This window comes from Pedobacter riviphilus, assembly GCF_014692875.1.
In the GTDB taxonomy this organism is placed as follows: Bacteria; Bacteroidota; Bacteroidia; order Sphingobacteriales; family Sphingobacteriaceae; genus Pedobacter; species Pedobacter riviphilus.
The window spans coordinates 1,728,491-2,651,236 of sequence record NZ_CP061171.1; the positions used below are offsets into that span (position 1 = coordinate 1,728,491).

Genomic DNA, 922,746 nt, shown 5'->3' on the forward strand with positions numbered 1-922,746 from the left:
TCTTTAAATGCAATTAATACACCAAGTGCGAGCAGTGCAGCTATAGAAGCACGGGCAACGGTTACAAAAATAGGGCTCATATCCATTACTGCCAATCTTGTGGCTGGCATAGAACCGCTAAATATAATTACGGCGATAAATCCGTTAAGCCAACCACTCGAAATATGACCTTTATTTGGGTTAATTACTGCTTCTTTCATGTTTTTTGATTTCTTAATTCAAAGGTGCAAAGGTAAAAGCGATAAATACAGTATCAGTTTTGTACATTTGTATGGGTACAGTTTTGGTGATTATGGAAAAGGTTTACAGGTATAATGAAATAGTAAGTGGAATTGCCACACAGATTAAAGACGGTATTCTAAGAGCTGGAGACAAACTCCCCTCTGTTAGAATGCTCTGCAAAGAATATGCAGTAGGCATGAATACGGCAAAAAGGGTATTTTTGGAACTCGAAGCCCAGTCGCTGGTTGAGGTCAAGCCACAATCGGGTTTTTTTGTAAGTAACCATAGGGTAGAGCGGCTTCCACTACCTGCAGTTAGTAAGCCGTCGCTAATTGCAAATCATCATGAACCGAGCGAGCTGAGTAGCCAGGTTTATTCTAGCATTGGTCGCAATGATTTAACCCTTTTTTCAATTGGTGTCCCATCGGGTAGCTTATTGCCATTGGCAAAACTCAAAAAAGAGATAATTTATGCCACACGGGCGCTTAAAGAAGGAGGGACAGAATATGAACCACTTCAGGGTAATGTTAAGTTACGTAGAATGGTTGCAGTACGGTCATTAGCTTGGGGAGGAAATCTTCATGAAGATGACTTGATTACTACTGCTGGAGGAATGAATGCACTAGCTTTTTGCTTGATGGCCTTAGGGAAGCGAGGTGATACAGTGGCCATAGAAAGCCCTTGTTATCCCGGCATTCTTCAACTGGTGATTAGTTTGGGTTTAAAAGTACTCGAATTGCCTACGCATCCGGTTACAGGCATTGAAATAGACGCGCTGAGGAAAGTGGTATCTAAAATTGATATTTGCCTTTTAATACCTAATTTTAATACGCCATTGGGTAGTTGTATGCCTGATGAACACAAAAAAGAAGTTGTTCAGCTTTTGGCTGCAAATGATATTCCGCTCATTGAGGATGATATTTATGGTGATCTTTATTTCGGTACACAACGGCCAAGATGCTGCAAATCATTTGATACAGCAGGTAATGTGTTGTGGTGCAGCGCGGTTTCGAAAACCTTGGCGCCAGGGTACCGCGTGGGTTGGGTAGCACCCGGAAAGTATAAAGAAAAACTACTTAAACTAAAACTGGTACATGCCATTGCCTCAACTTCTGTTATTCATGAGGCCGTTGGTAATTTCCTCAAGACTGGGCGGTACGATCGCCATTTGCACCAGCTCCGGCGTACCTTACAGCACAATTATCAGCATTTTATAGATGCGGTTACTGAATATTTTCCAGAAGGTACAAAAACAACCCGACCGCAAGGCGGACTAGCCATATGGATAGAATTTAATAAGGAAGTTGATACTGTAAAACTGTATGAATTGGCAATGAAACAAAAAATCAGTATTGCTCCAGGCCCTATGTTTACGCTGCAAAATCAATATCAGAACTGTATGCGCTTATGTATTGGCCTTCCATGGTCAGATGAGCTTAAATTTAAGCTGAAACAGTTGGGTAATCTGGTAAAAATGATGTGATCTAATACGATATTTGTATGCTTGATTAAGAATTTGCACTTTCTGGTTCAGGAGTGTTCGGTGTTTCGCCTAAGGGCGCTATGCCACAAGCTGCCCATATAAATTTAAAAATATTTAGAAATTCGCATTGAATATCCCTGTCAGATTGTATTTCGTTTTCCATGTTGTGCCGCTTTAATCTGATTATAAAACAAAGAAAGGCTAATTTTGTGTTAGCGAAGATAATCTCTTAATGTAAGTATACTGTTGCGTAAATGTTAAGGATTTAGTTGTTGGTTTAAGAGCATTAATGTTTAATTTTAAGGGATGTTTGTGCTTGAAGAGATAAGAATTATAACGAATAACAACGATCCGCTCCGGTTTTCTTTCTGCATTCTTCACAAGTAGTATAGGTTATACCTGTTTCGCTCCATCCACCGTCTTTTCTTTCGAAAACACAAAATTCTCCATCAATTTCTACACATCTTAATGTAGGTAAGAAAAATAATTTATCTCTCTTAGCCTTTTTTTTTCTCAATTTTTTCATCATTAATATACTAAGGTTTCAAAATAATGGTGTCTTCATATCTCATAATAAGCGATACCTTATCGCCTAATACATCGTCAACTGATATCACTAATGCCTTGTTGTCGCTTAGCTGATTGTCTTGGGGGAGTACAACTTTTTCAATCCGAAGGCTGTCTGATTTAAAGTTGGAGCCATATTGTTTATCCAGTAAAAAATATAGTTTGTTATTTTTCCTATTCGAGGGGGTATAAGTTGTGCCTGTAGTAGTGATAATAAAAGTTTCCTCCGCAACGAGATAGGGGCCAGATGCACGGTTGTCTAAAATTCCGTAATAAAAAGGGCTAAAACCTGTGGCAGTATCGGTGTCTAACCATGGTCGCTGTACTGTGAAAAATAAAAAACTATTCTTGTTTTCGCTTTTTGCATCAAATAAAATGAGGTAAACATCGTACTCGCTTTTGCCTCCACGATTATAAGAAGTAAACTCATTTTTCCGCTGTTTACTTAGAACCGCCCAGTCTACAAAATGATTCTGCTCCATCCATCCTTGAAGAAAACCTGCTTTATATACTCTGGCACTGGTGGCATTTTTTTCGGTGGCCAGTATAGATTTACTTTTGCTGATCACCTTTTGCAAAAACGTGTTATCAATATTTTTATTAAAGTTAAACGGATGTTTCCTGACTGTGCAAGAAGAAACCACGGCCGCCAATATAAAAATAATGAACCTGCTACTATTTAACTTTAACATAATTGATATTATTAAATGATCCACCAATAAAAACCCTGTTCACATCGTTATTTGGGTGCAAAGGCATTTTGCCAATTACGTGTATAAGATCTTGAAAAGAAAATATAGTTCCGTTTTCGCCTACCCTTAACGAACCCAAAACACCCGCATCAACACTAAAATGTTCGTTTAGTCCAATCCTAAGATGATATTGAGAACTGTTGTAATTCGAATCTTTTTTTCTCCTCGAATGGTCATCAGCAGACTGAGAATATGGGGGGACATCTATACCGATAATTTCAGAGAGTTCGAACAAAAACGGCTGGTAACCCGTAAACTGATCGAAACTTAACTCGCCATAGTTAAAACCTTTGCGGGAATGTACGAAGAACGAACCGCCACCTGTCCACCAACGATCAAAACCATCACCAATACCAAGCCATTTTACAGGCGCAGCACCATCATTATAATAATTAAAGCTAAGTCCTGGTCCCGAAAGGGTAATCGAACCCACAACCTGGTTACGCCGGTGGTTATTGAATACAATATTGGTTGAGAGCAGGCCGAAATAATTGTTGTTCAGGTTGATGTTGTAGAAAGCTGAATTCTGCATCGTTCGTATCAGTTTTTTATAACTCAGCGGATTGCCGCCATATCCGGCAGATATAGCGTTGGTAAAGTCGATTTCAATATTATCAATCAATGGATTCAGATTGGTACCTACAGTTCTTCTGTATATAGATATACTGCCACCATAATTGGCAATAAAGCTATTTTTGTACTCAGCACTCACTGCAAAACCGCCATAGAGGTTTACGCCAGGAAAAGTTTGCTTTTTTCCGTAATTAAGATTTAAATTAAGTCCGAAACTGAAATATGGTGCATAAACCCAATCTTTTTGAGCATAGGTATTACCATTAAAAAGGACTAAAAAGGCAAGCGTAATTAGGTATTTCATGGTAGAGCGGCTTAGATAATCAAGTTGTCAATATGGTAAGTTATCTTTACTTCCTTTAATCAGATCGTATCTGACTTAATTTAGGTTGTAACAGTAGTTTGTATCGGTTATGCAATTTAATCAATGTGGTACAGAATACAAATACCCAATGGTAGGTATTTAAGGTTTTTATGTATTTATAATTAGATTTTATACCCATTATTGGGTATTGGAATCTATCAGGGGATCCGTTATATTTACGTATTCGATAACAGTAAGCGCTGTAGGTTAAAGCGAACTGTTATTTTCGATTGAGTGCTGCATATTTTTCAATTGATTTAATATTACCAGTATATCCCCATGCGGATTTTGTGCTGTGCCTTAGGGTATTTCATCTAAAAACCTTTCAACTCATGAATATCTCTGTTGCAGATTTACATTGCCACCCTTCTATGAAGCCTTACGGGCGTAGTTTTCCTGACAGGGTACCTGGCACCGATCCATTAATGAAAGACTGCATTTATTTTTATGGTAATCCACCATTTGTAAAAAAGATTCTCAATAAAATTTTAGGTATTACCAGCTTTCCTCAGGCAGGTATTCAAGCGCTTGAAAAAGGAGGTGTTGGACTTATTTTCTGTTCACTTTATCCTTTCGAAAAAGGTTTTGTCAGAAAAAATGCTTTACCGGGTGATTTAGTTGCCGATAGTGTAAACCTTGTTACTGGCATCGGAAAAGAGCGTATACATTATATTCAGGATCCAAACAATGGGTATTTTACCGACCTGGAAAATGAATATGCTTTTTTAAGAGCTTTAGATGGAAAGGTATTCACTTTTGGATCGAAGAAAATCAGGTATGTATTGTTAATGGATTTTCAACATATGGCTCAAAGCCAAAATGATGAGGTATATACCGTATACATCGGATTGTCTTTTGAAGGGATGCATGCACTTTACAATCGCTTTGAAGATGTAGGGAGCGTTGATCCTTTGGTAAAACAAAGTTTAACGGATAACCTGGCTAAGGTAAAAGCCTGGCCACACTGCCCGTTGTTTATCACTTTTGCCCATCATTTTTATAATGGATTATGTGGACACGCCGCTAGCTTAACTGATTTTTCTGTGAAGCTGATCACCAATCAAAGTGTGATGCTTGGAAAAGGACTTAATGCATTGGGTAAGGATATGATCAGGGCATTGTTATCCAAAACAAATGGAAAGCGAATCCTTATCGATATCAAACACATGAGCATTGCAGCCAGAAAAGAATATTTCGAGCTTTTAGATCAGGAATACAGCAATGAGCATATACCAGTAATTGTTAGCCACGGCGCAATATGTGGCGATGAGTATGCTTACAACTGGTTTTTAAGTGCCGATATCAACTTTTCTGATCGGGAAATTGTACTTATTGGACAAAGCGAAGGGCTGTTTGGAATACAATTAGATGAAAGGCGTATTGCCAGTAGCCATGAAATTGCGCTATTTAGAAAGCACCTTGGGAGCGAGGCAATTTTACTCCATGCAGCACTATTTGTGTGGAGACAGATCCGTTATATTGCGGTGTTGCTTGATATCAATAGGCTTCCAGCCTGGGATATCCAATGTTTAGGAAGCGACAACGACGGTATTGTTAATCCGATTGATGGGATATGGACCTCTGCTGATTTTGGATTGCTAAAAGACAGACTTCTTATCCATGCGAATGCCTTTGTAGAAAATCCTGATTACAACATGTCAATGCCGGCCAATTTGATATCAGGAGAAGAAATTGTAGAGAAGTTTATGAGCAAAAATATGCTCAGTTTTATGGAGAAAAATTTCAGATAAGTCTAAAAGCACTATTAACCTAAAGAAAAATGATATGAACCACGATCGTGAAGCCATGGATCCGGTAATAAAAAAAGATCTTATCGATAAACTGCTCAATAATACAATTACAGTTAACGAGCTCATTAAACTCAGGCCAGAAATTAATGAGTTTGACCTTTCTGATATTATTCAGCACATCTACGATCTTAATCTGGAGCAAGTGCGAAAAATAGCAGCGTTAGCACCTGTTATGGCTAAAGTAGATGCATTAAAAAACAGCCAGCGTAATACCCGTTTTATAAAAAAGGTGAAAAATAATTTCCGTAAACACACGGCTAAACATAATGGCCTTAAAAATAGGGTAGTGGTAGTAGAAGGCGATTCGTGGTTCAATTATCCTATTCTTTTAAGCGATGTAATAGACTGGGTTGCTATGGAAGAGAATATGGCTGTTTATAGCCTGGCTTCGGGTGGTGATTGGCTGATGAACATGGTTAGTGCCAAAAAGTATGTAGAACAACTTTCTACGCTTCAACCCGATGTATTTATCATTAGCGGGGGAGGAAACGATTTGGTTGGAAACAGAAGGATAGCAGCCATGGTTACACATAAAGGAGATTCTAATGAATTTGAAAATAGTGCTTTTGCAAAATATCTCTATGAAAAGGCGGCTAAGGCACCCGATAAACCAGAAGATTTTAAGCGGGGCACCCAGTTTATATCCAAAGATTTTTATGCTTTGCTGGCCTTTTTTCAGCTCCAATATTACTTTATTATAAATGGGATTCTTACCGGAGGTAAAGGCAAAGGTGAAAACGGTAAATTTCCAGGAATACAGATTATTACACAAGGTTATGACTATGCCATTCCAAGCGATAAAAAAATAGCAGGATATAATCCACTCAAATGGTATCGGCTGTTTGCACGAACCTTTCTCGGACATGGAGGATGGCTAAAAACGCCCCTGCAGCTAAGGGTATTTACGATCCCGAAGATCAGCGCAAAATTGTTTATGCCATGATTTACCTCTTTAACGAAATGATGATTGATATTGGACGCATTTTTAGCGAAATGTTAGGTGAGAATCGGGTATTCCATATCGATTCGAGAGGATCAGTTGGTAAAAACGGCTGGACAGATGAATTACATCCATTACCCCAGCATTTCAAAAAAACAGCAGCAGCCTTTATCCACTGTATTAACAACCCTAATAAAAATGGAACTGCAGTTGTTGAAGTTCTACAACACCAGGAAGGAGGCAAAAAATGAAAAAGATATTAATTTTAGTATTTATCATCATTTGTGGGGTAATGTCTTTTCAAGGAAAGATACTTCAGCAATTCAGTGGAAAAGGAATCATCAACCTAGAGCTTGCCAAGAAAGATACAGGAGTGGAAATTATTGCGCTTTGGAGCGACACACTTTACGGAGACCAAACACTTTTAAATCTGGCACAAAAGAATACACACCTCGATTTTCTGTTTATTTTCGTATACGTACTGCTTATCATGACGCTGTCTAATGCACAAATGCAAAGAGAAAAAGCAAGTTGGTTAAATGAATTGTTACGGCTTAATTTATTTCTGGCATTCTTAATCGGCTCACTCGATGTTATTGAGAATATCAGGCTACTGCACAGTTTTTATCACCCTGGAGATATAGCCGAATTTTGGAGAACAGATTTTATTGCCTGGCCAAAATTTGTGATAGCAGGTTGGGTAATTTTAGTCTATGTTTTCTCGATAATTAAAGGGTATTTGAATAGGTGACTTTGTTTGTTATGAGTGCTAGGTGTTCTACTGATTATCTTATAAAAGCCCTTCTTCAGTTCGGAATGACGAAGTTAAGATTCAAAATTATCATTAAAGGATTATTAGGAGATAGCAGATATATCTTTTGACTCTATATAGAATGACCAATCAATAGTTAAAATTTATGTTAGTTTGTCGTCATAAATCAGATTTATACATCATCCTGAAAATAACTAACAAAAAGCGTATGAAGAAGCTTTTGTGTTAAAAATCGTAATTTCCTTATCAAATTCTAGTGGTCAAATGATAATCTGCTCAGAAAGCTGGGCTAAATGACCTGTTTATTGCAATAAATCATCTTCTTTTTGCCAAAACACAATTTCTCCAATCCAAATCTGAAGTTCAACTTCATTATAACTTCATAAATCTGTATTTATTTCGCTTTCGAATTAAATCATTGCGTAACCATAATTTATTGAAATCAATTAAGTATCTACAAATCTATTGTAGACTGCTTTTCATTATAAATTGGTTGCCAAGGGAAACTAATTAGAGAAAAAAATAAATCAGATTAAAACCACTCAACAAAAAAAAATGAAAAGAGTTGTCATGTGCTTAGGCTTGTGTACTTTGCTTTACGTAACGGGTTGTACCTCGAAGAAAGAAGAAAAAGAAGAAGTAGCCACTTATGCGGTAACCACACCGTTAAGAATGGATACTTCGTTTACCAAAGAATATGTTTCGCAGATTAAATCTGTTCGGAACATCGAAGTTAGAGCCCAAGAAAAGGGCTATCTCCAAAATATTTATGTAGATGAAGGTCAGCATGTAAAGGCAGGTCAGCTATTGTTTAAGATTATGCCAAAAGCGGCACAATCTGAACTGGCAAAAGCACAGGCCGAAGCCAAATCAGCAGAAATTGAGCTGGAAAACACCAAATTGCTGTCTGATAAAAATATTGTTTCTAAAAATGAACTGGCTATGGCTAAGGCGAAACTGCAATCAGCAAATGCCGAAACTTCATTGGCCAAATTCCATTTATCCAATACGGAAATCAGGGCACCTTTTGATGGGACCATTGATCGTATTCCTTTAAAGCTGGGTAGCTTGGTTGATGAAGGTGCTTTGTTAACCAGTCTTTCCGATAACAGCCAGGTTTTTGCTTACTTTAATGTTTCAGAACCGGAATACCTGAACTACCAGAGTGCTGCAAAAGTAAAAGGACAGCAAGAAGTGAGCTTATTATTGGCAAACGGCGAATTTCTCAAATCTAAAGGTAAAGTAGAAGTTATTGAAAGTGAATTTGATAATGAAACCGGGAATATTGCTTTCAGAGCAAGGTTTAATAATAGCGATAATCTGCTTAGGAATGGCGAAACTGGTAAAATCCAGATGGTTGTGCCTTTAAAAAATGCCATCATTATCCCTCAAAAGGCCACTTACGATATTCAGGACAAAACCTATGTTTTTGTGGTTGATAAAAATAATAAAGTACACTCAAGGGCGATTACCATTGCCGGAGATATTTCCGATTTATACATCGTAGGCGATGGCCTTACCGTTGAAGATAAGATTTTGCTTGAAGGTGTACAGAAGGTTAAAGATGATGATAAAATTGCCTTTAAATTCCAGCAACCTCAAGAAGTGTTGAAACAATTGAGATTGAAAACAGAATAATCTAAACCCTTCTATACTTAATTTATGTTTAGTAAATTCATACAAAGGCCTGTCCTTTCTATCGTAATATCACTTGTTATTGTGTTTTTGGGTGTGCTGGCCATTAGCTACCTGCCCGTTACACAGTTTCCTACTATATCCCCTCCCAAAGTAAATATAACTGCAGAATATCCGGGAGCGAATAACGAATTGTTGATTAAATCTGTAATTATTCCACTTGAGCGTGCACTTAACGGTGTACCGGGAATGAAATACATTGCATCTGATGCAGGTAATGATGGTGAGGCATCTATACAGGTGGTATTTAACCTGGGTACCGATCCCAATCAGGCCTCGCTTAACGTGCAGAACCGTGTAGCAGCCGTTACCAATAAACTTCCTCCTCTGGTAATTCGCGAGGGTGTAAAAATCACACGAGAAGAGTCTAACATGTTGATGTACATCAACTTGTATAGTAAAGATCCTAAAATGAACCAGAACTTTCTGTATAACTATGCCGATATCAACTTGCTTTCGGAGCTTAAAAGGGTTGATGGTGTGGGTTTTGCCGATATTTTGGGTGATAGGGATTATGCCATGCGTATCTGGTTAAAACCCGATCGTATGCAGGCTTATAAAATCTCCGTTGATGAAGTAATGAATGCCCTTGAAGGGCAAAGCTTAGAGGCCTCGCCTGGTAAAACAGGAGAGAGTTCGGGTAAACGCTCGCAGGCTTTTGAGTATGTATTAAAGTACTCAGGCCGTTTCAGTACTAAAGAGGGGTACGAAAATATCGTGGTCAGAGCTACACCTAATGGCCAATTGCTCCGCTTAAAAGATGTGGCAGATGTAGATTTTAGTGCTTCGGCTTACAATTTATATTCTACTTTAAATGGAAAAGCATCTGCGGCTATCGTGTTAAAACAATCGTATGGTAGTAATGCAAGTCAGGTTATTAAAGATGTGAAGGCTAAAATGGCCGAAATTAAATCTGCTTCATTTCCAAAAGGTTTAGATTACGAGATCAGTTACGACGTTTCCAAATTCCTGGATGCATCTATAGAAAAGGTAATCCATACTTTGGTAGAGGCCTTTATCCTAGTGGGTTTAGTGGTATTTCTGTTCCTTGGCGATTGGCGTTCAACCCTTATCCCAGCCATTGCTGTACCAGTATCGTTAATCGGAACATTTGTATTTATGCAGTTCTTTGGCATTACACTTAACTTAATTACCTTATTTGCATTGGTGCTTGCCATTGGGGTTGTAGTGGATGATGCAATTGTGGTAATCGAGGCGGTGCACGCTAAGATGGAGCACGATAGGCATCTATCGGTATTAAAAGCTACACAACAAGCCATGAAAGAGATTGGTGGTGCCATTATCGCCATTACCTTTCTAATGGCATCGGTATTTATTCCGGTAGCTTTTATGTCGGGCCCGGTAGGTATTTTCTACCGTCAGTTCTCTATTACCATGGCAACGGCGATTATCCTTTCAGGTATTGTAGCCTTAACACTTACACCTGCATTGTGTGCCATTATGTTGAAGAATAACCATGGATCGAAGAAAAGGAAAACTCCTATTGATCGCTTCTTAGACGGTTTTAATAATGGTTTTGCCAAACTTTCGGGTAAATATGAACTGGTGTTAACCAAAGTAGTAAGCCGTAGGATATTAACTTTTGGTATACTAGTGGCCTTTTGTTTAGGTATTTGGGGATTAAGTGGAAGTGTGCCTTCAGGTTTTATTCCGAACGAAGATCAGGGAATGGTTTATGCCATTATCCAAACTCCTCCAGGGTCTACTTTAGAACGTACCGATCAGATTGCTGAGAAACTGCAGAAAATGTGCGAAGACATTGATGGCGTAAAGTCGGTTTCATCTTTGGCAGGATACGAAATTCTAACAGAAGGTACAGGATCTAACTCGGGTACCTGCTTAATTAACCTTAAAGACTGGAGCGAACGTAAACACTCTGCGCAAGAAATTATTCAGGAACTGGAGGAAAAATCAAAATCTATACTAGGTGCAGCTATCGAATTTTTCCAACCACCAGCGGTTCCGGGTTATGGTGCTGCGGGCGGTTTCGAACTCCGTTTATTGGATAAAGCAGGTAGCGGCGATTACAAAAAAATGGAAACCGTTGCCAATGATTTTGTGCGCGAGCTGAACAAACGCAAAGAGTTATCATCTGTATTTACTTTCTACAGTGCCAGTTTCCCTCAATATATGTTGGATGTTGATAACGATATTGCCCAACAAAAGGGGGTAAGCATCGATAACGCGATGAATACCATGTCTACTTTTGTAGGTAGTGATTATGAAACCAGTTTTATTAAGTACGACCGTCAGTACAAGGTAATTGTACAGGCCTTACCTCAATACAGGGCTTTACCAGAAGATATTTTAAAACTTTCGGTTAAAAACAACCGCGATGAAATGGTGCCTTTCTCGGCCTTTATCAAAATGCGGCGGGTTTACGGTTTGTCGGAGATAACCAGACACAATATGTACAATGCTTCTGAGATCAGTGGACAAGCGGCTCCGGGTTATAGTTCTGGTGAAGCGATTAAAGCCATTACAGAAGTAGCACAGAAAACATTGCCAAGGGGATTTGGTATCGATTGGGCTGGTATCTCTAAAGATGAGGTATCGAGAGGTAACGAAGCCATTTACATCTTCCTGATCTGTTTGGGATTCGTTTACCTGGTGTTGGCAGCACAATACGAAAGTTTTATTTTACCTCTTTCGGTTATCCTTTCTTTACCAGCAGGTATTTTTGGGGCTTTCTTATTCTTAAAATTGTTAGGATTGGAAAATAACATTTATGCACAGGTAGCCATGGTAATGTTAATCGGTTTGCTGGGTAAAAATGCGGTGCTGATTGTGGAGTTTGCTACGCAGCGGCATGCCCAAGGCGCGTCTGTACTAAAAGCGGCAATGGAAGGCGCAAGCGTGCGTTTCCGACCAATTTTAATGACCTCTTTTGCTTTCATCGCAGGCTTGATCCCTTTGATGATCGCAACCGGACCAGGTAAGATCGGTAACCGCACCATTGGTTCGGCTGCTGCAGGGGGTATGCTTTTCGGTACCATTTTCGGGGTAATTGTAATCCCTGGCTTATATTATATATTCGGATCAATTGCAGCAAAACACAAGCTGATCAAAATTGAAGAAGAACATCCATTAACTGAAGAAATTGAGAATAATGTTTAAGAATAATCTTTATAAAGGCCTTGGACTGGCATTAATATGCGCTGCATATACCGCCTGTAAGTTACCTGAAGTAGCCCAACGCGCCGAAAATAAAAATGTACCTGCGAGCTTTAACGGCTCACAGGATACAGTAAGTACAGCCACTATCCAATGGCGTAAGTTTTTTACTGACCCCAATCTGGTAAATCTGATCGATACTGCATTGAAGAATAACCAGGAGCTGAATATTACCCTGCAGGATATCGAGATCGCGAAAAACGAAATCAAAGCTAAAAAAGGGGAACTTTTACCAAGTGTAACCTATGGTGTTGGTGCAGGCTTTGATAAAGTGGGCCGTTACACCAGTTCGGGTGCTGGCGATGCTTCTACAGAAATTACACCAGGCAAAGGGGTACCAGAGGTATTACCCGATTACCACTTTGGTTTACAGGCCAACTGGGAAGCCGATATCTGGCACAAATTGCGCAATGCCAAAAAAGGAGCCATCAGTCATTATTTAGCAACAGTAGAGGGCAAAAACTTCGTAGTAACCAATTTGATAGCTGAGATTGCAAATTCATATTATGAACTGTTGGCCGCTGATAATCAATTGGAAACGGTAAAAAAAACTATTGAGCTGCAAAGCAATGCATTGGAGTTGATGAAAATCCAGAAACAAGCCAGTAGGGTTAACGAACTTGCAGTGCGTAAATTTGAGGCTGAGGTATTAAGCTCTAAGAGTTTGGAATTTGATATTCAGCAGGATATTACCGAAACAGAGAATAAAATTAATTTTCTGTTAGGTCGTTTTCCTCAGCCCATTATTAGGGATAAATCTAGCTTTATTGATCTGGTGCCGGCAACTGTAAAGTCGGGTTTACCTTCGCAATTATTAGCTAACCGTCCTGATATTAAACAGGCTGAGTTAGAACTCGCTGCCGCTAAATTAGATGTTAAAGTAGCTAAGGCACAGTTTTATCCATCATTGGGTATTTCTGCAGCAATTGGTTATCAGGCTTTTAATCCTTCATATTTATTGAGAACGCCAGAATCGCTAATTTACTCTTTAGCAGGAGATCTGGCAGGACCGCTCATTAATCGCAATGCCATTAAGGCCGAGTATTTAACAGCGAATGCAAAACAGTTGCAGGCTGTTTACGATTATGAAAAAACAATCCTAAATGGTTATATCGAAGTGGCCAACCAGCTATCGAAAATCAGCAACCTGCAAAAAAGCTACGATCTCAAATCGAAACAGGTTACTGCACTTACCCAATCAATCGATATTTCTAACGATTTGTTTAAATCAGCCAGAGCAGATTATTTTGAGGTATTAATGACCCAACGTGATGCTTTGCAATCGAAGTTAGAATTGATCGAAACTAAAAAACAACAGTTAAATGCTGTAGTAGATATCTATCACGCCTTAGGTGGGGGATGGAATTAGGTAATAATTTAAGTTCATTACTGTAATAGTATAAATAAGAATAGTAATCAAACAATTCTTATTTGCACAGGCTGCTTCAATTTTTTGGAGCAGCCTTTTTGTTATGTTGAGCGGCATTAGAAATCTATTTTATTTCTGACCAAGGATACACAGAACGCACGGATTTGACTCCATGATATTAACTATTGTGCCAGATGTTACCGCTTGACACTATAAAAGCTATTCCATTTGTAAATAAGCCATGACCGGATCACTTTTATTACCAATATTCGCATTTAAGTATGATATTTAAACATGAAACAAATCTTCCTAACCACTGCTATTCTATTTTCTCTTATTTTTCAAAAAGCCATGGCGCAAAACAATACCCCAGCCGTTTTAAATCACATTGCGGTTTATGTAAGTGATTTAAAGCAATCGACCGTTTTTTATGAAAGCGTGTTCAACCTTAAAATCATTCCCGAACCTTTCAAAGATAATCGCCATACCTGGTTTACTTTAGGTTCAGCCGGACAGTTGCATTTAATCCAGGGTGCAAAAGGAAATGAAGTATTTGATAAAAATGGACATTTATGTTTCAGCGTTCCTTCTGTTGATGACTTTGTAAAAAAGCTAAACGCCCAAAATATCAGCTTCGAGGATTGGGCTGGGAAAGAAAAAGGAATTACCTTGCGGGTTGATGGCGTAAAGCAGATTTATTTTAAGGATCCGGATGGACATTGGCTGGAAGTAAACGACGCCAGGTAAATTTTTTGGTACGTCAGAACTTTGTTTTACCACATCGTTTATATTTATTTCTTATCCCATAAGCCTATGAAACTTAAATATTTTTATGCATTTTTTTTGATCGTTGGTTTAATCACCCAATCAAAAGCACAAAACGAAAAAGTTGAAGCGGATTTTAAGCAAATAATGGAGAAGTTTAGCGCAGTAGGGGCTGCAGTGGCTGTAGTTAAGGATGGCAAGATCATTTATACCCATGCTTTTGGCTTAAAGGATTTAGAAAATAAAAAACCTTTAACAGATCAGGATATTTTCAGGATTGCTTCGATTTCTAAATCTTTTTCCGCAACATCCATTATGCAACTTGTAGAAGCTGGTAAAATTTCTTTAGATGATGATTTTGGTGATCTGGTTGGTTTTAAAATCAGAAATCCAAAGTTTCCCGATCAGAAAATTACATTAAAAATGGCTTTGTCGCATACCTCCGGTTTAAACGATTCGCAAGGTTATTTAAATCTGGATGTGATCAATCCGGATAAAAATCCTAACTGGGCCAAATGTTATAACGATTATGCCCCAGGAAGCAAGTTTGATTATTGCAATCTTAATTTTAACCTGATTGGTGCAATCATCGAGAAGAAATCCGGAGAACGCTTTGATAATTATGTAAAAAAACATGTGTTGAAACCCTTAGGGCTCTATGCAGATTATTGTGTCGACTCTTTAGATAGTACCCGTTTTGTTCATTTATACGAATATCATGCCGATACAAAAACCTATACCCCTCACCAACAGCTTATGCGCCTCGGAGAACTGAAATTGCAAATTATATAATGGATTATAGTACACCTGTTTTTTCTCCAACAGGCGGGATGAAAATTTCGGCTACTGATTTGGCCAAATACATGATCATGCACATGAATTATGGCACATCAAATGGTGTTAAGATAATTAATAAAAAGAGTGCAAAAAAAATGCAGACTGCCTTAACCGATGATGAAGGATATGGTTTGGCCATCCGGACTGCGGACCACCTGATACCTGGGGTAAAGCTGAAAGGACACACCGGTTCAGCTTACGGTTTGTTTAGCACCATGTTTTTTAATCCGAAAGAAAAATTTGGCTTCGTAATTATTACTAACGGAATAAATGCAACCTATACGGATGGTTTTCCCGATTTCAGCCGTGCTGCTATTAATACTTTATACCAATCTTTTTTTAAATAGGTTAAAGCAGGTTAGACAAACCATTCTTATGAAAGAAAACAGTTAAAGTGCTAATGCCGGCTTTTGGATGGTTTAAATTATTTCCTTTTACTTTTTGGTCGAAAACACTTTTAACCGGTAGCAGATCAATTAAATGTGCAGAATCGGTAATAGGTTGGTCAACCGCTATCGCATTTTTGCATTCATTTTTATCATCCATATTGTTATTGTTGATTCACAAACCTTTGATAAGTACTTCCAGATTTAACTTTTTCCATCATAAAATGTTCCTTTAGTTTGGAAAATTCCATGCTATGCAGCGCTTTTACGGCTGATTTAAGTGTTTCAGTGCTTATGCCCAATCTGGCAGCCCAATAATTGCGGTCTTGTTCATCTGCAATGTCGATAAATTCTTTTCTTGCATTCATCGAATTAAGTTGATATTCCATTTTTATAAATTTTGGTTAGTAATATCTATAGAAACAGAATTTATCCCTTTTGGTTTTCGGGTTTTGTCAGCAAATTCTCAAAAAAATATATTATAAAATAATAATAAACTTAGGTTTAATCAAAAATTGGTTTTTAAACCTGTAAACTGCAGTTTAAAAGAGATTTAGGTGCTCAATTAAATCTCTTTAATATTCAGAAATTATCCCCAAAAAGAGTAGTATTTTCCTTACAAAATATTAGGAAATGTCAATTAGCATTTTTATTATTGTATTGTAATGTAATTTTTACAAATGCTGAATCGTTTTCAAACCAGAGCTACAGATCTGTCTCAACGCCCAAAATTTTATCAGGATAACCGTTTTGTCTTATTTCTTTGGGTATTGATTACGCTTATTTTTGTGATCGATTCCTGGGCAACACACCGGTATAATAACTACCTCATTTTTGAGAATACTTTCAGGAACCTTCTACACGAAAAATCTCTTTATGCACTATACCCTGCTTATCACGATGATGCCAATCACTATGGACCTGTTTTTAGTGTTTTAATTGCACCGTTTGCCTTAATGCATAACTGGATTGGCTTATTATTTTGGAACTTATTTAATTGTTTCCTGCTTTTTAAAGCCATTCAAACCTTGCCTTTAAGTGAAGATAATAAGGTCGTTATCGGTTATATCGCCATACCCTGTTTAATAGAATCGATGCTTAACCAGCAGTTTAATGCAGGTGCAGGTGCATTGATGATATTGAGTTATACGCTAATAAATAAAGATAAGGGGATATGGGCAACACTCTGTATTGTACTGGGTACATTTATTAAACTTTACGGTATTGTGGGGTTAGTATTTTTCTTTTTTACAAAGAACAAGCCAGGGTTTATTTTATGGTTGATTGTGTGGTCTGTGGTATTATTCTTACTGCCCATGCTTATTGCTTCTCCTGATTACGTGATACATTGTTACGTAGATTGGAAAAACTCTTTGGTAGGTAAAAATATGGTCAACGTGTTGGGTGGAGGGATCGATATTTCCATTATGGGTTTCTTTAGGGAACTGTTTGGTGAAAAGAAAATACCGAATTCTCTATTTCTGATCCTCGGTGCTATATTGTTTATGTTGCCATTTATAAATGTATCGCGTTTTAAAAAACGCAGATTCCAATTAATGATCCTGTCTTCGGTATTGATTTTTCCGATATTATTCAGCACAGGAGCAGAAGATTGTACATTTATTATTTCTATTGTGGGGGTAGGCGTATGGTATGTTAAAGAAAGTAACCAGGCTATGAAAAAGGTATTATTGCCTATTTTACTTGTTATTACATGTAATTTCCCACTATTATTATTTCCAGTCTTTGCCAAATCACACCCGCTATCTTTGGCTATCATCAGTTTGCCTTATTTCCTGGTATGGTTAAGGGTTATTTATATGGCTACCAATAATAGGTTCGCCTATGCCGAAGAAACAGAATCAGATATGGTTACTGCGCTAATAGATTAAGTTTTAAAATTTTATTTTTTAAAGGTTTTAACGCCCGTTTGAAAAAACGGATGTTAAAACCTTTTTTGTTATCGGGCTGTTTTATAACTACCTAATCAAAAATAGTTATGGATGATAAACAAAAAAAAGGTAATGCTGATCGGGCAAGGATCAACATTAACGAAGGTTATGAGCTAGATTATTGGTCTAACAAATTTGGTGTGAGTAAAGACAAACTAAAAGCCGTAGTAGAAACGGTAGGTACTTCAGCCGATGCTGTTGAAGATTATTTAAAAAAGTAAAATACTAATTATGAGTCTGAAAAAGTATGTTTCCAAACGCGATTTCTCAAAAACTACCGAACCAAAATCGGGTAAAAGCAGCGATCGCAATAAATTACATTTTGTAATCCAAAAACACGATGCTTCGAGGTTACACTACGATTTCAGACTCGAAATGGAAGGTGTTCTAAAAAGCTGGGCTGTACCGAAAGGACCGTCAACCGATCCTAAAACCAAACGCTTGGCTATGATGGTAGAAGATCATCCATACGATTACAAAGATTTTGAAGGCATTATCCCACAGGGCGAATATGGCGGCGGAACAGTAATTGTATGGGATGAAGGAACTTATGAGCCTATAGAAGAGATTAAAGGCAAAAAAGCGCAGGAAAAACATTTATTAAACCAATTAAAAGATGGTTCTTTAAAATTCAAGTTAAACGGAGAAAAGCTACATGGTGAGTTTGCACTTGTTAAAACACATGGTATGGGTGAAAATGGCTGGCTGTTAATCAAACATAAAGACAATTACGCGTCTACAAAAGACATTACCAAAGAAGATAAATCTGTGCTTTCTGGAAAAACTATTGAAAAGATGGAAAAAACATCCGATAAGGTTTGGAAAGCAGGAAAAGAGCAGGACTTAAAAACTGAAAAAAAAAGCCTGACGCAAAAAGTAAAGAAGGAAATCAAGCCTGGTGGCGATGAAGTAACCGTAGACATAAAAAATATATTAAAAAAAGCACCTAAAATTACTATTCCAAAGGGCATAAAACCGATGTTGGCCACGCTGGTCGACGAACCTTTCGACGATGCAAACTGGCAGTATGAAGTAAAATGGGATGGTTATCGGGCGCTGGCATTTATCAATAAAGGAAAGGTTGACTTGTTATCAAGAAATAATAAATCCTTTAACGAAAAATTCTATCCCATCTACGATCTGCTTTTGGGTTGGAAAATAAATGCGGTAATTGATGGTGAAATTTTGGTGTTAAATAACAAAGGTATATCTAGTTTTGGTTCACTGCAGAATTGGAGAAGCGAAGCAGATGGAGAACTCGTTTTTTATGTGTTCGATATCCTCTGGTACGAAGGTAAGAACCTAATGGAGCTTCCTCTTTATCAGCGCCAAGCCATATTAAATGAAGTTCTGCCAATTAATGATGACCAGGTACGCTTAGGGAAAGTTTTCAAAGCCAGTGGTGTCGATTTTTTTGATGCAGCAGAAAGGATGGGCCTGGAGGGGATTATTGCAAAAAAAATAGATAGCACCTATACCCCAAGTTATAGATCAAAAGAGTGGCTTAAAATTAAGGTGCAGAAACGGCAAGAAGTAGTTATTGCTGGTTTTACCAAAAATGCTGATACTACGAAACCTTTCAGCTCTTTGCTCTTGGGGGTGTACGAGAAGGAAAAATTACAATATGTAGGCAAAGTAGGTACAGGATTCTCAGATAAACTTCAAAAAACAATGATGGAGCAGTTTAAGCCTATTATTGTGGATAAAAGCCCCTTCGAAATTATACCCGATGTAAATAAACCTTCGCGCTTCAGGCCAAATCCACCAAAGGCAAAAGCAACCTGGTTAAAGCCAGAATTGGTATGCGAAGTTGCTTTTGCTGAAGTAACTAGTGATGGCGTTTTTCGTCACCCTTCTTTTCAGGGGATGCGTGAAGATAAAAGCGCTAAAGAAGTTGTTAGAGAAATGGAAATGCCAATAGAAAAAATTGTTGACGATGCTAAAGAGCAAAATCCACACGCACAGGCAATAAAAGCACCAGAAGGTAAAAAAACTAAAACTTTGCTGAACCCGAAAGATGAAACACAGGTGAGGAAAATAAAAGGCCACCAACTTAAATTTACCAACCTGAGTAAAGTATATTGGCCTGAAGATAAAGTAACCAAAAGGGATATGTTCAACTACTATTACCAGGTTGCTGAATATATTTTACCTTACCTGAAAGACCGTCCGCAATCGCTTAACCGTTTTCCTGGCGGAATACATGGCCCTAGTTTTTACCAAAAAGATGTAAAAGGAAAAGCACCAGATTGGGCCGAAACTTTTCCTTATGAAAATGGCGAAGGCGAAAAAAAAGAATACCTGGTTGGCACAGATGAAGCTTCCTTACTCTGGATGGCCAGTTTAGGTTGCATAGAAATGAATCCATGGTTTAGCCGGGTACAAAAGCCCGATTATCCCGATTACTGTGTAATTGATTTAGATCCTGATAAACATACCTTCGACCAGGTGGTTGAAGCTGCGCTGGAAACTAAAAAAGTATTAGATGCCATAAACGTTCCAAGTTATTGTAAAACATCAGGTTCAACCGGGATGCATATTTACATTCCCTTAAATGCCAAGTATAATTATGAGCAAAGCCAGATGTTTGCCAAAATAGTAGTTAACCTGGTGCACAATCAAATACCTGAATATACCTCACTTGAGCGTATGATAGCTGCGAGAAAAGGAAAGATGTACCTCGATTTTTTACAGAATAGGCCAGGGGCAACCATAGCCGGGCCTTATTCGTTACGGCCAAAAATTGGTGCAACCGTATCAATGCCCCTGCATTGGGATGAAGTTAAACCTGGCTTAAAAATGAAAGATTTCAATATTTTTAATACCATAGATCGCTTAAAAGTTGAAGGTGATCTGTTTAAAGAGGTATTGGGCAAGGGAATCGATTTAACAAAAGCGATCGATAAAGCTAAAAGTGTTTTTGGATAAAGCTCACGATCTTTTCTTAATTCATTATATTTGGAAAAAATTAAAAAATGATTGCGCACCACGTTTTATTTTGGCTAAAAGCCGACACCACCGATGAGCAGAAAGTTGCTTTCCGCAATAGCTTACAAACATTAGAAAACATTGAAGTTGTGAAAACTTTTCACATTGGCGTACCAGCACCGATTGAGCGTGCTGTTGTAGATACTACTTATACCTTTAGCCTTCTTTTATTTTTTGAAGATTTGGCCGCACACGATATTTATCAGGTACATCCTTTACACAAAGCTTTCTTAGATGAATTCAGGGTTTACTTCGAAAAAGTTATAATTTACGACGCAGAATAAAAGAAATACCTCCGGCAAAATCGGAGGTATTTTTTTTATGGCTTATTTTATAAATCAAATTAATGCGTATGGTACTTTTTATATGGTTATTAAAAGAATTGATTAAGATGGTTATTTAGAGAACAGTTGATAGAGGAGAAGGTTATTATTTTACCAGACCATGGTATATTTTTTTGCTGGAATAAATGAATTTTATTCATGAGTAGGATTTATGTAATTATGTTTCGCTAATTAACACTACAATTATGTATATTCGTTACTTATTTATATGTAATTTATAGTACTACAAAACAAAAATGTTTATTTTTACGTAAATACGCTAAACTGCAATCTTATGGAAAAAACAGCTACATTAATTAAAAGAGCATCGCTTAACGTAAATCAGTTAGATAATATTAAAATTGGTGATTTATTGTCTGATGAATACGGTAAATCGGGTAAAGTATGTGAAATCGAGAAAGTTAATCGTCATGGCGAATTTCACTATTACTTTAAATTATTTAAATCGGGCACAATCTTAATTATCCTTTAGTTCCTTTGTCGGTCTAAACAACTCTGCCATTATTCTTGTTAAGAAACAAAGAGTAGTGATGGACGATGTACAAGCGATTGTCTATTTTATAAAAAACAAAAAGCTCCAGATTTACCAATCTGGAGCTTTTTGTTTAAGCAATTCTTATAGTTAGAATTTATAAGATAATGTAGTTACAAACTGGCGTGGAGCAATAGGATTTACACTATAGTTTTCATGTACGAAATAGTTTAACTCATTAGTGATGTTTGAAACTTTGGCAAGAAGCGAGAATTTTTTCCAGTTGTATCCTGCAGAAAAATCAACGGTGGTGAATGCGCTTAACGGAATCAGCCTCAAAACTGGTGCATTTTTAGCATCGTTCCAGCCTCCGTTACGCTTGCCTGTATAAAATGCAGAGGCTCCCAATTTTAAACCTTTTACTGCACCTTCCTGGAAAGTGTAAAATAAAGTAGCATTTGCGGTATTTTTGGTAGTGCCTACTAAACGCACATCCTCAATCATTCCTATAATATCAGGAGTATTGGTGTAGCGCATAAAGTTGTAGCTATAACCAGCAGTAAGATTTAATCCTGGTAAAATAGAGCCCGTTAAATCAATTTCGACACCATCACTCGATGTAGTTCCATTTAATTGTTTTATGTTGGTATTTGAGTTAAGATTACCATTTTGATCAAACATTGCAGTTTGTGCAGTGTTGCTGTTCTTAATTTTATAATAAGTTAAATTAGCTGATAGCCTACCTCCAAAGAAATCATTTTTTATACCAGCCTCGTATTGGTCTACCAACGATGGTGGTAACGCGGCATAAAAAATGTCGGTACCGGTGTTGGTTATAAAGTTGTTAGCATAACTTATATACAGCGAAGTAGTTTTAAGAGGCTGATATATCAATCCCAACTTAGGAGAAAAAGCATCATCAAACTTTGTAGCACCTGGTGTTGTAACCCCAGTTTCTAAGTTTAACGCCCTCGAACTTGCATTTTTCTGATCTGTATAACGCAAGCCTGCCAATACTTTAAATTGTTCAGTTATTTCTATTAAATCCTGAACAAAAGCACCATATCTATAAGTTGGAGCAAGTGTACTTGTTATCCCAAATGCTTCAGGCATTATCCCGGAGCCATAATAGGTAGTTGGATCGAATACATTAACATTACCATAATTTAAGATAGTGATGTTAACCCCCTTAGCATCTTTACCATATGCAAAGGCATTGCTGGTTACCCTCGATTGATCTGCATCTACGCCAAACAAAACAGTATGTTTAATGCTTCCCGTACTAAAACTTCCATTAATATTAATCTGTTGGTTGTAAGTATATTCTTTACTTAGTGCCCTCGAAAGATTTCGGGTAGAAATACCTGCTGCATTCGCTTGGATACGTTCTGATCCATAATAATTTCGGTTATAGGCCTGGAAAGATCCAATTGCATTTAATTTCCAGTTTTCGTTAAATTTATGCGTTAAATTCGCTTGAGCAGTAGTGGTATTCGTTTTATTGTAAGCCCATGGTGTATTGATGAATTTATCGCGGCCGAAATCCACAATCTGATTATTCACGGATCCTACCCCAAAATCTGGAGTGAAATCACTTTTCAAATAGTCTCCTTGAACCAAAACCTCAGTCTGTTCACTTACCTTATATAATAGCGATGGGTTAATGTAAAAACGTTTTGATTTTACAAAGTCTCTAAAACTTCCAGCATTTTCGTAAGTACCAATTGCTCTAAAAGCAATTTTCTTTGATATTGGACCATAAAGATCAACTGTCGGTTTGTATTGATCATAACTACCGGTTCTCATGCTTACCTCACCGCCATTTTCAAATTTAGGTTTCTTAGTAACCATATTCACAACAGCTCCACCCGTTACACCACCATAAAGCAAAGCAGCACTTCCTTTTAAAACCTCTACTGATTCTAGTGTACTCGCCTCTGGACTACCACCAATAGTTGTTCTTGCACCATTTTTGAAAATGTTATTGCTACCTAGACTATAGCCCCTTGCGAAGAAGTTTTCACCAACAGCCCCGCGATTAGCACCTAAAGCTACTCCATTCACATTTTTCATTACGTCGCCTAAGCTATTTACCTGTTGGTCAGTAATTATCTGCTTGCCGATAATTTGTACCGCCTGCGGAAGATCCATAGGAGCAATCGCAATTTTACCTAAGTTGACCGGCTTTCTGTTGGGTGTTTTATAACCGTTAATGGCTACTTCATCTAATTGCGACAAAGACTCCGCAATAGTGAAATCAGCATTTACAGTCTCACCTGCAACCACTGTAACCGATTTTTCCTGAGCAGAAACACCAACAGCAGATGTTTTGATTGTATAAGTACCAGGAGTTATATTTTTAATCGTGAAATTACCTTTCTCGTCTGTTTGTGTTGTTTTACCAGTGTTTTTTAAACCAACACTTACATAACTGGCAGGATTACCATCACTCGTTTTAATCGATCCAGAAACAGACCCATTTTTACTTTGTGCCATAATATTCCCTGTTAAAAACAGAAAAAAAGCTATAAAATTTAAGAGGAAAGTAAAATTTTTATTCATCTTTATTTAGATTAATTCTTATTTGGCGCAAAGAAAGTGTTTTTGTGTCGCAATAGCAAAATAATTTTTATTTATTCTAAATAAGGTTTGTAAGTATGAAGGTGACCCTGTTCATTTTGTTGATGGAGCAGATGCAGGATATACACAAGCCATAAGAATCCTTAAACAGAAAATATGCGGTTGTACGATAAATTTAATAATTTAACAGCTTAAGCAAACATTTGCCAAGGCCAGGTTGTATGATACTTAGTATAATTAATTTTATCAAAAAGATCAGCATAATCGGTTTTTAACATTTAAATGCAAATGGGAAGTTATTCAAAGGTTTTAAGTCATAATCAACTTTTAGAGGTTCTTTCCTTATCAAAAGCTGCAACAGCAATATACACTTCAGAACAAATTGTAATCGAAATGGCCAACGATGCCATGATTGCTTTTTGGGGTAAAGACCGCTCCGTTATCGGCAAACCTTTAGAAGATGCTGTGCCCGAGTTAAAGGGGCAGCCTTTTATCAATATGCTGAAAAATGTGTTGTTAACAGGCATTACAGATAAAGGTGATGCCATTCCGGCTGAAACTATAAGGGATGGGAAGTTACAAACCGCTTATTATGCCTATGAATACCGGGCCATTAAAAATGAGTCTGGAATACCTTATTGTATTCTTCATACTGCTAGCGATGTTACCGATATGGTAAATGCGAAAAAAGCCATTCAAGAAACTGAACTACAAAGAGAAGCACTAGATCAGGAACAAATCTTAATCGCTGTAAAGGAAGAACAGCAAAAGAATGATTTTATCAGTATGGTAAGCCATGAGTTAAAAACACCTTTAACTTCTATTAGCGCTTACATTCAATTGATGCAGAATCGACATTTAAGCGATCCTTTTGTCGTAAGTACCTTAGATAAAGTTCAAAAACAGATCCGGAAAATGAGCTCAATGATTGACTCTTTTTTAAATGTATCACGTTTAGAATCCGGAAAAATACACTTGAACCTGTCTCATTTTGATCTCGATAAGCTCATTAGTGATGTTGTAGAAGATCTGAGATTGATTCACTCCACTAATCAAATTACTTTTGTAGAAGGGGAGTCTAAATTAATCCATGCAGATAAAGATAAAATTGGCTCTGTTATTTCAAATTTGATTAGCAACGCTGTAAAATATTCAGATTGGAGCAGTACTGTTTTGGTTCAATCGGTAACCAGAGGGAGTAAAGTGTGTGTTTCTGTAAGCGATCATGGCATTGGCATCCAAGCGCATGATATGGAAAAACTTTTTGATCGGTTTTATCGTGTAGAAAACCAGCAAACTAAAACCATTTCGGGTTTCGGGATAGGTTTATATCTCAGTGCAGAGATTATAAACTTGCACCACGGTAAAATTTGGGTAGAAAGTAATTATGGCGTTGGTTCTACCTTTCACTTTTCGCTTCCTATTAAGCCCTAATCACAAAATAAAAGCCTAATCCCGCCTGATTAACCGCTGTTGAGGTTTCGGCTAGTTTAAAAAAACAAATGATAGAGTGACAAATTACGATGAATCGTTATTTCGACAGGAGCAAAGCGAAAAGGAGAAATCTTTGAACTATGTTTATTGGATTGTTGAAAGATTTCTCCTCCGAAGGAGTTCTTTTGGAACACTCTGTCCAAATTGGGATTGATTTTAACTATTTAAAATTTCATCAATCAGTTTTATTTCAGTATCACTAAATTCTATATTATCTAAAGCTTTAATTGAATCAGTAATTTGCTCTGGTTTACTGGCTCCTATCAATACTGTGGTAATTCTATTGTCTTTCAATATCCATGATAAAGCCATATGCGCTAATTTTTGTCCGCGAGATTTAGCAACATCATTTAGTTTAGCAATTACAGCTAATTTATCTGGTGTAATATTGCTTTCTTTCAAAAAAATGCCACTTGTAGCTACTCTCGAATCGGAAGGAATGCCATGTAAATATTTATCAGTAAGTAAACCTTGGGCCAATGGCGAAAATGGAATACAACCCACACCATTTTGTGCCAAAACATCAAGTAAGCCATTTTCAACCCAACGTTCAAACATCGAATATTTAGGCTGATGGATTAAACATGGAGTACCGTTATCTTTAAGGATTTTGATCGCTTTTGCCGCTTCTTCTGCTTTATAATTCGAAATGCCAACATATAAAGCCTTTCCCTGTTGAACCAAGAGACTTAAAGCCCCCATAGTTTCCTCAAGTGGTGTTTCAGGATCTGGACGGTGGTGGTAAAAAATATCAACATAATCCAGTTTCATGCGTTTTAAGCTTTGGTCTAAACTAGAAACCAGGTATTTTTTCGAACCCCAATCGCCATAAGGACCATCCCACATCGTATATCCTGCTTTGCTTGAAATAATCATTTCATCACGATAGCCCTTAAAATTTTCATGAAGGATTTTTCCAAAAACTTCTTCAGCCGAACCAGGAGGCGGGCCATAATTGTTTGCCAAATCGAAATGAGTAATTCCGTTGTTAAAGGCGGTATAAATTAAGTTTTTGCTGTTTTCAAAAACGTTAACATACCCGAAATTATGCCATAAGCCCAACGATATAGCAGGCAGTTTTATGCCACTGTTTCCACAACGGCGATATAGCATTTTGTCGTAACGATCTGTTGAAATGATTTGATTCATATTTGGAATTTGATTGACGCAATAATAATCAGTTTTAGCGGATTTTAATCGATTATTGGTTAATATTATCTTCTTCAAATAAACAAAACGCTGAAAGTTTAATTAAGCGGTATAGCAATCCTCATGCTGAGATTGTTTCAATATGTAATATTTAGCTCGTCTCTTAAAAAGATCCTGAAATTTAGAAAGACGATTAAAATAAATCAAAGATTTTTAATCATTCTACGTTTTGTTATCATCACTTCTACAAATTGTATCATTGCTGATTTCTAAAGTAAATTATTGTTAATATATACTTCTACTAACTTCTAAATCGTTTTATTTGTAAAGATAAGTGATATACTTATATTTAAAATTATTATTAAAATCTAAACCAAGTATCCATTTTATGAAACTACAATCATTAACAAGCCTGGCTGTGCTAGCGGCTATTAGTATTGCATCTTGCCAATCCGGAACCAAAAAATCTTCATTTGCAGATAGTTTAAAAAGTGATTCAGTAGCAGTTGTAAAACTTGCTGCCGATTCTTTTAAAAAGGAAATTGATGGTAAACCGACAGCATTGTATACCTTAAAGAATAAGAATAGTGTGGAAGCCATTTTTACTAATTATGGTGGGCGCCTGGTGAGCTTACTGGTACCGAATAAAAATGGTAATTTGATTGATGTGGTAGTGGGTTTTAAGAGTGTTAATGATTACGAAAAATCAACCGAACCTTATTTCGGCGCAACTATTGGCCGATATGGCAACCGTATAGCAAAGGGCAAATTTACGCTTGAAGGTAAAACCTATTCGTTATTTACCAATAACGGACAGAATACGCTTCATGGCGGAAAAAAAGGTTATCAATATGTGGTTTGGGATGCCAGTCGGCCCAATGCCAATACTTTAGTGCTTCATTATTTATCAAAAGATGGGGATGAAAATTTCCCCGGTAATTTAGATGTTAAGGTAACTTACACATTAACAGATGATAATGAACTGAAAATGGATTATGAGGCTAAAACAGATAAAACTACAGTCGTAAATTTAACAAATCATGCATTTTTTAATTTAAATGGCGAAGGAAGCGGTGAGATTTTGAACCACGAGGTACAGATTTATGCAGATGAATACACACCTGTTGATACTACTTTGATTCCGACGGGAAAAATTGAAAAGGTTAAGGGAACCCCGTTCGATTTCACCACTGCAACTACTATTGGTGCTCGGATAAACGATAAAAACCAACAGTTAAGCTTCGGTAAAGGTTATGATCATAACTACGTGCTAAATAAAACCAAAGCGATGGGCATGTTTCACGCGGCTACTGTTAAAGGAGATAAATCGGGAATAGTGATGGATATTTATACACAGGAGCCAGGCCTGCAATTTTATAGCGGCAACTTTATGCAAAGCAAAAATACCTTTAAAACTGGTGCTAAAGATGATTTTAGAACAGCACTTGCATTAGAAACACAACATTTTCCAGATTCACCAAATCAACCCGCTTTTCCATCAACGGTTTTAAAACCCGGACAGGTGTATAAAACAAGCTCGATATATAAATTTACCAAATAATTGTTTTGGCGATTGCTACAATGATCAATAAATACGGTCTGCAGAAATGGAGGCCGTATTTACTTTAGAAAAATTCTTGTAAAACGGGATCTGTATAATCTTCTATAAAAGAAATGATGTTGTTGTAAGCTGCAAATTCTTCCTTAGTGTGCATAGTGGTGAGTACAACACATTTCATTCCGGCATTTTGAGCTGCTTCAACACCTTTTGGTGCATCTTCAAAAACTATACATTCACTGGCTGCAACGCCTAAAATTTCAGCTCCCTTACTAAAGGTTTCCGGATCTGGTTTACTATTTACCACATCTTCGGCGCTAACTATGGCTTTAAAAAAAGAACGGATATTTAAATTATCAAGTACAAAATTGATATTGAAGGGAATAGCTGCCGATCCAATAGCCATTTGAATGCCTGATTGTTTTGCCTTTTCCAAAAAATTGCCTAAGCCAGCTATTAATGTTAAATGTTTTTTATAAGCTGCTTGATATCTGTGTTCTTTTTCGATAGAAATTTGATCAATCTGTTCTTGAGAGAAATGACCAACACCAAAAACACGTTCTAACAGATCTTGGTTTTTTCCATACATCTGTTTTTTTACTGCATCGAAGCTAATGCTTGCTCCTAAATCTTTTGTAAGTATGTTATGCCAAGCCTGATTGTGAAAAGCCATATCATCAATCATGGTGCCATTAAGATCAAAAAGAAAGGCTTTGGGTTTATTGTTCGTCATGGCGGCAAAATTATCAGATTTTTTTTATGATTTAGTTAAAATATTGTGATCAAAACGAAAATTTAATGAATAACTTATTCCTTAAAGTGGTGCCAAAAACGGATGATGTGAAAAATAAATTTTATAAAACTGTAATTTTTGGGCTGGTACACTCGTTTTTATATTTAGAAATCCGATATTCAGGTAATAACTTATATAGTTTTAAAATAGGGGGATAAATATTATGACCGCTGTACATTATGACATTGATCCTCTTCTCAAATATTTAAATGAGCTACAGCCATTAAGAAAAGAAATAATTGAGCGGGTAAAGACCGAAACATTCAAAATTTCTGTGCGTAAGAATGAGCTTTTGTCTAACCTTAGCGATATTAGCGGCGATTGTTTGTTCTTTATTGTTAAAGGGGTAGTGCGGGCTTTTGTGCTGGATGAAGGAAAAGATATTACCGCCTGGTTAGCGGATGAAAATCACCTGATCGGGAGTATTCGAAATCCAGGGACGCTTATCCCGACTTATCAGGAGCAATATCAGGCGCTGGAAGACTCAGAACTACTTATACTCTCGTATCGTTTTATTGACGATATGTACACACAATTTCCTGAAACCAATATTTTAGCCAGAAAATTATTGGCTATAAATTACCATATGTCGCAAGAGCGATCTATCTTATCGCGAATCCCTTCAGCCGAAATGAGGTATAAACAGTTTAAAATCGGATATCCTAGTATAAAGTCTAGGGTTCCGCTAAAATTTTTGGCGAGCTATCTGGGGATGCGAATCGAAACTTTAAGCAGAATCAGAAAGAAAGAAAAACTAGGAGAAAAGAATTAGTTCGTTTTCTTTTTAAAGTAAAAATAGCAAAGGGGGAAAAGGCAGATTAAGCCTAACAAAAAACCACCAACTGTATCGGTAAACCAATGTGCACCCAGGTAAATTCTGGAAGGGGCAATGGTAATTATCAAAAACATCGATAAATAAGTTACTAGATTTCTGGTTAGCTTTGGCACATCTTTCAAAGTAGTCATCAAAATAATTAAGAACCCAAAAAAGAGTGTGTAAGAAAGAACATGCCCACTTGGATAACTTTGAAATCGGTTTACTTCCACCAGTCGTACGTAAAATGCAGTAGGGCGCGGACGGTTAATCACATTTTTTATGCCTAGAATAATTAATCCAGATAGTAAAACTGAAGAAATGAATAGTCCCTCGCGTTTATATTTTTGCTGATAAAATATGATTGCCACTACCACTACCGAAAGTAAAGAATAGGGGAGTTCGCCAAAAAAACTGATAGCCAACATTAACTTATCTAACCAATCTGCATGGTATCGTTGAATAAATAACGAGGTTTTAATGTCAAAATCAAGTATGGGATGCTGCGCAATAAAAAAACTTAGATAAGCAAAAGCAGCAACTAGTACAAAGAGTATAAAAATTAGCGTATTTCGTTTTAAAAGCATGTGTGTAGGTTGATGGAAGCCTAAAACTATGGATTTTATGCCAATAGAAATAAAAAAATCCAAGCTTTTTAAATTAGATGCGCTTAATAGCCGAAATTGTTAAAAAATATTATCTTTATGACTTTAACGAATCTCACATGGAGGAAAATCATTCCACAGCAGGTGCGCCACAAAGCCATTTTAACGAAAGCCTGTGCGCAAACTGTCAGGTAAACGTATACGAGCCTGGTTATACCATTAATTTATGTTCTGATTGCCGAAAAAGTTTAATTAAGTATCCCATACCCAAATGGATTAAATTTTTTGCACTTGGCATCTTAGCGGTTATGGTGATCAGTTTGGTGCGTACACAGCAATATATCTCTGCTGCAGTCCATTTAGGCAAAGCTGAGAATGCAATAGATCAAAAACATTTTGTAACAGCACAACGTGAGTTGAGTTTAGTGTTGAACAAGTTCCCGAAAGATTTCAATGCCAATGCTTATATGATGGTTGCAAGTGCCTATAATTTTGATTTTGAAGCATACCAGATCGCTTTTGACAAGGTAGCAGATATAAAAACAGAGGATCAAACTTTATTGAGCACGGTAAATGCAGCCTCTGAATATATTGCCCAATCGTTCCCTAAGGATACGTTGATGTATAAACGCATTGTTGCCGTTGCAAAGGATAAAGAAAAATTATTGGCACTTGTAGATAGTACCGACGAAATTGTATTAAAAACGCATATCGCTAATTTTTTATTCGAAACAAAAGATTATGATCGGGTTGATGGGATTGTAAACAAGGTCTTGGCGGTTAATCCTAATTTTTATCAAGCTTTGAGTTTGAAAACTGCTGTTAAAAGAAATACAGCCAAATATGATGAAGCTTTGGCCCTTTGCGATCGATTATTGGCATTTAATGCTGAAGATATTTATGTTTTATCGCAAAAGGCAAGGATTGAACTTAAACGAAAACATGATAGAGAGGCTGCCGTTTTTGCTTCAAAAGCCCTGACCCTCGATCCTGAGAATGATAGTGCTATTGAAGCTACGGCAATGGTAGACTATTTTGCCGGCAGGAAAAAGGAAAGTTTAGCGAGTTTGGCAAAAATAAAGGCCCACGAAACCCACTCGGGCGATAGTACTATATCGAAGCGTTTATCACCCATTATTTTGGGTTCAGAAATTTATAGGTAATTAGAAGATAAGATTATGTTTGTTCCAGGTATATTAATCAGTATCGTTACTTTTCCAGGTGTAATTGTGCACGAGCTTGCTCACCAGCTTTTTTGCAGGTTATTTAAGGTTCCAGTATTTGAAGTTTGCTATTTTAGACCCGAAAATCCAGTAGGTTATGTTTTACACGAGCCCGCAACAAAGGTTTATCAAACGGTATTTATTTCTGTGGGGCCTTTTATTATTAACACACTCCTGTGTTTTATTATTGGTTTTTCGGCTTCGCTGCAATTTAAATTCGATTCGGCCAATGTTTTAGATTATTTGCTGATGTATCTGGCCATTTCGATCGGTGCGCATGCATTTCCAAGTACAGGTGATGCAAACAGTTTATGGAATGCGGTTGTAAAATCGAAAACTACTTCCTGGTTATCTAAAATTGTGGTAACCCCTATAGTCGGTTTTATATACGCCGGTGCTTTGGGATCTTTCTTTTGGCTTGATATTATCTATGGAGGTGCCGTAGCTTTAGGCTTACCTTATCTAATCATTAAATTTTTAGTGTAAGAAAAACTACAAGACTAAAAATATTCATCAAGGAAATAAAACTATTCATCAAGGAAATACGCCTATCCGTATAATTCGTTATGATATATTAAAATGATTTTCAATCTTCGAGCTAGATAATAAGGATATCTATGCTTACGAGGTTGGCAGGATTAATTTCCTGCCAGCTGAAGGAGCACCCCATTCTACAATTTACTCATAAATTATACTTTTTGTATTAACGCTCCGGCCGAAGCTTACCTCCTTTAAATTAGGAGGTGCTTAGGTTGATAGGTATTGTGTGCCTCAGCCATCTTGTTTTTAAACAATTTACAGCCATAGATGGTTTTCTTAAGTATGGGGCCTAAGCCATATAAAGAAGAGGATATTAAAGTTCCCCGCTTTGAAGAAAGTGCTGGTTTTTACACCACTACGCAACGAAGTAAGAGCATGTCTAAAATTAGGGCAAAAAATAGCCTGCCTGAGTTGAAACTTCGTAAGGCGCTTTGGGCTAAACAAGTTAGGTTCAGAATCCATCCTAAAAATTTCCCTGGTAAACCAGATTTGGTTATCAATAAATACAGGCTCGCCATATTTGTAGATGGCGATTTTTGGCATGGATACAAATGGGATGAAAAGAAATCGACCTTAAAAACAAATGCTGGTTTTTGGATCCCAAAGATTGAACGAAATATACAACGCGACAAATATATTAACCAACAGTTAAGCGCTAATGGTTATACCGTAATGCGGTTTTGGGAACATGAGGTGAAAGAATGTTTAACTGCCTGCGTTAATCAGATTTTGCTTTATATAGAGGCAGCTAAAACGGCAATAATACCACAATCTGATGATTAAGATGTTTATTTTACAATAATCTGCTTCGGATCGGTAACTAAAATCTGTTTTTTACCTTTAAAATCTGATACGATGCCAGTAACACAAATTTTATTTCCCATAAACATACTTGAAGGTTCTGAAGGGAATTTATGCTCATCTTCTTTATTTATGACTACTGTAAGCAGTTCTTTTGGATAAGCACCACCTAAATTAATTAGCGTTAATTTATCTAAAGCCTTTGCACTATATACTGAATCGCAAATGGTTACATTTTTACCGATGTATTGTGCGGCATCTTTAGCTAATACCAGTGTTTGGCTCTTTGCATAAAATGCCATGGCCATTGGCAAAAGAAAGAGAAATAATTTTTTCATAGATGGGATGATTTTAAATGAAAATTTAACAACGCCAAAACCATTAGTTTAGCCTTTGCAAAGGTAAGCTGAATTTGATAGAATTAATAACTAAAAGCCTAACAAGCGCAAATATTACATGGAGTAGATTTTATGTTGAGCCGGAAATTTGCTAAATTGTAAGATAAATATTGCTAGCCAAATATTTTTTCTGTTTATATGAAAGTAGACTACATTGCATTATCTGTACCGATATTTTTTATTCTGATCGGAATAGAATTGGCCTATAATTTTTATAAAAAACTAAATTATTATCGGTTTAATGATAGTATTGCCAATTTAAGTCAGGGTATAGGGCAGCAACTCACCGGTATTTTTATGAAAACCGCATTGTTTTTTGGTTATAAATATATTTTTGAGCATTGGCGTTTATTTGAATTACCCAAGACAATATGGGTTTGGATCCTGTTATTTATTGGTGTCGATTTTTTCTATTATTGGTTTCACCGGATGAGCCATGAAATAAATGCTTTATGGGCTGCACACATTGTACATCACCAATCAGAAGAATACAACTTAACCGTAGCCCTACGGCAGAGCTGGTTTCAGGGCTGGTTTAGCTGGATATTTTACCTGCCATTGGCTTTCGTTGGTTTTGACTCTATCATGTTTTTAACATTGAGCGCTTTCAATACTTTGTATCAGTTTTGGATTCATACCAGGGCCATTAAAAGCATGGGCTTTTTGGAGTATGTTTTAAATACACCTTCACATCATCGGGTACACCACGGCTCTAATCCAAAATATATTGATAAAAACCATGCCGGTACACTAATTATCTGGGATCGCTTTTTTGGAACTTTTCAGAAGGAAGAAGAAGCGGTTTATTATGGTATCACCAAACCTTTAGCCAGTTGGAATCCCGTTTGGGCAAATCTTCATTATTGGAATGATTTGGTTAAAACAGCAAAGCAATCACCTAAATTTAGTGACAAGATTAAAGTTTTTCTTAAACCTCCGGGCTGGTTTCCATCGCACCTGGGTGGATACCAACCTGCACCTGAAATAAATATAGAAACCTATAAAAAATATAATCCAGGATATCAATCAAAGTTAACAGGTTATGTTTTATTCCAGTTTTTGATCGCTTTAGCTGCAGGCGCTACAATATTGTTTTCTTACCATGAAATGGAAATCATTCCTTTAGTTTCTGGAGCTGTTTTTACACTATTCACCTTAATTAGCTGTGGCGCGCTGTTAGAAGGAAAGGCATGGCAAATTAGGTTCGAATATTTTAGGCTGCTATTAGGTGTTCTGCTGATTTTGTTTTTGAAATTTCCGGTCGGATATCAAGTAATTTTTGTGGCTATCCAGTTAATATCCGTAATTTGGTTTTTTAATTTGCAAAAGGCAAATCCTGATTCTAATGAAGACTAAACTATTTTCATTTATATTTTTCCTCGTATTTGTAATTCAGCTATATGCAGAATATGCCAATAATATTGAGCTACGTAATTTCTCTAAACCACTAATTGTGGTGGTACTTTTGGTGTGGCTTTATCTCAGTACAAATTTGAAGGGGCGTTTTCACAAGAGAATTTTTGTCGGATTAATTTTTGCATGGATTGGCGATATTTTGCTGATGTTTCAAAGCGATAAATCAAGTTTTTTTATATACGGATTAATTGCCTTTGTAGCCTGCCATATTTTTTACATCAGGGCGTTTACACTCGATCATAGATCGAATCCTAACCACAAAACGCCTTACTTTTTGTGGGCAGTAGGCGTTTTTGCCATTTTTTGCTCTGGTCTGTTTTTCTACCTGCAGCCAAAACTAGGCGCAATGCAGTTCCCAGTTTTAATGTATGCTATTATTATCACAGTTATGGCTATTATGGCCGTTAACCGATATGGGAAAGTGAACATTTTCAGTTTTAAACTCATTTTATACGGTGCCTTGTTTTTCTTATTGTCAGATAGTGTGTTGGCTGTGAATAAATTTGCTCAGCCCATTCCGCAGAGCGGAGCTTTAATTATGGCAACCTATATGATTGCACAGTATCTAATTGTTTATGGAACAATTTCGCGGCAGCTAGTAGTTAAAAGAACTGAAGTATAATAAATTTACGTAAGCCATTTAAAGCGGTACCATCCTGCTCCGAAACTTCGGGATCAGGATCTTTCTTGCCATAAAAGATGCTGAAACAAGTTCAGCAAGACGTTGATATCCTTTGAGGTATACAATTTGTCGAGTATCATGTAAATCTGAGGTTTACATTTGCAGTTACTTCTTTTCTTTATCCAAAACTGTAAAAGTTTGCACCAGCCTTTCTCCGTTTTCATCAACGAGGGTTAAAGTATGTTTACCAGGGGGCGGACTAATAGCCAATTGATGGAAGTTAGTGGTAGTGCTTACATATTCATTATCAATATGCCAATATATTTTAGCACTTGGATTTCTATGTGCTGCATTAATCACAATTTTACCCCTTGTTCCATCTAGCTCTAAGGGAATGTAAACTATTGCATTGTTTTTCGGATAAATTACCTCCATTGCACTATTTCCACCAGAGAGATCACAGCTAGCCTTAAAAGGAGGGAGGGATTTATAATCACTATTTTTTATTTTGTAATAATATTCCATTGCTGGTGGTAAAATAAACCAACTTTTGTGTTGCATATGTGTTATACTTTCGCATTGGTCGGTAACCCTAAAAGTGCCTGTTCTATCTAAATGAACCAATTTGTGAAAAGGACAAACAGCAGTCTTTTCTCCTGAAACTGGTACAAGTTCTTGTGCTACTTCATTACAGTATTCTCCTGCTTTGTAACCACTTTTTTTACATATATTAAGCTTTTTGAGTTTAGTTGTGGGCGTTTCGAACCATTTTCCATTGGGTAATAACCTGAAAATATCAAAGAGTACTGGTGCAGCTGCTTCTATTCCAACAAGACCTGGTCTGCCTTCGCCATCGGCATTTCCCACCCAAACGCATACTACATAATTTGGGTTTAGACCTATAGCCCAGGCATCGCGGAAACCAAAACTTGTACCTGTTTTCCATGCTATCCTTTGCGATGAGGAAAATTGTTCCCACAAACCTTCATCACCCGGGCGCATCACTTCTTCCATGGCATTAAAGGTTGCCCATATTGCACCATGATCTAAAAATGAATTACGCTGATAGTCTTTTTCTTCTTTGGTTTTATTATTAAAGTAGCTTGCCTGTTTATAATCTTCAGGATTATAAAGGCCTTTATAGGTGTTATAATGGTTTAGTGTACGTACCATGCCCATGTAGGTGTTGGCCAGATCCCACATCGTAACTTCACTACCACCCAAAATTAGCGATAAACCATAATGATCTGCTGGCTGATTCAGTGTTCCTATCCCAAGTTTTTTTAATTTATCGTAAAAACGTTCGTATTTATATTGCTGCAACATTTTTACTGCAGGGATATTTAAGGAGCGGCTCAGCGCTTTATCAGCAGCAATGGCACCGTCATAACCCAGATCATAATTTTGTGGCGAATAGCCCGCTATTTGAGTCGGAATATCTGGAACCAGGGTGTGCGGCAATATAAAGCCATCATTTAGCATACTGGCATAAAGCAAAGGCTTTAGGGTACTGCCAGGACTTCGTGGTGCTTTAATCATATCCACATGGCTTTGCAGTTCGGTGTTTTCTGGCTGATAGATATTTCCTACATAACTTACTACATGACCTGTTCTGGTATCGAGCACCAAGGCAGAAATATTGTTGATGTCGTTTGCCCGATAGCGGTTATTGTACCGTTTTAATGTGGCATTAACTTTTAGTTGTATATTTTCATCCAATGTAGACGTAATTTTTGTAGATGAGATTTTAAGACTCGCACGTTCTACTTTAAAACGGTTCAATAGATGTGACGCATTTTGAGGTAAGGGCATAGGCTTGCCTGGAACGGGTTCTAACTTAGCTAAATTTGCAGTAGCCTGATCGATATATTTTAGTTTAGCCAGCTTATCTAATAAATCATTTCTTTTTTTAATTAATCTCGTCGAGTTTTTACCAGGATGAACCAACGACGGACTGTTAGGAAGAACGGCCAAAGTGGCCATCTCGCCCCATGAAAGTGTTTTAGCATCCCGACCATAATATCGCCAACTTGCTGCCTCCAAGCCCACCACGTTACTCCCAAAAGGAGCGTTGGCAGCGTATAGGCCAATAATTTCTTCTTTTGAATATTTTATTTCTAAGCGTAAGGCTAAAATCGCTTCCAATAATTTTTGCCAAATCGTTCGGTCTTGTTTTCGTGATAAACGGATAACCTGCATGGTTAATGTACTGCCGCCACTTACTACACTTTTTGCCTTCCAGTTTTGCCGCATGGCTCTGCTCATGGCCAATATATCTATGCCAAGGTGGCTATAAAAGCGTTTATCTTCAAAAGCAATAATACAATCCTTAAATTTTATCGGAACGCTATCAGCTACTGGGAAACGCCACTGTCCATCGCTGGCAATTGCGGCACTTAATAAATTACCATTGCTGGCCTCGATAACATAGGAGGTGGGCGTTTTGAAAAGTTTTGATGGTAATGAAAAAAGGAAAGCCAAAAGCAGTGCAAAGCAGGTGAAATCGGAAATAAGGAAAGCTTTTGGGATTTTATTCATTTAATTTTTTAAGAATAAGAAACCTTGCAGGTTTTTAAAACCTGCAAGGTTTACAACTAATTTTTTATTCTACTTCACCACCTGCACCCATTTACCAGCTTCAGTTGCCGAAATATCATTATTGTACATTGCTTCACATTGAACAGCCGATAAATAATATTTGCCGAGATAAGATGCGTTAAGCAATACCTTATAAACCAAGCTTTCGCCTTCCCTTACATTAAAATAAGTGAAAACGCGATCATCCCTAATATCCTGATAAGTAAAAGGTGATGAAGCTAAAATACTCTGGTTGTCATTTACACGGGTATTGATAATTTCCCAACCTGAAGGGAAAATCTGTGTTAGCGCCATTTGTTCGTAATAGCCCATTCTGCCAGGATTTTTTACAGTTACTTCTGCATAGAAATCTGTTCCTTGTTTTAAGGTGGTTGGATCCAGTACTTTACCGTTTAAACGTTTGTAAGTCACGCTCATATCCAATACCTCTGGTCGGTTTGGCAAAAAGTTATTCTGACCTGCAACTGGTTGTCCTTCTAAAACCAAACGAACAAACAGTACATTATTGCCATTGTTGGTAATTGAAGCCGTATTTCCTTTAAAGGTTACAGGTGTACTGTTAATGTGTTGATTTGAACTTACAGGTGCCGATTTTCCATCCAGTATATACTGATATTGCAGTTTATTTGCCGATTGATTTGAACCACAGAATTTAGCGATAGCCAACAAGCTATAAGCGGTTGTTTGTGTGCTGTACCAGGTATTTTCGCCTAATTTTGCAGCTAATGGCAGTAATAAACTTGCGGCTTTTGCTTTCTGACCAAGTAGGGTTAGGGTTTCTAAAATCATAGCTTCATCACGTACATCCGAGCCATAAGTTCCACCCAATTGCTTGTAAGCCTGAATGGATGTATCTAAACCTCTGATCATATTTTGGGCAACATCATTTTGTCCGGCCAGTTTATAAGCAGCTGCCAATCGCCATTTTGCAGCGATTGATAAGTATTCAAAAGCTTTTAAACGGTTCATTGCTGCCATTTCAGGTTTTTTAGCTAAGGCAAGCATATACAAACGATAGGCCTGGGATAAGTCTCCTCCATAAAAATTATTACTGTTTGGTGCCCAGTTTGCTGCTTTTGATTTTTGATAGCGCAATAGCTCATCTAAAAGACCAACAGGAAGGGTATAACCAGCATTTTGCGCTTCAACCAAGAAATGACCGGCATAATTGCTTCCCCATTCATCAGAAGTGCCTTCTCCAGGCCAGTAAGACAAACCACCATCTGTAGTCTGGAAGCCTTTAATTCGGTTTATTCCGGCTTTAATGTTTTTCTCTGTTGTGGCTTTTTGTTGTTCATTCAACGGACTTAATCTATCCAGGAATAATTGGGGGAATATACCCGAGGTAGTCTGCTCTATACAGCCATGCGGATATTGAATAAGATAACTCAATCTTTTGCCAAGGCTGATTGCAGGGATAGAAGAGACCTCTAGTGAACCAGAATTTGTTCCCGTCATACCGATTGGTAAATAGTTAACAGCCCATTTGGTGTGCGGTTGAACAGTTGCTGATACCACATTAGTTACGTAAGGATTTGGATTTCTGATATCCATTTCCACATCATAAACTGTTTTTTCAGCGCCACTTTGCGCAATCACTTTTACTTTGGCAATACCTACTGTGTTTGGTGCTTTAACTTCAAAATAGGTCATTTGTTCACCTGTTTGTTTGTAGTAAAGCTGCTGTTTGTTAGTGCCTTGAACAATTAAATTACTTGCCTGAAGTTGTACTGATACATTTTTTAGGTTATTCTCTGTGGCAAAAACGGTTACTGGTAAGGTGAAACTTTCTCCCGGACCGATAACCCTTGGCAAAGTAGCCAAAACCATTAACGGCTTTTTAACCTGAACCGACTTTTCGGTAAAACCATATGCGGCATCCTGTCCGGCAACTACCATAGCCCTTACCGCACCAATATATTGTGGTAATTTAAACTTGTGTGTTTTACTTTCGTCTTTGCCAATGGTAAATGGCCCCATAAATTTAACCACTGCTTTAAAACGGTTGGCTTTTGCTGGATTTAAGTTCTTGTTGATACTACCATCACCACCAATGCTTAAAATGCGTTCTAAATTCCCTCCCCATGCGCCTAAAACATAGTCGAATAAATCCCATGTTTTTACACCCAAACCTTCGCGGGCATAAAATGCACCATGTGGATCTGGTGTTTTAAAACGTGTTAAGTCTAATAAACCTTCATCTACGAGGGCAATGGTATAGGTCATTGCTTTGCCGTTCTGTTCACCAACTGTGATGGTGTTTTCGGTTTCAGGCTTGATTTTATCCAACATTTTTATGGTTGGTTTTAGGATGGTTTGCAGGTCTTCTACCGAAAGTGGAATAGCGCCGTACATCCTGATTGGTAAATCGTTTACCGTTTGTGCATGCGGCTGTAATAAAGTGATATTGGCAAAAACATTAGGTGCCATCTCTTTCTCCGCTTTGAACTTAAATTGCGTCTGTCCGGCTTTGGTATCTACCCAGAAGGTTTTTAATACCCGACTTCCATTTTCAATGGAGATTAACGCTCTTCCATTTTTGCCTGTTGGTATGGTTAAGGTAATATCTTCTCCAACCGTGAATTTTTCTTTATTAGCAGTGAAAGATAACATAGACGCCTCTGTTGGGTTGCTGCCCTGTTCGCGCTGTGCCCAGCCCGGCCAATCTATATAAACAGATTTTCCGGTGACATGTCCACCATTTACATCGCGTACTAAAATCAGATAACGGCCCCATTCTGGTTCGTCAACACGTAAGTTCCAGCTTCCCTTTCCGTTGAATAAGTTTACCTGATGACTTTCTACCAGTTTGTTATATTGGTTTTGGGTAAAGTTGGCATAAGTATACTGGTCATCTTGTTCCCACCACCAGCGCCATTGCGTTTTATATAATTCAACCTGAACGGTTTTGGTGCCGCTTAACAGTTTTCCATCGGTATTTACATTTACAATTTCAACTTTATGCTCTTTCCCAGTAACTAACATACCGCTTAAACGGTCGCCTTTTTCTGGCCGGATACCTAAATAACTGTTATACACATGATAAGGTATACTAAAATTATCGATACTGAAATTACCCCCTGGTTCGAAAACTTTGGTGGTAAAGTTTGCCCTTAATACACCAGGAGCGGTATTGTTTTCATTGAGGTTGGTGTTAATCTGAGCTGTACCGTTCTGGTTTAAGGTACCTTCGAAAATGGTTTTAACCTGCGATTGGAAGTTAACCGTAGGGTTATCAAAACTAAAACCTTCAAAGCCTTTAAATTTGGTTTCGGTAGTGTTTAAGTTTACATCAACCTTTGCTTTTAAGTTTTGTGCAACGGCACCGAATAACCATTTGGCAGATAGTGTAGCGGCTGATGTTCCAGCGCTTAAATATGTTCTATTACCAACGTTGAAATCAATTTTCAAGCGGTTTGGCATTACGGTTTCAATTTTTAAGGTTTTGGTAAAAGTAGCTCCACCTGCTTTAACTTTGGCCATCCAGTTGCCGGTTGGTGCAGTACTTTCTGTAGCGGTTTTAAAGGTATAGAATCCATTTAAAGGTTTGCCATTGATCAATCTTTTGTAAAGCTGACCTTTGGGATTATAGAACTCCATGGTTACAGGATAATTGGCCGGAAGTTTTTTTAGTTTATCTTCCAGAACGAAAGAAACAAATAAACTATCTCCTGGTCGCCAAACGCCGCGTTCTCCATAAATAAAACCTTTTAAGCCACTTTGAACTACATCGCCACCCACATCGAACCTGCTTAAAGGCAGTGAGCTTCCATCGTCTAATTTAAGATAGCCACGTTCTGAACCATTTTTTGCGATCAATAAGAAAGGCTGGCGTTTTAGGTCAAAACTTGCAAAACCATCACCATCAGTTTTTGTCGTAAAAATGATCTGTTTTTGGTAGTCCATCAATTCAAGGTTTACACCGCTTAATGGTTTTGCGGTTAATAAATCGGTTGCCACAATGAGCATGCTGTTATCGTTACCGCGTTTGGCTACCAAACCTATATTTGAAGCAATTAAGTTTCTGCTGGCCCAGCGCTGGTTGGTGTAAAACGATGGTGTACATGGATTATCTTTATCATTCCACCTGTAATTTGGTGGGTAATAATTATTGTAACGCTGCCAGAAATCATCGTCCTCATCAATTTTTTCACCATAACCTTCATAATCTCCATATTCAGCATCATCATCACTACCATTGGCTTTTTCTTCTCCGGTTTTACAATTGTAGGCATTGTATTCCTGCCTGAAAGCAATGGTAACCCTGTACATTGCACCAGGCTCTGTACGGATCATCTTGTCAAGATCGAGGGTGAAACGGTTCTTTTTATGGAGGTTAAGTGCCTTATCTTCATCTAATCGCACTGTTTTTTGCAGAATAGGTTTGGCTACCCTACGCAGTTCGTTACCATCTTTATAGCTATTGGTTTGGAAAAACTGCGGTATGTTGTTTTCGTAAATTTTAATTACCGTAACATCAACAGCCTTTAAATTAATCGCTTCGAAAGGTAAAACCAGCTTTCCGGAGTTGGGTAAAATCGTACCTGCACCAGCTATGGTAACCGATGGTAATTTATCTTCGAAAACAAGGTTGGCCATTTTGCCATTAGCCAGTTTTTGGGCATTGATATTCTCAACGCCCGCATTTACATTTAGCGCATAATTGCCCTTAAGTTCTTCTGCTGCATAAACTTTAACCTGACTGGCATCAATGGTGTATCTTAGATCGCTCAGATTGCCGAGTGTTATCATGCCCGTTAAATCCTGGCCAACGCCAATCGGTTCAGAAAACTGTACCAATGCGTAATCTTCTTCGCCCTGAATAGCCTTCATGTCCAGGATTTCGAATTTATTTATTGCCGGAACACGCACTTCTACAGTTCCTTTTTGTTCAGCATCAATAGCATCGCCGTCCCAATCTATTTTTAAAGTTTGATCGTTTCCGGTTTTTTTAATACTGTCGATAGTAAATTTCGAGGTGTTTTTTGCTGGATCATGCTGCCATTTGATTTTTAATTTTTGGTCAAAATCCAATGAAACTGCTTTCTCTATTTTGCTGGTTTCTTCCACATCGGCAGTGGCCACTTCGCCGGTTAATTTCATGTAGTCTAGCGCAGTATTATTCTGCGAGACCAATCCGTTTTGAGAAAGCATTAGGCCCGGGTAATTACTTTAAACTCAAAGTCGAAATCTTCAAGACCTTTTTCTGTGGCAGATACTTCCGAAAGTTTAAAGGTAGCCTCGTAGTTTTTGCCCGGCTTGAGGTTTTCATCAGGTCGAAATTCAACCGTTTGGGGGTCTATCCAATAGGTTTTGCCTGAGATAGAAGGAGAGAAGTCGAAAAGTTCGCGTGTATCTGCTTTGCCCAGATCCTGCATACCTGTTGCCGCATTGGCGAGGTGAACTCTAATAAAACTCTTTTTAGAAATGGTTCCAGAGGTATAGGCTTCAATGTATTTAGCATAGGCCTGATTTTCTTCATGATTTTTTTTCTTTCTATTGAAATAGATAAATACAATCGCCGCTATAGAAACAGCAAGTAATCCGATGAAGATAAATTTCTTTTTGGAGGATGACTGGTAGGTAGATGGTTGTTCCATGTTTGAAATTCGTTAATATAAATGGGAATAATGTTGCGGTAAAAGCAATAGATGTGCCGCAATTATCATTTGTAACTCCAAATGGTATATTCCATCCGAAAATTAACTAAAATTCACCTTAAAATAGATTATGTTGAAAATTAACGTTTATGGTTTGTTCCTTTGCATGGTTTTGGATAAGTTTACAGCGTCAACCCCAATACAACCAGATATGATAAAGAAACTTTTGATTTTTTCGGGCCTGTTAATTTCAACTAATTTTTGTTTTGCACAGAAAGCTGAAGTAGAAAATGCAGTTACGCTATTGACCAAACTGATGGTAAGCCCAGATAGTGCAGCTCTTGATAAGATTGTGCTTAATAATTTAAGCTACGGCCATTCGAGCGGAAAAATACAGACTAAACAGGAATTTATGCATTCGTTACTTTCTGGAGAATCTGATTTTGTAGATATCAATTTAACGGATCAATCTGTTATTATTCAGAATAAAACAGCCTTGGTCAGACATACCCTAAATGCTAAAACAAACGATAAAAATGTTCCCGGGAATGTGAAATTGTATATCCTTTTAATATGGAGTAAAGAAAAGGCAGGTTGGAAATTGCTTGGCAGACAGGCAGTTAAAGTGCCTTAGTTCAGATCCCAGTCTTGAGTCCTAAGTCGGTAATCAAAGACTAATGACTTAAGACTATTTAATCATTACCCCAGGTCGGTTTACCAATGGGATTTTGATCAGATTGGAATCGATGATGCTTTCGGGCAGGAATATAAATTTTTTGTCGTAAATGGTATTGCCCATGTAATAGCTTAGCCAATATTCGTTGGTTAGGCCAAAAACTTCAGGATCAATGGCTTCCACGCCTGCAAAAGAATGTGCTTCCATATCACCAACGAAGTGCCTTAACACAGAAGTTTTTACCTGCTTTCCATCTTTTTCGCCATAACCTTTAGAGCTGATTAAAACATTGGTTATGGGTTCGTTTTTTAAATTAACGAGATAAACCGTCCAGCTTTTTACTTCAGGTGTTTCGCCCATTAATACAACAGCCATTGCAATATCTTCAACTATATTTTCAGGTAAATCTGCTTTCATAATTACTATTTGTCGTCACGCTGAATTTATTTCAGCGTCTTGTATTAAAAGATGCTGAAACAAGTTCAGCATGTCGACTTTATTTTTATTTTTTCTTAGCTACAGCCTTTTTAACAGGCGCTTTTTTCTTTGCCGGTGCTTTTTTCTTCGTTTCAAAAGCATTAGGAACCTGCTCTACAATCATCTTTTTAACTACTTCCAAATCAATATCAGCCAATTCTTCTGGTGTATATTTTTGCTTGGTAGCCTCGTTATTCCCCAATTTGAGCATCAGTTTACCAAAGCGGATAAACGGTCCCCAACGGCCATTTTCAATAGATATTTTTTCGGTTTCCCAGGTTTTAATGTACCTGTTGGCCTCTTTCTCTATTTTTTTGCCAATTAATGTATTGATATCTTCCTGTGTTAAATTATCGAAATCGTATCCTTTTGCAGGAATATTGATAAATAGATCGTTCCATTTAATAAATGGACCAAAGCGTCCTTTACCTTTTGTAACGCCTAAACCTTCATAAAAGGCAATAGGCGCATCGGCATCCATTTTCTCTCTGATAATTTCAACTGCTCTTTCATAAGTTACCGATAAAGGCTCCTCATTTTTAGGAAGCGAGATAAAACTTTCGCCCCATTTCACATAAGGTCCGAAACGGCCAACACCGATCACTACTTCTTTACCTTCAAAATCAGGTAACTGGAAAGGAAGTTTAAACAGCTCCAGGGCATCATCTAAAGTAATGGTTGCAACAGACTGCGTACGCATTAAACTGGCATATCGAGGTTTTTCCTCTTCGTCAAGTTCGCCGATTTGTACCAATGGTCCAAATTTACCAACCTTGGTGTATACATTTTTACCTGTAGCAGGGTCAATACCCAATAAGCGTTCGCCAGTAGCGCGTTCAGCAGTTTCTAAGGTTGTTTCTACCTCACTGTGGAAAGGATTATAAAATGAGTGCAGCATTTTAGTCCATTCTTGTAAACCTTGGGCAATTTCATCAAATTCTTTCTCCACCTTTGCTGTGAAGTTAAAATCAACAATACCTTTGAAATGTTCTACCAAGAAGTCGTTTACTACCTCACCGATATCAGTAGGGAAGAGTTTTGATTTCTCCGCACCTGTAATTTCCGATTTGATTTCTTTTTTTACCTGTCCATCAGCCAAAGTGATAGCCGTAAAATTACGCTGTTTGCCATCTCTATCTTCTTTAACCACATAACCACGGTTTTGTACTGTAGAAATGGTTGGTGCATAAGTAGACGGACGGCCAATGCCCAGCTCTTCTAGTTTTTTAACCAAACTAGCCTCTGTATATCTTGCTGGCGGGCGCGAATAACGCTCTGTTGCCTGCATTTCTTTTAAAAATAGCTCTTGTCCTTTTGTTAAAGGAGGCAAAATTGCACCGCCTTCTTTTTCATCAGTTTCTTCATCATCAGTAGATTCCAGATAAACTTTTAAGAAACCGTCGAACTTTAATACTTCACCTTCGGCCACTAAGTGTTCTTTTCTGGTTGAAGCAGTAATCTGAGCAGTTGTTTTTTCAAATAAAGCCTCACTCATTTGCGATGCAATTGAACGTTTCCAGATTAAATCATATAAACGTTTTTCTGAAATGTCTCCATCTACGGTATGCCTGTCGAAATACGTCGGGCGGATGGCTTCGTGCGCTTCTTGTGCACCTGCTGATTTGGTTTTATATACCCTTGGCTGATGATATTTATCGCCGTAAGCAGATTTAATTTCGGCAGCAGCAGCATTAATCGCAGTTTCTGATAAGTTTACAGAGTCTGTCCTCATGTAAGTAATCTTACCCGCTTCGTACAGCCTTTGTGCAACCTGCATGGTTCTGGCCACCGAAAAACCTAATTTTCTCGAAGCTTCTTGTTGCAGGGTTGAGGTGGTAAATGGGGCTGCCGGATTACGTTTTGAAGGCCTTGTTTCTAAACTGGTAATATCGAATCTTGCATTTACACAGTCTTGAAGAAATTTTTCAGCATCAGCCTCATTTTCGAAACGTTGTGGCAGTTCTGCTTTTACAATTTCTCTTCCTTTGCCAGTGGAAAACTGAGCCGTGATTTTATAGGCTGCAGCTGCATTAAAGTTTAAAACTTCTCGCTCTCTATCAACAATTAAACGTACAGCAACTGATTGTACGCGGCCTGCAGATAATGATGGTTTAACTTTTTTCCATAAAACGGGAGAAAGTTCGAAACCCACCAAACGATCTAGTACACGGCGTGCCTGTTGGGCATTTACCAGATTATAATCAATTCCACGCGGATTATCTATTGCTTTTAAAATGGCTGGTTTGGTAATTTCGTGAAAAACGATACGTTTTGTTTTCTCCACTTTTAGGCCCAAAGTTTCGAATAAGTGCCACGATATTGCTTCCCCCTCGCGGTCCTCATCGGATGCTAGCCATACCATTTCGGCTTCTTTAGCTAGTTTTTTTAGTTCGGCGACAACATTTTTCTTGTCAGTAGGTACCTCGTAGGTCTGCGCAAAATTATTCTTGATATCAATCGCCATATCGCCCTTAACTAAATCACGGATATGGCCATAGCTAGATTTCACCAGGAAATCTTTGCCTAAATAGCCTTCTATAGTTTTAGCTTTTGCGGGTGACTCGACGATTAATAAATTTTTGGCCATGAAATACGTTTTTGTGCAAATAAAGCTATAATTAAAGCATAAATCCAAACCTGAAGAGAATTTAATACATTTTTTTTATTAGATGAAGGTTAAATATGTCTATTTATAAGAAGTTTTTAATTCGGTTTTAATTTTTTTGTTTTTGAAAACAACATCAATGCGATTGGGTTAGGGTTAATCCCGCTCTCGTTTCTGCCGGAGAAAATCGGTATCTCACTTCAGTCGGGTTTAAGCGGCCTGGCTGATGCTATTATTGAGGTTTTAATAGCTTTATGCTAAACTGAAGCTACGAAAGAGGAACAGGTGTTGTTAATTAAACCGGATAGAGCGGAATAGCCCACAGCGCAGCGAGGACTATAAGCGATAGCCGGGCTGTAACTGCCAAGAATTGCTGCGCTTGCATTTTCTGAAAAAAAAGAATTGATTATTTTGAATGCAGTTTGATCTAAATTTCATTAAAAAGATGGTGAACAGGATTTTTTGATGAAACCATTCGTTTTCTTACCGTTGCAAAACTTTAAACGCTTTAATTATTAATATCATATAATTTAATTTACAGGCACATTACATCAAGGCAACCGATTTGTGACTATATTCGTATATAAAAATAAAAAACGATGATCAGCACAATTTTAATCCTATTAAACTTATTGGTGTCGCCACCAAAAAATGTTTACGATTTCAGCTTTAAAACCATTGATGGTAAAGAAATTAAGCTATCGAAATTTAAAGGCAAAAAAATCTTAATTGTTAATACAGCTTCCAAATGTGGTTTTACCCCACAATACGAGGATTTAGAAAAACTGCAGAAAGAATACGGCAAAAAAGTGGTCTTGATTGGCTTTCCTGCTGGTAACTTTGGTGGACAGGAGTTTTCTACCAATGCTGAGATTAAAGAATTTTGTACCGGGAAGTATAATGTTTCATTTTTACTTGCCGAGAAAAGCAGCGTTAAAGGTGATGATATCAGTCCTTTGTTCAAGTATTTAACTTCTCAGACCAATACTGAAGAGCAGGGCGATATTAAATGGAATTTTGAGAAATTCTTAATCAACGAAAAAGGAGAGTTAGTACACCGTTTCCGTTCTAAAACAAAACCTACTGACGAAGCGATTGTTAAAAATTTATAAAGCTTAGTGTTTAGGGGTTAGCATTTAGATACTAACCTCTAAACCCTAAACTATTGCATCTTTTTATTTAACCTAGTTTTTCTCCAAAACGGTTTTCCAAACTAAAGCACTAAGTGCTGCACCAATAATCGGCGCTACTATAAAGAGCCAAACTTGGCTTAATGCTTGTCCGCCAACTAACAGGGCAGGGCCAATACTTCTGGCAGGGTTTACTGATACTCCGGTTACCGGGATACCCACAATGTGGATGAGTGTTAAACTTAAGCCAATTGCTAGTCCGGCAAAGCCTCCATTGATATTTTTAGTAGATGTTGAGCCAAAAATGACCAATAAGAAAATGAAGGTGAGTACAATTTCCGCAATAAAACCAGCGTGTAAACTGTAATGCTGTGGAGACAGTGCTTCAAAACCATTTTGGCCTAATCCATTTGCCGCTAAAGAATATTCTGGTTTTCCTGAGGCAATCTGTAACAAAATAAATGCGCCAGCAATACCACCGAGCACCTGCGCTACAATATAATAGGCAGCTTCGCTAATTTTCATACGGCCTGCTATTACCATTCCGATTGAAATGGCAGGATTAATGTGGCAGCCTGAAATATGTCCTATGGCATAGGCCATTGCTGTAACTGATAAGCCAAAGGCAAAAGATATGCCCAATAAGCCAACTCCGGTTGTGCCATTTGCGCCAGCTATAACCGCGCTACCGCAACCCATTAAAACCAGTACGAGTGTGCCTAGAAATTCGGCACTGAATTTAGAAAGTTTACTTGTCTCCATATAATTTATTATTTAAAGGTTTAAATATTATATCCGGATGATTGTCAATCGAATATAACTAAAAATTTAGAATATTAAATGGAATAAAGTGTTGGCGATTTTAGCCTTTTTAAAATTGAAAAAATAGTTAAGGGAAAGGGGCTTAAATCCATAAGCCCCAATAAACCAAACAAACTATTTATGAAGTTTATATAAAACGCCTGTTTAGATAAAAAGTTTTTGTAAAAATTAAATTATTTGCTATTAATTATCGCTTTCGCAAAGCTGGTAAGGGTTTATTGCTTAAAACAGGCTATTTTGTAGCCGAATTGATAAAGCGACAAGTTATTTTTGACTTTATTATGTTAAAACAAGTTGAGTTGTGCTGCTTGGTGTAAACTTGGGTCGAAACTGTAGACTTCAGATGTGTTTTGGGTATTGCTTACATAATATAGCGCTGTTTCCTCATACCTTGAGGCTACTTTAACAAAAGTATCGCCGGCAACATTTTTAAAAAGATTTTCAACCAGCTTTGGGTCGTTATTATCTTTTGATAAGTGGCTTAGTAATAAGTGACTCATATACGAGGCTTTATGGTTGACGAAAAGCTCCAGCGCCTGCGCATTACTTAGGTGGCCGTGGCCACTTGTAATCCTTCTCTTCAAAAAATAAGGGTACCCGCCATTTTCCAGCATCTCCGTATCATAATTTGCCTCTAGGAAAGCGGCATGGCAGTTTTTGAAATGCGTAATTAATCGGTCGCATACCTTTCCTATATCTGTAAAAACACCAACTCTTACTTCGTTACATTCAACAGTAAAACTATAAGGATCAGCAGCATCGTGAAATTTAGAAAAGGCAGCAATTTTTAGGCCGCCAATCTGAATGTGCTGCAGATGACTTAATGAAAAGGTATTGTCTGCATCCAAAACTAACCGACTGCTTTTTAGGGTTGCTGTGCTAATGTAGACTGGGAGTTTATATTTTTTAGCAAAAACCGCTAGCCCTTTAATGTGGTCGCTATGCTCGTGCGAGATAAAAATTGCCTTTACTTTACTTATCGGTAAACCCAAACGGTTCATCCGTGTTTCAATCTCTTTACAGGTTAGGCCAATATCAACCAAAACAGCTTCATTATCATTACCTATATAGTAACAATTGCCATTACTGCCCGAATTAATTGATGTAAAATATAGTGCCATTTTCAGCCTGCAAGATAAGGCTTATTTGGCGAAGGAAAAAAGAAAACTATACTCTCGTACCGTTGTGTTCTACCAAGCGGGAAAGAAGGGGGAGGAAAGCCTGTATGAGGTTAATTTCTTCCGAAGAAAAGATTTTTTCCATGGTTTGTGCCAGCCATTCTTCTTTTATTTTTCTACTGGCGATAATGTGTTTTTCGCCAAGTTTGGTTAAGCCAATAAATACCTTTCGTTTATCCTCTTCGCTGGGGAAACGTTCCACGCATTTGGCATCGAACAGGCGGTTGATGATCTGAGAAATAGCCTGTTTTGATACTCTTTCCATGTCTGCCAACTCTGTAGACAGCATTTTTCCGTGTTGTTCGAGTAACGACATTGTCAATAATTCAGCGTTACTAAAGTCTGAACTTACATTTTGCTTGCGTAACTGCCTGGTTAAGCGGGTAACGGTGCTTCTTAACTTTGCAGCAATTTCTTGTGTTTGAGTAGGCATCTTATTGGTAAATAAACTTTACAAATATATGTTTTTAATTTTGTAGATAAACTAATATTGGTTTTTGTTTTGTTTGAATTATGATTCTGAAGTGATAAAACTTTCTATTTTATGTTTTTTAGTTTGGTGTTGGTTTTGTATTTTTGTAAAGTTACTTTACTATTTTAAACATGAGTATTTTTCGTTCGCTAAGGCACTACAATTACAGGTTATTTTTTACAGGTCAGGCTATTTCATTAATTGGTACATGGATGCAGCGTGTAGCTGTTAGCTGGTTGGTTTACCGTTTAACGGAATCGGCTTTTTTATTAGGGTTGATTACCTTTTTGAGTTTAATTCCTTCGCTGGTGTTAGCGCCATACGCAGGTAGTTATGTAGATAGGCATAATAAGTATAAGATATTGATCATTACCCAGGTGATCCTGATGCTACAAGCTGGTGCCTTGGCCTTGATGATCTGGTTTAAAGTGTATGATATGTTCTGGATTGCAGCGCTTTCGCTGGTTCAGGGTTTGGTAAATGCTTTTGATGTTACCGCCCGTCAATCCTTAATGGTAAATTTAATTGATGATAAAGAAGATTTACCAAATGCAATTGCACTCAACTCTTCAATGTTTAATGCCGCCAGGTTAATCGGTCCGGCGTTAGCAGGAGTAATTTTGAGTACCTGGGGCGAGGATATCTGTTTCGTGATCAATTTTGTAAGCTTTATTGCTGTATTGGGTTGTTTGGTGATGATGAAACTAAAACTCACTGAGCATCAAAAATCGACAGAAAATATCTGGATCGACCTAAAAAAGGGTTATGATTACCTTAAATCATCTCCAGATTTGGCTTCTATGGTATTAATGATGGCTGCATCGAGTTTATTGGTAATCCCTTTTACTACGCTATTGCCTGTTTTTGCGAAAGATATTTTTAATGGAAATGCCACAACATTTGGTTGGTTTGAAAGCGCCGCAGGACTTGGAGCTTTCTTTGGAGCCATTTATATGGCTACCTTAAAGGTGGGGCAGAACCTACAGAAAATCGTAATGATGTCGGGCATTTTGCTGGCTATTTCGGTTGTGGCACTGGCTATATCGCCATCACTTATTCTGGCTTTAATTTGTACCAGTTTGGCTGCATTAGGCTTAATGGCTCAAACTTCATCTATTAATACCTATTTGCAAACCCACGCCGATGATATGATGAGGGGTAGAACGCTAAGTTACTATATTATGGCTTACCAAGGGGTATTGCCAATCGGTAGTTTGTTAATGGGGTACCTAGCACATCTTTTTGGTACCCAAACTGTAGTTGCTTTTGAAGGTGTTGCAGGCTTGTTGATTGTTGCAGCGTTTGTGTATAATGAAAATCATCGCAATCAATTGAAGGGTAGTGCAATGTCGTTAAATTAATATGTGCCTTAAATTTTCTTTAGTATTTCTATTAGGAATCGTCATGCTGAATTTATTTCAGCATCTTTCTTACATGATAGACCCTGAAATAAATTCAGGGTGACGATCGGCTGGATAAGACGTTGCACATACCACGCTAAACGCCTTCTGCTAAACACTTGTTAGTGCACAATCAGCTTACAATCGACCATTATTTTTTGGTAATTCTGAATATCGATTTCTTTATTAATTAATTGTATCAATAATTTAATCGCATTTTCACCTACCAATTCGGGGTTTTCTTCGATAGAAGCAATAGGGGGTGAATCGAGATAACTGATGAAAGAAGTGTTTCCAAATCCTATACATTCAATTTTGTTAAAGTTAGGGTAGTTTATCGATCTCAGGTACTTTATTGCATCGAATAGGATAAGCTCTTTAAAAGCCACGAGCGCAGTGGGCATGTTTTCTGGATTGGCAAATAAATTCTTAATTGCTGAGATGGTATTTTCTTTATCAAAATCGGTGTAGGCAACCAATTCTGAGGAAAAAGGCACTTGATTATCTTTTAATGCATTGATGTAGCCATTAAAACGATCGTGCGTAAAATTAATCATTTTCGGACCGCCTAAATAAGCAATCTTTTGATGTCCTCTGTCTATTAAAAATTTTGTGGCCTGGTAACAGCCCTGGAAGGTATTGCCCAATACTTTGTGGCAGCTTAGGTTAAAGCTCGGATTTCGGGTGTAATACACCACCGGAATGCCTATGTTTTCGAACTGGTCCAGATGTGCAAAATCTTGTGTGTGTTTCGAAATGGCCACAATTAAGCCATCCACCCGGCTCCGTAACAACATATTCGCAGATTGGATTTCTTTTTCCAGATCATCGTGAGATTGACTGATGATTACGTTGTATCCATTTTGTGTAGCAAACTGTTCTACACCATAAATACTTCTGGTAAAAAAGTGATCTAAAAGGTTGGGTAAGATAATGCCAATAATGCGCGACCTCCTTTCCTTTAAATTAATAGCTGATTTATTGGGTGTAAAATGTAAATCGCGGGCCATTTCCTGAACACGTTGTTTTGTGTACTCGTTAATGGTGGGGTAGTTGTTAAGGGCTTTTGATACTGTTGATACTGACATCTTTAACTTCTCAGCTAAGAATTTTAGTGTAACAGGTGTATTGTTCATCATCTTTTCCAATCTCAATGCATAGTTAAGAAAAAAAACACAATTATTTCAAACGTTTGAAATGAGTCTCAGTGGATTTTGTTGCGTTTTGACCTGTTTTAAAAAGGTTTAATTTTTTGAGCTTCTCTAAATTCGTAATCACTAGCGCAAACTATCCAAATAAACAGAATGAAATCATTACTTGCTGCCAGCAAATGTTGCCAAAAACCAGGCTTATGCTTTTGGGGCAAATCCATCGTTATTAATGAAAAACTTAATTTTGCTCAAATTTAGGTGGGTGGTACATCGTCAGCTAATTAATTGTTAGTTTTGAAACGATCAATTAATATTAAAACTTAAGTTATGCTAAAAACAATCTATAGCGTATTTTTAATCTGCTTTTCACTCTTTCCATCAGTCAATTACGGTCAGGTTACCGCTATACAGAACATTCAGGGACGGAAAATCGAGAGTCTTAATGGTAAATGGAATTATATTATCGATCCTTACGAAAACGGTTATTATGATTATCGTCACGATCCATTCGATCAGTCTAAAACCGGAACCGGGGGGTATTATGATGATAAAGTTCAGAAAGATAAGTCGGAGCTGATTGAGTATGATTTCGATCATTCGCCACAAATGAATGTTCCTGGTGATTGGAACTCGCAATCGGAAAAATTAGAGCTTTATGAAGGCAATGTTTGGCTCCGCAAAAAGTTTGATGCAAAACCCGAAAAAGGGAAAAAATATTTCGTGTATTTCGGTGCAGTAAATTATGAAGCACATGTTTACCTCAATGGTAAAAAACTAGGCGTACACAAAGGTGGTTTTACACCTTTCCAGTTCGATGTAACCAATAATTTAAAAGTTGGCGAAAACTCCCTTGTGCTTAAAGTTGATAATATCCGTAAACAGGATGAAATTCCAACTGTAAATACCGATTGGTGGAACTACGGAGGCATTACACGAGATGTTTACTTAGCCGAATTTCCTGAACATTTTATCAGCGATTACAAGCTTCAGCTCGTTAAAGGAAACAATAACCTGTTAAACTTTTCTGTAAAACTTGCTGATGCAACCGCTGGACAGGAAATTACACTTTCCATTCCAGAGCTAAAGCTGGAAAAGAAGTACAAAACAGATAGCGAAGGTAAAATTGTAGACGAATTTATCTGGAACAACTTAAGCTTATGGTCGCCAGAAACACCAAAATTATATGCGGTAAATATTAAAACCGATAAAGAAAATATTAACGATAAAATTGGTTTCAGAACTATCCAGGTTAATGGCGATAGCATTCTGTTAAACGGTAAATCTGTTTTTTTTAAGAGGAATCTCACTACATGACGAAAACCCGCTTTTAGCTGGCCGTTTACGTTCAGAAGGCGATATGCGCATGATGCTGCAATGGGCAAAAGATATGAACTGTAACTACGTTCGCCTGGCACATTACCCGCATAACGAAGAAATGATCCGTCTTGCTGATGAAATGGGGCTTTTGGTTTGGGCCGAAGTTCCTGTTTACTGGACAATTAGCTGGACCAATCCGGCAACCTATGCCAATGCAAAAAAACAATTAACTGATTTAATCATACGCGATAAAAATAGGGCAAGTGTAATTGTTTGGTCAATCGGGAATGAAACGCCACTTAGCGATGCCCGTTTGAGTTTTATGAGCAATTTGGCAGAAACGGCCCGTTCTTTGGACGATACCCGTTTGGTAGCTGCTGCGTTAGAGGTGCACCGCGAAGGAAATAATATTATTTTAAACGATCCTTTAGGCGAAAAAATCGATCTGGTTAGTTTTAACGAATATGCAGGCTGGTACTGGGGTGGTAACCCTTCTGAAATTACCAAATACAATTTCGATATCAAATATAAAAAACCTGTCGTAATTACTGAATTTGGTGGCGATGCTTTGGGTGGTTTCCACGCTGATGAAAATACCCGCTGGAGCGAAGAGTACCAGGAGGCATTGTACAAAAACCAGATTATTCTGTTGAGTAAAATCGGTGCTTTACGCGGAATGACTCCATGGATTTTAACCGATTTCAGGTCACCAAGAAGACAACATCCAATTTATCAGAATTTCTGGAACCGTAAAGGATTGATCAGTGAAACAGGCAAGAAAAAGAAAGCCTTTTTTGTGCTGAAAGATTTTTACGACCAGATGCAGGTAAAATATAAATAAACTAAAAAAGAACTAAATAAATGGTAAAAGAAGTAGAAGGCCTGTTTTCGCTAAGAAACAAGGTGGTAGTAGTTACTGGTGCTACAGGTGTTTTAGGCGAAGCTTTTATTAACGGTTTGTGCGCAGCGGGGGCTACAATCGTTGTAATTGGAAGAAACGAAGAAATAGCTAAACAAAGAGTTGCTGATGTGACTGAGGCTGGTGGTAAAGCAATTTATATAATTGCCGATGTGTTGAATGAACAGCAACTGATTGATGCAAATTCAACCATCATTAAAGCGTTTGGCCGGATTGATGCATTGGTAAATGCGGCTGGCGGAAATGTGGCTGAAGCGGTAATCCAACCGGGCAGCGATATTTTCGATCTTAATATTCCGGCATTAAAACAGGCTTTCGATTTAAACCTGTTCGGAACAATTATGCCAACACAGATTTTTGGTAAGGAAATAGCCAAGAATGGTGGCAGCATTGTAAATATCTCATCTGTTTCGGCAACCCAGGCGCTCACCCGCGTATTGGGCTATTCGCTGGCTAAAGCAGCTATTGATAGTTATACCAAATGGATGGCTGTTGAGCTAGCTAACCGCTACCAGGATAAAATTAGAATGAATGCCATTGTACCTGGCTTTTTTATCACGAACCAGAACAGGGCATTATTAACCAACGAGGATGGTTCTTTAACTGCGAGAGGGCAGGCCATTATTTCTAAAACACCATTTAAACGGTTTGGGGCCCCGGAGGAATTAATTGGCGCTTTAGTATATTTGTTAAGTGATGCCTCTAAATTTGTAAATGGCGAGAATATTAAAGTGGATGGTGGATTTACCGCATTTTCTGGTGTTTAAAATTAACTGCTATTCTGTATAATCATTAAAATCAAGGCAATCAAATATAATGAAATATAAAAAATTAGAACAAACCTGGCGTTGGTATGGCCCGAACGATCCGGTGAGCTTACAAGATGTTAAACAGGCTGGTGCCACCGGCATTGTAACGGCACTGCATCATATTCCACACGGCGAAGTTTGGCCATTGCACGATATCCAGGAAAGAAAAGCAATTGTAGAGGCTGCTGGTTTAACCTGGTCAGTAGTAGAAAGCGTTCCCGTACACGAAGCAATTAAAACCCGTAGGGCAGATGCCGCGCAGTATATAGAAAATTATAAAACCTCTTTGCGTAACCTGTCAGCCTGTGGAATTAAGATCGTATGTTATAATTTTATGCCGGTTTTAGACTGGACACGTACGCAACTGGATCTGGAAATGACCGATGGATCGAAAGCACTTTATTTTAATTGGATCGATCTGGCTATTTTTGATCTTTACATTTTGAAACGGGAAGGGGCAGAAGCAGATTATTCGAAATCTATTTTAGACAGAGCTGCAGCTAAATATGATACTTTAACAGAACAGGATTTAGTAGATCTTCGTATCAATGTATTAATGGGTATTCCTAACGAAAAAGAAATCGAGCTGGAGACCTTGCGTAACAGTATTAATGAATACAAAGCCATTGGAACACAGGGTTTAAAAGAAAATTTGAAATTTTTCTTGTCATCTATTGCCGAGGTTTGTACAGAAGAAGGTATTAAAATGACGATCCATCCTGACGATCCTCCCTATGCTATTTTAGGTTTGCCAAGGATAGCAAGCACACTCGAAGATTTTAATTATATCATTAAAGAAGTAGACCAGGCTTTTAACGGTGTTTGTTTCTGTACAGGCTCTTTGGGTGCCGGAATGGGAAATAATGCTTTAGAGATCTTCAATGCGGTTAAGGAACGTGTTTACTTTGCGCATTTGCGTAACGTTAAAAAAGATGAGGACGGTAGTTTTTACGAAGCAGATCATTTAGGTGGCGATGTGAATATGTACGAAATCATGAAAGCCTTATCAGAAGAAAATGCATTACGCGATAAGTCAATTCCTTTCCGTCCAGATCATGGCCACCAAATGTTGGATGATTTGGCCAAAGTAACCAATCCGGGTTATTCGGCCATAGGCAGATTAAGAGGGTTGGCCGAATTAAGAGGGTTGGAAATAGGAGTAACGGGCAATTACTAATTTAGATCGCAATTGTGAGGAGGAGCAACGAAGCAATCTCATTAATTGTCTTTCTTCGTTTTTGTCAATCCTGAGCTTGTTGAAAGATCTTTTTAACCACATATGCGCACAAATAAAAACTGATTTATTTGTGCGCATTTTTTGTAATGGCTAGGCTTGTATCCGCCTTTCGTCCAAACACCAAACACTTACATAAATACACATCAATTCCCGAAATTTTAACCCACCTTTGCTTGTGGCTTGAAATTTGAGTCTCTTAAAATTATGGAAAACAGCAACAACCCCAAGAAGAAGATCTTAACACCTTCTGTTGTACATGACGATTTACCTGAGGTTAAGAAACCTGAGCATTTACGGAAGGTACCGCTAAATCACGACAGTAGATTGCCAGAAAATCCTGAAAGAAATTATCATCATGAAGAATTAAAGAGTGTAACCGCCAGTCACGAGAAAATTCGGCATGCCGATGATGATATTTGGAACGGGGAAGACGCATAAATTAAATTTTTGATCATATTTTTTGTAACTTATTCTATGTTTTTAGCATAGAATGTGGATCTTAATATTGTTTTTTGTGCTCAGCAATCAAATTTTTTATCCAGAATTAAATTTTAATTGCTTCGTTCTTAAATACTTATTTGAAATAGAAAATTACCTTTTAAATAGTTTAAAATATATTTTTACATATTAAATAGAACTTCTATATTTGCAGCTCATTAAAAAATGAGCCTCGGTAGCTCAGTTGGATAGAGCAACGGTTTTCTAAACCGTGGGTCAGGGGTTCGAATCCCTTCCGGGGTACAACCGGACTTTGAACACTTCAAAGTCCGGTTTTTTTTTAATCGAGCTTCTAAACTATGCCGGTACGATCTTTTGCACCAAATCGATAATTACGATCCTTACTTTTGCAATGAATAACGGCTAAATAGCTTAATTAAGAAATGCATAATAGATTTTCTAACAGTAAACAGATTGTGGTTGTTTCCACTTTTTCTCATCTCTTAAATGCGAATTTTAAGGGAGATATAAACGCAGTTTGCTGGCAGAGAGACCTGGCTGGTGACTTTAATGAAATCGTGTCCAAACTTGAATTGAAAGCAGACCTGACAGAAGTTTCTATGGAAGATCTTCAGGCACTTAAGCTATCAGAAAAAGGTAGTACCGCAAGGGAGCTTATCTTGAGTGATTTCAAGCTGTTAACAGATATCGGGGCATCGCCCTCACTCAATTTGATTAAAAGTTATGACCGGGATGAGGAGTTCGATTTCATTTCAACAGATGTATATTCTTTTCATGTAGACCGTTCGCCCATTGGTACCGATACCTTTTTGTGTACCTATTATGGTGCAGCTAGTGAAATTTTAGCCAATAACGAGGCTGAACAAAAAGTCAGGGTACCGGAGATCAGGCAAAAGCTCAAAGAATTGCATAACGGTATAGAAGCGGAATTTGAAAGCTTTTTGACTGAACATTATTTTGATCTACATTACCAAGCTAAACCAGGTGCCATACCTGTAAATCTGGGAGTAGGCCATTTATGGAGACTGGCGGTAGATCATCCTGAAAAACAGTGTTTGCCTTGTGTTCACCGGGCACCTATTGAAAAAGATGGAGCGTATAGACTGTTGCTTATCTGCTAATTGGTCTGGTTAATTTTTTAAGAGGTATAAAGATAAACTTATCTGTTTTTTCATCAATATAATTCAAATATATTTGTGATATGTTCAATAGCGGCATCTTTTTGCCTGTCATCATCATTACTGGCATTGCTTATAGTATCCTGGCCAAAAAACTAACGGTTCTGGCTGCTCTTACGGGTGGCATATTAGCCTGTCTTATTTATATCGCTGCTGGTTATGCAGGTGTTGCAATGATGAGCATGTTTTTTATTCTGGGTTCTGCAGCTACCTCTTGGAAAAAGCATAAAAAACAGGCCTTTACCACAAGAGAGGAAACTAACAATGGCCGCAATGTGTTGCAAGTACTGGCTAATGCCGGTGCCGCTGGTATTGCGAGTGTAGTGATCCTATTTTATCCCCAGTTTGCCTATGTAATGTTTCCCGCAATGGCGGCAGCTTTTGCTTCAGCTACTGCAGATACCCTGTCATCCGAGCTTGGGATGGTTTATGGGAGGCGGTTTTTTAATATTATTTCTTTCAGGCCCGACTATTGTGGACTAGATGGGGTAATCAGTTTGGAAGGAACGTTGATCGGTATTGGGGGTAGCTGTATCATCGCGGTTATTTATGCACTGGGATATGGTTGGGATTTTAACTTTTACTTTATCGTTATTGCAGGGACGGTAGGAAACCTGACCGATTCTATACTGGGAGCCATACTCGAGCGCAAAGGGATAATTGGCAATGATATGGTCAATTTTTTAAACACGCTGACAGCAGTGCTGGTGGTGTTAATATTAGAAGGAATATTAGGTTAAAGGTATCTCAGTAACTTCCTTTAAGAGCCCGTCATTTTTGTATGATCAAAATTTATTTTTGGTTAATTGTAATAAGCTTTTTGCGATATTTATGCTATTGTTTATGCCTTATAAGATCATGAAAAAAATCATTTTTGTTTTACTGCTGGCAACTTGTGGGTTTTCAAGTTACGGGCAAACCTATCAAAATATTACCAGCAAGAATAAAACTTATCTGGAAACGTTGAGAGGAGTAAGTTATACTTATAAACAGGGCGTTATTACGCTGAAGAATAATGGTAACTATGCTTTGGGCACTGTGAGTATTGTGGCTTCGTCGAAAGTAGACAGTAGCCTATTTGGAATTGCTTTATTTGAGGATGGGCTTGAAAAAGGGGAGACTGCCAAAGCTGAAGTTTATTTTACTACAGGCCTGGGTAAAAATGTACATGAAGTACCTTTAAAGCAGGTTGACCAAAAGAACCTGGTGCTGTCTTTTGATAAGGCAACCAGGGCTGTAAAATAATCGTTTACTGATTGGCTATGAAAATATAAGCCTTACCATCCGTATTTATAATTATTCGGGGGGGTGCATTAGATAACACATGATGAATATTTAACACTGAATTAATAATCGGCCATTAGTTTTGCAGCATAAATATTTGGTTAGTATTTATAAGTTTAGGTTAGTTGATTATAAAAGCCCAGGTGGATATCTGGGCTTTTAATGTTTTAACCCAAGCGATAGAAGAACTCGTTAGCTATGATTTTCCCGTCTTTAACTTGATAAACGCAGATCTCACTCATGGCCATTCTTGCCATTGTAGTTATTTAGTTCTGCTTGGTTACCATAGCCAAGACTTCCATTAAATTGTCTATTACTGCATCAGGTTTAGCTTCTTCTAATTGTTTCTTTGTATGCGCGCCTGTGGTAATACCAATGCTTAGGCTGCAACCTGCATTTTTACCTTCTTCGATATCGATACTTGAATCACCAACTTTAACCACCGATTTACCGTCGGTAATGCCATGATGGCTCATTGCCAACAAAATCATATCAGGTTCTGGTCTGTTTTGGCCAACTTCTGATGCGGTAACAAGTGTATCGAAATCGGTACCGGCCTTCCAGCCAAGTTTGTTCAAGATAGACTCGGCAGTTCCCCTATCATAACCGGTGTTAAGTACTGAAATTATTCCTTCTTTTCGAAGTTTTTCAAAAAGCTCAATTGAACCAGGTTGAGGTAATATTTCTTCATTTTCATAGGCAAGCTTCAGTTTGCCAATAAATTCTTCGTATATATCGAATACCATTGCTTCATCAAAAGAGCCCTCGTAGGTCTTAAGTACCGATCTGATGGCTTCTTTCTTTTCCTTTCCGGCTGCAACAGCAAGAATCTGATCAAGCGTATAAGAAAAACCAGCGGTGTTTATAGCATTCATTAGCGTTTTGTAAACGAGGTTGTTTTCGTTCACTGTAGTGCCGGCCATGTCGAATACTACCATTTTAATTTCAGGGTACATTGCTTTCTTTTAAATTAGATAATTTGTTTTTTTTGAACTGTGTCGTCAAATATACAGGCAGTATTTTTTATAAACAAATGTTTAGCAATAGTTAACATTTAAATTAACATTTGTTTACTTAAGCTAAACATTTAAAATCTGGTCTTGCTTAATTTTTATTATTTAGAAAGGATTTCTTGAATGAAATAAGTGGCTGATTATTAATGTTTTTTTATACTTTATATGAAGTTATTTGCAATAATATATAAGTTAGAAAGCTAAATCAGATTCAATAAAATCGATTTGACAGATCTTAAGTCTACTAGGATGAAAACCAACAGGCAATTACCTTGCGAAATTGGAAGATATTAGATAAAATGATACAAGAATACAACATCACCAACATATGCTGGCTTAGGTTGATCTTTAATCACAAGTGTGGCTTGAATGGTGACTTTAGTTATTCCCCTTAAATTGCTGATGCAATTTAATTTTGCTTTTAACTGCACTTCGCTGTCCACTAAAATTGGCTGACCAAATTTAAAGCGTTCAATGCCATAATTAATTTCCATTTTAATATTACGTACGTCGGCAATCTGCTTCCATAAATAAGGAATTAAGGATAGGGTTAGGTAGCCATGTGCAATTGTTGCCTTAAACGGCCCTTCATTTTTAGCTTTTTCAGCATCGGTGTGTATCCATTGATGATCCAAGGTTGCATCGGCAAATTTATTGATCTGCTCTTGGTTTATAGTATGCCATTGCGAAACACCTAGTTCTTTACCAAGGTGCGATTCATATTCTTCAAAATTGTTGATCACCAACATATATTCTATTTAAAGGATTAGTACTGTTTTAACAACTCCTTTAGGTACAACAATCCTTCAGGTATTATAGTTTCATTAATGCTTCTGTACCCAATGATAATCATAATAACTTTGTGTTTAACCGTATACAGATTAATTATTTTAAAAAAAACTTCGTCCGATTTTACTTTAATTTTTTAGACCATTTATAATCAGCTAGATAAGAAACATCGCTGTTTATTCTAAATTGATTAAATTTTTAAAAGAAGAAGCAACTGGAAATGAAGGATGCTAACCTGAAAACATAGGATAGGAGATATAAATTGGATGATAGAATACCTTCAAGCTATTATTTGGGTTCGAAAAAAAATGCCTTTCACCTATCACTAAGTGTTTTTCTATTTTATTTAAATGATTTGATTTTAAGTGTGTTAAATATTATCTAAACATTTAATTTGATATATTTAAATTTAAATTTAGATTTGTCTAAAATTAAATTTAGATAAATCATTTTTATATTCATGAAATTCCTGCTGCTATATTGTTTCTGTTTTTGCATATCGTTAAATACCATCGCCCAAAAGGTTATGATTAAGGGATTGGTAACTTCTCAAAATCAACCTGTAGAAAATATTACCATTAAAATTTTAGGAACTAACAGATCAACAAAATCCAGCAGTTCAGGTATGTATCAATTAAGTGGAGTCCCTTCTGGAAATTGCGATCTCGTTTTTTCAGGTGTCGGTTATCAGTCAAAACGAATTAGGGTAATACTAAAGGGAGATACTGCCCTGGTTAATGCCGATTTATTAGGTTTAGCTTCAGACTTAAATGATGTGGTGATTACTGGCGTAAACCGGGCAACACAATTACGTAAAAGCCCTGTGCCTATTGCCGTACTTTCTAAAAAAACAATGGACCAAAACGTAAATACCAATTTAATAGAGGCTATTGTTAAAGGAGTACCAGGAATTACAGCCGTTACTACCGGCCCGAATGTTTCTAAACCTTTTATAAGGGGCTTAGGTTATAACCGAGTATTAACTTTATATGATGGTTTAAGGCAAGAGGGGCAACAATGGGGCGATGAACATGGAATTGAGGTGGATGAATATGCTATTACCAGGGCCGAAGTTGTAAAAGGCCCAGCCAGTTTAACCTATGGTTCAGATGCATTAGCCGGGGTAATTAATATGATTCCTTATACACCGGATTTTGAAGATGGAAAGTTTAAAGGCGATTTTACTGCTAATTACCAAAGTAATAATGGGATGATCGGTTCGTCGCTAGGATTGGCCTACATTAAAAATGATTGGAAATACACATTTAGGGCAACCGGGAAAACAGCACATAATTACCAAAACAAAATTGATGGACTGGTTTACGGAACAGCTTTTAGAGAATACAATGTATCTGCCAGCGCCAGGGTAGATAAAGCCTGGGGCTTTTCTAAAACTGCCATTACCTATTACGATAATTTAATGGAAATTCCCGATGGTAGCAGAGATTCTTTGTCAAGGCGATTTACCAGACAGGTGCTGGATGACGGAGACGATATTAAGAACAGGCCAATTGTACCTGAAAGTGATTTGAATACCTACTCCATTAACCCCTTACATCAACACATTCAACATTATAGGTTTTACAATACCAGTCAGTTTAAATTTGGAACAAGTGATTTAAATTTATTAATTGGTGGACAACAAAGTGTAAGGAGAGAATATAATCACCCAACATTGCCAAGTCAGGCAGGGCTTTATGTCGTGTTGAACACTTTTAATTATGATCTTAAATACAACCTGCCCGATTTTGCCGGTATAGAAAGTACCATCGGACTTAATGGTATGTATCAGGGAAACAGGAGCAAAGCTGCTACCGATTTTCCCATTCCCGATTATGATCTCTTTGATGTTGGAGCTTTTTACTTCGCGAAGAAATCGATGGGTAAAGTAGATGTTTCCGGAGGCATTAGGATCGACAGAAGAAATATACACTGGAGTGATTTTTATGTAGGTACCGATGCACAAACAGGTTTCGGTAAACAAGTGAGTCCAGCCGATGCCACTGGAAAACTGCAGTTCCCATCTTTTGATAAAAACTACTATGGCTTGTCAGGAAGTTTGGGCTTAACCTACAATATTTCTGAAAAGTTATTAATTAAGGCCAATGTTGCGAGAGGATATAGAGCCCCAAATATTACAGAAATCGGTTCTAACGGATTAGATCCTGGTGCACATATTGTATACTTGGGTAACAGAGCCTTTAAGCCTGAATTCAACCTTCAGGAAGATATTGGTATTATTGCCTATTTGAAAGATGCTGATATTAGTATGGAACTGTTTAATAACAACATTCAGAACTATATTTACCAATCACGTTTAACCGATGCCAACGGAAATCCGGTTGTTATTGTTCCTGGTAACTTAACCTATCAGTATCAGCAATCAAAAGCCAGATTGTATGGCGCTGAAATTTCGGTGAATCTACATCCTGCAGCTATGAAATGGTTAAGTTTCAACAATAGTCTGGCTTATGTGGTTGGGATAAACCAGAATCAGGAGTTATTGAATAAACATGGCCGAGAGGCTAAATATCTACCTTTCATTCCTCCACTACAGGTGAGAACAGAGGTTAAGGCAACTGCACAAAAACCATTCGGCATTTTTGATAAGCCGTACATTAAAATAGATGCTGCTTTTTTTGCTGATCAGGATAAATTTTACGCGCTGGATAATACCGAAACTTTTACACCGGGTTATACCTTAATTAATGGAGGGGTAGGATCGGCACTGAAAACTAAAAAAGGGAAAACTTTGTGTGATATTTTTCTCCAGGCCGATAATATCTTCAATATTGCCTATCAATCAAATTTAAACAGGTTAAAGTATTTCGAATACTATAGCGGCATACCTAATGGCCGATCAGGCATTTACAACATGGGCAGGAATTTAAGTTTTAAAGTTATAATCCCGATTTAAGAGCAGAAAATTATTGGTTGTTATAGCCTTTCTTTTTTCATCATTTCGAGGAGGAATGACAAAGCAATCTTTTAATTGAATTCAGGTTATTGGGAAATGAGCGGTTTGTGGTTCTTGGCAATTACAGCCCCGCTATCGCTTATAGTCCTCGCTGCGCTCCGGGCTATTCCGCTTGATCGGGTTTAGAAACAAGAGTTTGTGCACCCCGCAAACCCCACAATGAAATATTGCCTAAGCCAATTAGCCGCGGTTGCAGCGTTACCCTGCAGCAACGAGGTACGAGGAAGCGAAGCGTATAAGCGGAAAACGGGACGAAACTTTATGCTTAGTACAAGCCTTGCGCTCCAAATGTGAAAAATATTTTAGTGTTAACCCAAATAATAATCATTTCAGCTTATTAACCTTCCATTCTATAGACTGTTCCTCATTTTTCCTACTTTTACTTCCATCATCATACATTAAACATTTACATTAATGGAACCCTCTTTAAGCGAACAGCGTTTAACTTTTTTAAGGCAATCAATGGGCAAGGTAATTACCGCTTCGCCTTCTAATTTTATGAATTGGCTGGCCCCGGTTTTAATCAAAGCAGATTACGGTATATTGGTTTGCCAGTATACTATCCGTAAAGAAATGACCAACCCTTATCAGATTTTACATGGCGGCGTAACGGCTGGTATTATTGATGATTTAATTGGTGCAACTGTTTTTACGATGGGATTAAACGAACGGTACACCACTGTAAATAATTATATCGATTATTTTGCCCCAGCAAGCGAAGGCGACGAAGTTATTGCAGAAACAGCAATTGTAAAAAGAGGACGCACGATATTAAATCTGCAATGTGAGATATTTTTACCTTCAAAAAATCGTTTAATAGCTAAAGGCTACTCAAACATGTTAAACATAGGTTAAGCCTTTTCTGCTAGCTTAAGAATTAATTGTTAATTCCTTTAAATTAACGAAACATTCTCATTTATAATTTGTTGTAAATTAACCTAAAATATAATGAGCCATGTTAGAAAATTATTCCACCCTGCAATTCATCGTGAGAGGCAAAATTTTTAAGGGATTTTGCATGCGTATTCAAGATGATTTTCACGAAACTTACGCCGTTGTTTTAGATGGTTATCACTCTTTCTGTATCTGGTTAGATAACAAAACAGAAAAATGGTGCGCTTCCAAGAACGTAGCAATTGATCCTGATGCTATTGATGAAATCATTAACAGGATATCTATACCCAAGCGTCTTACTAATATTAAGTAATAAAAATGTTGCAGCATAAATTCTGTCACTAAGTTGCAGGATTTTGCTGTTTTATGCGGTATTTTCTCTTTTTTTATTTAACAACACCTCTAAAACGAAGTTCATAATGGGTTTTGGTGCGTTAAATTGTGTATTTTAACAACAACTTAACAAATCGGTTAACCTAAAACTTTCATTATGAACAAAAAATTACTAATACTATTAGGGATTTTAACTTGTTACGTGGTTTCGTATGCCCAAACGACAGTAAAAGGCAAAGTAACCGACGGAAACAACGTTGGTATTCCGGGCGTAAGTGTACTGATTAAGGGCAGTACAACTGGAGCCTCAACAGGTGGGGATGGCACTTACAGTATTGTCATTCCATCAAATAATGCTACGCTGATATTTAAATCAATAGGCTTTGTTACAAGAGAAGTGCTTGTTGGTGGACGTACGCAGGTGGATATTATTTTATCCAATGATGAAAATAAGCTTGATGAGGTAATGGTCGTAGCTTATGGTACTGCCAAACGTGGTAGCTATACAGGTTCTGCAGCTGTAATTGATCAAGATAAAATAAAAGATGCCCCCTCTACTTCTTTTCAAAATGCTTTAACTGGCAGGGCAGCTGGCGTGCAGGTTACCGCATCTTCTGGACAGGCTGGATCAACACCTAGCATACGTATAAGGGGCATTGGCTCTATAAATGCATCTAACGATCCATTATATGTTGTAGATGGTGTTCCGGTTGTTTCAGGAAATATTGGACAGGGGAGTGATTATACCCAGGCGACCAATAATATTATGAATACGATTAATCCGGCTGATATTGAGAGTATTACCATATTGAAAGATGCCGCTGCATCCTCCTTATATGGTTCGCGGGCGGCTAATGGGGTCGTGTTAATCAATACAAAACATGGAAAATTGGGTAAACCTAAAATTGAGTTCAGAACATCTTTGGGTTTAACACCAGCCTGGGCAACCGATAATTATGAAACAGCTGGCGTACAAGAACAGGTAAATATGTTATATCGTATTTTTCACGATGTACGTACTTCAGCAGGACAGAGTGAGGCTGCGGGAAATACCTATGCTTTATCTCAACTAAATAACAAGTTTAACAGACATGGTTATCGCTTTACTACTGATGGAACGGGTTTAAATGCTAATGTAAATATTCTGGGCATGACAGACGGGATAGAAAATCGAGAAGGGAAGTATTTTGATTGGGATGATGCGCTATTTAGAACGGCAAAATACCAAACTAATGATCTGGCAGTAAGTGGTGGCGATGAAAAAACAAAGTATTATTCTTCCTTTTCGTACACTAGAGACCAAAGCCGGATTAAAGTAAACGATTTTGATCGCTATTCTGGAAGGATTAACTTAAGTCAGAAAGTAGGCAGATATGTAGAAATTGGTTCTAATGTAAGTATTACCAGATCTGCACAGAGCGGTTATAATGATACCAGAAATACAGGTGCTAACAGCTACTTCCAAACGAGAAACTTGCTGTGGCCACTTTACTGGCCAACTGATTATAAAACGGGTCTGCCATTTACTGCCAGATATGGAAGTTTAGCACAGAATAATATCTATTATGATAATCAGTGGGATAATAAATCAGTTACAAAAAGATTTGTAGCCAATCCTTATGTTCAGCTGAATATATTACCAGAGTTAATTTTGAAGTCTGTATTTTCTTATGATAATTCTCAGGTTGGTGATCATATTTATTATAGTGCGCTTCATTTTAATGGCCTAACCAATAATGGAAGTGTAAATGAAATTACAACCAACTACAATAAAATGGTTTCTTCTAGCACAGTGAACTACAGTAAACAATTTGGATTACATTCTATCAGTTTATTGGCTGGTTTTGAAGCTGAAAAAAATGTGATCGATTTTCAAAGGGCTACTGGTGTTGATTTGGGTAGTAGTGAGTTACAAAGTGTTTCAACTGCCGGTACTACCTCATCTTCAGCGTATAATTGGGGTAATTCCATTGTTTCCGGCCTTTCGCGTTTGGAATATAATTTTAATCAAAAATACTTTATTACTACCTCTTTGCGAAGAGATGGATCATCAAGATTGGGTGATATTAATAGATGGGGCACATTTTGGTCGGTTGGTGCCTCATGGAAAATAAATAGTGAAGATTTTTTAAAAGAGGTATCATTTCTTGATAACTTAAGATTAAGGGGATCATACGGTACCAACGGTACTTTGCCTTCAAACAACTACGACTGGCGTGAGCTGACATCATTTTCTAATAAATACTTAGGCCAGCCTGCTGCATTGTATGCTTCGCTTTCTAATCCTTTGTTAACCTGGGAAAATAGTTATTCCACAAACGTAGCATTAGAGTTTGGTCTATTTAAAAGAATTACGGGTACAGTTGAGTTTTTTAACAGAGATACCAAAAATCTGTTATTGGGTGTTCCTGTATCAATGACCACAGGTTTTAGTTCAACGCTGAGAAATATCGGAGAAATTAATAACAGGGGTATTGAATTCGATCTGAACGCTAATTTGATTAATAAGAATGGATTTAAATGGGATTTAGGCCTTAATGGATCCTTTACAAGATCAAAAGTAACCAAATTGTATAAGCCCGAAGGAACAGCACGTGGAAATGATATTATATGGAACGACCCTACAGGTGGAGATGCACGGGCACAGTTTCTTTATAGTGAAGGTTTATCAATGCTTAGTTTTTATGGTTTTGAGTGGGCTGGTGTAAATCCCGCAAATGGTAAAAATGTTTGGTACTTAAATGGTAATACCCCTGCTACGGGCAGTTTTGATTTTAATGGCAGACCAGCGACTTATAATTATAATGATGCGAATAGGGTAGTGATTGGTGACGGTAATCCTGATGTTTTTGGTGGAATTAATACTGATGTAGAATATAAAGGATTTAGTTTAGGCTTAAATTTTATCTATAAATTGGGTGGACAAATTTATGATGGAGCTTATAAAGATGTTGCAGATGACGGTTACTATTGGGAGAGGATTAGGGCACAAAGCTATTATGATAATATGTGGACCCCTCAAAATACTTCAGGTACACAACCAAAACTTGATGGTAATGATCTTACTGATGCCATGCAATACAGTTCGCGTCAGTTACATAGCGCCAGTTTTTTACGCTTGAAAAACGTCTTATTTGCTTATCGCTTTCCAGAAAAGATAACATCTAAACTTGGCGCTTCAAATATCAGAGCATATTTTAATGGCTCAAACCTGCTTACATTTTCCAAATACAAAGAAGCAGATCCTGAGGTAGGAAATTACGGTACCAGAGGTTGGGAAACCCCATTCGGAAAGACCTACACTTTTGGTTTAGAAGTTAGTTTTTAATATAGGAGATTCAAAATATGAAAAGAATAAATATACTACTGATCAGTATCTTCATGTTAAGCATATTATCATGTAAAAAGTTTTTAGATATGACGCCGAGTAATTCGGCAGATTCGAATAAGGCCATTAAAACACCAAGAGACGCACAGATAGTAATTAATGGTATAATGAATCAGATGACAGATGCCTCTTATTATGGAAGAAATTTTTTCCTGTACGGCGATGTTAAAGGTGGGGATATGACTGTTTATTCCCAAGGTCGTGGTTTAGATGCTTTATATAATTATAATCAAAACGCCAATACTAATAGTTTTTCTGGCTATTGGTCGCAAATTTACTTTTGCGTATTACAAACCAATTACCTATTGGAAGAAATAGCGAAGCAAGAGGCTTTAGGAACAACTGGTTTCGGTTCGTACAAAGGGCAGGCTTTAACCGCTAGGGCATTAATGTATTTTGATTTGGTTAGGTTGTATGGAAAAGCTTATACGGATAACAAACAAGCTTTTGGAGTCCCTTTAATATTAACCAGACAGGGCTACGAGGCACAACCTTTGCGTTCAACAGTCGAACAGGTATACAGTCAGATTATTAAGGATTTAAATGATGCTGCACCGTTGTTGCCAAAAACAAAAACTAATGGTTACATTAACTATTATGCTAATAAAGCGATCCAAGCTAGAGTATACTTGTATATGAACGATATGCCGAATTCACTTTTAGCAGCAGAAGAAGTTATCGGAGCCTCTGCTTTATATACTTTGTATACTAATGCGAATTGGGTCGATTCATGGAAAAGTCAGTATGGATCGGAATCTATCTTTGAATTGGGTGTTAATCCACTGGAGAATGATCTTGGAGCAGCTTCATTAGGTGTTTACCAACGAAACAAAGGTGTGGGTACTACAGCAGCGTTAGGTTTTTTCTATTCCAGCACCGACTTTTTAACGCGTCTAAATCAAGGATCTAGTGATATACGTCGCGGAATAATGGGCAGGGATGAAAGTTCGGCTATAAGATTAGGTGCCTTGTATAAATACAGTGGTAGCACAACCCTTGCCGGCGATAAAAGCACAGCGAATAATACAGCGGTTAACATTAAACTAATCCGTTTATCTGAAGTTTATTTAATTGCAGCAGAGGCCGCCCTTTCTTCAAACACAACAAAGGCAGCTAATTATTTAAATGCAATACGTCAAAGAAATCCTTCTTCAGTACTGGCTACACCAGCTACAGTTACTCTTGATATGATTTTAGATGAAAAAAGCAAAGAGTTATATGGTGAAGGCCATCGTTTCTTTGATTTGATACGGACCAATAAATCAATTACGTACAATGATGAATTTGGTGGGTTAACGATTAGTACCCGCCCAAAAACAATTGACAGAACCTTTAATAAAACACTTCTTCCGATTCCACAAACAGAAATAAATGCGAATCCAGGAATAAAGGCGCAACAGAACCCTGGTTATTAATTATTAGGTTATTTAATGAGAAACCCTGTTAGATTAATTTCTGACAGGTTTTTTTATCTGCTCAACTCTTTCTTTTTGTCATGCTGGATGCAATGAAGAATCTTTAAAAGGAGAGGAGTGAGTGATTTGGAACCGAATCAGAATTCAATAAGCTGATACCCAATTGCTATCAAATAGATTGCTTCCTGGTATTCTCCTCTCGACAATGAAAGAAGCTTAATGCACTTATGATCAATAAATCAATGACTAATGAACCACTTTACGCAAAAAACATATAACTAAGCGCTATGGCTGTACAAACTCCAACTAAATCAGCCAATAACATCGAACCGATGGCATAACGTGTATTTTTTATTCCAACAGAACCAAAGTAAACCGCTACTACATAAAAAGTGGTATCGGAAGCACCCTGAAAAACACCCGATAATTTACTGGCAAATGAATCTGGTCCGCTGGAAATCATAGTGCTTACCATCATTCCGCGTGCAGCACCACCGCTTAAAGGCCTGATTAAAGCTGTGGGTAATGCATCAACAAATTTGGTGTCGGCTCCAAAAAAAACAAACACGTTTTTAATCCCGCTCATTATAACATCAAAAGTTCCGCTGGTTCTCAGCATGCTTACGGCAACTAAAATCCCAACCAGATAAGGAATAATTTTCAGCGCAGTTTCAAATCCACCTTTGGCTCCGTCAATAAACGCATCAAAAACATCTATTTTTTTATATAGTGCACCCAATACAATCAATAAAAAGATCAGCAAAATTATCCCGCCGCTTAATAATCCAGAAAACGATTTTATACTGTCTGCATTTAATTTGCTTACATACCAAACCAATAAACCCACTACAGCCGAAATACTGAGTACCCAGGTAATAATAACAGGTTGAAGTAAGTTTATCTTTTGTTTAAAGGATACAATAAACATGGCGGCCATGGTACCCACAAAGGTTACAATTAAACAAGGAATGAAAATATCGGTGGGGTCTTGCGCATTTTGAGTTGACCTGATGGCGATTACACTAACGGGAATTAAACATAAACCTGCGGCATGCAAACATAAAAACATAATCTGCGAATTGCTGGCAACATCCTTATTTGGATTTAGTTCTTGCAGGCTTTCCATTGCTTTTATACCAAAAGGAGTGGCTGCATTATCTAAACCTAATAAATTGGCAGAAAAATTCATAATCATGTGGCCCATAGATGGGTGTCCTTTAGGGATTTCCGGGAAAAGTTTCGAAAAAAAAGGGCCAATAATTCTGGACAATAAACGGATACCGCCCGCTTTTTCGGCGATGCTCATTAAGCCCATAAATAAAGCCAGTGTCCCGATTAATTTAATACATAGGTCAACCGCAATCCAGCAGGTTTCGATAATGCCATCTAATTTTAAAGGGTTCAATGGATCGGATGATTTCCCGATTACCATCCAGTTAAAAATATCACTATGTCCGAAAAAGAAACATTTAATACTGGCTACTACAATAGCTACGATAATAAATGCTGACCATATTCTGCTTAATGCCATTAGGGTTGTTTAGTTTTATTTTGAATGGGTTAAAATACCTTTTTTAGTCGAAAGTTCATAGAGGGGAGTCCGGAGTCAGCAGTCTTTAGTCCGATTAAGGTCTGTGAATATCAAATAATACATCTTTTCGGTTCATGGTTTATGGCCAAATAGTTGATAGGCTGATAGCTTATGGATTTTTGACCATGAGCAATTAACTATCAACCCAAAAAGTCCATGATCAACAGATATACTATCAACCATGGACTTCTGACTCCGGACTCCCGACTTCGGACTAACTAAGGTTTATCATCTGTTAGTTCAAAACCCCAGGTTTTTCCTTTTTCAGTTGCAGGTACTCCGCTTGTCATCCAGACTGGCGCCTTTGCACCTTTTAAATAATAATCAAAAAACTGTTGTTCGCGGATTTGAATATCCTTACGGTTCTGGCGTTGAACCAAGTTATGTGCTTCACCGTTATAGTTCAGCATCCAAACGGGTTTACCTAAACGACGCAGCGCGGTAAACATTTCAATACCCTGATACCAAGGCACAGCGCCGTCTGCGTCATTAGCCATCACCACAACAGGAGTATTTACTTTCGGGAACATAAATAATGGTGAGTTCTCGATATATAATTCCGGTTTTTCCCAAAGTGTTGCGCCGATACGGCTCTGTGTTTTTTCGTACTGGAATTGACGGTTCATACCAGTTTCCCAACGGATACCGCCATATGCAGAAGTCATGTTGGCTACAGGTGCGCCGGCCCAAGCGGCAGCATACATATTATTTTGTGTAATGAGGTATGCTACTTGATAACCACCCCAGCTTTGCCCCTGGATACCGATTTTGCTACCATCAACCCAACTATTTTTCTTAAGGCTTTCTACACCTGAATTTATAAATTCAACAGCAGACTTACCTGGGTGACCTATTTCGTAGCTAATATCTGGTGCAAAAACCAAATATCCGTTACTCACAAAATAAGAAATATTTAAGCGCGACGGAGTAGGAGCTGGCGCTTGATAGGTATATAAACCATCCGTTAGTTTTTCATAGAAATAAGCAATCATTGGATACTTCTTATTTGGATCGAAATTTTCTGGCTTGTACAAAATACCTTCGGCTTTGTAACCTTTTGGTGTAGTCCATTTTACCAACTCGGCCGTACCCCAATTGTAGTTTTTTTGCTGAGGGTTGGTATTGCTTAATTTAGTTTCAGTTTTAAAATCGGTAGTGATATAAACATTTGGCGATTCTACATAGTTGGCTTTATCGTAAATGTAAACATCAGCGTCTTTAGCTTTTACCAGGTTGGAGTATTTAACTTTAGCCATTACGACTAACTCAGGTGCCTTAGCCGAACCTACATTGGTGCGATAAAAACCATTTTCTTTAGTTAAATTGTTAAAACCATCTAACCAAACTGTTTCATTCGCTTTTACAAATTTGCTGTCCGCATTGCGCTCAAACCTGTTATCCTGTTGTACTCTTTCATAACGGAAAGTAATGTTGTTAGCTCTTCCAAAGCCAGCAGTAATATTTTTTGGTGCCGATTTCCCATCTGGTGAGAACGACCAGATATCATATCTATCGTTAATTAGAACGGCTTTATCCCCTTCGGTCCAGGTAGCTAAGCCATAAGCAGAAGGTAAGTCTGGAACATCATTCTCCTCGTCAACAAATTTTTCGCTTAAACCTGCTGTTAAAACGGTAACCTTTGCTGTAGCTATATGATAAGTGTTCCAACTGCCTGATTTTCGATCGAAATATAGAACATAATTTCCTGCCGGAGAAGCCATTGCATAACCATTCAGGTTGTCGATAATTTTCTTTTTCTGACCAGTCTTTGTATTAACCAAATAGTAATCTTTTGTGGTAGAACCGCTCCATTGCGATTCGATCCTACGACCATAATCAGTAGAAGCCAAAACCTGCTCTGCATCACCTTCGGCTATGATGTTTGCATCAGGTAGTTTTAAATCTGTTAGCGGAATTACTTTTGGATCACTGCTATAAACGTCAATAACCGATAAATAACTTTTCTTACTGTCTCTATCAGCATTTTTAAGCTGCATAGGTTGCAAGTAATCGTCTTTGTAATTCCAAACATCAACTTTAGCCACTTCAAAATCTACAATAGTGGTATCTTTTGGTTTTTTAATAGGAGAGATGCCAAAAAATAATTTTTTACCATCTTTACTAAAGGTTATTTTACCATCGCCGTTAACTGACCATTTTGCAGGTAGCCCTGGCATATCAAAATCAACCAATATCTGCGCCGTATCAAGCGTTAAAGAGTTGTAATAAATATTGTAATCTTTTATTTCTTGTTTCTCCGGACTTTGCTCACCCACAAAAGCCACATGTTCACTTTCCTCATCAAAAGTGAAGTTTTTAAAACTTCCCTTGCCTTTTATAAGGGTTTTTAGTGTGCCTTTTTCAGTGTTTAGTAAGAATACGCCTTGTGGAGCTGTTTTATCTTTTTTAGACCCGCTGCAAGCAAAAACCAACTGTTTGCCATCTTTACTGAAATAATAATCGGTAACGAATTTATAGGTTTTGTCTGTGCCTGTTAAAAGGTTTTTTACCACTAAATCGGTTCCTTCTTCAGTTTTACCTTTTCCGGCAGGTTCATCATCCGCAAAATCCATTTCACCATCCTTTTTCTCAGCCGGTTTTACTGTTTTCTTGGCTGTATCTGGCTTTTCAGTTAGATAGGCCATTACACCAGCACCTTCTTCAGGAAATTTGAAAGATTTTACCCTTGCCACTTTTGTAACGGCACTGGTAGTAAGGTTGGCAATGCCCAATGAATCCTTTGGCAATTCATCTGGCTTTTTCTTTTTAATTTTAGCCTGACGTAAATCTTTATTTAATGGACGGATATTAAAAGCTGCAAACTTAGAATCGTTACTAAACTGCGAGTTCATCCCTCTTGGGATATTAATCTTCGCATTTGTTTTAATATTGATAAGGTACAATTGTGTATCTCCTTCTTGCTGTAAGATGCTGTACATGGCCCATTGACCATTATTTGATAATTGCTTTGTTCCTATTGATTCCCAAGTATCATATACCGAATGATCCAAAGGTTTCTTTTGTGCATAAGCAAAGCTGACAATGAAAAACAGAATAATAGTTAGTCTTTTTTGCATTTTTAAATTGATTAATTTGTTGGTTGAGATTTAATCTTCTAAAATTGGATTTTTTTAGCTTATTAGGAAACTTGTATGCCAAATATTACAATTAAAAGGTGTTTTTATTATTTGCTAAATGGTTTTTGTACTTGATCAAATATTCATTAAGATAGTGCTGATTAAGCAACTTTCTTGTAAAGTCGAGTCCTTAATCCATCTCCGTGGTCTGTGTCCTCACAGATCACAAATAAGCAGTCATTTCAGTTAATTTCTGTCAAAACTAAAAACCCTCGGTCGCTTTAAGCAATCGAGGGTTTTTAGATCATTAAGGCTAAATTATTTTTTAGCTTGTTGTTGTTGACGCATATAATCGTCTAAACGCTGCTGGAATTTAGATTTTTTCTTTTTCTCATCAGCTGGTCTGGCTTTGTTTTGCTGGATTAGCGCATGGATTTTCTCATCATCAACCATTTTACGGATTAAGAACTGCTGTCCGAAAGTCATTAAGTTGGCTAAGAAATAATAATAGTTTAATCCGGCAGGATAGCTATTTAATACCCCTAAGAAGATAATCGGCATAATATAACCGATGTATTTCATCTGACCAGTTGCTCCAGAAACCTGGTTGTTGAAATAAGTCATAATCAAGGTAGAGATGGTCATCAATACACACATTAAACTTAAGTGGTCGCCAATGAATGGGATTTTTACGCCAAATTTGATAAACTCATCATAAGTAGACAAATCTTTCATCCATAAGAAACTCTCACCGCGCAACTCAAACAAGTTCGGGAAGAAAAAGAAGAAAGCCATTACCAAAGGCAGCTGTAATACCATTGGCAAACATCCACCCAGTGGGTTTACACCGGCTTTCTTATATAATTTTAAATATTCCTGTTGAACCAAGGTTGGATTATCTTCACCTACTTTAGCTTTAATTTCGTCCATTTCCGGTTTTAACACACGCATTTTAGCCATTGATAGGTATGACTTGTAGGTAAGCGGCGATAAAGCAACTTTTAGTAAAATGGTTAATACCAGAATAATTAAACCGTAGTTCCAGCCAAAGCTGTTTAAGAAATTAAATACAGGTAATACAATAAAACGGTTAATGTATTTTAATGGCCAGTAGCCCATATCAACCTGCTGTTCTAAATCATAACCCTGTGCTTTTAGGGTAGAGAATTTGTTGGTTCCAAAGTAGAATTCCATTTCATAAACCTGGTTCGCTGTATGCGCATATGGTAATTGCATATTGGCATCATAAAACTTCACCTGACCAGGAGCTGTTGGGATTTTAACTTCTAAACTTCCTTTTTCGAAAGCTTGTTTTGAGATTAAAGAAGCTGAGAAAAAGTGTTGTTTGAAAGAGAACCATTGAATTTTACCTTTCGATAAATCTTCTTTCTCATCTTTCGAAACACTTAAGTGGTTTACATCACCATCCAAATATTTATAGTATGGTGCAGAGTAACGGTGTTCGCTTTCAATCGATTTTTCTTGCTGTAATAAAGTAGTTTGCCAGTTTAAGCCAATGGTATTACCGGCAATTACTTGCTGTAACCCAACTAAATTGATGTTGAAAGCTACTTTGTTACTTAGTGCTTTTAAATCGTATACATATTCTACATATGCGTTAGCACCATAATTGGCACGCATGGTAACCGTATTCCCGGTTTTTGTTGGTGTAAAGTATAAATCGTTGGTATTAATTACTTTACCGGCAGCATTTAGGTTTAAGCCAAATTTATTCTCGTTACCATCAAATAAAATAAGTGGTTTACCGGTAAAAGTTTTCTGTCCTTTAACTTCAACTGATGTAATTTTACCGCCTTTATTACTTAAAGTGATTAATAACTTCTCGTTTTCCAGAACCGTATTAGCTTCTGTACCAGTTATAGCGGTACCAAAAGGACCTTTTAAGGCTAAAGAATCTACCGCTGGGTTAGCAACGGCAGCAGTTTTTGTTGTGTCTTTTTGATTTGGACTAACGCCAATCTTTTTTAGCGAATCGGCTCTTTTAGTAGAGTCGATTCTTACTTGTTCTCTTTTTACTTCAGCTTCATTTGGCTTCAAAAAGTAGAATGATCCTGCCAAAATGATCATGATCAGGAACAGTCCTGTGAAGGTATTTCTATCCATTATTTATGTTTATACTGCTTTTAATTCGTTTTCTTTTTCGCAAACTCCATTGCAGCGGCGACAAATTTAACAAAAAGTGGGTGAGGATTAGCAACTGTTGATTTTAATTCTGGGTGAAACTGTCCGCCAACGAAAAATGGATGATTTTTAAGCTCCACAATTTCAACTAAATTGGTTTGTGGATTCATACCCGACGCAATCATTCCTGCCTCTTCGTATTGCTTTAAATAAGCATTGTTAAATTCGTAACGGTGACGGTGGCGTTCATTAATATGCGATTTGCCATAAATAGAAAAGGCTTTTGTTCCTTTTTTAATATCGCAAGGATAAGAGCCCAAACGCATTGTTCCACCTTTGTTGGTTATTTTTTTCTGCTCTTCCATCATATTGATTACCGGATTTGCCGAATTTTCTTCAATTTCTGTAGTGTGTGCATCTTTTAAACCTAAAACGTTACGTCCGAATTCGATAACAGCACATTGCATACCCAGGCAGATTCCGAAGAAAGGAACATTGTTCTCGCGAACGTATTTTATGGCATCAATTTTACCTTCAATACCGCGGCTACCAAAACCTGGTGCAACTAAAACACCTTGTAAATGGCCTAGTTTCTCTTTTACGTTATCAGGGAAAATACCTTCAGAGTGGATATATTCTACCTTAACCTTACATTCATTTTTCGAACCTGCGTGTACAAAAGATTCGATAATTGATTTATAAGCATCTGGCAACTCTACATATTTACCAATCAAGCCAATTCTTACTTCTGCCGTAGGATTTTTTAAACGGCCTAAGAAATCTTTCCAGCTTTCCATATCCGGATCGTTTTTGGTAGGCAGTTTTAATTTCGATAAAACAGTTTTATCCAATTGTTCTTTTAACATCAACAATGGCACATCATAAATAGTAGATGCATCCATCGATTCGACTACCGCATTGATGTTAACGTTACAAAATAATGCAATTTTTTTTCTTAAGTCGGCGCTTAGGTGGTGTTCGGTACGGCAAACCAAAATATCTGGTTGTATTCCGTATTCCAATAAAGCTTTAACAGAGTGTTGTGTTGGTTTGGTTTTTAATTCACCTGCAGCGGCTAAATAAGGAACCAGGGTTAAATGGATTACAATAGCATTGGTGCTACCTTCTTCCCATTTAAACTGACGAACAGCTTCGATAAATGGTAAAGATTCAATATCGCCAACTGTTCCTCCAAGTTCGGTAATCACAATATCGTATTCACCACTATCACCTAAAATACGCATGTTGCGTTTAATCTCATCGGTAATATGTGGAACAACCTGTACTGTTTTACCTAAATATTCACCTTTACGTTCTTTGTTAATTACGTTTTGGTAAATACGGCCGGTAGTAATGTTATTTGCCTGCGAAGTTGGAACGTTAAGGAAACGCTCATAATGACCAAGATCCAAGTCGGTTTCAGCACCATCTTCAGTTACAAAACATTCGCCATGCTCGTATGGGTTTAAAGTTCCTGGATCGATATTAATGTACGGATCGAATTTTTGAATGGTTACACGGTAGCCACGTGCCTGTAAAAGTTTAGCTAAAGATGCGGAAATGATGCCCTTACCTAAAGAGGAAGTTACACCGCCCGTAACAAAAATATACTTTGTCATGATTGATAATTTGTGAAATTAACCAAGCTTTTTAGACCTGTTTAATTGTTTTTGTACGGGATACAAAGGTACAAAAAATTATCGCTCGTTTAGATACTTGCCAGAATATTTTTTAATTGTATTATATCTCTGATATTGAATATTTTAAGGAGAAATGTTGGTTTAAAGTATCAGCGTGTAAAGTTCTTTTTTAATATCTTCTATCTTTCTGGGATTCTTTTTATCATCGTAACGCGTATAAAGGTCGAGCATTTTCTTGAAATCTTTTTCCGTATCGGTTCTCTTTCCCTTTGCTGGTGGCGTGATGGCTAAGATCGGAACATTCTTCGCTTCAACCTTGGTTGCAAACCAGGTAGTGCTGTAGCGTGGTATAGCCAAACCCAATATCATTCCCGGTAAACCGGTAAATCCCTCCGGACCACCTTTTAATAAAATTTCATCGGTGTAAAAGGCCACTACAGTAACAGAATCGTTTATTACGGCTGTTGCTTTACGGCATTCGTAACCTGCAATTTGGCGCACATCATTCATAATTTTCCAATGGAGATAGGGGATAGTGTCTTTTAAAATAAAATCTTCACCCCTTATTGGTTTTCTGATTACCCTTGTTTTTTTGCTAAAGTCTGTATACAGTTCATTCGTATTCTCACCGGCAATAAAGAAGAAATTATTGTCGTTTAAGGTTTCCTTCGGTTTAATTTTGTAAATGGAGCTACTGTCGTTAAAACTATAATCCCAATTGGAAATCCTGTATTTGCTCATTTTATCCCTGGCATCGTCTGATATCCAGGTGTTAGATGCCAATTGCTGCTTTTGATTGATCTTTTTTTCGAAAGTTATTTTAGCACTTTTGATGAAAACAGTTTGCGCTTTAATCATTGTAACTGCAAATAACAGCATCATTGTTAATCCTAAATGTTTCATCTTCAGTTATTTTTTGTCTTGTTTAATGAAATTTCCGGTTAAATTATAGGTAAGCCCGATTAGAACATATCGTGGTATAAAGGTATTGGTGTATTCGCTAATATTATTGCCGCCAACATAACGGTTATAGCCATTTTTTTCGGCCAAAATATCAGAAATTGATACTTTCAGTTCTAATTCTTGCGCTTTAAGCATCTTTTTTGATAAATAAGCATTCCATATTGCAATGTTTACAGGCCTGCTAAAAGAAGCGTTGGCAGGCTGGTACGATAATGATATGGAGGTATTAAATTCGGTATTATAAGGGAGTTCTATATTGCCAGAAATATCATGGTTGTGATAAAAGTTTTTGCCATTATTAATAGAACCGATTGATGATTGACTATTTGAAAAAGTAATTGATGGATTATACTGTACCTGAACTTTATTGCCATAATAGCTAAATCGGGGTCGTATATTAATGCTATTGTTTACATTTTCATTCAGTTTATTGTTTAAAATAGAAACCGAGGTAGAATGATTAAAATTGGCATTTAAACCTGCATTAAAATGGACTTTGCTAAAACTTTTATTAAAACTCGCACCTGCGTAAAAACTGTTATTACCATTTAAATTGACATAACTACTAGTGGTTTTGTTTACCTCATCTACCGTTCTCACACTCACAACAGCATTTTTGGTAAAGCTATAACCTCCGTAAAGATAGGCGTACATCTGCGATTTTTGCTGATAGATGTTAAAATTAAAGCCAAAATTATTGTTGAACGATGGTTTTAAGTTTGGATTACCTTTTATTTCGTAAAGCGGATTGTTTATTTGCCTTATAGGCTGAAGTTGATCTAAGCTAGGCTGTCGGGTATTTCCGTTATAGTTTAACGATACGCTTGTACTTTTACCAAGTTTATAGTTAAAGTTGCTCTGCGGTGCCCAGTTTAAATAGTCTCTTTTGAATTTATTGTTACGGTCTAAATCATTAAGTTCGAAAATGGTTTGTGTGGCTTCTGCACCGCCAGATAAGGTGAATTTTTTTGCCCTATATTGTAATACCACCTTGCCAATATTCGAAAAATTGTTGAAATCGAAATTATTACTTAGCGAATCAACCCGTTTGTTGTTCAATGATTTATCGAATACTAATTTATGGCTATTTGAGCTTACCGTTTTAAAACTATAGGCGGTTTGTAATGAAAATTGTTTTCCCAGTGGTTCAGTATAGGCTATTCTTGTGCCAAGAGAACTTTCACTACCCGAATTATCGTTCAGAAAGTTCTGATTAACAGTTCTATTGATTGTGCCATTCCCATCATAATAATTGGTTACACTTAAGCTGGTGCCCAAGCTGGTGCTATTTTTCGTTTCAGGCTGTAAATCAATGGAAAGTGTTCTTCCTTTTTTTACGAATTTTTTGGAGTAATTAATATTGCCGTTAAATAGGTTATTGTCGCCATTGTTATCATTAGATTGATTACTATTATTTACAAATATCCCCTCACCATTTTTAGTTTCATTTGTACTTATATATTGGCTACTGTTTTTACGTTTACTGCCTGCAAATGAAATTTTCAAAGTTGAAAGTGAATCTAATTTAATATCAACACTTCCTTTTAAACTCTGTCCGGTATTCCGGGTTTCACTGTTTGAGTTACTTTCGCTAAAGAAATTTGTTCCGTTTGGCAGTAGCGACTGGTTTTTCGATGTTGTGCGGTCTAATATGTCTCTGTCACTGCCTTTATAATTAAGTTTTAAACCGATTTTATTTTCGTTCCACTTGTTAGAAAAATGTGCCCCATATCCAGTTACGTCAGGTAGCCCGCTCGATGGTGAAAAATCGTCCTCATCACGGCTGCCGCCATAACTGATCATCACGGTACTGCCATCATCGCCAACTTCAATTACATCATAATCATTGCCTTTTAGCTTGCTCATGGCAGCACTTGCCTTCGAATCCTGATTGGTGTTGGAATTGGATCCAAATACAGCGGTTTTTAATTTGTTCTTATAAATACCTGCCATGCCGCCAATGTTTTTATAGTGTTTAAGGTCGCTATTGGCATCCAGCGTGCTGAGGTAACCATTTTTGGCATTTTCCTTGAGCTTGATGTTCATAACCTTTTCCTTGGCTTCGCCCTCTTTAATGCCCGATAGTTCTTCTGTCTTTGTTTTTTTATCGTAAATCTGAACTTCGCTAACCGCATTGGCTTTCAGGTATTTTTGAGCTAGAAGCGGGTCGTCGCCAAAAAATTCCTCACCATCAACCAAAAGTGTATTTACATCTTTTCCTCCGGCTTTTATTGCACCATCTTTATCAACCTCAACTCCAGGCAAACGTCTTAGCAAATCCTGGAGGTTCGCATGTGGTTTAACGGCAAAGCTATCTGCCTGGTAGGTAATGGTATCGCCTTTTATACTAATGGCTTGTTTTTGGGCTTTAATTACAACTTCATTCAAAAGAGTGGCTTTACTGTCCATCGCAATATGACCGAGGTTAAATTTTGATGAATCAGATAGTTGGATATCTCTGATATAATCGGCCATTTTTGGAAAAGTAACCACTAGGGTGTAATTGCCCTTTTTTAAATTCGATAGCTCAAATGCACCATTAGCTTTTGCGCGGGTATCTTTTACTAAGATAGAATCTTTACTCCTAATGAGCAGGATAGTGCTGTTTTGTAATTTGGTTTTCTCAACGGTATCTACCACAACGCCTTTTATACTTGCGTTTTGCGCCAGGACAGGGAAAAATAGCAATGAAAAAATAAGAGCCGAGAAAAGTTGTTTGAGCATGTATGTTGTTGAAGAAGCGTTAATAAAATAATGTATTTGGTTAAGTGCCTGAAATTACAACTATTTATTTAGTTATTAAAAATAATTCAAAAATATTTTTTTCAAAAAGGACTATACTGCTGGATGTACAGAATATATCCTTAAAAAAGAAGAGGCGGGAGGAAGAAGTACAATGATGTGTTTAATGAAAGTATTTTAGATTGATGTGCCTTACATCGGTGGCAGCATTTATTTTGTTGCTGCTAAAATTAGTTTTTTAATCAGTACAATCTGTCCAAAATGGTAATAGCTATGTTCAATTACAGCTTCTATATTCCGCAGGTAAGTGCCATACTTTTCATTTACAAATACCTGATCAAATTTTTCATCTGGCATTTGTGCTACTTCATCGGCGAAAGCGGCCGAATTAGTCAAAAACTCTTCTAACAGTTTTTTCCAATCGGCTTCAGAATGTATAGGCGGAAGATCGAAACTATATTGATCTTTAATTTCCAGCAGACCGCCATTAAATACATTTAAAATCCCCGACAAATAGTAATTGATGTGGTAGGTTAATGCAGCAATCGTATTTAAATCTCCTATTTGATGAATGGCCTGTTCCCAACTAATGTTTTCCAGTTGGTCTTTATAGTTGGTGTTGGCAATCCAATGCCCATTTAGAAAAAGCTCTCTTAAGCGCTTTGCAATTAAATCTGATCTTTTCATCACTAACTTTTAATCATTTAGATTAGCAGCAATTATAGTAAATCTTCACTTTTTGTTCTTTTTCGCTCCAGGCAATGTAAATATTGTTTTCCTTTCCTAAACGATACTTAAAACCATTTAATCCTGATTTCTTTAATTCTTCGTAAAGGGCTTTATCGGGGGTGTAATTATCAGCCTTATCCTCTGGCATTACCGCAGGCTCTAGAAAATTATCATCACTAAAAAAATCGTCGGCAATGGTTTTTAAGAAAATAATCTGGTCTTTTTCTTGTGAAAGATCAACATTTGGATCGGTACTGCCCAATAATTCGGTTCCTTTAATTTTGGTATTGTAAATCTCTTTTCCATCAGCATTTTTGATTGTGAAATTCAATACCATTTCTTCGGGTTTTCGGCCGGTAAGTTCAATCTTAAAGGTGTCCAGACGTTTTAAATCTGAAAAAGATTTAGCGATGCGCTGGTTAACATTTTTAAACTCAATAGTATTGGCTTCCTTTTTGTCGTTAGAATTACAGGCGGCAAGCGCTAATAAACAGATAACAGCGAAGAGCGATATATTTCTCATATTCAAAACTACAAATTTTATGTTTTAGTTCATGTCCATATTTTATGATATCCTTTTAAATTTAAAAGGAATACCCAATGGATAACCATAGTTGAAACCTTGTGAGAAGGGTAATGGAAAAAACTTGATCGTAAGTTAGGCTTCTAAAAAGTGGCAGGCGAACCAACACCGTATACACAATGTAATATTCAGATGGGGAATTGGCGATTAAATAGGTTAGCGGTTAGGGTTTAGCGTTTAACTAAATGAACTAATTACTCCAATTTAAGTGCTTTAAGTAATTTATTCAGTTTTAATAAGTCTTCTGGTGTATCTATTGCAACTGTTTCTAAGTCAGTTACTTTTGTTTGGATGTAGAATCCATTTTCGATCCAGCGAAGCTGCTCTAAACTTTCTGCAATTTCTAAAGAAGATGGTGGTAATTTGGTAATGGCTTTTAAAGATTCTGTACGGTAACCATAAATTCCAATGTGCTTATAAAACTGGTGTTTTTCTGCCCATACGCCTGGTTCGCCATTTCTGATAAAAGGAATTGGGCTACGACTAAAATACATGGCCCGGCCATTTACATCAATCACTACTTTGGGACTATTTGGATTGTATATACTTTCTTGGCTTTGGATCGATTTGATTAATGTTGCCAATTGTACTTTTTCTTCGGTAAAGCAGCTTGCCAATAACTCAATCTGTGCAGGTTCGATAAAAGGTTCATCACCTTGGATGTTGATTACAATGTCGTACCCCGTTAAAGTTTCAATCACTTCAGCGCATCTGTCTGTCCCACTTTGATGATTAGAAGAGGTAAAGATAAATTCTCCACCAAACCTTTTTACTTCATCCGCTATCCGTACATCATCGGTGGCAATTACCACTTTTGATAAACTTTCGGCTTTCGATGCCTGTTCGTAAACCCTTTGGATCATACTTTTTCCTGCAATATCCACCAAAGGCTTTCCCGGAAAGCGGGTAGAGGCATAACGAGCAGGAATAATTCCGATAATTTTAGACATACTATTTATTTAAGGTTCTCAATAAGACAACCGCACCAATAATAAGTGCCATAACTATATAAGAAATTGGATGAGCAAAGTTAAATGTCCAACCCAAAATTTTATTGCGTTTCGGAACTAAAACCCTGGAATCTGATTTATTGAAATAAATAATTCCCCATTTCCAGTTTAAAGGGTTTTCGTGCTGAAAATCTTTGCCCATCTTATTCGTTCAAGTTAAAATAAACCGTTAATCTCTGCTTCTATAGATTGAATTACGGTACCTAAATCCTCGGGGTTGTTGGTGAAATCTAATTTATCTTTATCCAAAATCAATAATTTACCCAGGTTATATCCTTTAATCCAGGCTTCATATTTTTCGTTCAGTTTAGAGAGGTAATCGATACGGATACCCGCTTCATACTCACGGCCACGGCGCTGGATATTATTAACCAACGTAGGTACCGAAGCACGCAGGTAAACCAATAAATCGGGCGGTTTAATAAAAGAGGTGATATTATCAAAAATAGCCCTGTAATTATCATGATCGCGGGTGGTCATTAAAGCCATATCGTGCAGGTTTTCTGCAAAAATATGCGCATCCTCATAAATGGTCCTATCCTGGATCACGTTACGCTTATTTACTTCAATATCAGTAATTTGCTGAAAACGGCTGTTCAGGAAATAAATCTGAAGGTTAAAGCTCCAGCGTTTCATGTCGCTGTAAAAATCTTCAAGGTAGGGGTTATTGTCCACAGCCTCGTATAAAGCTTCCCATCCATAATTTTTGGCCAATAAACCTGTTAAGGTGGTTTTACCGGCACCTATATTTCCTACAATTGCTATGTGCATCTTCTTTAGCTATGAGATGTGAGATTGGAGATGTGAGATAGGAGATCGAGAAATCATCTCAAATCTATTGTCTCATATCTGGTTTCTCAAATCTATTAAAATTATTAAAAACTTTTAAATCCGATTAAACTGCGAACTTCTCTGATGGTTTTTTGCGCGCTTTCGCGTGCCTTTAGTGCACCATGTTTAGCTACTTGCCTTAAATAAGCATCATCTTTAGCGATATCCAAAATACGCTCGCGCATAGGTGCAGTTGTAATAATCATATCTTCTGCCAGTTGTTTTTTGAAATCGCCATAACGGATCTGCATTTTGCTATACAAATCTTCAAAATGTGCAAGTGTATCAGCACTTGATACGACTTTCATTAAATCGAAAAGATTCTGGATCGGTTCAGGCTTCGGTTGGTTTTCTTCCGTTGGGCCGCCGTCACTAACCGCTTTCATTACTTTTTTACGAATGGTTTCAGGATCATCAGACAGGTAAACAGCATTGGCTTCGCCTTCTGATTTGCCCATTTTACCTTTACCATCTAAACCAGGTACTTTAACCAATTTGTCTGAGTAGCTAAATGCGTATGGTTCTGGGAAATACTCTGTATTGTATAACCTGTTAAAACGGTTTCCGAAAGTACGGGCCATTTCTAAATGTTGCTCCTGATCTTTTCCAACAGGTACTTTGGTCGCTTTATGGATTAAAATATCGGCAGCCATTAATACTGGGTAGGTTAATAAACCTGCATTTACGTTATCAGGGTTGGCACGTACTTTATCTTTAAAAGAAGTACTACGTTCCAATTCACCCATGTAAGCATTCATATTTAGGTATAAATATAGCTCCGCAATTTCGGGAACGTCGCTTTGTATATAAATGGTGCTGTTTTCTGGATCAATTCCACTAGCCAGATATTCAACCAGAACATGTTTAATATTTCCATGTAAATCGGCTGGAGTAGGATGTGTAGTTAAGGAGTGTAAATCGGCGATAAAAAAGTAACAATTATAGTCGTTCTGCATTTGAACGAAATTTTTAACTGCACCATAATAATTACCCAAATGTAATTTTCCTGTTGAGCGAATGCCGCTCACCACTGTTTCTTTCATAATGCCACGAAATTAAAAATAAAATACAAGCAAATCATAAATCGCTTCAATTTTAATGGTAAGATTTTTTTTGTGACCATTGTCTTATCAGGAGTTGTATCCAGCGATCGTTTGCTTAACCGAAGCAAAGTGGAGTGATCTATTACAGTGACTCCCTTGGTGTCGGTTGTCTCACCGACCAATAAAAGCTTTAGACTGCGTAATCTTATGGCCCAATGCAATCAGTTGTTTGAAATATCAAACTATTTTATATTTTTGGTTATCTATGATTTATTTTCTAAGACAAGTACACCGGATATGGTTTCTATTCTGGATACTGTTTTTTTTCGCTCTATTCTATCCTTTATACTACGTTACTTCACGTAATGAGAAATATTATAACATCCTGAATTTTTTCAGGAAAGCCAATAGCTTTTTATGTAGTTTGCTTTCAGGTGTTTTTTTTCGTTATCAATATGAAGAAAAGCTCGATCATGACCAAACTTACATCTATTGTGCTAATCATACTTCTAACCTGGATATCATGATTTTCTGTATCATGGGGCATGGTAAATTCCACTTTATGGGAAAAGATGAGCTGCTGAGTAATCCGGTATTAGGCATTTTCTTTAAAACTATCGATATTGCTGTGAACCGCGACAGTAAGATTTCAGCTTTTAAAGCCTTTAAAAAGGCAGGCGAGAACCTTGAAAAGGGGATGAGCCTGATTATTTTTCCTGAAGGTAAAATTGATGACCATTATCCACCAAAGTTAGGCGAGTTTAAAAATGGCCCATTCCGTTTAGCTATCGATAAAAATATCCCTTTGGTGCCGGTTAGCATTACCGACGTTTGGAAAATTAATTGGGATGACGGCGCAAAATATGGAAGTAAGCCAGGAATTTGCGATATTTACGTCCACAAACCCATCAATACCTTAACTTTGGCCGATATTGATTCGGATGTATTAAAAGAAAAGGTTTACAGATTGATTGATAGTAAGTTAATATAGATATGAATTTAGACGCAAAAACCATCCATAAAATAGCAGATCTGGCCCGAATTCATATTGATGAAAAACAGGTAGACACTTTGATTCCTGAAATGAACAAAATTTTATCGTTCATGGAAAAGTTAAATGAATTGGATACTTCAGATGTAAAACCATTGGTTTACATGAACGAATCGGTAAATGTCTGGAGAGCGGATGTAGTTAAGCAGGAAATAACTACGGCTGATGGCTTGAAAAATGCTGCGAAGCATACCGACCAATTTTTTATAGTGCCAAAAATTATCGAAAAATAATGGCGTATCGTCATGCTGACCTGTAGTGCAGCGGAAAGCTATGCGGTAAATTTAATTCAGCATCTTTAAGATTTAACATTTGTGTTTAATTTTTAAACTACTTGTAACATCTTACCTGCTATGCTTGTCTAAAAAAGAAAAAACATGGAGAAACCACTCATCACTATAAAAGAAATTGGCCGTAAATATGTTATTGGATCTGAGGTGATTCACGCTTTAAAATCAGTTTCTTTAGATATTAATAAAGGCGAATTTGTAGCATTGATGGGCCCATCTGGTTCAGGTAAATCAACCCTAATGAATATTTTAGGTTGCTTGGATACACCTTCAAGTGGAACTTATATTTTAAATGGAACAAATGTGAGCCACATGAGTGATGATGCCTTGGCAGAAGTGCGCAACAAGGAAATCGGTTTCGTTTTTCAAACCTTTAATTTATTGCCGCGCTCAACATCTTTAGATAACGTTGCTTTGCCTTTAATTTATGCCGGTACAAGTAAAAAGGATAGAGACGCGAGAGCAGCCACAGCATTAGAAAATGTAGGTTTAGGTAATCGTATGGATCATAAACCCAACGAGCTTTCTGGTGGCCAACGTCAGCGTGTGGCTGTAGCCAGGGCTTTGATCAATAACCCTTCTATTATTTTAGCCGATGAGCCAACTGGTAATTTAGATACCAAAACATCAATTGAAATAATGGGTTTGCTGGAAGAAATTCATAGTAAAGGGAACACTATTATCCTGGTTACACATGAGGAAGATATTGCACAGCACGCCCACCGTATTGTACGTATGCGTGATGGTTTGATCGAAAACGATTATTTAAATACAGATATTAAAAATGTATCGCCACGTTTGCAAGCTTTGAAAGAAACTGGCAGCGATTGGGAGAAAATTAACTAACCCCTAAATCCTCTAAAGGGACTTTAGGATTAACCATATTATTCCCCTTAAGGGGGCAGTGGGTATGAAAATCTACACTAAAACCGGCGATAAAGGCCAAACATCACTCATTGGTGGTACCCGTGTACCTAAGTATCATTTACGCATCGAAACCTATGGAACTGTTGACGAGTTAAATTCGTACATCGGTTTAATCATGTGTCAGAATATTGATACGTACGATCAGAAACTGCTAAAAGAAATTCAGGATAGGTTATTTACCATTGGTTCATCACTTGCGGCCGACCCAGAGACCTCTAAAATGAAGATCCCTGATCTGCACGATGCTGATGTTACCTTGTTAGAAAATGAGATGGATCTGATGAACGAAAAGCTGCCGGCTTTAAAGCATTTTGTTTTACCTGGAGGAAACACTGTAGTTTCTTACTGCCATATTGCGCGATGCGTTTGCAGAAGAGCAGAGCGTTTGACAGTGGCGCTTGCAGAAAATAGCTTTGTAGATGAGCGTGTAACAGTTTATTTGAACCGTTTAAGTGATTATTTATTCGTTTTGGCACGAAAACTGACCGTGTATTTTAAGGCGGAAGAAAACATTTGGATTCCTAGGGTTTAATAGTGGAAAAATAAGTTTGTTTTGCTCAAAAATTTTAATATACTTTGCGCAATAATAAGAACAAGAATTTAATTGAATTGACGATATGTATTGGACATTAGAATTAGCATCGCACTTGGAAGACGCACCATGGCCTGCAACTAAAGACGAATTAATTGATTATGGTATCCGCTCTGGTGCCCCTGTTGAAGTAATTGAAAACTTGCAGGCATTAGAAGATGATGGCGAACCTTATGAAACGATTGAGGAAATTTGGCCTGATTATCCAACGAAAGAAGATTTCTTCTTTAACGAGGACGAATACTAAACATTAGAAACTACAAAAAAGAACCTTCCAACAAAATTGGGAGGTTTTTTTTATCTCCATATTATCCAGTGGTATAAATAAAATAATTACATTTTTTAAACAAAACCAAAAAGCCGAGTGTTAATACATCAATAATATAACATTGCTAAAAAATTAACACTATGGGAAATTTATTGTATTTAGTCGCAGTAGTATTAGTAATACTATGGGTGATCGGATTTATATTTCACGGCTTCGGCGACGTTGGCGGTATAATCCATGTTTTATTGGTAATCGCAGTTATTGCAATTCTGCTTAAAGTAATTGGCCGGGCTGCGTAAAAAAATATATCGCACCGATATTCACTGATTTAAAAGTTAGAAACACTTTGAAATTGATGAATTAAAAAAGGAGTTTCATTTTTGAAACTCCTTTTTAACTTTATAATCGATGTTGATTGATTTTTTGCTCTTTTAACCAGTACGATCGTTATGCTGAATTTATTTATAAATAGAAGTTGCATCTTCGATTGTCTTGTAGCTACAACATGGTTAGCATCTTTCCGGCTATTAAGCCCCTGAGCACGTAGTCGCTATTAGACCTTTATTTTAAAAACATAGAAACGACTAATAAATGAATTCAGGGTGACGACGCTATGTTTAAATCGCTCCAGATCTTTGTATAGTGTCTATTATTAGACGAAACTAAGCTTTTAATTCTTTAATAATAACTCTGCTAGCTCGAGGTCAATTGGATAAGTAATTTTAATATTTCCCCTTTCTCCTTCAATAATATTAATCTCATAACCGATAGATTCTACCACGCTTGCATCATCTGTAAAATGAGTATTGAACTCTTGGTTATAAGCTTCTTTAAGGATATGAAGGCTAAAAGTTTGCGGCGTTTGTACTAAATAAATTTCATCGCGTTTTAATGCCGTTGTTTTATCGTTTCTCAGCATGCGCACACTGTCGCTTGATTGTACCGCTGCAATAACGTTCCCTGTAACTCAGCTTCTTTAAAACAATTGTCGATAAGAGATTTTGAAACCAGCGGACGAACAGCATCGTGAATGGCAACATAACTTTCTTCTCCAATGGTATGGATTGCATTTTTTACCGAGTGAAAACGCTCTATACCGCCATCAATAACCTGATGTGGTATATGAAAATTAAATTCTTCACATAACCTAGCCCAGTAAGCCTGTTGATCTTTGTTTAGAACTAATAAAATTTTAGGTTGAGTATCGCTTTGTGCAAAAGCTTTTATGGTGTGCATTAAAACCGGAAGGTTTTTGAGCAGTAGAAATTGTTTTGGGGTTTCTGTTTGCATCCGATTTCCAGAACCGCCTGCTACAATTATAGCGTAGTATTTCATAGTTGAGCGTTTAGGGGTGTGGCATTTAGCGTTAAACCGCCAAATGCCAACCGCAAAACTTATATAATTAGCATGGCATCACCATAGCTGTAAAATTTATATTTTTCTTTTACTGCAACCTCATAAGCATTCATAACGTTCTCATAGCCACCAAATGCACTTACCATCATCAATAAAGTAGATTCTGGTGTGTGGAAATTGGTAATCATGGAGTTCGCAATACTGAAATCGTAAGGAGGAAAGATAAATTTACTGGTCCAGTCGTTAGCAGCTTTTAATGTTCTGTTAGCAGAAACAGCCGATTCGATAGCCCGCATTGAGGTAGTTCCTACCGCGCAAATTTTTCTTTTATTCTCTAAAGCTTTGTTTACAATGTTTGCATCTTTTTGCTCGATGATAAACTGCTCAGAATCCATTTTGTGTTTGGTTAAGTCTTCAACCTCAACAGTCCTGAAAGTTCCTAAACCCACGTGCAAAGTTACTTCTGCAAATTCTACACCTTTAAGTTCAAGACGTTTCATTAACTCGCGACTAAAGTGTAAGCCTGCAGTTGGAGCAGCTACTGCGCCTTCGTGTTTAGCGAAAATAGTTTGGTAACGTTCTTTATCCTCGGCGGTAGCTTTACGTTTAATGTACTTAGGAAGAGGGGTTTCACCTAGAATTTCAACGTTTTTTCTGAATTCTTCGTCGCTACCTTCAAATAAGAAACGGATGGTACGGCCACGCGATGTGGTGTTATCTACAACCTCAGCAACCAATAAATCGTCGTCGCCAAAGTATAATTTATTACCTACACGGATTTTACGTGCCGGATCTACCAAAACATCCCATAAACGTAATTCCTTGTTTAATTCACGTAGCAAGAAAACCTCGATGGTTGCACCAGTTTTTTCTTTGTTGCCATATAAACGAGCAGGAAAAACCTTAGTGTTGTTTAATATCATTACGTCTTTGTCATCGAAATAACTTAAAACGTCTTTGAAAATTTTATGTTCAATTTTACCGCTGTCTTTGTGTAAAACCATTAGACGAGCTTCGTCGCGTTGTTCTGCCGGATTGTTGGCTACTAATGATTCAGGTAAGTTGAATTTGAATTGTGATAATTTCATTCTTGATGAATTTTTTGAGGTGCAAAAATACGAATTTAATTTTTCTTTTTCGTATTTTATCAAACGCAATTTATGTATATTATGTTTTAATCATTTTAAATCAAATAATACAGCGCGATTAATGCATTGTAGACATAAAATTAATTAGTTTTGAAGATAAGCTGTAACCTTTTGGAAAGCTTTGCATCTAATCTTTAATTATGATAATCTTTAGGCTAATAGGCGAAAGTTTCCGTTTTGCATTTGATGCGTTGCGCCAGAATAAATTACGCACCATGTTATCGCTTCTGGCTATAACAATTGGTATTTTTACCATTATTGCTGTATTTTCTGCAGTTGATACCTTTCGCGGTAAATTGCAGGCCAGTGTAGATAAACTGGGCTCTAATACTATTTATATTCAAAAATGGCCCTGGAGTTTTGGCGATAATTACCCTTGGTGGAAATATATGAACCGCCCTCAGCCTTCATTGCGCGATTTTGAAGCGCTCCGGGAGAGAATCGAAAATGCACAAGGCGTGACATTCGAAATATCAACTAACGATAGAACGATAAAATATAGAAGTAGCTCGGTTGAAGGGATTTCGGTATGGGCAGCATCACACGATTTTAATAAGACCTGGAATTTTGAGCTTCAGGATGGCCGGTATTTTACTGAAACTGAAAGTAAAAATGGTTCGCCTGTTTGTATTCTAGGTTCTGATATTGCGGATGGACTTTTTGACGGCGATGCACCCGTTGGTAAACAGGTACAGATTTTAGGAAGAAGATTAACTGTTGTTGGCGTTTTCAAAAAAGAGGGAGAAGATATGTTAGGTACCTCTCTGGATAAAAACGTAAATATTCCAATTGCCTTTGCAAAAGGCGTGTTAGACATCCAAAGTGAGCGTTATGGTCCGCAAATTACTGTTCGCGGCAAGGATAATGTGAGCTTGGAAGAGGTAGAAAGCGAATTGAAGGGTTTAATGCGTTCGATCCATCGGATCAGACCAGGCCAGGAAGAAGATTTTGCGTTAAATAAAACCACCATTATTTCTAACCAATTAGATTCTATGTTTAAAATGGTCAATATTGCTGGTTGGGTAATTGGCGGATTTTCGATTTTGGTGGGCGGATTTAGTATTGCCAATATCATGTTCGTATCGGTAAAAGAACGTACCAATATCATCGGCATCCAAAAGTCGTTGGGCGCGAAAAACTATTTTATATTGCTTCAATTCATTTTCGAATCAATCTCACTTTGTATTTTAGGTGGTTTGCTGGGCTTATTACTGGTCTTTCTGCTCGCCTTGGTCATTGGTGCAGCCACAGATTTCCATATTATATTGGGCTTGAATAATATTGCCTTAGGAATCGGAATATCAATCATTATTGGCACCATCTCTGGTTTTTGGCCAGCATATTCTGCATCAAGGTTGGATCCGGTAGAGGCGATAAGGAGTTAGTTCCAGTTGGCAATTTTTAGTTAGCGATTTGCAGTTATCTGCACCTAACGTAGTGAATAAACCTTATTGCAGTGGATAGCCCACAGCGAGGTACGAGCGAGGACTAGTAACGGAAAGAAGGGCTGAGGCCTGCAATGAAATGCTGGCTTTCATTTCCAAATTGTTTTGTGGTCGGTGTGACACCAACTACTAGGGAAATGAACTACCTTCGGAGAGCACGCTAAGGCTCGGTTCAGGGTGATGGTTATAGAAGACGAAAAAAATAAAAATCCCTCGCTAAATTTAATTAACGAGGGATTTTTTATAAAGTTAACTGAAAACAGCCAACAGGAAACTGGTTAGGCTAATTTACCTAAAGCTTCTTTTATTCTTCTTAATGCTTCAACTAAACTTTCGTCAGAAGCTGCATAAGATAAACGGATGTAGTTGTTGTTACCAAACGAATCGCCACCTACAGTTGCCACGTGACCAACGTTTAATAAATACAAAGCCAAATCTGATGAATCTTTAATTACGTTTCCATCCGCATCTTTTTTACCGAAGAAAGAACTGATTTCAGGGAAAAAGTAAAATGCCCCATCAGGAAGATTTGTTTTAACACCCGGAATTTCATTTAACAAATTGTAAACCAATTCTCTACGGCGTAAAAATGCTTCTTTCATTTCTAAAACACTTGCTAAACCTTGCTCGTAAGCAACAATTCCAGCTCTTTGTGCGATAGAACAGGTTCCGGAAGTTGTTTGTCCTTGTAGTTTATCGTTGGCAGCTGCAATTTCTTTATTAGCGGCAATATAACCTAATCTCCAGCCCGTCATGGCGAAAGCCTTAGAGAAACCGTTAACAATGATTACACGGTCTTTAATGCTGTCGAATTGAGCAATAGATTCATGTTTATCAACAAAATTAATGTGCTCATAAATCTCATCAGATAAGATATAGATATTAGGGTATTTTTCAAAAACAGCAACAAGGGCTGCTAATTCTTCTTTGCTATAAACCGAACCTGTTGGGTTACATGGCGAAGAAAACATAAATAATTTCGATTTCGGCGTAATGGCTGCTTCCAACTGCGCAGGTGTGATTTTGAAATCACTTTCTATATCCGTATCTATAAAAACAGATTTTCCTTCAGCCAGGGTTACCATTTCTGAGTACGAAACCCAATAAGGTGTTGGGATGATTACCTCATCGCCCGGATCGATCAAAGTTAAAATAACGTTCGATAAAGATTGTTTTGCACCTGTTGAAACAACGATCTGGGAAATATCATAATCCAGGTTGTTTTCTGTTTTTAGCTTGTTTACAATCGCTTGGCGAAGGTCAGGATAGCCCGGTACCGGCGAATAGCGTGTATAGTTTTCATCTAATGCCTTTTTAGCGGCATTTTTTACGTGATCGGGTGTATTGAAATCGGGTTCACCAACGCTTAAACTAATGATGTTAATGCCCTTAGACGCTAATTCGCGGCCAAGTTTGGTCATTTTAAGGGTTGCAGATTCAGATAAACTGTTGATTCTTTTAGATAAGGTGCTCATGGTTAATTACTTTGAGCGCAAATATATAAACCAAATATTATTCTGCACTAAAAAAGACATAGTTTTTCTCATTTAATTTATTCGATAAGCGTATTTTTGAAAAAAAATAGCCTTGTGTCGGTAAAAAAGAAAGCAATAATAATTTCTCTGGTGGTGAGTGTGGTGCTGATGTTAGCTAAGTTTGTGGCGTATTTTATTACGGGTTCAAATGCAATCTTAACAGATGCGGCAGAAAGTATTGTAAACGTAATAGCAGGCAGTTTTGCTTTTTATAGCATTTATCTTAGTACGCAGCCCCGAGACGAAAATCATCCTTATGGACATGGAAAAGTTGAGTTTTTCTCGGCTTTTGTAGAAGGGATATTGATTTTGATAGCGGGAGTGGTTATTATTTTCAAATCATCGTACAACCTGATCTATCCTCATGTGGTGGGGGAGCTATTAACCGGAACATTAATTATTGGTATTACAGGTTTGATTAATCTGATTGTTGGTCTCTACCTTATAAATGTAGGTAAAGATGAACATTCAATTACGCTGCAAGCCGATGGCAGACATTTATTAACTGATACTTACACCAGTGGAGCGATTGTTATTGGTTTAATATTAATTCAGTTAACAAATATTATTTGGCTAGATAGCTTACTTTCTTTTTTAGTAGGCTTTTATATTGTTTATTCTGGTTATAAACTTACCCGTGGTTCGGTGGGCGGCTTAATGGATGAAAGCGATTTTACACTTGTTGAAGAAGTAGTTGAGGTGCTGCAAAAGAACAGGCACAAACCCTGGATCGATGTGCATAATCTGCGTACTCAGCAATATGGCCCCGAATTTCATATCGATTGCCATGTAACATTACCTTATTATTTTGATTTAAATAAGGTTCACCGCGAAATATCGCAGATTGATGAACTGATCAATAAAAATGGCGTTCGCAAAGCAGAACTCTTTATTCACGCAGACCCTTGTTTGCCCGAATGCTGTAATTATTGCCACATGAGTGAATGCCCTGTTAGAACAGAGGCTTTTAAAAAAGAAATTGTGTGGACACCTGAAATAGTAATCAAAAATAAAAAGCATTTCGAAAATGAGCTACTTTAATGTTAGGGTTTATGGATTGTTAATTAACCAGAATAACGAGGTTTTGGTAAGTGATGAAGAAGAATATGGTTTTCGCTTTAGTAAATTTCCGGGAGGTGGATTAGAGTTTGGTGAAGGCTTAATTGATGGATTGAAACGTGAGTTTGTGGAAGAGTGCGATGCGGAAATTGAAGTATTATCACATTTTTATACCACTGATTTTTTTGAAAAATCGTCATTTAACGATAGCCAGGTAATTAGTGTTTATTATATCGTTAAAGAAAAAGCCCCTTTGCAGTTAACCTTTAAAGATACCATTTACGATTTTGATGGGGAAGGTGAAATTCTTCAGGCTTTCAGATGGGTGAAAATTGAGGATTTAAGTATAGAAGATATCACCTTTAAAACAGATAAAACCGTAGGCCAGCTTTTAAAAAATCAATATTCAGTTAAGTTATAATCATGATGCCCGATTCGTCCAACCGCCATACTACAAGCTCCCAATTAAATTTAACTGAACGCGATAAAAAGGTAATCTGGCATCCTTATACCCAAATGAAAAATGCATTGCCACATATCCCGATTGTAAGGGGAGAGGGCGTGTACGTTTTTGATGAAAACGGTAAACGGTATATCGATGCGGTTTCATCCTGGTGGGTGAATATCCATGGTCATTCTCACCCTTATATTGCACAAAAAGTAGCAGAACAGCTCAATGTGCTGGAACACGTAATTTTTGCAGGCTTTACACACGAGCCTGCGGTATTGCTTGCAGAAAGGCTGTTGCCAATATTGCCTGGTAAACAGGATAAAGTTTTTTATACCGATAACGGATCAACAGCGGTAGAAGTAGCCTTAAAAATGTGTCTGCAATACTGGGATAATAGAGGTACAGCAAAAACGAAGATCTTAGCCTTTAAAAACGCTTATCATGGCGATACTTTTGGCGCCATGTCTGTTAGTGGTCGTAGTATTTTTACTGATGCTTTTAATAGTTTACTGTTTGATGTCGAGTTTATCGATCTGCCTGATGAAGGGAATATCTCAAATCTTACAGCTCATATCTTAAATCTTAAGGATACCGCTTGTTTCATTTTCGAGCCACTCATTTTAGGATCTGGTGGGATGCTTATGTATGAAGCTAAATATTTGGATCAACTTTTATCAGCTTGCAAAGAAGCAGAAATCTTAATTATTGCGGATGAGGTAATGACAGGTTTTGGTAGAACAGGAACTTACTTTGCCTGCGAGAAATTAACTAATAAGCCCGATATTATTTGTTTAAGTAAAGGTTTAACAGGCGGAACAATGCCGCTAGGGGTAACCACCTGTACCAATGAGATTTTTGAAGCTTTTTTAAGTGATAATAAATTAAAAACGCTTTACCATGGGCACTCTTTTACCGCGAACCCGATTGCTTGCGTGGCTTCTTTAGCAAGCTTAGATATTTTGTTAAAAAGCGAAACGCTTCAAAATATCAAACGGATAGAAGCCAAACATGCTGTTTTTCTGGAAGAGATTAAGACACATCCTAAAGTTAAAGCCATTAGGCAAACGGGAACAATTATTGCAGTGGAGTGGGAGACCGGGAATGAAACCTCTTATTTAAGTAATCTCCGTAATTCATTGTATGCCTACTTTTTAGAAAAAGGAATTATACTAAGGCCATTGGGCAATATTATCTATATACTCCCACCATATATAATCAGCAATGAAGATCTGGATTATATTTATGCAGCGATAAAAACGGCTTTAGAAGAAGTATAGGCACTTTTAGGTCGTAACGAGGCGCTACGACCAGTATTTGAATTTAAAAATCGGGCGTCATTTCGACTGAAAAATAGCGAAACGGAGAAATCTCTGAACTAACACTAAAAGATTTCTCCTCCTAAGAAGTTCCTTTGGAACTAGCAGTCGAAATAACGATTTATCTTAAACCGTAATTCAATTCTTTTCCAGATAATTCTTAAGCGCATCGTTAACAAAATAAGTCCAACCGCCGTTGAAACTTGTTTTGGCGAAGTCAGGTCCGTTTGATGCAAAGCTTTCTACGCCGCTATGTGTTAATTTCAACCTGGTTTGCTCACCTTGCTCAAATAACTCCCAGCTTACTACCGAATTGCCCGGATAGCCATCATATCGCCAGGTATAAGCGAGTTTTCTGCCTGCAACAATTTCTGTTATTTCGCAGAGATGTAAATATTGCGGCCCATCATCCGGCCCGCCAGAAAACTCAAATTTAAAACCTACCTCAGGTTTAAAGTCTTCTAATTGAAAATACCACTGTTTAATTTCATTATTATCGGTTAAAGCTTTCCAAACTTTTTCGATAGGGGCGTTATACACCCGTTCTACAATAACTGGTTCGTTTTCCATCTTTATTTTGATTTAGTATCTTTTGATAAATGTATTTCTAAAGCATCTAATTTACTTGTCCAAAAGGTACGGTATTGTTCTACCCATTTAGATACTTCTGCAAGTTTTTGAAATTGTATGTTACAGTAACGGTCACGGCCTTGTTGCGTAATTTCTACTAAACCGCATTCTGTTAAAAGTTTAATATGCTGTGAAATGGCAGGGCGGCTCATATCGAAATTTTCGGCTATGGCGTTTAGGTTTAAAGTGCGATGAGCAATCAGATTGATAATTTCTCTTCGGGTAGGATCGGCAATGGCCTGAAACACATCTCTTCTCATAAAATTAATTGCGTAAGTAATCGCTTACAAATATAAGCGTAAGCAATTACTTACGCAAATTTTTATTGCATTTTATATTAAGCTATTCGAGGTAAGTAACTGGGGGATAAATAAGATCAATCCCTCCTATATTTTGCTGCCAATTTTGACGGAGCCACGTTACAATAGGAAAGAGTAAGTGCATCGATAAGCATTTCATCAGCAAGATCTGTTATTTCAAAAATAGTCCAGCCTTGTTTACCCCAGGCCCCGGTAGCAGGCCATATTCTGCTTGGATCAAAATCACAGAAAACAGACTGATCAATTGCTGATAATTTGAATGTTGCATGTTTTTTCTCAAGATTTAGTGTGGCAAAGATCTTTTTATTTACCCGGAAAGAAGTTTTTTCGAAATGTGGTAATTCTACAGCTTCATCAAAAGACAGGCAATGTGCTATAAAAATTGATGAATCCATGGCGTGTAATTAATAATTACAATTTATACAATTTCTGCGGAAATTGTTCTGCATGGCTTAAAATAAGATTTAAGATGTAACTGTTTGATTGGTATGTAGACAAATCATTTTTAATTGATGCCATACCTTCAGCAAGATAATTCTTATCGGTAAAGTAGCCCATGCCATAAAATTTTCCGTTTTCAACAACCAGGCAGCTAAATTCTTCCTCTTTTCTGCCTTCATCTACCAAAGCAAAACTTGGCTGTTGGTTTCGAACGTCACTTAATGCCGCATTTAGCTTTTTGTTATAAACGGCTACAGTTTCTATTCCACTGCATGCACCGAAACATTGGCCATTTTCATGAGCATAACATTTGGTTGCTGTTTTTTGCAAATAACAGAGTTTTGCACAAAGCTGATACTTATCAACCAGTTGATTTAAAAAATTATAACCTTCTAATAGGCTATTAAAACTTTGCAGGGCGTTATTGTTCTTTTTATGCTTATCTATCGCTAAACGTAAATAACCATTTTGATCTTCAAAAACATATAAATCATATTTATGCTCATAGCGTTTCATTGCCCGGTTATTTTCTGGCCAAAGGCGTTTAATTTCATTGGCTTCTAAAATTAAGGCCATCAGTTCGGTACCGCAAATTACATGGTCTACATGATGAATAGTACGTAAAAAATCCTGCCGCTGCCGGTTGGGTGTATTACCGGTAAAGTGACTGGTTACACGTTTTTTAAGGTCTTTTGCTTTTCCAACATATATAATTTTACCCTTACTATCCTTAAAATAATATACGCCAGGTCGGTTGGGTAACCTTAAAATAGATGCTTTGTCTAAGTGAGGTGGTAAAACCTGTTCTTTTGATGTTTTCTTCAGCATTTCTGCTATGATGCCTCCCTGATCGTATTCTAGCAATAAATTGAATAGGATACTTGTTGCATCTGCATCTCCCGCTGCCCGGTGTCGGTTTTGAATCGGGATCTGCAAGGCTGTACAAAGTTTTCCTAAACTATATGAAGATTTGCCAGGAATTAGTTTTCTGCTCAACCTTACCGTACACAGCTTTTTACATTGCAGATCATATCCTGCAGCTGCCAAATGATGCTTCAAAAAGGAATAATCGAAGTTTACATTGTGCGCTACAAAAACCTTATCGTTTAGTAACTGATAAATCTGTAAAGCAACATCATCAAATGTCGGGGCATCCAACAACATGTTATCGTCAATACCTGTAAGCGCCGTAATGTAAGCGGGTATAGGCTGCTTCGGATTAATTAGGGTAGTGTAAGATTCAACTATTTCATTGCCATCATGGATGTTAATGGCAACCTCGGTAATACCATTTGCTGAGGCATGACCACCAGTGGTTTCGATATCTACAACTGCGTATAACATTAAATTAATTTGAAATACAAATTTATGCTAAAATAATTAGTATGAAAATAATTTTGATTATTTCTTTAGCATAAAAAAAGCGGTTATGTATTTAACGTAACCGCTCTGGTATTTTGTATGTAAATATTTAAAGTTTACTTAGTAGCTTGCTTAAATTAGGTTTGATGCCTATAGAAATCGGTACAGTGTTAAAAGCCCTGTTCTGGATTTTACTAAAGCCATACATGTAACTCGCCTCGACAAATAAATTGGCACCTCCAATATTATATTCAATACCGGCCCCACCTTCGGCAATCCCCAAACCATTTGATTTATTATTTTGGGTAACCTGCAGGGTTGTGGTATTAACGCTAGCCTGAGGCGTAAGAATAAAACCGCCACCAGCACCTGCAAAACCATAAAAAGCCCATTTGCTTACAATTTTACGGTATCCTAAAGCAACATTTAACAAGTAGGTGGTTGCCCTGCCTTTTTGTAAAGTATAGGTGTAGCCCGCATCTGGCGTTATCTGGTTAAAAGTAAAAGCATGTAAACTTGCTTTAGGGTATAAGAACAAACCACCATCACCCAAACCTAAATTTAAACCTAATGATGTTGAAAATTTTGGTTTAAAATAATCCGAAGTTTCGCCCATTGGGAATGCAAAGCCAATTCCACTCATCGAATAGAGTTTATCTGGTCTGCTTTGTGCTTTTACTTTGATTGATACCATTGTAAATAGCAATAAAAGAGGTATTAATAATTTTAATTTCATATCTGATTTTTTAATTTTCGATTAAAGCATCTACTTTTTGCAGTAAATCTGCCATGTTAAAAGGTTTTTCTAAATAATCGTTGGGATGATATTTCTGCGATGTGATATAATTTTCATCATACCTGGCCGATGCCATAATAATGGGTATTTGTGTTGTTTCAGGATTTAACCTTAACTCTTTAAACACAGCACGCCCATCCATTCCATTCAACATAATATCTAGAATAATCAGATCTGGATTAAAATCTTTTATCGTTTTAAAAATATATCTTGGCGATAGTAGCGGATAAACTTTATAATGTTTAGTTTCTAATACATCCTGGAAAACTTCTAATACATCTGGATCATCATCCACAATCAACACTCTTTTCAAAACAGATAAATCAATTAATTTAATAATAAATAGACTATCCTAAATACAAAGTTTTAGGTGTAATGTTTTGATTATGGGTTAAAATGGATTGGAAAAGCAGATGTTGAGCGATAAAAGACTACATGGCAGTACCTGGGTGTGGTTTTTCCTGCAGCAAATTGTTTTTAATAAAATTTGCGAAAAGTTCTATATATGTACCTGAAACTGTAAAGGATGTTTCACCAGAAAGCAGTATTTTATTACCAAGCACGCTCTTGATGTGCTGTTTTGCTATAAAAACAGTAGGGTTAACCTGAATAAATGCAGAATGTTCTTTTAGCATTTTCAAGGTCTTGATAAAATTAGATTTCGGGCTTAAAAAAGCATTTTTTGTGGTTTTAAACTGAATATCTTCTCCCATTTCTTCAACCGCAATCAACTCATTCAGATCTATTCTTACCAGGTCGCTATTTTCTCCTTGTAACGGGATGTAAAAGAAATGATCGTCGAAAATAGAAAAAGGATGTTGTGTTTTTTTTCCAGTTGGGTAAAGATTGTTTATCGCTTTTGCAAAATGTAAAATAGAGTAGGGCTTAAGCAAATAAGCATCCGCGTCAACCTTAAAGGCATCGATGGCATATCTTGGGTGTGCGGTAGTAAAAACCAGGTGTTTTGTTTTTTGCCGTAACAGGCTCGCCAGTTCAATGCCGGAAAGCGAAGGCATTTCGATATCCATAAAAATAATGTCGACAGGGTTAGATACCGATATTTCTGCTAGGGCTTGGAGCGGTTCAGTAAAAGTTTGGATAAGCTTTAAATCAGGCAGCTTGTCCATATACGCTATCAAGCTCTCTAGGGAATGAGGATCATCATCAATAACAATACAATTTATTGACATTTTTTATAGGTTTAGTTAATGCAAATTACAATTTCAACCAATAAAATGAAAAAAAAATACATTCGAAACGGATTTTTATGTATTCGGCAAGGAAATTCAGCTTTTTTTAGAGATTATTGTGTGATTTGAAGTTTTTGGCTAAAATTATTAAAATGGCTTTCTCATCTAATTTTAATAACTAGCGTTACTTTGAAGTACTGGTTTGAATCAGCAAAGTAATCAAATTTGGCATTTTTGCCATAGGTGTAGGCTAAACGCTTTTTTATGTTTTCCATGCCAGAACTTAAACCTGAGTTATCTTTAACTGCTTTTATTAAGTTTGAAGTTTCTATTATAAGTTGATTATTTTCGATTCTCAAACTCACTTCGGCAGGATGTGATGGTGTAAGCAGTTCGCCATGCTTAAACATGTTTTCTACCAAAGTGGTTAATACTAAAGGAATGATTTTAGTGCTGCGTATTTCGTCATCGTACCAAAAACGGAGCTGTATATGGTGATCTTTACGGAGTTGGTGTAAGTTAATGAGGTTTTCTACCTGATTAATTTCCTCGTCAAGCAAAATAAATTCTTTATCCTTATTGCTATCAACCGAATAGCGCATCATCTCTGCAAGAGAATGAATGGCCTCTGCTGCAACCGGAGAAGAATCTTTGGCATTTTGGTAAATAAAATCCAGGGTATTAAATAACAAATGAGGTTGTATCTGGGCTTTTAGAAAAGCATTCTCTGATTTTGCGATTTGAATGATGTTATTTAAACGTTGCTTTTCTAAATCTTCGATTTTTTTTCGCTCTTCCAGGAAATTAAGCAGAAAATAATAACTGGTAGAGAAACTCATAAAATAGATAGCACGATAAATTGGACCAGCAAAAAACGATGCTGTGAACTCAATCTTAAACGGGCCACTATAGGATGTGTAGTTGATAACGATATAATCTAAAATTACAATTAATATCAGGTACGCAACCAGCTCCAGTAAGATAAATAATGGCAATCTCCACCATCGGCCACTTAGCGTTTTTAATGCAGACGGCAATACAACGTGGGCATGAAAATAAAAGGTTGCCACGTTGAAACTATAAAAAATAATGTAATTACTGATTGGTTGAAATTTCCCTATAAAAATACCAATGATAACAGCCTCGTAAAATATAAATATGGTCCAACATAAAATGTGGAGTCTTTTATCTGATATCCAGCTTAGAATTTTGTGAAATTTATTTTTCCTATTTATTAAGTTCATCGAGCAAGTTAATTTGGGAGCGGCTACATAGGGTTAACAAAGAAACTTTGGTAGTTTGCTTCTTTTGATAACTAAAATACTAAAAAATTAGTTTAAGATCGGTTTGTTTTAATTGTTTTCTCCTTAATATAGTCGTGTATACTTTCACGATAACTATTTCCTACATTAATAGTTAGATTATTAATCATTTTTAAGGTATTGCCCTCTACCTTTTCAATATAATTCTTGGCTATGATAAATGAGCGATGTGCCTGGGCAAAATTCTGATAGTCTTTTAAAATGATTTTTATCTCTGATAGCGCAATGTATGATACAATCGTTTCGTTTAAGGTAAAAATGCGTACATAGTTTTGAAGACTTTCTACGGCTACAATATCGGTGTACCTTACTTTAATTAAGTTGTTTTTTTCGCTTTTATTCCTGACAAAAAAATAATCATCATCTTGCTTAACTGTTAGGTTTGGTACACTAGGGCTATGTGGGAATAATCTATTTATGGTTTCAGCAAAACGGGCAAAAGTGTATGGTTTTAATAAATAAGCACTAGCATACATTTCAAAAGCCTCGTAAGCGTATTTAGAGTGGGAGGTGGTAAATATTAATTTATCTGTTTTATGTCTAATTGCTTTTGATAATTCTAAGCCCGATATCATAGGCATATCAACATCTATAAAAACAATATCAACATGATCTCCAGCTGTAATTTCGTTTAATGCCTGTAAAGGATCTGTATAGGATTTTATTAAATGAATATTTGTGAGATTGTTGATGTATGATTTTATACCGTTGACGGCGTGAATCTCGTCATCAATTACGATACATGTTAATTTCATTAGACGTGTTTTAAGGTAATGCGAAATTATAGCATGCTTTTTATATATGGAAATTATTTTAGTCCTGTAACGATGTTTGGTCCGTTTTTGTAGTAAATATGATACGCATATGTTTTTTTTATGCAAGAAACATGACTGAGTAAAAATCTGGAATGTAGATTTTTATAAATAAACAAAACAAATTGATTTAATTGCTTGTATAACAATATATTGTATTTGGAAACGTAGTTATTAATAGATATATTTAATAAGCATAATAATTATCATTAATTATCTAAAACAATACCCCATGAAAAATAGAATCCGCACCACCAACAGATTAAACGTGTCTATTACAAAAAAGGTTATTGAGCTGCAAGAACAAGGTTACGACTGTGATTTTCTTCTGTTGGCTAACGGAAGTTTGCAGTGCATGCAAACTAACTTAAATTATCCGGTGAGTACGGTAGCTATTAAAGAGAGAGAACATGGCTACGACTTCTTCAGTCATTCGTACAAACATGTGCATACCATAGAAACTGGGAATGGAGAACGGGGAGTATTACTTACCGAAAAGATATTTTAACTAACCAACTTTATACTCTTCTAATTTAATCGTGTTCTACGGTTCAGGTTTACTGTATTTTAATAGGATCATTTATTTACATGGTCTAAATTAAACTATCAATATCGACGTTACATTTTGTTGATCTTGGCAAAAACTTTTCTTTCTTCTTTTTGTTTAGATTTTATTAGATATATTTAAACAAAAATAATGACTTACGCTATTTCAGATCTTGAACAGCTTTCTGGCATTCGTTCTCATACCATTAGGATCTGGGAGCAAAGGTACAATGCGCTGAGTCCGATGCGATCTCAAGGCAATACCCGTTTATATGATGATAAACAGCTTAGAAGACTATTAAACATTGTAAGTTTAAATAAAAGTGGTTTAAAAATTTCTAAACTTTGCCGTCTCTCAGATGAGGCGATTGATAAACTTCTTGATCAGCAGTTTTCTTATCCCGCTGATGATGAGCAGGCAGATTATTATGTTTCTCAACTGATTAGGCATGGTTTGGCTTTTGATGAGCGCTCTTTTAATCAGTTAATTGATCAGGGCATTGATCAGTTGGGCCTTTCTGACTGTTACCGGAAAATTATGTATCCATTGCTGGTCCGTTTGGGATTAATGTGGCGAAAAGACGATATTTGTCCGGCTCACGAGCATTTTTTATCAAATATTATCCGTCAAAAAATATTTACGCATATCGATAATCTTCCACCAACAAGGCATTCAGACAAAAGCTGGCTGCTTTTTTTACCAGAGGATGAGGATCATGATATTGGGCTGCTTTTTGCCAGTTATATGCTGAGGATGCATCATCATCAGGTTATTTTTTTAGGTAGCAAAGTTCCATTGGATTCAATTAAGCGCATATTTTCCACATTGAATGTAGGTCATGTTTTGCTTTTTATGATAAAATCGAGACTGGCGGCTGCAGCCCAAAAATATATCGATCAATTGTCTGAAATATGTTCATCCACTAAAATCCATCTTGCCGGAAATAGCCAGGTTATCGGTAAACTAAACAACATCGATCACATCAACTGGATTAAAACGCTTGATGAATTTGAAAAAATAATACATTACCCTGTTTTACATGAAAGAAATTTTTGATCAACTATCTGCCGATTGTAGCCGGCTTACCACTAAGTTGTATAGTACCAGCTTTTCTTATGGTATTTATTTTCTTGGAAAAGAACTACGCCAACCTATACACGCTATTTACGGGTTTGTACGTTTAGCGGACGAAATTGTGGATAGCTTTCATCATTATAACAAGAAATTTTTATTAGAGAAATTTAAGGAGGATACTTTCGAAGCTATTAAGTTGGGCATTAGTTTAAACCCTATTTTAAATTCATTTCAGAAAGTTGTAAATAAATATCGGATAGATCAGGAACTGATTGTTCTTTTTCTTCGCAGCATGGAAATGGATCTTTCAATACAAAAATATACTTCCGAACTTTACAACGAATATATTTTAGGCTCTGCAGAAGTAGTAGGATTGATGTGCTTAAGAGTTTTTACCCACGGTAACGATGCAGATTACGAGCAATTGAAGCCCTATGCCATGAAATTAGGCGCCGTATTTCAAAAGGTTAATTTTTTGAGAGATGTTAAGGCTGATCATCAAATACTTAGCCGAAACTATTTTCCGAATGTTAATTTGGCCTTGTTCTGCGATCGTCAAAAAAAAGAAATAGAAGCAGAAATCGAGGCAGAATTTGATATTGCTTTAGCCGGTATTAAGCTATTGCCTACAGCTTCCAGAAATGGCGTATATTTGTCCTATATCTATTATAAAAAATTATTCACAAAGATAAAGCGCTTAAGTGCTGAAAAAATTATGACTGAACGGATAAGAATTTCGAACACCCATAAAATTGGTTTAATGTTTGATTCGATTATCCGCAATAAGTTAAATGTAATTTAAATGGAAGAGCAAGTTATTCTGGTTGATCAGGAGGATGTGCCGAAAGGGCAGATGGATAAAATGGAAGCACACGAAAAGGGTATATTACACCGTGCTTTTTCTGTTTTCATTTTTAATTCCAAGCGAGAATTATTACTGCAACAAAGAGCAATAAGCAAATATCATTCGGGGGGCTTATGGACAAATACCTGCTGCAGCCATCCTCGGATTGGAGAAAGTAATATCCACGCAGCTAAAAGGAGGTTAATGGAAGAAATGGGGATGGAGTGCGAATTAAATTATCTCTTTAAATTTACCTATAAAGCAATATTTGAAGATGGCTTAACGGAACACGAGATAGACCATGTTTTTTTTGGTATGAGTGATAAATTACCTGTTATCAATCCTGATGAAGTAGAAACCTTTAAGTATATGGATTTGGAAACGTTGGCGCAGGATATTGCAGTTAATCCGGGTGCCTATACGCCGTGGTTAAGAATCTGTTTAGATAAGGTTGTTATGCATGCATCAACCGCTAGAACAAAAAACGGGCATACAGCCTAAGCCGTATACCCGTATCTAAATTAACGCTCTCGAGGACAAATATAGGACTTGTTTAGAAAATTCCTAAAAGTTTAACATTTCTTTTACTTTAAGATTATAGTTTGAACTTTGAGGTTATGTTGGTCTTTAAATTAAGATATTAGTATATAGGTATTTATGTGTTTTGACAGAAATAAACACCAAGAATATTTTTTTTCTCAATCATATCGTTTTATGATATTTGTTACAGTTTTATGTTTATCAAGTTGTTTTTCGATGGCAAAAGTTGATGGAGCGAGCTTATTTGTCTTCCTCTAGTTTCTGGAATTCAAATTTATCTTTAATGTATCGGTTAAAGTATCTTCCTTTCGATCCGGAAGCCTTTAACATCTTATACATCTTTTCAGGAACATTTTTGTACAGGTAAATCATATTGGTTACGAAAATGATTTTCAATACTTTAGCTGCTACATCATAACTGAAATATTTAATTACCGATGATGGCATAATCTTCAAGTTTGTGTCTTAAAAAAAAACACCTGCTGCCTAAAAATAGTTTTAATCATTTTTTAGTTCCGATTCTTCTCTGGCTACCTTAATCTTTTCTTTTTTAAGATCAATCCTGATGATATTGTACAAACTCATGTAAACATTAGCAATCCACACCACGGAAAAGAAAGAAATAATGTAACCACGCCAGTCTGGATAAATTAAAGTAAATTTGGTAATGAAAAGCAGCAGTGCGGTTACATAATGGCTGAAACAATATTCGCAAGTGAAAACATAGAAAAACTTACGTTTAACCAGCTTATTACAATTCTTCGAACGGTCAATACAGAATTCGCGCGCCTCTCTAAATATTTCCTCTTTTGTAACAGTCCATGCAATACAGGCTACTGGCAGTGCCATAATGAAGAGATAATAAATATGTACTTCCATTTTAATCAAATTCTGGTATAAGTACAACCTTAAAGCCTTGAAAATGTTTAAGTAAGCAATAAACATTTTGATTATATTTATGTTAGTTAAAGTATAGGTAATTATTTGTTTTATGGAAAGATCAGAAATCATATCTCTACTTGAGGTAATCAATCAACAGGTTAGTTCTTCGGTTTTAGGTGGGATGGAAGAAGAGTACGAAGAATTAGAAAGTATGGGCCTAATTAAAATTAACCGCGATTCGGTACAATGGTCATCATCTATGACTCCTGCCGGAAATGCTTATTTGGGGCACGATTAGTTGAGTTATCATTAGCAATAAAACACTATTGTTATTTGGAAAGCAGTTAGGGTAGTCCCGCCCGTTTCTGCCCGATGCATTTCACTATGGTCGGTACTATGTCAGTTTACTGTCCCATCGTACAATCCATTCTGTGTTTCCGTGGCAAGAAATGCTCCAACCAATTTGATTACATTTACCCTTAAGACTAAATTGGACCAATTTATTGTTGGAATTCTGCTAAATTTGCAGCAAGTTTGGAATTGTGCCTAAATAAAATAAACGGCCATTCCAGCTGCAGATATGAACGATTTACAACTTAGAACGGTAAATGTAACCAGATATGTTACGCCTTTGCGCGAAGGTGGCTCTATGCCCGCCATTGCAGAGGCTGATGATAACTTTTTATATGTACTGAAATTTAGAGGAGCAGGACAGGGCACCCGGGCTTTAATTGCCGAGCTAATCGGTGGTGAAATAGCCCGATATTTAGGTTTACGTGTACCCGAGTTGGTTTTTGCCAATTTGGATGAAGCTTTTGGGAGAACAGAGCCCGATGAAGAAATTCAAGATCTGCTAAAAGCCAGCGTAGGTTTAAATTTGGCACTACATTATTTATCAGGGGCGATAACATTCGATCCAACAGTAACTACTGTAGATGCTAAACTTGCGTCGCAGATTGTATGGCTTGATTGTTTTTTAACCAATATGGACCGTACCTGCAGAAATACCAATATGTTACTGTGGCATAAAGAACTTTGGTTAATAGATCATGGTGCTGCATTATATTTTCATCATTCCTGGCAAAATTGGGAAGAGCAGGCTGTTAAACCTTTCTTTTTGGTGAAAGACCATGTATTATTGCCATGGGCCTCTGAACTGGAAAGTGTAAATGAAGAATTCAGCAGATTACTCAGTCCCGAAAAGATAGCAGCGGTAATTAATTTAATTCCTGATGACTGGCTGGAAAGCGAAACAAACTTTGATAGCAAAACGGAGCACCGCAATGCCTATACACATTTCCTTACTACCAGGTTAACTCATTCAACTATATTTTTAAAAGAAGCGCAGCATGCAAGGGAAATTCTTATTTGAGTACGCTGTGATTCGCGTAATGCCCAGGGTAGAACGTGAGGAATTTATTAATGTGGGCATTATTTTGTTTTGCGCCAAGCAAAAGTTTTTAAAAAGTGTTTTTGCACTGGATGAGAAAAGAATAAAGGCTTTTTCTACTGAAGTAGATTTAGCTGAGTTAAAAGAAAACTTATGCGCTTTTGAAAGAATAAGTACGGCCGCAAAAGGATCTGGTCCCATTGGTCAATACGATCAGGCTTCTCGGTTTAGGTGGCTTACAGCAACAAGAAGTACTGTAGTGCAATGCTCAAAAGTACACCCTGGTTTTTGTGATGATGCCGAAGAGACTATGTTGAGGTTGCACCAAGAGCTCGTTTTGTAGCGCTATTTGCAGGCGCATAGCGTTTGATTTACTTTAAACACTCCATCAATTTAACAATCAAGCAATACAACAATTAACCACCTAACTTTGCCAAAAGAATATTTTAAAAAACTTCAAGATCTGCTCGATACCGAGCGCAACGAAGATTTACAATCGTACTTAAAACTTACTGAAAATACTTCAGCTGCCGATAGGAGGGCATTGGGTTTAACCTGGTACCCGATTGCCATCAGGAATACTGAAATAGGCCGTGGCGATTATTTAACGGTAGAGTTAGAAAGGACTACCCACCAGGATTTTTCTCATCAGTTCCGTTTTGGTTCTGCCGTGGTATTATTTTCCAATCACGATGCCAAAGAAGACCGCGTAGAGGGAATCATAAACCATCAAAGTGGTAGCAGGATGAAAATCAGCTTCCGTATTGATGAATTGCCCGATTGGACAAGAGACGGTAAACTCGGCGTAGATTTACTTTTTGATAATAACAGCTATGATGAGATGCAGAATGCGCTTAAGCAGGCCTCGTATTTAGCTGAAAATGAATCAGAAAATAAACTGATCCGTATTTTAACAAAAGGAGAAAAACCATCATTTCAAGGTGAAGAGAAATTTATCATTCCCAATACACTAAACGATTCACAGCAATTAGCAGTGAATAAAATTATAGCGGCTGATGACCTGGCTGTGGTTCATGGTCCTCCAGGCACCGGAAAAACAACAACGCTTGTGCACGCTATAAAATCGTTAGTTAAGCACAGCGATCAAAAAATCCTGGTGGTGGCACCGAGTAATACCGCTGTTGATTTACTTACGGAGAAGTTAGCTGCCGAAGGGCTAAAAGTAATCCGTGTGGGTAACCCAGCAAGGGTTTCTGAAAAGTTGCTTGCGGCGACTCTTGATCATCAAATGGCGGATCATCCGGAGATGAAAACGATTAAAGCTTTAAAAAAACAGGCCAGTGAATATAAAAATATGGCCCACAAATACAAGCGAAGTTTTGGTAAAGCAGAACGCGAGCAACGTAAGGCCTTGTTTGATGAAGCGCATAAAATTGGAAAGGAAGTAGAAAAAACGGAGCAGTACATTATGGATAATCTGTTTACCAAAGCACAGATTATTACCGCCACCTTAGTAGGAGCCAACCACTATACTGTTAGGAATTTAAAATATAATACCATTGTAATTGATGAGGCGGGCCAGGCTTTGGAACCAGCTTGCTGGATACCGATTTTAAAAGCGCAGAAAGTAATATTGGCTGGTGATCATTTTCAACTTTCGCCAACCATAAAATCAAATGAAGCAGCAAGAAATGGGTTAAGTAATACTTTACTGGAGAAAACGGTAAATCTTCATCCAGAGTCGGTTGTGTTGTTAAAAGAGCAATACAGAATGAATAAAGATATTATGGGTTACTCATCTCGGGTATTTTATAAAAATGAGCTGCAGGCCCATGATTCTGTTGCCGATCATTTATTGTTTACTAGCGATCAACCGATTCAATTTATCGATACGGCAGGCTGTAGTTTCGACGAAAAATTAGACGGGACCAGTACAACCAATCCTGATGAAGCTGCATTTTTGGTCAAACATTTAACGCATTTGGTTGCTTGTTTGGCAGATCAAACCTTAACAGAAAGCTTTCCATCTATTGCTATTGTTTCGCCATATAAACAGCAGGTTCAGATCTTAAATGCCCTAGTTCAGGAAAATGAAATTTTAACACCTTATCGCAATAAAATTGCAGTAAATACCATTGATAGCTTTCAAGGTCAGGAACGCGATGTGGTATATATTAGCCTCACCAGGAGTAATGGGGATGGAAGTATCGGGTTTTTATCGGATACGAGGAGAATGAATGTGGCCATGACTAGGGCAAGGAAAAAGCTGGTTGTTATTGGCGATAGCGCTACATTATCGAAATCTAATTTTTATGCTGAATTTATCCAGTATGCAGAACAATTGAATGCCTACCACAGCGCCTGGGAATTTATGGAGTTGTAACCACAAATGGTTGCTTTTTATATCTGCTTCACATTATATGACGCAAGTTGATGCTAAACTTTTTCCAGTTTCTTTTCTTCTTCAAGCTTACCCGATATACTTGCCCCTGCAATTAATAGTTCGTGCGTAATGGTTTTAGTATATTCTGTAATTTCGGATTTAAAATCTTTTACTGATGAACCCGAACGGATTTCTTCCAATCTTTTTTCCCACTGTCCGGTAAGTTCAGCCTGCGCAATCTGTTTATCCTTAACCACTTCGTAAACAGCCAAACCTTTATTGGTAGGTACAAGACTCCGCTTTTCTCTTGTAATATATTCCCTGGTAATTAAGGTTTCGATAATGGATGCACGTGTTGCTGGTGTACCTAAACCGCTATCTTTCATGGCATAACGTAATTCTTCGTCTTCAATCTCTTTACCACAGGTTTCGAGTGCTTTTAATAGCGAAGCCTCGTTGTACATTGGCTTAGGTTTAGTTTGTTTTTCTAAAAGAGATTTTTCTGTTATAGGTAATTGTTCTCCAACCGCAACCTTTGGTAGAGCTGCGTTGTCTTCATCTTTTTTATCGTCTTCAGGGTCGTTAAAAACAGCACGCCAGCCTGCAGAGCGGATTACCGTTCCATTGGCCACAAAAGTAACTCCCGATTGAATGGTTATTTTGGTTAACTCCTTAATACATTCTTGGTGAAATGCCTCAATCATTCGCCCAACAACCATATCATACACGGCTTGTTTATCCGGGCTCAATCCATAAGCCTGTTCGCCGGTAGGTAAAACCGCATGGTGATCGGTTACTTTTTTAGCGTTAACACTTCGCTTATTTAAAGTAATGGTTTGCAAAAACTGCGCTTGTTTTCCAAAATCAGCATGATCGGTAAATTTTGCAATCAAATCTGGAACGCCAGCAAAAATATCATCACCAATATAGCGCGATCCGGTACGGGGATAAGAAACCAATTTACTCTCGTATAGGTTCTGCAAGATGTTAAGTGTTTGATCGGCAGTGTACCCTTTTTTCTTATTGGCTTCTTGCTGCAAACTGCTTAAGTCATGCAATAACGGAGGCGGTTCTTTTCTTGGTTTAGCTTCTACAGCTGTGATGTTCCCGCCCGTTGGAAAGCCAGAAGCCACGTCCTCAACAAGTGCAAATAACTTTTCTACCTCTTCCTTTTCTTTATAATTAGCGGTTGATATAGCTTTAAAAACCTGTTCATCTTTAGAAAGTAAAATACTGATCTGATAATAGGTTTGAGGAACGAAATTTTTAATCTCCAAAAAACGGGCACAGATCATGGCCAGGGTAGGTGTTTGTACGCGACCTAACGAAAGAACTGTTCTGTTACCTGCCGAAATACTGAGAGCCTGTGTGGCGTTCATTCCCACCAGCCAATCTGATTCTGAACGGCAATGGGCCGAATTGAACAAAGTATCGTAATCTGTTCCGGGTTTTAAGTTTCTGAATCCATCTTTTATAGCTTCATCTGTTTGTGAGGAGATCCAGAGGCGTTTAAATGGTTTTTTGCATTTCAGGTAATAATAAATGTACCTGAAAATTAATTCACCCTCACGCCCCGCATCCGTTGCCACAATAATTTCGCTCGCCTCATCAAAAAGTTTTTTTATGGTGTCTAATTGTTTGCGCACAGCCGGATCTTCTACAAAACCATCTTTTGTTTTAATCTTTCTGACAGCAAGTTTAAACTTTTGCGGCAGCATGGGTAAATGTTGCTTCCTCCAGCCGATAAAGCCATAATCCTGAGGTGGAGCCAATTGTAATAAATGCCCGAATGCCCAGGTAAAAGAATATCCTTTACCTTCAATGTATCCATCTTTTCTGGTGGTTGCTCCGAAAACTTTAGCAAGTTCACGACCAACAGAGGGCTTTTCTGCAATTACAATCTTCATGAATGGGCTTATCTTTTCAACCCCAAAGATGATTAAAATATTGGCAACCGATTAAAAAAATTACTCACAATGCTACTTAACATTCGTTTTGGCAAACAATTATCAGATAACTTTGTCCATCATTTGTATCTGGAATTTTTATATCGGATTGATTAACAATTCGGTAATCTCTCTATCTAATGGCTACACCTGATTTTTAATGAATGGATAAAATTTATGAACTGGAAGGCAATAAAATTAAAGTAGGACTCGAACCGCAATTAATCCGCGTATATAGTAATGCCCAACTTTGGGCTTATCTTGATGGAAAAGCAGAGGCAAGGTTTGAGCTGATGGTAAATACAATTAAAGCCGATTATGAACAGCATTTTGGCAAAGAACTGGCTATTTCTAACGCTTCGCTTATGGTAGAAATTCTGGTACATGTGTACTGCGATTATCTGGGACTATCTTTCAATCGCATTGTACGGATAAAATGGATTCAGGCTTTGGTTAAAAAACTGCTTAAACGTGCCGAAGTTGTAGATTGCGGCGAAAAAGAGGTAGATAGTAACCGTTGGGTTTGGGATTTACTGGCCAGTAGCAAATCAATCTTTATCTGGATCTTACCTAAAAACCTAAACGCGAAAAATATTAAGCGCCATTAATCCATTTGTGCTGCCAAAATCTGTTCCTGATTTAATACGACACTTGCAGCCAGTGTTTCATTTAAAAATGATGAACTGTATTGCTGCTCTGAATTATTGATAAATAGCACCGTCCGATCTGAAATGGTATTGATCACTTGATCTGCCAACTTAGCTGGAACGGCAGGGCAACCCTGGCTTCTGCCCAGTCTACCCAATTCATCTATACTTTTCTGACTTACATAACTTGCTCCATGAACCACAATTGATCTTTCTCTGGCATTGCTGTTAAAACCTTGGTCCATGCCATCCAATTTAAGCGAACGACCATGTTTACCATTATAAATTTCGCCGGTTAAATAGAAGCCCAAACTGCTCTTGTTTGAGTTTATATTATTCGAGAATGATGAGGGTTTATCGCCACCACTGTTTTGTCCATGTGCTACCCAAGTATTTAAGAGTAGCTTTTTATTGGCTATATCGATTATATACAGCCGTTTTTTAGTGCTTTCCTGATCGAAATCTGCAATTGTTAAAATAGGCTTGGCATGTAATAAACCAGAATATTTCATGTTATAAAACCCAGTTAATGCCTTTTCGAAAACCCGTTCATTTAATCCTGCAGAATCTAAATGAACTTCGTGATATATATTTAAGATGTATTGATTGTATAGACTGTCTGCTGCTATGTTTTTAATCGTATCTTGTTGTGTTTGGGGGCGATCTATCGCTTTCCAACTTGTTCCGACAATGCTCATACCCACTAAAAAAATCGTAGCAATGTCCAGGATGTATTTCTTCATTCAGTATGGTTTGATTTGATATTGAGTTATTTATACGGTTGTTTAGCCCAGATGTTGCCCAAATCGTATTATTGACTTCGGATATGCTGTTGGTTTTACACTCCCGTGACTTAAAACAGAATAATATAGCCTTTGTGAATTAAAACAGGCAACTTAATTATTTTGCAATAGGTCTATGAATGCAACAAGCCTCTTAAATATAATCAGCCATATTGATTTTAATTTGTGATCACAAATTATCGATTTTTCTTTAAATCTATTTGTCTATTTTTGTCACAAAAATTAGATAAAATGCCAAACGACGAAAATGATTATTCTTTCTGGACCAAATATAAGAAATTTGCCTCAACAGAAATTTTGATGTACCTGATCATGATTATCGGCATTGGCCTCGGGATTATTTTTTTAAGCTAAGGGCTAATTTTAGATAATCTGCTGAGTTTACGTCGTTTATAAATTTAGAAAATTCGGAGTATTGTTCTGCTGGGAACGTACCGTCATTTAAAACAAATTTTCGGTGATAGGTTAATTTGTTCCCTTCTAAACTTGTTTTACAAGTGTACTCGCCAAATACACTTTTAAAAGTTTTATTTTGCCCGATAATTAATTCTGAATTTACATTATCTGGAAGGGTATAAATAATTGTATCTTCATCGGTATAACCACGGTTAATGTAAACTGGTAGTGTTCTGTTTTTTATTTCGGGGATTGATCGTTTTACGTTAAAAGCATTGAGCTGTAAAAACATCTTATTCCCGTTAACTGGTGCATAATTTCTGATGTTTACAGTTATATCTTCGATTAATTTAGGATTAATGTCTTTTTTTTGAGCGAAGGAAACCGCTTCAAAATTGATATTATCGATATTATATGTTTCTTTTAATAATTTATGCTGCTCGGTTATTGATTTACCAATCAAGGATTCCTGATTTTCATATTGTGAACCAGCATAAACGGTATTCATTTTTCCAGATACACTGCCGTCTAACTGAAGAGTTAAATTGGCCTTACGTATCTGCAGGTTCTCAGCAGTTGTTAGTTTTGGTGTATGTAATAGTTTTCCGCCATCGGCAGTGCAGGCCAGAACCAGTCTATCATCAGTAAAATCGCTTAAAAAACCAAATGGGATTTTTTGGCTGGTGCATTCTAACCAGGTTGTATCACCCTTTAACGGCATACACAGGATAATATGGTTGCCTTGCACCATACTGGCGTATTTTGGATCCATACTTTTCTTTTCAGAACCAGCTGATACTACACAGTAATAAGAATCTATATTTGCTGCACTGAGCAGGCTTTGCATATAGTTTACCAAGGCTTTACAGTCGCCATAGCCCAATCGGTCTACTTCGCTGGCTGCAATGGGCTGAAAACCACCAATACCGATCTGGACGCTAATATACCGTGTTTTATCCTGTAGGTACTGATAGATTTTTCTGGCTTTCTCCTTATCTGTTTTTTCATTTTTTACCAGATCTTTAACCATTTCAATAGTGCTGGTTGGCAAGGCTTTGCGTTCTGCTAACAAATCGTCGTATATCCATTTGCCCAATTCTTGCCAATTGGTATAATTACCTTTATGGTTGTAATAATAAAATTCCTGGGGAGCTATCTGGATGTTAGTGGCATAAGTTTGGTGTGCAGGGCTGTAAGGCTCAGTTCTAACCGCTAAAATATTGTCGACTTTCCATATGGTTTTTTTCTGCTTTTCATCAGTTAGTACTTCAGGAGCGCCCTTGTAATTCTGGCTTTTTATCCTCACCTGATCGGTAGGTTTACAAATAAAGGTATAAGTACTTTTTTCCACCGAGACATCATCTGCTGGTTTCGGGTTCCAATCGGGGATGATCAGGTTTTGTTTATTTCTGATTTCGTAATTATAAACCAAGGTGTAAGGATATTGGTTTACCGAGGGTAGATAATGTTTTACGCGGCTATCAACAAAAAGCGAAAATCCATCGGCAGCGCTCACATCGGCAAAATCATTTTGAGAGAATTTATTGATCAGTTTACCTACACTATTGTAAACTTCTCCCTTTATGCTTTTAATTGAAATGTTTTTATCGTAGTAGATTACCAAACGGGCCTCATCTTCTCCATTTTGATTAAAAACTGTAATGGCCTTTTTTACATTGAGCATCACATTGTCAGGGGAGCGCATATCAATGGTTGTTTCCTCATTACGGATACATGCATTGGCCCGGTTGCGCAGGTTAGCTGAAATTAAATCGACATCATAGTTATTTTGCGCAAAGGCAGAAACTGAAACTAAAAACCAAGAAACAACGGTGAATAAGCGTCTCATTTAATTCGCCTTTTTTAATAAAAATTCTGTCTTTTGGTTCTGGATGATCTTACTATAGAATTCCTTTAAATAAAGATATTCTTCTGGCGGATAAATAGCATTATTAAATTGTAAAATCTGACTCATTGAAATGGTATTTTCATTTAAACTAGTTTGCAACAGGTACTTTCCACCCGCATTAGGCAAAGCAATGGCCATATCTTTCGGTTTTTCCAGCAATTGGTATTTTTCGGGTAAAAGTACATTGATGATGATACGCTCGTCGGACGCTGCACCTAAATCAACAGGGTAGGTACGCTCGTTTAAATTAAATGGGTTTTTCGAAATGTTATTAATAAAAAACGGACTAAAATAAAACTGATCCTTATTGGTGCCATCGTTTATTGTAAACTCTACCTCGTATTTTTCTATTAAAGAATTTTCTATACTATCCAAATTTGAAATTTGATGATCCAATATCTTAATCCTGGTTAAGCGCTCATCGAGTTTCTCTACGTACTCATCCGGAGAATTGTATCGAAGAATTTCTTTGCGTTTACCGTATGCTGCATAACCCATGGTATTGGTAGTTAAAGTGCCGATAATTTTTCCATCAGTGGTCATTTTTCCGGTCAGGATATAACTGGTCGTATTTTTTTGGCTGGCTTTTAAATCGATCCAGTAAGATGGTTTTTTTAAATTGATTACCCTTCCTTGGTCGTTAATACAGCGTAACGGTAACAATCCGAAGGGTAGAAGTGGTTCTGTAGCATCCAATAAATAACTTTTATCGGCAATATTTACTTTGGCAACCAAGTAATTAAAATCACTCATTACCGGGTAGAGCTTATTTACAGTGCCATTATCGCGGGTAGAGAGTATAACAGCCTCTGCATCTAAACCAGCTGCAGAAAGCGCTGCAATTAAGCTTAGGTTAACATCGGCCACATTACCAGATCTATTTTCTAGTGCCTTTTTAATGTTGTCTTCTGAATATTTTCCGTAATAATTATTCCATTTGATCTGTTTTTTGATGTAATTATAAATAGATCTTGCTTTGTCTAAATCTGTTGTGCTTCCTTTTGTAATTTCCGGAATGAGGTCTTTAAAAACATCTTTCCTTTTCATCTGATCGCCCAATGTTTTATAAGACGACAGCTCATAATCAATATCTTTCCAGGTTTTGGTATAAGATGTTTTAGCACCATTTAAATTCTGAACATCAGAAAGTTCAAAATAGATGGCCGATTTGAAGTTACTCGGTGCAGTCATGTTATCTTCCTCAATAAATGCCGGAATATCTTTCATCATGTAGTTGATTTTGGAGCAATCGATAGCTACACCCGAAAGCCTTAAACATTCTTTACTCAGTTCTACTTTTTGGTCGGTAAGCTTTTGAAATCCACGTAACGAAACATTATAATTGTAAATGCCCGGAATATAAACTAAATACTCACTAATCACTTTTGGAATGTTGCTTTGAAATTCCCACGTTTTGAAATTAAATAAGTTGGGCGATTTTAACCTATAACTATATTCTATTACAGCGCCTTCTTTGAGATTTGGAAGCGTAAATTTGGTCAGTCTGGTATATTTTGACCGGTTTTCGGTGAAAATCGCTTTTTTATCCATAACTGTTTCTACAAAGTTATTGTTGATATAATTAAAAGTAGAAGCTTTTAAATCATCGATTGTTTCTTCCCGAGATTCGTCTTTATAGGTTGGAATAATAATATTCGCTTCCTTAAAGCCTTCTTTATTATAGATTTTGATTTTTACATGATGCTCAAAAATCAGTTCTAAACTACCTGTATTATCATCTCGTTGAATAGATGCTGTACCAAATTCTTTTAAAACAATAGCATTGGCATTACTGTCTAATTTTTTTCTGTCGAATTGGTAATCGTCATAGGTAATTGCGCCAAATTTAAAGTCTTGAGCATGAGTAGTTAATGATAAAAATAGGAGGGATAATATGGCTAACGTTTTATTCATTTGAGCGTATGTAAATTGTCGCAATTTAATCCTACAAACTAACATTTTAAAATAATTTGACAATTAAATTTATAAATTAATAAAGCTGTTTTACAGAACTAATGAAACCTTTTTAGCACTTTTGAAAAAAAGAATTTGACATTCCGATTCAAATCTAATGTCGCCAATCTCACATCATAAGAAATGAAATTAAATTTAAAGCGCCCTTTAGCATTTTTTGATTTAGAAGCTACTGGAGTTAATGTTGGAGCTGACAGGGTCGTTGAAATAGCGATTTTAAAGGCTATGCCAGATGGTTCTGAACTTGTTAAAACTTGGCGCGTAAATCCAGAAATGCCGATTCCTTTGCAAACCTCGTTAATACACGGTATTTACGACGAAGACATTGCTGATGCGCCAACCTTTAAAACTTTAGCAGCAGAAATTGCTGAATTTATTGGTGAAAGCGATCTGGCAGGATACAATTCAAACAAATTTGATATCCCAATGCTTTTGGAAGAATTTTTAAGGGCAGAAGTTGATTTCGACATGAACAACCGCAAATTTGTTGATGTACAGAATATATTCCACCAAATGGAACAACGTACCTTAAAAGCGGCGTATAAGTTCTATTGTCAGGAAGATTTAATTAATGCACACGCTGCAGAGGCAGATGTAATTGCTACTTACAAGGTTTTACTTGGTCAATTGGAAATGTACAAAGAAACCGAGTTTGAGAATAAACAGGGGGTAAAAAGCATTCCTGTTGTAAATGATGTGGATGCGCTGCATATCTTTACCAACATTAATAAACCTGTAGATTTTGCTGGTCGTTTGGTTTACAATGATAACGGTGAGGTATGTTTTAACTTTGGTAAACACAAAGGTAAAACCACGGATCAGGTATTTTCGGTAGAGCCTAGCTATTATGCCTGGATGAAAAATGGCGATTTCCCATTGTACACAAAGAAGAAGTTAGACGAGGAGTGGGCAAAGTTCAATGCTAAGAAAAATGAGAACAGGGCACCACGTCCTCAGCATAATACGCCAGCAAGTAAACCTCAACATCAACAGAAGCCTCAGCCGAAGCCAGAAAAGCCTGCACAGCCCATCAATACGGAGATGTTGGAGCAATTGAAAATGAAGTTTGGTAAGTAGGTGCAAGTTACCACAGATAAAAAGGATAAACACAGATAGTTAAGTAATTGGAAGAACTTAATTCTATATCTATAACTGAGAAGATTATTGGAGCTGTTTATACAGTTTCAAATACACTTGGTTGTGGTTTTTTGGAGAAAGGTTAAAAAAATACGTCATGAAATCTATAAAAATATTTTGCCTTTTATTGTGCGCTTCAATTTATGTAAACGCACAAACTACTTTGCCGTTAGAACCAGTATTTAAGAAAACCTATCAAAAGGAAACGAGAAATACAAATGGGAAACCCGGAAAGAATTATTGGCAAAATACTTCCAAATATGATTTGAATGTAGATTTTAATCCTACCAGCAGGCTGTTAAAAGGTAAGGTTCAGGTAACTTACACCAATAACAGTCCTGATACTTTGAAGGAAATATGGTTTAAACTTTATCCAAATCTGTATAAAAAGGGGACACCAAGAAAATCAAAATTGGCAGAGTCTGATCTTGGTGATGGAGTTGCAATAGAAAAAATGGTAGCAAATGGAAAATCAATCGCCGATTTTAAAATTGACGGAACAAATATGACCGTTAATGTCCCTGCAGTTGCGCCGGGCAAAACCATTAGTTTTTCTATCAATTATAGCTACACTTTAAATAAAGGATCGCATGTGCGTACTGGTCAGGTAGATGAAGGTTCGTATTTTGTGGCTTATTTTTTTCCGCGGATTGCGGTTTATGATGATGTGGATGGCTGGAATAAATATCCATACACTGGTGCTGAGGAGTTTTATAATGACTTTGATCAGTTTAATGTTTCGATTACGGTGCCAGGTGCTTATGGTGTTTGGGCAACGGGTGATCTGAAAAACGCTTCCGAAGTTTTCCAAAAAGATATTGTTTCCAGAATGTTATCTGCGGAAAAAAACGATGCTATAACTGATGTGATTACGGCTAAAGATTTGACTGATAAAAAAGTAACGCAACCTAACGCCTATAACACTTTTAAATTCGAAGCGAAAAATGTAACCGATTTTGTATTTGCGTTGAGTGATCATTATTTATGGAAATCGAGTAGTTTGGTGGTTGATCCTAAAACGAAAAGAAGAACCCGTGTGGATGCCGTTTTTAACCCAAAACATAAAGATTATTATGAAGTAATAGATTTTGCGCGTAAAACGGTAGAAGCCATGAGTTATACTTTTCCGAAATGGCCTTTCCCTTACAACCATGAAACGATATTTGACGGTTTAGACCAGATGGAATATCCGATGATGGTAAACGACAATCCTGTAGACAATAGGACTGATGCCATTACCTTAACGGATCATGAAATTTTCCATACGATGTTCCCATTTTACATGGGAATAAACGAAACCAAATATGGCTGGATGGACGAAGGTTGGGCAACTATTGGTGAGTGGCTAATATCGCCAATGATTGATTCTACCATTGTAGATGAATATGGTGTTCAGCCTACAGCTTCATCTTCCGGTGGGAAAGACGATACTCCTATTATGACTTTAACACCCGATTTAAAAGGTTCAGGCTCTTTTACTAACTCTTATCCTAAACCTGGTTTAGCTTATTTGTACGTAAAAGATTATTTGGGAGATGAATTGTTTACAAAAGCTCTACACACCTATATTCAAAACTGGAATGGTAAACACCCAATGCCCTACGATTTCTTCAATAGTATGAATGAGGGTAGTGGTAAAAATTTAAACTGGTTTTGGAAAGCCTGGTTTTTTGATGATGGTGTTACCGATATGGCCATAAAGGCTGTGGATAAAACTTCAGGAGGATACACAATTGTTATTGAGAATAAAAGTGTTAAAGCTATGCCAATTGATTTAACATTAACTTATGATGATGATTCTGTTGAAAAGAACCACAGTACAATCGGCATTTGGGAAAAAGGAGATAAGCAGGTTAAAATAAATGTAACAACTACTAAAAAGTTATCTAAAGTAGTGATGGGTAACCCACATACACCAGATAAGGTTAAAAGTGATAATAGCTTTTCGGTGAATTAGCCGAGTCTCAAGGAAGTCAAGTTTTTTTTCTTAAATAGGTGAATTTTATAGCAATCGTCATCCTGAACTTGTTTCAGGATCTATTTAACTTAATTCTTGATGATGGATGCTGAAATAAATTCAGCAAGACGCCCGTATTAATTCATGAGCCTATAAATACATTTATTCAGGCTTCAAAAAATCGATATTTCTTTTCAATCCCGTAAATTTAGTGCGCTTAACTGCCGAGCCCTTAAAAACCTTTTTAAAAACATCATCGGTAATTTCGGTCAAGTCTTTTGCATTCAAATCCAGCAATCCATTCTCTGGCTTAAAAGCTTCCTCATTGTGGGCTTTAGAGAAACGGTTCCAAGGGCAAACATCCTGGCAGATATCACAACCAAACATCCAATTGCTCATTTTATTTTTAAACTCATTTGGGATTTCATTTTTGAGCTCGATAGTGAGATAAGAAATACATTTGGTTCCATCTACTACCTGTGGTGCTATAATGGCATTAGTAGGACAGGCATCTAAACAGCGGGTGCAGCTACCGCAATAATCGGCCTGGTAAGGATGATCGTAATCCAGCTCCAGATCGACAATCAATTCTGCAAGAAAGAAAAAGGAGCCATCGGTTTTACTGATCAGGTTGGAATTTTTACCGATCCAGCCAATTCCTGATTTTTTCGCCCAGGCACGGTCTAAAACAGGGGCAGAATCTACAAATGCCCTTCCAGAAACTTCTCCGATGTTTTCTTCTATAAAATGAGTGAGTTCCTTTAGTTTCTCTTTAATTACGGTGTGATAATCCTGTCCGTAAGCGTACTTAGAAATTTTTGGCGCATTGGGGTCTGATTGTTTTTCTTCTGTATAATAATTTAGCGACAAAGAGATTACCGATTTAGCACCATCAACCAGTAATCTGGGATCAAGGCGTTTATCAAAATAATTTTCCATGTATTTCATTTCGCCATGACGGTTCTGGTTGAGCCAATTTTCCAGTCTTGGCGCTTCCTCTTCAAGAAATTCAGCTTTTGAAATACCACATGCCATGAAACCCAAACGCATGGCTTCACCTTTGATCAGCTGACTATATTTTGCTTCATTATTGTACACCGATTTGCAAAGATAAGGCTTAAGATTTAAAACATTTTCATTAATCACTTGTTCTAAATATAAAACTAAATTAATTAGGGTTCATCCTTTATTATTGAAGTAACACCAGAAGGGAGAGTATTAGCTATGGAAAATATAGATCCACAACATACGGAATCAGGAGCAGCTCCGAAACCGATTGAAAAAGATTACGAAAGTCATAAAGCAGATCCAGGACCGGCAAAACCAGCGGTAACAGAAAAAGACGAAAACGGAGGGGGGCAAGCTTTGAAATGGGTACTACCCCTAGCTATAATTATTGGCCTGATTATATGGTTTGTGATGAGAAAATAATTAGCTTTAGATTAAAATGAAATGCCGGTACATTAATACGACCGGCATTTTTTATAGATATTTATTTTAAAAGTTTAACCTGGTAAAGGTCTTTCCGCCTGTCTTTTAGCACCTTTACTGTTCCATAATGATGCAGCTCGTCTAATAAATGTAGATCAACATCTACCACTAAAACCATCTCCGTATTTGGCGTAGCCTCAGCTTTTATGGCATTGGTTGGGAATGCGAAGTCAGAAGGTGTAAAAACCGCCGATTGCGCAAACTGGATATCCATATTATTTACTTTAGGTAAATTGCCCACACAGCCTGCAATAGCCACATAACATTCGTTTTCTATGGCCCTAGCTTGTGCGCAATGACGAACGCGTGTATAACCGTTTTGCGTATCGGTTAGAAATGGTACAAATAAGATCTGCATACCCTGCTCAGCATAAATGCGGCTCAATTCAGGGAATTCTACATCATAACAAATCAAAATGCCTACTTTACCACAATCGGTATCGAAAACCTGCACTTTATCGCCACCAATCATGCCGTAATATTTTTGCTCATTTGGAGTAATGTGGATTTTCCTATACTCATCTATTTTGCCAGTACGGTGACAAAGGTAAGTGGCATTGTAAAGTTTACCATCTTCAATGAGTGGCATACTGCCGGTAATGATGTTTGTATTGTAGCTCAACGAATATTCGTGCATTTTTTGTACAATCTCTTGTGTTTTTTCAGCAAGCTTGCGCATAGCCTCAATTTCTGGCAAGTGATTGTATGGCTGCAATAGAGGCGTATTAAATAGTTCAGGGAACATCACGAAATCTGATTTGTAACCGCTCAAAGCATCTACAAAAAATTCTACCTGTTCGTAAAATGCATCCATATTTGGGAACAAACGCATTTCCCATTGCACTAAACCTAAACGGATGGTCATCGCTGAACGTGCAGAAGCATCAATACCCTGGTAATAAATATTATTCCACTCAATTAAGGTGGCATATTCTTTCGATTCTTTATCACCCGGTAAATAATTCTTTAATACTTTTCTGACGTGAAAATCATTCGAAATCTGAAAAGTAAGGGTAGGGTCGTAAATTTCTTTTGCTTTTACCTTGTCTATATACTGCCTCGGACTCAGTTGCTCTGCATATTCATGGTAACCAGGAATTCTGCCACCAGCAATAATACTTTTTAGGTTTAGGCTTTCGCAGAGTTCTTTCCTGGCTTCGTATAACCTTCTTCCTAAGCGTAAACCTCGGTAATCGGGGTGAACAAAAATTTCTATGCCGTATAGTGTATCGCCATTTGGGTCGTGTGTTGTAAAAGAATAATCTCCTGTGATCAATTTATAGGTATGCCGGTCTCCATACTCGTCGTAATCTACAATAATGGCTAACGAACAAGCCACAACTTTATCATCAACCGCGATACAGAGCTGTCCTTCTGGAAAAATATTCAATAGTTTTGCAATACTGGATTTTGGCCAGATGGAACCGCCCATACTATCGTATGCCTGTAGCATTGATTCTTTAAGATCTGCGTAATCTTCGAGCGTTAGTTTACGTAATTCAATATTCATACTGTTTGATTTGTATTTAATGAACACAGAAAGATCTTAAATGTTCAGATGGACTGTATATTTCTTTGAAGATCCCGAAACAAATTCAGGAGAATGCAACGTTTAATTTGATACAATAGTAACCCGAGTAATGCCAACCCTGACCTGTAGCGCAGCGGAAAGCTATACCGTAATTTATTTCAGGGTTTTAATGTGTGTGTAAAGATATTAAAACAACTTCCCAGTTTGCCCAGGATAATTTTTCTTTAAGTGTTTGTAAGCCGCTTCGGTAACTTCTCTACCCCTTGAAGTACGCATAATATAACCTTCCTGGATTAAAAACGGTTCATAAACTTCTTCAATAGTACCTTCATCTTCTCCAACAGCCGTGGCTATGGTTTTTAAACCCACCGGGCCGCCTTTAAATTTATCAATGATGGTAACCAGAATCCTGTTGTCCATTTCATCTAAGCCGTGTTCATCTACGTTGAGTGCATTTAAAGCATAGCGGGCTATTTCAGTATCGATATTTCCGTTTCCTTTAATCTGTGCGAAATCTCTTGTTCTGCGTAAAAGTGCATTGGCGATACGGGGCGTGCCACGACTACGGCGGGCAATTTCATAAGCACCTTCATCACTGATCGGTGTTTTTAGTATATCAGAGGAGCGTAGCACAATTGTAGTGAGCAATTTAGCATCGTAGTAAGCCAAACGGGCATTAATTCCGAAACGTGCTCTTAAAGGTGCTGTTAACAAACCGGAACGTGTAGTGGCGCCAACCAGCGTAAAAGGATTAAGCGATATCTGTACCGAACGGGCATTGGGGCCGGTTTCGAGCATAATATCGATTTTGAAATCCTCCATGGCAGAATATAAATATTCTTCTACAAGGGGCGATAAACGATGGATCTCATCAATAAAAAGAATATCGCCTTCATCCAAGCCAGTTAATAAGCCGGCCAAATCGCCAGGTTTATCTAATACCGGGCCAGAGGTTACTTTAATACCGGTGGCCATTTCATTGGCAATAATATGAGAAAGTGTGGTTTTACCTAATCCAGGAGGGCCATGTAAAAGAACATGATCTAAAGCCTCGCCACGGAGTTTTGCTGCCTGAACAAAAATCTTCAGGTTTTCCATCACTTTTTCCTGTCCTGTAAAATCTTCAAAAGCCTGTGGCCTTAAAACCCTTTCAATATCGCGATCGGTAGGATTTAGGTTACTTGCTTCAGGGTCCAGATGCTCATTCATACAGCAAATATAAAATTAAATGCTAAAAAAATTAGGATTTTTTAAATTTATCCGAAACGATGAGATCTTTTGATCCTGCAGTATATTTATAAAAACCTTCACCAGTTTTAGCACCTTTTTTTCCTGCTGCCACCATATTTACCAATAATGGACATGGGGAGTATTTAGGATTTCCAAAACCATCGTTCAATACTTTTAATATTGCCAAACAGACATCCAGGCCAATAAAATCGGCTAATTGCAAGGGACCCATCGGGTGTGCCATTCCAAGTTTCATTACCGTATCGATTTCGTGAACGCCTGCAACGCCTTCATACAGGGTATAAATGGCTTCATTAATCATTGGCATTAAAATGCGGTTAGCCACAAAACCCGGATAATCATTTACCTCAACGGGAACTTTCTCCAAACTTTGAGAGAGTAACATAATAGTATTGGTTGTTTCATCACTGGTAGCATAACCACGGATTACTTCAACGAGCTTCATTACCGGAACGGGGTTCATAAAGTGCATCCCGATTACCTTATCACCTCTCCCGGTTACGGCAGCAATCTGCGTAATCGAAATAGATGAGGTATTAGAAGCGAGAATAGCATGTGCAGGCGCATACTCATCTAAATCCTTAAAAATCTTCAATTTTAAGTCTAAATTTTCGGTAGCGGCTTCTACAATCAAATCGGAACTTTGAACACCATCCTTTATTGAAGTATATGTGGTAATGTTGTTAAGAGTGACCGCTTTCTGATCGGCTGTCAAGGTTCCTTTCGCAACCTGTCTGTCTAAATTTTTGGTAATGGTTTGTATGGCCCTATCTAATGCAGGTTGATTGATATCAATCAGATTAACGCTATAATTGAATTGTGCAAAGATATGGGCTATACCATTTCCCATTGTGCCAGATCCTATAACTGCAATTTGTTTCATTTTTAAGTTTAAGAAATTAAAAAAGAGAATTTACTAATAGATGATTAAGTTAAAAAAAGATCTTGCTTTATAGCTGATACTCTATTATTTGCATTAACACCTTATGGCGCCAGCCTGGTTTTGGTCCAGATTCCCTTAACTTTTTCGAAATTTATCCTGTCGTGCAATCGGCTACTTCTTCCTTGCCAAAATTCAATCCGCGTAGGTTTTACAATATATCCACCCCAGTGCGCAGGTTTAGCTATACCTTTATTGGCACTTTTGGCTTTTAATTCTTCAACTTTCTCTTCCAGAAATGCCCTGTTTGGAATAACCTGACTCTGTGGCGAGGCTACTGCGCCAATCTGACTGTCAACAGGTCTCGTATTAAAATATTCTTCCGAAGTTTCTTTGTCCAGTTTTTCTACCGTTCCTTCAATTCTCACTTGTCTTTCCAGTTCTGGCCAGAAAAATACTAACGCTGCATAAGGGTTTCGTTTCAGCTCTTTTCCCTTGGCACTTAAGTAATTCGTAAAGAACCTAAATCCATCTGTATCAACGCCTTTGAGTAAAACGATACGGGCATCGGGTCTGCCGGCTTTATCAGCTGTAGCCAAAGTCATTACATTGGGTTCATATATCTGCGCATCAATCGCATGTTGAAACCAGTTTTTAAATTGGATAATTGGATCTTGATCAACGTCAGATTCGTCTAGCGAAGCGCTTTTGTAATCTTGGCGCAGGTTTTGTAGAAATTCATTTGTAACTTGCATTTAACAAAAATAGACATCTTTTACGGTGTAACAAATGATTATCATCATGCTGAATAATATAAAACCAAAAACAGGCCGCTTGCTCATCTCGGAGCCTTTTATGGCCGATCCGAATTTTAAAAGATCTGTGGTGTTGTTAACAGAACATGGAGAAGATGGCACCGTGGGTTACATCCTTAACCAAGTGGGAAACCTGATCCTAAATGATGTGATCCAGGATTTGTGGGATGCAAAAAACTACATTTATTTTGGTGGACCGGTTGCAGCGGATACCTTACATTTCATTCATCGAAGTTATGATAAACTGCAGAGCGGTGAGCCAATCGGGAATGGATTGTACTGGGGTGGGAATTTCGAAACACTTAAAATCCTGTTAAATACAAATGCCATAAGCCAGGACGAAGTGAAATTTTTTATGGGTTACTCGGGTTGGGACCATGGACAGCTCGATCGCGAAATAGAGCAGAATGCATGGATGGTGAGCGATATCTTTAACCCTGATCTCATTTTTAGTAATGACGATGAAAAGCTTTGGCGGGACGTAATCGTAAACTTAGGTCCGAAGTATGCACATATTAGTAATTTTCCTGCGGATCCGAGTTTGAATTAGTTTGGAGTTGGGGGAGTTAATATTGGTGATGAAAAAAAAGAATTATCAAAGCTGTAAAGCCAATTACTATCAGAAATAGAACTGTTTCACTTTTAATATAAGTCCAGACTTTTTGATTATTAATTTTTCTTAATAAAGAGATTATAATTAAAGCTAGGATAGATATAAATGTTGTCCACATGGTATATACATCAATGAATACCAAATAAATATTGAGGTGAAATTATTGATGTTTAGCTCATTAATTTCACCATAAATTATTAAAAATAGCGTCGAGAATATTAAAGAAACAAGAGATATAATCAATGCTATCTTGATAATCGTCTTCAATATAATCATTGTTTATACTGCAAATTGAAAACTTACAACTGAGAACTCATTTCGGAAGCACTTTCTTCAACTTTCCTTCTCAATTCATCTTTGTAAGCCTGCATTTTAACAGTTAAAGACTCATCAGCTGTAGCTAAAATCTGAGTGGCTAATAAACCTGCATTTTTAGCAGCGTTTAAAGCTACTGTGGCAACCGGGATGCCATTCGGCATTTGTAAGATCGATAAAATACTATCCCAGCCATCAATGGAGTTTGATGATTTAACCGGAACACCAATAACAGGTAATGTAGTAATAGAAGCTACCATTCCTGGTAAATGGGCCGCACCACCGGCACCGGCAATAATTACCTTTAGGCCACGGCCTTGCGCTTCTTTAGCGTAATTGAACATACGTTCTGGTGTTCTGTGGGCAGAAACAACCGTAATTTCATAGTTTATTCCAAATTCTTTTAGTACATCAGCTGCATCTTGCATCACAGGCAGATCTGATTTGCTACCCATTATAATTCCAACTAATGCCGAATTTGAATTTCCTTGACTCATATTTATTTTATTTCTTAAAATTTTACATTTTTATCCTGCTTTTAGCGCCCATTTCGAGGGGCTTAAGCCTAAGCAATTACCTTTAATGTCTTTTGCACAAACCGTGCTTTTTCAATCGCTTTTTCCCTGTCGATATCAACGATAGTTACGTGGCCCATCTTGCGGAAAGGTTTAGTGTATTTTTTACCATATAAGTGAACATAAACACCATCGATAGCTAATATTTTTTCCAGGTTTTCATATTTAGCCACACCTTCAAAACCTTTTTCACCAAGTAAATTAATCATGATGGCATTGGTAATGCTACTAGTATCGCCAAGCGGCAAATTATAAATAGAACGTAAATGCTGTTCAAATTGAGAAACATAATTGCCCTCGATAGTTTGGTGGCCACTATTGTGTGGGCGAGGAGCAACCTCATTAACCAATAATTCTCCATCTTTACAAACAAACATCTCAACCGCTAAAATCCCCGTGATATTCATTGCCGAAGCAATATTTTTGGCAATGTTCTCTGCCTTTTGTTGCAAACTTTCAGCAAAAGTTGAAGGAGAAATTAAAAACTCAACTAAATTGGCTTCCGGATTAAATTCCATTTCTACCATTGGGAAGGTTTTCATATCGCCATTGGCATTGCGGGCAACAATTACCGCAACTTCTTTTTCAAAATCAACCAGTTTTTCGATAATACAAGGCGCATCAAAAGCTTTATCCAGATCGGCAGCACTGTTGATTTTCATCACACCTTTGCCATCATAACCGTCTTTTCGCAGTTTTAAAATATACGGAAAAGGGATATTACTGTTCTCCATATCTTCCTTCGTATTTACAATCTGGAAAGGAGAGGTTGGGATATCGTTTTCTTTAAAAAACTGTTTTTGTACACCTTTATCTTGGATTAAACGGATTACCCTCGATTGTGGGAATACCTTTTTACCTTCTTTTTCGAGCTGTTCAAGCGCATCGATATTTACTTTTTCAATTTCGATGGTAATGATGTCGGCTTTTTTTCCAAAGCTGTAAACGGTATCAAAATCGGTAATCGAGCCATTTTCGAAGTAATTTGAAATGTGTTTGCAGGGAGCATCTGGATCTGGATCTAAAACTAATGTAGTTACATTATAATTGATTGCTTGTTGAATGAGCATTCTGCCCAATTGTCCGCCCCCTAAAATACCTAATTTTAATTCGCTAATCTGTTTTGCCATGCGCTTGAAAATAATGCTACTTTTGTGCAAAAGTAACCATAATAAATTTTATTGATGAATGCTGATGCAATAATTATTGGGGCAGGTGCCTGCGGATTGATGTGTGCGGTGCAAGCAGGCTATCTGGGTAAGAAAGTAATTGTGCTCGAGAAAAACGAAAAACCCGGGGCCAAAATTTTAATTTCCGGAGGAGGGCGCTGCAATTACACGAACCAATTCGCATCAGCTGAGCAGTTTATATCTGCTAATCCACATTTTATAAAATCGGCTTTTACGCAGTGGACGGTTGATGATACCATTAGCTTTTTTGAAACATATGGCATAACTGGAAAAGAAAAAACTTTAGGTCAATTATTTCCTGATGATAAAAATGCAAAAGATGTTGTTGAGGTTTTTACATCCATCTGCGAAGATTTCGGACAGGAAATTAGGTGTAATGCCGATGTAAAGGATATTGAGATATTACCTGAAAGTTTTAAAGTAAATTATGAGAAAAACGGTAAAACCGTAGTTTTAACTGCAGAGAAGCTGGTAATTACTACTGGAGGTTTACCCATCCCAAAAATGGGCGCTACCGATTTTGCCTTACGCTTTGCGAGGAAGCAAAACTTAAAGATTATTGAAACTGCACCCGCCTTGGTTCCATTAACTATCACCGGAAAAGACGAAGAATGGTTTGCACAGCTTTCGGGCAATTCCGTTTTTTGCGAAGTAAGCAATGATGAAATTTCTTTCGAAGAAAATATTCTTTTTACCCACTGGGGATTGAGTGGGCCAGCTATTTTACAGATTTCTTCTTTTTGGAGGAGAGGAGAGATTGTTAACCTCAATCTGTTGCCACATCAGGATATTGTTTCGTTATTAGATATCGAAAGAAAGAATAACGGCAAAACTTTATTATCAACCTTGTTGAATCGTTTTTACACCAAAAAGTTTACAGATGCTTTAGGTAAGTTTTTACCTTTAAATAAACCTGTTGCAGCATTGACCAAAGCAGAAATTGATTTAATTGAACAAACGATCCACCATTTTAAAGTGAAGCCGGCAGGCGATAAAGGTTATGATAAGGCCGAGGTAATGCGGGGCGGAATTGACACCAACGAAATTTCCTCTAAAACGCTGGAATGTAAAAAAATCCCGAACCTGTTTTTTGGTGGCGAATGTTTGGATGTTACCGGTTGGCTGGGTGGTTATAATTTTCAATGGGCCTGGGCGAGTGGTTTTGTTATTGCGCAGAATATCTAATGAATAAACATCCTAAACAGGTTCTTTTTAAGGGGTTGGACATTTCGCAAAAGAACCACATGCCTAAATTAAATAAACTCTAAGCAAAGAGCATAGCCCGTCAGCTTTCGAAAATCTGATAGGTTTTGTTCGACTACAAATAAACATTTGGCATAATTTCCCAGGCCCAGGGCTTCTTAAAGGTTTTAAAAGTTCTCAACTGCGAAAAATAAAGAACTTCACTTGTTTTTCGGTTGGCAATATCCCTTCTGTGCAGATTACCAACAGTAGTAAATAATTCACGGGTTTTGAAATCGTACACCCTTTCGGTCATATCGCCGCTATTTTGGTTAAAATAAAGATTGATCGCACTCGTTAAAAACCAGTCTTTATTTTCGAATTTAAAAGTATAGCCCAGTTCCCAGCGCCACTCAGAGCCACCCTGAAAGCGGAGATAGAGTTGCTGATCTTTAATCGCAATCTGTTGTAAGGGATCACCCAATTTACCACCTTCTTCTGAACGCAGGATGAAATCATTGTTTTGGGTTGATAAGCTAAAAGCCCCAGTTGATTTATCTTTGAAAAATATAGCCAATATTCTTGGTTTCTGGGTTTCTTTAATGATATCTGTATTATTGTCTCCATAAACACGGGTTTCATCAATAGGCCTGTTAAACTCAAAAACTACTGCTAAATCATCTGAAGCATCATTGTTGAGGTCGCCATAAACCTGGTCTATAACCGTCCAGTTAGCGGGGGTAAATTGTTCAACAGAAGATCCTTGTGTTTTAATTTTTGGAAATATAAATGTTTTTTGCGCAGAGCTGATTTGCGCACAGAGCATCAGGATGTAAAAACAAAAAACTTTCATTCAGGTAGAAAAAGTGTTGATGTAGGGTTAAAACGTTTAGATTGGCGTTTTAGTTTAATTGAATTATATCTCACAACTTATTATGCCATCACAGATATTACATTGGGATTAGCATTTCTTCCGAAAAATAGACCCTGAAATAAATTCAGGGTGACGACTGTATAAAAATTCCCGTACTTTTGCAGAAAAAACAATTCCTTTTGAAAACCGAAATCTTCGCCATTACACCGCCATTTACCCAACTGAATACTCCATATCCAGCAACGGCGTATATAAAAGGTTTTCTGAATACCAAAAATATCAGCTCAACTCAAGCCGATTTGGGTATTGAAGTTATTTTAGAACTGTTTTCTAAAAAAGGATTGCAGGATTTATTCAGTTTAAGCATTGATGATCAAAATCCAAAAAGTGACAATGCTAAACGTATTTTCGCCTTACAAGACGAATATTTAAAAACCATCGATGCTGTAATTGCATTTTTACAGGGCAAGAATCCAACTTTGGCATTACAGATCTGTAGTGATGATTTTCTGCCCCAAGCTTCGCGTTTTTCACAGTTGGAAGAATTGGATTGGGCTTTTGGGGCAATGGGTACGCAGGATAAGGCAAAACATTTGGCTACACTTTATCTTGAAGATATATCTGATTACATAGTAGCGTGTGTTGATGAAAATTTTGGCTTTAGCCGTTATGCAGAACGTTTAGGCAGAAGCGCTAATTCCTTTGATGAACTGTACGATGCTTTGCATAAAAAACCAACCTACATTGATCAGATCCTGATTTCAGTTTTAAAAGAGAAAATTGAAACTGTTCAACCTAAACTGTTCCTGATTTCGGTTCCTTTTCCAGGGAACTTGTACAGTGCTTTTCGTTGTGCACAATGGATCAAGGCCAATCACCCTGAAATCAAAATTTCGATGGGCGGTGGTTTTCCAAATACCGAATTAAGATCTTTATCAGATACACGTGTTTTTGAATTCTTCGATTATATCACTTTGGATGATGGCGAGCTCCCGATCGAATTGTTATACCATAATATTACGCATCCCATTCCTACAGAAGCCCACTTTTATAAAAGGACTTTTCTGTTTGAAAATGGCAAAGTAGTTTACCGTAACGATGCCTTCAGAAATGATTATAAACAAGCCGATGTAGGCACACCAGATTATACAGGTTTGCTTTTAGATAAATATATTTCGGTAATCGAAATTGTTAACCCGATGCACCGCATGTGGAGCGATGGGCGTTGGAACAAACTCACCATGGCACATGGTTGCTATTGGGGAAAATGTACTTTTTGCGATATTTCACTGGATTATATTAAAGTTTACGAGCCCGTTGCTGCTAAATTGATTGTTGACCGCATTGAGGATTTATACGCTAAAACCGGACAGAATGGGTTCCATTTTGTAGATGAGGCAGCACCACCAGCGTTAATGCGCGAAGTGGCTCTTGAAATTATCAGAAGGAAATTAGCGGTTACCTGGTGGACAAATATCCGGTTTGAGAAAAGCTTTACACAAGATTTATGTTTGTTGTTAAAGGCGTCAGGTTGTATTGCCGTTTCAGGTGGACTTGAAGTAGCATCCGATCGTTTATTGAAGCTTATTGATAAAGGTGTAACGGTAGAACAAGTGGCAAAGGTTACCCGTAACTTTACCGAAGCAGGGATTATGGTACATGCTTATTTAATGTATGGTTATCCTACTCAAACGGTACAAGAAACGGTTGATAGTTTGGAGATGGTGCGTCAGCTGTTTGAAGTTGGGGTATTACAATCTGGCTTTTGGCATCAGTTTGCGATGACCGCACATAGCCCTGTAGGCATGTATCCAGAAAAATTTGGTGTGATAAAGGACACAGAAGTGATTGGAACTTTTGCCAATAACGATATCAATTATACCGATAAAACAGGGATTGATCATAATAAATTCAGCTATGGGTTGAAAAAATCTCTTTTCAATTTTATGCATGGTATCTGTTTTGATTACGAACTGCAGGATTGGTTCGATTTTAAGATCCCGCGAACTAAAATCCCCGCTGATTTTATTGAGAAGGCTTTAAATAATACGGATCATTTTAATACCAAACCAACAGCAAAAGTAGTTTGGATAGGAGGGAAACCATCAACCGATTATTTTACCAAATCGAAAAAAGGAATTACCTGGGAAATGGCTTCACTTACTTTCCATGATAAAAAAGAAACTGTTACCGTTCAAATGAACAAAAAAGAAGGTGAATGGTTAACAGCCATTTTGAATAAAATTTCGATCTCAAATGAAAAAGTATATACTTTTCAAGAGATTAAGTCCGATTTTGAGACGGAATTGGAGAACTTTGAACTTTTCTGGTATTCGAAACCTATCAATACGTTAAGAGCATACGGTTTGCTGGTTTTATAAGAGCTCATCACAATAATCGTCATTTCAACCGCAATGGAGAAATCTAACGAATATAGTCTCTGCCCAGCATATATGGGCAAACATTTCGCTACATTGCAATCTAGAAGATACACTTTATCTCACGGTCCGTCACCCTGAACTTGATTCAGGGTCTTTAATGCAAGGAGAAATTCATTAGCTATAAATAGCTCTCTCTATTTCGCTACGCTTCAATCAAGATGACGAATCCCTATTAAAAACGAACGTAAGTGCTACATTTTCATTTTAAAATGCGTCAGGAAATAAATGATGCAAATGAGTACAATTGAATTTAATATTAAAAGCAACCACGATATGATCGATTTCCGATCTTTCATAACCGCTATAAAAGCTGTAATGTAAGCCATTGCAATCAGCGCTAAGAATAGGTTTACAGTTTGGATACCCAAGATATAATATCCGCTGTATGAAAAAACTAGTGCACTGAGCACTAAGAATACAACAGAGGCAGTAGTATAGAGTTTATTCGGTTTCATGTTGATTTAATTTACCATGTAAAGAGGATCAATCGCGCCCTTTACATGGCTCAAATTTTACAGTTTAATCACAATGTGGAACAGTAAATGTCCAGGTTTCTGATTCTCCGTTTGGAATAATATAGCCATTTCCTTTAGCATTCTCGAACCACAATTTCCCGCGCAGTTTTTCTCTCGTTCCCACTTCGTTTAAGGTGGCACTATCATAAAGCCGTCCGTTGATCATCACATATTTGATTTTCTCCGAATTGCGGATATCATCCAAAGGATTGGCATCCATAATCACCATATCGGCCAGTTTGCCCACTTCAAGTGAGCCAATTTCTTTGTTCATGCCTAAATAACTTGCACCATTTAATGTTGCCGCCCTAATGGCCTGCAGCGGACTAAAACCACCCTGCACCAACATCCATAATTCCCAATGTGCTCCCAGGCCTTGAATCTGTCCATGCGCACCAAGGTTAACCTTCGTACCACCGTCAGCAATTTGTTTGGTTGCTTTGGCAATATCGATGTGGTTATAGTCACTATATTCTGAAGTTGTTCTACGTCTTGCTCGCGCGTCAACGATAGAGCGAGGGGTGTAAGTCATCAATTTTTCGTTTTCCCAAACATTAGTTCTATCATACCAATAATTTTCACCCCATTGGCCGCCATAAGCCACGATTAAAGTAGGGGTGTAGCCCACTTCGGTATTGTTCCACAGCGTGGTTACATCTTTATAAACTGGTAAAACAGGAATACTGTGCTCTATTCCGGTATGCCCATCTGCAACCATATTCATATTGGTGAAAAAAGTAGAGCCACCTTCAGGTACAACTTCCATATTTAACTGACGGGCTGCTTCTAAAATCTGTTGACGCTGTTCCCTGCGTGGTTGATTATAAGATTTAACTGAAAATGCACCAACGGCTTTTAACCTGCGCAGATTAGCTAGTGCATCATCCAAACTATTAATCACCACTTTAAAGTCGCCATCTGCACCATATAGAATCGACCCTGTAGAATAAACCCTCGGACCAACCATTCTACCAGCTTTAAGCATTTCACTCTGGCTAAAAACCATTTCGGTATTGCTAGATGGATCATGTGAAGTGGTAACACCAAAAGCCAGATTAGCCATATAACTCCAATCGTTCTGTGGTGTTATTCCATCAGGACTGGTACGCAAGTGAGCATGAACATCAACAATGCCAGGCATAATGGTTTTGCCATTAACATCTATTACTTTAGCATTGACTGGAATGCTTACTGCATCTGCTTTTCCTATTGCGGTAATTTTATTTCCATCGGTAATGATGGTTCCATTTTCAATTACTTCGTCGCCTTTCATAGAAATAATCCTGGCTCCTTTGAGTGCTACTATGCCAGTAGGCATGTCAGACTTTAATACCAGATTAATGTTTATAGCAGATGCTTCTGTTTTAGGTGTTGTTCCGTCAAAATTGAAGGCACTGTTTACATCAATGGTGAAATATTTTGGACCTAATGTCCAATGAAGACTTTTACTATCTGCACTCCATTGAATGTATGTTCCGCCATCGGTAGTCACTTTTGTAACTGGTATGGCCTTATTGCCTGCTGATGCATCTTGTGCTGCACCAATATTGATCATTGGTGTAATATAAACGTTAAATAATTCGTTAAATGCTACCCATTTATTATCTGGACTGATAACGAACTGATTAGCATATTGAGAAGTAAAATGTGTTCTTTCGTTGGCACCATTTAAATCGATACTTTTTAGCGCCTTTTTACCATCAGCATAACTTTGGAAATAAATGCGCGTATCGGTATTGTTAAACTGTGGACGGATTCCATTATCTAAAATCAAGGTTTTAGCGCCACCATTGGCTGGCATTATAAAAATACCTGTTCCGCGGCCATAGTTATAACCTAAAACATCGTTGCCACTTCCTTTTCTGAAAACGATTTTATCCCCTTTTGTTGAATATTGAGGAGAGTAATAAAAACCTTTCTCATCGCTGAGCATAATGGTTTTTCCCGATTTTACGTCCGTCCGTTTTATTGCTCCACGTAATTCATCACTCCAGGTGGTATAAACAACGTATTTTCCATCAGGGCTAAAGGCTGGTTCAAATTCGAAATCCAGTCCATTGGTTAACCTTTCTGGCGTTCCCGCTGGCAACTCCTGTTTGTATAAGTACCCTGCTGCATTAAAAACAATTATTTTTCCATCAGGAGAAGTGGTTAACTGTCTTAACATTTTGGCAGAAAATTCGTTATTGAAAACTTGCTGTTCAAAATGCAAGGCTTTTTGTACCGTTTGAATCGTATTCGCCTGAAAAGGAATGGTGCTGTTGATCAACGTACCGATTTCCGTTTTTCTAATTTTTCCTTTTGCATAAAAAACAATGCTTTTACTATCAGGAGTCCATGCAAAATTTGGATATACCCCGAAAATAGCCCAGGTTTCCTGCTGATCATGAGATAAATCTTCATTTACCGGCCATTCTTCGCCAGTCTTCAGGTTCTGCACATATAAGGTAGATTTTAATCTAACACGCTTTACAAAAGCTATTAAATTCCCATCTGGAGAAACTTGTGGCCTACAGGCACCGCCTTGCTCATTAATTAAGGTGTTTAACTTTCCTGTTGTCAAATCCAGTTGACGGATGGCATAAATGGTTCCGTTAGGATCTTTGCTGTACTCAAAATTAGGGCCTGGACTCACATCTTCACTAAAGTAAACATATCTGCCATCTGGCGAAACATTGGGCTCACCAGCATCTTGCTGATCGTTTTTGCGTTTAGTTAACTGTACACCATCACCGCCGTTTATGCTATACATCCACATTTCTCCGGCACCTAAAGAACGGCTTGCTGTAAAGTGTTTTCTTGCAACTATGTACTCGCTGTTTGGCATCCAGGTGGCATTATTCAATAACCTAAAGCTCTCTTTAGTAATCTGTTTTTTACCAGAACCATCACGGTTCATGATCCATATGTTATCTCCACCACTTTTATCGCTCGTGTAGGAAATATATTTTCCGTTAGGACTAAACCTGGGCTGAACATCCCATGCAGCACCTCCGCTAATCAGCTTTGCCACACCACCAGTAATTGGCATCACGTAGATATCGCCCAATAAATCAAAGGCAATTTCCTGTCCATCGGCACTTACATCAAGGTTCATCCAGGTACCTTCATCAGTATTTAAAGTGAAGCTTTTGGTTGTTCCGAGATATTTTTCAATGTCCCATTTCTTCTCTTGGGCATTTGAACTGAAAAATAATAAGGAAAGAGCGGATAGAAAATAGAGGTGTTTCATTATATTTTTGATGGTTATTTAAACAATTCGTGTATTTTTCTCTGGAGTAATTTTTTGTCAGGTAACTGGGTTTTATACTCAGCGACCAAAGTAGGAGAGAGGCTTCTGCTTAATGCATATTCTACTACTTCGTTGTCTTTATCCTTGCAAAGCAGAATGCCAATACTTGGATTTTCGTTTGATTTTTTAACATCCCTATCTAAAGCTTCTAAATAGAAGTTTAATTGGCCTAAATGTTCGGGTTTGAATTTATCTACTTTTAATTCAAATGCAACTAAACATTGTAAGCCACGGTGATAAAAAAGCAAATCGATATAAAAATCGCTGTTGCCAACCTGTATTTTATATTCTTCACTAATAAATAAAAAGTCTTTTCCGAGTTCAAGAATGAAATTTCTCATTTCCTTAATTAAGCTTTTTTGTAGCTCGCTTTCGTTGTGTGGTTCTGGAAGATTAAGAAATTCAAATACATAGCTATCCTTGAAAACAGTTTCAATATCATTTTGTAAAACTCTCACCAGTGGTGAGAGTTTTGTATTTCCCATTATAGATCTTTCATAGTGGCTAGCAGATATTTGCCTGTCAAGTTCTCGCTTGCTATATTTTTCTCTTTGACAAAGTTTTAAATAGAATTCTTTTTCCTCTATGGATTTTAACCTGGAAAGAATAATTAGATTATGAGTCCAGCTAATTTCTCTCAACAGTGTTGAGAGTTTTGGGTAATCTTTATAGCTTTCATAAAACTGCTTCATCCGCCAAAGATTTTTGTCCGAAAAACCCTTTAAATCGGGTTCGTTTTTTGATAAAAATTCCGCCAACTGCTTTACGACAGATTGTCCCCATTCGGCATTTTTGACCTTGTTGTGAATATACTCGCCGATATTCCAATACAGATTAATTAATGTAGAATTTACAGTCTTTAAGGCAGCCGTTCGGGCATTTTTAATTAAGCTTATAATATCTGCAAACTGCGTTTCTAACATGTAATTTTCTTAATGAGCAAAGTTAATAATCTTTTCTAAAGATGATTTTTTCAATTTCTAACAATAATAAGTAGCGATTTTAGATTAAATGTATAGTTTTGATACTGCCGATTTATGACAGCAATAGAGATTTTACAAAAATATTGGGGACACCAGTCTTTTAGACCTTTACAGGAAGATATTATTGCCTCCGTTTTAGAAGGGAAAGACAGTTTAGCATTGTTGCCTACCGGGGGTGGTAAATCAATTTGTTTTCAGGTTCCTGCTTTGGTTAAAGAGGGGATTTGTATAGTAGTTTCGCCACTAATTGCCCTGATGAAAGACCAGGTAGAAAATCTGAAATCGAAGGGGATTGAAGCCATTGCCATTTATGCCGGAATGGGTAAACGTGAAATCGATATCTTACTGGATAATTGTATTTACGGAAAAATTAAGTTTCTTTATTTATCCCCAGAGCGTTTATTGTCTGATTTGGTACGGGTTCGCATTTCTTACATGAACGTGAACCTGATTGCGGTTGATGAGGCGCATTGTATTTCTCAATGGGGTTACGATTTCAGGCCGCCATACCAACAGATTTCCAAACTCCGCGAAATTCTGCCGAATGTTCCTGTTTTAGCGCTAACCGCAACAGCTACCGAATTTGTTAGAAAAGATATTATAGAAAAACTGGAAATGAAAGACCCACAGGTTTTTGTTAAAAGTTTTGCAAGGGATAATCTAAGCTATGTGGTTTTTGGTAATGAAGATAAATATAAAAAGCTGATCGATATTTGTAATAATGTTAAGGGTACGGGTTTGGTATATGTTCGCAATCGCAGGGAAACCGCAGAAGTGGCCAATTTTATTAGCCGAAATGGAATTAAAGCCGATTTTTACCACGCTGGGTTGGAACGCGATATACGCTTTTTAAAGCAGGAGGCGTGGAAGAGCAACAAAACCCGGATCATGGTGGCTACTAATGCCTTTGGAATGGGGATAGATAAGGCAGACGTTCGTTTTGTGGTGCATTTAGACTTACCAGAAAGTTTGGAAGCCTATTACCAGGAAGCAGGCAGGGCAGGGCGCGACGAAAAGCGAAGTTACGCCGTTCTTTTAGCTCATCAGTCTGATATTTTGGGCCTGGAATCCAGATACCTGGATAGTTTTCCGTCTCCAGAAGAAATCAGAAAAACCTATCATCATCTAGGCAATTATTTTCAGCTGGCATTTGGTGCTGGCGAAGGTTTAACCTTTACCTTTGATATCGCTGATTTCAGTAAGCGATTTAATATTAGTGTTTTAAAAACAATTTCTGCGATGAAGTTTTTAGAACACGACGGTTATCTTACCTTATCTGAAAGTGTTTTCCTCCCATCAAGAATGATGTTTATTGCCAGCCATGAAGATATTTACCGTTTTCAGATCGAAAATAAAGCCTACGATGGGATTATAAAGACGATTTTGCGTTCGTACGGTGGAGCTTTTGACGGTTTTGTTAAGATTAACGAAGCCGATTTAGCAAAAAAAACAGGGTTGTCTTATAAAGAGATTCTTGCTTTATTGAATAAGTTACAGGCCATCGAATTGCTTACGTATATTCAACAGACGGATCAGCCACAGTTACAATATGTTAGGCCAAGGGTGGATATGGATCATTTTGACCTGGATGTAAAATACCTGGAACTGAGAAAAGAAATCTTACACAAACAGATCAACGCGGTGGTGGGGTATGCTTCATCTAATTTATGCAGAAGCATTCAGCTACTCAATTATTTTGACGAACACAACGCTACGAAATGTGGGGTTTGCGATGTTTGCTTAGCTGAAAAAAGAGCTGAAAATAACAGTCAAATGAGCGAAGAAATTGAATATGAAATTGTTTCTTTACTTCAACAACAGTCCTTAAGCCTTGACGATCTGGTGATCAGTATTAAAAATGGTGCAGAAGCAGAAAGAATTGATGCGATAAGAGAATTATTAGATGCAGGTAAGATTAAAACAGATGGAAAGAAGTATTATCTTTAGCGAGTATAAAATGGTTAACTGTTTAAACTGTAGAAATTAGTTAACTGCAATTTATCTCTTTAAACAATTTTGCCAACTAAACAATTAACTAGTTAACCAATTAAAACAGTTAACCTCCCAATAAACTAAATGATAACAAAAAACAATAAGAAAACCATCCGTTCGTGGGCATTCTTCGATTGGGCAAACTCTGCCTATAACTTAGTCATCACTTCTACCATTTTTCCGGCTTATTATACCATTATTACCACCACTAAAGAACATGGTGATAAAGTGCAGTTTTTTGGCAGGACTTATATCAATACCTCACTTTCTAATTATGCCTTATCATTTGCCTATCTGATTATGGCTTTTGCTTTGCCAATGCTTTCATCCATTGCCGATAGAAGGGGTAATAAAAAATCCTTTATGAAATTCTTCACCTATATGGGTGGAGCGGCCTGTATCGGTTTATATTTCTTTAAACTCGATACACTTGAAATGAGCATTATTCTATTTGCACTGGCCGCCATGGGATATATCGGTGGGGTATTGTTCAGCAACTCTTATCTGCCAGAAATTGCAACTGAAGAACATCAGGATCGTGTGAGTGCACAAGGTTTTTCATATGGGTATATTGGTTCGGTTTTACTTCAACTGATCTGTTTTCTATTTGTGCTAAAACCAGAATGGTTTGGTATTACCGATGCCTCATTCCCACCTAGGTTATCTTTTTTATTGGTTGGGGTTTGGTGGATAGGTTTCTCCCAGATTCCTTTTTCGGTACTTCCAAACGGAACACCTCAGCACGATAAAGTAAAAACGAATATCCTTAAAGATGGCTTTAGTGAGTTATCGAAAGTTTGGGCCCAGGTAAAACAAATGAAAGTTTTAAAAGGATTTTTAGTTTCGTTTTTTTTCTACTCTATGGGCGTGCAGACCATTATGCTTGCTGCTGCTGGTTTCGCTGAAAAAACATTAAAACTAGGAACCGCAAAACTTATTGCAGTGATATTGATTATTCAATTGGTCGCCATTCCTGGAGCAATGTTGATGTCGTTTCTCGCAAAAAAAATAGGCAATATAAACGTACTGATTATGGTCGTTTTAGTGTGGATAGGCTGTTGTGTTTATGGTTATTACATCACAAACGAATACCAGTTTTATTCATTGGCGGCAATTGTGGGTTTAATTATGGGCGGAATCCAATCTTTATCGCGTTCTACTTACTCTAAATATCTACCGGTTGATACAAAGGATAGCACTTCATTTTTCAGTTTTTATGATGTAACGGAGAAATTGGCAATTGTAATTGGCCTTTTCAGTTTTGCATACATTGAAGATTTAACTGGAAATATTCGCTACTCTATTATTGCTTTGGCATCATTTTTTATTGTTGGATTAGTTCTTTTAGTACTTCTAAGAAAAAACGAACAGAAAGAATCGCTAAAATTGTAAGTTTGCAGTCGTTAAGAATATGATGAAAGTAGAATTATTTGTGCCTTGTTTTGTAGATCAGCTCTATCCTGAAACCGCTTTTAATACTTTAAGGTTATTAGAAAAATCGGGATGTAATGTAACCTACAATTCAAAACAGACCTGTTGTGGGCAACCAGCATATAATGCGGGTTATTGGGATGAAGCTAAAGAAGTAGGCACGAAGTTTTTGAGCGATTTTACTGAAAATACTTATGTGGTAGCACCGTCGGCATCGTGTGTAGGCATGGTGAAAGGTGGATTTAATGATCTGTTTACCAATACCATTGTGCACAACAAATGCCGCAGTCTGCAATCGAATATATGGGAGCTTTCTGATTTTCTGGTAAACGTGGCCAAAAAGGATTATTTTGGTGCTGAACTGGAGGGAAAAGCCGTTTATCACGATTCTTGCAGTGCTTTACGCGAGTGTAAAATCAAAGATGAGCCCCGCCTCTTACTTTCTAAAGTACATGGCTTGGAAATGATTGAGATGGAAGATACAGATATGTGCTGTGGTTTCGGTGGAACATTTGCAGTTAAGTTCGATGCCATTTCATCAGCAATGGCCGAGCAGAAAGTTAATCATGCGTTGGCACAGCAGGCAGATTATATCATTTCGACCGATTTATCCTGTCTTTTACACCTTCAAGGTTATATTGATAAAAATAATCTGGCCATTAAAACCATGCACATTGCCGATGTACTTTGTAATGGTTGGCTAGAGAGTACAGAATATTAGGTTAAACCTCGCAGGTTTCAAAAATCTGCAGGGTTTTCTTTTGAAAGAACCACTGTTTTGTGTAAAATAAACCTGACCGCCAGCGTTATCCCGATTTAAAGATCAATTTTAAATTGGAGCGTACGTTCAATCGGGATTAAGCAGAGGGCAGGATTACCGCAACCAAAGAACCATTGCAATTGCTTTTCAAAAAACAAGCTCTATTGTAAAAAATAAATTACATCTGCCTTTAAACAGCTTGCTCAGTCAATCCAGCTGTTGATTTTAACACAATTTAACATGTTTTACGTTACAATCTACAATATCTTTGTTAAACCTTTTTAAGGCTTTCGTATCTAACAGACAAAACAAAATCGTAATGAAAAAAATAATCTTCGCTTTACTGGGCGTTTTATCAATGGCATCAATTGCAAATGCGCAGCAGAAAAAAACCTCGGGAGCAATACAATTCGAAAATACTATCGATCCGGCGGCAATGGCTTCGGCAAGTGGCATACAGTTAACGGATCAAATGAAAGCAAGGATGCCTTCTACAAGTAAAAGTAATTTCGAATTATTGTTTACAGCTACCAATGCCAGTTACATGCCGGTTGAAGAAACTGAAGATAGCAACGGTGCAGGCGGCGGTGGCGGTGGAATGGGCCGTATGATGATGCGTTTTGGTGGTGCAGGTGGCAACCGCGAGTACTATTATGTTTTTGCCGACAAAAGCTTAACAGAAGTTTTTGACCTAAACGACACTACTTATTATATGCCCAGTAAATTAACCCTGTCTACTTCTGGTCCAATCGGCTCATTCAGAATGGGAGGTGGTAATCCTAACGATACCACTAAGGCAAAGCCTGCCCCGGCACCAAAAATAGAAGTGGTGAAAACAGATTCTACTAAACAGATTTTAGGTTTTACCTGTCACCAGGCAATTGTAAGATCAACAAGGGCGATCAAAATTTTAGACATGGATAAAAACGTGGTAGAAGAAACTAAAATCTGGTACACAAAAGATTTGGGCTTCGATTTTTCTCCAAACCCAAATATGTGGACTGAAGGTGCGGTTTTAGCGATCGAAGGTAGAGGTAATAGCACAATTGCCAAAAGCATCGAATATAGAAATGTAAGTGCAAAAGATGTAACTGCACCTAAAAAAGCAAAACTGATCACTGCCGAAGAGTATAAAACTAAAATGGAGAACATGATGAAACGTTTTAGACAGAACAGACCTGGTGGTGGACAAGTAAGAGCATTTGGAATAAATTAATTAAGACCACCATAATTGTTTTATTTAGCCCTGAATTTCAAGCATTCAGGGCTTTTTTTGTATCATTTTTGAAAAGGTTGGCTTTAGTTTTTGCATATAAATTGAGAATAACTAATATTGGGGTTAATATAACCTAGCCAAAAGTGATTACAGCCGAGAACAAAACAAATTTATTAGCAACCAAACAACATTTCGAAATTTTAGATGGATTAAGGGGAGTAGCGGCTATTGTGGTGGTAATTTATCACTTTATGGAAATCGCGATTACTAATTATAATAAAAATTTCCTTTCGCATGGTTTCCTTGCTGTAGACTTTTTTTTCTGTTTGTCGGGTTTTGTAATTGCCTATGCTTATGATAGCCGTGCCCCACATATGGGGATTACACAGTTCTTTAAATTAAGGCTTATCCGTTTGCATCCGCTGGTACTTATCGGTTCCGTTTTAGGACTGATCACATTTCTGATCGATCCATACAGCGATCTTTATGAGGTTTATGGATTTGGGAAAACCTTTCTTTTGTTTTTATCCTCAGCTTTTTTAATCCCTTATCCGGCCATGCCCGAGCGGTATACCAATTTATTCTGTTTAAATGCACCGGCCTGGTCGTTATTTTGGGAATATATTGCCAATATCTTTTACATTTTTCTGCTTTATCGTTTAGGTAAAAAATCATTGATCGCGCTGGTTGTGGTAGGTGCAGTATGCCTCTGTTATGTTGCATTTCGTGCTACCAATGTAGGCGGAGGCTGGGGCGGACAGAACTTTTGGGATGGTGGGGCGCGCGTGCTGTATTCTTTTACGGCAGGTATGTTGGTTTACCGTTTCAATTGGATCATCAAAAATAAACTTGGCTTTTTTGGTATGATTTTGCTTTTGCTCGCCGCCTTTTTAGTTCCTTTTAATGATAAATACAATTGGATTACCGAACCGATACTTGTACTATTTTACTTTCCGCTTTTAGTAGCTTTGGGCGCAGGTACAGCATTAAATCCATCGTTTAAAAAACTTTGTAATCTATCGGGCGAAATATCATACCCGCTTTATATGGTACATTATCCATTTGTATGGATATTTTTAACCTATGTAGCCGAAGTTCAGCCACCAGCTTCCTCACTTTGGGTGGTTATCCCGGTTTCGGTGTTGACTTTAATTCTTTTCTCTTACCTGGTGATGAAGTTTGTAGATGTTCCTTTACGTAAATATCTGAAGACTAAATTCTTATAGGAGATATTTGCAAATATTTAAGTTTTACCGCCGTCGCCCTGAACCGAGCCTTAGCAAGCTCAGCGAAGGTAATTCATTTCAGGGGCCATTTCGTAAGTAAGATGACCGTGTTAATGTAGGTGCCTTTAAAAACTTTATCTTGTTTTTTAGCCGAAAATCCGTATCTTTGCACAAAATAGAATCACATTGTAAGTGATCTTTAAAGCTTTTTTATTTAAAATTTAAATCATAGTTGTAGATGATTAACATTACTTTACCTGACGGTTCTGTCCGTCAGTATGAAAAGGGCACTTCTGCCCACCAAATTGCATTGTCAATTTCTGAGGGCTTAGCCCGTAACGTATTAGCCGCTGAGGTTAATGGCGAAGTTTGGGATTCAACAAGACCAATCGAATCTGATGCATCAGTAAAATTATTGACCTGGAATGATACTGCCGGAAAATCAACTTTTTGGCATTCCTCAGCTCACTTAATGGCTGAAGCTTTAGAGGCACTTTATCCGGGTACAAAATTTGGTATCGGTCCGGCAATCGAAACTGGTTTTTATTATGATGTAGACTTTGGCGACCGGGAATTTTCGTCGGATGATTTCAAAGCCATTGAAACCAAAATGATCGAACTGGCTAAACAAAAGGAAACTTTTGTGCGCGAAAGTGTAAGCAAGGCAGATGCGGTAAAATATTTTACAGAAAAAGGCGATGAGTATAAATTGGATTTAATTGATGGCCTTGAGGATGGTAAAATTACTTTCTATACCCAAGGTTCATTTACCGATTTATGCCGTGGTCCACATATTCCGAATACTGGTTTTGTAAAAGCAGTAAAACTGATGAATGTGGCCGGTGCTTATTGGCGTGGCGATGAAACTAAAAAACAGTTAACCCGTATTTATGGTGTAACTTTCCCTAAGGCGAGCGAGCTTACTGAGTATCTTTTAATGATTGAGGAAGCAAAAAAACGCGATCACCGTAAATTAGGGAAAGAGTTAGAGCTATTTGCTTTCTCAGAAAAAGTAGGAATGGGTTTACCTTTATGGTTGCCTAAAGGAACTGCTTTGCGTGAGCGTTTAGTGAACTTTTTAACCAAAGCACAAGCGAAAGCTGGTTATGAACAAGTGGTAACACCACATATTGGCCATAAAAACTTATATGTAACTTCAGGCCACTGGGAGAAATATGGTAAAGATTCTTTCCAGCCGATTAAAACTCCGCAGGAGGGGAGGAGTTCTTCTTAAAGCCAATGAACTGCCCGCACCACTGTGAGATTTACAAAACAAAACCACGTTCTTACAAAGATCTTCCGGTTCGTTTTGCAGAGTTTGGTACGGTTTATCGTTACGAGCAAAGTGGCGAGCTGCATGGTTTAACCCGCGTACGTGGCTTTACTCAGGATGACGCGCACTTGTTCTGTATGCCAGAACAGGTGAAAGAAGAGTTTAAAAAAGTAATCGATTTAGTGCTTTACGTATTTAAATCGTTAGGTTTTGATAACTATACTGCCCAGGTATCACTAAGAGATCCGGAGAATAAGGCAAAATACATTGGTTCTGATGAAAATTGGAGGCTATCTGAAAATGCCATTATCGAAGCTGCTGCAGAAAAAGGCTTAAATACTGTTGTAGAATATGGCGAAGCCGCTTTCTATGGCCCTAAGCTCGATTTTATGGTGAAAGATGCTTTAGGTAGAAAATGGCAATTAGGTACTATCCAAGTTGATTATAATTTACCGGAGCGTTTCGAATTGGAATATACTGGTAGCGATAACCAAAAGCACAGACCAGTAATGATTCACCGTGCACCATTTGGTTCATTAGAAAGATTTATTGCCGTTTTAATCGAACATTGTGCCGGAAACTTCCCGTTATGGTTAAGCCCGGAGCAATTTATTGTTCTTCCTATTTCAGAAAAATATGAAGATTATGCAAAAAAAGTTTTAGATGAACTAAATAATTCCGATATTCGCGGGCTGATTGACTTTCGTGATGAGAAAATCGGTCGCAAAATACGCGATTCGGAAGTTAAAAAGATCCCATACATGCTCATTATCGGTGATAAAGAAATGGCAGAAGGAAAAGTTTCTGTCCGTAAACATGGTGAGGGAGATTTAGGCGAAATGACGTTGGAAGAGTTCAACAATTTATTAAGAAAAGAAATAACAGTTTAAATTAAATAGTACAAATTTGGCATTAGGAAGACCAGGATTTAACAGGGGACCACGTCCACCTTTTAAGAAAAAAGAAGCAGAGCATAACATTAATCAGTATATTAAATCGCCCGAAGTGCGTTTAGCTGGCGATAATGTTGAACCGGGGATTTATCCTTTGGCAAAAGCTTTGGCACTTGCTGATGAACTGGAATTGGATTTGGTAGAAATATCGCCAAATGCCGTACCGCCAGTTTGTAGAATTATTGATTACAGTAAATTTGTTTACGAGCAGAAGAAAAAGCAGAAAGAAATTAAAGCTAATGCGAAACAAACTGTAATTAAGGAAATCCGTTTTGGTCCTAACACCAACGATCACGATTTCCAGTTTAAACTGAAGCATGCAGTAAGCTTTTTAGAGAACGGAGAGAAAGTTAGAGCTTACGTGCATTTTAAAGGTAGAGCAATTGTTTACAAAGAGCAGGGAGAGATTTTGTTATTAAAGTTTGCCCAGGCTTTAGAAGATGTAGGAAAAGTAGAGTTGTTACCTAAGTTAGAAGGTAAACGTATGTTCCTTACAGTTGCACCTAAAGTAGCAAAAAAATAAAAACAATTTTATAAATTAAATAACAGGTTATGCCAAAAATGAAAACCAATTCCAGTGCTAAAAAGCGTTTTTCGCTTACTGGAACAGGTAAAATCAAAAGAAACAAAGCATACAAAAGTCACATCTTAACTAAGATGAGTACTAAACGTAAGCGTGCGCTTGGAAATGCAGGAATTGTAACAGATGCAGATTCAGGTAACGTAAAACGTATGCTTTGCATCGGAAAGTAATTCATTAATTTCACCAGGTATCAGGCATTAAAGTTCCTTAATTGGACGCCGCTTACCAAAAAACAACAACAACATGCCACGTTCGGTAAACGCAGTAGCTTCGAGAAGAAGAAGAAAAAAGATCCTTAATTTAGCCAAAGGTTATTGGGGAGCAAGAAGTAAGGTTTATACTGTTGCTAAAAACACAGTAGAAAAAGGTTTGCAATATGCATACCGTGACCGTAAAGTTAAGAAAAGAGAATTCCGCGGATTGTGGATCCAACGTATCAACGCTGGTGCACGTCAACACGGTATTTCTTACTCTCAATTGATCGGTAAATTAGCTTCTAAAGAAATCGGTTTAAACCGTAAAGTATTGGCTGATTTAGCAATGAATCACCCAGAAGCTTTCAAAGCTGTAATTGATGCAGTAAAATAGAAATTTTCGCTCAGGCGATAATCATATTTAAAAAAGGTTCCGATGTAAAATCGGAACCTTTTTTTATACAATTAACTTTGATCATCTGTTTCAGCATCCGGTGCGTTCTTCTTAACAGATTCTATTCCATTGTCTCTGGCCGAGGCACTTTCGTACATTTCGCTCGAACCTATAATTTGCCCGTTTGTAGCTTTTAGGTTAAAATATTGTTTGCCGTTGCTCGAGGTTTTTCTTTCAAATTTCGAGTCGTCCTGTGAATTCTTTTTAACAGATTCTATCCCGTTTTCACAGCTCGATTTTGCAGCATAACCTTCGCTGGCTAAAATAACCTGACCATTACCGGCTTTCAGATTAAACTGATACTCACCGTTAGTTCTTTTAGTAATCACAAATTTTCCCATAGTGCTGATTTTAATTATTTGGTTTTAAAATGATATATACTTAAAGTTATAAAAGTTTATAAGGAAAATCAATATGGGTAAGAGAATTAAAAATAAGTTAACCTTTTGGCAATAAAAGCAGCTGTATTGCAATTTGTATCTCCTTCGACAGGCTATCATTGACCGGCTCAATAGAAGATTCGTCATCTCGACTGAAGCGCAGCGAAATGGAGAGATCTTTGAATAGATTTCTCGACTACGTTGTACTTCGCTCGAAATGACGACTCCGAAGGCGGCTGCCACTAATATTGATTTTATCCAACAAATTAAGTCTAAGGATGAAAACAATCTTTGTGGTACAGCCACTGGTAATCTTGAATTAATACAATCCCAATTCTGCTAAACAGGCAAATTGCTGACCATCATGAGCAGATTTAGCGATAATTTTATAGTATAAGAATGTTTGAGGTGAAGTAAAGTCGAAATATTGTACACCACTAATGTTCTTCGCCACGTAATTACCCTGTGAGGTAAAATTCACGCCATCTGTACTGGTTAAAATTTCAAAATCTTTAACCGCTCTACTTAAGCTGCTGCGCTGTAATAAACTCACGCCACTGGCTGTTTTAGCAGTTGTACCTACTTTTATTACCACATTGTGCGGGTAAGAGGTAGCAGATGTTCTCCATCTCGAGTGCCAAACAGTTGCAGGATCATTATCAATTAAACTTGTGGCTTTACCATCCGAACTTTCTTCTGAGCTGAAAGAAGCAATAGTCCACCCCGTTTTGCTTAACTCGTTTTTGGTTGAAAAGGTCAACACCGGCAAACCACCCGAGAAGGTATAGGCGTAAATTTGTTCGGTTACTGTACCGTTATCATGTACCAGTTTCACTTTCAGCTCGTAAGGAATACCATCGGCTTTTTCCTGCAGATCGGCAATTGGCATAACTACCCTAAAGCTATCTGTACCAATTTTTTTCGACTCCCAGGTGATGGCATTGTAATCTTTGTTTACGCCTGTACCTTCGTTATTTACATTTGGATCGTTGTAATATAATATACTGGTTACATTACCGGTTGAGGTAAATTTTCCAGATACGACGATTGAAGCCAGGCCACTATCGTAACTGGCATAAATTTTCGGGATAGTGGTGGTAACGGAACCGTAGTAGGTATTAGAGTTGTTGTTAAAAACCTGGTTAGTGTTTAAAATAGCGGCATCGGCAGCAGTTAAAAATGTAGGACTTTTACCTAACGTACCATTACCTGCCCACATTAATGCCATACCCAGTGTAGAATTTTCCGAAACTTTTTGCCTGTTGTGTGGTAAATTTAAGCCATGGCCCAACTCATGCACCATACCCCCAAACCAAACACTGAAACGATTACCTACAGTTGTATTTAAACCAAGGTTGGCAATGTCCATTTCTTCATAATCAAGGGCATAACACCATCGGCCAGTACCGTAAAACGGACCACCACTTGGCGTGCCATTTGAGCCTATAGAGTATCTTGGTATAATAATTAGTGTATGATCGCTGGTTTTATCGGCCGGGTGTGCTGCAAAATAAGCATTTACTTCGCTGGCTACAGCACCAGAACCGCCTGAGTAAGGATAACTGCTTTTCGGTAAGTTTCCTCTAATAGTAAGAATTTTTACACCGCCCGAACCATCATCGGCCAAACCGAAAGTTTTGTTGCCATAACCATTTCGGTTCATTTCCTGTTTGTACCAGTCCTGGGTCCACAATAAAAGATCACTTAGTCTTTTACGATAACCAGCTAAGGTATCCAGGTCGTTAGGCACAAAATACACTACATTTACATTACGGGTTTGTGTAATAATGTTTACTGTAGCCATTTTATGACTTAGGGTAGGCGTTTTTTCCTCAGGTTGTAAGGTTTCGGCCTTTTTACAAGATAGCGCAAATAGACAGGCGGAGACAAGGCCTGCAAAAAGTAGACTGTTTTTTTTCATTAGATAATTTTTAGTTTAGGAATTGATAATATGAATTGGTTAATAATGTTTTGTTTAACGTGCTTAACTCAGCCACATGTACTGACCTTCATAAAATAGAAGGCTACATCATCAATATTTGCCAAACATGGCCGCTATCCCTCAATATTCAATTAAAAATGAAGCGTAATCAGTTAGTTCTCTTTGCTTTGTAATCCTTAAGTTACAAACAGTAATTATACTTTGTTAAAATAAATCAGCGCAAACGTTTGTGTTGTAATTGTCAGAAATACATTTATTAGCTTAACTTTAAAAACATAAACAGCGCGTTTCATGCCTCTTTTTTTTGGGATTGCAAGAAATGTAAAGATTACAACACGCAAACGTTTGATTATCTGAGAAATCATCCTGACAGGATCTTTTTCTTTACTATTATTCTCTGTATGTAGTATTTATCAGACTTATTGGCTAAATTTTATGAAATATAAATGACTGAGCCGGATTTGCAGAATTTTTACAACAAAAATTAGAAATAATGATACCGGAAATTGAATTAAGGAGGGAAGATGACAGACATAATCCTCAGTTAACTGATATGCCTGTTAGTGCAATGTATCGAAAAATAGCTACAATTAACCCAAAGTATTGGTAAACTTCATCCTAATTCCACTTTGAAAGTTCTGGATGATTTTGAAAATTTCGATCAGTGTTACCTTTTCAATTTTGGTTAAACTATCAATTTCGATAAAGTTATTAGGAGCAGCTTGATCATTGATAATGAGATTGGCCTGATGTTTTAGTCTTAAACCCATCAGGTAATAATACGATTGCGAAAGTTCGTTAAATTGCTCTTCGCTAAAAACACCTATTTCTCTTAAGGCCTTTAAACGTTCGCCGGTATTTTCTTTTTGAAAAATCCTGTTCTGTAATGCATAAACCCTTGCCAGATCCACAATAGGGGTCATGGCTGTTTTAATATCGAATACCTCTTTTTTATGGATTTTTTGCGTTCTAATATTCCTAAAATAAGTGAGCGGTGGCTCATAGAGTAGGGCATTTTTGGCTAGGTATACGTAGAATTTTTCAATTGGTTTTTGGAGTTCCTCATCAACAAAAGACCTTAAACTTTCCATAATAGCTAAATCGCCATAAATAGCCCGGCAATCGAAAAATGCGGCAAATTTTACAGCAGCTTCAGGTAAAGCTTCTTCTATCCAGTTTTTATAATTGTACTTCCAGTGAGATAGTGAATGTGTCCAGTTTGGATTGGTGGCCATATAATCACCATCACAGTATACAAAGCCCACAAAATTTAGTTTATCAGAAACTTGGGTAGCCAGATCGAGAAAATAAGAGCGTACAGCTGCTCTTTTATCCTCTCCGGTATCTTCGTAAATAATGGCATTATCCTGATCGGTTTTTAGGCTAAGCTCTTTTCTCCCTTCACTACCCAAAACCATAAATACAAATTTTGCAGGTGGTGGACCTAATTTGGCAATTACATCTTCAATAATTTTAAAAGAAATGGTATCGGCAATAGTAGTAATCACCTCGTTTACAATTTTCGAGTGTACACCTCTAGCCAGAAGCTGAGATACAATGCCTGGTACTTTCTGCCATTTTAGTTTTAAATCGCTGGTATTTACAGCCGATTTTACAGATTGGATAAAAACTAATGGAGATTCGGCCTGCTCGCTTAAAAGGCGGTTCCTGCTTAGAAAACCAACATAATTACCATTGTCGTTTACCAATAAATAACGCGATTTTTTACTGAACATCATCAATATTGCTTCATACACATAAGCATCTGGAGTTATGGTAACAATATGAGTATCCATAACTTCGTCAATCGGCAAATTCGAATTCAGCTGTTTGGCAATTACATTATCCCTTAAAGTAATATCGGTTACAAAGCCAAGATAAACATCCTGCTCATTTTTTATAAAGAGACAGCTGGTTTTCTGCTCCGACATTTTAATTGCAGCTTCAAAAATAGGCGTGCCTGGGCTGCAACTCACAATTTTTTTGAAAGTAATGTCTCCAATACGGGCAGTATAAATTTGATCTGCTAGTTTATCTTCCATTAAAAAGTCCCTGTAAAATTCTTTTAAACGAAAATTCTTTTGTCTCTTTCTTTTTCAAGTTAAAAGTATGCTCCTGGCGAAGAGCTGAAGTTAAGCTAATTTTGCCTGTTTTTAAAAGATGAAAGAAAATCTTTGCTGTATTTAAGGTGTCAGATAAAGCATTGTGCGTATTTTCGGGTACTTCATTAAATAAAATGGTGTAAAATTTATCCAGCTTTAAATGACTGATTACTGTATTGGTAATATATGGTGCGCTTGCCTTCATCGTACAGAAGAAAGCCAGATTTTTAAATATGTTTTCTCTTCCGATACGGTATAACTCCACATTCACCATGTGATAATCGAGCTCAATAAAATGGCCGATAACCAAAGGCTTGTATTTTTCTATATCATTAGAAAACTGCAACATTACTTTTTCTTTATTTTCGCCATGGATATGCAGATATTCAGGGGTGATTTTGTGAATTTTTAATGCAGCCTTATCAATGGTGAAATCGGTATTTTTAATGTAGTGATTCTCCCGCTTAATTTCCTGATAAGACTGATCATAAATAATCCAGGCAATCTGGACAATATAAGGCCAGTTCTTTTCTTTAGAATAAGGTGCTGTCCAATTTTTAGGTAGACCTGAAGTTTCGGTATCAACTACGAGGAAGTATTCTTGCAATTTTAAATGGTTAGCGTATAAGATTGTTCTACTTCAAAGATACTTATTTAAGAACATAAACTATAATTATTCATGTATCTGCTAGATAAAGACAATTTATAAATAAAGTGTTTTTTATTTGTTAAAGTGAAAGATTAACCCTTATTTGGTGACAAAATTTAATTAAAAATATGCGCTCTCTATTATTTAGCTCCTTAGCCTATATTTTGTGTCTTGGTTCTGCTGTTGCTCAGGAAAAGCCCGGAGAAAACATGCACTTTAAAAAACTTGATAACGGTTTGGAAGTGCTGGTTGTTGTAGATCGGACCGTGCCGCTGGTGACCATCGAAATGGCCTGTAGAAATGGTTCTTTTACTGAAACTGACGAATTTAATGGCCTAAGCCACCTTTACGAGCACTTGTTTTTTAAGGCTAATAAAGATTATCCCGATTTCGAACTTCTAAATTCGAGAATGAACGATCTGGATATCAGTTCGAATGCTACCACCAGAGAAGAAGTGGTAAATTATTTTTTTACACTTCCTGCCGCTAATTTAAAGCCTGGTTTAAATTTAATGAATTCCTCAATCCGTTATCCAAAATTCATAAAGGAAGATATGGCTTTGGAAAATGAAGTCGTAAATGCCGAGTTTACAAGGCATGAATCGAGTCCGATATTTGCTTTGATAGAGGCCAATTCGCGACATATGTGGGGGACAAATTATTCCCGTAAAAATGTAATCGGCAGCCACGAGGTAATTTTATCTGCTACTCCATCAAAAATGGATTCCATTAAAAATAAATACTATTGGCCAAATAATTCTGTTTTGGTAATAGCAGGCGATGTTAATGTTGATGAAGCTTTTGGTTATGTAAACTCCGTTTTTGGAAGCTGGAAACGTTCGCCTTTTGATCCTTTTGTAAAATGGCCCATTCCAGAGTTTAAGCCACTTCAAAAAAAGGATTATTATTTTGTAGAATCGAATAAGAGCCCTGTTCCATTTATGCTTTTTAGCTGGCATGGCCCCGATACCAGAAACGATATTCCAGCCACTTATGCTGCCGATGTTTTTTCTTTTATTGTGAATCAAAATGGCTCTAAGATGAAGCAGGCGCTTATTAATTCCGGATTGGCCCAACAGGCAGATGTAAATTATTATACGCAAAAATATACTGGTCCGATTAGTTTGATGGTAAGTCCTAATCCGGCAAAAATAAAAGAATGTTATCAGGAAGTGCTTAAGCAAATCTCGCTTTGGGCCAATGATGATTATTTGTCTGATCTACAGATTGAAAGAGCCAAAAGGCTATTGTCTATCGAACAAGTGGAAAGGAGAGAGGTTACTTCCGATTATGCACATTTACTTTCGTTTTGGTGGGCTTCAGCATCGATTGATTATTATACCCATTATGAAGAAAATGTAAATAAGGTAACAAGGAAGGATTTGCTAGATTATGTACGCAAGTATATTAAAGATAAACCTTATTGTGCTGGGTTGATGATGGATAAAGCAGGTATGAACGAAGTGAAGCCAGAAACATTTTTTAAATCACCAAACTAACTTTACGCTCCATGAAAAGATTCATATTTTTAATAAACTTAATCTTAGTTTTCCATATTGCCAGTGCGCAAACTAAAGCCATTTCATTTGATGTGAATGGTTTAAAGGTAATTTTAAAACCAACCCAGAAAGAAACGGTTAGTATGAGCATGTTTTTTAAAGGTGGTGTAATGAATTATAACGCTGAAAGGGCTGGAATTGAGAACCTGGCCTTGGCATCTGCAGCAACCTGCGGTACTAAAAATTACAGCGTTGTTGATTATCAGGAGTTAGCTGATGAGTACGGGATTGATATTTCTGGTTCATCAACAACTGACTATGGCACAATTAGCATGAATTGTATTTCTAAGTATCTTGATCAGGGCTGGAAACTTTTTTCAGATGCAGTAATTAATCCTGCCTTTGATAAAACCGAGTTCCAAACTACGAAAGAGCGTATGATTACAGGTATTTATCATAGTCAATCTGATCCTGAAACAAGGATTGAACAATTAACTATGGAAAGTATGTTTAAAGATTCGCCTTACAGCATTAATCCTTTAGGTACAAGTAAAACCGTAGGTGGCTTTACCGCCGAAATAGTTAGCAATTATTACCATAACGAATTGCTGAACAAGAATAAAATGTTTTTGGTAGTTGCTGCAAATATTACAAAAGAAGAACTGGAGAAGAAGATTCAAGCCTCTTTTAGTGCACTTAAAGGAAAAGACTATACACCGCCAATTTACGATCGGAAGATTTTAACAGGAGAGCATTTGGTAATAGAGCAAAGAGATATTGCAACCAATTACATGAGTTGCATTATGAATGCCCCCACTATGACGAATGCCGATTATTATGCTTTTGTGTTAACAATTAATGCCCTAAGTGGCAGCATGAATTATGAACTGAGAACTAAACTTGGCTTGTCATATGCGCCTGGTGCAACCGTTAAAGTGCAACAGATCCCATATACTTCTATGTTTGTAAGTACCACACAGCCTAAAAAAGCTTTTAAAGCAATGGTTTCAGTTTATAACAATATTAAAGAAGGGAAGTACAGTGAACGTTATCTTGAGGCATTAAAAAAAGATCATCGCGATAGGTATTACAGGCATCAGGAAAGTGCAAGTTCGATTGTGAAAGATTTAGGTGAAGCAGAAGTTCTTGGCGACTATAGTATAACTGAAAATATGGTTGCAAATTTTAACAAAGTAAGCTTACAGGACATGAAAGATTCTTTTGGAAAATATTTAAAAGGTGCCATTTGGATATACTTAGGTGATGAACAAGTAGGAAGAGCTGCTTTTCAGTAATGCTTTAGGGGCACCATCGCACACGAACGACTAAGCAATCTTATAAGATAAATTTAAAAGATTGCTTAGTCAACTGAAAAAGCTTTCTCGCAATGACGATAAAGGGATGTTTTCTATTTGCTAATCAACAAAAATGCAGCTGCAGCTAATACAGATCCGGCTATCGGACCAACAATTGGTACCCAGGCATAACCCCAGTCGCTACTTCCTTTTCCTTTCATCGGGATTAAAAAGTGAATAATCCGAGGGCCCAAATCTCTGGCCGGATTAATGGCATATCCGGTTGTTCCGCCCAAAGCCAAGCCAATTACCCATACTAAAAATGCTACCGGGATTGCGCCAATTGAGCCCAGGCCAATAGGGGTGGTAACTGTTTCTTTAGTGCCCATACTGGCATCGGTAAAATAAAAGATCACAAATATTAAAACGAAAGTGCCAATAATTTCTGACAATAAATTTGACGACATGTTTCTGATGGCTGGAGCAGTTGCAAAAGGTGCGGCCTTTAAACCCTGATCATCAGTAGCGTCGAAATGATCTTTGTAAATAAGCCAAACCAGAAAAGATCCTGTCATTGCGCCAGCCAGTTGTGCAATGATATAGTATGGAACCAAGGCCCAACTGAAGCCTTTTCCTATGGCAAGTGCGAGGGTTACAGCCGGATTTAAGTGTGCCCCACTATAGGGAGCAGCAACAACAACCCCTACAAATACAGCAAGTGCCCAAGCAGTTGTAATTACAATCCATCCACTATTATTCCCTTTAGTGCCTTTAAGCACTACGTTAGCTACTACGCCATTTCCTAAAAGAATCAATAGTGCTGTACCAATAAACTCTGCGAGATATACATTCATATAATTAAATTCTTATCCGATTAAAATTTGTCCAATTAGTCTTCTGCGTTTACACGAGCAGCTTTTATTGCTCTATTCCAGCCTTTTATTCTTTCCGTATTATCAATTCCTTCTTCAGCAACAAAAGTTCTGTTAATTTTCCATTGCGAACGAATCTGATCTATACTTTTCCAGAAACCGGTAGCTAATCCGGCCAGATATGCAGCGCCAATGGCGGTAACTTCTGTTACATCTGGTCTGATTACCTTACAATTTAACAGATCGGCCTGAAACTGCATCAGTAAATCGTTAGCTGTAGCACCACCATCTACCCTTAATTCGGTAATATTTACGCCTGCATCTGCTTCCATAGCTTTCAAAACATCCATGGTTTGGTAGGCAATGCTTTCTAAGGCTGCCCTGGCAATGTGCGATTTGTTTGTGCCACGGGTTAACCCTGTTATGGTGCCTCGCGCATGTTGATCCCAATGTGGAGCGCCTAAGCCTGCAAAAGCTGGAACAACATAAACGCCATCGGTATCTTTTACTTTTTTAGCTAAGGTTTCAACATCGGCCGATTTAGAAATGAGTCCCATTTCATCGCGAAGCCACTGTACAACAGCACCTCCAATAAAAATACTTCCTTCTAAAGCATAATTTACTTCGCCATTTATCTGCCAGGCGACAGTGGTTAATAAATTATTGGCAGAAATTTTTGGCTTTGAACCGATATTCATCAACATAAAACAGCCAGTACCGTAAGTGTTTTTTACCATCCCGATTTCGGTACACATTTGTCCGAATAAAGCCGACTGCTGATCGCCAGCTATACCAGCAATAGGAATTTTTGCTGCCAATATACGGCCAGCGGTTTCACCATAAACCTCACTTGATGATTTTACCTCTGGAAGCATTGCTTTCGGTATAGAAAAAAGTTTAAGCAATTCTTCATCCCAGCTTAAAGTGTGGATGTTGTAAAGCATCGTTCGCGATGCATTACTTACGTCGGTTACATGTTTTTCGCCAGCTGTTAATTTCCAGATTAACCAGGTGTCTATGGTTCCGAAGGCAAGTTTTCCTGCTTCAGCTTTTTCCCTGGCACCAGCAACATTTTCTAAGATCCATCTGGCCTTAGTAGCAGAGAAATAAGAATCTATAATCAATCCCGTTTTTTCCTGTATTTTATTGGCTAACCCTTGCGCTTTAATTTCATCGCAATAGGCAGAGGTACGCCTGTCTTGCCACACAATAGCATTATAAATGGGCTGCCCGGTTTCTTTATCCCAAACAACAGTGGTTTCGCGTTGATTGGTAATGCCGATAGAATCAATATCGCCCACGGTTAATCCTGCTTTAACAATCACTTCTGTTACAACAGCCAATTGTGTCGACCAGATTTCCATTGGATCGTGTTCTACCCAGCCGGCTTTAGGATAAATCTGTGTGAATTCTCGTTGTGCAATGGCAACAATTTCACCATTGTAATTAAAAATAATTGCTCTCGAACTTGTGGTTCCCTGATCGATAGACAAGATGTATTTACTCATAATTAGGTATTTGGTTATTGGCTAAAGAGCCGGTTCGGTTATTTTAGGTGTTGAATGATAAATATAACCATCGGCTAATTTATTAAATGTTTCGATTTGATTAGTTTCCCAGTTTTTATCAGCAGCTAATTCTTTAGCTAGGAGCGAAGCTACTCTAGGTGCCATATCCTTAGCAGCTTGTGCATTAATAAACAGTATCCTAAGTCGTCTGCTTAAAATGTCTTCTACTGTTTCGGCCATTTCGTTCCGCGCAGACCAAAGTACTTCGGCTTCTGTATAAGGGAATGCAGGATGTAATTTGTTGCCAAGACTTGGATCTTGCGCAATTAACGCTTCAATTTTACTGCGATCGGATCCATATATAGCTAAATGATCACCTATAATATTGGCAGAATTGCCATGTATGCTTAAATTTTGGGTTACGCATGCTTTCGATTCTAAATTTGCATGAGTAATGGCCAAATCAACAGTTTCTTCCGCCATTCGGCGGTAGGTGGTCCATTTACCACCTGTAATAGTAATTAACCCCTTTGCCGAAACAATCAATTTATGGTCTCTGCTAATTTCCTTCGTGCTATTTACATCGCCATTGGTAGGTGCAGCCAAAGGGCGTAAACCTGAGAATACGCTTAATATATCTTCTTCCCTAGGCTTGCGGTTAAAATAACTTGCGGCAGTACTCATAATAAAATCTACCTCTTCTTTTAGTGCTCTGGGTTCTAAACTATGTTCGTCTAAAGGCGTATCTGTTGTGCCTACCAATAAATGGTCGTGCCATGGAACAGCAAATAAAACACGGCCATCAGAGGTTTTGGGTATCATTAAAGCCGATTCGCTATTTAAAAAACTTTTATCAAGTACCACATGTACGCCCTGACTCGGACGTACCATTTTTTTTGAATTCGGGTTATTCATTTGCAGGATGTCATCTACAAACACTCCCGTTGCATTAATTACTATTTTGCCATTATATTTAGCCGTTAAGCCAGTTATAGTATCTTCTGTTTCTATACCAGTAATTGTATCACCACTTTTTAATAAACCAGTAACCTTTGTATAGTTCAATAATGACGCACCCTTTTCGATAGCGGTTTGTGCAATGTTTATTGCTAAACGGGCATCATCAAACTTTCCATCGTAATACCTGATGCTTCCTTTTAACCCCTTCGCTTTAATACCGGGCATCATATTTAAGGTTTCTTTTTTCGAGAAGAATTTAGATTTGCCGAAGCTATATCTGCCCGCTAGCCAATCGTACAGTGTAAGCCCGGTTAAATATTTTACAACAGAGAACCAATCGTAGCAGGGAATCAGAAATTCTTCTTTATTTACGAGGTGTTTTGCATTTTGTTGTAATAGACCGCGTTCTTTTAATGCATGTTTAACTAAACCGATATCTCCCTGTGCAAGATAACGGACGCCGCCATGTACTAATTTAGTACTCCGGCTGGATGTTCCTTTGGCAAAATCAGATTGTTCTACCAACAAAGTCTTAAAGCCCCTGCTCGCAGCATCTAATGCGGTGCCTAATCCGGTAGCACCCCCACCAATAATAATAAAGTCCCAGTTTATGTTTTCTGTTATATGATGTGGATGTAATCTTTCCATCTAGATTTATAAAAATAATAAAACGAAACAATACGCAATTATAAGAAATCATAATCGAAATAATATAATATGCGTGTTAAAAATTTATTAAATATTTGCCTAAAATATTTTAAAGAATGTTTTTATTATTAATTTGCAGGCACGCTAATTAAATATACTATGATGAATTTGGCTGAGAGGCACCAGTTTATTTTAAGTCGCCTGCAACGTGATCAATACATAAATGTAGTAGATTTATGTAAGGAATTGAAAGTGTCGTCTGTAACAATAAGAAAGGACTTAAAACTACTGGAAGATAAGAGTCTCCTGTTTAGAACACATGGAGGTGCAACTGTAAACAATCCATATACGGTAGATCGGCCAGTTAATGAGAAAGAGAAAATACAATCGACCGAAAAGAATAAAATAGGTATTGCTGCTGCTGCGCTGTTAAATGATAACGATTCAATTGTTATAGCATCGGGTACCACCGTATTATATTTTGCGAAGAACATTGTACCTGCAACAAATTTAACGGTGGTTACTTCTGCATTAAATGTAGCGCTTGAATTAATGCGAGAGCCTAGTATTGAAGTAATACAACTGGGTGGCTTACTTAGAAAAAGCTCTTCATCTGTAATGGGCGCTTATGCGGAACAGGTTTTGCAGGATTTTTATTTTAACAAACTGTTTTTAGGTGTTGATGGAATTGATCTTGATTTTGGATTAACCACTACAAACGCAATGGAGGCACATTTAAACCGCAAAATGATCGGTGCATCGCAAAAAACAATTGTATTGGCCGATTCTACAAAATTTGGAAAAAGAGGATTCGGAAAGATATGTGGATTAGAAGAAATTGATCATATTATTACCGACAAAGGAATTTCTGAACAAATTGTTAAACATTTAGAGAGTTTAGGTGTTACTGTTACTATTGTATAGCGAATTCCACGCAAGCAGTATATCCCAAACATTATAATTTGAACATGGAAAGAAAACGAATACACATTTTAGAGGATGATCAGGAGATCAGAAACGTTATTGAAATTCTATTAAAGGACGAGGGCTTTGAACTACAGCTTTCATCATCATTTGCTGAGTTAAAGAAAAATATCCAGGATGCCATGCCTGATCTTTTCTTGCTTGATGTAATGTTGCCGGATGGAAACGGAGCAGAAATCTGCGAAGATTTAAAAACCGATATTTTCACTAAACACATCCCGATTATTGTAATGTCTGCACAGAATAACAGCGAACAGAAAGCTATAGCTGCATTTGCTGATGATTATATCAGTAAACCTTTCGATCTTTACGATGTTTTAGACCGCATTAATGCACAGCTGAAAAGAAGTGCAGAAAACAGAGCAAAAGTTTAATTACAGTTAGGCTAAATAAAAAAGGGAAGTTAAAAATAGCTTCCCTTTTTATGTATAAAACATTTTCTAAGTTTGTTTAACTTGCTGAGCTTTGTTAAACATAACAAAACGCTTCGAGTCTCCTATACGTTGCGGTACTGAGCCGTTAGTAACAATAGCATAATCTTCAGTATTTTTGTTGATAAAAACACCTGCACCAATAATGTTATGACTGCCAATGGTAATATCTTCTTTAACGGCGGAGTTTATGCCTAAAAAAGAGTTATTTCCAATATTTACATTACCCGCTAATATATTACCAGATAGCAAAACATTGTTTCCTATGGTAGAGTGATGGCCAATTCTGGCGCCAATAAGCATACAATTATTACCTATGGTTACAAAAGGTTGTATATCGCAGCATTGATCGATAAAAGTATTGTGCCCAAACATTAATTCAGGCCATATATTTGCTTTAGAGGAAACGTAATTTGCAAAACTATAGCCCGCTTGGCTTACCCTATGGTATACACTTTCTCTCGCACTATTTCTACCAATGGCAATATGTATTTTATGGGATTCTGGCGAAAAATCTTTAATTACCTGTTCGAAGCTTAAGATGGGTAATCCTTGTAGCGTATTGCCCGCTGGGGGCGCATAAACATCATCAACACAAAAGGCAACAACATTATAATCACTGTCATTCATGAAAGAATAACAGATAAATTCAGCCATTTTTCCAATTCCGTAAATAATAACTTTCATATTTCATTTTTCTTTTAGGTTTTTTACGAATTTATGCATAAAACAAGCTTTTAATACCTTTGAAAGCATACTGTACATGTTTTGCTAATGCATGTTTACAGCTTTCACAGTTGTCAACTTTTTTAGTTTTTTGCACTACGTTAAAGAGATATGCCCCTTATATTAATCGTTTTACCTGGATCGATTGCAACGAACATATCGCAATTAAGGAAAGCTCAATCATGCAGATTAGAATGTAATTTTTAGGCAATTATAAATGTACTGTAAAACAACTTACACAGAAATATGCATATCGCGACTTATTCAGTGTCAGGCTAAGAAAAAGCAATGTATTAAATAGTAAATCTTAGCCTAGTAATTGGCAGTTTTTTGCTAAAATTTTATAAAAGTCATTTTATCCCCCTTATAAAATGTAGTATTAAATAGCTTTTTTAAATGTTAAAACATTTTCTGATGTTTTTTGAGCTTTACCGATTAAGATCTCACCCAAAAACAGGTTTGTTTGAGTAAAAATACAGCCCGAATATTATACAAGTTACGCGTTATAAAATTTACAAATGTTGTGCAATTTATGAGCACAGTATTTAAAATGCTGTGCATGCAGGCTATATTTTATACAATTTAAATACAACCCTGTTTTGCCTATAAAACATTGATACTTAATTGCATAGCTTAGTTCTCAATAAACTGAAACAAAAAAACTAAACATTACTTAAGCTATGAAGAAAGTAATATTATTTATCGCAATATATACAAGCATTATCAGCGGATGCGCTCCCAGAAGAGATCTTGTATACTTTAGTAACCTGGCTAAACAAACCAGCGAAGTTAAGCTTCAAGGGCAGGAAGTTAAAATTCAGCAAAACGACCTTTTAAGTGTAAGTATAAACAGTTTAAACCAAGAGTCGAATGTTTTATTTGCCGTTAATACACGAAACGCAAGTTCCGAAAACAATTATAAAGTAGATGGTTATCGGGTAAGTAAGGACGGGATGATTAATCTTCCTGTTGTAGGCAATGTTCGCTTGGAAGGTTTAACCATTGAGCAGGCACAGGCTACGATATCGAAAGAATTAGATAAATATGTTAAAAAACCGGTAGTTGATGTTCAGTTGGTCAATTTTAAGGTAACAGTAATTGGCGAGGTAAACAAACCATCAACCTTTACCGTGCAGGGCGATAATATTAATCTCCTAGAAGCACTAGGTATGGCAGGCGATATGACTGTTTATGGCAAAAGAGAGAATATTTTGGTGATCAGGCAACAAGATGGCCAACGAGTAATGAAAAGACTTAATCTAAACAATCAAGACGTGATGGATTCTCCGTTCTTTTATCTGAAACAAAACGATGTGGTGTATGTAGAACCAGATAAGTCTAAAGCGATTGAATACAGTCCGAATACGCGCATTATGCCAGTAGTAATTGCTTCAATATCTGCTGTAGCAGTATTGATTACAGCTGTTCTCCGTCGATAACGTTTCTTAAAACACTATATCATGCTTAAACAAAGTTCAATAGGCGGCGCAAATGATTTTGCAGAAACTATGACCAGATTTGCCAGAAACTGGCACTATTTCTTAATCAGTATCATTATTTCTATGGCTGCCGTATATGCATTTTTATATGTTACTCCACCAAAATATAAAGTGAGTAGCACACTACTAATCTCTGATGATAAAAATGGCGCAGCAATGTCTAACAGCACCGCTTTCAGCGATCTTAATATGTTTCAAACGGTTAAAACGGTTGATAATGAAATTGAGATCTTAAGGTCGAGAGACTTGATTTTTAAAGTATTGAAAAAATTAAACCTAGAAACGGCTTACTTTAAAAAAGAAGGAATTAGAGAGAAAGAACTTTATGGAAAAACTTCGCCACTTGTAGTTACAGCTATAAGTTTAAAAAATGGTGCTTACGGAAGAAAAATTAATGTTTCTTACCTGGATGAAATCTCTTATATCATTCAGGATAGCCTAAAGACAAATATAGTGAAGTATGGCGATACCATTAATACTAAAGACTATGCGATTAAGATAGATAAGGGACCAGCGTATAAAACCGAATTTGGCAAAATTAGACTTCAGTTTAAAAACTTATATAAAATGACAGAAGCTTATAATCTGACCTCATTAAAGATAGTTCCGGTTGTTAAAGATGCCAATACCATTACCATAAGTTTGAACGATGTGGTTCCACAGCGAGGAATTGATATTCTTAACGATCTGATTGAAACCTATAACATCAATAACGTTAATAATAAAAATACAATTGCAAGAAATACCATTAAATTTATTGATAACCGCTTAAAATACCTCGTTGCAGATCTTTCTGGTACTGAGGAGGATGTGGAGAGCTACAAGCAGCAAAACCGTGTTACCGATGTTAATATGGATGCGCAGATGAATGCTGCGCGCTCAGGAGAGTACAACCAGTTATTGGAAGCATCATCTGTGCAGTTGAGGTTATTGCAGTCTATCGAAAATTATTTCAAGAGTAAACAAAGTCAGTTTAATCTCGCTCCAAGTGCAATGGGCTTAAAAGATCCGATTTTGAATTCATTGATTTCAAAATTTAACGATCTGCAATTGGAAAGAAATAGAATGTTACGTACCGCTAATGCTGAAAACCCTTTGGTACTAAACCTTAACGAGCAAATAGCAACCCTAAAAACCAATATTTTAGAGAACTTATCTAGCATAAAACAGGGTTTTGTTATTGAAAGAAACAACCTGAGCGCCAACTACTCTCAATTCGACAATAAAATTAAATCTGTACCCACCATTGAGCGTGGCTTATTAGAAAGAAGCCGTGAACAAAGCGTAAAATCGGGTTTATATAAGTATTTACTACAAAAAAGAGAAGAAACTGCCTTATCGCTTTCTGCAACCGTTCCAACTTCGCAGGTGGTAGATAAACCGGCTTACAATACTACACCTGATAGCCCTAAGCAGCCACTTTTGTATCTGTGTGGATTTATTTTTGGATTTTTTGTACCTGCAGGAGTAATTTATGCCAAAGGATTTTTAAACAATAAAGTACAAGATGCCAGTACTATTGAGTTAACAGGTGCAAAAATGCTGGGCGAACTTTCTCATAACCAAGATAAAAGCACAATCGTTTTTCAAAAAGATAACCGGTCTACTATATCAGAGTTGTTCAGGTACATCAGAATGAATTTAGGCCTGATGTCTAACAATATCGAAAATAAAGTAATGCTGGTTACCTCTAGTATGAAAGGAGAGGGCAAAACATTCTTTAGTGTAAATCTGGCTACTACCTTAGGTATGCTTGATAAAAAAGTTGTTATACTGGAGTTCGATTTAAGAAAACCCGATCTTCTAAATAAAGTTGGTTTAAAACAAACTAGTGGTTTAACAAACTATTTAATTGGTGAATCTGTGTTTTTAGAAGATATTATTATGCCAACCAACGTTTCTGATAATATTTGGGTTATTGGATGTGGTCAGTCGCCTGAAAATCCAGCCGAAGTAATGATGAGTCCTAAAATGGATCTATTGTTTGATGAACTGAAAGAAAGATTCGATTACATCATCATTGATACTTCGCCGGTGGGGCAGGTGGCCGATGCCTTTAGCCTGGCCGAATATGCTGATGTAAGCATTTATCTGGTGCGCTATAACTACACCAACAAATACCAGTTGGCCATATTAAAAGACATTTGCGAAAACAATAAACTTAAAAATCCGATGGTCGTTTTTAACGATGCCAAAAGAGAAAAGAGCCAAAAATACAGCTATGGTGGTTATGGTTATGCCATGGCAAACTAAAGCCAACATGTTTTAAAAGAGAATACTTTGCCCTTTACCAAATAAACGTCCCCAAACGATTTAATTCTGTTTACAAACAATAAGGCCAAGGTGCTTAAACTGAGCATCATTTAAGGCATTAGCAGCTTGCAAACAACTCTTAATTAGATTGCCCATTTGCCCAAAAAGCAAAACAAGATTTGAATATAAAATTGTCATGTAAGTGATATAGCGAAGCTGTATCCAACAGACTGAATAAAGCCTTTTAACATACAGTGAAAAAGGAATAACCGATAGCTATCATGTAAGTGATATAGCGAAGCTGTATCAAATCGCCTAAAAAACCAAACTATAACCTCATCAAAAAATGGAATCTACATTTAACATTAAGCCCTCGTTCACAAAAAAATGGTTTGTGATCTATACCCGTCCCCGTTGGGAGAAAAAAGTTGACCGTTTGCTGCAAGAGCAAGGTTTCGAATCTTTTTGTCCAGTGCGTAATGTAGAAAATCAATGGGCCGATAGAAAGAAAATAGTTAGTCTTCCACTTTTTACCGGATATGTATTTGTGAAAATAGATGAACGGGAGGGTTACAAAATCAGGTATACACTCGGCGTTTTAAACTTTATTAATTACATGGGTAAACCTGCAGTAGTTCGGGATAGTGAGATTGAAAAGTTGAAACACATTATGGATGCCTACAATGATGTAGATGTGGTGAGTTTAACCGGTGTTTCCAAAGGAGACCGGGTTCGGATCAGTAATGGTCTTTTCCATAACCAGGAAGGAGAGGTGATCCAGATTCAAGGCAAGTATGTTTTAATGTCATTCGATCATTTAGACTGTGCCTTAGTTACCAGAGTGCCAATAAGCAACTTAACATTAACCGTAAATACGCAACAACATTATGTATAACGCTGAAGATAATCTGAAAATGACGGTAATCGGCCTTGGCTACGTTGGCTTACCGTTGGCAGTAGAATTTGCGAAAAAATACAAGGTATTTGGCTTTGATATTAACCAGAGCAGGATTGCAGAATTAAAAGCCGGATATGATAATACATTGGAAGTTAATGAATCTGAATTGAATGAGGTTTTAACATTCGAATGCACGACTTTAAAAGGCTTGTACTGTACCAATGAAATCGAAAAATTACGCAGCTCGTCGGTTTACATTGTTACAGTGCCAACGCCTGTTGATAAAAACAACAGACCGGACTTAACACCTTTAATTAAAGCGAGTGCAGTTGTGGCTAAGGTTTTAAAAAAAGGAGATATAGTAGTTTATGAATCAACCGTATATCCTGGTGTAACTGAAGATGAATGTGTACCTATTTTAGAAAAAGGATCAGGATTGGTTTTTAATAAAGATTTTTTTGCTGGTTATTCTCCAGAGCGTATTAATCCTGGAGATAAACAACATACCGTTGCCAATATCTTAAAAATCACATCAGGTTCTACCCCAGAAGCAGCCGAAAAAATAGACGAACTGTACCGCTCGGTAATTACCGCCGGAACTTATAAAGCTTCATCTATTAAAGTGGCCGAAGCCGCAAAAGTGATTGAAAATGCCCAGCGCGATATCAATATTGCTTTTGTAAACGAATTGGCCATGATTTTTAATCAGATCGGTATCGATACTGCTGAGGTTTTAGCCGCGGCGGGAACCAAATGGAATTTTCTAAACTTTAAACCAGGCTTAGTTGGTGGACATTGTATTGGTGTAGACCCGTATTATTTAGCTCAAAAGGCACAGGAAGCTGGTTATCATCCTGAAATTATTTTGGCAGGACGGCGTGTAAATGATGGAATGGGTAAATATGTGGCCGATCAGATTATCAAAAAAATGATCGCTAAAAACATCCATATTGTAGGGGCAGAAGTACTGGTGTTGGGCTTTACCTTTAAAGAAAACTGTCCTGATGTACGCAATACTAAGGTAATTGATATTGTAAGGCGGTTAGAAGAATACAAAGTTAAAGTAACCATTCACGATCCCTGGGCAAATGCTGATCAGGCTAATCATAACTATGGTATTATCTGCGAAAATGGCTCGTCAAAAACTAGAAAGTATGATGGGATCATACTGGCAGTAGCGCACGAGGCTTTCAATAGTTTAAATATCACGGCATTGCGTAAACCAGTATGTGTGGTATACGATATAAAAGCCGTACTACCACAGTCTATAGAAACGGTTCGATTGTAAGATCATGAATTTAACATATAAAGCGCGATCGGGCATTATATGGTCGATTGGACAGCAGTTTAGTGTTAAATTTATAAACCTGTTCGTTACCGTTATATTGGCCCGCTTATTAAGCCCTGCAGAATTTGGCTTAATAGCAATGCTCTCTATTTTTATTGCTGTTGGTAATTCGTTAATGGATAGCGGCTTAACATCGTCGCTAATCCGGACAAGGACGGCCGGACAAAAAGATTTTTCTACCATCTTTTTTTTTAATCTGGGTGGAAGCATCATAGTGTATGGTATTTTGTTCTTTGCAGCACCACTAATTGCCAGTTTTTACAGACAACCCCTGCTTACCGATATTGTTAGGGTTTACGGATTAACCTTTTTAATTAATGCCTTTTTTAGTATTCAGAGTACTTTATTAACTAAGGAAATGAAATTTAAACTGCAAACGGTAATTCAAATACCTGCAGTAATATTGGGTGGTTGTTTAGGTATTTACCTGGCAAAAAATGGTTACGGACCCTGGAGTTTGGTTTGGATGAGCTTGCTGAGTGCGAGTGTTTCTACCACATTGCATTGGTTTTACTCAGATTGGCGGCCGCGACTGATCTTTAATAAAAAAAGCTTCAGGAAGCACTTTCACTTTGGCTACAAGATGACGCTTTCTGGACTGTTGGATACCATTTATCAAAATTTATATACTGTTATTATCGGTCGCTTTTATGCGGCATCCCAATTGGGTTTTTATGCCAGGGCAGATAGTTTAAGTCAGTTGCCCATTGGGATTATTTCCACAGCCATTAGTAAAGTAACCTATCCCATGTTTTCGAACATCAGCAATGATGATGTAAAGCTCAAAATGGTTTACAGGAGGTTAATGCAACAAGTGTTATTCTGGAATGCACCCATCCTGATTTTTTTAGCACTTATTGCTCAACCTTTAATCTCCTTGCTTTTAACCGATAAATGGCTGCCTTCTGTGCCTTATTTTCAGATTTTATGTATTGCCGGTATTTTATATCCCTTGCACGCATACAACCTGAATATTTTAAAAGTTAAAGGTCATAGCGGTCAGTTTTTGAAATTAGAAATTTTAAAAAAGGTGCTGAGTGTAATCGGGATTATCTGTGCAATTCCATTTGGCATTATGGGGCTTTTATATTTTCAGCTCTTCTTTACAGTTTTCGCCTACTATATCAATTCAATATATAGCGGTAAATTAATCAATTACCCACTTAAAGAACAGCTTTATGATGTTGTACCTATTTTATTGTTATCTAGTATTTTAGGTGTTTCTTGTTATTACCTCGATACTTGGTATTTATCACATTATCACATCAATAATATTTTACACATAGTTGGTATAAGCATCATCTATGGCAGTTTTTACTTCGGCATAAGTAGCAGTATCAAACTGGCTGCACTCGTTGATTTTAAACAATTAATCCTCAAACAATGATACCTGTAACCAAACCCTTTTTGCCGAAACAGGCAGATTTTAAAAGCTACGTAAGTAGTATTTGGGCCAGACAGTGGCTCACCAATAATGGTCCCTTAGTAAATGAGCTGGAGCTAAAGTTACAGCAATATTTAGGGCTGCCACATTTGTTATACGTAACTAATGGCACTATTGCATTACAACTGGCTATACAAGCTTTAGAAGTAAAAGGTGAAGTTATTACCACACCGTTTTCTTTTGTGGCTACCACCAGCAGTATTGTTTGGCAAGGCTGTAAACCCGTTTTTGTTGATATTGACGAAAATACCCTTAACATAGATCCCAATAAAATTGAAGCAGCCATAACGCCTAATACCTCGGCCATTTTGGCTACACACGTTTTTGGAAACCCTTGTGATATTGAAGCGATAGACCGCATTGCAAAAAAGCACGGACTAAAAGTAATTTATGATGCTGCCCATTGTTTTGGTACAAAATATAAAGGTAAATCTATCTTCGCTTATGGAGATGTAAGCACAACAAGCTTCCATGCTACTAAACTCTTTCATACCATTGAAGGTGGTGCTGTTTTTACTCAAAATCCTGAAATTTTAAAGAGAATGGCGCTGATGCGTAATTTCGGTTATAGTGGGGTAGATACTTTTTCTGAGATCGGTACCAATGCTAAAAACTCAGAATTTCATGCCGCAATGGGCCTCTGTAATTTAAAACATATCGATCAGATTTTAAGTAAACGCAAAGAACTATCGCTGCATTACGAGATGCGACTGAATAAAATTGAAGCCCAGTTTCAGGTTATCCAGGCCGATACTGAATTTAATTATGCTTACTATCCTGTAATTTTTAAATCAGAAGAAGTTATGCTCGATTGTATGAAGCAGTTAGAACTAGTTCAGGTGTATTGCAGACGGTACTTTTATCCATCGTTATCTGCTTTACCTTACATCATTAAGGTAAATATGCCGATCTGCGATTCTATTTCTAAACGCATTATGTGTTTACCACTTTACCACACCTTAACCAGTGCTGATCAGGATTTAGTGGCCAGGATTATTTTGAGAACGCAGAATTACCGCAAAAAACAAGTGGTTAAACTTGCCGATTATGATACATTGGTTAATGGTAGAATAGGAATGGCAGTTAATGGCCATTAATAACTGCTTCTATTATGAAACAAGACGATACTGATATAATGGTTAGCATTTTTTGCATCACCTATAACCACCGTAAATTTATTGCGAAAGCGCTGGATGGATTTTTGATGCAGCAATGCAATTTTAATACAGAAATTATTATAGGCGACGATTGCTCTACCGATGGGACCACAGAGATTATTGATGAATACATCTCAAAACATCCTGGTAAAATTAAACGCTTAATAGCTCCTCAGAACATCGGTGCCGTTAAAAACGTTATTCGCGTGGCTTTAGAAACCAGAGGGAAATATGTAGCCACTTGCGATGGTGACGATTATTGGACTGACCCTAACAAGTTGCAAAAACAGGTTGATTTTTTGGAGAACAATCCTGATTATGTGATGTGCTGCCACTATACCCGTGAAATTAATTTTGATGATACTGAATTGATTTACATGGATTTTAACCCTATTCCGTTGCAGTATAGCTTTAACGATCTGATTGTGAATAAACAGGCAGAAACATGTACTGCAACTATTGTTTATCGCAATATAGATCCCATTAAGAATCTTTATAAAAACGACTGGCTTTTAAAATGTTATGCCTGCGATAAGTTATTGAAACTTTATAGCACTTGGATAACGGGTAAAAAAGTATACGTTTTGCCGGAAGTAATGAGCTGCTACAGACGTCATCCTGGCGGTATCTGGAGCCCTGTATCTTATGTTCCATTAAAGAAAATGCAACTGAGCGATTTCTATATCATTACTAAAATTTTCACTTATACGGGTTTGCAGAAAGCCAGGCTTTTGTACTTCTACCTTAGAAAATATTTCTTCTTTGAAGTGAAATATAAAACATTCAGAAACGCTTTCCAGACTATTAAAACGATTGTAAACTAATTCGAAATGGCTACTAAATTATGTTTCGTGATCAACAGTTTAGAAGGGGGCGGTGCTGAACGGGTAATCACTAATCTGGCTAATCACTTTAGCGATAAAGATTGTAGTGTTACCATGATTTGTCTCAACACAGCAGGAGTCAGGTATGAAATAAATAAAAAAGTTAAAATTATAAACCTGGTTAAACGAAATGACCATCAAAGTCTTTTCAACAGACTTAGGTATGCTTATTTAACTTTTTACCGGTTACTCGCGGTACTAAAGAAGGAAAAACCACTTTGTACCATCTGTTTTATGACATCTGCCAATGTTTGGGCGGGTTTATGCTGCTTAATTTTAGGTTTGCCCTATCTGGTTTCAGAAAGAACAGCACCAGCGTATACTTTACATCAATACAATAAACTGCTACAGTGGGTTGCGTTTCACATTTATAGAAAATCGAAAGCAATTGTACTACCTGCATTTGAGATGTTTAAAGGATTTAAAAGAATTAAACAGTTCGAAACACTGAATAATTTTAAAACAATACATAATCCAATCCATCACTTTTCTCATTCAAACGCAGGCACTGTTCACAGCAAACGATTTATACTCTCTGTTGGCAGATTATGTCACGAAAAAGGCTTCGACCATCTTATTGAAGCCTACAGGAACCTGAACTTGGCTGATGTGGATCTTTTAATCTCAGGAGAAGGACCTGAAAGGGCAAGTCTCGAACGACAGATTGCTGATTTAAATCTAAAAGATAAAGTTAAGTTGATTGGCTTTAAATCTAATCTCCAAGACTATTATACACAGGCTGAGGTTTTTGTGCTTTCTTCCAGAAGTGAAGGTTATCCAAATGTACTGGTAGAAGCCATGGGAATGGGTTGTGCCTGTGTTGCAATGGATTGTGAGTTTGGCCCTTCAGAGATTATTAAACACGGCGTTAATGGTCTTCTGGTTACTAAAGGAGATATAGTAGAACTTTCATTATCTATTGATAAAATACTTAATAACAAATATTTAAGAAGAAAATTTTCAGAAAAAGCAAAATCGATCAATGAAACAAATTCTATTGAACGTATTTCGGCCAACTGGGAACAACTCATCATGTCATGATTAAAAAAATAATGTTTCTCTTTTTGTTGTTTGCCTACGTTTACGTAACAACATTTAACATCTTCATAACAGGGGTTTTTAGGATTCCGGCACCAATGGTTTTCCTGGCACCGTTAATCTATTTCTATCGAACAGAAGAAACAGGCTTTCATTATGGCAAAGAATTATTTGTTTTCTTTATTGCTGCCCTGTTTTTTTATCTTATAGGCCAGTCAGATGTTACCGGTTTTTTTGCGCTATTAATTGTTGCGGGCTGTTTTGCCTTGTTATTCAATTACGTTATCGGTACCAATTTAAAGCGAATGAACATCGCAGTCGGATTTTTCTTTGGTGTATTGCTGCTTTCGGGAATCATCATGTTTATCGATCACCGGTACAATATGGCAGCCATCCGTTCGCTTTTGGTGCAGGAGGACGTATTGCAGGCACCAGCGGGAATATCGACCACCATTTTTACTTTCGGCTACCAAATGGCTGCTTTAACACCATTTCTAGTTATTAATGCGATACTGTTTAAAAGAAGCTGGCTAATTAATCTGCTCTTATTCGGCTTAGCGCTATGCCTTATTTTCTTTGGCATGCAACGGTCGGTTTTAGTAGCTTTTGCAGTTGTAACGGGGTTATTTTTCTTAAGTTATTACAAAGCCAAATCCATTTTAATATTTGGTGTGTTTTGCGCCATATTCTTTATCGCGCAAAGCTCAATTGAACAATTTTCAGAAGGTAAGAAGCAACAGAATATTTTAAATAAAAGCACCGAAAATGCGAAGGCTAAAGAAGAACGTGGCGATTTGATGGGAGAGAACATCCAAATTATAACCGATTATCCATTTGGGCTATTGTTTTATGGAAAAACCTGGAACGATGTAGTACAGCACAACTTTGTTTATAAAAAGGACCAGTTGTAATTACATCCCATAATGCCTATTTAATGTTTATTACTTATTTAGGGCCTTTGCTGGGTTTTATTTTACTCATTTTATTATATCGAAAAGTAGGGAAGATCATTTTTTATGCCTTTCTGCATATCAAAGATAAGAAGAATGCACTCCTTGTCTGTTTAAGCTGCTCTTTTCTGGCCATATCCATTAATTCATTTTTCCATAACGAGTGGCTTTTGGCCACCAGTGGTCCTACGTTGTTTCTCTATTTTGCCATTTTACAACTCTCCAAAATCAAAACAGAAGATCCTATTTTACTTCAATACAATTAACCGTTCGGGTTATTCTAACTATGCAGATTTTGAATTACCAAAATTAAATTAACGAATATGAACATTCCATTTTCACCTCCGTTTATCGATCAATCTGTGATCGATCAGGTATTAGATACCCTTAATAATAAATGGATTACAACCGGACCTAAAGTGAAAGCTCTTGAGCAAGAAATTAAAAGTATCACCGGAACGAAAGAAGTGATATGTGTTAACTCCTGGACATCTGGCGCTATTTTAATGTTAAAATGGTTTGGTGTTAAAGCCGGTGATGAAGTTATTATCCCAGCTTATACTTATAGTGCTACAGCTTTAGCCGTTCTTCATTGTGGGGCTATACCCGTTATGGTTGATATATTGGATGATTTTAACATCGATCCGGATAAAGTAAAAGCAGCCATTACTACTAAAACAAAAGCCATAATTGCAGTAGATATTGCAGGCTGGCCATGTGATTATACGACTTTAAAAGAGCTGATTACAAACCATAGAGTGCAGAAAAAATTTAGGTGTGAATCAGAAAAACAATCGCTGTTAAAAAGAATCCTGTTAATTTCAGATGCGGCCCATTCAATTGGTAGTTTATTTCATGATAAACCGGCCGCTCAAAAATGTGATGTAACTATATTTTCTTTTCATGCAGTTAAAAACATAACTACAGCAGAAGGTGGTGCAATATGCCTAAATCTTCCATATCCGTTTGATTCAGAGGCAGAATACCACTACTTAAAAATGTATACACTTAATGGACAAAATAAAGATGCACTTTCTAAATCGAGAGGCGGAGGTTGGCGTTACGATATTTTATTTCAGGGACTAAAGATCAATATGCCCGATATCTGTGCGGCCATTGGTCTTGCACAGATCAGAAAGTATAACCAAGAACTTTTGCCACAACGAAAAAAAATTGCCCAGCGTTATTGTGATGGTTTTCAGGATGAAGATTGGTTTATCGCTCCACCTTTGGTAAGTACACAAAGAGAATCATGCTACCATCTTTTTCCGATGCGCGTTAAAGGGCTTACAGAAGAACAAAGGGATCAGGTTATTGATGACCTTGCATCGTTGGGCATTGCCAGTAATGTTCACTTCATTCCAATGCCGATGCTCACCCTGTTTAAAAATCTGGGTTATAAAATTGAAGATTACCCAATGGCTTATCAGAACTATGCAAATGAAATTTCACTCCCTATTTACCCGCAATTAACGGTAACAGAGATCGAGTTCATTATCAATTCGGTTATCAGCTGTGTGAATATACAATTGAATAACCGCATTAAAACTTCTGAAGAAGCTTTTACCACACATAAACAAATGGCAATTGCATTATGAAAAGAATAAAAAAAGAGTATTCGATGTGGTATTCGCAAGCTTATTCCTAATCCTTTTTAGTCCGCTTTTAATCCTGATTGCAATTTTGATTAAGCTCGATTCCAAGGGCCCTATCATCTTTAAACAGATCAGGGTGGGGCGAAATATGAAAGATTTTCACGTGGTAAAATTTAGAACCATGCATATTGTACAGAGTAACCATAGTTTACTCACTATTGGGAACCACGATACCCGCATTACCAGACTGGGTTATTGGTTAAGAAAATATAAACTTGATGAATTGCCACAACTTTTAAATGTTTTAAAAGGGCAGATGAGTCTTGTTGGTCCGAGGCCAGAAGTTAGAAAATATGTAAACCTCTATAATGACGAACAGCGTTATGTTTTATCGGTTAAGCCTGGTATTACCGATTGGGCTTCAGTAGAGTTTTGCAACGAAAATGAACTGCTTAAGCATGCCGAAGACCCTGAAACTTATTATGTGGAACGCATTATTCCCGCAAAAATAAAACAGAACATGAGGTATATCAATCATAACGATATCCTAACCGATTTCAAAATTATTTTGTTAACGATTAATAGAATTGTCATCAACTAAAATAATATGTGCGCTCCTCAAAAAACTATTAACGAAGAAGTTAACCTGAAGAAGAAAGTTTTCTTTATACTCAGTTCGTTAACCTCAGGTGGATCAGAACGGGTGTTCTGGAACTTGGCCCAAGGATTTAACAAAGATAAGTTTGATGTAACCATTGTGATTTTAGATTCGACGGTGAATTGTTTTTCGATGGATTTAGATGATGTACGTTTTATTGATTTAAAAACCAAAAAAGCATCGAAGTCTTTTTTTGCGCTTTATAACCTGTTAAAAAAAGAAGAACCTTATGCGGTTTTTTCTACTACCGATCACATCAATATCTTGGTATCACTGGTTGGGCGGTTTTTAAAAATTCCGATGCTTATTGCAAGAGCTTCGAATATTCCGCACGAACAAAGATTGTTCGAGGGATTTAAGTCGAGGTTTTACGAACTTTTTGCCAGTGCAAGTTATCGCGGGTACAAACAGATCGTCTGCCAGTCTGAAGAAATGAAACAATCCTTGATCGATACTTATAATGTTAATCAAGAACTGATCAAGGTAATTGCCAATCCGGTATTGAAAACTAATAAGGTAAAGGAGGTGAAAACACCTGATAAAATCTATAAATTATTAGTTGTGGCTCGTTTTGCACTAGAAAAAGGCTTAGAGCGGCTGGTTGATATCATGGCGCATTTGCCCGAAAATTATCATCTCGATTTCGTTGGGACAGGAGTATTGAAAGAACAGATTAGCACCAAAATTAAGAACCTTCAGCTCGATCACAGACTTAAAATTTTAGGAGAGATTAAAAACATTCACGAAGTAATGGTTCAGCACGATTTAATGGTGTTAAGTTCTTATACAGAAGGTTTCCCGAATGTGGTTTTAGAAGCACTTACCGTAGGCTTGCCAGTGGTAACCTTTAAGGTGAGCGGAATCCCAGGGTTAATTATTGATGGCTTTAACGGTTTTGTTTTAGAACAGGATGATTTGGTAGGCTTTAGGCAGCGAATTATCCAGGCCTGCACCCAAGGCCAATGGAACCCAGTCGAGATTAGGCGAAATGTATATCAGAAATGCGCATTGGATAAAATCAGCGCACAATATGAAGAATTAATCAGTTAACAATCTAAAATATTATCGCTATGTGTGGAATATACGGCACAACCATACCTTATTCAAACGGTACTATCCGTGAAAAAATGGCAAGAATCAGTTTTCGGGGCCCAGATTATACTGGCATCCAACATTACGATCAAGTTATTTTTGCGCACAATAGACTGGCTATTATCGATCTTGATGCCCGCTCCAATCAACCCTTTTCGTATATGCACCTTCATATTGTTTTTAACGGAGAAATATACAATTACAAAGACATTAGAAAAGATCTGGAACGGAAAAACTACCAGTTTAACACCAGCTCTGATACCGAAGTAATATGCGCCGCTTATCTGGAGTATGGTACCGATTGCCTAACCCACTTTAACGGGATGTTTGCTTTTGTGATTTATGATAGCCATAAAAACGAACTGTTTGGTGCCAGAGACCGTTTTGGCAAAAAACCTTTTTATTATGCCCACGATCACCTATCGTTCGAATTTGCAAGCCAATCCTCACAAATTAATATAAATAGAAACCTAACTGTTAACGAAGAGGCCATTAATCAATATTTAATTTGGGGCTATCTACCAGAGCCTCAATCTATTTACACAGAGGTAAAGCAATTACCTGCGGCTAATTATTTTAAATATGACCTTAAATCTCATAAGCTTAAAATTACTGAATACTGGACTTTAGATTATGGCTGGAAGAACAAATTTGATGGAAGTTATGAAGAAGCTAAAGAAGCTTTAGCGCTTATTTTGGCCGATGCGGTTAAAATCAGGATGAATGCTGATGTGCCATTGGGTGTGTTTTTATCAGGTGGGATAGATTCATCTTTAATTGCAGCTTTAGCAACAAAAGAAATCGACCATGTTAAAACATTCTCTATAAAATTTAATGAAAAAGGTTTCGATGAAAGTGCTTATGCCAATCAGGTTGCTAAACATTTGGGTACTGATCATTATACTATTGAGTGTAATTACAATGATGGTATTAATTTAATTGAAAACTTTAACCGTTTTTATGATGAGCCTTTTGCCGATTCGAGTGCTATACCCACCATGTTGCTCAGTAAAAATACCAGGAAACATGTAACTGTTGCATTGAGCGGTGATGCTGGAGATGAGGCTTTTTTAGGATATCATCGTTATAAATGGATAAAACAGATAAACAGCCTGTTTTATGCGCCACACGGCATCAGAAAAGCATTGGCAGGCATAATTAACCAATCGCCAAGTTACCGCCATAAATTAATTGCCATGGGCATTTCTATGGAAGACGTAGAAAAATTATACGTAAAGATGTTTGGTAATATGGAAAATTCATGGGTAAAACAACCCGATCTGGCCAAGTATAATCCATTGATGCATATTTTAACCAATCCATCTAAACCTTTGTTAGAACGTATTTCTGATTTTGATATTAAAACCTATTTAAATGGAGATATTAATACGAAAGTAGACCGCGCATCAATGGCCTTTTCGCTAGAGTCTAGGTCCCCTTTAATGGATTATCGGGTAATCGAGTTTTCAAGAACTCTGCCCACAGCATTCAAATACACCAATGGAAACCAAAAACGGATATTAAAAGATTTATTGTTCGATCGTGTCCCTGCTCATATGTTCGATCGGCCAAAAGCTGGCTTTACTATGCCGTTCCAGCACTGGTTCAAAAATGAATTAAAAGATTATGTGATGGATAATTTATCAGCCGATAATTTGAAGAACATTCCTGGCATTCATTTGAAAAGGACGCAAGAAATTATCAATGAGCATATGGCAGGAAAATGGAACAGGTATCCACAGATATGGAAATTGCTTGTACTCTCTCAATGGTTAATTAAAAATAAATCAGGCGCTGATAAAGTTTCATTATTAGTATAACATAATATGATGAATGCAACAGTTAACCTCTTTAATAAAATATTCACTGCCGACAAATGGAATATTGGTTTTGTTTATCAAACGCCAGAAGAGCTGATCAGCACAAAAAAGCTTGGCACAGCAATAAACTGGTTACAGGAAGATAACATCGATTATGCTGCTGATCCTTTTGTGGTAAATATAAATAACACACCAAGAATCTATTACGAAGAACTGGATTTTTGGAAAGGAAAGGGCGAGATTATGATGATTGATGGATTCGACTTCAAAAACAAGAAGAAAGTACAGGGCATTAAGCCAGAGGCAATACATTTATCTTATCCTTATCTTATTGAAGAAAATGGATGCTTATACTGTATTCCGGAAACATCAGAAGCAAAAGAAATAGCACTCTATCAGGTTAATCTGGAGCATCCAAACCTGTTAACCAAAATAAAAGTGTTGATTAGCGGAAAAGCTTTTGTAGATAGTTCGATTATTTATCATGAAAATAAATATTGGCTTTTTACCAGTGTATCCGGAGATCAAAATCACTTGTACATTTATCATTCAAAAACTTTAAACGGTCAATACACTGGGCATTATCAAAATCCCATCCCTGTAGAAAAAGAACTTTGCAGGGCTGCTGGGAGTTTATTTAAAGTTGGTAAATCGCTATACCGACCCACACAAAACCCAATTAACCGTTACGGAGGTTCAATTATCATTAACGAAATTGAAGCACTGAGCGAAAAAACGTTTACAACCACCCATAAATTCGAAATATTACCCGATAAACTTTATAACAAAGGGCTTCACAATATCAGTTTCGCCAACAACATTATTGTAATAGACGGAAAACGGAAAGTATTAAGCTTGATAATGCCCTTCAAAAAAATTGTTCGGAATCTTAAAAAAAGATAAATCGCCATTCGAAATGACCACACGTGAAAAAAGAATGATTTTCATTTCGTTAACTGATGCACCCAACGGGGCAGAAAATGTGCTATTGACAATGGCTACCCAAGTTAACGGCGAAATGCACTTTTTAAAAAAACATGCTTTTACAGGGCTTAAAATTTCTGACGGGATTTTCAAAAGATACTTGTCTGAAAAGACAATTTTTTGGGGTTTTGTAAAAATGATACCACTGCTCCGAAAATATAAAAAGGACGATGTGATAATGAGCACACACCCGTATTTAAATGCTTTTTTGGGTTTTTTAAAACGTATAGGTTATTTCAGGTCGAAATTAATTGTACGCGAATGCACCTCTGTTTTTACCCGTTTCACCGGAATTAAAAAACGCATTTATCAGATCATTTATCGCATTGGTTATCCGGCTGTAGATTTAGTGGTTTGCCAGACCACATTAATGAAAATGCAGCTGCTTGATCACAATAAATTTTTATCGAAGCAAAATATATTGGTACAACCCAATCCCATCGATTTTAATAAGATCATTGCTAAATCTGAACTGCCTCTAATTAATGGCGATGCCAAACTCGAATTTATCTGCTCTGCAGGAAGGTTGATCCCGGAAAAAGGTTTTTCGATTTTGATCAAAGCTTTTAAATTAATTCAGCAGGAGCACCCTAAACTTAAATTGCTCGTACTGGGAGAGGGAAAAGAAAGAGCATCATTAATCAATATTATCCAGGAGAATAACTTAAGCGATTCGGTTTTTTTAAAGGGACAGATAGATAATCCGGCCCCTTATTTTAAACAGGCCAAACTTTGCGTGGTATCTTCCATCAAAGAGGGTTTTCCGAATGTGCTGTTAGAAATGATGTCGGTAAACAGCGCAGTAGTTTCTACACTTTGCGCAGGAGGCATCAGCGAAATTCCGGCTATTGCCAAAGTAGAAGTAAACAATGTAGAAGCCCTTGCCGAAGCAATGGGCAAAAAATTAAAGCAAAACCAACCTCAGAATACTGAAACTGCGATGCAGTATTTGTACGGCCGTAGACCAGAAATATTTGCTCAATCTATTTTAAACGCGCTGCAGCACCAAAACTAAGACCAAAACATTAACAAACCATTGCCGCATTTTCTGATGGGATGCTTTGCTGTATCCTAAAAACAAACAATCATGCCTTTTTCGAGGCCATTTTTAACTGTTTCTCAAACTTAAATTTTATGAAAATTTTAATTACCGGTACAGCCGGATTTATTGGTTTCCATTTAGCAAAACGCTTGTTGGAAAGAGGAGATGTTGTTGTAGGCATTGATAACATTAACGATTATTATGATGTAAACCTGAAACATGTCCGTTTAGCCCAAGCTGGTATTAACCACACCGATTTGGTTTATGGTGTTCCTCAGGTGAGTGATAGATATGAAAATTACACTTTCATAAAGTTGGATATCTGCGATAAAGAAAGTTTGGAAAATTGTTTTAAAAGCTATCAATTCGATGCGGTTTGTAATTTGGCGGCTCAGGCAGGTGTGCGATACAGCTTAACCAATCCAGATGCCTATATAGAAGCAAATATTAAAGGTTTTTTAAATATACTGGAATGTAGTCGCCATTTCAAAATTGGCCATTTATTGTATGCCAGCTCTTCCAGTGTTTATGGATTAAATAAAAAAATGCCATTTTCTGCGCACGATAATGTAGACCATCCGGTTTCATTATATGCGGCTTCGAAAAAAAGTAACGAATTAATGGCGCATGCATATAGCCATTTATTTAATTTACCAACCACTGGTTTACGTTTCTTTACAGTTTATGGTCCTTGGGGGCGCCCAGATATGGCCTTGTTCTTGTTTACAAAAGCAATTTTGGAAGGTAAGCCCATCGAAGTTTTTAATAATGGCGAAATGAAAAGAGATTTTACCTATGTGGATGATATTATTGAAGGCATTGTAAGAGTCTTTGATCAACCAGCACAGGCCAATCCAAACTGGAATAACCAAAACCCTGATCCAGCTACATCAGCAGCACCTTTTGCCGTATTTAATATTGGGAGAGGAGCACCAGTTAACCTGTTAGATTTTGTTGAAGAAATTGAAAAAGAAACCGGATTAACCGCGCAAAAAATATTTATGCCCATGCAAGATGGCGATGTGGCAGAAACATCAGCAGATATTGACGATTTAAAAAACCTATTAAATTATGAACCATCTGTTTCTGTGCAAAAAGGTGTAAAGAATTTTGTAAACTGGTTTACAGCGTTTTATCACCCAAATTTACAGTTGATTCCTAAAACAGCTATTGTTACAATTTAATTTGTCATATTTGTGTAAACTAAGTGTATAATAAATTTTATTAAACTGAATTATTAAACTGTCATTTTACAATCTGTAAGCAATTGGTTTACAGTATAAGTAATGCCAAATATTAAGCCTATTATTTAATTATCAGCGTTTTAACTGCATTTTATTAAACGTACTCATTTATCGCATATAGCGTTAAGTGGTAAATTTAAAAAAAATAAAAAATGCAGAGAATGACAAAATTGTTTAAAAAAGTGAGTTTAATTGGTTTAGTATTAACGACAATTATTTTCTTTAGTAATTGTAAAAAAAGTGTGAATGCCGATGATAAATTGGCCAACAGTACAGAATTGTTTTCAAGCGATTCTACATCAGTATTAGCAGCTACCAGTGGCAGCACAGGTAAATTAAGCCTTACAGGTGTAAAATCTGACGGAGGTTATGCATATAAAATTTCAGAATCAATTCCTGGTGGCGACAATTCTACTTCAAAAGAACAATCGATTTTAAGATTATTTGAAAACGGAGTAGAACTGGGTCCTGCCCATAGTGTACACGATGATATCAGAAATTTAGGTAAAGGCAGGTTTAGCCATTGGGGTACTACGGTAATATTTTCGGCATCAGACAATACCGATCCAAGAACTAATGGCCGTTCTTATACTTATGTAATGGGCGGCACAAGCGCTGTTTTACCACCAACAGAAACTGTAACCCCGCCTGCTAATACTACCATTAATTCTGCTTTAGTAGGTTATGCTTTGGTAAATGGTAAAACAACCGGCGGTCAGGGTGGTGTTGAAACTACGGTAACCACGCTCGATCAATTAAAAGCTGCTGTTGGCGATAACGTTACACGTACTATTTATGTGAGCGGTACCATTAAAGGTGCTGGTAAGGATATTGTTTATGTAAAATCAAACAAATCTATTATTGGCAAATCTGGAGCTGTTATAGAAGGGGTTAATCTATTTATTTACACAGTAAGTAACATTATAGTTCAGAATATTACTTTTAAAAACTACGTAGAACAGGCAGCTGTACAAATTAAAGAAGCTGCTCACCATGTTTGGGTAGATCATTGCGATTTCTCTACAGACCGTAGCCATGGCTGGGATTATTGGGGTAAAGATATTTGTATTACAAGAGAATCGGATTACGTAACTGTTTCCTGGAGTAAATTCCATGATACCAACTTATCAGTGCTAATTAGTGGTGGTATTGTGGGGCACGAAGCAGATAAAGGCAAACTGCACGTAACCATGCACCACAATATGTGGTATAATGTTACCGAAAGAGAACCATCAATGAACTATGGTAGTGTACATATGTTTAACAACTATCACCTTAACAACTCTGGTTACTCTATCGGTACAAGAGCGGGTGGTATAGTAAGAACAGATAATGAGTATTTCTCAAATTGTGTTAAACCATTAACGACAAAAGTGGCAAGCGATCCGGAAGGATATTTTAGCGGTATTACCACCAACATTTACGATAAATGTGGTCCAAACAATATAACGACGGCAGTTTCTACCTGGGTTCCAGAGTATGATTACAAATCATTCCTTAACGATGCAGCGAGTGTTCCTGCAATTGTTACGGCAAATGCTGGTGCCAAGTAGGTAAAGCAAAACCTTCATATTTTTTCTGCAATAAGCCACCTGGATAGGTGGCTTTGCAGTTTAAATTAAAATTTTGACATGATGAATATAACCAGGAAAAAGATTTTTATCGTCTGCGACTCATCCAGATCCCTGCTAGATTTTAGAGGGAAATTGATCGAAAAGATGCAGCAACATAACCAGGTTTATGTGTTTACGCCTAAAATTGAACAAGAATCGGTTCGAAGTAAACTGAAAGAACTCAATGTAATTACCTACGAGAGTAAATTAGACGGTAGTAACGTTTCCATCTTATCCGATTTAAGGTTTATCTTTTCGTTGTATAAACTCATCAGACAGATAAAGCCAGATATTTTTTTTCCTTACACCTTTAAACCTGTTATTTATGGCTCTTTCTTAGCTAAAATTTGCAAGGTTAAATTAATTGCTCCCATGCTTACCGGTTTAGGGTATAACTTTACCGATAATTCTTCCAGTAATAAACTAATTGTTAAAATAACGAGGTTATTACTAAAGTTGAGTCTGAAACCCAACCCACATTTAAGTATTATTTTTCAGAACAAGGACGATTCTCAACGTTTAATCGACCTAAAGATCCTGAATAAAAAACACCAGGTTTATGTGGTAAACGGCTCGGGAGTAGACTTAAGCCATTATCACTATTCCAAACCGAGCGCCTCGCCCGTAACATTTTTAATGGTATCGAGGCTCATCAATGCAAAAGGCATTAAAGAGTATTACGATGCCGCTAAATTAACCAAACAACGATTTCCACAAACCGTTTTTAAACTGATTGGACCATACGATCCTAATATAGATGCCATTGCACCTGAATTGTATCAAAAAATTATCAGTGGAGACACCATCCAATACATAGGACAGGTTGATGATGTGCGACCGGATATTGAGCGCTCATCGGTAATGGTGCTTCCTTCTTATTATGGTGAAGGTGTTCCACGCTGTATACTTGAAGGAATGGCTATAGGCAGGGCGGTAATTACCTGCGACTCTGTAGGCTGCCGAGAAACGGTTAATAATGATCCTGAACAGGCTAACGGATTTCTTATTCCTGTTAAAGATGCAGGTGCACTAGCTAGTAAAATGGAGTATTTTATTACAAACAGTGATGATATTATTGCCTTTGGAAACAAAGCGCATGAATTTGCAAAAACAAAATTTGATGTAAATATCGTTAATGCAGCGCTTTTTAAGATTATGCGTTTACAAGCTTAACTACCTTTTACGCATTGATAACTAACCAAATAAATAAACTAAACCTAAAATTGTGAACAATACATTTATTTATAAACGAGCAACTTTAGCCGACTTTAGGGAAGCTATTGATGAGTATGGATGGGTTGTGTATGAAAAGGCAATCAATCAGAAATTAATTTCAGAAATAACCACAGGTTTCGAAACTTCTTACCTGTTAAGAAGAGAGATACAGGTTTTAAATGGAATTGAGGAGAATATGGAAGGAACGTTACATCATTTGCTTGAGAAAGATAATTTCGCGATTGAGCTTTTGAGTAAGTTGTACTGCCACAGAGAAATCCGTGATTTTTTAGGCGGAAACTACATTCTTAACGGGATAAACGGAGTAATTAATACAAAAAAAAGCAAGTCCTATATCCAGAATATCCATCGCGATGTACGTACATTTTCGTCTGAATTTAAGTTTATGATCCAGATGATTATTGTACTCGATGATTTTACCATATTTAATGGTGCCACGCACTTTTTGTCGGGCTCTCATAAACTGGATATCAAACCAGAAGAAAAGCACTTTAAAGCTTTTGCTAAACAAGCTATCGCCAAAAAAGGAAGTATTATACTATTCGATTCCAATATCTGGCACGCAGGGGGCATTAATTTCACCCGCAAACAGCGAAGAGCCTTAACCTTAGGTTTCACTAAACCTTATATTAAACAACAATTCGATTATCCTAGATTTTTAGGATATGAGTTTGGCGAAAAAATAAATAGCGATTTAAGGCAGATTATCGGTTACAATGCAAGGGTGCCAGCTAGTTTACAGGAATATTATAGGCCTGTAGAAAACAGGATGTATAAAGCAGATCAAGGATAGAGGATAATACTATGGGAACAGAAATCCATTCACCCAAAACTATAGGTGGTTATATTCCACTCGAATTATCAAAAGGAGAGGGGTATTACCCTGATTTAATTGCACTTAATACAGGCAGAAATGCACTGGAGTATGTATTAAGGATAAGAAAATACTCCACCATATATCTTCCATACTATACCTGTGAAGTTTTGCTTGAACCACTCAAAAAATTAAATGTACAATATCACTTTTACCATATAGATGAAGATTTAGATCCAGTTATAGATTTTGAGATAGGCGAACGTTGCTGCTTGCTTTATACCAATTACTTCGGACTTAAAACGGAAACTGTTAAAAGGTTAACCAAAGAAATCAAGAACCTGATAATAGATAATGCGCAAGCTTTTTTTTGCAAACCGGTAAACGATTGCGACACTTTTTACTCATGCCGCAAGTTTTTCGGCGTACCGGATGGGGCCTATCTCAATATCTCGAGTACATTAGGTTTAAATTTAAAACAAGATCAATCAATAGATCGGTTTTCTCACCTGATTAAAAGCATCGATATCAACATTGAAGAGGGGTATGCAGATTACATAGAAAACAACAAGCAGTTGTGCAATAACGAAATCAAAAGGATGTCGGTTTTAACAGAAACCATTCTTTCAAGTATTGATTATGGTAAGTACGCCGAGATCAGAAGAAAGAACTTTGCCTACCTCAACGAACATTTGGGCAGGAAAATATCTTGAGACTAAACTTTTCAGGGGAAGATATTCCGATGGTTTACCCATTATTGTTAGAAAACCCATCCGTAAAACAGCAGCTCATTGATCAAAAAATATTTGTGGCCACCTATTGGCCTAACGTTTACGAATGGGCACATGTTGATAGTTATGAATACTTTTTAGCCAAACATCTTGTTTCGTTGCCAATTGATCACCGCTACAGCATAGCCGATATGAAAGTAATTGTTAAAACTTTAAAATCGCTCATATGAATACGCAAATATACTTAAGGCCACTAGAATTAAAAGATGCTGATGTGTCGTACAAATGGAGAAACGATCCTGAAGTATGGTCGTACACCAAATTTGTGCTAAAAGATCCCATTACGGCCGAGGTTGAAAAACAGTGGCTATTAAATAAACTAAATCTGGCTAATGAAAAACGCTTTGCCATCTGCGTAAAAAATACGAATGAATATATAGGCAACATTCAGCTGCTCGATATTGAAAACGAGACTGCAGTGTTTCACCTCTTTATTGGCGAAAAGAAATACTGGGGAAAAGGCATAGGTTATAACGCTTCTTTAATGCTGCTAAAATATGCCTTTTATAACCTTAATCTTAAACACATCTTTTTAGAAGTACACGCTGATAATCTGGCTGCTTATGCCATTTACAAAAAAGTAGGCTTTCAGCCTGTTTCACAACAGGAACATTTTATAAAAATGGTAATTAATTCTTCTGTTTTACTTGCCGCAAATTGATCTATTTACAATCTACCCAAATTTAATAGCTCAAAATGAGAAAGATTCTTACAATTGATGATAAACAAGAATGGTCTACATATGTAAAGCGCGCTTTGCATTACGATTTTTATCACACCTGGTATTACCACTCCTTAGATAAAAGTGGTTTTCCCATACTGTTTGTATATGAGGAAGGCGAAAATTACATTGCTTTTCCGCTTTTAAAGAGGAATATTCCCTGTTCCGATTTTTTCGATTTTACATCAGTTTATGGATACACTGGACCCATTTCAAACATGGATTTCAATGCGCTTGATGATGATTTTATGGAACGTTTTAAAAATACATTCATAGCGTTTCTTAAAACTGGCCAAAATGTAACTGTTTTTTCAAGATTACATCCGTTTTTTCATCAGGAAAGGTTAATGGAGAAGTTTTCAGGGGTATACGCCAATGGGAAAACAGTTGTGATTGATTTAACTACCACCATTGAAAGTCAGCGGGCAGGCTACAGAAAAAGTGTAAAAGAAAAAAATCCGACGCCTGCGAAAGCGGGATTATGAAGTCAGAATTTCTACCGATATTAATGATGCAAGCATATTTTCTGAAATATATACCGAAAATATGATTAGAATAGGCGCCAAAGATCATTATCTTTTTAATAATGCTTATTTCGTTGCACTACTTTCCTCCGACGAATTTGATAGCAAGCTTTTTTTGGTGTATAAGGATGGAATAGCCATATCAGGGGCCATTGTAGTTTGTACCAAAGAAATTATGCAAGTGCACCTTTTGGCTACCAGAACTATTTATCTGTTCGAATCTCCAGCTAAGTTATTAACTGATGAAATTACCGTAATTGGTAGGCAATTGGGCTATAAATATTTTAATCTGGGTGGTGGTGTTAATTTTAAAGAAGACACCCTATTCGGCTGGAAGATGGGTTTCTCTAATCTATGCTTCGAATTTAATAGTTGGCGGTATATTGCCAATAACGAATTATACAATACACTCCTCAGCGAGAGATCGCTTGATCCCTATTCGACTGTTGATTTTTTTCCACTCTACCGTAGTCCTGTAATTGCTTCATAATTAATTATTAAACTCTCTTAATAAATGGATATGCTAATTGAAAATAACGCTAGTGGCACTACTTTACAATTAACTTTAACACAAAAGGATGATTGGGTAAAGTATATTAGCTTGGCTGCCGATTATGATTTTTATCATACCTGGCACTACCATGCTATGGCAAGCAACGGAAGACCCATTTTATTTGTGTATTGCGAAGCTAATAATTTTATCGCCATACCTTTATTAGAACGCGCAATTCAAGACACACCATATTACGATTTACATTGCGTTTATGGTTATTCAGGTCCGATTTCCAACCTTAAATTTAGCGATACAAGTGAGCGCTTGAAAAGAAATTTTCTAAAAGCTTTTTCAGCATTTTTATATAAAGGTAGCTACGTTTCTGTTTTCTCCAGACTTCATCCTTTTTTTGATCAAAATATTCTGTTACAAGAAACGGATAGCATATATGAAAATGGAAAAACGGTTGTTATTAACTTACAACAAAGTATTGAAGAGCAACGGAAACAGTATAGGCAAACAACAAGAGATAGCATTAAGAAGTGTAGAAAGTTTGGTTATGTTTCTGTAGAGACTACCGCTCAGGAAGATATTGCTGCTTTCACAAAGCTCTATCAATCTAATATGAACCGTATCAGTGCTGCTGATTTTTATCTTTTTACTGAAGAATACTTTACGAAGCTTGTTCGGGCCAAAGAATTCGACTGTAAGTTAATCTTGGTTTATTCAAACGATGATTTAGTTTGCGGCAGTATCATTATGTGTACTAATGGTATTATACAGGGGCACTTAATTGCCACTAATGCGCATTATCTTAAAAATTCTCCGGCTAAATTTTTGGTTGATGAAATTAGTGAGTTAGGTCGTAAATGGAAGATGAAATACTACCATTTAGGTGGTGGGCTTGGTTATAAAGAAGATTCGCTCTTAGAATGGAAACTGGGCTTTTCGAATATGGTTTTAGATTATTACAGTTGGCGTTTTATTGCCAATAAAGCTGTTTATAACCAGTTAGTAGAAAAATCGGGTAACCAAATACATACAAATGCTGACTTTTTTCCCCTTTATAGAATGATACCTCAATAAATTTTAAACAAACATTTAATGATTCTCAATTATGAAAAAGTTCTTCTTTCCAGATAAAGCACACTCAAGGTGGTTAATTTTATTGATTGATCAGATGATCGTTGTATGGACATTGTTTATATCCATTGTATTAACGAATACATTAAACTATACCGAGGTTTTTAACTCAGGCAATGCTATTTATGTGGCCCTTTATTGTTCCATCGCGGCAGGTGTTTTTATTTCTTTAAGAATACACACCGGTATTATCCGTTATTCCAATACCGAAGATATTTTAAGGGTTTTCCTTGCAGTTTTTGTAACCAGCTTACTCTTTGTTGGTGTAAATAAAATACTTTCGCAACGCTTTCAGTTGCTTTGGCATCTAATGGATAAAGCATTGATATTGAATTTTTTTATCTCCTCATCGCTGCTGATTCTTATGCGTATTTTAGTAAAAGGAGTATTTTTCTTTTTTAAAGAACTCAAATCGGAAGCTAAAGAGAATATTCTGATCTACGGATCGGAAAAAAAAGCAATCTTGATCAAGAACGCAATAGAACAGAATGAAGATTCGAATCTGAATATTATCGGCTTTATTGACGATAACAGAGACCGCGTTGATAAATACCTCGAGCAGAAAAAAGTATACCATTCTTGTTCTGTTGAGCTATTAAAAGAGAAACACAATATAAAAAAGATACTTTTTGCGGAAGATGCGCTAAACACTTTAAACAAAAAGAAAATTATCGATATCTGTGTTAATAAGGGGATTAAGGTAATTATGGTGCCACCATCAGATAAATGGCTGTATGGTAAGTTAGATTCGCACCAATTACGCGATCTGAAAATTGAAGATCTGTTGGAACGTGAACCGATTAAGCTCAATAACAAGAATATCCTGAAAGATTTAAGTGGTAAATGTATTTTGGTTACAGGCGCTGCAGGTTCCATCGGATCGGAGATTGTTCGACAGGCCTTACAGTATAATCCTAAATCGGTAATCCTTTGCGATCAGGCAGAAACACCGCTTCACGATTTAAAACTCGAACTGGAAGATAACTTCCAGAACTTAAATGTAAAGATATTTATGGCCAATGTGCAGAATATAAACCGGATCAGAACGTTATTCGAACTTTATAAACCTGAAATTGTTTTCCATGCTGCGGCTTATAAACATGTTCCTATGATGGAGAATAATCCAGCTGAGGCTATTTTAACCAATGTACTGGGCACTAAAAACATGGCCGATATATCAGTAGAATTTGGCGTAGAAAAGTTTGTAATGATCTCTACCGATAAAGCTGTTAAGCCAACAAATGTAATGGGGGCATCCAAACGTTTGGCCGAAATTTATATTCAATCGCTAAACAGTCCGGAAGTTATTTCAACAGACGAAATTACCACCCAAGCTTCACGAACCCGCTTTGTAACTACCCGTTTTGGAAATGTTTTGGGTTCAAATGGCTCTGTAATCCCAAGATTTAAAAGCCAGATAGAAAAACGAGGACCTATTACAGTAACCGATCCGGAGATTACCCGCTACTTTATGACTATTCCAGAAGCAGTTCAGTTGGTAATGGAAGCTGGGGCAATGGGCAAAGGAGGAGAAATATATCTTTTCGATATGGGAAAACCAGTTAAGATTGTCGATTTGGCTGTAAATATGATCAGATTAGCAGGTTTAACACCTTATGTAGATATAGATATTGTATATACAGGTTTAAGGCCAGGGGAGAAGTTATATGAAGAACTTTTGCTTATAGATGAAGAAATTATACCTACCCATCATCCAAAAATTAAAATATCGAAGAAAGTAGCTTATAACTATTTGTACGTTAATCAGATTATTAAAGACTTGATTGTGTTGAATAACGATGGCAACGATCTGAATATGGTAAAGAAAATGAAAGAAATTATACCCGATTATGTTAGTAATAACTCAAGGTTTGAAGAATTAGATCTGTTGGTTGCCAATTAATTACCGTAAAAACACCCTATTAATATTATTATATTTTTTTTCTATAAATAATTATTAAATTGCATTAATAGTAATAGTCGTCCCTGATTGTTGATGGAATTTAAAGGTTTTATTTTAAATTAAATTAACTGCTATGAGTTTAAATATAGGCCAAGTTCTTGAGCGTGTTGTACGCAGAGACAGAATGGGAATAAGTGAATTATCCCGAAAATTAAATGTAAGTAGAAGAACTATTTACAATTGGTTTGATCAGAAAAGTCTAAATCCTGAAATTATTTGGAAAGTAGGTACTGTAATCGGTCACGATTTTTCTGTTGAGTTACCCGAAACTTTTTCTAAAAATAGTCATTACCTTCATGAGGCTTTTGATGCACATACGGAGGATCAAACCAAAGGTGATGCAAATTCTGTGTACTTTTGGATGAATAAATACATTAAACTGCTCGAAAAATACAACGAAATATTAAGCCATAATAACATAGAAAAAAATGTTTCAGAAACTGTAGCGCATCACACTATGCCAAGAAATAACAATCGGTCTATTTCTTAAGCTGCTGCAGGTATTTTAATTTATCTTAAACCAATATCTCCTTAAGGTTTACCATTCAGTAACCCCTTTTTTTTTATAGTACTTCTTTAAACAATCCGCCGTAAACATGTTTTATGGTGATGGATTTCTATTCACAAAATTTTGAAATCATGAAAACAATTAACGCATTAACTCTACTGTTGCCATTGTTTGCTTTTCAAAGCGCCAAAGCACAATCGCAGGTTTATAGTGGTACTGGTATCCGGTATTCTGTAGGTATCGAAACAGGTTTAGCCACTGGTTATTTGGCCAAAAAGTACGAGGCACCGCTTGGCGTTTCCGTTCAGGCAGAATTTCCTATTACCGAAAGCATTTTATATGCCTCGGTAAATACCGGATTCAACAATATTTTTGTAACGGGAAATTACTCCCATCTGGTAGATGATTTACAGCTAGTACCAGTTAAAGCAGGTTTAAAATATTTTTACAGAAGTAATCTTTACCTGCAGTCGGAAATAGGTTTTTCCTTCCTTTTAAATAAAACAAATTGTGTTGAGGGAAAAAAGGCTGCATTTGTATACGCACTGCAGGCAGGAATGATATTTTATCTGCACAACAATAATTACATCGATGCAGGGTTACGCTATGAAAGCAACGGCAAATTCTATCACTGCGACCATACGAACAACTTTGTTGGCTTCAGAATTGCCTGGGGCTTTAGTTTATAAAACGGGTATTCCTAAGTAGTCATCTTTAATAAGCTTCATAAATGAAAGCAAGTATACAATACAATACGATGAACGGATTGTGGATTCTCTTTATTGATTGTAAATATGAGGATTCTCCCAAATACATTAGGATGATTACGAAAATTATAATCAAAATGTTATCTGGAACAGTAATTTCCGGCAATCGGCGAAGGGTAAGATCTGGCAGGCATTACCTGATTCACGAGCATGTAGTAGAATTGCATACCGACGAATGGTTTCCACTGGTGCTGGCAAGCGAGAGAAAAGAACTTCTTGAAGGCATCAGATCTATTTTTATGGATATGAGCGGAAAAAAATAATCCGCTCACTTTATTTTATCAAAGATACGGGAAGGTTGCTCCGAAAGGAGTAGCCTTTTCTTGTTTCTGGCTTAGTGCAGGCCATTAAGGTTATAACATAACGTTAAAATCGTGCGTCATTTGATAATCCCTAATATTCAATTACAACCTTACCAATTGTTTTTCCACTTTCTAATAAGCGGTGCGCTTCTTTTAAGTTATTTACAGTAAATTCTTTCAATGTAGTATTCAAGGTAGTTTTAAGCGTACCATTATCAAAAAGCTCGGTAAGTTTATTTAAAATATGGTGTTGTTCGTCCATATCATCGGTTTGATACATCGAACGGGTGTACATCAATTCCCACGAAAAAGTAACACTTTTATTTTTTAACTTATTCAGCGCAATAGGAGCGGCAGAGCCAGTAATGGAAACAATATGTCCCTGAGGTTTAATCAGTTCTACTATGGCATCCCAATAACTGTTCAGGTCTACAAAATCGAGAATAAAATCCACTTCCTTAAAACCTGCCACACGTACTTCTTCAACCAGATTATTGTGGTTAACCACCACATCGGCGCCCATCGTTTTGCACCATTCTTTGGTTTCTGTACGCGAAGCCGTGGTAATTACCTTTAAGCCGCTTACTTTTTTGGCAATTTGTATCGCAATTGAACCCACACCACCAGCACCTCCAATAATGAGTATACTTTTGCCCTTATCTTTTTGCTCGTTAATGCGGATGCGGTCGTATAACGATTCCCATGCTGTAAGTGCGGTTAAAGGCATAGCGGCAGCTTCGGCATTGCTAAGTGTACTTGGCTTTAAGCCTACGATTCGTTCATCTATCAATTGATATTCTGCATTACTCCCGCTGCGGGTAAGGTCGCCAGCATAATAAACTGCATCACCAGGCTTAAAAAAAGTAACTGCCTCTCCAACTGCTTCTACTATTCCGGTCGCATCCCAGCCAATTATTTTCGGCGTTTCCAATACAGTATCTTTAGCACTGTTCTGGCGTACCTTATAATCTACCGGATTTACACTGATTGCGTTTATCTTAACCAATATATCGCGTCCGCTAGGTTGTGGAACAGCTGTTTCAAATTCGATAAAACTTTCATTTTCTATTATGGGCAGTGATGTTTTAAATCCAATTGCTTTCATGCTTTCTTTTTTATAAATGTACTATCCGTTTTTGTCGATCTACAATTTCAATTGACCAAATATAACCTGATTTTATCGCCTTTTTTGGAAAAAAAATGCAATTATAGAAAACGATATCTCTACAGGGTACGCTTTTTTTCCTCTTCACTTGCCGAGGTTCTTTTTCTAACGGCAGCTGGGTTACCACCCAATCGGTATGAGAAGCTTAAAGTAACACTGCGTGTGTCACTTTTTTCAGTAAAACCATTTTTTTGGTTCTGGTAATCAACGTCAATCCGATAGGCATTACCATAAAAAATGTCGTTTACAGCAAGCCTGAGGGTTCCCTGACCTTTTAATAATGTTTTACGTAGCCCTGCACTTACATCATACAGCCGGGCAATATGGTAAATACCTTGTATGGTTGGGGAAGAATACCATGCACTTATTTCGGCCTTCAGTCCTTGTGCCTTGTTAATGGTAAAGGCATGGTTAGAACTTAAATAGATACCCCAAACACGATAATCGTAACGGGCCTGTAAATATCCCGATTTTTCCAGACGATAAGAACCTTGAACATAATTGTTGATTTCCCACCAGGCAGCTGGCTTGTTGGGAAAGGAGGCTGAAAAACCTATTTCCTGACTCAGATCCAGGTTTCTCTGGGTATCGTAAAAGAATTTTGAGGTATTATCCTGAACTGTAATATTGCTAAAATAATCAGCCGTCCGCCTTAAATAGAATGAAATATTATATTCTTGTTTATAGGTATAACCCAGTTCGCTATTATAAATAAAGGCAGGTTGTAATGCCGGGTTACCCTCCAAATAAGAGTACGGGCTTGTATAGGATTTAAAAGGGTTAAGCCTCCAGTATTCGGGCCGACTGATCCTTGAATTATAATTGAAATTGATTTCATTGTCTTTATTCATTTTATAAACCACGAAAAGTGTTGGGAAAAGCTTAAAATAGTTATTCTGATTTTTGGTATTCAATACGATCGATCTGCCATTTGTACGTGTATATTCACCACGCAAACCACCTTCAACACTCCAATTGCCAAAATCTCCGGCAAGACTGGCGTAAATGGCCGATACATTTTCTGCATATTCAAACCGGTCGCTGCGATTCGGTATCAATTCGCGACCGCCAGCCGGATTGTTATAAAAATCAAAATTGTTGCGCGTACGGATACTGCTGTATTTCAGGCCCGATTCAAATGTCCATTTCTTCCAGAACTTATCGGTATAATCCAGTTTTCCGGAATAGATATCAATATTCTGATTGGAAGGTGTAAAGATATGATAACTATCGGGTAGCAAACTACCGCTACCTAATGTTCCATATGTGTCTACCTGTTGGCTATTTTTGTTCTGATAAGGTACATAATCAATATCTACATTAATATTCCTGCCATTCGTATCCAATTTAATTTTATAGTTGATATTAAAGCTATACTGATATGCTTTTCCGTTAGAAAAGTTCTGGGTATGTAAGATAGAATCAGGCATAACTGCATGATTATTAATAACAGTAGTTAATATATTGTTCGGCCTGCTGTTGCTGCCGTTGTAACCATTTATCAAAATACCGATCACCTGTTTATCGGTAAGGTTGTAATCGGCGCCAATTTTATAACTATTAGCATTTCCCTGGCGCAAGCCTGATTTTTCATTCCTCCAATCAGAATAACTACCCGGAGCATTATAAATGATGTATTCACTTTCGGTATGGTCTTTTTTACGTCGGTTATACCCATAACTGCCATAAACATTCAATTTGTTTTTGCGGTAGTTGAATACCATACTCGGGCTATAGCTACCATACGTTGATTGTGTGTAAGCACCTGAAAGTACGATGTTAAACCCGTCGCCTTTTGGTTTTTTGGAAATAATATTGATTACTGCACCACCCTGAGCATCATACCGGGCGGTGGGGTTAGCAATAATTTCTATTTTTGCAATATTATCCGAAGGTAAGCTACGAAGATAAGCAGCCAGATCTTCGCCAGATAATCTGATTGGCTTATCGTCCATATAAATTACTACGTTTTTATTATTTGCCGTTACTCCGCCATCAAAACGTGTTTGTACGCCAGGTGCTTTACTAAGCGCATCCCATACTGTTGCTCCACTTGCCACGATGCTATTTTCGACATTAAATATTACCCTGTCTATTTTTCTTACAATAAGCGGTTTTGAAGCCGATACCGTTACCTGATCCAGGGTCTTATCGTCACTGATCATCATGAGGGTGACTGAATCCATCGGTAAATTTATCAGTTTGCTTATATCCTTATATCCAACGGCTTTCAACATTAAAATATAATCGCCTTTTAAAGACTGCTGGAAACTAAACAAACCATTTTTTGAAATTTGGACCGCTAACGTCGAGTCTGCACGACGCAGGTTAATGCTTACCCCATCAATCGGTTCGCCGTTTTTATCGGTTACCAAACCTTTACGTAATTGCGCCAAAGTAATAAGGGGGAAAAGGGAAAGAAGGACAAGGATTAACTTTTTCATGTTTCAAAACTAAACGTCCAGCATGTAAAGCAAGGTTAATCTCAGTTAAATATGGTTAAATTTTGCGCTCATTCTTCCATTGATAAAATGATTTGTTCAATTTAGAGGGATGAAATGGCTTACGTCCAGATATGTTCTTCCTTTGGCGGTAATTACACTGATCATTAGTCTTTGCCTCCAATGTGCATGGATACGGCAACTGTATATGGCGCAAAAGAAATCCGTTGCCACGGTACTCGAATCCATCGTTAGTGATGCTTCGAGGCGGATAACCTATCAGAGTATTGCCAAAGGGCACGAGAAAAGCATCCGTTTTCAGCAGTTTTTCCTTTCGCCGGAGTGGCTAGCGCTCAGGCAGGCTTTTGATGACCTAAAGGTGGATAACCTGCGTAGCCAGTTCCATTATGGAATTACCAATGATAGCTCTGTGGTGGAAATGAAAATGTCGTTCCTGAACGATCTCAAAAAGAAAATGGGCCATCGCTCTACCGCTGTTACCAATGGCAAATCACAGCGGGAAGTTTTGTTGCAAGATCAGCGCGACCTGAAAGTGATGGACAGTTTGGTGAACCATCGCCTGGATTTATTGGGGGTTCATATCGATAGAAGTTATGCACTTTACGATTATTCTGTCGGGAAATTGGTAAAAGGCAAGGCGATTTCTAATGCTTCATCTGCTTTCGTTAGTGGGAAATATACTTATAATCTTAAGTTTCAGAACAGGTACCAGCTAGTGGTTCCAACCATAATCTGGTTGGTCATTTATCAGATGAAGTATTACCTTATTTCGTCGTTTATGATGCTGGTGCTTACGGCAGCAGCCTTTTACCTGCTGATCAGGCTGATGAAAAACCAGCAGCTTTATGCGCAGGCGAAAATGAGTTTTACCAGTAACATGACGCACGAGCTCCAAACCCCGATCTCAACGATTGCTGTTGCACTTGAATCGATCAGCAAATATCATTTAATTGATGAACCCGGAAAGCTGGAGAATTACATCAATATAAGCCGTCACGAATTGCAGCGCTTACAGGCCATGATCGAAAAGGTGCTTAAACAGGAGCAGATGGATATAGGAAGAACAAAACTGCAATTCAGTCTGATCGATATTCAATCTTTACTTAAACAGGTAATGCTTTCTATGGATATCCAGGTGCGTGAGAAAAATATGGAGCTTATACTTGTTCCTGCTGATGAACCCTATTTTATTAAAGGTGATGCTATGCATATTGCTAATGTATGTTATAACCTGATCGATAATGCATTGAAATATTCACCTGCACAATCCAGAATTGAGGTGTCTTGCAGTGTTGCTGATCATGAATTAACCATTAGCTTTAAAGATAATGGTCCGGGGATTAAAGAAATTTATCATCAGCAGGTTTTTGAACGCTTTTTCAGGATTTTTAACCAGGATAATATACATAATGTGAAGGGTTCCGGCCTGGGGCTTCACTATGTAAAACAGGTGGTATCGCTCCACGGCGGACGTGTTGCATTGCAGAGTAAGATAGCAAAAGGAAGTAATTTTATGATCATTTTACCATTGTATGAAGAAAATTAAGGTTTTATACGCTGAAGATGAGCCTTTTTTGGCGCGGATAGTACTCGATGGTTTAACCAGCAGTGGTTACGAGGTAAAACTTGCTGCCGATGGAGCACTTGCCTGGAAACAATTTTTAGCAGAAAAACCTGATATCTGTGTGTTCGATATTATGATGCCTCAAAAGGATGGTTATACACTGGCAGCTGAAATCAGAAAGTCAGATCCCAATGTTCCAATTATATTTTTGAGTGCCAAAGCCCTTACCGAAGATGTGGTAATGGGGTTTAAAAACGGAGGTAACGACTACCTTAAAAAACCCTTTAGTATTGATGAACTGCTGGTGCGGATGGAATCGCTTTTAAAGAGATTTGGCCCCGTGAATAAGGATGAAAACGACGCGAATAAAAAATACCAGTTCAGAAACTGTGAACTCGATCCCATCGCCCAAAAATTAAAAACATCTGTAGACGAATATTCACTTTCTTATAAAGAAACAGTTCTGCTCGAATTACTATTGAAAAACCGCAATAACATTTTGGAACGGGAGGATGCTTTGATCAAAATATGGGGCGAAGATAGTTTTTACAACGGTCGCAGTATGGATGTTTTTATGGCACACCTGCGGAAGCTGCTGAAAAGTGAGCCAGAAATCCAGATCATCAGTTTAAGGGGAGTGGGCTATAAGCTTATCTGTTGATTGTACAAAATATGTTTGAGGCATAAATGTTCTTAATGTTATGTTCCATACATTAGGTATTTATCTTCGTCCTAAAATTTTCTTTCTGATTACGTCAGAAGATTGGATTAGGCCTTTGAGGAGTTCACTTGTGAGTTGAATACAACTGGTGGTTGCTTAAAAGTAACAATAAGTAGCGTAATTACAACTAAAATGAGCGGGTGATTTATTGAATCCGACTATTTGACCAACTACCTTTGTCATGTCGAAAGATAAAAAAAGACAGTATCTATGGATTCAAAAATGATAGGCAATAAAATTGCCGGAGCAAGAAAAAAAATAAATATGTCTCAAGCAGCATTGGCTGGACATGTATTTGTAAGCCCGCAGGCCGTTGGAAAATGGGAGCGGGGAGAGTCAATGCCAGATATTATTACACTGAACCAACTCACTAAGATTCTGAATGTTGATCTTAACTATTTTTCAGAAAACCTCTCATCTCCAAATGCCATCATTACGGTTGAAGAGACAATACCAGAGGTAAACGGTTTAACAGGTTCACATCAACCTCAGCTGCTGACCAATTTTAGCGGGAACGATCTGGCCAAAACCGATTTTGCTGGTGTTATTGCGCATAAGTTGAAATTTAACGGGAGTAATTTACGTGGCTCAGATTTTACCGGTGCTGACCTGACTGGCAGTTCGTTTCTAGGTAGTGATGCACGTGAAACTAGTTTTCAAGCTGCAAACCTTACTGATTGTAGCCTGTCGGCTACTGATCTTACAGCCGCTAATTTTGATCAGGCCATTTTGGTGCGTACAAAATTCTATGCTTTAGAACTGGCTGGGGCAAAAATAAGCAATGCCAAACTTACCAATGTAAAACTAAGCAAGACCGATTTGAGGAAAACAATTTTTGAAAATTGCGTGTTTGACGGGGTAGATTTTGACTATTCCGATCTGCGCGGACTTAGCTTAGATGGTCAGACTTTTACGGGGGTATTGTTCCACAACGCAGCACTTAATGAAGCTACATTTAAAGGTGCAACACTTAAAAACGTATCTTTCCGCTCAACCTTCGCCCTTACCAACAAATATTACAAAGCCATCAAAACGATTTGCTTTGAAGGCGCAATAATGGATAAGCTAACTTATGCTTCACTCAAAGGTTTAGGGGCAAACCTTTCAAAGGTTAATCTTTTATAATAAGATCAAAAGAAAGACAAAAGTTGCTCCAGTACTTAAGGTATTTAAAATAGAATGACTGTTCGGTTTAATGCACGAACCGCTAATATACTATTATCAGAATAGGTGCGTTGAACATTTTTGCTAAGTTTGAACCATGGCATTCTATTGAGTAGCAGTTTATAAACTCTAGGCCTGAATGCAATATCCAAAACATTATACCGCCTCGCATAAAATGGAAATCAGAGCACAAAAATTAAAGGCCATCATTGAGTGGTCTGAAAAAAACGAAGATGTAAGAGCACTCTTATTAACAAGTTCACTAGTAAATCCATCAGCTCCTGTTGACGAATTCAGTGATTTAGATATTGAATTTATTTTTAAGAGTAATGTAAGCTACGTTTCAAATAAAAATTGGACACTTGATTTCGGAAATCCAATAGCGATGGTTGAAGAAGATGAAAGTTGTTTCGACAATAAACACGCCATGAAAATGGTCTTGTATGATGATGGTGTTAAAGTAGATTTTAAACTATACAGTATATCAAAATTTGTAGAAGAAACCCAGCAAAAAGAACTACCTGAAGATTGGGATATCGGCTATAAAATTCTTCTTGATAAAGATGGTGTTACAAAGAAAATGTTAAAACCAACTTATCGGGTTTCCATTATAAACAGACCATCTGAAAAAGAGTTTAAGGTTATTCTTAACGATTTTTGGTGGGATACAACCTATGTAGCTAAATGTCTTGCAAGAGAGGACATATTTTATGCGAAATTTATGTCGGAGACCATTATACGTACAGAATATCTGATTCCTTTAATCGAATGGTATATTTCGAGTGAGCATAATTGGAATATCACAACTAATAAATACGGAAGACTCTTTAAAAAGTATCTAACCTCAGAAATATGGGCAAAAATAGAAGAAACATTTTCAGGAAGCAATTTAGGCGATAATTGGAAGGCTTTATTGGCAATGGCAGACCTCGTATCTCAAATTGGAACTGATTTATCAAAAAAACTAGGTTATCCATACCCCGATAAATTGGAAAAAGATATTCGAAAATATTTAGCTGGAATAAAAACTAAATGTCAACTTTAAAGAGTAATGATATTTCTTTTGCCAGACAAATATGATTTTTTTGCTAGGCTTGAATAGGAAAATGATGCTAACTATTTAGTAATAAAAATTGAACTAGAAAGTGGTTCCTGTTCTAAAAAATCAAATATGAATTTGTTGTATTCTTCCCGCATCGGCAATTCGAGATCAGTGTACAGAACTCTTTTATCAGCGAATACATATTCATTGGTTTTAGGATTAAATCCTTCTTTTTTTATATTTTTCCAATAAAACCCTATTCCTCTTTTTTGCCAAGCAGGCAGGTTGTTGAAATTGATACCATATTGAAATAATAATTCGTTTTTGGCAGCAATACTCATGCCTTTAATTTTAGAAGAAGCTTGATTTCTGCTATGATTATCTTTTCTCAATTGCCAATAGCAATATGCATTCAAAGCATTTCTGTGCGCATCTTCGCTACGCCACCTGAAATAATCCTCAACTAATCTTTTGTTTGGCAGTTCAGAAATACGACAGTCAAACGCACCTACGTCCCCAAAAATGGAAGAAAATTTAGCACTTGCTTCACCAGCCAGTACTGAAATATATTTTCTTGTCTTTCGCCCAAAAAGATTTTCATTAGGATGAAAAAGTAACGATATTTCATCACTTTGTGTATAACCGTAAATGATATTGAAACCGCAATTCATCAGGTGTTTTACAGTTTCAATCATCAGATTCCGAAATTTTTCATCAAAAGGCTTTTCAAACTGATGTACTTCCTTGGTAAGCCTGGTAAAACCCCGACCATCAATTCTGGCAATCATATACATCTCCGGTAAAACACAATAATCCTGAGCGGTTTCATAAACCCTCATCTTCGCATCCAAACTATTAAATTTCATCTGACCATGGTTTTATAGTAAATTCGTTATTCTCGGTTATTACATAATACAATTCGTCGAAGCCCTCGCTAAACGAAGGTAAATCTAGTTTTTTAAAAGTTCCTCTTATACCTATTTCAGGGATTTTATCCTTTCCGGAACGTTGATTATTCCGTTCAATAGCATCAGATAATTTCGATTGAAAATAATATCCGGTTACTTTAAATTTATTTTCTTTTGCAATGGTTATGTATTTTGCTCTTTCTTTTAGCGAAGGATTAGTATTATCTACCACAAAAGGCTGGGAGGTAAGGATGCAGGTTTCAATAAACCTAAGTTCTTTATTTCGGGTATTCAATAAATCCATGGAAATGTGAACATGCGTTTTAAAAAACTTCTCCTTAAAAAAAGTAGTTTTTCCCGTTGCCTGAATGCCGCAAAATATGACTGCTTCCATAAGCTCAAAGATGCAATTTTATGGATATAAAAAAAGGAAGAACTATTTTAATTAAGCAAATATTCGTGAGCAGGAATGACCATTCCATTTTTTGAACTACTTTTTTTGTGAAATAGCGTAAAGTTATTTCTTCTATATAAATCATTCAGAATGGTCAGGTCAAATGATACGGACTTAATTAATTATCAGATGGGCTTATTAGCGAAACAATTATTCTTTTTTTGTTAAATTCAATAGCCAACTCAGCAGATATTTTTACCTCTATCTTCTGTCCATCTTGTTCTCCCGGAATCCACAGGGGTGCGTTTAAAATAGCGTCAATAATAGCCTTATTTACTTCAGAGTCTAAATCTGCATCCGTAATGTTTCTTGTTATTACACTTGGTTTAATAATTCGCCCTGTTGTATCTACGTTAAAAGTATAAACCGACCTTTTTGTGCCAGATTGGCTGATACCTTTTTTCGAAAGCTGGACGTTTAAGTAACGAATAAAGTCATACTTGGGGCGGGGGTCAGTTACCTTATAGTTATTCTTTTTTTCGTTAATAGTGGGGATTGTTTTTATCAGTTTATTTTTCTTGTAAATATCAGTTTGCATGGTATCGCCTTTTCCTGATAATATATACCATCCGCCTTCTCTCATATCATCAACATAATTTCCGCTTATTGATATTTTCCCGCCACTATAGCTTTCGTATAAACCATTCAATTTACCATGTTCAAACGTTTGAGTGATTATTTTTTCATTGGAATTATTAAAAGTAGTCCAAATACCTGTTTTTTCTCCATCAACGAAGTATCCAACCATCTTTAGAGAATTTTTTGCCGGTACGATTACAGTGTCCGCTTTATGGGTAGTATAATTATAAGTAATTAGTAAATGTGGTGGATTATACTCATAATATTTGAACCTCCCTGATGGTATAGTTAATTTTTCATCCTTAAATGTTCCTATAGTTATTATACTATCTTGTGTATCATATTCATGAACTATCCAGGCAGAATTAGAGGCTAACTTTTCAACTACAAAACGGCTGTTATTACGTATAGAATCCAGAGTATCACCAAAGGGAGGTAGTAGTACAATACGTGATTGAGCCATTAATAACGCAGGAAAAAACAAAAATAATAAGAGAAAGCGATTTGACATGCTTAAATATATAGAAATTAGTAAAGAAAAAAGCTATAAAAAAAAACAGCACCGTGCCTGCATAATTTTTATTAAAGGTCATAGTCACGAGTGCATAGGTATTAGATTTCCCATTTTAGGATGGAATCTTTAAGAAAAGACTTGAAAACAAAAAACCCGACTATCGTCGGGCTCTATATTTTTGGCGGAAAGCGAGGGATTCGAACCCCCGGACCTGTTACAGTCAACAGTTTTCAAGACTGCCGCATTCGACCACTCTGCCAGCTTTCCGGAGGCAAAAGTACGAACTCCGGTTAAATCTGCAAACTATGAATGCTTTTTTTTTATATAAACTTGATAATTCCTTAACACAGAGGGAGAAAAAATTATTTCTTCTGTATATTTTCTTCAATTGGCTCCGATTTTTTGAACAAATTAAAGGTAGGACGGATGATCTTCACACTTCTTTTACTCACATCAACACTTGCATTGAGCTCAAAACCGATCAATAAAATCAAAGAATTGAGGTAAAGCCAGATCATCACCACAATTAATGTTCCAATAGAACCATATACTTTGTTATACGACGCAAAATGGTTGATATAGAAAGAAAAGCCCCAGATGGTAAGGAAGGCCAGTATAGTAGCCAGCCATGAGCCTGCACTGAACAAGCGCCATTTTTTGGTATGCGATGGCCCGTAGCGGTACAGAATTGAAATGGTAATGAAATATAAGATCGCTAGTAATGCCCAACGCGTAAATTTGATCGTATAAATCAAAAAACTATCTTTTAGATGTAGTTCGTCGTTGATTTTGTTCAGCAGAACCTCTCCCAAAGCCATCGCACTGATGCAGATGATGATCGAAAAGCAGATAATGATGGTTAGTATAAGCGCTATTAAACGTTGTTTTATCCAGCCTCTGGTTTCGATAATCAACGATGATTTATTAAAAGCCTTCATTAGGTTTTTAACTCCATTAGTAGCAAAAAACAATGCCGAAAAAAAACCGAAAGACAACAAGCCAGTATTCTGCTTTTTGATAATGTCTTTCAATGTCGTTTCAAAGGCATCAAAAGCATTGTGTGGCAATACCAGCTGGATTAAATTTAAAAGCTGATCCTGGAACCCCTTAATCGGTATAAAAGGAATCAAAGTAAACAAGAATATGATCCCAGGAAAAATGGCCAGCATGAAACTGTACGCTAAAGATGATGACTTGTTTACCAAAGCATCTTTTCCGATTTCGCGAAAGAAAAATGTAGCTACAGTATACAAGGGGAGTGGGCTAAAACCAGGCAAAATACATCCTTTCGTCCATTCTATAAATCTAGAATAGAGTTTAAGATGTAATAATTGCCGATGTAACCATTCCATTGTATTTGTTAATTAAAAAAACACCGATAGTTTTTCCATAAAGTTTTCGGGCGGATTTGTAGGTTTGTTTTTCTTCATGTCAACAAAAACCAGTGTGGTTGCCCCAATGTTTATGAGTTCTTCTTTTTCATTGTATAGCTCATACTCAAAAAAGATCCTGATGCCTGGCAAGGTTTTGATGATCGTTTTTACGGTAATTTCCTGGTCGTAAAGGGCAGGTTTAATGTATTTGCACTTTAATTCTAAAACAGGCATCATAATCCCGTCAGCTTCCATCGAGCTATAGCTCATACCCAAACTGCGCAACATTTCTACCCGGCCTACTTCGTAGTACTGCGCATAATTGCCATAATACATATAGCCCATTTGGTCGGTTTCACCGTACCGAACCCTGATTTTTGTACTGTGGCTATACATTACTTAAATATATTTCTTTTATTTAAAGCCTCACGGTATTTCTTGGCATTTATTTCGTGTTCTGCCTTGGTTTCGGCAAAGTTATGGTAGCCAGAAAAATCTTCTTTGGCACACATGTAAATATAATTGTTGTTGTCGCGGTTTAGTACAGCATCAATGGCATTAATACTGGGCATCATAATTGGTCCGGGAGGTAAACCCGCATATTTATAAGTGTTATAAAGCGACTGTACCTGTAGTAATTTCCCGGTTACCCTTTTAACCGTAAAATCGTTGTTTGCAAAAATTACTGTTGGATCGGCCTGCAGCAATATGCCTTTATTTAAGCGGTTTAAGTACAAACCTGCAATAATGGGCATTTCTTTGTCGTAAAGCGCCTCTGCATCAACAATAGAAGCCAAAGTGTATACTTGTGCCGGTGTAAGGTTTAAACTTGCTGCTTTTTGCTTGCGGTCTGCTGTCCAGAATTTATCGTACTCCTTGTGCATACGCTCAAAGAAGTCAACAGGAGAAATATTCCAGTACATTTCATAAGTATTCGGGATAAACATGGCATACACATTATCCTGGTTAAAACCATATTTGCTAATCAGCGCTGTAGAATCTAACACCTTGATAAAGCTTAACGAATCGGCTTCCAGATTGCTGGCCAGATATGCGGCAAAGTTTTCTTTCTTACGGATGTTATGGAATTTCAATTTAACCGGATCTTGATTCCCAGCTTTAATTAAGTTAATCAGCGTACGATTGGTCATTCCTTTGGTTAAGCGGTAGCGACCCGGTTTAACACTTGTAGCTAAATTCATTTTTCCGGCAGCTGCAGTAAAAGAAGAGATGTTTTTTACCAGATCTTTCTTTTTAATTTCTGCAATCAAATCATCGTAGCTGCTTCCGGTTTTGATATATAAATATTTTTGATTTTCGGTAACGTTAGGGGCAAAGTAAAGCCTGTAAATATTTAACGCAAAGTAACCGGCAATTAAAATAACCACAAGCGCAATAACTATTGCCGCTTTTTTGCCTGTACTCATGTTCTTTTTTTCTACTTCATTCATCTGTAATATGATACTTGTTTATTGTTGTTTATTAGATAGGGTAATGTTAATCTTGGTACCTATAGCCACTTTGGTTAACGAATCAACCAGCATAGGATCTTGTTTGACAATAATAGCGGCAGCACTATCGGTAATAGGGCCATCGTAAGTGATGTTACCTAAACTCAGATTTGAGCCTCTTAAGCTAAATTTAGCTTCATCCATGGTTAAGCCCATTAACTGTGGAATATCTACTTCTTCGTTTCCACGTCCATCGCCTAAAACCAGGTTAATCCTCGAGCCAACAGGCACAATCTGCCCAGCCGCAATCGGCTGACCGCCAAAAGATGCTTCTAAAACCACATCGCGACTTACATCAGGTTTATAGGTCGTATCTCCAAGTTTTAATCTCGAGCTCTCTATAATTGCCTGCGCTTCTCTTAAGGTCTTAAACGCTATATCTGGGAATTTTGTATTTGGTGTTTTACCTGCATTAATGGTTAAGTAAATGGTGCGGTTATCTTTTACAAAGGTATTAGGATCTGGATCCTGATCAATTACAATTCCCGCAGGTTGATCCATTATAAAAACAGAATCTACCTCATATTTTAGTCCGGCATCCTCAAGTTTCTTAACTGCCTGTTCAAATGGTAAACCTTTTACCATAGGCACATTTAGGCCTTGCCCGTGTTTGGTGTAATATCTTAAACTAAAAAAAGCGACCAGTAGAAGCACAATAACAGTTACTATTGCAGCTAAAATGTTGTTTCTAAACGATTTGGTTTTTAAATAATCTATAAATTTAGACATGAATCTTAATTTGGGTTATGCGTACAAGCTCAAATGTAACTATTTTAATGATTGATTGAATTATTGAATACTTTTCCCCGTTCAATACTTCATTAAACCATTCAATAAATTCTCTCCTTCAATATTACTAAAGCACAAAGATATTTATATTTTTGAGGATATATTTATATTCAATTTCTATTTATAAAAGGATTTTTAACATGAAGAAAACTATAGCATTGTTAACAGGCGGTACCACAGGCGAATGGGTTGTTTCGGTGAAAAGCGCGGCCACTATTGCTCAAAATATCGACCCCGATTTATACGATGTGTATAAGATTATGCTGAACGAAAAGGGCTGGTTTTATGAGCCTGCTGATTCTGTTAAAATTGAAATTGATAAAAATGATTTTTCCTTAATGCTTGAAGGAAGAAAAATTAAGTTCGACGGCGTTTTTATTGCCATACACGGCTCTCCTGGCGAGGATGGAAAATTGCAGGGTTATTTTGATATGTTAGGCATTCCATATACCGCATGCGATGCATTAACTTCGTCAATTACGATGAATAAGGGTTATACTAAGGCTGTTGTAGCAGGTATTGATAACCTGTATACCGCAAAATCCGTTCAGATATTTAAAGGTGGAAACTATAGCTTAAACCAAATTAAACAAGATTTAAGATTACCTTATTTTGTTAAGCCGAATAGCGGGGGCAGTAGCATCGGCATGAGTAAGGTAAAACACGCCGACGACCTGGAAGAAGCCATTGAAAAAGCATTTAAAGAAGATACTCAGATTTTAATCGAAGAGTTTGTAAGCGGCAGGGAGTTTTCGATCGGTGTTTTTGGCGCTGAAGGCAAAATCATTGTTTTACCTGCAACAGAAGTGATTCCGCAAAATGAGTTTTTCGATTTTGAAGCGAAGTATACACCTGGAGCAACAGAAGAAATCACTCCTGGTAGAATGAATGCTGAAGAAGTGGGGCGTGTGCAACAAGTGGTAAAAGATGTATATAAGAAACTAAATTGCAGGGGAGTGGTACGCATTGATTACTTTCTTGAAGAAGGAACCGGTAAGTTTTATTTTATCGAAATCAATACCATTCCCGGACAAACGGCAACCAGTTTTATTCCACAGCAGGTAGCGGCAATGGGTATTACATTGAAAGAGTTTTATACCCGTTTAATGAAAGAAACATTAGGATAGTTTTCATAAATCTTGTCATTACCCTTATTCTCAGTTCAATATCTATCTAATTGATAATGAAGGTATGTAATAAACTTTAAGATTCTCGCCTGCGCGGGAATGATGACTGTTTGAGCGGATTAAATTACTATAAGCAAGGAGATGAACATCCAAAAACTGATTGATAAAGGCTTAAAACTTAAAAGCTATCCAAAAGATTCGGTTATTTATGAGCCAGATATGCAGCCGAGGCATGTGTATTTTATCAAATCAGGCGAGGTACGAATGGTTACTGTGAGCGATGAAGGAAAGGAGTTTATTCAAGGCGTTTTTAAAATGGGACAGTATTTTGGTGAACCTGCTTTATTAATCAACAGGCCATATTTAGCATTTACCATTGCCAATAAAGATTCGCAGATTATTGCTGTAAATAAAGAAGATTTCTTTGAACTGATAAAAAATGAGCCCGATTTTAGTATGGATCTGATCCGTACTTTAAGTAACCGCTTATTTTATAAATCGATGATGTTGGAAGAACTTGCGAGCGAAAAGGCTGATCATCGCTTGTTAACGATTATCAATTACCTCCTTAACGATATTGCTGTAGGTGAACATTTAAAGGTGACGCGACAAGAATTAGCCGATATGACTGGTTTAAGGGTAGAAACAGTTATCCGCGGAACTAAAATACTAGCAGAAAAAGGTCTGATTAGAACTGTTAAAGGGAAAATTGTGAAGATTTAAGATTATTAAGAGAATAAATAATAAACAATAACCAACCGGTGAACCAATAGACTAATCCCTCAAACATGATGTAGATCATAAATTAGTTTTTAATTTTAAGTTTACCTTTGTGCTATTAAATTATAAGATTATGGCTGAGTTATCTAAATTCCAGGCTTTTATGCAGTGTAAATGTCCGCGCTGCCGCAAAGGTGATATTTTTACAGGAAGTGCTTATTCTTTCAAACTCCAAAAAACAAATGTTAGCTGCCCACATTGCAACTTAAAATTTGAGCGTGAACCAGGGTTTTTCTATGTAGCGATGTTTGTGAGTTACGCCATGAATGTTGCAGAAATTATAACTATCGGAGTAGCATCATATGTTTTGGGCTTACCTTTAATTTATGAGAACCTGTGGTACTATGTAGCTTTAATCTTAGCTGGAGTTTTATTATTATCACCAATCAATTACCGCTATTCTAGAGTTATTTTGCTTCATTACCTTACGCCAGGCCTGCATTATGTTCCTGGAAGCGGAGATTAATAAAAACTAATTTCTCTTTAGGTTTTTATTAGAAAATGAGCGTTCAGTAATGCTTCGGAAACAGCAGTCCCGTTATTCGCTATAGCTCCGATAAAAGGATCGGAGGCTGCCGCTTTTACCGGGTTTGTGGAACAGAGACCTGTATAAAAAGTCACGAATCCTTTTCTAAGAAGCTAATCGTCATCATTTGCAAAGAGGATGGAAGAGAAGGACAATTTTATTGCCATCAAACTGTTCTTTTCGCATTACAAATGCAGACCTAGATAGCCCTCGTTGCAAACGAGGACTATTTTAAAGTTATTTGGCAAACCTAATTAACAGCCTTATTTATACAATCAACCAAAGCCTTAACTTTTATTGCTGAGGTGAGTTCGTACCGATATTCGTCTTCAATACTGCCCATTTTGGTTTCCGTATTTCTGAATTCCATTTTACTTGGTACAAATTCTTTGGCAGAGGCATGGAATTGCGTGGCACCAGTTTGATCAATAAGACTTTCGATGTTGTTTTCATTTATCCCTGCACCAGGCATGATGGTAATCCGGCCAGCGGCCTTTTTTACAAGCTGCGATAATTTTTCTGCCCCTAGAATTGCAGAAGAAGCGCCTCCTGATGTAAGTACTCTTTTTATTTTAAGAGCGATTAAATCTTCCAGCGCCTGATCCATATCGTTGCTCATATCGAATGCCCTATGGAAAGCTACTCCCATAGGTTTGGCCAGCTCAATAAGTTCAGTACACCTTTCTTTATCGATGGTGCCATCTGCTTTAAGTATTCCTATAACTACTCCATCACAATTTAATGATTTGCAGATTTTTATATCTTCTTTCATTAATTCAAACTCGATCTCAGAGTATAAGAAATCTCCTCCACGAGGACGGATAATCGGCCAAATTTCGATAGATAAATTTTTCTTAGCAAAAGCAATTTGAGCATAACTTGGTGTAGTACCACCTTCTGCCAGGTTATCGCAAAACTCCACTCTTTTCGCCCCACCATTTTGCGCGGCCAATGCCGATTGGTAAGAATTAGCGCATACTTCTAAGCAACCAATTGCCACTTCACTCATTATATTAGATTTAGTTAATTTATTATTATTCCTGTGGTCCTGCCGGCCCTAAAACCACCCATCCTTTTGGTGATTTGTAGGTATTAAGCAACTGTACTGATTTTCCACCATCCGGATACCAGCATACTTCTGTAATTACCCAATGCGTTTCGTCAACTTTTTTACGCTCAGGAAAAGCATTTTGGACAGTAGAAAAATCAGGAAAACCATGCTCTTCTATATTATTGATGAAAGATAATTTGAGCACTTCGGCCGTTTCGTTGATAATATCCTGATTAATTTCCATTTTCATCACCGAAAGTAAAGATTTAGCTTCTTCAAAAAAATCCTTACAGGCTATGGCAGCATCAATATCTTTATTGTTGTAGGCTTTTTCGATCGCCAGAATCGCACCTTCTGGTGTTTCGAGATTGTCTTTGAAATGATCAACGCCTTCATCAATATATAAACCTATACTGTTATCAAATGCTGCTTTCTCTTTTTCCGGAATGCCATCCCTAATGGCCCGTATGGTATAACCGCCAATTAACCTTCCGTTTTCAATAATCATCCAATCTGAGATCAAATCGCGTTTTATGCCAATTTTTTGATTAAATTTTACAGAGCGAATATTTACCGGTTCGTTTCCAACGGTGCCAAATAAATTTCCTTCATCGTCAAAATGCGGTTCCGTTAACCAAATATGCTCGCCTTCGTCGCCATCGGTAATGAGTACTTTAATCGAAAAATAGTTTTGGTAAGCTTGTTGGTTTTTTAAACTTTCTTCGAAATACCAAAGGGTTAAATTGGCTTTTTCGATGGCCCAGTTCATGCGCTCGTCTTTGCTGGGTACATAAACCATACCTGGTTCGCCCTCGCGTTCGGCCACATTTTTCTTTCCAAAAATTTTCGACAATAATCCCATTTATTGTTTCATTATGTTTACCGTTTGGGAAAATTCAGCATATTAATAATAACTTTTGCCTTTAATTAAAAGATCTTGTTTTTCTGCATTGCACACAGCGTAACTAAAACCTTGTTGAATGGCATAGGCACCATATTCTCCCTTTTTGTTGATGGCTAAAAATCCTACCTGTATGTTTTTGGCCGTTTCAGGCTTCTTTTTAATAATACGCATTACTGCCTCTTTGCAGGCCGCTTCAGGCGTATAACCCTGACGCATTAATTCTACTACCAAAAAAGAACCAACATTCCGTACCACCTCTTCACCTACACCGGTAGAGGTTGCGCCACCAATCTCATTATCTACATATAGGCCAGCCCCAATAATCGGGCTATCGCCAATGCGCCCATGTAATTTATAAGCCATACCGCTGGTTGTACAAGCGCCAGAAATGTTTCCTTTAACATCAATGGCAAGCATACCAATAGTATCGTGATTATATTGGTTTCCAGGAAGTTTTTGCGGAGCAGCTTTCTGGTAGAGCTTATTTTCGATATTCATTACAGGTGCATATTTCGCCGTTTTTAACCATTCTTTCCAGGCTTTTTCGCTGGCCGGAGTAAGTAAGTTTTCTTTTTTAAAGCCCTGCTCTAACGCAAACTGCAATGCACCATCGCCAGCAAGCATCACATGCGGTGTTTTTTCCATTACTTTACGTGCAACAGATATGGGATGTTTAATATGTTCTAGTGCTAAAACAGCACCACAGTTACCAAGTTCGTCCATAATACAAGCATCGAGCGTAACGTGGCCATCACGATCCGGTAAGCCGCCATATCCGACAGATTGGTTGTGCTCGTCAGCTTCGGGTACCCAAACGCCTTGTTCTACGGCATCTAAGGCACGGCCCCCGGTTGATAATACCTTCCATGCATCAGCATTAGCCGCAATTCCAAAGTCCCATGTAGAAATTACAATCGGGAAATTTTCTGTTTTTGTCTCTTCACGCGGAATTACATTAGCGATACTACTTTTATCAATGGCCAGCAATCCTGCCGATAGGGCTGATGCTTTTATAAATTTACGGCGGTTAAACATGTGTGTGGTTAAGTGGTTAATCGTTTAATTAATCGATCGCTAGTTTGAAAATTGCGATTTGAATATTGTTATTATCTACGGTATAGTGAATCTATCTGCATCCTTTAAAAAAGGAAACTGCCTTCTTACTTTAACCAGTTCTTCGTAATTGATACTGAATGTATATAAATCTTCGTCTTCCGGTTTATAATAAACGGTATTACCGTAAGGATCTAAACACATGGATAATCCGCTGTGGTAAATCTGGTTTCCATCATGTCCAACGCGGTTTACGGCAATCACATAACTTTGGTTTTCTATTGCCCTGGCCGGAATTAATGCCTTCCAATGTGCCGATCGTTTATCTGGCCAGTTGGCTACTAAGAGTAGGATATCATATTCCTGATCTACATTGCGCAACCAAACCGGAAAGCGTAAATCGTAACAAATGGCCAATCTTATTTTCCATCCTTTAAGTTCTACAATAAGTTTTTCTTTACCAGGGCTAAAGTGTTGATCTTCGTCGCCCATGCCAAACAGATGGCGTTTATCGTAATGCTGGTTTTTACCATCTGGTTCCATCCAGATCAAACGGTTAAAATATTGATTGTTTTCTTTTATAATAATGCTCCCTGTAACCACACAATTGTATTGATACGCCATTTTTTGCATCCATTGCATCGTTACTCCGCCCATTTCTTCAGCTAAGGCTTCCGAATTCATGCTAAAACCTGTGTTAAACATTTCGGGTAAAATAATAATATCGGTTTTCTCCCTTACACCCATCGATAATCTAAGTGCCAGATTCAAGAGGTTTTTCTCAATGTTTTCCCAAAAAAGATAGGCCTGAAAAACGGTTACTTTCAGATTTTCTATTTGAGTGTAAACAGGTGCTTCCATTGTATACTAGGTTTAGTATGGTTAAACGTTTTTTAATTTCTCGGCCGCTAAGGCTAGTGTAGCGTTTTCTTTAGCAAAGCAGAACCTGATAATTTTATGATCAGTTGCTTTTTGGTAAAATGCAGAAACCGGAATACTAGCTACTCCAAATTCCTTGATCAACCGCATGCTAAAATCGGTGTCTTTTTCATCGCTAATACCACTATAGCTTACACATTGAAAATACGAACCATTGCAGGGCAAAAGCTTAAAACGGCTATCGGCCAGGAGACTTCTAAAATAATCTCTTTTCTGCTGAAAAAAACGGCCTATTTCAGTGTAGTTTTTTGGTTCTTTAATGTAATCGGCAATAGCTTGCTGCATGGGACTATTAACGCTGAAAACATTAAATTGGTGTACCTTCCTAAATTCTTTGGTTAATTTCTCTGGTGCCAAACAGTAGCCCAGTTTCCAACCCGTAGCATGCAAAAGCTTGCCGAATGAGGCTACAATGAAACTTCTTTGCTTTAATTCTGGATAGAGCATTACACTCTGGTGCTTTTGTTCATCGTAAATTAAATGTTCATAAACTTCATCGCTCAAGATTAAAATATCGGTACCGGCAACGAGTTTAATAAGCGATTTCATGTCATCTGATGATAAAATACTACCTGTTGGATTTTGTGGTGTATTTAAGATGATCATTCTGGTTTTTACCGTAAATAACTTCTTAACCATATCCCAGTCAATGGCATAGGTAGGCGGAGCAAGTTCATAGGTTTTAACCAGGCCGCCTAAAAGTTTAATAGTAGGGGCATAACTATCATAAGCTGGTTCGAAAATAATCACTTCATCACCTGCATTAATTATGGCCGCCAATGCAGTAAAGATAGCTTGCGTTCCGCCTGCAGTAACGGTAATTTCAGTTTCAGGATTATATTTTATGTTATATAGTTTTTCAACTTTCTCTGCAATTGTTTCTTTTAAAAAAGTAGAACCAGGCATTGGTGCATATTGATTAAAACCATCTTGCATGGCTTTATTTACCAATTGAACTAGCTTTGGATCGCAGGCATAGTCAGGAAATCCCTGAGAAAGATTAATAGCATTGTGCTCTGCTGCAAGTTTACTCATCACCGAAAAAATGGTGGTACTTACGCCAGGTAGTTTAGATTGTATATTAAGCATCTTATAAGCGAAAATAGGAAAAAAAAGCTTAAAGCGTAAAACCCTATACCAAAAGCCCCGTTACTTAATCGAACAATTGCAATCGTATATAGAGAAAAATTTTTCAGCATCAGTTAAACCCTCACGCTAAATCAACGTCAATAACCACATTAAATGGGGAGCCACGGGCTGATTTTAAACTCATGAATTTTGTATTATTTCAAATATATTTCTCCTTATTTAAAATTATTCCAGATAAACCCTTTTCTTTGCATTTTAAAATCTCAATTATCCATTAATATGAAGTTTAAACACTTAAGTGCTGCTTTTTTACTCGTAATAACTGCATCAGCATTTGTTAACCCGAAAAAAGCTTTAAGAACATTTGTTTCCAATTACGAAAATGTATTGGGCACATCATTAGAATTAAAATTTAAAAGCAGCAGCCAGGCCGACGCAGATTTAGCCGAAGCACGTGCATTAAATGAAATAGACAGGCTTGATGATATTTTAAGTGCTTATAAAACGAACAGCGAGTTTAATAAATGGATGAGCAATGGTAAACAAACTACCAAAGTTTCGTCAGAATTATTTGAGGTTTTAAAGCAGTTTGAAAACTATAAAACCTTAACTAATGGCGCGCTCGATGCCTCAGCTAAAGTAATAGGCGATGTCTGGAAAAAAAGCAGCTGCCGAAAACCATTTACCATCAACTGAAGCATTAAAGCATGCAGTTACTTTGGTTAAACAAAGACATTATATACTGAATGAACAGGATAAAACGGTTACACGTTTGGATGATGCGCCATTGGCATTAAATTCCTTTGCAAAAAGTTATATCATTAATAAAGCTGCCGAGAAAGCAGCTCAAAGTCCTGGAATTGAAAATGTAGTGGTGAATATTGGTGGCGATATGGTAATTAAAGGAAATCAGCCAGAAGCTGTTGAAATAGCAAACCCTAAAGCTGATGCCGAAAATGATGCTGCGCTAACCACAATTAAAGTATCTAATATGGCTGTGGCAACCAGTGGTAATTACCGCAGAGGTTTTAACGTAAATGGAAAATGGTATTCGCATATTGTTGATCCACGCACTGGAAAGCCTGCTTCAGAAATAATTAGTGCAACGGTTATTGGTCCTGACGCTAGTGAAGCAGGTGCTTTAGCTACTTCTTTTAATGTACTTTCAATTGCCGAGATTGAAGCATTAACTGCAACTAGAAATGATATTGCCTACCTATTAATCACTAAAGATGGCAAAGAAATTAGAAGTAAAGAATGGGCTAATTACGAGGTAGCTTTAAATAAGCCAGCTGCCGTTTTAGAAAAAGCAAGCAAAGCTGATAAACTTTGGAATACAAAATATGAGTTAGTGGTAAACTTAGAAATTGCCAATATAGAATCTACAGATGGTAAACGCGTTCGTCGTCCGTTTGTGGCAGTATGGATTGAAGATGCAGCTAAAACACCTGTACGTAATCTGGCTATTTGGTATAATAAACCACGTTGGCTACCAGATTTAAAATCATGGAACCGTGCCAATGGCGATGAGTTTAAAAAAGGAGCAGAAGGAAAACTAAGCTCAACGAGTTCTGCAACACGTGGCCCAGGTAAATATAGCTTATCATGGGATGGAAAAGACGATAGTGGGAAATTGGTAAAAGCAGGTATTTACACTGTTTTTATCGAAGTTGCCCGCGAGCATGGAACTTATCAGGTGATTGCTAAAGAAATGAAATTTACAGGCTCGGCACAAAAAGTAGAATTAACGCCAAATACAGAACTAACATCAGCATCTCTTGACTACAGAAAAATCGGAACCTCAAAAAAATAACATAACGCCTGCACCTAGTGGCCTGGGAAAAAAGCAGGTTAAAAAAGATAGCGGAAAAGGTAAGGGTAAAAAGCGTTTAGCTGGTTTATCGCGCTGGCTGCATATTTATTTATCAATGGTGAGTTTTACGATCCTGCTATTCTTCGCCGTATCGGGCTTAACGTTAAATCATGCAGATTGGTTTACTTCTGGGAAGGAAGTGGTTACTAAAGATTCTGGCTCAGTGAACTTAAAATGGGTAAATCAACCTGATACCAATAAGATCAATAAGTTACAAATTGTTGAGTTTTTTAGGAGTAAACACAGGGTTAAAGGTGCATTAAGCGATTTTAGGATGGATGACAGAGAACTGAGTTTAACCTTTAACGGACCTGGTTACCTAGCCGATTCTTTTATAGACCGTGAAACCGGTAAATACGAATTAACCATAACCCGGTTTGGCGCGGTAGCCGTTATTAATGATTTACACAAGGGCAGAGATTCTGGTAAGGCTTGGTCGTGGATTATTGATATTTCGGCAGTATTAATGACTTTGGTATCTATCTCCGGAATTATCTTAATCTGTTTTATTAAAAAGAAGCGATTGAGTGGCTTTATCATTGCAGCTGTGGGTACAATTGTTTGCTATTTGATTTATAAGTTATTCGTTCCATAACTTAACCACTAAGGCACTAAAGGGAATTGAGATTACCTATTATGCTTAGTGTCTTAGTGGTATAAATATTAATGCGCTATAACTGTCGAATCAGACGATGCCTCAACTTCAGTGGTGATAAATTTCCTGCCGATTAACAAACAACATAAAGCAATAAACGCTGCTACCGTCATTACCAGGGGCATGGGTACAACCGAATGTTCGCTAAATAAGCTTACCATTACCGAAGCCAGAGCGCCTAGTCCCATTTGCAAGGCACCCATTAAGGCCGATGCACTACCGGCATTTTTAGAAAATGGTGCAAGCGATAAGGCAGCAGCATTAGGATTAATTAAGCCTAAGCAAGACAGGAACAATGCAATAAAACCTATTGTAGAATATAAATTTAACCAGTTATTTAAAGCAAAAATCAAAAATATTAAGCTGAAAATACATTGCGCAATAAGTGCATAGGTTACAATATTTTTGCTGGTAAACCATTTTAATATCAGGCTATTTACCTGACTCGAGCCAATAAAAGATACCGATAAAAGCGCGAAAATCCAGCCATACCCAGTCTTGCTTACTTCGTAGATTTTCATAAATACTGTAGGTGATGAAGATACATAAGCAAATAAACCTGAAAAGGTAATGGAGCTGATCAACGCATAAGTATAAAATTGAGGCTCTTTTAAAACGGTAAAGAAATTGGTTAAAATAGGCTTTGGTTTTAAAGAGTAATTCGGATCTGGTTTATAACTTTCCGGGAGTTTGAAAATTGAAGCCAGGAGCATTAAAACGGCCATCAATCCTAAAAACACAAAAACATATTTCCAGCCCAGGGCCGAAATTAAATAGCCACCTGCAGTTGGGGCCAGCATAGGAGACACCGCAATGACCAGCATTAAGGAAGCAAATACTTTCGGGCTTTCTTCTACCGAAAACAGATCCCTCACCATAGCAACCGAAGCTACCGCAGTGGCACAGCTTCCAATGGCTTGTACAAAACGTAAAACAATGAGTTGGTTAACATCCGTTACGGCCAAACACAAAAATGACGAAAGGATATAGAGTGCTAAACCAAAGTATAGCGGTTTCTTTCTTCCAAATTTATCCAAGAGTGGGCCATACAATAACTGACCGGCAGAAATTCCGATAAAAAAGCTTGATAGTGATAATGCTACAGTTGATTCATTACTTCTTAAATCCTTTGCAATATCAACAAAACCAGGCAGGTACATGTCGATAGAGAAGGGGCCAAGCGCTGCCAATGAACCTAAAATGAGTATGAGATAGAAGTGTTGTTTTTTAGCCATGAAGATTACCAGATTTTGATGCCGCAAAGATTGGGAGATTAAATTTGTTAACCTATTTTTACAGTCGAACGATTGTAAAAATCATATTTTTAGTTAAAAACTAATTATACAATAGGATGGATGCGTAATCTTTGTGTTATCTCTGTTAAAAATATGATGATTGCTATACTAAATCTGCTATTTATTTCTAGATTTATAGTCTATGACTTTTAAGACAAAAGAAAGCCGTTTACTACTCATTCTGGGTAGCTTTTTTGTAGCAAACGCTATATTATCAGAGTTTATTGGAGTTAAATTGTTCAGTGTTGAAGAAACACTGGGCTTTAAAAAGTTCGATATAAACTTATTGGGTGTTCCGCATCTATCGTTTGTAATGTCGGCAGGGGTATTAACCTGGCCAATCATTTTCATTATGACGGATATTATTAATGAATATTTTGGTGTTAAACAGGTCCGATTCTTATCCATTCTTACCGCTATATTAATTGCATTTGCCTTTCTTGTGGTTTGGGGGTCGATGCATTTAACCGCCGCCGATTTCTGGGTACATCAAAATATAAATGGAGAAGACCTCAATATGAATAATGCATTTGCAGGAATATTCGGGCAAGGGATGTGGATCATTGTAGGATCAATTACCGCCTTTATAATCGGACAAATGGTTGATGTAATGATATTCCACAGAATAAAAAAAATAACAGGAGAGCGGGCACTTTGGTTACGCGCAACGGGTTCTACTTTGATCTCTCAGTTTATCGACAGTTTTGTGGTGATTTTTATTGCATTTTATATAAATCCTCAATATCATTACAGTTGGCAGCAGGTTTTTGCAATCGGCCTGGTAGGGTATACATATAAATTTATTGTGGCCATATTAATGACGCCGATCTTATATATTGTACACGCCATAATTGATGGTTACTTAGGAAAAGATCTCGCACATAAACTAATTAAAATGGCTGGTAGGGGATAAATATTTAAATAACCAAATAATCCGATTTATGAGAAACATCCTAATGCTATTGGCAGTACTTTCATTATTTTCTTGTGCGAATAAAGATGGAAACAAAAAAGATCTACATCTTGATATTCAGGGTACATGGCAATTATTATCGGCTACAACCATCGAAAATGGAGCCAGCCAAACAACCGATTATTCAGGCAAGCTAAAAATGATCAAGATGTTTAACAACACGCATTTTGCCTTTTTAAAACATAGTCTTAACCCTAAGGATACCAGCAGTTTTGATGCAGGAGGGGGAACTTTCGTTTTAAAAGAGGATGATTATACTGAACACCTTGAATATTATAAAAACAAAGATTGGGAAGGTAAAACTTTTAAGTTTAAACTCACCATCCATAAAGATACTTTGATTCAGAAAGGTGTTGAGAAGGTAGAAAAAGCAGGGGTAGACCGGGTGATAATCGAAAAATACATTAAGGTAAAATAATTAACGCAAAAGGTCGGACTCGCTCCGACCTTTGTACTTAACAACAAAACAAATAAAAAAATTAACCTTAAAAATAAATTATAGGCTTGCCAATTCTGCGGCAAAAACATTTTCACTCAATTGCTCTTGTTTGTAAATCTGCCTGCCTGTGTAAGCCACAAAAACAGATTCATCCAAAAGCAAGTCGCGGTTTTTAATTAAGCTTCCTAGCTTAACGGTACCAACCACATATTTATAACTGCTTGCAGCGTAGCGCTCGCTGATGTTATCAAATTCCAATAGGGTAATCAGATCTTCATCAGCATAACGCAGATAGATTTCTAACAGAATATCTTCAGTATGTTTTACACCGTTTTCTGAATGGTATTTTTTGTACTCATAACGGTAATCGTAACGCAAGGCCGCAATATCTGAAAGTACAGCGGCACCAGTAGGATGACCACCCGCGCCCTTGCCGTAAAAAAACTGCTTATCAGCAAAAGCTGCTTGAACCGCAACTGCATTATACTCGTTTTCTACGTTGTATAGAAAATCATCTTTAGCTACCAACTTCGGTAATACATAAGTCACTATGTCTTTTGTATTCACTTTACGTGCTGTAGGAACCAACTTAATTTTAAAGTTTTTCTCTCGCGCATATTTAATGTCGTGGTTAGAAAGATTCTGTATACCAATGTTTAAAATGGCATCAGGATTTACGAATAAACCATAAGCATGTGCGGTAGCAATAGCCAGTTTATATTTTGGATCGTAACCTCCCACGTCTAAAATCGGATCGGTTTCTGCAAAACCTAAATCCTGTGCTTCTTTTAATGCCGAATCGTAACCTTGATTTTCGTTAAATATTTTTGATAAAATATAATTAGATGAGCCATTAAAAATTCCACTCAAAGCATGGAATAATTCATTATCATAATATTCTTCTAAATTGCGGATAATTGGGATACTGCCACAAACGGCTCCTTCATACAATAAAGAAGTGCCATACTCCTGTTGTAAATCTACCAGCTCTTTTAAGTGTGTGGCGATCATTTTTTTATTGGCCGATACTACGTTTTTACCATTTTTTAATGCCGTAGTAACAATTTCGTAAGCGGCATCCGCATCATTAATCAATTCTACAATCGTATTGATCTCTGTATTGTTCAGTATTTCGTTGCGATCAGTAGTAAACAGATCTTTATTAAGGGTACGCTTCTTTCTTGGGTCTTTTATTGCAATTTTAATGATCTCCAGGTTCAGGTTCTGGCTTTGGATAATATCCAATAAACCTTGTCCTACAACACCGAAACCAAATAAACCGATTTTTAAATTCTTACTCATTATTTTAGACTTGATTACACAGATAAACAGATTACTGATTAACTGCATTTATTTTATATTATTTTTTGTTGAATTTGATAGTACAGGTATTAGCTATTCACTTTATCCCTAAACCATAACCTTCTACCTCCTATGCAGTGTGCTGCAGTTTAATTATCTTTTTATTCCGGCTTTCCTTAATAAAGTTTCCGATTATGTTAGTCAAAGCATCTGTTTCGATTAAAAATCCATCATGGCCATAATCTGAGTGCAAAGCACTAAATTCTGCTCCCGGGATATGATCGGCCAGATATTTTTGTTCCGATAAAGGAAATAAAACGTCATTTTCTATCCCGATTACCAAGGTATTTGCCGTAATTAGTTTTAGTGCATCGGCAATGCTTTTGCGGTTACGGCCTACATTGTGGCTGTCCATTGCTTTGGTTAAATAATAATAACTGTAAGCGTTAAAGCGGTTGATCAGTTTTTCTCCCTGATAGTTCTGATAAGAAGACGATCTGAAATTGTCGGTCTTATCGTTTACACTTTCTACCTGCGTACTGCCGTAAGCACTGTAGGTTCTATAACTTAATAGCGCAATGCTACGGGCTGTTTTTAAACCTTTGCTGCCACCGTTTGGTTGGTTGGCATAAAAAGTTCTATCGGTAGTAATGGCCAAACGCTGACTTTCGTTAAAAGCAATTCCCCAAGGAGAATGTGCTGCATTGGTGGCAATCAAGATCAGGTTTTCGATTTTATTCGGTTCCGAAATACTCCATTCAACAGCTTGTTGCCCGCCTAAAGAACCTCCGATTAATAATTTAATATAATTAATACCTAAATGCGCAGCCAATAACTGGTGTGCCGATACTAAATCGCGGATGGTAAACTGCGGAAAAGAAAGGTAATAAGGTAAGCCCGTTACCGGATTAGTACTTAATGGGTTTGTACTACCATAATGCGAGCCTAAAACATTAGCACAAACAACATAATGCTCTTCCGGATTGAATAAAGCATTTTCACCGAACAAACCTTCCCACCATTCAAAAACATCAGCATTGGCAGTAAGTGCATGGCAAACCCAAATCACATTATCTTTATTTGCATTTAATTTGCCATAAGTTTGATATGCAATTTGCAGGTTACGGATTTTTTTTCCGCTTTCTAATTTAAACTGTTTGTTATAATGATATGTTGATGCTGTACTCATTGTTTTGTTGTATTCGGAATATTAACGGTTAGGCTTGTAAACTCTCTGTTGGAACTGAAGCATTAATTGTTGCAAATGCCTGTTCGAAATCGGCTTTAATATCATCAATATGCTCAATGCCTACTGATACCCTTAAAGCATTCGGTTTTACACCTGCAGCTAATTGTTCCGTTTCGCTTAATTGTTGGTGTGTTGTGGCCGAAGGTTGAATGATCAGCGTTTTTGCATCACCCACATTGGCCAGGTGAGATACCAGTTTTAAGCTATCAATTACCTGTGTTGCATTTTCTTTGCTTCCGGCTAACTCGAAAGATAAAACTGCGCCAAAACCATTGCTTAAATATTTTTTAGCCAGGTTATTGTATTTACTGCTGGCTAAGCCAGGGTACTGAACTTCTTTAACTAATGGATGGTTTTCTAACCAGGTGGCCAATTCTAATGCATTATCTACATGACGTTGTACGCGGAGCGATAATGTTTCTAATCCTTGTAATAAAAGAAAAGAATTGAAAGGCGATAGGGCAGGCCCAAGATCTCTTAATCCCTCTACACGGGCACGGATGATAAACTGGATGTTTCCAAATGGTCCACCGATACCAAAAACATCACTAAAAACCAAACCATGATAGCCTTCAGAAGGCTCAGAGAACTGAGGAAATTTGCCATTGCCCCAGTTGTAATTTCCACCGTCAACTATTACTCCGCCAATGCTTGTTCCATGGCCACCGATCCATTTCGTTGCAGATTCTACAACAATATTGGCACCATGTTCCAATGGTTTAAACAAATAACCTCCTGCACCAAAAGTATTGTCGACTATTAAAGGGAGATCGTATTTTTTTGCAATGGCGGCAATTTTTTCGAAATCTGGAACGCTAAACGCCGGATTTCCGATGGTTTCGAGATAAATGGCTTTAGTTTTATCGGTAATTTTAGCTTCAAATTCTTCAGGTACATCTGGATTTGCAAAATCGACATGTATACCCAAACGTTTAAAAGCTACTTTAAATTGGTTGTAAGTTCCACCGTAAATGTGAGATGAAGAAACAATGCTATCACCAGCTTCCAATATGTTATTTAACGCTATAAATTGAGCAGCTTGCCCCGATGCAACAGCCAAAGCAGCTACACCACCTTCTAAGGCTGCTATACGTTTTTCGAAAACATCGTTGGTAGGATTCATAATCCTGGTGTAGATATTGCCAAATTCTTTTAAGGCAAATAAATTTGCGCCATGCTCAGCGTTTTTAAAACCATAAGAAGTGGTTTGGTAAATGGGAACAGCCCTTGAACCTGTTGTTGGATCTATTTCCTGGCCAGCGTGTAATTGTAAAGTTTCAAATTTATATGATGTTGACATAGTATCTATTTTTTTAATTGTTGAGTGGGTAAATGCATTAAGATTTTGGGCAATCGTAAAATGTAACAAGGCGTATCCCGATTTTTCGGGACCTTCCAGTTTGAAAGAAACAAAAAAGGAAGATTTTTAAATTACAGTATGCAACAGCACATACAAGCAATCGCGCGCATATCACAACAAGTAATAGAAATAGAAGCTCGTTCTAACTTCTTAAGGTTTGATTTGGGTTCGCCCAGCGATTGAAGATTTAATGTTTTCATCAGTTCTAATTTATATCTCCAAATAACACCATGTTATCCGGTCAGGAATTGGCACCTTCTCTTTCTGAGGGTTGCCAGTGGGTCATCGAGCCAGTCTCTCGCCACTTCTTTATAAATCAACCTGTGAAGATTGACTTTTATTTAGCTTTCCGCCAAATAATATTCCAAATGTCTGAATTAAATTTTAATCGACAAAATAAAATTTCGAATTTACACTAAGACATTGAAAATGAGTGATGTATTTTTATAGCGATATACCAAACTAAAACTTTTAATATAAAATTAACGCTTAAAATTCTAAGTTTGTGTTACCTATCTAAATTTAATCATGATGAAAAATATAAAAGCTTTAGGTTTAGGCCTGCTACTAACTGCAATGTGTTTAAGTAATGCAAACGCCCAGTTTGGTGGTTTGAAGGACAAATTACTAAAAGTTGGCACGGCCCAGGGTGCTAAAGCATTAGGCGTAGACAAGTTTTTAAAGCAACCTGCTGCCATTACCACTAATTTTGAAGATGTAAATAGAGAAGGCGAAAAACAGCCTGATTTTATTAATTCATTAAATTTAAAAGCCCAGCCCTTGTATTTACTGCCTAAAAATCCAGAAGGCGGTTTCGTGCTTTGCGAGGGGCTTTACGAAATGACCAATAAAAGCTACTGCCTAAAAGCCGGAACTTTTGCGCCATCAAAAGGAGATGGATATATGTTTGCCCCAGTTTTAGGGCCGAAAGAAGAAATTGTGGTTTCTATACTTAAAAGTGCAGAAAAACATCCTGATGTTGAACAACATGATATCCAGACGTTGTTATGGACCATTATCGCCAGAACGAAATTTGCCGATTTCAATGGACAGGTTAAACTTACTGCGATAAAATTATTAACACCGAAACAACTTACGCAATTAGAAGGAGGTGCTTTAGGTGTTTTGCCTTTTGATGTAATGGAAAAAGCTAAAGATCAGTTACCATCAGGCGTGAGGGCCGTTTTTGAAGCAGAAAATAATATTCGCCAACTAGTAGCTTCTGGAAATTATACTTATGCCGACATGGAAAAGTACGCCATTATAGCAGGTATGGCTCCTCCAAGAAGCGATGTGCCAAGTGGTATCTGGACTAAACACCCTGACGGTTATTATGTGCGTTATTTTCCTTCTGGTTATTCGATTACCAAAGTGCAGGTATATGTACCAAAAGAATTATTGGCAAATGGAGCTAGGCTGGTTTATGATGCAGCAGGAGATATTGCCTGTCCAGCCAATACTGGATCGCAACGTTTAGCGCAGACTAATGAGCCCTTGGAGGCAAATTATTCCTTGAAATTAACCACGATTTGTAATCCTAAATAAGTTTTGGAAATTAGGGTTCTGTAATCCTTAGGGTATTGCAGTCCCGCTTTACGCTTTATCTTTTTGGCTATCCTTCGACTTCGCTCAGGATGACAGCCAAAAAGGATATCGCTGCAATCGGGTTTAGAAACAAAGGTTCGTAATAACTAGAAACCTATAAGGTCTTTAAGTCCATATAGGTTTTATATTTTACCCCAGCGCCTGTGCTAAATCGGCAATAATATCATCAACATGCTCTAAGCCTACAGAAATACGGAGTAAGTTTTTTGGCGTTTTGCTATCGGGGCCTTCCACCGAATAGCGGTGCTCAATTAAACTCTCTACACCTCCTAAACTCGTCGCTTGCGCAAATAACTTTACCTTATTCACCACCTGATGTGCAGCTTCAACATCTCCTTTAACTAAGAACGACATCATCCCACCAAAATCTTTCATTTGTTTCTTTGCAATTGCGTGTTGTGGGTGATTTTCCAATCCAGGATAAAAAACAGCTTCAACATTCGGGTGTCCGTTTAAATAGTCAGCGATAAGCTTTCCATTTTCACAGTGGCCTTTCATACGATAAGCCAGCGTTTTAATACTTCTGGTTAAGAGAAAACAATCGAAAGGGGAAGGGACCGCACCACCAGTTTGCTGAATGTTTTTGATTTTCTCCCATAACTCATCTTTTTTAGCGGTTACTAAAATACCGCCGAGCACATCACTATGACCGCCAAGATATTTAGTACTGCTATGCATTACAATATCAGCACCTAATAAAACCGGATTTTGTAAAATAGGCGAGGCGAAGGTACTATCGCAGGCTAAAGTGATGTTTTTAGCTTTGGCTATTTTGGCAATCTCTTGTATATCTGTAACCTTTAATAACGGATTGGATGGGGTTTCGATCCAGATCAGTTTGGTATTAGGTTTAATGCTCGATTGTATCAGATTTAAATCAGTCTGATCAATAAAATCAAACTCCAAACTATCGTTAAAAATAGTAAGTAATTGCTTTTTAATACCCCAATACATATCATCAGGTGCAATAATGTGGCTACCAGGTTTTAAGGCCTGGAATAAAACCATACCACAGGTATTTCCCGAAGAAAAAGCAGCCGCATCTTCGCCATATTCTAATTTGGCTACAGTGTTTTCTAAAGCAGACCGGTTTGGATTGCTTACCCTGCTATACATGTGCCCTCCGGGATAACCCCCATCCTCAGCGCGAAAAAAAGTTGTTGATAGATTAATAGGCAGGGTAACATCGCCTGTAGTGCTTTTTACAAGATTAGAAGCGTGAATAGCAAGGGTTTCGGGTTTCATGATAATTAATTTTGATCGAGGTGATATGGGAATGCAATTTAATAATTTGGTGCTAATTTAAGGTTCGTAATGGTTTTGGCAAGATTTATGTAACAAGTTTGACGAAATTTAAATTAAACAAAAAATGAAAAGATTATTTATAGCTATCGCAATAGCATGTTCTACTTTAGTAATGTTACAAAGTTGTAACACGGCAAAAAGAGTAACTGCAGGTGTAACAGGTAGCAGAGGTACAGTTGTTCGCGACTGGGTAGTAAGTAATGTAGTTTTAGAAGGTTTACCTGATGGTGCTGTGCAAGGCCTATTTGGCGAAAAATCTTACAAATGTTTCCAGGGAAGTACATGGCACTTAACTAACAGCGGTAATGGTTCTTACACTTTACCAGCATCAAGCACTTGTGGTTCGATAATGCAAACTATTTTCTGGTCGGCAGCACCTAAAGACCAAACTTTCCAATTCAAAAAAATCTTTGAAGGCGATAAAGCTAAAAATGTAACAGAAGGCTATCGTTTGATATTAACTGATCTTTCTAGCACACAAATGATCTTGAAATCGCCAATCGAATTTGGTGGTAAAACCGCAAACATCGTTTTAACGTTTACGCCTGCTGCAAGATAATTAGATTTACCTGTGAAAAACATATTAAGAGCACTTCTGAAAAGAGGTGCTTTTTTTTTGTTACTCCTTCGCATTATCATTATTAGACCTGATTTATTTTATAAAAAAGTTTAGGTTACGAGACGTCGTCATTCCCAGCTGCGCGGGAAAGACAATTACTTAAATAAAAACATTTGTAGATTATAGCAAAATCTAAAGACTTTTATGAGATATTGATTTTAGGAAGTTCCTTTTTGTGGTTCGGTGCCTTGTATTGCTTTAGTTAAGTGCCTTAGAGTATGGTTAACAATCAAAATCTATCTCATCCTGGGTTATTATTATGAATTAAAGCAGTTCTAAATCGCGGTTTGTTACAAGAAAATGATTTTCAAATCGCCTCATTATTGTATTTTTGTTCAAAATAAATCAGGAATGAATACAACTGAGCAAGTTGAAAAAATATTAGCTGATACCAATTTATCAACTGAATTACAAAACATAGCACACAAAGTCCTTCACGGAGAACGGATTACCTTTGATGAAGGTGTTTACCTGTATGAACATGCAGAATTAGGTTACCTTGGTATCCTGGCGAATTTTATCCGCGAACAGAAACACGGTGATAAAACTTATTTCAACCGGAATTTCCATTTAGAACCAACCAATCTTTGCGTTTACGACTGCAAATTTTGCTCGTACTCCCGTTTAATTAAACAAAAAGAAGAAGGTTGGGCCTTAACGATGGAGCAAATGCTTGATATTGTTAAAAAATACGATGGCGAACCTGTAACTGAAGTGCATATTGTGGGGGCGTGCTTCCACAATACGATGTAGCATTTTATTCTGCATTGTTTACGGCCATTAAACAACATCGTCCAGATCTGCATGTAAAAGCATTAACGCCTGTAGAGTACCATTATATTTTCAAAAAAGCTAAAATTGATTACGCAACAGGTATGCGTTTAATGAAAGAAGCCGGATTGGAATCGATACCAGGTGGAGGGGCAGAGATTTTTCATCCTGAAATTAGAGAACAGATTGCAAAAGATAAATGCACCGGTCAGCAATGGTTAGATATACATGAAGAATGGCATAAGTTAGGGATGCGCAGTAATGCCACCATGCTTTACGGTCATATCGAAAAATATTGGCACCGGGTAGATCATATGGAAAAACTCCGCGAACTGCAGGATCGTACTGGTGGTTTCCAAACTTTTATTCCGCTAAAGTTCAGAAATCAACATAATCAGATGAGTAATGTGCCAGAATCTTCAGTGATTGAAGATTTAAGAAACTATGCCATTGCCCGTATTTATATGGATAACTTCGATCACATTAAAGCCTATTGGGCAATGATCAGTCGCGAAACAGCTCAGCTATCGTTAAATTATGGTGTTGATGATATCGATGGAACTTTAGATGACACTACGAAAATTTACTCTATGGCCGGTGCCGAAGAGCAAACACCTGCAATGAGCACGAAGGAGTTGGTGAATCTGATTAAACAAGTGGGCAGAAAAGCAATAGAACGCGATACTTTATATAACGTGGTGACCGATTTTGAAAATGTAGTTTTCGAAGAGGAAAAAAAACCTCAATATTATAAGCTGCCGGTTGTGAATTAATAATCGAATGAAAGAATGAGAGATTGAGTGGATGTGACAGGCAACTCGGTATTCGATCATTCAAAACTCAATAATTAAACAATCAATAACTCAATCATTCAAAATTCAATCATTATTGATGCGGGAAATATACATCATACGCCACGGCGAAACGGAACTTAATAAACAAGGCATAGTACAGGGCAGAGGTATAAATTCTGACTTAAATGATTTAGGTAGGGCACAGGCAGAAGCGTTTTACCAAACCTATAAAAATGTCCCTTTTGATAAAATTTATACTTCGGATTTAAAACGTACCTGGCAAACTGTCCAGAAGTTTATTGATTCGGGATTACCCTGGGAAAAACTTTCGGGTTTAGATGAATTGGCCTGGGGCGTTTGGGAAGGGAAACCGAATACAGAAGATGCTCGTGATGCTTTCCGTGATATGTTGCAGAGTTGGCAGGATGGAGATTATACAGCACATTTCGAGGGTGGCGAGAGCGTTCAGGACGTTTACGAACGTTTAAAACAGCCTATGGAAATTTTGATGAGCAGACCTGAGGAAAAAACAGTTTTACTTTGCATGCATGGTAGAGCGATGCGTGTTTTCTTGTGTTTACTGTTAGGCAAACCGCTGAGCGAAATGACTGAGTTTCCACATCAAAATACGGTGCTTTACAAGATGGGCTTTGAGGATGGAAAATTCTCAGTTCTTGAATTTAATAGTACCGTTCATTTAGACGGTTTAGTAATTGGATAATCGCAAGATAATTCGTCATCATTAACTTGTTTCAGGATAGATGCTGAAATAAATTCAGCATGACGACAATAATAAAAATAACATAACACCTTGAATAAGATTAAAATATCGGCTGTTGCCTATACCAATACCAAAGCTTTTATATACGGATTAGAACATTCGGACATTATAAATAAAATTGATTTAAGTTTAGATATTCCTTCAGATTGCGCAGCTAAAGTAATTAACGGTCAGGTTGATATCGGATTAATGCCTGTAGCTGCCATTCCTTTGGTTCCCAATGCCAATATTGTGGCCGATTATTGTATCGGAAGTGATGGAGGTGTAAATTCTGTATTCATTTTTAGTGAAGTTCCTGCCCAGGAAATTAAAACCGTAAGATTGGATACGCACTCACGTACGTCAAACAATTTAGCCAAAGTATTGCTTAAGTTCCATTGGAAAAAGGAAGTGGAGTTTACTACAGACCCTACTGCAAAAACAGATGCATTTGTTTTAATCGGCGATAGAACCTTTGGCAAAAAAGAAGACTTCGCTTACGCTTACGACATGGGTGAAGAGTGGAAAAACTTTACCGGATTACCCTTTATGTACGCGGCCTGGGTGGCCAACAAAGAAATTTCACAAGAATTTAAAAATGAATTTAATGCCGCCTTAAAATTCGGTCTGGAGCACAGAAAAGAAGTTTTGCAGGAGCTGCCAGCATCGCCTAATTTCGATCTGGAAGATTACCTGTACCACAAACTTCAATTTGAGGTTACTGATGATAGAAAGAAAGCTTTAAAGCTGTTTTTAGGATATATTGAAGAACTGGAAAAAGTTAGTTTATAAATAAAATCGTCATTCCCAACTTGATTGGGAATCTTAATGCATTGCTATGACTGCTTTAAGATTCCCGCCTACGCGGGAATGACGGCCGCGTCAAAGAAATTTAATGTGCTTTCATTTTTCCAGCCACCTTTTCAAGCGTACTTTTTAATTTCGTTAATGCACCCGTTATAGCCAAATCGTAGGTATTGCCCATATTGGTAACGGCTATAGGCTCTTTTCCGGTTATTCTGGCCTCTAATAAACATCTTTTATCGTCTAAGCCATCTTTACTGCCGTTCTCATCAGATAGATGAACTTCAAAGCGTGTAATTAAATCGCTATATCTGCTCAAACCCTCATTTAACTGTGTCTGGATTTTTTCGTCGTATTCCTGGTGTATAGTTAAATTTTTGTCGGTATTCAGTTGGATCGTCATAATTAAAAATATTAGGTATAAATTTATATTAATGTAACACACAACTACGAGAAACGTTTTAAGAATAAGGGTTAATTGTTTAAGAAAGAAAACTATTATGCAACTGGGTTAAAACAGGCCATTGTTTCTAAACCTGGTAGGAGCGAGCACGAGTGCAACGAAGTAAAGCGGATAACAGGGCTACACCAACCGAAAAGCACAGAACCTTCATTTCCAAAAGATGGCTAACTGTTAAAGAAAAAAACTATAATGGAATCGGGTTAAAACAGACCATTGTACCTAAACCTGGTAGGAGCGAGCACGAGTGTAACGAAGTAAAGCGGATAACAGGGCTACATTGACCGAAAAGCACAGAACCCTTCATTTTCAAAAAAATGGTTAACTGGTTAACTGGGGATAACGGGTCAATTGTTTAGATTGCCTGACTGTGATATCTACGATTGACCGATTAACCTTTCGATTTTAAACAATCTTTCAACTTTTCAACAAAACAGCCGTAGAATGCTTATTCATGTTATCTTTATGGCTTTTGTAAATTAATTTCAGTTTTGGCTAAAGACACGAATAAAGAAACCCCGTTAATGCAGCAATACAACGCGATTAAAGCGAAGTATCCGGGCGCACTTTTACTATTTAGGGTTGGCGATTTTTATGAAACCTTTGGCGAAGATGCCATTAAAACGGCACAGATTTTAGGCATAGTATTAACCAGAAGAGGTACTGGGCCTAATGGCGGCGCCTTAGAACTGGCTGGTTTTCCACATCACTCGTTAGATAACTATTTATCCAAATTAGTTAGGGCAGGACAACGCGTTGCCATTTGCGATCAACTCGAAGACCCTAAAACCACAAAAACCATTGTTAAACGTGGTGTAACAGAATTGGTTACCCCCGGCGTAGCTTATGGTGATAATATTGTAAACCAAAAATCGAACAATTTCCTGGCCTGTGTTTTCTTTGATAAAACACAATTAGGTGTCTCATTCTTAGATATATCGACAGGTGAATTTTTAATTGCGCAGGGCAACAGTGATTATATTGACAAACTTTTACAAGGCTTTAAGCCAACAGAGGTTATTTTTCAGAAATCGAAACGACAGGCGTTTACCGAGAACTTTGGCGATCGTTTTTACACTTTCGGTTTAGATGAATGGCCTTTTACAACTGATTTTGGGAATGAAACCTTGATGAAACACTTTGAAGTTTCTTCGTTAAAAGGTTTTGGTATAGAGCGTTTGCAGAGTGGAATTGTTGCTGCTGGTGTTATTTTACACTACCTGGGCGAAACCGAGCACCGCAATTTACAACACATCAGTTCGATTGGCCGTATTGAGGAAGACCGCTACATGTGGTTAGACCGTTTTACCATCCGTAACCTCGAATTAGTGAATTCGCCAAACGACAATGCGGTAACCTTGTTCGATATCCTCGATCATACCTGTACCCCAATGGGTGCGCGTTTGTTGCAGAAGTGGATCATTATGCCGTTAAAAGAATTAAAGCCAATCCAGGAACGACTTGGTATGGTGGAGTATTTTGTAAAGCATGAAGAATTACAGGGCGAATTTTTAAATAACATTAAACAGATCGGCGATTTAGAACGGCTGATCTCAAAAGTAGGTCTGCAGCGGGTTGGTCCGAGAGAACTGGTGGCCTTAAAGCGCGCATTGTATCACATCGAAGCGGTTAAAAAATTAGCTGCCGATTCTAAAAACCCGTTCCTGATCAAAATAGCCGATCAATTAAACCCCTGTTTGGCAATAAGGGAAAGGATTGAAAGGGAATTACAACCAGAGCCACCTGCTTTGCTGATTAAAGGGAATGTAATTGCCGACGGAATTGACGAAGATTTAGACCGTTTGCGTAAAATTGCTTTTGGTGGTAAAGATTATCTGGTTCAGATACAAAAACGTGAAGCAGAAGCAACGGGTATTCCATCGTTAAAAATTGCCTTCAATAATGTTTTTGGGTATTATTTAGAAGTTACCCATACCCATAAAGATAAAGTACCCGAAGGATGGATCCGTAAACAAACGCTGGTAAATGCCGAACGTTATATTACGCCTGAACTTAAAGAATATGAAGACCAGATTTTAGGTGCGGAAGAGAAGATACAGGCTATTGAAATCCGCTTGTACAACGAACTGATGTACGAAACTGCCAGTTACATTAAACCGATCCAACTCGATTCGTTTTTAATTGCGCAGCTTGATTGTTTATTATGCTTCGCACAGTTAGCGGCTAAAAACCATTACAACAAACCTAAAGTTACCGAAAATAAGGTGCTCGATATTAAAGGTGGCCGTCACCCGGTAATTGAGAAACAATTGCCAGTTGGCACAGAATACATTACCAATGATGTATATCTAGATACAGAAAGCCAGCAGATTATTATGATTACCGGTCCCAACATGGCGGGTAAGTCGGCCATTTTAAGGCAAACCGCGCTGATTGTATTAATGGCTCAAATGGGCTCTTTTGTTCCGGCAAAAGATGCAGAGGTGGGTATTGTAGATAAGATTTTTACGCGAGTAGGGGCATCTGATAATATTTCTTCAGGAGAAAGTACATTTATGGTCGAAATGAATGAAACGGCCAGTATCCTGAACAACATTTCTGACGATAGTTTGATCTTACTCGATGAGATTGGTCGCGGAACGAGTACTTACGATGGTATTTCAATCGCCTGGGCCATTGCCGAGTTTTTGCATCAGCACCCAACTGCTCGACCAAAAACCTTATTCGCTACACACTACCATGAGTTAAATGAACTGGCCAATACTATGCCGCGCATTAAAAACTTTAATGTATCGGTAAAAGAAATGACCAATAAGGTAATCTTTTTACGCAAGCTTGTACCAGGAGGTAGTGAGCATAGCTTTGGTATACACGTTGCGAAAATGGCAGGTATGCCAACAAAATTAATTGGCCGTGCTAACGAGATATTGAAAAAACTGGAAATAGACCGTACAGAGGGGCAAAGCATAAAAGATAGCATTAAAAAAGTGCAGAACCAGGCTTATCAGTTGCAGATGTTCGCTATTGATGATCCTGTTCTGGTGAAAATCCGTGATACACTGAATAATTTAGATGTAAATGCATTAACACCCGTAGAAGCCTTGTTAAAACTGGATGAAATACAACGATTGATTAAGAATTAAGAGCAGTTGTAAGGTGTGAGATATAAGGCATAAGGTTTTAAATCTCATAGCCTGCAACTAATATACTATTATACTATTATACTATACGATGGAAAGAACCTTAAAGCTTATACCTTTTACCTTTCACCTCAAAAGGAATATATTCTTTTTAATTGCAATCATATTTTTCCTTTCGTCATGTGGTACACGAAAGTATACGGTTAAAAATGATACAAAAGCTTCTAAAGCGGCAGATGCAATGGCAAATTTACAAAGCAAATCGCTCTATCGTTTCATTACCGACTGGACAGGTGTAAAATATCGTTTTGGAGGTTTAGATAAAGGCGGTATTGATTGTTCTGGTTTTGCTTTTTTATTGGAGAAAGAAATTTATGGGATTACTCTTCCGCGTATTTCGCGCGAGCAAGCCAATGTGGTGAAGCGTAAAAATATCGATAATTTGAAAGAAGGAGATTTGGTGTTTTTTTCTTTTGGCGGAAATGACGTAGATCATGTAGGAGTATACCTCAATAATGGCTTTTTCGTACATGCCAGCACTACAAGGGGCGTAATTGTTGATGATTTAACACTTCCTGCCTATCAACGTGTATTCGTTAAATCCGGATCTGTGAATTAGTTAACCCAATATCTATCGTCATGCTGAACTTGTTTCAGCATCTTATTATTGAAGAAAAATTCAGTTTAGCATGGTCCTCTCACAGCCCCTGAAACAAGTTCAGGGTGACGATCCCATCGATAAAACAAATCTTTTCATTTTTCGTTATTCATTTATGCGTATATTTTTCATAATCTGCTTATCTTTAATTACTTGCTACGCGACAGCGCAGGTAAAATTGCTCAAATTGGATGAGTTGGATAAACGAATTGCCAATGGAAAAGATACTACTTATGTAATCAATTTCTGGGCTACCTGGTGTTCTCCATGTGTTGCTGAGTTGCCGAATTTCGAGAAATTACGTTTAGCCAATTTAAAAAAGCCTGTTAAGGTGCTTTTAGTGAGTTTAGATTTTAAGTCAAAATTGCAAAAGGAAGTGATTCCATTTGTGTTGAACAATAAAATTAATGCCGAAGTATTTCTTTTAAACGAACCCGATCAGCAACAGTATATCGAACGGATAGACAAAAAGTGGTCGGGTGCTATTCCTGCTACCTTGTTTGTAAACGAGAAAACCAGGCATTTTTACGAGAAAGAATTTACCGAAAAGGAACTGAACAATACTTTGTTAAACTTAAAATAGATCGCAATGAAAAGATTGATTTTAATGGCTTTTATGCTGATCTCAGGATTTGCTTTTGCACAGACTGATGGTTATAAAGTGGGCGATGTAGTAAAAGATTTCTCACTTAAAAACGTAGATAACAAAATGATATCCCTGGCCGATTATAAGGATGCAAAGGGTTATATTATTGTTTTTACCTGTAATACTTGCCCCGTGGCTAAAGCTTATCAAGCGCGTATCTCTGCTTTAAACGCCACTTATGCAGCAAAAGGTTATCCTGTAGTGGCCATTAATCCAAACGATGCAGGTGTCGTTCCAGATGAAAGTTTTCAAAAAATGCAAGCTCTGGCCTCAGAAAAGAAATTCAATTTCCCTTATTTATTAGATCCTGATCATGTGGTAACCAAACAATTTGGTGCAACCAGAACACCACACGTTTTTGTGCTGAACAAAACCGATAATGGAAATGTGGTTGAGTACATTGGTGCTATAGATAACGATCCGGAAGAAACAAACAGTACAAAAGTGGAGTATGTTAAAAATGCAGTTAACGAATTATCCATCGGTAAAAAGCCTGCAATTGCATCAACTAAAGCTGTTGGCTGTAGTATAAAATGGAAAAAAGGCTAAACATACCTTAACCACCATTGTCGGTGTGTTTCCTTATATCGTTTAAACCACCTGCAAGGAAGATACAAAGCGGCTACAGCACAAAGCCATATTAAATACACTATTGGTAAACTAAAACCAAAGGCGGCTGGTCTAAATAAAAATGGTACCTGTACAATTTCTTTAGTGTTATGTCCTGTGGCGAAAAATACCACAATCAAGAAGGTGTGCAACAGATAAAAGTGTATAACATAATAGAAGAAAGGTACAGCGCCATATACAGAAGTTACCCTGGTAAACCAGTTACTCAGGTTTTCAGTAAAAGCTAAAAACAGCATGGCTGGACCTAATGTCATAGCGATATACTGTAAAGACGGTGGGTATTTGTTTACATTAAAAAAGGATAATAGATTCTTAAAAAAATCGTGATATTCTTTTCTTGGGATGGGATCGCCATATATATTGATCAACCTTAGAGAGATAAACACAAATATAGTGAGCAAGCCTATAATTAATAAATTTTGCTGTCTACGTTGGGCATTATAACCTTTTTTATACCAGGCACCAATTCCATAGCCCACAAACATTACACCTGTCCATGGGAGGATGGCGTAAAATACGCCAACAAAATGATTGCTTGAAAGCGGGACAACAGTTCCTGATGCCGTAAAAAATATTTTTAAGATCAAACCACCGTTGGAGTCTGTTGGAGCAGGGAATAAATTAAAGAGATTATGTCCGAAAACCAATATCAAGCCAGTTATGAGCACAGCCTTATACGAAATGCGACTGGCCAATGCCAAAAATATCATACTGCTGCCAATAGCCCAGATCACCTGAAGAATAATAAAATTGTACGATGGATTAAAGGTTAACCCGAATGTGATCACGATAATCTCTACCAATATTAACCATAAACCCCGCTTTAGCAAAAAAGAACCCGCCTGTGCTGGTGTTTTGTGCTGCGCTGATAAATAGGCAGATAATCCTGATAAGAAAACAAAGGTTGGTGCACAGAAATGCGTAATCCAACGGGTAAAAAATAACATTCCTGTAGTGGTATCTGGATTTAGCGGATCGCCAGTCATAGCACCAATATGAAAGAAATCTCTCGTATGATCCAGCGCCATAATGATCATCACTAATCCGCGGAGTATATCAATAGATAAGATACGTTTAGATAGGGTAGTGTTATGAGCATTCATAAGGGTAGGTTTGGTTATTTAAATATACTCATTCAAAAATTATTTTTACTGACATACTTTATTACCTTTAGGATCATCAAAAATGTTATCAGAATCTATTCCACATGATGTAGAAGAAAATCGATTTAGGAATAGTTTAATTGACTATAATGATTTTGATGTTCGAAAAATTATCATAATATTTGTTAAGCGCTAACCGAATAATATCTTACCACTACTATTTATCATAATCGATAGATTTCGTTTAGTAAAAATTAAATCAAAATATCATACATCATAATGAAGAGAAGAACATTTATACAGAACACAGGCTTGTTAGGGGCAGGAGTTGTTGCATCGAAATTTTCTTTTGCTGCTAATCTTGCACCAGAATTTCCTGTGGTACGTGTAGCTGCTGCAAAACGACATTTTCAAAGTAAAGCTGTAGACGCTGCAATTAAAACTTTCCAGGCAAATGTTAAAAATCCCGAATTAGCCTGGCTGTTCGAAAACTGTTTCCCAAATACTTTAGATACTACGGTTTATCATTCGGAAAAAGATGGCAGGCCAGATACTTATGTGATAACCGGTGATATTGATGCGATGTGGCTACGCGATAGTTCTGCTCAGGTTTGGCCATATCTTCAGTTTGTAAATGAAGATGAACCACTTAAAAAATTAATAGCTGGCGTAATTATCCATCAAACTAAGTGCGTTTTAAAAGATCCTTATGCCAATGCTTTTTATGGCGATGCGACTAAGGTAGGCGAGTGGAAAACCGATAAAACAGCTATGCAACCTGGTGTGCACGAGCGTAAATGGGAAATAGATTCGTTATGTTATCCGATCCGCCTGGCTTACCACTATTGGAAAAAAACCGGAGATAAAACACCTTTTGATTCTAATTGGAAAAAGGGGATCGAAGCTACTTTAAAAACCTTTAAAGAACAACAACGAAAAACGGATAAAGGACCATACCATTTTCAGCGGGAAACTACCCAACCTACCGATTCATTACCAATGGCGGGTTATGGTTTTCCGGTAAATCCGGTCGGATTAATCTGTTCTGCATTCCGCCCAAGCGATGATGCCACCATTTTCCCGTTCCTGGTTCCTTCTAACTTTTTTGCAGTATCGAGTTTAAAGCAGGCAGCAGAAATGATTAAAGCTTTACAACACGACCAGGCTTTGGAAAGCAGTTTGCTAAACCTGGCCGATGAAGTGAGTGCGGCGCTACAGAAACACGCTATTGTTAATCATCCTAAATATGGTAAAATTTACGCCTTTGAGGTAGATGGTTTTGGAAGTTCGTATCTGATGGATGATTCTAATGTACCAAGTTTACTAGGCTTACCTTATTTGGGTGCAATGAAAATTGAGGATCCGATTTATCAAAATACGAGGAAATTTGCACTTTCTAAAGATAACCCATATTTCTTTAAAGGTACAGCTGCTGAAGGTATTGGGGGACCACACGCTGGTCAGGATATGATCTGGCCAATGAGTATCACCATGCGTGCCTTAACCTCAAAAGATGATGCAGAGATTAAAGCCTGTATCGATATGTTACGTAAAACACATGCTGGTAAAGGTTTTATGCACGAGTCTTTCAATAAAGATAATCCTGCAAACTTTACAAGGGCTTGGTTCGCCTGGTCTAACACCTTGTTTGGCGAGTTACTTTGGAGAACTTACCATGAAAAACCAGCTTTATTGAAGGCTTAATGTAGTTGACCGTATTTATTAGCTGTTATTATTTAGCCTGATGGCGAATAAATACGGTCAAATTCCTTTTCTTTGTTATACGGGTAAAGATTGGGGCTGTAAAATTATTCATTGCAACAGAAATTGCCCGTGCATAGTCAGAATACCTGCGTTTTACAGCTCAACAATATTGGTTACCTTAAATTTACCATTTAAAATGATCACCATCAACGATAAATTACCTACTTCTACACTTTTAGATCTGAAAGTAGGAGATGAGATTACAAACGGAAATGATCAATCCGGTAAGATAAAAAACATTGAGATCAGCGAAACAGATGAGTTTTTATTGTTTCTTTTTCAACTCGAAAATAACAAGATCATTATTAGAAAACTCAAGCAGGTTTGTTAACTATAAAATTGGTCTGGGGTCAAATATCACCTGGAACGATTTAATCTTCTCATCTTCTAAATGGTACCAACCGCAGGCAAATATGGTGTTTTTGCCCATGTTTATGTCGTACCACAAACAAACATCCTCAAAATCTAAAAATACTTTTTTTACATCGTATTTGAATTTCATTTTCTTCATGTCTTCGATGTAAATATCTGCGCCATTTCTTTCACCCATAACGCCTTTAAAAGTCATATCATCATGAAGTTGCCGTCTGGCCAGATCAAAGTTTTCGGTGTTTAAGCCATTGATAAAATCAAGTACAACAACTTTAGCATTATGCTCGGTGAGTAATTTATTGGATGTATCCATGCTTAAATCTATTTACTTTTAAACGAAAATCTAATAGGAAATGTTTTACAAAGTGAGTGATTGAATTATTAATATCTAAGCTTATCTTTATTGCTGCTTGTTTTATTAATTGTTGATTAAATCATCGTTATTTACTCCTCTTTTTTTCGACAGGTTTTCTTTTAACTTCCCAAAATTATAAGTGAAACCAACATAAGTTACCCTAAATGGGGAGGTAGTTGTTGATTGAATCTTAAAATTGGCATCCTCAGTAAACGACCTGTTTGTTCTCCACTTGTTAAAAAACTTGTTAAAATTGATTGTTGCACTTAGTTTTTCGTTGAAGAATTTATACCCGAAGTTGATCTGATAAAAAGGAAAAGTATTAAAGGTATTGATCAGGCTATATGCTGGTTTATCAATACCACCATTACCACTGATAGAGAACGATTTTACCACTTTATAATTGAAATACAAGGCAATTTGCCAGCTAAAACCCTGTTCCTGTTGGCTTGAAATAATGGTATTTTCAATTTTATTATAACGGAGTGTTGAATTTATACCTCCACTAATTTTTCTTAAAGAGGTAGATAGCGTGAGTAGGGCACTTGCTTCCCTATTTTTTCCAACGTTACCATATTGTGTTGTACTTACTCCGTTAAGCTCATTGAAAGTAGTATATTGTATAATCATATTTCCTGAATAAGATGTGCTTAAACCGAATGTGATAAAATTAGCCCCTTTAAGTAGACGGTTTTGGAATGATAGTGTATGGATAGTCTGCGCACTTAAATCAGGGTTGCCATAAGAAATATTCAAGGGGTCATTATTGTTTACAAAAGGATTTAAGGTATTGATATAAGGGCGCTGCAAACGTTTCGTATAGCTTAATACAACTGTGTAATTTTTGCCCAATTTGGTATTTGCTGAAAAATCAGGGATCAATGCAGTGTAATTTTGCCTTACCTCGGTATCTGAACTAAAGAAATTGCCATTTACGCTGGTATTTTCTAAACGTATGCCTGTACGGAAATTTAACTTTTTGAGTGTAAATGACAAAGAACCATAACCACTGTACACTTGTTGTTTATAAGCAAAGTTGTCTGAGTTAAAATAGTCAGGTTCAAACGGTAGATTTTCATCTGTTTTGCTTAAGCTTAAATAGTTGGCTTTTGCATTTCGAAAAACAAATTTAACTCCGGTTTCCAGTTTCATTGATTTGGTAAATGGTTGGATGAAATCGGTTTGGACAGTGTATTCTCTATTTTTTGAATTGCTTTCATTCTGCCTGAACAGGTCAGAACTAGCGGTATTCATCAAACTATTGTTTAAGCCATCATTTTTACTAAACTGACCATTAAACCTAAAACTTAGCTCTTTATCCAGACTTCCTTTAAATTTTTTAATAAAATCGCTTCCAATACCAAAAGAAGGAAAGTTATTCCTGATATTTTGATCAAATAAGTCATACTGTATAGCTGTACTTGCAAACGTAGTGGTAATATTTTGGTCGAGTCTACTTTTATTATTTCCTCCGCCAATGTTTGCATAGGCTACTATAGTTTGCAAACTATCTATACTGTAACTTGTTTCTAAAAGGCCGTTATTTGAAAAACGGTTGGTAATGCGCGCTCCCTCTAAAAATCTTTTTTGGTAAGCAGTTGGTTGTAATGGCGTGGTTTCACTTGTTATCTGCGACTTATTATTGTAATTTCCACTTAAGAAATAGGTTCCTGTCATGGCAAATTTGCCAGATTGGACACTAAAATTGCTACTGCTTTGGTAGTTGATATTTGAATAATAAGCACTTAAATAGCCATTATAACCTAAAACAGCTTTTTTTGTAATAATATTGATTAAACCTCCAATACCTTCAGCATCATATTTGGCTGAGGGTGCGGTAATAACCTCAATTTTTGAAACTACAGCTCCTGGAAAGCCTCGGAGTGCATCTTTGACGTTAAGCGCAAACATGGCTGTTTCGCGTCCGTTGAGTAATACTTTATAATTAGCCTGGCCATTCAACTGTATATTACCTTCACCATCTACACTCAACATTGGGATCTTTCTGAAAATATCGGTTAAGTTTTCACTTTTAGCAGATGGATCTTGATCTACATTATAAACAAGTTTGTCTTTATCCTGGCTAATTAAAGCTTTTTGACCTGTAATATTAATTTGTTCAAGCTGGTTAATGGAAGGCTTCATCAGAAATAACTTTGTATCTGCAGGCATACCATGATAAAGCTTACAGTTATTGGTTAGTGATGTATAACCAAAAAAAACAATCGAAAGTATATAGGTACCTGTATCAGCATTGATAGTAAACCGCCCATTATCATCTGAGTGAGAACTAAATACAATAGATTTAGCCACATCATTTTTAAGTAAATTAACGGTAGCATAGGGGATGGGTTTCTGAGTAGCCATATCTTTTACCATACCATTAAATTTCACCTTCACTTGTGCTTTTACGCTTAAAAAAGGCAATATGAATAACATCAAAAAAAGTACGAATAATTTCGTACATTGATTGACAAACAAGAGGTAACAGTTAATTCCAGATTTCATTTTTACTTGAATTTTATTGGTTTTTAAGTAGACGCTCCATAAATAAAATGGTTGCATCCCATTTTAAAATGAGAATATTTTTTGATCAATTCAAAAAGCAGTCTAATTTAAATCAAGTAGTTAACATTAACAATGACCAGAAACAGCTATTTTTAGCCAAGAGTCAAAGAGCGATTACCACTCCATTTTGCTTAAACTTACGGTTCCACTCATGTTAACATTTGTTAAACGGGTATAAGAGCAGTCTAAGGATTTAAGTTTCCTTAAGCCATACACATCAATAGCTACAAGCGGATTATCCCTAAGCGATAATTCTTCGAGCTCTGAAAATTTTCTAAAATCTAATTTCAACAATTGATTTTCATCTAACCTGATCAGCTTCACGGCAGGGCATCCTGTCACGTTAAATTCGGTCAACATATTTTTCTGAAATTCAATATGTTCAAGCTTTGGGAGATTCGAAATATTGATTTTATTAAGTGCGTTATTATGCATTTTTATCTCTTCAAGTTTTTGTAAACCCGTTAAATCTAAAGCACTGATTTTGTTTTGATGAACATGTAAAGTTCTGAGATTTGTCATGCCCTTCAGGTTAATGCTCTGAATCTGATTGTTGTATCCAAAAATCTCTTCCAAATTTTTCATTCCCTCTAGATCCAGTACTTTTACCTGGTTATTCCAAAAACTCAACTCTTTTAGGTTTGTGAAATTCTTAATACCAATTAACGAACTTATGCCTGCCTGATCTACACTTAATTTGGTCGGTTTTTGTGCTTCAGAAAGTTGAATTTCTCCATCTCCGTTAAGGTCTATACCCTGAATAATCAGTTGCTTTTTAAAATTAGGATCTGGTATTTTTATGGACTGAGCAAAAGCACCAAACGATACGGTCATCTGAATGATGATGTACAGATAGAAATATCTTTTCTTCATTGTTTTCTGATTTTAATTACTCACCACTACATTCACTACTGCACCAGCTTCCTTAACATCAACAAATCCGCTGATTTCGTTTTCAATAAATACGTCATAATGGTAATCTTCGTAAATTGGCGATGAACCTAAAGCATATCCATAAACATTATAAGAGGTGCTTGTTCCAGTCTGAACAGCAACCGTTTTCTGCCTACCAAATGCAATCCAGCTAATTACATAATACTTTCCAGCTTTTAAGTTGGTAAATTCAAAGGTTCCCTTATCATCCAGAAATCTACCTTCTACCCGGTAACTAAAAGCCAAAGGGCTCATCGTTGCCTGTTTTTTTCGGCTATTGAATTTTTTCTTCAGTTCCAGGAATTCAGTAAGATAAGGCGTTACTGGAAACAATAAAATCTGGCTTCCTTTAACACCAAAGTTATCTTTTCCCTTTTTTTTCAGTGTAGCTGTTCCTTGTATGGTAGCTGTTCCTTTTTCCATCAATTTGGCCGTTTCCAATTCGTTAAAAGGAGTACTTGGAAGAACCCATTCGGGGGCTTTCTGTGCATAAACTACATGTGCATACAATACAAGTAACAATTTAACCGATAATACCCTTAGTATCCCTTTGTTCATGATTTTTTTTTCTTCAAGTTTTACATTGTTTAACGTGTTGATAAAATCTGGTACAACAAACCTTTTGTATAGTGTCTGCTGTGTAATTATTGGATATTCTGATATTTAAAGCTATCTATTTTTGAACTAAAATCCAAAGGAAAATGCTACAGATCTAATGATTGTAGGATTGAGCTTTTAGTTGAGAGTAATTTAATATTTATTTTTAGTTCTACTCAGTAAGTTATTTATTCAAGCCTTCAAAATAATATATTTTCCCTATTTGTGTCTTAAAACTGTATTTAAAATCATTTTCGGCTTTGTCATTTGTAACTCCATTTAAATTTGCTTTTAGTGCATTTGGACTTCTTATGATGCAGTTTTCGCCAGATAAGGATTTAATGGAGAGCTTTACAATTTTACCATCCTTCCATTGCAGATCTGTAATTTCGAAATTACCACGAGCTCTTAAACCTTGAATACTTCCCGTCGCCCACTTATCGGGTATGGCCGGCAGGAGTTGTAACTCACCTGTTTGGCTTTGTAACAACATTTCCGATACACCTGCAGTATAACCAAAGTTACCATCGATTTGAAAGGGTGGGTGTGCGCAGAACAGATTGGTATAAATTCCACCGCCTTTGTTATAATCGGTACCTGAGCCACCAACAGGAGTGATGAAATTCTGTAATATTTTATAAGCATGATTGCCATCTTGCAATCTCGCCCAAAAATTAATTTTCCAGGCCATAGACCACCCAGTCGATACATCACCACGTGCTGTTAAAGTTATCTTTGCAGCTTTTGCGAGTTCTGGCGTTTTAATGGTACTGATCTCTCTTCCGGGATGCAAACCAAAGAGATGTGAAATGTGCCTGTGTTGGTCGGTGGGATCATCGCGATCGGTTTCCCATTCCTGCAGCTGGCCCCACTTTCCGATTTTAGGCTTCAGTAAGTGCGCTTTAAGATCTGTAATATGTTTTTTGTAATCAGCATCGATACCTAAAACTTCAGCAGCTTCAATATAGTTGGTAAACAGATCAAACACAATTTGTTGATCGTATGTTACCCCATCTTCAGTTGGTCCGTGTTCTGGCGACCAGCCCAACGGCGATACCAATGTTCCATCAGGTCTTCTTTTTAAATGATCGTCCCAAAATTCAGCGATTTCTTTAATAATCGGGTAAGCGAAATTCTTTAGATAATTTTTGTCTTTTGTAAAGGCATAATGCTCCCAGAGCGCCTGTGCATACCAGGCACTTCCAGGGGTATTCCATAGAAAGCTCATGCCGCCAAAAATATTGTTTTCTGTTTTTACCGTCCAACCTCTTGTATTGGGATATTGCTTGCGGGTGGCTATAGCACTCACTTCTCTCATGCTATTAATATAATCCAGGTACGGAATCTGACACTCAGAAAGATTGGTCGGCTCGGCCAGCCAATAATTCATCTGGATATTGATGTTGGAGTGGTAATCGCTACCCCAGGGTGGGGTATTACTTTCATTCCAAAGGCCTTGTAAATTGGCAGGTAAACCACCTGCCCTTGATGAGCTGATTAACAGATATCTGCCATATTGAAAAATTAAAGCTTCGAGTGCCGGATCGGCCAGCTTTTTATAATTGATTAACCTTTGATGGGTAGGCAGATTCTGGTTATTCGCATCGCTGGTGCCCAGGTTTAAGCTTAAGCGGTTAAACAGCTGTTTATAATCGCTAATGTGTGCATTTAACAGTTTATCGTAACTTTTGGCCTTAACCGCATTTAAAATGCGTTCAATTTTAGGTGCAGGTTCTTCGCCCTTCCAGTTTTGCTCACGTTTATTAACGTAATTGGTAGCCGCAGTAAAAATAAGGGTAACCGCATCTGCATTGGTTATTTTTAATTTTTCCTTGTCACCATCTTTAACTGCCTCAAGCTTCCCATTTTCTACTTTAATGATAGCAGTAGCCTGATAAGTCATGCCATTTGATAGTTTACCAGTAAGCTGTATGGTATTTCCGCTCGCTATTATTGTACCCTGATGTGCATCTTTTAAACTAATACTGGCAGAATAAGCTTTTTTATGGTTAGCGGTAAAACGAAGCACCATCACTTTATCCGGAAAACTGCAAAAATACTTACGTTTAAACTGGGTATCGTTTTGTGTGTAATTAATGGTATGCACCGCACTGGTAATATCCAATTTGCGGCTGTAGTTGATAAATTGCTGATCTTTATTGTTGAAATCGATAAAGAGATCGCCAAAAGCCTGATACATGCCACGATCATTTTCATCGCCGGTCCACAAAGTGTTATCATTAAACTGAATGTGTTCCTGATCAACACCGCCAAAAATCATCCCGCCAATGCGGCCATTGCCAATAGGATATGCCTCGGTCATCCATTTTTGCGCAGGTTTATTATCCCACATTGTGAAAGCATGATTTTCTTTGTTTTGGGCTAAAAGGTGGTTTGCGAAGCAGAGGAGGAGTAAACACGATAATACGGTGCAAACAATATTTTGCCTGTAATTTGGAAGCATGTTGGTTATTTGATTAGTGTGTAAACCAAAGATATATAAAATAGAATAGGAGGCATGAAAAGCCAGGCAATAAAGTATCCCGATATTTGGCAAATTATTCAACTATTTAAGCATTGGATTTTCTATCATATTTACAGATCCCAGCATTTTGAGTTTCAATTTTCTTCGTAATAGCTGGCATGGTTAATAGTCGATTTTTAAGCCATTTGAAAGACTTCATGAAGTCGTCATTGCAATAACGACTTTTATGGTGGAATATGTGAATAGTAACTATTCTGATATTTTATAGATGAACTTGATAGATTTTATATATTTGGTATGACGTACTAAAACGTTTTATGTTAAATGAAGCCGCTAACCAAATCCTTAACCATTTTCTTACTTCTGGGCGTCGTGAGTCTGTACCAAACTCAGGCGCAAACCAAATTAACCCAATATGTAAATACTTTTATCGGTACTGCGCCTTTAACTGATCCTAAAATTTTGGGATATGAATTACCGCAGGGTTGGCGATCTTGGGCAGGTTTAACTTTTCCAGGCAGCTCATTACCTAATGCTATGGTGCAATTAAGTCCGATTACGGAATTTGGCTCTGGCGCTGGCTACGAGTATGAAGACGATACCATTTATGGTTTTGCACACACCAATAAAGGGCATTGGAACCTGTGTAATATACCTATTTTACCGTTATCAAACCCAAATGGTAAATTTGGATCAAAGTTTTCGCACAAAAAAGAAAGTGCGGCACCTGGATTTTATCAGGTTTATCTGGATGATTATCAGGTAAATGTTAGGTTAACCTCGACCTTAAGATGTGGTTTTCATGAATATACATACAAAAGCAATACCGACAGGCAAATCCTGTTTAGTATGGGGAAAGCCAACAGTGGCGTTAACACCTGGAATATCGAACAAGTTGGTACTTCGGCCATACAAGGTTTTCAAGGAGGGGAGAATATTTACTTCTATGCAACTGTAAATGGCAAGATCGAAAGGCTTGATCAGACTGATGTAGGTAAACGCTCGGGTTATGCCATTGTTCACCTTGCCAATGGAAGCAACGGACCTGTAGAACTTAAGATCGGCTTATCTTTTGTAAGTGTAGCCAATGCTAAAGAAAATCTGGCAAAAGAAATCGGCAATAAAACTTTTATGCAGGTTCGGCATGAGGCTACTGAAAAATGGGAGGCGCTTTTGTCTAACATTCAGGTTAAGGGAGGAACTGAGAAACAAAAACAGATGTTGTATTCTTGCTTGTACAGATCTTTTTTATGGCCAGTGCTAAGGAGTGATATTAATGGTGAATTTAAAGATGCAAAGCGCAATGTGGTAAAAGGAAATTTCAATTATTATACTGAACCATCACTTTGGGATACCTATCGCAATAAAGATGTACTATTAGGGCTGATTACGCCTAAAGTAACCCTTGATGTAATTAAATCAATGAAAGATGTTGGCGATAAAACGGGTTTTATTCCTACGTTTTTTCATGGCGACCATGGCGCATCATCAATTGCGGGCGCTTATTTGAGGGGAATAGATGATTTCGATATCAAAGGTACTTACCAGATTTTGTTGCGTAATGCCAATGTGGATGGTGGTGCCCGTCCATTTGTGAAAGAGTACATCGAGAAGGGCTATATTTCAGATCCTGATGTTAAAAACCCTCATGTAGAAACCAAGGCCAAGGCAGGTGTTTCTAAAACGCTGGAGTATGCCTATGATGATTATTCGCTGGCTCAAATTGCTAAAAAACTAGGCGATAGCAGTAATTATCACATCCTGATGGCCCGATCAAAAAATTATAAAAACATGTTTGACCCGGGCACACGGTTTATGAGGGGCAGGTTAGAAAATGGCGACTGGATCAAACCTTTTAATCCACAATATCCTTACTACGAATACATGTACAGAGAAGCCAATGCATGGCAGGTATCGTTTTATGTTCCTCATGATATGAAAGGTTTAATCGAACTATATGGCGGTGCAAAAGGGTTCGAATCCAAGCTAGATTCTTTGTTTACTTTACCCTGGAATCCGAAATATATTGCAAGGAATGTAGAAACCATGATTGGTCAATACTGCCAGGGTAACCAGCCAGATCACGAAGCACCTTTCTCTTATACTTTTATTGGGAAACCAGAAAAATCGCAAAAAATAATCGATAAAATCTTAAACGAACTGTATGGTATAGGGAGCGATGGCCTGGCACTTTCGGGAATGGATGATGCCGGCGAGATGTCTGCCTGGTATGTATTCAGTTCTTTAGGCCTGTATCCATTCTCTGCAACTGATCCGGAATATTTGATTACCGCTCCACTTTTTGATGAAATTAAGTGGAAAACCAGTACGGGCAAATTGTTAACGATAACCAAACCTGGTAGGGGAGAGCCATTAGCAACATTAAAGTTAATGGGAAAGCAAATAGCGGGTACTTCATCTCCCACGACCTGTTTAAAAATGGCGGTAAGGTAGAAATTGGCACCAAATAGGATTAACAATGACCAAATATTAAGCAATGTTAATCCCGCAATGGTGAAATAGTGAGCGTGGTAATCAGTTATTCATAAAAAAAACCTGAATATATCTTAAATGAATATTCAGGTTTAGACACAGGTGATTGAGCAGCGATTAACTTTACAACGGTACTTATTTATCGTTTATTAAGCACCTACTAAAATTTTGATCAAACAATAACTGAGTATGAATTAATAAAGCAATTCGATTTTACTTTTAGTTAAATCTACTGTTTTGCCTACAGAGTAATCGACTGCTAACTTTGCAGAGAATGTTTTACCAGCCTGAACATCGGCTACATAACTATTTTCATCATAACTAGATCCATCAGTTGCTACTACGGTCAGTTTGAGTTTAACAGGATTAAGTGCATATTTTTCAACTGTATAATCAGTACCCGAAATGTTCTTAACGTCAAAGTCAATTAAAACTGCCGATTGCGAAGGAAGATTTTCCTGTTGGGTAATTTTAGCAGTGAAATTTGTCAGGGGGAACTTGCCATTTGACGGTGCATCATCCTTTTTTTTGCAAGAAGCCAATAAAGTAACAACAAATAAGAATGTAAACGCACTTGTTAACTGGGTTTTAAATAATTTTTTCATTGAGTAAATAAATTTTTATAGGTGAAATATTAATTACTCAAAGCTACAGGCGCAAAAGGGCAGCAGCAATGACTGAAAAAAGTCAATTTCCAACTAGCTGTTTTCAGCTATTTTTTATATTTATTTTTATATGTAAGATTTTATCTTAAATATTGCGGCAATCCGGTTGGTCATTCAGTATGAAAATAAAAATATGCATCGTTTGTTTTTTGTTCTTTTTTTCTAAGGTTTATGCACAAAGCTCTTCAAATAAGCAAAATTATGCAGACAGTATTACCCAGGTATTAAAAAAGCAGTTACCCCCAAGCAGCAAGCGCTTCTCCGATAGTTTAGTGAATCTTGCAAAACATACAAAATCTGATAGTTTGAGGGCTCGTGTTTTCTTTAAACTAGGTTTCTATTGGCGCGACATAAACCGTACAGTTGCTAAAAAGTATTTAGTTACAGGTTTTAAGTACGGAGCTAAATATCCCTATGTAAAAGCCGTTTATTACCATTATCTGGGCGCTTATTATTATCCTGTCGATGCAACAAAAAGTGAACTTAATTATATTGAAGCTGATAAACAGTTATCGAAATTTAATACTGACGAAGCATATTTTTTAAGAGCAAAAGGCTGGGGGAATTACGCTAATTTACAGCAACAAAAAGGCGATGAGCTTCTTATGGCAGAAATCCTGTTAAATAAATGCATCCCCTTAATAAAAAAAGCAGGAGTAAACGAATTTTTAGCCAAGTACTATGAAGATCTGGCATCTGTATTCATGAATCAAAAACAGTATGATAAGGCAGAAAAATATTTTCTATTGGCTATTGCTACTTTCGAAAAAATAGAGCTGTGGGATGTTGTTCACTTATATGATGCTTACATCGGAACAACAGAAAACTATTTGTATAACAACAAAATAACGGAAGCCAAAAGAACTTTAGAAAAAGCTAAAAATTTAATGCCGAAATGTAATGATAGTTTAAGTCATACTGAATATTATCTGGCTGAATGCATATTTTATAGAGAAAATAAAGCCTATGATAAATCACTCCAAAGCGCAAATACCGGGCTTAAAATTGCGGTTAAAATAAACGACGAGTACCAAATAGAAGTCCTGAATATACAAAAATACAAAACACTCATCGCGTATGGCCGTTATCAGCAAGCTGCTGCGCTGATTGAGGATATCGTTCGGAAAAACAGTTCAAAATCACCAACAAATATCTTAGCCTGTTTTTATGATCTCTCAGAAGTATATGATAAAATGGGGGACCGCAATACTGCTTATGTGTGGCTTAAAAAGTATAGTGTTTTAAATGATAGTTTAAATAAACAAGAGGTTTTGCGAAAGATCAACGCCCTTGAAATAAAATTCAAGACAGCTGAAAACGAAAAAACCATCATGAACCTCAACGCTGAAAACGAAAAGACAAAGCTCATCACAAGAAACAGTAGATTAGCAAACTGGCTCTTGGCTTTAATCAGTCTGTTTTTGTTAATTCTGGCTATTGTAGGTTGGTTCTTTTTTCGCAACAGTAAAAAACTGGCCATACAGAAAGACTTAAACCATCAACAAGATTTAAAAGATATTTATAGCCAGCAGCATATTCAATTGGTAGAAGTAATGTTAAATGCTAAAGAAGATGAACAAAATAGAGTAGCCAGAGATTTGCATGATGGGGTTGGAGGTATGCTTGCGGTTTCAAAAATGAATCTGGCACATTATATTAATGAAAGTAACAATAACGATTCAGACCTTCAAAATGTTGTTGTTCACCTGGAAAACACGATGAAGGAGCTTAGGCGTGTAGCGCATAACATGATGCCCGAAATGTTGATTAGATTGGGACTAGAAGCATCGTTAAGAGATTTATGCGAATCAATAGCTTCAGATAAATTAAAGGTAGAATTTCAGTGCCTCGGTATAGGTAATAATTTAAAATCACGCGAACAAATCAATATTTATCGGATTGTGCAGGAAGCAATGGCCAATGCTGCAAAACATTCCAATGCTAAGAACCTATTGCTGCAATGTTCTCAAAACAAAAACATATTTTTTATAACCATTGAAGATGATGGGAAAGGTTTTGATACAAGTCATATCGATATCGTTAAGGGGATAGGCGTTCGAAATATAAAAAGCCGTGTAGAATACTTAAAAGGAAAAATTGAAATTTTGTCGCAAGAAAATAAATCTGGTACCTCCATTAATATAGAATTGTATGTTACAGCCTAAAACCACCGTAGCCATAGTAGACGATCACCCAATCATAATAGAAGGCTTGATTAAATTGCTGCATAAAACATCCACTTTCGAAATTGTTGGTGGTTTTACGAGTGGGCAGGAGTTTATTTCCGCTTTAAAGCTAAGGCCTGTAAAAATTGTTTTATTGGATATTATACTCCCTGATATTAGCGGAATAGATATATGCAAAGAAATAAAAACCATCGCGCCTGATACCGTGGTTTTGGCCTTTAGCAACCATCAGGAAAGAAGTGCTATAATGAAAATGTTAGCCAACGGCGCCAATGGATATATCCTTAAAGACGCACCTATTGATGAAATTGTAAACTGCATCAACATGGCATTAAACGGACATATTGCCTTTAGCAAGGCGATAAGTGAAATTATTTCCAAACCGCTTTCAGATGATAATCAAGGCATTGCTAATTTAACAGTACGTGAAAAAGAAATTCTAAAACTAATTGCTACTGGTTTAAACACAAATGGTATAGCAGAACTATTGTTTCTGAGCAAGTTTACTGTAGAAAACCACAGGAAAAATCTATTACAAAAAATGAAAGCCAAAAATGTTGCCGACTTAATGCGGATTGCTACCCAGGAAGGCTTACTTTAAAATATCCAATCGTGACTTTTCCCAGAAACCTTTTTCATCAAAAATTTTTAGATAGGAGCTAAATGGTTTGTTAGCATGATAAAGTTGGTACAGCTTATCGGTTAGCGCCGTGAGGAAGTTGAAGAAAATTAAAAACTCTTCTTTTGAGTTATAAAGCCCGCCCATTCGTTCAATATCCATTTTAACTTTTTTCCATCACAAGTGGTGATCGAAAATTCTAGGTAGGGAGTATCCACATCTGTTTTATTGTAATAGTCGAGCGGTAGCCCTCCCAACAACCCTATTTCTCTTACAGGAACCCAAATGCAGTTGATTTCAGAAAATAACACAGAACCGAAACAAGAACTGGAAAAGCCCTCGTTACTTAATGAAATAATTTCCGCCGACCTTCTTCGGGGTGCCAATTTAAACAGATTGTAAATCGCCATTAACGTTAATGGTAATAAGATCAGCAATAGCCAGGCTGGGAAAAGCGGGTGCGAATCTGGTAGTAAAACGATTGTTATGCCTGCTAATGGAATGGTTAGTAATGTTGTAAAAAACCAAAACAATAATATTGAGGTTTTTTTACTGTTATTAAAACGGAAGCGATAAATATGCATAAAATGACTACTCTATCGGTTAAATTTATTTTAGATGAGTCTGTTAAAGATAAGCTAAATAAAATTGTTATATCTTAAAATTGGGTGAACAGGTTATTGCCTATCGATCAAATAAGTATTAGTTATGAATTTAAACAGCTGTAATGACTACTACGTAATCGGCATTTCTGATATCCTTGCCGATTTCCGAAGCTTTTTTCCGTTGTTTTAATATCATTTTAGTATATTGGGATAATCAAAAAAAGGACGATACCCCAAATCCATCCATCTTGATTAAAAGTTCCAAAATAAATAATCCAAAATCCACCTTTACGCCGCATTTACTCCACGTTTAAGCCACCTTCCGGCCAGGTCTGCTTATGGCTTGCTATATACATGCTTCACACCTGCATTAATAGAGTTAGGGTATCGTTGCAGATCAGGTTAGTTAAAGATTTGCTTCGCTTTAACTCTAGCGGTTAACAATAGCTAAAAAAAGGTAAAGAGAAAGTTATCTTCTGGTAAGGTTGGTGTACAGCTGTGTCAGAGCAGCCTGGATAAAGTGACAGCAAACGGCAGTTCTGGATTTTAGCGCAGTGAATCTCCTTTTAGACAAAAAAACTCACAAAAATGTGAGGTTTCTTGTGATCCCGCCGGTATCTGCACCTAATGCCAAAAGAGAAGAATTATTTTAATCTGTACTATTTTTATTAATACCAACTCAGGTCATTTAGTTTTACCGTGCCACTTAAGTTGAGCGTTTTGATATTCGAATCATAGCACCTGCAGGTTTCAAGATTGGCAAGGCCCCGGATATCCAGCGCAGGGATGGGATTGGAATAAGCTCTGAAGAATTTCAGCCTGGGCATTGCTCTAAGGTCGATAGGATGTGCTATTTGATTCCTAGACATCCAGATATCGAGCATTTCAGGGCAATTGTTGAATTTTATTTCCTGGAGTGAATTATCATTCACCTCCAATTGCAGTAGTGAGGTATGATTACTTACATCCAACCGGGTAAGCAGATTCCACCCCAGGCTTAAAATGACTAATTTTTTCAGGTGAGAAACATCGATACTCCTGAGCTTGTTCTTGTGGCAACTGATATTCACCAGGCTATCGCAGCCTTTTGTCAGAATGGTTTCCAACTGGTTGTCAAAACCATATATAAATTTGAGTTTTTTCATACCCGAAACGTCTACCGTTTTCACTTTGTTTTCGTGAAAGCCAAAATCCACCAGGTTGATAAAGCTTTTGATGCCTTCCAGTGAAACTATATCGGATTTGGTAGTATACAATACAGTCACCTTTCTGGCTTCTTCTACCTGGATTTCTCCGTCTCCATTGGTATCAACACCTTGCTCAATAATACTTCTTTTGAAATTCGCGTCAGGTATACGTACAATCTGTGCGATGGTTCTTATCGATAAAGCCATGAATAAGGCACAGCCTGCCATTATTTTTGTGGTCATGTCTGGTAATTTTAGAGTGTAAGATTAATAACCTGCCCATTGGTACCGATCTCTACAATTTTCGCAAGGTTCTCGTCGGTCTGGTACAGGTAGCGGGTTTTTTCCATGATGGCCCGACTGCCTTGTCCCACCTGTATCCCAAGACCATTGTAGGTGGTCGTAGTTTCAGTACCTACTTGCTTTTCACCATTACCTACCTTGGTTTGTACGACCCTTGTTTGCAGATAATACTTGCCCGGATTCAGCCCTTTGAATTCAAAGCTGCCATCTGCACCGATCATAGTCAATATCCGGTAGCTAAAGGCTTCGTCTGAGAGGTATATCGCTTTCTTACCCTTTTTGTCTTTCTTTTTGAGTTCGAGAAATTCGAGGAAATAATCAGTGCAGGGATATAGCTCTACCAGGTTGACCATGTAGTTACTTTTTTTAGATACAAAGCCCTTAATGGTGCAGGTACCGTCTTTGCCGATCATGGCTTCAGCTTCTACTTTGTTAAAGGGGGTGTTCGGGCTAGTTACTTTAGGTGTCTTTTGCGCCTGTAGCTGGAAAACTAGCGGGATCAATATGGTTACCAAACCTATAGATCGTGTATTCATATTTTAGGGATTATATATTAGATAGTTGCAATATGTAAATGTGCTGTTATGCAGGTATTTAAAAATATAAGCCGCTAGGGGTTCCTGAAGCTACTCTGCACTTATATTCAATACTTATAGTTTTTGGATAAACCTTAGTGAGGACCTCTGCCTTATCTTTTTTGCGGGATACGAAGGTCAATATCATTGTAGAGATTAGCGCGGAAAATAAAAAAAGTCTTGTTTTCATGATTATCGATCTAAAATTTCAGAGTTTTAATAGCAAAGGTGGAACACTTAGAAATGATAATCGCCCCACGAGGCTTCGTGGCACCTCTTATTGGTTTGTAATAATGAGTTAGTTAAAGTGGATTTGTATTTTAACTAACTGATAATAAATGAAATAAATCGATTTTACAAGTGTGTACATATAGTTTTGATTTTTTCCATCAGCAATTATTTTTACACATTCATCTATCCTAAGCGAATTGATATAGTCGTAAAAACTCTTCTTAAATTTAGAATTGATGACTTGCGTGGGGATTTCAGGGATCAGTTATCAAATTCTTTTTCTGCAGTTTTGCGGAAAAATATATCTGATTCTTTCAAAATCCACTCTGCACGAGCAATCTTTCAAAAATTCGGGAACCTATTTAAACAAATTTACATTGCCTGCATAGGTTCCCGAAAGGGTTGACATGATATGACCAGAAATAGGATGAAAATTTGCCGAAACTGGCTGTTTTGCTATGATAAAAACAAAAAAACCTCACATTTCTGTGAGGTTTCTTGTGATCCCGCTGGGATTCGAACCCAGGACCACTACATTAAAAGTGTAATGCTCTACCAGCTGAGCTACGGAATCATTTCCTTTTGTTTAAGGAGGTGCAAATATAGGGATTTATCCTTTCCTTGCAAACATTTTTTAAAAATGTTTTTGATGTTTTTTTCTGAGGTTAAAAATAGCCACTCTAACTACTTGATTTTAAATTTTCTACAATCAAAATTAACCTTAAAATTTATTTTATCCCATCAACAATCCACATTACTTACTGGCTTTAGGGATAAAGTTTAAAAATGATTGGAATTGTGCTTTGTGCTTATTTTTATCCAGTTTAAAATAAAAAGCACCACGACGCGAGCTTGATTTATCCTTATCAGCCTGTTTGATTAATAATCCACTGGCTGTAATCTTACGGATAAAATTTCGGTTATCAATTGGCGAATCGTAAACCTGTTCGTACAAGGCCTGAAGTTGTGGTATGGTAAACCGCTTGGGCAATAGCTCAAACAAAATAGGATGTAAGGCAGCCTGATAGCGAATTTTATCCATCGCTGCCTTAACCATCACATCGTGGTCGAAAATTAGTTCTGGAACTTCTTTAAGTTTGAACCACTCAGCATGATATTGGTCGTTTATCTGTTTATGGTATTTATTGATGTCTATCAGTGCAAAATAAACTACTGAAACTGTTCGTTCAATAGGGTCGCGATCTGGGTGGCCATATGCATGCAACTGTTCCAGATATACATCGTGTAAACCGGTTAATTCCAGTAAAATCCTTTTAGCGGCACCGTCAAGATCTTCTTGCTCACCAATAAAACCACCCATCAAACTCCATTGATCTTTTACCGGTTCTATTGCTCTTTTTATCACCAAAAGTTTTAGCTGGTCGCCGTCATAACCAAAAATAATGCAGTCTATTGCAACAAGAACAGGTTTTTGATTTAAATATTTTCCCATATTAAAATAGCGTATTTAGTTTAGCATCGTTATAATCTGTAATATAACCTAAGATATTCGGATAACCTTCAAACTCTTCGATTGTATGTGTGGTGGTTAATACTATACAGGGCATACCTGCATTTAAGGCAGATTCTACACCTTTCGGCGCATCTTCGAAAACCAGGCATTCTGCTGGTGTAATATTCAATGCTTTCGCTGCCTTTAAAAAAGTTTCTGGATCTGGTTTGCTTGTTTTTACATCATCTGCACTAATTATGGCATCCAGATAATGACGGATATTCAAGCCATCTATTACAAAATCTATATTAAAAGGTATTGCTGCAGATCCGATCGCCATTGGGATGTTGGCCTCTTTCGTACGTTCTAAAAATCGGTCTAATCCATCAATCAAAGCCAGGTGCGGCATATAACCTTGTTGATAACGCTTTTCTTTATCGATAGAAAGGCGTTCTATTTCTTCAGCATTAAATTTACCTTTCCCGAAAACACGTTCTAAAACTTCGTGGTTCTTTCCATACATTTCTTTTTTTACGCTTTCGTAATCGAGTCTGGCACCTAAGTCTTCCGTCATAATACTATACCAGGCCAAAGTATGGTATTCCATATCATTAATCATAGTGCCGTTCAAATCGAAAAGAAAAGCTTTAGGCTTAAAATTCAAATCATACATATAGCTGCTAAATTATGTGATTTTTTTTACTGTTGGGAATCCTCTTCTATATTATGAAAAATAATAAGTATAATCGTTACTTTAACGTTAATAAATTTTTCCTACTTTAGCCTTAACCAAAAATAAATTAATATGGAGCCGAGTCTAATTTTGTGCGCAATTGTAGATCCGCTTTCACAAATTTTTAATCCATGAAAAAAATATTCTTTAAGGCTTTGCCCTTCGCTACACTATGTTTAGCCATTTCTTTTACTTCATGTAATCCTAAATCTGATAAGGAAACACAGGCAAACGTAAAAACCGATTCGTTAAAATACAGCAGCACCATTGATGGTAAAGCCGTTAAACTTTACACGTTGAAAAACAAACAAGGTGCTTCGGTATCGATTAGCAATTACGGCGGTAGGGTGGTTTCGCTACTGGTTCCCGATAAAGACAATAAATTAACAGATGTGGTATTGGGTTACGATAGCGTGGGTGCTTACCGTAAAAAAGGCGAGCCGTTTTTTGGGGCCTTAATTGGCCGCTACGGAAACCGTATTGGCAAAGGTAAATTTACTTTAGACGGAAAAGAATACCAGTTACAGCTTAACGATGGGGTAAACACCTTACACGGCGGTACCGATGGCTTTTTCGGCAAAGTGTGGAATGCGAAACAACTGGATAGTACTAAGCTTGAATTGAGCTACGTTTCTAAAGATGGCGAAGCGGGTTATCCGGGTAAACTGGATGTGAAGGTAACTTATACTTTAACCGACGACAATGCGCTGCAAATTGATTACGTAGCAACTACTGATAAAAGCACCATTGTAAACTTAACCAACCACGCTTATTTTAACCTAAACGGCGAAGGTGATAGCACCATTTTAGACCACGAGCTAACCATTGATGCGAATGCTTATACACCAGTTGATTCGACCCTGATTCCGACAGGTAAATTGCAACCTGTTGCAGGTACTGCTTTCGATTTTAACAAAGCCAAATTAATAGGCAAACAAATTGGCGATAACGATGAGCAACTGAAATTTGGTAAAGGTTACGACCATAATTTTGCCTTAACCCATCACGATGGTAAAACACCGGTGGCTGTGGTAAAAAGTGCTAAAACGGGTATTATCTTATCGGTTATTACCACCGAGCCTGGCTTGCAGTTTTATAGCGGTAATTTCTTAACGGGTGTTGATAAAGATGGTAAAGGGGGTAAATCGTATCCACACCGTTCGGCTTTCTGTTTAGAAACGCAACACTTCCCTGATGCACCAAACCACCCGAATTTTGCTTCAACCGTACTTAAACCGGGCGAAACTTATAAAACGAGTACAACTTATAAGTTCTCAAAATAAGTTAATTGGTTAACCGTAAGTGTATGAAAGACCTCGCAGATTTTAGAAACCTGCGAGGTCTTTTTTTTACCTATTGGTCGGTGTGACACCGACCGAAGCACTTATCCTGTGAGTAGGGCTAATGTACATCATGTTATATAATGGTATTCAGATAGCTAATATAGGTAATAGAAGCTGGTTGGTGCGACACCAACCAGTAGATAAAGGTCCTTCGACAGGCTCAGGATGACAATTCTATATTAATAACACAACCTCTTTTTTGATTTTTAAGCACACCAGCTTAACTTATAATTACAATAACCTTTCAGGGAATTGCGAAATTTTTTCGATGGTGAGCTGTTGCATAATCTGATATAAATGCGCTTTAAACATATTAATGGTATGATCTCCGCCTTCATTACCCAATGCACCAACGCCATACATAAACGGGCGGCCCATAAAGTTGAATTCAGAGCCTACCGCATGTGCCCTGGCTAAATCAACGCCCGAACGGATCCCTCCATCTAACATGATTTTAAGTTTAGATTTATAGGCTTCATTTCCGGCAAGTTTAATTAAAGAGTTGATCGATGATTCACCCGCATCGATTTGTCGTCCGCCATGATTCGAAACAATAACCCCATCAACACCGATCTTTATAGCTGCCTGCATATCTTCATCTGTAGCAATGCCCTTTAATACCAATGGTCCTTTCCAGATTTCGCGGATGGCTGAAACCTTTTCTATGTCAACTTTCCCTGTAAACGTTCTATTCATAAACTGCCCCAGCTGCGACATATCCATTCCTTTTTCCATATATGGCTTTAACGTAGCAAAAGAAGGGATGCCATGCTGAAGTGTTTTAATGCCCCATAATGGCCTTGCAAACGCCTGTAAAATATTGTTTACCGACATTTTGGGTGGTATAGAAAGGCCACTTTTAATTTCTTTATATCTTAACCCGAAGGCAGGAACATCTACCAGCACAACCAAAACCGGGCACTCAACCGCTTTTAATCGCGATAAAATATCATCCCTCAGTTTATTTTCAGTAGGGTGATAAAGCTGAAACCAGGCTTTTCCTTCAGAAACTTCTGCAATGCGCTCGATACTGCTGGTAGATACCGTACTCAGCGTATAGGGAATATCGTGTTTGGCTGCAGCCCTGGCCAGAATCTCAGGTGCATTGGGCCACATTAAACCCTGTAAACCAATAGGGGATACGCCAAAAGGCGCACTGTATTTACGGCCAAAAAGCTCAACCGACATATCAATATCTCCACCTACACGTAAATAATTTGGTTTTAAGTATATATCATCGAAATCTGTTTCGTTACGGGCAAGGTTAAGCCCTTCGTTACAGCCACCTTCTAAATAATCGAATGCAAATTTCGGTATCCTGTTTTTTGCTTTACGTCTAAGGTCAGCTACTGAAGGATATTGAGGGTGATAAGGAAACGTAATTTTTTTGCTCATTATTTAATTATTGTCTTAGCTGAAGGCATGTTAAAAATCGAAAACTAACACAATATGTTGTAATCTCCGTCCTGCACTATCGGCTATATTTCATTTTTTGGAGAATTTAGGCACCAGGTATTAGCTCTGGTAGCGTAAAAAGCAATCTTTAAAGGCTGTAAAATCTATTCGCATTATCAGAAAAGATCATTTTTCTTTCTGCAACCGTAAACCGTTCTGTATACTTATTTACCAAATTAAACCAATCCTGGTAAGGCCTGCTGATTAACATCACCGGCCAATCGCTACCATACATTACCCGTTCAGGGCCAAACTGTTCAAATATGACATCGAAGCAGTTAAACAACTCTTTTTCGGTCCAGTTTTTCCAGTCAGCCTCGGCTAACAGGCCCGATACTTTACACAATACATTTGGGTTGGCAGCCAAAGTTTTAATATTTTCTGCCCACACTTTCAAATCCTGACTTTTTACATCCGGCTTGCCGCAATGATCCAATACAAATGGCTGATCGGGAATTTGATCAACCATTTGTATAATGGCTTCCAACTGATTGTGGTAACACAACAAATCGTAAGTATAATTGTACTTTTTTAACCGCTTAATACCTGTAATAAAAGCCGGATTAAGGATAAAATCGCGGTTCTCGGCCTGCAGGACATGTCGCCAGCCTTTAATGGTTTTATGATTTTGCCAAAAGCTTAAACGTTCATCCAGATTGGGGTTAAGCAAATCAACCCAACCCACAATACCTTTTATAATTTCGCTCTGCGCTGCCAATTTCAAGAGAAAATGGTTTTCCTCTTCAGACTGACTGGCCTGCACAGCAATACATCCGGTAATATGCAGGTTGTTGTAAGGCTCCACCAGGTTTTCAGGAGAAAAATCTTTTCGGATGATTTGCATATCGTCGTTAATCCAGTTATCTCTAACCGGGTCAAAATTCCAAAAATGTACATGGGTATCAATCATATTAAAAAAAGCACTAAAGTTTAAATATCTGGTCCATTAAGATCCATTTTTCGCCCGGTTTGGCTCCAGGCAAAGCCTGTTGGAATTTCCACATGAGGGTTTCCCATTCCTGCACTTTAGGATTGGCTAAATCAGCAGCGCTTTTCGCTTCAAAAGAAAAGCTTTCATTCACTTCCATAATCATAAACAGCCTGTTACCAGTGTGGTATATATCCAGATTTTCGATGCCAGATGAGCTGATGCTTTCTTTAATTTCAGGCCAAACTGATTGATGGTATTGCTTATATTCTTCAATAAGCTTTGCATCATCAACCAGATCGAGTGCCAGGCAATATCTTTTCATATTAATTTTCGCTGTAAGCTTTAACAGTTTGCTTGCTGGTACCTAAACCATCAATACCCAATTCCACTACATCGCCAGGTTTTAAATACCAGGGCTCAGGTTTTTGGCCTAAACCAACACCCGCAGGCGTACCCGTTGTAATTACATCGCCCGGTAAAAGGGTCATAAACTGACTGATGTATGAAATCATAAATGGGACATTAAAAATCAGGTTTGAAGTGTTACCATCCTGCAATGTTTTACCGTTAACAGTTAACCAAAGGCGTAAGTTATGCACGTCGGCAATTTCATCCTGTGTAGCAATAAATGGCCCGATCGGCGCAAAAGTATCGCAGCTTTTTCCTTTTACCCATTGGCCGTTTCTTTCAATCTGAAACTCACGTTCGCTATAATCGTTGTGCAATACATAACCTGCAATATGATCCAAAGCATTTTCTTCGGAAACATAACTCGCTTTTTTACCCACAACAATGCCCAATTCTACCTCCCAGTCGGTTTTTTTACTGTTTTTAGGAATAATTAAGTCATCATTTGGGCCAACTATGGCAGAAGTAGCTTTAAAGAATAAAATCGGCTCTGAGGGGATTGGCGCATTGGTTTCTGCAGCATGGTCTTTGTAATTTAGGCCTACACAGATAATTTTAGAAGGGCGTGCCAAAGCCGGACCAAGGCGTACACCTTTATCAACCTGAGGCAAATCAGCAGATTCGATGTCTTTTTTAAGTTTTTCTAAGCCATCGCCACTAAAAAATGCTTCGTTATAATCGCTAACCAATGCAGATACATCAAAATAATTATCGCCGATAATTACACCAGGTTTTTCTGCTCCTGCTTCGCCAAATCTTATTAATTTCATTATAAAACGCTTTATCGTATTTAAAAATATTTATTAATTGTTTAATGTTGTAAATCCGCCGTCAATTGGGTAGTCGCAACCGGTAATAAATGCGGCTTCGTCGCTACATAAATATAAGGCTAACGCACCAATTTCCTCAGGTTTAGCCATACGGCCGATAGGTTGTGTTTTAGATAACTTCTCAAACATTTCAGAAATGTTATCCGGGTAGTTTTTCTGTAAAAAGCCATCTACAAATGGTGTATGCACCCTTGCCGGTGAAATAGAATTACACCTGATATTTTCACCGATGTAATCTTTGGCCACGCTCATGGTCATGGCTTTTACAGCGCCTTTTGCTGTGCTGTAGGCAAAACGATCTGGTAAGCCAACTAATGCGGCAATAGAAGCCATATTGATGATTACACCACCACCCGCTAAACGGATTTGCGGAATAGCGGCATACAAGCAGTTGTAAACACCTTTAACATTTACACGCATTATCCGGTCGAAATCGCTTTCTTCGGTTGTATCGGCCTTGCCAATGTGTGCAATACCCGCATTATTTACTAAAATATTGATGCTTCCAATTTGCTCAAAAACGGCTTTAACCGCCTGGTGATCTGAAACATCGCAGGCATAACTGTAAGCTTCACCGCCATTTGTTTTAATTTCACCTAAGGTATCCTGGGCCTGTTCGGTTCCCAATTCGATGATATGAACCTCAGCACCCTGTTTGGCTAAAATAGTTGCAATAGCTCTTCCTATGCCGCTTCCCCCGCCTGTAACTACGGCTTTTTTGTTTTTTAGTGAAAACATGTATATGATTGGTTATAAATTATAATTGATTAGGATACAAATAAAATAAATATTCTTGATTAAAAATTTTATCTTCTTGCCTAAATATTAACAGATATTGTCATACGTCATTCTGGATATTCCAATAGCCTTACCTTGCATAAATTTTACAAAGCCAGTCAGTATTATTACTTATATTTGAATATTATATTTATATTTAAAAATAAATATCAACCAAATATTACATATAAACCTAGCAAATGGGTTTTGTTATTAGAGCCAATTTGAATGAGAAGTTTTCTGATTTTTATTTCCTGTTATTTTCTATCGATATCATTTTCTAATGCCAGTGTTCGGGCGCCGAAAACAATTGTAATTTCTACGGAAAATCATGTTCGCGTGCGTTTTGGCGCAGAAAAGCTATCAAAAGCTTTAGTGAAATTGAATTATTCAACCAAAATCGAACAAAAGGATAAACTTGCTGCAAATAACAATGTTATTGCAATTGGGGTGTTTTCAGATAAACTTTTTGTCAATAATCTTCCAGCAGAGATTAAAAATAAGATTTCAACGGCAAAAAAAGAAGGCTTTCATATCTATACAGGGAAAAACGGAATGCTTTATGTAATTGGGAATGATGCATCGGGTGCGCTGTACGGATGTATAGAACTGGCTGATCAGATCAATAGCACAGGTAAATTACCTACGAAGCTGGCATTTTCCGACCAGCCAGAAATGGTATTGAGAGGTACTTGTATCGGTCTACAGAAACCAGATTACCTGCCCGGACATGATGTTTATGAATATCCCTATACACCAGAAACTTTCCCATGGCTTTACGATAAAGCTTTGTGGATTAAGTATCTGGATATGATGGTCGAGAACCGCTATAATTCACTTTATTTATGGAATGGACATCCTTTTTCTTCGTTGCTGCGCTTAAAAGATTATCCCTATGCAGTAGAGGTTGATGATGCTACTTTAAAAAAGAATGAAGAAATCTTCCAGTTTTTAACTAAGGAGGCCGATAAACGAGGTATATGGGTGATTCAGATGTTTTACAATATTATTATTCCAAAACCCTTTGCCGATAAACATGGCTTAAAAACACAAGATCGAAACCGTCCGATTATTCCTTTAATTGCCGATTATACCCGTAAATCGATCGCCTCATTTGTCGAGAAATATCCGAATGTAGGCTTAATGGTGGCTTTAGGCGAAGCAATGGAAGGCGTGGGGCAGGATGATATAGATTGGTTTACCAAAACAATTATCCCAGGGGTTAAAGATGGATTAATAGCAGCTGGCATTAAGGAAGAACCTCCGATTGTACTTCGTGCACATGATACTGACGCACCAAGTGTGATGAAAGCTGCTTTACCTTTATATAAAAATTTATATACCGAAAATAAGTTTAATGGTGAGGCTTTAACTACTTACACACCGCGTGGAGCATGGGCTGATTTAAACAGGAAATTAGCTGCGATTGGCACTATCAACATTTCAAACGTCCATATTTTAGCTAATCTAGAGCCGTTTCGTTATGGTTCGGCAGACTTTATTCAGAAATCAGTTCAGGCAATGAACAAGATTTATGGTGCAAAAGGTTTGCATTTGTATCCTCAAGCCAGTTATTGGGACTGGCCATATGCTGCAGATGATGTAAAAGGAAGGTTATTGGAAGTAGACCGCGATTGGATCTGGTACAAGGAATGGGCAAGATATTCGTGGAATTCGCAAAGAGAACGTAGTGAAGAAATTAACTATTGGGCAAATGAGCTGGCTAATAAATATGGTGTTAATTTAACTGGGGTAAAGCTATTCTGAATGCCTATGAAGAATCGGGTGAAATATCACCCAAACTTTTGCGTAGGTACGGCATTACCGATGGCAACCGACAAACGTTAACCCTAGGTATGTTGATGACTCAGCTCATTAATCCGTTCCGTTACGGGTTGTTTACCTTAATGTACGAATCGGAAGCCCCAGAAGGCGAAATGATTATCGAATACGCCGAAAGAGAGTGGAAGAAACAAGGCCATATTGGAGAAACGCCAGTTCAGGTGGCACGCGAAGTGGTTGAACATGGCAAAAAAGCCATTCAATCTATTAATGAGGCCGCACCCAGCATAACAAAAGATACTGCAGAGTTTAAGCGACTTAGAAATGATATCTACTGTTATGATGAAATGGCTAATTTTTATGCAGAAAAAGTTAGGGCAGCCTTATGGATACTGCGGTATAAAAATTCGAACCAGGTATCCGATTTAGAACAGGCATTGCCTTTTCTTCAAAAAAGCGTAGATCATTATGCTAAACTGGTTAAATTAACTGAACACAGTTACCTGTACGCCAATAGCATGCAAACCAAACAACGGAAAATCCCGATGCGTGGTGTAGATAAAACTTTTATCCATTGGAAAGAGATGTTACCGGTTTTTAATAAAGAACTTGATCATTTTAAACATAGCATTGATTCTCTAAAGTCAACAAAACAGGGAACAGTTGCTGCAATTATACCTTATAAAACTGCTGATATTAAAGTCTTAAACGAAACAGAAAGTTATGTGGTAGCCAAAGATGCACAGCTTTTTACAGATACTGCAATTAAGATTAAAGAAGTTGCAGCGCAGTTACTAGGTTTAAAGGGAATTAAACTTACAAAGGAAAAGCAAATTAAAATTGGAACGGAAATTAAATTCAGCACCAAAGCACCTGTAAAACTGCTAATAGGCTTTTTTAATCAGAAAAACCCTCAATATCTTGCTCCTCCACAGTTGGAAACAGATGCGAGTGCCAATAACTATGGACAATCTGAAATCAAGATATCTAATGCGTTGGTGCTTTATGGCTTTCCACCGGTAAATGTTCATGCTTATTCTTTCCCTGCAGGTACACATACTTTAAATTTAGGTAAAGGGACCTGCCTGGTTTTAGGGTTTATTGATGACAAACAGGAACTGCGGATTTTTAATGCAGGTTTAGATGGTAGAGGAAAAGATATCGATTGGTTATTTGAATAATGATGAATACAAGAAATTTAATTGCAACAGCAGTATTGTTTGTATTGACAATCACGGGCTTTGCACAGCAGAAATCAATCCTGGGTACTGAAAAGCTGAAGAAATACGTAACATATTTCAATTATATAGACACCGAGGCGGTTAAAAACTTTGTGCCCAATGCTGAAGCCTTTACATGGTTAGCTGAGCAGATACCTTTGTTCGAATGCCCCGATTCGGTATTGGAGCAAAACTATTACTACCGCTGGTGGACTTACCGCAAACACCTGGTTAAGACTCCTGAAGGATTCATTTTTACTGAGTTTATCGAACCGGTTAAACATGCAGGGAAATACAATTCCATCAGCTGCGCATTAGGTCATCATATTTACGAAGGCAGGTGGTTAAAGGACAATGCTTATTTAAAAGATTACATTAAATTTTGGCTCTACTATGCTGATGTTGGCCAAACGAAACAACGTTTCCATCAATTTAGCAGCTGGGTAGATGATGCTGTCTATCAGAATTATCTGGTGCAGCCTGATCAGGGATTTTTGAAGGAAATTTTGCCTGCCTTGGATAAAGATTATAGCAAATGGGAATCTGAAAGGCAGCTTAAAAACGGCCTGTTCTGGCAAAATGATGTGAAAGATGGCATGGAAGAATCGATCAGTGGTTCACGTAGAGACCAGAACCAACGGCCAACCATAAACAGTTATATGTACGGCAATGCCATGGCTTTGGATAAAATTGCAGTTCTTTTAGGCGATAAAACCTTAGCTGACAAATACAAAAACAAAGCAACTGTACTCAAAAAGCTGGTTCAGGATAGTTTGTGGAATGCTGCTTCCTCGTTTTTTGAAACAAGAAAAGCCAAAGGAGGTTCATCGGATGTTAGAGAAGCCATCGGTTTTACACCATGGGAATTTAACTTACCCGATGATCAGTCAAAGTATGCAAAAGCCTGGGATCAGTTATTGGATACTGCCGGATTTAAAGCGCCCTGGGGCTTAACTACGGCTGAAAGAAGAAACCCAACATTCAGAACAAGGGGAACAGGGCACAGTTGCGAATGGGATGGAGCGCTTTGGCCTTTTGCCAGCTCACAAACGTTAAAAGGATTGGCCAATCTGTTAACCAATTATAAAAAACATGGTAAAATGACTGCTGAAGTCTTTTACCAGGAACTGTACCAGTATGCTGCTTCTCATGTTAAAAACGGAAAACCTTACATAGGTGAGTATCAGGATGAAAAAACCGGAGAATGGTTAAAAGGTGATAATCCAAGGAGCAGTTTTTACAATCATTCTACTTTTAATGATCTAATCATCAATGACCTGATCGGAATAAAACCACGTCAGGATAATGTGCTTGAGATATCTCCCTTAATCCCTAAAAACCAGTGGGATTGGTTCATGTTAGATCAAGTTTCGTATCACCATAAAACGTTGACTATTTTGTGGGATAAAACCGGAAAAAAATATAATAAGGGCAAAGGATTGTTGGTGTTTGTGGATGGTAAAGAGATTTATAAAGGAAAGGATTTAAAGCCTTTAAAAGTTCAAATGGACTAAATAGATCGTCATTGCGAGGCACGAAGCAATCCTAAAGCGTTAGTTATTATGCCGAGCGATAGTAGTAAGATTGCTTCGTGCCTCGCAATGACGAAAAAACAATAAAATATAACCAAATGAAACATTCCATTAACATCATTAAAGCTTTAATTTTCATCCTTGCTTTTGGTATCGGCTTAACTGCAAAATCCCAGTCTTATTACAACGTAGTTAAATACGGCGCTAAAAACGACAGCAGTAAACTGGCGACGACAGCAATTAAAAATGCAATAGAAGCGGCCTCAAAAGCTGGCGGCGGAACCGTTTATTTTCCTGCCGGAAAATACCTAACTGGTGCTATACATTTAAAAAGCAACATTACCATATTGATTGATGCAGGTGCCGAATTGCATTTCAGCGATAATTTTGATGATTATTTACCCATGGTAAAAAGCCGTTACGAAGGTATTGATGTAACTAGTTTTTCGCCCTTGTTTTATGCCTATAAAGTAGAAAATATCTCGATTATTGGTCGTGGGATAATTGATGGACATGGTAAAAAGTGGTGGGATTTTGTAGAAGGGTATAAAGAGGGGCAAGCACGTTCTAAATGGCAAATTATTTTTGAGGGCTTAAATAAAGATATTATTTTGCCAGATGATCCTAAACAAATGAAACGTGGCTTTCTTCGTCCGCCGTTTATACAACCCATGTTCTGTAAAAATGTGCTGATCGATGGGATAACCATCCGCAATTCGCCTTTTTGGACCTTAAATCCCGAGTTCTGCGAAAATGTTAAGGTTCATGCCGTTACCATTAACAATCCCCATTCGCCGAATACAGACGGGATAAATCCTGAGTCTTGTAAAAATGTGCACATTTCAGATTGCCACATCAGTGTAGGAGATGATTGTATCACGATCAAGTCGGGCAAAGATGCACCAGGACGAAAAATGGCCATTCCGGCAGAAAATTATGTGATTACAAATTGTACCATGCTGTCTGGTCATGGAGGCGTGGTTATTGGCAGTGAAATGTCGGGTGATGTACGTAAAATAGCCATCTCGAACTGTGTCTTCGACGGAACAGATAGGGGGATCCGCATTAAAACAGCCCGTGGAAGAGGCGGTGTTGTTGAAGAGATCAGAGTGAGTAATGTTATCATGAAAAACATTAAAGATCAGGCTATTGTGTTGGATATGCAGTATGCAAAAACAAATATAGAAGCTGTTTCTGATCGAACGCCTATCTTTAGAAATATCCATTTCAGCAATATCACCGGTCAGGTTAACCAGGCAGGTTATTTAAATGGTTTAGAAGAAATGCCTATCGATAATATTACCTTCAATGATATTAATATGGATGCCAAAACTGGTTTTTCTATTAATAATGCCAGTAATATTGAGTTTCATAACGTAACGGTGAATACCGAATTAGGTGCATCGATAAAGGCATTAAAGGTGAATAATTTAATTGTTGATGGTTTAAAAAGTAATAAACCTCATGTCAATGCGGCTGTAATTGATATCACTAATGTATCTGATCTGTTCCTGTACAATGCTTTCCCAACGAAAGAAACCGTTACTTATTTGAAATTAAGCGGGGCCGAGACTAAAAATATATACTTAGGAAATAATAATTTTAGACGAGTGAAAGAGGCCGTTAAAAAGGAGAAGGAAGTAAACAGTAACATCGAAATTATTTCAGGCGATAAAGGACAATAATATGAGGTTTAAACTTTTATTAAGTACATCATTTTTAATATTGACTGCTCATTTTAGCAGCTTTGCACAAGAAAACAATCATACGTTATGGTATAATAAGGCTGCAGAAAAGTGGACGGATGCTTTACCAATAGGTAATGGCAGATTGGGCGCCATGATTTTCGCCGGAACGGCTGTTGATCATATCCAGTTTAACGAAGAAACCGTTTGGACGGGCAAACCCAGAGATTATAACCGAAAAGGCGCCTATCAATACCTGCCAGAGATCAGAAAATTACTTTTTGAAGGGAAACAGGCAGCAGCTGAAGCTTTAGCACAAGAACATTTTATGGGCTTGCAAAGTAGCTCGGGCGACAGGAAAGTCTGGGTAAATGAAATGAAAGCCGGCAAAGGCATTCAGGGCAATCCTGCGCTTACAAATTTTGACGATAAACTTTGGAAAACCATAAAAGTACCTGCCTATGAAGGTTGGGAAACGGTAGGCTTAGCCAATTTAGACGGTGCCGTTTGGTTCAGGACCACTTTTGATGTGCCTGAAAATTGGATTGGAAAAGATCTTATACTCGATCTTAACCGCATCCGCGATCAGGATTTTACTTATATAAACGGTCAATTGGTCGGTAATACCGATAATACGGAGCCCAGAAAATACACCATTCCAGCAAAGCTGATTAAAAAAGGCAGAAATGTGATTGCCATCCAGGTGCTTAATTATTTCGACAAAGGCGGATTGGCTGGTTATAAAGACAGTACAAAAAAGATTGGTATTTATCCTGTTGGCGAAAGTATGGAGCAGGGCATTTCGTTAGTTAAAGATTGGAAATATAAAATCCAGGACGAAAGCCCGCCTTCCGTTCCACAATACCAGGGAAGTTATCAGCCTTTTGGAGATTTGAACCTATATTTCAAGCAGACCAAATCTATTGTTACTAATTACAAACGGTCTTTGGACATCAGCACAGCCGTTGCACAAACAACTTATACTATAAATGGTGTAAATTATCAGCGTGAGTATTTTGCAAGTCAGCCAAACCAAGCCATTGTAATCCATTTAACGGCCGATAAAAAAGCATCCATCAGTTTCGATGCTGAACTTTCCAGTGCGCACCGAAAATCATCCGTAAAAGCTTTAGGAAATAATGTAATTGCTTTATCTGTTCAGGTTAAGGATGGCGCGATTAAGGGAGAAAGCCGATTAACAGCTTTAATCAAAAATGGATCTGTTAAGATGATTAATGGCAAAATTAGCATCAATCAGGCAGATGAAGTGACACTTTATTTAACAGCTGGAACGAATTTTATCAATGCACAAGATGTATCTGGAAACCCCGCAACGGCCAATATTAAAGCACTGAATAGTTTAAAAGGTAAAGCGTACGCCGAAATCAAACAGCGCCACATTAAAGAATACCAAAGCTATTATAACACCTTTAGTGTCGATTTTGGCCGATCAGATAATGAAAACCTTCCCACAGACGAAAGATTAACAAAATTTGCAACGGCTAACGATCCTGCTTTCGCAGCACTGTACATGCAGTATGGAAGATATTTGTTGATTTCCAGTTCGAGACCCGGTACTCAGCCAGCCAATCTCCAGGGGATTTGGAACGATTTGCTTACACCACCATGGGGAAGCAAGTACACCACCAATATTAACCTCGAAATGAATTACTGGCCAACTGAAATCCTTAATTTGTCGGCACTAAACGCGCCGCTTTTCAGCAAAATCAAAGGACTGGCTATAACCGGAGCCGAAACAGCAAAAGAATATTACAATGCCCGTGGTTGGGTTTTACATCACAATACTGATTTGTGGAACGGTACCGCACCGATTAATGCATCCAATCATGGTATTTGGGTAAGTGGAAGTGGTTGGTTAAGTGAGCATTTATGGGAGCATTATCAATTTAGTAAAGATCGTAAGTTTCTGGAAAGTGAAGCCTATCCTTTAATGAAACAAGCTGCTTTGTTTTATGAAGATTTTTTAGTGAAAGATCCTAAAACCGGCTGGTTGATCAGTACGCCATCTAATTCGCCTGAAAATGGTGGTTTAGTGGCTGGCCCAACAATGGACCACCAGATTATCAGATCGCTTTTCAGAAATTGCATAGTAGCAGCCGAAATGCTTAATGTAGATGCGGAATTTAGAAAATCGTTAGCTGAAAAAGTTAAACAGCTGGCACCAAATCAGATAGGCAAATACGGACAGTTACAAGAATGGTTAACCGATGTAGACGATACCGCAAGTAAACACCGCCATGTTTCTCATTTATGGGGTGTGTATCCTGGAAATGATATTAACTGGGATAGTAACGAAAAGATGATGCAAGCAGCAAAACAATCTTTATTGTATCGGGGAGATGATGCTACAGGCTGGAGTCTTGCCTGGAAGATCAATTTCTGGGCCAGGTTTAAAGATGGTGATCATGCCATGAAATTGGTAAAAATGTTAATGAAACCTGCTAATAATGGCGCAGGTTCTTATGTGAATCTTTTTGATGCGCATCCGCCTTTCCAAATAGATGGAAACTTTGGTGGTGCAGCCGGAATCGCTGAAATGATTGTGCAAAGCCATCAGGGTTATCTGGATATTTTACCGGCTTTACCAACAGCCATGCCGCATGGCGAAATTAAAGGGCTCTGTGCCAGAGGTGGCTTTGAGCTGGATTTAACCTGGGATAAGGGCATGCTTACTTCACTTAAAGTAAAATCTAAAACAGGTGGGAATTGTCAGCTACGTTATAAAAATTCAGCTGTTCTACTTAGAACTAAAGCTGGTGAAAGTTATAAACTGAACGGAGATTTGAAATTGCTATAAAATATGGATAATAAAATCGTCATTGCGAGGAGGAACGACGAAGCAATCTCCTTTACAAAAGACTTATTTAAAGTTAATTTTTCAAATATTTTTTGCCGCATACACCTTGGTTCGTGTCACCACGAACCAAAAAGAATTCAATTTAAACAGTTGTTTTTATTGCTGTTATTCTTCATCATATATGGGGCCAATCCCCTTTATGCACAAAGGCAAACCAGAAAAGATATTTTATTAAACGCCAATTGGCTCAGCATTGCCGATGAGAAAAACAAAAATGCTTTTGATGGCTTTCAGCTGGTTAGCTACAAAACCTTAAACTGGAAAAAAGTAAATGTTCCACATAACTGGGATCAATACGAAGGCTATCAACGCAAACTTCATGGCAATAAACATGGTTATGCCTGGTACCGAAAAACATTTCAAACCCACGAAATTAAGGTTGGAAAACGGTTTTTTCTGTATTTCGAAGGCGTAGGTTCGTATGCAACAGTTTGGTTAAACGGTAAAAAAGTGGGCTACCACGCTGGCGGGCGAACAACTTTTACTTTGGATGTTACTGCCGCAATTAAATTGAATAATCAGGAAAATATCTTGGCAGTTCGGGCTGATCAGCCCGCAAATATCCAAGATTTACCCTGGGTTGATGGCGGCTGCTCTACCGAACGCGGTTTTTCAGAAGGTTCGCAGCCCATGGGGATTTTCCGTCCGGTTCACTTAATTGTGACTAATGATATCCGCGTTGAACCATTTGGTATCCACATTTGGAACGATAATCAAATCTCAGAAAAGGCGGCCATTCTGAATCTGAGTACTACGGTTAAAAATTATAGTTTAAAGCCTAAAAATATAAGCGTTGTAAACAGATTGCTAGATCTGAATGGAAAACAGATTAAAGAACTGACAAAATCTCTTGTTGTTCCTGCCGGGAAAGAAATTCAGATCGACCAGCAGACTGACAAGATCATCAGTCCGAAACTTTGGTCGTTGGAAAATCCATATCTCTATACTTTTCAAACCGCCATTATAGAGAATGGAAAGCTTGTAGATGAACTGAAAACGCCCTATGGCATCCGGTGGATCAGCTGGCCTATTGGCAAACAAGTGAACCAGAAACAGTTTCTGTTAAATGGTAAACCTGTTTTTATTAATGGAATTGCTGAGTATGAGCATTTAATTGGTCAGAGCCATGCTTTTAGTAACGAACAGATCAGTTCGAGAGTTAGGCAAATTAAAGCTGCAGGTTTTAATGCTTTCCGTGATGCACATCAACCACATAACTTATTGTATTCTGATTATTGGGATAAAGAAGGGATTTTATGCTGGACACAAATGGCCGCTCACATCTGGTACGATACACCAGAATTCAGGAAAAATTTTAAAACGCTTTTAACGGATTGGGTAAAAGAGCGCAGGAACAGTCCTGCAGTGGTGTTATGGGGATTGGAAAACGAAAGCACCCTGCCCGAAGATTTCGCAAAAGAATGCACAGAACTGATTAGAAAATTAGATCCGACAGCTTCATCACAAAGAAAAGTAACTACTTGTAATGGCGGTAAAGGAACCGATTGGGATGTTCCCCAAAACTGGACCGGCACCTATGGTGGTAATCCGTTAACTTATGGAGAAGATCTTCAAAGACAGGTTTTGGTTGGCGAATACGGTGCCTGGAGAACGATTGATCTTCATGATACAGATGACAATGGTAAAGGTTATACCGAAAATAAAATGACTGATCTGATGGAAACAAAAGTTCGCCTGGCCGAATCGGTAAAAGATAAAACCGCTGGTCATTTTTTCTGGCTGTATAGCTCGCATGATAACCCTGGAAGGGTGCAAGGTGGCGAGGGATTAAGAGATTTAGATCGGGTAGGCCCGATAAATTACAAGGGCATGTTTACACCTTGGGAGGAGCCTACGGATGTATTCTACATGTTCAGGGCAAATTATGCCCCAAAGCAAACTGAGCCTATGGTGTATATTGTTTCGCATACCTGGCCAAACCGTTGGAACAAACCAGGTATAAAGGATAGTGTTGTGGTTTATTCTAACTGCGATGAAGTGGAACTGTTTAATGATGTAAACGGCAAATCTTTAGGCAGAAGAAAACGTGCTGCAATAGGTACACATTTCCAATGGAACAAGCCTGATATCCAGTTTAATGTATTATATGCAGTAGGTTACGTGAACGGAAAAGCTGTAGCTAAAGATCAAATGGTATTGCAAAATCTGCCTAAAAGTCCAAATTTCGACACTTTAATCAAGGATAAAAAATTAACAGTACCATCTCAGGGATATAATTATGTGTACCGCGTAAACTGCGGTGGTGGAGATTATACAGATGCCAACGGGAATAAATGGTCTGCAGATAGGAATTTAAGCGCTCCTGATAACTTTGGCTCTACCTCATGGACTGCTAATTTCTCGGGTATACCTGATTTTTTCGCCAGTCAACGCCGTACTTTTCAACTCATCAATGGCACCAAAGATTGGAAGATTTTTCAGACTTTCAGATATGGCAGAAATCAGTTGAAATATCATTTTCCGCTACCTGACAGCGAATATCTGGTTGAGCTTTATTTTATAGAACCTTGGCTGGGTATTGGCGGAGGTTTTGATGCCAAAGCCATGCGCTTATTTGATGTGGCATTTAATGGCAAAACCGTTATTAAAGATTTAGATATCTGGAAAGAAGCGGGTAGTAACACTTTATTGAAAAAAACAATTAAAGCTTCAATCAAAGGTGGCTTTTTGGATATTAACTTCCCTGAGGTGAAAGTGGGTCAGGCAGTTATTTCGGGCATTGCCATAGCTAGTTTAAATCAAAATATTAAACCTGCATCAGCAAGTAATTCGCTTTTAACAAAAATAAAAAATGCTGAATTAAACAGCTGGCTCGATATTGGAGAAGAGCAGTTTAAAGGGGAGAAATCATCATTTACCCATTTACCTTCAAATTTATATGGTGCAGAATGGTTAAAAGCTTCACGAAGACAGGAAAGTATCGAATTTACGGCTACCGATAGTGTTGACACTTTTATTGCGCTGAATAAAAAAAGTAGTATTCCGCAAGGATTTGAAAATACTAAAACCACTTTGAGCAACAGCAATGATGAAACGTTTGATCTTTATCGCAAAAGACTTATTCCCAACGAAAGTATCATTTTTAATAGTAGAGTGGCAACCGTTTTTGTATTGCCCATTAGCCATTTACAACCCGCTTATGATTTAAAAACCACCACAACCTACAAAGCTACTGACGCTATTTTAGAAGGTAAAGATGTTGTGAAAGCAATTTTAATGGATAAACAGCGTGTAATTTTTAATGCGACGAGCCAAGGGAGCTTAACCTGGCAGTTATCAGTTGGTGTTGCCGATACCTATTCCTTAACCATTAAGTACCATAATCCGTCCGATCAGCCCTTGAAAGCCAAACTGGAATTTTTATCGGCAGATGGAATATCAATGAAAACAGAAATGGTTGAATTTGCACCAACTAAAACCGGAAAATGGAATTACCTCAGTACCAATACCGGCAGCATGATTAATGCCGGGACTTATAAACTCAAATTAATTGCTACAGAAACCAAAGGACTGGCAGTTGATGCTTTAGATGTTCAATAAGATAAGATGGTACAATATGTGGCCAAAATCTTATATTAATGTTGATATTTAGTCATGCATATTTGTTTTAACCAAATTAATAAACGAGCCAACAAATAATGAAAGGACTTCCTGTAGTCGATCTTGCAATCATCTTCATTTATCTTGTTGGAATGATATTAGTTGGGTTTATTTTTCGAGGAAAAATAAAAACTCCGAGCAATTTACAAAAGCTTCGGGCCTGATCCCCGGATGGGCGATAGGTTTATCTATTTATGCAACATTTTTAAGCAGCAATACTTTTTTAGGGGTGCCCGGTAAGGCTTTCGGGAGCAACTGGAATGCATTTGTATTCAGCATTTCGATGCCGCTAGCAGCATGGATCGCTTCAAAATACTTTGTTCCATTTTATAGGAATACTGGCGAAATATCGGCCTATACCCATTTAGAAAAACGTTTTGGTGCATGGGCAAGGGTATATGCAGTTATTTGTTTCCTATTAACGCAGCTGGCCAGAATGGGATCGATATTTTTCGGTATTGCCCTGAGCTTACAGGCACTTACAGGTTATTCCATGCAGATGATTATGATTGTAATGGGCATTTGTATCATTGTTTATACCGTTCTAGGAGGAATTGAAGCGGTAATATGGACAGAAGTGGTACAGGCGGTAGTGAAAACATTTGGTGCCTTACTCATTCTGTATTTAATCATTTCGAATATGCCGGGAGGAGTTTCGAAGGTTGTAGAAATCGGGAAATCTGCTGATAAATTTAGCCTTGGCAGTTTTAAGCTCGATTTTGTAGGATCATCGTTTTGGGTGGTGTTACTTTATGGTTTTTTTATCAATCTGAATAACTTCGGAATGGACCAAAACTACATCCAGCGTTACCATACCGCATCATCAAGTAAAGCAGCTTCGAAATCGATCTGGTTGTGCGTGTGGCTATATATCCCGGCATCATTGCTCTTTTTTATTATAGGATCTTGCTTGTACGCCTATTACGAAATCAATCCAGAATTAGTGCAGTCGATAAAACACCAGGTGGCGATAGAACGTTTGCCCTTACATGCTTCGGCAGCAGAGGTGTTGAAGGTACAGCATACATTACTGCCATCAGATTATGGCGACAAAATTATGCCACATTTTATGGTGACTAAAATCCCTGTAGGTTTGGTTGGTTTAATTGTATCAGCCATCTTATCTGCGGCAATGAGTACCATAAGCTCTGGAATGAACGCTTCAGCAACAGTGTTTTCGGTTGATATTTATAAAAGATATTTTAAGCCTGATGTAACCGAAAAGCAGAATTTATCACTGTTACATTTGGCCACTATTGGCTTTGGTTTGTTGGGTATGATTGCTGGTATTGCGATGATTGGCGTAAAAAGCATTTTAGACATTTGGTGGGAATTATCAGGTATTTTTGCGGCAGGAATGCTGGGGCTATTCCTTTTGGGTATTATCAGTAGGCAAACTAAAAACCATGAAGCCATAACAGCAACAACAATCGGCATTGCCGTAATTATATGGATGACATTTTCTTCACTTCTTCCTCCAGAATATGAAGTTTTTAGAAATCCTTTACATAAAAACATGATTATCGTGATCGGCACTTTAACCATTTTTTTAGCAGGACTTTTCCTGACGAAAATTAAAAACGAAAAAACTAAAACAGCCCATTAAAAACCATTCTGGTTTTATCAGGCAATTAAATAGAACAATTTACCATATCAGAATATAATGGAAAACTCACAAAAAGGGTTCATCCCGGTAATGCTCATGCCTTTTTTAAGCAACGGGAACATCGATTACCCGGCACTTACACAGCTTACAGAGATTTATTTACAGGCTGGATCATCGGGTTTATTTGCCAATTGTCTGTCGAGCGAAATGTTTGAATTGACTGGTAAAGAACGAATTCAGGTCATAAAACATGTGATAAAAGTAGTAGATGGGGCAGTACCCGTAATAGCTACCGGGACCTTCGGGGGGAAATCAGCAAACAGGCCGATTTTGTGAAAGAAGTAAGCGATGCAGGGGTAGAAGCGGTGATTGCAATTAGCAGTTTACTTGCCGAAGAAAATGAAACTGACGAGGTTTTTAACGAAAGGGTATTCGATCTTTTACACCAGACAGATAAAATTCCATTAGGATTTTACGAATGCCCTGTGCCTTATAAAAGAGTATTAAAACCACAACAATTAGCCGATTTTGTTTCTACCGATCGAGTGATTTACCATAAAGACACCTGCCTGGACCTTGTACAGATTAAAGAAAAACTCAAACTGACAGAAGGTAAGACTTTTGGATTATACGATGCATATATCGTACATGCGGTAGAATCGCTAAAAGCCGGAGCTTCAGGTTTATCTTGTATCCAGGGGAATTACTTTCCAGAATTGATTGTATGGCTTTGCGACCATTACAATGATGAAGCTTTTAAAGATGAAGTACAGGTGGTACAACAGTTTTTAATCGATAACATGGACGTAATGCATAACGTTTATCCAGTAGTATCGAAATATTTCCTGCAAAAGAGAGGGCTTAATATTTCGACTTTTACCCGTAGAAATGTAGGCTCGTTTACGCCAAGCATAGTAAAAGGAGTAGAAACATTGTTTGATGATTATACCTTGTTACGCAATAACTTGAATATTAAGATTTTTATATAGTGGTACAGTCGTCATCCTGAACTTGTTTCAGGATCTATTTTGCTGGACCTTATAGGTCTTAAAAACCTATAAGGTCTGAATAAATACTTAATTCAAATACTTCCTCTTATAGTCTAAAGGCGTCATCCCCGTTACCTTTTTAAAATGCCGGTAGAAGTTAGATACATTATTAAAACCACAATCAAAACAGATCATTTCGGTTGGTAGCTTGTTTTCAATCAGGAAACGGCAGGCGTGGCTCACCCTAATTTCGATCAGGAAATCATAAAAGGTCTTCTTCGTCATCAGTTTAAAATACCTGCAGAAAGAAGTTACGCTTAAATTACTCAATGAAGCCACTTCTTCCAATGTAATATCCTTTTTATAATTACTCAGGGTATAATTACAGATTTTATTGATTCGGAGTGTTTCAGACTCATTGCTTTGATAGAATGTATTTTTGCTCGTTACAATCGTCGAAAATTCATCCGTTTCTGCCAATGTTTTTAAGATAGATAAAAGGATAATGATCCGGTCCAAATTGGTCGCATCAACAGCAGCCCGCATTAAATCAACCAGTTTATCTTTAGCTTTCCCTTTAATTACCATTCCGCTTTTGGCTTTTTCGAATAATTTAGGGATCAGGTAAGCTTCAGGTAAAGTAAGCATGTATTTACCCAAACAATCGGGTAAGAAATGGATCACCATGGCTTCGGTTGTAAGATCGGGGTTATTTTGGAAATATTCATCTTTACAACGCCAGGTATGAGGCAGGTTTTCACCTAAAAGCACCATCTCATCTGGCACAAAATTACTGATGTTGTCGCCAATAAAACGAAGGCCTTCTCCTTTGATTACATAATGCAATTCCAGTTCAGGATGGTAGTGCCAGATATTTCCAAAGTCAGGTTTGATATCGTGACGGATGCTAAATGAACTTTGTAAGGTAATTGGAACTTTATGAAAATGAGGTTTCATGTAAAAATAAATATTTGGTTAGGACTGTATTACAATATTCTACAAATTGTGCCACAGTGGTCTAAAGTTAGCGAGTTTAATGATAACATCCTATATTAATTTGATAAAAACTATCAGGAAATAGTGTTTTTCATTGTTGAGTTTTGTATATAGCCGTAAAGGCATAACCCAAATATAAACTGACAAATTATTTTTATATAAATTATTTGTTCATTAATAAATCATGAGACAAGGCAAACAAGGCGAAATTCTACTGGTTTCTAGCGGAGATTTACGGCTTTCGGCAAATCAAAACTGCTGGGCTGCTCAAGTCGAAATGGAACGGAAATTAACTTTGGCCATCGAACAATTTGGCTGGAAAGTTAAACGCGCCCATTCATACAATTCAACAAAAAAACATGGCTTTATCGATTCGCAAAGAATGGGTATGGATATCTTTAGAAATATTGATCCCAACCAGCCTTTAATTGTAGCAGAAAGCGTTTGGCAATACTCTCATCACGTATTAGCCGGACTTACCACACATCGTGGACCAATATTAACCGTAGCCAACTGGAGCGGCCAATGGCCTGGTTTAGTGGGCATGTTAAACCTAAATGGTTGTTTAACCAAGGCAGCTATACCTTATAGTACTTTATGGAGTGAAGATTTTACCGATGATTTTTTTACTGAAGGACTACAGGAATGGCTCTCGACTGGTAAAATTAGCTACGATCAGAGTCATGTGAAAGGTTTTGCACTCAGTAAAATCCCAGCAGGTGATGACAAGATAGGAAGAACCTTTGCCCGGAATTTAAAAGCGCGTAAAGTAATTATGGGCGTGTTTGATGAGGGCTGCATGGGTATGTACAATGCTATCATTCCCGATGAATTACTCCATAAGACTGGTTTTTTTAAAGAACGTTTAAGTCAATCGGCGCTGTACGCGGCTATGTTACAGGTAACGGATGCCGAAGCAGAAGCTGTTTTAGACTGGCTTTTGCAAAAAGGAATGACCTTTAACTGGGGTACTGAAGAAGAAACACAGTTAACCAAAAGACAAACGCTAGAACAGTGTAAAATGTATATTGCAGCTGTAAGAATAGCGGATGATTTTAGCTGCGATACCATTGGGATACAATACCAGCAAGGCCTAAAAGATTTAACCGTTGCGAGTGATCTGGTAGAAGGTTTATTAAATAACGAAGACCGGCCGCCAGTATTTTCTGTAGATGGTAAAGAACTTTACCCAAAACGTGCTTTACCGCATTTTAACGAGGTAGATGAATGTGCAGGTTTAGATGCCCTGATAACCTACAATCTTTGGAAAGAATTAGGAATGACCGGAGAAAACACCCTTCACGATATCCGTTGGGGCGAATATTACAAAAATGATGATGTAAATGGTTTTGTTTGGTTGTTTTTAATCTCCGGAGCAGCACCACCTGCACATTTTATTGATGGTTATGCCGGAGCAAGCAGCGATAGGCAGCCAGCTATGTATTTCCGTTTAGGCGGTGGATCGTTAAAAGGTGTTAGTAAACCGGGGTTCATTGTTTGGAGCCGTGTTTATATAATGGATAATGAATTACATTGCGATTTAGGCGTTGGGGAAGTAGTAGCTTTGCCTGAGGAAGAAACCAAAAGACGTTGGAGCGGAACAACACCCGAATGGCCCATTATGCATGCCATTTTAAAAGGTATAAGCCGCGATCAGCTAATGGCCAGACATAAAGCCAATCACATTCAGGTGGTTTATACCAATTATGAAGCCGGGGCACACGAAGCTTGCCGCATTAAAGCCGCTGCAATGGATGAACTTGGCTTAAAAGTGCATTTTTGTGGGGATGTGAATCTAAAAAAAATAAATACAATTTAAATATAAAGACATGAAATCATCAATTTTAGCCTTATTGTTAACTTTCTCGAGCATGACCACCATTTTTGCTCAGCGCAGCGCAGTTGCAGATAAGGAAGCTTATACCAAAATGATTACCGAGCGTTCGGCTAAAATTGTTGCCAATCTTGGGATTACCAATGCGAAGAAAAGCGAAAAAGTGACGGTAATCATCAGAGATCAGTATAGCAATTTAAATGATATTTATTCCGCACGCGATGCCCGCGTAAAAGCAATTAAAGAAAAAAACAAAGACAATAAAGTGGAACGCGATTCGGCACTGGCAAAAGATGGCCGTGTGGTAGAAGCATCATTGGCTAAACTCCATAAAAAATACATCAGTAAACTTTCTGCGCAACTAACTAATGAGCAGGTGGAACTGGTTAAAAATGGTATGACCTATAATGTGTTGCCCATCACTTACAAAGCTTATCAGGAAGAAATTTTAACGCTGACCGCAGATCAGAAAAAACAGATCCTGATCTGGTTAACTGAGGCGAGGGAGCATGCCATGGATGCAGAATCATCAGATAAAAAACATGCCTGGTTTGGTAAATACAAAGGACGCATTAACAATTACTTATCAGCTGCCGGGTACGATCTGAAGAAAGAAGGAGTAGAGTGGGAGAAAAGGAGAAAAGCCAAGGCTGAAGCCAATTAAAATCAGACAAAAAAACAAACTAACCAAATAAACTATTATGATCTTTAAAACTTTACGAAAAACCCCATGGGTTTTAATGCTACTGCTTTGTGCCTTTACGAGCGTTTTTGCCCAACAAAAACAGATAAAAGGCAAGGTGGTGGATAAAAAAGACGGGCAGCCCATACCCGGAGTCAGCGTTGGTATCCGTGGAAAAACCAACAATGTAAGTACCAATGATAAAGGCGAATTTGCCTTAGTTGCCGATCCGGCAAGTGATGTACTCGTTTTTTCTTATGTGGGTTATGTTAGGCAGGTGGTTGCCCTGGCTGGCAAATCAACTTTAGAAATCAACCTGGTTGAAGACAGTCAAAGTTTAGATAATGATGCAGTAGTGGTAATCGGTTACGGCGTCAAAAAGCGTTCAGAGATTTTGGGTTCTGTGGCCAATATTAAAGCGGAAGAAATCCAGGATCTTCCTGTACCTAATATCGCAGCCGCTTTGCGTAACAAAATACAAGGCGTTGGCGTTAACACGGTTTCAGGTAAACCAGGTTCTTCTATCACTTTAAACATCCGTAATTCAACTGCTTCCGATCAATCGAAACTCTACGGCGTTACCTCCGAACCGCTTTACGTTATTGATGGAATTACCGTAACCCGCGATGAATTCGACAATATCGATATCTCTATGGTAGAAGATATTTCCTTTTTGAAAGATGCTTCGGCAGCAATTTATGGCGCCTCAGGCGCAAAAGGTGTGGTTTTAGTCACCACAAAAAGGGGAAAAGCAGGTAAACCTAAAATTAGCTATACCGGTTATGTAGGTTATCAGGATAATACCAGTGATGTGAAAATGCTCAGCGCTTATGATCATGCTACTTTACTGAATGATGCCAACAAAATCAAAAATGCCCCAACTTCAGCCTTATTTTCGGATGCAGACCTGGAGGTTTTAAAAAATAACCCCAACAGAAGCTGGTTCGATGAACTTTGGAAGGTAGCCTCAACCAACCGTCATAACATCAACATTTCAGGTGGCTCGGAAACAATAACCTTTTTTGCTGGGGGTAATTATTATAATGAAACTGGTAACTACGGCGGCATTACCTATAATAAATACGCTTTCCGTTCGGGCATGAATGCCAAGATTTTTCCCGGTTTAACTGCCGACGTAACCTTAAATACCGATTTTAATAAGAAAAACAGCGATACCTATAAAAACGGCGGGGAGAACGATCAGGCCTTTTTCCAGCAGCTGATTACCACACCAATGTGGGTACCCATACAGATTGATGGTAAACCTGTAAATTACAATGGAAACACGAATCCATTGGCTGTTATCAATTCTGGAAATAATATTTACAGCAAATCGCAGGGTTTAAATATCAATGCGGCCTTAAATTATAGCCCTTCTTTTATTAAAGGCTTAACGGCCAGCGTACGTTTCGGTAAAAACAACAGGAGCGGTAGCGGTGGCCAGTATATTCCGCCATACACGGTGTACAATTTCAAAATGACCGGTCAAAACGGATTGTTATATACCAACGAATCTACTGCAGCTATTACAGCGGTTGGTTTGGCCAACACCTTATTATTAAAAGGTAACGATATGGCTTCAAGCTATCAGGCCATCGGCTCGTTGAGTTACAACCGCCAGATCGGCAAACACTCCATCACCGCTTTAGCTGCTTTCGATCAATCGGAAAATAACAGCGAATCGCTTTCGGTGTACTGGAGAAACCAAGTATTGCCCAATGTGAACCAATATTGGGGCTTTGACCAATCTACCTTCACCATGCAGGAAAACACCTTTGGCGAAGCTGTACAGCGTTCATTCATTACCCGTTTCAGCTACGATTTTGACAAGAAATACTTATTGGAAGCCATTGGCCGCTGGGATGCCTCCTCAAATTTCGCTCCCGGTAACCGTTGGGGCTTATTCCCAAGTTTAGGTTTGGGCTGGGTAATCAGCCAGGAAAATTTCTTTAAAGAAAACGTAAAATTTGTAAGCAATTTAAAAGTCCGTGCCAACTATGGTATGGTAGGCGAAAGCCGCGTGGATGCCCGTTTATGGCAATCGCGTTATAAAGTAGATCCGAACGGCTATTCGTACAACGAATCGATGTATGGTGGACTGAACCCATCAATTTTACCAAACCCTGATATTACCTGGGAGAAAGCCCGCACAATGAACTTAGGTTTAGATGCAGCCTTATTTAACAATAAGCTAAACATTACCTACGAATTTTACCACCGCTATTCTTATGATATGTTTGATAAAGGCAACAACGAAAACTTCCCGATGTATGCCGGCTTCGAAGCACCAATTATAAATTATCAACAGAGAACAGCTTGGGGACACGAAATTACATTAGGTTACCGCACCAAGCTGGGTAAAGATTTCGGCATATCAACAGATGTCATGTTCGGTTTTGGTAACAGCCGTATCGACAGGATGTTTTATAACCAGTTTCAATTGTGGGATACTACTTATCCCGATCTTAAATACCAGTTTGGTACCAATCCAAATGTATACAATACCTCAAACTATGGACTGATTTCGAAAGGAATGTTGAGGACACAGGCCGATGTTGATGCTTTATTGAACAAATACCCTACCTATACCATTAACGGATCGGTACCACAAGTAGGCTGGTTATACTATGAAGATGTTAACGGCGATGGAAAAATCACTGAAAAAGACCAGGCGCTAATGTTCAAAAGCCTTAATTCATTTGGGGTTGGTTTTAACGTTGGCCTTACTTATAAAGCCTTTAGTTTGAATACCAATTTTGTAACCCGTTTTGGGGGAAAAGCATTTTTTGATACCAAATCTAAAGCTCCAGCAAGCACAACGATAAATGTTCCGGCTTATTGGAAAGACCATTGGACACCTGAAAATACCAATGCAGCGTTTCCACGTTTTGATGATCCTTCTATAGCTGCCGGATGGAATTCGACATTTTGGGCAAGAAGCGGCACCATGATCAGGATCAACAACATGACGTTAACTTATAAAATGCCAAGGGATTTTATGAATAAACTGGGCATTGCCGATTCGCGATTTGTATTAACGGGTAATAACCTGTGGACAATTATCAATCCTTTAGATTACAAAGATCCTTATTCATCAACCATTTATGATTACCCTACACTCAGAACCATCTCCGTAGGATTAAATATAAGCCTGTAATGCTGTACCACTCAAACCAAGCTAAAATGATTTTAAAAAATAAAACCACATTGCTGATCGGAATGATGGCGATGCTTATCTTATTCTCTTCTTCCTGCAAAAAGGATTTCTTCGATCTCGAAGATAGAAATGGAATGGACTCACGGATTTGGGACAACGAAGGTTCTATCCAGTTTCTTTTAAACGATACTTACGATGTGACTATGCCCGATTTTCCTTATGAAATAACGGCCGATAATGTAATTTACGCCAGTGATGAAGATAAATTTTCTTCTTCAGAATCGATTATGCGTAAGGCCATTGGTGTAAATGGAGTTTTAACCGCTAACGATGTAAAATTTATTGCGACCAAATATCAGGGCAATAAAGGTGATAACCGCTATTTCGATATTGCACGCTGCAATGTTGCTCTAAAAGAAATACCAAAAGGAACCTTATCTCAAAGTTCGAAAAACAAGCTGCGCGGTCAGTTTTTTGCTTTAAGGGCCATTACCTATTTCCAGTTGGTAAGGCTTTATGGTGGAGTGCCTTTAGTGCTTGAACCACAGGATCCGGATAATTTAACGCTTACAGGACGTTCAAAAGCATCAGCATGTTTCCAGGTCATCGTAAACGATCTGGATTCGGCTATAAACTTGTTAAATGGTGTAACCTGGGTAGATGCTACCGAGAGGGGTAAATTTACCCGTCAGGCTGCAGCCGCGTTAAAAGCCAGGGTTTTATTGTATTGGGCCAGTCCACAGTTTAACCCAACCAATAATCCAGCGCACCCATTCGATCAAAGCAGATGGCAAAAAGCTTATGAGGTCAATAAAGAAGCTTACGATATCTGCAAAGCTGCAGGAGCGTCGTTAATGCCAAATTATGCCGATATTTTTCTTAAAGAAGGAACGGCCAATCCTGAAGCCATCATCGTTCGTTCATATTCGGCCAAACTTTCTAAAAGAGGACAAAATGTAGAACAAAAAAGCAGGCCAACAGAAGAGGGCGGCAATGCATCGGCTTTTACACCAACCTTACAATTGGTAAATGCCTATACCATGAAAGATGGTGTTCCGGTAGGGCAGGCCAGTTCTTTCACTTATGATCCGGTTGTATTTTGGGTAAACCGCGATCCCCGTTTAGACGCAACAATTGCTTATAATGGAAGTCAATGGAAATTAAGCGGTCTAGCTACCCGTAAACAATGGTGTTATAACGGTGGAATTACTGAAGCATCACCACAGGGGTTTTATTTAAAGAAATTCTGCGATCCTGATCTGGCCAAAGGCTCGGTAATTAATGCCAACGATTTTGGAGGAAACGGTTTAGACTGGGTAGAACTCCGTTTTGCTGAAGTTATTATGAATTATGCCGAATGTGCTAACGAGATTGGCAATCTGCAGGAAGCCAAAGACCTGATTAAACAGATCAGAATCAGGGCTGGCATACAAGCCGGAACTAAAAACTATGGCTTAGACCTGGCTACTTCCAAAGAATTGATGCGCGACCTGATCATGAATGAACGGATGGTCGAGTTTTCTTTCGAGGGCAAACGCTCATTCGATCTAAGACGAACCCGCCGTTACCATTTATTGAGCGGCCAGATGCAGACCATCCAATGGACAGTTAAAACCGCTGCATTGAAAACCGAATTAGAAGCTGTGGGTACCAATGGTATCCGTTTTAGGGAAAATATTAACGTAAACGACCGGACTACGTTTGATAAATATTTTACAGCAACTAACGTAAATCAAGGACCTAATGGTTTTGGAATATTGGATACCTACTATTTCTTTGCCTTACCTTCAACATTTATGAATTCAAGTCCATTGTTAGATCAAACCATAGGATGGGATGGTGGAACATTCGATCCGTTGTAAATCAATATTCATCAGTAAATAAAATTTAAAATGAAAAGAAATTTAAATGTTGTTGGCCTGATCGTAATGGCAACACTTCTTTTTACAGCCTGTAAAAAAGAAACCACCAATATATTTAATATGTTTGAGGATGTTACGGTAACCTATTCGGCCAAAAGCCCTTATGCCGTAACCAGTTATAAAGATGTAAATGTAGGTGATAGTGTGTACTTAGAATACACCATCGAATCGCCGAAAACAGATATGTACGTGGCCTGTATTTTCGAAACTTCGTCGGCCATTCCCACAAAAATTGCACTGGACGATACGCAGCGCAAAAAAGCTACAGGCATCGTTAAACTAAAAATGGACACAAGGGTGGGGCTAATCTCTTACCGGATTTGGGCGTTGGATAAAGGCGGCATTTACCTGGGGGATGGATACAAAACCATTACTTTAAATGTATTGCCTGATTATAAATACTGGACATCAAGGGAGATTTTTATTCCAGATACCGTTACCAAGGTAGCCAATTCTTATATTTCCTTAACCACTGGACAACTATACAGCTACTCGAACGGTAAAGAAAATACTGATAAAATCGATCTTGGTATTTATCGTACGCCAGTAACTGCAAATGGTGTAAACGGTTATTTGTATAATGCTTATGCTTTAGATGCGAATCCGATGCCATTTACGGCCTATGATATGAGCACATGGACAAATAAACGCGCAACTTTACTTGGTGCACCAAAAACCGGACAAGCTTCAGCCTTTTTAAACTTAAGAACCGGTGCGCAGATTCTTACGGCAGGTAAAAGCGCTAAACCCACACTCAAATCTATTACCACGGATTAATACCAGGTAGTTTATTTTATTTCTTAACGCCCGAGGGTAAGTATGGCGCTTTCTATGTTAATTCCATCTCCAGCAACAATTCATCGCGCGGAGTTTTCTTAAACGTTGATGTGAAAATACAGAATTAAAATACGAAGTTTTAGATAGACAATAATTCTGTTTTTTGTTAGAATCGAGACAATTTAATTGTCTCGATTTTTTTATTTAAGAATATTTCATTTATATATGAATTAATTATATCTTGTATCGCCAAATTAAAATACTGAATGTTGTTTGTATATTTTACTTATATGTTTGATAAAATCGTATAATAAATAGCGAACATACTCGCTAAAACAGCCAGTTTTTGATTGCAACTTTGAATTACAATACTTTCTAACCAAAATATTTATCTAGATCCAAATAAAAAAAATGAGCCAAATCACATTGTGTTTTTCATCACTTTAATTTTTATAAGCATTAATTGAACTTTTTATTTTATCGATCCTAATAAAAAATACTTATAAACTGATTGATAAGGATAATTAAATACCTCAGTTACAAAAAAAATAATAAAATACAAACATTAAACTCAGGCTTATAACCAGCCGACATTATAATATTAACTAACCAAATAATAAGATGAACTTAAAATTTTTACGCAAAATTTCTTTGTCCTTGCTTTTTATTCTACTGGCAAGCACAATCCTCTTTGCCCAAGACCGAAAGGTAACGGGAAAGGTTGTCGATCAGGCAGATGGACAGGGGATCCCGGGGGTAAATGTGAGCATCAAAGGTGTACCCAGTAATGTGAGTACCAATGCGGATGGTATTTATACTATTCAGGTAAAAAGCAATGCCGATGTGCTTGTATTTTCTTACATCGGCTACATCAGGCAGCAAACTCTAGTTGGTACCCAATCTACAATCAATATCAAACTGGTATCCGACAATAAAGATCTGGATGATGTGGTAATTGTGGGTTACGGTACACAAAAAAAGACCTCGCTCACCGGTTCGGTATCTACACCGAATTTGAAAAGTGTTGAAGATATACCTGCCTTAAACTTAACGGCGGCCTTAAAAGGCACAGCGCCTGGTTTAAGTGTATCTGGCGGCGCACAAAGGCCAGGGCAAGGAACAACCGTAACCATTCGTAATCCGGTGGTTTTTGCAAAAGATGGCGGTCAGGGTACCAATCCTTTATTTGTTATCGACGATATTATCAGAACACAGGCCGATTTTGATAACCTGGATATTAACGAAATAGACAACGTATCTGTTTTAAAAGATGCTGAAGCCGCAATTTTCGGGGTTCAGGGTGCAAACGGTGTTATTCTGATCAGAACAAAGAAGGGCAAGATCGGTGCGCCAAAATTTAATATCAGCAATTCACTTGGTGTATCTACGGCTACCATCATGCCCAAAATGATGAATTCATTACAATTGGGAACTTTCTCTAATGATTATACCCAGGCATCAGCCTATATACAAACTACTCCTGGAGTTCCTGTTGATAAATTTTATGATGCCGATGGATATTTGATAACAGCTGGGGTTAAAGGACCGACCAGGCTTGCCGCTTGGTACACACCAGATGAGCTGGATTATTTTTCAACACACAGTCACAATTATTTTGATGATGCTTTTGGACCTGCTTATGTTTGGCGCACAGCAGCAAACATCAGTGGCGGAAATGATAAAGTAACCTATTTTATCGGTGGCGATTTTGTAAACCAGAACAGCAATTTTAAAGGTATTAACTCTTATAAATATGGATTAAGGGCAACTGTTGAAGCAAAGCCGGCCAAAGGACTGGTTACCTCTTTATCATTAAACACCAATGTGGGTTATAACAGAAGTTATTGGTATAAATTAACCAGTACATCCGAAAGTTTGGATAACGATGCTGCATCATTACAAAATGTTCAGCCTTGGCAGGAATATTTCATCAATGGTAATCCAGTGGTAATGGGGGAAGTAATACGGGTGGTAATGATAACATCAATTTCTTCGCCATCCAAAATTCAAACAACTATACTGGAGGCACCAATACCTCGACTAATATTTTAGCTAAAGTTACCTACGAAATCCCGGGTATAAAAGGATTGATGGCTACGGCAACATTCAACAAAAACTTAAATGCGGCCAATAACAAGCAGTTCGGTACATCATTTGTTTACTATAAATATGCTGGGTTAGGAGCCAACAATCATATTCCAGGAGGAGCATTAGTAGGTACATTTAGTGTTTTAAACGGCGATAAAGTACGTTTAACCCCAAATTTTGCAGATTCTTATCAGTTAAACGCAGGTTTAACTTATAGCCGCTCGTTTGGCAAGCACAATATTTCGGCATTGGCTTTGGTAGAACAGCGCGAGCAAAATAGTGAAGGAGTAAATGCAGAAGCAACCGGGATGGTAGCCGGGGCTTTAGATTATCAATCATTTGCGGTGGGTGCTTCAAGTTCAAATCAATCCTCAACCGTAAGTCAATTTGGTTTCCAGGCCTTGATTACCCGTGTAAATTACGATTACGATCAAAAATACCTATTACAATTGATTTACAGGGCCGATGGTAGTTCAAGGTTTGCACCAGGAAATAACTGGGGACATTTCCCCGCTGCATCAGTAGGTTGGGTAGCTAATAAAGAATCTTTCCTGGCTAACGCAAAATGGCTCGATTTGTTAAAATTCAGGGCTTCGGTAGGTTTATCGGGCGTTGATAATACTAAAGCTTATCAATATTTAGCCAATTATAATCTGGGCACAGGAAGTTCTGGTGGTGCTGTTTTTAATGGTAACGATTCAAGAACGATTGCGATTAAACCCAATCTGGCCATTCCAAATGTGGATGTAACCTGGAACAAAGAGCTTAAAACTTCGTACGGTGTAGATATGGCTTTCTTAAAAAACCGCCTTTCTTTTACAACTGAATACTATTGGAACCACGGTACTGATATCTTAACTTCTTTAAGCTCATCCGTGCCAACAACAATCGGTGCCACCACGCCAACTGAAAATTATACTAATGCCAATACATTTGGTTGGGAGTTCTCATTAGGCTGGAGGGATAAGATCGGTAAAGATTTTACTTATGGTATTAGTCCATTCTATACCTGGATGGATAACAAAATGTTGAAAGTTGATCAGGCAGCTTCGATTATCGGTACGGTAGAAGATGTTACCGGAAGATCATCTGATTTAGGAGTTTTTGGTTATAAATCTTTGGGCATTATCAGAACACAGGCCGAGGCAGATGCAATTATCGCAGAACGTGCCACTGCAGCCGGTGGTGCAGCCAATGTTAAAATATTTGGACAGCCTTTACAGCCTGGTATGATCAATTATGAGGATATAAACGGGGATGGGGTGATTAGTACCGATAAAAAAGATCAGTCTTTTATAAAAAGCAGGCAGAATAACCATAATGCATTAGGTTTAAACTGGAATGTGGGTTATAAAGGAATTGTACTGAACGTAATTATGGGCATGTCGTGGGGCGGATGGACCACAATAGATGGTTTAAAACCAGCCAACCAGTCGAGCTCATCAACAGGTGCATCAATTTATGATAACAGGGCAGTATACTGGGTAGATCACTGGACACCAACCAATACCAACGCGGCATACCCTAATCCTTTCTTCCGAACAAATTTTGAAGTAACATCCGATTTTTGGTTGGTTAAAGCAACCAGCTTCAGCATCAGTAGTATCAATTTAAGCTATAATGTTCCAACCAATATCGCGAATAAAGTAGGAATGTCAAGCTTGAGGCTATATGCCGTTGCTACCAATCCGGTTCAATTTATCAACCCTTTTCCAGGCAAATACAGAGATTTACAAACAGCTTTATATTCCTATCCAACGTTAAAAACTTGGTCATTCGGATTAAATGTTGGTTTTTAAAATATAGAAAAATGAAAAAGATATTCATCATAACTGCATTAAGCTTAGCCGTATTTTCGCTAACGAATTGCAAAAAGGTTTTAGAAAAACAAGATGTTGGTAATTTTACTGCCGATCAGATTTTTAACGACTCAACCACTGTAAAATTAAATGCTGACTACCTATACAGTCAAAATCAACCTGGTTGGTTTGGCACTACAGGTGGTTCTGTTCACTCTGCAGGTACTTATAACCTAACGGAAGAAAGCCAGGGAAGCAACAATTTTGTTTTAGGTACATTAACCATCGAAAGTGTAACCGATATAGGTACATCGGCAAGTGCAAATCCTGCTTATACCAAAATCAGGGTAATCAATACTTTCTTGCGAGATGTTAATGCCGGTACACTCGATCTGGCTGTAAAACGCAGATTTGCCGCCCAAGCTTATTTCTGGAGGGCTTTCAGGTATTTTGAACTGGTAAAATTATATGGTGGCGTGCCTTTAATTTTGGTTCCACTTGGTGCCGTTGGCGATGAGGCAAAACAAGAAGCATTGGTTCCCCGCGCCAAAACAAGTGCAGTTTTCGCACAGATTAAAAGCGATCTTGATTCTTGCATTAAATATCTTCCGGCAAAATGGCCTAAAACAGCCGATTATGGAAGGATTACTTCTGGAGCAGCTGCAGCATTTCTTGGCCGTGTATTGTTAACTTATGCCAGTCCACAGTTTAATCCTAATAACGATATTGCCCGTTGGCAGGCTGCTTACGATGCAAACAAAAATGCAGTAAACATATTATCTGCAAATGGTTTTGCACTTTACCCTAAAATAGATTACACCATGTGGACTACAGAAGGTGCAGCAAATACAGAAGCTGTATTAGTTACAGGTTACAATAACTCATCAGTAGATGCAAATGCCAATAATAACACCTTCGATAATGGTGCAAGGCCCAAATCAGTTTCTGGTGGTGGCTCGTTTACGCCTACTTACGAAATGAGTTTAGCTTTCCCAATGGCTGATGGTAAACCTGCCAATACTTCATCAAAATATCCATATTCAATGGCTACCTTTTATAAAAACAGAGACCCAAGATTTTATACCACGCTTGCCTATAATGGCGGTACCTGGGGTTCAGTTTTAGGAGGTAACCGTTTGTGGACATATTATTACTACACTGCTACCTCGGGTAATGCCAATAAAACTACAGAGGCCGTAGCGGCTAGCAATACGGGCTTCTACCTGCGTAAAGGGGTTGATGAAACGAAAACTTCTCCAACCACCTTTATGGGTACAGATTGGATCGAAATACGTTATGCCGAAGTATTACTGAATTTAGCTGAATCTGCCGCTGAGCTTAATAAACTAGCTGTTACTGACGAAGCCTATGCAAATTTGATTGCCATCAGAAAAAGAGCTGGTATTGAGGTAGGTACAGATGGTTTATATGGCTTAACAGCCGGAATGGGAAGAACCGATCTTGTTGCCGCTGTTATGAGGGAGAGACAGATTGAACTGGCTTTTGAAGGTAAAAGATTTTGGGATCTGAGAAGAAGAAAATTGCTGGAATCTACTTTAAATGGTACAAAACGTAATGCTTTGATTATTCAGCTGAACAGGAGCGGTACACAAACTACTGATTATATTGCACTAACCAGAGAAGCCTCTGCGGCAAATTCTTTAGATGCATTATATGCTTCTAGCTTTACATTATCTTTAAAAGCATTAGATAACCAAAATATCAATTTCCAGGCGGGAAACTATTTTTATGGCATACCAACACTATCCATAAACAATAATATCAATTTACAACAGAATAATACCTGGGGTGGTCCATTCGATCCGCTTCAATAGATATTTCAATATCTTCGGGGTGGTTTGCTCACCACCCCATTTTTTTTATTTGGTTTGGAAAAAGGGGACATTAATTTGTTTCCTTTTTTTTTATTTAAGAATGTTACATTTATATATGAATTTTATTCCTATCTTGTAACATGGCTGCGAGAATGAATTTAATTTGTTACAGACATTTTTACCAATTGATAAGATGATACAATAGATAGCCAAAATTATACATTAAACAGCTGCTTTTTGCATGCAAATTTGAAAGATAATATACTTTCTAACCAAAATTACTTACAAGGATAGACAAAGAAATGAGCCACGATTTTCAATATCAGCGATTAGATTTTTTCTGCTAGTTAAAAATATTTCGTAACTTCTTTCTCTTCCCAACGAACAACACAAATGAAAAAGAACATTTTAAATCTGTTGCTAACAACAGCATTAATACTCTCCGCAAATTATACTTTTGCCCAATATCCAAACATTCCTGCCGATATTAAAAAATCATCTGATTCGATGATGAAAGAAGCCTATCACCAATCTGATATTGCCTGGGAGAAAGCAAAGCCTATTATTGCAAAAGAGGCAGCTCAGGGCAAGCCATATATTCCTTGGGCGGGCAGACCAAACGATTTACCACAATCAGATTTATTGGCTTTTCCAGGTGCAGAAGGTGGTGGTGCCTATAGTTTTGGTGGTCATGGTGGTAGGGTAGTCGTAGTAAAAAATTTAAACGATAGTGGTCCAGGTTCATTGCGTGATGCCTGCGAACAAGGCGGCGCAAGGATTGTAGTTTTCAACGTTGCCGGGATCATCAGGTTAAAAACACCACTTATTATCCGTGCACCTTATATCACTATTGCTGGTCAAACCGCACCTGGCGATGGGGTTTGCGTAGCCGGCGAGTCGGTTTGGCTAAATACTCATGATGTTATTGTTCGCTTTATGCGTTTTAGAAGGGGAGAAACCTTTGTTGGCCGCAGAGATGATGCCATTGGTGGTAATCCGGTAGGTAACATTATGATCGATCACGTTTCTGCAAGCTGGGGATTAGACGAAAACATGTCGATGTACCGCCACATGTACAATGATAGTACAGGTAAAACCGAAGAAAAATTGGGTACGGTTAACATCACAATACAAAACTCTATTTTCTCAGAGGCGCTAGATTATTGGAACCATGCTTTTGGTAGCACTTTAGGCGGAGAAAATTGCGCCTTTGTCCGTAATCTTTGGGCAGATAATGGCGCCCGTAACCCATCAATTGGTTGGAACGGAATTTTTAATTTCGCTAACAATGTGGTTTTTAACTGGAACAACCGCTCTACTGATGGCGGCGATTATACTGCTCAATACAATATCATTAACAACTATTACAAACCAGGTCCGGTTACCGAACTAAAAGATCCGATCAGTTACCGCATTTTAAAACCAGAATCTGGACGTAGTAAATTACCATATGTTGTTTTTGGCAGGGCTTATGTTGCTGGAAATATCATTGATGGCAACGAAAAAGTAACCAAAAATAACTGGGATGGAGGTGTTCAATTGGAAGATAAAAAAGGAAATTTAATGTCTTTCGAAGAAGCAAGTAAATATTTCGCAGCGATGAAAGCTAAAAACCCGTTTCCAATGCCTAAAATCAGCATTATCCCTACTTTACAAGCTAAAGAATATGTTTTGGCAAATGCTGGTGCCACTTTACCGAAAAGAGATCCGGTTGATACCCGAGTAATTAAACAGGTTGCCACGGGAAAAATTGAAGTTCACCCTAATGCGAAACCATCTGAATTTCAATTCGAACACCGCAGATTACCTGGCGATTCATACAAGCAAGGTATCATTACAGAAGTTTCTCAGGTTGGAGGTTACCCGGAATATAAAGGCACGCCATATAAAGACAGTGATGATGATGGCATGCCTGATGTTTACGAGCTTAAAAATGGTTTAAACCCTAAGGACGCATCTGATGCTACTAAAATTACAAAAAGTGGTTATGCGAACATCGAAGTATACTTAAATAGTGTGGTTCCAGTTTCAATTGTAAAGCCCAACTAATATGCGTACCTGGAATTCAATTTTTAGCATAATAACGCTTTATGCTATTGGAAATGTAGCTTTTGCGCAATATCCGGTAATCCCAGAAGCTATGGAAAAGAAAGCCGATTCGCTTTTAAAAAGCATCGAAGAAAAATCTGAACTGCAATTTTTAAAAGTAAAACACATTGTAGACGAAGATGCAAGACATGATAAACCTTATATTCCATGGGCAGCAAAACCAGGCGATTTGCCGCAAGCTAAAACAGTGGCTTTTCCGGGCGCTGAAGGTGGTGGTGCTTATTCTTTTGGCGGCCGCGGCGGAAAAGTTTACGTGGTAACAAGTCTCGAAGATTCCGGCAGTGGAACTTTACGCGAGGCCTGCGAGCAAGGCGGTGCAAGAATTATTGTTTTTAATGTTTCGGGGATTATCAAATTAAAAACGCCGCTGATTATCCGTGCACCATATATTACCATTGCTGGTCAAAGTGCGCCTGGCGATGGGATCTGTGTGGCTGGCGAATCAGTTTGGATTAACACCCATGATGTGGTGATCCGTTATATGCGTTTCCGTCGTGGTGCAACCGATGTTACCCGCCGAGATGATGCCATTGGCGGGAATCCTGTCGGAAATATTATTATCGATCACGTTTCGGCCAGTTGGGGATTAGATGAAAATATGTCGATTTACCGCCATGTTTACGATCCAAAAGACGGTTCTAAACCTGTAAAATTGCCTACGGTAAACGTTACCATCCAGAATTCAATCTTTTCTGAGGCCCTGGATACCTATAATCATGCCTTCGGAAGTACAATTGGTGGCTTGAACAGTACTTTTATGCGTAACCTTTGGGCGTCGAATATCAGCCGGAATCCATCTGTTGGCATGTATGGCGATTTTGGTTTTGCCAATAATGTGATCTTTAACTGGTGGAACAGGAGTGCCGATGGTGGCGATAATGCCTCATTTTATAGTTTCATCAACAATTATTATAAACCAGGCCCCATTACACCTGCCGGAGAACCGATTTCTTATCGTATCTTAAAACCTGAATCGGGGAGAGATAAAAAGTTTGCCAACGAATTTGGCAAAGCTTATATAACCGGAAATATTATAGAAGGAAACGAAAAGGTAACCAAAAATAATTGGGATGGTGGTGTTCAGCCTGAAAGCAAAAGAGATAGGCAAAAACTATTAGATTCGATGAAAGTGGATAAACCGTTGCCAATGGCAAAAATTTCTATTATCGATACCAAAAAAGCTTACGATTATGTTCTGGCCAATGCTGGTGCATCTTTACCTGTTCGCGATGCGGTAGACCAACGTATTACTAAACAGGTTACAACAGGAAAGATTGAGCATGTTGAAGACGGGAAATTGCCTGCTCAACAAAGTTATGTAAAACGCCGTTTACCTGCCGATTCTTATAAAAAAGGAATTATTTCAGATATCGCACAAGTAGGCGGTTATCCTGAATATAAAGGAAAACCTTATGTAGATACCGATCATGATGGAATTCCTGATAGTTGGGAAACAAAAAATGGTTTAAACCCAAAAGACGCAAAGGATGCCTCAAGAATTTCGAAATCAGGTTATGCCAATATCGAAGTTTATTTGAATAGCTTGGTAGATACTAATAAAGTGAGACCGTAAAAAGGAGAAAGACCAAAGTTGAAAGCGGAAAGGCTTGGCAGTCGTATAGCAATTTTGCTTTTTGGCTGTCGTCATGCTGAATTTATTTCAGCATCTATCTTGTAATAAAGACCCTGACCTGTAGCGAAGCGGAAAGCTACGCAGTAAAATAAATTCAGGGTGACGCGTGTTTGTAGAAAGTTGATTAAAAAACATTAATGCCAAAAACTAACCACATATTAAAAGCCATGCAACTAAAAACCTTACCGATTTTGGTAATGGCGCTTTTGGCAACTAATTTTTCTTTTGCACAAAAGACCAAACCTGTTGAGCCACCAAAGCCGATCTTCAAAGGGAAAGATGGTAAAATGGCTTATACACCGGATGCAGATGGAAACCGGATCCCCGATTTTTCCTATGCTGGTTACATGGCGGGAGAAAAAGCCATTCCTAATGCAACAATAAAGGTAATAGTTCCGGTTTCAAATGGCGATGCCACCTTAAGGATTCAGTCAGCAATTAATTATGTTTCGAAATTACCTCTTGGGAAAGATGGATTACGTGGCGCCGTTTTATTAGAAAAAGGAACTTACGAAGTTGCAGGAACATTAAGGTTGTCAGCTTCTGGCGTAGTACTCCGAGGAAGTGGAATGGGCGAAAACGGTACGAAGATCTTTGCAACTGGTTTAGACCGGATTGGTGTAATCAGGATTTTAGGTCAAAAAAACAGGATAGAAGAACAGGCAATTGCGGTTACTGATACTTATGTACCCGTTAATGCAAATAAAATTACACTGGTTAATGCCAATGGATTTAAAGTAGGTGATCAGATCATCATTAACAGGCCATCCACTAAAGAATGGATCGAAACCCTCAAAACGGTTGAATTTGGTGGTGGAGAAAGTGCTTTGGGATGGAAACCAGGGACAAGAGATATTCATTGGGATAGAAAAATTATAGCCATAAATGGCAATACAATAACTTTCGATGTGCCAATTACAACAGCTTTAGATGCTAAATATGGTGGCGCAACTGTTTCGAAATATAAATGGGATGGAAGAATTGCGCAAACAGGTATTGAAAACCTGAAAATTGAATCAGATTATCATAAAGAAAATATTAAAGACGAATATCACCGTTGGACAGCTATCTGTTTAGAAAATGTACAAGATGCCTGGATTCGTCAGGTGGTTTTTGAGCATTTTGCAGGCTCTGCAGTAAATGTTTTGGAAACGTCAAAAAGGATTACTGTTGAAGATTGTAAATCGTTAGCTCCAATTTCCGAAATCGGTGGTGAGCGCCGTTTTACCTTTTTGACTACTGGTCAGCAAACGCTTTTCCAAAGATTATACTCAGAATATGGTTACCATGATTTTGCTGTTGGCTTTTGCGCTCCCGGCCCCAATGTTTTTGTACAGTGTCAGTCTTATTTGCCTTTCAGTTTTAGTGGCGCAATAGATAGCTGGGCATCAGGCGTTTTATTCGATATCGTAAACATCGACGGACAAGCTTTAAGTTATTTAAACCGCGGACAAGATGGACAAGGTGCTGGTTGGAGTGCTGCAAATAGTGTTTTTTGGCAATGTAGTGCTGCAAGGGTTGATAATTTTCAGCCACCAACAGCTCAGAACTGGGCTTTTGGAACCTGGTCTCAGTTCGCCGGAAACGGGTACTGGGATATGTCGAACGAACAGATCCAGCCGCGAAGTTTATATTATGCCCAACTAAAGGATAGATTGGGAAGTGAAGCAGATAGCAGGAATTTTGTGCTACCTGTTGAAACAGAAGCATCAAGCAGTCCGCCTGTAGATGTGGCATTAAAACTAACCAAATTGGCCTACAAACCTGCTTTAACTGTTTCAGAATATATTGATGCAGCATCTGACAGGAACAAAATCCCAACAGATGCCGGTTCGGCAAAGAGCATTGATAAGATCGGCTTAGATCAAGTTGTTCAACCTGCTCTTGCAGGTGCGATGGGCATCAAAAATGGTTGGTTGGTTCGTGGCAGCGAAATCGTTCTCGGCGAGCGTCAGGATGTGTCCTGGTGGAACGGAAGCGCCCGTCCGTATGGATTAAAAAACACCAAGTTTCATATTACGCGTTTCGTACCCGGACGTTCAGGTAATGGTTTAACAGATGATTTAGATTCGATCACAGATGCGATGAAAAACGGTCAGGTTAAAGTGCTCGATCATAATTACGGCCTTTGGTACGATAGAAGAAGAGATGACCACGAGCGCATCCGCCGTATGGATGGCGAGGTTTGGGCACCTTTTTACGAATTGCCTTTTGCCCGTAGCGGACAGGATAAAGCCTGGGATGGTTTGAGCAAATATGATATTACAAAATATAACCTCTGGTACTGGGATAGGTTAAAGCAATTCGCTAATCTGGCTGATCAGAAAGGCCTGGTTTTAATCCATGAGAACTATTTTCAACATAACATTATTGAAGCTGGGGCGCATTATGCCGATTTCCCTTGGCGTACCGCAAACAATATCAATAACACGGGGTTCCCCGAACCTGTGCCTTATGCTGGCGACAAACGCATTTTTATGGCCGAGCAGTTTTACGATGTCAGTAACGAGCACCGCAAGGCAATCCATAAAGCTTATATCAGAAAATGTTTAGAGAATTTTGATGGAAACACAGGCGTTATCCAATTAATCGGTGCCGAATTTACTGGTCCATTACACTTTGTTCAGTTCTGGATCGATACCATTAACGAATGGGAAAAAGAAACAGGCAAGCACCCAATTATCGGTTTAAGTGTAACCAAAGATGTGCAGGATGCCATTTTGGCTGATCCAAAGCGCGCCGGAGTGGTTGACCTGATCGACATCCGTTATTGGTATTACCAAGCCGATGGAAGCGCCTATGCACCGCAAGGTGGTTTAAGTTTAGCACCCCGTCAGCATGCACGTTTGTTAAAACCTAAAAAAACCTCTTTCGAAGAAGTTTATCATGCCGTTTCAGAATATAAAAATAAATTCCCTGAAAAAGCGGTAATTTATTCAGGAGATAGCTTTGACAGTTTCGGTTGGGCCATTCTAATTGCTGGAGGGTCGCTTTCCAATGTCGATGGAATTGATGCTTCAATTTTAACTGCGACATCTGCGATGAAACCCTTTTTACCCACAGATAAATCTGCAAAACAATATGGTTTAGAAAACCCGGGCAAAGCTTATATTTTGTATAACGCTTCTGCAAATGCCATCAATCTCGATTTGAGCAAAGTATCTGGAAAATTTAACGTAAAAGTGCTCAACTCGAAAACAGGGAAATTGCTTAAAGAAGAGAAAATTAATTCTGGCGCTATTATTAAGTTAGAGAAGGTTGGGTCAGGAGACGAAGTGCTCATCATCAATAAGATTTAACATGAACATTAAAACTAAAATATTTCTGCTTGTTGTGGTTTCTTGCTTAGCCTTTGGCTGTAAGAAAAAACCGCATTTTGGTGATAAAAGTCTCCTGGTTTCAGAGAATGGAAGATATTTAACCACCGGTGATGGTAAACCATTTTTCTGGCTCGGCGATACAGGCTGGTTGTTATTTGGTAGACTGACCAGAGAAGAGGCAAATACTTACCTCGAAGACCGTAAACAGAAAGGCTTTAATGTAATCCAGGTGATGCTGTTACATGATGTTCCATCGAGAAATGTATACCTCGATTCCTCAGTTGTACATGCAGATGTATCAAAGCCGATGCTTACACCTGGCAATAACCCAAAAGATTCTTTGGCTTATGATTATTGGGACCATGTAGATTACATTATCGATAAAGCCGCCGAAAAAGGTCTCTATATGGCATTAGTACCTGTTTGGGGTACTAATATTAAAGCTGGAAAAGTTAAAAAGGAGCAAGCAAAAGCTTATTCTGAGTTTTTGGCGAAACGTTATACAGAGAAATGGAATATAATCTGGCTCAATGGTGGTGATATTAAAGGCAGCGATAAAAAAGAAGTTTGGAATACCATTGGCGAAACCTTAAGGGCTAATGATCCCAATCATCTTATTACTTTCCACCCAAGAGGAAGAACAGCTTCATCGCAATGGTTCCAAAAAGCCAAATGGTGCGATTTTGATATGGTTCAATCTGGTCATCGCCGTTATGATCAGGATACTTCTAAAAATGAAAAACTGCATTATGGCGAGGATAACTGGAAATATATCGAAGCTGATTATAAATTAAGACCTACCAAACCAACCATTGATGGGGAACCATCTTATGAAGATATTCCACAAGGTCTGCATGATACTACTCAACCACGCTGGACAGACAGTGATGTGAGGAGATATGGTTACTGGTCGGTTTTTGCAGGTGCTTTTGGCTACACCTATGGTCATAATTCGGTGATGCAGATGTATAAAAAAACAGATTTAAAACCTGCTTATGGTCCGAAAGACCAGTGGATCACTGCAATTAATGCCCCAGGCGCTAAACAGATGCAATATTTAAAAGATTTAATGCTTTCTCATTCTTATTTCAATCGTGTACCCGACCAAACTTTGGTTGTAGGTAAAAACGGCGAAAAGTATGATCGGATTCTTGCAACACGGGGTGAAGACTTTGCGCTGCTTTACACTTATACAGGACGTAATTTCAGTGTGCAGCTAGGTAAAATAGATGGTGATGAAATAAAAGCATCATGGTTTGATCCAAGAACGGGAAAAGTTACCCCAATTGGAGAATTTGAAAATAAAGGAATAAAAGAGTTTAACCCACCAGGCGAGCCTGCAAATGGTAATGATTGGGTGTTGGTATTGGAAGAGATATAAATAGGTAAATCGTCATTCCCAACTTGATTGGGAATCGTAATGCTTTGGCTATTGTTTGTGTATTAAGATTCCCGCCTGTGCGGGAATGACGACTGTGAGAAACGTCATTTCGACTGAAGCGCAGCGAAATGGAGAAATCTATCGCGATCGTCATCCTGAATTTATTTCAGGATCTTATTTAGAAAATAATTAAAGAAAAACAGTGTTTAAACCCAATTCTATATCAGTATTTCGCTTAGCTATTATTGGCCTGCTTTTGTGCGGATTAAGTTCCTGTTCAAAACAAGCCTATTTGTTTACCTCCTTCCATGAGCCGGCTAACGAAGGTTTGAGACTTTTGTACAGTTATGATGCTTATCACTGGACAGATTTGAATAAAACTTTTTTAAAACCAGCAGTTGGAACACAGAAAGTTTTACGCGATCCATCAATTGTTCAAGGTCCGGATGGAACCTTTCATTTAGTATGGACCTGCAGTTGGAAGGGGATAGAGGTTTCGGTTACGCAAGTTCTAAAGACCTGATCAACTGGAGTGAGCAAAAGTTCCTTCCGGTAATGGAAAGTGAGCCAAAAACGGTAAATGTGTGGGCACCTGAAATCTTTTATGATAACGAGAAAAAAGAATATGTAATCATCTGGGCTTCAACCATACCGTTCCGCTTTGCTAAAGGAGTAGAGGAAGAAGAAAATAATCACCGGATGTATAGTATTACAACCAAAGATTTTGAGACTTTCTCGAAGCCTAAGCTATTTCTCGATCCTGGTTTTAGTGTAATCGATGCAGTTATTGTGAAACGGGCAAACAAAGATTATGTGCTGGTTTTAAAAGATAATACCCGCCCGAATAGGAATTTAAAAGTTGCTTTTGCAAAGGATGCTTTAGGTCCTTATGAAAATGTTTCGGAGACTTTTAGTCCGAAATTAACGGAGGGACCAACTGTGGTAAAAGTAAAAAATGACTGGCTGATTTATTTCGATGCCTACGGCCAAAAGATTTATTCAGCCTACAAAACAGCCGATTTTAAGACTTTTAAGGATGTAACTGCTAAGGTCTCCATCCCTGAAGGGCATAAACACGGAACAACTATAAAAGTGAAAAGAAGAGTGATTGAGAATTTATTGAAATAATAAATGAGTCGTCATTGAGAACTGAAGCAAGGGAACAAGCGAGAGCGTTCCGATCAAGAATCGGAAACGCGCAATGACGTACTGAATTGAATAACATGAAAACATTTAAAATACTTTGTTTAAGCCTAACTCTAGCACTTGCAGCACAAAGCTCGCAAGCGCAGGATACGGTGCGTTATATAGGTAAAACCTTGGTTAACGCAGATTATCATCATGGCCAACTTTCGCCAGTGATGGGCGTACACAGTATTCAAACTTTCCGTGCCAACAGAGAACATCCTGAACTGGCCGAAAACTTCGGCTGGACTTACAACCATGCGCCAATGTTGGCTTATTGGAACAATAAATTTTATATCGAATATTTAAGCGATAAAATTGGTGAAAGTATCCCGCCAGGGCAAACTTTGGTACAATCTTCGAAAGATGGTTACACCTGGACCAAACCAGAAGTGGTATTTCCAATCTACCGGATTCCTGATGGAACCACAAAAGAGGGTAGAATCGATGTTGCCAAAGATTTAGATGCGGTGATGCACCAACGCATGGGCTTTTATGTTTCCACTAATAATGTATTCCTGGTTTTGGGTTTTTATGCCATCAGTTTTGACGCGAAAGACGACCCGAACGATGGTCACGGAATTGGCAGGGCAGTTAGAGAAATTCAGCAAGATGGAAAATACGGCCCAATTTATTTCATCCATTACAATCCAGGTTACTCGGAGAAAAACACCAAATATCCGTTATACACCAGAAGCAAAAGTAAAGCTTTTATTGAAGCCTGTAATGAATTGTTGTCAAATAAGTTGATGACGCAACAATGGAATGAAGAGGCAGATAGAAAAGATCCTTTAATTACTTTGCAAAAACAGTATAAAGCATTCAGTTATTATCACTTGCCTGATGGAAGAGTGGTGGGTTTATGGAAAAATGCCTTAACAGCAATTAGCAATGATAATGGTAAAAGTTGGCCTGAAAACGCGTCGCGTGCACCGGGCTTTGTAAACAGCAATGCCAAAATATGGGGTCAAAAAACTGCTGATGGTAACTACGCGACGGTTTATAATCCTTCAGAGTATAGGTGGCCTTTAGCCATTTCAACAAGTAAAAACGGACTAGATTATACCAACCTTTTACTTGTAAATGGTGAAATTACGCCAATGCGTTACGGAGGCAATTACAAATCTTACGGTCCGCAGTATGTTCGTGGTATTGAAGAAGGAAACGGAAAACCTGCCGATGGGAAGTTATGGGTAACGTACAGCATGAATAAAGAAGATATCTGGGTTTCTTCGGTTCCGGTACCCGTTAATGATAAAGCAACCCAACATGTGAATGATGATTTTGGCAAAATGCCGACTGATAAGGCGCTCGAAATGTGGAATATCTATAGTCCGCTTTGGGCACCTGTAAAGGTTGATAACGGTACTTTGGTTTTAAAAGATAAAGATCCGTTCGACTATGCAAAAGCCGAAAGACTGTTTCCTGCATCCAGAAAAATTGTTGCTTCGTTTTCGGTTATGCCAAAGCAAAATGATTTTGGTTTGTTGGAAATCGAATTGCAGGATACGAAAGGAATGGCAACTGTACGCCTGACTTTTGATACTGCAGGAACTTTAAGCGCAAAAGCTGGTGCACGGTATAAAAACTTCATGAAATATGAAGCAGGGAAAAGTTATGATATCAAACTAAAATTAGATGCATTTACCCGATTTTACACCATCACTGTCAATGGAAAAGATGCATTAACAAGTTTGGCTTTTCAACCAGTTGCCGATGTTTCCAGAATTGTTTTCCGCACCGGCGATGTTCGTCGTTTTCCTGATGTAGATACACCTGCCGATCAAACCTATGATTTAAAAAATGCTGGAGAATCAGAGAAAAAGGAAGCTGTTTATTCGATTAAATACTTAAAAACGGAGGGATTTTGATACAGTTGGCAGTTTTCAGTTTGAAGTTTTCAGTTTTTTCCTCGTTACGTTCTAAAGCGTTCGTCATTCCGACCGCCTCATCGTCATTGCGAGTGCCTGCTCCGATTTCTCGGAGAGGCACGACGTGGCAATCTTTCTTACTCGTAGCCATTCTTACTTTATTCTCCTTCTCCGCCAACGCAAAAATCCTTTTGCCTCAGATCTTATCGAGCAATATGGTTTTACAACGTGATAAACCCATTAATATCTGGGGTTTTGCAACTCCGGATGAAAAAGTCGAAGTCACTTTTGCTGGACAAAAAAAACAGACGATAACCGATAAAAATGGAAACTGGCTTATTGTTTTAGCTCCACTCAAAACATCTTCGAAATCTCAAACAATGACTATCAGCGGTTCAAATAAGATCGAACTTACCAATATCCTGGTAGGCGAGGTTTGGGTGTGTTCAGGTCAATCCAATATGGAATATGCGATGCGCAAACTGGCTAAAATCCCCAAGCCGAAAAATGAGCACTTTGGTTTTCCATCTGATGAAGTAGCCAAAGCACACAATAATCAGATCAGGATTTTCCTGGTTAACCGTAAAACATTAAACAAACCCGATTCGATCCACAAAAGCTGGTCGGTAGCCCAAGATTCGGCATTACGTGCTTTTTCTGCTGTTGGTTATTTCTTTGCGAAAGAAATTCAGGAAAAATTAGGTATTCCTGTAGGCATGATCTCTTCGGCGATTCCAGGCAGCGCCATTGAACCGTGGATTTCAGAAAATGCATTTGCGCAGGAAGATTACTTCAAAAACCAAAAAGTAAATAATGATCCGGGTAAATTTTATCCGACCATGATCGAACCTTTAACACCATTTAAAATCCGCGGATTTCTTTGGTATCAAGGTGAAACCAATTGTTTTCTGAACGAGAAAATCAGCTATGCCTATAAAATGAAAGTATTGATCAATAGTTGGAGAAAAGCCTGGAAAGAAAAAGATCTGCCGTTTTATTATGTTCAGATTGCGCCTTTCAATTATTCTAAAACCAAAGGCAAAGTGCCTGTTGATGAAAATACCGAACCCGAATTTTGGGAAGCACAAACACTGTTGCTGCGCTTGCAAAACACAGGAATGATCTCTACAAACGATTTAACCGATTCGAACGAAGATCTGCATCCAACATACAAGTGGGAAGTAGGTAGAAGATTATCGCTTTTGGCGCTAGCAAAAACATACAACAAAGATATACCTTTTTCTGGGCCGATTTACCAGTCTGTATCCTTTAAAAACGGAAAAGCATTGCTGCATTTTACATACCTGGAATTAAACAATAAACCTATTTTAGGATTTGCAATCGCGGGGAAAGACGGTAAATTCGTAAATGCTGAAGCTATCGTAAAAGACGATAAAGTGGTGGTTTCTTCAAAAGAAATTGTCGAACCAACTGCGGTTCGTTATAACTGGACAGAAAATCCAATAGGAAATTTTAACTGTTACGGTTTGCCAGCATTGCCTTTCAGAACAGACAATCCATTAATTAAATTATTTAAAACCAATTAATGAAACGCAGATTTATACTTTTCTTGTGTTTAACAACCATTTTTTGCTCCCTAAAAGCACAACAAACGGAGAAATTATACCTGTCGGGAACTGGAAACGACAATACCGTTAACTGGGATTTCTTCTGTACCTCTGGAGCAAATTCGGGCAAATGGACCACCATTCCAGTGCCATCAAATTGGGAATTACAAGGTTTTGGAAAATATAATTACGGTTTCAACAAAGAGGAAAACAAAGGCAAAGAACAAGGGCTTTATAAGTATACATTTAAGGTTCCTACAGATTGGAAAAACCGAAAAATCAATATTGTTTTCGAGGGATCGATGACAGATACCGAGGTTAAAATCAATGGTAAATCTGCCGGAGAAACACATCAAGGTTCGTTTTATGTGTTTAGATACAATATTTCTAAATTGGTAAAACTTGGTAGCGATAATTTACTTGAGGTAAAAGTATCCAAACATTCAGCTAATCAATCCGTTAACGAGGCTGAACGGAAGGCCGATTTCTGGATTTTTGGCGGCATTTTCAGACCAGTTTATCTTGAATCATTGCCTTTAATACATATCGATAGAATTCAGATCGATGCCAAAGCTAACGGAAATTTCGATGCCAAACTTGCTTACACAGGCGATGCCGATAAAGTTGAAGTAGAAGTTTTTACGAAAGACGGAAAGCGCTTTGGAGATCGATTTACCACTTCAATAAAGAAAGGAACACAAAGTATAACGCTTAGCCATCAGTTTTCTAATCCGGAATTGTGGTCGTCAGAATTTCCAAATCTTTACACTGCAACATTCACTTTAGTTAAAAATGGCAAAGAAATCCATCAGCTTTCTAAAAAGATAGGTTTCAGAACGGTAGAAGTACGCGAGCGTGACGGGGTTTATGTTAACGGGGTGAAAATGAAGTTCAAAGGTGTAAACCGTCACTCTTTTTATCCATCCTCAGGCAGAACAACGAGTAAAAAAATCAGTATTGCTGATGTGCTGTTAATGAAAGAAATGAACATGAATGCCGTTCGGATGTCGCATTATCCACCAGATGGACACTTCTTAGACGTTTGTGATTCGCTCGGCTTATTTGTAATGGACGAACTGGCCGGCTGGCATGGTACTTATGATACGCCTACGGGAACAAAATTGATGAAAGAAATGATGTTGAATGATGAAAATCATCCATCGATTATATTTTGGGCAAATGGCAATGAAGGCGGACATAACCGCGAACTTGATCATCTTTTTGCTGAAGAAGATATACAAAAAAGGCCTTTAATCCACCCTTGGGAAGTTTTTGGAGGTTTCGAAACCACTCATTACCGCGAATTTAACTACGGGATTGGCAATTACGATCATGGTCATAATATCTTAATGCCTACTGAATTTTTGCATGGCATGTGGGATGGCGGTCATGGCGCAGGTATTGAAGATTATTGGAATGCCATGTGGAACAATCCACTTTCTGCTGGTGGTTTCTTATGGGATTTTGCCGATCAGGCTGTGGTGCGTACCGATAAAAATGGCGAATTAGATACCGATGGAAATCATGGCCCTGATGGAATTGTTGGACCTTACCACGAAAAAGAAGGTAGTTTTTTTACCATTAAAGAAGTTTGGAGTCCTGTTTTTGTAGAGAAAAGAGAAATGACTGCCGGTTTTGATGGTTCGTTTGCATTAGAAAATCGTTATGCGTTTACCAATCTCAATCAATGTACTTTCAACTGGAAATTGAAGAAATTAAAAACAGGAACAGATACAGCATTCAAATCGGGTAAAGCAGACGCTACAAACATTAAACCCTTTGAAAAGGGAAAATTAAAGATCAATCTTCCAGGCGACTGGAGGAGCTTTGATGCACTTTACCTCACTGCTAATGCACCCGATGGCAAGGAATTGTTTACCTGGAGTTTCCCGATAACACTGCCTAAAGATGATGCAGAGAAAATTGTTGTACAAAAAGGTTCTTCAAAGGTAAATATTAAAGAGGATGCGAAAGTTTATCAGGTGTCTGCTAATGGCATAAATTTAACTTTCGATAAAACATCAGGTTTGTTGCAGCAGGCAAAAAATACCAAAGGTATCATTCCGTTTTCGAATGGTCCGATTTTGCAAGAGGGTGTAAATAACTTTAAAGGTTTTACTCAAAAAATGGATGGTGAAAATTTAGTGATTTCATCCAAATATGACAAAAAAGAAAGTTGGAATACTTTACAATGGACAATTTACCCTTCAGGCTGGCTAAAAATGGAAGTGAAATATTTTCCATCTGATTACTTTACCACGTTCGTAGGATTGAACTTTTCTTATCCTGAATCAGAAATTAAAGCAGTTGAATATAAGGGAAACGGACTATACCGCGTTTGGAAAAACCGAATAAAAGGCACCCAATTTGGCATTTGGAAAAAGGATTATAACAATTCTGCAACTGGTGAAACACCTTGGCAATACCCTGAATTTAAAGGTTATTATTCAAACTTGTATTGGTGTGAGTTTATTGGCAAACAACAATCTTTTAAGGTAGTTACAGATCGAGAAGATGTGTTTTTAAGACTATTTACACCGAAAAAATCGAAAGATACAGAATATGATAATATAAGTCCGACATTTCCAAATGGTGATATTTCATTTATGAACGCAATTTCGGCAATTGGCACAAAAACACAAAAACCAGAAACAACCGGACCAATGGGAATGAAGAATATTTATTATGATTTTGATAAAGATCCAAGCAGGGCATTGAATATGACCTTGTATTTTGATTTTTCAGGTAGATAAGTTTAACCGCAAAGAACGCTAAGTTTTTCGCAAAACAAAGAAGAAAGAGTAATTATAGAAGTAGAAAATCAGTGAAATCAATTAATCTGTGTAATCAACCGCGGAGTATAATGAACATTAAAATCTACATAGCGATCATCAGCATTTGGTTCCTATCCTTTTCAAAAGTGATAGCACAGGTCTCGTTGCAAAACACCACCTGCGAAATGCTCGAGAATCCTTTAGGTATTGATGTTTTGAAACCTCGATTGGCATGGCATATCATCTCAAATGAAAGAAATGTAATGCAAACGGCTTACCAGATTTTGGTGTCTTCTTCGCCTGAGAATTTAAATGCTAATGAGGGCGATTTATGGGATTCAGGAAAGATTAGCTCACCAGAATCTATTCATATAGCTTATAATGGAAAAGGGCTTCAAAGCCGAATGAAAGTGTACTGGAAAGTCAAAGTGTGGACTAATGTTGGTCAAAGCGAATGGTCTGCTAACAACTATTTTTCGATGGGTTTGTTGTACTACAAAGATTGGCCGAAAGGCTGGATAGGTTTCGACCGAGCTTTCCCATGGGATAACATTAAAACCGATTCGCGTTTATCAGCCAGGTATTTCAGAAAGGAGTTTCAGAGTACGAAAGAAATCAAGTCTGCCACGGCATCAATCGTTGGTTTAGGTTTGTACGAACTGTTTATCAACGGGAAAAAAGTTGGAAACGATGTTTTATCTCCATCGCCTACAGATTATACCAAAAACGTAAAATATAACACTTACGATGTAAGCAGTTACCTTCAGAACGGTAAAAATGCAGTTGGTACGATACTCGGAAATGGCCGTTTCTTCGCTATGCGCCAAAATGAAAAACCTTATAAAATTAAAACATTTGGTTTTCCGAAAATGCTGATGAACATCAACATTGTTTACACCGATGGAACAACAGCAAATATTGATACTGACGATAGCTGGAAGGGCACAACGGATGGACCTATCAGAACCAATAACGAATATGATGGGGAAGAATACGACGCTACAAAAGAAGCTCCAGGCTGGAATAAGGTAGGTTTTGACGATAGCAAGTGGGCAAAAGCAGAATTTGTACAAGAACCAACAGGAACCATTGAAGCCCAGATGAATGAAAACATGAAAGTGATGAATGTAGTTAAACCCGTTTCAATTACTAAACTTTCTGGTGGCCGGTATATTTTAGATATGGGTCAAAACATGGTGGGTTGGCTGCAGATCAAGGTAAAAGGCGTAAAAGGCAAACAAATCAAAATGCGTTTTGCAGAATCACTTCAAAATAATGGCGAACTTTTTACGGCTAATCTTCGAAATGCGAAATGTACCGATTTATACACTTTAAAAGGAGGAGAATTAGAAATCTGGGAGCCTACTTTTGCTTACCGCGGATTTAGATACGTAGAGCTTTCAGGATATAGTTACCAACCATCGGTGAATGATTTTCTTGGCAAAATGATTTATGATAACATTAAAACGGTTGGAACTTTCGAAACTTCAGATGCTTTAACCAATCAGATCTTCAAAAATGCCTGGTGGGGCATTGCGGGAAGTTATAAGGGGATTCCGGTTGATTGCCCTCAACGCAACGAGCGGATGCCTTGGCTTGGCGATAGGGGCGCTGTGGCTTACGGAGAAAGTTTTCTTTTTGATAACGGCAGATTTTATGCGAAATGGTTACAGGACATCAGAAATTCGCAGAAAGAGGATGGCGCCATTCCTGATGTGGCACCTGCTTTCTGGAGGTATTACAGCGATAACATGACCTGGCCAGGAGCAATGCTTTTGGTGACCGAAATGCTTTACAAACAAACCGGCGATGTTTCTGCCGTTCGCGATAATTATCCGGCAATGAAAAAGTGGTTAGCTTATATGCAAGACCGCTACATGCAAGATTATATTTTAACTAAAGATAGTTACGGCGATTGGTGTATGCCCCCATTACCATCGAATTTGGCCGGGGTAAAAGTGCAGACAAAAAGTATCCTTCTGAATTAATCTCAACGGCATATTATTATCACTTTACACAGTTGATGATACCATTCGCTAAGGTAAGCGGCAACGATGAAGATGTAAAAGCATATGAACTTTTGGGGAATAAAATCAAAGATGCTTTTAATCAGAAATATTATAACGATAAAGGTTATTATGCTTCTAATGCCCTAACGGATAACATCATTCCACTTTACTTTGGAATGGTTCCGCAGAACAAAATAGATCAGGTTTTTAAGAATATTACATATACTGTTGAAGTGACAAATAAAGGCCATTTAAGTAATGGTTTAGTGGGTATTCAGTGGTTAATGCGCTGCTTAAACGATTATGGCCGACCAGATTTAGCTTATACTGTGGCTACGCAAAAATCTTATCCTAGCTGGGGCTATATGGTCGATAATGGTGCAACAACGATATGGGAATTATGGAATGGCAATACGGCTGATCCGAAAATGAATTCACAGAACCACGTGATGATGCTAGGCGATTTGCTGATCTGGTATTACGAAAATCTGGCTGGTATAAAATCGGAGGAGGCTGCTTTTAAAAAAATCACCATGAAACCTGAAATGATTAATGGTTTAAACTCGGTAAATGCAAGTTACAATTCGATTTATGGGTTAATCAAAAGCAGTTATAGCAAAACGGCTAATCAGTTTAACTGGAACATTACCATCTCAGCAAATACAACGGCATTGGTTTATATTCCTGCAAATAATAAAAATGAAGTTTCAGAAAAAAATAAGTCAATAAAGGATCTAAAATTTGTAAAAATGGAGCATAACAGCGCTGTTTATGAACTAGGTTCTGGCGATTATGCTTTTGTAGTGGAGAAAAAGTAATGATTCGTGAGGACACAAACCATGGAGTGCCATCGTCATTGCTGTTAGGGTTTAGTAATTCGGTAACAGAATTAGCTTTGTATTAGCTAATGACGGAAACTAAAAAATGAAATTGAGTATATAACAATATTAAATTATGAGAAAATTTTTAAACCCATTGATGTTGCTAACATTACTGCTAACCACAGTAAATGCATTCAGTCAAACCAAAGATATTGTTGTACCAGAAGAAATCCTGACAAAGGCAAAAGAATGGACTTCTGCATTAAATTTAAGCGACGCAACAAAAAAATCTGCTGTCGAAAATGTAATTGCAGTTCATTTAACAACCATTAGAGATTGGCATAACGACCACCCATCATCAACCGTTCCTGACGGAATAAACCCTGTTACAGGCAATAAACTAAGTGATTTAGATAAACAGATCATCGCTGATTCTGCTATGCCGTCAACCGTTCATCAATTGCTTATGGACGGATTGAAAAAGAATTTAACACCAGAGCAGGTTGAAACCATTTTAGATAAATACACCATTGGAAAGGTTGATTTTACGATGAAAGGTTACAAAGCAATTGTTCCTGATTTAACTGCAGACGAGGAAGCAAAGATTTTAGTTTTTTTGAAACAAGCCAGAGAACAAGCTGTCGATTATAAAAACATGAAACAGATTTCAGCCATTTTCGAGATTTACAAAACGAAATCTGAGCAGATGCTCAATAACAATGGTCGCAGTTGGAGAGCACTTTACAGTGCGTATACAAAAAAAATAAAAGAGGAGAAAGCATTTAAGCAGTAGACAGTTAGCAGTTGTGAGTTTTCAGTTGCAGGTGCATAAAATAAATCTGTGAAATCAATTAATCTGTGTAATCAACCTCAAAGAAAAAAAACATGAAGTTTAAAAAAATATACATCACACTAAGCCTTGTTTTCGCAACCACCATTTGTGCCAATGCTCAGTTAGAAAAATGGCAATCGGGAATCGTAAAGCAAGAATTCCTATACGACAAAGCACCATTCCCATCGTGCCACTCTGCAACAATTGCAGAAACACCAACAGGTTTGGTGGCCTCGTTTTTTGGTGGCACAAAAGAACGGAATCCCGATGTAGAAATCTACATCAGTCGTTTTGTGGATGGAAAATGGCTGGCACCGGTTTCGGCTGCTAATGGTATCCAGCCTGACGGTAAAAGATTACCCACCTGGAATCCGGTTTTATATCAGGTGCCTGACGGAGATTTACTATTGTTTTACAAAATCGGTCCAAAACCCTCAGAATGGTGGGGCATGATGAGAACCTCAAAAGATGGCGGTAAAACCTGGTCGGATGCTACAAAATTACCAGATGGTTATATCGGCCCTGTAAAAAATAAACCTGTTTTGTTAAGCAATGGAAACCTTTTTGCACCATCAAGTAAAGAAGGCGATGGTTGGAAAATTCACTTCGAGGTAACCAAGGATAATGGTAAGACATGGAGAACCGTAGGCCCATTACCCGAAAATGGAATCAAAGCCATTCAACCGAGCATTTTACAACATGGCAATGGAAAATTGCAGATTTTGGCCAGAACAGCAAATCGAGCTATTGTAGAATCCTGGTCTAAAGATAACGGCGAAACCTGGTCGGCCTTAACCAAAACATCATTACCAAATAACAACTCCGGTACAGATGCAGTAACCATGAAAGATGGCCGCCAAGTATTGGTTTACAACCATGTTTTGCCTCCAGGTGATTTAGCCAAAGGACCACGTACCCCATTAAATGTTTCGGTTTCAAAAGACGGAAAAGAATGGTCAGCCGCATTAATTTTGGAAGATTCACCCATCAGCCAATATTCTTATCCCGCAGTAATTCAAACAGCTGACGGTATGTTACACTTCATTTATACCTGGAGAAGAGAGAAAATTAAACATGTTGTGGTTGATCCTTCAAAGCTAAAATTAAAGAAAATTGTAAATGGTGTTTGGCCAAAACTGAAAGGTTATACTGCACCGGTTATTACTGAAACTAAAAATGAGGAGGGTTAAGATGATAGATTTAACTAGATACGTCATTTCGAGATTTTGGCGATCGTCATTGCGAGAAGGCACGACGCGGCAATCTATCCTGTCAAGAAAGATTGCTTCGGCTGATGAAAAATCAGCACTCGCAATGACGGGTAGGGTGCTTAGATATTTTGCTATATTATTTATTGCCTATATATCGGCTGTAAATAATCTCTCCGCCCAAACCCAAAATACAGATAACCTCTATAAAAAACCTCTAGCCGAAGTACTTAAAGAGATCCAAACACGCTTCAAGGTGCAAATCAAATACTCCGAACCACAGGTAAAAGACAAATTTGTGAACTATGCAGAATGGCGCTTTCGTGCAAACGTTGATGAAACAATATCGAATGTGCTTGCCCCTTTGGATATGAAAGTAAACAAAGAAAGGCCTGGTGTTTACAAATTAAAAGAATACGAATATTACCGTTGGGAAGTTCAGGATGGCTGGGCCTATCTGGATAGTTTAGCAACGAAATACCACGACCAGACCAGTTGGGAAAAACGTAAGGCACAAATAAAGCCCGAATTATACCAAGCCTTATTGTTATCGCCATTGCCTGCCAAACCAAATTCAAAACCCATTATCACAGCGAAAAGAATTTTTGACGGGTATTCTGTAGAAAACATTGCACTAGAGATTTTACCTGGGGTTTGGATTAATGGCTCACTATATAAACCGTTAAATTTTAAAGGAAAAATCCCATTGGTTTTAAGTCCTGACGGACACTGGGAAAAACAACGATTTAGACCCGATTGCCAGCTCCGCTGTGCAATGATTGCCAGAATGGGCGCTATGGCCTTTAGCTACGACTTATTTGCCTGGGGCGAATCGATGCTCCAATTTAAATATGAAGATCACCGTAAAAGCTTGGCGCAAACCGTTCAGACTTTGGGAGGAATTAGGATTTTAGACTACTTCAGCGCGCTAAAAGAAACCGATACAGCCAGAATTGGCATCAGTGGAGGTTCTGGTGCAGGAAGTCATTCCATTTTAATGACCGCTATGGATGATAGGATTAAGCTAAGTGCTCCCGTAGTGGCGATGTCATCTTACTTTTATGGTGGTTGTCCTTGCGAAAGCGGAATGCCAATCCATCAATGTGGTGGCGGAACTGATAATGTAGAACTGGCTGCAATGGCAGCACCTAGGCCCCAGTTATTGGTGTCAGATGGTAGCGACTGGACGGCACACACACCCGAACACGATTTTCCTTACCTCCAAAAAATGTACAGTTATTATGGTGTGAAAGATAAGGTCGAGAATGTTCACCTTCCAGATGAAAAACATGATTTCGGCATTAATAAGCGCATTGCACTTTACGATTTCCTGATCAAAAACTTCAAACTAAATGGTACTGCAGTTAAAGATAAAACCGGCAAATACGATGAAAGTAAAGTAACCATCGAAAAGGAAAATGCCCTTTATGTTTTTGGCGATAAAGGCGAAAGACTACCTAAAAATGCAGTGATGGGATTTGAAAATCTGGAAAAATTATTCCCGTTAAGCACAAGCAAATAATAGATATGGAGCATCAAAACAGAAGGTCTTTTATTGGTCATGTGGCATTGCTAACAGGCGCTTTAATGATGCCCGATCAATTGCTTTTGGCAATAGAGAAAAACAGCAATTATAAAGTTGCTGTGATTGATTTAATGATTTTAAAGCGTCAGAAAATCAGTGCTTTGTCGCTTGCTAAAGAAATCGGTGCAGACGGATTAGAAATCGACATGGGTGGTCTGGGCGATCGGGAAACCTTTGACAATAAACTGGCAGACCCAAAAATCAGGCAGGAGTATATGGATAAGGCAAAAGAATTAAATCTTGAAATCTGCTCCTTAGCGATGACTGGATTTTATGCGCAATCATTTGCCAAGCGACCAACTTATCAGAAAATGGTCCAGGATTGTTTGGATACGGCCAAAGCAATGCATATTAAAGTTGTATTTCTGCCATTGGGTATTCAAGGCGATTTGGTTAAAAACCCCGAACTCCGCGAACCTATTGTAAAAAGGTTAAAAGTTGCCGGAAAAATGGCCGCCAAAGCGGGGATTACAATTGGAATTGAAAGTGCTTTAGATGCAAGAGGTGAATTACAGTTATTAAAAGATATTGATTGCAAGCATGTTAAAAGTTATTTCAATTTCTCTAATGCCATTAAGAATGGAAGAGATTTATACCAAGAGCTGAGAATTTTAGGCAAAAAGAACATCGTTCAGATCCATGCCACAAATGAAGATGGTGTTTGGTTACAGAACGATCCCAAAATTGATTTGAATAAAGTTAAAGGAACCTTAGATGATATGGGCTGGAGTGGTTGGCTGGTTGTAGAAAGAAGCCGGGATGCCAAACAGCCCATCAATGTAAAATATAATTTCAGTGCCAATACCAGCTATCTGAAATCGGTTTTTCAAAGTAAGGATTCGTCATTGCGAGGAACGAAGCAATCTCAATAGCGATTATAAAAATGAGTTTAACTACAATACTACAAACAATACAGCTGCCTTGGTTCGTGTCTCCACGAACCAAACAATTTAAATCATTTTTAATTCTCTCTCCTTGGTCTGTGTCATCACAGACCAATCCAGCGGAATGTTTTCCATCAAATTACTTGAATTTAAAAAGGTGTTCGATAATCTTACTAATACTAAGTTTGTTGCACCTAAAAACAAGCGCAGCAGATATTTACGTATCCTTAAATGGCAATGATGCTAATTTAGGAACCAAGGAAAAGCCTTTGGCCACACTTCATTCTGCCATCAGAAAAGCCCGCGAGTTGAGACGCTTAAACGATAGTTCGGTTAACAACGGAATCAAGATTATTATCGGCAAAGGTTTTTATCAATTGCACGAACCCGTAGTTCTTCGACCTGAAGATTCTGGCACAAAAGATAGTCCGACAGAAATTATTTCAGCACCTAACGAAAAAGTTATTTTGAGTGGAGGTATTCAAATAAAAAACTGGAAAAAGTTAAATCGCACCATTGCTGGTCTGCCAAAAGAATCTGTCGGAAAAGTTTGGGTTGCTGATATTCCAAATTTCGATGGCAGCGATCTACAGTTCAGACAGCTATGGGTAAATGGCAATAAGGCCGTTCGTGCAAAAAACTATTATGGAGAAGAAATGGGAAGGATTTTATCATGGGATAGCGAAAAGCAAACCTGTAAAATTCCACTTCAAAAAAACATCAGTTTAGCCAATACCAAAGGAATGGAAATGCTCATCCATCAATGGTGGGCCATTGCAAATCTTCGTGTAAAGTCTGTTAAAATTATAGGTAATGCTGCAAAACTTTCTTTTATGCAGCCCGAAAGCAGAATCCAATCTGAGCATCCATGGCCAGCACCATGGATTTCGGACAAAACAGGGAATTCTGCTTTTTACCTTACAAATGCCATTCAATTCTTGAACGAACCTGGAGAATGGTTTGAAGATTTACAGCACCACAAGCTTTATTATTGGCCTAAAGCATCAGAAAATATGCTAAATGCTGAAGTGATTGCTCCGGCTTTAGAAAACCTGGTTAAAATCGAAGGAACGATTGATCAACCTGTTTCCTATGTGAGTTTCAAGGGTATTTCATTTGAGCATTCAACATGGTTAAGGCCTTCAAAACAAGGTCATGTTCCTCATCAGGCCGGCATGTACATGCTTGATGCCTATAAACTTGAAAAAGTAGGGACACCAGACAAACCTACACTGGAAAATCAGGCCTGGGTTGGTCGTCCGGCTGCTGCAATTGAAGTAAGTTATGCCTATCACACTACTTTCGAATCTTGCCAGTTCGAGCACCTGGCGTCAACAGGTTTGGATTATAAAAAAGGAACTGCTGAGAACGAAATCAAAGGAAATTTATTCAAAGATATTGGTGGTTCAGCTATTCTTATCGGAACTTTTTCTGATGAAGCGACCGAAGTGCATTTGCCTTACAATCCCACAGATCAAAGAGAAATTTCAACGAACAATAAAATCGAGAATAACCTAATTACCAATGTAACCAACGAAGATTGGGGGGCAGTGGGCATAGGTGCAGGGTATGTTCGGGGGATTAAAATTTTGCATAACGAAATTAGTGATGTGTCTTATTCTGGAATCAGTATGGGCTGGGGATGGACAAAAACGAAGAACGCGATGGAAAACAATACCATCAGCGGCAATAAGATTCATCACTACGGAAAACACATGTACGATGTAGCCGGAATTTATACACTATCTGCTCAGCCCAGATCATTCATTACCGAAAATGTAGTAGATAGCATTTACAAAGCGCCATATTCGCACCTGCCTGACCATTGGTTTTATCTTTATACCGACGAAGGTTCTTCGTATTTTACCATCAAAAATAACTGGACACCAACTGAAAAGTATCTTCAAAATGCCAACGGGCCAGACAATTTATGGGAAAGCAACGGGCCAAAAGTTGCCGATCATATCAAGCAAAGTGCAGGCTTAGAAAAGCCTTTTCAGTATTTATTAAAAGAGAAAGCCAATTACTCAAAAAGAGGCACCAATCAGGCCGTAGATCAATCTGTTGTATTCGAATTGGTCTTCAAATCTGATAATCTGCCAAGTAACAGCACCTTAAAAACTTTTGCTAAAGAAAATAACCTCCTGCCAGGTTCAATTTATAAATGGGGAAATCGATTGGTAATTTATACTTCAAGTTTAAAGGTGGAGAGTTTGCAGCAAACTTTAAAACGCTTAAGTGCGGCAGAAATTGAATTGTATGATAATCTTTTTTACGAATTCAACAGAGAAAAGAATTGTGGCGATAAACCCGTAGCAGAATGGGATAATATCATTTTATCAGCCAATTTGGTGAAGGATGAAAAACTCCAGAAAGAATACCTGGCTTACCATAAAACGCAGTTCGAAAAATGGCCAGAAATTTCAAAAGGATTCTGTAAAGCCGAGTTTCAGCGGTTGGCCATCTTTAAAAATGATAGACAATTAATGTTGATTATTAGTATTCCTAAAGGAAAAAGTTTAAATGAATTGAATCCTAAAACCACTGAGAACAATCCAAAAGTAAACGAATGGAATGCAATAATGAAAAAATACCAGGAAGGAATTGAAGGAACAAAACCAGAAGAGGTTTGGGTTTTCTTTAAACCGATAGAATAGAAAACTTATTGTCCCCCTTTGGAGGGGGCAGGGGAGGAAAACAATAACGCTTAGAAAAATAATATCATGTTAAGATTAGGGATTTTAGGTTTAGGAGAGGGCAGAAGCACAATTTCTGCATCATTATCAAGTAGAAAATTTAAGCTCATCCAGATTTGCGATGCCAATAAAAAGCTTTGCGAAGAACGTGCTTTGGAATTCGATTTTAGAAACTGGACAACCAATTACGAGGATATGTTAACTAGTGATAAAATCGATATGATTGCGATTTACACACCAGATCACCTGCATTTTGAGCACATTAAACTGGCGCTTGAACATGGGAAGCATGTGGTGTGTACCAAACCATTTATCGATGATTTAGCTCAGGCCAATGAGCTGTTGGAGTTAGCAAAGAAATCAAGAAAAAAGATTTTCGTAGGGCAAAGCTCTCGTTTTTTTGAACCCGCCATGCGCCAGAAGAAAGATTTTGATAAGGGTCTAATCGGCGAATTGATCACTATCGAAAGTCATTACCATGCCGATCATCGCTGGTTTTTGGAAAAAGGTTGGTCGCTAAAACAATCATTTAAATGGCTGTATGGCGGTTTAAGTCACCCTGTTGATTTTATCAGATGGTACATGCCCGATATCGAAGAAGTTATGGGTTATGGCATGTTGAGTAGCAACGGTTTAAAAGCCGGGCTGAAAAATCAGGATACTATGCACTTTATTTTTAAAGCAAAAGATGGCAGAATTGCGCGGGTTAGCGGTGCTTACACTGGTCCAACACAGCCTGCAAGTCGCGATAGTGGCATGAGCTGTATCCTGCGAGGAACGGAAGGCGCAAGCCAGGCCGATTACCATGAATTGCGTTATTCGGTAACCACTAAAACAGGGGAGGAAAAGATAATTACCTGGGGTGATTCGATCTTAAAACACTATTTCCGTTTCGAGGGACAAAGCCATCACGCCGGAGAATACCAGAATTATTTAGAATATTTTGCTGATAGCATCAACAATAACTTTACCGCATACCCTGATTTAAAAGAAGGCATCGGAACCGTTGCATTATTACAGGCTATGGATCAATCTTTAGAAACGGGTTTACCTGTAAAAGTTGATGAAATTTTGAAAGCAAATCATATTACAAGGGAATCGATAGGCTTGTAATTGTTTGCCACGGAGACACAGAGAACACGGAACATAATGCGCCATGGTTCGTGTCTCCACGAACCACTAGTGACAAAATCATAGAAATCCGTATTTATCTGTGTACATCTGTGGTTAAAAAACTATTAATATAACAAGCAAACTAACCAAAATACACCTAATGGGAAACATTGTAGAACGATTAACCAGTTTAGATTACTTTATCGTAATTGCTTACCTCATTATCCTGATCATCATTGGTTATCGAGCCAGTTTTTCTAAAAAGAAGAACGATGATGAAACCCTATTCCTGGCCAATAAATCATTAAACTGGAGCAGCATAGGCTTCAACATGTGGGGTACCAATGTTGGTCCGTCGATGTTATTGGCTTTTGCCAGTATTGGCTATAGTACTGGTATCGTAGCAGTTAATTTCGATTGGTATGCTTTTATCTTTTTATTCTTACTGGCCATTGTTTTTGCCCCAAAATATCTTGCCGCCAAAGTGAGTACCATGCCCGAGTTTATGGGCAACCGTTATGGCGATTCTACACAAAATATCCTCGCCTGGTATGCGCTGGTTAAGATTTTAATCTCGTGGTTATCACTCGGTTTGTTTGCTGGAGGTTTTTTGGTCCGTCAGATTTTGGGTATACCCATGTGGCAATCGGTTACCGTATTGGTCGCTTTTGCAGGACTGTTTACCTTTTTCGGCGGTTTAAAAGCCATTGCTAAAGTCAATGTTTTCCAAATGATATTACTCATTGCCGTTTCACTTTCTTTAATGCTTTTAGGCTTGAACAAAGTTGGTGGCATTTCTGCGTTGTATGCAAAAACGCCACATCATTTCTGGAATTTAATTCAGCCGGTAAGCGATCCAAAATATCCATGGTATGCCATTTTATTGGGCTATCCGGTTGCAGCTGTAGCCTTTTTCTGTACCGATCAATCGATGGTTCAATCGGTTCTGGGTGCTAAAAACTTAAAACAAGGGCAATTGGGCGTGAGTTTTATTGGCTGGTTAAAAATCCTTTCCCTACCGTTATTTATTGGAACAGGAATACTTTGTTATGTGCTTTTTCCTGGCTTAAAAGATCCGAACGAAGCGTATATGACCATGGTAACCAATTTATTCCCGCCTGGTATGAATGGCTTGGTAATCGTTGTACTGATTGCGGTTTTAGTGGGTACCATAGGATCTTCTTTAAACTCATTAAGTACCGTTTTTACGATGGATATTTATGTGAAGAAAATCAACCCACAGGCGAGTAATAAACAAATTATCCGCATTGGCCGATGGGCAGTTGTTGCAGGATGTATTTTCGCGGTTATAGTGGTTTTGGCCATCGATAATATCAAAGGATTGAATTTATTCGATGTTTTTCAATCGGTTTTGGGCTTTATTGCGCCGCCGCTATCAGTCGTGTTTTTACTCACCGTTTTCTGGAAAAGAACCACAAGAAAAGCGGTGAATTTTACACTTTCAATCGGCTCAATTTTAAGCTTGGGCGTTGGGGTTACTTATCTCTGGATTTTGCCATCGGATAAATACACTTTCTGGCCCCATTACCTGATGCTTTCGTTTTTCATTTTCGCAGGATTAATGATCATCGCGATTTTGATTTCTTTACTGGATAGATCGCCAAGTATTTACACGGTTAATGAAGAACACCAGGCCAATATCGAAAAGCCAGCCAAATCGGTCTGGATTTCGTGGATAGCGCTTGCAATCATAATGGTTACACTTTACATTTTCTTTAATGGGCATTAAAAAATAGAAGAATCGTCATTTCGACCTTAGTGGAGAAATCTATAGGAATTATACTCCATAGATTTCTCCATTCCACTACGCTTCAGTCGAAATGACGATAAATATAAAACTAAGCAATATGAAAAACTTAAAAAAACTTATCCTCCTCACCATTTTCACCTGCTCGGCAGCACAACTTTTCGCGCAGAAAGCTTCATGGATCTGGTATCCGGGCGATTTCGATATTTACATGAGCAATGTGATGCAGAACCGCAGAACTGAAAGAGGATCTTTTTTTCCTGTCTTCTGGAAAATGGACAGTCATTATGTGTTGGTCGATTTTCACAAAGAATTTAATCTTGCTCAATCTGAAGAGGTTAAGTTGTTTGTAGAAGGCACTTACAACGTTAAAATCGATGGTCAGGCCATTGCCGGCTTTCCAAAAAGCATTCAAATTCCTACAGGAAAGCACAAATTGAGTTTAAAAGTTTATAACCAGGCACATGTTCCGGCAATTTTTGTTCAGGGTAAAACGATAGTTTCTGATGAAACCTGGCTTACTACTTTCGAAGATAAAGAATGGATTGATGCGAGTGGAAAAACCTCCGATAAATCGGGAACCACTTTTGTTTCAGCAGGCTCATGGAATTTAACTGATCCAACTCAATTGCCATCACAGTTTAAATTGCCTGTTAAAGGTATTGCCGCGGTAAGTAGAAAAAAGAATGAGGGGGGAGAAGTATTAGATTTTGGAAAAGAAACTTTTGGCTTCATTAAGGTTCATGGTTTAAAAGGTAAAGGCAGATTGAGTTTATTTTATGGTGAATCTGCTGAAGAAGCTTATTCTGAAGATAAATGTGAGACTTTAGATTATGTGGATATTGATTTGGCTGTGAAAAAGGATTCCATTATGCCACTTTCGAAAGCATTTAGATATGTGAACCGTCAAACAACTGGAAATGTAACAGTCGATTCTATTTCCATGCTATATGAGTATTCACCAGTAACAGAACGCGGAAGTTTTAAATCTTCGGATGAGGAGCTCAACAAAATCTACGATGTGGCCAAATATACCTTCCATTTAAATACCCGCGAGTTCTTTATCGATGGGATAAAACGCGATCGCTGGGTGTGGAGTGGCGATGCTTATCAAAGTTATTTGATGAACTATTACTCGTTTTTTGATGCACCAACTGTAAAACGGACTTTATTGGCTCAGCGTGGAAAAGATCCCGTAACGGCGCACATCAATACCATTATGGATTACTCTTTTTATTGGTTTTTAGGGATTTATGATTACTATAAATTTACCGGCGACAAGAAGTTTGTACAAGATATTTACCCGCGGATGCAGTCGCTAATGACTTACATCGATGGAAGAAAGAATAAAAATGGCCTGTTAGAATGGATGCCTGGTGACTGGATTTTTATCGATTGGGCAGATAAACTGAGTAAAGATGGTGAAGTAAGTTTCGAACAGTTATTATACGCCAGGAGTTTAGAAACCATGGCTTTATGTGCCAAGTTAGCCAATGATACAGAAGGTATTACGAAATATGAGAAACAAGCAAAAGAACTGAAAAGCAAAATTTTCGAACTTTACTGGAACCAAAACAAAAGTGCTTTGGTGCACAGTCGTATTGATGATAAACAAACCGATAATGTAACCCGTTATGCCAATATGTTTGGGATCTTCTTTGATTATTTTACGCCTGAACAAAAACTGGCCGTTAAAAAGAATGTGTTACTTAACGATCAGATTGCAAAAATTACCACCCCATACATGCGTTTTTACGAGCTAGAGGCATTGTGTGCAATGGGCGAACAACCTTATGTATTAAAGGAAATGAAAAATTATTGGGGTGGCATGTTAAAATTGGGCGCAACTTCTTTTTGGGAGGAATACAACCCAGATAAAAAGGGAACCGAACACTTGGCTATGTACGGTCGCCCGTTTGGAAAAAGCCTTTGTCATGCTTGGGGAGCCAGCCCGATTTATTTATTGGGAAAATATTATCTAGGAGTACAACCTACAACACCAGGCTACGAAACCTATATGATTGAACCTAATCTGGGTGGCTTAGCCTGGATGGAGGGCAAAGTCCCAACAGCGAATGGCGATATTTCAGTGTTTTGCAGCAAGAAAGAAATCAAAATTTCTTCTCCAACAGGTGTAGGTCAACTAAAGATAAAAAGCAAAACCAAACCAGTTGTGAAAGGTGCTAAAGTAAAAGAGGTTTCGAAAGGAATTTATGAAGTGATGATTGAAAAGGGAAAAGATTATCATATGAAGTATTCGGGATAATCTACGAATGTAAACCTATCAGGTTTTTAAAACCTGATAGGTTTGAAAAGAGGCTTAAACCCCAATCCGTTGTTCTATCTTTTTAACACATTTATAGGCCTCGGCAAGGATCACATCATTTTCAATCGCTTGATCTACATTGATCGCATTTAACATCGAAATGGTTAAACAGGCGATAATTCCATTATTGCCATTAATACCAATTGGTACCGAAAGATCGGTTACACCAGAAACAGAATCACTATTTTTGAAATAAGAGCCAGTTCTCTGAATATCTTCCAACGAAGTCAAAAAATCTTCTTGCTGGGTTTTAGCATATTTTTTAAAAATGGAATTGTTTTTTAATGTTGTGCTACGCTCAGCCTCGGGCATATAAGCCAGTAAAACCTTGCCCGATGCAGTCAAAGGCAATGGAAACAGATTTCCTTCTTCGATAGAAAGCGCAATTGGCCCAGGGCTTTTGGCATGGATAATTACCATAACCTGGTTCATATACAAAATACTCAAATGGCACGATTGACGAATGCTGTTTGCCAGTTCTTCTAAAGGAAACTGCGCAGCTTTACGCAGTTCATCAATTGGCGAGTGCCTGTGCGAGAGGTAAAAAAGCTTTAACGACAGCCTATACTTGCCCGAAACCTCATCGCGCAAAATATAACCGCGACTTTCCAAACTCATTAACATCCTGTAAATTTCGTTTGGCGTTTTCTCAATACCAAAAGCGATTTCAGTTTGTGACAATGGGATAGATTGTGCTGATAAATACTCCAATATATCAAGTCCTTTATCCAAAGCAGGGGCTTGGTACTTTGATTCTTTTTCGTTCATACGGGTTTAAATTTGGCTGTATCGTATTTTTTACAATTTCAAACATACAAAATGCTTTCTTATTTATCCAAGAGAAGATTTTGCATAATTTAAATACGAATATATGTTTTCATATTTAAAAAAAACATTTATATTTGAATTAGAGATAGTATTTTAAAGTTAAGAAATTTATAAAGCTTAATTCAAAAGAATTTAGAATTTATTTCTGAACGGATTTTATCCCTAATAACCATTTATAAACCTAACCAAAACATCCGAAACGGTGTGCAATAGTGAATGAGCAAACTCGTAATATTTTCTTGGCTTTATCTGTTAAGCATTCCGCTTTTTGCGCAAGATATTAAGGTTGCTCAATTGGATTGTGCGTATCGGAATAATCCTCTAGGCATTGATGTTCTTTCGCCAGCTTTGAGCTGGAAACTGCAATCAGCTAAACACAATATCATGCAAACAAGCTATCAAATCGTAGTTTCTAGCAGTTTAAGCAATTTAAATAAAAATATTGGGGATGTTTGGGACACCAAAAAAGTAAAGTCTGGCCAATCGTTACAGATTAAATATAAAGGTAAAAAGTTATTATCAAGCAAAACCTATTATTGGAAAGTCCGTGTTTGGGATAATTTCGGGCATGAATCTGGCTGGAGCGCTTCTGCCTTTTGGCAAATGGGATTGCTCAACACAGCCGATTGGAAAGGTGCAAAATGGATTGCCTACGAAAAACTGGCGGATTCTAACGTAAATAGTCTGCCAACGGATGGTAAAAAAGATAAATACATTGGCAATAACATCTTGCCAATGTTCCGAAAAGGTTTTACGGTAACGAAGACAATTAAAAAAGCCACAGCTTTTATTTCTGGTTTAGGCCATTTTGAAATGAGTTTAAACGGAGCGAAAGTTGGCGATGACTTTTTAGCACCTGGCTGGACGAAGTATGATAAAGAGGCCTTGTACCTGACTTATGATTTAACTAAACAGCTTAAGAGAGGCGAAAATGCAATAGGAGTGATGCTGGGCAATGGCTTTTATTATATTCCTCCAGTTAAAGAAAGGTATAGAAAATTAAAAGTAGCTTATGGTTATCCGAAAATGATCTGCAGGCTGTTAATCGAATATACGGATGGAACTTCAGCGAATATCATCAGTAACCAAAGTTGGAAAACCGCGCCATCACCCATAACTTTTTCAAGCATTTATGGCGGTGAAGATTACAATGCCAACCTTGAGCAAAAAGGCTGGAATTTAGCAGGTTTTAACGATAGCAGATGGAAATCGTCGTTATTAGCTGATGGTCCGAAACTAAATGCCCAAAAAGAACAACCTGTAAAGATTTTCGAAAATTTTTCACCTCAAAATATTAATCCGGTTGCCCATGGCGAATGGGTTTATGATATGGGACAGAACGCTTCTGCAATTATCGAATTGAAAGTCCGAGGAAAAAAAGGCGATACTGTCAGTATTACCCCAGCCGAATTATTAAAAGCTGATGGTTCGGTAACACAAAAAAATATCGGTGGACCATCTTATTTTACCTACATTTTAAAAGGCGATGGTTTGGAAACCTGGCGTCCTAAATTCTTTTATACAGGCTTTCGCTACCTGCAGGTTAAGGGAGCTGTTCCAAGCGGCAAAGAAAATCCATCTAACCAAACAGTAATAGAAGCTTTAAAAGCTTTACATATCCGAAATGCTGCTGAGCAGGTGGGTAAGTTTTCATCCTCGAACAAGCTGTTCAATAAAACTTTCAGCCTGATCGATTGGGCGATTAAAAGCAACATGATGAGTGTTTTTACTGATTGTCCACACCGCGAAAAATTGGGATGGTTAGAGGAATTGCATTTAATGGGCAGTTCTGTAAGATATAATTACAATGCTGCACCTTTGTTTAAAAAAGCCCTGCAAGACATGAAGAACTCGCAATTGGCTAGTGGTTTAATTCCAGAAATTGCGCCTGAGTATGTAAAATTTGAGTGGGGTGGCGATATGTTCCGCGATTCGCCTGAATGGGGCAGCAGTGGCATTTTAATGCCATGGTACCTTTACCAATGGTATGGCGATAAACAGGCTATGGTTGATTATTACCCGTTGATGCAGCGTTACATTAATTATTTGGGCACCAAAGCAAATAACCACATTTTATCCCAAGGTTTAGGCGATTGGTATGATCTGGGACCAAAACCTCCCGGCGTTTCTCAGTTAACGCCAATGGGCGTTACGGGTACAGCCATTTATTATTATGATTTAAAAATTTTAGAAAAAACGGCTACGCTGCTGGGCAAAAAAGCCGATGCAATGGCCTATGCAAAACTTGCCCTTGAAGTAAAAAATGCATTCAACAATCAATTCTTTGATGCAAAAAGCAGACAGTATGCGACGGGATCGCAAACTGCAAATGCAATGGCGGTTTATATGGAACTGGTTGAAGAAAAGCATAAAAATGCAGTAATCGAGAATTTGGTTAAAGATATCAGAGATCGTAAAAACAGCTTAACAGCAGGCGATATAGGTTATCGTTATGTGTTGCGCGTTTTAGAAGATGCCGGGAAATCGGATGTGATTTTTGATATGAACAGCCGTTCGGATGTTCCCGGTTACGGGATGCAGATCGCCAAAGGAGCAACGGCTTTAACCGAATCGTGGGCAGCTTTACCAACCGTATCCAACAACCATTTTATGCTGGGGCACTTAATGGAATGGCTGTATAGTGCTGTTGGTGGTATCCGTCAGGCAGAAAACTCAATAGCTTTTAAGCAAATTAAAATCGAACCTGAAGTTGTAGGCAATTTAACCTCAGCTGATGTGCGTTACAATTCTCCTTATGGCAAAATCTCTTGCAAATGGGAAAAAACAGACCGAACTTTTACACTGGAGGTGAATATCCCGGTAAATACAACAGCAACAATTTACTTTCCTGTTTTGCCGAAATATGAAATCTCCGAAGAATACAATTCGACCTTTACGGATGCAGGAATAGAAGCTGGGAAAGCTAAGGTTGCTGTGGGATCAGGATATTATAAGTTTAATTTAAAGTACAAATGAAAAAGATAATCCTCGCATTTTTCCTTTTTGTAAGTGCATTAAAATTGAATGCTCAAACCACGAATCCTGTTTCAGCCAAAACCATGGAAAAAATTTATCAGGAAATAAAAACGCCTTACAAATATGGCTTGGTAATGGTTCCTGAAGACAATCAGCATAAAATGGATTGTCCGACAGTTTTCCGCAAGGGGAAGTTTTGGTACATGACCTACCTTATTTTTAGTGGTCGTGGTTACGAGACCTGGCTGGCAAAAAGTAAAGATTTATTGCATTGGGAAAATCAGGGTAAACTGATGTCGTTTGGAGATGCAGGTCATTGGGATGATAACCAAAAAGCGGGTTATAATGCTTTATTGGATACCAAATGGGGCGGAAATTATGCCCTGAACACCTTTGACGGCAAATATTGGATGTCGTATTTCGGAGGTAAAGAAAAAGGTTACGAAGTAGAACCATTATCTATCGGAATGGCTTATACCACAAAAGATCCATCAATGGTCCAAGAATGGAATAGGCTGGACAAACCCGTTTTGACTTCGGGTGATGCAGATGTACGTTGGTGGGAAAACCGGAACAAATTTTTTAAAAGTACGGTGATTGAAGATAAACAAAAATTAACGGGACATCGGTTTGTAATGTATTACAATGCTGTGGGCGATTCTTTGGTTAACAATAAAAAAACACGCTGGTACGAACGGATCGGTATGGCCGTTTCTGATGATATGGTTCATTGGCGGCGGTTCAATAAAAACCCTGTTGTTCATCACCCCGCTGGCATTACAGGAGATGCTGTAATTCAAAACATTAATGGAACCTGGGTAATGTTTTACTTCGGTGCTTTCTGGCAAGACAGAAAAGGTTCATTTAACCGGTTTGCAGCCTCAAATGACCTGGTAAACTGGACCGATTGGACCGGTGATAACCTGATTGAGTCGTCAGAAAAATACGATGAATTATACGCGCATAAATCTTTTGTACTGAAATATAAAGGCACGGTGTATCATTTTTATTGTGCGGTTAACAAACAAGATCAGCGTGGCATTGCCGTGGCTACATCGAAAGATTTGGGTAAGAGTAAGTTGAATTTTGTAAGCGAAACAAAGAAATAACATGAAGAGGCTAAGTAATTTTAATGTTGTATTTTTTTTAGTATTGGGTCTGTGTGCATCCCGTCATTGCGAGGCACGAAGCAATCCTAATGCGAAAGAACGGCCAACCCATAATAGTAAGATTGCTTTGTGCCTCGCAATGACGACCAATCGAGATAAGATTAGGCATGAACCCCGCATCAGAACCAGCTTTAACAAAGATTGGAAATTTCTTTTGGGAGACGAACCAAATGCAAAATCCCCAGCATATAACGATCTTAAATGGAGAAAACTCACTTTACCGCACGATTGGAGCATTGAAGGAAAATTCGATGAGAAAAACCCTGCAAAACCTGAGGGAGGTGGTTTACCAACAGGCATTGGCTGGTACAGAAAAGAATTTACAGCTCCTGCCAATTTTAAGGATAGATTAATCACAATCGAATTCGACGGCGTGTATAAAAACAGTGAAGTTTGGATCAATGGTCAGTATCTGGGCAAAAGGCCTTACGGCTACAGCTCTTTTTCTTACGAGATCAGCAAATGCTTAAAAGCTGGGAAAAATATCATTGCAGTTAAAGTTGATAATTCGGCACAGCCTGATTCGCGCTGGTATTCGGGTTCGGGGATTTATAGAAATGTATGGCTTACATCTGCAGCAAAAGTTTCGATCAAACGCAATGGCACTTTTGTGAAAACCTTCTTAATCAGCGGCGATAAAGGTCAAAGCAACGAAAGCAGAAAATTAAAACCTGGTGAAAGTATCGCGTCGGTAAATGCGGAGATCGAGATTGAAAATAAATTCAACACAAAAGGCACTTATACAATCCTGACGACCATTTTGGATGATAAAAATATCCAATTGCAAAAAAAGGAATGGCCACTCCACACCAGTGAAACTTCTACAACAATGGCAATTAATGGTCTTGGGATAGCTAATCCTAAAATGTGGTCAGTTGATCATCCGAACATGTACAAGTTGGTGGTGGAAATTGCACAGGCTGATGGGAAGATTATTGATCAATATACAACACCTTTTGGCGTTCGTGAATTCAATTTTGATGCAGCTAAAGGTTTTTCGTTAAACGGAAAACCAATGAAAATTTTAGGTGTTTGTTTACACCACGATTTAGGTGCCCTGGGTGCTGCCGTGAATGTGAGGGCAATGGAACGTCAGCTGGAAATAATGAAAGCAATGGGGGTGAATGCCATCCGTACAGCGCATAATCCACCTGCACCTGAGTTTCTAAATTTATGCGATAAAATGGGCTTCCTCGTTATGGATGAGGCTTTCGATATGTGGGTGAAAAAGAAAACCAAAAACGATTACCATCTCGATTTTCCAGCATGGCATAAAAAAGATCTGGAAGATATGATCAAACGAGATCGTAATCACCCGTCGATTGTCCTTTGGAGCATCGGCAACGAAATCCGCGAGCAGTTTGATAGTACAGGCATTGCGAGTACCAAAGAATTGGTTGGCATCGTTAAAAACTTAGATAAAAGCCGGCCTGTAATCTCAGCTTTAACAGAAACAAAAGCTGAAAAGAATTTTATCTACCAAGCCAATGCGCTGGATATTTATGGATTAAACTACAACCATAAACTGTATAAAGATTTTCCTAAAAATTATCCTGGCGTTAAGTTTTTAGCTACAGAAACCACTTCGGCTTTAGAAACCAGGGGATTTTACGACACAGCCGATACCATCCGTCGTTGGCCAAAAGATGGAAAAACGAAATTTACAGAGGGAAATAACGAATGGTCGGCATCCGCTTACGACAATGTTTCAGCCTATTGGGGTTCTACACACGAAGAAACCTGGGCAGCAGCTAAAAAATACGACCATGTGTCTGGCTTATTTGTGTGGACAGGTTTCGATTATCTGGGTGAGCCACTACCATATCCATGGCCAGCAAGAAGTTCATATTTCGGTATCGTCGATTTGGCAGGTTTCCCGAAAGATTCATATTACATGTACCAAAGCGAGTGGACAAACAAACCTGTGTTACACCTTCTGCCTCATTGGAACTGGAAACAAGGAAAATCTGTAGAAGTTTGGGCCTATTACAACAATGCCGATGAGGTAGAATTGTACCTGAACGGAAAATCACTAGGAAAAAAATCAAAACAAGGCGATGATTTACATGTCCGCTGGAATGTGCCTTTTGAGCCTGGAACCTTAAAAGCAGTATCCCGCAAAAACGGTAAAGATGTTTTAGTACGTGAAGTGAAAACCGCAGGAGATCCGACGAAAATTGAATTAATCGCGGATAGAAAAAATATTAAAGCGGATGGTAAGGATTTATCGTTTGTAACCGTTCGCGTTTTAGACGCTGCTGGTAACGTAGTGCCAAATGCGGATAATCTGGTTGATTTTAAGGTTGAAGGTGCTGGTTTTATTGCTGGTGTTGATAATGGGTTTCAGGCAAGTTTAGAGCCTTTTAAAGCCAGTTACCGTAAAGCTTTCCATGGTTTATGTTTGGCCATTCTTCAATCGACAGAAAAAACCGGAACCATAAAATTAACAGCTTCATCAGCTGGTTTAACATCATCATCGATAATTATAAAAACAGGAAAATAGAATAACAGAAATGAATCTATCGGTTGGTGTCTCACCAACTGAAAAAATTAAAATAAGAACATGGTCGGTGGAGACACCGACCATTAGATAAAAGAAATATAGTGGAGAAGATAATTAATTTAAAAGGAATAACCTGGAACCATAGCCGCGGGCTTTTGCCGATGGTGGCTACGGCACAGCGATTTTCAGAATTGCACCCAAATGTAAATATCACCTGGGAGAAAAGAAGTTTGCAGCAATTTGCCGATTTTTCAATCCAGGAGTTGGCAGAACGATTTGATCTCTTGGTTATCGATCATCCCTGGGCAGGTTTTGCCGCAAAAACAAAATCAATAGTGCCTTTGGATCTTTATCTTTCTAAAGAATATTTGAAAGATCAGGAAGAAAATTCGGTAGGTCAATCTTATGAAAGTTATTTTTATAATGAACACTTATGGGCACTACCGATAGATGCGGCAACTCCTGTAGCAGCTTCAAGACCAGATTTATTCGCTCAAAAGGATTTGCAATTACCTAAATCTTTTGAAGATCTATTGGTACTTGCCGATAAAGGTTTAGTGGCTTTTGCAGGTATTCCCATCGATGTTTTAATGAATTTTTACACCCTTTGCTGCTCTTTAGGTGAAGATCCTTGTCAGGGTGATGAACAGGTGGTTTCTAAGGAAATTGGTGTTAGGGCTTTGCAAATGTACCGTGAACTGGCCTCTAAAATAGATCAAGCAAACTTCAACAGAAACCCGATCCAGGTATATGAAGCAATGACTTTAACCGACGAAATTGCGTATTGCCCTTTCGCTTATGGCTACTCAAACTATTCGCGTAGTGGTTATGCCCGCAAAACCTTGCATTTCCACGATATGATTTCTTTAGATGGTAAAACCAACCTGAGAAGCACATTAGGTGGAACAGGTTTAGCCATTTCTGCTAAATGCGAAGCATTGGAGATGGCTACCAAATATGTAGAATTCGTAGGTTCGCCGGCTTGTCAGTCTACTTTGTTTTTTGAAAGTGGCGGTCAGCCAGGGCATTTGGCCGCATGGAAAAATGAAGAAGTCAACCGCCAGAGCCAGCATTATTTTCTGAATACTTTACCGGCCTTGCAAAGAGCTTTTCTTCGTCCACGTTACCATGGTTCGATGTATTTTCAAGATCACGCGGGCGATGTGGTGCACGATTATTTAATGAATGGAGGCGATGAAATCCAGGTTTTATCGGCACTGAATAAATTATATCAGCAATCTAAAAGTTTAGTGTTATCATGAACAGACCGCTTGAAGGACTTTTGGTTTTAGAGTTTTGCCAATTTTTGGCAGGGCCATCAGCTGGCTTGAAACTGGCTGATTTAGGTGCCCGTGTGATTAAAATCGAACGACCAAAAACAGGCGATGCCTGCAGATCTTTATCCATCAAGAATCTTTTTGTGGATGAAGACAGCCTGCTTTTTCACACCATTAACCGAAATAAAGAAAGTTATACCGCCGATTTAAAAAATCCGGAAGATTTAGAACGACTTAAAAAATTAATCAGCACGGCCGATGTAATGACACATAATTTCCGCCCTGGTGTGATGGAGAAAATTGGCCTGGATTATGAAAACGTTCAAAAAATCAACCCGAAAATTATTTACGGGATGGTAACCGGCTATGGAAGTGAAGGCCCGTGGAAAAACAAGCCAGGGCAGGACTTATTGGTACAATCCGTTTCAGGATTAACATTTTTATCGGGTGTTGACGTAGACGGACCAGTTCCTTTCGGACTTTCTGTTTCGGATATTATGTGCGGAAACCATTTGGCACAAGGTATTATGGCCGCTTTGATCAAAAGGGCAAAAACCAATAAAAGTGTTTTGGTTGAGGTGAGTTTGCTCGAATCCATTTTAGATGTACAATTTGAAGTATTAACCACCTACTTAAATGATGGTGGTAAATTGCCCGATAGAAGCGGAGCAAAAGGCAGTGCACACGCTTATTTAAGCGCTCCTTATGGCATGTACGAAACCAACAACGGTTATATTGCCATGGCCATGGGCAACCTGCCGAATATCTGTACGATCATCAATTGCGATATTACCGACCTGTATGTGGAGGCAGGTTCAGCATTCAAAAACCGCGATAAATTAATTATCCGCCTCGCCGAAACCTTTAAAAAAGACGGTACAAAACATTGGGTTGATCTTTTGGAAGGCCATGGTATTTGGTGCACAGAAGTATTAAATTATCAAACCGCTACAACATTGAATACCTATAAAAGCCTACAGATTGAACAGGAATTGGATTTAGATGAAGGCAAAAAAATAAAGACAACAGTAAGCCCGATTAGATTGGATAATGAAAAGTTATTTGCTTCGAAAGCTGCGCCAAAACTTGGTTTTGATACGGCTGGGATTAATAAAGAGTTTGAATTAAATTAATTGTCACGTTGAGCCTGTCGAAACGCAGAGATAAATCTACAAAAGGTTCTTTCAATGGGTTCAGTACAACAGGCCAGGAAAAAATAAATTAAAATTGGCCGTCATTCCCGCGGAGGCGGGAATCTTAAAGCTCATTGCATTACGATTCCCAATCAAGTTGGGAATGACGACCGATAAAAGATTATTTCGTGCCTCGTAATAACGTAGTACGAAATTTAAAAAACAAAATTATGCTACCGCTTGAAGATTATTTAGTTATCGATTTCAGCCAGTTCCTATCGGGGCCATCAGCAAGTTTGCGCCTGGCCGATATGGGTGCGCGTGTAATCAAAATTGAGCGTTTGGGTGTTGGCGACATTTGCCGAACGCTCTATACTTCAAATCTGATTATGAACGGCGAATCGTCGGTTTTTCATGCCATCAATAGAAATAAAGAAAGTTTTGAAGTTGATTTAAAACGCAAAGAAGATTGCGAAATGGTCCGCGAATTGCTTAAAAAAGCAGATATAATGATCCATAACTTCCGTCCAGGGGTAATGGAGCGTTTGGGTTTCGATTATCAATCCGTAATCGCTTTAAATCCAACCCTAATTTATGGCGAAATTTCAGGCTATGGCAACAGGACCGAATGGAAAAACAAACCTGGTCAGGATTTACTTTTGCAATCGGTTACCGGCTTAACCGCTTTAACCGGAAATGCCGATAGTGGCCCTGTAGCAATGGGTTTATCCATTGTAGATATGTTGGCAGGCGCGCACTTGGCGCAGGGAATCCTGGCCTGTTTATACCGAAAAGCATTAAAAAAAGAAGGTGGTCTTGTGCAGATCAGCATGATGGAATCCGCTTACGATTTCCAGTTTGAAACCATCACTACTTTTATGAATGATGGAGGATCGTTACCCCAACGTTCTAAAAAGAATAATGCAAATGCATATTTAGGCGCTCCTTATGGGATTTATCAAACAGAAAACGGATATTTAGCCCTAGCGATGGGTTCAATTCCACAGTTGGGAAATTTACTTGGCTGCGAGAAATTGGAAGAATACGTGGAAGTAAGCGAAGCATTTGATAAGCGTGATGAGATTAAGGCCATTTTGGCTGATCATCTTTTATCGGCGACTACCGAAAAATGGCTTTCCATTTTAGAACCTGCTGATATTTGGTGTGCTGATGTATTAAACTGGAATGCTTTAATGGCCCATGAGGGTTTTAAGGTATTGAAGATGGTTCAGGAAGTGGAAATGATAGATGGGTATAAATATAAAACCACCAGATGCCCGATCCGCATTGATGGAGAATTATTGACTTCAGCAATTGGTTCGCCAAAACTAGGACAGGATAATGAAAAAATTATCAAAGAATTTATAACACAGCATACCACTGCAAATGCATAACCAAATAGAAACTTTCAGGATAGCCGTTCGTAAATTTGCGCCATTTGAAGCTACTATGCAGAAATTCTGGGAGCAATATTGCACCCGTTCGGGCTGTACACTAAAGTTGGAAATGGTGGTAATGGACCTGCACGAACTTTACGACAGTACCATCACTCAAAAAGGTTTGGCAAAAGGCAATTTTGATATTGCGCACATCAGTACCGATTGGGTGTTGGAAGGCTATTCAGGCAATGATTTCGAAGTTTTAAATCCATACATCAACAAAAACAAACCCGACGATTTCCCGAGGGGTTGGAGCAAATCGCTTTTAGGGCTGCAGCGCTTCGGCTGGGAAGTAGTGGGCTTACCATTTCATGATGGACCAGAATGTTTTATTTATAGAAGAGATCTATTCGAAAGTGAAACTGAAAAGGCCCGATATTTTGCTCAATTCGGCAAAACCTTAGCAGTACCCAAAACCTGGGAAGATTTTCATCAGATTGCCCGTTTTTTTAACCGTCCCGAACAAAATTTATATGGCAGTATTTTCGCCTGCTATCCGGATGGCCACAATACTGTTTTCGATTTTGCTTTGCAATTATGGACGAGGGGCGGGACACTGGTTAATAAAAATGGGTTTATCCAGATTAATACCCAGGCAGCCATTGATGGTTTAAATTTTTACCGTAAAATCGTTAACGATAAAACTGCTGTTCATCCAAAATCTGCAGCATTCGAATCTGTAGCTGCCGGAATAGCTTTTTCACAAGGTGAAGCCGCCATGATGATTAATTGGTTTGGTTTTGCGGCCATGTGCGAAGTAGATGCAAACTCTAAGGTAAAAGGGAAAATTGATGTGGAACGATTGCCATGCGCCCCAGGTAAAAACTCAGCTTCGTTAAATGTTTATTGGCTTTACACCATTGCAAAGGGCAGTAAAAATAAAGACATTGCCTACGATTTTCTCCGCTTTGCACTGGCTGCAGAACAGGATAAACAACTCACTTTAGCGGGAGGGATCGGTTGCAGGATTTCGACCTGGAAAGATGAAGAGATCAACCAGGTTATTCCTTATTACCATAAACTGGAACAATTACATGAGGTGGCCAATATGTTGCCACAGAAACAAAATTGGGCAGCTATTGCCGCCATTATCGATCAAATGGTTTTACAGGCCATCAATACCGATGCCACAACTGAAGCGCTCATCCAGCTTGCACAGAACCAGATTAACGAAATTGACAAATGAGTATTGATATCAAATATAAACCCGAACTGCCACAAACCAAGCAGCCTATCATCATTATTGGTGCAGGCGGGATAGTGGCAGATGCACATCTTCCAGCGTATAAAATTGCTGGTTTTGAAGTACATGGCATTGTAAACCGGACGAAAGAGCGGGCACAGAAATTGGCTGATGTTTTTGGAATTCCAAACGTTTATAATTCTGTTGATGAGGCGGTTAAACTTGCTCCAGCAAATGCAGTTTACGATTTAACGATCATGCCTGAGCAATACATCGAAACATTAAAGCAGTTGCCCGATGGAAGTGCGGTGTTAATTCAAAAACCCATGGGAGATGATTTTACACAGGCAAAAGAAATCCTCGAACTCTGCAGAACCAAGAATTTAAAAGCGGCTATAAACTTTCAATTACGTTTTGCACCATTTGTAAGTGCCGCAAAATACATCATCGATAAAGGTTTAATCGGCGAATTATACGATATGGAAGTCCGCGTAACGATTAAAACACCATGGGAGATTTTTCCGCATGTAATTATCCATCCACGTTTAGAAATTCAATACCACAGCATTCATTATGTCGATTTAATCCGTTCATTTTTGGGTAATCCTGAGAGTATTTTAGCCAAAACCTTAAAACATCCGGCGAAAAGTTTGTCATCATCTCGTTCCACGATCTTATTCGATTATGGAGATACGATGCATGCGGTAATCAACACCAACCACGACCACGATTTCGGTCCAAATCATCAGGAAAGTTATATTAAATGGGAGGGAACCAAAGGCGCCATTGTGGCTAAAATTGGCTTATTGATGGATTATCCGCACGGTGTACCAGATGTTTTTGAATACTGTATTGTAGAAGATGGAAAATCACCAGAATGGCAAACAGTTAAGTTAGAGGGATCTTGGTTTCCAGAGGCTTTTATAGGTACCATGGCCAATTTAATGCGCTATAATGAAGGTTCAGGCAATGTTTTACATACCAGTGTCGAGGATGTGATTCAAACCATGGCCGTGGTAGAAAGTGCCTACCAATCGAGTGATATTGGTGGCGTAAAGGTTAAAGAGAAATTAAAAGGGTAAATTATTAATAAAATCGTCATTGCGAGGAGGCACGACAAAGCAATCTTTTTAAAAAAGAAAGATTGCTTCGCCTCGATGAAAAAATCGAAGGCTCGCAATGACGGAAACAGTATAAAAAGAGCAAAATGTATTTCAAATCAACATTTTTTGAAGATTATCAATTACAAGATAAACGTATAACGCTAGGTCGTACCATAACAGAAACCGATTTTGTAGTTCATGCAGGTCATACAGGCGATTTTTTTCCGCACCATATGGATGCCGAATGGTGTGCAACACAGCCGTTCAAACAACGAATAGCCCACGGAACGATGATTTTTAGCATTGGTATCGGTTTAACTGCATCAGAAATCAATCCTGAAGCCATGAGTAAAGGATATGATAAATTGCGATTCGTAAAACCTGTTTTTATTGGCGACACCATTCACTCCGAAATAACCATTTCTGAAAAAGGGGAGAGCAAAAGGCCAGAATATGGCACCGTAACCGAGCATGTAGAAATCATCAACCAACACGGAGCGGTTGTATTAGTCTGCGACCATCTTTTGGTAGTGAGGAAAAAGTAAGATAAAAATCGTCATTGCGACGAAGAACGGCGCGGCAATCTTTTTTGCCAATTCAAACAAAAAAACCAAATATAATGAACCACAACACGCAGCAAGAAATTGTAACTGAGGGCGATCCCTCATCAGGAAAGAAGTATTTATTGCCTTTTATACTCGTAATCAGCTTGTTTTTCCTTTGGGGAATGGCACATAACCTCGATTCTATCCTGATTCCACACTTAAAAAAAGCCTGTAACCTCAATAATAGGCAGTCTACTTTAATTGATACCTCAGTTTTCTTTGCTTATTTTTTAATGGCGATTCCAGCTGGAATGATTTTGAAAAAGTGGGGTTATAAAGCAACCATGATCTCAGGTTTACTTGCTTTTGCTTTCGGTGCGTTTTTATTTGTGCCAGCTGCCAATAACCTGTCGTACATTACATTTTTGATTGCACTTTTTATTATTGGTTGTGGTTTAACCATGCTCGAAACTTCTGCTAATCCTTATGCTGCTGTATTGGGTGATCCAACGAAAGCAACGAGCAGATTAAACCTGGCGGCATCTTTCAACGGATTGGCTGCTATGGTGGCTCCAATGATTGGCGGATTATTTATCCTTTCAGGTAAATCGCACAGCAAAGAAGAATTGGCAGCCATGACAGAGGCAGGTAGAAACAGTTATTTCTTAAAAGAGGCCGCATCAGTTAAAACACCATACATTTCCCTTGGCATTGTTTTATTGATAATAGCCGCTGTATTTTACTTTATTCACCTTCCCGAAATCAAAACCAAAAGTATTGATGGAGAAGCAAAAGGAAGTTTTTTTGGCGCACTACGTCACAAACATTTAAAGTGGGCAGTCGTTGCTCAGTTCTTTTATGTTGGTGCGCAGGTTTGTGTTACCAGTTTCTTTATTAGAATGGCCCAACAGGGTGGAGGCTTCGATGAGCGGACGGCAGCCTCATTTTTAGCGATATATGGATTTTTGTTTACTGCTGGACGCTTTGCAGGAACTGCGATTTTACAGTTTGTATCATCGAATAAACTGCTCGCTATTTATGCTGTAATCTCTATTTTATTGTGTTTAGTTGCCATTTTAGGTAAAGGTTCTTATGTAGTTTATGCTTTAGGTGCTGTCGGATTCTTTATGTCAATTATGTTTCCAACCATATTCGCGTTAGGAATCGATGGTATAGGTGATGATACCAAGCCAGGCTCTTCATGGTTGATCATGTCGATTGTGGGCGGCGCAATTTTACCATTCGGTATGGGAAGTTTAATCGATATGTATGGCGACAATATCCAGATTGGCTATAGCATCCCATTGGTTTGTTTTGTTTTCGTCCTTTATTTTGGCTTACGGGGTTATAAAATCGCACACAAATAAAATTTAACGTCTTCCGATAGGTATCGGATTCAAGGAGGAACAACGAGGCAATCTATTCTTGAATAAAGATTGTTTCGCGAGTTGAAAGCCACCTTCGGTATTTATAATAAAATAAAAAAAATGAAATTTAGGTTTAGCAAGATTTTAATATTCATGCTGTTGTTTTGCTTTGGCTTTTCAGCAAGCCTTTTTGCGCAACGGAACGAAAGTGCAAAACCTTGGGTATTTTGGTATTGGGTTAAAGGTGCGGTTTCAAAAGCCGGCATCACAGCCGATCTGGAAGCCATGAAATCAAACGGCATCGCAGGTGCTTATTTAATGAGCATTCAAGGACCTGATAAAGTACCAGTTTATTCACCGCCTGCCGTTCAACTTACACCAGAATGGTGGCAAATGGTTGAGTTTGCCATGAATGAGGCGAAACGGTTGGATCTGAAATTAGGCATGCATGTGAGCGATGGTTTCGCGCTGGCAGGTGGCCCATGGATAACACCTGAATTGTCGATGCAGAAAGTAGTTTGGTCTAAAATAAATATCAGTAATACAGTCACTAAGATCAATTTACCTCAACCAGAATCAAAAGAAAATTATTATAAAGATATTGCCGTTTACGCTTACCCTTCACCAATTGGTGAAGGCATTTCAACAAGAACGGTTAGCCCAAAAATTACAGCCAGCAATGGTGCTGATGCCACTGGTCTCGTTCAGCCAGGGAATAAGAAAAACTTTGTTTCAAATGAACCATGTTATATTCAGTACGAATTTGAAAAACCTTTCACCTGCAGAACGGTGGCCATTAAAGTAAGTGGAAATAACTATCAGGCACAACGTTTGGCCATTGAGGTAAGTGATGATGGGAAAAATTTCCGATCAATAGGTAGGTTGGAAGCACCCCGTCATGGCTGGCAGGATACCGATGAAGATGTTACCCATTCCATTGTACCTACCACCGCTAGGTTTTTCAGGTTTATTTATGATAAAAAAGGATCAGAACCAGGTTCAGAGGATTTAGATGCAGCCAAATGGAAACCCTCCTTAAAACTCGTAAACCTCGAATTATCTTCTGAAGCGCAGCTCAATCAATTTGAAGGTAAAAACGGTTCTGTCTGGCGGGTAAGTAAAAGAAGTGCAGAAGCAGAAATTGCCAAAAACCTGTGTGTACCGTTGAATAAGATCATTAACCTAACGGATAAATTAAATCCAGATGGAACCTTAAACTGGAAAGCGCCAAAAGGCAATTGGACAATTTTAAGGATCGGTCATACCTCAACCGGGCATACCAACGCAACTGGTGGCGGTGGAAGAGGATTGGAATGTGATAAATTTAACCCAGAAGCCGTAAAATTACAGTTCAAGAATTGGTATGGTGAAGCCTTAAAACATGGCGGACCAGAAATAGCCAAAAAAGTTCTAAGCGTTTTCCATGTAGACAGTTGGGAATGTGGCAGCCAGAATTGGTCGCCGGTATTTAAAGCAGAGTTTTTAAAGCGTAGAGGTTACGATTTAACGCCCTATCTGCCCATCATGACCGGTTTGCCTGTAGAAAGTGCTTCAGTTTCTGAAAATTTCCTTTACGATGTTAGAAAAACGATTTCGGAATTGGTTGTAGATCAGTTTTATAAAACACTTGCGAAACTGGCAAAGGATCAGGGCGTAACTTTTACAGCCGAAAGTATTGCACCAACGATGATGAGTGACGGATTAATGCATTACAAAACGGTTGACATTCCCATGGGCGAATTCTGGTTAAACAGCCCAACCCATGATAAGCCAAATGATATGTTGGATGCCATTTCTGGCGCACATATTTATGGTAAAAACATCATCCAGGCCGAAGCTTTTACAACAGTCAGAATGGACTGGAACGAAAGTCCAGCCAATATGAAAACCTTACAGGATCGTAATTATGCTTTAGGGATCAATAAATTGGTGTATCACGTTTTTACACATAATCCCTGGACAGATCGGAAACCTGGAATGACCCTAGATGGTGTGGGCCTTTATTTCCAACGCGATCAAACCTGGTGGAAGGCCGGTAAAGCATGGGTAGATTATGCAGAAAGAACCCAAAGCTTGTTACAACAAGGCAAACCTGTTGTAGATATCGCCGTTTTTACTGGTGAAGAATTACCACGCCGTTCTGTTTTACCAGATAGGCTGGTAGAAACCTTGCCCGGTATTTTTGGTGCTGATGTTGTGGAGGCTGAAAAGAAACGCCTCGCAAATGTTGGTGAACCTTTAAGGCAAATACCAGCCGGTGTAACCCATTCAGCAAATATGGCCGATCCCGAAAATTGGGTAAATCCTTTACGTGGATATGCTTATGATAGCTTTAATCCCGATGTATTGAGTACAGCAACTGTTAAAGATGGCAATGTTGTTTTCGAAAGTGGGGCAACCTATAAGATATTGATTTTTCCTGGCAACATGAAAATGAATCCAAATTACCAGTACATGAGCTACGAAGTAGTTAAAAAACTTTCAGAATTGATAAAGGCCGGAGCTAAAGTGCTTATTGGAGATAAGCCTCTGTATCAATCTGGAATCAAGCAGGTTAATCAGTCTGTATTTTGCAATGCTGTTCAAGAAATATGGGATGGTAATTTTGAATCATTTAGAAATAATGATCGGCCTGTATATAAAAAGAAATTAGGTTTAGGACATATTTTCAGAGCACCGTTTTACGGAGAAACTTTTGACGCTCTGGGTTTGAAAAGAGATTTAGATATTCATGAAAAAGTTGAAGATAAGTTAAGTAGCACCTACACGAAGGGTATAGGCTATACGCACAGGGTTGATGGAGAGAAGGAGATTTATTTTATTACTAATCAAGAAAATACAAAGAAGGACTTGCATTTAACGTTTAGAAACAGCGAAAAATCTGTAAAAACGTATGATGCAGTAACTGACATTTGGCAAAACCTTTCCCGCGTAAATAACGCTTTCGGAGAGACTAATTTAGATCTGAGTTTGCATCAAAATCAATCCATTTTTGTAGTAATGGATACTCCTGCTGTTTATTCCTTTTATTCGGTAAGTGCCGAGAAACAGTCAAAGGATTTGAAAGGAAAAAAAATCAAAAATACAGACATCTCTAAAAACTGGCAGGTAAAATTCGATACGGCTTATAGGGGGCCATCAAAACCAATAATCTTTAACGAGTTAACCGATTGGACACAAAATACAGATAGTTTGGTTAAATATTATTCAGGAACTGCAATCTACAGCAAAAACTTCACCTTCAATAACGATCTTAAAGTTAAAATCTGGCTCGATTTAGGCGAATTCTCCAGTATTGCCGAAGTAAAAATCAATGGAATAAACTGCGGCACTTTGTGGACTGCTCCGCACCGTTTAGAAATCAGTAAAGCCATTAAAAAAGGCGAGAATCAAATTACCATCGAAGTGACAAATACCTGGGCTAACCGTTTAATAGGCGATAGCAAATTGCCAGAAAATAAAAGAATTACCAAAACAACTGCACCTTTCCGATTGGAAGGTAAAGCTTTAAATCCTGCAGGATTATTAGGGCCGGTAGTAATACAGATGGAAGAGTAAATGGAGATTTAATGATTTCAAAATAAATGAAAAAAATAATTGTATTGATTCTGGCTTTTACCCAAACTATTGTTTACGCTCAACAAAAGAAGGTGAAGGATAATTTTAATGTCCAGATCAGGTTAGAAAAGGGAGATTTAAATAAAGATGGTTTGATCGACAAAACCGTAATTATGATGGATACGATCGATACAGCGGTTCCATTAAGGTTACAAATATTTTTTTTACAGCCAAATAAGAAATTTAAAATGGTTTTCTCTTCAACTGATGTAATTGAACCCCAATATGTAAACGGTATACATACTAAAAATCAAATCCCTTATTTTTTTATTGAAAACGGATTTTTATTAATGAACACTGAAAAAAATGATGTTCGCTTAGCGTATCAATTCATCTACAAAAAAGGAATTTTTCAATTGATTAAAGTCTCTAGCGTAGTTTATGATGGGAAAAATTCGACAACCGAGACTGTATTTAATCTTTTAACAGGAGTGAGAACGCAAACTACAATGTTATTGGGTTCCGAAAAAATCTTAAAGAAAAATACAAAGAAAATAATGATCAGGCCATTACCTACGCTTCAGAATCTAAGGACTTTTGGCAATAAACTAGATTAATAACACCAAAACAAGAAACATTTGCAGTTTAAAAACTAAAAAATAATGAAAAAGCTATCCCATATAAGCAAAAATTTTGTCCTGCATACTTTACGAGTTCAGGTAATTGTTTGTGTAGCGCTTTTTCTAACGTTAAGTGCTAAAGCACAAGACAAAGCTTTGGTTAATACGTCAAATTCGCCTTATGCGAAATTGCACAGCATCAATATGACGGATGTAACCTGGACAAAAGGATTTTGGGCCGACCGCTTTAAAGTAGCCACCGAAACCATGGTACCCAATATGTGGGCCATTTATAACGATCCCAAGATCAGTCATGCTTTTGAAAATTTCAAAATTGCAGCAGGCTTAGATACGGGTTCGCATGCTGGTCCATCTTTCCATGATGGCGATTATTACAAAACCCTGGAGGCTGTAGCTGTTTTATATGCTTCAACTAAAAACCCGAAACTGAACGAAATGATGGATAAGGCCATTGTGGTAATCGGTAAATCACAACGCGACGATGGTTACATCTATACCAAAGCAATGATTGAGCAGCGCAAAACAGGGTCTAAAAACCAGTTTCAGGATAGGTTGAGCTTCGAATCGTACAATATAGGCCATTTAATGACAGCTGGCTGCATCCATTACCGTGCAACCGGAAAAACTACTTTGCTCAACATTGCTAAAAAAGCGACAGATTATCTGTATAATTTCTATAAATCTGCTTCGCCAACATTAGCACGAAATGCGATTTGTCCATCGCATTACATGGGTGTTGTAGAAATGTACCGCACCACAAAAGATCCCCGGTATTTAGAACTGGCCCAACATTTAATCGCCATCAAAGGTAAAATTGATGATGGTACAGATGATAACCAGGATCGCATTCCTTTTCTACAACAAACGAAGGCCATGGGCCATGCCGTTCGTGCCAACTACCTTTATGCGGGTGTAGCTGATTTATACGCCGAAACGGGTAAAGATTCGCTATTAAATACTTTAAATTTAATGTGGGACGATGTCAATCAGCACAAAATGTACATTACAGGTGGTTGTGGCTCGCTATATGATGGGACTTCGCCCGATGGCACATCTTATAACCCGACCGATGTGCAGAAAATCCACCAGGCTTTTGGCCGCGATTTTCAATTGCCCAATTTTACCGCACACAACGAAACCTGCGCCAACATTGGTAACGTACTCTGGAACTGGCGCATGTTGCAGATTACAGGCGATGCAAAATATGCTGATGTAATGGAACTGGCCTTACACAATAGCGTTCTGTCTGGAATTAGTTTGGATGGAAAAAACTTTTTATACACCAATCCTTTGGCGCAATCAGACGATTTACCTTTTAAACAACGCTGGTCGAAAGATAGGGTGCCCTATATTGCATTATCCAATTGCTGTCCGCCTAATGTGGTACGCACTATAGCCGAAGTAAGCGATTATGCCTACAGTACTTCAGATAAAGGCCTATGGTTTAATTTATATGGTGGCAATAACCTCAATACTACATTAACCAATGGTCAGAAAATTTCTTTATCGCAAGAAACCAATTATCCCTGGGATGGGAAGATCAAAATCAGCATTAAGGAAATAGGGAATAAAGCTTATTCATTATTTTTGAGAATCCCGTCGTGGACACATAATGCACAGATCACAATCAATGGAAAAACTGAAAATGTTAAAGCCATTTCCGGAACTTACGCAGAAATCAGCCGCGTTTGGAAAAACGGTGATGTAATAGAATTAAATCTCCCTATGGATGCCACTTTGATTGAAGCCAATCCTTTGGTTGAAGAAAACAGGAATCAGGTAGCGGTAAAACGCGGACCAATTGTTTATTGCCTGGAATCGACAGATTTACCTGGTAAAAGTATTTTTAATGCTTTTATTCCGGCTTCAACGAAATTTGAAGTCAAACCCATTAATATCGATGGTGCTGCGATGATGAGTTTGGTAGGAAATGCAAAAATGGTAGGGCCAAACAACTGGAAAAATGTGTTGTACAGACCGATTGAAGATAAAAATACAACAACAGAAATTAAACTGGTGCCATATTTTGCCTGGGGAAACCGTGGTCATTCAGAAATGTCGGTATGGCTGCCAGTGAGTAGATAATGTAATAGGGGCGTCATTCCCAACTTGATTGGGAACCACGAAGTGCTCATCGGAGATAATCCTAATGCAAAAAGCCTTAAGATTCCCGCCTGCGCGGGAATGACGAATATTTTTAAAGCAGAAAAAACAAAAATGAAACTAAAACTTTTCATATTCTTAAACCTCACTTGTTGCCTTATTGCGTCAGCAACAGTAAAACCTGCATCGATTTTTACCGATCACATGGTGTTACAACAACAAAGCAATGTAGCCATATGGGGCTGGGCCAAACCTGCTGCCAAGGTAAAAATCAATACCTCCTGGAACAAACGGCACTACACCATTATTACTGATCAGGCGGGTAAATGGAAAATAAAAATTGCGACTCCATCAGCCGGAGGCCCATATCATATTGAATTAAATGATGGCGAAAAACTTGTCCTGACCGATATTTTAATTGGCGAAGTTTGGTTCTGTGGTGGCCAATCGAACATGGAAATGCCCATGAAAGGATTTAAAAGTCAGCCGATAATTGGTTCAAATGAGGCCATTCTAAAATCTGCAAATAAAAACATCAGGCTTTACACTGTTCCGCGTTCTTCTGTAACCGAACGGCAAGAAAACAGCAAAGCTTCACAATGGAAATTAGCTTTCCCGGAAACTGTTGCCAATTTTAGCGCAACCGCTTATTACTTCGGTTCCTTATTAAGCGAGATGTTAAATATTCCTATCGGGATCATTAACGATAGTTATGGCGGTTCTACAATCGAGGCCTGGATGTCGCCCGAGGATTTAAAAGCATTCCCCGAGGTTAAAATCCCCTCAAAAACCGACAGCATAAAAGAAGTAAGCAGAACGCCCACAACGTTGTATAATGGCATGCTTTATCCTGTAATTGGTTATGGCATAAGAGGTGCCATCTGGTATCAGGGCGAATCGAATTATGAACGTCCAGACCGTTACGAAGACTTATTGCCTGCGATGGTTTCTTCCTGGAGAAAAAATTGGGATAATGGCGATTTTCCTTTCTACTATGCGCAAATCGCACCGTACAACTATGCCCAATTGCCACCTTATCATGTTGGTGGAAAATTTAACTCGGCCTTTTTACGGGATGCACAACGTAAATCCCTAACTAAAATTCCAAATTCGGGAATGGCTGTTTTAATGGATATTGGCGAGGAAAAATCCATCCATCCTGCAAACAAAAAACAGGGCGGAACACGTTTGGCTTACCTGGCCTTATCTCAAACCTATAGTATAAAAGGTTTTGGTGCATTAAGTCCGAATTATGAATCTTTGAACATCGATAAAAATAAAGCAGTTATTAAGTTCCAAAATGTAACAAATGGCTTAACTTCATTTGGCAAAGATTTGGTCTTATTTGAAGTAGCAGGAGCAGACCATAAATTTTATCCCGCTAAAGCCACTATAACAGGAAGTAGCATCACCGTTTCCGCAGAACAGGTTAAAGCACCGGTGGCTGTTCGTTATGCCTTTAAAGATTTTGTAACCGGCGATTTATTCGGAAACGATGGCTTACCCGTTTCCTCATTCCGCACCGATAATTGGGAGAATTAGTAATTTTAAAATGAATTTATCCACGGAGACACTAAGCGCACCAAGTATTTTATTTAAGAACTTAAATGTTCTGATATGCCTTATATGGTCAAAAAATGTAAACCTTTTCTTGGTGTACTCCATATCTTTGTGCTTCCTCACCTCAAATACTTTTTCGCAAGAAAAAGTCTCAAATAACGTAGTTTGGAATACCCAAAGCCTTAATTCATCAGCATCCATGCCTGTAGGTGGAGGCGATATCGGCCTTAACCTCTGGGTAGAAAATGGTAATGTTTACCTCTATCTATCCAAAAGCGGCACCTTCGACGAGAATAATACCTTGCTTAAGCTTGGTCGTGTAAAACTCAAATTATCCCCAAACCCTTTCCAGGGGAAATCATTTAAACAAGAACTGATCTTAAAAGATGGTTACGCCCAGGTCTCAGGCTCAAACGGTAAATTAAGCACAAAAATCAATGTTTGGGTAGATGTTTTTAATCCGGTTATCCATTTAGACATTAAATCCAGCCAAAACATCATAACCGAAGCCAGTTACGAAAGCTGGCGCTTTGAAGACCGCATCACAAAAGGCAAAGAGAACAACCAAAATTCGTATAAATGGGCGCCTCAGGGCATTGTAAAAACCTTTAAAGATGAAATTGCTTTTAAAAACAATACCGTTCAATTTTACCATCAAAATAAACCCGAGACCGTATTCGATATTACAGTAAAACAACAAGGTCTTGATGATAGAAAGGCCGAATTGTTCAATCCGTTAAAAAACCTGATTTTCGGCGGCTCAATGCAGGGCGACAACCTGTTTCCGGCAGGCAATGATGAAGGTATTTATTTAAGTACACCTTTTAAAGCCTGGACTTTGAAAAGTAAAAAAGCTTCGCGTTCAAATCACATTACCATTGCTTTACATACAGTTAAAACTGAATCAATTTATGATTGGGAAAAACAATTAACTTCATTAAAAATTAATAACAATCATAAAGCCAGTATAAAATGGTGGAATGATTACTTTGAAAAGAGTTTCATTTACATCAATTCGAAAGATGGATCAGCTAATCAATCGGCTAAAAATTATCAGCTATTCAGGTATATGTTGGGTTGCAATGCCTTTGGCAAATACCCTACGAAATTTAATGGCGGTTTATTTACCTTCGATCCACAACTTACTGATACGGCGCTGAAATATACACCCGATTTCAGGAATTGGGGAGGAGGTACCCACACCGCACAAAACCAACGGTTGGTCTATTGGCCGATGTTAAAAAGCGGTGATTTTGAGATGATGAAACCTCAATTCGATTTCTACCTGGATTTGTTAAAAAATGCTGAAATCAGAACGCAGTCTGCCTGGGGACATAATGGTGCCAGTTTTACAGAGCAATTGGAAAATTTTGGATTACCAAACCTGCAGAATATGGCTGGAAACGTCCTGCCGATTTTGACAAAGGCATGGAATACAATGCCTGGTTAGAATATGAGTGGGATACCGCTTTAGAGTTTTGTATGATGATTTTGGAAACAGAAAGGTATAATGGTAATAATATCGAAAAATATCTTCCATTGATTGAAAGTTCACTTGCCTTTTTCAAAGAACACTATACTTATTTAGCCAAACAGCGCGGAGCAAAAGCTTTAGATGCCGATGGACATTTGGTTTTGTACCCTGGCTCTGGTGCCGAAACCTATAAAATGGCCTATAACTCCACCTCAACCATTGCTGCACTAAAAACCGTTATAGAACGACTTCTGGAGCATCCCAATTTATCTGAAAAGCAAAAATCAGAATGGAAAGCCATGCTAAAAACCATTCCACCAATCAGTTTTAGAACATTTGACGGCCACACCACAATTGCTCCGGCAAAACTTTGGGAGCGCATTAACAATACAGAAGGCCCGCAGTTGTATCCTGTTTATCCATGGGGAATTTACGGAATTGGTAAACCTGGTTTAGACACCGCTATCAATACCTTTAAATACGATACAGATGTATTGAAATTTCGCAGTTATATCGGCTGGAAACAGGACAATATTTTTGCAGCAAGATTAGGTTTAACTGAAGATGCTGCAAAATTAACCGAAGCAAAATTAAAAGACTCGGGAAGGAGATTCCCGGCATTCTGGGGACCTGGTTTCGACTGGACACCAGACCATAATTGGGGTGGCTCGGGTATGATCGGTTTACAGGAAATGCTGATGCAGGTAGACGGAAAAAAGATTTATCTTTATCCTGCATGGCCTAAAGAGTGGGATGTACATTTCAAGCTATATGCACCTTACCAAACAACCGTTGAAGGGCAGTTGAAGGATGGAAAATTAATAGATTTAAAAGTATGGCCTGAATCAAGAAAGGCAGATGTAATTAATATGATTAATTAAAGTGGCTAAGGTTTAGCCACTTCGTCATGCTGATCCGATTGCTATCGGATTTATTTTACAAGTAGGGTAGTATTTTCAATTGTCTTGTAGCTACTTCGTGGTCAGCATCTATCTAAAAAAGACCCTGAAATGAGTTCAGGGTGACGATCAATATAAAATTAGTAAAAAATGGATTTACAATTAAAAGAAAAACGTTAGTCCTACCAATTATATTACGCATCAGGTTAAATTTGAAGAAGTAAAAGATAAGTTTGAAAGCTGGTTAGATCCAAAGAATGGGGTGATTAAAGCAATGGTTAGTGTAGGATTGTAGATGGTATTTTAGTTACGATCAAAGGGAATGACAATCACAGGATGACGATTGCATAAAAAAGCCGATAATCAAATGATTACCGGCTTCAGCATTGAGCGTGCTTTATTAAAATTACTTATAAAAAACCTCATTCCAATGCAATTCATTCCTGAATTGATTGATTTTGGTATCAGCGCCAATATTTACATATTCTAAGCCGGCAATATTCGCAAAATCTAGTAAATGCTCCGTTGTTAAATTCTGGCTATAAGCCGTATGGTGGGCACCACCAGCATAAATCCACGCTGCACAACCCGTTTTCATATCAGGTAATGGTTTCCAGAGCACACGGGCTACCGGTAAGTTTGGTAAATCATGTTCAGCTTCAACAGCTTTTACTTCGTTCACCAACAAACGGAAACGGTTGCCCATATCTATTAAAGATGCATTTAAAGCATCGCCACCAGCAACGTTAAAAACCAAACGCGCAGGATCGGCTTTACCACCAATACCTAATGGATGAACTTCAAGACTTGCCTTACCACTTGCCAATGAAGCATCAACCTCAAGCATATGTGAGCCTAAAACCATCGAATTTTCCGGATCGAAGTGATAGGTATAATCTTCCATAAATGCATTACCACCGGCTAAACCTGCACCCATTACCTTGCAGGCACGTACTAATGCCGCAGTTTTCCAATCACCCTCACCAGCAAAACCATAACCATCAGCCATTAAACGCTGTGCTGCGATTCCTGGCAACTGGATCATACCGTGTAAATCTTCAAAAGTATCAGAGAAGCCTTTAAAACCCCCATCTTCTAGAAATTTCCTTAATCCCAATTCAATTTTGGCCGCCTCGTAAACAGATGAATGCCTTGCACCACCTGCTTTTAAATCGTCGGCTATTTCGTAGGTAGCCTCGTATTCTTTTAATAAAGCCTGAATGGCATCTTCACTTATTCCATTAATTACGGCTACCAAATCACCTATACCATAAGTATTTACAGCAAAACCGAATTTCATTTCAGCTTCCACCTTATCGCCATCTGTAACCGCAACATAACGCATATTATCGCCAAAACGAACAAATTTAGCGCCCTGCCAATCGTGCCAACCGGCGGCAGCCCTGCACCAGGTATCGATCTGTTTAGCCACTTCTTCATCCTGCCAATGACCAACAACTACTTTACGGTCTTTACGCATCCGCGAAACCATAAAACCAAATTCACGGTCGCCGTGTGCACTTTGATTCAGGTTCATGAAATCCATATCAATGGTATTCCATGGGATATCGCGATTAAACTGCGTGTGTAAGTGCAATAAAGGTTTTTGCAGCACATTCAAACCCCTGATCCACATTTTAGCAGGAGAGAAGGTATGCATCCAGGTAATTACCCCAATACAGTTCTCATCAATATTGGCTTGTTGTAAGGTTTCAAAAATTTCTTCAGTCGTTTTTACAATCGGCTTGTACACTACCGAAACAGAAATACTTCCGTTCTGGTTTAACGAATCAGCTACTTGCTGGGCATGCGCCGCTACTTGTTTTAAGGTTTCTTCACCATACAAATGTTGTGTACCAGTAATAAACCAAACTTGTAATTTTTTTAAATCAATCATTACTATTTATGTTATTTTTAATTTATTTAATCTTCAAACCTCACAGGTTTTAAAAACCTGTGAGGTTTACTCCTGCGGTTGGGTTCATGTCCACTCCAATCAGGTTTAGGTTACTTAGGTAAACCTTAAAGGTTAAACCCGACAGCAGCGGCAGCTCCCGATTCTTCAACTGGACTACAGCGAATGGCGGGTCTTTAGTTCCCCAAGCACCACTGTACCTGCTTTCCAAAACTTATTATACAACGCTATCTCTGCACCCAAGACTAAAGACTTTAGACTCGTGACTAAAGACTACCTTAACGCTGTCCATAATAAGCACCATCACCATGTTTACGCTCGTAATGTTTCTCTATTAACGAATCTTTCAGCTTTGGGGCCTGCGGATTGATCTGTTCTGTTAACAAAGCCATCTGCGCTACGGTTTCCAAAACTGCACTGTTATAAACTGCTTTCTCGGCCGTTTTGCCCCAGGTAAAAGGAGCGTGGTTACCCACCAAAATCATTTCGACTTCTTTATAACTTAAGCCTAAACTTTCAAAATGGTTCATAATCTGAAAACCGGTCTCATACTCGTAGTTCCCTTTGATCATTTCATCAACCATTGGTGGCGCACACGGAATATCTACTGTTAAATGGTCGGCATGGGTAGTTCCGAAAATAGGAATGGCCCTTTGTGCTTGTGCCCATGCGGTTCCATAGGTAGAATGCGTATGCACAATGCCCCCAATTTCTTGCCAGTGTTTATATAAAACTGCATGGGTTTTAGTATCTGATGAGGGGCGTAAACTCCCCTCAACCGTATTTCCGTCGAAATCTACAATGACCATTTTCTCTGGCGATAAATCCTCGTAAGGCACACCGCTTGGTTTAATCGCAAAAACACCTTTCGACCGATCTGCAGCGCTCACATTTCCGAAAGTAAAAAGTACTAATCCCAATTTGGGCAATTGCATATTGGCCTGGTAAGCCTGTTCTCTTATATCTTGATAGTTGCTCATGATAAGTAAGGTTTTACATCTTTTTTGTTGTATTTCTCCAGGTACCTGCCTAGTCCCAGATATTGTTGGTAATGCTGGCGGTAAAGTTTTTGTTTTTTGATATTTGGTTTATATTCTTTCTCAAAGCCTGTTCCCATGGCTACCATTGCTGCTTCGATATCGGGGTAAATACCCGCTGCTACAGCAGCGAACATCGCAGCACCTAATGCACAGGTATGCTCAAAACGGTGTATTCTAATAGGCATTTCCAATACATCGGCCATCATTTGCATAATATAAGCCGATTTTTTTGCTACACCGCCAATACCGATAATTCCTTTTACCGGAACGCCCTGTTCTTTAAAACGATCTACAATAGCTTTTGCACCAAAACAGGTGGCAGCAGCTAAGGCACGGAAAAACCGTGGTGCATCGGTTCCTAAACCTAAACCTGTTATGGCGCCTTTAAGTTCTTGATTTGCATCTGGTGTTCTACGTCCGTTCAACCAGTCTATAGCCAGTTCGGCGTAGTCGCCCTCTGGTAAAACTGCAGCTTCGTTACTTAAATGAGCAATAATTTTCCCCTCTAATTCTGCCTTTAAAGCATTCGCAGTAGCCTCATCAATTACATCAGATTCAGCAAGTAAATGGTTTAATGGCCAGCTGATTAAATTCTTGAACCAGGCATAAACATCGCCAAAAGCAGATTGACCAGCTTCTAAACCTGCCATACCCGGAATTACAGAGCCATTAACCTGTCCGCAGATACCGTTAATCAATTTGCCATCTAAATCCTGATTAGGTGCCACTAAGATATCGCATGTACTTGTACCCATTACTTTACTCAGGTAATAAGGCTCAATCTGTCCACCTACTGCACCCATATGTGCATCAAATGCGCCAACGCCAACAACTACATCAGTGTTTAAGCCTAGTTTTGTAGCCCATTCTTCGCTCAATGTTCCTGCAAAAATATCAGAAGTATAGGTGTCGGTAAATAATTTATCTCTAAAGCCTGCTAACAGCGGATCGAGACTGCTAAAAAAATCTTCAGGAGGTAAACCGTTAAATTCTTCTGCCCAAAGTGCTTTATGCCCAGCAGCACAACGGCTGCGTTTCATTGCTGTAATGTCGTTTCCACCACAAAGTAAAAACGGAATCCAATCGCAGTGTTCTACCCATGAAGCTGCGCCTTTTTTTATAGTCGAATCAACCCTTAAAATATGTAGTAATTTAGCCCAGAACCATTCTGACGAATAAATGCCACCAACATATTTAAGGTAATTAGTGCTGAACTTTGTTGCATGCTCATTAATCTCAGCCGCTTCTTTAACTGATGTATGATCTTTCCAAAGTACGAACATGGCATTTGGATTCTCTTCAAAACCTTTGGTTAAGGCAAGGGGAGTACCTGTTGCATCAACCGCCACCGGACTAGAACCAGTTGTATCAACTGAAATTCCCTTTACCAAATGTGCAATTTCTGCACCACCAGCTTTGGCAAGACAATCTTTTATAGTGTGTGTTAAACCTTCAATATAATCTAAGGGATGCTGGCGGAACTGATTAACAGCGGGTTTACAATATAAACCTTTCTGCCATCTTGGATAAAGAAAAACCGATGAGGCCAATTCTTTTCCGTTTGCGGTATCGACTAGAACAGACCGGACAGAATCTGACCCGTAATCTACTCCAATTACATAGTTTGCTGTGCTCATAACAATAAATAAATGTCTAATTAACGTTTATTTATTTAAATTAAAAAATTTTATTATTTTTTTAATCAGAAACATTGAATTTAGGCTAATAGAGACATTATTTTGTTAAGGAGTTGTTACCAACTCAAGATAAGAATACAATTAACAGAGTAAGATTAATAACTTTATTTAGCATCAAAGAGTTGCAAATGATATTAATTAGAAAAATAGAAAATGATGAGCTGTATAAGATCAAAGAGATTGATCGTTCAGAAGAAATTTTTGAAATGTATAAGCATAGCGGAGTTGATTTAAAACTTATTTCACATGCTGAAAATGTTTCAGGCTTCGATGAATTAGAATTAACAGAGATTATAACCTGGCAGCTAAAGTTAGCAAAGCGTGGCGGACTAGTAGTTGGCGCATTTGATGAAGCGAAAATAGTAGGTGTTGCCTCTGTAGAAAAGCAGAAAAGGGGCGCCCAGCAAAATTATTGCAAAATGGACATTCTTTATATTGATAATCAGTATAAAAGGCATGGAATCGGCAGTCAATTACTAGCGGCCTGTAAAAAAGAAGCAAAAAAATTTGGAGCAGAAAAGCTTTATATCTCTGCAACGCCTACCAAAAATACAGTTGATTTTTATTTAAGAAGAGGAGCTCGGCTGGTAGTAGAATTAGATCAAGTTTTGTTTGCTAAAGAACCTGAAGATATTCACCTGGAGCTGGATATTTAGTATTTAATTAAACCTATTCTCTTTTAGTTACAGGATATAAAAATTTAAAAGAATTGGAAACGGCCTGATGCATGATGGTGGCGTGGTTTTCTAAAGGCAGATAATCGAAATATACCTTTACGCTTTTAGCTTTAACATCTTTAATCTTTTCGGCCAAAAGGTTTGCATCCACCTCCATCACCCTTGGTATTGCTGTTGGCGTTAATCCCTCTTTACCTACGGCAATATAAACCTGTGTGGTTTGATTAGAACCATTTTGGGTAAAATTTAATTGCTCATTCAATAAAGAGCCATTATTCCACCATAAACTAGGGCTAATAATGATGTATTGATTAAAAAGTGCAGGTTTTTTGATTAAAATTTCGGCGGCCAACAGGCCTCCTAAAGATTGGCCGATAATGGTTTTGCTGGTATTCGTTTTATATTTTGACTGAATATAAGGCTCAAGCTCTTTTTCGATAAAGGAAATAAATTGATCGGAATGGCCTGTTGTTGGGTAGTTTTTCTTATCGCGCTCAATTGATGTAGGAAAAGTGAAATCCCTTTTACGATCGACAGTTGCAATGCCAACCACAATTGATTTTGGAACCTGATTTACCCATTCGAAACTATTAAACTGTACAAGGCCTACAATATGAATGAAATCTTCATCGGCAGAACCGTCAAGCAAATAGATTACCGGATATCTTGTGGTATCATTCTGTTTATAACCTTCGGGAAGATATATGTTTAAAATTCTCTTTTCAGCAAGTGCTTTTGATTGTATTTCATCTATTATACCTAAAACAAATGGTTTACTTTTAGCAGTATCTGCTGATCTTTTTTTTTGTCCGAAAACTATGGCCGTAGAAAAAGTTAAAAGAAGAATTAAAAATACTTTATTCATATATTTCTTAATGGGATGCACAGTATGATAAGATACACTTAACTTATGCTTTTTTTTGGGAAAAATACAATTTTCAATCGGCCTGTTAAAATTAATACTGATTTATTGGAGCCAGAAAATGGCTGACTGGAGTGTTTAAATTTACGCTTAAGCCTGTACTAGGGAGAGGCAATTAAAATGCAAGTTTCTCACCTTGCCAGCCAGTATACTGTAAAAACTTTTCCCAGGTAATGTTTTTATCGTTCAGTTGTCGACTCCATTGCAAGTCACGGTCTTTTTTGAAATAACCATATTCAACAGCGTATTCTGCCATTCCAAGAATTTCACTAACTAATAGTTCGTTAGTACCAAATTCGGGGAAATGATGAAGCATCTGCTCCCGTGTAAAGGCCGAACTATAAACAGCCTTCTTTCCTGTCACCTGCACAAAAGTATCAACCATTTCCTGTGGAGAAATGATATCGCCGATTACGGGCAACGACTTCCCTTTATAGTACTCGGGATGCGAAAAAATTTCGAGTACAGCCGGGCCTGTGGCTGTAAGGGATCTACAAATGGCGCACGGAAGTCTTTTGGTAAATAAATAGGGAATACCAGTGTATCTCCCTCCATACGGGGAGGGTAAAACTCCATCAGGTTGGTATAGAAAAAAGCCATATAGATAAACGAGCTTGTGATTGGAAGTGTACGTATATATGCTTCAATTTTGGCCTTGTCTGTAAAATGAGGTGCAAATTTCTTTCCCTCCGTAATTTTATCTACATTTTCCAGGCTACTAAAAATAACATGCTGCACGCCAGCCTCAACTGCCGCATCGGCTAACTGTATGCCCAGTTCCATCTCGTGGGTTTGCGGAGGAGCAATGCTCGGTGTCATCATGAAAACACCATACGATCCCCGGAATGCTTCAACAAAATCTTTTTTATAGCCTAAATTAAGCGGTAAACTAATGAGTTCTGCTCCCTTTTGGGCTAAAAGCTGTGCATCAGGCGAGTCAATCCGCCGGGTAATGCCGCGCACACGGTACTGTCCACTTTCTAATAGCGTACGCGCAGCACTCAGGCCTTGCTTCCCTAAAACACCAACTATAGTAATCAGGGGTTTCACTTTTTGTTCCATTGCCTCTTGTACGTTTAAATCTGATTTCATTATTTATTTATATTTTAACTATAAAAATTATAGTTGCAAAACTATTTTTAGTAAGGTAGATTTGCAATAACTATCCAAAACGATAGGCCAAAAAATTATCGATGAAAACAGAATGTATTGCTGATAATGTAAAGTTAGGAGGGAAGGTTTATCCCTGTACGGTGAGCCTCGCAATGGATTTGATAGGCGGTAAATGGAAAGCGGTTATCCTATATCACTTAAAGGATACTGAAAAACGTTACAATGAACTTCGAAAAGAAGTACCGCATATTACAGAAATGACCTTGAGTTTACAGTTAAAACAGCTAGAAAAAGACGGCCTGGTATCAAGAAAAGTTTATGGCAAAAAACCGCCTATTAAAGTGATTTACGATCTTACAGATTTTGGCAAGACATTTATACCAGTCTTGGAGGTAATTACACAGTGGGGAAATCAGATCGCATCAGAAAAAGGTGAATTTTTAACATCTGGCATATAGATTTTTAGAAATAGTTCAAAAAATTAGCTCGGAGCTCATTTAAGTTCAATTTTAAAAGTAATTCTTAAAGGAGTTGTTGTTTTTTTTTCTTTGCGTTTCTTTTGCTGCATCCTTTTCGAAACTGGAGTTGTATCATTCAAACAGGCCCAGCTTTGTAGCCTTGCCAATTAACATGGCGGTATTTTTTACATCAAATTTTTCTAATAAACTTTTACGATGCGTATTTACGGTTGGAATGCTGATAAAAAGTTTTTCAGCTATTGCTGCGTTGGTTAATCCTTCGGCAATTAACAGTAACACTTCTTTTTCTCTTCGGGTGATCAGGAGTTGAGTAGGTTCAGGTTTTCTCAATGCGCTTAGCACCTCGAAACTATAATATACTTTGCCTTTGAGCACGCTATTTATGGCCTCCATTAATTCTTCCTTGGTAGCGTTTTTTAACACATAGCCAGCAGCGCCGTTATCGATCATATTTTTGATAATGGTCTGCTGATTAAAAGTACTTAGGCCAAGTATAGCCACGGAAGGATATAATTGTTTGACTTCTTTACATAAATCTATTCCACTTTTATCGGGAAGGTTTATGTCCATTAATATCACATCAGGTTCTTGTCGCTTCAAAAAACTTAAGCAAGATACGGCATTGGTGGCATGCCCCATCCAGTCGAGCGTCTTTTCGTTTTGCAGCAAAGAGCGGATGCCCTCTATCACCATATAATGATCGTCAACTACAAAAACGCCTATTTTCATCACTTAGATTAAATGTTAATTTCTATCATTATCGAAGTTCCCTTGCCAAGGCCAGACCGCAGGTCTACTTTACCTTTTAAAAACTCAATACGGTTTTGGATATTTAGCCAGCCCATCCCGGCAGATTGTTTCAGCAACTCGGTATCAAAGCCATTTCCATCATCTTCTACAGTAACTACCAGTAGTTTATCCTGATCAGATTGGTGGAGCTGTACCAATACATTTTTAGCGTGGGCATGTTTCATTGCATTGTTCAACAGTTCTTGTACAATACGATAAATGGTAATTGATGTGGTTTGTGAGATATCTGTCTGATGCATACCTACAGATTGGTAGTTTACGTGAAGTACGCTACTGTGGTCAACTTCTGCACAAAACTCCTTCAATGCCGTGTCCAATCCATATTTTACTAAAATTTCAGGCATCATATTATGTGCTACACGGCGCATTTCCTTAATTGAACTGTCCAGCATATCTATGCTTCGTTCAAAAGCATGTAGATTATCGGGTGTCATTATTAGATTTTCTTTCACGTTATTTAATGAAAATTTTATACCACTCAGCATCCCACCAAGCCCATCGTGAAGATCTTTGGCCAATCGGGTGCGTTCCTGTTCTTCGCCTTTTAGTACGGCTTCTGTAGCAGTAAGTTGTTGTGCTGTTTCTAATTCATCTATTTTGGCTTGCTGTAATTTTCGCCTATGCTTATAATTCCGGTAGCTAAGTAAAGAAATTGCAAGCAATGCTATAGCACCTGCATACAAGGAATAAATTAGGTTGTTTTTTTGTCTTAGTTGTGTTTGTTGCAGTTTTATTTGTGCTTCTTTTCTTGAGGTTTCAAATTTTTTTTCGGTAAGGATGGTATGTTTTGTAATGGTTGCATTTAGCAAACTATCATTAAGCATTTCGGCTTTGTGATAATAAAAGTAGCCCTGCTTTGGTTCCTGTTTAGCGTAAAATAAACTTGAAAGTAAAGGATATAACTTTTGATTTAAGTAGGGTATATTATATTGTTGAGTTAAGCGAAGAGCGGAGTCTGCGTATAGTTTTGCATTTATATAATTCTTTTTTTGCAGGTAATAATAAGCCAGTCCGTACTGTGCTAAACCTTCCTGCTCATGCCAGTTATTAGCCTTGGAAAGCCTAAGCGCTTTAGTTACATAGGGTTTTATGCTGTCTATTTGTTGAGACCTGAGTGCAATTAATGCAAAGTTTAGTGCCGTTGTTGTTTGTATCTGTTTGTTTCCACTTGCATTTGCCAAAACCATTGCCTTATTTAAGTGGTATCTGGCAGAGTCATATAATTTTAGTTCGATATAATTTAATCCCAGATTGCTTAAAGACTCTTGAAGCCATACCTTATTTTTTGATTTTGCCAAAATATTAACTGCTAACAGGCCATTATTTACCCCTTTTCTGTATTGATGCATGCGATAATACAATAGTTGGAGCACATCATAAATTTTACCGTCGTATTTATGGTTGTTGTTTTTAATTAATATATCTTTTGCCTTTTCATAGTGGTTTACAGCACTTTGATAATCTTCGATTAATGTATACCCAATACCGACATTAAGCATGGTACGGGCAAATTGGGTAGCGTCAGCATTTTTTTTTGCATACTCCATAGCCTCCAGATCTAATTTTAGGCAGTCGTCAAATCTGCCATTTATATATAGCACATTACTATAATTGGCATAATAGTCCAGTATCCCTTGTTTATAATTTAGTTTCCTGCTTAAAGCTCTAGCTATGTGGCAAAATTTTTCTGACTCTTTTAAATTGAGATTAAGATATTGGTCGGCTAAGGCATAATACAATTTTACCTTGTTGGTATCATCCGGTATAACTTTGATTTTCTTTAACAGACTGTCTACTTTGTGTTCCACCTGGGCACTACATACAAAACAGGTTATCACCGAAAAAAATACCAGCGTTAATTTTCTCATATCCTAATTTACAGTTTTCTATTTGCAAATTAAATACAGATCTAGCCTGTTTTATATCGTCTTTTTTAATGATTTTTTTTTAGAAATATGGCTATAAAAATCATCTTTTTTAATGATTGATATGCCTTTACCACGCCATTAATTTTATACTAATAAATTTTACAAAATGAAAAAGCTAACGATAACCATCATTTGCATTAATCCAGTATAGGCTTTTAATGGTATAATCCATTTATCTGTCCAGGTACGCTTACAATATGAAATTTTACGGCCTTCAGCTATAAAGCTCACCCAATGAACAAGTTACCTCATAAAATCTAAAATACATGAAAAAAATACTCACCATATTCTTATTCATTGCATCTGCAATAGGCAGCAATGCACAAGTAAAAAAAATTGATTCAAGTAGATTGGTTAAACCGATTATTAACGCTAAAGTTAAGGGGCAAATCATTACGCCAACACCACCGCAAACGAATACACCGCTAACTACTAGTGTTTCAATAATTCCGTCGAAGCAAACGGCGACAGGCATGTTATATGTACCCCCTGCAACAACAACGCAAACGCCAAATCAACCTACGCAACCCACTATTACCCCTGCAGCCCTTGCTGACATAGTGATTACAAATATTAGCTTTTCTCCCAATACAGGCAATACCTACGCCGTAAATTATACCTTAAAAAATGTGGGCACCGCCGCTGTAAAAAAAGGCTTACTATCGGTGCAAGGCTACATAAATGGTGGCGCCGTGGGAGGTGGCAATTCTACCAGCCTAACAACAGAAATGAATCAATTGCTAAATCCCGGAGAATCTATGAGTAGCAGAAATACATTTAGCACTAATGGTATTATAGTAGGCAATGCATACACATTTGAACTTTGTGTAAATGGAATGAAATCAAATGTTGGTACTGCTTCCGAAACATGGGTTGGACAGCAATTTTCTGAATTGAATTTTACAAATAATACGATCCAATCCTCATTTACCATTCCACCGCCACCACCAGCTCCGGCAGATATAGAAGTTACCATTACCAAAATAGAAAAGAGCCCGGTGGATACGGCATCATTCGTTAGGATTTATTATACCTTAAAAAATATTGGTGAAACAGCTATTCCGTCAACTGCCTCATTAAGCTTACAAAGCAGAGTTGAAGATACAGACAATAACCCAAGTACTTTTCTCGAAACGGCTTGTTGTGGGCAGGCTACAGGGGAAATACTTTAAACGCAAATGAAATTCCATTTACACCCGGAAACGTAAAAGAACTTTTCTATGATGCGAGAGTAGCTGGAGGCGCTAATTTCTCCACTTTACCCAAAAATGTACTTTACAAATTTAACATTGAAATAACCGGATCTGGTTTTACCGATGGCAACAATTCAAATAATAAAAACGGATATAACTATTTACTTCGCTAACGTATAACTGCTGGCATTTTGAAATGATTTTCCAGAAATGACAAACCTAAAAAGATGGAACCTATAAAAAACATGCTCCTGTTTAACCTGCTGTTGATGGTAAGTTGTACTTGTTTTGCTCAAAAGCAGACTTTTGATGTAATAAACTATACGATACCCAACGGTTGGGATAAAACAGAAATGGCAAATGGCATTCAGCTGTCCACCAAAAACGATGGTAAAGGAAGCTATGCAGCGGTTGTCATTTTACGTTCGGTAGAAACTAAAGCAACAGCAAACGAAAACTTTAATGCCAGCTGGGAAAAACTGGTAAAAGGTACCGTGTCTGTTTCTGAAGAACCAACCATGCAAGATCCTGCAACTGAAAAGGGATGGAGCATTTTGTCGGGACAAGCCAACTATACCGATGGCGCCAATAAAGGAATGGCAACCCTCTTAACCGCTACAGGAAACGGCAAAATGGCCAATGTGGTAATCATGACCAATACCGATAAATATCAAAACCAAATATTGGATTTTATAAAAAGCCTTGACTTAAATGAAACAACAAGTGAAAAAGCTGTTAATGAACACCCGGTTTCGCCCACAAACTATACAACTGGTTTAGGTAACAAAAATATTTATTCAATTACTGTTCCGCCCAGCTGGAGTTTAAATGCCGGCCAAAATAGTTTAACGTTAGAAAAAACGACAAATACCGGGAAAAGAATTATCGAGTTTATGAGTTTGATAAAATCATCTGGCAGTTTAGAAAAAGATATGGAACATATTTTCTTTGATGTTTTTGATGGTTGGAGCCTGCATAACAGCCCTAACAGTCTCTTATTTGAAAAAGGTGATCATGAAAAAGGGTTTACCAGTCAGGGCCTGCCTTATTATATGCTAAGCAATAGCATTACTAAACCCGGGGGTGACGTTATAAAAGCTACCGTACTGCTTATACAGGTAGGGGCAAACGTAGCCATTATTAATTCGGCTGATAACATACTTGGCAGCGAGATGGAGATGGCCTTGAATTTTCTTTTATTCACTTTAAAAATAAACGGTATTGCCGCTAAAAATGTGGATTATAAAAACCAATTGACAGGTACATGGGCTTCAAGCAGCGGGTCATACGGAAATAGTTTAATTGCTGCTACAAGTTACACAGCAGAAGGAAAATATTACGTGCTAACACAATCTTCTTATACGGTGGGCTATGACTATTATAATGACTTAATTAAGAAAAAACAATTTAAAGGCGAAGGATCATTCTCGTTTAAAGGAAATGTACTGGAAAGAAGATCTGCTTCAGGTTCAAGCTCAAAATACTTCATCCGGTTTTATTCGAGAAAATATGGTAATAATACGTGGAGAGATGTAATGGGTTTGTATAACTGTAATTATGATCAAAACAAATTAGAAACGGTACTTCCTTTTCAAAAAATTTAATTACTATGCCAATTTGAATAAAGGAAAGCAGATGAAAATCAGGATGGCTTTTACACAGGACAGGCATGGGGCAGCTTTTAAAAATCAACAGCTAATTTTCTATAATACAACATCCGCAATCATGACCAGATTTACAGCCTTAACCATTTTGCTATTTACGGTGTGCGGTGCAAAAGCCCAAAGCGACTTAGAACTTAACCGTGACTCCATAATAGGATGGCAGTATATAAGTAATCCACTCAATGCTAAAGTCATTTACAAACCCGTTAAAAGCCAGGATGGCGGTGTTTATTCTGTATGGCAACAACAGGCTTCGGATTTGCTGATCAACTGGATTCAACAATCGTACCTGCCCCGTGGCTTGGTGATGCGTACCATTGCAAAAAACGATGAACGTTGGTATCTGGATGGCAATGGCCCTTTACACAGTTATGGCGTAAATTTTCTGGGATATTCCACTCATTTTGTCAAAGGAAAAATTGACCTCCATTGTTGCGAACAAGGACAAAGATTAGTTGCCGGATTTAATGATTTTCCGGGTTCATTCATTAAAGGTTTTAATCCCGGTGGGATGTATTTTTTTGCCGAACAAGCACAGTTTGCGAGTGGCGATGATGATGCTCAACTATCTAAAGAAAACATTGACAAGAGCATTCAGCCCAATCTCTATAATTATCGCACCTACTTAGATCATTATCACAATAATGGGCAACAGGTTTTTAAAATGGGCGTGGTGGTTCCAAAAAATGGCGAATGGCCTTTTAAACCGGTTCTCGTAAAAGATGCCGTGGCATACATTCAACAGCAAATGGCAACTTACCCCGGCATCATGCAAAAAAATCCCTACTCGGTAGAGCCGTTGAAAAAAAATTTGGAAAGATTGAAACCTTACTACAATGAAGTTGTAAAATTAAATGCAAGCTATAATTACGACAACGGCATTAATGATGGCAATGGTCATTATCTGCTCAATTCCGAAGCTATTATAAACGGGAAAGGTAGCAACAAAACATTTCCCGAGTACAACATACTTGTTTCTACAACACAACAAACCATCGACCAAACAAAAACAGACGGCCCGCTTTGGATGTATTTTAATTTAACGCCAGCGATTGTAAACCTGGAAGGAAACCCGGCAAAATTTGATACAAAGTTTGGCACAGGCATATCGCACATGATATATTCTTTGTTGAACAATTTCAATTTTGATTTTGTGGCAAAATGGTTGGCACAGCCGGATACAAGAAAAACTATGGTTTATACGCCACTAAAAATTCCGGCAAAATCCACAGGCAATATTTTGGTAGTACCTACAGCGGTTTCTGCAACCTCATCTGAAAAAAATAAAGATCCTAATACCATTTTATATTTATATGAAGATTTTGAGGGTTATCCTGTTGGGTTTCTTTCTGCAAAGGGATGGCATACTCATGGGCGCGACGGGCATAGTGTTGAAAACGTAACCTTGAATAAAATTAATGGAAAGAGTGGTAAATGGGTTTCTATTCCTGATATGTACACTTTTTATCCGGATTTTAATAAGCCTTTAGGGAGCAGTTTTACGGTTAATTATGATCTTTATTTTGGTAATGATGTTCAAAGCAACAGAACGCCCCTGTATTTCAGATTGGATACTAAAGACCCTAACAAAAGCAATCCGATTGATTTGCACGATATAAACAGGGAAGGATTCCAGTTTGCAATAGCCATGAGTGGGGAAACTGAAACCAGCAAAAGATTTATGAGCACAAGTTCAAATGAGATAATCGGCAAAGTAAAAATACCTGCATTTAAAGCAAATGATATAGCCCACATCAGTATTTCGATAAAGGGAGCTGTAGTAGCTATAGCTGTAAACGGAAAGGAAATCATGCGTGATGAGAATGTAATTCCTTCGGGAAAAATATTTAAAAGATATGGCTGGTACTGCGGTGTGCCAGGCGTACACCTTGGCAATATTGAAATAAGAAAATAAAGGACAACAATAGTTCTTCATTAAACAAAATAAAAACATCAAAATTTAGGATATGAAATATTTAATCGCAGTCATGCTGATGCTCATCAGCAGCATTTCTTATGCCCAAAAGCCCTCTAAAGAGCAAATGGAAGCAGACAGGAAAAAAATGGCCGAAGCCCAAAAACAACTGGAGGCTAAAAAAGCATCCATGAGCCCGGAGGCTAGAAAGAATTTTGAAGATATGATGGAAAAAATGGGCGCGAACAAAGCCATGCAAAGTGCACAACAGGGTTTGAACTATAATGCCAAAGGCAACACGAATGTAATGCTGCGGAGTACCGACCCCAATCTTGTTCCCGATAAAATTGCTGAACTTAAAATTGCCACTACACCACAGACCAAGCCACAGCTAACAGCTTATCTTACGCCCATTTTTACCGAAGTGGATAAACTGATAAAGCCTGAAAGCAAAAACGCGGTAAAAAACCTGATGAACAAAGGCGAAAAAACCGGAAAGTATGCCATGGTATTTTGGGCAAATAATGAATTGGACAAAGCATTGTATCTCTTGCTGAATGCCTGTATGACCAATCCAGATGATTTGGCTTCCTTAAATAACTTGGGGAGCCTGCTTACCATTTCGGGTTATGCGCATAAATCGCTGCCTATATTATTGTATACCCAGAAGTTGTTGCCCAATAGCGCTACCGTACTCAACAACACCGGGCAGGCTTTGCTTAGTGTTGGCCATGTTGATCAAGCCAAAACGATGTTAGTTGGGGCAGTTACAAAAGATTCTACCAATTCTCAGGCGTATCGTTCTTTGGCATTAATTGCTCAGAAACAAGGAGATAAACCGCTATGCGCCGGTTATCTTCAAAAAGCCATTGCTCATGGTGGTGCAACCACGCAAAACATTAACCTTTTACAACAGCTGTCTCCAACAGCCGATAAGTCGGCTATGTACCGGGCTATACGCAATAATTTCAAACAATTTTATAAAGACCATAGCATCACCAAAAGATTTATTATACCTCCAATACCTAATAGTTACGAGACTGCCTTAGCAGTATATCCGGAAGTAAACAGCTTTTTTCTTAACCTGGATGCAACCATAAATGCAGCAGATAAACAGAGCAAAGAATTAAAGAAAGATTACGAAAAATCATTTATGGATAACGTGAATAAACGGATGGCGCAAACGAAACAAATAGTGGATAATGTGGGAAAGCCGGGCGCAACCAAAATGATAAAAGATATGAAAGAAGGGCTTACCAATCCGTTTTTGGCCCATGCCCTCCTGATGCTCAATGCCATTGATAACCCACAATACAGCGTTTCTTACATCAGCCGAATGAAAAAAGAAACGGCAAACGCAAAGCAAGGAATTGACGAATTGAAACTAGGATTGAAAACAGATTATGACGATAAAATAAGCGCCCTGGTAAAAGAAAAAAGTAAACTGGATGACGGAGAAGGCAAAGGTGCGGCAAACCAACGGTCTATGGAAATTGAAAAAGAACTCTGCGAATTAAGGACAGCAAGGCAAAATAAATGGCTGGAAAAATCGGCTGAGATCAATAATCAATATATCCGCAATATGGAAGATTTGATGAACCAGCGATTGCAGGAATATCTATTTTGGAATACGATAGCCATGCAATCTTTTCAAGATCCCACACCTGTAAACTATCAGGCTTATGTTGGCTACCTCAACGATTTAAAAAGCTTCCGTTCTTTTTTTCCTTTTTATGTAGATGGCGGTTTGTCGAAGCCTTGCGGCGATTATTTAAAACCAGATTACAATACCAAAGGGAAAATACAGGTTTGGGAGAAGGAACATTGCGAAGTGGATTTTGGTTTTGACGCTAAGGTAGTCGCTGGAAAAATGAACTGCGAAGGATTTTCAGTTTATGGCAGTATTCCCGCAGGCGAATTTACCTATAGCCGAAGCTATGATCCGGTAACCTGGGAAACCACTGGCCACAGTATTACAGTAAAAGGAGGGAAGGATAAAGAATTTGAAATTGGCAAACTCGGCGGGAAAATTGGCGCTTCAGTAGAAACAACTGTACAATTTGACGGTAATATGAACCCAGTTGATCTGATCGTGACAGGATCGGCAGGAGCAGAAATAAAGGGACCGATGGGGGAGGGGTTTCAGCAGATTTAGGTGCTGTAACCGTAAGTGTAAACGGAGGCTTTAATTCTTCAGGTCCCGGATTTACACCATTTGGAAGTAGTTTTTTAAAATAGATATATTTCAATGAAAAAAATAGTACTCATTAGCCTGCTGTTATATGGTTTTGCTGCACAGGCGCAATTTAATGCCCTGGCAAAACAAATGAATAAGGATTGCACTGCTGAAAGTGTATTAAAAGAACCGGGTAGGTTTCTTGATGCTCATATTGGCGGCGTAACTGGAGGGGGCAAAGAAGGTATTTCTTCGACGGAGATTGCCAATGCAAGAAAAATGATGGAGGCATTTGAAAACATAACCAAACCAAAGCTACAGTTTACAGGCGGGCTGGCCAAAGCCAGCTTTGGGCTAAATTCTAAAATATATTATAATCAGTTTTCTATCTGTAGTTATACGTACAACCTGGGTTTTCATGCATTTGTATGTAATGTGCAAACACATAAGCTGGCCATTGTTGATGAATACCAGGGCGTGCTTAGGGTAATCGGGAATCCATCATTTCAAAAAGCGTTTAATTCTTTCCAGGGAAATGCCGATGCTTATAAAATCCCGGCAAATTCACAGCTTGTAAATGCCCCTTTTATTGCTATACTTAATTACTATGGTTTTGCAGACAGCAGGGTGGTAAATGCCATCAACAACGGAAATGGTTTTATTGATCTGAATAGTGAACAAGCAGGTAACCTTAGTTCCTATCCGGTAATTGAGAATAAACCAGGCAAAGGGTACGGCATTAACTTTCCTAATTCCGGTTTCGTTACAGTAAATAACGATTTTGTATATCGCCATGCATTTATTACACATAGCGATATTCCTTTTTTTATTCCCATTACAAGGAAGAAATTTTTACAGGATATGCTGGAATATTATGACCGGGAAAAATGGGGATTGTACCTCTACTCGAAGAGAAAGTAAAAAATAAAATAGCCTATGCAGAATTGAACTTAAAAGAATTCTATGAGGTAAATACAAGAAAAAAAACTACCGCACAAAACCTATTATCAAAGAAAGATGAAAAATGGCTGAACCAGCAGGCTGCTATACCGGGTGATAACAAAGCTTTTGTTGTGCCAACCGATCGTAATCGGTATTTGGGCGATGTGTATGGTAACTTTTATTTCACCGAATTTTATACCGGCACCGAAGGCTTCTGTCTGTACCAGATCAACCCCGAATACCTGAAAAAATATCCACCAAATGGCACAAAACCAATATTGGTCGATGTAATGTATCGTTTCAAGCCAAATTATAATTTTTTAATGGGCGTAAAAGAATCTTTTATAGACCAACTTAACCTGGATGAGTTTAGGAAACTGTTACAATAATCCGATAGGCAATGAAGCACATAAAAATATTTTTACTGTTCAATATGATCGTAGCGATAAGCTTTACAAGCTTCGCCCAAAAACAAACTTTCGATGTGGTTTCATATGCCTTGCCTAAAGGCTGGCAAGAATTAAAAAATGAGGCTGGTATTCAATTATCCATTACAGATAAAAAAAATGCTTCCTATGCGATAGTAGTTATTACCAAAGCAACTGCATCTACTGCATCGGCAACAGAAAATTTCAACAATGATTGGCTTAAGCTGGTAAAAAGCACTGTGCAGGTAAATACGGAGCCAATTATGCAGCAACCCACAAACGAAAACGGCTGGGAAGTAATTTCTGGTGGAGCAAATTATGCCGATGGTGCAAATACAGGTATGGCTACTTTATTAACCGCCACTGGCGGCGGGCAAATGGTAAGTGTGGTTTTAATGACCAATACTAAGCAACATCAAAACGAGTTACTCGCATTTTTAAATTCTTTAGCGTTAACAAAACCCGCTCAAAATGAAATTGGTAATGCTACTACTACTATCGCAAACCAAGCAGGGAAACCTTCGGTTGTAGGCTTGTGGTGTGATAACCATCTAGAAACGAGTGGGTATTATAACGGATTTCCGCAGTATACAGCGGGCTATTTTAGACGGGAATATTTATTTAAAGACGACGGCACTTATATTTTCCGTCTAAAAAATTGGTCTACACTGATGAAAGAAATACTTTTTGCGTACGAAAGCGGAACTTATGTTGTTCAGGCAAACCAACTTATCGTAATTCCTAATCAAGGCAGAGGCGAATGGTGGAGCAAGAAGGATAATAATGCATCGCTATGGGGAAATAGATTAAAAGCATCTGATTATAAGCCGGAAAAAACGAATTACATCTTTGAAATAAAATATTATTCGGGAACAGATAGTTATAGTCTAATTATTAACCCCAAAAAGAATACCGAAAGAGACGGCACTTATAATCAAAATGGTTTTTCATATGCCCGGAGTAGAACCGGAAAATCAATTATTGATAACCCACCAGGTTTTAAAACAAGTTTAGAAAATAAATAACTGCCAAAATGGAATCCGTTTAACTTGGTTTGAGCATCTCGTTACGGATTAAAATTTCAATTCTAAAAATCATTTTTAACCGATGAAACAGATCAATACCCTAATCATCGCTACCTTATTTGCATCAGCAGCTTTTGGCCAACAAAAAAATCCAAGCAATAAAAAAGAAGTAGATGATAAGATAAAGCAGGCACAGGGGCAGTTAATTAAACTAACACCTGAACAGAAAAAGATGTTGGAGCAGATGGGAATGTCTACCAAAGTTCCTTCTATGCCTACCGGAACTACGGATGCAGATGTGAAGACCGCCGTAAGTGGCGGCGGAGCATTTGATGTGCCATCAAAAAATAATACGCTTATTAGTGCTATCCCTCAAATCACATTAACTGCTGCTACAGTTTCCGCTTATATCAAAACCCTAAACGATTATGTTGAAAAAGGAATTGCAAACGATGCAAAGCAGGTGGGGCAAAATGTGTATTCCTACTTTAAAACCAATAAATATAAACCTGAAACAATAGGTAACGAAGGTATTGGCTTTTGGACAACAGGCCAGCCTGAAATTGCGGTGTACATTATGGGGCGAGCTTGTGCCGACAATAGTTCTGATGCCGATCTGCTCAGCAACTTTGCGGCTATGCTAGGTATGGGTGGTGCACCACATCGCGCCATTCCATTATTGGAATATCTTGACAAACAATACCCTGATAATACAACTATTCTGAATAACCTGGGGCAGGCCTGGTTTTATTTGGGCGAAACGGATAAGGCCAATATCAATTTAGAAAAAGTGATAAAAGCATTTGCTTATCATCCACAGGCAAACTATACCCAATGTCTTATTCAGCAAAGTAAGGGCAATACAACACAGGCAGTTGAAAAAATGAAAAACTCTTTAGCATACAGTTTTTCATTAGATAAAATAAATATGCTGCGCAAATTGGGCTACAAAGTAAAAGGCAGCGACATGCGGAAACCTTTTCGCCCTGATCCCAACCCTTTGGGTTTGAAAAATTTTGTGCGTCCGGATGTACCAACAAGCTATGAAGATGAAATGAGACTGAAAGTAGACTGGGATGCCTTTCAAAAACAAGTAGGTGATCAATCAATGGCGTTGGCAAAAGAAATAATTCCATATCAACAGGCAGCCGTAGCTAAGGCAACACAAGCCTATAAAAAATTCGATAATAAGGGTGTAAAAGAGATTAGCGAAATGAAAGCGAATTCAGTATTGCCCGATAACCTTTATCGAATCGTTGGCGAAAAAAACCTGGAAGAAATGAATAAAGATGGGGCGTAGGTTACCGTTTTAAAAAAGCAAAAGCACAGGTTGACTCATTGATGAAAGATTTTATGGCAAAAGATGAAGCACAAAGAAAGAATTTGGAAAAACAAAACAGCATCATTGCCGACAAGGAAACCGAACTTGCTAAAAAAGGAGAAAATATTGGCTATGATAACTGCAAAGTACAACAGCAATACAGTGAGTGGGTATATAAAAATTATAATAAGCCGCTAGAAGCAGCCTATCAAAACTTCCTGCACCAAGCGTATTTAAAAATAACCGAAGAGTTGTACTGGGAACAATTTACGATGGATGATGCCACTTTTGAAGCAACAAAGATTGCAGCCAAAAAAGAATGGCTGGGGGTTCTTGGCAATACAAGATACATTGCTACCAATAAATATGGTAACAATTGCATAGCAACCGAGAACAAAGCCTCAGGCTATAAGTTGGCTGATTTTGACGATATGCACTGCACTCATATTTCTACTTTGGATTTTGGTGCGTACAAGCAAATAGTAGCATGTGGTAAAATGCGTGTAGAATTTGATGCTGGTAAGTTGAAAGGTAGCTTTGATTTTAAGTCGGACAATGCAGGCAAAGATAAATTTGTAAAAGGTACGGTCGAAGCTACAGTAATTGATAAATCGGTAGGTAAGGGGCCCTTAGAAGCGTCAGCTAAGGCCGGTATGGGCATGGAGTTTACCAGCCACGGTGTTGAAGATATGTATGTAAACGGCGAAGCATCGGTGGCAAACGTTTCTGCTTCTGGTCGCATGAGTTTGATTTCTGGAAATATGTCGGGGGCTATTAGTGGCTTTGGTAAATAAAACTAAAAATATACACCATGAAAACAATAACTTCTTTTCAAATAATTGTTGCGTTTTTTGTATTCACTCAACAAGTACATGCACAAGATTGCCAGTCGTCAAAAGATCTGGAAAACCTTCCCGGAAAACTGATAGACGCGGCCCATTGTGAATGGCCACAACAAAAAGCCCATTGGTTAGATGACTTAGGTACAGCGGCCAATAAGGCCGTGGCCAATACGGTACTCACAAAAATAGAGGCCCTCGAAAAACAAAGCCGCATTAACTATACCCTTAAAGGTTGTATACTCAAAACCACCTTTTCGGGCCATACGGCTATTACAATAGCCGGTAAATATCCATTAGCAAGCTATGATCTTAATATGGGCTGTTATGAATATATCTGTATCAAAAACAAAATGATAGTGAACAGCGAATACGCCAATGTTTTTCGTGCCTATGTTAACCGGTATACCGACATAGAGAATGCCTTTTCTTTTCCTGATGAGGCGTACTATTACGAAACACCCAAAAAATACAACGGACAGTTTATCGCGCTGCACGATTTTATCAAAATAGATGCCTCAAAAAATATCAACAATGGGAAAGGCTTTTATCAGGATTTGGCCGAGACCACTATAAAACAGGGCAACCGTAGTGTATATATGACCCGCCATTGGTATTTTACCAAACCTGGTGTTTTATTGTTTGTGCCTGTTACCCGCAAAGAATACCTCGAAGCGCTATTGGTCTACTACGAAAGAGAAAAATTATTGATAGCCGATAAAATAAAGGAGATTGAAAATGAATCCGCTGGCATGATGAAAGATCCACAAAAATATCCTCAGTTGTATGAAAACGGCAAGCGAAATCTAATCGTCAGGAAGGCCAAATATCCCGATTGGCAACAAAAAATCGAAGCAAAAAAAGTGATTGTACAAAAGGCATTGAAAGAAAATACTGCAAATTGGTTGGCGCAACCTGCTATAGTGAAGCCCAAAACAGAAACCTTTTCTTGGAAAAACAATTATGGTCCAGGTTCGAATGATAATGTTTGGATTGATACCTACAATGTGGATACCAAAGAAGATGCACAAAAAACAGGATCATTCACCTTTAGTGGCTTTTGGGATGATAAAAATGGCGCCACCCTCTATCAATATAACCGCGAGTATTTTAAGGGCGCAGAAAAAAATCCGGTCAAACCTTATATGATAGAATTGACCTATAGATATGTAAAAACCACACTTGGGAAAAGCCTTGTAGAAAATTTTACCGAAAACTTCGACTTTGATGCCATCAGGAATATGTTGGAATAAGCATATAAAATCATCTTTTTTAATGATGTTATCTAAGATTGGTACTATTTAATTTTATATCATCAATAACATTTTCTAAAACTGAATAACATGAAAAAAATCTTCTCCATTCTAGGCTCACTGTTGTTTGTAACAGCAGTTAAAGCACAAACTGTTACGGTAAAAAAAGAAACTGTAAACCCAGGTAATAATCAAACTACTAATACTTCAACCCCATTGAAAGATCCTAAGGGAGCTGCTGTCGATCCTAAAAAGGAAGCAGCCGATAAAGCTGCAGCAGAAAGAGCGATTAAAGATGCAAAAGTTGCACAGCATACTGATCCGCAAAGCATTACTGCAAAAGACCCTAAGGCAGCTCCTACAGATTTCAAAAAACAAGAAGCAGATAAAGCTGCAGCAGAAAGGGCAGCTAAAGAAGCAAAAATTGCACAACATGTTAACCCTAAGGCCACCACGGCAAAAGATCCTAAAGCTGCACCTATCGATTACAAAAAGGAAGCAGCCGATAAAGCAGCAGCAGAAAGAGCAATTAAAGATGCAAAAATTGCACCCACAAAAGGCAACTAATGCTGTTCAATAGAAACATTTATCAACCGTTGTGTATTGAAGTAAAAGAAAGTCTCGTACATGGGCGTGGCGTATTTGCAAAAAACAAGATCCTAAAAGGGAGCCTTATAGAGCAGGCTCCCGTTGTTTTCTTATCGCATAATGAAAAAGAAGCGTTACGGTTTACCAAGCTTTTTCATTATTATTTTTTATTGGGCGAAGTTGAAAAACAGGCAGCTTTTTGTTTCGGCTACGCCTCGTTTTACAATCACTCGCCCCAAGCAAATGCCTTTTACACGTTTTCTAAGAAAAAAAATACCATTAATATTTATGCTTACCAAACCATTGAAGCTGGCGATGAAGTAACCATTAACTATAATGGCAAACCAGCAGATAAGAATGAGGTTTATTTCCCAAATCCGGATGAATAATGACGAAACAATTATACTTAAAAACGATAAAGGGAAAGGGCAGGGGTGTTTTTTGTAACACAGCTATTCGCGAAGGAGAAGTGATAGAAGTTTGCCCTGTCATTATTATCCCTGCTAAAGAATTTGCTGCATTAAACGCTACAGCTCTGATGGATTATAGCTTTTATTTTAATAAAGAAGAAAATACATTGTCGTTAACCATGGGTTTTGGCTCCATGTATAACCACAAACAATATCCTAATGCTGTTTATATACTTGATAGACGGAAAAAACAGATGGTATTTACGGCTCACGAGCAGATAGATGCACATACAGAAATATGCATCAACTATGGAGGCGAGTACGGCAGAGATTACACTAAATGGTTTATAGACAGACATATAGTTCCGGTTTGATCAGAAAAATCATCTTTTTTAATGATTGACCTGCCTACGCCGGCAGCCTATTTTTACTAGAAAAAAGCAAACCATGAAAAAAGTAATTTTGGCCTTTTTCCTCACTATTGGTATAGGAGGGATAGCACAAGCACAGATTTTGGGCAAACTCAAAGCAAAAGCAAAAACTGCTGCAGAAACCTCAGTCGATCGCTCTACAGATAAAGTTGTAGACAAGGCTGTAAATAAAACCGCAGATAACGTTACCGACAAAGCAATAAACAAAGTAAGCGATAAACTGAACAACTTGTTTAAGAAAAAAAATAAGAAACGTCCTGATACTGTTCCATCTGTAGTACCAGATTCGGGCAAAACTGCAATCAAACCCAATAATCAAAACAAATAGGTTTGCTCCATAAAATTAAGAAGTGGCAATAAATTGTAGTTTTTCCAAACTGGAATATCAAAATCCAACTTATTATACATGCCAATCTTCGCGCTCAAGTAATCTTCTCAAGGTAAGTCCATTTTTAAATTACCTTGAGAATTACTGCATTTCAATATAATTTTTCGCTGTAAATCTTCAATAATGAACACGATAAGCTATAAAAAACGCTTTAGGCGTTAAAAAAACTTTAAATCAGTATTAGCCATTCACGACAAAAATAACCAGGTATATATGAGTCAGTAATATTTAATAGAAAGTTAATACATTAGGACTTGCTTAATTGCAATTTTTTTTTGGAACTTTATCTTTTTAACAATCTTAAGCAAGATATAAGAGCCATGGCTGCCTACAGCAAATTTACTGATGAGGAATTGACTGCCTTGCTTATAGAGGGAGACCATGCTGCATATACCGAGATTTATCATCGGTATTGGAAAAAGCTGTTTTATATAGCCGGAAAAAAACTGGGCAATATGGAAGAAGCAGAAGAAGTGGTACAGAATATTTTTATGTCGCTTTGGAACAGAAGAGCAGTTATTACCATCACCACTACTTTGGGTGCCTATCTTACTACCTCGGTAAAATACTGGATCATTAAAATACTAGATAAGCAGTACCATCAGCAAAAGTATGCCAAGAGTATTGCCAGTAATGTACTTGACGATTCTACCCAGCAATGGCTGGAGTTTCTGGACCTGAAAGAAATTCTAGACAGGTACGTCTCTGAACTGCCCGAAAAGTGCCAGCTGGTATTTAACATGAGCAGAAACCTGAACATGTCCCAGAAACAAATTGCCGAAGAACTTAATATTTCTGAAAAAACAGTTGAGGCGCATATGGGAAAGGCCATAAAAACCCTACGGACAAGGTTTAATCACTTCTTTTTGATTTTGTTGTAATTTTTTTGAGGGGGAACTAAGGGATTTCCATTTTACGATGGATATTATAGTTACAGACCCCTAAAAAATGGAACATTCAGAAGAACTACAAAGATATAGATACCTTGCCTCAAAATGGCTGGACCACAGCATTACGGAAGATGAGCTTAGGGAGTTTAATGATTGGTATAATACAAACCTTGAAACACCATTAAACATCCCGAGTTCTTTTGCTGCAACCGAGCAGGTACTTGAAGCGCGGATACTCCAAAAATTAAACGACACACTAGAAGTTAACGCAATAACAGAAGACAGTAAATACAAAAATGGCAGCATAAAAATTGGCTGGCCTATACGTATTGCGATAGCTGCCTCCATTCTAATTGCCTTGGGCACAGGATTATGGTTTTATCAGAGCCAGACAATAGCACCCCAATTACAGGGTGTAACCCACACCGATATCTCTCCGGGTAAAAATACCGCTATGTTGACTTTTTCAAATGGCGCAGTCATACAACTCAGCGACAAAAGGAAAGCGGTATTCGTTACCCATAACAAATTAACATACAATGATGGCAGTGTAGCGGGCTTGGGCAGCCAAGACAGAAATATTGCAGCAGGTGAATTGATTACTGCAGTTACCCCAAAAGGAGGGACGTACCAGGTAATTTTATCAGACGGAACCCGTGTCTGGTTAAATGCTGATAGCAAATTATCATTCCCCTCACAGTTTACCAGTAATAAACGGGAAGTAAGTCTTAGTGGAGAAGCTTATTTCGAAGTCGCTAAAAACAAGGCAAAACCATTTGTTGTAAATTATGGTAGGGCAGAAGTGGAGGTTTTAGGTACTCATTTTAACATTATGGCCTATAAAGATGAGACAGCCAGCAAAGTTACCCTACTTGAAGGTGCAGTCAAAATAAATAATGGGGCAGAAAAAGTTGTATTGAAACCTGGGCAGCAAGCAGAAATTTCTGAACGTACAGGGCAGGCAATTATACTCAATAATGAAATTGATACAGAACAGGCCGTTGCCTGGAAGGATGGATATTTTATGTTCGCTAATGAACCAGTTGAAAGTATCATGCGTAAAATAGAGCGTTGGTACGATGTATCTATTGTTTACCAGGATAACCTACAGGACAAAGCCTTATGGGGTACGGTGTCGCGGTATAAAAATGTGTCGGAAGTTTTAAAACGCCTAGAGCTTACAGGAGTGGTACGCTTTAAAATGGACAACCTAAACGGCAAGGGGAAAGAAAGGAGGATAATTGTTATGAAATAGCAATACACCATTTCAGCATAATTATCTAAAAAACCAGGAGCGATTGCAGCGCCCCGGTTTACCCGCATCAATGCGGTTTAGGTGATTACTGCCGGTATAGACAATATAATAAGATCAAACAAATTATTGAACCAACCTAATATTCAAAGATATGGAATTTTATCCTTATGAACTCTGTAATAAAAAACGTTACGGGGGTTATAAACTATTTTTAATCATGAAACTAATAGTTTTTTTTCTCCTTATTGGTTTGCTGCAGGTAAGTGCTAATGGCTTTGCCCAACGGGTAACGCTGTCAGAAAAAAATGCAAAGCTGGAGCAGATTTTCAATAAAATCCGCAAACAAACCGGTTATGACATTTTGTGCGATGCAGATATTATCAAACAAACCAAACCAGTTACAATAAATGTAAAAGACACCCCATTAACCACTGCGCTTAAAAAATGTTTTGAAGGGCAACGGGTATCTTTTAGCTTTATTCAAGACATGGTCGTTGTTAGAAGAACGACCGACCTTTTGCTTTCCGAAATCAACCTCGTTACAGTTAAGGGAACTGTAACAGATACAAAAGGCTTGCCATTACCTGGTGTTTCGGTTAAACTCAAAGGTACTTCTTCAGGTGGTGCAAGCACCAACAAGGACGGTAATTACACAATAACAATACCTGAGTTAACCGGTATCCTTGTTTTTTCCTATATTGGTTATGCCCCAAAGGAGGTTCCTGTTAATGGCAAAACTACTATAGATGTTCAATTAACGGAATCGAATACAGCATTAAACGAAGTAGTTGTAGTTGCTTACGGAACGCAGACTACAAGAAACATAGTTGGATCTGTTGCAACGCTATCGGCTGCCAATATCAAGGATCAGCCAACGGGAACTTTTGCTGAAAGATTAACGGGAAAACTTCCGGGAGTACAAGCCGCTCAAGGAACCGGACGCCCTGGCCAGGGTATGGATATCCGCATACGTGGAGCCGCCTCGCTAACTTCATCGGTAAGGCCACTGGTTGTTATTGATGGAATACCTATGATTGGTAACCCAGATAACATCAATAATATCAATCCTGACGAGATTGAGTCTTTCTCCATATTGAAAGACGCTTCGAGTACTTCCATGTATGGTTCGCGCGGAGCCAATGGGGTTATCCTCATTACAACCAAACGGGGTAAATCAGGCGCACCTAAAATTGAATTTAACAGCTATTACGGACTTGCAGAAAACATGAAAGAGCTGAAGCCTGAGGTAATGGATGCTACGCAGCTGGCTACTTACATGAAAGGTTTTTTTGAAGATAAGGCTTTATATGAAGGTTATACAGGAGGTGTACCCGGCGCTTACCAAAACCCCGAACAATATGGTAAGGGAACCGACTGGTACGATTTACTGACCCGTCAGGGTGCCGCCCAGAATTATAGCCTGGCCATTTCCTCGGGCAATGATAAATCTGCCTTGAGCATAACAGGAGGTTATTTTGATCAGGATGGTATTGTAAAAAACACAGGTTATAAACGTTTTTCGCTACGTATAAACGGCGATGTAAAATTGACCGATAATATTAAGTTAGGGGTAAGCCTTGCTCCATCGGTGCAACTTGAGCACAACAACAGGCAAAACAGAGCAAATAGTTCAGGTTTCAATGTTGACGGGCAAAGGGCAATTTTTGCTTCAACTCTGATGATGCCCACTATGGGATCGCCATATAACGCGGATGGCTCTTTAGCGTTAGGGGTTGGATCTTTTCCGAATCTGTTTGTTTGGGCGAATCCGTTGCGACAGTTAACTGAAATTAATGATGACGTTAAAAGAACACGTGTGCTGGGTAATATCTTTGCAGAGATTGGTTTTTTAAAACATTTTACCTTCAGAACTTCTGCCAATCTTGATCTGGGAAACATGCAGGCAAAAAAATTCGTGCCATCTACCGCATTCGGAGGATTTAATGATGTACCGGTCGAATTTCCTGTTGCAGGAAGCAACGATACTGCTTTGGGCGAATCATATACAGAAAACCCAACCACCTGGTTAAACGAAAACCTGTTGAGCTACAAGAATACTTTCGCTAAAGACCATTCATTGGAGGTATTAGCCGGTTTTACTGCCCAGCGTTTTGATGTTTACTCTTCACAAATTGTTGGGCGCGATTACCCTGATAACAGCGTACCTTATTTAAGCGCTGCTACGCGTTTTACAACAAATACATCAGCCGCTTACGCCTGGACCATGTTATCAGCCCTTAGCCGTGTAAATTATACGTATAAGAACAGATATTCCCTTCAGGCTTCGGTAAGGAGAGACGGTTCATCGCGCTTTGGTTCGAATAACAAATGGGGAACTTTCCCTTCAATAGGTGCTAACTGGATTGCCAGCGAAGAAGCGTTTTTAAAGGATTTTTCTAAAATAAGTTTTTTAAAAATACGGGCCAGCTATGGTTTAACAGGTCAAAATGAGTTTGGCGGCAGTCTTGTCAACCAGAATTATGCGCATACACCAACTATAGGCAATAGCAATTATGTGTTTGGCAGTGTATTGGCCCCCGGAAAGGTACAAAGTGGTTTAGGAAACATTGATTTGGTTTGGGAACGGAATAAACAGCTAGATCTGGGGATAGATATTGGCCTGTTTAAAGACAGGATTAATTTTACCTACGATTATTATAACAAATATACTGATGGCTTATTGTTTACCGTTCCGGTACCGCACTCATCCGGCTATACCAGCGTACAGGATAATTTGGGCGACATTAAACAATGGGGACACGAATTTACCTTAAGTACCAAGAATTTAACAGGTGCATTTAAATGGAATACTGATTTTAATATTTCTTTCAATAGGAATATAGTTAAGAAAATCGGTGTAAATAATATATCATTTGCCGATAATCCTTCGGGAGTATTGTCTGAATTTACCGACTGGAGAACAATTGTGGGCAAGCCGATAGGCCAATACTTTGGTTATGTGTTCGATGGCGTGTTTATGAACCAGGCAGAAGCAGATGCAGGTCCTAAATACTATGGTACAAGCCCAACTACATTATCGCAGGCAGGAACTGTACGTTACAAAGATTTGAATGGCGATGGTAAGATTACGTGGCCTGAAGACATGACTATTATTGGAAATCCTAATCCCGATTTTATATTCGGTTTCACCAACAGCTTTGCATACAAGAACTTCGACCTCAATATTGTACTTTCTGGTACTTATGGTAATGATCTGTACAATGGTATGGAAGAAAGCACCTATAATCTTGATGGGGTTTTTAATGGTCCACCAGAATTGTTGCAGCGCTGGCGTTCAGAAGCAAACCCGGGAAATGGTTTGGTTCCGCGTACATTGGCCGGAACAACAGGGGCTTATCGCGCCAATTCAAGCAGATGGGTCCATGATGCTTCACATATTACCATCAACAACATTGCGTTGGGCTATACTTTCAGGAATTTTAAAAAATTAACCTATATAAAAAGCCTGCGTTTGTACACTACTGTACAAAATGCCTACATATTTACCAGTTATCCTGGCAATCCTGAAGTGAGCATAAACGGCCTGACCTCTGTTGCACAGGGACAGGATTTAGGGGCATACCCAATACCCAGAACATTTACGTTTGGGATTAACCTTGTTTTATAAATTGATGTACAGTTCTCATCTAAAAAGCATTAAAAATGAAAAAGCATATTTTATATAGCATCATTATACTTACCCTGGGATTAGTTTCGTGTAAAAAGTTTCTAGACGAAAATAATCCGAACAGCATCAATCTCGGCAGTTATTTTAAAAGCCAAAATGATTTTGATCTGGCGGTGAACGGGGCTTATGCCCAACTTAGAGGCATATACAACAACAGAAGTGCCTGGCTTATGGGCGAAATGCGGTCAGATAATGCGCATTACGATTATACCCCGACTGATCAGGCGGTAGCAACTTTTAGTAAATGGGCCATTGCCGATTTTATTAACGATGGATCTAATATCGAAACCCCGGCCAAATGGGATGCAGCGTATAATGCCATATCAGCAGCAAACACCATACTAGATCATATCAATGATGTGGATCTCGCTGTAACTAGTAAAAACCAGATCATTGGCGAAGCTAAATTTATACGCGCACTTTCCTATCTTGAACTGGTACGGTATTTTGGTGGCGTACCTATTTATCCGCGGGCCCCGTTAAGTCGAAACGAAACGTATATAGCCCGTTCATCAGCACAGGAAGTCTATGATTTTATTATAGCTGATGCAAAAGATGCAGCAGAAAAGCTTGCTCCACCTTCCTTTCCTCAAACTGGTAGGGCCACAAGAGGAAGTGCGCTTACCTTACTTGGCGATGTATATGTAACAACAAAAAAATATGACCTGGCAGAAGCGGTATTAAAACAGGTTACCCAAATGAATTATGGCCTGATGACAACCTATCCTGATGTGTTTCAGCTTGCCAATAAAAACAATAAGGAATCAATATTCGAAATCCAGTTTAATACCGGTTTGTCAACCCCTCAGGCAAATACAGGAGGAAATGTTTACAATTATTTGCCTAGAATGACGAGCACTACAATCATAACAGGCGTAAATACAAATACAGTAACAGCTCCTGGAGGATACAACACACCAACCCAGGAACTGATCTCAGATTATGAATCAGGAGATCAGCGGCTGGATGCGACTATCGCAGTGGCAGAAGGCTCTTTCAATGTAAATGATATATTTACTGCTACTGCGGTTAAATCTGTTGTTGGATACACGCCACCTTCGGGTAAAGTAGGCAGACCCTTTGCCAAAAAATTTCTTCATGCACACACCATTGCCAACCAAACAAACGATAACCTGCCTATTTACCGCTACGCAGAAGTGTTGCTGCTGCTGGCCGAAAGTTTAAACGAACAAGGTGGAAAATCGGCACAGGCATTACCTTACCTGAACCAGGTTAGGGACCGAGCATTTGGGGCAGGTAAAGGTACAATTAGCACGACCGATCAAAATGCATTAAGGGCTATTATACTACATGAAAGACGGGTGGAACTGGCTTTTGAAAATAAACGCTGGATAGATCTGGTAAGGACCGGAAATGCAATTACCGTAATGAATGCTTTTGGGGTAAGCCAAAAGCAGAGATTCAGCTATTTACAGGCGGGGACTTATAATATCACCCAGGAAAAGCTATTATTTCCAATTCCAACCTCCGAAATAATGCTGAATGATAAACTTAAACAAAATCCTGGTTACTGATTATTCCGAACGTCATGAAAAGATTTTTTATTTTATATGCCATTTTTACACTGGCACTGAATTGGTCATGTGGTAATAAAAAGACCACAGAACCCCCGGTTGTTAAACCTCCTTTTGTAAGCAAGCCACCTGAGGCCTTTGCCGGCTTTTTGACGGTGCTTACCAACGATGCCAGCCGGAAAATTGAAATTTACGATCCAACAATAGAAAACTGGAATACTGCCGAGGCGAAGAAATGGTCATGGGCACCTACAACTGCGCTTGGCTTCGTTACTGCCGATATCAATACTTTTGGTGGCGGGACAGATTTTAAGCTCAGAAAAGTTCCGGTATGGAATAATGCCGAATATGCAGCACTCACTGATAATGGCTTTGCGGCCATTATCGAATATCCTTCGGGTAAGCGCAAATGGTCAAAACGCCTTAGCGGAAACCTTCATTCGGCAGAACTGCTGCCCAATGGAAATATCGCCATCGCTGCATCAGATGGGGGCTGGGTTAGGCTATATGCTTCATCGCAAGGGTCAGATCAGGAATATTATGCCGAATATCCCCTTATTTCAGCACATGCCGTTTTATGGGATCCCAAAACCAATGTACTTTGGGTTACCGGTCAGCATGCCATAACCAAGGCGCATATTATTACCGCGCTTGCCATTGGGGTACAGATGCTGTTCCGGAACTTACTGAAATTGATTCCTGGAGAACTACCATTCCATCTGCCTGGGGGCATGAAGTATCAGCTTACTATGGCAATGACAATTTACTTTGGGTAACCAGCAATGGCGGAGAGTATGTGTATAACAAAACGACCAAGACTTTTTCCATCGCCCCAACCGCAGGCCTCACCTTTGTTAAGGGGATAGCAAACCAGCCTAGCGGGCAAATTGTGCTGACCCGTCCTGATTACAATAAAAATCCACGTCCTGCAATGAACTGCGGTTTGAACGACTGGAGCACAAGTACGGTAGATTTTTATTCGGCCAACGGCCAGCTCGATGGCTCAAGGGTAGTAAATGGAGCATGCTTTTATAAAGTTAAGCTGCTTAACAGTAACTATCAATAACAGCTTCTGTACAAGCTTTTTCATACACAATCAAAATGTATAAAGATGAAAACATTAAATGCTAAAATCATATTCTTTTTATGTTGTTCAATCCTATTTTTGGCATGTAAAAAAGAAAACAAACAGCAGGAAGCGAATAAGCTTGCTGCTGCAAACAAACAATTAAATGCAAATGCTACGGCAGCAACAGCGCTGGCTAGCTGTTGCTGGATCGGTACCACCAACCAGGCCAATGCCACCATGGAAGCCTACGACCCTGTATTAACGAGCTGGGCCACCCCTAAATGGTCGTTTAAGCCAACAACAGCATTGGGATTTAATGCTACTACAGAAATACCTTTATGGGGCTATGTGAATGATTTAAAAGTTAGGAATAACAACCACTGGGGTTCTGGTCAGGTGATTACAGCCCAGGCAGAAAGATTATCGGTAATTGCTAAATACCCGGGCGGACAACGCATTTGGGCAACGGGATTTCCGGCTGATGCAGGTGTGCATGGTATGGAAATTCTCCCCGACGGAAATTGTGTGGTAGCTGCTGCCGGCACAAACTCTGGTACCGGTGGTAATTATATCAGGATCTATTCTTCTTCACAGGCTGCGCCTAATCAATATGTAAATACAATTTATCCGTTGAAAGCTGCCCATCAGGTACTGTGGGACCCTGTTAACAATTGCTTATGGGCAATTGGCGATTCACTGAAAAAGTACGCTTATAATACCGCTGCGAGTGGAGGCACGGTTTCCAACCCGAAGCTGTCTAAAATAGCCAGCTACTCACTTCTCAGCCCCTGGGGGCACGATATTGCACCTTATGATGGTGATACCGATAGGCTGCTGATAACGACTAATGGTGGTGTTTATATATTCAGGAAATCTACCGGTGCATTTATCGTAGGAGCAGGCGCAATAACAGGTGCCGCACAACGTACCTTTGTGAACTCGGTAAGTACCCTGCCAGGCCAGAACACCATGGTGCAGACCTATAAAGATCCTGGTTGTCCCATTAATGGCTGGTGCAGTACGCATGTAGATTTTTATAACCTCACCACCGGCGCATTTCTATATTCACGTACGGTTAGTTCTGCAGGATTTTACCGCGGAAAATCATTTGACCCCAATTATCTTTAAAATCTATGAGATCAACGATAACGGCAGGATACATATTTATTTTATTGTTCAATTTTGCCTTAACAAAAGCACAGGAAACCGGCCATAGGAGTGCCATTATTCCTGCTCCTGTGACGTTTGAAAAACACGCGGGCGAATTTGTGTTCAATGAACAGACCGTCATTACAGCCGATGCTACTGGGCAGCCACTGCTCGGTTTTTTTAAAGCCTACCTTTCTGGCCTAAGCAAATTTCCGGGAGGGCAGCCCGCCAAAGGGATGCTTCCCCAAACGGTAAAAAATAAGCCGAATAGCATCCTGTTTACCAGCAAAGGCGCAGAAAATCTGCCAGATGAAGGCTACAAGCTTAGCATTACGCCGCAGACCATTGTGGTGACGGGCAAAAAAGCGGGGTTATTTTATGGGATGCAATCGCTCATCCAGCTGTTCCCCGTAGAAACTACAGGGGAGCTGAGGCTGCCCTGCCAAAGCATTAGCGACTATCCAAGATTTGGCTACCGTGGGCTGATGCTCGATGTATCACGTCATTTTTTTACGGTTACTCAGGTTAAAGATTTGCTCGATATGATGGCACACTATAAATTAAATCGCTTTCACTGGCACTTAACCGACGATCAGGGCTGGAGAATAGAGATTAAAAGTTTGCCAAAACTTACACAGGTAGGTGCTTTTAGGGTGCCCCGTATAGGCGATTTTGGCGCAATGGATCCGCCTAAACCTGGAGAGAAGGCCACAGATGGTGGTTTTTATACACAGGATGAGATACGTGAGGTGATCAGGTATGCTGCAGAAAGAAACATCCAGGTAATGCCCGAAATCGATGTGCCTGGCCATTCCATGGCCGCCATTGCCGCTTATCCCGAACTTTCCTGCACACAGGATACCAGTATTAAAGTAAATCCGGGCAGCAGTTTTGCCAAATGGTTTTCCGACGGGAAGTATGAGATGTATATCGACAACACCCTTAACCCTGCAAACGAAGCAACCTATGTATTCCTAGACAAGGTTTTTACTGAGGTTGCCTCCTTGTTTCCGTATGAGTATATCCATATCGGTGGTGATGAGTGTTTTAAAGGGTTTTGGGAGAAAGATGCTGGAATACAGGCGTTCATGAAAAAAATGAATATCGCAACCACCCATGAGTTGCAGGGCTATTTTATCAGCAGGTTGAATAAGATCATTAGTTCAAAAAACAAAAAACTGATCGGCTGGGATGAAATACTGGAAGGCGGATTGAATGACCAGGTTGCCATTATGAACCGTTTTGGAGAGAAAGGGGCCATAGCCCAATTAAAGAAAAAACTGAATATTGTTCTAGCACCTGGAAATAATGGTTTATATTTTGATTATGCACAGAGCCAATCAGATATGGAATCCATCAATCACGGAGGCTTTTCGCCGGTCTGGAAAGCTTACGCGTATAACCCCGAATATGAATCATTAACAGCCGAAGATAAAAAACATATCCTGGGTGTTTCCGGCTGCGTGTGGACTGAACATATTCCTTCTGTTTCCAAATTACAATATATGATATTTCCGAGGATGTTTGCGCTTGCAGAAACGGCATGGAGCCAGGAAAGCAACAAGGATTATAAAGGATTTGCTGAAAACACCCTGCCAAAGCATCTCGAAAAACTGGATAAAGCCGGCTACAATTACCGCGTACCTACACCTTTTGCCTATACCGATACTACCCTTGTTGGAAAACAGTTTTATTTTGACCTGAAAGTGCCGATGGCGGGAGCAAAGATATATTATACGCTGAGTAACCGTTTACCCGGCGATGCCGATCATGAATATCGCGGGCCGATAAGCCTCGATGTTCCGGAGGGAAAAAAAAGAGTATTGAAAATATTGGTGGTTTCGCCTTCAGGCCGTAGAAGCGTGGTTACGAACATTACATTGGATAACAGCATTTAAAGCAAACACACAAATGAAATTAAAACAATTATCAGCCCTTGTTCTGGTTGCCGGATTGCTGGTTCTCTTCGGTTTTCAGCTAAGAGAAGAGCAGCCTAATCCGGCAGTTTCGAAGTATTGAAAAGAAGCTTTAAAAATCCTGTCAGCGCCTACGGCACAACCCCATTTTGGGTTTGGAATGCGAAGGTAAGCAAGCCGCTAATCGATTCGATGCTGCTCGATTATAAGAAAAACGACTTTTCGGGGGTAATCGTTCATGCCAGGCCCGGACTGATTACCGAATATTTATCAGCAGAATGGTTCAGTCTGTTTGAATATGCCGTGCAACAGGGCAAAAAGCTGGGGCTTAAAGTGTGGATCTACGATGAGAATTCGTATCCTACCGGTTTTGGCGGCGGCTTGGTTCCAGACCAAATGCCAGAGTCGTATAACCAGGGGCAAATGTTATACATGAGCGAGGCAGAGCAACTTCCCGATAACCTTACCGATATCTTCATCGTTCTGAAAGCAGTTAACGGATCCTTTGTAAACGTCAGCTCAAACCTGGCTGCAGAGCACGGTAAAACAGGAAAATATCAGATTTTTAAAAAGGTAAATTACGAAAAATCGAACCGGGGTACGGTGGCAGGCCCTATTGGATCTTCTTATGTAGATCTGATGGCCAAGGGTGTAACACAGAAGTTTATGGATATCACCTTCAAGGGATATGAAAAAGTTGCCGGCCGCGAATTTGGAAAAACCGTTCCGGGTATTTTTTCTGATGAACCAACCATTATTAATGAAGGAAAGGATTGCGTACGCTGGACACCTGATTTGTTTGCCAGCTTTAAAGAAAAATGGGGCTACGATCTGACCCTGCATCTACCTTCTTTGTTTGAGGAAACCGGAAACTGGAAAAAAGTAAGGCACAACTATTATCAGACCCTGTTACAGTTGTTTATAGACCGGTGGTCTAAACCTATGTTCAACTATACGCAGCAAAAGGGCTTAACCTGGACAGGGCATTACTGGGAACACGGCTGGCCAAGTCCTTATCACGGACCAGACAATATGGCCATGTATGCCTGGCACCAAATGCCGGGGATAGACATGCTGTTTAACCAATATAATGAAGAAAAGCCGGTACAGTTTGGCAACATCAGGGCGGTTAAGGAGCTGAGTAGTGTTGCCAATCAGCTTGGTAAACAGCGTACGCTTTCAGAAACCTATGGCGGCGGAGGTTGGGAACTCACATTTAAAGACATGAAACGATTGGGCGACTGGGAATTTGTACTGGGTGTGAATTTTATGAACCAGCACCTTTCGTTCATGACCATTACCGGGGCAAGAAAATACGATTATCCGCCCAGCTTTTCTTATCACGAACCCTGGTGGCCGTTTTATAAAACGCTGAACCAGTATTTTGCCCGATTGTCGCTTTGCCTGGCCTCAGGTCAGCAAAAAAATGAAATACTGGTGCTGGAGCCAACAACTTCAGCCTGGATGTATTATTTCAAGGGTAAGGAGAATAAACGCTTCTTTGAGATTGCAAAAGGTTTCAACGATTTTGTTACCACTTTGCAAAAACAGCATGTAGAGTATGATCTGGGTTGCGAAAACATCATCAAAGACCAGGCGAAAATTGAAAACGGAAAGTTTGTCATAGGGCAGCGTGCATATAGTACGGTGGTTATCCCACCCGGGATGGACAACTTGGATGGCCCTACATTTAACCTATTGAAAACATATGCCAGTCAGGGTGGCAAAGTAATCCTGTTTGAAAAACCGGGTTTTGTTGACGGAAATACCGGTATCTCCGACAATTTTTTCAATGCCGGTCATTCAAACATACAACAGGCCATGGCTTCAGATAAAATACAGGTCATGAAGGAGCATTTGCTGCCAAGCGATTTCAGAATTTCCGCTGTTAGCGATAAAGGAATAGGGGGTAACCTCTATTACCAACGTAGGCAGCTTGCCGACGGGCAATTGGTTTTCCTTTCCAATGCAAGTATGGACGCTGCTGCAACAGGCAGTGTGGCACTTAAAGGTAAAGATGTACTGCTTATGGATCTTTTTAAAGGCGAAATTGATGACTACCCTGAAAAGAGGATTCAGGACAAGATTGAATTTAATTTTACCATCCCACCGGCAGGGAGCATGATGGTTTTTGTATCTGATAAGAAAGAAGCTGGTTTTAAGGTGGCAGCGCCTCTAATAAACAAAGAAGTGATAAAAACGTTGCCGGCTAAAGTTCTCCGTCCCGATGAAAACACGCTGATGATAGATTTTTGCGACCTAGAGTTGAAACGCCCCGACAGCGCATACCGCGATCTGCATGTTGGGATAGCTTCTAATACTGCTTTTAAACATTTTGGCTTTAAAGACGGGGTAGGAAATCCCTGGAACAACCGCACACAATTTAAAGACAGGATAGTTGCCCGCGATACTTTCTCTGCTGGAAGTGGTTATACCGCAACTTATCATTTTGAAATAGATAGAAATGTAAAGCTGAAGCACTGCCGTGCCGTAATAGAGCAGCGCGGGCTTTGGAACAGCGTAACCATAAACGGGATAAAAGTAGAAGCCCAACCAGGTAAATGGTGGCTTGATCGGTCTTTTGGTGTTTTTGATATCGCTAAATACCTTAAACCTGGCAAAAACAGCCTGGCCCTGTCGGTTTCGCCTATGCGGGTGTATGCCGAAATAGAACCGGTATATATCCTGGGTGATTTTAATCTGGCTGCAGCTGCCAAAGGCTGGAAGATTGTGCCCCCGCAGGCGCTTACATTTGGCTCATGGGATAAACAGGGACTGCCGCTTTATGGACAGGGCATTAAATACATTAAAGAACTCCAGGTTCAAAAAGCTGGAATACCGTGTATCCTTAGAATGAAAAAATGGAAGGGTACTGTGGCTGCAATAAAAGTTAACGGTGCTTCGGTTGGGATTATCACTTCAGAGCCGAATGAGCTTGATATAAGTTCTTATCTGAAAAAGGGGAACAACCGTATAGAAGTAGAAGTGATCGGAAGCCTGAAGAATCTGTTAGGACCTCATCATAATAAACCTTTGCCTGGACTGGTAGACCCCGGTAAATGGTATAATGTGAAAACTTATCCTTCGGGAAGTGATTATCAGACCTATAGTTATGGACTGGAAGAGGATTTTGACTTATTGACGTATGCTAAATAGTTTAACAATAAACTATCTGTTCACAATCCTTTTGGTTGCAAACACATTAAAGCAATATGTTTTCTGCTGATTGCAATCCTGCGTATATTTGAATACTATTTTTTTAAAACCAAGCTATTATGCGAATTTTAGTTACAGGAAGTAGCGGGCATCTGGGCGAAGCCATCATTAGAACATTACTAAACACAAAGACAGATTATATAGGTATTGACCTGAATCCATCTGAGTACACAACGGTAACAGGCACTATAACTGACAGACACTTTGTTGATAAATGTATGAAAGGGGTCGATGCGGTCATTCACACAGCAACACTCCATAAACCTCATGTTGCTACACATACCTATCAGGATTTTATCGACACGAACCTGACCGGCACACTGAATTTACTGGAAGCGGCAAGGACAAATGGGGTAAAGGCATTTGTTTACACCAGTACGACCAGTACCTTCGGCGACATGCTTACACCCGAAGCAGGAAAACCTGCTGTATGGATCACAGAGGATACAAAAGCAATCCCTAAAAATATTTACGGCGTGACAAAAAATGCGGCCGAAGATCTTTGCCAGCTGTTTTACCGCAACCATCAATTGCCTTGTATTGTCCTAAAAACCTCGCGCTTCTTTCCAGAAGCAGATGATAAAAAATCAGTACGCGAATTATACGACGATGAGAACCTAAAGCTGAATGAATATCTTTACAGAAGGGTGGACATTGAAGATGCCGTAAATGCTCATTTATTGGCTATTGAAAAAGCAGGGAGTTTAGGCTTTGCTAAATATATCATTAGTGCAACGTCGCCATTTTCTCAAAGCGACTTGCTGGCTTTAAGATATGATGTCCCAGGTGTATTAGCAAAAATTTTCCCTGATTATGAAGCCATTTATCAATCCAGAAATTGGATGATGATGCCTACTATTGACCGCGTTTACGTGAACGAAAGCGCAAGAATAGAACTGGGGTGGAAACCACAATACGATTTTGGCTATGCTTTAACATGTCTGAGAGAAGGAAAAGACTTCAGGAGCGAGCTGTCAAAGCTGGTAGGCATAAAAGGATATCATCCCGAAGTGTTTGAACATGGTCCCTATCCGGTAAATGAGTAATGATGCGACTTTCTATTACAAAAATTTGCAATTAGAACTTACATTTATGGCATCCCGCTTGACTGAAAAAAGATTGATAAGGCTTTTGCAATTTTTTCCGGACTGTTGTCGTTATCAGCGGCTATATGTCCTAAACCGTGGAATTCTAGGCGCTTTACTTGCGGCAAAACATTGTTTAATTTATCAAGTGCAAGTTTAAAGTAACGTTGGCTCCTGGTTCCACCCATCAGCAGCATTTCAGCTTTAATCTCTTTACACTGATCTATAATTCCAGGTGATTGATGCACCAGCATGAGATCGTATTGCATTGTTGGTATTAAGGATTTTAACGAGACACCATCGCCCACTTGTTTCTTCGAATCTGCATTTATCGCAATATTTAGCAATGGTGCAATAAGAAAAGCTGGTAAGGATGTAAATAAAGAGGGGTCATCGGTGCCTTTTATGGCCGCGAACATTGCTTTTCCAAGATTTCCACGAGAGAGAGCTGATTCATAGCGACTGCCCCAGGCCGCAGGATCAGTTCCTTCGACTGGAATCGGAGGTTCGTAGAGTGCTACTTTTTTAAGCGCAGGTTCTATGATAGCTGTTTGAAGTACACAAATAGCACCAGAACTAAGCCCAAATATCTTATCCGTTGCTGTCTTATGGATTAGCGCCTGCAAATCTTCGCTTTCTGATCCAATGCCATAGTTGGGGCCAAACGGACCGCTTAAACCACGACCACGCCTGTCTGGAATATAAACAGTGAATTCATTGGATAAGAAGCTGGCAAGTTTCATGAAATTTTTAGAAGTCATCATGGCGCCATGGACAAGAATAACTCCTGGCCCAGTCCCGGTTTGTTTATAACCAATTCTTGTTCCATCCTTTGACATAACATAGTTGGTAGTATATTTCTCTAAGAGAGCCATAGGCTGATCGGGTTTTATAATTAAAAATACGAAGAAATTGCGTTACCCAGCTTCAATTCTGTCCGATTAAATATGCTTATCTGAATTAGATCAGTATAATAAAAGAGGGTAGGTCTTTCAAAAAAGAAAGATTCGACCCAGATTTACTGCATTGATAAAGCGATGAAATACATAAATTACCTGCTCACAATCTTTTTTGCTACAAATTCGTTGAAAAAGAAATCCCTATAAATACTTCCGATAGGGATTTCGTTTGTACCGATGTATACCGTGTTATTATCCACTGAGTCAATGTGCTTAACATTGATGATATAGGATTTGCTAACTCTCACAAACATATCTTTTGGTAGTTGATCGTGGATTGTTTTGATGTTCATGGCCGTAATTACTTTCTGTGTTTCGCTGTGCATCACCACATAATCTTTTAAACCTTGAATAAAAAGTATGTTATTGAAATAGACTTTAAAAATTCTTCGCTCTGCTTTCACAAAGAAAAAATCATCTGCCACCTGTTCAACACTGTTATCAGCGTAATCTGCTTTGAATAATTTGGAGTAGGTGTGGGCTTTTTCAACTGCCTTTTGAAAACGCCCTAATTTTATGGGTTTTATCAGGTAGTCAATCGCATCTACTTCGTAACTGTCGGTAGCAAATTCAGAATAGGCAGTTGTAAAAACAACAAATGTTTCTTTTGGAATGGTACGGGCAAATTCAATTCCGTTAATTCCGGGCATGTGTATATCAAGAAAGATTAACTCAACGGTATTGTTTTCCATAAAACTTGTAACGGTTTCGGGGCCGCTGAATGAACCGATTAAATCTAAATCGTCTGTTTGATTAATCAACATCTCTATGGCCTCTCTTGCCAATGGTTCATCATCTATAATAATGCAGTTCATAATTTTATGGTTAAGGTTATGCAATATCTTTCTGAACCATCCTCAATACTTAAACTATGAGCGGTCGGGAACAAAAGTTCCAGTCTCCGTTTCACGTTTGTTAACCCTAATCCGCCAGTATTACCAATATTACTAACAGATTTAAGCACTGGTTTGGAGTTGATGCATTTAAAGAAAAGTTCGTCATTCCTAATATCAAAATACAGGTTTACATAAGACGATCTTGTTACATCGTTGTTGTGCTTCACCGCATTTTCTACAAACGAAATGAGCAACAAAGGTGGAATTTGTACGCCGTTCAGATCTCCCTCTTTTGAAATCAGGAAATCAAAACTATCCCGCCTTACTTTTTCCAAAGCTAAAAAATCTTCCAGGAAATGAATATCCGAAGTCAATAACACTTTATCTCTTGCACTGTCATAAAGCTGGTAGCGAAGCAGATCGCTCAGCTTCATTAAAACCTGCGAGGCCTTTTCAGGATCTTTCTTTGTTAGCACATTGGCATTGTTCAGCATATTAAACAAAAAATGTGGGTTGATCTGGTTTTTCAATTGTTCTAATTCTGCATAAGTTTTAGACTGTTTCAGCTCGTAGATCAATTGCTTGTCCATCATTCCCTTCTGAAAAAGTTTTATGGAAGAGGAAGCCGCGAGCAGCAACACAGTAAGGAAAGAAAAAAGCGGGATGTTAAGCCCATGATCCTTATTAAAAGGATTGAAAAAATAGCCACAAATACCCATTATAACAAGGATGCCAATAACAGATAAGCAGTATTCAATATTTTTATTCCTGAATAAAAGTGTTGGCACCAGCACATACATATTTACATAGAATAATAACATAATATATACAAATATCGCCAACGGATTGGCTATTATAGAAGTGCTGTTGTACAGCACTGTACCCATAAAAGCAATGAATAACAGATGCCGGAATATCCTATGGCCAGGTGAAATCAGGAAACGAAAAAGTACGTTTTCGCTAATCGGCTGTTTATGGGTAAAATCATTCATTGATGAAATTGTATAGCACAAACTTAACATTTAAAGAGATGCTTTGATCTGCTTTTATACAAAAGCGTGTGCTTTTTATACGAAAGCAGGAAATACCATTAAAACGCATAAAACAAGAGATATTATATTGCTTAGTAGTGCCCCAATATGCTTTGCTATAAAAGATACCGAGTTTGGTATAATTCCCAAAAGGGTAGTTATCCCAAAAGGTAGTTTTACTTCCAAAATTGCAATCGGTAATCGATTTTATTAAAGATGAGAAACATATGAAAGCACCGCGAGGAATATATGTTATTACAATAGGCCGTAAAAAACATCTTATTTGCGTTGTAGCTTTATCCTTATTTTTCCTGAATATCTGCCAGGCGCAACAGAATAAATTTCACTCGGTTGACTCGCTGTTTTCCTACGTGTCTTCTAAAAGTATTACCCTGCAATCGGGTGAAATACGTATTGAACAGGCAAAAAAGGCCCGCCTGGCGGCTATCTTAAGTATTCCCGACATATCCGGCAGCTTATCCTTTAGTTACACGCATAACACGAAATTACCCGTCAATTTATTTCCTGCTTCAGTTTTCGGTGGGCAGGTTGGAACCTTCGTACCTATCCAGACTGGTATCCCTTTTGTGAGCACTGGCAATGAGAATATCGATGTAAAGCTGATAAACCATAAGGGCTGGGAGAACCTGAAACTTTCTAAACTAAACATCCAAAGCAGTATTGCCGATAACAAACTTACAATTAAGTCACTGTATGAAGATATTGCATCCACATATTATAATATCGTATCGCTACAGCAGCAATTGTCAAGCACTGAAAAAAACCTGCAAACAGCTGAGCGCCTATTACAGATAACTATAAATAAATATGCCGAGGGTTTAATAAAGCAACAGGACGTGAATGAGGCCAAGATCTCCTCTCTTGATACTAGGGAAAATTACAACCAGATCAAATACCAAATCCAGCAGCAATACCTCGCCTTGAAAATACTTTGCAACTTTCCGGAAGACGAACAAATTACCATACAAGACCGCCAGGATAGCTTGTTTTCTGATAAAGTACAGGTTGGACTGAGCAGGGTTGCCATCGAAAACAGTGAATTAAAAGAGAGTATGGCACTTTCCAATTACCGGCAGCAAAAATATGCGCTGTATCCCACTTTGTCATTTTTCCAAAGCCATAATACCCAACAGAACAACACACGAAACAGGTTATTTGACAGAAATGTAGATTGGTTTAACAGCAGCTATATCGGGTTAAAGTTGAGCATTCCAATCCCATCTTCCTCAACCATAAAGCAGATTTCGGAAGCAAACTATAACTATTTGCTGGCGCAGAAGGATACCGAACAGCAGAAAATTAAAGCCGGTATTGAACAGCGTAAGCTGGAAATTGACTATTACAAGGTCTTGAGCCAAATTTCGTCCTATAGGGAGATCGCTCAGCTGAGGAAAGAAAACTATGAAAAGAATCTCAACCTGTACCAGCAAGGGCTTATTGATTTGCAAAAGGTACTGGACAGTTATGAGGATATGGTAAACAGTAACTATAACCTGGTTTCGGCCCAGGTATCAGCATTGGCCGCAAAAACAAAAATTCATATTAATAATACCATAAGATGAAAAATCACTACATAAAAACGGCAATGGTCATTTTTTGTTCCATGTCTTTTTTTTCATGTGGAAGGAAGACTGAAGAAACGAAACCAATACGGAAAGACGTGACTGAAACAGTATTTGCATCGGGCATGCTGGAAGCAGGGCAGTCCTATAATCTGGCAGCAGAATCAGACGGTTACCTTGTTGCAGTTAATTTTGAAGAGGGAACTGTTGTCCATTCGGGAAATGCCCTTGCCGTAATTAATAATCTTGAATCAAAATTCAACCAGCAGAGTGCAAACAGCCTGTACATCATAGCAAAGAGCAACACCCATACTGGTGCTCCGACGCTACAGCAGGCACAAAATACCATAGAAGTAAACAGGAGTAAAATGGAACTAAACCTGGTCAACCTGAAACGATACCAGAAACTTTGGGCCGGTAATAGTGTGGCGAAAGTAGACCTTGATGATGCGGAATTACAGTACAAGACTTCTAAAGTAGACTATGAAAGTGCCATGGAAAATTACCGAAAGCTGCAACAGGAAGCAGAGCAGGAAGTGATAAATACCCGTGCCACGAAAGAAATAAACGACCTTGTGAGTGCCCGTAGCCTCGTTAACGCCATTGGTGAAGGAAAAGTGCTTAAAGTATTTAAAAAAAAGGGAGATTACGTGAAGCGTGGTGATGCGATAGCGTTAATCGGTAATCCCAACACCATCTACGCGAAAGTTAATGTAGATGAAGCGAACATCTCCAAAGTAAAAGAGGGGCAGGCAGCATACATACAGCTCAATACCCGAAAAAATAAAATTTACGAAGCCAGGGTAAAAGAAATCTATCCCGCGTTTGATGAGGCAAGCCAGTCATTCATCTGCAAACTTGAATTTACTGATACACTGGATTTTACGATAGCGGATACACAACTACAAAGCAATATTGTAGTAGGAGTAACTAAAGATGCGCTATTGATTCCACGCAATTATATTGATTATAGCGGTTATGTTCAGGTGAAAGGTGAAAAGAACAGGATAAAGGTCGAGACTAAATTTGTTAGCAGTCAATGGGTTCAGGTCTTAAAAGGCATAAGTGACAATACAATATTGATAACGGAAGACCTGCCCAAGAATAAACAAACTGAAGGAAAACCACAATGATAAACTATGAAAAAGAATGTAAATGTAGATATCGCCTTAACACATATCATTACCAGGAGAAGGCAAACCCTGATAGCAATACTTGGCGTAACATTGGGCGTAAGCATCTACCTGTTTATTAACTCCCTTGTTTCAGGATTTACAAACTTTTCTGTGGAAGAGATGTTCAAGAGCAGCCCGCATATTAAAATTTACCACGACGATGAGATAAGCACTTCCCTCATACTTCCGAAAGATTCGGCTGGGGTAGTTGCAATTATAAATCCCCAGATAACAACGCTTTCTAAAAAGATTGTTGATCCCGAAGCACTCCTGGAACGTATAAAACAAGAACCGTATGTGGTTAAGGCAATAGAGCAGGTTAGCTTTGATCTATTTTACAACCGCGGGCAGGCACAGCTTAATGGTTCGGGCAGCGGCGTTGATATATTTGAATATGATGCCATGTTCAAAACCGGAAAGACCCTTGTGGCAGGAAGGCTTGAAGACTTGCAAAATAATCTTAACGCCATAATTATCGGTAGTGGTATAGCAGAAAAGCTTAACCTGGCGATTGATGATAACATTACTATTACCTCAGCGTTCGGCGTTGTAAAAAGATTGAAGATCGTAGGCATTTTCACTAGTGGGGTAACTACAATAGACAATTCAAAATCCTATGTCAATATATCCACAGCCCAACAGTTTGTAAAGAAGGGCCCTTCCTTTGTCAATGATATATACATCAACATACCGGATCCAGATAAGAGTGACATCTATGCGGCAAGGTTGAGGCAGCTTACCTCATACACCGTAGAGGACTGGAAAGCCATCAATGCAGACGCACTTTCATCAAACAAGACAAGGAATGCATTAATGAACGCAATTTCACTTTCCATATTGATTGTTGCCGCTTTTGGTATTTACAACATCTTAAGTTCCACGATTTCACAAAAAATAAATGACATTGCTATTTTAAAGGCCATTGGTTTTTCAGGAAGCAATGTGGTATGGATATTCCTAATTGAAGCAATCTTCATGGGGCTTGCCGGAATTTTTATGGGTTTAATTGTTGGTGGGATATTTATTGCAATCATGTCCAATGTATATATGGGAGGCCACATCGGGTATTTCCCTATCAAGTTCGAGAGCAGACTATTTGCCAGCAGTTCAGCACTTGGTTTATTTATTACAATATGTGCGGGCTATTTCCCGGCAAAGAAAGCTGCCGATGTTGATCCTGTTGAAATTTTTAGAAAATAATGGCATGAAAAACAAAGAAATCATACTGAGCACTGCATCACTCGGAAAATATTTTTATGAGCCCGTAAAATTCAAGGTGCTTGACGATATAAATATAGAAGCCTATAAGGGAGAATTTCTGACTCTTGTAGGGAAGAGCGGATCGGGAAAGTCTACATTATTGTATTGCCTGAGTACCATGGACACATCTTACGAAGGCGAAATCTATATCAATGGTACAAAGGTCACCGGGCAAAAACAAAATCAACTATCGGCTATGCGAAACGTGGATATTGGATTTATTTTCCAGTTTCACTATTTGTTACCAGAATTTTCCTGTCTAAAAAATGTTATGATCCCTGCACTAAAGCTTGGAAAGCTATCACATAAGGAGGCTGAAGAAAAAGCCTACCAAAAACTCGAAATGTTAGGCCTTAGAAACCAGGCGTTAAAACAGTCTTCAAAACTTAGTGGCGGACAACAACAGCGAGTTGCTATTGCAAGGGCGCTTATTAATGACCCGTCCATTATTATGTGTGACGAACCGACGGGTAATCTGGATAGCAAAAACAGCCAGGTTGTCTTCGATATTTTCAAGCAAATTACAAAAGACCATAATAAAACCATTATCGCGGTAACACACGATAACGACTTTGCAGCAAACAGCGACCGCACGATTGAGTTGGCAGATGGTAAGATCATCAGCCACGATAAACACTTTGATTAAGCCTCAAATTACCGTACCTAATAACCTGGCAAACCTAAATTTATAATTATAATAATGAAATAATGTATAAAGAATTTGGTAGTACCAAGATGCATTTTAGTATAAAAAGAAACCAACTTGGTATAATTTAAAAAAAGGTAGTTGCTCAAAACAATAGGTTTACATCCAAAATTCAATCGTTACACCGATTTCCAAAAAATGACGAACAAAATCATTCACACCTTGCTCCTTATCGTGATTTCATTTGTGGCATACGGACAGGAAAAATTTACACTTAGCGGCACTATCGTCGTAAAAGCAAACACCGAAACCATAAGCGGCGCAAGCATTTACATTCCTGAAGCAAAGGTATCAACAGTTACCAATGCCTATGGCTTTTATGCGATTGCCCTGCCCAAAGGCACCTACACAATCGTTATCAGCTATGTAGGCTTTGAGCCTATTGAGGAACATATCGTTCTGACGAAAAACCTCAAAAAAGATTTTTCGATGAATGAAAAAAGCAAAGCCCTGGATGAAATAGAGATTAAATACAATAGTTCAGTAAGTAACATCCGAAAACCAGAAATGAGTGTGAATAAACTTGCTATCTCCACGATCAAAAAGATGCCGGCGGTTATGGGAGAAGTTGATATTTTGAAAGCTATTCTCCAACTTCCAGGAGTTTCCAATGCACAGGAAGGAGCAACAGGCTTTAACGTTAGGGGCGGTTCGGTCGACGGTAATCTGATCTTGTTAGACGAAGCCGTTGTTTACAATACTTCACACCTGTTCGGCTTTTTCTCTGTTTTTAATGCCGATGTGATTAAGGATCTGAAATTGTATAAAGGTGGCATACCTGCTAATTTCGGTGGGCGCGCTTCCTCGGTTTTGGATATTTATCAGAAAGAAGGGAACAATAAAGAATATCACCTAACAGGCGGCATCGGAGCGGTTTCGAGCAGATTATTGGCAGAAGGCCCAATTGTAAAAGATAAAGGTTCGTTCGTGGTTGCTGGTCGCGCTTCTTATGCGCATTTGTTCCTGAAACTGGCCGACAACCCCAATGCTGTTTCTTTTTACGATTTGAATGCTAAACTGAATTATAAAGTCAACGACAATAACAGGATTTTCCTTTCAGGATATTTCGGCAAGGATAAAATGGATTTCAGTGATTTTTTCAGCAACAATTATGGGAACTCGTTTTTTAATCTTCGGTGGAATCACATCTTTTCTGAGAAATTATTTTCCAATGCATCGGTCATTTACAGCAAGTACGATTATGGCCTGAAGATAAAAAATGTTGGTATTGATTGGGCATCAGACATCCGCAATTATAACCTGAAGTATAATTTTAACCATCACCTGTCTGATAAACTGGCTTTGAACTATGGTATCAATTCCATCTACTACCAGTTTAATCCGGGCACCATAAACCCTATAGATGCGACATCACCTATTAATGCCGACCAGATTGAAAAAAAATATGCATGGGAAAATGCATTATATATCAGTGCCGAGCAAAAAATTGGGGCTAAAATAGCATTGGTTTATGGACTGCGATATAGCAATTTCCTGCGATTGGGAGAACAGAATATAAATAACTATGTGAATAATCAGGCGGTGGTTTTCAACCCAGAGTTGCAAATTTACGAGGAAGGAACGCCTACAGGTATAACACATTACGATAAAAACAAAAAGATTATTGGTTTTGGAAATTTAGAACCACGGCTGGCAGTTTCTTATGCCATAAATGATGAGCAATCTATTAAGGCAAGTTATAACCGGATGAGCCAGTATATTCATTTAATTTCCAATACGGCTTCTGTTTCTCCACTTGATATTTGGGCGCCGAGCGACCAATACCTGAAACCCGAAATTCTTGACCAGGTTGCATTGGGCTATTTCAGAAATTTCGGCAATGGAAAATATTCTTTGGAAACAGAAGCTTTTTACAAGAAAACCAAAAACAAAACGGATTATATTGATGGAGCCGAATTGATCGCTAACAAAGCCATAGAAAAGGTGTTGCTAAACGGGGAGGCGAGGGCCTACGGATTGGAGGTGATGCTGAAAAAAAACACTGGAAAATTAACAGGCTGGCTTTCTTACACACTTTCTAAAGCAGAGCAGCGTACACCAGGAAGAAACGCAGAAGAACCTGGCATTAACAACGGCGAATGGTATCGTTCCAATTACGATAAAACACATAACCTTTCGCTTACAGCTGCCTATCAGTTGTCGAAAAAATGGAATTTTGGTGGTATTTTCACCTACCAAACAGGCAAAGCTGCAACCTATCCCATTGGCAAATACCAGTATCAGGGAATTACCATTGCGAATTACGGCGCAAGAAATGCTAATTCACTTCCAGCTTATCATCATCTGGATTTATCGGCAACCTACACCCCAAAGCCCGACAGCAAAAAAAGGTGGAAAAGCGAGTGGGTATTTAGTATTTATAATGTTTATAACAGGAGTAACGCCGCATCTGTTATGTTCGAACAAAACAGAGAAACAGGGGGAGCGAAGCGAAGAAGATATCGATCTTCGGCATCATTCCAGGTGTTGCTTACAATTTTAGGTTTTAATACAAATCATATAAAAATGAAACCATCATGATCTTTCAAAATCACACAGTAGAATGATTAAGGTCATGATAACTTCAACACAAATAAAAAACAAACCGAGCTTTTGCGAACTCATTAATGCCATTGAAAACAATGAGCAATAAATTAATAATTATAACCAGATGAAAAATATACTTAAATACCTTATCGTTTCATGCTGCTTTTTTTTGCTGTCTTGCACAAAAGTAATAGAAGTGGATTTAGCAACGGCAGAGCCGAAATTGGTCATTGATGCATCGATTGATTGGGTGAAAGGTACAACAGGCAATGCGCAGAAAATCAAACTCTCCACTACAACCGGATATTACAATACCGTATTTCCAACAGTTTCGGGAGCGAATATAGTGATAACAAATACAGCAAATACTGTTTTTAGCTTTATAGAAAATCCTGGTACGGGAGAATATAGCTGCTCCAATTTCCATCCGGTTATTGGCGAAACTTATACCTTAAAAGTGGTTTTAAATGGAGAGATTTATACCGCAACCGAAACTTGTATGGGTGTGCCGGATATTGAAAATAAGATAGAACAAAATAATACCGGCGGATTTGGAGGTGATGAGGTGGAAATCAAATATTACTACCAGGATAATGGCAATGAGGAGAATCACTATCTACACCGTATTGTATCACCGGTATCAACATTTCCTGATTATAAAGCCAAAGATGACGAGAAAAGTCAAGGCAAACTGATGCAGGAATATTTTTCTGATAAAGAGCTGAAAGCTGGGGATAAGATAAACATCAGGCTGTATGGGATTTCTAAAAGATATTATGATTATTTCAGGAAATTGTTAGCAGCTGCCGGAGCTGGAAATGGCCCGTTTCAAACGGCGCCAGGGTCGGTAAGAGGAAATATCATTAATCAGACCCATTTTTCAAACTTCGCTTATGGGTATTTCAGGTTATCGGAAGTGGCCGCAAAGGATTATACAATACAATAATTAATTGGATTAATGGATATTGTATGTGCTTAGCTTCGATCAATTAACAGTGCAAAGCAGGAATGAGTCAACCAACACAAGTCCAATACTTTAAATCTCAATAATCAAATCTTTATCATATCCATTATATTGCTCACTAAGATAACCATGTGGATTACATATAATTTCAGTTTTGCCAATTTTATACCTCACAGGTGTATGAATGTGGCCATGAATCCAGTAATCAGGCTGATATTTTATAATAATGTCTTCCAAATTCGAAGCGTAGGCTGAAGATATCGGATCATTTTTATATAGGTCAGGTATCGATTTTATACTAGGAGCGTGATGAGTGATTACAACATTTTTATAACCAATAGATTCTTCCAGGCTTTCCTCTAGCCATAGCTTTGATGCCTGGTGAATTTTATAGGTATCTATACTTCTGAGCTTTGAAAAGGATGGGGCTTTGCGGATCTGTCTATAATCGTTCATCTGTCCTTGGCAAATTATACCATATTCTACCGGACTGCCAAAAAGAGAAAAGTCGGTCCATAAAGTTGCACCGTGAAATCTGATGTTTTCAAATTCAAATCTTTTATTTTCGAGAACAGTTATATTTGAATTAAGAGATGCTTCAAGTATTTGGTTAAGGGTTTTGGGATATGAACCTTTATAATACTCATGATTTCCCAAAAGATAAATTACAGGCTTATCGCTTATGTTTTTCTTAACCCATTCTATTCCACTGGTACCCAGGTTCGTATCGCCAGCTAAGATCACAATATCAGCATTGCTAAAATCTAAATCGGAAATACCAAATTCTTGATGCAGGTCACTGATGATCTTTGCCTTCATTTCTTTATTCGTGTAATGGCTAAAGTAGATATTAATTAAGGAAAATCATATGCTGTTCTTAACTCAACTTAATCTCTCCTGGAACGACGCCGCAATTTACATTTCTATTTAACCGTTATGGAATAGACATCCGAAAACATTATTTTCCTTATTTTAGCTATACCAAAATTATTGAAGGATTATCTCATATGAATAAAAAGCTATTATCGATATTGACCTTAAGCTTAGTGTTTAGTTTGAAATCTAAAGCTCAAAAAAATGCAATAATGCCATCTGATGTAATTCCATTTCAGGTAACTGTCAAAAAATCTACCTTTAAAAGTAAAAAAGCATTAGCCTTGGAAATACAGGGGCAAGCTAATGGAGACAGTACAGTTGCAATCTTGAAGGATATTAACTTTCATAACGGCATAATTGAAGCCACAATTAGTGGGCAAACACTCGCAAACGCTGGTGAAACAGCACGTGGGTTTGTAGGTATTGCGTTTAGGGCAGCTTTAAATGCTTCCAAAATGGAGGTTTTTTATTTACGTCCTACTAATGGCCGGGCAAATGATCAAGTACGCAGAAACCACGCTAGTCAGTACATTTCTATTCCGGGATATCCCTGGGAAAAATTAAGAAAAGAAACGCCAGGAAAGTATGAAGCATACGTGGATATATTGCCGGCGGAATGGATCAAAATAAAAATTGTAGTGAAAGATGAAATGGCCAGGCTATATGTTAACGGTGCTACTCAACCTACATTGATTGTAAATGACTTAAAGCAAGGCAAAGATAGGAGAGGAAGCATTGGGTTATGGGTAGGCCCCGGAACACTAGGTCACTTTACTGACGTAAAAGTAACCAAAGAAGATTGATCTATTGTTTATCAGTTAATACCCTCTAAAAACAAAAGCCCGATAGGAAACTATCAGGCTTTAACAATTTTTCTCAAATTCTTTAACACCCTAATACAACTGTGTTAAATTTCGCTATATTTCCATACGCCCGAAATGGTAAGCAAAGTCAATCCAGGTTGTTTTTCACCATAACTGAAAACACAAATATATTTTGAGCGACAAGATGGGCAATCTGTTCCAAAGTACAATGTTGGTAAATCATTTACCGTTAATTCTCCGAAATAAAGTGAATTTTTTGAGGTTTCGGACACAATTTTATTTCTGAGTAATTCATTTTTAGCTAAAACCTTTTCTTCATTATACAATTGAAAAATCGGAAAACCAGACTCATATGGCGTTATTTTAATGGTATTTTCATGTCCGCAATTGCAACATTTGAATTTTACTTCTGCCAAGTGATCAATCTCGGCATTACTAAAAGTGTCTTTGTCAACAGAGACCTGTTTTTCAATGAATATTTTTTTTGAAATTGAATACATCTAAATTATTTTATTTTGCAATAACTACACCCACAGCTCCAGGATATTTTCCACTGGGATTTTTCTTAATTGTTACTTTGATATATCCTTCCTGAGCTAATTTATTCCAGGTTTTTTGGTAGCCAGTCGCTGGATCTATTGGTATTTTCCACATGGTCTGTTTACCGTTACCTACCTGATTAAACCAGGGAATAATGTCTGCTGTTTGCCCCCCGAAATTTAGTGAATTATTTAAAACTTCTATTTCATAATAAAAATCATAAGAATTTTCTGGTTGGTTCAAGGCCCTTTGCCCGAAAGTATACGCAGATCCATTGATGATCGGACTGGTAAAACTGCCTCCCAGAGTCGGAGCTCCCGTTCCACTATAAGTTCCGATCCCATTACTGTACCTATCATACTTTTGTCCAGCCGTGATCGGTGTATCATCTACTATATTAAAACCTCCGTTTGCAGGCGGCCATTTTCCATTTAAATTGTTGTTTATAAATAAGTTTTCCAACTCGCTCCACTTTTGCGACTTGTATAAATCGTAAACACGATCTCTCACGCTCTGAGTTACAACGTTCGAAGGATCATAGGTTGCGGCAAGTTCGTTTGCATTTTTGTAAAACTCAATGGCTGGCTTGTTCGGCTCTTCGTTCAAAAGGTCATCCTTATCTGAGCGACAGGCCACAGCGAATAAGGTAATGTTTAAAAGCAGCAAGTACTTGAATAAATTTTTCATAGTTATTAGTTTGGTTTATTAAAATTATGATTTCAAAAAAAGAAGGATGATTACGTAAAATTCAGACATGAAACTGTATAACGAATCTAATATATTTTTACAGCAAAATATACAATGAATAAGAATAATCACTACACCACTAAACAAGCCAGTTTTAGGATCAATTAGGAGGAAGTTATCCAAATTGTTCATTTTCCCTGAGTCCATATTATCGCCAGCTCCAAATTTCTTCTGAGAGACTGGTGGATCTTTTTTTGAAAATTGACTTTGCAGCATTTAAGGAACTGCATCAGGCTATATCCAAAGTCGTTAGCGGAAGAGGATATCGCGGTAGGTGCATCTTTTATAATTTCATTTCGGAAAGCCATAATTTTAGTATATTAGGTTAATCAAAAAAGGATGATAACCCAAATCAATCCATCTGATTAAAAATCCCAAAAAAATATTCCGAAATCCACTTTTACGCCACATTTACCCCACGTTTAGGCCGCCTTCCGGCTAGGCTTGCTTGGTACCTGCTTGCACACTACTTCGCACTTGCATTGGTTAAGTCTTAGTCCTAGTGTAGATCAGATAGACCAAAGATTTGCCCCGCTTTATATTGGCAGGTTAACAATAGTTCAATAAAAAGGTAGAGAGAAAGTTACCTTAAAGTATTGTTGGTCTATAGCTGTGTCGGAGGGGCGGGGTAAAAGGGCAATAAACAGCTATTCTGGATTTTAGCACAGTAAATCTCCTTTTAGACAAAAAAACCTCACATTTCTGTGAGGTTTTCTGTGATCCCGCTGGGATTTGCACCTAGTGCTAAAATCAGCGTTTAAATAGTATTTTATGTGGTTTTCGATTTTTACTCAACTAATCGCTCACCATTTATTTTGTACGTTTTAGCTGCAATTGCTATACTTAAATATATGCAAAATTAGGTAATATACCAATCTTATTTTAATTCTTTTTTGTTATCTAAGAATTATCTAATATCAGCGAATTAAGATATAATCCTATCAACTATTATCTATTTCTTTTAGTTTTTCAATAGTTTTATTTAAATGCTTCTGCTTCTCCTGCTGTAGTGAAAATATACATAACATCCAGTTATATCCCTCTAAAATTTTAGCCTTATTAAAAATATATTTACTACCAAGAATTTCAATTAAAATAAATAAAACATAAATTACAGCGACCAGTATTTGAACGAAATTAAACTCTGTCAACCAATTCTTCATTTTTATGTTAAATGCGAATAAGAAGGCTAATGCAGCTAGAAATATATTGAGTAAAACGATTACTCCGAAATAGCGAAAAGAATCCCAACCTTTATTTTCGTATTCTTTCCATTCTGCAAGAGCTGCTTGTTTATATCTTCTTTCATTTTCTTCAACAATTTTTATTTTATTCTGTTCTTCTTCCTTACGCTCATACTCTGCTAATTTTGCTCCTAGCTCATCTAATTTTGTATTTTTTCGTTCAACCTCTCTTTTTATATTTTCAATAAAGTTATCATCTTTTAAAAAATCAAGTGTTTCATCAATGTTATTTTCGCTAACATATTCTGGCACATTATTTTTTTCTTTTAGCTCAATATTAAGTCTAACAACATCTTCTTCAGTTAAGTTCCCTTCCTTGAATTGTTTATTTATTTTATGATACTCTCTTGCAACAGTATTATTTGTATAAGAGCTGATAATGATTTTGGCTTTATTTATTAAATCAAATGATTTTGGCAAATGGTTGCCAGTATTAAAGCCCTTTTTTAGTTTAAACCAAAATCTGGCAATAGCAAAATCAATATCTTTTGCAAAAGCGGTATCTTCTTTCTGAAATTTCACCGCATTATTATGTGCTAAGTATTTCGAAACAGCATTCTCGGTAATATAAATATCACTTATTTTTTCAAATGGAAATGAGTTTTTTCCGAGCCTTTTTAAATTAATCTTGCTAAAAAGAACCAATTGATTATGACAAAATTCTTCATCAAAAGGCCTTTTATTCTTTTTAGCTTCTACTTCAATTTCTTTAATAACATTTTGGTCAACAACATTGTATCTCGCATGTTTTGCTGCGTCAAATTCAATATCGTATTCTACAATTCCCATTAATTTAAGTTGATTGTAAAAATTAACTTGTTTTGTTTTAATGTCGCTTATAGTATTAGCATTCTTAACAAGTGCTTCCATAGCATTCTTAGAGGGGTCGATAGTTTTTTTTCCGCTTATTATCTTTTCACCAATAAAGAAAAAACCGTCAATTTCTCCTTTTGTCTCAGGTAAATAGAATAATCTAATCTTCTTTTCCCGGTTTTTAGCGGTAGGTTTATTTGCCCTATTTATATCACTTACTAAATTATAGAAATCATCAAAAATCTCTTTAAATAATATTCCATTATATCCCAATGCATTAAATAAATGTTCTGGTGCCAAAAAAATATCCAAATCAGTACCCCATTTACCTAGTTCGTTAAGATCTGCTGTATATGATAATCCTTGATATAATATGATCCCTTCTCGAATTGAACTCAAATTATTAGTGAAATCGGTATTATTCTGATTGCTAACCACAAATGCACCAATTAACTCAGAATACTGATCAGAATAACCATTATCCATTGTGAAATGAGTGAAATTTTCAAAAATTTTCGCTTCCTCTTCCTTGGATATGTCTTTTTTTAGTTTGTTAGAAATATATTGATATAAATTCCTTATTAAACTTTCATTTTGATTGTTTACAGTATCAAGCTCCTCTTCAATCTTTTCGAAGTTATCCTTTACAGTAGATTGAAAGGTATAGCTGTTACTTATTTTTGAAAGTTTTCCATCAAATCTGTTTCTTAGTGTAGTTTTTATAACCGATTCAGGAATTTCAAAACCATACACTTTTTTTAGAAGCCCCTTAATTTCTTCAGATGTATAAGTTAATTTATTCTCATAAATAACAGCACCTCTAATAAATTCGGCAAGTATATCATAAATATTATTGTAATCTTCCTTGTCGTATAATTTTCGGAACAAGGCAACTGAAGCCAATAAATTGTTTTTTCTCATCAATGTCAAGCGTGTTAGTAAATTATAATAATAGGAAATCCAATTTTAAAAATGAAACCATTTAGATTATTACTGATTTTTTTTAATCACACTTGTCATTTACAACCCGTTTCAAGACCTTCGATTTACGCATTATTACTAAATAAGGATTAAAGAGGGAGATAAGGGAAGAACAAAAAACAAGCCTACAACTCATACGATTTTTCGCTTTTTTATTTTAATCTTTATAGTCTATCGGCGCTTACTCTGATGTTATAATTTATGAATGTTTATATTGACTTAAATATTTTTGATCGTATTGAGAAGATACATAGGCTTGAAAGTCCTGAAAAATGGTATTATGAAAGCCTGTTAGATATGATTGAAAGAAATCAAGTTACAACAGCTTTTTCCAACGCTCATTTGAATGACCTTTTTCGCGGTTATCAGAAAAATCCAGAATATATTAATGGTCACTTGGAAAATATCAGAAAGCTTACAAAAAATCTATGTATCTGTCAGTACTGGGGTGAACCAAAAGTAATTTGGCATTATCAGGATATATTTGTTTTTTTTCAGAGCAAAGTGGATGAATGGAACGATATTCCTAACAACTACGAAGATCTTTTTAAAGATTTCCCTGAAATGGAAAGTGCTCATATGCTTTACAAACTTATACCATTACCCCCTAACTTCAAATTGGGTTATAAAGACCCAATGTATGGAATTATGTTTCCTTTATCAAAAATACATAACCACCAGTATGCACTCCAAGCCGATATTTTCAATTTTCAAGCACGACTAAAGTCAGATTATGGACTTTATAAAGCTTTTAGGTCATACTTAGTTACAGGCCTCAACAAAATCAAAAGCAATAAGGAAATGTTGAAATCAATAAATCAGTCACATCCTGATTTGCCCAAGCATTTAGAAATTACCGATTTGTTGGAAAGGTATACACCAAACAGTAAAACAAGTGAGAACCTTTTATATTCAAAAATCGTTGAAACCTTCTTTAAGTATGATTTGGCTGGATATAAAAGTGACGGTCATTTTAACAATATGTTCGATGATGGGCTACACACTTTTTATGCAGCTCATTTTGATTATTTCATCACTAATGATGACCGCTGTAAATACAAAGCAGAAAAAACCTATGAAAAGTTAAATATTAGTACACGAGTCATAAAAATTGAAGATATTGATCAACTAAAAATGGAGGTTAACAATTAGTATGAGCAAATTAGATAACCTTATTGAGTTTGAGAATGAGAATACAAGCTTAGATTTCAAGTTAGAAGAGTATACAAAATATAAAACCGTCAGTTTGATCAAAGACATAATGTCTATGGCTAATGCCGACCTTCAGGGTGATAGATACATTATTATTGGTATGAAGCCTGATCCAGTTGGAAGAAATATAGTAGGTATTGATACTTTAATTGATTCTGCATCCATTCAGCAGACAATAATTGACAATATCGAACCGGAAATACATTTAGATTATTTTGCTCATCATTATGAAGGAAAATTGTTAGGTATAATCAAAATAACTAAATGTGAAAACCAACCGTACTTGATGAAGAAGGACTTTATTTCTCAAAATAGTTCGTTAAAACGAGGAGAAGGTTTCATTCGGATGGGCACAACACAGATGCGTTTATTCAGATCTCATTACGAACAAATGTATGCCAAACGGTATCGAAGCCATAAATTTTCGGGTGATATAGATATCTCTTTTGACAGAGATAATGTCGTTACACAATTGAATATTATTAGAAAAAAAATAGATCGTGAAAATCTTCCCTCATCACTGCAAGCCAAAGAGATTGAAAGAATAATAGAAATTAAGGTGAAAGAATTGGAGTATTACAACAACATTGGGTTAAAACGAAATGAAGACTATATGGATGCAATGTCTATGATGAGAATTGCCCAATATAATTTAATGGGTGGCGGTACATCTTATGAGGATCGTTCTATCACCACATTGAGGAAAAACCTCAAAAATATCACCAAAACATACTACGATGAAGATTATTATTATTTAATTGAGAAAAAGTCAGAAAAAATTAATGTTTTTATAAAAAACATAGGCTCAAGCTACCTAAAAGATGTGAAGCTGCTACTAAAACTACCCAAACATAAAAACTTGTTATTAGCTGAGGAGCTACCTAAAAAGCCTAATAATAAATATCCAATAATAAATTCCGGCTATCCTTTCGTTGAAGAATTTCCAGAACATTATGAGATTAGTGAAGACCTTGGAGATTTAAAGCAGCATCTACTGGTAAAGGCTTTTGATGAGTCATTAAGGATGTTTTTTAGCTCAGAAGATGAAAATGATTTTTATTTAGATATTGAAGCTGCATTATTTGCAGCTAATCTTGATGAGCCAATAAGGAAAAATATCAGAATCTGCGTTGGTAACACCGGTTAAATTTATTTATCAATTTGTGAAGCAAATGTTTTTTCATCCCTGTGCTGGCGCACGCGTGCCGCGTGTGAAAAAAGAAACCCTTAAACAATAAATTATTGAGCAGCAATTACAAATTCCACAATAAATAATTCATGCGAATTTTGGCAATTCCCTAAAAGCAAAAACCCTGCTAATCGTGCGATTGCAGGGTTTTATACATTTTGATAGTTTTTGGTGTGATCCCGCTGGGATTCGAACCCAGGACCACTACATTAAAAGTGTAATGCTCTACCAGCTGAGCTACGGAATCTACTTTGTTCAAAAACGTTGCCCGTTTCCTTTAAAGTGGTGCAAATATAGGGTTATGAAGCATTTCTTGCAAATAAAAAATAGCCAAATGCGTTAGTGTATTGATTTATAGGCGGATTAATTATTTGCCTTCTCTTTTTTAAATAGATTTGATATTTTTATCGCTCCTAATTTAATATCCTCCTATGCGTAGATTACTTCTTGCCTTACTTTTTTTACCAACACTCTCCATATTATCCTGCCAATCTAACAAAGCTAAAGAAGAAGAAAAAGTAAGACATAAACAAGATTCCCTAGCATCATGCGAAAAGAACATGCCCAGCCGTTTTGGTGCAGTAAAGGATTCTTCGAGTTTTGCGGGCAATAAAGTAAGTCACGATGGTATGGTTTTAATTCCCGCTGGCGAATTTGCCATGGGTGCATCAGATAAAGAGGGCAGGGATGATGAATATCCCCAACATCAGGTTAAAGTATCTTCTTTCTGGATTGATGTTACCGAAGTAACCAATGCCAGTTTTAAAAAATTTGTAGATGCAACCGGATATAAAACCACTGCTGAACGTAAACCAGACTGGGAAGAGATGAAAAAACAGCTTCCCGCAGGTACACCAAAACCACCAGACAGTGTTTTTGTTGCTGCATCATTGGTTTTCTATCAACCTAAAAGTATTACGACCTTAAATGATGCCTCGCAATGGTGGCGTTGGGTTAAAGGTGCCGATTGGAAACATCCTCATGGCCCAAATAGCAATATTAAAGGAAAAGAAAACTTTCCGGTTGTACATGTATCCTGGGATGATGCCATGGCTTATTGTAAATGGTCAGGTAAACGTTTACCAACAGAGGCAGAGTGGGAGTATGCTGCAAGAGGGGCCTTAAAAAATGAAAAATATCCATGGGGAAATGAGGATATAGAGAAAGGTAAAGTAAAAGCCAATACCTGGCAGGGAGACTTTCCGATTAAAAACACCAATTGGGACGGTTTTGGTGGTTTAGCTGCAGTCAAAAAATTTAAGCCGAACGGCTATGGTCTTTACGATATGGCAGGCAACGTATGGGAGTGGTGCAGCGATTGGTATCGCCCAGATTATTATAGCACGATTACAGGGTTGAGCAACAATCCTAAAGGTCCATCAGATAGCTACGACCCTATGGAACCAACCGTTCCTAAAAAAGTGGTAAGGGGTGGTTCTTTTATGTGTAACGCCTCTTATTGCAAAGGCTACCGGGTAACTTCCAGAATGAAAACTTCTGTTGATACAGGCTTAGAGCATACTGGTTTTAGGTGCGTGAGCACTAACTAAGGCCCTTTTCTGTTAAAGTTAAAATTACGCAAACGTTTGACCCATATTTTATTAAATATTATTGTTTAGTTTGGCCCAAACAAATTAAACCGAACCAAAACTTTATGCAACCAACAACAAAACCAGGTCAAACGCAAGGGCCGAAACCACTTATTATTATTTGTGCCTTATTCTTCATTTTTGGCTTTGTAACCTGGGCAAACGGAACATTAATTCCTTTCTTTAAATTATCTTTCGGATTATCGAACTTACAAGCCTTCTTTGTAACCTTTGCATCGTATATGGCTTACTTCTTTTTAGCTTTGCCATCTTCGTGGATACTAAAGAAAGTTGGTTTTAAAAATGGAATTGTTTTAGGTTTAGTAATTTTAGGCCTGGGCTCATTGATATTTATACCGGCGGCACAAACCAGAACTTTTGGTTTGTTTTTAACCGGAATTTTTGTACAGGGTGCGGCACTAGCTTTGCTGCAAACAGCATCAAACCCTTACCTCACCATCATTGGCCCAATAGAAAGTGCTGCAAAACGCATCAGTATTGCCGGTATCTGTAATAAGTTTGCCGGAATGATTGTGCCTTTGATTATGGGCACTTTGTTTTTGAAAAATGCTTCAGAAGTAGAAAAACAGATCAAAGCGGCCACCGGTGCTGTTCACGAACAGTTATTAAATGATGTTTTAGGCCGTGTAAATATGCCTTATATTGTTTTGGCAATCGTTTTCTGCCTTTTTGCGGTTTTTATTAAATTTACCAACCTTCCAGAAGTTGAGGTAGAAGAAGATGTGATCGACGAAACCAAAGGAGAGGTGGTAAAACATAAAAGCATTTTTCAGTTTCCACACTTATTCCTTGGCGCCCTTTGTATTTTTGTATACGTAGGAGCTGAGGTAATGGCCGGTGATATTATTGGTATTTACGGTCGTGAATTAGGTATCAGTACCGAGATTAGCGGTAAATTAACTTCCATTACGCTGTTTAGTATGTTAATCGGTTATATTATCGGTATCATTACCATTCCAAAGTACATCTCTCAACAAAAAGCCCTTAGAATTTGTGCCATTTTAGGCATTATATTTACCATATTATCTTTTGCTATTTCGAGTTGGTTTGCTGTAATTTTTGTAGCCTTATTAGGCTTGGCAAATTCACTAATGTGGCCTGCAATTTTCCCGCTGGGCATTAGCCATTTAGGCAAATTCACAAAAATTGGCTCAGCCATTATGGTTATGGGTATAGCAGGTGGGGCAATTATGCCATTATTATATGCGTTTTTAAATGAAAAATTACACATACACTTCCAGTTGGCCTATCTGTTAACCGTATTGCCTTGTTACTTATACATTCTGTTTTTCGCCATCAAAGGCCACAAAGCCGGATTGAATTTAAAATAACCAAAACCAAATAAATTTTATGATTAAGCCCGGTCTTTAATTAGATCGGGCTTTCTTTTGTCCTTAATTTTCAGTTATTTTGGCGAATTATAAACAGAGGTTCAATCTCGATACGCAATACTCCAATCTTGATACTTAATATATTACAATACTCATATCCCAATAATGAATAAAGCTATTTTTCTCGACCGCGATGGTGTGCTTAATCACGAAATATACGATTACATCTGCCGCGTTGAAGATTTTAAAATCTTAGATTACCAAATTCCAGTATTAAAAAAACTATTCGACGAAGGTTATCTTCTAATCGTAATTACCAACCAGGGCGGTATTGCCTTAAAGCGTTATACAGAACAAGAACTGGCCATTATGCACCAAATGCTCCGTAATGCTTTTGTGGCTAAAGGGGCCGATATTGCTGGTTTTTATTATTGCCCGCATCATCCAACTGTTGGTGGCGAATGCAAATGCAGAAAGCCGGCTTCTGGAATGATTTTAGATGCAATTGACATGTATGATATTGACCCGACACAATCTATTATGATCGGCGATAAGCCACGGGATGTTGAAGCTGCAAATGGGGCAGGAGTAAAGGGCATTCTAATCGAACCTGATGAGCAGATTAGTTATGAGAAGGTGAAGGAAGTCTTGAGTCGGGAGTCTTTAGTCTAGGGTTTTCAGGAAAAGTGCTAAGGACTGGTATTGCCATTTGGACGTTTTAACACGCTGTACACTGTATCTTTTTGGCTGTCTTTCGGCTACGCTCTCCACAGGAGTCCTTTGGACAGGATGAAAGACAGCCAAAAAGGATGCCGTTTCCATCGTTAACGCGTAATCACTTTATGGAGTTTCTAAACTGGCAAAAGAACTTTTATTACTGCCAGCTAGCCCTGATTGGAATGGCATTCCGGTTTTCGACTAATTTATCATTATCGAACATTTACCGGAATATAATGGAAAGCAGGACTGCAGAAACCGATCAGCACTGTTTCTGCGCTCCAAAAAAGAGAAAACGATAATATAACCTAACCGGTAATTTGTCCGTCATACATTTTACCGTTTACATTTTCTATAAAACAAAAAATCCTAAGTCTTAAACCGGAAACCCGGCTCAAGACTTAGGACTAAAAGACTTTCGTCTTTATAATTCTTATTTCCCAGCAGCTTTAGCGTGGTCAGCTAAAAATGTAGCTAAACCGCTATCTGTTAATGGGTGTTTTAATAAACCAACAATAGCAGCCAAAGGTGCAGTAATTACATCAGCACCTAATTTAGCACAGTTTACAATGTGTAATGGGCCGCGGATTGATGCCGCTAAAATCTGAGTTTCGTAACCGTAGTTATCAAAAATAGTTCTGATATCTTCAATTAAAACCAAGCCATCGCTAGAAATATCATCTAAACGACCTAAAAACGGAGAAACGTAAGTAGCTCCAGCTTTAGCAGCCAATAAAGCCTGGCCGGCAGAGAAAATTAAAGTACAATTTGTTTTAATTCCTTTTGAAGAGAAATATTTAATGGCTTTAACACCATCTTTAATCATTGGAACTTTAACTACGATTTTTGGGTTTAAGGCCGCTAAAGCTTCACCTTCTTTAACAATTTCATCAAAAGTGGTAGAAATAACTTCAGCACTTACGTTATCATCAACAATATCGCAAATAGCTTTATAATGGTTAATTACATTTTGTTCGCCAGTAATACCTTCTTTCGCCATTAAGCTAGGGTTGGTGGTTACGCCATCTAAAATGCCAAGATCTTGCGCTTCTTTGATTTGATCAAGATTTGCTGTGTCAATAAAAAATTTCATGTTTATAAATTCTTAAATATTTGAGTTTCTATGATTGAACCCTGAAGAATTTAGTTCCCCCTTCAGGGGATTAAGGGAAAAGAAAAAAAGGGCAAGCACCTTCTATCGCACCGCTACAACCTTCTACCCTTGCTGTGTTCCCACCCTGGGGGAGTTCAAAGGGAGCTGGTCGTAAAAGACTTGCCCGGGCACAAAGGTAGAAAAAGAAGTTGTTTCACGAAATGCATTTTTGTATTTTTTTTCTCTTTTAGGCTATCTGGCTGATTAGTAAATTAATAAAATTAAAATGTGTATTTTTAAATAGTTGGAGAAAATATGATATCAAGACTGCTCTGAGCATAGTATTTATATATAAATTATATGTTCACAAATAAATCAATAATTAAATCGATTTATTTACGGAATTAGCAGAAAAAGTGTATTTATTGTATAATATTACCATTATTAATATGGCAAATTTTCATCAATATCATTGTCATTTTTCCAATACCAAGGCTTTAAATTACTTAAGGACTAAAATTTTTCTAAAAATCGTGTCAACTCTGTAATTTAAAATTTGTTTTTCGTATCTTAGTGTTTCCTATACACTAACAACTAACGAGCAAAGAATGGAACCAAACAGTGGATTGTACGATGCGCAATTTGAACACGATGCCTGCGGTATTGGGTTCGTTGCACATGTGAAAGGGCGAAAATCGCATCAAATCATCTCTGATGCACTTACTATTTTAGAGAATCTAGATCATAGAGGGGCATGCGGGGCAGAACCAAATACAGGCGATGGTGCCGGTATTATGATTCAGATTCCTCACGAATTTTTTTACGACGAATGTTTAAAAGCAGGCTTTAGCCTACCAGAAACCAATAATTATGGTGTAGGTATGTTATTTATGCCAAAAGATATCAGATCGAGAGAAGAGTGCAGAGAATTGATTTACCGTGCCGCCGAAAAATTAGGCCTGGAAATTTTAGGTTTTAGAAAAGTTGATGTTGACACAACAGATATTGGCAATATGGCCCTTTCTGTTGAACCAGAAATTGAGCAGGTATTTATTGCCCGTCCTTATGCCGTAGCACCAGGGGCTGATTTCGAACGTAAACTTTATATTTTTAAAAATTACCTGATTAAACTGATCGTAAACACCGTTCATGGTGGTAAAGATTTTTATATCGTTTCGCTTTCTGCGCAAACCATTATATATAAAGGTCAGCTTACTTCCTTACAGGTACGTACATATTTTACCGACCTAACCGATAAGCGCATGGTTTCTGCTTTAGGTTTGGTTCACTCACGTTTTGCAACCAATACTTTCCCTTCGTGGAGGTTGGCTCAGCCATTCCGCTTTATTGCACATAATGGTGAGATCAACACTTTACAAGGAAATTTAAACTGGTTTAGAGCGGGCGTTAAATCTTTTGCTTCTGCTTACTTTACGCCAGAAGAATTAGATATGTTATTGCCTGTAATTGACGAATCCAATTCAGATTCAGGCTGTTTAGATAATGTTATTGAACTGTTACTTCACTCTGGAAGAACCTTGCCTCATGTATTAATGATGTTGGTACCAGAGGCATGGGACGGTAACGAAGATATGGATCCTGTTAAAAAGGCATTCTATGAATTCCACGCTACTTTAATGGAGCCATGGGATGGACCTGCAGCCATTGCTTTTACCGACGGTAAATTAATCGGTGCTACTTTAGACCGTAATGGTCTTCGTCCTTCCCGTTATGCCATTACTTCTGATGACCGTGTAATTATGGGTTCTGAGGCTGGTGCATTAGCCATCGACCAAAGTACGGTAATCGAAAAAGGCCGTTTAACGCCAGGCAAAATGTTTGTGGTGGATATGGAGCAGGGTAGAATCATCAGTGATAACGAAATTAAAGAAGAAGTTTGCGGTAAAAGCCCTTATGCCGATTGGATTAATCAATACCAGATCCGTTTAGAGGAATTACCCGAGCCACGTGTAATGTTCACCGGCTTATCTACAGAGTCTATTTTTAAATATCAACAGGTTTTTGGTTACAGCAGAGAAGATGTAGATCTTTTACTTAAACCAATGGCCATTGAAGGTAAAGAACCGATCGGTTCGATGGGTACCGATACACCACTGGCTATTTTATCAAAACGCCCTCAGCATTTATCTTCTTATTTTAAGCAGTTATTTGCACAGGTAACCAATCCACCGATTGATCCGATCAGGGAGAAAGTGGTGATGAGTTTGGCCAGTTTTATGGGTAGCATGGGTAACTTGCTGGAAGAAACGCCAAAACAGGCACACTGTGTAGCCATTAAACACCCGATTTTAACCAACCAGGAATTGGAGAAGTTAAGAAGTATTGACACAGGTGTTTTCCAGGCGAAAACTTTACAGACTTATTTCAGGGCTGACGGCAAGCCGGGTGCTATGGCGAAAGCCTTAGACCGTTTATGCCGCTATGCGGTTGATGCGGTTGAAGATGGTTTCCAGGTAATTGTATTAACCGATAGGGCTATTGACTCTGAGCACGCTGCAATGCCTTCTTTATTAGCTGTTTCTGCCGTACACCATCACTTAATCCGCAAAGGATACCGTGGAGCCGTGGGTATTGTAATAGAGGCTGGTGATATTTGGGAAGTACATCATTTCGCCACTTTACTGGGCTTTGGCGTTACAGCCATTAACCCTTACCTGGCTTTGGAAACCATTAATGAGTTTAAAGAAGAATCGGGCTTATCAACAGAGCAGCTTACCAAGAACTATATCTACGCGGTAAACAGCGGTTTACTTAAAATTTTCTCTAAAATGGGAATCTCAACCTTGCAATCATATCAGGGAGCGCAGATTTTCGAGATTTTAGGCTTAAATAAACAAGTAGTGAATACTTATTTCACCGGTGCAGTTTCGCGTATTGGTGGCTTGGGACTAGATGAAATTGCAAGAGAAACGTTAATTAAACATCACCGCAGTTTTGGTCCGTTAACAGAAACCGAAAACTTGTTGCCAGCTGGTGGAACTTATAAATTCCGCCGTAAAGGTGAAGCCCATTTGTTTAACCCGCAAACCATTCACTTGCTGCAAAACGCAACACGTAAAAACGATTATAATATTTTCAAACAGTACTCTAAACTGGTGAATGAGCAAACACAACAAGCTTATACCATCCGTGGATTGTTCGAATTTAACTATAGCCGTCCATCGGTACCTTTAAATGAGGTAGAATCTACAGAGTCAATCTTAAAAAGATTTGCAACCGGAGCAATGTCTTTCGGTTCAATTTCTCATGAGGCACACTCTACTTTAGCGATTGCCATGAACCGTATCGGTGGAAAGAGCAATACCGGAGAGGGTGGTGAAGATGAAATGCGTTATACTAAATTGCCAAATGGCGATAGCATGCGCTCGGCAATTAAACAAGTGGCCTCTGCACGTTTTGGTGTAACCAGTTACTACTTAACCAATGCTGATGAGTTACAGATTAAAATGGCTCAGGGCGCTAAACCAGGAGAAGGTGGTCAATTACCAGGACATAAAGTAGATGATTGGATTGCAAAAGTTCGTCACTCTACACCAGGGGTTGGTCTAATTTCACCTCCGCCACACCACGATATTTATTCGATCGAAGATTTAGCACAGTTAATTTTTGATTTGAAAAATGCTAACCGTGCCGCAAGGATCAATGTGAAATTGGTTTCGAAAGCGGGTGTAGGTACTATTGCAGCGGGTGTTGCGAAAGCACATGCCGATGTGATTCTGGTATCTGGTTTTGATGGTGGAACGGGAGCATCTCCTTTAACCTCGATCCAACATGCTGGTTTACCATGGGAGTTAGGCTTAGCAGAAGCACACCAAACTTTGGTAAAAAACAAATTGCGTAACCGTATCGTGTTACAAACAGATGGCCAGCTTAAAACTGGTAGAGATATCGCTATTGCTGCATTACTAGGTGCTGAAGAATGGGGTGTTGCAACAGCAGCCTTAGTAACTTCGGGATGTATTATGATGCGTAAATGCCATTTAAATACTTGTCCGGTTGGCGTAGCAACGCAAGATCCGGAATTAAGAAAATTATTTACGGGTGATGCTGATCATGTAGTAAACTTATTTTATTTCCTTGCCGAAGAGTTACGTGAGATTATGGCTGAATTAGGTTTCAGAACCATCCACGAAATGATCGGTCAGGCTGATATTTTGAAAGTACGCGAATTGCCTGCTGAAGATTGGAAATTGAAACACCTTGATTTATCAGCTATATTATATAAAGCAGAAGACAATGGCTTGCCTTTATTTAATACTGAAGGCCAGGATCATGGTTTGGACCAGGTTTTAGATCATAAATTAATTGCAGCTGCACAACCTGCTATTGACCATAACGAACCTGTATTTGCCAGTTTTGATGTGAAAAATACCGACCGTGCACTGGGTACCATGTTATCAAATGAAATTTCGAAAGTTCATTTAGGCGCTGGTTTACCTCCGGATACGATCAACTTTAAATTTGTTGGTTCGGCCGGACAAAGTTTCGGTGCTTTCAATACCCGTGGGGTAACGTTATCACTAGAAGGTGAAGCGAACGATTACGTAGGTAAAGGATTATCGGGTGCAAGATTAGCCATCTATCCTTTCTCAAACTCAACTTTTATCCCTGAGCAAAACATCATAATCGGTAACGTAGCTCTTTATGGTGCAACATCTGGTGAGTTATTTGCCCGTGGTAAAGCAGGTGAGCGTTTCGCCGTACGTAACTCTGGTGCAACAGCTGTTGTTGAAGGAGTTGGCGATCACGGCTGCGAGTACATGACAGGTGGTGAAGTGCTGATTCTTGGTGATACGGGAAGCAATTTCGCTGCTGGTATGAGTGGTGGTGTAGCTTGGATTTATGATGCCAATGGAACTTTTGCACGCAAATGCAATAAAGAAATGGTTGATCTTGATCCATTACAAGCTGAAGATGAGGAGCGTATTTTAGCTTTACTTAAAACACATATCCGCCTAACGGATAGTAAAGTAGCTGAGTTTATCTTAAGTGATTGGAAAACTCAATCTGCTCATTTCGTAAAAGTATTCCCTAAAGAATACAAAGCAGTTTTAAGTAAACGTAATCAACAAGTAAAAACACACTAGGTCATGGGAAAAGTAACAGGATTTCAAGAATACGATAGAGTTGCGCCCACTAGAGAAGAGGCTGCAACGCGTGTAAAACACTACGGTGAATTTTTAAATAATTTACCTTCACAAGAATTAAACAATCAAGCTGCCCGTTGTATGGATTGCGGCGTACCTTTCTGCCAATCAGGCTGCCCACTGGGTAATGTGATACCAGAATTTAACGACGCTGTTTATCAAGGTAAATGGGAATTAGCTGCCAATATTTTATTAAGCACCAATAATTTCCCTGAATTTACAGGTAGAATTTGCCCAGCCCCATGCGAATCAGCTTGTGTGTTAGGCATTAACAGACCACCTGTTTCTATCGAGGAAATTGAAAAACACATCATCGAAATTGCTTTCGAAAAAGGATTTATCAAAGCAAAAGCGCCATTAATCAGAACTGGTAAAAAAGTAGCTGTAATTGGTTCAGGTCCTGCGGGCTTAGCTGCTGCTGCTCAATTAAATAAAGTTGGACATGAAGTTACCGTTTTCGAACGTGATGATGCTCCGGGTGGTTTATTGAGGTATGGTATTCCTGATTTTAAACTACAGAAAAATGTAGTAGATCGCCGTATCGATTTAATGAAAGAAGAAGGCATCATCTTTAAATGCAATGCCAATGTAGGCGAAAATGTTGAAATAGGTACTTTGTTGCGCGATTTCAATGCGATTGTATTGGCTGGAGGTTCAACTATTCCACGCGATTTACCAATTGATGGTCGTTCGGCTAAAGGTGTACATTTCGCAATGGATTTCTTGAAACAACAAAATAAACGTGTAGCGAGCAGAACCGTTGAAGCGGAAGATATTATGGCTACCGGTAAAAATGTAATCGTAATTGGTGGTGGCGATACCGGATCTGACTGTATTGGTACTTCAAACCGTCATGGTGCAAAATCGGTTACACAATTCGAGATTATGCCGATGCCACCACAGGCACGCAACGAGCATATGCCTTGGCCAAATTACCCAATGTTGCTAAAAAATACTTCTTCTCACGAAGAAGGTGCACAAAGGGCTTGGTCGGTAAATACTAAAAACTTTATTGCTGATGAAAAAGGAAACCTTAAAGGATTAAAAGTAGTTGATGTAGAATGGGAAATTGATGCAAACGGACGTCCGGTTACTTTTAAAGAAATAGCTGGTACCGAAAGAGATCTTCCATGTGAACTGGTACTTTTAGCAATGGGTTTCTTACACCCTCAAAAAGAAGGTTTAATTGAGAAGTTAGGTGTAGAGTTAGATAACCGCGGAAACGTAAAAGCATCTGAACACACTTACCAAACCAATATTGCTAAGATTTTTGCTGCAGGTGATGTTCGCCGCGGACAATCATTAGTAGTTTGGGCCATTTCAGAAGGTAGAGAAGCTGCCCGTAAGGTAGACGAATACTTAATGGGGACAACCAAACTGGCATCGAAAGATGCAGTTGCATACGCTTAGTAGGTTTTAAATTCTATATTTTTAGGGTCGTGGTGCAAATCACGACCTTTTTTTATTTAATCCTTTTCTATCATATACTGTCCGTAGAGTTAAATGCAGTGCCTCTAAGGATTATCAATAGAATTGAGTTTGTAACTCACGTACTGTCCGTAGAGTTAACGCAGTGCCTCTACGGATCTATAAATAGAATTGAGTTTGTAACTCAAATAATGGCGAGTCACAGACTCTTTGCCATTCTTCAATCCGTAGAGCCCTTCGGAACTCTACGGACAAAAACTATACAGAAACTATATACTGTCCTGTCCGTAGAGTTAAGCGCAGAATCTCTACGGATTTGCTAATAGGACTGAGTTTTAAACTCAGCAATAAGACTGATTCACATACTGTCCGTAGAGTTAACGCAGTGCCTCTACGGATCTATAAATAGAATTGAGTTTGTAACTCAAATAACGGCGAGTCACAGACTCTTTGCCATTCTGCAATCCGTAGAGCCCTTCGGAACTCTACGGACAGAATTTTCTTTAACTAAAAGCTTATATTAGTATATGGGAGAAAGAGGCTATCAAATAAAAGATCATGAAGCATTACACTTTATAACATTTGCTACAGTACAATGGGTAGATGTATTTACTAGAAAAGAGTACTCGGATATTGTTGTAGAAAGCTTAATTTACTGTAAAGAAAATAAAGGTTTAAGGATTCATGCATGGTGTATTATGAGTAATCATTTACATTTGATATTATCCGTAAACGAGAATAACAACTTGTCTGACGTATTAAGAGACTTTAAGAAATTTACATCTAGTCATATTATTAAGGCCATCAAAAATAATACTCATGAAAGTAGACGGAATTGGATGCTTTGGATATTCAAAAAGGCTGGTGAAGAAAATAAAAGAAATAAAGATTATCAGTTTTGGCAACAGGAAAATCATCCTGTAGAACTTTCTACAAACGAAATGATAGATCAGAGGTTAAATTATTTACATGATAATCCTGTAAGATCAGGGGTAGTTAGAACCGCGGAAGAATACGTTTACTCTTCTGCAATTGATTATTATACAACAGAAAGCGGCTTGATAGGAATAGAGTTTATAGCATAAAAAACAAATAATATCAGGTGGGGGGGCATGCTGTCCGCAGAGTTAAACGCAGTGCCTCTACGGATCTATAAATAGAATTGAGTTTGTAACTCAAAAATAATAACGAGTCACAGACTCTTTTCCATCCTCCAATTCGTAGAGCCCTTCGGAACTCTACGAACAGAAACTGAATATACGATATTACTGTCCGTAGAGTTAAACGCAGTGCCTCTACGGATCTATAAATAGAATGAGTTGTAACTCAAAAATAATGACGAGTCACAGACTCTTTGCCATTCTGCAATCCGTAGAGCCCTTCGGAACTCTACAGACAGAAACTGAATATACGATATATACTGTCCGTAGAGTTAAACGCAGTGCCTCTACGGATCTATAAATAGAATTGAGTTTGTAACTCAAAATAATAACGGGTCACAGACTCTTTTCCATCCTCCAATCCGTAGAGCCCTTCGGAACTCTACGGACAGACATTTATTTCTTCTCCTAGCATACTGAATTAACAATCGTGATTTGCTCAAGAGTCTTGTTCTATGCATGTTTTCAGAATTTTTAGGGTTGTGTTCCAGTAAAATACCAAATGTTTATAAATGATATCTGTAGGGAAATTACATAGATTAATTGTTAAGTTACTTCCTTTTTCATTTGGACGGAGCAGGAATTCGATGGTAGTATAACTTTCTGGTTGTTCTGGCAGGTTGGATAGAGAGCTTAAATGGCTATATTGTAACTGTTCTTCAGGCTTAAATTGAAGAACATTTCCTTTATTTTCAAACGGTGTTTGCGATAGTATACCGCGGATGGTGATTGGAGCGCCGATAATCCAATCGGTATTGATTTCGATCAGTGATTCAGACATCCACTGCTGCATGATTTCTGTATCGGTTAGGGCTTTCCAGACTTTCAAAGGGCTGCTATGAATGTCAATACTGTTGCTGTATGGAATATTGGTAGTTTGCATAACATTTCTAAATATCGCTATTATCTAATATGTTTTAACTCTTTTATGCCAAAAGGCAATAACAACTTTTAGCGGGGTGAATAAGAAAGGCGATTTAATCGCTATTAAGTTTCTTCCCGCATTACAAATGCAGTTTCGTTAGCGATTTAAATTTAAAACAATTTCAATTGCTCGTTTCTCGGCGGTTTCTCCTTCCCAAAAACGGTTCTGCCGCCATATTTCCAGCTTTCAGCGCGTTCTTTGTGAATCAGCTTTTCAAAATCCATATTCGGAACAAAGTTTTTTTCTGCATTACTGGCAATTTGATGTAATGATTTAATGGCTTGTTGTTTATCGGTATTTCCAATCTTCGCTTTTTCAATTGATTTCTGCAAAACCCTTATGGTCTCATCATAAACATTTACAGGCACAGGAAAGGGATGTCCATCTTTACCGCCATGTGCAAAAGAATAACGGGCAGGATCGGTAAATCGGGAAGGCGCACCATAAATTACCTCACTCACTAAAGCCATCGATTGTAAGGTTCTTGGCCCCATGCCTTCAAGTAATAATAATTCCTCAAAATCTCTCGGCTGCTTTTCCTGGGCCAGCCACAATATACTGCCTAAACGTTTTATATCTACATCTTTTGATTTTACATCATGATGGTTGGGTAATACCAATTTTTGTATTTCACCAAGCATCCGCGTCGGCGATTCAGCTGTAATGCTCATCATGCTCTGCCTTGCCTTATCAGCATCATTAGCTGTTAGGTTCAAGATCTTACCTTGATTAATGCCACAGATACCTGTGTGCGGTTCTTCCACAAAAGATTTTAAGTTTTCAGAATGCCAGTGGTATCTTCTCGCTGTTGAGCTGCTATCACTCATACCTTGTTGCACCACTGCCCAATCGCCTTCGTTGCTTAAAATAAAACTATGAAGATACAGTTGAAAACCATCTTGAATCGCCGTGTTGTCTACTTTTGCACTGAGTTTACTGGCCCGTACCAATGCTGTTCCATTTAAACCCGTTTTATCGGCAATTTTTAAAAGTTCATTTGGTGTTTCTCTGCTGTGTTTTCCTTTGCCTCCACAAATGTAAATTCCCAACTCTTTCGATAAGGGATTGATCGATTTCTTTAAAGCGCCCATTACCGATGTCGTAATACCTGAGGAATGCCAATCCATACCCATTACAGCGCCTAAGCTTTGGAACCAAAAAGGACTGCTTAATCGGCGTATTACTTCCGCCTTACCATATTCTAATAGTATCGCTTCTGTTATAGCCAGGCCAAGTGCTGCCATACGCTGTGCCAGCCATGGTGGTACATGGCCATAATGTAGGGGTAAATCTGCGCTTCCTGATCTTTTCAATACTAACAAATTTAGTAAAATATTATTTAAAAAAGGTTTTATTTTATTGGCGATAGAAAGGACCTGACTTTAATAAAGGCGATTAACCGATGTAAACTAAACTTGATTGGAGTGAGCATGTCGATTTTTCATCGGCATAAAACGGAAAGCAAGGCTGAACCTAACCTAAGAATTACAACTATTGCTTTTCAGAAAAAACGATTGATAATATTTTTTGTTATTTTGAGGAACTATTCAATAGCGAAGACTCATTTTATACATGCGGAAATTCTTACAACGTTTACTTAGTACCTGGATTATTCGCATGTCGAATAAATTTGGTTCAAGGCCTAACCGTAAACGTATCCATGCGGCTTTAAATAAACTTTACCAAACCATAAATGCCAACCCTGGAAAACGCGGACTTATTTTTGAAGTTACCGATACGGATAAATTTATCATTTTATCAGACCAGCATAAAGGTACCCGCGATTATGCCGATGATTTTACTTTAGCCGAAAAGAATTACCTAAAAGCACTCGAATACTACAACCAGCAAGATTTTCATTATATAAACCTGGGTGATAGTGAGGAGCTTTGGGAGAATTTACTCGAATCTGTAATAAAACACAATAAAGAAACTTTCGAAGCAGAAAAAGCTTTTATTTCTAAAAACCATTTCACTAAGATATTTGGCAACCATGATTTATATTGGGATAATGATCCTTTAGCAGCATTTAACCTCAATAGAATTTACGGTACTAAAATCCACATTTATGAAGGCGCAATCTTAAGAATGTCCTTGGGCGAGATTAAACTCGATATTTTTTTAACCCACGGCCATCAGGGCGATTTACAAAGCGATGGAAACTGGTTTAGCAAATGGTTTGTGAGTACAGTTTGGGCACCACTGCAATCGTATCTTCAAATTAACCCGAATACACCAGCATACAGCAATCAGCTCAAAACAGCACATAATACACTCATGTACAGCTGGGTAGCTACAAAAAAGAACATAGCTTTAATTACCGGACATACGCATCAACCGGTTTTTGCTTCATTAACACACCTGGAGCGGATTTATATAAAACTGAATAAGGCCAAAAAAGAAAAGAATGCTGATAATCTTGCTATTTTAAATGCAGAACTTCGTAAACTGATAAAAGAGGGAGATAAAGCACCGCAATTCGGAAAATACACCCCAGCTTACTTTAATAGCGGTTGTTGTTGTTTTAGTGATGGCGATATAACCGGTATCGAAATTGATAATGGTTTTATAAGGCTTATAAAATGGTCGTATCATAGAAATGCCATACCAGAAAGAATTTTACTCGAAGAAATGAAACTCAGCGATTTATCAGATTTAAAGCTATTTAATGGGTAACGTTACGTAAAAAGTAGTACCCAAATCTTTTCCATCGCTTTCTACCCATAACTTCCCTCTATGAATATCAACAAGTGCGTTTGCTGTAGTAAGCCCCAACCCATAGGTATTTTCCTGATTTGTGCTTACCGAGCTCAGCCGTGCGAATTTCATAAAAACTTTATCCAGGTCTTCTTCAGTTAGGCCCACACCATTATCTTTTATCGAAATAGTTACCTCGTTATCAGATGTTTGATGACTAATGTAAATATCTTTTCCCACTGATGAGAACTTGATGGCATTATTAATCAACTCACTAAAAACCGTTATTAGTTTGTCAGGATCAGCAAAAATTTCAATAGGCTCCTCAATGTCAATAAAAACAGTTTGATTTTTATGCTTAAGCGGTAAATTGAGTTCTCGTTTTACCTGTTCTAATATTTCTTTTAAATCTATTTTATCTTTTTTTGGCTTAAATGAGTTAGCTTCTTTCCTGGCAGAACTTAAAATACCGTTCAGATTATCAATCATTTTTTTAGATTGCGTATTAATCTTGCCCGCAATTAATAAAGCCTTGTCATCAATACCCGGAATGCGCCCAAGTAATTCAGATTGAAGTGAAATGGTAGTCATCGGGTTTTTAAGATCGTGAACAAGCACATGTAAACGATCATCGTAGGCCCTTAATGCTCTTCTAATTGCAATTCTAGACTCCAGTTTTTCCATTACTATACCGGCTAAATGCCCTAGCATTTTTAGCTGCTGCTCTTCGGCTGATTTAAATTTAGTATCTGCAACGTAAATCAGGCCAAGTTCATAACCCTCTGGCGACCTGATAGGGGTGGAAGCAAAAAAAGTAAATGTATCATTTTTTAAAGGTAAGGAGATAGATGCTCCTATTTGGGCCTTCATAAACATATTCCCATCTGCCTGAAAACCGATACCCGCATTCGGAACATCAAATATTTCAGCAGCCAATTGTGCAATCTGATCAAAAGCACTTTCTGCAGGTGTACTTAAAATCTCGTAGTATCTTAATTTTCCCGAACGCAAGGTTTCATCAGTTGGAATCGTGTTATCTGCTTTTTCGTATTGCATTTAAGGTTTAATTAACATATGGGGATGAATAACTAAAGGTAAAAATTATGTGTAAATACTGTAAATAATATAAACAATTAAGTCGTAAATTTCGTTAATATAGAGTTGGAAGAAATAGGGCCAAAAGCGTTAAATTACTACAAAACAGCTTAAATAATGAGATTATACATAGAACGTAAACCTGTTAAGGTTAACCCGGATACTAAAAGAGTTATTGCCCGTTTTTTTTTTAACGGAGAGGAGAGAGCACTAGAAGTAATCAAGAAAGTTTTAGAATTTTCAGATGAGAAAGTGTTTTCACTAATATCGCCCATATTACAAGAATATTCTAAAAGACACCGGAATATTACCAAAATCTTAACCCGGCATTGTAAAAAATTAAGAAAACAATTTGCAGCCTTAGGTACTTCATTCGAAGATATTGATGAATATACCAGATTGTTGATTGGTGCCTACTTTACACATGAATATTCAATAGAATCGGCCGCTTTTTTTAATCCTAGTATTGTTGATGATCCTGATCAAACTGATTTAGTAGAGGGTGAGAAGCGGGTAATCATCAGCTTCAGGGCTGTAGGTGAGGGGCATATTTCTTCAATTGTTTTCCGGCGTGCTTTGATTGATAAAGACAACAATATCCAGGTTTTACCTGTTGGAAATTATGTTGATGAGGCTGAAGTGGTGAAGAATGCCATTTACGTTAAAAAACTATTTCTAAAAAAAGCCGCCTATGCACAGATCGATCCTTCTGTTTTAGAAGAAATTGAATCGAAACTCGATGACAAATTTGAATACACCAGCTTAAGCAATATCATTAAAGATTCCAAAAGTTTACATAAAGAAGATCCATCCCGTTTAATCGAATACGACAAAGTACTTTGGCTATCAGACACTTACCACACCATAACATTTTCAAAAGATACAGATATTTCGGATCGGGTAATTTTTCCTATTTCAGAATTTGAACGTAAAGGGATTGAAGACGCCCGTTTTGTAAAATTTGTTAAAGACGATGGCAAAGTACTGTACTACGCTACATATACAGCTTTCGACGGTTCTTTAATTATTCCCAAGCTCGTACAAACCGAAGATTTTTACGAGTTTAAAGTGATTCCACTTTATGGCGATGGTGCGCAAAATAAGAACCTGGCACTATTTCCACGAAAAATTAAAGGGAAATATGTGATGATGAGCCGGATAGATGGATGGAACAATTATCTGATGTTTTCTGATAAAGTTAATGTTTGGGAAAACCCAATCCTTTTAAAACAACCGCGCTACGATTGGGAGCTGGTACAGATCGGCAATTGTGGCTCTCCGATAGAAACAGAAAAAGGATGGATTGTAATTACACATGGCGTGGGACCAATGCGAAGATACTGTATTGGAGTAAGTTTATTGGATCTTGAAAACCCAAGTATAGAAATAGGCCATTTAAAAGAGCCGTTGATTATTCCTAATAATGATGAACGTGAAGGTTATGTGCCCAATGTAGTATATTCCTGTGGATCGATTATCAGTAATGGCGAATTAATTATTCCATATGGCTTATCTGATTATAGTTCGTCGTTTGCAAGCGTAAATCTGGAATTATTGCTGGCTAAATTGCTGGAAAATAACTAGAAGTTTATCTTCTCTATCGGGTCGTACTGCTGAACTTGTTTTACAAGTAATAATAGAGTTTTCAATTGTCTTGTATCTACTACGTGGTCAGCATCTTACTGGTCATCAAGACCCTGAAATAAATTTACTTCGTAGCTTTCCGCTGCGCTACAGGTCAGGGTGACGATCGTCTCTGCTTATTCTTCAAAATAACATAAAAAATGCTGATTCATTTCTGAATCAGCATTTTTGTCTTTCCAGGGCAATTTAGCTTCTAACTACATTTATCTGCTTCCACCAAGGGAGACGACATCGTTTCGTATTCCGCTTCTGCGGCCTTTAATATGGCCAAATGGGAGATGAAATAGGCCAATGTACTCTCAGCACCCTGATTCCTATTCACACTGTTGAACTGTAGTCCATCTGCACATCCATGTGTTTCAAAATCGTATAAAGGAATATGCAAGCTGTTTTTTCCTAAGAACCACTGATAGCTGATGTGCATTAAATTTAAATATTTATCATCTTTGGTTACCTCGAATGTTTTAGCATAAAGTAAAACCATTGCCATCGTTTCTATAGCCTGTTGATCGTAGATGGGGTTTTTGCCATGTTTTTTCATCCACCCTGCATTTCCAACCGGATTTAGATATCCATTTTCGAAAGAAAAGCTATTTAAAAACTCAATACTTTCCATCGCAATTTTATAAGATGTTGTATTTCCGGTAACTTCGTAATGATGAAGCAAAGCCAAAGGAAGTATCGCATTATCGTAGGTAAGGATATCTTCAAACCAATGCCAATCGCCATCTTTATTGTCATGATATGATGCTGTTAATGAATTGGCCAGCATATTGATTTCTTTCGTGATTAACTCATCACCAGGATGGGCACACAAGTAATAAGATAAACCAATAATCGTATTTGCTCTTCCACGGAGATATTTTAATTCTCTAAAATGCGGAATAGAATGCGAAAATAATTCCCTGCCGAATTCACGGTAAGAATTATTGGGTGCACTGCAAACTAAATAACCCAATGACCAGATGGTACGGCCAAAAGAATCTTCTGAGCCTATTTCATCCAGGTAATTGCGATTAAAACTCAAGAAATTCCTAAAGTTCCCATCATCGGTTTGCATATACTGAATAAAGCTCAGGTAAACAGGCATGAATTTTAAAGCTTTAGGATTTTTATCCCGTTCAATAGCCATTAATGCCATAATTAAAGCTCTGGCATTATCATCAATGCAATAGCCTTCCTTCAAATTTGGAACACCAAAACGGGCATGCTGAATAATTCCGGTATCATCTGTTAGTAACGAAATATGATCTAAGTTAAGTGCTGGCATACCCTCTACATCAATAATAGGCGGAGTAACTCTTTCGGGTCTTTTTCCCTCGGCCACAGCTTCATTTAATACGTTAAGATAAACACTTCCAATAGCTGGCCAACGAAGATTTAAGCCATATTCGTAAGCATTTTGCTTCAGTTTTTGATATTTATCTTTATCGCTTAAAAGTTCGTTTACAATTGTGGCCAATTGCGCATCATTCTTAAAATCAAATAATTTGCCTCTGTTATCGGCCAAAAGCTCTTGTGCATGCCAATATGGAGTAGAAACTACTGCTGCACCTGCACCAATAGCATATGATAAAGTACCGCTGGTTATCTGAGCCTCATTTAAATAAGGCGTAATGTATAAATAACAGGCTGTTAAATACTGGTGCAATTCTTTTTCAGATACAAATTTATTAACGAAAGCAATATTATTTTCTACGCCTAAATCTTTAGCCAATGCTTTCAAGCTATCACGATACTCTTCGCCATTATGTTTTACAACACCAGGATGGGTATTGCCCAGAATCACATATAAAACATCTGGGTGTTGAGCAACAATTTCTGGTAAAGCCTTAATTACGGTTTCTAAGCCTTTGTTCCGGCTAATTAATCCAAATGTAAAAAGCACCTTTCGATCGGTAAAAAGTTCACTTTGCGCAATTTCGTTATTGGGTATAGGCTCCAGATCTGGAACGCCATGTTCAATTAATTTGATTGAAGCCTTAGGAATTTGGTAAACACTGGTCAAAAACATGACTGCTTTTTTGCTCATCACGACTATTTTAGACGACTTAACTGCAATCTCTTTAATAATAGTCTGTTGCATGAAATTCGGTTCTTTTAAAACCGTATGCAAAATAGTAATGAATGGCTTTTTTAATCTATTGATTAAGGACAATAAGAATACGCCGCTGTTGCCGCCATATATACCGAATTCATGTTCAATAATACAACTATCTACTTCACTGTTATTGATAAAATCTGCAGCATCGATATAATCTTTTTGATTTTGCTGACAGATAACGAATTTCACTTCGCTTGGGTAATCGTGTTCATTAACATCATCCGGTTCATTTAATGCAACAACAAAGCTTTTCTGTGAATTATAGGCAGGATTTAAACTTAAGGCATTAACCAAATTCTGATTAAAGGTAGCTAAACCGCATTCACGAGGAGGATAAGTTGAAATATAGGCGATTTTCATATGTATTTCAAATAGGGTTGATACTTAAATAACATTGTATTATCTAAATAGTTTGTGATTTCCTCAATTTACGCTTTATAAAGCCAAAACAATCTGATTTGGACACTTGTTAGTAAGTAAATATTTAACTATGAGATCAATATGGAAAGGTTCTATTGGATTTGGTTTGGTAAACATTCCAATTAAGTTGTTTTCTGCTGTCCAGAATAGTAATCTCGATTTAGATATGCTCGATGAGCGTGATCACGCAAAGATTAAATTTTTAAGGGTAAATGAAAACACCCATAAAGAAGTGCCATATGAGAAGATTGTTAGGGGCTATTTTTTAAAAGACAGGTATGTTGTGCTAGATAAGCACGATTTTGAAGAGGCTGCACCCGAAAAAACTAAAATTATTGAATTAGAGAATTTTGTTGATATAAAAGATATTAATCCTATTTATTATGAAACTTCTTATTATACAGAGCCTGAAAAACAGGGCAAGAAAGCTTATGGATTGTTGCTAAAGGCCTTAGAGAAATCGGGTAAGGCCGGAGTGGCCAGATTTGTACTGCGTAATACAGAAAATCTTTGTGTTATCCATCCCATGGAACATGTAATTGTGATTACTAAAATTAGGTTTGAACAGGAAATAAGAAGTCTATCTGAAATTACCAAGGTTGACGATATTACCATTACCAAAAAAGAAATGGATGTGGGCTTGGCTTTAATTAAACAATACAGCTCGAAATTCGACTTGAGCGCCTTTAAAGATGATTATAGTAGCGAATTATTGAAAATTATCAAAGCAAAGTCTAGAGGCAAACGGGCAACGGTTAAAAAGATGAAACCACAAAAAGCGACAAGCGATGACCTTTATGATCAATTGATGCAGAGTTTGGGCTCAAAGAAAGGCGCATAGCCAGGTTTAGCGGTTAGCATAAAGGGTTTTTAGGATTGTACTATAACCAGAAATACGTTTGGGGCTTGAGGCCATGTAATAGTTTTGGGCAAGTTCGAAAAATAATTTAACCACAGATATAAAGTACGAACACAGATACTAAGATCTGTGTTCAACTGTGGTTAAAAATGCTTATTTAAAAGCAGCTTTTAATTGATCTGCGGCATAAGCCTGAGCGGCTTTCGCTTCTGGTACAAGCAGCGCCATACCAAAAAAATCATGTGTTACGCCCTCATAATTTTTACTATCCACTTTTACCCCCACAGCTTTCAATTTATTGGCCAGTATTACACCATCATCGTGTAAAGGATCTATTTCGGCCGTAATAATAGTTGTTGACGGAAGCCCATTTAAATTGGCATTAACCAATGATATTTTAGGGTCCTGGGCTTCGATCATTGTAGTCAGATATTTCTCTGTAAACCAGCCCATCATTGCTTTGTTCAGCGGTTTTGCCTTTTCATACATTTTATAAGATTCGGTGTTCATATTTGCCTGAGCAATGGGATAGATCAAAACCTGGTGCACAGGAAGCATAATGTGTTTGTCTCTGGCCATAATAGATACATTTGCCGCTAAATTTCCACCTGCACTTTCACCAACAACTGCAATTTTAGCCGGATCGGCTTTTAAATCTACCGCATTTTTAACTGCCCATTCGTAAGCTGTAAAAGCATCATTATGCGCAATAGGGAACTTGTTTTCTGTTGCTAAGCGGTAAGCTACAGAAACCACAATAGCACCAACCTGCTCGGCCAAAGCCTGTGCAGATGCATTATAAACATCTAAATTGGCAATAACGAAACCACCGCCATGGTAATAAACAATTAATGGATAAGGCCCGTTGCCTGCCTTTGGCGTATAAATACGCAGATGGATTTTACCTCCACTAACATCAATATCTTTCCCCATGGTATCTACCTTAGCAACTGGCACGGTAATATTATTTTGTTCTGCCAAATCCCTTACCGCATCGGTTGGTGTATGATTCTTGCGTGCATCAGTAGCCGTTAAAGTTTCTAAAGGTTTATCCCATAACTACTTAATTTTTCTATAACCGCCTGCATTTCTGGCTTTATTGTTTTCCCCCACTCAGGAGCAGGCCCTGCAGGTTTTAATGCTGCAGCCGATGTTGAATCTGTTATAGTCGAATCTGTAACGGTAGTCGTTTTTGTTCCACCTGTACAGGCACAAAGCAAAACAGCCAAACCGCAAACAAAAGTAATAGGTTTTAAGAAGTTGGTTTTCATAAGATTGTTTATTGATACATATTGCTTCTATAACAGCATCTGTAAGATAGTGTTTTTGATGTTGCATAAATTTCAAAATTTATTTAAATGGCAAACATCTTGGCGAATTGGTGTGTTCATTAACTAAATGAAATTTTATGCTGACAGAAATAATAGGATTACCGGACCATATTTTTGGTGTAAGAGCTACCGGAGAAGTAACGAGCGACGATGTAAAGAGCGTTTTATTAACCGGCTTAAAAAGAACGGCTGAGCGATTTAAAGAAATTAGATATTTATTGGTATTGGAAACTGATGTGAAAAATTTCACAGCCGGCGCATGGGTAGAGGACGTTAAAGCTGGACTACAGAATTTTACCAAATGGAAAAAAATTGCCGTAGTAAGTGCCGAAAAAGGAGTGGAGTGGTTTACTGATATTTTCACAGTAGCTACGCCTGGTAAATCTAAAGGCTTTAAGCCAGAAGAAATAGAAGAAGCAAAAGCATGGCTAAATGCCGAAGACTAATTTAAAATAGTGTATGAAAAATGCTAAAACAGCGGCCGAAAGTAGCAAGGCTACCGCACCGAAAAATGCAAAAGCTAAAGGGGCTGATGATAAAGTAACATCAGCCAAAGATGCAAAAAAAGTAGACGTAACTAAAGACACGCCAGTTAAACACAAAAAACCGTAATAATATAAGAAGAATTTTAAAAACACCAGAACGAAGAATAGGCGTGTCTGCTTTAGAAGATAGTGGCTTTAAAGTAAGGTTAAATATTTGGGTAAATCCGCATGGTTTTACAGATATTGAACTTTCTTTTTAAGAAGTATTGATGAAAAACCTAAAACTGGGAGGAATAAAATTACCTGGTATAGCTGAGTAAAAAACTATTTTCTCAGCAAAGCATAAATCTTATCCATCAATTCATCGATGTTAAAAGGCTTGGCCATAAAATCGTCGGCTTCAATACCATCCAACGCATAATTGTTTGCATTATAACGGGCAGAAATCATTAAAACGGGAATATGGTTTGTAGTTGCAGTATCTTTAAGTTCTTTTAAAAGTACCCTTCCATCAGCGTCAGGGAGCATTATATCCATGATGATTACATCTGGGTTAAATTCCTGAACATGGTTAATAAAATCAGCACCTTTGTTTAATCCATCAACATTAAAAGCTTCGCTTTCTAAAATAAGGGTTATAACATCTAGGATTGCATGGTTATCTTCAATAACCAAAATATTTTTCTTTGCCAAAGTTTGAATGATTTTTAAAAATTCAAACAAATATATAATAAAAAATAAATCTCAAATCTGAATTTACCAAATTAGAGTGATTCTAAAAATAGGCTTAATATTTGTTAATTCGTGAAATTAAATACGCTGAAATATCAAATATATATGACTAAATTTTCTGTAGACCTTACCAATTGCGATAAAGAACCCATTCATATTCCTGGTAAAATTCAATCACATGGCCTTCTTGTAGCAGTTGATAAGAACAGCTTGTCTATTACCTATATTAGTGAAAATGCTGAAGTTTTTTTAGGAGAACAAGCCAAAAGCTTACTAAACAAACAACTTTCGACCTTAAATCAGTTTCTTAAACAACAAAATCCAGCATTTGAAATCGAAGACCTACTTAAGCTGGGTATTATCCGCAAAAGTTTTGATGCCATTAGTCCCCATCCAGTTGAAATTAATAGCCGCTCTTATTATTTAATTATTTCTTCATCGAAAAACGACTGGTTATTAGAATTTGAGCCAGTAACCTTACAATTCGATATTCAGAGTTCTATAGGTCGCTCCGCCTCATCTATGCTTCAGGGGAAAAGTATTTCAGCTTTGTTAAAAGGTGCTGCGCAAGAAGTAAAAAAACTGATCAATTATGATCGGATAATGATTTATAAATTTTTAGACGATGGACATGGTGAAGTTGTGGCAGAAGAAAAAGAGGAAGACTTAGAACCATTTTTTGGATTACATTACCCCGCATCAGATATTCCAAAACAGGCTAGAGAGCTTTATAAACTAAATTTAACCAGGTTAATAGCTGATGTAAACATACCTGATTCACCCATTTTTACTTTTAAAGAAAACGAAGCACTTGATTTAACCAATAGTGCCTTACGTGCGGTATCGCCCATACATATTCAATATTTGAAAAATATGGGTGTTCATTCGAGTTTTAGTATATCCTTAATCGCTCATGGCGAATTATGGGGTTTAATTGCTTGTCATAACTATAGTCCTAAGTTTATAGATTATAAAGCCAGAGAAGGGGCTAAGTTAATCGGGCAGATCCTTTCCTCAGCATTAGAATACCGCCAGGAAGAAGAGGATACAGAGATTATTCAGCAATTTAAAAATACGGCCAACATTCTTCTAGAACACTTAAACCGTGATAAGTATTTAGTAGAAGCCATAACCATGCACCAAAGAACTATTTTGGACACAACCAAAGCCTCGGGAGTGGTTATCATATTCGACAATGAACTTAAAACCATTGGAGATGTGCCATCGGAGGAAGAAATAAGAGAACTTGCCGAATGGTTGAAAGCGAATAATGATGAATCGATCTATTACACCCATCGATTGCCTGAAATCTATTTTCCAGCTAAGAAATACAAGTCAATAGCCTCTGGAATCCTATCTTGCATATTAAATAAAGAAATGGGCGAAATGATCATCTGGTTTAAGCCCGAAATCATTACTACTGTAAATTGGGCTGGAAATCCCGAAAAACCCGTAGTTCCATCAGAAAATGACTTATTGGCCCTGTCGCCACGCAAATCTTTCGAAACCTGGTCGCAGGTAGTTAATAACACCTCTGAAAAATGGATGCCTGAAGAAATCGCCTCTGTTTTAAGGATACGCGAAATTATTATAACCGATATCAATAAAAAGGCTAACGAAATTAGATTGCTTAATGAAAAATTGCAGGCCGCTTACGAGGAATTAGATACTTTTAGCTATACCATATCCCATGATTTAAGAACACCATTAACCTCAATAAAAACTTATGCTGAGCTTATGCTCAAGAATAAAAGTATTGATGAAAATGGCCAGAAAATGCTCAGTAGGATTTTAATAGGTGCAGATAAAATGAATTTCTTAATTAAAGAGATTTTAAATTTAGCAAGGGTTGGCCGTTCTGAGATAAATTTTGAAACAGTTGATATAGAATCTTTGTTAAAAGAAATAAAAGGCGAAATATGGTCGGCTTTTAAAGCGGATCATACCGAATTAGTTTTAGGGCAACTTCCACATATCAAAGGAGATAAGACCATGATAGCGCAGGTTTTCACAAACTTGATTGGGAATGCGGTAAAATACTCTGCCATGGTGGACAAACCTAAAGTAGAGGTTTCTGCGTATATTGATGGAGGAGAGACTATCTACGCAGTTAAAGATAATGGTATAGGAATAGACAACCGTTATTACGACCGGGTTTTTGAGCTTTTTAAACGTATGGATAATGTTAAGGATATAGAAGGAACAGGAGTGGGGCTGGCCATTGTAAAAAGGGTGGTAGAAAAACACAATGGCAGGGTTTGGTTTGAGAGTAAGTTAAATGTAGGATCTACCTTTTTTGTAGCTTTTAAAAACAGATAATATGAAAACACCAGATATATTTTATGTTGAGGATGATATAGACTATGCATTTTTTATGCAAAGTGCCGTACAAGAGGTTAAGGATACTCTTAATCTAACTATAGTTGAAGATGGTATGAAAGCATTGCAAAAACTTCAACATTTTGCCGAAAGTAAAACCAAGCCTAAATTAATATTGCTTGATTTGAACTTGCCCGGCTTATCAGGCTTAGATCTCTTAAAGTTTGTACGGGATATTCCTTATCTCAAAACAGTACCTGTAATCTTGTTCTCTACGTCTGATAATCCTGATGATGTAAAATCATCAATAGAGTTTGGTGCCAATGCCTATCTTACCAAGCCCGATGGTTACGAGAACTTGCTTAAATGTATACATTCTGTACACGATTTTTGGTTTAACCAACATTTGAGGTTAAATTAAAATTTTATAAAACCATATGGAGAGATTCGGCTATTAAATCCGGATCTTTTCTTTTTAATAATTAAATTTCCAACAATGATTGCCAATTTATTGAGAACTGAAACAGCAGAAAACCATAAAACATTAGAATCCTTAATGTTTGTGAATGAGATTATGAACAATTCCTTAAGCATTGAACAGTATAAAAAGCTGTTGACCATTAATTATATTATTCACCAGAAATTAGAGAATACGCTCGTGAATATGTTGGATACAGCTATTGCCGAACAATTGGAAATGAAAAGCAGATTGAAACTCACTGCTTTAGAACAAGACTTAAATTATTGGAATATAGATAGTTTAACATTACCAGGTTTAGATTTTGAATTGTTTGTTCCAGAAAAAAATACTGCAGAAATTTTAGGTGCGCTGTATGTGTTAGAAGGAGCTACCTTGGGCGGAAACGTAATTAAAAGGCATATTTTAGCCAATCCCAATTTTAAAGATCACGAAGGTGGCTTAAATTATTACGGTGTTTATGGCGATGAGCTAAGTGCAAAATGGAAAATATTTGTCTCTGTAATAAACCAAACCGTTGCTGAGGCAGACTATAAACGTTGTGTAAATGGCGCCAACTTAACCTTTAATAACCTGATCAACTTATCAAAACAACTGAATTAAGTTACCAAATTTTGAGAACAAAAACTAAAAAAATACGTCTATAATAGTGCCAGGGCATTTTTTTGATTGTGAAAATGTGCAAAACTTCTTTCAAATAAATATTTGCTTTCTGTTGTTAATTCAAGGTAAATATGTATTATTGAAAAAATAATTTTTTTAAACCTTAAAAACATCAATTAGCGATGGAAAAATTCTCAAAAGTTAAAGCTGCTGTTGCTGCTATTGAAGCAGATGTAGAAAAATTTTATAATGCTGGCAATGCAGCTGCTGGTACTCGTGTGCGTAAAGCAATGCAAGATCTTAAAGTTTTAGCACAAGAAATCCGTGCAGAAGTAACTGACAAGAAAAACTCTGGAAAATAATATTTCGCGAGTAGAAACAAAAAGGGTTCTGGTATGCCAGGACCCTTTTTGCGTTTAGGGCAAAATTGACTTATGAAGTCTGATAGAGCCGTACCATTTAGACCTCCAAAGTTTTACGAAGCCACCAATCGTCTTCCTGAACTTGTTTCAGGATCTTAACGAGCTACCAATATAGATGCTGAATTAAATTCAGCATGACGCCCATAAATTAATAATCCCAATAAAAAGATAAAGCTCCCCATCGCGGAGAGCCTATATCCAACTAACAAAACATATTTTTTAGGTAAGCCTTAACTTACGTTATCCTTTTTTCACCAATTTATATTCGATTATTGGTTTGCCACGGGTACCACCATCACCAGCACCCATCGAAATGAATTTCAACTTGTAAACATTACCAGCTGCATCTTTAATTACATAAAAAGTTTTAAGCGTAACTCCTGTAGCCGGCTGTGTGCTTCTCCATGTTGAGCCAATTATTGCTCTATCTGATTTAAAATCTACTGTACTGATGTTTGATTCTTTAAAATCTGCATAAGCAATAGTGTTTTCTGAAACAATACCAGCCGTTACACCTCCTAAATTGTTAATGAAAATCAAATCAGAAAATGCATAAGGGAAAGTAGCGGTCCAGTACATGCTGTAAGTCCAAACAATATCCCAGCTAGCCTTTACGGGCTCAGCAGAAACAGTAGTTCCTTTTATCAAAGCGGTAAACTGGAAGTTAGCATCAGCATTTTTGATAACATCTAAAGTCTTAAAAGTAGTTTCAGTAACCTTAGCATACTGCAAAGTATAACCTGTTGCACCTTTTCTAATTACCCTGATTTTGTAAAGTTCATCGTTAGCTAAAACAGTTGCAGCACCACCTTTCCGGTTAATGATATAAACTTTGTTTTCGGCATCTGTAGCAGAAATAGCAGCAATAGCCGTTTTATTTAAAATATTGGCTTCTCTACCATCATCAACTATGGTAAAATTACCTTGTCCCTGACCAACTTTTAAAGCATTAGGATCAAAATCGGCAGTGGTTACAGCGTTTAAATCTGTTTTATTAACTACTAAAGCAGAAGCACCATTGGTTGAGTTTAATATCACTTTAAAATCTGCTCCCGAATAAAAACCTAAATCCCAACTATCTCTTTCAACAGCAGTTTGTTTATCAGCACTAAAATCTACATAAACACTGTTCCCGGCAGCGCTTCCTGCCTCCGTGCCAACTATTCCATTAAGTGTTAAAGTACTTCCATCTGAGGGCGGCACCACTACTATTGGTTCTTCAGTGTCTTTTTTACAGGCTGTAAAGGTTACCGCCATAAAAGCGATGGCAATCATTGAGTTTAATTTATTCATGTCTGTATATAATTATTTTGTTTTTATTATAGTTTATCCCAGCTATAGCTTAAACCCAGGAGGTAAGAACGACCATAGCTGTATGGTACGGTTGCACCGCTAGTGCTATGTGCGCCACCACTTGCTACTGAGCTATTGGAGAGCTGTGTAACATTAAATAGGTTTTTAATGCCGGCATTAATGGTTAGCGATTTAAGCAGGTTTTTGTTGAACATTAAATCTGCTGTGTGGAAAGCGCCAATTTTTACCAGTTTTGCCGTAGCATTGTTCGTTATCTGATAGCTTGGTAAGTTGCCAGTATATTTATAAAACAGGCTGATGCTTCCATTAAGCTTAGTAAAAGTGTAGCTAATGTTCGAGTTTAGCTCTGTAGCCCAGGCAAATTCTGGTGTTTGCAGGTTGGCGTTTTCGCTTAAATCGTTATATCTCCCGATGTACGATGCACCAAGTGTAGCCTGAAGATTTTTAAAGATGAACGTGTTTTCCAATGTACCACCGGTTGTTTTGTATTTAGAAATATTGATTAGTGTGGTAATGGTTGGGTTTGTTGGATCGAAACCAAATTCTATCCTGTTTTTAAACAAATTGTAGAATCCTGATAGGGTAGAACGGAACTGAAAATCCCTAACCTGTATGCCCTCCCAAGCCAATGAACCATTAAAACTGTTCGATTCTTCTGCTTTTAAATTGGGATTGCCCAAAATATTATGACTGGCATCAACAAAATCATAATACAGCTCCCGCAACGCAGGAGAACGGAAACCTTTGGCAAAGGCTAAGCGTAAATCGAGGTTTTTGGTTAAAATAAACTTTGTATTTAACGATGGAATTACAGGAGGTGCATCGTAAACAGAATTTTTAATCACCCTTAAACCTGGTCTGATGCTTATTTGATCGCTTACTTTGAGCGCTGCGGTAAGAAAAGCTGCATAATCGTTAATCGTCGGTGATCCGTTAATTCTTTGTCCGCTGGCGGCATCTCTACTGTATTCAAAACCTGGCTGAAAAGAAACCGATTGGTTTAGTGTGTAAATAGCATTAACCCTAAAATTAGCGGCATTAAATTTGGCTATATCCTGTTCACCAGCTCCTGTACTTAATTCTTCAGTATTGTTTGTGAAATTATGGATCACTGTTTTAGTTGCACGGTCCAGTTTGGTAAAACCTGCAATGGCAGACAACTGTAAGCTGTTGTTTATTTTGTATTCCGACTGAAGTTGTTGTGTATACCTGTGTGTGGTGTAAGTTTGCAATATTCCTTTATAATTGTTGGGGTTTAGGCCATAACGTACATCAATATCTTCTTTCAAGGCATCTAGCCTGTACCAGATATTAAAGTTATTGTAACGATAGCCTACCTTGGCGTTACCCAAAAACTGTTCTTTTGGTTTCCAGCGGTTAGCAATGGCATTAACTTCATCTATTGTGGCTGTTTTTGCTGCTAAATTCCAGCCACCGAAATCGTTGTGGCTAAAACCAACCAGTACACTCCAGTTATTATTTTTCCAATTTGCAGTGATATTCTGCATATGGTTACCCTTGCCCGATAAAGCTTCATATTCGTTGCCAGCTGTTTCTTCCTGTATCCTTGCAGATAGATTTAGTAATTCCCTGCCAGGTTTTTTGGTGATAATATTAATTACACCTGCCAGCGCATCGGAACCATATATAACTGACATGGGGCCTTCAACAATCTCAATCCGCTCAATGGTATTGATATCAATCTGGTTTAAACTCTCGCGGGTATCCGAGCGATCAACCATGGGTGCCCCATCTAAAAGTATTTTAACGTTTCTTCCTGTCATACCCATTAACTGAATATCTGTAGTGCCCAGGGTTAAATCATTACTAAAACGAAACCCGAGTTCGGTATTTAAAACCTGCTGTACATTGGTTGCGGCTCTTAACTTAATCCGTTCTGCACTTATTGTTCTTACATGGTATACTGAATTTCTTAAAGTTTGCGGGCCATACTGCCCCGTAATTACCACATCTCTTAAATCATTTGCCTTTGCGGTATCAACTTTAATCTCCTGGGCTACAGCAACAAATCCGTAAAGCAATAAGGCAATTGATAAATATATCTTCATTTATTTAGACTAATTATAAATAATTATGCAAATTTGTATATAATCACAAAAAGCAGATAACGTTAAACGGATAATTAATACCGCCAAACGGATTAAATAAATATGGAAGTTAAACTCTCAACCCATCCGACAGGAAATATTGTTTATAAGAATACCTATCCCGATAATTTTGATAGCATTAATGATGTAAGCGAAACTGTGTTAGCATTTGAAAAGGATGGTGTAAAATACCATATAAAGGAAAAGTGGTTTAGGGGAATCCACATTGGTATTACGGAGATCCATCCGCACAAGGAAGAGAATTTTTGCTTTGAAAGTTCTCAACAACATATTGGCTTTTTATTTTGTCTGAACGGTGCGATTAATTATGGTAACGATCGTCAACAAGATGCTTTTTTATCGCTTACTAAAAACGAGCAAGATTTTAATATAGGCAGGGTTAATTCGATGAGATTTAACGTAACACTGAAAACCAGATATCTTTATATACAGTTTACGTCAGATTATTTTCGTCAGGTAACTGGAGGAAAACTCGATAATGACATTAAATCTGAAATCTCAAAATCCATCACCCCAGAAATCGGGTTGATATTGCAGCAAATTATTTATCCTAAGTACGAGGGTAGGGTAAAGCGCCTGTTCCTGGAAGCCAGGATATTTGAGCTGATTATTGTTTATATTAATCAAAAACCAGAGAAACAAACACGCCTTTTAAAAAAGGAAGATGTAGAAAAAATTCTTTTGGCCAAACAATTGGTTGAGTACGATTTACAACATCCAAATTCATTAATCGAGCTATCACGCAGGGTTGGAATTAATGATTACAAGCTTAAAAGAGGTTTTAAGGAACTAATTGGACATACCGTATTTGGGTATCTCTATAAGATCAGAATGGAGAAAGCCCATTATTTTCTATCCAGTGAAAAGAAAACGGTAAACGAAGTTTCTTTTCTTGTGGGCTATAAAAACCCACAACATTTTATTACTGCCTTTAAAAAGCATTATAATATTTTACCAGGAAGCTTAAACAAAAGCTAGAAATTTAGCGCAAACGTTTGTTTATTCTTTTACATCGTTTATAATCAAATCAGACTCTACAATGGTATTGTAATAGGCCTGGTTCTCAGAATTAGGACTATGAATAAGATCTAACAAGATGTTGGCCGCTTTTTGCCCCTGCAAATATGGATATTGCTCTACTGAGGCTACAGGCGAATTATCTAAGTAACTGATAATAGGTAGGTTTGCATAACTCACTATATCAAAATCATTAATTACATTCAGCTTTTTGAAGTATTTAATCAGGAAAAGTGCTACATAGTCGTTAAAGGCAACAATCGCTGTTGGTTTCCGCTTGTGATTTAAAAATTGATTGGCTGCGTCGATGGTGCCTTCCTCAGTTAGGTCACAGTTCACCACCAACGATGGATCAAATTTTAAGCGGTTAAAGGTAATCGCCTGCATATAGCCATCCTTGCGTTCCTCACTGGCGTATAAGGTACTTGGTCCATTAATCATTCCGATACTTCTATGTCCTTTTTTCAAAAGATAGTTCACAGCCTTAATTGTTGCGCTCTCTAAGCTACACGCTACATAATGCACGTTTTTAAACGGAGGTATCCGGTCAAAAAATACGACAGGTATATTAAATGAATTAAGTTTTTCGAAATGATCAAACTTCGAAGTGTCTTTACTGATGGATACTAATAAGCCATCAACGCGTTGATTTTTCATTTTTTCAACGAGTTTTACTTCCTGGTCATAATTATCGTGCGACTGCGCAAAGATAACCGTATAATTTTTCTTAATAGCCTCATCTTCAATGGCAGAAATAGCGATAGAGAAAAAGTGTTCTGATAGCTCAGGTAAAATTACGCCAATAGTATATGTTTTCCCTTTTTGAAAAAGAATTGCCGCATTATTAGGCTCATAGTTTAGAGACTTAGCCAGCTGCTTAATTTTTTCCCTAGTTACCGCTCCAATGCTAGGATGATCATGCAATCCCCTAGAAACACTGGATGGAGAAATGTTTAAGATTCTGGCTATTTCTTTGATGGTTGTTGGTTTCGACTGCATTCTGAGTGCTAAACTACATTAAATTTCTTCAATATGTAATAATACAAAATTAATCAAACGTTTGCGTTGTTTTTTTTTCTTATTTCTTTCCTCTACTATATAAATATCAATACTTTCGGAAAAACTTAAGGGCTATACGCTCTAAAAAATAATAATATAAAAATTATACATAGAAAGCAATTTTAGCCCCTTAAAAAGACAAAATTGATAGGTACCCCAATGATTAACAAAGGTGCCCGTCAATTTTTGGGAGTATTTAAATAAAAAAGGCGAGAAGTGTTCGTACCACTCCTCACCAAACGGGTTATTTTCCTGCAAGCAGGCACAAAAGTTATCTAAGCTATATGTTTAACCCTTATTCAAAGGTATAAAATTTACGCGTGTTATAAATAAAGTGCCTTATTCTAATTATTATAAAGTTTTTACAGCAATGCTTTTACCAGTTAAAGCATTGCTATTTTAACCCCAAGAAGTAATCCATACGTCATATATCTCACTCCAGCTTCTTTTTTAAAATCATATTCCTACTTTGGTTTTATTAATTTTTAATAATGATAGCTGTATACATTTTACTTTTTATCCTAATCGCGTTCTTCATTATAACGAACCTCCCGGTTTTTGGCCGTTTGCCAAAGGGGTCAAGATTGGAAAAAATCCATCATTTAGCTAACTATCGTGATGGTGCATTACAAAATCAGTCGATAACGTTAATGCAGCCCGAAGGTATTAGCTTTTTTAAGGTTTTAAATGCATTTCTTTTTAAAAAACATCCTAATAGGGCTCCAGATAAATCACTTCCTTTTATTGCGCCTAACTTAAACGGAAAACCTAAAAGCGATGCTCCTGAAATTATCTGGTTTGGGCATTCTTCTTATTTAATCAAAGTTGATGGACTAAGGGTTTTAGTTGATCCGGTATTTAGCAAAACCCCATCTCCATTTTCATTTATTGGGAGTAAGGCTTTTTTAGGTACAGACGTTGTAAAAGCAGAAGAATTTAAAAATATCGATATCCTGATCATCACACACGATCATTATGATCACCTCGATTACCAGAGTATTTTAAAAATCGCGCCTGAAGTTAAGACTATTGTTACCTCGCAAGGGGTTGGTGAACATCTGGAAAGATGGGGAATTAATAGCGGGAAGATCAACGAATTAGGCTGGGACGAATCAGTTGATTTATTTAATAACCTGAGAATCACAGCTGTTCCGGCGAGACATTTTACCGGACGAAAATTTAAACGGAATCAAACCCTTTGGTCGGCCTTTGTATTGAAAACTGAAAATTACCAATTGTTTTTGGGAGGCGATTCTGGTTATGATGCGCACTTCGCCAAAATAGGTGAGGCGTTTGGCCCTTTCGATTTAGCCTTGCTCGAATGTGGACAGTACAATGCCTATTGGCCTTACATCCATATGTTTCCCGAAGAAACGGTGCAGGCCGCAATCGATTTAAAAGCAAAAATTCTGATGCCGGTACATTGGGGCAAATTTAGCTTAGCCATGCACCCCTGGAATGAGCCAGTAAAAAGGGCAGTTTTAGCTGCAGCAGAAAAGCAGCTTCCTTTGGTTACGCCAAAATTGGGTGAAACAATAATTTTAAACGAATATTTACCAACAAAAAACTGGTGGCTTGAAGAATAAAAACTAAACAATAATTGTAGTATGGTGTTTAATTCTAAAATCAAATACAATTATGAAAACTGATCTTGTTGAAATTTTTCAGACCATTAGAGCTGGATTACAGCCCTACGCCAGCCGTGGATATACGGTACACGAAAATTCGGAGAATGGCTATGATCTTTATAGTGAAAAAAACATTGAATTAAACGGCGAAAAAGTGACTGAACGCTTTTTTACTGGCGTTTATATTAATGGGGATACCGTAGAAGTTAAAATCAATACAGACGAATTTTCTACAACAAATCATAATTTAAATGATTTTGGCAAAAATAAAGCAGGCTTGAAAATCGCAGTACTTGATGATCCCAAATTAAAAGAAATAGAAACTTTGATAGAAATTATCCATACTAACTTTAAAGAAAAAGAATGGATTTAACAATCTGATGGTTAAATTTGCAGCAGATAATTTATTCTGAATAACCCCTCTGCTGATTGAACAATTTAATTTCTGACTGTAACTGGCATCATCAATTAAGTTTAGCGCTCGCTAATAACAAAATTGGTTATGCTTTTTTTATAGAAGATGAATTTCGGTTATTACGGATCGAACATCAATTGATCATTCACCTGGTAAGTTTAAAAAATAAATTTACTCCACGAGATCTCATTGGGTTACAAGAAAAATATCGTCAGGAAGGCATTAAACTCATTCATCTTTGGGAAGATCTGTGGCAATCAAAACCAGATCAGGTTTTAGCGAGAATAAAATCTTTGCTTGGCAAAAATATCCGTATTCACGGTAGAAAAACCAAAGTATTAAAAATTACTAAACCAGTTTCTGATTCTTTTTTAACTGAAAATCACTTACAGGGATCAGTAAGTAGCCGTTATAAAATTGGTTTATTTGAAAAAGATGAGCTCGTGGCTGTTGCTACTTTTTCGGCATTACGAAAAATGAACCATACCGAAAATTATAAATCGGCAGAATTGATCAGGTTTGCGGTTAAAGCAGGTTATTCCATTACAGGAGGATTAAGTAAACTAATTTCCTTTTTCGCTGAAACCTATAAACCTAATGACCTAATGACTTACGCAGATCGTGACTGGTCGACAGGAGCGGCCTATATCAAATTAGGTTTTAAACAGACTGCAGTTTTAGAACCTCAGGTTTACGTGCTGGATGAAAATCTAAATCGTCAGTTAAAAAAAGAACAGCTGATTTTAGCACAGGAGATGTTTAATACGGGAAGTTTAAAATTTATTCTCAAATTTTAATGGATCAGCATAACCTCATCATCATTTTAGGGGCAACCGCCGCTGGCAAAACCAAGCTAGCCGTAAGTATAGCCGATGCCTTAAATGGCGAAATTATTAGTGCCGATAGCCGTCAGATATTTAAACGAATGAATATTGGTACCGGTAAAGATTTGGAAGAATATCATATTAACGGAAGAAAAATCCCTCACCATTTAATTGATATTTTAGAACCTGGTGAACGCTATCATGTAGATGCTTTTAAAAATGACTTCTATCAAGCCTTTGAATCTATCACGCAAAAAAACAAAATACCTATCCTTTGTGGTGGAACAGGGATGTATATCCACAGCCTTTTGCAAAATCAAACTTTAACCGCTGTTCCTGTAAATCAACCATTAAGAGATCAGCTCAATCCATTGTCGAAAGAAGAGTTGATTTTAAAACTACAGCATCATAAAAACCAAAACATTGATCATGTTGATCTTTCCTCCAAAAAGAGATTAATCCGTGCACTAGAAGTAGCAGATTATTTAAACCATAATACCCTCGAAGCTGTTGAGCGACCAGAAATTAAACCGATTATTTTTGGATTGAAGAATGAAGTAGAAGTAACCAGAGCTAAAATTCTAACAAGACTAAACGAAAGATTCAATGCAGGTTTAATAGAGGAGGTAGAACAATTAATTAAAGAAGGTATTAGCAAAGAAATGTTGGTTTTCTATGGACTGGAGTATAAATTCATTGTTAATTACCTGGATGGATTATTGACTTTTGAAGAATTAAAGCTAAGACTGGGTATCGCCATTTGCCAATATGCCAAACGACAAAATACTTTTTTCAGGAAAATGGAAAAGGACCATATCGAGATTATTTGGCTCGATGCATCAGCACCTTCAAACCTACTAAAACAGTTGATAATTGAAAAAGTTTTAGTTAGCGGAAATTAACTTTTATTGGTCATCTTAGTGTTGCTTTATGGCCTAAATAGTATCAAAAATGCCCTTTTGGCACAACCTTTGTATTTGTTGAAGCATATTAATTTAACTCAAAAACAATATCTTAAGCATGAAAACAATTACAAAAATCATTGCTACTTCAGCAGCTGTCGTGGCTTTATTCTTTAGTACAAATGCTAACGCGCAATCTTCTCAAAAATTAGGAATAGGAATAATAGGTGGTATCCCTACCAGTGATGCATATGGTGTAGCCCTTGGTGCCGATTTACGTTATCAATTTGATATTGATAAACAATTATCAATTCCAGTAACTGCTGGTTATACCCGTTTCTTAGGTAAAGAAATTGGTAATACCGGTGTTGATTTTCCTGATTTTGGATATATCCCTGTAAAAGCTGGTGTTAAGTATTTTTTTAATGAATCTGGTTCTGGTTTCTATGGTTTAGCAGAGTTAGGTGCTGGTTTCGGTACAAACGAAGGTAGCGGAACATCATTTGTGTATTCACCAGCTCTAGGTTATGCATGGAGTAACGGTTTAGATTTAGGTGTAAAATACGAAGGCTTAGCTAGAGATGGTGGTAGCACAGGTTATGTAGGTTTGCGTTTAGCATATGGATTTAGCTTATAAACTTAAACCGCAGATCATATTGAAAGCCCCGACTTTGGTCGGGGCTTTTTTATTTCATAATATTCTGAAAAAAATGAAAATTTAAAAATCCATAACAGATATTTTAACGTAAATACACTAAACCCTTAATTGATAACTTAAAATATCTAAGAATGAAAACAATTACTAAACTTTTTGCAACAACATTAACGGCCTTTGCAATTTTAACCTCAACGAATTTAAAGGCCCAAACAATGGGAGCCACCGAATCTACGACAAGAGAAAGTGGAATGGCATTTAAAATTGGTGCAGGCGTAAATTATGGGATATTTCCAGATAGATCTGAAATGGATTACGGTTATGGTGCAGATGTAAAACTTCAGTATGATTTAAGTCCGTTTGTAGCAGTAACAGCTTCTGGTGGTTATACCCGCTTAAAATGGAAAGGTAGCCCACTTAAATTCGAATTTATCCCTTTATTAGGCGGTGTTAGGGTATTCCCGATTGAAAGAATGTACCTGGCTACTGAGCTTGGCTCAGGTTTGGCCATTAAAGAGGGGGCCAATATGAACTTTATCTATACCGGTGGTTTAGGTTACGAGTGGAAAAATGGTCTTGATCTTGGTGTGAAATACGAAGGTTATGTAAACAATAGTGCTTCCGATCTTTACTTCATGAAAACCGGGCAATTTAACCTGAGATTAGCTTATAATTTTAAATTATAATTAAAACATCATATAATTTAAAGTCCCGATGAAAATCGGGACTTTTTTATTTATTTACCATTTTAATTACTATTTTGAGCCGAAAACCAAATACAATGAAAAGAATATTCGGATTAGCAATACTTACCGCATTAATGGCCTGCAACCAGGCTGATAAAAAATCTACAGAAACTAACGATTCAACAAAAACCGATTCAGCATCGGTGAAAAATGAGATTTCTATAAAAGACAAGCAGAAATCGGAAATCTTTAATCAATATGTAGATTTAAAAAATGCACTGGTAAAATCAGATTCAGCAAGTGCACAAAAATCTGCAGCACAGTTACAAACGAGTTTAGCTGCTTATAAAGGTTGTGAGCCTACTGCAGCTGTTGCTGGCAAAATTGCTGCAAGCAATATTCTCGTTTCGCAAAGAAAAGATTTCACGGTTTTAAGTGCCGATTTGATCGCTTTACTTAAAAATGCTGAAATAGAAAAAGGCACAATTTATGTTCAGCATTGCCCGATGGCTAACAAAGGAGATGGAGGTGACTGGTTATCAACCGAAAAGGAAATTAAAAACCCTTATTACGGCAAAGAAATGTTAACCTGTGGCAGAGTTGCCGAAGAAATCAAAGCAAAATAAGATTTCAGATCCTGTTTAATTAAGCATGATTGTTACGTCATTTTGACTAATTATTCATATTAATTTAACAGATTTGTTATGCATGTATATTAATTTTATATAATTTAGAAAGCTATAAACACAATACAATAATATGTCAGATATTGCAGAGATAAAAGTTGATGGTAAGACAGTTGAATTGCCAGTAATTACAGGAACAGAGGATGAAAAGGCCATTGATATTTCGAAATTAAGAGATCTTACGGGCTTCATAACTTTAGATACTGGTTTTAAAAATACTGGTTCTACAAAAAGCAAGATCACTTTTTTAGATGGTGAAAAAGGCATTTTAAAATATAGGGGATATTCTATTGAAGAGCTTGCCGCAAAATCGAGTTTTTTAGAAGTGATTTATCTGATTATTTATGGTGATCTTCCAACGCAGGCTCAGTTAGAAGGGTTACAGGCAGAAATCAGCAAACATACACTCATCCATGAGGATATGAAGAAATTTTTTGATGGTTACCCATCAAGATCTCACCCAATGGGTCAATTGGGCTCCTTGATCTTCTCATTATCTACATTCTATCCTGAGTGCTTAAAACCAAATCAAACCGCAGAAGAACAAAATTTAACCATTATCAAACTTTTGGCTAAATTCCCAACCATTGTTTCTTTTGTTTATAAAAAATCATTAGGCCACCCACTTATTTATCCAAAAAATAAGTACGATTATGTTACCAATTTCCTTTGGATGACATTTGGGCAACGCACCGAAGATTATGATGTAAACCCGATTGTTGTTAATGCCATGAATAAATTGCTAATTCTGCATGCAGATCATGAGCAAAACTGTTCGGCATCTACAGTGCGTATAGTAGGTTCATCTGATTGTAATTTATATGCTTCAATTGCTGCTGGTATTGCTGCACTTTGGGGTCCACTACATGGTGGTGCTAACCAGGCTGTGATCGATATGTTAGAATTGATTAAAGCTGATGGCGGTGATACAGAGAAGTGGATTGCAAAAGCGAAAGACAAAAACGATCCATTCCGTATGATGGGCTTTGGACACAGGGTTTATAAAAACTTCGATCCAAGAGCTAAAATTATTAAAAAAGCTTGTGATGATATCTTAGAAAACTTAGGCATTGATGATCCGATTTTAGAAATTGCTAAAAAATTAGAAGAGGCTGCTTTAACTGATCAATACTTCATCGACCGTAAGTTATATCCAAATGTAGATTTCTATTCAGGTATTATTTACCGCGCATTAGGCTTCCCATCGGAAATGTTTACCGTTCTGTTTGCTTTAGGCCGTTTACCAGGATGGATTGCACAGTGGAAAGAGATGCACGAAAACAAAGAACCGATAGGTCGTCCACGTCAGATTTATGTTGGCGAAACCGACAGAGAATTTGTTGAACTTAAGGATAGAAAATAATCTAAATAAAAAATCCCTTAATTTAATAATTAAGGGATTTTTTTTGTGCTCTTCTTTATTTAAACGGCTATGTAGTAGATTAGATTCATCATAACAGCTTCGGTGATGAAAAGTGATACCGCGTAAAGTATAAAAATCATAAACATTTTGCCGATAACTTTTTCCCTTTGGTAAAAGATCTTAAGTGCATTAAACATGTACCAACAGATCCAGGCAATAACTGCAAGTGAAATAATATTCTTCATTATGCCTTTGCCACCAAAAATATATTTTACCAGCGGCTGTGTAAAAATTTGCACCACAAAATAAGCTGTCATACCGTGAATAGTAAAAATCAGGTGATCTAGATAATAAATATGATTTTTCCTAAAATTCCACATAATAAACAAAGCCAGTAAAGGCATCAGTAAAAAATACTGTTTGGGTCTGTTATGCTCTAAAGTATCCTGTATTACTTCTGATTTTTCTCCAATTGTAATCGAACGCTTCTTAACCAATCTTTCGTACCAGCTGTCTTTTTCGGTTATTGGTAGTGTCTTTTGTCTTGCCAGGTAAGCTTCATAGGTACTATCATTTCTATTGTTATGGATCTTACTAAATCCATCAATGATATCAGTTAACGAATCGGAGCTTTTCGCTTTATTCATTTTCTTTAAATCTGCCAAAACTATACGCTGCTCATTAAAGCTTAGATTTTTAAACTCCTCCTTATCCATCTCTTCTTCAAAACCTTTTTTAGCTTTATTCAGTATATTTGGTGCCTTATCCGCTATCCCAATTTTATTTAAAACATTTTGCGCACTGTCTAGTGCTGCTTTCTGTTCAACTTTCGAAACCGCATGCTCTTTTTTCTTTGATTTATGTTCAGGAGAATAAGCCACTAAAAAATAAACAATGGAAACAAAGATGTACATGCTTACCGGATTAATGTACCTGGCTCTTTTACCAGCTAAATAATCGAGTGTAACTTTTCCGGGCTTTGTTAAAAGAGGAGTGAGGGTTTGAAAGAATTTATTGTCGAAATGAAAGTAATGTGCAATACTGTGACTGATAAAAGCCCAGAAACTTTCTTTTAATTCTAAATTTGGCTGACCGCAATCGCTACAATAATGTTTCTCAACATGAGCGCCACAGTTTAAACAATTGTGTTCTTTTCTATACTTACCGGCTGACATGGGATAAATGGAAATTATAAATGATTAATGGCTTCTACTTCTGCTCGTGTATGTTTGTGTTTAAATATCACAACAAAAACGATTGCAATAACAAGTACATAAATGGTAAAGGTTAACCAGATGTTATGCCAGTCTTTTACATCAAGCGCCCTGCTCAGATCTCCATTAGGCAATACATCAATTCCTTTATTTTTAAGGAATTTAAGCAGGTGTATATTATCTTCCTCACTTTTAACGTATTTGGAGAGCGAACCAATAGTATGGTAGTAAGTGGTAAAGAAATGGCTAATCATCCAGCCAGAAACCAAACTGCCAAACACGGCACCAAAGCCATTGGTCATCATCATAAATAGACCTTGTGCCGAAGAACGGATTTTTGGCGTAGTTGATGTTTCTACAAACAGCGATCCCGATATGTTAAAGAAATCGAATGCCATGCCATAAACAATGCATGAAGTGATGATCATCCATAGGTTGGTTGATGGATCGCCATAAGCGAATAAACCAAAACGCAACACCCAGGCGAACATCGCAATTGCGATTACCCATTTAATTCCAAATCTTTTCAAAAAGAAGGGAATAGCCAGGATAAAAAGCGTTTCTGATACCTGCGAAATGGATAAAATAATGGTAGAATATTTAATTACGAATGACTCTGCAAAAACAGGAAATAATTTAAATTCATCTAAAAAAACATCGCCATAAGCATTCGTTAGCTGTAAGGCTGCACCTAAAAACATCGAGAAAATAAAAAACAAAGCCATTTTGTAATCGGCAAAAAGCTTAAAAGATTCGAGTCCGAGCTTTTGTGCAAATGTTTTCTTATCGCTTATTAAGTTTAATGGCTTACAAGCGGGCAGCGTAAAAGAGTATACCCCCAATAACAACGCACTTATTCCTGCAATATAGAACTGGTTGGCACTGGCTTTATTACCTGTTAAATTGGTAATCCACATGGCAGCAATAAAGCCAATAGTACCCCACACCCTAATGGGAGGGAAGTCTTTTATTACATCGAAATTGCCGTTCTTTAAAGTAGTATAACTAATAGAATTGCTTAGTGCTATTGTTGGCATGTAAAAGCACATGGCTACCAGCATTACCCAAAAAAAACTATGCGGACTTTCTACTTGAGGTAAATAAAACATAGTGGCTGCATAAAGGATATGTAAGATAGCGTAAAGCTTCTCTGCATTGATCCATTTATCGGCAATGATACCTGTAATGGTTGGCATAAATAATGATGCAATGCCCATTGTAGAGAAAATTATCCCAAAATCTGCGCCATCCCATTGTTTGGTTCCGAACCAATAATTTGCAATTGTAATTAACCACGCAGCCCATACAAAGAATTGCATGAAACTCATTATAGTTAAGCGAAACTTAACGTTCATAATAATAGTTTAGTTTGAGTTATTGAAAGTAAAAGCTGAATATAGAACTATTTTGAATGATAATCCAAAATGAGCCCAAATTATTTTAAACAATTTGGGTCATCTTAGAATTTAGCTTTTTATTTAGAGATTTTTAGCAAAAATCTGAAGGAATTTTGATTGGATGAATATTTTTTAAAGAAAAATTAAGAGGTTCCACGTTTGTTTAGTTCGTCTCTTAACCGTGCTGCCTTTTCATAAGCCTCTTCAGCAATTGCTTCCTGTAATTTTTGTTGAAGTTCTTCTAAGGTAAGATCGCCAAAACCTTGTTGCTGGGTTGAGGTAGGCAAGCTATCTGCTTCAGGTTCTTTTGCAATAGAATCCATGTTTTCGAGGAAAAGAAAATCGTTCCCTTCTATCACAATACCTGCAGAAGCCAAAATAAATTCGTAAGTATAAATCATCGCATTAAACCGGACGGCTAAAGCAATAGCATCTGATGTTCTGGCATCAACTTCATGTGTATTTTTACCATCACTACAGATCAACTTAGCATAAAACACACCGTCAACCAGATTGTATATAATAATTTCCTGAATATTGATATGAAAAGTATCAGCCATTGATTTGAATAAATCATGTGTTAATGGCCTACTAGGAGTCATTTTCTCAATTTCTATCGCAATGGCCTGTGCCTCAAATGCACCAATAATAATCGGTAGGCGGCGGCGTCCATTTACTTCTCCTAAAACAAGGGCATAAGCACCAGATTGAGTCTGGCTGTAAGATAAACCTACAATATCTAATTTAACTTTTTTCATATTTATGATAAGACCTTATAAGTTTTAAAAACCTATAAGGTCTATAAGATATTATCCCTTATGTGCTTTTAATGCTTCAATTAATTTGGGTACAACCTCAAAAGCGTCGCCAACAATACCATAATCGGCCACTTTAAAGAAAGGAGCTTCTGGATCTTTGTTGATTACAACAATCACTTTTGACGAACTCACACCCGCTAAATGCTGAATAGCCCCAGAAATACCGATAGCAATATAAAGGTTAGGGCTAATCGCAATACCAGTTTGACCAACGTGTTCTGAATGTGGTCTCCAGTCTGCATCCGATACCGGTTTAGAACAGGCTGTAGCAGCCCCCAACAAACCAGCTAATTCTTCGATCATTCCCCAGTTTTCTGGTCCTTTTAAACCCCTGCCAGCAGAAACTACCAATTCTGCATCAGGCAACGAAACTTTATCAGTTGCCCTAACAATTTCTTTAATAACGGTTCCTAAATCTGATTGTTTAATATCTGCAGCAAAGGTTTCTATTGCAACATCTGTAGCATTTTCTTTAACACCAAATGCATTCGGATTTAAGGCGATTACTTTATTAGCAGATGTTAACTCTGTAATAGCAAACGCTTTACCTGAAAAGGCAGTTTTTTTAACCGAAAATTTACCATCAGTACTCGGTAATTCTACTGCGCCATCAGCTAAACCAGCTTTAAGTTTTACTGCAATACGCGGTGCTAAACCTTTACCAGAAAAAGAGTTAGACAAAACTATAATATTGGCACCTTCTTTTTCTGCTGCTGCAGCAATAACACTCGCATAAGCCTGATTTACAAAGGTTTTTAATTGGTCGGCATTTACATTTAATACCTTTGATGCACCGTATTTACCTAATTCTTTTAATTCACTGTCGGCAACATCGCCAATAGAAATTGCGGTTAAATTAGTTGATTGTTGATCGGCAATGGCTTTGGCATAAGATACGGCTTCAAATACAGATTTCTTAAATTTCCCCTCAGCTTGTTCTACATATACTAATACTGACATATATTTATTTCTTTATCCTTAACAGGATGGTGTAAACGATTTGATTTATTATGACTTAAAACTAGATTACTTTAGCTTCACTATGAAGTAAGCCAATTAACGATTCTGTTTGATCAGCTGGAATTAACTTAACCGTTCCGCGAGGAGCAGGAGTTTCATATTTGGTTACCTTGGTTAGCTCTTCTACAGCAACTGCATCTACCACCGTTAATGGTTTAGTTCTAGCGCTCATGATACCGCGCATATTCGGGATTTTGGGTTCTGCTACACCTTCAGCACAACTTGCAATAAACTTACCAGAAACGGTTAGAACTTCTTTACCACCTTCAATTTCTCGTTCAATTGTCGCTGTATCGCCATCAATAGTTAATTTTTTGATGATAGATACTGAAGGGATATCTAAAAATTCGCCAACCATAGCAGCCACCTGGTTACCGTTGTAATCGATAGACTCGCGACCAGTTAAAATAATATTGAAATCTTTGTCTTTCGCATATTCTGCAATCTGTTTTGCTACAAAATAAGCATCTCTTGGTGCCGCATTAATCCTAATTGCATCATCTGCACCAATTGCAAGCGCTTTTCTGATGGTTGGATCGTTACCCGCTTCGCCAACATTGATCACAGTTACTGTTCCTTTTCCGCCTTCAGTTAATTCAATTGCACGTGATAAAGCAATTTCATCGTATGGATTAACAATATATTGCACTCCCGACGTATTGAATTCGGTATTATCATTAGTAAAAGTTATTTTTGTCGTTGTGTCTGGCACGTTACTGATACAAACTAATATTTTCATATGTTAATAGTGGTTTTTATTACTATGAACGATCTGGAACTAAAATTGTTTAGCTGTTGATCGGTTCATATATGATATCATTATTATATAAGGTCTTTCTGCAAATTTAATTAAAAAAGCAAGGAATTAAAATGTCATCCACCCGATTAAGCAAGTTATTAGAATTTTTAGAAAGCGATCCTAACGATCCATTTATACTATATGCCTTAGCCACAGAGTATAATGCGCAAAATGATAAAGAAAAGGCCTATTCTTTTTACCTTCAGTTAACTGATAAACACCCTGATTATGTAGGTACTTACTATCATTTAGGCAAGTTATTCGAAAAAGACGATCAAAAAGAAAAGGCTATCGCTATTTATCAGAAAGGTATGGAAGTTGCTCGCAACAAAAGAGACATGCATGCTTTTTCTGAATTACAGGGCGCATATAATACCGCAGCGGGATTAGATTATGAAGACGACTAGGTCAGTTTTTAGTTAACAGTTATCAGTTTAAATTAATGCAAAACAAACCTATCGCTGCAAAAAAACAGTGGTTATTTATTAGAAACGTAATCTTTTTTACATTTACTTCATTTGGAGGTGCACAGGCACACCTTGCACTGTTGCTTAAATACTTTGTTCAGAGCACTAAATTTATTTCTGAGGAAGAACTTTTAGAATTAAATGCACTGGCGCAGGTACTCCCTGGACCAGCATCTACACAAACCCTGGTTGGGATAGCCTGGAAAGTTGGAAAGCTTAAACTGGCCATTATTACTTTCCTGATCTGGATATTACCCACAGCCACCATAATGACCTTTGCAGCAATTAGTTATGCTTTGCTCGATCAAAAACAAAAGTTTAACGATATTTTAGAATATATCCAGCCAATTGCACTAGGTATTGTAGCTTATGGCGCATGGAAACTTGGTAAAAAGGTTTTATCCTCACAGGTTTCCATATTCCTGGCTACCGCTTCGGTTATTGCTACATTGGTTTTAAGAAATGCTTATGTATTTCCATTATCAATATTGATTGGCGGAATGATCTCTTCGGCCATCGAAACACCAAAAGAGGAAACAGAGTTAAGGGTTAAACTTTTTTCAAATATCAATCCTCGAAAACTGATCTACTTTTTAGGTGCTTTGCTCTTGTTCGCATTGGTAGGTGCAATTATAAACCGAACTTCGCCTTTTAGCTTGCCCATTCGCTTACTCGAAAACTTTTACCGTAATGGAATATTGGTTTTTGGAGGAGGGCAGGTGCTTGTTCCTTTAATGTTTACCGAATTTGTAGAGATGAAACATTATCTGCCTTCATCAGGGTTTTTATCTGGCTTTGCACTCCAGCAAGCTTTACCTGGTCCAACATTTTCTTTTACCAGCTATTTGGGTGCACTAAGCATGAAGAATTTTGGATACGGATTATGGGGCCAAATTTTAGGCGGATTGATCGGAGTAATTGGCATTAACTTACCTGGACTAATCCTCGTTTTATTTATTGTACCGTTTTGGGATGACTTAAAAAAAATCTCCAGAATCCGTCATAGTCTTTCCGGAATCAATGCTGTTAGCGTTGGATTTATTATTGCTGCTTTTGTGCTTCTTTTAATACCAATGGGCTTTAACTGGATATTTTTTGGGATTATGATCGCTACATTTCTACTGCTTAACTTCACAAAAATAAGTCCACCGATTATCGTATTGGCAGGTATTCTTATCGGATACATTTTTTAATCCCTCATACTATTTTCAAATCGGTTGTTGATTTTTCAATAACTTGCTTTTTAGTTTTATCTTCGCCAAAATTTAAAATCAGATAAAATTATGAAGAAACTATTAACGCTTTTATTATGCGCCGGCTTAGGCGTGACCAGCCAGGCACAAGAAAAAAACAGTCTTGAATTAGGAATTCATGTTGGCTATAATCTGGCCACCGTATCAACAAGTAACCAAACGAACAGCAACTACAGAAATGGCTTTAACGTTGCAGCTGTTGGAGATTATTTCTTTTCAGACAGATGGAGTATAAAAGCAAAGATCGGGTATGATCAAAAAGGCTGGGACAGTGGTTATTTAACCAATTTGGATAATGGGCAAAGTTTTACTACTGATTACCATATCAATTACCTCACCATTCCGGTAATGGCGAACTGGCATTTTGGTAAGAAAAGAAACTGGTATTTAAACTTTGGTCCGTATTTTGGCATTTTATTGAATGCAAGCGAAACAAAATTTAATACCGACTTAAAGAATTTTATCCACAACAGGGATATCGGCATAGATTTAGGCATTGGCGTTAAATTACCAGTGGCCAATAAAGTAAAGGTATTGTTAGAACTTGATGGACAATCAGGTCTTACTGACGTATTTAAACAAAATCAAGGTTATCAGATTAGAACAGTAAGATCAGGCATTAATGCAGGTTTGCTTTTTAGCTTATAATATTAAAAATAAAAATGCCCCAAATATAAAATTGGGGGCATTTTTATGATCGAATTATTTTAAAACGGTGGATCGTCATCATTATAATCGTCCATTTTTGAGGGACGGATAATTACGTTGCTCTGTTTTTCAAAATCCTGTGATGGATACATTCCAGCTGAAGGATCGGCAGCGAATGAATTCGGCGGAGCATTAAAATCATCTTCCAGATCCTGGAATTTCACAAACTTACCTACGAATTTAAGCGGAACAATTCCGGTTTCACCGTTACGGTGTTTTGCAATAATCACCTCGCCAATACCAGCCTGCGATCTTCCTTGCTCATCTTCGGTAATACCATAATATTCAGGACGATACAAAAACAAAACCATATCCGCATCCTGCTCAATTGAACCAGATTCACGTAAATCGGATAACATAGGACGTTTTCCCTGTAAACCTGGCCTGCTCTCTACTGCACGACTTAACTGTGATAAAGCCAGCACAGGTACATCTAGTTCTTTTGCAACAGATTTTAGCGCCCTCGAAATACTACCAATTTCCTGCTCGCGGTTGCCACCACCTTTTCCTTCGCCTTTACCATGCATTAACTGCAAGTAATCGACAATTACCAATTGAATATCGTATTGTGATTTTAATCTTCGGCATTTTGCCCTGAACTCGAAAATATTTAGTGCAGGTGTATCATCAATTAATAGGGGAGCTTCGGTTAAGCGGCCAATTTTGCTGTGTAACTGCTGCCATTCCCATTCCTGTAAATTTCCTTTTCTGATTTTTTCCTGCTCAATTTCTGCTTCTCCGGAAATTAAACGATTAACCAGCTGAACTGACGACATCTCTAGCGAGAATACTACTGTTGGTTTTGCAAAATCGACTGTGGCATTTCTCGCGCAGGTTAGCACGAAAGCCGTTTTACCCATCGCCGGACGTGCAGCAATAATTACTAAATCTTGCTTTTGCCAACCACCAGTTATTCTGTCTAATCCTGTAAAACCTGTTGGCACACCTGTTAAACCATCGGTTTTAGTACGAAGTTCTTCGAGCGTAGCTAATGATTGCTTGATAATATCGTCCATTTTCTGTGTATCTCTACGCAGGTTATTTTGGGCGATTTCAAAAAGTCCCTTTTCAGCCTGATCTAAAAGATCGAAAATATCTGTAGTATCTTCGTAGGCATTTGTAATGATTTCGGTAGAGATTCTGATCAGTTCACGCTGAATGTATTTCTGAGAAATAATACGGGCATGAAACTCAATATTTGCTGCAGAAGCAACACGGTTAGTTAAGCTCGTAATATAATATGCACCGCCAACTATTTCTAGAGAACCTAAAGTCCGCAATTCGGCAGTTACAGTTAAAATATCAACCGGCCGAGATTTTTGAAATAAAATATGAATCGCTTCAAAAATTTTCTGATGGGCAATGTTATAAAAAACCTCTGGTTTTAAAACATCAATTACAGCAGAAAGTGCATCTTTTTCGAGCATTAACGCTCCAAGAACTGCTTCCTCAAGATCCAACGCCTGAGGAGGGATTTTCCCTTGTGAACTTATGGTATTACTTAACCTGCTTTTTCTAGCAGTCATACTGTTCTTTCCGCCTTGTTCATTATCGATACTCATTCAACAAAAGTAATTAAATTTTGATGTGGTTGCTCGAATTAGTTACTAGCTGTTTGTTAACAAATTGAAGCATAATCAGATTAAATTTTATTGGATTTATGATGCCGTAAAAATTTTTAAACAATTAAATGTTAATAAGGCGTACATTGTTTAAGGCGAAAACATTTTATTTGAATACTTTTGCCTAACAATTTAAAAACATGGATAATTTTAGAAGACCGCAACGCGCAAAAGAGAATAATGAGTTTGTATTCGGCATCAGGGCCGTAATAGAAGCCATTAAAGCAGGAAGAGACATTGAAACCATTTACCAGCAACGCGGTCTGGGCGGCGATCTTTTTTTAGAATTAAAAGCCCTACTAAAAGATACTTTGATTCCCTTAAACTCGGTTCCGATTGAAAAGCTGAACCGCATGTCGCAGAAAAACCATCAGGGTGTAATTGCTGTAATATCTCCAATTACCTATCAGAATATTGAAGATATTATCCCTGCTGTTTTCGAAAAGGGCGAAGTTCCATTAATTTTGGTATTAGATAGCGTGACTGATGTGCGTAATATGGGCGCAATTGCACGTACGGCGGCTTGTGTAGGCGTTCATGCTATTGTTGTTCCGTTAAAAAATGCAGCGCAGATCAATGCAGATGCCATTAAAACATCAGCAGGTGCATTATTCAGCATTCCGATTTGCCGACATGCCAATCTCCACAAAACCTGCTTATTTCTACAGGAAAGTGGCCTTCAGATTGTAGCCTGTACCGAAAAAACCAACGATTTTATTTATGCGCCAGATTATACCATGCCCACAGCAATTGTAATGGGCTCAGAAGATGAAGGAATTTCTAACGATCTTTTAAGGGTGGCCGATCATTTAGCTAAAATACCAATGGCTGGAAAAATCGAATCGTTAAATGTTTCGGTAGCTGCCGGGGTAATTTTATACGAAGCAGTTAGACAGAGAACGGTTTAGAGCGGAAAAGGGAAGATGGGTAATAGAATTTAGATTTGCAGCTCCATCTCGCCGAGACTCGTTATCCTGAACTTGTTTCAGGATCTATAAAACGAACTTAATGTAGATAATGTAAAATGGATAATGAGAAATTATACTACATCATCCATTTTACATCATACCTTTATATAAACTTGTTTCCAAATCTGGATTTAACCTCCGCAACAAACTCTTTAACCCTTTGCTCTTCGTTTCTTGGGCAAATCATGAGCATATTATTGTTTTCAACTACAATGTAATCATGCAGCCCTTGTAAAACAACCAGTTTATCTTTTGGAACATTTACCATACAGTTCGATGAGTCGAACATCAATACCTGCTCTGAGGGAATAACGGCATTACCTACATAATCTTTCTCAGCCATTTCATAAATTGAGGCCCAGGTTCCTAAGTCAGACCAACCGAAATCAGACGGTAACACATAAACATTCTCTGCTTTTTCCATAATACCAAAATCGATTGAAATATTGGTACATTGAAAATAGGCATTATTGATAAATTCTTTTTCGCCAGCTTTGTTCAATTCAGACCTTCCAATATTAAATATTTCGTACATGTCTGGCAGGTGTTTTTCGAAAGCGCTTAAAATCGCTTTTGCCGACCAAATAAATATTCCGGCATTCCATAAGAAATCGCCGCTCTGCAAAAATGATTTTGCCAATTCTAAATTTGGCTTTTCGGTAAAAGTTTTAACTTTATGCAGATCGGTATCTGTGTTGAGCACATAATCTGTATGCTGAATATAACCATAGCCTGTATCAGGGCGGTTTGGTTTAATACCCAAAGTGATCAAACAATCATTTTTTGATGCAGCGGCTAAAGATTGCTCAATAGATGCTACAAATCCATCAATATTGGCAATGGTATGATCAGAAGGTGCAACTACAATCGTTGCATTAGGATTTAACTCAGCTATTTTTAAACTTCCATAAGCAATACAGGGTGCTGTATTTCTCATTAAAGGTTCAGCCAAAATCTGATTATCTGTTAATAGTGGTAATTGCTCTTTAATTAAATCTGAATAAATTTCGTTGGTAACGATAAATATATTTTCAGGAGGACAGATATTTAGAAATCTTTCGTAAGTGCTTTGAATCAGGGTTTTTCCAACACCGAAAAAATCGATAAACTGTTTTGGATACTCCGTTCTGCTTACTGGCCAAAAGCGACTTCCGACGCCACCGGCCATAATTAATGCATAATAGTCTTTATTCATTTTATAAATTAAAAATTACACGATACCTTCATTTAAAAGATCATGTAAATGGATCATGCCAAAGTAAGTATTTTGTTCCAATACTAACAACTGCGTTATATTGTTTTGTTTAATAATATCTAAGGCATCAACGGCTAAAGCATCAAATTGTACGCTCTTTGGTGTTCTGCCCATGATATCTTCAGCTTTTAAGTTTGCAATAGAATTGTTATTTTCTAACATCCGCCGAATATCACCATCAGTAATGATGCCTAGTACCTTATCGTCGTTATCCACAACAGCAACAGCACCTAAACGGTTTTTACTAATTTCTATCAGCACATCTTTAACTGAGGCAGATGGATGTATAGCCGGTTTTTCGTTAGATAGAGCAAGATCGCGGGCTTTTAAATATAATTTTTTGCCTAACGATCCTCCTGGATGATACTTTGCAAAATCTGATTCATTAAAATCTCTACATTCTAATAAACAAATAGCTAAGGCATCGCCTAATGCTAACTGCGCCGTTGTACTGGTAGTAGGCGCCAAATTGTGTGGACAAGCTTCTTTTTCGAAAGAAGTGTTCAAAATCAGATCAGCCTGCTCCGCTAAAAAAGAATTCAGCTCACCAACCATTCCAATTAGAAGATTGCCAGATGTTTTTAACAAAGGGGTAAGCACCTTTATTTCTGGCGTATTTCCACTTTTAGAAAGGCAGATTACAATATCGTCTACCTGTATCATGCCCAGATCGCCATGAATAGCATCTGCAGCATGCATAAAAATAGCAGGTGTACCAGTTGAATTAAAAGTAGCCACCATTTTTTGTGCAATGATTGCACTCTTTCCTATACCCGTAACAATTACCCGTCCTTTGCCATGTAAAATGCTTGATACGACTTTTTCAAAATCGTTGTTAATATTCTTGGCAACATTTAATATTGCTGCTGCTTCAAGCTCTAATGTGCTTACAGCTGATTGGATTATTGATTTTTTACTTTTCAAAGAGAAAATAATTGTTTGTTAATACTTGAAATTCTTGTAAAATTATGTTATTTTGGATACAAAAATAGCATCGCATATTTTATTACACAAAATGGACGTGAAAAAGTCGTTATTTGATAACCTACAAAATTTCTTCGGGTTTGATAATTTCAAGGGTGATCAGGAGTCGATCATTACCAATATTTTAGAGGGCAATAACACGTTTGTTATTATGCCTACAGGCGGAGGGAAGTCTATTTGCTATCAGTTACCTGCTTTAATGAGCGAAGGAACAGCAATTGTGATCTCTCCACTAATCGCATTGATGAAAAACCAGGTAGACCAATTAAGGGCTTTTGGTGGAAATGACAGTATTGCTCATTTTCTTAATTCATCCTTAAACAAATCTGAAATTACTCAAGTTAAATCTGACCTCTTAAGCGGGCAGACTAAATTATTGTATGTTGCGCCCGAATCTCTGGCAAAGCAGGATAATATTGAATTTTTAAATCTGATTAAAATTTCTTTCGTTGCCGTTGATGAAGCACATTGTATCTCTGAATGGGGACACGATTTCAGGCCAGAATACCGTAAGATTAAACAGGTTATTGCAGGATTGGGGAATAACATTCCAATTATTGCACTAACCGCAACTGCCACACCAAAAGTGCAACAGGATATTATGAAGAATCTTGGTATGACGGAAGCAACGTTATTCAAATCATCATTTAATAGGCCGAACCTATTTTACGAGATCCGCCCTAAAAGAGACATTACCAAAGAGATTATTAAATACATCAAGTCTAATCCAGGTAAATCAGGTATTATCTATTGCCTTAGCCGTAAAAAAGTAGAGGAAGTTGCCGAAGCCCTGAACCTCAACGGAATCAGCGCTTTGCCTTATCATGCCGGTTTAGATCCAAAGGTTAGGGCTGAAACGCAGGATAAATTTTTGATGGAAGATGCGGAGGTGATCGTTGCAACCATCGCCTTTGGGATGGGCATCGACAAACCCGATGTCCGCTTTGTTATTCACCATGATGTGCCTAAAAGTATGGAGGGTTACTACCAGGAAACTGGCAGGGCCGGACGTGATGGTGGCGAAGGTGTATGCATTGCTTTCTACTCCCAAAAAGATGTAGATAAGCTGGCCAAGTTTATGAAAGATAAACCGGTTTCTGAAAGAGAAATTGGTACACAGATATTAAAGGAGGTGATTGATTATGCCGAATCTGGCGTTTGCCGCCGTAAGCAGATTCTTCACTATTTCGGCGAAAACTTTAACGAAACAGGCTGTAACTGCATGTGTGATAACTGCAAAAAACCTAAAAAACAGTTTGATGCCGAAAGTCAGTTATCTACCTTATTAAAGTTTATTGAGAAATCTGGAGAGAAATTCGACGATGCACATTTACTAAACGTTTTCTTAGGCTTAGAAACAGCGCAAACCATTGCCTACGAACATAGTAAGGTTCCAGAATTTGGGATTGGTAAAGAGGAAGGTGAGTTGGTGTGGAAATCGATTATCCGCCAGGCTGTTTTAAATAATTACCTTTTTAAGGATATTGATAATTATGGCTTATTAAAGCTAACTAAGCAAGGAAGAGATTTTATTGTTAATCCTTATAGCCTTAAATTTATACTAAATGAACCCATAGAGAACGGTGCTGATGACGATGATGATGATGTAAAACAAGGCACAGGTGCTTTAGACACCCATCTTTTATCATTGCTTAAAGAACTACGTAAAAAAATTGCAAAGCAGAAAAGCGTTCCGCCATTCGTAGTTTTCCAGGATCCATCTTTAGAGGAAATGTGTACCCATTATCCGATCACAATGGAAGAGCTTCGTCAGATTTCTGGTGTAGGCTCGGGTAAAGCAATGAAATTCGGGACACCTTTTATCGAATTGATCAAAAAGTATGTCGAGGATAACGATATCGAACGTCCTATTGATTTGATTATTAAAACTCAGGCCAATAAGTCGCAGATGAAAGTTTCGATCATTCAAAATATCGATAGACAGATTGGTTTGGAAGATATTGCCGATTCGAAAGGCATTACTTATGAAGAAATTCTGAAAGAAGTAGAATCGATTGTAAATTCTGGTACTAAACTTAACCTGAATTATTTCATTGATGAAGTGATTGATGATGATAGACAGGATGAAGTTTTTGATTATTTCAGAGCAGCCGAAAGTGATTCTATAGATGAAGCGCTTAATGAACTCGGCGAAACCGACTATACCCGTGAAGAAATTCAATTGATGCGGATTAAATTCATGTCAGAACTAGGAAATTAAAAACCAGATTTGAGATATGAGACGTTGGATTTGAGACAAACTCATATCCAACGTCTCATATCTTCATATCTCACATCTCAAAAATGATAAACTACTTAGATAAATTAAAAAATACAGATTCAGGAAATTTCTTTTTAATGGCTGGTCCATGTGCCATTGAAGGCGAGGATATTGCCATGAGAATTGCCGAAAAGATTATTACGATTACCGATAAACTACAGATTCCATATATATTTAAAGGTTCGTACCGGAAAGCTAATAGAAGCAAAGGAAGTTCTTTTACCGGCATTGGCGATGAAAAAGCTTTACGTATTTTAGAAAGGATTGGCAGAGAATTCGGTGTACCAACTGTTACCGATATCCATGAAAGTGCTGAGGCTGCAATGGCTGCCGCATATGTAGATGTGCTGCAAATTCCTGCATTTTTATGCCGCCAAACAGATTTGTTAATTGCTGCAGCAAAAACCGGAAAAGTAGTTAACGTTAAAAAAGGGCAATTCCTTTCTGCAGGTTCAATGAAATTTGCTGTAGAAAAAGTAAGAGAAGCTGGTAACAATAAAGTAATCTTAACTGATAGAGGCAATACATTCGGTTATCAGGATTTGATTGTTGATTATCGTGGATTACCGGAGATGCAGAGTTTTGGAGTACCTGTAGTGATGGATTGTACACATTCATTACAACAACCCAATCAAAGCAGTGGGGTAACAGGGGGTAAACCAGAACTGATTTCAACCATTGCCAAAGCGGCGATTGCAGTTGGTGCAGATGGTTTATTTATCGAAACACATCCTGATCCTGCAAATGCAAAATCGGACGGTGCCAATATGCTACATTTAGACCTATTAGAAGAAACCTTAACAAAACTGATCCGGATAAGACAGGCGATATTATAATATATAAGATCGAAACAATACCTGAAGTAATTGGGTTTTATATTTATTGATGTTAGCTCCTAGGTGTAACTTTTCCTTTACTTACCAGTTTTAAGGAGGCTAGCCTTGGTTTTTTTATATTAAATTTAGAGATGGAAATACCTGGAAGCCTAGCGTAGTTATATCAAAGAATTTATAAAAAAGGCGAACCTGGGCGCACATCCATATATAAATGTCCAACTATGAAATCTTCTGATCAGAAACCAAATCAAGGCGATAGCAGGCGCGATTTCCTCAAAAAAAGCTCAGTAATTACTGCCATTGCATTAACGCCTGGTGTTGCAGTTAAAGCAGCTGAAAGCAATGCGGATGAACGTTTTGCCGAACTTTTTGAGAAAATCCCCTTAAAACTTACGATAAACAACAAAGCTTATCAAACAACAGTAGAGCCGAGGGTAACACTTTTAGATTATCTGCGTGAAGAATTACACTTAACAGGTACTAAAAAAGGATGTGACCATGGCCAATGCGGCGCCTGTACCGTTCATGTTGACGGGCAAAGGATAAATTCTTGCCTCAGTTTGGCGGTAATGAATGAAGGAAAGAAAATCACTACGATTGAAGGTTTGGCGGATGGTAATACTTTACATCCCATGCAGGCTGCATTCGTTAAGCACGATGGTTTTCAGTGCGGTTATTGTACGCCCGGTCAGATCATGTCGGCTGTAGCTTGTGTGCGCGAAGGCCATGCCAACTCAAGAGATGAGATAAGTGAATATATGAGTGGAAACATTTGTAGATGTGGCGCTTACCCTAATATAGTTGATGCAATTATTGAAGTGAAGGAAGGAGGTCAAATCATATGATCAACTTTCAATATCTAAGAACCACCACAGCCAAATCAGCAATTGCTTTATTGGCAAAAGATAAAAACGCAAAATTCCTTGCAGGTGGTACAAACTTAATTGATCTGATGAAAAGAGGGGTTACTGCACCTGAAAAACTCATCGATATCAATCACGTTCCACTAAAACAGATCGAGCAGATTGGGAATAAAATCCATATTGGTGCCTTGACTTCCAATTCTGCAGTTGCAGATCATCCTCTGATTAAAGAAAAACTACCACTCCTTTCATGGGCTTTGCAGGCAGGGGCATCAGCGCAGCTAAGAAATGTAGCCACTGTTGGCGGTAACATGATGCAGCGTACACGCTGTGGGTATTTTTACGATATCGAAATGCCTTGTAATAAACGCCAACCAGGAACAGGGTGTGGTGCCATGGAAGGTTTTAACCGGATGCATGCTATTTTCGGAACTTCAGAGAAATGTATTGCCGTTCATCCCAGCGATATGTGTGTAGCTCTTGTTGCTTTAGATGCTGAAGTGGTATTGGCTCATGCCAAAGGGGAACGTAAAATATCATTTAAAGATTTTCATCGCTTAGCAGGAGATACCCCTCAGTTAGACAATAATTTAAAGGTTGATGAAATGATTATTCGTTTAGAAATCCCTATAAATAACCTGACTAAAAATTACCATTATCTTAAAGTTAGAGATAGGGCTTCTTATGCTTTCGCGCTCGTATCGGTAGCAGCGGCATTTGAGATCGTCAATAATAAAATTATTGATGTTCGATTAGCGATGGGTGGAGTAGCACATAAACCCTGGCGTTTAACTGCAGCTGAGAATTTTCTAAAAGGAAAAGAAGCCATCTTAACCAATTTTGAGCAGGCCGCGCAATTGGCCATGAAGGATGCAAAAGGCTTTGGAGGAAATGACTTCAAACTAAAACTGGCACCCAATACGATTATTGAAGCATTAAATCTTGCAAAATCAAAAGCCTAGTTATGGAAAAGCGCATGTTAAAAGACGATAATGATCGTGTAGATGGAATCTTAAAGGTTACCGGTCAGGCTAAATATTTCGCTGAATATGAATTACCTGGCTTAACTTATGGTGTTTTGGTAACCAGTACTATTACCAAAGGTAGAATTACTGCACTAAATACTAAAGATGCAGAAAAAGCTCCAGGAGTAATTGCTGTGATTTCGCACCTGAATAAGCCATCGGCTGCTGCTTACGAGCAGGAGGGTGGTCCACAGATGAAGATTTTTTACACCGACAGGATTTTTTATAACGGACAGCCAATAGCAATTGTGGTAGCCAACACTTTTGAAAGAGCAACTTATGCCGCCTCATTGGTTAAGGCCACTTACACTAAAGAAGAATTTAATACCGATTTTGAAAAAGCGCTAAAAGATCCTAAGGCTAAAAAGCTGCAGGGGCAGGCTGATTATAAACGCGGTGAGGAAAATGCTTATAAAAATGCAGAAGTAAAGCTCGAAGAAAGATACTTTCTACCGATTGAAACACATAACCCTATGGAACTTCATGGGATTATTGCCGATTGGCGATCAAATAACCAACTCACCGTTTACGCCAAAACACAAGGGGTAAAAGCTACTCAAGGTACTATTGCAAATGTTTTTAAAATTCCGATGGAAAATATCCAGGTGAATTCGGAGTTTGTTGGAGGTGGTTTTGGCATGGCATTACGCACGTGGCCGCTTGAAATTGCAACGGTGATGGCTTCTAAACACATTGGTAGACCTGTAAAAGTGGTTATTACGCGGATGCAGATGTTTACCATGGTAGGAAATCGTCCGGCAGCGATACAAACTATTGGTTTGGGCGCAAATAAAGATGGTAAATTAACAGGTATTACGCATAGGGCTTATGGCGAAACTTCAACTTATGAGAACTTTACCGAAGGCGTGGTTAACATGGCGAAGTTTATGTATCAATGCGATAACGTAAATACTTCTTACGCGATTGTACCTGTTGACCTTGGTGTACCCATATGGATGCGCGGACCAGGTGAAGCAACCGGAGCTTTTGCGCTCGAAAGTGCAATAGATGAGATGGCGCATGCTTTAGATATGGATCCATTGGATTTTAGAATCAAAAATGATCCTGAAACCGATCAGCAGAAAAATAAACCATTTTCGAGCAAGAATATTAAAGAAGCCTATAGAATCGGGGCGGAGAAAATAGGATGGAACAACCGGAAAAATAAACCAGGCAGTTTGGTAGAAGGACCATGGCAAACAGGTTATGGAGTGAGTGTTGGCGTGTTTAACGCCAATAGAGGTAAGGCCAGCGTGAAAGGTACTTTAAAGGCTGACGGGTCGCTGCTTTTACAAAGTGCAACCAGCGATATTGGCCCCGGAACAGGAACTGGTATGACTTTAATTGCCAATAAATTAATGAAGATCCCTGTAAATAAAATTACATTTGAGCTTGGCGATTCTTCTTTGCCACCAGCACCAAGTCAGGGTGGTTCGGCTACATTATCTACGGTAGGCTCGGCCGTAAACGACGTTTGTGTAGCGTTAAAATCTGCAATTGCAGAGCTGGCCGCAAATTCAAATATGGATGCAACGGCTAATTTTGTTGATGTTTTAAAAAAGAACAATCTTCCACAAATAGAAATAACCAAAGAGAGCCAGAGCGGTAAGGAAAAAGATAACTACTCCATGTACTCTTTCTCCATCCATTTTGTACAGGTAAAGGTTCATTCACTAACAGGTGTAGTAAAAGTGAGTAAAATTGTTTCTGTGGGCGATTCTGGCACCATTGTAAGTCCGAAAACAGCCCGAAGCCAGATGCTGGGTGGTGCTGTTGGCGGTATAGGAATGGCTTTAACCGAAGAATCAATAATCGATCACCGCTATGGAAGATACATAAATAACAACTTTGCCGACTACCACGTTCCGGTAAATGCCGATGTACCGGAGATCGATGTTAATTTCATTAATAAACCTGATCCCTACATTAATCCAATGGGAGCAAAAGGCATGGGCGAAATTGCCTTAATCGGTTTTTCCGCGGCTGTAGCCAATGCCGTTTTTAATGCTACTGGAAAAAGAATCAGGACATTACCGATTACACCGGCTAAAATATTGGCATAATCATTCGTTGAATAATACCCATAACAAAAAATGCGTCCCAATTTTAAAATGGGACGCATTTTTATTTGTTTAAACTTCGCTCGGACAACAAACCGAATAATTATTTAGCAACAGCTTTACCTGAGTAAGTTGCCGCTAATTTTAATGCATTGTAAGCATTCACAATACCACCGCTTATACAAAGATCAGAGAAAGGAACAGAAATTTTTTCTGCACCAGGTTCTTCACTTTTAGCGTATTCTACATTATGATTAACCTTCGTAACCGATTTAACAATAATTTCTTTCACCTGGGCAGCAGATAATTTTGGGTAATAAGAGCGGATTAATCCAGCTAAACCAGCTACAACAGGAGAAGCCATACTGGTTCCATCTAAGTTTTTGTATTTAGAACCAGGTACTGTTGAATAAATTTTAACTCCTGGAGCAAAAACATCTACCTGCGTTTTGCCGTAATTAGAGAAACTGGCTTTAAGTGTTGCATCATCTTTAGGACCAGACGCACCAACGGTTATCCATGAGGCAATGGTCTTCTCATCTAAATCTTTATGATTAGGAAAATTGTTTTCCACATCAATATTTTTGTTTTCGTTACCTGCAGCCTGAACGATCAGTACATCTTTAGATGCAGCATATTTCATTGCTTCGTTAACAATGGCTTTATTCCAGCTATAAGCTTTACCAAAACTCATGTTAATTACCTTTGCACCGTTATCAACTGCATAACGGATTCCATTTGCCACATCTTTATCTCTTTCATCACCATTTGGCGTACAACGAACACCCATAATAGCCACGTTATCGGCCACGCCTAAAATACCAAGTTTATTGGTTCTATCAGCTGCAATAATACCTGCTACGTGCGTACCATGCATAGCATCAGGGCCTGCAACATCGTTATTGCCATAAAATTTCTCGTTAACATTGTTCGGGTCATCACCAACAATAGCGCGCGGATCATAATCGAGATTTAAATTGTAATTAACCTGGCGGTTATAATAATCAAATCCTTCCGTAATCTGCTCTTCATAAAAATCTTTAAAGCTATTTTTTCCTAATTCCTCAATTACAACCCCTTGTACCCGGGCATCAACATCTGTAACTGGTTTAAAATTTTTAAAGTCTTCGATAGTTGGATTCTGTTTGCCAATTTTTTTTACCACTGCATCTAGTGCAGCTTTGAACCCCGTTAAACCCGCAAGATTTTCTTTAGCTTCTGCCAGTTGTTTTTCTAAATCGGCTCTCTCTGCTTTGAATACAGCAAAGTCCTTTTTATCTTTTTCTGCAACATTTGCATCAGTAGTATTGGCAAAACGGTCCTGATCGCGACGAACTAAACGTGTTAACTCTAGCGTTTCAAAATTGATAGATTCTTTTGGCCCACCAATAAAGTTCCAGCCATTGATATCGTCGATATAGCCGTTTTTATCATCGTCTTTTCCATTCCCAGCTATTTCTTTGGTATTTACCCACATTATCCGCTTTAAATCTTCATGAGTGGCTTCTACACCACCATCATTAACAGCAACGATAACTTTAACAGATTTTTTCCCCTTTAAAAGCTCTTTGTATGCTTTTTCGGTACTGATACCGAATGTACTGTCGGTTTTAAGATCAAGGTTTTGCCAATTAGTTTTTTGTGCATTTGCTAAAGTTGGTATTGCACTGATGAGCGCAACACTTAAAAGCGCGCTAAAAATTCTACTCCTATTCATTGATGTATTTTTGTATTAAACGGTGAAAATTAATTTTAATTTCTTTAATAGGAAGAAATTGTATCAAAAATGATGTTTTTCACACATTTTGATCGCTAAACAAACCTTGTCGTTATTTCATATCAACAACAATCTTTTTGGCCATAGCATTGTGCAATTCAATTACCTTTAAAGTATTACTTGCCCAGGTTTTAATTGCCTGATCACGGTTTTGTATACCGGTTTTAAACAGCGTAATTGTTTTTTCATGATCAGTAACCATCATATGCATATAATGTTGATCAAATGCTTCGCCCGTCATTTTTTTCATTTCATCCAAATGAATCTGGTCATCGGCAGGCAAGGCATCGGGAGTAATTACTTTCTTTTTTATAGCCAACGCTTTTAATTCTGTATTGGCTTTGGTATGGTCGGCAAGCATTTTAGCAGCGAACTCTTTCACTTCAGCACTTTTTGCATTTTTAGCTGCAATTTTTGCTGCCTCCACCTCCATAATACCACCAATCGCAGCTTTTCTTAAAAATGTGGCACCGGCTTCATCAACGCCCGATTCTGTGCTTTCAGCGCCTGTAGCGTGGTTGCCATTTATCATATTGGTATCGCCAGCAACACTATCTTTTGTGGTTGCCGATTTTTTATCTGCAGTTTGGCAGGATCCGAACGATAATATCAACGCAAAAGCTGTAGGTAATAAAAATATCTTTTTCATGTTTTCTCTATGTTTTGATGTGTTTTAAAAACAAGAGAACTTAAGAAAGGTTTTTTGCCTATTCAGCAGCTCTGGTGTAAATATCCGGAATTACGATGCCCATCTGTCTTTCCGGATGCTCAATTACCGAAAAGCCAAACTGTTCATAAAGGCCATGGGCATCCAGGGTGGCCAGTTGGTAACGGCGTAACCCCTGCAAATCGGGATGAAAGATCATAAACGACATCAGTTTCTTAGATAAACCTAAGCCACGGTAACTTTCTTTTACATAAACATCGCAGAGCCAGGCAAAAGTTGCTTTGTCTGTTACCCAACGTGCAAAACCAACCTGTTCCTGATCTTTATAAATACCAAAGCAAAGTGAATTTTCGATAGATCGTTTTACTGTATCGAATGGAATGTTCTTTGCCCAATACGATTCGGTGCTTAAGTAATGATGGATGGCCTCAATATCCAATAGCTCCTTTTTATCTGAAAATATAAAACCGTTTTCGCTGATTTCCATTATTTTTAGGTTAAGCGTATAAATCGGTTAACTGATAGAATATACTAAAACAGTTAACCTAATTACGCATGTTAATATACTGCAATGGTTGTCCGAAATCTTCGCCTCTACACAAACTGATCACCGCCTGTAAATCGTCGATTTTTTTTGCTGTTACACGTACCTGATCGTCCATAATGGAAGGTTGCACCTTTAAACCGCTGGCTTTGATTTTCGCAACCACTTTTTTAGCAGCTTCTTTATCCAATCCTTCTTTAATGCTGATTTCTTTCCGGATCATATTGCCCGAAGCCTGTTGTTCATCACCAAAATCCAGACTTTTAGGATCAAGGTTCTGTTTCATCATTCTCGAAATGATCGAATCTTCAATGGCTTTTAAGCGCATATCATCTTCGGTTACAATGGTAATTACATTTGCTTTTTTATCCAGATCAATCGTGCTTTTCGAGCCGTTAAAGTCATAACGGTTAAGGATTTCTTTTTTTGCATTGTTAACTGCATTGTCTAATGTTTGCGCGTCAACTTTACTTACTATATCAAAAGAGGGCATGGTTTTAGCTTTAAAGTAAAAAAATAAGTAGATTTAGTAGAAATTAATCTTACCTCACAAAAAAACGAAAAATAATATGAAAACCACTAAACCAAAGTCTCAAAAAAAGATCACCAAGAAAGAAGCCAAAAAACAATTGGAACAATCTATCACCGATAAATTTTTAGAGGTAATCAAAAGTTTAGGACATGATGTATCGGAAATCAGTACAGAGGTTGGAAAGGCGAGTAAGCGTGTGGCTAAAAAACTGACGAAAAAGTTTACCATTGTAAAAGCCGATGTGGGACAAAAAATAGATGAATTGATTCATGCATCAAAAGAGAAAGCCGTGAAAAAACCAGTTGCCAAAGCTGTAAGTAAGTCTGAAAAAACAGCTCAGAAAGTGGTTAAAAAAGCCGTTGCAAAGGCTAAACCAGTAGTACAAAGCATTAAGGTTGCGGCAATAGAAACAGAGGAAAAAGCAGAAAAAGTATTGGCAAAACCAGTAACAAAAGCAAAAGAAGCAGTAAAGGAGGCTACAACAGTTGTTAAAAAAGCGGCAACCACGGCAAGTAAAGTACCTGCAAAGGCTGCTACAACAGTTAAAAAGGCTGTAGCTCCAGCCGCTACTCCTGCAAAAGCAGCAACAGTTGTTAAAAAAACAGTTGTTAAAGCTACGCCCGCAGTTAAGAAAGAAACAAAAACACCAACTAAAAAATAAATTTGTTAACGTTAATGCGCATATGAATTAACATCGATTTAACAAATTAATGTGCAGTTTTGAACATCCCTGTTTTGGCAGGGATTTTTTATTTTTTTAAATGAGCAATAAGAAGATCCCTTTTTTAAACCGCGAAATCAGTTGGCTTTACTTTAACGAACGTGTACTGCAGGAAGCTGCTGATGAAACAGTTCCGCTGATTGAACGGATTAAATTTCTATCTATATTTTCTTCAAATTTGGAGGAGTTTTACCGTGTGCGGGTAGCCACCATGACCCGACTAACCAATTTGAACGATAAGGCTAAAGCACTTTTAGGATTTAACTCAAAGAAAATTCTGAATGAGATTAAAAATATTGTTGTAAAACAGGAAAGAAAATTTGACCAGCTTTTTCAGGCTACCTTAATAAACGAACTTGCTCAAAACAGGATTTTTATTTTAAACGATACCCAACTGAATGTAAGCAGGGGCGAATTTGTTAAAAATCACTTTAGGGATAAGATTTTATCTAATCTGGTTCCCATTATGCTGGATATGGATAAACCTTTTCCAGAATTGAAAGACCGGTACCTTTACTTTTTTGTTAAACTTTCAAAAAAGGATACAAAAATTAAAGAGAAATATGCACTCATTGAAATTCCGCCCAATTTGCCACGATTTTTGGTGTTGCCCGAAACAAACGATCTAAAATTTATAATTCTGGCCGAAGATATTATCCGATATTGTTTAGACGATATATTTTATGTTTTTACGTACGATAATTTAGAGGCTTATTCGATCCAGTTAACACGGGATGCGGAATTGGACATTGATAAAAACATTAATGATAAATTTATCGATGATTTAAAAAACAGTTTGGAAAAACGCAAAAAAGGAAAACCGATGCGTTTGCTTTATGATTCGGCTATGCCTTTAAATATGCTTACTGTACTGGTGAATAAACTTAAGCTTGAGGCCGAAAGTTTAATTCCAGGTAACCGTTACCATAAATTTGGCGATTTTATTGCCTTCCCAAATGTGGGTAAAAAGGAATTGGAATATGCGCCGAACGTGCCGCTAAAGGTACATGATTTGCACAGAACCCAAAGCATGTTCGCTAAAGTTGCCCAGCGCGATTATTTGGTGAATTTACCCTACCAATCGTACGATTACATTATTCTGTTTTTGCGTGAAGCCGCAATTGATCCGAAAGTAACCGAAATACAGATTACCTTATACCGATTAGCCGAAAACTCAAAAGTAATTAATGCATTAATTAACGCTGCTAAAAATGGTAAAGCAGTTTCTGTTTTATTAGAACTTAAAGCCCGTTTTGATGAACAGGCTAATATTTACTGGACGAGCCGCTTAATGGAGGAAGGTGTTAAGGTGAATTACGGTTTAACTGACTACAAAGTACACTCCAAAATTTGTTTGGTTAAACGGATCGAAAAAGATAAGCCAGTATACTATGCAAACTTAGCAACAGGAAACTTTAACGAGAAAACCGCAGGTTTATACTGTGATCATAGTATTTTCACGGCTAAAAAAGAGATTACCAACGATCTGGTAAAGCTTTTTGATGCGTTGAGTAAACGTACCGTAACGAAGGGATTTAAACACCTGATTGTTTCGCCGCTGGAGAGCCGCTCGAAATTGGTCAATTTTATTAACCGCGAAATCAGGAACGCAAAACAAGGTAAACTCGCTTACATCATGTTAAAGGTAAATAGTTTAGCGGATGAAGGGATTATTGCCAAACTTTACGATGCGAGCAATGCTGGCGTTAAAATTCAGCTGATTATCCGTGGTATCTGCTGTTTGGTACCGGGAGTAAAGGGCTTTAGTGAAAATATTACGGCCATCAGTATTATCGATAAGTTTTTAGAGCATGCCCGGGTTTATATTTTCGGTAATAACGGTAAAAACGACATGTATTTATCATCCGCAGATTTAATGAGCAGGAATTTCGAACACCGTGTAGAGGTAGGATTCCCGGTTTTGGATCATGATGTGAAACAGGAGATACAGGATATCATTGATCTGCAACTGCAGGATAATACCAAATCGAGGCAGATCAATGCTTTGAACAATAATAAATACCATAAAAACAGATTAAGTAAAAAGATAAGGGCGCAGGTAGACATCTATAACTATTTAAAAACCAAGCATCAATCATAATGTTAAGATACGCAGCTATAGATATCGGGTCTAATGCGGTGAGGTTACTCATTGCCGATATTAGCAAACAAGACGGAAAATATAAGTATAAAAAAAACACCCTTATACGTGTGCCGCTCCGGTTGGGAGATGATGCATTCTTAGATCAATATATATCGGAAAAAAAATCTGCAGATCTGGTAAAAACCATGACTGCTTTTAAAAATCTGATGGACGTTTATCATGTTTCTGAATATTTGGCTTGTGCAACATCTGCTATGCGCGAAGCCCGTAATGGAGAAGATATTGTTAAGTTGATTAAAAAGGAAGCAGACGTTACTTTAGAGATTATTGAGGGGCAGCGGGAAGCGAATATTATTTATGCTAACCATATTGAAGAAGAGTTAGACGAAAATAAAAACTACCTATATATTGATGTTGGTGGAGGTAGTACTGAACTGTCGGTTTTCGTAAAAGGTGCTCCAGAAGCATCAAGATCCTTCAATATTGGCACAATCAGGATGCTCGATAATCAGGATAAGGAAGAAACCTGGGAAGAGATGAAAGATTGGGTAAAAGAGCATACAAAAGAATATAAACATTTGGCTGGCATAGGTACAGGTGGCAATATTAATAAATTGTTCCGCATGTCGGATGAGAAGGAAAATGCGCCATTATCGTTGCAGAAATTAAATTCGATGTACAATAAATTAACCAGTTATTCATTGAAAGAAAGGATCAATACGCTGGGTTTAAACCCCGACCGTGCAGATGTAATTATTCCGGCCTGCGAAATTTACCTTACTTTAATGAAATGGACAGGTATAAAACAGATTTATGTACCTAAAGTGGGAATGGCTGATGGAATTATTAAGTTATTGATAGAAGAGAAGTTGGATTAGAGGCGTTTTACTTGTGAAGCCCTCATTGCGAAAAGGTTTTTTCAGCCGACGAAGCAATGAGGGCCATATATATGGTGTCAGATGTTTCCATCTGACACTAAAATTTATTAAACTGTCGGATGATAACATCCAACAGCACCTATGTTCTGGGGCAATTAACTCACTCCATCGCCATCCTTAAAAAACTTTTCACCTCATCATTAATATCTTCCTCGAAATAAATCCTCAAATGATGGTTAAATTGATCCGTTCCTGGCACCTGTGCAATTTTGGTGAAGCAAAGATTGTTTTCATACGGTTGATTGAAAGGAATAACCACATGAATAAAGTTCTTTCCCAACTGCGTAATATACGCAAAGCTGGTTTCGGATTCGATCGCGATCATGGACTTTGTAGGCCTAAGATTTATCTCTCCTAATTCGGTCAATTGCGCAATAAAAAAACGGAACAACCCTAAGGTATATTCCGTTTTTCCGTTTAAAAAGTCTGATAAATGTTTTTCTTCAGACATCATAATTTTTTAATCTTCTAATAATTTTGTTGCAGCCTCATCGGTAAACCAGGTTAATTTACCATCAATCGGATCGATTAACTGAGAAGGGTATAAGTCAACATTTTTTTCGGTATCACCGATAACATGCTTCAGCGCTTCGGCCTTATTCTCTCCAAACACCAGGAAAGCGACGTTATCTGCTTTGTTAATTAACGGTGCGGTAAAGCTAATGCGGTAAGTATCTAATTTTTCTACATACACCGCTGCTATGTTTACTTCTTTGTCTTTAACTAACGTGGTATGCGGAAAAATTGAAGCCGTATGCGCATCATCACCCATACCTAAAAGGATCAAATCGAAAACAATGTCTTCACCATTAAAATGCTTGTCGATTGCTTTTTTATATTCGATAGCTGCTTTTTCTGGAGCCAAAGTGGTATCAACGTAAAAAATATGATCTTCTTTAATACCTAGTGGATCTAAAATGGTTTTCTTGGCCATTAATCCGTTGTAGTTATCGTCATTAGCCGGAACGTTGCGCTCATCGCCAAAGAAGAAATATACTTTTTCCCAATCAATTCTGTGCTGGCCTTCTGTAGCCAGAAGATGATAAAGTGCTTTAGGAGAACTACCGCCAGTTAAAACGAAATTGAAACGGTCGTTTTCTTCGATAGACATTTCTGCAATCTTGATCACATAATCTGCCAGATCCTGGTTCAGTTCTTCTAATGTTTTATATATGAGTAGATTCATTTTATAACTTATTAATTAATGTCATGTTGAGCTTGTCGAAACACCGATCGTTAAGTTCTTCGACAGGCTCAGAATGACAATCCGCTTATGGCTATAATGCTATTGGGCCATTAACCTAATATTATTCCTTATTCTTCAATGGCAGGTTAAACCAGTGGAAACCATCTCTTGCAATAAGTGCTTCGGCTTCTTCTGGTCCCCAACTATCGGCAGGATAGTTAGGAAAATTGATTGATTTTTTACTTTCCCAAGTATTTAAGATCGGCATTACCAACTCCCATGCTGTTTCTACCTGATCGCCACGCATAAACAAAGTTTGATCCCCCATCATGGCATCTAATAATAAGGTTTCGTAGGCCTCAGGGGTATCGCCCTCGTAAGTTCCTTTATAATCGAAAACCATATCAACAGGATTCAATACCATATCCAATCCAGGTCTTTTAGCCTGTACCTGCATACGGATACTCATTTCAGGCTGTATACTGATTACTAACCTGTTTTGTTGCCAGTTTTCGGTTACACCTGATGAGAAAATCTGATGAGGCACATCTCTAAACTGAATGGTAATTAGAGATGAAGTCTGATTTAAGCGTTTTCCAGTTCTTAAATAGAAAGGAATACCTTGCCATCTCCAGTTATCGATATGGAATTTAACAGCAGCAAAAGTTTCAGTATTAGAATGTGTATCAACACCTTTTTCCTGACGGTATCCAGGTACTTCCTTACCTTCAACCCAGCCTTTACTATATTGACCGCGGACAGTATGAAAACGGATATCTTCTGCAGAAAAAGGACGCATCGCTCTTAAAACCTCAACCTTACGATTCCTGATTTCATCGGCATCAAAATTAATTGGTGCTTCCATTCCAACCAAACAAAGCAATTGCAACAGGTGATTCTGAATCATATCTCTCAAAGCGCCAGAACCTTCATAATAACCTCCACGATCGCCCACACCTAACTGTTCGGTTACCGAAATTTGAACGTGATCGATATAAGATCTATTCCATAACGGCTCGAACAATGCATTGGCAAAACGGAAAGCCATCATATTTTGAACGGTCTCTTTACCTAAGTAATGATCGATACGATAGATCTGTTTTTCGGTAAAAATGGTACTCAATAATGTATTCAGTTCTTTTGCAGATTCTAAATCATGACCGAAAGGTTTCTCTATAACGATGCGGCTGTTATCTTCATCTTGCGTAAGTTTATATTTCTGCAAACACTCGGCAATAATAGGGAAGAAGTTAGGCGCAACGGCAAGGTAGAAAATTACCTGCGTACCAGCACCAAAGTCTTTTTGATATTTTTCTACAGTTGCCTTAAGGTTTTCGAAAGTTTTTGGCTGAGCAAAATCGGTAGGACAGTAACTCATAGTTTTTCCAAAATCGTCCCATTTATCTTTTTTTACTTTTCCGCTGCGTGAAAACTGGTTTACAGCATCTTCTAAAGCAGCTTTGTAGCTATCGTCAGTAAATTCGGTTCTACCGGTACCAATAACGGCAAACTTATCTGGCATGTAACCCTCTATAAACAAGTTATATAGGGCAGGTGCTAATTTTCTTTTGTTTAAATCACCTGTTCCACCAAATATTACAAAAATGGTAGGGTTTAATGCGGTTTTGGTTTTCATTTTATGTTCTTGTTCGTGAATCTAATAGGTTTATGATAATTTATTCCAATCAGCGTGGAAAACACCGTCTTTATCAATGCGCTCAAAAGTGTGTGCACCAAAGAAATCTCTTTGTGCCTGGATTAAGTTAGATGGCATTCTAGCTGTGGTAATGGTATCGAAATAGGTTAGGGTAGATGCAAATGCAGGAATGCCTAAGCCAGCATTGATACATGCACTGATTGTTTTGCGTGTGCCTGCTAAAGTGCCTTTAATGATATTCTGGATGCCAGCATCACCGAATAAATGTTCAAGAGAATTGTTTTTATCATAAGCCTGATAAATATCTTCCAAAAATTTAGCCCTGATGATACAGCCTCCACGCCAGATTTTGGCAATTTCCTGTAACTGTAAGTTGTATTGGTATTCTTTTGATGCCTGAACCAATAAATGCATTCCTTGTGCATAAGCACTGATCATAGAGAAGTAAAAAGCATCTTCCAGTTCATTAATGGTAACAGCAATTTTGGTGTCTTTTTTCCCGAATGCTTCTTCTAAAGAAACCCTTAGTTTTTTGAATTTAGATAAATCCCGGTTAGAAACAGCCTCGTTAATGGTTGGTACAGGTAACTGAAGTTCCATTGAAACCTCTGATGTCCATTTCCCAGTACCTTTTGAACGTGCTTCATCTTTGATCTGATCTAAAAGATCATTTTGTGTTTCAGTATCTTTAACAAGGAAGATTTCGGCAGTAATTTCTAATAAGAAAGATTGTAACCTGCCTTCGTTCCATTTTTTGAATACCTTATATATTTCTTCGTTGGTATAACCCAATCCATTTTTAAGGATGCCATAAACTTCGGCAATAAGCTCCATTATGGCATATTCGATTCCGTTGTGTACCATTTTAACAAAATGGCCAGAAGCACCAGGGCCAATGTAAGTTACACAAGGATCGGTTCCAACTTTTGCAGCTACGGCATCAAAAACATCTTTAACTACGTTATAAGCTTGTTTATCGCCACCTGGCATCATACTCGGACCAAAACGTGCTCCTTCTTCACCACCAGAAATGCCCATTCCGAAGAAATGTAAGCCATCTTTCTCCAGTTCGTCAACACGGCGGTTGGTATCGGTAAAATGTGAGTTTCCACTATCGATAATAATATCGCCTTTGCTTAAAAGCGGTTTTAATTCTGCAATAACGCTATCTACAATCGGTCCGGCTGGTACTAATAAGATTAATGTACGTGGTGTTTGTAAGCTAGAAATAAAGCTTTCAATATCGTCAAATCCTTCTAAGTTGTGCTTCTTGCCTTCTTCTTCAAGTTTCGAGATCATTTTTCTGTCTTTATCGTAACCAGTTACAGAGAAGCCTTTATCAGCCATGTTTAACAATAAGTTCCGGCCCATGGTGCCTAAACCGATCATTCCCAATTTATATTTTTTCGAATCGTTATTTGCCATTTTTTATTTTATTTGAATGCATCCAAAATTAGGGTTTACAAATTAATATTGCAGCTATTGTTGTTAAAAGATTGTAATAAAGATTAATTATTTTTTAGGTTCAACAGTAAAGATGTTGTACTTGTCGGCCAGTTTCCAGAGTTTTGCGCCACCTTTAATGCCGTCTCTGTTGGTTACAATTTTAATATTGCTTTCCAGTTTAAAGTCTATTTGTTTAGAATTGCCACCACCAATATATAAGGTGTCATAATTGAAAACCGTTTTGTAGATTTCGATTACTTTTTTGAGTCTTTTATTCCAACGTTCAGTTCCAATTTTTTCGAAAGCCTTATTTCCGATATAATCATCGTAGTCTTCTTCCTTGTTGATCGGGAAATGTGCGAGTTCTAAATGCGGCAGTAATTCTCCATCGAATAGTAAAGCCGTTCCAAAACCTGTACCTACTGTAAAAACAATTTCAAATCCTTTGCCCTCAACTACACCTAAGCCTTGCTGATCTGCATCGTTTACCAAACGTACTGGTTTACCTAACTCATTGGCTACACGCTGCGCGAGATCAACATCTGCCCATTTGTTTTTTGCCAGGTTAGGGGCGGTTTTAACAATTCCGTTTTTAACATAACCCGGAAAACCGATCGATACACGGTTGTAGCTAACAGGAAAAGGCTTAATCAACTCAATAATTCCAGAAACAATGTCTTTTGGAGTAGCTTCTGGCGGGGTTTTGCTTTTTAAATATTCGGTAAGCATATTTCCGCTTTCATCCAAAAGAACCGTTTTAATGCTTGTGCCGCCTATATCAATGGATAATATATTGTTGTTTTCAGCTTTTTTATCTGTAGCCATAATGGTGTATTTATAATTTCGAAGTTCTACAAATAAATTAAAACAACAAACATAAAATGAAGATCGAAGTAATTTAGGTGTAATAATATATTCTATAAAATCTATGTATTTAATAGAATATATTTATGTTTGTTCCGTTAAACTAAAAAAGACCACTACAGTTATGACGGTAAACTACCTTGCATTTGCTATACCAGCATTTTTTATTTTTGTATTTATTGAGTTTAAGATCGCCCAGCATCAAAAAAAAGCGAAAATTTTCAAATATGAGAGTACGGTTGCAAATTTTAGCGTAGGTATTGCTGAAAGGTTACTCAATTTATTTATTGCGGCCAGTTTTTACCAGGTTTATAATTGGGTGTATGCGAACTATGCCATTTTTGATATTCCTACCAAATGGTATGTTTGGATACTTTTATTGCTTTCTACTGATCTGGTTTGGTACTGGTACCACAGGTTGGGGCATGAGATCAATTTTTTATGGGCGGCACACATTGTTCATCACCAGAGCGAAGAGTTTAATTTATCTGCAGCAGCTCGGATTACCACGATACAGGCCATTTTCCGTAATGTGTTCTGGTGCATCCTGCCACTGATCGGTTTTCATCCGAATATGATTATTACCATTCTTCTGGCGCATGGTGCTTATTCGTTTTTTACACATACACAATTGGTTGGTAAACTGGGCTGGCTCGAAAATATATTCATTACACCATCTTTACATGGCGTTCACCATGCATCGGATGAGAAATACCTCGATAAAAACTATGGTGATGTATTTGTTTTTTGGGATAAACTCTTCGGTACTTTCCAAAGGGAAGAAGAAGCTCCAAAATATGGCCTAACACATCCCATTAAGAGTTATAGTTTTTTATGGCAACATTTCCATTATTATTTGGAGATAGCAGAAGCTTACAGGCGGGCAAATGGATTTAAGGCAAAATGGGATGCTGTTTTTGGTAGTCCGGCTTTAATGGACCAGAATATCAGGCCGATTTTGGAAGAACGTTATTATCAGAATAAAATGCAAGATGAGGCAAAACCTAAACCAAAGTTTAAAATCTATCTGAATATCCAGCTGATAATGGTGGTAGCAATGCTTACAGGTACTACCATGTTTTACGAATGGCTAACCTTAGTACACAAAACTGCCATATTGATTTTTATCCTGGTTACCCTGATCAATATCGGTGCTTTATTAGAGCAGCGCAAATGGATTTATTACCTCGAATGTTTCAGGTTGATATTAATCTTTGGCTATTTTTTCTACGCTTTAAACCTTCTTGGTTTTTTAATATTTCCGGTGATTATCTTAATCGCGCTGGAACGGACATTCTCTTTACGTAAACTTTACATGAAGCATGTATTTGAGTACGCAAAGATAGGTTAGTCATGTTTCTTTATCTTTCGGTTTTGGTTGATATATAAATGTTACAACTGGATGTTTCGTTTTGTTGCTCTATTTATTTTCCTGGCACCATACCTTGTAATAAAATTATTACGTACCTCCCTTGTGTTAATGATTTAATCAGGCATTGCCTCGTTTTTCTTTATTTATAGCTAAATATTCTATTTTTTGCTTTATTCAGTATAACTTAGGTATCCAATTCTTTTTGCGATCATCAATATTTCTGTCTGTTTAAACATTCAATTAAAAAATATTTCTTGCTGATTTATTTTATTGTTTTTAGTTTCGATTTGTTTTGTTAATTTTAATTAACGAAATATATAGTAAGCAAAACCAAATAAATCGCAATATATTTAGGTTGCTTTTTAATACGTTAATGTTTGCTTAATATATTTTTAACATAAACAGACTTACTTTGCCCGCAAATCCGGACAAAATAAATCGCACATATGAACCCCATTACTAACCGGATATACTATAATAATTATGATCAAAAATTTTACTCAACAGGTTTCGTGGCATCATTGCGTTCTGCATGTAAAGCAAAGTAGCCCTCATAATCACCAAACGAAAAGTCGAACTTTTTTTAAGGGCAAACTAAAACGCTTTAGTTTTTTAGTTTGTGTTATGCTGATACAATTAATTTGTATTAACGAAAGTTTTGCGCAAACTCCAGCGCAAAATATTGTAATTAAAGGTACTGTGTTAGATGACCAGGACGGACAAATATTAATTGGAACCACGATAACGGATAACAATAAAAAATTTTTAGGGGTAACCAACGAGAAAGGAAATTATATCATCACTATTGCTAAAGGAACAACCGTTTTATATAATATGGTGGGGTATACAACCTTGCGGAAAACGTTTAATAATAACGAAAACAATGCAACAATAAGGTTGGCTTCATCTACCAGCCAGTTAAGCGAAGTGGTAGTTACGGCACTAGGAATAAAACGTGAAGAAAAAGCATTGGGTTATGCCGTAACAAAGGTTGATAGCACACAACTCACCGATGCAATATCAAGCAATTGGACAGACGCATTATCTGGAAAAGTTGCCGGATTAAATCTTGTTAGAAACAGTGGACCCGCGGGTTCTAATAAAATTATTTTAAGGGGCGAGAACAATCTTACCGGGGATAATGAGGCGCTTATTGTGATTGATGGAGTAGTAGCAAGTAGCAGCTCAAGGCGTACTGCAGCAACGGGCGGTGGAGTATACGGAACATCGGGCGATATTATGCCGGTAGATTTTGGTAGTGGTATTAATGATTTAAATCCTGATGATATTGAGAGCGTAACGGTGTTAAAAGGTCCCGCAGCTTCTGCACTTTATGGGCAACGAGGCGCCAATGGAGCGGTTATGATTACAACTAAATCAGCTAATAAAAATAAAAAGAAGTTAGGAATTTCTTTTACTTCTAATAGCTCTTGGGAGGATGTTAATCGTGGTCCTGCCAGACAAAATGAATTTGGAGCCGGTACAGACGGTACTACAAGTTATCAATTTGGTACAGGTAATACAAGTTCAACTTATGGCCCGGCTTTCGCTGATGGATATATGTTTTTCCAATATGATCCTGCAACTAAAGCAAAAGGCTTAACCAAAACACCATGGGTAGGCTATGGAGACCCTGTTGATGGTTTTTTTATCACAGGTTTCGAATCTACCAATTCGGTTAGTTTAGATGGAACACTTAAAAAAGTAGGTCTTCGTTTCTCGGCAAGCCACGGTAATAATGAGTGGATTGTACCGAATACCGGTATGGAAAGAACAAATGTTTCGCTAAACGCGAATACGAATATTACCAAAAGATTAAGCTTAAATTTAAAAGTACAATATAGTAACAGGAACAGTGATAATTTGCCTGCCACGGGTTATGGCAATCAATCGTTAATGTATTGGTTTATGTTTGCACAGCCTAACATTAATCCAGATTGGTACCGGGATTATTGGGCTCCAGGTAAAGAACTACAACAGTTTGTAAATTTAACAACCTCTTTTCCGGAAGGCCCTTATGCTATTTCAGAACAGTATTTAAATGGACAAAAACGTAACGGCTGGTTAGGAAATATACAAGCTACCTATAAATTTACTGATGAATTGAGTTTAATGGTGCGTGCATCTGGAGATTATAATAAAGATAGACGTGAAACCATGCGCCCTTGGGATACTTCATCAGGCGGTATGTTTGCACAAGGATCTTATCGTGTAGCTGATATTAAATCGTATGAAATTAATGCCGATTTTATGTTGAAGTACGATAAAAAACTAACAAAAGATTTTAATTTATCAGCAAGTGTTGGAGGTAGCCAAATGCGTAACGAATATAGTAAGTTAGAAACCCGTGCAGATGGTTTAAAAATACCCGGGTATTATAGCTTAACCAATAACATTAACAAATTGGTTTATGTGCCAGATACCGCCCGTTATAGAATTAACAGTCTTTATGCAATGACATCGCTGGCTTACAAAAACTATTTATTTTTAGATTTAACTATCCGTCAGGATTGGAACAGTACATTGGCTACTTTAACAAGAAAAGATAATGTTGGTTTTTCTTATCCATCGGCGAGTTTAGCTTTTGTAGCGTCAGATTTTTGGGAAATGCCAAAAGCAATAAGTTTTGCAAAGTTAAGAGCATCTTATGCACAAGTAGGAAGTGGTAGTACAACTCCTTATCGTACTGCTTACAACTACTTAATAGCTGCCAATGGTGTTTACCCTGGCAATGCAATGACGAACCCAAGGATTTTACCAAATCCAGATTTAAAACCATTAATGACGACAACCATTGAATTGGGATTGGATTTGAAATTATTTAAAAACAGGTTAAATTTTGATGTTGCCGTTTATAGCGGTAATACAAAAAATCAAATACTTAGTCGTGTACTCGATAAATCATCGGGTTATGATATTGGTATTTTTAATGTTGGTAGAGTAAATAACAAAGGTTTAGAAATGTCAGTTAATGCTACGCCATTAAAAACTAAGAAATTTACATGGACATTGAATGGTACATTTAGCGCTAACCGTAACGAAATTAAAGAATTAGCAGATAGCTCGGTAATTTTGCGTACAGGTGGTTTTGGCAACTCGGGGCAAGTGGTTGCGGCAGTTGGCGGCAGTATGGGAGATTTGTATGGAACTGGCTTTTTACGTTCTCCTGATGGTCAGATAATTTTTGATGCAGTAACAGGCTATGCTAAACCAACTGCAGAAGTAAAATATTTAGGTAATACTTTACCTAAATTTAGGTTTAGTTTTGGTACTGGTGTAACCTATCAACAAGTAAGTATGAGTGTTTTATTCGATGCACAATTAGGTGCTGTTGGTCACTCGTTTACTTTTGCCCGTATGGCTTCATTGGGTAAGTCAACAATTACTTTACCTGGTAGATATAATGGTATAATTGGTGATGGAGTTGTAGATAACGGTGGAGGTACCTATCGTAAAAACGATATTATTGCTACAGATATAGAGGGATATTACAATTCTTTATATTACAACCAAGCAGAAGGAAGTATTTTTAGTACAGATTATTTAAAATTCAGAGAAGCAAATATTACTTATGCTTTTAATAAGAAATTCCTGAGCAGAATTGGCTTTAGTAAACTAACAATAGGTGCTTACGGTCGTAATCTGTTCATTTGGTCACCTTGGCCTGCATTCGATCCAGAGTTTGGAACTTTAGCTGGCTCAGATATTCAACAAGGGTTTGAAACCGGTCAACTTCCCTCTACAAGAAATTATGGAGTGCGTTTAGTTGTTGGTTTATAAAAATTATAGTTATGAGAAAGAATAAAAACATTATTATATATATCATCCTGGCAGGATTGAGTTTATCAACACTCTCTTGCACAAAAGATTTTAATGAAGTTAATACCGATCCGCTTGGAAAAACAGAAGTAAATGCAGATCAGCTGTTGGCGCCAACATTAGTAAACCTAATGTCGACCAATATGTTGCGTAACCGTAACTTTAATAACGAGTTAATGCAGGTTACTGTTGATTTAGGCGATGCCGAAGGAAAAACGTTTAGATATGATATTAGACGAAGCGCTGCTGATAACACATGGAACAATTGGTATTTAAATTTAACCAATATTGTTGATATTCAGAATATTGCGAGTAAACCAGAAAAATTAAATAAATCATATCAAGGTATTTCTCTTATCATACAATCTTGGATATATTCTTTACTTACAGATACTTATGGCGATGTACCTTTTACAGAAGCTAATAAAGGAAAAGAAGGTAATTACCAACCGGTTTTTGATAAGCAAAAAGATATTTATTTAGGAATGTTTGAGAAACTTGAACAAGCTAATAATTTATTGAAAGATGGAACACCAATTGTTGTTACCAGCGATCCTGTTTTTTATGGAGATGTAAGTAAATGGCGTAGATTAGGTAATTCACTGTATTTAAGATTATTGCTTCGCGTATCGGGCAAAGCCGAAGTTTCACCAACTGTTATTGCTAAAATAAAGGATATCGTTGATGTTAATTCTGCTAATTATCCAATCATGGTCAATAATCAGCATACAGCTAAATTACAATGGACAGGTTCTAATGTAAGCAATGCATTACTTACATCACCCTTTATGGCAAATGTACGCGTTAATGATTTTTACGTGCCTGCACTTGGTGAGTTTTTCATAAATAATCTGGTAGTATGGAATGACCCCCGCATTCTTCAATCTTACGGTACAAGTGGTATTAATCGTTTCCGTATTAGGCCAGGTACTAATGGATATGCAGGTGTGCCAAGTGGTTATGTACCAGGTAACGAGCCTGCAAAACAATCTAGTTTTTATTCGGCAAGTGATAATGCAGTTTTATCTCTTCAAACCGATCCTTATACAGGGATAATTATGAATGCTGCCGAAGTAGATTTTATTTTAGCAGAAGCAGCCGCCAAAGGATGGATAAGTGGAAGTGCCCAAACTTATTATTACAAAGGAATTGCAGATGCGATAAATTATTGGTTACCTACGGTAATGACTGGCGGTGCAACCGATCCAGCAGTAACTGCTTATGTTAATGCAGCTGACATTGAATGGAATAATGCATTACCATTAAACAGCGCATCGCCTAACACAATGAGTAAAATGTTGTTAATCCATCAACAAAAATATTATGCATTGTTTTTGGTCGATTTTCAGCAATGGTTCGAATACCGTCGTAGTGCATACCCAATTTTGCCAAAAGGTTTAGGTTTGCTTAACAATGGGATAATGCCTGCCCGGTTATTTTATCCAGTGGTTACTCAATCAGCAAATCCTACCAATTATAAAAATGCGGTAGCGTCGCAAGGTGCCGATGCAATCAGTACACAAGTTTGGTGGCAAAAACCTTAATTTTAAGCTAAATTAATATGAAAAATACATTAAAATATATAAATGCTTTCGCTGTTATTGCATGTATATTAATCATAGGATGTGATAAACAAAAAGATGAATTTGTATTAGGTACAATAAGTCCTTTTATCTCTAATTTTGATTTAAAGAAATCTTATAAAGAAACCGATTTGGTACTTAATACAACTGTTATGAAAGGTGCCTCCTCTATAAAAGGAGTAGTAATATCTGATTTTGTGGCGGGGAATACACCAAAAAATTTATTAGTTGTTCAAAACTCAAGAATTGTTGGTAATGGTATTGACTCGGTACGAGGGATAGCCATAAATATTGGTGCAGATGCAGCTAAATACACAGTAGGCGATTCGGTGCACATTAAAGTAGAAGGTGGGATTTTAAAGCGTGTAGATGGTGTGCTTCAAATTGAAGGTGTAAATAGCACCGCAGTTAACAAAATTGCTTCTGGTAAAAACATTAAAGTGCCAGTTGTAAATATTGCTAATTTAATAGCTCAACCTTTAGTGTACGAAAACACATTGGTTACCGTAAGTAATACCGTAGTAGAACCCGAGCCGGTACAGGGCGATACTTTTTCTGGCGATAAAACCATTAATGACGGTTTTGGTAAAGCAAGACTACATACCGAAGCTACAGCCAATTTTTCTGGTAATCAATTACCTTCTGCTGCAAATTTTACTGGAGTTGCATATTTTAAAACACAAAACAACCAGCCCCAGCTTTCTTTATGGGTGCGTAATGCGAATGATGTATTTGCCTTGCCATTAGTAAAGCCTTCTCCAATAATTATTTCTGGCTACTTAACCAATCCCGGAGGTAGTGAAGCTGTAACTAGCGGAACTCAAAAGGGAGCATATGAATATGTACAATTATTGGCAACAAAAGATATCGATTTTTCAGTTACTCCATACTCTTTAGTTACTACTAATAATGCAGGTTCTGCAAATCCGGCTCCTGCAAATGGATGGGCAACTGGTGGGGTACGTACCTATAAAATTAACATTACATCTGGTACTGCTAAAAAAGGTGATTTTATTTATGTTGGCGGTTACAGCAAATTGATATGGGGTTTTGGCTCAACAAATATTTCATCAGCAAACTGGGTGGCCGCAGTAGATTATGCAAATAATGATGGCGCAAACTTTGGAACTAAAAACACAAATTTATTAGCAAATAGCGGTAATGTAGCAGGTATAGCTCTTTTTGAAGGTACCACAGTTAATGCAAGTACAGTGCCAGTAGATGTGATTATGTATGGCGGAGGAAATCCAAATTCTGGAAATGTATATGTTGCAGGCCCACCAGAACTTGGTTATAGAATTACAAATACAGATTATTACACTACAATAAATCCTTCTTCTCGCTTACAGCAAAACTTCTTTGGTGCTGGCAGCAATACCAATCGCTTAGGTTTTCAAGTTGAGCAGACCGGCACAAGTGGAGGTGGTTTTATCCAACTTGGTGGTATATATATAACAAGTACAGGAAGATGGGAAAAAGGTAGATTACTCACAAATATTGTAATGTCTACAACTGCTACTATTTCTGATTTGCAAACCGGAGCAGGCGTTACTGTTTTAAAGAATTAATTAAAAATAAATGAATATAACAAGGATAGTAGTATGCTATCCTTTGTTAGTTAAAATAGGTGCTCAGCAAAAATGAACAGAAGATCATTTATACAAAAATCAACTTTATTAACCACCACCTTATTTGTTAGCTTAAAATCCTTTCCTTCATCGCTTTTTTCTGTTGATGGCCTGGTAAGCGGAACGGTAACTAGCAAAGGTAAACCTGTTGCCGGAGTGGTTATTTCTGATGGCTACAGCGTGGTACAGACAGATAAAAATGGCAACTATGAAATTAAACTGCATGAGCTTGCCCGTTTTGTTTGGATCAGCACGCCTTCGGGTTACGAGTTTAAAACCGACAGCAGTATTGCGCGCCATTATTATAAACCAGATACGGCCGGTAAGTTGAATTTCGATCTTAAACCCCTAAAACAAAATGATAACAAACATAATTTTATCATTTGGGCAGATCCTCAGGTGAGGAATAAAAAGGATGTTCAGCAAATGATGGAAACTTCGGTTCCTGATACAAGAGAAGTAGTAAAAGCAATGGGGAAAACACCTGTTCATGGAATCGGTGTTGGAGATTTAGTTTGGGATAATTTTGATCTTTTTCCTGCATATGATGAGGCTATTGCTAAAATCGGAATTCCATTTTTCCAGGCATTAGGAAATCATGATCAGGATTACAGGCTGGGTGGTGATGATACCTCTGACCGTACTTTTCAAGCACATTATGGGCCAACTTATTATTCTTTCAATAGGGGAAAGGCCCACTATGTGGTTTTAGACGACGTACGCTATTTAGGTGTAGAAAGAACTTATGATGGATACATTACCTCAACACAGTTAGAATGGCTGGCCAAAGATTTAGAATTGGTACCTAAAGATGCTTTATTAATTATATGCCTACATATTCCGGTACACAATTCGGTAAAAAACAATGATGATTTTTATGCTGTTTTAAAGGATTTCAAAAACGTACATATTATGTCTGGTCACACCCATTTTAATAAAAACGTAATTAAAAATGGTATTTACGAGCATAATCATGGTACAGTATGCGGTGGTTGGTGGACAGGACCAATCTGTGGCGACGGCACACCGCGTGGTTATGGTGTTTATGAAGTGAACGGAACAGATTTAAAATGGTTCTACAAATCAACTGGCGAAGACCGTAAAAAACAGTTGAGCATTTACGTAGATACCCTAACCAATCAGAAAAGATTGATAGCCAATGTGTGGAATTATGATCCTGAATGGAAAGTAGAATATTTTTTGGATGGAAAAGCGATGGGTACTTTGACAACCCAGGATGGATTTGATCCTTTATCAGTTAAATTATATAAAGGTGATAAATTGCCAAACCCTAGGCCATTTGTTGAACCGATCTCTACAGATCATTTATTTTTGGCACATTTTGAGCCTTCAGTTAAAAAAGTGAAGGTAATAGCAACTGATCGTTTTGGAGAAAAATTTGAAGCAGAAATAGAAGCCTAATAATGCTTTCAGATGACTCTGGTTATAAATTTAATATAGATTTAATTAACCGCGTTAATTGGTAACACTTGATACCATTATCTTGTAGATTAATTAATAGCGTTGGATGTTAACGTTCAACGCCACCATAAAATCCCTCTTTTGGATATGAAACTTAAAAAAACAGCAATTTTGATTCTTTTATCCGCATTTGTAGTAAAATCGAATGCTCAGGACGTTAAATTCCCTGTATTTAGTGCAGAAGCACATCGTGGTGGAAGAGGGCTTATGCCCGAAAATACTATTTTGGCTATGTTAAACGCCATGAAAATAGAAGGAATTACCACTTTGGAAATGGATACCCACATTTCTAAAGATGGTAAAGTCGTGGTAACACACGACGATTATCTGAGTCCGGCATTTATGCTTACCCCAGAAGGGAAAGACATTCCGGTAACAGATGCCAAGAAATATCCGATTTTCGGCATGAATTACGATGAAATTAAGCAGTTCGATTTGGGTACCAAATATTACGATCTTTTTCCTCAGCAAAAGAAGGAAAAGACGTATTTACCTTTACTTGCTGATTTAATTGATGCTGTTCAACGCGATATTAAAACCAATAAACGCAAACAGTTTTTCTACAATATTGAAACTAAATGCAGCGAAAGTGGTGATGGAATTACCAATCCTAAACCTGAAGAATTTGTCAAACTTTTGATGGACGTCATCATAAAGAAAAAGGTTACTGATTTTGTGGTGATTCAATCTTTCGATAAACGTACGATTCAGATCATCCATGAGAAATACCCAAAAATGAAAACTTCCTTTTTGGTTGCCAATAAAAAAACATATGAAGAAAATATTGCCGATTTAGGCTATAAGCCTTTTATTTTGAGTCCGGTTTGGCAAATGGTGAACGAAGAGTTCGTAAAAAAGGCACATGCTGATGGCGTAAAAATCATTCCTTGGACCGCCAATACTTTAGCTGATATTCAGAAATTAAAAACCTTAAATGTTGATGGTATTATTTCTGATTACCCTGATATTTTAGTTCAGGCAAAATAGTATTTTCGACTTTGTAAAAAAATAGAAAATGAAGGCACTTTTAAATAAGTTATTCGTAACTGCTGTTGTATTTACCATAAGCTTCGCAACAGCTTCGGCTCAGGTGGTTAAATGGGACAGCACCTATCGCCCGGGGAAATATGTTGAGCAGGTGGCTAAATTTAAAGCTGATCCAAAATCTAAAAAAGATATTGTTTTTTTAGGTAACAGCATTACTGCCGGAACAGATTGGGCTAAACTTTTAGATCTTCCACAAGCAAAAAACAGAGGGATCTCTGGCGATATTACTTTTGGCGTTTTAGAGCGTTTGCAGGACGTAATTGATGGTAAACCTGCAAAAGTGTTCATCCTGATTGGTATAAACGATATTTCCAGGAATATTCCAGATAGCGTGATCTTAAGGAATTATAAAACAATGATTGCCAGAATCAGAAAAGGGTCGAAGAAAACAAAAATATATTTTAATACACTTTTGCCTGTTAATGCGGCCTTCGAAAAGTTTAAAAACCATTATGGTAAAGATGAACACATTCTTTGGTTAAACGATGAAATCAGAAAATTTGATGCTAAAAATGTAACGGTTATCGATCTGTATCCAAATTTTACCGATCTGGACAAACATTTAAAAGCAGAGCTTACCAAAGATGGTTTACATCTTATTCCTGCCGGATACCAGGTTTGGGCCGACCTTCTTAAAAAGTCTGGTTATTTAACCGAGAAATAATATGATTTAGATAGATGTCAAATTTTAAAAAATTGACTTCTCTGAAGTGATTAAATGAAAAGATTCTGGCCAGCAGCCTTCACCTTTTCCTTATCAATATTTTTTAAGCTAGGTATACTACCTAGCTTTTTTATTTTGCTATATTGAAGAATAAACCTTTCCGTTTCTGCATTCTCATCGCCATTAAAAATGATTCCTTTAACAGGAATTTCGTACTGTTTAAGCAGGTTGACTGACAATAATGTGTGGTTAATGCTTCCTAAATAATTTTGTGAAACCAGTATTACTTCAACCTCCAGCTTTTTGATCAGATCGATAATCAGTTCTTTTTTGTTTAAGGGTACCATTAAACCGCCAGCCCCTTCAATAATTAAATTGTTATTTGTTAAAGGCGTATTGATTTTGTTCAGATCAATCTCAATCCCATCTAATCTCGCCGATAAATGCGGCGAAAGGGGCTGCGTTAACCTATAGCTTTCTGGGTGGATAACCGTTTGTGTGTTGCTAATTAAACTATTTATTGTGATACTATCACTTGTATCTAAATCTCCCGATTGGATCGGTTTCCAGTAATCAGCCTTTAATTTTTCTGTTAAAATGGCACTGATCAATGTTTTTCCAATACCTGTTCCAATACCCGTAATAAAATATTTAGTCATTTAATGTAATTCTTTAAGATGATTAACCAACGAGATAATCTCCTCGTCGGTATTAAAGGCATGAAGGCAGATCCTGAGCCTTTCTTTGCCTAGCGCAACTGTTGGGCTTAATATTGCCCGTACATCAAAACCTTTGCTTTGCAAGTTAGCAGCGGCAAGTTTGGTTGCTTCATTTGATGAAAACAAAATACCCTGAATGGTGCTTTTGCTATCGAGTGCGTTAATGCTTTGTTCTTTTAACGTTTTTCTAAACAACGCAATTTTTTGGTGAACCAGCTGATGATCAATTTTATTTAAGTATTGATATGCCGACCTAACTGCAACAAGATTATGAATGGGGGCAGCTGTGGTGTAAATGAATGATCTTGCAAAATTAATAAGATAATGCCTTAAGTTTTTGCTTCCTAAAACAATGGCTCCGTGTACGCCTATGGCTTTTCCGAAAGTTACAATGCGTGCGAATACCCGATCAGTTAGGTTGAGTTGATTGATTAATCCTTGGCCATTTGTGCCAAAAATGCCTGTAGCATGGGCTTCATCTACAATCAGGTTGGCCTTGTAGCGCTCGCAGAGATTCGATACCGCTATTAAAGGCGCAATATCTCCATCCATAGAATAAACACTTTCTACCACTACAAATATGTTTCCTTTTGTCAGTTTTAGTTTGGTTTCAAGATCATTAATATCGTTATGATGAAATTTATAACGTGTAGCATGGCTTAATCTACAGCCATCTATAATACTCGCGTGAATCAATTCGTCGGCGATAATCGTGTCGCCACGTTGTGGCACGCTAGATAGTAGCCCAACATTGGCATCATAACCGGAGTTAAAGATTAATCCGCTTTCAGCCAGATGAAAATCGGCAATAAACTGTTCGGTTTCTTCAGTAAATTTGGTATTTCCGCTTAACAGTCGCGAACCACCAGCTCCATTCAGGTAATTAGGCAGTGCTGCCAGGGCATCATCGATCATTTTTTTTAATTCGCCAGATCTGGCAAAACCTAAATAATCATTAGAGCAAAAATCAAAAGGAGGGATGTTCGTTGATAAATTTCTGATCGAAAGCTTATCTTTTCGTTCCTGAAGTCTATCACCAATAAACTGTTCAATTTTGCTCATCGCTCAAAAGTAAAAAAAGCGTCTCGAATAATCGGAACGCTTTCAAAAATATAATTAATTAATGTTTGTCCTATTTATCCTTGTGCAGGAGGATTAGAGACTACAGGTGCTTTGTCTTTTTTACCTCTGCTACCTAATCCTTTTCTCATTTTCTCACCTTTTTCTTTAGCTTCGGCACGAAAGGCATCCATTTTAGTTTTTTGCTCAGCAGTTAAAATACCATCTATTTTAGCTTTTTGCTCATCAATAGCTGCTTTACGTTCTTTCATTTTGCCTTTCATATCACCCTGATCAGCAGATCTCCAAGCCTCCATTTTCTTTGCGTTTTCCAATTCAATGGCATAAATTTTGTTTTTTTGATCAGCGGTTAAGCTTAACCGTTTCTCTAATCTTGCAGTTACCTTTTCTGCTCTTTGTTCTGCAGTCATTTTAGGCATTGCCCGTCTTACCCGCTTTGTAGTGTCTTGAGCAAATGCAGCGGTAAATCCCATTACTGCAATTGCTATTGTTAAAATTGCCTTTTTCATGTTATGTTTTTTTATGTGTTTGTTAAATCAATAGATACATAAAAACGCAAACGGTTTAATCGGCCCTTGTTAAAAATTGTTAATTTTTATTTAGCTGAGAGATTGATTTCTGCATTTGCGCCATCATCTGTGTCAGGGTTTCCATTGTTGGGTCTGGTGCAGGCTCAGGCAATGAAGTTGATATATAGGCTTTGGCTTTCCAGATTTCGAGGATATCATCGGCAGCAATGGTATAAGCATCGTATACTTTATTATCTGATATCAATTTCAAATCTTTATTCTCCCTGAAACGGTTACCTGCTCGTTTATATACTACGCCTTCATTTTTACTAATCACAATGTATGTTTCACCAGTTTTTACCTCATTCCAGTTATCAAGGTACTCACCAATAATTACACTGCCCGGTTGAACAGGCAACATACTATCGCCCATAATCTCAAAAGCCCTAAAGGTGCCTTGTCTTAATGCAGCTAAGGGGAGTTGAAATTTAGGCAGGTCGCTAATATATTGAGGATCTGAAAAACCGTTCAAATAACCGGCACTCGCTTTAACCGGAACCAATTCGATGTTTTCGCGATCGTTCTGATCAACAGAAATACTCAGTACCCTGAGGTTAGATCCCTGGCTTTTTGGCTTAGGTTTCCAGCTGTCAGATATTTTCTCATTGATGAATTCATCGATGGTAAGATCAAAGTATTCGGCTATTTTTTTTAGCAAATCATATTTAGGTTCCGCTCGGTCTTCCTCGTAAGCCCCGATGAGCGATCTCTTGATTTCCATAATATCAGCGAAATTTTGCTGTGTATGGCCTTTTTTCTTCCTGAGGTACTTTAAATTATTTGAAATATTTGACATAAAAATAAATTTTAAAATAAATTTGGAATTACTAAAATAGTTAGTAATTTTATGCTCATAAAGTTAGTAATATTATTTTGAATTGCAAGAGAGTATACTAAATAGTTTAGTTTTAAGTTTTAAACATAAGATCATGAAAAAGTTTGTTTATATCGTTACCGACAGAAATCGTACAAGTATGCACGTGGGCATGAGCTCTGATTTAATGAAGACACTGGATTTCTACAAACAGATGCCAAACTTATTTTTTGATAATGGGCAGCAATTAACCCGCCTGGTTTATTTTGAAGAGTTTAAAACAGAAGCACAAGCTTTGGTTCGTTTTAAATCAATTAGCCGCTTTACACGCATGCAGAAAGAGCGTTTGGTAAGATCTTGTAATCCAGATTGGATTGATTTAACTATAGGCCTTGATTTCGAAAATATTCTTTTGCGTAGAAATACCTCCAATCAGGTAAAACTATCATTTACAAGTTTATCTTAATCGATTTTTAAACCTTAATATTTTGCAGATCGAATTAGAAATAATAATTAATAAATATCTACCTATAAAAAATGCTTGAATGATAGGGATCATCAACACCCAATCATTCAAGCAATCATTATTATTTGTTATTTATTTAATTCATAAGAGATTTATTTATTCCGTCATTTAATTAATCTCTCATTCATTTTTTACCATCCTGGCGCAAATGTTAAACCGAATACTCCAGTTTTAACATCTTTTCTTTGGAAAGGGATGGCATAGTAAGGTTCTAATACAAAATAACCAAAAATATTTACTCTTACCGATACACCAACACTCATTGCTGGTACACGTTCTGTTGTAGCCTGATAAGTAACTGGTTTCCCCTTATCATCAAAAACTGGTTGTTTATTTGCATCTAAAACAGGTTCGGTAGTGTATGTTGGTTCACTTTTAAATTTCACTTTGGTATCATTTGTCCAGGCTATACCAGCATCGAAGAATAAATTTAGATCTGAGAATAAAAACTTAGAAGGTATTGCAGCCAATTTTTTAGGACCTGTAAATGGTAAGCGGACTTCAAAATTAAAAACAGCTATTTTACTTCCTGTTAATTGGTTAATATCAAAAGATTCTGATGATTGGGCCGAAGTGCTTTTGTAAATTGAGTTTGATTCGTAACCTCTAATCAGATAAGGATAACCAAGATACATCGGGTAAAGCCTATCTGCATCTTTACCAATTCTTAAGGTGTTATAACTTCTTACTGCAAAGGTTACGGGCTTAGCTCTCCAATATTTACGAAGATCTGCTGTTACGCCGGCAAAATTATAAGTACCAAAATATTTTTCACCGCTCACACGGTATCTGAAACCATCAAGTGGACCCGTAAGACCAAAGATTGAGTTGTCGCCTATAAAACCAGCGTTTAATTGATACAAGGTAAAAGAATTAAAAGGAATGCCGTAATCCTGAGAAGCAACATCGTTAGAAATTCTGCTTTTGTCTGAACCTATGTAATTACCTACCGAATTGTAATAATTGCTATATCTATCAACTCTGTAACTATAGTGCGAAAATGAACCGCCTAACTCAAAACGGTGTATTTTACTAAATGGATAAGCCCCGAAAATCTGAAGCTGATCTTCGAAAGTTCTAATAATATCTGTTCTGTCTGCCAAGGCTTTAATACTTGTATTATCTCCTGTTGGGACATTTTCATAGCCGTAAGACCTAAAACCAGATACATATGGAATGTGCGAAACGGCAGCACCCCAATTTATTCTACTTTTCTGATTAATGTAGCCCACTAATCCACCGGCATCATAAATTTCACCATTTACAGAAATATTTGCTATAATCTGATTAGTTCCTAATATGTCGCTGAACATCCCTACAATACCTCCTGAAACACCCGTTCCGAAACGGCTGGTAGAAACACCAACGCCACTATTGGCTAAATAATCTAACCTGAATTTTGGTCTGTAAGGTACCGTTTTCATCGAATCGGCCGTTGTTTTTTCGAAACGGTCAAAATTATTCAAGTTAGAATTGATGATGTTTACCCCAATGTTTTCCATTGGAGGAAGGATAGCGGCATCAAAATTCTCTTCCTGGTTGCCTATTCGTTTCGCTTTAAAGCTACTTAGTTTAGCATTATACAAGGTATAACGCTGGTAACGATAATAGCTGTACACAATATCATCAGTTGTAGAGACAGAAATTGCAGGCGAAAACTCAGTAATCCCACTAATTCCAGTAAAATAATCGGTCAACTGATCAACAGTATTATCTACTAAATTGTATTTGTATAAATTTCTAAATCCATCTCTGTTCGAGAGGAAATAAATATTTTGACTATTTGAAGAGAATTGTGCATTTAGGTTATTCGCTCCGGGAAAAACATCTAAATTACTCACCGTTTTAGATGCAATATCGTAAATGGCAAGGTTTATCGGCAAAACCGCATTAACTACGTTGGCCTGGATTGCTGCTCTATCTGATGAAAACACCAGTTTTTTACCATCAGGTGAGTAACTCGGTGCATAATCAGAATATACGTCGTTAGTAATTTGGGTAACTGTTTTAGTGTCTAAATTGTAAGAGAAGATATCACTCTGTCCTTCAACCATCCCCGAGAAAGCGATATCTTTTCCATTTGGCGCCCAGGTTAAATTACCAAACTGTTGAACCTGATCCATCGCTGTTTGAGAAACTGTAGTTCCGTTTGAAACATTGATAATCATCATCTGATTTTTACCCTGACTGAAGATACTAAAAGCAAATTGTTTACTATCTGGCGACCATGCACCGGCTGATTCTATAAAGTTGAAATCATCAATGTGACCATTAGAAATCTGACTGCTTAGCTTTCGGATAATTCTTCCGGTTTTAGCATCTGCGAGAAATAAATCTATACCAAAAAGATCCTTTTCAGACATAAAGGCTAAGTATTTCCCATCTGGACTAAGGGCAGGGGCAACGTTCATATTGCCTGCGTTTTTATTGTCGATGATTTTTGTACCCGTAATTTTAATCTGCGAACTATCTGCTTTTAACATTGGTTTATAGTGCGCATCGATGGAATTTTTCCATAAACCCGATAATGTTTTATCATCGTATCCGAAAGTATACCTAATGGCATTTTCGTAACCGTATTTTGCGGTATTCTTAAATAATGGAACAATGGTAGTATCGCCGTATTGGGAACCTATGTAGGTCCAAAATGCCTGACCATAACGGTAAGGGAAATATTTATTTGAGTTTGTTAAATCTTTAAGCGAGGGAATATCACGGTTTAACATCGCATCGCGCATCCACATGGATGTAAATGCATCCTTTTTCCCTATTGAAAGATACTCGGCCATACCTTCAACCATCCACAGTGGTGTTTGGCCAACGTTTTCTAAACTAATCGAATCTTTTTCGAGCAAAAGGTGATATTGAAAAGCATGGACAAGCTCGTGACCTAAAACGTGCCTTGTTTGACTATTCAGTTCCATAACAGGCATAATCACCCTGTTTTTTAGCGCCTCGGTAACCCCGCCGGTACCAATTCCAATTTCACCGTTAAGTACTGTTGTTTGCTGGAAATCGGGATGGTTATTGTATAGAATAATAGGGTTTTTCTTTAAAAAAGTATCTCTAAAAACTTCCTGATGCATTTTGTACCAGGTTTCGGCATCTTGCGAAAAACGTTTTAAAAGTTTTTCGTTTTTGATGTAGTAATAAATCTCAAAATGGGGTGTTTGCAAAACCTTAAAGTCGAGTTTTTTATACCTTACCTTGTTTTGTCCGAAGTATTGGGCCTGAACTGAAGAAGAAAGAATAAGCAGGAGCAATAAAGAAGAATATCGCTTTAATAAAGTAGAGCCTATTTTCATATGTGTGGTTTTAGTAATAAAGTTCAATAATTTACGAAAATGAATTGTAAGAGATCTGGAAAATAAAAATAGTAATTGTTTAAAACAGTATTAAAATTTTAACATTTTTTAAACGTTTTTCTACTAAAAAGCATAGATAGGTGATATATCAGGCTTATTTACTGCAATAAAAACTAGGGCTGATTATTCTCGTTCTTTTTCCTTTCTTTTTCTTCCTGGCGCTGTTTTCTTCTCAGTTCTCTTTCTTCCTTTTTAGTTAAAGGAACAGTAGCTGCTGGGGGCGTTTGAACGGGTTCAGTTTTATTTTCTTCCTTTTTTACTTCGGGTTCAACAGTTACGGGAATCACTGTTTCTGGTGTTTCAGGCACAGTAAAATCTGTAGAATCTACCGCTAAACTATCCGTTGATGTGGTATCTCTAATAATCCGCGGGCTAGGGCAGTTGTAGGTTCTGGTAATATTAACAGTCGCTTTTGGAAACGGGCCATAAGTATAACCTGAACTTGGATCGAGGTATACCTTTTCCATAAACTTAGCGAAAATAGGTAGAGCTGTTCTTGAGCCTTCTCCCTGTTCACCGTTTTTAAAGTGTGCAGTTCTTTCATCACAACCTACCCAAACACCAGTGACCAGATCTTTGGTTAGCCCCATGTACCAGGCATCTACATAATCAGAAGAAGTACCTGTTTTACCGCCAATTTGATTGTTTTTTCTAAACAGATCTGGCCATTCCCATAATGCCTGCGATGTACCTTCTGGCTCTTCCATGCCACCACGGAACATATAAGTCATTAACCAGGCAATTTCTTCTGTTAAAACTCTTTTTGTTTTAGGTTTAAACTCATCAATTACATTGTTATCCTGATCGGTAATTTTCTCCACTAAAATAGGATCAGTTTTAATCCCCTTATTCATAAAGGTAGCGTAGGCTTTTACCATTTCGTAAACGGTAACATCGTTTGAGCCTAAACTTACTGATGGTACAGATTCTAAATGGCTGTCGATTCCACACTCGTGTGCATATTTTACAACATTATCCCAGCCCACCTTTTCGGTTACCTGGGCAGTAATGGTATTTACCGATTTTGCCATTGCCCACCTTAAACTCATTTCGCGGTATGAAACACTGTAATCGGCGTTTTTTGGCTCCCAGTATTTCGTTTGACCTTTATCCTGATAAGCAATTTTAACAGGTTTATCGGTAAATTTATCACAAGGGCTCATGCCTTGTTCTAAAGCTGTTAAATAAGCAAATGGTTTAAAAGTAGAACCTGCCTGACGTTTAGATTGATTAACGTGATCGTATTTGAAAAACTTATGGTCTATACCACCAACCCAAACCTTAATTTTACCACTTGCAGGTTCCATGGTCATCATTCCGGTATTCATGATTTTCCCATAATAACGGATCGAATCTAAAGTAGAGAAGGAAGTATCTCGATCGCCTTTATAAGTAAAAATCTGCATTCTTTTCTTCTTATTAAAATAAGCAGTAACAGAATCAGGATTGTTAGGGAATTTCTTTTGCAAAAGCGCATAAATTGGTAAATTTTTCATCGCTCTATCTGGATAATCAACCTTTTGCTTTTCAGAATCATACCAGGGATCTTCGTTACCCCACACACTATAAAACCTGCGCTGCAAGATCCTCATCTGATCAGCAACTGCATCCTCAGCATATTTTTGAAGTTTAGAATCGATAGTCGTGTAAATTTTTAATCCATCTTCATAAAGGTCGTAACCATTATCAGTGCACCATTTCTCTAAATATTTTGCTACAGCAGCCCTTAAATAAGAGTCGCCATCGCTACCATCCTGCATTTTACCTTCTTTTAGTTTAATAGGCTCCTTTGATAATTCAGTTAAACTATCTTTGCTCAGGTACTTGTACTTGTTCATCTGTGCAAGCACTACATTTCTTCTTTCTAAAGCTTTTGCCGGATTTTTGGTTGGATTATATAACGTTGTACCCTTTAGCATCCCCACAAGCATGGCTGCATCTGTCGTGGACAAATCTTTAGCTTCCTTATCAAAGTAAATTCGGCTGGCTGTTTTTATGCCATAGGTATTGTTACCGAAAGAAACGGTATTCAGGTACATGGTGATAATATCGTTCTTGGAATAGTTGGATTCTAGCTTTACAGCAGTCATCCATTCCTTTAATTTTACAATTAAAGTTCTTACCAAAGGTATTTTGATCAGCAATCCCTGCGATTTATTATAACGCGTACGATAAAGGTTTTTTGCCAATTGTTGCGTAATGGTACTTGCACCTCCATCTTTTCCTAAACCAACAACTGCACGGCCAACCGCTTGCACATCAATACCCCAGTGTTTGTAGAAACGAACATCCTCAGTAGCAACCAGAGCTTGCACTACACTTGGCGCAATTTCATTATAATTTACAGGCGTTCTGTTTTCTTTAAAGTACCTGCCAATCAGTTTTCCATCGGCAGTGTAGAGCTCTGAACCCACACGAAGGGTAGGTGCTTTGATGTCTCGAACACTTGGTGAATAGCCAAAAAGCCACAAAAAGTTTAGTTGAAGGGCAGAAAAGAAAATTATTATAAAAAATAAAACTATTATCGAATAACGTAAGTACTTGTTTTTTATCTCTTTAAACATACTGAATAGAATGATCTTTAGGTAAAAGCTGTGGCGTTAAATATAAAAAACTCTATATGCAAATTAACGTATTTAATTTACTTATTTTTTAGTTCTATATTTAATTTATTGATGCATCGATTTATCTAAAACAATACATGATTATGAAAAACGAATTTAAAGGATTAATTGTACAGGGCGATAAGAAATTTTCTTTAAAAAACCATAAAACAGATTTTACCGGCGGTTATAACAAAGAAAAAGCTAAAGATGCATTGGTGAATTCGAAAATAGAGCTAGACCATTTACAGGAGAAATTATATGCATCTGGAAAGCATTCTGTTCTGATTATTTTTCAGGCGATGGATGCTGCTGGGAAAGATAGTGCAATTGAGCATGTAATGAGTGGACTAAACCCACAGGGATGCCAGGTATATAGTTTTAAAGTACCTACACCTGAAGAATATGAGCATGATTTTTTGTGGAGACATTATAAAGCTTTGCCGGAACGCGGTAGAATAGGCATTCATAACCGTTCGCATTATGAAAACGTTTTGGTTTGTAAAGTGCATCCCGAATATATTTTAAGTGAAAATATCCCAGGTTTTAATGATATTAAAAAGATCAATAAAAGCTTTTGGCAACAGCGTTATAAGAGTATCAAAAATTTTGAAGAGCATCTAACGGCTAATGGAACTGTAATTTTAAAGTTCTTTTTAAATGTGAGCAAGGATGAACAAAAACAACGTTTTTTAGAACGTATTGATGATCCTACTAAAAACTGGAAATTCTCGTCTGGCGATATTAAAGAAAGGGCCTTGTGGGATAAGTATATGGAAGCCTATCAGGATGCAATTAACGAAACAAGCACAGCAGAATCGCCTTGGTACATCATACCAGCTGATAAAAAATGGTTTGCACGGTTGGCAGTAAGCGAAATTATTCAAGATAAATTAAAAAGCCTTGATCTGAAGTTTCCTGTTTTGGGTGAAGAAGAAGTGGCCAAACTCGACGAAACAAAAAATATTTTATTAAGTGAATAAAAAAAATGCAGGTCTATAAGCCGGGTTCTGTTTCCTGATTGCTCAGGATTTCTATCATTTATCCACTATAAACGTTGCCGTTTATCTCTAACGACCTACCCACTAACATCGGACGGGCAGCCCTTTATCCCGACGTAAAGTCGGGACGTTAGCCTATTTGGTCTTTCAACTCTCGGGGTTTACAAACCACTACAGTCGCCTGTAATGCTCGTGCGCTCTTACCGCACGTTTTCACCCTTATCCCGGTTAAAGCCGAGACGGTATATTTTCTGTTGCACTAATCCGTAATTCAGGTTTTCATTCCTGAACCCCTTTCCGTTAGAAAGCGAGATGCCCTGTGTTGCCCGGACTTTCCTCTCTTCCGATTTTACCCGAAACAGCGATAGAACAACCTGCATTTTGTGCAAAGATGGTTTTTTTTAAGCATAAAGGTACAAAGAATAGGAAGATTTATCTCTTGATATCGCCATGCTGAATTTATTTCAGCATCTGTATTAATATTTAAGACCCTGAAATAAATTCAGGGTGACGTACTCAGTAAAAGAAAAATAGCCGAAATAGAAAATAATTAGAACCAGCCTATTTACAATTCTGTAAATCTTTTGAAACCTGCGAGTAAGGTACAAATCCCTGCTTGTTGCCAAACGAATTGGTGATATAAACCACCACCTGTGCTACATCAATATCAGCTAGCTCGGGGAAAGCGGGCATTTTTTCCTTATATTCTTTACCATGAATGATCAAAGCTTCGTTCGCTCCATTTTTGATAAAACAGGCCAAATGTGTTTTGTTTGCTTTTAAGAAAACAGAATCAGTTAGGGGAGGTGTAAGTTGGCCCAATCCCTCACCATTTTCGCCATGGCAGTTCTGGCATTTGGCTTTATAGATATCTTTTCCATTCGACATATAATTTTGCAGATCAATTGTTTCTTGGTTTTGGCAGGAAACAATGATGGCAACCAGGGAAAGAAAAAATATAATATTGATAATGTACTTGCGCATGGGTGTTTTGTAAAGGAAACCGTCATCTCGCTGTACTTCAGTTAAAATGACGGTTAAGTTATAGCTCTATTTATTGTATTCTGCTAATAAAACCGGAATATCTTTTATTAATTGTTCTACTTGATCTTCCTTAGTACCATCGTAAGCCCCGCGGATATGCCTGTCTTTGTCTATTAAAACCAAATAACCTTGATGAATATAGCCATCTTTTGCTGTACTATCTTCACCCACAGCAACTAAATAGTTTTTCTCTGCCAAGGTATAAACGCTATCCTTGCTACCATAAAGAAATAGCCATTTCGGTCCATCTACACCTAGTTTTTGCGCATATTTTTTTAAAACACTTGGTTTATCATATTTAAAATCGATTGTGTGTGATACAAACATCACATCGGGGTTGAGTTTAAATTCGCTGAAAACCTTCGCAAGATTTCGGTGCATGGTAGGACAGATAGTTGTACATGAAGTAAAAAAGAAATCGGCTACATAAATTTTGCCATCAGTTGCTTTGTTTGTTGTTACCACACTATCCTGGTTCAGGAAAGACCAATTTGGAATAGTTTGGTAAACAGTATCAATTTTCTCTATGCCTGCCGCATCTCTAACAGTTTCGGCATGACGCTCGCCATAAAATGGAAGTGTTCTTTCTTGTTTGCAAGCGCTAAATATAGAAACAGCTAGCAGGGATGTAGCTAAATAAGCAATGATTTTATTCATGATGTTATTTTAAAAATGTAAATATACAATGTAATTTAGTCTAGAACGTTAATTGTTTGGAAAAGTCTGAGGGTGGGAGTCCGAAGATAGTGACCTGGATGTTCAAACAATTTGACTCCGTAGTTTTTAACTTCGATCTTTAGGCCCCGACTTATTTTTTGACATACTTTGCAGGTTCAGCCACAAATTTTTGCTTACAGCTTTCTGAACAAAAATTATAAGTAACGTTATTGTACACGGCATTTTTTGAAGCACCAGCCTTCACCTTCATTTTGCAAACGGGATCTACCTGTACTTTCTTTACCGAATCGATGAGTTTGTTTTTTTGCTTGTCGATTATCGGATTTGCATTTGATTTTAGCGTTATTGTGATCAATCCAAGTAGGATTACCAGAAGAATTAATTTTTTCATGTTTCATTATTAAAAGTCAGAAATCCGAATACTGATGTTTTTGATATTTCGCTTGCCAAACTTCGGACCTCCGACTTGTAGACTAATTTATTTAACTTGATATATGGCTATCAATGAATCAGATTCTCTGGTAACCTTAATGTAGCTATCCTCAACTGCCCTGATTTTGATCATTTCAGTTTTGTAATACTCCAGGTCTTCTTGTTCTGTTTTCCCTTTAAAATCATCTTTAAAGAAATGCATCCAATCCATCATTTTTTCATCAGCAGCATTTAACCGTGTAATTAAGTCACTAATTTTTTGCTTTTGTTTAGTCGAATCTGGAGAAAGTTTAATCTGATCTGAAACCAGGAGCGTGTCTAACTTCATTTTATTCCTGATTACTTTCTCGCCATCAATCATCAGTTTATCATGGATATTGAGCACTTCTTGACGGACTGCTTTAGCATCAGGTTCTGTTTTGCAGGAAATAAACAAAACCGTTATAAAACATAGCATTGCAATATTTAATCTGTTCATATGCTGTAATTTAAAAATTATAAGTAATTCCAACGTAAGCCTTTCCTGCACTCATCGGGTGATCGGTTTCGGCTTCCCAGATATTCTTTTGTACTCCAGCGTTTAAAGCAATATTTTTATAAAAAACATCTATACCTACGCCCCCCATTAGGTTATTCATTACATGTTCTCCGGTTTTTTGACCTTTATACTTTTCTCCACCAGAATATTCATAAAAAAACTGGGCAGAAGGCATCACCTGAACATCTTTACCAACTCTTTGGGTATAAAAAATATTCAGGAAACTGGTGGTGCTGTTGGCAATACCTTCATCGCGGCTGTTGGTCCCATTAACCTTGTAAGAAGTGTTCAGGCTAGCACCAAATTTACCCAAACCCACCATATAGTTGAGGTATACAAAGCCATCGGTACTTCCGGTTCCAGCCTGCATGAGTGAGGAATAACGGATACCTGCTGTATTTTTGAAGTCGTTTTTACCTGTTGGTAATTTTATCCCTGCTCCGGCAATTAACTGTTGTTTGAAATTATCTTCCAGTTTCTGAACCAGGTGATAGCCCGCATATAGATTAATATCACCAACACTTGAGATAGAAGAGGTATATCCGTTGTAGCGCTCACTATTGGAAACATAAGGTAAAATAGCATTGATTTCGAGTTTGCTATTGATGAAATATTTCCCCCTTATTTCTAAGGAGCGGTAAAGCTCATAGTCATCAGGATTACCATTGTGATTAGTTATCGGCGAATCCTGACTTCGTGCCGGGATAAAGAAACTTCCTCCATTCGGAAACAAAGAGTGCGATTGTCCTTCGTAACCACTAAATGAGCGATAGCGATACAAAAGGCTAATACTATTTCGGTTATAATATGGAGTAATCCCCATAAAACAGCCACATATATCACAAGCGATAACCTGGCTGCTCATGAGAACGAAAACTAAAATCAATAATTTACGACTCGCTGTATAGTGTATTTTTGATAAATTCATTGTCTGTTAATGTTTTTAAAAAAGCTTTAATCTGCTCCTTTTCTGTTATATTTAATGGGATACCTGTTTTCAATTGCACATCAAGATTTGTGGAGGCTTTTATGCCAGAATTGTAATGTTCTAAAACTTCATCTAGACTGTAAAAACGCCCATCGTGCATGTACGGACTGGTATATTCTATGTTGCGTAAGGTAGGTACACGGAATTTTCCAAAGTCTGCAGCTACTCCTGTAATGTGCGAACGTCCTTCATCTGCACTTAGCAGATCCAGGCCATTACTTCGGTAAGAAAAATCTGTAAAAAATGGCTCTGCATGGCAAGAGGTGCATTTTTCTTTGAACAGGTTATAGCCAGCCAGCTCTGTAGAGGTAAAAGAAATGCCACCTTCTTTACGCATCACCTTATCATATTTCGAATTGCCTGAAACTAATACTGCTGTAAATTGAGCAATCGACTTTAAAATCAGCTGTGAGTTGATTTCTGTTGAACCGAAAGCCTGTTTAAACAAATCAGGATATGGCGCCGTATTTTTTAGGAAGGCAACAATGGTTTGTATATCGGTACCCATTTCGCAGGCATCGGTAATGGCATTTAATGGTGATGTTTCGATATTTTTTACACCACCATCCCAGAAGAAAGCTTTTTGCCAGGCCAGATTGAAAAGGGGTGGGGTGTTCCGCTTTCCCTGGCAGCTGTTTACGCCATGGCTTACTTTATGATCAAGCTGTGTAAAGGCAGCAAATTGCTGGTGACAACTTCCACAAGAAACACTTTTATCTGCCGATAATCTGGCTTCGTAAAATATTTTTTTGCCTAGTGCAAAACCAGCATTACTTAATTTATTGTCTTCGAAATTGTATACCGGAGCAGGAAAGTTGGAAGGAACTGAAAAGGTAATTTTCTTTTCTTCCGGAGTTACTTCTTCTTCACTCTTGCTACAGGCATACATCAACGCAATGCTTAAAAAAAGCATTGCGAAGACTGTCATTTTCCTTAACATTTAGTTGTGAATATGATCTAACCGGAATAAACCATTTGCATAGTTGTTGGCAACAATTACAGAATTGGCACCACCCATGGTGAGATATAAGGTAGAGAAACTAATATCAGTTTTACCTGTGAATAACGCGGCCGCATTTACTTTGAAATGCATGTTTGGCTTACCATCTGTTCTTACACGAAGTGGATTTGCAGCATTAATTTCTGTAGCAAATGTTCTGATTGTATTATTTGGATCGGTAACGCCACCGATATGGAAAGTAAGTGCATTTCCTGTTGCTGGCGATTGTGGCGAAGTTCCTTCTAGTTTAACAAATATGTAGCCGCTGTTCCATGTCCAGAACATGCCGTTGATTGGATCTAAAGCGCCGGTTTGCGCACCAGCAAAATTACGGGCATAATCTACGCCGATTGTATATTCAATTTTGGTATAATCACCCGTTGGCACATCTTTTAGCGTAATGTTGGTAGATTCTTCTTTAGATGCATCGATTAAAAAATAACTCTCTGGAATTAAATAAGTTGTTCCATCTGCCTTGCTTAATTTAATATTGCTTACATAGTATTTAAATACGTTGATTTTAAAATCTTCGCCTTTAGCATTTTTGTAAGTGGTGGTATTTAGAACCAGCGGACTTCCATTTACCTGGTTTTCGAATTCAATTGAGAAAGAAGATTTAGTATCTGCTGTAACTTCATCGGCGCCTTTTTTGCAAGAAGATAATAGTATAATAGGGCATAACAATGCCAAAAAGTATTGTGATAATTTCATTTTAAGAAAATTGGATAAATAAATTTTAAAGAATTCTAATAGGACTCGTCATGCAGAATTCAATTCGGCATCTTATAACTAAAAATGTGATAGACCCTGAAATAAATCCAAGGTGACGATCCAGAAAAAGGAATTTACTTAAACCGCTTTCGGTGGATGAAAAATAGAGATGGAAAGATCTTTAACCGGTTTTTCGATGTAAAGGTTTTCTGAAGTAATAATAAAATAAGGAAGATGGTGATTTACTGCTATTGTCTGAAACCTTGGTTCAGCCTCTGCAACTCTTTTCAGATTTTCCTGAGCCTGTTTATTTTTACCTTCAAGCTCTTTTAGCTTCTTGGCCAGGAAACACTGTCCATCACAATGCAATTCGGGATGTTCTTTATTGATACAAAATACGCTGGTAATGTATTCTTTGTTCATTTTATAACCAGAATAAATCACGAGCTGCATGAAACCGTTGCTAACGGTGCATGTAATGATTAGATATATTAAGATTTTTTTGAACATGGGTATTGCGCTGCAAAAGTATTAAAGAAATTGATTGCGGCAAAGAAAAAATAAGAAAGACGCAGTACTTTTTGATACTAACGACTTATTTTGAAATTGCTATGCCTAAAACGGCTTACAAATTGCATATTTCAATCCAGTTACGTCATGCTAGTTGCTGCGCTTCAGTAGAGATGATGACACTAATAAATACTGAATAAACAAAAAACACAGATGAATGATCTTCATCTGTGTTTATCCTTTTTATCTATGGTTAAAACTTTCTGATCAGGCCTGTAAATCAGCCATTACCGCTTTGATTTTATCATCAAGCTGTGCATTAACAGATTCGAAATCTTTTCTATCGGCTAAAGGTGCATTTACACTACAATAGAATTTGATTTTTGGCTCTGTGCCGCTTGGGCGTGCAGAAACAATACTGCCATCTTCTGTAATAAACTGTAAAACATCAGAAGTCGGATAGTCCAGTTTACTTACTTTTCCGGTTGCTAAATCTGTTTCCTGGCCTAGTTCGTAATCTTTCAACACCGAAACTTTCGAACCGCCTAATGTTGCAGGTGGATTTTCTCTAAATTTAACCATCATGGCTTTAATTTCTTCAGCTCCTGATTTACCTTTTTTGGTTAACGAAACTAAATCTTCTTTGTAAAGGCCATATTCTACATACATATCTAACAATGCATTGTATAAACTTGCACCCTTATCTTTATAATAAGCAGTCATTTCAGAAATAAAAGCTGCAGAAACCACCGCATCTTTATCGCGTACCAAATCGCCAATCAGATAACCGTAGCTCTCTTCGCCGCCACCAATAAAGTATTTTTTACCTTCCAGTTCAGTCATTAACTGACCGATGTATTTAAATCCTGTTAAGGTATTATAATAGGTAACATCTTTTTTCTTTGCGATTTCTTCGATCAGATTAGAAGTTACAATCGTTTTAACAATAAACTGATTACCATCTAATTTACCACGCTCTTCCCAGGCAGATAAAAGATAATTGATCAATAAACTTCCGGTCTGGTTACCATTAAGTAATACCCATTCGCCATTATTATCTTTTACGGCAATTCCAACGCGGTCGGCATCAGGGTCTGTTGCTAAAACTAAATCGGCATCAATTTCTTTTGCCTTGTTCATGGCCAGGGTTAACGCATCTTTTTCTTCTGGATTTGGATATACTACAGTTGGGAAATTTCCATCCGGTGTGCTTTGTTCTTCAACTAGAGTTACATTGGTAAAACCAAATTGGGCTAAAGCTTTAGGCACCAAAGTAATTCCTGTTCCGTGGATAGGAGAATATACGATTTTTAGATCATGTTGCCTTTTAATAGCATCCGGAGAGATCGAAAGTGCTGTAATACCATCTAAATAAAGTTTATCTACATCTTCACCAATCAGTTCGATATTCTCATCTACACGGTCGAATTTCACTTCATCAATACTTTTGATCTTATTCACTTCATCAATTACCAATTTATCATCAGGAGAAGTAAACTGGCCACCATCAGCACCGTATGCTTTATAACCGTTATATTCTTTAGGGTTATGCGAGGCGGTTAACATTACACCACTTTTGCAACCAAAATGACGTACAGCAAAAGAAAGTTCAGGTGTTGGTCTTAATGAAGAGAAGAAATATACGTGTATGCCATTTGCGGAGAAAACGTCAGCTGTAATTTTCGCAAAATAATCAGAGTTGTTGCGACTATCGTGTGCAATGGCAACTTTAATTTTTTCGTTCGGGTATTTATTGTTTAAATAGTTGGCTAATCCCTGTGTGGCCGTTCCAATCGTGTATTTGTTTATACGGTTAGAACCCGCCCCCATAATGCCACGTAAACCGCCTGTTCCAAACTCTAAACTTCTATAAAATGCATCTGTTAATTCTGTAGTTGCGTCTTTGTCTACAAGGGCCTGAATTTCTGCCTTGGTATTTTCATCATAATTCCCACTTAACCACTGATTGATTGTGTCTTGTGTTGATTGGTCAATTGCCTGCATTGAGATTTTTTTTTAATTTAATATCTGGTGTTGAACAAATTTTAATGAATGATGTTTGGTTGAAATGTATTTATTTCAACTCATCCAAATTTTATTTTGTTGAGGGTGTTGCTTTTAAGCTGCTTTTGTTTAATTTCACGCCCCGATACAATAATAAAGAAAATCCAGTATTAATGTGAGGTGATTGTAACTTTTTTAAAATAGTTGCAGAAACAACTAGGTTACTGTTGCTTGATCATGGATAAAAACAATTTATAAACAGATGAAAATATTAAAATTTGGGGGTACTTCTGTAGGTAGTCCCGAGCGCATGACGAAGTTGTTGGATATCATTAATCCAAATGAAGAGCAGATTGTAGTTTTATCAGCAGTGTCTGGTACTACAAATAGTTTAGTAGAAATTGCAAATTATTTTTTAGCTGGAGATAAGAAGAAGGGAAGCGAGTGTGTAGAAAACCTATATCAAAAATATAAAGCTTTTGTTATTGAATTATTACCTGCTGCCGAATTTCAGGAGCAGGGAAATGAAGTGATTGATTATCACTTTGGTTTCCTGGCAGGTTTAGCGAATGATATTTTTACTTCAATTGAAGAGAAAGTAGTATTGGCGCAGGGTGAGTTATTATCTACAACACTATACCATATTTATTTAAAATCAATCGGTGTACCATCGGTGTTGCTTCCGGCTTTAAATTTTATGAAAACGGATGAAGATAACGAACCAGATATTCCTTTTACCACGAAACATTTAACGCCGCTTTTGGAGCAGCATAAAGACAATAAACTATTTATTACACAAGGTTATATTTGCCGTAACAGTTTTGGCGAAGTAGATAACCTGCGCCGTGGAGGAAGCGATTATACCGCATCTTTATTGGGTGCTGCAATTCTGGCTGAAGAAGTTCAGATCTGGACAGATATCGATGGAATGCACAACAACGATCCACGTATTGTAAAAGGAACCAAGCCGATTGCTCAGTTATCTTTTGATGAAGCAGCTGAGTTGGCATATTTTGGTGCAAAGATTTTACACCCTCAATCTGTTTTCCCTGCACAGAAATACAAAATTCCTGTTCGTTTATTAAATACGATGGAGCCCTCTGCAGCAGGTACTTTAATTACCCATAATAGTGAAAAAGGTAAAATTAAATCAATAGCTGCTAAAGATGGTATTACGGCAATCCGTATCCAATCGAGCCGTATGTTGTTAGCCTATGGTTTCTTACGTAGGGTTTTCGAGGTTTTTGAGCGTTACAAAACGCCAATTGATATGATTACCACTTCGGAGGTGGCTGTATCGTTAACAATAGATGAAACAGCACATTTGCCACAAATCATTGAGGAACTGGAGAGTTTCGGAACAGTAGAAGTAGATACCGATCACAGTATTGTGTGCGTAGTAGGCGACTTCGGTTCGGAAAAACATGGTTTCGCCAGCAGGGTTTTAGAAGGTTTAAAACACATTCCCATCCGCATGATTTCTTACGGAGGTAGTAATTATAACGTTTCGCTTTTAATCCTAAGCGAGTATAAAACGGAGGCTTTAAGAAGCTTGCACAATAGATTATTCGAATAGGAGAAAAAAGGCGCCGATAATGACCAGCAACCCGATAAGGAAGTGAATAACCAGGAAGCTTGATGGCAATAATCCGTTTTTGTATTTTTTGTAGGAGTTATACAATCCTGCAGAAAGAATGAGGACGATAAATATGGCGGCTGCTATCTTCATTTTTTGATAAATAATAAGAACAATACAATGAGGAGTAATACGATAAAAAATCGAATTTTTCCATTGTATTGTTTCTGGGTAATTCTTCCATGCTTTAAATCCAGGTAGTTACCCAAATAAATTAGCCCAAAGAATAAAATTAAAATTATAATAAGGAATTTGAACATGTTCGCCGATAAAGATATATCAAAGTTTAACAATATTGAAACGCCTTTTTACTACTATGATACCGATCTGTTGCAAAAAACCTTGCACACCTGTGCAGATGCCGCAGCTCCATATCAATTTCATATCCACTATGCACTAAAAGCGAATTTCAATACTGTACTGTTAAACCAGATCAGAGAAATTGGTTTTGGTGCAGATTGCGTGAGTGCCGGTGAGGTAAGAAGAGCAGTTGAAATTGGCTTTGATCACAAAAAAATTGTATTTGCCGGAGTTGGTAAATCTGATAAAGAAATTAATGAGGCATTAGATCTGGATATTTTCTGTTTTAACGTAGAATCCATCCAGGAATTAGCGGTATTAAATGAACTTGCTGGTAAAAAAGGTAAAACCGCTCAGGTGGCTATCCGTATCAATCCGAATGTTGATGCGCATACCCACCACAACATTACCACTGGTTTAGACGAAAATAAATTCGGGATCAATTCATGGGATTTACCAGAATGTGCCGAAACTTTAAAAGCTTCACCAAATCTTAAATTTATCGGCATTCATTTTCATATCGGTTCGCAGATTACCAATTTGGATGTTTATAAAAACCTTTGCGTTCGTGTAAATGAATTTGCTGCATGGTTTGAAGATAAAGGCTTTAAACTTAAGGTATTGAATGTAGGAGGTGGTTTAGGTATCGATTATTACAATCCTGATCATCAAATTCCTGATTTTGGATCTTACTTTAAAATTTTCAATGAATTCTTAACAGTTAAACCTGGTCAGGAGGTACATTTTGAATTGGGTAGGGCTTTGGTCGGTCAATCAGCATCGCTAATTACAAGAGTCCTGTATGTAAAAAACGGTAAGAAGAAAAATTTTGTGGTACTGGATGCAGGGATGACCGAATTGATGCGTCCGGCATTGTATCAAGCGTATCACAAGATCGAGAATCTTAGTAAGCAGTTTCCAGTTGACAGTTCGCAGATTGTTAAATACGATATTGTAGGGCCGATCTGTGAGAGTACAGATTGTTTTGGCAAAGAGGTTGAGCAACCAGAATCTTTCAGGGGCGATATTTTCGCTATCCGGAGTGCTGGTGCTTATGGAGAAGTGATGGCTTCTAAATATAACTTAAGAGATGCAATAAGATCGGTTTATAATTATGAGATATAGTTTTTTCAGTTTTTGTTATCCTGAATTCAATGAAGGATCTTTAACCAAAAAATACCTGCTAATCTAATTAACGAAACCTTTTTTCGTCATTCCGGAATATGAAACTGGTAAATCAGCACCCTGAACTAAATTCAGGATGACGACCAGAACGATATCCTGGAATGACGATTTTTTCTTTCAATCAAATCGTCTCCAAATACAGTTTCTGAAGATCAACTGCCGAAATATCCTTGGCATCCAAAGTATACACCAGCGTTCCCTGTCGCATAATTCCAATCCTGCTCCCTACATTTACCGCGTTAAAAAGGTCATGTGTGGCCATAAAAACACTCCGGCCATCCTGCGAAAGCTGTCTTACAATTTCACTAAACTCATTGGTAGCTTTAGGATCGAGACCACTTGTTGGTTCGTCCATCAAAATAACTTTGGCATTTTTAGCTACTGCAATGGCTATACCTACCTTTTGTCGCATGCCCTTACTGTAATTGCCTAGCCTTTTATGAAAAGCATCCGGCTGAAGACCGGCTTGAAGCAAAAATGCTTCAAGCTCATTTATTTTATAAGTATAACCAGCAATGCGGCTAAAAAAATCAAGATTTTCAATGCTACTCAGGTGACCATAAAGCATTACCACTTCGGGAATGTAGGCTAAAAACTGTTTGGTTTGCTCATTGTTGGGGCTAACCAATATATCGTTTACCCTGGCTTCGCCACTACTGGCTGCTGTAAAGCCAAGAAAAAGATTGATGGTAGTGGTTTTACCCGCACCGTTCTGTCCAAGCAAACAAAATACTTCTCCAGCCTCCACCTTTAAATTCAGGTTATTTAAGGCAACGTGGTCCTGGTATTTTTTGGTTAATCCAATGGCTTCTAACATATAAAGAAAAAATTAAAATTTTACACCCAAAGAAAGCCTGATGGTAAAAGGCTCGCCTTCTATAAAGAAATAATTATTGCCCGGATAAGGGAAATCAGTAGTAATATCGCCCGAAGCCATATAACGTTTGTTGGTTAAATTATCGGCAATAAGTCTGAACATATATTTAGGATTGCTAAAACTCAATCCTGCATCAAATTTGGTGTAATTGGGTAAGTAGGTATCGCGCTGACTAATAGCCGAAAGTTTGGTAATGGTGGTTTGGCCTGCGCTGATTGAAATTTTGTTATAACCTTTTAAAGGAATACTATATTGCAACCAGGTATTAAACACCTGTTGAGGAACATCGGGCATTTTTTGTCCTACAATTGAAGGATCGTCGGCTGTTGGATTTAGGTTATTATCTTTGGTAATTTTGGCATCTACATAAGTATAATTGGTAATCAGCGACAGGCAATCAGTAATATTTCCGATTACATCAACTTCAAAACCATTGCTCACTACTTCGCCCAATTGAAGATAATAGGCTATTGCCCCTGCAGAGGCGGTGTAATTCCTGAAATCTCTTGCCGCTACATTTCTTTTTACTGTATGAAAACCATTTACTGTCGTCAACAAACGGCCATTAAACCAGTTCTTTTTGAGGCCAATTTCAAGGTTGGTGCCTAATTCGGGTTCAATAGGCTTTGATGCTGTAACAGTTTTTTGTCCGGCCTGCGGACCATTGATGGTTTCGGTAACTACCTGACCTGTCTTAGGCACAAAGGATTGGTCAAATAGAAAATAAACGGAAGATGTAGAGTCAGGCATAAAACTTAATGCTGCACGGGGTGAAAATGCATGTTGTTTATAGTAGTCGGGCACACGCGGACCTTTGGTTGTGGTTAAAATATTGCGGTTGCGATAATCCGTATAACGCGCACCAACAGTCAGTAAAAATTTATCCAGTGTGATATTATCATAAATATAAGCTGCAGAATAGTGAATGTGATTTTCCTGCCTGATTGATCTTTTGGTAATACTCACCATATTCGGATCTACATAAAAATTATGACTATTCCTATCAAATGGAGTAGAAAGGGTACCGTAGTAGGTAGATAAAGAGTCGTTTCCCTTGGTATAATCGCTTCCGATCAGTAAATTATGCTTAAATACACCGGTTTTAAATTTCCCAGATAAAAACAGATTGGTATTATAGGTTTCGCCTAACAGGTTCGAGTTGCTGGCAATGCGGTTGGTTTTACCCTGATCATTAAAACTGATCGATGTTCTGTTATTTGCCGATACCATATACCATTGGTTGGCTGGCGATTTGACAAAATTTGACTGGGAGGTAAGCTGCCAGTTTTCATTGAATTTATGAATGGCGCTAAATCTGAAAGTATGTGTTTGTGAAACACTCAAAGGTAATCCGATACCTGCACTGAAATTTAGGCTGACCGGATCCTGTAATACATCTTTATCCTGACGTAATTTGTTAATTGATGAGCCGTTTTTAACCTCTCCGCGGATGTAATTGTATTCGGCAATCAGGTAAGTGCGGGGGCTGAAATTGTATTGTAGCACAGGTGCAATTACATATTTGGCGGTTTTCATGTAATTCAGGTACGAATCTTGATGCTGAAACGCCGTATTAAAACGGTAGGAAAAGCCTTTGCTTTTTAAAGCACTTCCAATATCTGCAGTGGCGCGCAAAAGATTATAATTACCACCTGTAAGCAGTACATTAAGTAGTTTTTCCTTTGGCGATTTGGTCACAATATTTAAAGTCCCTCCAGGTTCACCTAAAGCACTTATAAAACCTGCCGGACCTTTAATAAACTCAAGATTTTCGATTAATGATTCATCATCCAGTGTTGCCCCAGAACCAGGCGGTTTGGCATACCGTTAATTGTGGTAGCGGCATTAAATCCCCTTACTTTTATTGATGCCGAGTTATCAAAAGGCGAACTGTTATAACCAAAATAAATACCACTGGCATTTCTGGCCATATCTTTTAACTGCAATGCACCCTGTTGCTGTATCAGGGCTGAAGAAATACTGATGATATTCTGTGGCATCTGCAACAGGGGAACCTGCATCCTTAAGGTGTTGGAGAGGGTATCTTTTTTGAGTTTAACAGCTTTCTGACCATCAATACGGACTTCATTAAGCTGACGTGTTTTGATGACAGAATCCTGCGTTGATCTATTCCGTTTTTCGTGCTGTGCAAAAACCTGTTGTACCGAAATAAATAAGAGTAAAATCAGGTAAAGTGTTTTCTTCATTTTTTTGTGTGATTGGGATATATTATTGTTTGAATTATATTTTAACAGTGATTTTCCTGGAAAGAAATATGATGCAGAAACTGATGCCAGAGAGGTATAAAATACCTACAGCAATCTCTGGGTATTTATTTTTTAAAAATTTAAGTTTAAATTGAGGTAGATCCTTTAAATCACTTAATAATAGTTTTTTATCCGAAATAACATAACCAGTCATAAAATCAACCCATGTTTTTTGAAAATCGTTTACCTGTCTTTGATAAGAGAGATAATCGTTAAGACCTGTGCCAGCTATTCCGTTCAGTAAGTATTGTGTTTTAATTGCCGGGTTAAACCAGCTTAAACATAGATTGGCTTCGTTCTGTGCAGCAGGATATTGATTGTAGTTTTCAATAGCCTGTGTCATACGCCTGCCCAAAAGATCGTAATAAGCTGCAAAGCGTTTATTACTGGTCTCGCTTGTATCTGCTGCTTCCCTTAAAGGGCTGTATTTAGGATTGTTCAGGTAAAAAGTATCGATCAGTAATTTATGCGGCATGGCCCAAATGGCTTCACTGTTTTCTCTCAAAGCCACTGCAGCTCCGGTTTTTAAAGGAATGGGGTAGTACAAGCGTACAACTGTATTACATAAAGCTGGCAATAAGATCAACAGGGCGCACCACAGGCCCAAAAGATAGAGGGCATTATGCACAGAACTTTTTCCCAGCCTCAATATAAAAAAGGTAATAGCAAACCAGAAAAAAAGATAAGCACTGGTGCTCAACAGCCAAAATAGAGCTGCGCTAAGATCAAATGGAATAAGTGTGGCTGAACTGATAAATCCGATGATACTCAATAGCCAAACCATTAAACCAACCAGGAGGAAGCGAAAAACAAGTTTGTAACTGATAATCTTTCTTAAATAAATTCCCTGTAATGAAAGTAATTTATCGGTTTGTTGCTCTTTCTCTTTAGACCAGGTATTGTAGCTTAATGCAATAGCCAGTATCGGTAGCAGGAAAATAATCACATAAGCCAGATCAAAATTACCCGACGCTAACATTTCTGGATTTGAGATTTCGGCATTCGAGCCCTGCATAAAATTGCGTCGGCGGGTAATCACATCGTAATAAGGTTGCAGATCGCTTTGTCCAATTGATAAAATGCTTATTAATTGAGGCTTACACACAGCAATTAAAGGGTTTTTATACTCAATTACTGAAGGAATGCCAGCCTGGTTAAACAGAATTTTACCTTCCGCAGTAGTAGTATCTGCCGAAAAAGCGGCCTCTATTTCTTTATATTTTTTTTGATATCCGCTTTCCAGGCTATCTATAGCTGCTAACTGCTTTTCAGTAAAATGATAACCATAGTAAATGCTATAAATTCCGGTCAGGAAGAAAAAACCGATCAGTAACAAGATAAATTTTTGCCTGGCAAGCAGTCTGAATTCAAATAAAAAGATGGTTTTAAGCAGCTGCATAATGATAGGCTAAATAACGTGAAGCAATAAATTGGAGAAATAATACAAGCATCAAAATCCAGCCGGCCAGCGATAAAAAAGCTACCTTTCTTAAGTTTAATACCTGGTTAAGCTCAGGCAGTTGATATTTAAAATCTTTAAGCCTGCTAAAGTATTCCGGCCCAACAATGTATTCGCCCTTAACACCCTTACCGTGCATAGCCAGTTGCATGTTCAGCCGCCTGATGAGCGCGTTTCGGTAAGTTTGGGCCTGTTTAAAGAATTGTTGGTGATGATAAAAATCTGATCCTGCCAAAGCCATCGATAAACGTTTTGTGGACAGAAAAGGATCGAAAATTCCGGAGATAGTTAAAAAATGCTGCTGTTGATCAAAGCTCTTTTCAACCGATTTAAAATAATGGTTAAAAACCATGCTTCGGTAATCTTCATTAAACTGAAGTGTTAAACCATTTATATTAAAAGGTAATGCCGCAACGCTATCTGCCTGATATTTTTTTAATAAGCTATTGATATAGCGCTCGCCGCGTGCTGCATAAGGATCGTTTCCGGTTAAACCTTTTCTATAACCTTGTTCAACCAGGTCGCTAAAAGTTGCGCGCGACATTAATGGATAACTTCGGTTTGCAATACCTGTAATTATTTTGGGAAAGATGATCCCGGTAAAAATCCATAGGCATAAAGCCATTAACAATGCCTTGCCAGAGTGGCTGCTGATGGCTGAAATGAGGGTACCAGCCAATGAGATGATGAGGAAATACAATGAAAAAGTAATCAGGATCCATCCCAATCTGGGCAATAATAGGGCAGAATCGGTTGAAGATAAAACTGCTCCAGCCATGAATATAAAAACAGGTAACACAATCGCTGCAATGAGCAGGTAATTAGCCCAAACTTTCGCCCAGATAATCTTCCGGCTACTCAGGCCCTGGGCTAACAGCATTTTAAGCGTTCCGCTTTCCTTTTCATTGGTAATGCTGGTAGAGGTATTGAACAGTAAAAATAGAGGGATTAGTAATTGTAGAATAAGTGCGAAGGTGAGTTTTCCGAAACGCATGGCTGTATCATTATTCACCGCTTCGTCATCGCTGATTTCGTGCTGTATATGAGCTTCAACCCGGTAGGTACTGCCTGTAAAATCGTTAATGCCAGTATCAAAAGCATTGAGCAGGTTAACAGGCTTAAACAGGTAGGTTCCGAAATGGCCTGCATCATGCGGATTTCGCTTCTGGTGTTCCCATTGTTGCCTGAAAAGTGTATTTGCAGACTGACGTTGCTTATGATCAGTCTGGTAATTTAAAATTGTACATATAGTAGCAGCTATAAACAATATCCATATTATAATAGTCGAAATCATAATCGTCTTATTCCGATAATTCAGCAATAATTCTTTTTTGATCAGCATTAACCAAGTGGCAAAATCCTTTTTATGCATCTGAAATTTTATGATTCATTAATGCATCAAAGTTGCATTATATTTTACATATTTGCAACTGTATTGCATTTACAAATTTTCTTTGCACCATGTTTAAAGATTTTATCCGTAGAAATAAGTACCCGTTTTATAAGCAGCCCGATGCAATGGATTGTGGCCCTGTATGTTTGAAAATGGTCGCAGCTTATTACGGCAAAAATCTTTCGATGCAATATTTAAGGAAGCTGTGCCAGATCGGTAAACAGGGAACAAACCTGCTCAATCTGATCGATGCCGCTGACAATATGGGTTTTAAAACCCTTGCTGCAGAACTACCTTTCGATAAATTGAAAAACGTTCCGTTGCCATGTATACTGCATTGGCAGAAAGAACATTATGTTGTGCTTTATGAAGTAAATGATCAATATATTTATCTGGCCGATCCTGCTTTAAACAGTAAGGTTAAACTTCGCATTGACGATTTTCTTGCTGGCTGGGCAATCAGTGCAGAAAATAAAACTGGAAGAGCTTTGCTGCTGCAGCCCGACCGTACTTTTGATGATTTAAAGGAAGACCCCGAGCATAAAACTTCGCTATGGTCATTGCTGCCTTACCTCAAAATGCACCGCAAAAACTGGTTACCGATACTGGTGAGTTTAATATTGGCCAGCGGCTTTTCGCTTACTATACCGTTGCTTACTCAAATGGTGGTTGATAAAGGCATCAGTGCCAAAAACACCAACCTGCTTTTGTTGATATGTTTAGGTCAGTTAATGCTCTTTTCGGGTCGGATGCTGATGGATTTTATGCGTGCCAGGATATTGTTCCGCATTGGTGCCAAAACAAGCATCATTATGCTAAAAGATTTTTTAGCCAAATTGATGAAACTGCCTTTTTCTTTCTTTGATAACCGACAGGCGGGTGATAATATGCAAAGGGTAAATGATAATCAGCGTATAGAAGAGTTCTTAACTAATTTTCTGATCAATTTTATCCTTTCGGCTATTACTTTATTGGTACTTGGTGGGGTATTATTTTATTATAACTGGCAGATATGCCTGCTTTTCACTATAGGGGCAGGGATCAGCATCTTGTGGTCCAACTCTTTTCAGCAGAAACGTAAAATCATCGATCAAAAGAAATTTAAGGTCCTTTCTTCCAATCAGCAATTGCTTTTGGAGATTTTTTATGCCATGCAGGAAATCAAACTCACCGGCAGCGAAGAAGATAAAAAAGACCTTTGGGAAAACCTTCAGGATCAGTCGTTTGACTTAAAACTTGAAGCGCTTCAGCTCGATCAGCGCATGCAAGGGGTGGGGTCTTTTATCAATGAGGTAAAAAACGTATTGATCACTTATGCTGCAGCTATGCTGGTAATCAATGATCAGATTACACTGGGTGGCATGCTTGCCGTTACTTATGTATGCGGTCAGCTTAATGCGCCCGTAAATCAGTTGGTCGAATTTTCGAGGGTATCTCAAAACACCAAATTCAGTTTGATGCGAATGGAGGAAGTTCAGCAGGAAGAGGAAGAAGACCTCGAACTAAAAGAAGAATTGAAAAGCCCTAGTCCAGTTGATATTTCATTGAAAAAGGTCTCTTTTCAGTACGGCAGCAGGCATTCTCCTTTTGTTTTGAAAAATATCGACCTCTTAATTCCTGCCCGGAAAATTACAGCGATTGTGGGCATGAGCGGTAGTGGTAAAACAACACTCATTAAGCTCTTATTGAAATTTTATGGCTTAACCGGAGGCGAAATAAACCTGGGCAAGCAAAATATAGCTCAAGTGAATGCGAAATCGTGGCGAAAACACTGTGGGGTAGTTATGCAGGATGGTTACGTATTTATGGATTCTATCGCCAATAACATTTTTGCAGGAGCGGTTACAAAAGATTACGAAAGACTTTATGAAGCTGCTAAAATGGCCAATATGCACGATTTTTTCTCTTCCATGCCATTTGGTTACGATACTGTGGTTGGCAGGGATGGTTATGGGCTTAGCGAAGGACAGAAGCAACGTCTGTTAATTGCCAGGATGATTTACCGTAATCCTGATTATGTATTTCTGGATGAAGCCACAAACGCACTTGATGCACAGAATGAGCGATCGATCGTAAATAACCTGAATACTTTTTTTAAAGGCAAAACGGTACTGATTGTAGCACACAGGCTAAGTACCGTTAAACATGCCGATCAGATTATAGTGCTGCATCAGGGCGAAGTCCAGGAACAGGGCACCCATGAAAGTTTGCTTCTTAAAAAAGGAAGCTATTATAACCTGATCAAAAACCAACTCGAACTGGGCAAATAAATACCTATTAATATGAGCTTACAGATTTTTCCTTATTCATTGGTGCGTTATGCCGGATTGCACCATCAACTTTTTGACAATTTGAAGTTTAATGATACTGAAAAATTGCTAAAATCTTTAGGAGCGCTCATTAATGAAAAAGAGCAGCTAAAAAACTGCTTTTGTGATGCTTTATATCCGATCATCACTGAGCAGCAAGATGATAAAGTAAGACAACTGTTAATTAACATTAAAAGACAGATATTCAATGATAAAAAGATAAATAATGGACATATCCTTCACTTGCCGCAGACGGTAATAAATAATCTGCAAAGCTACCTGGATAAAGCTGAAGAGTTGGCTTTTTTTTTGGAAGAAAAGGCATTAAAATTCGAAGAAGAGCAGGATTTGAACCGGAAATGGCTGCAGCAAATGGCACTCAATCCAGAACTTCAGAACGGGCTTTTGCTTTCCAGTCCGCTGCTTTACGAACAGCTAAAAAATTTTGTAAAAAAAGACAGCCGTAGCTTTAAACAAAAGGAGCAGCGTATCCTGTTCAGTTTGCTAAGGTACCTCAGCAGGATGGCTTTTAAAACCTCGCCGTTTAGCAGTTTCACCTATACAGGATTAATGACTTTAGATCAGTCGGGTACATCTGAAAACCCGGGAGCTGTTGCGCAGGTTAATAGCCGGTTAAAATTAAACAACTCCATATTCGAGTATCTTAAAGCCATTATCAAAAAGCATCCCTTATTAAATGAGCATTTGTTTGTTAAATTAAACTTAACTGCAGAAATAAAGGAAGATAAAATCTGTTTTCTGAGTAATTTCAACAACATCGAATCTTTTCAGCAGATCAACGCAAATTCCTTACAATTAATTGTTTACCAACATCTTGATGGTTATCACAAACCTGTTACCCTGAAAAATCTAATCGATCAATGTGCGATTTATTTGGAAAATCCCAGCCACGAAAGTATAAAGATCTACCTGATCAAGCTGGTTGAAAGCGGTATGCTCGAAATGAATCCCGGATTTTCCGGGATGGATGAGCATTGGGACGATAAGCTATTGCTTTTTCTTAAGAACTTAAAAAGAGAAGAACCCTCGGTTTTAGCGATCATTGCGCTTTTTGAACGTCTGAAAGATTATAGAAGAGTATACCAAGGCACTGGTCTTTTTGAGCGGTATAATATTCTCCAACAAGCCGAGAAGCAGCTGAATGCAGTTTTTGCCGATCTGCAGCAGGAAGCTGGCCTTCCTTTGTATAGCGCTGCATCAGATGGGAAATTGATGGCTGAAACTCCCGAAATAACTGCTTTTTCAATGCATCAATTTGTGCCTTATTATTTTTCGGCCAGGCATATTTTTTACGAAGATTGTTTTACTTCGGAGAGTTTAGTGCTTCCAGGTCAACCTGTTGAAGATTTTGTATCGAAAACCGATGAACTGATCAGTTATTTGCTTCCGCTCGATGTAATGAGGAATGAACGGGAAAAAATGATCGGTTTCTTTCTGAAGCAATACTCAAATGATGAAGCCGTAGCCCTAACTACTTTTTACAAAGACTATTATCTCTACGTTAAAAAGCCAGAAAAAGAGCATAAAACGGAAGAAGGACTTGATTTTTCAGCACTCAGGCGTTGGAAAGAGGCTATTATGGCAAAAATTGATCAATTAGATCATGCTAACGAAAATCTGATCAGGTTTAACGCTGATTTTTTTGCTGATCTGCCAAAAAGCCAAAATTTGGCTCAAAAATCATCGCTGGGTATGTTTGTTCAGTTTTCGGACAACGAAGATGGTTTTTCGGGTGTTATCAATGCGCTTTTACCCGGCATGGGCAAAGTAAGCGGCAGGTTTTTGTCATTGTTTGATCCAGAGGTTACCCTAAGTTTTGTTCAGTACAACGAAAAGCTTTTTCCCGATCAGATGAAGCTAGAGCTTAACGATGCTTCAACATTCAATGCCAATATTCACCCGCCTCTATTGGCGCACGAACTCGAGCTTCCCGGAGGAAATAATATATACCCCTTAGCTCAACGGTTTAATATCCGCGACTTAAAAGTCAGATATAATAAGGAAAGAAAGGCGCTTAGCTTACATTCTGCCGATTTGGAATTATTTAGCTACGATTTAAGCCTGGAGTCTTTTTATAATCGGTCTAACCTTTACCAGCTACTTGCACATTTCAATCCCGATGCCCGCGTATCATTACAACCTTTCATCCAACTAGTCGACCGGTTTTATCTTGATAAATACCCGGTTCCAGCACCGGATATATTTGTTCTGCCAAGAATTGTTTATGCAGAAAATGTGGTGATCAGGCGAAAAACGTGGCGGATAAAAACCGAAATCATCCCGCTTCAGGGACTTGCCGAAGCAGATTTCACTTACTTTATCAGACTAAATAATTGGCTTGACCGCAATAAAATACCCAAAGAGATTTTTATTTTTTTACGAAAACGTGCCTATCAGGCAAAACCAGAAGGAAAACGGGAAGGACTGCATGATGATTATAAACCGCAATATCTTTCTTTTACCCATCCTTTGCTAGTTGGTATGTTCAAAAAACTGCTTTTAAGGGCAGGAGAATACATCACCTTAGAAGAGGTTTTTCCCAAACCTGATCAGAATACGGTGCGCGAATACCTCATTCAATGGTACAATAACTGATCGGCTTATGGAAGAGCATAAAGAAAAGTGGTTTTCATTATATATTTTTTATCATGAAAATGCTGACAGGCTTTTGATAGAACTTATCCATCCTTTTATCCGGCAATGGCGCAGGCCCTGGTTTTTTATCCGTTATTGGGAGAGAGGGAATCATATCCGTTTGAGGTTAAAAGCGGCAGAAAACGAACATAGTGCTATTATTAAAGCATTAAGCCCGGGTAATGCAGCTATTAAAACTATTCAGACAGCCAGATATGAACCCGAAATAGACAGGTACGGAAATTACGAAAGTATAGTCTGGGCAGAACAATATTTTGAATGTTCTTCTCATTATGTATTGAATTGGATCGTAAAAAGAGAGGCAAATCAGTCGATCATTACCCAGGCTATAAAGCTGCATCTATCATTACTTCACACTTTAAAGTGGGATGAAGAAACTTTAATGGCCGTATGTAATTTCTTTTTAGATGGCTGGTTACCAAAATTATACAACTCAACCGATCCGAGGGAAGAACAGCGGACATTTTGGTTAAGCCAGTTTGAAAAAGTTTTTGTTCCGCTGAAAAATCAAACGCTCCAGGCAGGCAAGCAGTTTTGGCAGCAACTTAACCAGGATATTGTGGATGATGATTTAATGGAATATTTATCAAAAACGACTAAAGTGATATGTTCGTACCAAAAGATTGATTTTGAAAAAACAAGATGTTTCAGGTGATATCGAGTTTTATGCACATGAACAATAACCGCTTAGGTACTTCAAATTATGAGGAGGCTTATATCATGTATGTTATTACAGTATGCCTCCGGTTTATACATGAAAATTCAATCCAGCAATCCTCAGAATGTTTACTGTAGAAGAAATCAAAAGACTGAAAGATCAGCTATATGAAATTTATGGTGAATTAATTTCCAGTTTAAAAGAAAATAAGCAGGAAATCTGGTGGCAAACGCCGTTTTACATCAATCCGGATGAGTATGAATTCAGGGAAAGTTACGACCTTTTTAACGGTAACTGTGGTATTATCCTATTCTTTTTGGAATTATACCAGTTCGATGGAAACAGTGATCATTTAAGGATAGTGGACAAAGGGATGCACCGAATCTTAAATGCCAATGCCGTACAGCATCCAAAGTTTTTCGCACTTTATACCGGATTAGGTGGTGTGATTTATACCTGTTTAAAGGTTTTTGAGGTTGCGGGCAATACTTTTTACAAAGAAAAAGCGCTTGAACTCACTTTGGCCCATAAAGAGGAATTAACAGCAGGTTTATCGAAAGCAGATCTTCTAAGCGGCTATAGTGGTAATTTATTGATGTTGACCTTACTTTACCATCATACTGGTGATAATGAGGTATTAAATATGATTAGTTTATTGATTGAAAGGCTGATTACAGAAGCGCGGATATCAGAACAGGGTTTAAAATGGGATTATTCCAGTTCAAAAAAAGCTTATGATAGCATGACTGGCTTTTCGCATGGTGCAGCTGGTATTGCCTTGGTTTTAATGCAGGTTGGTCAATATTTTAAAGCCAGCGGTTTGAACTATCTTGCAGATGAAGCCCTAAAATATGAGATGCAATATTATTACAGCCCAGCGAAAAACTGGTTGGATCTGCGTCTTGGGCCGCACCGCTTAAATAAGGCCGATGTACATGAGTGGAAACTGCAAACCTTTTTAGCTGAAATGACCGATGTAAATGCCTGGGCCCATGGTGCGGCCGGAGTTGGCATTACAAGGCAAATGGCATTGCAGCTTACCAAACAGAAACAGTACCGATTAAGCTGCAGCAATGCGCTGCAACGGTGTTTGGATGATTTAGAAAAGTTAGACCGCACAGATTTTACTTTGGTGAGCGGTTACTGTGGTATGATTCCGCTTCTACTAAACCATAAGATGAAAGCCCAAATTGTTCTGATCTTGGATAAAGCCAAAATGCTTTACCAAAAAACAAATAGTTATAATACCTACGTTTCATGCGGATGTGACGATTACGGATTACTCTCCGGAAAATCTGGTATTGGTTATATCATCCTGAATGTTTTGAATAATAAAACTACCAACAGCATACTAACACCAGAATTGCCTAAAAATTATGGAAAATCTATTTTTGAAGATAACTATACCGAAAAACAGGTTAAAAAATCAGTTTTTTCAAAATACTATACCAGAACATTGGAGGAATTAAAAGCTGTTGATTCAACAATTTTTGATGTTAAAGATATCAATGAGTTTAAAATGAAACTGGAATTGCTGGTGTTGGCATCCAGTAATACAAGAATTCAAAAAATATTCGATTTGGAAGGCAAGCTGGTTGACTTGTGGAAACAGCACAAAGGCTATTTCAGTTTCGAACAGAAATACAGGTATTTGTATAAAATGGCCAACGAAAGCCTTTCTATAACCGATCAGGCTTTGATGGCCAAATCTTTCGGCTTAAGCGGGCATATAGAACTTTATCACCACCACGATGATTTGAATGATCCAAATGTTCTTTTATTGATCAGTGAAGGGAGTGGAATAAAGGAGTTAAGCGTGGGTGTGTTTGCCGCGATGATTATAAATACAATTTCTAAGAAAAGATTAACAGGAGTAGAGCTTGTAAAGTCGATTCAAGCTCTTCTTTTTGAAGAGAATCCAACTAAAAAGTCTTTGACTGGGTTAGAAAACAAAGTAGTTAAACAGATCCGGTTGTTGATTAAGGTCGGCTTTGTAATGGTTCATTGGGTAGATAAAACCGGTTAATTACGCTAAGCACCATATACTTAACCAAACAAGGCGCCCTAAAGCGCCTTGAGATGAAAACACCTTTATCAATTAACAGATAACAGTAGTACACTTAACAGGAGGGGTGTGGTGATCATCTGTTTGTTCAGTGTGGGTAGGCTCTGAAAGGTTACCCAAACCGCCTGATAAACGCATGGCCACTTCGCTATCAATACTGGTTACAAAACTCTCTAATTGAAGGTCTTCTAAGCTTAAAGTGATTTTTTCTGATTGATTTTTCATAAAATAATTGATTTAATATTGATGCCTACTGGTGGTTACGGGGTTTCGGCTTATCCCCGGTTGCAACAGCACTAAGTTAGTTAATTGCAACTATGTTGCAAAATAAAGATCTATATTTATGCAACTATGTTGCATAAATATTTCAACACAGATGTAATAATCTGTAAATCAATAATTTAAAATCATACGAAAAGAGATGAAAACTCAGGTAATTGCTGAATTGAATGGATGTTATTTCCTGTTTTTGGAAGCCACAAACACAATTACCCCGGCTATCAAAATAATCCCGCCTGCATATGGTGGCCAATTAACTGACTTTTCTCTGTCAGCAGATATTTGAATAGGACCAGCATCAACTAATTTTTCTTTTTTAGTATAGGTAAAACCTGTCCAGATGAGCATAGCAATGCCCACAACGATCAATATAAGTCCCAATGTTCTGTTCATAATATTTTATTTATATCAGAACAGTACCTGATCCATTATGTTTTATTGAAATGAATAACCAACGCTTATTTTTTGTGCATAATTAACATTATCAGCCATTTCGAGCGAAAGAGAAAAATGTTTGATATACAAGAAGTAGCTAAAAACCCAACCCATCGAATTTTTACCCCTAATCAGATCATTTGTTTTAGTACCAGATCTAAAACTATTTGCAAAGTTAGGAGTTCCACCAATAAAAAGTCTAAAAGCATGCCTGATATCATGATTATCCCTTACTCTCCAGATAACCTCTGTAGATAGTCCTGTGGTCCAAAGCACCTTCCTGTTTGTAACGGCTACATAATCAGGAATGCGGTTGCTATAAACCTGCTGTCTGAATTTGGTGTATGCTCCACCTTCAAAGCTTAGCGCATTTTCAAAGTTGATGTATCTAAAATCTGTATTTCCATTAGCTGAGGTATTGTGAAGGCCAGTAGAGAATCTTAAACCAATACCACTGATCGATTTTTTAAAGGGTGGGAGGTAATTTTTTGAGTCTTCTGTATTGCTATCCTGATCTCCACCCGAAGCCTTTCCCGCATAACCGAAAATTCCATAAGAAATATTTGCTTTCTTAAAGGTATGCGACTGACTTATATTTGCCATTCCCAATTCGAAACCAGTACCGGCGCTCGGTGAAGCAGAACCGGCATAACTTGCTGACAAATTTGTTAAAGTTTTAACACTATCTGCACCCATTGCCTTTGGTATATATCCCATATTGTTCCCCAAAATAGCCGGAGTAAGGAAAGATGTGCAGGAAGTAAATGCGGTAAGGAAAAGTAAAGAAGAAAGAGCGGTAATTTTAATTTTCATTTTTTTGATGTTGCTTTATTCGTCGAAAAAATCTACCAGCCCACCTATATAATACTCCTGAATCCCTTCGGTAAAATCCTCATAATCTTCGTCAGGGATATTGGTCTGTCTAAATTCCAGTGAAGTTCCTTTTTTATCTTCGTGCAGTTTGATGGTTACAATAGAAGGCTCATTTTCTTCACCAAAAAACCATTGCTGTACAATCTGTTTACCATAAGTAAATTCGATGTTTTTACCGGTGATATCACCATCCCAGAAAGAAAACTCTGTTCCCGGCACTTCTTCAAACTCTACTTCGGCACCCGTCCATAATTTTATGCTGATATCTTTGGTAAGCGCTAAATAAACTTCTTCTGGTGGGCAGGTATGTAGGTGTATTTTTTAAAGTCCATAAATATTTTTTGATATAAAACACAAAGCTAAGAATGTAATATGAAAATAGGGTTGATAAAATTAAGACCAGGTTTATTTAAATGCATTTAACCCGGTTACATCCATTCCTGTAATCAGTAAATGTATATCGTGTGTGCCTTCGTAGGTAACCACCGATTCGAGGTTCATCATGTGTCGCATAATCGAGTATTCGCCGGTAATCCCCATTCCGCCAAGCATTTGGCGTGCGTTTCGGGCAATATCGAGGGCAATTTCTACACTGTTTCTTTTTGCCATCGATATTTGTTCTGCAGAAGCTCTGTTTTCACTTTTCAGTACGCCCAAGCGCCAAACCAAAAGCTGGCCTTTAGTAATTTCGGTCACCATTTCTGCCAATTTCTTTTGCTGTAACTGAAAACCGCCAATAGGTTTCCCAAATTGAATACGCTCTTTTGAATAACGCAAAGCGGTATCATAACAGTCCATTGCTGCACCCAATGCGCCCCAGGCAATACCATAACGGGCCTGATTTAAGCAGCCCAATGGACCTTTTAATCCGCTTATTTCAGGAAAAACATTCTCTTTTGGCACTTTTACATTATCAAAAACAAGTTCGCCTGTAGCTGAAGCACGCAAACTCCATTTGTTGTGTGTTTCAGGAGTCGAAAATCCTTCCATTCCACGTTCAACTACCATTCCCCTGATTTTGCCCGATTCATCTTTTGCCCAAACTACTGCAATATCTGCAAATGGTGCATTACTGATCCACATTTTTGCACCATTTAGAATATAATGGCTTCCAGCATCTTTAATATTGGTTACCATGCCACCCGGATTGGAGCCATGATCTGGTTCTGTTAAACCGAAACAGCCCATCATTTCGCCACTGGCCAATTTTGGCAGGTATTTTTTACGCTGTTCTTCGGTTCCATAAGCATAAATTGGGTACATCACCAACGAACCCTGAACAGATGCAGTGGAGCGGATGCCTGAATCGCCACGTTCTATTTCCTGCATCAAAATCCCATAAGCCGTATAATCCAAGCCTGCACCACCGTACTCAACCGGAATGGTTGGGCCGAAAGCACCAATATCGGCCAGGCCTTTTATTAAATGCTTTGGAAATTCTGCTTTTTGTGCATAATCTTCAATAATCGGACTCACTTCTTTTTTTACCCAATCTCTGGCTGTAGCACGGATTAATTTGTGCTCATCGGTTAACAATTCATCCAATAAATAATAGTCTGGCGCCTCGTACAGGTCTTTTTTTACTGATTTGCTCATGTAATTCGTGTTATCTGGTTAAGAAATCGCGTTAATTTCAAAGGTAACAATTTACGGCAAGGGGCATTATATTCATGAATAAAAAATTAATTTTGCAGCATACAAAATATACATGAGCCATTTCAAACAAACCGTAGCGTTAAAAGATGTAAAATGCTTTGCCTTACATGGATATTACCCAGAAGAGCAACTTATTGGAAATCATTTTGTTGTAGATCTCGAAACAGAGTTTACGCCGCAAGGTTTTGATGATGAAATAGGTCAGACCGTTAATTACGAAGACCTGAATGCTATCATTCTCGAAGAAATGAAACACACACAAAAGCTTTTGGAAACTGTTTTGAAGAATATCATTTCTAAAGTCATTAAATTATATCCTTTTGTTGAAACTGTACAGGTGAGTATGAAGAAATTAAACCCACCAATGCCGGGCCAGATTGGACATTCCTTTGTTAAACTTACTTACACATCAGCCAATTAAAATGAATTTTACGAAGATAAATGCTGAAATTTTAGCAGAAATTAAAGCTGCTATTGGAGCAGATAAGGTTTTTACTGATGCTGATAGTTTAGAAAATTACAGTCATGATGAAACTGAGGATTTACGTTACCAACCAGAGCTGGTGGTAAAGCCAACTTCGCCTGAAGAAGTTTCTGCTTTATTGAAAATCTGTAATACATATCATGTACCCGTTACGCCGCGTGGAGGTGGGACAGGTTTAAGCGGGGCCGCTTTGCCGATTTATGGCGGTGTTTCTTTATCGATGGAAAAGTTTAAGACTATTCTTGATATTGATACCGAAAACTTGCAGGCAACCGTTGAACCAGGGGTGATTACCGAGGAATTTATCAATGCCGTAGCCGAAAAGGGCCTTCTATATCCGGTTGATCCAAGCAGTAAAGGATCTTGCTTTATTGGTGGTAACGTGGCGCATGGTTCTGGTGGGCCAAGGGTAGTAAAATATGGCACCATACGAGAATATATCTTAAATCTTGAAGTAGTTCTGCCTAATGGCGATATTATATGGACTGGTGCCAATACTTTAAAATATGCATCGGGTTACAACTTAACACAGTTGATGATCGGATCGGAAGGTACACTGGCTGTGGTGACCAAAATTGTAACTAAATTATTGCCTAAACCTAGTCAATCCGTTTTAATGATGGGCTCCTTTAGCACCAATGAAGATGCATGTGCAGCGGTTTCCGCAATTTTTAGGGCAGGTGTAACGCCATCGGCTTTAGAGTTTATGGAGCGGAAAGGAGTAGAGTGGGTAATTAAATTCGATGATATTAAATTCGATTTAAAAGATGATGTTGCTGCCCTGTTAATGATTGAGTTTGATGGAGATGATTTGGACGATATTTTTAAAAACTGTGAGAAAACCAATATCGTTTTAGAAGAACATAATTGCACGGAAGTACTGTTTGCAGATACTGCGGCTCAAAAAGAAGAACTCTGGCGGATGCGTAGAACCATGGCAGAATCAGTTAAATCAAACTCTGTTTATAAGGAGGAAGATACGGTTGTGCCGCGAGCAGCTTTACCTAAACTTGTTAATGGTATAAAAGAAATTGGTGCCAAATATGGCTTCGAAAGTGTTTGTTATGGGCATGCAGGCGATGGAAACCTGCATGTAAATATTATTAAAGCCGGAATGAGTGACGAAGACTGGAAAAACAAACTCAAATTCGGTATCGCAGAAATATTCGAATTAACCACTGCTTTAGGCGGAACATTATCTGGCGAGCATGGTATTGGCTTAGTCCAAAAAGATTTTATGCCAATTAAATATTCTGAAATCCATCTTAATTTAATGAGAGGCATTAAAAACATCTTTGATCCTAACGGAATATTAAACCCTGGCAAAATTATGCCTGATTAATTTTACTCGTCACCCTGAACTTGTTTCAGGGTCTTTATATAGATGCTGAAACAAGTTCAGCATGACGGCTATTTTATTGTTCTAACTGTTCAAAACCCAGCATTTTTTGCTTTTCCTCTTCTGGGATAGCAGTTGGTTTGCCTGTGGCGTAATCAACCGCAATGCAAACCGTTTTTCCTTTACTGCAGATGATCTCTTCTGTTCCTTTTATCTTAACAATCTGGTAGTCCAGGTCGAAACTTGTAGTACCAATCCTCGATGTTTTTACATGAATAGCGATTTTATCATTCATTACTATAGGTAGAATATAATCCAGTTCTGCGTGGGCAATTACGACTCCTGTTTTCTTCCAATCCCATTTTATAATTTCTTCCCAGTATTTTGTTCTGGCAATTTCTAGATAGGTAAAGTAGATTGAATTGTTTACATGACCCATCATATCAAAATCAATAAAACGCAAATGAATATTGGTTTTATAGTTGAATTTGTCTGAAAAACCCCTTATTTCTGCCAATTTGTCTTTTGATTTGGATTTATTTTGCCAAAATGTCTTAAAAATCATAAATATTTGATTTGGTATGCAAGTTGAATATGGTGTATTATCAATTTAAAAATTAAAAAAATAAAGAATAAGCGATATGACACTAGTAAATTTTAACAACAGAACCCGTAACACAGCTCCTTACTTTAACAATGTTTTCGATTCATTGTTTAGCGATGCAGTAACTAAAAACAAAATGGTTGATAAATCGCCAAATGTGAACATTTATGAAAATGAAGCTGCATATGTAATTGAGTTAGCTGCTCCAGGTTTGAAGAAAGAAGATTTTCAGATCAATTTAAAAAAAGACACACTTTCTGTTTGGGCAGAAGTTAAAAAAGACGAAACCCAGGTAGCTAAAGATTTTACACGTAAAGAATTTGATTATAGCTCATTTGCTAGATCATTTAATTTACCTGATAGTGCCGATGGTGATAATATTACTGCTGAATACAAAGACGGTATTTTATCGATCAATATCAGCAAAAAAGACGATGCTAAATTACAGCATAAAGAAATTGTAGTATCGTAATAAAGATTTTCTCGAGAGAGGATTTTTCATAATAGTTTAGTTTTTTCAAAGTTTATGAAGCTTGCATCAGGTGAATTTGATGTAGCTGCGATAGAGAGTTGATGCAGGTTTCATAATGGTTTAAGTTTAGGTTTATAAGGTTAATGCTGGATGGCATTAACCTTATTTTTTTACATTACATCCAGGTCGCCGTGCTGAATTTATTTTACAAGTAGAAATAGTGTTTTCAATTGCCTTGTAGCTACTTCGTGGTTAGCATCTTTCTTGCAAAGTAGACCCTGAAATAAATTCAGGATGACGTTTGGGAATGCAGTATTTAGATCGATTTTAAGTTACATTCTTAAAATTAGCTTAACCTCAATTTTTTGTACTTTTGCGGCATGGAGAGAGAAATTCTGGATACAAAGCGTAAGGCACTTAAAATAAACCTTGACCCAAGAATTTATGGTACTTTTGCCGAAATTGGAGCAGGGCAAGAAGTTTCACGAAACTTTTTTAATGCTGGGGCAGCATCTGGAACAGTAGCCAAAACCATGTCGGCTTACGATATGACTTTTAGTGATGCCATCTACGGAGCAGAAACCAACGGTCGTTACGTTAGTCAGAACAGGCTTTTACAGATGCTCGATCATGAGTTTGGCTTACTTAATGAGCGTTTATCAGGCGAGAAATATGAAAGTCGTACCTTTTTCGCCTTTGCCGATACCGTAACTACGCTAAATTACAAGCGTACAAACGAACCTCACGGTTGGGTTGGAATCCGTTTCCAAAGCGAGCCAGGAGGTTTGCCTAATGAAATCTTTTTCCACGTACGTTTGCTAGATACCGATGTAAACATGCAACAACGTGTTTTGGGCATTATTGGTGTAAACTTACTTTATGCTGCTTTTTATCATTATCAGGATCCAAAGCTGATGGTAGAATCGTTAGCCGATAATTTAACCATAGGTTCTGTAGAAATCGATCTGATTTCAGTTAAAGGGCCTGCTTTTCCAGGTATAGATAATATCTTGCTTAATCTGTATATGATTATGAAAGATTTCTCGGCGGCAGCAATTTTCGATGCAGATGCACATCCGCGTCAAGCTAAAGATCTTCTGTACAAAAAGGACATTATGATTTTAAGAACCAAATATGGTCAGAAATCATTACCTAACTTTAACTTGTTTAATAAGGCTACCGATCAGTTTAAACGTACAAATAAGGTAGAAGAGGGGAACCTGGCAGTGATGATTGAGGTTTTGGCGACCAATGTTTTAACAGATGCGCAAGAAACGCCCGATGATATTGATTTAGTAGCAGTGGCTAAACGTGCCCAGGAAATGTGCGATACCGGAAACATTGTTATTGTTTCTAATTTTACACGCCACAACCGTCTTGCAAAATATTTAGCCAGATGTAAACCAAAAAGTGTTGGTCTGGCCACCAACATCAATAACTTAAAATTTGTATTCAATTCTAAAAACTTTACCGGCGAAAACTACTCTGGCCAGTTGTTGAGTTACGTAAACGATATGTTTAATACGAATGTGCGGTTATTTGCTTATCCTTTTCTGGATAAAAAGACCAATCAGGTAATTACCACAGCCAATATGCCGGTTACACCAGAAGCCAAGCCATTGTTTGATTTTCTTTTAATTAATGGATATATTACTGATATTAAGGATTATAGCGAGGATGAGGTGAAGACGGTTTAAGGCTTACATGGTGTCATTCTGAGGCTAAATTTATCGCATAGCAATCAATATTAATGAATAAGGAAATAAGGATTTTTAGTGCATATTAGGTCGTGTTGCGCGAATTAAATTATTTAATCAACTTTTCAATTACCTGCTTATAGCTATCGCTTACGGGTAGCTCCTTATCCGCTATAAATAAAGCGTTTTTTCTAATGGATGTTATTTTGTTGATATTTACGATAAATGATTTGTGGATCCTCTCGAAATAAGCAGGCAGCTGTTCTTCTATACTTTTCATACTCATACGCACCACCGCGGCTTTTTGGCTCGTTGAAGTATGGATCTGGATATAATCTTTGAGTCCTTCTACGTAAGTAATCTCATTATAATTGATCTTCACCAAACTGTAGCCCACATTTACAAACATATAATCCTGCTTGGGTAGGTTGTTATGTTCTGCTGATTGTTTGAGTTGGTAAAGATCTTTGGCTTTATTACATGCTTTCATAAAACGGTCGAGCGATACCGGTTTCATTAAATAATCTACCACATCGAGCGCGAAACCATCTAAAGCATATTGTTTATAGGCCGTTACAATAATTACCATTGGCTTTTTAACCAAACTCTGGATAAATTGTAAACCGGTAATACCCGGCATCTGGATATCGATAAAAATGAGGTCTACCGATTGTTCCTGCATAATTTTATTGGCAGCAAAAGCATCATCGCAGCAGGTCACCAACTCCAAAAATGGAATACGGCTAATATTATCAGCCAGTAATTGCAGGGCTAATGGCTCATCATCAATGGCTAAACATTTTATCATGCTGTTAATTTTAAAGTGAGGTAAACATTAAACCAGCCATCTTTTTTCTCAATTTCCAGTTGATGATCTTTACCGTAAAGTAAGTTTAAGCGTCTGCTTACGTTCGCTAGACCAATGCCAGATGCGGCATCTTTTACCTCATTCTCATCTTCGCTAAATTTATTTCGAACAGTAAACGTCAAGAGTTCATCTTCTGTTTTTAAGTCAACAAAAATCTGTGGTTTTTCAATCATCCCAACCCCATGTTTAAAGGCATTTTCGATAAATGGGATCAGTAACATGGGTTCTATTTCGTCAAACTCACTTTCAATATCAATATTTGTCTCTATGACTACTTTTTTGCCGAAACGCTGTTTTTGCAGATCTATATAAGCCTGCAGGTATTCGGTTTCAGTTTTAATGGAGACCTTTTCTTCGTCGGTTTCATATAACATATATTGCATCAAACCGGATAATTTCATTACGGTTGGCTCCAATTCATTGCTTTTTAATCTTACCAGTGCCACAATGTTGTTTAAAACATTAAAAATAAAGTGTGGACTGATCTGTGACCGTAAAAACGAAAGTTCGGTTTTCATGTTCTCCTGTTCACGCTGCAAAGCTCTTTTTTCTTCGCTTATCCGGTCTGAGATCATGGTAAAAGCGGTACTGGCGGCAATGGTTAATAAAAAAGTTGGTGTGTTAAACCAAAGCGTTCTGGCAAGGTTGAAATCAAAATTGGGCAGTAAGATTCTGAATAGTACGGAGTGAATGGTAATGGCTAAAAGTAAACAGCCAATAAATGATAGGCCGTACCACAAATATTTCTTTTTATAGAAAAATGATGGAATTAAAACTTTATTATTTAAATAAAATATAGCAATCCAATAAAAGTAACTGATGAAATTTAATCGAAGGAACTGGTTTTCATCATAACTGCTTATTGGGTGGGGAGGACGGCTTCGGTTAACATTAATAATATAGGGCAAAGTGATCAAAACCACCCATACAAGAATGTGTAGGGTAATTTTTATCCACTTTTTGGAGAAATTAATTGTCATTATTTTTTCTTTGGCGCTTTGCATCGCTAAGTTATTATTTATTATGTTTTTTAATGTGTTTCGTCATGCTGAATTTATTTCAAAGTAAATGCGAAATGTTTTAAAATCTCCCGCCTGCGTGGGGATAACGAAACTTTTGTTTGGATACTTAATGCTACTCATACCTTAATGCATCGATAGGATCTAAATTAGATGCTTTTTTTGCTGGGTAATAGCCGAAGAAAACACCAGTAATGGCACATACAACAAAGGAAATAATAATTGAAGATTCAGCAATTAAAATTGGCCAGTTTAAGAAATAGGAGATGAGGTACGCTGAACTCACACCCAAAACTACACCTATAATTCCGCCAGTAATGCTGATTAAAATGGCCTCTATTAAAAATTGCATCAAAACATCTTGTCCACGGGCACCGATAGACATACGCAGACCGATTTCACGGGTACGCTCGGTAACCGAAACATACATAATATTCATAATCCCAATACCACCAATAAATAGTGAAATGCCTGCAATAGCGGTTAAAAGAACGGTTAGCATACTACTGGTAGAACTGATGGTGCTGATTAATTCGGCCTGTGTACGTACCTGGAAATCATCTGTTTCTGCTGGAGTTAACCTGTGGCTTTCTCTTATAGCTTCCGATATTTCGGTTGTGGCAGCTGCGCTCGAAGCCTCAGTTGTTGCGGAAGCATAAATACTCTGTAGATAATTGGTTGCAGTAATCCTTTTTTGTACAGTAGTATAAGGAGCGAGGATAATATCGTCCTGATCCTGTCCGAAGTTACTTTGTCCCTTAGGCACTAAAACACCGATTACCTGGAAAGGAATATTTTTAAAACGTATAATCTGACCAATTGGATTACTTCCATCAGGAAATAGATTATCGATAACTGTTTTACCTAAAAGACAAACTTTAGCAAAGCTTTTTACATCATTTTCAGAGAAAAGAATACCATCCTGAAGTTTTAGTTGACGGATGTTCAAATAATCTGGACTCACCCCAGCAATGGTAGTTGGCCAGTTATAACCACCTTTAATGGCCTGTCCGTTAGTAGAAACCACAGGCGATAAACCGTTTATATTTTTGGATTGCAGATTTTTAATGGCAGTAATATCTTCTAGTTTTAAGGTTTGGATGCTGCTTCCCTGCAAACGCACACCACCAGGTTCATTGCTTTGGGGCATAATGGTAATCATGTTAGAGCCCATTCCTGATAATGAAGACCTGATACTTTGTTTCGAACCCTCACCAATGGCCATCATGGCAATTACCGCCGCCACCCCAATAATGATACCGAGCATGGTTAAAAAAGCACGTAGCTTATTCCTTTTTAATGCCCTAAAGGCGATCTTTAATAAATTTATAATGCTCATGATCTTCTCAAATTAGTAATCGTCAGATTCTGGTAAATTGGCAAGTGCCTCTTTGGCCGAACGTTGATTTTGGTTAATGCTGTCCTTTTGGATTTTTCCGTCCCTAAGCATAATGGTTCTGGTACTAAAAGCTGCAATATCAGGTTCATGTGTTACAAAAACGATGGTTTTTCCTTCCGCATTCAGTTCCTGCATCAAAGCCATAATCTCATAAGAGGTGCGGGTATCCAGGTTTCCTGTTGCCTCATCGGCCAAAATCATCACAGGGTGATTAACCAGCGCCCTGGCAATGGCCACACGCTGTTGCTGACCGCCAGAAAGCTGACTAGGGGTATGATCAAAACGCTCGGCAAGTTTTACCGATTCGAGCGATTTTATGGCCCTTTCTTTGCGTTCTTCGGCCGTGATGGTTTTATTGTAAAATAAGGGTAGCTCTACGTTTTCCAACGCCGATGTTCTGGGCAACAGGTTATAAGCCTGGAAAACAAAGCCGATCTTGGTATTCCGCAACCCCGCCAGTTCATTACGATTTAAACCTTTAACATCTACACCATCAAGTAGATAACTGCCTTCTGTAGGTTTATCTAAACAGCCCAATATATTTAAAAGCGTAGTTTTACCCGAGCCACTACTGCCCATAATGGTTACAAATTCACCGGCTTTGATATCGAAAGTGATTCCTTTCAAAGCCCTAACGGTTTGATCGCCCATTACAAACTCACGTTTTAAATCGTGTATATCTAATATCTTCTGTTCCATTATCTTCTTCTATTACCGCCTGGGCGTTTTGGCATAAAAGGACTAGATTGGCCTTGTGCTGCCGCCTGACTTTTACCCATGCTTTGTGAACCTGTAACGACAACGTCTGCTGCCGCTAATCCTGATAAAACTTCAACATGAGTATTGTCGTTTATACCGGTTTTAATCTTTTTTTGTACCAGTTCTTTTGAATTTTTTTGCACCCAAACATAAGCTTCGTCAGCTCCAGCTGGTTTCCTATCGCGATTAACCCAGGTCATTTGATATTTACCAGCTAAAGTTGAATCTGGAGCGAATTTTATAGCCTTTGTAGGGATGAGCAAAGCATTGTTAACCTCTTTGGTGAAGATGGTGATGTTTGCTGTCATACCAGGTTTTAACTTATTCCCATCATTTGAAGTATTAATGATGGTTTTATAGGTAACCACATTTGAAGAAATAGATGGACTTAACCTGATTTCTTGTATGGTGCCTTTAAAAGTATCGTTTAAAAAGGCATCAACGGTAAATGTTGCTCTTTCACCTTTCGAGATATCGCCTACATCTGCCTCATCTACAGATGCTTCCACCTGCATTTTGGTCAAGTCTTTTGCAATACTGAAGATGGTTGGTGTACTAAAGCTCGCCGCTACGGTTGTTCCTTCACTTACACTTCTAGAGAGTACTGTTCCATCAATTGGAGAATAAATACTAGCGAGTGATAGGTTCTTTTGAGCAGAAGCAAGTTGAGCCTTAATGCTGTTAACCGATGCTTTTGAGGCATTGTAAGTATACAACGCGTTGTCGTAATCTGCTTTACTTACCGCACCAACTTTATACAAATTACTTTGACGGCTGAAATTGCCCTGTTGGTAAACCAATGCACTCTGCGCACTGACTAAGTTTGCCTGATATTGATTTACAGTGGCCTCAAATAAAGTTTTATCAAGTTCGGCCAATAGCTGTCCTTTTTTTACCTTCGAGTTAAAATCTGCATATAGTGTTTTGATGGTTCCTGATACCTGAGTACCTACAGCTACCGTATCAACCGGTTGCACCTTTCCTGTGGCCGTAACGTTTTCGGAGATATAACCCATTTTAGGTCTTTCGGTTTCGAGAACAACCACCTGTTCTTTTTTGCGTAAAGCGAAGTACCAAACCGCAAATAATGCAACCGCGATACCGATGATAATAAATATTGTTTTCTTTTTCATGATTCAAATATTAAGTAGACTAGGCGGTAGCCATCATCATGTATTTTAGTTAGTAATAGGAACTCCTGTATAAAAATTATAGATCTTGGTATAAAGGCTTGCTGTATATTTAGCCTGAACAAAGGCCTGTAAAGCCTGTACGTATAAATTTTTCTGTTGCAGGTTTTCTACAATATTGTTGGTGCCTTCTTTTAAAGCCGCATTCGAAATGCGTAAAGCCTCGCTGGTATAGTTAAACTGCTCTTGTGCAGCAGCATACTGGCTGTTAGCGTTCTGTACATTGATGTAAGCACGTTCTACATTTTGGGTCAGTGTTGTTTTGGCATCTAAAAGCGATAAACGGGCCTGCTCAATGCCAATATTAGCCTTGGCAACATTTGTTTTGGTTACTTTTCTATCAAAAATCGGAATTGAGAGTGTTAAACCTAAGTTTTGGTAAAAACTATTGTTTAACTGATAGCCGTAACCGCCGATATTGTTGTTGTTATAACCTGTATTTAGCGATCCCCCTAAACTCAGCGTTGGGCGTAAGGTCGATTTTGCTTTCGCCAGTTCGGTGGTTTGGAGCTGTATATTCAATTCTCCGCTTTTAATTTCCGGACGGGTACGCAGTGCCTGATCTTGTGCCGAAGCTAAATTATCCAGTACCGGGGCTACTGCAACCGTATCTGTTGTACTTACTTCAAAAGGGGCAGCCGTAGGCAACTGCAACAGTTGTTTTAAGGTTAAAATATTTTGCTGTAAAGTATTTTGTGCGGTAACCAAAGTATATTTATCATTGGCGTAAGTAGCCTGTAACTGCAACAAATCTTTTTTGGCAATGGTTCCAAACTTATATTGTTGTTCTGATTGTTTAACCTGAGCCTCGCTGGTGGTCAACAGATCTTTTAAATAGGTGATGTTTTCTCTGGCCAATAAAATATTCAGATAAGCCTGGGTGATGGAGATGGTAATGTCGTTTTTGGCCGCTTCTACTGATAGATTTGCGGTCTGTAAGCTGAGTTCTTTAGCCTTGATGTCATTTTTTAAATAACTTCCATTGTACAGCGTCATATCCGAACTTAAGCCAAAACCACTGGTGTTTTGTAAACCCGATTTATAATTGGTAATGGCTTGGGAAACATTTCCAGATAAATTTGGGAGTACAGCTGCTTTTGAAGCGATTAAATTTTGCTCTGCCGTTTGAGAATTCAGCTTTAAGGTATTGATGCTGATGTTTTTTTCTTTGGCATACTCGATAGCAGTTTTTAGATCCCAAACTTGTGGAATATCCTGAGCTTTGATTGTATAAGGCGCTACAAGCAAAATGAGTACGACAATATATTTGATGTATCTGCGCATGGCGAATAAATTTTGTGTCTATAGAACTATTGAACACAAAAATATATCCGGTTAAGGCCAGGTTTTTACAATTGAGACCAAAGGAGGAAATGCTGGGACGAACGCTTAAAACTTTGAGATCACTCAAAATTTATATTTTAATACAAATTGTAGTTTGTCTGTTTTTTTGGACCACTTTAGGCATCTTATGTTAGCTGGATTTCACATTAAAGACATCGTCGTGCTGAATTTATTTTACAAGTAGAAATAGTGTTTTCAATTGTCTTGTAGCTACTACGTGGTCAGCATCTTTCCTGCAATAAAGACCCTGAAATAAATTCAGGGTGATGGTCGCATATAGAATAATGGTGGATGTTAAACCGTTCGTAATACCGAGCCAGTTTCGTTAACAATTAAGGTATGGTTTATGCCACATTTTAAAGCAAAATTATTTCGTTGGTGGCCCACTGGGAAATCGAAAGCTACAGGATAATTGTATTCCTTTACTTTTTCTAAAATGCTATCGTAAATGGTTTTGCCGAATTCTTCTCCTTCATCGTCAGGTTTAACCTTAAAACCACCAACGATTAAGCCCTTAAGCTTTTTCAGTTTACCGCTGCGTTTTAAATTCCACAACATTCTGTCAATGCTGTAGAGGTATTCGCCAGTATCTTCGATGAAGAGGATTTTGTCTTTTGTATCTAAATCGGATTTGCTACCAGCCAAAGTTTCGATAATACTCAGGTTTCCACCAACCAAAATACCATCAACCTTTCCTTGCCTGTTATTAATGTTGATAGGGGCTGTGTAGCCCATTTGCTCACCGACCAAAGCATTTTTTATAGATAAAATTGTTTCAATCTGTATGGGTTCGGCTTTACTCCAATCATCAGGAAAACTATTACACATTTTGGAGTGGATAGAGGCAATGCCATAATTTTTGGCCAGGTGGCAATGTAACACGGTGATATCACTAAAGCCGATAATCCATTTGGGCCTCCTTTTAAAGGATGAGAAATCTAATTTATCAATTATCCGTACAAAACCATATCCGCCACGGGCACACATAATAGCTTTAATGGTGGGGTCGTCGAGCATTTGCTGAAAATCAGCTAATCGCTCGTCGTCTGTTCCGCCATAGGTAAAATCGCGTTTACCAATGGTATTGCCAACTTTTATGGTAAATCCCCAGCTTTGCATCTGTAAAAGCGAAGGCTGGATCTGTTCCTGAGTGATGTAACCTGCAGGACTTGTAATTCCAATGCTATCACCAGGCTGTAAATATGGAGGGATTTTAAATGATGAAGTTTCACTTTCAACCGTATTGGCAAATGTTTTAAAAATGGGAAGTACAGTTGTGGCTGCAATAAACGAAGAAAGGAAATGTTTTCTGTTCATCTAAAGTATAAATGTAATATCAATCAGACTAAGATATGATTTTAAATATTTGCATAAAAGAAAAGGGACTTATATCCATAAATCCCTTTTTAAACCAAACAAATTAATCTGTAAAAGATTAGTATAATGTGAATTATATAGATAACCGCGTATGATATAAAATGTTTTGAGATTTTGAAAAAAAGTTTTTGTCAATGCTGAGCGCTGCGAAGAATCTATTCATTATATGCAGTTTTTTTAACATAATCAAAAAGGTAGGATATTTGATTGAGATGCTTAGCTGTGCTCAGGATGAGGGCATCTGTGTAAAAAGGTAAAGGCTACCCATCGCGGGTAGCCTTTGCTAACAACAAAACAAATATAAGATAACCAAATCTTGCCTGATTGAGCAGAATCAGGGTAAAGTGCTATGAGATACACTTTGCGGCCTAGTAATGGATTCGAACCATTATAGAGAGTTTATGAAACTCTAACCTTCCTATCGGTCAACTGGCCATGTTTTTATAATTGCTTTAATGTTAAATAATCGCTTAGTTCTAAAATCTGATCTTTATTTAAGCTATCTTCATCCTTTGCAAACGAAGGCTCATCTGTTTCCGTTTGTAACGGATAAATGAGTTTCGGATATTCATCTATAGCTGGATATTGAAAATAAATCGACATGATTTTAACGTTTTAATTGTTCAACATATTTTGTTATTGATTAATGTTGAGCAAATATAGAAATAAGTATATAATATCTATAGATTTAGTAGTATTTATTTTATAAAATATTTTAACCTATTCATTTTCAGCAAAATAATTTTTATATAATCCACTGCTTTATTAGGAATACAGACCCGAACTAGATAAACGGGATAAGAACAAACTCAATTTTATTCAGTTTAACGGCACATAATGGAGCTATTGTAGTCATGTACGGCAACATCTGTTTCTCAAGGCTTTAAATTGAATTTCAGAAAAGCTAATTATTTTAAGGATATTTGCAATTCAAACATTAAAATAGTAATTGTGTCTTTAGATAAATTAAAACTTAGCAAACCACTTGTAGCGGCCATGACTGATGCAGGATTTTTAACCCCAAAAGAAATCCAAGCCAGAACAATGTCGCGCATTTTAGGTGGACAAGATGTTATAGCGGTGGGACCAGAGGGTTCGGGAAAAACAACAACTTACGTTTTAGCTACTTTAATGAAGTTGAAATACGCTTTTGAGGAAGCACCAAGGGCATTAATTTTAGTACCAGATGCAGAGCATGTGGATCATGTTCTGGAACAATTTAAATTATTAAACCGGAACAGCACATTCAGGATTTTAGGAATTGATAGCCGTGGCACTATTGATACGCAAATGAATGAAATTACAGATGGCTGTGATATTATCGTTGCTGTACCAGACCGTGCCCGTGCCCTGTACCTTAAATTAGCGTTAAACACCAACAAAATACAATTGTTTATAGTAGATAATGCTGAGCTTATTGTTAAAAAAGGCCTGCAGCTACCAGTTGTAGAATTGGCTAACAGTGCTTATAAATCTCAGCATGTGGTGTTTACCGAGGTAATGCACGAAAAATTGAACCACATGATTTCGCCATTTATGAAAGATTCTGCTGCGACCATCGAAGTAGATGAAATAGGCGAAAAGCAGGCAGAAGTTTATCAACAGATGCTTTATCAGTTGCCTAATTTCAGAACAAAGCTTAACCTATTAACCTTATTATTAAAAGATACAGAGGTTTTTGATAAAGTTGTGGTTTTTGTAAATACACGTTTAACTGCACAAACAGTTTATAAAAACTTTAATCAGCATAAAGAAGGTGAGATTAGCATTTACCGCTCTTTGTTTTTTGATGATAAAGGCTATGACGATATTGAAGACTTTAAAGATAACCCTGAGGCAAGAGTTTTAATTGTAGCTAATGAGAATTTAGGCGAACTCAATATTGAAGGAATTCCTTTTATCCTGCACTTCGAGTTGCCTGAGCAGAAAGAAACATTAATTCAGCGCATTGTTAAACATGGCGATGAAGATGTGGTAGCCATTACTTTTTCTACCGATATTGAATTGATTGAGGTGAAAAAAATTGAGCAGGCTATTGGCCAGAAATTAGTGCTAATGGAGTTGCCTGAAGATTTAAAAGTGGTTGATGCTGCTGCTAAACCTAAGAAAAAGAAGGGTGCTGAAGAAGATGAAACTTCTGAACGCGGTGCTGCTTTTCACGAAAAGAAAGCCAGTAACCTAAAAAACTACAATTATAGCGCAGGTACTAAAGCCAAAATGACTTATAAGAATAAAAAGGGATTGTCTTAATAACACAATCGCCCATAGAATCGTCCTCCTGAACTTGTTTCAGGATCTTTTAGCAATTGTCAATACTATAGCATGATAGATGCTGAAACGAGCTCTGCATGACGCAACAACAAAAAAAGCTCCTCAGAATTAAATCTGAGGAGCTTTTCTGTTAACCGTTAATTCCGGTTAGTATAAAGTAAACTCTACACGACGGTTTTGCTGACGGCCAGCTGCAGTTTTGTTGGTTGCAATTGGTTGGTCAGGTCCGTAACCTGTAGCTTCGATTCTTGATGCATTTGCACCTTGAGATACTAAATAAGCTTTTACCGATTCGGCTCTGTCTTTAGATAAACGTAAGTTTAACTCTCTGCTACCAGTATTATCAGTATGACCAGCTAATTTTAAGCTAAAGTTTTTCTCTACCAATAAACCAGCAACGCGATTTAAAGTAGCATACGATTTAGAACGGATAGTCGATTTACCTAAATCGAACTCTAAGTTAGAAATTGCATCTCTAACCACTTTACGGTCAGCCTCGGTAATTACTTTGGTTTCTTTAATAATTTCGCGTTGAACTTTGATTGGGCAACCAGAACCATCAACAACTGTACCCGATGCAGTTCCAGGGCATTTATCAAATTTGTTTGCTACACCATCATTATCATCATCACCCAAATCTTTAGCATATTGTTCTCTATCACGTTGTGCATTTTGCTCAGCAGTTGATAGTGCTCTTCTTAATTCAGCACTTTCTTCAGCACTTTCTTTGCGTAAGTTTGCTAATGAGCTATAGTTTTGCAATTGAGGTTTGTCTTTACTGCCTAATGCAAATTCTACACCAGCATGCGCATAGGCAAATCTACTTTTCGGTAATGATTCAGGAGATTTAATGAAGTTAACGTCATAACCCAAATCAATATTTATTCCTTTCGCAACGCCTAATTTAACACCGGCACCCACTGGAATAAACCAACCTTCTCTGCCTTTACTTTCGCTAACAATTGCACCGCTTGTACTGTAATCAGACGACATATAACCTGCACCACCTTTTAAGTAGGGGATTAAAATTGCATTTTCGTTATTAATATTGATATTAGCAACGTTAAAAACAGCAGTTAAGGCGCCAGACCACTGAACACTCTGTTGAAAATCAGTAGTTCCGTTGGTTGATTTGATATCGCCTCTTAAAAAGTCAGCCTGCAAGCCTAAAGATGGTAAAATTTGTTTTCTAACATTTACTCCGTAACCGATACTTTTAAATTCTTTTGCTGTAACACTTCCAGAACCGAAAATAGTATTAGGAGAAAGTATGCCTCCATGTACACCTACGCTCCAGGTACGAAAAGATTTTTCTCCAAACCTAGAACCAGTTGTAGTAGTTGGCGTTTCCTGTGCAAATAATTGTGATGATAAACCTAATAAAGCAATCAACATTGTTGATTTAGTAATTTTTGTATTCATGTTTTTCTATTTTGTAAATATTAGTCTCTTAACAGTTTTTATATCATACTGTTTTGCATAGACTAAGAAAAAACCCTGCCAAAAGCATTATTTTTCTTACAAATAGCATATTATCAGAAGATTAGGAGGGTAAATTAATTTCACAAAAATATTACCATACAACTGAAATCGTGTTGGTTTTTGTATAGTATTCTATACAAAAATTTTAAAATAACTTTAATGTAGTAGTTTAAATTCTACTTGTCTGACGGATTTTTCTTATTACTCAATAACATCTCTAGTGTTTTTGCGAGCCTGCTTATACGCGTCTTTTCCTGTTTTGCAGATAAAAGCCAAAGTACGTATTCTTTCCTGTTGGTGTAAGCGAGTTGATTAAAGTAATCTAATGCTTTAGGATGGCTTTCCAAAAGGGTTTTTAAATCTTCAGGGACTTTAACGGTTTTATTCACCGGATCTATATATTCACCAAACTCGTTGGTTTTAATGTGATCGTTCCGCATTCCAGATGGCTTAACTTCTGTGATGCGCTTCAGCCGTAAGGCTGTCCAGGTTTCGTTTACTGCTGCCGATGCACATGGTGTTAAACCAAAAACATCCAGTTCTTCCCAGCTTTTCATTAGATCAAGATCGGATTTGATATTTGATGTTTTCTTCGGGTAGAATATCCAGATAATAGTCTTGGCATCAATATATTTAAGATTATTTTTAATCTGCTTATCGAGCTGATCTTTGTTTATGGTGAAAGCGATCAATACATTAAAAACAGCTTCTTCATTATATTTTATTACAATATCCAAAGGGATATCACCAAATATAGCACCCGCTTTCTCAGGAGCATTAACTACCTTAATCACATTACCAGGTTTTACCTGAAGTTTTTTTAAGAATAAATTTTCCATTTAATAAATAGTCTGAGATCCGAGGCCAGAAGATGATATTGCAAAAAAACGCGGTGTTCTCTGTGCTCTCCTTGATAAAAAAAGCTGGTTAAGTTACAACCTTAATTTAGCAAAGAAATCCCAAAAAACGATACCAGCAGAAATCACAATATTAAAAGAATGTTTAGTTCCAAACTGAGGGATTTCGATACATTCATCAATTTTGGCCATTACCTCATCGCTCACACCATCAACCTCATTTCCAAAAATCAATGCATATTTTTTGTTTGGATCGGGCTGAAAAGTGTTTAACATGGTACTATTTTCTGCTTGCTCAATAGCAACGATTTCATAACCTAAAGCTCTTAAGGCGTCAACAGCCTGTAACGTATCTGTATAATGTATCCAATCAACAGATTGTGTAGCGCCTAATGCTGTTTTTTCAATCTCACGGTGCGGTGGTTGGGCGGTTATACCACAAAGTATTACTTTTTCTAAAGCAAAGCCATCTGCGGTACGGAAAACCGAGCCTACATTGTGCATACTGCGAACATTATCCAAAACCACTACAACAGGTAGTTTTTCCTGTGTTTTAAAAGCTTCAATATCAGGACGGTTTAATTCGTCTAATTTTAATTTTCTCATTATTTTTAAAGTGATTACAGAGATGCAGGGATTACACCGATTACATTACATCTCGAATCTATGTTTATTCTTACCTAAACAGTAGGCTAGGGGTGTTAATCTGTTATTAAATACGGGCCGCTGCCAATTTCGCTAACGTAGATTGCAGCAGGATAGCCAATCTTTTCTACATAATAATCAGTTAAATGTTTTGCAAAGTCTTCTTCAAAGCCTTTCTCTAACAAAGCTATTGCACAACCACCAAATCCGGCACCCGTCATCCGCGCACCGATTACATGATTATACCCAGCGCAAAAATCAACTATCGTATCCAGTTCCTTTCCACTTACTTCGTATAATGTTCGCAAAGATTCATGAGAGGCATACATCAAACGGCCAAACGCTGTTAAGTCTCCTCCATTTAATGCTTTAGCCGCTAAATGAACCCTGTCATTCTCTTTAACGACATGTGTAGCACGGTTTAAAATAGTTTTATCGGTTATTACATGACTGTGCAGGGCAAATTTCTCAGCGGTTAATTCGCAAAGGTAATGAAGGCTTATTTCTTCGTTTAATAGTTTTAATGCTGTTTGACATTCTGCAACGCGCTCATTATATTTAGAATCGGATAATTCGCGCGACTTATTCGTATTGATGATCGCCAGCACATAATTGCCAAGGTCAATATCAACCATTTTGTATTTTAAGGTTTCACAATCTAAAACAATGGCTTTATCTTTTTCTCCAAAAGTAACTGCAAACTGGTCCATAATGCCCGAATTTAGACCGATAAAATCATTCTCAACGCGTTTAGCGATTTTAACAAGCGCCAATTTATCGTAACCCAGATTAAAATAGGTATTCAGTGCATAAGCAGTGGCTATTTCTATAGAAGCTGAAGAAGAAAGACCTGATCCGATTGGAATGTTTCCGTAGAAGAGAAAATCTAAGCCGTTAATTTCCTTACCATCTTTTATAAATTCGTTGATTACACCAATGGGGTAATTCGCCCAAAGGCTACCATCTTTTTCGTTTATGGTATTGCTTGGTACTGCTGTTTGAGCATCGAAGTTTAAACTTTTAAACCTAAATCTGCCATCGTTATTCGGGGCAATGGCTACCCATGTTCCTAAGGAGATGGCACAGGGCATAACCAAACCACCATTATAGTCAATATGCTCTCCAATGAGGTTAACCCGGCCAGGTGTAAAATAAATGGCATCAGCTTTTTTATGGTATTGCTCGGCAAATTTTTCCCGTAGGTTAATGTTCATTTGGCTAAAATATATTTATAAAAAGCATTAATAATAGTATGTTTGTTTAGGAAACAAAAGCCCTAAGTTACAATTTATGAGCATTCAGCAAATACCCACCGGAAAAATTATTGATGGCGAAGAAGTTATCGCAATCGAACTAACCAATAGCAAAGGCACTTATGTCAAAATATTTAATTATGGTACAATTATCAACAAATTTATAGTTAAGAATGCCAAAGGTGAAAAGCAGGATATCGTTCTTGGCTTCGATACATTTGACGAATACCTCAATCCAGCATATTTAGCAAACTACCCTTATTTTGGTGCTATAATTGGCCGATATGCCAATCGCATTAAAAATGGAAGACTCATTATTGATGATGAAACCTATCAGTTGGCACAAAATGCTGGTACCGACACGCTGCATGGTGGTATAGTAGGCTTTGACAAAAAAGTTTGGGATATTGTTGAAATTAATGATGGGGCACAACCTTCGGTTACCCTGCAATATGAAAGCGTAGACGGCGAGGAAAATTTTCCTGGAAACCTGGTTATTGATTTAACTTTCGAACTGACTGAAAATGATGAATTGATTTTAAGTTATGAAGCAGAAACAGATAAAGCTACAGCCATAAATTTAACACACCATAGTTATTTTAATCTGGCACCCGGAGGCGGAAATATCAAAAACCATAAACAGCAGATTTTCGCTTCAAACTATTTGGAGCAAGATGATAATTATTCGGTAACTGGTACATTAATTCCTGTTGAGGGTACACCTTTGGATTTTACCAAATCAAAAAAATAGGGCAGGATTGGAATGAAGATGAAGGCTATGATCAAACGTTCGTTTTAGATAAGATTTATGGCGATTTATCGCTGGCCAGTAAAACAATTGAGGATGAAAGCGGTTTAGTTCTAAGCGTATACACTACAGAACCGGTAGCCCATTTGTACACAGCGAAGTATTTAGGGGTAAAGAACGGTAAGGATGGAAAAGATTATGATAGTTATGGTGCCTTTTGTGTAGAAACACAACACCATCCAAATGCCATTAATATTCCGACATTTCCTAGTACCATTTTAAGACCGGATGACCTGTACACGCAAACAACAATTTACAAAGTTTCATTAAACAGATAAATTATGTTTACGATCGAAAACATCCGGGCAGCAGAATCAAAAATTAAAACTGGTGCAGATTTTCCTCATTTTATAAAAGAAATTAAGGAAATGGGTGTTAAGCGTAATGATGTTTATGTATCAAACGGCTTATCGATTTATTTTGATGATGAGGATAATGCTCAACAGGTGAGTCCTGATGCGTACCCAACGCTGATAGTTAATACAGAATCATCATCTGATAAACTCGCACACGCGTTGAAAATACACCAAAAAGGTGGAACAGATTATTTTACATTTTGCAAACAGGCAGCGGATGCGGGAGTAGAGAAATGGGTTACCGATCTGGACGAAATGACCTGTACTTATTTAGATGCTGACGGAAACGAACTGGTTAAAGAGACCATACCAACAATATAGTAAAACGCATAAAAAAGGCCCGAAATTTCGGGCCTTTTTTATTACGCTGCGATCGTTATCTAGACCGAAGTAAAACATAGTGAAGAGATCTATTAGTAAAATCTTTTTTTTCGATGTTAAACCATCGCTTTAAGATTGCTTAGTGCCTAGCAATAGCGATTTAGGGTTAAATCCTTTCCAACACCATTTTTATTGCTTGTTCTACAATTTTGTTTGGTTCTTTGCTAAATTCGAATTTTACACGGCTGGCTAAAATCGCGTTTATCGAAATTGCGTTGTGACCTAAAACTTTGGCCAAAGCATAAATTCCTGCGGTTTCCATTTCCAGATTGGTAATGCGATATTGATTGCTTTTAAAACTATTGATCAGGCCGATAAAATCGGGAACTGCATTTTTTGCACGCACAATTCTACCCTGTGGCGCATAAAAGCCAGGTGCAGTGATGGTTATACCTTTGGCCATATCTTTACCAATGGTATTTAATAGTGTTTCACTTGCAGCCGTTAAATAGGGGTTAATATTTTTAAGGTGACCAAAATAAGCCTTAATATCATCCATTAAAAGCTGTTCATCACCAGATAATTGTTGGAGATAATAATTCATTAAAGCATCCATTCCCAAGCCATAAGACGAAGCTAAAATGGTTCCCATCGGAATATCTGGTTGAACAGCACCAGAAGTACCCACTCTGATAATATTTAATGAGGTAAGCGCTGTTTTAATTTCACGGGTTTCAAAATTAATATTAACAAGTGCATCTAACTCATTAAAAACGATATCAATGTTATCCGTCCCAATACCTGTTGAGAGCACGGTGACACGTTTTTTGCCTACATAACCAGTGTGGGTAATAAATTCGCGCTTACCTTTTTTTAATTCTATTTTATCGAAATATTTGCTTACCTCGCCAACGCGGTCAGGATCGCCAACGGTAATTATCGTATCGGCAATATCCCCAGGCAAAAGGTTCAGGTGGTATATGCTGCCATCAGGATTGATGATTAAGTCGCTTTCGGATATTTTCATATTTGGTTTGTATTGATCTGCAAGTTTCGCTGACGAACATAGTTATACTTGCTTATTATATTATCAGCGTTTTTATTAAACAGTTTGCAGGTATTTTAATTTAACACCTTCAATTTTATCAAATTTACTTAAAACCTGATTGAGTTGTGCTTTTCTCACTTCAAATTTCAATATGCAGTCTGTATCAAATTGCTGGCCTAAGATCTGCAGATTTTCTTCTTTGCTTAACTTCATCACCTCGTTCATTTGCAGATATTCGAAATGCACTTCATAAACATCGTTAACTGTTTTGCTAATAATGGTAGACATCTTAATTGATGCTATACTAGCAGATTTATACGCATTAATTAAACCAGGAACACCTAATAATGTACCTCCAAAATAACGTACAACAACAATTAGGATATTGGTTAGATCTTCTGATAATAAACAGTTCAGAATCGGCCTGCCCGCTGTGCCCGAAGGTTCACCATCATCGTTAGCCCTAAAAACAGATCGATCGGGCGTGAGACGATAAGCATAACAAAAATGCCTCGCTTTGGTATGTTCTGCACGTAGATTGGCGATAAGTGGTTTTACTTCATCCTCACTGCGGATTGGGTAGGCATAGGCCATAAACTTGCTTCCCTTATCTCGAAATATACCTTCTGAAGTACTTTCGATGGTTTTATAAGAATCATCGAACAGCATTTTGCGACAGTGTAATGAAGATAACGGCTACAATCGCCAAAATTATACCTGCGTAATTTAATCTGCTCAACTTTTCTTTAAATGCGATTACCCCAATTAAGGTACCTGCAATAATTACCCCTAAATTCATAGCGGCAAAAACGGTAGATGGATTTTCTGCCAATGCTTTATGCGCTTTCATGTAAAAAAAGATATTCCCAAAATTGAAGAAGCCTAAAATGAATCCACACGCCACATTTACCAGTTGTATTTTTATTTTACCAGCCATTACCATCGAAATTACAATAAGTAACGAAACAATAAATGCCAGGCAAAAAACAGCAAAAAGCGAGGTGGTATAAGACAATTCTTTATATAATGCAATTTGTTTAAAAAGTACATCGATTACGCCAAAACCGACGAAAACCATCACAGGGTAAATTAGACCTTGTTTACTGGCTTCTTGATGATCTGATTTTCTAAGAAAAGTGAAGAAAATAGCCACAAAACCAATGGACAGGCCAATAATTTTTAGGTTATTAAAATCTTCTTTAAAGATAAAATAAGCAGCCAGTATCGGAATAAATAGTGACAAACGTTGGGCAATGTCGGTTTTAACGATGCCAAGGTTTTTTACTGATGCGGCAAGGAATAAAAATATCGACGGCAATAGAATAGCCAGCGTAATATAAATAGGCCATGGTGCAGCAGATGTGATCAGTTTAACATCAGGCTTAAAAAAAACAAAACATAAACTTAATGCAGCAAAGTAATTGACGGTAACGGCTTGAATAATACTGATTTGGTACCGTTTAGCCAGCTTTAATAAAACGGCTACGGTAACACTGCAGCAAATGCTTAAAATAATGTAAATCATTTATTTGATGTCGTTTAGATAGATAGAAAGTTTGTCATTTCCGATTTGCACTGTTTCCTCCAGATTGCCATTAATTTTTGGAGAAGAAATCCCATCGCTCCAACTGGTAGATGAAGTAAAAATACGCGCTTCATCCCATAGGTTAGTACTTAAAAATTGATTTAAAATATTAGCGCCCCCCTCAATAATGACCGATTGTATATCCATGAGGTAAAGCTGAAAAGCGATTTTTTGCGCTAAATAAAAGTGCATATCTTCCATCTGGATATAATGGATATTGTCAATTACATCAGTTTTAACCTCATTGAAGATAATGGTTTTTGCCTCTGAATTAAAGATGTGGTTCGTTACTGGCACCTGAAGGCTTTTATCGATTACCAAACGGATCGGGTTTTTACCCGGCCATTCTCGTGAAGTTAACTGTGGGTTATCCATTATGGCAGTTTGTTTGCCGATCAGGATTGCATCTTCCTCGCTACGCCATTGATGTGCCAAACGTTTAGCCAAAGCTCCACTGATCCATTTCTGGTGACCATCCTTTGTTGCGAAATAACCATTCACGGTTTCGGCCCATTTTAAAATGATATATGGCCTCTGTTTTTGTATCCTCGTAAAAAATCTTCTGTTAAAATTGCGGCATTCATCATCTAAAATCCCACTCACCACCTCAATTCCTGCATTTTTAAGTTTCTCGATCCCTTTACCGTCAACACCTGAAAAAGGGTCTCTATTGCCAATAACCACTTTCTTTAGCCTGTGTTTTACCAATAAATCGGCACAGGGCGGTGTTTTGCCAAAATGCGCGCAAGGCTCCAGGTTAACGTAAGCGGTAGCCTTTTTCAATAGATTTTCGGCCTCATTGCCATGTGTATCAAATACAGCTTTAATGGCATTGGGTTCGGCGTGCGATTTTCCATATTCCTGGTGATATCCTTCTCCAATAATTTTGCCGTCTACAACAATAACACAGCCAACCATTGGGTTCGGACTAACATTCCCCAAAGCTAATGCTGCTAAATCAATACAACGGTTTATATAAAATTCATCGCTCATTAAGGCAAAAGTAGTAAAAAAAGAGTCATGGCCTTATCAAAAGCGTGCTGTTATCATCTCAAATAAGTAATTTTGTGCATATGAAGATAGGAGAACTAGCGGACCATTACGAACTCGAACTTGAGCCTTTTTACGATAATAATGAAGCAAAAGCAATATTTAGTATTGCTGCCGAGAAGGTTTTGGCTTTATCTTCTGCTAAACTGATCATGCAAAAAGATATCGATGTCAGTTTTATCAACATGCAAAAACTTTTGAGTATCCTTAACGATTTGCAGATCGGGAAACCAATTCAACACATTTTAGAGGAGGCTCATTTTTACGGCGCTGTTTTTTGTGTTAATGAACATGTGCTTATTCCTAGACCAGAAACTGAAGAATTGGTTGATTGGATCATTTCAGATAACAGTTCGCAGTTTTCAGTCAACACTAACCATAAAATCAGTATTCTTGATATTGGAACCGGCTCTGGGTGCATTCCCATCACACTTAAAAAACATTTGCCAAAAGCTGAAGTAGCTACATTGGATGTTTCTCCTAATGCCATCGCCGTAGCCAAAGAAAATGCGGAACAGATCAACGTGAAGATCAAATTTATTGAAGCAGATATTTTGACTTTCAAATCTGAAGAAAAGTTTGATATCATTGTAAGTAATCCTCCTTATATCAGAGATTTAGAGAAAGTAGATATGCATAATAATGTATTGGTTTACGAACCCCATTTAGCATTATTTGTTCGCGATGAAAACCCGTTAATATTTTATAAAGCCATCGCTGACTTTGCGAGAACAAACTTAACACCTAATGGACAACTTTATTTCGAGATTAATGAGTATTTAGGTAAAGAAACGATTGATATGTTAGCTGCTAAAGGATTTATTGATATTGAGTTAAGAAAAGATATGCAAGAGAAGGATCGGATGGTTAAAGCTGGAAGTCCGATGTCAGAGATCAAGAGTCGGAAGTAACCTAGCTTTGGTATGGGACTTTCTTCGTTCGTCCTCCTGAACTTGTTTCAGGATCTATAATTGAAGGAATGCCGCATCTGCGTATTACATTAAAGATGCTTTAGTCTTTCTGCGCTTCAATTAAGCCCTTGGATGAAACTGTGTAATTACCTCTCTTAAATAATCGCGATCGATGTGGGTATAAATTTCTGTGGTGGTAATGCTCGAGTGGCCAAGCATTTCCTGTACGGCGCGTAAATCAGCCCCACCTTCAATTAAATGTGTAGCGAACGAATGCCTTAAGGTATGAGGACTTATTGTTTTCTTTAATCCCGTAGATATAGCCAGGCTTTTAATCAGGTTAAAAATCGAGATACGGGAAAGTTTAGCGCCAAACCGATTCAAAAAAATAAAATCTTCGTTTCCTTTTTTAATATTAGCATGTACCCGAACTTCATTAATGTAAATATCGAGCAGTTTTAAGGCCACGCTTCCGATGGGCACTAAACGCTCTTTATTTCCTTTTCCAATTATCTTTATAAATTCGATCTTTGGGTACAGATTTGATATTCTTAATTCGGTTAATTCAGTTACCCGTAAACCGCAGCCATACAAAACCTCCATAATGGCTTTATTACGCATTCCATCGGGTTTTGAAGCATCTATAGCAGCTATAAGTTCATTAATCTCATAAATATTCAAAGTATCAGGTAATTTTCTACTGAGTTTTGGTGCATCAAGTAATGTTGTAGGATCATTTGAAATCACATCTTCTAGCATTAAATAAGCAAAGAAAGCTTTTAGTCCTGATATTACCCGAGCCTGTGTACTGGCTTGCATACCTAGCTCATTCAGCCATGAGATAAAGGCTTTCAGATCAGTTATACTAATGTCGGTTAACAAGGGCGCTTTATTCAAAGATTTAAAATACTGGATCAATTTATCAATATCGCTCAGATAAGCATCAACAGAATTGCCAGATAACGACCGCTCTAACTTTAAATACGATTTAAATCCTTTAATATATGATGGCCAAAGCATGTTTTTATTTGAGATTTTTTATAACATTGCAACGTTACAACATTATATTATGAAAATACAAATTATTAACGGGCCAAACTTAAACTTATTAGGTGTACGCGAACCATCTATTTACGGAAACACCAGTATTGAAGATTATATTAAAGAATTAAAAACGGTTTACCCAAATATCGAAATTGAATACTATCAGAGTAATGTTGAGGGCGAAATTATTAATAAACTGCATGAAGTGGGTTTTAGTTATGATGGGGTAGTGCTAAATGCTGGCGGTTATACACACACTTCAGTTGCCATTGCTGATGCGATTGCAGCTATTAAAACTCCAGTAGTAGAGGTACATATATCTAATATTTATGCCCGTGAAGAATACCGTCACGTTTCTTTAACTGGTAAAAACTGTCAAGGTGTTTTAACGGGATTTGGTATAAAAGGGTATCGCTTGGCTATCGAAAGTTTATTGATTTAATTTGATCTACTCTGGTATTACTTCTGTCAGATGGCAGCATCTGACTGCATTCCAATTAAAGTTCAAAAAGATTGGTCGTCATTCTCGTGCAAACGGGAATCTTAAAGCTCATGTAATTTGATTCCCAATCGAGCTTGGAATGACGATTCGCTATTTTACTTCAAATTCGAAAAATATTTAATTTTCTTAATAAAAAATGCCCAAACAACGCTATTGTTATATACTCCTGTATGTTGGCTATATGTTTTTTGAACAGCTTTCCGTTTTTTATTTGTTTTAGAAAGTGATTTTAGAAAATGCCAGTGGCCTTTGCTTACTGCCATTGTAAATTTAGGCTTTCCGGTAAGCAAAAAATGCCACCATGCAATAAAATCAATAAACATCCTGATTGTTATTCTGAAAATGGCATCACCGGCAGGTAAATTTTTCTGCATGATGATCAGGTTGTTTCTGAAATTGAGATAAGTTTTAAATGGATTCTCTGTTTGTAGTGTTCCACCGCCAACATGATAAACTTCGGCATCCGGACAGTACATAATCTTGTAATTCAGGTTCTTTAAACGCCAGCACAGATCTATTTCCTCCATATGCGCAAAAAGATCTGCATCTAAGCCACCCGTTTCTCGCCAACATTTGCTTTTAATAAAAAATGCCGCTCCACTTGCCCAAAAAACTTCGATTGTATCATTGTACTGACCATAGTCAAACTCATATACATTAAACAGCCTGCCACGACAGAAAGGAAAAGAATAGATATCCAGATACCCCCCGGCTGCACCAGCATACTCAAATTGTTTTTTGTTTAACTGCCATTTAATTTTAGGTTGCGCCGCAGCAATCTGTGTATCGCTTTCCATCAAATCGATCACAGGCTTTATCCAATTGGGGGTTACCTCTACATCCGAATTGAGCAGTATAAAATAATCAGCCTCAACGCGTTCTAAAACCTTGTTGTAGCCTCCTGCAAAACCATAATTCTGGTCGTTCAGTATAATTTTAACAGTAGGGAAGTTTTCTTGTAAAAATGAAACAGAATCATCAGTAGAGGCATTATCGCCCACTACAATTTGGAGATTATCATACGCAGAAAGCAAAATTCCAGGTAAAAATTGCTTTAAATATGCTTTTCCATTCCAGTTTAAAATTACAACAGCTACAGATGGGTTCATTCTTTTTTATTCGGGTTTAAATTTCCAGCGCTTATGGCTCCAAAGCCAATATTGCGGCTGTTCTTTAATAATATTTTCTAAAAACTTAAAGTGCAGATCAGTAATCTCGAATTCATGCATTCGTTCCGGATCCAGGCACATGGGCAAAACTTCTATATGGTAGTAGCCCTTTTTAACTACATTAACTTTAAAATAATATATTGGTCTTTTAGTAGATTTTGCAATTTTTTCTACGCCTAAAAGCGCTGCAGTAGGTTGATGCAGAAAATCTACAAAATATTTGGTTTCTTCTCTGGTAGGTGATTGGTCGCTCGCAAAACATAAAAGTGTTGGTATGTTTTTATAAGCGGCTATCCCGCGCAACGTTTGCCGCATAGGCATAAAAATATTTCCATACTTGGTCCGCAAACAATCAAACCAGGTTTCGAAAATTTTATTTTTGATGGGTTTAAAAATAACCATAGTTTTGGCTGATATGCTCAGGCCAAGCGCTAATGTGCCTAATTCCCAGTTGCCATAATGGCCGGTACAGGCTAATACACTTTCTCCTGTTTTAAAATGAGTCTCCAGTTGTTCCAAACCAGTAAACTTTACCCTTTTTAAGATTTCAGCTTTCGAAATACTGGTCATTTTAATAATTTCGAAGATAAGTTCAGCCAAATACAGGAAGAATTTTTTCTCTATAACCTTAATTTCGGCTGAAGACTTTTCAGGAAAAGAAAGGGTTAAATTCTGTCTGACAACTTTTTTTCGATAGCCTATTACGTAATAAAGCAGATAATATAGTAATCTTGCAAAAAAAAAGAGCAGAGATAAAGGCAGCAGCGATAACAGGTATAAAAAAAATACGCCAACGTGCGCAATCCCTCTTTTAATCATTATTTTTAAAACGTTTCAACTACAAACATAAATTTTCAAATGCAGAATACAGCTATACTTCCATTATTTTATCTTCCACCAGTGGGCTATTTTAGTTTATTACAAAAACTGGGAGAGGATTTTTTAATTGAAAAACACGAGCATTTAGCGAAGCAGACTTATCGTAACAGAGCCAGTATTTATTCGCCCAATGGAAAACTGGATATTACCGTTCCAGTGGTTAAAGGCTCAAAAACACACACGCAAATGAAAGATGTACGGATTAGTTATGATTTTAAATGGCAACGTTTACATTGGATGAGCTTAGAAAGTTGCTATAGAAGTTCGGCCTATTTTGAGTTTTATGAAGATGAACTTTCGCGATTTTATAATCAAAAATTCGAATTCCTTTTCGATTATAACCTCGAATTGGTAGAATGGCTCTCCAAAAGTTAAAGCTTAATAAAAGCTTCGGAGTTACCACCGAATATTTTGATAATATTGCTCCCGAGCTTGATTTTCGTACTAGTATGAATCCTAAAAAAGAGGAAGATATTGTAAAAAATAAGCCATATTATCAGGTTTTTGAAGATAGACATCAATTTTTACCCAACTTAAGTATTGTTGATTTGTTGTTTAACCAGGGTCCGCAAGCCCGGCTATATTTATAAAGTATGGGAAAAAACAAACCGCGTAACCGCCATAAGCACTATAAAGTTCCAGCCCCAGGTACCAGTCCGGGTTTATACACTATTGATGAAGAAGCATTAAAACCAATTATTGTACTTCATATTTATAACGATAAGAGTTATAAAAAAGTGGAATTGGAAAACATTAATAATATTGATAAACTGATTGAAAATAAGGATTTTTGTTATTGGTTTGATATTAAAGGACTGGCAGATCCTAATATATTCGAAACACTTTATTCAAAATTAGGTATCAGCAGGCTTGTATTAGAAGATATTACCAGTTCTTACCAGCGACCCAAGCTAGATGAATATGATAATGACAAGTACATTTTTGCAGTGAGCAGGCATCTGTTTTTAAATGAGGAGAATATTTTAAATAATGATCAGGTCTCTTTTATCCTCTCTGAACGTACATTGATTACCTTTCAGGAAACTTATGCCGATTGTTTTGAGCCTGTAAGAAAACGATTGGAAATAGGGAAGGGGAACATCCGTATTGGCGGCATTAGTTATCTGATGTATGCCATTATGGATGTAATTGTAGATAATTATTTCGCCTTATTAAATTTTTGGGGTGAAGAATTAGATGCAATTGAAGACCGCTTATATGATCAGCCTGATAAAAGGATCATGTATGATACACAAGCCATTAAAAGATCGTTGATCATGATCCGAAAAGTAGCCTGGCCAGAAAGAGATAAACTTAACGATATTATCCGCACCGATAGCCCGTTAATATCCGACCTGACCAAAACTTACATGAAGGATGCTTACGATCATTGTATCCAGATTATTGATTTCATTGAATCCCTAAAAGAGATTGCATCGGCCAATATTGATATGAATTTATCCATTATCAGTAACCGGATGAACGAAATCATGAAGGTTTTGACCATCATTTCGTCCATATTTATTCCATTAACCTTTATTGCAGGGATTTATGGGATGAACTTTAGTCGGGAAGACCCTACAACCGGAAAGATATTGAAAGATAACATGCCAGAATTATATGCCGAACATGGTTATTTATACACCTGGATTGTAATGGCTGTGATTGCGGTTTTACAAGTGATTTATTTTTGGCGTAAAGGTTGGTTTAAATAGTACTTCATTCTTATTAAGAATGCGTTTCAAGGATGTTTTAACCTACATTCGTCAGCTTTACCAGTAGCAAAGCGGAAAGCAACGAAGTAAACCGAGCCTTAAGCGAGCTTACCGCAGGTAATTTATTTCAGGGTCTATTCTGTAGAAAAATGCTGAAACAAGTTCAGCATGACGAGGGTAAGAAAGGTTAAACAGAAATTTTAATAAAAATCAACTTTTAATATTTGTAGCTTTAGGGCGTTTATGGTTAGGTTATAGATGCAGTCATTCGAAATAGATAAAAGCGACGTACTCAAGGTTAAAAATGCAATTTTAGCTGGCGATGAAACTTTAAAAGTAGTTTTAGAGGAGTATCATGCCTCAGAAATCGCGATTTTGTTTGAGCGTTTGGATAAATCCGAACAACAGCATATTATCAACCTGCTTCCTGCAGAAATAGCATCTGAGATTATTTCCGAGATGGATGAAGAGTCCCATCCCGAGGATTTACTTTTTCAGCTTCACCCTGATAAACGCACTGAGATAGTTGAAGAACTGGATTATGATGATGCAACAGACATTATATCTCAGCTGGAAGATCATGAACAGAATGAAATCTTAGAGGACCTTACCGAAGATCATGCTTCAGAAATCAGGAACCTTTTAACCTACGACGAAAAAACTGCTGGTGGTTTGATGAACACAGAACTGATCTGTGTAAACATAAACCTCACCAAAAAAGATGCAATTGACGAGATTATCCGCCAGAGCGAAGAAATGGAAGAGTTTTATACCATTTACGTAGTTGATGACGAGGAGATTTTTAAAGGTATAGTTTCGTTAAAAGATATCATTAAAGCAAAACACAATGCCAAGATAACAGAGTTGGTTAAGGTCGATGCCGTTTATGTACATCCTGATACCGATCAGGAAGAAGTAGCCAACCTGATTTCGCAGTATAACTTAACCAGTATTCCGGTAATAGATGATCATCAAAAATTACTCGGAAGGGTAACTTTCGATGATGTGATCGATGTAATGGAAGCAGAAAGTACAGAAGATATCTTAAAAATTTCGGGGGTATCAGAAGATGAGGAGTTGAGTGGTAACTGGGTAGAAGCCGTAAAATCACGTTTACCTTGGCTAATTATCAATTTGGGCACAGCTTTCTTAGCATCATCTGTAGTGCGTTACTTCGATCCGACGATTAAACTAATTCCTTCTTTAGCAGCCTATATGACAATTATTGCTGGGATGGGCGGCAATGCTGCTACCCAGGCACTTGCAGTAACGGTAAGGCGTATTTCGTTATATGATTTAACAGATAAACAGGCTTACAGGACCGTTTTAAAAGAATTTACCGTAGGCTTAATTAATGGTGCAGCTAACGGATTAATTGTATTTATTTTTGCCTTCTTTTTCGACGGAAACCCAATGCTCGGTTTGGTTATCTTCCTGGCTATGACAGGTAATTTGATTATTGCGGGCATTACCGGTGCAGGTATTCCACTTATTTTAAAACGCGTAGGTATCGACCCCGCCATTGCATCATCTATAATTATTACTACTTTTACCGATGTTTTTGGTTTCCTATTAATTTTAGGGCTGGCCAGCAAACTTTTATTATAATCAGGATTTACTTGATTTAGAATTCCAAGATTTAACGCTTGCAAAACTAAATTGAGCACCTGTAAATTGAACTAATACTACAATATATTAAATCTGCAAAATCTGATCCCGATGCAAAAAACAAGACACGATTGGACAAAAGAAGAAATACACGAAATTTATAATAGACCATTTTTAGATCTGGTTTATGAAGCCGCAACCATCCACAGAGAAAATAAAGATTATAATGAAGTTCAGGTAAGTTCATTGATTTCGATTAAAACTGGTGGCTGTGCCGAAGATTGCAGTTACTGCCCTCAAGCGGCACGTTACCATACCGATTTAGAGGTACAGCCATTAATGCAGGTTGGGCAGGTTGTTAGTGCTGCTGTTAAAGCAAAAGAGGGGGAGCATCACGTTTATGTATGGGTGCCGCATGGCGCGAAGTACGCGATAACCGCGATTTTGACCGTGTGATTGAAATGGTGAAAGCTGTGAATGATATGGATATGGAGGTTTGCTGTACATTAGGTATGCTTACCGAAAACCAGGCACAACGTTTAGCTGATGCTGGTTTATATGCGTACAATCATAACATCGATACTTCTGAAGATGATTATAAACGTATTATTTCGACCAGAACTTACGATGATCGTTTAAATACCATTAAAAACGTGCGTAAAGCCAAATTAACGGTATGCAGTGGTGGTATTATCGGTTTAGGTGAAACTGTAGAAGACCGTGTTTCGATGTTACAGACTTTATCAAACATGGAAAAACATCCTGAATCAGTTCCGGTTAATGCTTTAGTACCGGTAAAAGGAACACCTTTAGAAAATCAACCGCGCGTTCCAATATGGGATATGGTAAGGATGATTGCTACAGCACGTATCGTAATGCCAAACTCGGTGGTACGTTTATCTGCTGGTAGAAATGAAATGAGTACACTGGAGCAGGCTTTTTGCTTTATGGCAGGTGCAAGTTCCATTTTCGCGGGCGATAAATTATTAACCACGCCAAATCCTGCATTTATTGATGATATGGCCATGTTTGAATTGTTGGGACTAAAAACCCGCGATGCCTTTAAAAATGGCAGACCCGCAAATACAAGAATTGAACAAGAAGCTGTTTAATCAGAAAATATAATCAATAAAAAAGTCCCGAAAAAATCGGGACTTTTTTTGTTTCGGGGCATCAGCAATTTTTAAGCCAGGTGCCTTGCTATACCGCAGTAACCCTTACCTCGATATTTCCTCTGGTTGCTTTAGAATATGGACAGGCTCTATGCGCTTTATCAGCCAAAGCTTGTGCTTCCTCATGCGAAATACCTGGAATATGAACGTCCAGATCTGCTGAAAGTACGAAAGCATTTCCGTCTTTATTAAAAGAAACCAAAACCTTCACGTTTGCTTCGCTAACATCAATACCTTCACGCGCTGCTACACCGCCTAACGCACCCAAATAACATGGTCCCCAGGCAGCAGCAAACAATTCTTCAGGATTTGTAGCACCACCTTGTCCGCCAAGTTCTTTTGGTTTTCTTAAATCGAAATCTAAAATTCCATCACTAGATTTAATGTGTCCGTCTCTTCCACCAGTAGCTGTAACTTCAGCTGTATATAGCTTTTCCATAATGTTTTCTTAATATGGATACTTAACAATTTTTAGTGGCCTTTGTTTTTATGATGGTTTAAATCTTGAATTAATGCAGACAGATTACTTGCGTAATAAAGTCTGATCTAAATCTTGATTTTCACTAGTAGCTTATAAATATCGTAAGCTACCTTCTGGATAAGATCGAATTGCTCTGGTACCAAATCTTCACCTTTTTTTATCACTAAACCATTATCATTTAGCCTGATTAATGGCACATTATCTATTGTACCGGTTCCTTGCTCCAGATTATCAATAGAGGTATCCAATAAATAATTGGTGTTATTGGCAATCGGCTTTAGCGCATCGAAACTCTCGAAGATAAATTGATGTTCCTTATTGTAGAGCGAAAGTGTTGCAATATAAGAAGACAATAAATGGCTGAGCGCAGTAAACTGATGCACCTCTTTAATAAACAACTGTTTGCTTTTTGGTTCAGAAAACATTCTTTGAAACAGGGAAGCCAAATTTGCCGTACTTACATACACTTCTTTTCTCGCCAGTTTATATTCTGTTTTGTCGTAATTTTTCTCAAAATACAGCTTAATCACTTGCTCGTAATATGCCTTATTTGCTTTTAAGATATCAATCATGGCCTCTTTAAGCTTTTCATACTCCCAAGTCGGAAATAAAGAATAACTGGCCAATAACGCAATGCCTGAGCCAATAAAAGTATCATAAATCCTTTCACGTGCCAGCGCGATCGATCCCATACCCAGAAAATCGAATAGGATTAAGATATACGGCGTCATAAAGAGTACACTTACTACATAATTTTTCCTTTGGAAACTATAACAGCCAATCATGCATATTAGTAAGATCACAAATAAAGTATTCCGATCGTGGATGTAAGTAATTACGCCCATGCCAATAAACGCCCCAACTGTGGTGCCGATTAAACGCTGATAATTACGTTCTTTGGTTAAACTAAATCCTGGTTTCGAAATAACCAGAATGGTGAGGAGAATCCAGTAACTGTGCGAGAAATTGAGCATTTGAGCAACTATAAAACCCAAAAGCATTACCACTGTAACCCGTAACGAATGCCTGAAAGTAGAAGAGGTATACGTTAAATTCTCTGTAAACAATTTAAAATCGAATTTTTGTCTGGTGATAAATTTTTCTGTATCTACCTCGGCCTGTCTAATATCTTTGCTATTTCTGATTTTAAAATAACTAAAGATGGTTTTAACCCTTGCCAATATGTTTTCGATGTTTACCTCAATATTTTTTAGGGCAATAATGCCCAGGGTATTGTACTCCTGGTTTTGATTATTCCTTTCCAGATCGTTGATTTTGATCTTTAATCTTTCGATCTCAATCAATAAACGTTTTGAAACAACAGGTGTTCCACCGCTTTTTAATGCAAATGCAATATCATCAAGCGCATAAGAAATCCGCTTAATGGCCATTTCATAATCTGATAATATACCCACTTTATCAAACTGATCATGCAGTTGCTGGTAATGATAATAGGTAGACATTACCTGCTCAAACAGGTCGACCATATCTACAAATACCAATAACAAAAATCTACCCTCAGGAGTAGAATCTCTTACGATTTCGCGGGTTCTGAATAGTAATTCCCTTACGGCATCTTGTTTTTCGTGAACAGAAACCTGAAGTTGTAACAGATCTGAATAAGTTTTATCGTAATTGTTATTTTGGTGATAAAACTTAGCTTTTTCGCGCAGAAATTCTGCAACTTCTAAAATAGAATCGCTTAACGATTGCTGTACCAAACGAAAAGGACGTAACCGATATACAAAATAACTTAAACCAGTATACCATAAGCTTCCGGCCAGTACCATAATCGCATATAACAATACATCCTGCCAAGGGCGGATATCATCAATGCTCAAAACCATAATCAGCAGAACGGCAGTGCCAACCGATGCAGCCCTGATGCCATAGATGTAAAACATCGAAAACACAAAACTTGATATGGCCAATAAAAAGCCGATAAAATAGTGGTTTTTGTTGGTTAGGCCTGTTATGATAGAGAAGGTAAAGATGAGCACAGAGGTAATTAACATGGCGTTTCTTCGGTGCACCATTGGCCCCGGACTATCTACCACGCTTACACATAAAGCGCCTAACGATAAAGTCATCCCATACTTTAACATGCCAAACTGGGCAAAAATTAAGGAGGGGAGCAGTACGCCAATAGTAATGCGGAGACCATCAGCAAAATACGTACTCAATAAAAAGTCCTGTATATTTCGAACGGGTTGCCTCATCTGCATGTTACAAAAATAACATAATAGTGATGTTTTTTGTTGCGATTAAAATTAAGTTTTTTGCTTTTTTTAAAAATTTAAGCAGAAAACAGGTAATAAATTGATTGACAAAATATTATGAATTGTTTATAAATATGATTCCCTAAAATGTTAATAAAGTTGAATAAACAGGAAATACTAAATAAAAATGGCTATTTCAATAATTCAACATGTTGATAACCAATACTTTTAAGTGGATAACTTTGTTCATAAAAACGTTTATTTTTTGCTTGGAAAATCTGTGTTTATGCACTAAATTAGATTATATCAAATACGAAGTACTTTGAATTCTGATAAAACGAGCCAAAAGAGATAAGGAACCGAAAGGGAAATTGTTTCGGAGCGTTTACAGGGAAAACGATTAATTTCTGAAAGGGTTAAACCGAGTAAGGATATATATAACCATCGAAAGATTGGACGATAAGAAAATCGCACAGGCCCAAACAGAGATTATGGAGAACTAGGAAGTTTACGGACGGATGAGTTGGAAATAAATTTTCACGAATCGCAAAAGTTGCAAAACCTAACGATAACGGAAAAATCAAGGTAACAAAGATTTGATGCTTTAAAATACAGCTACGGTTGTTTTTAGAGTTAAAACGGGGAACTGAATCGAAAGAAGAGGGACCCCGTTTTTATTTTGTCTAAAATTTTGGCCTTTCGATCAAAAAAGAATAGCAAATCCTTCCACATATTATCCCTAAAATATTAAATTTACCAAATGGCCAAAAAAGGTAAATCAATCTCCAATCCGTCAAAAAAGATATTCGTTTTAGATACCTCAGTTATTTTATACGATCATGATGCGATAAATAATTTCCATGAGCACGATGTAGCCATTCCCATTCAGGTTTTAGAAGAGCTCGATAATTTTAAAAGCGGTAACGATACGCGGAATTTTGAGGCCAGAAGTTTTATCCGCCTTATTGATGAAACTTCAAAACAAAAACTGATCAGCGATTGGATTTCGTTGAAAAGTCCAGGATCAGGAAAATTTAAGGTAGTTTTAAATGAAAGCCCACTAACCATAAATGCGGAAGAAGTGTATGGAAAAGGTAAAACTGACCATAAGATTTTAAATGCAGCATTAAGTTTAAAAGAAGAATATCCAGATAAAAAAGTCGTACTGGTATCGAAAGACATCTGCCTGCGGTTAAAAGCAAAAGCTTTGGATTTAAATGCAGAAGATTACGAAACAGGTAAGATTAAAAACGTAGATGAGCTTTATGCTGGGAAGACCGAACTTATAGATTTTCCAATCGAGATAATTGAGGAAGTAAAAAAACAGCCTTTTATCGATGCTGGTGAGATCGAATTACCGCCAAAAAACGCTAACCACTTCTATATTTTAAAGAACAAGAGAAAAACGGCAAACGTATTTTATAACAATAGTTTAAAAACAATTTCTGCGGTATCAACCGATTCGATATTTAAAATAAAACCAAAAAATATTGAACAGGCATTTGCTATCCACGCGCTTTTAGATCCTGAAATTAAGCTGGTGAGCATACAGGGGAACGCTGGGACAGGCAAAACATTATTGGCTTTGGCAAGCGCATTAGAACAGCGTAAAAACTTTAGGCAGATTTATGTTACCCGACCGATTGTTTCCCTGAGCAATAAAGACATCGGTTTCCTACCAGGGGATGCAAAATCGAAAACCGATCCTTTTATGGCGCCCATTTGGGATAATCTGCGATTTATTAAAGAGCAGTTTATTGGCGATGATAAAATGTCGGAAAAGATTGATGAACTAATTGTAACCGAAAAAATAGCGATTGCGCCATTGGCTTTTATCCGCGGAAGAACCCTCACCAAAATTTTCTTTATCATTGATGAAGCACAGAATTTAACGCCGCATGAGGTGAAAACAATAATTTCGAGAGCAGGTGAGCATACCAAGATTGTTTTTACCGGTGATATTTACCAAATTGACACCCCTTATCTCGACTCAGAAAGTAACGGTCTTTCGTACCTGATTGAAAATGCAAAGAACCATCCGCTTTATGCGCATATCACCTTGCATAAGGGCGAAAGGAGCGAATTAGCCAATTTGGCCAATGAGTTGCTTTAACTCGTCATGGTAAGATTATTTAACTCTTTTTATTCTGATGTTGTTAGGCACTGCATTTATTTTCAATAATAAATAAGGAATAAAAATGTAAATAGTATTATTTTTTTCATAAGTGAGAAAGTCTTGGCTAATGATACTTCTGCAATGCCCTAATAGCAATAAACAATCCGATTAAAGTTAAAACTGCACTCAGTATAAACGGTGCGCCAGGAAAATAAACCGGCGCTTTCCCTTCGATAAAATAAGCAAATATATGTGTCATTACCCAAGGCGCAAATATGGCGGCTAAACTCTGTAAACCAGTTAAAACACCTTGCATTTCGCCCTGTGCATTCGCAGGCACCTGATTGGAAATAAGTCCCTGCATAGCTGGTCCGCCGATTCCTGCCAAACCATAGGGAAGCATAAAGGCAAACATCATCCAGCCTTTTGATGCAAAAGCGAAAGCAATAAAGCCGATGATATATAAAATGAGACCAAAATAAACGGCTTTCTTTTCTCCAATTTTTGGTAAAATTACTCTGATTAATCCCCCTGAACAATTCCAATAACCAAACCCACAAATCCTAGAGAATAACCCACCCATGCAGCATCCCACTTAAATTTTTCCATGGTATAAAAGGTCCAGTTAGATTGAACCGAATGACTGGAAAAATACAATAAGAATAACGTGGCCATTAAGCCGGCTAATGCCGGATATTTACCAATGCTCCGCAACGAGCCGATGGGGTTTGCTCTTTTCCAGTCAAACGCCCTTCGTTTTTCAACTGGTAACGATTCTGGCAGGATAAAATACCCATAAAGCCAGTTAATTAAAGATAAACCTGCAGCAATCATAAAAGGGACCCGGGTACCAAAATGACTAAAAACACCGCCTAAAACCGGACCTAAAATAAAACCAACGCCGAATGCAGCGCCAACCAAACCAAAATTCTGCGCCCTTTTCTCAGGAGGCGAAACATCTGCAATATAAGCCTGAGCGGTTGTAAAACTAGCCCCTGTAATACCGGCAATAATCCTTCCTACAAATAACCAAATAATGGAAGGGGCAAAGGCTAAAAAAATATAATCGACACCTAAACCGAACAAAGAGCTTAATAATACTGGTCTTCGTCCATACCGATCGCTCATTGCACCGATAATTGGAGAGAATATAAATTGTACCGATGCATAAGCAAGTGTGAGCCAGCCACCATATTCTGCCGCCAAACCAAAGCCACCGCCGGTAAAATCCTGTATAAGTTTTGGTAACACCGGAATGATTAGCCCAAAGCCCGTAAAATCGATCAGGAGGGTAACCATAATAAAACTCATTGCAGATTTCTTTTCGTTTGCCATATAAAGCAAAAGTATCAGAATTACTTAAGAATGTAAATTTTAGTTCTCTACAAATGATCATACAAACCTATCAGGTTTCAAAAACCTGATAGGTTTAAATCGGTATATAAAATACAGAGCCACTGTTCATAAACCTGATAAAGCGGAAAAGCCCTGAACGAAGCATGAGTGAAGACTTAGAGCGATAGCAGGGCAACAGACCGCCACTAGCACAACACACTACATTTCAAAAAAAATTATCAGCCTAATCCGTCAAACCTATCAGGTCTCAAAAAGCGGCAAGGCTTAGATCAAAAAACGTTTAAACTAGCCTTCAATAACTTAAAATTACATTGGGCGTAAAAAACCTATCACAAAGGCCAAAACTTTTCCACAATACCTTAATTCGCCTAAATTTTGTTAAATTCGCAAGGTTATAGTAATACCCTTTTTTTAATATCGTTTTAAGTAGCGAGAATAATAATTTATGGCAGAAGATTTAGAAAATCAACAGAACGACAAAATCATTCCAATTAACATAGAAGAGCAGATGAAATCGGCCTACATTGATTACTCAATGTCGGTAATTGTATCAAGGGCTTTGCCTGATGTACGCGATGGATTGAAACCGGTACACCGCCGTGTTTTATATGGCATGCTCGATCTTGGTGTAACCAGTAATAAACCACATAAAAAATCTGCCCGTATAGTAGGGGAGGTTTTAGGTAAATATCACCCACATGGTGATGCGTCAGTATATTTCACCATGGTCCGTATGGCTCAAGACTGGAGTTTGCGTTATCCAATGGTAGATGGACAAGGAAACTTTGGTCACATTGATGGTGACTCGCCGGCTGCGATGCGTTATACTGAGGCACGTTTTTCGAAAATTGCTGAAGAAATGCTTGCCGATATCAATAAAGATACAGTAGATTTTCAGTTAAACTTTGATGATACCTTACAAGAACCAACTGTTTTACCTGCAAAAATCCCGAACTTATTGGTTAACGGATCTTCTGGTATTGCTGTAGGTATGGCCACCAACATGGCACCTCACAACTTAACCGAGGTAATTGATGGTGTGGTAAACTATATCGACAATAGAGATATTACAATCGAGGAATTAATGAAGTTTGTAAAAGCTCCAGATTTTCCTACCGGTGGTATTATTTATGGTTATACTGGTGTAAAAGAGGCTTTCGAAACAGGTCGAGGCCGTATCGTAATGCGAGCAAAGGCAGAAATCGAGAACATTAAAGACCGTGAGGTAATTATTGTTACTGAAATTCCTTACCAGGTTAACAAAGCACAGATGATTGAGCGTACTGCTGAATTGGTTGGTGAGAAAAAACTTGAAGGTATTTCTAACATTAAAGACGAATCGAACAAAGATGGTATCCGTATCGTTTACGAAATTAAACGTGATGCAAATGCTTCTATCGTTTTAAACAACCTCTATAAGTATACCGCACTACAAACTTCTTTCAGTGTAAATAACATCGCATTGGTAAAAGGCCGTCCGCAAATGTTAAATCTTAAAGATTTAATTGTACATTTTGTGGATCACCGCCATGATGTGATTGTTCGCCGTACCAAATACGAATTAGCTGAGGCCGAAAAACGTGCACACATTTTAGAGGGTTATTTAATTGCTTTAGATCATTTAGATGAAGTAATTAAATTAATCCGTGCATCTGAAACACCAGATGAAGCCCGTTTAGGCTTAATGGAGGAATTCGGACTGAGCGATATTCAGGCCCGTGCAATTTTGGATATGACGCTTCGTCGTTTAACAGGACTAGAGCGTGATAAGATCAAAGAAGAGTATGCCGAATTAATGAAAACCATCGAATATTTGAAATCTATTCTGGCAGATGAAGGTTTACGGATGAAGATCATCAAAGATGAACTTGAAGAAGTTAAGCAGAAATTTGGTGATGAACGTAAAACAACTATCGTTCACTCGGCCGAAGATATGAGCATGGAAGATTTCATCGATGATGAAGAAGTGGTTATCACCATCTCTCACGAAGGTTATGTAAAACGTACTCCAGCAACCGAATTCAGAGCGCAGGGTAGAGGCGGAAAAGGATCGAAAGGCAGTACTTCAAAAAATGAAGATTTTATAGAGCATATGCTCGTGGCTACAAACCACAATTATATGTTATTCTTTACCGAAGCTGGAAGATGTTTCTGGTTGAGGGTTTACGAAATTCCTGAAGGTTCGCGAACCAGTAAAGGAAGAGCGATCCAGAATATTATCAATATCCCGAAAGAGGAGAAAATTAAAGCCTATATTAAGGTTAAAAACCTTAAAGATCAGGAATACTTAGAGAACAATTTCATTATTATGTGTACTAAAAAAGGTACCATTAAGAAAACTTCTCTTGAGGCATATTCACGTCCACGTGTAAATGGTATCAATGCCATCAACATTAATGACGGCGATGTATTATTGGAAGCTTGTTTAACCAATGGTGAAAGCGAAATTGTTATGGCGTTGCGCTCAGGTAGGGCAATCCGTTTCAATGAAAAAACTGTTCGTCCGATGGGCAGAACAGCTACTGGTGTACGCGGTGTTAGGCTTGCGCATGATGAGGATGAAGTTGTTGGCATGATTGCTGTAAACAATCCTGAAGTTACCGTGTTAGTAGTATCAGAAAAAGGATATGGTAAACGTACAGATATTGAAGATTACCGTGTAACTAACCGTGGAGGTAAAGGAGTAAAAACAATTAATGTTACTGAAAAAACCGGACAATTAGTTTCGATTAAAGACGTTACAGATAGCGAAGATTTGATGATCATTAACCGTTCAGGTATTGTAATCAGAATTCCGGTTTCAGCATTAAGGGTAATGGGCCGTGCCACGCAAGGTGTTCGTTTGATCTCATTAAAAGGTGATGACGAGATTGCATCGGTAACTAAAATTGATCACGAAGAGGACGAGGAAGAAACAGTAGATTTAACTGATGTTGTAGTTACAGACGGTGAAGAATTAGAAGCAGATACTACTCCAGAAGTTGACGATACGGAAGAAGAGGCTGATTCAGATAATGAAACGGAAGAAGAAAATTAACTAAAAATAAGATTAGAATAAAAATTATGAAAAGAGTATTTCTAAGTATAGTTCTAGCGGGTGTAGTAAGCGCTGCATTTGCTCAGAAAAGTGAAGTAACCGCGGCAAAAAACGATTGGGGTTTGTTCCAGTTAACTTCTTCAAGTGCATCAACGCCATTAGCGAAGAAACTTGAGTCGTTAGCGAAAGGGTTGGCTCACACAGATAAAGCTATTGCTGATGAAAAATCTAAAGTAATGCCTGAAGCATGGTCTTATCGTGCTTTATTTGCTTCTTCTGCAGCAATTTTAGATTCAACAAGTACTGCAAACGCTGATGCAAACCTGAAAATTGCACAAGAAGCTATTGCTGAAGCAAAAAAACTGGATACTAAAGGTGCGGAGAAAGACAACATTAATTCAGCTGAAATCAATATTAGCAATGCAATTAGAAATGGTGGTGTAATTGCTTACAATAAAAAAGATTACAAAACTGCTTACGCAAAATTTGTAGCAGCAACAGTGATTAATCCAAACGATACAGCAATGTATTTAAATGCGGGTATTGCGGCCAGGCTTAATGAGGATTATCCAAATATGATTACCCAGTTCAAAAAAGTAATCTCTTTAAATTCTCCACAGTCTAAAGATTTATATTCTGAGATTATCTCAACCACATTGGCTAAACAAAAAGATACAACTGCTGCGTTGGCCCTTATTAAGGAAGCAACTGCAAAATTCCCTGAAAATACCGACTGGATTAAAACTGAGACTCAGATTTATATTGATAGGGGTGATGCAGCAAAATCTGAGCAAATGTTAGTGGCTTTAGCAACAAAAGAACCTAACAATGCTAACTATCAGGTTTTATTAGGTAATATCTATTTCAGTCAGGCTTTAAAATTACAGGCCGACAGAAATAAAATTGATCCTAAGAAAGTAAAAGAATTTAACGAAGTAACAGGTAAAATGAATGCTTTGTTAGATAAATCGCTCCCTTTTTACAAAAAAGCTTTAGAAGTTGACGCTAAAAACCAAGGTGCATTAGAAACCTTGAAAACGATCTATGCTTTTAGAAATGATACTAAAAATTACGAAGACATCAAGAAACGTTTAGACGCATTGCCTAAACAATAATTCTGATACCCATTTAAAAAAAGAGCCCGAAATTTCGGGGCTCTTTTTTTTATGTTTATTTTTATGGTTTATTATGGTTTTACCACATTATTTATCTTATGCAGAATTGCTTTAAAGTATCATTAATTGCCTTAATTTTCGTCTCTTTTAATGCTGTGGCCCAAAAAACTCAAATCCTTATTGCCAGAAATGCCGTGGGTAAACTACAGGCATCTATCGCCAATAAAGAAGATGAGAAAAAGCAACTTGCTATTATAAGTGAAGGTTTAAAGTCGATTGAGTCTGCAGAAAAAGATAATAAAACAAAAAACTGGGCCGAAACCTGGTCAATAAAATCTTACCTAATGTCGTTTGCCGCATTAATAGATACCGATCCTAATAATGCCAACAAGTTTTATGATAATGCCATTGAGGCTGTTGCTAAAGCAAAATCGCTTGATCGCTACAATGACAATGGAGGACTTATTAAGGCATCAGCGCACAACATTCTGATTAAAAAGCAAGAGAAAGGCAATGAAGCCTATTTTAACAATGAATTTAAAGAAGCGTTTGCAGACTTAAAAGAAGTATCAGATAATTTTCCAGCCGACACCACTTTAGCATTAAATACCGCAATATGCGCGTTAAACATTCAGTCATATGATGAATCTTTAACTTATTTTAAGCGTGCTAAAGAAAATGGCATTAAAAACCCGTCTGTTTTCCAGAAAATGGCTCAGATGTATGTAGTAAAATCAGAAAATGAAACTGCAATTAAAACCTTAGAAGACGGGCTTGCGCTTAATCCATTCAACCGTTTTTTAACCAACGATTATATCAATCTTTTACTCGATACCGAGAATTACAGTAAAGCGCAGGGACTGATCGAAAATAACTTAAAAGTAGAAAAAGGAAGTAAACTACTATATTTTCTTTACGGTTATCTGCAACAAATTGGTGGAAATAATGCTACCGCTATTTTAGCTTATGATAAAGCTTTAGCCACAGATCAAAATTATTTCGATGCATTGTATCAATTAAGTTTGGCTTATATAAACACAGCCAACGAAACCTTAAGTAAAAATGAAGCAGATAAAACTGCTAAGTATAATGGATTGATTAATCACGCACAGTTTGCTTTGCAGCGTGCCAATGAAATTAATCCGAACGACAAAAAAACAGTTCAGTTACTGATTGATATCTACACCAAAAAGAAAGCTACCGACAAAGTTCAAGAACTTAACCGAAAGCTTCAGGAACTCTAGTCTATTTGTTTTTAAGGGAATAGGGAGGTATTTAAGAAACACAACTTAACATAATATTAATTATAAGACAAACCATCAACGATATAAATAAAACAATAACCCTAAAGAATTTGTACTAATATCATGTACGACCATTACAACTTCGATGATGCTACTGCTTATCAAATTGAATTAGCCAAACGATTAAAGTTTGAGCCACTTAAAAAAATTAGTATCATAGCCGGTGCAGATATTTCATTTAATAAAAACAGTACAACCATGTATGCTGGAATTGTGATCTTAACTTATCCTGGCATGGTCTTAAAATCATTCGCGTTAGCAACTTACGAAACCAGTTTTCCGTATAAAGCAGGATTTTTAGGTTTTAAAGAGGTTCCGGCATTATTAAAAGTTTGGGAATTGATTGCGGATAAACCAGATGTTGTATATAGCGCTACAGAAATTAAAAATAATGCAGGCGAAATGCTTGGCTTTGCACTGAGAACAAAAATCAATTGCGCACCTGTTTATATTTCTGCCGGACATTTAATTACGCAGGAAGAAAGTCTTGAGGTGATAAAAAAAAGTATCGCAAACTATAGAATTCCTGAACCAACCCGCATGGCCCATAATCTTGTAAATGATTTTAGAACCGGAAAATTGAAAGCTGGTTTTCATGAGGTATTGGCACCGTTGACTTTGTTTTAACTCAAATTCGTCATGCTAAACTTAAACCCAGTTAATCCCTTTTTTAAGCAGCTGTACAGTTTTATACTCATCAGAATCTAGTTCCGGCTGAACATTGTAGCCCCAGTTAGCCTGTGGTGGTAAACTCATTAAGATAGATTCGATCCGGCCGTTGGTTTCCAGGCCAAATTTAGTTCCGGAATCGTAAACTAAATTAAACTCTACATAACGGCTACGGCGCTGATATTGCCATTGTTTATGGGCTTCGGTAAATTCTTTATCCCGGTTACGATCAATTAATTCGGTATAAATCGGCAAAAATGTTTCGCCAATATTAATGGAGAAATCCAGAATCTGCTCCCAAGACAGATTGGTGTTTTCAGGTTTTAATCGATCGTAAAAAATACCGCCAATACCACGGGTTTCTTCACGGTGTTTAATAAAGAAATAATCATCGGCGTGTGTTTTGAATTTTGGATAAAACTCAGCACTGAAATCGTCGCAAGCCTGTTTTAGTTTATGATGAAAGAAACGGGCATCGTTTTCGAACACGTAATGTGGTGTTAAATCGATACCTCCGCCAAACCACCGTGTTTCTTCGTTCAATTCAAAGTAGCGGATATTCATATGGATAATCGGAACCAGCGGATGATTTGGATGAATCACAATTGAAACTCCAGTAGCAAAAAAATCATCTTCTGTTACATTAAAGGCTTTTTTTACCGCTTCAGGCAGTTTACCATGTACGGCAGAGAAATTTACGCCACCCTTTTCGATAACGGCACCATTTTGCATAATCCGGGTACGTCCGCCTCCCCCACCGTCTCTCTCCCAGAGCTCTTCTTCAAATTTCCCTTCGCCATCGGCAATTTCCAATCCCCTGCAAATTTCATCCTGTATTTGCTTATACCGTGCTGCTACTTCTTCTTTAAACATGATGATTTTTTCTATTTCCATACAAATTTAAAGGTATTAAAGCAGCAATATTGATTTATGTTTAGATAGTACATTTTATTGACATTGTTTTTGAGTCTGAAGTTTTTAGTCCCTTAGTCCAAAGTCCTAAAAATTAATGTTCTAAATAGTTGAGGTCTTTATTAAAGCTTTCTTTTAAAGAAGCTACAGAGATCATGGCAATTACGGTTACAATTCCCATTACTATAAAACCAGCCGAAACAATATTGTAACGGTGTACAAAAAATTCGAAAACAAATGTGATCGGAATTAACGCTCCGCGTACAAAGTTTGGCGCTGTAGTGGTAACAGTTGAACGGATGTTAGTGCCAAACTGTTCAGCGGCAATAGTAACGAATGTTGCCCAATAGCCAACTGCAAAGCCCATAAACAGGCAGATCAGGATAAAACTACTTTCAGTTAAACCCGTACTGTTCAAATAAACAAGTACAGTAATCACCGATAAACTTTGAAAAATAAGCACTGTTTTTTTTCGTGACTTTAACACCTGGGCCAAAAAGCCACATACCACATCGCCAATGGCTATACCAAAATAGGTGTACATAATCCCTGTACCAGCATTCAATAAATCTTTAGCCCCTAGCGCTTTACCTATTTCTGGCGATTGAGTGACTAAAATACCCACAATAAACCAAAGTGGAAGTCCTAAGCAGATACAAGCCAGATATTTTAAAAATCTTTTCCGATTGGAGAAAAGCATAAAGAAGTTACCTTTTGAAACCTCCTTACTTTGATCGGCATGCTTAAACATACCTGATTCGAAAGTACCTACACGTAAAAGCAATAACAAAAGTCCCATGCCACCCCCTACAAAATAAGAGGTTTGCCAGGTAAAATGTTTGCCAATTGTAGCTGCTGCTGCTGCTCCTAGTAAACCAATACCAGCTACCACCATTGTACCGTAGCCACGTTTTTCTTTGTCCATGGTTTCGGTAACAAGGGTAATCCCTGCGCCTAACTCTCCTGCCAAACCAATGCCCGCTATAAACCTGATAATGGCATAAGTATGTACATCCGTAGCAAAACCATTGGCTATGTTCGCTAACGAATACATCAAAATTGATCCAAATAATACTTTGATTCTACCGAATTTATCGCCGATAATACCCCAAAGCAAGCCTCCAAGCAATAAACCTAACATCTGCATGTTGATTACATACTCTCCCTCGGTACGCATATGGGCAGCAGAAACACCGATATCGGTAAAACTTTTTACCCGTACAACAGAAAATAGAACAAGGTCATAAATATCTACGAAGTAGCCTAAAGCAGCTACAATAACTAAGAAAATTACATTACGGTTGTTTGCGTTTGCTTGAAGATCCATTTAATTATTTGGTTTAAGCGTTGAAAGTACGCAATAACACAAATATTTAAAATAGATTTTTAAAATAAAAGCCACTCTTGTGTTAGAGTGGCTTTTGCATTCCTACATTGGAGGATTTTTTTTCGTTGTATCAGGTGGCATTTTAGTAGTGTCAGGCACTTTTTTAGCGGTGGTGTCTGGCATCTTTTTAGTGGTGTCCATCATTTTTGTCGAATCCGTCGCAGTACTGTCTGAAGAACCAGCCATATTTTTAGACGAATTGCATGCTGAAGTGGCTATCATAAGAGAACCCGCAAAAGCAAGACTTAAGATTATTTTTTTCATAGTTTTTATTGTTATCTATCAACTTAACAACCTTATAATCATTTGGTTTTATTTTTTTTCATTCCACATTGCTTATTTTCCATCTATCACATTGATTATTAGCGAATTACAAAACAAAGAAAAGTATTATTCATGATGGATCTTCAATTTATTCAGCAATTCTGACGATATATTTTCAGCATATACACCATAACCATCTACCAATACTCCTTTTAAACTTCCTGCATTTGATGAAATGGCGTAAACAACCGAGCTATCAGCCGGATCGGTCATTCCTTCGAAGCGGTATACCTCTTCGATTTCAAATTCTTCAGGCTTCAGTAATAAATTAAATGATTTACATTCTAAAGCATCTGCCGTTAAATTGAAATCTAAATTATAACCGCGACGATCTAAATCTGTTAAAGCGTCGGTAATGGTATCATAAACATGCATATTTCTAAATTACGGAAATATTACCAAAACAAGATCTGTAAAACTTTAAAAGGTGATAAAACTTTCTGATATTAGTAAGTATGATTATTTCTCAAAATACCCTAAAATGGGTAATGCGTTTTTACCCCCCCTATTTTTTCAACGCATTTGGGTTCAGAGATTTGAAAATGAATTTAGAAGCTGTACGGTTAAGCTGAGCAAGAGTTTTCTGAATAAAAATTATAACGGCTCTATTTTTGGAGGTACTATTTATGCAGCTACCGATCCATTTTATGCCTTATTATTTGATCAGTTAATGCAACGCCGTGGCTTTAAAGTCCGTGTTTGGTTAAAGAGTGCCTCTATACAGTATTTAAAACCCGGTCGTTCTACTTTATACTTTACCATAACAGTAACTGACGATATGCTGAATGAAGCCGAACATGCATTAAAAACCATTGGGAAGTTTGTAAAAGCCTACCCGATGGAAATTACCAATAAGGATGGCGAGCTGTGTGCTACTGTAATGAATGAAGTATATATCCGAAACCTGCATCAAGGCGAAACGCCCAGAGTTGCTTACTAATTTTTAGATTATGCCGAGTATTAAGAGTTTAATTTTGCAGGGTGAGGGCGTTATGCTCGATTTTAAGAAAACCATTACCAGTACCGAGAAAATTGCCAAGAGTTTAGTTGCTTTTGCCAATAACAAAGGTGGCAAATTGTTAATCGGTGTGGCAGATGATGGATCTATTAAAGGGGTAAAATCAGAGGAAGAAGAAAAATATATGATCTTAACTTCTGCACATCAGTTTTGCAAACCCGCAATTGAGCCTTACTTTGAAGAAATTTATGTAGATGATAAATTGGTTTTAGTCGTAAATATCCCTGAAAGTGATACTAAGCCACATTATGCACTCGATGATCAAAAAAAATGGTGGGCCTATATCCGCATAAATGATAAAAGCGTTCTAGCTAGTCGGATTATTTTGGAAGTGTTGAAACAGGAATATAAAAATAATGGGGTTCTTATTTCCTATTCTGAAAATGAAAAAAAACTGCTGGAATACCTCGAGCAAAACGAAAAGATTACCTTAAAAGAATTTAGTAAACTGTTGCGCAGTTCGTATCGCAAGGCCCAGAAAGTATTGGTTAATTTAATTCTGACTAATGTAATCAAATCACATACCACAGAAAAGGAAGAGTATTTTACAGCGGTGAGGTAGGGTTCTTTTTTCTCGATGGTCGTCACCCTGAACTTGTTTCAGGACCTATTTACAAGTGTTTTAGTCATATTAAAACTAATAGTAAAGATGCTGACCACATAGTAGCTATAAGGCAATTGAAAACACTATATCTACTTGTAAAATAAATTCAGCATGATGATCGCTTTGAAAACCTTACATTAACTTTTCTACATCCCTATTTTTTGAGTTTTAAAAACCCGACCTTTGCAAACCTATGTTTTCTAAAATTTACACCAAATATAAACCCTATTATAAAGAAAATCTTCATTTGGCGCTGCCAATTGTAGGCTCTCAAGTGGGGCATACTTTGGTACACATGGCCGATAGTATTATTGTAGGTCATTTTACTGATACCGTTCAATTAGCTGCTGTTTCCCTTGTGAATAGTATATTTATGCTTATCCTCGTAATTGGATTAGGCATTTCTTATGGTTTAACACCACTTATTGCGCAGGAAAACGGTCGTCAGAATTATGGCGAATGCGGAAAGCTTCTTTCAAACAGTCTCATTATCAATATTTGTGTAGGTATATTTTTATATATACTTGTTCAATTGGGGATATTTTTTGTGATCGATCACCTGGAGCAAACACCTGAGGTAGTACGTTATGCAAAACCCTATCTGAATCTTTTATCTGTTTCGATCATCCCTTTATTAGTTTTTCAGACTTTTAAACAGTTTGCAGAAGGCTTAGGTTTTACCAAACAAGCCATGTTTGTTTCAATCTGGGGAAATGCCATTAACATTATCTTAGGAATCATTTTCGTGAAAGGGATGTTCGGTATTAAATCGATGGGTGTAAGTGGTGTTGGTTTAAGTACATTAATCGACAGGATTTTGATGGCCACAGTAATGTGTTTTTATGTATTGCGCGCTCAACACTTTAAAAAATATCTGATCAGCTTTAAAGCTACATTCTTTGATAAAATAAGGGCAATTAAGATTGCTAAAATTGGGATGCCTGTGGCGATGCAATATTCTTTTGAAATAAGTGCCTTTAGCGGTGCTGCTGTACTTATAGGTACCATTGGTGCGGTAGAACAGGCTGCGCATCAAATCGCGATTAGCTTAGCTGCCATGACCTATATGATTGCTAGTGGGGTAGCATCGGCTGCTACTATTAAGACAGGAAATAACTTTGGCAAGAAAAATTTCGAAGATTTACGTAATTCTGCCATAGCCAGCTATCATGTTATTTTGTTGTTTATGTCTATTACAGCAGTGATTTTTGTTTTGGCCAACAACATCATGCCCTTTATTTATACGGAAGATGCTGCCGTTATTCCTATTGCTGCCCAGTTATTGATTATTGCTGGCTTTTTTCAGCTGTTTGATGGTACACAGGTGGTTGGCTTAGGTGTTTTGCGTGGTATTGGTGATGTTAATGTTCCGACCTTTATTACCTTTTTAGCTTATTGGGTGGTTGGTATTCCCATAGGTTATGTACTGGGCTTTCATTTTAATTTAGGTGTTAATGGTATTTGGTACGGACTAACACTGGGTTTGTTAACGGCTTCTATCCTGTTGTTTTTAAGGTTCCAGAATAAAACAAAGAAGTTAAACCGTAACTCTGCTATTGTTTAATAGGATTACGTTTATTGTAGAGCATAATCGTATTTCTAATCACATCTACACTAAACTCGTCCTTTGCCAAAAAGAAATCCAATAATTCTTTATCATCGCCAATTAAGCTATTAAACGCCTCCCTTCTCTGTTTAGCTGAAGTTTTACTGAGTATTGTATTCGTTTTGATCGCAAGCAAGCTATCTGTGTTTATCTTTTTTGCATAAAGGTCAAAACTGCTTACACTGCCCGCTCCATAATTGGAACCAGGCATACCAGAAATAGAGAAACCGCCAGTCCTATAACTTTGTGAAAATTGGTAAAGATCAACCTTACCTTGTTCCAAGACTGCTAAAAACTTTTTTTTATCTTCTCCCGGCAATTTTTTAGCAATAAAAACACATTTATCTTTTCTTTGAAAATATGCGTTAATGCTATCTGCGATGATCGGTTTCATTGTTCCACCAGCAATTGGGTTAAACATCAGCATGCCTTTTTTTCCTTTTTGAAAGTTACAGTAAATTGTATCTCCCGTGTTTAATACGACATACTCAGACTGAGCCATCACAATTTGTGATAAAAATAAAATAGGTAGAATTATCCTAAAAGATTTAAGCATAGATTTTTTGTATTGAACGGTTTTGTCGCAAAATATAATTTATCCTCCGGATAAAGAAAATTATTCGGGAATTATTTCCCTCCAACATTAACCACAACACCAATGGTAAAGATAGAATTACCTGCAGACATGTATTTGCGACTCTTTAAGCCAATATTACTGCTCGTGGTATACTGCAACTGGAAAGTTTTACTGAGTGCCATACGCGTAAAGAATACAGGCTCAAAGAAGATATTGTCTTCTTTTGGCTGAACAACACCATTTAAAAAGAACCTATCCATTTTAATATGGCTAATCCTTAACGCCGTACCGTAGTTAATCGGAAAATCGGTTCCGAATAAATGCAGGTTGTTTTTCTTTTTCGAACTATAATTTACCTGTAAAAATGTCTTCCGATAATCTACTTCCTGCAATTCGGAACTGACGAGGATATCGTCTTTATAATCACGGAAAGTGATATCGCTCCACCCCTTTCCTACACCTGCATAAACTTCTATAATCCGGTTGTTGTCAGGCCCAAAAGTATCAAAGTACCCCCCGCCGATCTCAATTAATTTATGTCCAAAATCCTTGGTTTTTCTTTCGCTGTTCATTCTCGATCCGCTAAAAAGTACACCGATATGATCAGAAACGGCATAAGCACCATTAACACTGGCGTTGCCTTTTAAGGAGATATGTGCACCACCACTAAATTCACCCTGTTTACTCAACATGGGGGTATTTGGAACGTTTGGCATATAAACAGATGAACAACTGGCTGCAAAAAGCGCTAAAACTGGAAGTGTAAAACGTAAGTATTTAATCATAGATGCTATATAAACAGATTTTAATGGCAAAAATTGTGTTAGTGTGCCATTTTCATGAAATCCATCACTCTTTTAAACTCATTGTGCAAACCGGCTTTTAAATGGATTTTTTCTTTTGTGATGGGATGATAGAATGCTAATTCGGAGGCATGGAGCAACATAGTTGTCATATCCCACTGCTCTTTAAAAAATTTGTTTTGTTTATTACAGCCATGTGTCCTGTCTCCAATAATCGGATGTAATATATGGCTAAAATGCCTTCTCAGTTGATGCATTCTCCCGGTTTTAGGTGTAGCCTCAACCAATGAATACCGAGAGGTAGGATGTTTACCGAAAGCTACTGCTACCTCTGCCCTTTGAAGTGTTCTAAACGAGGTGAAAGCATCTTGCATGGTTCCGTTTTCTTTGGCTAACGGATAGTCGATATCCATGGCATCAGGTGTGAAACCACGTAGGATAGCCAAGTATTTTTTATCGGTTTGTGTATTCATAAATTGCTGATGCATAGCGATTTCAGATACTTTATCAAAAGCAAACAACAAGATTCCACTAGTCTTCCTATCCAATCTATGCACCGGACTAACATGTTTACCAACCTGGTCTCTTAATAACTGAAGCGCAAACTCTGTAGCATCTCTTGCAATGGAAGATTGATGTACCAATAGCCCATGTGGTTTGTTAATTGCAATTAGATTTTCGTCCTGATAAATAATCTCCAACATATGGCCGCGAAGATAAGGATATTATGGTTTTGTGCGTGAGCTTATACAAATAAATCAAAGGTCAGCCGATAGGTGTTACAATGTGCATCTACAATATCTCTGATATCGGTGGAGTAGCCACCGCCCATACTCACCTGCACCGGTAGATTTTTATTTTTACAGGCCTGCAGTACCATGCTGTCACGTTCTTTGCATGCTGCTCTGCTTAAAGCCAGTTTACCCAACTTATCAGTAAAAAGTACATCTACCCCCGATAAATAAAATACAAAATCAGGCTTTGCTCTTTCGAGTGCCTTTTTTAAATTTACATTTAAAGATGACAAATATTCTTCATCTTGTACACCATCATCTAAAGGCACATCCAAGCTTGAAATTTCTTTTCTAAAAGGGAAATTTTTATCGCCATGCATCGAAAAAGTGAATACCCTTGACTCATTTTGAAAGATTTCGGCAGTACCATTTCCCTGGTGCACATCTAAATCAATTATTAAGATCCGTTTAGCTAAATTTTTATTTAACAGATAATTAGCTGCAACAGCCTGATCATTTAGCAAGCAAAAACCTTCTCCCCAATTGCTGCCCGCATGATGTGTGCCTCCTGCAACATTAAAGGCAATTCCGTTAGTTATTGCAAAATGGGCAGCATCAATTGTGCCCTGCGTAATTCTCAGTTCTCGTTCTAAAAGCAGCGCATTTAAAGGGAAACCTATCCTTCTTTGGTCTTTTGCTGATAGTGTTAAATCCCTAAGCTGCTCCCAATATGCTTTTTCGTGAGTCAAGAGTATAACATCCTCTGAAACTAGTTCGGGACTAAATAGATTCTGCGATGTTATAGTCCCCTCATGTAAAAGTTGTTCAGGTATCAATTCATATTTAAGCATCGGAAAACGGTGTCCTTCGGGCAAAGGATGTGCGTAGAGTGGATGCCAGGCAATCTTAATCATTAACCTAAAATCTCCTCTACGTGTTTTTCGATGTTCGTACAGATCTGATCTACCGGGAGGTCGTTCGCATCTTCTCCAAACGGGTTCTCTATTTCTTCAGCTATCAGCTCCAAACTTGCTAATACATAGAGAATAAAGGGTACAATCGGCACCACGAAATAACCCAAACTGAATACCCATCCAAAAGGTAAAGTAATAACGTAAATAAAGATAAACTTCTTGATAAAAGCACTGTAAGAATATGGGATCGGTGTATTTTTGATACGTTCGCAAGCGCCGCAGATATCGGTAAATTGATTAAAATCGCCTGAAAGCACAATAAACTGCTCCTGTGAGATAGCACCTTTTCCAAGTAATTCGTATAACCTGTTAATCAAGCTTCCTGCAATCTGGTTTGGTACGTGTTTACCCTCTTCAACCTCTATTAAAAGGCTATTTTTGCCAAAATACATTCTTTCGCGTAAATGTTCCTTTAAGGCAAAAGCATATTTAGGGATGCCATATTCGAAAAAACGGACATCTTCCTCTGTTAATTTAAGTGCTTTTATTTTCAAGGCCAGGTTACGACTCACATTGGTTAGCGATCCCAACAACTTTCTTCCTTCCCACCACCTGTCGTATGCTGTATTTGTTCTAAAAACCAGTAGCATGGATAATACAAAGCCCAATAAGCTGTGCATCATACCAATATTGGTTACATAACTGCTTTTCGATAGTTGAAAAAAATTGAGTTCTGCAAATGCCACCAAACCCGAAAAAACTGCTACAGCTAGCATTAATGGCCACAGTTTCCGAAAAGTGTCGCTTTTGTGAATATGAAAAATGAAGGTACTCCAGTCTTTAGGATTGTAATTAATCATTTCTTATTTTTTTAATGAGCGTCTGTGCTTTGTTATTGTAAAACCTCTTTACTTACTTTTAAAAGCGCTTTTCCGGCGTGGTAAACATCTTCGAAAGAGTTATAAAGTGGAACTGCACTTAAACGGATCACATCAGGCTCGCGCCAATCGCCAAGTATATGATTAGCCATTAAACCATCAAAGATCTGTTTACCATTACGCTGTGCGATGATGGATAATTGGGCTCCTCTATCTTTAGCGATTTTAGGTGTGATAATCTTAAACTGCTCTACACCTATTTCTTTATTTACTTCATTTATAATAAATTCAAGATAGGCAGTTAAAGCAATACTTTTACTTCTTAACGGCTCCATAAAGCCCGCCTGTTCGAAAATCTGAAGAGAAGCATGATATAAAGCCATAGGCATTACCTGCGTACAACTTACCTGCCAACCGTCTGCCCCAGCTTCAGGAATAAAGCCTTTTTCCATTTTAAAACGCTTACGCTCCTGGTAGCCCCACCATCCAGCAAAGCGATTTAATTTGGTATTATTGAAATGTTTTTCATGAACAAAGATTCCGCTTATTCCTCCTGGACCTGAATTTTGATATTTGTATGAGCACCAACAAGCAAAATCGATATCCCAATCGTGAAGCTTTAAGGGCACATTACCTGCAGCATGCGCCAAATCCCAGCCTACAATTGCGCCGATTTCATGCCCTGCCTTTGTAATGGTTTCCATATCATACCACTGCCCGGTGTAATAATTAATTCCACCAAATAACACCAACGCAATTTCGCCTGCATTTTCTTTGATCTGAACAACAATATCCTCCGTACGGAGTATTTCCTCGCCTCCTCTAGGGAAAACCTCTATAATCGCTTCTTTTGGATCGAAACCGTGAAACCTTACCTGGCTTTCTATTGCATATTGGTCAGACGGGAATGCGCCGCCTTCCATAATAATTTTGAAACGCTTGCCTTTGGGCTGATAAAAACTAACCATTAACAAATGGAGATTCACGGTTAAGGTATTCATTGGGCAAACTTCCGATGGTAATGCGCCAACAATTGGGGCCATTAACTTTTTAAGTGCCTTGTGGTAGAACATCCAGGGTTCGTTTCCATCGAACCAGCCCTCTACAGCATAGTTGGCCCAGTTATTAAGCTGACCTTTTAAAACTTCACCAGCTACTTTAGGTTGAAGCCCTAATGAGTTACCACACAGATAAATAAAATCTTTTCCATTGTGGTTCGGAAATAAGAACTGAGACCGAAAATCACGTAACTTGTCCGCTTCGTCTTTTGCTTGCGCAAATAATAAGTTGTTTTCAAAATTCATCGCCTCAATATTACAAAAAAAGCAGGTATTGTTTCCAAACCTGCTTTTCAATTATGTTATTTTATTAAACCTTATTCGGTTTACTCACATATTTATTGCCTTTTACAAAGAACCGCCAAGGCAACAAAGCATGCTCCTTTGCGTATGCAATACCCACACGGGGTGTAGCTACAATATCTTCGTTTTGATATCGAATAGCATGGTCTTCGATCCAGATTTCATTACCGGTAAGATTTTTGGCATTAAAAGTTCTATCTATCCCTAGTGCTTTTGCCGCAGAACCCGGACCAGCTGAAATTGCGCCTTTTGTATGCAACATATTTCTCCTCTGTTCAATAATATCAATCCCAATCAAAGGCTCTATACCCCTAATTAAAACAGCATGTGGATCATTTTCTTTTGAACTTACAACATTGAAGAGATTGTGCATACCATAACAGAGGTATACATAGGCAATACCGCCGCTACCATACATAGTTTCTGTTCGGCTGGTTCTGCGACCACCATAGGCATGCGAAGCTTTATCCTTTATGCCAAAATAAGCTTCGGTCTCTACGATAATCCCTGCGCTGATTTCGTTATCAATTTTGGTATACAATACCTTACCCAACAGATCTTTAGCTAGGCTAACCACGTCTTCATTCAGATAGTATTCTTCTTTTAGTTTCAATACATTACCTTAACTACCTGTTTAATAAAATGGATATAACCTGCTCTAAATAAACCTTATCCGTTTCATCAAATTTATTTAAAACCTCGCTATCCACGTCTAGAACCCCTATCACTTCTCCGTTCACCATCAAGGGTAAAACAATTTCTGATCTCGAAGCCGATGCACAGGCGATGTGACCAGGGAATTCCTCAACATCAGGAACAATAATGGTTTCTGCCTGTTGCCAGGACGCGCCACATACCCCTTTCCCTTTTTTAATGCGTGTACAGGCTACCGGACCTTGAAATGGCCCCAGCACCAATTCATCTTCTTTAACCAAATAAAACCCTACCCAGAACCAGTTAAATTGCTCTTTGAGCGCCGCTGCGACATTTGCGAGATTTGCAATAAAATCTGTTTCGCCATAAAGCAAAGCATCTATCTGAGGGATGATTGACTGATATTGCTCTTCCTTTGATGTGTTTCTGGTAATGGTTAAATCTTCTGCCATTTTAATTTTTCTATAATCAAAGTTAGTTATGATTTGTGAGATACAAAGCAATGGTGGGTTTTAATGACGAAAATTTGAATGATAACCTATTCTTAAAATCCTTAGTTTTGGCATCATTAATCGTAAAGTTTATGATCGTAGCCTTAACCATTACCAAATTCCGTAGCCTCACCATTCCTTTTGCTTTTATGGGAATGGCTGTTTTACGGTTGCCATTGTGGTTGAATAAAAGATGCAGGTTCTGGAAGTTAATGGGAAGCGGAAAAGATGCTCAGGTAGATTTAGCTCCTGATTACAAACATTGGGCTGTGCTTACTACCTGGGATAACAGGAAGGATTGTGATGTTTTTTATCGTGATTCTTTTGTGATGAAATGGTTTGGTTTCTTCGGAGTTGAAAGCTTTACTATATTATTAAACCCTTTATCTAGTCATGGCTTATGGTCAGCAGTACAGCCATTTAAATCCGATATAGCAAGTAATGTCCACACGGATAAGATTGCTGTAATTACAAGGGCAGCAATTAAATTTAACAAGTTAAAAGAGTTTAGGCAGAATATTAAAAGAGCAGCTGATGCTATGCGCACTGCACCAGGCTTTATCTTGTCGGCAGGTATTGGTGAAAACCCATTTTTCGATCAGGCCACCTTTTCGATCTGGGCCGATGCAGATAGTATGAAAAACTATGCGTATAAATCTTTTGATCATTCTGATGTGATTAAGCTTACCAGGGAGCGCGAGTGGTATAAAGAAGAATTATTTGCCCGCTTCTCGATTGTAGATACCTGGGGTACACTGAATGGCATATCTGTTGAATTGTAAATAAAAATATAAAATAAATGAGAGTAGTAGCAGAACTTCCACATCCGGAATGTAAGATCACCATTTTTTCGATGAACCAAAAGTATATTGTAAAGTTTGAGCAGGGTACCTTTGAGCAAAGTTATAAACTTGCAGAACTTGATCTAAGTGGGGGCGGTGTTAATGATGTGTTTGAAATTATAGACGAAGTGTTTATTCAAACAGTAATAGCTCGTTTTAAAATAATGCGTTCTGATTTCACGGCGGCCTATAACAGGCATCAATACTAGTATTTATTAATATAACTAATTGATTTTTAGAGTATTATTTGTTTGTTCGAAATAATATTTCGAATATTGGATTGTTTTTAGAAAGAAAAGCACTTCTAATAAATAGTAATTGTTTAAATTAATTTATATAAACAATTGATATATTGATTTTTATACACAATAACAAAATATAATTTCACCTGCTTATTTTGCCAAATAAATGGGAGGTTTGGACTTTTTTCATCCTGTAGTGAACAATATCTATTTTGTAGCCCTGAAATAAATTCATGGTGACCAATCTCTTCTAAGGTTACTTAAAATAGATTCTCGGCTGCGCCCGAAATGACTGATCGCGGGATTGACCCGTTCGTAAATGAATATTTAATAAAAATGCGCATAAATGAAATATGTATTCATCTGTGCGCATTAATGGTTAATACAAGAAGATCTTGAAACAAGTTCAGGATAACGCTCGTAGAATGTTCCTTATGCTTGGCGCTTCTGTGGCTAAAACTTATTAAGCAATCACCGTGTCGTGTACCACTACCCTGTACCAGTTTTTCGAAAATTTCTCTACGGCGTCTAAATGTGCTTTATCTTCCTGATAAGCATTATGGTCTGCGATGTTGGCAAATGTAATGGTTAGCGAATAAGTAAAAGAGTTATCGGTTACCGGACGTACAGGTGTGTTAGCAGCTAAACCGTAACTTAATGTTTTGATATATTTGATTGGTTTTAAGCTTTCAAAAAAATTGGCGAAATCTGCAATTTCGGCTTTAGTTAGTTGAGGTTTTAACCAGAACATTACGAAGTGTTGGATCTGTCCTTTATCTGCGGTTTGAGTTTCTATCATGGTTCTTTTTTCACTAATATATAAATCATTTTTTTGGGCACAAAAAAAAAGCCCCGATTTTACAATCGAGACTTCCTATTATCTTCTAAAGCTTTTTAGTTTTTAGGTTGCACACGGCCAGATTTTCTGTCTTCACCTCTACCGATTAAATAACCGCCACCAGCTCCAACTAATCCACCGATGATAGCACCTCTACCTTTTTTCTTATCGATTAATGCACCACCAACTGCTCCTGCCGCACCACCGATAACTGCACCTTTAGCTGCATCGCTCCAGCCTTTTTTCTTAGCTGTTGGTTGTGCACCACCATAAGCGCCAGTAGAACCACCACCAGAACTTGCATAAGATCTAGATGAGCTTGCTCTCCTTGCTGCAGCTAATTCTGCCTGGTGTTTAGCTTCTTTTTCCTGTTCTACCTTGGCCACTTCGGCTTTTTTAAAGCTATCTAACCTTAAACTATCTTTAACTGCTTTAATTGCCAATTGTTTTTCGGCCTGTTGTTGTTTTAATGCTGCTTCTTCTTTTGCCTTATTATTACAAGCAAATAAAACTGAAGAACTTAATGCGATTACTACCAATATCTTTTTCATAACTCTTAATTTTTTAATATGACGCTTGTTTAGCTACCTAACCTCGCTAAACAGGTTTCAATGTGTTGTATGATTTAGTTAATTACCCATACTAAAGAAAAAATGATGCCAAAATGTTTTGAAAAGAAAAATTATTCCAATAAATCCATATACCAGAAGCCAGAAAGGGTTGTGGTTGAGCAAGGTGAATCGTCATCTTTTGTTGTTTTACTTGGAGCATTATAAGTTCTGAATACCTTCTCTCCGATGGTGAAAGTGATTTTACTCTTGAAAATTGGTCCTTCAAATGCAAAAGTATGAAACTCTCCATTTTCGCCGCAGGGATCGATATCTGCGGGAAGTTGCCTGATTAAATCAAGGCTGATTACTTTTCCACAAAAATTTTCGAGATTTTGCTGTGTGCAAACAATGATGGTTTTATAGTTCAGGTTTAGGAATTCTTCAATTAAATGTTGTGTATCTTTTTTCCAAAGTGGAAAAATAGCCTTAAGTCCAATTTCTGCTAATTTGTTCTCGCGATAAGTACGTAAGTCCTCTAAAAAGATATCGCCAAAAATAGAATGGGTAATACCTTCCTCTTTAAATTTAGAAAGATGATGCTTCATGGTACTATCATAGGTTTCCATATCGGGCATTTCGCCCAAACGAATCTGATACAGTGGAATACCAATGCTTTCAGCCTGTTTGATCAGTAAGGATTCCCTAACACCATGCATGGAAACACGGTTGTATTTTTCCGTAACTGTAGTAATCAGGTATCGGATTTCGATAGTTGAATCTTGTAAAGCATAATGCAAAGCCAATGTGCTGTCTTTACCACCACTCCAATTAAAAATGCAAATCTTTTTATCTGGCATTGGCTAGGATTTCTTTTAACGTCGCAACGCCTTCTACTGCGTTTTTTTCAATGTTGATTATATTCTTATAACGCTTTACATCGGGTGTTTTTGGATCAATAATGTATTTATCAACAAAGGAAGGCACAAAATCAATTAAACCTGCTGCGGGATAAACAGCTAACGAAGTTCCGATGAGCACAAACAGATCGGCTTGTTTGCAAAGTTTAACGGCTACCTCTATCATGGGTACAGCTTCGCCAAACCAAACTACATGTGGACGAAGTTGAGAGCCCAGCTCACAAAGCTCGCCCATTTTTATTTCTGAACCAACGATGGCATAGGTTAAATCTGCTTTTCTATCTGATTGAGACCTGGTAATTACGCCATGAAGATGGGTAACTTTGGTAGAGCCTGCCCTTTCGTGCAAATCATCAATGTTTTGGGTAATAATTTCAACGTCGAAGTCTTTTTCCAGCTCGGCAAGCACCTGGTGAGCCAGATTAGGTTTCGCAGCTAAAACCTGCCTTCTTCTTTCATTATAAAATTCTTGTACCAATTCCGGATTTCTCTCCCAAGCCTCGGGGGTGGCTACATCATAAACATTATAGCCTTCCCATAATCCATCAGCATCCCTAAATGTTTTTAACCCACTTTCAGCACTGATCCCTGCTCCTGTTAAAACAACTAATTTCATAAATGTGATTATACAGATTTAAATGATTTCACAGGCTGGCTGTAGTTGATGAATTTTTTGGCTATGTTTTCGTCCGCCTTAAATATTTCAGGGTGAAACATACAAGCTAAAGCTTCAATACCCTCAACAAGTGTGCCTACACTAGGCTGGGTAAACATATCAAAATCAGCAATATAAACCTGGTTGTTTTTTACGGCCTCTAGCTCTTTCCAACCTGTTTTTGAGGTTAGCAGCTCCATTTCTTCCATGCTTCTTTCCATATCAAAACCACATGGGGCAATAACTAAAACCTCTGGATTATATTTCTGGATTTTATCCCATTGCGTTACAATAGAGTCACCACCAGGATTAGACAGCATATCAACACCACCAGCGGCAGCAATCTGAAAAGGAATCCAATGTCCGCAGTTATAAATCGGTTCTATCCACTCCATCAGCATGATCCTTTTTAATGGCGCACGGTTTGCCCTAAGCTGATCTAAAATATGATCTGTTTTCTTTTGCAGCCCTGCCAGATAGTTTAACGCTATCTCTTCCTTTCCTAAAGCGTTGGCAATGGTAATAGCACATTCGAAAACATCCCGTAAGTTATTTGGTGATAAAGGAACTAGTACAGGTTGTTTACTGAGCTTCATTACGGCTGTTTCGGTGCAAACCGTATCGATGTTGCACACTTCACATATATCCTGTGTAAAAACCACATCAGGTGCGATGCTTTCCAATAGTGCATCATCTACCCAGTACAAACTTTTGCCTTGTGCTTTTGATGCAGAAAATATACGGTCTATTTCGATGCTCGAATAGTTTTTACCTTCTAATATGCATCGTACAACTTTAGGCTGAGCTGCCGCCTCTTTAGGACATTCGAATGTTACGCCATGCAGGTATTCTTGCAGGCCCATATCGTAAATCATTTTTGTAGCAGCAGGTAAAAAGGAAACAACTTTCATATCAATATTTATGTATTATCCTGAACTTGTTTCAGTATCTGATAGCCTTTATTAGATGCTAAAATAACTCAGCATGATGAGGAGTCTAAGTTAAAAAAAATCCTCTTTTGAATCGAATCAAAAGAGGATTTCTATGTTGTTTTCGCTTGATTGATATTATACCAATCAATGGAAATCTATAACTTTTGTCTTTGCAGTTTCAATACTGGGTATTTTGCTTTTAAAATTTCGAAAGCTCCAAAAAGTAATGCACCATAAATCACTGTTCCCTCTAAGAATCTGATCTCGAATGGAATGGCTTTAATTAAACAATCTATAAACCCATTGAAGTTTTGTGTATACAGCGGGTTCTTATACCATGAGCCAATATCACTTACAATCCAATGGATGAATACAATTACAATTGTAGAAAGTAATAAGCTAGCAATATTTACCTTTTTTAGTAAGAAACGACTCACTAAAACCATTAATGCAATTGCAAGGTATGTCCAGAGTTCTTGAATTAAGAATATATCTACATACTTTTTATATATGGTTGTATAAAGCACTAAATCGCTTAAAAATAAACTCAATAGCGGAAAAGCGAATGCTTTAAGATTATCTTTAAAATATGCTCCTCCAAATAAAGCTACCGCTCCTATTGATGAAAAATTAGCAAACTTTAATTCATCTGAGTTAAATGTTACCAGCAAACGGAAAGCCGTTATTACCAATATCATTAACAACAAAATTAAAGTACGTGGATTAAATTTTAAATGAGACATCCTATTTTTGGTTAATATGTATACTGCAAAGTTAAATTTTATTAGTGTATATTAAAAATTACTCCGGTATTAAAGTTGAAACCTAAGCTATTGTAACCAATAATCTCGTTGTATTTTTCGTTCAGGATGTTTTTGGCATCAAAAAACAGTTTTACACGTTTTTTAGCCAAAGCATATTCTGCATAAGCATTTAACAATTTATAAGCAGGTAAATTATCTACCGTGTAAGTCGTAAAATTACCATCGTTACGTTTACCAAAGTAACGGTAATTTGCGCTTACATATAAATTGCTCGTAGCCTGCGCACCTGCAGTGATCCCAAATGTATGTTTTGGTCTGCGGAAAAGATAGTTGGCAACCGCATTATCAACAAAATTGAACTCATTCCCTTCTACGTAAGCATAATAACCATTGATATTGAACACACTGAATTTAACTGCTGGTTCAACCTCGAAACCTTTGGTTTTCTGACTTACCTGGTTAATATATCCATTAGGATAAGCATAAATGATTGCATCGGTTAAATCTCGCTTATAACCTGCTAAACGTAAGCTAAATTTGTCGTCAGCAAAGCTAAAATTAACACCAGCTTCGTAATTCTTCGATTTCTCAGGCTTTAAGTTCAAATTAGCACCAAACTGACCAAAAAGCATGTTCAAGGTAGGCACTTTAAATGCTGTTGAAACAGTTCCAAATAACTTTATTTCCTTAATGATGTTGATACTTGGGGTAATTGAGTAAGTATAGTTTTCGCCATATTGTTCGTGTTTATTGTAACGTCCGCCAACTTCAAGATTAAATACACTTAAATCGTGTAAGAATAAAGATCCATAAGCAGCAAAAATATTGGTTTCCGGTTTATTGGTTGCTGATGATAATTTCATCACGCGGTTATCGATACCCACCAATAAATCTAATTTATTTCCCAATTTTTGGTTGTAGAATAAATCCAACAACGATACGCGACCTTCGTTAACACTAGGATATTGGCTGTGTGCATCGTTTCTGGTGCTTTCAAAACTATAGTTCAAGGTTACTTTACCGGTAGCAAATTCATATTTGGCATTAGTACCTGCAGCAAAGTTTTTCAAAATCGAATAATTGTTTGCATCGGTAAAAGCACCACCATCAAATTTATAATTGCCATAATAATAACGCACAAATGGATTTACAGAGAAATGATTATCCAATTTGATTCCGAAGTTCGCATTTAGAGCATCGGTTTTGAAACCATCTTTATCAAATATAGCTGCACTTCCCATTGGGGTTGCTGCTTCTGAAATCCCATCGGTTTTAGCATGGGTATAGTTAATATTATAAGAAAAACCTTCAACTCCACCGTTTAAACCAATGGTTCCTTTATAAGTTTCGTAACTCCCTGCACTGGCCACACCATAAATGGTATTTCCTTTTGGGCCACCTTTTTTGGTGATAATATTGATTACCCCTGCAACGGCATCAGAACCATAAATGGTAGACTGGCCGCCTCTTAAAATTTCGATGTGATCAATCTGATCAATAGAAATCAATCTTAAATCGAATGCACCTCCGTTTCCTGATGGATCGTTCTGTACAATACCATCAATTAAAACCACTGCATAAGCACTTCCTGCACCCCTAAAAAATACCGATTTGTTTAATCCTGGGTTGCTGCTTGCGCCTGCTACAATAATCCCTGCCTGCTCACTAATAAGTTCTGGCAATGATTTCCCGTTACTGCGATCCAATACTTCGCGACTGATGATAGTGACCACTTTTCCAGTCTGAGATTGTTTCTGGTCATTTTTTGTTGCAGAAATTACAACATCTTTGAGCTGCAAACTATCTTGAGTTTGAGCATTAGCCACCTGGCCAATCATTAACTGTGCGAGCCCCAGCCCTGCTACAGTTAGCATACTTTTTTTGTTCATTTGATTGTGAGTTTTGCCCACAGCCAACAGATTAGAAAAGGAAATGAAAATACGAACAACGTTAATATCTCAATCCAAGCTTCAATCCCCGAAAGCTATGAAATTAAACGCTAAAGGCAGGTCTTCTGACTTACTCCCGTTTTTTCTGTCTTCCCGCTCAGTAGTTAATTGGGCAGTGACTTAAGAATTGAAAAACGTTATAGAGCTTACAGCTGCGGGACAGTTACAGATTTACACTGTATTCCCTTTTAATCCCGGATGTAAAGCCGGAAACCAAAAGCGCTGCAAAAGTAACAAAATTAAACAACATGTAAAATGGATGATGGAAAATGGTGATTTTAATAGAAAAAGCTAAATTAGGAATCAAATTTCTACTCATGAAAAGGATTTTAATTATTGCATTTTCGTCAATCAGTATATTTGCTATGGCACAAAAAACCGATACTGTTTTTCTTAGGAAACTAATGGAAACCAAACCAGAACTTTTTTCTTCAATACTTAACCATCCTGATAAAAACCAGGTTCAAATCCTTTATACCCAGGTTAACCGTGATGTAAAAAATAGACCTACTTTTAAAACGTTTAGCTATAATTTAGATCCGCACCATTATTTTTACCCTGCAAGTACTGTTAAACTCGCTGCAGTGATTTTTGCCCTAGAGAAAATAAACCGGTTAAAAAACACGGGATTAACAGCTAAAAGTACCATGATTACCGATAGTGCCTATAAAGGGCAAACGAAAGTTTTAACAGACACAAGTGCTAAAAATGGGCTTCCATCGATAGAACATTACGTTAAAAAGATTTTGCTTACCAGCGATAACGATGCCTTTAACCGTTTATTCGAATTTATCGGCCGGGCAGAAATTAACGAAAAATTGAAAGCAAATGGATTAAACGATAGTCGCATTTTAAACCGCTTGGCCATTGGTGATGCCGGAGAATCGGCCAAACACACCAACCCTATTAAATTTTACAATGGCAGTCAATTGGTGTATGATCAACCGGCACAATACGATCCAAAAGACTACGAACTGCAGCTAACTAATCTGGTAATGGGTAAAGGCTATTTGGACAGTGCCGATAAATTGGTAAATAAACCATTTAGTTTGGCAGGAAAAAATGCCTTTGCCATCAATGATCAACAAAAACTGATGCAGAAATTAATTTTTCCTGAGGCTTTTCCAACTAATGAAAGGTTTAACCTGACTGCAGAAGATTATAAGTTGATTTATACCTACATGAGCAAATATCCAACGGAAAGCGATTATCCTAAATACGATCATAAAGAATTTTGGACAACCTATGCGAAGATGCTGTATTATGGAAGAGAAAAGATAACACCAGCCCCAAACATTAGAATTTTTAACAAGTATGGTGATAGCTATGGCTACATCATTGATAATTCTTATTTCGTTGATTTTAAAAATAGAATTGAGTATTTCTTAACGGCGGTGGTACAAAGCAACGAAGATGGTATATTTAACGACAATAAATATGAATACGATACTGTTTGTTTCCCCTTTATGAAGAACTTGGGCAAAAGCATTTATGAAGTAGAATTAAACCGCAAGAAAATGCACCGAACAGATCTTAGCAAATTTAAACTTGATTATTCCTACTAAGATTAAAACCTTTCAGTCCTTTTCAGGTTTATAGCGTAGAAATTGTATAAAAAACTATACATTAATTAAAAAATAATATATTCGCATTTCAAAATTAAAGAATACATCTCTAATGGCTAAATTATTAATAATTGACGATGAGCGTGCGATAAGGAGTACCTTACGCGAAATTCTAGAGTATGAGAATTACGATGTTGAAGATATCGATAACGGTATTGACGGTCTCGAAATGATCAAAAAAGGAAATTTCGATCTGGTACTTTGCGATATCAAGATGAATAAGATGGATGGTATGGAAGTGCTCGAACAGGCACAGATCATTAAACCAGATTTACCATTCATTATGATATCTGGTCATGGAACAGTTGAAACTGCAATTGAAGCCAGTAAAAAAGGAGCTTTTGATTTTATTTCGAAACCACCTGATTTAAACCGTTTACTGATTACTGTCCGTAATGGTTTAGACAGGGGAAATTTAGTTACCGAAACCAAGGTTTTAAAACGTAAAGCAAGTAAAACCCGTGAGATTTTAGGCGAATCGGAAAGTATTTCTAAAATTAAGGAAACCATTGAGCGTGTTGCGCCTACCGAAGCCCGTGTATTAATTACTGGTGCAAATGGTAGCGGTAAAGAATTGGTAGCCCGTTGGTTACACGAAAAATCGAACCGTGCCGATAGTCCTTTAATTGAGGTAAATTGTGCTGCTATTCCATCAGAGCTGATTGAAAGTGAATTGTTTGGTCACGAGAAAGGTTCATTTACCTCTGCTGTTAAGCAACGTATCGGTAAATTTGAGCTGGCTAATGGTGGAACTTTATTTTTAGACGAGATTGGCGATATGAGCCTCTCTGCCCAGGCAAAAGTTTTACGTGCTTTGCAAGAACATAAAATTTCGCGTGTGGGTGGTGAAAAGGAAATTGAAGTAAATGTTCGCGTTTTAGCAGCAACCAATAAAGATTTATTGAAAGAAATTGAAGATGGTAACTTCCGTATGGATTTGTACCATCGGTTAAATGTAATCAATATCCATGTTCCACATTTAACAGAGCGAACTGATGATATTCCTGTTATTGCCCAGAACTTTTTAGAAAGTATCTGCAGCGATTATGGAATGCCCGTTAAGAAAATAAACGATGGTGGAATGGCCGCCTTAAAAGCTTTGCCTTGGACAGGTAATGTACGTGAGTTACACAATATGATTGAGCGTTTGATTATTTTAAGCGATAAGGTTATTACCGAAAATGACGTGCGTGCCTTTGCTAATCCAGGTGGTGGTACAAATATTGGCGCCGCAAGCAGTGCGCAGATTCCGGGTGCCGGTGGATTGAGCCTGTCTTCTTCTTTCGATTCTTTCAATAATTTTCAGGATTATAAAGATCACGCGGAACGTGAATTCATCAAATTCAAACTGGAAAAAAACAACTGGAATGTATCAAAAACAGCTGATGAAATTGATATCCAAAGAAGTCACTTATATAGTAAAATTGAAAAGTTTGGTTTAAAGAGAGCTGAGTAAGTTAAAGTGTTAGCGCCTTTAAATTAAGTAGAAAACAAAAAATATTGTCATCCTGAGCCTGTCTAAGGAAAAATATTTTTTGTTTTCTATTATAAAGTCTTCGATAAGCTCTAACAACCATGGCTTGTGTCTTCACGAATCATTTTCAGTATCGTGTTTAGACCTACCCCATATAATCATTCTGCCTCATCAGCAACGCCCTGTATTTATTAAAAATTGCTGTTTTAGAGACAAAGCCTAAATATTGGTTCTGCACGGTAAGCACTGGTAAAATCCATACATTATCCTGTTCCATTTTCTCCAGTACCATTTTAAGGTCATCATTTTCTGTAATCGTATTCGGTGCAGGCTGAACCAAATGAGAAGCTCTTAAATTCCCCTTATCAGGATGATTGATCATCTCATTAAATAGTTCTTCCATGTAAATTATCCCCTTAAAATCGCCCAGTTCGTCTGTTACAGCACAAATGTTTTTATGCGATTGCATAATCTCGTTCATCTTAACTGAAATCAGATCGTTCATATATAATTGAGGATAGGTTTTCTCGATCAAATACTTTAGCTTCATCTGGTTTAAAACCGTTGTATCCTTATCCTCATGAGATAATAACTCTCCCTTATCGGCCAGTGCTTTGGTATAAATAGAATGTTTTTGCGAGCTGCGGTTAATGGCGTAAGAAATCGCAGTGGTTATCATCAAAGGCACCATTAAAACATATCCCCCAGTAATTTCGGCAATCAGGAAGATACCCGTTAATGGGGCATGCATAATCGAGCCTAAAGCAGCAGCCATGCCTGCAACAATAAAGTTCGAAACATTCAATTGCGCTATTCCCGATAAATTCACGACATAAGCAAATATAAACCCGATTAACCCGCCCATAATTAAACTGGGCGCAAATGTACCACCATTACCACCTGCACCTAAGGTAACAAGGGTGGCAATTGATTTCATAAAAATGGTCACTACCGTAAACAGTACTACCACGGCCGAAATTGAGCTATAATCGGCAAAAATACTATTATTGATTACCGTATGATAATCACCCTTTAGTAAGCCTTTTATTGTGATATACCCTTCACCATATAGCGTAGGAAATAGAAATACCAAAGCGCCAAGCATTAAACCGCCTACAATTACTTTGGTATAAGGATGTTTTATTTTATAGAATAATCCTTTTACCGCATAATTTGCTTTGGTAAAATAGATTGAAAACAAACCAATAAAACAAGCCAGTATTACATAATAGAATAAAGCATTTATCTTCCACCCTTCTGTAACCAGAAAGAAAAGCTGTTGGGTATAAAATAATCTTGCCACTACCGCTGCCGTTGCGGCCGATAACAGAAGGGGAATAAATGCCGGAATGGTAAACTCTGGCAATAGAATCTCGATGGCAAAAACAATCCCAGCAACCGGGCTATTAAATGCCCCTGCAATACCAGCGGCTGCACCACAGGCTACCAGCATGGTAATTTCGCGGTATGACAAGCCCAAAACACGACCAAGATTAGAGCCTATTGCCGATCCACTGGTAACAATTGGTGCCTCCAAACCTGTTGAACCACCAAAACCTACCGTAACGGCTGCAGTAATAATCTGCGAATAAATATTATGTGCTTCTACCTTACTCGATTTTTTCGAAATGGCATAAAGTAAAGGGGTTAAACCTGTTTCGAATTTTGTTTTACGGATAAAGTATTTGATGTACAAAACCGTTAGAAAAATACCGATCATCGGAAATATAAAGTACAAATAGTATTTATATTTCCAGTGCCAGTCTGATTGAAGAAATTCTTCGATATGGTGGGTTAAACTTTTTAAAACGGCAGCTGCGAGTCCTGCTAAAATCCCGACAATTACAGCAAGGATAATTAAGAAATTACGGTTTGATATTTTAGATTTTCGGTACTGGTTAATCTTATCAAGGTAATTTACAAATCTGATGTACATTCTATTGTTTTTTAATAGAGGGCGAATACCAAAAGTAAGAAAAACAACGAAACGCGCCAATTTAAAGGGCTGTTTTAAGCATCAAATTTATCCAATAGCTTAATTAAAGTTGCAAAATCTTTTGGGTATGGTGCATCAATCACAATATCTTTGTCATCTAATCCTTTAAAAACCAAATGTCTGGCATGTAATGCGAAACGTTTCATAATGGGCTGCTCCTCTTCGCCTTTGGCTAATTTATATCCTCTCTTTATTGATGAAAGAAAAACAGGTTTCCCTTTGTACATATCATCACCAACAATGGCTGCTCTTTGTGTCGCCAGGTGAATACGGATTTGGTGCATTCTACCGGTAATCGGTTTACACTCTACCAAAGTATAGTGTTTGTAGTATTTTAAAGAATTGAATATCGTTTCTGCACGTTTACCTTCAGCCCTATCAATGGTTACATTTTTATTTCCATCGTTTAAAATAGGTAGATCAACAGTTAAATCATCAAAAATGACGTGTCCATCTACCACGGCATGATAGGTCTTATTTACCTTTCTTCTTTCGAACTGCATAGAAGCGTGGCGGTAACCTTCTGGATTTTTTGCAATGATTAGAGCACCAGAAGTTTCTTTATCCAAACGGTGACAAACCTGCGCATCATCACTATACTGTTTGGCCAAGCGTAATACATTGGTTTCTCCAGATCCTCCACGTTCATCGAGCGAGGCTAAAAATGGAGGTTTATTGATCACAATAAAATCATTGTCTTCGAAAAGAATAAGGTCTTTAAAATTTGGAAACTTCAAACTGTGCTGTAATTAATGAAGCGCAAAAATACGATTTTATTTTTTTAAGGTGAGCCTGACCCTGAATTTATTTCAGGGACTCAATTAAGAAAGATGCTGATCTCGAATATTCGGGGCAGCATGCCGATTTTTTAGGACTGTTGTCCTCCTGAACCCGATCTATCGGGTTGTTTCTGGAATTAATTTACGATGCATAAAAAACACAGATTAATCACCAGAAAAATCTGTGCTAATCTGTGTTATCTATGGTAAAGCTATTTAAGATAGCTCAAACTTATAACCTACTCCTTTTACGGTTGATACATAAGTTTCGCCTAATTTTTCCCTTAGTTTACGGATGTGAACATCAATAGTTCTATTGGTTACTACTACCGAATCTTCCCAGATATTTTTAAGGATCGATTCGCGGGTATAAACTTTTCCTGGTTTTGATGCCAGCAGATATAAAAGCTCAAATTCTTTTTTCGCCAATACCACTTTGTTACCGCCTTGAAAAACCAAATAAGCTTCACGGTCGATTACTAAATCGCCAATTTCCAATTTGTTTTCAGATACTTCTTCTGTTCCTGTATTCCGCCTTAAAATCGCATTAATGCGACTAACTAAAGCACGTGGTTTAATTGGTTTTGCGATATAATCATCAGCACCTACATTAAAACCAGCAATTTCAGAATACTCTTCACTTCTGGCGGTTAAGAAAACCATAAATGTATTTTTGAATTCAGGTATTGCACGCATTAAACGGCAAGCCTCAATGCCATCCATTTTAGGCATCATAATATCCAGAATAATCAAATCTGGGTGCACCTTTTTCGCAACAGTAATTCCTTCTTGGCCATTGGTAGCTGTGAAAACCTGATAACCCTCTTTTTTAAGGTTATATTCAATAAGCTCCAGAATATCTGGTTCATCATCAACAATTAATATTTTCTGACCTGCGTTGTTCATAGTTAAATATTTGTTACGAAAGTAGTGTCTATGATGCAATATTTAGTTAAGCCTAAGTTAAGAAATTGTTAATTACTTAAATTAGTTTAACATGGAATTTGTTTTAAAGTAACGTTTTGGCTAAAAACGTCTCTAATTCATCGCCACGTAAGTTTTTAGCAATTATTTTTCCAGAAGGATCAACCAGATAAGAAGTTGGAATAGCTTGCACCTGGTATTTTTTTACCGTTACGCCGTTAAAATCTTTCAATTCCGAAACATGTGTCCAGGTTAATCCATCAGCTTTTACTGCACCTAACCATGCTGCCTTGTCGGTATCCAGCGATATGCCGATGATATCGAAGTTCTTATTTTTATATTTATTATACACCTTAACTACGTTCGGGTTCTCCTGGCGGCAAGGCTGGCACCATGACGCCCAAAAATCGATTAATACGTATTTTCCTTTATAGTCTGATAAACTTACAGGTTTATCATCCGCTGTATTAATGGTAAATGCCGGAGCAACCTGCCCTACCTGAACTGCTTTTAAAAGTGCCATCTGTTTTACAAAAGCATCAACCGTGGCATTGCCTTTAATTTCTTCTTTAACTTCATCAGCAAATTGCACCAGTTCTGCTTCAAATTCCTGTGGACTTAAAGTATTCATGGCATAGAAACTAGCAAGCGTACCTTTGTTGTCTTTAGCAAATTTTATAATCTGCATATTCAATTGATTGATGTACGATTCGTACTGAGGTTTCATTGATTCTAGTACAGCCGCCCTGTTTTGAGGCTGTGTTGCTACTTTTGCTTCGAAATCGGCCTGTAGTTTCTCTACTTGTTTGGCAAAATTATTTCTAATCGTATTTAGTTCTGATAATTTTTCTACTTCATTTGCCCCTGAAATTTTATAAGTCATTGTTTTGTCGGCCAAATCAGCTTCCAACTTAATATCGTCGCCATTTTTTGCAATTAACATAAACTCATGATTACCTACCGATACCCTAAAGAAATCAACTGATGGGGTTTTACGGATGAATTTAAATTCACCTTTTTCTGATAAATTAGTTGAATCGATTGCAACCATATTGCTATTCTGCATCCCATATAAAAATACTTTCTTCTCTTTACCAGGGTTTTGGAAAGTTCCATCAATTGTAAAGCTATCTTTGGGTTTACATGCAGTAAAGGCAATCGCGATCAGCATGATCAGGCTCAATTGTTTTAGTCTCATTATTTTAGTTTTTCAAGTATTAATTCATTTAATTTTTTAGCATCAGCTTTTCCTTTGGCTAGTTTCATTACATCGCCAACAAACAAACCTAAAACGCCCTTTTTGCCTTTCTTGTACGCTTCTACCTGTTGTGGGTATTTATTTAACACTTCATCAATAAAACTACTTAATTCGTCTCCGTTTTCAGAGATGAGTAAGTTTAATGATAGTGCCAAATCGGCAACTTTTGCATTTTCTTCCAACTCAATCGCTGGTAATAGTTGTTGAATAGCAATTTGCTGTGTAATTTTTTTATCATCAACCAGATTAATGGCTTCTGCCAGTTGTGTTGGATTTACTTTGAAATCGGAGATCGTAATCCCTTTTTCATTTAAAACAGCTCTAATTGGACCAATTAACCAATTTATTAAGCTTTTTTTGTTGTGAACAGCTAATTGAGCCTGGTTAAAGTAGTTTAACAGATCTAAATCTTCAGCAAAAAGTGCTGCATCAGCTTTACTGATCCCAAAGTCAGCAATCATCTGCTGAGAAATTTCATTTGGTAAAGCCGGCATTAAAGATTTAATCTCTGCTAACCAATCATCAGAAATATAAATGGGTTGAAGGTCCGGATCTGAAAAATAACGGTAATCATTCGCTTCTTCTTTAGTGCGCATTGGAGAAGTAGTTCCTTTATCGGAATCAAAGTTTAAAGTGCTCTGGATAATTCTTCCTCCGTTACTAATCACTTCTACCTGGCGGCCAAATTCGAAATCCATTGCTCTACGTACATTACGCATAGAGTTTAGGTTTTTTACTTCGCAGCGTGTTCCAAATTCGGTGGTGCCCTGTGGTCGTATAGAAATATTAGCATCGCATCGCAAACTGCCTTCTTCCATATTTCCGTCGCTTACATTCAAATGTCTTACTAATTTCCTGATTTCGCTTAGTAAGACAGAAGCTTCTTCCGAACTGCGGATATCCGGTTCGGTCACAATCTCAATTAACGGCACCCCTGCACGGTTTAAATCAACCAACGAATAGTTATCGTCCTGATCATGAATACTTTTTCCAGCGTCTTCTTCTAGGTGAATGCGATTAATTCCGATTTTCTTTGTACTGCCATCAGCCAATTGAAGTTCCAAAAAACCATTTACACAGATTGGTTGGTTATCTTGCGTAATCTGATACCCTTTCGGCAGGTCGGCATAGAAATAGTTTTTCCGGTCGAAATGGTTGGTCTGGTTAATGGTACAGTTTAGAGCTAAACCTATACGGATAGCTTTTGCTACTACTTCTTTGTTTAACTTGGGTAAGGCTCCAGGCAATGCCAGTGAAACCGTAGATATATTTTGATTGGGTAAAGCCCCGAAAGATGCACTATCAGCAGAAAATATTTTAGTATTGGTATTTAACTGAACATGGATTTCTAGTCCAGAAACGAGTTCGAAAGCAGTTTGGGGGCTTGTTTCTTGTAAAGGCATTTAAAGCTTCGTGTTATTATAAGTTTTATTAACCACAGCTTGTACTGTTCAATACAGATTTAATCTATGGTTAAATATTAATGTGTCAAATATAGTTATTATTTAGTCTTTCCTTAAAAAAGGCTCGATGGAGAAATTTTTAGAAATTCTTGCCAAGGCAACCCACCTGCTCCAACTAAAAGTATTTTATCGGGCTTATACATTTTGTTAAAAGCATCCATTCCCGAAGTACCCGTAATCTGGCCTGTACTTTTAACTTCTATACCAATTATTTTACCTCGTTTCTCTAAAATAAAATCTACTTCATCGTTTCTGTGCCGCCAATAAAACACTTTATAACCTTCTACAAATGAGAAATTTAATAAATGTGCACCTATTGATGATTCTACCATTCTCCCCCATTCTATTGGTTGTTTTTTTATCTCTTCAAAGAATTCACTTCTTTGAGCGCTTACTAAAGCATTGTTATGCACTTGGAATTTTGGACTGGATGAACGTTTACGGATCACATCAGCAGCAAATTTTTCAATCCCGCCCAATAGACCCGCTGTATCTAATAATTGTAAATAATGAGACAATGTTGTGGTATTACCTGCATCAGAGAGCTGACCTAGTATTTTGGTGAAAGACAATATCTGACTGGAATATAGACAACCCAATTCAAACAAGCGCTTCATTAAAGCAGGTTTATCTACACGGGTGAGCATTAAAATATCTTTTGAAATACTGGTTTCTATCAAAGCATTTGAGACATAATTTTTCCACCGCTCTTCGTCGTTGATGAGGTCTGCGGCGCCTGGATAGCCGCCAAACCATACGTATTGTTCGGCAGTAAAACCAAAAGCACTTTCCATTTCAGCAAAGCTCCAATGTCCTAAATAAGTTAATTCGAACCTCCCTGCTAATGATTCTGTTAATCCTTGTTGAATTAGCAGTCTGGAAGACCCCAATAAAATTACTTTTAAGTTTACCCCATTTCGTATGTCTTCATCCCACAAGCGCTTCACAATTTCACTCCAATTATCAATTTTCTGAATTTCATCAATCACAAGAAGATATTCATCAATGCCAGGTTCTTTTAATAGTTCTCTGGTATTAAACCATATCAGTTCTATCCAGGTCTTATCCGAAGCAGCAACTGCATCCGCAGATTCGAATATATAAGGCGTATTAATTTCCTTGACCAGTTGACCGATCAATGTTGTTTTACCTACTTGCCTTGGCCCCACAAGGACTTGAATAAACCTTTTTGGTTCATTCATAACCTTTTTAAGTTTCTGTAAATAAGATCTTTGAAACATATTTAACAATTTACTCAATATATTGAGTAAATTTACTCAATGTATTAAGTAATTCAAAATGCCTAACTAAATTTTAATTAATTATATAATATAAAGTAAGCTTCATTTACTAGTTTTGGCATTAAAAATTACTCAATAAAACACTGTAAATAAGACTATTACATCATTTTTTACAAATTACTCAGTAAATTGAGTAAATTTACTCAATAGCACACACAATCGTTAAAGAATGTTAAATGGAATGATGCTGATTAAACCAGAGTCCATTAGCCCTGTCTATCCCAGCAACACACATAAGAAACCTTTAATTAAAAAACATTATGAAAAAGTTAGTTTTATTTGCTGCAGTTCTGATGGTTTCATTATTCAGCATAAATAATGCAAAAGCGCAGATTAGTTTAAATATCAATATTGGTTCGCAGCCAGTTTGGGGCCAACAGGATACAACCATGTAGATTATTATTATTTCCCGGACATTAATGCCTATTATTATGTACCTACTGCACAATACATTTATCCGAATGGAAGACATTGGGTTTGGGTAAGTAGTCTGCCTGCCCAATATAGAAACTTTGATGTATATCGTACTTATAAAGTGGTGATTAATGAGCCAAAACCTTATTTAAGAAACAATATCTATGTTGCCAGATACAGTAAATATAAAAATTACGGTGGTCGCCAAAGCATTATAAGAGATAGCCGTGATACCAAATACTATGTAGTAAAAGGGCATCCAAACTATAATGGGAATAAAACTGTAGTGATTAATAATAAACGCCCTGTACGTAGGGAGAAAACTGTTGTAAGGGTAAATCAAAATTTAAGACCTGGCCGAAACAATGAACAGAGAAACAATAACAGAGGCGATAATAACCATCCTGAAAGAAATAATAATCAAGGCCGCGGTAACGAGCATCATTAAATATTTAATTGTAAAAAAGGAGCTTCAAATGGAGCTCTTTTTTTTGTGCCCCACTTTTGGCACGTGGTTTGGCTATAAAAACTAAATGAATTGATTATGAAAAAATTATTTTTAATGGCTGTATTGATGATGGTTTCATTATTCAGCATCCCCGCGAAAGCACAGTTAAATGTGAATATTAACATCGGTTCGCAGCCGCTTTGGGGACCAACAGGTTATGACCATGTTGATTATTACTATCTCCCTGATATAGAGAGTTATTATTATGTTCCGCGAAAACAGTTTGTTTATTTAAACGGAAACGAATGGATTTTTGCTAACTCTTTACCCGCGAGATATGGCAATTATGATTTATATAATGGCTATAAAGTCGTAATTAATTCACCTAGGCCCTATCTAAATTTCAAAAACGATAAAATAAAATATGCCAAATATAAAGGCAATAAAGGTCAGTTTGTAATTAGAGATAGCCGTGATAGCAAATATTATGTTGTAAAAGGACATCCTCATGGCATGCCTCCAGGACAGGCTAAAAAAATTTACGGAGAACAGAATAAGGGAAAAGGTCATGGAAATGGTAAAGGCCATGGAAATGGTAAAGGAAAGGATTAATAAATCTAAAAGGAGCATTTGAAGCTCCTTTTTTTATATATCTGTTACAATAGAAGTTTTGGCACAGCGTTTGAATTGTTGAAGTACACACAAATAAAATAGATTATTATGAAAAAGTTATTTATTATCTCCGCGATTTTGGGTATCGTGGCTTTAACATCTAATCAATCTAACGCTCAAGTAAGTATTAATGTAAATATTGGTGCTCAACCAGCTTGGGTTCCTACAGGTTACGAAAATGTTAATTATTATTACCTTCCGGAAGTTCAATCTTATTATTGTGTCCCTCAAAGGCAGTTTGTTTATTTAAGCGGAAACAGGTGGACAAGATCGAGATATTTACCAGCAAGATATAGAGGTTACGACCTGCATCATGGAAGAAAAATTGTAATGTATGGAAACAGCCCGTACCGCAATTATAACACCCATAGGGTTACCTACGTTAGCCGTAATAATTATTACCGTGGCTCTTATGGTGGTAGAGACAGAATGAGATACGATTATCCACGAAATAACTACAGAAACTACAGAGAAGATAATAGGTACCACGATAGGAATGTGAATGCGAGTTTGTTCTCCAGAGGACACCGAGAAAAACATGGTCATGGTAGACATTAAAATAAAAAAGAGGCTTTAGGGCCTCTTTTTTATTTTAATAATGTCACTCCGGATTTATTTCATAGCTATTGTATGATTTTTATTAGTGATGAGGAATGAAATTTTCTGCTTTTTCCAATACAACTTTTAATCCTGCTGGGTTTTTACCTCCTGCAGTAGCATAAAAAGGTTGTCCTCCACCACCACCTTGAATCTCCTTACCCAATTCGCGCACAATATTTGAAGCATTTAATCCTTTTTTCACCAGGTGATCGGAAAGCATTACGGTTATTCCTGGTTTACCATCAATTTCTGTAGTAAAAACCAGAAACAGGTTATCAACCATATCTTTCAAAGAGAAAGCTAGATTTTTAACAGCCTCGGCACTTTGCAGGTCGATATGTTTAGCAATCAGGTTAATACCATTAATCCCCCTTACATGATGTACGATTTCATGTTTTAAGGTATTTACACGTTCTATTGTAGACTTCTCAATTTCCTTTTTCAGTTTTGCATTTTCATCCAATAAAGCCTGAACAGACGCAGATAAATCTTTACTTCCATTGAGTAATGTTTTTAAATGGCCAAGTTCTTTTCTTTGGTCTAAGAAATATTGCTCAGCTTTATCAGCAGTAATGGCTTCTATGCGGCGAACACCAGCTGCAACTGCACTCTCAGAAATAATTTTGAACGAGCCTATCTGCCCTGTAGCTTTTACATGTGTACCACCGCAAAGTTCTTTAGAAAAATGATCGTCAAAGGTAATCATGCGGACAAAATCGCCATATTTTTCGCCAAATAGAGCTGTTACACCGCTTTCAATAGCATCTTGATACGGAACGTTACGTTGTTCCTTTAACTTAATATTCTGACGGATTTTCTGATTCACAATGATCTCAATCTGTGCTAATTCTTCATCGGTTACTTTAGCAAAGTGAGAAAAATCGAAACGCAGATAATCTGCATTAACCAACGAACCTTTCTGATTAACATGTTTGCCTAAAACCTGTTTAAGGGCTGCATGCAATAAATGTGTTGCAGAGTGGTTATCTTCAGTTAAAATACGTTTATCTTCATCTACAACAGCCCAAAATTTACCATCTAAATTATCTGGCAGGATATCGGTAAAATGAACAGTTAAGCCATTCTCTTTTTAGTATCTGTAATGTCTACCCAAAACTGGCGACTATGGTCTTCCAAACGGCCTGTATCTCCTACCTGGCCACCACTTTCTGCATAGAAAGGTGTTTGGCGTAAAACTAGCTGGTATTGTTCTTTGCCTTTGGCTTTTACTTTACGATATTTTAAAATTTCGGTTTCGATTTCTAAGTCATCATAGCCTACAAACTCACTTTGATCGTCTGTATTTACTACAATCCAATCACCTGTATCAATAGCTGTTGCGGCACGGCTATCGTCTTTTTGTTTTTTCAAGGCCTGTTCGTAGCCAACCAAATCAACACTCCAGCCTTTTTCTCTAGCCATTAGCTCCGTTAAATCGATAGGAAAGCCAAAGGTGTCTGATAATTCGAAAGCAAAAGCCCCTTCTACCATATCATTAGTGGCCTTGTATTTTTCGAAACGCTGTATTCCTGTTGATAAAGTTCTAAGAAAAGAAACCTCTTCTTCCAGCACCACTTTTTGCACAAAATCCTGTTGTGAAATCAGTTCATCGAACACACCTTTAAACTGATCGGCCAATAAAGGAACCAATTGATTTAAAAATGGCTCCTTAAAGTTTAAAAACGTATAAGCATAACGTACGGCACGGCGTAAAATCCTACGGATTACATAACCTGCTTTATTATTAGAAGGTAATTGACCATCGGCAATAACAAAGGAAATGGCACGGATGTGATCGGCCATAACACGCATGGCAATATCGGTTTTCTCGTCGGCACCATATTTAATACCCGATTTTTCTGCAATAAATTGAATCATCGGTTGGAAAACATCGGTATCATAGTTAGAGGTTTTCTCCTGTAAAACACGTACTAAACGTTCAAAACCCATTCCAGTATCAACGTGTTTAGCAGGTAAGCTTTGCAATGAACCATTTTTTAAACGGTTAAACTGCATAAATACATTATTCCAGATTTCGATTACCTGCGGATGATCTGCATTTACCAGGGTAGCACCATCAACTAAAGCTTTTTCTTCATCGGTACGGCAATCTACATGGATTTCAGAACATGGCCCACATGGTCCAGTATCACCCATTTCCCAAAAATTGTCTTTTTTGTTTCCGGGCAAAATATGGCTTTCATCAACATATTGTTTCCACAGATCGTAAGCTTCCTGGTCTTTTTCCAGTCCTTCTTTTTCGTCGCCTTCGAAATAGGTAACATATAATTTTTCTTTCGGGATTTTGTAAACTTCGGTCAGTAATTCCCAACTCCAGGCAATGGCTTCTTTTTTGAAATAATCGCCAAAGCTCCAATTGCCCAACATTTCGAACATGGTGTGGTGGTAAGTATCGATTCCCACCTCTTCCAGGTCGTTATGTTTGCCCGAAACACGTAAACAGCGTTGGGTATCGGCAACACGAGAATATTTTATGGCCGCCTCCCCTAAAAACAGATCTTTAAATTGGTTCATGCCCGCATTTGTAAACATTAAAGTTGGGTCGTTTTTAACCACAATGGGTGCGGAAGGAACAACGTGATGTTGTTTTGATTCAAAAAAACTAAGGAATGCCTGTCTAATCTCTTTTGCTGTCATTTCAATATTATTGGAGGGAACAAAATTAAAATTTTATTGCGTTAATAAGGAAAAATCGAGCTACATTTGAATACTTTAATTAATCGATATAAGACACTCATAATCAATCACAAAATATGCCGTATAAAGAAAGAGACATTAATAAAATGTATTATACCATGGGTGAGGTGACTGAAATGTTTAATGTCAACGCATCGCAGATCCGTTTTTACGAGAAAGAATTCGATATCCTCCAGCCTAAAAAAAATAAAAAAGGCAACCGCCTTTTTACGCCAGAAGATATTGAAAACTTAAAAATTATTTTCAATCTGGTTGACGAAAAAGGTTTTACATTAAAAGGGGCTAAAGACTATTTGAAGAACAATAAAACAGGTGTTAAAGAGAATCAAAAGATTATTGATTCATTAGAAAAACTGAAAGGATTTTTAGTAAACCTGGCAGAAGAACTTTAAGCTTTAAGTAGGCTATTCCATTTATATTTGTAAATTTTCACCCATTGATGTAAGTAATTAAAAAATACATTTTTTGTAATTTTTTAATTATTTCTCTATATTAGGATCACTAATACAAAAATCACCCTATTTTTTATTAACCAGTTTAACCCCTGCTTATGAAAATATGGTGTGCGTTGTTGCCCGTCCCTTTCCCCTATTATTTATTTCCCAAGAAACATTTGGGTGTCGTTCTATCTGCATTAATTAGTAATTGGTTTCCACCAGTAAATCCCCCTGTAGATGCGACGTTTCGTAGCCGTAAAACGGTAGTTTCATGGTGTACTGATGTTTACCATAAACTTCTAACTGGAAGCCGTTATGCGTTTAAGATCTTAATTATCGCCTTTGTGATGATTGGATTTATGGCAAATGCCCAAACCAATGCACAGGAAACAGATATACGCGATATTTTGGAGAGTATAGCCGAAAACCTGCCTGATGATTATGATATGACCGAGTTGGTTGATATATTAGAGAAATATCGTAAACATCCGATTAACCTCAATCGTACCTCGGTTGAAGAATTAAAAACTTTGGTTTTCCTTTCGCCCTTACAGATTGGTAATTTCTTTACACATATAAAGGAAAATGGTCTGCTTGCGGATGTACTGGAATTACAAAGCATTGCTGGCTTTGATATTAAAACAATTCAAACCCTGCTTCCATTCGTAACGCTAACCAATATCACTGAATATCAGCAGCTCAGTTTTAAAAATCTCGTGCATGCTGGCGAAAATGACCTGATGATGCGTTTTGCACAAACTTTACAAAAACAGAGGGGGTATACTGATTTGCCAGGGAACAGGTATTTAGGCTCGCCAGAAAGATTTCAGATGCGCTACCGATATCAATATAGTTCAATTCTATCGACTGCCATAACTTTAGATAAAGATGCCGGAGAAAAATTTATCGGTAAGCCTTTCGATTTTTATTCAGGAAATATCGCGCTATTCAAATTGGGTAAATTAAAAAAATTGGTAGTTGGCGATTATATACTGCAATTTGGCCAGGGCTTAACCTTATGGTCGGGTTTTTCCTATGGTAAAGGACCTGATGTAACCAGTGTAGCTAAAAAAGATTTAGGTTTAAGGCCTTACAATTCTACTAATGAATATTCCTTTTTTAGAGGCAGCGCTGCAACAGTTAATTTATTTAAGAATATAGACATTACTCCTTTTGTCTCGTTCCGCAATCTTGATGCTAGTCAAAAGTTAGATTCTGATGGAAACTTAATTCAGTTTACAATTAATCAAACTGGGTTGCATAGAACACCTACAGAGATTAAGAATAAAGGTGTTTTGGCACAAAGTGTATTCGGAACTACAGTTCAATATACCAAAAACGAATTTGCTGTTGGTGCCATAGCTTATCATACCAATTATAAGAATCGTTTTATTACGCAAACTGCAGCCTACGATCGGTATAGTTTCACAGGTAAATCATTAACTAATTTGGGTTTATTTTATAATTATACCTATAATAACATGTACCTCTATGGCGAGGCAGCAAAAGGTTCAGGTGGTGGTTATGCTTACATTAATGGTGTACTCATTAGTTTGTCGCCAGCCGTTTCTGCGGCCTTAACCTATCGCAATTATGCTAAAGATTATCACAGTTTCTTTAATCAGGCAGTATCCGAATCGAGCGAAGCTGTAAATGAAAAAGGATTGTATGCGGGTTTAAATGTTAACCCAAATAAACAGTGGGCCTTTTCTTTCTACGGTGATTTTTTTCGGTTCCCCTGGTTAAAATATCGTGTTGATGAGCCCTCAAAAGGTTATGAAGTTTTAGCCCAAGCTGTTTATACACCAAGCAAAACCTTTAAAATTTTAGTTCGATTTAAATCAGAAAACAAACAACAGAATACCGATCTGGATGTTCCTGTAAATTTCTTAGACCATGTAAAAAGAGAAGGTTACCGGGCAGAAGCAAACTGGCTATTGAATAAGAATTGGCACCTTCAAAACCGGCTAGAGGTTTCTCAATATATGAAAGGAAGTGCAAATAGGGAATTTGGCTATCTCATTTATCAGGATATAGATTATTCGCCGATGTTTGCTAAGCTAACGGGCAATGTAAGGTTTGCCTATTTCAATACCCCGAGTTATAACAGCAGGATTTACGCGTATGAAGATGATGTTTTATACAGTTTTGCTTTTGGAATGTATAACGGAAAAGGTTTAAGAACCTACCTCAACCTGAGATACAACATAGTTAAAAAACTAAATATTTGGATTCGATATGGCTTATTCGTCTATAAAGACGTAGAAACAGTAGGGACTTATCTGGACGAAATTAAGGGTAATAAAAAATCGGAAGTTAAAATTCAAGTGCGCTATCAATTTTAAACCATGTTTAAGACCGAATATATTTTTGTCAGGATCCTGTTTCCTTTCATTTTAGGTATCTGTATTTTTTATTTCTTTCCAGCATTAGCATATATTAAATGGTTGACTTTAATCCTATCCGTTATTTTACTAAGCATATTATTTTTAAATGTCACCTATAAAAGATTCAATGTATATCGTTACAAAGGTGCTGTTGGTATTTTAATTTATATACTTTTTTTCAGTCTTGGCGGTTTATTTTGCCTGCTCAATAACGAAAGTTTAAACCAAAATTACTTTGCAAAAGCCGGGTGCGATTATTTAAAAGTTTGGGTTAATAATGAACCTCAGCAAAATAGCAATATTGTGCGCTTTAAAGCAAAGGTAGTAACCGGATACAATAAAAATAAGCAAATGAGCTTATCGGGCCAAATGCTGCTTACTGTAAAATTAGACAGCCTAAAACCCATCAAACTAAAGTATGGCGACGAAATGATGATCTCGGTAAAATATACCGAAGTAGAACCTCCATATAATCCTGCAGAATTTGATTTTAAAGCTTGGTTGCGCAGTCAGAATATTTATCACCAGGGATTTATAAATCAGGATCATATCGTTAGTACCAAAAACAATATAGGTAATCGAGTGATAAAAACGGCTTTAAATATAAGAGAAAAGCAAGTAGCAAAATACAGAACCTTAATTAAAAGTGATGAAGCTTTTGCCATGGCCTCTACCCTTATTTTAGGCTACCGTGCCAATTTAAGTAAAGAAACTTTATCTGCGTACTCCAATACAGGAACCATTCATGCTTTATCGGTGTCAGGTGCGCATGTAGCAATCATCTATGTCGTTTTAGATTTTATGTTCTTCTTTTTGAATAAAAATCGGGCATTAAGGATAATAAAACTACTAATCGTCTGTACTTTGATTTGGGGATATGCCTTGCTAACCGGATTATCACCTTCTGTCGTTCGCTCAGCCATAATGATCAGTATTTTAATAACGGCTAAAGTTTTATCTAAGAAAACAAATAGTTATAATGTCTTGGCCTTTTCAGCATTTTGTCAACTCCTTTACAATCCAATTTTAATCTGGGATGTTGGATTTCAACTCTCCTACCTGACCGTGTTCGGATTAATTTATCTTCAACCTAAAATTTACAATCTTCTTTACACAGAACATCATTGGATAGATAAAATATGGAGTTTCATATCCATGTCTTTAGCGGCACAAATTATCACCTTTCCATTAAGTATTTATTACTTCCATCAATTTCCACTTTATTTCCTTTTTGCGAATCTCTTCATCACCATCCCATTAATATTAATGATGTATTCAGGGATTGTAGTATTAATCCCATCATTCCGATTTCTGGCTCCGGTTTTCGAATGGATAATAAATTTTACAAATGCTAGCTTAAAGTGGATTGCTGATTTACCATATGCCAGCCTTTCATCAATATGGATTAATTTGCCAGAATTTTCCTTATTGAGTCTCTCGTTAGGCTTGTTTATTTACGCATTGACAAAATTTAATAAACAACTTTTGTTTTCTTCTTTACTTTTATTTGTTTGTTACCAACTTTTAATTGTACACGATGATCTAAAGATTTTTAACCAGCGGAAAATCATTTTCTTTTCTCTGAGAAAAAATTACGCAGCGGCATTTATTAATGGAAAAGAAGCTGTTTTAGTTTCAGATTTAAATATTGAAGATAAAAACTATGCCTTTTCTATTCAACCGGCATTAGCTCAATTACAGTTAAACAAGATATCTATTATTGATTTCAAAAAAGATACCGTTTTAGGGCAGTTTGTATTCAAGAACAACCAAATTGCCTTTTTTCAGTATAAGATACTATTGATTGATGAAAATCTAAATAATAAAAAGATAAACGGAGATGCCACTTTTTCGAGTATTTGGTTAAATGGAAATACTAAATTTAACTTAGCCAAAATAGATACTGCTATAAAATATAGAACAGCAATAATAGATGCCACCAATAAAGATTATAAAATTCAGATCTTAAAGAAGTTTATGGAGAATAATGATATAGATGTACAGGTTTTAAAGAAAAATAAAGCATATTTGGTGCAACTAACCCAATAACATGGAAAATCTGGTTTTATATCAGGTTGCTGAACGAATAGCAACGATAACTATTAATAGGCCCGAAAAGAGAAATGCGCTAAACCCTCAACTTATTGCCGAATTAACCTCCGCATTTATAAAAGCATCAGAAGATAGCCTGGTAAAAGTGGTTATATTAAATGCAAATGGTGATGCTTTTAGTGCTGGTGCCGATTTAGCATATCTTCAGCAATTACAGCACAATACATTTGAAGAAAACGTAGCCGATTCTAATCATTTAAGAAAACTATTTACAACCATTTATTATTTACCAAAGGTGGTTATTGCCCAAGTAGAAGGTCATGCCATTGCGGGTGGCTTTGGTTTAGCAACCATATGTGATATTGTTTTTGCTACCCCAGAAAGTAATTTTGGTTATACTGAAGTAAAAATAGGTTTTGTACCTGCAATAGTTTCTTGTTTTTTTAAAGCAAAAGGTGAGCGAATCCATAACCAAGGAAATTTTACTAACAGGCAAAACTTTCTCTGCCGAGCAGGCATTGAAATATAATTTGATAAATTTTGTAACAAATTCATCCGAAATTCATCAAAAAACAAGAGAATTTGCATTAAGTTTGTGTACAGAAAGTTCGGGCAATTCATTAATGATTACCAAACAGCTGATTACCCAAACTGTTAACCCGAACTTAGAAAAGAGTTTGGAAACCGCGGTACAGATCAATGCCATGGTAAGAGAAAGTGAAGATTTTAAAAAAGGAATTTCTTCGTTTTTGAAAAAAGAAAAAATTAATTGGTAAATAACTAAAACTGAAATAAAACATGTTTAAATCAATCAAAACCAGTGTTGTAGCTTTAATCTTGGTAAGTACTGCTATAATTGCCCATGCACAAAAGAAAATTGCTGAAGGTACTTTGGTATTTGCAGTAACGGCTAATGGTGCAACAACTGACATTAAAACTAAATTTAATGGTAGCTTAACCAAAATAGAAATTGAAAATGGCCCGGCCATGGTCAACATCATTTCAAATACGGCAGATAAGACCGGATTATTATTGATTGATGTTCCAGTGGCTCAAAAACAATTCGCGGTAAAGGTGAGCAAAGCAGAAACAGAAGCACAAGAAGCTTTATTACCAAAATATTCTGACTATAAAGCAACTGGTGAAAAACAGACAATTGCTGGATTTAGTGCTGAAAAATACACCTACAAAGATGACAAAGGTGGAGCACATGAGTTATGGGCAACTAAAGATGTTGATATTGCTGCAATTACCAATGGTGGTTTCTTTAAAGGTTTAGGGGCACTTCCTGTAAAATATTCGGCAGTAATTAATGGTGTAAATTCAGACCTGGTTCTAAAATCTCTTTCTGAAGCTAAAGTAGGTGCCATTAACACTGAAATTCCTACTGGTTACGAAGTAGTAACTATGGACGAATTGAAAGCAATGCAAGGTGGTGGTGAATAATTAACCAATTCCAGATAATTTACAGCTTTTTAACTGCAGGCTTTTTATTTAAATTAGCCCGAAAGTTAAAAAGCTTTTTTTATGTCCAAAAAATATATATGATTAAAAGATTATTATTCAGGTTATCCATTGCTTGTATAGCACTTTGTTCGATAATTGATGCAAAAGCTCAAAATATCAATTGGGCAAAAGACGGCAACTCCTACTACCAGATTGCAAATGGAGAAATTATTTCGGTTACTCTCCCTAAAAACGACAGAAAAACAATTTTATCGAGGGCACTGTTAACGCCTGCCGGAAAAGATAATGCTATCGCAGTAAGAAGTTTTCAATTGTCTGATGATGGTACAAAGGCGTTGATTTATACCAATAGTAAAAAAGTTTGGCGTTACGAAACGCGTGGCGATTATTGGTTGGCTGATTTAACTGCTAACAAAATTACACAGATTGGAAAAGATAAACCAGCCTCATCTCTAATGTTCGCGAAATTATCGCCTGATGGCAGCAAGGTTGCTTATGTAAGTAAACACAACTTGTATGTAGAAAATATTGATGGAACTGGGGCAAAGGCCTTAACTACTGATGGTACAGAACGAATGATTAACGGTACTTTCGATTGGGTTTATGAAGAAGAATTTGATTGCCGTGATGGTTTTAGATGGAGTCCGGACGGAAAATCTATTGCTTATTGGCAGCTGGATGCAACAAAGATCAAAAATTTCTTAATGATCAATAATACAGATTCTATTTATCCATATACCATCCCTGTAGAATATCCAAAGGTAGGAGAAAATCCGTCTGCTTGTAAAGTTGGTGTGGTTGATATTACAACAGCTAAAACAAACTGGCTAAATGTTCCTGGAGATAACATTCAGCACTATATTCCGCGTATGCAGTGGGTGCCTAACAGCAATGATATTATTTTACAACAACTTAACCGCGAGCAAAACGAAAGTATAGTATTTATTTGTAATGCAGCTACAGGATCGGCAAAAGCCGTTTATACCGAAAAAGCTAAAGCCTGGATTGACGCACAGGATGAGTGGAAATGGTTAAATGATAATAAAGAGTTTACAATTGTATCGGATAAGGATGGATGGAACCACCTGTATAGAATCAGTTTAGATGGAAAAAAAGAAACCTTGGTTACAAAAGGCAACTATGATGTGATTGATGTAAAATTGATCGATGTAAAAAATAACTTGGTTTATTTTCTGGCCTCACCAACAAATGCTACTCAGAAGTATCTTTTCAAAACTAAATTAGATGGCAAAGGTAAATTAGAACAGGTTACACCTTCTGTTTTACCAGGAACGCACAATTACGATATTTCACCTAATGCTGCCTTTGCACGCCATTCGTATAACAGTTCGCTGGTTGAGCCAATTAAGGAATGGATGAACTTTACTACGGGGAACCCATTTACAATGGATGGAAGTATTACTACACAATTAGCTAAGCAAACGTCAACTAAAAACAAAGTTGAGTTTTTTAAAGTAACTACTGAAGATGGTATTGAAATGGGTGGCTGGATGAAAAAGCCAGATAACTTTAATCCAGATAAGAAATACCCTGTACTATTTTATGTTTATGGTGAACCTGCTTCAGCTACGGCATTAGACACTTATGGTGCCGGGAGAAACCATTTATATGCCGGTGATATGGCCAAAGATGGTTATATCTATATTTCAATGGATAATAGAGGCGCACCTCTTCCAAAAGGAAGCACATGGCGTAAAAGTATTTATAAAAATATCGGTGTAATCAATATCCGCGATCAGGCTATGGCCGCTAAAAAATTATTGGCTACCCATACTTATATGGATAAAGACCGAGTAGCTGTTTGGGGCTGGAGTGGAGGCGGTTCTTCTACATTGAACCTGATGTTCCAATATCCTGAAATTTATAAAACAGGTATTGCAATTGCAGCTGTTGGCAATCAATTAACTTATGATAATGTTTACCAGGAACGTTATATGGGTACACCTTTTCCAAGTAAAGAGGCTTATATTAAAGGCTCTCCCATTACTTATGCTAAAAACTTAAAAGGTAATTTATTATATATCCATGGTACAGGCGACGATAATGTACATTATCAAAATGCCGAAATGTTGATTAACGAGCTAATCAAAAACGAAAAGGTTTTTCAATTGATGAGTTATCCAAACCGTACCCACAGTATCTCTGAGGGCGAAGGAACCGGTAAACATTTATCCTTAACTTATACTAAGTTTTTAAAAGAAAATTGCCCTCCAGGAGCAAGATAAAAAATTAAAAGCAGCTTTCGGGCTGCTTTTTTTATGCGATAAACCTTGGATGAACATAGTTATTAGAATTACAATCCCGAAATTCTATTTGTTTTATTATAAAAGCCACTTTAATTAAGCATTAATGTTAAGATTTTTTTTTAAATTTAATCTCAACAATTAATGCTTTCAATAATGCCAGCTACATACGATCATTTAAAACTTATTATTCAGCGCTTTGATACACATATTAATAGTGCAAATACAAAAGGTGCTTTTTTGCTGGCGTTCAACACCTTTCTTTGCGGGGCAATACTTTCTAATCAAAATGCCTTGAGTAAATTGGTAGGTATAAATATTCAACCGAAATTGAAAATAGGTTTATTACTTCTTTTTGTTTTAGGAATTGTATGCTTGGTAATAGTACTCCTAGCTATTTACCCATTTCTTCATTCAGGAAACTCATCTAAGGACAGCTATCACTCCCATATTTATTTTGGATCTATTGCCGAATTTGATTCGCCTGGAAAATATGCAGAAAGTATTAGTAAACAAAAAGAATCAGAAAGTTACTATGACCTTTCAATACAAATATTTTACATAGCAATAGCATTAAAGAAAAAATATAAATATCTTGAATATGCCACAAAGATTATATTCTTACAACTAGCTGTGCTTAGCACATTGGTTTCCTTTATCATACTAGATAACCTGTAACTTATTCTCTTTACTTATACTGTAAAATCTATTTGACTTAGTTTTTTACGATATAGTTTATCCATTTCAACTATGTCCGTATAATGTGCTCGCTTTAATGCCTCACTAACAGAAGATTGTGTTCTTCCTGAAATAGCAGCCAATTCACTCTGCAATAGTTTTTCATTCTCAAGGGCAAGTTTTACCATTTCAGCTGCTACAACACCCCAGCTATTCATTGCAATTAAAGACAGCTTAATCAGAACATTAAATTCTTCATCAAAAGAAGGATAGGCAGTTTTAATGGCCAAATTAGTTTTAGATCGTTTTAAACCATCAAAGGCTGCACCAGAGTAGATAAATGCATTTCCAGTGGATTCTGAAAGCTTTTTTCGTTTATTTTTAATATCACCTAAACCAATCCCCATCCTTACATCAGCAGCTTTATTCACCATTACACATGCTTTTAAGTAAATGGCCGTTCTTATTGCTTCTTCAATCTTAACTTCAATTTGAAAACTATCACCGCGAAATATTTCCCACATATCACGCTTTTCTGCACTCACTTTAAGTGCTGATTTTAAACACAACAGCCAATTTTCATTTATTTTTCTTGACCCAATAATATCACCTGTAATAATGCAAATCATAAATATTATTAATTATTCTAAAATATCAAACATTAGACAATTATCGGGCATTTAGCCGATATCCATCTAAAACTAATTAATAATTTTATTGTTTAGTAGCTATGGCATTAGTAGAATTTACCAAAAGAGGAATCTATTGTAAACAGGGCGATTTTTACGTAGACCCCTGGTGGCCTGTAGATTATGCTATAACCACACATGGACACAGCGATCATGTACGTTTTGGAAATAAATATTATCTCTGTCATACCTTAACTAACCCATCATAAAACGCAGGATCAGTGAAGATTTAAATGTAGAAACACTAGCGTACGGAGAAAGCATTACCCGTAATGGCGTAAACATTTCTTTTTTTCCTGCCGGGCACATTATTGGCTCTGCACAGGTACGGCTCGAATATAAAGGCGAAGTTTGTGTGATTTCTGGTGATTATAAAATTGAAGATGACGGCATCACCACGCCTTTCGAGCCTGTAAAATGTCATTCTTTTGTTTCTGAAAGTACTTTTGGTCTACCAGTTTACAAATGGCAAAAACAGGAAATTGTTTTCAACGGAATTAGGAACTGGGTACATGATAACATCAATCAACAGAAAACAAGCGTATTGATTGCTTATAGTTTGGGCAAAGCACAGCGCTTAATTAAAAACCTGGCTGGCGATATCCCGATTTATGTACATAACAGCATTGCCAATTTAAATGAAGTGATTATAGAAGCCGGGGTAAACCTTCCTAAAACCATCAGAATTACTCCTGAAACCACTAAAGATGAATTGCAGAAAGGAATTGTAATTGTACCACCTGTGATGCGCGATAGCCGATGGATCAAAAATTTATCCCATCCCGTTACGGGTATATGCTCTGGCTGGATGCAGGTGCGGGCACACCGCCGCTGGCAAAGTGCTGATGCCGGCTTTGCGCTAAGTGATCATGCCGATTGGACTGGCTTAATGGAAGCTATTACAGCAACAGGTGCCGAAAAAGTATATGTTACCCATGGTTTTACAGCTGCATTTAGCCGCTTTTTAAATGATGAAGGTATAGAAGCGGCAGAAGTTTTAACCAAATTTGGGCAAGAAGATGATGAGGAAAATAAAGTAGATCTAGTTGATCAAAATGAAAATAAATAACGATGAAACGTTTTGCTCAATTGATCCAACAGCTCGAACTGAGCAATAAAACCAACGATAAAATTGCGGCATTGGTTAATTATTTTAATTACGCTGATGATAAAGATAAAGTATGGGTTATTGCGTTATTTACAGGTAAAAAACCTAAAAGGCCAATTAAATCAGCCCTGCTTAAATATTGGGCCATAAACATTACCGAAACCCCTGAATGGTTATTTGCCGAAAGTTATGCCAATGTTGGCGATTTAAGCGAAACCATTGCGCTATTATTACCTCCTGCCGAAAATACATCAGACTTTCAATTACATACCTGGATTGAAGAGTTGCATGATCTGGAGGGTAAAGATGATGAAACCAAAAAAGATTTCGTTTTAAGTGCCTGGAACAAACTCGAAACCCAGGAACGTTTTATTTTTAATAAACTGATTTCGGGAAATTTCAGGATAGGTGTTTCTAATAAGATGCTGGTAAATGCACTAGCCAAACAAAGCAGTTTAGATAGTGCGCAGATTATGCATAGCATAATGGGTAAATGGAATCCTTACGAAATCACTTTTCACGAACTGATAAATGGTATCCATGTAAATACCGATAACTCCTGGCCTTACCCCTTTTGCCTGGCCTATGCCTTAGAACAAGCGCCTGAAAAACTGGGCGATATTTCGGAATGGCAAGCCGAATGGAAATGGGATGGTATACGCGGGCAGATTGTAAAACGGAATGGGGAACTCTTTATCTGGAGCCGTGGCGAAGAACTGGTTACAGCGCAATTTCCTGAACTGCATTTTATGATCGATATTTTGCCCGATGGGGTAGTTTTAGATGGCGAAATATTGGCAGTGCAAGATAAACAGGTTTTATCATTTAGCACCTTGCAACAGCGTTTAAACCGCAAAACGATTAGTAAAAAACAATTGGAAGATGCACCCATCGGTTTTTTTGTTTATGATATTTTAGAATATGAAGCCCAGGATTTTAGGGAAGAACCTTTAATCGTAAGAAGAAAGACATTGGAGCGGCTGATAGGTGGTTTAGATGAAAGTCCGGTGATGATATCTCCTGTAATCAGTTGCAATTCGTGGGAAGAACTAGCCGGGTTAAGACAAACTTCGCGCTCGATTAACAGCGAAGGCATTATGCTTAAAAAGCTAACCTCTCATTATCATAGTGGACGAAAACGTGGCGATTGGTGGAAGTGGAAAATTAACCCGTACACAGTTGATGCGGTAATGATTTATGCACAAAAAGGAAGCGGCAGAAGAGCCAATTTCTTTACTGACTATACTTTCGCCGTTCGCGATGGGGAAAACCTGGTAACCATTGCAAAAGCCTATTCGGGCTTAACAGATAAAGAAATAAAAGAAGTGAACAGCTTTGTAACCCGTAATGCAATTGAGAAATTTGGTCCGGTACGCACGGTAAAACCTGAACTGGTTTTCGAAATTGCTTTTGAAGGAATTGCGGAAAGTAAACGGCATAAAGCAGGTTTAGCTTTACGTTTTCCACGTATATTGCGTTGGCGAAAAGATAAAAAAGCAGATGAAATTAATACTTTGGAGGATTTGAGGCAGTTGTTGCAATCTACCTTGTAATGCGATTCCATGGTCTATGTCCTCACAGACCCAGGAGAAAGAAATTGGTTTAATTTGAACAACTGGCCTGACGATTTTAAACCCGACAGGAGCGGCACCCTTTTTTGATAGAAATAATTAATATTAAATAATAATTGCAAAAAAGGTAAAGCATATGGCGGGACTGCTATAACCGAAGCATTACTGTTATTGCTTTTCAAAAAATAATTAGAAAATTATCAAAAGCAGCGATATTTAAGCATGAACCAAACCAAAGGTTATAAAAAGATAAAAGCCTGGCTAAAGGCCAATAAACGCAAGCCTTTTCAATTTCAGGAAGATGCCTGGCAGTCTTACCTTAATGGCTACAGCGGTTTGGTAAATGCTCCAACTGGATTTGGAAAAACTTTTTCTTTATTTCTAGCAGTAGTGATTGAAGCTTTAAACGCCTCAGAAGCTAATAACAAGAAAGCAAAAGACCGTTTACAGTTAATCTGGATTACCCCGCTCCGCTCCCTGGCCAAAGATATTGCAAGAGCCATGCGCGGAACCCTATTGGAACTGGAGTTGGATTGGCACGTTGGTGTGCGTAATGGTGATACCTCTCAGGCAGAGAAATTACAGCAGAAAAAATCGATGCCCGAAATCTTATTGATTACCCCAGAAAGCCTACACTTGTTACTGGCGCAAAAAGGAGCTTCAACTTTGTTCAAAAATCTTAAATGCATTGTTGCTGATGAATGGCATGAACTTTTGGGGAGTAAACGTGGTGTATTGGTAGAATTGGCGATATCGCGAATTAAAGGGCTACAAAAATTAGAGAAAAACCAGTTTTTACGAATTTGGGGGATTTCTGCCACTATTGGTAACATTGAAGAGGCACTGGATGTGCTTGAACCTAATATGGAGGCCAAACGGATTATTGTTAAAGCCGATTTAGAAAAGAAAATCCTAATCAAATCAATTTTACCCGATGATATCGAAACATTGCCCTGGGCAGGGCATTTGGGTTTAAAACTAGCTTATAAACTTTTACCGATTATCGAGAAAAGTAAAACTACTTTAATTTTTATCAATACCCGCGGACAATCAGAAATGTGGTATCAGCATTTGTTGAATATTGAACCAGAACTGGCAGGTCGGATTGCCATACACCATGGATCTATAGATTTCGAACTCCGTAACTGGATTGAAGATGCCTTACATACCGGGCAGCTCAAAGCAGTTATTGCCACTTCATCGTTAGATTTAGGCGTAGATTTTAAACCTGTTGATACTGTTGTTCAGGTAGGGTCGCCAAAAGGTGTTGCCAGGTTTTTGCAAAGGGCGGGGCGCTCTGGTCACTCTCCTCACGAAATCTCTAAAATATATTTTTTACCTACCCATGCTTTAGAACTTGTAGAAGCAGCAGCAATTAAAGAAGCGGCCAAAACAAACAATATAGAAAGCCGTGAGCCTTTTATTATGGTATTTGATACCCTGGTTCAGTATCTGGTTACATTGGCCATAGGCGATGGATTTGATGATAAAATTATTTACGAAGAGATTAAGAACACCCACGCTTTTAAACTTATCCTCCCGAAGAATGGACCTGGGTAATGCAGTTCATTACCTCCGGAGGAGACAGTTTAAGTGCCTACACCGAATTTAAAAAAGTGGTTAAGGACGAAGATGGGCTTTGGAAAGTGAAGAGCAGACAATTAGCCATGCGGCACAGGTTACATATCGGAACAATCGTAAGTGATGCGATGTTGAAAGTTAAATTCATTTCTGGTGGTTACATTGGCATGATAGAAGAATATTTTGTTACCCGTTTAAAAGCTGGCGATAATTTTCGACTGGCAGGAAGGGTTTTAGAATTTATCCAGGTAAAAGACATGACGGTTGTGGTGAGGGTAAGTAAACAGAAAAATGCAATTTCTCCGAGTTGGAACGGTGGCCGTTTACCCCTATCTTCCAATTTAGGGTCAGTTTTACGAAAAAAATACAATGAAGCATTGGATAAAACACATCAGGATGAAGAATTAGATGTAGTATATCCTTTGTTTTTACTTCAGGAAAAACGTTCTCATGTGCCAAAAAACGACGAATTACTGATAGAACTTATTAACAATAAAGAAGGTTTTCACCTCTTTGCCTATCCATTTGAAGGGCGTTTGGTGCATGAGGTTTTGGCAGCGCTGGTAGCCTATCGTTTAAGTAAATTGCTACCCATCAGTTTTTCTATTGCTATGAATGATTATGGCTTTGAACTTTTAAGTGAAACGGAAATCCCTATGGATGAATCGATTGCCTATGAGGTTTTTTCACCTGAAAATTTAACTGAAGACATTACATTGAGCATCAATTCAACAGAAATGGCAAGACGAAAATTCAGAGATATTGCCTGCATTTCGGGACTCGTTTTTCAGGGCTATCCGGGTAAATATGTAGCCAATAAGCACCTCCAGTCATCTGCTGGTTTATTTTTTAATGTTTTTAGCGATTACGATAAACATAATTTACTTTTGCGACAGGCATACGACGAGGTTTTTTACCAACAACTGGAAGAGCCAAGATTGGCAGCAGCATTGGACCGAATCCAGCATGGAACGATTGTGATCACCAACCCTAAAAGTTTTACGCCACTGTCTTTCCCAATTAAAGTAGACAGTTTACGTGAAAATATGAGTTCGGAAGAGTTAGAGCAACGAATTGTCAGAATGAAAGCTGAAGCAGAGAGAATTAAGTAGATCATCTTCTTGTGACCCGTTGAAGTTTAAAAGATCCTTCGACGAGCTCAGGATGACAATAGCATAAAATAAATGAACATTACAAGCCAAGGTGAAGAATTGATTTTAGATAAAGAAAGGGCTTTATTCTTACCCAAACATCAGCTTTTAGCTATTAGTGATTTGCATTTGGGTAAATCCGCACACTTTCGTCGAGCGGGTTTGCAAGTGCCTGCTACCATTGCCCAAACAGACCTTCAACGTTTAAGTTTATTGATTAAACAATACCATCCTAAAACATTATTAATTAATGGAGATATGTTTCATCATGGTTTGAATACCGACATTGATGAATTTTCAGCATGGAGAAAACAATACCAAGAGCTTAACTTTCTATTAGTAAAAGGAAATCACGACAAGCTTTCGGATGCCAATTATGCAGCAATGGATATAGAAATACACGAACCTAGCTTTTGCCTAGGGCCATTCTGCTTTATTCATGATGCGCCAAATGGTACAAGAGAAGAATTATATCCCATCAGTGGTCATATCCATCCAGGAGTTACCATTGTGGGCAAAGCCAAACAACGGCTAAGGTTTCCATGTTTCTTCTTCGGGAACGAATATGCCGTTTTACCTGCTTTTAGTTTATTTACTGGCTTATATAACATTTATCCTAAAGCTAGCGAAAGAATATTTGCTGTAACACCTAAAAGTGTTTTGGAGGTGTAGAAAACTTTTATATTAGCGGAATGTTTTTACGACGCCTGATTTTCGGCCTATTTCTCACCACTCTCAGCTATTCAGCTAATGCTCAAAAGGCATACATAAACCCTGGAGTAGATACAACAGATGTAAGGATAAAAGAAGTTATTCAGTTCTATCAAAGTTATTTGGGCGATTTTAAAGGTAAAAAATTACCTGATTTTAATAAATATTGGTCAGTTGAAGACTGTAAAAACTTTAAAATCCCCGACCCATCAGTTTACGGTATCGGCGGCGATTATCCAACTGTTTCTATGGCAACGGTAAAAACTATTTTTTATGTGAAGCCCTTGTCCGATTCACTATATATCCTTAAAACTACTGGTGGCTGGATAGACTCTCTTAAAACCTACAATTTGTTGTATAATTCCAATCACTATATAAAGAAAACGAAATCAAAACGTTTGGAATTTATTACACCGTACCAATACTCCATTGATCAGTGGGAATCTAAAAAAGTTAGAAATGTTACTTTTTTTTATCCAAAAAAGATAAAATTTAATAGTACTAGGGCAGATGAGTTAATTAATCAGATTAAAAAACTAGAAAAAGACTGGAATAGCCCTCCCATTGAGATTAAGTATTTTTACACATTAACCTATGATGAAATTCAATTTATAAGAGGTTTCGATTTTACATTGGGTTTGGGAAATGCGGACAAACCCACTGGTATCTCAAATCAAACTGATAATATTGTTTATTGTGCCGGAAGCGGCGAGAATTATTTTCATGAGGTGGTTCATATTTACCTGAATCCAATGCATAAGAATTCTCCGCTAAACGAAGGATTGGCAGTATTTTATGGTGGTTCAATGGGGCACCCACTTAAATGGCATATTAAGCGCTTACAGGATTACTTAATCAACCATAATGCAATAGATTTGGGCAAACTGGATAATTTTTACTTTATGGATAATTATACCAATCCCAATAGTACAATACTTGGAATGTTTTGCCAGTTAGCTTATGATAGGGATAAAATAAACGGACTAAAGCGAATGATGACTTATACCTCAATAAAAGAAATATTAGATAAAGAATTCAATATCAGACCTGAAAATCAAAATGAAGCATTAAGAAAGCTGATTTACAATTACAAAACTATCGATTAGCATCGATAACTTGTTTTAACTGTGCTGCCTGTGCAACGCCGCTTTGACGCCAAACGGGTTTACCTTTCTTAAATAGAATTAAAGTGGGGACACTTTGTACATTAAAAGCAACCGCCGCAGATTGGTTTTTATCTATATCTACTTTAATAATCGATACCGAATCGCCCACTTGTGATTTTAATTGTTCCAAGATCGGTTTCATCATTTTACAAGGGCCGCACCACTCGGCAAAAAAATCAACGAGAACGGGTTTATCACCGTTAATTAAATCTGAAAACTTAGCCATGATATTTGTCTTTATTTAGAAACAATAATGAGCTAGATTGGTTTTTAACGAAAAATCGTCATTGTGAGAAGAAACGTCGAAGCAATCTTAATACTGTAGTTTTTACAACTCATCAATTAATAGATCGCTTCGTCGGCTGAAAAAGCCTTCTCGCAATAAGGATATATAATTAAGCACTTATAGGCAGTTCTGTGGCTAACGCTGTAACCCAACCATCAAATAAAGCTTTTTCAATTTTGATTACCTCAGCTGCATGGTTTTCCCAGTCATCTGAAAAACTAACCAGCTGGTTCATCATTTCTTCTAAGTGGCCTTCTTCTTCTAATATAATCGATTTAACATTTACCTTACTTTTTGCTTCATCTAAAACCGCTTGATAAATTGGATACAATTCATCGGCGCGCACCTCGATGGCGTAAGTAACAAATAAATAAGCAGCGAATTTTAAATCGTAACCGGAAAGATTAAATACAGCTTTTAAATAACGGCAAACCGCAATATCTAAAGCATGTAAATAGTGTTTAGTATGATTTGGAGATAATAACTCTGCATTGGTGTAAGTTTTACAGAGTGCCCCGTCCAACTTTGAAATTTGCTTTTTTAAATAATAAGCATGGCGGTGTTCTTCTGCAGCGTGTTTTAGAATAATCAGGTTTACATTTTCTTTATGTTCTGAAGCTGAAATCTTCTTTGCACCTGCATTCTCCATATAAGATAGCGTATTTAACCATTTGGCATGCAACACGTTATCCGAAACTATCGATTTTAAATTTGACGCTAACATTCTTGATTGTTAAACTAATAAATTGTTTTAATTATTGGCATTATGCCAACTAAAAACTGTTAATTACAAACTATGACCTGATTAAATCTCTCTGTTCAGATCCCAGCTTTCTAAGTAATCTGCAACTCTACGTACAAACATTCCTCCTAAAGAACCATCCACAACCCTATGATCGTACGATAAAGACAAGAACATCATATGCCTGATTGCAATTACGTCGCCATGCTCGGTTTCCAGCACTGCAGGTTTCTTTTTTATGGCACCAACCGCCAAAATAGCTACCTGAGGTTGGTTAATAATTGGCGTACCCATTACATTTCCAAAACTACCTACATTGGTTAGCGTAAAGGTTCCACCTTGCGTTTCATCAGGCTTTAATTTAGAATTTCTCGCTCTCGTAGCTAAATCATTAACCGCTTTTGTTAATCCAACCAAATTTAATTGATCGGCATTTCTTATTACAGGAACAATTAGATTTCCACTTGGTAAAGCAGCAGCCATACCAATATTGATATCACGTTTCTTGATAATCTGTGTGCCATTAGCTGAAACGTTGATCATCGGAAAATCTTTTATCGCTTTGGCAACTGCCTCTACAAATATTGGAGTAAACGTGATTTTTTCATTTTCACGTTTTTCGAAACTGTTTTTCACTTTATTGCGCCATAAAACCATATTGGTTACATCGGCTTCAACAAAAGAGGTTACATGCGGAGAGGTGGCTTTACTCATTACCATATGATCGGCAATCAACTTACGCATCCTATCCATTTCTATAATTTCATCCCCACCGCTAACAGATGTGGTAGATGGTTTACTGGCAACAGCAGGTTGTGCCGTATGCTGAACATTTGGTTTAGGCTCGCTTGCTTTTTCAACCGGAGGTGGCGGGGCCAAAATAACGGTTTGTGCTTTAATTACGCTTCCACCATTTCTGTTAGCAATATAATTCAATAAATCATCCTTATTTAACCGTCCATCAGCTCCAGACCCTTTAATGGCATCTAATTCAGCCAGCGAAATATTTTCCTGAGCAGCAATACTTTTAACAAGAGGGGAATAAAAGCGATCAGACGAGCTGAAATCAGCTGCTGTAGCTTTATTTTCTGATGGAAGCTGCTCAATACCGGGAATAGCTTCAATTTTTTCTTCTATGGCAGGTATTTCAGCAACAGGCATTTCAACAGGAGGATGATCTCCACCTTCCGTTTCAATAATGGCAATTACATCGCCAACCTGGGCAACTTCATCTTCCGCAAACAACTGTTTTACCAATGTTCCGACAACCGGAGAAGGAACTTCAGAATCTACTTTATCAGTAGCGATTTCCAGAATGGTATCATCTAATTCAATAGAATCACCTGGTTGTTTTACCCATTTAATCACCGTTGCTTCCGCAACACTTTCACCCATTTTTGGTAACAATAGTTCGTATTGAGCCATATTAAATTACAGTATTTTATATTGGTAACGCTACAAAAATACAGTTTTTATTCTTTCTAAACTGTTTCTTTAAGGAGATTTAATAGCATGGCTAATGCCGACGCTGCAGAACGCTCAATGTTTTGAATACGTTTGTTACTGAAATTAAACACCTTAGCTACAGTTTTGTGTTTTGAAGAAATAGCAATCCATACTGTACCAACTGGTTTGTCTTCTGTTCCACCATCCGGCCCCGCAATGCCACTAACCGCAATAGCATAATCTGTTTTGAAATGTTTAATGGCGCCTTCGGCCATTTCCGTTACGGTTTGTTCGCTTACTGCCCCAAAAGTATTTAATGTACTTTCTTTTACACCAAGAATAGATTCTTTAAGTTCGTATGCGTATGCCACTGCCCCGCCCCAATAAACCGAAGAACAACCAGGGTGTTGCGTAATTAAATGTGCAATGTATCCACCAGTACAGCTTTCCGCTGTCGATAAAGTTAGTCCTTTACTTTTCATTAGGTCCAGAATCGCTTTTTCCAAGGGAATATCTTCATCAGTTACGACAAACTTATTCACTTTTGAAATGATCTGTTTGGCATAAACCTCAACTTCTTTCTTTAATTCTACTTCATTATTGCCTTTGGCCGACAAACGTAAACGTACTTGTCCTAATTTTGGCAGATAGGCCAATTTGATATGTGCCGGTAAGCTATCTTCGATTTCCTCAATCTCTTTGGCCAGAAATGATTCGCCTATATTTGCTGTGAGTATGGTTTTGTGAACAATAAAGGGCAATTTAAACCTGCTCGTAATTCTGGGAAGGATTTCGTCATCCATCAGGTACATCATCTCGTAAGGCACGCCCGGCATCGATACAAAAATGGTGTCATTTTTTTCAAACCACATGCACGGAGCAGTACCATTTTTGTTTACAATAACCTCACACCCATCAGGAACATCAGCTTGCTGAATATTGATATCTAATAGCGGACGCTTGTATTTTTCGAAAATCTGACGAACCATTTCCAATGCAGCTGCATCGTTACGGAAACCCATATTAAAATACTTTGCCAAAGTTTTCTTGGTAATATCATCTTTGGTTGGGCCCAGTCCACCCGTAATTAAAACAATATCTGCTCGTTTTTCGGCAAGTGCCAGGGCTTCAATAATATGTTGCTCATCATCAGAAACTGAGGTAATCTGCTTAACGGAAACGCCAATTAAATTTAATTGTTTAGCCATCCAGGCAGAATTGGTATCAATGATTTGGCCAATGAGAATTTCATCACCAATGGTAATAATTTCGGCTAGCATAAATTTATCGGTATGTGCTGTAAAAACCTTGTCTCTTGCTCAATTTTAAATCCTGCAATATCGATGCCTTAACTTTTATCGTAACAGAATAACTTTTGTATGCACCATACGGAACCCAGTTTACACTCATATCCCAGCAATGTAAATCGCGATAAATAGCTAAATTCATTGGAGTTAAGCCATTGTTCTTAAAATCGTAACCTGAGTTAAAAGTAACTTTCCACTTTGGTGTTAAGTTAACATCGCCATTAAAGTTTAGTGTATTCGAAATTGTACTGTTGTTTCCATCATTCGAAAATTGAAAACTGTAAGAGAACGAAAAATTCCATGGAATGTTAAAATCAACAAATGCATTCGGATCACGACTTATAGCCGCCAATTGTTCAGACTGTATATCAGTCAATCCTTTTTTGTTGGCCGCCTCTCCTAATTTATCGTTAGCCTCGTTCTTACGCTTTAATGCTTCCGGATTTAAACTATAATCGAATGAGAAACCAAAATTGGTTAAGCGTGGCAGGAATTTATTCTTCTGGAAAAATAAGCGGTCTTCTCTTATTTTAATGGTTTGACCATTAACCGTTGTGTCTTTTAAAGCGTATGGATCTAAGGTTCCATTATAGTTGATTCCCAGTTTATCGGTAAACTGCGATCGGCCACTAAAACCAATGGTAGATAATTTATAAGATGGGGCCAAGAAATTATATGAACCGCTAAAACTCAAACCCTGAATTATCGGGATCTTTTTTGAACCTGTTCCGGTTGTATCGTTTTTGTTCCTCACCTTTAATTCTACCGTATTATCTAATCCGAAACCAATGGATGCATTGGGGCCACCAAAAGAGCCTGGCTGTGCCATACCATCAAAAATGGAATATTTTAAAGGTTGCCCATTAGCATAAATTTGATTACCATGCTGATCTATTGCTGGTCTAAAAGGCCCTGCCCCTGCTTTGGTAAAATCCGGAGAATAAGAAAAGGAAACATTTGGCGTCATTACATGTCTTAACGCCTGAATTTTACCAGCTGGATTAAAATCTCTTCTTCCATAAATTTTAGTCGACATACTGGTTGACAAGCTATAACTACCTGCCCTTTTAAAACCGCTAATAGTGTCTTCTCTAAAGGAATAGGTGTTGTCTGCGAATTGTGTATATCTTCTGTTTACACTTTGAAAATTCCATACCTCGTTATAAGTACCACCCAAGCTAAAGTTAAGATATTTTAAAGCTGTGAAAGACATATTAACGGGTATACTGTGTGAAAAACCACTTCTTAAGCGTTTCAAACCATCATTTTGAAAAAGCAAACTATCGAAAGTATCAATTCGATTGGTTCCTTGTAAACTGTAACCTACTGTAATTTTTTGATACCATTTTTGCTCTCCCACAGCATTTTTGGGGCTAAATGGGTTAAATGTAGGCACGTTGAATGTCATTTCGGGTAATCTAAGCGATATGGCTCTTGTGCTTAAAGTCTGATCACTTGATGCAGCCAAAGAGAAATTCATACCGTTAGAATAAGCCTTAGCATAACTAATACTGCTACTTGTTGAGTTAGTGGCAATGGTGTTAATATCATAAGTAGTACCCGCTGCAGTATTTTTATAGTATCCTTTTCTTCCTGTTGATACCAATCTTACACTGGCACTGAATGTAGTACCTGGATTGGCATTGGCATTTTGGCTATGGCTCCAGTTAATGCTAAAGTTTTTGGTCGGGTTTTTAAAAGCTTCAGTACCCTCTAAACCATCTTTAAAACTAGAGTAGGCTAAGTTAATATTACCGTTATATTTATATCTTTTGGTATAATTACTCAGTACACTTGCTTCATAAGAGCCATTGGTATAAATAGAACCTAATAGTTTAGCATCCCAATAATCGTTTAATCCGAGATAATAACCACCATTTTGCAAGAAAAAACCCCTCGTTGCATCTTCACCTGGTGTAGGCAAAATTACGCCCGATGTTCGTTTATTTGGTTTAGGAAAAAATGCAAATGGTAATCCTAAGAAAGTAGGGATATCTTCAATAATCATGTAAACTGGCCCGGTAATAATCTGTTTCTCCGTTACCACCCCTTTAGAAATCATTAACCCAAAATGCGGATGTGGAAGATTACAGGTACTGTACATTACATTTTTAATGTGCAGCTCATCATCTATTTGCTTTTTACTCTGGCCGCCTGAAAAGAAACCTCCTTCTTGCTCAGAAAAAACGCTATATACTTTGGCCCGGGTTGTTTCTGAATTGTAAAAAATAGAATCTGCTATGGCAGTACCTTCGGCACCAGATTTAAAGATTGGTTTCCCTGTATATCTACCGGTTTTCGGGTCTTTAACACCGCGGGCAAAAATAGAATTTTGCTTTTTGTCGTATTTAATATAAGCCGCATCTAGCTCAAAATCACCGTATACAACCCTTGCATTTCCGTATAAATAAACAATGCTTTTATCGGCACTCATTTTTACCGAATCCTCTGCTTTGTATTCTACTTTCTGGTCGATACTACTGTTATTTTTACCCGTCTTTTTAATTGTATCCTTTTTGGTTGTGTCTTGCTTGATGATTTGTTGCAATGAAAAACGAGAAAATGCGTTAGCTTTACCAACAACAAGTGTTAATAAAATGACAGATATTAGTAAAATAGAGCTCTTAAGAAGTTTCAAATTCGTATTTGAATGTTATTTTTGCACAAATGTTTAATCAAAAACGTTCAAAATTAGTGAAAAATATACCATTGATGTATCTTAAATCCATTTTAACAGTTATTATTTATTTAGTATTATCAAACACTATTGATAATCAAGCATTTGCACAAGAATATAAAATTAAAACAATTGTAATCGATGCTGGCCATGGTGGTAAAGATGGTGCAACCCACGGTGTATATTCTAAGGAAAAAGATGTAGCACTTAAAACAGCTTTAAACCTTGGCCGGGCGCTTCAAGATAGTCTGAAAGATATCAAAGTTATTTATACCCGTGAGTCGGATGTATTTATTCCATTATACGAGCGTATTAATATTGCAAATAATGCAAAGGCCGATTTATTTATTTCCATTCACTTAAACGATATGCCAGTTCGGGTATCGAGAGTAGTAGATTATTACAAAAAAGTAAGAGGCAGAAAAGTACCTGTTTACAGAACGGTTACTTCTAAAAGTACTTCAACACGGGGAACAGAAACCTTTGTATCGGGAACAGGCCGTCTAGGTGAACAAGATGAGGTGATTAAAAGAGAGAATGCATCTATGTTCCTGGAAGAGAACTATCAGAAAAACTATGAGGGATTTATTGCGAATACGCCTGAGAGCGACATTATGTTATCGTTAATGAAACAAACCAACAGGGATAGGAGTTTAAAGTTTGCTTCAATGCTTCAACAAGAATATGTTAACGCTGGCCGTATTAACAGAGGTGTGCAAGAAAAAAGTCTTGCGGTACTGGCTCGTGCTGCTATGCCTGCCGTGTTAACCGAAATAGGTTTTGTGAGTAATCCAGAAGAAGAAGACTACATGAACTCTCCTGAAGGACAAAATGAGATTGTTAATGGAATTATTAAAGCAATTAAAAATTATAAACGCATAGCTGAAACATCATTTTAACATCCCTTATGTATGAAGGTTAAACTTCTGATCACAATACTTTTATTTTCATTGCTAGTTGCCGAAAAAGCACCTGCGCAAGGTTATAAGATCAAAACTATTGTTATAGATCCTGGTCACGGTGGCAGAAAACCCGGTGCCTCTGGTCTTTTTTCGAAAGAAAAAGACGTTTCGTTAAAAATCGCATTAAAGTTAGGCGCATTGTTAAAAGAGGAAATGCCCAATATTAAAATAATTTTTACCCGTAAAACGGATATTGATGTTGATTTATACAGGAGGGCAGAAATAGCGAACGAAGCCAATGCAGATCTTTTCATATCAGTACACTGCAATTCGATGCCGCCTGGTAATAAACATATTAAAGGGGTAGAGACATTAGTTGCAGGCTCACATCGGTTAAAAGAACAAGACGCTGCCATTCGTGAAAATGCCGATATTAAATTGGAAAAAAATTACAAAAGCAAGTACGATGGGTATGATCCAAGCAATCCAAGTAGTTTTATCCTTTTATCGCTTTTAAAAAATACCTTTAGAGACAAAAGCATTAAATTTGCCAAATTAATACAGAACAGCTATATCAACAGGGATGAGCGATTAAGCCGTGGTGTTAAAGAACAAGGGGTTTTGGTACTGCAGCGCTGCGGTATGCCCGCCGTTTTAACAGAAGTGGGCTTTATCTCGAATACAGAAGAAGAAAAATATATTAATTCGCAAAATGGACAGAATGAGATCGCCAATTCTATTTTGGAAGCAATAAAAACATACAAAAAAAATATTGAGGTTAAATAAGTGGCATTATAAATGATAGTTATTTTAACTTTGAAAAAAATATAAAACAGATACCAAACAAATAGTGCAAACTTTGTGTATTTAAAGTTTAGCACAAAAAGTTAATTACGCTCAAACAAGTGAGGAAAGGATGCTTTAGCGCTTGTAGCCATTAAATAAAAACACTCATGAAGATTAAGAACGAAACCAAAGTAGGTATTTTAGCTGCATTTGCCATTGCTTTATTAATAATTGGATATAATTTTTTAAAAGGAAATTCCATTTTCTCTAATGAAACCACATTATATGCAAAATATACCAGGGTTGATGGTTTAACAGTATCGAAACCTATCCTAATTAATGGTTATCAGATTGGCAGGGTGGCCAAATTGGAGTTACAGACAGACGGCAGCATTATTGCTACCTTAAGCGTAAACAGCAAGTATGAAATTCCTGTAAACAGTATTGCCCGCTTAGAAGGCACTGATCTCTTGGGTAGCAAGGCCATTGTAATGTCGTTAGGTAACTCTAAAAAAATGGCAGAAGATGGTTACACCTTAAATGCTAATGTAGAAAAAGGCTTAATGGAACAGGTGCAGCCGGTTCAAAAGAAAGCTGAATTAATTATCGGTAAAATGGATTCTATTTTGAGTAGTGTGAATTCTATCCTGAATCCGAACTTTCAGAAAAACGTTGATAAGAGTTTTAACAGTATAGCCGGCACATTGGCCTCGTTAGAAACAACCTCTAAAAAAGTTGATGGTTTAGTAGGTTCAGAAAGTGCTCGTATTGCAGCAATCTTCAAAAATGTTGAAGGCATTACTGCTAACTTAAATAACAACAATCAAAAAATTAGCGATATTTTAACCAATATCAATACGGTTACCGATAAGTTTGCTGCTGCCAACTTTAAACAGACTTTAGATAACGCAAACAACGCCATTGCTAATTTACAAAGCGTAATTTCGGGAATTAAAGATGGAAAAGGGAGTTTAGGATTATTATTAAACGACGATAAAATGTATCAGAATTTAAATAATGCTTCAAAAAACCTGGATGCCTTAATGATCGATTTAAAAGCTAATCCTAAACGTTATGTACACTTCTCTGTATTCGGCGGTGGCAATAAAAAAGACAAGTAATTTAATTTTTATAAATCTGAAAGCCTTGCAGTTTTAAATTGCAGGGCTTTTTTTTGGCAATTCTAATTCTATATGCTTTTTTTTATCGCAGAAGCACACGGCACCGAAAATTGATTAATTTAATTCCTTTGTCATCTTGAATTAAACTAGAAAAATCGAATAATCCGATAAGCGCAGGGCGATAAGTCGCGCACACTATCTCCGTGTAAGGCTATGCCTTCCTCTGTGAACTTGTGGTTAAAAATATAACTTAAAATTACAGCAGGAAAGTTCTTCCCTCTACAGCCAATTCTGTATGCTCAAAAACAGATTGAGCTTCTTCTAAAAGCATTTGTAAGGTTTTATAACGTGAAGAAAAATGGCCAATGAGTAATTTCTTTGCTCCGGTAATTTTCGCTATCTCTCCTGCCTGTAAAGCAGTTGTGTGATGTGTTTCTTTAGCTCTATCCAATAAATCGTGCATAAAGGTAGATTCATGATATAAGGTATCACAATCTTTTATGGTAGCAAAGTAACTTTCATCGAACAAGGTATCAGAACAATAGGCATAAGAGCGTGGTGCATCTGCGGCTATGGTATAATCTTCACTGCGTAAAATCTCGCCATTGGGTAACTCTACATCAATCCCTTTTTTTAGGGCTGTATAATAAGCCATAGGTACTTCATCAGCTTTTTCTTTTATCAGTTTGCGCTGACGTTTCTTTTGCTGGAAGATAAAGCCTGTAGTGGGAATACGGTGATTTAAAATAATTGTTTTAACTGTTAAATCACTGTTCTCGAATATCTGTGTAGACTGATCAGCTTCGATTGGAAAAAACTCAATTGGGTACCTCAACACAGTATCAGAATATTTAAACTGAATCTCTAAAATTTCTAATAAAGGTTTGGGGCCAAAAATCTGTATGGGTTTTAGCCTACCGTTTAAGTGCAAACTGGATAGCAATCCGATTAAACCGAAGTAATGATCGCCATGTAAATGGCTGATAAAAATATAATCGATACGGGCTGCTTTAAGGTTGAACTTGGCTAATTGCTGTTGTGTACCCTCACCACAATCGATCAGGTAATATTTCTCATTACAATTTAAAAGCTGTGCCGAAGGATTCCTGTTAAATACAGGAGTTGCAGAACTGCTTCCTAAAATTGTAACTTCAAATTTCATCATGATAAGATATAAAAAGCCTCGTAGATTTTTAGAAACTACGAGGCCGGAATGTTATTTAAATATTTTGTTATTTAGCGCCTCTAAACTCTTTTTCCAACTCATCCATAAAGATAAAATCAGTAGCTTCTTCTATGGTATTAACAAACGTAACAGATTGAAATATGTTTGATAATTCGATAATGGATGCCAACTCATCATTAATTCCGGTTACAATAAATAACCCTCCTGCCGATTTGCAAAGCCTGTCACCAACCAATAAGCAGCTTAAATCCTGTGCATCACTGCACTCAGTAACATGACTTAAATCAACAATTATATTTTGAAATCCTTCTGCATTGAGCAAATAAAACTCTGATTTCAAACCTGGAGCATTATCGTTTGTAAACTTATGTTCTTCTAACTTTAAGGTTACATATTTATCGTGTTTATCTACTGAAAATTTCATCTCTCTAATCTTTATTTTACTAATGTATAAATTTCTTTCGAATTTAAAGTGTTTCTAATGCCTTTAAAACATTAGTTTCAATGCGGCTAGAAATTGCATCAGCATCAGCTTTTATAAAGGCCTCTCCTACTATTTTTTCGTAAAGTTCGATGTAACGTTCTGAAATCGAATTTACAATTTCAGGTGTCATTTCTGGAACAACCTGCCCGTCTTTTCCCTGAAAACCATTTTCAATTAACCATTTCCTTACAAACTCTTTTGAGAGTTGTTTTTGTGGCTCACCTGCATTTTGGCGTTCCTGATATCCATCAGCATAAAAATAACGTGAAGAATCTGGGGTATGAATTTCGTCGATTAAATAGATTACGCCATCGGCTGAGCCAAATTCGTATTTCGTATCCACCAGGATCAATCCGCTTTTTGCTGCAATCTCAGTTCCACGTTGGTATAGCGCGTAAGTGTATTCTTCTAATTTTTCATAATCGGTTATAGAAACAATACCTTTTGCTAAAATATCTTCTTTTGAAATGTCTTCATCATGCCCTACAGAGGCTTTGGTGGTTGGGGTAATAATAGGTTGAGGTAGTTTATCGTTTTCTTTCAACCCATCAGGCAAAGAAACTCCGCAAACAGAACGCTTACCGCTGCTATACTCGCGCCAGGCATGGCCGGCTAAATAACCTCTGATAACCATTTCTACTTTAAATGGCTCACAGATACGGCCAATGGTAACCATTGGATCTGGAACATCTAAAACCCAGTTAGGAACGATATCTTGAGTAGCTGCCAAAAATTTAGCCGCAATTTGGTTCAACACCTGTCCCTTAAAAGGAATAGCTTCAGGCAATACCACATCAAAAGCAGAAATACGGTCAGATACTACCATTACCATAAACTGGTTGGCTATAGTGTATACATCGCGGACTTTACCCTTGTAAAAATTACTTTGATTCGGGAAATTGAAATGAGTTTCTTTTAGTGCTTTCATGAGGGCATAAAAATAGGAAAAAAGTTGGGAAGTCAGAAAGTCTTTAGTCCATAGTCCATAGTCCATAGTCCATTTAGACTATAGACTACCGACTCAGGACTCAACTATTGAATATCGCCGTAAGCTTTCAAGATATCTTTCACCAATTTATGTCTTACAACGTCTTCACCGCTTAAGTAAATAATATCGATTCCTTTAATATCTTCTAAAATCCTTAATCCGTTAAATAATCCCGACATCTGTTTTTTAGGCAAATCGATCTGTGTAACATCTCCGGTAACGATAAATTTAGCAGTTGGCCCCATGCGGGTTAAAAACATTTTTAACTGCATATCTGTGGCATTTTGGGCTTCATCTAAAATCACGAAACAATTATCTAAGGTACGTCCGCGCATAAATGCCAAAGGTGCAATTTCTATTGTACGGTTTTCGATATAGAATTTCAATTTCTCAGCAGGGATCATATCGTCCAATGCATCGTATAGCGGGCGTAAATATGGATCGATTTTTTCCTTTAAATCGCCTGGTAAGAAACCGAGGTTCTCCCCTGCTTCAACTGCCGGTCGGGTTAAAATAATCCGTTTAATTTCTTTGTTTTTTAATGCTCTAACTGCTAGCGCTACAGCGGTATAAGTTTTTCCGGTCCCGGCTGGACCAATGGCAAATAGAATGTCGTTTTTAGCAATACTGCTCACCATTTTGCGCTGATTGGCAGTTCTTGCCTTTACCAATAAACCGTTAGTACCAAAAACAATTACCTCGCCACCGCCTCCGGTAGGTTGTTCCGCATCTTTTTTTGCAACACCAGTCGCCTTTGCTCCCAGTATAGATTCGACATCGTTATTGGTAAGTGAGCTATATTTTTCGAGGTGTGCAATAAGCTGGTTAAACTTATCCTCAAAAGTCTTAAGTTCCTGTTCATCACCGAGAACCTTAATGTCACTACCTCTCGCTACCAGTTTCAACTTCGCGAAAGCACCTTTAATCATTTCGTAATTCTCGTTATTCGGCCCCCAAAAGTGAGCAGGATTTACGGTATCCAGAGTTAATTTTAATTCGTTCAAACTGTAGTATTTTAAAAAGTTATCGGGGTATATTAATTAAAATTTGAATATTTGCAGACGCTTAGGCCTGTACACAAGAATAAGCAATAATAATGAATTTTTAATGGGGATAATTACTTTAACAACAGATTTAGGTTCAAAAGATTTTTACCAGAGTGCCCTTAAAGGTAGTCTATTGAGTCTTATGCCTAATGTTAATTTAGTTGATATTACCCACGAGGTTCCATCATTCAATATTTCGTACGCGGCCTTTGTTCTAAAAAACGCTTATCCGTACTTTCCAAAGAACACCGTGCACTTAATTGGCATCGACTCTGTTTATAGCGAAAACACCAAATACATTGCTATAAAGCATCGTGATCACTTTTTTGTTGGGGCTGATAACGGTATTTTCTCCCTTCTTTTTGATGATATCCCTGAAGATGTGGTAGAGCTGAATATTATGCAGGATTTAAAATATCTACACTTCCCCCTGGTTGATATTTTTGTTAAAGCAGCAACGCATCTGGCTAAAGGTGGCAAACTGAAAGATATTGGTTTACCCGTATCAGAAATTGAGCAGAAGATGCTTTTACACCCTGTAATCGAACGGGATGTGATTCGTGGAAGTGTGGTATATATTGATACTTTTTGCAATGTAATTACCAATATAACCAAAGACCTTTTTACCAAAATACAGAAAAACAGGGATTTTACCTTACACTTTAGAAAAAGTGAAACCATTACCCAACTGAGCTGGCACTATAACGAAGTGCAGGAAGGTGAAAAACTTTGCCTGTTCGGCATTAGTAACCATCTGGAAATTGCCATTAATAAAGGCAAAGCAAGTGGTTTATTAGGTTTGCACTTAGGTGATATTGTGCGGGTAGAGTTTCATCCTTAGAAAGGTAAAAGATTAAAGCGAAAAAATTAAGGAGGAAAAACCGTCATTTCCGCAGTGTTCCAAAGGAACTCTTTCAGAGGAGAAATCTATTGCCGAAAACTTATTTTTAGATAGATCTCTCCGTTCCGCTTCGATTCGGCTGAAATGACGAATATTTTTGACGCTTTGCATTACCAATGAACCAGTAAAACAACTTCCATCCTTTTCACGTTTATATCCTCATGAAGAACTATTTTTACCTGCTCCCGATTATTTTGTTGGCCTTTCAAACTTATGGGCAGCAAGATAGCGCCGCCTATGCTGCGCAACGTGTTAAGATAAATTCGTTGCTTGCAGAAAGAAGCACCAAATTTGGCCAGTATGATGAAAGTTTAAATCAGCGAACTGGGATATTTGGCTGGCAAACCAAACGTGACATTAAAAATTCCAATGAAATTCTTCGTCAGGTGGTTTTAACGGATAATAACATTTTCAAAGAACTGAAAGTATTAATGGATTATAAAGATTTGCAGAACCAGCAGAAAGTAGCCGTGGCAGACAATTCGCAACAACGTATTGAGGCTTATATGGGTACCATTAAAAAACTTCAGGACCAAAATGCGCAGCTTAAAGAAGATTTAGATAAAAAGAATAAAGGAAGTTTATCCACCTACATCATCATATTTCTGATTTTAATAATGGGGGGTGGATTTTATTTCTTTAATAAAAAACTACAGCAATATGAGAAAAGGCGTGTTTAAAATCCTAGCAAAGATAAACAAGGCCATTTTGCCTAGTTTGTACAAAAAAGATCCAAATAAGCTCACTACTTTTCAGAAGGCGATATTGGGTTATCGCTATTGGGTGCTAACGAATGCGTTAGATTAGAATATAAAGACCTTATAGGTTTTCAAAACCTATAAGGTCTTTATTTATTATTTCTTAAAATGCTCGATAATCAGCGTTGCCAATTCTGTACCAATACGTTCTTGTGCTTCGTTGGTTGAAGCTCCAATATGTGGTGTTAGGGAGATTTTAGGATGTGTTAAAATTTCTGCCAATGGTGTTGGTTCGTTATCGAAAACGTCTAAGCCGGCGAAAGAAACTTTGCCAGAATTTAAGGCTTCAATTAAAGCTGGTTCATCAATTGTACCACCTCGAGAACAGTTTACAATACCTACCCCGTTTTTCATCTTAGCAAACTCTTCTGCACCTAAAATCGGCTTGTCGGCAAATGGAGTGTGTAAACTAAAGAAATCACTTCCTGTAATTACTTCGTCTAATGTAACCGTTTTAATTGGAATACTTACAGATTTTCCACCTTGGAATTCTAAAGTAATTTCAGATTCTGATGGATATAAATCGTAAGCCAAAACATTCATCCCTAAGCCTAAAGCTACTTTAGCAGTAGCACGACCAATGCGGCCAAAACCAATAATACCAATGGTTTTACCACTTAATTCAGTTCCTTTAGCATACGCTTTTTTAAGGTTATTGAACTGGGTTGAACCTTCTACAGGCATTTTACGGTTAGCATCCTGTAAAAATCTGATACCTGTAAATAGGTGAGAAAATACCAATTCAGCAACTGATAATGAGGAGGCAGCGGGAGTATTTACAACTGCAATCCCTTGGCTACGTGCATACTCCACGTCGATATTATCCATACCTACGCCACCCCTACCAATTAATTTGATATTTGGAACGGCATCAATTAATTCTTTTCTCACTTTTGTTGCACTACGAACAGTAATGGCATCATAGTTTTTTAAGGCTTCGGCTAACTGATCTTGCGGAATGGTTTCTGTATCAACCTGGAAACCTGCTTTTTCTAATAATTCTTTTCCGATCGGGTCAATCCCATCGTTTGCTAATATCTTAATCATTGTATGTATGATTGCACAGATTTACTTGATTAAACAATCGCAGTATTCATCTGTGGTTAAAATTTAAATTAATTTACTTTTGCTTGTTGTTCTTCAAATGATTGCATTGCATCTATTAACGCATGAACACTTGTAATTGGCAGGGCATTATACATTGAAGCACGGAAACCACCTACACTTCTATGACCTTTAATACCCACAATACCTTGTTCTTCTGCATACTTTAGGAATGGTTTTTCCAATTCTGCATTTTCCATTACGAAACAAACATTCATTCTAGAGCGGTCTTCAATTGCACAGGTTCCTTTAAACAACGAATTACGGTCTATTTCTCTGTAAAGTGCTTCAGCTTTTTGTTTATTTTCTTTTTCAATTTCAGCAACTCCACCTTTCGATTTTAACCAGCGAAGATTTAACAAAGCAACGTATATAGAGAAAACCGGAGGGGTATTGTACATCGAATCATTATCAATATGCGATTGATAGTTCAACATTGATGGAATTTTACGGTCAATTTTGCCTAAAACTTCATTCTTAACAATAGCGATGGTTAAACCAGCAGGGCCAACATTTTTTTGCGCTCCGGCATAAATTAAATCAAATTTTGAAACATCGATTACGCGGCTCATAATATCAGAAGACATATCGCAAACAACTGGTACGTTTGTTTTAGGTACTTCGAAAAGCTCCGTTCCATAAATAGTATTGTTTGAAGTATAATGAAAATAAGCACTATCGGCTGGGATTTCAAAATCCTTTGGAATAAAAGTATAGTTTGCATCTTTTGAAGAAGCAACCACATTTACATTACCTATAAATTTAGCTTCTTTTAAAGCTTTGGTTGCCCATACGCCAGAATCTAAATAACTCGCTGTTTGTCCATCGCCCAATAAGTTCATCGGAACCATTGCAAACTGTAAACTTGCACCACCTTGTAAAAATAAAACGGAATAACCCGATGGCACATTTAATAATTCTTTTACCAATTTATCAGCTTCAGCAACAACTGCCTCAAATTCGGTTGTTCTGTGCGAAATTTCTAAAATTGATAATCCATCGTTAAAATCTAAAACAGCCTGAGCTGCTTGTTTAAACACTTCTTGAGGTAAAATACAAGGGCCTGCGCCAAAATTATGCTTCATCTTATTATATAATGTTTTATGGGCGTAAATGTAAAATTTTTAAAGCAGTTATGCCCATAAAATCGTTACTTAAAAAATTAAATTTTGTTAAAAATCTCAACAAAATTGAGCGTTTTGTTGCAGTTTTTGCAAAAGAATTCATTAATCAGAAAGACAAAAAGATAAAGACTGTTTTGTCAAACCTATCAGGTTTTAAAAACCTGATAGGTTTAGTAGTTTAAGGCTTATTTTTCAACTTCACAATCAGCTTCAGGTTAAACTGCCTGCCTGTTAAATAATTTGGAATGGCGTACTGAACATTATCTACATCTTTTAGCCATAAATATGAAACCGTGTTGTCGATATTCAGCATATTAAAAACCTCAAAAAACAGAATAACCGAACTGAAATTCCTGTCCAGGAACTTAGGTTTATGTAGTGCGGCATCATCAAGAAAATCTTTAGAGAAACCAATATCTACACGTTTGTACGATGGAATAAAAAATTTATCCAAATACCTTGGTGTTTGTGATGGACCAATTGGCAAACGCGAACCATAAAGAGCATTAAGGTGTACTTTATATGTAGGACTATTCAGCAGCCTATCCTGAAAAAATATGGAAAAATTTAAGCGCTGATCTGTTGGCCGTTTTAAATAACCAGGATAAATTGTAGTTCCATTTTGAACATAACTATCATCAATAATATCTTCATTAGCATGCATTACCGACATTCTGAAATAAGAAACCAGATCTTTAACAAACTCGCCACCAATACTAAAATCAGCACCGTAAGCGTAACCACGCGATACTTCATTCGCCAGGTATTTAATCCTCAGATTATCAATTTTATAAGGAATTAATCGATCTGAATATTTAAAGTAAGCTTCCGAAGTAAATTTCAGTCTTGTTCCGAAGGCATCAAATGCATATTCATAGCCTAAGGAAGTATTGTAAGAACTTTGTGCTTTCTGATTGATATTTAACACACCCGAAAAATCGCGAATGGTTCTGTAGGAAGGAGGTTGTTTATAAACACCTGCAGAAAATCTTAAAATTTTATTGTTCGAATTGGGTCGGTAAGCAATTAAAATCCTTGGACTGATTAACAATTGCCTGCTTAGCGAACTGTAAGTAGCACGTGCCCCTAACTGCAACTCAGCTGAACCGGAAAGCGAGTAACTATCCTGAATGTAAGCACTATAATTTTTAATATCAAGGTTATTTTTAACGTTAATTACATTCTGTAAAGTGATATTTTTCGAATTGTTTGGCAAAATATATCCTGCAGAATCGGTATAGTTGTATTCATTCAACTGATCATTGTACTTAGACTGGTCGAATTTCAGTCCCCATGAAAAAACATGACTGTTAAAATTCTGATCGACCTTTATTTCTGAAGCAAAAACCTGGGTATTTAAACTATTCCGCCCATAATTGTAGTAACTGCCTATGCCCCTGTTTTTATTGATTACACCAAAATTTTCACCCGAAAAAGCATTATCCACTTCAGCGAAAATATAACTTCCATTGATATCGAAACGTTCTCTTTCAATGGTATTGAAGTAGCTGTTGATCAACTTGATAACCAGATTAGGTTTAGGAGAGTAAGTAGCTGTAACTGCGCTTCCTAACGTTCGGTAATCATCTATCTCCTGACCGGTATAATCAACGTTAAGCCTTAAGGTAGTACTTAAAGTTCCAAATTGGGTTTCTCTGTTGGTTGGTACCAATTTAAACTGGCCAAGATTAAAACTACCGAGGAAACTCACATTGAATTTAGGTGAAAAATCATATTGGTAGAGCAATTGTGCATCAGCAAAATTCGGGCTGTAACTTCCTTTTTCGTCCTGCTTAATTAGTACATTCGAATTGTTTTTATACCGCAACCCGGTTAACAGAAAACTGTTTTTGAATATCTTTTTTGTACTTAATGACGTGTTTAAAAGACTGGTACTAAAAATAGTTTGATTACTATCCGGCTTATCATACCTGATATCTAAAATCGAAGAAAGTTTGTCACCATATTTTGCTTCAAAGCCACCTGCAGAGAATTTTGCTTTACTCACTAGATCTGAATTGATAAAGCTTAGCCCCTCCTGTTGTCCGTTGCGGATTAATACTGGCCGGTTAATTTCTACATCGTTTATATAAATCAGATTTTCATCAAAGTTACCTCCCCGAACACTGTACTGGGCACTTAATTCATTATTTGTAGATACACCAGGAAGGGTTTTAAGCATGCTTTCAAAATTGCCAGAAACCAATGGCATAGATGAAACATCGGCAATATTAATAGTTGTGGTGTTACTTAGTTGATTCTGTTTATTGGTAATGTTAACCTGCTCTAATTCATTGATATTGGCTATTAAATTTACCTGTTTAATAATTCGAGCTCCCGAGCGTTCATTAAACTTTATAGTTTGAGGTTGATAGCCCAAAAGCGAATATTTAATACTAAATGTTTTCGATTTTGAATAAATGGTATATACGCCAAATTCATCAGTAACTGTTGATTGCGCTTGTCCGAGAACGGTAACGGTAACCTGAGGTAATGGCAACTTTTCATCGCTATAAACTATTCCTGAAACCCTAACTAAAGGCTGAGCGATAGCAAAACCGCAGCCAGCAATTAAAAGGAAAAGGATTAACCGAAATTTGAGCATTTTTTAGTATCAAGACAAACGTATCAGGCATTAAGACTGTATCCGCCTTATCCTAAAAACAATTTAGCAATAAAACATTTAACAATTAAATATTTATAGTGCTAGCTGTCAGGCTTTTCATTTTGGAAATAGTTTCTGTTGGATTATCAGTCGCAAAAATTGCATTTCCAGCTACAAAAGCATTGGCACCTGCTGCTACTAATGTAGCAATATTTTGCAAACCGACACCACCATCAACCTCGACGATTAAGTTTTCCTTTACCCCTTGAATTAAGGTCTTTAGATCCTTTATTTTCTTGTAGGTATTGTGAATGAAAGCCTGCCCGCCGAAACCTGGATTAACGGACATAATGAGTACCAGATCAAGATCTTCTATTACATCCTGCAATAAGGTTACTGGCGTATGTGGATTTAAGGCTACACCCGCTTTACAACCAGATGCTTTAATTAACTGAATAGTTCTATGCAGATGTGTGCAGGCTTCGTAGTGTACGGTAATCCTATCTGCACCTGCCTTGGCAAAATCCTCGATATATTTATCCGGATCAACAATCATTAAATGAACATCTAAAGGTTTGGTTGCATATTTTTTAACTGCTGCCATAACCGGGAAACCAAAAGATATATTGGGTACAAAAACACCATCCATCACATCAACATGGAACCAGTCGGCCTCGCTCTGGTTAATCATTTCAATATCGCGCTGTAAATTGCCAAAATCGGCCGAAAGTATGGATGGGGCTATGATGTATTTCATTTAATTATCTTTTAGTCTTTTAATTTCAAATTCCGCTATTAATTTTTAAAATAACGGTTATCACCCTGAATTCATTTCAGGGGGCTTAATAGCAGGAAAGATGCTGAAATAAATTCAGCATGACGCTACGATGCAAGTTACAAAAGATGTATGAATCTTTTTAGTTAGAAACTATCGAGTTATTGAATATTTAAAAAAAGTAATAAAAACTAAAAACAATAAAAGAAAGATATTTTTTTTCATATCTGATGAGCGATTTAGAACTTGAATAAAGCTAAGAAAAACGTTTCATATTAAACAAAAAACCCTTCCAGTAAACTGAAAGGGTTTTGCTATTGAAATGCTGAAACAAGTTCAACATAACGTTTATCTATTTAAGCTTTTGGTGCAGCTGGTTTTTCTGGTCTAGGTAATAAAACTTTACGAGAAAGTTTCATTTTACCTTGTTTATCGATGTCTAACAACTTAACTTCGATTTTATCACCTTCTTTCAATACACCGTCCATGGTTTCTAAACGCTCCCATGAAATTTCAGAGATGTGCAATAAACCATCTTTACCTGGCATTACCTCAACAAATGCACCGAATGGCATAATTGATTTTACTTTACCTTGGTAAATTTCACCAATTTCTGGTTTAGCAACGATATTACGGATACGGGTAACCGCTGCATCAATAGCTGCTTTGTTATCGGCAAACACTTCTACAATACCTTTACCATCAACTTCTTCTATAGAGATTGAAGCACCGGTTTCGCGTTGCATTTCCTGAATAATTTTACCTCCAGGGCCAATAATTGCACCAATAAATTCTTTATCAATAGTTAAAGAAACAATACGAGGAGCATGCGGTTTGTAATCTTCGTTAGGTGTGCTGATGGTTTTCTTCATCTCGTTTAAGATATGTAAACGACCATCTTTAGCCTGTAACAAGGCTTTGGTTAACACTTCGTAAGATAAACCATTGATTTTTAAATCCATCTGGCAAGCAACAATACCATTTTCTGTACCGGTTACTTTAAAGTCCATATCACCTAAATGATCTTCATCACCTAAAATATCAGAAAGGATAGCATATTTACCGGTTTTCTCATCGGTAATTAAACCCATTGCAATACCTGAAACCGGAGCTTTGATTTTAATACCGGCATCCATAAGTGCCAATGTACCCGCACAAACAGTTGCCATTGATGATGAACCATTTGATTCTAAAATATCAGAAACCACGCGGATAGTATAAGGATTTGCCTCGCCCTGTGGCAATACTTTTTTCAACGAACGCTGAGCTAAGTTACCATGACCAATTTCGCGACGGCCAGCGCCTCTGTTCGGTCTAACCTCACCAGTTGAAAAACCTGGGAAATTATAGTGCAATAAGAATTTCTGGTAACCATTAAAGAAAGCTCCATCAATCATTTGCTCATCATCTTTGCTACCTAAAGTAACTGAAGTTAATGATTGAGTTTCGCCACGTGTAAATACAGCCGAACCGTGAGCAGCCGGCAAATAACCAACTTCACTCCAGATAGGACGGATTTCTGTAGTTTGACGGCCATCTAAACGGATACCTTCATCTAACAATAAATTTCTGATGGCATCGTACTGAACATCATGGTAATAATGTTTAGCCATTGCCTTGGTTAAATCTGCAGTATCTTCTGGCATTGCTTCGAAGAATTCGTTAATGATTGCTGTAAAACCTTCTTTACGAACATCTTTATTACCACCGGCTTTAGCCACGGCATAAACTTTATCATAAGTATCAGCGTAAACCTTTGCTTTTAAATCAGCATCGTGATCTTCGTGGCTGTATTCGCGTTTTACAGTTTTACCTGTTGCTTCGGTTAATTCAACCTGAACAGCACATTGAACTTTAATTGCATCATGTGCAAATTTTAAAGCTTCAACCATTTCATCTTCCTGAATTTCATCACACTCACCTTCTACCATACAGATATCGTTAGCAGAACCGGCAACCATAAATTCAAGTGTAGCACGTTCTAAATCGCTGGCAAATGGGTTGATTACCAATTTACCGTCAATTTTAGCTACACGCACTTCAGAAATCGGACCGTTGAAAGGAATATCGGAAACTGATAATGCAGCCGATGCTGCTAAACCTGCCAAACAATCTGGCATGATATTTTTATCAGCAGAGATTAAAGAAATCATCACCTGTGTATCAGAGTGATAATCAGAAGGGAACTGCGGACGTAAAGCTCTATCTACCAAACGTGAAATTAATACCTCGTAATCAGATAATCTTGCTTCACGACGTAAAAAGCCTCCTGGGATACGGCCTGTAGCCGCGTATTTCTCCTGATAATCAACCGATAAAGGTAAAAAATCAGTACCTGGTTTAGCCCCAACAGTAGATACAACTGTTGCTAACAACATGGTATCGCCCATTTTTACCACCACCGAACCATCAGCTTGTTTAGCCAGTTTACCAGTTTCAATTTCTACAATTCTGCCATCGCCCAAATCGAACGATTTTTTTATTACATTCATTTAATTAGAATTATGGTGTGTTTTCCTCTTTCTACACACCGTTGTTTATATATGTTTTTGTTTTTGCAAACGAAGATAGGATTAAAAAAGCCTATCATAACAAATCCCGTTAAAAAAATTAACAGGAAAGTAAAAAGCCACTCCCGTAAGAATGGCTTTCGCTGATAAAATTCGCTTATTTTTGTTTAATGATATCACGAAGCGATAAAGCTTTGATGATAGCACGATAGCGCTCAATATCTTTTTTGTACAGGTAAGCCAAAATACCGCGGCGTTTACCTACCAATTTTTGAAGTGACAACTGAGTAGAAAAATCCTTACGGTTTTTCTTTAAGTGTTCTGTTAAGTGCGCAATACGGTATGTAAATAACGCTACTTGACCTTCTGCAGAACCAGTGTTGGTTTCTACTTCGCCGTGTTGTTTAAAGATTTCGGCTTTCTTTTCTGGACTTAAATACATTTCTTGAATAATATTAAAGCAATAAAAATTAATTAATTGTGGCGCAAAGATAAGGTTTTTCTGATTATAAACAAACGATGAGACAGATAATTTTCAGACCTTAATATCTTGATTATTAACGTAAATATTAATAGTATTAAAAAATCAATCCTGAAGTTTTTCTACTTTAGAACCTGAATATAATTAATTTAAGAAAATGCAGAAACCGAAGGTTAACAAAGAACCCCGATTATCATTAAACACTCTAGTTGGTGTGTGTGCCATTGTAACGAGTATTTGCGCAATTATTATAACATTGTACCAAACCAGATTGCAGCGAATCCAGCAATATGCATCAGTAAAACCGTTATTAATGAGCTATTCAAATAGTTTTTCTGACAATAAAAATTCTAGCAACCAAACTTATCATTACGAACTGGTAGTTACAAATCAAGGTTTGGGACCAGCAATTGTATCTGATTATGCATTTTATTATAAATCAAAATCTTATCAAAATATAGCCCAAATCCTTAAACAAATCAAAACTGAACACAAATTGGATTCAACTAAAACGGTAATACTTACCAATCTATGGAAAAATGAGGTCTTGCCGGTTGGTGAAAAATTAAGTTTGATAAAAATAGAGGATGAACGGCTTGGGCCTTTGGTCGAAAAGTATGATATTAAAATAATGGTTCAATATAAATCTCTGTACGGACAAGAGTGGCGCTTTGTAAACGATGATAAATCGGGACCAAAGGAAGTTGAATAAGTCTTTGGCTTTTTTTTAAAAAATTATACGACTGATTAATATCATATAGTTTGAGTTTTCCCATTTCATATCAAAAATACGAAAAAGCAAATGATGCCCTACATTTTCTTCTACATTTAGTAAGCAATACTTTACAATCAAGCTTTATTTATACTTTTGCACAAAACATTTACCCTTGGAAAAGAATCAATATAGCATTTTTGAAAGCGAACTACGCGTCCGCCCGGATGATATCGATATGTTTAACCATGTGCATAATAGTAAATACCTTGATTATGTACTGGCAGCACGTTATGAGCAAATGGAAAAATTCTACGGTATGCCTTGGGAACATTTTACCAAACAGGGGCTGGGCTGGGTTGTAAGCCATGTTGACATTAACTTTAAACGCCCGTTGTTGATGAATGACTTAATGCTGATTAGGACCGGTATTTTAACCATGAACGATAAAGGCTGTTCAGTTCAGTTCGAAATTATTAACCAGAAAACCGGAAAAGTGGCTTCAGATGGTGTTTTTGATTACGTACTGATTGATTTAACTACTGGCCGTGGAACAAAGGTTTCAGAAGAAATGATTAAAGCCTATAGTATATAGAAAGTGATTACACCAATTAAAGAGGTTATAAATCCCAGGGTTCCGTGTCTCCGTAGCAGAAAAAATCACAAAAACTAATCACTTTCACAAAAAGAAGTCATCTAAATTTGACAGTTCAAAATTTTATCTATCTTTGGTTTATCAAAAAGAACAGAGCCATGATAGTATCTGCAATCCGTTTGAGGTTCTAAATAACCGAGGATTCCCCTCCCTTTCAATTTTTAGATATGTACGCTTAAAGGCGTATCATTGGTTTATACCTTACACTTTACTTTATTATATGTCACATTCAACAAAGACGCAGGGCAAACTTTCGTCTTTTTTCGATATCCTCGTCCAATCTTTAAAAGGTCATGAGGTTGATTTAACTTCAATTAGTATCAAACGCGCAATTATTTTATTGGCCATTCCAATGATGCTGGAAATGGCTATGGAGTCGGTTTTTGCCTTAGTCGATCTGTATTTTGTTGGCCACTTGAAAAATAGTAGTCATGCGATACAAACTGTTGGTTTAACAGAATCGGTGTTAACCATTATTTACTCATTGGCCATCGGCTTGAGTATGGCCGCGACAGCGGTGGTTGCCCGCAGAATTGGAGAAAAAAACCCAGAAGCGGCATCAAAAGCTGGGATGCAAACCATTGTGATAGCTGTTTTCGTAAACATTATCATCAGCATACTGGGCTTCATTTACGCCAAAGATATTCTATTGCTCATGGGGGCCTCAACTGAAACTGCTGATCAAGGTGTGGCATTCGTTCGTATTATGATGGGCGGAAGCATCATTATTGTACTGTTATTCTTAATTAACGGAATTTTTAGGGGTGCAGGTAACGCAGCAATCGCCATGCGAAGTTTATGGATCGCCAATATTGCGAACATCATCCTCTGCCCTATTTTTATCAATGGTTTAGGGCCAATACCTGCATTTGGGTTAACAGGCGCTGCCATTGCCACAACAATTGGTCGTGGTTTGGGTGTTTCGTATCAGGTTTATAATCTGTTCAGTGGTAAAAACATATTAAAAATACGCATAAGCCACTTTTTGCCTGATTTTGTCCAGATTAAAGCTATCGTTAAGATTGCCGCTCCAGCTATCTTTCAATTCGTAATTGCAAGTTGTAGCTGGGTATTTTTAGCAGAACTGGTGGCCACTACCGGTGGTGATACAGGATCCGCTGGTTACCAAACTGCACTACGGCTGATGATGTTTTTTATGTTACCCGCCTGGGGTTTAAGCAATGCGGCAGCTACACTGGTTGGCCAGAATTTGGGTGCAGGTCATATAGATCGCGCTGAAAAATCGGTTTTCCAGACCCTCAAGTATATCATTATTTTCATGGCAGTAGTAAGTGTGTTGTTCTTAACCTGTGGACATTTGTTCGCTGCTTTCTTTACTTCAGATGAAAAAGTAATTGCCATTGCAAGCCAAGCTTTGAAAATTTTAAGCATCGGTTTTGTTATTTATGGGGCCGCAATGGTATTCAGTAGTGCATTTAACGGTGCAGGTGATACCTGGACACCTACAAAAATTAATGTTTTTGCATTTTGGCTGTTTCAGATTCCACTGGCTTACTTTTTAGCAAAATATTTAGAAATGGGGCCAACAGGTGTTTTTATTGCCATCCCGACGGCAGAAGCCGGTATTGCAGTAGCGGCATTTATTCTGTTCAAAAAAGGAAAATGGAAGAAAACAATGGTTTAATTTTTTTATACAGATAAATAAGGACGGGTTCTTGTTTATCTATATAAATTTTAAGCATCAGGCTATAAAACCTTTCAAAAGAATTACTGCTGTTGGTTAAATAAACCTGATTGGAACGAACACGAAATGCAATGGAGTAAAGTGCAAAGCAGGACAGCGGCAACCGAAAAGCAACCGTTCTAGCTTTTCAAAACACTAAAAAATTGGCCCGATACGCTTTATACTTTCCCCTTACATTTTCCATTAAAAAGCATATCTTTGCGCAAAGATGAAGCATATACGTAATTTTTGCATTATTGCACATATTGACCATGGTAAAAGTACCCTGGCTGATAGGTTATTAGAATATACAGCGACGATTTCGCAGCGTGAAGCGCAGGCGCAATTGCTCGATAACATGGATTTAGAACGTGAGAGAGGCATAACGATTAAAAGTCATGCCATACAAATGAACTATAAGGTTGGTGATATTGAATACAATTTCAACCTGATTGATACACCAGGACACGTGGATTTCTCGTACGAGGTTTCTCGTTCTATTGCGGCCTGCGAAGGCGCATTACTCATTGTAGATGCTTCGCAAGGCATTCAGGCCCAAACCATTTCCAACTTATATTTGGCTTTGGAGCACGACCTTGAAATTATTCCGATTTTAAATAAAATGGATTTACCTGGGGCTATGCCTGAGGAAGTTAAAGACCAGATTATTGATTTAATAGGTTGTAAACGCGAAGATATTATTCCAGCTTCAGGTAAAACAGGAATGGGTATTCCTGATATTATCCAGGCTATAGTTGACCGTGTGCCAGCTCCTGTTGGTGATCCGGAAGCACCTTTGCAAGCATTGATTTTCGATTCTGTTTTTAACTCATTCAGAGGGATTATTGCTTATTACAAAGTGGTAAACGGCGAAATTAAAAAAGGTGATAAAGTAAAGTTTATTAACACAGGTAAAGAATATCTGGCCGATGAGGTTGGTATTCTGAAGCTAGATATGTCGCCACGTAATGTGGTTAAAACCGGCGATGTAGGTTATATTATTTCTGGTATTAAAGAGGCCAGAGAGGTAAAAGTTGGAGATACAATTACCACCGTGGCCAGGCCTTCGTTGGATGCCATTCAAGGTTTTGAAGAGGTTAAACCAATGGTTTTTGCAGGTATTTACCCGTAGATACTGATGAATTTGAAGAATTACGTGAGGCGATGCACAAGTTGCAACTGAACGATGCTTCTATCGTTTTCGAACCAGAAAGTTCTGCGGCACTTGGCTTTGGTTTCCGTTGCGGTTTCTTAGGGATGTTGCATATGGAAATTATCCAGGAGCGTTTGGAGCGCGAATTCGATATGACCGTAATTACGACTGTTCCCAACGTATCGTATATTGCATACACCACCAAAGGCGACGAGATTACAGTAAACAATCCTTCAGATTTACCAGATCCCAGTAAATTGGATTCGGTTGAAGAACCTTATATCAAAGCGAATATTATTACCAAAGCTGAATTTGTTGGCCCGGTAATGTCGCTCTGTATCCAGAAACGTGGTATTATTGTAAACCAATCCTATCTAACTTCAGACCGTGTTGAACTGGTTTTCGAAATGCCAATGGGCGAAATTGTATTCGATTTTTATGATAAACTGAAAACAATTTCTAAAGGTTATGCCTCTTTCGATTATCATCAAACAGGTTACCGTAAATCGGATTTAGTGCGTTTAGATATGTTGCTGAATGATGAGCCTGTAGATGCTTTATCTTCATTGATCCATAGAAGCAATGCTTACGATTTCGGAAAGAAAATCTGCGAGAAATTAAGAGAACTGATCCCTCGTCAACAATTCGAGATTAAAATACAAGCCTCAATCGGTGCTAAAGTTATTGCCCGCGAAACACTTAGTGCTTTACGTAAAGATGTAACGGCTAAATGTTATGGTGGTGATATTTCCCGTAAACGTAAGTTATTGGAAAAACAGAAAAAAGGTAAAAAACGTATGCGTCAGGTGGGTAATGTAGAAATCCCGCAGACAGCCTTTATGGCGGTTTTGAAACTAGATTAAAATTAGAATCAAGATTTAAATATCAAGTAGCAAGATAATTTGCAAATCTTGATACTAAATACTTGCTACTTGATACTTTGAAAAATGAAATTATTAGACGGTAAATACGTATCCGAAAAAGTTAAAATTCAGATTGCAGAAGAAGCTGCCGAATTTTTGAATAAAACAGGTCGCAAGCCACACCTAGTAGCCATTTTAGTTGGTAACGATGGCGGAAGCGAAACCTATGTGGCCAGTAAAATGAAAAACTGCGAAAAAGTTGGTTTTAAATCATCGCTATATAGATATGACAACTCTGTAACTGAAGCTGAGTTATTGGCAAAAATTGAAGAAATTAATCAGGATGGTGATGTGGATGGATTAATTGTTCAATTACCCCTGCCTAAACACATTGATCCGGAGAAAGTAACCGAAAAAATCGATTATCGTAAAGATGTAGATGGTTTCCACCCGGTAAATTTAGGCAGGATGATGCGTAACCTACCTTGTTTTATCCCTGCAACACCCTATGGTATTTTATTAATGTTACAGGAGTACGGCATAGACACTACAGGAATGCACTGTGTTGTTGTTGGTCGTAGTAACATCGTGGGCAGCCCAATGAGTATTTTAATGGCCCGTAATGCAAATCCGGGTAATTGTACCGTTACACTCACCCATTCGCGTACCAAAGATTTAAAAGAACAGGTTCTCCAAGCTGATATTGTGATTGCAGCCATTGGTAAAAAGAATTTTGTTACGACTGACATGGTAAAACCTGGGGCCATTATTATTGATGTAGGTATTAACCGCGAAACTTCTGCTGAAACCAAATCGGGCTTTAAGCTATATGGTGATGTAGATTTCGAAAACGTAGCACCTAAGGCTTCTTACATTACGCCTGTTCCTGGTGGAGTAGGTTTAATGACTATTGTAGGTTTATTGAAAAATACATTGGCATCGGCTAGGAAAGAGATATATTCTTAAGCCTAAAGTTATAAGACTAAGCAGAAAAAGCGGTTCATTTTTGGATCGCTTTTTTTATTTAAAGGAAAGGCCGTTGGTGGCGAGCATATCCCCTACTTACAATAGGGCAATTTGCTTTGCCCATGAACGAATGACAAATGAATTAGTAAACCTAAACACATCAGTGTTTATCCTTTTTATCTGTGGTTAAAAATCAACTCCACAATTTACTCCACCAGCTTTCTTCAAAACCAATGTACAGGCCGTCTTCACGTAATTCAGTTGGGTAAATGTTGATGTAATCGCCCTGCCCTTCTGCGCCCCTTCCAGTAGTTAAACTGTACTCATATCGATGGATTGGGCAAACCAGATTCCCGTTTTTACACCAGCCACCACTAAAATGGCCACCAGCATGCGGACAATGTGATTGGGTTGCGGTAATTTTATTATCATTATTGATCAGACAGAGCTGTTTTCCTGCCACTTCAATCGTTTTAATCGTATCAGGGCGAGGGATTTGATTATTATTTAGTGCCTTAAACCACTTCATTCTGCTAAAATACAGCAAATAAATATCACTCTTATTTCATCTTTCTATTAAATTTCAAAAGAGGAACAGCATCACCATATTTTTTTAGGATATTTGCATCCTCAAAAATGAAACAAGAAATACCAGAAGACGGCACATTACTTCCTTTAATGGAAGAATTTTACACTATACAGGGCGAAGGATTTAATACTGGTAAAGCAGCATATTTCATCCGTTTAGGGGGCTGCGATGTAGGCTGCCATTGGTGCGATGTTAAAGAAAGTTGGGATGCAGAAATGCATCCACTTACCCCTTCTGATGTCATTGTAGAAAATGCCGATAAATTTCCAGGTAGGGCTGTTGTAATTACTGGTGGTGAACCCTTGATTTATAATCTAGATTATTTAACTAATAAGTTAAAAGAAAGAGGTATCCTTACCTTTATCGAAACCTCTGGCGCCTATCCACTTTCTGGAAATTGGGACTGGATCTGCCTGTCGCCAAAGAAATTTAAAGCACCCAGGCCAGATATTACGCCATTTGCACACGAATTAAAGGTTATCGTTTTTAACAAAAGTGATTTTAAATGGGCTGAAGAATATGCCGCAATGGTATCTCCAACCTGTAAACTATATCTTCAACCAGAATGGTCTAAGTCAAAAGAAATTACACCATTAATTATTGAGTATGTAATGGCTAACCCTAAATGGGAGATTTCTTTGCAAACACACAAATTTTTAAATATTCCTTAAATTAGTTTACATTAGCTTTGATAACCAAATGTTAATGTATGAGGTTTTTCCTATTCTTATTTTTTAGTTTATTCAGTTTTTATGTGTTTGCTCAGGGTTCAAACAATAAAAAAGCACAAAACTTTTTCGAAAAAGCAAATCCATTCATTCAAAAGCAAGACTATGCCTCAGCAGAACAAGCTTTAAAAAGTGCTGTTGAAGCCGATCCGTTATTTCAAAATGCTTATATATTGCTTGCTGGTGTTTACAAAGCGCAAAAGAAATATCAGGATGCCAGAACAGCTTACGAGAAAGCAATATTAATTAATAAAGCGCTAGCTCCTGAAGCAATTTATAGTCTCGCAGAAACAGAATTTGCTACACAGGATTATTTAAAAGCGAAACAGCATTTTAGTGATTTTTTGATACAAGATTCTTCATCTGATCAAGCAAGAAGAGCTAAAAAATACCTTTTAGATTGCGATTTTGCTGCCATCGCAATAAGTAAACCTGTAAAATATAGTCCAACAAATTTAGGCGAAGGCGTAAATACAACAGATGCTGAGTACTTTCCTGCAATAACTGCTGATGGAGAAACTTTGGTTTTTACCCGTCAAGTAAATGGCAATGAAGACTTTTGGTCGGCCCAGTTAAAAAACAATGTGTGGGGTCCTGCCACGCCGTTATCAAGCAAGATAAACACCGCCAGGTTTAATGAGGGTGCGCAAACCATTTCTCCTGACGGTAAGTACCTATTTTTTACTGGATGCAACCGCCCTGATGGTTTGGGCAGATGTGATATTTATGTTTCTCACCGGGAAGGAAAAGATTGGGGTGAGCCCTATAATATTGGAGAGCCCGTTAATTCAGAATTCTGGGAATCGCAACCCGCAATAAGCCCCGATGGACGGACATTATATTTTATCAGTAACAGACCTGGCGGATCAGGTGGTTACGATATATGGAAAAGCACCATTACTGATGATGCTAAATGGGGACCTGCCATTAATCTGGGCCCAGATATAAATACCGCTTTTGACGAGAATACGCCTTTTTTGCATGCAGATGGCAAAACACTGTATTTTTCTTCTAATGGTTGGCCAGGTTTTGGGAATAAAGATATTTATTACAGCAGACAGGGAAATGATGGCAAATGGCAAAAACCAATCAATATTGGCTATCCAATTAACTCTTTTGAAGACGAAAGCGGTTTAGTAGTAAGTGCTGATGGCAATTCAGGATTATTTTCATCAAATTTAAAAGGTGGTTATGGCATGCAGGATATTTACAGTTTTGGTATACCCGAATCAGCAAAACCATCAAAAGTTTCTTATGTAAAGGGCATCGTAAAGGATAAAGACACCAAAAGGACAATCGAAAGCAACGTACAGGTAATAGATTTGAAAACCAATAAAACTGTTTTTGATGATTATACCGATCCAGAAACCGGCCAGTTTTTAGCGGTAATGCCTGTTGGAAGTAATTATTTATTTAACGTAAATGCCGAAGGTTACCTGTTTTACTCTGAAAACTTCGAGCTCAAAGCGGGGGATATTAATAAACCTTACCAGATTGAAGTTTACATCGAAAAAATAAAACAAGGTGGCAATGTAACCCTGAGAAATATTTTCTTCGATACCAATAAGTTTAACCTTTTACCTGCCTCTATCCGTGAACTGGATCTGCTAATCGATTTTTTGCATCAAAATGAAAATATACAGATTGAGATTCAGGGGCATACCGATAATGTTGGTGATAACAAATTGAATGAAAAGTTATCTTTCAATCGGGCAAATGCCGTTTACGAATATCTGGTTAAAAACAGTATAGATGCAAAAAGGCTTACTTTTAAGGGTTTTGGAGCTAGCAAACCTATTGCCGATAATAAAACTGAAATAGGAAGAAAAAATAACCGCAGAACGTCGTTTGTGATTACGAAGGTTTAATTTTTCTTGTGGTCCGCTCTATCCTGAACTTGTTTCAGAATCCTCCACTATGTTATAAAAGAGGTAGTATCACTTGCCGTAATTCATATCGATTTTGTCATGTTGAGCATATGGAACGTCTTTTAGATATTTAAAAGAGGTCCATTCGACAAGCTCTCCGTAGGAGTCTTTTGGACAGAATGACAATTTTATTGCAGCAATTCGGAAATCAGATCTTTTCTATTGAGCAATGTTTTCGTGTAACTCCCTATAAACAAACCATTAACAAAATAATTTTCAAAATGCTCAACCAATTTATACTTTTATAACATGGATAACGCAAAACCACTACCCGATCTATCAGCAGAAGAACAACGTGTTTTAGGCGCATTAATAGAAAAAAGCCGCACTACGCCCGATTATTACCCAATGACTTTAAATAGTTTAACAGCTGCATGTAACCAAAAAAGTTCGAGAAATCCTGTAGTAAATTACAACGAGGAAACCATAACTTTAACGCTAAACCAACTTAAAATAAAAGGTTTAATTTCAACTGCTACAGGCGGATCAAGCCGCGCAACTAAATACAAACATAATCTGGCTATTGTTTATCCTTTATTGCCTTCAGAGTTAGCTATTATCTGTCTTTTACTTTTACGCGGACCGTTAACACCCGGCGAAATTAATAGTAACTCGGGAAGACTATATGAGTTTGAAAGTATAGAAGAGGTTTTGGAGCAGCTTCAAAAATTATCAGATGAAGAGCCTGCCTTTGTAAAACAGCTGGCAAAGAAAGCTGGTCAGAAGGAAGCTCGTTTTGTTCATCTCTTAGGCGAGCAGGCCGAAACCACTTCAGAACCTGAAACAGAAACGATAAGCACACCGCAATTTGATCCTAGCGAACTGGAAAACAGAATAGAGAAGCTAGAACTGGAAATTGAAGAATTAAAAGAACTGGTTAATTTATTGATGGATAAATAAGTTTATTGGTTCATTTGGTATTGGTTTATTAGTTTCTAACCCATCAGCATAATTCAAAGCAATTGTCAGTCTAAGATTAGCCGAAGCTCTTTACAAATTAAATCTTCCGTGCTTCTGTGTCTCCGTGGCAAAAAAATATTAGGGTCTTAGCGAAGCGCCAAGACCAGTTATAGGGATCGTGGTTACTGGCGTAGCTTTTCAGGCGGTCGTCATTCCCATGCAGGTGGGGATCTTAAAGCTTATTGCATACGATTCCTAATCAATCAGATAACGCCCATCACAAGCATACTAAAACAAAAAAAGTGCCTGGTGATTAACCAAGCACTATCCAATATGGCCGATAAAATCTAATTAAGCCTCATACTTTTTAAAAATAGTACTTGCGGTATGCCCACCAAAACCAAATGTGTTGTTTAAAACATAATTGATCTCTTTTTTAATACTTTCTCCTAACACAAAATTTAATCCTTTTGGAATGTTTTCGTCCAGATTTTTAGTGTTAATGGTAGGTGGAATTATATTATCCCTGATTGATAAAATACTGATTAAACTCTCAACAGCACCAGCAGCACCCAATAAATGACCTGTCATAGATTTTGTTGCACCAATTATCACAGGCAAGCCTTTAAAAACGGTATTAATTGCCTGTAACTCACTTAAATCACCCAATCCAGTCGAAGTGGCGTGTGCGTTAATATAATCGATTTTATCCGCAGTAATCCCTGCATCTTTTAATGCTTTTGTCATCCCTAAAGCTGCACCAACCCCATCAGGAGGCGTTCCGGTTAAGTGATATGCGTCAGCTGCCATTCCGCCGCCAATAATCTCAGCATAAATATGTGCACCGCGCGCTAAAGCATGCTCCAAATCTTCTAAAACCAATGCCCCTGCACCCTCGCTCATCACAAAACCATCTCTGTCAGCATCAAAAGGCTTGGAAGCACCCTGAGGGTCATCATTGTTTTTTGATAAAGCCTGAGCCGCATTAAAACCGCCTACAGATGATTTGGTGAGCGCTGCTTCAGAACCACCGGCAATCATTATACTTGCTTTGCCTAAACGAATGGTATCAAAAGCATTAATAATAGCAGTATTAGACGATGCACAAGCTGATACAGTACAATAATTCGGGCCACGTAATTTATGGCGGATCGAAATGGCCCCTGCGGCGATATCAACAATCATTTTCGGGATAAAAAACGGACTAAACCTAGGTGTACCATCACCTGCATGAAATTCTTCCAGTTGCGCTTCGAAAGTACCGATACCACCGTTCCCTGTTGCCCAGATGACACCAACTTCAGCCAATTCATTATCGCTCATAGTGCTAAAATCCAAGCCCGAATCTTTTATCGCCTGATCGCTTGAACCAATGGCGTATTGGGTAAACAGATCAAACTTTTTAATTTCTTTTTTATCAAGATATGCTTCAGGATTAAAATCCTTTACTTCGCCTGCAAAATGAGTTTTAAATTTACTCGAATCAAATTTTGTAATGAGGCCAATACCACTTTTTCCAGCTAATATCTGTTGCCAAAAATGCTCAACAGTATTACCCAGAGGTGTTATTGCACCTAAACCTGTTACTACTACTCTTTTCATTTTATTGTTTTTTAGTCAATCCCCCTGGATAAAAATCAACTGTTAATTATCCAAAAGGCATTTTAATATAGCAGGAATAGCTGCAAAGGCCCTATCGTTTCATTAAGGTTGATGTAAACCCAGGATTTACACTTAACGCCGCGAAAGTAACAATTCCTATATTGAAAACCATCATCTAAATGGAAACAACAATTTCTTTTGCTTTCCTGCTATATCATTTTAATGCTCAACAGAATCAATCCAGGCCTTTCTATTTGCATTCATTACATTTAAAGCATCAACCGGCGACTGTCTGAACAATTCGTAAATCTTTGCCGTATCGCCCACCCTGATTTCAAATTCATCATTAGTTAGAGCAGCTAAGAGCTCATCAGCCACAACCGAAGGTTTAATCCCGTTATGTCCACCAATTTCTTTCGAAAACTCAGTATCAACTAATGGCGGCATCAATTCAAAAACTTTAACCGTTGTTTCTTCTAAACTTAACCTTAACGAAGTGCTGTAAGAATGTAATGCTGCTTTACTGGCCGCATAAGTTGGTAAAGTAATCCCAGGTACATAAGCAACAATAGAGGAAACGTTTACGATAGCTGAGGCTTCCTGCTGTTTTAGCACAGGTAATAGCTTTTGGTTAATTCTGATGATAGACAGGTAATTGGTTAACATTTCATCCTCTGCGTAAGCAAAAGCATCCTGGTTTGGATCGGCCAAATTGTAGAGTAATGCTCTCCCGGCGTTATTGATCACGATGTTCAATTGAGGAAATTCGGCTTTGATGCGACTGACCAATTGATCTACATCGTCAGCTTTGCTTACATCAGAAAGAATAGTGGTTACATTTTGTAATGATGCAGCAGCTGCATCCAGCCTTTCCTCGTTTCTGCCAGTAATAATTACATGATTATCCAAAGCGGTTAATTGTTTTGCAATTTCTAAACCGATACCAGCTGTTCCGCCAATCAATAAAACGGTATTTTGTGAAGTTTTCATTTTATATTTTTTTTAAAATTTTAAGATTAAGCAAGTGCTCACCGCGTGAGCATAAACGGTATTATTTTCATCGAGTAATTGTGCTTCCACCAAGGCTGTACGGCCCCCAAGATTGATCACTTTCCCAATAGTTTTTAATTTCCCAGTTTGAATGGTAACGGCTTTCAGGAAATTTACCTTAAGCTCTAAAGTGGTATATCCTTTTCCCGCTTGTAATAGTGAGTGCACAGAACAGCCCATAGCTGAATCTAAAATAGCTGTGATTACTCCGCCATGTACGGTACCGATTGGATTGTAATGAAATTCCTGAGGGATGAATTCGAAAACTACATTACCCTTTTCGATTATACTTACACTAAAATCTAAAGTATGCAACAATGGTGGCAAAGGAAATTTATGATCGCTCATGGCCTTCAGATAATCGATACCATCCATTTGCATGGCTTCCTTTGCTCCTTTAATAGGGTCTTCCCAACTTATTGTTCTGGTTCTTTCCATAATAAAATACCAATCGGTATATTTTTGTTTAAAATTTTTTAGCCGAGACTATTGATATATTTTTTTAACGAATCCATAATCAAATTCCAGTGTGCAGGTTTTGCGGTAAGCCTCGAAATCATAATTGCACCCTCTATTATCGCAATAATACTTAGTGCAACCTGTTCTGGATTGTGTTCTGCATTGATTTCTTTGGCAGAAATACCTGTTTCAACCAGTTTAGCGATTTTATTTTTCCAGCCTAAAACTGCTTTCAAAACTTTTTCCCGCAGTTCCGGATGGGTGTCATCAGCATCAACTGCAGTATTTAAAACAGGGCAACCTCCTTCTGCTACCGAACCGTCGATAAATTTTTGGTAAATATTGATGTATACCAAAAGCTTATCCTTTACGCTGACTTGTTTGTTCATTTCAGCATCTATCCTCGATGAAACATTTTTCAGGTTATAATCAAAAGCCGCCAGTGCCACTTCATCTTTATTGGCGAAGTTGCCGTAAATACTGCCTTTGGTTAAACCCGTAGCAGCAGTAATATCATTTAAAGAGGTACCCGCATAACCCTTCATATTAAAAATGGGTGCGGTTTTCTCTACAATGAAATTTCTCGTTTTTTCTGCCTTGGTCATGTTCTTTTAAATTGACGATACAAATATATACCAATCGGTATATTTAACACAAATATTTTTATCATCGAAATCTCCTTTTAATTACAGTAATTTAATTTACGTTTGAATTTTGTAACTTTGATTCATGAACAAGCCAGAAACCATTGAAGATTTTTACCAGAACAAATTCAAGTTCTTGCCAGATAACCTGCAGAATGGTGTAGGCCATTTTAACGTTTTTAAACTGGAAGATTGTTTAAGGGATGATCATAAACCAATGAGTTATAACCGCAGAGATTATTACAAAATCTGCCTTACCCGCGGCCATAACGTTTACCATTATGCAGACAAGAGTATTGAGATTAACGGTACAGCTTTAATCTTTTTCAATCCGCTTGTACCTTATACCTGGGAACTGGCTAGCGGCAAACAAAGTGAGGTGACGGGTTATTTCTGTATTTTTACAGAAGCTTTTTTACCGGAAAGATCCGCGGAAACATTAGCGATTTGCCAATGTTTACCCATGGAGGAAAACCTGCATACATTTTGAATGAACAACAGGATAAGCAAATAGAAGCTATTTTTTCAAAAATGTTTGAGGAAATTAATACCGACTACATCTATAAATACGATCTGCTCCGCAATTACATTACAGAAATCACACATTTTGCACTAAAAACAGAGCCGTCAGAAAATTTATTCAAACATACTGATGCCAATACCAGGATTACTTCTGTTTTTACAGAATTACTGGAGCGGCAGTTCCCAATCGAAACCACTACCCAAAGGTTTACCATGCGCTCAGCAAAAGATTATGCTGCTCAACTTTCGGTACATGTAAATCACTTAAACCGTGCAATTAAAGAAACCACTGGCAAAACCACTACACATTATATTACTGAGCGTTTATTAAGCGAAGCTAAGGCTTTACTCAAGCATACCGACTGGAATATATCAGAAATAGGTTATTGCCTCGGTTTTGAAGAGTCTACTCATTTTAATAACTTTTTTAAAAAACTGACCAACCACACCCCTACTTCTTACCGAATTGTTTGAATTTCGTAATCATCAGTTTGATTAACGTAATAAATCGAATTCATCTGCGCCGTAATTTTGTCTTAACAAAAAGAAAAAACTATGGGCAAGAAAAAAGTTTGGTTTATTACCGGAGCTTCAAAGGGCTTAGGATTAAGTTTAGTTCATCAGTTACTAAATGCTGGCCAATATGTTGCGGCCACATCAAGAAATATCAATGAACTTAAAAAAGCAGTAAATAATGATAGCGTAAAATTCCTTCCTCTGGCTGTTAATCTGGCCAACGAACAAAGCGTCGAGGATGCGATAAAGACGACTATAACTAAATTCGAAAGAATCGATGTAGTCATCAATAATGCAGGTTACGGAATTGGAGGCAGTATCGAAGAACTTAGCGATGTAGAAACCCGCAACAGTTTTGATGTTAACGTTTTCGGAACATTGAATGTCATCAGAAAAGCTTCACCTTATTTAAGGGCACAACGAGCAGGTCATATCATCAACATTGCATCAATTGCAGGTATTGCAGGCGCAACTGGCTGGGCAGTATATGCAGCGGCAAAATCAGCTGTGATTGCATTATCTGAAGTATCAGCAGAAGACCTAAAAGAATTTGGCATAAAAGTAACTGTTGTGGCTCCTGGCGCATTCAGAACCAGTTTCTTGACCGCTGATTCGCTAATTTTGGCAGCCAATCCAATTGCCGAATACGAAGAAGTACGGGCAATACACAGCAAATACCTAAAGATGGACGGTCAGCAGATCGGCGACCCCGAAAAAGCTGCTGCTGCTATGATCTCACTGGCAAGTATGCCTAATCCGCCCCTTCATTTACTTTTAGGGAACGACGCTTTTCAGAGAGCAAACAACAAGTTAGAATCGCTACAGAAGGAATTTAGAGACTGGAAAGCCATTACGATTTCAACAGATTTCGACGAAAATTAATTTAATAGACAAAAACATTATGGAAAATCAAAAAGTATGGTTTGTAACAGGTGCATCAAAAGGCCTGGGACTAACATTAGTAAAAACATTATTAAACAACGGTGTTAACGTTGCTGCAACTTCAAGAAACCTAAACGATTTAATAAACGCAGTTGGCGAACACGAAAACTTTTTACCGCTAGCGGTTGATCTGATCGATGAAAGCAGTGTAGAGGCCGCAGTTAGTCAAACGATCAGCAAATTTGGTCAGTTAGATATTGTGGTAAACAATGCTGGCTATGGCATGCTGGGTGCTTTAGAAGAATTAAGCGATAAAGAATCTCGTCAAAATTTCGATGTGAACGTTTTTGGTTCATTAAATGTAATCAGAAAGATACTTCCTCAATTACGGAAACAACAATCAGGGCACATTTTCAATATTTCTTCAATCGGTGGCTTTTCAGGCAACTTCCCTGGTTTCGGAATTTATTGCGCTACTAAATTTGCGGTGGTTGGCTTTACCGAATCATTGGCGGCTGAAGTAAAATCGATGGGAATCAAAGCAACTGTTGTAGAACCAGGTTATTTTAGGACAGCATTTCTTACAGAAGGTTCATTGGTGGTACCGAGTAACCCGATTGATGCTTATAAAGAAGTACGCGACTCGCAAGCAGTGCACCAAAACGACATCAATAACCAACAGCCAGGTGATCCGGCCAAAGCAGTTGAGGTGATTATTGAAGCTTCGAAAAGTGAAAACCCACCGCTTCATTTATTCTTAGGCCCTGATGCTTATCAGGTGGCGGATGGAAAAATTGCGGATGTACAAAGGGATATGGCCAATTGGAAATATCTGGCAACTGCCACCAATTTTGATGAGGTAGGCGCATAGTATCCAAGATGGTCATCATTGCGAGAAGGCTTTTTCAGCCGACGAAGCAATCTTACAACGATCGCTACCAGCGTGTGCTTTAAGATTGCTTCGTGCCTTGCAATGACGAATTTTCTACTGATCTACACTTTAAAATATCTCCTTCTAAACCATTGCGCCAGGTTAACCAGTGCAATTAATGCTGGTACTTCAACCAATGGACCGATTACACCAGCGAATGCCTGCCCTGAATGGATACCGAACACACCTATTGCCACAGCAATAGCCAATTCGAAGTTATTACCAGTTGCCGTAAACGCAATAGCGGTACTTTTGCCATAATCTGCACCGAAATATCTGCCCGCAAAAAAACTGATCACAAACATGATCACGAAATAAATCACCAAGGGTAATGCAATTCGCAATACGTCCATCGGAATCTGTACCATTAATTCTCCTTTCAAACTGAACATCACTACAATGGTAAATAACAAAGCAATTAAGGTTATAGGAGAAATCATCGGTACAAAAGTGGAATGAAACCATTCTTCGCCTTTCCACTTGATCAGTACTTTTTGACTTAAAATGCCGAGTACAAACGGAATTCCAAGATAAATCCCTACGCTTTTTGCAATTTCTGCAATGGAAATTGATACAGAAAGGCCTTTTAAACCAAAAACGGGTGGTAAAACCGTAATAAAAAAATAGGCAAATACACTGTAAAGCAATACCTGAAAAATACTGTTCAGGGCAATTAAACCAGCGGCATACTCTCGGTTTCCATCGGCAAGCTCATTCCATACCACCACCATGGCAATACACCTGGCGAGGCCGATCATAATTAAGCCGACCATGTATTCAGGATAATCATGTAAAAATGCAATAGCCAGGAAAAACATCAGGATTGGGCCGATGATCCAATTTAAAACGAGCGAAGTACTTAATATTTTTACATTTTTAAATACTTCGCCTAAATTCTGGTATTTAACTTTTGCTAAAGGCGGATACATCATCAGGATCAATCCGATGGCCAGAGGAATGTTTGTACTCCCGCTCGAAAATGAATTGATGAATGCCGCTGATGAAGGGAACAAAAAGCCCAATCCAATACCAAATAACATGGCCAAGAAAATCCACAGCGTTAAATAACGATCTAAAAAGCTTAGATGTTTTCTTTGAGCTGCCGGTGCACAAACATTTGCTGACATATTAACCTTTTAAGTTTTTGTTCACAAAATCTTCCATGTAAACCTTCACCAGATCTCTTGTATTTCTAAATTCGATCATGATTTCTTCATCGGTACCCGCAGCTTTTGCAGGATCAGGAAAGTTATGGTGCAGTTTTATAGCCTGCGTTGGAAAATATGGGCAACTTTCTTTCGCGTGGTCGCAAACGGTAATCACATAATCGAAAGGTACATCGAAATACTCCTCGATATTGTTAGAGGTTTGACCTGAAATATCGATCCCATCTTCTGCCATTACTTTTATCGCCCTTGGATTAACGCCATGAACTTCGATACCAGCACTGTAAATTTTGGCCGTGTTTTGGGCGAAATGTTTCAAATAACCTTCTGCCAGTTGACTTCTGCAACTATTTCCGGTGCATAACACCAATACATTTTTCATTTTTATAATTTTTAAATGATTAACAACAGCCACTTTCAGGGCTACAACTATTCTGTCCAACTGCCAGATTAACCAGTTTTACTTTTGTTTTTTCGGGCCGGGCAGATGCACAGCATTCTTCACCTGTTTCGGTAGTGCCACAGCTTCCGCCACGGTTAATCGCTTTACATTGGGTAGCATCGGGTGTTAGATCCAAAATCAGGTTCTCCCCGTCAATTTTAAATTCACCTGGAAACATCTGTCTCGTATCAAACACTGAATTACCGAATTCAATTTTCACAATTCCATTGGGATTTAAAGGGAGTTTGTTTTCTACCAGATTGATAATGGATAGTGCTTTTTTCACCTGCATGGCCCTACCCGCTTCTTGTTCGGTAGGTTCCCATAACTGCAGGATAATCTCTGTCCAGGCATTCATCACCCCTCCGCAATCTACCGAAACAATCGGCGCCTGTTTAATTTCGGTAATGTGATAATTGGCATTTACCCATTTGCCTGGAGCATATTGAAACTGTAACACCAATTCTGGATGTTGCTGAAGATCAGCCTTAAAGCTGCTCCATACGGTTGAAGATGTATTAATCATAATATTGCAATTTAACGATTGATTTAAATAAAAAATTTTAACAGCAGTTTTGCTCGCCTTTATAAGAGGCAAAGAAATGGCCCAACTGTGTTTGTAATAATTTCCAGGTTTTAGGTTCTATACAATAGCAAATACTCACCCCCTCTATAGTACCTTGTATAATACCCGCGTTTTTAAGTTCTTTTAAATGCTGAGAAATGGTTGCCTGAGCTAAGCCGAGCTCCTCAACCAAATCGCCACAGATACAGGTATTCGATTTAAGAATACGCTGAAGAATCGCAATCCGCGCAGGATGAGCCATCGCTTTTAATAATGCAGCCATCTGGTTCTGTTCTTCAGTGAAGATTTCTGTTTTGGTAAGTCCCATAATTTTATATCGCAATATTACGATATATAAGCTGGTAATCAAAATTTATTTTAATTATCGTGTTCCATCCAACTACAGAATTGAATATTTTATTTACTATGAGTATGTTTATAAATAAAGATTAAGCAAAATAGATTATGTGGAAATTTTACGCAATACTCTCTGCCCTGTTTGCAGCTGCAACGGCTATTTTAGCCAAAGTTGGACTAAAAGGCGTTAATGGAAATATAGCAACTGCTATACGAACAGTTGTTATTCTATTTATTGCCTGGGGCATTGTTTTGGCGAGCGGAGAAATTTCTCAAATTAAAACATTGAGCAAAAACAACCTTATTTTTTTAGGTTTATCGGGTTTGGCAACGGGTTTATCATGGATTTTCTATTTTAAAGCACTTGAAACGGGAAATGTTTCTAAAGTTGCCCCGATTGATAAATTAAGTGTGGCCATTGCTATGGGCTTGGCCTTTTTGATCTTAAAGGAACCGATAGATGCTAAAACATTAATGGGTGGTGGGTTAATTGTTGCAGGAAGTTTGGTGATTTTGCTTTGAAGATTTGATGTGTATTTTTAGCCACTGAGGCATGAAAACAGCCCCTGAATGACTTTCCAATAGAATGATCATCATCTACGACTGGAACGCAGTGGAATGGGGAGATCTATCTCGAGGTAGATTTTGCTTCGCAGCGCCTTCGGGTTCTCGACTATGTTGCACACCGCTCGAAATGGCGACATTCGAAGGGTAAACAAAAAAACCGCCAACTAAAATAAAAATAGCCGACGGTTTAATTTGTACAGGGATGAGAAAAATTATTTCTTAGGTTTTGCGCTCATGTAAAAAGTTAGCTTTCCACCATTTGTGATATCAGCGTGCTTGATTTTATGATCGGTAATTTCTTTACCGTTCAATAAAACTTTCTCTACATAAACATTTTTATCGCTTTGTTTAATGGCCTCAACGGTAAAGGTTTTACCATTTTCTAAGTTAATTACAGCATTATTAACCAACGGACTACCTAACGAATATACATCAGAACCCGGTGCTACCGGGTAAAAACCTAATGAAGAAAACATGTACCAGGCACTCATCTGTCCGCAGTCATCATTTCCACCCAAGCCATCGGCAGTTGGTTTATATTGCATGTTTAAGATGTGGCGAATCTGCGCCTGTGTCTTCCATGGCTGGTCTGTCCAATTGTAAAGATAAGCAATATGATGTGCCGGCTCGTTTCCGTGTACATAACCACCAATAATACCTTCGCGGGTAATATCTTCAGTGTGTGCAAAAAACTCGTCAGGTAAATGCATGGTAAACAAAGTATCTAAACGGGTTGCAAATTTCTTTTTGCCACCCATCATTTCAATCAGCGAAGTCGGATCCTGCGGCACAAAGAAACTGTAATTCCAGCTGTTACCTTCAATAAAACCTTGCCCTTCGGTATCTTTTGGATCGAATTGTTTTTTAAAGGTTCCATCAGCCAATTTCGGACGCATAAAACCCGTAGCGCTGTCATAGTTATTTTTCCAGTTGTTAGAACGTTTGATAAATTCATCGTAAACATCCATACGGTTTAATTTCTTAGCCAGTTGCGCAATCGACCAGTCATCGTAAGAATATTCTAAATTGTTGGAAACCGAAATTCCAGATTTTTCTGCCGGGATATAACCTTTATCTATATAATAGCCAATTCCCTCATAATCGCGGTGTTTTGCTGTTGCAATACAGGCATCTAATGCTTTATTGGCATCACCATTGTAAGTACCCTTTATAATCGCATCAGAAATTACAGAAACACTATGATAACCACTCATGCACCAGTTATCATTAGCATAGTGCGACCAGATCGGCAACATATGCAAGCTACTTTGATCATAATGCGCCAACATCGATTTTACCATATCGTTACTACGGCTTGGCTGCGTAATATTAAAGAATGGATGTAAGGCCCGGTAAGTATCCCAGAGTGAGAAAGTGGTGTAATTGGTAAAGTCATCCGCTTTATGTATACCCTGATCTAAGCCTTTATATTCTCCGTTAATATCAGTATAGGTGGTTGGATTGATAAAAGCGTGATATAAAGCAGTGTAAAAATTGATTTTATTATCATTAGAAGTCGTTACCTGTATTTTATTCAATTCTTTATTCCAGGTAGCCTGTGCCTGAGCCTTCACTTTTTCGAAATCCCAGCCTGAAATTTCTGCCCGCATATTTTGCAAGGCATTTTCCTGGCTAACCGGCGATAAAGCAAATTTAATCTTGATTTTCTCTCCTTCCTGGGTATCGAAATCGAAAAACATTTTCAATTTTTTGCCAGCAATTTCAGGGAAGTTCTGTTCCTGGTTAAACTTACCCCAGAAACCTCGGTAAGCCTGTTTAGCATCATAGCTTTTACGTCCGTAGCTTTTAAAAGGTTTAGAGAAACTCATCGCAAAATAAACGGTCCTGGTTCTCGCCCAGCCATTTGTTTGGCGATAACCTGTAATCAACGTATCATTCACCACACGCACGTAAGTCCAAACGGTTTTTTCCTCGTAATTGTAAATACCGGCCATTAAATCGAGAATAATGTGCGATTGATCTGATTTAGGAAAAGTATATTGATGCATCCCCACCCTGGTGGTTGAAGTGAGTTCTGCCGTAATGTTATCGTCGTCCAGTTTTACCTTGTAGTACCCTGCCTCTGCAACCTCATTTGCATGTGAATAGGCCGAACGGTAACCACCCTTTGGGTTTGAAGCCACACCCGGGTTTAATTGTAACTTACCTTGCGTAGGCATAATAAGAAAATCACCCAGATCGGAGTGGCCAGTACCGCTGAAATGGGTATGACTAAAGCCGGTAATGGTTTTATCCTCATATTTATAACCTGCACAGTATTTATATACATCGCCATTGTATTTTCCGTTTACTTCGTAAGATAAAGTATCCGTTTCGGGGCTTAGCTGTACCGAACCAAATGGAACTGTTGCACCAGGATAGGTATGCCCCATTTTAGATGTACCAATGATGGGCTTAACATACTGCACTAGGTTCTGCTGTGCCGAGGTAACCAGGGCCGATAGCAAAAGACAAGGCAGGATAATTTTTTTAATCATATGAGTTTAAAATTTAGCTTGTTCTGTTGAAAATTCTAAGGTATTAATTTATCTTCAAATATGCATAAAACATATAACTAAAACGTTTAAGTAAAATAAAAAATACAATTAATAAGATTGAATATACAATTTATTACGGTTTCCACTGAAGTTTCGAAAACCTGAGTGATTAATGCGTGATTTTTGTAGTTGCCAAACACCACAGACTTTATGATGTAAACCTGATAGAACGGAAAGCCCGGAGGTGAGATACGAGCCGAGGACTTGAAGGGATAGCAGGGCTGCTGGCAGCCACTAACACCGAACCATTCATTTCAAAATAATATTGGGCATCTCAGCCACATTAGCACATCTATGAGATAGCCAAGCAATTTAGTAACCGCTTTTTACAAGTAACTGACTTGCTTTAAATAATTTCAGCTAAATAAACCTTATTTTTGCATCCAATATTTTTAAGATGAGTAAACACGGTAGAATTCTGGTTGCCATGAGTGGCGGGGTTGATAGTTCGGTAGCGGCTGTAATGTTGCATGAGCAGGGTTATGAGGTTATTGGATTAACCATGAAGACCTGGGATTATGCTACTTCTGGTGGAAGCAGTAAGGAAACTGGCTGTTGCTCATTAGATAGTATCAACGATGCCCGTACACTTGCCGTAAACTATGGTTTTCCGCATTATATCCTTGATATCAGGGATGAATTTGGCGATTACGTAATCGATAATTTTGTTGACGAATACCTTGCCGGAAGAACGCCAAATCCATGTGTTTTATGCAATACACATATTAAATGGGAAGCACTTTTAAAACGCGCCAATAAACTCGATTGCGAGTTTATTGCAACTGGGCATTACGCCAATATCCGTCAGCAAGACAGCGGCCGCTACGTAATTTCGAAAGGAAAAGACGAAAATAAAGATCAATCTTATGTACTGTGGGGTGTTTCGCAAGAGAACCTTTCGCGTACTAAATTCCCATTAGGCAGTTTTGCAAAATCTGAAATCAGACAGATGGCTTTGGATATGGGGCAGGAAGAACTGGCAAAAAAATCGGAGAGTTATGAAATCTGTTTCGTACCTGATAACGATTACAGGGCTTTTTTAAAACATAAAGTAGAAGATTTAGAAGAAAGAGTGGCCGGCGGAAATTTCATTTTAAGCAATGGAATGGTTGTTGGACAACATAAAGGTTACCCCTTTTATACCATCGGTCAGCGTAAAGGTTTAGGCGTAGCCTTTGGCGAGCCTATGTTTGTAACGCAAATACTGCCTGAAAGTAATACGGTAGTTTTGGGTAAAGCCGACGAGCTTGAGCGCCGTGAAGCCATGGTACGCAACATTAACCTGATAAAATACGCAAGCATTGAAGAACCAATGAATGATGTAATTACCAAAATCCGTTATAAAGACGCAGGTATGTTAAGTACAATTGTTCAGGAAAAAGATAAAATGCGTGTAGTGTTCGATCATAATGTTTCGGCAATTGCTCCTGGCCAATCGGCTGTATTTTACGAAGGAAATGATTTATTGGGCGGAGGGTTTTTAGTTTAATAAACGCCTACCTATTATATATTACATGAATGATCGTCATGCTGAATTTATTTCAGCATCTTCGATAACTATCGGATCAGGCTAATGATAACAAAAAACGAGATGTTAAACAGCATCTCGTTTTTTGTTTTATTGATTATCAGAACGATCCGTCATGCTGAATTTAGTTCAGCATCTTACTGGCTAGATAGATCCTGAAATAAATTCAGGATGACGAAAACTTTGAGTACAATTACTCATTTCCTTTAAAAACATTTATTGATGCCGTTTTCCAGTGAATGTAACCTAAATTGCCACAAGTTTGCGCTACAAAGTTTTCTACTTCTTCTGGCACATCGTTAACTACACGCCATCTAATTTTGTATTTGGGGTTATAACTGATATAAACCACCAAATCATCACTACGTTGCCCAATGGCATGTAAATGCTGTAAATGAATATCCTGCAAATCTGCAGCAGCAATCCTCAATCTTTCATTCATAATTTTACCTAATGAAAGGTCTGGTCTAAAATCTGTTTCGAATATGGCTAAAACGGTAACGGTCATAGAAAAAATAAATATATCAGCAAACAAACCAAGCTAGAAGCTTTTTGTTTAAAATCTTCAATTAAATACATGGAATCATCTCTGCAATATTTCCTGTATCCTGTCTCTCCAAAAGCAAATCTATACTAAAAAAATTAGTATCAAAATTTATTTTTATATTTTTTTTAGCCGGCGCAAAAATTATAGAAACGCATGACATGTGCCACTAGAAAGTTAATAACGCTAATATTGTGTATAACTATCTTAAACATCTGATAGCTAGGTTAGTTATCTATATAACAAATTTGAGCTTATGAAAAAGTGCATCTATGTAGTAGAAGACAATCCGTGGATTAGAGAAATCATAGAATTTTTATTAATCGAAGAACTTTACGAAGTAAGGACCTGTCCAAATACAAACGATTTTTGGTTTCAGATGAGCAAACACCTGCCTGATATGGTAATTCTTGATATTATGTTGCCTGATGGAAATGGCCTTGATATCTGTAATACACTAAAGCGAAACATTAAAACACACGATATTCCGGTAATGATGATGTCGGCCAATAACCACTTGAATGCAGTTAAGGCTAAATGTGATGCGGAGGATTTTATCAATAAACCTTTCGATCTGAACGATTTTATGAATAGAGTAGATAAATATTTACTTAACTAAAGGAAATCGTCATTGCGAAGCCAATTTTTCATTGAATGAAGCAATCTTTATAGCAGGACTATGTGAAAGATTGCTTCATCGTTCTTCTCTCCGCAATGACGAAATCAGGCACTAAAAAAGATGCTATAGTATTATACTTTCAACAGCATTATTTAATGCCACATCTTTCAGGTTGGGTATACTTAAACCTTCTACCCTATAGGCGGTTACATCTATCATCCCTAAAAAGCCCAATACCGATCTCAGATAAGATTCGGTAAAATCGTAGGCTTTCATTGGTCCGTCAGAATATACACCGCCTGATGAAATGGCCAGATAAACTTTTTTACCTTTTATCAATCCCACTGGGCCATTTTCTGAATAGCTAAATGTTTGGCCAGCACGTGCTATGTGATCAATCCACGCTTTTAAAGCAGAAGGAAGCCCAAAGTTGTACATAGGCACCCCAATTACAATGGCATCGGCATTTTTTAGCTCAGTAATGGCTTGGTCCGAGTGTTTTACTGCTTCGGCCAGTTCGGGCGTATGGTTTTCGAGCGGGGTAAAGAAAGAATTGATGTGTACCTCTTCTAAGTGTGGAAATGGTGTATTGGTAAGGTTATTCGTAGTTACCGTACTCCCCGGATTAGCCGCCTGTAATTTTTCTACAATTGCATTTCCCAATTTAACGCTGAAAGATGCTTCGCCCCTAGGGCTTGATATTAAATGTAATATTTTCATTTTTTGCTTTTTTTTGTCTCACAAAACTATAGATATGAAGTATCAAAAAGCTATTACTATACCAAAGGATAGTGCTATCCTCCAGGATAGTTACCTGGTTATCGCAACAAAAAAGAACAAGACCATAGCTTCAATCTACCCTCGCCAGGTCTTTCGAAATGTTTAATATTTTTAGTATAAGAATTACAATGTTATTTAAACTTAATCATGCTCAAGCTGTTTTATATTAAAACGCACGCCATGGAAAATCAAGAGAACAATCAACCACAAAAAGAGATCCAGAACATTGAGCAGTTTCAGATTAACCGCTCACAAGGAAATGCCGGTGGAGGGGCTGCAGAACAAAAAGATAATGAGGGATATACCGAGGATGAAGTGCATTTTGAAGATGGCACGGGTACTCAATTAAATAAGGAAATTGAAGGCCCTGATGATGAAGAAAACGAAGAGGAAGAAGAAACGGAAACCGAAAATTATAACGAATCTGACATAGGAGAGCTGGATAAAGATCCGAATGCATATGACAAAGACGATAGCGAAATGTTATAAAGCGTCAATTTCATTATTTAAATAAAGATGAACCACAATACTTACAAAAGTAAATGGATCTGACGCCGTAGAAATGGTTTAAATATGATTAAAGGCAAAGAAAATTAACCGTTTACCACTTCCCCACCATTTACATGGATTACCTGCCCTGTTATAAATGATGCATCATCTGAAGCCAGGAACACATAAGATGGCCCAAGTTCTGAGGGCTGGCCTGCCCTTTCCATGGCCGTTTCAGACCCAAATGATTTAATCTTTTTTTCATCAAAAGTAGATACAATGAGTGGTGTCCACACGGGTCCGGGTGCCACGGCATTAACCCGGATACCTGTTTTGGCTAAATTTGTAGCGAGCGAACGCGTAAAAGAAGTTATTGCTCCTTTTGTTGAAGAGTAATCGATTAGATTTGGCGAAGAACGATAAGCCGTTACCGAGGTGGTATTGATAATGGTATCGCCTGCATGAAAATACTCCAATACCTCATGTGCAAAGTAAAAATAGCCAAATATATTTGTACGGAAGGTATCTTCCAGCTGTTTATCGTCGATCTTTTTTGGATCTTTCTGCGGCACCTGCATGCCGGCATTATTTACCAAAATATTGATCTTTCCAAACTTTTTAACCGTTGTTTCTACTGCTTTTCTGCAAAATGAAGACTTTTTAACATCCCCTTTAATCAATAAACATTGTTTCCCTTCAGTTTCAACCATTTTCTGGGTTTCTTTTGCATCAATATCCTCATCCAGATAAACAATAGCTACATTGGCACCCTCCCTTGCAAAATGAACCGCTACCGAACGACCAATACCACTATCTCCACCGGTAATCAGTGCAACCTTATCATTTAGTTTCGCCGCTCCTTTATAGTCTGCTTTAATTACTTCAGGTCTTGGATTCATCTTCACCTCTATCCCTGGTTGTTTGTTTTGCTTGGCAGGTGTTTTTTGAGTTTTCATCGTTTCTTTTATCAAATTAAGTTTCACAACACTGCCAATTAAACAAGAATACCATCTTCAAAGTTTTAAGAACCTCAACCTTATCTATTAAAACACAAACCAATTTGGCTTAATATTTTGCTCATATCCGATCATTTTAAAAGCCTGCACCTCCCTAAATTAGCCTTTTAATCACTAACCAAAAGAAACCACACAATGAAAAAAACAATTTTATCAGCTTTATTGATGTTAAGCCTAATTTTACCTGGCTATGCTCAAAAACGCTTGGGTAATGAAACTGCCGCCCAAAAAACCAAAAGAATGGAATGGTGGACGGATGCCCGCTTTGGCATGTTTATCCACTGGGGCCTGTATGCATTGCCAGCCCGCCACGAGTGGGTAAGAAATTACGAACACATTACCAACGAAAACTATCAAAAATACTTTGATCAGTTTAATCCGGATTTATTTAACCCTAAAAAATGGGCCAGAGAAGCTAAAGAAGCAGGCATGAAATATGCAGTGTTAACGACCAAACACCATGAAGGTTTTACTTTATTTGACAGCAAATACACTGACTATAAAGCAACAAATACACAGGCCAAAAGAGATTTGGTTAAAGAATTCGTTGAGGCTTTCCGTGCCGAGGGTATAAAAGTAGGCTTCTACTATTCGCTGATTGATTGGCACCACCCCGATTTTCCTGTTGATAGGTACCATCCTTTAAGACCTGATAAAGACGATGAGGATCAGTATGCGGCATTGAACAAAAACAGAGATATAGCCAAATACCGTAAGTACTTATACGATCAGGTAACCGAACTACTTACCAAATACGGCAAAATCGACATTCTTTGGGCCGATTTTTCATATCCTGGCAAACATGGTAAAGGCCGTGATGATTGGGGTTCGGTAGAATTGCTTAAACAGATTAGAAAACTGCAGCCACAAATTATTGTAGATAACCGCCTAGATCTTAATGATTATGAAGATGGTACAGATTTCGAAACACCAGAACAGGTTAGTCCGAAAGAATTAGAAAAATACCGCGGTAAAGTTTGGGAAACCTGCCAAACATTTTCAGGCTCATGGGGATATCACCGTGATGAAAATACCTGGAAAAGCAACAGGAAGTTATTAGATCTGTTGATTACTTCGGTAGCCAATGGAGGCAATTTATTATTAAATGTTGGGCCTACAGCGCGTGGTGAGTTTGATAACAGGGCAAACATTGCTTTAGATAGCCTAGGCCTTTGGATGCACGCCAATTCAAAATCTATTTACCACTGCACTTTCGCGCCAACCGAATTTAAAGCGCCTGAAGGAGTAAAACTCACTTACAATAACGATACTAAAAAACTATATATGCATTTGTTCGAATATCCAAATACGGGCTACATTACGCTGGATGGGTATAAAGATAAGGCGAAATATGCGCAGTTTTTACACGATAACTCCGAAATACAGATTGATACCCAAAAATCAACTGGAAACACACTGGTATTAAAATTACCAAAGAAAAAACCCGACTTCGAAATCCCGGTAATCGAACTGACCTTAAATTAATCTACCCATATTAAATTGGCCTGCAAGTTAAACCTTGCGGGCTTTTTTATTTTAAGTGGAAGTTAAATCCTCCATTATTTAACCACTAAGGCACAAAAAACATAAAGGTTGTTTTTTTAAAATAATCAATCTTATATTCCAGACTTCTGGCTACCTCCCTATTCACTATGCTGATAAAAGTTCTCCTTGATTTAAGTTCGCATAAGCTTTAGCCTGCACCACATTCCCTATAATAATAATAGCCGGATATGTTAATTCCGCTTGTTCTGCAGATTCCTGTAAACTTTTCACCGAACATACCACTTGTTTTTGGTTGGGTAAGGTAGCATGTTGAATAATTGCCGCAGGCATATCACCTAAACCCGCATCGCAATAAGCTTTAGAGATTTCGCCAACTTTTTTCATACCCATATATATAACAACTGTAGCCGAACTTTTCATGGCGCATTTTAGATCGTTAGTTAAACTTCCGTCCTTCTTGGTCCCGGTAAGTATCCAAACACTCTCACTAATTCCACGGTGCGTTAAAGGCACATCTATAAAACCTGCACCCTGCACACTGCTGATACCTGGAATGTAATGGCATTTAATCCCTCTAGCCTCCGCATAAATCAATTCTTCGAATCCTCTACCAAAAATAAAAGGATCTCCTCCCTTTAAACGTACAACAACCTGATAATTTTGGGCATTTTCGACAATTAATTCATTTATTTTCTCTTGTGGCGTGTATTTTCCGTAGGGTTGCTTACCAACATAGATCATTTTACATGTTTTAGGAGCAATTTCTAGTAATTTTTCATTACTTAAGTTATCATAAAGAACAACATCAGCTCTTTTTAACACATTAAAAGCCTTCATAGTGATCAATTCCGGATCTCCAGGACCTCCACCCATTATAAAAAGTCCAAAATCAGCAGTTTTTTGATTCATAATTTTAATGATTTAACTATTTAAGTATAAAAGTGATGAAAATTTATTAAAAAATTAAATATTTTATGATAAAAATCACACAAAATAAACTTTTAATATAATTAAACCATATATTTGACTATCAAAAATCATATAATTATTAAATTATTAATTTTTAAAACGATTATTTAATATAAAAACACACCAAAACAAATAATCAAAAATAAAAAACAACCAAAAGAAACTAAAATCACTAAACACCTTTAAGATTTATGAAAGAACCACAAATAATCGTAATAGGAAATGGAATGGTGGGATATAAATTCTGCGAAAAGCTTAGATCAAAAACTTCTTCTTTTAATCTTATTGTTTTTGGAGAAGAACCCGAAGAGCTTACGATCGTGTGCATTTAAGTGAATATTTTAATGGCAAAACAGCCGAAGACCTCTCTCTTTCTACAGAAAACTGGTATCAGGAACAAAATATTACCCTATTTCTCAATAACCCGGTTACCAAAATAGATCGCGAACAGCAAAAAGTATATACAGCTAATGGTTTAGATTATAGCTACGATATTCTTGTTTTTGCTACGGGTTCTGGTGCTTTTGTGCCCAATATCCCTGGAACTGAGAAAGAAGGTGTTTTTGTTTACCGTACAATAGAAGATCTTGACCTGATTAGTAGCTATGCAAAAAAGGCCCGAACAGCTTCAGTTATTGGAGGTGGTTTATTAGGGCTCGAAGCGGCTAAGGCATTAATTGATCTGGGCATCGAAAAAACGAGTATCATTGAATTTGCACCTCGCTTAATGCCTAGGCAAATTGATGCCGCTGGTAGTGATATGCTTAAATCGAAGCTCACAGATTTAGGCTTGCAGATCCACTTAAATAAAAACACGACAAGCATTGAAGGCGATGGCTCTATTACGGCATTAAAGTTTAGTGACGATACTGTTTTAGATGTTGATATGCTGGTCATCTCTGCTGGTATAAAACCACGTGATGAACTGGCAAAGGCCTGTGGCATTGAGGTTGGTCCACGCGGTGGTATTGTTGTTGATCAAAAAATGCAGACCAATGATCCAGCTGTTTTTGCCATCGGCGAATGCGCTTTATACGATGGAATGATTTATGGTTTAATTGCACCAGGTTACGAAATGGCCGAAGTATTAGCCGCAAACCTTTGCGAAGGTGATAAAGCTTTCACAGGATTTGATATGAGCACCAAACTCAAACTAATTGGCATCGATGTGGCCAGTTTTGGTGATAATTTTATTACCGAACCCGATTGCCGTACAATTATCTTCGAAAACAAACACAAAGGGGTTTATAAAAGAATAAATGTTAGTAATGACGGGCAATACCTTTTAGGAGGTATATTAATTGGAGATGCAACAGCATATAACCTGCTGTTGCAGACCTCTAATAACCGGATTGTATTGCCAGAAAACCCTGAGGAACTGATACTGGGCGCACGTGGTGGAAGCGAACCAGCAAGCGGGGCTGGAATTACAGGTTTACCAGACAGTGCACTGATCTGTAGCTGTGAAGGCGTTAGCAAGGGCGATATCTGCTCGGCAGTCGCCGATGGCTCTTGCGAAAACATCGATGACCTGAAAAAATGTACCAAAGCAGGCACAGGTTGTGGTGGCTGCTTGCCAATGGTAAAAGATTTAATGACCTATACCTTAAAATCGCAAGGCAAATATATCAAAAATGTAATTTGCGAGCATTTCAACTACAGCAGGCAGGAACTTTTCGACCTTATTCATATCCACGAATTAAAAAGTTATGATGAAGTACTGGATGCGCTAGGTAAAAACGATGGCTGTGAGGTATGTAAACCATTAGTATCATCACTCCTAGCCAGCCTTTGGAATGAAATGATCCTTAAAAAAGGAAATGATGTAGCCCAAGATAGTAACGACCGTTTTCTGGCCAACATTCAAAAAGGTGGCTCATATTCTGTAGTACCGAGGGTTCCGGGCGGCGAAATTACACCCGACAAATTGATTGTAATTGGCGAAGTAGCTAAAAAATACAACCTGTACACTAAAATCACGGGAGGTCAGCGTATAGATATGTTCGGTGCACACCTTAACGACCTTCCTATCATCTGGGAAGAATTAATTGCGGCAGGTTTTGAAAGCGGACATGCTTACGGCAAGGGCTTAAGAACCGTTAAAAGCTGCGTTGGTAGCACCTGGTGCAGATTCGGCTTACATGACAGCGTAAGTTTCGCTATCCAAATTGAAGAAAGATACAGAGGCATCCGTGCACCACATAAATTCAAATCGGCAGTAAGCGGCTGTATAAGAGAATGTGCAGAAGCCCAAAGTAAAGATTTTGGCATTATTGCCACCGAAAAAGGCTGGAATTTATATGTATGCGGAAATGGTGGAAGCAAACCGCAACACGCCCTTTTACTGGCAACAGACTTAGATAGTGAAACCTGCATTAAATACATCGATAGATTTTTGATGTTTTACATCCGCACTGCCGATCCGCTTACCAGAACTGCAACCTGGCTCAACAAAATGGAAGGCGGAATAGATTACCTGCGGAATGTAATTATCAACGATAGTTTAGGAATGGCAACCCAATGGGAAAATGAAATTGAGAAGTTAATCGCCTCATATAAATGCGAATGGAAAGAAGCAGTTGAAAACCCTGCGATCAGAAAACGCTTCTCTCATTTTGTAAATGCACCTGAAGACAAAGATCCAACTATAGAATTTGTTGAAATGCGTGGACAAAAAAGAACCGCCGAATGGAAAACAGTTTAATCAATAATCTTTACAAAGCTTATAAAACCTCAAATTATGAATGAACAATCAAATTGGCTAGCAGCCTGCCGAGTCGAGGATGCCATTGAGAATGGTGGCGTATGCGTAAAACATGGTGAAGATCAGATTGCACTTTTCTATTTCACCAGAAGAAATGAGTGGTATGCCACTCAAAATGAATGCCCGCATAAAAAGCAGATGGCATTAAGCCGCGGAATGATTGGCTCTACTACCGATGAACCTAAGGTAGCCTGCCCTTTCCACAAAAAAACATTCTCATTGAGCACTGGCGAATGTTTAAGTGGCGATGAGTGCGCAATAAAAACCTATCCTGTAAAGATAGAAAACGGAACTGTTTACATTGGTACAACACCAAAATCTTAACCTGACCTAGTAAGATTTAAACTTTTCTGATTAAAAAATTTAACCCAAACCAAACCGACATGAAAATTTCTAATTCTGTAGCCATAACAGGCTGCCTTGCACTTACCTTGTTCTTTTTTTCTGCTAAATCGCAAACTAAAGCCGTTTTATTCGATGGTACTATCGTTGCCGGATATGTTGATCATGGTGCTTTTATAAACTGTACAGGGCCCAGTATCAAATTCAGCAAAAAACCTTACACCGTTTTATTGGGATTGTTACCCAGTTTAAGAATCAAGGAAGATAAAGTGGCTGCCGGAGCGCCAAAAAATGCAGCCCTCACTCCTAACCTTGGTTTTGGCTTAACAACGGCATTTCGCCATGTGGCCTTACAGGTACCGCTATACTACAACCCTAAAACCGCAGTCAAAAATGGCGAATGGAACGTCGGCGTAGGTTTAGGCTATAAATTTTAAAAGAAACCATTTATTTATTTACGCTTAAACAGACCGTTATGACACTAAACTCTATTACCAAACCGCTAGATAAATTAAATATATTTTCGCTCAAAGGTGTTCAAATGAAAACCTTTCACATCACCTGGCTAACTTTCTTCTTTTGCTTTTTTGCCTGGTTTGGCATGGCACCTTTAATGAAGATAGCCAGAGAGCAACTTCACCTCACTAAAGATCAGGTAGGAAATATCCAAATTGCTTCAGTATCAGCTACTATTATTGCCCGTTTGCTTATCGGAAGATTGATTGATAAATTTGGCCCCAAACTCATTTACACCTGGCTTTTGGTGCTTTGCGCCATTCCGGTCCTCTTAATCGGAACCAGCCATTCTTATACTTCATTTTTGCTTTTCCGCTTAGCTATTGGCATAATCGGCGCATCATTTGTAATTACCCAATTTCACACTTCCATTATGTTTGCCTCAAACATTAAAGGAACAGCAAATGCAACAGCAGGTGGTTTTGGCAATGCAGGTGGTGGTGCCGCCAATCTATTCATGCCTTTAATCGCATCGGGCTTTACTGCTTTAGGCTTTTGTAGTACCGAAGACAGCTGGCGTTATGCTATGATTTTCCCTGGTGTAATGCTTTTAGTATGTGCATTTTTATACCATCGTTATACTTTAGATACCCCACAGGGAGATTTTAAGGATTTAAAAGACGAAAACATAAAAAGCACCAAAAACACATTTTTAATCGCCGCAAAGGATTACCGCACCTGGATTTTAACCATTGCTTACGCGGCCTGTTTTGGTGTAGAAATTACCGTAGATAACTTTGCACCAATATTTTTTACTGATTCATTCGGTGCAACAATCGCCATAGCCGGAATGGTTGCAGGTATTTTTGGCTGGATCAATGTTTTTGCCAGACCATTAGGTGGCATTGTTGCCGATAAAATTGGCAAAACATGGGGATTTGATGGCAAAACACTTTTGCTTGCCTTACTGCTATTGATAGAGGGAATCGGCTTAATCTGGTTCGCAAAATCGGGCAATATCGGGATGGCCATTTTTATGATGTTTGTATTCGGTTTAAGTTTAAAAATGGCCAATGGAGCAACATACAGCTTAGTTCCTTTCATCAATCCGCTTGCAGTTGGCAGTGTAGCAGGCATTGTAGGTGCGGGCGGAAATATTGGCGCTATGCTTATTGCCTTTATGTTTAAAGCTAAAGCTGGTCACTTTACTAAAAATATAATCGAAAACGGACATAATGTTCAAAAAGACCTGATCGATTACACCAGCGCATTTACTTTTCTCGGTTTTATCATTCTAGGAATTGGCATTGCAGTATTCATTTTCAGAACCATTATGGCACAAAAAGCAGCTGAAATAGAAGACCTGGTGCTTACCCCCAGCAAATAAACAACGTCAACAAAACCTACCTTACGAACCGATCATTTGAAAGAAGAAAAAAACATATCGCAAAATAAAACAACTACCTGCTGCTATTGCGGTGTAGGCTGTGGCATTGTGGTACACAAAGATATCCATGAGCGGATAACGGTTGAAGGAGACAAAAACCACCCTGTAAACAAAGGCATGTTGTGCAGTAAAGGCATGAATCTTCATTACACAGCGAATGACAAAAGCGACAGGCTGCTTTATCCCGAAATGCGCTATAACAAAAATATGCCCCTCCAAAGAGTAAGTTGGGATACCGCACTAGAAAGAACAGCAGCTGTTTTCAAAGCGCTTATTAAAAAATATGGCCCTGATAGCGTGGCTTTTTATGCCAGCGGACAGTGTTTAACAGAAGAATATTACGTAGTAAATAAATTAATTAAAGGATTTATCGGTAGCAATAATATCGATACCAACAGCCGCTTATGTATGAGCAGTGCGGTTGTTGGTTATAAAATGAGCTTAGGTGAAGATACCGTGCCTATTAGTTACGATGATATTGAAATTGCCGATTGTATTTTTGTTGCAGGCGCAAACCCGGCATGGTGCCATCCTATCCTGTGGCGCCGGGTTGAAGCCGCAAAGCAAAAAAATCCTGACCTAAAGATCATTGTAAGCGACCCGCGAAAAACACAAACCTGCTCGCTCGCCAATGTCCATCTGCAGCTCAATCCAGGCACCGATATTACCCTTCACCACGCCATTGGCAGATGTTTAATTGAAGATGGAAAAATCGATGCTGATTTTATCATCAACAGCACCAATGGTTATGAAAAATACCGTTCTACTGTTTTCTCAACCTCTTTAGCAGAAGCGGCAGCAACTTGCGGTGTAACAGAATATGATATTCGTTTAGCGGCATCTTACATTGGGAATGCAAAAGGTTTTATCAGCATGTGGACTATGGGGCTTAACCAAAGTGTAGTAGGCACCAATAAAAACCTTTCGTTAATCAACTTAAACCTCATTACCGGCCATATCGGTAAACCTGGAAGCGGACCATTTTCACTTACCGGACAGCCAAATGCCATGGGCGGACGAGAAGTTGGCGGCTTAAGCAATTTATTGCCTGCACACCGTGTTTTAGCTAACGAAAATCACCGGAATGAGGTTGAAAAATTTTGGCAGATCCCATTGGGAACCATTCAATCTAAACCGGGCTTAACCGCAACAGAAATGTTCGATGAGCTGAATACCGGAAAACTCAAAGCAGTATGGATTTTATGCACCAATCCTTTAATCAGTCTTCCTGATGTTCGTACAGCCGAAGAAGGATTAAAAAAAGCAAAATTTGTGGTTGTTCAGGATATTAGCAATACCGTAGAAACCTTAAAATATGCTGATGTGGTATTACCTGCAGCCGCCTGGGTAGAAAAAGAAGGTACCATGACCAATGCCGGCCGTTATATTTCTTACCTCAGCAAAGTAACAGATGCGCCTGGAGAAGCCTTAGCAGATTCAGAAATTATCTGCCGGTTTGCAAAAAAAATGGGTTATCACGGCTTCGATTTTAAAAGTGCAGGCGAAATATACAATGAGCATGCAGCCCTAACCGAAGGAACTAACATTGATATCAGTGGACTTAATTATGAGATTTTAAGAGAAAAAAGAGCCGTTCAATGGCCATATCCAAAAGCGGAAAAAGCGCTTGGAACAGCTAGATTATTTACCGATCATCAATTTTACACGCCAGATAAAAAAGCGAATATTTTATCATTTGATGATCGGAACCAATCGGAAGCTTTAACACCAGAACATCCGCTGATTTTAACCACAGGAAGAATCAGGGATCAATGGCATACCCGAAGCAAAACAGGCAAGGTAAATAAACTGAACCAACACATTAGCGAATCTTTTTTAGAAATCAACCCGGTTGATGCGGAAGCTCGGAGCATTAAGAATAATGATATCGTCGAAATTTCAAGTTTACGTGGAAATGTTCGTGTAAAAGCAAAATTTTCGGAAGATATTAAACCCGGAGTGGTTTTTATGCCCATGCACTGGGGCAAAATCTTAAATAGTGATCTAAACCGGGTGAATAACCTCACCAATAACCTGGTTGACCCACAAAGCAAAGAACCCGATTTTAAATTTAGCGCCGTAGAAGTAAAATTACATCAAAAAGTCCGGCAAAAGATTATTGTTATTGGTGCGGGGGCTGGTGCATGTGGTTTTGTTAAAAGTTACAGGGCCTTAAACACAGAAGATGATATTGATATCTTTAGTAAAGAGAATTTTCCTTTTTACAACAGGGTACTTCTCCCCGATTATATTATTGGCACTTTACCCTGGCATAGCCTCATTAAAATGAGCGATAGCGAGGAAACCGATTATAGAATTAAACTGCACCGTGGACTAGGTATCGAAAAGATCAACAAAGAGAGTAAAACCGTTATCGATAGTAACGGAGAAAGCCACCATTACGACGTCCTGCTCCTGGCCACCGGAAGCAGGGCTTTTGTGCTTAAAGACATCCCGAAACTAAACGGCATATTTACCATGCGAAGCCGTAATGATGCCGACAGTTTTAAAAAACACGTGGATACCACAAATGGAAAAGTAGTAATTGTTGGTGGCGGTTTATTGGGGATCGAATTGGCTACATCTTTGGCCGAAACAGGATCAAAAGTGACCATTATCCAGCGGATATCGAGATTAATGGGTCGCCAGTTGGATGCATTAGGTAGTCAATTACTCCATGAAGAACTGCTCAGCAAAGGCATTGAGATTTTTTACAATGATGAAGTAGACCGGATTATTGGAGAAAAAAGCATTTCAGGTATCCGTTTAAAAAGTGGTCTATTGATCGATTGCGAATCTTTGGTGATCGCAATAGGCACCGTTCCGAATACAGAACTGATTAAAGAAGCAGGCATAGAATGTAAAAGAGGTGTTGTAGTTGATGAATACCTGAGAACAAGCGAAAGAGACATTTATGCCATTGGTGAAATTGCTGAATTTAAAGGCCATATGTACGGCATCACAGCAGCAGCAGAACAACAGGCTGAAATAGTAGCGCGATTTCTTAGCGGAGACATTGCTAAATTTTACCAAGGTAGCTTGCTCATGAATATCCTTAAAATGCACAGTTTAGAACTCTGCTCTTTGGGTGTGACCGAAATACCGAACAACGACCCCACTTACGAAGAAATTGTTTTCATCGACAAAGCAAAACGTTACTATAAAAAATGTATCGTACATAATGATAAATTGGTTGGAGCAATATTAATCGGTGATAAAAGTGAGTTTTTAGAGTTCCGCAACCTGATCGAAAATAAAATGGAGTTGAGTGAAAAACGGCTTCAATTGTTAAGGAGTGGCAAAACAACCGAACCCATTATTGGCAAAACCGTATGTAGCTGCAACAATGTTGGCGAAGGCAACCTGATCAACAAAATTAAAGATGGCTGTAAAGATCATTTGCAGCTCTGCCAGTTAACTGGTGCCGGAATGGGTTGTGGTAGTTGTAGGCCAGAAGTAAAAGCAATTTTGGATTCGTTTGTAAACGTTTTAAAAACGGAACCTAAGCAGGTTTTAGTAGAGAAATGATAGATTTTCGTGATTCTTCATAAGCGTGTATCATAATACGAATTGTCATCCTGAGCTTGTCGAAGGGCCTTTATTAAATACACTTTGATGTGTTTCGACAAGCTCAACATGACAGAATAAGAAGAGTAAGTTCTCTTTAATGTAAGGTTCAGAGAATAACATTTAAAATTAAACAAAGTGATAAAAGTAAAACTTGGTCCTTCAGAATTTAAAAACCTAAAAGGAATTGAATATTTTAAGTTCGAAGAAGATTTTATTGAAGAAAATGTGCGTTGTATCCCAATGATCGTCCGTTTTAAAATGGATGCAGCCGGAATAAAATTAAAATTGGCAGAATGGAGCAAATTTCATCCAACAGAAAGAATCCAACTGGCTCTACTTCCTGTCTCAACTCAAGAACAAACAGACAAGTATCATCAATTTCTGATTAGCCTGATTACCAAATATACTGGAAACCAGGCTACCACGCTGGCTATTGATCCACTACCAGATTGGGGGAACCTACACCAAATTCCGACAATGCTAAAAGAAAAGGCCACAGAATTACAATTACAACTATCCATAAACCAGTGGTGCAAACTCACTAATATCCAAAGGTTTGCGCTTTTAAAATTATGCCGGCCAGGACACGAAAACAAAAACTTCCCAAAGGCAATAGTAGAATTTGGACTTTTAAATAGCTAAACCATGTATCAAACCATCATCATTAACTTTCCAGGTGGAATCATATCACCGGGCAACCTGTATAACATCCTGGTTGCAGCAACAAAAGCGCGGATCCAATATGTTCGTTTTGGCCTCCGCCAGCAGTTATTGATTGATACTACAAGCTACAATATTGACATTTTTACGGGTGAAATGGATAAACTCGGGATGGATTACGAAGTAGACACCAATAATTTCCCGAATATTATCAGTTCTTATCCTGCTGAAGATATTTTTATCCGTAAAACCTGGCTTACTGAAGGTGTATATAAAGATATTTTAGATGATATCGATTTTAAACCTTCTGTTAAAGTCAATATCTGCGATAGCGACCAAAGTTTTACCCCAATGTTAACGGGCAATATCAACTGGATTGCCTCTTCACAATCCGAACATTATTGGCATTTAATTATTCGCTTTCCAAAAACAAATGTAACCTACGAATGGAACCAGCTTTGCTACACCAACCATATCGCACAGGTTACCAAAGCACTGGAGGGTATTATCAAAAACAATCAGTCACAGTTTATAGATAATCCACAAGCCAACGGTGAAGAGCTCTTTGCACTTTTAGATCAGGAAAACTTTATCCTTAAACCTGCTGAAAACACCGTATCCCTATCATCATTTAACCTACCTTATTACGAAGGTTTAAACCGGTACAACAACAAATATTGGTTGGGCATTTACAGGCGCGATGAGCTGTTCAGCATCGCATTTTTAAAGAAACTCTGTCAGCTCTGTTTAGATACCAAACTTGGTCAGTTGTGCTGTACATCCTGGAAAACCATCATTATAAAAGGGATTGACGAAAAAGATAAAAACCTTTGGAACAGTTTGCTCGAAGAATTTGAGATTAATATGCGGCATGCCGCCAACGAACTTAACTTTCAGGTAGAAGATAACTGTAACGAAGGTCTAATGTTAAAAAATTTCCTTGTTAAACATTTAAGCATTGATGATACCAGGACGTTTGGAATCTGCTTTGGTATTAAAACACGCAAAAAAAGTGAAGTTTTCAGTAGTATCCTCATCCAAAAACGCCACTTGATTAATGTATTAGGATTAAAATTACTCCCCGTTTACGATATCCTTTGTGCTAAAGATTTTAATCCCAACGAACGTACAGGTGAAATTTTTAGCAGAAGCAATCCCAGTTTTTTATTACCAGAACAAGTGAGGCGTTCGATATTTAAGTTTTACAAATACCGTTTAAATGCCATTAAAACAGGTAACCAAAAACAAAGCTTTCAAACTGAAGAAGCAATAAAAAAAGATGGTGAGTTTTTATACCAGTGTAACAGTTGTTTAACGGTGTATAACGAGCGTATTGGCGAAATTGAAAACAACATTAACCCAGGCACGGCATTTAAAGATTTACCGGAAGATTATTGTTGCGTGCTTTGTGAAGGAGAAAAAGAGAATTTCACTAAGATTGATCAATCAGTATTACAGCTTTTGTAAATCAATAGGGATCAGGGTGACGTTACGTTATTTATCTCCTCTTGCGAGTTAAAATTACTGAAACAACGATAATCCTGGTCCTCAATGCCCGTTTCGCAAACTCGCAAATTGCCTAAAACATATTTCATGCTGTGTTTGGCCAAACCATTGGTTTGAAGCAGGTGTACATTTTTTTTCAAACCTTCAGCCTTATAAATCCCGCATAAGGGTTCTTGCTGGCCATCTTGGGTGAAAATATAAGCATCGAAAGTGTCGTCAGCCTTAAACGGGTGGATTAGTTTTTCCAGCAATTTGATTTCCATCAACAACATATCGCAGGCCAATAAAAACAAATCTTCTTCTGGATTTGATAAATGAGCAGAAAGTACGCCCAATAGAGGACCTCTAATATCAAGCGAAGGATCGTCGACAATCAACTGCTCAGCCCCGAAATAACCTGCATAGGTTTCTTGTTGCGATGGATTAACTGAAAATTTTACCGGGAGATCAAGCACACTTAATTTATCAGCCGCCACCTGCGCCCAAAGTTTATCCTGATGAATGAGCAAACCTTTATCGGTACCCATCCGTAAACTATGCCCGCCACATAAAACGATTCCCAACATACAAATTTTAATTTATTTGTTACTCAAATCTACTAATCCAGCCTCGTTTAAAATACCAATTTGCTTTCCTTTCACTACTATTAATTTTTCAGCCAGCAGTTCATTCATCGTCCTAAAAACGGTTTCATAAGTGGCACCGGTAAAAGCAGCCAGATCCTGACGGCTTAATGCCAGATTTAAAAAGCCTTCTGCATCTAAGCCAAATTGATCTCTCAATCCCAAAATAGCTACGGCAAGCCTTTCTTTAACCGACATTAAAGCTAAATTCCGCATTTTCTTTTCCGAGGCATGCAGTTCATCAGCATAAAACATCAACAAACCATAAGCAAATTCCTGGTTAACTTTTATGGTACTTTTAAAAAAATCGATATCTACAAAACAAAGTTTAGTAGTTTCTAAAGCCGTTGCTGAAATTGGGTAAGTAGAAATGCTGCTGCTGATTCCCCTATGCCCGATTATGGCACCATCATTCGCAAAGCGTAAAATCAGTTCTTTATCGCCCCATTGTTTATGGACTTTAACATTGCCGGAAGTAACAAAATAAACACCGCTCACCGGATCGCCCTCCTTGATAATTACCTCCCCTTTTTTAACGATAAAATTCCGTTTATGGCACTCAATGGCAGGATGCCATTCTGTTAATGTGAGTTGGCACATAAAGCAGGTTTTAAGATCGCAGTTATTATTTTTCTTCATATTTTATTAGGGATGTTGGGTAAAAATAGCAAATCATTGCACAATTATTTGGTATCGTAAGCAAATTCGGTGATTCTTCACTATTGTTGAAAATTTTACAAGAATAAAACTCATTGAAAGAGAACACTTAGCATTTTTTACAAGCATCCTTATCGCAAAGAAGTTTAAAGATATGCCATCAAATCATAATTTTGTGTTATGGCAAATACAAACGTTAGAAAATCAATCCAGAATAAGATCGAATCATTGGGTAAGGAAATCGAAACCTTACAGGCAGAATTAAAAAGATGGGAAAAAATTGCATCCGATTATGAAACCAACTCGGAAAGCATTGATTTGATTTTATCGATACAATTACCTGAAAAACCAGAACCAAAAGCGAAAAGGGTAAAATTGTAAAACATTAAAATAAGAAAATCCGGACAATGTCCGGATTTTCTTATTCATCATATCCTGTTCTAATTTATATCTCGACATTAAGACTGTACATTGTTGTATTGTAATTCCAGATGCATTTCTAATTTATTTTAACTTAAATTTCTGGCGGCGTGTGCCAATCAATAAAGGCTTTCCTACTTAACATTTTCAGGTATGGATAATTTCCATTTAATTGTTTACGCTGTTTTAGCTCATATAAAAAATGCCCGCCTAAGTCTACAATAATTTTTGCGGTAGCCAAATACCATACACTATGAGGCTGTTTCCAACAAAAAGAATATAGGTTTGAGGTGAGTTTAATACCCTGAAGTTCGGGATGATAAAAATTAAGTATTTTTGGACTGGGAAGTCCCTGCATTACCTCTGATTTCCTTACCATTGAAAGGTGATCTGAATGACAAAACTCATAATCCTTTAGTTTTGGATCATCCACATCAGGCAAATGTTTCAATATCCTAAATCCCTTAAATTTCTTGCCATTCAATACCCATATTAAATTTGGATAAAATGCCTCTCTGCTATTAAGCTCGGCCAGTGTTATTGGCGAATTTTGAAACTCAATGGTATAACCTGATGGTGTAAATACATCAGCACGATGAATATCGGCATTGGCTGCATCATAAAAAGCAACTTCTCTAAATGATGGCGGGAAAGCCAATTTCCAATCTCGGTGCCATGCGGTCTCCTTTCGGTAGTATTCTTTTTTAAGTGACGAAATATCCTGAATCATATCAGAACGAGGGATATCTTTTTTCATTTCACTATTGTTCATTCTCTTTCAACGTGATTAGAACACTATAACAATTAATTAGGGAAAACAAATTTAAACTAAAATTTTTAGCAATAAAATCAGATCTTGAAAAAAAGGAATATATTTAGGATAATTATCAAAAACGTTCCCACTCGTGCAACTTTTTCCAAAATTCTACATCTTTTAGGTAAACAATATATAAATGAAAAATATCAGCTGTTTCCTTTTTATAATATTTTCATTATGTGATACTTATACCTCTGCACAAACTTCGAAAAACATCTTCAGTGATGATTTAAAATTCTATAAAGACAGCCTTCCTGTTAAACACAAAAATCTTTTTGCAAAACTTTCTAAACCAGAATTTAATGCAATGATAACGCATCTTGAAGCGCAGACAGCTGGCATTTCTGCTGAAAAATTTTATGTAGAAATCATGAAAATACAGGCGGCTATTGGTGATGAGCACAGCACAATAATTCCTCCGTACACCACTAAATACCCAGTAAAATTTGAGCGGTTTGATGATGGACTGGTAGTTACCTCAACAGACGAAGCAAATAAGCAACTCCTACTGTCAAAGGTGATCCGAATAGGTGATAAAACTTTATCAGAAGCGGAAAAAGCTGTTTCGCCTGTAATTATCTCTGGCAATATCCCTTATTTTAATGTTGCTGAAGCAAGTTATCTGGCAAGTCCCGGTCTGCTTTATGCGTTAAATTTAAGCCCCAATCCAAATGAGCTAAAACTTGAACTTTTAAGTCCTACCGGAGAAACATTAAAAGTAAAATTAGATGCCATACCAAAAACTAAGCAGATAGATATGGTATATGCACCTGTTTATGGCAGTTTACTTGCAAATACCCATAAAGAAAACTACTGGTATTTAATAGAAAAAGGCAGTTTGTACTTCAATTACAACAAATGTGAGGATGATCCAAAGAAACCCTTTGAAGCCTTTAATGATAACTTATTTAAAGAGATTGAAAAACAAAAACCAAACCGCATTATTATTGATTTAAGGATGAATGGCGGTGGGAACAGTGCAGTATTAGAACCCTTTATCGAAAAGATTAAAAATCACGCTTTAAATAAAAAAGGAAAGATTTTCATTTTGATTGGTCGGGCCACCTTTTCTTCTGCAATTATGAATGCAATTAAACTTAAAAAAGAAACCAAAGCCATTTTAGTTGGAGAAACTACCGCGGGCACCATTAACCATTATGGCGAAGTACGCGCATTTAATTTACCAAACACCAAATTACAGGTAAATTACTCTACCCAATATTGGGAAAATTGGAAAGGGCACGACGGACCGCTTGTACCCGATGTTAAAATCGAGAAGAATTTATCAGATTTATTAAAAGGAAATGATAAGACATTGAACTATGTAATGGGAAACTAATCTGTCATCTTTGGCATTTATAACAGCCGCTAAAATTTATTTATATTGAACATGAGAGAGATACTCGTTCAGGATTAATTTTGTTTAGTCCAACTCGTTACATAATGATAACTTTGCAGTATGACCATCCAAGAAATACAGCAGTTAGAAGATTTTTTTGCCCAAGCCGGAAAGCAGCAGGTTCCAATTTATCTTAATCAGGCTACCGTAATTACTGATTATGCTCATTTCCTGGAAAGCCACTTTATGCCGTTAAGACTCAACCCCGATGCAAAAGTGAACCTACCAATTATACACAGGCTGAAAATGTTAAAATTATTGATCGAATCAAACGGATAAAAAATAGGGCAAAACAATTCGATTAAATCTTTTTGAAATCTTGGTCCCATTTCAAATTGCTTTCTTTAAAGTCATTTTAATAAGTATTTCCATATTGCTCTTAAAACTTAACCTGCTTTAGTTTTTAAAATAAATATTTCCAGCTATATTGGGCATAATTGGTTTATTCCTATATACTGCTCCTTATTATGACTAAAAATATATTTATTGCTTCGGCCGAACCCTATACCGGAAAATCAGTAATTGCTTTTGGGATGATCAATATGTTATTGGCAAAAACCCAAAAAGTAGGTTATTTTAAACCCATTATTGCACAAGACGATCAGAATAAAAAAGATGAGCATGTAGAAGCCATGTTAGATTATTTTTCGCTCCCTGTTAACTATGAGGATGCTTTTGCTTTTACCCGGCAAGAAATGCTCCACCAATCAGAAGATAGTGGGGCAATTATCAATACCATCATCAGTAAGTATAAAAAGCTCGAAGATAACTACGATTTCACCGTAATTGAAGGAAGCGATTTTTTAGGCGAAGGTATGGCATTTGAGTTCGAATCGAACGCTTTAATGGCCAAAAACTTAGGTGCACCTGTTTTAATTGTAGTATCAGGAAAGAATAAAACAGCTAGTCAGCTTTTTAAATCAGCCATCAATATCTACCGTAACTTCCTGTTGCGCGATGTACAGGTATTGGGTGTAGTGGCCAATATGGTAAATCCGGAGGAGGCAGAGCGTATTAAACAAGCTTTAACCAATCAATTGCCGGCCGAATTACTTATTGCTGTGATTCCAACCGAAACAGGCTTACAAAGTCCAACAATGAAAGAAATTACATTGGCGCTTGGTGGCGAGGTACTCTTCGGTGCCGAACTGATGGATAATCAGGTTGATAATTTTGTAACTGGGGCCATGATGCTGCCTAATTTTTTAAGACACATTAAAGATAACCTGCTTATTGTTACTCCAGGCGATCGGGGCGATATTATCATTGGTGCACTTCAGGCTAATTTATCGGCCAATTACCCAAAAATTGCAGGTATTGTTTTAACCGCGGGTAGTTTACCCGATGAACCGATTATTAAATTGATTGAAGGTTTACAAACCATTATCCCCATAATCGCCGTACAAAAAGGAACTTTCGAAACCACTACAACTATTGGCGGTATCCATTCAAAAATCACCATTGAGAACAAGAAAAAAATTGCGATAGCCATAGAACTTTTCGAAAAGTATGTAGATATAAAAGCGCTTGATGATAAAATCATCACCTTCAGCTACCAAGGCATCACACCGCATATGTTCCAATACCAGCTGGTTAAATGGGCCAAACGTGATAAAAAACATATTGTACTACCTGAAGGAAATGATGAACGCATTCTGAAAGCAGTTGAAAAACTTATTGCACAAGATATTGTAGACATTACACTTTTGGGAGACCCAGTCGAAATTACTGGCAGTGTAAAAAGACTTGGACTAAATTTAGATCTTAATGTTATAAAAATACATGATCCTAAAAAATCGACACAATATAACGATTATGTAGAAACCTTGTACGAGTTGCGTAAAGCTAAAAACGTGAATATGGAAATGGCCAGGGATATGATGACAGATGTTTCTTATTTCGGCACCATGATGGTTTATAAAGGCGATGCAGATGGAATGGTTTCGGGTGCCGTACATACCACGCAACATACCATCAGACCAGCTTTGCAGTTTGTTAAAACCAAACCTGGGGTATCTGTAGTTTCTTCTATTTTCTTTATGTGCTTGCCAGAGCGTGTAGCCATATTTGGCGATTGCGCCGTTAACCCCAATCCTACTGCCCAGCAACTAGCTGAAATAGCTATTTCCTCAGCTGAAAGCAGTGCTAAATTCGGTATTGAGCCGCGTATTGCCATGTTATCTTATTCTTCAGGCACATCAGGCGAAGGTGAAGATGTTGAACGTGTAAGAGAAGCAACTGCCATAGTTAAAGCACGGCATCCGGAATTAAAAATTGAAGGCCCCATACAATACGATGCTGCCGTAGATCCCCTCGTGGGTAAACAAAAACTACCTGGATCTGAGGTGGCAGGTAGAGCAAGTGTGCTGATCTTCCCCGATTTAAATACCGGTAACAATACCTACAAAGCAGTACAACGCGAAACCGGGGCATTGGCCATTGGCCCGATGTTGCAGGGATTGAACAAACCGATAAACGATTTGAGCCGCGGTTGTACAGTAGATGATATTTTTAACACCGTTGTTATTACAGCGATCCAATGTCAAGACATTTAAACATGAACATTTTAGTAATCAACTCGGGAAGCAGTTCCTTAAAATACCAACTTTTTAAAATGCCAAAAAAATCACCCGTTTGCAGTGGACTTGTTGAACGGATTGGCATTGAGGGCTCGTTTATAAAACACACGGTTTATACCAATAACAAAAAACACAGCATAGAAGAAACAGGTTTTATTTCTAACCATGGTGAAGCATTAAAACAGGTTTTAGCATTATTAACCGAGGGAGAATATGCAGTAATTGCGAGTCCTGATGATATTGCTGCTGTTGGTCATCGTGTAGTGCACGGCGGTGAACATTTTTCTGGTCCGACAATTATTACTGACGATGTGAAACATCAGATCAAAAAACTGTTTTCACTTGCTCCATTGCATAACCCCGTTAATTATAAGTGTATTGAAGTGGCTGAGCAAACTTTTGTAAATGCCAGGCAAATTGCAGTATTCGATACGGCATTTCATCAAACCATACCAGAACAGGCTTATCGTTATGCCATTCCAGAATGGTATTATAAAGAGCACGGCATTAGGGTATATGGATTTCATGGCACCAGCCATAAATATGTAAGCGAACAGGCGATTAATTGGTTAAACAAAAAAGACACTAAAATAATCAGCATTCACTTAGGAAATGGCTGCAGTATAACGGCTATTAAAAATGGCAAATCGATAGATACCAGTATGGGTTTTGGACCATTAAGTGGATTAATGATGGGTACGCGTTCTGGCGATATCGATCCATCGGTTATTTTTCATTTAATGGAGCATTCTGGATATACGCTGGAACAACTGAGTACCTTACTTAACAAACAATCTGGACTTTTGGGTGTGGGTGGCTCGAGTGATATGCGCGACATCAGAAAAATGGTAAGCGAAGGAAATGCAGCTGCAGCTTTAGCCATTAATCTATATGCCTACAGGATTAAGAAATTTATCGGCGCCTATGCTGCTGTTTTAAACGGCATTGATGCCATCATATTTACCGCAGGTGTTGGTGAAAACGATAGCAACATGCGCGAGGCAGTATGTTCAGAGTTAGACTATCTGGGTATTGAATTAGACCCGAATCAAAATACAGCCTATAAGGGCGAACTAAAAGAGATTAACACAACAGATTCAAAAGTTAAGATATTGGTTATTCCAACTAATGAGGAATACGAAATTGCACATCAATGTTTTGGGCTTTTAACTTAACATCTGAATTATTTTTTTAACACAGAATTCCTTTAAACTTGAACATGAACCTATCTTTCCCGATCCTCAAAGAATATACTTACCTCAACACTGCCAATTCTGGTATTTTATCGACTAATCTGGCTGAATGGCGAACGCAACATGACGAAGCATTTACTGCAGGTGGAAGCATTTTCAGAATGGAAAACCTGCCCATCATTACCGATCTCAGGAACAATATAACGACACTTTTTGGCTCAAAGCCAGAAAACACGTATCTCGTTCAGAATTTTTCGGTGGGCTTTAATATTTTATTGAGTGGACTGGATAAAAGTCATCGTTTTTTGCTTTTAGAAGAAGAATACCCATCGGTAAGTTACCCGGTAATCAGTACGGGGTTCGATTATCATAGCATCACAATCGATGAAAAACTGGAAGAGAATATCATTAATGCCATTGAGAAATTTAAACCTACCGTGCTGGCATTTAGCATGGTGCAATACATTAGTGGCTTCAGAATGGACGATGATTTTATCCAGAAGCTAAAAACAACCTACCCTAATCTGTTATTGGTTGGTGATGGTACTCAGTTTTTGGGTACTACAACCTTTAATTTTGAAAAATCGGGTTTAGATGCATTAATTGGCAGTGGATACAAATGGCTTTTGGCCGGATATGGAAACGGCTACGCCTTTCTTTCTGATCAGATGAAAGATGCGATATACGCAAAAAACAAATTGGCTGAACTGCCTACAGCGCCTTTTTTAAAAGGAAAAGATCATTTATCGATGTGTTTCGAACCAGGACATCTGGATACCTTAAACTTCGGCACATTAAATGAAAGTTTAAATTATCTTGCTTCGTTCGGCTTCGATCGGATTGAAAAAATCACGCAAAGGCTCAGTAATCAAGCAAGATTGGAGTTAAATACAAGAGGGTTAGTACCCGATTGGATACTTGACAGAAAGTATCAATCAACGATTATGAGTATGCCCTTGGACCAAAATACAGTAGATAAACTTGCCGCCGCCAAAATACTTTGTTCACCACGGGGAACTGGCACAAGGATTTCTTTTCATTATTACAATACAGAAGAAGACTTAAATTATTTATTACAGGTTTTGGATAACCACAGGTAATCTATTTTGGAGGTGATGCAAGCATGAAGGGATTGATTTAACTCAACAATTAAAAAAGTTACAAACTATATCTAAAAAGCAACGTTAGATAGTTATAGCCATTTAATTGATAAGCATAAATCAGCCCAATATAGTATGTATACCCAAGCCACAGAAAACACAAACCTAACGGTTTATATCCAGGATGATATTTCGATAGAAGATAAAAGAGAAATTTTATTGAATGGTTTATTAGATGACCTGAATAACGAAACCGAATCTTTTAATTAGAAGGCCAATTAATAAAGCATCTAATTTTTGCTTCTTTACCATATAGGAGGCATTTAAAGGGGCATAAGTATAGATTTCGTCTTTCTTCCTGAATTCATTTCAGAGTCTTTATAAGCTGCTGACCACGGAATAGCCAGCAGCTAAATATTTCAAGCGTTTTGTAAGTTAATCTCTATACCGCTTCTATACCTTAATACCGCCACGGTTATAGACCACAATAATCCTAAGGTAAGGTGTTCTTTACCTTTTGTTTAGCTCATGTTAACCTGCCCATCAAAAGCGATGCAAATCTTTGACAGCGCTGACCTTCAACAAGTCTTTAGCTCAACTGAAGTAAATCTGAAACTGTAGGCAAGTAGGTACACAGCAGGGTGCAGCCAAGCCTGGGCGGAAGCTGGCCTAAACGTGGGGTAAATGTGGGGTACAAGTGGGATTTGGAGTTTTTTTTTTTGGGGGGGGATTTTTAGTCAGATTGACTAAATTGGATGATCATCCTTTTGTTTAACTAATGTACTAAAATTATGGCTGTCCAGAGTGAAATAATCAAAATTAACGGGAACCGGGCGATCTTTTCTCACACATTCTACCTGTAAAAAACGTATTCATTACCAAAAAAAACGTCCTCAACCAAATTTTTGCACACTAAATAATCCAACTCAGGTTAGTAAAACAAGTTCAGCATGACGATTACGATTTAATCGCAAAAGAAAAGGGCAAACAAATTAATGCTTACCCTTTTCAAATCTAAATTAACGCTCTCGCGACAAAAGTATAAATTCTTCCTAAACCTGTATGTAACAAATTCATTTATTTTAAAGTTTAATGTACAATAATCTGTGCCCGGCGAAGATTATCGGTAGTCTGCAAAATTTTATCTTTTAACTTAGGATTGTAAGCAGGATGTGATTTTAAGAAATCCTGTACAACTGCATTTGCTTCTTTGTTGTTATAACTCGAGAAAATAGCAGCTAGCCAAGATTGCGGAAAAAATATATCTCCGGTTTTCTGTATTTCTTCCAACAAATCCAAGCTTTCTTTCAGATAATGGATAGAACTTGTTTGCCTGATAGGGTGATGCAAATAAAACAAAGCCGTAGTTACCCAGGCCTCTTTCTGGCGGTTTTTCCTGTCTTTTAAACCGTTATAAAAATTATCTCTTTCCTTAACATCTAAAGATAATGCAGGCATTAAATAAATCAACCGGTTTTTACGGTCTTCATTTTTGGTGCGATCTAACTGATCTTTTAAGATTGTGTTTGTAGTGTCTGTTTTAAGTGCCAGCGTTAGGGCAAGCGCACTATAATCATCTTCTAACAATTTAATTCCATTTGGTGCAGTTTGCTTAAGCCAGATATCATACATACGTTTCCCGGCACCAGCACTCAGATACACATTTTGATAAGCATTGAACAAAATCTTCTTGTTATTTTGCGCTTGCTGTTGCTCCATTGCATTCCATATTGTTTTCTCCATACGTTCATTCATGGCATTCCGTACTTCTGCGGTAAGAAAAGTCCAATAAATATTAGTCAGGTAGCCCGTAATCAGCCTAAGGTTCATCTCGTTTTTCTCAACAACTAATCCCTGTAAAAATATGTCTAAAAGTTCTTTAGGCTTATTGCTTTTACCCGAAAGCATATTTTCATAAGCATTGATATAAGCCGATGCCCGTTCTAACGGATCAGCAATATGATAAAGATTTGCCATCGCCTCTTTATCAATCGGGAAAAGACCATATCCGGCACCGTTTGCATTAAATAGAACATACTGTGGTTTTGGAAAACCTTTTGCCGCTATTAAATCGGTTTTAGCGGTCTTAGCATTTACCACCAAAATCTTACTATAGTTAGGGTAAACAAGCTTAACCGTAAAAGATTGCGGCCAAACCCGTGTTTCTCCCATCTCACTATTTTGGTTTAGGCTTAAATCGCTTATTTTATCTCCATTGTATTTAACATGGTAACTATAAACTGGTCTTCCTGGCTCATTTACCCAAACTTTATTCCAATTCAGGAGATCACTTTTACTGTATTTACTTAAAATGACGATCAGATCATTCCATGTTGCATTGCTATAACTGTATTTTTTCAGATACTCCCTTATTCCTTGTTGAAAATTCTGTTTGCCCATCAATAATTCCAGTTGACGCATCATAATTGGCGCTTTATGGTAAATTATATTTCCATACATCGATCCGGCTTCCTGTAAGTTATCCAATTGCTGACGAATGGGATTAGCGCCCAATGTTCTGTCTACTCCATAGGCGGCCGGATAATGATCTTGTAAAAACTTAAGATCAAAAGTGTTTTTGCCCATTAATTTTTCGGTTACCTTATCAGCCATAAAATTGGCAAAAACCTCTTTCATCCAAACATCATTAAACCACTTCATGGTTACCAGATCGCCAAACCACATATGCGCCGTTTCGTGCGAAATTAAATTTGAACGTGAAATGAATTGATCTTTAGTTGCACCCTGATCTAAAAACAATGCTGATGCTTTATATTGCACCTCACCAGGGTGTTCCATACCGCCAAACTGAAAATCTGGAATACTGACAAAGCCTATTTTCTGAAAAGGATATTTTATCCCTGTCCACTCTTCCAAAAAATCGATGGCATCGCGATGTGCTATAAAAACAGAATCTACACTGAGCTTAATTTTAGCCGAATCGGTTTCCCGGTGCAGAAATTCCATTTTGTTATTTTTCATTTCCCGATTGATCAGGGTGTATTTTCCTGCGGTAAAAGAGAATAAATAGGTGGGTAATTTATCCGAACGATTAAAATGATAGGTGATGGAATTACCTTGTGCCAGGGAATCTTTTTTAACCGCATTAGCCATTACCTTCCAATGAGTTGGAACAGTTAATGAAAGTAAAAAGTTAGCCTTTAAATCGGGCTGATCAAAGCAGGGAAATACCGTTCTGGCATGATCAGGAACAAAAAGGGCATATAAAAAATCTTTATTTCTGTTTAGCGATTCGTTACCGGCGATAAATTCGATTTCGATACGATTATTCCCCACCTTTAAATAATCTTGCTTTACTAAGATATGTTCCGCTTTAAAATCGATAGGTATAACTTTTCCATTAACCGATATCCGTTTTAAATGATCGGCATTTTGCTTAAAGTCTACCTGCAGGTAAATTAAATTATTGAGCTTAAAATCAATACTTTCAGTTGATTGAATTAATGCTGTCTGCTCTGCTGGAATGGTAAAATGGAGCTGATATTGAATATTACTTATGGCTGCACTTCTGGAACTTGCCAGCTCAAGAGAAACTCCAGGCTCAATGGCTACTGGATTTTTACCCTGCTGCGCAAAACAGGTTGCACTCAGTAGTTGCAAAAAGCAAAAGTATTTGGTAATTGTATTCATTTTATAAAAATTTAATCCCCGTTTATCATTTGTATAATAGTACCATAACTCATCCAAACCATGGTTAATACTACAGCTAAGCCTGTTAAGGTTAACCAAAACGGTTGTTTATAATTTGCGATAATTTTGGTTTTATAGGCAGCAATAAGCATAATACCTAGTGCAATAGGTAAAATAAAACCATTTATGGCGCCTACGGTAAGCAGTATTTTAACAGGTTTACCGATAAGGATAAAAATAATACAGGAAATAGCTATAAAAGCAATAGTAATCTCTCTGTTAAACTTTAATATGAGTGGATGAAAGCTTTTGATAAAAGAGATGGAAGTATATGCCGAGCCCACAACCGAAGAAATCCCTGCAGCCCATATCACTACACCGAAAATCTTATACCCTATTTCGCCGCTGGCCAATTTAAAAACCGAAGCTGCCGGATTGGATGGATCTAAAGTAAAACCTTTACTTACTACCCCCAAAGCAGCAATAAACAACAATAAGCGCATAATAGATGCAAGTCCGATGGCGCTTAATGCACCTTTATTTACGGCGCCCAAATTCTGGATTCCGGTTTGCCTGGCATCCAATAAGCGATGAGCGCCTGAAAAAGTAATATAACCACCAACTGTTCCACCAACTATGGTTAATACTGCCGTAAAACTAAACTGCGTGGGGTTTACAGCCCTTATTGCGGCTTCTGCCAATGGCGGCGAGCTGGTGTAAGCTATAATTAAGGCGAGTACAATTTTAATCAGCCCCATGGTTTTAGCAAAAACATCCATTGCTTTGCCAGCTTCTTTGTAAATAAAGATCCCTATTGCCATAATAGCGCTTATTACAGCACCCTGCCCTACACTAATGCCGAATAATACATTAAGTCCTAAGCCAGCGCCAGCAATATTACCAATATTAAAAGCCAGGCCACCTAAAAAAACCAGAAAAGAAATAAAATAGCCCAGCCCAGGAAATACCTTATTGGCTATATCTTGAGCAGGTTTATCAGCAACTGCAATAATCCGCCAGATGTTTAACTGGGCAATGGCATCTAATATGATGGATAGTAATATTACAAACGCAAAACTTGCACCCAACTGTTGGGTAAAAACAGCAGTTTGTGTTAAAAATCCAGGACCAATGGCCGATGAAGCCATTAAAAAAGCTGCACCTAAGAGTATACTCCAATTGTATTTTGGCTTCATATTGCTGGAGCTTTAATTATGATACCTTCTTTTTGTAAGCGTTCGGCTATTAATTTAGCAAAGGCAGCAGCGTGTTCACCATCACCATGCAAGCAAACCGTTTCGGCTTTAACCCTAATGCGATTTCCGTTGATGCTATTTACTTCCTGGTTTAAAGCAAACCCCAATACCTGATTGATAGCATCTTCCTCATTGGTAATTAATGCATTGTCTTCCGATCGTGGAGTAAGCAAACCATCATCCTGATAACTACGATCGGCAAAAACTTCAGATGCGGTTGCAATCCCCTGTTTTATAGCTTCATCAATCATTTTACTTCCTGCTAAAGCATATAAGATTAAACCCGGATCGAAATCGGAAACGGCCTGCACAATGGCTTTTGCCAAAGTGGTATCTTTTGCAGCCATATTATATAATGCACCGTGTGCTTTAACATGATGCAATTTACCACCCGCAGCTTTTACAAAACCGCTTAATGCACCAATTTGGTATAAAGTAAGCTGATAGGCCTCACTTGGGCTAATTTTCATTTCTCTACGGCCAAAACCCTGCAAATCGGGCAAACCAGGGTGCGCTCCTATGGCCACTCCTTTTTTTAATGCTAAGTTTACGGTTTGTTGCATTACTGCCGGATCGCCGGCATGGAAACCACAGGCAATATTTGCCGATGAAATATAATCCATCAGTTTTTCATCATTGGGCATGGCATAGTTTCCAAATGCTTCTCCCATATCACAATTAAGATCGATCATCTTCATGCATTAATATATTTAAGGCTTATTGCCATAGTAATCAATGATAAATCGTGTTCACGTTCGAGATAAAGTTCTTCGGCCTCATCTCCCGAAATTTCAGAAAAATGAATTGCATCACCGGGTTTAAGCTGGGCACATAAAGGTAAATCGACTGCTGCAACGTGAGCAATACGTGGGTAACCCCTGTTGTTTGACAGTCGGCCATGAGTATAACCAAATCCCCACTCCCAGTTACCTGGATAATCCCAGGCGTTACTGCGGTGCTGAGCAATTCCTTTTTAACTTTCCTTACCAGTGGCTTTCCGGATAAATGATAGCCCATGCGATTACTCCTTCTATCTATAATGTAGGTACTGGTTAAAAACGAAATAATGGATGTTGCATCGAACCAACTGATTTCATTAGCAAGTACAATTCTAATGCTCTGTCTTTTTTCTGGCAGTAAACTTTCTCTCGAAATGCGCCAATTTGGATAGGTTAACGATCGTTCGATCAATTGACCCAATATTCTATTTGATACTTCGCTAAGTAAGGTACCGCCAACCAAAACATCTGCTTTTTGTAATGCTCTCCCTTTAAAGCCACCAAAAGCAGCGGTAAGATAAGTGCTTTTACTTTCCATTATGTCAGGCACATCCCACCCACCGGCAATAGCCAAATAGGTACGCACCCCAGTAGGATTATTAATCAACTTTATAACGGAACCTGTCCGAAAAAACAGTGGCTTTTCTGCAGGCATTAATTCATTATTGTAAACTAAAAATGCACCATCGCCAGAATAAGAAATTAAAATGGGTGTTTCAGCTTTAAATGAAGCATCTGCATAGGTAAACTCAATGGTAGCATTGCTATCATCGTTACCGACTGCCTTATTGGCTAACCGGTGAGCCAATTCATCCATGGCGCCCGAAACAGGTACAGCCTGCGAAAGATAGCGGTATCGCCCCATATCTTGGACGGTGCTTAACAAGCCTGGTTTAATGATGCTGATTTTCATACTCATATTTCGGCATAAGCATTAAACCCGTTTATATCGATGGCTTTAAAAGTAACCGTATCACCTCCCTTTAAAAGTGATGGCTGTAAACGGTTTACATCAAACATTTTTAATGGTGTTCTGCCAATAATCTGCCATCCGCCAGGTGTTTCCATAGGGTAAATACCAGTTTGGTTGCCTGCAATGCCTACAGATCCGGCAGGTATTTTAGCATCAGGAACCTCTTTTCTAGGAGTCGATAATCTGGCATCCATTCCGCCCATATAGGCGAAACCTGGCACAAATCCGATCATGAAGACAATATATTCCCCGGCCGTATGAATGTCGATTACCTCCGCTTCGGTAAGGTTATTAGTGCGGGCTACTGTTAAAAGATCCCGACCAAAATCGCCCCCATAACATACTGGAATAATCAGTTTATTAGCTATTAGCTTCGATTTTTCTCTTTTTGTTCGTGCAATTTTATTTAAATGTGCAGATACTTTTTCCAAACAAACTTCACCTGGTAGATCGGATAGCATTACACTTAAGGGATCAAAAAAAACAGTTAATGTAGTATAAGCCGGAACTGTGGTAATTAAACCAGGAAAAGGATTTTGTAGCAGCAATCGATTAAAATCGGTAATCAGTGCCAACAAATCATTATCGATTGCCGTTCCAAATGTTATTGTAACCGATTTTTCGCTTAACCCGTAAATTTTTATGGAAATATTTGTTCCAAAATATCCTACCTGCTCAGTCATACAAAAACAGTAAGATTTAATAAAAAATGATCTTCATAAAACGGGCTTAACAACTAAACTGCAGCTATAAAAATGGCTATATATTATCACAATCGCAAAGATTTCGATAACAGGTCATATAATGCTGTTTTTATCAGCAACAAATTACTAAATTACTGATTAATATCAATCTAATTTTTTGTCGTTTCCAGGCCTTTTATCAATTGCAATAACTCATCCTGCTCGTCGGCTTCTAATTCGATTATGCTATTGAACATTTCAACAATTTCATCAAGCAGATTAGCACGTATTAAAAGATCGACCAGACGTACAAAGGTTTTCTTCTGATCGGTGTTTAAACTGCTAAACAATTTAGGTTCTACTTCATATAATGCCTTAATTAAATCAACCAACGCTGGTTTCCTTAATTCTTTTTCTCTTTCGCTAGCATAAACCGGAAATATCTCATCCTGTTCATAAGTTTCAATTAGGCGGTTGGCATATTCTTTTAAAAAAGGCTTACGTTTACTTTTAAGATATTCTGTTAACGCTTTAATTAGAAAACGGTACTCTGCCGAAGATTTAGCGGCACCAAATATAGCCACCTGTCCCTCATTTTCGAAACTCTTAAAATCGAAGTCACGGAAAAAATCACTATCGATATAAACACTATGGAAATAATCGTCGCTCTTTTTATTTAAGGTGGTGTAATCTTTATAAATTTCTTCTCCACCGGCCAAAAAGTAGTATTTAGATAGTTCTTTGTGCAGGTTTTCTTTCCAATGAACATATTTAATCTTAAATGTAACAGCGGTATCAGGATAAAAAAGACTAAATTCTTCTATGGTTTTAACATTGCTGCTAAAATCTAAAGCTTCTCCATTTACAATAATCGAGTATTTTTTGTGTTTATTCAATTCAATAAACCAACAGAATTCGTTTATCAAAAAAGGACGTACTGTTTCTTCTATGTCTTGTTGACTTATTCTTAAATTAGTAAAAGAAACAGTTGTTCCAGTCTCGCCAGTATTGTTCGGAGCAGTGGAAAAATCGTAGCTGTAACTGTTTAAGCCACCTGTGTTAATGTGTATTTCGCCATAACGAAACCCTTTTTCTGATTGATAAGTAGTACGCCAAACAGCATCATGCGCAAAGGTAAAAAAGGTAAGTCGCCCAACCCCATTACGACCATGCATTTTGGAGGTATGTTTTGGCGCTACAATCTGAATGGATTTTTCAGATTCGAAAAAAGGATCGAATTTTTGTTGTAAGCGGTCGAAATTAATTCCATAACCATTATCAGCAATCGTTAACTGTGCTAAAAGACCAAGTGGATTAGCTACATAATCTACATGGATTGTATTCGCATTGGCATCAAAACCGTTCCAAATATACTCAGCAATAGCCTGCTTTTCATTATAGTTTTTAAGTACCTTTTGTATTCCCTTCGAAGTGATATTAACCTTTACCGACATACTTACTAAATTAATTAGCAAATATATCATAATATTTAATCATTTCGGATGTTACTTATAGTGAGTTATACACAAAATAAATTAGCCAGTTTTAGTGTGCTAAAAGAGTATTTATATATCTCTATGACTAAAATGCCGGCGAAGTTTTTCTTCCTCAAGATCGAGCAGTTCTAGCTGTTCCCTGATCAGTTCATCATTAATCTGCTCTTTTTTATTTAATCCTTTCAGCAAAATACGCTGTTCGGCCATAATATCTTCAAGTGCAACGCGATAGTCGTGATAAAAGCCTTCAGACCTTGAAATGTTCTCCTCTTTTTCCCAATCTCTCAACAATTCCATTTCTGCCTCAATACGGATTTTTATCGACCTGATCATATCGTTGTGCAATAAGGCTTCGTGGTATTTTTCATCCAGGATTTTAAGTGATAACATGGATAATTTCTTTCTTACCATTTGTTTTTGCTGTTCGAAAGAAACAGTATAATCCGGATCGGGCATGTCTACCCATTTTATTAAAGCGGGTAATGTTAAGCCTTGTAAAACCAAGGTAACCAATATCACACTGAAAGTGATAAATAAGATTAAGTTGCGCTGAGGAAAAGCTTCACCTGATTTTAAAGCTATCGGAATAGAAAGCGCCGCCGCTAAAGAAACCACTCCTCTCATTCCCGCCCAGCCAAAAAGTAAAGGCGCTTTCAAGTTTGGATTGGGGTCGGCAGTGGTAATATAGCGGCTAATGAAACGCGTAAAATACAAAGCACCATAGGTACTTGCGAACCTCGTAACGATTAAAACCAGGCAAATAATGGCACTGTAACGGATAGCTGGCAAAAGACCATCGCTACCCAAACCATGAATAATTACTGGAAATTCTAAGCCAATTAACAAAAAAACAAAGCCATTCAGTACAAAAGCTACGGCTTCCCAAACATTTATGCCCTGCAAGCGGCTCCGATGGGTAAGAATTTGGTCTCTGCGGGCTGAAAGAAACAAGCCACCACTTACTACAGCCAAAACACCAGAAAACTCAAACTCCTCTGCGGTTATGTACATGACGTATGGCGTTAAAAAAGTAAGAATAATATCAATATTTGTAGTGGTGGGCAGCCATCGGTGCAAAGCATAAAAAACTAAAGCCACCGCAATCCCTATTAAAATCCCCATTACAATAACCAGCACAAAATTGCCAGCAGCCTTACTAAACACGAAACTACCAGTCATTACTGCAGCTAATGCAAAGCGGAATACCACTAAACTGGATGCATCGTTTAGTAAACTTTCGCCTTCTATAATTGTGGTAAGCCTTTTGGGTACTTTAACACTTTTAAGTATGGCTGATGCCGATACCGCATCTGGTGGAGAAATAATACCCCCTAACAAAAAACCCAGCGCCCATGTAAAACCTGGAATTAAACTTTGAGAAATTAAAGCAACAATACTAGAGGTAAGAATAACAATTGGAAAAGCAAAACTGCTGATCACTCTGCGCCACTTCCAGAAATCTTTCCAGGAAGTATTCCATGCAGCTTCGTATAACAATGGCGGCAAAAAGATTACAAAAATAAGCTCTGGTTCAATCTCAATATTGCGAAGTATGGGCAAAAAACTCAATGCTAAGCCTGCAATTACCAGCAAAATAGGATATGCCACGCGGATTTTTTGTGCCAACATTACCACAAATAGAATAATTGCAAGCAGGAAAGCATATTGTATAATCAGTTGGTGCATATAATTTTGGGCTTAGTCTAAAATACAAATTTGATGCGAATGCCAAGCCATTAAGATTGTATTCTTTTTTCAGATAAAATTTGGATTTTCTATTATAAAACTATAATTTTTCCCTTGTAATAAGTCATCCCAGCTTTTTTACATTGGTTTAATTAATGAAGACCATTTTTATTCTTATCGCTTTCTTAATAGAAGGCAGCTTTTGCATGGCGCAACCGTTAATCCAGGTAGAAAAACAAACTTTTGTTAACGTTGGTAAAGCAGGATACTTTTGGCAGGACGCTCTCAAAACAACATCTTTTGAAAAGGTAGAACAATTTAAGGCAGAACGTTTTTCGAAAGGTGAATCAGCAATTTTTAATGGCGGAACCAGTGGAAAAGTATGGTGGATGAAATTCCGTTTTACAAAAAACAACCAAACCATCCCTATCTGTATATCGAATACGCCAATATCGATACGATCGATGTATTTTATCGTGATGAACAAGGGAAGATAAACCAGATTAACTCCGGTATGTTTAACCTGAAGCGAAATGATAACATTCTGGGTACGGGTTATGTATTTCCCTTACAACAAGTAAAAGCCCTATTGGTGAAGTATATGTGAGGATGAGGGCAATGAACACTTTACTTGTACCTGTTAAACTGGTTACGGAGTCAGTATTAAACCATGCCTTATTTAATGCGCATAGTTTACAGCCTATTTACATGGGTATTGCGCTGATGATTCTCATTTTCCATGTTTTTATGTTTGTTGTTACACGGAGTAAACTCTTTGCCCTTTATATAGCCCGGATTATTTTGCTTTATTTCATTGTGATGGTCTGTTACCTTCAAGGCTATGGCTTACTACTGGGCCAACCAATAGCCAGGTTTATTTTAGTGCATGCACACTTTTTTATCGCCCTCGGCTACATTTCTACCATTCTGTTTAACAGTTATTTTTTAAAACTCAAACGGCAGCTCCCGCAGCTTCATAAATTCTTTAAGGCATTAATGTTTGGATGGGGTTTAATCCTAATCTGCTCGTTATGGGATGCCAGAAGCATGACCAATATGCTTACACAAATTTTATTTTTATTAACTTCCTTACTTTTTCTCTTCAGTAGTGTTAAAGTTATTATCATTCGCGGGTATGCCAAAAACAATCCATTCATCTGGTGTTACGTATTTGGATGGATTCCAGTGGCGCTTACTTCTATCTACCTTGTTTTTTGCTTAACGAAACTCATTCCCTTTCAATCTTATAGTTTTAATTTACTCACTTTAGCTGGTATAATTGAAGGAATACTTATTAGTCTTGGTCTTTATGGCCAACGGCTAAGGTTATTAACAAGACATAATGCGCATTTTAGGAGGCAACGTATCCTGCTTCAAGAACAGGTAGAAGGTTACCGTAAACAACTCGATGCAAAACCAGAAAAACCTGTTGAACATTTTTCTTTAAAAGCATTAATCGAACTTGCCCATACCAGAGACCCATCATTTATGAAGCGGTTTAGCGAGACCGAATCTATCTTTATCGAGCGGCTTCTTCAGGTTTCGCCTCAACTACTACCGGCAGAATTGACACTTTGTGCTTATATCAGGTTAAATTTCGACACTAAAGAGATTGCCAGAACCTGTAAACTAAGCGTACGTGCTGTAGAAAGCCGAAAATATAGAATCAGGAAAAAACTGGGAATAGATGGCGAAACAAATATGCACACTTGGATGTTAGGCCTTACCAATCGTCCTAAATAATATACAAAAACAAATGGCTTTTTCTTGGCTATTATCTTAATAAAAAATATCAAAAATAAACTAACACACTTTATTACAACAACTTACATACTTATGCGTAGAAATGAGTATTACCCAAAACAACCTACCGCACCCTCTTTGCATATAGCTATGTAGAGTGCATGCGGTGCGATACCGTTTTTTAACCGAACAGGCTTAATGCTTTTGTCTGGGTTGTACTTATATTTTAGCCATGTCGACAGAAACGGTCTTTTCCGGGATGATTTGTTACACGCCTGAAGGCATGGCTTATTTAAAACGCTAATTCATCAAAAACTATATATAATGAACCAAATACCAATCACATTCCATCTTTCTTACTGAAAGCCAAACACTTAAAATTGATGCGTATAACTGCGTAGATAAAAATTTTGATAAGCCTTAAACGCTATATTTCTTTGTCCCTATCCCTTAACGAAAATTTTTAAAAATAAAATGCTGTGCCGCAGGAGGTCTAGACAGGGGACGGTTTAGCCTTCTGCACAACAGCGTTTCCGAAACCAACCATGAAACCGAATAACACCCCTGCTAAAATTATTGGCAGCATCCAAGAATTTTACAACGGCAGAGATCCCGAGGAAATTTATACCGACCTAGAAATTGATAAAGATTGTTTCGACAGCTGGATTAGAGATTTTGGCAGTATAGCCAACGAGCTTTTAGAACTAAGGGATGAAAACGAAACACTCAGAACCATGTTTACCAATTTAAGCCTGGTGAACCAGAGTTTGCGCAACTCTCTTGATAGCCTTACCAGAACGGACTCGAAAATATTTGAGCTATTGTTAAAAAAACGAGGCGCAGGTAACCTTAGCTTTCCTTAATTACTAATACAAAAAAATGTTATCGCTATCTCAACCAAAAATATTAATTATCGAAGATCACCCTGCAACGCTTGATGCCATAAAGATGATCTTCGAATTTGAAGGCTATATTACAATGAATCTTTCCAATGTGGTAGATTTACATGCCAAAATTGCTGCCTTCCAACCCGATATTATTTTAATGGATACTTTGCTTGGTATGACTGATGGAAGGGCGGTATGTACAGAATTAAAGCTATCTGTTCATAGTTCCGTTCCTATTCTACTCATGTCGGCACGCCATGGTATTCATAAAACCACTTATTACAAAACGCATTGGGATGATTATATAGAAAAACCCTTTGAAATGGATGCCATTACTCAAAGGGTTCGGATGCTTTTATCAAAAAAGGCCCAACAAGATTAATAATTTTTGCTTAACCAAAAAGATCGCTGCTTAGGTAGCGATCTCCCCGATCGCAAGCGATAAAAACAATGGTTCCTTTATCTAGCTCGCCAGCAAGCTTCAAAGCAGCTGCGCAGGCACCTCCTGAGCTCATGCCTGCAAATAAACCTTCTTCCTTAGCCATTCTTCTCGACATTAGGGTTGCTTCTTCCTGTGCAATATCCATTACGCGATCTACCCTTAACGGATCGAATATTTTTGGTAAATATTCTTCAGGCCAACGCCTGATACCGGGAATAGAAGCCCCTTCGGTAGGTTGGCAGCCCACAATCTGAATATCATTATTTTTTTCCTTAAAAAATCTCGAACACCCCATAATAGTCCCTGTTGTTCCCATGGCGCTTACAAAATGCGTAACCTGACCTTCGGTATCTCTCCATATTTCAGGTCCGGTTGTTTTATAATGTGCCATATAATTATCAGGGTTTGCAAATTGATTTAATAAAAAATACCCTTTTGAAGTGCCTTTTTCTTCTGCATAATCTCTGCATTCTTCTATACTTTCTAACAACGTTACTTTTGCGCCAAAAGCCTCCATAGTTACTTTACGTTCGCGCGTAGAATTGGCTGGCATAACCAGTTCAATTTCTAAGTTATATAAACTTGCAATCATGGCCAATGCGATTCCGGTATTACCACTTGTAGCCTCCACCAATTTAGTTCCGGGAGCTACATCGCCACGCTCTATTGCACTTCTGATCATATTGAGCGACGCCCTGTCTTTAACACTACCACCCGGATTATTTCCTTCTAATTTGGCAAATACCCGTACAGCGGGGTTAATATTCAGCTTTTGAAGTTCAGCCATTGGTGTATTTCCGATCAGATCGATTATTCCTGCCATATTTTGATATATTTATTTGGTTTCTTTATGGTTTCTAATGGTAATTATTGGAGAATGATAAGCTGTAGAAAAAGCAGGGATACTTTCAGTAAGCCATACGTTTCCCCGATGATGCTATCATGCCCGATGATGGTTTCGCCACCCAGTATGGTTGCCCCTGAATAGATTACAACCCTATCTTCTACTGTTGGGTGACGTTTGCTGCCTGCTAATGTTTTTTTAACACTTAACGCACCAAGTGTTACCCTTGATAAAGTTTCACATAACGGCCTATTATACTGGTTTCGCCAATAACAATCCCAGTTCCATGATCGATATGGAAATATTCGCCAATACTGGCTGCCGGATGGATATCAATACCAGTTTTGGAATGGGCATATTCGGTAAGAATTCGCGGAACCAATGGTATACCGAAATTATAAAGCATATGGGCAATTCTGTAGAAACAAATGGCATAAAAACCAGGATAAGTTCTAATGACCTCAAACCTGCTCTGTGCAGCCGGATCGCCTTCATAAATCGCTACAATATCGGTATTCAATACACGGTAAAGCGCTGGCAGTTCTTCAAAAAACTGACCTGCTGCATTTTTACATTCGCTATTTTTAAGCTTACAGCTGGCCGAAATGATATCATAAAGTTCAAGCTCCAAAACAGCTACATATTCCTTTACATCTATAATTGTTGAAAATACTTTAGGAGAATTTTCTGGAAAAAGTACTTGAATTAGCTTTTCTGCCCAAAGGGATATTACTTCATTGGGTGGAATATTTGGTTGTTCAAGAGGGTTCTTAATAATTTGTTCAAAAAAATGGTCTTCCATAACTGGTGGTCATACCTGCCCGATCTGCTCATCGACTAGGTATATAGATTTAATCGCTAAATGTAAGTTTTGTTTTTTTAAACCAAAACAACTGGCGCATTTTTATGACAAAAATTGCTCGACAATAACAATAAAATATTTATTAGTGTACTTTTAAAGAGAATTATCAGAAAATTAAGCCCTAGAACTTAGTGGCGAAGTATGTCAGCTACCAACCTTATTTATTTTTTAGGCCAGCTGGCTATTGGTTTAGCAGAAAAGTTTTTTTGTGGTGGATTCTCGGCATCTAGAAAAACGGATATAGCTTGTTCACTATCAGCTTTGAGTCTTACTTCGAATCCTACAATAGAAGTTCCCGGATTTTTAGCATCATAATCTGTAACTGGGTCTGTTGACCAGGTTTTCATTTTAACTTTGCTTTCGGCATCCACGGTGAGATAACATTTTTTGTTTTTATAACTCAATTCGATGGTATGTCCGTTAATAATTTCCACTGTTGCAGGCGTAACCATCGACCACCGAAGTGTAACATCCGTATTTCCTACCGTTATTTCATCACGAATCAGCACCGTTTTTTTATCAACCAAGGCTACGCCTCTTATCGATTTTTTTAGTTTATCAGCATATAAGGTACTCAGATCGGCAACTGCGTTCATAAACTGGTTATTATCAGAATACCTGATAAAAGCAGCATCTCCCTTAACATTCTGCAAAGTACTATCAATTGAAAGGGTATTGTGTGCAAAATTATTATAACGGAATATTTTCCATCGCTGCGCATTTTGTTTACTGTCCCAAAGGTTAATACCTTTTGATTCGAGAGATTCGTATTCCTGCATCCCAAAATCCATTGCCCAGCGTACACCTTGCGATTCCATGATGAAAGACCCAACATCCATATGGCCATGACTAACAGATGGCGAACCACCTTTAAAGCCCACAAAAGTAGCCAGTGGATCTGTCCACGAACTTCGCATCAAAGCAACAGGAGTTGGACCATTTCCGATCCAAAATTTAGCACTTTTAGGCTGAATATTACTAAGTGATAGTTTTGCACCCCAAATCATTGCAGATGGCAATAACCTATTCTTTAATGGCATTTGCTCATCAAGTTGTTTTTGGGTTATCCAGAGTAAACGAGGATCGTTCAATTTTGATGCAAACCAAAAAAGTGCAGGGTTAAATTCAGCATTGGCCCCACAGTCAGAATAGTTAAAGGGCTTGCCCGATGGCGCCATCATATTATCCAGATAATCAGCTGTTTTAAGGAAACCAGGTTGAGCGCTCAAGTCAAAATCCTGATGAAAAACACTTTCTAATGCACTAATAAACATCACATTAAAAGTAGTACCATATTCCCAATACCCATAGCCCTCGGGATAAGCACCATCGGGAGCGTATTGTTTCATGGGTAAGGTTATACTTTTTATTGCCCGGTTAATAAGTTTAGCCGATAAGGCCGGATGTTCTTCAAAAGTAGCGATTGCGCCAAATGAAATGCCCGCATTGCATACCTGATTCCAGTTATTGGTAATATTTAACCAGTTATTATATTTATTGTCTGTTGAAGGCTTTATTCCTTTTTCGAGAATGGCAAGGGCAACTATATTTCTGGTTGATTGTGGTAAATCTTGATATAACCAATCGTAGCCTATTGACAAAGCCATTGTCATTTCACCCACATCAAGAAAATGACTGGGGTTCCAATCTTTAAAGCCAGATACAACAAGCAGTTCTTTTTCTGCTCTGGTTACATACTTTTTATCGTGGCTAAGCCTAAAAGCATAAGAGAGATAATAAATCCGTTTAAGTGCTTCTCTTGATACATTAAGCAAACGTTTACCGATCATTACCCGCTCCAATACCTGTTTGTTTAAAACATGATCTGCTTCGGATAGTATGGCTTGGTGGATCTGTTTAAACTTTGTATCGCGCTTTACATTTTCTAAGATCTGTTTTTCAAGGTCATGGCTTATCAATAACCTTGGATGCAAAGGCATCTTAAAAGCAGAATCAATTTCCTTGTTTTGCCCTACTGCAAGCGTTGAGCAAAACAAGGTTATAATGGTAAATATAATTGTGACAAGCTGATTTTTTTTAATAGGCTGTACCATACTTATCAAATTTAACTACTTGAAACTATTTCTTCTGCTCGGATAAGAAAGAAACTAACGAAGCCAGTTCTTCGTACGATAATGAATTAGCTAAGCCTTCAGGCATCATCGAAGTTTCCATTTCTTTTCTTGATAAGATATCGCTTGCTTTAATAGTAAAAACTTCACCTGCAATATTACGAACCACCACTTTGGCTGCTGTTTCTTCTGTTATAAAGCCCATATAGGTACGATCGCCTTTGGCTGTAATCATTACAGTGGCAAAGCCCTGAGAGATAGAAGCACTAGGTTTTAAAATCGATTCTGCAATCTGTTCGCGGTTCATGATCGAACCGATCTGCCCCATAAACGGCCCTTTCATTTTTTCGGTTTTGCTTAAGCTGTGGCAGGCAATACATCCCTGGTTATTAAAGATGTTTCTTCCTTTTAAGGGATCGCCCTGTAATTTGTTGATGGCCAACAATACATCTTCAATAGATGATTTACCAACCTGACCTTTTTTGTTTTTAATTTTCTCCAGATCGATTTTTGGTTCTTCGGCTGCAGCTACTTTTTCTTCTTCGGCAAATTCGGGAATATCCATCCTTTGGCGTGCATTCAAATCAACATAAAACTGTTTCCCCTTCGCCCCGGCTTTTGTTGCTTCTTCTTTCAGGAATTTCTCAATAATAGGAGAACCTTCCCACGAAACAGCCTTAAAATATGGACCATGTGAATCGGGGCGTGTACCCCACCACCAGGTAGCATCATAGGCAATTTCTTTTTTATATAGACGGCCCAGGGTAACCAGTATCTGCTGTTTCAATTTCTCATCTGTTGATTCTTTGTAGTTGGCAATTAAACCATTGACCACTTTTTCATCATGCATGTAACGCAATGCCCAAAGTGCAAGGGTTGAGTTTTCAGTTTTAAGGGCCGAGAGTAGTGCATCAACAGCGTTAAGCTCAACTAAAGCACGTACAGCAAGGTGCGGCAATATAATGGCTGAATTTGGTGTGGCATGAGGTCCTTCAATACCTTTTGCAGGTGCTGTAAACGAAGCAGGCACCTTGGTTTGTAAAAGCACATTGGCAACTTCTACCCTGCCCAAACGGTTTAAGCCAATTATTGAAGCCGCCTGAACACGAGGAGAAGGATCTTTTAAACCTTCTAAAAATGGCTCAACCGGCACTTTATCTATATTCGCTTTACGATCAGCAAGTGCTTTTAAAGCAAATTCCTTTATTGCTTTATCCTTGGTAAATTCAACTAAAGTTGCAATACCGTTTTCTTTTGTCAACTGTGCATAGGTATACAGGCCAGCTATACGGACATCGAGTGCTAAGCTTTGGTCTGAAGCAACTTTTAAAGCCGCTGAAATGGCCTGTTTATCATTGCGTGAAACCAATTCTTGCGAAGCAGTTAAACGGCCTACTGCACTATTCGATTTAAGTAGTTCAGTTAGTTTTTTAATTGAAGCTTTTTTAACATCAGGAAAAGCTTTGTAGGTCCAATTGTTTGGTACTGCACGAACAACGTAACCTTTATTCGGGCTACCCGAATAACCTGCACCATCCCAAGCCGACAGATATAATCTTCCTGAGCCATCTACATCAAGGTCTGTAATTTGCGGTAGTTTAATAAATTCTTCGTCTTTCTGGGTAAAAGTTGGACCATCTGTAGTTACTCTATGAATATAAAGCATGCTTCTGCCCCAATCGGCCATCATTGGTACATGGTTATATTGTTCAGGCCAGTTTGGTTCATCCATAAATAATGCTCCAGTACCCGAGCCTCCACCCAAATCGGCAAGTGCCGGAATAATTTCATCGGTAAAATTCTGAAATAAAACCGGATAACCATATTCGCCGGATTGTATGTGATGAGAGAAACGAACATTCCATCCGCCACCGTCATTGGTGTTTTCTCTTGTAAAAACATTCATGTAAGGATCGATAGCTACATCATAAACATTACGTGTACCGTGTGTATATACTTCCATTTCAGTTCCATCAGGACGAACACGCATAATCCCGCCCCCTAACATGGTTAGTTTTTTACCTGAACGATCTACCGCATCATGGAATCCAAAATCTCCCACAGAAATATAAATCCATCCATCAATTCCCATTCTTATACCATTGGTGGCATGATCGGTACCACGTTCGCGAATATATTTGGCGTTACTGATATGCTCAATAAGCGGTTTTTCGGGTCCATCGGCTTTTCCATCGCCATCTTTATCTTCGAAAACAACCAAATTCATGCCCGTAGCCTGTTTTGTTTCTTTAGAAAAAGTGGTATGTAATACATAAACCTGATTGCCTTGAACAATAATACCACGTGGATTATCCACTTCGGCAAAATCTACATGCTCGTCCATTTTACCATCGTTATCCTTATCTATCAATTTAAGGATATGTCCTTTACCAGGATCTTTACCTAAAGAGCCGATCATATCAACACCAACATATACTTCTCCCGTTGGCGCTACAGCCAAGCAGGCTGGGCTGGGTGTAACATCTGGTCCAGCAAAATTGGTTATTGTTAATTCGGGAGGTGATACGCGTTGTATCTTCGGTTCGCTAAAAAAGTTTTTTAATCCAAAAAAAACTAGTGTAAAAGAAATTAAGCTTAAAGAAAATTTAATCATTTGTGTGTGTTCTTGTTTCTTGGTTGGTTGTGTCGGGTAAACTTACAAAAAAATATAAATCCCCCAATGCCACAATTTTATGATGTTCTACCTACTTATTATCCCATTTTTCACCAAATCCAAACAAACTACCTGTTTTTAATCTATCAACAGCATTATAATCCTCAATTTTAAATTAATTTTTCGCTTGATTTTAAAGTAAAACAGCTTCACAAACGTCTTCTAACTTGAAGCCTGATTTAAATTCAGCTCAAAACTGAAATTCAAACATTTTGACGCTAGAATCTTCAGTTATCAAGATCATAACTCATTAAAAAACAGATAAATGAACATAAAACATCAAATAAAAGAGATAATTAAGCTATTTTATCATATTCTGGTAATTTATTTCTGCAAACAATTGATACTAAGGAGATATTTTATTATATTTACTCAATCCAACATTCATTAAATCAGTACGTTATGAAAAATATTCTTTATTTCTTCCTGGCTGCCCTGATCTCCTCCATTGCGTTATTAACTACAAGGGATTCATTTGAGCCCGAATTGGTTTATAGCACAGTGGTGTTAATATGGATTCTGTACATTTGGTACCATATTTATGCTGCTAATAAGAGGAACTACAGCGAGTAGTCTGTATTTTGATTGATTTTCATTTCCAAACTATTGTAGTTAGGCCAAGTTTGCATGCCTTCACCTTTTTGGCTGTAAGCCTCGAAATGTTTTTAATTTAACATGGTTATCGGCTGCATCAACAGTTAATTTATTATCTTCGTCGAAAACTAAAACGAATTATTTTACGTTTATAATTAAGCTAGGCTAATTAGTCGGGCTATACATAAAGCTTAATGAACTTGGAGTTATCGACCTCGTACATGGGGTAGATTAGCGCACAAGATCATGAAATCAAAAGCAAAATTCCCTTGTTTGCCGGGAAATACATTTTACGCGGAGGTTCGCCGCAGAGTAAACAACGACTTTAAAGAAAACAATATCAGTATCAATGCCAATCTTCTGATGTGGGCTAAAGCTTGCCTTTTCCTCATCTTATTTTTGGCACTTTATTTAACCATATTACTTTCTTCTTTTCATACCGCCATTCTGTTAAGTTTAACTATTCTGCTTGGTGCAGTGTGTGCTTTTATTGGTTTCAATATCTGCCATGATGCCATTCACGGTTCGTTTTCGAGTTCTAAACGCATCAACTCGTTTTTCAGTTTTCTTTTTAATATGGTTGGGGCCAATCCGTATGTGTGGAACATTACCCACAATGTGGTACACCACACTTATACCAATATTCCTGGCCATGACGAAGATATTGAAGTAGCACCAGGCCTGATACGAATTTGTACAGAGGATAAATTAAAACCACATCAGCGTTTCCAGCAATGGTATGCTTTCCCTTTATATAGCCTGGCTTCGCTTTCCTGGGTGTTTCGTAAAGATTATAAAAAGTTTTTCCAGAAAAGTGTGGGTGCATGCAAGAACAAGCACCCGAAGGTTGAATACTTTAACCTCTTTTTTTATAAGTTTCTGTACTATTTTATTTTTATTGGTTTACCGATACTGATTATGCCGCTTGCCTGGTGGCAGGTTGCAATCGGTTTTGTGGTGTTACACATGGCTCAAGGCTTAACCATGGGACTGGTTTTTCAACTGGCTCATGTAGTAGAAGGAACAACTTTTCCAATAACCAATGCGGAAGGTAATATGGAAGAAGCCTGGGCCGAACACCAAATGCGTACTACAGCTAATTTTGCAACCCAATCGCCAATCTCAGCATTCTTTCTTGGCGGGTTAAACCGACAGATAGAACATCACCTTTTCCCTAAAATTTGCCATATACATTATGGTCGAATTTCAACTATTGTAAAACAAACCGCGCTGGAATTTGGATTGCCTTATCATGAAAACAGCACTTTCTTAGCGGCGCTTCGCTCCCATTACCGCATTCTTAAAAAAATGGGGCAACCTGAAACAATTTAGTGATTATATGTTAAAGGCGATAATTCAAACTTAATGTTCTTATTGCCTTAATGGTGTAAAACCTCAACCTTGCTTTCTTTGATCATTAAGAAGTTTAGGGCATTATTTTTTAGTTCCCGTAAAATTGAGCAATACGCATGAACAAATAACCAATTAGCTAATGACTAATGAACCAATAAACCAATACCTAATAACATAAACTTAACATACAATACATTTCTTCAAGAGGCAGATATTTTTATCTTTAGCGGTATGTACTGGTACGAAGAAGAAGTTAAACAATTGGAAAGGGCGCATCGCTTAAACCGCGAGCATCCTGGCGTTATTTTCTATGGCAGCTCATCTATCCGGTTGTGGAATAGTCTCGAAGATGATTTTGATTACATGAAAGTAACCAATTTAGGCTTTGGTGGCTCTACACTAGCAGCATGTGTATGGTTTTTTGAGCGGATTATGATGGACTATAGGCCGAAGGCACTTGTGGTATATGCAGGCGATAACGACCTTGGCGATGGCAGAAACCCAGAGGAGATATTTATTTTTTTCCAGCAGCTGATGGTTAAGGTTAACCAACGGTTTGGCATACTGCCTTGTTATTTTATTTCCTTAAAACCCAGTCTTACGCGTTGGCAAATGGCCGATCAATTCAGATATACCAATAACCTCATCGAAAGCGAAATCATTAAACTCAATAATCATTGGAAATTTATTGATGTTTTTAAGAAAATGCTGAACAAAGAAGGCAACCCAAACCCTGCGCTTTACGATAACGACGGACTTCACCTCAGTGAAGAAGGTTATCGTTTATGGGCAAGTACTGTTAAAGAGAAATTAGGTTAATCATTACGCTTAATTAATATCCCGATAACATTGATGCCTTAATTTTCCGCAAAAGAATTGAAGCTAATGAACAGAGAATATCATAAATGGTTCAGCCATAATCTTCAACGGGATATGGAACTATTGGTTTTCGGCCATGCCGGAAGAGCAGTTATCTTTTTCCCCACCCGTATGGCCAGATTTTACGATTACGAAAACTGGGGAATTATAGCTTCTTTAAGTACACAGATTGAAAATGGTGAACTTCAAATTTTCTGTGTAGATAGTATAGATGGAGAAAGTTTTTATAATGATGAGGTATTTCCATCGGCACGGATAGACCGGCATTTACAATATGAAAAATATCTCCTCGAAGAAGTATTATCGCTTATTTATCAGAAAAATGACGGCGATTATATAGAAACCGCTGGCTGCAGCATGGGGGCTTATCATGCCATAAATCTGGCTATGAAGTATCCTTGGTTATTTAAAAAAACAGTTGGTATTAGTGGAAGATATGACCTTACTGATAACATAGGCGATTTTAGGGATCTGTTAAACGGATTTCACAACGATGAGGTTTACTTTAATATGCCAGCCCAATATATAGCCAACCTAAATGATGATCGGTTATTATCGGCAGTTAGAAACATGGAAATTATTTTAGCGGTAGGCGAAACCGATCCATTTTTGACCGGAAACCAGCATCTTAGCAGCTTATTATGGGAAAAAGGTGTACCCAATCAGTTCCACACCTGGGAAAGTAATGCGCATCGCCCCCATTATTGGCGAAAAATGGCACCGATGTACATTTAAAGCCTGTTAACTATTGTATTGCAGGATAATAATACTGCTTAACGTAAATGGTATCATAAGGCACATCAGATGATCCTATTGCAGTTAAAACAATGTTCGATTCTAACAACCATTTTTCATGTTCAGCATTATTTTTAGCCACTTTTATTCCTTTAACCGTCCCTCTTAATGCTTTAAGTTCAATACCATAACAAGTAGGGCAGCTAGAGACAAATTTCACCTTACCGGCTTGTACGTCTGCATCATTTAATAAAAACTTATCCCCGTTCATGGGAGCCTGAAAATACATCCATCTTGTACTATAATCTTGCGATAGCCTTGCCCAGAAAATCCGGTGCTGCCCGATTGTTACATTTAGCCAATTACCGTCCATCGAAGCATCATTTGCATACTGAAAATGACATGTTGTACCCAGCGGACAAGAGGTTAAATTTTGATTATCAACCACAAAATCCATTGGATCTTCAGTTTTCTTTTTACAGGCGAACAGTGTTGCTAACGTAATTAAAAGAATAGCGGTTGTTTTGAAAGCGTTTTTCATCATTTAGTTTTTATAAAGGATACGATGTTAAACATGGCAACGCTACAGCCGTTATATTAAGTTTCTGTTAAATAAAACAGGCTCTTGAAAGAAGCAGAATTACCTAACTTTGAAAGTTCAAAACCTATAATTTAATGTTGATTGAACAAGAAAATATTAAGTTTGTACATAAACAGATTAAATCTACAAAATATATGAAACAAGGATTATTAATAGATATGGATGGGGTGATTTATAGTGGGGAAGAATTGATATTTGGTGCTGATAAATTCATTAAAAACTTAATTGATGAAGATATTCCTTTTGCATTTATGACCAACAACAGTCAGAGAACGGCTTTAGAGGTAGTTCGGAAACTAAAAGGACTTGGTATAAAAGTAGAAGAAAGCCACGTATACACCAGTGCAATGGCTACCGGAAAATTCCTTTCCGATCAAAGCCCAAATGGTACCGCTTATGTATTGGGAGAAGGTGGTTTATTAAGCAGTTTGCACGATTATGGTATTACTTTGGTGAACACCGATCCGGAATTTGTAGTATTGGGAGAAGGTAGAAACTTTACACTCGAAATGGTGCAGCGCGCTGTTGATATGATTCTTGCGGGAGCTAAATTTATCACCACAAACAGAGATCCATCGCCAAAAAAACCAGGATGGAATAACCTGGGTATAGCAGCAACCACCGCAATGATAGAGGAAGCAACCGGCAGAAAAGCATTTGTTACAGGCAAACCAAGTCCGGTGATGATGCGTTCGGCACGCAAATTTCTAGGATTGGAAACCAGTGAAACTACTGTTATTGGCGATACTATGGAAACTGATATACAAGGAGGCGTTCAGATGGGATATAAAACCATTTTGGTACTTTCGGGCATATCAAGCAAAGATCGCTTAGGTCACTATGCTTTTAAACCCGATATGGTTGCTAGCTCTGTTGATGAAATAAAGTTTCCTTTAGCCTGGTGGGAAGGTAAGTAGTTTGGAGTTTCGAGCTTAAACGTGCTGCCAGATGTTACCATCTGGCAGTGAGAACCATTCTAGAAACTGGAATAAAGGATTAAACAAAGTGTCAGATAGAAATATCTGACACCACAGGAGCTGAGTACCTAATCAATGCCTAATAAATTATGACCAAGTGAACTAATCAAGACGCCTTTTAATAACAATCTTCTATTCTTATTTTATTAAAGTTTCATTAAAGGCTGGGCTACTTTATTTTATTAATTGTAAATAAGGGGGCTGAGTGGAGATATATAGGCTTAAAAAAACTCTGCCGATAATCAGTTGCAAATACAACAGGTGCACCCTCAAACCTAGCAGCCGTACCAACATGATTAAACAATTTAAATGAAGCTGAATCATTCACAATGTGTTCATGCACTGGGGTTTCAGATCTTTTTTCGTCAATAAATTTATTTGCTTTGGTTAAAAGTCCCACTGCTGGTATAACCATTAATAACGCTACGCAAGAAATCAGTCTCATATCATTGTGCTTAAATTATCCTATAATTTGGTTAGGGTCTTTTAACAAAGATGAACCGATGTTATTAGTAAGATAGTTAGCTAGCGTTATGAAATTGTTAAAGTTACAGTGCAGTTTAAATTCAATATTAAATGCATCTGACCAAAGTCAAACTAATTTGCTTTTGCACCGGTGATTTATGCAAATAACTCAAGCTTAAGACTTACTTGTTTGATAAATTGTGGCATTAATATATTCCGATTAGGTTAAATTTAAGATTGCGTAGAAACATCCATCGCTACGCAATCATTAACTAACCAAATAAATGTATTTACCAGGCGCAAAATCAGATAACCAGTCTAAAGTACGCTTAGTATAGACGGTAAAATTCGGGTACTAATCAACCTACTCATTACCTTGTCGTTTACATTTATATCTTCCTATCAAAACCTGGTTTATCCCCTTTCGGCCATTGCTTCAATTTATTGCAAAGCCTGGTTTGATAGTTTACTACCGAACGGTTTATTTTAAATCATACTTAATTAAAAATTTAAGGAAATAACCGTTCATTCAGGCTACATTTTAGCATCCATTAACTTTGCGGCCTTTGCTTTTGGCGCTACCAGTTTCATTTTAATTACAAATGCTTTGTTTGACTGAAAATCTTTTGGCAGTATTACGTCGTAATAGGTATTTTTATCCAGATCCAATCCGATGTCTGATTGTTTTAATTCCAGATTTTTGCTATTGATCAAAAGAGCAGCCATACCCGGAACTTGCTTCGCATTTTTTGGTACTGCAATGCGTACAATGTTATTTACTGGCCTATTAAATATAGTTAAGTATAAATTATCAGCTTTCTGTGTGAAATAGCCCAATTTTGAAGGTGTTAATGCCGCATGACGTACTCCATAAACAGCTTCTGCATTCTGTTTCATCCATTCACCAATTTCCTTTGCAATTTTATCTTCTTCGGGATGCATATTGCCATTTCCATCAGGGCCAAAGTTTAACACAAAATTGCCGTTCATTGATACCGAATGCATCAACATATCCAATAAATCATCGGTAGTTTTGGTATAAATTCCTGACCAATCTTTCATATAACCCAACCGTTTGGTGGGATAGTCATTACTGCATCCCAATCGTTACCGTTCAACCATTCAAATTCTGCTGGTAGTTTACGCTCCCAGCCTTGTTCGTAATCACCTAAAATATTACCATTCGAATCGAAATGCCGCGAGCCGTGTTCATCGTTACGGAAACGTGATCCGATAATTAATCCAGGATGTTTTTCACGCAGTTCTTTTTCTAGATTATAGGTAAACTCATAGGCACTTTTCCACGAGGCATCCCAGGTACCATCAAACCAGAAACCCTTAATTTTAGGATAGTTATCCAGCTGCTCTAAAAGCTGGTTTCGGGTATAAGTTAAAAATTTACCAAATTTTTCTTTTTCTTCGTCTGTTTTTGGCGCTTTACCCATATAATTTGGGTTGTTCCATTCTAAAATAGAGAAATAGAGATACACATCAATGCCTTCGGCGGTATAGGCATCAACAATCTGTTTTACGATATCTTTTTTATATGGCGATGCAGAAATATTATAATCAGAATATTTGGTTGGCCAAAGTGCAAAGCCATCATGGTGTTTGGTGGTAAAAATTACATATTTTGCGCCCATATCCTTAGCTTGTTTAGCCCAGCGTTTGGCATCGAAATTTTTCGGGTTAAACTGCTTGTACAGGTTATCGTAAGTTTTAGTCCAATCTTTTGGCGCTGTAGGCCCATTCCATGAACGGATCCATTCTGATGCTGCTGCACCACCCCTTGCGCTTACCCCGTTCCATTCGTTACCCGCAATAGAATAAATTCCCCAGTGGATAAACTGCCCTAAACCATAACTGCGAAAGGCTTCCATATCGGCATCGGTACGGTGTGGTGGTGTTAAGGTTCCATATTTAACTTCAACTTCTTTTGTAGGCTTGCTCTTCGGTCCTGTCCATTGTGCATTTGCGTGGCTTACCACAGCTGTTGCTGCAATTGCAAGCCATATATATCTTAATCTATTTTTCATATTCAAATTTTGTACGTATTAGTCTTTATAGTTCAATGGTTTCTTTCTTTTTACCGGAATTTCGGGATGTAACAATGTTTTTGAAGGATCGTAATAATACAATCCTGTTTTGTTGTACAATGCCAGATGCCGGGTTAAATTGGCACTGAAAGTTTTAAAATCTTTCTTTTTATGAGGTACCCAGGCTGCTTCGGACAAGGCTGCAATCCGCGGAAAAAGCAGATAATCCAACCGGGCATTGTTATCTACAGTTTCCGTCCAAAGGTTGGCCTGAATACCTAAAATGAGTGACTTTTCTTTGTCATTTTCGGCGTAAGCACCTGCGTCAAAAGCGTAAACCTGCTCAATGGGATTGTATAATCTATTCCATTTCCGGCCATATTGATGCGTGCTATCCTGAACAAAATCGAAATACAAGGGCAACCGTGGGCATAAAACCGTAGGATAACCCTTGCTTAATGCCGTACGGAGCTGTTCGGGTTTTTCTTGTCGCCACCAGAACATAACAGTTTTATGTTTTGGAAGATCAACATCAGCCATTTCGTCCCAAAAAATGGCTTTTGCATTGAGCTGATACAACGAGTCGGCCATGCGTTTCATAAAATAATGTTCTACCGCAGCATTATCCTTAAGCTTTTCGCGCTCGCGGAGTTTTAATATTTCTGGATTGGTATTCCACTTTTCATTTCCATAACTCACTTCATCTCCCCCTAAATGGATTAATCCGGCTGGGAAAAGTACATTGGTTTCTTTTAGAATATCGGTCAGGTACGTGTACGTTTTCTCTAAGCCTGGGTTAAAAGTAAATTCGGGATGACCTGCCGATCCTCCTCCCGAATATTCAGGATAGGCTTTATTGGCTGCAGTTGCGTGTCCAGGCATATCAATTTCCGGAACAACCTGGATATAACGTTCTGCAGCATAAGCAATAATTTCTTTAATATCTGCCTGGGTATAAAACTGTGCAGGTAAATCAGGATTCAGATAATCGCCGATGCCTCCAACAAGCGCTAAATTAGGGTATTTCTTAATTTCCAAGCGCCAGGCAGGTTCATCGGTCAAATGCCAGTGAAAAATATTGAGTTTATAAAAGGCCATCCAGTTTAAAATGGATTTCACTTTTTCTTTACCAAAAAAATGACGCGATTCATCTAACATGAAACCCCGCCAACCATAAGCTGGCGTATCAGTTATTTCGACCACCGGAAGCTGGTTATTTTTATTGGTTAGCGCCAGTTGCAACAGCGAAACCACCCCATAAAAAATACCATTGGGATGCGTACCCGAAACGATAATCTGGTCGGGTTTGATACTGATCTGATAAGCACATGAATCTGCATGTTTCCTTCCCGCTTTTAGCAACAGTACAATATTTGCCGTTTTAGCTTTCTGCTGAACGGTAATTCCTTTTTGACTTAATAATTCGTTCTGAAAATAATAGGCAATTGTTTTTAACTGTTCGTTATTATAACCAATGCTACTGTAATTATTAAGGGTAAAGTAGCCACTGCCTTTTACAAATTGCACTGGCATTGGAATAATAGCTACCTGCTGTTGTGCCTGCGCAACATTATAAACAAATATTATAATTGATATATATAAAAACCTCATTAATTGGTTGTTATTTTTAACACATAAACAGGAATTTGATTTCCTTTTTTAAAATCTTCAGGTAAATTCAATTTCAGTTCCTGATCGGTTACCGACCATCGAACTTTGTTTTTATTACCCATTAATTCAATATTTTTAATGCTCAATTTATTTTTATCGATCTGCTTGAGCGTTACATCTGTTGATTGCCAGCTCCTTAGAAAAGCATATACAACTTTATTTTTGCTGGTATAATATACATCAGGGACGATGTTTTTGGGTGTACCATCAAAAACAGCATCTTTAATGGCGTTTTTACTTTCTTCGATACTAACATTATCTATTGTTTTATTGGCATTTTCCTTTACGGCTAGCCAAGGATGACTATTGTAAATGGCTTCGTGGTTTATATCCATCCATTTGCCAAGGGCTTTTAACCTGGCAGTAGCCCAATCCGGAAATGTACCATCACCTTTAGGGCCAACATTTAACAAGAGGTTACCCCCATTGGCTACTACTTCTACAAGGTGACGGGCCAATACTTCGGGCGATTTCCAAACGCTATCGTGTTTGTTATAACCCCAGTTCTGGCCAATGGTTAAACAAGACTCCCATGCTTGTTTTGATGATGGCGTTAATGATTGCTCAGAAATGGAAAAATCGCCATATCCATTTCCAATTCTATTGTTTACCAAACAGTTTGGCTGCAATTTATGAACTAAAGCTTTAAGTTCGGCACTTTCTTTTTTACTGATCAGTTCGGGTGTATCGAACCACAGTACCCCAATTGGCCCGTAGCTGGTTAAAAGTTCTGTAATCTGAGGCTTAACTTTTCTTTCGAAATAGTGGTTAAAAACCTTTGCATCTTCATTGGGGTAATCCCAAGTATTACTCCTTCCCGCTTTTACCGGCCAATTTGTTGGCACATCAGGGTCTTGCCAATCTCTGCCCAAAGAGTAATAAAGGCAAAGGTCAATTTGGTATTTTTTGCAGGCCTTAGCAAGTTCTGCTATCGGATCGCGTTTAAAGGGACTTCTTTTTACAATATTATAATCGCTACTGGCCGAATTGTACATGGCAAATCCATCATGATGTTTAGCCGTAAAAACGATATACTTCATCCCTGTTTCTTTTGCCTGCTTTACCCAGGCATCTGCATCGAATTTTACTGGATTAAATTGATGGGCAATGGTTCCGTACTCCTGTACGGGAATACGTTCGTAAAGCATAAAATGCTCGCCACCTTTTACTTTATGGTTTTTCCAGTCGCCCGCAGTTTGGGCATACAGGCCCCAATGCAAAAACATGCCGAATTTTTCTGTCTTAAACCGTTCCAAAGCATTATTTTGCACTGTTTGCCCAATCAATAGCTGGGCAAACAGTACAAATAACAGACTTAAAAAAAGTGGCTTTCTCATTTTCGATTATGATTTGAAACGTTTATCATCAAGTCTGTTTTAAATATAATGATTAAAGGGCAATCACTTTTATAGAGGACGCCTTATCGTTAAAAGTAGAAACATAAGTACTCGAAGAGGTTAATTCAATGCTGCTTCCTGTAAAGTTATCTCCATCATACAGAATTACTTTTACTCCCAAACCTACATTAACGGACGAAACATCGTTATTGCTGATGCCACGGCTGATCAGATCGGCGGTGGTGTACTGGCCAACCGGTAATGATATGCCATAACCTCCATAACTGGCATTCTGGTAAAATTTAGCTGAACCGTTTGCACCAATCTGTGGTACGCCATTTAAAAATGAGAAAGTATAAGTTTGAGTAATTACGTTTCCGTTTTTTAGCAAAAGTTTGGCCTTTAACTCATAAGGCTCATTATTTTTATAATAAAGTTCGCTTAGTGGAATGCTTCCGGCAATGGTATTTCCGGTTCCAGGTGTAAACCTCCAGGTAACGGCATTATAATCTTTGTTCACCCCTGTTCCTTCGTTGTTCACATTGGGATCCATATAAACTAAAATATCGGTCACCTCTTTATTGCTCGTAAAACTACCCGACAAATTAAAGGCTTGAGTAGTGCTATTGAAAGTTGCATTGGCATTAATCGTGGTTGTAGCACTTTCGTATGGTATTTCTATTGGTAGAGGATTTTGAAAAATCTCGTTACGGTTCAAAATGGCGGCATCCACCTCGGTTAAAAAGGTAGGCTGACCTTTGCTGAAACTTACGTTTCCGGCCCCCATTAGAGAAGTACCTAATGTTGGCTCCTCTGAAGCATATTTGGCATGATCGTGCGGAAGATTTAAGCCATGGCCAAGTTCGTGCAGCATTCCACCCAAATAATTAGAATTAGGATTAGGTATTTTATCAACGGCCATATTTGCATTATCCAGTGCAAAGCAATTTTTACCCAACCCATAAAATGGCTGACCTCCGCCATCGGTTCTTTGCGGCAATAAAATAAGCATGTGAGAAGAATTAGAAAATTCTGACGCATGTGTAGCTTTGTATGCGTTTATTTCATTCAGGATTTTACTTCCTGATATGCTCGAATCATAGGGATAATCTGCCTGTGGTCCTGCGGCAGGTATTTCAATAAATTTAATAAGGTTGGTAGAATCAACCCTGGCTAAGCCTAAATATTTGTCATAGCCATACCTTAACATTTCGGTATGGAACCAGTTTTGAAAATGCGTAAATAACGTAGTTAATCTGGTTTTGTAATCAGGAAGCGCCGGGTTATCGGTAGGCACAAACATGACAATGTTGAGGTTTTTGGTATTAGTTACAAAGCTAGGCGTGGTGGTTGAGCTTAGCACAGATTTAGTGAATTTTGCCTGGTTGGTTTCTGGTTCTGAAACCGGTGCTTTTTTACAGCCATTCATTAAAATGCCGCTCGACATTGTTAGAAGTAAGGCAAAGCAAAGTTGTTTTTTGTTTTTCATTGTTAATGGTTTAAAAGTTTATGGTTAATTGGTTATTAGTTTAATGGTTCATTTGTTCATGGTTGATAGCATATTGTTTACAGTGATTGATTAAACCTTAATTTTTATTAACTTATTAATAGTCAGGATATTAAAATTGGTTAACTGATTCCAAGCGCTCAACTAAATACCCTTCGACTCTGCTGGGGGTTTACGGCTTAAACATAACCTTCAATACGCGCCCCATATCCCCTCTACTTTTTGGTAATCCCTCGGGTACCGAAATTCTCAATCCTTTATGATCCTGTTTCCATTCAAGTTTTTCATTTGTTTCTTCTAATAGTACCTCTTTCACTAAAACCTGATCATCAGAAAGTGAGATAATAATCAGTTCGCCAAATTCGGTTTCGTTTAAAAAGAACTGTAGTTCATCATCTTTTCCCGAATAAAACATAATGGGTTCAAGTGTCCTGATATTAGTTGAAGTTTTAAACTGTGTTGAAACTGCGCTTCCTTGTTGATCGATAAGCATAAGTAGATCTTTAAGATGATCGAATTGATATTGTAATGGTGTGTAAAAAGTTTAAGGTTTTTGCCCGACCATGATGTTGCCTACCTTGTTTTGGCAGGCAACTGGTCTGGGACTAACTTAACTAAAATGGTTTTCGAACTGGCATCACAAAAATTTTAAAGCAGATATTCGGCTACCTTGGGTTTATTCTTCGCTATTAATTGGTTGTTATAGTTGGTTGATAACCATAAGCAGGGTCAAAAACACCTGTCCAAGTGATGTGATAACCTGGAAATGAGCCTACAAACTCAGTTCCGATAGAACTGGATGCTCCATAACCACCACCATAAACCTTATACTCTATATTTAGTGGCCATGTATTAAATTCAGGATCCATAATCAATACGTGATCGACACCATTATTCTCGGTCATATAGAGCCAAATCTTAAATGTGCCCAACTCGTTGGTAATTTCATGATAATACTCTTGGGTTGGCACTTGTGCTTTTACCTTAATAGGTTTTATGGCAACAAAAGCCATAATAATTGCAAAAAGGATTAATGTTTTTTTCATAATTTTAAATTTTTATTTATATGATCTATTTATTACCAACCCGGATTCTGCAATAATAGCCCGTTCGACTTCAAAACTTCTGTTAATGGAATTGGCACAAAATACATCGCAGGTTTTAAGAAAGTCATTACTACAGCAGTATTTTCGTAAGTATAGTTAAATGGATAAGCACTACCAGTTGCATTTTGCTTTGCTCTAACCAACTGTAGTCCCCCGTTTTCAGTTGTTTCGGCAGTTTTCCATCTGCGTGTATCATAATACCAATGGCCTTCACCAAAAAACTCTACACGATATTCGTTTCTAATCAAAGTACGTAATTGCGCTTGAGTTACGCCAACTGGAATTCCGTATCTACCATCTGTTCCAGCAGTAATTCCAGCACGACTTCTAATTTTATTTACCTGTATAACAGCGGATTCAGTTTGACCCAACTCATTTAGCGCTTCTGCATAACCTAAAATTAATTCGGCCAATCGAATCATAGGTAAAGATCTATCTACCGTTAAACTGGTATAAGGGATTCTATCATTACACATTTTACGAGAATAATATCCTGTTTTAGTATAATACTGCTGAACCCCGTCGCCTACTTTATTATTAGCAGCATCAGAATAAATATTTATGGTGGTTAAAGCGGTTGTAGATCTATTTGTCATAGTAGCTTGGTTATAAATAATAGAATAGTAAAACCTCGGGTCGCGATTTTTATATGGATCTAAAGCATTATAACCTGATCCAGCATCTGTTATTAATTTCCCGTTAGCCATACCAAAGGCATCTACTACATTTTGACTAGGATTCATATAAGTTAGATCAGTACTTCCTAAAATACTCCAAGGGAACCATGCCCTTTCAAGATTTCCAGTGCTTGAGTTTCCTGCAGATGCAGCAGCAGTTCTTGAACAGTTATATGCAAAAATAAATTCAGTATTTTTTCTTCCATCTGTAAACATTCTCCAAAAACCGTTTCCAGGATAGGTTGCATTTGTATTGTCTATTACCAAAGCATATTCAGGCAAGTCAATCACTGCTTTGCAAGCATCAGCTGCCTTTTGCCATAAAGAAACATCATAACTGGCAGAGTAAGAGATTAAAGGAAGCACAGCGGCATCTGTACTGGCTGGGCTACCATTAAACAATGGGCTTGCTGCAGTTATGAACAATCTGGCTTTCATCGCTTTACAGGCACCTGAAGTTGCCCTACCATAGTTAATCGCCTCCAAAGTTGTGGCTGATGGTAAATCAACTGCTGCTTTGTCGTACTCAGAAGCAATGTAATCAACACATTCCTTATAGGTATTACGCTTATAATCATACGTAGGAAAATCATCACTTACGTCATCGCCTACGATCTGAACACCGGCATAATATCTTACCAACATTTGGTAGTAAAAGGCCCTTAAAAACCTGGCTTCTGCAGTTAATACTTTTTTTCTCGATGCTGATATAGGAGAACTAGGAACATTTGCGATAAACTTATTGGCTGCTCTAATTTTTTTGTACAAAAGTGTCCACATAACTAACAATGGATGACTTGAACTGTTACTGCTGCCTTTAAGAAAAGCATCTTGGCCTGAATAACCGCTTGCAGCATTAGACGATAAAGTTTCAAAGCTATCATTCCAATCGCTGGATCCTGGTCCGCCTCCTGTTGCACCACCTATGTTATTACGATAATTAACAATGTCTAATCCTGTATTCCAATAAATATTATTTAAAAAGTTAAAGGTCATTGTGCTATCTGCAAATACATTTTTTTCAGATAATGGTTCTACTTGTGGATCTAAGAATCCTCCCTTTTTGCAGGAAAACATAAACATACAGATTATTAATACCTGTGCTGTTGTAAAAATTTTAGTTTTCATATTTTTCAATCTAAAAATTAAAGTCCAAATTGTACCCCAAAATTCAATACCCTTTGTTGTGGATATTCTCCAACAGTGGAAGTTAAGGCCGACTCAGGATCGATAAATGTTGGGACTTTAGTATAAACTATGCCCATGTTATAGCCATTGGCATAAACCCGGATATTATTAACATGTAGTTTTTTAGCAAAAGCTGCCGGAAACCTGTAACCTACCTCAAAGTTTTTCCAACGAACAAAGTCACCTTGTACAAACCAAAAAGTTGAATAATTTGGATTTGCACCATCTACTCCATTATTTGTATTACTTGATAGTTCTGGGAAAGTAGCACTTGCAGCATTTTCAGGAGTCCATCGGTTTGCGTTCCACGGCACCGACACGCGATCAGGGCGTGCATAAGCCAAAGCCCCCCTATTCATGTTAATGATATAATCAAAATTACCTTGAAATAAGGTAGAGACGTCAAAGCCTTTATATGAGAAACCAAAGCTTAAACCACCTGTATAATTTGGGTTGTTATTACCTATATATTGTCTGTCATTAGCATCAATAATACCATCACCGGTTAAGTCTTTATATTTGAGTGACCCTAATTGAAGGGTAGATAAAGGTATAGATGATGCAAAACGTGGCGCAGTATACAAATCTGCCAAACTCTCATAATATCCGTCGAAAGTATATTGGAACACAGCGCCAACAGGTTTGCCTGTCGATGCTAAACCATCATACAAATAACCTGGCTCATTGCGATATAATACGATGTTTTTAGCGTAGGTTAGATTTCCATTTACAAAGAACTCTAAGTTTTTACCTATTTTATCCCTATATGTTAGATCTATTTCATAACCCGTATTACGAACCCTGCCCAAATTATAAGGAGGCAAAGAGGCACCGAATGTTGATGGTATTAAACCTGGGGTGGTAAAAATATCACTGGTTAGTTTATTAAAATAATCGAATGTTAAAGATAATTTACTATTAAACAGCTTAGCATCCAAACCAATATCAAAATCCTTCACAGTCATCCATTTTACATTGGTGTTAGCTAAAGTAGGTTCTACAATGCCAGAATAACTTTGTGGTGTTTCTCCAAAAATAATACCGCTTGATCCGGTAGAATAATTTTTTTGATAAACCAAACTACTTACACCAATATTGTCATTACCCGTCAATCCGTAAGAAGCTCTGATTTTTAAGAAATTGATAAATTTCAGATTGTCTTTAATAAACTTTTCCTCACTTACATTCCATCCCACACTGGCAGCCGGAAACCAGGCGAAGCGATTATTCTCACTAAATCGGTCTGATCCGTTATAGGCTGCCGTCAAATCCACCATATACTTTTGCTTGTAGGCATAAGTTGCTTTACCTGTAAATCCTTGTATATTATACGGATCGATTAAGGTAACCGTTGTTGAATTTACCGGCAAAATATTGGTTCGCGTTTGATTAAGCAAGGCCAAGGCACTTACACTATGATCTCCAAAATTACGACTATAGTTTAGGCCGCCTCGTATTGTTGTTGTACGTTTTGTTAAATTAAACGAAGTACTCCTTGTTAAAACCCCCATACGATACAAGTTAGCAGTTGTAGGATTGTATTTCTGCGTGGCGGGGTCGTAAGAATATGCCAATATCTCACTCGATGAACGTGTCAGGTTCCTAGTAAAACTATAATCACCAGTATAGGAAACCAAAAAATTAGCCGATAAGCCTGGCGTAATTACATCTAATAATTGATTGGCGCTCGTAGCTGCTGCTATATTGTTGTTATATGTACGGTTATAACCCGAATACATTAAGTTGGCTACGGGATTTGGTTTTGTTTGAGTTGATGCAGAACTGGCAATCAAGCCGTTCGGCCAATAAATTGGATATAAAAATGAGGATAGCTGACCATCCCATAAATATTGAAATGTTGTACCTCCATTATTCCATGGTTTGTCGTTAGGCTCGTTGGTAACTCCAAAACGGCCTGATAAATCAACCTTAATTTTTAAATTTTTATTTGGAGTAATATCAATATTTGATCTGAAATTATATCGATTGTACAAATAATTTGAGTTATAGCCTTGCCCTTCTGAAAAATCTTTAAACAATCCTCCCTGGTACAAATAACCCAAGTTAACAAAATACTTCACTTTTCCGGTACCACCAGAAACGTCAAAGTTGATTCTGTTTTGTAAGCTCACTTTTTTAATCACCTCATCCCACCAATTTACATTCGGGTGATTATAAGGATCATCATTTGTTAGATAATGATTTAAATTATCGCCAGAAAAAAAATTGGAATAAGAAGTTAACGGATTGGTGTATAAACCCGCTAAACGCTCTCTCAATAAGTTTAATGTAACATAACCAGAGTTTACAACCGGACGCTGTGTAGGCATTTGTAAACCGCTTTCATTTTTGAAGTTTAAACTTGGTTTTCCGCTTTGTCCCCTACGCGTGGTAATAATTACCACACCGTTGGCACCTCTAATACCATATACGGCAGTAGTAGAGGCGTCTTTTAAGATGGTTACATTCTCAACTTCATTCTGATCAATTAAACTGATCTGATCGGCACTTACCTCCACATCATCAACAATAATTAGGGGTGTTGTACCACCAGCATAGGTGCTAATTCCTCTAATCTGGAAAGCAGCGCCATCATTACCAGGCTGACCACTTCTTTGCTGTGAAAAGAATCCAGGTAAACGACCAGCCAAACTATTTTGTAAACTCGCCGAAGGACTTTGACGTATTTTTTCTCCAGATATTGTACTAACGGCTCCTGTAACAGTTACCTTTTTAGTTGTTTGCCCAACGCCCAAAACCACAACTTCCTCTAAGCCTTTTGCGTCATCTTTTAAAATAACGTTGATTTTGGATTTTGCAGATACATTTATTTCTTGTGAGAGATAGCCAATGGATTTAACTACAATTATACCCTGCGTACCTCTTAACTTAATTGAGAAATGACCATTTTCATCTGTTGAAATACCATTATTTGTAAATTCTTTTTCAAAAATGGTAGCGGCAGGAATTGGCCCTTTATCATCACTAACCGTACCAGTTATAATCTTTCCTGTTTGTCCAAAAGTCCTATTGCAAATAATAAGCGCAACAAACAATACCACTATTTTTATAATTTTTTTCATGTACTTTGTTCTGTGTTTTACCAGTTAGGATTTTGAACCATTGATTTATTTGAAAACACCTCGTTCTGCGGTATTGGAAATAAGTATCCTTTATTCACATCAAAATTAGTTGTAGCAGCATCCACGAATGTATAAGTGGTTGTGTTTCCCACTTTAATACCTTGTATGCCGTGTAAAGTTCCGTTAAGTACAGTTCCGGCAATTTTCCATCTTCTGATGTCCCAAAAACGGTGTTCTTCAAAAGCAAATTCCACCCTTCTTTCGTGCCTGATTTTATCACGCATTTGTGCTTGCGTTAAACCTGTGGTTAATGCCGGCATGCCTACACGCGCCCTAATGGCATTTACAGCCGCATAAACATCTCCATCTGGGCCAATGGCTTCATTTTGTGCTTCCGCGTAGTTTAATAAAATTTCTGCATACCTGATGATCGGAAAGATATGGGGGTAATTAGAGTATGATGTTGCACTAGAGTTACTGGTCATAAATTTACGCATATAATAACCTGTACGAGTTTCTCCTTTGGTTACTCTTCCATAACCGAAAGGTCTGTCTAAACCACCATCATAAGTTTGTACATTTCTGTTAAGCCAATATAATCCATCAAACATAACAGTTCCGGGCAAGCGTGGATCGCGGTTATAATAAGGTTTTGTGGCATCGTAACCTGAACCGTTCTCGGTAATCAATTTACCGTTCGTCATCTCATATTCATTAACCAATTCTTGTGTTGGATTAGTCTTACCCGAAGATGATGCTCTTGTGTATCCAACAGGATCATTTAAAGACTCAACAGTCGAATTATTTGAAGCCATATAAGGTAAAATAATTTCGCTATTGCTTGCCGTACTAAAAACACTTAAAAACTTATTTACGTTGGTGGTATAAGTACTTAAAGTTGTAGAAGGATACAGTGCCGTTAAATTAGTTGCATTATAATGAATAGTGGTAGCCGCGGTATTCAAAGCATAAGTAAACTTAGTTGCCGAAACACTATCCATTATAGCTTTTGCGGCAGTGGCAGCAGTGGCCCACTTAGTTAAATCGTTATTTGGATTATTTAGTGGGCTTGCTGCATATAAAAGCAATCGGCTTTTTAATGCCATTGCAGCTCCACGACCAAAACGACCATAAAAATTTGCAGCAAATGTTCCATTGGTTGATGAATTTGCGGTTAACAGATAAGGCATTGCGGTATTAAGCTCATTTAAAATGTAATCCACGCATTCCTGATAAGTATTTCGAGGCACATCAATGGTTTCGTCAGCTGAAAAAATCTTATCGCCAATTAATGGTACACCACCCCATCTTTTTATCAACTCAAAATACGACATTGCCCTTAAACAACGTGCTTCTGCTTTCCACCTGTCTTTATAACCTTTAAGGTTTAATGGAACTATATCAATGTTGGCTAAAAATATATTCGTTTTTCTAATGTTGGCATAGTTTTTCGCCCATACATCATCTACTACATTTGATGGGCCAGTACCATTATTACTGAAATTTTGAACGACATCACCTAAAGCATTTGGCAAGGCATCATCAGTACCCGCGTCTAATATATTATTGCCTATTCTATTATAACCGTTCGGCAAGCCAGCATAAATATTGTTTAGAAATCTTTCGGCATTTACACCTAAGGAGTCTGTTTTGTCAAAAATAATTTCTTGATCAATCAGTTCTAAGGGGGTATCCTCACTTAATTTTTTACATCCCCATGCTCCAAATAGCATGGTGGACATTAATCCTACTATAAAATATTTTTTCATAAATCTAAAGTCTATAAGGTTAATGATACGCCTCCGTTAATTACACGTTGGTTAGGGAAGCCGCTTACAAATGATTCAGGATCAAAATCTAATTTTGAAGAAGTAAGCACGTTATAACCGTTTACAAAAAATCTAAGTTTTTTAATCTTTAATTTATTGGTTAGCTGTTGTGAAAGGGAATAACCTAATTCCACATTTTTCAATCTAAAATAATTACCGTTTCTTACCCAGAATGTAGAAGAAAGATTATTGTTTACATTGGTGCCGAGAGTTAAACGGGGCAATGTGGCATTTTCCTGGTTAGATGGGGTCCATCTATTTTCAGTTGTATAATCCAAAACGTAACCCGTATTGTTATTTAAAGCTAACATTGAGCCCGTACTTAACAATACTTCTCTATTTAAAACACCTTGCAACAATGCGGATAAATCAAATCCCTTGTAATTAAAGGCAAAATTTAAACCGCCAAAAATAAGTGGTTTGTCTCCTGTAATTTTCTTTTGATCGAGTGGAGATATTATGCCATCGCCATTCAAATCTTTGTATTTAATATCGCCGGCCACAGGTGTGTAACCTAAAACAGTAGGTGTATTGGAAGCGTTTTCACCGGTTTTATAAAATCCAATAGCCTCATAACCAAAAGTACCAGAAGACTGCCCTGCAGAGTACAGCCAACTGTAAGGATAATTAGGTTCTCCTGCATTTAATACCTTATTATTCTGTACACTTACATTAACTCCGATTTTATATCCAAATCCGCCAGATCTGCCTATAAAATCAGCCGTACTTTCTATTCCGGAGTATCTTATTTCGCCAATATTTTGCATAGGATAGCTTGTTCCGATAATGGTACTCGCTGATGGCCTAACCAATAATAAATCATAGAAATTATTATTGTAGTATGTTATGCCCACATTTAATTTGTTGTTTAAAAATGCGGCATCGGCTCCAACTTCAAATTTCCTGGCCTTTTCTGCACCCACATTTGTAGTAGCTAAGCTGCCTTCAACTGCCGTGCCTACAGCAGTTTGGCCTGTACCAAAAACATATCCTGAGCTGCTGCTAATTGAATATCTTTGGATATAAGAGAAATAATCAGAAAGATTTGCTTTTGCAGTTAAGCCATAAGTAGTTCTTAATTTTAGAAAATTAACAATCCCTGAATTAAACCATTCCTCTTTTGAAGCTATCCAGCCTAAGCCTACTGACGGAAGGAATTCCCATTTTTTGCCATCAACATATTTATTAAAACTGCTATTTGCGACACCAGCTTCGACAAAATATTTTTCTTTGTAATTGTATTTAGCAGATAAGGCCCCCGTTTTAAGGATATTATTAAGCTGACCATTTGATAATAATCCGCTGGAGAGACTATTATCTCCATTATATGTTCCCAATAAATCTAAGTGGTGATTGCCAAAATCCCTGGCATAACCCAACATAAAATTATAGTAAGTTTGTTTAATCTGATCAATCATCGAGGAAGTACCAGTACCTAATCCAACATTGCCATCAGCTCCAGATTTAGTATAAGAAACCATTGTTCCATTTATTGTTGGGTAATAAATAGCAAAGGTTTTGCTTTTATTTATCAATTCGCTATAATAGTTTGCAATTGACAAACCTGCTTTGGCCCATAAGCCTTTAGTGATATCGTCTAGCTTATATTTTAGGAACACATCAGAATTTAAGGTACGGTCAGTAGTCATCACGTAACCAGAGTTGATCGTGTTTGCCAAAATATTATTGGTTAAAGAAGCGGTGCCGCCATAAGTACCATCGGGATTTTTTACAGCATAGGCCAATGGAGATGTTGAATAAACCTGGCCCATAATGGTTGAGGCATAACCGCCAGGCTGGTTGTTGTTTTCTACTGAGCCAAAGATGTTTAACTGTAAGGAAATATCTTCATTAAAGTTAATTTCTGCATTGGTACGAATATTATAACGTTTATAAAAGTTATTAGTATTATAAACGTTGTTATCATCGGTTACAAAATTACCATCAGATGCAAAATGCTCTAAACTGGCATAGTACTTAAAAGTTTCTGAATTACCCGCAACACCTAAGTGATACCGCTTTTGAGCGCTGTTCTTTTTATAAACCAGATCATACCAATTATTATTAGGTTGTAAAAACGGATTATTGGTGTTGTTATCATAAGCACTAATTACTGCATCGCTGTATACAGGCGTACTGCCCGGGTTTGTGTTTAACTGTGCTTCGTTGTAAATACGGGCGTAATCGCCACCGGTAATAAACTTGGGTGAAAACAAGTTTTGAAGGGCACCGTATTCTGCCCCGAAATTAATTTCGAAAGGATTGTTTTTTGATTGCTTTTTAGTTGTAATGTAAATTACACCACCTGATGAACGCATACCATACATAGAAGTTGATAAAGCATCTTTCAATACCGTAATACTTTCTACATCATCAGGATTGAAATTAGTAAAGGATCTGGGTACTCCATCAATTACGATAAGCGGCGATTGGCCACGGAGCACCAATTGCGTTACATCAAAACCTGTACGCGCCGACGATTGTAGCGTATACAAACCAGTTAAACGGCCAGCTACCGTATTTGTCACATCAGATACCGGAGTAGAATTAATATCATCACCATATATCGTAGCAGCACCTGCTATCAGGTTGGCTTTTTTAGTTGTTCCATTCCACTTATCAACTTTATTTTCAAGGAAGTTTTTTTGATCAAATTTCCTGATCAGCGAACTATCCGTTTCTACGGTAGTATTGGCTACCGGTTTTTGCTGTGCAAATGCAAAAACAGGCAATAGGTTTAATAAGCCTATCATCCATTTCAGCCTCATATTTGTATATTTTTTCTTCATAATATCGGCTGTTAATTAATATGATGTTAATGTACCTCTTACCAAACCTGTAGCCTGTTGGCTGGAGGCAATCTGTAGGTAAAGTGTTTTGGAATTTAAATCTGCTATGGTCTGAGCCGACAGCTCAATAGAACCCTTTACTTCCCTGGTGGAATTAAAGGCTCCATTATTCAAATCGATTAAAACAGCCCCATTGGCTCCGGCAGTACCGCTATAAATAATTGCTTTGGTAGGTGTATCGCCATTGTTGAGTGGAGTGTCAAAATACAGGTAATAATAAAGTTTGTTGTCGGTCATTAAATAACATACTGCTACTGCATGATCTGTTCTACCTGTAATTGTCGGTACAACATTGTTTACCGATAAATCTGATTTCCATTGTCGGATGGTATAGATATCTGATGCCACTTCTTTTTTCTTACAGGCGCTAAAAAACAGCAAGGCAAGAACAGGCATTAGGCAATGCCTTTTTAATGATAATAGATTCATAAATTTAGGAGTTGATTTTGTTTTGGAATGTCGATTTTATTTAACCTGGAAAACCAAGCGCTAATTAAAATGTGTACCTCCATTTTGGTTGATTATGATGCTCAGACAAAAAATGTCGGTGCACGCCGCTCAAATCCCTAAGTTTTAAAAGCGCTGCTTTTAATAAGAGTAATTTTTGTTTCATGGTTGGTTTGGTTAATATTTGCTGTTGGCTTTCGGATGGGTTGATATCGGATTTGCTCACAGCGTTGGTTGTTAGTTAAATTTGGTTAAGCCAATGGCAGAAATGGTTAATCTCTGCTGATGATTGCTCTTTTACCATCTTGCATTCGCTTTACCAAAATTAGTTGGGCATAAAATGAAAAAGGTCGAAAATTGTAAATGAAAGGGTAGAAAAACTGTAATCCCTTAATATTTTGATCAATTCGCCCTATATTTAATCGAAATACATCAACTGATTATATCCCAAAAATAACCCAAAATGATAATGCTGCGTTTAAACGCGATATGTTTTTCCCTGATGCTTTTGATGTGCACTTCCCTACACGCACAAAAGCCAATTGTTTTTAACCACCTCAGGATGGAAAATGGCTTGTCACAAAATTCGGTGATGGCCATTGCGCAAGATAAAAACCAGTTTATTTGGATGGGCACCAGACATGGATTAAACCGCTATGATGGCTACCGTTTTAAAGTTTATAACAATAGCGCCGATAACCTTAACAGCATTTCGAATAATGTGATTAACACCCTATTAACCGATACTAAAGGAAGGTTATGGGTAGGTACAGAAAACGGTCTGAATATTTACAATGAAAAAACCGATCATTTTTACCGCATCAATAAACGCAGTTCTGCGAATTCCTTTAGCTGCGATTCAGTAGAATGTTTATATGAAGATCCTCAAAAAAATATATGGATCGGTACAGATAATGGTCTCAACCTGCTGATAGATGTCGAGAAGCAGATTTTTAAAAAATTTCTTTTCGATAAGCCCAATCATAAATCTGGCCTTAGCTTGATTTTCTCGATTCTTAAAGACGAAAAACAGAACCTATGGGTAGGTACTTATAATGGTTTAGTACGTATTTACCTGGTTAAGGGCAAATATCACTTTGAGATTTTCAGACACAACCCCAGCAATGAAAACAGCATCAGTTCTAATGCCGTAAAAAGTATTGCAATTGATAAACAAAAGAGGCTTTGGTTAGGTACCTACAATGGCTTAAATTTATTTGATTACGAACACAAAACCTTTAAACGGTACAAAACCAGTGCGACAGATCAAAATTCGATTGTTAATAACGACATTCGAAAATTAACCTGCGACAAGGCGGGCAATATTTGGATCGGTACACAAGAAGGATTAAGTATCCTCGATCCAAATACCCGAAAATTTAGTAATTACCGTTACGACCCTGAGCAAACAGACGGATTGAGCCAGAATTCTATCCATAGTATTTTTCAAGATATTAACGGCTCAGTTTATTTGGGCACTTATTACAAAGGTGCAAATGTTGTTTACCCGTCTGCAACGCCTTTTACCGTTTTTAGAAATTCGAAAAAACAACAAGGTTTGAGCAGCAATATTGTAAGCGCCATGGCCGAAGATCAATACCATAACCTATGGATTGGTACTGAAGGCGGTGGTTTAAATTACATGAACAGAAGCAACAATACCTTCACCTACTATAAAGCAGAACCAAACAGCAGCAACGGGCTCAATTCCAACCTAATTAAAACCTTGTGCCTCGATAAAACAGGACAGCTATTAGTGGGTACACACCGGGTGGTTTATACGCATTTAATCCCTCAGGTCGTAATTTTAAGAAAATAATCAATGTTAAAGATGTAAAAAATAGCCCGGGGAGCTCAGAAGTGATTGCCATAACTGTAGATAGCGAGGGCACTGTTTGGGTAGGCTCCAACGATGGATTATCTACATTAAAAAAAACAAATGGCCATTATGCTTCTACAACGGTTAAAAGCCCATTAGAGCAGAACCTAAGGAACAAGTATATTCAGGTTATATTTGAAGATAAGGCCAAAAATTTATGGATTGGAACGGTGGCCGGACTATACGCTTATCATCCGGCTACTAAAAGAATTACAGCCTATTACCAGAACAAAAGCAACGCAGGTAGTTTAGATCATATTAATTGCATTGTTCAGATAAAGAATGGAAATATTTGTGTTGGAACCTCTTTTGGAGGTTTAAGCATTTTCGATAATAAAAGCAGAAAATTCAAGACCTACAGCGAAAAGGATGGCCTACCAAACGGTAATGTATTGGGAATTATTGAAGATGAAGAAAATAACCTGTGGATCAGTACAGATAAAGGACTATCTAAGCTGGTTACCAAAACGGGAAAATTCATTAATTACACCAAAAGCGACGGTCTTGCAGGCAACGATTTTAATATCAGATCGTTTTTTAAAGATAGTAAAGGCGAGTTGTTTTTTGGTGGTTACGATGGTTTAACAGCCTTTTATCCCAGTCAAATTGATATTAATAGGAATGTTGCACCAATCACCTTTACTGAACTCAAACTATTCGATCAACCTGTAGCGGTAAATGCGCCAGATGGACTGTTAAAGGAAGATATCAAAAGCACTAAACAAATTATCTTTAAACACGACAATAACAATTTCACTCTCGATTTTGCCTTATTAAATTACATTAAACCAGAAAAAAACAGTTACCGTTATATCCTTAAAGGCCACAGTAAAGATTGGATAAAAACCGATGTGCCTAGTGTTACCTATACCGATCTTCCCGCAGGTAATTATACCTTTATGGTAACGGGAAATAATAATGATGGAAATCCTGGCAGCAAAGCTGCAACCCTTAAAATAACGGTTCTTCCACCCTTTTGGGCTACCTGGTGGGCTTATCTTATTTATCTGGCTTTCTTTTCGGGCCTACTGTTTTTAATTGTACGTTATCTTTTTGTGCGTGCGCTGCTTAAACGTACAGAAGACATCCAGAAAATGAAACTGAATTTCTTCACCTATGTGGCCCACGAAATCAGAACGCCACTTACTTTAATTCTTGGCCCGTTAGAAAATCTTTCCAAGCAATATCAAACCGATACCGAGTTAAATCGACAGATTATCCCGATAAAAAATAACGCAAACAGGCTAATGCGGCTTATTACCGAATTAATGGATTTCAGAAAAGCTGAAACGGGACACCTTACCCTGCATGTTACAGAAGATAATATCGTCGATTTTGTCAACGAAATATTCATTTCCTTCTCTCATCTTGCCCAAACAAACGGCATACAATATGAGTTTGTACACGAACAGGAAAACATCAGCCTCTTTTTTGATAAACGGCAGCTCGAAAAAGTATTGTTCAACCTGTTATCCAATGCCTTTAAATTCTGTGATCGGGCGGCAAAATCTCTGTTTCTCTATTGGAAATGGAGAATGAAGTAGCAATTAGCATTTCAGATAACGGATTGGGTATACCTGCAGAAAGTTTAAAAAATCTTTTTAGTGATTATTTCCAGGTAGATGAGCAACACTCCAATCAAATCGGCTCGGGAATAGGTTTGGCACTTTCTAAAGCAATTGTAGAAGAGCACAAAGGGCATATTGCTGTAGAAAGTACACCTGCTGAAAATGGTAAACGTGGTTTCACTAATTTCACGGTAAGGTTAAAAAAAGGAAAATCGCATTTTAAAACAGCGATTTTTGATGGGGCAAAAGATTATCCTACCCATCCCGATATCTACACGCAACAGCCCGAAAAAGAGCTAACAATTTTAAAATCCAAGAAAGAAACTGATATTTCCACCGAAACCATATTGGTGGTAGAAGACAATAGTGAAATCAGACTGTTAATCTCATCGCTGGTAGGCAAACATTATCAGGTAGCGGAAAGTGAGAATGGATTAATGGGTTGGGAAACAGCAATAGAAACACTGCCCGATCTGATTATCTGCGACATTATGATGCCGATAATGGATGGTATAGAACTTTGCCGTAGACTTAAGGAAGATGAACGGACCAGCCACATCCTGTTATTATTCTAACTGCCCGCTCTTCTCATATCCATCAGGTTAGTGGTTTGGAAACTGGCGCCGATGCCTATATTACCAAACCTTTTAGTCCTGAATTGCTTTTGCTGAATGTTCGTAATCTACTGATGTCGAGACAGGTAATGCGTCAAAAATTCCTGAAACACATCCATTTACAGCCGAAAGAACTCACCATTAATGCCATTGATGAAGCTTTTATGCTAAAACTCTTAAAATATATTGACAAGCATATTGCTGATGAAGACTTTGGGGTATCTGAACTGGCTTCGATGGTTGGTATGAGCAGGCCTATTTTGTATAAAAAAATCAGGAAACTCACTAACCTCTCCGTAAATGATTTCGTTAAATCGATCCGTTTAAAGAAAGCAATGGAGCTGTTTAAACAAAATAGGTTTACTATTTATGAAGTGGCTTATCAGGTCGGTTTTAACGATCCAAAATATTTTAGCAGGGAATTTAAAAAACAGTTCGGAAAAAGTCCGCGTGCTTTTATGAACGGAAGTGAAGAAGAGGATTAGTTTGGCGAAGAGTCCTTAGTCTGTAGTCCAAAGTCTTCAGTCGATCACCCTCGGTTCGTCATCCTGAATTTATTTCAGGATCTTAATAACAAGATAGATAGATTGCGATGATTTAAGACAGCATTACAGTCGCATAAGGCAAAAGCATCTAAAACAAAAATGGGAGAAACCTTTAAAAGATTTCTCCCCCGAAAGAGTTCCCTTGGAACACTACGGTCGAAATGATGTCTTTAATTAATTTTTTGCCTCTTCTAATTTTAACACTACACTGGTTCTGGTCGAATTAAGAATGGGATTAAAGCCCACTTTCATCAAGAAATCACCAGTATACGTTTTAGTGCTATCTATCGGTGATTTTGTACCTGGATAAAGGTTGATTTCTTTAATCTGGTATTTCTTTGTTGGATCTAAGCCATTTAATTTAATCGGATATTTACTGTTTTCGCCATAACGGTAGTTTACCAGATAATTAAAAATTACCCCTTCAGTTTTTTGCTCATTTACATATAATATAGATGCTACACTGCCCGTACGTGGATTGGCCAAACGGTATTGTTCACCCTGCCAAATAATCCCTTTTACTGCATTGTAATTTTTAATGGCATCCTGGCAGAACTGAAGTTCCTTCTCAGGTAGTTTGCTAACAACGATATCAAAACCCAATTTCCCCATCATCGCTACATCAGTGCGAAATTTTATTGGTTGTTTTCCCCAATCGGTTACGTGGTTAGAACTGCTGATGGCAGGATAAAAATAAGAGTATTCCCATTGAATGAATATACGCTCTAAAGGATCGGTATTATCACTTGGCCAAAACTCTGTAAAATACTGTAAGGCAGCATAATCTACCCTACCACCACCGCCAGAGCATAACATCATTGGCACAGTTGGATATTTTGCACGGATTCTTTGCAGTACACTATACAATCCCCTTACATAATCGATGTAAAAATGAGATTGATTTTTTAAATGTGCGGAGTATGCATTATAAATTACCGCATTACAATCCCATTTAATATAAGCCAGTTTCGGATTTTTGGTAAACAGATCGTCAACCACACCGAAAACAAAATCCTGTACCTTTGGGTTAGAAAGGTCAAGTTCCAACTGGTTTCTAAAATAGTACTCAAGTCTGTTGGGCTGTTTTACCACCCAATCCGGGTGTTTTTCGTAAAGTTCGCTTTTTGGATTAACCATTTCGGGCTCTATCCATATTCCAAATCTGGTTCCTACATTATCGGCCTCTTTTACCAAAGAAGCTATTCCGTTTGGTAATTTCTTTTTGTTCTCCTGCCAATCGCCAAGCCCGGCATGATCATCGTTACGCGGATATTTGTTCCCGAACCAACCATCATCAAGCAAAAAGAAATCGACACCCAGTTTTTTGGTATCCCTTAATAAATCGGCCAACTTTTGCTCATTAAAATCGAAATAAGTGGCTTCCCAGTTATTCAAGAGGGTTAACCTACTGCCTTTTCCATCTAATATTTTATAATTACGTGCCCAATCTTGTAATTTCCTACTGGCATCGCCTTTTCCCTGATCAGAATAAGTGTACAAAAAAGCAGGGGTTGTAAAAACTTCACCTGCTTTTAAGCTATAAGGCGAAGCATAATTGTTCATTCCGGCAATAATGCGGAGGTTATCCTGGTAATCCAGCTCAAGATCGACCTTAAAATTCCCGCTCCATTCCATCGCACCGTATAAAACATTGCCTTCATTTTCTTCAGCAGGTTTATCCATCGAAATCATAAAAACAGAAGGTTGAAACAAATTTGCCCTTGTGCCCAGTTTGCTATCCAAAGTTTTAATACCATGGGTAATTTCACTTTGTTCTGGCTGCATTTCCTTAGCCCAATCGCCATGATATTGGTTTAACCAAAAATGTGGCGATTTTAGATGCAGATTGGCCGATGCATATTTATGCAATACCACTATGCCTTTCTCACTGTGTTTAATCTCCGTCCACTGTTCTATTACATCCTGTTTATAAAAAGACTTATAGAACACCGTTACCTCAAAATTATAAACAGGATCTTTTAATCTGATCTTTATTAAACTCACATTATCATCAATAGCGGTAACGGTATGATCAACATATTTCAGATCGAGGGAGTTATTGCCGTCAGCATGGGTAACACTAATAGCTGGTTCTACCAAATTCCTTGATCCTGATGGCGTATACACCGAATTTAACTGACCAGTATAATCTTCTGTTTGTTTGTACTGACCATTAACCTGTGCATATTCCTGTTTATCGGCTAGTTTTTTTCCAAAAAATATGGTGTTTACATCTTTTTTTGCATCGGCCTGTAAAACCAGTGCATTATGGGCAGTTTCGATGGGTATAATGGTTTGCGCTTTGCTATTCGACATGGCAAAAAGAGAAATGGCCATTGCCAATACGCCCTGCCTGAAGTAACCTGTAGTTTGATCTGATTTATTCATTTGTGCTTTCAATGTTAATCGGCGAATGTTATGGGTAGTAGTTGATTTATATTTTAAGTATTATTTTAATAATTGCGACGCCTTTTCCTGCTAAATTTAGAGCATAGTTATTTTAGTTTATAATCAATTTAGTTTAAGGTAATTTTGCTCGGAATATATAAATTTAATAGTGATTATCTGTAAAAAATATCACGCCTCTGGATTTCACCACAGAGAATTGTCAGTATTTCGAATGCAACGGAACTCTATCGGTTGGTGTCTTACCGGCCAAAATTATTAATTCTAAACACAAAAATATTATGCAATCTGCCAGATGGTAACATCCACCAGCACAACAACACATAATAAACTATTAATCAAAAGATTACTTCACGGATATTTCCTTTACGCTTTCCGTGCTTCCATAATAAAAAATAGAACGCTTAGTGCACCATCAACTAGGGGCATCTGTAACAACAAGTGTTAAAAATTGTCTAAAACTTTAAACGATCTCAAAATGTTTAACTAATAAAAAAGAAAAGAACATGGGAATTTTAAAAACAGCAATTATTGGCGCTGCAGTTTATGCTGGCGTAAAATATATCACCAAAAAAGATCCAATTACCGGACAATCGATAGTAGATGAACTACTAGATAAAGCTCCAGAATGGGTAGAGAAAGCAAAAGGATACACTGAAGACCTGAAAACCAGGGCAAGCAATGCTGCCGAGGATTTAGCCAGATGAATACCAATTAAAAGAAAGGAACCTGAACAGGTTTATCTTTTTGTTTGATTGTAAGAAGCAAAAAACGTCCCGAATTTATATCGCGACGTTTTTTGTTTTTAGTGTCAGGTGGTAACATCTGACGACACAATAAAACCAGATTATTTACTTAAAAAGCATCAAACCAAAGTTTGGTAGTCAATAAATCCGCCCCCTGGTTGCTTACTGCATTTTTATAATTCTGTCCGTTTAATGATTGTTCAGAACCCGGATAAATAAAACGCACCGGAATTTTGCCATTTAATACCGTATTAACAGATGCAGTTAATTGCGGATAATCTAACCTTCTCTGCTCTGCCCATGCTTCTAAGCCCTGCCCAAATAAGGCAATCCATTTCTGCTCACCGATTGATTTTTTATAATTGCTTGCATCATATTGTACCGCAGCCTGATTAATATAATCATCAACAACACTTCCACCAATACTGTATTGATCAAATGATGCCTTGATGGCCTGTTTATATAAGTCAGCTGCATTTTCTGTAGTAAAGCCACGTGCTGCCGCTTCTGCCCTATCAAAAAGCAGTTCGGCATAGCTAAAAATCACTGCAGGTGCTTTTGGTGCTAAAAAGTAAGTTCCAGGTCTGGAAGAATTTGCTAAACCTATTGCACTGGCTTCTGAATTTGTTGAGCCATTCGGAATACCTACATACGTTTGAGGTGTAGCATTATCAGTTTTGCTTGCATAAACTGATAACCTAGGATCATTTAACGCAAAAAGTTTATCCACGATGGTTTTGCTGATCCGGTAATCATTCCTGGTTTCAAATGAGGCTGCTACCGGATTTTGCTGAGGTGAATCACTGTAGAACAGTTGTGCGCTCTCTGATTTGCTATTAATATAAGTGCCACCTTCAGCAAGTATTTCATCAATTACCTGTTTAGCTTTAGCTGGCTCTTTATCTGCAATGCGTAAAGCGATGCGAAGACGTAAAGCATTGGCAAACTTTTTCCATAAAGCAATATTGCCACTATAAATTACATCTCCGCTTACAACTTTTCCTGAAGCTGGATCTAAGGCCGCCTGAGCAGTCTTTAAATCATTAAGAATACCATAATAAACATCCTTTTGTTTATCGTAAACCGGCGTAACAAACTGTTTAATTTTGCCAGCCTGTGAATATGGTATATCCCCATAAGCGTCGGTAAGTAACAAAAATACCCACGACCTTAACACAAGTGCAACTCCTTTATAATTTGGGTTGCCTTGTGCATCGCCCAGTTCGATAATTTTATTGAAGCCAGCAATACTTTGTGCGTAGCCAGTAGACCATAAAGAGGTAAAGCTACTGTTCGAAAAGATAAACCGATCTTCTTCTGTATACTGAACTTTAGCCCAATGTTGTGCAAAAAGCAAGCTCGAGTTCATATTATTGGTTACCCCCCAATACGTATCGGCGGTAGTTTTAGTGGTGCCTGTAAGTAAATAATCGGGTTGTGGAATTTCTGGAGCATTCGGATTAATATTCACCTCATCGAGCTCTTTATTACAAGATGAAAATGCAATTGCCAGAATGGCCAGTATATATAGTTTTTTATTCTTCATGATGGTAAGATTTAAAATTTAACATTCAGGTTGATACCGTAGCTGCGTGTGCTCGGGTTAGAAAGACTTTCCAACCCCTGTCCGTTGCCAGTATTAAAGGCTACTTCCGGATCAATATCTACCGTATTGCGGTGGATAATCCAAAGGTTACGGCCAACAAGTGATACAGAAACCCCTTGCAAACTTAGCGGACGGATCCACTTTGCCGGCAAATTGTAACTAAGCTTAACTTCACGAAGCTTAACGTAAGAGGCATCGAATATATTTGCTTCATCGATATTCCTAAACGATTTATAATATTGTTGAGCAGGTAACACTTTTTCATTACGTTTACCATCGGTAGTTACGCCATCAAAAACAATCCCGTCATCATAAACCGTTACACCTGCCGGAGCAGCTCCGTTTACCCTTACGGTGCCATTTTCCTTTTTATTATCTGGATAATAGTAAGAAATACCACCATATTCTGCTGCTCTTCCTGGCAGTGTAGAGGCTAAAACTCCGGTATAAGTACCTGTTGCATAGGTGCCATTATAAATAGAACCACCAAAACTTGCATCAACCAATACGCCTAAACTTATACCTTTATAGGTGAAGGTATTGTACACCCCGCCAATCCAATCTGGTGTATATTTTCCCAAAACCTGTTTGGTTGGGTTTGTAGCTGGTGCTCCTGTGGCGTTTACAATAATATTTCCATTTCCGTCTCTTAAAAAGGCCGTTCCGAAAAGCGATCCATAAGGTTGTCCAACGGTAGCAATCACCTGTGCTGAATTGGTAGCGACAATGTAATTTGTTAATAATTTCTCCGCATCGAGTTCAATTACCCTACTCCTGTTTGCAGCGAAATTAAAATCAATATCCCAGGTAAACTGTTTTTTAATTGGTGTAATGCCCAACTGTGCTTCTATGCCTTTGTTGTTTATTTTTCCGGCATTAAGCAGTTTTGAGCTAAATCCGGTACTTTGACTTACATCGGCTGCCAAAATCTGATTGTAACTATTGGTATTGTATGCACTTAAATCGAAACGTAACCTTTTGTTAAAGAAAACAGCCTCAACACCCAGTTCTGTTGAAGTGGTAGTTTCTGGTTTAAGGTTAGGATTAAGATCGATATTACTTGTGGTAAGTTGAGGGTTTGCATTAAACGGCGCACTAAATGCATAAGTATTAATCAAACGGTAAGGATCTGCATCTTTACCAACTTTAGACCAACCTCCGCGTATTTTTAAATAGTTAAGAGCTTCGCTTTTAATATCGAACGCTTCGGTTGCTACAAAACTTCCGTTAAATGATGGGTAAAAATAAGACCTGTTCTGTGCGGGCAAGGTAGATGACCAATCGTTACGGGCCGTAATGTTGGCAAAAAGGTAATTTCTGAAGCCAATCTGTCCAGAGGCATAAACACTGTAAGATTTTAATCTTGATAAATTATTTGATGAAATTAGCGGATCACGAGAGTTTTTAAGGGTATAAAGTCCGGCGATGGCCAGTTTAGGTGCACTTTGATCGTTCTGCTCAATATATTGCCTGCGTATGTTCCCACCACCTAACAATTCGAGGCTAAAATCATCATTCAACTGTTTGTTAAAGTTTAATGTCGCGTCTGTATTATTTTCACTTACGGTAAAGGCACTCTCAGTATAAGAGCCGAAAGGCGTTCCATTGGTACCATAGGCAATCCTCACTTTACGTCTATCGTTGTAATAATCGGTCCCTGATCTGAAATTGAAATCAAGTCCATCAATAATCTTATAGTTAAGGGCTAAACTTCCAATAATCCGGCTACGGTTTTGCGATACTGTATTTTCGTATGCTACCCAATAAGGATTGCTGTAATAGCTGTTGTTCCAGTTAAACGTTTTTCCATTTTCGTCCAAATAGTTTTTCAATTGGTTAATATCAACCTGGCGGCCGAACCAGGTAAACTGCAACATCGTACTGGTTGATCTCGAACCGCCTGTTCCAGGTAAATTATCAGAGTTAAGTTTGCTATAATTTGCATTGGCAGTTAAGGTTAACTTCGGTGTTATTTTTAATGATGTATTGAGCACAAACGAATTTTTGCCCTGACCAGAGTTAGGTACGATCCCCACCTGTTTTAGGTTATTATATGATATCCGGTAATCATATTTTTCACCGGCATCTGCAACCGATACCCCATTGTTCAATGAATATCCTGTTTGAAAGAAATCGCGCACATTATCGGGATGTGCCACAAAAGGAACGGCTACTCCCTTCGAAAAAAATTGTGGAATTAGTCTACCATCCAATTTAGGTCCCCAGCTTTCATCTACGCCATCGTTAATGCCTTTACCTGCACCGTCTACGTAACTAAACTTGCCTTCAGATCCCTGACCGAAAGCATTTTGATAAACAGGCAGGGTGAGTAAAGTTTCTAAAACAGCATTCGAATTGATGGCAATGCCTAATCCTTTTTTCGATTTACCCGTTTTGGTTTTAATGAGTATAACGCCTGCTGCAGCCCTCGAGCCATATAGCGCCGCGGCATTTGGTCCTTTCAACACACTCACCGATTCTATATCTTCCGGATTGATATCTGAAATGGTATTGGCATAATCTCTTGCCCCAGCCGAATTTAACTGAGAGTTATCTACCGGAATCCCATCAACTACAAATAATGGCTGGTTATTTCCTGCAATGGAAGTTTCTCCCCTAATAACCACTCGTGATGACCCCATACTCCCCTGGCTGTTGGTTACCCGTACACCAGCTATTTTTCCGGCCAGTGCATTTACCAGGTTGGATTCTTTAGCTTCAGCCAAATCCTGTCCTTTTAATTCCTGAACAGCATAACCTAGCGATTTTTTCTGTCGCGAAATACCCAATGCCGTAACCACTACCTCATCCAACGCATTATCGCTTGATTGAAGAATGACCGAAACTGGGCCTGCATTTTTATTGATTTGTATTTCCTGACTCTTAAAACCGATATAAGAAAATACCAAGGTGCCCTTATCTGGTGCACTAATAGAGAAAGCTCCTTTTGCATCAGAAATGGTGGTTTGTTTGGTTTCTTTTATTAATATGGAAACACCTGGGAGTGTTTCACCATCTGCCGACTTTACCGTTCCGGTAACCGTGACATCTTGAGCGGAAAGCTTTTGTGCTATGAGGAGCAAAAAGATAAGCGCTATTGATTTTAAATTTTTAAGCATATTGTGTAGTTAATTAGTTAATAAGGGATAATAATTTTGGGCAAAACAATTCCTAACGGTTAATAACCGTGTTTTATAAGAAAACAAAGGAATGGTTAGATCAAAAAAGCCTGTTAAATGGAGCGATTTTAACAGGGCATGCGCATTCGGAAGTATGCACTAAGGTTTGCATCAATAGCTTTTAGCTTGTCTGTTTTTTTCATCTGAATAATTTTCTTTAAACCGTATTTACTTTTCAAGCGTGCATCAGGGCAAAAAAAAAGCACCCCATAAATCAGAAGTGCTCCATATATTCTTATAAGGATAACGCAAACAACTGACTTAACTACCCCAGATTCATCTGAGATGGAATTAGCACCATTTCTAAAAATTAGATGGTTGCTAAGGCTTCACAGGGCCATTCCCTCCGCCTTTCTTGATAAGTATTTTAAAATAACTGGGGCAAAGGTATAATTAATTCCATTTATCCTATAGTTTTTATAGATTTTTATTGAAATATTTTTTCTTTGGCAATTACATCCATATCTTTGTCTACTAATTTAGTCGATAAATATACATCCCCAATGAAACTAAAATCCATTTTAGCAGCCGTATTGGCCATATCAACAACTTTTATCTATGCCCAGGAACATAATACTTTACCCAATCAGGTAGTAAAACTCAACAAAATAAAATCTAAAGCCTTTGTTTCCCTCGGCAATTGGCGCGGCATAGCGAAAGTAAAGGAAGGTCTGGAAATTCCTTTTAATTTCGAGATCAATGAAAAAAGCGGTCAACAGAAATTATATTTCCGCAATGCCGAAGAAAGTTTCGAAGGTGGTCTGGTAAAACAGACTGCTGATTCACTTTTCGTAAAACTGGATCAGTTTGATAACGAACTCGCATTTGCAATAGATGGCGATCATTTATCTGGTACATTAAGAAAGCAAGATAAAACTGGCCAACCTTTGGTAATTATTGCTGAACGAAAAAATTATCGTTTTAAAACGGCAGATAAACCAGCAACAGCAGACTATTCTGGTAGTTATGATGTGGTTTTTAAATCGCCAAATGGTAAAGAAGAAAAAACAGTAGGTTTATTTAAGCAAACGGGAAACAAACTTACGGGTACTTTTTTACGCGTAACAGGCGATTCGCGCTATCTGGAGGGCGTTGTGGAAGGAAATGAGTTTCAACTTTCTAGTTTTATTGGCTCCTCCTCTCCTGCCTATTACAAAGGAACTTTCCAGTCAGATGGCTCATTAACCGGTGAAATTTTAGGTACAAGGGGAAGCCAGTCTTTTACCGGGACCAAAAATAAAGATGCTGCCCTGCCTGATCCTTATAAACTCACCTACCTTAAAAAAGGATATAAAACACTTGATTTTAGCTTTCCTGATATCAACGGGAAAAAGATTTCGCTAAAAGATGAGAAGTATAAAAACAAAGTGGTGATTTTGACCATCACCGGAAGCTGGTGCCCTAACTGTGTTGACGAAGCTACCTTTTTGGCGCCGTGGTACAAAAAGAACAAAAACCGCAGTGTAGAAATTATCGCTTTACATTACGAACGCTCAACCGAACCTGAATATGCAAAAAAGGTGATGACACGTTTCCGCGAACGTTTTGGAATTGATTACGACCAGGTTATTGCAGGTACTGCCGATAAACAGGTGGTATCCGAATCGTTGCCTGCACTCGATTCTTTTTTATCGTTCCCAACCACGATAATAATTGATAAACAAGGTAATGTAGCCCAGATCCATACTGGTTTTAATGGTCCGGCCACAGGTAAGTTTTATGATGAATTTATTAAAGAATTTAATACTGAGATTGATACGTTACTGAAGAAATAAGCATAGCACTCTCATTTCTTATCGGTTGGTGTCTCACCAACCGAAATAAAGCGTTGGTCGGTGAGACACCGACCAATAGAACTTCCGTGATTTCCGTGCTTCCGTGGCAAATTAAATGGTAGCACAGGCAAGCCACTCCAAATAATAAATAATAATGCATAATGTATCGTTTTTGTAAAGCAGGTTTAGCGCACTTCAGTTCGGGCAGTCCTTCTTTTCGCTTCTATCTTTTTGTGACTGTAATTACATAAAAAATAGCGTTTTACATTTTGTTCTTAGTAGTAACTGTGTTTTTAGCCCCGGGCGAAGCGGCATCCCTGAAGCGCAGCGAAAGGATATAGCAGAGAACGGGAACAAACTTTAATAATTGCCCCTGACATTGCGCTTCAAAAACATATACCGTTCCCTTTTTGGAAAGCAGGTTTAGCGTACTTCGGTTAGGGCAGTCCTTCTTTCCGCTCCTATCTTTTTGCGAATGTTATTGCTGCCTGTTTGGCTCTGCAACAAAAAGGATAGCCGCTGCAATAAGGTTTATTTAACAAAGGTTTGTACAAGGAACAAAATAGCGTTTTACATTTTGTTCTTAGTAGCAACTGTATTTTTAGCCCCGGGCGAAGCGGCATCCCTGAAGCGCAGCGAAAGGATACAGCGAAGAACGGGAACAAACTTTAATAATTGCCCCTGACACTGCGCTTCAAAAACATATACCGTCTCCTTTTTGGAAAACAGGTTTAGCACACTTCAGTTTTAGGCAGTCCTTCTTTCCGCTCCTATCTTTTTGTAAATGTTATTGCTGTTTGTTTGACCTTTACTGACTGCTTCCGTGGCAAAAGCACCAAGCTATTGAATAGCTTTCGATACAAAACTAATAATTGTTTTCTTTGGTATCACCACCGTTGTTGTCCGGCTAAACCTTGCGATGTTAATCCCATAAAAATGACCTTCCCAATCAAAAACTGGCGATCCGCAGGCATTTGCTTTAATGGCTGCATCGTGTGTAAAAACAGCATTAAACCCATCTCTTCGTTCTGATTTTCCACCTTCAAATTTCTCTGCCGGATGATTTGATACCGACTGACCCCGTCCCGCTAGTTTTAGTGTTTTACTCATCTTACCTGAAGCATTTTCCCATTCAAAAATAACCTCATCTCCTGCCCAATATTTCATCATTTCGGGCGCAAATTCATTTGCCTTTTTGATAAGTTTCCCATTAATGCCAATGAGTTCATCGCCAACTTTTACTCCTGCTTTCTCGGCCGGGCTACCTTCTTTAATTAATGAGAATTGAACTGGGCTGGAATTGTATACCACCATAGCTCCCAAATAAGGTTGACTGTTAATTTTCGGCAAATTAAATAGCGTACTGCCCAAAATACTGCGCATCACTTTGCCAGCGGGATCAATGCTATAAAGAAGTTTACCCATTTCTATTTTAACGCTGTCGCCATCAGAAATATTTAAATCAATTCCACCAGTTATTCGCTGTTCAAGTTCAAATAAAACCAGGTCGTTTTCCTGATCTTTTCCAATCAACTTAATCGGCACTGCGGTTCCATTAATATCACATTGTGCTTGTTCGCCAACTATAGTGTTTTTACTCAGTAGAAACTGTTTTTTAGCTCCATTTGTTGTGCTAACATTCAATAAAGTAGCGTAAATATCCTGGTTTTCTCCTTTTATCAAACTTTTGACGAAAAAGCAGCTGTTTTTAAGCCTTGGTATATCAAAATCAGGGTGTAAAGCCTTTTGTTTGCTTTCTTTCTGTAATTGCAAAGACAAGGGATCTGTTTTCACACTATCTTGTTTTTCAGGGAAAGCCGTATAAAGCGTTTCACTGTTCAAGGCTGTCCAATAACGGCGGTAAAGGTCAACCGGAATTTCAAAATTCATTTCTTCTGAAACATCAATGGCACTGTGCAACCCGATTACACGGCCATAATAATCGAATAACGGGCCACCAGAATCGCCAGGTTCCATTTTGCAGGTGGAGCGGATAAAACCATATTCGTTTTTTACTTCTGCAACACTGCCCAACCTTAAAGTTGGGAGTGTTTGGTTTAAGCTTTCGGGATAAGAAATACTGATACAAGGTTCGTTTTTAAGCAAACTTGCCGAATAACCCATCTCTGCAAATGGATAGGTGCCTTTATCGGTAATTTTCATCATGCCCACATCTGGAATGCCAGGCGTATCTTTATTTTCTATTTTTCCTAAAGCCATTGCAATACATTCACGTCCATCGGAAAAAAAAACCTTATAATTTTTACCCGGTAAAATGGTATGTGCAGCCGTTAAGATATAACCATCGGCACTTACTACCACGCCGCTAAACTGTGCACTGGTTCTTTGGTTCTGCTGTACATCGAAGCCCCACATGCGTACACTTGCAGGATATGCCTTTTTAACCGCTTGGGCAATGGTATACTGAAATTTAGCCACCAGCTTTTTCTGTGCGGTAGCATTTAGGTTAAACAGTATCACTAAGGTTACTGTTAATGCCTTTATAGAATTATTCATTGTTATTTATGATTTTTAGCCAGGTTAATCCGCTCAGAAATTTCGTGGAGCGCTGCGGCATCGGTTCCGGCAAACCCAGTTAGTTTAAATACAATATTACCTGCTTTATCGATAACGAATTTTGCAGGGATGGCAATCACCCCATAATCTTCAACCGCAGCATTACGCCCAGCTTCATCTTTCAGATCCATCAGCACCTGAAAATTAAAACCCGATTGTGCGATATATTTTTTCACATCTTCCAATGGTGTTTTGCTGGTTTCCCAAGTATGGATAAATAAGAACTTTACAGAAGGATCATTTTTATAGGTATTAACGGCAAGCTGCATCGCAGGAAAAGATTTTTTGCAGGGCACACACCATGTCGACCAAAAATCGAGTACAATTACTTTCCCTTTTAGATCCTTTAGCGACACTACATTTCCAGCGAGGTCTTTTAAGGTAAAATTGGGTGCAGGCAAGCTAATCATTTCTGCCAAAAGTTTCTTATGAAGAGCATCTGCTTTATTCGCAGGAGGTTGTGCCTGCAGCGAAGTACATGCGAGTACACTCAGCATAGCCAATAGGCAAAGCCTGAAAAAAGGTATCATATCTTTTAGGGTTAAAAACAGTAAGGCCATTTTACAGCCCCTACTGTTTGCATAAGTAGCTTAAATGAGTATTTCTAATATCTTTTCTTTAGGTGGGTAACATTTGGTTTCATCACACACCTGATAGTATAAGCCACATTTAATTTTAGTGCCAGCTTTTGCCTTACTGTAATCGACCATTATCCTAAAATTTGCCTTTCCTTCAAAAATGAACATACCCTCATTGCCCGGATAAGGAATAGCTGCTGTTGTTTTCCATTCTTGATCAGCCACTGCACCTTCAGGAAGTTCCAATCTGGTTTCGGTAACCACAAATGGATTATCTTTAGATACATAAGCATAAATATGCCAGCCTTTTAAAATTTTGGCTTCGATAAGCAAACTGTCTTTTTTATTGCCATTACCGGGAATAAATCTTGCAGAAACGGTTACTGGATCGGCTGCGGTAGGTTCACCACCTGCAATGACTTTTGGTAATTGATAGCTTTGTTGTTGGCCAACAGGAACATTTTTCCCATAGGTGTTCACCATGAATTTAAAACCACCAGATTCGGTATAAAATAGATTATTACGGTTTAGATTGAGCCAATTTCTCCATTCAGCTGCTTTGTTGAATTTTTGAGTAGTGTAACGTTCGAGCAAGCGTTGCGCCATTGCTACCTCTTTGCTGGCCTCCAATAAACTTACACATTTATCTAAAAGCGCCACTTTACGGTTAGAAATACCTAGTTTTTGTGCATCATGGTCTAACTGAAGGGTATACACACCAGAGGGATAAAAATACTCATAATTTTGACGGTAATACTTGTGGTAGAGACTGATATTAGTACCATAAATAGCAAATAAACTATCTCCTGCATAACCTTTTACATAATCCTCAAAAGATTGGGTATCGTTGGTTACCGGCATTTTCAAAAACATTTCGTTGCCATGGCCAATATCTTCTCCCTTTGCTTTTTTATCCTTTAATTCCTGCTGCATTTTAAGCATGCGAAGATTGCCTTCCCGCCGCGAAACAATAGCCTGATTATAAAGATCTTTGTTTAACCGATAAATTAGCTCATCTATGCCGCTACGGGTTTCGATCTGCACTTTTTTAACAATAGCCGGAAGGTGATCGAATTTTTTGATGTAACAGATCGTGTTTACAAAAACATCTTTGGCCTCATCTGTCATATAATCTGGAGAGCCTGCAAAGCCCCACATAAAGTAATTTCCTTGGCGGCCCAGTGCTACTGCCTCGGCATTTTTAAGGCAAACGCCACCTGAAATAGATTCAGCATCGGGCGAATCATTAAATCCTTCTCCATGCGAAACCATGCCGATTAGATAAGGCTCTTTAGAAGAAAAACCCTGTTTTACCACCCGCCACCTATCCATTTGCTTGGGTGTGCCAACGCCTTGATGTCCGTTAAAAAAAGAACCTGGCGTCGCTTTTTTGACCATGCTTAGTTTTACGGCATTTGGCGTATTAAAAATGGGATGATCGATTTTGATATTTAAAGCTTCATCATCCAAACACTGGCAATACCAATCGAATTTTAAACCTAAAGGCAAACCTACGTTTGGTGCCATGGCATGCATTAAAACCATAGGACGACTAAAGTTTGCTGGCATGTTAACCGGACCGGCATCCATTAAGGTTACATCAACCTCATCAGACATTTCTACCTTGTAATCGGCAACATCCACTACCTTAACTTCGGTAAAACGCTGTTCCAAAAAGGCTTTAAAATCTGCCATTCTGGTTTTATATATTTTTTCGACCACACTTGGCGTAGTTGAATAATACACTACGTTTTTGGGCATTGCTTTATCGGGATTATACCCAACATACAAAACCTTTAAGGCAATTTTATCCCGATATTTCTCAGTCCCAAAAGTGAGCAGCGAAACCAGCATCAGGCATGCTGTTAGCATCTTTTTCATCATCTATATTTTATCAGCCAATAATTAATTGAATATTTCAGCAAGCTTTTTATTCAAAGGTTCGCCACGTAAGCCATTACCGATAATTTTACCCTTTGCATCTACCAGAAAACTTGCAGGTACGGCGCGTACGCCATATAAACGGCCCACTTCGTTGTTCCATCCTTTCAGATCAGAAACATGAATCCAGTCTAAACCGTCTTTTTCAATCGCTTCTAACCAGCGCTCTTTTACATTATCCAACGAAACTGAAATTATTTCGAAGCCTTTATCTTTATAGGTTTGATATTGTTTTACCAGATTCGGATTTTCGGCCCTGCATGGTCCACACCAACTTGCCCAAAACTCAACCAATACCACTTTTCCTTTTAAACTGGCTAATGAAACTGGCTTGCCTACCACATTGTTCTGCGTAAAAAGCGGCGCTATATTTCCAACAGCGGTAATGCCACTTGCAGCAATACGCTGCGCGAGTTCTTTACCCATATCGGTTTCGCGGTACGCTTTGTTCAAGGCATTAAAAAGCGGCTCTACTTTGGCTACGTCAACCTTACTACCGGCAGCTTCTGAGAGCGCCACCAAAGCGAAGTATGAAGTTGGGTGTTCTTTAGCAAATTGAAACTGTTTATCAGTTCTGTTCTGGATGTTTTTTCTGAAGCGCAGATCTACCGCTTTCCTGTAGGCCGTATCTTTTTGCTGCTCTGGTGTGCCACTGTTAAAATCGATATTTACAGCTTTGGTTAAGGCCATAATGGTACCACCGATGGCTTTGTTATAGCCATCATATTCCTGGTACACCTTTGAGCCCGCAAAAACAGCATTTTCCAAAGAATCCTTTGAAGTGATCGTTACCTGTTCCTTACCAAAATAAAAGTAAATCACATCTCCGGTATACACCGCCTTACCCTTACCGCCACCGCTATGATCTAAGGCCATGCGCGCATAAGCATTGCCAGAAATATGCCCGGTAAATTTGAAATTTCCGTTAACCAGGGCTACAGAATCTTCATGGCTTACACCATTATCCATATAATCGATATAAGCCATTGCTGGCGCACCTAATGTGCCTATCTTACCTGTTAAACTAAAATTCGGCGCTTGTGCCCAGCATAAAACCGGTAACAAAAAGGCTAATGCTGCTAATTTTATAATTTTCATTTGTATGTTTCTTTATAATTTAAAAATTTCCATGCCTAAGATTTTGAATACCTAAGCATGGAATAGGATTATTTTCTAATTGCGATATCTACTGGAGCGCCAGGTATACCTTCTATCTTTTTAATGAGTACCCCATTTACTCCTGTGGTTATATTTAAAAAAGAAACGGTTTCTTCCGTCCCTACCATCAATGTTTCTTCGTCTTCACTAAGTTTTAACATCGAAATCGTTTTTCCAGTAAAGCTGGTAGCCAGTTCCCTCAACTCTTCATTTACGGGATTATAACGGTAAACTTTACTACCATTGGCAATATAGATTACCCCATTTTTAGCGCCACTCCATTTCGTACTTTCATTAATTAACTCCTGGCGCACAAATAACCGTTTATGCTGAGGTGTAAAGGTGAATGGTCCGTTAAACTGGACGTTAAACTTAAGTTCATAAATTTTACCATCGGTTCCTTTGCAATAAGCGAAACAGTCAGCGTTGTTAAGTTGCTCGATATGAAGAAGGTCCATACCTACATTTAGCGGATCAAAAGCATTGGCAGTGGTAACCGAATATTGGGCACCAAAATAAACAGGGGCGCCATAAAGATTAATCCGCACAAATTGTTTTCTGTTCCGGTCAAATCCGATAAAATAAGTAGCCGATTGCGTAAAACTCATTACAAAAGATGGGGCCAGTTCATAGTCACCATCAGCTGGCAAACCAAACATGCCGTAAGTGGCGGCCTGATCCCAGGTACTTGTTGTGCCACCATAAAACTTACCGTTAACAACGCCCATCATTACCCCTTGAGGATGCGAGATCAGTGAACCAACCTCAAGATTATCTGGTTGTGTAAAGAAGTTATCCTTAAGTGTATTTGGATATTTTGGATCTTCCTGCATGGTATTGGGTTCCAGCCTGATTCCACCATTTTTTGTAATGATCCAATAGCCCAATAAGGTACCGCCAGTAAATGTATTCTTTAACAGAAATAAATTTGTTGGATTAGCAGGCAAATCTTTCCCCTGCATGGCACGGTATAAACGTGCCTGTACACTACCATCTGGCTTTACGAACGAAAACTGTGTGATTCCGTTTTCAACGCTTAGTACTGTTGTACCTTTGGCAAATTCGGTTCCGCCATCTATATAAAATTTATGGAAGTATTTCATCCCATTTGCTTTGTTATAAACGGTAAGGCGTGCAGCATATCTTTTAGCCTGCAAACCGAAAATGATCCTTAAAGCTGGTCCGTTATACAAAACATCATTCCCTTCAATTACACTAACTCTCCATTGAAGTTCTACATTCGCGGCGTCTGCACCTTCTATTTTTGGTTTGATGATCAAACTATCACCTACACTGGCAGTGTAAACAGAATCAAGGTTAGCCAGTTTAGGCTCAATAGGCATATCGATATCATAATTGCCAAGGTCTTTATGACAGGCGGCTAAAGAAAACACGCCCATTATTAATAAGATTAATTTTTTAATATTCATGTTCTTCGAATTAAATAACCTCATTGCCATTTTCATCTATAAAATAATATTTACCATTCTGCATGTTTTTTCTCAAAAGCGTTTTTTTAGACGGATTGCTTTTATTGTAGAAATAATAGCTATCGGTATTGCCAGGTGTTACTTCTTCAATAACATAGCCTTTTGCGGCATTTTTGGCGACCCAATTAAATGGATTGTTTAACATCGTGGTTAATAAACCTATATAATAGAGGTTTTTCGGTGCATCAAGTCCGTCGGTAGTAAGAGAAGTCTGCGCAGTTACCAGAATAAACAGCTCATGTTTGGTTCTCGAGTAAGGCGGTAGTGGCCAGGTATCCCACCAACTCGGTTTTTCTAATTTAGATGAGAATACTACTTTTGCCCTGATTAGATAAGGGTTTTCGATGCCCAGATCAGGCGTACCCGTTAATTTGATCAATATCGAAACCGACCTGTTTTCAAGCTGTCGATCCTTATTATAAATAACCACCGGAATGTAACCTATTCCCCTATTTGGAAGAATGGAATATTGCGGTTTCAAAGCTTCATAATGTAGACCAGGTGTGGCTGTAGAAGAATCAGCATCTACACGTGCACTGAATTTCCGATCTGCATCGGTTCTGATTCCTGATAAACGTACCGGCAGCCATACTGTATCCTGAGCCAGTGTAGGATTATAGGCAAAGGTTCTTACTATACTGTCTTTATCTCCGTTGTAAATGTCGAAATAAACATTTGCACTGTGATCAAAACGCATTTCTTCTGCTTTCTTGCAAGAAACCAGGCAGATGATTGCGAATATTAATATGTATATTTTCATAATTTGTGCTTTATAAAATTTCAAATTGTTTTATCTGCCTCCATAAACAATCTCATCGTTAGGGAGCGGCAGCACGAAAATGTTATCAGAAGCTGGGATGATTACACCAGTTTGCCCAACAATCCCCCTATTTAGCCTTTTATACATATAGAAAAGCTGGCCTTCTGCCAACCACTCCTTACGTGCATCTTTAAGCAGTTCTTTTAACAGGTCTTCTTCACTGTTGATGGATAAAGGATCGCCTATCTGCCTCGCTTCGCGAACTTGTGTAAGATAATTTACTGCGGCTGTGGGATTGCTTGCATATGAGCACTCAGCAGCGATATAATATAGCTCACTAAGCCTGATTGCCGGGGCCATTAAATAATGTAAATTGGCGTTTGCTTCAGCACTTAAAGGGTTTCGGCGGTATTTAACAATATCGTAAGATCTTGACGATTGGTTCGAAGTAGCGGATAACCAGTATTTATAACGGGAATCACTTGCCCCAGCTGTTGCTTTTTCATAAATATAATCCGCAGCATCCTCAATTAAATAAAAGCCCCTGGTGCCACTTTGAAACCAATTGTCTTTTATCTCTTTTGCGGCACCAGGTATATACCATCCAAAAACAAGTTCCTTATAAAGAATCCGATCTTTCTTTGAATCTTCGAAAGCCTCAAAATCACTTTTTGCTGTCCAGGGGAATTTTTTAGAGTCGATTACCTCTTTTGCATTCTGTAAGGCATTAACTTTATCATTTTTATAAAGATATACCCGGGCAAGCGTGCCACACACTGCATAATAATTTAAGCGGTGCCTTCTGTTCTGTAAAAAAAGACTCGGGTTCTTCTCCTCCGTATTTTTTAGCGTATCGGTAACCAAAGGATAGTTTACGATATAACCGGCACTGCGAATCGGATCTACCATTAATAATTGTTTCGCTTGCTCCAGATCCTTAATAATGAGCGCTATCGTTTCTGATACGCTGGAAACAGGCGTAATCTCTTTGGTATATTTGTTTGCATAGGGAATTCCTTTTGCAGTGGCATTTCTTAAATAAGAAGGTGCAAAAAGACGTAATAAGTCGAAATGCAAATATGCCCTTAGTGCGAGTGCCTCTCCTTTAACAATAGCATAATTACTGCCGCTAAAAATGTTCTTTTTTGCATCTACGTTTTCCAGAATCAGGTTACAGTTAACAATGGCATTGTATAAACCAGCCCATATTTTATCCTTCCGTTTAATAAATTCGCCATGTTTATAATTGTACAGCGAGGTTTGCCTGTAGTCCTGTCCATCATCACGCATCGAAAAATTTTGCGCCAATACTTCTGTTGTACCAAATGTAAGCTCTTTACCATACAGATCTGATTCTGTACTGCGGTTATACACGCCGTTTATGGCTTCCATAAAACCACTTTCGGTACTGAATAAAATTGGAGCTGCTATCTCTGATTCCGGCTCAACTTCCAGCCACTTTTTGCAGGAACTCAATAATCCCGTGATTAAGATGAGGCAGATTAACAATCTAATCTTCATATTTTTATATTTTAAATCTGTTAATTAATATAGCTTAGAAAGCTGCTCTAATAGAAAAGGTTAAACTCCTGGTAAATGGATAATTAATTCCCCTTTCTTCTTTTACTGATGACCAACGCACAACATCATTCGCAGTTACCTGAAACATAAGGCTCGACATTGACAATTTTGATGCGATTTTTTTGTTCATATCATAAGAAAGGTTAACTGATTGCAGGTTGATCAGGTTATCAGGCTGTATAAATCTCGAACTAACATCCGTTTCGCCATTATCTGCTATATTTTTATAAAAAGATAGGTCGCCCGGTTGCTTCCATTTTTCTTCGAACACACGTTTATCAACGTTATATCTTGGGTCGGCATTTTCAACACGTTCTACCAGGGTTAGGTTGTATTTATCGCCACCGAAAAAGGTTTGAAACTGCACGTACAGGCTAAACCTTTTGTAGTTAACCGTTCCGCCAAAGTAGCCGCTCACTTTCGGATTAGGATCGCCTATTACAACATAGTCTCTCTTATCGTAATCATAGGTAAGGGTACCATCTTTTTTGAGGTATAGCTCTCGTCCATTTTCCGGATCTATGCCTAAAGAACGTACACCATAAATGGCATTAAAAGGTTGTCCTTCGCTAAACCTAAGCAAAGGAATCCCCCTGTAGCCACCGTCACTTGGCTTTACAGATTGTAGTTCGTCTGCCCTATCATTATATTTCTTTAAGGCGTTTGAAATTCTTACCACCTTATTTCTGTTGGAAACCATACTGGCATTAAGATTTACCGACCAGTCTTTACTTCTTACCGCATCTATGGTGAGCCCCAATTCAGCTCCTTTGTTTTCCATATCGCCAAGGTTTTCTTTATAAGATAAAAATCCTGTTGACGGCGGCAAGGTAATATCGGCCAAAATATCTTTGGTAAACTTTTTATATATCCTTGGCATAATCATTACACGATCTTTAAAAAGCCCGATGTCTACACCTATATCCGTCATTCTTGTTTTTTGCCAGCCTAGGTTTTCATTTCCATAATTATTTACGTGGGCACCAATACCAGATGAATACCAGTTTCCGGTATTATATTTATAAATGGTTTTTGATAGGTAAGGATCAAACTCTACCGAACCAGTGAGGCCTGTTGAGGCTTTTATTCTAAGCTGGCTAATCACACGATTATCTTTAAGAAATTGCTCCTGATGTACATTCCAACCTAATCCGAACGACCAAAAAGGAGCCAGTTTATTGTTCACGCCGAATTTTGATGAACCATCAATACGAACCGTTCCATCCATCAGATACCGGTTTTTATACGAGTAGTTCATCGTAAAAAACGAACCAAACAAACGAGCCTTTTCGAGCCTGCTTTGCGGTTTTCCGTCTTCGGCATAGCCTTTGGCAAAGCCAATGCTGGTAAAACGATCGTTAGCAAAGCCAATAGCCGTAAACTCTTTCTGGTCGCGCAGCTCTGTACGGGCGTTTACACCTACCAAAGCGTTAAAATAATTGCCACCTATCTGCTTTAACCAAGTTAACCTAATGTTACTATCCCAATAGGTTTCTTTCATTTCCCGGTTTGTATATTCTCCTTTCTCATCTATTTTATCTGTGGTGTACAGGTAATATTTATTGGCCTGGGGAGAAGTGAATATATCATCAGAATTTGATCGTGTGGTTACACTCATCTGTGCCCTCAACCTCAGGTCTTTTGCCACTTCTAAATCGGCAGAAAGGTTATCGATAATTTCGGTGTACTTAGATTTATTAAAGCTGCTTAAATTCGCGTCAAACAGTGGATTAAATACATATTCTTTTGATCGGTCTTGTTTTTCATATACGTCCGAAATCCTCATCGCCACGCCATTTGCATCTTTTAATGGATAATAAGGATTCATCCGTACATAATTAGAAAAATCACCATATGGAGATTCGGTAGCGCCTACCTGTGTGATGGATAATTCATTTCTGAACTGAAGTTTCTTCACATTGTACTGAAAACTCATTCCACCAGAATATTGATCCCTTTCAGAACCTTTCATTGCTCCCGGCCGGGTCTGGTAACGAAGATTTACATTGTAGCGGAATGCCTGCGAACCGCCATCCAGGTTTACAGCATGCTTATGCCCTATCGTGTTACGCAGGGGTTGCGATAACCAATAACTGTTAACCCCACCAATAACATTAGCTTTTTTGTGGTAATAAATTTCATCAAGCTGATCTTGTGGCACCTGTTGTTTCGAAGAACTGTACAAACCCGCTAACACTTCATAATCTAGCTTTTCAGCTGCATCTAAAACCTGATAATCAGTCAGATCTGCAGCCGTAAGATTCAATTCGTAATTGTATTCTACCCGTAATTTCCCTTCTAAAGGTGTTTTAGTGGTAATCACAATTACGCCATTTGCCGCGCGCGAGCCGTAGATTGCCGTTGCGGCTGCATCTTTTAATGAAGTAACCGATGCGATCCTGTTAACATCCAAATCAAATACTTTCTGCACACTCACTTCATATCCATCAAGCATAAAAACAGGCATATTCGCCGTTCCAAGAATTTCGTCCCTTCTCAATACCTGTCCGTCGCCGCTGGGTAATGCAGAAGCTCCCCTAACATTGATAGAAGGAATTCGGTTAGGGTTTGAACCTGCAAGATTATTATCGATCAGTTTAAATGAAGGATCGAATGTGCCGATACTTTGCAGCAAATTCTGTGGATTTACCCTTTTCAACTGATCTCCAGATATCGTAATTGCGTTACCGGTATAGTTATCTTTTTTAATCGTTTGATAACCCGTTACTACTACATCATTCATTTGGGTCATCTTAGGGCTGAGCTTAACGTTTAACGTTTTAGTAACTGTAACCTTGGTTTCAAACAAGTCGTAGCCCACATAACTGAAAACCAAAATGCTTCCTTCGTCAACATTGACTTTAAATTCGCCTTTATCGTTGGTAATGCCTACGCTTGCCCCGTTTTTAATAGAAACATTAACGCCGGGAAGGGTTTCACCTGTAGCTTTATCAGCAACAACACCTTTTACCTCAATTTTTACCGCTACACTTGCTGTAACAACTGGCAAATTCTCCTTGCGGTTAATCACGATGGTTTTATTAACGATATTATAACTCAGGTTTTGGTCTTTTAAAGCAGCATTCAGCGCATCTACCAGCGATGCATTATTAAACTCGACTATAACATCAGGTTTATCCTGCAGCAATTGCCCCTTATAAAAGAAAAAATAGCCCGTTTGCTTTTTAATCTCCTTAAAAACTTGTTTAAGCGAGGTTTTTCTTCGAGAGAGCGTTACTGTTTGAGAAAAGGTAGCTGCCGACAAATGTAAGGCACCAACAAATAGTAAGATTGTAGTCAATTTCATGACCAATAAAAATTTAATCTTTACCCTCCGCATGTCGCACACGGGGTTGTAAAGGGTAGTTAATTTCATACCTTTGTAATGAATGAGGTTAAAAAATAGCAGCTGGGTTTCGAAGCAAGCTGCTTGTCCAAATTTCTACCGGAAGCGTTGTCGCGCTTTCGGTTTTTTTTCAAGGTACTTGGCTAAATTTCTGGTAGTTTTTTCATCATAAAGTTTAGTTAGTTTGTAAATTGGTTGGTTGATTTTTGTGGCTGTTTTAAGAAAAGCCGTTCTTTTTTAATTTCCAGTTACTGTTAGTACCTTACCCTTAGCATCAATATGAACATGGTTCAGTTCTAATATTTTAAAAACCTCGGCAAGGTTGCTGTTCTTCGGTATTTCGCCTACATATTTTTCTGATGTAATTTTGCCCTGATAAACTACATCTACATCATACCAGCGCGAAATCTGCCGCATAATAGTTTGGAGATCATCATTATCAAAAGAGAAAATATTATTTTTCCAGGCCATTTCTTTATCTATATCTACTTGCTCATTGATAGATAATCTGGCACTATTTGCATTCAACAACGATTGCTCACCTGGGTGCAGATTTACCGAACCCGATGTAGCACTCACTTTTACGGCGCCTTCTAACAAAGTGGTTTTAACGATGTTCTCATCGCTATAGGCATTAATATTGAAATGTGTGCCTAAAACTTCAACCGTTTGCGCATCTGTTTTTACCTTAAAAGGGCGTGTATGGTCTTTCGAAACTTCGAAATAGGCCTCTCCATTTAACTCCACGAGCCTTTCATTTTTTGCAAAAACATAAGGATACTTTAACGTTGTGGCTGCATTAAGCCAAACTTTTGTTCCATCGGGCAAACTTACCTGATATTGTCCGCCTCGTGGCGTGGCAATTGTATTTGAGCCTGTTGCTGCTGCATTTGGTATTTCTTTAATGATATATTCGAGCTGGCCGTTTTTAGCCTTCCGGATTACAATACCATTCTGATTGGCAATCTGACCATTTTTAGCATCATCAAGGTCAACAACAGTTCCATCGGCCAGTGTAAGTACCGCTTTATGTTTGCCAGGAAGAATATCTTTTAATTCGGTTTTGGCAGTTAATGGGGTCGCATTGCGCTGTACCATAAAATAAATTCCCAAACTCATACATACAACAATACTAGCCGCAATGGCAAGCCGTTTAACAGTAACCGATTTTAAAGATCTATTGCGAGGACTTAATTGGTTCCAAACTTCTTGTTTACTGGATGTTATAAGTGAATGGTTAGGCGCTTCTTTTTGAAAAGGGAGCTGAAGGTACCAATCTTCAACAATAGCCATTTCTTCGGGCGTACAGTTACCGGCAAGATATTTATCTAAAAGCTTTTTCGCATTTTTCTCCATTAAAAAAGAAGTTTGTCAGGTTGATTAATGTATATACGGCTAAGGTATAGTCCTGGGGGTATCAGAAAATTATTTTTTTTCAGAGTAATTCCAATATAGCTTAATCTAAAGAAAAAAAACTCACTTAAACATGCTTACAGCAGGTTACCGGTAAATTTTAAAAAGGAAAGCAACGTAAATAACTACTCCCAACCTCGATTTAAGAATTCGTAGCGCTTTTTTAACCTGCGTTTTAACCGTTAACTCAGAAAGCCCTAATTCGAGTGCAATTTCTTTATGCGATTTATGCTCTTTGCGACTTAAAATAAATATTTCGCGCATTTTGGGTGGCAAAGCATCAATTTCCTGTTCAATTAATAGCGCCATTTGCTTTTCACGCACCATATAATCAGTCAATACGTGGTCTTGATCTATATAATCCTGTAAAGAATCGACGTATTTACTTTCTACTTTTTGATGTGCAAATACATCCAGCACACGGTTACGTACGGATGTATATAAATATGCTGATAAATTACCGTCAGGCGCTACCTGTAAACGTTTAACCCAAAGTGATTCGAACAGTTGGTGTAATACATCTTTCGCCTCTTCATCATCGTTTAAGCGTTTGCTGGCATGGATGAAAAGTAATCCATAAAAGCGGTTATAAATTTCGGTAAAGGCCAGTTCATCACCTTGTGTTAACAAGAATGCCAATTCACTATCAGAATATGAACCGTAAACACGCATAGAAATCACGCAAAGATAATACAAATACAATCGGTTTCATCGGCTTGTACCAGGACTTATCTTGTTTATCTCTTGATATTTGCATTTTTTTTACATAAATCAGCGTATTTTACGACCTAAAAAAAAGAAACAAAGCAATTCTCAAAGCCTTTGTCATTAAAAAAAGATAAAAAACGGTACTTATAACAATTATTGCATTTCGATTGATGAAATACCAACAGATAGATTAAGCGTTTTTAACCACGGATCCACATACTGATAAACACGGATTTGTATCTGTCTCAAAAGTTATAAAATTAATATATAAGCCTTAAACATTATGGCTTAATATTGCGGCATACGCTAGCAGTACAATACAGATAAATGAGGCGATGGTTCTGATCCGATGGAATAAATTCCAGCTTGGCTCAAATTTTTCGCGCAATGCAGTTAATTCTGTTGCACCAAGTTTATCAAGATCTGCTCCATCCAATAGGTTGTTGAGCGGTACATTACCAATTATCGTAACCAGAAAAACACCACCAAAATATAATAAGGTTGCCGCCAAAAGCAAGTAAAACACCATAGGCTGCTCTCTAAAAAACCAAACACTTATGGGTAATATCACTAGCGTACCCATAAAAGAAATAAAAAAAAGCGGATTTAAAATAGCCCGGTTGATTGATTGCATCGCTTGTAAAAAAGAAGCATCAGAAAGGCGTGCAAGGCCCGGGATAACTGAACAGGAGTACGCATAAAAGAGGCCACCAATAAGTGCAGTAGAAACTGTACTCAACAAAAGAACCAAGGTTTTGAAATTCATAAACAATTGCTTTAAAAATACCCGTACCCGAAAGGTATTACGAATTTAAGCAAAAACGTTATCCGAAAAAATCCTATCTAAAAATAGAGCGCTAATTTAGATAGGAAAGAGAGATAATCCAGATATGAAAAGTTAATAGGTAGATGCTAATGAAAATAATACTTATTGCTGCCAAACAAAACACCGTTTGGATTAAGGTTTCTACATTTTATTGTTCACATACGCAAGATCGTATTCTGTCCTTAATTTTAAGCACTAGTTTACACAGATCGGTCTGTTTTCGTTACAGATCGGTGCAAATGTTAATCAAACCCTACAGCCAGTACTACAATATTAGTTGCCTGGCACCCCACCTGCCCCTGTTCTAAATTAAAGCGAACCTTGGTTCCTACCTGTAAAGAAGGCCGGTAAATCCCTATCAATTTCTGGTTATCTGCATAAATCATTTCTTTTCCACCATCGGGGGCGATAAATCCGAAACCTCTTACCGGATTGTACCATTTAATCACTCCTGTATACATCATAAAGCTCTTTTTACCTTAAATTAGCCAATATCAAGAAAATTTGAGGCAAAACAGGACAAAGCGTTCTATTTTCGGTATGAAAAGGTGTAATTTCGTTATGTATACAAAGAAGATTAACAAATGATTAAGTGTATAGCCATTGATGACCAGCAAAACTCGATTTCGGGTCTTGAAAAATACATAGCAGACACCCCAAATATGAAGCTCCTGGCTAGCTACACCGATCCGATGGTGGCTTTGAACGAACTGAAAAAGATTGATCAGGTAGATGTGATATTTATGGACATTCAAATGCCACAGATTTCGGGCATCGAACTTTCTAAAGCAATCCGTTCCAAAACCCGGAAACTGATATTTACCACCTCACATGAGGAATATGCCTTTGAGGCATTCGAGGCAGAAGCAGATGCATATTTACTTAAACCTTACGGTTATGCTAAATTTGCTTTAACCGTAAACCGCGTTTTTGAGGAAGAAATAGAAAATATAGAACAGGAAACTTATTTCTTGGTCAAAAACAAATCAGAAAACCACAAAGCAGTTTTAGTGCGTTATGCAGATATCATAGCTTTTGAAAGTTTCCACAACTACATTAAAATCCACACCACAGAGAAAGTAATTATTGCTTATTTAAGTTTGAAAGATGTTAAAGAACAACTGAACATTAAAAAGGGCTTTATCCAATTGCATAGAGGTTATATTATTTCCATCAATCATATTTTACATGTAGAGGGAACAAGGGTAACATTATCTAACCATGTTAGCTTTACAGTGGGCGATCTTTACTACAATGATTTCCGCGATTTCTTTACCGACAAACTTATTACCAGTAAACGTAAAGCATAAAGAACAAAATCAGCGCATAAAAAGAAAAAGCTGTATCATAAAATAAGTTTTTTAAGATTTGTCACATTAAGCCCGTCGAAATGCCTTAAACTGCGTTATGGCAGATCCTTCGACAGGCGCTCCGTAGGAGTCCTTTGGACAGGATGACAATTCTATATTTATGATACAGCCTTTTTTAAAGCGAAAACAAATTATTTAGCGCTATTTTTTTTATCAGTTACTTCAGCTCTAATTTCTTGGGCTAAAACTTTTAGGTCTTGCATTGCTTTACGTACACGTGTACCTGCAGCAGCATTACCACCATCATAAAATTTAGTTACGTCTGCTTCAACAGAAGAGATTAGATCTTGCACTTTTTTAAATTTGTCCATAATTTTTCTTTTATAGGATGCTAAACATCCATTAATTAAATAATATTCCTTTCCGCTTACAATAAACGGGCCGCAAAACTATTGCTTTTTATAAATTAAACAAACGTTTATGCCAAATCATTATTGCAGATAGTATAAAAAGGCCAATAAAACATAAGGACAGCCAGTTGCTGGCACTAATCTTATTTTTGATAAGCTATCTCATTTTTAACATTTTGCAAATGGCACGTTTTATAATAAAATATTTTACAATCAGGGGAATTTAAATTAACAATTATATTTTATCTTGGTTGGAAATATGCAGTCTCTGAATCTTCTCGTTAGCACCAGTTGTTTATTCTTACTTTTATTTTCTATGCATCTTTTTTTTGCAAAAAGAGGAAATAAACTGCTTAACATTCTGCTTTCGGTTATATTTTTTGCCCGATTTGGCCAGATTTTAACCTCATTGCTCTTTAAATCGGGCCAGCCTTATGCTTTAGCCTTTTTTCATCAAACTTTTACTCCGTTTTATTATGCTGCTCCGGCCTGCTTTTACCTCTACATAACAGGTTTTCTTCAAGATCGTAAAAATTTACAAAAAATAGAATGGCTTCATTTTGTACCTGCCTTGTTAGCCATTATCCACGTTATCCCCTGGCATTTCTCTACAACGCTCAATTGGAATTTAATAGGAAGCCAATTAGCCGAAAACGGTTACTTCTCGCTAAAAGCAAAAAGTGGCCTGTTTCCTCCGTATTTTCATTATTTATTTAGGCCAGTGCTTGTATTTGGATATTTATGCCTTACCTGGGTTGCCGTACTCCGTTTAAAAAACAAACCACAACAGATACTCGAAGGTGAAGGCAGAAAATGGATCATCTTTTTTCTTCGGATCGCCACCTTTTTCCAGTTGTTTAGTTTGGTGCCTATTATTTTAAGAAGCTTACACATCCCATATGTGAACGCTTCATTTATTGTACTTAACTGTTTAGCATTATTAGTCATTTTATTGTATGCACTCCACAAGCCTTATATTTTTTATGGCTATTTGCTGGTGGCTGTAGACTGGACTAAAAAACCTGCAACTAAGAAATTAGAAACCAACCAAGCGGAAACTGATGCCCCCTTACTTTCCTCATCAGAAAAAGATCTAAAACCTACAATTGCAACAGTCAAAAAAATTAATCTTTTAGATGCACAACTGTCTGACTATGCCTTTGCGATGAAAGAAATAATGGAACGGGAACAACTTTATCTGCTTCACAACTTTCAGATTATCGATCTGGCAGCAAAACTCAACATCCCTATACACCACTGCTCTTTCGTAATTAACAAACATATCGGCAAAAATTTCCGCGATTGGATAAACAGTTACCGGGTTGATCATTTTTTAAAACAATACCCCCTAAAATCAGATAAAATAACCATCGAAGCCATCGCCTCCGAAGCTGGTTTTAAAAACCTGGCTACATTTTATAATGCATTTAAAAAAGAAACAGGCGTAATGCCAACCACCTATTTTGCATAATAATTAAGCCGTTAACCCGTTTATAGCCATTTTTTAGTCTAACGATCGTATCGTTAGAGGCCACAACCGCTCTGCATTTCATCAAATACTGAAATACCAGGTACTTTTGGTTTCAGATCATCATATGATTATGGTGTTTCTAAATGAGAATGCTTTTATCCATTCTCAAAAATCTAAACAAGCTTTAATTATGTCTTATTCAACATCATTTTTGCGCCCGCTTTTTGATTATATCGCGCAATTCTATCCATTATCTGAAGCCCTTAAAGCCGAATATGAAAAATCTTGTAAGCTCATCCACGTTAAAAAGAATAAACATATTCTTTCACCAATAGACAGTAACGCCTCGCTGTATTTTTTGGTAAACGGTCTTGTACGTGGTTTTGTGCGCGATGGTAAAAAAGATATCAGCACCTGGTTTAGCTTTGGAAATGAATTAATAGGTGCCATACGTCATCCCGATCAGCAACCTAGTAATTCTATAGAGTATCTTCAGGCCCTGGAAGAATCTCAACTCATCTGCATTCCATATAGCTTTATCGATGTGATGTATACCAACTATCCGGAGGCTAACTTCATTGGCAGAAAGCTGCTGGCACTTCATTATTATGCGGCATCAGAAAGATCAATCCTGGCGAGGATACCCAAAGCAATGAGCAGGTACCGTAAACTACAGGAAAGCGGTTTGGATATTACCAGAATACCGCAGCGATACCTGGCCAGCTACCTTGGTATGCGCCTGGAAACCCTGAGTAGAATCAGAAATAAAGTTTTAGCACTCGATTACCGGTTATGCTCTTAATTTAGCTACAAACACTCTATCATTCAGCCATTCCACCATTCAGTTCTTCGCCTTTTTTCCTTTTCGCTTCTTTTGCTAAATTTGCAGCAATGATTTTATATAAAACTAACGAAGAAGTAGAGCTGATGCAGATCAGTGCCTTACTGGTGAGCAATACCCTTGCAGAAGTAGCTAAAATATTAAAGCCAGGTATTACAACCCTCGAGATTGATAAAATAGCTAACGAATTTATACTTGATAATGGTGCTGTTCCTTCCTTTTATAACTATAATGGCTTTCCTTTTCATATCATCACCTCGGTAAACGATGTGGTTGTGCATGGCTTTCCAACTAAAGATGAATTGAAAGATGGTGATATTATCTCAGTAGATGTGGGTACCATAAAAAACGGTTTTCACGGCGATCATGCTTATACCTTTATTATAGGCGAAGTATCGCAAGCGGTATTAAACCTGGTAAAAACGACTAAAGAATCACTTTTTCTGGGTATTAAAGAAGCTGTTGTGGGTAAACGCATTGGCGATATTGGTGCAGCTATCCAAAATCATAACGAAAAGCAGGGTTATGGCGTAGTAAGAGATCTGGTAGGCCATGGCTTAGGGAAAGATATGCACGAAGATCCACAGGTACCGAATTATGGAAGGAAAGGCAATGGTTTACTATTAAGAGAAAATCTGGTACTGGCCATAGAACCAATGATAAATATGGGCAAAAAAGATGTTTTTCTTGACGAAGACGGTTGGACGATCAGAACGGCTGATGGAAGTCCATCTGTGCATTTTGAACATGATGTTTGCATCAAAAAAGGCGAAGCACTTATTCTTTCTGATTATGCCCTATCGAGGCCGCAGAAAAGCAGAACAATAACCTCAATACTTCTTATTACTAATATAAGGGATGCGTTATTGGTTAAAATCAAATAATAGCGTCCCTTTAAAGGTTTTTCCATCTGTTTTGTTTTTCTGGCTTTGCGGTCCTAATAATAAAGCCGACTGAAATTTGGTGCCAATGGCACTTATCCCTTTTAAGAAACCGATATTCCCTTCAGGGAAGGCAGGTTCTACATTGTTGTTGCTTAGTGCGGCAGCTTCACGGGCAGGCCTGTACATCTGTAGATAAGTATCTTCATCGGCTATATAAACCGTAAACGGGGCTTCTTTATTTTCTACCCTAACCCAGTTCACTTCAGCATGATAGCCTTTAAACTCAGGATAACCCCAGGTTTCGCCCGTAATCGAATTATTATAATCCTTATGCCAAACCCCAAACTGCTGCCCTTTTAACCTGTTTTTCCAAACCCGGTACGGCCCGCGGCCCAGGTATTTCATTCCGGTAATTTTATCTTCCGGATAATTAAAGGTAATCCCCATAAAATCAGCATCGCCCTGTTGGTTAAATTGGTATTCAAGTTTCGCTAGCTTTCCGGCTTCAAATATCCACCGTGCATGCAAATGACCAGCACCCTGGTAATCAGATTCAACAATATACTTTGCTCCTTCCGCTTGATGACTAAAATTTTTCAATTCGGTATTTACACCAGCTAACACCGGACCTTTCGATAAAGAAACAATAGTATTGCCTTTAACAACTTTCTCCAGGTAGCCCGATGCCTTTTCAAAATAATAGCTTATACCATACTGTTTAACCACGAGCGACTGCTTAGTTTCTTCGACTTTTACTTCTGAATTGTTCAGGGTAGTTTCTTGCTTCTCCACAATTAAACGGGCAGCTTTTATTGGCCAGCTCCAGGTAAATATTTCCTTTTTATCAGCCCCATAAACAGTTAAATATAAGGCATCACTTTGTGCCCAAGATTTTGGCAGAACCAGATCGAGCGTACCTTTTGCACCAGGCTTAAGCCTGGAAGTTACTGCCCCTTTGGCATTTACAGTAGCCTTTGTGCTTTCAGTATTAGCCGATGGGAAACTCACTAATTTCCATTTAAAAGTACATTGATCAAGATCGGTAAAACTGAAACGGTTCTCCACTGGGATTTTGCCATTAAAATCACTGTCAATTTTTGGCAGATTAATAAAAACAGGAGACCATATCTCTTTTATGGCGTAAAAACTGCCTTCCTTTTCTCGATGTGGACCAACAATTCCATCGGGTGCATGGTTTCCATCCCCATCATAAATGCCGTTTTTATCTGTCCGGATTACGTCTTCATCCACCAAAGCCCAAATAAAACCACCAGCACCGTGAGGGTGGATTAACATCTGATTCCAGAAATCGTCTAACGCAGCGCCAGCACCACCGTCGTAAAGGCCATGCATAAACTCGGTCGGAAAAAAGACTTCCTGCCCTGAGGTGGCCGCCTTAACCATATAATTATAATCTGGATAATGTTTGGTATCGGTTCCGTTAAACTTCTCCCAAGGATGAATTACAGTACGTTTCTGCGGGTCGTATAAGGCATAGTCATTGTCGAGGTCAGTATTAAAACCTCCCTCGTTGCCATTGGCCCAAAAAATAATAGAAGGATGGTTTACATCCCTGATTACAAGCTCTTTTACAAGCCTATGCCCAACGGTATTATCGTATTTTGCCTGCCAGCCAGTTAACTCATTAATCACATACAAACCTAATGAGTCGCAGATATCCAAAAATTCTGCATCTGGCGGATAATGCGACATACGAACGGCGTTCATGTTCATCTCTTTCATTAACCTTACATCCATTAAATGTACCTCGCGGCTTAATGTACGTCCGCTTTCGGGCCAAAAGCTGTGGCGGTTAACACCTTTTAAAATCATTTTCTCCCCATTAACATAAAAACCGTCGCCATTTCGTAGTTCAAGTGTTCGGAAACCGAATTTTTGCTTCACCTGATGAATAATCTGCTGTTTATTTTTGATGCGCACTACCACTTGATATAAATTGGGGAATTCGCTACTCCACAATAAAGGATTTGAAAAAGTAGCCTCCAGGCTTTGCGGGCCATTCACTGCATCTGCTTTTATAGCAAATGCTTTTCCTACATTTTCACCAGTTATTTTTTTTACCTGGGCTTCAATAATATCGCCAGCAGCTAAATTTTGTCCATAAACATCAAGCTGGAAGCGACCATCGGCCTTAGCATTAACCGCAACTCTTTCTATAAACCTTTTTGGTACAGTTTCCAGGTAAACCGGACGGAAGATGCCGCCAAAAATCCAAAAATCGCTCGTTCTTTCGGCTTTATTTATAGAAGCATTTTCAGAAACTTTATCAACCGTTACTTCCAGTAAATTCTTCCCTTCGGGTTTTAAAAGGGTTGTAATATCATATTTAAATCGATAAAATCCGCCTTGATGCACATCACCTGCCAACTTTCCATTAATACTTACCTTAGTATCGGTCATAGCCCCTCAAAAACAAGGAATACTTTTTTTCCTGTTATTTTACCCGTCAGAAATTCATAACGATAAATCCCCTGTTCGTTCGCTTTAACTTTATCGTGCCCGTAGTTGTAACTTCCAAAGCCTTGTAATTCCCAATTAGATGGCACCGGTATTTTGGTCCATATACCACTTTTACGCCCAGCGGTGCAATAAAAATCCCATAGTTTGGTATGATCTTTATCCGTTCCGGAAAGATATGTTTTGATCGTTTCCTGCGAAAAACCGGCAGAAGAAACCAATAGCAACAATAATGGCATTAATCTTTTGATCATGATCTATTTTTTGGCATTAGCATTAGAAAATAGCTTCCTTTTTTATCAAAAAAAGGTTTTTGGTTTATTAAACAATGCGTTTACAAGATAGTAGAATTTGTGAATAGATGAGGTTGCATAACCAGCATTTTACATCTTCATCCTTCATAAATTTAAACTAACCTATTAAAAACATTAAAAAATTCATACTTTTAATTAAGAAACTAAACAATCTTGATGAATAATAACAAACTATCCGAACTTAGCCTAACCGAACTAAACAAACAGAAAAAACAATTAAGCGGTCTGTTAATTGGAGGTTCTATTGTGTTACTCTTTTTGTTTGCCGCACTTTTATACCTTATCGCTAAAAAACAAAACTTTGTACTTCTTGCCGTTATTCCAGGCTGTATGTTAGCTTGGTTGCCGGCGGTAATCAGATTAAGTCAATTAAATACTGAAATAAAACTACGCAGTTCAGAAACAAACCCAAACCCGTAAACACTAAAATGGAAACTACACATTTAAAAGATGGCGATTACTGCGTGGTCATTAAAGGAACACATATAGGTAAGCATGGCCGGGTAAGCGATATAAACACGAGTAAAACAGGCCACATTACCATTACTGTAGAACAAGATAATGCGGTTAGGTTTAAAACCCTCGGCAGGAATGTAGTACTAGATGCGCATACAAAATAAATACCTGAAATTAAGATCGCAGTTCAATCTTATCCCACGGGTTAACATTAGCTTAATTTTTTTATGCCAATGAAAATTCAATATCATCTGCGTTTATCTTCTTAAAATCTGGGGGGGGACCTGTACCTCAATTGTTTCTTCAGATTACGCTGATTATCGTTAAACTCACTACATTTTCCATACCCACAGGCTATCCCTTTTCTATTCCTGTTTTGGTAGCCACTAGTTTTTTCTTCCTAAAGTTGGGAAAAGTCATGGGGCTTTTGGCCGGGCGTTCATCTCCCAATAGCACTCCCCATTGTTTAAAAGATTCAGTACGATCGAAGATGATTTTGAGTACGGCCACAATAGGCAGTGCGAGGAACATGCCTGAAACACCAGCTATACTGCCACCAATAAATACCCCTAGAATAGCGAACAAGGCATTGATTTTTACCTTAGAGCCCACAATACGCGGCATTAGTATGTTGTTATCTAAAAATTGAACAAATGCAATTACACCTAAAACGGTAATAACCGGCCATAATTCTTGCGATGAAGTAAGCGTTAACAACACTCCTATTACGTTACCAATCAAGGCACCCACATATGGAATCAGGTTTAATATGGCGAAGATTACGCCGATTAACAAGGCATGTTTTATACCAATTAACATTAATATCCCCCCCAACAAAATGGTCATATAAGTGATCTGGATCAATAGTCCGATTAAGTAGCTTTTAATGATCGATTCAGTTTCATAAATTGCTTCTTTCACTTTTGGATGATCGTCGGTTTTAAACCACATAAATATAAAGCGCAATAAAATATCTTTATAAAAAAGCATCAGGTAAATATAAATGGGCAATAAACCGATAAAGACAAAAATACCGCTTAAGGTTACAGCAGCACCACCCGCCAGCGAAGTCCCCATGTTCATCAGATCGTCGCTCTTAGCTTGTATAAAGGCTTTTTGCTGCTTATCGTCATAATGGGTAATACGGCTAATCCAATCGCTTAAAGAATTGATATGCTGCGTTACATTTGCTTTTATCTGTGGAAAATCTTTAACCAAAATGCCAATCTGGTTCGAAAAAAACCAAATAATCAACGCTACAAAAAGCGCGACCAATAAAATGGATAGAATGATGGCTAACGATTCGGGTATTTTTTTCCTTTTTAAAAAGCGATATACCGGTAGCAGCATAATGCTGATAAAAAAAGCCATCAACATCGGCATGATAATATCTCTTCCGATTACCATAACGGCTACAATGGCCATTAATCCTAATAATTCTATCGACCGTTTAACGGTTAGGGGTAAATTGTTCGTCATAAAAAGCCTATTCTGATTTGAGGTTTAAACACAATCGGGATTAAAATGTTTTAAGATAAGCTTTAATATTGAAAAGTGGAACGAGTTTATAGTCTGGAGTCGGCAGTCCGGAGTCTGAAGTCAATTAACCGATTAAGCAATGCTTAAAAAAATTACTTCCCTTACACGATATACCCATAGATTAGCCTTATTTTTGCAGCTTTAATACCACATATGAACAATCAAGATACCATTATTGCTTTATCTACTCCCTCAGGTTCTGGCGCCATTGGCGTTATCCGGTTATCTGGTCCAGAGGCAATTTCTCTTACCAATACCGTATTTGCAGGAAAAGATTTAGAAAAGCAGGCCTCGCATACTTTACATTTTGGCCTGGTTAAAGATGGCGATCATATTGTTGATGAAGTGGTGGCAGGTTTATTTGTTGCCCCTAAATCGTACACCAAAGAAAATGTAGTAGAAATTTCCTGCCATGGCTCCAATTACATTATCCAACAGATTATTAACCTATTAATCAGTAAAGGTGCACGTGCTGCCAAACCTGGCGAATTTACCTTACGTGCCTTTTTAAATGGTGCTTTCGATCTAAGTCAGGCAGAAGCTGTTGCCGATTTAATTGCCTCCAATTCGAAGGCTTCGCACGATGTGGCCATGCAACAGATGCGCGGTGGCTTTGCCAACGAATTAAAGGATTTACGCGAACAACTGATTCATTTCGCTTCGATGATTGAGCTTGAGCTCGATTTTGCAGAAGAAGATGTAGAATTTGCCAACCGCGAACAGCTCAAAAACCTGGTCAACAAAATCAATTACGTTTTACAACGCCTGATCTCCTCTTTCGAAATGGGAAATGTGATTAAAAATGGTGTTCCCATAGTTATTGCAGGCAAGCCTAATGTGGGTAAATCTACCCTATTAAATGCCCTCCTGAACGAAGAACGTGCTATCGTTTCGGATATTGCCGGAACCACTCGCGATACCATTGAAGATGAACTCACCATTGGTGGCATTGTTTTCCGTTTTATCGATACGGCCGGAATCCGCGATACCGCCGATATTATTGAGGCTTTAGGGGTAGAACGCACCTTAGAGAAAATGAAACAGGCCAAGCTAATTATTTACATGGCCGATGCTGCCCAAAGTATTACAGAAATTGAAGAGCAGATCAGGGTTTAGGGCAGTTGGCTATCCCCTACTTAATTTTGGTCAATAAAGCCGAACTCCTTACAGCTGCACAGCGTAAAGCTTTCGAAGCTTTAGATGTTGTTTTTATTTCTGCTAAAGAAAAGCAGGGCATCGATGAATTAAAAACCACCTTACTGGAACAGGTTAATTTGCATCACATTAATACCAGCGAAACTTTGGTAACCAATATCCGCCATGTAGAAGCCTTAAAACAAACCGAACATGCGCTGCAAAGGGTTTTGGCCAATGTAGACAATCCGGTTACTTCTGATTTTTTAGCAATGGATATTAAACAAGCCCTGCATTATCTTGGTGAAATTACAGGAACAGTGACTACCGATGATTTACTGGAGAATATATTTACGAAGTTCTGTATCGGTAAATAGTTGATTATCAGATATTTACATATATTATCATATATTAAGATGAACTAGGTTTTCAACTTCTTTTAGTTTCATTTAACTGTATTTATTCTCTAAATTTTCCGAGAATTTTCAGACTATAAATTTTGAGTCTGAAAATTGTAAGAAACTGATTTCTTTCGGTTTTATCTTTTGTTGTCTTTTAACTTCTTTTGAAATAAAATAAAATAGTTGCTGACAAAGGTTTTACCCCTCATATTTATTTATAATTTTTAGTGAAAGTAACTTTACAGTTCATTAAAAATCAATACGATATGAGTATCAAAATTAAACAAAACAAGCTAAAAAACGATCGTTACAGCTTATCATTAGACATCTATTACCAAGGGGTTTCTAAGTATGAAAACCTTAAAATGTTCGTTTACGAAAAGCCAAAAACAACTTTAGAGAAAGAACATAATAAACGGACTTTGGCTATTGCAGAACAGATAAAAGCTAAACGGATTTTAGAAATGCAAGAAAGTCATTTCAACATCCATACTGGATTCAAAAGCCAAGCTAACTTTTTGGATTATTTTAAAAAATTAGTAAGAGAAAAACGTACAAACGAAGGCAATTATGGTAATTGGACAAGTGCATATAAACATTTAATAGCATATAACAATAGTGAAGTTCTTAGATTCTGCGATTGCGATGAAGTGTTTATTGATGGTTTCAAGAAATACTTGAGGGAAGCAAAGATTACAAAAAGTGGTACCAATTTATCTACAAATTCAGCAATATCATATTTAAATAAGTTAAAAGCAGCTTTATCGCAAGCTTTTGTTGACAGGATAATTTTGGAGAATCCAGGTAAAAGAGTTAAAGGGATTAAACCAGAGGAAACCAATCGCCAATTTCTATTAGAAGAGGAACTAAAAACACTAGCAACAACAGAGTGTGAATACCCATTACTAAAAAAAGCGTTTTTATTTAGCTGCTTAACAGGGTTAAGATGGTCTGATATCAACAAGTTAATATGGGAAGAAGTTATATTTTCTGAAACAGAGCAACAGTACAGTATTAATTTTAGACAGAAAAAAACTAAGGGGTTACAATATAATCCTATATCTTTTGAAGCATTTAAACTTTTAGGGGCTAGAGCAGATAATGAAGAACGTGTATTTAAGGGATTAAAATACAGTGCATGGAATAATCATTTGTTGCAGGAATGGATTTGGAAAGATGCAGATATCAAAAAGAAAATAACTTTTCATTGCGCTAGACACACATACGCAACGTTATTGCTAACATCTGGTGCTGATATTTACACTGTTTCGAAATTATTAGGGCATCAAGATTTAAAAACTACCGAAATTTATGGTAAAATTATCAACACACAAAAAGTTAAGGTTGTAAATTTGTTGCCAACTATTGGTGTTTAAATATGGATTCTCAGATATATATAAAAAAGATTGACGACCTATTTTCGAGATCTCGGAAATACTACAATAAATTCTTTTTTGAAAGAAGTGTTGATAATAATAATAGATGCCATGAAATTATCGGTGATCAATTAAGTAGTTACAACACATATAATTCCATTCATAAATGGTTTAAGGATGAGCTCATACAAGGATTTGCTAATAAAGATAGTTCTTATATAAATTTCTGTGAAGGTGTATTTAATAGGCAGTTCAAATTTATTGAGAAATTTACACAAGCAATGCATGTTTATGTAGAAGATGGTGAAGCAAAAAATAATTACTTAAAAAGGTATAACGGGATTGACACTAGAAAGTTGGAAGACAATGAGCTGTTGCTTGGCATGCAAACTTATTTCATCTTGGGTTATAGCGTTTTAGAAAGCATTGTGGATGAATTTGCATATTCTTATAAAAGTCTGATGCCAGTTAAAGATATAGATTTTAGCTACCAACCTTCATCCAACCACATAAGATTAGATTATGGCATGTCAAATGAAAAAGCACTAATTATTATTTATGAGGCTTTAAAAATGACCTATATCGATAACAATTTTGAAGAATTTAGTGCTCATTTTAAAGTCGGAAGATCTGATAAAAAAATAAAATTTATCGGGACGAATGCTAATATTGTTAATTTATTTTTTGGGGTTACCTATCAAAGTATTGATGGTATAAAGATTTCGAATTCATCAAAATTAGATACGATTATTACTCATTTTGAAAATAAGAATGGAATGGCGTTCAATTACAGAAGTTTGGAATCTCAATCTCAGAAGCCTATAAAAAAACCCAGGGAGTTTGAAAAAATAAAAACCTTACTGATTAAATTAAAAGGGTTGGAATAAAACAACCCTTTTTACAACTCTTACCAACTCTTTCATTTTCTTGCTCTTTTTATCATTGTGCTTCAATTGAAGACAGGGTGTAGCTAACCCGATATAATGATAAAATTTTAAAAAAAAGAAAAATGAAAAATACTTTAGAACATATTGAGGATTTGCTCCTTAATCAGAAATCTATTTTCAATATTGATGATCTTAGCAGATATACAGGATTATCAAAATCGTGGGTGTACAAAAAAACAGCATCCGGTCAGCTTCCACATTACAAGCCATCAGGCAAGATCTTAATCTTTAAAAAAGAAGAAATTGATGCATGGCTTTTGAAAAATAAAATTTCAACAGTAGACGATATCGAACAGGAAGCAATTAATTATACCACTTCTAAATCATTTAATAGAGGTAGATATAATGGTTAATGCTTACTACAAATTTGAGCTATTTCCCAAGTCGGGAGATAGCTTTTCAATCATTCCAATTGAAAAAGTGCATAACCATGTAACATTTAATGAAATTTTTGAAAGTGATAATATTGAGGTTAAACGAGTTGAATCGGCATCGTTGTCGGGAAACACTACCCAATATATTATTTCAGCAAAATATCATCACAGTGTAATGCCGATTTGTATTTTACAACAAACTGGCGATATAGGGCAAATGAGTATTGTAAATTATTTCAATAATGAACTAACTAATGATATTTGTTGGCTAGGGAGTGGCAAGTTTAGAAAAGGTTTGGATGATTTAATTCTGTTTAAGGTTACCAAAGATCTGATTTTTGAAGTTTACATATGTGAAAATCAATACCCATCACATGATAGTTTGTTTATGGAATTTATCAATGGTGAATTACAAAATGAACTATGTAATTTTAATTTATTTTGGTACAGGAGTTATTATTCGAACTATCGATCTGCGATAAAAGGATGTTATGATTACGATGGATATAATATTAATATAAACCTTTTAACGGATTATTAAAAAATGATTGATTCATTGAATTTGTTCTTAGCATTGGATTTTGCTAATAACAAAGAACAGTTTAATCATATTTTAAGTCTGTTTAATCAAAAACCAGATAAATTAACAAGTAAGATTACGGGAGAAGAATTTTTTAGTGGTAACATAAAGAACTTTGGCATTCGAATAAATAATAATTCCCTAACAATAAATGGGAGTATCTGTAAATTCTACTATGGTAACAACCAAAAAACATTATCATATACTGATTTTGTTCAAGCAATATTGGAATTAGAAGAATTACTCGGGTTAGACTTAGAAGAGGCAATAGTTAGAAGAATTGATCTAGCTGAAAATCTCTTCATGAAATTTAAACCAGAGAGTTATTATCCATTATTAATAAAAGGGGGATTTTTAAAACGAAGAGAGGATGATAATGGATTATATTTCAGAAACAAAAACAGAACTGTTCTGCTATATGATAAAGTAGTAAAGGAAAAGAAAAGCCAAGTTTTGATAGATGCTGATTTTGTGAACAAAAACGTCCTTCGTTATGAATTTCGGATGAACCGAAATATGGAAATCTCAAAGAGACTAAACGTTAAAGGGGCAAAACTTCTTGATATAATTAATAATTATACTTTATTGGTTGATTATTGGCGTAAAAGTTTTGATTTAATACCGAAGGATATAGAACTAAACATTCCAGAAGATAGCTTTTTCCATACAGCGAGTGGTTTTAGAGACTTCTTAGCTGTCCACGGAATGAAAAGTTTGGGTGGTTTTGGAAGGATAATAAATATGATTCAAGAAGCGAAAGCGAGAAATGTTTTCAAATACCCTGCTCAATCATCAAACTTAAAGACTGTTGTAAAAACTATAGCATCTAAAACACAGTCTAGTAAAGTACCTGCGATGTTGCTTGAATTAGAAAAACGATTGGATGAAGCCGCTATAAAAGCAGTAGAAGATTTTCATTAACTAAATTGGCGGGAGGTAATACTTTCGCCTTTTTTGTTTTACCCCATTATTCTCGTGTTTAACAAAGTTTTTTGTATTAACGGATCAATTGTACCACTTTGCGCTTTTATTAATTTAAACACGTTATTCATTTAGCCAACTAAAAGCACTATTAAAATATTGATCTGCGTAATTTTTCGCCTCGCCATTATTAAAACCGAAATGCTTAAATTATTTGAAATGAACGCGGAGACTGGCAAAGTCATATATGGCAATAGATCTAGCCTAACAAATTTGCATTTAGTACCATCTGTTTACTATTTAAATTTCCTTGGTAATATTTATATTTGACTAATCTGAATACGTAACTTGCAACATGTTCAATCAGTAAATGGGGACAGAAAAAACTAAATGGTGGAAAACACCTCCATATTCCAATGTTATAGGCGGTCTAGTTGTAGCCGGAATTCTTTGGATTATAAAGCTTGGATATGATTGGTATACAAAAACGCCTATTCTGTCAACCATGGGAGAATGGTACGAATTTGTTAAAAGTGGTTTTATATATGCCATTAACTTTCCCATCCGATTATGGTATATTGTAGTCGGATTGATCTGTTTGACTCTTCCACGTATTTTTTCAATGTTTTTCGATAAAACAACAGATGATCATTTAAAAACAAAATCTTCGAATGCTACCGGCGTTAGAGTTGATGGAATCTCAATTGACAAGTTCATGGCTTTACAAGCAAAAAATCGTCTCCAAAGAAAACTTGATTATGTTGCCGAAAAGATCAATGGTATTGTATTTAGGTGGGAATGGATATATAATGACTTGATTAAAGAGCATGAGGTTAAGCATATTACTCCTTGTTGTAAAAATCCTGATTGCAAAAATGAGGGATTAAAACCAACTGCTGTGGATCGGATTTATCAGTGTCAAATTTGCAATAGATGTCTCACAGTTCAAACAGATCGTAAGGCTCTTGAAGACTACATCGAAAAAAGGGCCAAGGAACGTGAATCGCCATTGTATCAAGAGCAGAAACGGATAATTCCAAATTAATTCAAGATTATACAAACTTCATGGACCTTACTATGATAAAGGTTAATGAAATTTATTAGAGATATCAGATCATCGTGTCTCGTTCCGCTATTATCGTTAAAAACGAAAAGGCGATAATAATTAAACAATCTTCCTATATTATTTCTTGGGATTATTTGTATCTCCAATATATGATTAAAGCATTTGCCTAGCCGCATTCTTCTTTTTGGGAATTACTCTCATCAGTACGGCTTATAAACAGGAAAACTTCTTAAAATGAATTTCGTAGGATTTGGTAAGTCCATCTTTAATATGTGTGTATTCTCGATTTCGTTTCGTGGTATATAAGTTGACTTGATTAATCGTTCAAATATCGCAGAAACACACATAAATCCAATATTTTTAATACGATTTATTGTAACTTATTGAAAATAAATGGTAGGTTATATTTTAAGTTAAAAAGTAACCGAGAAAATATGAAATAATCGAGTGAAGACTTAATCAATTTTTATACTTTTGGTGATAACCCTTATAACTAATGAAACTACTCTCAACCAAAATCTTTCTTTTCCTCATTGGGATTAGCTTTTGTGCGTCTGCACAATGGTCAAAAAAACAGGAAGTGCAGTTTACTGTACAAATCTTTAATTTAGGTAAGACTATCGGGCTATCCGATTCGCAGGCGACTGACTACACAATTTGCTGTATAGAAAAGTTTAAAGTTAAAATGCCAGATCCTAGTAAAGTAAGTCCAGATCAGGCCAAAGTAATAGGTAAAGAAATCGGTGCTATCTGTCTTGAAAATATGACTTTAAATTTTAAATGGACAGAAGCAAGCGAGGATTTTGTAAAGAATTATTTCAATAGCCAGAAAGAATTGAGTGTTCTCTCAAAAGAGGCACGTGATAAATTCAATTCTTGTGTTATTCAGAAACTGAAAACTCGCTACCCTAATGGTTTTTCGAAACTTCCGGAAGATGTTGCTTCAGAAATTGGCAAAAAATGTATTGAGTCTGTACTCGATGAAAAAAAATGATATTTTAATATGGATTCTTCTACATTCGAAATTATCAAGGGGCAATTTGTGAAAATTGATACCATACTTACGGTCATTATTACAATTTCAGTTTTTGCCTGCGGTTTCTTGGTTAACGGTTTAATAAAAGAATTAACAAAATATAGTGAGCGAGCCTTTAACAGGCGGTTGGTTAAGTTTAATATTACTGCTATCATAAGCGCTCTGGAGGAACAGATAAACGGCATCAAACTTTTTGACAACTTCTTAAATATTGACTCCAGTGAACCAAAAATTGTAAGGCACAAATCCATTCCCCAATTAAACGCAATTGTTTCAATTAAATATCATGAATTATATAAAGCTTATTTTGTAGGCCCTGAAAACATATTCTTTAGGGCTGATCCAATACGAATACAATGTTTTAGTGATTTTTGGAGTACAATGTACCATTTAGAAGAAACGCATGAGAGCTTTATTGGTGAAGCGAAGGAAATTATTGATAATATTCAAAAACACAATGGCAAAAGAAATCAAGCCGCTGGTAAAGCGATAGATAGTATAGAGAAATTCAGAATCACTAACCATGGGGTTGATACAACAGCCGACTTTGCAACATTCTACGGACTAATCCAAACAGCTGTTATCGAATGGCAGCAAAATGAAAATCGAGTACATCCATCTGTAGCAAATGAATTATTTAATAAAGTGGTAGCTGCAATTCAACAAAATACAGCAGTATGTTTAGCCCATAGTAACTTAATTGATGTTGTAGGCATCAGCTCTGAGGCAAATGAAGCTATTTATGAATATATTAATCAATATAACTACATTGATGCTACCTCGGCATCAATAAAAAATAAGGCTAAAAATTATGAGGCATATGTTGCAAAGCTGAAATATTTTGGAAAACATTTGTGCAAAATAAAGTACTAGAATTAACGAAATGCAGCAGTTTCATTGGCATATCCATAAGCCATAATCCCTCTTAGAATGGATTTTCTGGAAAGAAATCTTTAACAGAGCATTTAAATACCTTGGCGGCCTGATTAAGATGGTTCAAATTATACTTAGCTCTTCTATTTGGGTTTTCTACTTGTCCGATAAAACCATAAGATAGATTCATCTCGAGAGCAAAGCTCGCCTGTGACATACCTGCATCGACTCTCATTTTTTTGATACGAGAGATTACAAATAATTCAATTTCAGATGGATTAATAGTATTTGCCATTAATGGCTAAGGACGGAATCCATAGTTTTTTATACACGTGTACATGTACTCTTAAATTATTTATATATTTAGACCAAAAATTACACAATGAAAAAAAACTATTTATTTAGCATTCTCACTTTTTCGGTACTAATGGCAGGATGTTTAGATGATCAAACAAGAAATCGTGCTACAATCGATAGGATTTACCACGATGTTGATACAGCATCTAAAGGGCTTTTACAATTTGATAGTTTCGAAAAGATCGATGGTAAAGAAATTCAAAATGGAAACATGGTCTATGAACTCCAGTTTACAGGCTTCATAGGCGCAAAGAGAAATTGTTGCTGGAGAATTGCTCCGTCAAAAGGGGCTTTAGCTTCATATATTTCAAAGGGTTTAACAGAGCCGTCCGATCATTTACACTTTGGAATTTCTGAGTGTACGGATTCTACCGAGCAAAGTTTTACTAAAACAGGTTGGGGATTTAAGGTTGTCGGGAAAGCATACTTTGAAAAACGTGATCATGGCTGGCAATTACTTGATTACATTATGATTGATTCCGCCAGAACGAAAGAACTTTATTTACAATAATTAGCGCATAAATTATTCAATTAATAATATTAAATACGATGAGAAATTATTTTTACTGCATTACATGTCTACTATTTTTATTTTCATGCAAAAACAACTCTACTAAAACAGAACCATTAACAACTGATCAAAAATTTGTTGGAAACTGGATTGTTGTTGCCAATAATTTCACTGAAAATCAAAATGATCATTCTATGGATGGCATAATTCAACCTTTAACAAAAATGGAGAACAGCGAAGAAACGTATTCCTTTAAGTTATATACTGGTAATAACCTGATATTAAGCAAACAGGATGAAAATACTTTAGTTGGTGTGAATGCAAAAATGGAGGCCAAATATGTTGATTCTACAGAACACTTGATTCTCTTTATAGGGAAAAATAGTACAATGGAGTTTAAGAAGTTAAAATAATGATAAAATACCTATTTTGTTAAAAATTTTAGTTTGGAATGTACTAACTAAAGGTTCTTATTTTTTTGTTTAAACACACAATATTTAAATTTTTGTTTTAAACAGGTTTTTCCCTAGGGTAAGATATTTTATCACTTACGCTGAATAAATGTTTTAAATCAAAGGAATCTAATGCCTTTTTAAGTTATTACAATATAACTGGACACTTCTTTTTATATTTAGGGAGATGGAAATTAAGATAGTTCCACTCTCTAATATATGTATGAATGATTATCAAACCAATATTTCTGAAACATTTGAAATCTTAATTGAGACAAAGGAAAAACTGATTCAAAAGATTTTTGATTTAGCTATCACAGGAGAACTTAAAGAATGGTCTGATACAATTGAAGAAGGTGAACACTTTTTCTTTAGTAAAGAGCTGTTCGAAAGTCTTGAGGATGAAAAAATCAAACAGTTAATTTCTTTGATTATTTCAATAGAGAGTATATTTTTAATATGATGTTAAGACTTTTTCAACAATAAAATTCTAGTTTATATAGTGTTATTGTCCGGGTACTGTTAAACTGATGAGGGGCAATCATTTTTCTTTAGTCAATTTTTTTATTTGGTATAGTGTAAAATAGAAACTTGTTTTTTGTGATTTCTTTTTGCACATTCGTGAATATTAAATTAACTACTCAAATATAAAATGAACCAAACTGTTAGAACCTATCTAATAGATGTTGCTAGAAGAAAATCTAATCAAATTGTAGGCTATCAAGAGCTAAGTAATGATTGTGGTTTGAAATTAGATATGTCTAATCCCGATCATAGAAATCAAATAGCACAAATATTAGAGCAAATTTCTTTACATGAGTATCAATGTGAAAGACCTTTATTGAGTTCCTTGGTATTGCGATTATCTGATGGAACAGAAGGAAATGGCTTTTATAAACTTGCCGAAAAACTGGGCTATGGAAGCTGGTCAAAATTGAAAAGGGAGGGGTTATTTGAAGTTCAGCAAATTGCAAACTGTATTGATTTTTGGAGTAAAAATATTAATCATTTAAAATACAGATGATAGGTATTTTATTTCTTTTTTTACGGTTTACACTTACCGAATGTGTTCAACTATGTACACTAACTATAACGGTAATAACAGCTACCATTTTAGTTAAAACATATCAAAGAAACAAAAAGAATGAATTAGAAAATCATTTTTTCAAGTTGAAAATTGATGCTTATTCTTCTATTGTATATGAATTTGAAAATCTTTTCGCAAAACTTAGAGAAGTTATCAATGATTTTGATAACGCTATTAGGCATGAAGAAACGATGCCAGATAAACGACTACAGGTAATTAAAGAACAAATAGATAAGTCGATTTTACAGGGAGACTTGTTAATAACTAAGTATTCTATATTTTTTCTTCCATCTACCGTGGAGATTTTACAAAGATTTACGGAAAATCTTTATGGGTATTATGACGATGCTCTTACTTTAGAAAAGGCAAAGGAAGTATTAGAGTCATATTATGACAGACAACTAGAGCTTGCCAATAAGATAAATGTAGAAATAAGAAAAGAACTAAAAATAGAAGATTTAAATAAATCCTTGTTTCAAAGATATTGAGCTTTAAGATACAGTCTACACATCAATCTACATAAATTAAAGGGTAAGTATGAGTGCTATAAAAACGATACAAGAGCAACACACTGCTGGACCACAGGCAATAGGATTCGACTATCAATTCTATTACTTTATGCTTCTAGCACTTGACCTCAAATTCGGTCAAAAAATTGGATTTGAAGTTAAGGATGATGTGCATATTGATAAAGAAGATGGAACAACAACATTGTATCAGGCGAAACATACAATCATAAAAAATTCAAAAGGCAATCCTCAGAATTTAACCGATTTAGATATTGACTTATGGAAAACGCTGTCCACTTGGATTGATTTTATTAATGCAGATAAAAGTTCTGATTTTCTCAATAAACATACTTTTATTTTAGTAACGAATAAAAGTGAAAATAACAATGATTTTATAACGACACTTAATACATTCAAGACAGATAATAATTCTGATGTGGTCAAGTTGAAAATAGATGAATTGGCAAGTAAAACTCAAGACGAAACACTCAAAAAATACTTTAAAAAAGTTACCAAACTAAGCAAAAGTAAGCTTGGGGTATTTTTAAAGAAATTAACGATAGAAACAGGTGAGGATGAAATTATTGATAAGATTAAGAAAAAAATACTTGAAAAATTCTATCAAGAAAACTTAGTTGACCCCATATTTGAAAGCTTATCATCAAATTTGAATTCAGCAAAGTATTTAGATATAAAAGCTGGTCAAAGATTTGAAATTTCTGGCGAAGATTTTGGAAAACGGTTTGGGAAATGTTTTAAGGTAGCAACCGAACTTAAACCACTCCCTAAAAGAAATTTGCCTGTTCTACTGCCCGATGATTTGGAAAGTCAGGTTTTTGTAAAGCAATTAATTGATATTGGAGAAATACAAAGTGGTTCAAATTATATTAGAGATTACACAACTCATATGCTCAAATTTTTGAATGAATTTTCATATTGGTCAGATGAGAACTTTGTACTTCCCACAGACATAGAAGAATTTAAAAGAAATAGCATTCAAATATGGATAAATGAGTTTAGATCAAAATATAGACAGATTGAACGTCAAATTAATAATGGTTCTTCTATTGAGGATTTAGAAGATGATATTAAAAGTTTAGGAATCGAAATAGTTGATTATATAAGAAAGCAAGATTTGTCAATACAAGGTTTCTCAGCATTAGGGATTGAATTTAGTAATGGATATTATTACACTTTATCTGATAATTTGGAATTAGGCTGGCATTTTGATTGGAATAATAAATACAAAAAAGAATGAAAGAGGTCTACTATGTGTATAATAATGAAGCAATTGCAAGTTGTGTCTTCTTGTCGATATTGAATAAAATTGAAGGCCTGGATATTGCTCGTTCCTGTTTGGTCTTACCATTTTTATTAGATGATCGAACAGTTAGTTATTTGTCAAAAAAGCAAGACACTGAATTGGTATTAGAGGAAATGATAAAAGATCAGCCAAGATTATTTGCATCATTCAACAAAAGATATTTATCACTGTTACCAGTTACAATTAATTCTTTGACAATATTAAATGCTAGTAATCAAATAAATATAGGAAGTGAAATCGTAATAAGTGTTGCATTAGATTCTGATGATAAAACTTTAGGCGACAGATTTAATAAAATACGGGAAGTTATTCCAACATTTTTATCAATGATAGAAAAATATTCTACCATTCAACTTTACAAAATCCTAAAAGTACAATTATGAAATTTATACTTCACGAAATAAAGCTTTGGTTTAAGGATGAGAATACTGAACCTAAAAACTATCAATTTTTGCCTAACAAGGTAAATGTAATAACTGGTGATTCTACAACAGGTAAAACAAGCTTTTGGAATATTATTGATTATTGTCTTTTATCTGGCAAAGTAACAGTTCCAACTGAAATTATCGACAAGGTTTTATGGTTTGGAATTCGTTTTACCATAAATGGCAAGGAAATGTCGATAGTTCGAAAAACACCAAGTAACGGCTCTGTTTCTGCAGATGTTTTTTTCGCTTTAGGTTCTTTCCCTAACACACCTTCAAACAATGGAGAAATAGCAGAAATAAAGGCAATCTTAGATGAAGAATTTGGGATTAGTGATAATTTAAGATTTCCATTTGGAAAAGGATTAGGCAAAACAACTTTCAATATTTCGTATAGGCATTTTCTACTTTTCAATTCATTAACGCAAACTATTATTGATGCACCTGAAACGTATTTTGACACCACGTTTTATGGAAAAGAAGAATATGATAAAGCTTTGAGCCACATTTTTGATTTGGTTATAGGTGTAAATGATATGGAGAATATTAAAGCCATTGAGCGTTTACAGGAAATCGAAAATGGGTTAAAGACAATTCAAAATCAAGAAAAAGGTAATCAAAATAAAATCAAAAATTTTGAAACAGAAATATTCAGCTTAATTGAAAAGTGCAAAACATACAATTTCATTGAATACTCCGATTCTTTCGATGATGTAGATAATGCAATATTGACAATTAAAGACATTATAGATAATACAAAAAAGGTTGCAGAAAATTCAAAATTGTTTTCAGAAGTTAATGGCTTGTACAAAAATAAGAATGAATTGCAAGCACAAGTTAATGCTATAAGCCAATATCAAAGAGAATATGATTTATATAAAAAAAACTTAAATAAATCTGCTGATAGTCTACAACCTATCGAATTTTTAAGTCAAAAATTATCCGACCAATTAGTGGATTCATACGAAACAAAACTATTTGTAGAGTCTTTAGAATCTTCTTTGAAAAATATTAAAGCAAACCTTTCAAAAAAAATCGCAGAACCTTTAAAAGTTACAGGTGATGTAAAGGAATTGCGCGCACAAATTCAGGAAATTGACAAACGAATAGTTCAACTTAACGAGATTAAGAAAAATTATCAATCAGAAGGAGAAAAGTTTATTATACTTGGAGAAATCAAGCATGCGTACGAACAAATTTTAAAAAGAGAAGTAATTAAGCCTATTGATACAATCAAACTAAATAGCTTGAACGAAGAAAAAGAAAGATTATTAAAAGTACCGCAAGAAACCTCACAAATAAAATTTTCAATGAAAACACTTTTAAACCAAAGTATTCAGCGAAATTTCAACCAATTAAGCTCTTTGGCAAAATACAATAATAGTCGAGTTGAGTTTAGTAGTGAAAAAATGATTTTACAATTAATACCTGATGGACAGATTTTTGCATTAGATAACGTTGGAAGTGCATCAAATTACATGTTTATGCATCTATGTCTCTATTTAGGTTTACACGAGCACGTATTAAATATTGAGCAGGACCACATACCTGAATTTTTATTTATTGACCAACCAAGTACGCCATATTACGAAGGGAAAAATGATGATAAAGCAAAACTACTTGATGCTTTTAAATTATTGGATTCTTTTGTTGGATACATCAATTTCGAAAAGAAGAAGCATTTTCAAATTATTATGGTAGAACACGCATCCAAAGAATATTGGATAGACAACAACTTATCATACTTCCATACTGTGGATGAATTTATAGACGGGAAAGGATTAATTCCAAATGAGATTTACAACAACTAATTATGCAAAATATAACATTAGGTCAAATTAATAAATTTATTGTTCATTTTATTGGTAATAAGAACAACGGAGACGGTGTGCGTTTTGCTGATATTCTTACTGATTTTGATAAAATTGAAGAACATATCAGACAATTGGCAAATAATAGCTTTAAGTTTGAGGAATTATATCGCTTCTTTTTTCTTCCAAATTTAGACCTCAATCCTGTTTATCAATTCGTAAGTTCTATTTTTAAAAACAAAGAATCATTTATTGAACAATCACAAAATGCAGGTCGATATTTATATGACAAGAGTACTCATCCACAAATAAAAAGTGGTGAGTTATGCATAATTTATTTCAACGATTGCAAAATTAATGATGAAATAGTTGACTGTATTGGGATTTTTAAATCAGAAAACAAAGAAACTATCCTTAAAGTTAATAATAAAGAAAATGGATTTGAATTGACAGATGAAAAAGGAATAAATGTAAATAAATTAGATAAAGGATGCCTAATCTTTAATACTGGGAAAGAAAATGGTTTTATAATTTCTGTCGTTGACAACACTAACAGAAGCTCAGAAGCTCAATATTGGAAAGATGAATTCTTAGGTATTCAACCAATCAAAAATGATTTTCACCAAACGAATCAATTTTTAGGTATTACAAAACAATTTGTGACCAAACAATTAGAAGAAGACTTTGAGGTAAGTAAAGCGGACAAAATAGATTTTTTAAATCGTTCGGTAGATTATTTCAAAAAACACGAAACTTTTGATAAGAAAGAATTTGAGGAAGAAGTTTTTGCAAGTAGCAATGTAATAGAGTCATTTCGAAAATTTGATCAAACTTATAGACAAGAAAACGAGGTAGAACTTTTAGACAATTTTGAAATATCTGCCCAAGCTGTCAAGAAACAAGCTAGGGTTTTCAAAAATATACTAAAGCTTGATAAAAATTTCGACATATATATCCATGGAAACCGACAATTAATAGAGCAAGGTATAGACGAAAACGGAAGAAAGTATTACAAAATCTATTATGAAGAAGAGGCGTAGATTCTGAAAGAATATTTATAAAATATAGATTAAGATAAAATGGATAAAATATATTGTGTAAGAGCCGATTTTGGCAAATATGCTCATGAATTTATTAACGGAGGCTACGTGGGGATTGGTTGGCTATGGGGGACAAATTTATCTCATATTCAATCGAAAGATGATTTATATCCATTATACAAAGCTGAATACCCGAATGATATCAGTAATGTTGTGATTGGTCAACAAGTAGGTCAGATAGCAAGATTTTTGTTAGAATTGCAAGAAGGAACATTTGTAATTACACCATCTAGTGATACTGATTTTTTATATTATGGTACTATTGAAAAAGATAGCTATTATTACGCAGATGAAGATAATTGTCCATATAGACATAGAAAAAAAGTAAAATGGGAGAAGAAACCTATATTGAGAAGTGAATTTTCTGTCCCTTTTCAAAATACAATGCGATCTTCATTAACTGTATTTGCTGTTAATCATAAAAATAATTTTTTTGAAGTTATCGGAAGAAATGATTTAATCCCAAAATTAGAAAAAGAGGTTAAGCTTGATTATTATAAATCGGTTTTAGGCAAGATATTAGAATTACACGACAAAGAATTTGAAATTTTAGTTACCCATATCCTATCAGCAATGGGTTTTGAAGGTTCAGAACATACAGGTAGAGTTGGAGATGGTGGTGTAGATGCTACTGGTGAATTAGATGTTTCGGGTTTAGCCAAAATTAAAATTTTTGTTCAGGCTAAGAGATATAAACTTGGCCTAAAGATAAACCACAATGTAGTAAAAAACTTACGATCGAATATCCCATCGGGAGGACAAGGAGCATTTATTACGACAGCAGAGTTTCAAAAAAGAGCACAAGAAATTGCCAATGAACCAGGCTTTCCAAGAATAGGTCTAATTAATGGAGAACAGCTCGTTGATATTTTAACGGTTCATTGGACCGATATCCCTGATGATTTTAAGGAGAAACTGGGATTGAAAATTGGGCTTGTTATTTCATGAAGCTTGAATACTTTTCTTTTAATTACCTTTTATTTTCACATTATCTACCTAATCAACCTACAATTTTCAGAGAATTTAATGTAACTCATTGATAATGAAGGGTAGGTTACTTTTTGTATCGGCAAATAATCCCCCAAAACAACCACTAATTACGACAACTTACGACAACTAACACCCTGATTGTTAATAAGTTATGTTAATATTTCTCCGCCAATTTCTTGGAGGTTTACCACTATTTTTCGCATTTTTGTTGCTCATTTGTTGCTCGAGCGACTGAAATTTTCCCCAAAAAAATCATGGGTGAAATGATGTCGCTTATCGACACTTAACGACACTAAAAAACATTAAACGGCGCTAATAAGCCACTATTTGAGGGGAAATTACCACTGATGTTCTGGGGCTAAAAGTCCTGTCGACCTACAACAAATGCGACAAAAAAGGATGAAATGAGTAGCAATATAACAGTTGAACGAATCTGCGAACACTGCGGCAAGACATTCTTGGCAAAAACGACGGTCACGAAGTACTGCAGCCTGAATTGTAACAGGCGGCACTACAAACAAAAAATCCGTAATATAAAGATTACTGCCAGCAATGAACAGATGCTTAGTGCCCGTACAAAAGCGATCAATGACCTGCCTGCTGAGTTCCTTACGGTGAAACAGGCTGCTCGCCTGCTTCACTGCAGTAAAAGGATAATTTATCAGCAGATCAATAATGGCAGGATCAAAGCAATTCAGCTTAGCAAACGGAAAACACTGATCAAAAGAAAGCATTTGGATAAGGCCTTTAAACAGGTCGATTTTCAGCCGGTTCAGCAAACTGAAAGAGCTAAAAATCCTGCGCTGGTTTACTGTATAAGTATGACTGATGCCCAACAGCATTTTGGTATATCAGAAAAGGCACTTTATGACCTGATCAAACGGAATGATCTTGAAGTATTCTCTAACGGAAAGTTCAACTATGTACTTCGATCAGCATTGAACCAAATATTTTATAAAAGTTAATAAGTTATGGGAAGCGTTACATTGAGAAGGAAAAATCTTATTACCGGGAGGCAAAGTCTTTATTTGGATTATTATCCTCCGTTTTTAAATAGTAAGACCGGAAAAGCCCAGCGTTCTGTTACGCTGAAATTATACCTGTTCACAAAACCTGAGAATGAACTGCAGCGCATTCATAACAAAGAAACACTGCTCACCGCTCAGACCGTCTGTGCACAGCGCCAGATCGAAATACAGAACAGGCACTTTGGGATCATTTCAGAACAGGATCGAAATGCAAGCTTTACCGAGATTTTTAGACAGGTGTCCAAAAGCCGCCGGAAATCAATGAATGATCACTGGGAAATGGGACTGCGTTATTTTATTGCCTTTAGCGGTCATGATCTGCGTCTGCCGGAGCTCTCTGACTTTCTTTGTGAAGATTACAAAAATTATCTGTTGAGCGGCCCCAGGATCTCGCGCTATGGACGGCCGATCAAAAGGAATACAGCAGTTACTTATTATGCCAAATTCCGGGCCGTATTGCGTCATGTCTACAGGCGAAAGCTCATCCCACTGGATCTGCATGCAATGGTTGATCCTATATCACCAAAAGAAACGAATCGGGAAAGACTGACTATGGAAGAGTTCCAGCATTTGGCAGATACACCTGCCAGCTCGGACTTGATGAAAAATGCAGCGATTTTTTCCGGGCTTACCGGGCTTAGGTGGTCGGACGTGAGTACGTTGCACTGGTCTGAACTTAGGGGTAGTCCAGGCAGTTTTGAAATTCAGTTTTCGCAAGGTAAGACAGAGAAGGCAGAGGTAATGCCCATATCGGATCAGGCTGTTGCCCGCCTTGGAGACCGAATGGCACCGGGAGATTTACTTTTTCCAGGCCTGAAGTACAGCCAGCTAAAATCATTCTTTACCAACTGGTGTACTGCTGCGGGTATTTTTAAGAATATCACCTTCCACAGCTTCAGGCATACTTTTGCCACACTTCAGCTCGAGCTGGGTACTGATATTTACACCGTATCTAAACTCCTTGGACACCGCTCCCTGAAAAATACCGAAATTTATGCCAAGATCGTGGATAAAACCAAGCGCCAGGCGGCGGCTAGGCTTTTGCTAAAAGATGTTGAAGATGAAAGTATCGGTGGTGGCCAAGAAAAAAGACCGGCTATTTTTATCCTGCACAGAAATGAGGAGAAATTTGGCGTAAGCTAAATGAATATGTCCTTTTTATCCAAGTGATTGCTTTTACTTTGCGATTCGTGAATGATTTCAGATGCGGTTTTACGTCTGGAAGCTGAGACCCAATTTTTGAGTTCCGATTGGCTAAAGTACAATCGTCTGCCCGGCTTGCTTACCGGTATCTCCATTCTACTGACTTTAGAGTATAGGGATTGCACGGAAACCTTTAGGTAATCAGCAGCTTCCTTTACCGTTAAAAGGTCGCTCGATCCGTCATCCGCCGGATTAAGGTCTGATACCATTTCTTCGATCCGTTCTACTTTTTCAAATAACTGACGGATGATTTCGGGAAGTTTCTCAAAACCAAATGGTTCCATATCGCAGTCTAATTTACCGCAATTTTGGGCATTATTTTGCTGATATTATCCAATATTGGACGGATTGGACTTTTGATGTATTGCCTGCAAATTCCGATCCGCCCTTCTGCGCATTTACGCTGATCTAAGCCGGGAAGCAATAAAAATACGGACACTATATATTGGCAATAAAAAGTATGGCAACCTTGCCATTCTGACCAATAGTCTGCAAAATATGAAAACCACTTGTATTTAAGTCAGGGGTTTATTAAGTTTAAGAAACAAACCGTTATGAACCAGAACCCAATTGTATTATACATAGATGCTAACAACAATGACAGCTTTCTAAGCTATACCCAAAATCCAGATAAGATTTCTAGAAACATCAATCATTTTGGAGAAGAATATGCCCAAGATATAGAAATACGAAAATCTATATACACCGATGATGTAGTCAGTATAAACATTGTGGGAAAATATATCTGCATTCTACATACCAATACAGAATTCCAAAGGATGCTCCTTTTTGATGCTATGGCTATTCCGGATGTAGATATGGTTGAGACTTTTTTATCCAAACTGTACAATAGCGCGTTATCTGATAATTTCTTATACAAACTTGAATATCTAAAGACTCATTCTTCCCGGCCTTTTTATCCAGTTTTGTTAAGCAGTGATGTTCCTTCCGCTGAATAAAACTTCAAACAGAAAAAATCAGCCTCAGTAACATTTATTTTCCTGCTGATATTGCCTCAAGTTCAGATCGCAGCCTTTCTATACTTTCCTTCTTATAAATCTGGCTGGCGAACTGCATCCATTTCAATGCATCGAGCAACGATTTATCACTTTTGTGTAGGTCTTGTTTAAAAAAATCAGAAACGGTATACAGGATAGTCGCTATATTGGCCGAATACTGAACCGCTGCTAGTTTTTTTTCTTCCTCAAAATTAGGAATCTTGGTACCATCTTCTTTCCCGCTCAAAAAAGGCCACATAGCCTGCTCAAACAATATCTTGTCCTTCACTCTGATTGAATCAAGCGGAATAGACATCTGTTTTTCCGCTATCCTATATCCTACTTTCTTTAATCCGGAAGTATCCCTGGCGGTATGGTAGTAATGCAGGGCGAGATTATCTACTGAAGGGAGTTGTTTTTCGGCAAGCAAAGGTCTTAAAATTTCAACATAGGTCAAATAATGCTTAGCATCATCAACTCTTCTGTCCTTAACTGCTCTTCCAAGTGCATAATAGAGCAGTTTATCATACAGTTTTTGAGCCACTAGCTGCTGATCACCTTTAGGAACCCCATTAATATGTTTTAAAATAACGGCAAGTGCATCTGAAGGCGTACTTCCGATGTTTTCACTTAAAAAATGTAATGTACTGGCAGCATTTCGTTCGTCATCCGAAATTTGCGGAACATAGACATTAAGTATTTCTGCATTATCCAGTCCCATCTGTCTACGTTTAATAACCAGCCGCTTCAAAAAATCCTTATTTCTATCTCCATCTTTGAAACGGGCTTCCATCTCTGCAAGATCCCTCACCTTAAACTGATTTAGTGCTTCTTTACCGGCTGTTATAAATTCTGAAGCTTTAAGATAATCTCCGTTTCTATAAACTAAATTTCCCAGCGTGTCTAAGAAAAGATAGGTCGGGTATGCCTTAACCGCATAACTGTCGGCTAATTTAATCCCTTCACCCCGTTCGGCATTCAAGCGGTAACTGATAAATGAGCTGTTGTAGATTTGAGCCACCTCGTTTGAAACAAAAACTTCCCTTTCCATGCGCTTACACGGCAGGCACCAATCGGTATAAACATCAACGAAGATGGGTTTGCCTTGCCTTGCAGATTCTTTGAGTAGAGATTTCCAGTCCCCCTTGAAAAATTTTATCCCATTAGGACCGGCAGTCTGGGCGGCAGCTATCGTAGCTAAACCCGAAAAGATCAGAAGCAGGGAAAAAAGGCGCATTTTCATAAAATAAATATCGCCCAAAAATCCCATAAAAAAAATAAGCAATATCCATTTAGAAAACAAGCGAAGATTTAATAAGTTAGCGCTATTAAAGTTTGCTAATCCAACTAAACCATCATCAGCCTCCCCCTTCCTCTAACATCTTTCAGCCCTCCGGTAAGTAATGGTCAGAGCAAATTAAAAGGACGGCCAGCTGAGTTAGAACAATTTGTAAGATTATCCCTTTTTGGCTTTTCTGACCGCAGATACAGGTTTTATCAAAGCGCTATATTTCACAATCAGTCAGGCATTACCTTTTCATTATCTTATTATCTTAATGGAGAACCATAATATCGATCCCTGTTCAAAATGCCAACGACATCCATCTCAAAGGTATTTACAGAAGTATTTTTTTTTTGTATTTACCGGCTTTTCATTAACTTGTTTACATGGAGATAAATGAGTCAAGCGAATATGTTAAGGCGAGAGCCTTGCTCCTAGCCGAATATTTCAGTCAGCGCGGATGGCTGGTGACCGCAGGAAAAAACAACTGTATACTGATTTATGTGCAAAATGAAGAGATATGCAATCTTACTGGAGACCAATTGATGGAGATAATATGTGAATCTGACTGGCATATACCGGGGACAGGCTTAAAGACCAGTCCGGTTACCTACATGTTTTACCATCGGGGCGAATTTTACACAAAATTCGAGGTACTTTCCAGTAGTGAATATGATATCTATGATAATGATTGAATCAGTTGATAACCCCAGGGCGTAGTTGAAATAAAAGATAAAAGCAAAACATCTGCCTCTTCAACATCAACAAATCCCGGCATATACTCCAGCACCTCTTTTGGCAGCCCTGGTGATTGTCCTGATTCCCTAAAAAACTCAGCTGTTTCCATATCCAGCACAAATGTGCAAAATAATTTTAAAATGCTAATATTTTTAGCATTATATTTGTCCATGTAAAAACAAAAAGGAGGTTGATCATGGAACAGGCAGCAAAAAAACAGGTCATTGAAAGCTTAAGGGAGCAGATCCTTTCCATGCAGGGTTATAAGACCGTATCCAAAAGTCAGCACAACATCTCAGGTCTCGAGCTTTTTGCACCTGCTTTTCCAGGCAGCTCTTTCCCGCTTCAGGGTAGCCATGAATTCATATCCGAAAGCCAGGAACAGACCGCGGCCAGCAGTGGCTTTATCAGCGGGATACTGTCCGCACTGATGAAGGACGGCAGTCCCTGTATCTGGATCAGTGCCTCCAGAAAATTCTTCCCGCCGGCAACCAAAAGATTTTCGCTAAATGCGGCATCTATTATCTTCATCGACCTGCAAAACGAAAAAGAACTCTTATGGGTGACCGAAGAAGCACTTAAATGCGAAGGACTCGCTGCTGTGGTCTCCGAAATCCCGGACTTGAATTTTGCCACCTCCAGAAGATTTCAACTAGTGATCGAAAAAAGCAAGGTCACCGCCCTATTCTTAAGGGAAAATCCAAGAATACTCTCCAATACCACCTGTTTGGCCCGCTGGAAGATCAGCCCATTGCCCAGCATACTGCCAGAAGGCATGCCCGGTGTTGGTCAGCCCAGCTGGAAAGCAGAACTGTTAAAAGTGCGTAACGGCGAAGGTGGCACCTTTGAAGTATGCTGGTCTGGCAGCACATTCGAGCAACCACAAAAAGAAAACACCAGGGCTTTACCTATCCATGAACTGCAGACAGGATAAAGATGACAAAACGATTTTTAAGCATATGGTTTCCGTTTCTGCTAACGGACTGGAAGACTATCCGCCGCCCGGAATGGAAAGAACGGGCGATGGTATGTGCTGGAACCGGTCACGGACGTATGATGGTCACCGCTACAAACAAGGAAGCAAACGCCCAGGGCATCCATAACGGAATGCCACTTGCCGATGCGCGGGCCATTGTCCATGAGCTCGAAGTCTTTGATGAAAAACCGGGAAGAAAAGAAAAACTGCTCGAAGGCCTTGCCAGATGGGCCATCCGTTACACCCCGCTCTCTTCTACCGACCCCGATGGCATCCTGCTTGACATCACGGGATGCTGTCATTTATGGGGCGGAGAAGAAGCCTACCTTAAGCATATCAGCAGCAGACTCCAATCGTCAGGTTATACCGTAAAAGCGGCAATCGCCGATACCATTGGCACTTCCTGGGCACTGTCCCGTTATGGTAAAGGAGCTGAGATCGTAGCACCATACCAACAGCACTTTGCTTTACTTCCCCTTCCACCGGCAGCACTCAGGATCCCGGGTGAAACCACCGAAAAACTGCACAAACTGGGCTTAAACCGGATTGAACGCTTTATAAACATGCCCCGCAGCACCTTAAGAAGAAGGTTTGGCGAGAACCTGCTCATCAAAATAGCACAGGCCATGGGCGATGAACCTGAGGCCTTTATCCCAATTAGCACCATTCAGGAATTTGAAGAAAGGCTGGCCTGCCTGGAACCTATCCGCACAGCCAAAGCTATTGAAATTGCCATCGAAAGACTGCTTGGTAAACTTTGTTTAAGACTTAAAAAAGAAGGATTGGGCCTGAGAAAAGCAGTACTGAAAGGTTACCGGATAGATGGAAAAACAATATCAACTGCTATCGGCACCAACCGCCCAAGTGATGACCCCATACACCTGATGAAACTCTTTACACTCAACATTTCGGGAATTGCACCTGGTATGGGCATTGAGCTTTTCACGCTAAGTGCTGAAAAGACCGAAAAAATGGAACGTCCACAGGAAAAAATCTGGGCCGGTCAGGCCGGCCTTGACAGCCAGCCGCTGGCAGAATTACTGGACCGCGTAGCTGGAAAAGTGGGTAAAAATGCCATCCACCGTTACCTGCCCAGGGCAGACTACTGGCCTGAAAGAGCAATTAAACAGGCTAAAGATCTCAGTGAAGACAGCGGAATAAATTTCTATAATCCCTTGAACCGTCCCATACAGCTGCTTCCAAGACCGGAACGGATCGAAGTTACCGCACCCATCCCCGATTATCCGCCCATGCTCTTTATCTACCAGGGTGTGCGTCACAGCATCAAAAAAGCAGACGGACCGGAAAGACTCGAGCGTGCCTGGTGGCTGGAAGAAGGAGAACACCGTGATTATTATACTGTCGAAGATGAAAAAGGGAACCGCTACTGGCTTTTCCGCTCAGGCCACTATGCCGCCGAAAACTCGGCCTGGTTTATCCATGGATTTTTTGCCTAAAAAGAAAAGCGATGGAATATACCGAACTTCAGGTCACCAGCAACTTCAGTTTCCTGCGCGGCGCTTCGCACCCCGAAGAAATCGTGGAAGAGGCTGTCCGCATGGGTTATAAAAAAATTGCCATTACCGATCACAATACCCTTGCAGGGATCGTGCGTGCACACGCCGCCACCAGAAAACTTGATTTCCAGCTCATACCCGCCTGCAGGTTAAACCTTGTGGACGGTGCATCCCTGCTCGCCTATCCCACGAACACCGAAAGCTATGGCAGACTCTCTGCACTGCTCAGCCTTGGCAATCTGCGTACCGAAAAAGGCAGCTGCGAACTTTATAAAAAAGATATATTCGAATATTCAAAAGATATTATTTTCATCGCCATCGCACCAGATAGCCTTTCGGAGAACTTTGATTTTCAAGCGGACTTTTACGCAGACCTTCAGACCTACAAAGAGGGACTTGGGAAAAACCTGTACCTGGGCATTAACAGGAGCTATCAGGGAGAAGACCAGAAGAGGATGTTCCGCCTTTCGGAAATCTCCAAAAAAAACGGTATTCCGCTGGTGGCAACCAATGATGTCTATTACCATAACCCCGAAAGGCGTGAACTGCAGGATGTACTGACCTGTGTAAGGGAAAAATGCACCATCCAAAATGCAGGCTACCTGCTTTTCCAGAATGCCGAGCGGCACTTAAAGCCGGAAGAAGAAATGAAAAGGCTTTTCCGACAATATCCCGATGCACTCAAAAATGCCGTAAAAATTTCTGATGCCTGCACTTTTAGCCTTGATAGCTTAAAATATATTTATCCAGAGGAGATCACCTCGGAAGGCAGAACGCCGCAACAGGAACTGGAATACCTGACCATAAAGGGGGCGCACGAAATCTTTGGTGAACACCTACCCAAAAAAGTAACCGATAACATCAGCCATGAGATGAAATTCGTGGAGGAAATGAACTATGCTTCCTATTTTCTCACCGTTTACGATATCGTGCGTTTTGCAAGGAGCCAGCATATCCTTTGCCAGGGCCGTGGCTCTGCCGCCAACTCCACCATCTGTTACTGTTTGGGCATCACCTCGGTCGACCCCACCAAATTCGATCTTTTATTTGAACGTTTTATATCTTCCGCCCGCAACGAACCGCCCGACATTGATGTGGACTTTGAACATGAACGCAGGGAAGAAGTCATCCAGTACATCTATAGTAAATACGGACGCGACCGCGCAGCCATTGTAGCCACCGTCACCCAGCAGCGCCAAAAAGGTGCGATCCGCGATGTGGGTAAAGTGATGGGGCTATCAGTGGATACCATCAACCGGCTCTCTTCCTCCATCTGGGAATTTACCGATGAATGGTTCGAGGGCGGAAAACTTACCGAACAGGGCCTCAACCCGAATGATCCACTGCTTCGAAAAGTGCTTAGCCTTACCGCCCAGATGATGGGCTTTCCAAGACAGCTGGGTCAGCATACAGGAGGCTTCGTCATCACCAGGGGCAAACTGACCGACCTCTGCCCCATCCTCAATGCCCGTATGGAAGAGCGCACCAATATCGAATGGAACAAAGACGATATCGACACATTGGGCTTTCTCAAAATCGATGTACTTGCCCTTGGCATGCTGACCTGCATCAGAAAAGGATTCGATCTGGCCAAAGCGCATTACAACCTTGATCTGACCATGGCCAAGATCAACGAAAATGAAGATCCCAAGGTTTATGAAATGATCAGCCATGCCGATACCCTGGGCGTTTTCCAGATCGAAAGCCGTGCCCAGATGTCCATGCTGCCACGCCTGAGGCCCAAATGTTTTTATGACCTGGTGATCGAAGTAGCCATTGTACGTCCAGGCCCCATCCAGGGTGATATGGTCCATCCCTACTTAAGACGGCGTAACGGAGAAGAAAACGTGGAATATCCTTCCGAAGAGTTAAAAGATATTCTGCACCGAACATTAGGCGTTCCCCTCTTTCAGGAACAGGCCATGAAGATCGCCATTGTTGCCGCAGGCTTTACCCCAGCAGAAGCAGATGAGCTGCGCAGGAGCATGGCCACCTTTAAGGCCAAGGGCATGGTGACCAAGTTTGAAGAAAAACTCATCACCGGTATGACCAGTAAAGGTTATACCGAGGACTTTGCCAGACGCGTATTCAAACAGCTCGAAGGTTTTGGAAGCTATGGTTTCCCAGAAAGCCATGCGGCCAGTTTTGCCCTGTTGGTCTACGTATCCTGCTGGCTCAAATGTTATTATCCCGATGTCTTTGCCACAGCCCTGCTCAACAGCATGCCCATGGGCTTTTACCAGCCTGCCCAGATCGTCATCGATGCTAAAAAGCATGGCGTGGAAATCAGGCCCATTGACATCAATTATTCCACCTGGGACAACCGACTGGAAGAAAGGTCCGGAAAATTTCATGCACTCCGCTTAGGTTTTAGGCAGATCAAGGGCATGAATACTGAAGATATCGAATACCTGACCAATGGCAGAAAAAAAGCATACAGTCATATCCACGAACTAATGGATGCCGGGCTCAGCTTATCTGCCCTGGAACGGCTTGCCGATGCCGATGCCTTCCGCTCCATTGGTTTGGACAGAAGAGCTGCCCTTTGGGAAGTATCCGCCATGGCCGACCGCCCGGTTGCACTCTTTGAAAACCAGCCTTCAGAAAGCAGCCTGGAAATGCAGGCCACCCTGCCCCTGATGAGCAAAGGTGAGCACGTGATCCAGGACTATGCCTCCACATCCTTATCGCTAAAAGCACATCCGGTGAGCTTTGTACGTGAACAATTAAGCCTGCTCCGCGTTTTGCCAACCCAAGACCTTGCGCAGGCAAAAGACGGACAGACCATAAAAGTAGCAGGTCTCGTCCTGGTCCGCCAGCGTCCCGGTACAGCCAAAGGCGTATGTTTTATCACCATTGAGGATGAAACAGGATTTACCAATCTGGTCGTATTTGAAAACCTGTTTGAAAAATTCCGCAAAGAAATCATCCAGTCCAGACTACTGATGGTTGAAGGAAAGCTGCAGATAGAAGGCGAAGTGATCCACGTAATCGTCAAACGTTGCTTTGATCTCACCAACCTCCTGCGATCAATGGACAGGGAAGAAAACAACGGTTTCCCAACAGTCGCTTTCTCCAGATCTGATGAAAGGACAGCAGCCTACTCCGGTAAAGATTTACCAGATAAAGGCACTCCGGTAGACTTCGTAATTCCGGGAGGCAGAAATTTCAAGTAGGGATTGTTACTGCATTGCTCTGATGCTTCAAGCGTCTTGCTGGCCAAATTCCGGTCTGAATAGAATATTTAGTTTGAAGGTTGAGCCGATGAAAGTAGATTGGGAGGATTAGCGCCCATTTACACGCTCAGGTGAAGATATAGCTATATATCAACTTACAAAGTTGGCGAAAATCCTGAATCTGATTGAATTTTTTATAATTGGTTTTTATATCTTTAAAAATGAAAAAATACTTAGCGCCTCTCCTTTTATGCCTCGTGTTGCATTTCAGCTGTAAAAAACAAAACCCGAGTGAACCGGAACCGCCTGAGGTGAACCTTTATACCGATCAACAGGTTATTGGAAAATGGGTGTATCAAAGCCTGAAAGTCAATGGAACAACCTACCCTTATCCGCATAGAAGCGGTTGTGGGAAAGATCGTTTTTATTTTCTAAACAGGCCTAGCCAGGACCATGATTATGTGGAACTAATCCACCTTAATTCCAACTGTGCGCTTCAGACTACAGATATGGACTGGAAACTCAAAGGAGAAAATCTTATTTTGAATTTTGGTTCTCAGCAGTTCATCTACAAAATACTAAGACTCAACTCGAGCAACTTTGATGTACTTGTCAATACCGATTATGATGGAGATGGCAAAGTAGACAAGCTAGAGATTTATGCCACCAAGGAAAACTGTAGTACAGGTGACCCGTACTGCCAAAACTAAACATCGGTTTTCAAGGGCGTTATGACTCCGGCAAGCCCCTATTCAAGAGTACAATAGGCAAATATTTGGGGATTTTTTCCGCCACCACCTCCACAGCGTTCCATACACAATCATTTCACAGCCCTGATCGCCTTATCAAAAGACAGCACCAGATTCTTCTGATCGATACCTTTTAAGGGAACATCATGAACACTACTGCCCAGGCCTGTAGTAAAATAAACATCAGCCTTAACCGGAGCACCCTTTTGAAGCCCCTCCTCAAACAAAGCGATCCCGAACAAAGTACTGTCCACCTTAGATGAAACGATTATACTTACCGTACCCAGATCATACTTTCCGTTATTCTTTAAGGTAACAACCTCTTCCTTTATAAGTATAGCTCACCCCTTTCAGGGTTTCCAGATAAGTCTTATTCTTACCGGTAATTCCCTGATAGCTCTTAGCATAAGCTGAAAAACCAGCAATTGCCAGCAGTAGAACTAAAATAATTCTCTTCATGACTCTTAAAAAAATAATTCAATTACTTCATTTTGGTAATCGCAGCTTTAAGATCTCCTATTTCATCATCGGGATCCCCTTCAGAAGCAAAGATTTGCGCGACATCCATTTCTTTGCCATATACCACTGCATTTGCAGCCGCATCAATCTCCAGCGAAGCGCCATTTACAGAGAGCCCTGCAAAAAGCCCCTTGCTACGGGAATAGGAATACACCTCGGCATCAAGTTTGTAATCGGTACTCACCGCAGAACTACGTCCAACAGGCCCAGCAGCGACAGAAAGATCACCCCCAAGGGTAAAGCTGCTTTTCTTGATCGCAGTCAGGCTAATGGCATGTGTAAAAACTAACACAAGTTCAGTCGACTGTACACCCGCCTGAAGACCGACACTTCCGCCGGTAATGGTTACAAAAACAGGATTGCTCCAGGAGCCGTCTGCCCTTTTCACCATTGCAATTCCCCTGCCGCGTTTCCCTCCGATAACAAAGCCTGCGTTGATCAGCTTTGGCACAATAACAATGCCCTGGGTAAGTTCAAGCAGTCTTGAGGGAATAGATTCTTTCATTTTCCCAAAACCCGAAAGTACCTGGGTTGAAGCCTTTATTCTTTTTTGCTCCTTGTTCTGAGCGGCGGCGGTATCTGGAAATAATAATGCTGCGCAGCAGAGCACAGCGAGATTCAGCTTGATCAAATTGATTGTGTTCATATATATAGAAAAATAACCGGCATTATTCAAGCAGATCTGCTATTACAAACGTTCCGGAAATGCAATATTATACCTTTTATTTCTTTTCCCGATGGGTCTACTGGTAAATTACCTTTCTGTGAGAAATCACCTGTGATAACCATAAAAATTCAAGAATACAATGGATTAACTGTGATCGGGCCTGTATTGGGCATTTCGGCAAAAATGGCCAGCCGTTCCGCATTTAAACTGTCACCCCATTTCGCTTTAAAGTGACCACCCGTTTCGGGGCAAACTGGCCGTTCTGATCTTTCGATCAGCTTTTTTCGCAACTGGCTTTCGGGAATAATTTTTCAATTTCTGCATAAAATAAAGGCTCCTGGGAGCATATCTACTATTCGGGATAGACTACGGTCACTTCGCTGTTTTGAAGGGGGTATGGCATTTTTTTACGCGTTCCAGTACCTGCGAATGGATTTTGATCGCTAGAAAGGTCTGAATTGAGGATAAATCCGGCAGTAAGATGGATTAAACCGAAAAGTCCTGAGGAAAATGGATTTGGATCCGAAGTGTATATTTGTTCAGAGGGAAAGGAACTTAGATGTGCATCATCCGGTAATCAATTTGGTGGCCAGTTTGGCCCGAAACAGAGGGGTCACTTTCACCGAAATACACACCCAAAAATACTTTGCATTTCTTGGATTGCCATGAACAGTAGTGCCATTTCTTGGCGTGGCTGGGCTCATATCAATACACCTCGAAAGTGTCCGCCAAGAGAAATATCGCCTATAATAAATATACCTTATTAAACAGCAAAAGCCCAACATTTCTGATGGGCTCTGCAATAACTCTATTCATTCCTCACACACCACAGGCGTACACCAGCGTGAGAGAGCTTTAGTCTAGACCAGGAGGTTTTTTTAATCTTAATCCTTGCAAATATTTGTTCTGAATACCATTATAATAATCTGAAATCCTTTTTTCAACATGAATCTGATCCCAGACAGCCAAGCGCTCTAATCCTATGCACTCTTGGCATTCTACTCTTTCACGGGTACCATTCCAATCTATCCAGCAAGTTGCTAAGTCACCTATCTCTTGAATAAAAAACGGAACCGTTTCTTTTAGGTCTGTAGGTAGCTCGCTGACCCCGATGATCTTCCATGCACCACTTTTTATGGCTTTATGGTTAACTAAAATTTTAAAGATAATTTTTGATCGTTCTATTAATGAAAGATCAGTTTCCTCTTGGTTTGTTTTAAAATCATAAAATGCATATACATAGTTTGCAATGATTCTGCCATAAGTATGGTAATCCTCGTCAATCTGCACTTTGAAAAATGCACTTAAAATTTCCTTTTGTTTCAACATAAATTAGATTCCTATATATTTATTTAATTCTCCGAATGTTTTACTAGCATTTTGATGATAAACTCTACCAAATGGATTTATTTTTGATACACCTCTAATATAATCACGTCAAGCAGATTGATGTATAACAAATCCTGCTCAATAACGGAAATAAATTTATGGTGAGCAGAAGTTATAAGCATAAATTTGATGAATTTCTGCGCAGCCGCCCACCGGGTTCGGAATCAGATATACAGCGGGCGATCTCATCAAATCAATTCGCAAGGCGATCAGAAGATGTAAACTCATCTGTGATCAGAACGCAAAAACGGCAAGTAAATCCAGTATGAGTCAGTCTGCGCACGGCAACGCTTTGAAACACAGCTGACAATTACCCTGGATAAACAATCAAAGACATCATTTCAGTAGCTGTTAGTCTCTGCATATCGGTAATGTGAATACATTACCACCAAAATTTCGGGCCGGAACTAAAGTCCGGCCTTTCACTCCTGCCCCTTGCGGTTAGGGCTTTTCGTAGTGATCAATATAAGGAGAAAAGATGCAAATGTCGGACTCTTGATTTGTCCTACATTCATCTTATCGGGAAAAGTCTGCTGCTAAACGATTACTAGCCGGACGGACTGATTGGACTGCACTCTTTTTTATTTTCCGGTGCTTGTAAACATCTACTTTTATGAACATATTTTAACTGTCTATTTTTTTAAGAGGATTTTTTTTATCTGCCCAAAACACTTTTCGTCTGAAAATTGTTTTTCAACCAATATCAAAGCGTTATCTGAAAAGCGCTGGTACATCTCGTTATCAAGAGCCAACCGGATAACCGATTCCGCAAACTGCTCACCGGTCTGGGCAGTCAGAAATGAATTTCCGATTCCCTGTTCGATACCACTGGAACCGTGATGGGTCGTAACAAGCGGTATACCATAAGCAAGCGCTTCAATATTTTTGATCTTCATACCAGACCCCATCCTTACCGGATTGATCGCTATATCTATTTGTGAATACATGATGTCAAGATCTGAAGCAAAGCCCTTTAAAAAAACATTTTCAATCCCATTGTTGAGCGGAACCTTGCGGCAGATCAGCCCATAGAGATGCAGCTCCAACCCGAGGCTTTTGGGAATTGACGGCCATACTTCTTTTAGGAACCAACAAATCGCATCTACATTCGGAAGATAATCGCTAGCTACAAAACCGATTACCTTGGGCGCTGCAGCGCGCTCCTTTCTTTTTATCCTCATGGGATGAGGGGCCAAAATCAGGTTCCTTTTACCGGTTTTTCTCGCTGAAATATCAAAATCATTCTTTGAAATCAACATCACCTTATCATATAACCTATAAATCTTAAATTCACGTTCCGCTGGCATCTCATAGTCCCAGTTATCGTATCTCAGACTGTTGAAACTTTTATTCCTTTCGCTGATAATATCATGTGCATCCAAAACCGAAACTACGTGATCGGGTATCGCCCTTAGAAAATAAGACAGGTGAATATATTCAATAAAGCAGATTTTGTAATTTTCGAAACTTAAAAGCTTATTGACCAGCAAAATATTCCGTTCCTCATCCGACTTATGTTCATGCTCAAGGAAAACAATATTTACCCTTGGGGGAAGAAGGGGTACAATATTCTCCGCAGGCTTTCGTCCAATGTAGACAATAGTCACCAAAGAATACCTGGCCAAGAAATCTATAAGTGCCCTTAAGCGGGCAATGTGGCCTGCGCCCGTACTCCATACCGCAATATCGGTTATTACCGCACATCTGATCATATCAATTTTCGGTTATTTTTTTCCTAGGGTGGTGGAGCCCTTTGTACTTCAAATCAAAGGGGCTGACAAAACGCCATCCGATGGACCTGTTGTATACCGGATTTACTACAGGGTCCAGATCAAGCATAGTCGCTATAGTGCCCAAACGGAGCTCGCTGTTGAGCCCCCTATACCCTTCTTTAAAAATTTCCTGTGAAATTGCGGACATCGCCCGCTCTGAAATCAGGATTCCGCAGAAAGGCGTAACCCCAACCGCAAACGGCCTGGCTTTATCTGGCAATTGGTGGACCGTTTTAAACCATACCCAATCATCCCGTTCGGGGTATTTGATACTTGGAACAACCAGCTCACAATCCCAGACCCTGGAGAAATAACTTTTCATATCGCAGTCACACCAGCAATCCCATTCCACAATAACATATCGCTCCGCTCTATTTTCGGTATTCGAGTACCAGTTAAAAACAGAAAGATCGGTACTTAACCAGGCGTCTCTCGGCTCGGACATGATATTCATGACCGTTATGATTTCAATTCCCGGATTATAATCCTCAAAACTTTTTCTGTTTTCTTCGAAGGCCAGAATTTTCTCCTTGTCACCTTCCTGGTGCCAACAGATCAATATGATCAATTCTTTCATCATCGGGGAAGCGTTTGTGTTCTATTTTTATGATCAGTTATCACCTCATCAAAGAAAATGAGCAAGTTATCAACGTGAAACTCAAAAGAGAAAACCTTCCGCTTTGCCCAACATTTGTTCTGCATTTTACTTATCATATTCCTATCATTTAATTTTTCTGCCAGTTCAGCATAAGTTGAGAAGAACAGACCAATTCCCAAACACTTTGTAAGGTTTTGGCTTGCCACGGTATGCACGGCATTATTCCTTTGAATCATGGGAAGCCCTGCAGCAGCCAGCGTGTTCATCCTGGCGGGATAATTCAGGTCGGGCCATTCGCATCTTAACAGATCTCCAAAATTATTGCTATCAGAGACATGGAGCCAACCGGCATCATATTTCGAAAGTTCAGCAGTCCAATTGGAAGCTTCACAATTTGGATGAAGATGAAGATACCTTTTTGCACTTTCAGGAATATCTCTTAACCAATTCCGGTAGGTTTTTTCATGATTTCCATAAAGGTGAATGTGTATTTTCTGACTTGACAGCACCGAAATATCTAAGGGCGTGAGTCCGAATGGCCTACCTGGAATGACAGTATGTACCTCTCCATCCAATGCAGATAACTTTTTAGACCTCCTATTTTTAAAATAGCGCTCAGATGGCAAATCCCCATCCAATAACATGGTTTTCGACCGCTCGGGGGAAAAAAATAAGCTGAACCAGGTTTTTGTTTCCTCATTAATATAAATCTGACCGTCAGATTTTGTGTAGAGATCAGCTAGCTTATCCCAGATGCCCATCTCCCTGCAAAAAAACGGTCCCTCCTTAAAATGCCATATGAAAGGGATATCAAGCCCGCTCATGAGCACCTCATGGGCCAGATCTACAGCGACATTGTTCAACAGCGCATATATTACGTCTGGTTTAATCTCGTTTATACGTTCTTTGTAACCGGAATACGGAATATCCTCAACATTACAGAATGGGATCGGACCAATGGTATTATAATAATACGGCTTTTCGATCCACAGACCATACAGTTTATGGCCCCTGTCCTCCAGTGCGCGTATCCGGTCAGCATTATAGGCAAGTTCCCCAACAATTAGTATTTTTAATGGGTTTGTTGAAGCCTTCTTTTCATCCTTTCCCTTTACTTCGGCAAAGGCTGAATGCTCATCTATAGAAAATCCACCAGCGCTCAAGAATCTAAGTTTATCCCTGACGCCGTAATGGTTTTTATAAATAAAGATATTTCCCCCATAAAACTCATTTATCAACTTATGCCTTTGCTTGGCATGAGAGACCCATTCAGCTGTAATCAGTTTTGTAGGGACAAAATCTCCTTTTGCCTTTAATTCTTTCCAGAACATCAGGCTTAAACTGTCCGTTACAATCTCTCTGCGCTCTTTCCATCTGACGTCATTCTTTTTATGTAATACCTGTACCAATTGTAAAGGGGGATCATTCTGGCTTCCATTTGAAACAGCGGCACGGCTAAAATAACTGTTGTCGCTATAATTGTATTTAATTCCTGAAAAGCTGGCAACAGCACCGATATTACCTAAAAGTGCATCATACATCGTCGAGAGATGGTTGGGATAGTAAATATCATCGGAGGGCAAATAGGCAATGAGACCGTATTTCGCCAATTTTATCCCCTTATTCAAACAAGCACCAAGCCCCTTGTTATCGGCATTTTTTAAATATCTTACATCCTTAACTTCATTTAAGAGCATTTGTATCACCGCATCAGAATCATCTGTGGATCCGTCATTGATAATGATGAGTTCAAACTGATTAAAATTTTGGGCTTTAAGACTGGATATAGCTGCTTTGATGTAAAAAGATTGGTTATAAGTGGGCATTATAACGGTGATGCCACTGTAAAATCCTTTTTTAGATTCCGTTGTTTTCATTTGAAAATTTGAGCGCGATAAAGAAATATGTTTTAAGATCGGGAGTTACCAGGTAGTTTTAAATCGTAATTTCGTATTCATATTGATAGATACTTTCTCCGTCTACAGACAGAGAAAGTACCACAATAACCCTACAAGTATAATATATCAATTGTTCAACAGGCGCTTATGACCAGTCTGGCATCAACAATTTAAAAGAAAGGCATTCGTTCATGATATTAGAAATGCTGCTTTACAGGTAAAAAAAATACCAACACACTAAACCCACTAGAAGAAAGAAAGCAAACCATCTTGCCCAATCGGCCTTTACGATCAATAAAACCGTACTGATTCCGCTGAAAATCATTACAAATCTATTTGATATCAGCATTTTTTTATTCATCGGATCAACGAAAAAAAGATACAAAATAAGACCCAAAAGAATTAAACAGAATAAAATAAGGAAATTGGTCAATCTTTTTTTTGCCATCTTAAAGTGATTTGTAAACTTTACCTAATTCATTTCCGTTCCTATCCTTTACCGTATACAAGACAGATGTTATCCCGCTATTTTCAGATTGCCAATAACTGAGCTTAGTCACCACAATTCCACCACCCGTGTAAGCTGCGTTCATATTCTCCCAGGTTTCTAAATTAATGTCATCCTGAATAGACTTTATATATAAAGTTCCACTAGCTATTGGGCTTTGGAAAAGAACATCGTTGGTTACGCCCGCAGCCCACATTGTCCTGGTTAAATTATGATCTGACTTTGTCATTTCACTGAGAAAACCTATTGCTTCTGTGTCGGTCAAGACCAGATTTTCAACTAAGCCATCTCTGGAAGTACGTTGAGCATAGTGTGGCATCTCGGAGGTCGCACCACCTATTAGTTGATTCTGCCAGGTAGCCCCGCCATCGAAAGAAACTTTATTATAAGGCATTCCAGATTCTGAAATATAACAATTAGTATCCAGAAGATAGGCTCCACTTGAATCAATCTGAAAAAAACTGCTATGCCCTCCATAGCCACCATAGCCACCGCTAACTCCATACCCCCTGCATTCCAACTCCCATAACCGCCATCCAGATGTAGATAAGATAAATTTCCATAATCCCCGTGAACTCCATATCCCCCTGAGACACCGTCTGGGAAATAAGTGCCGTCCGGAACATTCCCATGATCTACAGCATATACAAAATCTTCCCAGGTACTATAACCATAATAGCCTGCAGCCCCGCCGCCTTTTGTAGAGATAAGATCATCCATGTTCAATATCTCCATTTCTTCACGGAGAGCGTCCAATTTAAATTTTAATTTTTTCATTTTTTGATTAAGTGTTTTTTTTTAGCAATTATTTATTTTTTTCAATTTCACTTTTACCGGCTCTAGACCTACCTTCATCATCCATACTTTTTAGATCCACAACTTCACAGATAGCACTATGGTAGTTGGTTATTTTAAGCAGAGAACGTTATATAAGAGTTTACATGATAATAGCAGCTTATAGTTATCGACGACATTGACCTGTTCAAAAATAAGGGTAGAGATTTTCAAAAAGAGAGCCACCCTATCTGCCTGCTCCGAAACAACTTCTTTGCATGTTTTCTCCCAACTGTCCAGCCACATGTCTTCGCTTGGTTTCTTTTGCCACATCACTCCGCCCATGTCCCTGAATTCATCGATATTATCTAAAAAAATATCCATCAGCTGCTCATCAATCTTCACCTGGGCCTCAACATGAAGTCTCTGGCTTAAAATATTGACCACTGTTCTGATCTTGACCTTCGCTTCTTTCCGGACCGGAAAAAGAACCTCCGCAAGCCGAAATTGCAACGCAAGGAGAAAAGAAAAAATACTGTCCTCGTCGACTTTGTCTTCTGCCAGCTTTTCAACGATCAATGCAGAAACCCCGGTTTTTATTTCCAGATACGATACCTGATCAATCAGCTTCGCCCGGTTGACATCCAAAGAACCCCCACCTGAAAAGACGGCATTATTCGGAAAATCCATAAAAAAACCATCTACCGGGAATTTATTACCCATATTTACCGATGGATTGGATTTTACGAAAGATTTAAGTTCTCCCACAAATTCCTGTATTTCTTTTTCACTTCTGGGATTGAATCCTATGCTAATATTCTGCCCTTGTATTGAGCCAAAATCGATCAGAAAGGGTCTGCCTTCTTTCCGATGTCTGGAAATGAACCGGGAGACACATTCAGACCTTAATAGCTCCTGCCAATTGTCCTGTCGGTAAAAAACCGATATTTTTAAACTACTCTTCACCATGGCCTAGTGATCTAAACGATATTTTCCCTGGAAATTTTCAGTCACAACGCCCATTCCAAAGCCCGGTTCGTTGACCCTGAACCGTCCTGCTTTAAGATTATCTTCCATTACGGCCCTATTAGAGGTCTGATGATAGAAGAATATCGCATCTTCTATCAACCTCGGGTTTTTGATCCTATAAAAAACCTGCCCGGATCCGTTTAAAAGCCAGCTGTCCGCTGTTTTTGACTTATCAAAGCTGAGCTGGTGCGTGCCGTTAAAATGAATCTGTTTTTTTTCCTGTGTCCATTGCCCCTCCGACCAGTATTGCTCTTCCACATCGAAACTGTATTTAAAAACGGTTCCGATACTGTTTTCCAGTAAGCTAGCATTTTCATTACTGACCATTGTACCCATTGTATAGCGCCGGTCTTTCCATAAAAAAACCAATTTGCTTTTTGCTGGAGAGATGTAGGAAATCAGCATTTCACTAAGATTGGAGTGGTTTATCCAATTTTCCATCCGATCGGCATTGGAGTGGGCTATCGCTTTTAGGAACCTATCCTCCTCGATCAAAACTTTATTAAGCCCATAGATCTGAAGCCGGTTGATCAGATCATAATCATCGAATCCATAAAATTTCATCTGCTCATCATAGCCACCTAAGGCCATAAAGTCCTTATTCCTTACGGCTATCCTCCCTAGAACATCGTTTTTGACCCAAGATGCCTTATGGGTACTCAAAAAAATATCTTCCTGTGATGAAAAAAGCTCCAGCACATGTGAGGCAAAATCTTTTCCGGTGAAATTATCCGCATCTACATTACAGAGTATTTCACCTTTCGCCAGTCTGAATGCCAGATTTCGGGAATGGGACATACTGTAAACGGAAGGAGTCTCGGTCCTATAATAGGAAAGACTTCCATCTGAGATATAATGATGTAGGTTATTTTTTACATAGTCTTCCAATCCGTCTGTAGAATTGTAATCAAGCAGAACAAATTCTACATTTTCGCAACTTTTGTTGTCAAGAATATTCCGGATAATTGTCTCCTTGACATGTGGAAGCCGATTCATGCAGGTCGTACACAACGAAATCGATTTAGTGAGCTTGAGAGACATTATTTTTTTTTATATTTGGTTAGGATAAATGTCAAGATAATATTTACATTTACCAAATAAAATTCTAACCAAATTTAAAAAACGCTCGAAATGTTCCCAAAAAGTTTCCCTGTAGACAGGCAACTTGATATGATGGATTGCGGTCCGGCATGTCTTAAAAATATAGCAAAATATTATGGTAAATACTACTCGCTCCAGTTCCTTCGGGACAAGTGCGGCATGTCACGGGAGGGGGTATCGTTTCTGGATATCAGTTATGCGGCCGAAAGCATTGGCTTTAGAAGCCTGTCGGTCAGATCCACATTATCCGATCTTCATACCAAGGTCCCGCTTCCCTGTATTGTCCACTGGGCTGACAGCCACTTCGTAACGGTCTATAAAACTTCGGAGAAAAAAATCTACGTATCGGATCCTGCCAAAGGCCTGATCAGTTATACCCATCAGGAATTCGTAGATAGCTGGTACAAAGCTGAGGACCAAAAAGGAATTTTGCTTGCCCTGGAACCTCAGGCCGATTTTGCCTCGCTACATGAGAACGATAACACAAAGCGGAAAAAGACCTTTGAGAACCTATTGTCCTATTTTACACCTTATAAAAAGAATTTCATCAACCTTTTCGTGGTTATGCTAATTGTAACCGTCCTGCAGTCGCTGCTTCCCTTTATTTCAAAGGCTGTGATAGATATAGGGATACAAAGGCATGACCTTGATTTCATAGACATCGTACTTTATGCAAACATCGCCATAATTGTAAGTGTAACCTTATCCAATGCCGTTAGGGACTGGATATTGGTACATATTACTTCAAGGATCAACATTGCACTGATTTCGGATTATCTGATGAAACTCATGGCTCTTCCGATCACCTTTTTTGAGACAAAGATGACCGGGGACATTCTACAGCGTGCAAACGACCATGAACGGATCAGAAGCTTCATTATGAACAATTCCCTGAACCTGATCTTTTCGGTCCTCACATTCATTGTTTTCGGTGCAATCCTGTGGGTATACAACAGTTTCATTTTCTATACTTTTTTGATGGGCAGCACCCTCTATGTTGTCTGGACACTGGGATTCCTGAAATTAAGGCGAAGACTTGACTGGAATTATTTTGAACTGATCTCCAAGAACCAGAGCTATTGGGTAGAGACCATTGACGGAATGCAGGATATCAAGATAAACAACTACGAAAAAGCCAAGAGATGGAAATGGGAAAATATCCAGGCCAGGCTGTATAAGGTCAACCTGAGAAGCCTCATGGTCAACAATACCCAGACCCTTGGAGCGCAGTTCATCGACAGCGTCAAAAACCTATTGATAACCTTCCTGTGTGCAAAGGCTGTTATTAAGGGAGAGATAACATTTGGGGTCATGATATCCACGCAGTTTATCATCGGAATGTTGAGCGGACCTGTTCAACAGTTTGTACAGTTTATCATATCTGCCCAGTTCGCGCACCTGAGTTTTCTCAGACTGAACGAGATCCATGAGCTCGACGAAGAGGAAAAAGATACGGGCAATAACAATATGGAGCTTTTGAAGACCAAGAGCCTGCAGCTAAGAAATGTTGCATTCCAGTATAACCATAATACGCCCGCAGTACTCAAAGGACTGCATTTAACAATCCCGGAAGGGAAAATCACAGCCATCGTAGGAGACAGTGGCAGCGGAAAGTCGACCCTGCTGAAACTTTTGTTGAGGCTATATAAACCTTCGTACGGGGAAATCATGATAGGTGAGATGAACCTGAACAATATCAGCCTGCGTCAATGGCGCGAGAAGGTAGGTGTGGTGATGCAGGATGGAAAAATATTCAACGACACCATCCTCAACAACATCGTCCTTGACGATGAAAAGATTGATTATGAACGGTTGAGAAATGCCGTAGAAACAGCAAATATCGCCTCCGAAATCGAACAGCTGCCGCTGGGATACAAAACAATGATGGGCGAACGGGGAAGAGGACTAAGTGGTGGCCAGAAACAGCGGATACTCATATCAAGGGCATTATATAAAAACCCTGATTATCTGTTTTTTGACGAAGCTACCAATTCACTCGACACCATCAACGAGCAAAAAATCATTACAGCCTTAGAGAGTGTTTTTAAGGACAAAACAGTGGTTGTTATTGCACACCGGCTAAGTACGATCCGAAAGGCAGATCAGATCGTAGTGATGACCGGCGGGCTGATTGCCGAGATTGGAAGCCATGAACAGCTGATGCAGCGGAAAGGGCGCTACTATAACCTTGTTGCCTCGCAGACAGACCTAATGAGCGGCATTCCCTACCCGCAGGAGCAGAAAATGTAACATTTGAAAAATCATAGCTGAACATGAAAGATCCAAAGAAAATCGAACGTACCGAGGAAGTTCAGGAAATTATCGAGAGAATGCCCCATACAATGGGCTTCAAGATAACGGGCTTTGTTCTTTTTATCGTAATTATCTTCTTTTCCCTGGGCTGGCTTATCAAATATCCGGATGTGGTTACCGGTGGAATTGTCATCAATGCATCGTCCGGCCCCATCAAACTGGTTTCCAACTTTTCGGGAAAGATCCGATTGAACGGGTTTAAGAGTTCCCAGCAGGTCAAGCAGGGCGACTATATCGCTGTTATAGAAAACCCATCGTCATCGGATGATATGCAAAGGATCATCAAACTTATCGATACTTTCAGGATAAAGGATGGTCTTGGGCTTGATAAACTGTCCCAGTTTCCCAGGGACGTATCCCTTGGCGAACTCAATACGCCCTATTATAAGTTCCTAAATGCCTTCAATCAGCTGACAAATTATAGAAAATCGAACCTGTACGATAAACAGGCAGATATCTTGGCAAAGCTGTCGGTCGACTATAAACATATCCTGGAAGTGGCCGAACGAAGGTTGAAAATGAGCTCCAAGACTTTGGATTATGTAAGAAAATTCGAAAGCAGGGATTCAACGCTTTATTCAAAAAGAGTCTTAGCGGAATCTGAAAATGACAGAACACAGATGTCTTCGATAAATGCCAAGGACAACCATCAACAACTTTTAAAGGAAATCTATAATACCCAGAGCCAGATCGAGCAGGCCGAAAACCAGCGCCAACAGAACGAATTACAGAAATTCGAAAAGGAGAAGCAGCTGATGCTTGACCTGATCAATGGGTTCTCCGAACTTGAAGCGGCAATAAAACTATGGGAACAGCGGTATGTTTTTAAGGCTCCGATAACCGGGGGTCTACAGTTTTTAAAATTCCTGAACAACGGCCAGTATGTACAGACCGGCGAGGCGATATTTACCATTGTGCCTGAAAAAAACAGGATATTGGGGCAGATGACATTGCCTGCAACCGGTGCAGGAAAGGTCAGTACCGGACAGGAAGTTATTATCAAATTGGAAGACTATCCTTATACTGAATATGGCAGTATAAAAGGACTGGTATCGTCGGTATCGATGACAACAAATTCGATCACGACCAAAGAAGGAACACTGGAAACCTACCTGGTCAACATCGATCTTCCCGACCAGCTTAAAACAAACTATGGTTCCCGCCTGAATTTCAAGTTTGAAATCAAAGGCACAGGAGACATCATCACAGATAAAAGAAGATTATTGGAGCGCTTATTCGATAACCTGAAATACAAGCTTAAAGAATAGCGCTATGGCAATCAAAAAAGAATATGACTATCTGATCGTGGGATCCGGTCTTTTCGGCGCTGTCTTTGCCTATGAAATGACCAGTATCGGAAAAAAATGCCTTGTGATCGATAAGAGAAACCACACCGGAGGGAATATCCATTGCAGACAGGTAGAAGGCATCAATGTACATGCCTACGGAGCCCATATTTTCCATACCGAGGATATTGAGATCTGGAACTATGTAAATAATCTGGTGCCATTTAATAATTATGTCAATTCACCGCTGGCCAGCTATCACGGTGAACTGTATAACCTGCCCTTCAACATGAACACCTTTTACAGGCTATGGGGCACCTCCACTCCTGACCAGGCCAGGGCAAAAATCCTTGAACAGACCGCACAGTTTGCAGCGATAAGGCCAAGCAACCTGGAAGAGCAGGCAATCAAACTAGTAGGTACCGAGATTTACGAAAAATTTATCCGTCATTATACCTCCAAACAATGGGGAAGACCTCCCTGCGAGCTTCCCGCATCGATCATCAGGAGAATCCCCGTCAGGTTCACCTTCAACAACAATTATTTCAACGACAGGTACCAGGGAATACCTATTGGTGGATATAATGTGATGACTGAAAAAATGCTCAAGGGAATTGAGGTCAGGATCAACACCGATTTCTTCAGGGACAGGCCTTATTTCGAATCCATCGCCGAAAAAACAGTTTTTTCCGGCAGGCTGGATGAATATTTTGGCTATTGCTTTGGTGATCTGGAATATAGGAGCTTAAGGTTTGAAACTGAAAGCCTGAATATGGATGACTTCCAAGGGAACGCTGTAGTGAATTTTACCGACCAAAAAACACCATATACCCGGATATACGAACACAAACATTTTGAATTTGGCACACAGCCGACAACCGTGATCACCCGGGAATACCCGATGGCTTCTGCGCGCACAGCAGAACCATATTACCCAATAAACGATGTCAAGAATATGCAGATTCTTGATCGGTATAAAGCACTGAAAGAGCGGGAACAAAATGTAATTTTTGGAGGCAGGCTCGCCGAGTATAGATACTATGATATGCACCAGGTTATTGCATCCGCCCTCCACACAGCCAAGAAGGAATTCAGGCTTTTATCAGTTAACAAGAGTATACACCCAGTAAAACAATTGGCAAATGCCTAAATACCTAGCGATCTGCTTTTTTTTTACCATGTATTTTTCTGCCAGTGCGCAGCACCTGAGACCGCATGACATTCCGCAGCTCAGACTATCCGATTTTCAGGCGCCGGTAAAAACCGATGCCCCCTATCCAGTATATATGAATGTACGGATTCTCTACAGATTGGATTCCATATACATTATCCCTGAACAAACCTACAGGTTAAAAGTAATTACAATGGTTGTCCCCTACGCCCCAGGCAGTTTTTTTGACACCAAAAAAGTTGACGCAAAACAGATCCCCCAATTGCTGGAACATGAGCGGGGGCACCTTATAATCGGATATATCACAGCAAACCGGATAGAAAAAGAATTATCAGCCTTAACCTATTCTGCTGATTACCCACGGGAGGTCAAAAAGAGATTCGATGATATCGAGCGCAACCTATCCTATCTGCACCGGGAGTATGACGCCGGCACAAACCACAGCACTGACGGCAACAATCAAAAAAAATGGAACCTAAAACTTAAGAAGATGTTCGAGGAAACCTATGGCGGCAAGTAATACCCGATCAGTTATATCTCAATACCGATTGGGCTATTGTGATGTTTGGACCTGCATGAAAACACTAAAAATCAATTATACCATAAACAATCAATAAAAAATGAAAAAACTTAAATTTAAATTGGACGCTCTCCGTGAAGAAATGGAGATACTCAACATGGATGATCTTATCTCTACAAAAGGCGGCGGGGCTGCCGGCTACTATGGGTATAGTACCTGGGAAGATTTCATTTATGCTGTAGAGCACGGGAGTGTTCCGGACGGCACTTATTTCCCAGACGGTGTCTCAGGGGGATATGGAGTTCACGGGGATTACGGAAATCTATCTTATTTACATTTGGACGCAGGTTACGGAACCTGGAGCGCTGGAGGATATGGATCAAGCGGAGGATATGGAGGCTATGGCGGCGGATATTATTCAGTGACCGATTCCCACGGCTCGTATTTGATGGACCCAAATTACTATACGAGTACTTCCGGTGATCTATACTACAGGGTATCCTTTGATGGCGGAAATACCTGGCAAAATACCCAATCAGCTTTTCAGGGAAACATGTTCAGTTCTACATATGTAGGGCCAGACAACCCAGAGGGATATATCATGAACCCAACCAATATGTCGGACTTCTTCGCTCTGGTCCATGATATGGAATATGATTCGTTAGGAGCCGTGGGTGTCCATGGTGTTTTTTTCAACATGGATACATTAAAAGCCGATCTCCTTCTTATTGCAAATGAGGTCGGTGTAGCAGGAGGGTACTATGGTGCGGATGCTCAATCCCGTTTCACTGGTGTTTGTGTGGCTGCTGGTATATCGGTCGGGGTCGTGGTCAAACTGTTCTTAAATGCAGCCAACGCAGGCAGGCCGATCTCATACTAATTAGTCGATCCCCCAGTTATATAATTATATTTACGGTTATGAAAAGCACATTCATCCGCCCTAAAGGCGAAACAATATTTTCAGCAGCTTTTATATGCGGATTGATTGTTCTATTGGCAAATGATTTTTATTTCAAAGCCAACTTCCACAATTCATTGACAGGAAAGATCAGTGATATTGCCGGGCTTTTCATTTTCCCGATTTTTTTCACCCATTTCTTTGGCAGAAAGAAATTTGTGTTCACAATAACAGCATTAATTTTCATTGTCTGGAAATCTGAGGTTTCCCAGCCTGCAATTGATTTCTGGAATTCTGTGAATTTTTACCGTATTGGAAGAACTGTTGATTATTCAGATCTGCTAGCTTTATTGATACTTCCCGTGAGCTATTGGTATGATGCTAATTTTAGAAATGAACTGTCCGGTAGTACTAAGAGCTACCGGACAGCTATTGTCATCCTAAGTTCCTTTAGTTTCATCGCAACCGCCGGAACAACCGGAAGAATAGGCTACTTTGAACTGAACGATAGCAAAGCAGATGTTTACCAGGCGATCCTTAGGCTGAAAAAAGAGCACCCTGAATTGAATGTGCCACTATCTTTCCCAAAACCAGCTGAGCAGTTTACCAGACTAGATAAAAATCTTAAACCAATAGAGAAAACGCATATTACCGATAGTCTAAACTTCAAGGTATATCTCCCTGAAAACCCGGAAAGGCCCGTGATATGGTTCTCATTTAGTGCCGGGAACAGCAAATGGAGAGAACAGCACTGCAGGATTTTGATCACAGCCGTTTCAAACAACCACGGCAACAAGCTTATCGCTAAAAACCTGAGTAGTGAGGAACAGCTTAAAATAGCCAGAGTCTTTGAATCCGAAATTATAGATGAAATCAAAAAATATCTTACTAAAAAATAAAAACCGACACTTATGCGACAACGATTTCTGTTATTAACGGCAGTAGCCATAATATCCTTGGGATTTCCTGATTCTAGTTTCTCACAGACCAAAAAAAATAACTGCGTGATAGACTTCGTCCCATATGAAGGCCTTTACGTGATAAAGCAAAATTCACTCCCGGAAAATATGGCCCAGCCGAGAATATTACCAACTGCAAATGGCCGGGTTTCCGTTTCAAGAATTGAAGGTGAAAGGATTATATACGGTACTACACCAGGTATTCCGTTTATTAACGTGAAAATCGAAACATCTGATGCGCGCTTATACAAACAAGATACACTTAATCTGTTAAAACACCTGGAATACCTCGCTAGCCTAAACACCTCAAATAAAACAGGCTTGCTAAACATAAACTTGAACGGTGTAGTTGTTCATGGTTATTCAAACAGTTCTGAAAACCCTAGGATAACTGATTCATATGTCTGTTTCCCGGGAAAGGGAATCACAGTTTACATAGAGTATCAGAATATACCCATCAAAAAAACCGAATATGTAAAACAAAGGGACCTATTTCTGAAAAAGTATACGCTTAATATCGCAAACTGTAAGAAGAGGAAATGATAGAAAAAACGGGTTGGACAACTAATTTATTTGCCCCTTTTCCCAGCAAATCACCTACATTGACAAGCAATATTTTACAACCGTTAATTCCCGGTGAGACGAGGTCAGTCTTTCCTATAAAATAAACCGGACCTGTCAGGTGACAGTATCCGCCTTTATTAACGCTCTCGACATCTAAGTTATAAAAAATATCACCAGCTTAACGCAGTGTTCTGCAAAGAAAATGGTAGGTCTCTTTGCAATTATATTACACGAAGCCAAGCAAATTGTGAAGCAACAAAAAAAACAAAACATTCAAATAATAACAAAAAATCTCCAGTGAAATAGACGGCATCAAATACTCACCAGCTGTTCTTGATCGCCATCTTCCACTCCAGCCGCATCTTTCTTTACATTAAGATCTTCCTTTGATGACATTTTTTCGGCTCTCGCCAGAATCTTCCCACATTCCTCCTCCAACAAAGCCTCCACCTCCGATTTGATCATCAGGTAATTCTCCACAATATCCCATAGCTCACCTCCCTCGGCCTCGGAATTGGCACATAACCCTGCGTTTCCTGCGCAATCGCCCTATGATCATTCTGGATTTCACAATGAAACATTTTCAGTTTAATCTTCTCCTCCGGGTTATCCGCGACGATGCCCACGAACTCCCCTGAAGAAAGCGAAGCAATCTTAGAAGCCGGCACCGCGTAATCCATCTGCGTTGACCTGGAAATCGAGATATCTGAACTGTTGATACTTTTGCTTTCCTTATCCTGTACGATCTTCCCGAAATTCTCAGACAGCTTTTTCGCCGTATCCCCACTCACCTGCCCGGAGATAATATTGCCCACAATATTTGTAATCACATCCGCCTGCTCCTGCCCGTAATCCTTCCTTAATTGTGAAAAATCCTGCAATCCCAAGGTGGTTGCGCATTTATAGCCTCTCGCCACTGCAATGTGATTGTCCATGCCCCCCACAAAAATCGAAGCATATTCATCAAAGACAATACTGCTTTTCAGCATCCCCTTTTTGTTCACCAGTTTTAACATCCGGTTCACATAAAGCGAAAGCACCGCCCCGTAGGTCTGCACCTTCTGCGGGTTATTGCCCATACAGACAATTTTTGGTTCCAAGGGGTTATTGATGTCCAGCGTAAAATCATTGCCGCTCAGCACATAATACAACTGTGGTGAAGACAGCCTGGCCAGACCGATCTTAGCCGAAGCGATCTGGCCCTCCAGTTGTGGCATCGCCTTGCGCTGCAAGGCCGAAATAAAAGGGTTGATCAGCACCCTGATCTCCGGCTCTTCCTGCAGCACCGCAAAAAGCCTGTCATATTCCGCCTGGATCAGTTCAATCGCATGAGGCAAAGTGCAATAACGCCCGTTTTTATATTTGCGCAGGAACCAGATCACGGCCGTTACAAAATTGATTGCACTCTCTACAAAAAAATCACCCTGCTTTTTGATCCAGTCCCGGTTCAGTCCCAGCATCACCGTCCGGCTGGCCTCGGTCGCATCGGTAATATCCTCCATGCGCTGCGGATCCAACGGATTGCATCTGTGATAAATCCTGTCAAAATCAATTACCCAGAAAGTGGGTTTAACCTTATAATTACCCTGATATTTCAGCAATGCGTTATAGGCAATGATTGAAAGATCGTCGAACTTGAAATCGTACAAAAACATTGAAAAACCCTTGCGGATATGCTGGGTGATCACATGGCGGATTACAAAATAACTCTTTCCAGACCGCACCCAGATCCAGGGGTGCCCGTAACGAGCAGCCCCCGGAAAGGATTAATGATATTGATATAAGAATTCCTGATTTTTCCTTTTAGATTGTACCTGGCCGGCAGGTTGACCGAATATTCGTTTTCGAGCAAACGCTCTTCTTGCGGGAAGGTTTCGTTCTCGCTGTTGAATACATCGGTATGGATAGCGGACCTGATCAACCTGGAAAGCATGGCTCCCCCGGAAAGCATCAAAAGATAACCAGTAGCGGTTATTACGATATAAAGCCCAGCAGTCAACTGAGCACCAAATCCCAAGCTAAAAGCGAAATAGGCCGCAAAATATAACAGTATCCCTGTTATTAGATAAATAACGATTTCTTTTCTTTTGATCTTTTCATCCTTCCTGCCTTTTACACCCAACAGGGAAATGACTAAACATAGCAATGCCGCTAACTTCGGCATCAGGAACCCGTCAAAAAGCCCGGTCCTCGAAACATTCAAAATCAATCTATCCGTAATCCCTGCCGTAAAGCCCCAGATCTTAAAAGCTAAATAACAGCTCATATAAAAGTGGATGCTTAAAATAAAAAGGCTGATCAGCCTGGTAAAATCAGTAATCTTACGTAACCCTTGCGTATCTTCTCCCGTATTCATTTTTGATAGTTAAAATTTGAGTTCCTGCTGCTGAGTTTTTCTTTTTTTCCGTTTCCTGTTCCTCAAGGCCGGTGAAACGGGATCAAATGCTGCCCGGGCCAAAAGCAGATCCAATAATGTATCTCCAGGCCCGGCCAATAGCTGTGGCGAAACGTTCGGATGCTGTTCCTGAGCTGAAACAGCCTGTACCTTCTCCTGTTGATCTTTTTGCCCGACCATCGTCAGCCGCGTCTCTAAATCCCCATTCTTTTGCGTATTGGCATATTGGAAACTTTCACCGATAGTCCTCCGATAGTCAAACATTTCGTCGAAGACCTTCTCTCCTGAAGCTTTAAAAGCGACCCGGTCAAACTGCCCGATCTTTTTGGAATGCTCAAGGTTTCCTCCTCTGGAATTGTTCATCGGGCTCAGCTTGATCGAATTGGTGATATCCTTACGGCTTACAATGACCTGGATATGCATCTGCTCCCCGGGCTTTGGTTCTCCCCTTTTGACCTTCCCACTTTTTACTTCTTTATCCTTAGCTGAATAATAGCGGTGGTTTTCAAGCTTTCCGAACCATAATAAATCCTCGTTACTGTTGATACCTTTACGGTGAAAATTACGGGCATATTCATCTATGATCTTAATGGCAAAAGCTTTCAACTCCTCATTAGCTCCTCTACCTTCCAGCTTTTTTAAATGCACAATCTCTTTCTGGCTCGGCGAGATATTGATCAGGAAAAATTTGGCATCAGTGCTGGAGAGCTTAGCGATATTCCGATCTATCGATCTTTTTACCACATAGGAATCGATGTGGCTTTCTTTTCCGTTAAACCAGTGCTCTGTCTTCTGCTCAGAAAATAACCTGTTCTCCTTATCCAGGTAATGCACCAACTGTGCGCTACTGCCTTTATTGTTACCCGTTTCGCTTGCTGAAATACTGATAAACATGCTTATAGACTTTCAATCTGTTTGCGAGTCAGTTCTGCCAGTTCTTCTTTTTCCCTGGTTTTAAACGTGCCCAGTTCTTCACGTGCTTTGATATAGGCATTAAGAATCTGCAGCATTTTAAATTTCAAGCTGTCCCTGGATTCCATTTTCTGCGCGATGAGCTTGATCAGCCGATCATTATCCTGAGCGGTTTTCAAAAACACTTCCTGATTTTGTACCAGGGTTTTATTGGCACCGAGCACCTGCTCATTGAAGAACTTAACGATATCCCGTTGATTGGTAATCATCTTATCCACGCCCTGCTTGATCGGAACCAGCAGTAAGTCTTCCTGCGCGCGGATAAAAGCCATATAACTTTTATGTCCTTTGGCAAGCACAATCTTTAACAGTTCATCGTTCAGGTCAACCGGATCCTTTTTATTCCGGTAGAAATAGTCCACCATCTGCGCGAAAACCGTGCGCTTGGAGCGGCCCAGGGCAAGACTGATCTTTTGCAGTTTATCGCCGGTAACCTTGGTATATTTTATTGCGTTCAGGTTTTCCATTACCATATCGTTCGTTGAAAGGGAATTCTTTAGAGATATCCTTTATCGGCCCTGGATGCACTTTTAGTCTACCAAAGAATTCCCGGAGAATTCTACCAATGCCTTTGTAGCTAGCTACAGCGGCATTAAGTGAGGCCTGCCCAACTTCCGCTTGCTCCTTTTTCTATAGGGAAAAAGGACTAACGGCGAGGAACCCGAGCCGGTAATTAAACTGAAATAAACCGTTATGTTGTTAGTGTTTTCGGGTAACCATATCAGTAAGTAGCGGTTTACCCAGCTCATTGGTTTCAACGGTCAGCACCAGTTCGGATCCAAATGGCAGATACCGCACCTCTGTTTCACCAGCCAAATACCTGCCCTGATTGGCCGCTTTACGGTAAACTGATAGGGTTATCTTTTTATGGGAATCTACCAATGTAAAAAAACAGTTGATTGTAAGACCACTTTTTGACCATAACATAAAGTCGAGTTTTGCAGGATAGGTACCTATAGGCACATCCTCTTTGGCATAAGAATAGTTTTTAGGATCGTATCCCGCCTCAAGTGCAGGAAAGAATTCCAATACGGTTGTTTCCATGTTGTTTTGAATTTGATATCCAAAATTGGCCAGGAAAAAACAGCGGTTATCCAATGTTGGAGAGATTGGATAGCAATTGGACTTTATCAGTGAATCAAAAGATTATGGTCTCCATTATAAATATCTATTCCAAAGCGAGTAGCGTGCTACTTCAGACCGCTATTCATGCCCTGCCTACAACGTAAAAATCTATACTTTATGCAATGTTGAAGGAAAAGTTATAACAAAGTAGCACAAATTTTGGGCATTCTGCCTCCACGGTTGACAATCAATTGATCAAGTCTACACAAAATTTGCAGATTACCTTAAAACATATCGGTTTAAAGGTGTAAGATGTTACTGATTGCGGGGAACAGTTGAAGTTGATTTTTCTATAAATACCATTCCAAAGATGGCGAATATGCTATTCTTTCCAGGCCCAAGATTATTGCTGATTGCAACAATTTGGCGATTTCCTTTTTTATTGACACACTATTTTCACTTTTTACGGTCAAACAAGCGATTATTGCAAATAATAAGGGTGACAGAATGTAATATTGAAAGCGTTTTGACGCTATCCGAAACTAATTTCGACTTCAGCAAATGGTTCGGAATTTAAGATGGAAGAAAGAAACTCTTTGATGGTTGAAATTGCCTCTGAAATTTCACTTGTTGAAAAATGTTCCTGAGATCTAGCACCAAATCCTAATAAATTAACCACGAAAAACTCAGCCTGCTGCTCATTTTCACTATTCCTGACAATTTCAAAGGGTTCTTTCTCATAATATGCTATAGCTGCCTTGGCATTTAAAATATTTTCATAGTTATAAATCCTGCTTTTTCCATTGCCAGACACGCCATTATTATAATCTTCCGCATTTAAAATCTTATACAAATAACTGGACATGACATAATTTGTTGCACCGAATGCGAGACGTGCGATCGGAGTATCATTTTTGAATACGATAATAGAATGTCCCATAGCACAATTTTACAAATAATCGTTGAATTGTTCGTTATAAGTAAAGATACTATGCCGTTAAAAGAGAAAATTCACACGATTGAAAAATATTTTTCATCGTGATGTAGGAAACGATCATGCTAAGCGTATTAATAACAAAGACAATAGGTCTTGGAAAATACAATCTACTTAGGTTAATTGAAAAGTGCAGTGACAACAAGTGCGCCCCTGCGGAATTGAAACAGCTCATTGAGCTAGTATTAGCAGATCTTCAGTAAGAACCAAACGCACAGAGTTAAGAAACAATCATCTTCAAACAATCAATTGAAATATTAAGTGATCCAATACAGAAATTAAACTGATTACAAAAAACAAGGTTATTTTCTTCGGAAACAGTGCTTTCATTGTACTATAGGAAACTTCAGGGTATCTAAGAAATTTATTAAGGAGTTAATCACCGAATATACAAGCATTTTGCATGATTGATATTATACTTGGGTTTATAAATAGTTCTTGCCATAGGTGGCCATTAGTGAATCATCTATGGTCTAACCATAGTATTTATTGGCTGCTTTTTTTAAAATCATTGACATTACATCATCTCTTCGTCTAAAAAACTATAAAACCCATACCTGGAAACAATCAGATGGTCATGCACACTGATCCCTAAGATATCCCCGCCGGACTTCAGTTTCCTGGTCAATGTCAGATCAGCATCACTCGGAGATAACTCCCCACTTGGATGGTTATGTGCCAGTATGATCGCACTCGCACAGGCCTTCAGTGCAACCGCAAAGATCACCTTAGGATCAGCAACCGTTCCCGAAAAACCACCCTGTGAAATATTCACCACACCCAATACCCTACCCCTCCTGTTGAGCAACATCACTTTAAACTCTTCCACAAGCTCCAACCTTCCATCATCCCAGCGATCCATTAAAACCTCGTAGGCTCCCCTGGAAGAAGTAACCTGCGGCAGCTCTGCCAATTTAAACGCCGGACGGTAACTGATCTCAATCTCTGCCACTTTAAAACTTAAATTTTCCATAATTTTTCTGATTTAATTATGGAACCCAGCAAGGTTCAGCTTCTGCCAAAGCAAAAGGAGGAACGGAATAAATGGGTAAGCGGGCAAAGGCCACAGGAGCGTTTATGCCGGAAATTCCTTTGCGTGCCAGAACTGAACCTTAAATTGGACAGAATTGAGTAAGAAACCCAATCTGTCTTAGAAAATCAAGACTTCTTTATAGTAATTGATTATTGCATGGGCGGTGAATCCATGTAGGCAATAGCAGATCTCTATATTACCATCTTCGAAAACATTTGACGCTTTTCCTCCTATATTAGATTTATCGAATTCCTATGAAAAAGGTTTTATTGACTTCGTTTTCCCTTATTTTATTCAATTTTTCCATTGCACAATCTGCTTCTGATCCATTAAAGGCGCTATTTATTACCAAAGACATTTCAAATTTCTGGAGCGCATTTGACAAAATATATACTGAATCTCACACTAACCCATTTGAAAACCTTTATCTTAGACCAGGGTTCCCCAGGCATCCAGGCATTTATGAAGGGTAGAATAGAGCATGCAAGCTCACTGCTTAATACGGTTCGGGAACGAAAGAATGAATATTTAAAAGCCAGAGAAAATAGCCTGAAAATGCCCGAGAATAAAAAGCAATGCCGGGCAGCATTTATGGCGCTAAAATATCTGTATCCTAAAGCTGTCTTTCCTAATGTATTTTGTAATCGGAAGATTTAATTCCAGAGGACATTCCAATCGTAAAGGATTAATCATCGGATGCCAAAACATAAACCAATTTGGTCTGTAAAAGGAAATAAAAACGGCTATAAACTGACTTTTTTGGTAGAAATGTCAGATTAAAGAAATATTGATCATCTGCCTTTCGATAAGCAACTACTTGGTTTGATTTTTGAACCAGGTACACAAATTACTTTAAGTGCCGATATGAAAAAATTTCTTCCATTTTTGTTCGCCAGTGCTGTTTCTGTCATAGCGATACTGTCATCATTTACTCTTTCGGACCCTGAGTTAGGGATCTCTACAGCCTTAGTGAGTTGGATGGCCTGCCTATGGATTATTTCGGGTGACCGCAAAAACCGCAGATGCCTTTCCTAAAGGATATTTTGCGGGACATTATTCCATTTAGATTTCAATATATACTGTATTCTTATGATTTGGGGTATCATCAAGTTCTAATATATACAGGTATTGGACAGAATACAACAGTATATATTTCCAGTCCCGCATTTCAAGTTCAACTGTGGAAGCCTTTCACAGCGATCTTATTTCAATAAACCCGTCGCCTCTGCAATTCTACATGCTTCGATCGCATTTGTTGCATTCAACTTTTGAAAAATATTCTGCCGGTGCCTGTTTACCGTATTAATGCTAATCGCTAATTTTTTCGATATTTCCCTACTCTTGAGTCCATAGCCGATCATTTGTAATATTTCTTTTTCCCTTTCCGATAAAATATCCCCGAATTTTTCCCGGTTTAGGTCGATCACAGTTCCGCTCTGGCTATTGATAATCAGTGCGTCAGGGCATCCCAGATCCGGGTGGTCGAAAATTCTATGGTACAGACAGAGCGCTAAGCTGATACTACCTTCGGCAGTACTGCTGATGTAGATCAACCGGTGCCTCAATGATACAATATTTCCATTCGCCCTGACCAGCCGAAGCCTGGTTACAGCTTCGAAATATGTACGTTCCTCTGGAGAAATCGCATTAAGTAGCTGAAAAAACTGCAGTTCGAGTCGGATTTTTTTTTCCATGTCCTCCGGATTGATCAGCTGCAGTAAATTATCTTCCCAGATCGAATCCACCTCGGGATCTGTTTTTTCCAGGCCCAACTGTGCCGCAATCGCTCCGTAATAAATATAGCTTTTACGTTTTTTCAGATCACTGAGCACGCTGATACAATTTTCCATCCTTGCATACATCTGAGCGATCAGCTTGCCCTCTTCAAGGTCCAAAACTGGTTTTGCAGGATCATTAAACTCCTGGCTGAACAATTTAATGTTAAGCAGATTACGTGTACTGTTCATCATATTTTAATGGTTAAATATAACCATTGCAGTGGTTTTTTATCCTTATTAATTTGCGGACTTAAACAACGGACATAGGGTTCCGACAACAATAAAAGCAAAAAATGAAAAAAATCCTTACCGTAATTGGCCTCCTATTTATTTTTAGTAAAACATATGCACAGCGCCTAGAAAAACTGCAATGGTTCAACGAACCTGATAACTGGGAAATCAAAGGCAAAAGCCTAGTTATGCAGGTGACACCAAAAAGTGATTACTGGCGCATTTCGCATTATGGCTTCACAGTGGATGATGCACCATTTTATTACAGCACCTATGGTGGGGAGTTTGAGGCAAAGGTCAAGTTGACCGGTGCATATAAAGCCCGGTTTGACCAGATGGGACTGATGATCCGTACAGATCACAAAAACTATATCAAGACAGGTGTCGAATATGTGGATGGCAAATTCAACGTAAGCACAGTGGTTACACACAATAAAAGCGACTGGAGCGTAACGACCTTAGACAAAACCCCTCCGTTTATCTGGATAAAAGTCGTTCGTAGGCTAGATGCAGTCGAAATATTCTATTCTTTGGACGATAAAACCTATATCATGACCCGCAATGCTCCATTGGAGGATAACGCACCGGTTCTTGTAGGGTTAATGGCAGCCTCCCCTGACGGTGATGGCTTTGAGGCAAAATTTGAAAACTTTTCGGTCAAACACCTACCGGACCAACGCCGACTGGATTGGCTTAAAAATCACTAATAAGAGCTATAACAGCAGTCCTTGGCTCGTCAACTTTTAAGGCAGCGTTATTTCTGCAGATAATAGAATGCTACTATACTTAAAACCGTAGTCAGAAACATGCAGGAATATACTTGTTTCATTACCAAATATCTGATGAAATTGGATAACGTTCTAAAATCCCATAGCAGTTTTGTAGTAAATGAAGTGAAGCGGAATTTGAGCTATCCGCTTCACTAATACAATGAGTACTAATAACAATTTAGTTAAGGTTTAAAGCCTGGTTATCGGCGTCAACAGCAAGTTGAATAAGGTGATGTACCAAAAAAGCATCAACTGTTCTTTCCGGAAGTAAAAAGCTGCAGCCACCCGGTTTTAAAAGGATGCAAGATGAGTTTAAATGACTTGGATATAAATCCACATGGGGCCTTGTTGAATCTTGGTCTTGTCTCCCGCGTATTAACCTTTAGGTTTCAGCTTCCAAAGCGGTTAACGATGTCAGCAAACCTTTTCCAAAATGGCAAAAGAAAAATTCCTCTAACAATCGGGACAATATCATAACCCATAGCTACACCATTGGTGAGCACAATACAGTTATTCATATATCGCAGCCTGTGTTTCCTGATCGGGCCGATGGTGTGATAGCCGATATAACATTTCATCATTAATACATGGCTTATTTTTCAAAAACCATAAATAAATTAAGCCCCTTATTATGGCATTTATTTTGGTCTAGTTTTGAAACTATAACTTCCATTGCCTGTTAAAAGCGAGCTCCATAAAATTAAGCACAAGGGTTTGCCTGTTTTTTTTAAAAACAACAAGCTCCAATGATCCTTTTTCTTTAATTAGGGAATCACCTTTGGAAATAGCGCTGCGCCATTCAGGATAGATCTGGTAACGATATCCATTACTAAGTACCAGTGTATCCATTAACTTATTATTACGGCCAGGATGTATAGCATCTACCACTCCCTTAATGGCAATTACTTTATTTATTTGCAATATCCTGTTCGCAATACATCCCCTCAACAGTACAGAAATCAACAGACTGCCCATAACTACCGAACCCACTGCTATCAAGGCAGGAACTAATCCGTTGCGTCTTAAAAACTTCTGGTTAATCTTTTCTTTCAAACCTGCTAATCCCTTTGTGCTCTTTTTTATTTTTTTGGTGTGCATTATAATTTATAGCTTATTGATTCCAGCAGGTTTTATTAATTTACTGTTACAAGTTGCAAAAGGGAGCTACACAAGGCCCAATGTTTCTTTCATTTAGCCTTGTATATGCTCCTGTTGGTGCCTTCTATTTACCCAAAGGGCAACTGGTGTTAAATTCTTTAGTGTTTATCAGGATATGGACTGTTTTCTGTTTAGCACCTGCCTTTTATATGACCAGAAAAAAACTATTGGAAAAACAAACAGGTTGAAAACAGTGTCGGTAACCAGCCCCCCTATTACTACTATGGCCAACGGTTTGGAAGCTTCCGATCCTATGCCTGATGAAACAGCAGCTGGCAATAGGCCAATTGCGGCCATCATTGCCGTCATGATGACCGAACGGATACGGCTCCCCATCGCATTACGCAAGGCGTCGGTAAAAGTAGCATCAGGATTTGACTTTAACTCCTCCATATTACTTTTAAATTTCGTCAAAAGGATCACTCCGTTTTGGATACAGATACCAAATAAGGCTATAAACCCTATTCCGGCAGAGATACTGAAATTAACATGGGTAATTAATAGCGCTAATATGCCTCCAGTGATGGCAAAGGGCACGTTATTCAACACCAGCAGGGAATCTTTTATGGAGCCAAAAAGAACAAATAAAATCAAAAAGATCGCCAGCAGACAAATGGGAACAACCAGTTGCAAACGGGCTGTTGCACGTTGCTGGTTCTCAAAATCACCTGCCCATTCTAAAAAGAAGCCTTTATCAAGCTTTACATTCTCATTAATTTTCTTCTGCGCCTCGGCAATGGTGCTTCCCATATCGCGCCCCCTTATGGAGAATTTAATGGCACCATATCGCATACCATTATCTCGGTAAATGATACTCGGCCCGATCTTTTTTTCAATTGATGCAATTTCCTTCAAAGGAATTTTCGTTCCTGCAAGTGTTGGAACCCTTAGATCTCCAATGGCGTCTCCATTGTTCCTGAAACTTTCAGGATAACGGATCCTCAAATCAAACTTGCGTTCCCCTTCATAAATCTGCGTAGCAGACTGCCCGCCAATGGCCATCTGTATAACTGCATTGGCATCGGCTGTGGTTACACCATAAAGGGCCATTTTTGCTTGGTCTAGCTTGATAAGCAGTTCGGGTTGACCAAGATTATACAAAATACCCAGGTCTTCAACACCTTTAATCCCCTTCATGATCTGATAGATCTTCTTTTCTTTTTCTTCGGTAACCTTAAGATCTTGTCCAAAAGTTTTGATTACAATTGAACCCTTTACGCCCGAAACCTCTTCGGCAACATTATCTGATATAGGCTGCGAAAAATTCAAATCTATCCCTGGAAAAATTTTGAGCCGCTCACTCATCATCCCAATGAGCTCGTCTTTACTGATTTTCCTTGCCCATTCGTTCTTTGGAAACAGATCTACCAAAAATTCCTGATTGTAGAATCCTGTTGGGTCACTCCCTCCATCTGGCCTACCCGTCTGGGAAATAACCTGCTTAACCTCGGGGAATGCTAAAAAAATCCTTCTCATCTGATCGGATAATTTGACCGATTCAGTTAAAGAAGTGCTCAGGGGCCCTGTTGCCCTCACATAGATCGAACCCTCATTTAGTTGCGGCAAAAACTCTGAGCCTACAAACTTGAAACAGACCAGGCCAGTAACCATGAATGCCAGAGCAGTAAAAAAACTTGTCCGTTTGTTCCTGAAACAAGTATCAAATGCAGAAATACAATTACGGCTAAGCCAAACGATAAACAAATTGTCTTTTTCGCGTACATTTTTTTTTAATAAGAAACTTGCCAATACCGGTACCACTGTAAAAGTAAGCAGCAAGGCCCCAAGTAAAGCAAAGCCTAAGGTCCAGGCCAACGGAGAAAACATTTTTCCCTCTACCTTCTGAAAGCTGAAGATGGGCAGCAATCCGGCAATGATGATCATTTTGGCAAAGAAAATCCCTTTACCATTTACCAGGCATGCTTTTTTGATCAGGCTAAATTTGCTTAACTTATTAAATTTATCCATCCCCATTTCTTTTGCCTTATGATCGAGAATCACAAAAATCCCCTCCATCATTACAACAGCCCCATCAATGATGATCCCGAAATCTATTGCGCCCATAGAAAGCAGGTTTGCAGGCATTCCTTTCAATTTCAGACAGATAAAAGCAAAAAGAAGGGCCAATGGAATAACTACCGATACAATTACCGTAGTTCTCCAATCGGCCATGAACAAGAATACTACCAGCGTAACCAGCACAATACCCTCCATCATATTGTGAAGGACAGTATTTGTGGCATAACTGATCAATACTTCCCGGTCGTAGAAAGTTTTAACCTTCACATCATCAGGTAAGAGGTCTTGATTAAGTTTGTTGATCACAACCTTTAGCTTCTCAATTACCTCACTAGGGTTTTCTCCTTTACGCATCTGCACTATTCCTTCAACGGCATCAGGGTCTGTATCCCTTCCTACCTGGCCAAGCCTTGGCAACGAAGATTCGGTTACTTCACCAATATTTTTCACATACACGGGAAGCCCCTTAATATGAGTAATAATGATATTTTTGATTTCATCGATATTATTCAGGAGCCCGATACCCCTTACCACAAATGCCTGCCCGTTCTGCTCAATCACATCACCCCCCACGTTTACATTGCTTTTGGAAACCGCTGAGAATATTTCTACCGGCGTTACCCCAAATTCAAGGGCCTTCTTAGGATCAACCGTAATTTGATAGGTTTTTGTTTCTCCACCAAAACTGGTTACATCAGCAACCCCTGGAACTGCCCTGATTTCTTTTTCCACTACCCACTGTTGAATAGTTTTCAGTTCTTTTATTGATTTTTTATTGCTGGTTAGGGTAAATCTAAAAATTTCGCCCGTTGGTCCGTATGGCGGTTGTATAACAGGGCTTACCCCATCGGGCAGGCTGGCCATGCCAATAAGATTATTCGCCTGCAGCCTGGCAAACGCATAATCTACCCCATCAATAAAACTGATTTTAATTACCGATAGCCCAAATAGAGATGACGACCTGATGGTCATTTTTTTCTCAGCAGGGTTCATTGCAATTTCTATTGGCCTGGTAATAAACTTTTCAACCTCTTCGGCACTTCTGCCAGGCCATTGGGTAATAATGGTAACGGTGGTATTGGTTACGTCTGGAAATGCATCTATGGGTGTATTTTTAAAACTGATATAGCCCGCAACCGTTAAAATGAACGTGAGCAAAAAAATGAAAAACCTATTTTTCAGGGAAAAAGCGAGGACAGATTTGATGAATTTATTCACAAGATTGATTATAATAAAAGTCTAACTTAGTTTTTAAGGGATTGGTAGAGGTAAACTTGCCTCGAAGCGATCACGCGATCGCCCTCATTAAGGCCTTTGTTAATAAAAACGATATCCTCCATCCGCTTGGCCAGCTCCACCTCCTGGATGCGCACATGCGCTTTTTTATCCAACACCAAAACATAGTTTCTGTCTTTATCGAAAACCAGGCAGCGGCTATTCACAAAAGGCAGCTGATCGCCTGAATGGCCTGTTACATTTACATTCGCAAACATCCCAGGCTTGAGCGCAAAATCTGCATTTTTGATCTTCACCCTTGCACGCATTACCCGGTTATCCTGGTCAAGAATGTCGTATATCTTATCTATTTTACCCTCAAAAACTTTGTCAGGATAAGAAATGGTAGAAATGCTCACCAGATCACCAGTCTTAATTTTAGAAACATCAGACTCATAAATATTTAAAATGGCCCAAACTGTAGAAAGATCTGCCACTGTAAACAGGTTTTGTCCATTATCTGTCCGTACCTGCATGTTGGTGGTCACATTTTTTTCAATCACAAATCCGGAGATTGGTGCCCTTAACTCGTATGCCAATTTTGAATTGCCTTTATTAATGCCCATCACCACCTTACTCCTCTGGGTTTCGGCTTTTGCTTTTAGATAGTCGCCTTTGGCCGCTTCGAGATCCTTTTGAGAGGTAAGACCACTTTTATAGAGATCTTGTGCAACTTCCAATGCCCGGCGGCTATTTCTTAATTCGGTTTGGGATGCAACAGCATCTTTAGCAAAACCTGCCATTTCAGGGCTTTTCAGTGTGGTGAGCAATTGCCCCTGTTTAACGGCATCACCTTGCTGAATGGCAACATTTCCTGCTATTCCACTAACCAGGGGAAAAATTTTGATCATTTTACTTTCATCTGCCTGTATTTTACCACTTAAGGTAATTAAAGAACTCTGGGGAGCAATTTTAACGGTATCTACCAAAAGCTGCTTGATCAGTTCGTTTGTAACGGCGAATTTTTCTTTTTTTCCATTGGTTTTCCCAGATATGCGAGTGCAGCCCGAAGAGTACATAAAAAGGCAAGCGCACATGCCCGTAATTAGATATCTATTTAAAAATTGATTGTTCATGATAAGTGTTTAAGGGTTAAAGAATTGGCTTGCGGTTAAGAAATTGATTTTTTCCAAAGCGGTTATCCTTTGAAGCTGAAGATTATTCATTTGGATAACATTGGCTTTAAAAGAGGTATATAGATCTAAAAATTCGACAAGGCTAATGTTGCGTTTCTCATAATTTTTATATACCTCATTAATGAGTTGCTGATAATTATTTCTAAATTTCGGGTCGAATGTTTGATACACTTTTTCGAGTTTGACCGCATCTTCATAACCTGCTGTCAGTTCGTTTTGAACAGTGTTCTGCTGATCTTGTAATAAAACTTTGCTCTGATCTAACATTACCTTGGCTAGCCTGATATTGCCCTGGTTCCTATTGAAGATCGGCAATGGAATGGAGATACCTCCTGAAACATATTGAAGACCATATCCGGCTTTTTTATCATAATTCAGTGAAAGGGTGATATCAGGATATGCCATAGCCTTTTGAAGCTTCAGGTTGGCCATATTGTAATTGATATTGGACTTTGCTATTTTTAAATCCTGCCTGTTTAAAAGTGCCGAATCCAACAAAGTCTGGAAAGGCATTTTGCTAATATCTATGCCATTGCCTATCCCACCACCTAAGTCTGGCTTAACCACAAGTTTTCCATCTGCACCGATAAGCTGACTCAGTTCTGCCTGGAGTGCATGCGTTTGGGTGATCAGACCAGCCTGTTCACTCTGGATAGAATATACCAAAGACTGTATACGGAGTACTTCTTTCTGAGAAATATTACCCTTTTGGTTCAGTAACTGGAAAGCCTGAAGTGTTTTTTGCAAAGATGTGATCTCCTGTTGGTATAAATTGATCGACTGCTGCAAATAATAAAGGTTGTAAAAATTACTCCTTAAACTGAACTTTAACGTTCTTACCAGGTCAAAAAACTCATACCTGGCATTTTCTGAATTTACCTTGGCCAGCTGCAGGGCTTTATTCCGCTTTCCGGCGGTGAGGATAAGTTGGGAGATTCCATAAGTCTGCTGACTAAACACATTGGTATCACGACTTTTCGTGTACAGCCCCTGACCGAATGCGAACACCGGATTGGGGAATAGTTTTGAAGTTAACATTTCTGCATTGGCCCGGTCGATATTATAATGCTGGGCAATCAGTTTAAGGTTATTGCTTAAAAATTTGGCCTCTATTTGGGGAAGGGATAAACTTATGGTGTCCCTATTCTGGGCATGTAGCCTGAAGCTTGATAGACAAATCAAACAAACCGCTAAAAACTGGCTTAAGTAGATCTTTTGGAAACGAAGTATACGCATTGAATAAGTTTGGATATTTTGAATTTGACTCTAAGACACCAGGTTTGAAAAATAGTCCTAACATGGTTATCCAATAAAAAATTCAGATCAAAGCGGATACTAGCTGCAGTCGGAAGATTATACCTGGTAATAAAAAAAACATCAATACAACCTTACCAGGTGCCTTTATCGTGATTTTGATACTGGGAAGGCTTTTTTAAAAAACCATTAGGACTTTATATTGAAACTGCGGTCTTAGAGAAAAGTCCTCAGGAAAAAAGAAAATGGACTGTATTACACAACATTAAATTCAACATGAAAACACCAATTAAAATCAACCATATTGCTGCCATCGGGATGATATGCCTGACAGTAATTTCAACAAGTGCCTGTAAGAAAACTACGTTGCAAAAACCTAATTCATCACGTTCCAAGGAAGTCACCTACCGGGTAAGCTCGGTAATGGATGCCAGTATGACCAAAAGCGGTTCGAAGGCTTCGGGAGATCTATCAGGCGCATACGCTGCCAACAGCAAAAAACTGGTATTTGTACTGAACTTTAAAGAGATCGATCCTACTTTGATCGAATTCAGAAATGAAAAAAATGCCGTGGTAGGTACCATCAAAAAGCCAAAGGCAAATTATGTTTCCCCTGTTAAAGGCGAGGTAATTTTAGGCACTGTAGACCCGGTGAGTTTAATGGGTCAAAAAATCTCTGTACACCTTATTTCCACCCAATTTCCCAAGGGCGAAATAAGTGGCCACCTATCAGTAAAAAACAGTAATTAATTCATATAAACAATAAATTAAAAACACCATGAAAATTAAATCAATTTTAAAAAGCAGCATGTTTGCCTTAGTGGCAGCAACTTTGTTAACTTCAACAGTTAGTGCACAAACTAAACCATCTCACAAACCATCAAAAAAGGATACGGCCAAAAAGGAACTTGCGGCAAAAGCTCCTAAAAAAGAGGAGAAAAAAGATCCGGCAGTCGGCAGCAGGCCGGTAATACAGCCTAAACCGGCAAAGAAAAATTAATTTACCAGAGGTGCCAAAACAGATTTGGCACCTCTTTTTTTCTTTATTCATCGAATGTTGTGCGCTGTACTGTAATTGCACATCTAAATTGTCACGCGGAGAGCCTAGCCTGTACTGAGCTTGAAAGTATTACCCCCTTTAAGACGGTACCGCTATCGGCATTTTGGCGCTCAAAAAACTTTTTGAAAAAAACATTAGGACTTTGGACAAAAAAAGTGGTCTTAAAGATAAGTCCACAGAAAAAAAGAAAATGGACTGTATTACACACTATTTAGTTTAACATGAAAATACAAATTAGATTCAATCATATTGCTGCCATCGGGATGATATGCCTGACAATAATTTCAATGAGTGCCTGCAAGAAAAGTATGCAACAAAAATCTGATTCATCTCGATCACAGCAAGCCACCTACCGGTTAAGTTCGATTATCGATGCCAGTACAACCAAAACCGGTTCAAAAGCTTCAGGAAACCTATCGGGGCTATACTCTACCACCAGCAGAAAATTGATCTTTGCCCTCAAATTTAAAGAGATTGAGCCCACTTTGATCGAATTCAGAAATGAAAAAAATGCTGTGGTAGGCACCATCAAAAAAGCAAAGTATGTTTCCCCGGTTAAAGGTGTGCTAATTTTAGGCGCTGCAGACCAAGCGAGTTTAACAGACCAAAAAATCTCTGTACACCTTATTTCCACCCAGTTTCCCAACGGCGAAATAAGTGGCCCCCTATCAGTAAAAAACAGTAATTAATTAATATAAACGATAAATTAAAACACCATGAAAATGAAATCAATTTTGAAAAATAGCATGTTTACCTTGGTGGTAGCAGCTTTGTTAACTTCAACAGTTAGTGCACAGACAAAACCATCTCAAAAACCATCAAAAAAGGATACAGCCAAAAAAGAACTTGCGGCAAAAGCTCCTAAAAAAGAGGAGAAAAAAGATCCGGCAGTAGGCAGCAGGCCAGTAATGCAGCCAAAACCTGCAAAGAAAAATTAATTTGCTTAGGGTGCCAAAATAAGTTTGGCACCCGTTTTTGCTTTTATCCATCAAAATGAAACCATTCGATCTTATTGAGTGGTTTTTGTTTATTACTACAGGCCATATATTACGTTCTTACAGATTGAAGTTTCCAAAGGCAGCGACTTAGTTATTGATACCAATCCATACAGATTGCTGGAATGGGAATTACCTTTCTTAAGCAGCAATAAAATATTGCAACACATCAAGTTTAAACCAGATTTGCCTTCATTCTACGTGAGATATAGATTTATATAAAATCAGACATGATACCATCCAATTCTCTTGAAAAACCTTTCTACCTGCAGAAAAGATTCGTCCTTCTGTTATGGGTATTAGTTACCATGATATTTGTTATCGATTCATGGATAACCAACAGGCTTAACAATTACCTGATTTTTGAGAACACCATCAGAAACCTTTTGGAAAGAAAGCCGCTTTATGCCTTTTATCCGCATTTCCATGAAGATGCAAATCATTACGGACCTGCTTTTAGCCTCATCATTGCGCCTTTTGCGCTGTTACCCAACTATCTTGGTCTGCTTTGCTGGAACCTGTTTAATTGTATGGTACTCTTTGGGGCGATACAAACGCTGCCAGTAAGCAAAGACCATCGGCAGGCTATTGGCCTAATTGCTATTCCCTGCCTCATTGAATCGATGCTTAACCAACAATTTAATCCTATAGCTGGCGCGTTGATCATTTTAAACTATACCCAGCTTAACCGCTCGAAAGGGTTTATTGCATCATTTTTTATGATGCTTGGGATTTTCGTTAAACTTTATGGCATTATTGGCCTGGCATTCTTTTTCTTTATTAAAGACAAGCCCAGGTACATTATTTATTCAGTGTTTTGGGCGATTATATTTTTTCTGGTCCCTATGATTTTTAGCTCACCTGCGTACATCCTGAATGCTTACCAGGAATGGTTTAGCTCATTGTCCGAAAAAAATGCGCTTAATGTGCTTGGAGCAGGAATTGACATGTCGATTATGGGCTTTTTCAGGAGCCTTTTGCAATTGCCCCACCTAAGCAATACCCTATTTCTGTTTACAGGCGCAATTTTGTTTGCCATCCCCTATTTAAACCACCGAAGGCTTAGGAACTCTGACTTTCAACTGCTTATCCTTTCTTCGGCATTGATTTTTCCGGTTATTTTTAGCACCGGAGCAGAAGATTGTACTTTTATCATTGCCATACTAGGCGTAGGGATCTGGTACATCAAGGAGGAAAATAAGATGCTAAAGAATATACTGCTCCCTGTGTTGCTGTTGATTACCTGCAATTTCCCCCTGCTTTTTTTTCCGGTTTATGCAAAAAGCCACCCCTTGTTACTCTCCATAATCAGTTTTATCTATTTCGTAGTTTGGCTACGGGTGCTATTCAACGCCTTTGTTATAAGGTTGCCAGATAAGTAAAGCACAGGATTTTATCTCTTGTGATGAAAAACAGGAATGAGATATGTATCGTGCCTTTAACTAATTTCGCAACTTGTAAACTTAGGTAGGCTATGGTACCTTAAGTGGTCATAAGAGTGCTATTTAATTAGCCACCTGAGAACATCTAAGATGTTGAACGATCTACACAATAAAAAATGATTATAAGCTACTTGCACAAGAATCACTATAAACAGAGTGAAGCGAAATTAGGAGCCCGAAGCTCAGTTAAACTAAATCTCTCCGGGAATCGTCACCCTTCATTAGTTTCAGGGACTTTCACGAGAGATAAATCGCTCACCCGAAGGTTGGGGACTGCGCTTCAGTAGAGATGACGACCATCTTTATCGGCCGCGGTAAATGATTATGAAAAAAGTATGTTGCGATCAGACGCGTTTTAATTTTAATTTTAAAAACGGCGTACTCAGCTCTATTGCAGCGCATTTTCCATTAACGTAGGTATATTGATTATAGCTGCCATTACGTAAGGGGATTTGATAGGTATGTGCTGATTTATTGACAATTTTAACGTTTTGCAAAAGGTTATCTGCATAAATATGCTGGCGCCCAACAGGTTCTAAGAACAGTATACTCAAAAAATTTGAACGGATTTCAGGTACATCAACTGATTGAACCGTTCCTTCATCAATGGCACTGTAAACTCCGTTGGCTATTTTGGTCTGTTTATTGGCCCGTACCTTACCATTAACTTTTCGCAACACTGTAGAATATTTCAATATTCCTTTTTCGAACATGGCTTCTTCATGCCCTTCAATAAGAATGCTTTTAAGCACCACATTAAAACTCGCTGTAAAGTTCAGCTTGATAACGCAGTCCATATCATTGCCTGTTTTAGTGATCAACATCTTCCCCACGTTCTTTTCATTGTAGAACACATCATAAGTATGCGATTGCGACTGTGCAAACACAAATTGAACAGTCAGTGCCAATATTGCAATTAATAAATACTTCTTCATATCATTTTATCTATCTATCGTTGAACAGTGTTACATGTTGAAAAATCAACAGGTGTTTTTTAATAATGACAGTAGATACGCAGAAAAGTCCCAATATGGGATAACTCCTGGCTGGGGTTAAGAAGTTACTTGTGCTTTTTGAGGCCAGTGGTTACCTCAAAATGCAGCGTCAACAGGTAACAGGAACCCTATTGTTTGCCAGGCCCGAAACGTTAAAGCAATTGTTCACTCAGTTACCAGCCAATGTTTTTAATGTGCGTTGTTGCATTTCTACGTCTGTTGCATAAAAAAAGCCGCTTGCATTGCCAGAAATATTGCCTTTAACATTTCCCGGAACGGAAGAGAGTAGCCCCTTCCAGTCCGTTTCCTGAAAAAGGTTATACAGGTAAGTGCTGTACGCTTCAGAAAGTGAAAATTTATAAATATTAACACGATCATTTATTCCCAGATCGAGCACCCTTGCCTCTTGTGTCAAAGGATGCAGGGCATTCGGGTTCCGAAAACATGCGAATAGCTGAAAGGGAAACTTTCGTCGAATTTATTCTCGATCCAGGTTTTCCCCTGCACCAAAATCAACCATTTTTGTGCTATCGACGTACTGAAAGTATGTTTTGGTATGGTAAGCCGGTATCCTCCATTTCTGCTGGTTACAACGGCCGGAACATAAGAGGCATCTATAGGTAAAACGGGCTGCAGTGTATCGGTTGCCATATATTTTTTATTGTTATAGATAACAGTAAGTGTATAGCCCTTAAAAAAATTTTTATTCTGTACTACCTCACCAGAATAAATTCCTGTAGAAGAAATCTCCTTAAATGGAATATCATTCTGGCCATCGTTAATGCTCACAGTAGCATTTGAAACAGGCGTTACATTATCCTGATCTAAGGTAGCCGGTTTTGTAAGCCTGATGAACTGCCAGGTAGTATAAGTACTGATGCCGCCTTCTATAGTCAAATCATAGGGTATTTTAGCAACAGGTTCATCCTTTTTACATCCCAGAAAAAGAAAAACTGCTGCCATCATCGGTAAAACTGATTTTAAACACATAATCTTAAAATTTGAAGGTATAAGATACGCCTAATGTTCTGCCCGAAAAGGACTGCTGATCAAAGTTCAACTCTTGCAGATTTTGCTGATTGATCCTGTAAAATAATGGAGACCTATGGTTATAAACATTAAACAAACCAACACTAAAAGTATTGAACCAATTTCTATTCCATGCCCTTAAAGAAGCCGGGGTCCATTGTATGGTAAGATCCAACCGGTGATAATCGGGCATTTTAGAAGAATTCCTATCGCTGTAGATGGGAACTTTCAAACCGTTCTGTTCATAATAACCAATTGGAGAGGTTACCGGACGGCCTGTGCTATAGGTGAAAAAAGAATTTGCTGAAAAGTTTCTGGAAATCTGATAAGACAAATTTAACTTCAGAACATGGGGGATGTTATACCCGGCCGGATACCGCTTTCCCTCATTGATACCGTTTATTGTACGGAAAACTTTAGAAAAGGCATACATTAAATCCCCCTTAAAGTTACCTACGTTTTTAGAAAAGGAAAACTCCATTCCATAAGCATTTGAAAAACCCGGACGCAGTTCGCCCTCTATAAAACTATTGGAGATAAGCTGTGCATGATCAGTTAATTCAAGCTGGTTTTGCATTTTCTTATAATACAGATCAAAGGTATAATTTCCTCCAAGTAAAACATCTTTGTATCGTAGGGATACAAAATCTGATTGTTGGGGCAACAGGTTTATTCCTGAAGGAATCCAGCTTTCTAAAGAAGAGAATGCCAGTTCATCATTTTGCACCAGCTGTAGATACTGGTAATTCCGGTTATAACTCAACAGGACTGATCTGTTGCCGCCAAGCATATATTGTAAAGATAACCTCGGCTCAAAGCGCAAAAAGGCTTTTTTATTTCCCTCGTCTACAATGACAGGCTCAAACTGCTCGTTCAGGTCATAAGTTCTTTCATTTGAAATCGTATTAAAAAAACTCATCCTGAGTCCGTAATGCAGCTTAAAGTTTTTCCAGGCAGAGAGTTTATGCGAAACATAAAGCGCATGCTCATCTGCCCTTACACGCGAAATATTATTGTAAATTGCACTACTGCTCTCCCCAGGGATAAAAAGGTGATAAATACTGCTAAAGCCATAAAGAAACTGGTTACGGGGATTGGGATAATTGATAAAATCTCCTTTTAAAGTTAGGTCCCGGATCCCGGTGATCCATCTGTTGGTTCCCTGCGAGGAATCTGCGTTGATACTTAAGGTATTTTTGTAATTGCTATAGATTGCCGAAAGATTAACAAAGTGTTTTGGACCAAAAATGTGGTTCCACCTCAGCGTAGAAGTCTGATTCCCCCATTTATTGAGGTACCCGTTAGATGAATTAACCCTGTCCCTCCCTACATAAGCTGAAAAGAAAACCCTGTTATTTTGACTTAATTTGTAATTCACCTTAAAATTCAGGTCATAGTAGGCCGGGCGGAGGTTAAACAATTCAAGGTCATGGCTTAAAAGATTATTAAGGCTCCTCCTGGCGGCAAAAAGAAAAGAGCTTTTGTCTTTAACTATCGGCCCTTCCAACGAAGCCCTTGCTGTGAGCAAACTGACCCCTCCTTTTAAATGCAGTTGTTTATCATCTCCATCAGCTGTGCGTACATCGATAACGGAAGAAAGACGGCCACCGAAGTTTGCAGGGATGGCTCCAGTATAGGTCTGGATATTTTTTAAGGCATCAGGGTTAAAAACAGAGGTCAGGCCAAAAAGATGCGAAGGGTTATATACCGTAGCCTCATCAAGGATGATCAGGTTCTGGTCTTTATTTCCGCCCCGTACAAACATGTAACTACTGCCCTCTGTTAAAGCAGTAACCCCATTTTCCATTTGAAGCGCTTTAATAAGGTCGCTTTCTCCCTTAAAATACGCTCGCTGGCGGCCATTGTCCCAGTTAAATGTTTTTCCTGGATTTAAGAAGGCCAATGAATCTTTTTCATCGGGTTGGCTGATCTGAATTTCTGCCAGTTCTTTAACCTGTTTCCGCATACGGAATACCCGGTTTTCATTCAAGACTAAAGAACAGGTGCTTTTAAGCGTGGTATAACCAATAAGGCTAACCTGGATTTCATACCTCCCGGGCGGAACCGTAAGTGAATAAAAACCATAACCATTACTTGCAACCCCCTGCCTAAGTTCCGGGATATATAAACTCGCGCCGATAAGATCTTCACCACTTTCAGCATCAACGATCCTGCCGCTTAAGCTCACTTTATCCAATGGGACAATAATAACCTCGTTGTGGAGTGTCTTATAGGTCAGGCCTGTTCCGGCAAGTATGGTGCGGAGTACTTCTGCAATGGACACATTTACGAATTCCTGATCAACTTTGTTCTCTTCAGGGATTAATTCGGGATCGTATGATAATGGCAACGAATACCTGCTGCTCATCAGGTCAAGGGCCTGTGAAACAGAAAGATTTGACAAATGAACACTAACCTTTCTGTTCAGGGCACTCTGCTGCCCAAAAGCATTAACCTTTGGAAATAAAAAAACACAAAAAACAATAATTTTTAGCGGAACGAAATTCTTTTCTGTGATTTTATTCATTTACAAATATCGCACATTAATACTGTTGGTTAAATTTTCTACAAATAAAACTAAGGATTGGTTAAGGTAAAACCTCCATTTGTATTTACAACCTTTAGGTTAAGTGAAGTTCCGATGATCTGCATAATTTCTTCAATCGATTTTTGTTTAAAATAGGCGGTCAACCGGCGTTCCCTAAGTTCACCATTTTGAAAAATAATTTTGGTTCCATATATCTTCTCCAGATCCCTGGAGACTACTTCAAGCGGGCTTTGTTTATAGTGTAACGTTTTATCATACCATGATCTGTAATTAATATCCTCATTTTTGCTTTTGGTAATGGCTTTGGTAGCGCGATCCAGAACACCCTTATCCTGCGGATCTAACATTACCCTGTTTTTGATCCCTTTGTATTCCATCGCAACTTTTCCGCTATTCACAATAACAGTTACTGATCCGGGCTCAATGTTCAAATTAAAGCTGGTGCCCAGGTCCATTACCCTAAGGTCTCCGGTCTGAATGGAAAACGGATTTTTCGGGTTATGCTTCACGTTAAAATAGGCTTCTCCATGGCTGAGTTTTACTTTCCTAGACATGGAGAAATCGCGTTTGTTATAACTTAACGAACTGTTCTGATTTAAAATCACTTCACTTCCATCAGGCAATATTAAGTGATAGCGTTCTTTTTTTCCCGTTTGCACCAGTTGTTCGCCACTGTTTTTCCAGAAGTTTATGGCAACCAATATACCAATGAGCAATACCGCCGCGGCAGACCACCTTAAATAATTTACTTTTTTCAGCTTTACAACCTTATGGTCCGGGGTTTCATTGTCTTTAAAAGCCAATGCACTGAACTTTTGCCATGATTTTTCTGTATCCAAACGTTGTTTTTCGCCGAGTAGCTCTGCATTTCTGGAAATTTCAACAATTTCCTGGTAAATATCCATATGCTCCGGGGCCTCCGCCTTCCACTTTTCCAGTATCGCACGATCATGGTTTGAAAGGTTTCCATTCAACTCATCCAGAATAAGCTGGTAAGGGATTTCATCTTGAGTATAATTTTCTTTCATATCTTCTTATAATTTAATACCACTTTGTTAATAAGACAATGCCATGAAACATTAGTCCTATTCCCAGAAGTTGAAAAAGCGCAATAGCGATCAGCAAAGAAAAATCTTTTTTCATCATTACCCTGATTTTTTCATATCCAAGCGTCAGGTGGTTTTTAACCGTTTTAATAGAAATGTTTAAAGCATCTGCTATTTCCTGCTGTTTACAATTTTCAAATTTACTCATCATCAGCACTTTTCTACACTGGGGAGGAAGTGTTTCAATGGCCTGTTCAAGCCGTTCCAGCTTATCTTCCAATAGCTGGGCCTCATCGCTAAACTCCTCAACTTCATCAATCGAGTATTGATAATTTTCGATATGTGCATCAAACCGCTGTTGTTTCTTTATCAAATTTAATGAGCCATTGATGATACTTCTGGATAAATAGGCCCCCAATGATTGCTTGATTAAGATTTCGTCGCCATTATTCCAGAGCTTTAAGAAAACATCATGTGCAATCTCTTCGGCCTGCTCCTGGTTGCGAAGGTATTTATAGGCTAAGAGATAATTTTTTTTATAATACAGTTTATAAAGCTGCTCAAAGCTTTTTTTGTCCTTTTGTCGAATTCCTCGCATTAGGTCGGCATCGCGGTCGATCATATTTAGCAGAAAGTTTTAAATATTTTTTATCCAAATGTTTAGAAACCGATTGGATGATAGCATCACTAACCCAATGACAACAGCATTGGTATTAAGTCCCAATCGAAATCGTTATTTATTTATATCTTTTTTACAACTATCTCGTATAACCCCCTATGCACACTGTTCATCGGCAAAGATAGTAAAAGTTCAAAGCGGGGTCCAGGCTTTCCTGAAAGCCGACTAGCCCCGCATTATTAGCATCAGCGCATTAAAACAAGGCATAAAGGCCTACCCCGAGGCAGATGGTATGGAAACGCGATGAATATATTTTGTCGTCGGATTTTAAGTTTTTCAATCCCGGCGTCATCGTGATCTTTCTGGGGCTATCGTAGTTAAAAAAGGTTTTAACACTCAGATGCTGGTTGATTTTCTTTTGGAGATCGATTCCAACTCCCAATTGAATACGCTTGCCCTATCTTTTGAAAGTGCTATCGCTATCTGATGGCTGACCATGGAAGAACCCTGGCCAATGCCAAACATCAATCTTGAATTTAATGTCCAGTCGCTTCCCAACTCCTGCCTAAAAAAAGGGCCAGCCCGTAGGTATCTTCCTGTGGCAGTAACTTTATCATGCTGGTCCGAAAGTTCAAAAAACACGGGGTGTGCAAAAAGCCCCGCCTCTGCCCCTATACCTAAATACTTATTGACCAACCATCCGGCATCGATACTCATCCCACTTCCAGGCCCCACATAAATATTTTCATTGTTGGCATTTAAAGGCATCCTGTAATCCATCCGGATACCCAGGTACCCGTTTTTATCTAAACCGGAACCGTTATTGCTAAGGGGGCTTAAAGCTGAACCGTTTTTAAATAGTTTTCCGGCCAGGTAATGTCCAAGCTCAGCAGAGGCGATACCAATTGCTGCTCCGGCCAATACATCCGATATCCAGTGCCTGTTGTTAAACTGGCGTCCGGCCCCTGTAAGCACCGCACTGGTATAACCTCCTGCACTTAGCAACCAGGATTGATCTCCATATTGTTGATGGAGGAAAGTAGCATTCATAAAGGCATTTGCGGTATGCCCTGACGGGAAAGAGTTTCTGGAGCTGCCATCAGGCCTTTCCACCTTGGTAGAATATTTAAGCGCATTGGTAATGCCAGCCATAATTAATGCGGAAAATGCATAAGAGACAAATGTCCTTTTGGTTTCGTATCTGCCTTTCACACCTGAAAGTTTTAGCGATAGCACCGTTAATGCCGGGGCATACTGAAGGTAATCGTCAAACTTTTTGTTAAATGTTGGAAGGTACTGGTTCCGCAACTGCTGAAACGCTCCCCGTGCATGCCAACTTGATAGACTTCCCGCCAAAAGTATGGCAGGCACGATGGTATTCCCCGAAAGTCTGTTCTTTAAGAATCCATTGCTGTTTACCTCATCATACAGGTGTAAGCCACTGGGAAAAATTGTTTTTTGGCGATTAAGCATATTGTTTTCTTCTGCCTGTAGTGGGCCCGGAATAAATTTCCCCGAAGAATCTACTTTTGGAGACTCTTGTCCACAAGAATCTGCTGCCGTTAAAAGCACGATCAAGATCGACGAATAACAGGCTATCCTGGTAACAGGATAAAACCGCAATCCAAGAATATGTTTACAGGTATTTTTCACTTCAGCAAAGAAATACCTTCCGCAGCTTACGATCTAAAATAAATGAGCAACATGTAGTAATAAATGACAAACAGCGTTGGTCAGCCTTTTTTTGGAGAAAAAAATATAAATATTATTGTAGATAAGCCCAGTGTACCATTTCAAATATTGGTTTTAAAGCCTTTTTCTTTTTGACAAACAACGTTTGTAAGGTATTTATACTGGTTGATCATTTAATTTTCTCAACCAAAGCCCACCGGGCTTTCTTTGCATCAAAATATTGGTCACATCCTTTATACGGATGGACAACAATATTCTTGTTAACAATTGAATAAACAGATATGTCAATACCTTCAATAATGAATCATACAACCGATCTAAAAAAGCCGGCTTTATATTTTACTGCAAAAATATTACTCTATTCAGTAATGATATACTTTGGTTTTACCGAAGACCTATTTAAAATAAATACTTCATTGACCGAGGGGCTTTTATACGCAACCACATTTTTCCTCAGTTTCAATTTAGTTGTTTCTTTCGTAAGGCTAATTGTGATCTCTTTGTACTTAAGAAAGCACCGGGATAAAAAAATGGATATGAATAATTTTGTTCTCGGCATTAACCGCATCTCCTCAATTATCAATACCTGCACTTTCATTATTTCCATCATGATCCTTTTTGATATCGACATCAGGAATATGTTTGTGAGCTTAAGCATTGCTGCAGCGGCAATAGCAGTACTTTCTAAAGATTATATTACCAGTATGGCTAATGGTCTGATCATCATGTTCTCTGACAGGCTCTCCTTAGGCGACAAGATAATTATCGGCGAATTCAGCGGGAAGATCCGGGATATTACACTGATCAACATCATCATCGAAAACCAGGAGGGCGATGTGATCGTAATACCTAATTCAGTTGTATCTTCTTCAATTGTACTGAACCGAAGCAAAAAAGATATCAGGCAGGTGATAGCTGAATTTGAACTGGGACTCGATCGTATATCCTCGGTTGATGAAGTAGAAAAAGCATTAAAGTCTTCACTAACGCCTTTCTTAACAAACATTAGGGAAAACAGCTTTTCGTTACAAGTAGTTTCCATGAAGCAAGATCTGATCAATTGCAAGGCCCAGCTTGCGCTAACGGGGCACAATAAGGCGGTTGAACATCAGATCCATCGGACAATCCAGGATGCGATTATTGCCCTGGCCACCAGGCCGGGCAGCCATTTACCAAAAGGTTAGTGCTTAGGTTATGTAATCAATAAAGCCTGAGCAGGCCCATTACATTTAAAGGCGAGATGAATAATATAAAGATGAAAACCATGCAGTTTTTCGTGTTCTTTTGTATTTGTTGGGTTTCAGTTAAAACCGCTTATGCACAGGAGTTTAAATATGAAATATTAAAGGGTGGAAAAAGCATCGGTAACATGCAAATCAGTCAGAAACGAGTTGGAAAGAACCTCGAGCTTGCCATGAAATTTAACGCAGAAATTGATCTGCTATTTAAGAACATGCTGATTGAAGGTTATGAAAATGCAAGTTTCTATGGGGGAAAATTGCAACGATCATCAATATTAAGGAAAGTTAATGGGCGCATCAAAGCAGATATCCAAACCCAATGGACAGGAAAAGAGTACATAAACACCCGCTCGGGCAAGTCAAATATATTGCCCTTAAAACCAATTGAAATGCATTTGTTGTCGCTCTATTTTCATGAACCGAAAGATGGAAGCCTGGTCTATTCTGATGGTTTCGCTCAACTTTTAAAAATCCAAAAAGATGGCCAAACCTACGAACTGAAATTACCCAATGGCAAAGAAAACATTTACACCTATAAAAATGGCATCTGTACAAAAATCATGATTAAAAGTGCATACTATGCCGTTAGGCTCCGTAAAATCCCATAATAGACGACAGGCACAGGAAACTGTACATCACCGAACCTAAATAATACTATCTACAACGAATCCAACAAAGTTTTCCGATAAAGGTTTCCAACCGGAAGCCTTGTCCCGTTGAAAAGAATAGCCTCCCCTCCCGAAACCGTTGAAACTTCCTTTATTGCAACAATATACGATTTGTGTATCCTGACAAAATACTTTGGATTTAGTTTGTTTTCAACTTCTGCGGTGGTGATCTGACTTAAGCGCATCCCGTCTGCTGTAAAAAACTTAACGTAGTTGCCGTAACTCTGGGTATAAAGTATTTGTTCAAACTTAAGTTTGAGCATCGCACCATCAACCTTTAGCACCAGATAATCTGTTGTTATGCTCTCCTGTGGCGCAATCTGTTTAGTGCCCATGCGGTTCATTACCTTATCAACAGATGAGAGGAATCTTTTAAAATCGAATGGCTTAACCAGATAATCTACCACATCGTATTGGTAACTTTCCAGTGCGTATTCTTTATATGCAGTAGTGAGCACCACAAATGGCCGGGAAGACATTGCACCGAGCATCTCCAAACCACTCAGGCCTGGCATATTAATATCCAGAAAAACAAGGTCGATATTGTTTTGATAAATATATTCCATTGCATCAAGAGCGGTATAAAATGACCCTGCCATTTCCAAATACCTCACCTGGCCAATAAAGTGTTCCAAAACCCGGTGTGCCCCTTCTTCATCGTCGACGATAATACATCTTAACAAATCCATTCTTAAGTGTTTTTTAAATTAATAAATACTTCGGTGCGATGGCTGTCCTGTAATCGCTCGCTGGTTAAGCGATGAGCGTCTTTATAAAGGAATTCCAGCCGCTGTTCAATATTTGCCAAGCCGATCTGCGTAGAATACTTTTTCAAGCTCTCATCAGCGAGCGAATTTTCAATTTTCATTTCCAGTCCTTCTTCAGAAAGGTGAATATCAATATGTACAAACCAATGTTTAAAATTCTGACTGTGCTTAAAGCTATTTTCGATCAAAACGATCAATAATAATGGAGCGATAGTATGGTTCTGTGGACCACTGATACTGTTTGCATAATTTAACCTGATGTCGCACCGTTTACCAATGCGCTCACGTTCAAGATCCACGTAATTTTCTATAAAGCTGATTTCACCGGCCAGCTCAACCCTGGTCAGATTCCAGTTTTCGATCTGGTAGCGCATCAGTTCGGAGAGTTTAACAATCAATGCAGGGGTTCTTTCAGGTTCGGTAAGGCTTACCCCATAAAGGTTATTAAGCATGTTAAAGAAAAAGTGCGGGTTGAGCTGTGCATGCAGGAACTTCAGGTTCATTTCATTGAGCAAGAGCTGATCGTGGTTTCTTCGCTGCAATTCTGTTGCATAGCTTTTCATAAGCGAAAGGGCCATAATGGTTACCGTGCTAACAACGCAGATCACAAAATGGTAGACAAATCCTAAGAAAAATTCTCCATCTTCAAAAAACTCGGGCTTTATCCAAAAATAATCAGCAATAAAAAGCGTGCTTGCTCCGAGAGATACTGCTGTAAGCGTAAGAACAGCATAAACCAGATAGTTTTTGCGCAGGTAGTAAGGATAGATATAAAAGCGGTGTGCCTGAGCTTGCGCATATAAGATGAGAAAGAAGACCAGACCTTTCAGAAAGTTTTCCGGTGAGTTGATAAATATCCACTCATGAAGCATAGTTAATGCGAACATTGCGCAGAAAATTACACTCTCCTGTAACCAGGCACTACGCGTTTTACCAGAATTTACCATATTAAATATTTTCTCAATGATTGCATCATTATTTCTTCAGAATAAGCCTTTGTAAAAAGTACAGCGCTTAAGATGCACAAAACTCCTGCTTTTAAGTTAAAGCTACAAATCTTAATGACAAACGGTCTTCGACATTTTATTTGCCCTGCTGGTCATTTATATTCCTTTATAGCACACATGCCTTTGTTGCTTTGCATCATTAAAATACAACTATATGAACAAAGTAAAATTATTTTTGTCCTATCCACTTATGCTGGGCATCATGCTTATTTCGATAGCTACATTTGCCCAGTCAGGGAATAACTTACTGACAACAGTAAAGGGAGTGGTGGTGAGCAAATCAGATAACCTCACGCTTCCTGCAACTACTATAGTGCTACGGACCGAAAGCGGCGATTTATTGGCTACTGTAGCGTCGGGCAATGATGGAGCTTTCTCGGCAAAGGTCAAGTCAGTTCCCAGGATTAAGATACAGATCAGTTATATAGGCTATAACGATTATCACTCGGACGTAATTGCTGTTAAAGGTGAAGTGCTTGACTTGGGCAGAATGGTTCTGGAAGAAAAAAGCACAACCATGCAGGGGGTCACCATAGTTGGCAGCCGTAAAAAGCCAATCATCCAGACCAATAAGGATAAGATTATCTATAACGCGGCCTCCGATATCAGCAATAAGTCAGGAAATGCCGCAGATGTGCTACGAAAGGCACCAATGCTTACGGTGAGTGCTACTGGAGAATTGAAGATGCGCGGTAATTCCAACATCATGGTGTTAATTAATGGTGTTGAATCCAAAATTATGGCCAAAAATCTTAAAGAGGCGCTGAAAGTAATTCCTGCAAGTTCAATTGTATCAGTCGAGATCATTACAAGCCCTTCTGCCAAATACCAAGCAGAAGGTGCGGCTGGTGTTATCAATATTATCACCAAAAAGAAGCTTCAGGGAACCAGTGGCACCCTGGATCTTTCGGCAGGGAACCTGGAACAGACCGGTAACCTTGCGCTGAATATGGCAGTGGGGAAATTAAATATCACCGCTATGGGAAATTATACTGGTGAACGTGAGAAGAACGCTACTGAATTGCAACGGTTCTCTTTCATGGATGGCAGGCAAACAGGAAGTCTGTTGCAAAAAAACGATGGCCTCATGATCAACCGGGGCGGGTCTGCAAGCTTATCAGCACAGTACCAGATCGATTCGTTACAAACCCTGGAAGGTGGTTTTTCTTACTGGAAAGATTCATGGCCGCAAAAAAACAGTTTTTATAACCGCTATAACAATGGAACGCTAAATGATGAATATCGTCAGGTAAGCGATCAAAGTGGCCGGTTTACCTACAAAGAATGGGTAATGAACTACCAGAAGAAGTTCTTGCGCGAAGGCCAGGAGCTACAGCTTCTTGCCCAACGATCGCTATCTTCAGACTTTTCCGACTATCTTACCAAACAGTATAGGACCGATGGAACACTTTCATTTGAGGAACGCGGACCGAACAAAGGGGCTGAAAAAGACTGGAATTTTCAGGCAGACTATACCCATCCATTAAGCAAATCGGGAAAAACAACCATGGAACTGGGTACAAAGTACCAGGGAACTACTTCTACCAGTATTTATGAAATAAACAACAGCCGCATCCAAACAGACCCTACACGATCGGGTAGTATGAGCTACAGGCAGCGTATTCTGGCGGGTTACATGAGTTTGAACTTTGAAACGGATAATGAATGGACGTTCAGGCCTGGAATACGTTTTGAAAGGACAGCAATCAATGCAGATTTCCAATCTGTTCCATCTTTTGAAAGAACGTTTACGAACTGGGTACCCAATTTACTGATTGCAAAAAAACTTGGGGAAAAACACGAACTTAAGCTAAACTATACTGAAAGGATACGCCGTCCGAATATCTTCGACCTCAATCCCTATGTAAATGCCAGCGACCCACTTAATATTACCCAGGGAAATGCGTACCTGAAACCCGAACTAACACGTAATTTGGAGCTCACACACGTTTTTACCGGCGAAAAGGAATCAACATTGATCAGTAGCCTGTATTATAGTGCAAACAAAAATGGAATCGAAACAGTAACTACCGTGAGGGCAGATGGCATTTCTTACAGCAACCCTGTTAACATTGGCCAAAACACCAGAATAGGAATGAACCTGAACGGTGTTTTTAAGCCAGCTAGTAATTGGACCGTAAATGCAGGGGCAGAAATTTTCCACCTCCACTTTAACAGCAAGGCCTTAGATATATCCAATAAGGGCATGTTTTTCAATACCACGCTGAACAATACCCTTACCCTGCCCCATGACCTTTTACTGAGCATTTCAGGTGATTATGGAAATGGTTTTATTACCTTGCAGGGAAAAAATTCGGCCAATTATTCTTACCGTTTTGCCATCAGTAAGCAGTTCTGGAATAAAAAGGCAAGTATCACATTTGCAACGGTTAACCCTTTCCAGAAAACATTTAAAGAAACGGTTTATGCTTTTGCACCAACTTTTCAGAGTACAGGCATAAACAGGTTTTACAACAGGTCGGCAACACTATCTTTTAGCTGGCAGTTCGGCGGACTTAAACAATCTCATGAGAAAGAAAGCCATTTCCCGGATAATCCGAACGGGAAACCCGTACGCGGTAAAAGGATAAGGTAAGTTGATACGGAATGATAATATATTATGCCAGAGTTCAGTAAAAACTGAGCTCTGCCATGTTCCTAAACGCTTAATAAGCTATTTAAACAGGTACTTCGACTACGCTACCATTGACAGATTTCAAAATCTGGCATTATTTCGACTAAAGCACAGTCGCGAAGTTCGGGAGAGAAATCTATCGGATGAAGGACCCACGAAACGAGTTCAGGGTGAGAATATCGTTGAGAGATCTGCTTAACATGAAAATTCTATTCAAAATGCTAAATGAATTGTCCAGCCATAACATTATTGGACGGGGTACTCATCACCTGACTTTAGGTGGTATGGAAAATCCTTGGCCATCCAACTATAATAGTTTTTACGGTCATCCATTACCGTTACCAACCGGTATCTACCTATTCTACCGCTTATCGCACAGATTTTAAACTTTGTATCAGGCTTCGACACTCTTTCTTTCGCAATTTCACTCATCGGGCTACAGGATGAAAGAAACCCTACAAGCAAAGTAAAAAAACAAACAGAAATTAGTATACGATTTTTCTTTGGTGAGCTATTGTGATCTATCATACCATAGTGACAACCAATTTCTCAAAAGTCCCAATTCCGGCCTTATACTCATTTAACAGCTTACCGTTAGCAAACAATTTAACATCAGCACTACAGCGTTATCATAAACTTTGCTTTACAGTGGGTTAAAATGCAAATATTAACATGCCAATGGTGCCCGGTTAAACCTTGGGACCTTTTAAGAAAGCAGTTGTCATTAAAGAAAACATTTATAGGCCGCGCATCCGTATGATCAGTAAAGTAAATTATCAAGGGTACAAGATATTTTTTAAAACATTATTTGCCGTCGCCACCTTGGTGATGTTAGCTATATTCTTCATTCACGAAAGGCATGAAATCAAAGTATCTATTGACCTTTTGACTACGCTTAACCTGTGGATAATTATTGGCCTTAGCTTAAGCTTCATCTATATCTACCTTCAAGGATACCTGTATGTAAGCAGTTTTCGTGCCCTGGGTATCAAGGTAGATTTACAGGGTGCTGTTGGTTTATACCTGAAACGAAACTTGCTGAGCATTATTCTTCCTGCGGGCGGCTTCACTTCACTGGCGTTCTTTTCGGATGAATTAAAAGTGGACAAACTTAGCAGAGAAAAGATCAATATGGGGTCAATCATCTATGCAGTTGCTGGTATTGCCTCATTATTGTTACTGGCTATCCCGGTTATCATTTGGTATCATTTTGTGGGCCAGGCAACATCAACTTTCTGGAAATCAGTTTCATGGATGAGCCTGTCGACTGCATTAATAGGCATTCTTACCTGGTCATTTTTACGGCGGGGAGCCGTTTTTAATATATTGTACAGGTTTTTTCCTTCTGTAGAAAATTTGCTTTCACAAATCGATTTGCTCAAAGCCTCAAAAGTAAACTGGTGGAGACCATTGTTTACTGCCCTGCTGACTGAAATTGTCGGGATTGCCCATGTATATATTGCCATGTTGGCGCTAGGTATTGAGCCAAACCTGAGTATATGCATCTGGGCATATACTATAGCAACACTTTTATATTGCTTCTCGCCGGTATTAAAAGGTATCGGGACGGTCGAAATATCAATGGTTATGGTCTTTATGGGAGCCGGAATCAAAGAGTCGCAAGCAATATCAATTACCCTGTTGTACCGTGCCTTTGAGTTTTGGTTGCCGCTTATTGCCAGCATCTTTCCTTTCATTTTTAAAAAGATGGCATTTTGGGCCCGGCTTTTACCAGCATTATTCGTTTTAATACTGGGTTTGGTGAATATTATTTCCGTAATGAGTCCTGCTCTTACCGAACGTATTGAAGTGTTAGATAGGTTTATTCCCCTCATTACTGTAGACCTGTCCAATGGCATGGTTTTGTTACTGGGTGTGTTACTTACTATCAGCACTTACTATTTATTTCTCGGTGTTAAAAGCGCCTGGTACATGGCTTTTATCATGGTCGCCTTATCATTTTTCGGCAACCTAACAAAGGGTTTTGATTATGAGGAGTCATTGCTCGCCCTTATTGTAATGATATTTCTACTGATATCTTACCCATATTACGATGTCAAGAGTAATATTAACCTAAAAAACAGCAAGTTGGCTATTTGGACCTCTATTTTTCTGGCAATCATTTGCTACGGAACCCTGGGATTTTATTTCCTGCAAGGCAGACATATTGATGGTGAGTTTACTTTAGCTACCGCACTGACAAATAGTATAAAGCATTTTCTACTGCTGAACAATGAAAACATACAGCCATGGAGCATCCTTGGTACATCATTTTTATCTTCGTTAAATATACTCGGGATTATATTCCTGGTCCTACTGGTTTACAGATGGTTGAAGCCCCAAACGCCAAGTCTTGAACGTTTGGCAAAAAACACGAGGGAAGCAAAAAATATTGTGAACAGACATGGCCTGTCTCCGGTAGACTACTTCAAATTGTCGGATGATAAGCATTATTATTTTTGTAAGCAGGTTGAAGGTTTCTTTGCTTTTGGTATATCTTCCGGATACGCAATTGTACTGGAAGGACCGGTCTGTGAAAAACAACCTGATAATATCCGTAAGGCTATCGTCGAATTCGAAAACTTCTGTAAAACCAAAGGCATCCGTCCGGCTTACTACCAGGTAAATCCTTCTTTGCAGGCTGTACTGGTAGAGATGGGGAAAAAGTCATTCCACATTGGCCAGGAAGCTTTGATTGACATTGGAAAATTTACCCTGGAAGGGAAAAAGCGCAAAGCATTGAGGAACACGGTTAATAAACTGAAGCGGGAAGGTTACGAACCTAAAATATATCATGCACCAATTTCGGATGCTATACTCGATGAATTGAAGACTATTTCGGATAATTGGCTGGCCACCACAGGTAGAAGAGAGCGCGGATTTTCGCAGGGAACATTTATAGCCAGCCAATTAAAGCTTCAGGACATAATCGTCTTAGAAAACGCCAAAGGTAAAATTGTTGCATTCCTTAATGTAATTCCCGATTATGTTCCTGGCGAGACCACCTACGACCTGATCAGGAAACTCACTCCGGAAGAGGGTGGCAATATTGATATATTGATCCTGAAATTTATAGAATACTGTAGAGAACAAGGTTATAGCCACTTAAATATGGGGCTAGCTCCCTTCTCTGGAGCACTCCGTACAAATAACCTCAAAGGAAAACTCATGGAGCTGCTTCGGAAAAACGCGCCACAGATTAGGGCTTGGCAGGGACTTAGAGAGTTTAAAGACAAATTTGATCCACTATGGGAGGACAGATTTTTAGTGTATGAAAATGCATGCGACCTGATTCTTTTGCCTAAGGCGATAAAAAAGGTGATGGAGGTACCAGCCGACCGTCACCCTTATTGAGGAACACAGGATTTCCGACGATATATTCAAGACTTGCAAATGGGAAATAATCACTACCCTTGCACAGTGCCATATAAACATATAAAGCTGCAAGCGATAGAGGCTTCATTACCGTTTTCCAGTGATTGATAATCTTAACCAACCGTGTATAAGGCTTTAGCCTTCCCCGATTTTCGAGAAAGTAATCCTTATAATATAGGTCGCTGCCAGCATGAATGATTGCTTTCCTGAGGGGGTCGGACAGGCTGTTGTTTCTCTCCGCAATTGATGACGATTTTGCTAAAGTCTGTTAATGTTAGCGATTAAAATTTTTCAAATACATCGGATGGATGATGACAGGTATAGAAGGATTGTTCCGTCCGTAGTGGAGAACTGGAATCTCTGCGAAGCAAGATCCGCCTGGATAGATCTTTACCGGATATCATCACCCTGAACCCGTATCAGGGTCCTTCACACAGGATAGGTCTCTCCCCGCCTGTACGGACAGGTATTCCACAGTATTTCTGTCAAGATGATGACCATTTTTTTAAAATATGTCATTGATTATTTACCATCATGCACGAATGTTCCTAAAAAGATGTGCCCTGCATGGCAGCTAGCCTAGTTACAATTGCATAAGAGTTGGTACATTTATTACGTGGTCATGCAACCCCTATTCCCTCATCATATGAGCTCTTAAAAATCCAGCTGGTAAAAAGTCTACCAGCTGGAAGATAAAATCAAAAAACGTTGTATTAAATATTTAACCTGAAGGGGTTAAAAATCAAAAGAAAGCTTCGCCCTGATTCCCCACGGCGAGACGTTCGGATTGTTCAGATAATTTAATCTGCGCACATAATCCACGCGAAGTACTTTAAAAATATTCCCCAATCCTATGCTCGCTTCCATGTATGGCGCATTTCCCAATCTTCCTGAAAACTGACCATTCGAATTGTGGGCAGGGAATCTAAATAAATCCTGATGAACAGAAGGATCGCTGGAGCTGTCCAAAAAACCCTTCAGCACTTTAAACGATACTACTTCTCTTAACTGAAGTTTTTTAAGCAAAGGAATCTTATTCAGAAAAAAACCATTAAACTGGTGTTGTATGTTAATTCCAACATATTTATTACTCGTGAATTCCATAAAATTCATTAAGTTATAGGAGGAAAATTGATACATAAATGATTGATTGGCCCGGTGTATATTTAAAAGTGGGTAAGGAACCTTACCAAAAGTTACACCACCTTCAAGCTGCACATCCGAATAACCCAATTGGGAGAGAAAAAAGCGTTTAGAGGTATTGAATGTAAAACGCTGATAGTTATATGAACTACCGAAAACACCCTTAAATCCAATGTCGGCTTTCAACGAGAAAATCGGATACCCATTGTTGATGATGCGACGGTAGCGTTTCCCCTGAAAAAATGTTTCATTTGGCGCCCATCTAACCTCACCCGTTACCTCTGAGGTGGTTAAAGAACGGTAAGATTGTGTGGGCGAATCAAAATTGAGACTTCCCATAGGTGTTAATGTCTGTCTGTTAACACCAATCTTGAAAGAAAGATGATTTTCAAACTCGTGCAGGTATTCAGCGGAGAACTTGCCTTTATACCACATTTTATTGTTGACTCCCCTTCTTATAGAAAGCAATACGTTGTCATCAGATACGTTGCTGAGTTGTTGTCCCGGAATTTCAGTATCAAATGCATATTGAATGTTTAATGACCTTACAGGAAAGGTATAAATGGAGTGATCGGTTAATGAAAATGTTGTTCCGAACTTGTATTTAAACCGCTTATCGGTGGTACCATAGGCGGCGTAGGCATCAAAAACAATTTTCCTGCTAAAAGCGTCCGTCGTCCGTCCCCCTATCCGAAAACGGCTTCCTTCCAAACTATTGAAGCTATACAGCGAATTTAGAGGCCCTAATTCAACTTTACCACAATTAATAAAACCCGAAAAAAGAAGTGAAGCGATATCCATAGTCCTATTGAAGGCAGCATTGTTTTTTAGGCTGTCGACATTATTAAAACTTGTCTGTTCAAGGGCAGATAGTTTCTCGGGTCTTAAGGCATCGAAAGAAGGAACATTCATTTGAGGCAAAGTTCTTTTATTGGCCTTTACTGTGCTCGTTGGTAGATCTCCATGTTTATAACTGAAATCACTCATCATCAAGGTCCTCATTCCGAAAACATTCATTCCCTCTTTAAATACGCCCAGGTTCAAAGACATGGTACTTTTCGATAGGTAGTACCGTCCGTCTGTGTACTGCTGGTAAAGGATATCAAATTTTACATTATCAACCCAATTTATATTCGCCTTTTCGTTTATTTTCAATTCCGCTCGTTGAACGGCATCTTTACCATCCAAATCAATAAACAATAAACCTGTTGCCAAAGCGTCTTCTTTGTTTCTTGGAGAAACGAGGACTTGTACCTGCCAAGGTTTCGTGTTTTTTATCGTATCGATAATAAAGTATTTATAAAATGTTGGTGCTTCTGCAGCTATCGGGCTCAAAATCTGCCTATTTCCAAGCTGAATATCATGATCATAGAGATCAGGCTTACTGTATATCTTGTCCATAAACTCATCAAAACCGTCTTCATCAAACTTTTGGTCAATTCTATTTTCCTGCATGGCAACAACTTTACTCGCTACCGGCTTCCCATTGCTGTAATTTTCTTTCAGCGAAACTTCCTTTAAAAAAACAGGTACCAAAGTCCTTCCCGGAAGTAGTGCTGTGTCCATATTATTTTTCAGAAACGAAAACTTTTTCAGTAACCTGGATTTTTCAACAGCATCATTTTTTAACGCCAATGACATGGAAAGCTTATCATACACCGCTTGCGTATACATTGGGCTAACCCGCGCATTATTTTTTTCCCTGGCATTGATGACGCGCTGAATCAATTCCACAGCCGGATTATCTCTGTTGCGGTATTTGATGCGTGTTGCTTTAACCGTTACTTCGTCCATCTTATTATTTGGTTCAAGTTCAATGGTTAAAAGATTAATTGGAGTGCTGATGGAGCGCACTTCCGATCTGAATCCGATTGCACTTATCCTGATACTTTTTACCTGGCCAGAAAAACCAATACCGAAACGGCCGGCACTATCACACCTGGCACCCCGGTTAACTTCATCAACAATATTGATTGTTGCGTATGGAACGGGCTCTTTTGTAGATTTATCGATAACTATACCTGATAACTGTTTTTGCTGTGCCCTTGTATTTTCAGCCGAGAGGATCAATAGCATAACCGCTATTATTAAAAGCCCTGTTTGTTTTATTTTTTTATTCATCTATAATCTCCTGTACAAATGACAAGAAGTAACCCAAAAAGTCCAATTCCAGGCTGACGAAAAAATTGGCTGGATTAGAAAATCCGTGTAGCCAATAAATTGGCATGAAGATTTTTTTTTACATTCGATACTAAAATCAACATGAATGATTGTAGCATTTAACGGCTATTGATCTCCTCGGAAAATCGTCAGTAATGACGACATTGTTTAGGCAGTTGTAAATGGCAGGGTCAATTATTGAATAAAAATCTACTCCCCTTGTTCGCATCACGCGCACCACCAGGTTATTCAACGACTCCATAACACAAACCTTAAACCTCTGATTTACATCACATTGAGCTAACACACAGAAATAAGATATACCATGGTTGCCTTTCCATATCATAAAAAGGCTTAACTACAGAGCGTACACAGCGTTGAATACCATAAGCCGCCAATTGGTCTTAGAGATGATTATCAATCAAGATCAAGACAGCATTGATAAACTACCATAGAAAAGCAGATAATCCCAATCCTACGGACAGTCGGTCGCTGGTTAAGGCGACTTTTTCAGTTTTACCATCCAAAGATATTGGTTGGCCCGGAGTTCCACGCTCAATCAGAAGTTTATGATTTGATATAGCGTAGGTCACTTGTGCTTTTAAAGCTACATTCTTAGCAATCATTTTATGAGCCCCTACTCCAAAAGTCCAATTTACAGCAACATTTGATGGGTATCGCACAACCATTTTTGGGGATTGAAATACGTGGTTGTCAGTTTTCTCGTCTACAAGAAATCGTTGCCTGGTCATTGAGGAAATACCCGTTAATAGTTTACCTGTAATAAACCAGTTCTGTGGTAAAGGAAAACTAAAATACTGGCCAACTTCAGCAGAAAACATCTCGAGCTGCTGACCATAGGTGTTCTGGTTTAAATCGGATATGGTGGCAACATTAGAAAACATGGCTGAATTTAATCCTCCTCCAAAGCCATAGTTTTTGATCGGAAACCAGGCTCCTTCCATGCCCCAGCCGATACTTGTACAAGCAACCGCACCTTCAGCAGAAGTATTGGCCAATGGCCTGTTGGTAAGCAATACCGCATTCATATCAAGAGAAAGGAAACTTGGTCTTTGTTGGACGGGGCCAGCACTTTTCCATCGCCTTAAGATTGGCTTTTTATCACTATAACCATTCTTAGCGAAATACTCTCGCACTTCTTCAGAAGCGATAACGATTCCTTTTCCCAGTTGGGCATCTGTAGCCCATTGCTTATTGGTGCCGCTATGGGTCGGGTAGCTCACGGTCTCCAAAGGCAGCTGTTTCCAACAAGACCAGGGTATTGTTAAAGAATTTACGAGCTCCGGGGGAATATTGAGATTGGATTGTGCATTATGGGCTTGAATTTTTTCACTTTTCAAATTGATATTTAACATATTGATATTTTGAGCAATGCACTGCGTATGTATAACAAATATGAAAAAGATCAATGTTATTTCTGATCTGCGCATAAGTACAGCTTTGGAATATTGGACTATCTGGCTCAAATCGTGCATATTATCCGGTGGTATAAAGAAATCTTGAATAGTAATAAATATTATTTACTCAAAAGAATGACTTGTCATAAAAAGCGGCAGGGCGGCGATATGCAGCCTAATAACTTGATAAGAGGCTAACATATCAAAATTCCGCACCACCGCACTTTGCAGTCAGGACAGCTTAACCTGGTTAAATGGTACTAAAAAGGTATCCATATCGCCGACAATCAAATCCTATTGCCATTCTTCAATCTCATGACAAGGCATCTCCGAAAAAGTCCTATTATTTTTTTCAATTGGTGTTTTATTGCTTTAAACCAAAAAAAAAACGACCATAATACCGAGCAATCGTCCCACCTCTTTTCTATACCTGAAAAATAAACGGATTTCTTTTTTTTCAGAAAAAGCTAGGACTTTTTAAAGACCAAGTTGTCATTCAGATGAACTTAAAGAGAAACTATTTTAAATATTAGATTAATACAGTTAAAACATCCTATTGAAGTTTTGGTACCATCAGTTTTTTATCTGGTCTTACCAAAATCTCATCAATAATCCTGTTTGTTTGGAATGGTAGTACCGAAAGGTCTACCATTTTTAATTCTAAATGGTTTAAGCCGAAAGCAGTTCCGTGAAACAACTTAAGTGAATATATAACGCACGCATGATCAGAAACCTCTTACTAAGCGCACTGTTAATCTTCTCAGCCACTTATGGCCAGTCGCAACAGATCAATTCAAACAGAACAAAGCACTTTTACATTACACCAGGCATTGAAATACTAAAATCTACACATCGGAATTATTTTTACGGCGGGTCCATCAAGGTTAATTATCTGTTTCAAAACGGCCTTGAGCCCGGTGTCGGGATTGAATTTGCGGGTACTTCTCTTCACAAGAGCAACCATTACACGTTAAGAAATCTTCGCTTCTTTCCTATATATGCTAACTTAAAGTATAATATTAAACCGCTGGGAAAAATCTGCCCATTTGCCGAAACATCATTAGGAATTTCTATAAATAGATATAAAAGTTCTTATGATTTTGGTCCGCCAGAAATAATACAGGTTCGGGAATCAGGTTTTTATACCTATTTGGGTTTGGGGGCAAAATTTAGTTTAACACCTAAAATAAAAGCCTTATTGGGTGCCGGTTTTAAAGGATACAAGATGAGTTTAAATGATTTAGATATAAATCCACATGGGGTATCGCTAAATCTTGGAGTTACTTTCTAAAATGGATCAGCATTCCCGAATAGCTGCTGGACCATTTATCTTGATTAATCTATTTTTACCTGAGGATCCTGCATTCTTTGAAATAGATTATCCTTATACCAGTTTTGCCTATATAAACGGCCTCATAGTCTGTACATTGCTAAAAGCCAGGCCCTATTGCTTAACAAATTAACTATCATTGGTCTAACCAAGCTTTAAACAGCGGCACTCGTTCCCGGCTTACAAATGCTTCTAGCAAGGGGTAATGATGAAAACTAACTTTCAGCTTTGAATTGAAGTGATTGTAGACCTTATTTATTGCATTTATATTGACGATATACTGTCTGTTGAGCCTAAAAAAAAGTGTCGGATCCAATTGCTCTTCAAGTTCTCCCATATTTTGTGGTACAACTTCGTTCCAGCCACTAGGCAAATGTGCATAAGTAATTTTGTGCTCAGAATGAAAGAAGCTGACATCGTTAGCGGCAAGTATTTTATAGCTGTCTTTATGGGGGATTAAAAAGCGTGTTCTGATCTTTTTGTTTTCAAGCGCATCAATTACACCCTGCAGCCGATCGGTTATAATTGCAGATACATCTTCTGTTCGCCGACCGGTTTTTTCAAGCGCAGTACGTAGTTCCTCTTCTTCAATCGGTTTAAGCAGGTAATCCACACTGTTAAACTTGAATGCCCTTACAGCGTACTCATCGTAAGCTGTAGTAAAAACAATAGGGCTCTTCACTTCTACATGATTAAAAATCTCGAAACTGATGCCATCAGCCAACCTGATGTCCATCAGTATCAGATCAGGAACAGGGTTTGATTTAAGCCACTCAACACTGCTGGAAACTGTATCTAATACATCCAGGATTACAGCCTGCGGTTTTATTGCCAGAACCAGCCTTTTAAGGCGTTCGGCATTAGGATGCTCATCTTCTATAATTAATATATTCATTTAAGTAAAGGTAAGATTACGGTAAAATGCTTTTCAGTTTTAGTAATTACGACTTCTGGCGCATGGAGCAAACGATAACGATCCCTGATATTACCAAGGCCGATACCGGTACCATTCAAATGGGTCAACAACGGTTTCAATTCATTGGAAACTAAGATTTCGTTTCCCTTTGGTGACTTAATTTCGATCATCAAGGGGTCTGATTTTACTGTTCGGTTATGCTTGATGGCATTTTCTACCAAAAGTTGTAATGACATGGGCGGTATCATCGCATCTTTACTGATCTGCGCAAGATTGATGTCAAATGAGATACCCGAACCGATCCGTACCCTGGTCAAAAATAAATATGACTCTAAAAACTTAAGTTCTTCCGCAACCGAAATCTTATCTTTTTTTGAATTGACCAATAAATAACGGTATACCTTAGCGAAATTCTCTGCATATTCAAAGCCTTTTTGCTGATCCTGTAAGATCTGCTCTGCCAGAACACTCAGGTTGTTGAATACAAAATGTGGGTCGATCTGTAGCCTCAAAGCGTAAAGTTCGGCTTCACTGGCAGCCTGTTTGTGCTGGGCTGCATTTACTTCAAGTTCGAGTGCCAACGTTGCTGTTTTCTTCCAGTTCGTCAGGAAATAATAACCAATATTGCCCGCCATGATCAACAATGAAAGAATAACTGCTGAAGTTAGAAACTGCGAGAAAAGCCGGAGTTCTTCTCTTGAATAACTTGGTTCTTTTTCCAAAAAAATGACAACATAAACCAGGTGCATGAGGTGAACCGAAATAATAGCAATAATGGTCTGTAAAAGCGTTTGGACAAATAGCCGTATTCCTGATTTTTTTTCCCAGGTTAACCAGCCATCAAGTTTACGGTCTATCCAGAAACTGATCACCGTGAGCAGCAAAACATATATGTAAGTGTATAGGGTATCGCGAAGTGCAATCCAGCCCGGGCTAGCGTAATAATCTTTCCAGTAGGGGTCGTATGGATCTACCAGGTATGAAAGCAAGGTCAGAATCACCAGCGCGACCAGACTTACTATGATCATATGGTGTACTGGTATTTTCTCCCTTGTATATTTTGTTTTTCCCATGGTGTAAAAATAAGCTTTGCCAGCCTCAGTGGCAAAGCTATTCGTATTATTGCAGTCCTCCGCCCAGGCTTCGGTATAAATCAACAGCAGACTGGAGTTTTTCCAGGCGTATATTGGTTCGCTCAAGTTCAGTCTGCAGCAGATTATTCTGTGCCGTGATGATTTCCAGATAGGTTGCCATTCCATTTTGGTAAAGTAGCGAAGCATCTTTCGCTGCCTTTTGCAAAGCCACCAGCTTTTCATCAATCAATATCAACCGTTCTGCGGTACGTTTCTGTTTTTCCAATGCATCGCTAACCTCACCTACCGCGGCCAGTACGCGCTGTTTAAACTGAAGTACAGCCTTTTCCTGCTCCAGGGAGGCACGCTCATAAGCTGTCTTAAGCGATCTCTTCTGAAATATGGGCTGGGTGAGATTAACTGCCAGATTTTTTGCCAACGATCCAGGGAGATTGAACCAGGAGTTCAGTTTAAATGAATTGGCGCCAATAGATGGGGTTAGGCTAAATGAAGGATACATCGCCACTTTTGACAGACCTAGTTTGGCCTGTGCATTCATTACGGCCCATTCCGCTGCTTTTACATCGGGCCTTCTGCTGAGCAGCCTTACAGGTAGTGAACTACCGAAGCCTTCGTTAAACACAGTAACACTAAAATCTGGTTTTCTGTAAATAGGAGACGGAAATTCACCGCATAAAATGCTCAGTGCATTTTCCTGTATAGCGACATTTTGTTTTACAAGAGGAACCAATAATTCAGCAGTTTTCAGCTGTGCCTTTGCCTGCTGAATGGCCAATGAATTTACCTGTCCGGCCTTGTACTGCAGGATAGTCATCTTTAACGTACTGTCGCTCAAAACCTTATTTCGATCTGCAATTCTTAACTGTTCATCAAGAGATAGCAAATTATAGTATGCCTGGGCTACCTGAGCAATAATCCTGGTTTGCAAAGCCCTCGCACTTTCCTTGTTTGCCATTAAATCAGCATACGCACCATCTTGCTGCATTGCCGCCTTGCCCCAAATATCAGCCTCCCAGGATACCCTCAACTGCGCATTGTAATCATCGATATAGCTCGTTTTGGTAAACTGCTCGCTCAGCGAACCGTTTAATGAGTTTTTAGACATCCAGTTTCTTGCCCCCGTTACATTCAGATCAAGGGTTGGCAGGAGTGCTTGTTTGGCTTCCTTTAATCCAGCCTCTAGCTGTTTTATGGTGAGCTGGGCAACTGCCAGATCATTATTGCGTTTTAAGGACATCGAGATCAAGTGCTGTAATTTTTCATCACTGAAAAAAGATTTCCAAGGAAGGCTCAGGGAATCACCGGTAAGCGATGAAGATTCCCTATAGCTTTTGGGCATTTGTATAGATGGCTTAACCTGAGGCTTCCTCAGCAAACAAGATGAAAAAAACATGATGCCAAATGCCAACAATATTAAATTCTGTACTCGAATCATTTTATCTAATCTTTAATTTTTTGAACAGAAATTTTTTCCTGCAGATATTGAAATACTATAAATAGCAGCGGAATAACTATTACGCCTAACATTACGCCAGAAAGCATGCCCATGGCAGAGCTTACACTGATGGAACGGTTGCCTACTGCGGTTCCTCCAGTGGCAGTCATCAGTGGAATCATTCCAACAATAAAAGCAAGTGATGTCATGATGATTGGTCTGAGCCTCGAACGTGCGCCTTCAATGGCCGATTCTATAATCGTTAAACCAGATTGGCGTTTCTGAATGGCAAATTCCACGATCAGAATAGCATTTTTCGCCAGCAAACCTACCAGCATAATCAGGCCGATCTGTACATAGATGTTATTGTCCAATCCAATTGCCTTGATGCCTAGGAAAGCACCTATAACACCCGTAGGAATGGATAACAAAACCGAAAGTGGTAAGAGATAGCTTTCATATTTTGCGGCAAGAATAAAAAATACGAACAGCAAGCAAACTCCCAAAATTATGACTGTTTGATTGCCACTGGCTTTTTCTTCCAGGCTTAAGCCCGTCCACTCATAGCTATAATCAGCAGGCAGTTTGGATAGCGTTTCTTCAACCCTTTGCATAACTATCCCATTACTTACTCCTGGTGCCCCGGTAACATTTATATTCAATGAATTGTACAGATTATAGCGTCCTACCGATTCTGGTCCATATACTTTGTGCAGGGTTACCAGTGTAGATGCAGGGACCATCTGTCCATCTTCGCTTTTTACAAAGATCTCCTGAAAGGCGTGAGCATCCATTCTGAATATTCCGTCTGCCTTAATATTTACCCGGTAAAATTTACCAAACCTGGAGAAGTTCAGCGACTGGTCTCCTGAAAAATAATTTTGGACAACGCTCAGCAGATTGCTTACACCAACTCCCATTTGTTTTGCCTTATCTTCATTCACTTCCAGTTCAAGTTGAGGATAATCGGCCCTAAAGGTGGTATATGCCATGGCTATGCCGGGCTTTTTTGAAAGTTCTCCGATAATCTGATCGGCCTTTTGTTTAAGTTGCTGCGAATTACGCCCCATACGATCCTGCAAGGCAAATTCGGCACCACCGGTTACACCATAACCCTCTACAGGCGGCATCCGGAAAGCCATCACTGTACCACCCTTAACGGTGGCAATGGCCTGGTTAACCTGGCCCATAATCTCATTAATGTCTTTTACCTTACCCCGTTCTTTAATAGGTTTTACCGTAACAAAACCCATTGCATAAGAAGGACCTGCTGCATTGCTCAATAAATTAAATCCGGTAATGGAGGTATTTTCGCCCACCGCCTCGATTTTTGCCAGTTTTTCGCCAATTTCTTTGGTTATCTGGGTAGTTCTATTAAGGCCGGTTCCTGGCGGCATAGTCAGCGAAAACATAAACATTCCATCATCTTCCTCTGGCACAAAACTTTTTGGAGTGATTACCATCAACCAGACAGCTATTCCAATAGTTAATGTGATAAGCCCTGCTGAAATCCATTTTTTTGAAATTAAAAACCGCAACCCACTAATATATCTGTTCGTTAAATGATTAAAACCAGCATTGAAAGCTTTAAAAAAGCGACCTTTTACTCCAGTGGGCTTGGTCTGTGCTGCACCACTATGATGATTGTTTTTTAACAGAATTGCACATAATGCGGGCGTGAGTGTAAGGGCGTTAACAGCTGATATTACAATAGCAATGGCCAATGTATAGGCAAACTGTTTGTAAAAAAGCCCAGCCGATCCAGACATGAATCCAATTGGAATAAAAACTGCTGCCATTACCAGGGTTATTGATATTACTGCCGCGGTAATCTCGCTCATTGCCGATTTTGTGGCCGCACGGCCGCTTAAATCCGAAGTTTCCATCTTACTGTGAACGGCTTCAACTACTACAATGGCATCATCCACTACGATTCCAATGGCCAGTACCAGCGCAAAAAGTGTCAGTACATTTATAGTAAACCCTAAAAGCAATAAAAAGAAAAAAGTTCCAACAATAGCTACAGGCACTGCAATAGCAGGAATAATGGTTGATCTGATGTCCTGAAGAAACAGGAAAACAACGATAAACACCAGGATAAATGCTTCTATCAAAGTAGTTTTAACCTGGCTGATAGAAAGATCGAGCTTTTCTTTTGTACTCAAAATCTTTGAAAAATGAATCCCGGCGGGAAAGTCTTTTCCAGTTTTTTAATTTCAACATCTACTCCCTTTTCAATTTCATTTGCATTGGATCCCGTTGTTTGGTTAATGGCAATAGTAACCGCGTTACGGTTATTCGATTTATTAGCACCCGAATAACTTGTTGAACCAAATTCCACACGTGCCACATCTTTCAGGCGGATCACACTGCCTCCATTTCGTTTAACAACCATACGTTCGTAATCCTGAACAAGGTTTTTCTTTCCTTTGTAACGAATTACATATTCCAAGGCGGCATTAGAATCCTCGCCCAGTTTTCCCGGAGCAGCCTCAAGGCTTTGATCTGCAATAGCATTTGATACATCAGCAGGAACAAGCCCCAAAGAAGCCATTTTACGTGGGTTCAACCAAACACGCATAGAATAATCTTTTGTACCAAATACCTGGGCCTGGCCTACCCCTGGCACACGTTTAATCTGCGGAATTAAATTGATGTTTGCATAGTTTTGCAGAAAAAGCTCATCATACTTTTTATTGTCATCAGTATACAGATTAAAGATCATAATCATACTGTTCTGCTGTTTTGAAGTGGTAAGCCCCGTGCGGATTACTTCCTGTGGCAGGATAGATGTAGCCTGTTGTACCCTATTCTGCACATTTACGGCCGCCTGGTCTGCATTTACACCTTGCTTAAAAATAATGGATATAGAAAATGAGCCATCGTTTGATGCCGTAGATTTAATGTACTGCATGTTCTCAACACCATTAATCTGTTCTTCTAACGGCGTGACTACCGAACGGATAACAGCCTCACTGTTCCCTCCGGGATAGGAGCCCGAAACCATTACTGTGGGTGGAGAAATATCCGGAAATCTCGTTAGCGAAAGGCGGCTTAATCCGATTATGCCCAGAATCACAATGATAATGGAAATAACGGTTGCAAATACCGGCCTGTCTATTATTTTTTGTAACATAAAATTTCGATGAAAAAGTTTAAGATTTTGTTTTGATCTTTGGTTTTACCTGAATGCCATCATATAGCACATCAATCCGGTTAATGGCAATCTGTTCGCCATTTTTCAAGCCCGATCTGACTATATAGTTATCACCACTCTCCGCTTTTATTTCGATTGGGATCAATCTCACCTTACTGCTATCGGCCAGGCGGTAAACAAAAAACTTATCCTGTATGTCTTTAACAGCAGCTTTAGGTACCAAGAGGATATTCGATAGCGATTCTTCTATTACCACATTGGCTGAGCCGCCAGAGCGCAAAATTCTTTTCGGATTATTGAACACGGCTTTTATACTAACTGTTCCGGTAACCCGGTCAACGTTTCCACTAGCTACCTGTAGCTTACCATTTTCAGGGTATTGCTGCCCGTCGGCAGTAACCAGGCCAATGTTTATTTTGGCAGTTCTATCTGCACTTCCCGAATTCAGGCGCATAAATTCTGCCTCACTAAGCGAGAAATATACATATACGGTACTAATATCTGAAAGCGTGGTTAGTGGAGTCGCATCAGTTGCAGAGATCAAGTTTCCCACGCGGTTTGGAATCCTGCCAATATAGCCGCTTACCGGCGCTTTGATCAGTGCAAAACCGGCGTTTATTTTTGACGCTCCAAAAGTAGCCTTCGCCTGGGCTACCTGTGCGGTAGCAGCTTGCAGGTTAGCTTCAGCCGTCTTCAGTTGTACTGGCGACACAACGCTTCCGCCAACAAGCGATTTCATTTTTTCTACTTCGATCCGGACGCTAGCATGCGTGGCAATTGCAGCCTGCAAAGCGGCAGAACTGTTACTAACCTGCTCCTGAAAAACTTCTGACTTGATTTTAAAAAGCAACTGTCCTTTCTGCACATAATCGCCCTCTTTAACGAATATTTTCTCCAGGTAACCGCTCACCTGGGCTTTGATATCAACATTCACGAGCCCTTCAATATTCCCCGGATAGGTTTGTTTAACTGTTGCAGTATCTGGGTTTAAGGTAATAAAGTCAGTTTCCAAAGCCTGCGGCTGTTCTGTAGAAGTATTTTGAGGCCTTTGGCTACATCCCACCCATAATAAAGAAAAGCAGAGCCAGCTTAAGGATTTTTTTGTTATACTCATTTTCATGATAATCTTCAAAAGTAGAAACAGGCCCTATTACCTGTTTGGCTACAAAATAAAGACGCATTGGGACGATTCTTATCCGAAATCATACCCAAGCGTAGAAAATAGCTACCTAAACGTGATATATCTACACTGGGCCGAACATCTGCAAAAGAACTTTTTACCTAGCCGCTACAACCATTTACCGACGCTTTGTTGGATTTAATCGTGAGTATTGAAAACGAAGATTATTTCAAAATTATAGGCGTGAGCGATAGCTTCTGCCTTGTCTGTGTAATAGACTGCCTTTTTCTGCTTTTTAACGGATCTACCCTTAGTATCCTGTATTTTTTCCCTATACCTGCGGTCAAGTTTTTCGCCATGGTGACCAATTAAAATCGGTTGCCCCATGGGAATGCCCGAGGCCATCTCTGCGGCCGAGTTGTAAAGCTGGTCGGATTCTTTTTCGTTTTTAGCAGCCTTGGTTTTCGCATAGTTAATGCGGCGATCCCTGCGCTCATTAAAATCGTGTTTCATCTCTCAAAAATTAGATCAAAAAATAAATGCCCCTTGGTTTCATGCCAAAGGGCATCAACATTTTAAGCAGGGATAATGATTTCGCTTTCAATCTCCGCCAATTTATCTACGCAAAGACGGTTAACATCAGCCGCCACCGCTTTAATGATAAAAGGATTTTTGGTTGAAAACTCCCTGCCATTATCATCTTCAATGGTCAGCGTACAACTCTGAAAGAAATTAACATGTGTTTCCTCCGCATCATCCTGCTGCGCCACCTCGAAAGCCGCTAAGGTGTCGATGGTTTCCAACAACTTGCCCCTTTGATTGATGCGGCGTGTCAGATCCAAAGCCAGTTTAATGGTAGAATCCAGATTTCTAACAGGCTTAAGCTCCACCGCAGGTGTTTTACCCTCTGTTTTATCCACAGACTCCGTTTTCCCGTTTTCGGTATCCAATTTAGCCTGCAGGGTTTCTACCTTAGCTACATCGCCCGCTTTCACTACTGCTTTTCCACCATTCGAGGATTTATCAAAATCCTTGTTCGGTTCAATCGCACCGCTGCCTTTAGCAGCGACAGCATCACCACTAGCTAAGCTATTAGCTTTATGATCAACCGGACTATTATTTGCAATTGCACTAGAATTAATTACTGTCGTTTTCATAATTTTTAAAATTTAACTGTGAAGAAAAAATTGAAACAGCCGCCATCAGCAGCCAATCTCCTGAACGCCTATGGCGCTAGCAAGATCAAAAAACTAGGATCGGTGGGCTTCTGCATTTTTCCGTGTTCATGATACTATGGGTTTAAAAATATCAGTCGGCAGGAGCCTCCTGCCTTTTTGATAGTCACCCTCACCTGAACACAATCCATTTTTCAAGACAAGACTTTGCGAAAAAAAAACCTCGCGAGCGCAGCGAAGCAGGGAAGATTTTTTTCCGCAAACCCGCAGGGCACCGGTCTTGACGGAAAATGGATGGTTCAGAAATTTGTGCTCAAAAAGGTAGAAGCAAAATTTTGAGCACTTAAAGTGCATTAACAGCATTTACCCCCACCTATTCTCCCAGCCTAGAAGAAAAAAACAAAAAAAGCCCCGACCAGAGGCCATGGCAAAACAACTTCATCACAAAACAGCCCGGTTCAATCTCCTGGCCAGTTCCATCGCCGCAATAACCAAGGATGATTTAGCAATCCCCATCCGGTGAAACGGCAAAGCCCGGAAACATCCAGCGCTGCCAAATTCCATAAATCCCCACCCACACTCTCCAATATCCGACAGGATAAATCAATTGCCGATTCATTGGGCGTTCCAGAACCGATCAACATCGCCAGCAGCTCGCCATCCCTCATTGCAAAGAACCCAATCTGTCTTAAGAAAAGTTAAGATTTTTTATAGCAAAATAGTTATTGCATGTGCAAAGAATCTCGCTGGTAACAGCAGATCTAAATATCATCAACTTAAAAAATATTTGATGCTGTTCCTTCAGTTCATACCACTAAATATTCATATCACGGAACAACATGATATGACTCGGGACATTCACCCTAGAGTTTGCGCCTGTGACGGGCGCAAACAAAAAAAGCCACTGGTCTCTACCAGTGGCCTTATTTCGCAAAACAGTTTCCTGTTTATTTTGCGTTGTTTTTTTTCTGAGTAACCTCGGCCCTGATCTCCTGAGCCAAAGTTTTAAGGGCCTGCATTGCTTTACGCACACGTGTACCTGCTGCCCCATTTCCACCACCATAAAATTTCGCTACATCAGCCTCAACTGAAGCGATTACTTCCTGTACCTGTTTGAATTTGTCCATTTTTTGATTTTTTTTTGGGACTAAACGGTCCCTGGTTAATATTTATTATCTACCTTAATAATTAAAACAAATGATCTTTTACCAGCCTGCATTTTGTTTTAATGTTCCATTAGAAAGCCCGATCTGGGTGTATGGTATTTGCTGCAAACCTTTTGTAGCCATGATATTTGCAGCAGATATTTTTTTCTCTGTACTTACCCCACCATTTAATACGGTTGAAGTTTCGGCAATTTCCTGGGCTGCTTTATCTATTCCCTGGCGCAATAAATCATAATAGCGTATTCCTTCGAAAGCAAATTCCAGCCTGCGTTCTTTAATGATGTTATCATGGCTTATTGCAAGCGGTGTAAATGCATCTTTATATGCACGCTGCCTAACAGCATCAAAATAGGTTTGGGCATTTCCACTTCCCAACTCTGCTGCCATCAATAATACATCAGCATAACGGATAGATACATAATCCTGGAACTGACCAATCTGGAAGTTGGGATTACCATTTGCCTCTGGCAGGGGCTTGCCATCTAAACCGATCATTGGGCTGTATTTTTTTACATAGTAGCCAGTATATTCTCTTTGACCTTTTTGATTTGTGAAGGGGAGTTTTTCGTCGACAATAGAAATGATGGAACCTGCTCTTCTTGTATCAGTTGGCAGATATGCATTCCATAGTTTAGGGTTTACAGTTTCAGCACCCCATCCGTTTCCATACGGGTAAAGTGCCTGCTCACGGATACCTATCATTACCATCCAATGGTTGCCATCGGTATTGCCAGCATAATCACTTGTATACGTATATTTTATTGCAAAAATGGTTTCCTTATTATCTTCACCTGCATAAGACGTTAGTGATGCAGCAGGCCATAAGTTGGCAAAATTCTCAATTAAACCATACCCGCCTTTTGTAATTACATCTTCAAGATATGCAAGGGCTTCTGATTTAGATACAACACCAACTAAATCTGCCTTTGCATAGTAACCTGTGTAAAACAGGAATACGCGACCCATCAGGGCTTCTGCAGCATATCTGGTAACCCTACCATGATTGGCTACCGCCTGAGCCGGGTAAGCAACTTCCGGTAAATTTGCTGCAGCGAATTTAAGATCGTTGGCAATTACCTTATAAACTTCATCTGGATTACTTTGTGGTATATTTTCGGTAGATGGAGCCGTTAACAATGGAATGTTTCCCCAAAGCCTAACCATATCAAATAGCAGGTAAGCACGCAAAAAGCGAGTCTCAGATTCGTATGTTTTTCTTAACTGGGTATCGCTACCCCATTCTATCTGATCTAGTTTACTCAGTAGCATGTTGCAGCGAAACAACGCCCTATAATACAAAACCCAGTTTCGATTATATAAATTTTGATCTGATGGCGAACGCGACTTATCAAATTCATCAATCATCTGGTAACCAAAACCATCAGAATTTCCGGTTGCACCGAAAGTATTGTCAGACATTACTTCAGCTGCGACGGGCAAAGCAATCCCCTCAGACCACACCACCTGTAACCCGTCATAACAACCAACAAGTGCAGTAAATGCATCTTTTGGTGTTTTGTAAAAATTTTGATCTGTTACTGCTGTCACTTGCTTAGTATCCAGAAAACTTTTTTTGCAGGCGCCTAAAGATAAAAGGCTCAGTGCTACAGCATATATTTTTATAGTTTTCATATTTTTATGATCTTGTAGTTAAAACTTAAGATTGGCTCCTATCATGAACGTTCTTGGTCTTGGATAATAACCCAAATCGATACCAGACGCGAATCCCTGAGTACCATAACCTATCTCCGGGTCCATTCCATCGTATTTTGTAAAGGTGTAAACGTTTAATGCAGCAGCATATAACCTTACCTGTTTCAGGTAGCTCTTTTTAAATACTTTGCCAAGATTATAACCTACAGTGATGTTGCTGATCCTTAAAAAATCACCTTTTTGAATATACAGATCAGAGAAATTACTCCAATTCCGGTTGTCTTCAGTTACGCGAGGAATGGTGTTCGATGTGCCCTCTCCGTGCCATCTATCGAGTATTCGGGAGGTATAATTACCAAACTGACTAGACGGATTTCTGTAGGATTGAACAATATCATTTCCGGCCACGCCAGAAGCTACAACAGAAAAATCGAAGCCTTTGTAATCGCCCGAAAGTGTGATACCAAATGTATAATTCGGATTCGGATTACCAATCATGCCCCTATCCAGGTTATCTATCATACCATCTCCGTTAACATCCACGTACTTAACGTCTCCGGGAGCAGCGGTTGGTTGTATTACCTTACCACTGGCAGATCTGTAATTTTGAACCTCGGCTTCGTTCTGAAAAATACCCGCTGTTTTTAACCCCCAGAAATAGCCAATTGGGAAACCGGTTTGAGCACGATAGAACTCAAGTGCATTGTTGAACAGTTCATTCTCACCACCATGAATAATTCCATCGGAAGTAGGAATATTTTCAACTTTGTTCTTGTTATAAGCGCCATTAACACCAACAGAATAATTAAATTCGCCCACCTTGTTTTTATAAGTAAGGGCCAGTTCTATACCTGTATTTCTCACGTTACCACCATTAATAAAAGGAGGATTGGCGCCAGCTGTGGCCAGAATCGGTACGGCTATTAACCAATCTTTAGTCGTTTTATTATACCAGTCAAAATTCAACGCAAATTTGCCTTGCAAAAAATTAGCATCAAATCCGATATTCGTCTGTTCGGAGGTTTCCCATTTCACTGCAGGATTACTAATTCTTTCTTGGTAGCCGCCAGGAGTAAGCACACCCTCAGTAGGACCAAAAATATAATTGGTATTATTTAGCTTAATTGGTGCCAGATATTGAAACGCATCTATATTTTGACTTCCAACCTGCCCCCAGCTGGCACGGACCTTAAGAAAGTCTAACCAATCCTTTTGTCCCTGCATAAAACTCTCGTTGGTTACTACCCAGCCTACAGAAACAGAAGGGAAATACCCCCAGCGGTTTGCCGGGCCAAAACGTGAAGAACCATCTGCCCTAAAAGTGGTATTTAATAAAAATTTTTCTTTGTAATTATAATTTAACCTACCAAAATAAGATAACCTGCGATCAGGATCGTTAGGTCTGCCTCCAATAGTGATACCCGCTATGTTTTTACCTGTTGCATTACTTAGCCAGGCATAATCAAAACCATCTGCAATCAAATTTGTATTAGTTCCAAAAATACTGGAACCATCTGCACGGTATGCAGAACTTCCTACCATAGCTTCAAAAGTATGGTCATTACCTAACTTAAATTTATAGCTCAACAAATTATCCCAGATTAGTGATTTACCTTTATTCATCGACTGGCTGGCTTTGTTAACAAGGTTATAACTGTAAACCGAAAGGCTGTAAACAGGGGTATAAGAACGGCTTTCACTTGCACTATAATCTATACCTAAACTGGTTCTGAATTTCAGATTTTTAATCGGTTCAATTACCATATAAATATCGCCAAGTATACGCTGAGTATTATTTTTGTTCTGGCTGTTATATACCATCAATGCATAAGGATTTGCCTCTCCATTATTCCATGTAGATTTGCTGTTATCGAAGAAGTTTCCATTCTCATCATACATCTTCAAAAATGGGCTGGCACTAAATGCACCACGTAACGTATTATTATACTGATTACCAACCAGTATACCGTTATTGTTAATATCTGTATAGGTAAGGTGCTGACCAATTTTGATGATATCTTTATAAAAATTATGCTCTGAATTGATTTTAAAGCTGTAGCGTTCGTAATTAGACAAGCCTTTACCCCCTACAATACCCTCCTGCCCGGTATAAGACAAACCCAATGAATAAACTGAAGTTTCAGATGCGCCCGATGCACCAAGTGCATAGTTTTGTGTGAGTGCATTGTCTACAAACATCTCGTCCATCCAGCTTGTACCTTTGCCAAAGGCTTTTATTTGATCATTGGTAAACAATGGTTGTTTGCCGCTGTTTACAGCAGCTTCGCTCATTAAAGCTGCGTATTGCGAAGCATCAAGCAACTCTATTTTTTTGCAACGTTTTGTACGCCTGCGTAAGCATCAAAAGTAATCTGCCCTTTCTGCCCGCGTTTACCTTGCCGTGTAGTAACCAACACAACACCATTAGCCGCCTGTGAACCATAAATAGCCGCAGATGCAGCATCTTTTAGAACATCGATCGATTCGATATCTGATGAGTTTAAATAAGTGATATCACCTGTAAGCACGCCATCTACAACATATAGCGGCGATGCATTGCCAATGGTACCTAAACCCCTTATGGTTACCTTGATGTTTTCGCCGGGCTGACCGGAAGTAGAGGTGATTTGTACACCGGGAGTTTGCCCCTGTAAGCCTTGCAGTGCGTTAGTAGTACTTTGCTTTTGCAGCGTTTCTCCTTTAACCTGAACGGTGGCACCGGTTACCAGTTTCTTTTGCTGAACACCGTAGCCCACCACCACTACTTCATCGAGTTGCTGTTTATCTTCAGCTAAACTAATGTTAATCGTAGCACTTTGTCCAACCGGTACTTCTTTACTTACAAAACCAACAGAGCTAATCTGGAGTATATCTCCTGCCTGGGCACTAATGGTATACGTACCCTCGCTACTCGTTCCGGTTCCACCGGTTTTTCCTTTAACTTTTACTACTGCACCCGGTATAGGGAGCCCATCCGCTGAAGTCACTTTTCCGCCGATCTGGCGCTGCTGCGCAAACAAAGATTCGCTGAAAACAAGCAGTGAAAGAAACATCAACAGAAAAATATGTTCTCCTTTAATTATAGAATTCTTTTTCATGCTGTTCTTAAAAATTTAATAAATAATTGATTCATTTTATATTGGTTTTCTAGTTAGCGCTTGATTGTAGTTGCATTACCGTTGTAGGTAAGACTGTAGTTTGCCTTTTGCTTAAATGCTAATACCTTGGCTGATTTAGGGGTAATCACTACGACCTTAAATGTGCTACTTCCTGCTGGTGCTGTCCCAAACCGTAAGGTGTTTCATTCTTCTGCGCATCGAATGGCTGAAAAACCCGATAGGACGGCTCTCCGTTAAATACTTTATGGATAAGTGAAAGTCTCTCGGTTTTTGTTTGGGCCAGTAATACTTTACCCTTGGTAACAGAATAAGTAATTAAACCAGCTTTTGTGGATACTTCCACTGTTAACAATGAAGCACTTAAGGCCACCTCGGGTGTGTTGGTTGTTGTAAATTTAACAGCTGCATCTGATAGCTTTACAGCCATTAAACTTCTGTCGTCAGGAATGATCTGATCAGATACCTGTTGAGGTTTTGTTTTCTTAATTCTGGAGGCAGAATTTTGAATCGGGATTTCTACTCCTGAAGTTGTTTGCACATCATCTTTTACCTGTCCGTTTACATTTATCTGAAGTAGAACACTACCTATAAATATTACGGTGCCCACCCTAATTTTTTGCATAGAAATAGATACAGTTTTATACCTGGTTAAATTATTTCTAAAGGTATCTGTACAAAAAAAAGCGAGGGTGCTCAAATGTTAACAATCACCTATACATATGTTAACAGATTAGACTAATAAATGTCAAATGGGCTACATCAAGTTTAATAATGCGTATTCTGGGGTCTACGGTATAGATGGAATCTGACAAATATTTTTCAATATGAAAAGACAACTGTCTGATGAACTTATCATCAACAGATTCAATTTCTGTTTCCAGTGGTTTAAACGTTACCTGCTTTTGGTAGTTTTTTTTTGAAAGTGCCTGCTGCTGCAGTAAGTTCTTTATTTTCGATAAAAGAATCTCAAAGTTAAAAGGTTTGGCATGTAATCATTGGCACCGGTTTCAAGGCCCATCAATTGTTCATTTTCACTAGTTAATGCAGTAAGTAATATCACAGGTAAATGAGCCGTACGCTTATCCGCTTTAATTTTCCGGCAAAGATCAATACCGTTCATTTCGGGCATATTCACATCACTAACAATCAAATCAGGGTGTATAGAAAGTGTTTTTTGCCAGCCTTCTTTACCATTTACTTTCACTTTACCACCCTGTGGTGTAAATTTAAAAGCATTCGAAAGGAGATTAAACAGTATCCTTTCAATTTTATCATGGTCAAAAAAGGTAACCAGGCTCTTTCTATCGGTTTGAAAACTAAAACTGATTTTCTCTCTGTCGGCTATATCGCTAAAGGAAAGTGACAGCTCCTGAATGAAAGAAATGATATCTCCTGTTTTAGGGTAGGTTTTTGCGCTGTATTTTTCCTCAATGCTCCAATCGAATGACAGAGCTATAATGCATCACCCGGTATCATTAAATCCTCTACTTTTGGCTGAGGCTCTATAGCCAATTAAAAAAATTTCCAATTATAATCAATAACTGTTTCCTTTCGTTGTGATACTTATTTTGAGCAAATACGACGCTACAACTCGACATAAGTAAAATACCACCATTAAACTTCCCGATGGTGATATTGAACTTACACGAATGGTGTTTTGACCCGTAAAAATTATATATAAATGTGATACTAATTTCTTTTGACGGCTTAAAAGCTAATCTGGATAAATTAGGCTCCCTGATATTATCGGCAAATAAACTATAATTATTTTATGGCTTTATAGTTAAAGTTCTTAAACGTTACCTTCCCCTCTCCTATGGCACAAAGTCCTATCCGTAAGCTCAAAAATCCACTAAATACATTATGGTGCATGGCCGAAACCTCAAAAGAGTTTTCAATTTTATTCCAGTTCACACCATCCTTGCTATAATACATATCCACCGTGTTATTTATATTTTTCAGACGAAGGAATACATGATTTTTGACTATATCTTTTTCTGCGGCAAACTGCCAGCCACGCAAATTAGCGAGTACATCATCTTTGTTAGCCAACATGCCTGAAGACGCACCGCTATTGTAAAAAAGAACCAGACCTCCGGTTGCTTTTCCTTCGATTAACATTTCTACATCTACGGTATAAGAGTGGTCTTCAGGAATACACAACAACGGAGAACTATTGCCTACGCCATTTCCCTTTGCTTTAATGGTTAAGCTGTTATTGGCTAATTTAAACCGATTGGTATCCAGTTCCTCGAAAAATGACCATTGTGGCTTCAATTTATTTCCTGCGAAGTTATCGTTCAGCGTAAAGTTAGATGTAGAGGTGGCCAAATTTGGTTTTTTAATCGGTCCGCTATCATTTACGTCCTTCTTTACCTTGTACCAACCATCTTTTGTCCATTCTATTGGCAGTAATAAAGTTTGGCGGCCTTTGTTGTAAAAGTCTTTTTCATAAGCGTGGAATATCATCCACCAGTTGCCCTTTACATCGTCAATGATGGTACCATGCCCTTTTGAAGCCCATTTCTCAGTATTGTCTTTTGTTCTGATAATCGGATTATATGGCGAATTTTCCCATGGTCCCAGCAATGATTTTGAACGTGCAGAAACAACCATATGCCCAGTTACTGGACCTGCTGTTCCCCCTTCGGCCGCAGTAATATAATAGTATTCTCCTCTTTTAATTAATTTTGGGCCTTCCAGACAAAAACACTCAATTGACCAGTTTCTTGGGATAGGCCAGCCTTTGTAAGAAGGCTTTTGCTCACCTATTATTGATAGTCCGTCATCAGACAAGGGTACAAATCCGCCATTACTAAAGAATAAATATCTTTTGCCTTGCTCATCTGTGATATGTCCAGGATCGATGTTGCTAATTTTCAGATCGACCGGATCACTCCATTTGCCATTGATTGAATCTGCCCAAACCACATAGTTGGTGCCATTAGCGGGGAAATAGATGTAAAACTTGTTTTTATATTTCACCAGATCGGGAGCCCATACATTGCCTATATGCTTGTGCAAAGCATGGGTTACAGGCTTCCAGTTGATCAGGTCTTTTGAATGCCAGATTAACAAACCCGGATAATATTCAAAAGACGAATGAACCATGTAATAATTATCGCCATCGCGCAGTATACTCGGATCAGGATAATCCCCAGAAAAAATTGGATTCGTGTAGAAACCCGGGGTATTCGGTTTCTGGGCTGACTGAGATTGTGCTATTGCACAAATACTAAATTGCAGGAAAAAAATTGTGATTATAAATTTATTCATATTATTATGGGGTAAAAAGTATTGCTAACCTATAATTATAGGCCTGATTATTTATTATTTCTGTGTAATTCCATTCCAATTGTTTATTCTGAAGAGGTATGGCGGTAAGCCTGCTGAATTCATCAGGTTATATTCAGTGCTATTCATATCTGTCTGATCAGGTGCTTTTTTTGAGGGGGGAGTAATATAAAGGGAACAAATTACTAGTCTGTGAGCGTAAGCCGTCTGGCTTTGCCATCGTCTGCAATAACAATTATTACCGCAGAACAAAGACCAGCACTGTTAGGTACCGTAGTAAACTTCGATTCTGTAGTCCCCTCATTTCCGGTCATCTGGTTTAACTGTGATCAGAAGTCTGCAGGTTTTTTAAGACTCCATTTAGCATTACTCGTCACTGTTATAATGGAGATTCCCCCTTCTGGTTGAAAACCACTTCAGATAAGCAAACCTTAAGTTGTGGTGTATCTCTTTCCTCTTTTTAAAAAATGAAGTAGATAATATAAGAAACGCATTTAGGATGACGGGGAATCGGCTCTCATTTTGAGTCATTTTTAAATGAGTCATTAGTGTATGTTTTAGTTAATTTGAAATGATGGAAGATTTGCTGAACATTATTGATTGATAGGCTTGCCAATTGCACACCTATTGATGGATTACTTTATTTTCACAAGCCTGTATAATCTATAGTAGCTTCAATAAGCCTCTGATTTGGACGGACATGCCACCATCTGGTTGACCCTAGATTCATTGCGTTACTACTTTATGAACTTGCCCATGTAATGCATGATCTATAGTTGCTGGTTCTGATTTAACAATATCTGCCATTAATAAAGAAAACTACCATAAATATGAGAGCAGGCAATTTCCTGATAAAAGTTGTTCGGTTCATCTGAGTTTATATATGGTTTCTTAAACAAGTAAGAGTAGTCTAAAATGATTAGCTGTTATATCTAGTGAACATTTATCTTACTAAAATAACAAGTCAATAGCCTAAGGTTACTGGATTTAATGTCAAAAATAGTTTTAGCTCAGACCTGGGGATGCTTCAAATGATAAAAACAAGGGGAATTTTGTTAACTGCGAGGTTTTAATTAGAAAATCGCAAGATTTAAAGCGACGGATAAAGGCACAAAACACTAATAATAAACACATTAAAACAACACAAACTTTAGCGCAGCTACGGCCATATGTTTTCCAGACAAACTGCCGTCTGAATTTACCGGATCTTCAGCAACGCTTGGCTTACTACACCCACAAAAGATGGTTAAAGCGCAAAGCATGAGTTTATTCATTTTTGTTTTTATCGGCATAGGATATGTATAAATGGGTTAAGCTAATTTGGTAATAACAATATATTTTCAAAGATTAACTGCTTGTATTTAAAGCAACTCCAATGAGGCATTTATTTCTGAAGTCTCTAGGTGTTTTAACACAAAAAGGTTGCTTTAGCAACCTTTTGTGTTATGGAATTCTTATTTATTTATCGACGATCAGCCTGATCGGTGTCAGGTTATTTAGGTACACGAAATAAACACCTAAACGGTAATTTCCGGAAAGGCCTACCTGCAGGTCGCGGTCTGCGGCACGGTGGCTTCCGCTCTGCATTATCCTACCCACAACATCCCTAACCGTTACTTTAATGGTTTGATCCCTCAGGTTAGGCGTAAGCCTCACTTTGAAAGACTGCTCTTTAACCGGGTTAGGATAGATGATATTGCTGCTTGAAGATTCTGGAGCAAGGGCTTGTGCCGGGATTATACCTGATCGGGATTGTATACCTGAAAGATTACCCGATTGGCTGAAGCCAGCGCTTGTACCTTCGTTGGCAATCTCCGTATCACTTAGTGCCCTGCTGTAAATCTTAAACTCATCAATTGAGCCCTTAAAAAGGGGGTCATTGAACTGTGATTTACCCAGGTAATTCAACGTAGTGCCTGTGGTTGTACCTGAAGCGGTAAGCTGCGAAGGTTTAATGTTCAGGTTGGTATTGGTGGCTGCCAAAGTACCGTTAATGTACAGCTTTGCTGTATTTCCTGATTGGGTAACGGCCAAATGTGTCCAGGTATCCAAGGGGAAAGCAAAGTTCGCACTTACGTTTAACTCTGTCCCGCCGTTTTTAGCGGCATAACGAACAGTTGATAGTTTTACCCCATTTACAGTAGGCGTTCCCTGCTGAACGGTAAGGAACATATATTGTGCAGTACTGTTCCCAAAGTCAAATACACGCATCCAGTTAGACAGTGCATCCATCCTTACCCAACTCGAAACGGTGAAATCGGATAAAGTTTTTACAATTCCTGTTGGCAGGGTAGCATAAGAAGTACTTGTTCCGTCTAATTTAATCGAAGTTCCATCTTGCCCGGTTGCACGGGTTGCGGTTGCGGCCAATGTTCCGTGGGTAGCTCCCAGTTGTCAATAGCGCGGGTGCCACCAGTCTCATTAAACTTTAGGTAAACCAGCTGGCCGGCAGCAGGTTTTGCGGTTACTGCTGCGCTGGGAGAACCTTCACCCTGACTATCAACTGCTGTAACCACATAATAATAAGTAGTTCCATTGCTCACACCGGTATCGGTAAACATATTGGTCGTTACATTTGATAAAGTTGCATAAGGACCACCCATTGCAGTTGAACGTTTCACATTAAAGCTAAAACCCGGAAGAGCATCCCATTCGACCACATTTTTGGCATCTCCCGAAGCAACAATAGCGTTGCTGACCATCTTCTCTACCGTTAAGGTAATGGTCTGTTTTCCAGGGATACTATCATTAACAGCGCCGATCACCAGCGGGAATACACCGTACTCGGTTGGGGTACCGGATATGATCCCGTTTGAGGCACTCACGCTTAAACCGGCAGGTAAACCTGTTGCCGTATAATCGCTCAGTGCATTAGTGCTAATAGTATAGCTAAATGGCCTGCCTATCACAGCAGTTGGTTGGGTATTATTCGTAATGGCAACCGACAATACTTTTGATTGCGGAATTGCAGGCCAGTAAATTGAATTTCCTACCTGCGAAGCAGTAATCGCGCTTGTCCCCGTACTAAGAACACGGACTTTGTTATTTACAATTTTTGCAACTGTGGTATCTGAACTGGTATAGGTCACCGGAAGCCCGGATGTTGTAGTAGCCGCAGGATCAAAATCAGCATCCCCCATGAGTTTAGGCGCAATGGCATTCATCGTGATCGACTGGCTGGTAAATGCCGAAGCGATCTCCGTTGTACTTAAGGCCCTACTATAAATCTTAAACTCATCAATTGAGCCTTTGAACATAGGATCAGCAAACTGCGATTTCCCCAGGTAATTCAGCGTGGTACCGGTAGTGGTGCCGGCAGCGTTCAGCTGAGAAGGCTTAATCGTAACTCCGGTGTTGCTGGCTACCAAAGTCCCGTTGATATACAGGCGAGCCGTATTTCCCGATTGGGTAACAGCAAGATGTGTCCAGGCATTCAGCTGCAAAGGATAATTAAAACTGACTATTTGCTCGGCTCCTCCATTTTTAATCCTGTAACTAATGGTCCGTGTGGTCACGCCATCTACTGTAGGCGTTCCTGACTGGACGGTCAGGAACATATATTGTGTAACCGGTGTAGCACCAATACCAAAATCAAATACCCGCATCCAGGTAGAAAGTGCATCCATCTTCACCCAGGCAGATACCGTGAAATCATTTAAGCTACCTACAATACCTGCAGGTAAACTAGCATAGGCATTCCCCGAACCGTCCAGTTTAAGGGCATTTCCGGATTTCCCGGTATCCCGGCTTGCCGAAGATGCTAAAGTTGCATGTTTAGCACCCCAACTATCAACGGCACGTCCGCTTGTTTCGTCAAATTTGAGGTAAGTAAGCTGGCCAACATTTGGCGAGGCCGTAACTACAGGGCTGGAAGCCGAGCCATCTGGCGAAGCAACCTGGTAGTAATAAGTATTCCCATTACTCACACCAATACTATCGGTATATTTGGAGGTACTGATCGTAGCGAGTGTAGTATAAGGACCAGCTGATGCCATTGCCCGTTTTACGATATACGTTTTGTTCGGGATAGAGTCCCAGTCCAGGATGTTTTTACCATCGTTACCAGCCGCTTTCAGGTTGATCGGGATAGGTCCTACCGGTTCAAAACGGAATGGGAAGCTATAAGGAATGGGGTCGTTATCGCTTCCACCTATAGTAAGTATTTTATTACCACTTGGATACCAGTAGCCGTTTCCACCATTTTGTGCCCGCTGAATGGCATACGAGGTTCCGTCAAAGTAAAAATTCATTGAATTCCAGACCAGCGAAAAGGGCGTAACATTACGGCCAAATTGTGCACCCTCGCTCAAATAATTGCTAAAAGCTGCAGGGGGTGTACTCAGGCAGGAAATTTTGTACCTGCCGTTACTCTGCTTTCTGACATCCCAGATCTGAAGATATGGATCGGTGCTTGCCAGCTCAAATAAAGGTGTATTGGTTTCGTTTCTGGTAAATAAAGAATCGCTTGTAGTAGGTTTAATATAATAATATCCATCGGCCAGCATATTCGTCTGATAATATTTAGCCGCTAAGTACCGTTTCATGGCATTGTCCAGTATGGTAATATAACCGCTTATCTGTACAGCCATAGATTGTGTATTATATTGAGACTGTACATAGGTAATGCTGTCATTTAATTGCGCATTGGCTGTTACCGGAAATTTACCCGGCACATTGGTGGTACTCGTTGCTGTGGTATCGCGTAACTTGATGGCTTCAGCAAGTTTTTTCAGGTAAGCCGTACTCAATTCCTGTGCAGAAACCAACTCCAGTCTAAAAATTTGGTTTGTGCCATCAAGCCACCTGTTAATGTTCATTGTAGTTCCGTCTGAAGTACTTGAACCTGGAACTTCCAATGCTTTCTGGCTTTGTTTACCTACGATGTTAAAAGTTCCGTTCTCCCGGTCCTTAATCGACCAAACCTGGGCCTGATCAGTATTTGAATAGGTACGTTGTTCAATAGCAGCGCCATTAGTTATAGCGTTGTTTACTACATCCAATACCTTTCCGCTAAGCAAATTGATTATTTTGTAATCGGTACCCGATAGCTGGCTTATCGTCCAATGCTGGCCGCTTGTAGCATCGTAAGTTTTTTGCCCTATCAATGCACCCTCTGCAGTAGAATTATTTTTTACCCCAACTGCTTTATTACTATTGGTTGCTATAATACGATAAATACCTCCTTGTATGCCAACAATTTGCGGAACAGGCGGTGCCTCAGGCATATCTGAATCTGCTGGTGAATCAGGACTTGTACCTGCTGTATTTACTGCACAAACTTTGTAATAATAGGTCTGGCCGTTATATGCACCTGTATCCTTGAAACTGTTCCCCGTAAGGCCAGAGGCAATGGTGGTATAAGTCCCATTTACTGAAGACGACCGTTTAACGGTATAGCTATCTGCACCGAAAGAAGAAAGCCAACGGAGATGCATCTGGTTATTTCCGGCATAAGCATATACAGAATGGGGTGCTTCGGGCAAGGTAACTACTCCACCTTGCCCGCCGGTAACACTTACATTTTTGAATACAGCGGTATTTAAAACACCGTTTGCGTTCGAACAAACCGCCAATCCGATATAAGCCGTGCCGGTAAAACCTTCATACCTGCCTTGTACTTCAGTAGCCCAGCTGGTACCATCAGGTGAGTAATACGTGTTAATCACATCACCTATGCGTTCAATTTTCACCCAATAAGCATCCTGCGGGATTGGTCTTTCCGCTTTTTCCCAGTTGGAGCCTCCCCTAACCTCGGTCCATCCATGCATAAATGATTCGGCACGCTTGCCAGATTTAACAGCAATCCATATCCTTTGCGCAGAATTAGGGCTAAGATCTGAACGCAGCATTACCCCTGCCCGTGCATTCAGGGCACCACCTCCGGCCGTTTCCACTTTGGCAATGATAGAACAGTTCCCCGTTACTTCTTTATATACGAAGTGAAATCCGTCAGCTCCATGGGTCAATATTTCTGTCCCGCTTCCCCTTACCGTCCATACATTATTGTTGTAGGTACTGCTACCTGCTGGTGAAGCTGTGCCGATATCAAGATCGGTTAAACCGCCTGTTCCCACTTTTGTAGGTGGAGGGACAGTTTGGGTTTGCGCCGGGACCGTAGCAGTAGAATTATCCTCAGATTTATAAAACCAGGTATAAACGGGATCAAACCGACCTGGGATGGTATTAAGTCTTTTAGTGATGTAAGGGGTAGGAATGTTTTTACGTACCTTATAGGCACTTTGCAGTAAGGTTAAGCCCCATCTTCCTCCATCCCATCCATAGGGTGCAGCATTAAAATAGTACCAGTCTGTAGTACCAAAAGGCACAAAGCCGATGGTTTTTCCCGTGTTGGTTTTTGCAAAATATTCTCCTAATGCAAGCAGCCGGTTATCCAGTTCAGAATAAAGGTCTATCCCTTGCTTCCAGAAAACTTCTGCGGTAAAGGCCATCCCGCTCCACATACCATGAGAATGGCCCTGGTCTCTTCCGCTTTCCCCATGTTCTCCACTCGGCAGCGTATTTTTAAATCCGGTAGAACCGATGTACCGCATCAGGTGAACGATATGCGCCATTTTTATCGGATCATCAGAAAAAGCGGCGATAGCGGCTCCTCCGGCTATACTCAATGTGCCTTTATTGGCTGGTCCTAAAGCATAACCGGCACAACCGGTACGCGGCCAGTATACGTTGTTAAACAGGTTTTTTACAGCTGTGGTATTTTCGGCTGTCCAGCCGCTCCAGCTTCCGCGAAGAATAGAGGCCGCACCGCCATAGGCATAAGCGTAATCACCCAAATCGAGGTTAGATTCAATTCCGTTAAATTCCGTTTGGGTAGTTGCCCATGCCATTAGAATGTCCCTCGATTTTTTAGCATGCTCCTCATTGCCCGTTAAGCTCCACATCATGGCCTGAAAAAATGCAGCAACCATATCCCCTCTCCACGGGTTAAGATTTACATTCGGGTTGCGGCTAACCGTGGCAAAAGGGTGTGGCGTGTAAGTCAGTTGCGACTTGCCATCAGCAGCCAGGATATCATAAGCCTGTTTCCAGGGATAGTCTCCGGCCTGCACATGCGCTTTCAGGGTACTCAGATCGGAAGCTGATAGCGGAATACCTGGATGCACGAAAGTCTGGGATCGTGCAGAGAAGCAGGCGCTCAAAATGAATAAAAGCAGGATAAAAAAGTAATTGTTTTTCATAGTCAATAGTTTAGTTTATCAATTAGTTATTTAAGTATTGCAAAAATTGAGATAGCACCTATGGTCTTTAACGGGTTCTTCACTAAAAAAGAGTGTCTGACCCATTGAATGGTGCCAAAAGCAGCAGAATGGCATATTACCTTCCGCTATGCGTTCAGGAAGATGCTTACAGCCAATAGCCTGGGCATGGTGCGTTTTAAATGAGACCATTTGTTAATTTATTCTGATAAGATTTTAGCATAGTGCGTTGGGGATGAGGCAACGCAGATTCATTTGTTAAATAGACAAATGAATAGAGAAAACATACTCTTCTTATAAAATATATTATACAAATTAAAAATTATTAATAAACTATATTTGCATGATATAGAATACATTGTTTGGTTAGCCAAATATACACCACGTAAATTATAATCATATTACATATTTGTTAATCTAGTGATTTAAACTGTGTATTTTGGGAATAATATCCATACCTGTACGTTTCAAACTGTTCAGTAGTCACTATGGATTTGTAGCCTGATGCTTATCGCTCGGAGAATATCAGATTCTTGTTGTGCCCCTCTATTCCCCCCTTGTCAATAATCTTTTAGAATGCTCCTTTTGCTTTGCAAAAGCCCTTACGAGTTACCAGAAGCACTTAAAGAATAGCAGTCTGAACAGGCCTGTAGAAGGTTGCATCCGGATGTGACCGTAGAAAAGTTAACTTCATTTCTTTCTGTAATACAAGAAAGATACTAGTAAGGCATGTAAGAAACATGATATAACCTTCACGATTTGCTCAATGCAATACTAAAACTTGCAGATAATACCGGGCTTGCAGTGTAGTCAATATTGTTTATTTCCTTGGATATTTATTCCAAAGCCATTTTCAAGCAACCTATATAGCCATCCTATATATTTATTTTAAAAGCAGTGTATAAAATAATGACGACCGTTTCAATCATGATCTTAGTTTTGACGAAACCTCCAACATTCTGAAATATTCATTTCGCCCAATAACAGTCCTTAAATGGAACAAGAATCGGCAAGTTATCAACAACACTGGCGAGGTAACTACCGATGTTATTTTAGTTTTTGCATTGTATCATTTTCAACACAAATCATTGATATACAGCTATATATATTTCCTGTATCGGCAAATAATCCCCCAAAACAACCACTAATTACGAAAATTAACACGCTGATTGTTAATAAGTTATGTTAATATTTCTCCACCAATTTCTTGGAGGTTTAACACTATTTTTCACATTTTTGTTGCTCATTTGTTGCTCGAGCGACTGAAATTTTTCCCAAAAAAATCATGGGTGAAATGATGTCGCTTATCGATACTTAACGACACTAAAAAACATTAAACGACGCTAATAAGCCACTATTTGAGGGGAAATTACCACTGATGTTCAGGGGCTAAAAGTCCCGTCGACTTGTAGCAAATGCAACAAAATTATCAGCAGATCAATAATGGCAGGATTAAAGCAATTCAGCTTAGCGAACGGAAAATACTGATCAAAAGAAAGCATTTGGATAAGGCCTTTAAACAGGTCGATTTTCAGCCAGGTACAATCGTCTGCCCGGCTTGCTTACAGGTATTTCTATTCTACTGACTTTAGAGTATAGGGATTGCACGGAAACCTTTAGGTAATCAGCAGCTTCCTTTACCGTTAAAAGGTCACTTGATCCGTCATCCGCCGGATTAAGGTCTGATACCATTTCTTCGATCCGTTCTACTTTTTCAAATAACTGACAGATGATTTCGGGAAGTTTCTCAAAGCCAAATGGTTCCATAGCGCAGTCTAATTTACCGCAATTTTGGGCATTATTTTGCTGCTATTATCCAATATTGGACGGATTGGACTTTTGATGTATTGCCTGCAAATTCCGATCCGCCCTTCTGCGCATTTACGTTGATCTAAGCCGGGAAGCAATTGATCATTGCCTTGATTTTCTCTCGGTGTCTCAATCCCCATTCTACAAGGGTTTCTGTTACAGGAAGTACAGTATAACCATACTCGGTGATCGAATAGGCTACAGTTACAGGTTTAGAATCGATCACTTCTCTCGAAACCAGGAGATTCAGTTCCAAGTCATGGAGTTCTTTAGAAAGCATTTTAGCCGAAATCCCCTCAATTTCGCGTTGTATTTTCTTAAAGGTATTTCGCTGATCAATACGGTTTACCAAGTAGCGCATAATCCTAAGTTTCCATTTTCCACCTAAAATTTCAAGACTATCGCGAATAGCCGATAGCTCTTGTTCGCAGGTAGCTTCTTTTAATTCTCCGTTAATATTCGTTGAGGCCATGTCTATAATAGTTAACCCAGGGTAACCGGTTACCTTGGGTTAACCCATAGCAAAAATAAACTATTGCGGTTTAATTTTGAGATGAATTCTAAACAAAAGATCATGGTTACAAAATTTATCTATTATTGTTCCCGTATTAGAAAGTTATACGGAAGGATTGAAAACTATACCATAATTATAGGTTTAAACAATTAAATCGCAAAAAATGAGAAAACTAGATTATTACATACTGGATGTTTTTACCACCCAGCGCTACACAGGCAACCAGCTTTCTGTTGTTCATACTCCTGATGCACTCAGCCTTGATGAATACCATAAAATTTCCAGAGAATTTGGTTACTCGGAAACCTCGTTTATCCATTATAGCGAAACTACCGGAGCCCTTGAGGTGAGGTCATTTACACCTGCCGGCTTCGAAGTTAATGGAGCAGGACACAATTTGCTTGGCGCAGTTATCCTTGCGCTTTTAAAACAATGGGATATTTTTAAAACACAGACTACAGCAACTTGGGTCTCCATTAATGGGACACCGATCGGTGTAAATGTAACTCAAAAAGATGATCACCTATTTGTTACAATGAAACAACATCCTGCAGAGATTATTGGAAGTGTGCCTTCTGCAAAAATTTCAGCCGCTGTGGGGCTTGATGCTGAAATGCTTGGTAGCAATGGCTGGGAAAATAAGATCGTAAAAACTGAAGTAGCCCATTTGATGGTCCCCGTTAAAGACCTTAATGTACTAGCGCTTGCAATTCCCAATAAAACACGCTTAAAAGCAATTAGCGAGGAATATGGTTTTGAAGGATTTTATCTTTTCTCGACGGCACCTTCAGCAAAAGGGTACCTTGCCAGCGCAAGGTTTTTCAATCCAGGTATTGGCATTGATGAAGATCCCGCTACAGGTACCGCCGCCGGACCACTAACAGGTTATCTTGAAAAACTGGGGCATATCCAAAAACAGAGTGACCATATCATTTTCCAGGGAGAACAGACTGGTCATCCTTCAGAAATACATACGCGCGTAGAAGACGATGGAATAGTGGTTAGCGGCTCCTCGGTAATTGTAATGGAAGGCAGTCTTTATCTATAGGCAAAGCAAAACCAGTAACAGCTAATGTCCGTTACTGGTTTCATGTTATAGAATTAGGGTATTTAAGGTTTAAACACATTAGCGCTATTATTCATTAACGGACTTTACCAGCTCTTCAAGCATATTGCAGAAATCGCAACGGAGTTCCGGACCTGGCTCTGCACCTTCAGCCTCGTTTCCGGTTGGAGGTTCATTGTCATAAACCGCCCATGCGTCAGGCATTTTCTCTGGTTCAGATATTTTTCAAACTCTTCCCTTGAGCCGAAGGTTCCCAGCCATATATGCATTTTGATATCGTTTATATTTTATTATAATCTTTTTCCCAACAGCCACAGTCCAGAAATATTGTGACTTTTCCAGATCTTCAACTAAAAAAGTCAAATCCTTAATTTAATGATTCTTTCATAATAGAGATTATAGGCCTTCTTATTTTTCAGGTCTATCAGCGAATACCCACCTGCTTCTGAACTGACAGCACCTTTGATTTTCAATATACTGTAAATGGCGATTGATATATTTTCAATACTCTTACCCTTTAGCTGATCCTTGTAGTAAGCGTTCATCGACTCAATTGCATCTTTACCCCTGCCTACAACAATAACATGCTCCTCGATATCGGTACCTAGTCCGTTTGTTAAGGCATCGTTACCATACACCTGCAAAATCAAATTTCTGATAAACTTTGCTCCTTCTCTTTTCTCTTTCTCCGTTTTTGCATTATCAACCACTAAACTATAACCACTCTTTTTGAATTTAACATAGCCGGTATATACACTTTGTGCTGATGCATGAATACTGGACAGCGCGATGAGGATCGCTAGTAATAATTTATTTTTCATTTTAAAAAGTATTTTTAATTGCAGATCAGAAGAACGCAATAACATCATACTTGAAATGGCCAAATGCGATGTTATTTTAAAGACTGTCCTTACCAAACGGTATTAGGTTGCTGAACACCCTGCCTATCTATCTGATCAAATAAAGCTTTTGTTCATTATTGGTGAACAGCCCATACTGTAAATTATCATTTGTATAAAACATATACCCGTCTATATTTTTAATAGGCTGCACCTTGTTCTTGGACAGCGCACCAATATTTTTGCCATCGATTTCCACAGCAGAAGTGTGCCATTCTTCATCGAGGTACATAAATTCCTTTAACCTAAGTGTATCATTTTTAAAAAGTACATCGGTAAACAGATATCCGGGATACAACGACTTCGAAAAACCAGGCGCATTGCCTCCCCCACCCGAAAAGCGGACTTTTTCCAGTTTTAACCTTTGAAAATATTGGTACCTGATGTTCGCTGTCCTGATGATCTCGCTATCAGAACCAGTTTTCTTACCTGTCCGCTTGAAAGGGTTGTTCTACAACATTTCCTGCAAGTAAGAAAGGGAAAAATATTTATGTACATCTAAAGAAGTATACAGTTGAAAACATTCATCACCGATAATATAGGTGACAATGGCATAGCTGGAAACCGCTTGAATAGTATGCAGACCATCTCCGACTTTTTTTTGTGGCACAGGACGATCAAAGTTATAATCAACGCAAACAGCTTTTGAATGTCTGGCTATATCGACAAGTTGTTTACCCTGACGCTCTCCATCCCAATTAAAATCTACATTTTGAGCAGTAATTTTGATAGGCGTTCCAATACCATCAAAACTCCATCTGTAGTATTGCTGTGTTTGTTTATCTATAATAAAACCCTTTAGAAATATAATATCCTCAGGTCTTGTTATCAGCTTTAGCGTATCGTTCACATTCCCGTCAGCACCGATCTTGATGAAGGAATTTTCCCTTTCTCCCTGAAAGCTGGAGACAATAATATTGTTCTCTGATGTTATGAAAAGTTCGATGTTTCTTTTGCTTTCCAACAACAGGCTCAATTGCACTTTTCTACTTTTGATGGTATTTAAGCTGTCAATTGAATTATACTGCGCAAACCTTTTGGGTAATTGATTTCCAACATCTGTCTGACGCTTTTTGGAGATCAGGAAGTATAAAAATACAAGCAGTACGATGATCGGAACTATATAAAGAATTTTCATTTTTAATGGATATGTTCTTTAAATTACCTGTCGTTTATACCAAAGCGGCTTTTAGCAAGTACTGGTAAATTTCATCTTTTTCCAACTCCCTCTGCTCCATAATTATCATCGTGTCTTAGTGGGAAACAAACTTTCCGATATACTTCATTCCCAAAGCATCTGCAACACTTTCCACATCTATTTCAAGCTCACCCTTTACAAGCAGGTCAAGCATTGAATTGGCAGTAAGGATATTCATTTCATCTGCTCTCAGGATCATTTTTTCGGCAACATTATAGTCCTTAACCTGAAGGATCAGTATATTGTCCAGCTTGTCGCTTTTGGCAGTATGGTAATAATTGGTCTTTACAACTTTGCTTTTATCAATCCCGGCATGCCCCAGGATATTTTTCTTATCCAGTTTATTTTTGCCTACCCATAAATAATGGAAGGAAGAATCGCCAGATAAATCTTCATCAGAGGCCGACGGTAATTTTCCGATATATTTTACCGTCCGGGAACCTAAGGCTGCTTTTTCATTTAAGCCATTGTCATCGTAGGCAATAACTGAATTAAAACTACCTGCCTTAATTTTTTTACATAAAGATTCAAATTCTTTTTCGTCAGCAAGAATATCATGGGCAACTGTTTTATGGTCAACAGGTATCTTATAATACTTCATGACCATAAGATCTTCATCATAGGTATCTAAGCCGAGTTCCTTGCAGAAATCACAACGGAGTTCCGGACCAGGCTCCGCATCTTCTGCTTCGTTTCCAGTAGGCGGTTCATTGTCATAAACCGTCCATGCTTCCAGGTACTTTCTCTGGTCCAGATATTTTTCAAACTCTTCCTTCGACCCAAAGGTTCCCAGCCATATATGCATTTTCATATCTTTTTATATTATATTTTATAATAATCTGTTTTTCCAACAGCCACAGTCCAGAAATATTTTGACTTTTCCAGATCCAAATCCACCATTTCTTTGGATTCTTTATAGGTCCCAGCTTCTTTCAGCCCGGCAATGGTAGATTCGATATCGGCTGGAACGGATGCTCTCCAGATACCAACAGAAATTTCTAAAAAAGAATAACAATGTGGTGCTTCAAAGCCATCGGCTTCTCCGTTATTTTTATCTGTCGGTAAATCCACAAGTTCGCTATCCTGAAGTTCAAAGGGGTTTATACCATAAATATTGAATATTAAAAATAAACTTGCTATCGCACAATAAGACTTACATATAATACTTCTTATTTATTTCAATAGTGGGTGCTTTATCGTTATGAAAATCTGTTTTAAATACTTTTTTTCCCACATATTCTTTTTGATAAAAATAATCGTCATGAAGCTTTGAACTGCTTTTCACTCCCATTCCAATTTCATTATCTTTTTTCAGTTTATTTTTAATTGCATTGAAAATTTTGGTTGTGGTCTTATTTGTTTTTTTTGAAAGTATTCTTAATGATATACGTTCAAGGCTTTCATCAGTTTTTCTACCTCCTTCCCCATCTATTATGACAGGCTCCAGTTCATCAAAAATTTCAGTTTGGAAAATAGTGTCCAGATTCTCCGATACTATATAAAATCTAAGATTTTTTTCTCTGTTGTCTTTAATTTTATCTGCCTCTCCGTGATTAATTTTCTGTAAGGAAATTTCATCATCATCTTTTGTCTCAATAAAAAAACTACCATTCTCTTTCTCTATAATATCTTCAACATATTGAAAAAAATCTTTTAAAGACATCACTAAATTTATATGCGACATATATTTTGTTTCTTATTTTATTTGTAATCGGCTGCTTTTCCATAACCTTCGAAAATGGCTTCATGTCCTTTGCTTTTCACATCATCAATCGCAAGACGCTTTCTGGGATTCATTTTAATATTTTTTACGCTCTTCTTAAATTATAAAAAACATATTAGTAATATCATTAGTCGTACCCCGCGTTTAAAGGTTTTATAAGTTTAGCGCTTCATCGTATCTACCAATATAACCGAATCCGCTCTATCTTCTTGAGCAGGAATAAACCTAAAAGCAATTTAAAATAAATCTCGAATATGTGATAAAATTATTATAATTGATCTGAAACTCTACATATGAATAGAAAAACTATAATAATTTTAGGATTGCTTTTGACAACAATGAGCGTTTATTCACAGATAGAAAAACCACTAAGGCGCTCGTATCCAGCCAAAAAAACAGGTGAGAACGATTCACCCTATCAAAAGGAAGGAATGCTTTTTAGATTAAAATACGAACATGCAGATTGTTCTTATGAAATTTTAATTAACGACATGCCCGTTACAAGTCATTTCGGATTGGGAGAACGCTCAGGATTGACGGTAAATCTCAATCAGTATATTCTTCAGCCTGGCAAACAAGAGGTTACCATTCGTCTTTACCCCGCTAAAAAGGATGAAACCGTGTTCGCTCCTTCCCTTTCCCCGAATTCATCTGTCAAGGTCGAAATTTCGAAAAATAAAGAGCCAATGTCAATCTTAGATCAGATGAATGCCAAAGATAAAGGTCAGCAATATCAGTGGCAGGTTCTTAGTTATCAGACTCCAAAATTAGATAATAAACCACAAAACTTTACTGAGTACAAAACATCTTTTATTCTTGATAATAAAGACATTAACTGGAAAATAGCCGGCTGGGACAAAAGCCAGAATCTTCAAAATTCTGCCAAAATCCGAAAAGAAGTGGATGCGTTTTATTCAGATTTCAAAAAAACACTTGAAGAAGGAAATCAGCAAAAATATTTATCAATGCTGAAGCAAAGCATCCACGAAGAAGCGGCTTCTACCCCTTGGAATAAAGATGCAGAAAAAGATCTTACCAAATCGATGGCGGATTATGCTGTTGAAAAGAGAAGTTTCATCTATCCCTGCCCAGATGCAGAACTGAAATTTTATGGCGGAGGAAAAGTGGTTACATTAGTCTGTAAGGATCCCCAAACCTATGGTTATTCTCCCCTTATTTCTAAAACAGCAAAAAATATGATGCCAAAAGCCCATACTTTTTATCTGCATAAACCTGAAGGCTCAGACAAACTGGAAATTCTCCGATAAATAAAGATGATAATGACATAGATGCTGTAGATTTTAGAGCAATCAAAAACGAGTGTAGCGAGAAAATCACTATAGCAGAATCTAAATTATCCGAGCTCACCACAAAAAACAAGGCAGCATTGAACATCAGACCAATTGCAGAGCGCGCTATTAATTTAACAGATCTTGATTTATTTTATGAAAATTCTAGCGTTGAAGGTAAAAGATACCTAGTTAGCCGCCTTTTTCCTGAAAAAATGGAATGTGATTGAGACCGATATCGAACACTTTTAGTCAACGAAATCGCCGAGCATATACACCTAAAAAAACAAAGAGTTATAAAAAAATGAGGCAAAAATATTCGAAAAAATCTTTGCCCCACTGTGGGTCAATGATCGTGCGGATAAGCAATAAATTTATAGCTAATTTAAAGCGGACCGCAGAACTAGACACCAAGATGACAGAATACAATGAGCTTGGGAGACTGATGAAAATGAGAAAGGAAAGAGAAATGTAATTGCCAAATAACATTATTGAAGGAGATTGAAATCACAAAAATCAGTTTTTGGAAACCTTTATAACCTTATTGGCAACCTCAAGCAGATAACTTTTAAAATCATCTGAAACAGATGCGGGTTTAAATCCTATTTTTTTCGGGGAATCTTTAAAAAGTATCCCGTACCAAATCAAACCGCCTAAATATTTCCCCGCATCATTCGCATGGTTTGGATCAAAGGCCAATTCTTGTTTGTTCCAAAAATAGCCTACATTGATAGAATGAGTTTGATCAGGTAAATTGGATGCAACAGGATGTTCAAAATCGAAAGCCGTATCCTTTTTATAGCCATATTTTTTATTGGTCGCCACTTCTTCAAACGCATCGCCAACAGGTAAAAGCCTGGCATTAAACTGTTTTGCTAGTTTGTGGTATGCTTCACGAGATTTTTGCCACATTTCCAACTGGTTTTTAGCCAATTGCTCTGGCCCAACTTTCCCAAATTTCTTTGCATCAGCACGGTAAGCCCAAGTTTGGTGAATCACGATTTCTGCATTTGGTTGAAGCTTTTTAATATAGTCTACAAGTTTTTTCGCGTATGGATTGTAGCTTGATGAATCGCTGGAAAGGTATGAATATTGCTGAATGGTCACTACATCCCAAGTACCTTGCGACAATAACATTTTCAACGATTTGCCTCCATATGGCTTTCCTTTAACATCGGTTGAATCCTTTTCAAATTTTTCTACATAACCCCAATGTTGCTCCAAAGAATGACCGCCAAGTTCTGCCCTGCCAATAACTAAATTTTTACCCGTTTCTTTGGCCATTTGAGGTAGAAAAGTGGTCGCATTTTGCGAGAAACTGTTTCCAATTACAAATAAGTGTAATGTATTGTTATTGGTTTGGCTGAAAGCATTAAGATTAAAAACAAGCGAAAAAATGAATAATCTGCTGCCTTTGTACTTTAAAAAGAATCGTATCATATTTATATATTTTTGTTTTTACCTCGCCTTTGGATGGGTTTTCCTGTATTTATAGCGTTCTGCTCCTGATCGTAAAAAAGCACCCACCCAAAAACTTCTGTACTGTTTACATTAAACAACCAACTTTTTACTGGCTACCCGCCATATTAACCCTGCCGAAATCAGGATTAAACCGCCAACTGCCATTACGGTTATTGAAAAATCCTTTGCGATATACCCAAGTATTCCGATGCCTATCCCCACAATGCCCATTGAAAGTGCAATAACACCTATCCCGAATTTATTTTGCTTTGCAGCCTCTATATGTAGGGCCGGATCTACAACCCGGACCGCGGTAACTCTTTTTTCCTGCTCCATTTCTTCTACTTTAATAGAAATACGCCCCTTGGCAGTATAATATATTTCAAAAAACAAAAGAACCGCTATCGGAATGCCCATCCCCATGCACGTTTCCATGGTACGGTCGAGCTTTAAACCCCATATACTGGGCATAATCACCTTAAAGAACAGGTTGATCAGCAATGATGTTACTGTGGCGGTAACTACTGAAAATCCGCTTTGACGTTTAGAAAAAAGTGTCCAGATGATCGGTGCAAACAATGCTCCACCTGCAATAGAGGCAGTACTTAAAACCACTTCAACAATTCCCCCGGCGCTTGGAATCCAAATGGCAACAACAATTGTTAGAACACCAAAACCAGGGTAAAGAATCGGGCCATCCAGATCACTTCTTTTTCTGACGCTTTTGGTCTTAGCAGGTTTTTATAAATATCCTGCGCAAAGACAGTCGAGGCCATATTGATCGTTGTATTGGCTTTACTGGATGTGGCAGAAACCATTCCGGCCAGCACAAGCCCTATCAAACCTGCCGGCATTACTTTTTGGATCAACATCATGTATGCATCTTCACTTTCCAGTCCCTGAAGATTTGGATTGATCACCCGGTAGATCATTGGCGGGATCATCCAGATAAAAGGACTTACAAAATACAAGATGGTAAATATACCTGCTACCTTTTTTGAGTTTTTTTGGTTAGACACACTGGTATAACGTTGCACATATGACCAGTTTCCGCCGATATAAAACGTCTGATAAACAATAAAAGCCAGCATAAACCCAAAGGTATAGTCCTGGTTAAAGGGCTCAAAAAAATGGGGCGGCGCTTTTGCCACAAGGTTGGCTGGTCCACCGATCTGGGAAAAAGCTATGGGGATCACAATCAGTACCGCAGCTGTAAGTATTACAAACTGAACTACATCAGTCACTAAAACTGCCCATAATCCGCCAGCAGCGGTATATACCACAATGATCAACCCGATCACAATAATGCAGGTTTCTAGGGAGTATGGGGTGGCTACATGCACCATTTTACCAACCGGATACAATACTGCAGCAGTGGTGAACAGGCTCAGCAGCAAGGTCATATAGGTATAAAACTGTTTTTCGGCCGCACCGAAACGTTTGCCGATGTATTCAGCTGCAGTTGCAACGCCTGTTTTTTTCCATCTTCCGGCAATAAAAAAGGTGACAATTAAGCCACTGATGGCCATTGTTAACTGTATTGCATTGGCAACCAGCCCATGTTTATAAGCGATAGATCCCCAAACCACAAAGGTTCCGGCCGAAAAATAGCTGATAAACAAGGATAAGCCATTGATCCACCAGGGTGTTTCTCCTCCTGCTTCGAAAAAAGCCTGCCCGCTTTTACTACCCACACGAGTAAATGTAAGTCCGATACCGAATATAAGTAAGGCAAAAACCGCCATTACCACAAAATCTAATTTTCCCATTTAATTTATCTGCTATTTAGTATTATTGATAACAACGCACGGAGAACAAAGCCGCAGGTACCTCGTCTGAAGGATGTTCCAAATATATCGTTAGGCTCCTGGTATTTAAAGGCTCAGTTAGCTCAATGATGTTCCTGGTTTGATAATTACCGGTTTTAGTAAAAACAACGTTCTCTTTATCATCTTTAATTACATAATTCCTTACGCAAAACGGCATCACATTTTCCGGATGCCCCATCAGGACAGACTCCATTGGATGATCAAAATCAGTATCAAATAACAACTCGATCCGTTTAATGCTCTTGATTTCTTTCCAGCTGATGGTTAGTGCCGGATTCTTATCTTTCCAGTCGGCCACCCATGCATTTGGTGCAGAAACTGGCCTGTCTATGCCATTGCTAACATTTGCAGCACCAAAAGCATCAATACCAGATGTGTAGTTAAATGCAATATTGTGCCCTTCGGGCCTGCGCTTGGGGCACCAGAATTCAAACTCATCTACCCCAATATCCTCTGGCGGACTTTGTTTTCCATAATTGGATACGTCTTTATTAATAGCATTGAACACGGATAATAGTCCCGTAACCCGCTTCGCTGAGAACTGCAGTTTTACATCAGGATTCTTCATAAAGGTAAGAAACGCATAACTTTCCTCAGGCATTACCGCATCAAAGCTGATCTGCAGGCAATTGCGCCCGACATTTATTGGCAGTGAAACTTTATCTATGGTCAAATCTGGCGTATGGTTGCTCTTTTTACTGCTGATCCTAAGTTCTACTTCCAACTCCGTTGCCACATCTCCTTCTGCATGTACAACAAAGGTACCGATTGCCCCTGCTTTTAAGGGGATCATCTGGGCAACAGAAAACTCGAGTGGTTTAAACAACCTAGTTTCGGGAAGGCCGGTCAGCAACAGTTCTGAGGATGCGGTAACCTGCGCACTGCGTACAAGGTCGATCGCATCATGAAGTACAAGATCTGGAATGTGATGCCCACTGCGCAGCAGCTCAGTCTGCAGTTCTGGTATAAATCCTTTATGATAGACCTCCGCTGGCAACAGATTTTTGTCTTTACAGATCTTCGCTGCCATGGCAACCGCCTGTGCCGCATGGGCAGCAGTAGCCATAACCCTGGTAGAGCCAAAGGCAACATGCGTTGCACTGATAATCCTTCCTGCCAGAAAAAGATTTTTGATGTTTCGGCTATATAAAGAGCGATAGGGAATCTGATAGATGCCCTTGCTATGCCATTGATTGCAACCAGGTTTCTCGCTGAACACCCCATCTGCAGGATGCAGATCTATGCTCCAGCCACCAAATGCGACAGCGTCATCATGCAATTGCTGATTAACGATATCCTGTTGTTTGATGATGTATTCGCCTTCGAAACGGCGGCTCTCTCTTTTACCCGGTATGGTACCTACCCATTCTAGCGCAAGGTTTTCGGCTTCAGGAAAATTGCCCGAGTTTTTTACATAGTTCCATGCACTGTAGGCAACTTTCCAGAGTTCCCATTTTATTTTTTCGGTATCATGTACCGTATCCAATCTTCCTCCATACTCCAGCCACCAAAGTTTACATCCGTACTCCCTGGCATTAAAATTTTTAAACCTGGGGATCTTTGTAATATCATCCAGTGCATAAGAAGGGGCTACAAACTTTACAGGCTTGCCGGTATCTTTACTGTAAAAATACAGGCTATGGCCAAGCAGTTCCCCATATTCTTTTGTAGGCGCAAACTGTTCTCCAAATTCTTCTTTGGCCTCTGCTCCCATCCTAAACGCCGCACCAGCCAAAAAGGCCACAATGCCATCTCCTGATGCATCGCAAAAAAGCGGTGCGTGTATGATATATTCGGTAGAATTCTGACTGCAAAAGGCTTTTACGGCGCTCAGTTGATCTGCGGCTGATTTCTCTACATCATACACCCCGGTATTAAGCAATAAGGTAATATTAGGTTCTGAAACAACCTTATCAAGCAAAACCGT

General features: G+C 38.0%; 786 protein-coding genes, 4 tRNA genes, 2 other RNA genes, 12 pseudogenes and 3 riboswitches (2 of these 807 only partly in view). Of the genes and pseudogenes, 425 read left to right on the forward strand and 379 right to left on the reverse strand.

Annotation, left to right across the window (positions count from 1 at the left end; translation table 11 throughout):
- On the reverse strand, positions 1-200 hold the 5' portion of the coding sequence (locus tag H9N25_RS06980) for a DMT family transporter (protein ID WP_190328398.1). 691 nt of this gene lie to the left of the window's left edge; only the first 200 of its 891 coding nucleotides appear in the window; the start codon lies at positions 198-200; its stop codon lies beyond the left edge, outside the window.
- Positions 201-271: 71 nt separating this feature from the next.
- Here H9N25_RS06980 and H9N25_RS06985 point away from each other — a divergent pair, with 71 nt between their 5' ends.
- On the forward strand, positions 272-1,705 hold the full coding sequence (locus H9N25_RS06985) for an aminotransferase-like domain-containing protein (protein ID WP_223833644.1): 1,434 nt from the start codon (positions 272-274) through the stop codon (positions 1,703-1,705).
- 25 nt (positions 1,706-1,730) lie between these two features.
- Here the strand turns inward: H9N25_RS06985 and H9N25_RS06990 are convergent, their stop codons facing one another.
- From H9N25_RS06990 to H9N25_RS07005, 4 genes are all read right to left on the reverse strand, one after another.
- Positions 1,731-1,868: a hypothetical protein gene (locus H9N25_RS06990; protein ID WP_167294008.1), complete on the reverse strand. Its 138-nt coding sequence runs from the start codon at positions 1,866-1,868 to the stop codon at positions 1,731-1,733.
- A gap of 168 nt (positions 1,869-2,036) precedes the next feature.
- Positions 2,037-2,234 (reverse strand): hypothetical protein, encoded by a 198-nt coding sequence (locus H9N25_RS06995; RefSeq protein ID WP_190328399.1) that lies wholly within the window; start codon positions 2,232-2,234, stop codon positions 2,037-2,039.
- Between the two features lie 7 nt (positions 2,235-2,241).
- Positions 2,242-2,964, reverse strand: a complete 723-nt coding sequence (locus tag H9N25_RS07000) for a hypothetical protein (protein ID WP_190328400.1) — start codon at positions 2,962-2,964, stop codon at positions 2,242-2,244.
- The gene (locus H9N25_RS07005) at positions 2,948-3,901 is read right to left on the reverse strand and encodes a hypothetical protein (RefSeq protein ID WP_169502157.1); all 954 of its coding nucleotides are present in this window, start codon (positions 3,899-3,901) and stop codon (positions 2,948-2,950) included. The genes H9N25_RS07000 and H9N25_RS07005 overlap by 17 nt, the downstream gene beginning before the upstream one ends.
- A 392-nt stretch (positions 3,902-4,293) precedes the next feature.
- Here H9N25_RS07005 and H9N25_RS07010 point away from each other — a divergent pair, with 392 nt between their 5' ends.
- From H9N25_RS07010 to H9N25_RS24465, 10 genes are all read left to right on the forward strand, one after another.
- Positions 4,294-5,712 carry an amidohydrolase family protein gene (locus tag H9N25_RS07010; protein WP_190328401.1) on the forward strand — a complete coding sequence of 473 codons (1,419 nt, stop codon included), beginning with the start codon at positions 4,294-4,296 and terminating at the stop codon, positions 5,710-5,712.
- A gap of 34 nt (positions 5,713-5,746) precedes the next feature.
- On the forward strand, positions 5,747-6,715 hold the full coding sequence (locus H9N25_RS07015; protein ID WP_190328402.1) for a hypothetical protein: 969 nt from the start codon (positions 5,747-5,749) through the stop codon (positions 6,713-6,715).
- Complete coding sequence (locus H9N25_RS07020; protein WP_190328403.1) at positions 6,712-6,963, forward strand: hypothetical protein; 252 nt, start codon at positions 6,712-6,714, stop codon at positions 6,961-6,963. Before H9N25_RS07015 ends, H9N25_RS07020 begins: the two co-directional genes overlap by 4 nt.
- On the forward strand, positions 6,960-7,463 hold the full coding sequence (locus tag H9N25_RS07025) for a hypothetical protein (RefSeq protein ID WP_190328404.1): 504 nt from the start codon (positions 6,960-6,962) through the stop codon (positions 7,461-7,463). Before H9N25_RS07020 ends, H9N25_RS07025 begins: the two co-directional genes overlap by 4 nt.
- Before the next feature lie 576 nt (positions 7,464-8,039).
- Positions 8,040-9,122: an efflux RND transporter periplasmic adaptor subunit gene (locus H9N25_RS07030; RefSeq protein WP_190328405.1), complete on the forward strand. Its 1,083-nt coding sequence runs from the start codon at positions 8,040-8,042 to the stop codon at positions 9,120-9,122.
- A 24-nt stretch (positions 9,123-9,146) separates the two neighbouring features.
- Positions 9,147-12,317, forward strand: coding sequence for an efflux RND transporter permease subunit (locus tag H9N25_RS07035; RefSeq protein ID WP_190328406.1), 3,171 nt, complete (start codon positions 9,147-9,149; stop codon positions 12,315-12,317).
- Positions 12,310-13,743 carry a TolC family protein gene (locus tag H9N25_RS07040; protein ID WP_190328407.1) on the forward strand — a complete coding sequence of 478 codons (1,434 nt, stop codon included), beginning with the start codon at positions 12,310-12,312 and terminating at the stop codon, positions 13,741-13,743. The genes H9N25_RS07035 and H9N25_RS07040 overlap by 8 nt, the downstream gene beginning before the upstream one ends.
- A 294-nt stretch (positions 13,744-14,037) precedes the next feature.
- Entirely contained in the window at positions 14,038-14,490 is a 453-nt protein-coding gene (locus H9N25_RS07045; protein WP_223833645.1) for a VOC family protein, read from the forward strand.
- A 66-nt stretch (positions 14,491-14,556) separates the two neighbouring features.
- The gene (locus tag H9N25_RS07050; protein ID WP_223833646.1) at positions 14,557-15,300 is read left to right on the forward strand and encodes a serine hydrolase domain-containing protein; all 744 of its coding nucleotides are present in this window, start codon (positions 14,557-14,559) and stop codon (positions 15,298-15,300) included.
- Complete coding sequence (locus H9N25_RS24465; RefSeq protein WP_255524602.1) at positions 15,300-15,692, forward strand: beta-lactamase family protein; 393 nt, start codon at positions 15,300-15,302, stop codon at positions 15,690-15,692. Before H9N25_RS07050 ends, H9N25_RS24465 begins: the two co-directional genes overlap by 1 nt.
- A gap of 1 nt (position 15,693) precedes the next feature.
- Here the strand turns inward: H9N25_RS24465 and H9N25_RS07055 are convergent, their stop codons facing one another.
- Together H9N25_RS07055 and H9N25_RS07060 are read right to left on the reverse strand one after the other, a co-directional pair.
- Positions 15,694-15,891 carry a hypothetical protein gene (locus H9N25_RS07055; RefSeq protein ID WP_190328408.1) on the reverse strand — a complete coding sequence of 66 codons (198 nt, stop codon included), beginning with the start codon at positions 15,889-15,891 and terminating at the stop codon, positions 15,694-15,696.
- 4 nt (positions 15,892-15,895) lie between these two features.
- A complete protein-coding gene (locus H9N25_RS07060; protein WP_167294020.1) occupies positions 15,896-16,120 on the reverse strand; it encodes a DUF3606 domain-containing protein in 225 nt (74 codons plus the stop codon).
- A 291-nt stretch (positions 16,121-16,411) separates the two neighbouring features.
- Here H9N25_RS07060 and H9N25_RS07065 point away from each other — a divergent pair, with 291 nt between their 5' ends.
- From H9N25_RS07065 to H9N25_RS07085, 5 genes are all read left to right on the forward strand, one after another.
- Entirely contained in the window at positions 16,412-17,623 is a 1,212-nt protein-coding gene (locus tag H9N25_RS07065; RefSeq protein ID WP_190328409.1) for a glycosyltransferase family 87 protein, read from the forward strand.
- Positions 17,624-17,730: 107 nt separating this feature from the next.
- The gene (locus H9N25_RS07070; protein WP_190328410.1) at positions 17,731-17,904 is read left to right on the forward strand and encodes a DUF3606 domain-containing protein; all 174 of its coding nucleotides are present in this window, start codon (positions 17,731-17,733) and stop codon (positions 17,902-17,904) included.
- A 10-nt stretch (positions 17,905-17,914) separates the two neighbouring features.
- Entirely contained in the window at positions 17,915-20,611 is a 2,697-nt protein-coding gene (gene ligD, locus H9N25_RS07075; RefSeq protein ID WP_190328411.1) for a DNA ligase D, read from the forward strand.
- Positions 20,612-20,658: 47 nt separating this feature from the next.
- On the forward strand, positions 20,659-20,955 hold the full coding sequence (locus H9N25_RS07080; RefSeq protein ID WP_190328412.1) for a Dabb family protein: 297 nt from the start codon (positions 20,659-20,661) through the stop codon (positions 20,953-20,955).
- A 334-nt stretch (positions 20,956-21,289) separates the two neighbouring features.
- Positions 21,290-21,487, forward strand: a complete 198-nt coding sequence (locus tag H9N25_RS07085) for a hypothetical protein (RefSeq protein WP_131531076.1) — start codon at positions 21,290-21,292, stop codon at positions 21,485-21,487.
- Positions 21,488-21,637: 150 nt separating this feature from the next.
- On the opposite strand, the gene H9N25_RS07090 is transcribed toward H9N25_RS07085, so the two are convergent.
- Positions 21,638-24,049: a TonB-dependent receptor gene (locus H9N25_RS07090; protein WP_190328413.1), complete on the reverse strand. Its 2,412-nt coding sequence runs from the start codon at positions 24,047-24,049 to the stop codon at positions 21,638-21,640.
- 306 nt (positions 24,050-24,355) lie between these two features.
- Between H9N25_RS07090 and H9N25_RS07095 the strand changes: the two genes are divergently transcribed.
- Positions 24,356-25,501 carry a sensor histidine kinase gene (locus H9N25_RS07095; protein WP_190328414.1) on the forward strand — a complete coding sequence of 382 codons (1,146 nt, stop codon included), beginning with the start codon at positions 24,356-24,358 and terminating at the stop codon, positions 25,499-25,501.
- Positions 25,502-25,717: 216 nt separating this feature from the next.
- Here H9N25_RS07095 and mgrA read toward each other — a convergent pair whose 3' ends face one another.
- A complete protein-coding gene (gene mgrA, locus H9N25_RS07100; protein ID WP_190328415.1) occupies positions 25,718-26,710 on the reverse strand; it encodes an L-glyceraldehyde 3-phosphate reductase in 993 nt (330 codons plus the stop codon).
- Positions 26,711-27,098: 388 nt separating this feature from the next.
- Here mgrA and H9N25_RS07105 point away from each other — a divergent pair, with 388 nt between their 5' ends.
- Positions 27,099-28,271 (forward strand): aldose epimerase family protein, encoded by a 1,173-nt coding sequence (locus H9N25_RS07105; RefSeq protein WP_190328416.1) that lies wholly within the window; start codon positions 27,099-27,101, stop codon positions 28,269-28,271.
- A gap of 64 nt (positions 28,272-28,335) precedes the next feature.
- Here H9N25_RS07105 and H9N25_RS07110 read toward each other — a convergent pair whose 3' ends face one another.
- On the reverse strand, positions 28,336-29,001 hold the full coding sequence (locus H9N25_RS07110) for an HAD family hydrolase (RefSeq protein ID WP_190328417.1): 666 nt from the start codon (positions 28,999-29,001) through the stop codon (positions 28,336-28,338).
- A 223-nt stretch (positions 29,002-29,224) separates the two neighbouring features.
- Here H9N25_RS07110 and H9N25_RS07115 point away from each other — a divergent pair, with 223 nt between their 5' ends.
- Complete coding sequence (locus H9N25_RS07115; protein WP_190328418.1) at positions 29,225-29,833, forward strand: Crp/Fnr family transcriptional regulator; 609 nt, start codon at positions 29,225-29,227, stop codon at positions 29,831-29,833.
- On the opposite strand, the gene H9N25_RS07120 is transcribed toward H9N25_RS07115, so the two are convergent.
- Entirely contained in the window at positions 29,830-30,462 is a 633-nt protein-coding gene (locus H9N25_RS07120) for a phosphatase PAP2 family protein (protein WP_167294031.1), read from the reverse strand. The genes H9N25_RS07115 and H9N25_RS07120 overlap by 4 nt on opposite strands.
- A gap of 77 nt (positions 30,463-30,539) precedes the next feature.
- Between H9N25_RS07120 and H9N25_RS07125 the strand changes: the two genes are divergently transcribed.
- From H9N25_RS07125 to H9N25_RS07135, 3 genes are all read left to right on the forward strand, one after another.
- A complete protein-coding gene (locus H9N25_RS07125) occupies positions 30,540-31,643 on the forward strand; it encodes a tetratricopeptide repeat protein (RefSeq protein ID WP_190328419.1) in 1,104 nt (367 codons plus the stop codon).
- A gap of 15 nt (positions 31,644-31,658) precedes the next feature.
- Entirely contained in the window at positions 31,659-32,189 is a 531-nt protein-coding gene (locus H9N25_RS07130; RefSeq protein ID WP_208398883.1) for a metalloprotease family protein, read from the forward strand.
- Between the two features lie 321 nt (positions 32,190-32,510).
- A complete protein-coding gene (locus H9N25_RS07135; RefSeq protein WP_223833647.1) occupies positions 32,511-33,026 on the forward strand; it encodes a very short patch repair endonuclease in 516 nt (171 codons plus the stop codon).
- A 5-nt stretch (positions 33,027-33,031) separates the two neighbouring features.
- Here the strand turns inward: H9N25_RS07135 and H9N25_RS07140 are convergent, their stop codons facing one another.
- The gene (locus tag H9N25_RS07140; protein WP_167294033.1) at positions 33,032-33,382 is read right to left on the reverse strand and encodes a hypothetical protein; all 351 of its coding nucleotides are present in this window, start codon (positions 33,380-33,382) and stop codon (positions 33,032-33,034) included.
- 198 nt (positions 33,383-33,580) lie between these two features.
- Here H9N25_RS07140 and H9N25_RS07145 point away from each other — a divergent pair, with 198 nt between their 5' ends.
- Together H9N25_RS07145 and H9N25_RS07150 are read left to right on the forward strand one after the other, a co-directional pair.
- Positions 33,581-34,798, forward strand: a complete 1,218-nt coding sequence (locus tag H9N25_RS07145) for a sterol desaturase family protein (protein WP_190328420.1) — start codon at positions 33,581-33,583, stop codon at positions 34,796-34,798.
- Positions 34,788-35,480: a lysoplasmalogenase gene (locus H9N25_RS07150; RefSeq protein ID WP_190328421.1), complete on the forward strand. Its 693-nt coding sequence runs from the start codon at positions 34,788-34,790 to the stop codon at positions 35,478-35,480. Before H9N25_RS07145 ends, H9N25_RS07150 begins: the two co-directional genes overlap by 11 nt.
- A gap of 165 nt (positions 35,481-35,645) precedes the next feature.
- On the opposite strand, the gene pbpC is transcribed toward H9N25_RS07150, so the two are convergent.
- The 3 genes from pbpC to H9N25_RS24475 all read right to left on the reverse strand — a co-directional run bounded on the left by pbpC (position 35,646) and on the right by H9N25_RS24475 (position 43,678).
- On the reverse strand, positions 35,646-38,018 hold the full coding sequence (gene pbpC / locus H9N25_RS07155; RefSeq protein ID WP_190328422.1) for a penicillin-binding protein 1C: 2,373 nt from the start codon (positions 38,016-38,018) through the stop codon (positions 35,646-35,648).
- Between the two features lie 69 nt (positions 38,019-38,087).
- A complete protein-coding gene (locus H9N25_RS07160) occupies positions 38,088-43,232 on the reverse strand; it encodes an alpha-2-macroglobulin family protein (RefSeq protein ID WP_223833648.1) in 5,145 nt (1,714 codons plus the stop codon).
- On the reverse strand, positions 43,232-43,678 hold the full coding sequence (locus tag H9N25_RS24475; protein WP_223833649.1) for an Ig-like domain-containing protein: 447 nt from the start codon (positions 43,676-43,678) through the stop codon (positions 43,232-43,234). Before H9N25_RS24475 ends, H9N25_RS07160 begins: the two co-directional genes overlap by 1 nt.
- Positions 43,679-43,808: 130 nt before the next feature.
- Between H9N25_RS24475 and H9N25_RS07165 the strand changes: the two genes are divergently transcribed.
- Positions 43,809-44,312, forward strand: a complete 504-nt coding sequence (locus H9N25_RS07165) for a nuclear transport factor 2 family protein (protein ID WP_223833650.1) — start codon at positions 43,809-43,811, stop codon at positions 44,310-44,312.
- 54 nt (positions 44,313-44,366) lie between these two features.
- Here the strand turns inward: H9N25_RS07165 and H9N25_RS07170 are convergent, their stop codons facing one another.
- Both H9N25_RS07170 and topA read right to left on the reverse strand, forming a co-directional pair.
- Positions 44,367-44,771 carry a hypothetical protein gene (locus H9N25_RS07170; protein WP_167294038.1) on the reverse strand — a complete coding sequence of 135 codons (405 nt, stop codon included), beginning with the start codon at positions 44,769-44,771 and terminating at the stop codon, positions 44,367-44,369.
- Positions 44,772-44,856: 85 nt separating this feature from the next.
- The gene (gene topA / locus H9N25_RS07175; RefSeq protein WP_190328423.1) at positions 44,857-47,418 is read right to left on the reverse strand and encodes a type I DNA topoisomerase; all 2,562 of its coding nucleotides are present in this window, start codon (positions 47,416-47,418) and stop codon (positions 44,857-44,859) included.
- A gap of 617 nt (positions 47,419-48,035) precedes the next feature.
- Here topA and H9N25_RS07180 point away from each other — a divergent pair.
- Positions 48,036-48,548, forward strand: coding sequence for a glutathione peroxidase (locus tag H9N25_RS07180; RefSeq protein ID WP_113947247.1), 513 nt, complete (start codon positions 48,036-48,038; stop codon positions 48,546-48,548).
- Positions 48,549-48,620: 72 nt separating this feature from the next.
- On the opposite strand, the gene aqpZ is transcribed toward H9N25_RS07180, so the two are convergent.
- The 3 genes from aqpZ to H9N25_RS07195 all read right to left on the reverse strand — a co-directional run bounded on the left by aqpZ (position 48,621) and on the right by H9N25_RS07195 (position 50,999).
- Complete coding sequence (aqpZ, locus tag H9N25_RS07185) at positions 48,621-49,328, reverse strand: aquaporin Z (RefSeq protein ID WP_167294041.1); 708 nt, start codon at positions 49,326-49,328, stop codon at positions 48,621-48,623.
- Positions 49,329-49,672: 344 nt separating this feature from the next.
- Positions 49,673-50,509 (reverse strand): MBL fold metallo-hydrolase, encoded by an 837-nt coding sequence (locus tag H9N25_RS07190; RefSeq protein ID WP_190328424.1) that lies wholly within the window; start codon positions 50,507-50,509, stop codon positions 49,673-49,675.
- Positions 50,510-50,555: 46 nt separating this feature from the next.
- Positions 50,556-50,999, reverse strand: a complete 444-nt coding sequence (locus H9N25_RS07195) for a MarR family winged helix-turn-helix transcriptional regulator (RefSeq protein ID WP_167294043.1) — start codon at positions 50,997-50,999, stop codon at positions 50,556-50,558.
- A gap of 170 nt (positions 51,000-51,169) precedes the next feature.
- On the opposite strand from H9N25_RS07195, the gene H9N25_RS07200 reads away from it, so the two are divergent.
- On the forward strand, positions 51,170-52,399 hold the full coding sequence (locus tag H9N25_RS07200; RefSeq protein ID WP_190328425.1) for an MFS transporter: 1,230 nt from the start codon (positions 51,170-51,172) through the stop codon (positions 52,397-52,399).
- A 161-nt stretch (positions 52,400-52,560) separates the two neighbouring features.
- Here H9N25_RS07200 and H9N25_RS07205 read toward each other — a convergent pair whose 3' ends face one another.
- Entirely contained in the window at positions 52,561-53,577 is a 1,017-nt protein-coding gene (locus tag H9N25_RS07205; RefSeq protein WP_330221093.1) for a LacI family DNA-binding transcriptional regulator, read from the reverse strand.
- Between the two features lie 339 nt (positions 53,578-53,916).
- On the opposite strand from H9N25_RS07205, the gene H9N25_RS24480 reads away from it, so the two are divergent.
- The 9 genes from H9N25_RS24480 (at position 53,917) to H9N25_RS07245 (ending at position 60,753) form a co-directional block, all read left to right on the forward strand.
- Positions 53,917-54,903: a sugar-binding domain-containing protein gene (locus H9N25_RS24480; protein ID WP_223833651.1), complete on the forward strand. Its 987-nt coding sequence runs from the start codon at positions 53,917-53,919 to the stop codon at positions 54,901-54,903.
- Positions 54,890-55,747: a glycoside hydrolase family 2 TIM barrel-domain containing protein gene (locus H9N25_RS24485; protein WP_223833753.1), complete on the forward strand. Its 858-nt coding sequence runs from the start codon at positions 54,890-54,892 to the stop codon at positions 55,745-55,747. The genes H9N25_RS24480 and H9N25_RS24485 overlap by 14 nt, the downstream gene beginning before the upstream one ends.
- A 20-nt stretch (positions 55,748-55,767) precedes the next feature.
- Positions 55,768-56,592 carry an SDR family oxidoreductase gene (locus H9N25_RS07215; protein ID WP_167294045.1) on the forward strand — a complete coding sequence of 275 codons (825 nt, stop codon included), beginning with the start codon at positions 55,768-55,770 and terminating at the stop codon, positions 56,590-56,592.
- Between the two features lie 49 nt (positions 56,593-56,641).
- Positions 56,642-57,811 carry a mannonate dehydratase gene (gene uxuA, locus H9N25_RS07220; RefSeq protein WP_167294046.1) on the forward strand — a complete coding sequence of 390 codons (1,170 nt, stop codon included), beginning with the start codon at positions 56,642-56,644 and terminating at the stop codon, positions 57,809-57,811.
- A gap of 264 nt (positions 57,812-58,075) precedes the next feature.
- On the forward strand, positions 58,076-58,309 hold the full coding sequence (locus H9N25_RS07225) for a hypothetical protein (RefSeq protein ID WP_190328426.1): 234 nt from the start codon (positions 58,076-58,078) through the stop codon (positions 58,307-58,309).
- Positions 58,310-58,538: 229 nt separating this feature from the next.
- A tRNA-Arg gene (locus tag H9N25_RS07230) sits at positions 58,539-58,612 on the forward strand.
- Between the two features lie 140 nt (positions 58,613-58,752).
- Positions 58,753-59,451, forward strand: a complete 699-nt coding sequence (locus H9N25_RS07235) for a DUF1826 domain-containing protein (RefSeq protein WP_190328427.1) — start codon at positions 58,753-58,755, stop codon at positions 59,449-59,451.
- 80 nt (positions 59,452-59,531) lie between these two features.
- Positions 59,532-60,248: a DUF92 domain-containing protein gene (locus tag H9N25_RS07240; protein WP_190328428.1), complete on the forward strand. Its 717-nt coding sequence runs from the start codon at positions 59,532-59,534 to the stop codon at positions 60,246-60,248.
- Positions 60,249-60,366: 118 nt separating this feature from the next.
- Positions 60,367-60,753: a hypothetical protein gene (locus H9N25_RS07245; protein ID WP_190328429.1), complete on the forward strand. Its 387-nt coding sequence runs from the start codon at positions 60,367-60,369 to the stop codon at positions 60,751-60,753.
- Between the two features lie 206 nt (positions 60,754-60,959).
- Here the strand turns inward: H9N25_RS07245 and H9N25_RS25415 are convergent, their stop codons facing one another.
- From H9N25_RS25415 to H9N25_RS07255, 3 genes are all read right to left on the reverse strand, one after another.
- The gene (locus H9N25_RS25415; RefSeq protein ID WP_407947446.1) at positions 60,960-61,049 is read right to left on the reverse strand and encodes a SnoaL-like domain-containing protein; all 90 of its coding nucleotides are present in this window, start codon (positions 61,047-61,049) and stop codon (positions 60,960-60,962) included.
- A gap of 9 nt (positions 61,050-61,058) precedes the next feature.
- Positions 61,059-61,748, reverse strand: coding sequence for a phosphonatase-like hydrolase (locus H9N25_RS07250; protein WP_208398885.1), 690 nt, complete (start codon positions 61,746-61,748; stop codon positions 61,059-61,061).
- 347 nt (positions 61,749-62,095) lie between these two features.
- The gene (locus H9N25_RS07255; protein WP_167294051.1) at positions 62,096-62,554 is read right to left on the reverse strand and encodes a MaoC family dehydratase; all 459 of its coding nucleotides are present in this window, start codon (positions 62,552-62,554) and stop codon (positions 62,096-62,098) included.
- Between the two features lie 566 nt (positions 62,555-63,120).
- Here H9N25_RS07255 and H9N25_RS07260 point away from each other — a divergent pair.
- The 5 genes from H9N25_RS07260 to H9N25_RS07280 all read left to right on the forward strand — a co-directional run bounded on the left by H9N25_RS07260 (position 63,121) and on the right by H9N25_RS07280 (position 71,601).
- Positions 63,121-65,511 (forward strand): TonB-dependent receptor, encoded by a 2,391-nt coding sequence (locus H9N25_RS07260; RefSeq protein ID WP_223833652.1) that lies wholly within the window; start codon positions 63,121-63,123, stop codon positions 65,509-65,511.
- Between the two features lie 474 nt (positions 65,512-65,985).
- Positions 65,986-66,426 (forward strand): PaaI family thioesterase, encoded by a 441-nt coding sequence (locus H9N25_RS07265; protein ID WP_190328431.1) that lies wholly within the window; start codon positions 65,986-65,988, stop codon positions 66,424-66,426.
- Positions 66,427-66,589: 163 nt separating this feature from the next.
- The gene (locus H9N25_RS07270; RefSeq protein ID WP_190328432.1) at positions 66,590-66,778 is read left to right on the forward strand and encodes a hypothetical protein; all 189 of its coding nucleotides are present in this window, start codon (positions 66,590-66,592) and stop codon (positions 66,776-66,778) included.
- A 177-nt stretch (positions 66,779-66,955) separates the two neighbouring features.
- Complete coding sequence (locus H9N25_RS07275; RefSeq protein WP_190328433.1) at positions 66,956-70,126, forward strand: SusC/RagA family TonB-linked outer membrane protein; 3,171 nt, start codon at positions 66,956-66,958, stop codon at positions 70,124-70,126.
- A gap of 17 nt (positions 70,127-70,143) precedes the next feature.
- Entirely contained in the window at positions 70,144-71,601 is a 1,458-nt protein-coding gene (locus H9N25_RS07280; protein ID WP_190328434.1) for a RagB/SusD family nutrient uptake outer membrane protein, read from the forward strand.
- A 259-nt stretch (positions 71,602-71,860) separates the two neighbouring features.
- On the opposite strand, the gene H9N25_RS07285 is transcribed toward H9N25_RS07280, so the two are convergent.
- From H9N25_RS07285 to trpS, 12 genes are all read right to left on the reverse strand, one after another.
- Complete coding sequence (locus H9N25_RS07285) at positions 71,861-73,132, reverse strand: nucleoside recognition domain-containing protein (RefSeq protein WP_190328435.1); 1,272 nt, start codon at positions 73,130-73,132, stop codon at positions 71,861-71,863.
- Between the two features lie 278 nt (positions 73,133-73,410).
- On the reverse strand, positions 73,411-76,269 hold the full coding sequence (locus tag H9N25_RS07290; RefSeq protein ID WP_190328436.1) for a S9 family peptidase: 2,859 nt from the start codon (positions 76,267-76,269) through the stop codon (positions 73,411-73,413).
- A 318-nt stretch (positions 76,270-76,587) separates the two neighbouring features.
- Positions 76,588-78,393 (reverse strand): membrane protein insertase YidC, encoded by a 1,806-nt coding sequence (gene yidC / locus H9N25_RS07295; RefSeq protein ID WP_190328437.1) that lies wholly within the window; start codon positions 78,391-78,393, stop codon positions 76,588-76,590.
- A gap of 20 nt (positions 78,394-78,413) precedes the next feature.
- Positions 78,414-80,030 (reverse strand): CTP synthase, encoded by a 1,617-nt coding sequence (locus H9N25_RS07300; RefSeq protein WP_167294060.1) that lies wholly within the window; start codon positions 80,028-80,030, stop codon positions 78,414-78,416.
- 162 nt (positions 80,031-80,192) lie between these two features.
- Positions 80,193-80,954 (reverse strand): GLPGLI family protein, encoded by a 762-nt coding sequence (locus H9N25_RS07305; protein WP_190328438.1) that lies wholly within the window; start codon positions 80,952-80,954, stop codon positions 80,193-80,195.
- 6 nt (positions 80,955-80,960) lie between these two features.
- Positions 80,961-83,738, reverse strand: coding sequence for an outer membrane beta-barrel protein (locus H9N25_RS07310; RefSeq protein ID WP_190328439.1), 2,778 nt, complete (start codon positions 83,736-83,738; stop codon positions 80,961-80,963).
- A gap of 228 nt (positions 83,739-83,966) precedes the next feature.
- The gene (locus tag H9N25_RS07315; RefSeq protein ID WP_190328440.1) at positions 83,967-84,443 is read right to left on the reverse strand and encodes a DinB family protein; all 477 of its coding nucleotides are present in this window, start codon (positions 84,441-84,443) and stop codon (positions 83,967-83,969) included.
- A 22-nt stretch (positions 84,444-84,465) separates the two neighbouring features.
- Entirely contained in the window at positions 84,466-85,008 is a 543-nt protein-coding gene (locus H9N25_RS07320) for a hypothetical protein (protein WP_190328441.1), read from the reverse strand.
- A gap of 254 nt (positions 85,009-85,262) precedes the next feature.
- Entirely contained in the window at positions 85,263-86,018 is a 756-nt protein-coding gene (gene kdsB, locus H9N25_RS07325) for a 3-deoxy-manno-octulosonate cytidylyltransferase (protein ID WP_167294065.1), read from the reverse strand.
- 1 nt (position 86,019) lies between these two features.
- Positions 86,020-86,220, reverse strand: coding sequence for a DUF5808 domain-containing protein (locus H9N25_RS07330; RefSeq protein WP_167294066.1), 201 nt, complete (start codon positions 86,218-86,220; stop codon positions 86,020-86,022).
- A gap of 14 nt (positions 86,221-86,234) precedes the next feature.
- Positions 86,235-86,849: a deoxynucleoside kinase gene (locus H9N25_RS07335; RefSeq protein WP_025144984.1), complete on the reverse strand. Its 615-nt coding sequence runs from the start codon at positions 86,847-86,849 to the stop codon at positions 86,235-86,237.
- A 104-nt stretch (positions 86,850-86,953) separates the two neighbouring features.
- Entirely contained in the window at positions 86,954-87,952 is a 999-nt protein-coding gene (gene trpS, locus H9N25_RS07340; RefSeq protein WP_086545938.1) for a tryptophan--tRNA ligase, read from the reverse strand.
- 265 nt (positions 87,953-88,217) lie between these two features.
- Between trpS and H9N25_RS07345 the strand changes: the two genes are divergently transcribed.
- The 6 genes from H9N25_RS07345 to H9N25_RS07370 all read left to right on the forward strand — a co-directional run bounded on the left by H9N25_RS07345 (position 88,218) and on the right by H9N25_RS07370 (position 91,379).
- Positions 88,218-88,943, forward strand: coding sequence for a lysophospholipid acyltransferase family protein (locus H9N25_RS07345; RefSeq protein ID WP_190328442.1), 726 nt, complete (start codon positions 88,218-88,220; stop codon positions 88,941-88,943).
- 2 nt (positions 88,944-88,945) lie between these two features.
- A complete protein-coding gene (gatC, locus tag H9N25_RS07350) occupies positions 88,946-89,236 on the forward strand; it encodes an Asp-tRNA(Asn)/Glu-tRNA(Gln) amidotransferase subunit GatC (RefSeq protein ID WP_190328443.1) in 291 nt (96 codons plus the stop codon).
- Between the two features lie 144 nt (positions 89,237-89,380).
- A complete protein-coding gene (locus tag H9N25_RS07355) occupies positions 89,381-90,139 on the forward strand; it encodes an ABC transporter ATP-binding protein (protein ID WP_190328444.1) in 759 nt (252 codons plus the stop codon).
- A gap of 64 nt (positions 90,140-90,203) precedes the next feature.
- Entirely contained in the window at positions 90,204-90,752 is a 549-nt protein-coding gene (locus tag H9N25_RS07360; protein WP_190328445.1) for a cob(I)yrinic acid a,c-diamide adenosyltransferase, read from the forward strand.
- Between the two features lie 85 nt (positions 90,753-90,837).
- Positions 90,838-91,059 carry a DUF2795 domain-containing protein gene (locus H9N25_RS07365; RefSeq protein WP_010603503.1) on the forward strand — a complete coding sequence of 74 codons (222 nt, stop codon included), beginning with the start codon at positions 90,838-90,840 and terminating at the stop codon, positions 91,057-91,059.
- A 161-nt stretch (positions 91,060-91,220) separates the two neighbouring features.
- A complete protein-coding gene (locus H9N25_RS07370) occupies positions 91,221-91,379 on the forward strand; it encodes a lmo0937 family membrane protein (protein WP_139180130.1) in 159 nt (52 codons plus the stop codon).
- Between the two features lie 371 nt (positions 91,380-91,750).
- Here the strand turns inward: H9N25_RS07370 and H9N25_RS25255 are convergent, their stop codons facing one another.
- Genes H9N25_RS25255 through queA form a run of 3 tightly spaced genes read right to left on the reverse strand, consistent with a single transcriptional unit; the run spans position 91,751 to position 93,524 of the window.
- Positions 91,751-91,999 (reverse strand): 2-C-methyl-D-erythritol 4-phosphate cytidylyltransferase, encoded by a 249-nt coding sequence (locus tag H9N25_RS25255; RefSeq protein ID WP_330221094.1) that lies wholly within the window; start codon positions 91,997-91,999, stop codon positions 91,751-91,753.
- Complete coding sequence (locus tag H9N25_RS25260; protein WP_330221095.1) at positions 91,993-92,415, reverse strand: 2-C-methyl-D-erythritol 4-phosphate cytidylyltransferase; 423 nt, start codon at positions 92,413-92,415, stop codon at positions 91,993-91,995. The genes H9N25_RS25255 and H9N25_RS25260 overlap by 7 nt, the downstream gene beginning before the upstream one ends.
- A 59-nt stretch (positions 92,416-92,474) precedes the next feature.
- The gene (gene queA / locus H9N25_RS07380; protein ID WP_167294072.1) at positions 92,475-93,524 is read right to left on the reverse strand and encodes a tRNA preQ1(34) S-adenosylmethionine ribosyltransferase-isomerase QueA; all 1,050 of its coding nucleotides are present in this window, start codon (positions 93,522-93,524) and stop codon (positions 92,475-92,477) included.
- A 200-nt stretch (positions 93,525-93,724) separates the two neighbouring features.
- Here queA and H9N25_RS07385 point away from each other — a divergent pair, with 200 nt between their 5' ends.
- Positions 93,725-94,969 carry an ABC transporter permease gene (locus H9N25_RS07385; protein WP_190328446.1) on the forward strand — a complete coding sequence of 415 codons (1,245 nt, stop codon included), beginning with the start codon at positions 93,725-93,727 and terminating at the stop codon, positions 94,967-94,969.
- A gap of 338 nt (positions 94,970-95,307) precedes the next feature.
- On the opposite strand, the gene H9N25_RS07390 is transcribed toward H9N25_RS07385, so the two are convergent.
- Entirely contained in the window at positions 95,308-96,504 is a 1,197-nt protein-coding gene (locus H9N25_RS07390) for a pyridoxal phosphate-dependent aminotransferase (RefSeq protein WP_190328447.1), read from the reverse strand.
- Positions 96,505-96,618: 114 nt separating this feature from the next.
- Here H9N25_RS07390 and H9N25_RS07395 point away from each other — a divergent pair, with 114 nt between their 5' ends.
- From H9N25_RS07395 to bioA, 3 genes are read left to right on the forward strand one after another with little or no spacing between them, the layout of a single operon-like run.
- Complete coding sequence (locus H9N25_RS07395; protein WP_167294073.1) at positions 96,619-97,605, forward strand: cation diffusion facilitator family transporter; 987 nt, start codon at positions 96,619-96,621, stop codon at positions 97,603-97,605.
- Positions 97,592-98,044, forward strand: coding sequence for an NUDIX domain-containing protein (locus H9N25_RS07400; protein ID WP_167294074.1), 453 nt, complete (start codon positions 97,592-97,594; stop codon positions 98,042-98,044). Before H9N25_RS07395 ends, H9N25_RS07400 begins: the two co-directional genes overlap by 14 nt.
- A gap of 2 nt (positions 98,045-98,046) precedes the next feature.
- Entirely contained in the window at positions 98,047-99,351 is a 1,305-nt protein-coding gene (gene bioA / locus H9N25_RS07405) for an adenosylmethionine--8-amino-7-oxononanoate transaminase (RefSeq protein ID WP_223833653.1), read from the forward strand.
- Positions 99,352-99,528: 177 nt separating this feature from the next.
- Here bioA and H9N25_RS07410 read toward each other — a convergent pair whose 3' ends face one another.
- The 9 genes from H9N25_RS07410 to H9N25_RS07450 all read right to left on the reverse strand — a co-directional run bounded on the left by H9N25_RS07410 (position 99,529) and on the right by H9N25_RS07450 (position 106,206).
- The gene (locus H9N25_RS07410) at positions 99,529-99,960 is read right to left on the reverse strand and encodes an SRPBCC family protein (RefSeq protein ID WP_190328448.1); all 432 of its coding nucleotides are present in this window, start codon (positions 99,958-99,960) and stop codon (positions 99,529-99,531) included.
- Positions 99,961-99,962: 2 nt separating this feature from the next.
- Positions 99,963-100,280: an ArsR/SmtB family transcription factor gene (locus H9N25_RS07415; RefSeq protein WP_167294076.1), complete on the reverse strand. Its 318-nt coding sequence runs from the start codon at positions 100,278-100,280 to the stop codon at positions 99,963-99,965.
- 116 nt (positions 100,281-100,396) lie between these two features.
- A complete protein-coding gene (locus tag H9N25_RS07420; protein WP_190328449.1) occupies positions 100,397-100,735 on the reverse strand; it encodes an MmcQ/YjbR family DNA-binding protein in 339 nt (112 codons plus the stop codon).
- A 16-nt stretch (positions 100,736-100,751) separates the two neighbouring features.
- On the reverse strand, positions 100,752-102,125 hold the full coding sequence (locus H9N25_RS07425; RefSeq protein WP_190328450.1) for an exonuclease domain-containing protein: 1,374 nt from the start codon (positions 102,123-102,125) through the stop codon (positions 100,752-100,754).
- 127 nt (positions 102,126-102,252) lie between these two features.
- Positions 102,253-102,879 carry an autotransporter outer membrane beta-barrel domain-containing protein gene (locus H9N25_RS07430; protein ID WP_190328451.1) on the reverse strand — a complete coding sequence of 209 codons (627 nt, stop codon included), beginning with the start codon at positions 102,877-102,879 and terminating at the stop codon, positions 102,253-102,255.
- Between the two features lie 10 nt (positions 102,880-102,889).
- Positions 102,890-103,243 carry a response regulator gene (locus tag H9N25_RS07435; RefSeq protein ID WP_223833755.1) on the reverse strand — a complete coding sequence of 118 codons (354 nt, stop codon included), beginning with the start codon at positions 103,241-103,243 and terminating at the stop codon, positions 102,890-102,892.
- 127 nt (positions 103,244-103,370) lie between these two features.
- Positions 103,371-104,129, reverse strand: a complete 759-nt coding sequence (locus tag H9N25_RS07440; RefSeq protein ID WP_167294081.1) for a LytR/AlgR family response regulator transcription factor — start codon at positions 104,127-104,129, stop codon at positions 103,371-103,373.
- Between the two features lie 161 nt (positions 104,130-104,290).
- On the reverse strand, positions 104,291-105,199 hold the full coding sequence (locus tag H9N25_RS07445; RefSeq protein ID WP_190328453.1) for a sensor histidine kinase: 909 nt from the start codon (positions 105,197-105,199) through the stop codon (positions 104,291-104,293).
- A gap of 266 nt (positions 105,200-105,465) precedes the next feature.
- Complete coding sequence (locus H9N25_RS07450) at positions 105,466-106,206, reverse strand: LytR/AlgR family response regulator transcription factor (RefSeq protein WP_167294083.1); 741 nt, start codon at positions 106,204-106,206, stop codon at positions 105,466-105,468.
- 289 nt (positions 106,207-106,495) lie between these two features.
- Here H9N25_RS07450 and H9N25_RS07455 point away from each other — a divergent pair, with 289 nt between their 5' ends.
- The 4 genes from H9N25_RS07455 to idi all read left to right on the forward strand — a co-directional run bounded on the left by H9N25_RS07455 (position 106,496) and on the right by idi (position 109,229).
- Positions 106,496-106,771 (forward strand): hypothetical protein, encoded by a 276-nt coding sequence (locus H9N25_RS07455; protein ID WP_167294084.1) that lies wholly within the window; start codon positions 106,496-106,498, stop codon positions 106,769-106,771.
- A 189-nt stretch (positions 106,772-106,960) separates the two neighbouring features.
- Positions 106,961-107,866, forward strand: a complete 906-nt coding sequence (locus H9N25_RS07460) for a MerR family transcriptional regulator (RefSeq protein ID WP_190328454.1) — start codon at positions 106,961-106,963, stop codon at positions 107,864-107,866.
- Positions 107,850-108,686, forward strand: a complete 837-nt coding sequence (locus H9N25_RS07465; RefSeq protein ID WP_190328455.1) for a phytoene/squalene synthase family protein — start codon at positions 107,850-107,852, stop codon at positions 108,684-108,686. The genes H9N25_RS07460 and H9N25_RS07465 overlap by 17 nt, the downstream gene beginning before the upstream one ends.
- Positions 108,687-109,229 carry an isopentenyl-diphosphate Delta-isomerase gene (gene idi, locus H9N25_RS07470; RefSeq protein WP_167294087.1) on the forward strand — a complete coding sequence of 181 codons (543 nt, stop codon included), beginning with the start codon at positions 108,687-108,689 and terminating at the stop codon, positions 109,227-109,229.
- A 279-nt stretch (positions 109,230-109,508) separates the two neighbouring features.
- Here idi and H9N25_RS07475 read toward each other — a convergent pair whose 3' ends face one another.
- Together H9N25_RS07475 and H9N25_RS07480 are read right to left on the reverse strand one after the other, a co-directional pair.
- Positions 109,509-109,715, reverse strand: coding sequence for a KTSC domain-containing protein (locus H9N25_RS07475; protein ID WP_190328456.1), 207 nt, complete (start codon positions 109,713-109,715; stop codon positions 109,509-109,511).
- A gap of 51 nt (positions 109,716-109,766) precedes the next feature.
- Positions 109,767-110,147, reverse strand: a complete 381-nt coding sequence (locus H9N25_RS07480; protein WP_167294089.1) for a hypothetical protein — start codon at positions 110,145-110,147, stop codon at positions 109,767-109,769.
- A 112-nt stretch (positions 110,148-110,259) separates the two neighbouring features.
- Here H9N25_RS07480 and H9N25_RS07485 point away from each other — a divergent pair, with 112 nt between their 5' ends.
- From H9N25_RS07485 to H9N25_RS07500, 4 genes are all read left to right on the forward strand, one after another.
- Entirely contained in the window at positions 110,260-110,448 is a 189-nt protein-coding gene (locus tag H9N25_RS07485) for a hypothetical protein (protein ID WP_167294090.1), read from the forward strand.
- Between the two features lie 282 nt (positions 110,449-110,730).
- Positions 110,731-111,522, forward strand: a complete 792-nt coding sequence (locus H9N25_RS07490) for a HipA family kinase (RefSeq protein ID WP_190328457.1) — start codon at positions 110,731-110,733, stop codon at positions 111,520-111,522.
- The gene (locus H9N25_RS07495) at positions 111,500-111,883 is read left to right on the forward strand and encodes a DUF3037 domain-containing protein (RefSeq protein ID WP_167294091.1); all 384 of its coding nucleotides are present in this window, start codon (positions 111,500-111,502) and stop codon (positions 111,881-111,883) included. The genes H9N25_RS07490 and H9N25_RS07495 overlap by 23 nt, the downstream gene beginning before the upstream one ends.
- 87 nt (positions 111,884-111,970) lie before the next feature.
- Entirely contained in the window at positions 111,971-113,884 is a 1,914-nt protein-coding gene (locus H9N25_RS07500; RefSeq protein ID WP_190328458.1) for an AAA domain-containing protein, read from the forward strand.
- Positions 113,885-113,937: 53 nt separating this feature from the next.
- On the opposite strand, the gene H9N25_RS07505 is transcribed toward H9N25_RS07500, so the two are convergent.
- Positions 113,938-115,791, reverse strand: a complete 1,854-nt coding sequence (locus H9N25_RS07505; protein ID WP_190328459.1) for a DNA topoisomerase 3 — start codon at positions 115,789-115,791, stop codon at positions 113,938-113,940.
- Between the two features lie 203 nt (positions 115,792-115,994).
- Here H9N25_RS07505 and H9N25_RS07510 point away from each other — a divergent pair, with 203 nt between their 5' ends.
- Positions 115,995-116,438, forward strand: coding sequence for a hypothetical protein (locus tag H9N25_RS07510; protein ID WP_190328460.1), 444 nt, complete (start codon positions 115,995-115,997; stop codon positions 116,436-116,438).
- Here H9N25_RS07510 and H9N25_RS07515 read toward each other — a convergent pair.
- Positions 116,435-117,220, reverse strand: coding sequence for a murein L,D-transpeptidase catalytic domain family protein (locus tag H9N25_RS07515; RefSeq protein WP_190328461.1), 786 nt, complete (start codon positions 117,218-117,220; stop codon positions 116,435-116,437). The two genes, H9N25_RS07510 and H9N25_RS07515, sit on opposite strands and share 4 nt — an antisense overlap.
- Before the next feature lie 291 nt (positions 117,221-117,511).
- Between H9N25_RS07515 and H9N25_RS24940 the strand changes: the two genes are divergently transcribed.
- Positions 117,512-117,634, forward strand: a complete 123-nt coding sequence (locus H9N25_RS24940; RefSeq protein WP_255524603.1) for a hypothetical protein — start codon at positions 117,512-117,514, stop codon at positions 117,632-117,634.
- Here H9N25_RS24940 and H9N25_RS07520 read toward each other — a convergent pair.
- Entirely contained in the window at positions 117,618-119,525 is a 1,908-nt protein-coding gene (locus tag H9N25_RS07520; protein WP_190328462.1) for a DUF3857 domain-containing protein, read from the reverse strand. The genes H9N25_RS24940 and H9N25_RS07520 overlap by 17 nt on opposite strands.
- Positions 119,526-121,499, reverse strand: coding sequence for a DUF3857 domain-containing protein (locus H9N25_RS07525; protein WP_190328463.1), 1,974 nt, complete (start codon positions 121,497-121,499; stop codon positions 119,526-119,528).
- A 183-nt stretch (positions 121,500-121,682) separates the two neighbouring features.
- Here H9N25_RS07525 and H9N25_RS07530 point away from each other — a divergent pair, with 183 nt between their 5' ends.
- From H9N25_RS07530 to H9N25_RS07535, 3 genes are read left to right on the forward strand one after another with little or no spacing between them, the layout of a single operon-like run.
- Positions 121,683-122,636, forward strand: coding sequence for an exonuclease domain-containing protein (locus H9N25_RS07530; RefSeq protein ID WP_190328464.1), 954 nt, complete (start codon positions 121,683-121,685; stop codon positions 122,634-122,636).
- A gap of 47 nt (positions 122,637-122,683) precedes the next feature.
- Positions 122,684-122,782 (forward strand): GxxExxY protein, encoded by a 99-nt coding sequence (locus H9N25_RS25420; protein WP_407947447.1) that lies wholly within the window; start codon positions 122,684-122,686, stop codon positions 122,780-122,782.
- Positions 122,783-122,793: 11 nt separating this feature from the next.
- Positions 122,794-124,653 (forward strand): M1 family metallopeptidase, encoded by a 1,860-nt coding sequence (locus H9N25_RS07535; protein WP_190328465.1) that lies wholly within the window; start codon positions 122,794-122,796, stop codon positions 124,651-124,653.
- A 162-nt stretch (positions 124,654-124,815) separates the two neighbouring features.
- Here the strand turns inward: H9N25_RS07535 and queG are convergent, their stop codons facing one another.
- Positions 124,816-125,751 carry a tRNA epoxyqueuosine(34) reductase QueG gene (gene queG / locus H9N25_RS07540; protein ID WP_190329118.1) on the reverse strand — a complete coding sequence of 312 codons (936 nt, stop codon included), beginning with the start codon at positions 125,749-125,751 and terminating at the stop codon, positions 124,816-124,818.
- Positions 125,752-125,877: 126 nt separating this feature from the next.
- Between queG and H9N25_RS07545 the strand changes: the two genes are divergently transcribed.
- Positions 125,878-126,084: a hypothetical protein gene (locus H9N25_RS07545; protein ID WP_167294100.1), complete on the forward strand. Its 207-nt coding sequence runs from the start codon at positions 125,878-125,880 to the stop codon at positions 126,082-126,084.
- Between the two features lie 61 nt (positions 126,085-126,145).
- Here the strand turns inward: H9N25_RS07545 and H9N25_RS07550 are convergent, their stop codons facing one another.
- From H9N25_RS07550 to pdxH, 4 genes are all read right to left on the reverse strand, one after another.
- Positions 126,146-127,654, reverse strand: coding sequence for a bifunctional GNAT family N-acetyltransferase/carbon-nitrogen hydrolase family protein (locus tag H9N25_RS07550; protein ID WP_167294101.1), 1,509 nt, complete (start codon positions 127,652-127,654; stop codon positions 126,146-126,148).
- Positions 127,655-127,861: 207 nt separating this feature from the next.
- Entirely contained in the window at positions 127,862-128,884 is a 1,023-nt protein-coding gene (gene ruvB, locus H9N25_RS07555) for a Holliday junction branch migration DNA helicase RuvB (RefSeq protein WP_167294102.1), read from the reverse strand.
- Positions 128,885-128,915: 31 nt separating this feature from the next.
- A complete protein-coding gene (locus H9N25_RS07560) occupies positions 128,916-129,809 on the reverse strand; it encodes a 3-hydroxybutyryl-CoA dehydrogenase (RefSeq protein ID WP_190328466.1) in 894 nt (297 codons plus the stop codon).
- A 101-nt stretch (positions 129,810-129,910) separates the two neighbouring features.
- Positions 129,911-130,561 (reverse strand): pyridoxamine 5'-phosphate oxidase, encoded by a 651-nt coding sequence (gene pdxH / locus H9N25_RS07565; RefSeq protein WP_167294104.1) that lies wholly within the window; start codon positions 130,559-130,561, stop codon positions 129,911-129,913.
- 46 nt (positions 130,562-130,607) lie between these two features.
- On the opposite strand from pdxH, the gene H9N25_RS07570 reads away from it, so the two are divergent.
- On the forward strand, positions 130,608-131,171 hold the full coding sequence (locus H9N25_RS07570; RefSeq protein ID WP_167294105.1) for a YqgE/AlgH family protein: 564 nt from the start codon (positions 130,608-130,610) through the stop codon (positions 131,169-131,171).
- Positions 131,172-131,533: 362 nt separating this feature from the next.
- On the opposite strand, the gene purE is transcribed toward H9N25_RS07570, so the two are convergent.
- Together purE and H9N25_RS07580 are read right to left on the reverse strand one after the other, a co-directional pair.
- Entirely contained in the window at positions 131,534-132,046 is a 513-nt protein-coding gene (gene purE, locus H9N25_RS07575; protein ID WP_131031137.1) for a 5-(carboxyamino)imidazole ribonucleotide mutase, read from the reverse strand.
- A gap of 68 nt (positions 132,047-132,114) precedes the next feature.
- Positions 132,115-133,254: a 5-(carboxyamino)imidazole ribonucleotide synthase gene (locus H9N25_RS07580; RefSeq protein ID WP_190328467.1), complete on the reverse strand. Its 1,140-nt coding sequence runs from the start codon at positions 133,252-133,254 to the stop codon at positions 132,115-132,117.
- A gap of 54 nt (positions 133,255-133,308) precedes the next feature.
- Between H9N25_RS07580 and H9N25_RS07585 the strand changes: the two genes are divergently transcribed.
- The gene (locus tag H9N25_RS07585; protein ID WP_190328468.1) at positions 133,309-134,499 is read left to right on the forward strand and encodes a BaiN/RdsA family NAD(P)/FAD-dependent oxidoreductase; all 1,191 of its coding nucleotides are present in this window, start codon (positions 133,309-133,311) and stop codon (positions 134,497-134,499) included.
- A 133-nt stretch (positions 134,500-134,632) separates the two neighbouring features.
- Here the strand turns inward: H9N25_RS07585 and H9N25_RS07590 are convergent, their stop codons facing one another.
- Complete coding sequence (locus H9N25_RS07590; RefSeq protein ID WP_190328469.1) at positions 134,633-135,349, reverse strand: hypothetical protein; 717 nt, start codon at positions 135,347-135,349, stop codon at positions 134,633-134,635.
- 200 nt (positions 135,350-135,549) lie between these two features.
- On the opposite strand from H9N25_RS07590, the gene H9N25_RS07595 reads away from it, so the two are divergent.
- Positions 135,550-137,751: a B12-binding domain-containing radical SAM protein gene (locus H9N25_RS07595; protein ID WP_190328470.1), complete on the forward strand. Its 2,202-nt coding sequence runs from the start codon at positions 135,550-135,552 to the stop codon at positions 137,749-137,751.
- A gap of 251 nt (positions 137,752-138,002) precedes the next feature.
- Here H9N25_RS07595 and H9N25_RS07600 read toward each other — a convergent pair whose 3' ends face one another.
- From H9N25_RS07600 to H9N25_RS07610, 3 genes are all read right to left on the reverse strand, one after another.
- Positions 138,003-138,266 carry a hypothetical protein gene (locus tag H9N25_RS07600; RefSeq protein ID WP_190328471.1) on the reverse strand — a complete coding sequence of 88 codons (264 nt, stop codon included), beginning with the start codon at positions 138,264-138,266 and terminating at the stop codon, positions 138,003-138,005.
- 64 nt (positions 138,267-138,330) lie between these two features.
- Positions 138,331-141,558, reverse strand: a complete 3,228-nt coding sequence (locus tag H9N25_RS07605) for an amidohydrolase family protein (protein WP_190328472.1) — start codon at positions 141,556-141,558, stop codon at positions 138,331-138,333.
- Positions 141,559-141,572: 14 nt separating this feature from the next.
- Positions 141,573-142,541, reverse strand: coding sequence for a PDDEXK nuclease domain-containing protein (locus H9N25_RS07610; RefSeq protein ID WP_190328473.1), 969 nt, complete (start codon positions 142,539-142,541; stop codon positions 141,573-141,575).
- 114 nt (positions 142,542-142,655) lie between these two features.
- Here H9N25_RS07610 and H9N25_RS07615 point away from each other — a divergent pair, with 114 nt between their 5' ends.
- From H9N25_RS07615 to rplT, 9 genes and pseudogenes are all read left to right on the forward strand, one after another.
- Positions 142,656-144,548, forward strand: coding sequence for a RecQ family ATP-dependent DNA helicase (locus H9N25_RS07615; protein WP_190328474.1), 1,893 nt, complete (start codon positions 142,656-142,658; stop codon positions 144,546-144,548).
- Between the two features lie 129 nt (positions 144,549-144,677).
- On the forward strand, positions 144,678-145,985 hold the full coding sequence (locus H9N25_RS07620) for an MFS transporter (protein WP_169502169.1): 1,308 nt from the start codon (positions 144,678-144,680) through the stop codon (positions 145,983-145,985).
- 22 nt (positions 145,986-146,007) lie between these two features.
- Positions 146,008-146,745 (forward strand): (Fe-S)-binding protein, encoded by a 738-nt coding sequence (locus H9N25_RS07625; RefSeq protein WP_190329119.1) that lies wholly within the window; start codon positions 146,008-146,010, stop codon positions 146,743-146,745.
- 358 nt (positions 146,746-147,103) lie between these two features.
- On the forward strand, positions 147,104-148,000 hold the full coding sequence (locus tag H9N25_RS07630) for a hypothetical protein (RefSeq protein ID WP_167294118.1): 897 nt from the start codon (positions 147,104-147,106) through the stop codon (positions 147,998-148,000).
- A gap of 143 nt (positions 148,001-148,143) precedes the next feature.
- A complete protein-coding gene (locus H9N25_RS07635; RefSeq protein WP_190328475.1) occupies positions 148,144-149,226 on the forward strand; it encodes an acyltransferase family protein in 1,083 nt (360 codons plus the stop codon).
- A 238-nt stretch (positions 149,227-149,464) separates the two neighbouring features.
- Positions 149,465-151,389: pseudogene (gene thrS, locus H9N25_RS07640) on the forward strand (threonine--tRNA ligase).
- 16 nt (positions 151,390-151,405) lie between these two features.
- Entirely contained in the window at positions 151,406-151,975 is a 570-nt protein-coding gene (infC, locus tag H9N25_RS07645) for a translation initiation factor IF-3 (protein ID WP_051691975.1), read from the forward strand.
- Positions 151,976-152,004: 29 nt separating this feature from the next.
- Entirely contained in the window at positions 152,005-152,205 is a 201-nt protein-coding gene (gene rpmI, locus H9N25_RS07650) for a 50S ribosomal protein L35 (protein WP_010600880.1), read from the forward strand.
- Between the two features lie 73 nt (positions 152,206-152,278).
- Positions 152,279-152,623, forward strand: a complete 345-nt coding sequence (gene rplT / locus H9N25_RS07655; protein ID WP_025144714.1) for a 50S ribosomal protein L20 — start codon at positions 152,279-152,281, stop codon at positions 152,621-152,623.
- A 71-nt stretch (positions 152,624-152,694) separates the two neighbouring features.
- Here rplT and H9N25_RS07660 read toward each other — a convergent pair whose 3' ends face one another.
- From H9N25_RS07660 to H9N25_RS07675, 4 genes are all read right to left on the reverse strand, one after another.
- Positions 152,695-153,024, reverse strand: coding sequence for a YegP family protein (locus H9N25_RS07660; protein WP_167294121.1), 330 nt, complete (start codon positions 153,022-153,024; stop codon positions 152,695-152,697).
- Between the two features lie 358 nt (positions 153,025-153,382).
- Positions 153,383-154,984 carry a discoidin domain-containing protein gene (locus tag H9N25_RS07665; protein ID WP_190328476.1) on the reverse strand — a complete coding sequence of 534 codons (1,602 nt, stop codon included), beginning with the start codon at positions 154,982-154,984 and terminating at the stop codon, positions 153,383-153,385.
- A gap of 611 nt (positions 154,985-155,595) precedes the next feature.
- Positions 155,596-157,047 (reverse strand): DUF294 nucleotidyltransferase-like domain-containing protein, encoded by a 1,452-nt coding sequence (locus H9N25_RS07670; RefSeq protein WP_167294123.1) that lies wholly within the window; start codon positions 157,045-157,047, stop codon positions 155,596-155,598.
- Positions 157,037-157,714, reverse strand: coding sequence for a 3'-5' exonuclease (locus tag H9N25_RS07675; protein WP_167294124.1), 678 nt, complete (start codon positions 157,712-157,714; stop codon positions 157,037-157,039). Before H9N25_RS07675 ends, H9N25_RS07670 begins: the two co-directional genes overlap by 11 nt.
- 170 nt (positions 157,715-157,884) lie before the next feature.
- On the opposite strand from H9N25_RS07675, the gene H9N25_RS07680 reads away from it, so the two are divergent.
- Complete coding sequence (locus H9N25_RS07680; RefSeq protein WP_190328477.1) at positions 157,885-159,255, forward strand: M16 family metallopeptidase; 1,371 nt, start codon at positions 157,885-157,887, stop codon at positions 159,253-159,255.
- Between the two features lie 11 nt (positions 159,256-159,266).
- Positions 159,267-160,550: a M16 family metallopeptidase gene (locus H9N25_RS07685; RefSeq protein WP_190328478.1), complete on the forward strand. Its 1,284-nt coding sequence runs from the start codon at positions 159,267-159,269 to the stop codon at positions 160,548-160,550.
- 113 nt (positions 160,551-160,663) lie between these two features.
- On the opposite strand, the gene H9N25_RS07690 is transcribed toward H9N25_RS07685, so the two are convergent.
- The 3 genes from H9N25_RS07690 to H9N25_RS07700 are packed head-to-tail and all read right to left on the reverse strand — an operon-like array spanning position 160,664 to position 164,538.
- On the reverse strand, positions 160,664-161,404 hold the full coding sequence (locus H9N25_RS07690; protein ID WP_190328479.1) for an MIP/aquaporin family protein: 741 nt from the start codon (positions 161,402-161,404) through the stop codon (positions 160,664-160,666).
- 35 nt (positions 161,405-161,439) lie between these two features.
- Entirely contained in the window at positions 161,440-162,930 is a 1,491-nt protein-coding gene (gene glpK / locus H9N25_RS07695; RefSeq protein ID WP_167294128.1) for a glycerol kinase GlpK, read from the reverse strand.
- Positions 162,931-162,951: 21 nt separating this feature from the next.
- Positions 162,952-164,538 carry a glycerol-3-phosphate dehydrogenase/oxidase gene (locus H9N25_RS07700; RefSeq protein WP_190328480.1) on the reverse strand — a complete coding sequence of 529 codons (1,587 nt, stop codon included), beginning with the start codon at positions 164,536-164,538 and terminating at the stop codon, positions 162,952-162,954.
- A 159-nt stretch (positions 164,539-164,697) separates the two neighbouring features.
- Here H9N25_RS07700 and H9N25_RS07705 point away from each other — a divergent pair, with 159 nt between their 5' ends.
- Together H9N25_RS07705 and H9N25_RS07710 are read left to right on the forward strand one after the other, a co-directional pair.
- Positions 164,698-165,462, forward strand: a complete 765-nt coding sequence (locus tag H9N25_RS07705; RefSeq protein WP_057934180.1) for a DeoR/GlpR family DNA-binding transcription regulator — start codon at positions 164,698-164,700, stop codon at positions 165,460-165,462.
- Positions 165,463-165,506: 44 nt separating this feature from the next.
- Positions 165,507-165,896, forward strand: a complete 390-nt coding sequence (locus H9N25_RS07710) for a response regulator transcription factor (protein WP_190328481.1) — start codon at positions 165,507-165,509, stop codon at positions 165,894-165,896.
- A 66-nt stretch (positions 165,897-165,962) separates the two neighbouring features.
- Here H9N25_RS07710 and H9N25_RS07715 read toward each other — a convergent pair whose 3' ends face one another.
- Positions 165,963-166,640 carry a PglD-related sugar-binding protein gene (locus H9N25_RS07715; RefSeq protein WP_190328482.1) on the reverse strand — a complete coding sequence of 226 codons (678 nt, stop codon included), beginning with the start codon at positions 166,638-166,640 and terminating at the stop codon, positions 165,963-165,965.
- Positions 166,641-167,359: 719 nt separating this feature from the next.
- On the opposite strand from H9N25_RS07715, the gene H9N25_RS07720 reads away from it, so the two are divergent.
- From H9N25_RS07720 to H9N25_RS07855, 30 genes are all read left to right on the forward strand, one after another.
- A complete protein-coding gene (locus tag H9N25_RS07720) occupies positions 167,360-168,118 on the forward strand; it encodes a polysaccharide biosynthesis/export family protein (RefSeq protein WP_167294132.1) in 759 nt (252 codons plus the stop codon).
- A 21-nt stretch (positions 168,119-168,139) separates the two neighbouring features.
- The gene (locus H9N25_RS07725; protein WP_190328483.1) at positions 168,140-170,431 is read left to right on the forward strand and encodes a GumC family protein; all 2,292 of its coding nucleotides are present in this window, start codon (positions 168,140-168,142) and stop codon (positions 170,429-170,431) included.
- 346 nt (positions 170,432-170,777) lie between these two features.
- Positions 170,778-171,326: a UpxY family transcription antiterminator gene (locus H9N25_RS07730; protein WP_190328484.1), complete on the forward strand. Its 549-nt coding sequence runs from the start codon at positions 170,778-170,780 to the stop codon at positions 171,324-171,326.
- Positions 171,319-172,617: a nucleotide sugar dehydrogenase gene (locus tag H9N25_RS07735; protein WP_190328485.1), complete on the forward strand. Its 1,299-nt coding sequence runs from the start codon at positions 171,319-171,321 to the stop codon at positions 172,615-172,617. The genes H9N25_RS07730 and H9N25_RS07735 overlap by 8 nt, the downstream gene beginning before the upstream one ends.
- Positions 172,618-172,621: 4 nt before the next feature.
- Entirely contained in the window at positions 172,622-174,064 is a 1,443-nt protein-coding gene (locus tag H9N25_RS07740; protein WP_190328486.1) for a lipopolysaccharide biosynthesis protein, read from the forward strand.
- Complete coding sequence (locus H9N25_RS07745) at positions 174,061-175,218, forward strand: DegT/DnrJ/EryC1/StrS family aminotransferase (RefSeq protein ID WP_190328487.1); 1,158 nt, start codon at positions 174,061-174,063, stop codon at positions 175,216-175,218. Before H9N25_RS07740 ends, H9N25_RS07745 begins: the two co-directional genes overlap by 4 nt.
- Positions 175,219-175,232: 14 nt before the next feature.
- A complete protein-coding gene (locus H9N25_RS07750; protein ID WP_190328488.1) occupies positions 175,233-176,102 on the forward strand; it encodes a glycosyltransferase in 870 nt (289 codons plus the stop codon).
- A 6-nt stretch (positions 176,103-176,108) separates the two neighbouring features.
- On the forward strand, positions 176,109-177,203 hold the full coding sequence (locus H9N25_RS07755) for a glycosyltransferase family 4 protein (protein WP_190328489.1): 1,095 nt from the start codon (positions 176,109-176,111) through the stop codon (positions 177,201-177,203).
- On the forward strand, positions 177,200-178,111 hold the full coding sequence (locus H9N25_RS07760) for an O-antigen ligase family protein (protein WP_190328490.1): 912 nt from the start codon (positions 177,200-177,202) through the stop codon (positions 178,109-178,111). The genes H9N25_RS07755 and H9N25_RS07760 overlap by 4 nt, the downstream gene beginning before the upstream one ends.
- 23 nt (positions 178,112-178,134) lie before the next feature.
- On the forward strand, positions 178,135-178,416 hold the full coding sequence (locus H9N25_RS07765) for a hypothetical protein (protein WP_190328491.1): 282 nt from the start codon (positions 178,135-178,137) through the stop codon (positions 178,414-178,416).
- A 57-nt stretch (positions 178,417-178,473) separates the two neighbouring features.
- A complete protein-coding gene (locus H9N25_RS07770) occupies positions 178,474-179,748 on the forward strand; it encodes a DegT/DnrJ/EryC1/StrS family aminotransferase (RefSeq protein ID WP_190328492.1) in 1,275 nt (424 codons plus the stop codon).
- Entirely contained in the window at positions 179,738-180,346 is a 609-nt protein-coding gene (locus H9N25_RS07775; RefSeq protein WP_190328493.1) for a sugar transferase, read from the forward strand. The genes H9N25_RS07770 and H9N25_RS07775 overlap by 11 nt, the downstream gene beginning before the upstream one ends.
- 6 nt (positions 180,347-180,352) lie before the next feature.
- Positions 180,353-181,453 carry a glycosyltransferase gene (locus H9N25_RS07780; protein WP_190328494.1) on the forward strand — a complete coding sequence of 367 codons (1,101 nt, stop codon included), beginning with the start codon at positions 180,353-180,355 and terminating at the stop codon, positions 181,451-181,453.
- A gap of 20 nt (positions 181,454-181,473) precedes the next feature.
- Positions 181,474-183,315 carry an asparagine synthase (glutamine-hydrolyzing) gene (gene asnB / locus H9N25_RS07785; RefSeq protein ID WP_190328495.1) on the forward strand — a complete coding sequence of 614 codons (1,842 nt, stop codon included), beginning with the start codon at positions 181,474-181,476 and terminating at the stop codon, positions 183,313-183,315.
- Positions 183,316-183,321: 6 nt separating this feature from the next.
- Entirely contained in the window at positions 183,322-184,218 is an 897-nt protein-coding gene (locus tag H9N25_RS07790) for a glucosamine inositolphosphorylceramide transferase family protein (RefSeq protein WP_190328496.1), read from the forward strand.
- The gene (locus H9N25_RS07795) at positions 184,193-185,314 is read left to right on the forward strand and encodes a glycosyltransferase (protein ID WP_190328497.1); all 1,122 of its coding nucleotides are present in this window, start codon (positions 184,193-184,195) and stop codon (positions 185,312-185,314) included. Before H9N25_RS07790 ends, H9N25_RS07795 begins: the two co-directional genes overlap by 26 nt.
- 119 nt (positions 185,315-185,433) lie before the next feature.
- On the forward strand, positions 185,434-186,525 hold the full coding sequence (locus H9N25_RS07800) for an NAD-dependent epimerase (protein WP_190328498.1): 1,092 nt from the start codon (positions 185,434-185,436) through the stop codon (positions 186,523-186,525).
- Positions 186,526-186,746: 221 nt separating this feature from the next.
- Complete coding sequence (locus H9N25_RS07805) at positions 186,747-188,138, forward strand: pectate lyase family protein (protein WP_190328499.1); 1,392 nt, start codon at positions 186,747-186,749, stop codon at positions 188,136-188,138.
- A 78-nt stretch (positions 188,139-188,216) separates the two neighbouring features.
- Complete coding sequence (locus H9N25_RS07810; protein WP_223833654.1) at positions 188,217-189,371, forward strand: glycosyltransferase family 4 protein; 1,155 nt, start codon at positions 188,217-188,219, stop codon at positions 189,369-189,371.
- A gap of 52 nt (positions 189,372-189,423) precedes the next feature.
- Positions 189,424-190,227, forward strand: coding sequence for a phytanoyl-CoA dioxygenase family protein (locus H9N25_RS07815; protein WP_167294149.1), 804 nt, complete (start codon positions 189,424-189,426; stop codon positions 190,225-190,227).
- Positions 190,228-190,238: 11 nt separating this feature from the next.
- Positions 190,239-190,961, forward strand: coding sequence for a hypothetical protein (locus tag H9N25_RS07820; RefSeq protein ID WP_223833655.1), 723 nt, complete (start codon positions 190,239-190,241; stop codon positions 190,959-190,961).
- The gene (locus H9N25_RS24490; protein WP_223833656.1) at positions 190,958-191,209 is read left to right on the forward strand and encodes a hypothetical protein; all 252 of its coding nucleotides are present in this window, start codon (positions 190,958-190,960) and stop codon (positions 191,207-191,209) included. The genes H9N25_RS07820 and H9N25_RS24490 overlap by 4 nt, the downstream gene beginning before the upstream one ends.
- Positions 191,206-191,700 (forward strand): GNAT family N-acetyltransferase, encoded by a 495-nt coding sequence (locus tag H9N25_RS07825; RefSeq protein ID WP_190328500.1) that lies wholly within the window; start codon positions 191,206-191,208, stop codon positions 191,698-191,700. Before H9N25_RS24490 ends, H9N25_RS07825 begins: the two co-directional genes overlap by 4 nt.
- 35 nt (positions 191,701-191,735) lie before the next feature.
- Positions 191,736-192,245 carry a hypothetical protein gene (locus H9N25_RS24495; RefSeq protein ID WP_223833657.1) on the forward strand — a complete coding sequence of 170 codons (510 nt, stop codon included), beginning with the start codon at positions 191,736-191,738 and terminating at the stop codon, positions 192,243-192,245.
- Between the two features lie 19 nt (positions 192,246-192,264).
- Positions 192,265-192,774: a GNAT family N-acetyltransferase gene (locus tag H9N25_RS24500; RefSeq protein ID WP_255524649.1), complete on the forward strand. Its 510-nt coding sequence runs from the start codon at positions 192,265-192,267 to the stop codon at positions 192,772-192,774.
- Positions 192,775-192,798: 24 nt separating this feature from the next.
- Positions 192,799-193,863: a GNAT family N-acetyltransferase gene (locus H9N25_RS07835; protein ID WP_223833658.1), complete on the forward strand. Its 1,065-nt coding sequence runs from the start codon at positions 192,799-192,801 to the stop codon at positions 193,861-193,863.
- 31 nt (positions 193,864-193,894) lie between these two features.
- On the forward strand, positions 193,895-195,823 hold the full coding sequence (locus H9N25_RS07840) for a polysaccharide biosynthesis protein (protein ID WP_167294153.1): 1,929 nt from the start codon (positions 193,895-193,897) through the stop codon (positions 195,821-195,823).
- 133 nt (positions 195,824-195,956) lie between these two features.
- Complete coding sequence (locus tag H9N25_RS07845; RefSeq protein WP_167294154.1) at positions 195,957-196,373, forward strand: helix-turn-helix domain-containing protein; 417 nt, start codon at positions 195,957-195,959, stop codon at positions 196,371-196,373.
- A gap of 149 nt (positions 196,374-196,522) precedes the next feature.
- A complete protein-coding gene (locus H9N25_RS07850; RefSeq protein ID WP_190328501.1) occupies positions 196,523-197,080 on the forward strand; it encodes a hypothetical protein in 558 nt (185 codons plus the stop codon).
- A 41-nt stretch (positions 197,081-197,121) separates the two neighbouring features.
- Entirely contained in the window at positions 197,122-197,421 is a 300-nt protein-coding gene (locus H9N25_RS07855; RefSeq protein WP_190328502.1) for a hypothetical protein, read from the forward strand.
- Positions 197,422-197,551: 130 nt separating this feature from the next.
- Here the strand turns inward: H9N25_RS07855 and H9N25_RS07860 are convergent, their stop codons facing one another.
- Together H9N25_RS07860 and H9N25_RS07865 are read right to left on the reverse strand one after the other, a co-directional pair.
- A complete protein-coding gene (locus H9N25_RS07860) occupies positions 197,552-198,565 on the reverse strand; it encodes a zinc-binding alcohol dehydrogenase family protein (RefSeq protein ID WP_167294157.1) in 1,014 nt (337 codons plus the stop codon).
- A gap of 119 nt (positions 198,566-198,684) precedes the next feature.
- Complete coding sequence (locus H9N25_RS07865) at positions 198,685-201,069, reverse strand: outer membrane beta-barrel protein (protein ID WP_190328503.1); 2,385 nt, start codon at positions 201,067-201,069, stop codon at positions 198,685-198,687.
- Between the two features lie 109 nt (positions 201,070-201,178).
- Here H9N25_RS07865 and H9N25_RS07870 point away from each other — a divergent pair, with 109 nt between their 5' ends.
- The 4 genes from H9N25_RS07870 to H9N25_RS07885 all read left to right on the forward strand — a co-directional run bounded on the left by H9N25_RS07870 (position 201,179) and on the right by H9N25_RS07885 (position 205,581).
- Entirely contained in the window at positions 201,179-202,633 is a 1,455-nt protein-coding gene (locus H9N25_RS07870; RefSeq protein WP_190328504.1) for a sensor histidine kinase, read from the forward strand.
- Positions 202,620-203,312 (forward strand): response regulator transcription factor, encoded by a 693-nt coding sequence (locus H9N25_RS07875; protein WP_167294160.1) that lies wholly within the window; start codon positions 202,620-202,622, stop codon positions 203,310-203,312. The genes H9N25_RS07870 and H9N25_RS07875 overlap by 14 nt, the downstream gene beginning before the upstream one ends.
- Before the next feature lie 282 nt (positions 203,313-203,594).
- A complete protein-coding gene (locus tag H9N25_RS07880) occupies positions 203,595-204,497 on the forward strand; it encodes a pentapeptide repeat-containing protein (RefSeq protein WP_223833659.1) in 903 nt (300 codons plus the stop codon).
- A 214-nt stretch (positions 204,498-204,711) separates the two neighbouring features.
- Positions 204,712-205,581 (forward strand): AadS family aminoglycoside 6-adenylyltransferase, encoded by an 870-nt coding sequence (locus H9N25_RS07885; protein ID WP_190328506.1) that lies wholly within the window; start codon positions 204,712-204,714, stop codon positions 205,579-205,581.
- A gap of 71 nt (positions 205,582-205,652) precedes the next feature.
- Here the strand turns inward: H9N25_RS07885 and H9N25_RS07890 are convergent, their stop codons facing one another.
- From H9N25_RS07890 to H9N25_RS07925, 8 genes are all read right to left on the reverse strand, one after another.
- Positions 205,653-206,444, reverse strand: coding sequence for a tRNA(His) guanylyltransferase Thg1 family protein (locus tag H9N25_RS07890; protein WP_190328507.1), 792 nt, complete (start codon positions 206,442-206,444; stop codon positions 205,653-205,655).
- Complete coding sequence (locus tag H9N25_RS07895; protein ID WP_190328508.1) at positions 206,434-206,880, reverse strand: bifunctional polynucleotide phosphatase/kinase family protein; 447 nt, start codon at positions 206,878-206,880, stop codon at positions 206,434-206,436. The genes H9N25_RS07890 and H9N25_RS07895 overlap by 11 nt, the downstream gene beginning before the upstream one ends.
- Positions 206,881-207,058: 178 nt before the next feature.
- Positions 207,059-208,030, reverse strand: coding sequence for a toxin-antitoxin system YwqK family antitoxin (locus H9N25_RS07900; protein WP_190328509.1), 972 nt, complete (start codon positions 208,028-208,030; stop codon positions 207,059-207,061).
- Positions 208,031-208,212: 182 nt separating this feature from the next.
- A tRNA-Ser gene (locus H9N25_RS07905) sits at positions 208,213-208,300 on the reverse strand.
- Positions 208,301-208,395: 95 nt separating this feature from the next.
- Positions 208,396-209,385, reverse strand: a complete 990-nt coding sequence (locus tag H9N25_RS07910; protein WP_167294164.1) for a YihY/virulence factor BrkB family protein — start codon at positions 209,383-209,385, stop codon at positions 208,396-208,398.
- Between the two features lie 12 nt (positions 209,386-209,397).
- Positions 209,398-209,802, reverse strand: a complete 405-nt coding sequence (locus H9N25_RS07915) for an acyl-CoA thioesterase (RefSeq protein ID WP_167294165.1) — start codon at positions 209,800-209,802, stop codon at positions 209,398-209,400.
- Positions 209,802-210,857, reverse strand: a complete 1,056-nt coding sequence (mltG, locus tag H9N25_RS07920; RefSeq protein WP_190328510.1) for an endolytic transglycosylase MltG — start codon at positions 210,855-210,857, stop codon at positions 209,802-209,804. The genes H9N25_RS07915 and mltG overlap by 1 nt, the downstream gene beginning before the upstream one ends.
- A gap of 18 nt (positions 210,858-210,875) precedes the next feature.
- Positions 210,876-211,646 carry a PASTA domain-containing protein gene (locus tag H9N25_RS07925; protein ID WP_190328511.1) on the reverse strand — a complete coding sequence of 257 codons (771 nt, stop codon included), beginning with the start codon at positions 211,644-211,646 and terminating at the stop codon, positions 210,876-210,878.
- Positions 211,647-211,846: 200 nt separating this feature from the next.
- Between H9N25_RS07925 and H9N25_RS07930 the strand changes: the two genes are divergently transcribed.
- From H9N25_RS07930 to H9N25_RS07940, 3 genes are all read left to right on the forward strand, one after another.
- Positions 211,847-212,833, forward strand: a complete 987-nt coding sequence (locus tag H9N25_RS07930; RefSeq protein WP_167294168.1) for a D-alanine--D-alanine ligase — start codon at positions 211,847-211,849, stop codon at positions 212,831-212,833.
- A gap of 141 nt (positions 212,834-212,974) precedes the next feature.
- Positions 212,975-213,556, forward strand: a complete 582-nt coding sequence (locus H9N25_RS07935; RefSeq protein ID WP_190328512.1) for a Crp/Fnr family transcriptional regulator — start codon at positions 212,975-212,977, stop codon at positions 213,554-213,556.
- Positions 213,557-213,686: 130 nt separating this feature from the next.
- Positions 213,687-214,079 (forward strand): DUF983 domain-containing protein, encoded by a 393-nt coding sequence (locus tag H9N25_RS07940; RefSeq protein ID WP_190328513.1) that lies wholly within the window; start codon positions 213,687-213,689, stop codon positions 214,077-214,079.
- 310 nt (positions 214,080-214,389) lie between these two features.
- Here H9N25_RS07940 and H9N25_RS07945 read toward each other — a convergent pair whose 3' ends face one another.
- From H9N25_RS07945 to H9N25_RS07965, 5 genes are all read right to left on the reverse strand, one after another.
- On the reverse strand, positions 214,390-215,148 hold the full coding sequence (locus H9N25_RS07945) for a copper homeostasis protein CutC (RefSeq protein ID WP_190328514.1): 759 nt from the start codon (positions 215,146-215,148) through the stop codon (positions 214,390-214,392).
- Between the two features lie 25 nt (positions 215,149-215,173).
- A complete protein-coding gene (locus tag H9N25_RS07950; protein ID WP_190328515.1) occupies positions 215,174-216,052 on the reverse strand; it encodes a YegJ family protein in 879 nt (292 codons plus the stop codon).
- A gap of 42 nt (positions 216,053-216,094) precedes the next feature.
- Positions 216,095-217,129 carry a N(4)-(beta-N-acetylglucosaminyl)-L-asparaginase gene (locus H9N25_RS07955; RefSeq protein ID WP_169502184.1) on the reverse strand — a complete coding sequence of 345 codons (1,035 nt, stop codon included), beginning with the start codon at positions 217,127-217,129 and terminating at the stop codon, positions 216,095-216,097.
- 75 nt (positions 217,130-217,204) lie between these two features.
- Positions 217,205-218,008, reverse strand: coding sequence for a nitrilase family protein (locus tag H9N25_RS07960; protein ID WP_190328516.1), 804 nt, complete (start codon positions 218,006-218,008; stop codon positions 217,205-217,207).
- A 21-nt stretch (positions 218,009-218,029) separates the two neighbouring features.
- Positions 218,030-219,175: a methionine aminotransferase gene (locus H9N25_RS07965; RefSeq protein WP_190328517.1), complete on the reverse strand. Its 1,146-nt coding sequence runs from the start codon at positions 219,173-219,175 to the stop codon at positions 218,030-218,032.
- Between the two features lie 279 nt (positions 219,176-219,454).
- Between H9N25_RS07965 and H9N25_RS24945 the strand changes: the two genes are divergently transcribed.
- From H9N25_RS24945 to H9N25_RS07980, 3 genes are read left to right on the forward strand one after another with little or no spacing between them, the layout of a single operon-like run.
- Complete coding sequence (locus tag H9N25_RS24945) at positions 219,455-219,871, forward strand: FAD:protein FMN transferase (RefSeq protein ID WP_190328518.1); 417 nt, start codon at positions 219,455-219,457, stop codon at positions 219,869-219,871.
- The gene (locus H9N25_RS24950; protein ID WP_190328519.1) at positions 219,825-220,988 is read left to right on the forward strand and encodes a DUF2271 domain-containing protein; all 1,164 of its coding nucleotides are present in this window, start codon (positions 219,825-219,827) and stop codon (positions 220,986-220,988) included. The genes H9N25_RS24945 and H9N25_RS24950 overlap by 47 nt, the downstream gene beginning before the upstream one ends.
- The gene (locus H9N25_RS07980; RefSeq protein ID WP_223833660.1) at positions 220,954-221,643 is read left to right on the forward strand and encodes a PepSY-associated TM helix domain-containing protein; all 690 of its coding nucleotides are present in this window, start codon (positions 220,954-220,956) and stop codon (positions 221,641-221,643) included. Before H9N25_RS24950 ends, H9N25_RS07980 begins: the two co-directional genes overlap by 35 nt.
- Before the next feature lie 68 nt (positions 221,644-221,711).
- On the opposite strand, the gene H9N25_RS07985 is transcribed toward H9N25_RS07980, so the two are convergent.
- Complete coding sequence (locus tag H9N25_RS07985) at positions 221,712-222,938, reverse strand: multidrug effflux MFS transporter (RefSeq protein ID WP_169502186.1); 1,227 nt, start codon at positions 222,936-222,938, stop codon at positions 221,712-221,714.
- 202 nt (positions 222,939-223,140) lie between these two features.
- On the opposite strand from H9N25_RS07985, the gene H9N25_RS07990 reads away from it, so the two are divergent.
- Together H9N25_RS07990 and H9N25_RS07995 are read left to right on the forward strand one after the other, a co-directional pair.
- Positions 223,141-223,911, forward strand: a complete 771-nt coding sequence (locus tag H9N25_RS07990) for a queuosine precursor transporter (protein WP_167294177.1) — start codon at positions 223,141-223,143, stop codon at positions 223,909-223,911.
- 28 nt (positions 223,912-223,939) lie between these two features.
- Positions 223,940-224,389 (forward strand): hypothetical protein, encoded by a 450-nt coding sequence (locus H9N25_RS07995; RefSeq protein ID WP_190328520.1) that lies wholly within the window; start codon positions 223,940-223,942, stop codon positions 224,387-224,389.
- A 78-nt stretch (positions 224,390-224,467) separates the two neighbouring features.
- On the opposite strand, the gene H9N25_RS08000 is transcribed toward H9N25_RS07995, so the two are convergent.
- The 3 genes from H9N25_RS08000 to H9N25_RS08010 form a co-directional block, all read right to left on the reverse strand.
- Positions 224,468-225,712: a homoserine dehydrogenase gene (locus H9N25_RS08000; RefSeq protein ID WP_167294179.1), complete on the reverse strand. Its 1,245-nt coding sequence runs from the start codon at positions 225,710-225,712 to the stop codon at positions 224,468-224,470.
- A gap of 130 nt (positions 225,713-225,842) precedes the next feature.
- Positions 225,843-226,901, reverse strand: a complete 1,059-nt coding sequence (locus H9N25_RS08005) for a homoserine O-acetyltransferase family protein (RefSeq protein ID WP_190328521.1) — start codon at positions 226,899-226,901, stop codon at positions 225,843-225,845.
- Positions 226,902-226,929: 28 nt separating this feature from the next.
- The gene (locus H9N25_RS08010) at positions 226,930-228,261 is read right to left on the reverse strand and encodes an O-acetylhomoserine aminocarboxypropyltransferase/cysteine synthase family protein (RefSeq protein ID WP_190328522.1); all 1,332 of its coding nucleotides are present in this window, start codon (positions 228,259-228,261) and stop codon (positions 226,930-226,932) included.
- 267 nt (positions 228,262-228,528) lie between these two features.
- Positions 228,529-228,639: riboswitch (SAM riboswitch) on the reverse strand.
- A 210-nt stretch (positions 228,640-228,849) separates the two neighbouring features.
- Between H9N25_RS08010 and H9N25_RS08015 the strand changes: the two genes are divergently transcribed.
- Positions 228,850-229,866, forward strand: a complete 1,017-nt coding sequence (locus H9N25_RS08015; RefSeq protein ID WP_190328523.1) for a hypothetical protein — start codon at positions 228,850-228,852, stop codon at positions 229,864-229,866.
- Positions 229,867-230,055: 189 nt separating this feature from the next.
- Here H9N25_RS08015 and H9N25_RS08020 read toward each other — a convergent pair whose 3' ends face one another.
- Positions 230,056-231,171, reverse strand: a complete 1,116-nt coding sequence (locus H9N25_RS08020; protein ID WP_190328524.1) for a trans-sulfuration enzyme family protein — start codon at positions 231,169-231,171, stop codon at positions 230,056-230,058.
- A 124-nt stretch (positions 231,172-231,295) separates the two neighbouring features.
- On the opposite strand from H9N25_RS08020, the gene H9N25_RS08025 reads away from it, so the two are divergent.
- From H9N25_RS08025 to H9N25_RS08040, 4 genes and pseudogenes are all read left to right on the forward strand, one after another.
- A complete protein-coding gene (locus H9N25_RS08025; protein ID WP_223833661.1) occupies positions 231,296-231,790 on the forward strand; it encodes a hypothetical protein in 495 nt (164 codons plus the stop codon).
- A gap of 411 nt (positions 231,791-232,201) precedes the next feature.
- A pseudogene (mqnE, locus tag H9N25_RS08030) lies at positions 232,202-233,394 on the forward strand (aminofutalosine synthase MqnE).
- 118 nt (positions 233,395-233,512) lie between these two features.
- Complete coding sequence (locus H9N25_RS08035; RefSeq protein WP_190328525.1) at positions 233,513-234,136, forward strand: histidine phosphatase family protein; 624 nt, start codon at positions 233,513-233,515, stop codon at positions 234,134-234,136.
- Between the two features lie 90 nt (positions 234,137-234,226).
- Positions 234,227-234,967 carry a menaquinone biosynthetic enzyme MqnA/MqnD family protein gene (locus tag H9N25_RS08040; protein WP_190328526.1) on the forward strand — a complete coding sequence of 247 codons (741 nt, stop codon included), beginning with the start codon at positions 234,227-234,229 and terminating at the stop codon, positions 234,965-234,967.
- 100 nt (positions 234,968-235,067) lie between these two features.
- Here the strand turns inward: H9N25_RS08040 and H9N25_RS08045 are convergent, their stop codons facing one another.
- Positions 235,068-235,382, reverse strand: a complete 315-nt coding sequence (locus H9N25_RS08045; protein ID WP_190328527.1) for an HPF/RaiA family ribosome-associated protein — start codon at positions 235,380-235,382, stop codon at positions 235,068-235,070.
- A 581-nt stretch (positions 235,383-235,963) separates the two neighbouring features.
- Between H9N25_RS08045 and mutS the strand changes: the two genes are divergently transcribed.
- The 4 genes from mutS to H9N25_RS08065 all read left to right on the forward strand — a co-directional run bounded on the left by mutS (position 235,964) and on the right by H9N25_RS08065 (position 240,393).
- Complete coding sequence (mutS, locus tag H9N25_RS08050) at positions 235,964-238,543, forward strand: DNA mismatch repair protein MutS (RefSeq protein ID WP_190328528.1); 2,580 nt, start codon at positions 235,964-235,966, stop codon at positions 238,541-238,543.
- An 88-nt stretch (positions 238,544-238,631) separates the two neighbouring features.
- Positions 238,632-239,159, forward strand: coding sequence for a C40 family peptidase (locus H9N25_RS08055; RefSeq protein WP_190328529.1), 528 nt, complete (start codon positions 238,632-238,634; stop codon positions 239,157-239,159).
- A gap of 154 nt (positions 239,160-239,313) precedes the next feature.
- The gene (locus H9N25_RS08060; protein WP_190328530.1) at positions 239,314-239,781 is read left to right on the forward strand and encodes a TlpA family protein disulfide reductase; all 468 of its coding nucleotides are present in this window, start codon (positions 239,314-239,316) and stop codon (positions 239,779-239,781) included.
- Between the two features lie 6 nt (positions 239,782-239,787).
- Entirely contained in the window at positions 239,788-240,393 is a 606-nt protein-coding gene (locus H9N25_RS08065) for a thioredoxin family protein (RefSeq protein ID WP_190328531.1), read from the forward strand.
- Here the strand turns inward: H9N25_RS08065 and H9N25_RS08070 are convergent.
- On the reverse strand, positions 240,390-241,577 hold the full coding sequence (locus H9N25_RS08070) for a DUF1624 domain-containing protein (protein ID WP_190328532.1): 1,188 nt from the start codon (positions 241,575-241,577) through the stop codon (positions 240,390-240,392). The two genes, H9N25_RS08065 and H9N25_RS08070, sit on opposite strands and share 4 nt — an antisense overlap.
- A gap of 279 nt (positions 241,578-241,856) precedes the next feature.
- Here H9N25_RS08070 and H9N25_RS08075 point away from each other — a divergent pair, with 279 nt between their 5' ends.
- Positions 241,857-243,281, forward strand: coding sequence for a glycoside hydrolase family 125 protein (locus H9N25_RS08075; protein ID WP_190328533.1), 1,425 nt, complete (start codon positions 241,857-241,859; stop codon positions 243,279-243,281).
- A 196-nt stretch (positions 243,282-243,477) separates the two neighbouring features.
- Entirely contained in the window at positions 243,478-243,672 is a 195-nt protein-coding gene (locus H9N25_RS08080; RefSeq protein WP_190328534.1) for a hypothetical protein, read from the forward strand.
- Here H9N25_RS08080 and H9N25_RS08085 read toward each other — a convergent pair whose 3' ends face one another.
- From H9N25_RS08085 to H9N25_RS08105, 5 genes are all read right to left on the reverse strand, one after another.
- A complete protein-coding gene (locus H9N25_RS08085) occupies positions 243,673-244,026 on the reverse strand; it encodes a nuclear transport factor 2 family protein (RefSeq protein WP_190328535.1) in 354 nt (117 codons plus the stop codon).
- A 105-nt stretch (positions 244,027-244,131) separates the two neighbouring features.
- Positions 244,132-246,507 (reverse strand): outer membrane beta-barrel protein, encoded by a 2,376-nt coding sequence (locus H9N25_RS08090; protein ID WP_223833759.1) that lies wholly within the window; start codon positions 246,505-246,507, stop codon positions 244,132-244,134.
- A gap of 243 nt (positions 246,508-246,750) precedes the next feature.
- Positions 246,751-247,509 carry a leucine-rich repeat domain-containing protein gene (locus H9N25_RS08095; RefSeq protein WP_167294197.1) on the reverse strand — a complete coding sequence of 253 codons (759 nt, stop codon included), beginning with the start codon at positions 247,507-247,509 and terminating at the stop codon, positions 246,751-246,753.
- A gap of 12 nt (positions 247,510-247,521) precedes the next feature.
- Positions 247,522-248,127, reverse strand: coding sequence for a hypothetical protein (locus tag H9N25_RS08100; protein WP_190328537.1), 606 nt, complete (start codon positions 248,125-248,127; stop codon positions 247,522-247,524).
- A gap of 223 nt (positions 248,128-248,350) precedes the next feature.
- Positions 248,351-250,519 carry a glycoside hydrolase family 95 protein gene (locus tag H9N25_RS08105; protein WP_190328538.1) on the reverse strand — a complete coding sequence of 723 codons (2,169 nt, stop codon included), beginning with the start codon at positions 250,517-250,519 and terminating at the stop codon, positions 248,351-248,353.
- Positions 250,520-250,975: 456 nt separating this feature from the next.
- On the opposite strand from H9N25_RS08105, the gene H9N25_RS08110 reads away from it, so the two are divergent.
- Positions 250,976-253,105, forward strand: coding sequence for a GH92 family glycosyl hydrolase (locus H9N25_RS08110; RefSeq protein WP_223833663.1), 2,130 nt, complete (start codon positions 250,976-250,978; stop codon positions 253,103-253,105).
- Positions 253,106-253,338: 233 nt separating this feature from the next.
- On the opposite strand, the gene H9N25_RS08115 is transcribed toward H9N25_RS08110, so the two are convergent.
- Positions 253,339-253,749, reverse strand: a complete 411-nt coding sequence (locus H9N25_RS08115) for a hypothetical protein (protein ID WP_190328539.1) — start codon at positions 253,747-253,749, stop codon at positions 253,339-253,341.
- A 179-nt stretch (positions 253,750-253,928) separates the two neighbouring features.
- Here H9N25_RS08115 and H9N25_RS08120 point away from each other — a divergent pair, with 179 nt between their 5' ends.
- Positions 253,929-255,974: a tetratricopeptide repeat-containing sensor histidine kinase gene (locus tag H9N25_RS08120; RefSeq protein ID WP_190328540.1), complete on the forward strand. Its 2,046-nt coding sequence runs from the start codon at positions 253,929-253,931 to the stop codon at positions 255,972-255,974.
- Complete coding sequence (locus H9N25_RS08125; protein WP_167294203.1) at positions 255,961-256,596, forward strand: response regulator; 636 nt, start codon at positions 255,961-255,963, stop codon at positions 256,594-256,596. The genes H9N25_RS08120 and H9N25_RS08125 overlap by 14 nt, the downstream gene beginning before the upstream one ends.
- Here the strand turns inward: H9N25_RS08125 and H9N25_RS08130 are convergent.
- The 6 genes from H9N25_RS08130 to H9N25_RS08155 form a co-directional block, all read right to left on the reverse strand.
- Complete coding sequence (locus tag H9N25_RS08130; RefSeq protein ID WP_190328541.1) at positions 256,588-256,776, reverse strand: hypothetical protein; 189 nt, start codon at positions 256,774-256,776, stop codon at positions 256,588-256,590. The two genes, H9N25_RS08125 and H9N25_RS08130, sit on opposite strands and share 9 nt — an antisense overlap.
- A 1,111-nt stretch (positions 256,777-257,887) precedes the next feature.
- A complete protein-coding gene (locus H9N25_RS08135) occupies positions 257,888-258,649 on the reverse strand; it encodes a leucine-rich repeat domain-containing protein (protein WP_167294205.1) in 762 nt (253 codons plus the stop codon).
- Positions 258,650-258,660: 11 nt separating this feature from the next.
- The gene (locus tag H9N25_RS08140) at positions 258,661-259,245 is read right to left on the reverse strand and encodes a hypothetical protein (protein ID WP_190328542.1); all 585 of its coding nucleotides are present in this window, start codon (positions 259,243-259,245) and stop codon (positions 258,661-258,663) included.
- A 771-nt stretch (positions 259,246-260,016) separates the two neighbouring features.
- Positions 260,017-260,089 (reverse strand) — tRNA-Lys (locus tag H9N25_RS08145).
- Between the two features lie 180 nt (positions 260,090-260,269).
- Entirely contained in the window at positions 260,270-260,968 is a 699-nt protein-coding gene (locus H9N25_RS08150; RefSeq protein ID WP_167294220.1) for an NUDIX hydrolase, read from the reverse strand.
- Between the two features lies 1 nt (position 260,969).
- A complete protein-coding gene (locus tag H9N25_RS08155; protein WP_190328543.1) occupies positions 260,970-261,641 on the reverse strand; it encodes an HAD family hydrolase in 672 nt (223 codons plus the stop codon).
- A 191-nt stretch (positions 261,642-261,832) separates the two neighbouring features.
- Between H9N25_RS08155 and H9N25_RS08160 the strand changes: the two genes are divergently transcribed.
- Positions 261,833-262,984 (forward strand): aldose epimerase family protein, encoded by a 1,152-nt coding sequence (locus H9N25_RS08160; protein WP_190328544.1) that lies wholly within the window; start codon positions 261,833-261,835, stop codon positions 262,982-262,984.
- A gap of 291 nt (positions 262,985-263,275) precedes the next feature.
- Here H9N25_RS08160 and H9N25_RS08165 read toward each other — a convergent pair whose 3' ends face one another.
- The 5 genes from H9N25_RS08165 to H9N25_RS08185 all read right to left on the reverse strand — a co-directional run bounded on the left by H9N25_RS08165 (position 263,276) and on the right by H9N25_RS08185 (position 267,406).
- Complete coding sequence (locus H9N25_RS08165) at positions 263,276-264,439, reverse strand: alpha-hydroxy acid oxidase (protein WP_190328545.1); 1,164 nt, start codon at positions 264,437-264,439, stop codon at positions 263,276-263,278.
- A gap of 148 nt (positions 264,440-264,587) precedes the next feature.
- Positions 264,588-265,409 (reverse strand): amidohydrolase family protein, encoded by an 822-nt coding sequence (locus H9N25_RS08170; RefSeq protein ID WP_190328546.1) that lies wholly within the window; start codon positions 265,407-265,409, stop codon positions 264,588-264,590.
- A gap of 13 nt (positions 265,410-265,422) precedes the next feature.
- Positions 265,423-265,752 carry an L-rhamnose mutarotase gene (locus H9N25_RS08175; protein WP_167294225.1) on the reverse strand — a complete coding sequence of 110 codons (330 nt, stop codon included), beginning with the start codon at positions 265,750-265,752 and terminating at the stop codon, positions 265,423-265,425.
- A 1-nt stretch (position 265,753) separates the two neighbouring features.
- Positions 265,754-266,608, reverse strand: coding sequence for a fumarylacetoacetate hydrolase family protein (locus H9N25_RS08180; protein ID WP_190328547.1), 855 nt, complete (start codon positions 266,606-266,608; stop codon positions 265,754-265,756).
- A gap of 33 nt (positions 266,609-266,641) precedes the next feature.
- Complete coding sequence (locus H9N25_RS08185; protein WP_167294227.1) at positions 266,642-267,406, reverse strand: SDR family NAD(P)-dependent oxidoreductase; 765 nt, start codon at positions 267,404-267,406, stop codon at positions 266,642-266,644.
- Positions 267,407-267,673: 267 nt separating this feature from the next.
- On the opposite strand from H9N25_RS08185, the gene H9N25_RS24515 reads away from it, so the two are divergent.
- From H9N25_RS24515 to H9N25_RS08220, 9 genes are all read left to right on the forward strand, one after another.
- A complete protein-coding gene (locus H9N25_RS24515; RefSeq protein WP_223833664.1) occupies positions 267,674-269,212 on the forward strand; it encodes a hypothetical protein in 1,539 nt (512 codons plus the stop codon).
- Positions 269,213-269,307: 95 nt separating this feature from the next.
- Positions 269,308-270,408 (forward strand): hypothetical protein, encoded by a 1,101-nt coding sequence (locus H9N25_RS24520; RefSeq protein WP_223833665.1) that lies wholly within the window; start codon positions 269,308-269,310, stop codon positions 270,406-270,408.
- Positions 270,408-271,961 carry an MGH1-like glycoside hydrolase domain-containing protein gene (locus tag H9N25_RS08195; protein ID WP_190328548.1) on the forward strand — a complete coding sequence of 518 codons (1,554 nt, stop codon included), beginning with the start codon at positions 270,408-270,410 and terminating at the stop codon, positions 271,959-271,961. The genes H9N25_RS24520 and H9N25_RS08195 overlap by 1 nt, the downstream gene beginning before the upstream one ends.
- A 116-nt stretch (positions 271,962-272,077) precedes the next feature.
- The gene (locus H9N25_RS08200) at positions 272,078-273,664 is read left to right on the forward strand and encodes a glycoside hydrolase family 28 protein (RefSeq protein WP_190328549.1); all 1,587 of its coding nucleotides are present in this window, start codon (positions 272,078-272,080) and stop codon (positions 273,662-273,664) included.
- A 1-nt stretch (position 273,665) separates the two neighbouring features.
- Positions 273,666-276,482, forward strand: a complete 2,817-nt coding sequence (locus tag H9N25_RS08205) for a glycoside hydrolase family 95 protein (protein WP_190328550.1) — start codon at positions 273,666-273,668, stop codon at positions 276,480-276,482.
- A 3-nt stretch (positions 276,483-276,485) separates the two neighbouring features.
- Positions 276,486-280,103, forward strand: coding sequence for a malectin domain-containing carbohydrate-binding protein (locus H9N25_RS08210; RefSeq protein WP_190328551.1), 3,618 nt, complete (start codon positions 276,486-276,488; stop codon positions 280,101-280,103).
- Positions 280,104-280,353: 250 nt separating this feature from the next.
- On the forward strand, positions 280,354-281,769 hold the full coding sequence (locus H9N25_RS08215; protein ID WP_255524650.1) for a sodium:solute symporter: 1,416 nt from the start codon (positions 280,354-280,356) through the stop codon (positions 281,767-281,769).
- Positions 281,770-281,826: 57 nt separating this feature from the next.
- A complete protein-coding gene (locus tag H9N25_RS24955) occupies positions 281,827-282,105 on the forward strand; it encodes a dihydrodipicolinate synthase family protein (protein WP_255524607.1) in 279 nt (92 codons plus the stop codon).
- Entirely contained in the window at positions 282,102-282,758 is a 657-nt protein-coding gene (locus H9N25_RS08220; RefSeq protein ID WP_255524608.1) for a dihydrodipicolinate synthase family protein, read from the forward strand. The genes H9N25_RS24955 and H9N25_RS08220 overlap by 4 nt, the downstream gene beginning before the upstream one ends.
- Before the next feature lie 87 nt (positions 282,759-282,845).
- On the opposite strand, the gene H9N25_RS08225 is transcribed toward H9N25_RS08220, so the two are convergent.
- A complete protein-coding gene (locus tag H9N25_RS08225) occupies positions 282,846-283,715 on the reverse strand; it encodes an AraC family transcriptional regulator (RefSeq protein WP_190328552.1) in 870 nt (289 codons plus the stop codon).
- 223 nt (positions 283,716-283,938) lie between these two features.
- On the opposite strand from H9N25_RS08225, the gene H9N25_RS08230 reads away from it, so the two are divergent.
- The 26 genes from H9N25_RS08230 to H9N25_RS08350 all read left to right on the forward strand — a co-directional run bounded on the left by H9N25_RS08230 (position 283,939) and on the right by H9N25_RS08350 (position 328,871).
- The gene (locus tag H9N25_RS08230; protein ID WP_190328553.1) at positions 283,939-285,573 is read left to right on the forward strand and encodes a fucose isomerase; all 1,635 of its coding nucleotides are present in this window, start codon (positions 283,939-283,941) and stop codon (positions 285,571-285,573) included.
- 10 nt (positions 285,574-285,583) lie between these two features.
- A complete protein-coding gene (locus tag H9N25_RS08235) occupies positions 285,584-286,252 on the forward strand; it encodes a DUF3826 domain-containing protein (protein ID WP_190328554.1) in 669 nt (222 codons plus the stop codon).
- Positions 286,253-286,328: 76 nt separating this feature from the next.
- Positions 286,329-289,427 carry a SusC/RagA family TonB-linked outer membrane protein gene (locus tag H9N25_RS08240; RefSeq protein ID WP_223833666.1) on the forward strand — a complete coding sequence of 1,033 codons (3,099 nt, stop codon included), beginning with the start codon at positions 286,329-286,331 and terminating at the stop codon, positions 289,425-289,427.
- Between the two features lie 26 nt (positions 289,428-289,453).
- Complete coding sequence (locus H9N25_RS08245; RefSeq protein WP_190328556.1) at positions 289,454-291,289, forward strand: RagB/SusD family nutrient uptake outer membrane protein; 1,836 nt, start codon at positions 289,454-289,456, stop codon at positions 291,287-291,289.
- A 30-nt stretch (positions 291,290-291,319) separates the two neighbouring features.
- The gene (locus H9N25_RS08250) at positions 291,320-292,126 is read left to right on the forward strand and encodes a hypothetical protein (RefSeq protein ID WP_190328557.1); all 807 of its coding nucleotides are present in this window, start codon (positions 291,320-291,322) and stop codon (positions 292,124-292,126) included.
- 621 nt (positions 292,127-292,747) lie between these two features.
- On the forward strand, positions 292,748-294,178 hold the full coding sequence (locus tag H9N25_RS08255; RefSeq protein WP_190328558.1) for a carboxypeptidase-like regulatory domain-containing protein: 1,431 nt from the start codon (positions 292,748-292,750) through the stop codon (positions 294,176-294,178).
- Positions 294,124-296,013 (forward strand): SusC/RagA family TonB-linked outer membrane protein, encoded by a 1,890-nt coding sequence (locus tag H9N25_RS08260; RefSeq protein WP_255524651.1) that lies wholly within the window; start codon positions 294,124-294,126, stop codon positions 296,011-296,013. The genes H9N25_RS08255 and H9N25_RS08260 overlap by 55 nt, the downstream gene beginning before the upstream one ends.
- Positions 296,014-296,024: 11 nt before the next feature.
- On the forward strand, positions 296,025-297,848 hold the full coding sequence (locus H9N25_RS08265) for a RagB/SusD family nutrient uptake outer membrane protein (RefSeq protein WP_167294240.1): 1,824 nt from the start codon (positions 296,025-296,027) through the stop codon (positions 297,846-297,848).
- A 393-nt stretch (positions 297,849-298,241) separates the two neighbouring features.
- Positions 298,242-299,897 carry a pectate lyase family protein gene (locus tag H9N25_RS08270; RefSeq protein WP_190328559.1) on the forward strand — a complete coding sequence of 552 codons (1,656 nt, stop codon included), beginning with the start codon at positions 298,242-298,244 and terminating at the stop codon, positions 299,895-299,897.
- Between the two features lies 1 nt (position 299,898).
- A complete protein-coding gene (locus tag H9N25_RS08275; protein WP_190328560.1) occupies positions 299,899-301,530 on the forward strand; it encodes a pectate lyase family protein in 1,632 nt (543 codons plus the stop codon).
- A 197-nt stretch (positions 301,531-301,727) separates the two neighbouring features.
- Entirely contained in the window at positions 301,728-304,889 is a 3,162-nt protein-coding gene (locus H9N25_RS08280; RefSeq protein ID WP_223833667.1) for a DUF6298 domain-containing protein, read from the forward strand.
- 1 nt (position 304,890) lies between these two features.
- Positions 304,891-306,291 (forward strand): glycoside hydrolase family 140 protein, encoded by a 1,401-nt coding sequence (locus H9N25_RS08285; RefSeq protein ID WP_190328561.1) that lies wholly within the window; start codon positions 304,891-304,893, stop codon positions 306,289-306,291.
- A gap of 465 nt (positions 306,292-306,756) precedes the next feature.
- Positions 306,757-307,419: a glycoside hydrolase family 43 protein gene (locus H9N25_RS08290; protein ID WP_223833668.1), complete on the forward strand. Its 663-nt coding sequence runs from the start codon at positions 306,757-306,759 to the stop codon at positions 307,417-307,419.
- A 95-nt stretch (positions 307,420-307,514) separates the two neighbouring features.
- Positions 307,515-309,347 carry a sialidase/neuraminidase family protein gene (locus tag H9N25_RS08295; RefSeq protein WP_190328562.1) on the forward strand — a complete coding sequence of 611 codons (1,833 nt, stop codon included), beginning with the start codon at positions 307,515-307,517 and terminating at the stop codon, positions 309,345-309,347.
- Between the two features lie 191 nt (positions 309,348-309,538).
- Positions 309,539-310,894 carry a sialate O-acetylesterase gene (locus H9N25_RS08300; RefSeq protein WP_223833669.1) on the forward strand — a complete coding sequence of 452 codons (1,356 nt, stop codon included), beginning with the start codon at positions 309,539-309,541 and terminating at the stop codon, positions 310,892-310,894.
- On the forward strand, positions 310,894-313,668 hold the full coding sequence (locus tag H9N25_RS08305; RefSeq protein ID WP_190328563.1) for a glycoside hydrolase family 2 protein: 2,775 nt from the start codon (positions 310,894-310,896) through the stop codon (positions 313,666-313,668). Before H9N25_RS08300 ends, H9N25_RS08305 begins: the two co-directional genes overlap by 1 nt.
- Before the next feature lie 110 nt (positions 313,669-313,778).
- Positions 313,779-315,677 carry a family 78 glycoside hydrolase catalytic domain gene (locus tag H9N25_RS08310; RefSeq protein ID WP_255524609.1) on the forward strand — a complete coding sequence of 633 codons (1,899 nt, stop codon included), beginning with the start codon at positions 313,779-313,781 and terminating at the stop codon, positions 315,675-315,677.
- Positions 315,608-316,516, forward strand: coding sequence for an alpha-L-rhamnosidase-related protein (locus H9N25_RS24960; protein WP_255524610.1), 909 nt, complete (start codon positions 315,608-315,610; stop codon positions 316,514-316,516). The genes H9N25_RS08310 and H9N25_RS24960 overlap by 70 nt, the downstream gene beginning before the upstream one ends.
- Before the next feature lie 136 nt (positions 316,517-316,652).
- Complete coding sequence (locus H9N25_RS08315) at positions 316,653-317,312, forward strand: DUF3826 domain-containing protein (protein WP_190328564.1); 660 nt, start codon at positions 316,653-316,655, stop codon at positions 317,310-317,312.
- 92 nt (positions 317,313-317,404) lie between these two features.
- The gene (locus H9N25_RS08320; RefSeq protein ID WP_190328565.1) at positions 317,405-318,541 is read left to right on the forward strand and encodes a sialidase family protein; all 1,137 of its coding nucleotides are present in this window, start codon (positions 317,405-317,407) and stop codon (positions 318,539-318,541) included.
- Position 318,542: 1 nt separating this feature from the next.
- Entirely contained in the window at positions 318,543-320,081 is a 1,539-nt protein-coding gene (locus H9N25_RS08325) for an acetylxylan esterase (RefSeq protein WP_223833670.1), read from the forward strand.
- 5 nt (positions 320,082-320,086) lie between these two features.
- The gene (locus H9N25_RS08330; RefSeq protein WP_190328566.1) at positions 320,087-321,016 is read left to right on the forward strand and encodes a sugar phosphate isomerase/epimerase family protein; all 930 of its coding nucleotides are present in this window, start codon (positions 320,087-320,089) and stop codon (positions 321,014-321,016) included.
- 200 nt (positions 321,017-321,216) lie between these two features.
- Complete coding sequence (locus H9N25_RS08335) at positions 321,217-323,685, forward strand: right-handed parallel beta-helix repeat-containing protein (RefSeq protein WP_223833671.1); 2,469 nt, start codon at positions 321,217-321,219, stop codon at positions 323,683-323,685.
- A gap of 66 nt (positions 323,686-323,751) precedes the next feature.
- Positions 323,752-324,837: a Gfo/Idh/MocA family protein gene (locus tag H9N25_RS08340; RefSeq protein ID WP_190328568.1), complete on the forward strand. Its 1,086-nt coding sequence runs from the start codon at positions 323,752-323,754 to the stop codon at positions 324,835-324,837.
- 160 nt (positions 324,838-324,997) lie between these two features.
- Positions 324,998-326,587: a sodium:solute symporter family transporter gene (locus H9N25_RS08345; protein WP_190328569.1), complete on the forward strand. Its 1,590-nt coding sequence runs from the start codon at positions 324,998-325,000 to the stop codon at positions 326,585-326,587.
- A 118-nt stretch (positions 326,588-326,705) separates the two neighbouring features.
- On the forward strand, positions 326,706-328,871 hold the full coding sequence (locus tag H9N25_RS08350; protein WP_190328570.1) for an alpha-L-rhamnosidase-related protein: 2,166 nt from the start codon (positions 326,706-326,708) through the stop codon (positions 328,869-328,871).
- 54 nt (positions 328,872-328,925) lie between these two features.
- Here the strand turns inward: H9N25_RS08350 and H9N25_RS08355 are convergent, their stop codons facing one another.
- Entirely contained in the window at positions 328,926-329,699 is a 774-nt protein-coding gene (locus H9N25_RS08355) for an IclR family transcriptional regulator (protein WP_190328571.1), read from the reverse strand.
- Positions 329,700-329,975: 276 nt separating this feature from the next.
- Here H9N25_RS08355 and H9N25_RS08360 point away from each other — a divergent pair, with 276 nt between their 5' ends.
- The 16 genes from H9N25_RS08360 to H9N25_RS24535 all read left to right on the forward strand — a co-directional run bounded on the left by H9N25_RS08360 (position 329,976) and on the right by H9N25_RS24535 (position 354,671).
- Positions 329,976-332,735, forward strand: a complete 2,760-nt coding sequence (locus H9N25_RS08360; RefSeq protein WP_190328572.1) for a family 78 glycoside hydrolase catalytic domain — start codon at positions 329,976-329,978, stop codon at positions 332,733-332,735.
- A complete protein-coding gene (locus tag H9N25_RS08365; RefSeq protein ID WP_190328573.1) occupies positions 332,732-333,844 on the forward strand; it encodes a glycoside hydrolase family protein in 1,113 nt (370 codons plus the stop codon). Before H9N25_RS08360 ends, H9N25_RS08365 begins: the two co-directional genes overlap by 4 nt.
- A 1-nt stretch (position 333,845) precedes the next feature.
- Positions 333,846-336,407, forward strand: coding sequence for a glycoside hydrolase family 2 TIM barrel-domain containing protein (locus tag H9N25_RS08370; protein WP_223833672.1), 2,562 nt, complete (start codon positions 333,846-333,848; stop codon positions 336,405-336,407).
- A 101-nt stretch (positions 336,408-336,508) separates the two neighbouring features.
- Positions 336,509-337,669 carry an ABC transporter substrate-binding protein gene (locus H9N25_RS08375; protein ID WP_190328574.1) on the forward strand — a complete coding sequence of 387 codons (1,161 nt, stop codon included), beginning with the start codon at positions 336,509-336,511 and terminating at the stop codon, positions 337,667-337,669.
- Positions 337,666-338,817 (forward strand): CaiB/BaiF CoA transferase family protein, encoded by a 1,152-nt coding sequence (locus H9N25_RS08380; protein ID WP_190328575.1) that lies wholly within the window; start codon positions 337,666-337,668, stop codon positions 338,815-338,817. The genes H9N25_RS08375 and H9N25_RS08380 overlap by 4 nt, the downstream gene beginning before the upstream one ends.
- A gap of 230 nt (positions 338,818-339,047) precedes the next feature.
- Entirely contained in the window at positions 339,048-340,211 is a 1,164-nt protein-coding gene (locus tag H9N25_RS08385) for a CaiB/BaiF CoA transferase family protein (RefSeq protein WP_190328576.1), read from the forward strand.
- The gene (locus H9N25_RS08390) at positions 340,204-341,442 is read left to right on the forward strand and encodes an extracellular solute-binding protein (RefSeq protein ID WP_190328577.1); all 1,239 of its coding nucleotides are present in this window, start codon (positions 340,204-340,206) and stop codon (positions 341,440-341,442) included. The genes H9N25_RS08385 and H9N25_RS08390 overlap by 8 nt, the downstream gene beginning before the upstream one ends.
- Entirely contained in the window at positions 341,439-342,521 is a 1,083-nt protein-coding gene (locus H9N25_RS08395) for a Gfo/Idh/MocA family protein (RefSeq protein WP_190328578.1), read from the forward strand. The genes H9N25_RS08390 and H9N25_RS08395 overlap by 4 nt, the downstream gene beginning before the upstream one ends.
- A gap of 125 nt (positions 342,522-342,646) precedes the next feature.
- The gene (locus H9N25_RS08400; RefSeq protein WP_190328579.1) at positions 342,647-343,087 is read left to right on the forward strand and encodes a MaoC/PaaZ C-terminal domain-containing protein; all 441 of its coding nucleotides are present in this window, start codon (positions 342,647-342,649) and stop codon (positions 343,085-343,087) included.
- A gap of 74 nt (positions 343,088-343,161) precedes the next feature.
- Complete coding sequence (fucP, locus tag H9N25_RS08405; protein ID WP_190328580.1) at positions 343,162-344,454, forward strand: L-fucose:H+ symporter permease; 1,293 nt, start codon at positions 343,162-343,164, stop codon at positions 344,452-344,454.
- A 120-nt stretch (positions 344,455-344,574) separates the two neighbouring features.
- The gene (locus H9N25_RS08410) at positions 344,575-348,012 is read left to right on the forward strand and encodes a glycosyl hydrolase (RefSeq protein WP_190328581.1); all 3,438 of its coding nucleotides are present in this window, start codon (positions 344,575-344,577) and stop codon (positions 348,010-348,012) included.
- A 26-nt stretch (positions 348,013-348,038) separates the two neighbouring features.
- Positions 348,039-348,629 (forward strand): hypothetical protein, encoded by a 591-nt coding sequence (locus H9N25_RS08415; protein WP_190328582.1) that lies wholly within the window; start codon positions 348,039-348,041, stop codon positions 348,627-348,629.
- Between the two features lie 45 nt (positions 348,630-348,674).
- Entirely contained in the window at positions 348,675-350,738 is a 2,064-nt protein-coding gene (locus tag H9N25_RS08420) for an aceric acid hydrolase (protein ID WP_223833673.1), read from the forward strand.
- Positions 350,739-350,870: 132 nt separating this feature from the next.
- On the forward strand, positions 350,871-352,298 hold the full coding sequence (locus H9N25_RS08425) for a sialate O-acetylesterase (protein ID WP_190328583.1): 1,428 nt from the start codon (positions 350,871-350,873) through the stop codon (positions 352,296-352,298).
- Between the two features lie 112 nt (positions 352,299-352,410).
- The gene (locus H9N25_RS24530) at positions 352,411-353,766 is read left to right on the forward strand and encodes a DUF5703 domain-containing protein (protein WP_223833674.1); all 1,356 of its coding nucleotides are present in this window, start codon (positions 352,411-352,413) and stop codon (positions 353,764-353,766) included.
- The gene (locus H9N25_RS24535) at positions 353,745-354,671 is read left to right on the forward strand and encodes a hypothetical protein (protein WP_223833675.1); all 927 of its coding nucleotides are present in this window, start codon (positions 353,745-353,747) and stop codon (positions 354,669-354,671) included. The genes H9N25_RS24530 and H9N25_RS24535 overlap by 22 nt, the downstream gene beginning before the upstream one ends.
- A 424-nt stretch (positions 354,672-355,095) precedes the next feature.
- On the opposite strand, the gene araA is transcribed toward H9N25_RS24535, so the two are convergent.
- From araA to H9N25_RS08445, 3 genes are all read right to left on the reverse strand, one after another.
- Positions 355,096-356,586: an L-arabinose isomerase gene (araA, locus tag H9N25_RS08435; RefSeq protein WP_190328584.1), complete on the reverse strand. Its 1,491-nt coding sequence runs from the start codon at positions 356,584-356,586 to the stop codon at positions 355,096-355,098.
- 296 nt (positions 356,587-356,882) lie between these two features.
- Positions 356,883-357,584, reverse strand: coding sequence for an L-ribulose-5-phosphate 4-epimerase (locus tag H9N25_RS08440; protein ID WP_190328585.1), 702 nt, complete (start codon positions 357,582-357,584; stop codon positions 356,883-356,885).
- Complete coding sequence (locus H9N25_RS08445; protein WP_190328586.1) at positions 357,581-359,281, reverse strand: ribulokinase; 1,701 nt, start codon at positions 359,279-359,281, stop codon at positions 357,581-357,583. The genes H9N25_RS08440 and H9N25_RS08445 overlap by 4 nt, the downstream gene beginning before the upstream one ends.
- A gap of 188 nt (positions 359,282-359,469) precedes the next feature.
- Between H9N25_RS08445 and H9N25_RS08450 the strand changes: the two genes are divergently transcribed.
- Positions 359,470-359,997 carry a GNAT family N-acetyltransferase gene (locus H9N25_RS08450; RefSeq protein WP_190328587.1) on the forward strand — a complete coding sequence of 176 codons (528 nt, stop codon included), beginning with the start codon at positions 359,470-359,472 and terminating at the stop codon, positions 359,995-359,997.
- Positions 359,998-360,010: 13 nt separating this feature from the next.
- On the opposite strand, the gene H9N25_RS08455 is transcribed toward H9N25_RS08450, so the two are convergent.
- From H9N25_RS08455 to H9N25_RS08460, 3 genes are all read right to left on the reverse strand, one after another.
- Positions 360,011-360,883 carry an alpha/beta hydrolase gene (locus H9N25_RS08455; protein WP_190328588.1) on the reverse strand — a complete coding sequence of 291 codons (873 nt, stop codon included), beginning with the start codon at positions 360,881-360,883 and terminating at the stop codon, positions 360,011-360,013.
- Between the two features lie 172 nt (positions 360,884-361,055).
- Positions 361,056-361,361: a hypothetical protein gene (locus tag H9N25_RS24965; protein WP_255524611.1), complete on the reverse strand. Its 306-nt coding sequence runs from the start codon at positions 361,359-361,361 to the stop codon at positions 361,056-361,058.
- Entirely contained in the window at positions 361,352-362,032 is a 681-nt protein-coding gene (locus tag H9N25_RS08460; protein WP_255524612.1) for an NmrA family NAD(P)-binding protein, read from the reverse strand. The genes H9N25_RS24965 and H9N25_RS08460 overlap by 10 nt, the downstream gene beginning before the upstream one ends.
- 101 nt (positions 362,033-362,133) lie before the next feature.
- Here H9N25_RS08460 and H9N25_RS08465 point away from each other — a divergent pair, with 101 nt between their 5' ends.
- Positions 362,134-362,511 carry a winged helix-turn-helix transcriptional regulator gene (locus H9N25_RS08465; protein WP_167294271.1) on the forward strand — a complete coding sequence of 126 codons (378 nt, stop codon included), beginning with the start codon at positions 362,134-362,136 and terminating at the stop codon, positions 362,509-362,511.
- 132 nt (positions 362,512-362,643) lie between these two features.
- Here H9N25_RS08465 and H9N25_RS08470 read toward each other — a convergent pair whose 3' ends face one another.
- Positions 362,644-363,261, reverse strand: coding sequence for a response regulator (locus tag H9N25_RS08470; protein WP_167294272.1), 618 nt, complete (start codon positions 363,259-363,261; stop codon positions 362,644-362,646).
- An 8-nt stretch (positions 363,262-363,269) separates the two neighbouring features.
- Positions 363,270-365,210, reverse strand: a complete 1,941-nt coding sequence (locus H9N25_RS08475; RefSeq protein ID WP_190328589.1) for an ATP-binding protein — start codon at positions 365,208-365,210, stop codon at positions 363,270-363,272.
- Between the two features lie 326 nt (positions 365,211-365,536).
- Between H9N25_RS08475 and H9N25_RS08480 the strand changes: the two genes are divergently transcribed.
- From H9N25_RS08480 to H9N25_RS08600, 25 genes are all read left to right on the forward strand, one after another.
- Complete coding sequence (locus H9N25_RS08480; protein WP_190328590.1) at positions 365,537-366,442, forward strand: hypothetical protein; 906 nt, start codon at positions 365,537-365,539, stop codon at positions 366,440-366,442.
- Positions 366,412-366,636 (forward strand): hypothetical protein, encoded by a 225-nt coding sequence (locus H9N25_RS08485; RefSeq protein ID WP_190328591.1) that lies wholly within the window; start codon positions 366,412-366,414, stop codon positions 366,634-366,636. The genes H9N25_RS08480 and H9N25_RS08485 overlap by 31 nt, the downstream gene beginning before the upstream one ends.
- Positions 366,637-366,690: 54 nt before the next feature.
- A complete protein-coding gene (locus H9N25_RS08490; RefSeq protein ID WP_190328592.1) occupies positions 366,691-368,067 on the forward strand; it encodes a hypothetical protein in 1,377 nt (458 codons plus the stop codon).
- A 121-nt stretch (positions 368,068-368,188) separates the two neighbouring features.
- Positions 368,189-370,042 carry a hypothetical protein gene (locus H9N25_RS08495; RefSeq protein WP_190328593.1) on the forward strand — a complete coding sequence of 618 codons (1,854 nt, stop codon included), beginning with the start codon at positions 368,189-368,191 and terminating at the stop codon, positions 370,040-370,042.
- Between the two features lie 52 nt (positions 370,043-370,094).
- Positions 370,095-372,197, forward strand: coding sequence for a hypothetical protein (locus tag H9N25_RS08500; RefSeq protein ID WP_190328594.1), 2,103 nt, complete (start codon positions 370,095-370,097; stop codon positions 372,195-372,197).
- 93 nt (positions 372,198-372,290) lie between these two features.
- Positions 372,291-373,139: a hypothetical protein gene (locus H9N25_RS08505; RefSeq protein WP_190328595.1), complete on the forward strand. Its 849-nt coding sequence runs from the start codon at positions 372,291-372,293 to the stop codon at positions 373,137-373,139.
- A complete protein-coding gene (locus tag H9N25_RS08510) occupies positions 373,106-373,549 on the forward strand; it encodes a hypothetical protein (RefSeq protein ID WP_190328596.1) in 444 nt (147 codons plus the stop codon). The genes H9N25_RS08505 and H9N25_RS08510 overlap by 34 nt, the downstream gene beginning before the upstream one ends.
- Before the next feature lie 11 nt (positions 373,550-373,560).
- Complete coding sequence (locus tag H9N25_RS08515) at positions 373,561-374,613, forward strand: hypothetical protein (RefSeq protein ID WP_190328597.1); 1,053 nt, start codon at positions 373,561-373,563, stop codon at positions 374,611-374,613.
- 82 nt (positions 374,614-374,695) lie between these two features.
- Entirely contained in the window at positions 374,696-375,913 is a 1,218-nt protein-coding gene (locus tag H9N25_RS08520; protein WP_190328598.1) for a tetratricopeptide repeat protein, read from the forward strand.
- A 38-nt stretch (positions 375,914-375,951) separates the two neighbouring features.
- The gene (locus H9N25_RS08525) at positions 375,952-376,728 is read left to right on the forward strand and encodes a hypothetical protein (RefSeq protein WP_190328599.1); all 777 of its coding nucleotides are present in this window, start codon (positions 375,952-375,954) and stop codon (positions 376,726-376,728) included.
- A gap of 17 nt (positions 376,729-376,745) precedes the next feature.
- Positions 376,746-378,026, forward strand: a complete 1,281-nt coding sequence (locus H9N25_RS08530) for a hypothetical protein (protein ID WP_190328600.1) — start codon at positions 376,746-376,748, stop codon at positions 378,024-378,026.
- 90 nt (positions 378,027-378,116) lie between these two features.
- Entirely contained in the window at positions 378,117-378,593 is a 477-nt protein-coding gene (locus tag H9N25_RS08535; protein WP_167294283.1) for a hypothetical protein, read from the forward strand.
- Complete coding sequence (locus tag H9N25_RS08540) at positions 378,593-379,003, forward strand: SET domain-containing protein-lysine N-methyltransferase (protein ID WP_190328601.1); 411 nt, start codon at positions 378,593-378,595, stop codon at positions 379,001-379,003. The genes H9N25_RS08535 and H9N25_RS08540 overlap by 1 nt, the downstream gene beginning before the upstream one ends.
- Positions 379,003-379,398 carry an SET domain-containing protein-lysine N-methyltransferase gene (locus H9N25_RS08545; RefSeq protein ID WP_190328602.1) on the forward strand — a complete coding sequence of 132 codons (396 nt, stop codon included), beginning with the start codon at positions 379,003-379,005 and terminating at the stop codon, positions 379,396-379,398. Before H9N25_RS08540 ends, H9N25_RS08545 begins: the two co-directional genes overlap by 1 nt.
- A gap of 73 nt (positions 379,399-379,471) precedes the next feature.
- Complete coding sequence (locus H9N25_RS08550) at positions 379,472-379,783, forward strand: hypothetical protein (RefSeq protein WP_190328603.1); 312 nt, start codon at positions 379,472-379,474, stop codon at positions 379,781-379,783.
- 380 nt (positions 379,784-380,163) lie between these two features.
- Positions 380,164-380,724 (forward strand): RNA polymerase sigma-70 factor, encoded by a 561-nt coding sequence (locus H9N25_RS08555; RefSeq protein ID WP_190328604.1) that lies wholly within the window; start codon positions 380,164-380,166, stop codon positions 380,722-380,724.
- Between the two features lie 67 nt (positions 380,725-380,791).
- The gene (locus tag H9N25_RS08560; RefSeq protein WP_190328605.1) at positions 380,792-381,988 is read left to right on the forward strand and encodes a FecR family protein; all 1,197 of its coding nucleotides are present in this window, start codon (positions 380,792-380,794) and stop codon (positions 381,986-381,988) included.
- Positions 381,989-382,205: 217 nt separating this feature from the next.
- Positions 382,206-385,616 carry a SusC/RagA family TonB-linked outer membrane protein gene (locus H9N25_RS08565; RefSeq protein WP_190328606.1) on the forward strand — a complete coding sequence of 1,137 codons (3,411 nt, stop codon included), beginning with the start codon at positions 382,206-382,208 and terminating at the stop codon, positions 385,614-385,616.
- Positions 385,617-385,651: 35 nt separating this feature from the next.
- Entirely contained in the window at positions 385,652-387,211 is a 1,560-nt protein-coding gene (locus H9N25_RS08570) for a RagB/SusD family nutrient uptake outer membrane protein (protein WP_190328607.1), read from the forward strand.
- A 14-nt stretch (positions 387,212-387,225) separates the two neighbouring features.
- Complete coding sequence (locus H9N25_RS08575; protein ID WP_190328608.1) at positions 387,226-387,987, forward strand: DUF6528 family protein; 762 nt, start codon at positions 387,226-387,228, stop codon at positions 387,985-387,987.
- Positions 387,988-388,007: 20 nt separating this feature from the next.
- On the forward strand, positions 388,008-388,277 hold the full coding sequence (locus H9N25_RS08580; protein ID WP_190328609.1) for a hypothetical protein: 270 nt from the start codon (positions 388,008-388,010) through the stop codon (positions 388,275-388,277).
- Between the two features lie 45 nt (positions 388,278-388,322).
- Entirely contained in the window at positions 388,323-389,408 is a 1,086-nt protein-coding gene (locus H9N25_RS08585; protein ID WP_190328610.1) for a DUF6528 family protein, read from the forward strand.
- 5 nt (positions 389,409-389,413) lie between these two features.
- Positions 389,414-391,327, forward strand: a complete 1,914-nt coding sequence (locus H9N25_RS08590) for a beta-N-acetylhexosaminidase (RefSeq protein ID WP_190328611.1) — start codon at positions 389,414-389,416, stop codon at positions 391,325-391,327.
- A gap of 117 nt (positions 391,328-391,444) precedes the next feature.
- Positions 391,445-394,501, forward strand: coding sequence for a glycosyl hydrolase (locus tag H9N25_RS08595; protein ID WP_190328612.1), 3,057 nt, complete (start codon positions 391,445-391,447; stop codon positions 394,499-394,501).
- Positions 394,502-394,620: 119 nt separating this feature from the next.
- Positions 394,621-395,607 carry an NAD-dependent epimerase/dehydratase family protein gene (locus tag H9N25_RS08600; RefSeq protein ID WP_190328613.1) on the forward strand — a complete coding sequence of 329 codons (987 nt, stop codon included), beginning with the start codon at positions 394,621-394,623 and terminating at the stop codon, positions 395,605-395,607.
- A 44-nt stretch (positions 395,608-395,651) separates the two neighbouring features.
- On the opposite strand, the gene H9N25_RS08605 is transcribed toward H9N25_RS08600, so the two are convergent.
- The 3 genes from H9N25_RS08605 to H9N25_RS08615 all read right to left on the reverse strand — a co-directional run bounded on the left by H9N25_RS08605 (position 395,652) and on the right by H9N25_RS08615 (position 398,433).
- Positions 395,652-396,521 (reverse strand): alpha/beta fold hydrolase, encoded by an 870-nt coding sequence (locus tag H9N25_RS08605; RefSeq protein ID WP_190328614.1) that lies wholly within the window; start codon positions 396,519-396,521, stop codon positions 395,652-395,654.
- A 176-nt stretch (positions 396,522-396,697) separates the two neighbouring features.
- Complete coding sequence (locus H9N25_RS08610) at positions 396,698-397,420, reverse strand: LytR/AlgR family response regulator transcription factor (protein WP_190328615.1); 723 nt, start codon at positions 397,418-397,420, stop codon at positions 396,698-396,700.
- The gene (locus H9N25_RS08615) at positions 397,417-398,433 is read right to left on the reverse strand and encodes a sensor histidine kinase (RefSeq protein WP_223833676.1); all 1,017 of its coding nucleotides are present in this window, start codon (positions 398,431-398,433) and stop codon (positions 397,417-397,419) included. Before H9N25_RS08615 ends, H9N25_RS08610 begins: the two co-directional genes overlap by 4 nt.
- Positions 398,434-398,699: 266 nt before the next feature.
- Here H9N25_RS08615 and H9N25_RS08620 point away from each other — a divergent pair, with 266 nt between their 5' ends.
- From H9N25_RS08620 to H9N25_RS08645, 6 genes are all read left to right on the forward strand, one after another.
- Positions 398,700-400,055, forward strand: a complete 1,356-nt coding sequence (locus H9N25_RS08620; RefSeq protein ID WP_190328617.1) for a TolC family protein — start codon at positions 398,700-398,702, stop codon at positions 400,053-400,055.
- A gap of 98 nt (positions 400,056-400,153) precedes the next feature.
- Entirely contained in the window at positions 400,154-401,188 is a 1,035-nt protein-coding gene (locus tag H9N25_RS08625; RefSeq protein ID WP_190328618.1) for an efflux RND transporter periplasmic adaptor subunit, read from the forward strand.
- A 6-nt stretch (positions 401,189-401,194) separates the two neighbouring features.
- Complete coding sequence (locus H9N25_RS08630; protein ID WP_190328619.1) at positions 401,195-402,430, forward strand: ABC transporter permease; 1,236 nt, start codon at positions 401,195-401,197, stop codon at positions 402,428-402,430.
- 4 nt (positions 402,431-402,434) lie between these two features.
- A complete protein-coding gene (locus H9N25_RS08635; RefSeq protein ID WP_167294302.1) occupies positions 402,435-403,136 on the forward strand; it encodes an ABC transporter ATP-binding protein in 702 nt (233 codons plus the stop codon).
- Positions 403,137-403,334: 198 nt separating this feature from the next.
- A complete protein-coding gene (locus tag H9N25_RS08640; protein WP_223833677.1) occupies positions 403,335-405,737 on the forward strand; it encodes a TonB-dependent receptor in 2,403 nt (800 codons plus the stop codon).
- 130 nt (positions 405,738-405,867) lie between these two features.
- Entirely contained in the window at positions 405,868-406,689 is an 822-nt protein-coding gene (locus tag H9N25_RS08645; protein ID WP_190328620.1) for a DUF4249 domain-containing protein, read from the forward strand.
- A 90-nt stretch (positions 406,690-406,779) separates the two neighbouring features.
- Here the strand turns inward: H9N25_RS08645 and H9N25_RS08650 are convergent, their stop codons facing one another.
- Entirely contained in the window at positions 406,780-407,526 is a 747-nt protein-coding gene (locus tag H9N25_RS08650; RefSeq protein ID WP_167294305.1) for a metallophosphoesterase, read from the reverse strand.
- Positions 407,527-407,792: 266 nt separating this feature from the next.
- Here H9N25_RS08650 and H9N25_RS08655 point away from each other — a divergent pair, with 266 nt between their 5' ends.
- On the forward strand, positions 407,793-408,386 hold the full coding sequence (locus H9N25_RS08655) for a hypothetical protein (RefSeq protein ID WP_208398897.1): 594 nt from the start codon (positions 407,793-407,795) through the stop codon (positions 408,384-408,386).
- Positions 408,387-408,490: 104 nt separating this feature from the next.
- Here the strand turns inward: H9N25_RS08655 and H9N25_RS08660 are convergent, their stop codons facing one another.
- From H9N25_RS08660 to H9N25_RS08670, 3 genes are all read right to left on the reverse strand, one after another.
- Positions 408,491-408,907, reverse strand: a complete 417-nt coding sequence (locus H9N25_RS08660; RefSeq protein WP_190328621.1) for a hypothetical protein — start codon at positions 408,905-408,907, stop codon at positions 408,491-408,493.
- Positions 408,908-408,917: 10 nt separating this feature from the next.
- Complete coding sequence (locus H9N25_RS08665; protein ID WP_190328622.1) at positions 408,918-409,634, reverse strand: hypothetical protein; 717 nt, start codon at positions 409,632-409,634, stop codon at positions 408,918-408,920.
- 1,001 nt (positions 409,635-410,635) lie between these two features.
- Positions 410,636-412,672, reverse strand: coding sequence for a ring-infected erythrocyte surface antigen domain-containing protein (locus H9N25_RS08670; RefSeq protein ID WP_190328623.1), 2,037 nt, complete (start codon positions 412,670-412,672; stop codon positions 410,636-410,638).
- 261 nt (positions 412,673-412,933) lie between these two features.
- Between H9N25_RS08670 and H9N25_RS08675 the strand changes: the two genes are divergently transcribed.
- Both H9N25_RS08675 and H9N25_RS08680 read left to right on the forward strand, forming a co-directional pair.
- Positions 412,934-413,884, forward strand: a complete 951-nt coding sequence (locus tag H9N25_RS08675) for a hypothetical protein (RefSeq protein ID WP_190328624.1) — start codon at positions 412,934-412,936, stop codon at positions 413,882-413,884.
- Position 413,885: 1 nt separating this feature from the next.
- Entirely contained in the window at positions 413,886-415,091 is a 1,206-nt protein-coding gene (locus H9N25_RS08680; protein WP_190328625.1) for an AlbA family DNA-binding domain-containing protein, read from the forward strand.
- A gap of 216 nt (positions 415,092-415,307) precedes the next feature.
- Here H9N25_RS08680 and H9N25_RS08685 read toward each other — a convergent pair.
- Positions 415,308-415,380: transfer RNA gene (locus H9N25_RS08685), tRNA-Lys, on the reverse strand.
- Positions 415,381-415,564: 184 nt separating this feature from the next.
- Between H9N25_RS08685 and H9N25_RS08690 the strand changes: the two genes are divergently transcribed.
- The 3 genes from H9N25_RS08690 to H9N25_RS08700 all read left to right on the forward strand — a co-directional run bounded on the left by H9N25_RS08690 (position 415,565) and on the right by H9N25_RS08700 (position 418,746).
- Positions 415,565-416,683, forward strand: coding sequence for a formylglycine-generating enzyme family protein (locus H9N25_RS08690; RefSeq protein WP_190328626.1), 1,119 nt, complete (start codon positions 415,565-415,567; stop codon positions 416,681-416,683).
- A gap of 104 nt (positions 416,684-416,787) precedes the next feature.
- On the forward strand, positions 416,788-418,074 hold the full coding sequence (locus H9N25_RS08695; protein ID WP_167294325.1) for a sugar MFS transporter: 1,287 nt from the start codon (positions 416,788-416,790) through the stop codon (positions 418,072-418,074).
- A 165-nt stretch (positions 418,075-418,239) separates the two neighbouring features.
- Positions 418,240-418,746 (forward strand): D-glycero-alpha-D-manno-heptose-1,7-bisphosphate 7-phosphatase, encoded by a 507-nt coding sequence (locus tag H9N25_RS08700; protein WP_190328627.1) that lies wholly within the window; start codon positions 418,240-418,242, stop codon positions 418,744-418,746.
- Positions 418,747-419,224: 478 nt separating this feature from the next.
- Here the strand turns inward: H9N25_RS08700 and fsa are convergent, their stop codons facing one another.
- Both fsa and ffs read right to left on the reverse strand, forming a co-directional pair.
- Complete coding sequence (gene fsa, locus H9N25_RS08705) at positions 419,225-419,884, reverse strand: fructose-6-phosphate aldolase (RefSeq protein ID WP_167294327.1); 660 nt, start codon at positions 419,882-419,884, stop codon at positions 419,225-419,227.
- A gap of 86 nt (positions 419,885-419,970) precedes the next feature.
- Positions 419,971-420,070: signal recognition particle sRNA small type (gene ffs / locus H9N25_RS08710), an RNA gene on the reverse strand.
- Between the two features lie 422 nt (positions 420,071-420,492).
- On the opposite strand from ffs, the gene gltB reads away from it, so the two are divergent.
- The 3 genes from gltB to H9N25_RS08725 all read left to right on the forward strand — a co-directional run bounded on the left by gltB (position 420,493) and on the right by H9N25_RS08725 (position 427,565).
- Positions 420,493-424,992, forward strand: coding sequence for a glutamate synthase large subunit (gltB, locus tag H9N25_RS08715; protein ID WP_167294328.1), 4,500 nt, complete (start codon positions 420,493-420,495; stop codon positions 424,990-424,992).
- Positions 424,993-424,995: 3 nt separating this feature from the next.
- Complete coding sequence (locus H9N25_RS08720) at positions 424,996-426,462, forward strand: glutamate synthase subunit beta (RefSeq protein WP_169502234.1); 1,467 nt, start codon at positions 424,996-424,998, stop codon at positions 426,460-426,462.
- 545 nt (positions 426,463-427,007) lie between these two features.
- Entirely contained in the window at positions 427,008-427,565 is a 558-nt protein-coding gene (locus tag H9N25_RS08725; protein WP_190328628.1) for an REP-associated tyrosine transposase, read from the forward strand.
- 514 nt (positions 427,566-428,079) lie between these two features.
- On the opposite strand, the gene H9N25_RS08730 is transcribed toward H9N25_RS08725, so the two are convergent.
- Together H9N25_RS08730 and H9N25_RS08735 are read right to left on the reverse strand one after the other, a co-directional pair.
- On the reverse strand, positions 428,080-428,523 hold the full coding sequence (locus H9N25_RS08730) for an SRPBCC family protein (RefSeq protein WP_167294331.1): 444 nt from the start codon (positions 428,521-428,523) through the stop codon (positions 428,080-428,082).
- 152 nt (positions 428,524-428,675) lie between these two features.
- The gene (locus H9N25_RS08735) at positions 428,676-429,878 is read right to left on the reverse strand and encodes a DUF763 domain-containing protein (RefSeq protein ID WP_167294332.1); all 1,203 of its coding nucleotides are present in this window, start codon (positions 429,876-429,878) and stop codon (positions 428,676-428,678) included.
- 259 nt (positions 429,879-430,137) lie between these two features.
- Here H9N25_RS08735 and H9N25_RS08740 point away from each other — a divergent pair, with 259 nt between their 5' ends.
- A complete protein-coding gene (locus H9N25_RS08740; protein ID WP_190328629.1) occupies positions 430,138-431,241 on the forward strand; it encodes a metallophosphoesterase in 1,104 nt (367 codons plus the stop codon).
- Here H9N25_RS08740 and H9N25_RS08745 read toward each other — a convergent pair.
- Positions 431,227-432,318: a sensor histidine kinase gene (locus H9N25_RS08745; RefSeq protein ID WP_190328630.1), complete on the reverse strand. Its 1,092-nt coding sequence runs from the start codon at positions 432,316-432,318 to the stop codon at positions 431,227-431,229. The genes H9N25_RS08740 and H9N25_RS08745 overlap by 15 nt on opposite strands.
- A gap of 156 nt (positions 432,319-432,474) precedes the next feature.
- On the opposite strand from H9N25_RS08745, the gene H9N25_RS08750 reads away from it, so the two are divergent.
- A complete protein-coding gene (locus H9N25_RS08750) occupies positions 432,475-433,941 on the forward strand; it encodes a glycoside hydrolase family 130 protein (RefSeq protein WP_167294335.1) in 1,467 nt (488 codons plus the stop codon).
- A 253-nt stretch (positions 433,942-434,194) separates the two neighbouring features.
- Here H9N25_RS08750 and H9N25_RS08755 read toward each other — a convergent pair whose 3' ends face one another.
- Entirely contained in the window at positions 434,195-436,465 is a 2,271-nt protein-coding gene (locus H9N25_RS08755) for a glycosyltransferase family 4 protein (RefSeq protein WP_190328631.1), read from the reverse strand.
- A gap of 130 nt (positions 436,466-436,595) precedes the next feature.
- Between H9N25_RS08755 and ku the strand changes: the two genes are divergently transcribed.
- Positions 436,596-437,366, forward strand: a complete 771-nt coding sequence (ku, locus tag H9N25_RS08760; RefSeq protein WP_190328632.1) for a non-homologous end joining protein Ku — start codon at positions 436,596-436,598, stop codon at positions 437,364-437,366.
- Between the two features lie 171 nt (positions 437,367-437,537).
- Here the strand turns inward: ku and H9N25_RS08765 are convergent, their stop codons facing one another.
- Both H9N25_RS08765 and H9N25_RS24540 read right to left on the reverse strand, forming a co-directional pair.
- Positions 437,538-438,341 carry an alpha/beta hydrolase gene (locus H9N25_RS08765; protein ID WP_223833678.1) on the reverse strand — a complete coding sequence of 268 codons (804 nt, stop codon included), beginning with the start codon at positions 438,339-438,341 and terminating at the stop codon, positions 437,538-437,540.
- Between the two features lie 83 nt (positions 438,342-438,424).
- The gene (locus tag H9N25_RS24540; protein ID WP_223833679.1) at positions 438,425-438,655 is read right to left on the reverse strand and encodes a hypothetical protein; all 231 of its coding nucleotides are present in this window, start codon (positions 438,653-438,655) and stop codon (positions 438,425-438,427) included.
- 137 nt (positions 438,656-438,792) lie between these two features.
- Between H9N25_RS24540 and H9N25_RS08770 the strand changes: the two genes are divergently transcribed.
- Positions 438,793-439,161 (forward strand): SpoIIAA family protein, encoded by a 369-nt coding sequence (locus tag H9N25_RS08770; protein WP_190328633.1) that lies wholly within the window; start codon positions 438,793-438,795, stop codon positions 439,159-439,161.
- A gap of 13 nt (positions 439,162-439,174) precedes the next feature.
- The gene (locus tag H9N25_RS08775; RefSeq protein WP_190328634.1) at positions 439,175-439,327 is read left to right on the forward strand and encodes a hypothetical protein; all 153 of its coding nucleotides are present in this window, start codon (positions 439,175-439,177) and stop codon (positions 439,325-439,327) included.
- 197 nt (positions 439,328-439,524) lie between these two features.
- Here the strand turns inward: H9N25_RS08775 and H9N25_RS08780 are convergent, their stop codons facing one another.
- Positions 439,525-439,893 (reverse strand): response regulator transcription factor, encoded by a 369-nt coding sequence (locus H9N25_RS08780; RefSeq protein WP_167294342.1) that lies wholly within the window; start codon positions 439,891-439,893, stop codon positions 439,525-439,527.
- A gap of 144 nt (positions 439,894-440,037) precedes the next feature.
- Between H9N25_RS08780 and H9N25_RS08785 the strand changes: the two genes are divergently transcribed.
- The 4 genes from H9N25_RS08785 (at position 440,038) to H9N25_RS08800 (ending at position 443,694) form a co-directional block, all read left to right on the forward strand.
- Positions 440,038-442,251 carry an ATP-binding protein gene (locus H9N25_RS08785; RefSeq protein ID WP_190328635.1) on the forward strand — a complete coding sequence of 738 codons (2,214 nt, stop codon included), beginning with the start codon at positions 440,038-440,040 and terminating at the stop codon, positions 442,249-442,251.
- A gap of 1 nt (position 442,252) precedes the next feature.
- Entirely contained in the window at positions 442,253-442,672 is a 420-nt protein-coding gene (locus tag H9N25_RS08790) for a response regulator (protein WP_190328636.1), read from the forward strand.
- Positions 442,673-442,747: 75 nt separating this feature from the next.
- Entirely contained in the window at positions 442,748-443,332 is a 585-nt protein-coding gene (locus H9N25_RS08795; protein WP_190328637.1) for a biliverdin-producing heme oxygenase, read from the forward strand.
- A gap of 182 nt (positions 443,333-443,514) precedes the next feature.
- Positions 443,515-443,694: a hypothetical protein gene (locus H9N25_RS08800; RefSeq protein WP_010602585.1), complete on the forward strand. Its 180-nt coding sequence runs from the start codon at positions 443,515-443,517 to the stop codon at positions 443,692-443,694.
- 300 nt (positions 443,695-443,994) lie between these two features.
- Here H9N25_RS08800 and H9N25_RS08805 read toward each other — a convergent pair whose 3' ends face one another.
- Together H9N25_RS08805 and H9N25_RS08810 are read right to left on the reverse strand one after the other, a co-directional pair.
- Positions 443,995-445,047 (reverse strand): HmuY family protein, encoded by a 1,053-nt coding sequence (locus H9N25_RS08805; protein WP_190328638.1) that lies wholly within the window; start codon positions 445,045-445,047, stop codon positions 443,995-443,997.
- Positions 445,048-445,073: 26 nt separating this feature from the next.
- Positions 445,074-447,137 (reverse strand): TonB-dependent receptor plug domain-containing protein, encoded by a 2,064-nt coding sequence (locus H9N25_RS08810; protein WP_190328639.1) that lies wholly within the window; start codon positions 447,135-447,137, stop codon positions 445,074-445,076.
- A 102-nt stretch (positions 447,138-447,239) separates the two neighbouring features.
- Between H9N25_RS08810 and H9N25_RS08815 the strand changes: the two genes are divergently transcribed.
- Positions 447,240-448,175, forward strand: coding sequence for a helix-turn-helix transcriptional regulator (locus H9N25_RS08815; RefSeq protein ID WP_190328640.1), 936 nt, complete (start codon positions 447,240-447,242; stop codon positions 448,173-448,175).
- A gap of 21 nt (positions 448,176-448,196) precedes the next feature.
- Here the strand turns inward: H9N25_RS08815 and H9N25_RS08820 are convergent, their stop codons facing one another.
- Positions 448,197-449,213: a LacI family DNA-binding transcriptional regulator gene (locus H9N25_RS08820; RefSeq protein WP_167294349.1), complete on the reverse strand. Its 1,017-nt coding sequence runs from the start codon at positions 449,211-449,213 to the stop codon at positions 448,197-448,199.
- 551 nt (positions 449,214-449,764) lie between these two features.
- Between H9N25_RS08820 and H9N25_RS08825 the strand changes: the two genes are divergently transcribed.
- The 8 genes from H9N25_RS08825 (at position 449,765) to H9N25_RS08860 (ending at position 456,432) form a co-directional block, all read left to right on the forward strand.
- Positions 449,765-450,859: an MBL fold metallo-hydrolase gene (locus H9N25_RS08825; RefSeq protein ID WP_190328641.1), complete on the forward strand. Its 1,095-nt coding sequence runs from the start codon at positions 449,765-449,767 to the stop codon at positions 450,857-450,859.
- A gap of 52 nt (positions 450,860-450,911) precedes the next feature.
- The gene (locus H9N25_RS08830) at positions 450,912-451,274 is read left to right on the forward strand and encodes a hypothetical protein (RefSeq protein WP_167294351.1); all 363 of its coding nucleotides are present in this window, start codon (positions 450,912-450,914) and stop codon (positions 451,272-451,274) included.
- A gap of 56 nt (positions 451,275-451,330) precedes the next feature.
- Positions 451,331-452,113: a PDDEXK family nuclease gene (locus H9N25_RS08835; RefSeq protein ID WP_190328642.1), complete on the forward strand. Its 783-nt coding sequence runs from the start codon at positions 451,331-451,333 to the stop codon at positions 452,111-452,113.
- On the forward strand, positions 452,113-453,042 hold the full coding sequence (gene miaA, locus H9N25_RS08840) for a tRNA (adenosine(37)-N6)-dimethylallyltransferase MiaA (RefSeq protein ID WP_190328643.1): 930 nt from the start codon (positions 452,113-452,115) through the stop codon (positions 453,040-453,042). The genes H9N25_RS08835 and miaA overlap by 1 nt, the downstream gene beginning before the upstream one ends.
- Before the next feature lie 118 nt (positions 453,043-453,160).
- Positions 453,161-453,679: a hypothetical protein gene (locus tag H9N25_RS08845; RefSeq protein ID WP_167294354.1), complete on the forward strand. Its 519-nt coding sequence runs from the start codon at positions 453,161-453,163 to the stop codon at positions 453,677-453,679.
- A gap of 152 nt (positions 453,680-453,831) precedes the next feature.
- Entirely contained in the window at positions 453,832-454,383 is a 552-nt protein-coding gene (locus tag H9N25_RS08850) for a hypothetical protein (RefSeq protein WP_167294355.1), read from the forward strand.
- Positions 454,384-454,478: 95 nt separating this feature from the next.
- The gene (locus H9N25_RS08855; protein WP_167294356.1) at positions 454,479-455,009 is read left to right on the forward strand and encodes a DUF3347 domain-containing protein; all 531 of its coding nucleotides are present in this window, start codon (positions 454,479-454,481) and stop codon (positions 455,007-455,009) included.
- A gap of 133 nt (positions 455,010-455,142) precedes the next feature.
- Positions 455,143-456,432, forward strand: coding sequence for a citrate synthase (locus H9N25_RS08860; protein ID WP_167294357.1), 1,290 nt, complete (start codon positions 455,143-455,145; stop codon positions 456,430-456,432).
- A gap of 59 nt (positions 456,433-456,491) precedes the next feature.
- On the opposite strand, the gene H9N25_RS08865 is transcribed toward H9N25_RS08860, so the two are convergent.
- The 5 genes from H9N25_RS08865 to H9N25_RS08885 form a co-directional block, all read right to left on the reverse strand.
- Positions 456,492-457,607 carry a DUF3667 domain-containing protein gene (locus H9N25_RS08865; RefSeq protein ID WP_190328644.1) on the reverse strand — a complete coding sequence of 372 codons (1,116 nt, stop codon included), beginning with the start codon at positions 457,605-457,607 and terminating at the stop codon, positions 456,492-456,494.
- 14 nt (positions 457,608-457,621) lie between these two features.
- Positions 457,622-459,001 carry a nucleoside permease gene (locus H9N25_RS08870; protein ID WP_190328645.1) on the reverse strand — a complete coding sequence of 460 codons (1,380 nt, stop codon included), beginning with the start codon at positions 458,999-459,001 and terminating at the stop codon, positions 457,622-457,624.
- 185 nt (positions 459,002-459,186) lie between these two features.
- Positions 459,187-459,801, reverse strand: a complete 615-nt coding sequence (locus tag H9N25_RS08875) for a bifunctional nuclease family protein (protein WP_029275168.1) — start codon at positions 459,799-459,801, stop codon at positions 459,187-459,189.
- 51 nt (positions 459,802-459,852) lie between these two features.
- On the reverse strand, positions 459,853-460,821 hold the full coding sequence (locus H9N25_RS08880; protein WP_167294360.1) for an electron transfer flavoprotein subunit alpha/FixB family protein: 969 nt from the start codon (positions 460,819-460,821) through the stop codon (positions 459,853-459,855).
- 61 nt (positions 460,822-460,882) lie between these two features.
- On the reverse strand, positions 460,883-461,620 hold the full coding sequence (locus H9N25_RS08885; RefSeq protein WP_167294361.1) for an electron transfer flavoprotein subunit beta/FixA family protein: 738 nt from the start codon (positions 461,618-461,620) through the stop codon (positions 460,883-460,885).
- Between the two features lie 131 nt (positions 461,621-461,751).
- Here H9N25_RS08885 and H9N25_RS08890 point away from each other — a divergent pair, with 131 nt between their 5' ends.
- The 3 genes from H9N25_RS08890 to H9N25_RS08900 all read left to right on the forward strand — a co-directional run bounded on the left by H9N25_RS08890 (position 461,752) and on the right by H9N25_RS08900 (position 464,048).
- A complete protein-coding gene (locus H9N25_RS08890) occupies positions 461,752-462,087 on the forward strand; it encodes a tetratricopeptide repeat protein (RefSeq protein ID WP_167294362.1) in 336 nt (111 codons plus the stop codon).
- A gap of 35 nt (positions 462,088-462,122) precedes the next feature.
- A complete protein-coding gene (gene chrA, locus H9N25_RS08895) occupies positions 462,123-463,340 on the forward strand; it encodes a chromate efflux transporter (RefSeq protein WP_167294363.1) in 1,218 nt (405 codons plus the stop codon).
- A gap of 90 nt (positions 463,341-463,430) precedes the next feature.
- Positions 463,431-464,048: a porin family protein gene (locus H9N25_RS08900; protein ID WP_190328646.1), complete on the forward strand. Its 618-nt coding sequence runs from the start codon at positions 463,431-463,433 to the stop codon at positions 464,046-464,048.
- A gap of 59 nt (positions 464,049-464,107) precedes the next feature.
- Here the strand turns inward: H9N25_RS08900 and dnaB are convergent, their stop codons facing one another.
- A complete protein-coding gene (gene dnaB, locus H9N25_RS08905; RefSeq protein WP_167294365.1) occupies positions 464,108-465,670 on the reverse strand; it encodes a replicative DNA helicase in 1,563 nt (520 codons plus the stop codon).
- A 200-nt stretch (positions 465,671-465,870) separates the two neighbouring features.
- Between dnaB and rlmB the strand changes: the two genes are divergently transcribed.
- The gene (gene rlmB, locus H9N25_RS08910; protein WP_167294366.1) at positions 465,871-466,638 is read left to right on the forward strand and encodes a 23S rRNA (guanosine(2251)-2'-O)-methyltransferase RlmB; all 768 of its coding nucleotides are present in this window, start codon (positions 465,871-465,873) and stop codon (positions 466,636-466,638) included.
- Between the two features lie 163 nt (positions 466,639-466,801).
- Here rlmB and H9N25_RS08915 read toward each other — a convergent pair whose 3' ends face one another.
- The gene (locus tag H9N25_RS08915; RefSeq protein ID WP_167294367.1) at positions 466,802-467,893 is read right to left on the reverse strand and encodes a mannose-1-phosphate guanylyltransferase; all 1,092 of its coding nucleotides are present in this window, start codon (positions 467,891-467,893) and stop codon (positions 466,802-466,804) included.
- Between the two features lie 15 nt (positions 467,894-467,908).
- A complete protein-coding gene (locus H9N25_RS08920) occupies positions 467,909-468,877 on the reverse strand; it encodes a KpsF/GutQ family sugar-phosphate isomerase (RefSeq protein ID WP_167294368.1) in 969 nt (322 codons plus the stop codon).
- A 91-nt stretch (positions 468,878-468,968) separates the two neighbouring features.
- On the opposite strand from H9N25_RS08920, the gene recQ reads away from it, so the two are divergent.
- From recQ to H9N25_RS08945, 5 genes are all read left to right on the forward strand, one after another.
- On the forward strand, positions 468,969-471,158 hold the full coding sequence (gene recQ / locus H9N25_RS08925) for a DNA helicase RecQ (RefSeq protein WP_167295535.1): 2,190 nt from the start codon (positions 468,969-468,971) through the stop codon (positions 471,156-471,158).
- An 83-nt stretch (positions 471,159-471,241) separates the two neighbouring features.
- On the forward strand, positions 471,242-472,054 hold the full coding sequence (gene kdsA, locus H9N25_RS08930; RefSeq protein ID WP_190328647.1) for a 3-deoxy-8-phosphooctulonate synthase: 813 nt from the start codon (positions 471,242-471,244) through the stop codon (positions 472,052-472,054).
- A gap of 221 nt (positions 472,055-472,275) precedes the next feature.
- Entirely contained in the window at positions 472,276-472,899 is a 624-nt protein-coding gene (locus tag H9N25_RS08935; RefSeq protein ID WP_190328648.1) for a (2Fe-2S)-binding protein, read from the forward strand.
- The gene (locus tag H9N25_RS08940) at positions 472,896-473,879 is read left to right on the forward strand and encodes an FAD binding domain-containing protein (protein ID WP_190328649.1); all 984 of its coding nucleotides are present in this window, start codon (positions 472,896-472,898) and stop codon (positions 473,877-473,879) included. Before H9N25_RS08935 ends, H9N25_RS08940 begins: the two co-directional genes overlap by 4 nt.
- Before the next feature lie 2 nt (positions 473,880-473,881).
- Positions 473,882-476,005 carry a xanthine dehydrogenase family protein molybdopterin-binding subunit gene (locus H9N25_RS08945; RefSeq protein ID WP_190328650.1) on the forward strand — a complete coding sequence of 708 codons (2,124 nt, stop codon included), beginning with the start codon at positions 473,882-473,884 and terminating at the stop codon, positions 476,003-476,005.
- Positions 476,006-476,105: 100 nt separating this feature from the next.
- Here H9N25_RS08945 and H9N25_RS08950 read toward each other — a convergent pair whose 3' ends face one another.
- From H9N25_RS08950 to H9N25_RS08965, 4 genes are all read right to left on the reverse strand, one after another.
- Positions 476,106-477,719: a S8 family peptidase gene (locus tag H9N25_RS08950; protein ID WP_190328651.1), complete on the reverse strand. Its 1,614-nt coding sequence runs from the start codon at positions 477,717-477,719 to the stop codon at positions 476,106-476,108.
- A gap of 112 nt (positions 477,720-477,831) precedes the next feature.
- A complete protein-coding gene (locus H9N25_RS08955; RefSeq protein ID WP_190328652.1) occupies positions 477,832-478,428 on the reverse strand; it encodes a DUF4142 domain-containing protein in 597 nt (198 codons plus the stop codon).
- 58 nt (positions 478,429-478,486) lie between these two features.
- A complete protein-coding gene (locus tag H9N25_RS08960; RefSeq protein ID WP_190328653.1) occupies positions 478,487-478,933 on the reverse strand; it encodes a GNAT family N-acetyltransferase in 447 nt (148 codons plus the stop codon).
- 58 nt (positions 478,934-478,991) lie between these two features.
- The gene (locus H9N25_RS08965) at positions 478,992-479,483 is read right to left on the reverse strand and encodes a YajQ family cyclic di-GMP-binding protein (protein ID WP_113948827.1); all 492 of its coding nucleotides are present in this window, start codon (positions 479,481-479,483) and stop codon (positions 478,992-478,994) included.
- A 76-nt stretch (positions 479,484-479,559) separates the two neighbouring features.
- Between H9N25_RS08965 and H9N25_RS08970 the strand changes: the two genes are divergently transcribed.
- From H9N25_RS08970 to H9N25_RS08980, 3 genes are all read left to right on the forward strand, one after another.
- Positions 479,560-480,183: a hypothetical protein gene (locus H9N25_RS08970; protein ID WP_167294376.1), complete on the forward strand. Its 624-nt coding sequence runs from the start codon at positions 479,560-479,562 to the stop codon at positions 480,181-480,183.
- A 100-nt stretch (positions 480,184-480,283) separates the two neighbouring features.
- A complete protein-coding gene (gene ppk1 / locus H9N25_RS08975) occupies positions 480,284-482,344 on the forward strand; it encodes a polyphosphate kinase 1 (protein ID WP_190328654.1) in 2,061 nt (686 codons plus the stop codon).
- The gene (locus tag H9N25_RS08980) at positions 482,344-483,225 is read left to right on the forward strand and encodes a Ppx/GppA phosphatase family protein (RefSeq protein WP_167294378.1); all 882 of its coding nucleotides are present in this window, start codon (positions 482,344-482,346) and stop codon (positions 483,223-483,225) included. Before ppk1 ends, H9N25_RS08980 begins: the two co-directional genes overlap by 1 nt.
- A gap of 160 nt (positions 483,226-483,385) precedes the next feature.
- Here the strand turns inward: H9N25_RS08980 and H9N25_RS08985 are convergent, their stop codons facing one another.
- The 5 genes from H9N25_RS08985 to H9N25_RS09005 form a co-directional block, all read right to left on the reverse strand.
- Positions 483,386-483,739, reverse strand: a complete 354-nt coding sequence (locus H9N25_RS08985) for a DUF5655 domain-containing protein (RefSeq protein ID WP_223833680.1) — start codon at positions 483,737-483,739, stop codon at positions 483,386-483,388.
- Between the two features lie 6 nt (positions 483,740-483,745).
- Positions 483,746-484,471: a 6-phosphogluconolactonase gene (pgl, locus tag H9N25_RS08990; protein ID WP_167294379.1), complete on the reverse strand. Its 726-nt coding sequence runs from the start codon at positions 484,469-484,471 to the stop codon at positions 483,746-483,748.
- A gap of 121 nt (positions 484,472-484,592) precedes the next feature.
- Positions 484,593-486,107: a glucose-6-phosphate dehydrogenase gene (zwf, locus tag H9N25_RS08995; RefSeq protein ID WP_167294380.1), complete on the reverse strand. Its 1,515-nt coding sequence runs from the start codon at positions 486,105-486,107 to the stop codon at positions 484,593-484,595.
- A 30-nt stretch (positions 486,108-486,137) separates the two neighbouring features.
- Positions 486,138-487,553: an NADP-dependent phosphogluconate dehydrogenase gene (gene gndA, locus H9N25_RS09000; protein WP_190328655.1), complete on the reverse strand. Its 1,416-nt coding sequence runs from the start codon at positions 487,551-487,553 to the stop codon at positions 486,138-486,140.
- A gap of 87 nt (positions 487,554-487,640) precedes the next feature.
- Positions 487,641-488,399 (reverse strand): ROK family protein, encoded by a 759-nt coding sequence (locus H9N25_RS09005; protein ID WP_167294382.1) that lies wholly within the window; start codon positions 488,397-488,399, stop codon positions 487,641-487,643.
- Between the two features lie 103 nt (positions 488,400-488,502).
- On the opposite strand from H9N25_RS09005, the gene H9N25_RS09010 reads away from it, so the two are divergent.
- The 7 genes from H9N25_RS09010 (at position 488,503) to H9N25_RS09040 (ending at position 500,033) form a co-directional block, all read left to right on the forward strand.
- Positions 488,503-489,789: a sterol desaturase family protein gene (locus H9N25_RS09010; RefSeq protein WP_223833681.1), complete on the forward strand. Its 1,287-nt coding sequence runs from the start codon at positions 488,503-488,505 to the stop codon at positions 489,787-489,789.
- A 645-nt stretch (positions 489,790-490,434) separates the two neighbouring features.
- Positions 490,435-493,590, forward strand: coding sequence for a SusC/RagA family TonB-linked outer membrane protein (locus H9N25_RS09015; protein WP_190328656.1), 3,156 nt, complete (start codon positions 490,435-490,437; stop codon positions 493,588-493,590).
- Positions 493,591-493,601: 11 nt separating this feature from the next.
- Positions 493,602-495,173 carry a SusD/RagB family nutrient-binding outer membrane lipoprotein gene (locus tag H9N25_RS09020; RefSeq protein ID WP_169502238.1) on the forward strand — a complete coding sequence of 524 codons (1,572 nt, stop codon included), beginning with the start codon at positions 493,602-493,604 and terminating at the stop codon, positions 495,171-495,173.
- Between the two features lie 17 nt (positions 495,174-495,190).
- Positions 495,191-496,780: a DUF5689 domain-containing protein gene (locus H9N25_RS09025; protein ID WP_190328657.1), complete on the forward strand. Its 1,590-nt coding sequence runs from the start codon at positions 495,191-495,193 to the stop codon at positions 496,778-496,780.
- Positions 496,781-496,852: 72 nt separating this feature from the next.
- Complete coding sequence (locus H9N25_RS09030; protein WP_190328658.1) at positions 496,853-498,262, forward strand: calcineurin-like phosphoesterase C-terminal domain-containing protein; 1,410 nt, start codon at positions 496,853-496,855, stop codon at positions 498,260-498,262.
- Between the two features lie 147 nt (positions 498,263-498,409).
- Positions 498,410-499,309 carry a glycerophosphodiester phosphodiesterase family protein gene (locus H9N25_RS09035; protein ID WP_190328659.1) on the forward strand — a complete coding sequence of 300 codons (900 nt, stop codon included), beginning with the start codon at positions 498,410-498,412 and terminating at the stop codon, positions 499,307-499,309.
- Positions 499,310-499,337: 28 nt separating this feature from the next.
- A complete protein-coding gene (locus tag H9N25_RS09040) occupies positions 499,338-500,033 on the forward strand; it encodes a GDSL-type esterase/lipase family protein (protein ID WP_190328660.1) in 696 nt (231 codons plus the stop codon).
- A gap of 50 nt (positions 500,034-500,083) precedes the next feature.
- Here H9N25_RS09040 and bioD read toward each other — a convergent pair whose 3' ends face one another.
- From bioD to H9N25_RS09060, 4 genes are all read right to left on the reverse strand, one after another.
- The gene (gene bioD, locus H9N25_RS09045) at positions 500,084-500,692 is read right to left on the reverse strand and encodes a dethiobiotin synthase (RefSeq protein WP_190328661.1); all 609 of its coding nucleotides are present in this window, start codon (positions 500,690-500,692) and stop codon (positions 500,084-500,086) included.
- Positions 500,693-501,814: an aminotransferase class I/II-fold pyridoxal phosphate-dependent enzyme gene (locus tag H9N25_RS09050; protein ID WP_190328662.1), complete on the reverse strand. Its 1,122-nt coding sequence runs from the start codon at positions 501,812-501,814 to the stop codon at positions 500,693-500,695.
- Between the two features lie 74 nt (positions 501,815-501,888).
- On the reverse strand, positions 501,889-502,341 hold the full coding sequence (locus tag H9N25_RS09055) for a hypothetical protein (protein WP_190328663.1): 453 nt from the start codon (positions 502,339-502,341) through the stop codon (positions 501,889-501,891).
- A 79-nt stretch (positions 502,342-502,420) separates the two neighbouring features.
- The gene (locus H9N25_RS09060; RefSeq protein WP_086546492.1) at positions 502,421-503,197 is read right to left on the reverse strand and encodes an XRE family transcriptional regulator; all 777 of its coding nucleotides are present in this window, start codon (positions 503,195-503,197) and stop codon (positions 502,421-502,423) included.
- Between the two features lie 133 nt (positions 503,198-503,330).
- On the opposite strand from H9N25_RS09060, the gene H9N25_RS09065 reads away from it, so the two are divergent.
- Positions 503,331-503,681, forward strand: coding sequence for a GIY-YIG nuclease family protein (locus H9N25_RS09065; protein ID WP_190328664.1), 351 nt, complete (start codon positions 503,331-503,333; stop codon positions 503,679-503,681).
- A 191-nt stretch (positions 503,682-503,872) separates the two neighbouring features.
- On the opposite strand, the gene H9N25_RS09070 is transcribed toward H9N25_RS09065, so the two are convergent.
- Positions 503,873-507,046 carry a peptidase MA family metallohydrolase gene (locus tag H9N25_RS09070; protein ID WP_190328665.1) on the reverse strand — a complete coding sequence of 1,058 codons (3,174 nt, stop codon included), beginning with the start codon at positions 507,044-507,046 and terminating at the stop codon, positions 503,873-503,875.
- A 173-nt stretch (positions 507,047-507,219) separates the two neighbouring features.
- Positions 507,220-509,670, reverse strand: a complete 2,451-nt coding sequence (locus H9N25_RS09075; RefSeq protein WP_190328666.1) for a transglycosylase domain-containing protein — start codon at positions 509,668-509,670, stop codon at positions 507,220-507,222.
- Positions 509,671-509,813: 143 nt separating this feature from the next.
- Between H9N25_RS09075 and H9N25_RS09080 the strand changes: the two genes are divergently transcribed.
- Entirely contained in the window at positions 509,814-510,692 is an 879-nt protein-coding gene (locus H9N25_RS09080; protein ID WP_167294395.1) for a polyphosphate kinase 2 family protein, read from the forward strand.
- Here the strand turns inward: H9N25_RS09080 and rnpB are convergent.
- From rnpB to H9N25_RS09130, 10 genes are all read right to left on the reverse strand, one after another.
- An RNA gene (gene rnpB / locus H9N25_RS09085) (RNase P RNA component class A) lies at positions 510,693-511,091 on the reverse strand.
- A gap of 180 nt (positions 511,092-511,271) precedes the next feature.
- Positions 511,272-511,694: a c-type cytochrome gene (locus H9N25_RS09090; RefSeq protein ID WP_190328667.1), complete on the reverse strand. Its 423-nt coding sequence runs from the start codon at positions 511,692-511,694 to the stop codon at positions 511,272-511,274.
- 66 nt (positions 511,695-511,760) lie between these two features.
- Complete coding sequence (locus H9N25_RS09095) at positions 511,761-512,411, reverse strand: SCO family protein (RefSeq protein WP_167294397.1); 651 nt, start codon at positions 512,409-512,411, stop codon at positions 511,761-511,763.
- 151 nt (positions 512,412-512,562) lie between these two features.
- The gene (locus H9N25_RS09100; RefSeq protein WP_190328668.1) at positions 512,563-512,823 is read right to left on the reverse strand and encodes a YHS domain-containing protein; all 261 of its coding nucleotides are present in this window, start codon (positions 512,821-512,823) and stop codon (positions 512,563-512,565) included.
- Positions 512,824-512,910: 87 nt separating this feature from the next.
- Positions 512,911-513,342 (reverse strand): hypothetical protein, encoded by a 432-nt coding sequence (locus tag H9N25_RS09105; RefSeq protein ID WP_190328669.1) that lies wholly within the window; start codon positions 513,340-513,342, stop codon positions 512,911-512,913.
- 10 nt (positions 513,343-513,352) lie between these two features.
- Positions 513,353-514,330 (reverse strand): transporter, encoded by a 978-nt coding sequence (locus H9N25_RS09110; protein ID WP_190328670.1) that lies wholly within the window; start codon positions 514,328-514,330, stop codon positions 513,353-513,355.
- Positions 514,293-515,318, reverse strand: a complete 1,026-nt coding sequence (locus tag H9N25_RS09115) for a cytochrome-c peroxidase (protein WP_223833682.1) — start codon at positions 515,316-515,318, stop codon at positions 514,293-514,295. Before H9N25_RS09115 ends, H9N25_RS09110 begins: the two co-directional genes overlap by 38 nt.
- A gap of 12 nt (positions 515,319-515,330) precedes the next feature.
- Entirely contained in the window at positions 515,331-516,101 is a 771-nt protein-coding gene (locus tag H9N25_RS09120; RefSeq protein ID WP_167294401.1) for an MbnP family protein, read from the reverse strand.
- A 138-nt stretch (positions 516,102-516,239) separates the two neighbouring features.
- Positions 516,240-516,524, reverse strand: coding sequence for a hypothetical protein (locus H9N25_RS09125; RefSeq protein WP_190328671.1), 285 nt, complete (start codon positions 516,522-516,524; stop codon positions 516,240-516,242).
- A 354-nt stretch (positions 516,525-516,878) separates the two neighbouring features.
- Positions 516,879-518,615: a phospho-sugar mutase gene (locus tag H9N25_RS09130; RefSeq protein ID WP_190328672.1), complete on the reverse strand. Its 1,737-nt coding sequence runs from the start codon at positions 518,613-518,615 to the stop codon at positions 516,879-516,881.
- 262 nt (positions 518,616-518,877) lie between these two features.
- On the opposite strand from H9N25_RS09130, the gene H9N25_RS09135 reads away from it, so the two are divergent.
- Positions 518,878-520,191 carry an aspartate kinase gene (locus tag H9N25_RS09135; protein ID WP_190328673.1) on the forward strand — a complete coding sequence of 438 codons (1,314 nt, stop codon included), beginning with the start codon at positions 518,878-518,880 and terminating at the stop codon, positions 520,189-520,191.
- Here H9N25_RS09135 and H9N25_RS09140 read toward each other — a convergent pair.
- Positions 520,180-520,344 carry a hypothetical protein gene (locus tag H9N25_RS09140; RefSeq protein WP_190328674.1) on the reverse strand — a complete coding sequence of 55 codons (165 nt, stop codon included), beginning with the start codon at positions 520,342-520,344 and terminating at the stop codon, positions 520,180-520,182. The two genes, H9N25_RS09135 and H9N25_RS09140, sit on opposite strands and share 12 nt — an antisense overlap.
- A gap of 165 nt (positions 520,345-520,509) precedes the next feature.
- Here H9N25_RS09140 and lysA point away from each other — a divergent pair, with 165 nt between their 5' ends.
- Complete coding sequence (lysA, locus tag H9N25_RS09145) at positions 520,510-521,676, forward strand: diaminopimelate decarboxylase (RefSeq protein ID WP_167294406.1); 1,167 nt, start codon at positions 520,510-520,512, stop codon at positions 521,674-521,676.
- Positions 521,677-521,857: 181 nt separating this feature from the next.
- On the opposite strand, the gene H9N25_RS09150 is transcribed toward lysA, so the two are convergent.
- From H9N25_RS09150 to H9N25_RS09170, 5 genes are all read right to left on the reverse strand, one after another.
- Entirely contained in the window at positions 521,858-522,553 is a 696-nt protein-coding gene (locus H9N25_RS09150; protein ID WP_190328675.1) for an ABC transporter ATP-binding protein, read from the reverse strand.
- Positions 522,554-522,565: 12 nt separating this feature from the next.
- Complete coding sequence (locus H9N25_RS09155) at positions 522,566-524,311, reverse strand: TonB-dependent siderophore receptor (RefSeq protein WP_190328676.1); 1,746 nt, start codon at positions 524,309-524,311, stop codon at positions 522,566-522,568.
- 77 nt (positions 524,312-524,388) lie between these two features.
- Entirely contained in the window at positions 524,389-524,820 is a 432-nt protein-coding gene (locus H9N25_RS09160; RefSeq protein WP_190328677.1) for a TonB-dependent receptor plug domain-containing protein, read from the reverse strand.
- A gap of 34 nt (positions 524,821-524,854) precedes the next feature.
- On the reverse strand, positions 524,855-526,279 hold the full coding sequence (locus H9N25_RS09165; protein WP_190328678.1) for an ABC transporter permease subunit: 1,425 nt from the start codon (positions 526,277-526,279) through the stop codon (positions 524,855-524,857).
- The gene (locus H9N25_RS09170) at positions 526,266-527,711 is read right to left on the reverse strand and encodes an ABC transporter permease subunit (protein ID WP_190328679.1); all 1,446 of its coding nucleotides are present in this window, start codon (positions 527,709-527,711) and stop codon (positions 526,266-526,268) included. Before H9N25_RS09170 ends, H9N25_RS09165 begins: the two co-directional genes overlap by 14 nt.
- Positions 527,712-527,800: 89 nt before the next feature.
- Between H9N25_RS09170 and H9N25_RS09175 the strand changes: the two genes are divergently transcribed.
- The 4 genes from H9N25_RS09175 to H9N25_RS09190 all read left to right on the forward strand — a co-directional run bounded on the left by H9N25_RS09175 (position 527,801) and on the right by H9N25_RS09190 (position 535,401).
- Complete coding sequence (locus tag H9N25_RS09175; RefSeq protein ID WP_190328680.1) at positions 527,801-530,002, forward strand: peptidase domain-containing ABC transporter; 2,202 nt, start codon at positions 527,801-527,803, stop codon at positions 530,000-530,002.
- Positions 530,003-530,014: 12 nt separating this feature from the next.
- The gene (locus tag H9N25_RS09180; RefSeq protein ID WP_190328681.1) at positions 530,015-532,657 is read left to right on the forward strand and encodes a lantibiotic dehydratase; all 2,643 of its coding nucleotides are present in this window, start codon (positions 530,015-530,017) and stop codon (positions 532,655-532,657) included.
- A gap of 7 nt (positions 532,658-532,664) precedes the next feature.
- Positions 532,665-533,372: a thiopeptide-type bacteriocin biosynthesis protein gene (locus tag H9N25_RS09185; protein ID WP_190328682.1), complete on the forward strand. Its 708-nt coding sequence runs from the start codon at positions 532,665-532,667 to the stop codon at positions 533,370-533,372.
- A 127-nt stretch (positions 533,373-533,499) separates the two neighbouring features.
- On the forward strand, positions 533,500-535,401 hold the full coding sequence (locus tag H9N25_RS09190; RefSeq protein WP_190328683.1) for a lanthionine synthetase LanC family protein: 1,902 nt from the start codon (positions 533,500-533,502) through the stop codon (positions 535,399-535,401).
- A gap of 72 nt (positions 535,402-535,473) precedes the next feature.
- Here H9N25_RS09190 and H9N25_RS09195 read toward each other — a convergent pair whose 3' ends face one another.
- The 5 genes from H9N25_RS09195 to H9N25_RS09215 form a co-directional block, all read right to left on the reverse strand.
- The gene (locus H9N25_RS09195; RefSeq protein WP_025143525.1) at positions 535,474-535,665 is read right to left on the reverse strand and encodes a pinensin family lanthipeptide; all 192 of its coding nucleotides are present in this window, start codon (positions 535,663-535,665) and stop codon (positions 535,474-535,476) included.
- Between the two features lie 231 nt (positions 535,666-535,896).
- Positions 535,897-536,112 carry a hypothetical protein gene (locus H9N25_RS09200; RefSeq protein ID WP_190328684.1) on the reverse strand — a complete coding sequence of 72 codons (216 nt, stop codon included), beginning with the start codon at positions 536,110-536,112 and terminating at the stop codon, positions 535,897-535,899.
- 42 nt (positions 536,113-536,154) lie between these two features.
- Complete coding sequence (locus H9N25_RS09205) at positions 536,155-536,967, reverse strand: hypothetical protein (protein ID WP_190328685.1); 813 nt, start codon at positions 536,965-536,967, stop codon at positions 536,155-536,157.
- Between the two features lie 15 nt (positions 536,968-536,982).
- Positions 536,983-537,345, reverse strand: coding sequence for an SRPBCC domain-containing protein (locus H9N25_RS09210; RefSeq protein WP_190329132.1), 363 nt, complete (start codon positions 537,343-537,345; stop codon positions 536,983-536,985).
- Positions 537,346-537,432: 87 nt separating this feature from the next.
- Entirely contained in the window at positions 537,433-538,623 is a 1,191-nt protein-coding gene (locus tag H9N25_RS09215) for an acyl-CoA dehydrogenase family protein (protein ID WP_167294418.1), read from the reverse strand.
- Positions 538,624-538,735: 112 nt separating this feature from the next.
- Here H9N25_RS09215 and folB point away from each other — a divergent pair, with 112 nt between their 5' ends.
- Together folB and H9N25_RS09225 are read left to right on the forward strand one after the other, a co-directional pair.
- Positions 538,736-539,104, forward strand: a complete 369-nt coding sequence (folB, locus tag H9N25_RS09220; RefSeq protein WP_190328686.1) for a dihydroneopterin aldolase — start codon at positions 538,736-538,738, stop codon at positions 539,102-539,104.
- Between the two features lies 1 nt (position 539,105).
- Positions 539,106-540,509, forward strand: a complete 1,404-nt coding sequence (locus H9N25_RS09225) for an FAD-binding oxidoreductase (protein WP_190328687.1) — start codon at positions 539,106-539,108, stop codon at positions 540,507-540,509.
- A gap of 73 nt (positions 540,510-540,582) precedes the next feature.
- Here the strand turns inward: H9N25_RS09225 and H9N25_RS09230 are convergent, their stop codons facing one another.
- A complete protein-coding gene (locus H9N25_RS09230; RefSeq protein WP_190328688.1) occupies positions 540,583-541,071 on the reverse strand; it encodes an acyl-CoA thioesterase in 489 nt (162 codons plus the stop codon).
- A gap of 76 nt (positions 541,072-541,147) precedes the next feature.
- On the opposite strand from H9N25_RS09230, the gene H9N25_RS09235 reads away from it, so the two are divergent.
- Together H9N25_RS09235 and H9N25_RS09240 are read left to right on the forward strand one after the other, a co-directional pair.
- Positions 541,148-541,582, forward strand: coding sequence for an Hsp20/alpha crystallin family protein (locus H9N25_RS09235; protein ID WP_057933057.1), 435 nt, complete (start codon positions 541,148-541,150; stop codon positions 541,580-541,582).
- A gap of 380 nt (positions 541,583-541,962) precedes the next feature.
- A complete protein-coding gene (locus H9N25_RS09240) occupies positions 541,963-543,279 on the forward strand; it encodes a nicotinamide mononucleotide adenylyltransferase (RefSeq protein ID WP_167294422.1) in 1,317 nt (438 codons plus the stop codon).
- 109 nt (positions 543,280-543,388) lie between these two features.
- On the opposite strand, the gene H9N25_RS09245 is transcribed toward H9N25_RS09240, so the two are convergent.
- From H9N25_RS09245 to H9N25_RS09280, 8 genes are all read right to left on the reverse strand, one after another.
- Positions 543,389-544,087, reverse strand: coding sequence for a LytR/AlgR family response regulator transcription factor (locus tag H9N25_RS09245; RefSeq protein WP_190328689.1), 699 nt, complete (start codon positions 544,085-544,087; stop codon positions 543,389-543,391).
- A complete protein-coding gene (locus tag H9N25_RS09250) occupies positions 544,084-545,127 on the reverse strand; it encodes a sensor histidine kinase (RefSeq protein WP_190328690.1) in 1,044 nt (347 codons plus the stop codon). The genes H9N25_RS09245 and H9N25_RS09250 overlap by 4 nt, the downstream gene beginning before the upstream one ends.
- A gap of 154 nt (positions 545,128-545,281) precedes the next feature.
- Positions 545,282-546,505: an ABC transporter permease gene (locus H9N25_RS09255; protein ID WP_167294425.1), complete on the reverse strand. Its 1,224-nt coding sequence runs from the start codon at positions 546,503-546,505 to the stop codon at positions 545,282-545,284.
- Between the two features lie 12 nt (positions 546,506-546,517).
- Entirely contained in the window at positions 546,518-547,264 is a 747-nt protein-coding gene (locus H9N25_RS09260; protein WP_208398898.1) for an ABC transporter ATP-binding protein, read from the reverse strand.
- Positions 547,264-548,457, reverse strand: a complete 1,194-nt coding sequence (locus tag H9N25_RS09265; protein WP_190328691.1) for an efflux RND transporter periplasmic adaptor subunit — start codon at positions 548,455-548,457, stop codon at positions 547,264-547,266. The genes H9N25_RS09260 and H9N25_RS09265 overlap by 1 nt, the downstream gene beginning before the upstream one ends.
- A 45-nt stretch (positions 548,458-548,502) precedes the next feature.
- Positions 548,503-549,798: a TolC family protein gene (locus H9N25_RS09270; protein ID WP_190328692.1), complete on the reverse strand. Its 1,296-nt coding sequence runs from the start codon at positions 549,796-549,798 to the stop codon at positions 548,503-548,505.
- A 354-nt stretch (positions 549,799-550,152) separates the two neighbouring features.
- Positions 550,153-551,175: a S66 peptidase family protein gene (locus H9N25_RS09275; RefSeq protein WP_190328693.1), complete on the reverse strand. Its 1,023-nt coding sequence runs from the start codon at positions 551,173-551,175 to the stop codon at positions 550,153-550,155.
- Positions 551,176-551,676: 501 nt separating this feature from the next.
- Positions 551,677-551,838 (reverse strand): hypothetical protein, encoded by a 162-nt coding sequence (locus tag H9N25_RS09280; RefSeq protein WP_167294429.1) that lies wholly within the window; start codon positions 551,836-551,838, stop codon positions 551,677-551,679.
- 348 nt (positions 551,839-552,186) lie between these two features.
- On the opposite strand from H9N25_RS09280, the gene H9N25_RS09285 reads away from it, so the two are divergent.
- Positions 552,187-553,485 carry a DEAD/DEAH box helicase gene (locus tag H9N25_RS09285; protein ID WP_190328694.1) on the forward strand — a complete coding sequence of 433 codons (1,299 nt, stop codon included), beginning with the start codon at positions 552,187-552,189 and terminating at the stop codon, positions 553,483-553,485.
- Positions 553,486-553,653: 168 nt separating this feature from the next.
- On the opposite strand, the gene H9N25_RS09290 is transcribed toward H9N25_RS09285, so the two are convergent.
- From H9N25_RS09290 to H9N25_RS09305, 4 genes are all read right to left on the reverse strand, one after another.
- Positions 553,654-554,928 (reverse strand): OmpA family protein, encoded by a 1,275-nt coding sequence (locus H9N25_RS09290; protein WP_190328695.1) that lies wholly within the window; start codon positions 554,926-554,928, stop codon positions 553,654-553,656.
- A 236-nt stretch (positions 554,929-555,164) separates the two neighbouring features.
- The gene (locus H9N25_RS09295; RefSeq protein WP_190328696.1) at positions 555,165-555,827 is read right to left on the reverse strand and encodes a YdeI/OmpD-associated family protein; all 663 of its coding nucleotides are present in this window, start codon (positions 555,825-555,827) and stop codon (positions 555,165-555,167) included.
- 93 nt (positions 555,828-555,920) lie between these two features.
- On the reverse strand, positions 555,921-556,451 hold the full coding sequence (locus H9N25_RS09300) for an RNA methyltransferase (protein ID WP_190328697.1): 531 nt from the start codon (positions 556,449-556,451) through the stop codon (positions 555,921-555,923).
- Positions 556,452-556,546: 95 nt separating this feature from the next.
- Positions 556,547-557,704, reverse strand: a complete 1,158-nt coding sequence (locus H9N25_RS09305) for a galactokinase (RefSeq protein ID WP_190328698.1) — start codon at positions 557,702-557,704, stop codon at positions 556,547-556,549.
- A 76-nt stretch (positions 557,705-557,780) separates the two neighbouring features.
- Here H9N25_RS09305 and H9N25_RS09310 point away from each other — a divergent pair.
- Together H9N25_RS09310 and H9N25_RS09315 are read left to right on the forward strand one after the other, a co-directional pair.
- Positions 557,781-558,829: pseudogene (locus H9N25_RS09310) on the forward strand (aldose epimerase family protein).
- 3 nt (positions 558,830-558,832) lie between these two features.
- On the forward strand, positions 558,833-559,228 hold the full coding sequence (locus H9N25_RS09315) for a DUF1398 domain-containing protein (protein WP_190328699.1): 396 nt from the start codon (positions 558,833-558,835) through the stop codon (positions 559,226-559,228).
- A gap of 166 nt (positions 559,229-559,394) precedes the next feature.
- Here the strand turns inward: H9N25_RS09315 and H9N25_RS09320 are convergent, their stop codons facing one another.
- The 4 genes from H9N25_RS09320 to ribD all read right to left on the reverse strand — a co-directional run bounded on the left by H9N25_RS09320 (position 559,395) and on the right by ribD (position 562,854).
- Positions 559,395-560,255, reverse strand: coding sequence for a nucleoside phosphorylase (locus H9N25_RS09320; RefSeq protein ID WP_190328700.1), 861 nt, complete (start codon positions 560,253-560,255; stop codon positions 559,395-559,397).
- Between the two features lie 75 nt (positions 560,256-560,330).
- Entirely contained in the window at positions 560,331-560,945 is a 615-nt protein-coding gene (locus H9N25_RS09325; RefSeq protein ID WP_190328701.1) for an IMPACT family protein, read from the reverse strand.
- On the reverse strand, positions 560,932-561,801 hold the full coding sequence (locus H9N25_RS09330; protein ID WP_190328702.1) for a DMT family transporter: 870 nt from the start codon (positions 561,799-561,801) through the stop codon (positions 560,932-560,934). The genes H9N25_RS09325 and H9N25_RS09330 overlap by 14 nt, the downstream gene beginning before the upstream one ends.
- Positions 561,802-562,854 (reverse strand): bifunctional diaminohydroxyphosphoribosylaminopyrimidine deaminase/5-amino-6-(5-phosphoribosylamino)uracil reductase RibD, encoded by a 1,053-nt coding sequence (ribD, locus tag H9N25_RS09335; protein ID WP_190328703.1) that lies wholly within the window; start codon positions 562,852-562,854, stop codon positions 561,802-561,804.
- Positions 562,855-562,898: 44 nt separating this feature from the next.
- Between ribD and prmC the strand changes: the two genes are divergently transcribed.
- Complete coding sequence (gene prmC / locus H9N25_RS09340) at positions 562,899-563,822, forward strand: peptide chain release factor N(5)-glutamine methyltransferase (RefSeq protein ID WP_223833683.1); 924 nt, start codon at positions 562,899-562,901, stop codon at positions 563,820-563,822.
- Positions 563,823-563,942: 120 nt separating this feature from the next.
- On the opposite strand, the gene xerD is transcribed toward prmC, so the two are convergent.
- On the reverse strand, positions 563,943-564,842 hold the full coding sequence (gene xerD, locus H9N25_RS09345) for a site-specific tyrosine recombinase XerD (RefSeq protein ID WP_190328704.1): 900 nt from the start codon (positions 564,840-564,842) through the stop codon (positions 563,943-563,945).
- Between the two features lie 49 nt (positions 564,843-564,891).
- Between xerD and aroQ the strand changes: the two genes are divergently transcribed.
- The gene (gene aroQ / locus H9N25_RS09350) at positions 564,892-565,308 is read left to right on the forward strand and encodes a type II 3-dehydroquinate dehydratase (RefSeq protein WP_190328705.1); all 417 of its coding nucleotides are present in this window, start codon (positions 564,892-564,894) and stop codon (positions 565,306-565,308) included.
- Positions 565,309-565,463: 155 nt separating this feature from the next.
- On the opposite strand, the gene H9N25_RS09355 is transcribed toward aroQ, so the two are convergent.
- Together H9N25_RS09355 and H9N25_RS09360 are read right to left on the reverse strand one after the other, a co-directional pair.
- Entirely contained in the window at positions 565,464-566,477 is a 1,014-nt protein-coding gene (locus H9N25_RS09355) for a glycosyltransferase family 2 protein (protein WP_190328706.1), read from the reverse strand.
- Positions 566,478-566,483: 6 nt separating this feature from the next.
- The gene (locus tag H9N25_RS09360) at positions 566,484-567,356 is read right to left on the reverse strand and encodes a lysophospholipid acyltransferase family protein (protein WP_190328707.1); all 873 of its coding nucleotides are present in this window, start codon (positions 567,354-567,356) and stop codon (positions 566,484-566,486) included.
- A gap of 39 nt (positions 567,357-567,395) precedes the next feature.
- Between H9N25_RS09360 and H9N25_RS25265 the strand changes: the two genes are divergently transcribed.
- From H9N25_RS25265 to bioB, 5 genes and pseudogenes are all read left to right on the forward strand, one after another.
- Positions 567,396-567,791 (forward strand): WbqC family protein, encoded by a 396-nt coding sequence (locus tag H9N25_RS25265; protein ID WP_330221096.1) that lies wholly within the window; start codon positions 567,396-567,398, stop codon positions 567,789-567,791.
- Between the two features lie 74 nt (positions 567,792-567,865).
- Positions 567,866-568,006 (forward strand): WbqC family protein, encoded by a 141-nt coding sequence (locus H9N25_RS25270; RefSeq protein ID WP_330221108.1) that lies wholly within the window; start codon positions 567,866-567,868, stop codon positions 568,004-568,006.
- 3 nt (positions 568,007-568,009) lie between these two features.
- Complete coding sequence (gene corA, locus H9N25_RS09370; RefSeq protein WP_167294446.1) at positions 568,010-569,131, forward strand: magnesium/cobalt transporter CorA; 1,122 nt, start codon at positions 568,010-568,012, stop codon at positions 569,129-569,131.
- Positions 569,132-569,389: 258 nt separating this feature from the next.
- Positions 569,390-570,739 carry a magnesium transporter gene (gene mgtE / locus H9N25_RS09375; RefSeq protein ID WP_167294449.1) on the forward strand — a complete coding sequence of 450 codons (1,350 nt, stop codon included), beginning with the start codon at positions 569,390-569,392 and terminating at the stop codon, positions 570,737-570,739.
- Between the two features lie 111 nt (positions 570,740-570,850).
- Positions 570,851-571,851 (forward strand): annotated as a pseudogene (gene bioB, locus H9N25_RS09380) (biotin synthase BioB).
- 88 nt (positions 571,852-571,939) lie between these two features.
- Here the strand turns inward: bioB and H9N25_RS09385 are convergent.
- The gene (locus tag H9N25_RS09385; protein ID WP_167294450.1) at positions 571,940-572,350 is read right to left on the reverse strand and encodes an organic hydroperoxide resistance protein; all 411 of its coding nucleotides are present in this window, start codon (positions 572,348-572,350) and stop codon (positions 571,940-571,942) included.
- A gap of 107 nt (positions 572,351-572,457) precedes the next feature.
- Positions 572,458-574,575: an FUSC family protein gene (locus H9N25_RS09390; protein ID WP_223833684.1), complete on the reverse strand. Its 2,118-nt coding sequence runs from the start codon at positions 574,573-574,575 to the stop codon at positions 572,458-572,460.
- A gap of 796 nt (positions 574,576-575,371) precedes the next feature.
- On the opposite strand from H9N25_RS09390, the gene H9N25_RS09395 reads away from it, so the two are divergent.
- Positions 575,372-576,724 carry a PhoH family protein gene (locus tag H9N25_RS09395; RefSeq protein WP_167294452.1) on the forward strand — a complete coding sequence of 451 codons (1,353 nt, stop codon included), beginning with the start codon at positions 575,372-575,374 and terminating at the stop codon, positions 576,722-576,724.
- Between the two features lie 127 nt (positions 576,725-576,851).
- Here H9N25_RS09395 and H9N25_RS25275 read toward each other — a convergent pair whose 3' ends face one another.
- Both H9N25_RS25275 and H9N25_RS09400 read right to left on the reverse strand, forming a co-directional pair.
- Positions 576,852-577,310, reverse strand: a complete 459-nt coding sequence (locus H9N25_RS25275) for an MFS transporter (protein ID WP_330221097.1) — start codon at positions 577,308-577,310, stop codon at positions 576,852-576,854.
- Positions 577,250-578,062 carry a TCR/Tet family MFS transporter gene (locus H9N25_RS09400; protein ID WP_330221098.1) on the reverse strand — a complete coding sequence of 271 codons (813 nt, stop codon included), beginning with the start codon at positions 578,060-578,062 and terminating at the stop codon, positions 577,250-577,252. The genes H9N25_RS25275 and H9N25_RS09400 overlap by 61 nt, the downstream gene beginning before the upstream one ends.
- A gap of 466 nt (positions 578,063-578,528) precedes the next feature.
- Between H9N25_RS09400 and gyrA the strand changes: the two genes are divergently transcribed.
- The 4 genes from gyrA (at position 578,529) to H9N25_RS09420 (ending at position 584,166) form a co-directional block, all read left to right on the forward strand.
- Positions 578,529-581,120 carry a DNA gyrase subunit A gene (gyrA, locus tag H9N25_RS09405; RefSeq protein ID WP_190328708.1) on the forward strand — a complete coding sequence of 864 codons (2,592 nt, stop codon included), beginning with the start codon at positions 578,529-578,531 and terminating at the stop codon, positions 581,118-581,120.
- 26 nt (positions 581,121-581,146) lie between these two features.
- A complete protein-coding gene (locus tag H9N25_RS09410) occupies positions 581,147-582,235 on the forward strand; it encodes a tetratricopeptide repeat protein (protein ID WP_167294455.1) in 1,089 nt (362 codons plus the stop codon).
- 98 nt (positions 582,236-582,333) lie between these two features.
- Positions 582,334-583,479 (forward strand): tetratricopeptide repeat protein, encoded by a 1,146-nt coding sequence (locus tag H9N25_RS09415; protein ID WP_190328709.1) that lies wholly within the window; start codon positions 582,334-582,336, stop codon positions 583,477-583,479.
- Positions 583,480-583,602: 123 nt separating this feature from the next.
- Entirely contained in the window at positions 583,603-584,166 is a 564-nt protein-coding gene (locus H9N25_RS09420; RefSeq protein ID WP_190328710.1) for an endonuclease V, read from the forward strand.
- A 21-nt stretch (positions 584,167-584,187) separates the two neighbouring features.
- Here H9N25_RS09420 and hemF read toward each other — a convergent pair whose 3' ends face one another.
- From hemF to H9N25_RS09440, 4 genes are all read right to left on the reverse strand, one after another.
- Positions 584,188-585,102: an oxygen-dependent coproporphyrinogen oxidase gene (hemF, locus tag H9N25_RS09425; RefSeq protein ID WP_407947448.1), complete on the reverse strand. Its 915-nt coding sequence runs from the start codon at positions 585,100-585,102 to the stop codon at positions 584,188-584,190.
- A 112-nt stretch (positions 585,103-585,214) separates the two neighbouring features.
- Positions 585,215-586,447: an MFS transporter gene (locus H9N25_RS09430; RefSeq protein WP_184468115.1), complete on the reverse strand. Its 1,233-nt coding sequence runs from the start codon at positions 586,445-586,447 to the stop codon at positions 585,215-585,217.
- A gap of 102 nt (positions 586,448-586,549) precedes the next feature.
- Positions 586,550-586,771: a coproporphyrinogen III oxidase gene (locus tag H9N25_RS09435; RefSeq protein ID WP_167294461.1), complete on the reverse strand. Its 222-nt coding sequence runs from the start codon at positions 586,769-586,771 to the stop codon at positions 586,550-586,552.
- Between the two features lie 126 nt (positions 586,772-586,897).
- The gene (locus H9N25_RS09440; RefSeq protein ID WP_167294462.1) at positions 586,898-587,206 is read right to left on the reverse strand and encodes a phosphoribosylpyrophosphate synthetase; all 309 of its coding nucleotides are present in this window, start codon (positions 587,204-587,206) and stop codon (positions 586,898-586,900) included.
- Between the two features lie 52 nt (positions 587,207-587,258).
- Here H9N25_RS09440 and H9N25_RS09445 point away from each other — a divergent pair, with 52 nt between their 5' ends.
- The 3 genes from H9N25_RS09445 (at position 587,259) to H9N25_RS09455 (ending at position 590,017) form a co-directional block, all read left to right on the forward strand.
- Positions 587,259-587,771: a DUF4442 domain-containing protein gene (locus H9N25_RS09445; RefSeq protein ID WP_330221099.1), complete on the forward strand. Its 513-nt coding sequence runs from the start codon at positions 587,259-587,261 to the stop codon at positions 587,769-587,771.
- A gap of 10 nt (positions 587,772-587,781) precedes the next feature.
- Complete coding sequence (locus tag H9N25_RS09450) at positions 587,782-588,411, forward strand: AlbA family DNA-binding domain-containing protein (RefSeq protein WP_167294464.1); 630 nt, start codon at positions 587,782-587,784, stop codon at positions 588,409-588,411.
- A gap of 235 nt (positions 588,412-588,646) precedes the next feature.
- A complete protein-coding gene (locus tag H9N25_RS09455; RefSeq protein ID WP_190328711.1) occupies positions 588,647-590,017 on the forward strand; it encodes an MATE family efflux transporter in 1,371 nt (456 codons plus the stop codon).
- Here the strand turns inward: H9N25_RS09455 and H9N25_RS09460 are convergent.
- The 8 genes from H9N25_RS09460 to H9N25_RS09495 all read right to left on the reverse strand — a co-directional run bounded on the left by H9N25_RS09460 (position 590,007) and on the right by H9N25_RS09495 (position 596,432).
- Complete coding sequence (locus tag H9N25_RS09460; protein WP_167294466.1) at positions 590,007-590,615, reverse strand: hypothetical protein; 609 nt, start codon at positions 590,613-590,615, stop codon at positions 590,007-590,009. The genes H9N25_RS09455 and H9N25_RS09460 overlap by 11 nt on opposite strands.
- 71 nt (positions 590,616-590,686) lie before the next feature.
- Positions 590,687-591,421, reverse strand: a complete 735-nt coding sequence (locus H9N25_RS09465; RefSeq protein ID WP_167294467.1) for a hypothetical protein — start codon at positions 591,419-591,421, stop codon at positions 590,687-590,689.
- A gap of 38 nt (positions 591,422-591,459) precedes the next feature.
- Complete coding sequence (locus H9N25_RS09470; RefSeq protein ID WP_190328712.1) at positions 591,460-592,143, reverse strand: pseudouridine synthase; 684 nt, start codon at positions 592,141-592,143, stop codon at positions 591,460-591,462.
- 41 nt (positions 592,144-592,184) lie between these two features.
- Positions 592,185-593,087: a histone deacetylase family protein gene (locus H9N25_RS09475; protein ID WP_190328713.1), complete on the reverse strand. Its 903-nt coding sequence runs from the start codon at positions 593,085-593,087 to the stop codon at positions 592,185-592,187.
- Positions 593,087-593,947, reverse strand: coding sequence for a bestrophin family protein (locus tag H9N25_RS09480; protein WP_167294470.1), 861 nt, complete (start codon positions 593,945-593,947; stop codon positions 593,087-593,089). The genes H9N25_RS09475 and H9N25_RS09480 overlap by 1 nt, the downstream gene beginning before the upstream one ends.
- 32 nt (positions 593,948-593,979) lie before the next feature.
- On the reverse strand, positions 593,980-595,269 hold the full coding sequence (kynU, locus tag H9N25_RS09485) for a kynureninase (RefSeq protein WP_190328714.1): 1,290 nt from the start codon (positions 595,267-595,269) through the stop codon (positions 593,980-593,982).
- A gap of 64 nt (positions 595,270-595,333) precedes the next feature.
- The gene (locus tag H9N25_RS09490) at positions 595,334-595,939 is read right to left on the reverse strand and encodes a DNA-3-methyladenine glycosylase (RefSeq protein ID WP_190328715.1); all 606 of its coding nucleotides are present in this window, start codon (positions 595,937-595,939) and stop codon (positions 595,334-595,336) included.
- Positions 595,940-595,952: 13 nt separating this feature from the next.
- Complete coding sequence (locus H9N25_RS09495) at positions 595,953-596,432, reverse strand: GAF domain-containing protein (RefSeq protein ID WP_167294473.1); 480 nt, start codon at positions 596,430-596,432, stop codon at positions 595,953-595,955.
- A 107-nt stretch (positions 596,433-596,539) separates the two neighbouring features.
- On the opposite strand from H9N25_RS09495, the gene H9N25_RS09500 reads away from it, so the two are divergent.
- Positions 596,540-597,253, forward strand: a complete 714-nt coding sequence (locus H9N25_RS09500; protein WP_223833685.1) for a DUF3291 domain-containing protein — start codon at positions 596,540-596,542, stop codon at positions 597,251-597,253.
- 17 nt (positions 597,254-597,270) lie between these two features.
- Positions 597,271-597,522 carry a hypothetical protein gene (locus H9N25_RS09505; protein WP_167294474.1) on the forward strand — a complete coding sequence of 84 codons (252 nt, stop codon included), beginning with the start codon at positions 597,271-597,273 and terminating at the stop codon, positions 597,520-597,522.
- Between the two features lie 496 nt (positions 597,523-598,018).
- On the opposite strand, the gene H9N25_RS09510 is transcribed toward H9N25_RS09505, so the two are convergent.
- From H9N25_RS09510 to H9N25_RS09540, 7 genes are all read right to left on the reverse strand, one after another.
- Complete coding sequence (locus H9N25_RS09510; RefSeq protein WP_167294475.1) at positions 598,019-598,354, reverse strand: Dabb family protein; 336 nt, start codon at positions 598,352-598,354, stop codon at positions 598,019-598,021.
- 95 nt (positions 598,355-598,449) lie between these two features.
- Positions 598,450-598,944: a YMGG-like glycine zipper-containing protein gene (locus H9N25_RS09515; protein WP_167294476.1), complete on the reverse strand. Its 495-nt coding sequence runs from the start codon at positions 598,942-598,944 to the stop codon at positions 598,450-598,452.
- 131 nt (positions 598,945-599,075) lie between these two features.
- Positions 599,076-599,801, reverse strand: coding sequence for a Dph6-related ATP pyrophosphatase (locus tag H9N25_RS09520; protein WP_190328716.1), 726 nt, complete (start codon positions 599,799-599,801; stop codon positions 599,076-599,078).
- Entirely contained in the window at positions 599,791-600,477 is a 687-nt protein-coding gene (locus H9N25_RS09525) for an SIR2 family NAD-dependent protein deacylase (RefSeq protein WP_190328717.1), read from the reverse strand. The genes H9N25_RS09520 and H9N25_RS09525 overlap by 11 nt, the downstream gene beginning before the upstream one ends.
- A gap of 8 nt (positions 600,478-600,485) precedes the next feature.
- Positions 600,486-601,427 carry an ABC transporter substrate-binding protein gene (locus H9N25_RS09530; RefSeq protein WP_190328718.1) on the reverse strand — a complete coding sequence of 314 codons (942 nt, stop codon included), beginning with the start codon at positions 601,425-601,427 and terminating at the stop codon, positions 600,486-600,488.
- 176 nt (positions 601,428-601,603) lie between these two features.
- Positions 601,604-602,191, reverse strand: a complete 588-nt coding sequence (locus H9N25_RS09535) for a DUF6580 family putative transport protein (RefSeq protein WP_190328719.1) — start codon at positions 602,189-602,191, stop codon at positions 601,604-601,606.
- Between the two features lie 41 nt (positions 602,192-602,232).
- Positions 602,233-604,101: a TonB-dependent receptor plug domain-containing protein gene (locus H9N25_RS09540; RefSeq protein WP_167294481.1), complete on the reverse strand. Its 1,869-nt coding sequence runs from the start codon at positions 604,099-604,101 to the stop codon at positions 602,233-602,235.
- A gap of 98 nt (positions 604,102-604,199) precedes the next feature.
- Positions 604,200-604,394: riboswitch (cobalamin riboswitch) on the reverse strand.
- Between the two features lie 84 nt (positions 604,395-604,478).
- Here H9N25_RS09540 and H9N25_RS09545 point away from each other — a divergent pair.
- On the forward strand, positions 604,479-605,726 hold the full coding sequence (locus H9N25_RS09545) for a serine hydrolase (RefSeq protein ID WP_190328720.1): 1,248 nt from the start codon (positions 604,479-604,481) through the stop codon (positions 605,724-605,726).
- A 112-nt stretch (positions 605,727-605,838) separates the two neighbouring features.
- Positions 605,839-607,242 (forward strand): sigma-54-dependent transcriptional regulator, encoded by a 1,404-nt coding sequence (locus H9N25_RS09550; RefSeq protein WP_190328721.1) that lies wholly within the window; start codon positions 605,839-605,841, stop codon positions 607,240-607,242.
- 163 nt (positions 607,243-607,405) lie between these two features.
- Here H9N25_RS09550 and H9N25_RS09555 read toward each other — a convergent pair whose 3' ends face one another.
- The 6 genes from H9N25_RS09555 to H9N25_RS09580 form a co-directional block, all read right to left on the reverse strand.
- A complete protein-coding gene (locus H9N25_RS09555; protein ID WP_190328722.1) occupies positions 607,406-609,196 on the reverse strand; it encodes a chloride channel protein in 1,791 nt (596 codons plus the stop codon).
- 74 nt (positions 609,197-609,270) lie between these two features.
- A complete protein-coding gene (locus tag H9N25_RS09560; protein WP_167294485.1) occupies positions 609,271-609,993 on the reverse strand; it encodes an RluA family pseudouridine synthase in 723 nt (240 codons plus the stop codon).
- A 258-nt stretch (positions 609,994-610,251) separates the two neighbouring features.
- Positions 610,252-610,941: a response regulator transcription factor gene (locus H9N25_RS09565; RefSeq protein ID WP_029274338.1), complete on the reverse strand. Its 690-nt coding sequence runs from the start codon at positions 610,939-610,941 to the stop codon at positions 610,252-610,254.
- A 103-nt stretch (positions 610,942-611,044) separates the two neighbouring features.
- Positions 611,045-612,157, reverse strand: coding sequence for a TlpA disulfide reductase family protein (locus H9N25_RS09570; RefSeq protein WP_190328723.1), 1,113 nt, complete (start codon positions 612,155-612,157; stop codon positions 611,045-611,047).
- The gene (gene gatB / locus H9N25_RS09575; RefSeq protein ID WP_190328724.1) at positions 612,157-613,620 is read right to left on the reverse strand and encodes an Asp-tRNA(Asn)/Glu-tRNA(Gln) amidotransferase subunit GatB; all 1,464 of its coding nucleotides are present in this window, start codon (positions 613,618-613,620) and stop codon (positions 612,157-612,159) included. The genes H9N25_RS09570 and gatB overlap by 1 nt, the downstream gene beginning before the upstream one ends.
- Positions 613,621-613,733: 113 nt before the next feature.
- Positions 613,734-614,882: an ATP-binding protein gene (locus tag H9N25_RS09580; protein ID WP_223833686.1), complete on the reverse strand. Its 1,149-nt coding sequence runs from the start codon at positions 614,880-614,882 to the stop codon at positions 613,734-613,736.
- A gap of 359 nt (positions 614,883-615,241) precedes the next feature.
- Between H9N25_RS09580 and H9N25_RS24970 the strand changes: the two genes are divergently transcribed.
- The 4 genes from H9N25_RS24970 (at position 615,242) to H9N25_RS09595 (ending at position 617,073) form a co-directional block, all read left to right on the forward strand.
- A complete protein-coding gene (locus H9N25_RS24970; RefSeq protein ID WP_255524615.1) occupies positions 615,242-615,376 on the forward strand; it encodes a hypothetical protein in 135 nt (44 codons plus the stop codon).
- The gene (locus H9N25_RS09585) at positions 615,349-615,843 is read left to right on the forward strand and encodes a hypothetical protein (protein ID WP_190328725.1); all 495 of its coding nucleotides are present in this window, start codon (positions 615,349-615,351) and stop codon (positions 615,841-615,843) included. The genes H9N25_RS24970 and H9N25_RS09585 overlap by 28 nt, the downstream gene beginning before the upstream one ends.
- Before the next feature lie 96 nt (positions 615,844-615,939).
- Positions 615,940-616,455 (forward strand): hypothetical protein, encoded by a 516-nt coding sequence (locus H9N25_RS09590; protein ID WP_223833687.1) that lies wholly within the window; start codon positions 615,940-615,942, stop codon positions 616,453-616,455.
- Positions 616,456-616,563: 108 nt separating this feature from the next.
- The gene (locus H9N25_RS09595; RefSeq protein WP_167294491.1) at positions 616,564-617,073 is read left to right on the forward strand and encodes a hypothetical protein; all 510 of its coding nucleotides are present in this window, start codon (positions 616,564-616,566) and stop codon (positions 617,071-617,073) included.
- Positions 617,074-617,155: 82 nt separating this feature from the next.
- Here the strand turns inward: H9N25_RS09595 and alaS are convergent.
- Positions 617,156-619,773 (reverse strand): annotated as a pseudogene (gene alaS, locus H9N25_RS09600) (alanine--tRNA ligase).
- 116 nt (positions 619,774-619,889) lie between these two features.
- Between alaS and H9N25_RS09605 the strand changes: the two are divergent.
- The 7 genes and pseudogenes from H9N25_RS09605 to H9N25_RS09635 all read left to right on the forward strand — a co-directional run bounded on the left by H9N25_RS09605 (position 619,890) and on the right by H9N25_RS09635 (position 629,118).
- On the forward strand, positions 619,890-620,225 hold the full coding sequence (locus H9N25_RS09605; protein ID WP_190328726.1) for a MerR family transcriptional regulator: 336 nt from the start codon (positions 619,890-619,892) through the stop codon (positions 620,223-620,225).
- A 158-nt stretch (positions 620,226-620,383) separates the two neighbouring features.
- Positions 620,384-622,615: a helix-hairpin-helix domain-containing protein gene (locus H9N25_RS09610; protein ID WP_223833688.1), complete on the forward strand. Its 2,232-nt coding sequence runs from the start codon at positions 620,384-620,386 to the stop codon at positions 622,613-622,615.
- Positions 622,616-622,618: 3 nt separating this feature from the next.
- Positions 622,619-624,706 carry a ComEC/Rec2 family competence protein gene (locus H9N25_RS09615; protein WP_190328727.1) on the forward strand — a complete coding sequence of 696 codons (2,088 nt, stop codon included), beginning with the start codon at positions 622,619-622,621 and terminating at the stop codon, positions 624,704-624,706.
- Between the two features lies 1 nt (position 624,707).
- A pseudogene (locus H9N25_RS09620) lies at positions 624,708-625,485 on the forward strand (enoyl-CoA hydratase/isomerase family protein).
- A 22-nt stretch (positions 625,486-625,507) separates the two neighbouring features.
- On the forward strand, positions 625,508-626,155 hold the full coding sequence (locus H9N25_RS09625) for a DUF4412 domain-containing protein (protein ID WP_184468184.1): 648 nt from the start codon (positions 625,508-625,510) through the stop codon (positions 626,153-626,155).
- Positions 626,156-626,253: 98 nt separating this feature from the next.
- Positions 626,254-628,422: a S9 family peptidase gene (locus H9N25_RS09630; RefSeq protein ID WP_190328728.1), complete on the forward strand. Its 2,169-nt coding sequence runs from the start codon at positions 626,254-626,256 to the stop codon at positions 628,420-628,422.
- Between the two features lie 174 nt (positions 628,423-628,596).
- Positions 628,597-629,118, forward strand: a complete 522-nt coding sequence (locus H9N25_RS09635; RefSeq protein WP_190328729.1) for a Pycsar system effector family protein — start codon at positions 628,597-628,599, stop codon at positions 629,116-629,118.
- 14 nt (positions 629,119-629,132) lie between these two features.
- On the opposite strand, the gene H9N25_RS09640 is transcribed toward H9N25_RS09635, so the two are convergent.
- Positions 629,133-629,747, reverse strand: coding sequence for a transcriptional regulator (locus H9N25_RS09640; protein WP_190328730.1), 615 nt, complete (start codon positions 629,745-629,747; stop codon positions 629,133-629,135).
- Between the two features lie 101 nt (positions 629,748-629,848).
- On the opposite strand from H9N25_RS09640, the gene H9N25_RS24545 reads away from it, so the two are divergent.
- The 7 genes from H9N25_RS24545 to H9N25_RS09665 all read left to right on the forward strand — a co-directional run bounded on the left by H9N25_RS24545 (position 629,849) and on the right by H9N25_RS09665 (position 637,035).
- Positions 629,849-630,016 carry a hypothetical protein gene (locus H9N25_RS24545; RefSeq protein ID WP_223833689.1) on the forward strand — a complete coding sequence of 56 codons (168 nt, stop codon included), beginning with the start codon at positions 629,849-629,851 and terminating at the stop codon, positions 630,014-630,016.
- A gap of 53 nt (positions 630,017-630,069) precedes the next feature.
- Positions 630,070-630,876 (forward strand): ligase-associated DNA damage response exonuclease, encoded by an 807-nt coding sequence (locus H9N25_RS09645; RefSeq protein ID WP_255524652.1) that lies wholly within the window; start codon positions 630,070-630,072, stop codon positions 630,874-630,876.
- Positions 630,877-630,878: 2 nt separating this feature from the next.
- Positions 630,879-632,468, forward strand: coding sequence for an ATP-dependent DNA ligase (locus H9N25_RS09650; RefSeq protein ID WP_167294500.1), 1,590 nt, complete (start codon positions 630,879-630,881; stop codon positions 632,466-632,468).
- Positions 632,469-632,708: 240 nt separating this feature from the next.
- On the forward strand, positions 632,709-634,046 hold the full coding sequence (locus tag H9N25_RS25535) for a DEAD/DEAH box helicase (RefSeq protein WP_330221100.1): 1,338 nt from the start codon (positions 632,709-632,711) through the stop codon (positions 634,044-634,046).
- Entirely contained in the window at positions 634,046-635,179 is a 1,134-nt protein-coding gene (locus H9N25_RS25540) for a hypothetical protein (protein ID WP_330221101.1), read from the forward strand. Before H9N25_RS25535 ends, H9N25_RS25540 begins: the two co-directional genes overlap by 1 nt.
- Positions 635,180-635,251: 72 nt before the next feature.
- On the forward strand, positions 635,252-635,890 hold the full coding sequence (pdeM, locus tag H9N25_RS09660) for a ligase-associated DNA damage response endonuclease PdeM (RefSeq protein ID WP_167294502.1): 639 nt from the start codon (positions 635,252-635,254) through the stop codon (positions 635,888-635,890).
- A 20-nt stretch (positions 635,891-635,910) separates the two neighbouring features.
- Complete coding sequence (locus H9N25_RS09665) at positions 635,911-637,035, forward strand: hypothetical protein (protein ID WP_190328731.1); 1,125 nt, start codon at positions 635,911-635,913, stop codon at positions 637,033-637,035.
- Here H9N25_RS09665 and trxA read toward each other — a convergent pair.
- From trxA to H9N25_RS09690, 5 genes are all read right to left on the reverse strand, one after another.
- Positions 637,025-637,321 carry a thioredoxin gene (gene trxA / locus H9N25_RS09670; protein WP_190328732.1) on the reverse strand — a complete coding sequence of 99 codons (297 nt, stop codon included), beginning with the start codon at positions 637,319-637,321 and terminating at the stop codon, positions 637,025-637,027. The genes H9N25_RS09665 and trxA overlap by 11 nt on opposite strands.
- 169 nt (positions 637,322-637,490) lie before the next feature.
- Positions 637,491-638,105, reverse strand: coding sequence for a hypothetical protein (locus H9N25_RS09675; protein ID WP_167294505.1), 615 nt, complete (start codon positions 638,103-638,105; stop codon positions 637,491-637,493).
- A gap of 81 nt (positions 638,106-638,186) precedes the next feature.
- Positions 638,187-639,548 (reverse strand): dihydrolipoamide acetyltransferase family protein, encoded by a 1,362-nt coding sequence (locus H9N25_RS09680; protein ID WP_190328733.1) that lies wholly within the window; start codon positions 639,546-639,548, stop codon positions 638,187-638,189.
- Positions 639,549-639,604: 56 nt separating this feature from the next.
- A complete protein-coding gene (locus tag H9N25_RS09685; RefSeq protein ID WP_190328734.1) occupies positions 639,605-640,849 on the reverse strand; it encodes a competence/damage-inducible protein A in 1,245 nt (414 codons plus the stop codon).
- A 4-nt stretch (positions 640,850-640,853) separates the two neighbouring features.
- Positions 640,854-643,424 carry a putative LPS assembly protein LptD gene (locus tag H9N25_RS09690; protein WP_223833690.1) on the reverse strand — a complete coding sequence of 857 codons (2,571 nt, stop codon included), beginning with the start codon at positions 643,422-643,424 and terminating at the stop codon, positions 640,854-640,856.
- Positions 643,425-643,588: 164 nt separating this feature from the next.
- On the opposite strand from H9N25_RS09690, the gene H9N25_RS09695 reads away from it, so the two are divergent.
- The 3 genes from H9N25_RS09695 to H9N25_RS09705 all read left to right on the forward strand — a co-directional run bounded on the left by H9N25_RS09695 (position 643,589) and on the right by H9N25_RS09705 (position 646,362).
- On the forward strand, positions 643,589-644,452 hold the full coding sequence (locus H9N25_RS09695; protein WP_167295544.1) for an N-acetylmuramoyl-L-alanine amidase family protein: 864 nt from the start codon (positions 643,589-643,591) through the stop codon (positions 644,450-644,452).
- A gap of 12 nt (positions 644,453-644,464) precedes the next feature.
- Positions 644,465-645,241, forward strand: coding sequence for an N-acetylmuramoyl-L-alanine amidase family protein (locus tag H9N25_RS09700; protein WP_190328736.1), 777 nt, complete (start codon positions 644,465-644,467; stop codon positions 645,239-645,241).
- 167 nt (positions 645,242-645,408) lie between these two features.
- Positions 645,409-646,362, forward strand: coding sequence for an MlaD family protein (locus H9N25_RS09705; RefSeq protein WP_167294510.1), 954 nt, complete (start codon positions 645,409-645,411; stop codon positions 646,360-646,362).
- Between the two features lie 256 nt (positions 646,363-646,618).
- Here the strand turns inward: H9N25_RS09705 and H9N25_RS09710 are convergent, their stop codons facing one another.
- From H9N25_RS09710 to H9N25_RS09725, 4 genes are all read right to left on the reverse strand, one after another.
- Positions 646,619-647,524, reverse strand: a complete 906-nt coding sequence (locus tag H9N25_RS09710; protein ID WP_167295545.1) for a ribonuclease Z — start codon at positions 647,522-647,524, stop codon at positions 646,619-646,621.
- A 70-nt stretch (positions 647,525-647,594) separates the two neighbouring features.
- A complete protein-coding gene (locus tag H9N25_RS09715) occupies positions 647,595-647,972 on the reverse strand; it encodes an STAS domain-containing protein (RefSeq protein WP_167294511.1) in 378 nt (125 codons plus the stop codon).
- A 43-nt stretch (positions 647,973-648,015) separates the two neighbouring features.
- Positions 648,016-648,960, reverse strand: coding sequence for a phosphoribosylaminoimidazolesuccinocarboxamide synthase (locus tag H9N25_RS09720; protein ID WP_190328737.1), 945 nt, complete (start codon positions 648,958-648,960; stop codon positions 648,016-648,018).
- Between the two features lie 104 nt (positions 648,961-649,064).
- The gene (locus H9N25_RS09725) at positions 649,065-650,024 is read right to left on the reverse strand and encodes a PhoH family protein (protein WP_190328738.1); all 960 of its coding nucleotides are present in this window, start codon (positions 650,022-650,024) and stop codon (positions 649,065-649,067) included.
- Between the two features lie 103 nt (positions 650,025-650,127).
- On the opposite strand from H9N25_RS09725, the gene H9N25_RS09730 reads away from it, so the two are divergent.
- Both H9N25_RS09730 and H9N25_RS09735 read left to right on the forward strand, forming a co-directional pair.
- Positions 650,128-650,907: an SAM hydrolase/SAM-dependent halogenase family protein gene (locus H9N25_RS09730; RefSeq protein WP_167295546.1), complete on the forward strand. Its 780-nt coding sequence runs from the start codon at positions 650,128-650,130 to the stop codon at positions 650,905-650,907.
- 221 nt (positions 650,908-651,128) lie between these two features.
- Positions 651,129-651,647 carry a hypothetical protein gene (locus tag H9N25_RS09735; RefSeq protein ID WP_190328739.1) on the forward strand — a complete coding sequence of 173 codons (519 nt, stop codon included), beginning with the start codon at positions 651,129-651,131 and terminating at the stop codon, positions 651,645-651,647.
- A 174-nt stretch (positions 651,648-651,821) separates the two neighbouring features.
- On the opposite strand, the gene H9N25_RS09740 is transcribed toward H9N25_RS09735, so the two are convergent.
- The 6 genes from H9N25_RS09740 to rpsO all read right to left on the reverse strand — a co-directional run bounded on the left by H9N25_RS09740 (position 651,822) and on the right by rpsO (position 660,285).
- A complete protein-coding gene (locus H9N25_RS09740; protein ID WP_190328740.1) occupies positions 651,822-652,772 on the reverse strand; it encodes a D-2-hydroxyacid dehydrogenase in 951 nt (316 codons plus the stop codon).
- 68 nt (positions 652,773-652,840) lie between these two features.
- Positions 652,841-653,914 carry a 3-phosphoserine/phosphohydroxythreonine transaminase gene (serC, locus tag H9N25_RS09745; protein ID WP_167294515.1) on the reverse strand — a complete coding sequence of 358 codons (1,074 nt, stop codon included), beginning with the start codon at positions 653,912-653,914 and terminating at the stop codon, positions 652,841-652,843.
- 217 nt (positions 653,915-654,131) lie between these two features.
- Complete coding sequence (locus tag H9N25_RS09750) at positions 654,132-656,558, reverse strand: TonB-dependent receptor (RefSeq protein WP_190328741.1); 2,427 nt, start codon at positions 656,556-656,558, stop codon at positions 654,132-654,134.
- An 85-nt stretch (positions 656,559-656,643) separates the two neighbouring features.
- Entirely contained in the window at positions 656,644-657,315 is a 672-nt protein-coding gene (gene rpe / locus H9N25_RS09755) for a ribulose-phosphate 3-epimerase (protein ID WP_190328742.1), read from the reverse strand.
- 374 nt (positions 657,316-657,689) lie between these two features.
- Positions 657,690-659,825, reverse strand: a complete 2,136-nt coding sequence (pnp, locus tag H9N25_RS09760) for a polyribonucleotide nucleotidyltransferase (RefSeq protein ID WP_167294518.1) — start codon at positions 659,823-659,825, stop codon at positions 657,690-657,692.
- 175 nt (positions 659,826-660,000) lie between these two features.
- Positions 660,001-660,285 carry a 30S ribosomal protein S15 gene (gene rpsO, locus H9N25_RS09765; RefSeq protein WP_025146265.1) on the reverse strand — a complete coding sequence of 95 codons (285 nt, stop codon included), beginning with the start codon at positions 660,283-660,285 and terminating at the stop codon, positions 660,001-660,003.
- A 352-nt stretch (positions 660,286-660,637) separates the two neighbouring features.
- On the opposite strand from rpsO, the gene H9N25_RS09770 reads away from it, so the two are divergent.
- The 5 genes and pseudogenes from H9N25_RS09770 (at position 660,638) to H9N25_RS09790 (ending at position 666,357) form a co-directional block, all read left to right on the forward strand.
- The gene (locus H9N25_RS09770; RefSeq protein ID WP_190328743.1) at positions 660,638-661,036 is read left to right on the forward strand and encodes a hypothetical protein; all 399 of its coding nucleotides are present in this window, start codon (positions 660,638-660,640) and stop codon (positions 661,034-661,036) included.
- A gap of 175 nt (positions 661,037-661,211) precedes the next feature.
- Positions 661,212-661,631 carry an acyl-CoA thioesterase gene (locus H9N25_RS09775; protein ID WP_190328744.1) on the forward strand — a complete coding sequence of 140 codons (420 nt, stop codon included), beginning with the start codon at positions 661,212-661,214 and terminating at the stop codon, positions 661,629-661,631.
- Between the two features lie 280 nt (positions 661,632-661,911).
- Complete coding sequence (locus H9N25_RS09780) at positions 661,912-663,336, forward strand: MATE family efflux transporter (protein ID WP_190328745.1); 1,425 nt, start codon at positions 661,912-661,914, stop codon at positions 663,334-663,336.
- Between the two features lie 268 nt (positions 663,337-663,604).
- Positions 663,605-665,391: pseudogene (gene lepA, locus H9N25_RS09785) on the forward strand (translation elongation factor 4).
- 84 nt (positions 665,392-665,475) lie between these two features.
- Positions 665,476-666,357 (forward strand): bifunctional 5,10-methylenetetrahydrofolate dehydrogenase/5,10-methenyltetrahydrofolate cyclohydrolase, encoded by an 882-nt coding sequence (locus H9N25_RS09790; protein WP_190328746.1) that lies wholly within the window; start codon positions 665,476-665,478, stop codon positions 666,355-666,357.
- Positions 666,358-666,550: 193 nt separating this feature from the next.
- Here the strand turns inward: H9N25_RS09790 and H9N25_RS09795 are convergent, their stop codons facing one another.
- Positions 666,551-666,886: a Rieske (2Fe-2S) protein gene (locus H9N25_RS09795; RefSeq protein ID WP_167294526.1), complete on the reverse strand. Its 336-nt coding sequence runs from the start codon at positions 666,884-666,886 to the stop codon at positions 666,551-666,553.
- Between the two features lie 107 nt (positions 666,887-666,993).
- On the opposite strand from H9N25_RS09795, the gene H9N25_RS09800 reads away from it, so the two are divergent.
- The 3 genes from H9N25_RS09800 (at position 666,994) to H9N25_RS09810 (ending at position 670,502) form a co-directional block, all read left to right on the forward strand.
- Complete coding sequence (locus H9N25_RS09800; protein WP_167294527.1) at positions 666,994-667,617, forward strand: 7-carboxy-7-deazaguanine synthase QueE; 624 nt, start codon at positions 666,994-666,996, stop codon at positions 667,615-667,617.
- A 38-nt stretch (positions 667,618-667,655) separates the two neighbouring features.
- A complete protein-coding gene (locus H9N25_RS09805; RefSeq protein ID WP_190328747.1) occupies positions 667,656-669,542 on the forward strand; it encodes an OmpA family protein in 1,887 nt (628 codons plus the stop codon).
- Between the two features lie 309 nt (positions 669,543-669,851).
- Positions 669,852-670,502, forward strand: a complete 651-nt coding sequence (locus H9N25_RS09810) for a YceH family protein (protein WP_190328748.1) — start codon at positions 669,852-669,854, stop codon at positions 670,500-670,502.
- A 351-nt stretch (positions 670,503-670,853) separates the two neighbouring features.
- Here H9N25_RS09810 and fabF read toward each other — a convergent pair whose 3' ends face one another.
- The 4 genes from fabF to H9N25_RS09830 all read right to left on the reverse strand — a co-directional run bounded on the left by fabF (position 670,854) and on the right by H9N25_RS09830 (position 674,218).
- Positions 670,854-672,104 (reverse strand): beta-ketoacyl-ACP synthase II, encoded by a 1,251-nt coding sequence (fabF, locus tag H9N25_RS09815; RefSeq protein ID WP_190328749.1) that lies wholly within the window; start codon positions 672,102-672,104, stop codon positions 670,854-670,856.
- A gap of 219 nt (positions 672,105-672,323) precedes the next feature.
- Positions 672,324-673,094, reverse strand: coding sequence for an SDR family oxidoreductase (locus H9N25_RS09820; protein ID WP_190328750.1), 771 nt, complete (start codon positions 673,092-673,094; stop codon positions 672,324-672,326).
- A 12-nt stretch (positions 673,095-673,106) separates the two neighbouring features.
- Positions 673,107-673,592, reverse strand: coding sequence for a PaaI family thioesterase (locus H9N25_RS09825; RefSeq protein ID WP_167294532.1), 486 nt, complete (start codon positions 673,590-673,592; stop codon positions 673,107-673,109).
- A gap of 38 nt (positions 673,593-673,630) precedes the next feature.
- Complete coding sequence (locus H9N25_RS09830; protein WP_190328751.1) at positions 673,631-674,218, reverse strand: TetR/AcrR family transcriptional regulator; 588 nt, start codon at positions 674,216-674,218, stop codon at positions 673,631-673,633.
- A 124-nt stretch (positions 674,219-674,342) separates the two neighbouring features.
- Between H9N25_RS09830 and H9N25_RS24550 the strand changes: the two genes are divergently transcribed.
- The 4 genes from H9N25_RS24550 (at position 674,343) to H9N25_RS09845 (ending at position 677,048) form a co-directional block, all read left to right on the forward strand.
- Positions 674,343-674,747, forward strand: coding sequence for a hypothetical protein (locus H9N25_RS24550; RefSeq protein WP_223833691.1), 405 nt, complete (start codon positions 674,343-674,345; stop codon positions 674,745-674,747).
- Entirely contained in the window at positions 674,744-675,253 is a 510-nt protein-coding gene (locus H9N25_RS24555; protein ID WP_223833692.1) for a helix-turn-helix domain-containing protein, read from the forward strand. The genes H9N25_RS24550 and H9N25_RS24555 overlap by 4 nt, the downstream gene beginning before the upstream one ends.
- Positions 675,254-675,334: 81 nt before the next feature.
- On the forward strand, positions 675,335-676,177 hold the full coding sequence (locus H9N25_RS09840; RefSeq protein ID WP_190328752.1) for an SDR family NAD(P)-dependent oxidoreductase: 843 nt from the start codon (positions 675,335-675,337) through the stop codon (positions 676,175-676,177).
- 19 nt (positions 676,178-676,196) lie between these two features.
- Positions 676,197-677,048: an SDR family oxidoreductase gene (locus tag H9N25_RS09845; RefSeq protein ID WP_190328753.1), complete on the forward strand. Its 852-nt coding sequence runs from the start codon at positions 676,197-676,199 to the stop codon at positions 677,046-677,048.
- Positions 677,049-677,170: 122 nt separating this feature from the next.
- On the opposite strand, the gene arsB is transcribed toward H9N25_RS09845, so the two are convergent.
- The 4 genes from arsB to H9N25_RS09865 are packed head-to-tail and all read right to left on the reverse strand — an operon-like array spanning position 677,171 to position 679,609.
- The gene (gene arsB / locus H9N25_RS09850; protein ID WP_190328754.1) at positions 677,171-678,235 is read right to left on the reverse strand and encodes an ACR3 family arsenite efflux transporter; all 1,065 of its coding nucleotides are present in this window, start codon (positions 678,233-678,235) and stop codon (positions 677,171-677,173) included.
- A 1-nt stretch (position 678,236) separates the two neighbouring features.
- On the reverse strand, positions 678,237-678,656 hold the full coding sequence (locus tag H9N25_RS09855) for an arsenate reductase ArsC (RefSeq protein WP_190328755.1): 420 nt from the start codon (positions 678,654-678,656) through the stop codon (positions 678,237-678,239).
- 19 nt (positions 678,657-678,675) lie between these two features.
- Positions 678,676-679,242: a DUF6428 family protein gene (locus H9N25_RS09860; RefSeq protein ID WP_190328756.1), complete on the reverse strand. Its 567-nt coding sequence runs from the start codon at positions 679,240-679,242 to the stop codon at positions 678,676-678,678.
- Between the two features lie 37 nt (positions 679,243-679,279).
- Positions 679,280-679,609, reverse strand: coding sequence for an ArsR/SmtB family transcription factor (locus H9N25_RS09865; RefSeq protein ID WP_167294540.1), 330 nt, complete (start codon positions 679,607-679,609; stop codon positions 679,280-679,282).
- A gap of 137 nt (positions 679,610-679,746) precedes the next feature.
- On the opposite strand from H9N25_RS09865, the gene H9N25_RS09870 reads away from it, so the two are divergent.
- Positions 679,747-680,160 carry an EamA family transporter gene (locus H9N25_RS09870; protein ID WP_190328757.1) on the forward strand — a complete coding sequence of 138 codons (414 nt, stop codon included), beginning with the start codon at positions 679,747-679,749 and terminating at the stop codon, positions 680,158-680,160.
- A 257-nt stretch (positions 680,161-680,417) separates the two neighbouring features.
- Here the strand turns inward: H9N25_RS09870 and H9N25_RS09875 are convergent, their stop codons facing one another.
- Positions 680,418-682,703, reverse strand: coding sequence for a GH92 family glycosyl hydrolase (locus H9N25_RS09875; RefSeq protein WP_190328758.1), 2,286 nt, complete (start codon positions 682,701-682,703; stop codon positions 680,418-680,420).
- A gap of 457 nt (positions 682,704-683,160) precedes the next feature.
- Between H9N25_RS09875 and mnmA the strand changes: the two genes are divergently transcribed.
- The gene (gene mnmA / locus H9N25_RS09880) at positions 683,161-684,252 is read left to right on the forward strand and encodes a tRNA 2-thiouridine(34) synthase MnmA (RefSeq protein ID WP_167294543.1); all 1,092 of its coding nucleotides are present in this window, start codon (positions 683,161-683,163) and stop codon (positions 684,250-684,252) included.
- Positions 684,253-684,484: 232 nt separating this feature from the next.
- Here mnmA and H9N25_RS09885 read toward each other — a convergent pair whose 3' ends face one another.
- Positions 684,485-684,799 (reverse strand): hypothetical protein, encoded by a 315-nt coding sequence (locus H9N25_RS09885; RefSeq protein WP_169502254.1) that lies wholly within the window; start codon positions 684,797-684,799, stop codon positions 684,485-684,487.
- A gap of 292 nt (positions 684,800-685,091) precedes the next feature.
- Between H9N25_RS09885 and H9N25_RS09890 the strand changes: the two genes are divergently transcribed.
- Positions 685,092-685,454 carry a response regulator transcription factor gene (locus tag H9N25_RS09890; protein ID WP_190328759.1) on the forward strand — a complete coding sequence of 121 codons (363 nt, stop codon included), beginning with the start codon at positions 685,092-685,094 and terminating at the stop codon, positions 685,452-685,454.
- Between the two features lie 123 nt (positions 685,455-685,577).
- Here the strand turns inward: H9N25_RS09890 and H9N25_RS09895 are convergent, their stop codons facing one another.
- Entirely contained in the window at positions 685,578-686,174 is a 597-nt protein-coding gene (locus tag H9N25_RS09895) for an FMN-dependent NADH-azoreductase (RefSeq protein WP_169502255.1), read from the reverse strand.
- 240 nt (positions 686,175-686,414) lie between these two features.
- Here H9N25_RS09895 and H9N25_RS09900 point away from each other — a divergent pair, with 240 nt between their 5' ends.
- On the forward strand, positions 686,415-686,723 hold the full coding sequence (locus H9N25_RS09900; RefSeq protein WP_190328760.1) for a hypothetical protein: 309 nt from the start codon (positions 686,415-686,417) through the stop codon (positions 686,721-686,723).
- A gap of 104 nt (positions 686,724-686,827) precedes the next feature.
- On the opposite strand, the gene H9N25_RS09905 is transcribed toward H9N25_RS09900, so the two are convergent.
- Positions 686,828-687,679, reverse strand: coding sequence for an SDR family oxidoreductase (locus H9N25_RS09905; protein ID WP_190328761.1), 852 nt, complete (start codon positions 687,677-687,679; stop codon positions 686,828-686,830).
- 195 nt (positions 687,680-687,874) lie between these two features.
- Between H9N25_RS09905 and H9N25_RS09910 the strand changes: the two genes are divergently transcribed.
- The gene (locus H9N25_RS09910; protein ID WP_169502257.1) at positions 687,875-689,224 is read left to right on the forward strand and encodes an alpha-L-fucosidase; all 1,350 of its coding nucleotides are present in this window, start codon (positions 687,875-687,877) and stop codon (positions 689,222-689,224) included.
- A 165-nt stretch (positions 689,225-689,389) separates the two neighbouring features.
- Here H9N25_RS09910 and cobA read toward each other — a convergent pair whose 3' ends face one another.
- Positions 689,390-690,154 (reverse strand): uroporphyrinogen-III C-methyltransferase, encoded by a 765-nt coding sequence (gene cobA / locus H9N25_RS09915; protein WP_190328762.1) that lies wholly within the window; start codon positions 690,152-690,154, stop codon positions 689,390-689,392.
- Positions 690,155-690,536: 382 nt separating this feature from the next.
- Here cobA and nirB point away from each other — a divergent pair, with 382 nt between their 5' ends.
- The 7 genes from nirB to H9N25_RS09950 all read left to right on the forward strand — a co-directional run bounded on the left by nirB (position 690,537) and on the right by H9N25_RS09950 (position 700,920).
- A complete protein-coding gene (nirB, locus tag H9N25_RS09920) occupies positions 690,537-692,918 on the forward strand; it encodes a nitrite reductase large subunit NirB (RefSeq protein WP_223833693.1) in 2,382 nt (793 codons plus the stop codon).
- A gap of 36 nt (positions 692,919-692,954) precedes the next feature.
- The gene (gene nirD / locus H9N25_RS09925) at positions 692,955-693,302 is read left to right on the forward strand and encodes a nitrite reductase small subunit NirD (RefSeq protein ID WP_029276048.1); all 348 of its coding nucleotides are present in this window, start codon (positions 692,955-692,957) and stop codon (positions 693,300-693,302) included.
- A gap of 59 nt (positions 693,303-693,361) precedes the next feature.
- On the forward strand, positions 693,362-693,757 hold the full coding sequence (locus H9N25_RS09930) for a hypothetical protein (protein ID WP_223833694.1): 396 nt from the start codon (positions 693,362-693,364) through the stop codon (positions 693,755-693,757).
- A 38-nt stretch (positions 693,758-693,795) separates the two neighbouring features.
- The gene (locus H9N25_RS09935) at positions 693,796-695,163 is read left to right on the forward strand and encodes an MFS transporter (protein ID WP_190328763.1); all 1,368 of its coding nucleotides are present in this window, start codon (positions 693,796-693,798) and stop codon (positions 695,161-695,163) included.
- A 36-nt stretch (positions 695,164-695,199) separates the two neighbouring features.
- Complete coding sequence (locus tag H9N25_RS09940; RefSeq protein WP_223833695.1) at positions 695,200-698,751, forward strand: molybdopterin-dependent oxidoreductase; 3,552 nt, start codon at positions 695,200-695,202, stop codon at positions 698,749-698,751.
- A 177-nt stretch (positions 698,752-698,928) separates the two neighbouring features.
- A complete protein-coding gene (locus H9N25_RS09945) occupies positions 698,929-699,435 on the forward strand; it encodes a nitrate reductase associated protein (RefSeq protein ID WP_223833696.1) in 507 nt (168 codons plus the stop codon).
- A gap of 3 nt (positions 699,436-699,438) precedes the next feature.
- Complete coding sequence (locus H9N25_RS09950) at positions 699,439-700,920, forward strand: rubredoxin (RefSeq protein ID WP_190328764.1); 1,482 nt, start codon at positions 699,439-699,441, stop codon at positions 700,918-700,920.
- An 11-nt stretch (positions 700,921-700,931) separates the two neighbouring features.
- Here H9N25_RS09950 and H9N25_RS09955 read toward each other — a convergent pair whose 3' ends face one another.
- Complete coding sequence (locus tag H9N25_RS09955; protein ID WP_190328765.1) at positions 700,932-701,525, reverse strand: molybdenum cofactor guanylyltransferase; 594 nt, start codon at positions 701,523-701,525, stop codon at positions 700,932-700,934.
- A 12-nt stretch (positions 701,526-701,537) separates the two neighbouring features.
- Positions 701,538-702,221, reverse strand: coding sequence for a Crp/Fnr family transcriptional regulator (locus tag H9N25_RS09960; RefSeq protein WP_190328766.1), 684 nt, complete (start codon positions 702,219-702,221; stop codon positions 701,538-701,540).
- Between the two features lie 198 nt (positions 702,222-702,419).
- Here H9N25_RS09960 and H9N25_RS09965 point away from each other — a divergent pair, with 198 nt between their 5' ends.
- Positions 702,420-702,620 carry a hypothetical protein gene (locus tag H9N25_RS09965; RefSeq protein ID WP_167294556.1) on the forward strand — a complete coding sequence of 67 codons (201 nt, stop codon included), beginning with the start codon at positions 702,420-702,422 and terminating at the stop codon, positions 702,618-702,620.
- A 133-nt stretch (positions 702,621-702,753) separates the two neighbouring features.
- Here the strand turns inward: H9N25_RS09965 and H9N25_RS09970 are convergent, their stop codons facing one another.
- Positions 702,754-703,431 carry a competence protein CoiA family protein gene (locus tag H9N25_RS09970; protein WP_223833697.1) on the reverse strand — a complete coding sequence of 226 codons (678 nt, stop codon included), beginning with the start codon at positions 703,429-703,431 and terminating at the stop codon, positions 702,754-702,756.
- A gap of 181 nt (positions 703,432-703,612) precedes the next feature.
- Here H9N25_RS09970 and H9N25_RS09975 point away from each other — a divergent pair, with 181 nt between their 5' ends.
- The 6 genes from H9N25_RS09975 to H9N25_RS24980 all read left to right on the forward strand — a co-directional run bounded on the left by H9N25_RS09975 (position 703,613) and on the right by H9N25_RS24980 (position 710,017).
- Positions 703,613-704,815 carry a S41 family peptidase gene (locus H9N25_RS09975; protein WP_190328767.1) on the forward strand — a complete coding sequence of 401 codons (1,203 nt, stop codon included), beginning with the start codon at positions 703,613-703,615 and terminating at the stop codon, positions 704,813-704,815.
- Between the two features lie 120 nt (positions 704,816-704,935).
- The gene (locus H9N25_RS09980) at positions 704,936-705,154 is read left to right on the forward strand and encodes a DUF6965 family protein (RefSeq protein WP_167294558.1); all 219 of its coding nucleotides are present in this window, start codon (positions 704,936-704,938) and stop codon (positions 705,152-705,154) included.
- A 188-nt stretch (positions 705,155-705,342) separates the two neighbouring features.
- Positions 705,343-707,430: a phosphate acetyltransferase gene (gene pta, locus H9N25_RS09985; RefSeq protein WP_167294559.1), complete on the forward strand. Its 2,088-nt coding sequence runs from the start codon at positions 705,343-705,345 to the stop codon at positions 707,428-707,430.
- A gap of 2 nt (positions 707,431-707,432) precedes the next feature.
- On the forward strand, positions 707,433-708,629 hold the full coding sequence (locus tag H9N25_RS09990; protein WP_190328768.1) for an acetate/propionate family kinase: 1,197 nt from the start codon (positions 707,433-707,435) through the stop codon (positions 708,627-708,629).
- A gap of 44 nt (positions 708,630-708,673) precedes the next feature.
- Positions 708,674-709,747, forward strand: a complete 1,074-nt coding sequence (locus H9N25_RS09995; RefSeq protein ID WP_190328769.1) for an aminotransferase class V-fold PLP-dependent enzyme — start codon at positions 708,674-708,676, stop codon at positions 709,745-709,747.
- A gap of 135 nt (positions 709,748-709,882) precedes the next feature.
- Complete coding sequence (locus tag H9N25_RS24980) at positions 709,883-710,017, forward strand: hypothetical protein (protein WP_255524619.1); 135 nt, start codon at positions 709,883-709,885, stop codon at positions 710,015-710,017.
- Positions 710,018-710,836: 819 nt separating this feature from the next.
- Here H9N25_RS24980 and H9N25_RS10000 read toward each other — a convergent pair.
- The 7 genes and pseudogenes from H9N25_RS10000 to H9N25_RS10030 form a co-directional block, all read right to left on the reverse strand.
- Positions 710,837-713,398, reverse strand: coding sequence for a M1 family aminopeptidase (locus H9N25_RS10000; protein WP_190328770.1), 2,562 nt, complete (start codon positions 713,396-713,398; stop codon positions 710,837-710,839).
- 11 nt (positions 713,399-713,409) lie between these two features.
- Entirely contained in the window at positions 713,410-714,594 is a 1,185-nt protein-coding gene (locus H9N25_RS10005) for an NRAMP family divalent metal transporter (protein ID WP_190328771.1), read from the reverse strand.
- A complete protein-coding gene (locus tag H9N25_RS10010; protein ID WP_190328772.1) occupies positions 714,591-715,352 on the reverse strand; it encodes a 5-oxoprolinase subunit PxpA in 762 nt (253 codons plus the stop codon). Before H9N25_RS10010 ends, H9N25_RS10005 begins: the two co-directional genes overlap by 4 nt.
- Positions 715,349-716,352 (reverse strand): annotated as a pseudogene (locus H9N25_RS10015) (5-oxoprolinase subunit C family protein). Before H9N25_RS10015 ends, H9N25_RS10010 begins: the two are co-directional and overlap by 4 nt.
- On the reverse strand, positions 716,349-717,089 hold the full coding sequence (pxpB, locus tag H9N25_RS10020) for a 5-oxoprolinase subunit PxpB (RefSeq protein ID WP_190328773.1): 741 nt from the start codon (positions 717,087-717,089) through the stop codon (positions 716,349-716,351). Before pxpB ends, H9N25_RS10015 begins: the two are co-directional and overlap by 4 nt.
- 170 nt (positions 717,090-717,259) lie before the next feature.
- The gene (locus H9N25_RS10025; RefSeq protein WP_190328774.1) at positions 717,260-718,573 is read right to left on the reverse strand and encodes an ATP-binding protein; all 1,314 of its coding nucleotides are present in this window, start codon (positions 718,571-718,573) and stop codon (positions 717,260-717,262) included.
- An 81-nt stretch (positions 718,574-718,654) separates the two neighbouring features.
- On the reverse strand, positions 718,655-720,271 hold the full coding sequence (locus H9N25_RS10030) for a Na+/H+ antiporter (protein ID WP_167294567.1): 1,617 nt from the start codon (positions 720,269-720,271) through the stop codon (positions 718,655-718,657).
- A 155-nt stretch (positions 720,272-720,426) separates the two neighbouring features.
- Here H9N25_RS10030 and H9N25_RS10035 point away from each other — a divergent pair, with 155 nt between their 5' ends.
- The 4 genes from H9N25_RS10035 (at position 720,427) to H9N25_RS10050 (ending at position 723,283) form a co-directional block, all read left to right on the forward strand.
- Positions 720,427-720,768, forward strand: coding sequence for a 7TM-DISM domain-containing protein (locus tag H9N25_RS10035; protein WP_190328775.1), 342 nt, complete (start codon positions 720,427-720,429; stop codon positions 720,766-720,768).
- A 121-nt stretch (positions 720,769-720,889) separates the two neighbouring features.
- Entirely contained in the window at positions 720,890-722,014 is a 1,125-nt protein-coding gene (locus H9N25_RS10040) for a 7TM diverse intracellular signaling domain-containing protein (RefSeq protein WP_190328776.1), read from the forward strand.
- A gap of 545 nt (positions 722,015-722,559) precedes the next feature.
- Positions 722,560-722,877, forward strand: a complete 318-nt coding sequence (locus H9N25_RS10045; RefSeq protein ID WP_190328777.1) for a hypothetical protein — start codon at positions 722,560-722,562, stop codon at positions 722,875-722,877.
- 16 nt (positions 722,878-722,893) lie between these two features.
- Positions 722,894-723,283, forward strand: a complete 390-nt coding sequence (locus H9N25_RS10050) for a response regulator transcription factor (protein WP_167294570.1) — start codon at positions 722,894-722,896, stop codon at positions 723,281-723,283.
- Between the two features lie 10 nt (positions 723,284-723,293).
- Here the strand turns inward: H9N25_RS10050 and cysM are convergent, their stop codons facing one another.
- The 4 genes from cysM to H9N25_RS10070 all read right to left on the reverse strand — a co-directional run bounded on the left by cysM (position 723,294) and on the right by H9N25_RS10070 (position 729,735).
- Positions 723,294-724,166 (reverse strand): cysteine synthase CysM, encoded by an 873-nt coding sequence (gene cysM, locus H9N25_RS10055; RefSeq protein WP_190328778.1) that lies wholly within the window; start codon positions 724,164-724,166, stop codon positions 723,294-723,296.
- A 241-nt stretch (positions 724,167-724,407) separates the two neighbouring features.
- Positions 724,408-724,989 carry a serine O-acetyltransferase gene (locus H9N25_RS10060; RefSeq protein ID WP_407947449.1) on the reverse strand — a complete coding sequence of 194 codons (582 nt, stop codon included), beginning with the start codon at positions 724,987-724,989 and terminating at the stop codon, positions 724,408-724,410.
- A gap of 221 nt (positions 724,990-725,210) precedes the next feature.
- On the reverse strand, positions 725,211-727,103 hold the full coding sequence (locus H9N25_RS10065) for a heparinase II/III domain-containing protein (RefSeq protein WP_190328779.1): 1,893 nt from the start codon (positions 727,101-727,103) through the stop codon (positions 725,211-725,213).
- Between the two features lie 25 nt (positions 727,104-727,128).
- Positions 727,129-729,735: a DUF7133 domain-containing protein gene (locus tag H9N25_RS10070; protein WP_167294574.1), complete on the reverse strand. Its 2,607-nt coding sequence runs from the start codon at positions 729,733-729,735 to the stop codon at positions 727,129-727,131.
- 462 nt (positions 729,736-730,197) lie between these two features.
- Here H9N25_RS10070 and H9N25_RS10075 point away from each other — a divergent pair, with 462 nt between their 5' ends.
- The 4 genes from H9N25_RS10075 (at position 730,198) to H9N25_RS10090 (ending at position 733,356) form a co-directional block, all read left to right on the forward strand.
- Positions 730,198-730,368, forward strand: a complete 171-nt coding sequence (locus H9N25_RS10075) for a hypothetical protein (RefSeq protein ID WP_167294575.1) — start codon at positions 730,198-730,200, stop codon at positions 730,366-730,368.
- Positions 730,369-730,635: 267 nt separating this feature from the next.
- Positions 730,636-731,721, forward strand: a complete 1,086-nt coding sequence (locus H9N25_RS10080; RefSeq protein ID WP_190328780.1) for a fatty acid desaturase family protein — start codon at positions 730,636-730,638, stop codon at positions 731,719-731,721.
- A gap of 252 nt (positions 731,722-731,973) precedes the next feature.
- Positions 731,974-732,561, forward strand: coding sequence for a GDSL-type esterase/lipase family protein (locus tag H9N25_RS10085; RefSeq protein ID WP_190328781.1), 588 nt, complete (start codon positions 731,974-731,976; stop codon positions 732,559-732,561).
- A 66-nt stretch (positions 732,562-732,627) separates the two neighbouring features.
- Positions 732,628-733,356, forward strand: a complete 729-nt coding sequence (locus tag H9N25_RS10090) for an esterase family protein (protein ID WP_167294578.1) — start codon at positions 732,628-732,630, stop codon at positions 733,354-733,356.
- A 10-nt stretch (positions 733,357-733,366) separates the two neighbouring features.
- Here the strand turns inward: H9N25_RS10090 and H9N25_RS10095 are convergent, their stop codons facing one another.
- Complete coding sequence (locus tag H9N25_RS10095) at positions 733,367-733,900, reverse strand: hypothetical protein (protein WP_190328782.1); 534 nt, start codon at positions 733,898-733,900, stop codon at positions 733,367-733,369.
- A gap of 131 nt (positions 733,901-734,031) precedes the next feature.
- Here H9N25_RS10095 and H9N25_RS10100 point away from each other — a divergent pair, with 131 nt between their 5' ends.
- Positions 734,032-734,874 (forward strand): HAD-IIA family hydrolase, encoded by an 843-nt coding sequence (locus tag H9N25_RS10100; protein ID WP_223833698.1) that lies wholly within the window; start codon positions 734,032-734,034, stop codon positions 734,872-734,874.
- A gap of 229 nt (positions 734,875-735,103) precedes the next feature.
- Here the strand turns inward: H9N25_RS10100 and H9N25_RS10105 are convergent, their stop codons facing one another.
- From H9N25_RS10105 to H9N25_RS10160, 12 genes and pseudogenes are all read right to left on the reverse strand, one after another.
- Positions 735,104-735,379: a hypothetical protein gene (locus H9N25_RS10105; RefSeq protein WP_190328783.1), complete on the reverse strand. Its 276-nt coding sequence runs from the start codon at positions 735,377-735,379 to the stop codon at positions 735,104-735,106.
- Between the two features lie 554 nt (positions 735,380-735,933).
- Positions 735,934-737,435 (reverse strand): annotated as a pseudogene (locus H9N25_RS10110) (alpha-L-fucosidase).
- 18 nt (positions 737,436-737,453) lie between these two features.
- Positions 737,454-739,046, reverse strand: coding sequence for a beta-N-acetylhexosaminidase (locus tag H9N25_RS10115; protein ID WP_190328784.1), 1,593 nt, complete (start codon positions 739,044-739,046; stop codon positions 737,454-737,456).
- Complete coding sequence (locus H9N25_RS10120) at positions 739,046-740,443, reverse strand: alpha-L-fucosidase (protein WP_190328785.1); 1,398 nt, start codon at positions 740,441-740,443, stop codon at positions 739,046-739,048. Before H9N25_RS10120 ends, H9N25_RS10115 begins: the two co-directional genes overlap by 1 nt.
- A 52-nt stretch (positions 740,444-740,495) precedes the next feature.
- Positions 740,496-741,932, reverse strand: coding sequence for a hypothetical protein (locus H9N25_RS10125; RefSeq protein WP_167294584.1), 1,437 nt, complete (start codon positions 741,930-741,932; stop codon positions 740,496-740,498).
- Positions 741,933-742,122: 190 nt separating this feature from the next.
- Positions 742,123-742,443 (reverse strand): hypothetical protein, encoded by a 321-nt coding sequence (locus H9N25_RS10130; protein WP_190328786.1) that lies wholly within the window; start codon positions 742,441-742,443, stop codon positions 742,123-742,125.
- A gap of 196 nt (positions 742,444-742,639) precedes the next feature.
- A complete protein-coding gene (locus H9N25_RS10135) occupies positions 742,640-742,996 on the reverse strand; it encodes a hypothetical protein (protein ID WP_190328787.1) in 357 nt (118 codons plus the stop codon).
- A gap of 32 nt (positions 742,997-743,028) precedes the next feature.
- Positions 743,029-744,861, reverse strand: coding sequence for a RagB/SusD family nutrient uptake outer membrane protein (locus H9N25_RS10140; protein WP_190328788.1), 1,833 nt, complete (start codon positions 744,859-744,861; stop codon positions 743,029-743,031).
- A 17-nt stretch (positions 744,862-744,878) separates the two neighbouring features.
- Positions 744,879-748,004 (reverse strand): SusC/RagA family TonB-linked outer membrane protein, encoded by a 3,126-nt coding sequence (locus H9N25_RS10145; protein WP_190328789.1) that lies wholly within the window; start codon positions 748,002-748,004, stop codon positions 744,879-744,881.
- Between the two features lie 17 nt (positions 748,005-748,021).
- Positions 748,022-749,773: a RagB/SusD family nutrient uptake outer membrane protein gene (locus tag H9N25_RS10150; RefSeq protein ID WP_190328790.1), complete on the reverse strand. Its 1,752-nt coding sequence runs from the start codon at positions 749,771-749,773 to the stop codon at positions 748,022-748,024.
- A gap of 11 nt (positions 749,774-749,784) precedes the next feature.
- Positions 749,785-752,622 (reverse strand): SusC/RagA family TonB-linked outer membrane protein, encoded by a 2,838-nt coding sequence (locus H9N25_RS10155; protein WP_190328791.1) that lies wholly within the window; start codon positions 752,620-752,622, stop codon positions 749,785-749,787.
- A gap of 15 nt (positions 752,623-752,637) precedes the next feature.
- Positions 752,638-753,111 carry a CHRD domain-containing protein gene (locus H9N25_RS10160; protein ID WP_190328792.1) on the reverse strand — a complete coding sequence of 158 codons (474 nt, stop codon included), beginning with the start codon at positions 753,109-753,111 and terminating at the stop codon, positions 752,638-752,640.
- A gap of 580 nt (positions 753,112-753,691) precedes the next feature.
- Here H9N25_RS10160 and H9N25_RS10165 point away from each other — a divergent pair.
- From H9N25_RS10165 to H9N25_RS10180, 4 genes are read left to right on the forward strand one after another with little or no spacing between them, the layout of a single operon-like run.
- Positions 753,692-754,948 carry a ligand-binding sensor domain-containing protein gene (locus H9N25_RS10165; protein WP_190328793.1) on the forward strand — a complete coding sequence of 419 codons (1,257 nt, stop codon included), beginning with the start codon at positions 753,692-753,694 and terminating at the stop codon, positions 754,946-754,948.
- Positions 754,948-756,552 carry a ligand-binding sensor domain-containing protein gene (locus H9N25_RS10170; RefSeq protein WP_255524653.1) on the forward strand — a complete coding sequence of 535 codons (1,605 nt, stop codon included), beginning with the start codon at positions 754,948-754,950 and terminating at the stop codon, positions 756,550-756,552. Before H9N25_RS10165 ends, H9N25_RS10170 begins: the two co-directional genes overlap by 1 nt.
- A complete protein-coding gene (locus tag H9N25_RS10175) occupies positions 756,537-757,151 on the forward strand; it encodes an ATP-binding response regulator (RefSeq protein ID WP_190328795.1) in 615 nt (204 codons plus the stop codon). Before H9N25_RS10170 ends, H9N25_RS10175 begins: the two co-directional genes overlap by 16 nt.
- A 35-nt stretch (positions 757,152-757,186) precedes the next feature.
- Positions 757,187-757,675 (forward strand): helix-turn-helix domain-containing protein, encoded by a 489-nt coding sequence (locus tag H9N25_RS10180; RefSeq protein WP_190328796.1) that lies wholly within the window; start codon positions 757,187-757,189, stop codon positions 757,673-757,675.
- A gap of 234 nt (positions 757,676-757,909) precedes the next feature.
- Here the strand turns inward: H9N25_RS10180 and H9N25_RS10185 are convergent, their stop codons facing one another.
- On the reverse strand, positions 757,910-760,123 hold the full coding sequence (locus H9N25_RS10185; RefSeq protein WP_223833699.1) for an alpha-galactosidase: 2,214 nt from the start codon (positions 760,121-760,123) through the stop codon (positions 757,910-757,912).
- 524 nt (positions 760,124-760,647) lie between these two features.
- Here H9N25_RS10185 and H9N25_RS10190 point away from each other — a divergent pair.
- Positions 760,648-760,848, forward strand: coding sequence for a YtxH domain-containing protein (locus H9N25_RS10190; protein WP_167294599.1), 201 nt, complete (start codon positions 760,648-760,650; stop codon positions 760,846-760,848).
- A 148-nt stretch (positions 760,849-760,996) separates the two neighbouring features.
- Here the strand turns inward: H9N25_RS10190 and H9N25_RS10195 are convergent, their stop codons facing one another.
- Entirely contained in the window at positions 760,997-762,433 is a 1,437-nt protein-coding gene (locus H9N25_RS10195) for a SusD/RagB family nutrient-binding outer membrane lipoprotein (protein ID WP_190328797.1), read from the reverse strand.
- A gap of 11 nt (positions 762,434-762,444) precedes the next feature.
- Positions 762,445-765,612, reverse strand: coding sequence for a SusC/RagA family TonB-linked outer membrane protein (locus H9N25_RS10200; RefSeq protein ID WP_190328798.1), 3,168 nt, complete (start codon positions 765,610-765,612; stop codon positions 762,445-762,447).
- Positions 765,613-765,930: 318 nt separating this feature from the next.
- A riboswitch (SAM riboswitch) is annotated at positions 765,931-766,037 on the reverse strand.
- 138 nt (positions 766,038-766,175) lie between these two features.
- On the opposite strand from H9N25_RS10200, the gene H9N25_RS10205 reads away from it, so the two are divergent.
- Entirely contained in the window at positions 766,176-767,447 is a 1,272-nt protein-coding gene (locus tag H9N25_RS10205) for a TlpA disulfide reductase family protein (RefSeq protein ID WP_190328799.1), read from the forward strand.
- Positions 767,448-768,287: 840 nt separating this feature from the next.
- Here H9N25_RS10205 and H9N25_RS10210 read toward each other — a convergent pair.
- The 12 genes from H9N25_RS10210 to H9N25_RS10265 form a co-directional block, all read right to left on the reverse strand.
- Positions 768,288-769,964, reverse strand: coding sequence for a trypsin-like peptidase domain-containing protein (locus H9N25_RS10210; RefSeq protein WP_190328800.1), 1,677 nt, complete (start codon positions 769,962-769,964; stop codon positions 768,288-768,290).
- Positions 769,965-769,966: 2 nt separating this feature from the next.
- Positions 769,967-770,554, reverse strand: coding sequence for a TlpA family protein disulfide reductase (locus H9N25_RS10215; protein ID WP_190328801.1), 588 nt, complete (start codon positions 770,552-770,554; stop codon positions 769,967-769,969).
- A gap of 60 nt (positions 770,555-770,614) precedes the next feature.
- Positions 770,615-772,486, reverse strand: coding sequence for a protein-disulfide reductase DsbD domain-containing protein (locus H9N25_RS10220; RefSeq protein ID WP_190328802.1), 1,872 nt, complete (start codon positions 772,484-772,486; stop codon positions 770,615-770,617).
- 21 nt (positions 772,487-772,507) lie between these two features.
- On the reverse strand, positions 772,508-773,641 hold the full coding sequence (locus tag H9N25_RS10225) for a TlpA disulfide reductase family protein (protein WP_190328803.1): 1,134 nt from the start codon (positions 773,639-773,641) through the stop codon (positions 772,508-772,510).
- Between the two features lie 68 nt (positions 773,642-773,709).
- The gene (locus H9N25_RS10230) at positions 773,710-775,131 is read right to left on the reverse strand and encodes a PKD-like family lipoprotein (RefSeq protein ID WP_190328804.1); all 1,422 of its coding nucleotides are present in this window, start codon (positions 775,129-775,131) and stop codon (positions 773,710-773,712) included.
- Between the two features lie 10 nt (positions 775,132-775,141).
- The gene (locus H9N25_RS10235) at positions 775,142-775,951 is read right to left on the reverse strand and encodes a DUF4843 domain-containing protein (RefSeq protein ID WP_167294608.1); all 810 of its coding nucleotides are present in this window, start codon (positions 775,949-775,951) and stop codon (positions 775,142-775,144) included.
- A 30-nt stretch (positions 775,952-775,981) separates the two neighbouring features.
- Positions 775,982-777,472, reverse strand: a complete 1,491-nt coding sequence (locus H9N25_RS10240; RefSeq protein WP_190328805.1) for a RagB/SusD family nutrient uptake outer membrane protein — start codon at positions 777,470-777,472, stop codon at positions 775,982-775,984.
- Positions 777,473-777,506: 34 nt separating this feature from the next.
- Positions 777,507-780,839: a SusC/RagA family TonB-linked outer membrane protein gene (locus tag H9N25_RS10245; RefSeq protein ID WP_190328806.1), complete on the reverse strand. Its 3,333-nt coding sequence runs from the start codon at positions 780,837-780,839 to the stop codon at positions 777,507-777,509.
- A gap of 276 nt (positions 780,840-781,115) precedes the next feature.
- Entirely contained in the window at positions 781,116-782,234 is a 1,119-nt protein-coding gene (locus tag H9N25_RS10250) for a FecR family protein (protein ID WP_190328807.1), read from the reverse strand.
- Between the two features lie 144 nt (positions 782,235-782,378).
- Positions 782,379-782,963, reverse strand: a complete 585-nt coding sequence (locus H9N25_RS10255) for an RNA polymerase sigma factor (protein WP_190328808.1) — start codon at positions 782,961-782,963, stop codon at positions 782,379-782,381.
- A gap of 310 nt (positions 782,964-783,273) precedes the next feature.
- The gene (locus tag H9N25_RS10260) at positions 783,274-783,765 is read right to left on the reverse strand and encodes an anthrone oxygenase family protein (protein ID WP_190328809.1); all 492 of its coding nucleotides are present in this window, start codon (positions 783,763-783,765) and stop codon (positions 783,274-783,276) included.
- 302 nt (positions 783,766-784,067) lie between these two features.
- Complete coding sequence (locus tag H9N25_RS10265; protein ID WP_167294614.1) at positions 784,068-784,289, reverse strand: cold-shock protein; 222 nt, start codon at positions 784,287-784,289, stop codon at positions 784,068-784,070.
- Between the two features lie 120 nt (positions 784,290-784,409).
- On the opposite strand from H9N25_RS10265, the gene H9N25_RS10270 reads away from it, so the two are divergent.
- Positions 784,410-785,135 carry a LytR/AlgR family response regulator transcription factor gene (locus H9N25_RS10270; protein WP_190328810.1) on the forward strand — a complete coding sequence of 242 codons (726 nt, stop codon included), beginning with the start codon at positions 784,410-784,412 and terminating at the stop codon, positions 785,133-785,135.
- A gap of 191 nt (positions 785,136-785,326) precedes the next feature.
- On the opposite strand, the gene H9N25_RS10275 is transcribed toward H9N25_RS10270, so the two are convergent.
- Complete coding sequence (locus H9N25_RS10275; protein ID WP_057933955.1) at positions 785,327-785,506, reverse strand: histone H1; 180 nt, start codon at positions 785,504-785,506, stop codon at positions 785,327-785,329.
- Between the two features lie 355 nt (positions 785,507-785,861).
- On the opposite strand from H9N25_RS10275, the gene H9N25_RS10280 reads away from it, so the two are divergent.
- From H9N25_RS10280 to map, 3 genes are all read left to right on the forward strand, one after another.
- Positions 785,862-787,016, forward strand: a complete 1,155-nt coding sequence (locus H9N25_RS10280; RefSeq protein WP_190328811.1) for a helix-turn-helix domain-containing protein — start codon at positions 785,862-785,864, stop codon at positions 787,014-787,016.
- Between the two features lie 190 nt (positions 787,017-787,206).
- Positions 787,207-787,818: a Crp/Fnr family transcriptional regulator gene (locus H9N25_RS10285; RefSeq protein ID WP_190328812.1), complete on the forward strand. Its 612-nt coding sequence runs from the start codon at positions 787,207-787,209 to the stop codon at positions 787,816-787,818.
- An 89-nt stretch (positions 787,819-787,907) separates the two neighbouring features.
- Positions 787,908-788,741 (forward strand): type I methionyl aminopeptidase, encoded by an 834-nt coding sequence (gene map / locus H9N25_RS10290; RefSeq protein ID WP_190328813.1) that lies wholly within the window; start codon positions 787,908-787,910, stop codon positions 788,739-788,741.
- Here the strand turns inward: map and H9N25_RS10295 are convergent.
- Entirely contained in the window at positions 788,721-791,162 is a 2,442-nt protein-coding gene (locus H9N25_RS10295) for a glycoside hydrolase family 2 protein (RefSeq protein WP_190328814.1), read from the reverse strand. The two genes, map and H9N25_RS10295, sit on opposite strands and share 21 nt — an antisense overlap.
- A complete protein-coding gene (locus tag H9N25_RS10300; RefSeq protein ID WP_190328815.1) occupies positions 791,159-791,473 on the reverse strand; it encodes a hypothetical protein in 315 nt (104 codons plus the stop codon). Before H9N25_RS10300 ends, H9N25_RS10295 begins: the two co-directional genes overlap by 4 nt.
- A gap of 216 nt (positions 791,474-791,689) precedes the next feature.
- On the opposite strand from H9N25_RS10300, the gene H9N25_RS10305 reads away from it, so the two are divergent.
- Together H9N25_RS10305 and H9N25_RS10310 are read left to right on the forward strand one after the other, a co-directional pair.
- The gene (locus H9N25_RS10305; protein ID WP_190328816.1) at positions 791,690-791,953 is read left to right on the forward strand and encodes a hypothetical protein; all 264 of its coding nucleotides are present in this window, start codon (positions 791,690-791,692) and stop codon (positions 791,951-791,953) included.
- A gap of 8 nt (positions 791,954-791,961) precedes the next feature.
- Positions 791,962-792,153, forward strand: coding sequence for an RNA-binding protein (locus H9N25_RS10310; protein ID WP_190328817.1), 192 nt, complete (start codon positions 791,962-791,964; stop codon positions 792,151-792,153).
- Between the two features lie 190 nt (positions 792,154-792,343).
- On the opposite strand, the gene H9N25_RS10315 is transcribed toward H9N25_RS10310, so the two are convergent.
- Entirely contained in the window at positions 792,344-793,468 is a 1,125-nt protein-coding gene (locus H9N25_RS10315) for an AI-2E family transporter (RefSeq protein WP_190328818.1), read from the reverse strand.
- Positions 793,469-793,681: 213 nt separating this feature from the next.
- Here H9N25_RS10315 and mnmE point away from each other — a divergent pair.
- The 9 genes and pseudogenes from mnmE (at position 793,682) to H9N25_RS10360 (ending at position 802,236) form a co-directional block, all read left to right on the forward strand.
- Positions 793,682-795,039: pseudogene (gene mnmE, locus H9N25_RS10320) on the forward strand (tRNA uridine-5-carboxymethylaminomethyl(34) synthesis GTPase MnmE).
- 290 nt (positions 795,040-795,329) lie between these two features.
- Entirely contained in the window at positions 795,330-796,439 is a 1,110-nt protein-coding gene (locus H9N25_RS10325) for a site-specific integrase (RefSeq protein ID WP_190328819.1), read from the forward strand.
- 2 nt (positions 796,440-796,441) lie between these two features.
- Entirely contained in the window at positions 796,442-797,326 is an 885-nt protein-coding gene (locus H9N25_RS10330) for a hypothetical protein (RefSeq protein WP_190328820.1), read from the forward strand.
- A 122-nt stretch (positions 797,327-797,448) separates the two neighbouring features.
- The gene (locus H9N25_RS10335; RefSeq protein WP_190328821.1) at positions 797,449-797,739 is read left to right on the forward strand and encodes a helix-turn-helix transcriptional regulator; all 291 of its coding nucleotides are present in this window, start codon (positions 797,449-797,451) and stop codon (positions 797,737-797,739) included.
- The gene (locus H9N25_RS10340) at positions 797,732-798,301 is read left to right on the forward strand and encodes a hypothetical protein (protein ID WP_190328822.1); all 570 of its coding nucleotides are present in this window, start codon (positions 797,732-797,734) and stop codon (positions 798,299-798,301) included. The genes H9N25_RS10335 and H9N25_RS10340 overlap by 8 nt, the downstream gene beginning before the upstream one ends.
- A gap of 3 nt (positions 798,302-798,304) precedes the next feature.
- Positions 798,305-799,261 (forward strand): phage/plasmid replication domain-containing protein, encoded by a 957-nt coding sequence (locus H9N25_RS10345; RefSeq protein ID WP_190328823.1) that lies wholly within the window; start codon positions 798,305-798,307, stop codon positions 799,259-799,261.
- Positions 799,262-799,631: 370 nt separating this feature from the next.
- Positions 799,632-800,306 carry a hypothetical protein gene (locus H9N25_RS10350; RefSeq protein WP_190328824.1) on the forward strand — a complete coding sequence of 225 codons (675 nt, stop codon included), beginning with the start codon at positions 799,632-799,634 and terminating at the stop codon, positions 800,304-800,306.
- 517 nt (positions 800,307-800,823) lie between these two features.
- A complete protein-coding gene (locus H9N25_RS10355) occupies positions 800,824-801,321 on the forward strand; it encodes a hypothetical protein (protein ID WP_190328825.1) in 498 nt (165 codons plus the stop codon).
- Positions 801,322-801,330: 9 nt separating this feature from the next.
- Positions 801,331-802,236, forward strand: a complete 906-nt coding sequence (locus H9N25_RS10360) for a hypothetical protein (RefSeq protein ID WP_190328826.1) — start codon at positions 801,331-801,333, stop codon at positions 802,234-802,236.
- 52 nt (positions 802,237-802,288) lie between these two features.
- Here H9N25_RS10360 and H9N25_RS10365 read toward each other — a convergent pair whose 3' ends face one another.
- The gene (locus tag H9N25_RS10365) at positions 802,289-802,531 is read right to left on the reverse strand and encodes a helix-turn-helix domain-containing protein (protein WP_190328827.1); all 243 of its coding nucleotides are present in this window, start codon (positions 802,529-802,531) and stop codon (positions 802,289-802,291) included.
- A gap of 87 nt (positions 802,532-802,618) precedes the next feature.
- Between H9N25_RS10365 and H9N25_RS10370 the strand changes: the two genes are divergently transcribed.
- The 12 genes from H9N25_RS10370 (at position 802,619) to H9N25_RS10425 (ending at position 812,973) form a co-directional block, all read left to right on the forward strand.
- Positions 802,619-803,104: a hypothetical protein gene (locus H9N25_RS10370; protein WP_190328828.1), complete on the forward strand. Its 486-nt coding sequence runs from the start codon at positions 802,619-802,621 to the stop codon at positions 803,102-803,104.
- A 38-nt stretch (positions 803,105-803,142) separates the two neighbouring features.
- Complete coding sequence (locus H9N25_RS10375) at positions 803,143-803,517, forward strand: hypothetical protein (protein WP_190328829.1); 375 nt, start codon at positions 803,143-803,145, stop codon at positions 803,515-803,517.
- 226 nt (positions 803,518-803,743) lie between these two features.
- Entirely contained in the window at positions 803,744-804,019 is a 276-nt protein-coding gene (locus tag H9N25_RS10380; RefSeq protein WP_190328830.1) for a hypothetical protein, read from the forward strand.
- 189 nt (positions 804,020-804,208) lie between these two features.
- Positions 804,209-804,580, forward strand: coding sequence for a hypothetical protein (locus H9N25_RS10385; RefSeq protein WP_190328831.1), 372 nt, complete (start codon positions 804,209-804,211; stop codon positions 804,578-804,580).
- Positions 804,577-805,131 (forward strand): hypothetical protein, encoded by a 555-nt coding sequence (locus H9N25_RS10390; RefSeq protein ID WP_190328832.1) that lies wholly within the window; start codon positions 804,577-804,579, stop codon positions 805,129-805,131. The genes H9N25_RS10385 and H9N25_RS10390 overlap by 4 nt, the downstream gene beginning before the upstream one ends.
- A 49-nt stretch (positions 805,132-805,180) precedes the next feature.
- Complete coding sequence (locus H9N25_RS10395) at positions 805,181-806,410, forward strand: hypothetical protein (protein ID WP_190328833.1); 1,230 nt, start codon at positions 805,181-805,183, stop codon at positions 806,408-806,410.
- Positions 806,407-806,859, forward strand: coding sequence for a three component ABC system middle component (locus H9N25_RS10400; RefSeq protein ID WP_190328834.1), 453 nt, complete (start codon positions 806,407-806,409; stop codon positions 806,857-806,859). Before H9N25_RS10395 ends, H9N25_RS10400 begins: the two co-directional genes overlap by 4 nt.
- A complete protein-coding gene (locus H9N25_RS10405; RefSeq protein WP_190328835.1) occupies positions 806,856-808,712 on the forward strand; it encodes a DUF3732 domain-containing protein in 1,857 nt (618 codons plus the stop codon). Before H9N25_RS10400 ends, H9N25_RS10405 begins: the two co-directional genes overlap by 4 nt.
- A 2-nt stretch (positions 808,713-808,714) precedes the next feature.
- Complete coding sequence (locus H9N25_RS10410) at positions 808,715-809,752, forward strand: nucleoid-associated protein (protein ID WP_190328836.1); 1,038 nt, start codon at positions 808,715-808,717, stop codon at positions 809,750-809,752.
- 39 nt (positions 809,753-809,791) lie between these two features.
- Positions 809,792-810,760, forward strand: a complete 969-nt coding sequence (locus tag H9N25_RS10415) for a restriction endonuclease (protein WP_190328837.1) — start codon at positions 809,792-809,794, stop codon at positions 810,758-810,760.
- 446 nt (positions 810,761-811,206) lie between these two features.
- Positions 811,207-811,767 carry a helix-turn-helix domain-containing protein gene (locus H9N25_RS10420; RefSeq protein WP_190328838.1) on the forward strand — a complete coding sequence of 187 codons (561 nt, stop codon included), beginning with the start codon at positions 811,207-811,209 and terminating at the stop codon, positions 811,765-811,767.
- 6 nt (positions 811,768-811,773) lie between these two features.
- The gene (locus tag H9N25_RS10425) at positions 811,774-812,973 is read left to right on the forward strand and encodes a tyrosine-type recombinase/integrase (protein WP_190328839.1); all 1,200 of its coding nucleotides are present in this window, start codon (positions 811,774-811,776) and stop codon (positions 812,971-812,973) included.
- On the opposite strand, the gene H9N25_RS10430 is transcribed toward H9N25_RS10425, so the two are convergent.
- Positions 812,970-813,317: a helix-turn-helix domain-containing protein gene (locus tag H9N25_RS10430; protein ID WP_167294626.1), complete on the reverse strand. Its 348-nt coding sequence runs from the start codon at positions 813,315-813,317 to the stop codon at positions 812,970-812,972. The genes H9N25_RS10425 and H9N25_RS10430 overlap by 4 nt on opposite strands.
- 270 nt (positions 813,318-813,587) lie before the next feature.
- On the opposite strand from H9N25_RS10430, the gene H9N25_RS10435 reads away from it, so the two are divergent.
- Complete coding sequence (locus H9N25_RS10435) at positions 813,588-813,992, forward strand: hypothetical protein (RefSeq protein ID WP_190328840.1); 405 nt, start codon at positions 813,588-813,590, stop codon at positions 813,990-813,992.
- A gap of 34 nt (positions 813,993-814,026) precedes the next feature.
- Here the strand turns inward: H9N25_RS10435 and H9N25_RS10440 are convergent, their stop codons facing one another.
- Positions 814,027-815,301 (reverse strand): thioredoxin family protein, encoded by a 1,275-nt coding sequence (locus H9N25_RS10440; protein WP_190328841.1) that lies wholly within the window; start codon positions 815,299-815,301, stop codon positions 814,027-814,029.
- Between the two features lie 691 nt (positions 815,302-815,992).
- Positions 815,993-816,223, reverse strand: a complete 231-nt coding sequence (locus tag H9N25_RS10445) for a hypothetical protein (RefSeq protein WP_190328842.1) — start codon at positions 816,221-816,223, stop codon at positions 815,993-815,995.
- 24 nt (positions 816,224-816,247) lie between these two features.
- On the opposite strand from H9N25_RS10445, the gene H9N25_RS10450 reads away from it, so the two are divergent.
- The 4 genes from H9N25_RS10450 to H9N25_RS10465 all read left to right on the forward strand — a co-directional run bounded on the left by H9N25_RS10450 (position 816,248) and on the right by H9N25_RS10465 (position 822,430).
- Positions 816,248-816,985, forward strand: coding sequence for an ImuA family protein (locus H9N25_RS10450; protein WP_190328843.1), 738 nt, complete (start codon positions 816,248-816,250; stop codon positions 816,983-816,985).
- A 2-nt stretch (positions 816,986-816,987) separates the two neighbouring features.
- The gene (locus tag H9N25_RS10455; RefSeq protein ID WP_190328844.1) at positions 816,988-818,484 is read left to right on the forward strand and encodes a Y-family DNA polymerase; all 1,497 of its coding nucleotides are present in this window, start codon (positions 816,988-816,990) and stop codon (positions 818,482-818,484) included.
- A gap of 11 nt (positions 818,485-818,495) precedes the next feature.
- Complete coding sequence (locus H9N25_RS10460) at positions 818,496-821,720, forward strand: error-prone DNA polymerase (RefSeq protein ID WP_190328845.1); 3,225 nt, start codon at positions 818,496-818,498, stop codon at positions 821,718-821,720.
- 221 nt (positions 821,721-821,941) lie between these two features.
- A complete protein-coding gene (locus H9N25_RS10465) occupies positions 821,942-822,430 on the forward strand; it encodes a hypothetical protein (protein ID WP_190328846.1) in 489 nt (162 codons plus the stop codon).
- 110 nt (positions 822,431-822,540) lie between these two features.
- Here H9N25_RS10465 and H9N25_RS10470 read toward each other — a convergent pair whose 3' ends face one another.
- The 11 genes from H9N25_RS10470 to H9N25_RS10520 all read right to left on the reverse strand — a co-directional run bounded on the left by H9N25_RS10470 (position 822,541) and on the right by H9N25_RS10520 (position 832,664).
- Complete coding sequence (locus H9N25_RS10470; protein ID WP_190328847.1) at positions 822,541-822,723, reverse strand: hypothetical protein; 183 nt, start codon at positions 822,721-822,723, stop codon at positions 822,541-822,543.
- A gap of 46 nt (positions 822,724-822,769) precedes the next feature.
- Entirely contained in the window at positions 822,770-822,928 is a 159-nt protein-coding gene (locus H9N25_RS10475) for a hypothetical protein (protein WP_190328848.1), read from the reverse strand.
- 22 nt (positions 822,929-822,950) lie between these two features.
- Entirely contained in the window at positions 822,951-823,634 is a 684-nt protein-coding gene (locus tag H9N25_RS10480) for a lipid-binding SYLF domain-containing protein (protein WP_190328849.1), read from the reverse strand.
- Between the two features lie 876 nt (positions 823,635-824,510).
- Complete coding sequence (locus H9N25_RS10485; protein WP_190328850.1) at positions 824,511-824,984, reverse strand: Imm26 family immunity protein; 474 nt, start codon at positions 824,982-824,984, stop codon at positions 824,511-824,513.
- Between the two features lie 692 nt (positions 824,985-825,676).
- On the reverse strand, positions 825,677-826,756 hold the full coding sequence (locus tag H9N25_RS10490) for a glycosyltransferase (RefSeq protein ID WP_190328851.1): 1,080 nt from the start codon (positions 826,754-826,756) through the stop codon (positions 825,677-825,679).
- A gap of 1 nt (position 826,757) precedes the next feature.
- Positions 826,758-827,396 carry a hypothetical protein gene (locus H9N25_RS10495; protein WP_190328852.1) on the reverse strand — a complete coding sequence of 213 codons (639 nt, stop codon included), beginning with the start codon at positions 827,394-827,396 and terminating at the stop codon, positions 826,758-826,760.
- A complete protein-coding gene (locus H9N25_RS10500) occupies positions 827,393-829,291 on the reverse strand; it encodes a glycosyltransferase family 2 protein (protein WP_190328853.1) in 1,899 nt (632 codons plus the stop codon). Before H9N25_RS10500 ends, H9N25_RS10495 begins: the two co-directional genes overlap by 4 nt.
- Positions 829,292-829,761: 470 nt before the next feature.
- Positions 829,762-830,049, reverse strand: coding sequence for a hypothetical protein (locus H9N25_RS10505; protein WP_190328854.1), 288 nt, complete (start codon positions 830,047-830,049; stop codon positions 829,762-829,764).
- Between the two features lie 110 nt (positions 830,050-830,159).
- Entirely contained in the window at positions 830,160-830,597 is a 438-nt protein-coding gene (locus H9N25_RS10510) for a hypothetical protein (protein ID WP_190328855.1), read from the reverse strand.
- A gap of 129 nt (positions 830,598-830,726) precedes the next feature.
- Positions 830,727-831,362 carry a hypothetical protein gene (locus H9N25_RS10515; protein WP_190328856.1) on the reverse strand — a complete coding sequence of 212 codons (636 nt, stop codon included), beginning with the start codon at positions 831,360-831,362 and terminating at the stop codon, positions 830,727-830,729.
- Between the two features lie 204 nt (positions 831,363-831,566).
- On the reverse strand, positions 831,567-832,664 hold the full coding sequence (locus H9N25_RS10520; RefSeq protein ID WP_190328857.1) for a glycosyltransferase family 2 protein: 1,098 nt from the start codon (positions 832,662-832,664) through the stop codon (positions 831,567-831,569).
- Positions 832,665-832,754: 90 nt separating this feature from the next.
- Between H9N25_RS10520 and H9N25_RS10525 the strand changes: the two genes are divergently transcribed.
- From H9N25_RS10525 to H9N25_RS10555, 7 genes are all read left to right on the forward strand, one after another.
- Positions 832,755-834,974, forward strand: a complete 2,220-nt coding sequence (locus H9N25_RS10525; RefSeq protein ID WP_190328858.1) for a peptidase domain-containing ABC transporter — start codon at positions 832,755-832,757, stop codon at positions 834,972-834,974.
- Positions 834,975-834,997: 23 nt separating this feature from the next.
- Entirely contained in the window at positions 834,998-836,305 is a 1,308-nt protein-coding gene (locus H9N25_RS10530) for an HlyD family efflux transporter periplasmic adaptor subunit (protein ID WP_190328859.1), read from the forward strand.
- A 4-nt stretch (positions 836,306-836,309) separates the two neighbouring features.
- Positions 836,310-837,473: a UDP-galactopyranose mutase gene (gene glf / locus H9N25_RS10535; RefSeq protein WP_190328860.1), complete on the forward strand. Its 1,164-nt coding sequence runs from the start codon at positions 836,310-836,312 to the stop codon at positions 837,471-837,473.
- Entirely contained in the window at positions 837,466-838,014 is a 549-nt protein-coding gene (locus H9N25_RS10540) for a DUF922 domain-containing protein (RefSeq protein ID WP_190328861.1), read from the forward strand. The genes glf and H9N25_RS10540 overlap by 8 nt, the downstream gene beginning before the upstream one ends.
- Positions 838,015-838,114: 100 nt before the next feature.
- A complete protein-coding gene (locus H9N25_RS10545) occupies positions 838,115-838,894 on the forward strand; it encodes a hypothetical protein (protein ID WP_190328862.1) in 780 nt (259 codons plus the stop codon).
- Positions 838,895-839,049: 155 nt separating this feature from the next.
- Entirely contained in the window at positions 839,050-839,811 is a 762-nt protein-coding gene (locus tag H9N25_RS10550) for a hypothetical protein (RefSeq protein ID WP_190328863.1), read from the forward strand.
- 105 nt (positions 839,812-839,916) lie between these two features.
- The gene (locus H9N25_RS10555) at positions 839,917-840,414 is read left to right on the forward strand and encodes a hypothetical protein (protein WP_190328864.1); all 498 of its coding nucleotides are present in this window, start codon (positions 839,917-839,919) and stop codon (positions 840,412-840,414) included.
- Between the two features lie 333 nt (positions 840,415-840,747).
- On the opposite strand, the pseudogene mobC reads toward H9N25_RS10555, so the two are convergent.
- From mobC to H9N25_RS10585, 6 genes and pseudogenes are all read right to left on the reverse strand, one after another.
- Positions 840,748-842,791 (reverse strand): annotated as a pseudogene (mobC, locus tag H9N25_RS10560) (conjugal transfer protein MobC).
- Between the two features lie 9 nt (positions 842,792-842,800).
- Positions 842,801-843,724: a DUF5712 family protein gene (locus H9N25_RS10565; RefSeq protein ID WP_190328865.1), complete on the reverse strand. Its 924-nt coding sequence runs from the start codon at positions 843,722-843,724 to the stop codon at positions 842,801-842,803.
- Between the two features lie 2 nt (positions 843,725-843,726).
- On the reverse strand, positions 843,727-844,269 hold the full coding sequence (locus tag H9N25_RS10570; protein ID WP_190328866.1) for a BfmA/BtgA family mobilization protein: 543 nt from the start codon (positions 844,267-844,269) through the stop codon (positions 843,727-843,729).
- Positions 844,270-844,501: 232 nt separating this feature from the next.
- Positions 844,502-844,846: a hypothetical protein gene (locus H9N25_RS10575; protein WP_167294718.1), complete on the reverse strand. Its 345-nt coding sequence runs from the start codon at positions 844,844-844,846 to the stop codon at positions 844,502-844,504.
- 553 nt (positions 844,847-845,399) lie between these two features.
- The gene (locus H9N25_RS10580; RefSeq protein ID WP_190328867.1) at positions 845,400-845,807 is read right to left on the reverse strand and encodes a hypothetical protein; all 408 of its coding nucleotides are present in this window, start codon (positions 845,805-845,807) and stop codon (positions 845,400-845,402) included.
- Positions 845,808-846,378: 571 nt separating this feature from the next.
- Positions 846,379-846,834 carry a JAB domain-containing protein gene (locus H9N25_RS10585; protein ID WP_190328868.1) on the reverse strand — a complete coding sequence of 152 codons (456 nt, stop codon included), beginning with the start codon at positions 846,832-846,834 and terminating at the stop codon, positions 846,379-846,381.
- 18 nt (positions 846,835-846,852) lie between these two features.
- Here H9N25_RS10585 and H9N25_RS10590 point away from each other — a divergent pair, with 18 nt between their 5' ends.
- Positions 846,853-846,996 carry a hypothetical protein gene (locus tag H9N25_RS10590; protein ID WP_190328869.1) on the forward strand — a complete coding sequence of 48 codons (144 nt, stop codon included), beginning with the start codon at positions 846,853-846,855 and terminating at the stop codon, positions 846,994-846,996.
- Positions 846,997-848,096: 1,100 nt separating this feature from the next.
- On the opposite strand, the gene H9N25_RS10595 is transcribed toward H9N25_RS10590, so the two are convergent.
- On the reverse strand, positions 848,097-848,864 hold the full coding sequence (locus H9N25_RS10595) for a helix-turn-helix transcriptional regulator (RefSeq protein WP_190328870.1): 768 nt from the start codon (positions 848,862-848,864) through the stop codon (positions 848,097-848,099).
- A gap of 101 nt (positions 848,865-848,965) precedes the next feature.
- Between H9N25_RS10595 and H9N25_RS10600 the strand changes: the two genes are divergently transcribed.
- Together H9N25_RS10600 and H9N25_RS25430 are read left to right on the forward strand one after the other, a co-directional pair.
- Positions 848,966-849,610, forward strand: coding sequence for a DUF1349 domain-containing protein (locus tag H9N25_RS10600; protein WP_190328871.1), 645 nt, complete (start codon positions 848,966-848,968; stop codon positions 849,608-849,610).
- A 75-nt stretch (positions 849,611-849,685) separates the two neighbouring features.
- The gene (locus tag H9N25_RS25430; RefSeq protein WP_223833764.1) at positions 849,686-849,829 is read left to right on the forward strand and encodes an Lrp/AsnC ligand binding domain-containing protein; all 144 of its coding nucleotides are present in this window, start codon (positions 849,686-849,688) and stop codon (positions 849,827-849,829) included.
- A 504-nt stretch (positions 849,830-850,333) separates the two neighbouring features.
- Here H9N25_RS25430 and H9N25_RS10610 read toward each other — a convergent pair.
- The 4 genes from H9N25_RS10610 to H9N25_RS10625 form a co-directional block, all read right to left on the reverse strand.
- Positions 850,334-850,771 (reverse strand): hypothetical protein, encoded by a 438-nt coding sequence (locus H9N25_RS10610; protein WP_167294725.1) that lies wholly within the window; start codon positions 850,769-850,771, stop codon positions 850,334-850,336.
- Between the two features lie 168 nt (positions 850,772-850,939).
- Positions 850,940-854,068, reverse strand: coding sequence for an efflux RND transporter permease subunit (locus tag H9N25_RS10615; RefSeq protein WP_190328872.1), 3,129 nt, complete (start codon positions 854,066-854,068; stop codon positions 850,940-850,942).
- A gap of 26 nt (positions 854,069-854,094) precedes the next feature.
- On the reverse strand, positions 854,095-855,201 hold the full coding sequence (locus H9N25_RS10620) for an efflux RND transporter periplasmic adaptor subunit (protein ID WP_190328873.1): 1,107 nt from the start codon (positions 855,199-855,201) through the stop codon (positions 854,095-854,097).
- Positions 855,202-855,210: 9 nt separating this feature from the next.
- Positions 855,211-856,497: a TolC family protein gene (locus H9N25_RS10625; RefSeq protein ID WP_167294728.1), complete on the reverse strand. Its 1,287-nt coding sequence runs from the start codon at positions 856,495-856,497 to the stop codon at positions 855,211-855,213.
- A gap of 294 nt (positions 856,498-856,791) precedes the next feature.
- Between H9N25_RS10625 and H9N25_RS10630 the strand changes: the two genes are divergently transcribed.
- The 5 genes from H9N25_RS10630 (at position 856,792) to H9N25_RS10650 (ending at position 859,952) form a co-directional block, all read left to right on the forward strand.
- Entirely contained in the window at positions 856,792-857,265 is a 474-nt protein-coding gene (locus H9N25_RS10630; RefSeq protein WP_167294729.1) for a hypothetical protein, read from the forward strand.
- 28 nt (positions 857,266-857,293) lie between these two features.
- Entirely contained in the window at positions 857,294-857,515 is a 222-nt protein-coding gene (locus H9N25_RS10635; RefSeq protein ID WP_190328874.1) for a hypothetical protein, read from the forward strand.
- Between the two features lie 281 nt (positions 857,516-857,796).
- Positions 857,797-858,264 carry a hypothetical protein gene (locus H9N25_RS10640; RefSeq protein WP_167294731.1) on the forward strand — a complete coding sequence of 156 codons (468 nt, stop codon included), beginning with the start codon at positions 857,797-857,799 and terminating at the stop codon, positions 858,262-858,264.
- Between the two features lie 33 nt (positions 858,265-858,297).
- Positions 858,298-858,513 carry a hypothetical protein gene (locus tag H9N25_RS10645; RefSeq protein WP_167294732.1) on the forward strand — a complete coding sequence of 72 codons (216 nt, stop codon included), beginning with the start codon at positions 858,298-858,300 and terminating at the stop codon, positions 858,511-858,513.
- A 287-nt stretch (positions 858,514-858,800) separates the two neighbouring features.
- The gene (locus tag H9N25_RS10650) at positions 858,801-859,952 is read left to right on the forward strand and encodes a glycosyltransferase family 87 protein (protein WP_190328875.1); all 1,152 of its coding nucleotides are present in this window, start codon (positions 858,801-858,803) and stop codon (positions 859,950-859,952) included.
- A 404-nt stretch (positions 859,953-860,356) separates the two neighbouring features.
- Here the strand turns inward: H9N25_RS10650 and H9N25_RS10655 are convergent, their stop codons facing one another.
- From H9N25_RS10655 to H9N25_RS10685, 7 genes are all read right to left on the reverse strand, one after another.
- Positions 860,357-860,947, reverse strand: coding sequence for a DUF6134 family protein (locus tag H9N25_RS10655; RefSeq protein WP_167294734.1), 591 nt, complete (start codon positions 860,945-860,947; stop codon positions 860,357-860,359).
- A 229-nt stretch (positions 860,948-861,176) separates the two neighbouring features.
- On the reverse strand, positions 861,177-861,422 hold the full coding sequence (locus H9N25_RS10660) for a hypothetical protein (RefSeq protein ID WP_190328876.1): 246 nt from the start codon (positions 861,420-861,422) through the stop codon (positions 861,177-861,179).
- The gene (locus H9N25_RS10665; protein ID WP_190328877.1) at positions 861,419-861,973 is read right to left on the reverse strand and encodes a DUF4249 family protein; all 555 of its coding nucleotides are present in this window, start codon (positions 861,971-861,973) and stop codon (positions 861,419-861,421) included. Before H9N25_RS10665 ends, H9N25_RS10660 begins: the two co-directional genes overlap by 4 nt.
- A 28-nt stretch (positions 861,974-862,001) precedes the next feature.
- On the reverse strand, positions 862,002-864,563 hold the full coding sequence (locus H9N25_RS10670) for a carboxypeptidase-like regulatory domain-containing protein (protein WP_190328878.1): 2,562 nt from the start codon (positions 864,561-864,563) through the stop codon (positions 862,002-862,004).
- Between the two features lie 50 nt (positions 864,564-864,613).
- On the reverse strand, positions 864,614-865,612 hold the full coding sequence (locus H9N25_RS10675) for a FecR family protein (protein WP_190328879.1): 999 nt from the start codon (positions 865,610-865,612) through the stop codon (positions 864,614-864,616).
- 13 nt (positions 865,613-865,625) lie between these two features.
- Positions 865,626-866,252: an RNA polymerase sigma factor gene (locus tag H9N25_RS10680; RefSeq protein WP_167294738.1), complete on the reverse strand. Its 627-nt coding sequence runs from the start codon at positions 866,250-866,252 to the stop codon at positions 865,626-865,628.
- A 393-nt stretch (positions 866,253-866,645) separates the two neighbouring features.
- Positions 866,646-867,902, reverse strand: a complete 1,257-nt coding sequence (locus H9N25_RS10685; RefSeq protein ID WP_190328880.1) for a phosphatase PAP2 family protein — start codon at positions 867,900-867,902, stop codon at positions 866,646-866,648.
- Between the two features lie 575 nt (positions 867,903-868,477).
- Here H9N25_RS10685 and H9N25_RS10690 point away from each other — a divergent pair.
- Positions 868,478-869,125, forward strand: a complete 648-nt coding sequence (locus H9N25_RS10690) for a mechanosensitive ion channel domain-containing protein (protein ID WP_167294740.1) — start codon at positions 868,478-868,480, stop codon at positions 869,123-869,125.
- 56 nt (positions 869,126-869,181) lie between these two features.
- Positions 869,182-869,790: a DUF6134 family protein gene (locus H9N25_RS10695; protein ID WP_190328881.1), complete on the forward strand. Its 609-nt coding sequence runs from the start codon at positions 869,182-869,184 to the stop codon at positions 869,788-869,790.
- A gap of 50 nt (positions 869,791-869,840) precedes the next feature.
- On the opposite strand, the gene H9N25_RS10700 is transcribed toward H9N25_RS10695, so the two are convergent.
- Together H9N25_RS10700 and H9N25_RS10705 are read right to left on the reverse strand one after the other, a co-directional pair.
- The gene (locus tag H9N25_RS10700) at positions 869,841-870,539 is read right to left on the reverse strand and encodes a LytR/AlgR family response regulator transcription factor (protein ID WP_167294742.1); all 699 of its coding nucleotides are present in this window, start codon (positions 870,537-870,539) and stop codon (positions 869,841-869,843) included.
- 2 nt (positions 870,540-870,541) lie between these two features.
- The gene (locus H9N25_RS10705) at positions 870,542-871,564 is read right to left on the reverse strand and encodes a sensor histidine kinase (RefSeq protein WP_167294743.1); all 1,023 of its coding nucleotides are present in this window, start codon (positions 871,562-871,564) and stop codon (positions 870,542-870,544) included.
- A gap of 214 nt (positions 871,565-871,778) precedes the next feature.
- On the opposite strand from H9N25_RS10705, the gene H9N25_RS10710 reads away from it, so the two are divergent.
- Both H9N25_RS10710 and H9N25_RS10715 read left to right on the forward strand, forming a co-directional pair.
- On the forward strand, positions 871,779-874,220 hold the full coding sequence (locus tag H9N25_RS10710; protein WP_190328882.1) for a TonB-dependent receptor domain-containing protein: 2,442 nt from the start codon (positions 871,779-871,781) through the stop codon (positions 874,218-874,220).
- A gap of 735 nt (positions 874,221-874,955) precedes the next feature.
- On the forward strand, positions 874,956-877,613 hold the full coding sequence (locus tag H9N25_RS10715; protein WP_190328883.1) for a phosphatidylglycerol lysyltransferase domain-containing protein: 2,658 nt from the start codon (positions 874,956-874,958) through the stop codon (positions 877,611-877,613).
- A gap of 756 nt (positions 877,614-878,369) precedes the next feature.
- On the opposite strand, the gene H9N25_RS10720 is transcribed toward H9N25_RS10715, so the two are convergent.
- The gene (locus H9N25_RS10720) at positions 878,370-880,898 is read right to left on the reverse strand and encodes a DUF5686 family protein (protein WP_190328884.1); all 2,529 of its coding nucleotides are present in this window, start codon (positions 880,896-880,898) and stop codon (positions 878,370-878,372) included.
- Between the two features lie 485 nt (positions 880,899-881,383).
- Positions 881,384-882,313: a hypothetical protein gene (locus tag H9N25_RS10725; RefSeq protein ID WP_190328885.1), complete on the reverse strand. Its 930-nt coding sequence runs from the start codon at positions 882,311-882,313 to the stop codon at positions 881,384-881,386.
- Positions 882,314-883,076: 763 nt separating this feature from the next.
- On the opposite strand from H9N25_RS10725, the gene H9N25_RS10730 reads away from it, so the two are divergent.
- The gene (locus tag H9N25_RS10730) at positions 883,077-883,646 is read left to right on the forward strand and encodes an outer membrane beta-barrel protein (RefSeq protein ID WP_190328886.1); all 570 of its coding nucleotides are present in this window, start codon (positions 883,077-883,079) and stop codon (positions 883,644-883,646) included.
- A 175-nt stretch (positions 883,647-883,821) separates the two neighbouring features.
- Here H9N25_RS10730 and H9N25_RS10735 read toward each other — a convergent pair whose 3' ends face one another.
- From H9N25_RS10735 to H9N25_RS10815, 19 genes and pseudogenes are all read right to left on the reverse strand, one after another.
- Positions 883,822-884,580: a LytR/AlgR family response regulator transcription factor gene (locus H9N25_RS10735; RefSeq protein WP_190328887.1), complete on the reverse strand. Its 759-nt coding sequence runs from the start codon at positions 884,578-884,580 to the stop codon at positions 883,822-883,824.
- Positions 884,577-885,800 carry a sensor histidine kinase gene (locus tag H9N25_RS10740; protein WP_223833702.1) on the reverse strand — a complete coding sequence of 408 codons (1,224 nt, stop codon included), beginning with the start codon at positions 885,798-885,800 and terminating at the stop codon, positions 884,577-884,579. Before H9N25_RS10740 ends, H9N25_RS10735 begins: the two co-directional genes overlap by 4 nt.
- On the reverse strand, positions 885,721-887,034 hold the full coding sequence (locus H9N25_RS10745) for a TolC family protein (protein ID WP_255524621.1): 1,314 nt from the start codon (positions 887,032-887,034) through the stop codon (positions 885,721-885,723). Before H9N25_RS10745 ends, H9N25_RS10740 begins: the two co-directional genes overlap by 80 nt.
- A gap of 101 nt (positions 887,035-887,135) precedes the next feature.
- Positions 887,136-890,266, reverse strand: a pseudogene (locus H9N25_RS10750) (efflux RND transporter permease subunit).
- 19 nt (positions 890,267-890,285) lie between these two features.
- Positions 890,286-891,401: an efflux RND transporter periplasmic adaptor subunit gene (locus H9N25_RS10755; RefSeq protein WP_223833703.1), complete on the reverse strand. Its 1,116-nt coding sequence runs from the start codon at positions 891,399-891,401 to the stop codon at positions 890,286-890,288.
- A gap of 204 nt (positions 891,402-891,605) precedes the next feature.
- Entirely contained in the window at positions 891,606-891,920 is a 315-nt protein-coding gene (locus H9N25_RS10760) for a DUF3560 domain-containing protein (protein ID WP_190328891.1), read from the reverse strand.
- A 62-nt stretch (positions 891,921-891,982) separates the two neighbouring features.
- Positions 891,983-892,564 (reverse strand): hypothetical protein, encoded by a 582-nt coding sequence (locus H9N25_RS10765; protein ID WP_190328892.1) that lies wholly within the window; start codon positions 892,562-892,564, stop codon positions 891,983-891,985.
- A gap of 476 nt (positions 892,565-893,040) precedes the next feature.
- Positions 893,041-893,265, reverse strand: coding sequence for a UPF0758 domain-containing protein (locus H9N25_RS25435; RefSeq protein WP_407947454.1), 225 nt, complete (start codon positions 893,263-893,265; stop codon positions 893,041-893,043).
- A 264-nt stretch (positions 893,266-893,529) separates the two neighbouring features.
- Positions 893,530-893,709, reverse strand: coding sequence for a histone H1 (locus H9N25_RS10770; RefSeq protein WP_190328893.1), 180 nt, complete (start codon positions 893,707-893,709; stop codon positions 893,530-893,532).
- Positions 893,710-893,787: 78 nt separating this feature from the next.
- Entirely contained in the window at positions 893,788-895,380 is a 1,593-nt protein-coding gene (locus H9N25_RS10775; protein WP_190328894.1) for a RagB/SusD family nutrient uptake outer membrane protein, read from the reverse strand.
- An 18-nt stretch (positions 895,381-895,398) separates the two neighbouring features.
- The gene (locus H9N25_RS10780) at positions 895,399-897,693 is read right to left on the reverse strand and encodes a SusC/RagA family TonB-linked outer membrane protein (protein WP_255524624.1); all 2,295 of its coding nucleotides are present in this window, start codon (positions 897,691-897,693) and stop codon (positions 895,399-895,401) included.
- A 32-nt stretch (positions 897,694-897,725) separates the two neighbouring features.
- Positions 897,726-898,499 (reverse strand): TonB-dependent receptor plug domain-containing protein, encoded by a 774-nt coding sequence (locus H9N25_RS24565; protein ID WP_223833704.1) that lies wholly within the window; start codon positions 898,497-898,499, stop codon positions 897,726-897,728.
- Between the two features lie 148 nt (positions 898,500-898,647).
- A complete protein-coding gene (locus tag H9N25_RS10785) occupies positions 898,648-899,142 on the reverse strand; it encodes a hypothetical protein (RefSeq protein WP_190328895.1) in 495 nt (164 codons plus the stop codon).
- A 324-nt stretch (positions 899,143-899,466) separates the two neighbouring features.
- Positions 899,467-899,724, reverse strand: a complete 258-nt coding sequence (locus H9N25_RS24570; RefSeq protein ID WP_223833705.1) for a response regulator — start codon at positions 899,722-899,724, stop codon at positions 899,467-899,469.
- A 560-nt stretch (positions 899,725-900,284) separates the two neighbouring features.
- Entirely contained in the window at positions 900,285-901,796 is a 1,512-nt protein-coding gene (locus H9N25_RS10795; protein ID WP_190328896.1) for a family 43 glycosylhydrolase, read from the reverse strand.
- Positions 901,797-903,272: 1,476 nt separating this feature from the next.
- Entirely contained in the window at positions 903,273-904,184 is a 912-nt protein-coding gene (locus H9N25_RS10800; protein WP_190328897.1) for a LamG domain-containing protein, read from the reverse strand.
- Complete coding sequence (locus H9N25_RS10805; RefSeq protein ID WP_190328898.1) at positions 904,130-909,013, reverse strand: RICIN domain-containing protein; 4,884 nt, start codon at positions 909,011-909,013, stop codon at positions 904,130-904,132. The genes H9N25_RS10800 and H9N25_RS10805 overlap by 55 nt, the downstream gene beginning before the upstream one ends.
- A 1,533-nt stretch (positions 909,014-910,546) precedes the next feature.
- Positions 910,547-910,798, reverse strand: a complete 252-nt coding sequence (locus tag H9N25_RS10810; RefSeq protein WP_190328899.1) for a helix-turn-helix domain-containing protein — start codon at positions 910,796-910,798, stop codon at positions 910,547-910,549.
- A gap of 124 nt (positions 910,799-910,922) precedes the next feature.
- Positions 910,923-911,312 carry a winged helix-turn-helix transcriptional regulator gene (locus H9N25_RS10815; protein WP_167294756.1) on the reverse strand — a complete coding sequence of 130 codons (390 nt, stop codon included), beginning with the start codon at positions 911,310-911,312 and terminating at the stop codon, positions 910,923-910,925.
- 205 nt (positions 911,313-911,517) lie between these two features.
- Here H9N25_RS10815 and H9N25_RS10820 point away from each other — a divergent pair, with 205 nt between their 5' ends.
- The gene (locus tag H9N25_RS10820) at positions 911,518-912,402 is read left to right on the forward strand and encodes a PhzF family phenazine biosynthesis protein (RefSeq protein WP_190328900.1); all 885 of its coding nucleotides are present in this window, start codon (positions 911,518-911,520) and stop codon (positions 912,400-912,402) included.
- 87 nt (positions 912,403-912,489) lie between these two features.
- On the opposite strand, the gene H9N25_RS24990 is transcribed toward H9N25_RS10820, so the two are convergent.
- From H9N25_RS24990 to H9N25_RS10845, 6 genes are all read right to left on the reverse strand, one after another.
- On the reverse strand, positions 912,490-912,624 hold the full coding sequence (locus H9N25_RS24990) for a hypothetical protein (protein ID WP_255524625.1): 135 nt from the start codon (positions 912,622-912,624) through the stop codon (positions 912,490-912,492).
- 155 nt (positions 912,625-912,779) lie between these two features.
- Positions 912,780-913,241, reverse strand: a complete 462-nt coding sequence (locus H9N25_RS10825) for a hypothetical protein (RefSeq protein ID WP_190328901.1) — start codon at positions 913,239-913,241, stop codon at positions 912,780-912,782.
- 529 nt (positions 913,242-913,770) lie between these two features.
- Entirely contained in the window at positions 913,771-914,457 is a 687-nt protein-coding gene (locus H9N25_RS10830; RefSeq protein ID WP_190328902.1) for a hypothetical protein, read from the reverse strand.
- Between the two features lie 115 nt (positions 914,458-914,572).
- Positions 914,573-915,328 (reverse strand): immunity 22 family protein, encoded by a 756-nt coding sequence (locus tag H9N25_RS10835; RefSeq protein WP_190328903.1) that lies wholly within the window; start codon positions 915,326-915,328, stop codon positions 914,573-914,575.
- A gap of 11 nt (positions 915,329-915,339) precedes the next feature.
- Positions 915,340-915,588 carry a hypothetical protein gene (locus H9N25_RS10840; RefSeq protein ID WP_190328904.1) on the reverse strand — a complete coding sequence of 83 codons (249 nt, stop codon included), beginning with the start codon at positions 915,586-915,588 and terminating at the stop codon, positions 915,340-915,342.
- Positions 915,589-915,670: 82 nt separating this feature from the next.
- Positions 915,671-916,180 carry a hypothetical protein gene (locus H9N25_RS10845; RefSeq protein WP_190328905.1) on the reverse strand — a complete coding sequence of 170 codons (510 nt, stop codon included), beginning with the start codon at positions 916,178-916,180 and terminating at the stop codon, positions 915,671-915,673.
- A 353-nt stretch (positions 916,181-916,533) separates the two neighbouring features.
- Between H9N25_RS10845 and H9N25_RS10850 the strand changes: the two genes are divergently transcribed.
- A complete protein-coding gene (locus H9N25_RS10850) occupies positions 916,534-917,508 on the forward strand; it encodes a hypothetical protein (RefSeq protein WP_190328906.1) in 975 nt (324 codons plus the stop codon).
- A gap of 537 nt (positions 917,509-918,045) precedes the next feature.
- Here the strand turns inward: H9N25_RS10850 and H9N25_RS10855 are convergent.
- From H9N25_RS10855 to H9N25_RS10865, 4 genes are all read right to left on the reverse strand, one after another.
- Complete coding sequence (locus H9N25_RS10855; protein WP_190328907.1) at positions 918,046-918,969, reverse strand: DUF4886 domain-containing protein; 924 nt, start codon at positions 918,967-918,969, stop codon at positions 918,046-918,048.
- Between the two features lie 111 nt (positions 918,970-919,080).
- Complete coding sequence (locus H9N25_RS24575) at positions 919,081-919,605, reverse strand: hypothetical protein (RefSeq protein WP_223833706.1); 525 nt, start codon at positions 919,603-919,605, stop codon at positions 919,081-919,083.
- 47 nt (positions 919,606-919,652) lie between these two features.
- Positions 919,653-920,759, reverse strand: coding sequence for a sodium:solute symporter family transporter (locus H9N25_RS24580; protein ID WP_223833707.1), 1,107 nt, complete (start codon positions 920,757-920,759; stop codon positions 919,653-919,655).
- Between the two features lie 22 nt (positions 920,760-920,781).
- Positions 920,782-922,746: the 3' portion of an FAD-dependent oxidoreductase gene (locus tag H9N25_RS10865; RefSeq protein WP_190328908.1), read on the reverse strand. The gene runs 315 nt beyond the window's last position; 1,965 of the gene's 2,280 nt are visible here — the last part of the coding sequence; its start codon lies beyond the right edge, outside the window; the stop codon is at positions 920,782-920,784.

Coding starts and splice junctions, on each gene's coding strand:
- H9N25_RS08330 (WP_190328566.1), top strand. CDS start 320,087: ATGGAGCATCAAAACAGAAGGTCTTTTATTGGTCATGTGGCATTGCTA.
- H9N25_RS10160 (WP_190328792.1), bottom strand. CDS start 753,111: ATGAATCTATTATCATTAAAAAGGCATTGCCTAATGCCTGTTCTTGCC.
- topA (WP_190328423.1), bottom strand. CDS start 47,418: ATGGCCAAAAATTTATTAATCGTCGAGTCACCCGCAAAAGCTAAAACT.
- H9N25_RS10155 (WP_190328791.1), bottom strand. CDS start 752,622: ATGAAGAAAAAATATACAAATATGAGGCTGAAATGGATGATAGGCTTA.
- H9N25_RS10415 (WP_190328837.1), top strand. CDS start 809,792: ATGGATAAAATATATTGTGTAAGAGCCGATTTTGGCAAATATGCTCAT.
- H9N25_RS07805 (WP_190328499.1), top strand. CDS start 186,747: ATGACAAAATTGTTTAAAAAAGTGAGTTTAATTGGTTTAGTATTAACG.
- H9N25_RS24475 (WP_223833649.1), bottom strand. CDS start 43,678: ATGGAACAACCATCTACCTACCAGTCATCCTCCAAAAAGAAATTTATC.
- H9N25_RS09545 (WP_190328720.1), top strand. CDS start 604,479: ATGAAAAGGATTTTAATTATTGCATTTTCGTCAATCAGTATATTTGCT.
- H9N25_RS10040 (WP_190328776.1), top strand. CDS start 720,890: ATGAACACTTTACTTGTACCTGTTAAACTGGTTACGGAGTCAGTATTA.
- H9N25_RS08545 (WP_190328602.1), top strand. CDS start 379,003: ATGACGAAACAATTATACTTAAAAACGATAAAGGGAAAGGGCAGGGGT.
- H9N25_RS09970 (WP_223833697.1), bottom strand. CDS start 703,431: ATGAACAATAGTGAAATGAAAAAAGATATCCCTCGTTCTGATATGATT.
- H9N25_RS07590 (WP_190328469.1), bottom strand. CDS start 135,349: ATGAAAGTTTTTTGTTTTTACATCCTGATGCTCTGTGCGCAAATCAGC.
- H9N25_RS08650 (WP_167294305.1), bottom strand. CDS start 407,526: ATGAAGGCAAAGATCATCAGTGACCTGCATCAAGAATTTGGTATTTCC.
- H9N25_RS07705 (WP_057934180.1), top strand. CDS start 164,698: ATGATGAATTTGGCTGAGAGGCACCAGTTTATTTTAAGTCGCCTGCAA.
- H9N25_RS08295 (WP_190328562.1), top strand. CDS start 307,515: ATGAAAACATTTAAAATACTTTGTTTAAGCCTAACTCTAGCACTTGCA.
- H9N25_RS07370 (WP_139180130.1), top strand. CDS start 91,221: ATGGGAAATTTATTGTATTTAGTCGCAGTAGTATTAGTAATACTATGG.
- H9N25_RS10080 (WP_190328780.1), top strand. CDS start 730,636: ATGAAATCAAAAGCAAAATTCCCTTGTTTGCCGGGAAATACATTTTAC.
- H9N25_RS08400 (WP_190328579.1), top strand. CDS start 342,647: ATGTATTTCAAATCAACATTTTTTGAAGATTATCAATTACAAGATAAA.
- H9N25_RS07600 (WP_190328471.1), bottom strand. CDS start 138,266: ATGAAACCGAATAAACTCTATACTACTGCCTCTGTTGTATTCTTAGTG.
- H9N25_RS08605 (WP_190328614.1), bottom strand. CDS start 396,521: ATGGCTCTCTTAGAGAAATATACTACCAACTATGTTATGTCAAAGGAT.
- H9N25_RS07945 (WP_190328514.1), bottom strand. CDS start 215,148: ATGAGTGAAGTGGCAATTGGTTGCTTAGAAGTATGCGCTAATTCTTAC.
- H9N25_RS24565 (WP_223833704.1), bottom strand. CDS start 898,499: ATGAAAAAGAATTCTATAATTAAAGGAGAACATATTTTTCTGTTGATG.
- H9N25_RS10375 (WP_190328829.1), top strand. CDS start 803,143: ATGAGAAATTATTTTTACTGCATTACATGTCTACTATTTTTATTTTCA.
- H9N25_RS10355 (WP_190328825.1), top strand. CDS start 800,824: ATGAAACTACTCTCAACCAAAATCTTTCTTTTCCTCATTGGGATTAGC.
- H9N25_RS07620 (WP_169502169.1), top strand. CDS start 144,678: ATGATAACAAAAAACAATAAGAAAACCATCCGTTCGTGGGCATTCTTC.
- H9N25_RS10210 (WP_190328800.1), bottom strand. CDS start 769,964: ATGAATAATTCTATAAAGGCATTAACAGTAACCTTAGTGATACTGTTT.
- H9N25_RS09010 (WP_223833681.1), top strand. CDS start 488,503: ATGTATTTAATAGAATATATTTATGTTTGTTCCGTTAAACTAAAAAAG.
- H9N25_RS08130 (WP_190328541.1), bottom strand. CDS start 256,776: ATGGATATTGAACGAATGGGCGGGCTTTATAACTCAAAAGAAGAGTTT.
- H9N25_RS10760 (WP_190328891.1), bottom strand. CDS start 891,920: ATGAAACACGATTTTAATGAGCGCAGGGATCGCCGCATTAACTATGCG.
- H9N25_RS09260 (WP_208398898.1), bottom strand. CDS start 547,264: ATGGAACAGAAGATATTAGATATACACGATTTAAAACGTGAGTTTGTA.
- H9N25_RS07455 (WP_167294084.1), top strand. CDS start 106,496: ATGAAAAATAGAATCCGCACCACCAACAGATTAAACGTGTCTATTACA.
- H9N25_RS08235 (WP_190328554.1), top strand. CDS start 285,584: ATGAAATCATCAATTTTAGCCTTATTGTTAACTTTCTCGAGCATGACC.
- H9N25_RS09225 (WP_190328687.1), top strand. CDS start 539,106: ATGAATTTTACGAAGATAAATGCTGAAATTTTAGCAGAAATTAAAGCT.
- kdsA (WP_190328647.1), top strand. CDS start 471,242: ATGATAAACTACTTAGATAAATTAAAAAATACAGATTCAGGAAATTTC.
- H9N25_RS08955 (WP_190328652.1), bottom strand. CDS start 478,428: ATGAAAAAGATATTTTTATTACCTACAGCTTTTGCGTTGATATTATCG.
- H9N25_RS09680 (WP_190328733.1), bottom strand. CDS start 639,548: ATGGCTCAATACGAACTATTGTTACCAAAAATGGGTGAAAGTGTTGCG.
- H9N25_RS07120 (WP_167294031.1), bottom strand. CDS start 30,462: ATGCTTTTAAAACGAAATACGCTAATTTTTATACTCTTTGTACTAGTT.
- H9N25_RS10520 (WP_190328857.1), bottom strand. CDS start 832,664: ATGTCTCTCAAGCTCACTAAATCGATTTCGTTGTGTACGACCTGCATG.
- H9N25_RS07755 (WP_190328489.1), top strand. CDS start 176,109: ATGGCTACTAAATTATGTTTCGTGATCAACAGTTTAGAAGGGGGCGGT.
- H9N25_RS07790 (WP_190328496.1), top strand. CDS start 183,322: ATGATGAATGCAACAGTTAACCTCTTTAATAAAATATTCACTGCCGAC.
- H9N25_RS07495 (WP_167294091.1), top strand. CDS start 111,500: ATGCAAGGGAAATTCTTATTTGAGTACGCTGTGATTCGCGTAATGCCC.
- H9N25_RS09905 (WP_190328761.1), bottom strand. CDS start 687,679: ATGAAAACTCAAAAAACACCTGCCAAGCAAAACAAACAACCAGGGATA.
- H9N25_RS24580 (WP_223833707.1), bottom strand. CDS start 920,759: ATGGGAAAATTAGATTTTGTGGTAATGGCGGTTTTTGCCTTACTTATA.
- H9N25_RS07690 (WP_190328479.1), bottom strand. CDS start 161,404: ATGAATGTATATCTCGCAGAGTTTATTGGTACAGCACTATTGATTCTT.
- H9N25_RS07000 (WP_190328400.1), bottom strand. CDS start 2,964: ATGTTAAAGTTAAATAGTAGCAGGTTCATTATTTTTATATTGGCGGCC.
- H9N25_RS08875 (WP_029275168.1), bottom strand. CDS start 459,801: ATGAAAAAAGTTAAATTAGATATTGTAGGTTTATCTTACAGCCAGACT.
- H9N25_RS09410 (WP_167294455.1), top strand. CDS start 581,147: ATGAAAAGAGTATTTCTAAGTATAGTTCTAGCGGGTGTAGTAAGCGCT.
- H9N25_RS08725 (WP_190328628.1), top strand. CDS start 427,008: ATGGGAGAAAGAGGCTATCAAATAAAAGATCATGAAGCATTACACTTT.
- H9N25_RS07855 (WP_190328502.1), top strand. CDS start 197,122: ATGAAAGCAAGTATACAATACAATACGATGAACGGATTGTGGATTCTC.
- H9N25_RS10645 (WP_167294732.1), top strand. CDS start 858,298: ATGAAATCAATTTTGAAAAATAGCATGTTTACCTTGGTGGTAGCAGCT.
- H9N25_RS08255 (WP_190328558.1), top strand. CDS start 292,748: ATGAACTTAAAATTTTTACGCAAAATTTCTTTGTCCTTGCTTTTTATT.
- H9N25_RS07820 (WP_223833655.1), top strand. CDS start 190,239: ATGGGAACAGAAATCCATTCACCCAAAACTATAGGTGGTTATATTCCA.
- H9N25_RS09080 (WP_167294395.1), top strand. CDS start 509,814: ATGAAAAACGAATTTAAAGGATTAATTGTACAGGGCGATAAGAAATTT.
- H9N25_RS10195 (WP_190328797.1), bottom strand. CDS start 762,433: ATGAAGAATAAAAAACTATATATACTGGCCATTCTGGCAATTGCATTT.
- H9N25_RS10190 (WP_167294599.1), top strand. CDS start 760,648: ATGGGAATTTTAAAAACAGCAATTATTGGCGCTGCAGTTTATGCTGGC.
- H9N25_RS09015 (WP_190328656.1), top strand. CDS start 490,435: ATGCTGATACAATTAATTTGTATTAACGAAAGTTTTGCGCAAACTCCA.
- H9N25_RS08070 (WP_190328532.1), bottom strand. CDS start 241,577: ATGAATGCTCATAACACTACCCTATCTAAACGTATCTTATCTATTGAT.
- H9N25_RS07965 (WP_190328517.1), bottom strand. CDS start 219,175: ATGCTTAATATACAATCTAAACTACCTGGCGTAAGTACCACCATTTTT.
- H9N25_RS07170 (WP_167294038.1), bottom strand. CDS start 44,771: ATGAAAGCAGATTTACCTGAAAATATAGTTGAAGATATTGCAATGGCT.
- H9N25_RS10565 (WP_190328865.1), bottom strand. CDS start 843,724: ATGTTTATCAGTATTTCAGCAAGCGAAACGGGTAACAATAAAGGCAGT.
- H9N25_RS24945 (WP_190328518.1), top strand. CDS start 219,455: ATGAAGTTTAAACACTTAAGTGCTGCTTTTTTACTCGTAATAACTGCA.
- H9N25_RS10000 (WP_190328770.1), bottom strand. CDS start 713,398: ATGAATACAATTACCAAATACTTTTGCTTTTTGCAACTACTGAGTGCA.
- H9N25_RS07250 (WP_208398885.1), bottom strand. CDS start 61,748: ATGTACCCTGAAATTAAAATGGTAGTATTCGACATGGCCGGCACTACA.
- H9N25_RS09820 (WP_190328750.1), bottom strand. CDS start 673,094: ATGAAAACTTCACAAAATACCGTTTTATTGATTGGCGGAACAGCTGGT.
- H9N25_RS08425 (WP_190328583.1), top strand. CDS start 350,871: ATGAAACTAAAACTTTTCATATTCTTAAACCTCACTTGTTGCCTTATT.
- H9N25_RS07870 (WP_190328504.1), top strand. CDS start 201,179: ATGAAATGGCTTACGTCCAGATATGTTCTTCCTTTGGCGGTAATTACA.
- uxuA (WP_167294046.1), top strand. CDS start 56,642: ATGAAATATAAAAAATTAGAACAAACCTGGCGTTGGTATGGCCCGAAC.
- H9N25_RS24535 (WP_223833675.1), top strand. CDS start 353,745: ATGGAATACAATGCCTGGTTAGAATATGAGTGGGATACCGCTTTAGAG.
- H9N25_RS07240 (WP_190328428.1), top strand. CDS start 59,532: ATGTTCAATAGCGGCATCTTTTTGCCTGTCATCATCATTACTGGCATT.
- H9N25_RS09110 (WP_190328670.1), bottom strand. CDS start 514,330: ATGAATTTATCAAAAATACACTATACAGCGAGTCGTAAATTATTGATT.
- H9N25_RS10205 (WP_190328799.1), top strand. CDS start 766,176: ATGAAACTAAAATCCATTTTAGCAGCCGTATTGGCCATATCAACAACT.
- H9N25_RS07840 (WP_167294153.1), top strand. CDS start 193,895: ATGAAAAAGTTCTTCTTTCCAGATAAAGCACACTCAAGGTGGTTAATT.
- H9N25_RS08505 (WP_190328595.1), top strand. CDS start 372,291: ATGAAAAAAATAGTACTCATTAGCCTGCTGTTATATGGTTTTGCTGCA.
- H9N25_RS10035 (WP_190328775.1), top strand. CDS start 720,427: ATGAAGACCATTTTTATTCTTATCGCTTTCTTAATAGAAGGCAGCTTT.
- H9N25_RS09695 (WP_167295544.1), top strand. CDS start 643,589: ATGTATCTTAAATCCATTTTAACAGTTATTATTTATTTAGTATTATCA.
- H9N25_RS10855 (WP_190328907.1), bottom strand. CDS start 918,969: ATGATACGATTCTTTTTAAAGTACAAAGGCAGCAGATTATTCATTTTT.
- H9N25_RS09520 (WP_190328716.1), bottom strand. CDS start 599,801: ATGCCAGATAAAAAGATTTGCATTTTTAATTGGAGTGGTGGTAAAGAC.
- H9N25_RS09035 (WP_190328659.1), top strand. CDS start 498,410: ATGAAACTTAAAAAAACAGCAATTTTGATTCTTTTATCCGCATTTGTA.
- H9N25_RS09610 (WP_223833688.1), top strand. CDS start 620,384: ATGAAAATATGGTGTGCGTTGTTGCCCGTCCCTTTCCCCTATTATTTA.
- H9N25_RS07510 (WP_190328460.1), top strand. CDS start 115,995: ATGGATAAAATTTATGAACTGGAAGGCAATAAAATTAAAGTAGGACTC.
- H9N25_RS10235 (WP_167294608.1), bottom strand. CDS start 775,951: ATGAAAATATACATATTAATATTCGCAATCATCTGCCTGGTTTCTTGC.
- H9N25_RS09290 (WP_190328695.1), bottom strand. CDS start 554,928: ATGAATACAAAAATTACTAAATCAACAATGTTGATTGCTTTATTAGGT.
- H9N25_RS10100 (WP_223833698.1), top strand. CDS start 734,032: ATGTTGATTGAACAAGAAAATATTAAGTTTGTACATAAACAGATTAAA.
- H9N25_RS09460 (WP_167294466.1), bottom strand. CDS start 590,615: ATGCTTAAATCTTTTAGGATAATTCTACCTATTTTATTTTTATCACAA.
- H9N25_RS07180 (WP_113947247.1), top strand. CDS start 48,036: ATGATCAGCACAATTTTAATCCTATTAAACTTATTGGTGTCGCCACCA.
- H9N25_RS07925 (WP_190328511.1), bottom strand. CDS start 211,646: ATGTCTAAATTTATAGATTATTTAAAAACCAAATCGTTTAGAAACAAC.
- H9N25_RS08480 (WP_190328590.1), top strand. CDS start 365,537: ATGAAAAAAATACTCACCATATTCTTATTCATTGCATCTGCAATAGGC.
- H9N25_RS07940 (WP_190328513.1), top strand. CDS start 213,687: ATGGCTGAGTTATCTAAATTCCAGGCTTTTATGCAGTGTAAATGTCCG.
- H9N25_RS07960 (WP_190328516.1), bottom strand. CDS start 218,008: ATGGAAGCACCTGTTTACACTCAAATAGAAAATCTGAAAGTAACCGTT.
- H9N25_RS09890 (WP_190328759.1), top strand. CDS start 685,092: ATGAAAAAGTGCATCTATGTAGTAGAAGACAATCCGTGGATTAGAGAA.
- H9N25_RS10425 (WP_190328839.1), top strand. CDS start 811,774: ATGGGAAGCGTTACATTGAGAAGGAAAAATCTTATTACCGGGAGGCAA.
- H9N25_RS07460 (WP_190328454.1), top strand. CDS start 106,961: ATGACTTACGCTATTTCAGATCTTGAACAGCTTTCTGGCATTCGTTCT.
- H9N25_RS08615 (WP_223833676.1), bottom strand. CDS start 398,433: ATGAATGATTTTACCCATAAACAGCCGATTAGCGAAAACGTACTTTTT.
- H9N25_RS10410 (WP_190328836.1), top strand. CDS start 808,715: ATGCAAAATATAACATTAGGTCAAATTAATAAATTTATTGTTCATTTT.
- H9N25_RS08015 (WP_190328523.1), top strand. CDS start 228,850: ATGATGAAAAATATAAAAGCTTTAGGTTTAGGCCTGCTACTAACTGCA.
- H9N25_RS07505 (WP_190328459.1), bottom strand. CDS start 115,791: ATGAAGATTGTAATTGCAGAAAAGCCCTCTGTTGGTCGTGAACTTGCT.
- H9N25_RS09330 (WP_190328702.1), bottom strand. CDS start 561,801: ATGATTTACATTATTTTAAGCATTTGCTGCAGTGTTACCGTAGCCGTT.
- H9N25_RS08060 (WP_190328530.1), top strand. CDS start 239,314: ATGCGTATATTTTTCATAATCTGCTTATCTTTAATTACTTGCTACGCG.
- H9N25_RS09635 (WP_190328729.1), top strand. CDS start 628,597: ATGCCAGCTACATACGATCATTTAAAACTTATTATTCAGCGCTTTGAT.
- H9N25_RS10380 (WP_190328830.1), top strand. CDS start 803,744: ATGGAAATTAAGATAGTTCCACTCTCTAATATATGTATGAATGATTAT.
- H9N25_RS07865 (WP_190328503.1), bottom strand. CDS start 201,069: ATGAAAAAGTTAATCCTTGTCCTTCTTTCCCTTTTCCCCCTTATTACT.
- H9N25_RS07355 (WP_190328444.1), top strand. CDS start 89,381: ATGGAGAAACCACTCATCACTATAAAAGAAATTGGCCGTAAATATGTT.
- mutS (WP_190328528.1), top strand. CDS start 235,964: ATGCAGCAATACAACGCGATTAAAGCGAAGTATCCGGGCGCACTTTTA.
- H9N25_RS07750 (WP_190328488.1), top strand. CDS start 175,233: ATGAAACAAGACGATACTGATATAATGGTTAGCATTTTTTGCATCACC.
- H9N25_RS25270 (WP_330221108.1), top strand. CDS start 567,866: ATGAATCCTAAAAAAGAGGAAGATATTGTAAAAAATAAGCCATATTAT.
- H9N25_RS24955 (WP_255524607.1), top strand. CDS start 281,827: ATGGAAAACTCACAAAAAGGGTTCATCCCGGTAATGCTCATGCCTTTT.
- H9N25_RS07160 (WP_223833648.1), bottom strand. CDS start 43,232: ATGCTTTCTCAAAACGGATTGGTCTCGCAGAATAATACTGCGCTAGAC.
- H9N25_RS24990 (WP_255524625.1), bottom strand. CDS start 912,624: ATGCCTGACGCATGGGCGGTTTATGACAATGAACCTCCAACCGGAAAC.
- H9N25_RS08450 (WP_190328587.1), top strand. CDS start 359,470: ATGATATTAATTAGAAAAATAGAAAATGATGAGCTGTATAAGATCAAA.
- H9N25_RS07725 (WP_190328483.1), top strand. CDS start 168,140: ATGCTTAAACAAAGTTCAATAGGCGGCGCAAATGATTTTGCAGAAACT.
- H9N25_RS10730 (WP_190328886.1), top strand. CDS start 883,077: ATGATCAGAAACCTCTTACTAAGCGCACTGTTAATCTTCTCAGCCACT.
- H9N25_RS07045 (WP_223833645.1), top strand. CDS start 14,038: ATGAAACAAATCTTCCTAACCACTGCTATTCTATTTTCTCTTATTTTT.
- H9N25_RS10625 (WP_167294728.1), bottom strand. CDS start 856,497: ATGCGTATACTTCGTTTCCAAAAGATCTACTTAAGCCAGTTTTTAGCG.
- H9N25_RS09710 (WP_167295545.1), bottom strand. CDS start 647,524: ATGAAATTTGAAGTTACAATTTTAGGAAGCAGTTCTGCAACTCCTGTA.
- H9N25_RS10630 (WP_167294729.1), top strand. CDS start 856,792: ATGAAAACACCAATTAAAATCAACCATATTGCTGCCATCGGGATGATA.
- H9N25_RS08020 (WP_190328524.1), bottom strand. CDS start 231,171: ATGAAACCCGAAACCCTTGCTATTCACGCTTCTAATCTTGTAAAAAGC.
- arsB (WP_190328754.1), bottom strand. CDS start 678,235: ATGTCAGCAAATGTTTGTGCACCGGCAGCTCAAAGAAAACATCTAAGC.
- H9N25_RS09070 (WP_190328665.1), bottom strand. CDS start 507,046: ATGAAAATAGGCTCTACTTTATTAAAGCGATATTCTTCTTTATTGCTC.
- H9N25_RS10455 (WP_190328844.1), top strand. CDS start 816,988: ATGACAAAACGATTTTTAAGCATATGGTTTCCGTTTCTGCTAACGGAC.
- H9N25_RS07270 (WP_190328432.1), top strand. CDS start 66,590: ATGCGTATTCAAGATGATTTTCACGAAACTTACGCCGTTGTTTTAGAT.
- H9N25_RS09665 (WP_190328731.1), top strand. CDS start 635,911: ATGTTTTTACGACGCCTGATTTTCGGCCTATTTCTCACCACTCTCAGC.
- H9N25_RS07625 (WP_190329119.1), top strand. CDS start 146,008: ATGAAAGTAGAATTATTTGTGCCTTGTTTTGTAGATCAGCTCTATCCT.
- H9N25_RS08275 (WP_190328560.1), top strand. CDS start 299,899: ATGCGTACCTGGAATTCAATTTTTAGCATAATAACGCTTTATGCTATT.
- H9N25_RS07910 (WP_167294164.1), bottom strand. CDS start 209,385: ATGGAATGGTTACATCGGCAATTATTACATCTTAAACTCTATTCTAGA.
- H9N25_RS07800 (WP_190328498.1), top strand. CDS start 185,434: ATGAAAATTTTAATTACCGGTACAGCCGGATTTATTGGTTTCCATTTA.
- H9N25_RS09865 (WP_167294540.1), bottom strand. CDS start 679,609: ATGGGACTTACCAAAACAGAAATCTTCACTGAAGAACAGAACCAGATG.
- H9N25_RS10665 (WP_190328877.1), bottom strand. CDS start 861,973: ATGATGGCAGCAGTTTTTCTTTTTCTGGGATGTAAAAAGGATGAACCT.
- H9N25_RS08820 (WP_167294349.1), bottom strand. CDS start 449,213: ATGCAGTCGAAACCAACAACCATCAAAGAAATAGCCAGAATCTTAAAC.
- H9N25_RS08940 (WP_190328649.1), top strand. CDS start 472,896: ATGATCAACTTTCAATATCTAAGAACCACCACAGCCAAATCAGCAATT.
- H9N25_RS08195 (WP_190328548.1), top strand. CDS start 270,408: ATGATGAATACAAGAAATTTAATTGCAACAGCAGTATTGTTTGTATTG.
- H9N25_RS08420 (WP_223833673.1), top strand. CDS start 348,675: ATGAAAAAGCTATCCCATATAAGCAAAAATTTTGTCCTGCATACTTTA.
- H9N25_RS07365 (WP_010603503.1), top strand. CDS start 90,838: ATGTATTGGACATTAGAATTAGCATCGCACTTGGAAGACGCACCATGG.
- H9N25_RS10475 (WP_190328848.1), bottom strand. CDS start 822,928: ATGAAGAGAATTATTTTAGTTCTACTGCTGGCAATTGCTGGTTTTTCA.
- H9N25_RS08740 (WP_190328629.1), top strand. CDS start 430,138: ATGCGGAAATTCTTACAACGTTTACTTAGTACCTGGATTATTCGCATG.
- H9N25_RS08490 (WP_190328592.1), top strand. CDS start 366,691: ATGGAACCTATAAAAAACATGCTCCTGTTTAACCTGCTGTTGATGGTA.
- H9N25_RS10395 (WP_190328833.1), top strand. CDS start 805,181: ATGAGTGCTATAAAAACGATACAAGAGCAACACACTGCTGGACCACAG.
- H9N25_RS09705 (WP_167294510.1), top strand. CDS start 645,409: ATGAAGATTAAGAACGAAACCAAAGTAGGTATTTTAGCTGCATTTGCC.
- H9N25_RS08470 (WP_167294272.1), bottom strand. CDS start 363,261: ATGAAAATAGGCGTTTTTGTAGTTGACGATCATTATATGGTGATAGAG.
- H9N25_RS07615 (WP_190328474.1), top strand. CDS start 142,656: ATGACAGCAATAGAGATTTTACAAAAATATTGGGGACACCAGTCTTTT.
- H9N25_RS07390 (WP_190328447.1), bottom strand. CDS start 96,504: ATGAGCACCTTATCTAAAAGAATCAACAGTTTATCTGAATCTGCAACC.
- H9N25_RS10595 (WP_190328870.1), bottom strand. CDS start 848,864: ATGATGAACAGTACACGTAATCTGCTTAACATTAAATTGTTCAGCCAG.
- H9N25_RS10270 (WP_190328810.1), top strand. CDS start 784,410: ATGATTAAGTGTATAGCCATTGATGACCAGCAAAACTCGATTTCGGGT.
- H9N25_RS07315 (WP_190328440.1), bottom strand. CDS start 84,443: ATGAAAAGATCAGATTTAATTGCAAAGCGCTTAAGAGAGCTTTTTCTA.
- H9N25_RS08250 (WP_190328557.1), top strand. CDS start 291,320: ATGAAAAGAAATTTAAATGTTGTTGGCCTGATCGTAATGGCAACACTT.
- H9N25_RS10260 (WP_190328809.1), bottom strand. CDS start 783,765: ATGAATTTCAAAACCTTGGTTCTTTTGTTGAGTACAGTTTCTACTGCA.
- H9N25_RS10145 (WP_190328789.1), bottom strand. CDS start 748,004: ATGAAAAAAATTATAAAAATAGTGGTATTGTTTGTTGCGCTTATTATT.
- H9N25_RS24495 (WP_223833657.1), top strand. CDS start 191,736: ATGAGAAAGATTCTTACAATTGATGATAAACAAGAATGGTCTACATAT.
- H9N25_RS10005 (WP_190328771.1), bottom strand. CDS start 714,594: ATGAAGCCAAAATACAATTGGAGTATACTCTTAGGTGCAGCTTTTTTA.
- H9N25_RS07385 (WP_190328446.1), top strand. CDS start 93,725: ATGATAATCTTTAGGCTAATAGGCGAAAGTTTCCGTTTTGCATTTGAT.
- H9N25_RS10500 (WP_190328853.1), bottom strand. CDS start 829,291: ATGAAAACAACGGAATCTAAAAAAGGATTTTACAGTGGCATCACCGTT.
- H9N25_RS08185 (WP_167294227.1), bottom strand. CDS start 267,406: ATGTTTTCACTAAAAAACAAAAAAGCCGTAGTTACAGGCGGGGGAAGC.
- H9N25_RS07605 (WP_190328472.1), bottom strand. CDS start 141,558: ATGAAACACCTCTATTTTCTATCCGCTCTTTCCTTATTATTTTTCAGT.
- H9N25_RS08700 (WP_190328627.1), top strand. CDS start 418,240: ATGAATAAAGCTATTTTTCTCGACCGCGATGGTGTGCTTAATCACGAA.
- H9N25_RS08440 (WP_190328585.1), bottom strand. CDS start 357,584: ATGAGCAACTATCAAGATATAAGAGAACAGGCTTACCAGGCCAATATG.
- H9N25_RS09825 (WP_167294532.1), bottom strand. CDS start 673,592: ATGGAAAGAACCAGAACAATAAGTTGGGAAGACCCTATTAAAGGAGCA.
- H9N25_RS09315 (WP_190328699.1), top strand. CDS start 558,833: ATGTTTACGATCGAAAACATCCGGGCAGCAGAATCAAAAATTAAAACT.
- H9N25_RS09250 (WP_190328690.1), bottom strand. CDS start 545,127: ATGACAATTAATTTCTCCAAAAAGTGGATAAAAATTACCCTACACATT.
- H9N25_RS07845 (WP_167294154.1), top strand. CDS start 195,957: ATGAGTTTAAATATAGGCCAAGTTCTTGAGCGTGTTGTACGCAGAGAC.
- H9N25_RS09435 (WP_167294461.1), bottom strand. CDS start 586,771: ATGAAAAAAATAATCTTAAGTCTTGCTTTTGCGGGTTCTCTTATGATA.
- H9N25_RS09325 (WP_190328701.1), bottom strand. CDS start 560,945: ATGCTGTTCGATGATTCTTATAAAACCATCGAAAGTACTTCAGAAGGT.
- H9N25_RS10600 (WP_190328871.1), top strand. CDS start 848,966: ATGAAAAAAATCCTTACCGTAATTGGCCTCCTATTTATTTTTAGTAAA.
- H9N25_RS08960 (WP_190328653.1), bottom strand. CDS start 478,933: ATGGAAATCAGCGAAAACGGTTTTATATTTTCAGATAAAAAGGAGCTA.
- serC (WP_167294515.1), bottom strand. CDS start 653,914: ATGAAGCATAATTTTGGCGCAGGCCCTTGTATTTTACCTCAAGAAGTG.
- glf (WP_190328860.1), top strand. CDS start 836,310: ATGGCAATCAAAAAAGAATATGACTATCTGATCGTGGGATCCGGTCTT.
- H9N25_RS08830 (WP_167294351.1), top strand. CDS start 450,912: ATGAAAACTGATCTTGTTGAAATTTTTCAGACCATTAGAGCTGGATTA.
- H9N25_RS09955 (WP_190328765.1), bottom strand. CDS start 701,525: ATGTTGGGAATCGTTTTATGTGGCGGGCATAGTTTACGGATGGGTACC.
- H9N25_RS09200 (WP_190328684.1), bottom strand. CDS start 536,112: ATGAACAGAACATTGGGACTTATATTGATCGTTGTGGGCATTGCTATG.
- H9N25_RS07165 (WP_223833650.1), top strand. CDS start 43,809: ATGTTGAAAATTAACGTTTATGGTTTGTTCCTTTGCATGGTTTTGGAT.
- H9N25_RS10435 (WP_190328840.1), top strand. CDS start 813,588: ATGAACCAGAACCCAATTGTATTATACATAGATGCTAACAACAATGAC.
- H9N25_RS07255 (WP_167294051.1), bottom strand. CDS start 62,554: ATGTTGGTGATCAACAATTTTGAAGAATATGAATCGCACCTTGGTAAA.
- H9N25_RS10305 (WP_190328816.1), top strand. CDS start 791,690: ATGAATAATAACAAACTATCCGAACTTAGCCTAACCGAACTAAACAAA.
- H9N25_RS07055 (WP_190328408.1), bottom strand. CDS start 15,891: ATGGATGATAAAAATGAATGCAAAAATGCGATAGCGGTTGACCAACCT.
- H9N25_RS09270 (WP_190328692.1), bottom strand. CDS start 549,798: ATGCGCAGATACATCAAATATATTGTCGTACTCATTTTGCTTGTAGCG.
- H9N25_RS10490 (WP_190328851.1), bottom strand. CDS start 826,756: ATGATCAGATGTGCGGTAATAACCGATATTGCGGTATGGAGTACGGGC.
- H9N25_RS08245 (WP_190328556.1), top strand. CDS start 289,454: ATGATTTTAAAAAATAAAACCACATTGCTGATCGGAATGATGGCGATG.
- H9N25_RS08565 (WP_190328606.1), top strand. CDS start 382,206: ATGAAACTAATAGTTTTTTTTCTCCTTATTGGTTTGCTGCAGGTAAGT.
- H9N25_RS09030 (WP_190328658.1), top strand. CDS start 496,853: ATGAACAGAAGATCATTTATACAAAAATCAACTTTATTAACCACCACC.
- H9N25_RS07040 (WP_190328407.1), top strand. CDS start 12,310: ATGTTTAAGAATAATCTTTATAAAGGCCTTGGACTGGCATTAATATGC.
- H9N25_RS08395 (WP_190328578.1), top strand. CDS start 341,439: ATGAGTATTGATATCAAATATAAACCCGAACTGCCACAAACCAAGCAG.
- rpe (WP_190328742.1), bottom strand. CDS start 657,315: ATGAAATACATCATAGCCCCATCCATACTTTCGGCCGATTTTGGCAAT.
- H9N25_RS09255 (WP_167294425.1), bottom strand. CDS start 546,505: ATGAGCATTATAAATTTATTAAAGATCGCCTTTAGGGCATTAAAAAGG.
- H9N25_RS09800 (WP_167294527.1), top strand. CDS start 666,994: ATGAAACAAGAAATACCAGAAGACGGCACATTACTTCCTTTAATGGAA.
- idi (WP_167294087.1), top strand. CDS start 108,687: ATGGAAGAGCAAGTTATTCTGGTTGATCAGGAGGATGTGCCGAAAGGG.
- H9N25_RS08055 (WP_190328529.1), top strand. CDS start 238,632: ATGGAAAGAACCTTAAAGCTTATACCTTTTACCTTTCACCTCAAAAGG.
- H9N25_RS25265 (WP_330221096.1), top strand. CDS start 567,396: ATGCAGAATACAGCTATACTTCCATTATTTTATCTTCCACCAGTGGGC.
- H9N25_RS09090 (WP_190328667.1), bottom strand. CDS start 511,694: ATGCGCAAGTACATTATCAATATTATATTTTTTCTTTCCCTGGTTGCC.
- H9N25_RS10745 (WP_255524621.1), bottom strand. CDS start 887,034: ATGCCCAAAAGCTATAGGGAATCTTCATCGCTTACCGGTGATTCCCTG.
- H9N25_RS09475 (WP_190328713.1), bottom strand. CDS start 593,087: ATGATTAAGATTGCCTGGCATCCACTCTACGCACATCCTTTGCCCGAA.
- H9N25_RS24980 (WP_255524619.1), top strand. CDS start 709,883: ATGTATACCCAAGCCACAGAAAACACAAACCTAACGGTTTATATCCAG.
- H9N25_RS07225 (WP_190328426.1), top strand. CDS start 58,076: ATGGAAAACAGCAACAACCCCAAGAAGAAGATCTTAACACCTTCTGTT.
- H9N25_RS10735 (WP_190328887.1), bottom strand. CDS start 884,580: ATGAATATATTAATTATAGAAGATGAGCATCCTAATGCCGAACGCCTT.
- mltG (WP_190328510.1), bottom strand. CDS start 210,857: ATGAATGAAGTAGAAAAAAAGAACATGAGTACAGGCAAAAAAGCGGCA.
- H9N25_RS07140 (WP_167294033.1), bottom strand. CDS start 33,382: ATGAAAAAATTATTTCTCTTTCTTTTGCCAATGGCCATGGCATTTTAT.
- fucP (WP_190328580.1), top strand. CDS start 343,162: ATGAACCACAACACGCAGCAAGAAATTGTAACTGAGGGCGATCCCTCA.
- H9N25_RS08125 (WP_167294203.1), top strand. CDS start 255,961: ATGTTACAGCCTAAAACCACCGTAGCCATAGTAGACGATCACCCAATC.
- H9N25_RS10275 (WP_057933955.1), bottom strand. CDS start 785,506: ATGGACAAATTTAAAAAAGTGCAAGATCTAATCTCTTCTGTTGAAGCA.
- H9N25_RS10300 (WP_190328815.1), bottom strand. CDS start 791,473: ATGATCAAAAGATTAATGCCATTATTGTTGCTATTGGTTTCTTCTGCC.
- H9N25_RS07150 (WP_190328421.1), top strand. CDS start 34,788: ATGAAGACTAAACTATTTTCATTTATATTTTTCCTCGTATTTGTAATT.
- H9N25_RS09185 (WP_190328682.1), top strand. CDS start 532,665: ATGGAAGAGCATAAAGAAAAGTGGTTTTCATTATATATTTTTTATCAT.
- H9N25_RS25540 (WP_330221101.1), top strand. CDS start 634,046: ATGCAGTTCATTACCTCCGGAGGAGACAGTTTAAGTGCCTACACCGAA.
- H9N25_RS09455 (WP_190328711.1), top strand. CDS start 588,647: ATGTTTTCTAAAATTTACACCAAATATAAACCCTATTATAAAGAAAAT.
- aroQ (WP_190328705.1), top strand. CDS start 564,892: ATGAAAATACAAATTATTAACGGGCCAAACTTAAACTTATTAGGTGTA.
- mgtE (WP_167294449.1), top strand. CDS start 569,390: ATGCAGTCATTCGAAATAGATAAAAGCGACGTACTCAAGGTTAAAAAT.
- chrA (WP_167294363.1), top strand. CDS start 462,123: ATGCAAAACAAACCTATCGCTGCAAAAAAACAGTGGTTATTTATTAGA.
- H9N25_RS09980 (WP_167294558.1), top strand. CDS start 704,936: ATGACCATCCAAGAAATACAGCAGTTAGAAGATTTTTTTGCCCAAGCC.
- H9N25_RS08810 (WP_190328639.1), bottom strand. CDS start 447,137: ATGAAGATATATTTATCAATTGCCTTATTGCTTTACGGATTTGTTGCT.
- H9N25_RS09640 (WP_190328730.1), bottom strand. CDS start 629,747: ATGATTTGCATTATTACAGGTGATATTATTGGGTCAAGAAAAATAAAT.
- H9N25_RS06995 (WP_190328399.1), bottom strand. CDS start 2,234: ATGATGAAAAAATTGAGAAAAAAAAAGGCTAAGAGAGATAAATTATTT.
- H9N25_RS09810 (WP_190328748.1), top strand. CDS start 669,852: ATGGATAACGCAAAACCACTACCCGATCTATCAGCAGAAGAACAACGT.
- H9N25_RS10280 (WP_190328811.1), top strand. CDS start 785,862: ATGCATCTTTTTTTTGCAAAAAGAGGAAATAAACTGCTTAACATTCTG.
- H9N25_RS08690 (WP_190328626.1), top strand. CDS start 415,565: ATGCGTAGATTACTTCTTGCCTTACTTTTTTTACCAACACTCTCCATA.
- H9N25_RS09875 (WP_190328758.1), bottom strand. CDS start 682,703: ATGATTAAAAAAATTATCCTGCCTTGTCTTTTGCTATCGGCCCTGGTT.
- H9N25_RS08325 (WP_223833670.1), top strand. CDS start 318,543: ATGATAGATTTAACTAGATACGTCATTTCGAGATTTTGGCGATCGTCA.
- araA (WP_190328584.1), bottom strand. CDS start 356,586: ATGATTGATTTAAAAAAATTACAAGTTTGGTTTATTACTGGTACACAA.
- H9N25_RS08090 (WP_223833759.1), bottom strand. CDS start 246,507: ATGTTATTCATATTGCCTTTTTTAAGCGTAAAAGCACAAGTGAAGGTG.
- H9N25_RS10510 (WP_190328855.1), bottom strand. CDS start 830,597: ATGAAAAAATTAAAATTTAAATTGGACGCTCTCCGTGAAGAAATGGAG.
- H9N25_RS09020 (WP_169502238.1), top strand. CDS start 493,602: ATGAGAAAGAATAAAAACATTATTATATATATCATCCTGGCAGGATTG.
- pgl (WP_167294379.1), bottom strand. CDS start 484,471: ATGAATCTACTCATATATAAAACATTAGAAGAACTGAACCAGGATCTG.
- H9N25_RS08355 (WP_190328571.1), bottom strand. CDS start 329,699: ATGAACGAAAAAGAATCAAAGTACCAAGCCCCTGCTTTGGATAAAGGA.
- H9N25_RS08755 (WP_190328631.1), bottom strand. CDS start 436,465: ATGAAAATCGCCTATATTTCAACTTATCCTCCTCGTGAATGCGGTTTA.
- H9N25_RS10655 (WP_167294734.1), bottom strand. CDS start 860,947: ATGAAGAAGTATTTATTAATTGCAATATTGGCACTGACTGTTCAATTT.
- H9N25_RS10810 (WP_190328899.1), bottom strand. CDS start 910,798: ATGGAACCATTTGGCTTTGAGAAACTTCCCGAAATCATCTGTCAGTTA.
- H9N25_RS07215 (WP_167294045.1), top strand. CDS start 55,768: ATGGTAAAAGAAGTAGAAGGCCTGTTTTCGCTAAGAAACAAGGTGGTA.
- mnmA (WP_167294543.1), top strand. CDS start 683,161: ATGAGTAAACACGGTAGAATTCTGGTTGCCATGAGTGGCGGGGTTGAT.
- H9N25_RS08860 (WP_167294357.1), top strand. CDS start 455,143: ATGTCAGATATTGCAGAGATAAAAGTTGATGGTAAGACAGTTGAATTG.
- H9N25_RS07735 (WP_190328485.1), top strand. CDS start 171,319: ATGTATAACGCTGAAGATAATCTGAAAATGACGGTAATCGGCCTTGGC.
- H9N25_RS07720 (WP_167294132.1), top strand. CDS start 167,360: ATGAAGAAAGTAATATTATTTATCGCAATATATACAAGCATTATCAGC.
- H9N25_RS09750 (WP_190328741.1), bottom strand. CDS start 656,558: ATGCTCAAATTTCGGTTAATCCTTTTCCTTTTAATTGCTGGCTGCGGT.
- H9N25_RS09965 (WP_167294556.1), top strand. CDS start 702,420: ATGGCAAATACAAACGTTAGAAAATCAATCCAGAATAAGATCGAATCA.
- H9N25_RS07550 (WP_167294101.1), bottom strand. CDS start 127,654: ATGAATATTGAATTACGTAAACTAACGCTCGAAGATTACGCAGATCTT.
- H9N25_RS07035 (WP_190328406.1), top strand. CDS start 9,147: ATGTTTAGTAAATTCATACAAAGGCCTGTCCTTTCTATCGTAATATCA.
- H9N25_RS07825 (WP_190328500.1), top strand. CDS start 191,206: ATGAATACGCAAATATACTTAAGGCCACTAGAATTAAAAGATGCTGAT.
- H9N25_RS08660 (WP_190328621.1), bottom strand. CDS start 408,907: ATGTATTCAATTTCAAAAAAAATATTCATTGAAAAACAGGTCTCTGTT.
- H9N25_RS25415 (WP_407947446.1), bottom strand. CDS start 61,049: ATGGCAAGAATGGCCATGAGTGAGATCTGCGTTTATCAAGTTAAAGAC.
- H9N25_RS08635 (WP_167294302.1), top strand. CDS start 402,435: ATGAAAAACAAAGAAATCATACTGAGCACTGCATCACTCGGAAAATAT.
- H9N25_RS10230 (WP_190328804.1), bottom strand. CDS start 775,131: ATGAATATTAAAAAATTAATCTTATTAATAATGGGCGTGTTTTCTTTA.
- H9N25_RS07105 (WP_190328416.1), top strand. CDS start 27,099: ATGAAACTACAATCATTAACAAGCCTGGCTGTGCTAGCGGCTATTAGT.
- H9N25_RS08665 (WP_190328622.1), bottom strand. CDS start 409,634: ATGAAAAATTTATTCAAGTACTTGCTGCTTTTAAACATTACCTTATTC.
- H9N25_RS10400 (WP_190328834.1), top strand. CDS start 806,407: ATGAAAGAGGTCTACTATGTGTATAATAATGAAGCAATTGCAAGTTGT.
- H9N25_RS24480 (WP_223833651.1), top strand. CDS start 53,917: ATGCTAAAAACAATCTATAGCGTATTTTTAATCTGCTTTTCACTCTTT.
- H9N25_RS08570 (WP_190328607.1), top strand. CDS start 385,652: ATGAAAAAGCATATTTTATATAGCATCATTATACTTACCCTGGGATTA.
- H9N25_RS08370 (WP_223833672.1), top strand. CDS start 333,846: ATGAAGAGGCTAAGTAATTTTAATGTTGTATTTTTTTTAGTATTGGGT.
- H9N25_RS09895 (WP_169502255.1), bottom strand. CDS start 686,174: ATGAAAATATTACATTTAATATCAAGCCCTAGGGGCGAAGCATCTTTC.
- H9N25_RS07345 (WP_190328442.1), top strand. CDS start 88,218: ATGATTTATTTTCTAAGACAAGTACACCGGATATGGTTTCTATTCTGG.
- H9N25_RS08885 (WP_167294361.1), bottom strand. CDS start 461,620: ATGAAAATATTAGTTTGTATCAGTAACGTGCCAGACACAACGACAAAA.
- H9N25_RS10030 (WP_167294567.1), bottom strand. CDS start 720,271: ATGCACCAACTGATTATACAATATGCTTTCCTGCTTGCAATTATTCTA.
- H9N25_RS10340 (WP_190328822.1), top strand. CDS start 797,732: ATGGTTAATGCTTACTACAAATTTGAGCTATTTCCCAAGTCGGGAGAT.
- H9N25_RS08240 (WP_223833666.1), top strand. CDS start 286,329: ATGCTACTGCTTTGTGCCTTTACGAGCGTTTTTGCCCAACAAAAACAG.
- H9N25_RS07300 (WP_167294060.1), bottom strand. CDS start 80,030: ATGACAAAGTATATTTTTGTTACGGGCGGTGTAACTTCCTCTTTAGGT.
- H9N25_RS10585 (WP_190328868.1), bottom strand. CDS start 846,834: ATGGAAAATTTAAGTTTTAAAGTGGCAGAGATTGAGATCAGTTACCGT.
- H9N25_RS08465 (WP_167294271.1), top strand. CDS start 362,134: ATGAAAACAGAATGTATTGCTGATAATGTAAAGTTAGGAGGGAAGGTT.
- H9N25_RS10670 (WP_190328878.1), bottom strand. CDS start 864,563: ATGAATAAAATCACAGAAAAGAATTTCGTTCCGCTAAAAATTATTGTT.
- corA (WP_167294446.1), top strand. CDS start 568,010: ATGGGAAAAAACAAACCGCGTAACCGCCATAAGCACTATAAAGTTCCA.
- H9N25_RS09735 (WP_190328739.1), top strand. CDS start 651,129: ATGAAGAACTATTTTTACCTGCTCCCGATTATTTTGTTGGCCTTTCAA.
- H9N25_RS09230 (WP_190328688.1), bottom strand. CDS start 541,071: ATGATTTTTAAGACATTTTGGCAAAATAAATCCAAATCAAAAGACAAA.
- H9N25_RS10135 (WP_190328787.1), bottom strand. CDS start 742,996: ATGAAAAAAACATTAATCCTTTTTGCAATTATTATGGCTTTTGTTGCC.
- gatC (WP_190328443.1), top strand. CDS start 88,946: ATGAATTTAGACGCAAAAACCATCCATAAAATAGCAGATCTGGCCCGA.
- H9N25_RS08720 (WP_169502234.1), top strand. CDS start 424,996: ATGGGAAAAGTAACAGGATTTCAAGAATACGATAGAGTTGCGCCCACT.
- H9N25_RS07440 (WP_167294081.1), bottom strand. CDS start 104,129: ATGTCAATAAATTGTATTGTTATTGATGATGATCCTCATTCCCTAGAG.
- H9N25_RS10850 (WP_190328906.1), top strand. CDS start 916,534: ATGAATAGAAAAACTATAATAATTTTAGGATTGCTTTTGACAACAATG.
- H9N25_RS10690 (WP_167294740.1), top strand. CDS start 868,478: ATGAATAATTTTGTTCTCGGCATTAACCGCATCTCCTCAATTATCAAT.
- H9N25_RS10120 (WP_190328785.1), bottom strand. CDS start 740,443: ATGAGAAAGCCACTTTTTTTAAGTCTGTTATTTGTACTGTTTGCCCAG.
- H9N25_RS09265 (WP_190328691.1), bottom strand. CDS start 548,457: ATGAAAAAGAAAACAATATTTATTATCATCGGTATCGCGGTTGCATTA.
- H9N25_RS07545 (WP_167294100.1), top strand. CDS start 125,878: ATGGAAAATATAGATCCACAACATACGGAATCAGGAGCAGCTCCGAAA.
- H9N25_RS09360 (WP_190328707.1), bottom strand. CDS start 567,356: ATGATTAAAAGAGGGATTGCGCACGTTGGCGTATTTTTTTTATACCTG.
- H9N25_RS10265 (WP_167294614.1), bottom strand. CDS start 784,289: ATGATGTATACAGGAGTGATTAAATGGTACAATCCGGTAAGAGGTTTC.
- H9N25_RS10025 (WP_190328774.1), bottom strand. CDS start 718,573: ATGATATATTTGCTAATTAATTTAGTAAGTATGTCGGTAAAGGTTAAT.
- H9N25_RS09715 (WP_167294511.1), bottom strand. CDS start 647,972: ATGAAATTTTCAGTAGATAAACACGATAAATATGTAACCTTAAAGTTA.
- H9N25_RS08265 (WP_167294240.1), top strand. CDS start 296,025: ATGAAAAAGATATTCATCATAACTGCATTAAGCTTAGCCGTATTTTCG.
- H9N25_RS07135 (WP_223833647.1), top strand. CDS start 32,511: ATGGTTTTCTTAAGTATGGGGCCTAAGCCATATAAAGAAGAGGATATT.
- H9N25_RS09550 (WP_190328721.1), top strand. CDS start 605,839: ATGGCTAAATTATTAATAATTGACGATGAGCGTGCGATAAGGAGTACC.
- H9N25_RS08410 (WP_190328581.1), top strand. CDS start 344,575: ATGAAATTTAGGTTTAGCAAGATTTTAATATTCATGCTGTTGTTTTGC.
- H9N25_RS08270 (WP_190328559.1), top strand. CDS start 298,242: ATGAAAAAGAACATTTTAAATCTGTTGCTAACAACAGCATTAATACTC.
- H9N25_RS07990 (WP_167294177.1), top strand. CDS start 223,141: ATGACTTTTAAGACAAAAGAAAGCCGTTTACTACTCATTCTGGGTAGC.
- H9N25_RS08890 (WP_167294362.1), top strand. CDS start 461,752: ATGTCATCCACCCGATTAAGCAAGTTATTAGAATTTTTAGAAAGCGAT.
- H9N25_RS08045 (WP_190328527.1), bottom strand. CDS start 235,382: ATGACGATCCAACTGAATACCGACAAAAATTTAACTATACACCAGGAA.
- H9N25_RS09590 (WP_223833687.1), top strand. CDS start 615,940: ATGAAAAAATTATTTTTAATGGCTGTATTGATGATGGTTTCATTATTC.
- H9N25_RS08315 (WP_190328564.1), top strand. CDS start 316,653: ATGAGAAAATTTTTAAACCCATTGATGTTGCTAACATTACTGCTAACC.
- H9N25_RS09385 (WP_167294450.1), bottom strand. CDS start 572,350: ATGGAAAAGCTATATACAGCTGAAGTTACAGCTACTGGTGGAAGAGAC.
- H9N25_RS09120 (WP_167294401.1), bottom strand. CDS start 516,101: ATGAAATTATCACAATACTTTTTGGCATTGTTATGCCCTATTATACTA.
- H9N25_RS07665 (WP_190328476.1), bottom strand. CDS start 154,984: ATGAAAAAAAACAGTCTACTTTTTGCAGGCCTTGTCTCCGCCTGTCTA.
- H9N25_RS10245 (WP_190328806.1), bottom strand. CDS start 780,839: ATGAAATTGACTACAATCTTACTATTTGTTGGTGCCTTACATTTGTCG.
- pta (WP_167294559.1), top strand. CDS start 705,343: ATGACTAAAAATATATTTATTGCTTCGGCCGAACCCTATACCGGAAAA.
- H9N25_RS09245 (WP_190328689.1), bottom strand. CDS start 544,087: ATGATAAAATGTTTAGCCATTGATGATGAGCCATTAGCCCTGCAATTA.
- H9N25_RS07360 (WP_190328445.1), top strand. CDS start 90,204: ATGAAAATCTACACTAAAACCGGCGATAAAGGCCAAACATCACTCATT.
- H9N25_RS08935 (WP_190328648.1), top strand. CDS start 472,276: ATGAAATCTTCTGATCAGAAACCAAATCAAGGCGATAGCAGGCGCGAT.
- H9N25_RS08630 (WP_190328619.1), top strand. CDS start 401,195: ATGAAAAAGAATGTAAATGTAGATATCGCCTTAACACATATCATTACC.
- H9N25_RS09830 (WP_190328751.1), bottom strand. CDS start 674,218: ATGACCAAGGCAGAAAAAACGAGAAATTTCATTGTAGAGAAAACCGCA.
- H9N25_RS09105 (WP_190328669.1), bottom strand. CDS start 513,342: ATGAACAGATTAAATATTGCAATGCTATGTTTTATAACGGTTTTGTTT.
- H9N25_RS10480 (WP_190328849.1), bottom strand. CDS start 823,634: ATGAACACAATCAATTTGATCAAGCTGAATCTCGCTGTGCTCTGCTGC.
- H9N25_RS08985 (WP_223833680.1), bottom strand. CDS start 483,739: ATGATGTCTGAAGAAAAACATTTATCAGACTTTTTAAACGGAAAAACG.
- H9N25_RS07320 (WP_190328441.1), bottom strand. CDS start 85,008: ATGAGAAATATATCGCTCTTCGCTGTTATCTGTTTATTAGCGCTTGCC.
- H9N25_RS09240 (WP_167294422.1), top strand. CDS start 541,963: ATGGAGAGAGAAATTCTGGATACAAAGCGTAAGGCACTTAAAATAAAC.
- H9N25_RS10650 (WP_190328875.1), top strand. CDS start 858,801: ATGATACCATCCAATTCTCTTGAAAAACCTTTCTACCTGCAGAAAAGA.
- H9N25_RS07680 (WP_190328477.1), top strand. CDS start 157,885: ATGCGCTCTCTATTATTTAGCTCCTTAGCCTATATTTTGTGTCTTGGT.
- H9N25_RS10725 (WP_190328885.1), bottom strand. CDS start 882,313: ATGTTAAATATCAATTTGAAAAGTGAAAAAATTCAAGCCCATAATGCA.
- H9N25_RS09615 (WP_190328727.1), top strand. CDS start 622,619: ATGTTTAAGACCGAATATATTTTTGTCAGGATCCTGTTTCCTTTCATT.
- H9N25_RS09100 (WP_190328668.1), bottom strand. CDS start 512,823: ATGAAAAAATTAATTCTTCTGGTAATCCTACTTGGATTGATCACAATA.
- H9N25_RS08210 (WP_190328551.1), top strand. CDS start 276,486: ATGGATAATAAAATCGTCATTGCGAGGAGGAACGACGAAGCAATCTCC.
- H9N25_RS08455 (WP_190328588.1), bottom strand. CDS start 360,883: ATGAATAAAGTATTTTTAATTCTTCTTTTAACTTTTTCTACGGCCATA.
- H9N25_RS08010 (WP_190328522.1), bottom strand. CDS start 228,261: ATGTCAACATCATATAAATTTGAAACTTTACAATTACACGCTGGCCAG.
- H9N25_RS10505 (WP_190328854.1), bottom strand. CDS start 830,049: ATGACAAAGTCAGATCATAATTTAACCAGGACAATGTGGGCTGCGGGC.
- H9N25_RS10700 (WP_167294742.1), bottom strand. CDS start 870,539: ATGGATTTGTTAAGATGTATTATCGTCGACGATGAAGAAGGGGCACAC.
- H9N25_RS08785 (WP_190328635.1), top strand. CDS start 440,038: ATGACTAAATTTTCTGTAGACCTTACCAATTGCGATAAAGAACCCATT.
- miaA (WP_190328643.1), top strand. CDS start 452,113: ATGGATCAGCATAACCTCATCATCATTTTAGGGGCAACCGCCGCTGGC.
- H9N25_RS07535 (WP_190328465.1), top strand. CDS start 122,794: ATGAAATCTATAAAAATATTTTGCCTTTTATTGTGCGCTTCAATTTAT.
- H9N25_RS07740 (WP_190328486.1), top strand. CDS start 172,622: ATGAATTTAACATATAAAGCGCGATCGGGCATTATATGGTCGATTGGA.
- H9N25_RS10780 (WP_255524624.1), bottom strand. CDS start 897,693: ATGAGCGAAGCTGCTGTAAACAGCGGCAAACAACCATTGTTTACCAAT.
- H9N25_RS08645 (WP_190328620.1), top strand. CDS start 405,868: ATGAAAAATATACTTAAATACCTTATCGTTTCATGCTGCTTTTTTTTG.
- H9N25_RS08620 (WP_190328617.1), top strand. CDS start 398,700: ATGAAAGCACCGCGAGGAATATATGTTATTACAATAGGCCGTAAAAAA.
- H9N25_RS08655 (WP_208398897.1), top strand. CDS start 407,793: ATGCCATCTGATGTAATTCCATTTCAGGTAACTGTCAAAAAATCTACC.
- H9N25_RS09625 (WP_184468184.1), top strand. CDS start 625,508: ATGTTTAAATCAATCAAAACCAGTGTTGTAGCTTTAATCTTGGTAAGT.
- H9N25_RS07415 (WP_167294076.1), bottom strand. CDS start 100,280: ATGAGAAGAGATGTGTTTCAGGCCATTGCCGATCCTACCCGAAGAGAA.
- H9N25_RS08310 (WP_255524609.1), top strand. CDS start 313,779: ATGAACATTAAAATCTACATAGCGATCATCAGCATTTGGTTCCTATCC.
- H9N25_RS10385 (WP_190328831.1), top strand. CDS start 804,209: ATGAACCAAACTGTTAGAACCTATCTAATAGATGTTGCTAGAAGAAAA.
- kdsB (WP_167294065.1), bottom strand. CDS start 86,018: ATGTCTAAAATTATCGGAATTATTCCTGCTCGTTATGCCTCTACCCGC.
- H9N25_RS07660 (WP_167294121.1), bottom strand. CDS start 153,024: ATGGGAAAATTTGTGATTACTAAAAGAACTAACGGTGAGTATCAGTTT.
- H9N25_RS10620 (WP_190328873.1), bottom strand. CDS start 855,201: ATGAACAATCAATTTTTAAATAGATATCTAATTACGGGCATGTGCGCT.
- H9N25_RS07130 (WP_208398883.1), top strand. CDS start 31,659: ATGTTTGTTCCAGGTATATTAATCAGTATCGTTACTTTTCCAGGTGTA.
- H9N25_RS09990 (WP_190328768.1), top strand. CDS start 707,433: ATGAACATTTTAGTAATCAACTCGGGAAGCAGTTCCTTAAAATACCAA.
- H9N25_RS09215 (WP_167294418.1), bottom strand. CDS start 538,623: ATGAGCAAATCAGTAAAAAAAGACCTGTACGAGGCGCCAGACTATTAT.
- trpS (WP_086545938.1), bottom strand. CDS start 87,952: ATGAAAGAAACAGTGGTGAGCGGCATTCGCTCAACAGGAAAATTACAT.
- H9N25_RS07015 (WP_190328402.1), top strand. CDS start 5,747: ATGAACCACGATCGTGAAGCCATGGATCCGGTAATAAAAAAAGATCTT.
- H9N25_RS10250 (WP_190328807.1), bottom strand. CDS start 782,234: ATGGAGAAAAATGCGAAAAAGCTTTTAGATAAATATCTTGCCGGTAAC.
- H9N25_RS07670 (WP_167294123.1), bottom strand. CDS start 157,047: ATGGAAGATAAACTAGCAGATCAAATTTATACTGCCCGTATTGGAGAC.
- H9N25_RS08865 (WP_190328644.1), bottom strand. CDS start 457,607: ATGTCAGCCGGTAAGTATAGAAAAGAACACAATTGTTTAAACTGTGGC.
- hemF (WP_407947448.1), bottom strand. CDS start 585,102: ATGGAAATAGAAAAAATCATCATGTTTAAAGAAGAAGTAGCAGCACGG.
- H9N25_RS07860 (WP_167294157.1), bottom strand. CDS start 198,565: ATGAAAGCAATTGGATTTAAAACATCACTGCCCATAATAGAAAATGAA.
- gltB (WP_167294328.1), top strand. CDS start 420,493: ATGGAACCAAACAGTGGATTGTACGATGCGCAATTTGAACACGATGCC.
- H9N25_RS08350 (WP_190328570.1), top strand. CDS start 326,706: ATGAAAAACTTAAAAAAACTTATCCTCCTCACCATTTTCACCTGCTCG.
- H9N25_RS10185 (WP_223833699.1), bottom strand. CDS start 760,123: ATGAATAAATCAGATCAAACTACAGGTTACTTCAGGCAGGGCGTATTG.
- H9N25_RS10785 (WP_190328895.1), bottom strand. CDS start 899,142: ATGCAAAAAATTAGGGTGGGCACCGTAATATTTATAGGTAGTGTTCTA.
- lysA (WP_167294406.1), top strand. CDS start 520,510: ATGTTCGCCGATAAAGATATATCAAAGTTTAACAATATTGAAACGCCT.
- pbpC (WP_190328422.1), bottom strand. CDS start 38,018: ATGAATAAAATCCCAAAAGCTTTCCTTATTTCCGATTTCACCTGCTTT.
- H9N25_RS09525 (WP_190328717.1), bottom strand. CDS start 600,477: ATGAAATTAGTTGTTTTAACAGGAGCAGGGATCAGTGCTGAAAGTGGG.
- H9N25_RS10010 (WP_190328772.1), bottom strand. CDS start 715,352: ATGAAGATGATCGATCTTAATTGTGATATGGGAGAAGCATTTGGAAAC.
- H9N25_RS07145 (WP_190328420.1), top strand. CDS start 33,581: ATGAAAGTAGACTACATTGCATTATCTGTACCGATATTTTTTATTCTG.
- H9N25_RS09400 (WP_330221098.1), bottom strand. CDS start 578,062: ATGGCAAACGAAAAGAAATCTGCAATGAGTTTTATTATGGTTACCCTC.
- H9N25_RS10345 (WP_190328823.1), top strand. CDS start 798,305: ATGATTGATTCATTGAATTTGTTCTTAGCATTGGATTTTGCTAATAAC.
- H9N25_RS07245 (WP_190328429.1), top strand. CDS start 60,367: ATGAAAAAAATCATTTTTGTTTTACTGCTGGCAACTTGTGGGTTTTCA.
- H9N25_RS08825 (WP_190328641.1), top strand. CDS start 449,765: ATGATAGCTGTATACATTTTACTTTTTATCCTAATCGCGTTCTTCATT.
- fabF (WP_190328749.1), bottom strand. CDS start 672,104: ATGAAAAGAGTAGTAGTAACAGGTTTAGGTGCAATAACACCTCTGGGT.
- aqpZ (WP_167294041.1), bottom strand. CDS start 49,328: ATGGAGACAAGTAAACTTTCTAAATTCAGTGCCGAATTTCTAGGCACA.
- H9N25_RS10495 (WP_190328852.1), bottom strand. CDS start 827,396: ATGATGAAAGAATTGATCATATTGATCTGTTGGCACCAGGAAGGTGAC.
- H9N25_RS09790 (WP_190328746.1), top strand. CDS start 665,476: ATGAAATTATTAGACGGTAAATACGTATCCGAAAAAGTTAAAATTCAG.
- H9N25_RS09960 (WP_190328766.1), bottom strand. CDS start 702,221: ATGAAGAAAAATAATAACTGCGATCTTAAAACCTGCTTTATGTGCCAA.
- H9N25_RS08380 (WP_190328575.1), top strand. CDS start 337,666: ATGAACAGACCGCTTGAAGGACTTTTGGTTTTAGAGTTTTGCCAATTT.
- H9N25_RS08745 (WP_190328630.1), bottom strand. CDS start 432,318: ATGCAATACGAAAAAGCAGATAACACGATTCCAACTGATGAAACCTTG.
- H9N25_RS08445 (WP_190328586.1), bottom strand. CDS start 359,281: ATGAGCACAGCAAACTATGTAATTGGAGTAGATTACGGGTCAGATTCT.
- H9N25_RS07080 (WP_190328412.1), top strand. CDS start 20,659: ATGATTGCGCACCACGTTTTATTTTGGCTAAAAGCCGACACCACCGAT.
- H9N25_RS09540 (WP_167294481.1), bottom strand. CDS start 604,101: ATGAACAAAAAAAGTATGCTAACTGTAGCAGGGCTGGGGCTCGCACAG.
- H9N25_RS08850 (WP_167294355.1), top strand. CDS start 453,832: ATGAAAACAATTACTAAACTTTTTGCAACAACATTAACGGCCTTTGCA.
- H9N25_RS07125 (WP_190328419.1), top strand. CDS start 30,540: ATGCGCTTAATAGCCGAAATTGTTAAAAAATATTATCTTTATGACTTT.
- H9N25_RS24940 (WP_255524603.1), top strand. CDS start 117,512: ATGCCAAACGACGAAAATGATTATTCTTTCTGGACCAAATATAAGAAA.
- H9N25_RS09675 (WP_167294505.1), bottom strand. CDS start 638,105: ATGTTAGCGTCAAATTTAAAATCGATAGTTTCGGATAACGTGTTGCAT.
- ligD (WP_190328411.1), top strand. CDS start 17,915: ATGAGTCTGAAAAAGTATGTTTCCAAACGCGATTTCTCAAAAACTACC.
- H9N25_RS24515 (WP_223833664.1), top strand. CDS start 267,674: ATGAGAAGTTTTCTGATTTTTATTTCCTGTTATTTTCTATCGATATCA.
- H9N25_RS07810 (WP_223833654.1), top strand. CDS start 188,217: ATGATGAATATAACCAGGAAAAAGATTTTTATCGTCTGCGACTCATCC.
- H9N25_RS10835 (WP_190328903.1), bottom strand. CDS start 915,328: ATGAAAATGCATATATGGCTGGGAACCTTTGGGTCGAAGGAAGAGTTT.
- H9N25_RS08080 (WP_190328534.1), top strand. CDS start 243,478: ATGATCACCATCAACGATAAATTACCTACTTCTACACTTTTAGATCTG.
- H9N25_RS09075 (WP_190328666.1), bottom strand. CDS start 509,670: ATGTTTAAAGAGATAAAAAACAAGTACTTACGTTATTCGATAATAGTT.
- H9N25_RS09470 (WP_190328712.1), bottom strand. CDS start 592,143: ATGTTGGAGATTATTTATCAGGACGAAAATCTAATTGCAATTAACAAA.
- H9N25_RS10635 (WP_190328874.1), top strand. CDS start 857,294: ATGAAAATTAAATCAATTTTAAAAAGCAGCATGTTTGCCTTAGTGGCA.
- H9N25_RS10390 (WP_190328832.1), top strand. CDS start 804,577: ATGATAGGTATTTTATTTCTTTTTTTACGGTTTACACTTACCGAATGT.
- H9N25_RS09355 (WP_190328706.1), bottom strand. CDS start 566,477: ATGAACCCATCTGTAGCTGTTGTAATTTTAAACTGGAATGGAAAAGCA.
- H9N25_RS07760 (WP_190328490.1), top strand. CDS start 177,200: ATGATTAAAAAAATAATGTTTCTCTTTTTGTTGTTTGCCTACGTTTAC.
- H9N25_RS07070 (WP_190328410.1), top strand. CDS start 17,731: ATGGATGATAAACAAAAAAAAGGTAATGCTGATCGGGCAAGGATCAAC.
- H9N25_RS09630 (WP_190328728.1), top strand. CDS start 626,254: ATGATTAAAAGATTATTATTCAGGTTATCCATTGCTTGTATAGCACTT.
- H9N25_RS10695 (WP_190328881.1), top strand. CDS start 869,182: ATGAATAATATAAAGATGAAAACCATGCAGTTTTTCGTGTTCTTTTGT.
- H9N25_RS10825 (WP_190328901.1), bottom strand. CDS start 913,241: ATGAAAAATAAATTATTACTAGCGATCCTCATCGCGCTGTCCAGTATT.
- H9N25_RS10545 (WP_190328862.1), top strand. CDS start 838,115: ATGAAAAAACTTAAATTTAAATTGGACGCTCTCCGTGAAGAAATGGAG.
- H9N25_RS10360 (WP_190328826.1), top strand. CDS start 801,331: ATGGATTCTTCTACATTCGAAATTATCAAGGGGCAATTTGTGAAAATT.
- H9N25_RS09910 (WP_169502257.1), top strand. CDS start 687,875: ATGAAAAAAACAATTTTATCAGCTTTATTGATGTTAAGCCTAATTTTA.
- H9N25_RS08675 (WP_190328624.1), top strand. CDS start 412,934: ATGAATGTTTATATTGACTTAAATATTTTTGATCGTATTGAGAAGATA.
- H9N25_RS25535 (WP_330221100.1), top strand. CDS start 632,709: ATGAACCAAACCAAAGGTTATAAAAAGATAAAAGCCTGGCTAAAGGCC.
- H9N25_RS10640 (WP_167294731.1), top strand. CDS start 857,797: ATGAAAATACAAATTAGATTCAATCATATTGCTGCCATCGGGATGATA.
- H9N25_RS07985 (WP_169502186.1), bottom strand. CDS start 222,938: ATGGCTAAAAAACAACACTTCTATCTCATACTCATTTTAGGTTCATTG.
- H9N25_RS09580 (WP_223833686.1), bottom strand. CDS start 614,882: ATGAATGAACCAAAAAGGTTTATTCAAGTCCTTGTGGGGCCAAGGCAA.
- H9N25_RS08495 (WP_190328593.1), top strand. CDS start 368,189: ATGACCAGATTTACAGCCTTAACCATTTTGCTATTTACGGTGTGCGGT.
- H9N25_RS10680 (WP_167294738.1), bottom strand. CDS start 866,252: ATGATCGACCGCGATGCCGACCTAATGCGAGGAATTCGACAAAAGGAC.
- H9N25_RS07020 (WP_190328403.1), top strand. CDS start 6,712: ATGATTTACCTCTTTAACGAAATGATGATTGATATTGGACGCATTTTT.
- H9N25_RS08970 (WP_167294376.1), top strand. CDS start 479,560: ATGAAAACCACTAAACCAAAGTCTCAAAAAAAGATCACCAAGAAAGAA.
- H9N25_RS10285 (WP_190328812.1), top strand. CDS start 787,207: ATGTCTTATTCAACATCATTTTTGCGCCCGCTTTTTGATTATATCGCG.
- H9N25_RS07400 (WP_167294074.1), top strand. CDS start 97,592: ATGAGCTACTTTAATGTTAGGGTTTATGGATTGTTAATTAACCAGAAT.
- bioD (WP_190328661.1), bottom strand. CDS start 500,692: ATGACTAAATATTTTATTACGGGTATTGGAACAGGTATTGGAAAAACA.
- H9N25_RS09440 (WP_167294462.1), bottom strand. CDS start 587,206: ATGCATGTTTATGATACCATTACCGACGCTTTAACAGATTTAGATCGT.
- H9N25_RS08365 (WP_190328573.1), top strand. CDS start 332,732: ATGAAAAAGATAATCCTCGCATTTTTCCTTTTTGTAAGTGCATTAAAA.
- H9N25_RS08855 (WP_167294356.1), top strand. CDS start 454,479: ATGAAAAGAATATTCGGATTAGCAATACTTACCGCATTAATGGCCTGC.
- H9N25_RS08805 (WP_190328638.1), bottom strand. CDS start 445,047: ATGAATAAATTAAACTCAATGATTGCCATCGCTTTTATGGCGGTAACC.
- H9N25_RS09510 (WP_167294475.1), bottom strand. CDS start 598,354: ATGATAGAAACTCAAACCGCAGATAAAGGACAGATCCAACACTTCGTA.
- H9N25_RS08105 (WP_190328538.1), bottom strand. CDS start 250,519: ATGTGGGATAATAAACCTGCGCAAAAATGGATGACCGAGGCATATCCT.
- H9N25_RS07890 (WP_190328507.1), bottom strand. CDS start 206,444: ATGAAATTTAATAGTTTGGATGCGAAGATGAGGGTTTATGAAACCGCT.
- H9N25_RS10755 (WP_223833703.1), bottom strand. CDS start 891,401: ATGAGTATAACAAAAAAATCCTTAAGCTGGCTCTGCTTTTCTTTATTA.
- H9N25_RS10705 (WP_167294743.1), bottom strand. CDS start 871,564: ATGGTAAATTCTGGTAAAACGCGTAGTGCCTGGTTACAGGAGAGTGTA.
- H9N25_RS09495 (WP_167294473.1), bottom strand. CDS start 596,432: ATGGCAGAAGATTTAACCATTACCAGAAACACATCAAAGGAAGAGCAA.
- H9N25_RS10570 (WP_190328866.1), bottom strand. CDS start 844,269: ATGGAAAACCTGAACGCAATAAAATATACCAAGGTTACCGGCGATAAA.
- H9N25_RS09465 (WP_167294467.1), bottom strand. CDS start 591,421: ATGATTAAATACTTACGTTTTACACTTCCAGTTTTAGCGCTTTTTGCA.
- H9N25_RS08385 (WP_190328576.1), top strand. CDS start 339,048: ATGCTACCGCTTGAAGATTATTTAGTTATCGATTTCAGCCAGTTCCTA.
- H9N25_RS08360 (WP_190328572.1), top strand. CDS start 329,976: ATGAGCAAACTCGTAATATTTTCTTGGCTTTATCTGTTAAGCATTCCG.
- H9N25_RS24970 (WP_255524615.1), top strand. CDS start 615,242: ATGAAAAAGTTAGTTTTATTTGCTGCAGTTCTGATGGTTTCATTATTC.
- H9N25_RS09555 (WP_190328722.1), bottom strand. CDS start 609,196: ATGTACATCAGATTTGTAAATTACCTTGATAAGATTAACCAGTACCGA.
- H9N25_RS07715 (WP_190328482.1), bottom strand. CDS start 166,640: ATGAAAGTTATTATTTACGGAATTGGAAAAATGGCTGAATTTATCTGT.
- cobA (WP_190328762.1), bottom strand. CDS start 690,154: ATGAATCAAAAAACTGCTGATTTTGGACTTTTTATAATGGGTGGAGGT.
- rpmI (WP_010600880.1), top strand. CDS start 152,005: ATGCCAAAAATGAAAACCAATTCCAGTGCTAAAAAGCGTTTTTCGCTT.
- H9N25_RS07275 (WP_190328433.1), top strand. CDS start 66,956: ATGAACAAAAAATTACTAATACTATTAGGGATTTTAACTTGTTACGTG.
- H9N25_RS08225 (WP_190328552.1), bottom strand. CDS start 283,715: ATGAAACCTCATTTTCATAAAGTTCCAATTACCTTACAAAGTTCATTT.
- H9N25_RS10240 (WP_190328805.1), bottom strand. CDS start 777,472: ATGAAGATTAGATTGTTAATCTGCCTCATCTTAATCACGGGATTATTG.
- H9N25_RS08160 (WP_190328544.1), top strand. CDS start 261,833: ATGAAAAAAATATTCTTTAAGGCTTTGCCCTTCGCTACACTATGTTTA.
- H9N25_RS09595 (WP_167294491.1), top strand. CDS start 616,564: ATGAAAAAGTTATTTATTATCTCCGCGATTTTGGGTATCGTGGCTTTA.
- H9N25_RS10165 (WP_190328793.1), top strand. CDS start 753,692: ATGGAAAATGGCTTGTCACAAAATTCGGTGATGGCCATTGCGCAAGAT.
- H9N25_RS10350 (WP_190328824.1), top strand. CDS start 799,632: ATGGGGACAGAAAAAACTAAATGGTGGAAAACACCTCCATATTCCAAT.
- H9N25_RS07895 (WP_190328508.1), bottom strand. CDS start 206,880: ATGGAAGCAGTCATATTTTGCGGCATTCAGGCAACGGGAAAAACTACT.
- H9N25_RS08230 (WP_190328553.1), top strand. CDS start 283,939: ATGAGACAAGGCAAACAAGGCGAAATTCTACTGGTTTCTAGCGGAGAT.
- H9N25_RS07115 (WP_190328418.1), top strand. CDS start 29,225: ATGACCGCTGTACATTATGACATTGATCCTCTTCTCAAATATTTAAAT.
- ku (WP_190328632.1), top strand. CDS start 436,596: ATGAGATCAATATGGAAAGGTTCTATTGGATTTGGTTTGGTAAACATT.
- zwf (WP_167294380.1), bottom strand. CDS start 486,107: ATGAAAACCAAAACCGCATTAAACCCTACCATTTTTGTAATATTTGGT.
- H9N25_RS10370 (WP_190328828.1), top strand. CDS start 802,619: ATGAAAAAAAACTATTTATTTAGCATTCTCACTTTTTCGGTACTAATG.
- H9N25_RS08530 (WP_190328600.1), top strand. CDS start 376,746: ATGAAAACAATAACTTCTTTTCAAATAATTGTTGCGTTTTTTGTATTC.
- H9N25_RS09845 (WP_190328753.1), top strand. CDS start 676,197: ATGGAAAATCAAAAAGTATGGTTTGTAACAGGTGCATCAAAAGGCCTG.
- H9N25_RS07065 (WP_190328409.1), top strand. CDS start 16,412: ATGCTGAATCGTTTTCAAACCAGAGCTACAGATCTGTCTCAACGCCCA.
- H9N25_RS09720 (WP_190328737.1), bottom strand. CDS start 648,960: ATGAAAGCACTAAAAGAAACTCATTTCAATTTCCCGAATCAAAGTAAT.
- H9N25_RS08075 (WP_190328533.1), top strand. CDS start 241,857: ATGAAGAGAAGAACATTTATACAGAACACAGGCTTGTTAGGGGCAGGA.
- H9N25_RS09305 (WP_190328698.1), bottom strand. CDS start 557,704: ATGAACATTAACCTACGGGAAAAATTTGCCGAGCAATACCATAAAAAA.
- H9N25_RS08730 (WP_167294331.1), bottom strand. CDS start 428,523: ATGCAAACTACCAATATTCCATACAGCAACAGTATTGACATTCATAGC.
- H9N25_RS09165 (WP_190328678.1), bottom strand. CDS start 526,279: ATGCAGCTGCTTAAAACCATCTTTTTATTTGAATTCAGACTGCTTGCC.
- H9N25_RS09180 (WP_190328681.1), top strand. CDS start 530,015: ATGAGCTTACAGATTTTTCCTTATTCATTGGTGCGTTATGCCGGATTG.
- H9N25_RS08790 (WP_190328636.1), top strand. CDS start 442,253: ATGAAAACACCAGATATATTTTATGTTGAGGATGATATAGACTATGCA.
- H9N25_RS25260 (WP_330221095.1), bottom strand. CDS start 92,415: ATGAAATACTACGCTATAATTGTAGCAGGCGGTTCTGGAAATCGGATG.
- H9N25_RS10115 (WP_190328784.1), bottom strand. CDS start 739,046: ATGAGGTTTTTATATATATCAATTATAATATTTGTTTATAATGTTGCG.
- H9N25_RS09650 (WP_167294500.1), top strand. CDS start 630,879: ATGAAACGTTTTGCTCAATTGATCCAACAGCTCGAACTGAGCAATAAA.
- H9N25_RS10525 (WP_190328858.1), top strand. CDS start 832,755: ATGTTCCCAAAAAGTTTCCCTGTAGACAGGCAACTTGATATGATGGAT.
- H9N25_RS08290 (WP_223833668.1), top strand. CDS start 306,757: ATGGACCTGCAGTTGGAAGGGGATAGAGGTTTCGGTTACGCAAGTTCT.
- H9N25_RS07200 (WP_190328425.1), top strand. CDS start 51,170: ATGAGTATTTTTCGTTCGCTAAGGCACTACAATTACAGGTTATTTTTT.
- H9N25_RS08280 (WP_223833667.1), top strand. CDS start 301,728: ATGCCAAAAACTAACCACATATTAAAAGCCATGCAACTAAAAACCTTA.
- H9N25_RS10220 (WP_190328802.1), bottom strand. CDS start 772,486: ATGATGAAAAAGATGCTAACAGCATGCCTGATGCTGGTTTCGCTGCTC.
- H9N25_RS08345 (WP_190328569.1), top strand. CDS start 324,998: ATGGGAAACATTGTAGAACGATTAACCAGTTTAGATTACTTTATCGTA.
- H9N25_RS07935 (WP_190328512.1), top strand. CDS start 212,975: ATGAACATCCAAAAACTGATTGATAAAGGCTTAAAACTTAAAAGCTAT.
- H9N25_RS07425 (WP_190328450.1), bottom strand. CDS start 102,125: ATGTTATACGCAGTTGTAGATATCGAAACCACTGGTGGTCATGCCTCA.
- H9N25_RS08120 (WP_190328540.1), top strand. CDS start 253,929: ATGAAAATAAAAATATGCATCGTTTGTTTTTTGTTCTTTTTTTCTAAG.
- H9N25_RS09855 (WP_190328755.1), bottom strand. CDS start 678,656: ATGAAAAATGTATTGGTGTTATGCACCGGAAATAGTTGCAGAAGTCAA.
- asnB (WP_190328495.1), top strand. CDS start 181,474: ATGTGTGGAATATACGGCACAACCATACCTTATTCAAACGGTACTATC.
- H9N25_RS10175 (WP_190328795.1), top strand. CDS start 756,537: ATGGAGAATGAAGTAGCAATTAGCATTTCAGATAACGGATTGGGTATA.
- H9N25_RS08095 (WP_167294197.1), bottom strand. CDS start 247,509: ATGAAGAAAAGATATTTCTATCTGTACATCATCATTCAGATGACCGTA.
- H9N25_RS07205 (WP_330221093.1), bottom strand. CDS start 53,577: ATGATGAACAATACACCTGTTACACTAAAATTCTTAGCTGAGAAGTTA.
- H9N25_RS10295 (WP_190328814.1), bottom strand. CDS start 791,162: ATGACCGATACTAAGGTAAGTATTAATGGAAAGTTGGCAGGTGATGTG.
- H9N25_RS10405 (WP_190328835.1), top strand. CDS start 806,856: ATGAAATTTATACTTCACGAAATAAAGCTTTGGTTTAAGGATGAGAAT.
- H9N25_RS10460 (WP_190328845.1), top strand. CDS start 818,496: ATGGAATATACCGAACTTCAGGTCACCAGCAACTTCAGTTTCCTGCGC.
- H9N25_RS08110 (WP_223833663.1), top strand. CDS start 250,976: ATGAAGCCGCTAACCAAATCCTTAACCATTTTCTTACTTCTGGGCGTC.
- H9N25_RS09280 (WP_167294429.1), bottom strand. CDS start 551,838: ATGTCGATTTATTTTCAATATCCAGCTATAGATGAATATCCGAAACTC.
- H9N25_RS10820 (WP_190328900.1), top strand. CDS start 911,518: ATGAGAAAACTAGATTATTACATACTGGATGTTTTTACCACCCAGCGC.
- H9N25_RS09125 (WP_190328671.1), bottom strand. CDS start 516,524: ATGAACAAAGAATACATTACCAGCGTATTTTGTATCAATAAAGAACAT.
- H9N25_RS07265 (WP_190328431.1), top strand. CDS start 65,986: ATGGAACCCTCTTTAAGCGAACAGCGTTTAACTTTTTTAAGGCAATCA.
- H9N25_RS08175 (WP_167294225.1), bottom strand. CDS start 265,752: ATGAAAAGATATTGCCTGGCACTCGATCTGGTTGATGATGCAAAGCTT.
- H9N25_RS10485 (WP_190328850.1), bottom strand. CDS start 824,984: ATGTTGAAACAAAAGGAAATTTTAAGTGCATTTTTCAAAGTGCAGATT.
- H9N25_RS10775 (WP_190328894.1), bottom strand. CDS start 895,380: ATGAAAACTATAAAAATATATGCTGTAGCACTGAGCCTTTTATCTTTA.
- H9N25_RS10765 (WP_190328892.1), bottom strand. CDS start 892,564: ATGAAAACGACAGTAATTAATTCTAGTGCAATTGCAAATAATAGTCCG.
- H9N25_RS09515 (WP_167294476.1), bottom strand. CDS start 598,944: ATGAAAAAGATATTGGTAGTAATCGCATTAAGTTCTTCAGTTTTATTT.
- H9N25_RS08795 (WP_190328637.1), top strand. CDS start 442,748: ATGATTGCCAATTTATTGAGAACTGAAACAGCAGAAAACCATAAAACA.
- H9N25_RS10720 (WP_190328884.1), bottom strand. CDS start 880,898: ATGAATAAAAAAATAAAACAAACAGGGCTTTTAATAATAGCGGTTATG.
- H9N25_RS07110 (WP_190328417.1), bottom strand. CDS start 29,001: ATGACGAACAATAAACCCAAAGCCTTTCTTTTTGATCTTAATGGCACC.
- H9N25_RS07485 (WP_167294090.1), top strand. CDS start 110,260: ATGGAAAGATCAGAAATCATATCTCTACTTGAGGTAATCAATCAACAG.
- H9N25_RS24465 (WP_255524602.1), top strand. CDS start 15,300: ATGGATTATAGTACACCTGTTTTTTCTCCAACAGGCGGGATGAAAATT.
- H9N25_RS07525 (WP_190328463.1), bottom strand. CDS start 121,499: ATGAATAAAACGTTAGCCATATTATCCCTCCTATTTTTATCATTAACT.
- H9N25_RS10225 (WP_190328803.1), bottom strand. CDS start 773,641: ATGAAAATTATAAAATTAGCAGCATTAGCCTTTTTGTTACCGGTTTTA.
- H9N25_RS09530 (WP_190328718.1), bottom strand. CDS start 601,427: ATGAAAGTTGTTTCCTTTTTACCTGCTGCTACAAAAATGATTTACGAT.
- H9N25_RS07190 (WP_190328424.1), bottom strand. CDS start 50,509: ATGGCACTATATTTTACATCAATTAATTCGGGCAGTAATGGCAATTGT.
- H9N25_RS07095 (WP_190328414.1), top strand. CDS start 24,356: ATGGGAAGTTATTCAAAGGTTTTAAGTCATAATCAACTTTTAGAGGTT.
- H9N25_RS09900 (WP_190328760.1), top strand. CDS start 686,415: ATGGAAAATCAAGAGAACAATCAACCACAAAAAGAGATCCAGAACATT.
- H9N25_RS07280 (WP_190328434.1), top strand. CDS start 70,144: ATGAAAAGAATAAATATACTACTGATCAGTATCTTCATGTTAAGCATA.
- H9N25_RS07195 (WP_167294043.1), bottom strand. CDS start 50,999: ATGCCTACTCAAACACAAGAAATTGCTGCAAAGTTAAGAAGCACCGTT.
- H9N25_RS10125 (WP_167294584.1), bottom strand. CDS start 741,932: ATGAAAAACAAAAAACAACTTTGCTTTGCCTTACTTCTAACAATGTCG.
- H9N25_RS07050 (WP_223833646.1), top strand. CDS start 14,557: ATGAAACTTAAATATTTTTATGCATTTTTTTTGATCGTTGGTTTAATC.
- H9N25_RS08085 (WP_190328535.1), bottom strand. CDS start 244,026: ATGGATACATCCAATAAATTACTCACCGAGCATAATGCTAAAGTTGTT.
- trxA (WP_190328732.1), bottom strand. CDS start 637,321: ATGGCTAAGTTTTCAGATTTAATTAACGGTGATAAACCCGTTCTCGTT.
- H9N25_RS08560 (WP_190328605.1), top strand. CDS start 380,792: ATGGAACATTCAGAAGAACTACAAAGATATAGATACCTTGCCTCAAAA.
- H9N25_RS07290 (WP_190328436.1), bottom strand. CDS start 76,269: ATGCAAAAAAGACTAACTATTATTCTGTTTTTCATTGTCAGCTTTGCT.
- H9N25_RS10095 (WP_190328782.1), bottom strand. CDS start 733,900: ATGATGAAAAACGCTTTCAAAACAACCGCTATTCTTTTAATTACGTTA.
- H9N25_RS08035 (WP_190328525.1), top strand. CDS start 233,513: ATGCGGGAAATATACATCATACGCCACGGCGAAACGGAACTTAATAAA.
- H9N25_RS10580 (WP_190328867.1), bottom strand. CDS start 845,807: ATGGGACATTCTATTATCGTATTCAAAAATGATACTCCGATCGCACGT.
- H9N25_RS07835 (WP_223833658.1), top strand. CDS start 192,799: ATGGATATGCTAATTGAAAATAACGCTAGTGGCACTACTTTACAATTA.
- purE (WP_131031137.1), bottom strand. CDS start 132,046: ATGAGTCAAGGAAATTCAAATTCGGCATTAGTTGGAATTATAATGGGT.
- H9N25_RS09295 (WP_190328696.1), bottom strand. CDS start 555,827: ATGGAAAATTTATTCTTAAAAAAACTTCAGGTAAAACCTGGTAATGTG.
- H9N25_RS10045 (WP_190328777.1), top strand. CDS start 722,560: ATGAAACCGAATAACACCCCTGCTAAAATTATTGGCAGCATCCAAGAA.
- rpsO (WP_025146265.1), bottom strand. CDS start 660,285: ATGTATTTAAGTCCAGAAAAGAAAGCCGAAATCTTTAAACAACACGGC.
- H9N25_RS07885 (WP_190328506.1), top strand. CDS start 204,712: ATGGAAATCAGAGCACAAAAATTAAAGGCCATCATTGAGTGGTCTGAA.
- H9N25_RS10450 (WP_190328843.1), top strand. CDS start 816,248: ATGGAACAGGCAGCAAAAAAACAGGTCATTGAAAGCTTAAGGGAGCAG.
- H9N25_RS07430 (WP_190328451.1), bottom strand. CDS start 102,879: ATGAAATTAAAATTATTAATACCTCTTTTATTGCTATTTACAATGGTA.
- H9N25_RS09320 (WP_190328700.1), bottom strand. CDS start 560,255: ATGAAAATATCCGAAAGCGACTTAATCATCAATCCTGATGGCAGCATA.
- H9N25_RS10065 (WP_190328779.1), bottom strand. CDS start 727,103: ATGGTACAGCCTATTAAAAAAAATCAGCTTGTCACAATTATATTTACC.
- H9N25_RS10215 (WP_190328801.1), bottom strand. CDS start 770,554: ATGATACCTTTTTTCAGGCTTTGCCTATTGGCTATGCTGAGTGTACTC.
- H9N25_RS10430 (WP_167294626.1), bottom strand. CDS start 813,317: ATGGAACCATTTGGTTTTGAGAAACTTCCCGAAATCATCCGTCAGTTA.
- H9N25_RS07780 (WP_190328494.1), top strand. CDS start 180,353: ATGTGCGCTCCTCAAAAAACTATTAACGAAGAAGTTAACCTGAAGAAG.
- H9N25_RS07305 (WP_190328438.1), bottom strand. CDS start 80,954: ATGAAACATTTAGGATTAACAATGATGCTGTTATTTGCAGTTACAATG.
- H9N25_RS07475 (WP_190328456.1), bottom strand. CDS start 109,715: ATGCCATCATCGGTAATTAAATATTTCAGTTATGATGTAGCAGCTAAA.
- H9N25_RS09050 (WP_190328662.1), bottom strand. CDS start 501,814: ATGAGCAAAATTGAACAGTTTATTGGTGATAGACTTCAGGAACGAAAA.
- H9N25_RS08305 (WP_190328563.1), top strand. CDS start 310,894: ATGAAACGCAGATTTATACTTTTCTTGTGTTTAACAACCATTTTTTGC.
- H9N25_RS07745 (WP_190328487.1), top strand. CDS start 174,061: ATGATACCTGTAACCAAACCCTTTTTGCCGAAACAGGCAGATTTTAAA.
- H9N25_RS08575 (WP_190328608.1), top strand. CDS start 387,226: ATGAAAAGATTTTTTATTTTATATGCCATTTTTACACTGGCACTGAAT.
- H9N25_RS08180 (WP_190328547.1), bottom strand. CDS start 266,608: ATGAAATTAATAAGATTTGGCGAAGCAGGAGCAGAAAAACCTGGTGTA.
- gyrA (WP_190328708.1), top strand. CDS start 578,529: ATGGCAGAAGATTTAGAAAATCAACAGAACGACAAAATCATTCCAATT.
- H9N25_RS08945 (WP_190328650.1), top strand. CDS start 473,882: ATGGAAAAGCGCATGTTAAAAGACGATAATGATCGTGTAGATGGAATC.
- H9N25_RS08150 (WP_167294220.1), bottom strand. CDS start 260,968: ATGGGAAAATATTTAAATCAAAAACCTGTTCTTGTTGCAATAGACTGC.
- H9N25_RS09740 (WP_190328740.1), bottom strand. CDS start 652,772: ATGATTAAGATATTAGCAAACGATGGGATTGACCCGATCGGAAAAGAA.
- H9N25_RS08535 (WP_167294283.1), top strand. CDS start 378,117: ATGAAAAAAATCTTCTCCATTCTAGGCTCACTGTTGTTTGTAACAGCA.
- bioA (WP_223833653.1), top strand. CDS start 98,047: ATGATGCCCGATTCGTCCAACCGCCATACTACAAGCTCCCAATTAAAT.
- H9N25_RS10710 (WP_190328882.1), top strand. CDS start 871,779: ATGAACAAAGTAAAATTATTTTTGTCCTATCCACTTATGCTGGGCATC.
- H9N25_RS10420 (WP_190328838.1), top strand. CDS start 811,207: ATGAGTAGCAATATAACAGTTGAACGAATCTGCGAACACTGCGGCAAG.
- H9N25_RS08590 (WP_190328611.1), top strand. CDS start 389,414: ATGAGATCAACGATAACGGCAGGATACATATTTATTTTATTGTTCAAT.
- H9N25_RS07560 (WP_190328466.1), bottom strand. CDS start 129,809: ATGAAACAAATTGCAGTTATAGGATCTGGCACAATGGGAAATGGTATA.
- H9N25_RS08775 (WP_190328634.1), top strand. CDS start 439,175: ATGAAAAATGCTAAAACAGCGGCCGAAAGTAGCAAGGCTACCGCACCG.
- H9N25_RS10070 (WP_167294574.1), bottom strand. CDS start 729,735: ATGATTAAATTTTCTTTAAGCTTAATTTCTTTTACACTAGTTTTTTTT.
- H9N25_RS09065 (WP_190328664.1), top strand. CDS start 503,331: ATGAAAAAGTTTGTTTATATCGTTACCGACAGAAATCGTACAAGTATG.
- H9N25_RS09700 (WP_190328736.1), top strand. CDS start 644,465: ATGAAGGTTAAACTTCTGATCACAATACTTTTATTTTCATTGCTAGTT.
- H9N25_RS10200 (WP_190328798.1), bottom strand. CDS start 765,612: ATGCTTAAAAATTTAAAATCAATAGCGCTTATCTTTTTGCTCCTCATA.
- H9N25_RS07580 (WP_190328467.1), bottom strand. CDS start 133,254: ATGGCAAAACAGATTAGCGAATTAAAATTAGGTATTTTAGGGGGCGGA.
- H9N25_RS08750 (WP_167294335.1), top strand. CDS start 432,475: ATGAGATTATACATAGAACGTAAACCTGTTAAGGTTAACCCGGATACT.
- H9N25_RS08140 (WP_190328542.1), bottom strand. CDS start 259,245: ATGAATACACGATCTATAGGTTTGGTAACCATATTGATCCCGCTAGTT.
- H9N25_RS07085 (WP_131531076.1), top strand. CDS start 21,290: ATGGAAAAAACAGCTACATTAATTAAAAGAGCATCGCTTAACGTAAAT.
- H9N25_RS07450 (WP_167294083.1), bottom strand. CDS start 106,206: ATGAAATTAACATGTATCGTAATTGATGACGAGATTCACGCCGTCAAC.
- H9N25_RS08005 (WP_190328521.1), bottom strand. CDS start 226,901: ATGAGTACAGCATCAACATATCATTATAACAAACAGTTTAAATTAGAA.
- pdxH (WP_167294104.1), bottom strand. CDS start 130,561: ATGCAAGTTACAAATGAATTTCTACAAAACCTGCGCCAAGATTACAAA.
- H9N25_RS07880 (WP_223833659.1), top strand. CDS start 203,595: ATGATAGGCAATAAAATTGCCGGAGCAAGAAAAAAAATAAATATGTCT.
- H9N25_RS08475 (WP_190328589.1), bottom strand. CDS start 365,210: ATGAGAAAATTAACGCTGGTATTTTTTTCGGTGATAACCTGTTTTGTA.
- H9N25_RS09195 (WP_025143525.1), bottom strand. CDS start 535,665: ATGAAAAATCAATCAGAAAAAATCACTTTAAGCTTAGAAGACCTTCAA.
- ribD (WP_190328703.1), bottom strand. CDS start 562,854: ATGAGCGATGAATTTTATATAAACCGTTGTATTGATTTAGCAGCATTA.
- H9N25_RS07765 (WP_190328491.1), top strand. CDS start 178,135: ATGTTTATTACTTATTTAGGGCCTTTGCTGGGTTTTATTTTACTCATT.
- H9N25_RS08285 (WP_190328561.1), top strand. CDS start 304,891: ATGAACATTAAAACTAAAATATTTCTGCTTGTTGTGGTTTCTTGCTTA.
- H9N25_RS08845 (WP_167294354.1), top strand. CDS start 453,161: ATGAAAACAATTACAAAAATCATTGCTACTTCAGCAGCTGTCGTGGCT.
- H9N25_RS07060 (WP_167294020.1), bottom strand. CDS start 16,120: ATGGAATATCAACTTAATTCGATGAATGCAAGAAAAGAATTTATCGAC.
- H9N25_RS08915 (WP_167294367.1), bottom strand. CDS start 467,893: ATGAATAAAGACTATTATGCATTAATTATGGCCGGTGGCGTCGGAAGT.
- H9N25_RS09885 (WP_169502254.1), bottom strand. CDS start 684,799: ATGACCGTTACCGTTTTAGCCATATTCGAAACAGATTTTAGACCAGAC.
- H9N25_RS07010 (WP_190328401.1), top strand. CDS start 4,294: ATGAATATCTCTGTTGCAGATTTACATTGCCACCCTTCTATGAAGCCT.
- H9N25_RS09005 (WP_167294382.1), bottom strand. CDS start 488,399: ATGGCTACAGATAAAAAAGCTGAAAACAACAATATATTATCCATTGAT.
- H9N25_RS09150 (WP_190328675.1), bottom strand. CDS start 522,553: ATGTTAGAAGCCATTGGATTAACCAAAAAATACCAGGACCACGTTGCC.
- map (WP_190328813.1), top strand. CDS start 787,908: ATGATTTTATATAAAACTAACGAAGAAGTAGAGCTGATGCAGATCAGT.
- H9N25_RS24950 (WP_190328519.1), top strand. CDS start 219,825: ATGTCTGGAAAAAAAGCAGCTGCCGAAAACCATTTACCATCAACTGAA.
- H9N25_RS10050 (WP_167294570.1), top strand. CDS start 722,894: ATGTTATCGCTATCTCAACCAAAAATATTAATTATCGAAGATCACCCT.
- H9N25_RS08880 (WP_167294360.1), bottom strand. CDS start 460,821: ATGTCAGTATTAGTATATGTAGAACAAGCTGAGGGGAAATTTAAGAAA.
- H9N25_RS08640 (WP_223833677.1), top strand. CDS start 403,335: ATGACGAACAAAATCATTCACACCTTGCTCCTTATCGTGATTTCATTT.
- H9N25_RS07930 (WP_167294168.1), top strand. CDS start 211,847: ATGAAGAAAACTATAGCATTGTTAACAGGCGGTACCACAGGCGAATGG.
- H9N25_RS07090 (WP_190328413.1), bottom strand. CDS start 24,049: ATGAATAAAAATTTTACTTTCCTCTTAAATTTTATAGCTTTTTTTCTG.
- H9N25_RS10130 (WP_190328786.1), bottom strand. CDS start 742,443: ATGCTTATCGATCAACAAGGAAGCGCAGTTTCAACACAGTTTAAAACT.
- H9N25_RS07285 (WP_190328435.1), bottom strand. CDS start 73,132: ATGGCATTAAGCAGAATATGGTCAGCATTTATTATCGTAGCTATTGTA.
- H9N25_RS10805 (WP_190328898.1), bottom strand. CDS start 909,013: ATGAAAAACAATTACTTTTTTATCCTGCTTTTATTCATTTTGAGCGCC.
- gndA (WP_190328655.1), bottom strand. CDS start 487,553: ATGGCAAATAACGATTCGAAAAAATATAAATTGGGAATGATCGGTTTA.
- H9N25_RS09025 (WP_190328657.1), top strand. CDS start 495,191: ATGAAAAATACATTAAAATATATAAATGCTTTCGCTGTTATTGCATGT.
- H9N25_RS08695 (WP_167294325.1), top strand. CDS start 416,788: ATGCAACCAACAACAAAACCAGGTCAAACGCAAGGGCCGAAACCACTT.
- H9N25_RS09860 (WP_190328756.1), bottom strand. CDS start 679,242: ATGATTAATACATCTTCAACCGTATGGAGCAGCTTTAAGGCTGATCTT.
- H9N25_RS09975 (WP_190328767.1), top strand. CDS start 703,613: ATGAAAAATATCAGCTGTTTCCTTTTTATAATATTTTCATTATGTGAT.
- H9N25_RS09770 (WP_190328743.1), top strand. CDS start 660,638: ATGAGCTATTCAAATAGTTTTTCTGACAATAAAAATTCTAGCAACCAA.
- pdeM (WP_167294502.1), top strand. CDS start 635,252: ATGAACATTACAAGCCAAGGTGAAGAATTGATTTTAGATAAAGAAAGG.
- gatB (WP_190328724.1), bottom strand. CDS start 613,620: ATGCCTTTACAAGAAACAAGCCCCCAAACTGCTTTCGAACTCGTTTCT.
- xerD (WP_190328704.1), bottom strand. CDS start 564,842: ATGCTTTGGCCATCATATATTAAAGGATTTAAATCGTATTTAAAGTTA.
- H9N25_RS10365 (WP_190328827.1), bottom strand. CDS start 802,531: ATGGCAAATACTATTAATCCATCTGAAATTGAATTATTTGTAATCTCT.
- H9N25_RS09450 (WP_167294464.1), top strand. CDS start 587,782: ATGCCGAGTATTAAGAGTTTAATTTTGCAGGGTGAGGGCGTTATGCTC.
- H9N25_RS08520 (WP_190328598.1), top strand. CDS start 374,696: ATGAAACAGATCAATACCCTAATCATCGCTACCTTATTTGCATCAGCA.
- H9N25_RS08610 (WP_190328615.1), bottom strand. CDS start 397,420: ATGAACTGCATTATTATAGATGATGAACCATTGGCAAGAGAGGCCATA.
- H9N25_RS08200 (WP_190328549.1), top strand. CDS start 272,078: ATGAAACATTCCATTAACATCATTAAAGCTTTAATTTTCATCCTTGCT.
- H9N25_RS09995 (WP_190328769.1), top strand. CDS start 708,674: ATGAACCTATCTTTCCCGATCCTCAAAGAATATACTTACCTCAACACT.
- recQ (WP_167295535.1), top strand. CDS start 468,969: ATGGACGTGAAAAAGTCGTTATTTGATAACCTACAAAATTTCTTCGGG.
- H9N25_RS10815 (WP_167294756.1), bottom strand. CDS start 911,312: ATGGCCTCAACGAATATTAACGGAGAATTAAAAGAAGCTACCTGCGAA.
- H9N25_RS10530 (WP_190328859.1), top strand. CDS start 834,998: ATGAAAGATCCAAAGAAAATCGAACGTACCGAGGAAGTTCAGGAAATT.
- H9N25_RS08155 (WP_190328543.1), bottom strand. CDS start 261,641: ATGTATGATTTGAATTTTAAGCCTAAAGCTTTTCTTTTCGATTTGAAC.
- H9N25_RS07465 (WP_190328455.1), top strand. CDS start 107,850: ATGAAAGAAATTTTTGATCAACTATCTGCCGATTGTAGCCGGCTTACC.
- H9N25_RS10335 (WP_190328821.1), top strand. CDS start 797,449: ATGAAAAATACTTTAGAACATATTGAGGATTTGCTCCTTAATCAGAAA.
- H9N25_RS07950 (WP_190328515.1), bottom strand. CDS start 216,052: ATGGGATTATTGTCGAAAATTTTTGGAAAGAAAAATGTGGCCGAACGC.
- H9N25_RS09060 (WP_086546492.1), bottom strand. CDS start 503,197: ATGTCAAATATTTCAAATAATTTAAAGTACCTCAGGAAGAAAAAAGGC.
- H9N25_RS09430 (WP_184468115.1), bottom strand. CDS start 586,447: ATGGATCTTCAAGCAAACGCAAACAACCGTAATGTAATTTTCTTAGTT.
- H9N25_RS09870 (WP_190328757.1), top strand. CDS start 679,747: ATGTGGAAATTTTACGCAATACTCTCTGCCCTGTTTGCAGCTGCAACG.
- H9N25_RS08065 (WP_190328531.1), top strand. CDS start 239,788: ATGAAAAGATTGATTTTAATGGCTTTTATGCTGATCTCAGGATTTGCT.
- H9N25_RS09780 (WP_190328745.1), top strand. CDS start 661,912: ATGTCACATTCAACAAAGACGCAGGGCAAACTTTCGTCTTTTTTCGAT.
- H9N25_RS24545 (WP_223833689.1), top strand. CDS start 629,849: ATGGCATTAGTAGAATTTACCAAAAGAGGAATCTATTGTAAACAGGGC.
- H9N25_RS10540 (WP_190328861.1), top strand. CDS start 837,466: ATGCCTAAATACCTAGCGATCTGCTTTTTTTTTACCATGTATTTTTCT.
- H9N25_RS08555 (WP_190328604.1), top strand. CDS start 380,164: ATGGCTGCCTACAGCAAATTTACTGATGAGGAATTGACTGCCTTGCTT.
- H9N25_RS10150 (WP_190328790.1), bottom strand. CDS start 749,773: ATGAAAAAATATTTTATAGTAGGATTAATGTCCACCATGCTATTTGGA.
- H9N25_RS07480 (WP_167294089.1), bottom strand. CDS start 110,147: ATGGAAGTACATATTTATTATCTCTTCATTATGGCACTGCCAGTAGCC.
- pnp (WP_167294518.1), bottom strand. CDS start 659,825: ATGAATGTAATAAAAAAATCGTTCGATTTGGGCGATGGCAGAATTGTA.
- H9N25_RS07530 (WP_190328464.1), top strand. CDS start 121,683: ATGAAATTAAATTTAAAGCGCCCTTTAGCATTTTTTGATTTAGAAGCT.
- H9N25_RS10085 (WP_190328781.1), top strand. CDS start 731,974: ATGTACTGGTACGAAGAAGAAGTTAAACAATTGGAAAGGGCGCATCGC.
- H9N25_RS06990 (WP_167294008.1), bottom strand. CDS start 1,868: ATGGAAAACGAAATACAATCTGACAGGGATATTCAATGCGAATTTCTA.
- H9N25_RS09685 (WP_190328734.1), bottom strand. CDS start 640,849: ATGCTAGCCGAAATTATTACCATTGGTGATGAAATTCTCATTGGCCAA.
- H9N25_RS10795 (WP_190328896.1), bottom strand. CDS start 901,796: ATGAATAAATTTATAATCACAATTTTTTTCCTGCAATTTAGTATTTGT.
- H9N25_RS09095 (WP_167294397.1), bottom strand. CDS start 512,411: ATGAATAAAATCATTGCTTATTTAGCTACATCCCTGCTAGCTGTTTCT.
- H9N25_RS09505 (WP_167294474.1), top strand. CDS start 597,271: ATGAGAGTAGTAGCAGAACTTCCACATCCGGAATGTAAGATCACCATT.
- H9N25_RS07515 (WP_190328461.1), bottom strand. CDS start 117,220: ATGAAGAAATACATCCTGGACATTGCTACGATTTTTTTAGTGGGTATG.
- fsa (WP_167294327.1), bottom strand. CDS start 419,884: ATGAAATTTTTTATTGACACAGCAAATCTTGATCAAATCAAAGAAGCG.
- H9N25_RS09930 (WP_223833694.1), top strand. CDS start 693,362: ATGAAAATTTCTAATTCTGTAGCCATAACAGGCTGCCTTGCACTTACC.
- H9N25_RS07710 (WP_190328481.1), top strand. CDS start 165,507: ATGGAAAGAAAACGAATACACATTTTAGAGGATGATCAGGAGATCAGA.
- H9N25_RS24520 (WP_223833665.1), top strand. CDS start 269,308: ATGACTCAGCTCATTAATCCGTTCCGTTACGGGTTGTTTACCTTAATG.
- H9N25_RS10075 (WP_167294575.1), top strand. CDS start 730,198: ATGAAAAATATTCTTTATTTCTTCCTGGCTGCCCTGATCTCCTCCATT.
- H9N25_RS08515 (WP_190328597.1), top strand. CDS start 373,561: ATGAAGCACATAAAAATATTTTTACTGTTCAATATGATCGTAGCGATA.
- H9N25_RS08170 (WP_190328546.1), bottom strand. CDS start 265,409: ATGATTGATACCCATGTACATTTTTGGAATTTTGACCCGGTTAGAGAT.
- H9N25_RS08550 (WP_190328603.1), top strand. CDS start 379,472: ATGAAAAAAGTAATTTTGGCCTTTTTCCTCACTATTGGTATAGGAGGG.
- H9N25_RS08510 (WP_190328596.1), top strand. CDS start 373,106: ATGGGGATTGTACCTCTACTCGAAGAGAAAGTAAAAAATAAAATAGCC.
- H9N25_RS09175 (WP_190328680.1), top strand. CDS start 527,801: ATGTTTAAAGATTTTATCCGTAGAAATAAGTACCCGTTTTATAAGCAG.
- H9N25_RS09795 (WP_167294526.1), bottom strand. CDS start 666,886: ATGAAGTGGTTTAAGGCACTAAATAATAATCAAATCCCTCGCCCTGAT.
- H9N25_RS08770 (WP_190328633.1), top strand. CDS start 438,793: ATGCTGACAGAAATAATAGGATTACCGGACCATATTTTTGGTGTAAGA.
- H9N25_RS07335 (WP_025144984.1), bottom strand. CDS start 86,849: ATGCACATAGCAATTGTAGGAAATATAGGTGCCGGTAAAACCACCTTA.
- H9N25_RS08500 (WP_190328594.1), top strand. CDS start 370,095: ATGAAATATTTAATCGCAGTCATGCTGATGCTCATCAGCAGCATTTCT.
- H9N25_RS10445 (WP_190328842.1), bottom strand. CDS start 816,223: ATGGACAAATATAATGCTAAAAATATTAGCATTTTAAAATTATTTTGC.
- H9N25_RS06985 (WP_223833644.1), top strand. CDS start 272: ATGGGTACAGTTTTGGTGATTATGGAAAAGGTTTACAGGTATAATGAA.
- pxpB (WP_190328773.1), bottom strand. CDS start 717,089: ATGACTGAGCAGGTAGGATATTTTGGAACAAATATTTCCATAAAAATT.
- mgrA (WP_190328415.1), bottom strand. CDS start 26,710: ATGAATCAAATCATTTCAACAGATCGTTACGACAAAATGCTATATCGC.
- H9N25_RS07310 (WP_190328439.1), bottom strand. CDS start 83,738: ATGCTCAAACAACTTTTCTCGGCTCTTATTTTTTCATTGCTATTTTTC.
- H9N25_RS09935 (WP_190328763.1), top strand. CDS start 693,796: ATGACACTAAACTCTATTACCAAACCGCTAGATAAATTAAATATATTT.
- H9N25_RS08135 (WP_167294205.1), bottom strand. CDS start 258,649: ATGACCACAAAAATAATGGCAGGCTGTGCCTTATTCATGGCTTTATCG.
- H9N25_RS07850 (WP_190328501.1), top strand. CDS start 196,523: ATGAAAACAATTAACGCATTAACTCTACTGTTGCCATTGTTTGCTTTT.
- H9N25_RS08100 (WP_190328537.1), bottom strand. CDS start 248,127: ATGAACAAAGGGATACTAAGGGTATTATCGGTTAAATTGTTACTTGTA.
- H9N25_RS09605 (WP_190328726.1), top strand. CDS start 619,890: ATGCCGTATAAAGAAAGAGACATTAATAAAATGTATTATACCATGGGT.
- H9N25_RS09570 (WP_190328723.1), bottom strand. CDS start 612,157: ATGAGACTAAAACAATTGAGCCTGATCATGCTGATCGCGATTGCCTTT.
- H9N25_RS08600 (WP_190328613.1), top strand. CDS start 394,621: ATGCGAATTTTAGTTACAGGAAGTAGCGGGCATCTGGGCGAAGCCATC.
- H9N25_RS07410 (WP_190328448.1), bottom strand. CDS start 99,960: ATGGAAAACGAACCAGTTATTGTAGAACGGGTGTATAACGCCCCTATC.
- H9N25_RS09395 (WP_167294452.1), top strand. CDS start 575,372: ATGGCCAAAAAAGGTAAATCAATCTCCAATCCGTCAAAAAAGATATTC.
- H9N25_RS08540 (WP_190328601.1), top strand. CDS start 378,593: ATGCTGTTCAATAGAAACATTTATCAACCGTTGTGTATTGAAGTAAAA.
- H9N25_RS09190 (WP_190328683.1), top strand. CDS start 533,500: ATGTTTACTGTAGAAGAAATCAAAAGACTGAAAGATCAGCTATATGAA.
- H9N25_RS09235 (WP_057933057.1), top strand. CDS start 541,148: ATGACACTAGTAAATTTTAACAACAGAACCCGTAACACAGCTCCTTAC.
- H9N25_RS10575 (WP_167294718.1), bottom strand. CDS start 844,846: ATGGAAACAACCGTATTGGAATTCTTTCCTGCACTTGAGGCGGGATAC.
- H9N25_RS08025 (WP_223833661.1), top strand. CDS start 231,296: ATGAAAAGATTATTTATAGCTATCGCAATAGCATGTTCTACTTTAGTA.
- H9N25_RS08965 (WP_113948827.1), bottom strand. CDS start 479,483: ATGCCCTCTTTTGATATAGTAAGTAAAGTTGACGCGCAAACATTAGAC.
- folB (WP_190328686.1), top strand. CDS start 538,736: ATGAGCCATTTCAAACAAACCGTAGCGTTAAAAGATGTAAAATGCTTT.
- H9N25_RS09950 (WP_190328764.1), top strand. CDS start 699,439: ATGTATCAAACCATCATCATTAACTTTCCAGGTGGAATCATATCACCG.
- H9N25_RS08390 (WP_190328577.1), top strand. CDS start 340,204: ATGCATAACCAAATAGAAACTTTCAGGATAGCCGTTCGTAAATTTGCG.
- H9N25_RS09415 (WP_190328709.1), top strand. CDS start 582,334: ATGCAGAATTGCTTTAAAGTATCATTAATTGCCTTAATTTTCGTCTCT.
- H9N25_RS07915 (WP_167294165.1), bottom strand. CDS start 209,802: ATGTATAGCCACAGTACAAAAATCAGGGTTCGGTACGGTGAAACCGAC.
- H9N25_RS10090 (WP_167294578.1), top strand. CDS start 732,628: ATGAACAGAGAATATCATAAATGGTTCAGCCATAATCTTCAACGGGAT.
- H9N25_RS07005 (WP_169502157.1), bottom strand. CDS start 3,901: ATGAAATACCTAATTACGCTTGCCTTTTTAGTCCTTTTTAATGGTAAT.
- H9N25_RS07025 (WP_190328404.1), top strand. CDS start 6,960: ATGAAAAAGATATTAATTTTAGTATTTATCATCATTTGTGGGGTAATG.
- H9N25_RS08900 (WP_190328646.1), top strand. CDS start 463,431: ATGAAGAAACTATTAACGCTTTTATTATGCGCCGGCTTAGGCGTGACC.
- H9N25_RS09135 (WP_190328673.1), top strand. CDS start 518,878: ATGAAAATATTAAAATTTGGGGGTACTTCTGTAGGTAGTCCCGAGCGC.
- rplT (WP_025144714.1), top strand. CDS start 152,279: ATGCCACGTTCGGTAAACGCAGTAGCTTCGAGAAGAAGAAGAAAAAAG.
- H9N25_RS07995 (WP_190328520.1), top strand. CDS start 223,940: ATGAGAAACATCCTAATGCTATTGGCAGTACTTTCATTATTTTCTTGT.
- yidC (WP_190328437.1), bottom strand. CDS start 78,393: ATGGATAGAAATACCTTCACAGGACTGTTCCTGATCATGATCATTTTG.
- H9N25_RS10440 (WP_190328841.1), bottom strand. CDS start 815,301: ATGGGATTTTTGGGCGATATTTATTTTATGAAAATGCGCCTTTTTTCC.
- H9N25_RS07630 (WP_167294118.1), top strand. CDS start 147,104: ATGAAAAAAATAATCTTCGCTTTACTGGGCGTTTTATCAATGGCATCA.
- H9N25_RS10465 (WP_190328846.1), top strand. CDS start 821,942: ATGAAAAAATACTTAGCGCCTCTCCTTTTATGCCTCGTGTTGCATTTC.
- H9N25_RS09140 (WP_190328674.1), bottom strand. CDS start 520,344: ATGAAGATAGCAGCCGCCATATTTATCGTCCTCATTCTTTCTGCAGGA.
- ppk1 (WP_190328654.1), top strand. CDS start 480,284: ATGAGCAATAAGAAGATCCCTTTTTTAAACCGCGAAATCAGTTGGCTT.
- H9N25_RS10675 (WP_190328879.1), bottom strand. CDS start 865,612: ATGAAAGAAAATTATACTCAAGATGAAATCCCTTACCAGCTTATTCTG.
- H9N25_RS07900 (WP_190328509.1), bottom strand. CDS start 208,030: ATGTCAAATCGCTTTCTCTTATTATTTTTGTTTTTTCCTGCGTTATTA.
- H9N25_RS07570 (WP_167294105.1), top strand. CDS start 130,608: ATGCTGAATAATATAAAACCAAAAACAGGCCGCTTGCTCATCTCGGAG.
- H9N25_RS07420 (WP_190328449.1), bottom strand. CDS start 100,735: ATGGATTCATCAATTTTTATAGCACATTGCCTGTCTTTTGATGAAGCT.
- H9N25_RS08320 (WP_190328565.1), top strand. CDS start 317,405: ATGAAGTTTAAAAAAATATACATCACACTAAGCCTTGTTTTCGCAACC.
- H9N25_RS10140 (WP_190328788.1), bottom strand. CDS start 744,861: ATGAAAACTAAAATTTTTACAACAGCACAGGTATTAATAATCTGTATG.
- H9N25_RS09730 (WP_167295546.1), top strand. CDS start 650,128: ATGGGGATAATTACTTTAACAACAGATTTAGGTTCAAAAGATTTTTAC.
- H9N25_RS10590 (WP_190328869.1), top strand. CDS start 846,853: ATGGAACCCAGCAAGGTTCAGCTTCTGCCAAAGCAAAAGGAGGAACGG.
- H9N25_RS09535 (WP_190328719.1), bottom strand. CDS start 602,191: ATGTCTCATTTAAAATTTAATCCACGTACTTTAATTTTGTTGTTAATG.
- H9N25_RS07955 (WP_169502184.1), bottom strand. CDS start 217,129: ATGTTTAACCGCCGTAAATTTATAAAAGCATCAGCCCTATCGGCAGGA.
- H9N25_RS08415 (WP_190328582.1), top strand. CDS start 348,039: ATGAAAAAAATAATTGTATTGATTCTGGCTTTTACCCAAACTATTGTT.
- H9N25_RS25255 (WP_330221094.1), bottom strand. CDS start 91,999: ATGCTGAGAAACGATAAAACAACGGCATTAAAACGCGATGAAATTTAT.
- H9N25_RS08815 (WP_190328640.1), top strand. CDS start 447,240: ATGGAAGTTAAACTCTCAACCCATCCGACAGGAAATATTGTTTATAAG.
- H9N25_RS09170 (WP_190328679.1), bottom strand. CDS start 527,711: ATGCATAAAAAGGATTTTGCCACTTGGTTAATGCTGATCAAAAAAGAA.
- H9N25_RS10255 (WP_190328808.1), bottom strand. CDS start 782,963: ATGCGTGTTTACGGTTCATATTCTGATAGTGAATTGGCATTCTTGTTA.
- ruvB (WP_167294102.1), bottom strand. CDS start 128,884: ATGAATGAGCATCTGGACCCTGAAGCAAGTAACCTAAATCCTACCGAT.
- H9N25_RS09300 (WP_190328697.1), bottom strand. CDS start 556,451: ATGAGAAAATTAAAATTAGACGAATTAAACCGTCCTGATATTGAAGCT.
- H9N25_RS09565 (WP_029274338.1), bottom strand. CDS start 610,941: ATGAACAACGCAGGTCAGAAAATATTAATTGTTGATGATGAACCAGAT.
- H9N25_RS10310 (WP_190328817.1), top strand. CDS start 791,962: ATGGAAACTACACATTTAAAAGATGGCGATTACTGCGTGGTCATTAAA.
- nirD (WP_029276048.1), top strand. CDS start 692,955: ATGAATGAACAATCAAATTGGCTAGCAGCCTGCCGAGTCGAGGATGCC.
- H9N25_RS10105 (WP_190328783.1), bottom strand. CDS start 735,379: ATGAGACTGATTTCTTGCGTAGCGTTATTAATGGTTATACCAGCAGTG.
- H9N25_RS08670 (WP_190328623.1), bottom strand. CDS start 412,672: ATGAGAAAAAACAATTTATTGGCTTCAGTTGCCTTGTTCCGAAAATTA.
- kynU (WP_190328714.1), bottom strand. CDS start 595,269: ATGAATTTTGAAAACAACTTATTATTTGCGCAAGCAAAAGACGAAGCG.
- H9N25_RS08870 (WP_190328645.1), bottom strand. CDS start 459,001: ATGAACGTTAAGTTTCGCTTAACTATAATGAGTTTCATGCAATTCTTT.
- H9N25_RS09040 (WP_190328660.1), top strand. CDS start 499,338: ATGAAGGCACTTTTAAATAAGTTATTCGTAACTGCTGTTGTATTTACC.
- H9N25_RS10845 (WP_190328905.1), bottom strand. CDS start 916,180: ATGTCTTTAAAAGATTTTTTTCAATATGTTGAAGATATTATAGAGAAA.
- H9N25_RS08585 (WP_190328610.1), top strand. CDS start 388,323: ATGAAAACATTAAATGCTAAAATCATATTCTTTTTATGTTGTTCAATC.
- H9N25_RS07260 (WP_223833652.1), top strand. CDS start 63,121: ATGATTAAGGGATTGGTAACTTCTCAAAATCAACCTGTAGAAAATATT.
- H9N25_RS09160 (WP_190328677.1), bottom strand. CDS start 524,820: ATGAAGAAAACACTTTACCTGATTTTACTCTTATTTATTTCGGTACAA.
- H9N25_RS08000 (WP_167294179.1), bottom strand. CDS start 225,712: ATGAGTAAGAATTTAAAAATCGGTTTATTTGGTTTCGGTGTTGTAGGA.
- H9N25_RS10610 (WP_167294725.1), bottom strand. CDS start 850,771: ATGCACACCAAAAAAATAAAAAAGAGCACAAAGGGATTAGCAGGTTTG.
- H9N25_RS08980 (WP_167294378.1), top strand. CDS start 482,344: ATGTTAAGATACGCAGCTATAGATATCGGGTCTAATGCGGTGAGGTTA.
- glpK (WP_167294128.1), bottom strand. CDS start 162,930: ATGAGTAAATACATCTTGTCTATCGATCAGGGAACCACAAGTTCGAGA.
- H9N25_RS10315 (WP_190328818.1), bottom strand. CDS start 793,468: ATGACGAACAATTTACCCCTAACCGTTAAACGGTCGATAGAATTATTA.
- H9N25_RS10830 (WP_190328902.1), bottom strand. CDS start 914,457: ATGAAAATTCTTTATATAGTTCCGATCATCGTACTGCTTGTATTTTTA.
- H9N25_RS07235 (WP_190328427.1), top strand. CDS start 58,753: ATGCATAATAGATTTTCTAACAGTAAACAGATTGTGGTTGTTTCCACT.
- H9N25_RS07875 (WP_167294160.1), top strand. CDS start 202,620: ATGAAGAAAATTAAGGTTTTATACGCTGAAGATGAGCCTTTTTTGGCG.
- H9N25_RS07770 (WP_190328492.1), top strand. CDS start 178,474: ATGAACATTCCATTTTCACCTCCGTTTATCGATCAATCTGTGATCGAT.
- H9N25_RS08205 (WP_190328550.1), top strand. CDS start 273,666: ATGAGGTTTAAACTTTTATTAAGTACATCATTTTTAATATTGACTGCT.
- H9N25_RS25275 (WP_330221097.1), bottom strand. CDS start 577,310: ATGGGTGGGTTATTCTCTAGGATTTGTGGGTTTGGTTATTGGAATTGT.
- rlmB (WP_167294366.1), top strand. CDS start 465,871: ATGGATAATTTTAGAAGACCGCAACGCGCAAAAGAGAATAATGAGTTT.
- H9N25_RS07610 (WP_190328473.1), bottom strand. CDS start 142,541: ATGTTAGAAACGCAGTTTGCAGATATTATAAGCTTAATTAAAAATGCC.
- H9N25_RS24550 (WP_223833691.1), top strand. CDS start 674,343: ATGAACAAGCCAGAAACCATTGAAGATTTTTACCAGAACAAATTCAAG.
- H9N25_RS09420 (WP_190328710.1), top strand. CDS start 583,603: ATGTACGACCATTACAACTTCGATGATGCTACTGCTTATCAAATTGAA.
- H9N25_RS09115 (WP_223833682.1), bottom strand. CDS start 515,318: ATGACAGTCTTCGCAATGCTTTTTTTAAGCATTGCGTTGATGTATGCC.
- H9N25_RS07330 (WP_167294066.1), bottom strand. CDS start 86,220: ATGGGCAAAGATTTTCAGCACGAAAACCCTTTAAACTGGAAATGGGGA.
- H9N25_RS09130 (WP_190328672.1), bottom strand. CDS start 518,615: ATGCAGGCAATTGACCAATCAACACAAGACACAATCAATCAGTGGTTA.
- H9N25_RS10330 (WP_190328820.1), top strand. CDS start 796,442: ATGGATTCTCAGATATATATAAAAAAGATTGACGACCTATTTTCGAGA.
- H9N25_RS09840 (WP_190328752.1), top strand. CDS start 675,335: ATGGGCAAGAAAAAAGTTTGGTTTATTACCGGAGCTTCAAAGGGCTTA.
- H9N25_RS08115 (WP_190328539.1), bottom strand. CDS start 253,749: ATGAAAAAATTATTTAAAACCCAGTTAACAAGTGCGTTTACATTCTTA.
- H9N25_RS10770 (WP_190328893.1), bottom strand. CDS start 893,709: ATGGACAAATTCAAACAGGTACAGGAAGTAATCGCTTCAGTTGAGGCT.
- H9N25_RS09055 (WP_190328663.1), bottom strand. CDS start 502,341: ATGAAAAAGGCAATTTTAACAATAGCAATTGCAGTAATGGGATTTACC.
- H9N25_RS09805 (WP_190328747.1), top strand. CDS start 667,656: ATGAGGTTTTTCCTATTCTTATTTTTTAGTTTATTCAGTTTTTATGTG.
- H9N25_RS07585 (WP_190328468.1), top strand. CDS start 133,309: ATGAATGCTGATGCAATAATTATTGGGGCAGGTGCCTGCGGATTGATG.
- H9N25_RS09480 (WP_167294470.1), bottom strand. CDS start 593,947: ATGATTAATTACAATCCTAAAGACTGGAGTACCTTCATTTTTCATATT.
- H9N25_RS07520 (WP_190328462.1), bottom strand. CDS start 119,525: ATGAGACGCTTATTCACCGTTGTTTCTTGGTTTTTAGTTTCAGTTTCT.
- H9N25_RS08680 (WP_190328625.1), top strand. CDS start 413,886: ATGAGCAAATTAGATAACCTTATTGAGTTTGAGAATGAGAATACAAGC.
- H9N25_RS07700 (WP_190328480.1), bottom strand. CDS start 164,538: ATGGAAAGATTACATCCACATCATATAACAGAAAACATAAACTGGGAC.
- cysM (WP_190328778.1), bottom strand. CDS start 724,166: ATGGCAGGAATAATCGATCTGATCGGAAATACACCAATGGCTGAACTT.
- H9N25_RS10325 (WP_190328819.1), top strand. CDS start 795,330: ATGAGTATCAAAATTAAACAAAACAAGCTAAAAAACGATCGTTACAGC.
- queA (WP_167294072.1), bottom strand. CDS start 93,524: ATGAAATTATCACAATTCAAATTCAACTTACCTGAATCATTAGTAGCC.
- H9N25_RS08800 (WP_010602585.1), top strand. CDS start 443,515: ATGGAAAAATTCTCAAAAGTTAAAGCTGCTGTTGCTGCTATTGAAGCA.
- H9N25_RS07685 (WP_190328478.1), top strand. CDS start 159,267: ATGAAAAGATTCATATTTTTAATAAACTTAATCTTAGTTTTCCATATT.
- H9N25_RS07490 (WP_190328457.1), top strand. CDS start 110,731: ATGAACGATTTACAACTTAGAACGGTAAATGTAACCAGATATGTTACG.
- H9N25_RS09205 (WP_190328685.1), bottom strand. CDS start 536,967: ATGAAAATTAAAATTACCGCTCTTTCTTCTTTACTTTTCCTTACCGCA.
- H9N25_RS08340 (WP_190328568.1), top strand. CDS start 323,752: ATGTTAAGATTAGGGATTTTAGGTTTAGGAGAGGGCAGAAGCACAATT.
- H9N25_RS09275 (WP_190328693.1), bottom strand. CDS start 551,175: ATGAACAGAAAACATTTCCTTTCTTCGTTTATTGCAGCCACAACTGTA.
- H9N25_RS08165 (WP_190328545.1), bottom strand. CDS start 264,439: ATGAGCAAAAAAATTACGTTTCCTTATCACCCTCAATATCCTTCAGTA.
- H9N25_RS10060 (WP_407947449.1), bottom strand. CDS start 724,989: ATGGAAGACCATTTTTTTGAACAAATTATTAAGAACCCTCTTGAACAA.
- H9N25_RS08460 (WP_255524612.1), bottom strand. CDS start 362,032: ATGAAATCAGATTTAAACGTACAAGAGGCAATGGAACAAAAAGTGAAA.
- dnaB (WP_167294365.1), bottom strand. CDS start 465,670: ATGAGTATCGATAATGAACAAGGCGGAAAGAACAGTATGACTGCTAGA.
- H9N25_RS08950 (WP_190328651.1), bottom strand. CDS start 477,719: ATGAATAGGAGTAGAATTTTTAGCGCGCTTTTAAGTGTTGCGCTCATC.
- H9N25_RS07030 (WP_190328405.1), top strand. CDS start 8,040: ATGAAAAGAGTTGTCATGTGCTTAGGCTTGTGTACTTTGCTTTACGTA.
- H9N25_RS24540 (WP_223833679.1), bottom strand. CDS start 438,655: ATGAAAACCAACTTCTTAAAACCTATTACTTTTGTTTGCGGTTTGGCT.
- H9N25_RS07730 (WP_190328484.1), top strand. CDS start 170,778: ATGGAATCTACATTTAACATTAAGCCCTCGTTCACAAAAAAATGGTTT.